Origin of the sequence: Allopontixanthobacter confluentis, from assembly GCF_009827615.1 — a bacterium.
Lineage (GTDB): Bacteria > Pseudomonadota > Alphaproteobacteria > Sphingomonadales > Sphingomonadaceae > Allopontixanthobacter > Allopontixanthobacter confluentis.
Window position 1 is genome coordinate 659,939 of record NZ_WTYU01000001.1, and the last position, 922,746, is coordinate 1,582,684.

The 922,746-nt window shown below is 58.7% G+C and carries 855 protein-coding genes, 18 tRNA genes, 1 other RNA gene, 6 pseudogenes and 1 riboswitch (2 of these 881 only partly in view); of the genes and pseudogenes, 428 read left to right on the forward strand and 452 right to left on the reverse strand.

Annotated features, from left to right (window positions below):
- Together astD and GRI44_RS03070 are read right to left on the reverse strand one after the other, a co-directional pair.
- A protein-coding gene (gene astD, locus GRI44_RS03065; RefSeq protein WP_332872339.1) for a succinylglutamate-semialdehyde dehydrogenase crosses the window boundary here: on the reverse strand, positions 1–557 show its start. 868 nt of this gene lie to the left of the window's left edge; the window shows 557 of its 1,425 coding nt (coding positions 1–557); its start codon is at positions 555–557; its stop codon lies beyond the left edge, outside the window.
- 93 nt (positions 558–650) lie between these two features.
- On the reverse strand, positions 651–2,102 hold the full coding sequence (locus GRI44_RS03070; protein WP_160599984.1) for a protein adenylyltransferase SelO family protein: 1,452 nt from the start codon (positions 2,100–2,102) through the stop codon (positions 651–653).
- A 128-nt stretch (positions 2,103–2,230) separates the two neighbouring features.
- Here GRI44_RS03070 and GRI44_RS03075 point away from each other — a divergent pair, with 128 nt between their 5' ends.
- The 5 genes from GRI44_RS03075 (at position 2,231) to GRI44_RS03095 (ending at position 8,053) form a co-directional block, all read left to right on the forward strand.
- Positions 2,231–3,103 (forward strand): alpha/beta fold hydrolase, encoded by an 873-nt coding sequence (locus GRI44_RS03075; RefSeq protein ID WP_160599985.1) that lies wholly within the window; start codon positions 2,231–2,233, stop codon positions 3,101–3,103.
- Positions 3,104–3,125: 22 nt separating this feature from the next.
- Positions 3,126–4,295 (forward strand): glycosyltransferase family 4 protein, encoded by a 1,170-nt coding sequence (locus tag GRI44_RS03080; RefSeq protein ID WP_160601212.1) that lies wholly within the window; start codon positions 3,126–3,128, stop codon positions 4,293–4,295.
- A 148-nt stretch (positions 4,296–4,443) separates the two neighbouring features.
- Positions 4,444–5,238 carry a tetratricopeptide repeat protein gene (locus tag GRI44_RS03085; RefSeq protein ID WP_160599986.1) on the forward strand — a complete coding sequence of 265 codons (795 nt, stop codon included), beginning with the start codon at positions 4,444–4,446 and terminating at the stop codon, positions 5,236–5,238.
- A gap of 21 nt (positions 5,239–5,259) precedes the next feature.
- The gene (locus tag GRI44_RS03090) at positions 5,260–6,609 is read left to right on the forward strand and encodes an outer membrane protein assembly factor BamB family protein (protein ID WP_160599987.1); all 1,350 of its coding nucleotides are present in this window, start codon (positions 5,260–5,262) and stop codon (positions 6,607–6,609) included.
- A gap of 61 nt (positions 6,610–6,670) precedes the next feature.
- Positions 6,671–8,053 carry a methyltransferase family protein gene (locus GRI44_RS03095; protein ID WP_160599988.1) on the forward strand — a complete coding sequence of 461 codons (1,383 nt, stop codon included), beginning with the start codon at positions 6,671–6,673 and terminating at the stop codon, positions 8,051–8,053.
- Positions 8,054–8,055: 2 nt separating this feature from the next.
- Here GRI44_RS03095 and GRI44_RS03100 read toward each other — a convergent pair whose 3' ends face one another.
- From GRI44_RS03100 to GRI44_RS03110, 3 genes are read right to left on the reverse strand one after another with little or no spacing between them, the layout of a single operon-like run.
- Complete coding sequence (locus GRI44_RS03100) at positions 8,056–8,355, reverse strand: putative quinol monooxygenase (RefSeq protein WP_160599989.1); 300 nt, start codon at positions 8,353–8,355, stop codon at positions 8,056–8,058.
- A 14-nt stretch (positions 8,356–8,369) separates the two neighbouring features.
- Positions 8,370–9,740: a glutamate--cysteine ligase gene (locus GRI44_RS03105; RefSeq protein WP_160599990.1), complete on the reverse strand. Its 1,371-nt coding sequence runs from the start codon at positions 9,738–9,740 to the stop codon at positions 8,370–8,372.
- Between the two features lie 39 nt (positions 9,741–9,779).
- Positions 9,780–10,529, reverse strand: a complete 750-nt coding sequence (locus GRI44_RS03110) for a 16S rRNA (uracil(1498)-N(3))-methyltransferase (protein ID WP_160599991.1) — start codon at positions 10,527–10,529, stop codon at positions 9,780–9,782.
- Between the two features lie 38 nt (positions 10,530–10,567).
- Between GRI44_RS03110 and ubiA the strand changes: the two genes are divergently transcribed.
- Positions 10,568–11,470 (forward strand): 4-hydroxybenzoate octaprenyltransferase, encoded by a 903-nt coding sequence (gene ubiA, locus GRI44_RS03115; RefSeq protein ID WP_160599992.1) that lies wholly within the window; start codon positions 10,568–10,570, stop codon positions 11,468–11,470.
- Positions 11,471–11,496: 26 nt separating this feature from the next.
- Positions 11,497–12,102, forward strand: coding sequence for an SOS response-associated peptidase (locus GRI44_RS03120; protein WP_160599993.1), 606 nt, complete (start codon positions 11,497–11,499; stop codon positions 12,100–12,102).
- A gap of 34 nt (positions 12,103–12,136) precedes the next feature.
- On the opposite strand, the gene GRI44_RS03125 is transcribed toward GRI44_RS03120, so the two are convergent.
- The 4 genes from GRI44_RS03125 to GRI44_RS03140 all read right to left on the reverse strand — a co-directional run bounded on the left by GRI44_RS03125 (position 12,137) and on the right by GRI44_RS03140 (position 17,037).
- Positions 12,137–12,325, reverse strand: a complete 189-nt coding sequence (locus GRI44_RS03125; RefSeq protein WP_160599994.1) for a hypothetical protein — start codon at positions 12,323–12,325, stop codon at positions 12,137–12,139.
- 108 nt (positions 12,326–12,433) lie between these two features.
- The gene (locus tag GRI44_RS03130; protein WP_160601214.1) at positions 12,434–13,666 is read right to left on the reverse strand and encodes a Xaa-Pro dipeptidase; all 1,233 of its coding nucleotides are present in this window, start codon (positions 13,664–13,666) and stop codon (positions 12,434–12,436) included.
- A 66-nt stretch (positions 13,667–13,732) separates the two neighbouring features.
- Complete coding sequence (locus GRI44_RS03135; protein WP_160599995.1) at positions 13,733–14,260, reverse strand: SixA phosphatase family protein; 528 nt, start codon at positions 14,258–14,260, stop codon at positions 13,733–13,735.
- 44 nt (positions 14,261–14,304) lie between these two features.
- The gene (locus GRI44_RS03140) at positions 14,305–17,037 is read right to left on the reverse strand and encodes an ATP-dependent DNA helicase (protein WP_160599996.1); all 2,733 of its coding nucleotides are present in this window, start codon (positions 17,035–17,037) and stop codon (positions 14,305–14,307) included.
- A gap of 170 nt (positions 17,038–17,207) precedes the next feature.
- On the opposite strand from GRI44_RS03140, the gene GRI44_RS03145 reads away from it, so the two are divergent.
- Complete coding sequence (locus tag GRI44_RS03145; protein WP_160599997.1) at positions 17,208–18,821, forward strand: lysine--tRNA ligase; 1,614 nt, start codon at positions 17,208–17,210, stop codon at positions 18,819–18,821.
- Positions 18,822–18,844: 23 nt separating this feature from the next.
- Here the strand turns inward: GRI44_RS03145 and GRI44_RS03150 are convergent, their stop codons facing one another.
- Entirely contained in the window at positions 18,845–19,513 is a 669-nt protein-coding gene (locus GRI44_RS03150) for a prolyl hydroxylase family protein (protein ID WP_160599998.1), read from the reverse strand.
- A gap of 101 nt (positions 19,514–19,614) precedes the next feature.
- Here GRI44_RS03150 and GRI44_RS03155 point away from each other — a divergent pair, with 101 nt between their 5' ends.
- On the forward strand, positions 19,615–20,211 hold the full coding sequence (locus GRI44_RS03155; protein WP_232842955.1) for a cytochrome b: 597 nt from the start codon (positions 19,615–19,617) through the stop codon (positions 20,209–20,211).
- Between the two features lie 111 nt (positions 20,212–20,322).
- On the opposite strand, the gene GRI44_RS03160 is transcribed toward GRI44_RS03155, so the two are convergent.
- Entirely contained in the window at positions 20,323–21,342 is a 1,020-nt protein-coding gene (locus GRI44_RS03160) for an RcnB family protein (protein ID WP_160599999.1), read from the reverse strand.
- 179 nt (positions 21,343–21,521) lie between these two features.
- Between GRI44_RS03160 and GRI44_RS03165 the strand changes: the two genes are divergently transcribed.
- Positions 21,522–22,109 carry a pyridoxamine 5'-phosphate oxidase family protein gene (locus GRI44_RS03165; protein ID WP_160600000.1) on the forward strand — a complete coding sequence of 196 codons (588 nt, stop codon included), beginning with the start codon at positions 21,522–21,524 and terminating at the stop codon, positions 22,107–22,109.
- Positions 22,110–22,130: 21 nt separating this feature from the next.
- Here the strand turns inward: GRI44_RS03165 and GRI44_RS03170 are convergent, their stop codons facing one another.
- From GRI44_RS03170 to ettA, 3 genes are all read right to left on the reverse strand, one after another.
- Complete coding sequence (locus GRI44_RS03170; protein ID WP_160601218.1) at positions 22,131–22,526, reverse strand: response regulator; 396 nt, start codon at positions 22,524–22,526, stop codon at positions 22,131–22,133.
- Positions 22,527–22,747: 221 nt separating this feature from the next.
- Positions 22,748–23,020, reverse strand: coding sequence for a hypothetical protein (locus GRI44_RS03175; protein ID WP_202386122.1), 273 nt, complete (start codon positions 23,018–23,020; stop codon positions 22,748–22,750).
- A 199-nt stretch (positions 23,021–23,219) separates the two neighbouring features.
- On the reverse strand, positions 23,220–24,899 hold the full coding sequence (gene ettA / locus GRI44_RS03180; protein ID WP_160600001.1) for an energy-dependent translational throttle protein EttA: 1,680 nt from the start codon (positions 24,897–24,899) through the stop codon (positions 23,220–23,222).
- 128 nt (positions 24,900–25,027) lie between these two features.
- Here ettA and GRI44_RS03185 point away from each other — a divergent pair, with 128 nt between their 5' ends.
- Entirely contained in the window at positions 25,028–26,407 is a 1,380-nt protein-coding gene (locus tag GRI44_RS03185) for a M20/M25/M40 family metallo-hydrolase (RefSeq protein WP_160600002.1), read from the forward strand.
- Positions 26,404–26,922: a DUF421 domain-containing protein gene (locus GRI44_RS03190; protein ID WP_160600003.1), complete on the forward strand. Its 519-nt coding sequence runs from the start codon at positions 26,404–26,406 to the stop codon at positions 26,920–26,922. The genes GRI44_RS03185 and GRI44_RS03190 overlap by 4 nt, the downstream gene beginning before the upstream one ends.
- A gap of 99 nt (positions 26,923–27,021) precedes the next feature.
- On the opposite strand, the gene GRI44_RS03195 is transcribed toward GRI44_RS03190, so the two are convergent.
- The 5 genes from GRI44_RS03195 to GRI44_RS03215 all read right to left on the reverse strand — a co-directional run bounded on the left by GRI44_RS03195 (position 27,022) and on the right by GRI44_RS03215 (position 33,410).
- A complete protein-coding gene (locus tag GRI44_RS03195) occupies positions 27,022–29,970 on the reverse strand; it encodes a TonB-dependent receptor domain-containing protein (protein WP_232842956.1) in 2,949 nt (982 codons plus the stop codon).
- Positions 29,971–30,205: 235 nt separating this feature from the next.
- A tRNA-Pro gene (locus GRI44_RS03200) sits at positions 30,206–30,282 on the reverse strand.
- Between the two features lie 78 nt (positions 30,283–30,360).
- A tRNA-Ile gene (locus tag GRI44_RS03205) sits at positions 30,361–30,437 on the reverse strand.
- Positions 30,438–30,560: 123 nt separating this feature from the next.
- Positions 30,561–31,559 carry a polysaccharide deacetylase family protein gene (locus GRI44_RS03210; protein WP_160600005.1) on the reverse strand — a complete coding sequence of 333 codons (999 nt, stop codon included), beginning with the start codon at positions 31,557–31,559 and terminating at the stop codon, positions 30,561–30,563.
- 45 nt (positions 31,560–31,604) lie between these two features.
- Positions 31,605–33,410 carry a sensor histidine kinase gene (locus GRI44_RS03215; RefSeq protein WP_160600006.1) on the reverse strand — a complete coding sequence of 602 codons (1,806 nt, stop codon included), beginning with the start codon at positions 33,408–33,410 and terminating at the stop codon, positions 31,605–31,607.
- 249 nt (positions 33,411–33,659) lie between these two features.
- Between GRI44_RS03215 and GRI44_RS03220 the strand changes: the two genes are divergently transcribed.
- Entirely contained in the window at positions 33,660–34,127 is a 468-nt protein-coding gene (locus tag GRI44_RS03220; RefSeq protein WP_160600007.1) for an Lrp/AsnC family transcriptional regulator, read from the forward strand.
- A gap of 79 nt (positions 34,128–34,206) precedes the next feature.
- Here GRI44_RS03220 and GRI44_RS03225 read toward each other — a convergent pair whose 3' ends face one another.
- Entirely contained in the window at positions 34,207–34,428 is a 222-nt protein-coding gene (locus GRI44_RS03225) for a hypothetical protein (protein WP_160600008.1), read from the reverse strand.
- Positions 34,429–34,621: 193 nt separating this feature from the next.
- On the opposite strand from GRI44_RS03225, the gene GRI44_RS03230 reads away from it, so the two are divergent.
- Positions 34,622–35,020 carry a hypothetical protein gene (locus tag GRI44_RS03230; protein WP_160600009.1) on the forward strand — a complete coding sequence of 133 codons (399 nt, stop codon included), beginning with the start codon at positions 34,622–34,624 and terminating at the stop codon, positions 35,018–35,020.
- Positions 35,021–35,038: 18 nt separating this feature from the next.
- Here the strand turns inward: GRI44_RS03230 and accC are convergent, their stop codons facing one another.
- The 6 genes from accC to GRI44_RS03260 all read right to left on the reverse strand — a co-directional run bounded on the left by accC (position 35,039) and on the right by GRI44_RS03260 (position 39,173).
- Entirely contained in the window at positions 35,039–36,388 is a 1,350-nt protein-coding gene (gene accC, locus GRI44_RS03235) for an acetyl-CoA carboxylase biotin carboxylase subunit (protein ID WP_160600010.1), read from the reverse strand.
- An 11-nt stretch (positions 36,389–36,399) separates the two neighbouring features.
- Positions 36,400–36,903: an acetyl-CoA carboxylase biotin carboxyl carrier protein gene (gene accB / locus GRI44_RS03240; RefSeq protein ID WP_160600011.1), complete on the reverse strand. Its 504-nt coding sequence runs from the start codon at positions 36,901–36,903 to the stop codon at positions 36,400–36,402.
- A 75-nt stretch (positions 36,904–36,978) separates the two neighbouring features.
- Positions 36,979–37,425: a type II 3-dehydroquinate dehydratase gene (gene aroQ, locus GRI44_RS03245; protein WP_160600012.1), complete on the reverse strand. Its 447-nt coding sequence runs from the start codon at positions 37,423–37,425 to the stop codon at positions 36,979–36,981.
- 144 nt (positions 37,426–37,569) lie between these two features.
- Complete coding sequence (locus tag GRI44_RS03250) at positions 37,570–37,983, reverse strand: holin family protein (RefSeq protein ID WP_160600013.1); 414 nt, start codon at positions 37,981–37,983, stop codon at positions 37,570–37,572.
- A gap of 89 nt (positions 37,984–38,072) precedes the next feature.
- The gene (locus GRI44_RS03255) at positions 38,073–38,957 is read right to left on the reverse strand and encodes an HpcH/HpaI aldolase/citrate lyase family protein (protein WP_160600014.1); all 885 of its coding nucleotides are present in this window, start codon (positions 38,955–38,957) and stop codon (positions 38,073–38,075) included.
- Between the two features lie 139 nt (positions 38,958–39,096).
- Positions 39,097–39,173, reverse strand: a tRNA-Pro gene (locus tag GRI44_RS03260).
- 237 nt (positions 39,174–39,410) lie between these two features.
- Here GRI44_RS03260 and yajC point away from each other — a divergent pair.
- From yajC to secF, 3 genes are read left to right on the forward strand one after another with little or no spacing between them, the layout of a single operon-like run.
- A complete protein-coding gene (yajC, locus tag GRI44_RS03265; protein ID WP_160600015.1) occupies positions 39,411–39,731 on the forward strand; it encodes a preprotein translocase subunit YajC in 321 nt (106 codons plus the stop codon).
- 14 nt (positions 39,732–39,745) lie between these two features.
- Positions 39,746–41,344, forward strand: coding sequence for a protein translocase subunit SecD (gene secD, locus GRI44_RS03270; RefSeq protein ID WP_160600016.1), 1,599 nt, complete (start codon positions 39,746–39,748; stop codon positions 41,342–41,344).
- Between the two features lie 12 nt (positions 41,345–41,356).
- Entirely contained in the window at positions 41,357–42,337 is a 981-nt protein-coding gene (secF, locus tag GRI44_RS03275) for a protein translocase subunit SecF (protein WP_160600017.1), read from the forward strand.
- Between the two features lie 33 nt (positions 42,338–42,370).
- On the opposite strand, the gene GRI44_RS03280 is transcribed toward secF, so the two are convergent.
- Complete coding sequence (locus tag GRI44_RS03280) at positions 42,371–43,552, reverse strand: glycosyltransferase (protein WP_160600018.1); 1,182 nt, start codon at positions 43,550–43,552, stop codon at positions 42,371–42,373.
- Positions 43,549–44,121: a helix-turn-helix domain-containing protein gene (locus tag GRI44_RS03285; RefSeq protein ID WP_160600019.1), complete on the reverse strand. Its 573-nt coding sequence runs from the start codon at positions 44,119–44,121 to the stop codon at positions 43,549–43,551. Before GRI44_RS03285 ends, GRI44_RS03280 begins: the two co-directional genes overlap by 4 nt.
- Positions 44,122–44,216: 95 nt before the next feature.
- Between GRI44_RS03285 and GRI44_RS03290 the strand changes: the two genes are divergently transcribed.
- Positions 44,217–44,702 (forward strand): DUF6456 domain-containing protein, encoded by a 486-nt coding sequence (locus tag GRI44_RS03290; RefSeq protein ID WP_160600020.1) that lies wholly within the window; start codon positions 44,217–44,219, stop codon positions 44,700–44,702.
- A 9-nt stretch (positions 44,703–44,711) separates the two neighbouring features.
- On the opposite strand, the gene GRI44_RS03295 is transcribed toward GRI44_RS03290, so the two are convergent.
- Positions 44,712–45,410, reverse strand: coding sequence for a CDP-alcohol phosphatidyltransferase family protein (locus GRI44_RS03295; RefSeq protein ID WP_160600021.1), 699 nt, complete (start codon positions 45,408–45,410; stop codon positions 44,712–44,714).
- A gap of 66 nt (positions 45,411–45,476) precedes the next feature.
- Positions 45,477–47,267 carry an ABC-F family ATP-binding cassette domain-containing protein gene (locus tag GRI44_RS03300; RefSeq protein ID WP_160600022.1) on the reverse strand — a complete coding sequence of 597 codons (1,791 nt, stop codon included), beginning with the start codon at positions 47,265–47,267 and terminating at the stop codon, positions 45,477–45,479.
- A 208-nt stretch (positions 47,268–47,475) separates the two neighbouring features.
- Here GRI44_RS03300 and GRI44_RS03305 point away from each other — a divergent pair, with 208 nt between their 5' ends.
- From GRI44_RS03305 to GRI44_RS03320, 4 genes are all read left to right on the forward strand, one after another.
- Positions 47,476–48,189 (forward strand): SIMPL domain-containing protein, encoded by a 714-nt coding sequence (locus tag GRI44_RS03305; protein ID WP_160600023.1) that lies wholly within the window; start codon positions 47,476–47,478, stop codon positions 48,187–48,189.
- A 95-nt stretch (positions 48,190–48,284) separates the two neighbouring features.
- Positions 48,285–48,599, forward strand: a complete 315-nt coding sequence (locus GRI44_RS03310) for a PepSY domain-containing protein (RefSeq protein ID WP_160600024.1) — start codon at positions 48,285–48,287, stop codon at positions 48,597–48,599.
- Between the two features lie 98 nt (positions 48,600–48,697).
- Entirely contained in the window at positions 48,698–49,378 is a 681-nt protein-coding gene (locus GRI44_RS03315; RefSeq protein WP_160600025.1) for a response regulator transcription factor, read from the forward strand.
- Positions 49,379–49,456: 78 nt separating this feature from the next.
- Positions 49,457–50,815 carry a sensor histidine kinase gene (locus tag GRI44_RS03320; protein WP_160601220.1) on the forward strand — a complete coding sequence of 453 codons (1,359 nt, stop codon included), beginning with the start codon at positions 49,457–49,459 and terminating at the stop codon, positions 50,813–50,815.
- 30 nt (positions 50,816–50,845) lie between these two features.
- Here the strand turns inward: GRI44_RS03320 and GRI44_RS03325 are convergent, their stop codons facing one another.
- Complete coding sequence (locus GRI44_RS03325; protein WP_160601222.1) at positions 50,846–51,163, reverse strand: chorismate mutase; 318 nt, start codon at positions 51,161–51,163, stop codon at positions 50,846–50,848.
- 95 nt (positions 51,164–51,258) lie between these two features.
- On the opposite strand from GRI44_RS03325, the gene GRI44_RS03330 reads away from it, so the two are divergent.
- From GRI44_RS03330 to GRI44_RS03370, 9 genes are all read left to right on the forward strand, one after another.
- Positions 51,259–52,293 carry a polyprenyl synthetase family protein gene (locus GRI44_RS03330; RefSeq protein ID WP_160600026.1) on the forward strand — a complete coding sequence of 345 codons (1,035 nt, stop codon included), beginning with the start codon at positions 51,259–51,261 and terminating at the stop codon, positions 52,291–52,293.
- A 33-nt stretch (positions 52,294–52,326) separates the two neighbouring features.
- Positions 52,327–54,762, forward strand: coding sequence for an ATP-dependent helicase HrpB (gene hrpB / locus GRI44_RS03335; RefSeq protein ID WP_160601224.1), 2,436 nt, complete (start codon positions 52,327–52,329; stop codon positions 54,760–54,762).
- A gap of 15 nt (positions 54,763–54,777) precedes the next feature.
- Positions 54,778–55,056, forward strand: a complete 279-nt coding sequence (locus tag GRI44_RS03340; protein WP_160600027.1) for an ETC complex I subunit — start codon at positions 54,778–54,780, stop codon at positions 55,054–55,056.
- 69 nt (positions 55,057–55,125) lie between these two features.
- Positions 55,126–55,220, forward strand: an RNA gene (gene ffs / locus GRI44_RS03345) — signal recognition particle sRNA small type.
- 78 nt (positions 55,221–55,298) lie between these two features.
- Entirely contained in the window at positions 55,299–57,227 is a 1,929-nt protein-coding gene (locus GRI44_RS03350; protein ID WP_160600028.1) for a DNA polymerase III subunit gamma/tau, read from the forward strand.
- Between the two features lie 11 nt (positions 57,228–57,238).
- On the forward strand, positions 57,239–57,580 hold the full coding sequence (locus GRI44_RS03355; protein WP_160600029.1) for a YbaB/EbfC family nucleoid-associated protein: 342 nt from the start codon (positions 57,239–57,241) through the stop codon (positions 57,578–57,580).
- 48 nt (positions 57,581–57,628) lie between these two features.
- A complete protein-coding gene (locus GRI44_RS03360) occupies positions 57,629–58,423 on the forward strand; it encodes a class II aldolase/adducin family protein (protein ID WP_160600030.1) in 795 nt (264 codons plus the stop codon).
- Between the two features lie 145 nt (positions 58,424–58,568).
- On the forward strand, positions 58,569–60,959 hold the full coding sequence (gene lon, locus GRI44_RS03365) for an endopeptidase La (RefSeq protein WP_160600031.1): 2,391 nt from the start codon (positions 58,569–58,571) through the stop codon (positions 60,957–60,959).
- A 233-nt stretch (positions 60,960–61,192) separates the two neighbouring features.
- Complete coding sequence (locus GRI44_RS03370; RefSeq protein ID WP_160600032.1) at positions 61,193–61,465, forward strand: HU family DNA-binding protein; 273 nt, start codon at positions 61,193–61,195, stop codon at positions 61,463–61,465.
- Positions 61,466–61,581: 116 nt separating this feature from the next.
- Here GRI44_RS03370 and GRI44_RS03375 read toward each other — a convergent pair whose 3' ends face one another.
- Complete coding sequence (locus GRI44_RS03375) at positions 61,582–62,460, reverse strand: hypothetical protein (RefSeq protein ID WP_232842957.1); 879 nt, start codon at positions 62,458–62,460, stop codon at positions 61,582–61,584.
- Between the two features lie 25 nt (positions 62,461–62,485).
- Positions 62,486–63,286: a 23S rRNA (guanosine(2251)-2'-O)-methyltransferase RlmB gene (rlmB, locus tag GRI44_RS03380; RefSeq protein ID WP_160600033.1), complete on the reverse strand. Its 801-nt coding sequence runs from the start codon at positions 63,284–63,286 to the stop codon at positions 62,486–62,488.
- Between the two features lie 179 nt (positions 63,287–63,465).
- On the opposite strand from rlmB, the gene GRI44_RS03385 reads away from it, so the two are divergent.
- Positions 63,466–63,551 (forward strand) — tRNA-Tyr (locus GRI44_RS03385).
- A 43-nt stretch (positions 63,552–63,594) separates the two neighbouring features.
- Here GRI44_RS03385 and GRI44_RS03390 read toward each other — a convergent pair.
- Together GRI44_RS03390 and GRI44_RS03395 are read right to left on the reverse strand one after the other, a co-directional pair.
- On the reverse strand, positions 63,595–63,942 hold the full coding sequence (locus tag GRI44_RS03390; RefSeq protein WP_160600034.1) for an ArsR/SmtB family transcription factor: 348 nt from the start codon (positions 63,940–63,942) through the stop codon (positions 63,595–63,597).
- Positions 63,939–64,577 (reverse strand): peroxiredoxin, encoded by a 639-nt coding sequence (locus GRI44_RS03395; protein WP_160600035.1) that lies wholly within the window; start codon positions 64,575–64,577, stop codon positions 63,939–63,941. The genes GRI44_RS03390 and GRI44_RS03395 overlap by 4 nt, the downstream gene beginning before the upstream one ends.
- A 77-nt stretch (positions 64,578–64,654) precedes the next feature.
- Between GRI44_RS03395 and GRI44_RS03400 the strand changes: the two genes are divergently transcribed.
- The 11 genes from GRI44_RS03400 to pssA all read left to right on the forward strand — a co-directional run bounded on the left by GRI44_RS03400 (position 64,655) and on the right by pssA (position 75,145).
- A complete protein-coding gene (locus tag GRI44_RS03400) occupies positions 64,655–65,593 on the forward strand; it encodes an MBL fold metallo-hydrolase (RefSeq protein WP_160600036.1) in 939 nt (312 codons plus the stop codon).
- A complete protein-coding gene (locus GRI44_RS03405; protein ID WP_160600037.1) occupies positions 65,590–66,039 on the forward strand; it encodes a YeeE/YedE family protein in 450 nt (149 codons plus the stop codon). Before GRI44_RS03400 ends, GRI44_RS03405 begins: the two co-directional genes overlap by 4 nt.
- The gene (locus GRI44_RS03410) at positions 66,036–66,452 is read left to right on the forward strand and encodes a DUF6691 family protein (RefSeq protein ID WP_160600038.1); all 417 of its coding nucleotides are present in this window, start codon (positions 66,036–66,038) and stop codon (positions 66,450–66,452) included. Before GRI44_RS03405 ends, GRI44_RS03410 begins: the two co-directional genes overlap by 4 nt.
- Before the next feature lie 78 nt (positions 66,453–66,530).
- Positions 66,531–67,760, forward strand: a complete 1,230-nt coding sequence (locus tag GRI44_RS03415) for an NAD(P)/FAD-dependent oxidoreductase (protein WP_160600039.1) — start codon at positions 66,531–66,533, stop codon at positions 67,758–67,760.
- Positions 67,757–69,571: a SulP family inorganic anion transporter gene (locus GRI44_RS03420; RefSeq protein WP_332872340.1), complete on the forward strand. Its 1,815-nt coding sequence runs from the start codon at positions 67,757–67,759 to the stop codon at positions 69,569–69,571. The genes GRI44_RS03415 and GRI44_RS03420 overlap by 4 nt, the downstream gene beginning before the upstream one ends.
- Positions 69,572–69,664: 93 nt before the next feature.
- Positions 69,665–71,107, forward strand: coding sequence for a cytochrome ubiquinol oxidase subunit I (locus tag GRI44_RS03425; protein WP_160600040.1), 1,443 nt, complete (start codon positions 69,665–69,667; stop codon positions 71,105–71,107).
- Positions 71,107–72,102: a cytochrome d ubiquinol oxidase subunit II gene (gene cydB / locus GRI44_RS03430; RefSeq protein WP_160600041.1), complete on the forward strand. Its 996-nt coding sequence runs from the start codon at positions 71,107–71,109 to the stop codon at positions 72,100–72,102. Before GRI44_RS03425 ends, cydB begins: the two co-directional genes overlap by 1 nt.
- A complete protein-coding gene (locus tag GRI44_RS03435; protein WP_160600042.1) occupies positions 72,102–72,257 on the forward strand; it encodes a DUF2474 domain-containing protein in 156 nt (51 codons plus the stop codon). Before cydB ends, GRI44_RS03435 begins: the two co-directional genes overlap by 1 nt.
- A gap of 96 nt (positions 72,258–72,353) precedes the next feature.
- Positions 72,354–73,484, forward strand: a complete 1,131-nt coding sequence (locus GRI44_RS03440) for a beta-ketoacyl-ACP synthase III (protein ID WP_160600043.1) — start codon at positions 72,354–72,356, stop codon at positions 73,482–73,484.
- Between the two features lie 102 nt (positions 73,485–73,586).
- Entirely contained in the window at positions 73,587–74,339 is a 753-nt protein-coding gene (locus GRI44_RS03445; RefSeq protein WP_160600044.1) for a phosphatidylserine decarboxylase, read from the forward strand.
- Positions 74,336–75,145 carry a CDP-diacylglycerol--serine O-phosphatidyltransferase gene (gene pssA, locus GRI44_RS03450; RefSeq protein ID WP_160600045.1) on the forward strand — a complete coding sequence of 270 codons (810 nt, stop codon included), beginning with the start codon at positions 74,336–74,338 and terminating at the stop codon, positions 75,143–75,145. Before GRI44_RS03445 ends, pssA begins: the two co-directional genes overlap by 4 nt.
- Here the strand turns inward: pssA and GRI44_RS03455 are convergent.
- A complete protein-coding gene (locus tag GRI44_RS03455) occupies positions 75,117–75,389 on the reverse strand; it encodes a hypothetical protein (protein ID WP_160600046.1) in 273 nt (90 codons plus the stop codon). The two genes, pssA and GRI44_RS03455, sit on opposite strands and share 29 nt — an antisense overlap.
- A 342-nt stretch (positions 75,390–75,731) precedes the next feature.
- Here GRI44_RS03455 and rpsB point away from each other — a divergent pair, with 342 nt between their 5' ends.
- The 12 genes from rpsB (at position 75,732) to rpmE (ending at position 87,207) form a co-directional block, all read left to right on the forward strand.
- Positions 75,732–76,481 carry a 30S ribosomal protein S2 gene (gene rpsB, locus GRI44_RS03460; protein WP_160600047.1) on the forward strand — a complete coding sequence of 250 codons (750 nt, stop codon included), beginning with the start codon at positions 75,732–75,734 and terminating at the stop codon, positions 76,479–76,481.
- 107 nt (positions 76,482–76,588) lie between these two features.
- A complete protein-coding gene (tsf, locus tag GRI44_RS03465; RefSeq protein ID WP_160600048.1) occupies positions 76,589–77,515 on the forward strand; it encodes a translation elongation factor Ts in 927 nt (308 codons plus the stop codon).
- Positions 77,516–77,716: 201 nt separating this feature from the next.
- Positions 77,717–78,439 (forward strand): UMP kinase, encoded by a 723-nt coding sequence (pyrH, locus tag GRI44_RS03470; protein WP_160600049.1) that lies wholly within the window; start codon positions 77,717–77,719, stop codon positions 78,437–78,439.
- Positions 78,440–78,441: 2 nt separating this feature from the next.
- Positions 78,442–78,999, forward strand: coding sequence for a ribosome recycling factor (frr, locus tag GRI44_RS03475; protein ID WP_160600050.1), 558 nt, complete (start codon positions 78,442–78,444; stop codon positions 78,997–78,999).
- Between the two features lie 67 nt (positions 79,000–79,066).
- Entirely contained in the window at positions 79,067–79,708 is a 642-nt protein-coding gene (gene uppS, locus GRI44_RS03480; protein ID WP_202386216.1) for a polyprenyl diphosphate synthase, read from the forward strand.
- On the forward strand, positions 79,695–80,435 hold the full coding sequence (locus tag GRI44_RS03485; RefSeq protein ID WP_160600052.1) for a phosphatidate cytidylyltransferase: 741 nt from the start codon (positions 79,695–79,697) through the stop codon (positions 80,433–80,435). The genes uppS and GRI44_RS03485 overlap by 14 nt, the downstream gene beginning before the upstream one ends.
- Entirely contained in the window at positions 80,432–81,610 is a 1,179-nt protein-coding gene (gene dxr / locus GRI44_RS03490; RefSeq protein WP_160600053.1) for a 1-deoxy-D-xylulose-5-phosphate reductoisomerase, read from the forward strand. Before GRI44_RS03485 ends, dxr begins: the two co-directional genes overlap by 4 nt.
- Positions 81,603–82,736, forward strand: a complete 1,134-nt coding sequence (gene rseP / locus GRI44_RS03495) for an RIP metalloprotease RseP (RefSeq protein WP_332872341.1) — start codon at positions 81,603–81,605, stop codon at positions 82,734–82,736. The genes dxr and rseP overlap by 8 nt, the downstream gene beginning before the upstream one ends.
- 167 nt (positions 82,737–82,903) lie before the next feature.
- Positions 82,904–85,573 (forward strand): outer membrane protein assembly factor BamA, encoded by a 2,670-nt coding sequence (gene bamA, locus GRI44_RS03500; RefSeq protein WP_232842958.1) that lies wholly within the window; start codon positions 82,904–82,906, stop codon positions 85,571–85,573.
- Positions 85,573–86,256 (forward strand): OmpH family outer membrane protein, encoded by a 684-nt coding sequence (locus GRI44_RS03505; RefSeq protein WP_160600054.1) that lies wholly within the window; start codon positions 85,573–85,575, stop codon positions 86,254–86,256. Before bamA ends, GRI44_RS03505 begins: the two co-directional genes overlap by 1 nt.
- A 21-nt stretch (positions 86,257–86,277) precedes the next feature.
- On the forward strand, positions 86,278–86,769 hold the full coding sequence (gene fabZ / locus GRI44_RS03510) for a 3-hydroxyacyl-ACP dehydratase FabZ (RefSeq protein WP_160600055.1): 492 nt from the start codon (positions 86,278–86,280) through the stop codon (positions 86,767–86,769).
- Between the two features lie 213 nt (positions 86,770–86,982).
- Positions 86,983–87,207: a 50S ribosomal protein L31 gene (gene rpmE, locus GRI44_RS03515; RefSeq protein WP_160600056.1), complete on the forward strand. Its 225-nt coding sequence runs from the start codon at positions 86,983–86,985 to the stop codon at positions 87,205–87,207.
- A gap of 97 nt (positions 87,208–87,304) precedes the next feature.
- On the opposite strand, the gene GRI44_RS03520 is transcribed toward rpmE, so the two are convergent.
- Both GRI44_RS03520 and GRI44_RS03525 read right to left on the reverse strand, forming a co-directional pair.
- On the reverse strand, positions 87,305–87,625 hold the full coding sequence (locus tag GRI44_RS03520) for a TraR/DksA family transcriptional regulator (RefSeq protein ID WP_160600057.1): 321 nt from the start codon (positions 87,623–87,625) through the stop codon (positions 87,305–87,307).
- Between the two features lie 3 nt (positions 87,626–87,628).
- Positions 87,629–88,261 (reverse strand): prolyl hydroxylase family protein, encoded by a 633-nt coding sequence (locus GRI44_RS03525; RefSeq protein WP_160600058.1) that lies wholly within the window; start codon positions 88,259–88,261, stop codon positions 87,629–87,631.
- A 192-nt stretch (positions 88,262–88,453) separates the two neighbouring features.
- Here GRI44_RS03525 and GRI44_RS03530 point away from each other — a divergent pair.
- The 10 genes from GRI44_RS03530 to GRI44_RS03575 all read left to right on the forward strand — a co-directional run bounded on the left by GRI44_RS03530 (position 88,454) and on the right by GRI44_RS03575 (position 96,685).
- Positions 88,454–88,530, forward strand: a tRNA-His gene (locus tag GRI44_RS03530).
- A 63-nt stretch (positions 88,531–88,593) separates the two neighbouring features.
- Positions 88,594–89,658, forward strand: a complete 1,065-nt coding sequence (locus tag GRI44_RS03535) for a Leu/Phe/Val dehydrogenase (RefSeq protein WP_160600059.1) — start codon at positions 88,594–88,596, stop codon at positions 89,656–89,658.
- A gap of 80 nt (positions 89,659–89,738) precedes the next feature.
- Positions 89,739–90,455, forward strand: coding sequence for a heme ABC transporter permease CcmC (ccmC, locus tag GRI44_RS03540; RefSeq protein WP_160600060.1), 717 nt, complete (start codon positions 89,739–89,741; stop codon positions 90,453–90,455).
- Between the two features lie 6 nt (positions 90,456–90,461).
- Positions 90,462–90,647, forward strand: coding sequence for a hypothetical protein (locus tag GRI44_RS03545; RefSeq protein WP_160600061.1), 186 nt, complete (start codon positions 90,462–90,464; stop codon positions 90,645–90,647).
- Entirely contained in the window at positions 90,644–91,111 is a 468-nt protein-coding gene (ccmE, locus tag GRI44_RS03550; protein WP_160600062.1) for a cytochrome c maturation protein CcmE, read from the forward strand. Before GRI44_RS03545 ends, ccmE begins: the two co-directional genes overlap by 4 nt.
- Positions 91,108–93,081: a heme lyase CcmF/NrfE family subunit gene (locus tag GRI44_RS03555; protein WP_160600063.1), complete on the forward strand. Its 1,974-nt coding sequence runs from the start codon at positions 91,108–91,110 to the stop codon at positions 93,079–93,081. The genes ccmE and GRI44_RS03555 overlap by 4 nt, the downstream gene beginning before the upstream one ends.
- Positions 93,078–93,605 (forward strand): DsbE family thiol:disulfide interchange protein, encoded by a 528-nt coding sequence (locus tag GRI44_RS03560; protein ID WP_160600064.1) that lies wholly within the window; start codon positions 93,078–93,080, stop codon positions 93,603–93,605. The genes GRI44_RS03555 and GRI44_RS03560 overlap by 4 nt, the downstream gene beginning before the upstream one ends.
- Positions 93,602–94,018, forward strand: a complete 417-nt coding sequence (locus GRI44_RS03565) for a cytochrome c-type biogenesis protein (RefSeq protein WP_160600065.1) — start codon at positions 93,602–93,604, stop codon at positions 94,016–94,018. Before GRI44_RS03560 ends, GRI44_RS03565 begins: the two co-directional genes overlap by 4 nt.
- Positions 94,015–94,647 carry a tetratricopeptide repeat protein gene (locus tag GRI44_RS03570; protein WP_160600066.1) on the forward strand — a complete coding sequence of 211 codons (633 nt, stop codon included), beginning with the start codon at positions 94,015–94,017 and terminating at the stop codon, positions 94,645–94,647. Before GRI44_RS03565 ends, GRI44_RS03570 begins: the two co-directional genes overlap by 4 nt.
- A gap of 112 nt (positions 94,648–94,759) precedes the next feature.
- Positions 94,760–96,685 carry a potassium transporter Kup gene (locus GRI44_RS03575; RefSeq protein WP_202386123.1) on the forward strand — a complete coding sequence of 642 codons (1,926 nt, stop codon included), beginning with the start codon at positions 94,760–94,762 and terminating at the stop codon, positions 96,683–96,685.
- A 68-nt stretch (positions 96,686–96,753) separates the two neighbouring features.
- Here the strand turns inward: GRI44_RS03575 and GRI44_RS03580 are convergent, their stop codons facing one another.
- The 5 genes from GRI44_RS03580 to GRI44_RS03600 are packed head-to-tail and all read right to left on the reverse strand — an operon-like array spanning position 96,754 to position 102,070.
- On the reverse strand, positions 96,754–97,425 hold the full coding sequence (locus GRI44_RS03580; RefSeq protein WP_160600068.1) for an inner membrane-spanning protein YciB: 672 nt from the start codon (positions 97,423–97,425) through the stop codon (positions 96,754–96,756).
- Positions 97,425–98,348 carry a signal recognition particle-docking protein FtsY gene (gene ftsY, locus GRI44_RS03585; RefSeq protein WP_160600069.1) on the reverse strand — a complete coding sequence of 308 codons (924 nt, stop codon included), beginning with the start codon at positions 98,346–98,348 and terminating at the stop codon, positions 97,425–97,427. Before ftsY ends, GRI44_RS03580 begins: the two co-directional genes overlap by 1 nt.
- Positions 98,345–99,529, reverse strand: a complete 1,185-nt coding sequence (locus GRI44_RS03590) for a MiaB/RimO family radical SAM methylthiotransferase (protein ID WP_160600070.1) — start codon at positions 99,527–99,529, stop codon at positions 98,345–98,347. The genes ftsY and GRI44_RS03590 overlap by 4 nt, the downstream gene beginning before the upstream one ends.
- Positions 99,529–100,338 (reverse strand): diaminopimelate epimerase, encoded by an 810-nt coding sequence (gene dapF / locus GRI44_RS03595; protein ID WP_160601234.1) that lies wholly within the window; start codon positions 100,336–100,338, stop codon positions 99,529–99,531. The genes GRI44_RS03590 and dapF overlap by 1 nt, the downstream gene beginning before the upstream one ends.
- A gap of 52 nt (positions 100,339–100,390) precedes the next feature.
- Positions 100,391–102,070, reverse strand: a complete 1,680-nt coding sequence (locus GRI44_RS03600; RefSeq protein WP_160600071.1) for a putative bifunctional diguanylate cyclase/phosphodiesterase — start codon at positions 102,068–102,070, stop codon at positions 100,391–100,393.
- A 205-nt stretch (positions 102,071–102,275) separates the two neighbouring features.
- On the opposite strand from GRI44_RS03600, the gene GRI44_RS03605 reads away from it, so the two are divergent.
- Entirely contained in the window at positions 102,276–102,686 is a 411-nt protein-coding gene (locus GRI44_RS03605) for an EVE domain-containing protein (protein WP_160600072.1), read from the forward strand.
- Between the two features lie 223 nt (positions 102,687–102,909).
- The gene (locus GRI44_RS03610; RefSeq protein WP_160600073.1) at positions 102,910–103,092 is read left to right on the forward strand and encodes a CsbD family protein; all 183 of its coding nucleotides are present in this window, start codon (positions 102,910–102,912) and stop codon (positions 103,090–103,092) included.
- A 397-nt stretch (positions 103,093–103,489) separates the two neighbouring features.
- Here the strand turns inward: GRI44_RS03610 and GRI44_RS03615 are convergent, their stop codons facing one another.
- Entirely contained in the window at positions 103,490–104,800 is a 1,311-nt protein-coding gene (locus GRI44_RS03615; protein ID WP_160600074.1) for an MFS transporter, read from the reverse strand.
- A 122-nt stretch (positions 104,801–104,922) separates the two neighbouring features.
- Here GRI44_RS03615 and pgsA point away from each other — a divergent pair, with 122 nt between their 5' ends.
- Positions 104,923–105,531 (forward strand): CDP-diacylglycerol--glycerol-3-phosphate 3-phosphatidyltransferase, encoded by a 609-nt coding sequence (gene pgsA, locus GRI44_RS03620; protein ID WP_160600075.1) that lies wholly within the window; start codon positions 104,923–104,925, stop codon positions 105,529–105,531.
- A gap of 30 nt (positions 105,532–105,561) precedes the next feature.
- Here pgsA and GRI44_RS03625 read toward each other — a convergent pair whose 3' ends face one another.
- Positions 105,562–106,458 (reverse strand): hydrogen peroxide-inducible genes activator, encoded by an 897-nt coding sequence (locus GRI44_RS03625; RefSeq protein ID WP_160600076.1) that lies wholly within the window; start codon positions 106,456–106,458, stop codon positions 105,562–105,564.
- Complete coding sequence (gene rnd, locus GRI44_RS03630) at positions 106,455–107,699, reverse strand: ribonuclease D (protein WP_160600077.1); 1,245 nt, start codon at positions 107,697–107,699, stop codon at positions 106,455–106,457. Before rnd ends, GRI44_RS03625 begins: the two co-directional genes overlap by 4 nt.
- Positions 107,700–107,887: 188 nt before the next feature.
- On the opposite strand from rnd, the gene aspS reads away from it, so the two are divergent.
- The 6 genes from aspS (at position 107,888) to GRI44_RS03660 (ending at position 113,116) form a co-directional block, all read left to right on the forward strand.
- On the forward strand, positions 107,888–109,708 hold the full coding sequence (aspS, locus tag GRI44_RS03635) for an aspartate--tRNA ligase (RefSeq protein WP_160600078.1): 1,821 nt from the start codon (positions 107,888–107,890) through the stop codon (positions 109,706–109,708).
- 132 nt (positions 109,709–109,840) lie between these two features.
- Entirely contained in the window at positions 109,841–110,077 is a 237-nt protein-coding gene (locus GRI44_RS03640) for an acyl carrier protein (RefSeq protein WP_160601236.1), read from the forward strand.
- A gap of 111 nt (positions 110,078–110,188) precedes the next feature.
- Positions 110,189–111,448, forward strand: coding sequence for a beta-ketoacyl-ACP synthase II (gene fabF, locus GRI44_RS03645; protein ID WP_160600079.1), 1,260 nt, complete (start codon positions 110,189–110,191; stop codon positions 111,446–111,448).
- 1 nt (position 111,449) lies between these two features.
- Positions 111,450–112,421: an endolytic transglycosylase MltG gene (mltG, locus tag GRI44_RS03650; protein ID WP_160600080.1), complete on the forward strand. Its 972-nt coding sequence runs from the start codon at positions 111,450–111,452 to the stop codon at positions 112,419–112,421.
- A complete protein-coding gene (locus GRI44_RS03655) occupies positions 112,418–112,960 on the forward strand; it encodes a 2'-5' RNA ligase family protein (protein ID WP_332872342.1) in 543 nt (180 codons plus the stop codon). Before mltG ends, GRI44_RS03655 begins: the two co-directional genes overlap by 4 nt.
- Before the next feature lie 79 nt (positions 112,961–113,039).
- A tRNA-Met gene (locus tag GRI44_RS03660) sits at positions 113,040–113,116 on the forward strand.
- A gap of 171 nt (positions 113,117–113,287) precedes the next feature.
- On the opposite strand, the gene GRI44_RS03665 is transcribed toward GRI44_RS03660, so the two are convergent.
- Positions 113,288–114,691 (reverse strand): helix-turn-helix domain-containing protein, encoded by a 1,404-nt coding sequence (locus GRI44_RS03665; protein ID WP_160600082.1) that lies wholly within the window; start codon positions 114,689–114,691, stop codon positions 113,288–113,290.
- Positions 114,692–114,837: 146 nt separating this feature from the next.
- On the opposite strand from GRI44_RS03665, the gene GRI44_RS03670 reads away from it, so the two are divergent.
- The 5 genes from GRI44_RS03670 (at position 114,838) to GRI44_RS03690 (ending at position 121,290) form a co-directional block, all read left to right on the forward strand.
- Positions 114,838–116,433 (forward strand): isocitrate lyase, encoded by a 1,596-nt coding sequence (locus GRI44_RS03670; RefSeq protein ID WP_160600083.1) that lies wholly within the window; start codon positions 114,838–114,840, stop codon positions 116,431–116,433.
- A 202-nt stretch (positions 116,434–116,635) separates the two neighbouring features.
- Positions 116,636–117,253 carry a GNAT family N-acetyltransferase gene (locus GRI44_RS03675; protein ID WP_202386124.1) on the forward strand — a complete coding sequence of 206 codons (618 nt, stop codon included), beginning with the start codon at positions 116,636–116,638 and terminating at the stop codon, positions 117,251–117,253.
- A 67-nt stretch (positions 117,254–117,320) separates the two neighbouring features.
- Positions 117,321–118,064 (forward strand): trehalose-phosphatase, encoded by a 744-nt coding sequence (otsB, locus tag GRI44_RS03680; RefSeq protein ID WP_160600084.1) that lies wholly within the window; start codon positions 117,321–117,323, stop codon positions 118,062–118,064.
- Positions 118,061–119,905: a glycoside hydrolase family 15 protein gene (locus tag GRI44_RS03685; protein WP_160601240.1), complete on the forward strand. Its 1,845-nt coding sequence runs from the start codon at positions 118,061–118,063 to the stop codon at positions 119,903–119,905. The genes otsB and GRI44_RS03685 overlap by 4 nt, the downstream gene beginning before the upstream one ends.
- On the forward strand, positions 119,902–121,290 hold the full coding sequence (locus tag GRI44_RS03690; RefSeq protein ID WP_160600085.1) for an alpha,alpha-trehalose-phosphate synthase (UDP-forming): 1,389 nt from the start codon (positions 119,902–119,904) through the stop codon (positions 121,288–121,290). The genes GRI44_RS03685 and GRI44_RS03690 overlap by 4 nt, the downstream gene beginning before the upstream one ends.
- A gap of 10 nt (positions 121,291–121,300) precedes the next feature.
- Here GRI44_RS03690 and GRI44_RS03695 read toward each other — a convergent pair whose 3' ends face one another.
- Entirely contained in the window at positions 121,301–121,765 is a 465-nt protein-coding gene (locus GRI44_RS03695; RefSeq protein WP_160600086.1) for a response regulator, read from the reverse strand.
- 148 nt (positions 121,766–121,913) lie between these two features.
- Between GRI44_RS03695 and GRI44_RS03700 the strand changes: the two genes are divergently transcribed.
- Positions 121,914–122,708, forward strand: coding sequence for a tyrosine-protein phosphatase (locus tag GRI44_RS03700; RefSeq protein WP_232842959.1), 795 nt, complete (start codon positions 121,914–121,916; stop codon positions 122,706–122,708).
- Positions 122,709–122,810: 102 nt separating this feature from the next.
- Complete coding sequence (trxB, locus tag GRI44_RS03705; protein WP_202386125.1) at positions 122,811–123,779, forward strand: thioredoxin-disulfide reductase; 969 nt, start codon at positions 122,811–122,813, stop codon at positions 123,777–123,779.
- A gap of 73 nt (positions 123,780–123,852) precedes the next feature.
- On the opposite strand, the gene GRI44_RS03710 is transcribed toward trxB, so the two are convergent.
- The 3 genes from GRI44_RS03710 to GRI44_RS03720 all read right to left on the reverse strand — a co-directional run bounded on the left by GRI44_RS03710 (position 123,853) and on the right by GRI44_RS03720 (position 125,767).
- Complete coding sequence (locus GRI44_RS03710) at positions 123,853–124,293, reverse strand: MAPEG family protein (protein WP_160600087.1); 441 nt, start codon at positions 124,291–124,293, stop codon at positions 123,853–123,855.
- Between the two features lie 2 nt (positions 124,294–124,295).
- Positions 124,296–124,742: an MAPEG family protein gene (locus tag GRI44_RS03715; protein WP_160600088.1), complete on the reverse strand. Its 447-nt coding sequence runs from the start codon at positions 124,740–124,742 to the stop codon at positions 124,296–124,298.
- A gap of 62 nt (positions 124,743–124,804) precedes the next feature.
- Positions 124,805–125,767 carry a threonine ammonia-lyase gene (locus GRI44_RS03720; protein ID WP_160600089.1) on the reverse strand — a complete coding sequence of 321 codons (963 nt, stop codon included), beginning with the start codon at positions 125,765–125,767 and terminating at the stop codon, positions 124,805–124,807.
- 74 nt (positions 125,768–125,841) lie between these two features.
- On the opposite strand from GRI44_RS03720, the gene GRI44_RS03725 reads away from it, so the two are divergent.
- The 3 genes from GRI44_RS03725 (at position 125,842) to GRI44_RS03735 (ending at position 129,671) form a co-directional block, all read left to right on the forward strand.
- Positions 125,842–127,053 carry a saccharopine dehydrogenase family protein gene (locus tag GRI44_RS03725; RefSeq protein WP_160600090.1) on the forward strand — a complete coding sequence of 404 codons (1,212 nt, stop codon included), beginning with the start codon at positions 125,842–125,844 and terminating at the stop codon, positions 127,051–127,053.
- Positions 127,054–127,094: 41 nt separating this feature from the next.
- Positions 127,095–128,273 (forward strand): carboxynorspermidine decarboxylase, encoded by a 1,179-nt coding sequence (locus GRI44_RS03730; protein ID WP_160600091.1) that lies wholly within the window; start codon positions 127,095–127,097, stop codon positions 128,271–128,273.
- Positions 128,274–128,465: 192 nt separating this feature from the next.
- Positions 128,466–129,671, forward strand: coding sequence for a type III PLP-dependent enzyme (locus GRI44_RS03735; RefSeq protein ID WP_160600092.1), 1,206 nt, complete (start codon positions 128,466–128,468; stop codon positions 129,669–129,671).
- A gap of 24 nt (positions 129,672–129,695) precedes the next feature.
- Here GRI44_RS03735 and GRI44_RS03740 read toward each other — a convergent pair whose 3' ends face one another.
- The 3 genes from GRI44_RS03740 to murI form a co-directional block, all read right to left on the reverse strand.
- Positions 129,696–131,903, reverse strand: coding sequence for a putative bifunctional diguanylate cyclase/phosphodiesterase (locus GRI44_RS03740; protein ID WP_160600093.1), 2,208 nt, complete (start codon positions 131,901–131,903; stop codon positions 129,696–129,698).
- Between the two features lie 87 nt (positions 131,904–131,990).
- Positions 131,991–133,205 (reverse strand): 5-aminolevulinate synthase, encoded by a 1,215-nt coding sequence (gene hemA / locus GRI44_RS03745; RefSeq protein ID WP_160600094.1) that lies wholly within the window; start codon positions 133,203–133,205, stop codon positions 131,991–131,993.
- A 102-nt stretch (positions 133,206–133,307) separates the two neighbouring features.
- A complete protein-coding gene (gene murI / locus GRI44_RS03750; RefSeq protein ID WP_332872343.1) occupies positions 133,308–134,114 on the reverse strand; it encodes a glutamate racemase in 807 nt (268 codons plus the stop codon).
- Positions 134,115–134,212: 98 nt separating this feature from the next.
- On the opposite strand from murI, the gene plsY reads away from it, so the two are divergent.
- The 4 genes from plsY (at position 134,213) to GRI44_RS03770 (ending at position 138,944) form a co-directional block, all read left to right on the forward strand.
- The gene (gene plsY / locus GRI44_RS03755; RefSeq protein WP_160600095.1) at positions 134,213–134,812 is read left to right on the forward strand and encodes a glycerol-3-phosphate 1-O-acyltransferase PlsY; all 600 of its coding nucleotides are present in this window, start codon (positions 134,213–134,215) and stop codon (positions 134,810–134,812) included.
- Positions 134,809–135,963: a DNA-processing protein DprA gene (dprA, locus tag GRI44_RS03760; RefSeq protein ID WP_332872344.1), complete on the forward strand. Its 1,155-nt coding sequence runs from the start codon at positions 134,809–134,811 to the stop codon at positions 135,961–135,963. Before plsY ends, dprA begins: the two co-directional genes overlap by 4 nt.
- Before the next feature lie 195 nt (positions 135,964–136,158).
- On the forward strand, positions 136,159–138,762 hold the full coding sequence (gene topA, locus GRI44_RS03765; RefSeq protein ID WP_160600096.1) for a type I DNA topoisomerase: 2,604 nt from the start codon (positions 136,159–136,161) through the stop codon (positions 138,760–138,762).
- The gene (locus tag GRI44_RS03770; protein ID WP_160600097.1) at positions 138,762–138,944 is read left to right on the forward strand and encodes a hypothetical protein; all 183 of its coding nucleotides are present in this window, start codon (positions 138,762–138,764) and stop codon (positions 138,942–138,944) included. The genes topA and GRI44_RS03770 overlap by 1 nt, the downstream gene beginning before the upstream one ends.
- Positions 138,945–138,974: 30 nt before the next feature.
- Here the strand turns inward: GRI44_RS03770 and era are convergent, their stop codons facing one another.
- Genes era through lepB form a run of 3 tightly spaced genes read right to left on the reverse strand, consistent with a single transcriptional unit; the run spans position 138,975 to position 141,414 of the window.
- Entirely contained in the window at positions 138,975–139,904 is a 930-nt protein-coding gene (gene era, locus GRI44_RS03775) for a GTPase Era (protein WP_232842960.1), read from the reverse strand.
- Positions 139,901–140,572 (reverse strand): ribonuclease III, encoded by a 672-nt coding sequence (rnc, locus tag GRI44_RS03780; RefSeq protein WP_160600098.1) that lies wholly within the window; start codon positions 140,570–140,572, stop codon positions 139,901–139,903. Before rnc ends, era begins: the two co-directional genes overlap by 4 nt.
- Positions 140,569–141,414: a signal peptidase I gene (gene lepB, locus GRI44_RS03785; protein WP_160600099.1), complete on the reverse strand. Its 846-nt coding sequence runs from the start codon at positions 141,412–141,414 to the stop codon at positions 140,569–140,571. The genes rnc and lepB overlap by 4 nt, the downstream gene beginning before the upstream one ends.
- Positions 141,415–141,586: 172 nt before the next feature.
- On the opposite strand from lepB, the gene pgi reads away from it, so the two are divergent.
- The 13 genes from pgi to GRI44_RS03845 all read left to right on the forward strand — a co-directional run bounded on the left by pgi (position 141,587) and on the right by GRI44_RS03845 (position 155,586).
- Positions 141,587–143,116, forward strand: coding sequence for a glucose-6-phosphate isomerase (gene pgi, locus GRI44_RS03790; protein ID WP_160600100.1), 1,530 nt, complete (start codon positions 141,587–141,589; stop codon positions 143,114–143,116).
- Positions 143,117–143,236: 120 nt separating this feature from the next.
- On the forward strand, positions 143,237–144,583 hold the full coding sequence (gene gor / locus GRI44_RS03795; protein WP_160600101.1) for a glutathione-disulfide reductase: 1,347 nt from the start codon (positions 143,237–143,239) through the stop codon (positions 144,581–144,583).
- 72 nt (positions 144,584–144,655) lie between these two features.
- The gene (locus GRI44_RS14100) at positions 144,656–145,189 is read left to right on the forward strand and encodes an NAD-dependent epimerase/dehydratase family protein (RefSeq protein ID WP_332872345.1); all 534 of its coding nucleotides are present in this window, start codon (positions 144,656–144,658) and stop codon (positions 145,187–145,189) included.
- Positions 145,190–145,198: 9 nt separating this feature from the next.
- Positions 145,199–145,693: a Rossmann-fold NAD(P)-binding domain-containing protein gene (locus GRI44_RS14105; protein ID WP_332872346.1), complete on the forward strand. Its 495-nt coding sequence runs from the start codon at positions 145,199–145,201 to the stop codon at positions 145,691–145,693.
- Positions 145,693–146,430, forward strand: a complete 738-nt coding sequence (locus GRI44_RS03805) for an SDR family oxidoreductase (RefSeq protein WP_160600102.1) — start codon at positions 145,693–145,695, stop codon at positions 146,428–146,430. The genes GRI44_RS14105 and GRI44_RS03805 overlap by 1 nt, the downstream gene beginning before the upstream one ends.
- Before the next feature lie 108 nt (positions 146,431–146,538).
- Complete coding sequence (locus GRI44_RS03810) at positions 146,539–148,071, forward strand: acyl-CoA carboxylase subunit beta (RefSeq protein ID WP_160600103.1); 1,533 nt, start codon at positions 146,539–146,541, stop codon at positions 148,069–148,071.
- A gap of 52 nt (positions 148,072–148,123) precedes the next feature.
- Complete coding sequence (gene mce / locus GRI44_RS03815) at positions 148,124–148,573, forward strand: methylmalonyl-CoA epimerase (protein WP_160600104.1); 450 nt, start codon at positions 148,124–148,126, stop codon at positions 148,571–148,573.
- Positions 148,573–149,355 (forward strand): enoyl-CoA hydratase-related protein, encoded by a 783-nt coding sequence (locus GRI44_RS03820; RefSeq protein ID WP_160600105.1) that lies wholly within the window; start codon positions 148,573–148,575, stop codon positions 149,353–149,355. Before mce ends, GRI44_RS03820 begins: the two co-directional genes overlap by 1 nt.
- Positions 149,352–149,966 (forward strand): glutathione S-transferase family protein, encoded by a 615-nt coding sequence (locus GRI44_RS03825; protein WP_160600106.1) that lies wholly within the window; start codon positions 149,352–149,354, stop codon positions 149,964–149,966. Before GRI44_RS03820 ends, GRI44_RS03825 begins: the two co-directional genes overlap by 4 nt.
- A gap of 11 nt (positions 149,967–149,977) precedes the next feature.
- The gene (scpA, locus tag GRI44_RS03830) at positions 149,978–152,122 is read left to right on the forward strand and encodes a methylmalonyl-CoA mutase (RefSeq protein ID WP_202386129.1); all 2,145 of its coding nucleotides are present in this window, start codon (positions 149,978–149,980) and stop codon (positions 152,120–152,122) included.
- Positions 152,119–153,138 (forward strand): biotin synthase BioB, encoded by a 1,020-nt coding sequence (gene bioB, locus GRI44_RS03835; RefSeq protein WP_160600108.1) that lies wholly within the window; start codon positions 152,119–152,121, stop codon positions 153,136–153,138. Before scpA ends, bioB begins: the two co-directional genes overlap by 4 nt.
- Before the next feature lie 2 nt (positions 153,139–153,140).
- Positions 153,141–155,162, forward strand: coding sequence for an acetyl-CoA carboxylase biotin carboxylase subunit (locus GRI44_RS03840; protein WP_160601252.1), 2,022 nt, complete (start codon positions 153,141–153,143; stop codon positions 155,160–155,162).
- Positions 155,163–155,214: 52 nt separating this feature from the next.
- Complete coding sequence (locus GRI44_RS03845; protein ID WP_160600109.1) at positions 155,215–155,586, forward strand: tRNA-binding protein; 372 nt, start codon at positions 155,215–155,217, stop codon at positions 155,584–155,586.
- Between the two features lie 84 nt (positions 155,587–155,670).
- On the opposite strand, the gene aroB is transcribed toward GRI44_RS03845, so the two are convergent.
- Together aroB and GRI44_RS03855 are read right to left on the reverse strand one after the other, a co-directional pair.
- A complete protein-coding gene (aroB, locus tag GRI44_RS03850) occupies positions 155,671–156,777 on the reverse strand; it encodes a 3-dehydroquinate synthase (protein WP_160600110.1) in 1,107 nt (368 codons plus the stop codon).
- The gene (locus GRI44_RS03855) at positions 156,768–157,361 is read right to left on the reverse strand and encodes a shikimate kinase (protein WP_160600111.1); all 594 of its coding nucleotides are present in this window, start codon (positions 157,359–157,361) and stop codon (positions 156,768–156,770) included. Before GRI44_RS03855 ends, aroB begins: the two co-directional genes overlap by 10 nt.
- Before the next feature lie 71 nt (positions 157,362–157,432).
- Between GRI44_RS03855 and GRI44_RS03860 the strand changes: the two genes are divergently transcribed.
- The 5 genes from GRI44_RS03860 to GRI44_RS03880 all read left to right on the forward strand — a co-directional run bounded on the left by GRI44_RS03860 (position 157,433) and on the right by GRI44_RS03880 (position 163,042).
- A complete protein-coding gene (locus tag GRI44_RS03860; protein WP_160600112.1) occupies positions 157,433–157,639 on the forward strand; it encodes a hypothetical protein in 207 nt (68 codons plus the stop codon).
- A complete protein-coding gene (locus GRI44_RS03865; RefSeq protein WP_232842961.1) occupies positions 157,636–159,528 on the forward strand; it encodes a hypothetical protein in 1,893 nt (630 codons plus the stop codon). The genes GRI44_RS03860 and GRI44_RS03865 overlap by 4 nt, the downstream gene beginning before the upstream one ends.
- A 66-nt stretch (positions 159,529–159,594) precedes the next feature.
- Positions 159,595–160,494, forward strand: a complete 900-nt coding sequence (locus GRI44_RS03870; RefSeq protein WP_160600113.1) for a tyrosine recombinase — start codon at positions 159,595–159,597, stop codon at positions 160,492–160,494.
- A gap of 9 nt (positions 160,495–160,503) precedes the next feature.
- Positions 160,504–161,451 (forward strand): acetyl-CoA carboxylase carboxyltransferase subunit alpha, encoded by a 948-nt coding sequence (locus tag GRI44_RS03875; RefSeq protein ID WP_160600114.1) that lies wholly within the window; start codon positions 160,504–160,506, stop codon positions 161,449–161,451.
- Between the two features lie 112 nt (positions 161,452–161,563).
- Positions 161,564–163,042: a M48 family metalloprotease gene (locus tag GRI44_RS03880; RefSeq protein ID WP_160601256.1), complete on the forward strand. Its 1,479-nt coding sequence runs from the start codon at positions 161,564–161,566 to the stop codon at positions 163,040–163,042.
- 86 nt (positions 163,043–163,128) lie between these two features.
- Here GRI44_RS03880 and GRI44_RS03885 read toward each other — a convergent pair whose 3' ends face one another.
- Together GRI44_RS03885 and GRI44_RS03890 are read right to left on the reverse strand one after the other, a co-directional pair.
- Positions 163,129–163,302: a Flp family type IVb pilin gene (locus GRI44_RS03885; RefSeq protein WP_160600115.1), complete on the reverse strand. Its 174-nt coding sequence runs from the start codon at positions 163,300–163,302 to the stop codon at positions 163,129–163,131.
- 109 nt (positions 163,303–163,411) lie between these two features.
- Positions 163,412–163,597: a Flp family type IVb pilin gene (locus tag GRI44_RS03890; RefSeq protein ID WP_332872348.1), complete on the reverse strand. Its 186-nt coding sequence runs from the start codon at positions 163,595–163,597 to the stop codon at positions 163,412–163,414.
- Between the two features lie 79 nt (positions 163,598–163,676).
- Here GRI44_RS03890 and GRI44_RS03895 point away from each other — a divergent pair, with 79 nt between their 5' ends.
- From GRI44_RS03895 to GRI44_RS03920, 6 genes are all read left to right on the forward strand, one after another.
- A complete protein-coding gene (locus GRI44_RS03895; RefSeq protein WP_332872349.1) occupies positions 163,677–164,099 on the forward strand; it encodes a (deoxy)nucleoside triphosphate pyrophosphohydrolase in 423 nt (140 codons plus the stop codon).
- A 54-nt stretch (positions 164,100–164,153) separates the two neighbouring features.
- A tRNA-Arg gene (locus tag GRI44_RS03900) sits at positions 164,154–164,230 on the forward strand.
- Between the two features lie 153 nt (positions 164,231–164,383).
- Positions 164,384–164,875, forward strand: a complete 492-nt coding sequence (locus tag GRI44_RS03905) for a hemerythrin domain-containing protein (RefSeq protein ID WP_160600117.1) — start codon at positions 164,384–164,386, stop codon at positions 164,873–164,875.
- 8 nt (positions 164,876–164,883) lie between these two features.
- Positions 164,884–166,431, forward strand: a complete 1,548-nt coding sequence (locus tag GRI44_RS03910; RefSeq protein WP_160600118.1) for a phospholipase D-like domain-containing protein — start codon at positions 164,884–164,886, stop codon at positions 166,429–166,431.
- Positions 166,428–167,036 carry a GTP cyclohydrolase I FolE gene (folE, locus tag GRI44_RS03915; protein ID WP_160600119.1) on the forward strand — a complete coding sequence of 203 codons (609 nt, stop codon included), beginning with the start codon at positions 166,428–166,430 and terminating at the stop codon, positions 167,034–167,036. The genes GRI44_RS03910 and folE overlap by 4 nt, the downstream gene beginning before the upstream one ends.
- A gap of 125 nt (positions 167,037–167,161) precedes the next feature.
- A complete protein-coding gene (locus tag GRI44_RS03920; RefSeq protein ID WP_160600120.1) occupies positions 167,162–167,608 on the forward strand; it encodes a PA2169 family four-helix-bundle protein in 447 nt (148 codons plus the stop codon).
- 100 nt (positions 167,609–167,708) lie between these two features.
- On the opposite strand, the gene GRI44_RS03925 is transcribed toward GRI44_RS03920, so the two are convergent.
- On the reverse strand, positions 167,709–168,053 hold the full coding sequence (locus GRI44_RS03925; RefSeq protein WP_160600121.1) for a DUF3147 family protein: 345 nt from the start codon (positions 168,051–168,053) through the stop codon (positions 167,709–167,711).
- A gap of 12 nt (positions 168,054–168,065) precedes the next feature.
- A complete protein-coding gene (locus GRI44_RS03930) occupies positions 168,066–168,545 on the reverse strand; it encodes a peroxiredoxin (protein ID WP_160600122.1) in 480 nt (159 codons plus the stop codon).
- A 164-nt stretch (positions 168,546–168,709) separates the two neighbouring features.
- Here GRI44_RS03930 and ahcY point away from each other — a divergent pair, with 164 nt between their 5' ends.
- The 8 genes from ahcY to trxA all read left to right on the forward strand — a co-directional run bounded on the left by ahcY (position 168,710) and on the right by trxA (position 181,621).
- Positions 168,710–170,143: an adenosylhomocysteinase gene (gene ahcY / locus GRI44_RS03935; RefSeq protein ID WP_160600123.1), complete on the forward strand. Its 1,434-nt coding sequence runs from the start codon at positions 168,710–168,712 to the stop codon at positions 170,141–170,143.
- A 164-nt stretch (positions 170,144–170,307) separates the two neighbouring features.
- Positions 170,308–172,650, forward strand: coding sequence for a PAS domain-containing sensor histidine kinase (locus GRI44_RS03940; RefSeq protein ID WP_160600124.1), 2,343 nt, complete (start codon positions 170,308–170,310; stop codon positions 172,648–172,650).
- A complete protein-coding gene (gene tsaE, locus GRI44_RS03945; RefSeq protein ID WP_160600125.1) occupies positions 172,647–173,090 on the forward strand; it encodes a tRNA (adenosine(37)-N6)-threonylcarbamoyltransferase complex ATPase subunit type 1 TsaE in 444 nt (147 codons plus the stop codon). Before GRI44_RS03940 ends, tsaE begins: the two co-directional genes overlap by 4 nt.
- The gene (locus GRI44_RS03950; RefSeq protein ID WP_160600126.1) at positions 173,087–174,076 is read left to right on the forward strand and encodes an aminoglycoside phosphotransferase family protein; all 990 of its coding nucleotides are present in this window, start codon (positions 173,087–173,089) and stop codon (positions 174,074–174,076) included. The genes tsaE and GRI44_RS03950 overlap by 4 nt, the downstream gene beginning before the upstream one ends.
- Positions 174,073–174,789, forward strand: coding sequence for a nucleotidyltransferase family protein (locus GRI44_RS03955; protein WP_332872350.1), 717 nt, complete (start codon positions 174,073–174,075; stop codon positions 174,787–174,789). Before GRI44_RS03950 ends, GRI44_RS03955 begins: the two co-directional genes overlap by 4 nt.
- Positions 174,782–177,745 (forward strand): double-strand break repair protein AddB, encoded by a 2,964-nt coding sequence (addB, locus tag GRI44_RS03960; RefSeq protein WP_160600127.1) that lies wholly within the window; start codon positions 174,782–174,784, stop codon positions 177,743–177,745. Before GRI44_RS03955 ends, addB begins: the two co-directional genes overlap by 8 nt.
- Positions 177,742–181,254: a double-strand break repair helicase AddA gene (gene addA, locus GRI44_RS03965; RefSeq protein WP_232842963.1), complete on the forward strand. Its 3,513-nt coding sequence runs from the start codon at positions 177,742–177,744 to the stop codon at positions 181,252–181,254. The genes addB and addA overlap by 4 nt, the downstream gene beginning before the upstream one ends.
- Positions 181,255–181,300: 46 nt before the next feature.
- Positions 181,301–181,621, forward strand: a complete 321-nt coding sequence (gene trxA / locus GRI44_RS03970) for a thioredoxin (protein WP_160600129.1) — start codon at positions 181,301–181,303, stop codon at positions 181,619–181,621.
- Here trxA and GRI44_RS03975 read toward each other — a convergent pair.
- Both GRI44_RS03975 and argJ read right to left on the reverse strand, forming a co-directional pair.
- A complete protein-coding gene (locus GRI44_RS03975) occupies positions 181,618–182,418 on the reverse strand; it encodes an inositol monophosphatase family protein (protein ID WP_332872351.1) in 801 nt (266 codons plus the stop codon). The genes trxA and GRI44_RS03975 overlap by 4 nt on opposite strands.
- A complete protein-coding gene (gene argJ, locus GRI44_RS03980) occupies positions 182,415–183,641 on the reverse strand; it encodes a bifunctional glutamate N-acetyltransferase/amino-acid acetyltransferase ArgJ (RefSeq protein WP_160600130.1) in 1,227 nt (408 codons plus the stop codon). Before argJ ends, GRI44_RS03975 begins: the two co-directional genes overlap by 4 nt.
- A gap of 164 nt (positions 183,642–183,805) precedes the next feature.
- Between argJ and GRI44_RS03985 the strand changes: the two genes are divergently transcribed.
- Both GRI44_RS03985 and secA read left to right on the forward strand, forming a co-directional pair.
- Positions 183,806–184,000, forward strand: coding sequence for a hypothetical protein (locus GRI44_RS03985; protein WP_160600131.1), 195 nt, complete (start codon positions 183,806–183,808; stop codon positions 183,998–184,000).
- Between the two features lie 104 nt (positions 184,001–184,104).
- On the forward strand, positions 184,105–186,852 hold the full coding sequence (gene secA / locus GRI44_RS03990) for a preprotein translocase subunit SecA (protein WP_160600132.1): 2,748 nt from the start codon (positions 184,105–184,107) through the stop codon (positions 186,850–186,852).
- Positions 186,853–187,044: 192 nt separating this feature from the next.
- Here the strand turns inward: secA and GRI44_RS03995 are convergent.
- Both GRI44_RS03995 and GRI44_RS04000 read right to left on the reverse strand, forming a co-directional pair.
- Positions 187,045–187,119: transfer RNA gene (locus GRI44_RS03995), tRNA-Asn, on the reverse strand.
- Positions 187,120–187,204: 85 nt separating this feature from the next.
- Positions 187,205–187,993 (reverse strand): NAD kinase, encoded by a 789-nt coding sequence (locus GRI44_RS04000; RefSeq protein ID WP_160600133.1) that lies wholly within the window; start codon positions 187,991–187,993, stop codon positions 187,205–187,207.
- 183 nt (positions 187,994–188,176) lie between these two features.
- On the opposite strand from GRI44_RS04000, the gene GRI44_RS04005 reads away from it, so the two are divergent.
- Entirely contained in the window at positions 188,177–189,493 is a 1,317-nt protein-coding gene (locus tag GRI44_RS04005; RefSeq protein WP_232842964.1) for a bifunctional diguanylate cyclase/phosphodiesterase, read from the forward strand.
- Here the strand turns inward: GRI44_RS04005 and mfd are convergent.
- On the reverse strand, positions 189,490–192,969 hold the full coding sequence (gene mfd, locus GRI44_RS04010; protein ID WP_160600135.1) for a transcription-repair coupling factor: 3,480 nt from the start codon (positions 192,967–192,969) through the stop codon (positions 189,490–189,492). The two genes, GRI44_RS04005 and mfd, sit on opposite strands and share 4 nt — an antisense overlap.
- Positions 192,970–193,006: 37 nt before the next feature.
- Complete coding sequence (locus GRI44_RS04015) at positions 193,007–193,285, reverse strand: FAD assembly factor SdhE (protein ID WP_160600136.1); 279 nt, start codon at positions 193,283–193,285, stop codon at positions 193,007–193,009.
- A gap of 76 nt (positions 193,286–193,361) precedes the next feature.
- Between GRI44_RS04015 and recG the strand changes: the two genes are divergently transcribed.
- Complete coding sequence (recG, locus tag GRI44_RS04020; protein ID WP_160601264.1) at positions 193,362–195,419, forward strand: ATP-dependent DNA helicase RecG; 2,058 nt, start codon at positions 193,362–193,364, stop codon at positions 195,417–195,419.
- Here recG and GRI44_RS04025 read toward each other — a convergent pair.
- Together GRI44_RS04025 and GRI44_RS04030 are read right to left on the reverse strand one after the other, a co-directional pair.
- Entirely contained in the window at positions 195,416–195,892 is a 477-nt protein-coding gene (locus GRI44_RS04025; protein ID WP_160600137.1) for a low molecular weight protein-tyrosine-phosphatase, read from the reverse strand. The genes recG and GRI44_RS04025 overlap by 4 nt on opposite strands.
- Positions 195,889–197,271 (reverse strand): ABC1 kinase family protein, encoded by a 1,383-nt coding sequence (locus GRI44_RS04030; RefSeq protein WP_160600138.1) that lies wholly within the window; start codon positions 197,269–197,271, stop codon positions 195,889–195,891. The genes GRI44_RS04025 and GRI44_RS04030 overlap by 4 nt, the downstream gene beginning before the upstream one ends.
- 39 nt (positions 197,272–197,310) lie before the next feature.
- Here GRI44_RS04030 and GRI44_RS04035 point away from each other — a divergent pair, with 39 nt between their 5' ends.
- Positions 197,311–197,766 (forward strand): DUF3429 domain-containing protein, encoded by a 456-nt coding sequence (locus GRI44_RS04035; protein ID WP_160600139.1) that lies wholly within the window; start codon positions 197,311–197,313, stop codon positions 197,764–197,766.
- 33 nt (positions 197,767–197,799) lie between these two features.
- Here the strand turns inward: GRI44_RS04035 and GRI44_RS04040 are convergent.
- Positions 197,800–197,876: transfer RNA gene (locus GRI44_RS04040), tRNA-Pro, on the reverse strand.
- 109 nt (positions 197,877–197,985) lie between these two features.
- On the opposite strand from GRI44_RS04040, the gene GRI44_RS04045 reads away from it, so the two are divergent.
- The 4 genes from GRI44_RS04045 to GRI44_RS04060 all read left to right on the forward strand — a co-directional run bounded on the left by GRI44_RS04045 (position 197,986) and on the right by GRI44_RS04060 (position 202,765).
- Positions 197,986–198,972 carry a thymidylate synthase gene (locus tag GRI44_RS04045; protein ID WP_160600140.1) on the forward strand — a complete coding sequence of 329 codons (987 nt, stop codon included), beginning with the start codon at positions 197,986–197,988 and terminating at the stop codon, positions 198,970–198,972.
- A 96-nt stretch (positions 198,973–199,068) separates the two neighbouring features.
- A complete protein-coding gene (locus tag GRI44_RS04050; RefSeq protein WP_160600141.1) occupies positions 199,069–200,370 on the forward strand; it encodes a 3-methyl-2-oxobutanoate dehydrogenase (2-methylpropanoyl-transferring) subunit alpha in 1,302 nt (433 codons plus the stop codon).
- Positions 200,367–201,428 (forward strand): alpha-ketoacid dehydrogenase subunit beta, encoded by a 1,062-nt coding sequence (locus tag GRI44_RS04055; protein ID WP_160600142.1) that lies wholly within the window; start codon positions 200,367–200,369, stop codon positions 201,426–201,428. Before GRI44_RS04050 ends, GRI44_RS04055 begins: the two co-directional genes overlap by 4 nt.
- A gap of 5 nt (positions 201,429–201,433) precedes the next feature.
- Positions 201,434–202,765, forward strand: a complete 1,332-nt coding sequence (locus GRI44_RS04060; protein WP_160600143.1) for a dihydrolipoamide acetyltransferase family protein — start codon at positions 201,434–201,436, stop codon at positions 202,763–202,765.
- 94 nt (positions 202,766–202,859) lie between these two features.
- Here the strand turns inward: GRI44_RS04060 and GRI44_RS04065 are convergent, their stop codons facing one another.
- Positions 202,860–203,318 carry a hypothetical protein gene (locus GRI44_RS04065; protein WP_160600144.1) on the reverse strand — a complete coding sequence of 153 codons (459 nt, stop codon included), beginning with the start codon at positions 203,316–203,318 and terminating at the stop codon, positions 202,860–202,862.
- Between the two features lie 198 nt (positions 203,319–203,516).
- On the opposite strand from GRI44_RS04065, the gene GRI44_RS04070 reads away from it, so the two are divergent.
- Positions 203,517–203,593: transfer RNA gene (locus GRI44_RS04070), tRNA-Asp, on the forward strand.
- 95 nt (positions 203,594–203,688) lie between these two features.
- On the opposite strand, the gene GRI44_RS04075 is transcribed toward GRI44_RS04070, so the two are convergent.
- The 4 genes from GRI44_RS04075 to GRI44_RS04090 form a co-directional block, all read right to left on the reverse strand.
- Positions 203,689–203,901, reverse strand: a complete 213-nt coding sequence (locus GRI44_RS04075) for a DUF2842 domain-containing protein (RefSeq protein WP_160600145.1) — start codon at positions 203,899–203,901, stop codon at positions 203,689–203,691.
- Positions 203,894–204,475, reverse strand: a complete 582-nt coding sequence (locus GRI44_RS04080) for a 5-formyltetrahydrofolate cyclo-ligase (protein ID WP_160600146.1) — start codon at positions 204,473–204,475, stop codon at positions 203,894–203,896. The genes GRI44_RS04075 and GRI44_RS04080 overlap by 8 nt, the downstream gene beginning before the upstream one ends.
- A gap of 210 nt (positions 204,476–204,685) precedes the next feature.
- Entirely contained in the window at positions 204,686–205,276 is a 591-nt protein-coding gene (gene zapA / locus GRI44_RS04085; RefSeq protein WP_160600147.1) for a cell division protein ZapA, read from the reverse strand.
- A complete protein-coding gene (locus tag GRI44_RS04090) occupies positions 205,273–205,533 on the reverse strand; it encodes a hypothetical protein (RefSeq protein WP_160600148.1) in 261 nt (86 codons plus the stop codon). The genes zapA and GRI44_RS04090 overlap by 4 nt, the downstream gene beginning before the upstream one ends.
- 217 nt (positions 205,534–205,750) lie before the next feature.
- Between GRI44_RS04090 and tkt the strand changes: the two genes are divergently transcribed.
- The 8 genes from tkt to GRI44_RS04130 all read left to right on the forward strand — a co-directional run bounded on the left by tkt (position 205,751) and on the right by GRI44_RS04130 (position 214,312).
- Complete coding sequence (gene tkt / locus GRI44_RS04095) at positions 205,751–207,763, forward strand: transketolase (RefSeq protein WP_160600149.1); 2,013 nt, start codon at positions 205,751–205,753, stop codon at positions 207,761–207,763.
- Between the two features lie 15 nt (positions 207,764–207,778).
- Positions 207,779–208,786 carry a type I glyceraldehyde-3-phosphate dehydrogenase gene (gap, locus tag GRI44_RS04100; protein ID WP_160600150.1) on the forward strand — a complete coding sequence of 336 codons (1,008 nt, stop codon included), beginning with the start codon at positions 207,779–207,781 and terminating at the stop codon, positions 208,784–208,786.
- Positions 208,787–208,796: 10 nt separating this feature from the next.
- The gene (locus GRI44_RS04105) at positions 208,797–210,008 is read left to right on the forward strand and encodes a phosphoglycerate kinase (RefSeq protein WP_160600151.1); all 1,212 of its coding nucleotides are present in this window, start codon (positions 208,797–208,799) and stop codon (positions 210,006–210,008) included.
- Positions 210,005–210,460: a PaaI family thioesterase gene (locus GRI44_RS04110; RefSeq protein WP_160600152.1), complete on the forward strand. Its 456-nt coding sequence runs from the start codon at positions 210,005–210,007 to the stop codon at positions 210,458–210,460. The genes GRI44_RS04105 and GRI44_RS04110 overlap by 4 nt, the downstream gene beginning before the upstream one ends.
- A 179-nt stretch (positions 210,461–210,639) precedes the next feature.
- The gene (locus GRI44_RS04115; protein WP_160600153.1) at positions 210,640–211,533 is read left to right on the forward strand and encodes a fructose bisphosphate aldolase; all 894 of its coding nucleotides are present in this window, start codon (positions 210,640–210,642) and stop codon (positions 211,531–211,533) included.
- A 47-nt stretch (positions 211,534–211,580) separates the two neighbouring features.
- Positions 211,581–212,213 (forward strand): thiamine phosphate synthase, encoded by a 633-nt coding sequence (gene thiE, locus GRI44_RS04120; RefSeq protein ID WP_160600154.1) that lies wholly within the window; start codon positions 211,581–211,583, stop codon positions 212,211–212,213.
- Between the two features lie 145 nt (positions 212,214–212,358).
- Entirely contained in the window at positions 212,359–213,606 is a 1,248-nt protein-coding gene (locus GRI44_RS04125) for a L,D-transpeptidase family protein (protein ID WP_160600155.1), read from the forward strand.
- 1 nt (position 213,607) lies between these two features.
- A complete protein-coding gene (locus GRI44_RS04130) occupies positions 213,608–214,312 on the forward strand; it encodes a M23 family metallopeptidase (protein WP_160600156.1) in 705 nt (234 codons plus the stop codon).
- A gap of 45 nt (positions 214,313–214,357) precedes the next feature.
- On the opposite strand, the gene GRI44_RS04135 is transcribed toward GRI44_RS04130, so the two are convergent.
- Positions 214,358–214,732: an elongation factor P gene (locus GRI44_RS04135; RefSeq protein ID WP_160600157.1), complete on the reverse strand. Its 375-nt coding sequence runs from the start codon at positions 214,730–214,732 to the stop codon at positions 214,358–214,360.
- 187 nt (positions 214,733–214,919) lie between these two features.
- Between GRI44_RS04135 and efp the strand changes: the two genes are divergently transcribed.
- The 3 genes from efp to GRI44_RS04150 all read left to right on the forward strand — a co-directional run bounded on the left by efp (position 214,920) and on the right by GRI44_RS04150 (position 216,444).
- Positions 214,920–215,483 (forward strand): elongation factor P, encoded by a 564-nt coding sequence (gene efp / locus GRI44_RS04140; RefSeq protein WP_160600158.1) that lies wholly within the window; start codon positions 214,920–214,922, stop codon positions 215,481–215,483.
- Between the two features lie 6 nt (positions 215,484–215,489).
- Complete coding sequence (locus tag GRI44_RS04145; protein ID WP_160600159.1) at positions 215,490–216,305, forward strand: inositol monophosphatase family protein; 816 nt, start codon at positions 215,490–215,492, stop codon at positions 216,303–216,305.
- Between the two features lie 54 nt (positions 216,306–216,359).
- Positions 216,360–216,444, forward strand: a tRNA-Leu gene (locus GRI44_RS04150).
- A gap of 30 nt (positions 216,445–216,474) precedes the next feature.
- Here the strand turns inward: GRI44_RS04150 and GRI44_RS04155 are convergent.
- Entirely contained in the window at positions 216,475–217,524 is a 1,050-nt protein-coding gene (locus tag GRI44_RS04155; protein ID WP_160600160.1) for a zinc-binding dehydrogenase, read from the reverse strand.
- A gap of 141 nt (positions 217,525–217,665) precedes the next feature.
- Between GRI44_RS04155 and GRI44_RS04160 the strand changes: the two genes are divergently transcribed.
- Together GRI44_RS04160 and GRI44_RS04165 are read left to right on the forward strand one after the other, a co-directional pair.
- The gene (locus tag GRI44_RS04160) at positions 217,666–219,465 is read left to right on the forward strand and encodes an SLC13 family permease (protein WP_160600161.1); all 1,800 of its coding nucleotides are present in this window, start codon (positions 217,666–217,668) and stop codon (positions 219,463–219,465) included.
- Positions 219,466–219,543: 78 nt separating this feature from the next.
- On the forward strand, positions 219,544–220,872 hold the full coding sequence (locus GRI44_RS04165; RefSeq protein ID WP_160600162.1) for an amidohydrolase: 1,329 nt from the start codon (positions 219,544–219,546) through the stop codon (positions 220,870–220,872).
- Positions 220,873–220,974: 102 nt separating this feature from the next.
- Here the strand turns inward: GRI44_RS04165 and GRI44_RS13840 are convergent, their stop codons facing one another.
- A complete protein-coding gene (locus tag GRI44_RS13840; RefSeq protein ID WP_202386130.1) occupies positions 220,975–221,148 on the reverse strand; it encodes a hypothetical protein in 174 nt (57 codons plus the stop codon).
- Positions 221,149–221,435: 287 nt separating this feature from the next.
- Here GRI44_RS13840 and GRI44_RS04170 point away from each other — a divergent pair, with 287 nt between their 5' ends.
- From GRI44_RS04170 to GRI44_RS04195, 6 genes are all read left to right on the forward strand, one after another.
- Positions 221,436–221,726 carry a hypothetical protein gene (locus GRI44_RS04170; protein WP_160600163.1) on the forward strand — a complete coding sequence of 97 codons (291 nt, stop codon included), beginning with the start codon at positions 221,436–221,438 and terminating at the stop codon, positions 221,724–221,726.
- A 124-nt stretch (positions 221,727–221,850) separates the two neighbouring features.
- Positions 221,851–223,236 (forward strand): TIGR03013 family XrtA/PEP-CTERM system glycosyltransferase, encoded by a 1,386-nt coding sequence (locus GRI44_RS04175; RefSeq protein ID WP_160600164.1) that lies wholly within the window; start codon positions 221,851–221,853, stop codon positions 223,234–223,236.
- Positions 223,236–225,386, forward strand: a complete 2,151-nt coding sequence (prsK, locus tag GRI44_RS04180) for an XrtA/PEP-CTERM system histidine kinase PrsK (protein WP_160600165.1) — start codon at positions 223,236–223,238, stop codon at positions 225,384–225,386. Before GRI44_RS04175 ends, prsK begins: the two co-directional genes overlap by 1 nt.
- Positions 225,383–226,759 (forward strand): PEP-CTERM-box response regulator transcription factor, encoded by a 1,377-nt coding sequence (gene prsR, locus GRI44_RS04185; protein WP_232842965.1) that lies wholly within the window; start codon positions 225,383–225,385, stop codon positions 226,757–226,759. Before prsK ends, prsR begins: the two co-directional genes overlap by 4 nt.
- Positions 226,743–228,527, forward strand: coding sequence for a tetratricopeptide repeat protein (locus GRI44_RS04190; protein WP_160600166.1), 1,785 nt, complete (start codon positions 226,743–226,745; stop codon positions 228,525–228,527). Before prsR ends, GRI44_RS04190 begins: the two co-directional genes overlap by 17 nt.
- A 68-nt stretch (positions 228,528–228,595) precedes the next feature.
- Complete coding sequence (locus GRI44_RS04195; protein WP_232842966.1) at positions 228,596–229,528, forward strand: bile acid:sodium symporter family protein; 933 nt, start codon at positions 228,596–228,598, stop codon at positions 229,526–229,528.
- A 27-nt stretch (positions 229,529–229,555) separates the two neighbouring features.
- Here the strand turns inward: GRI44_RS04195 and GRI44_RS04200 are convergent, their stop codons facing one another.
- Both GRI44_RS04200 and panB read right to left on the reverse strand, forming a co-directional pair.
- Complete coding sequence (locus GRI44_RS04200; protein WP_160600168.1) at positions 229,556–230,641, reverse strand: DUF475 domain-containing protein; 1,086 nt, start codon at positions 230,639–230,641, stop codon at positions 229,556–229,558.
- An 83-nt stretch (positions 230,642–230,724) separates the two neighbouring features.
- The gene (panB, locus tag GRI44_RS04205; RefSeq protein ID WP_160600169.1) at positions 230,725–231,597 is read right to left on the reverse strand and encodes a 3-methyl-2-oxobutanoate hydroxymethyltransferase; all 873 of its coding nucleotides are present in this window, start codon (positions 231,595–231,597) and stop codon (positions 230,725–230,727) included.
- Positions 231,598–231,746: 149 nt separating this feature from the next.
- Here panB and GRI44_RS04210 point away from each other — a divergent pair, with 149 nt between their 5' ends.
- Both GRI44_RS04210 and GRI44_RS04215 read left to right on the forward strand, forming a co-directional pair.
- Positions 231,747–233,189 (forward strand): sodium-dependent transporter, encoded by a 1,443-nt coding sequence (locus GRI44_RS04210; RefSeq protein WP_160600170.1) that lies wholly within the window; start codon positions 231,747–231,749, stop codon positions 233,187–233,189.
- A gap of 106 nt (positions 233,190–233,295) precedes the next feature.
- On the forward strand, positions 233,296–234,867 hold the full coding sequence (locus GRI44_RS04215) for an amino acid permease (RefSeq protein WP_160600171.1): 1,572 nt from the start codon (positions 233,296–233,298) through the stop codon (positions 234,865–234,867).
- Positions 234,868–234,956: 89 nt separating this feature from the next.
- On the opposite strand, the gene GRI44_RS04220 is transcribed toward GRI44_RS04215, so the two are convergent.
- Positions 234,957–235,439: a pyridoxamine 5'-phosphate oxidase family protein gene (locus GRI44_RS04220; protein ID WP_160600172.1), complete on the reverse strand. Its 483-nt coding sequence runs from the start codon at positions 235,437–235,439 to the stop codon at positions 234,957–234,959.
- A 211-nt stretch (positions 235,440–235,650) separates the two neighbouring features.
- Between GRI44_RS04220 and GRI44_RS04225 the strand changes: the two genes are divergently transcribed.
- Both GRI44_RS04225 and GRI44_RS04230 read left to right on the forward strand, forming a co-directional pair.
- On the forward strand, positions 235,651–236,493 hold the full coding sequence (locus GRI44_RS04225) for a hypothetical protein (RefSeq protein WP_160601268.1): 843 nt from the start codon (positions 235,651–235,653) through the stop codon (positions 236,491–236,493).
- Positions 236,408–237,979, forward strand: coding sequence for a DUF6504 family protein (locus GRI44_RS04230; RefSeq protein WP_160600173.1), 1,572 nt, complete (start codon positions 236,408–236,410; stop codon positions 237,977–237,979). The genes GRI44_RS04225 and GRI44_RS04230 overlap by 86 nt, the downstream gene beginning before the upstream one ends.
- A gap of 75 nt (positions 237,980–238,054) precedes the next feature.
- On the opposite strand, the gene GRI44_RS04235 is transcribed toward GRI44_RS04230, so the two are convergent.
- Positions 238,055–238,882, reverse strand: a complete 828-nt coding sequence (locus GRI44_RS04235) for an alpha/beta fold hydrolase (RefSeq protein WP_160600174.1) — start codon at positions 238,880–238,882, stop codon at positions 238,055–238,057.
- Between the two features lie 150 nt (positions 238,883–239,032).
- On the opposite strand from GRI44_RS04235, the gene GRI44_RS04240 reads away from it, so the two are divergent.
- From GRI44_RS04240 to GRI44_RS04255, 4 genes are read left to right on the forward strand one after another with little or no spacing between them, the layout of a single operon-like run.
- Positions 239,033–240,277: a putative DNA modification/repair radical SAM protein gene (locus tag GRI44_RS04240; protein WP_160600175.1), complete on the forward strand. Its 1,245-nt coding sequence runs from the start codon at positions 239,033–239,035 to the stop codon at positions 240,275–240,277.
- Positions 240,274–241,716, forward strand: a complete 1,443-nt coding sequence (locus GRI44_RS04245) for a UdgX family uracil-DNA binding protein (protein ID WP_160600176.1) — start codon at positions 240,274–240,276, stop codon at positions 241,714–241,716. The genes GRI44_RS04240 and GRI44_RS04245 overlap by 4 nt, the downstream gene beginning before the upstream one ends.
- A 1-nt stretch (position 241,717) precedes the next feature.
- Positions 241,718–245,212: an error-prone DNA polymerase gene (locus GRI44_RS04250; protein WP_160601270.1), complete on the forward strand. Its 3,495-nt coding sequence runs from the start codon at positions 241,718–241,720 to the stop codon at positions 245,210–245,212.
- A 1-nt stretch (position 245,213) separates the two neighbouring features.
- Complete coding sequence (locus tag GRI44_RS04255) at positions 245,214–245,948, forward strand: extensin-like domain-containing protein (RefSeq protein ID WP_160600177.1); 735 nt, start codon at positions 245,214–245,216, stop codon at positions 245,946–245,948.
- Between the two features lies 1 nt (position 245,949).
- Here GRI44_RS04255 and phoB read toward each other — a convergent pair whose 3' ends face one another.
- The 9 genes from phoB to recJ all read right to left on the reverse strand — a co-directional run bounded on the left by phoB (position 245,950) and on the right by recJ (position 255,253).
- Entirely contained in the window at positions 245,950–246,639 is a 690-nt protein-coding gene (gene phoB / locus GRI44_RS04260) for a phosphate regulon transcriptional regulator PhoB (protein WP_160600178.1), read from the reverse strand.
- A gap of 82 nt (positions 246,640–246,721) precedes the next feature.
- Positions 246,722–247,390, reverse strand: a complete 669-nt coding sequence (phoU, locus tag GRI44_RS04265) for a phosphate signaling complex protein PhoU (protein ID WP_202386132.1) — start codon at positions 247,388–247,390, stop codon at positions 246,722–246,724.
- Positions 247,390–248,136, reverse strand: coding sequence for a phosphate ABC transporter ATP-binding protein PstB (gene pstB / locus GRI44_RS04270; protein WP_232843046.1), 747 nt, complete (start codon positions 248,134–248,136; stop codon positions 247,390–247,392). Before pstB ends, phoU begins: the two co-directional genes overlap by 1 nt.
- 38 nt (positions 248,137–248,174) lie before the next feature.
- Complete coding sequence (gene pstA, locus GRI44_RS04275; RefSeq protein WP_160600181.1) at positions 248,175–249,425, reverse strand: phosphate ABC transporter permease PstA; 1,251 nt, start codon at positions 249,423–249,425, stop codon at positions 248,175–248,177.
- Positions 249,418–250,803: a phosphate ABC transporter permease subunit PstC gene (pstC, locus tag GRI44_RS04280; protein ID WP_160600182.1), complete on the reverse strand. Its 1,386-nt coding sequence runs from the start codon at positions 250,801–250,803 to the stop codon at positions 249,418–249,420. The genes pstA and pstC overlap by 8 nt, the downstream gene beginning before the upstream one ends.
- Before the next feature lie 13 nt (positions 250,804–250,816).
- A complete protein-coding gene (locus GRI44_RS04285; RefSeq protein ID WP_160600183.1) occupies positions 250,817–251,860 on the reverse strand; it encodes a substrate-binding domain-containing protein in 1,044 nt (347 codons plus the stop codon).
- 83 nt (positions 251,861–251,943) lie between these two features.
- Positions 251,944–253,179 (reverse strand): sensor histidine kinase, encoded by a 1,236-nt coding sequence (locus tag GRI44_RS04290; RefSeq protein WP_332872352.1) that lies wholly within the window; start codon positions 253,177–253,179, stop codon positions 251,944–251,946.
- A gap of 130 nt (positions 253,180–253,309) precedes the next feature.
- Positions 253,310–253,384: transfer RNA gene (locus tag GRI44_RS04295), tRNA-Glu, on the reverse strand.
- 81 nt (positions 253,385–253,465) lie between these two features.
- Positions 253,466–255,253 carry a single-stranded-DNA-specific exonuclease RecJ gene (gene recJ, locus GRI44_RS04300; RefSeq protein WP_160600184.1) on the reverse strand — a complete coding sequence of 596 codons (1,788 nt, stop codon included), beginning with the start codon at positions 255,251–255,253 and terminating at the stop codon, positions 253,466–253,468.
- A gap of 79 nt (positions 255,254–255,332) precedes the next feature.
- Here recJ and GRI44_RS04305 point away from each other — a divergent pair, with 79 nt between their 5' ends.
- The 3 genes from GRI44_RS04305 (at position 255,333) to GRI44_RS04315 (ending at position 257,281) form a co-directional block, all read left to right on the forward strand.
- Positions 255,333–255,851 (forward strand): flavodoxin family protein, encoded by a 519-nt coding sequence (locus GRI44_RS04305; protein WP_160600185.1) that lies wholly within the window; start codon positions 255,333–255,335, stop codon positions 255,849–255,851.
- A gap of 183 nt (positions 255,852–256,034) precedes the next feature.
- Positions 256,035–256,733 carry a hypothetical protein gene (locus tag GRI44_RS04310; RefSeq protein ID WP_160600186.1) on the forward strand — a complete coding sequence of 233 codons (699 nt, stop codon included), beginning with the start codon at positions 256,035–256,037 and terminating at the stop codon, positions 256,731–256,733.
- Positions 256,733–257,281, forward strand: a complete 549-nt coding sequence (locus GRI44_RS04315; RefSeq protein WP_160601274.1) for an AHH domain-containing protein — start codon at positions 256,733–256,735, stop codon at positions 257,279–257,281. Before GRI44_RS04310 ends, GRI44_RS04315 begins: the two co-directional genes overlap by 1 nt.
- Here GRI44_RS04315 and GRI44_RS04320 read toward each other — a convergent pair.
- The 3 genes from GRI44_RS04320 to leuA all read right to left on the reverse strand — a co-directional run bounded on the left by GRI44_RS04320 (position 257,278) and on the right by leuA (position 261,137).
- Complete coding sequence (locus tag GRI44_RS04320) at positions 257,278–258,243, reverse strand: NAD(P)H-dependent flavin oxidoreductase (RefSeq protein ID WP_160600187.1); 966 nt, start codon at positions 258,241–258,243, stop codon at positions 257,278–257,280. The genes GRI44_RS04315 and GRI44_RS04320 overlap by 4 nt on opposite strands.
- 94 nt (positions 258,244–258,337) lie before the next feature.
- Positions 258,338–259,387: an amidohydrolase family protein gene (locus GRI44_RS04325; protein WP_160600188.1), complete on the reverse strand. Its 1,050-nt coding sequence runs from the start codon at positions 259,385–259,387 to the stop codon at positions 258,338–258,340.
- 55 nt (positions 259,388–259,442) lie between these two features.
- Positions 259,443–261,137 carry a 2-isopropylmalate synthase gene (gene leuA / locus GRI44_RS04330; RefSeq protein ID WP_160600189.1) on the reverse strand — a complete coding sequence of 565 codons (1,695 nt, stop codon included), beginning with the start codon at positions 261,135–261,137 and terminating at the stop codon, positions 259,443–259,445.
- Between the two features lie 280 nt (positions 261,138–261,417).
- Between leuA and GRI44_RS04335 the strand changes: the two genes are divergently transcribed.
- Positions 261,418–262,557 carry an epoxide hydrolase family protein gene (locus GRI44_RS04335; protein WP_160600190.1) on the forward strand — a complete coding sequence of 380 codons (1,140 nt, stop codon included), beginning with the start codon at positions 261,418–261,420 and terminating at the stop codon, positions 262,555–262,557.
- Here GRI44_RS04335 and GRI44_RS04340 read toward each other — a convergent pair.
- The 5 genes from GRI44_RS04340 to miaA all read right to left on the reverse strand — a co-directional run bounded on the left by GRI44_RS04340 (position 262,554) and on the right by miaA (position 267,547).
- Positions 262,554–263,015: an I78 family peptidase inhibitor gene (locus GRI44_RS04340; RefSeq protein WP_160600191.1), complete on the reverse strand. Its 462-nt coding sequence runs from the start codon at positions 263,013–263,015 to the stop codon at positions 262,554–262,556. The genes GRI44_RS04335 and GRI44_RS04340 overlap by 4 nt on opposite strands.
- 62 nt (positions 263,016–263,077) lie before the next feature.
- A complete protein-coding gene (gene ilvC / locus GRI44_RS04345) occupies positions 263,078–264,112 on the reverse strand; it encodes a ketol-acid reductoisomerase (protein WP_160600192.1) in 1,035 nt (344 codons plus the stop codon).
- Positions 264,113–264,180: 68 nt separating this feature from the next.
- Entirely contained in the window at positions 264,181–264,696 is a 516-nt protein-coding gene (gene ilvN / locus GRI44_RS04350) for an acetolactate synthase small subunit (protein WP_160600193.1), read from the reverse strand.
- Between the two features lie 13 nt (positions 264,697–264,709).
- The gene (gene ilvB / locus GRI44_RS04355) at positions 264,710–266,497 is read right to left on the reverse strand and encodes a biosynthetic-type acetolactate synthase large subunit (RefSeq protein ID WP_160600194.1); all 1,788 of its coding nucleotides are present in this window, start codon (positions 266,495–266,497) and stop codon (positions 264,710–264,712) included.
- Positions 266,498–266,590: 93 nt separating this feature from the next.
- Positions 266,591–267,547, reverse strand: a complete 957-nt coding sequence (gene miaA, locus GRI44_RS04360) for a tRNA (adenosine(37)-N6)-dimethylallyltransferase MiaA (protein ID WP_160600195.1) — start codon at positions 267,545–267,547, stop codon at positions 266,591–266,593.
- Here miaA and serB point away from each other — a divergent pair.
- On the forward strand, positions 267,540–268,424 hold the full coding sequence (serB, locus tag GRI44_RS04365; RefSeq protein WP_160600196.1) for a phosphoserine phosphatase SerB: 885 nt from the start codon (positions 267,540–267,542) through the stop codon (positions 268,422–268,424). The genes miaA and serB overlap by 8 nt on opposite strands.
- A gap of 127 nt (positions 268,425–268,551) precedes the next feature.
- Positions 268,552–269,394, forward strand: a complete 843-nt coding sequence (locus tag GRI44_RS04370) for a Coq4 family protein (protein ID WP_160600197.1) — start codon at positions 268,552–268,554, stop codon at positions 269,392–269,394.
- A gap of 24 nt (positions 269,395–269,418) precedes the next feature.
- Here the strand turns inward: GRI44_RS04370 and GRI44_RS04375 are convergent, their stop codons facing one another.
- The 4 genes from GRI44_RS04375 to GRI44_RS04390 all read right to left on the reverse strand — a co-directional run bounded on the left by GRI44_RS04375 (position 269,419) and on the right by GRI44_RS04390 (position 273,554).
- On the reverse strand, positions 269,419–270,075 hold the full coding sequence (locus GRI44_RS04375) for a nitroreductase family protein (RefSeq protein WP_160600198.1): 657 nt from the start codon (positions 270,073–270,075) through the stop codon (positions 269,419–269,421).
- Between the two features lie 109 nt (positions 270,076–270,184).
- Positions 270,185–272,452 (reverse strand): phosphoribosylformylglycinamidine synthase subunit PurL, encoded by a 2,268-nt coding sequence (gene purL, locus GRI44_RS04380; protein ID WP_160600199.1) that lies wholly within the window; start codon positions 272,450–272,452, stop codon positions 270,185–270,187.
- A 32-nt stretch (positions 272,453–272,484) separates the two neighbouring features.
- Positions 272,485–273,141 (reverse strand): hypothetical protein, encoded by a 657-nt coding sequence (locus tag GRI44_RS04385; protein WP_160600200.1) that lies wholly within the window; start codon positions 273,139–273,141, stop codon positions 272,485–272,487.
- A 5-nt stretch (positions 273,142–273,146) separates the two neighbouring features.
- Complete coding sequence (locus GRI44_RS04390; protein ID WP_160600201.1) at positions 273,147–273,554, reverse strand: DUF2177 family protein; 408 nt, start codon at positions 273,552–273,554, stop codon at positions 273,147–273,149.
- A 74-nt stretch (positions 273,555–273,628) separates the two neighbouring features.
- On the opposite strand from GRI44_RS04390, the gene GRI44_RS04395 reads away from it, so the two are divergent.
- From GRI44_RS04395 to GRI44_RS04425, 7 genes are all read left to right on the forward strand, one after another.
- On the forward strand, positions 273,629–273,880 hold the full coding sequence (locus tag GRI44_RS04395; protein WP_160600202.1) for an exodeoxyribonuclease VII small subunit: 252 nt from the start codon (positions 273,629–273,631) through the stop codon (positions 273,878–273,880).
- Position 273,881: 1 nt separating this feature from the next.
- A complete protein-coding gene (locus GRI44_RS04400) occupies positions 273,882–274,790 on the forward strand; it encodes a polyprenyl synthetase family protein (protein ID WP_332872353.1) in 909 nt (302 codons plus the stop codon).
- Positions 274,787–275,299, forward strand: a complete 513-nt coding sequence (coaD, locus tag GRI44_RS04405) for a pantetheine-phosphate adenylyltransferase (RefSeq protein ID WP_160600204.1) — start codon at positions 274,787–274,789, stop codon at positions 275,297–275,299. Before GRI44_RS04400 ends, coaD begins: the two co-directional genes overlap by 4 nt.
- 105 nt (positions 275,300–275,404) lie before the next feature.
- Positions 275,405–276,085, forward strand: a complete 681-nt coding sequence (locus GRI44_RS04410) for a peptidylprolyl isomerase (RefSeq protein ID WP_160600205.1) — start codon at positions 275,405–275,407, stop codon at positions 276,083–276,085.
- A gap of 51 nt (positions 276,086–276,136) precedes the next feature.
- Entirely contained in the window at positions 276,137–277,165 is a 1,029-nt protein-coding gene (queA, locus tag GRI44_RS04415) for a tRNA preQ1(34) S-adenosylmethionine ribosyltransferase-isomerase QueA (protein ID WP_160600206.1), read from the forward strand.
- 42 nt (positions 277,166–277,207) lie between these two features.
- A complete protein-coding gene (locus GRI44_RS04420; RefSeq protein WP_160600207.1) occupies positions 277,208–278,143 on the forward strand; it encodes an ABC transporter ATP-binding protein in 936 nt (311 codons plus the stop codon).
- On the forward strand, positions 278,140–278,910 hold the full coding sequence (locus tag GRI44_RS04425; RefSeq protein ID WP_160600208.1) for an ABC transporter permease: 771 nt from the start codon (positions 278,140–278,142) through the stop codon (positions 278,908–278,910). The genes GRI44_RS04420 and GRI44_RS04425 overlap by 4 nt, the downstream gene beginning before the upstream one ends.
- Here the strand turns inward: GRI44_RS04425 and GRI44_RS04430 are convergent.
- Positions 278,900–279,670 (reverse strand): TSUP family transporter, encoded by a 771-nt coding sequence (locus GRI44_RS04430; protein ID WP_160600209.1) that lies wholly within the window; start codon positions 279,668–279,670, stop codon positions 278,900–278,902. The two genes, GRI44_RS04425 and GRI44_RS04430, sit on opposite strands and share 11 nt — an antisense overlap.
- Before the next feature lie 39 nt (positions 279,671–279,709).
- On the opposite strand from GRI44_RS04430, the gene tgt reads away from it, so the two are divergent.
- Together tgt and GRI44_RS04440 are read left to right on the forward strand one after the other, a co-directional pair.
- Positions 279,710–280,855 carry a tRNA guanosine(34) transglycosylase Tgt gene (gene tgt / locus GRI44_RS04435; RefSeq protein ID WP_160600210.1) on the forward strand — a complete coding sequence of 382 codons (1,146 nt, stop codon included), beginning with the start codon at positions 279,710–279,712 and terminating at the stop codon, positions 280,853–280,855.
- Positions 280,855–281,157, forward strand: coding sequence for a chorismate mutase (locus GRI44_RS04440; protein ID WP_160600211.1), 303 nt, complete (start codon positions 280,855–280,857; stop codon positions 281,155–281,157). Before tgt ends, GRI44_RS04440 begins: the two co-directional genes overlap by 1 nt.
- 111 nt (positions 281,158–281,268) lie before the next feature.
- Here GRI44_RS04440 and rpsD read toward each other — a convergent pair whose 3' ends face one another.
- The 10 genes from rpsD to GRI44_RS04490 form a co-directional block, all read right to left on the reverse strand.
- Positions 281,269–281,883 carry a 30S ribosomal protein S4 gene (gene rpsD, locus GRI44_RS04445; RefSeq protein ID WP_160600212.1) on the reverse strand — a complete coding sequence of 205 codons (615 nt, stop codon included), beginning with the start codon at positions 281,881–281,883 and terminating at the stop codon, positions 281,269–281,271.
- A 204-nt stretch (positions 281,884–282,087) separates the two neighbouring features.
- Complete coding sequence (locus tag GRI44_RS04450; RefSeq protein WP_202386134.1) at positions 282,088–282,843, reverse strand: RNA methyltransferase; 756 nt, start codon at positions 282,841–282,843, stop codon at positions 282,088–282,090.
- Positions 282,827–283,336, reverse strand: coding sequence for a transcriptional regulator NrdR (gene nrdR, locus GRI44_RS04455; RefSeq protein ID WP_160600213.1), 510 nt, complete (start codon positions 283,334–283,336; stop codon positions 282,827–282,829). Before nrdR ends, GRI44_RS04450 begins: the two co-directional genes overlap by 17 nt.
- Entirely contained in the window at positions 283,337–283,558 is a 222-nt protein-coding gene (locus tag GRI44_RS04460; RefSeq protein WP_160600214.1) for a hypothetical protein, read from the reverse strand.
- A 3-nt stretch (positions 283,559–283,561) separates the two neighbouring features.
- The gene (glyA, locus tag GRI44_RS04465) at positions 283,562–284,866 is read right to left on the reverse strand and encodes a serine hydroxymethyltransferase (RefSeq protein ID WP_160600215.1); all 1,305 of its coding nucleotides are present in this window, start codon (positions 284,864–284,866) and stop codon (positions 283,562–283,564) included.
- Positions 284,867–284,876: 10 nt separating this feature from the next.
- Positions 284,877–285,314, reverse strand: a complete 438-nt coding sequence (rpiB, locus tag GRI44_RS04470) for a ribose 5-phosphate isomerase B (RefSeq protein WP_160600216.1) — start codon at positions 285,312–285,314, stop codon at positions 284,877–284,879.
- A 203-nt stretch (positions 285,315–285,517) separates the two neighbouring features.
- Positions 285,518–287,521: an RNA polymerase sigma factor RpoD gene (gene rpoD / locus GRI44_RS04475; protein ID WP_160600217.1), complete on the reverse strand. Its 2,004-nt coding sequence runs from the start codon at positions 287,519–287,521 to the stop codon at positions 285,518–285,520.
- 9 nt (positions 287,522–287,530) lie between these two features.
- Positions 287,531–289,432, reverse strand: coding sequence for a DNA primase (gene dnaG / locus GRI44_RS04480; protein ID WP_160600218.1), 1,902 nt, complete (start codon positions 289,430–289,432; stop codon positions 287,531–287,533).
- An 80-nt stretch (positions 289,433–289,512) separates the two neighbouring features.
- Positions 289,513–290,238 (reverse strand): hypothetical protein, encoded by a 726-nt coding sequence (locus GRI44_RS04485; protein WP_160600219.1) that lies wholly within the window; start codon positions 290,236–290,238, stop codon positions 289,513–289,515.
- Complete coding sequence (locus GRI44_RS04490; RefSeq protein ID WP_160600220.1) at positions 290,235–290,687, reverse strand: GatB/YqeY domain-containing protein; 453 nt, start codon at positions 290,685–290,687, stop codon at positions 290,235–290,237. Before GRI44_RS04490 ends, GRI44_RS04485 begins: the two co-directional genes overlap by 4 nt.
- A 156-nt stretch (positions 290,688–290,843) precedes the next feature.
- On the opposite strand from GRI44_RS04490, the gene carA reads away from it, so the two are divergent.
- From carA to greA, 4 genes are all read left to right on the forward strand, one after another.
- Positions 290,844–292,007, forward strand: a complete 1,164-nt coding sequence (gene carA / locus GRI44_RS04495) for a glutamine-hydrolyzing carbamoyl-phosphate synthase small subunit (RefSeq protein WP_160600221.1) — start codon at positions 290,844–290,846, stop codon at positions 292,005–292,007.
- Positions 292,004–292,513: a DUF6680 family protein gene (locus tag GRI44_RS04500; protein ID WP_160600222.1), complete on the forward strand. Its 510-nt coding sequence runs from the start codon at positions 292,004–292,006 to the stop codon at positions 292,511–292,513. Before carA ends, GRI44_RS04500 begins: the two co-directional genes overlap by 4 nt.
- The gene (gene carB, locus GRI44_RS04505; RefSeq protein WP_160600223.1) at positions 292,513–295,836 is read left to right on the forward strand and encodes a carbamoyl-phosphate synthase large subunit; all 3,324 of its coding nucleotides are present in this window, start codon (positions 292,513–292,515) and stop codon (positions 295,834–295,836) included. The genes GRI44_RS04500 and carB overlap by 1 nt, the downstream gene beginning before the upstream one ends.
- Before the next feature lie 110 nt (positions 295,837–295,946).
- Positions 295,947–296,414, forward strand: coding sequence for a transcription elongation factor GreA (greA, locus tag GRI44_RS04510; protein ID WP_160600224.1), 468 nt, complete (start codon positions 295,947–295,949; stop codon positions 296,412–296,414).
- Between the two features lie 97 nt (positions 296,415–296,511).
- Here the strand turns inward: greA and GRI44_RS04515 are convergent, their stop codons facing one another.
- The 5 genes from GRI44_RS04515 to GRI44_RS04535 form a co-directional block, all read right to left on the reverse strand.
- Positions 296,512–296,751: a DUF4170 domain-containing protein gene (locus tag GRI44_RS04515; protein ID WP_160600225.1), complete on the reverse strand. Its 240-nt coding sequence runs from the start codon at positions 296,749–296,751 to the stop codon at positions 296,512–296,514.
- A gap of 123 nt (positions 296,752–296,874) precedes the next feature.
- Positions 296,875–297,366, reverse strand: coding sequence for a hypothetical protein (locus tag GRI44_RS04520; RefSeq protein WP_160600226.1), 492 nt, complete (start codon positions 297,364–297,366; stop codon positions 296,875–296,877).
- A 42-nt stretch (positions 297,367–297,408) separates the two neighbouring features.
- Positions 297,409–297,753 (reverse strand): hypothetical protein, encoded by a 345-nt coding sequence (locus GRI44_RS04525; RefSeq protein ID WP_160600227.1) that lies wholly within the window; start codon positions 297,751–297,753, stop codon positions 297,409–297,411.
- Entirely contained in the window at positions 297,750–298,157 is a 408-nt protein-coding gene (locus GRI44_RS04530; protein ID WP_160600228.1) for a phage holin family protein, read from the reverse strand. The genes GRI44_RS04525 and GRI44_RS04530 overlap by 4 nt, the downstream gene beginning before the upstream one ends.
- 72 nt (positions 298,158–298,229) lie before the next feature.
- Positions 298,230–298,835: a hypothetical protein gene (locus GRI44_RS04535; protein WP_202386135.1), complete on the reverse strand. Its 606-nt coding sequence runs from the start codon at positions 298,833–298,835 to the stop codon at positions 298,230–298,232.
- A 183-nt stretch (positions 298,836–299,018) separates the two neighbouring features.
- Here GRI44_RS04535 and eno point away from each other — a divergent pair, with 183 nt between their 5' ends.
- The 3 genes from eno to GRI44_RS04550 all read left to right on the forward strand — a co-directional run bounded on the left by eno (position 299,019) and on the right by GRI44_RS04550 (position 302,536).
- Positions 299,019–300,308, forward strand: a complete 1,290-nt coding sequence (gene eno / locus GRI44_RS04540; protein WP_160600229.1) for a phosphopyruvate hydratase — start codon at positions 299,019–299,021, stop codon at positions 300,306–300,308.
- A 79-nt stretch (positions 300,309–300,387) separates the two neighbouring features.
- On the forward strand, positions 300,388–301,446 hold the full coding sequence (locus GRI44_RS04545; RefSeq protein WP_160600230.1) for a phosphotransferase family protein: 1,059 nt from the start codon (positions 300,388–300,390) through the stop codon (positions 301,444–301,446).
- 1 nt (position 301,447) lies between these two features.
- On the forward strand, positions 301,448–302,536 hold the full coding sequence (locus GRI44_RS04550) for a hypothetical protein (RefSeq protein WP_160600231.1): 1,089 nt from the start codon (positions 301,448–301,450) through the stop codon (positions 302,534–302,536).
- Between the two features lie 19 nt (positions 302,537–302,555).
- Here GRI44_RS04550 and ribH read toward each other — a convergent pair whose 3' ends face one another.
- Positions 302,556–302,975: a 6,7-dimethyl-8-ribityllumazine synthase gene (gene ribH, locus GRI44_RS04555; RefSeq protein ID WP_160600232.1), complete on the reverse strand. Its 420-nt coding sequence runs from the start codon at positions 302,973–302,975 to the stop codon at positions 302,556–302,558.
- Positions 302,976–303,159: 184 nt separating this feature from the next.
- On the opposite strand from ribH, the gene GRI44_RS04560 reads away from it, so the two are divergent.
- The 4 genes from GRI44_RS04560 (at position 303,160) to GRI44_RS04575 (ending at position 306,407) form a co-directional block, all read left to right on the forward strand.
- Complete coding sequence (locus GRI44_RS04560) at positions 303,160–303,972, forward strand: hypothetical protein (RefSeq protein ID WP_160600233.1); 813 nt, start codon at positions 303,160–303,162, stop codon at positions 303,970–303,972.
- 316 nt (positions 303,973–304,288) lie between these two features.
- Positions 304,289–305,665 carry a tyrosine-type recombinase/integrase gene (locus tag GRI44_RS04565; protein WP_202386136.1) on the forward strand — a complete coding sequence of 459 codons (1,377 nt, stop codon included), beginning with the start codon at positions 304,289–304,291 and terminating at the stop codon, positions 305,663–305,665.
- The gene (locus GRI44_RS04570) at positions 305,662–306,144 is read left to right on the forward strand and encodes a hypothetical protein (protein ID WP_160600235.1); all 483 of its coding nucleotides are present in this window, start codon (positions 305,662–305,664) and stop codon (positions 306,142–306,144) included. The genes GRI44_RS04565 and GRI44_RS04570 overlap by 4 nt, the downstream gene beginning before the upstream one ends.
- 71 nt (positions 306,145–306,215) lie before the next feature.
- Complete coding sequence (locus tag GRI44_RS04575) at positions 306,216–306,407, forward strand: helix-turn-helix transcriptional regulator (RefSeq protein WP_160600236.1); 192 nt, start codon at positions 306,216–306,218, stop codon at positions 306,405–306,407.
- A 508-nt stretch (positions 306,408–306,915) separates the two neighbouring features.
- Here the strand turns inward: GRI44_RS04575 and GRI44_RS04580 are convergent.
- Positions 306,916–307,707: a hypothetical protein gene (locus GRI44_RS04580; protein ID WP_160600237.1), complete on the reverse strand. Its 792-nt coding sequence runs from the start codon at positions 307,705–307,707 to the stop codon at positions 306,916–306,918.
- 78 nt (positions 307,708–307,785) lie between these two features.
- Here GRI44_RS04580 and GRI44_RS04585 point away from each other — a divergent pair, with 78 nt between their 5' ends.
- Entirely contained in the window at positions 307,786–308,523 is a 738-nt protein-coding gene (locus GRI44_RS04585; protein WP_160600238.1) for a TIGR02391 family protein, read from the forward strand.
- A gap of 161 nt (positions 308,524–308,684) precedes the next feature.
- Here the strand turns inward: GRI44_RS04585 and GRI44_RS04590 are convergent, their stop codons facing one another.
- The 11 genes from GRI44_RS04590 to GRI44_RS04635 form a co-directional block, all read right to left on the reverse strand.
- Entirely contained in the window at positions 308,685–309,011 is a 327-nt protein-coding gene (locus GRI44_RS04590; protein WP_332872355.1) for a type II toxin-antitoxin system YafQ family toxin, read from the reverse strand.
- Entirely contained in the window at positions 309,008–313,387 is a 4,380-nt protein-coding gene (locus tag GRI44_RS14110; protein WP_160600239.1) for an Eco57I restriction-modification methylase domain-containing protein, read from the reverse strand. The genes GRI44_RS04590 and GRI44_RS14110 overlap by 4 nt, the downstream gene beginning before the upstream one ends.
- 156 nt (positions 313,388–313,543) lie before the next feature.
- Positions 313,544–314,374, reverse strand: a complete 831-nt coding sequence (locus GRI44_RS04600) for a GIY-YIG nuclease family protein (RefSeq protein WP_232842967.1) — start codon at positions 314,372–314,374, stop codon at positions 313,544–313,546.
- Between the two features lie 114 nt (positions 314,375–314,488).
- Entirely contained in the window at positions 314,489–314,806 is a 318-nt protein-coding gene (locus tag GRI44_RS13845; protein WP_202386275.1) for a hypothetical protein, read from the reverse strand.
- Positions 314,807–314,890: 84 nt separating this feature from the next.
- Complete coding sequence (locus GRI44_RS04605; RefSeq protein WP_160600240.1) at positions 314,891–315,691, reverse strand: hypothetical protein; 801 nt, start codon at positions 315,689–315,691, stop codon at positions 314,891–314,893.
- A gap of 92 nt (positions 315,692–315,783) precedes the next feature.
- Positions 315,784–315,859, reverse strand: a tRNA-Lys gene (locus tag GRI44_RS04610).
- 115 nt (positions 315,860–315,974) lie between these two features.
- Entirely contained in the window at positions 315,975–317,093 is a 1,119-nt protein-coding gene (gene rodA / locus GRI44_RS04615; protein ID WP_160600241.1) for a rod shape-determining protein RodA, read from the reverse strand.
- Positions 317,090–319,156, reverse strand: a complete 2,067-nt coding sequence (gene mrdA, locus GRI44_RS04620; protein ID WP_160600242.1) for a penicillin-binding protein 2 — start codon at positions 319,154–319,156, stop codon at positions 317,090–317,092. The genes rodA and mrdA overlap by 4 nt, the downstream gene beginning before the upstream one ends.
- Positions 319,156–319,710 carry a rod shape-determining protein MreD gene (locus tag GRI44_RS04625; RefSeq protein ID WP_232842968.1) on the reverse strand — a complete coding sequence of 185 codons (555 nt, stop codon included), beginning with the start codon at positions 319,708–319,710 and terminating at the stop codon, positions 319,156–319,158. The genes mrdA and GRI44_RS04625 overlap by 1 nt, the downstream gene beginning before the upstream one ends.
- Complete coding sequence (gene mreC / locus GRI44_RS04630; protein WP_160600243.1) at positions 319,707–320,597, reverse strand: rod shape-determining protein MreC; 891 nt, start codon at positions 320,595–320,597, stop codon at positions 319,707–319,709. The genes GRI44_RS04625 and mreC overlap by 4 nt, the downstream gene beginning before the upstream one ends.
- 13 nt (positions 320,598–320,610) lie before the next feature.
- On the reverse strand, positions 320,611–321,654 hold the full coding sequence (locus tag GRI44_RS04635; protein WP_160600244.1) for a rod shape-determining protein: 1,044 nt from the start codon (positions 321,652–321,654) through the stop codon (positions 320,611–320,613).
- 193 nt (positions 321,655–321,847) lie between these two features.
- On the opposite strand from GRI44_RS04635, the gene mutL reads away from it, so the two are divergent.
- Genes mutL through GRI44_RS04650 form a run of 3 tightly spaced genes read left to right on the forward strand, consistent with a single transcriptional unit; the run spans position 321,848 to position 325,818 of the window.
- On the forward strand, positions 321,848–323,683 hold the full coding sequence (gene mutL / locus GRI44_RS04640; RefSeq protein WP_160600245.1) for a DNA mismatch repair endonuclease MutL: 1,836 nt from the start codon (positions 321,848–321,850) through the stop codon (positions 323,681–323,683).
- On the forward strand, positions 323,683–324,180 hold the full coding sequence (locus tag GRI44_RS04645) for a hypothetical protein (RefSeq protein ID WP_160600246.1): 498 nt from the start codon (positions 323,683–323,685) through the stop codon (positions 324,178–324,180). The genes mutL and GRI44_RS04645 overlap by 1 nt, the downstream gene beginning before the upstream one ends.
- A 27-nt stretch (positions 324,181–324,207) precedes the next feature.
- Entirely contained in the window at positions 324,208–325,818 is a 1,611-nt protein-coding gene (locus tag GRI44_RS04650; protein WP_160600247.1) for a M20/M25/M40 family metallo-hydrolase, read from the forward strand.
- 51 nt (positions 325,819–325,869) lie between these two features.
- Here GRI44_RS04650 and GRI44_RS04655 read toward each other — a convergent pair whose 3' ends face one another.
- The 3 genes from GRI44_RS04655 to ychF are packed head-to-tail and all read right to left on the reverse strand — an operon-like array spanning position 325,870 to position 328,304.
- Positions 325,870–326,334, reverse strand: coding sequence for a MaoC family dehydratase (locus tag GRI44_RS04655; RefSeq protein WP_160600248.1), 465 nt, complete (start codon positions 326,332–326,334; stop codon positions 325,870–325,872).
- Between the two features lie 28 nt (positions 326,335–326,362).
- Complete coding sequence (locus GRI44_RS04660) at positions 326,363–327,145, reverse strand: DUF1206 domain-containing protein (RefSeq protein ID WP_160600249.1); 783 nt, start codon at positions 327,143–327,145, stop codon at positions 326,363–326,365.
- 58 nt (positions 327,146–327,203) lie between these two features.
- Positions 327,204–328,304, reverse strand: a complete 1,101-nt coding sequence (ychF, locus tag GRI44_RS04665; protein WP_160600250.1) for a redox-regulated ATPase YchF — start codon at positions 328,302–328,304, stop codon at positions 327,204–327,206.
- A 100-nt stretch (positions 328,305–328,404) separates the two neighbouring features.
- Here ychF and GRI44_RS04670 point away from each other — a divergent pair, with 100 nt between their 5' ends.
- Positions 328,405–329,928: a tetratricopeptide repeat protein gene (locus GRI44_RS04670; protein WP_160600251.1), complete on the forward strand. Its 1,524-nt coding sequence runs from the start codon at positions 328,405–328,407 to the stop codon at positions 329,926–329,928.
- A 24-nt stretch (positions 329,929–329,952) separates the two neighbouring features.
- Here the strand turns inward: GRI44_RS04670 and GRI44_RS04675 are convergent, their stop codons facing one another.
- The 8 genes from GRI44_RS04675 to GRI44_RS04710 form a co-directional block, all read right to left on the reverse strand.
- Positions 329,953–330,645, reverse strand: coding sequence for a cistern family PEP-CTERM protein (locus tag GRI44_RS04675; RefSeq protein WP_160600252.1), 693 nt, complete (start codon positions 330,643–330,645; stop codon positions 329,953–329,955).
- A gap of 237 nt (positions 330,646–330,882) precedes the next feature.
- Positions 330,883–331,452 carry an aminoacyl-tRNA hydrolase gene (gene pth, locus GRI44_RS04680; protein ID WP_160600253.1) on the reverse strand — a complete coding sequence of 190 codons (570 nt, stop codon included), beginning with the start codon at positions 331,450–331,452 and terminating at the stop codon, positions 330,883–330,885.
- Positions 331,453–331,550: 98 nt separating this feature from the next.
- Positions 331,551–332,234: a 50S ribosomal protein L25/general stress protein Ctc gene (locus GRI44_RS04685; RefSeq protein ID WP_160600254.1), complete on the reverse strand. Its 684-nt coding sequence runs from the start codon at positions 332,232–332,234 to the stop codon at positions 331,551–331,553.
- 160 nt (positions 332,235–332,394) lie between these two features.
- Complete coding sequence (locus GRI44_RS04690; RefSeq protein ID WP_332872357.1) at positions 332,395–333,276, reverse strand: TraB/GumN family protein; 882 nt, start codon at positions 333,274–333,276, stop codon at positions 332,395–332,397.
- Positions 333,273–334,208, reverse strand: coding sequence for a TraB/GumN family protein (locus GRI44_RS04695; protein ID WP_160600255.1), 936 nt, complete (start codon positions 334,206–334,208; stop codon positions 333,273–333,275). The genes GRI44_RS04690 and GRI44_RS04695 overlap by 4 nt, the downstream gene beginning before the upstream one ends.
- A gap of 55 nt (positions 334,209–334,263) precedes the next feature.
- The gene (locus tag GRI44_RS04700; protein WP_160600256.1) at positions 334,264–334,932 is read right to left on the reverse strand and encodes a hypothetical protein; all 669 of its coding nucleotides are present in this window, start codon (positions 334,930–334,932) and stop codon (positions 334,264–334,266) included.
- On the reverse strand, positions 334,919–335,113 hold the full coding sequence (locus tag GRI44_RS04705) for a helix-turn-helix transcriptional regulator (RefSeq protein ID WP_160600257.1): 195 nt from the start codon (positions 335,111–335,113) through the stop codon (positions 334,919–334,921). The genes GRI44_RS04700 and GRI44_RS04705 overlap by 14 nt, the downstream gene beginning before the upstream one ends.
- On the reverse strand, positions 335,110–335,505 hold the full coding sequence (locus GRI44_RS04710) for a hypothetical protein (protein WP_160600258.1): 396 nt from the start codon (positions 335,503–335,505) through the stop codon (positions 335,110–335,112). The genes GRI44_RS04705 and GRI44_RS04710 overlap by 4 nt, the downstream gene beginning before the upstream one ends.
- 199 nt (positions 335,506–335,704) lie before the next feature.
- Here GRI44_RS04710 and GRI44_RS04715 point away from each other — a divergent pair, with 199 nt between their 5' ends.
- Genes GRI44_RS04715 through ppdK form a run of 3 tightly spaced genes read left to right on the forward strand, consistent with a single transcriptional unit; the run spans position 335,705 to position 341,473 of the window.
- Positions 335,705–336,604 carry a glycine--tRNA ligase subunit alpha gene (locus tag GRI44_RS04715; protein WP_160600259.1) on the forward strand — a complete coding sequence of 300 codons (900 nt, stop codon included), beginning with the start codon at positions 335,705–335,707 and terminating at the stop codon, positions 336,602–336,604.
- On the forward strand, positions 336,601–338,751 hold the full coding sequence (gene glyS, locus GRI44_RS04720) for a glycine--tRNA ligase subunit beta (RefSeq protein ID WP_160600260.1): 2,151 nt from the start codon (positions 336,601–336,603) through the stop codon (positions 338,749–338,751). Before GRI44_RS04715 ends, glyS begins: the two co-directional genes overlap by 4 nt.
- Positions 338,752–338,809: 58 nt before the next feature.
- A complete protein-coding gene (gene ppdK / locus GRI44_RS04725) occupies positions 338,810–341,473 on the forward strand; it encodes a pyruvate, phosphate dikinase (protein ID WP_160600261.1) in 2,664 nt (887 codons plus the stop codon).
- On the opposite strand, the gene GRI44_RS04730 is transcribed toward ppdK, so the two are convergent.
- Positions 341,470–342,228 carry a methyltransferase domain-containing protein gene (locus GRI44_RS04730; RefSeq protein WP_160600262.1) on the reverse strand — a complete coding sequence of 253 codons (759 nt, stop codon included), beginning with the start codon at positions 342,226–342,228 and terminating at the stop codon, positions 341,470–341,472. The two genes, ppdK and GRI44_RS04730, sit on opposite strands and share 4 nt — an antisense overlap.
- Before the next feature lie 55 nt (positions 342,229–342,283).
- On the opposite strand from GRI44_RS04730, the gene GRI44_RS04735 reads away from it, so the two are divergent.
- From GRI44_RS04735 to GRI44_RS04750, 4 genes are all read left to right on the forward strand, one after another.
- Complete coding sequence (locus tag GRI44_RS04735) at positions 342,284–343,042, forward strand: ComF family protein (protein ID WP_160600263.1); 759 nt, start codon at positions 342,284–342,286, stop codon at positions 343,040–343,042.
- Positions 343,043–343,397: 355 nt separating this feature from the next.
- Positions 343,398–343,781 carry a phosphoribosyl-AMP cyclohydrolase gene (gene hisI / locus GRI44_RS04740; RefSeq protein WP_160600264.1) on the forward strand — a complete coding sequence of 128 codons (384 nt, stop codon included), beginning with the start codon at positions 343,398–343,400 and terminating at the stop codon, positions 343,779–343,781.
- A gap of 67 nt (positions 343,782–343,848) precedes the next feature.
- Positions 343,849–344,286 carry a MerR family transcriptional regulator gene (locus GRI44_RS04745; protein ID WP_160601286.1) on the forward strand — a complete coding sequence of 146 codons (438 nt, stop codon included), beginning with the start codon at positions 343,849–343,851 and terminating at the stop codon, positions 344,284–344,286.
- A 47-nt stretch (positions 344,287–344,333) separates the two neighbouring features.
- Positions 344,334–346,139, forward strand: coding sequence for an acyl-CoA dehydrogenase C-terminal domain-containing protein (locus tag GRI44_RS04750; RefSeq protein ID WP_160600265.1), 1,806 nt, complete (start codon positions 344,334–344,336; stop codon positions 346,137–346,139).
- Between the two features lie 118 nt (positions 346,140–346,257).
- Here the strand turns inward: GRI44_RS04750 and cysK are convergent, their stop codons facing one another.
- From cysK to tyrS, 4 genes are all read right to left on the reverse strand, one after another.
- Positions 346,258–347,178, reverse strand: a complete 921-nt coding sequence (gene cysK, locus GRI44_RS04755; RefSeq protein WP_160600266.1) for a cysteine synthase A — start codon at positions 347,176–347,178, stop codon at positions 346,258–346,260.
- On the reverse strand, positions 347,175–348,470 hold the full coding sequence (locus GRI44_RS04760) for an MFS transporter (protein ID WP_408609184.1): 1,296 nt from the start codon (positions 348,468–348,470) through the stop codon (positions 347,175–347,177). The genes cysK and GRI44_RS04760 overlap by 4 nt, the downstream gene beginning before the upstream one ends.
- Positions 348,471–348,551: 81 nt before the next feature.
- On the reverse strand, positions 348,552–348,890 hold the full coding sequence (locus GRI44_RS04765) for a PilZ domain-containing protein (protein ID WP_160600267.1): 339 nt from the start codon (positions 348,888–348,890) through the stop codon (positions 348,552–348,554).
- Positions 348,891–349,003: 113 nt separating this feature from the next.
- Complete coding sequence (gene tyrS, locus GRI44_RS04770; protein WP_160600268.1) at positions 349,004–350,233, reverse strand: tyrosine--tRNA ligase; 1,230 nt, start codon at positions 350,231–350,233, stop codon at positions 349,004–349,006.
- 106 nt (positions 350,234–350,339) lie between these two features.
- On the opposite strand from tyrS, the gene GRI44_RS04775 reads away from it, so the two are divergent.
- Positions 350,340–350,858: a DOMON domain-containing protein gene (locus GRI44_RS04775; protein WP_160600269.1), complete on the forward strand. Its 519-nt coding sequence runs from the start codon at positions 350,340–350,342 to the stop codon at positions 350,856–350,858.
- Entirely contained in the window at positions 350,855–352,060 is a 1,206-nt protein-coding gene (locus GRI44_RS04780) for an exo-beta-N-acetylmuramidase NamZ family protein (RefSeq protein ID WP_160600270.1), read from the forward strand. Before GRI44_RS04775 ends, GRI44_RS04780 begins: the two co-directional genes overlap by 4 nt.
- Before the next feature lie 43 nt (positions 352,061–352,103).
- Here GRI44_RS04780 and GRI44_RS04785 read toward each other — a convergent pair whose 3' ends face one another.
- Genes GRI44_RS04785 through GRI44_RS04795 form a run of 3 tightly spaced genes read right to left on the reverse strand, consistent with a single transcriptional unit; the run spans position 352,104 to position 354,649 of the window.
- On the reverse strand, positions 352,104–352,532 hold the full coding sequence (locus GRI44_RS04785) for a hypothetical protein (protein WP_160600271.1): 429 nt from the start codon (positions 352,530–352,532) through the stop codon (positions 352,104–352,106).
- Positions 352,533–352,543: 11 nt separating this feature from the next.
- Positions 352,544–353,725 carry a vWA domain-containing protein gene (locus GRI44_RS04790; protein ID WP_160600272.1) on the reverse strand — a complete coding sequence of 394 codons (1,182 nt, stop codon included), beginning with the start codon at positions 353,723–353,725 and terminating at the stop codon, positions 352,544–352,546.
- Between the two features lie 51 nt (positions 353,726–353,776).
- The gene (locus GRI44_RS04795) at positions 353,777–354,649 is read right to left on the reverse strand and encodes a DUF817 domain-containing protein (RefSeq protein ID WP_160601288.1); all 873 of its coding nucleotides are present in this window, start codon (positions 354,647–354,649) and stop codon (positions 353,777–353,779) included.
- Positions 354,650–354,785: 136 nt separating this feature from the next.
- Between GRI44_RS04795 and GRI44_RS04800 the strand changes: the two genes are divergently transcribed.
- On the forward strand, positions 354,786–356,189 hold the full coding sequence (locus tag GRI44_RS04800) for a methyl-accepting chemotaxis protein (protein WP_160600273.1): 1,404 nt from the start codon (positions 354,786–354,788) through the stop codon (positions 356,187–356,189).
- Positions 356,190–356,220: 31 nt separating this feature from the next.
- On the opposite strand, the gene GRI44_RS04805 is transcribed toward GRI44_RS04800, so the two are convergent.
- From GRI44_RS04805 to GRI44_RS04825, 5 genes are all read right to left on the reverse strand, one after another.
- Entirely contained in the window at positions 356,221–357,072 is an 852-nt protein-coding gene (locus GRI44_RS04805; protein ID WP_160600274.1) for an AAA family ATPase, read from the reverse strand.
- A gap of 76 nt (positions 357,073–357,148) precedes the next feature.
- On the reverse strand, positions 357,149–357,730 hold the full coding sequence (locus GRI44_RS04810) for a hypothetical protein (RefSeq protein ID WP_160600275.1): 582 nt from the start codon (positions 357,728–357,730) through the stop codon (positions 357,149–357,151).
- Positions 357,731–357,734: 4 nt separating this feature from the next.
- A complete protein-coding gene (locus GRI44_RS04815) occupies positions 357,735–358,250 on the reverse strand; it encodes an RNA polymerase sigma factor (RefSeq protein ID WP_160600276.1) in 516 nt (171 codons plus the stop codon).
- A gap of 92 nt (positions 358,251–358,342) precedes the next feature.
- Positions 358,343–360,319, reverse strand: coding sequence for a DNA topoisomerase IV subunit B (gene parE, locus GRI44_RS04820; protein WP_160600277.1), 1,977 nt, complete (start codon positions 360,317–360,319; stop codon positions 358,343–358,345).
- Between the two features lie 82 nt (positions 360,320–360,401).
- Positions 360,402–361,442: a penicillin-binding protein activator gene (locus GRI44_RS04825; RefSeq protein ID WP_332872358.1), complete on the reverse strand. Its 1,041-nt coding sequence runs from the start codon at positions 361,440–361,442 to the stop codon at positions 360,402–360,404.
- A 165-nt stretch (positions 361,443–361,607) separates the two neighbouring features.
- Here GRI44_RS04825 and rsmI point away from each other — a divergent pair, with 165 nt between their 5' ends.
- From rsmI to GRI44_RS04845, 4 genes are all read left to right on the forward strand, one after another.
- A complete protein-coding gene (gene rsmI / locus GRI44_RS04830; RefSeq protein ID WP_332872359.1) occupies positions 361,608–362,456 on the forward strand; it encodes a 16S rRNA (cytidine(1402)-2'-O)-methyltransferase in 849 nt (282 codons plus the stop codon).
- Complete coding sequence (locus tag GRI44_RS04835) at positions 362,453–362,803, forward strand: YraN family protein (protein WP_160600279.1); 351 nt, start codon at positions 362,453–362,455, stop codon at positions 362,801–362,803. Before rsmI ends, GRI44_RS04835 begins: the two co-directional genes overlap by 4 nt.
- A gap of 8 nt (positions 362,804–362,811) precedes the next feature.
- The gene (gshB, locus tag GRI44_RS04840) at positions 362,812–363,756 is read left to right on the forward strand and encodes a glutathione synthase (protein ID WP_160600280.1); all 945 of its coding nucleotides are present in this window, start codon (positions 362,812–362,814) and stop codon (positions 363,754–363,756) included.
- A gap of 88 nt (positions 363,757–363,844) precedes the next feature.
- Entirely contained in the window at positions 363,845–364,450 is a 606-nt protein-coding gene (locus GRI44_RS04845) for a DedA family protein (protein WP_160600281.1), read from the forward strand.
- A gap of 30 nt (positions 364,451–364,480) precedes the next feature.
- On the opposite strand, the gene GRI44_RS04850 is transcribed toward GRI44_RS04845, so the two are convergent.
- Both GRI44_RS04850 and hemW read right to left on the reverse strand, forming a co-directional pair.
- Complete coding sequence (locus GRI44_RS04850; RefSeq protein WP_160601290.1) at positions 364,481–365,377, reverse strand: tyrosine recombinase XerC; 897 nt, start codon at positions 365,375–365,377, stop codon at positions 364,481–364,483.
- Between the two features lie 52 nt (positions 365,378–365,429).
- Positions 365,430–366,581 (reverse strand): radical SAM family heme chaperone HemW, encoded by a 1,152-nt coding sequence (gene hemW, locus GRI44_RS04855; protein WP_160600282.1) that lies wholly within the window; start codon positions 366,579–366,581, stop codon positions 365,430–365,432.
- Positions 366,582–366,632: 51 nt separating this feature from the next.
- Between hemW and GRI44_RS04860 the strand changes: the two genes are divergently transcribed.
- Positions 366,633–367,178: a CAP domain-containing protein gene (locus GRI44_RS04860; protein WP_160600283.1), complete on the forward strand. Its 546-nt coding sequence runs from the start codon at positions 366,633–366,635 to the stop codon at positions 367,176–367,178.
- Here the strand turns inward: GRI44_RS04860 and rdgB are convergent, their stop codons facing one another.
- Both rdgB and rph read right to left on the reverse strand, forming a co-directional pair.
- Positions 367,179–367,805, reverse strand: coding sequence for an RdgB/HAM1 family non-canonical purine NTP pyrophosphatase (rdgB, locus tag GRI44_RS04865; RefSeq protein WP_160600284.1), 627 nt, complete (start codon positions 367,803–367,805; stop codon positions 367,179–367,181). It lies immediately after the preceding gene.
- Positions 367,802–368,515: a ribonuclease PH gene (rph, locus tag GRI44_RS04870; protein WP_160600285.1), complete on the reverse strand. Its 714-nt coding sequence runs from the start codon at positions 368,513–368,515 to the stop codon at positions 367,802–367,804. The genes rdgB and rph overlap by 4 nt, the downstream gene beginning before the upstream one ends.
- An 82-nt stretch (positions 368,516–368,597) precedes the next feature.
- Between rph and hrcA the strand changes: the two genes are divergently transcribed.
- Positions 368,598–369,641: a heat-inducible transcriptional repressor HrcA gene (gene hrcA / locus GRI44_RS04875; protein ID WP_160600286.1), complete on the forward strand. Its 1,044-nt coding sequence runs from the start codon at positions 368,598–368,600 to the stop codon at positions 369,639–369,641.
- A gap of 17 nt (positions 369,642–369,658) precedes the next feature.
- A complete protein-coding gene (gene grpE / locus GRI44_RS04880; protein WP_160600287.1) occupies positions 369,659–370,258 on the forward strand; it encodes a nucleotide exchange factor GrpE in 600 nt (199 codons plus the stop codon).
- Positions 370,259–370,334: 76 nt separating this feature from the next.
- Here the strand turns inward: grpE and GRI44_RS04885 are convergent, their stop codons facing one another.
- Both GRI44_RS04885 and GRI44_RS04890 read right to left on the reverse strand, forming a co-directional pair.
- Entirely contained in the window at positions 370,335–370,826 is a 492-nt protein-coding gene (locus GRI44_RS04885) for a vgr related protein (protein ID WP_160600288.1), read from the reverse strand.
- Between the two features lie 20 nt (positions 370,827–370,846).
- Entirely contained in the window at positions 370,847–371,329 is a 483-nt protein-coding gene (locus GRI44_RS04890; protein ID WP_332872360.1) for a copper chaperone PCu(A)C, read from the reverse strand.
- A 175-nt stretch (positions 371,330–371,504) separates the two neighbouring features.
- On the opposite strand from GRI44_RS04890, the gene dnaK reads away from it, so the two are divergent.
- Positions 371,505–373,433 carry a molecular chaperone DnaK gene (gene dnaK / locus GRI44_RS04895; RefSeq protein WP_160600289.1) on the forward strand — a complete coding sequence of 643 codons (1,929 nt, stop codon included), beginning with the start codon at positions 371,505–371,507 and terminating at the stop codon, positions 373,431–373,433.
- 87 nt (positions 373,434–373,520) lie between these two features.
- Positions 373,521–374,642 carry a molecular chaperone DnaJ gene (gene dnaJ / locus GRI44_RS04900; RefSeq protein ID WP_160600290.1) on the forward strand — a complete coding sequence of 374 codons (1,122 nt, stop codon included), beginning with the start codon at positions 373,521–373,523 and terminating at the stop codon, positions 374,640–374,642.
- Between the two features lie 81 nt (positions 374,643–374,723).
- On the opposite strand, the gene GRI44_RS04905 is transcribed toward dnaJ, so the two are convergent.
- Positions 374,724–377,057 (reverse strand): patatin-like protein, encoded by a 2,334-nt coding sequence (locus GRI44_RS04905; protein WP_160600291.1) that lies wholly within the window; start codon positions 377,055–377,057, stop codon positions 374,724–374,726.
- A 71-nt stretch (positions 377,058–377,128) separates the two neighbouring features.
- On the opposite strand from GRI44_RS04905, the gene radA reads away from it, so the two are divergent.
- The 8 genes from radA (at position 377,129) to GRI44_RS04945 (ending at position 386,017) form a co-directional block, all read left to right on the forward strand.
- A complete protein-coding gene (gene radA, locus GRI44_RS04910; protein ID WP_160600292.1) occupies positions 377,129–378,529 on the forward strand; it encodes a DNA repair protein RadA in 1,401 nt (466 codons plus the stop codon).
- 14 nt (positions 378,530–378,543) lie between these two features.
- Positions 378,544–379,071 (forward strand): CvpA family protein, encoded by a 528-nt coding sequence (locus GRI44_RS04915; RefSeq protein WP_160600293.1) that lies wholly within the window; start codon positions 378,544–378,546, stop codon positions 379,069–379,071.
- Positions 379,068–379,526 (forward strand): iron-sulfur cluster assembly scaffold protein, encoded by a 459-nt coding sequence (locus GRI44_RS04920; RefSeq protein WP_160600294.1) that lies wholly within the window; start codon positions 379,068–379,070, stop codon positions 379,524–379,526. Before GRI44_RS04915 ends, GRI44_RS04920 begins: the two co-directional genes overlap by 4 nt.
- A gap of 71 nt (positions 379,527–379,597) precedes the next feature.
- On the forward strand, positions 379,598–381,238 hold the full coding sequence (locus GRI44_RS04925; RefSeq protein ID WP_160600295.1) for an MFS transporter: 1,641 nt from the start codon (positions 379,598–379,600) through the stop codon (positions 381,236–381,238).
- Positions 381,231–382,286 (forward strand): alanine racemase, encoded by a 1,056-nt coding sequence (locus GRI44_RS04930; protein ID WP_202386139.1) that lies wholly within the window; start codon positions 381,231–381,233, stop codon positions 382,284–382,286. Before GRI44_RS04925 ends, GRI44_RS04930 begins: the two co-directional genes overlap by 8 nt.
- A gap of 64 nt (positions 382,287–382,350) precedes the next feature.
- On the forward strand, positions 382,351–382,905 hold the full coding sequence (gene phaR / locus GRI44_RS04935; RefSeq protein ID WP_160600296.1) for a polyhydroxyalkanoate synthesis repressor PhaR: 555 nt from the start codon (positions 382,351–382,353) through the stop codon (positions 382,903–382,905).
- Positions 382,906–382,997: 92 nt separating this feature from the next.
- Positions 382,998–384,539, forward strand: coding sequence for a proline--tRNA ligase (gene proS, locus GRI44_RS04940; RefSeq protein ID WP_160600297.1), 1,542 nt, complete (start codon positions 382,998–383,000; stop codon positions 384,537–384,539).
- Positions 384,540–384,613: 74 nt separating this feature from the next.
- Positions 384,614–386,017 carry a M28 family peptidase gene (locus tag GRI44_RS04945; RefSeq protein ID WP_160600298.1) on the forward strand — a complete coding sequence of 468 codons (1,404 nt, stop codon included), beginning with the start codon at positions 384,614–384,616 and terminating at the stop codon, positions 386,015–386,017.
- Here GRI44_RS04945 and GRI44_RS04950 read toward each other — a convergent pair.
- A complete protein-coding gene (locus tag GRI44_RS04950; RefSeq protein ID WP_202386140.1) occupies positions 386,014–386,847 on the reverse strand; it encodes an ATP-grasp fold amidoligase family protein in 834 nt (277 codons plus the stop codon). The two genes, GRI44_RS04945 and GRI44_RS04950, sit on opposite strands and share 4 nt — an antisense overlap.
- A 93-nt stretch (positions 386,848–386,940) precedes the next feature.
- Here GRI44_RS04950 and rnr point away from each other — a divergent pair, with 93 nt between their 5' ends.
- Positions 386,941–389,280: a ribonuclease R gene (gene rnr / locus GRI44_RS04955; RefSeq protein ID WP_232842969.1), complete on the forward strand. Its 2,340-nt coding sequence runs from the start codon at positions 386,941–386,943 to the stop codon at positions 389,278–389,280.
- Between the two features lie 32 nt (positions 389,281–389,312).
- Here rnr and GRI44_RS04960 read toward each other — a convergent pair whose 3' ends face one another.
- Positions 389,313–389,765 (reverse strand): universal stress protein, encoded by a 453-nt coding sequence (locus tag GRI44_RS04960; protein WP_160600299.1) that lies wholly within the window; start codon positions 389,763–389,765, stop codon positions 389,313–389,315.
- A 119-nt stretch (positions 389,766–389,884) separates the two neighbouring features.
- Between GRI44_RS04960 and GRI44_RS04965 the strand changes: the two genes are divergently transcribed.
- From GRI44_RS04965 to GRI44_RS04980, 4 genes are all read left to right on the forward strand, one after another.
- Complete coding sequence (locus GRI44_RS04965) at positions 389,885–391,192, forward strand: pyruvate dehydrogenase complex dihydrolipoamide acetyltransferase (protein ID WP_160600300.1); 1,308 nt, start codon at positions 389,885–389,887, stop codon at positions 391,190–391,192.
- Between the two features lie 3 nt (positions 391,193–391,195).
- The gene (locus tag GRI44_RS04970; protein ID WP_160600301.1) at positions 391,196–391,606 is read left to right on the forward strand and encodes a hypothetical protein; all 411 of its coding nucleotides are present in this window, start codon (positions 391,196–391,198) and stop codon (positions 391,604–391,606) included.
- Positions 391,607–391,632: 26 nt separating this feature from the next.
- Positions 391,633–393,045 (forward strand): dihydrolipoyl dehydrogenase, encoded by a 1,413-nt coding sequence (gene lpdA, locus GRI44_RS04975; protein ID WP_160600302.1) that lies wholly within the window; start codon positions 391,633–391,635, stop codon positions 393,043–393,045.
- A 98-nt stretch (positions 393,046–393,143) separates the two neighbouring features.
- Positions 393,144–393,308, forward strand: a complete 165-nt coding sequence (locus GRI44_RS04980) for a hypothetical protein (protein ID WP_160600303.1) — start codon at positions 393,144–393,146, stop codon at positions 393,306–393,308.
- A gap of 10 nt (positions 393,309–393,318) precedes the next feature.
- Here the strand turns inward: GRI44_RS04980 and GRI44_RS04985 are convergent.
- Positions 393,319–393,408: transfer RNA gene (locus tag GRI44_RS04985), tRNA-Ser, on the reverse strand.
- Positions 393,409–393,545: 137 nt separating this feature from the next.
- Between GRI44_RS04985 and GRI44_RS04990 the strand changes: the two genes are divergently transcribed.
- The 9 genes from GRI44_RS04990 to mazG all read left to right on the forward strand — a co-directional run bounded on the left by GRI44_RS04990 (position 393,546) and on the right by mazG (position 401,589).
- Positions 393,546–394,565, forward strand: coding sequence for a lytic murein transglycosylase (locus GRI44_RS04990; protein ID WP_160600304.1), 1,020 nt, complete (start codon positions 393,546–393,548; stop codon positions 394,563–394,565).
- A 166-nt stretch (positions 394,566–394,731) separates the two neighbouring features.
- Entirely contained in the window at positions 394,732–395,874 is a 1,143-nt protein-coding gene (locus GRI44_RS04995; protein ID WP_160600305.1) for a D-alanyl-D-alanine carboxypeptidase family protein, read from the forward strand.
- Positions 395,871–396,512: a dTMP kinase gene (gene tmk / locus GRI44_RS05000; protein WP_160600306.1), complete on the forward strand. Its 642-nt coding sequence runs from the start codon at positions 395,871–395,873 to the stop codon at positions 396,510–396,512. The genes GRI44_RS04995 and tmk overlap by 4 nt, the downstream gene beginning before the upstream one ends.
- Positions 396,509–397,471, forward strand: coding sequence for a DNA polymerase III subunit delta' (locus GRI44_RS05005; RefSeq protein WP_160600307.1), 963 nt, complete (start codon positions 396,509–396,511; stop codon positions 397,469–397,471). Before tmk ends, GRI44_RS05005 begins: the two co-directional genes overlap by 4 nt.
- Positions 397,464–399,026: a methionine--tRNA ligase gene (metG, locus tag GRI44_RS05010; RefSeq protein ID WP_160600308.1), complete on the forward strand. Its 1,563-nt coding sequence runs from the start codon at positions 397,464–397,466 to the stop codon at positions 399,024–399,026. Before GRI44_RS05005 ends, metG begins: the two co-directional genes overlap by 8 nt.
- Complete coding sequence (locus GRI44_RS05015) at positions 399,026–399,817, forward strand: TatD family hydrolase (RefSeq protein ID WP_160600309.1); 792 nt, start codon at positions 399,026–399,028, stop codon at positions 399,815–399,817. The genes metG and GRI44_RS05015 overlap by 1 nt, the downstream gene beginning before the upstream one ends.
- Positions 399,814–400,581: an MBL fold metallo-hydrolase gene (locus tag GRI44_RS05020; protein ID WP_160600310.1), complete on the forward strand. Its 768-nt coding sequence runs from the start codon at positions 399,814–399,816 to the stop codon at positions 400,579–400,581. The genes GRI44_RS05015 and GRI44_RS05020 overlap by 4 nt, the downstream gene beginning before the upstream one ends.
- A complete protein-coding gene (locus GRI44_RS13850; protein ID WP_202386141.1) occupies positions 400,578–400,748 on the forward strand; it encodes a hypothetical protein in 171 nt (56 codons plus the stop codon). The genes GRI44_RS05020 and GRI44_RS13850 overlap by 4 nt, the downstream gene beginning before the upstream one ends.
- A gap of 64 nt (positions 400,749–400,812) precedes the next feature.
- Complete coding sequence (gene mazG / locus GRI44_RS05025; protein ID WP_160600311.1) at positions 400,813–401,589, forward strand: nucleoside triphosphate pyrophosphohydrolase; 777 nt, start codon at positions 400,813–400,815, stop codon at positions 401,587–401,589.
- Between the two features lie 113 nt (positions 401,590–401,702).
- Here mazG and hflX read toward each other — a convergent pair whose 3' ends face one another.
- The 7 genes from hflX to dusB all read right to left on the reverse strand — a co-directional run bounded on the left by hflX (position 401,703) and on the right by dusB (position 411,069).
- Positions 401,703–403,061, reverse strand: a complete 1,359-nt coding sequence (gene hflX, locus GRI44_RS05030) for a GTPase HflX (RefSeq protein ID WP_160601295.1) — start codon at positions 403,059–403,061, stop codon at positions 401,703–401,705.
- Positions 403,058–403,597 carry an RNA chaperone Hfq gene (hfq, locus tag GRI44_RS05035; RefSeq protein ID WP_160600312.1) on the reverse strand — a complete coding sequence of 180 codons (540 nt, stop codon included), beginning with the start codon at positions 403,595–403,597 and terminating at the stop codon, positions 403,058–403,060. The genes hflX and hfq overlap by 4 nt, the downstream gene beginning before the upstream one ends.
- A 154-nt stretch (positions 403,598–403,751) precedes the next feature.
- Positions 403,752–405,137, reverse strand: a complete 1,386-nt coding sequence (gene ntrX / locus GRI44_RS05040) for a nitrogen assimilation response regulator NtrX (RefSeq protein WP_160600313.1) — start codon at positions 405,135–405,137, stop codon at positions 403,752–403,754.
- Between the two features lie 34 nt (positions 405,138–405,171).
- A complete protein-coding gene (locus GRI44_RS05045; protein WP_160600314.1) occupies positions 405,172–407,400 on the reverse strand; it encodes a sensor histidine kinase in 2,229 nt (742 codons plus the stop codon).
- A gap of 90 nt (positions 407,401–407,490) precedes the next feature.
- Positions 407,491–408,930 carry a sigma 54-interacting transcriptional regulator gene (locus tag GRI44_RS05050; RefSeq protein WP_160600315.1) on the reverse strand — a complete coding sequence of 480 codons (1,440 nt, stop codon included), beginning with the start codon at positions 408,928–408,930 and terminating at the stop codon, positions 407,491–407,493.
- Between the two features lie 40 nt (positions 408,931–408,970).
- Positions 408,971–410,056, reverse strand: a complete 1,086-nt coding sequence (locus GRI44_RS05055; protein ID WP_160600316.1) for a two-component system sensor histidine kinase NtrB — start codon at positions 410,054–410,056, stop codon at positions 408,971–408,973.
- Positions 410,053–411,069 (reverse strand): tRNA dihydrouridine synthase DusB, encoded by a 1,017-nt coding sequence (gene dusB, locus GRI44_RS05060; RefSeq protein WP_160600317.1) that lies wholly within the window; start codon positions 411,067–411,069, stop codon positions 410,053–410,055. Before dusB ends, GRI44_RS05055 begins: the two co-directional genes overlap by 4 nt.
- Before the next feature lie 77 nt (positions 411,070–411,146).
- On the opposite strand from dusB, the gene GRI44_RS05065 reads away from it, so the two are divergent.
- From GRI44_RS05065 to GRI44_RS05075, 3 genes are all read left to right on the forward strand, one after another.
- The gene (locus tag GRI44_RS05065; RefSeq protein ID WP_160600318.1) at positions 411,147–412,325 is read left to right on the forward strand and encodes a bifunctional 2-C-methyl-D-erythritol 4-phosphate cytidylyltransferase/2-C-methyl-D-erythritol 2,4-cyclodiphosphate synthase; all 1,179 of its coding nucleotides are present in this window, start codon (positions 411,147–411,149) and stop codon (positions 412,323–412,325) included.
- Between the two features lie 63 nt (positions 412,326–412,388).
- Complete coding sequence (locus GRI44_RS05070; protein WP_160600319.1) at positions 412,389–412,925, forward strand: hypothetical protein; 537 nt, start codon at positions 412,389–412,391, stop codon at positions 412,923–412,925.
- A complete protein-coding gene (locus GRI44_RS05075) occupies positions 412,922–413,422 on the forward strand; it encodes a CinA family protein (protein WP_160600320.1) in 501 nt (166 codons plus the stop codon). Before GRI44_RS05070 ends, GRI44_RS05075 begins: the two co-directional genes overlap by 4 nt.
- Here GRI44_RS05075 and GRI44_RS05080 read toward each other — a convergent pair.
- Together GRI44_RS05080 and lipA are read right to left on the reverse strand one after the other, a co-directional pair.
- Positions 413,383–413,844, reverse strand: coding sequence for a type II toxin-antitoxin system RatA family toxin (locus GRI44_RS05080; protein ID WP_160600321.1), 462 nt, complete (start codon positions 413,842–413,844; stop codon positions 413,383–413,385). The two genes, GRI44_RS05075 and GRI44_RS05080, sit on opposite strands and share 40 nt — an antisense overlap.
- A complete protein-coding gene (lipA, locus tag GRI44_RS05085; protein WP_160600322.1) occupies positions 413,844–414,809 on the reverse strand; it encodes a lipoyl synthase in 966 nt (321 codons plus the stop codon). The genes GRI44_RS05080 and lipA overlap by 1 nt, the downstream gene beginning before the upstream one ends.
- A 136-nt stretch (positions 414,810–414,945) precedes the next feature.
- On the opposite strand from lipA, the gene GRI44_RS05090 reads away from it, so the two are divergent.
- Genes GRI44_RS05090 through GRI44_RS05105 form a run of 4 tightly spaced genes read left to right on the forward strand, consistent with a single transcriptional unit; the run spans position 414,946 to position 417,653 of the window.
- The gene (locus GRI44_RS05090) at positions 414,946–415,929 is read left to right on the forward strand and encodes a sodium-dependent bicarbonate transport family permease (RefSeq protein ID WP_160600323.1); all 984 of its coding nucleotides are present in this window, start codon (positions 414,946–414,948) and stop codon (positions 415,927–415,929) included.
- A complete protein-coding gene (locus GRI44_RS05095) occupies positions 415,926–416,234 on the forward strand; it encodes a DUF190 domain-containing protein (RefSeq protein ID WP_160600324.1) in 309 nt (102 codons plus the stop codon). Before GRI44_RS05090 ends, GRI44_RS05095 begins: the two co-directional genes overlap by 4 nt.
- Positions 416,234–416,875 carry a carbonic anhydrase gene (locus GRI44_RS05100; protein ID WP_160600325.1) on the forward strand — a complete coding sequence of 214 codons (642 nt, stop codon included), beginning with the start codon at positions 416,234–416,236 and terminating at the stop codon, positions 416,873–416,875. Before GRI44_RS05095 ends, GRI44_RS05100 begins: the two co-directional genes overlap by 1 nt.
- Positions 416,876–416,924: 49 nt before the next feature.
- Positions 416,925–417,653, forward strand: coding sequence for an NYN domain-containing protein (locus GRI44_RS05105; RefSeq protein WP_160600326.1), 729 nt, complete (start codon positions 416,925–416,927; stop codon positions 417,651–417,653).
- Positions 417,654–417,732: 79 nt separating this feature from the next.
- On the opposite strand, the gene GRI44_RS05110 is transcribed toward GRI44_RS05105, so the two are convergent.
- The gene (locus tag GRI44_RS05110) at positions 417,733–419,049 is read right to left on the reverse strand and encodes a hypothetical protein (protein WP_160600327.1); all 1,317 of its coding nucleotides are present in this window, start codon (positions 419,047–419,049) and stop codon (positions 417,733–417,735) included.
- A gap of 323 nt (positions 419,050–419,372) precedes the next feature.
- On the opposite strand from GRI44_RS05110, the gene gyrA reads away from it, so the two are divergent.
- Positions 419,373–422,171 (forward strand): DNA gyrase subunit A, encoded by a 2,799-nt coding sequence (gene gyrA, locus GRI44_RS05115; RefSeq protein ID WP_160600328.1) that lies wholly within the window; start codon positions 419,373–419,375, stop codon positions 422,169–422,171.
- Complete coding sequence (locus GRI44_RS05120) at positions 422,168–423,010, forward strand: TauD/TfdA dioxygenase family protein (protein ID WP_160600329.1); 843 nt, start codon at positions 422,168–422,170, stop codon at positions 423,008–423,010. Before gyrA ends, GRI44_RS05120 begins: the two co-directional genes overlap by 4 nt.
- A gap of 23 nt (positions 423,011–423,033) precedes the next feature.
- On the opposite strand, the gene GRI44_RS05125 is transcribed toward GRI44_RS05120, so the two are convergent.
- The gene (locus GRI44_RS05125) at positions 423,034–423,636 is read right to left on the reverse strand and encodes a lysoplasmalogenase (RefSeq protein ID WP_332872362.1); all 603 of its coding nucleotides are present in this window, start codon (positions 423,634–423,636) and stop codon (positions 423,034–423,036) included.
- Between the two features lie 64 nt (positions 423,637–423,700).
- Positions 423,701–424,402: a lysoplasmalogenase family protein gene (locus GRI44_RS05130; protein WP_160600331.1), complete on the reverse strand. Its 702-nt coding sequence runs from the start codon at positions 424,400–424,402 to the stop codon at positions 423,701–423,703.
- Positions 424,403–424,456: 54 nt separating this feature from the next.
- On the opposite strand from GRI44_RS05130, the gene trmFO reads away from it, so the two are divergent.
- Positions 424,457–425,815: a methylenetetrahydrofolate--tRNA-(uracil(54)-C(5))-methyltransferase (FADH(2)-oxidizing) TrmFO gene (gene trmFO / locus GRI44_RS05135; protein ID WP_160600332.1), complete on the forward strand. Its 1,359-nt coding sequence runs from the start codon at positions 424,457–424,459 to the stop codon at positions 425,813–425,815.
- Positions 425,816–425,851: 36 nt separating this feature from the next.
- Here trmFO and GRI44_RS05140 read toward each other — a convergent pair whose 3' ends face one another.
- Both GRI44_RS05140 and GRI44_RS05145 read right to left on the reverse strand, forming a co-directional pair.
- A complete protein-coding gene (locus GRI44_RS05140) occupies positions 425,852–426,310 on the reverse strand; it encodes an EF-hand domain-containing protein (RefSeq protein ID WP_160600333.1) in 459 nt (152 codons plus the stop codon).
- Positions 426,311–426,355: 45 nt separating this feature from the next.
- A complete protein-coding gene (locus tag GRI44_RS05145) occupies positions 426,356–427,018 on the reverse strand; it encodes a squalene/phytoene synthase family protein (RefSeq protein ID WP_160600334.1) in 663 nt (220 codons plus the stop codon).
- A gap of 190 nt (positions 427,019–427,208) precedes the next feature.
- On the opposite strand from GRI44_RS05145, the gene GRI44_RS05150 reads away from it, so the two are divergent.
- From GRI44_RS05150 to GRI44_RS05160, 3 genes are read left to right on the forward strand one after another with little or no spacing between them, the layout of a single operon-like run.
- Positions 427,209–428,501, forward strand: coding sequence for a TadE/TadG family type IV pilus assembly protein (locus tag GRI44_RS05150; RefSeq protein ID WP_160600335.1), 1,293 nt, complete (start codon positions 427,209–427,211; stop codon positions 428,499–428,501).
- Positions 428,498–428,965 (forward strand): TadE/TadG family type IV pilus assembly protein, encoded by a 468-nt coding sequence (locus tag GRI44_RS05155; protein ID WP_160600336.1) that lies wholly within the window; start codon positions 428,498–428,500, stop codon positions 428,963–428,965. The genes GRI44_RS05150 and GRI44_RS05155 overlap by 4 nt, the downstream gene beginning before the upstream one ends.
- A complete protein-coding gene (locus tag GRI44_RS05160; RefSeq protein ID WP_160600337.1) occupies positions 428,962–429,429 on the forward strand; it encodes a TadE/TadG family type IV pilus assembly protein in 468 nt (155 codons plus the stop codon). Before GRI44_RS05155 ends, GRI44_RS05160 begins: the two co-directional genes overlap by 4 nt.
- Positions 429,430–429,541: 112 nt before the next feature.
- Here the strand turns inward: GRI44_RS05160 and GRI44_RS05165 are convergent, their stop codons facing one another.
- The 4 genes from GRI44_RS05165 to GRI44_RS05180 form a co-directional block, all read right to left on the reverse strand.
- On the reverse strand, positions 429,542–430,927 hold the full coding sequence (locus GRI44_RS05165; protein WP_160600338.1) for a pyruvate dehydrogenase complex E1 component subunit beta: 1,386 nt from the start codon (positions 430,925–430,927) through the stop codon (positions 429,542–429,544).
- Positions 430,927–432,021: a pyruvate dehydrogenase (acetyl-transferring) E1 component subunit alpha gene (gene pdhA, locus GRI44_RS05170; RefSeq protein ID WP_202386142.1), complete on the reverse strand. Its 1,095-nt coding sequence runs from the start codon at positions 432,019–432,021 to the stop codon at positions 430,927–430,929. The genes GRI44_RS05165 and pdhA overlap by 1 nt, the downstream gene beginning before the upstream one ends.
- Before the next feature lie 121 nt (positions 432,022–432,142).
- Positions 432,143–432,460, reverse strand: coding sequence for an FtsB family cell division protein (locus GRI44_RS05175; protein ID WP_332872363.1), 318 nt, complete (start codon positions 432,458–432,460; stop codon positions 432,143–432,145).
- 54 nt (positions 432,461–432,514) lie between these two features.
- Positions 432,515–433,690 carry an acyl-CoA dehydrogenase family protein gene (locus GRI44_RS05180; RefSeq protein WP_160600340.1) on the reverse strand — a complete coding sequence of 392 codons (1,176 nt, stop codon included), beginning with the start codon at positions 433,688–433,690 and terminating at the stop codon, positions 432,515–432,517.
- 147 nt (positions 433,691–433,837) lie between these two features.
- On the opposite strand from GRI44_RS05180, the gene hppD reads away from it, so the two are divergent.
- From hppD to GRI44_RS05200, 4 genes are all read left to right on the forward strand, one after another.
- Positions 433,838–434,956 (forward strand): 4-hydroxyphenylpyruvate dioxygenase, encoded by a 1,119-nt coding sequence (hppD, locus tag GRI44_RS05185; RefSeq protein WP_160600341.1) that lies wholly within the window; start codon positions 433,838–433,840, stop codon positions 434,954–434,956.
- Positions 434,953–435,507, forward strand: coding sequence for a VOC family protein (locus tag GRI44_RS05190; RefSeq protein WP_160600342.1), 555 nt, complete (start codon positions 434,953–434,955; stop codon positions 435,505–435,507). Before hppD ends, GRI44_RS05190 begins: the two co-directional genes overlap by 4 nt.
- Positions 435,508–435,622: 115 nt before the next feature.
- Positions 435,623–436,447 (forward strand): mechanosensitive ion channel family protein, encoded by an 825-nt coding sequence (locus GRI44_RS05195; protein WP_202386144.1) that lies wholly within the window; start codon positions 435,623–435,625, stop codon positions 436,445–436,447.
- Positions 436,448–436,476: 29 nt separating this feature from the next.
- Positions 436,477–437,700 (forward strand): MFS transporter, encoded by a 1,224-nt coding sequence (locus GRI44_RS05200; protein WP_232842970.1) that lies wholly within the window; start codon positions 436,477–436,479, stop codon positions 437,698–437,700.
- 25 nt (positions 437,701–437,725) lie between these two features.
- Here the strand turns inward: GRI44_RS05200 and GRI44_RS05205 are convergent, their stop codons facing one another.
- Positions 437,726–438,334 (reverse strand): 2-hydroxychromene-2-carboxylate isomerase, encoded by a 609-nt coding sequence (locus GRI44_RS05205; RefSeq protein ID WP_332872364.1) that lies wholly within the window; start codon positions 438,332–438,334, stop codon positions 437,726–437,728.
- Positions 438,335–438,567: 233 nt separating this feature from the next.
- On the opposite strand from GRI44_RS05205, the gene GRI44_RS05210 reads away from it, so the two are divergent.
- From GRI44_RS05210 to GRI44_RS05230, 5 genes are all read left to right on the forward strand, one after another.
- Positions 438,568–439,569 carry an NAD(P)H-dependent flavin oxidoreductase gene (locus GRI44_RS05210; protein WP_160600344.1) on the forward strand — a complete coding sequence of 334 codons (1,002 nt, stop codon included), beginning with the start codon at positions 438,568–438,570 and terminating at the stop codon, positions 439,567–439,569.
- Positions 439,570–439,587: 18 nt separating this feature from the next.
- The gene (locus GRI44_RS05215) at positions 439,588–440,784 is read left to right on the forward strand and encodes an acyl-CoA dehydrogenase family protein (RefSeq protein ID WP_160600345.1); all 1,197 of its coding nucleotides are present in this window, start codon (positions 439,588–439,590) and stop codon (positions 440,782–440,784) included.
- 26 nt (positions 440,785–440,810) lie between these two features.
- Positions 440,811–441,920 carry an acyl-CoA dehydrogenase family protein gene (locus GRI44_RS05220; RefSeq protein ID WP_160600346.1) on the forward strand — a complete coding sequence of 370 codons (1,110 nt, stop codon included), beginning with the start codon at positions 440,811–440,813 and terminating at the stop codon, positions 441,918–441,920.
- A 22-nt stretch (positions 441,921–441,942) separates the two neighbouring features.
- Positions 441,943–442,677, forward strand: a complete 735-nt coding sequence (locus GRI44_RS05225) for an SDR family NAD(P)-dependent oxidoreductase (protein ID WP_332872365.1) — start codon at positions 441,943–441,945, stop codon at positions 442,675–442,677.
- Between the two features lie 185 nt (positions 442,678–442,862).
- Positions 442,863–443,201 carry a hypothetical protein gene (locus GRI44_RS05230; protein WP_160600347.1) on the forward strand — a complete coding sequence of 113 codons (339 nt, stop codon included), beginning with the start codon at positions 442,863–442,865 and terminating at the stop codon, positions 443,199–443,201.
- Positions 443,202–443,289: 88 nt separating this feature from the next.
- On the opposite strand, the gene GRI44_RS05235 is transcribed toward GRI44_RS05230, so the two are convergent.
- Genes GRI44_RS05235 through GRI44_RS05245 form a run of 3 tightly spaced genes read right to left on the reverse strand, consistent with a single transcriptional unit; the run spans position 443,290 to position 450,016 of the window.
- Positions 443,290–443,451, reverse strand: coding sequence for a hypothetical protein (locus tag GRI44_RS05235; protein WP_160600348.1), 162 nt, complete (start codon positions 443,449–443,451; stop codon positions 443,290–443,292).
- Positions 443,451–447,701 (reverse strand): translocation/assembly module TamB domain-containing protein, encoded by a 4,251-nt coding sequence (locus GRI44_RS05240; protein ID WP_160600349.1) that lies wholly within the window; start codon positions 447,699–447,701, stop codon positions 443,451–443,453. Before GRI44_RS05240 ends, GRI44_RS05235 begins: the two co-directional genes overlap by 1 nt.
- Complete coding sequence (locus tag GRI44_RS05245; protein ID WP_232842971.1) at positions 447,701–450,016, reverse strand: autotransporter assembly complex protein TamA; 2,316 nt, start codon at positions 450,014–450,016, stop codon at positions 447,701–447,703. The genes GRI44_RS05240 and GRI44_RS05245 overlap by 1 nt, the downstream gene beginning before the upstream one ends.
- A gap of 174 nt (positions 450,017–450,190) precedes the next feature.
- On the opposite strand from GRI44_RS05245, the gene GRI44_RS05250 reads away from it, so the two are divergent.
- Positions 450,191–451,255 carry a YihY/virulence factor BrkB family protein gene (locus GRI44_RS05250; protein WP_232842972.1) on the forward strand — a complete coding sequence of 355 codons (1,065 nt, stop codon included), beginning with the start codon at positions 450,191–450,193 and terminating at the stop codon, positions 451,253–451,255.
- A 106-nt stretch (positions 451,256–451,361) separates the two neighbouring features.
- Here GRI44_RS05250 and GRI44_RS05255 read toward each other — a convergent pair whose 3' ends face one another.
- From GRI44_RS05255 to gntA, 4 genes are all read right to left on the reverse strand, one after another.
- Positions 451,362–452,300: a glutaminase gene (locus GRI44_RS05255; RefSeq protein WP_160600351.1), complete on the reverse strand. Its 939-nt coding sequence runs from the start codon at positions 452,298–452,300 to the stop codon at positions 451,362–451,364.
- Between the two features lie 154 nt (positions 452,301–452,454).
- Positions 452,455–452,673, reverse strand: a complete 219-nt coding sequence (locus tag GRI44_RS05260; protein ID WP_160601301.1) for a hypothetical protein — start codon at positions 452,671–452,673, stop codon at positions 452,455–452,457.
- Between the two features lie 27 nt (positions 452,674–452,700).
- Positions 452,701–452,874: a hypothetical protein gene (locus GRI44_RS05265; RefSeq protein WP_160600352.1), complete on the reverse strand. Its 174-nt coding sequence runs from the start codon at positions 452,872–452,874 to the stop codon at positions 452,701–452,703.
- Complete coding sequence (gene gntA, locus GRI44_RS05270; RefSeq protein WP_160600353.1) at positions 452,871–453,626, reverse strand: guanitoxin biosynthesis heme-dependent pre-guanitoxin N-hydroxylase GntA; 756 nt, start codon at positions 453,624–453,626, stop codon at positions 452,871–452,873. The genes GRI44_RS05265 and gntA overlap by 4 nt, the downstream gene beginning before the upstream one ends.
- A gap of 211 nt (positions 453,627–453,837) precedes the next feature.
- On the opposite strand from gntA, the gene GRI44_RS05275 reads away from it, so the two are divergent.
- The 3 genes from GRI44_RS05275 to GRI44_RS05285 are packed head-to-tail and all read left to right on the forward strand — an operon-like array spanning position 453,838 to position 457,966.
- Positions 453,838–455,916 carry an HAD-IIB family hydrolase gene (locus GRI44_RS05275; protein ID WP_160600354.1) on the forward strand — a complete coding sequence of 693 codons (2,079 nt, stop codon included), beginning with the start codon at positions 453,838–453,840 and terminating at the stop codon, positions 455,914–455,916.
- Complete coding sequence (locus GRI44_RS05280) at positions 455,913–457,058, forward strand: glycosyltransferase family protein (protein WP_160600355.1); 1,146 nt, start codon at positions 455,913–455,915, stop codon at positions 457,056–457,058. Before GRI44_RS05275 ends, GRI44_RS05280 begins: the two co-directional genes overlap by 4 nt.
- Entirely contained in the window at positions 457,055–457,966 is a 912-nt protein-coding gene (locus tag GRI44_RS05285; protein WP_160600356.1) for a glycosyltransferase family 2 protein, read from the forward strand. Before GRI44_RS05280 ends, GRI44_RS05285 begins: the two co-directional genes overlap by 4 nt.
- On the opposite strand, the gene GRI44_RS05290 is transcribed toward GRI44_RS05285, so the two are convergent.
- A complete protein-coding gene (locus GRI44_RS05290; protein ID WP_160600357.1) occupies positions 457,900–459,036 on the reverse strand; it encodes a glycosyltransferase in 1,137 nt (378 codons plus the stop codon). The two genes, GRI44_RS05285 and GRI44_RS05290, sit on opposite strands and share 67 nt — an antisense overlap.
- 232 nt (positions 459,037–459,268) lie before the next feature.
- On the opposite strand from GRI44_RS05290, the gene GRI44_RS05295 reads away from it, so the two are divergent.
- On the forward strand, positions 459,269–460,012 hold the full coding sequence (locus GRI44_RS05295; RefSeq protein ID WP_232842973.1) for a Crp/Fnr family transcriptional regulator: 744 nt from the start codon (positions 459,269–459,271) through the stop codon (positions 460,010–460,012).
- The gene (locus tag GRI44_RS05300) at positions 460,009–460,779 is read left to right on the forward strand and encodes a sulfotransferase family protein (RefSeq protein ID WP_160600359.1); all 771 of its coding nucleotides are present in this window, start codon (positions 460,009–460,011) and stop codon (positions 460,777–460,779) included. Before GRI44_RS05295 ends, GRI44_RS05300 begins: the two co-directional genes overlap by 4 nt.
- Positions 460,780–460,900: 121 nt before the next feature.
- Here GRI44_RS05300 and GRI44_RS05305 read toward each other — a convergent pair whose 3' ends face one another.
- Together GRI44_RS05305 and GRI44_RS05310 are read right to left on the reverse strand one after the other, a co-directional pair.
- Positions 460,901–461,134 (reverse strand): hypothetical protein, encoded by a 234-nt coding sequence (locus GRI44_RS05305; protein ID WP_160600360.1) that lies wholly within the window; start codon positions 461,132–461,134, stop codon positions 460,901–460,903.
- A 54-nt stretch (positions 461,135–461,188) separates the two neighbouring features.
- Positions 461,189–461,611 (reverse strand): DUF4932 domain-containing protein, encoded by a 423-nt coding sequence (locus GRI44_RS05310; protein ID WP_160600361.1) that lies wholly within the window; start codon positions 461,609–461,611, stop codon positions 461,189–461,191.
- Positions 461,612–461,802: 191 nt separating this feature from the next.
- On the opposite strand from GRI44_RS05310, the gene GRI44_RS05315 reads away from it, so the two are divergent.
- The 3 genes from GRI44_RS05315 to GRI44_RS05325 are packed head-to-tail and all read left to right on the forward strand — an operon-like array spanning position 461,803 to position 463,251.
- On the forward strand, positions 461,803–462,555 hold the full coding sequence (locus tag GRI44_RS05315; RefSeq protein ID WP_269800986.1) for a M90 family metallopeptidase: 753 nt from the start codon (positions 461,803–461,805) through the stop codon (positions 462,553–462,555).
- Entirely contained in the window at positions 462,546–462,740 is a 195-nt protein-coding gene (locus tag GRI44_RS05320; RefSeq protein WP_160600363.1) for a hypothetical protein, read from the forward strand. The genes GRI44_RS05315 and GRI44_RS05320 overlap by 10 nt, the downstream gene beginning before the upstream one ends.
- On the forward strand, positions 462,733–463,251 hold the full coding sequence (locus GRI44_RS05325; RefSeq protein WP_160600364.1) for a hypothetical protein: 519 nt from the start codon (positions 462,733–462,735) through the stop codon (positions 463,249–463,251). Before GRI44_RS05320 ends, GRI44_RS05325 begins: the two co-directional genes overlap by 8 nt.
- Here the strand turns inward: GRI44_RS05325 and GRI44_RS05330 are convergent.
- From GRI44_RS05330 to GRI44_RS14060, 3 genes are all read right to left on the reverse strand, one after another.
- The gene (locus GRI44_RS05330) at positions 463,236–463,820 is read right to left on the reverse strand and encodes a ferric reductase-like transmembrane domain-containing protein (RefSeq protein ID WP_232842974.1); all 585 of its coding nucleotides are present in this window, start codon (positions 463,818–463,820) and stop codon (positions 463,236–463,238) included. The two genes, GRI44_RS05325 and GRI44_RS05330, sit on opposite strands and share 16 nt — an antisense overlap.
- 64 nt (positions 463,821–463,884) lie before the next feature.
- Positions 463,885–464,298, reverse strand: a complete 414-nt coding sequence (locus tag GRI44_RS05335) for a mannitol dehydrogenase family protein (RefSeq protein ID WP_269800973.1) — start codon at positions 464,296–464,298, stop codon at positions 463,885–463,887.
- Complete coding sequence (locus GRI44_RS14060; protein ID WP_269800974.1) at positions 464,288–464,458, reverse strand: mannitol dehydrogenase family protein; 171 nt, start codon at positions 464,456–464,458, stop codon at positions 464,288–464,290. Before GRI44_RS14060 ends, GRI44_RS05335 begins: the two co-directional genes overlap by 11 nt.
- 208 nt (positions 464,459–464,666) lie before the next feature.
- Between GRI44_RS14060 and GRI44_RS05340 the strand changes: the two genes are divergently transcribed.
- Together GRI44_RS05340 and GRI44_RS05345 are read left to right on the forward strand one after the other, a co-directional pair.
- Positions 464,667–465,536 (forward strand): hypothetical protein, encoded by an 870-nt coding sequence (locus GRI44_RS05340; RefSeq protein ID WP_160600365.1) that lies wholly within the window; start codon positions 464,667–464,669, stop codon positions 465,534–465,536.
- Between the two features lie 890 nt (positions 465,537–466,426).
- Positions 466,427–466,855, forward strand: coding sequence for a hypothetical protein (locus tag GRI44_RS05345; protein WP_160600366.1), 429 nt, complete (start codon positions 466,427–466,429; stop codon positions 466,853–466,855).
- Positions 466,856–467,139: 284 nt separating this feature from the next.
- Here the strand turns inward: GRI44_RS05345 and GRI44_RS05350 are convergent, their stop codons facing one another.
- The 3 genes from GRI44_RS05350 to GRI44_RS05360 all read right to left on the reverse strand — a co-directional run bounded on the left by GRI44_RS05350 (position 467,140) and on the right by GRI44_RS05360 (position 470,032).
- Positions 467,140–467,295, reverse strand: coding sequence for a hypothetical protein (locus GRI44_RS05350; protein WP_160600367.1), 156 nt, complete (start codon positions 467,293–467,295; stop codon positions 467,140–467,142).
- Between the two features lie 683 nt (positions 467,296–467,978).
- Positions 467,979–469,382 carry a sigma-54-dependent transcriptional regulator gene (locus GRI44_RS05355; RefSeq protein WP_160600368.1) on the reverse strand — a complete coding sequence of 468 codons (1,404 nt, stop codon included), beginning with the start codon at positions 469,380–469,382 and terminating at the stop codon, positions 467,979–467,981.
- A 2-nt stretch (positions 469,383–469,384) separates the two neighbouring features.
- Positions 469,385–470,032 (reverse strand): heme NO-binding domain-containing protein, encoded by a 648-nt coding sequence (locus GRI44_RS05360; protein WP_232842975.1) that lies wholly within the window; start codon positions 470,030–470,032, stop codon positions 469,385–469,387.
- A gap of 145 nt (positions 470,033–470,177) precedes the next feature.
- Here GRI44_RS05360 and GRI44_RS05365 point away from each other — a divergent pair, with 145 nt between their 5' ends.
- From GRI44_RS05365 to GRI44_RS05375, 3 genes are read left to right on the forward strand one after another with little or no spacing between them, the layout of a single operon-like run.
- On the forward strand, positions 470,178–471,425 hold the full coding sequence (locus tag GRI44_RS05365) for a polysaccharide biosynthesis/export family protein (protein WP_332872366.1): 1,248 nt from the start codon (positions 470,178–470,180) through the stop codon (positions 471,423–471,425).
- Positions 471,425–472,849, forward strand: a complete 1,425-nt coding sequence (locus GRI44_RS05370) for a GumC family protein (RefSeq protein WP_160600369.1) — start codon at positions 471,425–471,427, stop codon at positions 472,847–472,849. Before GRI44_RS05365 ends, GRI44_RS05370 begins: the two co-directional genes overlap by 1 nt.
- Positions 472,804–474,075, forward strand: coding sequence for an O-antigen ligase domain-containing protein (locus GRI44_RS05375; protein WP_160600370.1), 1,272 nt, complete (start codon positions 472,804–472,806; stop codon positions 474,073–474,075). Before GRI44_RS05370 ends, GRI44_RS05375 begins: the two co-directional genes overlap by 46 nt.
- Before the next feature lie 64 nt (positions 474,076–474,139).
- Here the strand turns inward: GRI44_RS05375 and GRI44_RS05380 are convergent, their stop codons facing one another.
- From GRI44_RS05380 to GRI44_RS05395, 4 genes are read right to left on the reverse strand one after another with little or no spacing between them, the layout of a single operon-like run.
- Positions 474,140–475,174 carry a glycosyltransferase family 4 protein gene (locus tag GRI44_RS05380; RefSeq protein WP_160600371.1) on the reverse strand — a complete coding sequence of 345 codons (1,035 nt, stop codon included), beginning with the start codon at positions 475,172–475,174 and terminating at the stop codon, positions 474,140–474,142.
- The gene (locus GRI44_RS05385) at positions 475,171–476,157 is read right to left on the reverse strand and encodes a glycosyltransferase family 2 protein (protein ID WP_160600372.1); all 987 of its coding nucleotides are present in this window, start codon (positions 476,155–476,157) and stop codon (positions 475,171–475,173) included. The genes GRI44_RS05380 and GRI44_RS05385 overlap by 4 nt, the downstream gene beginning before the upstream one ends.
- Positions 476,158–476,183: 26 nt before the next feature.
- Entirely contained in the window at positions 476,184–477,113 is a 930-nt protein-coding gene (locus tag GRI44_RS05390) for a glycosyltransferase family 2 protein (RefSeq protein ID WP_160600373.1), read from the reverse strand.
- A 2-nt stretch (positions 477,114–477,115) separates the two neighbouring features.
- Positions 477,116–478,390, reverse strand: a complete 1,275-nt coding sequence (locus tag GRI44_RS05395; protein ID WP_160600374.1) for an oligosaccharide flippase family protein — start codon at positions 478,388–478,390, stop codon at positions 477,116–477,118.
- A 160-nt stretch (positions 478,391–478,550) separates the two neighbouring features.
- On the opposite strand from GRI44_RS05395, the gene GRI44_RS05400 reads away from it, so the two are divergent.
- A complete protein-coding gene (locus GRI44_RS05400) occupies positions 478,551–480,107 on the forward strand; it encodes a WecB/TagA/CpsF family glycosyltransferase (protein WP_332872384.1) in 1,557 nt (518 codons plus the stop codon).
- Here the strand turns inward: GRI44_RS05400 and GRI44_RS05405 are convergent.
- From GRI44_RS05405 to grxC, 6 genes are all read right to left on the reverse strand, one after another.
- On the reverse strand, positions 480,101–481,762 hold the full coding sequence (locus tag GRI44_RS05405; RefSeq protein ID WP_160600375.1) for a hybrid sensor histidine kinase/response regulator: 1,662 nt from the start codon (positions 481,760–481,762) through the stop codon (positions 480,101–480,103). The genes GRI44_RS05400 and GRI44_RS05405 overlap by 7 nt on opposite strands.
- Positions 481,755–484,730 (reverse strand): ATP-binding protein, encoded by a 2,976-nt coding sequence (locus tag GRI44_RS05410; RefSeq protein ID WP_160600376.1) that lies wholly within the window; start codon positions 484,728–484,730, stop codon positions 481,755–481,757. Before GRI44_RS05410 ends, GRI44_RS05405 begins: the two co-directional genes overlap by 8 nt.
- A 313-nt stretch (positions 484,731–485,043) precedes the next feature.
- Positions 485,044–485,120, reverse strand: a tRNA-Arg gene (locus tag GRI44_RS05415).
- Positions 485,121–485,247: 127 nt separating this feature from the next.
- Positions 485,248–485,730, reverse strand: coding sequence for a DUF1178 family protein (locus GRI44_RS05420; RefSeq protein ID WP_160600377.1), 483 nt, complete (start codon positions 485,728–485,730; stop codon positions 485,248–485,250).
- On the reverse strand, positions 485,727–486,551 hold the full coding sequence (locus GRI44_RS05425; RefSeq protein ID WP_160600378.1) for a carbon-nitrogen hydrolase family protein: 825 nt from the start codon (positions 486,549–486,551) through the stop codon (positions 485,727–485,729). The genes GRI44_RS05420 and GRI44_RS05425 overlap by 4 nt, the downstream gene beginning before the upstream one ends.
- Positions 486,552–486,554: 3 nt before the next feature.
- The gene (gene grxC, locus GRI44_RS05430; protein ID WP_160600379.1) at positions 486,555–486,818 is read right to left on the reverse strand and encodes a glutaredoxin 3; all 264 of its coding nucleotides are present in this window, start codon (positions 486,816–486,818) and stop codon (positions 486,555–486,557) included.
- Positions 486,819–487,015: 197 nt separating this feature from the next.
- Here grxC and GRI44_RS05435 point away from each other — a divergent pair, with 197 nt between their 5' ends.
- Entirely contained in the window at positions 487,016–487,495 is a 480-nt protein-coding gene (locus tag GRI44_RS05435) for an Hsp20 family protein (protein ID WP_160600380.1), read from the forward strand.
- Positions 487,496–487,974: 479 nt separating this feature from the next.
- Here GRI44_RS05435 and GRI44_RS05440 read toward each other — a convergent pair whose 3' ends face one another.
- The 3 genes from GRI44_RS05440 to tpiA form a co-directional block, all read right to left on the reverse strand.
- Positions 487,975–489,609: a CTP synthase gene (locus GRI44_RS05440; protein ID WP_160600381.1), complete on the reverse strand. Its 1,635-nt coding sequence runs from the start codon at positions 489,607–489,609 to the stop codon at positions 487,975–487,977.
- A 90-nt stretch (positions 489,610–489,699) separates the two neighbouring features.
- Positions 489,700–490,101, reverse strand: a complete 402-nt coding sequence (secG, locus tag GRI44_RS05445) for a preprotein translocase subunit SecG (protein ID WP_160600382.1) — start codon at positions 490,099–490,101, stop codon at positions 489,700–489,702.
- 96 nt (positions 490,102–490,197) lie between these two features.
- Positions 490,198–490,971 carry a triose-phosphate isomerase gene (gene tpiA, locus GRI44_RS05450; protein ID WP_160600383.1) on the reverse strand — a complete coding sequence of 258 codons (774 nt, stop codon included), beginning with the start codon at positions 490,969–490,971 and terminating at the stop codon, positions 490,198–490,200.
- Between the two features lie 232 nt (positions 490,972–491,203).
- Between tpiA and GRI44_RS05455 the strand changes: the two genes are divergently transcribed.
- From GRI44_RS05455 to lexA, 9 genes are all read left to right on the forward strand, one after another.
- Positions 491,204–493,135 (forward strand): peptidylprolyl isomerase, encoded by a 1,932-nt coding sequence (locus GRI44_RS05455; RefSeq protein WP_160600384.1) that lies wholly within the window; start codon positions 491,204–491,206, stop codon positions 493,133–493,135.
- 37 nt (positions 493,136–493,172) lie between these two features.
- Entirely contained in the window at positions 493,173–494,720 is a 1,548-nt protein-coding gene (trpE, locus tag GRI44_RS05460; protein WP_160600385.1) for an anthranilate synthase component I, read from the forward strand.
- The gene (locus GRI44_RS05465) at positions 494,717–495,571 is read left to right on the forward strand and encodes a phosphodiester glycosidase family protein (RefSeq protein WP_160600386.1); all 855 of its coding nucleotides are present in this window, start codon (positions 494,717–494,719) and stop codon (positions 495,569–495,571) included. The genes trpE and GRI44_RS05465 overlap by 4 nt, the downstream gene beginning before the upstream one ends.
- Positions 495,568–496,182 carry an anthranilate synthase component II gene (locus GRI44_RS05470; protein ID WP_160600387.1) on the forward strand — a complete coding sequence of 205 codons (615 nt, stop codon included), beginning with the start codon at positions 495,568–495,570 and terminating at the stop codon, positions 496,180–496,182. The genes GRI44_RS05465 and GRI44_RS05470 overlap by 4 nt, the downstream gene beginning before the upstream one ends.
- On the forward strand, positions 496,179–497,171 hold the full coding sequence (gene trpD, locus GRI44_RS05475) for an anthranilate phosphoribosyltransferase (RefSeq protein WP_160600388.1): 993 nt from the start codon (positions 496,179–496,181) through the stop codon (positions 497,169–497,171). Before GRI44_RS05470 ends, trpD begins: the two co-directional genes overlap by 4 nt.
- Positions 497,168–497,953, forward strand: a complete 786-nt coding sequence (gene trpC, locus GRI44_RS05480; protein ID WP_160600389.1) for an indole-3-glycerol phosphate synthase TrpC — start codon at positions 497,168–497,170, stop codon at positions 497,951–497,953. Before trpD ends, trpC begins: the two co-directional genes overlap by 4 nt.
- A gap of 85 nt (positions 497,954–498,038) precedes the next feature.
- A complete protein-coding gene (locus GRI44_RS05485; protein WP_160600390.1) occupies positions 498,039–499,052 on the forward strand; it encodes a TIGR00341 family protein in 1,014 nt (337 codons plus the stop codon).
- 49 nt (positions 499,053–499,101) lie between these two features.
- On the forward strand, positions 499,102–499,575 hold the full coding sequence (gene moaC, locus GRI44_RS05490) for a cyclic pyranopterin monophosphate synthase MoaC (RefSeq protein WP_160600391.1): 474 nt from the start codon (positions 499,102–499,104) through the stop codon (positions 499,573–499,575).
- Positions 499,576–499,846: 271 nt separating this feature from the next.
- On the forward strand, positions 499,847–500,536 hold the full coding sequence (lexA, locus tag GRI44_RS05495; RefSeq protein WP_160600392.1) for a transcriptional repressor LexA: 690 nt from the start codon (positions 499,847–499,849) through the stop codon (positions 500,534–500,536).
- 95 nt (positions 500,537–500,631) lie between these two features.
- Here the strand turns inward: lexA and GRI44_RS05500 are convergent, their stop codons facing one another.
- The gene (locus GRI44_RS05500; protein ID WP_160600393.1) at positions 500,632–502,806 is read right to left on the reverse strand and encodes a ComEC/Rec2 family competence protein; all 2,175 of its coding nucleotides are present in this window, start codon (positions 502,804–502,806) and stop codon (positions 500,632–500,634) included.
- A gap of 28 nt (positions 502,807–502,834) precedes the next feature.
- Between GRI44_RS05500 and gltX the strand changes: the two genes are divergently transcribed.
- Together gltX and GRI44_RS05510 are read left to right on the forward strand one after the other, a co-directional pair.
- Positions 502,835–504,262, forward strand: coding sequence for a glutamate--tRNA ligase (gene gltX / locus GRI44_RS05505; RefSeq protein ID WP_160600394.1), 1,428 nt, complete (start codon positions 502,835–502,837; stop codon positions 504,260–504,262).
- Between the two features lie 21 nt (positions 504,263–504,283).
- Positions 504,284–505,570 (forward strand): citrate synthase, encoded by a 1,287-nt coding sequence (locus GRI44_RS05510; RefSeq protein ID WP_202386146.1) that lies wholly within the window; start codon positions 504,284–504,286, stop codon positions 505,568–505,570.
- 65 nt (positions 505,571–505,635) lie between these two features.
- On the opposite strand, the gene GRI44_RS05515 is transcribed toward GRI44_RS05510, so the two are convergent.
- The 4 genes from GRI44_RS05515 to GRI44_RS05530 all read right to left on the reverse strand — a co-directional run bounded on the left by GRI44_RS05515 (position 505,636) and on the right by GRI44_RS05530 (position 509,653).
- A complete protein-coding gene (locus GRI44_RS05515) occupies positions 505,636–507,051 on the reverse strand; it encodes a sensor histidine kinase (protein ID WP_160600396.1) in 1,416 nt (471 codons plus the stop codon).
- A gap of 3 nt (positions 507,052–507,054) precedes the next feature.
- Entirely contained in the window at positions 507,055–508,023 is a 969-nt protein-coding gene (locus GRI44_RS05520; RefSeq protein WP_160600397.1) for a hypothetical protein, read from the reverse strand.
- A 19-nt stretch (positions 508,024–508,042) separates the two neighbouring features.
- Positions 508,043–509,263, reverse strand: coding sequence for a hypothetical protein (locus tag GRI44_RS05525; RefSeq protein WP_160600398.1), 1,221 nt, complete (start codon positions 509,261–509,263; stop codon positions 508,043–508,045).
- 90 nt (positions 509,264–509,353) lie between these two features.
- Positions 509,354–509,653, reverse strand: coding sequence for an Hpt domain-containing protein (locus tag GRI44_RS05530; RefSeq protein ID WP_160601306.1), 300 nt, complete (start codon positions 509,651–509,653; stop codon positions 509,354–509,356).
- Positions 509,654–509,725: 72 nt separating this feature from the next.
- Here GRI44_RS05530 and GRI44_RS05535 point away from each other — a divergent pair, with 72 nt between their 5' ends.
- On the forward strand, positions 509,726–512,344 hold the full coding sequence (locus tag GRI44_RS05535; RefSeq protein WP_160600399.1) for a CCDC158 family protein: 2,619 nt from the start codon (positions 509,726–509,728) through the stop codon (positions 512,342–512,344).
- 16 nt (positions 512,345–512,360) lie between these two features.
- Here the strand turns inward: GRI44_RS05535 and GRI44_RS05540 are convergent, their stop codons facing one another.
- The 20 genes and pseudogenes from GRI44_RS05540 to GRI44_RS05635 all read right to left on the reverse strand — a co-directional run bounded on the left by GRI44_RS05540 (position 512,361) and on the right by GRI44_RS05635 (position 532,162).
- Positions 512,361–512,636, reverse strand: a complete 276-nt coding sequence (locus GRI44_RS05540; RefSeq protein WP_160600400.1) for a DUF1467 family protein — start codon at positions 512,634–512,636, stop codon at positions 512,361–512,363.
- Positions 512,637–512,641: 5 nt separating this feature from the next.
- Complete coding sequence (locus GRI44_RS05545) at positions 512,642–514,288, reverse strand: ribonuclease J (RefSeq protein WP_160600401.1); 1,647 nt, start codon at positions 514,286–514,288, stop codon at positions 512,642–512,644.
- Entirely contained in the window at positions 514,285–515,061 is a 777-nt protein-coding gene (locus tag GRI44_RS05550) for a type III pantothenate kinase (RefSeq protein WP_160600402.1), read from the reverse strand. The genes GRI44_RS05545 and GRI44_RS05550 overlap by 4 nt, the downstream gene beginning before the upstream one ends.
- 11 nt (positions 515,062–515,072) lie before the next feature.
- Positions 515,073–515,783: a biotin--[acetyl-CoA-carboxylase] ligase gene (locus GRI44_RS05555; protein WP_160600403.1), complete on the reverse strand. Its 711-nt coding sequence runs from the start codon at positions 515,781–515,783 to the stop codon at positions 515,073–515,075.
- 31 nt (positions 515,784–515,814) lie between these two features.
- Positions 515,815–517,278 (reverse strand): NADH-quinone oxidoreductase subunit NuoN, encoded by a 1,464-nt coding sequence (gene nuoN, locus GRI44_RS05560; protein WP_160600404.1) that lies wholly within the window; start codon positions 517,276–517,278, stop codon positions 515,815–515,817.
- The gene (locus GRI44_RS05565; protein WP_160601307.1) at positions 517,278–518,861 is read right to left on the reverse strand and encodes an NADH-quinone oxidoreductase subunit M; all 1,584 of its coding nucleotides are present in this window, start codon (positions 518,859–518,861) and stop codon (positions 517,278–517,280) included. Before GRI44_RS05565 ends, nuoN begins: the two co-directional genes overlap by 1 nt.
- Positions 518,861–520,852 carry an NADH-quinone oxidoreductase subunit L gene (gene nuoL, locus GRI44_RS05570; protein ID WP_160600405.1) on the reverse strand — a complete coding sequence of 664 codons (1,992 nt, stop codon included), beginning with the start codon at positions 520,850–520,852 and terminating at the stop codon, positions 518,861–518,863. Before nuoL ends, GRI44_RS05565 begins: the two co-directional genes overlap by 1 nt.
- Before the next feature lie 6 nt (positions 520,853–520,858).
- Positions 520,859–521,164: an NADH-quinone oxidoreductase subunit NuoK gene (gene nuoK, locus GRI44_RS05575; RefSeq protein WP_160600406.1), complete on the reverse strand. Its 306-nt coding sequence runs from the start codon at positions 521,162–521,164 to the stop codon at positions 520,859–520,861.
- A complete protein-coding gene (locus GRI44_RS05580; RefSeq protein ID WP_160600407.1) occupies positions 521,161–521,784 on the reverse strand; it encodes an NADH-quinone oxidoreductase subunit J in 624 nt (207 codons plus the stop codon). The genes nuoK and GRI44_RS05580 overlap by 4 nt, the downstream gene beginning before the upstream one ends.
- A gap of 27 nt (positions 521,785–521,811) precedes the next feature.
- The gene (gene nuoI, locus GRI44_RS05585; RefSeq protein ID WP_160600408.1) at positions 521,812–522,300 is read right to left on the reverse strand and encodes an NADH-quinone oxidoreductase subunit NuoI; all 489 of its coding nucleotides are present in this window, start codon (positions 522,298–522,300) and stop codon (positions 521,812–521,814) included.
- Positions 522,297–523,349 carry an NADH-quinone oxidoreductase subunit NuoH gene (gene nuoH, locus GRI44_RS05590; protein ID WP_160600409.1) on the reverse strand — a complete coding sequence of 351 codons (1,053 nt, stop codon included), beginning with the start codon at positions 523,347–523,349 and terminating at the stop codon, positions 522,297–522,299. The genes nuoI and nuoH overlap by 4 nt, the downstream gene beginning before the upstream one ends.
- Positions 523,346–525,358 carry an NADH-quinone oxidoreductase subunit NuoG gene (nuoG, locus tag GRI44_RS05595; protein ID WP_160600410.1) on the reverse strand — a complete coding sequence of 671 codons (2,013 nt, stop codon included), beginning with the start codon at positions 525,356–525,358 and terminating at the stop codon, positions 523,346–523,348. The genes nuoH and nuoG overlap by 4 nt, the downstream gene beginning before the upstream one ends.
- Positions 525,358–526,653 carry an NADH-quinone oxidoreductase subunit NuoF gene (nuoF, locus tag GRI44_RS05600; protein ID WP_160600411.1) on the reverse strand — a complete coding sequence of 432 codons (1,296 nt, stop codon included), beginning with the start codon at positions 526,651–526,653 and terminating at the stop codon, positions 525,358–525,360. The genes nuoG and nuoF overlap by 1 nt, the downstream gene beginning before the upstream one ends.
- Positions 526,653–526,790 carry a hypothetical protein gene (locus tag GRI44_RS05605; RefSeq protein ID WP_160600412.1) on the reverse strand — a complete coding sequence of 46 codons (138 nt, stop codon included), beginning with the start codon at positions 526,788–526,790 and terminating at the stop codon, positions 526,653–526,655. Before GRI44_RS05605 ends, nuoF begins: the two co-directional genes overlap by 1 nt.
- Complete coding sequence (gene nuoE, locus GRI44_RS05610; RefSeq protein ID WP_160600413.1) at positions 526,787–527,458, reverse strand: NADH-quinone oxidoreductase subunit NuoE; 672 nt, start codon at positions 527,456–527,458, stop codon at positions 526,787–526,789. The genes GRI44_RS05605 and nuoE overlap by 4 nt, the downstream gene beginning before the upstream one ends.
- Positions 527,458–528,669: an NADH-quinone oxidoreductase subunit D gene (locus tag GRI44_RS05615; RefSeq protein WP_160600414.1), complete on the reverse strand. Its 1,212-nt coding sequence runs from the start codon at positions 528,667–528,669 to the stop codon at positions 527,458–527,460. Before GRI44_RS05615 ends, nuoE begins: the two co-directional genes overlap by 1 nt.
- Positions 528,670–528,875: 206 nt before the next feature.
- Positions 528,876–529,685: pseudogene (locus GRI44_RS05620) on the reverse strand (NADH-quinone oxidoreductase subunit C); the annotation flags it as partial.
- Position 529,686: 1 nt separating this feature from the next.
- The gene (locus tag GRI44_RS05625; protein WP_160600416.1) at positions 529,687–530,238 is read right to left on the reverse strand and encodes a NuoB/complex I 20 kDa subunit family protein; all 552 of its coding nucleotides are present in this window, start codon (positions 530,236–530,238) and stop codon (positions 529,687–529,689) included.
- Positions 530,229–530,603 (reverse strand): NADH-quinone oxidoreductase subunit A, encoded by a 375-nt coding sequence (gene ndhC, locus GRI44_RS05630; RefSeq protein ID WP_160600417.1) that lies wholly within the window; start codon positions 530,601–530,603, stop codon positions 530,229–530,231. The genes GRI44_RS05625 and ndhC overlap by 10 nt, the downstream gene beginning before the upstream one ends.
- A 122-nt stretch (positions 530,604–530,725) precedes the next feature.
- On the reverse strand, positions 530,726–532,162 hold the full coding sequence (locus tag GRI44_RS05635; RefSeq protein WP_232842977.1) for a coniferyl aldehyde dehydrogenase: 1,437 nt from the start codon (positions 532,160–532,162) through the stop codon (positions 530,726–530,728).
- A gap of 88 nt (positions 532,163–532,250) precedes the next feature.
- On the opposite strand from GRI44_RS05635, the gene GRI44_RS05640 reads away from it, so the two are divergent.
- From GRI44_RS05640 to GRI44_RS05650, 3 genes are all read left to right on the forward strand, one after another.
- On the forward strand, positions 532,251–533,447 hold the full coding sequence (locus tag GRI44_RS05640) for a thiolase family protein (RefSeq protein WP_160600419.1): 1,197 nt from the start codon (positions 532,251–532,253) through the stop codon (positions 533,445–533,447).
- 102 nt (positions 533,448–533,549) lie between these two features.
- Positions 533,550–533,948 carry a hypothetical protein gene (locus GRI44_RS05645; RefSeq protein WP_160600420.1) on the forward strand — a complete coding sequence of 133 codons (399 nt, stop codon included), beginning with the start codon at positions 533,550–533,552 and terminating at the stop codon, positions 533,946–533,948.
- A gap of 62 nt (positions 533,949–534,010) precedes the next feature.
- Positions 534,011–534,436 carry a DUF3833 domain-containing protein gene (locus GRI44_RS05650; RefSeq protein ID WP_160600421.1) on the forward strand — a complete coding sequence of 142 codons (426 nt, stop codon included), beginning with the start codon at positions 534,011–534,013 and terminating at the stop codon, positions 534,434–534,436.
- Between the two features lie 89 nt (positions 534,437–534,525).
- Here GRI44_RS05650 and GRI44_RS05655 read toward each other — a convergent pair whose 3' ends face one another.
- Positions 534,526–534,996: an SH3 domain-containing protein gene (locus GRI44_RS05655; protein WP_160600422.1), complete on the reverse strand. Its 471-nt coding sequence runs from the start codon at positions 534,994–534,996 to the stop codon at positions 534,526–534,528.
- Positions 534,997–535,119: 123 nt separating this feature from the next.
- Here GRI44_RS05655 and GRI44_RS05660 point away from each other — a divergent pair, with 123 nt between their 5' ends.
- Positions 535,120–536,160 (forward strand): 2-hydroxyacid dehydrogenase, encoded by a 1,041-nt coding sequence (locus tag GRI44_RS05660; protein WP_160600423.1) that lies wholly within the window; start codon positions 535,120–535,122, stop codon positions 536,158–536,160.
- A gap of 177 nt (positions 536,161–536,337) precedes the next feature.
- Here GRI44_RS05660 and GRI44_RS05665 read toward each other — a convergent pair whose 3' ends face one another.
- From GRI44_RS05665 to GRI44_RS05685, 5 genes are all read right to left on the reverse strand, one after another.
- The gene (locus GRI44_RS05665) at positions 536,338–537,744 is read right to left on the reverse strand and encodes an NAD(P)H-dependent flavin oxidoreductase (RefSeq protein ID WP_160600424.1); all 1,407 of its coding nucleotides are present in this window, start codon (positions 537,742–537,744) and stop codon (positions 536,338–536,340) included.
- A 26-nt stretch (positions 537,745–537,770) separates the two neighbouring features.
- Positions 537,771–538,514: a class I SAM-dependent methyltransferase gene (locus tag GRI44_RS05670; protein WP_408609187.1), complete on the reverse strand. Its 744-nt coding sequence runs from the start codon at positions 538,512–538,514 to the stop codon at positions 537,771–537,773.
- Entirely contained in the window at positions 538,511–539,638 is a 1,128-nt protein-coding gene (gene prfB, locus GRI44_RS05675; protein WP_160601309.1) for a peptide chain release factor 2, read from the reverse strand. Before prfB ends, GRI44_RS05670 begins: the two co-directional genes overlap by 4 nt.
- Before the next feature lie 104 nt (positions 539,639–539,742).
- Positions 539,743–542,259, reverse strand: a complete 2,517-nt coding sequence (locus GRI44_RS05680) for a penicillin-binding protein 1A (RefSeq protein ID WP_160600425.1) — start codon at positions 542,257–542,259, stop codon at positions 539,743–539,745.
- A gap of 123 nt (positions 542,260–542,382) precedes the next feature.
- Positions 542,383–543,264: an N-acetylmuramoyl-L-alanine amidase family protein gene (locus GRI44_RS05685; protein WP_160600426.1), complete on the reverse strand. Its 882-nt coding sequence runs from the start codon at positions 543,262–543,264 to the stop codon at positions 542,383–542,385.
- Between the two features lie 450 nt (positions 543,265–543,714).
- On the opposite strand from GRI44_RS05685, the gene GRI44_RS05690 reads away from it, so the two are divergent.
- Positions 543,715–546,657, forward strand: a complete 2,943-nt coding sequence (locus tag GRI44_RS05690; protein WP_160600427.1) for an Rne/Rng family ribonuclease — start codon at positions 543,715–543,717, stop codon at positions 546,655–546,657.
- Between the two features lie 324 nt (positions 546,658–546,981).
- Here GRI44_RS05690 and GRI44_RS05695 read toward each other — a convergent pair whose 3' ends face one another.
- Together GRI44_RS05695 and GRI44_RS05700 are read right to left on the reverse strand one after the other, a co-directional pair.
- A complete protein-coding gene (locus GRI44_RS05695) occupies positions 546,982–547,614 on the reverse strand; it encodes a class I SAM-dependent methyltransferase (protein WP_160600428.1) in 633 nt (210 codons plus the stop codon).
- 165 nt (positions 547,615–547,779) lie between these two features.
- Positions 547,780–549,252 carry a hypothetical protein gene (locus GRI44_RS05700; RefSeq protein WP_160600429.1) on the reverse strand — a complete coding sequence of 491 codons (1,473 nt, stop codon included), beginning with the start codon at positions 549,250–549,252 and terminating at the stop codon, positions 547,780–547,782.
- Between the two features lie 82 nt (positions 549,253–549,334).
- Between GRI44_RS05700 and GRI44_RS05705 the strand changes: the two genes are divergently transcribed.
- Positions 549,335–550,339 carry a D-alanine--D-alanine ligase family protein gene (locus GRI44_RS05705; RefSeq protein WP_232842978.1) on the forward strand — a complete coding sequence of 335 codons (1,005 nt, stop codon included), beginning with the start codon at positions 549,335–549,337 and terminating at the stop codon, positions 550,337–550,339.
- Positions 550,340–550,418: 79 nt separating this feature from the next.
- Here the strand turns inward: GRI44_RS05705 and GRI44_RS05710 are convergent, their stop codons facing one another.
- The gene (locus GRI44_RS05710) at positions 550,419–551,150 is read right to left on the reverse strand and encodes an SDR family NAD(P)-dependent oxidoreductase (protein ID WP_160600431.1); all 732 of its coding nucleotides are present in this window, start codon (positions 551,148–551,150) and stop codon (positions 550,419–550,421) included.
- Positions 551,151–551,313: 163 nt separating this feature from the next.
- On the opposite strand from GRI44_RS05710, the gene GRI44_RS05715 reads away from it, so the two are divergent.
- From GRI44_RS05715 to GRI44_RS05730, 4 genes are all read left to right on the forward strand, one after another.
- The gene (locus GRI44_RS05715; protein ID WP_160600432.1) at positions 551,314–552,096 is read left to right on the forward strand and encodes a succinate dehydrogenase iron-sulfur subunit; all 783 of its coding nucleotides are present in this window, start codon (positions 551,314–551,316) and stop codon (positions 552,094–552,096) included.
- Positions 552,097–552,099: 3 nt separating this feature from the next.
- Positions 552,100–552,573, forward strand: coding sequence for a PaaI family thioesterase (locus tag GRI44_RS05720; RefSeq protein WP_332872367.1), 474 nt, complete (start codon positions 552,100–552,102; stop codon positions 552,571–552,573).
- Positions 552,574–552,577: 4 nt separating this feature from the next.
- Entirely contained in the window at positions 552,578–553,693 is a 1,116-nt protein-coding gene (zapE, locus tag GRI44_RS05725) for a cell division protein ZapE (RefSeq protein WP_160600433.1), read from the forward strand.
- Positions 553,694–553,761: 68 nt separating this feature from the next.
- A complete protein-coding gene (locus tag GRI44_RS05730; protein ID WP_160600434.1) occupies positions 553,762–554,460 on the forward strand; it encodes a pirin family protein in 699 nt (232 codons plus the stop codon).
- Between the two features lie 19 nt (positions 554,461–554,479).
- On the opposite strand, the gene GRI44_RS05735 is transcribed toward GRI44_RS05730, so the two are convergent.
- The 12 genes from GRI44_RS05735 to GRI44_RS05790 all read right to left on the reverse strand — a co-directional run bounded on the left by GRI44_RS05735 (position 554,480) and on the right by GRI44_RS05790 (position 570,292).
- The gene (locus GRI44_RS05735) at positions 554,480–556,378 is read right to left on the reverse strand and encodes an XrtA/PEP-CTERM system amidotransferase (RefSeq protein WP_160600435.1); all 1,899 of its coding nucleotides are present in this window, start codon (positions 556,376–556,378) and stop codon (positions 554,480–554,482) included.
- A 9-nt stretch (positions 556,379–556,387) separates the two neighbouring features.
- Positions 556,388–557,932: an exosortase A gene (gene xrtA, locus GRI44_RS05740; protein WP_160600436.1), complete on the reverse strand. Its 1,545-nt coding sequence runs from the start codon at positions 557,930–557,932 to the stop codon at positions 556,388–556,390.
- A 31-nt stretch (positions 557,933–557,963) separates the two neighbouring features.
- Complete coding sequence (locus tag GRI44_RS05745) at positions 557,964–559,196, reverse strand: TIGR03087 family PEP-CTERM/XrtA system glycosyltransferase (RefSeq protein WP_160600437.1); 1,233 nt, start codon at positions 559,194–559,196, stop codon at positions 557,964–557,966.
- Positions 559,196–560,260 (reverse strand): FemAB family XrtA/PEP-CTERM system-associated protein, encoded by a 1,065-nt coding sequence (locus GRI44_RS05750; protein ID WP_160600438.1) that lies wholly within the window; start codon positions 560,258–560,260, stop codon positions 559,196–559,198. The genes GRI44_RS05745 and GRI44_RS05750 overlap by 1 nt, the downstream gene beginning before the upstream one ends.
- On the reverse strand, positions 560,257–561,150 hold the full coding sequence (locus GRI44_RS05755) for an XrtA system polysaccharide deacetylase (protein ID WP_232842979.1): 894 nt from the start codon (positions 561,148–561,150) through the stop codon (positions 560,257–560,259). Before GRI44_RS05755 ends, GRI44_RS05750 begins: the two co-directional genes overlap by 4 nt.
- Positions 561,151–561,157: 7 nt before the next feature.
- Positions 561,158–562,357, reverse strand: a complete 1,200-nt coding sequence (locus GRI44_RS05760; protein WP_160600439.1) for an XrtA/PEP-CTERM system-associated ATPase — start codon at positions 562,355–562,357, stop codon at positions 561,158–561,160.
- Positions 562,358–562,374: 17 nt separating this feature from the next.
- On the reverse strand, positions 562,375–564,069 hold the full coding sequence (locus GRI44_RS05765; RefSeq protein ID WP_160600440.1) for a preprotein translocase subunit YajC: 1,695 nt from the start codon (positions 564,067–564,069) through the stop codon (positions 562,375–562,377).
- A gap of 17 nt (positions 564,070–564,086) precedes the next feature.
- Complete coding sequence (locus tag GRI44_RS05770; protein WP_202386277.1) at positions 564,087–565,166, reverse strand: P-loop NTPase family protein; 1,080 nt, start codon at positions 565,164–565,166, stop codon at positions 564,087–564,089.
- Between the two features lie 10 nt (positions 565,167–565,176).
- Positions 565,177–566,697, reverse strand: coding sequence for an XrtA system polysaccharide chain length determinant (locus GRI44_RS05775; RefSeq protein ID WP_160600442.1), 1,521 nt, complete (start codon positions 566,695–566,697; stop codon positions 565,177–565,179).
- Positions 566,698–566,713: 16 nt separating this feature from the next.
- A complete protein-coding gene (locus GRI44_RS05780) occupies positions 566,714–567,358 on the reverse strand; it encodes an XrtA/PEP-CTERM system exopolysaccharide export protein (RefSeq protein ID WP_160600443.1) in 645 nt (214 codons plus the stop codon).
- A gap of 178 nt (positions 567,359–567,536) precedes the next feature.
- Positions 567,537–568,763: a pyridoxal-dependent decarboxylase, exosortase A system-associated gene (locus tag GRI44_RS05785; protein ID WP_160600444.1), complete on the reverse strand. Its 1,227-nt coding sequence runs from the start codon at positions 568,761–568,763 to the stop codon at positions 567,537–567,539.
- The gene (locus GRI44_RS05790) at positions 568,760–570,292 is read right to left on the reverse strand and encodes an acyl-CoA ligase (AMP-forming), exosortase A system-associated (protein WP_160600445.1); all 1,533 of its coding nucleotides are present in this window, start codon (positions 570,290–570,292) and stop codon (positions 568,760–568,762) included. The genes GRI44_RS05785 and GRI44_RS05790 overlap by 4 nt, the downstream gene beginning before the upstream one ends.
- A gap of 27 nt (positions 570,293–570,319) precedes the next feature.
- Here GRI44_RS05790 and GRI44_RS05795 point away from each other — a divergent pair, with 27 nt between their 5' ends.
- The 4 genes from GRI44_RS05795 to GRI44_RS05810 all read left to right on the forward strand — a co-directional run bounded on the left by GRI44_RS05795 (position 570,320) and on the right by GRI44_RS05810 (position 573,194).
- Complete coding sequence (locus tag GRI44_RS05795; protein WP_332872368.1) at positions 570,320–571,306, forward strand: GNAT family N-acetyltransferase; 987 nt, start codon at positions 570,320–570,322, stop codon at positions 571,304–571,306.
- 162 nt (positions 571,307–571,468) lie between these two features.
- Positions 571,469–571,711, forward strand: a complete 243-nt coding sequence (locus GRI44_RS05800; RefSeq protein ID WP_232843064.1) for a phosphopantetheine-binding protein — start codon at positions 571,469–571,471, stop codon at positions 571,709–571,711.
- 47 nt (positions 571,712–571,758) lie between these two features.
- Positions 571,759–572,412, forward strand: coding sequence for a hypothetical protein (locus GRI44_RS05805; RefSeq protein WP_232842980.1), 654 nt, complete (start codon positions 571,759–571,761; stop codon positions 572,410–572,412).
- Positions 572,409–573,194: a hydrolase 1, exosortase A system-associated gene (locus GRI44_RS05810; RefSeq protein ID WP_160600447.1), complete on the forward strand. Its 786-nt coding sequence runs from the start codon at positions 572,409–572,411 to the stop codon at positions 573,192–573,194. The genes GRI44_RS05805 and GRI44_RS05810 overlap by 4 nt, the downstream gene beginning before the upstream one ends.
- A gap of 7 nt (positions 573,195–573,201) precedes the next feature.
- On the opposite strand, the gene GRI44_RS05815 is transcribed toward GRI44_RS05810, so the two are convergent.
- From GRI44_RS05815 to GRI44_RS05845, 7 genes are all read right to left on the reverse strand, one after another.
- Positions 573,202–574,404 (reverse strand): class I SAM-dependent RNA methyltransferase, encoded by a 1,203-nt coding sequence (locus tag GRI44_RS05815; RefSeq protein WP_160600448.1) that lies wholly within the window; start codon positions 574,402–574,404, stop codon positions 573,202–573,204.
- The gene (locus tag GRI44_RS05820; protein ID WP_160600449.1) at positions 574,401–575,795 is read right to left on the reverse strand and encodes an NAD(P)H-hydrate dehydratase; all 1,395 of its coding nucleotides are present in this window, start codon (positions 575,793–575,795) and stop codon (positions 574,401–574,403) included. Before GRI44_RS05820 ends, GRI44_RS05815 begins: the two co-directional genes overlap by 4 nt.
- Entirely contained in the window at positions 575,785–576,129 is a 345-nt protein-coding gene (locus GRI44_RS05825) for a hypothetical protein (RefSeq protein WP_160600450.1), read from the reverse strand. The genes GRI44_RS05820 and GRI44_RS05825 overlap by 11 nt, the downstream gene beginning before the upstream one ends.
- Positions 576,130–576,162: 33 nt before the next feature.
- Positions 576,163–578,019, reverse strand: coding sequence for a dihydroxy-acid dehydratase (gene ilvD, locus GRI44_RS05830; RefSeq protein WP_160600451.1), 1,857 nt, complete (start codon positions 578,017–578,019; stop codon positions 576,163–576,165).
- Positions 578,020–578,241: 222 nt separating this feature from the next.
- Positions 578,242–578,973, reverse strand: a complete 732-nt coding sequence (locus GRI44_RS05835; RefSeq protein ID WP_160601314.1) for an N-formylglutamate amidohydrolase — start codon at positions 578,971–578,973, stop codon at positions 578,242–578,244.
- Entirely contained in the window at positions 578,970–579,782 is an 813-nt protein-coding gene (locus GRI44_RS05840; RefSeq protein WP_160600452.1) for a 4-(cytidine 5'-diphospho)-2-C-methyl-D-erythritol kinase, read from the reverse strand. The genes GRI44_RS05835 and GRI44_RS05840 overlap by 4 nt, the downstream gene beginning before the upstream one ends.
- Before the next feature lie 10 nt (positions 579,783–579,792).
- Positions 579,793–581,439 (reverse strand): electron transfer flavoprotein-ubiquinone oxidoreductase, encoded by a 1,647-nt coding sequence (locus tag GRI44_RS05845; RefSeq protein WP_160600453.1) that lies wholly within the window; start codon positions 581,437–581,439, stop codon positions 579,793–579,795.
- 126 nt (positions 581,440–581,565) lie between these two features.
- Here GRI44_RS05845 and GRI44_RS05850 point away from each other — a divergent pair, with 126 nt between their 5' ends.
- From GRI44_RS05850 to GRI44_RS05865, 4 genes are all read left to right on the forward strand, one after another.
- On the forward strand, positions 581,566–582,345 hold the full coding sequence (locus tag GRI44_RS05850) for a uracil-DNA glycosylase family protein (protein WP_160600454.1): 780 nt from the start codon (positions 581,566–581,568) through the stop codon (positions 582,343–582,345).
- A 94-nt stretch (positions 582,346–582,439) separates the two neighbouring features.
- Positions 582,440–584,131, forward strand: a complete 1,692-nt coding sequence (locus GRI44_RS05855) for a lytic transglycosylase domain-containing protein (RefSeq protein ID WP_232843065.1) — start codon at positions 582,440–582,442, stop codon at positions 584,129–584,131.
- Positions 584,131–584,658 carry a molybdenum cofactor biosynthesis protein B gene (gene moaB / locus GRI44_RS05860; RefSeq protein ID WP_160600456.1) on the forward strand — a complete coding sequence of 176 codons (528 nt, stop codon included), beginning with the start codon at positions 584,131–584,133 and terminating at the stop codon, positions 584,656–584,658. Before GRI44_RS05855 ends, moaB begins: the two co-directional genes overlap by 1 nt.
- A gap of 55 nt (positions 584,659–584,713) precedes the next feature.
- Positions 584,714–585,799, forward strand: coding sequence for a PA0069 family radical SAM protein (locus GRI44_RS05865; protein WP_160600457.1), 1,086 nt, complete (start codon positions 584,714–584,716; stop codon positions 585,797–585,799).
- Here GRI44_RS05865 and GRI44_RS05870 read toward each other — a convergent pair.
- From GRI44_RS05870 to GRI44_RS05910, 9 genes are all read right to left on the reverse strand, one after another.
- Positions 585,796–586,311, reverse strand: coding sequence for a GNAT family N-acetyltransferase (locus GRI44_RS05870; protein ID WP_160600458.1), 516 nt, complete (start codon positions 586,309–586,311; stop codon positions 585,796–585,798). The two genes, GRI44_RS05865 and GRI44_RS05870, sit on opposite strands and share 4 nt — an antisense overlap.
- 3 nt (positions 586,312–586,314) lie before the next feature.
- Complete coding sequence (locus tag GRI44_RS05875) at positions 586,315–586,743, reverse strand: DUF1330 domain-containing protein (RefSeq protein WP_160601315.1); 429 nt, start codon at positions 586,741–586,743, stop codon at positions 586,315–586,317.
- A gap of 3 nt (positions 586,744–586,746) precedes the next feature.
- Entirely contained in the window at positions 586,747–588,345 is a 1,599-nt protein-coding gene (locus GRI44_RS05880; protein WP_160601316.1) for a long-chain fatty acid--CoA ligase, read from the reverse strand.
- 95 nt (positions 588,346–588,440) lie between these two features.
- Positions 588,441–591,917, reverse strand: coding sequence for a DNA polymerase III subunit alpha (gene dnaE / locus GRI44_RS05885; RefSeq protein WP_160600459.1), 3,477 nt, complete (start codon positions 591,915–591,917; stop codon positions 588,441–588,443).
- A gap of 69 nt (positions 591,918–591,986) precedes the next feature.
- Positions 591,987–592,325: a hypothetical protein gene (locus GRI44_RS05890; protein WP_160600460.1), complete on the reverse strand. Its 339-nt coding sequence runs from the start codon at positions 592,323–592,325 to the stop codon at positions 591,987–591,989.
- 48 nt (positions 592,326–592,373) lie between these two features.
- Complete coding sequence (locus GRI44_RS05895) at positions 592,374–592,853, reverse strand: glutathione peroxidase (protein WP_160600461.1); 480 nt, start codon at positions 592,851–592,853, stop codon at positions 592,374–592,376.
- 119 nt (positions 592,854–592,972) lie between these two features.
- Complete coding sequence (locus tag GRI44_RS05900; RefSeq protein WP_202386147.1) at positions 592,973–593,251, reverse strand: hypothetical protein; 279 nt, start codon at positions 593,249–593,251, stop codon at positions 592,973–592,975.
- Positions 593,252–593,300: 49 nt separating this feature from the next.
- Positions 593,301–593,990: an ABC transporter ATP-binding protein gene (locus tag GRI44_RS05905; RefSeq protein ID WP_232842981.1), complete on the reverse strand. Its 690-nt coding sequence runs from the start codon at positions 593,988–593,990 to the stop codon at positions 593,301–593,303.
- Positions 593,983–595,224 carry a lipoprotein-releasing ABC transporter permease subunit gene (locus tag GRI44_RS05910; protein WP_160600462.1) on the reverse strand — a complete coding sequence of 414 codons (1,242 nt, stop codon included), beginning with the start codon at positions 595,222–595,224 and terminating at the stop codon, positions 593,983–593,985. Before GRI44_RS05910 ends, GRI44_RS05905 begins: the two co-directional genes overlap by 8 nt.
- 197 nt (positions 595,225–595,421) lie before the next feature.
- Between GRI44_RS05910 and purF the strand changes: the two genes are divergently transcribed.
- From purF to GRI44_RS05925, 3 genes are all read left to right on the forward strand, one after another.
- On the forward strand, positions 595,422–596,888 hold the full coding sequence (purF, locus tag GRI44_RS05915) for an amidophosphoribosyltransferase (protein ID WP_160600463.1): 1,467 nt from the start codon (positions 595,422–595,424) through the stop codon (positions 596,886–596,888).
- A complete protein-coding gene (locus tag GRI44_RS05920) occupies positions 596,888–597,613 on the forward strand; it encodes an SDR family NAD(P)-dependent oxidoreductase (protein WP_160600464.1) in 726 nt (241 codons plus the stop codon). Before purF ends, GRI44_RS05920 begins: the two co-directional genes overlap by 1 nt.
- A gap of 122 nt (positions 597,614–597,735) precedes the next feature.
- Positions 597,736–598,086, forward strand: coding sequence for a PilZ domain-containing protein (locus tag GRI44_RS05925; protein WP_160600465.1), 351 nt, complete (start codon positions 597,736–597,738; stop codon positions 598,084–598,086).
- Positions 598,087–598,162: 76 nt separating this feature from the next.
- Here GRI44_RS05925 and GRI44_RS05930 read toward each other — a convergent pair whose 3' ends face one another.
- Genes GRI44_RS05930 through GRI44_RS05940 form a run of 3 tightly spaced genes read right to left on the reverse strand, consistent with a single transcriptional unit; the run spans position 598,163 to position 602,083 of the window.
- Positions 598,163–599,395: a serine hydrolase domain-containing protein gene (locus tag GRI44_RS05930; RefSeq protein WP_232842982.1), complete on the reverse strand. Its 1,233-nt coding sequence runs from the start codon at positions 599,393–599,395 to the stop codon at positions 598,163–598,165.
- Positions 599,396–599,418: 23 nt separating this feature from the next.
- Positions 599,419–600,657, reverse strand: a complete 1,239-nt coding sequence (locus GRI44_RS05935) for an SAM-dependent methyltransferase (protein WP_160600466.1) — start codon at positions 600,655–600,657, stop codon at positions 599,419–599,421.
- 37 nt (positions 600,658–600,694) lie between these two features.
- A complete protein-coding gene (locus GRI44_RS05940) occupies positions 600,695–602,083 on the reverse strand; it encodes a cryptochrome/photolyase family protein (protein WP_160600467.1) in 1,389 nt (462 codons plus the stop codon).
- A 50-nt stretch (positions 602,084–602,133) separates the two neighbouring features.
- Here GRI44_RS05940 and GRI44_RS05945 point away from each other — a divergent pair, with 50 nt between their 5' ends.
- A complete protein-coding gene (locus GRI44_RS05945; protein ID WP_160600468.1) occupies positions 602,134–602,916 on the forward strand; it encodes a phosphatase PAP2 family protein in 783 nt (260 codons plus the stop codon).
- On the opposite strand, the gene GRI44_RS05950 is transcribed toward GRI44_RS05945, so the two are convergent.
- The 4 genes from GRI44_RS05950 to GRI44_RS05965 form a co-directional block, all read right to left on the reverse strand.
- On the reverse strand, positions 602,879–603,823 hold the full coding sequence (locus GRI44_RS05950) for a metal-dependent hydrolase (protein WP_160600469.1): 945 nt from the start codon (positions 603,821–603,823) through the stop codon (positions 602,879–602,881). The genes GRI44_RS05945 and GRI44_RS05950 overlap by 38 nt on opposite strands.
- Positions 603,824–603,906: 83 nt before the next feature.
- Positions 603,907–604,461, reverse strand: coding sequence for a CREC-EF hand family protein (locus GRI44_RS05955; protein WP_160600470.1), 555 nt, complete (start codon positions 604,459–604,461; stop codon positions 603,907–603,909).
- Between the two features lie 126 nt (positions 604,462–604,587).
- Positions 604,588–605,634: a 2-oxoacid:ferredoxin oxidoreductase subunit beta gene (locus tag GRI44_RS05960; RefSeq protein WP_160600471.1), complete on the reverse strand. Its 1,047-nt coding sequence runs from the start codon at positions 605,632–605,634 to the stop codon at positions 604,588–604,590.
- Entirely contained in the window at positions 605,631–607,562 is a 1,932-nt protein-coding gene (locus tag GRI44_RS05965; RefSeq protein WP_160600472.1) for a 2-oxoacid:acceptor oxidoreductase subunit alpha, read from the reverse strand. Before GRI44_RS05965 ends, GRI44_RS05960 begins: the two co-directional genes overlap by 4 nt.
- 173 nt (positions 607,563–607,735) lie before the next feature.
- Here GRI44_RS05965 and GRI44_RS05970 point away from each other — a divergent pair, with 173 nt between their 5' ends.
- Positions 607,736–608,692: an alpha/beta hydrolase gene (locus GRI44_RS05970; RefSeq protein ID WP_160600473.1), complete on the forward strand. Its 957-nt coding sequence runs from the start codon at positions 607,736–607,738 to the stop codon at positions 608,690–608,692.
- The gene (locus tag GRI44_RS05975; RefSeq protein WP_232842983.1) at positions 608,689–609,207 is read left to right on the forward strand and encodes an RNA pyrophosphohydrolase; all 519 of its coding nucleotides are present in this window, start codon (positions 608,689–608,691) and stop codon (positions 609,205–609,207) included. The genes GRI44_RS05970 and GRI44_RS05975 overlap by 4 nt, the downstream gene beginning before the upstream one ends.
- A 67-nt stretch (positions 609,208–609,274) precedes the next feature.
- Here the strand turns inward: GRI44_RS05975 and GRI44_RS05980 are convergent, their stop codons facing one another.
- From GRI44_RS05980 to GRI44_RS06000, 5 genes are all read right to left on the reverse strand, one after another.
- Positions 609,275–609,778: a tetratricopeptide repeat protein gene (locus GRI44_RS05980; protein ID WP_160600474.1), complete on the reverse strand. Its 504-nt coding sequence runs from the start codon at positions 609,776–609,778 to the stop codon at positions 609,275–609,277.
- Between the two features lie 71 nt (positions 609,779–609,849).
- Positions 609,850–611,031 carry an RsmB/NOP family class I SAM-dependent RNA methyltransferase gene (locus tag GRI44_RS05985; protein WP_160600475.1) on the reverse strand — a complete coding sequence of 394 codons (1,182 nt, stop codon included), beginning with the start codon at positions 611,029–611,031 and terminating at the stop codon, positions 609,850–609,852.
- Between the two features lie 98 nt (positions 611,032–611,129).
- Positions 611,130–612,587, reverse strand: a complete 1,458-nt coding sequence (gene guaB, locus GRI44_RS05990) for an IMP dehydrogenase (protein WP_160601321.1) — start codon at positions 612,585–612,587, stop codon at positions 611,130–611,132.
- Positions 612,588–612,699: 112 nt separating this feature from the next.
- Positions 612,700–614,286, reverse strand: a complete 1,587-nt coding sequence (locus tag GRI44_RS14115; protein ID WP_160600476.1) for a M28 family peptidase — start codon at positions 614,284–614,286, stop codon at positions 612,700–612,702.
- A 20-nt stretch (positions 614,287–614,306) separates the two neighbouring features.
- Positions 614,307–615,062 carry a 3-hydroxybutyrate dehydrogenase gene (locus tag GRI44_RS06000; RefSeq protein WP_160601322.1) on the reverse strand — a complete coding sequence of 252 codons (756 nt, stop codon included), beginning with the start codon at positions 615,060–615,062 and terminating at the stop codon, positions 614,307–614,309.
- 142 nt (positions 615,063–615,204) lie between these two features.
- On the opposite strand from GRI44_RS06000, the gene ypfJ reads away from it, so the two are divergent.
- Positions 615,205–616,080 carry a KPN_02809 family neutral zinc metallopeptidase gene (gene ypfJ / locus GRI44_RS06005; RefSeq protein WP_160600477.1) on the forward strand — a complete coding sequence of 292 codons (876 nt, stop codon included), beginning with the start codon at positions 615,205–615,207 and terminating at the stop codon, positions 616,078–616,080.
- A gap of 25 nt (positions 616,081–616,105) precedes the next feature.
- On the forward strand, positions 616,106–616,702 hold the full coding sequence (locus GRI44_RS06010; protein WP_202386148.1) for a hypothetical protein: 597 nt from the start codon (positions 616,106–616,108) through the stop codon (positions 616,700–616,702).
- Positions 616,703–616,826: 124 nt separating this feature from the next.
- On the opposite strand, the gene GRI44_RS06015 is transcribed toward GRI44_RS06010, so the two are convergent.
- The 5 genes from GRI44_RS06015 to sdhC form a co-directional block, all read right to left on the reverse strand.
- Positions 616,827–618,458, reverse strand: a complete 1,632-nt coding sequence (locus GRI44_RS06015) for a M56 family metallopeptidase (RefSeq protein ID WP_160600478.1) — start codon at positions 618,456–618,458, stop codon at positions 616,827–616,829.
- A complete protein-coding gene (locus GRI44_RS06020) occupies positions 618,455–618,841 on the reverse strand; it encodes a BlaI/MecI/CopY family transcriptional regulator (protein ID WP_160600479.1) in 387 nt (128 codons plus the stop codon). The genes GRI44_RS06015 and GRI44_RS06020 overlap by 4 nt, the downstream gene beginning before the upstream one ends.
- A gap of 214 nt (positions 618,842–619,055) precedes the next feature.
- On the reverse strand, positions 619,056–620,870 hold the full coding sequence (gene sdhA / locus GRI44_RS06025) for a succinate dehydrogenase flavoprotein subunit (protein WP_160600480.1): 1,815 nt from the start codon (positions 620,868–620,870) through the stop codon (positions 619,056–619,058).
- Complete coding sequence (gene sdhD, locus GRI44_RS06030; protein WP_160600481.1) at positions 620,870–621,253, reverse strand: succinate dehydrogenase, hydrophobic membrane anchor protein; 384 nt, start codon at positions 621,251–621,253, stop codon at positions 620,870–620,872. The genes sdhA and sdhD overlap by 1 nt, the downstream gene beginning before the upstream one ends.
- Before the next feature lie 12 nt (positions 621,254–621,265).
- Positions 621,266–621,646, reverse strand: a complete 381-nt coding sequence (sdhC, locus tag GRI44_RS06035; protein WP_160600482.1) for a succinate dehydrogenase, cytochrome b556 subunit — start codon at positions 621,644–621,646, stop codon at positions 621,266–621,268.
- A gap of 124 nt (positions 621,647–621,770) precedes the next feature.
- Here sdhC and GRI44_RS06040 point away from each other — a divergent pair, with 124 nt between their 5' ends.
- The 3 genes from GRI44_RS06040 to GRI44_RS06050 are packed head-to-tail and all read left to right on the forward strand — an operon-like array spanning position 621,771 to position 624,095.
- Positions 621,771–622,481, forward strand: a complete 711-nt coding sequence (locus GRI44_RS06040; RefSeq protein WP_160600483.1) for an SDR family NAD(P)-dependent oxidoreductase — start codon at positions 621,771–621,773, stop codon at positions 622,479–622,481.
- Positions 622,471–623,385 carry a 50S ribosomal protein L11 methyltransferase gene (locus GRI44_RS06045; protein WP_160600484.1) on the forward strand — a complete coding sequence of 305 codons (915 nt, stop codon included), beginning with the start codon at positions 622,471–622,473 and terminating at the stop codon, positions 623,383–623,385. The genes GRI44_RS06040 and GRI44_RS06045 overlap by 11 nt, the downstream gene beginning before the upstream one ends.
- Positions 623,382–624,095 (forward strand): DUF2459 domain-containing protein, encoded by a 714-nt coding sequence (locus GRI44_RS06050; RefSeq protein ID WP_160600485.1) that lies wholly within the window; start codon positions 623,382–623,384, stop codon positions 624,093–624,095. Before GRI44_RS06045 ends, GRI44_RS06050 begins: the two co-directional genes overlap by 4 nt.
- 58 nt (positions 624,096–624,153) lie before the next feature.
- On the opposite strand, the gene ligA is transcribed toward GRI44_RS06050, so the two are convergent.
- Positions 624,154–626,229: an NAD-dependent DNA ligase LigA gene (gene ligA, locus GRI44_RS06055; RefSeq protein ID WP_160600486.1), complete on the reverse strand. Its 2,076-nt coding sequence runs from the start codon at positions 626,227–626,229 to the stop codon at positions 624,154–624,156.
- Here ligA and GRI44_RS06060 point away from each other — a divergent pair.
- Positions 626,219–626,782: a DUF2165 family protein gene (locus GRI44_RS06060; RefSeq protein ID WP_160600487.1), complete on the forward strand. Its 564-nt coding sequence runs from the start codon at positions 626,219–626,221 to the stop codon at positions 626,780–626,782. The genes ligA and GRI44_RS06060 overlap by 11 nt on opposite strands.
- Positions 626,783–626,789: 7 nt before the next feature.
- Here the strand turns inward: GRI44_RS06060 and recN are convergent, their stop codons facing one another.
- Both recN and GRI44_RS06070 read right to left on the reverse strand, forming a co-directional pair.
- The gene (gene recN / locus GRI44_RS06065; protein ID WP_160600488.1) at positions 626,790–628,454 is read right to left on the reverse strand and encodes a DNA repair protein RecN; all 1,665 of its coding nucleotides are present in this window, start codon (positions 628,452–628,454) and stop codon (positions 626,790–626,792) included.
- Between the two features lie 131 nt (positions 628,455–628,585).
- Entirely contained in the window at positions 628,586–629,389 is an 804-nt protein-coding gene (locus GRI44_RS06070; RefSeq protein WP_160600489.1) for an outer membrane protein assembly factor BamD, read from the reverse strand.
- 452 nt (positions 629,390–629,841) lie between these two features.
- On the opposite strand from GRI44_RS06070, the gene GRI44_RS06075 reads away from it, so the two are divergent.
- On the forward strand, positions 629,842–630,561 hold the full coding sequence (locus GRI44_RS06075; RefSeq protein ID WP_160600490.1) for a helix-turn-helix transcriptional regulator: 720 nt from the start codon (positions 629,842–629,844) through the stop codon (positions 630,559–630,561).
- 80 nt (positions 630,562–630,641) lie between these two features.
- On the opposite strand, the gene GRI44_RS06080 is transcribed toward GRI44_RS06075, so the two are convergent.
- From GRI44_RS06080 to GRI44_RS06100, 5 genes are all read right to left on the reverse strand, one after another.
- Entirely contained in the window at positions 630,642–631,769 is a 1,128-nt protein-coding gene (locus GRI44_RS06080; RefSeq protein WP_232842985.1) for a S8 family serine peptidase, read from the reverse strand.
- 286 nt (positions 631,770–632,055) lie between these two features.
- Positions 632,056–633,582, reverse strand: a complete 1,527-nt coding sequence (locus GRI44_RS06085) for a type II secretion system protein GspD (RefSeq protein ID WP_160600491.1) — start codon at positions 633,580–633,582, stop codon at positions 632,056–632,058.
- Between the two features lie 162 nt (positions 633,583–633,744).
- A complete protein-coding gene (locus tag GRI44_RS06090; RefSeq protein WP_160600492.1) occupies positions 633,745–635,985 on the reverse strand; it encodes a putative bifunctional diguanylate cyclase/phosphodiesterase in 2,241 nt (746 codons plus the stop codon).
- A gap of 111 nt (positions 635,986–636,096) precedes the next feature.
- Positions 636,097–637,914, reverse strand: coding sequence for a translation elongation factor 4 (gene lepA / locus GRI44_RS06095; RefSeq protein ID WP_160600493.1), 1,818 nt, complete (start codon positions 637,912–637,914; stop codon positions 636,097–636,099).
- 130 nt (positions 637,915–638,044) lie between these two features.
- Positions 638,045–640,900, reverse strand: a complete 2,856-nt coding sequence (locus GRI44_RS06100) for a putative bifunctional diguanylate cyclase/phosphodiesterase (protein WP_232842986.1) — start codon at positions 640,898–640,900, stop codon at positions 638,045–638,047.
- A 226-nt stretch (positions 640,901–641,126) separates the two neighbouring features.
- Here GRI44_RS06100 and GRI44_RS06105 point away from each other — a divergent pair, with 226 nt between their 5' ends.
- The 5 genes from GRI44_RS06105 (at position 641,127) to GRI44_RS06125 (ending at position 647,836) form a co-directional block, all read left to right on the forward strand.
- A complete protein-coding gene (locus tag GRI44_RS06105) occupies positions 641,127–642,761 on the forward strand; it encodes a PHA/PHB synthase family protein (protein WP_232842987.1) in 1,635 nt (544 codons plus the stop codon).
- Between the two features lie 45 nt (positions 642,762–642,806).
- Entirely contained in the window at positions 642,807–643,643 is an 837-nt protein-coding gene (locus GRI44_RS06110; RefSeq protein ID WP_160600495.1) for an alpha/beta fold hydrolase, read from the forward strand.
- Positions 643,643–644,959, forward strand: coding sequence for an FAD-dependent oxidoreductase (locus tag GRI44_RS06115; RefSeq protein WP_160600496.1), 1,317 nt, complete (start codon positions 643,643–643,645; stop codon positions 644,957–644,959). Before GRI44_RS06110 ends, GRI44_RS06115 begins: the two co-directional genes overlap by 1 nt.
- A 106-nt stretch (positions 644,960–645,065) precedes the next feature.
- On the forward strand, positions 645,066–646,820 hold the full coding sequence (locus tag GRI44_RS06120) for an N-acyl-D-amino-acid deacylase family protein (protein ID WP_160600497.1): 1,755 nt from the start codon (positions 645,066–645,068) through the stop codon (positions 646,818–646,820).
- A gap of 2 nt (positions 646,821–646,822) precedes the next feature.
- Complete coding sequence (locus GRI44_RS06125; protein WP_160601325.1) at positions 646,823–647,836, forward strand: zinc-dependent alcohol dehydrogenase family protein; 1,014 nt, start codon at positions 646,823–646,825, stop codon at positions 647,834–647,836.
- A gap of 4 nt (positions 647,837–647,840) precedes the next feature.
- On the opposite strand, the gene GRI44_RS06130 is transcribed toward GRI44_RS06125, so the two are convergent.
- The 5 genes from GRI44_RS06130 to GRI44_RS06150 all read right to left on the reverse strand — a co-directional run bounded on the left by GRI44_RS06130 (position 647,841) and on the right by GRI44_RS06150 (position 652,887).
- Complete coding sequence (locus GRI44_RS06130) at positions 647,841–648,914, reverse strand: DUF2855 family protein (RefSeq protein ID WP_160600498.1); 1,074 nt, start codon at positions 648,912–648,914, stop codon at positions 647,841–647,843.
- 116 nt (positions 648,915–649,030) lie between these two features.
- Positions 649,031–650,158: a DNA polymerase III subunit beta gene (dnaN, locus tag GRI44_RS06135; protein WP_160600499.1), complete on the reverse strand. Its 1,128-nt coding sequence runs from the start codon at positions 650,156–650,158 to the stop codon at positions 649,031–649,033.
- Between the two features lie 165 nt (positions 650,159–650,323).
- Positions 650,324–651,076, reverse strand: coding sequence for a 3-oxoacyl-[acyl-carrier-protein] reductase (gene fabG / locus GRI44_RS06140; protein ID WP_160600500.1), 753 nt, complete (start codon positions 651,074–651,076; stop codon positions 650,324–650,326).
- Between the two features lie 2 nt (positions 651,077–651,078).
- The gene (fabD, locus tag GRI44_RS06145) at positions 651,079–652,014 is read right to left on the reverse strand and encodes an ACP S-malonyltransferase (RefSeq protein WP_160601326.1); all 936 of its coding nucleotides are present in this window, start codon (positions 652,012–652,014) and stop codon (positions 651,079–651,081) included.
- A 24-nt stretch (positions 652,015–652,038) separates the two neighbouring features.
- Complete coding sequence (locus GRI44_RS06150; protein WP_160600501.1) at positions 652,039–652,887, reverse strand: LD-carboxypeptidase; 849 nt, start codon at positions 652,885–652,887, stop codon at positions 652,039–652,041.
- Between the two features lie 93 nt (positions 652,888–652,980).
- Between GRI44_RS06150 and GRI44_RS06155 the strand changes: the two genes are divergently transcribed.
- Entirely contained in the window at positions 652,981–654,405 is a 1,425-nt protein-coding gene (locus GRI44_RS06155) for a glutamate ligase domain-containing protein (protein ID WP_160600502.1), read from the forward strand.
- Between the two features lie 8 nt (positions 654,406–654,413).
- On the opposite strand, the gene GRI44_RS06160 is transcribed toward GRI44_RS06155, so the two are convergent.
- Both GRI44_RS06160 and GRI44_RS06165 read right to left on the reverse strand, forming a co-directional pair.
- Positions 654,414–655,079: a glutathione S-transferase family protein gene (locus tag GRI44_RS06160; RefSeq protein ID WP_160600503.1), complete on the reverse strand. Its 666-nt coding sequence runs from the start codon at positions 655,077–655,079 to the stop codon at positions 654,414–654,416.
- Positions 655,079–656,029, reverse strand: a complete 951-nt coding sequence (locus tag GRI44_RS06165) for a DUF808 domain-containing protein (protein WP_160600504.1) — start codon at positions 656,027–656,029, stop codon at positions 655,079–655,081. The genes GRI44_RS06160 and GRI44_RS06165 overlap by 1 nt, the downstream gene beginning before the upstream one ends.
- Before the next feature lie 332 nt (positions 656,030–656,361).
- Here GRI44_RS06165 and rpsF point away from each other — a divergent pair, with 332 nt between their 5' ends.
- The 5 genes from rpsF (at position 656,362) to GRI44_RS06190 (ending at position 660,227) form a co-directional block, all read left to right on the forward strand.
- Positions 656,362–656,727 (forward strand): 30S ribosomal protein S6, encoded by a 366-nt coding sequence (rpsF, locus tag GRI44_RS06170; protein ID WP_160600505.1) that lies wholly within the window; start codon positions 656,362–656,364, stop codon positions 656,725–656,727.
- Positions 656,727–656,951 carry a 30S ribosomal protein S18 gene (gene rpsR / locus GRI44_RS06175; RefSeq protein ID WP_160600506.1) on the forward strand — a complete coding sequence of 75 codons (225 nt, stop codon included), beginning with the start codon at positions 656,727–656,729 and terminating at the stop codon, positions 656,949–656,951. The genes rpsF and rpsR overlap by 1 nt, the downstream gene beginning before the upstream one ends.
- Positions 656,952–656,963: 12 nt before the next feature.
- Entirely contained in the window at positions 656,964–657,596 is a 633-nt protein-coding gene (gene rplI / locus GRI44_RS06180; protein ID WP_160600507.1) for a 50S ribosomal protein L9, read from the forward strand.
- A 133-nt stretch (positions 657,597–657,729) separates the two neighbouring features.
- Positions 657,730–659,166, forward strand: a complete 1,437-nt coding sequence (locus GRI44_RS06185; RefSeq protein WP_160600508.1) for an AMP nucleosidase — start codon at positions 657,730–657,732, stop codon at positions 659,164–659,166.
- A 185-nt stretch (positions 659,167–659,351) separates the two neighbouring features.
- A complete protein-coding gene (locus GRI44_RS06190; protein ID WP_160600509.1) occupies positions 659,352–660,227 on the forward strand; it encodes an alpha/beta hydrolase in 876 nt (291 codons plus the stop codon).
- 51 nt (positions 660,228–660,278) lie between these two features.
- On the opposite strand, the gene GRI44_RS06195 is transcribed toward GRI44_RS06190, so the two are convergent.
- The 4 genes from GRI44_RS06195 to GRI44_RS06210 form a co-directional block, all read right to left on the reverse strand.
- Complete coding sequence (locus GRI44_RS06195) at positions 660,279–660,944, reverse strand: hypothetical protein (protein ID WP_160600510.1); 666 nt, start codon at positions 660,942–660,944, stop codon at positions 660,279–660,281.
- A 113-nt stretch (positions 660,945–661,057) separates the two neighbouring features.
- A complete protein-coding gene (gene rimK, locus GRI44_RS06200; protein WP_160600511.1) occupies positions 661,058–661,963 on the reverse strand; it encodes a 30S ribosomal protein S6--L-glutamate ligase in 906 nt (301 codons plus the stop codon).
- Positions 661,960–662,415, reverse strand: a complete 456-nt coding sequence (locus GRI44_RS06205; protein WP_232842988.1) for an ATP-dependent zinc protease family protein — start codon at positions 662,413–662,415, stop codon at positions 661,960–661,962. The genes rimK and GRI44_RS06205 overlap by 4 nt, the downstream gene beginning before the upstream one ends.
- A 167-nt stretch (positions 662,416–662,582) precedes the next feature.
- Complete coding sequence (locus tag GRI44_RS06210; protein ID WP_160600512.1) at positions 662,583–663,317, reverse strand: alpha/beta fold hydrolase; 735 nt, start codon at positions 663,315–663,317, stop codon at positions 662,583–662,585.
- Between the two features lie 164 nt (positions 663,318–663,481).
- Here GRI44_RS06210 and GRI44_RS06215 point away from each other — a divergent pair, with 164 nt between their 5' ends.
- The 3 genes from GRI44_RS06215 to GRI44_RS06225 are packed head-to-tail and all read left to right on the forward strand — an operon-like array spanning position 663,482 to position 666,633.
- Positions 663,482–663,925, forward strand: a complete 444-nt coding sequence (locus GRI44_RS06215; protein ID WP_160600513.1) for a MarR family winged helix-turn-helix transcriptional regulator — start codon at positions 663,482–663,484, stop codon at positions 663,923–663,925.
- Positions 663,918–665,015, forward strand: coding sequence for an HlyD family secretion protein (locus tag GRI44_RS06220; protein WP_232842989.1), 1,098 nt, complete (start codon positions 663,918–663,920; stop codon positions 665,013–665,015). The genes GRI44_RS06215 and GRI44_RS06220 overlap by 8 nt, the downstream gene beginning before the upstream one ends.
- Positions 664,999–666,633: an MDR family MFS transporter gene (locus GRI44_RS06225; protein ID WP_232842990.1), complete on the forward strand. Its 1,635-nt coding sequence runs from the start codon at positions 664,999–665,001 to the stop codon at positions 666,631–666,633. Before GRI44_RS06220 ends, GRI44_RS06225 begins: the two co-directional genes overlap by 17 nt.
- A gap of 25 nt (positions 666,634–666,658) precedes the next feature.
- Here GRI44_RS06225 and GRI44_RS06230 read toward each other — a convergent pair whose 3' ends face one another.
- The 12 genes from GRI44_RS06230 to GRI44_RS06285 all read right to left on the reverse strand — a co-directional run bounded on the left by GRI44_RS06230 (position 666,659) and on the right by GRI44_RS06285 (position 676,038).
- On the reverse strand, positions 666,659–667,306 hold the full coding sequence (locus GRI44_RS06230) for a 2-hydroxychromene-2-carboxylate isomerase (protein WP_160600514.1): 648 nt from the start codon (positions 667,304–667,306) through the stop codon (positions 666,659–666,661).
- Between the two features lie 7 nt (positions 667,307–667,313).
- Positions 667,314–667,772: an aspartate-semialdehyde dehydrogenase gene (locus GRI44_RS06235; protein WP_160600515.1), complete on the reverse strand. Its 459-nt coding sequence runs from the start codon at positions 667,770–667,772 to the stop codon at positions 667,314–667,316.
- 175 nt (positions 667,773–667,947) lie between these two features.
- On the reverse strand, positions 667,948–668,973 hold the full coding sequence (locus GRI44_RS06240) for an aspartate-semialdehyde dehydrogenase (protein ID WP_160600516.1): 1,026 nt from the start codon (positions 668,971–668,973) through the stop codon (positions 667,948–667,950).
- A gap of 137 nt (positions 668,974–669,110) precedes the next feature.
- Positions 669,111–671,378: a S9 family peptidase gene (locus GRI44_RS06245; RefSeq protein WP_160600517.1), complete on the reverse strand. Its 2,268-nt coding sequence runs from the start codon at positions 671,376–671,378 to the stop codon at positions 669,111–669,113.
- 93 nt (positions 671,379–671,471) lie between these two features.
- Positions 671,472–671,846 carry a 50S ribosomal protein L19 gene (gene rplS, locus GRI44_RS06250; RefSeq protein ID WP_160600518.1) on the reverse strand — a complete coding sequence of 125 codons (375 nt, stop codon included), beginning with the start codon at positions 671,844–671,846 and terminating at the stop codon, positions 671,472–671,474.
- The gene (gene trmD / locus GRI44_RS06255; RefSeq protein WP_160600519.1) at positions 671,843–672,589 is read right to left on the reverse strand and encodes a tRNA (guanosine(37)-N1)-methyltransferase TrmD; all 747 of its coding nucleotides are present in this window, start codon (positions 672,587–672,589) and stop codon (positions 671,843–671,845) included. Before trmD ends, rplS begins: the two co-directional genes overlap by 4 nt.
- On the reverse strand, positions 672,586–672,918 hold the full coding sequence (locus tag GRI44_RS06260; protein WP_160600520.1) for a hypothetical protein: 333 nt from the start codon (positions 672,916–672,918) through the stop codon (positions 672,586–672,588). Before GRI44_RS06260 ends, trmD begins: the two co-directional genes overlap by 4 nt.
- A 12-nt stretch (positions 672,919–672,930) precedes the next feature.
- Positions 672,931–673,422 (reverse strand): ribosome maturation factor RimM, encoded by a 492-nt coding sequence (rimM, locus tag GRI44_RS06265; protein ID WP_160600521.1) that lies wholly within the window; start codon positions 673,420–673,422, stop codon positions 672,931–672,933.
- Between the two features lie 5 nt (positions 673,423–673,427).
- A complete protein-coding gene (gene rpsP, locus GRI44_RS06270; RefSeq protein ID WP_160600522.1) occupies positions 673,428–673,898 on the reverse strand; it encodes a 30S ribosomal protein S16 in 471 nt (156 codons plus the stop codon).
- A gap of 60 nt (positions 673,899–673,958) precedes the next feature.
- Positions 673,959–675,395, reverse strand: coding sequence for a signal recognition particle protein (gene ffh / locus GRI44_RS06275; RefSeq protein ID WP_160600523.1), 1,437 nt, complete (start codon positions 675,393–675,395; stop codon positions 673,959–673,961).
- 132 nt (positions 675,396–675,527) lie between these two features.
- Positions 675,528–675,603, reverse strand: a tRNA-Ala gene (locus GRI44_RS06280).
- Between the two features lie 114 nt (positions 675,604–675,717).
- Positions 675,718–676,038: a TIGR02300 family protein gene (locus GRI44_RS06285; RefSeq protein WP_160600524.1), complete on the reverse strand. Its 321-nt coding sequence runs from the start codon at positions 676,036–676,038 to the stop codon at positions 675,718–675,720.
- Positions 676,039–676,267: 229 nt separating this feature from the next.
- Between GRI44_RS06285 and aroA the strand changes: the two genes are divergently transcribed.
- From aroA to GRI44_RS06315, 6 genes are all read left to right on the forward strand, one after another.
- Positions 676,268–677,602: a 3-phosphoshikimate 1-carboxyvinyltransferase gene (aroA, locus tag GRI44_RS06290; RefSeq protein ID WP_160600525.1), complete on the forward strand. Its 1,335-nt coding sequence runs from the start codon at positions 676,268–676,270 to the stop codon at positions 677,600–677,602.
- Positions 677,599–677,868, forward strand: a complete 270-nt coding sequence (locus tag GRI44_RS06295) for a CBU_0592 family membrane protein (protein ID WP_160600526.1) — start codon at positions 677,599–677,601, stop codon at positions 677,866–677,868. The genes aroA and GRI44_RS06295 overlap by 4 nt, the downstream gene beginning before the upstream one ends.
- Positions 677,865–678,488 carry a (d)CMP kinase gene (cmk, locus tag GRI44_RS06300; RefSeq protein ID WP_160600527.1) on the forward strand — a complete coding sequence of 208 codons (624 nt, stop codon included), beginning with the start codon at positions 677,865–677,867 and terminating at the stop codon, positions 678,486–678,488. The genes GRI44_RS06295 and cmk overlap by 4 nt, the downstream gene beginning before the upstream one ends.
- Before the next feature lie 295 nt (positions 678,489–678,783).
- Positions 678,784–680,490: a 30S ribosomal protein S1 gene (gene rpsA / locus GRI44_RS06305; RefSeq protein WP_160600528.1), complete on the forward strand. Its 1,707-nt coding sequence runs from the start codon at positions 678,784–678,786 to the stop codon at positions 680,488–680,490.
- 127 nt (positions 680,491–680,617) lie between these two features.
- Positions 680,618–681,373, forward strand: a complete 756-nt coding sequence (gene gloB, locus GRI44_RS06310) for a hydroxyacylglutathione hydrolase (protein WP_160600529.1) — start codon at positions 680,618–680,620, stop codon at positions 681,371–681,373.
- A gap of 5 nt (positions 681,374–681,378) precedes the next feature.
- Positions 681,379–682,359 carry an NADPH:quinone oxidoreductase family protein gene (locus GRI44_RS06315; RefSeq protein WP_160600530.1) on the forward strand — a complete coding sequence of 327 codons (981 nt, stop codon included), beginning with the start codon at positions 681,379–681,381 and terminating at the stop codon, positions 682,357–682,359.
- Between the two features lie 59 nt (positions 682,360–682,418).
- Here the strand turns inward: GRI44_RS06315 and GRI44_RS06320 are convergent, their stop codons facing one another.
- From GRI44_RS06320 to GRI44_RS06355, 8 genes are all read right to left on the reverse strand, one after another.
- A complete protein-coding gene (locus tag GRI44_RS06320; RefSeq protein ID WP_160600531.1) occupies positions 682,419–682,982 on the reverse strand; it encodes a F0F1 ATP synthase subunit B family protein in 564 nt (187 codons plus the stop codon).
- Positions 682,975–683,469: a F0F1 ATP synthase subunit B family protein gene (locus tag GRI44_RS06325; RefSeq protein ID WP_160600532.1), complete on the reverse strand. Its 495-nt coding sequence runs from the start codon at positions 683,467–683,469 to the stop codon at positions 682,975–682,977. The genes GRI44_RS06320 and GRI44_RS06325 overlap by 8 nt, the downstream gene beginning before the upstream one ends.
- Before the next feature lie 80 nt (positions 683,470–683,549).
- On the reverse strand, positions 683,550–683,777 hold the full coding sequence (locus tag GRI44_RS06330) for a F0F1 ATP synthase subunit C (RefSeq protein ID WP_160597915.1): 228 nt from the start codon (positions 683,775–683,777) through the stop codon (positions 683,550–683,552).
- A gap of 46 nt (positions 683,778–683,823) precedes the next feature.
- Positions 683,824–684,612, reverse strand: a complete 789-nt coding sequence (locus GRI44_RS06335) for a F0F1 ATP synthase subunit A (RefSeq protein ID WP_160600533.1) — start codon at positions 684,610–684,612, stop codon at positions 683,824–683,826.
- Positions 684,613–684,654: 42 nt separating this feature from the next.
- Positions 684,655–684,990, reverse strand: a complete 336-nt coding sequence (locus GRI44_RS06340) for an AtpZ/AtpI family protein (RefSeq protein WP_160600534.1) — start codon at positions 684,988–684,990, stop codon at positions 684,655–684,657.
- Between the two features lie 237 nt (positions 684,991–685,227).
- Entirely contained in the window at positions 685,228–685,626 is a 399-nt protein-coding gene (locus GRI44_RS06345; RefSeq protein ID WP_160601330.1) for a YdbL family protein, read from the reverse strand.
- An 11-nt stretch (positions 685,627–685,637) separates the two neighbouring features.
- Positions 685,638–685,898, reverse strand: a complete 261-nt coding sequence (locus tag GRI44_RS06350; protein ID WP_232842992.1) for a YnbE family lipoprotein — start codon at positions 685,896–685,898, stop codon at positions 685,638–685,640.
- 65 nt (positions 685,899–685,963) lie between these two features.
- Entirely contained in the window at positions 685,964–689,224 is a 3,261-nt protein-coding gene (locus GRI44_RS06355; protein ID WP_232842993.1) for a YdbH domain-containing protein, read from the reverse strand.
- 89 nt (positions 689,225–689,313) lie between these two features.
- Here GRI44_RS06355 and radC point away from each other — a divergent pair, with 89 nt between their 5' ends.
- From radC to GRI44_RS06400, 9 genes are all read left to right on the forward strand, one after another.
- On the forward strand, positions 689,314–690,024 hold the full coding sequence (gene radC / locus GRI44_RS06360; protein WP_160600535.1) for a RadC family protein: 711 nt from the start codon (positions 689,314–689,316) through the stop codon (positions 690,022–690,024).
- A 50-nt stretch (positions 690,025–690,074) separates the two neighbouring features.
- Positions 690,075–691,385, forward strand: coding sequence for an adenylosuccinate lyase (purB, locus tag GRI44_RS06365; protein WP_160600536.1), 1,311 nt, complete (start codon positions 690,075–690,077; stop codon positions 691,383–691,385).
- 130 nt (positions 691,386–691,515) lie between these two features.
- On the forward strand, positions 691,516–691,905 hold the full coding sequence (locus GRI44_RS06370; protein ID WP_160600537.1) for a DUF1049 domain-containing protein: 390 nt from the start codon (positions 691,516–691,518) through the stop codon (positions 691,903–691,905).
- Entirely contained in the window at positions 691,902–692,576 is a 675-nt protein-coding gene (pyrF, locus tag GRI44_RS06375; protein WP_160600538.1) for an orotidine-5'-phosphate decarboxylase, read from the forward strand. Before GRI44_RS06370 ends, pyrF begins: the two co-directional genes overlap by 4 nt.
- A 7-nt stretch (positions 692,577–692,583) precedes the next feature.
- Positions 692,584–693,225, forward strand: coding sequence for a phosphoribosylanthranilate isomerase (locus GRI44_RS06380; RefSeq protein ID WP_160600539.1), 642 nt, complete (start codon positions 692,584–692,586; stop codon positions 693,223–693,225).
- On the forward strand, positions 693,222–694,436 hold the full coding sequence (trpB, locus tag GRI44_RS06385) for a tryptophan synthase subunit beta (RefSeq protein WP_160600540.1): 1,215 nt from the start codon (positions 693,222–693,224) through the stop codon (positions 694,434–694,436). Before GRI44_RS06380 ends, trpB begins: the two co-directional genes overlap by 4 nt.
- Positions 694,433–695,218: a tryptophan synthase subunit alpha gene (trpA, locus tag GRI44_RS06390; protein WP_160600541.1), complete on the forward strand. Its 786-nt coding sequence runs from the start codon at positions 694,433–694,435 to the stop codon at positions 695,216–695,218. The genes trpB and trpA overlap by 4 nt, the downstream gene beginning before the upstream one ends.
- A 4-nt stretch (positions 695,219–695,222) precedes the next feature.
- Positions 695,223–696,071, forward strand: coding sequence for an acetyl-CoA carboxylase, carboxyltransferase subunit beta (gene accD, locus GRI44_RS06395; RefSeq protein ID WP_160600542.1), 849 nt, complete (start codon positions 695,223–695,225; stop codon positions 696,069–696,071).
- Positions 696,072–696,080: 9 nt separating this feature from the next.
- Positions 696,081–697,409, forward strand: a complete 1,329-nt coding sequence (locus tag GRI44_RS06400) for a bifunctional folylpolyglutamate synthase/dihydrofolate synthase (protein WP_160600543.1) — start codon at positions 696,081–696,083, stop codon at positions 697,407–697,409.
- An 83-nt stretch (positions 697,410–697,492) separates the two neighbouring features.
- On the opposite strand, the gene GRI44_RS06405 is transcribed toward GRI44_RS06400, so the two are convergent.
- Positions 697,493–698,833 carry an AmpG family muropeptide MFS transporter gene (locus GRI44_RS06405; protein ID WP_160600544.1) on the reverse strand — a complete coding sequence of 447 codons (1,341 nt, stop codon included), beginning with the start codon at positions 698,831–698,833 and terminating at the stop codon, positions 697,493–697,495.
- A gap of 148 nt (positions 698,834–698,981) precedes the next feature.
- On the opposite strand from GRI44_RS06405, the gene GRI44_RS06410 reads away from it, so the two are divergent.
- The 3 genes from GRI44_RS06410 (at position 698,982) to rsmD (ending at position 701,644) form a co-directional block, all read left to right on the forward strand.
- Positions 698,982–700,154, forward strand: a complete 1,173-nt coding sequence (locus tag GRI44_RS06410) for an aromatic ring-hydroxylating oxygenase subunit alpha (protein ID WP_160600545.1) — start codon at positions 698,982–698,984, stop codon at positions 700,152–700,154.
- Between the two features lie 66 nt (positions 700,155–700,220).
- Positions 700,221–701,102, forward strand: a complete 882-nt coding sequence (locus tag GRI44_RS06415; protein WP_160600546.1) for a pseudouridine synthase — start codon at positions 700,221–700,223, stop codon at positions 701,100–701,102.
- The gene (gene rsmD, locus GRI44_RS06420; RefSeq protein WP_160600547.1) at positions 701,099–701,644 is read left to right on the forward strand and encodes a 16S rRNA (guanine(966)-N(2))-methyltransferase RsmD; all 546 of its coding nucleotides are present in this window, start codon (positions 701,099–701,101) and stop codon (positions 701,642–701,644) included. The genes GRI44_RS06415 and rsmD overlap by 4 nt, the downstream gene beginning before the upstream one ends.
- A gap of 48 nt (positions 701,645–701,692) precedes the next feature.
- Here rsmD and GRI44_RS06425 read toward each other — a convergent pair whose 3' ends face one another.
- Entirely contained in the window at positions 701,693–701,986 is a 294-nt protein-coding gene (locus tag GRI44_RS06425) for a hypothetical protein (protein ID WP_160600548.1), read from the reverse strand.
- Between the two features lie 136 nt (positions 701,987–702,122).
- Between GRI44_RS06425 and GRI44_RS06430 the strand changes: the two genes are divergently transcribed.
- Positions 702,123–704,432 (forward strand): ATP-dependent helicase, encoded by a 2,310-nt coding sequence (locus GRI44_RS06430; protein WP_160600549.1) that lies wholly within the window; start codon positions 702,123–702,125, stop codon positions 704,430–704,432.
- Positions 704,433–704,567: 135 nt separating this feature from the next.
- Here GRI44_RS06430 and GRI44_RS06435 read toward each other — a convergent pair whose 3' ends face one another.
- Together GRI44_RS06435 and GRI44_RS06440 are read right to left on the reverse strand one after the other, a co-directional pair.
- On the reverse strand, positions 704,568–706,091 hold the full coding sequence (locus GRI44_RS06435) for a DEAD/DEAH box helicase (protein ID WP_160601333.1): 1,524 nt from the start codon (positions 706,089–706,091) through the stop codon (positions 704,568–704,570).
- Positions 706,092–706,242: 151 nt separating this feature from the next.
- The gene (locus tag GRI44_RS06440; RefSeq protein WP_160600550.1) at positions 706,243–706,800 is read right to left on the reverse strand and encodes a hypothetical protein; all 558 of its coding nucleotides are present in this window, start codon (positions 706,798–706,800) and stop codon (positions 706,243–706,245) included.
- Positions 706,801–706,972: 172 nt separating this feature from the next.
- On the opposite strand from GRI44_RS06440, the gene GRI44_RS06445 reads away from it, so the two are divergent.
- Complete coding sequence (locus tag GRI44_RS06445) at positions 706,973–708,451, forward strand: FAD-binding oxidoreductase (RefSeq protein WP_160600551.1); 1,479 nt, start codon at positions 706,973–706,975, stop codon at positions 708,449–708,451.
- 228 nt (positions 708,452–708,679) lie between these two features.
- Entirely contained in the window at positions 708,680–709,474 is a 795-nt protein-coding gene (locus GRI44_RS06450; protein WP_160600552.1) for a SapC family protein, read from the forward strand.
- 239 nt (positions 709,475–709,713) lie between these two features.
- Here GRI44_RS06450 and GRI44_RS06455 read toward each other — a convergent pair whose 3' ends face one another.
- On the reverse strand, positions 709,714–710,661 hold the full coding sequence (locus GRI44_RS06455; RefSeq protein WP_160600553.1) for an N-formylglutamate amidohydrolase: 948 nt from the start codon (positions 710,659–710,661) through the stop codon (positions 709,714–709,716).
- Between the two features lie 122 nt (positions 710,662–710,783).
- Here GRI44_RS06455 and cpdR point away from each other — a divergent pair, with 122 nt between their 5' ends.
- From cpdR to GRI44_RS06480, 5 genes are all read left to right on the forward strand, one after another.
- Positions 710,784–711,173, forward strand: coding sequence for a cell cycle two-component system response regulator CpdR (gene cpdR / locus GRI44_RS06460; protein ID WP_160600554.1), 390 nt, complete (start codon positions 710,784–710,786; stop codon positions 711,171–711,173).
- A gap of 91 nt (positions 711,174–711,264) precedes the next feature.
- A tRNA-Val gene (locus GRI44_RS06465) sits at positions 711,265–711,339 on the forward strand.
- 177 nt (positions 711,340–711,516) lie between these two features.
- Complete coding sequence (locus GRI44_RS06470) at positions 711,517–712,737, forward strand: NADP-dependent isocitrate dehydrogenase (RefSeq protein ID WP_160600555.1); 1,221 nt, start codon at positions 711,517–711,519, stop codon at positions 712,735–712,737.
- Positions 712,738–712,881: 144 nt separating this feature from the next.
- The gene (locus tag GRI44_RS06475; protein ID WP_160600556.1) at positions 712,882–714,519 is read left to right on the forward strand and encodes a bifunctional GNAT family N-acetyltransferase/carbon-nitrogen hydrolase family protein; all 1,638 of its coding nucleotides are present in this window, start codon (positions 712,882–712,884) and stop codon (positions 714,517–714,519) included.
- 40 nt (positions 714,520–714,559) lie between these two features.
- Positions 714,560–716,317, forward strand: coding sequence for a cation:proton antiporter domain-containing protein (locus GRI44_RS06480; RefSeq protein ID WP_160600557.1), 1,758 nt, complete (start codon positions 714,560–714,562; stop codon positions 716,315–716,317).
- A 139-nt stretch (positions 716,318–716,456) separates the two neighbouring features.
- On the opposite strand, the gene alaS is transcribed toward GRI44_RS06480, so the two are convergent.
- The 9 genes from alaS to dapA form a co-directional block, all read right to left on the reverse strand.
- Positions 716,457–719,108, reverse strand: coding sequence for an alanine--tRNA ligase (gene alaS, locus GRI44_RS06485; RefSeq protein WP_160600558.1), 2,652 nt, complete (start codon positions 719,106–719,108; stop codon positions 716,457–716,459).
- A 132-nt stretch (positions 719,109–719,240) separates the two neighbouring features.
- Positions 719,241–720,074 (reverse strand): class I SAM-dependent methyltransferase, encoded by an 834-nt coding sequence (locus GRI44_RS06490; protein WP_160600559.1) that lies wholly within the window; start codon positions 720,072–720,074, stop codon positions 719,241–719,243.
- A gap of 184 nt (positions 720,075–720,258) precedes the next feature.
- Entirely contained in the window at positions 720,259–721,320 is a 1,062-nt protein-coding gene (gene recA / locus GRI44_RS06495) for a recombinase RecA (RefSeq protein WP_160600560.1), read from the reverse strand.
- 175 nt (positions 721,321–721,495) lie between these two features.
- Positions 721,496–723,112, reverse strand: coding sequence for a DUF4139 domain-containing protein (locus tag GRI44_RS06500; RefSeq protein ID WP_160600561.1), 1,617 nt, complete (start codon positions 723,110–723,112; stop codon positions 721,496–721,498).
- 8 nt (positions 723,113–723,120) lie between these two features.
- Positions 723,121–724,647 carry a DUF4139 domain-containing protein gene (locus GRI44_RS06505; RefSeq protein WP_232843069.1) on the reverse strand — a complete coding sequence of 509 codons (1,527 nt, stop codon included), beginning with the start codon at positions 724,645–724,647 and terminating at the stop codon, positions 723,121–723,123.
- 127 nt (positions 724,648–724,774) lie between these two features.
- Positions 724,775–727,216 carry a hybrid sensor histidine kinase/response regulator gene (locus GRI44_RS06510; RefSeq protein WP_160600563.1) on the reverse strand — a complete coding sequence of 814 codons (2,442 nt, stop codon included), beginning with the start codon at positions 727,214–727,216 and terminating at the stop codon, positions 724,775–724,777.
- Positions 727,213–727,863: a DUF2062 domain-containing protein gene (locus GRI44_RS06515; RefSeq protein WP_160600564.1), complete on the reverse strand. Its 651-nt coding sequence runs from the start codon at positions 727,861–727,863 to the stop codon at positions 727,213–727,215. Before GRI44_RS06515 ends, GRI44_RS06510 begins: the two co-directional genes overlap by 4 nt.
- A 159-nt stretch (positions 727,864–728,022) precedes the next feature.
- Entirely contained in the window at positions 728,023–728,505 is a 483-nt protein-coding gene (smpB, locus tag GRI44_RS06520) for an SsrA-binding protein SmpB (protein WP_160600565.1), read from the reverse strand.
- Between the two features lie 112 nt (positions 728,506–728,617).
- On the reverse strand, positions 728,618–729,499 hold the full coding sequence (gene dapA / locus GRI44_RS06525; RefSeq protein WP_160600566.1) for a 4-hydroxy-tetrahydrodipicolinate synthase: 882 nt from the start codon (positions 729,497–729,499) through the stop codon (positions 728,618–728,620).
- Positions 729,500–729,619: 120 nt separating this feature from the next.
- On the opposite strand from dapA, the gene GRI44_RS06530 reads away from it, so the two are divergent.
- From GRI44_RS06530 to GRI44_RS06540, 3 genes are read left to right on the forward strand one after another with little or no spacing between them, the layout of a single operon-like run.
- Positions 729,620–731,581, forward strand: coding sequence for a lytic transglycosylase domain-containing protein (locus tag GRI44_RS06530; RefSeq protein ID WP_160601334.1), 1,962 nt, complete (start codon positions 729,620–729,622; stop codon positions 731,579–731,581).
- Between the two features lie 36 nt (positions 731,582–731,617).
- The gene (gene greB, locus GRI44_RS06535) at positions 731,618–732,118 is read left to right on the forward strand and encodes a transcription elongation factor GreB (protein WP_160600567.1); all 501 of its coding nucleotides are present in this window, start codon (positions 731,618–731,620) and stop codon (positions 732,116–732,118) included.
- Complete coding sequence (locus GRI44_RS06540; RefSeq protein WP_160600568.1) at positions 732,115–732,606, forward strand: hypothetical protein; 492 nt, start codon at positions 732,115–732,117, stop codon at positions 732,604–732,606. Before greB ends, GRI44_RS06540 begins: the two co-directional genes overlap by 4 nt.
- Before the next feature lie 106 nt (positions 732,607–732,712).
- Here GRI44_RS06540 and GRI44_RS06545 read toward each other — a convergent pair whose 3' ends face one another.
- Positions 732,713–733,378, reverse strand: a complete 666-nt coding sequence (locus tag GRI44_RS06545) for an outer membrane protein (protein WP_160600569.1) — start codon at positions 733,376–733,378, stop codon at positions 732,713–732,715.
- A 308-nt stretch (positions 733,379–733,686) separates the two neighbouring features.
- On the opposite strand from GRI44_RS06545, the gene rlmN reads away from it, so the two are divergent.
- The 6 genes from rlmN (at position 733,687) to GRI44_RS06575 (ending at position 738,521) form a co-directional block, all read left to right on the forward strand.
- Positions 733,687–734,964, forward strand: a complete 1,278-nt coding sequence (rlmN, locus tag GRI44_RS06550) for a 23S rRNA (adenine(2503)-C(2))-methyltransferase RlmN (RefSeq protein ID WP_160600570.1) — start codon at positions 733,687–733,689, stop codon at positions 734,962–734,964.
- Positions 734,961–735,605 carry an MOSC domain-containing protein gene (locus GRI44_RS06555; RefSeq protein WP_160600571.1) on the forward strand — a complete coding sequence of 215 codons (645 nt, stop codon included), beginning with the start codon at positions 734,961–734,963 and terminating at the stop codon, positions 735,603–735,605. Before rlmN ends, GRI44_RS06555 begins: the two co-directional genes overlap by 4 nt.
- Positions 735,606–735,771: 166 nt before the next feature.
- Positions 735,772–736,149: a glycine zipper 2TM domain-containing protein gene (locus GRI44_RS06560; protein WP_160600572.1), complete on the forward strand. Its 378-nt coding sequence runs from the start codon at positions 735,772–735,774 to the stop codon at positions 736,147–736,149.
- Positions 736,150–736,351: 202 nt separating this feature from the next.
- A complete protein-coding gene (locus GRI44_RS06565) occupies positions 736,352–737,125 on the forward strand; it encodes an SDR family oxidoreductase (RefSeq protein WP_160600573.1) in 774 nt (257 codons plus the stop codon).
- Positions 737,122–737,784: a cytochrome b/b6 domain-containing protein gene (locus GRI44_RS06570; protein WP_160600574.1), complete on the forward strand. Its 663-nt coding sequence runs from the start codon at positions 737,122–737,124 to the stop codon at positions 737,782–737,784. Before GRI44_RS06565 ends, GRI44_RS06570 begins: the two co-directional genes overlap by 4 nt.
- The gene (locus tag GRI44_RS06575) at positions 737,781–738,521 is read left to right on the forward strand and encodes a molybdopterin-binding protein (protein ID WP_160600575.1); all 741 of its coding nucleotides are present in this window, start codon (positions 737,781–737,783) and stop codon (positions 738,519–738,521) included. The genes GRI44_RS06570 and GRI44_RS06575 overlap by 4 nt, the downstream gene beginning before the upstream one ends.
- Position 738,522: 1 nt before the next feature.
- Here the strand turns inward: GRI44_RS06575 and GRI44_RS06580 are convergent, their stop codons facing one another.
- Positions 738,523–738,960: a DUF1801 domain-containing protein gene (locus GRI44_RS06580; protein WP_160600576.1), complete on the reverse strand. Its 438-nt coding sequence runs from the start codon at positions 738,958–738,960 to the stop codon at positions 738,523–738,525.
- 196 nt (positions 738,961–739,156) lie between these two features.
- On the opposite strand from GRI44_RS06580, the gene GRI44_RS06585 reads away from it, so the two are divergent.
- The 3 genes from GRI44_RS06585 (at position 739,157) to GRI44_RS06595 (ending at position 743,170) form a co-directional block, all read left to right on the forward strand.
- The gene (locus GRI44_RS06585) at positions 739,157–740,428 is read left to right on the forward strand and encodes an SAM-dependent methyltransferase (RefSeq protein WP_160600577.1); all 1,272 of its coding nucleotides are present in this window, start codon (positions 739,157–739,159) and stop codon (positions 740,426–740,428) included.
- Between the two features lie 72 nt (positions 740,429–740,500).
- On the forward strand, positions 740,501–741,733 hold the full coding sequence (locus GRI44_RS06590; protein WP_160600578.1) for an argininosuccinate synthase: 1,233 nt from the start codon (positions 740,501–740,503) through the stop codon (positions 741,731–741,733).
- Positions 741,734–742,612: 879 nt separating this feature from the next.
- Positions 742,613–743,170, forward strand: a complete 558-nt coding sequence (locus GRI44_RS06595) for a septal ring lytic transglycosylase RlpA family protein (protein ID WP_160600579.1) — start codon at positions 742,613–742,615, stop codon at positions 743,168–743,170.
- A 248-nt stretch (positions 743,171–743,418) separates the two neighbouring features.
- Here GRI44_RS06595 and uvrA read toward each other — a convergent pair whose 3' ends face one another.
- Complete coding sequence (uvrA, locus tag GRI44_RS06600; RefSeq protein WP_160600580.1) at positions 743,419–746,313, reverse strand: excinuclease ABC subunit UvrA; 2,895 nt, start codon at positions 746,311–746,313, stop codon at positions 743,419–743,421.
- A 405-nt stretch (positions 746,314–746,718) separates the two neighbouring features.
- Here uvrA and GRI44_RS06605 point away from each other — a divergent pair, with 405 nt between their 5' ends.
- Positions 746,719–748,848 (forward strand): M3 family metallopeptidase, encoded by a 2,130-nt coding sequence (locus tag GRI44_RS06605; RefSeq protein ID WP_232842994.1) that lies wholly within the window; start codon positions 746,719–746,721, stop codon positions 748,846–748,848.
- A gap of 550 nt (positions 748,849–749,398) precedes the next feature.
- On the opposite strand, the gene GRI44_RS06610 is transcribed toward GRI44_RS06605, so the two are convergent.
- From GRI44_RS06610 to GRI44_RS06625, 4 genes are read right to left on the reverse strand one after another with little or no spacing between them, the layout of a single operon-like run.
- Positions 749,399–750,127, reverse strand: coding sequence for an ABC transporter ATP-binding protein (locus GRI44_RS06610; RefSeq protein ID WP_160601335.1), 729 nt, complete (start codon positions 750,125–750,127; stop codon positions 749,399–749,401).
- On the reverse strand, positions 750,127–751,089 hold the full coding sequence (locus tag GRI44_RS06615; RefSeq protein ID WP_160600582.1) for a FecCD family ABC transporter permease: 963 nt from the start codon (positions 751,087–751,089) through the stop codon (positions 750,127–750,129). The genes GRI44_RS06610 and GRI44_RS06615 overlap by 1 nt, the downstream gene beginning before the upstream one ends.
- Positions 751,089–751,931: an ABC transporter substrate-binding protein gene (locus tag GRI44_RS06620; RefSeq protein WP_332872371.1), complete on the reverse strand. Its 843-nt coding sequence runs from the start codon at positions 751,929–751,931 to the stop codon at positions 751,089–751,091. Before GRI44_RS06620 ends, GRI44_RS06615 begins: the two co-directional genes overlap by 1 nt.
- Positions 751,928–753,838: a TonB-dependent receptor plug domain-containing protein gene (locus tag GRI44_RS06625; RefSeq protein WP_160600583.1), complete on the reverse strand. Its 1,911-nt coding sequence runs from the start codon at positions 753,836–753,838 to the stop codon at positions 751,928–751,930. Before GRI44_RS06625 ends, GRI44_RS06620 begins: the two co-directional genes overlap by 4 nt.
- A gap of 99 nt (positions 753,839–753,937) precedes the next feature.
- Positions 753,938–754,160, reverse strand: a riboswitch (cobalamin riboswitch).
- A gap of 270 nt (positions 754,161–754,430) precedes the next feature.
- On the opposite strand from GRI44_RS06625, the gene GRI44_RS06630 reads away from it, so the two are divergent.
- The 10 genes from GRI44_RS06630 to GRI44_RS06675 all read left to right on the forward strand — a co-directional run bounded on the left by GRI44_RS06630 (position 754,431) and on the right by GRI44_RS06675 (position 766,756).
- Positions 754,431–755,630 (forward strand): cell wall hydrolase, encoded by a 1,200-nt coding sequence (locus GRI44_RS06630; RefSeq protein ID WP_232842995.1) that lies wholly within the window; start codon positions 754,431–754,433, stop codon positions 755,628–755,630.
- Positions 755,631–755,751: 121 nt separating this feature from the next.
- Positions 755,752–756,105: a hypothetical protein gene (locus GRI44_RS06635; RefSeq protein ID WP_160600584.1), complete on the forward strand. Its 354-nt coding sequence runs from the start codon at positions 755,752–755,754 to the stop codon at positions 756,103–756,105.
- Positions 756,106–756,465: 360 nt separating this feature from the next.
- Complete coding sequence (gene mdh / locus GRI44_RS06640) at positions 756,466–757,428, forward strand: malate dehydrogenase (protein WP_160600585.1); 963 nt, start codon at positions 756,466–756,468, stop codon at positions 757,426–757,428.
- Positions 757,429–757,467: 39 nt separating this feature from the next.
- A complete protein-coding gene (sucD, locus tag GRI44_RS06645) occupies positions 757,468–758,358 on the forward strand; it encodes a succinate--CoA ligase subunit alpha (protein ID WP_160600586.1) in 891 nt (296 codons plus the stop codon).
- Between the two features lie 111 nt (positions 758,359–758,469).
- Positions 758,470–761,322 (forward strand): 2-oxoglutarate dehydrogenase E1 component, encoded by a 2,853-nt coding sequence (locus GRI44_RS06650; RefSeq protein WP_160600587.1) that lies wholly within the window; start codon positions 758,470–758,472, stop codon positions 761,320–761,322.
- A 19-nt stretch (positions 761,323–761,341) separates the two neighbouring features.
- Positions 761,342–762,610 carry a 2-oxoglutarate dehydrogenase complex dihydrolipoyllysine-residue succinyltransferase gene (gene odhB, locus GRI44_RS06655; RefSeq protein ID WP_160600588.1) on the forward strand — a complete coding sequence of 423 codons (1,269 nt, stop codon included), beginning with the start codon at positions 761,342–761,344 and terminating at the stop codon, positions 762,608–762,610.
- A gap of 10 nt (positions 762,611–762,620) precedes the next feature.
- Positions 762,621–764,030: a dihydrolipoyl dehydrogenase gene (lpdA, locus tag GRI44_RS06660; RefSeq protein ID WP_160600589.1), complete on the forward strand. Its 1,410-nt coding sequence runs from the start codon at positions 762,621–762,623 to the stop codon at positions 764,028–764,030.
- Positions 764,031–764,060: 30 nt separating this feature from the next.
- Positions 764,061–765,401: an amidase family protein gene (locus GRI44_RS06665; protein ID WP_160600590.1), complete on the forward strand. Its 1,341-nt coding sequence runs from the start codon at positions 764,061–764,063 to the stop codon at positions 765,399–765,401.
- A gap of 27 nt (positions 765,402–765,428) precedes the next feature.
- Positions 765,429–766,127, forward strand: coding sequence for a PepSY domain-containing protein (locus GRI44_RS06670; RefSeq protein ID WP_160600591.1), 699 nt, complete (start codon positions 765,429–765,431; stop codon positions 766,125–766,127).
- On the forward strand, positions 766,124–766,756 hold the full coding sequence (locus tag GRI44_RS06675; RefSeq protein ID WP_232842996.1) for a trimeric intracellular cation channel family protein: 633 nt from the start codon (positions 766,124–766,126) through the stop codon (positions 766,754–766,756). Before GRI44_RS06670 ends, GRI44_RS06675 begins: the two co-directional genes overlap by 4 nt.
- Before the next feature lie 12 nt (positions 766,757–766,768).
- Here the strand turns inward: GRI44_RS06675 and GRI44_RS06680 are convergent, their stop codons facing one another.
- The 40 genes and pseudogenes from GRI44_RS06680 to GRI44_RS06875 all read right to left on the reverse strand — a co-directional run bounded on the left by GRI44_RS06680 (position 766,769) and on the right by GRI44_RS06875 (position 795,158).
- On the reverse strand, positions 766,769–767,680 hold the full coding sequence (locus tag GRI44_RS06680; protein WP_160600592.1) for a hypothetical protein: 912 nt from the start codon (positions 767,678–767,680) through the stop codon (positions 766,769–766,771).
- Between the two features lie 111 nt (positions 767,681–767,791).
- Positions 767,792–768,334, reverse strand: coding sequence for a hypothetical protein (locus tag GRI44_RS06685; RefSeq protein WP_160600593.1), 543 nt, complete (start codon positions 768,332–768,334; stop codon positions 767,792–767,794).
- 149 nt (positions 768,335–768,483) lie between these two features.
- On the reverse strand, positions 768,484–770,637 hold the full coding sequence (locus GRI44_RS06690) for a prolyl oligopeptidase family serine peptidase (protein WP_160600594.1): 2,154 nt from the start codon (positions 770,635–770,637) through the stop codon (positions 768,484–768,486).
- Positions 770,638–770,786: 149 nt separating this feature from the next.
- A complete protein-coding gene (gene rplQ / locus GRI44_RS06695) occupies positions 770,787–771,212 on the reverse strand; it encodes a 50S ribosomal protein L17 (RefSeq protein WP_160600595.1) in 426 nt (141 codons plus the stop codon).
- 84 nt (positions 771,213–771,296) lie between these two features.
- Entirely contained in the window at positions 771,297–772,352 is a 1,056-nt protein-coding gene (locus tag GRI44_RS06700; RefSeq protein WP_160600596.1) for a DNA-directed RNA polymerase subunit alpha, read from the reverse strand.
- A 125-nt stretch (positions 772,353–772,477) separates the two neighbouring features.
- A complete protein-coding gene (gene rpsK, locus GRI44_RS06705; RefSeq protein ID WP_127611065.1) occupies positions 772,478–772,867 on the reverse strand; it encodes a 30S ribosomal protein S11 in 390 nt (129 codons plus the stop codon).
- A gap of 57 nt (positions 772,868–772,924) precedes the next feature.
- Complete coding sequence (gene rpsM / locus GRI44_RS06710; protein WP_160600597.1) at positions 772,925–773,293, reverse strand: 30S ribosomal protein S13; 369 nt, start codon at positions 773,291–773,293, stop codon at positions 772,925–772,927.
- Positions 773,294–773,632: 339 nt separating this feature from the next.
- Positions 773,633–774,292 (reverse strand): annotated as a pseudogene (locus GRI44_RS06715) (NADP-specific glutamate dehydrogenase); the annotation flags it as partial.
- Positions 774,293–774,384: 92 nt separating this feature from the next.
- The gene (locus GRI44_RS06720) at positions 774,385–775,056 is read right to left on the reverse strand and encodes an SRPBCC family protein (protein WP_202386151.1); all 672 of its coding nucleotides are present in this window, start codon (positions 775,054–775,056) and stop codon (positions 774,385–774,387) included.
- A gap of 135 nt (positions 775,057–775,191) precedes the next feature.
- A complete protein-coding gene (locus GRI44_RS06725) occupies positions 775,192–775,836 on the reverse strand; it encodes an adenylate kinase (protein ID WP_160600598.1) in 645 nt (214 codons plus the stop codon).
- Between the two features lie 40 nt (positions 775,837–775,876).
- Positions 775,877–777,241 (reverse strand): preprotein translocase subunit SecY, encoded by a 1,365-nt coding sequence (gene secY / locus GRI44_RS06730; RefSeq protein ID WP_160600599.1) that lies wholly within the window; start codon positions 777,239–777,241, stop codon positions 775,877–775,879.
- Positions 777,242–777,440: 199 nt separating this feature from the next.
- Entirely contained in the window at positions 777,441–777,971 is a 531-nt protein-coding gene (gene rplO / locus GRI44_RS06735; RefSeq protein ID WP_160600600.1) for a 50S ribosomal protein L15, read from the reverse strand.
- Positions 777,972–778,090: 119 nt separating this feature from the next.
- A complete protein-coding gene (gene rpmD / locus GRI44_RS06740; RefSeq protein WP_160600601.1) occupies positions 778,091–778,276 on the reverse strand; it encodes a 50S ribosomal protein L30 in 186 nt (61 codons plus the stop codon).
- Between the two features lie 5 nt (positions 778,277–778,281).
- Positions 778,282–779,154 (reverse strand): 30S ribosomal protein S5, encoded by an 873-nt coding sequence (gene rpsE / locus GRI44_RS13945; RefSeq protein ID WP_232842997.1) that lies wholly within the window; start codon positions 779,152–779,154, stop codon positions 778,282–778,284.
- Positions 779,154–779,498, reverse strand: a complete 345-nt coding sequence (rplR, locus tag GRI44_RS06750; protein WP_160600602.1) for a 50S ribosomal protein L18 — start codon at positions 779,496–779,498, stop codon at positions 779,154–779,156. Before rplR ends, rpsE begins: the two co-directional genes overlap by 1 nt.
- A 1-nt stretch (position 779,499) precedes the next feature.
- Entirely contained in the window at positions 779,500–780,033 is a 534-nt protein-coding gene (rplF, locus tag GRI44_RS06755) for a 50S ribosomal protein L6 (RefSeq protein ID WP_160600603.1), read from the reverse strand.
- On the reverse strand, positions 780,033–780,428 hold the full coding sequence (rpsH, locus tag GRI44_RS06760) for a 30S ribosomal protein S8 (RefSeq protein WP_160600604.1): 396 nt from the start codon (positions 780,426–780,428) through the stop codon (positions 780,033–780,035). The genes rplF and rpsH overlap by 1 nt, the downstream gene beginning before the upstream one ends.
- Positions 780,429–780,438: 10 nt before the next feature.
- A complete protein-coding gene (gene rpsN, locus GRI44_RS06765; RefSeq protein ID WP_160600605.1) occupies positions 780,439–780,744 on the reverse strand; it encodes a 30S ribosomal protein S14 in 306 nt (101 codons plus the stop codon).
- A gap of 28 nt (positions 780,745–780,772) precedes the next feature.
- A complete protein-coding gene (gene rplE, locus GRI44_RS06770) occupies positions 780,773–781,354 on the reverse strand; it encodes a 50S ribosomal protein L5 (RefSeq protein ID WP_160600606.1) in 582 nt (193 codons plus the stop codon).
- The gene (rplX, locus tag GRI44_RS06775) at positions 781,347–781,667 is read right to left on the reverse strand and encodes a 50S ribosomal protein L24 (RefSeq protein WP_160600607.1); all 321 of its coding nucleotides are present in this window, start codon (positions 781,665–781,667) and stop codon (positions 781,347–781,349) included. Before rplX ends, rplE begins: the two co-directional genes overlap by 8 nt.
- Complete coding sequence (rplN, locus tag GRI44_RS06780; RefSeq protein WP_160600608.1) at positions 781,667–782,035, reverse strand: 50S ribosomal protein L14; 369 nt, start codon at positions 782,033–782,035, stop codon at positions 781,667–781,669. Before rplN ends, rplX begins: the two co-directional genes overlap by 1 nt.
- A 54-nt stretch (positions 782,036–782,089) precedes the next feature.
- Positions 782,090–782,389, reverse strand: coding sequence for a 30S ribosomal protein S17 (rpsQ, locus tag GRI44_RS06785; RefSeq protein ID WP_160600609.1), 300 nt, complete (start codon positions 782,387–782,389; stop codon positions 782,090–782,092).
- A gap of 10 nt (positions 782,390–782,399) precedes the next feature.
- Positions 782,400–782,606 (reverse strand): 50S ribosomal protein L29, encoded by a 207-nt coding sequence (rpmC, locus tag GRI44_RS06790; RefSeq protein WP_160600610.1) that lies wholly within the window; start codon positions 782,604–782,606, stop codon positions 782,400–782,402.
- 2 nt (positions 782,607–782,608) lie between these two features.
- Entirely contained in the window at positions 782,609–783,040 is a 432-nt protein-coding gene (gene rplP / locus GRI44_RS06795; RefSeq protein ID WP_160600611.1) for a 50S ribosomal protein L16, read from the reverse strand.
- A gap of 21 nt (positions 783,041–783,061) precedes the next feature.
- Entirely contained in the window at positions 783,062–783,757 is a 696-nt protein-coding gene (gene rpsC / locus GRI44_RS06800; RefSeq protein WP_160600612.1) for a 30S ribosomal protein S3, read from the reverse strand.
- Positions 783,758–783,760: 3 nt separating this feature from the next.
- On the reverse strand, positions 783,761–784,138 hold the full coding sequence (gene rplV / locus GRI44_RS06805; protein WP_160600613.1) for a 50S ribosomal protein L22: 378 nt from the start codon (positions 784,136–784,138) through the stop codon (positions 783,761–783,763).
- Positions 784,138–784,413 (reverse strand): 30S ribosomal protein S19, encoded by a 276-nt coding sequence (gene rpsS / locus GRI44_RS06810; protein ID WP_160600614.1) that lies wholly within the window; start codon positions 784,411–784,413, stop codon positions 784,138–784,140. Before rpsS ends, rplV begins: the two co-directional genes overlap by 1 nt.
- 6 nt (positions 784,414–784,419) lie before the next feature.
- Positions 784,420–785,256: a 50S ribosomal protein L2 gene (gene rplB / locus GRI44_RS06815; protein WP_160600615.1), complete on the reverse strand. Its 837-nt coding sequence runs from the start codon at positions 785,254–785,256 to the stop codon at positions 784,420–784,422.
- Between the two features lie 23 nt (positions 785,257–785,279).
- Positions 785,280–785,588, reverse strand: coding sequence for a 50S ribosomal protein L23 (locus GRI44_RS06820; protein ID WP_160600616.1), 309 nt, complete (start codon positions 785,586–785,588; stop codon positions 785,280–785,282).
- Complete coding sequence (rplD, locus tag GRI44_RS06825; protein ID WP_160600617.1) at positions 785,581–786,216, reverse strand: 50S ribosomal protein L4; 636 nt, start codon at positions 786,214–786,216, stop codon at positions 785,581–785,583. Before rplD ends, GRI44_RS06820 begins: the two co-directional genes overlap by 8 nt.
- Before the next feature lie 3 nt (positions 786,217–786,219).
- Complete coding sequence (gene rplC, locus GRI44_RS06830) at positions 786,220–787,065, reverse strand: 50S ribosomal protein L3 (protein WP_160600618.1); 846 nt, start codon at positions 787,063–787,065, stop codon at positions 786,220–786,222.
- Between the two features lie 232 nt (positions 787,066–787,297).
- Entirely contained in the window at positions 787,298–787,609 is a 312-nt protein-coding gene (gene rpsJ / locus GRI44_RS06835; RefSeq protein WP_160600619.1) for a 30S ribosomal protein S10, read from the reverse strand.
- Between the two features lie 183 nt (positions 787,610–787,792).
- Complete coding sequence (tuf, locus tag GRI44_RS06840) at positions 787,793–788,983, reverse strand: elongation factor Tu (protein WP_160600620.1); 1,191 nt, start codon at positions 788,981–788,983, stop codon at positions 787,793–787,795.
- Between the two features lie 91 nt (positions 788,984–789,074).
- Positions 789,075–791,168, reverse strand: a complete 2,094-nt coding sequence (gene fusA, locus GRI44_RS06845) for an elongation factor G (protein ID WP_160600621.1) — start codon at positions 791,166–791,168, stop codon at positions 789,075–789,077.
- A gap of 166 nt (positions 791,169–791,334) precedes the next feature.
- Entirely contained in the window at positions 791,335–791,805 is a 471-nt protein-coding gene (rpsG, locus tag GRI44_RS06850; protein WP_160600622.1) for a 30S ribosomal protein S7, read from the reverse strand.
- Positions 791,806–791,879: 74 nt separating this feature from the next.
- Positions 791,880–792,251, reverse strand: a complete 372-nt coding sequence (gene rpsL / locus GRI44_RS06855; RefSeq protein WP_160600623.1) for a 30S ribosomal protein S12 — start codon at positions 792,249–792,251, stop codon at positions 791,880–791,882.
- A 343-nt stretch (positions 792,252–792,594) separates the two neighbouring features.
- Complete coding sequence (locus GRI44_RS06860) at positions 792,595–792,969, reverse strand: PilZ domain-containing protein (protein ID WP_160600624.1); 375 nt, start codon at positions 792,967–792,969, stop codon at positions 792,595–792,597.
- A gap of 149 nt (positions 792,970–793,118) precedes the next feature.
- Positions 793,119–793,709: a GNAT family N-acetyltransferase gene (locus GRI44_RS06865; protein WP_160600625.1), complete on the reverse strand. Its 591-nt coding sequence runs from the start codon at positions 793,707–793,709 to the stop codon at positions 793,119–793,121.
- A 7-nt stretch (positions 793,710–793,716) separates the two neighbouring features.
- Positions 793,717–794,508: a LysR family transcriptional regulator gene (locus GRI44_RS06870; RefSeq protein ID WP_160600626.1), complete on the reverse strand. Its 792-nt coding sequence runs from the start codon at positions 794,506–794,508 to the stop codon at positions 793,717–793,719.
- A 110-nt stretch (positions 794,509–794,618) separates the two neighbouring features.
- Positions 794,619–795,158 (reverse strand): NADPH-dependent FMN reductase, encoded by a 540-nt coding sequence (locus GRI44_RS06875; RefSeq protein ID WP_160600627.1) that lies wholly within the window; start codon positions 795,156–795,158, stop codon positions 794,619–794,621.
- Between the two features lie 107 nt (positions 795,159–795,265).
- Here GRI44_RS06875 and GRI44_RS06880 point away from each other — a divergent pair, with 107 nt between their 5' ends.
- Positions 795,266–796,147 (forward strand): LysR family transcriptional regulator, encoded by an 882-nt coding sequence (locus GRI44_RS06880; RefSeq protein ID WP_160600628.1) that lies wholly within the window; start codon positions 795,266–795,268, stop codon positions 796,145–796,147.
- Between the two features lie 12 nt (positions 796,148–796,159).
- Here the strand turns inward: GRI44_RS06880 and apaG are convergent, their stop codons facing one another.
- Both apaG and GRI44_RS06890 read right to left on the reverse strand, forming a co-directional pair.
- Positions 796,160–796,558 carry a Co2+/Mg2+ efflux protein ApaG gene (apaG, locus tag GRI44_RS06885; RefSeq protein WP_160600629.1) on the reverse strand — a complete coding sequence of 133 codons (399 nt, stop codon included), beginning with the start codon at positions 796,556–796,558 and terminating at the stop codon, positions 796,160–796,162.
- A 105-nt stretch (positions 796,559–796,663) separates the two neighbouring features.
- Positions 796,664–798,172 (reverse strand): SulP family inorganic anion transporter, encoded by a 1,509-nt coding sequence (locus GRI44_RS06890; protein ID WP_160601340.1) that lies wholly within the window; start codon positions 798,170–798,172, stop codon positions 796,664–796,666.
- Between the two features lie 262 nt (positions 798,173–798,434).
- On the opposite strand from GRI44_RS06890, the gene GRI44_RS14065 reads away from it, so the two are divergent.
- Entirely contained in the window at positions 798,435–798,566 is a 132-nt protein-coding gene (locus GRI44_RS14065) for a hypothetical protein (protein WP_269800976.1), read from the forward strand.
- A gap of 166 nt (positions 798,567–798,732) precedes the next feature.
- Here the strand turns inward: GRI44_RS14065 and GRI44_RS06895 are convergent, their stop codons facing one another.
- The 3 genes from GRI44_RS06895 to GRI44_RS06905 all read right to left on the reverse strand — a co-directional run bounded on the left by GRI44_RS06895 (position 798,733) and on the right by GRI44_RS06905 (position 801,806).
- Positions 798,733–800,076 carry a PAS domain S-box protein gene (locus GRI44_RS06895; protein WP_160600630.1) on the reverse strand — a complete coding sequence of 448 codons (1,344 nt, stop codon included), beginning with the start codon at positions 800,074–800,076 and terminating at the stop codon, positions 798,733–798,735.
- A gap of 112 nt (positions 800,077–800,188) precedes the next feature.
- On the reverse strand, positions 800,189–801,394 hold the full coding sequence (locus GRI44_RS06900) for a trans-sulfuration enzyme family protein (protein ID WP_160600631.1): 1,206 nt from the start codon (positions 801,392–801,394) through the stop codon (positions 800,189–800,191).
- A gap of 181 nt (positions 801,395–801,575) precedes the next feature.
- Complete coding sequence (locus GRI44_RS06905; protein WP_160600632.1) at positions 801,576–801,806, reverse strand: hypothetical protein; 231 nt, start codon at positions 801,804–801,806, stop codon at positions 801,576–801,578.
- A gap of 160 nt (positions 801,807–801,966) precedes the next feature.
- Between GRI44_RS06905 and GRI44_RS06910 the strand changes: the two genes are divergently transcribed.
- The gene (locus GRI44_RS06910; protein ID WP_160600633.1) at positions 801,967–803,241 is read left to right on the forward strand and encodes a phospholipid carrier-dependent glycosyltransferase; all 1,275 of its coding nucleotides are present in this window, start codon (positions 801,967–801,969) and stop codon (positions 803,239–803,241) included.
- On the opposite strand, the gene GRI44_RS06915 is transcribed toward GRI44_RS06910, so the two are convergent.
- The 6 genes from GRI44_RS06915 to GRI44_RS06940 all read right to left on the reverse strand — a co-directional run bounded on the left by GRI44_RS06915 (position 803,238) and on the right by GRI44_RS06940 (position 808,011).
- Positions 803,238–804,356 carry a glycosyltransferase family 2 protein gene (locus tag GRI44_RS06915; protein ID WP_160600634.1) on the reverse strand — a complete coding sequence of 373 codons (1,119 nt, stop codon included), beginning with the start codon at positions 804,354–804,356 and terminating at the stop codon, positions 803,238–803,240. The genes GRI44_RS06910 and GRI44_RS06915 overlap by 4 nt on opposite strands.
- A complete protein-coding gene (gene leuB, locus GRI44_RS06920; protein ID WP_160600635.1) occupies positions 804,334–805,392 on the reverse strand; it encodes a 3-isopropylmalate dehydrogenase in 1,059 nt (352 codons plus the stop codon). The genes GRI44_RS06915 and leuB overlap by 23 nt, the downstream gene beginning before the upstream one ends.
- Positions 805,389–806,054 (reverse strand): DNA repair protein RecO, encoded by a 666-nt coding sequence (gene recO, locus GRI44_RS06925; protein ID WP_160600636.1) that lies wholly within the window; start codon positions 806,052–806,054, stop codon positions 805,389–805,391. The genes leuB and recO overlap by 4 nt, the downstream gene beginning before the upstream one ends.
- A 150-nt stretch (positions 806,055–806,204) precedes the next feature.
- The gene (locus GRI44_RS06930; RefSeq protein WP_160600637.1) at positions 806,205–806,453 is read right to left on the reverse strand and encodes an accessory factor UbiK family protein; all 249 of its coding nucleotides are present in this window, start codon (positions 806,451–806,453) and stop codon (positions 806,205–806,207) included.
- Between the two features lie 88 nt (positions 806,454–806,541).
- A complete protein-coding gene (locus GRI44_RS06935) occupies positions 806,542–807,096 on the reverse strand; it encodes a TspO/MBR family protein (RefSeq protein ID WP_160600638.1) in 555 nt (184 codons plus the stop codon).
- A gap of 174 nt (positions 807,097–807,270) precedes the next feature.
- Positions 807,271–808,011, reverse strand: a complete 741-nt coding sequence (locus tag GRI44_RS06940; RefSeq protein ID WP_160600639.1) for a TlyA family RNA methyltransferase — start codon at positions 808,009–808,011, stop codon at positions 807,271–807,273.
- 83 nt (positions 808,012–808,094) lie between these two features.
- Here GRI44_RS06940 and GRI44_RS06945 point away from each other — a divergent pair, with 83 nt between their 5' ends.
- From GRI44_RS06945 to GRI44_RS06955, 3 genes are all read left to right on the forward strand, one after another.
- Positions 808,095–808,634, forward strand: coding sequence for a hypothetical protein (locus tag GRI44_RS06945; RefSeq protein ID WP_160600640.1), 540 nt, complete (start codon positions 808,095–808,097; stop codon positions 808,632–808,634).
- 8 nt (positions 808,635–808,642) lie between these two features.
- Positions 808,643–808,894 carry a hypothetical protein gene (locus GRI44_RS06950; protein WP_160600641.1) on the forward strand — a complete coding sequence of 84 codons (252 nt, stop codon included), beginning with the start codon at positions 808,643–808,645 and terminating at the stop codon, positions 808,892–808,894.
- Between the two features lie 207 nt (positions 808,895–809,101).
- Positions 809,102–810,199, forward strand: a complete 1,098-nt coding sequence (locus tag GRI44_RS06955) for a branched-chain amino acid aminotransferase (protein ID WP_160600642.1) — start codon at positions 809,102–809,104, stop codon at positions 810,197–810,199.
- Positions 810,200–810,323: 124 nt separating this feature from the next.
- Here the strand turns inward: GRI44_RS06955 and GRI44_RS06960 are convergent, their stop codons facing one another.
- The 7 genes from GRI44_RS06960 to GRI44_RS06990 form a co-directional block, all read right to left on the reverse strand.
- Positions 810,324–811,232 carry an OmpA family protein gene (locus GRI44_RS06960; protein WP_160600643.1) on the reverse strand — a complete coding sequence of 303 codons (909 nt, stop codon included), beginning with the start codon at positions 811,230–811,232 and terminating at the stop codon, positions 810,324–810,326.
- A 227-nt stretch (positions 811,233–811,459) separates the two neighbouring features.
- The gene (locus tag GRI44_RS06965; RefSeq protein WP_160600644.1) at positions 811,460–812,563 is read right to left on the reverse strand and encodes an FAD-dependent monooxygenase; all 1,104 of its coding nucleotides are present in this window, start codon (positions 812,561–812,563) and stop codon (positions 811,460–811,462) included.
- A complete protein-coding gene (locus tag GRI44_RS06970) occupies positions 812,560–813,225 on the reverse strand; it encodes a methyltransferase domain-containing protein (RefSeq protein WP_160601341.1) in 666 nt (221 codons plus the stop codon). The genes GRI44_RS06965 and GRI44_RS06970 overlap by 4 nt, the downstream gene beginning before the upstream one ends.
- A 36-nt stretch (positions 813,226–813,261) precedes the next feature.
- On the reverse strand, positions 813,262–814,314 hold the full coding sequence (locus tag GRI44_RS06975) for a type III polyketide synthase (protein ID WP_160600645.1): 1,053 nt from the start codon (positions 814,312–814,314) through the stop codon (positions 813,262–813,264).
- A 148-nt stretch (positions 814,315–814,462) separates the two neighbouring features.
- Positions 814,463–815,365 carry a DMT family transporter gene (locus GRI44_RS06980; RefSeq protein ID WP_332872372.1) on the reverse strand — a complete coding sequence of 301 codons (903 nt, stop codon included), beginning with the start codon at positions 815,363–815,365 and terminating at the stop codon, positions 814,463–814,465.
- Entirely contained in the window at positions 815,355–817,421 is a 2,067-nt protein-coding gene (locus GRI44_RS06985) for an NAD(+) synthase (protein WP_160601343.1), read from the reverse strand. The genes GRI44_RS06980 and GRI44_RS06985 overlap by 11 nt, the downstream gene beginning before the upstream one ends.
- 321 nt (positions 817,422–817,742) lie before the next feature.
- Positions 817,743–818,756: a DNA topoisomerase IB gene (locus GRI44_RS06990; protein ID WP_160600646.1), complete on the reverse strand. Its 1,014-nt coding sequence runs from the start codon at positions 818,754–818,756 to the stop codon at positions 817,743–817,745.
- Between the two features lie 142 nt (positions 818,757–818,898).
- Between GRI44_RS06990 and yghU the strand changes: the two genes are divergently transcribed.
- Entirely contained in the window at positions 818,899–819,753 is an 855-nt protein-coding gene (yghU, locus tag GRI44_RS06995; RefSeq protein WP_160600648.1) for a glutathione-dependent disulfide-bond oxidoreductase, read from the forward strand.
- A gap of 132 nt (positions 819,754–819,885) precedes the next feature.
- Positions 819,886–819,960: transfer RNA gene (locus GRI44_RS07000), tRNA-Gln, on the forward strand.
- A gap of 566 nt (positions 819,961–820,526) precedes the next feature.
- Here GRI44_RS07000 and GRI44_RS07005 read toward each other — a convergent pair.
- Complete coding sequence (locus tag GRI44_RS07005) at positions 820,527–820,835, reverse strand: hypothetical protein (protein WP_160600650.1); 309 nt, start codon at positions 820,833–820,835, stop codon at positions 820,527–820,529.
- Between the two features lie 32 nt (positions 820,836–820,867).
- On the opposite strand from GRI44_RS07005, the gene GRI44_RS07010 reads away from it, so the two are divergent.
- From GRI44_RS07010 to GRI44_RS07020, 3 genes are read left to right on the forward strand one after another with little or no spacing between them, the layout of a single operon-like run.
- Entirely contained in the window at positions 820,868–823,012 is a 2,145-nt protein-coding gene (locus GRI44_RS07010) for a S8 family peptidase (RefSeq protein ID WP_332872373.1), read from the forward strand.
- Positions 823,013–823,014: 2 nt separating this feature from the next.
- On the forward strand, positions 823,015–823,728 hold the full coding sequence (locus GRI44_RS07015) for a hypothetical protein (RefSeq protein WP_160600654.1): 714 nt from the start codon (positions 823,015–823,017) through the stop codon (positions 823,726–823,728).
- The gene (locus GRI44_RS07020; RefSeq protein WP_160600656.1) at positions 823,728–824,648 is read left to right on the forward strand and encodes a hypothetical protein; all 921 of its coding nucleotides are present in this window, start codon (positions 823,728–823,730) and stop codon (positions 824,646–824,648) included. The genes GRI44_RS07015 and GRI44_RS07020 overlap by 1 nt, the downstream gene beginning before the upstream one ends.
- 69 nt (positions 824,649–824,717) lie before the next feature.
- Here GRI44_RS07020 and GRI44_RS07025 read toward each other — a convergent pair whose 3' ends face one another.
- Complete coding sequence (locus GRI44_RS07025; protein ID WP_160600658.1) at positions 824,718–825,014, reverse strand: hypothetical protein; 297 nt, start codon at positions 825,012–825,014, stop codon at positions 824,718–824,720.
- 165 nt (positions 825,015–825,179) lie between these two features.
- Between GRI44_RS07025 and GRI44_RS13950 the strand changes: the two are divergent.
- The 5 genes and pseudogenes from GRI44_RS13950 to GRI44_RS07050 all read left to right on the forward strand — a co-directional run.
- A pseudogene (locus GRI44_RS13950) lies at positions 825,180–825,395 on the forward strand (IS3 family transposase); the annotation flags it as partial.
- A gap of 305 nt (positions 825,396–825,700) precedes the next feature.
- On the forward strand, positions 825,701–826,678 hold the full coding sequence (locus GRI44_RS07035; RefSeq protein WP_160600660.1) for a hypothetical protein: 978 nt from the start codon (positions 825,701–825,703) through the stop codon (positions 826,676–826,678).
- A gap of 124 nt (positions 826,679–826,802) precedes the next feature.
- Positions 826,803–827,333: a hypothetical protein gene (locus tag GRI44_RS07040; RefSeq protein WP_160600662.1), complete on the forward strand. Its 531-nt coding sequence runs from the start codon at positions 826,803–826,805 to the stop codon at positions 827,331–827,333.
- Positions 827,330–829,807, forward strand: coding sequence for an LPD7 domain-containing protein (locus GRI44_RS07045; protein ID WP_160600664.1), 2,478 nt, complete (start codon positions 827,330–827,332; stop codon positions 829,805–829,807). The genes GRI44_RS07040 and GRI44_RS07045 overlap by 4 nt, the downstream gene beginning before the upstream one ends.
- Positions 829,808–829,929: 122 nt before the next feature.
- On the forward strand, positions 829,930–830,721 hold the full coding sequence (locus GRI44_RS07050; protein WP_160600666.1) for a hypothetical protein: 792 nt from the start codon (positions 829,930–829,932) through the stop codon (positions 830,719–830,721).
- 328 nt (positions 830,722–831,049) lie between these two features.
- Here the strand turns inward: GRI44_RS07050 and GRI44_RS07055 are convergent.
- Both GRI44_RS07055 and GRI44_RS07060 read right to left on the reverse strand, forming a co-directional pair.
- Positions 831,050–832,019: pseudogene (locus GRI44_RS07055) on the reverse strand (IS1595 family transposase).
- A 105-nt stretch (positions 832,020–832,124) separates the two neighbouring features.
- The gene (locus GRI44_RS07060; protein ID WP_160600668.1) at positions 832,125–832,976 is read right to left on the reverse strand and encodes a tetratricopeptide repeat protein; all 852 of its coding nucleotides are present in this window, start codon (positions 832,974–832,976) and stop codon (positions 832,125–832,127) included.
- 457 nt (positions 832,977–833,433) lie between these two features.
- Between GRI44_RS07060 and GRI44_RS07065 the strand changes: the two genes are divergently transcribed.
- The 8 genes from GRI44_RS07065 (at position 833,434) to GRI44_RS07100 (ending at position 845,328) form a co-directional block, all read left to right on the forward strand.
- Complete coding sequence (locus tag GRI44_RS07065) at positions 833,434–834,279, forward strand: 3'-5' exonuclease (protein ID WP_160600670.1); 846 nt, start codon at positions 833,434–833,436, stop codon at positions 834,277–834,279.
- Positions 834,280–834,403: 124 nt separating this feature from the next.
- Complete coding sequence (locus tag GRI44_RS07070; RefSeq protein ID WP_160600672.1) at positions 834,404–835,159, forward strand: hypothetical protein; 756 nt, start codon at positions 834,404–834,406, stop codon at positions 835,157–835,159.
- A 108-nt stretch (positions 835,160–835,267) separates the two neighbouring features.
- The gene (locus GRI44_RS07075; protein WP_160600674.1) at positions 835,268–836,806 is read left to right on the forward strand and encodes a class I SAM-dependent DNA methyltransferase; all 1,539 of its coding nucleotides are present in this window, start codon (positions 835,268–835,270) and stop codon (positions 836,804–836,806) included.
- Positions 836,806–838,119 (forward strand): restriction endonuclease subunit S, encoded by a 1,314-nt coding sequence (locus tag GRI44_RS07080; protein WP_269800989.1) that lies wholly within the window; start codon positions 836,806–836,808, stop codon positions 838,117–838,119. The genes GRI44_RS07075 and GRI44_RS07080 overlap by 1 nt, the downstream gene beginning before the upstream one ends.
- 57 nt (positions 838,120–838,176) lie before the next feature.
- Positions 838,177–840,006 (forward strand): DUF262 domain-containing protein, encoded by a 1,830-nt coding sequence (locus tag GRI44_RS07085; protein WP_160600678.1) that lies wholly within the window; start codon positions 838,177–838,179, stop codon positions 840,004–840,006.
- A 3-nt stretch (positions 840,007–840,009) separates the two neighbouring features.
- Positions 840,010–843,252 carry a type I restriction endonuclease subunit R gene (locus GRI44_RS07090; protein WP_160600680.1) on the forward strand — a complete coding sequence of 1,081 codons (3,243 nt, stop codon included), beginning with the start codon at positions 840,010–840,012 and terminating at the stop codon, positions 843,250–843,252.
- Positions 843,253–843,412: 160 nt separating this feature from the next.
- Entirely contained in the window at positions 843,413–844,570 is a 1,158-nt protein-coding gene (locus GRI44_RS07095; RefSeq protein WP_160600682.1) for a Shedu immune nuclease family protein, read from the forward strand.
- Positions 844,570–845,328 (forward strand): hypothetical protein, encoded by a 759-nt coding sequence (locus tag GRI44_RS07100; protein ID WP_160600684.1) that lies wholly within the window; start codon positions 844,570–844,572, stop codon positions 845,326–845,328. The genes GRI44_RS07095 and GRI44_RS07100 overlap by 1 nt, the downstream gene beginning before the upstream one ends.
- A 179-nt stretch (positions 845,329–845,507) precedes the next feature.
- Here the strand turns inward: GRI44_RS07100 and GRI44_RS07105 are convergent, their stop codons facing one another.
- Together GRI44_RS07105 and GRI44_RS07110 are read right to left on the reverse strand one after the other, a co-directional pair.
- Positions 845,508–847,487 carry a site-specific integrase gene (locus tag GRI44_RS07105; protein ID WP_160600686.1) on the reverse strand — a complete coding sequence of 660 codons (1,980 nt, stop codon included), beginning with the start codon at positions 847,485–847,487 and terminating at the stop codon, positions 845,508–845,510.
- Positions 847,488–847,701: 214 nt separating this feature from the next.
- Complete coding sequence (locus tag GRI44_RS07110) at positions 847,702–850,038, reverse strand: TonB-dependent receptor (RefSeq protein ID WP_160600688.1); 2,337 nt, start codon at positions 850,036–850,038, stop codon at positions 847,702–847,704.
- Positions 850,039–850,140: 102 nt separating this feature from the next.
- Between GRI44_RS07110 and GRI44_RS07115 the strand changes: the two genes are divergently transcribed.
- Positions 850,141–850,776 carry a TetR/AcrR family transcriptional regulator gene (locus GRI44_RS07115; protein ID WP_160600690.1) on the forward strand — a complete coding sequence of 212 codons (636 nt, stop codon included), beginning with the start codon at positions 850,141–850,143 and terminating at the stop codon, positions 850,774–850,776.
- 3 nt (positions 850,777–850,779) lie between these two features.
- Here GRI44_RS07115 and GRI44_RS07120 read toward each other — a convergent pair whose 3' ends face one another.
- From GRI44_RS07120 to GRI44_RS07150, 7 genes are all read right to left on the reverse strand, one after another.
- Positions 850,780–851,577, reverse strand: a complete 798-nt coding sequence (locus GRI44_RS07120) for a DUF1499 domain-containing protein (protein ID WP_160600692.1) — start codon at positions 851,575–851,577, stop codon at positions 850,780–850,782.
- A gap of 46 nt (positions 851,578–851,623) precedes the next feature.
- Entirely contained in the window at positions 851,624–852,331 is a 708-nt protein-coding gene (locus GRI44_RS07125; protein WP_232842999.1) for a retropepsin-like aspartic protease family protein, read from the reverse strand.
- A gap of 14 nt (positions 852,332–852,345) precedes the next feature.
- The gene (locus GRI44_RS07130; RefSeq protein WP_332872387.1) at positions 852,346–853,320 is read right to left on the reverse strand and encodes an NAD(P)/FAD-dependent oxidoreductase; all 975 of its coding nucleotides are present in this window, start codon (positions 853,318–853,320) and stop codon (positions 852,346–852,348) included.
- Positions 853,321–853,358: 38 nt separating this feature from the next.
- On the reverse strand, positions 853,359–854,360 hold the full coding sequence (gene egtD, locus GRI44_RS07135) for an L-histidine N(alpha)-methyltransferase (RefSeq protein WP_232843000.1): 1,002 nt from the start codon (positions 854,358–854,360) through the stop codon (positions 853,359–853,361).
- Positions 854,360–855,553, reverse strand: a complete 1,194-nt coding sequence (egtB, locus tag GRI44_RS07140) for an ergothioneine biosynthesis protein EgtB (RefSeq protein ID WP_202386154.1) — start codon at positions 855,551–855,553, stop codon at positions 854,360–854,362. The genes egtD and egtB overlap by 1 nt, the downstream gene beginning before the upstream one ends.
- Positions 855,554–855,747: 194 nt before the next feature.
- On the reverse strand, positions 855,748–857,121 hold the full coding sequence (locus tag GRI44_RS07145) for a class II 3-deoxy-7-phosphoheptulonate synthase (RefSeq protein WP_160600696.1): 1,374 nt from the start codon (positions 857,119–857,121) through the stop codon (positions 855,748–855,750).
- Positions 857,122–857,232: 111 nt separating this feature from the next.
- Positions 857,233–860,190, reverse strand: a complete 2,958-nt coding sequence (locus tag GRI44_RS07150; RefSeq protein WP_160600698.1) for a M16 family metallopeptidase — start codon at positions 860,188–860,190, stop codon at positions 857,233–857,235.
- A gap of 139 nt (positions 860,191–860,329) precedes the next feature.
- Between GRI44_RS07150 and GRI44_RS07155 the strand changes: the two genes are divergently transcribed.
- The 12 genes from GRI44_RS07155 to GRI44_RS07210 all read left to right on the forward strand — a co-directional run bounded on the left by GRI44_RS07155 (position 860,330) and on the right by GRI44_RS07210 (position 869,758).
- On the forward strand, positions 860,330–860,908 hold the full coding sequence (locus GRI44_RS07155) for a NifU family protein (protein WP_160600700.1): 579 nt from the start codon (positions 860,330–860,332) through the stop codon (positions 860,906–860,908).
- Positions 860,909–860,920: 12 nt separating this feature from the next.
- Entirely contained in the window at positions 860,921–861,529 is a 609-nt protein-coding gene (locus GRI44_RS07160) for a malonic semialdehyde reductase (RefSeq protein ID WP_160600702.1), read from the forward strand.
- Positions 861,530–861,643: 114 nt separating this feature from the next.
- A complete protein-coding gene (gene tsaB, locus GRI44_RS07165) occupies positions 861,644–862,255 on the forward strand; it encodes a tRNA (adenosine(37)-N6)-threonylcarbamoyltransferase complex dimerization subunit type 1 TsaB (protein WP_160600704.1) in 612 nt (203 codons plus the stop codon).
- Positions 862,252–862,707, forward strand: a complete 456-nt coding sequence (locus tag GRI44_RS07170) for a GNAT family N-acetyltransferase (protein WP_160600707.1) — start codon at positions 862,252–862,254, stop codon at positions 862,705–862,707. Before tsaB ends, GRI44_RS07170 begins: the two co-directional genes overlap by 4 nt.
- A 134-nt stretch (positions 862,708–862,841) precedes the next feature.
- On the forward strand, positions 862,842–863,282 hold the full coding sequence (locus tag GRI44_RS07175) for a MucR family transcriptional regulator (protein WP_160600709.1): 441 nt from the start codon (positions 862,842–862,844) through the stop codon (positions 863,280–863,282).
- Between the two features lie 114 nt (positions 863,283–863,396).
- On the forward strand, positions 863,397–863,819 hold the full coding sequence (locus tag GRI44_RS07180; RefSeq protein WP_160600710.1) for a Fur family transcriptional regulator: 423 nt from the start codon (positions 863,397–863,399) through the stop codon (positions 863,817–863,819).
- A complete protein-coding gene (locus tag GRI44_RS07185; protein WP_160600711.1) occupies positions 863,819–864,682 on the forward strand; it encodes a lysophospholipid acyltransferase family protein in 864 nt (287 codons plus the stop codon). The genes GRI44_RS07180 and GRI44_RS07185 overlap by 1 nt, the downstream gene beginning before the upstream one ends.
- Positions 864,683–864,710: 28 nt before the next feature.
- Complete coding sequence (miaB, locus tag GRI44_RS07190) at positions 864,711–866,057, forward strand: tRNA (N6-isopentenyl adenosine(37)-C2)-methylthiotransferase MiaB (RefSeq protein WP_160600712.1); 1,347 nt, start codon at positions 864,711–864,713, stop codon at positions 866,055–866,057.
- Positions 866,058–866,221: 164 nt separating this feature from the next.
- The gene (locus tag GRI44_RS07195; RefSeq protein ID WP_160600713.1) at positions 866,222–867,262 is read left to right on the forward strand and encodes a PhoH family protein; all 1,041 of its coding nucleotides are present in this window, start codon (positions 866,222–866,224) and stop codon (positions 867,260–867,262) included.
- A gap of 17 nt (positions 867,263–867,279) precedes the next feature.
- Entirely contained in the window at positions 867,280–867,756 is a 477-nt protein-coding gene (gene ybeY, locus GRI44_RS07200; protein ID WP_160600714.1) for an rRNA maturation RNase YbeY, read from the forward strand.
- A 91-nt stretch (positions 867,757–867,847) separates the two neighbouring features.
- Positions 867,848–868,765: a hemolysin family protein gene (locus tag GRI44_RS07205; protein ID WP_160600715.1), complete on the forward strand. Its 918-nt coding sequence runs from the start codon at positions 867,848–867,850 to the stop codon at positions 868,763–868,765.
- Positions 868,766–868,873: 108 nt separating this feature from the next.
- On the forward strand, positions 868,874–869,758 hold the full coding sequence (locus GRI44_RS07210; protein ID WP_160600716.1) for a LysR substrate-binding domain-containing protein: 885 nt from the start codon (positions 868,874–868,876) through the stop codon (positions 869,756–869,758).
- Between the two features lie 37 nt (positions 869,759–869,795).
- On the opposite strand, the gene GRI44_RS07215 is transcribed toward GRI44_RS07210, so the two are convergent.
- Both GRI44_RS07215 and GRI44_RS07220 read right to left on the reverse strand, forming a co-directional pair.
- The gene (locus GRI44_RS07215) at positions 869,796–870,695 is read right to left on the reverse strand and encodes an alpha/beta hydrolase family protein (RefSeq protein ID WP_160600718.1); all 900 of its coding nucleotides are present in this window, start codon (positions 870,693–870,695) and stop codon (positions 869,796–869,798) included.
- A 40-nt stretch (positions 870,696–870,735) separates the two neighbouring features.
- Positions 870,736–871,137 (reverse strand): hypothetical protein, encoded by a 402-nt coding sequence (locus GRI44_RS07220; RefSeq protein WP_160600720.1) that lies wholly within the window; start codon positions 871,135–871,137, stop codon positions 870,736–870,738.
- 1,068 nt (positions 871,138–872,205) lie between these two features.
- Between GRI44_RS07220 and GRI44_RS07225 the strand changes: the two are divergent.
- Both GRI44_RS07225 and GRI44_RS07230 read left to right on the forward strand, forming a co-directional pair.
- Positions 872,206–873,419 (forward strand): annotated as a pseudogene (locus GRI44_RS07225) (IS3 family transposase).
- Between the two features lie 224 nt (positions 873,420–873,643).
- The gene (locus GRI44_RS07230; RefSeq protein ID WP_160600722.1) at positions 873,644–876,520 is read left to right on the forward strand and encodes a M16 family metallopeptidase; all 2,877 of its coding nucleotides are present in this window, start codon (positions 873,644–873,646) and stop codon (positions 876,518–876,520) included.
- A gap of 298 nt (positions 876,521–876,818) precedes the next feature.
- Here GRI44_RS07230 and GRI44_RS07235 read toward each other — a convergent pair.
- Positions 876,819–877,405 (reverse strand): annotated as a pseudogene (locus GRI44_RS07235) (substrate-binding domain-containing protein).
- An 81-nt stretch (positions 877,406–877,486) separates the two neighbouring features.
- Positions 877,487–877,711 carry a LysR family transcriptional regulator gene (locus GRI44_RS07245; protein ID WP_160600728.1) on the reverse strand — a complete coding sequence of 75 codons (225 nt, stop codon included), beginning with the start codon at positions 877,709–877,711 and terminating at the stop codon, positions 877,487–877,489.
- A gap of 92 nt (positions 877,712–877,803) precedes the next feature.
- Here GRI44_RS07245 and GRI44_RS07250 point away from each other — a divergent pair, with 92 nt between their 5' ends.
- The 6 genes from GRI44_RS07250 to GRI44_RS07275 all read left to right on the forward strand — a co-directional run bounded on the left by GRI44_RS07250 (position 877,804) and on the right by GRI44_RS07275 (position 886,515).
- Positions 877,804–878,301, forward strand: a complete 498-nt coding sequence (locus GRI44_RS07250) for a lactoylglutathione lyase family protein (protein ID WP_160600730.1) — start codon at positions 877,804–877,806, stop codon at positions 878,299–878,301.
- A 381-nt stretch (positions 878,302–878,682) separates the two neighbouring features.
- Positions 878,683–881,124 carry an NACHT domain-containing protein gene (locus GRI44_RS07255; RefSeq protein ID WP_160600732.1) on the forward strand — a complete coding sequence of 814 codons (2,442 nt, stop codon included), beginning with the start codon at positions 878,683–878,685 and terminating at the stop codon, positions 881,122–881,124.
- A 105-nt stretch (positions 881,125–881,229) separates the two neighbouring features.
- On the forward strand, positions 881,230–883,986 hold the full coding sequence (locus tag GRI44_RS07260; protein WP_160600734.1) for a hypothetical protein: 2,757 nt from the start codon (positions 881,230–881,232) through the stop codon (positions 883,984–883,986).
- Positions 883,949–884,908: a hypothetical protein gene (locus GRI44_RS07265; protein ID WP_160600736.1), complete on the forward strand. Its 960-nt coding sequence runs from the start codon at positions 883,949–883,951 to the stop codon at positions 884,906–884,908. Before GRI44_RS07260 ends, GRI44_RS07265 begins: the two co-directional genes overlap by 38 nt.
- The gene (locus tag GRI44_RS07270; protein ID WP_160600738.1) at positions 884,901–885,611 is read left to right on the forward strand and encodes a hypothetical protein; all 711 of its coding nucleotides are present in this window, start codon (positions 884,901–884,903) and stop codon (positions 885,609–885,611) included. Before GRI44_RS07265 ends, GRI44_RS07270 begins: the two co-directional genes overlap by 8 nt.
- A 469-nt stretch (positions 885,612–886,080) precedes the next feature.
- Complete coding sequence (locus tag GRI44_RS07275; protein ID WP_160600740.1) at positions 886,081–886,515, forward strand: hypothetical protein; 435 nt, start codon at positions 886,081–886,083, stop codon at positions 886,513–886,515.
- Between the two features lie 825 nt (positions 886,516–887,340).
- Here the strand turns inward: GRI44_RS07275 and GRI44_RS07280 are convergent.
- The 3 genes from GRI44_RS07280 to GRI44_RS07290 all read right to left on the reverse strand — a co-directional run bounded on the left by GRI44_RS07280 (position 887,341) and on the right by GRI44_RS07290 (position 898,287).
- Entirely contained in the window at positions 887,341–896,079 is an 8,739-nt protein-coding gene (locus GRI44_RS07280) for a hypothetical protein (protein ID WP_160600742.1), read from the reverse strand.
- A gap of 119 nt (positions 896,080–896,198) precedes the next feature.
- Positions 896,199–897,293, reverse strand: coding sequence for a TIGR03032 family protein (locus tag GRI44_RS07285; RefSeq protein WP_160600744.1), 1,095 nt, complete (start codon positions 897,291–897,293; stop codon positions 896,199–896,201).
- Positions 897,294–897,825: 532 nt separating this feature from the next.
- Positions 897,826–898,287, reverse strand: a complete 462-nt coding sequence (locus GRI44_RS07290; protein ID WP_160600746.1) for a peptidylprolyl isomerase — start codon at positions 898,285–898,287, stop codon at positions 897,826–897,828.
- Positions 898,288–898,439: 152 nt separating this feature from the next.
- Between GRI44_RS07290 and mgtE the strand changes: the two genes are divergently transcribed.
- Positions 898,440–899,900, forward strand: a complete 1,461-nt coding sequence (gene mgtE / locus GRI44_RS07295) for a magnesium transporter (protein WP_160600748.1) — start codon at positions 898,440–898,442, stop codon at positions 899,898–899,900.
- Positions 899,901–899,903: 3 nt separating this feature from the next.
- Entirely contained in the window at positions 899,904–900,299 is a 396-nt protein-coding gene (locus GRI44_RS07300; RefSeq protein ID WP_160600750.1) for a DUF1489 family protein, read from the forward strand.
- Positions 900,300–900,339: 40 nt separating this feature from the next.
- On the opposite strand, the gene GRI44_RS07305 is transcribed toward GRI44_RS07300, so the two are convergent.
- From GRI44_RS07305 to GRI44_RS07320, 4 genes are all read right to left on the reverse strand, one after another.
- The gene (locus tag GRI44_RS07305) at positions 900,340–900,657 is read right to left on the reverse strand and encodes a PilZ domain-containing protein (protein ID WP_332872375.1); all 318 of its coding nucleotides are present in this window, start codon (positions 900,655–900,657) and stop codon (positions 900,340–900,342) included.
- 123 nt (positions 900,658–900,780) lie between these two features.
- Positions 900,781–901,482, reverse strand: a complete 702-nt coding sequence (locus GRI44_RS07310) for a DsbA family oxidoreductase (RefSeq protein ID WP_160600754.1) — start codon at positions 901,480–901,482, stop codon at positions 900,781–900,783.
- Between the two features lie 58 nt (positions 901,483–901,540).
- Positions 901,541–902,389 carry an NAD(+) diphosphatase gene (gene nudC, locus GRI44_RS07315; RefSeq protein ID WP_232843070.1) on the reverse strand — a complete coding sequence of 283 codons (849 nt, stop codon included), beginning with the start codon at positions 902,387–902,389 and terminating at the stop codon, positions 901,541–901,543.
- A gap of 46 nt (positions 902,390–902,435) precedes the next feature.
- On the reverse strand, positions 902,436–903,800 hold the full coding sequence (locus GRI44_RS07320) for a serine hydrolase domain-containing protein (RefSeq protein WP_232843003.1): 1,365 nt from the start codon (positions 903,798–903,800) through the stop codon (positions 902,436–902,438).
- A gap of 101 nt (positions 903,801–903,901) precedes the next feature.
- On the opposite strand from GRI44_RS07320, the gene GRI44_RS07325 reads away from it, so the two are divergent.
- The gene (locus GRI44_RS07325; RefSeq protein WP_160600758.1) at positions 903,902–904,123 is read left to right on the forward strand and encodes a DUF2207 domain-containing protein; all 222 of its coding nucleotides are present in this window, start codon (positions 903,902–903,904) and stop codon (positions 904,121–904,123) included.
- Here GRI44_RS07325 and GRI44_RS07330 read toward each other — a convergent pair.
- Positions 904,120–905,205, reverse strand: coding sequence for an A/G-specific adenine glycosylase (locus GRI44_RS07330; RefSeq protein ID WP_160600760.1), 1,086 nt, complete (start codon positions 905,203–905,205; stop codon positions 904,120–904,122). The genes GRI44_RS07325 and GRI44_RS07330 overlap by 4 nt on opposite strands.
- A gap of 20 nt (positions 905,206–905,225) precedes the next feature.
- On the opposite strand from GRI44_RS07330, the gene GRI44_RS07335 reads away from it, so the two are divergent.
- The 4 genes from GRI44_RS07335 to smc all read left to right on the forward strand — a co-directional run bounded on the left by GRI44_RS07335 (position 905,226) and on the right by smc (position 910,866).
- Positions 905,226–905,816: a DUF721 domain-containing protein gene (locus GRI44_RS07335; protein ID WP_160601348.1), complete on the forward strand. Its 591-nt coding sequence runs from the start codon at positions 905,226–905,228 to the stop codon at positions 905,814–905,816.
- Positions 905,816–906,499 (forward strand): DsbA family protein, encoded by a 684-nt coding sequence (locus GRI44_RS07340; RefSeq protein WP_160600762.1) that lies wholly within the window; start codon positions 905,816–905,818, stop codon positions 906,497–906,499. Before GRI44_RS07335 ends, GRI44_RS07340 begins: the two co-directional genes overlap by 1 nt.
- A gap of 131 nt (positions 906,500–906,630) precedes the next feature.
- Positions 906,631–907,383 (forward strand): thioredoxin domain-containing protein, encoded by a 753-nt coding sequence (locus GRI44_RS07345; protein ID WP_160600764.1) that lies wholly within the window; start codon positions 906,631–906,633, stop codon positions 907,381–907,383.
- Positions 907,384–907,440: 57 nt separating this feature from the next.
- A complete protein-coding gene (gene smc, locus GRI44_RS07350; protein ID WP_160600766.1) occupies positions 907,441–910,866 on the forward strand; it encodes a chromosome segregation protein SMC in 3,426 nt (1,141 codons plus the stop codon).
- A gap of 26 nt (positions 910,867–910,892) precedes the next feature.
- Here smc and GRI44_RS07355 read toward each other — a convergent pair whose 3' ends face one another.
- The 5 genes from GRI44_RS07355 to rpmF all read right to left on the reverse strand — a co-directional run bounded on the left by GRI44_RS07355 (position 910,893) and on the right by rpmF (position 914,013).
- Positions 910,893–911,327 (reverse strand): MerR family transcriptional regulator, encoded by a 435-nt coding sequence (locus GRI44_RS07355; RefSeq protein ID WP_160600768.1) that lies wholly within the window; start codon positions 911,325–911,327, stop codon positions 910,893–910,895.
- A gap of 55 nt (positions 911,328–911,382) precedes the next feature.
- Positions 911,383–911,682 (reverse strand): integration host factor subunit alpha, encoded by a 300-nt coding sequence (locus tag GRI44_RS07360; protein ID WP_160600770.1) that lies wholly within the window; start codon positions 911,680–911,682, stop codon positions 911,383–911,385.
- A 111-nt stretch (positions 911,683–911,793) separates the two neighbouring features.
- Positions 911,794–912,759: a beta-ketoacyl-ACP synthase III gene (locus GRI44_RS07365; protein ID WP_160600772.1), complete on the reverse strand. Its 966-nt coding sequence runs from the start codon at positions 912,757–912,759 to the stop codon at positions 911,794–911,796.
- A complete protein-coding gene (plsX, locus tag GRI44_RS07370; RefSeq protein WP_160600774.1) occupies positions 912,756–913,805 on the reverse strand; it encodes a phosphate acyltransferase PlsX in 1,050 nt (349 codons plus the stop codon). Before plsX ends, GRI44_RS07365 begins: the two co-directional genes overlap by 4 nt.
- Before the next feature lie 28 nt (positions 913,806–913,833).
- Positions 913,834–914,013, reverse strand: a complete 180-nt coding sequence (gene rpmF / locus GRI44_RS07375) for a 50S ribosomal protein L32 (RefSeq protein WP_160600776.1) — start codon at positions 914,011–914,013, stop codon at positions 913,834–913,836.
- A 201-nt stretch (positions 914,014–914,214) separates the two neighbouring features.
- Between rpmF and GRI44_RS07380 the strand changes: the two genes are divergently transcribed.
- Positions 914,215–914,607: an MAPEG family protein gene (locus GRI44_RS07380; protein WP_160600778.1), complete on the forward strand. Its 393-nt coding sequence runs from the start codon at positions 914,215–914,217 to the stop codon at positions 914,605–914,607.
- A 25-nt stretch (positions 914,608–914,632) separates the two neighbouring features.
- Here the strand turns inward: GRI44_RS07380 and GRI44_RS07385 are convergent, their stop codons facing one another.
- Both GRI44_RS07385 and GRI44_RS07390 read right to left on the reverse strand, forming a co-directional pair.
- Entirely contained in the window at positions 914,633–915,274 is a 642-nt protein-coding gene (locus tag GRI44_RS07385; RefSeq protein ID WP_160601349.1) for an MBL fold metallo-hydrolase, read from the reverse strand.
- 103 nt (positions 915,275–915,377) lie between these two features.
- Entirely contained in the window at positions 915,378–916,070 is a 693-nt protein-coding gene (locus tag GRI44_RS07390) for a S24 family peptidase (protein ID WP_160600780.1), read from the reverse strand.
- 119 nt (positions 916,071–916,189) lie between these two features.
- Between GRI44_RS07390 and GRI44_RS07395 the strand changes: the two genes are divergently transcribed.
- Together GRI44_RS07395 and GRI44_RS07400 are read left to right on the forward strand one after the other, a co-directional pair.
- A complete protein-coding gene (locus GRI44_RS07395) occupies positions 916,190–916,378 on the forward strand; it encodes a hypothetical protein (protein WP_160600782.1) in 189 nt (62 codons plus the stop codon).
- Positions 916,368–916,727 carry a hypothetical protein gene (locus tag GRI44_RS07400; protein ID WP_202386157.1) on the forward strand — a complete coding sequence of 120 codons (360 nt, stop codon included), beginning with the start codon at positions 916,368–916,370 and terminating at the stop codon, positions 916,725–916,727. The genes GRI44_RS07395 and GRI44_RS07400 overlap by 11 nt, the downstream gene beginning before the upstream one ends.
- Before the next feature lie 4 nt (positions 916,728–916,731).
- On the opposite strand, the gene GRI44_RS07405 is transcribed toward GRI44_RS07400, so the two are convergent.
- The 7 genes from GRI44_RS07405 to cobT all read right to left on the reverse strand — a co-directional run.
- Positions 916,732–918,177: an aldehyde dehydrogenase family protein gene (locus tag GRI44_RS07405; protein WP_160600784.1), complete on the reverse strand. Its 1,446-nt coding sequence runs from the start codon at positions 918,175–918,177 to the stop codon at positions 916,732–916,734.
- Positions 918,178–918,336: 159 nt separating this feature from the next.
- Complete coding sequence (locus GRI44_RS07410) at positions 918,337–919,287, reverse strand: D-2-hydroxyacid dehydrogenase (RefSeq protein ID WP_160600786.1); 951 nt, start codon at positions 919,285–919,287, stop codon at positions 918,337–918,339.
- The gene (locus tag GRI44_RS07415; protein WP_160600788.1) at positions 919,284–919,787 is read right to left on the reverse strand and encodes an RES family NAD+ phosphorylase; all 504 of its coding nucleotides are present in this window, start codon (positions 919,785–919,787) and stop codon (positions 919,284–919,286) included. Before GRI44_RS07415 ends, GRI44_RS07410 begins: the two co-directional genes overlap by 4 nt.
- The gene (cysS, locus tag GRI44_RS07420; protein ID WP_160600790.1) at positions 919,772–921,229 is read right to left on the reverse strand and encodes a cysteine--tRNA ligase; all 1,458 of its coding nucleotides are present in this window, start codon (positions 921,227–921,229) and stop codon (positions 919,772–919,774) included. Before cysS ends, GRI44_RS07415 begins: the two co-directional genes overlap by 16 nt.
- The gene (locus tag GRI44_RS07425) at positions 921,222–921,365 is read right to left on the reverse strand and encodes a hypothetical protein (RefSeq protein WP_160600793.1); all 144 of its coding nucleotides are present in this window, start codon (positions 921,363–921,365) and stop codon (positions 921,222–921,224) included. The genes cysS and GRI44_RS07425 overlap by 8 nt, the downstream gene beginning before the upstream one ends.
- Before the next feature lie 76 nt (positions 921,366–921,441).
- Entirely contained in the window at positions 921,442–922,125 is a 684-nt protein-coding gene (locus GRI44_RS07430; protein ID WP_160600795.1) for a nitroreductase, read from the reverse strand.
- A protein-coding gene (gene cobT / locus GRI44_RS07435) for a cobaltochelatase subunit CobT (RefSeq protein WP_160600797.1) crosses the window boundary here: on the reverse strand, positions 922,122–922,746 show its end. 1,202 nt of this gene lie beyond the right edge of the window; only the last 625 of its 1,827 coding nucleotides appear in the window; the start codon falls outside the window, past its right edge — the gene reads right to left on this strand; it ends in the stop codon at positions 922,122–922,124. Before cobT ends, GRI44_RS07430 begins: the two co-directional genes overlap by 4 nt.

Genomic DNA, 922,746 nt, shown 5'->3' on the forward strand with positions numbered 1-922,746 from the left:
TGCACCACATCCGGCGAGATGCCCGCTGCGTGGAAACATTTGATCAGCAATTCGCCCACTGCCGGGGTTTTTTCACTCGGCTTGAAAATTACCACATTGCCCGCAATCAAGGCTGGGACAATATGCCCGTTGGGCAGGTGTGCAGGGAAATTGTAAGGCCCCAGCACCACCAGCAGACCATGTGGCTTGTGCCGCACGGCAGCAGTGCCCTGCAACGCGCTGTCGAAGCGTTTCTGACCCGTTCGTTCGGCATAGGCCGTGACGGAAATATCGACCTTGTTGATCACCGCTTCCACTTCGGTGCGCGCTTCCCACAAGGGTTTGCCAGTTTCGCGCGAAATCAGTTCGGCAAAGGGGTCTGCCTGTTTGCGCACTTCATTTGCGAAGCGCCGGCAGGCTTCGATGCGGCTGCCCAGCGGCTGTGCTGCCCAGGCCGGCCACGCGCGCCGCGCCCGGCTTACCGCGTCATCCACATTGCCTGCCTCACTACGCCACAATTCAACACCGGTTGCCGGTTCATAGGAAATGATTTCAGTCGGTGATTCTGGCTGGGACACTGGACAGAAACTTTCTTTGCAAATGCAGGGCGGCGTCATGACGTCGCTGGGAATAATGGGCGCGGTTGTCTTCTAAAGCACCCGGCAGGCCGGTCAATCGGTGCCGACGGGGGAAAAGCTGGCAGGCGAATGGCCAGCAGGTTGGGGCGGCTGGCCAAGAACATTGCCAAGGCGCCTGATGGCAGCGATCTTGGCGTGCAACGGTTCCCAATTATCGCTCCGGTCAATCGCTGACCAGATCGATTCCACCTCGTCGATCAGCATGCTCTGAACAGGTTCGTTGTCCCTATCCATGGCGGCTTCTTCCACCGGCTCATAGCCTTCCAGCGCATCGGCCAGATCCCCGGCGGCGTTTTTCCCGCCGCGGTGCCGGTGCCAGAATATCTCAGGCTCCATCCCGCTGGCGCGCATGGCAGCTTCGCTGGTCGCCACAAGCTGCGCGTCCCTTTCGCTACCTTGCGAGTGGACGCCCATGCGCCATGTCCAGCGCCGGGCAACAGCGGCCATATATAGCGGCCCGAACCGCTCCAGCGCGGCAATCAGCGGCGGTGCATCTGCCACTTGCCGCAAGGCGACTGCCAATTGGCCGCAATTCCAGTGCAGGGCTTCGGGCTGCCGGCCAAAGGCGTAAAGGCCCTGCTGATCGAAATAGGCGGCAGTAAAGCCTGCATCCCATTTGGGCAGCCAGCGCCACGGGCCATAATCGAAACTTTCGCCCGAAATGTTCATATTATCGGTGTTGAGCACGCCGTGGACAAACCCGGCGACCATCCAGCTTGCAGCCAGATCCGCCAGCCGTTCCACCACCTGATGCAGCAAGCACACTGCTGGCACGTCTGCGCCGGGCGCGTCCGCAGGCGGGGGAGGGCCGGGGTAATGTTTCAGGCAATAATCCACCAGCGCGGCCATGTGGCCGGTTTCCGTTGCCCCACCTGCCCCCGAACCCGCTAATGCCGCAAGGCGCTGGAAAGTGCCGATCCTGATGTGGCCATGGCTGAGGCGGACCATCACCGCAGACCTGGTGGGCGATGGTTCGTCACCGCGCCACAATTCCTCGCCCGTTTCTACAACCGACAGCGTTCTGGACGTATTGACGCCCTGCGCTTCCAGCATTTCGGTAGCCAGAATTTCCCGCACTGCCCCTTTCAGCGTCAGTCTGCCATCCCCGGCGCGGCTGAACGGCGTGGTGCCGGAACCCTTGGTACCGCAATCCAGCAAGCGCCCTGCCGCATCGCGCATCTGTGCATAAAGAAAACCGCGCCCGTCGCCTATTTCAGGATTATACACGCGGAACTGATGGCCATGATATTTGAGCGCCAGCGGCTGCGCCAGATTGCCGGGCAATGGTTCGAATCGGCCAAAATGACGCAGCCACGCGTCATCGCCCAGATGGTCCAGGCCAATCGCCTTTGCCCATCGGTCGTTTCTGAACCGCAGTTCGGTGGCGGGGAAATCAGCCGCTTGCACGGGCGATGCCAGCCAGTCTGCCAATTCCAAAATTGCAGGATCAGCGCGATAGGCTGCGGGTTGCGGTTCTGCTCGCATAGGCCGATAGTGGGGATGCGCGGGCAGCTTCGCAATAGCTCATCAGCCGGTCAGTCCAGTCCGGCAGTGCTTTTGCAGGCCGGGTTCTGCGTATATGGATAGACAAAACAGGGAAGCGCAGCGCGCCGATGGATTCAGCATTTGATGACCGTTTCTGGCAAAGCCCAGACGGCCTTACCCTGCATTTTCGTGATTATCCGGCAGCCGATGCCGCGCAATCAGAGCGGCCGCCATTGGTGTGCATGCATGGGCTGACGCGCAATGCCCGCGATTTTGCCCAGCTTGCCGACCGCCTTTCGGGCAAATGGCGCGTTATCGTGCCGGAAATGCGCGGCCGGGGTGAAAGCGAATATGCCAAAGACCCGATGACCTATAATCCGCTGACCTATGTGGCCGATGTCGAGGCGATGCTGGAGCAGGAGAATATCGGACGGTTCGTTGCCATCGGCACGTCACTGGGCGGTCTGATGACCATGTTGCTGGCGGCAAAGGACCGTTCGCGTATCGCAGGCGCGCTGCTGAATGACATCGGCCCGGTGGTCGATCCGGCAGGAATTGACCGCATCAGGGAATATGTGGGGCAGGGGCGCAGTTACCCAAGCTGGATGCATGCGGCGCGGGCGTTGCAGGACATGCATGGTGCAGCCCATCCCGAATACGGGATCGACCAATGGCTGGAAATGGCCAAGCGCGGGCTGGTGCTGCAGCAGAATGGCCGCATCGGCTATGATTACGATATGCGGATTGCCGAACCTTTCCAGCAGGACGAAGGCGCTGCGCCGCCGGATTTATGGCCCGCATTTCAGGCGTTGGAAAACACACCGCTGACCGTGCTGCGCGGCGAATTGTCAGATTTGCTCACTGCGCAGACGCTGGCCGAGATGAAGCGCCGCATCCCGCAGGCAGATGTCGTCACCGTGGCAGGTGTGGGCCATGCGCCCATGCTGGACGAGCCGGAAGCGGCCGCCGCCATAGACCGTCTGCTGGGCCAAGTGGTGTGAGCTGCCGTTCGTGAAACAGCGCATGGGCGGCAAGGCCGCGCCGCCACGCGGCGGGCAGGAAGCGCCCCATATCCTGCACCTACATTCAACTTTCGCTGCGGGCGGAAAGGAATTGCGCTGCGTCAGGCTGATTAACGCTTTTGGCGCCGGGGTGCGCCATACGATTGTCTCAGCCACGCCTGACCGGATGGATGCAGCACAACTTATTTCGCGTGATATTCCAGTGTCTTATCCGCAGAATGTCCCATCGCTTCAAGGTGCGCCAACGCCGGGTCGGTTGCAGAAAATTGCCCGTGCTCTGGCTGGTTATGATCTGGTGCTGACCTATAATTGGGGCGCGATGGATGCCGTGATGGCGCATACGCTGTTTGGCGAAGCCATGGGCCTGCCGCCGCTCATCCACCATGAAGACGGGTTCAACGAAGACGAACTTAACCGCTTGAAAACAAGCCGGAACTGGTTTCGCCGCATTGCCCTTGGGCGCGCTTCGGGGCTGGTGGTGCCATCGGAAAAACTGGAAGAAATTGCGCTGGTCACATGGGCACAGCCGCTGGGGCGGGTAAAGCGCATCGCCAATGGCATAGATACGATGACATTTGCCAAAAAACCGCGCCCCGATGCCCTGCGCGCAGTGGTCAAACGCAAGGGCGAACATTGGGTCGGCACCATGGCGGGCCTTCGAACAGTGAAAAACCTGCCCCGTTTGGTGCGGGCATTTGCTGCCCTGCCTGACGATTGGCAGCTGGTGATTGTGGGCGAAGGGCCAGAAGAAGACGCGATCCGCGCCGAAGCAGATCGGCTGGATATCGGCCACCGCCTGCATATGCCGGGCTTTGTGCCGGACCCTGCCCGATATGTGGGCCTGTTCGACATTTTTGCACTGTCATCCGATAGCGAGCAATTCCCCATTTCCGTCATTGAGGCAATGGCAGCCGGGGTGCCGGTCGCGGCGCCTGCGGTAGGCGACATTGCCGATATGGTGACTGACCTGAACCAGCCGATGATTGTGACGCCGGGCAATGACGATGCGCTGTCAGACGCCTTGGTTTTACTCGCCAGCCAGCCTGAACTGCGCAAACAGATCGGGCAGGCAAACCGCGACAAGGCACGGGCGCAATTCGATGAAAAGAAGATGATCGACAGCTACCTGCGGCTGTATGCCTCTGCCATGGGGCGCGCCACACTGGTTTGATGTGGGGCAAGCCGCTTCACTGCGCGTTCACACGTTGGGGGACAGGCAGGCAATCACCAATTGCATACTCATCCTCATCGGCTAAAGACCCGACCTTGATAATTTTCACAATTTGCAAAGGCCCTTTGTTGGCCGAGAGACTGTAATAGTGGCCCTGATACCGACAAATCCCGCTGCAAACCCTGCTGCAACCGACAAGAAGGCCGTGCGCCAGGCTGCATCGGAAGATGTGCTGCTGCGCGAAGTTGATGAAGCTGTCCGTCAGGACCAGTTTTCCAATTTCATCAGTGCCTATGGCAAACCGCTGATTGGCGCGCTGATCCTGGGCCTGGCTGCATTTGGCGGATATTTATACTGGGAAAAGCAGAACGAGGCTGATCTGGAAGCGCGATCTGAAACGCTTGTCAGCGCGCTGGACCAGATAGAGGCAGGAAATCTTGGTACAGGCTCTGCAACGCTTGATCCGCTTTTGGCGGACAAGGAAGCAGGCATTCGCACTGCAGCAAAGATGCTGAAGGCCGGCATTGCGATGGAGCAGGGCAAGGCGCAGCAGGCCGCAGAAATTTTCAGCGCTGTTGCCGCTGATAATGATGCGCCGCAGGTGATGCGCGATCTGGCCACCATTCGTGAAGTGGCAGCCACATACGACAGCCGTAAACCGGAAGACGTGATTGCCCGGCTGAAGCCGATCGCCGTGCCGGGCCATGCATTTTTCGGCAGTGCTGCCGAAATGGTGGCAATGGCCTATCTGGAACAGGGAAAGCGCGCGGACGCAGGCACTTTGTTTGCTGCCATCGCCAAGGATGAAAAAACACCCGATGGATTGCGCTCACGCTCGCGCCAGATGGCTGGTCTGCTGGGTGTCGATGCCATCGAGGACGTCGACAAGGTGCTGGAAGAAATTACCGCATCTGACAATGAAGCTGCGGTTGCAGCGGAATAAATTTCGAGGATATCGAACCCGATGAACGGCAAATACCTATCGCAAATCGCGCGGACCACGCTGATTGTGGCTCTGGCGGCCAGCCTGTCTGCCTGTGGCGGGGGATTGTTCGGCAAAAAAGGAACCAAGACCACACCCACGATTGGTGACCGTGTGCCTGTTCTGTCGCGCATTGAAAGCGGCGCACAGGTGGACCCGGCGCTGGCTGGTGTGGCGATCATCCTGCCGCCAGCGCAGGCCAATGCCGAATGGGCACAGGCCGGCGGAACGGCCAGTAAATCCTATGGCCATCTGGCCTTGGCTGACAACCCATCACCTGTCTGGACGGCTTCTGTAGAAGGTGCGACCAATCGCCGGCGTCTGGCGTCTTCCCCCGTTGTGGGCGGCGGCATGGTGATTGCGGTGGGCACTGATGGCGTTGTGAACGCCTTTGACGAACAGACCGGCGCGCGCCGCTGGACCTATCAGATGAAGGTCGATGATGATCTCGTCAGTTCCGCATTTGGCGGCGGCGCCAGCTATGCTGCGGGCCGCGTCTATGCCACCAATGGCGTCGGTGAAGTTGCCGCGATTGATGCAGCCACGGGTGACGAAATCTGGAAAGTGAAGCCTGCAGGCCCGCTGCGCGGATCGCCCACCATTGCCTTTAACGCCGTATTTGTAATGACACAGGACAATCAGATCCTGTCGCTTTCGGCAGCCGATGGTTCGAGCCAGTGGCAGGAATCCGGGTCCAGCGCGCAGGCTGGTGTGTTTGGCGTGGCAGCCCCTGCCGCCGCGCAGGGCACCGTCATTGCGGGCTACAGTTCGGGTGAATTGTCGGCCTACCGCTATGAAAATGGCCGCACATTGTGGGCTGACGCCCTGTCGCGCACTTCCATTTCGACCGAAGTGGGCGCGCTGACCGACATTGATGCCGATCCCATCATTGATCAGGGGCGGGTCTACGCTCTTGGGCAGGGTGGCCGCATGGCTGCCTATGAACTGGTTACAGGCCAGCGCATCTGGGAATTGAACCTCGCCGGCATTTCCACCCCCGCCATTGCTGGCGAGTGGATTTTCACCCTGACGGACGATGCCCGTCTGCTGGCCATTGCGCGCTCTTCCGGCAAAGTCCGGTGGATCACGCAGTTGCAACAATATCGCGACGAAAAAGACAAGAAGGGCCCCATTTTCTGGAATGGGCCGGTGCTGGCGGGCAACCAGCTGTGGGTCACCAACACCCAGGGCAAGATTTACCGTGTCAGCGTGGGCGAAGGGTCTGCCAGCCTTTACCGCGATCTGAAAACGCAGATTTCGCTGGCACCGGTAGTCGCCAACAATACCTTGTTCCTGCTGGATGATGACGGCGTCATTCACGCCTATCGCTGACATGCGCAGGGCGGCGGCACTCTTACCGCTGTCTTAACCCTTTTCCGGTAATCGGCCGGGTATGGAAAATGCCCGTTCCGATGCCGGATTTGCTGCTGTGCCAGACAGACGGCCAGCTGCACTGCCGCAAAGCGATGTGTCTGCATGGGTGGGCATTGTCGGCGCGTTGGGCTTGATCGTCTGGATCATCTTTTGCCGCAATTATGCAGCTATTGCTGAATTTTTCGATATTTCCGGCCCACGCGCGGCCATGTCTGGCCCCCATGCGGCGCTGGCAGCAGTTGGGTTCAGCGCCGGGCCGATGGCCGCCTGGTCGCTATTGGTGGACAAGGTTCATCGCAGGCCATCCACCGGCATAAATTGGGATGCGCCGCGCAGTTGGGGCGCAGATCGCAGCGTGTCCTTTATTAAACTGGCGGGCCTGTGGTCCACCTGGGTAATATTGGCGGGGCTTTATTGCCTAGGCAGGTGGTATTGGCAGGGGCAGTATCTGTTCGCGATGGATGTGCTGGCCTATGCCGCCATACCGCTGGCAGTGCTGTCGGTGCCCTATGTCTTCTGGCTTGACCGCGTGATGGTGGGGCCGCGCGACCATGCGTGGCATTTCGGCGCCATGCTGCTGGGCCGAAATGGCTGGAATGCGGGTGAAGTCAAACGGCACTGGCGCGCATGGATTATCAAGGGCTTTTTCGGCGCCTTCATGATCTCGATCCTGCCGGGCGGTTTTGCAGAAGTGGTCAATGCCGATTTCACCGGCATCATGGCTGATCCGGTGCGGATCGCCTATTTCCTCATTGGCTTTCTGTTTGTGGTGGATGTGCAGATTGGCACGGTCGGCTATCTGGTGACCATGCGGCCGCTGGATGCGCATATTCGCAGCGGTAATCCGTTTCTGGCCGGCTGGGTGGCGGCGTTCATCTGTTATCCGCCAGTTGTATTCACCTTCATGGGCGGCACCGGCGTGCTGGCATATGAAGTCAATACCGCAGGCTGGGCCTATTGGCTGGAAGGCCATAGTGCCGTGCTGTGGATATGGGCGGCCATGCTGGTTACGCTGACGGCGATTTACGCCTGGGCAACCATGGCTTTTGGCCTGCGCTTTTCCAACCTCACATACCGCGGCGTGCTGACCAACGGGCCATATCGTTTCAGCAGACATCCTGCCTATCTGTCCAAAAACCTGTTCTGGTGGCTTTCCACCATGCCATTTCTCGTCACCAGCGGATCAATGGTGGACATGGTGCGCAACAGTTTCTTCCTTGGCTGTGTCAGTGCCATTTATTTCTGGCGCGCCAAGACAGAAGAAGCGCATCTACTGCGCGAAGACGCGAAATATCGCGAATATCATTCCTGGATGGAACGAAACGGCCTAATTACTGCCCCGCTGATGGCCATCGGGCGGCAATTTTGGTCCCGCCATCCTGAAGCGAACCTGGCCCGATAGGCTCAGATCGGCTGACCTTCATCTGTCTCGTACATGCGGAGCTGGCGCATCGCCGGCGGGTTTGCTTCCATCGCCTTTTGAAAATCAGCCATGTGGGCGCTTTGCATATGGGCCTGCAATGCATCCTGATCACGCCAGCGTTCGAACAGCACCAGCACTGCGGGATCCGCCAGGTCCTGCGCAAAAGTATAATCGATACAGCCGTCTTCCTGCCGCGATGCCAGCACCATGGTCACAATGGCGTCCTTTGCCTCATCAGCCGAGCCGCCTTGCAGGCGAATTGTGCCATTAATCTGGATCATCGCGTCGTTCCCTGTCAGAAGTGGTGTTTATAGACCTGCTTGATATCGCCGTTCCATTCAGTGTGGAACTGGTCGAGCAGGCGCTGGGCAGGCACTTTGCCGCTGGCGATGATTTCATCCAGCGTTTCCAGAAACCCTGTTTCATTATCGCCGCTGGTGTTCATCCGTGCACGAGCAGTCAGGCCGGAGCGCGCGATTTTGAGCGCTTCACGCCCAATATCGCGCAGCGTGCCGCCACCGGGCACGGGCGCATCCAGGGCCAGTTTCGGTACTGCATTGCGCAGGTTTTCGCGTTCTTCCATGGTCCAGTCCTTGACCAGATCCCATGCCGCATCCAGCGCGCCTTGATCATACAGCAGGCCCACCCATAATGCCGGCAGCGCGCAGATCCGGGACCACGGCCCGCCATCAGCGCCCCGCATTTCGAGGAAACTTTTCAGCCTCACTTCGGGAAATGCGGTGGAAAGATGGTCCCACCAATCGCTTTGCGTGGGTTTTTCACCCGGCAGGACAGACAGTTCACCTTTCAGGAAATCTTTAAAACTGTGGCCCGACGCATCAATATATTTGCCGTCGCGGAACACGAAATACATCGGCACATCCAGCATGTAATCGACATAGCGTTCGTAACCGAAATCCTCGTCAAAAACGAATGGCAGCATGCCGGTGCGGTGAGGGTCGGTGTCGGACCAGATATGGCTGCGATAGGACAGGAAACCGTTCGGTTTGCCTTCGGTAAATGGCGAATTGGCAAACAGTGCGGTGGCCAAGGGCTGAAGGGCAAGGCCGGTGCGGAATTTTTTCACCATGTCGGCTTCTGATGAATAATCGAGATTGACCTGAATGGTGCAGGTCCGCAGCATCATGTCGAGCCCGAGATTGCCCACGCGCGGCATGTGGCGCAGCATGATTTCATAGCGGCCCTTGGGCATGATCGGCAGTTCTTCGCGGGTCTTGTCAGGCCACATGCCGAGGCCCAGAAAACCAACCCCGCACCGATCGCCGATCGCCTTCACCTGATCCAGATGGCGGCCCGTTTCGGCGCAGGTCTGATGCAGGTTTTCCAGCGGTGCGCCAGATAATTCCAGCTGGCCAGCCGGTTCCAGACTGACGGTGCCATCATCGCCGCGCATGGCGATAACCTTGCCGCCTTCTTCCACCGGTTCCCAGCCAAATTCGCGCAATGCCAAGAGCATGTCGCGGATGCCGCCCTTTTCATCATAGGAAGGCGCATGAAAATCATCGCGCTTATAGACCAGTTTTTCATGTTCTGTGCCGATGCGCCATGCATCCTTAGGCTTTTCGCCATTCTGCATCGGGGCAACCAGCTGGTCGCGGCTTTCGATTATGGGGTCTTCAGACCCGCCAGCTTCACGCGTGCTCATAGGGGCCGCGATACGCAACGGGTCGCCAAGAGGGAAGCCTTATTCGTCCCAGTCACCTTTTGCCGCCATCCACAAGGCAGTGGCGGCAATGGCTGCCGTTTCGCCCCGCAATATGCGCGGGCCGAGCGTAACGGGCACCGCGCCATCTGCGCCGCGCACAGCAGCGCGTTCGCCGTCTTCGAAGCCGCCTTCCGGCCCGATTAGCAAGGCCGCTGCCGCGCCGGCACTGGTGAAACGCTGCAAGGCTGGTTCGCCGCCAAGCTCATCTGCGAAAAACAATGCGCGCTGTGCCGGCCAGCCTGCCAGCAGCGCATCCAGCTTAACCGGCTGCGCAATCTGGGGCAGGGCAGTGCGGGCGCATTGTTCAGCCGCCTCTGTCACGATCAGCCGGGCGCGGTCCATGTTGAGCTTGTCCGCCACGCAGCGCCGCGTGATCACCGGCAGGATGCGCGCCACGCCCAATTCGGTGGCTTTTTCCAGTACGAGATCAAACTTGTCTTTCTTCAGCAGTGCCGCACACAGCCAGAAATCTGGGACATTTTCGCGCGGCCGCAAGCGCTCGACAGGTTCCAGAATGACATCCCGCTTGCCTGCCTGTGTCACCCTTGCTGCCCATTCCCCCGTCATGTCATCACACAGAATGGCGATGTCGCCTTCCTTTATCCGCATGACACGCGCCAGGTAATGTGCCTGATTGCCTTCGACCGGCACCGGCACGCCTTCAGCCAGCGGGCCGGGGACAAACAGGCGCGGCGCACTGCGCGGGGGCCAGGCGGGTGTTGCAGGCATGGCTTTCCACTAGGCTCCCGCCTCGGTAGGACGCAAGCATGAATGAAACGATTGTTCCTGATAGCCAGCACCGCGGCGTGATTGCGCGCCTGCCGCAAGTCCCGCGTGATCTGGCCCAGCTTGCCCGGTTTGACCGCCCGATTGGCTGGTGGCTGCTGTTCTGGCCCTGTGCATGGGGGGTGTGGCTGGCGGGCGCTGGCTGGCAACTGGCCCTGCTTGGCTGGATGCTGCTGGGCAGTATCGCCATGCGCGGGGCGGGCTGTGTGTATAATGATATTGTCGATGCCGATCTGGACCGCAAGGTTGCGCGCACGGCTGCGCGCCCTGTGGCCAGCGGACGAATCGGCAGGAAGCTGGCATGGGCGTGGCTGGTTGCACTGTCGCTGGCAGGGCTGGTGGTTTTGGTGCAACTGCGGCTGGAAGCGCAGCTTGTCGCGCTGGTCAGCCTGGCGCTGGTCGCGGCCTATCCGTTCATGAAGCGAATTACCTGGTGGCCGCAGGCGTGGCTGGGGCTGGTGTTCACCTGGGGGGCGCTGGTTGGCTGGGTCGCCATCCGGTCAGACCATTGGGACGTCATCGCTGCCCTTTATGCTGGCGCGGTTTGCTGGGTAATCGGGTATGACACGATTTACGCCCTGCAGGACCGCGAGGATGATGCGCTGGTCGGTATCCGGTCCAGCGCGCTGCGGATGGGGGCGAAAGTTAAAATCGGCATCGGCGCATTTTATGCGGCCGCAGTCGCTTTCTGGTTGCTGGCATTCTGGCTGCTGCGCGCTGATGCGCTGGCGCTGCTGGCACTGGCGCCTGCGGCATTGCACCTTGCGTGGCAAGTCGTCACGCTGGATGCTGGCGATGCGGATAATCCGCTCGCCCGGTTTCGGTCCAACCGCTTTGCCGGCGCATTGGTGGCAGCGGCCTGCTTTGTGGCGGGCAATGCGTGATGCAGATGGGGGGATAGGACGAGGCGATGTGCAATCTGTACCGCATGACCAGAAATGCCGATGAAGTTGCCAAATTGTTTGGCGCGGTTAACGACACTGCGGGAAGCAATCTGGGCGCCGAAGTCTATCCCGGATACCCCGGCATGGTGATTGAAAACGGCAGGCTGAGAGTGATGAACTGGGGGTTTCCCTTGCAGCGCAAGGGCGCAAGGGGACAGCCGCTCAAGCCCAAACCGGTGAACAATGCGCGGACGGATAAATTATCCGGTTTCTTCTGGAAAAGCTCGTTCGAAAAACGCCGCTGCCTTATCCCGCTGACAAGCTGGGCAGAAGCTGAAGGGCCAAAAGGCGCCATGACGCGAAGTTGGATGGGACTGCCTGAACAAAGCGTGTTTGCCTGCGCGGGCATCTGGCGCGGGTCTGACGAGTGGGGCGATGTCTATTCCATGGTCATGACAGATGCGGCCGGCAAGGCGGCTGAACTTCACAGCCGGATGCCAGTGCTGTTGCAGCCGGAAGATTACGCGACATATGTGACAGGCACGCCAGCAGAAGCATTCAGCCTGTGCAAACCGTGGGCCGGCGACCTGGTAATCGAGCGCACCGACCAAAGCTGGGCTGCCCGGCGCTGAACGCGGCACAGCGCCAGCGCAGAGGCCGTGATGTCTAGCGGATGACCCGCCGGTAACGCTTCGCCGCAGCCTTGGCTTGCTCGGTTTCTTCGTCTTCGCAGTCGCTCATCGCGATCTGTTCAAGCCGGTCTGCCGCATCGCCGAGCATATTCTCAAGCGCAGCTTTTTCGGCCTGCAAATTGCGCACTTCATGTTCGAGTTTGCGGTCGCTCCCGTCCGTCACCTGAACCCCTCCTTCAATCATTGCAATGCGATAGCGCCTGCGCCGGATTTTTACAACATCGGCACGCGCATTGTTCCGGGGCAGTGCGCCACAGCCTGTCCGGCCCCATTACTGGACGGCCACGCCGCCCTTCATCACGAAATCCACATCAGCCAACTGCCCGACATCGGCCAGCGGATCGCCGTCCACTGCAATCAGATCGGCCCAGGCACCGGGCTTGATGACGCCCACCTGGCCCGACTGGCCCAGCGCCTCTGCCGCATTGATGGTGGCGGCACGGATCGCATCGATCGGGGTCATGCCATATTCCACCATCACCCGGAACTGGCCGCCCACATCTTCATGCGGCATCACGCCTGCGTCAGAGCCGAAGACCATTCTGGCACCAGCCTTGCTGGCTTTTCGGAAATTGTTGCGCTGTATCTGGCCGAGCGCCCGTTCTTTCGCCAGATTTTCTTCCAGAACGCCGTTTTCAGCCCCTTTGGACAGGGTATATTCGGTGTTGAAAATGTCCATGCTGAGGAATGTGCCGTGCTTTTTTGCCAGCGCAATGCCTTCATCATCAATATAGCTGGCATGTTCGATTGTATCGAAACCCGCTGCAATGGCCGCCTTGATACCAGCCGCGCCATGGGCATGGGCAGCCGCTTTCAGGCCCCAGAAATGCGCCTCGTCCGCAATGGCAACAAGTTCATCCTGCGTCAGTTGCTGGATGCCCGGCGCGGTGTTTCGGGAAAACACCCCGCCAGTGGCGCACGCCTTGATGACTTCCGCGCCATATTTGCGCTGTTCGCGCACGCGCTTGCGCAATTCATCCGGGCTGTCACCCACAGCCGGGCTTTTGTCGACAAAACTGGGCGGCAGAAATGTGCTGTCGCAATGGCCACCTGTCGCGCCCAGCGCATGTGCGGCATTGACAATGCGCGGGCCCTGAAGCCAGCCTTCCTCGATCGCCTGGTCAAGCCCGACCACATTGTAATCATCCGCCCCCAGATTGCGCACGGATGTAAAGCCCGCTTTCAGCATCCGGCCAACATTGACAACGCCGATGACAGTCCAGAAACGGTCGGTAAATTGCAGCCCGCTATAGCCGCCATATTCCGGCCGGCCATCCAGATGCACATGCATGTCGATGAGGCCGGGCAGGATGGTCATACCGGGCAGATTGACCAGTTTTGCCCCTTCCGGTGCAGCAGCGCCGCTTTCCACCGCAGCGATCTTGCCGTCGGTAATGGTAATCAGCGGCGCTTCGACATAGCGCCCGCTTTCCACGTCCAGCAATCTGGCGGCAGAAACATACGACGTTTCGGCAAAGGCTGGTGTGGTTGTGGCCGCAAGCATGGCCGCAGCGGAAAGAAACGGGTTAAACACGGCCGCAGGTTTCACAGGCTTCATCCCTTGAAAAAATCAGATTTCCGGCCCCAGCGTTGGGTCCAGATCGCGCGGGCGGGTGAATTGCACCAGCCTGCCGCAATCCTCGTCAAGATCTGCCCAATCATCGATATCGAGTTCGAACAGGGCAAAGGTGGCAGTGGGGTATTTGCTGGCGGCCTGATCGAACAGGGCATCTTCCGATGCGGGCGGCACCAGCGCGAACAGCAATTCCTGAAGGCCAGGATTATGGCCCACGATCAGAACCGCGTCTGCATTGCCGCCTTTTTCCCGCAACACATCCACCAGCGTGTCCGATCCGGCCAGATACAGGCGCTGGTCAAATACCGGATCAAGCCCGGGAAGGGCCGCTTCCAGTGTGCGCTGCACACGTTCAGCCGGGCTTGCCAGCACCAGATCGAAACCGATGTTCTGCCGCGCAATATGCTTGCCAATCAAACTGGCACCCTTGCGTCCGCGATCATTCAGGCCGCGATCAAAATCGCGCATTGCCATATCGTCCCAATCCGACTTGGCGTGGCGCAGGAGGCCGAGTGTCTTCATGGGCTTTTCTTCACAGGCGTTTTTTCACGGGGAGGGGCATACTTTCAATCTGGGGCGGCAATTGCGGATGCTGGTGTATCGGCGATCAGCGTATCTTCGCAAACACTTTTGCCGACCCGTTGTAAAGCCTCGTCCAATGTTACGCGGATGACAGGCGTGCCAGCAGGGAAGGCATTGAGCAGCCGGCTGGGGAAGGCTGCGCTCAACACCACAAAATGGCCGCGATCATCACGGCTGCGGATCAGCCGCCCGAATGCCTGCGCCAGTTTTGCGCGGATCAGCCGGTCATCATAGGCGCTGCCGCCATTGGCCGCGCGCCGTGCCCGGTGCAGGATGGTGGGGCGGGGCCAGGGCACTTGTTCCATCACCACGCAGCGCAGGCTGTCACCGGGCACATCGACCCCGTCCCGCAACGCATCAGTCCCCAGCAATGTCGCGCGCGGATCATCGCGGAAAATATCCACAAGCGTGCCTGTGTCGATCGGGTCGACATGCTGGGCATAAAGCGGCAGGCCGGCGCGGGCGAGCCGGTCTGCGATACGTCCATGCACGGCGCGCATCCGCCTGATGGCGGTAAACAAGCCCAATACGCCGCCGCCGGCCGCTTCTATCAGCCGCGCATAGGCGCCTGCCAGCGCTGGAATATCGCCGCGTTTGATATCGGTCACGATCAGGACTTCGGCCTGTTTCGCGTAATCAAACGGGCTTTGCGCTGTGGTCAGATGCGGATTGGCGTCGATATGCGGCGCACCCGAACGGGTAATGGCAGCGTCCCAATCATCCCCATCGCGCAGGGTGGCAGATGTCAGCATGACACCATGCGCGGGTTCCAGCACAACCTTGGCAAAGGGTTTCATCGGGTCCAGCCAGCGGCGGTGAATGGCGATATCGAATTCGCGCGCGTCGGATCGGTCCACCGCCAGCCAGTCCACAAATTCAGGGTCAGCCGGGCCGCCCAGCCGATTGAGCAGCGATTCCCACGCGGCCAGCAGATCCACCCGCCATGCCAGCGAATGGCGCGCCCCTTCAATGCGGGCGCGGCCCTGACCATCCAACCAGTCCGGCGCATCTTCCAGCACGGCTTCCAGCCGGCCTGCCAATGTCACCAGCGGATGCCGGATGGCCGCCAATGCGCCCTGCGCCTGACCTGCCAACTGGACGAAATTGCCTTCCAGCCCCGCAGCCTCTGTCTCGATGCCATAGCCTGCTTCCTGTCCGCCGCTTTCATCGCGTGCGTAGGTAACTGCGCGAACCCCTGCGAACAGCTGTTCCAGCGGGCCATACGCCTCGCCATCATTCAGCCGTTGCAGCCACCCGTCAGACGGCAGTGCTTGAGCTGCCTGGATCGCATCATCCACGGCCTTGCCGCCCGCTTCGTCATAGCTGGCAACATCGGCCAGCCGGGCGGCCAACCCGCGCCGCCTGCCTCGTGATTTTTTCTCCGGGCCGATGATCCAGCGGCGCAGCTCGATCGCTTCCTGCCCGGTTAGAGCGGCTGCAAATGTGGAATCGGCCGCTTCGAAGACATGATGGCCTTCGTCAAAGATGATGCGGCTGGGCCGCTGCGACGGGTCGCGCCCGCGGGCCGCGTTAATCATCACCAGGGCATGGTTGGCAATCACCAGATCGGCCCGCGCACTGGCCCTTGCGGCGCGTTCGATGAAGCATTTGCGGTAATGGGGGCAGCCGGCATAGACGCATTCGCCGCGCTGGTCAGTCAGTGCGGCAATGCCCCGTTTGGCAAACAGCGTCCCCAGCCAGCCGGGCAAATCCCCGCCGATCATATCCCCATCGCGGGAATAGGCAGCCCAGCGCCCGACCAGCTGCGCCAATATGGCAGCCCGCCCGCCGAAACCGCCTTGCAACGCATCTTCCAGATTGAGCAGGCACAGGTAATTTTCGCGGCCCTTGCGGATGACAACCGGCTGGGTGCCATCGGCCCTGCGTTCCGGCCATGCCCGCCTGCTTTCGGCGCGCAGCTGGCGCTGCAAATTCTTGGTGAAAGTGGACACCCACACAGTGCCTTGGGCCGCGCTGGCCCACAGTGATGCAGGCGCCAGATAGCCCAGCGTCTTGCCAATACCGGTGCCCGCCTGCGCCAGCAGCATATGGGGCAATTCGCGTTTCGCTCGGGGGGCGAAAATCTTGGCCACGTCGCGCGCATACAGCCGCTGGCCCTCGCGCCGTTCCGCGCCATCACCGGTCAGATATTCCAGCTGCGCTTCCACCGCATCTTCAGTCAGCGAAATCTGCGCCGGTTGCGGCCGGTCAGGCGATTCTTCCCATTCGGGCAATTTGGAGAACAGCCATTTTTCCGCCCGTTCGGGCCGCTGGATGTGGGGCGCGCACACCTGCGCCCACGGCCAGCGCAGCTTGACCAGTGATTGCAGCGTCGACCATGCGCCATCACGTTCTGCCAAATCACTGCTTTCGCAGGTTTCCAGCAGGACGCCGGCCGCCATTTGCAGCAAGGCGGGCACTTCATCGTCAGTTACAGGTTCCGCAAGGTTCAGCGCATGGGCCAGCCCCTTGGGCGTAGGCACCATGAAGCGGGCCGGATGGATGAAGGCAAACAGTTCCAGCAGATCAAGCCCTGACAAGTCAGGATAGCCAAGGCGCGATGCAACAAGCGGCGCATTCAACATTAACAGCGGCGTATCGGCCGCCGCCATGATCGCCTCGCCTTTGGAAACGCCTCTGATGGGGCCATTGGCATCGCGCAGCCATGTCCCGGCATGGCTGGCATGCAAGGCCGGTAGGGGGAGGGGCTGCGCCATGGCCTGTCGATAGAACGAAAAGGCAACCTGTGGGAAGTGGTGACGGCAAATATGCTTTGGATAGTGGCCAATTGGCTGTGCATCACAGGCAGCCACAGCGTGAAAGACGCGGTTTCGCAGCTGCACTTCGCACTTGCACAATGCGCAACAACCCGCAAAAGCCTGTGGCCATGACTGATCTCACACTTCGCGAAGCTGCAGCGCAATCCAAGGCATGGCCTTTTCAGGAAGCCCAGCGGCTGCTGAAACGCTATCCGCAGGGCAAACCCGGCGGCAGCGCGATGCTGTTCGAAACAGGGTATGGCCCATCGGGCCTGCCGCATATCGGCACGTTTCAGGAAGTATTGCGGACGACTTTCGTGCGCCGCGCCTATGAAGCGCTGACGGGTGAAAACACGCGTCTGGTAGCCTTCAGCGATGATATGGACGGCCTACGCAAAGTGCCAGACAATGTGCCAAACCAGGCCATGCTGACTGAATATCTGGGCAAGCCATTGAGCCGCATTCCCGATCCGTTCGAAAAATTCGAAAGTTTCGCCGCGCATAATAACGCCCGGCTGCGGGAATTTCTCGACCAGTTCGGTTTTGAATATGAATTCGTATCGTCGGCAGAACGCTATGGTTCTGGCGCGTTTGACGATGCGCTGAAGAATGTGCTGCGCCATAATCAGGCCATTTTGGACATCATGTTGCCGACATTGCGCGCAGAACGGGCCGCATCCTATTCGCCCGTCTTGCCAATTTCCCCGACCACCGGCAGCGTGCTTCAGGTGCCGGTTGAAATTATCGATGCCGATAGCGGCCTGATCCGCTTTACCGATGAAAACGGCGAAACGGTGGAACAGTCCGCCTTGGGCGGTCAGGCCAAGCTGCAATGGAAAGTGGATTGGGCCATGCGCTGGGTGGCACTGGGTGTCGATTATGAAATGTATGGCAAGGATCTGACCGATAGCGGCGTGCAATCGGGCAAGATTGCCAAGGTGCTGGGCGGCCGCAAGCCAGAAGGCCTGATTTACGAGCTGTTTCTCGACCAGAATGGCGAAAAGATTTCAAAATCCAAAGGCAATGGCCTGACCATCGAGGAATGGCTGACCTATGGCAGCGAGGAATCGCTCGGCCTTTATATCTTCCCCAATCCCAAGAGCGCCAAGCAGTTGCATGTCGGTGTTATTCCGCGCGCGGTTGACGAATATTGGCAATTCAGAGCTGCGCTCGCAGACCAGCCGCTGGACAAGCAGCTGGGCAATCCGGTGTGGCACCTGGCCCGTGCCAATGGCGGTTGCGAAGGCAGCGAAGCGCCCGGCGCAGGCGATAGTTTGCCAGTGACTTATGGCTTGCTGCTGAACCTTGTGGGCGTGCTGGGCGCGGATGCAACGCGCGAACAGGTATGGTCCTATCTTGCCAATTATGTGCCGGATGCAGACCCGGCCAACCATCCGGATCTGGATGTGCTGGTAACCTGTGCGCTGGCCTACAACCGTGATTTTGTGGCGCCCACCCTGCACAAACGGGCGCCAACCGCGACAGAAGCGGCGGCTTTGGAAGCGCTGGATAGCCAGCTGGCGCAATTGGGCGATGATGTGCCGGCAGAAGATTTGCAGACGAAAGTCTACGAAATCGGCAAGGACGAGACCTTCGGGTTCGAAAATCTGCGTGACTGGTTCCGCGCGCTATATGAAACACTGCTCGGCAGTTCGCAGGGGCCGCGCATGGGCAGCTTCATCGTATTATATGGTATTGAAAACACGCGCAAACTGATTGCAGAAGCGATCGCCAAAGCCTGATTTTTCGGGCCCAGCGGCGCCGCTCAGGTCCAGCGGCGCGTGCGATACCATTTGGTGATGATGTATTTCACCCCTTCTTCCACCGGCATTCCGGCGTGGATGGTGGCTGGATTGGGTGAGCCATCGGGCAGCGAATTGTTCCACATCAGCAGCACGCCGGGCTTGGGATCGATGTTGATGCCAATATCGGTAAATTGCGTCTGACCGCCTTTTTCAACCGGGTTCAGGAATGCCATGGTAGTCCAGCTGCGCTGGCCGCCACGTTTGCGCTCCACCTTCCAATAATCCTGGTCGGTGTAAAACCAGTCATTATGCGCCTTGAACTGCTGGCCCGCCATGTAACGTTGGCCCTGAATAGTCTCACCGCATTCCGCTTTCATGCCCAGCAAATCATCAATCCGCCTCGAAATGCCCTGAATGAACGGATCCCGGCTGTCGACATTGCCTGAATAGGACGTTCTGAAGCCCGACGAATAATCAGTATCGAACAGCTTGCTGGGCTGCGCCACCACGTCGATCATCCGTTGCAGGCGGGTGCATTCTGCCCCTGTCAGAAACTTGCCGATGGCATAAATTTCCGCCTTTTCCGTGGGAATTTTATACACTTTGGGGTCGGCTTCCAGCCGTTTGCGGACAGTAGCGCCGACACGGGCAAGCGCGTCCTTGTCAGGAATGATGGCAGTTTTGGTCATGGCCGAAATTCTAGCACCGTGCATCGCATCTGCAAGCAGCCGCTTGCTGCTTTTCACAACAGTGTTAGAAATCCCTGTGTCTGACTTTGAAAGGGACGGGAATGAGTGACATTGGAACTGGAACTCGGGCCAGCATGGGTGTCAGCACTGGCAGTGCGCAGAACCGATATTCAACCGGGGCGATGGTGTTCCACTGGGTCATCGCGATTGCCGTTATTGCCAACTGGCGCATTGCCGCTGTTGCAGAACATGCATCAGAAACCGATGCTGCTTATTGGATGGGGCACCACAAGGCGCTGGGCATTTCGATCTTGGCACTCAGCATCTTGCGCCTGCTGTGGCGTCTGGCCCATCCTGTGCCGGCAATGCCGAACAGCTATGCGACGTGGGAAAAAATGCTCGCCCGCACGGTGCATTTCATTTTCTATGTCCTGCTGATCGGCCTGCCCATCGGCGGCTGGCTGGGCGTTTCGCTGTTTGGCGGCAATGTCGATATGTGGGGCCTGTTTACTTTGCCGGGCCTTCCGGTGGGCGAAGCCAGGGAAACCGGCAAGGCCATTATCGGCCTGCATAAAACCGGCGGGGAAATTTTCATCTATCTCATCGCGCTACACATTATCGGCGCGCTGAAACATACGTTCTGGAACAAGGACGGCACGCTGTTCAGAATGCTGCCGTTCGGTAAGCCTAACCGTTAATCGCGTCTTGCACGCTGACAAATGAAAACCCCCGCCAGCACCGCTGGCGGGGGTTTCTGATGGCGACAGGCACTGATCAACCTGCCGCCTGCATCTGGTAAGCAAGGGGACTTACCAGAAGAAATCATACACCACGTCGACCACTTCGCCGCTGTAGATATTCACCAGCAGCACGTCGTCATAATAGCGGACCCAGCGATAGGGGCCGTAGACTTCCGGCAGACGGTACTGCCATGGATCATTGATCCAGTAACGGTTCGAATAGAACAGCGACCCCAGCTGAAAACCGATGTTCAAGCGGTTGTAGCGGTAGTTCCGATAGGGCGAATAATAGCTGCCAAGGCGGAACAGGCTGCGGTTCGTGGACCGGTAATTATACCAGTTATAGCGATTGTTATCGCGCCACCGCTTGCGGTCCCAGCGGCGTTCGTCCCGATGTGCATCGCGGTGCGCATCCCGGCGCGTTTCACGATTGTCGCGATAGGTATTTCGGCTGTCACGGTATCCATCGCGGCGTCCATCACGATAGGCATCGCGGTTATCGCGGTACTGTTCGCGGCGGCCATCACGATACCCGTCACGCGTGCGGTCTGCCTGCCGAACGCCGCTATAGGTCGTATTGCGATTGCGGTCTGTGTAGGCGCGGTTGCGATCAGTGCCGTAGCGGGTGCCCGTGCGGGGATCGGCGCGGGCATCACTGCGGTTTTCGCTGCGGTTGTCAGTGCGCGCCTGTGCGGCGATGCCGCGATTGGAGCGCTCGACTGCGACATCACTGCGGTTCTGGCTCTGGTTCCAGTCGCGTCCACGGCGGTCACTGCGGTTCCAGTCCTGTCCGCTGCGTTCCTGCGCACGGCTTGCGGGCTGCGCCTGCTGGGCGCGCTCCTGACGCACTTGAGCGCGCTGGGCCTGCTGCACCTGCTGGCGCACGCCGTCATTCTGGCGCGCGGACTGCCGGGCTTCGCGGCGTTCCTGCCGGCGTTCCATCACCGTCTCATCGCCATCACGCTGCTGTGCGCGCTCCGCCCGATCACCGCGGTTCTGTGCGGCAGCTTCTGTCGGCACAACCGTGATCGCCAGCGCAATGGCGAGGGCGGACAAGCCGCTAGTCTTGAATAAGTCACTAAAAGTCATACCGACTCTCCATCTTCAGGTCGCCACATCCAAATGGCAGCCTCTATGCAATAGGTTCTAGTTCAGTAAAGCTGACAAAAATCTGAACGGCCATCATGCCTTTCTGTTCATGTTGGGGGATGATTATCTGAATGATCGCGTGATTGACTTGCGGTTGCGTTGCGTCCTTACAAATGCCCATGACTGATGAAATGAACGCGATTCTGCAGCAGGTTTTTGACCATCTGGCCCGTGCCGCGCGCAGCCGGCATTCCGCCATGCACACAGCCGTGGTGGCCACTGCTGACGGAAATATGCGGACCATGGTGCTGCGCGGGTTTGACCGGGAAAACGCCGTCCTGCGCTTCAACACCGACGTCCGCAGCCCAAAAGTCGCCGCAATCAGGCAGGATCAGGCAATGCGGGTGCTTGCCTATGACCCTGATGCCAAGGTTCAGATCAGGATGATGGGGCAGGGCCATGTGGATGACCGGTCACCAGCGGCAGATGCTGCCTGGGCTGGAAGCACCACCTTTGCCAGACGCGCCTATCTTACGCAGGGCGCGCCGGGAGAATTGGCGGGCTGTGAGACATCGGGATTGCCGGAATGGGCAGAAGGGATCAACCCTTCCGAAGAACAGGTCGCGCCTGCACGCGCAAATTTTGCGCTGTTGATGGTGCGCGTTACGCGATTCGACTGGCTTTATCTGTCCAGTGATGGCCACCGCCGCGCGCAGTTTGATATTGGCGATGATGGCACGGTTTCAGGCACCTGGCTGATGCCGTGATGGCAGATAGCGCGCTGCGCGTCAGGCCGCCCCAATCTTGATCAGCTTGTCCAGCAGGCTGGCTTCGTTGAATGGCTTGGTGACATATTCATCAGCGCCCACATCAATGCCGCGATGAATATCGAAGGCGCCGGCCTTGGTGGTGCAGAAAACGACCTTGGGCCGTTTGCTGGTCTGTGTCGCGCGTAGGGCCGCCAGAAATTCGATGCCGGTCATTACCGGCATATCCCAGTCCAGCAGGATGAGATCGGGCGTGGAAATCTTGCATTTGGCCAATGCTTCCTCGCCGTTTTCGGCTTCGTCCACCTGATAGCCGACGCTTTCGATGATGCGGCGGGCAACTTTGCGGATCATCCGCGAATCGTCCACCAGCAGGCATTGGGGCGGGGCGTTGCGGGCAGCAGGCGTGCGGCCCATGGTCTGGTCGCTCGGGCGGTCAGTTGGTCTGGCCGCTGGTTCGGCAGCAGGTTTGGCGGGCGCGACTGCAATTTCGGCTTCTGGTGCTGGCGAGGATGCAGGGACATCCATCGGCTCAGGCGCCGGAACGGGCGCGTTAACCGGTGCGCTTTGTGCTGCTTGCTGCACGGGTGCAGCGGGCGCCGGCCGATGGTCCTGCGCATCCCTACCCATGCGTTTGATCAGATCGCGAATGGCACCGACTCCCCGGAATCGTGAAGCATCGTTTCATCGCCGGGTACATCGCGTTCCGACGGTGTGCGGCGAACATGCAGATATGGCACCCAGATATCGCCATAATCGGCTTTCTGATACCACAGGTCGAGAATGTCATAGGAGGCCCAGAAGCCATTCGGCTCCTGCAGTCTGATGCCTTCGCCAATGCGCGGCATGACGGCCATTTTGATCCGTTCATGAGACTGGTGAGTCTCGTTCTGAATTTCAATATCTATCAAGGCAGGACCAATCCATGAAGGCTATAGGACTGGTTTTAGCGGCAAAACCTTGCCGAATTGCGAACGGGGTCCAGATTGCATGACAAGCCTGTAAATATGCGCCGATGGGCGCGAGGGCAGACATGAAAAGGCCCCGCAAAAGCCGAACTTTTGCGGGGCCATTCAGAAGGGATGCGCAGCAATTTTTCGCTGCGAAACCTTATCGTGTCAGTTTCTTGTAGGCCAGACGGGTAGGCCGGTCAGCCGCATCGCCAAGGCGGCGGCGTTTGTCTTCTTCATAGGCTTCGAAATTGCCTTCGAACCATTCGACATGGCTATCGCCCTCAAATGCCAGAATATGGGTTGCTAGACGGTCAAGGAAGAAGCGGTCATGCGAAATGACCACGGCGCAGCCGGCAAAGTTTTCGACTGCATCTTCCAGCGCGCGCAAGGTTTCAACGTCCAGATCGTTGGTCGGTTCGTCGAGCAGCAACACGTTGCCACCTTCCTTCAACATCTTGGCCATGTGGACGCGGTTGCGTTCACCACCGGACAATTTGCCGACGACTTTCTGCTGGTCAGCACCCTTGAAGTTGAAAGCGCCGACATAGGCACGCGTGCTCATGTCGTGGCCGTTGACCTTCATGTAATCCAACTCGTCGGAAATTTCCTGCCAGACGTTCTTTTTGGGGTCGAGATCGTCACGGCTCTGATCAACATAGCCCAGATGGACCGTTTCACCGATGGCAATGGTGCCCGAATCAGGCTGTTCCTGACCGGTGATCAGCTTGAACAGGGTGGATTTGCCCGCACCGTTGGGGCCAATCACGCCCACGATACCGCCCGGCGGCAGAGTGAAACTCAGATCTTCGAACAACAGCTTGTCGCCATAGGCCTTGGAGATGTTGTGCGCTTCGATGACCTTGCTGCCCAGCCGTTCAGGCACCTGGATAACGATCTGCGCCTTGCCCGGCTTGCGGTCGCTTTGCGCGTCCTGCAACTGTTCGAATTTGCGCAGACGGGCCTTGGATTTGGTCTGGCGGCCCTTTGGCGTCTGGCGAATCCATTCCAGTTCTTCCGACAGCGCTTTCTGGCGGCCGGAATCTTCCCGGTCTTCCTGCGCCATGCGCTTGGCTTTCTTCTCCAGATAAGTCGAATAATTGCCTTCGTATGGATAATAGGACCCGCGATCGAGTTCGAGAATCCATTCCACCACATTATCGAGGAAGTAGCGGTCATGGGTGATCATCAGTACCGCGCCGGCATATTCCTTGAGATGGTTTTCCAGCCATTCGACGCTTTCGGCATCAAGATGGTTGGTCGGTTCGTCCAGCAGCAGGATCGAAGGCTTCTGGATCAGCAGACGTGTCAGGGCCACACGGCGCTTTTCACCACCTGACAGATTTTCAACCGAAGCGTCAGATGGCGGGCAACGCAGTGCTTCCATCGCGATTTCGAGCTGGTTGTCGAGCGTCCAGCCGTCCACCGCGTCGATCTTTTCCTGCAGCACGCCCATTTCGTCCATCAGCGCGTCAAAATCAGTGTCGTCCTGCGGGTCGCCCATTTCTGCAGAAATGGCATTGAACCGGTCAACCATGTCGGCCGTTTCGCGGGCGCCATCCTTGACGTTTTCAAGCACGGACTTGCTTTCATCCAGCTGCGGTTCCTGCGCCAGATAGCCCACTGTGATATTTTCACCCGGCCAAGCTTCGCCGGTATAATCGGTATCAATCCCCGCCATGATCTTGATCAGGGTGGATTTGCCCGCGCCATTGGGGCCAACGATGCCGATCTTGGCACCCTGGTAAAACTGGAGGTTGATATTCTCCAGCACCGGCTTTTTTGCGCCGGGGAAAGTCTTGGTCATGTTCTTCATGACATATGCGTATTGGGCGGCCATTGCTCGTCCTTCGGGTGCGTCTTTGAGATGGAGTGGGAACTGTCGTCCACGATTTGGAGGTCAAATAGGCATTGATGCGGCGCGGGGCAAGCTGGACTTGGACCCAAAGGGCCGATAGCAGGCGTATCATGCACACATATGCCTCCGCGCTGGTCGCGCTCTCGCTCTCTGTTTCCACCACAGCTGTCATGGCGCAAACGACAGATCACGCCGATATTGCATTGAAATCAGATACTATTGCCTGGGACTTTGTTGAAGGCATCACCACCGAAGTCGGGCCGCGTCAGGCCGGGACCGAGGCCGAAGCACGCGGCCGTGCGTGGGCAGTCCGCTGGCTCAATGCCAATGGTTTTACCAATGTGGCTGACGAAGCCTTCATGATGGACACCTGGGTCCGCGGCACGGAAACCGCCGAAATCATCGCGCCTTTTCCGCAGCCATTTCATGTCACGGCCCTTGGCACCAGCGCTGCCACGCCCGCAGGCGGGATTACTGCCGAAGTGGTTGAATTCAAGACCTTCGACGCCTTGCGCGCCGCACCTGCCGGATCACTCAAAGGCAAGATAGCCTATATCAGCCATTCCATGACGCCAACGCAGAACGGGTCGCAATACGGCTTTGCCGGTCCGGCACGCTGGGTCGGCGCCAGCGTGGCTGCCAGCAAGGGCGCGGTTGCCAGCGTGATCAAATCCATTGGCACGGATATGCACCGCAACCCGCACACCGGCGGCACCACATTTGCAGATGGCGTCAGCCCCATTCCGGCAGGCGCATTGTCCTTGCCTGATGCGGCCAATCTGGAACGGATGTTTGCGCGCGCCAAGGGCAAGCCTGTCACCATGAAACTGGTGCTGACCCCGCGCGATCTGGGGCAGACCCGGTCAGGCAATGTGGTTGGCGAAATTGTCGGCCGCGACCCATCGCTGCCGCCGGTTCTGCTCGCCTGCCATATTGACAGCTGGGACTTGGGCACGGGCGCCATGGATGATGGCGCCGGGTGCGGCATTATTTCTGCTGCCGCCCGCCATGCATCGATGGCCAACCAGCCGCTGCGTACCATTCGCGTGCTGTTTGCAGGGGCGGAAGAAACCGGCCTGTGGGGCAGCAAGGCCTATGCCGCAGCGCATGCCGATGAAAAAATTGGCGTCGGGCTGGAAAGCGACTTTGGCGCAGACCGCATCTGGCAGATTGAAACCAACTTTGGCGCCAGCAATCCGGAACTGGTGAAAAAACTGGCGGCTGCCGTTGCGCGCTTTGGGGTGGCCAGTTCTGCGGCCACGGCCACTGGCGGCGCAGACATCAATATCAGCCGGGAACAGGGCGGGGCCATCATCGACCTCCAGCAGGATGGCACCCGCTATTTCGATCTGCATCACACCCCGGATGACACGCTGGACAAGATCGATCCGGTGCAATTGCGCCAGAATGTCGCTGTCTGGACAGCGGTGGTCCAGGTGTTGGCCAATGAAACTTCCCCCATTATGGGCGCGGCCCAGCCGGCCCGATGATTTTCAGCAATATTGCAGCAGATGTGGCGGCACGCGGGATTTTGCTCTCGGGTGTCGCGCTTGTGTGGGTCATCATCCTGGTCCGGGTGGTCGGCCTGCGGTCACTGTCCAAGATGACCCCGTTCGATTTTGTCATGACGGTGGCGCTGGGGTCGTTGGTGGCAGCCGCATCACAGGCCGACAGCTGGATAAAATTCAGCCAGCCGCTGGTCGCCATGGCCGGTCTGTTTGCGTTGCAATGGCTGGCAGCGCGCCTGCGCAAAAGCTCTAGCAGATTTGAAAAACTGGTTCAGAACCAGCCGCTGCTTCTCATGCGGGACGGCGTGATGCTGCACGATGCGCTGCGGCAATCGCGCGTGACGGAAACGGACCTCATCGCCAAGCTGCGCGAAGCGAATGTGCTGGATTTCAGCGAGGTTAGGGCAGTCGTGCTGGAATCGACAGGCGATGTTTCTGTGCTGCACGGCCAGCATCTGGATGAACAACTGATCGAAGGTGTCCGCCGCGCCGGATAATTAGCGGCGAATGTTCACTGCCTGATGGTGGATGCGGCAATAAAAAGGGGCCGGCAGATCGCTCTGCCGGCCCCTTTTTTTGTCAGTCCGGAAACGGGATCAATATTTGACCTTCAGACCGAGCGAGAAGTTCCGCCCGATGGCATTGCCGATATAGGGGTTGTAGCCCAGCGGCAGATAGGCCTGCGCTGGTTCGCGGTCGAAGATGTTGCGCACTGCTGCGGTCAGGTTCACGTCAGCAAATGTAACCGGCAGCGTATAGTTGGCGACCAGATCCTGCTGCACGAAGGAGCCGCTATCGACCCCGTAATTGCTGCTGCCCCCGGCAAATACGAAGCAGGGGTCCCGGTTTTCACACCGTTCGTCAAAGACGCTTGAGATGTAATTAACCGAATAGCGCAGGTTCAGCCCGCCAGCGTTCAGATTGACATAGGCATTGGCGCGCCATTCCGGCAGTGTGCCGGGATCGCGCGCATAGTTGCCAAATCCGACAGCGTCGAAGCCCGGTGTAACCAGCACATCGTTCACGATGAAGTCGGAAATCTTGTAATCCATGTTGTAGGTGGCATTGCCGCCCACGGACACCATGGCAAATCCGGCATCAATGTCATAATTCAGCGCCAGATCGATGCCGCGAACGGTGACCTTGGGCCCATTGACGAAATCGGTGCGGACCCGCGCAATGTCGAGGCCCAGAGTGGTGCCCTGGATGCACTGGTTACCGGTAAAGGTAATCAGGCTCGCCAGCGGACTGGCGCAATTGACCACGGCATTCCCGCTGGTCTGGCCATTGGCGACCAGGCTGGCGATGGCATCTGCCGGTGTTGTCGTGATCTGGTCGTCGAATTTATACGTCCAGTAATCGGCGCTGAATGTCAGCCCGCCGGTCTTCACCACAAAGCCGATGTTATATGTAAGGGCAGTTTCAGGCTGAAGGGCCGGATTGCCGAACACATCGACAGATTTGTAATTGCCGCCCGTTGCCGTCAGGCCTTGCAATGTGGTGACGCCATTGGGGCTGACATTGCTGGCCAGAGGGCCGCGGAAAGTGGTCCCGATTGATCCGCGAACAGTCAGGAAATCGGTGGCCTCGAAGCGGAAGGACCCCTTGGGATTGATGGTCGAGCCAATCGGGCTGCCATAATCTTCATAACGGATTGCGCCGGACACTTCGAGCGTGTCGAGGATGGGCAGCTGAACTTCTGCAAAGGCAGCATACACTTCCTGCGACAGGCTGGATGGTCTGGTGCCGCCCAGGAAGATGAACGGGCCAACGCCGTCCGTGACCGTGCCGACACAGCTCCTGTCACCTTCGCGGTAGCAAGGGTTGATGTTGAGATTGGACGTGTCGCTCAGCGGTCTCGTGATGAAGTTGTTTTTCCGATATTGTCCGCCGATGGCAAATGCCACTTCGCCGCCGGGCAGTTCAAAACCGGTGCCGCCGGAAATGACCGCATCTATCACAAACTGTTCTTCGCGCTGGAAGGTGCCATTGGGGATCTGGATAAAGCTGACCAGATCGCTGCTGTTTTCATTCCCCGCCACATAGAATGGGTTGGCGATGCCCAGGGTCGGGTTGCTGGGCCCGGCATTGACGAAGGGATTGAAATATTCGCAGCCATTGGCGCCGGGCGTCGTGCCTGTGCAATTGGCCCCGCCAAGCCCGTTGAGCGCGTTTTGCAGGCGCGAGCCCACAATGCCCGGCGCATATTGATCACGCGAAGAACGCCAGTACGTCCCATCGATATTGGCCACCAGTTTCGAACCGATGTCAAATTCAAGGCCGGTGTTGACGCGCCAGGCGTTGTTCTTGGCCAGACCGGTGCCCGCGCCGCGCCCTGGATCATTCGGATTGCCGAGGAAGCCGAACGGCCGGTAATACACATTCGTCACTGCCACGATGGTGCCGTTTGCGCCGCCCGATTGCGGCAAGCCGACCTGATTGAGAAAGGCAGGCAGGCCCGGGTTGGTGGGGGAAGTGGTAAAGGCACTGATGAAGCCCGAACCCTTCGGCCCCTGGGTAGGGGGGAACGCAGGCGAATAATTCAGACTTTCAAGATCGGTCTTGGCCCACAGCGCGCTGGCGTGCCAACGCGTGGTGTCATTCAGATCTGCGCTGGCCTGCGCATAGACCTGATAGCGGTCTTCTTCCTCGGTGATGTTATCGAACGGAATATAGGTAAACCGGCAGACCGGGCTGGTGACAAAACCGCCCAGTTCAGCGCAGCCCCGGTCAGGGCGAAGCTGCGTGTTAATACCGCCTGCGCCAAGATAAGTTACCGCAAACAGACCCGGCGTTGCGAGAGCGGAATAGCCCGATGCGTTTTCGGTATATTCCTGCTGCGTATAGCTGCGTTCTGTAGTCGCCAGTTCCGACCGGTGCTGCCATCCGGCGCCGACCAGCACGTTGAGGCCGCCAAAATTGGCGCCGGCAATCGCGCTGATATTGTAATTGCCATCCGACCCGTCGATGAAGGTCCAGTCGCCGCCAACTTCCACGCCTGCAAAATTGGTTTTCGTGATGAAGTTTGCCACCCCGGCAATCGCATCCGAGCCATAGGTTGCCGCAGCGCCGTCTTTCAGAATTTCGACGCGTTCCAGCGCGAATAGCGGGATGAGATTGGTATCGGCAAAACCATCGCCCGGTGCCTGGATGGTGCGCTTGCCATTCAACAACACCAGGGTGCGGGTAAAGCCAAGGCCGCGCAGGTTGATGGACCCGTTACCCTGAAAACCCTGCGACGTGGTGGCAAACTGGTTGGTATCGCCCAGCACGGAGCCGACCGATGGCAATTCCTTGATGAAGTCGAGCGGGGAATTGATCCCCTTCAGCGTCAGTTCTTCGGATGACACGACGTCCACTGGCAAGGCGGCATCTTCGGGGGTGCCGCGGATAAGACTGCCGGTAACGACAATTTCGCGGGCTGCGATTGTTTCAGGATCGTCACTGGTGACAGGTGCTGACTGCGCGGATGCGGCAGAAGCTCCAAGCAAACCGGATGTGAGTGCAAAAAACGCGCAAGTGCGGCGTAAAGTCGACTTATTCATAATCATCCTCCCCAGGCGAAACGGTGCTTATGATCCATTTTTGGAAGCCCGTTTGATGGGAATGAACGTTGTGACGCGGCTTATGTCAAGGCCTAACACCAACGCATGCGTGGACGCAGCGCGCCAGATGCACGCACAAAACGTCTGCCGATTTGGTGAGGAAGTCCGCGCCAGAAGCGGTTTTACCGCCCGGCGTGACCGCTATTGCCGGCACGAAAACCGACGAACTCGAAAATGGTCGGGGAGACAGGATTCGAACCTGCGACCCTCTGTTCCCAAAACAGATGCGCTACCAGGCTGCGCCACTCCCCGACACTTTTTCCCGAGCTTCAGGCATACTGGCCAAAACCATTGCCAGAAACCCTGACTAGAAACCCGGACCAGAAATTCTGGTGGGCCCGGAGGGACTCGAACCCCCGACCTAGCCGTTATGAGCGGCCAGCTCTAACCAACTGAGCTACAGGCCCCCGAAAGGACATTTCCCCGAAAGGACATACCCGATGCCGTTCAGCGGGGCCGCGACTAGCTTGGCTTGAGGCAGGTGGCAAGCGCCAAGATGCAGCAAAATGGACAATTTTTAAAAAAGGCACTTAATTTTCGACAGAATCGATGATTTCGCGGATGGTGGTGGGGACTACGCCGCGCTTTTCCAGATAGGCATAGACCCTGCGCCACCAGTCATACAAACAGTCCACGTCATGTTGGTTGCGAACATAGGGCGTATTGCCGGGCGCCAGCGAAGGGCTGTGAAATGACAGGACCAGCAGGGGCAGGCCATCGTCCAGTGCAATATCGATACCGCGCCGCGCTTCGTCCACAGTCACCCCCTCAGGCGTGAGCGGGATGCGTTCCAGAAGTGCCAGCCGCGCCAGCACACCCAGCACCAGGGGATGCTTGCGCAAACGGGGGTAAAGGAAGCGACCCTGTTTGCGCAGCATACCCCAGAACACAGTTGTCAGCGGCAATTCCAGCACACCGCGCGGTTCATCCAGCCAGAACGGAACCACCGGATACTGGCTGTAATTCGGCCCCTGTCCATCGCTGTAATCGAACGTGCTACGCACCGAACTGTCGATCGCAATGCCAGAGCGGCGCAGCATGGCAGCCGAATTTGGCCCCAGACCATACCGGCCGGCACGATAGATCAGGGGCGGTACGCCGAAATTCTGTTCGATCAAATCGCGCAGGCGGGTGAATTTTTGATCTTCCAGTTCTGCAGGTAAATTGCCGGCATAGGAATTATGCGGGCCCGGTTGCTCGTCATGCGGCGGGTTCACCCATGGGTGCAGCTGGATGCCGATTTCTGCTTTGCCAGCGTTTACAGCGGCGCCGATTGTTTCGATGGCCAGCGGTAATGTGGCGATGGGCCAGTCCACCAGATATACCGGCGTGACGCCAATGCTCTCGCAAAAATCCTGAAATTTGCAGATTTGCCCCACATGGCGGACGCCGTAGCCAGTGCGGGAAAATGGGCCGGACCAGTCAAACTCTTCCTCAGTATCAACTGTCAGAAGCGAACGTTGGCCAAAGCTGGATACAAAGCGTGCCGTGCGGAAATTGCGCGGTGATGCACTATCTGGCCGTTTCATGCTGACTTGGCCCCCCACATGCCGGGCCAGCCGCCTGAAATGGCGCTAGGCTCCTGCGGGCCTGTCCCTTGGCCCTGACACGTCACTCTCGCTAGGATTCGCGTCGGCGCCGGTCAAGAGCGGCAAGCTAAGCACCAGCCAGCCATTTTCCGGTTTAAGATCGCCCCCTGCTGCCCGTGCTTCGGCCCGTGCCAGCCGCAGCGCAAATCCTGTGCCGAACATTCCGGCACTCAGCGCGCCATTGGCCGAACGCGCACTTGCGGCGAATAAATCGTCCAGCGCAGCCAGCGCGGCTGGCAGTTCGCAGCGCAATTGTGCCTTCGCATCATCTTGCGTCAGGTCCAGCCGCACCGTTTCCCCGACCCCGATTGCACTGGCCAGAGTTGCAATAAGCCGCCAGCCAAGCGCCTCGCATTCGCCCTGCGCCAGCGCCACGATGCACACATCAGCCCCAAGGCTGGCAGCGAAGGACGCATCCCGCGGGCGCATGACATATTGCAGCTGCAATGCAGTATTTTCGACCATGGCGCGCAAATCTGACGCACCATCGTCCAGTTCTATTGCCCCGCTTTCCAGCCGGGCCAGGCGGTCCAATTCGTCAAACCCGGCAAGAATGCGGGCGCTATCGCCAGCAATGGTGGCCGCCAGTGCGCGATAGGCGTGGGGGGTGGGGCCGAACAATTGCTGCTGGATGATCTCGGAAAAACCCTGGATCGCATTCACTGGCGTGCGCAATTCATGCAGCAGCTGGCGGATGCGGTCTGCTTCGCTGTCAGCTTTGCGGGCAGCGGCACTGCCGCTGGTTGCCGCTGGTCGGCGGAATTTGCCTGCATAGCCGTAGAACCTGCCATCGGGCCGGGTAAAGCGCGGCGCGGCATCGACCACCCAGTTTCCGGTAATCAGCGGCGCACCTTCCAGCGCCACATTCTGGGCCACCAGTGGCTGGTGCCGCACCATGACAGCGGCCGGTATCGCGTCATCATCGGCAAGCCGTTTGCCCACCACCATTGGCGCGACCGAAGGTTCCGCCCAATCAATCCGGCCTTCCGAATCGCAGGTGAATGCAAAACCGGCCAATTTCGGCTGGTTGTGGTCTGTCTGCCGGTCATTCAGCGGCAGGCGCGGTGACTGGGCAGTTGGCGGCGTGCCAATGCGGGCCTGCCGAAATGCTTCAATCCGTTTGACCAGCGCGCCAATTTCGCTGTCCTCCGTCTCCGTCAGTTCCAGATCAGCGATAGCGGTCACGCGCACATCTGCGGTGGGCGCTGCGTCATTTGCTGCAACAGGGACGGGGCGAATATTGTCTGGCCGGACAGTTTCTGTGTGAATGGGCGCCTGCCTGCTCTCAGTCTCCTGCGGCGCAGAGGTTAGCGGGCCGGGTGTTTCCACCAGATATTCTGCATCGCTATCGGGAAGCGGCAGGCCGCGATCATGAATTCCCAGCTTTTCGAGCAGCAAAGATGCGCGTTCCGGCATATCGCGGCGCAGGCGCAAAAAGCCGCGCGCGCGGATTGGCAAGCGGGGGATCAGGATCTGCCACTGCGAATCGGTGAGGTCTGCCCGAGCCAACGCAGCCGCGGCCACTTGCGGTTCATCTTCCGCCAGATGGGCGGCCAGTTCCGCATTGCGAAAACGCATTCCCGGATCGCGGATCATCTGTGCGCGGTCGGCAGCGGGTATCTGCTCGCCCAATGCGCCCAGCCGCAGCCAGGCAGACGCCATCAGTTTGCTTTCCATGGCCGCAGACCTGCTGCCCAGAAGATCCAGCAATTGCCTGAACTGCGTTCGCGCCGCACGCTCGCCCGTTGCGCGGTGGCGCAACACGGTGGCAAGGCGGTCATCGAAATGCATGGCGTCTCCGGCACGGAATATGAATGTTACATAAGGGCGTAGCGTTGGGGCTTACCCTTGCCGAACGGATTCCGGCATGATTGCTCTCTACCAGTTTCACACATGCGCGATACAGCTTGCAGACCGTGCGTTGCAAAGCGGGACAATTGCTGGCAAGAATAATAATATTAGCCGCCAACCTGTTATGAAGCGGCTTTCGTTACAGATACACATTATTATCAGTGCGTCAGACTGCGGGGGAAGCACACTTTGGCCAATCTTGATGAAATTGATCGTAAGCTGCTGGCCGAATTACAGCATGAAGGCCGGGTCACAAATGTGGAACTGGCGCACCGGGTCGGCCTGACCGCGCCGCCGTGCCTGCGCCGCGTGCGCGCATTGGAAGAACAAGGCGTTATTCGCGGCTATCACGCTGATCTGGATGCCTCGCAACTGGGGTTTGCGATAACCGTGTTTGCCATGGTCAGCCTCAAGAGCCAGGCCGAAAGTGCTTTGCGTGAATTTGAAGACCACATGGCGCAATTGCCCGAAGTGCGCGAATGCCACATGCTAAACGGCGAGATTGATTTCATCCTGAAAATCGTCAGCCACGATCTGCAAAGTTTTCAGGAATTTCTGACCAGCAAGCTGACCCCGGCGCCGAATGTCGCCAGTGTCAAAACGTCGCTCACCATTCGTACCGCAAAGCATGAACCGGGCGTGCCCATGCCCAAATAAGCCCGATGCCCAAATAAGCCCAATGCTCAAATGATTAGCGCGCTGCCTGTGCATTACGCCGCGCCTGTTTGGCGATGGGTCAGGCAGGCCGTTCGCTTTTTACCTGTTCGTCGGTGTTTTTTGGCTGTTCGGCATCCCGCCGGGATTTGACGATTTCTTCCGCCCGGCGCGCCTGCTCCAGCGCCTCGATGGTATTGTTGAAGGGCGAGATGGCAGGCGCATCTTTTATCAGCGCGGCATCAACCGGTTTCGGGGCTTTGTCTGCGACAGCCTGCGCTTCGCTGGCGGGGTTTGCCGCCATGACGGCAACTGCACATATAAAAGTTGATGCCACAAGATCCCTTTCTAGGACTTTTCATGGCATCGATAATTCCGGCTGAACGGTGGGTGAATTCCCATTTTCCGATGGGTCGCACGGGTCAAACCGATTTTTGTATCCAGCAGGTAGAAGCCCTTCGATTGCCGCTTGCCTCCGGCAATGGTAGCTACGCTGCATGACCAGATCATTTGCCGCTTGCATTGTCGCCTTGGGTCTCTCCGCCTGTCAGGGAGCTGTTTCCCAGCAGCAGCCTGTGGAGGTCCAGCCTTCGCCCAGCCAGGCTGTTACCGCGCTGAGTGGGCCGGCACAGGCAGGCTACAATCTGTCAGAGGCCCTGTGTTCGGGATGCCATGCCATTTCTGCGGGCGGCATTTCGCCAAACCCGCAGTCGCCAACCTTTGCCATGGTCGCCAATATGCCGGGGCTAACCGAAGTAACGCTGCGCGATTTTCTGCGCGATTCGCACAATTTTCCCGAGACGATGAATTTCGAAGTGGTGGAAGAGGATGTCGACGTGCTGGCCGCCTATATCATCACCTTGCGCCAGGACGATTTTCGGCCGCCGATCCAGTAGCGCTGAACCGGCGCCCGATCAGCCTTCGCGTTGCGCCAGCCAGTCTTCCAGCCATTTGATGGAATAATCGCCGCTCAGCACATCATCCTGTTTCAGCAATTCCTGATGCAGCGGGATGGATGTCTTGACGCCTTCCACGACCATTTCTTCCAAGGCACGGCGCAGGCGCATGATGCATTTTTCGCGGTTGCGGCCATAGACAATCAGCTTGGCAATCATGGAATCGTAATAGGGCGGAATGCGATATCCGGCGTAAAGCCCGCTATCCACCCGCACATGCATTCCGCCAGCGGCGTGATAGGCAGTGACCATTCCCGGCGATGGCGCGAAGGTGAAGGCATCTTCTGCATTGATGCGGCATTCAATGGCGTGGCCTTTGAATTCCACTTCATCCTGCGTGACGGACAGCGGCTTGCCATCGGCAATGCGGATCTGTTCGCGCACCAGGTCGATGCCGGTAATCATTTCTGTCACCGGATGTTCCACCTGAAGGCGGGTATTCATTTCGATGAAATAGAACTCGCCATCTTCCCACAGGAATTCGATAGTGCCTGCGCCCCTGTACCCCATATCGGCCATCGCCTTGGCGCAGGTTTCACCCATGCGCGTCCGGTCTTCGTCGGAAATTACCGGGGAGGGCGCTTCTTCCAGCACTTTCTGGTGGCGGCGTTGCAGCGAACAATCGCGTTCACCCAGATGGATGGCATTGCCCTTACCATCGCCAAACACCTGAAATTCGATATGGCGCGGGTTGCCGAGGTATTTTTCCAGATAGACAGTCGCATCGCCAAAAGCAGCTTTTGCTTCTGAACCGGCCTGTTTCATCAGGGTTTCCAACTCGTCAGGGCCGTTGCACACTTTCATCCCGCGGCCGCCGCCGCCCGATGCTGCCTTGATGATGACCGGATAGCCGATGTCCTCGGCGATTTTTGCAGCTTCCGCCACATCCTCGATCGCCCCGTCAGAACCCGGAACCAGCGGCAGACCCAATGCGCCCGCGGTGCGCTTTGCCTGTACCTTGTCGCCCATGGTGACGATATGTTCAGGCTTGGGACCAATCCATTTGATGTCATGCGCTTCGACGATTTCGGCGAATTTCGCATTTTCGGACAGGAAACCGTAGCCAGGGTGAATGGCGTCGCAATGGGCGATTTCAGCGGCAGAAATGATCGCCGCCATGTTGAGGTAGCTTTCACTGGCCGCTGGCGGGCCAATGCAGACCGCGTGGTCCGCAAGCCGCACATGCATGGCATCGGCATCGGCTGTGGAATGTACAGCCACCGTCTCGATGCCCATTTCATGCGCCGCGCGATGAATGCGCAAGGCAATTTCGCCGCGGTTGGCGATTAGTATCCGGCTGATTCCCATGTCTTTTCGCCTTACGCGATCAGGACCAGCGGCTGGTCGAACTCAACCGGCTGCGCATTGTCGACCAGAATTTCGGCAACCGTGCCCGCACGGTCCGCGATGATGGGGTTCATGACCTTCATCGCCTCGATAATCACCAGCGTGTCACCTGCATTGACCTTGTCGCCCACTTTCACAAAGTTGGCGGCACCAGGTTCTGCGGCCAGATAGACCGTGCCAACCATGGGGGATTTCAGCGCGTTGGACAGATCAGGCCCAGGGTTTTCAGCAGGTGTTGCCGGTGCTGCGGTTGCCGCAGGCGAGGCAGGCGCCGGCATATCGTGGGCAGGGTAAGCTGGCGCTGCATAGGCAGGGGCTGCCATGCCGCCACGGGCCACGCGGATCTTGCGTTCGCCATCTTCCACTTCAATTTCGGTCAGACCAGTTTCGGCCAGCATTTCTGCCAGTTCGCGGACCAGATCTGTATCAACAACCATACCGGATTTACTACCGGACGCGGATTTGTGTTCGGCCATGAAATGCCTCTTGTTATGTCCAAGCGCCCGCCTATGCGTTGCCGGACGCGGGCTGGCAAGAGGGCAGGGGCTTCTTTACCCTGACGCTGGCAGCGATGCCGCAGCGTCAAGCGCGACGACATAGCCATGCGCGCCGAGCCCTTCCACAGTCTGCACAGCGGCCATGCCGACAAAGGAAATATGGCGGAATTCCTCGCGCGTTTTGGGGTCGGACAAATGCACTTCGATGACCGGCACATTGATGGCGCGGATTGCATCGAGCAGGGCGATGGATGTGTGCGTATAGGCAGCAGCATTCAGCAGCACGGCCCTGGCCCCTTGCGCCTGCGCTTCATGCAGCCAGTCCACCAGATGCCCCTCGTGGTTGGACTGCCGCACATCCACTTCCACCCCCAGTTCGCGCGCCCGGTCTTCCAGCATACCGGCGATGTCATCCATCGTTGCCGAGCCATAAATTTCCGGCTCCCGCAAACCGAGCAAGTTCAGATTCGGGCCATTCAGGACATAGATTGTGTCAGTCATGACAGGGTGATTAGCGGGGCAAGCTCTTTACGCATAGCACTGATCACTGCTGCCTATATGTCTTGAGCTATCGGATCTCGGTCTGAACAAGATAGAACCATCGTTCTGGTGGGAACAACGATCTACGCTAATGCCAGTCTCTCCCTATTTTTCCACGCCTTTGACTTTGCCCCACTGGCGCGCGGCAGTGTAGCCAAGGTAGCCGGTGCCAAACAGGGCGTAGAGTTCTTCAGGCAAGCCGCGCAGATAGCCGGTCATGCCAATGCCGATGTTCCGGGCTGCAGCGGGGTCAAAAGCGGATAATATTCCCATCGGCAGCGCCCACAGGATCATGACATACATGACATAAAGGAAACTGGGCCGCGCCCGGCTGGTCCACGGGTCTTGCGAATTCGCTTCTGCGACAATGGCGGCAAGCCGGGCCTCGATGGTGGCGAGTTCATGCGTCCCTTCCAGTTGCAGCAATTCCAGCTTGGCGCGGGCACGGGCTTCCTTGTCGGGGATGATCTTGTCGATGATCGAGGCAATTGGTCCAATAAGCGATTCGACGAATGGCATGGGGACGCTCCTGTCAGGGGAAAGCGAGCGCAGATAACCAAACAGGTTAATGTAGGAAAATGGAATCTTGTCGAGATATTGCCATGATGTCAGTCGGCCATGGCCAGCAGCGCTTGTGCCAGAACGAGATGGGGCCGGTCGATCATCATCCCGTTCAGGCCGACGGTTCCTGCACCGGGATTGGCCGCAAACAGCTCGATAATTTGCCTGGCATGGGCCAGTTCTTCGGCCGTAGGAGTGAATGCTTCGTTGATGATGTCGATTTGCGCCGGGTGAATGGCCAACATTCCGCGATAGCCGGTCTTGCGAACCATTTCGGCACGTTTCCTGAGGCCGTCCAGATCGCGAAAGTCCGCCTGAATTGTTTCAATCGGCATGACCTGGGCTGCAACTGCGCCCAGCAGACAGAGGCTGCGGGCCAGTTCGAACACGGGTGCATATTGGCCGTCAGCCATGAACTGGTTGCTTGCACCAAGGGCGGATGACAAATCTTCGGCGCCCCAGCTCATCGCGGCCAGTCTCGGCGCACCGGAATAATCGCCGGTTTTGAACATCGCCGCCGCTGTTTCTGTCACCAGTGCGATGACCTTGATCTGGCGGTCAGGCAAACCCGCGGCGGCTTCCAGCTTGCTTATCTGTTCGTCCAGCTTGTCAAGATCGGCCCTGCCGCACGCCTTGGGCAACATGATGCCGCCCGGTCCGGCGGCGATAACCGCTTCAAGGTCCAGCGCGGCATGATCCGAATCGATCGGATTGATACGCACCCACAAGCGGCTGCGGTCGCTACGCGAGCGTAGAAAGTCACCGACCATCTCTCTTGCGTCAGGCTTGGCGTCAGGCGCGACGGAATCTTCCAGGTCCAGCAGGACAATATCGGCCGGGCTATCAGCGGCCTTGGCCATTTTTTTGGCGCTGTCACCGGGGGCAAACAACCAGGACCGCGCCCGGAATGCTGTGTGTGTCTGTTCGGCCAAAATTTCACTCCCCGGCGACTATGCAGTGTGCCTAGAAGGGAGCATGAGGCAGCGCAATGGCCCTTTCGCCAGGGCAGACCATGCCGCCTTGCACTCAGCCTCGCGGCTGAAACCTGTAACCAAAGAGAGTGATTTCCACTGGTCGGGACGAGAGGATTCGAACCTCCGACCCCCACACCCCCAGTGTGATGCGCTACCAGGCTGCGCTACGTCCCGAACCGGTGGAGGGCGGGCCTATAGGGCGGCCTTTGAAGTGTGGCAAGCCCATAGCGCGCGAATTACACGCCATCCCGGTTTGCTCATCTCAATTGGTCTGCCTGTCCTTCGTTGCTCTCGTCTGATGAAGGTGCTAGGCGCGCGCTTCTATCGCCGGGAGGTGCAACTGAGCGCGGGTAACTTGCGTTTCATTGAGCTCTCCCCACCTAGATTTTTTGCAATTCACAGGTTCTCCCGATGATCGATTTTCTTGCCGCCGCCGCCAGTGCGGAAGCTCCGCCAGCCTGGCTCCAGTTTGCGCCATTGGTGGGTATGGGGCTTATTTTCTGGTTCCTGATCATCCGCCCGCAAATGCGCCGGCAGAAAGATCATCAGGCCAAGATTGGCGGCCTGAAAAAAGGTGACCAGGTGGTCACGGCAGGCGGCCTCATTGCCAAGGTTGTCCGCGTTGACGACGTGTATGCAGATCTTGAACTGGCACAGGGCGTTCGCGTCAAGGCCGTGAAAAGCACCATTGGCGATATCGTTCCACCCGCTGGTTCAGCGGCAAACGACTAAGCGAAAGCACAAAAATGCTCGAATTTCCGCGCTGGAAAAAGATCTGGCTCTGGGCGATCACGCTGCTGGCAGTCGCCGCTGCGTTGCCTTCGCTTCTTTCCATGACAAGCGTTCGCTGGCCCGAAGCCTTGCCCGACCCGATGGTCAATCTTGGTCTCGACCTTGCGGGCGGCAGCCATATCCTGTTGGAAGCTGATCCTGCGCAAGTGGCCGACCAGCGGCTGGAAAATATGGAAGAATCGGTCCGGGCCGTGATGCGGCAGGCCAGCCCGCGCATCCGGATTGGCGATGTTTCGACCAGTGGCAAGCAATTGAGCTTCATGGTGGACAGTGCCGCTGATGTGGACCGTGCGCGCGAATTGCTGCTCCCGCTGGTCAATGGCACAGGCCTGACCCGTGAATGGGATTTGCGAGTTGTCGACCAGACCCGCTTTGCGCTTTCGCCAACCGCCAGCGGTGTGGAAAGCGCTGTAACCCAAGCGATGGACAGTGCCACAGAAGTGGTGCGCAAGCGTATCGATTCACTTGGCACGCGTGAACCGACCATCATTCGGCAGGGTGACACGCGGATCGTGGTGCAGGTTCCCGGTCTGCAGGATCCTGAACAGCTGAAAAGCCTGCTGGGCCAGACAGCCAAGCTGGAATTCAAGCTGGTCGACCAGAATGCGCTGCCAGCCGATGTGGAACAGGGCATCGCGCCGCCGGGCAGCCAGATTTTCCCCTATGCTGCAGGCACGCCTTTTGAAGGCACGTCAGTGGCCGTTCGCAGATTGGGCGGGATCAAGGGTGATCAGCTGACCAATGCGCAGCAGAGCTTTGACCCGCAAACCAACGAAGCCAATGTCACCATCCAGTTCGACCAGCAGGGCGGGGCGAAATTTGCCAAGCTGACGTCGGAGAACGTCAACAAGCCGTTCGCCATCATTCTGGATGGCAAGGTGTTGTCAGCACCGAATATCAATGAGCCAATTCGCGGCGGCAGCGCGTCCATTTCGGGCAGCTTCACCACCGATACGGCCAATCAGCTGGCCATTTCACTGCGGTCAGGCGCATTGCCGGTTGATCTGGCCGTGGTAGAAGAACGCACGGTCGGTCCAGACCTGGGTGCGGATTCCATCCGCAAGGGTCTGCTGGCAATGGGCGTCGGCTCCTTGCTGGTTATTGCGCTGATGATCTTCACTTATGGCCGCTTCGGTATTTATGCCACGGCGGCGCTGGTTCTGAACGTGTTGATGCTGCTGGGGATCATGGCGGTGCTGAACACCACGCTGACATTGCCCGGCATTGCGGGCTTTGTGCTCACCATTGGTGCGGCGGTGGATGCCAACGTGCTGATTAACGAGCGAATACGTGAAGAACGCAAGCGAGGACGGCGCGTGGTTGCGGCGGTGGAAAATGGCTACAAGGAAGCCAGCCGCGCGATTTACGATGCCAATGTCACCAATTTCATTGCGGGTGTGCTGCTGTTCATTTTCGGCTCCGGCCCGATCCGCGGCTTCGCGGTGGTTCTAATCATTGGCCTGTTCACCAGCGTGTTTACTGCCGTAACCCTGACCCGCATGTGGGTCGCTGGCTGGCTGCGCAGGGCGCGGCCACAAGATTTGCACGTTTAAGGGGCCTGTATAATGAGACTTCTGAAACTCGTCCCCGACGATACCAATATCAAGTTCCTGAAATGGCGCGTGCCGTTCTATGTCGTCAGCCTGGCGCTGATGGCGGCAAGCTGGGCGCTCGTTTTTACCCAGGGCCTGAATTACGGCGTGGATTTTGCCGGCGGTCAGGAAATCCGCGCAACCTTCACCCAGCAGGCCGAAGCGCCCATTCCGCAATTGCGTGATACGGTCGCCTCGCTCGAAAATGTGGGTGATCCGGTGATCCAGCGGTTCGGCGCACCCAACGAAGTGTCCATCCGCGTGAAATTGCCGCCCGAAGCTGAAGGCGATCCGGCATTTGCCGATGCCATGACGCGCACCATTACCACCGCGTTGCAGGCAGAATATGCCGACATCCGGATTGACGGTGTGGATTCTGTATCCGGCAAGGTTTCCGGCGAATTTCGTGAAATGGCGATTTACGCCCTGCTTGCGGCAATGCTGGCGATTGCGATTTATATCTGGGTCCGGTTTGAATGGCAGTTCGGGGTCGGCGCCCTGTTCGCGCTGGTGCATGACGTTTCGCTGACACTGGGTATGTTCGCCCTGTTCCAGATGGAATTCAGCCTTCAGATCATCGCGGCCATTCTGGCGATCATCGGCTATTCGCTGAACGATACGATCGTTGTATATGACCGTATTCGTGAAAATCTGAAAAAATACCGCAAGATGCCGCTTCCCGAATTGCTCGACCTTTCGGTGAACGAAACGCTGGCGCGGACAGTGATGACTTCGCTGACCTTGCTGCTGGCGCTGTTGCCGCTGTTGCTGTTTGGCCCGGCCAGCCTGTTCGGCCTGACCGCGGCGATTACGCTGGGTATTTTTGTTGGCACATACAGTTCGATCTACATGGCCGCGCCAATCCTCATCTGGCTGGGCGTGGATTCGCACAGCTTTGTGCCAGAGGAAAGCGTTGCTGACCGGCAGGACAAGGTCGCCCGCGGGGAAATGTAACTGGCAGGAGGGCGGCGCATCCCGCCCTCCGCCTTACTTTGCCGCGATACGGGTATAATAGTCCGCAAGCTGCGCTGCATTGCGCGCCCAGCTGAACTGGTCTGCCATGGCCGCAACCGCCGCAAACTGGCGCGGATTGTCGAGCACTTCCTGAATGCCGTGGCCGACACCCTCAGCGGTGCGTTCCACAATCACGCCTGCATCCTTGCTGGTAACGATTTCACGCGCACCCCCGGCATCGCAGATCACCAGCGGTGTCCCGCAGGCCAGCGCTTCGACCCATGCATTTGCCAACCCTTCATGAGATGATGGCAATACCATCGCATCTGCTGCAGAAAGAATGATGGGCAGCAAATCATGATCGATGGAGCCCAGAAAATGTACGCGGTCCGCCACTTTCAGCGACATTGCCAAGTCTTCAAGGCGCTTGCGATCTTCACCGTGCCCGACCAGCAATAGCTGCGCGTCGAGAAAATTGACCAGGCTGCGAATGACAAAATGTTGCCCCTTTCGTGCCGTCAGCGCGCCCACACTTACCAGCAAGGGGGCAGGGTCGCTGATTTCCAGACCAAGTTCCCGCGCCAGACGGGTGCGGATGGTGGGGTGGTCAAGCGGGCGAAACCTGTCCCGGTCCAGCCCGGTATAATTGACTGTGATCTTGCCCGGTTCCATGCCCATGGCGGCCATGTCCCGGGCAAGCGCCTGCGATACTGCCAGCAGGCCCGTGGCAGCGCCGCCCGCTTCGATCATCTGCTTTCTGGCAAACGCCATGCCGCCCCAATAGGAAATGTCAGAGCCCCGCGCCTTGATTGACCAAGGCAGGCCCAGATCACTGGCAATCCGCGCAGCCGCCGGCCCGTCAGGATAGAAAAACTGGGCGTCCACCACATCGAAAGGCTGCTGCCGGTGTAAATGCCGCGCCAATTTTCTGACCGACCGTGCGATGATCAGCGGATTATGGCGCACTCCAAACCGGGGGATGAGCGGAAAGACAGGGCGGTAGACTTCCACCCCCTTTTCCACGCCGCTGATGGCGGCAGCGGCAAGATTCCGGTATTTTCCGAACGCAATTGGCGGAATGCCAAGCGGGTTTATCAGCGTAACGTGCCAGTCACCGCGTGCTGCCAGCGCTTCCATTGACCGTGCCACGAATGTCCCGAAGCGGGGGGCATTATTGTTGGGATAGAGCGTGGAAATAGAAAGCAGGCGCTTCATAATCTGCGCACCAGCATTTCGGCCACTGCCAGCCATGCCGGATCATCCACCACTTGCTGTTTCTGGCCGCTACCGGGGGGCAGTATGCCAACCATCACACCCTGCCGGTCAATCAGGCGGCCGAAGGAAAACCGGCCTCCCTTGCGCGGGACCAGCACATCACGGTTGATAGCGCGCTGGTAATCCGCGGGGTCCATCTGGCGCAGCCAAAGCTGGTCGCCAGGGCGATATTCGCCAACGCTGGTCTCGACCGATAAAACCATCAGCGGCATTTCGCCGCCAAGATCGGTGGCCAATATTGCATCACGCGGCTTTGCCAGGGGTTCCGCCCCTGTATCAGCCAGCGTCGCCACGATCTGCGGCTGAACTGCAGCATCGGACCTGACCAGCAATTCTGGCGCAATATCTAGCGCAGCGGCGATCCGGTCCATCCATTTAATCGACAGGTTCCGCATGCCTGTTTCCAACCTGCCGATGGTCTGGGCCGTGGTTGGCGGATTGCAGGCTGCGGCCAGGTCTGCAAGGGTCAGCCCTTTTTCCTGTCGGATGTCGCGAATGCGATTGATCATGGCGCAGCCTTCTTTAACCAAATGGGTTTTTCACTTTCCTACATAAGGTTCGTTTTGGCAAGGGTGATTTTCCAGTTGGAAAAAGGGGATTATCCATGCGCCAGCATCTGGTTGAACGAGAACTTACCGAGTCCGGAGCGCGTCAATCCGCGGCTGGAAAATCCATCGACCGGCGGCGCACCCGAACGGTATCGGTCAATGTGGCGGAATCTCCGCTGACGTGGCTACATGCCCGGGGCCATCTGGATGATCGCCTGTTTGACGCAGGTGAACGATTGCGGGCCGATTATGAACGTGCCTCGCTTGGCCCGTCTGTCACCATGAGCTGGGACCCGGTGCGCATCAAAGGCGGCGGCGATGCCGGACTTTCCCCGACCGAACGGCAGATCGCCGCAAAATCGCGTTTCGATGGGGCCATGAATGCCGCAGGTAGCGGGCTGTCCGACATTCTGTGGCGCGTGGCCTGCGGCTGCGAATCCCTGCCAGATGCGGAAAAGGGGCTGTCCTGGCCGGCACGAAGCGGCAAGCTGGTATTGAAACTGGCGTTGGAAAGAGTAGCGGCTTTTTACCGGATTACGTGAAGGGCAGGCTTATTCCGGTCGGGGACGCTGACGCGCCTTGTCATGCGCGGCGAGTTTCAAACCGGCGCGCGCAGTGCCCACGCCGAACATCGTCAAAAGCACGAGGGTAAGGGCGACGATCAGAATGTCGAAATAGGAGAGTGAAGCAGTCGGCCCCCAGCCTGGACCTGCGAAATACATGCCCAGGGTGAGCGCGATCAGCAGCAGACGCGCTTCGGTCGGCCCCATGCCGCCATGCGACATGGGAAATTCTCCGCTGACCTTGGCCAGCAGGAAACTGTGAATGTTGAGGAGCAGATAGGCGACAACCGCAAACAGGGCGACATCAATCCGCACATAAGGGCTGAGGCCAAAGCCGCCCAGCATGATCAGCGTGGTGAAACCGTCGCTCGAATGATCGATGAAATAGCCATAGGAGGGGCGTTCCACCTTGCGGTATCGGGCTACACTTCCATCCAGCGAATCCCCGAACCAATGGCCGACATACCCTGCCACAGCCAGCCATAGCCACGCGGGATCCTGATTGCTCAAACCATAGGCAAGGCAGACAATAGCTGCTGAAATAACCGCAAATAATGTCAGCAAGTCCGGCGTCACCCACAGCGGCAGGCGCGCACAAATCCAATTGAGCAATGTGCGCTCATGCCGCGCAAGGACATTGCCCTGCTGCCTTACCGGCGGTGTCATCGGGCTGTCAGCTTTGCTCATCCAACGCGAATTACGCGTTGATCCGTCTAGCGCAAGGCAAATCGATCATTCCGCAAGCCGCGAAACTTATCCCTCGACCTGCTCCGCCAGTTCCAGCCAACGTTCCTCTGCGGCGTCCTTTTCGGCACGGGCGTTCTCTATCCCCTTGGAGATATTGGAAAACTTCTGCGGGTCACTGGTAAACAGGTCTGGGTCGGAAAGGATTTTCTCGCCCTTCACAATGGCGCTTTCCAGTTCTTCTATACGCGCCGGCAGCAATTCATAATCGCGCTGATCCTTGTAACTCAGCTTCGCAGATTTGGCCGGGGGCGGGGGCGGAGCGGCGGCTTTTGCGTCCCGCAATCCTTTGGCGGTGCCAGAAACTGTCCGGCGAATGCGCTTTGCTTCCCAGTCGGCAAAACCGCCCGCAACAACATCCACGCTGCCGCTGCCATCCAGACCAAGGGTGATGGTGACAGTGCGGTCCAGAAAGTCACGATCATGGCTGACGATCAGCACGGTGCCGTCGTAATCCGCGATAACTTCCTGCAACAGATCGAGCGTTTCCAGATCAAGATCGTTGGTCGGTTCATCCAGCACCAGCAGATTTGTTTCGCGGGCAAATTCGCGCGCCAGCAGCAAGCGGGATCGTTCACCGCCAGACAATGTGCCGACCTTGGTATCCACCAGACCCGGGTCGAACAGAAACTCCTTCAGATATCCCTGCACATGTTTGCGCACGCCGCGCACATCGATCCAGTCGCCGCCTTCTGCCAGCACATCGCGAACTGATTTTTCCGGTGTCATCAGGCTGCGCTGCTGGTCGATCACCACCCCGTTGAGCGATTTTGCCACGGTTATCTTGCCCGTATCGGGCGCCAGATCACCCGTTAGCAGTCTCAGCAAGGTCGTCTTGCCAGCCCCGTTTGATCCCACAATGCCGATGCGGTCACCGCGCTGGATGCGGAGGGAAAAATCCTTGATGATGGGGCGTTCGCCGTAAGCCTTGCTGACGTGGTCGGCCACGATGACGGATTTGGATTTATTGTCCGAATCCGCTGACAGCCCCAGTTTGGCAGTTCCGCCCGGCGTTATCATGGCAGCGCGGGCCGCGCGCATGACATAGAGCGCTTCCAACCGGCCCTGGTTGCGTTTGCGGCGCGCGGTCACGCCGCGTTCCAGCCAGTGCGCCTCGATCTTCAGCTTGGCATCCATGCGGTGCGCGTTGCGCGCTTCCTCGGCATAGACCTGTTCTTCCCAAGCCTCATACCCGCCAAAACCGACATCCTTGCGCCGTAACATTCCGCGATCGAGCCAGATGGTCGCATTGGTCAGTCGTTTGAGGAAAGTCCGGTCATGGCTGATGACGAGAAACGCGCCCTTATACCGCGTCAGCCAGTCTTCCAGCCATTCAATCGCGGCCAGGTCCAGATGGTTGGTCGGTTCATCCATCAGCAACAGGTCAGGGTCCTGCGCCAAGGCGCGGGCGATGGCCGCACGGCGCCTTTCGCCTCCGCTTGCGCCATCAGACGGGGTCGCCATGTCGATGCCCAGCTGGCCGGCAATCGCCTCCACCTCATATGCGGCGGGGGCATCGCTGCCGGACAAGGCAAAATCCATCAGGGTGGCAAAGCCGGAAAAGTCAGGTTCCTGTTCCAGCGCCACGATCCGCAGGCCCGGTTTCACCTTGCGTTCGCCCTTGTCAGCTTCGATCTCGTTCATGATCATGCGGAACAAGGTGGTCTTGCCGGCGCCATTACGGCCGATGAGCGCCAGCCTGTCACGCGGGCCCACATGCAGGTCCAGCCCCTGGAACAGCCAGCGGCCGCCCTGCTGTAAACCCAGTTTTTCCCAGCTCAAGATTGGTGGTTGCGCCATGTGGGCGCGAGGTAGGGCAGGAATGCCCGCATCACAAGGTGCGTTGCACAGCAATTGAAATGGCGGAAATTCAAATGATGCCGGATAATCTCAAATGGCAGTGGATAATCGCGCAGGACGTGCATTGAGATAGTTCAGGAACCAGCGCATTCATTGAAGCGTAAGTCGCTCAAGAGCATCAGGCTGCAACCTTCAGGAGAAACCCCCGATGAAAAATTATCTCATGCCTCTGGCCGCAATGGCCGCCATCAGTGTGCCCGCCTCGGCCGCAGAAATACAGATACAGGCATCTGGCCCGGTGGTGGAATTATCGGTCAATGAAACAGTGAAGGCGCGGCCTGACATCGCAACAGTCAGTGCCGGTGTCACCAGCGAAGCGATGAACGCGGTTGACGCGATGCGGCTGAACGCCGCTGAAATGGACGCCGTTATCAAACGTATCAAGGCACTGGGCATCAAGGCTGATGATATCCAGACCACCGGCATCAATCTCAGCCCGCGCTATGATTATGACCGCGATTCCCAGAAACAGATTTTCAGGGGTTATTCCGCATCCAACCGGGTCAGCGTAATCCTGCGCAAGGTGTCAGAAACCGGACGCGTGCTGGATTCGCTTGTGGCTGCTGGCGCGACCGACATTGGCGGGCCGCAATTCTCGATAGATAATGACACCTCCGCCAAGGCGCAGGCGCGCAAATCCGCGATGGAACGCGCCCGCGGTCAGGCCATGGAATATGCCACGTGGGCGGGATATACCGGCGTTCGCCTGCTGGAAGTAAGCGAAAGTATCGCGGGCGATGCGCCCATGCCGATGATGCGCAAAGCCAACGACATTGCAGTCTCCGCAGCGCCCACGCCGGTTGAACCCGGCTTGGTAGGAACAGGTGTAAACCTTACCGTCAAATATGAAATGACGCGATAGAACTGCGACAGTGAAACGGTTGCGCCCGAATGCTGAACCTGCGCATTCGGGCGCATTCACATCGTGTTCAATGGTTTGATCATAGACGAAAAGGCATGATGAAAAAGATAGCCCTGTCCTGTATCGTTACCTCTTTGACCGTGTCGGCGTTGGCCGCGCCTGCGGCGCTGGCCCAGCCACGCACTGACCAGGGCGAAGTTCGCAAAGAAATGCGGGCTGGTAATGTTCTGTCACTCAGAGAGATCGAGCGGCGGGTGGTCGATCCGTTGAAAGCCCAGGGGCAGGAATATCTTGGCCCGGCCTACGATTCCACTGCGATGGCGTATCGGCTGAAATTCATCAAGGACGGCCGTGTGACCTTTGTCGACGTGGATGCGCGCACGGGCCGCATACTTCAGCGCAGCCGCTAAAACCGGACATATTTCCCGCCGGGACACATGAGGCGAGTTGACGCGTTTCATACAAAAGCCCACGTAACGGGTGTTTTTTCACAGGGGAATATTCCAGCATGCGCATCTTGATTGTCGAGGATGAACCGACTCTCGGCCAGCAATTGAAGAGCACGCTTGAGCAGACTGGCTATGCGGTGGATTTGTCCACCGATGGTGAGGATGGTCATTATCTTGGCAGTACGGAAGATTACGATGCTGTCATTCTGGACCTGGGTCTGCCCGAAATAGACGGGCTAACGGTGCTGGGTATGTGGCGCAAGGAAGGCCGGACGTTTCCCGTGCTGGTTCTGACCGCGCGTGATAGCTGGTCCGACAAGGTCGCCGGGCTTGATGCAGGCGCTGATGATTATCTGGCCAAACCATTCCAGACCGAAGAACTCATCGCCCGTCTGCGCGCGCTTATCCGCCGTGCGTCGGGTAATACTTCGTCCGAACTGACTGCCGGCCCTGTGCGGCTGGATACACGGTCAGGCCGGGTCACGTTGAGCGGGGAGCCGGTTAAGCTGACCGCCCAGGAATATAAATTGCTCGGCTATCTGATGCATCACAAGGGCAAGGTGGTGAGCCGGACCGAATTGATCGAACATATTTACGATCAGGATTTTGACCGTGATTCCAACACGATCGAAGTGTTTGTTACCCGCATTCGCAAGAAATTGGGTGCAGAAGTAATCACCACCATTCGCGGACTTGGTTACAGCCTTGACGATCCGGCAGACCAGCCCCGCGCATCTTGATGCCGGTTTGGCTGATGCCGCCTGTATTCCATCCGGGTGACTGCCTCGGTGACTGACGCAACTCAGAACGCGCCGCACATGGCGCCGGAAACAGTGCCGCACACCGGCAGCCTGTCCCGGCGCATGATGCTGATTGCCGCCGGGTGGATCACCGTGCTGCTTCTGGCGGGCGGTTTCGGCCTCGACCGGACATTGACCAAGCTGGTTGAAAACAATTTCGACGAGCAACTGGAATATATGCTGACAGCTATGGTGGCTTCAGCGGAAATCGGCCCTGATGGTGAAGTATTTTTCTATCGTTCGCTGGGCGATCAGCGGTTTCTGGAACCGGGCAGCGGGCTATACTGGCAGATCAGCGGCACGGGACATGAAGATTTCCCTTCGCGCAGCCTGTGGGACCGCAGCCTGCAGACCGAAGGCGACCATTTCGATCTTGAAACCCATTTTTACGACAGCACGCAATTTGCCGCAGAACCGCTCCGCATAGTCGAGCGGTCGGTTATCCTGCCCGATAGCGATACGCGCTGGACTTTCACGGTGGCCTCGGCGCGGGAGGAACTGGATTACCAGATCAGCCGCATCCGCTCCATTCTGGCGTGGAGTTTTGCGATATTGGGTATGGGTCTGTTCGTCATGGCAGCGCTGCAAACCTATTACGGGTTGCGGCCGCTGCGCCGGGTGCGTGATGCCATCCAGTCGATCCGCACCACCGGTTCCAACCGGGTGACCGACCCGTTGCCGCTGGAAGTTCAGCCTTTGGTTGACGAGCTGAACGCCTTGCTTGCCCATTCGCAAAAGCAGGCAGAAGAAGCGCGAACCCATGCAGGTAATCTGGCCCATGCGCTCAAAACGCCGCTGACGGTCATCAACAATGCTGCCACTGCCAAGGCACCTGATCTGCCTGATACGGTAATCCGCGAAGCCACCACCATGCGCCGCCATGTGGACCACCATCTGGCGCGCGCCCGGGCCGTGGGCCGCCGTGCCGTGGGCCATGCCCAGACGCCGGTGTGCGACAGTGCCGAAGCCGTGCGGCGCGCGGTGGAGCGATTGTACCCCGATGTCCGCTTCGACATTGATGGCAACAGGGGCGCTAAAGTCGCCATTGAACGGCAGGATCTGGATGAAATTCTGGGCAATCTGATCGAGAATGCGGCAAAATATGGCGGTGGCAGCGTGTTTGTCACGGTGGATGCCGAACCTGATGTGGAACAATGCGTCATCTGGGTGGAAGATGATGGCAAGGGCATTCCCGAAGCGGAGCGGGTGCGTATTTTTGACCGCGGAGCGCGTCTGGATACCGGCAAGCCTGGCACCGGGCTTGGTCTGGCCATCGTCCGCGACGTGGCCGAAATTTACGGCGGCAGTGTCGTGCTGGACGAAAGCGAAGACCTCGGCGGGTTGCTGGTAAAGCTGATCCTGCCGCGTGCCGGTTGATGTCCGCCGGTCTGCTGCAATGCGGCGAGATTATTCGCTGCGGGCCTGTTCGTGGTGGCGAATGACCTCCTCGATAATGAAACGCAGGAATTTTTCGGAAAATTCAGGGTCCAGTTGCGCTTCTTCGGCTTTCTGGCGAAGGCGGGCAATCTGGCGTTCCTCGCGGTTCGGGTCAGATGGGGGAAGGGCGGTTCTGGCCTTGTACTGCCCCACTGCCTGCGTAATGCGGAACCGTTCTGCCAGCATGTGAATCAAGGCGGCATCAATATTGTCGATGCTGCGCCTGAAAGCGGCAAGCTGCCGGTCGGCGTGAGGATCGGTGGCAGGATCTGGCGGTGTTTCGGTCATCACCAGACGCTTATCACGGGGAATGGCAGGATTCCAAGCTTGCCAATCAGGCATCTTCCGCCCATGTGGCTTGCCGATATGACTGGCGAGCCAAAATGACTGCCGAGATAGTGCCTCTTGCGCGAAAACAACCCGCTGGCGATGTGGCGGGGATGCCCACGCTTGACCCCATGCTGTCGTTGACGGCATCCGGCATGAATTCGGTCAATTCGGTCATTCTTGACCGGATGCAGAGCGAAATTCCGCTGATTCCGGCACTGGCGGGCCATCTGATTTCAGGCGGCGGCAAGCGGCTCCGGCCCATGCTGACGCTGGCTGGCGCGCAATTGGTGGGTTACCAGGGCAACCGCCATCACAAGCTGGCGGCCTCTGTCGAATTTATCCACACGGCCACATTGCTGCATGATGATGTGGTGGATGGGTCGGACCTGCGGCGCGGCAAGGCGGCAGCCAATATCATCTTTGGCAACCCTGCTACCGTGCTGGTGGGCGATTTCCTGTTCAGCCGCGCGTTTGAACTGATGGTCGAGGACGGCAGTCTGAAAGTCCTGAAAATCCTCAGCGGGGCCAGCGCCATCATTGCCGAAGGCGAAGTGGACCAACTGACCGCGCAGCGCCAGATCGAAACCAGCGAAGAACGCTATCTGTCCATCATCGGCGCAAAAACCGCCGCACTGTTTGCTGCCGCCAGCCGTATTGCGGCAGTCGTGGCCGAATGCGATGATGTGCAGGAAATGGCGCTCGACAGTTACGGGCGGAACCTGGGCATTGCCTTCCAGCTGGTGGATGATGCGATTGATTACGATTCCGATGCCGCGCAAATGGGCAAGGATCGGGGCGATGATTTCCGCGAAGGTAAAATGACCCTGCCGGTTATTTTCGCCTATGCGCGCGGCACGGAAGAAGAACGCAAGTTCTGGAAAGCAGCCATTTCCGGCCACCGCACGTCGGACGATGATCTGGCCGAGGCGATCGCGCTGATTGGCAAATATGACGCGGTGGAAGCCACGCGTGACCGTGCCCGCCATTTTGCCGATCGAGCGATAGAATCGCTCTCCATTTTCCCCGATGGCAAGGCGCGCGGCGCCATGGCCGAAGCGGCCCAGTTTGCGGTTGCCCGGGGCTATTAAGCCTGCGTTGATGGCCCTGTCGTGCCACTGGCCATGGTAACTGCCGATCTTCCCATTTATGCCGTGTTGCCAGACTTGCTGGCGGTGCTGGATACGCATGGCGCTGCGGTATTGATCGCCCCGCCAGGCGCGGGCAAGACCACTGCGGTTGCCCCTGCATTGCTCGACCAGCAATGGTGCGATGGCACTATTATCCTGCTGTCGCCCCGCCGCGTGGCGGCCCGCGCCGCGGCTGAACGCATGGCGGAAATGCTGGGCGAAAAGCCCGGCGAAACCATTGGCTACCTGACGCGGATGGACAGCAAACAGTCCGCAAAAACGCGTGTTCTGGTGATGACCGAAGCGATTTTCGTGAACCGGATCGTCAGCGATCCGGAACTGGCGGGCATCAGTGCAGTCCTGTTCGACGAAGCGCATGAGCGTAATCTCGACAGTGATCTCGGCCTGGCACTGGCGCTGGAAACCCGCGCCGTTCTGCGCGATGATTTGCGCATCTGCGTCATGTCCGCGACGATTGACGGGGCGCGCTTTGCTGCCTTGCTGGGAGATGATGCGCACATTATCGAAAGCGAAGGCAAGGCGCATCCGCTGCGGATCGAATGGCTGCCATCACGGCCAGACTTGCGGATCGAGGATGCCGTGACAGCGGCCATCATGACAGCGTGGCGCGCCGAAGATGGTGATGTGCTGGCATTCCTTCCCGGTGTTCGCGAAATTGACCGGGTGGCCGAACGGCTGGCGCCAAAACTGCCCGATACGCCCATCCTTCCCTTGCATGGGCAAGTCATGCCCGCAGACCAGCGCATGGCCATAAGGCGTGATGCCGAAGGGCGCAGGCGCATCGTGCTGGCCACCGCCATTGCCGAAACATCGCTGACGCTGGATGGCGTATCGGTAGTGGTCGATAGCGGCCTGTCGCGCCGTGCGGAGTTTGACCGCGCCGCCGGTTCCACCCACCTTGTCACTCACCGTGCCAGCCAGGCCGCATCGGCGCAGCGCGCTGGCCGCGCAGCGCGGCAGGGGCCGGGGGTGGCCTACCGCCTGTGGGAAGCCGCAGGCCATCAGGGCCGCCCGCCCTATGATCCGCCTGAAGTTGAGACCGCCGATCTTGCCCCCTTGATGCTGGCGCTGGCACAATGGGGCACGCTGGACCCTGCCAGCCTGCCGTGGCTGGATGCACCGCCTGCTGCTTCGGTTTCGGCAGCGCGGGACCGGCTGGAGAAATTGGGCGCATTGGACGCAGACGGGCGGATTTCGGCTTGGGGCGAAATGGTCGCCAGCCTGCCGATGAACCCTGTTCACGCGGCCATGGTGCTGTTTGGTGCCAGGGCGGGCCGGGCGCATGATGCGGCGCGCCTTGCCTTGTTGCTGCAGGAACGCGGGCTGGGCGGGCGCGGAGAAGATGTGCTGGCGCGGCTATCCCGCTGGGCAGGCGACAATTCGCCGCGTGCAAAGGCCTCCGCACAATTGGCGGACCGCTGGGCGCGCTTGGCGCAAAAACTGGTGACTTCCGCCATCACCGAAGCCACCAAACCGGCGCTGTTCCTCGCCCGCGCCATACCTGACAATATCGCACGGCGGCGCGATGCGGCTGGAGAAAACTGGCTGTCGGCAGGCGGCAGGGGGTATTTTCTGGACCCTGCATCCTCTTTGGCGCGGGCCGAATGGCTGGTGATTGGCGATGCACAGGGGCAGGCCAAGGCCGCGCGGATTACCGCCGCCGCCGCATTGGAGACAGCCGATGTCGAAGACCATCTGGCCGATCTGTTGGAGCGCCGCTCCGTCCTGCGGTGGAATGCAGAAGAACGGCGGGTGGAAGCACGGCTTGAACGAAGGCTTGGCGCCATTACGCTGGCGAGCGGGCCGGACCCGAAACCGGATGCCGAAGCAGTCACGGCCATGCTGATGGAAAAGGCGCTGGATGATCTGCCGCGCCTGCTGCCTGCCAGCCTGATGGCGCGGGCGCAGCATACAGAAGTGGCGGCGCTTGCCCCTGAAACATTGAAGGATACCGCTGCGACCTGGCTCGCCCCCTTGCTGGCGGGCAGGCGCGATCTGGACGTGGCGCAGGGCAAATTGGCAGATGTGCTGCTCGGCTTGCTTGATTGGGACAGCCGCCAGAAACTTGATTCTCTTGCTCCCAGGGAATTTGTCTCCCCTGCCGGAAGTCATCACAAAATAGATTACGAAGGCGATGATGCGCCATCGGTGGAAGTGCGCGTGCAGGCCCTGTTCGGGCTGGACCAGCATCCCATGGTGGGCAAGCAGCATCTGCTTTTGAAACTGACCAGCCCGGCCGGGCGGCCCATCCAGTCCACGCGGGACTTGCCCGGTTTCTGGCGCGGAAGCTGGCATGATGTGCGCAAGGACATGAAGGGGCGCTACCCCCGGCACCGGTGGCCTGATGAACCCTGGACCGAAAAGCCGAGCCTAAAGACCAAGAACGCCTTTTCACGAAGCGAAAGCTGAATTAGAGAGCATCCCATGCCAGCTCGTATTTACCAACGCCCGAAAAACGCCATGCAGTCCGGCAAGGCCCGCACCGATGAATGGGTGCTGGAATTTGAACAGTCCGAAGCGCGCAGGCCCGACCCGCTGATGGGCTGGACCGGCAGCGGTGACACACAGGCGCAAGTGCAGCTGTCGTTCGCGGATGTGGAAGCAGCAAAAGCCTATGCCCAGAAGCACGGGATTACGGCACGCATCCATGCCACCCCGCCCAAGACGCTGAAGCTGCAGGCTTACGCCGACAATTTTCGCTGAGTGCCGCCCCGCTGCAGGGCCATGCAGCAACATGGTTGCCAAACCACCAAACCATCGCCATATGCCCGCCCGGGAGTCGGGTGGACGTGCGCGTTCGCCAACCTGGTCAGGTCCGGAAGGAAGCAGCCACAACGAATAGCGGCGGGTCGCTCGGCTCCTTTTAATCTCTTCTGTGTCAGTTTCCCCGCATGTCATCAGCGTGGGCCATGACATTTGCGTCCATGTTGCCTACCTAGAGTGCCATGGGTGATTCACCGGAAAATTCTGACAGCCTGCCGTGGGAAACCGAGCCGGCAGACAATGCACCTTCAGCCAAGGAGCTGGAGGATGCGGGCCAATCCGCGCTGTTTGGCGATGCACCGGCGGCTGCTTCCAGCGCGGCTGAAACAGCGGTATCGCCAACTACGTCTGATGCGCTAACCGAATCGCCAAAACCGATGCCAGTTCCCGCTGTCGCTGCAGCACCGCCCGCTGCCGATAATCAGCCATACCGCGTGCTGGCCCGCAAATACCGCCCGCAGACATTTTCCGAACTCATCGGGCAGGAACCGATGGTCCGCACGCTTGGCAATGCGATCGAGCGGGACCGGCTGGCCCATGCCTTCCTGATGACCGGTGTGCGCGGGGTGGGCAAAACATCCACCGCGCGGCTGATTGCCAAGGCGCTCAACTGTATCGGTCCTGACGGGCAGGGCGGCCCCACCATCGATCCGTGCGGTGTATGCGAACCCTGCGTGGCGATTGCCGAAGGCCGCCACATGGACGTGATCGAGATGGACGCCGCCAGCCATACCGGCGTGGACGATGTGCGCGAGATTATCGAAGCGGTCCGTTATTCGGCCGTTTCGGCGCGCTACAAGATTTACATTATCGACGAAGTTCACATGCTGTCACGCAATGCTTTCAATGCCTTGCTCAAGACACTTGAGGAACCGCCTGCCCATGTAAAATTCCTGTTCGCCACGACCGAGGTGGACAAACTTCCGGTCACGGTGCTCAGCCGGACCCAGCGCTTCGACTTGCGCCGCATTCATGCGGCGCAGCTGGAAACGCATTTCGGGATGATTTGCGGCAAGGAAGGGGTCGAGGCCGAAGCGGAAGCCCTGCACATGATTGCGGCTGCTGCCGAAGGGTCCGTGCGCGATGGTCTATCCATTCTGGATCAGGCCATTGCCCATGCTGACCTTGATGCATCCCACGAAGATGGCGGCAAGGTAACCGCAGCGCGGGTGCGCGATATGCTGGGGCTGGCGGACAAGAGCGCGCAGCGCCGCCTGCTGGGCAATCTGCTGGCGGGCGATGCCAAGGCACTGCTGGCGGCGATAGCCGACCAATATGCGCTGGGTGTTGAACCGCTGGCCCTGATGCGCGGCCTGATGGATCTGGTCCACCGGATCACCGTGGCGCAGGTGAGCGGCGGGGAAGCCGAAGCACCGACAGAGGAAGAACGAAACGCGCTGCAGGAATGGGCCGGCAAGCTGTCAGCCGGGCAACTGCACCGCCTGTGGCAATTGCTGCTGAAGGGCCACGATGAAGTGCGCAGCGCGCCCGATCCGCTGATCTCGGCGCAGATGGCGTTGCTGCGCGTTCTGCATGCGGCCAATATGCCAGACCCCGGCAAACTGGCGAAAAAGCTGGAGGAACTGGGCAAGGCCGGCATTCAGGCCGCAGCTTCGCCGCACGCATCTGGGGGCGAGACTGTGAGGTCTGACGGGCCGGCAGAAGCGCAGACAGCAGCGGGGCCGGAAACCCACGTAACCGCCATTTCGGACGCTGATCCTTATGAGAAATTCGAGGAATTCGTCAGCTGGCTTGAAAACAAGGGCCATATGCAATTGGGGGCGAAGTTGCGGATGCAGGCTGCCCCCATTGAAGTGGGGCCGGGCGTCCTGCGCTATTCCCTCGCCAAAGGGTTTACCGACAATCTGGAGCGCGAAATCCGCGATACTCTGGGCAGGCTGGTAGATCGCGGCTGGACGGTTAAGCAGGAAGAAAGCACCGGTGGTCTCTCGCTGGTTGAACGCGAGGCATCTTCACGGGAAATGGAAGCCGAACGGGTCAGGGCCGACCCGATGGTCGTAGCTGCGCTTGCGGCATTTCCGGGTGCAGAAATTGTCCCGGAAGACCCTGACGCACAGGAACAGGCTCCGGGTTGGAGCCGCAAAGCCTAAAGGATGATACGATGCAATCGATGGAAGAAATGATCAAGGCCGCGCAAAAAGCCGCCGAAACTATTCAGACGCAAATGAATGAAATGCAGGCCAAACTCGATTCGATCGAGGTAGAAGGCAAATCCGGCGGCGGCGTCGTATCGGTGCGCTGCACTGCCAAGGGCCGGATGCTGGGTGTTTCCATTGACGACAGCCTGATGCAGCTTTCCGAAAAGCAGATGCTGGAAGACCTGATTACCGCCGCCTTCAACGATGCGCGGGACAAGGCAGACCGGGTTTCGGGCGAGGAAATGAAGGCGATCCAGGGCGGCATGGGACTGCCACCGGGCTTTAATCTGCCGGGCATGGGCTGATTTTGCCTGATCTGGTATAAGGTGCAAAATACGCAGGGAGACGAGATCATGGCGACAGTTTTGAATGATAATGGGCACGGCACCGATGCCGATGTCCGGGCGCAGGTCAGCGATGCGGAATGGGCTGTCCGGGTTGATCTGGCTGCCGCCTATCGTCTGGTTGCATTGTACGGCTGGGATGATCTCATCTTCACCCATCTGTCTGCCCGCGTGCCGGGGCCGGAACATCATTTCCTGATCAATCCGTACGACATGATGTTCGAGGAAATTACCGCGTCCAGCCTGGTAAAAATCGATGTCGATGGCCAGCCGGTCATCCCGACATCGCATCCGGTCAATCCGGCCGGCTTCACCATTCATTCCGCGCTGCACATGAATTGTGAGGCGGCCCATTCGGTGATGCATCTGCATACGCCGTCAGGCCAGGCTGTCAGCGCAATGAGCGAAGGCCTGCTGCCGCACACGCAAACCGCAATGATTGCAGGGCATGACATCGCCTATCACGAATATGAAGGCATCGCGACCGACCTGGAAGAGCGTGACCGGCTGGTGGAAGACATGGGCGACAAGCACATGATGATCCTGCGCAATCACGGCACGCTGGCTATCGGCAAGAGCGTGGCCGAATGTTTCCTGCGTCTCTATTTCCTTGAACGGGCGTGCGATGCGCAGGTAAAAATGCTGTCGGCTGGCCGGGAAAATCTGAATAATCCGCCGCAGGGCACACCAGAAAAAGTGAAGGCACAGACGCCGGGTGAAGGCATGGCGATGGTGGCACAGGGGCTGGCATGGCCGGCGCTGCTGCGCAAGCTGGACCGGATTGATCCCGGCTTTCGCGACTGACATTGAAATAGCCCGGATATCCCTGTCCTGTGCACAGTTCGCACGGGCCAGACCATTGCAGGGCAGGGCAACTATTCCCATATTCGGGTCAAGTGCCGCGCAACATCCATTTTCGGGCGCGGCGAACCTAACCGGATATTGAATTATGAGCCTTTTTCCTCTCCTCCCCTTGCGCGACATCGTCGTGTTTCCCGGCATGGTTGTGCCGCTGTTTGTCGGCCGCGACCAGTCCGTTGCCGCGCTGGAAGCCGCCATGGAAGGCAGCAAGGATATTTTCCTGCTGGCCCAGCTTGACCCCGGCTGCGATGACCCGGAACGTGATGATCTGTATGATGTCGGGGTTGTGGCGCAGGTCCTGCAATTGCTGAAATTGCCCGATGGCACCGTTCGCGTGCTGGTCGAAGGCACGTCGCGCGCCCATCTGGAACGCCTGCGCCCTGAAGGCGACTTCGTGGTGGCCGAAGTGACGATGGACGAAGTGCAGACCGTGTCCGGCAGCGAGATAACCGCCATGATGCGCAGCGTGGTCGAACAGTTTGGCGAATATGCCAAGCTGAACAAGAAGCTGGGCGATGGGGCCGGCGATGATCTGGCCGAAATTGACGATGCCGGCGCGCTGGCCGACGCCATTGCCGCGTCGATCAACACCAAGGTGGCCGACAAGCAGACACTGCTGACCGAAGCTGACCCGCGCAAGCGGCTGGAAATGGTCATGTCCTTCATGGAAGGCGAATTGTCGGTGCTGCAGGTGGAGCGCAAGATCCGGGGCCGCGTGAAGCGCCAGATGGAAAAGACCCAGCGCGAATATTATCTGAACGAGCAATTGAAAGCCATCCAGTCAGAACTGGGCGGCGAGGGTGAAGATGGCGATGAAATGGCCGAGCTTCAGAAGAAGATCGACACTCTCAAGATGTCGAAGGAAGCCAAGGCCAAGGCGCAATCCGAGTTGAAGAAGCTCAAGGGCATGCAGCCGATGAGCGCCGAAGCCACCGTCATTCGCAACTATCTGGATGTGCTGCTTGGCCTGCCATGGGGCAAGAAAAGCAAGCTGACCAAGGATATTGCCAAGGCGCAGGAAATTCTCGACGCGGACCATTATGCGCTGGAAAAGGTCAAGGACCGGATCATTGAATATCTGGCAGTGCAGGCCCGCACCAACAAGCTGAAAGGCCCCATCCTGTGTCTCGTTGGCCCTCCCGGTGTCGGCAAGACCAGCCTTGGCAAAAGCATTGCGCGTGCCACAGGCCGGGAATTTGTGCGCCAGTCGCTTGGCGGCGTGCGCGATGAAGCGGAAATCCGCGGCCATCGCCGGACCTATATCGGTTCACTGCCGGGCAAGATCGTCACCAATCTGAAAAAGGCGGGCACGTCCAATCCGCTGTTCCTGCTCGATGAGATTGACAAGCTTGGCCAGGATTTCCGCGGCGATCCGGCGTCAGCCCTGCTCGAAGTGCTGGACCCGGAACAGAATTCCAAATTCCAGGACCATTATCTGGAACTGGACCTTGATCTGTCGGACATCATGTTCGTCACCACGGCCAACAGCCTCAATCTGCCGCAGGCCCTGCTGGACCGAATGGAGATCATCCGGCTGGAAGGCTACACCGAAGATGAAAAGGTGGAGATTGCCCAGCGCCATCTGATCGCCAAGCAGATCGAAGCGCATGGGTTGAAGGAAGGCGAATTCACGCTGACCGAAGACGGCCTGCGCGATCTTATCCGCTATTACACGCGGGAAGCTGGTGTCCGCACTTTGGAACGGGAAATTGCACGTCTTGCCCGCAAGAGCCTGCGCCAGATTCTGGAAAAGAAAACGGACAGCGTGACAGTGACGGCGGAAAATCTGAACGAATTTGCCGGGGTGCGCAAATTCAAGCACGGCGTCAGCGAAGAAGAAGCCGAGGTTGGGCTGGTCACTGGCCTTGCGTGGACCGAAGTGGGCGGCGAGTTGCTGTCGATTGAAAGCGTGACGACGCCGGGCAAGGGCGAAGTGAAAACCACGGGTAAGCTGGGCGATGTGATGAATGAAAGCGTGGCCGCTGCCTTCAGCTTCGTGAAATCACGGGCACCTGCCTATGGGATCAAGCCGTCAATTTTCCAGCGCAAGAACATCCATATCCATCTTCCCGAAGGCGCAGTGCCCAAAGACGGGCCAAGCGCTGGCGTAGGCATGGTCACTTCCATAGTTTCCACGCTTACCGGCATCCCTGTGCGGGCTGATGTGGCAATGACGGGCGAAGTTACCTTGCGGGGCCGCGTGTTGCCGATTGGCGGGCTGAAGGAAAAGCTGCTGGCAGCGCTGCGCGGCGGCATCAAGACGGTGCTGATCCCGGAAGAAAATGTGAAGGATCTGGCGGAAATCCCGGCCAATGTGAAAGACGGTCTGGAGATTATTCCGGTCAGCCATGTCGATCAGGTGCTGGAGCTTGCGCTGACGACGCGTACCGCGCCGATTGAATGGACCGAGGCGGATGATCTGGCCAGCCAGCCCAGCGCTGTCGGGGCCGCCGCATTGGCGGTGCAGACCGCCCATTAATGGTGCTGCACCGCAGCGAATCGCGACCCGTGTGAACCGGCGGATGGCCTGGCCAGACCATGTTAACCATCCGCCGGTCGCACGGTTCGTCGCAAATCACGAAAATATATAGCAATCCGACCAATTTCCGCGTGAATTGCCTTTGACACAGCCTGCAAAAATCCCTTCAATCGCGCGCTGTCGAAGAGGCGATTCACCGAATTCGTTTCAGTAGGTAAATAGGGGTTTCAAGAATGAACAAAAACGATCTGATCAGCGCAGTTGCAGATTCCAGCGGCTTGTCGAAAAGCGACGCATCCAGCGCGGTTGAAGGTGTATTCGACGCAATCACCAAATCGCTTTCGGGCGGTGATGAAGTGCGCCTCGTCGGGTTCGGCACTTTTTCTGTTGCCAAGCGCAAGGCTTCTACCGGTCGCAACCCGCGCACTGGCGAACCCATGACCATCAAGGCATCCAACCAGCCAAAGTTCAAGGCAGGCAAGGGCCTCAAGGACGCCGTTAACTAAGACAGCGCCTTTCTGGCTGCACGCCTCGCAGCCTTGAAAATATAAACGCCGCGCTTGCCCCAGGGGTAGGCGCGGCGTTTTATGTGTCAGCTTGTGCGGCTCGCCAAAATGGCCGGTCAGTTGGTCAGCCTGATCAGCGCGGTGGGAGCGACCTGCGTGCGCTTGTTGATCTGCCACTCCAGTACCTGGCCCGCTGTGCTGGCTGCTGGCCCTTCATCGGTATTGTTGGCCAATATCTGGCCATCAGTCACGATTTTGAACGAGCCTTCCAGTTCCGGGAAAACAGGCAGGCTTTCGCCATCTGCTTCCGCAGTTTCCGCAGTGGCCGCAAACATGCCCGCCATGCCTGCCATCATGCCTTGAAACGGGTTGCCGCCTGATTGCGCGGAAAAGCCGGGCGCATCCACGCGGACAGTGCCGCCTTCACGATTGGCCACCAGCACAAAGAAGTTGGACATTGGAAAGCGCTCGATGGTCGGGAACAGGAAATCGTGGTCCAATCGGCCCGCTATCGCAAAACTCACGACGAACAGGCCGTCGCCCTTATAGTCAACCTTGTTCCAACCCTTCTGGCGGCGCAGACGCTCCGCCAGTTCCGTGGCCGCTTCGGGGTCTGCCGGATCAATGCCGCCCAACATTGCACGCAGCATTTCGGCATCTTTCTGCTGCTTCTGCTGACGGGCTGAATATTGGCTTTTCTGCACGGCGATTTCATCGCTGGTACATTCGCGCTCCTCAAATTCATCGTCGGAATAGCAGGGCTGCTGGATGTAGGCAGAGCCGGAGTTTTCCGCTTGATTGCCCATCTCCGCCAGCTTGCTCAAGGCGAGCAGGTAAATCTCGCCATCATAGGAATAGCTGAAGGTGCCGCCATTCCTGAGATGAAGTTCGGACGTGAATTTTCCGGGGGACAGCAGGCATCCGGTCAGAACCATGGCCAAAGCCGCCACCAACCCTGCGGTAAGCGCCCGTTTCCTGAGCATTCCAGATTGCATTGCCTTGCCCCCCCGTTTGCAGTCTCTATTCCGGACGTGTTGCCACCGCATACAGCGCGATGGCTGCGGCATTGGACACATTCAGGCTTTCAATCGCTTCGCCAATGGGCAAACGCGCAAGCGCATCACAATGGCCGGCGATATTCTGGCGCATACCTTCGCCTTCTGCGCCCAGCACCAGCGCCACACGCCCGGTTGGCAATGCTTCTGCCAGCGTGGCTTCCGTGGCGCCGGTCAGGCCGATGCGCCAATAGCCAGCATCGGCCATCTGTTCCAGCGCGCGGGCAAGGTTCACCACCCGCACCCACGGCACCACTTCTAGTGCGCCGGATGCGGATTTTGCGACCACCCCTGATTCGGGCGGGGCGTGCCGGTCCTGCGTCACGATGGCGGCGGCACCAAATGCGGCAGCTGATCGCAGAATCGCGCCCACATTGTGCGGATCGGTAACCTGATCCAGCACCACGATGGGCCGATCCCCACCCTGTTCGATAATTTCATCAAGATGCACATCTTCAAGCGGCGCGCATTCAAGCACCAGTCCCTGATGCGGCGTATCGCGCGTAACCAGCCGCGCAAGATCAACCCCCTGGGCGTATTCCACAGGAAAACCTTCAGGCAGTTCGCCATCTAGTTCTGCAATGGCTTCACGGGTCGCCCACAGCTTCTTGTGCGACCTCTCCGGGTTCTTGAGCGCCGCTTCGACGGCGTGATGGCCCCACAGGCGCACCTGGCCCGTGCTGGCGCGTCCGCTGCCGCGTCCACCCTGCATCCGGCCCGCGCGTCCACGCAATGCTCGTTTTCGGTCTGGCTTATGGTCGGCCATTGATCTGAAACTCCTAGAAATGCAGCTTGGTGTGGCCCCATGCCAGTAGCCCCATTGACAGGCAAGCGCAGCTTCGCCATTGGGGCGCCTCTCGGCCTGATGGTCCCGGCAACGGGGCTGCCTATTTTGCGAGGTTACCCGTTCTCATCCGAGTTCGGATTTCCCTGCGGCAAGTTAGTGGACAGGTGGCCGAGTGGTTAAAGGCAGCAGACTGTAAATCTGCCCGCGCAAGCGTACGCTGGTTCGAATCCAGCCCTGTCCACCACTTGCATTGATGCCCGGTCAGGGCAGTCACACCAGAATTATTGTCAGCCTATCGTGGCGAATCGTGCTGCGCTGGATGTGGGCGGTTTTTTGCTGCCAGGCTGCGGGCCATCGGTTGATTTTGCGGCTGGTCGAAGCTGGTCCAGAAAATTTATCAGCGGTTCGAGCTGCTGCGTATTGATGGCGTAATAAACGAGTTTGGCCTCGCGTCTGGTCTGCACCAGATCTGCCTTGCGCAAATATGCCAGTTGCTGTGACAGCGCGGGCTGGCCGATCCTGCTGATCGCCTCAATCTCACCGACATTTTTTTCGCCGTCTCTGATAGCCAGCAGAATGGCGTAACGCAGCGGGTGGGCAATGGCGCGCAATTGTTCGAGCGCAGGCTCTGTCATGGCGTATCCCCGGATGAAAAGAACCAGTCAGATGGGTTTTTGGCAGACAGGACACTATCCAGCGTGGGTTGAGCGGGCAGCAGCATCTCCTGCCCGGGCTGCCAGTTTGCCGGCGCGAGCGCGCCATTGGCGTCCACCGCCTGCAATGCCTGCAGGGTCCGCAACATTTCATCGACCGAGCGGCCCACCGTGGCGGGGTAGCAATGGGTTGCCCGCACAATCCCGTCAGGATCGATAAAAAAGGTCGTGCGCATTGTCGCGCTGTCAGCCGCGTCATTCGACACCATGCCATACGCACTGCCGATCACCAGCGTGGGGTCTTCCACGATCGGAAAACGCACTTCGACATCGAACCGGTCACGAATGGCGCGAATCCAGGCAAAATGTGAAAACAGGCTGTCGACTGACAAGGCAACCAGCTGGCAGTTCAATTGTGCAAACTGCTTTTGGGCACTGGCCAGCGCTACAAATTCGCTGGTGCAAACAGGGGTGAAGTCTGCCGGATGCGAAAACAGCAGCAGCCATTTTCCGCGATAGTCAGTCAGGGCAATGTCCCCCGCTGTGCTGCGCGCAGAAAAACCGGGGGCGCGATCACCAATTCGAAGATTGGGCGCAGGAAGGGTGGTGTTGTCCATAGCGTGCAACTCTAACTCCTTGACTCCCGGATAGCAATACATATACATATTATGTGTAAATGAATTGGAAATTGAAAATGCATGTCGACCCAACCAACGATCCCGTTGCCAATGCCGCAAAACTGATTGACACCGCTGCGTCAGACCATGCCTTGCGGCCAAGCATTGCCGGTTTTTTTGACGAGGCTACCAATACGGTCAGCTATGTCGTTCATGATCCCGTGTCGATGGAAGCGGCCATCATCGATTCCGTGCTCGATTACGAGGCGGCATCAGGGAGAACGTCATTTGGCTCTGCTGAACGCATAATCGAATATGTCACTTCTAAAAATTTGAAAGTGACATGGTTGATTGAAACCCATGCTCATGCCGATCATTTGTCCGCCGCTCCGTTCCTGCAGGAAGAACTGGGCGGAAAGCTGGCAATTGGCGAGGGCATTATCCGGGTGCAGGAAGTGTTCGGCAAATTGTTCAATGCGGGCAGTGATTTTGAACGCGATGGATCGCAGTTTGATCATCTGTTTACAGATGGCGAAACGTTCAGGCTTGGCGAATTGGAAGGCATTGCCTTGCATGTTCCGGGACATACGCCGGCTGACATGGCCTATATCATCGGTGATGCAGCCTTTGTTGGCGATACGATCTTCATGCCGGATTTCGGCACTGCCCGCGCTGATTTTCCTGGAGGCGATGCGCGTCAGCTGTTTCAGTCAATCCGCCGCCTGCTGTCGCTTCCGCGCGAAACGCGGCTGTTCCTGTGCCATGATTACAAGGCGCCGGGGCGCGATGATTATGCGTGGGAAACCACTGTCGGGCAGCAGCGCGATGCCAATGTGCATGTGCGCGACGGGGTGAGCGAAGATGAATTCGTCGCAATGCGAACCGAACGTGACCGGGTGCTGGCAATGCCAAACCTGATCATGCCGTCGGTTCAGGTAAATATACGTGGTGGCAGATTGCCCGAACCGGAGGATAATGGCGTGAGTTACATCAAGATTCCGGTGAATGCTGTATGATCATACCAGGTTTTCCAGGCGCTGCGCCCGTTGAAGGGCTGGCCGGCGGACTTCTCATCGGGCTTGCGGCAGCAATCATGTTGCTGGGGGCAGGGCGGATAGCTGGCGTCAGCGGCATGGCTGCACGTGCAGTCGGCCTGTCCAAAGGCGGGACACCATGGCCAATGGCGGCCTTGTTTGTCGGCGGACTGGCGCTGGGCGCGGCATTGTTCACAATGCTGAACGGGCCAGTGGAAGCGACCTATCCGCCATCGGCCGGATGGCTGGTGGCGGGCGGTCTCATCGTTGGTTTCGGCACGCGCATGGGCAGCGGTTGTACCAGTGGCCACGGTGTTTGCGGCATGTCCCGGCTAAGCCCGCGATCCCTTTTGGCGACTATAACTTTCATCGGTTCGGGAATGGCGACGGTTGCCATCATCAACGCATTGGGCGGAGGCTGGTCATGAAGCGAGCGATAGTGGCCCTTATTTCCGGCACTGTTTTCGGGTTTGGTCTTGCTCTGTCAGGCATGATGGATCCGCTGCGTGTGCGCGGGTTTCTTGATATTGCGGGGAATTGGGACCCGACACTGGCATTTGTCATGGGCGGCGCTTTGGTCGTCATGGCGGCGGCGTGGCAGATCCAGAAACGGATGCATGTTCCGCTGGTGTGTGATGAATTTTCGCTGCCCGGAACAAAGCTGATTGATCACAAGCTGATCAGCGGATCGGTGCTGTTCGGCATTGGCTGGGGCATTGCTGGGCTGTGTCCCGGGCCAGCCATTGCATCGCTGGCCACCAGTATTGTTCCGGCAGGCATTTTCGTTGTTTCGATGGTGGCGGGCATGGGTGCGTTCCGCCTGGTTGAAAGCAGACTGTAACCGGCATCGCGAAAGCTTGCGGCGGCGGATTACGAGAGCTTGGCCAGTCACTCGCATGATTTTTGAAGGGATCCGTTGATGAGCGAAGTCAAACATCACCAGATTGTGATCATTGGCGGCGGCGCGGGCGGTATTGCCGTTGCTGCCTCCCTTCTCAAACGCCGGCCAAAGCTGGACATCGTTATTGTGGAGCCGCGTGACGAGCATTTTTATCAGCCTGGCTGGACGATGGTGGGCGCAGGCGTCTTCAACGCGCCGGTCACCCGCCGCACCATGGCCAGTGTGATGCCTGATGGTGTCAGCTGGATCAGGCAGTCAGCCACATCTTTCGATCCTGACAACAATGCCGTCATGCTGGAAGATGGCACTGCCGTTGAATATACGCTGCTGATCGTGGCGCCGGGCATAAAACTTGACTGGGCGCAGATCAAAGGTCTGGAAGAAACGCTTGGGCATAATGGCGTTACATCCAATTATCGTTATGATCTGGCACCTTACACTTATGAGCTGGTATCGGGTCTGAAAGAAGGCCGGGCCATTTTCACCCAGCCGCCCATGCCGATAAAATGCGCTGGCGCACCGCAAAAGGCCATGTACCTGTCATGTGATGTGTGGCGCAGCGCAGGTGTGCTGCCCAATATCGATGTCGAATTCTGTAATGCCGGCGGCGTGCTATTCGGGGTGGAGGCCTATGTTCCGGTCTTGATGGAATATGTTGACCGCTATGGCATCAAGCTGAAGCTTGGTTCGCGCCTTGTCGCCGTGGATGGCCCCAACCAGTCGGCCACTTTCGAAACAGCAGAGGGCACAGTGACACGGCAGTTCGATATGCTCCATGTCGTGCCGCCACAAGTCGCGCCTGATTTCATCCGCGAAAGCCCGCTGGCCAATGCGGCCGGTTTTGTCGATGTCGATGATCTGACGTTGCGCCACAATAGATATGCCAACATTTTTGCGCTGGGCGATGCTGGCGGGATGCCAAATGCCAAGACCGCGGCCGCGGTGCGCAAACAAGCACCGATTGTGGCGGTCAATGCGCTGGCCGTGCTGGATGGCGCGGGGCCTGTGTCAGATTATGATGGCTATGGATCGTGTCCGCTGACGGTGGAGCGCGGCAAGGTCGTGCTGGCCGAATTCGGCTATGGCGGAAAATTGCTGCCCAGCTTCCCCAAATGGCTGATCGACGGCACCCGGCCGCGCCGGCTGGCATGGCTGCTGAAAACGGAAGTTTTGCCGTGGGTGTACTGGAACGGGATGCTGAAAGGCCGCGAATGGCTCGTATCGCCAGTCAGGAACCATGAAGCGTGAAAGTGGCTGAAACACCGGCATCGCAGCCGCAGGCAGCGCCCCGCCAATTGACCGGATTTGCCCGCTATTTTCCAATTCTGGAATGGGGCCGCACCTATAATGGCGGCGTGCTGGGCAATGATCTGATGGCGGCGGTGATCGTCACCATTATGCTCATCCCGCAAAGCCTTGCTTACGCATTATTGGCAGGGTTGCCGCCGGTGGTGGGCCTTTACGCGTCGATCCTGCCGCTGGTGGCCTACGCCATTTTCGGGACCAGCCGCACGCTTGCTGTCGGCCCGGTCGCCGTGGTTTCGCTGATGACCGCATCGGCGGCGGGCGCTGTCGCTGCGCAAGGCACGCTTGAATATCTGGAAGCGGCAATCATGCTGGCTGCATTGTCCGGGGTGATGCTGGCGATCTTGGGTTTCCTGCGCCTGGGTTTCCTGGCCAACCTGCTGTCCCATCCGGTTATTTCCGGCTTTATCACTGCCAGTGGCCTGCTGATTGCGACCAGCCAGCTGAAACACATTTTGGGCATAACGGGCGGGGGGGATACCTGGCCAGATATGCTGGGCGCATTGGCCACCGGCATCGGCAATACCAATATCTGGACTCTGGGCATTGGCCTTGCGGCAACAGCATTTCTGTTCTGGGTCAGGCGCGGCGCAAGACCGGCGCTGATGGCATTGGGGCTGAAGCCGCGTGCGGCTGAAATTACTGCCAAGGCTGGCCCTGTGCTAGCAGTAGCCGTGACCATCATCGCAGTGATCGCCCTTGATCTGGCAGACAAGGGCGTCAAACTGGTTGGCGCCGTTCCGCAAGGGCTGCCGCCCTTTGCCCTGCCGACACCTGATCTTGGGCTGGTGGCGCAATTATGGGTTCCGGCATTGCTCATTTCCATCATCGGATTTGTGGAAAGCGTTTCTGTGGCGCAAACGCTGGCGGCAAAACGGCGCCAGCGGATCGCGCCCGATCAGGAACTGATCGGCCTTGGCGCGTCCAATATCGCGTCGGCACTGTCGGGCGGCTATCCGGTGACGGGCGGTTTTGCGCGCTCGGTGGTCAATTTTGACGCAGGCGCGGAAACCCCTGCCGCAGGTGCATTTACCGCCGTGGGTATTGCGCTGGCATCGCTGTTCTTGACACCGCTGTTGTTCAACCTGCCGATTGCAACGCTGGCAGCAACCATCATCGTGGCGGTGTTGAGCCTGGTGGATCTTAAAACGCCGGTGCGTCTGTGGGTCTATTCCAAGGCTGACTTTGCCGCCCATATCGTGACCATCGGCGTAACGCTGCTGGCCGGTGTTGAAGTAGGCGTGATTGCAGGCGTTTCAGTTGGTTTGCTGCTGTATCTGTGGCGCGCATCCCGTCCCCATGCAGCCATTGTGGGCCGTGTTCCCGAAACGGAACATTTCCGCAATGTGGAACGCCATGATGTGCTGACTGTGCCGCATGTCCTGTCCATCAGGATTGATGAAAGCCTGACCTATCTCAACGCGCGCTGGCTGGAAGAATATGTGCTGGAACGCGTGGCAGAAAGGCCCGCCCTGCGGCACGTGATCGTCATGTGTTCAGCGGTGAACGAAATTGACGCTTCGGGCCTGGAAAGTCTCGAAGCTATCAATCACCGGTTGGCAGATGGCGGGATCGGCTTCCATCTTTCCGAAGTGAAAGGCCCGGTGATGGACCGGCTGAAGCGCGCCCACTTCCTCGAGGAATTGAATGGCCGCGTGTATCTGTCGCAGGAACGCGCCTATACCGAACTTGCGCGCGATGATGGCGCGCCGGCCAGCCCGCCAGACATGTACGAAGCGCGAGGACTTATCTGACAGCGCCATCACGCCACTGTTGCGTGGCACGCAACCCAGCGCGCATTTTTCGCGTTTTGCCCCAGCCCTGATGCCGCGTAAAGGCTGCTGATCATGTTCGAAACATTCGACGCTCTGCTTCTCGCCCGCATTCAGTTTGCCTTTACGGTGAGCTTCCATTTTATCTTTCCGGCCTTCTCTATCGGTCTGGCAAGTTACCTTGCCGTGCTGGAAGGCCTGTGGCTGAAAACAGGCAAGGCGATCTATCTCGATCTGTTCCGATACTGGATCAAGATTTTCGCGGTCGCTTTTGCGATGGGCGTGGTTTCGGGCATCGTCATGTCCTATCAGTTCGGCACCAACTGGTCGGTATTTTCGGACAAGGCGGGGCCAGTGATCGGGCCGCTGATGGCCTATGAAGTGCTGACCGCCTTTTTCCTCGAAGCCGGCTTTCTGGGGGTCATGCTGTTCGGCATGTCGCGGGTGGGCAAGAAACTGCATTTCGCCGCAACCTGCATGGTCGCGCTGGGCACCTTCGTATCAGCCTTCTGGATTTTGTCGGTCAACAGCTGGATGCAGACGCCGGTTGGCTTTGAAATGGGCGCAAACGGCCAGTTTCTTCCCGGGCCAAGCTGGTGGGACATCGTTTTCAACCCCAGCTTCCCATACCGGCTGGTTCACACCGTTATTGCGGCCTATCTGACTACCGCCTTTGTGGTTGGCGGGGTTGGCGCGTGGCATCTGCTCAAGGATGCCAGCAATGGCCATGCGCGCAAGATGTTTTCCATGGCCATGTGGATGGCCGCACTGGTCGCCCCGATCCAGATTTTCGCAGGCGATATGCACGGGCTCAATACGCTCGAGCACCAGCCGCAGAAGGTGATGGCGATGGAAGGCCATTATCAAAGCCATCCCGATGGTGCCCCGCTGATCCTGTTCGGCATCCCCGACAGCGCGGAAAAGCGCGTGAAATATGCCATTGAAATCCCCAAGGCGTCATCGCTTATCCTCAAACATGATCTGAATGCGCCGCTGGCCGGGCTGGATACCATTCCTGATGATGAGGAACCGCCGGTCGGAATCATCTTCTGGTCGTTCCGCATCATGGTGGGCATCGGCTTTGCCATGCTGGGCATTGGCGCGTGGAGCCTGCTGGCACGGATGCGGCGTAAATTATATGACTGGCATTGGCTGCACCGGGCGGCGCTGGTGATGGCACCGTCGGGTTTCGTGGCGGTCATCGCCGGCTGGATCACCACAGAAGTGGGCCGTCAGCCCTATGTCATCTATAATCTGCTGCGCACCAGCGACGCGGCATCGCCCTTGGACGCCCCCGCCGTAGGGGCGTCTCTGGCGGCATTTGTGGTCGTCTATTTTGCCGTATTTTCGGTTGGCACATGGTATATTCTGAAATTGATGAGCGGCCCGCCGCACACTGGCGAAGCCGGCGTGAAACGCACTGAAAAAGGCCCGATCCGCACTGCCGGCATCACCCCCGGGCCAACCCAGAACCCGGGCGGAAGCCAGCCTGTGCCCGGTAATGAGGGAGAAGTCTGATGGACCTCACCATCATCTGGGCATTCATCATTGCCTTTGCCGTATTTGCCTATGTGGTGATGGACGGGTTCGATTTGGGCATCGGCATTCTTTTCCCCACTTTCAAGGTGGGGCTTGAGCGTGATCAGGCAATGAATTCCATCGCGCCGGTGTGGGACGGAAACGAAACCTGGCTGGTGCTGGGGGGCGGGGGGCTGATGGCCGCTTTCCCGCTGGCCTATGCCATTATCCTGCCAGCGACCTATCCGCTCATCATCGCCATGTTGCTGGGTCTGGTGTTCAGGGGCGTGGCATTTGAATTCAGATGGCGTGACCCGCGCCACCGGGCATTGTGGGATTTTGCATTTACCGCAGGTTCGCTGATCGCTGCCTTGTCACAAGGCATGATCCTGGGTGCGCTGCTACAGGGTATCGACGCGACCGGCCGCGCCTATTCCGGAAGCTGGTTTGACTGGTTGACGCCTTATACGCTGCTGACCGGTATTGGCACGGTGGCAGGCTATGCCCTGCTTGGCGCGACATGGCTGGTGTGGAAACTGGAAGGGGAGGCGCAGGCCCATGCCTACAGGCTCGCTTTCCGCAGCGCGATTGCAACCCTGGTGCTGCTGGCAGCCGTCAGCCTTTATACGCCATTCCTTGATGCTGATTATTTTGACCGCTGGTTTGCAATGCCCAATTTCCTGTTCGCCAGCCAGGTCCCGTTGCTAACCGCCATTCTTGCCTATTTCCTGTTTCGCGGCCTGGCCAAAAAGCAGGAAGCGGCGCCTTTCTGGCTGTCGCTGGGGTTGTTCGGGTTGGGCATGGCGGGGCTGGGCGTGTCCATGTGGCCCTATGTGGTGCCCTCCCAGATCACCATCTGGGATGCAGCCGCGCCTGAACGCAGCCAGATGTTCATGCTGGTGGGCGTGGCAATCACCCTGCCGCTGATCCTTGCCTATACCGCATGGGCCTATTGGGTATTTCGCGGCAAGGTCGGCGAAGACGGTTATCACTGATGGCACTTAAATCATCTGGCGATCCATCTGGCGAACCTGCGGGGGATGATGCACCGCTGCTGCATCGGCTGGCGTGGATGGCGGCGATCTGGCTGGGCAGCGTAACCGCGCTTGGCATCATTGCTTATGTCATCCGGGCGTGGCTAAACCCCTGACGATTTGCCCCGCCGTGCCGGTATCTGCGGCATAAAAACCGTCTGCCTGATGGCACAAGGCTTGCCGATGACGGCCCGCAAAGATAATCAGCGCCGATGCAAACAACCTATCATCCCGTCATTTCCGCAACCGGCCTGTTCACGCCGGAACACAGCATCTCCAACGAAGAACTGGTCGCCAGTTACAACGCTTATGCGGACCTGTACAACAGCCGCCATTCCGCCGAAATAGAGGCAGGCGATGCCCTTCCGCTCCAGCACAGTTCGGTCGAATTTATCGAAAAGGCGAGCGGTATCAAGGCCCGCCACGTCATGTCCAAGGCGCCCGTGCTCGATCCCGAGATCATGGAACCACGGCTGGATCAGCGCAGCAATGACGAATTGTCACTCATGGCTGAAATTGGCGTGAAAGCCGCGCGTCAGGCACTGGAACGCGCCGGCAGGGATGTGGCAGATGTGGATGCAGTGCTGTGCGCTGCTTCCAACATGGAACGCGCCTATCCTGCCATGGCGATAGAAATTCAGCAGGCATTGGGCATTGATGGCTTTGCCTTTGACATGAATGTTGCCTGTTCTTCCGCCACTTTCGGCATTCAGACGGCGGCCGATTATATCCGCGCCGGCAATGCAAAATCGGTTCTGGTGGTCAGCCCTGAAATTACCAGCGGCCATCTCAACTGGCGGGACAGGGATAGCCATTTCATCTTCGGTGACGTGGCAACTGCGGTGCTGGTGGAAGATGCCTCGATCGCGCCAGCGGTGCATTGGGACATTATCGGAACGAAGCTCAAGACTGTCTTTTCGAACAATATCCGCAACAATTTCGGGTTTCTCAACCGCGCCACTCCTGCCGGTATCGGCGCTGACGACAAATTGTTCGTTCAGGAAGGCCGCAAGGTGTTCAAGGAAGTGGTGCCCATGGTGGCTACGATGATCCTGGAAGAAGCAGAGCGGCTGGATGTGGACCCGGCGGGCCTGCGGCGGATGTGGCTGCACCAGGCCAATACCGGCATGAACCGGCTGATCGCGCACCGTGTGCTGGGCCATGAGGCGTCCGATGATGAAAGCCCGACGGTGCTTGATACTTATGGCAACACATCGAGCGCTGGCTCGATCATCGCATTTCATCTGCACAGCGATGATCTGAAAGCAGGGGACACCGGGCTAATCTGCAGCTTTGGCGCGGGATATTCGGCGGGCACCGTTTTTGTGCAGAAAGTCGGCTGAACCATTTGCAAAGCAGCATGGCGATGGGGTGGGGGGAGCATTTCCCTTCGAAATCGCCCTGCGCCGCTTGTTCCTGTCAGCGCTTGGGACTAGGTAGAAATCATGGCCGGTGAACTACTTGATAACAAGGGGCGTGGAGATGCTACCTGGCAATGGCCTGCAATCCACCCCGAAGGACGTAAATTCGGACTGATCACACTTGCCATCAGTCTGGTGTTCCTGCTGGTGTTCGATTGGGAACTGGTGGGCTGGCCCATGCTGGCCTTGACTGGCGGCGTGTTCGCCTTTTTCCGCGATCCGGAGCGCGTGGTTCCGCTGGATGACCGGTGCATCGTTTCGCCTGCCGATGGCATTGTGTCGCATATTTGCGAAATGGATCCGCCGGCAGAATTGCTGGGCGACGATGGCTCTGGCGTGATCGGTCTGCCGCCTGGCAAGGTGACCCGCATATCCATTTTCATGAGTGTTTTCGACGTTCACATCAACCGCGCCCCAGTTGGCGGGACAATTCGGCGGCTGGTCTATATTCCCGGCAAATTCATGAATGCCGATCTCGACAAGGCCAGCGACGAGAACGAGCGCCAGCATCTGCTGATCGAGCGCGGCGATGGCTTTGCCCTTGGCCTGACGCAGATTGCCGGTCTGGTCGCGCGGCGAATTGTGCCATTTGTAAAACCCGGCGACATGATCGCCGCAGGGCAGCGGATCGGCCTGATCCGGTTCGGAAGCCGGGTTGATGTCTATCTGCCTGCCGGAACCGACCCCAAAGTTCTGGTTGGCCAGCGGACGGTGGCAGGTGAAACCGTGCTGGCTGAAATCGGGCAGCAGCAGCTTATCGAAGGTATTGCGCAATGAACCTGAATGATGAGCGGGTCGGACCAAAATCCGCCGAGGATGAGGTTCCGCAGGCAGCAGGCCGCGCCAAAGGGCTTTCGCTACGCGCTGTGCTGCCCAATGCCATTACCGCTGCGGCCTTGTGTTCCGGCCTGACAGGTATTCGCTTTGCGATATCTGGCCAATGGCGTGAAGCCATCATCGCGGTAATCCTGGCAGGCGTGCTGGACGGCATTGACGGGCGCATTGCCCGGTTGCTGAAAGCGCAGTCACGGTTCGGCGCAGAACTTGACAGTCTTGCCGATTCGCTTTCCTTCGGCATGGCGCCGGCGCTCATTCTCTATCTGTGGACTTTGCAGGATTTGCCGCGGCTTGGCTGGTTCGCATCGCTGGCCTTTGCCATCTGCTGCGCGCTGCGTCTGGCGCGCTTCAACGCCCAGATCGATACCGATGAACAGCCGCACAAATCAGCCGGTTTCCTGACAGGGGTTCCAGCGCCAGTGGGCGCCGGGCTGGCCTTCCTGCCGTTCTATCTGTGGATGGCAACCGACATGCCCGAATTCCGCAACCCTGTTTTCATGGGCGTGTGGATGGCAGTGATTGCATTCCTGATGATATCCAATGTGGCCACGCTCAGCTGGACATCGATCAGGCCGCGCCGGAATGTCAGGCTTGAACTGATTGCAGGGGTTGGCATCCTGTTTGCCGCGCTGCTTCAGGAACCATGGTGGACGCTGGCCATCATCTCCACTTTCTACCTGCTTCTCATGCCATATGGCATGTTGAAATACAGCAAGATCAGGCGGCAGCGGGCAGTCGCTGGCTAGTTACCACTGCGCGATGACGTGATCTGCCGGAATGGCTGACCAGTTGCGGGCGGGGGGCATAGCGTTCGGAATACCGGTCCAGCGTCTGCACCCGTGTGACCATGCGTGCCTGATCGCGGGTTGAGGAAAGCTGCACGGCAAGCATGCGATAGGCGCGCATCCCGCGCACAGTGCTGTCAGCCAGAGTGACGACAGCGGCGACAGCGCCGGTGGCAAACAAGGCTATAATCAGAAAACCAATCATCGCGACTTCTCTCTTCCAATGCTCACAAGCCGGTTGACAGCCTGTGGATATCTAGTGGAAAACACCCATTCGGGCGGGTTTGTTCCCCGTCGAGGCCAATGTTCTCTTTTTGTTCTCGCCTGTCAAGCGCTATTTGCGTCAAAAATCCCTTTTCATGCGATGAATTGAGGGTGGCATTTCGGGAAATGATTGGCTAAAGCGCCCCGTCTGCCGCGAATCCAGCCAATTCTGGTTGGAGCGCATCAGGCAAATTCACATGGAAAACGCACATACCGGTGCCATCTGCGGGACGCTCCGCAATGGTTCCAGTTTTCCAGAGGAACAACCGGAAGGAATTATCTTATGGCGGCACCTACCGTCACAATGCAGCAATTGATTGAAGCCGGCGCACACTTCGGCCACCAGACCCACCGCTGGAACCCGCGGATGAAGCCGTATATCTTCGGCGCCCGCAATGGTGTTCACATCATCGACCTTTCCCAGTCCGTGCCGCTGTTTGCGCGCGCTCTGGAATTTGTAACCTCCACCACCCGCGCTGGCGGCAAGGTTCTGTTCGTTGGCACCAAGCGCCAGGCACAGGATCCGATCGCAGAAGCTGCTCGCCGTTCGGGCCAGCACTTCGTCAACCATCGCTGGCTGGGCGGGATGCTGACCAACTGGAAGACCATTTCCGGTTCGATCAAGCGTCTCAAGACTTTGGAAGAACAGCTTTCGGGTGAAATCTCGGGTCTGACCAAGAAGGAAGTTCTTCAGTTGACGCGCGAGCGCGATAAGCTGGAAATGTCCCTTGGCGGCATTCGCGATATGGGCGGCGTTCCGTCTGTCATGTTCGTGATTGATGCCAACAAGGAAGAACTGGCCATCAAGGAAGCCAATGTTCTTGGTATTCCGGTTGTCGCCATCCTCGATACCAATGTTGATCCGTCGGGCATTTCGTTCCCTATTCCGGCCAATGATGACGCCAGCCGCGCAGTGCGCCTGTATTGCGATGCGATTGCCGATGCGGCGATTGCGGGCAAGGGCGGTGCCGTTGCTGATTCCGGTCAGGATGTCGGCGCGATGGCTGAACCACCGGCAGAAGTCACAGCGTAATTCCAGACGCCCTGTTCACCAGGGTTGTTACAATCGCAAATATAGAGCGCCGGGACAGCCTTACGGGGATGGCCCGGCGCCCAATCAATTTAAAAAGGATATGACAGATGGCCGATTATACTGCCGCTGACGTAAAGGCCCTGCGCGAGAAAACCGGCGCGGGCATGATGGATTGCAAGAAAGCTCTGGCAGAAACCAATGGCGATGTTGAAGCCGCGGTTGACGCATTGCGCGCCAAGGGCCTTGCCGCCGCCCAGAAGAAATCAAGCCGTACGGCTGCTGAAGGCCTAGTCGGCGTTGCCGTCGAAGGCACGAAAGGCGTTGCTGTCGAAGTGAACTCCGAAACGGATTTCGTCGCCAAGAACGACCAGTTCCAGGATTTTGTTCGCAAGACGACGGAAACCGCACTTAATGTTGCTGGTGACGACGTTGAAGCGCTGAAGGCTGCGTCCTATCCCGGCGGCGGCACTGTTGCTGACACGCTGACCTCCAATGTTGCAACCATCGGTGAAAACCAGCAGGTCCGCCGCATGAAGAGCGTTTCTGTGTCGCAGGGCATCGTCGTTCCTTATGTGCATAACGCTGCTGCAACCAACCTCGGCAAAATCGGCGTTCTGGTTGCTCTCGAAAGCGAAGCGGGCGCAGATGTGCTGGAGCCTTTGGGCAAGCAGCTGGCCATGCATATCGCCGCCGCCTTCCCGATGGCGCTGAATGCCAACGATCTTGATGCTGACGTGATCGAGCGTGAGCGCGCGATTGCGGCGGAAAAGGCGGCCGAAAGCGGCAAGCCTGCCGAAGTGCAGGAAAAGATGGTCGATGGTGCGATCAAGAAGTTCGCCAAGGAAAACGCGCTTTTGAGCCAGGTTTTCGTGATGGACAACAAGACGCCAATCGCTGACGTGGTGGCACAGGCTGCCAAGGCATCCGGTTCTGCCATCGTGCTGAAGGACTATGTCCGCTTCCAGCTTGGTGAAGGCATCGAGAAGGAAGAAAGCGATTTCGCAGCAGAAGTCGCAGCCGCCGTCAAAGGCTAAGAATAAACGGCAGCGCCTCTGTTATTGCGGCACTGCCTGACACACATTCCGGCCGTCGGACCTTACCGGGTCTGGCGGCCGAATTTTATGCGGCATTGCCAAAGCGGCGCCTTCACCCTTGGCAGACACGGGCGCGGCACTATAAGGGCAGCGCTTCCCCCAAATCTGCCTGTCCAAACCTGCGCGAAAGACCTGATCCCGATGCCTCTCCCCAAACTCAATCGCATCCTCCTGAAACTTTCGGGTGAGGTGCTGATGGGTGAACAGGAATACGGGATTGATCCAGCCTATGTCTCGCGCCTCGCGGAAGAAGTGAAAGCGGCAAAGGAAACCGGCCTCGAAGTGTGCCTGGTCATCGGCGGCGGCAACATCTTTCGCGGCATTTCGGGCGCGGCCAAGGGTCTGGACCGGACCACTGGCGATTACATGGGCATGCTGGCCACGGTGATGAATGCGCTGGCCATGCAGAATGCGCTGGAAAAGCTGGGCGTTCCAACCCGGGTGCAGTCAGCCATTCCGATGGCCTCCGTGTGCGAACCCTATATCCGCCGCCGTGCAGAGCGGCATCTGGAAAAAGGGCGGATCGTCATTTTCGCTGCCGGCACCGGCAACCCCTTCTTCACGACGGATACTGGTGCAGCCTTGCGCGCAGCAGAAATGAATTGCGATGCGCTGCTGAAAGGCACCAGCGTCGATGGCGTTTATGACAGTGACCCTAAGGTGAACCCGTCAGCGAAGCGTTTTGACACAATTACTTATGGCAAGGTATTGTCAGATAATCTCAAGGTCATGGATGCGGCTGCTGTTTCGTTGTGCCGCGAAAATGACATACCCATCGTGGTGTTTTCCATCCGCGATCGGGGGAATGTCGCGCGCGTGTTGGCGGGCGAAGGCATCCAGACAATCGTACAAGAGGAATCCTGATTATGGCAAAATATGACAAGGCCGACGTAGAGCGCCGGATGAATGGCGCAGTGGAATCGTTGAAAAGCGATTTTTCCGGTTTGCGCACCGGGCGCGCCAATGTCGCGCTGCTCGATCCGGTTGTGGCCGAGGTATATGGCGCCATGATGCAGCTTAGCCAGGTGGCCACTGTGTCGGCGCCTGAACCACGGCTGCTGTCTGTCCAGGTGTGGGACAAGAGCAATGTCACCGCGGTGGAAAAGGGCATTGCCAAGGCAGGGCTCGGCCTGAACCCGATGACAGATGGCCAGACCATTCGCCTGCCAATTCCCGATCTGACCGAAGAACGCCGCAAGGAACTGGCAAAACTGGCTGGCCAATATGCGGAAAAAGCCCGCATCGCGATCCGCAATGTGCGCCGCGACGGCATGGAAATGCTGAAGGACGACGAGAAGAAAAAGGAAATTTCCGAGGACGATCGCAAGCGTCTGGAAGACGAAGTCCAGAAACTGACCGACAAATATGTCGGCGAGGCCGATGCCGCAGCAGAGGCCAAGGAAAAGGAAATCATGACCCAGTGAGGGCGCGCGGATCGGGAGAGGCCAAGTGACAGACGCGGAAAACCGCGCACGCCATGTCGCGATTATCATGGATGGCAATGGCCGCTGGGCCCAAAAGCGACATTTGCCGCGGGCCATGGGTCACAAGCGCGGCGTGGAAGCCGTGCGCAAGCTGGTCCGGTCCATCGAGCCGATGGGCATCTATTGTCTGACGCTTTATGCGTTTTCGAGCGAAAACTGGAAGCGCCCAGAAGAAGAAGTGTCCGATCTGATGGGCATGCTGCGCAAATTCATCAAAAGCGATCTGCCGGAATTCATCGCGAATGACGTTCGCCTGAAAATAATTGGCGATTACAAGGCGCTGGAGCCTGATATTGTCGAAATGCTTGAAGATGCGCTGGACAAGACATCCGGCGGATCGCGCATTCTGGCTGTCGCCCTGAATTACGGATCGCAGCAGGAGATCGCCAGAGCAGCATCACTGGCAGCGCAGGCTGGCGAAATTACCGTCGAAACGATTGCCGCGAACCTGTTTACTGCCGATCTGCCGCCGCTGGACCTGCTCATCCGCACATCGGGTGAAGTCAGGCTGTCCAATTTTCTCCTGTGGCAGGCGGCCTATGCTGAAATGAGCTTTCTCGACGTGTTATGGCCGGATTTCACGCCGGAACATCTGCAAGCGGCAATCGACGATTTTTCACAAAGGGATCGCCGGTATGGCGGACGATAATCTGGTGACGCCCGCAGGCGATGGCGAGCCGAAAGCTGCCATCAAGCGCAATTCCGACCTTGGTGTGCGGCTGGCATCGGCAGCGATCATGCTGGCGGTTGCCGGCGCTGCATTTTATCTCGGGGGCCGCGTGTTTGACACATTCATTGCGGCAGTTGCCTTGGCAGCCATGGTTGAATTCGTGCTGCTGGTGGTGAAGGCGACCACCAACGTCTCCTATCGTCTGGCAGGAATTCTGGCCGGCGCGGTCTATATAGGCATTGCTGCGGTGGTGCTGGCAGGGCTTGAGTCCTATTTTCTATTTGCCGCGGTTGGCGCTGTGATCGCCACGGACACAGGCGCATATTTCTTCGGCCGTGCAATTGGCGGACCGAAAATTGCGCCACGCATCAGCCCGTCCAAGACATGGGCTGGCCTGTTTGGCGGAATGTTGTGCGCTGCCCTCTGGCTCGGCCTGTGGGCAGGCACATTTCACTTCATCGGCGGCAATGTCACTTTTGCTGATCTGATGGAAGCCATGTGGGACGATGCAATCGGCGCAGCATTGATCGGCGCCGTGCTGGCGGTGGCTGCGCAGACGGGCGATTTTTTCGAAAGCTGGCTCAAGCGCAAAGCTGGCGTGAAAGACAGTTCGCGGCTGATACCGGGCCATGGCGGCGTTTTTGACCGGATTGACGGATTGCTTCCGGTGTCCCTCATCGTCGGCGCGCTGAGTGTGCTGTTTTGACGCGGCGCACCATCTCCATCCTGGGTGCCACAGGGTCTGTCGGTGCGTCCACGCTCGATCTGATCCGGCGTAACCCGGATGACTGGCAAGTAACAGCGCTGACTGCGAATTCGAGCGCGAAGGAACTTGCCGTTTTGGCTCGGGAATTTGGCGCGCAGATCGCTATTGTCAGTGACGAAACGCATTTGCCTGCCTTGCGCGAGGAACTGGTGGGCACTGCCATCGAAGTGGCTGGCGGACGCACGGCGCTGTGTGAGGCAGCATCGCGCAAGGTGGATCTGACTGTGGCTGCGATCGTGGGCTGCGCCGGGCTGGCGCCGACCATGGCCGCGATAGAGCAGGGCGGCACCATCGCGCTGGCCAACAAGGAAGCGCTGGTTTCTGCAGGCGATGTCATGACCGCGGCGGTAGCCGCATACGGTGCGACATTACTGCCGGTCGATTCTGAACATAACGCTATTTTCCAATGCCTTGCCGATAATTCTGTAGATGATGTCAAATGGATTACGCTGACTGCCAGCGGCGGCCCTTTCAGGACGTGGTCAGCTCCGCAGATTGCCGCGGCAACCCCGGCGCAGGCTGTGGCGCACCCCAATTGGGACATGGGCGCCAAGATCAGTGTCGATTCTGCCACCATGATGAATAAGGGCCTCGAATTCATCGAGGCGCATCACCTGTTTCCGGTCGGCCTCGACCGGCTGCGGATTGTGGTCCACCCGCAAAGTGTGATCCATTCCATGGTAGAATACCGGGACGGGTCCACACTGGCCCAGCTTGGCCCTTCGGATATGCGGGTGCCGATTGCGTCCTGCCTTGCATGGCCCCGGCGCATGAACACGCCGTGCGCTCCGCTGGATTTGCCGGCCATTGGCGAGTTGAGCTTTTTCGCACCCGACGAGGATCTGTTCCCGGCGACACGGCTGGCCCGCGAGGCAGTCCATCACGGCGGCGCCGCGCCTGCCATTCTGAATGCGGCGAATGAAATTGCCGTGGCAGCGTTTCTTGCTGGTAAGATAGCATTCACAAAGATTGCGGTAGTGGTGGAGGAATGCCTGAATTGCGACATTCCTGCTGCATCTGCCAGCCTGGCCGAAGTGCTGGCTGCAGATGAGCTTGGCCGCGTGCGGGCAGCCGAAATTCTGGGCCGAAATTCTGGAGTGCTGCTGAGTGTTTGAATCCCCCCCTGTCTGGATGTGGCTGGTCGGCTTTGCGCTGGTGCTGGGGCCGCTGGTGACATTGCATGAACTTGGCCATTATCTGGTCGGCCGGATGTTCGGCATCAAAGCGGATGCATTCTCGGTCGGCTTCGGCAAGGAACTGGCCGGCTGGACAGACAAGCGCGGCACCCGCTGGAAACTGTCGATGCTGCCGCTGGGCGGATATGTGCAGTTCAAGGGGGACATGAACCCCACCAGCATGGCGGATAACGAGGCGCTGGAAGATGTGCCGGCGCAGGACCGTGAAGGCGTGTTCCATTTCAAGCCGGTATGGCAGCGCGCATTGGTGGTGCTGGCCGGGCCAATGATGAACCTGCTTATTGCCCTGGCAATCTTTGCATCATTTTTCATGATTTTCGGCAAGCCGGTGGCGGTCGATCGGGCGCAAACCAATGTGGTCGGCACATTTTCTGACGCATCGGCCGCGCGTGAAGGCGGGATCGAGATTGGTGACCGGATCATCTCCATCGATGGCGCGCCAGTGGCCGAATTCAAGGACATCGTGGACCGGGTGATTATCTATCCCGGCAAGACAGTAAACGTAGGGGTTGAGCGCGCGGGCGAAAGGCTGGTTCTGCCAGTGAAACTGTCGGATTCGGTTGAGAAGGACCAGTTCGGCAATGAATCGCGCGTGGGCCGGCTGGGCGTCTTTTCCAATTCGCAGGAATATGTCTCTGTCGGGCCGGCAGAAGCGGTTTATCTGTCGGTGGATCACAGTATCGGTCTGGTAAAAATGATGGTGACCGGCCTTGCCCAGATCTTCACCGGCGACCGGTCCGTGCGCGAATTGGGCGGCCCGATCAAGATTGCCAAATTCTCCGGCGAGCAGCTTAGTCTGGGGCCTTTGCCCTTTGCGAATTTCGTCGCATTGATATCAATTAACTTGGCATTCATTAACCTCCTGCCAATCCCCGCTCTCGACGGCGGCCATCTGGCTTTTTACGCGGCAGAGGCAGTGCGTCGTAAGCCGATTGGCCCTCGTGGTCAGGAAATGGCGTTCCGTGCGGGTATGGCCCTGGTGCTGATGCTCATGCTGTTCGTCACGGCCAATGACATCATTTCGCTGCCGTTTTTCGGGGGCTGACTGGCGGCAGGTTTGCCGTAAAAATTGAAAAGCGTGGGGGATGGCGCGCTGGATCGCTTGATTGGGGGCACGGCATCGGGCACAGGGCGGCACTAACCGTCCCGGCATGATGCTGGTGTGGCGGTCTGGAAGAACACATGTTTAAATTGGACGGGAAACCCGCGTCGATGAATGGACGGACAATGGCAGGCGATACGATGAAGAAACCTGCCGCGCGGCTTGCGCTGATATTGCTTGGCGGCACCATGCTTGCCGGTATTCCCGCGCCAGTTCTGGCGCAGGATACCGCGCAGCCTGCGGCGCAGGCGCAATTGCCGCAGCCGCTGCAGCAGCAGGACATCATCCAGTCCATTACGGTGGTGGGCGCAGAGCGGCTCGAGGCGCAGACCATCCTCAGCTATATCCGCCTCCGCGTGGGCCAGCCCTATACCCAGGCTGACGCCGACCAGGCGTTGAAAGACCTTGCGGCAACTGAGCTGTTTTCCAATTTCAGCGTTCGCAATGATGGCGGCAATGTGGTTGTCGATGTGGTTGAAAACCCGGTCATCAACCGCATCATTCTGGAAGGCAACAAACGCCTGAAGGATGAGAAAATCGTTCCGGAAATCAAGTTGGCACCGCGCCAGATCTTTACCCGGTCCAAAGTGCGCGCCGATGTTGCGCGCATCATCGAATTGTACAAGCGGCAGGGCCGGTTCGCCGCTTCGGTTGAGCCCAAGATGGTTCAGCTGAGCCAGAACCGCGTCGATATTGTTTTTGAAATCAACGAGGGGCCAAAATCCAAGGTCCGCCAGATCAACATTATCGGCAACGATCAGTTTTCCGATGGCAAGTTGCGCGGCGAAATGGTCACCAAGCAGGCGCGGCTGACCACTTTCCTGAGTTCCGGCACCAGCTATGACCCTGACCGACTGGCATTTGACCAGCAGAAGCTGCGCCAGTTCTACCTGACAGAAGGCTATGCCGACTTCCGGGTGGTTTCCGCCGTTGCCGAACTGACCCCGGACAAGCGTGATTTCATCATCACCTATGTGGTCGAGGAAGGCGAGCGCTACAAATTCGGCAAAGTGGCGGTCGACAGCCAACTACGCGATTTCGACAGCGAAGGCATGACCAGCAATCTGCCGATGAAGGATGGCGACTGGTATAACGCCAAATCGGTCGAGGATACTGTCGAACAACTGAGCGAGCTTGCGGGCACATTCGGCTATGCGTTTGCGGACGTGGCGCCCAATTTCAACCGCAACAAGGAAGACCTCACCATGGACGTTACTTTCGTCCTGCGGGAGGCGCCCCGGGTCTATGTCGAGCGGCTGGACGTCAATGGCAATACGCTGACGCAGGACAAGGTGATCCGCCGCGAATTCCGCCTGTCAGAAGGCGATGCTTTCAATTCCCTGCAGGTCAAACGTTCGGCCAACCGGATCAAGTCACTCGGGTTCTTCCAGGAAAACTTCGAAGTCGTGCAAAAGCCGGGCAGCGAGCCTGACCGCATCATTCTCGAAGCGAATGTGGAAGAACAAGCCACCGGCGAATTGCAGCTTTCGGCCGGCTTTTCGTCGATCGAGAATTTCATTCTTGCAGCGTCAATCCGCCAGCGCAACTTCCGCGGGCGCGGCCAGACAGTCGGCGCCAGCGTCAATTATTCGCGTTATTCCCGTTCGTTCAATCTGAGTTTTTCGGAACCTTACGTGTTCGACCGGAACATTTCGGCGGGTGTGGATATCTACCGGCGCGATCAGAACAGTTTCAACTATCTGAACAACAGCCGCAATACGACCTTCAAACAGGCAACCACGGGCGCATCGCTGCGCCTTGGTGTGCCGCTGACGGAATATATGTCGCTGGTTGGCAGCTATACGTTCAACTACGATCAGATTTCCCTCAACGAAAACCAGTTCTTCGCCGATCTTGACGGCGACGGTATCCGCACTTGCGAACCGTTGATTGCCGGACGGTATCTGTGCGAAGCGCTGGGCAACCGGACCAGTTCCATTCTGGGCGCGACGCTGACCTATGATGCCACTGACAGCCGGTACCGGCCAACACGCGGCCGTTCCGCGTCAGTCAGTGCCGAATATGCAGGGTTGGGTGGAAGCGTCAATTACCTGCGTGTGCGCGGCAAGGCAGCGCAATATTACAACATTTTCAATGGCTTCATATTCTCGCTCACGGCAGAAGGCGGCTATATCAAGGGTCTGAATGGCGACGATGTGCGCCTGAACGACCGGTTCTTCCTGGGTGAGCCGCAAATTCGCGGTTTCGACATTCGCGGCGTTGGCCCGCGCGTGCTGCGCCGCCAGATCATCGACGATGGCGAGGGTAATCCCGTGGTCGTGACAGACCGCAAGCAGGTCAGCGATGATGCGCTGGGCGGCAATATCTATTACCTTGGCCGTGCAGAGCTGGAAATTCCCCTGGGTTCGGGTGCCAGCGAACTGGGCCTTCGTCCGTCTGTATACATGGATGTCGGCGCGCTGTTCGATGTGCGCGCCCCGCAATTGCAGCAAAGCCCGTTCCCGGGCGGCATCAGCATCCAGTCGCGCAATGCCGATGGGGAATTGCTCTATACAATTCCCGGCACCACGCCTGTCGTTACCACCACATTGCCCAACGATGGCATGGGCAATGCCTACACCCCCATACTTACCCAGATTGCGGGTCCGTTCGAGGAAGTCTTCCTCGGCGATTCGTCGGCTCCCCGCATCACTATCGGGGTCGGGGTAAACTGGAACTCGCCGTTCGGGCCGTTCCGGATCGATTTCGCCCATGCGCTGAAGAAACAGCCGGGTGATGACACCAAGAGATTCTCGTTCAACGTAGGAACACAATTCTGATGAAGAAAATTTTCAAACCTGTGCTTGCAGCCGGTCTGGTGCTGACTGCTTCGGCTCCCATGTTCTCTGCCCCAGTGGCAGCGCAGCAGATTGCCCAGGGCGTGGGCGTAGTCAGCCTGCCTGCAGTGGTGGCCAATTCCAACGCGTTCAAGGTTGCTGAACAGCAGCGCCCGGTGACGTATAAGGCCCAGATGGATCAGGCCAATGCCCGCCGTGACCAGCTTACCGCCCAGCTTGGCCCGCTGTATGACAAATTCCGCACCGACCAGCAGGCCAATGTTGCGCAAACCGCGCTGCAGCAGCAAGCCGCGCAGATCCAGCAGATCGAACAGGCTGGACAGCGCGAACTGAACCAGATCATCCAGCCGCTGGCGATGAGCCGCGCTTATGTGCAGGAACAGATTGAAGACCTGCTTGACGATGCAGTTCAGGCGGCGGCCAAGAAGAAGAACGTGTCGCTCATCCTCGACCCATCATCGGGTGTGGTGGTCTATGCTGATGCCAAATACAACATCACGCAGGACGTGGTGAACGAACTGAATCGCCTGCTGCCGTCGGCACAGTTGGTTCCGCCGCAGGGCTGGCTGCCCCGCGAAGCACGTCAGCAGCAGGAAGCTGCTGCCGCGCAGGGTGCTGCACAGGGCGCAGCGCCTGCCGCCGCGCCGCAGCCGCAGGGCCGCTAAGTAAACAGTGGGGGCGGGGCAATGAGCACACAAGAAACTTCAGAAGCGACATCGGGCGCAGCCACTGCGCAGGCGTATGACATTCAGAAGGTGCTGAAGGCCCTGCCTCACCGTTACCCGATGCTGCTGGTTGATCGGGTGCAGTCACTGGTCGCGGGTGAAGAAATTCACGCAGTAAAGGCTGTGAGCTTCAACGAGGAATTTTTCCAGGGGCATTTCCCCGGTCGGCCAATCATGCCCGGTGTGCTTCAGATCGAGGCATTGGCGCAGGCTGCCGGCATTCTTGCGGTTGAAACACTCGGTCTGGCCGGTAGCGGCAAGCTGGTGTATTTCATGGCGATTGAAAATGCCAAGTTCCGTGCACCGGTTGAGCCGGGCTATCTGCTCGATCTCCATGCCGGATTTATCCAGCAGCGGTCCAAGGTCTGCAAATTCTGGGGCAAGGCTTCGGTGGATGGCAAAACGACCTGCGAAGTGAATTTCACCGCGATGATTGCTGACCCGCCCAGTTGACCCGCCCAGTTGACCCGCCCAGTTGACCCGGCACGCTGATTCGGCACGCTGATCTGGTGCCTTGCGCGGGCTGGCCGACCTGTCCCAGCAAAGGCTTGCCAAAAGTGGCATTGGCCCTTATTGGCCCGCCTTTCCAGTTTACCCGTTACCCTAGTTTACTCACATGAAATGCAAGGCCGGTCGGAACCGGCCACCCGCACGGAGAATACAGCCATGAAGGCCGATACCCATCCAGAATATCACGTCATCAACGTAAAGATGACCGATGGCACAGAATTTCAGACTCGCTCCACCTGGGGCAAGGAAGGCGATACGATGACTTTGGACATCGATCCCACCAGCCACCCGGCATGGACCGGCGGCAAGCAGCAGCTTCAGGAAGGCGGCCGCGTTGCCCAGTTCAACAAGCGTTTCGGCGGTCTTTCGCTCAAGAAGTAAGATCGATCACAGATTTGGTGGCCGCAAGGCTATCAGAGGAAGGGCGGCCTGACGGGGCCGCCCTTTTCATATGTGTATGTCGCAGATCAGCCGCGTGTCAGGCTGACGCACATTTGATACAGCGCGTGGCGATAGGGCGCGCTTCCAGGCGTTTCAGACCGATTTCCTTGCCGCACTTGGCGCAGGTGCCATAGGTCCCGTTTTCAATCCTCAGCAGAGCAAGCCTGATTTGCTGGATTTCATTGCGCAACACTTCGTCGACCCCCGCCAGCGCCTCGTCATCCGCCAGATCGATGGCCTGTTCAGCCCAGTCAGCGTCGAGCGGGTGGCGAAGATCATCCTCGATGACCTCGGCGCGTGTCACTAGCTGTGCCAGGCGGTCAGTCAGTTGTTCGGCAATCTTGGCATATTCAGTCATATTCTACCCCCAGGGTTTTTCACGATACCATTTGGTAATAACATATTTCAGCCCTTTGCGGACTTTCATGCCGTGATGCAGCGTATGCGGGTTCACGGTGCCATCGTGCCGCAGATTATTCCAGCACAGGATCTTGCCTGTTTCAGGCTGAAAAATTTTTCCCGCTGCCTTGAACCGGGTGCCGCCGCCACTTTCAACCGTATTGAGATAGACCATGAAGGTCCACGTGCGCTGGCCGGCCTGGGCGCAATACCGTTCGAAATCCTCGCCGCCGGGGGTGAAAAAATCGGTGTGCGGTTTGAATTCCTGGCCGACATCATAGCGTTGCCCTTGCACAGCTTCGCCCAGATTTGCAGGAATCCGGGCCAGTAGGCCGAGCCGTCGTTCCAGTTCCATCACCGCAAGGTGCGCGGCTGGAAGATCGCAGGTTTCACTCGTGCGGAACGACAGGTCGCCATTATCATCGGCAATAGTGGATGGGCGGCGCCCCGAATCGATCAGACTTATCAATTTGCTGCACAACACAGGATCAAGAAATTCGCGCTGCTGATAGATTTCCAGCAGGCTGGTCGGCACGCGTAAGACGCCCGGTTGGGTCCGCAGGCGCGCAGCAACAGATTCGCTTGGATGATTCACGGCTTTTATTGATAGGGCTGACGCGCCTCAGGGCAACCCTTGTAATAATCTTGCGTTTAACAGCGCAATGCGCAGTTTTTACTTCCCAAATGGGGGAAGCTATGCAACAGGCTCGCCCCCTTGCCGGAAGCGACTTGACCGTTGCTCCGTTAAGTCTATCAGCCCCGCATCACGGCATTTTCGGGGCCTGTGGCGATCGTAGCTCAGTTGGTTAGAGCGCCGGTTTGTGGTACCGGAGGTCGGGGGTTCAAGACCCCTCGATCGCCCCATTTTCCCGATATGGACCGTGACAGCTAGTGCGGGTTTGCCCGCGCGATATCGGGGCGTGATTGATGACGGCATTCTGGACCGAAGCAGATTTTGACGACCACGAACTGGTTCAGCTGGTTCGGGACCGCAAATCGGGTCTGACTGCCATCATTGCCCTGCATTCCACGCACCTTGGCCCAGGTGCCGGCGGAACACGTTTCTGGCATTATCCCGATGGCAAGGACGCGATGCGCGATGCGCTGCGCCTTTCCCGCGGGATGAGCTACAAGAACGCCATGGCCGGCTTGCCAATGGGCGGCGGCAAGGCTGTGATCCTTGCGCCAAAGAATGGCATCAAGACCCCTGAAATGCTGGCCGCATTCGGCGATGCCGTCGAAGCGCTGAATGGCCGTTATGTTACAGCAGAAGATGTCGGCATCAGCGAAGCGGATATGGTTTCTGTGGCCCGGCGCACGCAATTTGTATCCGGTCTGCCGGTCGAAGGCGAAGATGCCGCCGGCGGCGATCCGGGGCCGTTCACGGCGATGGGCATCTATTTTGGCATCAAGGCTGCGGTGCAGCACAAGCTGGGCAAGGATAGTGTCAGGGATGTGCATGTGGCCATTCAGGGCACGGGCAGCGTTGGCGGCGGTGTAGCCCGCCTGCTGGCGCATGACGGGGCCAAACTCACCCTGTCTGACATCAACCATGACCGCGCTGCTGCGCTGGCTGCCGATCTGGGCGCTGAAACAGCCGCCGCAGATGCCATCATGGGCGTTTCATGCGATGTATTCAGCCCCAACGCCCTTGGCGCAATTCTGGACGATGAAGGCATTGCCCGGCTTGATGCGCCGATTGTTGCAGGCGGCGCCAATAACCAGCTCGCCCGTGAGGGTCACGGCCAGAAACTTGCAGATCGCGGCATATTATATGCGCCGGATTATGTGATCAACGCTGGCGGCATCATCAGCGTGACGCTTGAATATCTGTGCCGCCAGCACGGCGAACCGTGCGATATCAACGAAGTACGCAAACGTCTGGCGCAAATTCCAGGCCGCCTGCTTGAAATCTGGCACAAGTCTGATGAAACAAATGTTTCGCCCGATGTCGTGTCAGACCGGATGGCGCAGCATCTCATCGGGCGCTGATACACGTTTATTTCGGCTTTCTGGCCCTTGCGAGTGCTGCTGCGTCCTGCCAAAGCTGCGCGCGGATGGATAGCTAACTCATGCATGGCTTCGCGAACCCCAAGCGCTTTTTGAACATTGCGCGCTGGCTTACAACGCTGCTGCTTGTCAGCGGCCTTGTGCTTGCGGGCGGCGCCTTGGCGTGGGGTTTCTTCATGGTGCCGCCAGACCGGCTGATGGGCGATACCGTCCGCATCCTGTTTCTGCATGTGCCCGCCGCATGGCTGGGCATGGGCGGGTGGAGCGCCATTGCCATGTCCAGCCTGGTGTTTCTGGTGTGGCGCCACCCGTTGGCAGCGTTGGCCGCGCGCGGGGCTGCTGTGCCCGGAATGATCTTTACCGCCATCTGTCTGGTCACCGGTTCGATCTGGGGCAGGCCGACGTGGGGCACATGGTGGGTGTGGGACGGGCGGCTTACCTCCATGCTGGTGCTGCTATTTCTTTATGTTGGCTATATTGCGCTGGCGCAGGCTGTCAGCCGCGATGGCGGCTCCAGCCGCATTCCGGCCATTTTCGGTTTGGTGGGCGCTATCAATATCCCCATCATCAACCGCTCCGTCGTATGGTGGAACTCGCTGCACCAGCCAGCCAGCATTACCATGGGCAAAAGTGCCATCGACAGCACATTTCTCATCCCCCTGCTCATCGCCGTGGCCGGTTTTTCCCTGTTGTTCGGCGGGATCGTGCTGGCACGGATGCGGACCTTGCTGGCGGACATTCAGACAGAAGCGCGTTTGCGCCGAAAGGCCATGGGGTAAATAGCCATGCGCGAAGGCCTGAACCAGATGGATTTCGTGATTGCGGCCTACGCAATCGGAGTGGTCGGCACGCTGGCCATGGTTGTCTGGGCGTGGCTGGCCATGCGCAAGGCAGAAGCCCGCCGAGATGAAACGCGCCGGCATGAAACGCGCCACAATGAAGCGAGCCTAGATGAAACGAGACGGCCATGATCACCGGACTGAAGCCCAAGCACCAGCGGCTCATACTGGTGTTGATCGCGCTGATTGCGCTGATTGGCGCGGGTCTGCTTGCAGCGTCGGCCCTACGTAATCAGGCTAGCTATTTCTATGTGCCGACCCAGATGGCGGAAAAACCGCCAGCGCCCGGTCAGGCCGTGCGCCTGGGCGGTATGGTGCAGGAAGGGTCGCTGCAGACCTTGGCTGACGGAGTGACGACGACGTTTGTCGTGGGCGACGGCGAAGCCACCGTTCCTGTCCGGTTCGCAGGTATTCTGCCTGATCTTTTCGTCGAAGGGTCGGGCGTGGTCGCGGAAGGGCGGCTGGATGCCGGCGGCACATTTGTGGCGGACAATCTGCTGGCCAAGCATGATGAAAATTATGTCCCGCGCGAATTGCAGGAAATGACCGAACACCAGAAAAACCAGGTCGTTGCAGAAACGGAAATCGGGGCATGATCGCTGAACTCGGCTTGGCTGCCTTGTGGCTGGCCGCTGCCCTTGCGGCGCTGCAACTGGTGGCTGGCGCCTTTGCCCAGCGTGACGGCACGACCGAACTGGCCGGACTGGCGCGGCCCGCTGCGATCATTCAGGGTGTGCTTGCGGCTTTTTCCTTCCTCATGCTGCTGATACTTTTTGCGCAGACCGATCTGTCCGTGAAGCTGGTGGCGATGAATTCGCACTCCGCCAAACCGATGATTTTCAAATTGTCGGGCGCATTCGGCAATCACGAAGGCTCGATGCTGCTGTGGATTACGGTAATGGCGCTGGCAGGCGCGCTGATCGCGGCGGCGGAACGGCGTTTGCCCGAACGCACCATGATGGCGACCCTTGCCGCGCAAGCCTTTGTCGGCCTTGGTTTCTACGCCTTTCTGCTGTTCAGTTCCAACCCGTTTGAACGGCTGCCGCAGCCCGCGATGGAAGGAATGGGCCTCAATCCGCTGCTGCAGGATATCGGCCTCGTATTTCATCCGCCCACGCTCTACGTGGGTTATGTCGGTCTGTCGGTGGCGTTCAGCTTTGCTGTGGGCGCGTTGCTGACGCGCCAGGTGACGCCGGATTTCGCCCGCGCCATGCGGCCATGGGTGCTGGGCGCATGGATTTTCCTGACGCTGGGCATCACGGCAGGCAGTTACTGGGCCTATTACGAGCTTGGCTGGGGCGGCTGGTGGTTCTGGGACCCGGTCGAAAACGCATCTTTGATGCCGTGGCTGGCGGCCACAGCGCTGCTGCATTCCGCCAGCGTGCTGGCCGCGCGTGACGCCTTGCGCGCATGGACCATCATGCTGGGCGTGGTGGCATTTTCCATGTCGATGGTGGGCACATTCCTGGTTCGCTCCGGTATTCTGACCAGCGTCCACGCTTTTGCGGTTGATCCTGAGCGCGGGACGTTCATTCTGGTTCTGCTGTCGATTTACATTGGCGGCGCGCTGCTGCTGTTTGCCCTGCGCGCAGGGACTGTCAGCGAAGGTGAACGCTTTTCGGTCACCAGCCGTGAGGCAGCGCTGGTGTTCAACAATGTGATGCTCAGCGCGATTCTCGGCATTGTGCTTCTGGGCACCCTTTACCCGCTGCTGACCGAGGCGTTTGACGTGCGCGTGTCGGTTGGGCCGCCTTATTTCAATCCGGTCGGGGCCATTTTCGTGGTGCCGATGCTGATGGTGATGGCCGTTGGGCCATTGCTGCGATGGCGGCAGGACAATATCGTGCGGATCCGTCTTCCCATGCTGATCGCGGGCGGAGCGGCGCTGGCAGTATTGCTGCTGGTTACCGTCACCACCAACATTGGCATTCTGCCGCTGCTGGGGCTGGCGCTTTCGGCGGGCCTTGGGATTGCCAGTTTCATGCCGCTGCGGGGGCGCAAGCTGCGTTTGTTGCCGCTTGCGACATGGGGCATGGTAATCGCGCATTTTGGCATTGCTGTGGCCTTGTTTGGCATGGCGAGCGAATCTGCGTTTTCTGAAGAAACGCTCGCCGCGGTGGAAGTGGGGGATCAGGCAGAAATAGGCCCATGGCAGGTGGTGCTATCTGAAGTGCGGCCGACTGCCGGGCCGAACTGGACCGCGCTGGAAGGCCGTTTGCTGGTCAGTTACAAGGGCGGCACTTCCAAAGAAATCGACCCGCAATCGCGTAATTTCTGGGCGCCGCCGCAGGAAACCACCGAAAGCGCCCTGGTCACGCGGTGGAATGGGCAGCTTTACGCCGTGATTGGCCGCGAGGCTGGCGATGGCAGATGGCAATTGCGCCTCTGGTGGAAACCGTTTGTCACAATGATCTGGTATGGCGGCATTCTGATCGCGCTGGGCGGGGTGCTGGCCCTGATCGGGCGGCTGTTTGCGGATTTGAAGCGCCGTGCGGTCAAGCTGCGCGGGGCTGAACGGCGCGGGTTGAGCGTTCGGAATGTCGAACCACGGGACGCAGGGGCATGAAGCGCTGGATCCTTTGGGTGCCGCTGGCGATGTTTTTCGGCTTTTGCGCGCTTTTCGCCTATCATCTGGCGCGGCCCAAGACGGAATTTGTGGCCAGCACCATGATTGGCAGACCACTGCCGGAATTCAGCCTGAGAGCTGCTGTCGCTGACCGGCCGGCGCTTGCCACCGCAGATTTTCGCGATGGTAAGCCGCGTCTTTTCAACGTGTTTGCCAGCTGGTGCATTCCCTGTGCCGCAGAAGCCCCGCAGCTCGAAATGTTGCGCAGGCGCGGCGCGGACATTGTCGCTGTTGCCATTCGCGACCGGCCCGATGACGTGGCAGATTTTCTTTCGCGCTATGGCAATCCCTACAGCCGCATTGGCGCAGATGATCTTTCCGAAGTGCAGCTTGGCATCGGCTCATCCGGTGTGCCGGAAACCTTTGTCATCGATGGTGATGGGATGATCACCTATCAGCATATTGGCGATATCCGCGCCAGCGATGTGCCAGTTCTGTTGCAGAAGCTGGAGGAAGCGCGATGATGCATCTGCGCGGCCTCATGCTCGCCCTGTTGGCCCTGTGTGTGGCCGTGCCAGTGGCGGCGCAGGATTCGCTGCCACCAGCGCCCTACGCCTATAATCAGCTGTCCGACCCGCAACAGGAAGCGGCAGCACAGGCATTGATGCAGACGCTGCGCTGTCTGAAGTGCCAAAGCCAGTCGATTGCCGACAGCGATGCCCCCATGGCAGGTGACATGCGGCATCAGGTGCGAACACGCATCAGCATGGGCGAAGACCCGGAAGCCATCCGGGCCTGGCTGATTGATCGCTATGGTGATTACGTCAGCTATGCCCCCACCATCAGCGAGACGACATGGCCGCTGTTTGCCGTGCCGCTGCTGTTGATCCTTGTCGCCCTGATCGTTCTGTGGCGGCGTATCAGGAGGCGCGCATGATCTGGATACCTATCATTGCGCTGGCGGCAGCAGCTTTCGGCATGGCTGTATTTGCGACCAGACTTCCACGATCGGCATGGGCGCTGTTCGCTGCCGCCTTGATGTTCGGCATGGCCGGATATGCGCTGCAGGGTTCGCCCAGCATGGCTGGTGCGCCCAAATTGCCAACGGCGGATAATGGTGACGCAAACTTTGCCATGGTCGATGCGCGGCGGCAGATGTTTGATCCCAATTCGGTACCGAGCCGCTATGTGACGGTGGCGGATGGCTTTGCTCGCCGCGGCCAGTTTGAAGATGCGGCTGGCCTCTTGAGCGGTGCTGTCTCGCAAAACCCCAACGATGGCGAGGCATGGCTGGCGCTGGCCAATGCGCTGGTGGAACACGCCAATGGCACGCTGACGCCCGCGTCGCTTTACGCCTATGGGCAGGCCGAAAAAGTCCTGCCTGGCCACCCCGGTGCCCCCTATTTTCTGGGCGTGGCACTTATTCGATCGGGAAAGCCGGTTGATGCCCGCGAACTGTGGGCGCAGACCCTGGCGGAAACACCGCAGGATGCGCCCTGGCGGCCCCAACTTGAAGAACGCCTCGCCCGTCTTGATGAACTGCTGGACCAGATCGCGTCGCAGTAAACACCGCTCGAAGCAAGTTGTTGCGAGCGTCTGATCTTGCTGCTAATTGCCGCCGCCTTTGGTCGTGCCGCTTGAAAGGCTGCCTCGCGATGGTTTTGAATCGACGCCTCTCATGAGCCCTGCTGTTCCCCATGTAATCAGGCCGCCTGATGGTGCTGGTGGCGGCCATCACGCATCCACCACCAAACTGGCGGTGGGCGCGATTGGCATTGTGTTTGGCGACATCGGCACCAGCCCTCTTTATGCATTTCGTGAAACCTTCGTCGGGCCGCATCCGCTGGCGCTCGATACACTGCATGTGTTCGGCGTTGTCAGCCTGATTTTCTGGTCAATGACGCTGGTGGTGTCGCTGCAATATGTGACCATCCTGATGCGCGCCGATAATAAGGGGCAGGGCGGCAGCCTGGCGCTTGTCGCGTTGATTTCCAGCAAGATTGGCAAGACCAAATATGGCTGGATCACCGTGCTGCTGGGCGTTTTTGCGACCTCGCTATTCTATGGCGACAGCATGATTACGCCTGCAATTTCGGTGCTTTCGGCGGTGGAAGGCCTGACCGTGGTGCAAGCCAGCCTGTCCAAATATGTCATACCCATTGCGCTGGTGCTGCTGGTGGCATTGTTCATGCTGCAAAAACGCGGAACGGCCAAGATTGGCGCGCTGTTTGCGCCAGTGATGATCGTCTATTTTACGGTGATTGCATTTCTGGGCCTGATCCAGATCTTCAATAATCCGCAGATACTATATGCTCTCAACCCCTGGTATGCCCTCCAGTTCTTCCTGACAGACGGAACGCTGGCGTTTCTGGCGCTGGGTTCGGTGGTGCTGGCTGTTACCGGGTCAGAAGCGTTATATTCCGATATGGGCCATTTCGGCAGAGGACCGCTGCGCCTTTCCTGGTTCGGGTTTGTCATGCCATGCCTGCTGCTGAATTATTTCGGGCAGGGCGCGATGATTGTCGGGCTGGATGATGCTGCCGCTGCTCAGGCCATCGAAAGCCCGTTCTATTTTCTTGCGCCTGAAATGTGGCGTCTCCCGCTGGTGATCCTTGCTACTTTCGCCACCTTCATCGCCAGTCAGGCGGTTATTTCGGGCGCATTCTCGATCACCCAGCAGGCGATGCAGCTCGGCTTCATCCCCCGCCTTTCCATCCGCCACACCAGCGAAACCGAAGCGGGCCAGATTTACATTCCCAGCATCAACTGGGCGTTGATGGTCGCTGTCATCGTGCTGGTACTGACGTTCCAGAACAGTTCCAGCCTGGCATCGGCCTATGGCATTGCGGTAACCGGCGCTGTCACCATTGATACGCTGCTTATGGCTGTGCTGCTGATGACGGTGTGGAAATGGAAATGGTGGTATGCGGTGCCGGTCGTGGTGGTGTTCCTGATCGTCGATGGCGCCTTCTTTGCTGCCAATCTGACCAAGGTTGCCGATGGCGGCTGGTTCCCGCTGTTAATCGGCGCGGTGGCGTTCACCCTGCTGACGACCTGGGCCCGGGGCCGCAAACTGATGCGGGAGCGGATGACGGAAGTGGCCCTGCCGATCGAAATTTTCGCCAAATCTGCCAATAACAGTGCGGTGCGCGTGTCCGGCACGGCCATCTTCATGGCATCCAGCACCGGCGGCGTGCCATCGGCGCTGCTGCATAATATCAAGCATAACAAGGTGCTGCACGAAAGGGTCGTCATCCTGACCGTGCAGATCGCCGAAATTCCCTATGTCGATCCTGAGTGCCGGTTCGAAATTCACCCCTTGGGTGACGGGTTCTTCCGCGCCATCATCCATTATGGTTTCATGGAAGAAACCGATGTGCCGGCAGCGCTGACGCAGATGGACATGTGCGGCGGCAAATTCGACATGATGCAGACCAGCTTCTTCCTGTCACGCCAGACGCTGCTGCCGTCAGAAAAGCCGGGAATGCCGATCTGGCGGGAAAAGATTTTTGCCTGGATGCTGCGCAATGCCGCGACAGCGATGGAGTTTTTCCGCTTGCCCACCAACCGTGTGGTGGAGTTGGGCAGCCAGGTTAAAATCTGACGGGTGCGGGGCGCTGCTTCATGGAAGCGGCGGCTGATTTGATCTGAAGCTCCCGCCGCCGCCCTGCTTTAAGCAGTGGGAGGCGGCGTGGTTTCTTCTTCTTCCAGGCCTTCGATACCCAGCCCATGTTTCAGCAGCATGGGTATCTGGGAGAAGGTAAACAGGAAGGTCAGCGGCATGAAGACCCAGATCTTGGCCCAAAGCCAGGTGTCGAAATTGCCATTTTCAAGATTATAGAAATAGCGCAGGCCTTCGTTGAGCGCGGCCAGCATCAGGAAGAAAATTCCCCAATTGCGTGACAGTTTCAACCAGCCCGCATCATCCAGCCCTTCGAAAGCTGCTTCCAGCAATACTTTGAGCAGGGCATTTCCGCGCATCCACCCGACAATCAGCGCGATGCCGAAGCCGATATAGATGACGGTAGGTTTGATTTGGATCAGGTCAGGATCGCGGAAATAGATTGTCAGGCTGCCAAACCCCACGATGAGGGCGGTGGACAGCCAAAGCATTGGCGAAACCTTGCCAAAGCGCCATTTTGAAAATGCGAGCGCCACAACCGCTGCGATCATGAAAGTCAGTGTGCCGCGGACAATGGCGCCGATTTCAGCGGCGATTTCGGGTTCTGCGGGCGCATAATATTTATACACGCCCAGAAATGCGACCAGCGGCCCATAATCGACCAGCACGTTCAGCCAGCCGGATTTGTGCTTTTTTGCAGGAACTGCGGATTGTTCGGTCATCAGGCAACCCCTGCAATAACGCGCGCCACAAGATCAGGATCGAACGGCCGCAAATCGTCTATCTTTTCGCCCACGCCAATTGCGTGAATGGGCAGGCCGAACTGTTCTGCTGCTGCCACCAGGACGCCGCCGCGTGCGGTGCCGTCCAGCTTGGTCATGATCAGGCCCGTAACACCTGCAACCTGTCTGAAAGTTTCGATTTGGGACAGCGCGTTCTGGCCATTGGTCGCATCCAGCACCAACACCACATCATGCGGCGCTTCCGGATTAAGCCGGCCAAGAACGCGGCGGATTTTCTCCAGTTCTTCCATCAGTTCCCGCTTGTTCTGCAAGCGGCCTGCGGTGTCCACGATCAGGGCGTCAATGCCCTGCTGCGTCGCTGCCTTGACCCCGTCAAACACCACGCTGGCTGGGTCGCCGCCTTCGGGCCCGCGCACCAGCGGCACATTTATGCGGTCTGCCCAGGTGGCCAATTGGCCGATAGCGGCCGCGCGGAATGTATCACCGGCCGCCAGCATCACGCTGTAATCATCTTCCTGAAACAGATGCGCCAGTTTTGCGATGGTAGTGGTTTTGCCGCTGCCGTTGACGCCAATCACCAGGATAACCTGCGGGCGGGGAAAAGCGGTGATCTCGAGCGGCTTTGCCACTGGCCTGAGGATGGCGGCAATTTCCTCCGCCACAGCTTCTTTAAGCTCGCGCTCTGTAATATTCAGGCCGAACCGCTTGTCAGACAGGCGCGTGCGGATGCGCGCGGCGGCGGCCGGGCCCAGATCGGAAACGATCAGTGCGTCTTCGACATTGTCCAGCGTGGCATCATCCAGCCGGGCGGTGCCGACAACGCCGGAAAGGTTGGAAGACAGACGCTCTGACGTCTTGCGGAAACCGCCGAAGACCCGGTCGGCCCAGCTCGTGTCGCTCATGTAAGCAGGCCCTTTTCATGTCCAGTAGGCGTAATGGTGAGGATGCTGCCGGCTGGCACACCGTCGGGCACTGCCACGCGCGCAAAATCCGGCGAATAGCCAGTGCCGTCTTTCTCGGCCAGAATTTCAAGCGGAGTGCCGACAAGCCCGTCCAGCCAGTTACCCCTGACGCGGGCAACTTCGGCGCGCAATTGCGCGGCACGCTGACGGATTATGGGCCGTTCAATCTGCGGCATCCGGGCCGCTGGCGTCTTGGGGCGGGGCGAATAGGGGAAAATGTGCCCATGCACGATGGACAGTTCTTCGATGATGGAAAAATTGGCCGCGTGCATGGCGTCTGTTTCGGTGGGGAAACCGGCCATCAGGTCTGCGCCCAGGGCCAGATCAGGCCGCGCGCTGCGCAATCGGGTGACCAGTTTTACCGCATCAGCCCGCAAATGGCGGCGTTTCATCCGTTTCAGGATCATGTCATCGCCATGTTGCAAGGACAAATGCAGATGCGGCATCACCCGCGTTTCAGTGATGAACAGCTCGGCCAGCAGGGGGTCAATTTCCACCCCGTCCAGCGATGACATGCGCAGCCGTTTCAACTGCGGAAATTCTTGCAGGATCGCTGCCACCAGCGTGCCCAATGCAGGGGCGCCGGGCAGATCATGCCCCCATGATGTGACGTCGACCCCGGTCAGCACAATTTCTGGCGCACCGCGGTCCATAAAGCGCGAAATCTCGCCCAGCACCTGCGCGATCGACAGGGAGCGGCTGGGTCCGCGCCCCTGCGGAATGACGCAGAATGTGCAGGCATGGTCGCAGCCATTCTGGACCGCGACAAATGCGCGCGTATGTCCGGACAGGACCGGCGGCGCACTGGCCGGCACATTCCATGCCCGCGTGTCCAGCTTGCGCGTGTTGGGGATGATGCCGTCCACTTCGGGCATGGCAGACAGGGCTTCGCGTTCGATATCGGCAGCGCAGCCTGTCACCAGCAAGCGCGCTTCGGGCCGTTCCTTGCGGGCACGGCGAATGGCCTGGCGCGTCTGGCGGACAGCTTCTGACGTGACCGCGCAGCTATTGACGACGATGACGTTGCTTTCGCCGCCAAGCATGGCGCGGATCTGTTCGCTTTCGGAAAGGTTGAGCCGGCAGCCAAGCGAAATGACCTGCGGCGCATCGGGCCGGGGCATCACGCGTAATCACCCCAGTCAAAAGTGCCGCGAAACGATTCGGTGGCAGGTCCGGTCATGATGATATGGCCGTGTTCGTCCCATTCGATGGTCAGCGTGCCGCCGGGCAGCGTGACTTCCACTTCGCGTTCCACCATCCCGCGGCGCATGGCGGCAATGGCCGTGGCGCAGGCACCAGTGCCGCAGGCGCGAGTGATGCCGGCACCGCGTTCCCACACCCGCAGCCGGATCGAATTCCGATCGTTAACGGTGGCGACATTCACGTTGATACGTTCGGGAAACAGCGCATCATGCTCGATCTGCGGGCCGAGATTTTCCAGCGGTACAGCATCGCAATTGTCAGTGAAGAAAATGACATGCGGATTGCCCACATTGACCGCGCTTGGCTGGTCCAGCCCATCCCAGCCGACCGGCATGGCCAGCGTATCCATGGCATAGGCCAGCGGGATCTGGTCCCATTCGAAATGCGGCGTGCCCATGTCTATTCGCGCGCCGTGACCCACAGGTTCGACATGGATGATGCCGCCGCTGGTTTCGACCATGGCTTCTGCCCCGTGCAGCAGGGCGACCGCACGCGAGGCATTGCCGCATGCTTCCACTTCGCCGCCATCTGCATTGAATATCCGCATGGCAAAATCTGCCCGGGTCGAAGTTTCCAGCACGATCAGCTGGTCACAGCCGATCCCGGTATGGCGATCAGACAGGGCGGCCACCACTGCACTGCCAATGGGCGGCAATGTGGCATTGCGGCCATCAAGCACAATGAAGTCATTGCCGAGGCCGTGCATCTTGGTGAAGGGGACACGCATGGTCTGGCGCATCTATGCGTCCCGGGGCTGAACGTCCAGTGGCGGCGGAACCTTAGCGGGCCTGCCTCGCCGTAAGGTCGCCTTGGGCAGAGGCATTGCTGGCCGCGGATTTCGGCGTTTCATACGATGCATCCGTGCCTGCCAGCCTGTTGAGCGCGGTCAGCCGCTGCTGCACCTGCGCTGACGTTTCGGGTTGGCCGTAATGGTATCCCTGCCCCTTCAATGGTCCCATTTCCCGCAGCAATTCCAGAATATGCGCGTCTTCGATGCCTTCTGCCGTGATGGGCAACCGCAAGCCATCGCCCAGGGAGACGATGGCATTGATAAGCTGCGATCCGGCTTCGGGTGATTCTGCGGACAGCGAGCCGACAAAGCTGCGATCGATTTTCAGCCGGTCAAACGGCAATGTCTTGAGCTGTGACAGGCTGGCATATCCGGTGCCAAAATCATCCAGGCTGATCTGCACGCCCTGATTACGCAGGCTGGTAATCATGGTTCGCACCAAAGCGATATTTTCGTGGAGGCAGCTTTCGGTGATTTCTATTTCAAGCCGTTGCGGGGGGAAATTATGCTTCACAAGCTGCTTCAGCAGTTTCTGTGCAAACCACTGGTCGCGCAGCTGCACTGGTGAAATATTCACCGACAGGGTAATTGACGGGTCCCATTGTTTGGCATCTTCCAGCGCGATGTCGATCAGCTGTTCGGACAATGTGCAGATGATGCCCATATCTTCGGCCACTGGGATGAAAATGTCCGGCTTAACCAGCCCAAGCTGCGGCGAATTCCACCGTGCCAGCATTTCAAAACCGACCAGTTCACCGGTATCAAGATCGATCTGCTGTTCATAATAGGGCACAAATTCGCCCTGCTGAACACCGCGGCGGATGCCCGTTTCCAGTTCGTTGCGGAAACGCAGCTCGTTTTCCATCGAGCGTTCGAACCAGAAATGACGGTTCTTGCCCTGTTTCTTGGCGTGATACATGGCGATATCGGCATGATGCATCAGCGCTTGAGCATCCGTGGCGCCAGCACTCTGTGACGCTTGATTCACGCTGGATGAAATGCCGACCGACACAGTAATGGTGATTTCATGATCGCCAATAATGATGGGCCGCGATGCTTCGGTGATCAGCCGTTCGGCAACCACATCGATACGATCATGGAAGTTTTCGGCATAACTGACGACAGCGGCAAATTCATCTCCGCCCAGCCGCGCCAGAAGGCTGCCTTTGGGAAGAACAGCGGCAATCCGGTCGGCAGTCGCTTTCAGCACCTGATCGCCGATCTGGTGGCCGTTGAAGTCGTTGACCTGCTTGAAATTATCGAGATCGACCATCAGAAACGCCGTTGATGTCTGACCGAGGATGGATTGGGCCAGCATGGCATCTGTTTCAGTGGTGATACTGCGCCGGTTCAGGCAATTTGTCAGCGTGTCGGTTTCAGCCAGCATTCGGGCTGTTTCTTCCGCCAGCCGCCGCTGTTCCAGTTCTGCCAGCAATTCACGGTAACGGCGCCAGCCAAAAATGATCAGCGCGATATTTAGCAGCAAGGCATTGGTCAGCATGGCATCCGGGCCAGGGCCATTGCCCAGCCAGCTGCGCACTATTTGCGGCAGAACGCCACTGCCCGTGCCGACAAACATGAGAACAGCAGCCACCGCAATACCCAGGGCCACGACATCCTTGCCCGCACCAGTGCGTGATTTTTCTTCAATCAAAGTGCGTTTGCCCATTGCTTGCCGCGCCAAAACCGGCTGCGCCCCCAATTTTTCAACGCTGTATTAATGCAATATTCTCCTGAAGATCAGGTTAATTCACTAATCGTGGCCATTTGCTGATCCTGTTGTTGATCCGCTTGGCGTTCCGGAGGTGAGGCGGTGGATAAACGGCCGCGTGCGCGCTATGCCGCGCGCCTGTCGAGATTATTGGAGTGTATGAATGCCGCGGTATTGGCTGATGAAATCGGAACCGAATGTTTATAGCTGGGACGATCTTGTGAAAGAAGGTGAGGGCACGTGGGACGGCGTCCGCAATCACCGCGCCAAGAACAATCTGATGGCGATGGAAGTGGGCGACCAGGTCTTTTTCTACCACTCCAATATCGGCCTGGAGATCGTCGGCATTGCCGAAGTCAGCGAAGCGGGCATTACCGATCCGACCGACCCGGAGGGCAAATGGGCAGCAGTCCGCATCAAGCCGAAAGCCAAACTGCCCGCCACTGTGACGTTGAAGCAGGCCAAGGCGGAACCGCGCCTGGCAGAGATGGAACTGGTGAAACTGATGCGCCTGTCGGTCAGCGAAGTGACGCCAGATGAATGGTCAATCGTATTGTCGATGGCTGGTGTTTGAAGACACACCGGAGCAGTTTGAGATCGGGGCAACAACGCCTTTCGCGGCCATTCGATCCGGCGCCATGCGGCAGGGCGTTGCCAAAACGCGACCATCTAAGATGTTGAAAAACTTTGCTAAAGTTTGGGCCAATTGGGGAACAAACACCGGTTGCTGTCCGTTAAGCTATCATACGAACCAGGAATGATCCTGAGTTTCCGACATAAACACAAAGGACACTGACATGGGTGAATTTACAGAAAAAGCCAAAGGCGCCGCTAACGAAGTTGCTGGCAACACCAAGCAGGTCGTAGGCGATGCAACCAACAATGCTTCGCTCAAGAGCGAAGGCCATGCCCAGGAAACCAAGGGCGAAGCACAGAATTTGAAGGGTGAAGTCGAAGGAAAGCTTGGCAACAAGGTCTGACCATTACTCGCCCTTAAAATAACGAAACAGGCCGCCTTGAAAAAGGCGGCCTTTTTTGTGTCTGCTGAACATCACGATGAAGAAACAGGCTTAATGTCCCGAAGTGTGACGGCGGCAATTAGGCAGGAGCGATTTGGTTACCAATTCGTTAATACCCCATGATGCGTAGATCACTGGTCCTCACCGATGAAACCGCCAGGCACCCTTTCCTGGCTTCCCTTCCGCCACATGTGCGCAATGGAATGGAACCTGTCTGCCGACGAACTGGCTGGGCAATATCCCGTGAAGACGTGCGCGCCTTTGCGGGCGCATATTTTTCCTGTCTCATAGCGGTGGCCATTTTTATCGCCTGACCGTTGGCGGTCCGGGGTGGCAAGTCGGGCCGCCACAATGGCCGCTAAACTTTCAGCGCCTGCTGCTCTGCCAGAAACAGTTTGCGACCAAGCCAGGCAGAAACCAGACACATCGCCGCGCTCAACAGCAATTGGTCTGTCACCGATATGCCGGCAACGCTGAGGCTTACTGCCATGACCGAGCCGACAACCATTGCACCTGAATTGACGATATTATTGGCAGCGATGGTTCTGGCAGTCTGCGATTTAGGCACGAAAGTCGTCAGGAACGCATAAAGCGGCACCACGAACATGCCGCCAGCCACCGCAATACCCAGAAGGCTGAGCAGCAAAGGCACTGCCAATGGCTGGCTGATAAATGTGCCGACATCCATCAGACCTTCGCCCGCATGGTAGCCCCACGCCCTGCAAACGATATAAAATGCCACTACAAACAGCCCCATCACGATGACGGACACCGGCGAATAGCGGGCAGACACGCGCCCTTTCAGCAATGCGTTGATCGAGATGGAGCCAATGGCGACACCGATCGAAAAAATCACCAGAAACAGGCTGGCGACTTCCTTGCTAGCCAACAGGACGTTCTTCGCCAGCGGAGGGAACTGGATGAACAGCACAGCGCCAATGGTCCAGAAAAAGCTGATGGACATGATGGCCAGAAAAACGCGGTTGTCATGCATGGTGTTGCGCACCAGCACGACCGAGGAACGCAGCAGGTTCCAGTCGAGCGGTTCAGCCGCCACTTCGGGCGGGGCAGGCGGCACATGCCGGCCGGCGAGATAACCGACAACGGCGGTAAGGAAAACGCCCACTGCTGCCACTTCAATCGGGATCCAGCCTGCCAGAATGGTGCCCACCAGAATTGCGATATAGGTGCCCGCTTCGACCAGACCGGTGCCGGCCAGCACTTCGCCTTCATGCAGATGCTGGGGCAGGATGGCATATTTGATCGGGCCGAAAAATGTCGAATGTACGCCCATTGCAAACAGTGCAGTCAGCATGAGGGGAATGGCGAAACTTTCGGTCGCCATGCCGCGCCATGCCAGAAACAGTCCGGTGCCGCCCACAATCATGATGCCAATTTCGCAGGCTTTCACGATCCGGATGATCTTCGCTTTGTCGCGCATATCAGCCAGTTGTCCGGCCAGTGCCGACAGCAGAAAGAACGGCAGAATGAACAGCCCGGATGCAATCGCGCTGAACTGTGCTTCGGCTTCTTCCGAATTATAGATGCTGTAAACGACGAACAGCACCATCGCATTCTTGTAAAGATTGTCGTTGAATGCGCCGAGCAGCTGGGTGACAAACAGGGGCAGAAAGCGCCTGCTGCGTAAAAGATGCGTTGTTGTGGTCATGCGTCCTTGCCAGCAACCCTTGGGACAGCCGCTCTATAGCAATACCTTTCGCGAACAAGGCCTAAGGCATTCGCGCATAGTGGGCTTTTGTGCAGCGGTAATGCGCGCTAAGGAAGGTGCCTATGATGAGCCTGCCAAATATCCTCACGATCTCGCGGATCGTCACCATTCCCTTGTTGGCCTTCCTTTTATGGTGGCCAGACTGGCGGCTGGGTTATGCGCTTGCCTATGGTCTGTACTGTCTGATGGGCATCACGGATTATTTCGATGGCTATCTTGCCCGCACCAGCGGGACAGTTTCAAAACTTGGCCAGTTCCTCGATCCGATCGCTGACAAGTTGATGATTGCAGCGGTAATTCTGGTGCTGACTGCACAGGGTTTTCTGCGCGGGCCATATGTGGGCGATATGCATGTGATTGCCGGGCTGATCATTCTGATGCGCGAAATTGCGGTATCCGGCTTGCGCGAATTTCTGGGCGGATTGCAGGTTTCCGTGCCGGTCAGCAAACTGGCCAAATGGAAAACAACCTTGCAGCTGGTCGCTCTGGGCGGCCTGATTCTCGGCGGCGCAGTGCATGGGCCGCCCTGTGCATCGCTGGCGGAAAATTGCGGGACGTTGGCCAATAGCTGGATTCACCTCGTCAGCCTCGCCAGCCTGTGGGGCGCAGCGGCCCTCACGGTGATTACCGGGTGGGACTATCTGCGCGTTGGCCTCAAGCACATGGATTGAGGCGGCGCGAAGAATTGCGCTGCCGTGGTTTCAGCCGGCGCGCAATTCTTCTGCCAGCAACCGGAATTCATCTGCCCGCGGAGAATTCTTGCGCCAGATGAGCGCAATTTCACGCGAAGCATTTTCAGAATTCAGCGGCCGTGCGACCACTTTGGTATTTTTCAGAATTCCCGCATCCAGCGCCATTTCGGGCAGCATTGTCAGGCCCAGGCCATTATCCACCATCTGCACCAGAGTATGCAGGCTGGTCCCGATCATGGTGGCGCTCGCCCGCATTTCCGGGCGGTTGCACGCAGCCAGCGCATGTTCCTTCATGCAGTGCCCATCTTCCAGCAGCAGCAAACGGCCCTGATCGATCATTTCCGGCTGGACAATATCGGGCGGGTCACGCGGATCGTTTTCGGGAAAGGCGATGAACAGCCTGTCGTCCGCTATATGTTCATAATCCACTTCGCCAGTGGCGAAAGGCAGGGCCAGCAGCACGCAATCCACACGTCCGTGATTGAGGGATTCCACTGCTGCATCGCTGGTTTCCTCGCGTAGGAACAGTTTCAGCTGCGGGCGTTCCTGCCGCAGGCGGGGGAGCATTTTGGGCAGCAGGAATGGCGCAATGGTGGGGATCACACTCATGCGCAATTCACCCGAAAGCGGCTTGCCCGATGCCTGTACCAGATCGGAAAGTTCTTCTGCTTCGCGCAGCAAACGATGTGCCTTTGCCACCACCTGGTTGCCCAGCGGGGTGAACCGCACCACGCGGCGGCTGCGTTCAACCAGCGTCACGCCCAACAGCGATTCCAGCTCGCGGATACCGGCAGAAAGCGTGGACTGGGACACGAAGCTGGCTTCTGCGGCCCGGCCGAAATGCCCGTGTTCGTGCAGGGCGACCAGATATTGAAGCTGCTTGATGGTGGGCAGATAGGTGCTCATTCTGCCGCTTGCTGGCCTGCGCCATTAACGTCATCGTCTGGCTGGATCGGGTCTTCTGGCGCTTCAGCCACGCCCTCGGTGTCGAAGTGGGTCATCGTCAGCTTGCCGTCTTTCACGGCAAAGGCCATGCGCCCTTCCACCAGTTCCAGCGCTTCCTTGCCAAACACATCATAGCGCCACCCTTCCAGGATGGGCAGCTTGCGTATTCCAGCGGCAAGGGCTTCCAACTCGTCAGATTTGGTGAGCAGGCGCGAGGCGATGTCGATTTCGCGGCAGCGTATCTTCAGCAGCAGTTTCAGCAAATCTGCCACCAGCGCGCCTTCTTTGCCCAGCGGTGCACCGCGTGTTGCCTTTTCGGGCATTTCATCCTTGGGCAGCGCTTCTGCATTTTCGATGACATTCATCAGGCGCTTGCCAATGTCATTGTCCTTCCACGAATTGGACAAACCCCGAACCTTGGCCAGATCCGCCTGTTTCTTGGGCGGGTGGCCTGCCACATCGGCCAGAGTTTCATCGCGCATGATGCGGCCACGCGGGATGTTCTTGTGTTGCGCTTCGCCTTCGCGCCATGCGGCAATGGCTTTCAGGCGGCCCAGCACCTGCGGGTTGCGGCCAGCCTGGCGGATGCGTTTCCAGGCAAGATCGGCATCGTTGCGGTAATTGGCCGGATCAGCCAGCTTTTCCATTTCCGCATTCAGCCACATGCCGCGGCCCGTCTTGATCAGCTTTTTAAGCATCATCGGGAATATCTTGGACAGATGAGTTACATCGCCAATCGCATATTCGATCTGCCGGTCGGTCAGCGGACGGCGACCCCAGTCGGTAAAGCGGGCCCCCTTGTCGACGGTGAAGCCGAGCCAGCTTTCGACCAGATTGCTATAGCCGATCTGTTCGGACTGGCTGATGGCCATCATCGCGATTTGCGTATCGAAAATGGGGTGGGGCGTCTTGCCGGTCAGATTGTAGATGATTTCCACATCCTGCCCGCCTGCGTGGAAGACTTTCAGCACGTCTTCATTATCGCACATCAGTTCCAGCAACGGCGCCAGGTCAATGCCATCTGCCATCGGGTCAATCGCAGCAGCTTCCACGTCATTGGCGATCTGCACCAGGCACAGCTCAGGGTAATAGGTATTTTCGCGCATGAATTCGGTGTCGACCGTGACGAAGTCGGATTTGGCAAGCCTTTCACACAGATCGGCCAGGGCTTCGGTGGTCGTAATCAGATCATGTATTTTCATGTCGTTTTTCTTTATGTGGGCGGAGTACCGCCACTCGGGCCCGATTGCCCAGATTGATGATGGGGCCCACACAGCTTGACAAAGCCATGTTGTTCCCCTGTTACGCCGCGCATCCGCAAGGGGGCGCGCGGCACCCGAAATGCTCAGGCGCCCTTAGCGTCATAGCCCCGAATTTGGAAAGATTTTAGATGCACGCCTACCGTACCCACAATTGCGCAGCCCTGAGCACCGAAAATGTCGGCGAAACAGTGCGCCTGTCCGGCTGGATTCATCGCAAGCGCGATCATGGCGGCGTGCTGTTTGTGGATTTGCGTGACCATTACGGCCTGACACAGATTGTGGCGGATGAAGATTCGCCTGCGCTCAAGTTGCTCGAAGGTCTGCGAGTCGAAAGCGTTGTCACCATCGATGGCGACGTGAAGGCGCGGGCTGAAGGAACGGTCAACGCCAACCTCCCGACCGGCGGCGTTGAAGTCTATGCCCGCTCTGTCACAGTGCAAAGCAAGGCTGACGAACTGCCGATGCCGGTTGCAGGGGAACAGGAATATCCGGAAGATATCCGCCTGAAAAACCGTTTTCTCGATCTGCGGCGCGACAAGGTGCACAGCAGCATCATGCTGCGCAGCAATGTCATTGCGTCGCTGCGCAAGCGCATGGTGGGGCAGGGGTTCTTTGAAATCCAGACGCCGATCCTGTCGGCATCCAGCCCAGAAGGCGCGCGCGATTTTCTGGTGCCAAGCCGGATGCACCACGGCAAATTTTACGCGCTTCCGCAGGCGCCGCAGATGTTCAAGCAATTGCTGATGGTGTCCGGTTTCGACCGGTATTTCCAAATTGCACCCTGTTTCCGCGATGAAGATTTGCGTGCCGACCGCAGCTTGGAATTCTACCAGCTCGACCTGGAAATGAGCTTTGTTACCCAAGACGATGTGTTCGACGCGCTGGAGCCTGTTCTGGCCGGTGTGTTCGAAGAATTCTCAGGCGGCAAAACTGTTACGCCAGCGGGCGAATTTCCGCGCATTCCCTATGCCGAGACGATGCTGAAATATGGCAGCGACAAGCCGGATTTGCGTAACCCGCTGATCATTTCCGATGTCACCAGCCATTTTGAGAAATCAGGCTTTGGCCTGTTTGAGAAGATCGTCGGCAGCGGCGGTATCGTGCGGGCCATTCCTGCGCCGGAAACGCAGGACAAGAGCCGCAAGTTCTTCGATGACATGAACAACTGGGCGCGCGGCGAAGGTTTTGCCGGGCTCGGCTATGTCACCCGCAAGGGCGGCGAATTTGGCGGGCCGATTGCCAAGAACCATGGGCCTGAGCTGATGGCGCAGCTGTATGACGAGCTTGGCCTTGGCGAAAATGACGGACTGTTCTTTGCTGCCGGCAAACAGAAGGAAGCGGTCAAGCTGGCAGGCGCAGCGCGCACCCGCGTCGCTGAAGAGCTGGGCTTGATCGAGCAAGGCTGCTTCAAATTCTGCTGGATCGTCGATTTCCCGATGTTCGAATATGACGAAGAGGCGAAAAAGGTCGATTTTAGCCATAACCCCTTTTCCATGCCGCAGGGCGAAATGGATGCGCTGGAAAACAAGGACCCGCTGGATATTCTGGCGTGGCAGTATGACATTGTCTGCAACGGCTATGAACTGTCGTCCGGCGCGATCCGGAACCACCGGCCTGACATCATGTATAAGGCGTTTGAAATTGCCGGTTATTCGCAGGCCGATGTTGATGCCAATTTCTCCGGCATGATCAATGCGTTCAAATATGGCGCGCCCCCGCATGGCGGTTCGGCGCCGGGTATTGACCGGATCGTGATGCTGCTGGCTGATGAACCCAACATCCGCGAAGTGATTGCATTCCCGCTCAACCAGAAGGGTGAAGACCTTATGATGGGCGCGCCCAGCGTCGTCAGCCCCGCGCAATTGAAGGAACTGGCTATCCGTTTGGTGGAAAAACCGAAACCTGCAATGGCGGCAGAAACCACCCGTACCGACACTGCCGGTAATTAATGGGCGGTGATTAACCGCCGGTGATTAAGTGCGTGTTGGCGTAAGCTGTTTTTACGCACGCACTTGCCAGCGCCCGCCCTGTTCAGTAGGGCGTTGAGAAAGTTTGAAACCCCCAATTTCGAGAGGGAAAATATGTCCGATACTGCTGATCGCGTTTCCAAGATTGTTGTCGAACACCTCGGTGTTGAAGCTGACAAGGTCACTCAGGAAGCCAGCTTCATTGATGATCTTGGCGCAGACAGTCTCGATATTGTCGAGCTGGTGATGGCATTCGAAGAAGAATTCGGTGTCGAAATCCCTGACGATGCGGCTGAAAAGATCACCACCGTTGGTGATGCCACGAAGTACATCGAAGAGCACAAGGGCTAATAAGCCATCCCGCCGTGCTCGTCTGACAGCCAGTCAATGGGCAGTCGGCGGGACTGAACAGGCTCGACCTCCTTCGGGGGCCGGGCCTGTTGCATTTTTACGGAGAGTTGCATGCGCCGTGTGGTGGTAACCGGTTTGGGTCTCGTAACCCCGCTTGGGGCCGATGTTGAAACAACCTGGGCGAATATTCTCGCTTCGAAAAGCGGCGCGGGCCTGATTACCAGGTTCGATGCGTCCGACCAGAAGTGCAAGATTGCCTGCGAAGTTAAACCTGCCGACCATGAATATGGGTTTGATCCTGACAAGCGTGTGGATCACAAGGTTCAGCGCCAGGTCGATCCGTTCATCATCTACGGCATTGATGCCGCGGGGCAGGCATTGGAAGATGCTGGCCTCGAAGATATGTCGGACGAGCTGAAGCTGCGCGCTGGCTGTTCTATCGGTTCAGGTATCGGCGGCCTTCCGGGCATCGAAAGCGAATCCATCGTGCTGCACGAACGCGGCCCCGGCAGGGTCAGCCCGCACTTTGTACATGGCCGACTCATCAACCTGATTTCCGGCCAGGTTTCGATCAAATACGGCCTGATGGGGCCGAATCACGCAGTCGTCACGGCATGTTCCACCGGCGCGCATTCAATTGGCGATGCGGCCCGGATGATCCGTGACGATGATGCCGACATCATGCTGGCAGGCGGGGCGGAAGGCACCATTTGCCCGCTGGGCGTGGCCGGTTTTGCACAGGCCCGCGCTCTCAACATGTCCTATAATGACCGGCCCGAACAAGCCAGCCGCCCTTATGACAAGGACCGCGATGGTTTCGTGATGGGCGAGGGCGCCGGTGTCGTGGTGCTTGAAGAATATGAACACGCCAAGGCGCGCGGCGCGAAGATTTACGCCGAAGTCGTCGGCTATGGCCTGTCGGGCGATGCCTATCACGTCACGGCGCCTCATCCAGAAGGCTTTGGCGCTTATCGTGCCATGGAAATGGCACTGAAAAAGGCCGGCATGACGCCGTCCGATATCGACTACATCAACGCCCATGGCACTTCCACCATGGCGGACACGATCGAGCTGGGTTCAGTCAAGCGCCTGTTTGGCGATGCCATTGGCAATGTTTCGATGAGCTCGACCAAATCTGCCATCGGCCATTTGCTGGGCGGTGCAGGCGCTGTTGAGTCCATCTTCTGCATTCTGGCCCTGCGCGATCAGATCGTGCCTCCGACGCTCAATCTGGACAATCCCGATGACGGCACCGAAGGGGTCGATCTGGTTCCCCATGTGGCCAAAAAGCGCGAAGTGCGTGCGGTGCTCAACAACAGCTTCGGCTTTGGCGGCACCAATGCAAGTCTGGTCATGAAGAAGGCTGACTGACATGGTCCGGCGCGGCTGTCTTTTCATTGCCGCGCTGGCTGTGCTGGCATTCATCGGCATCGCGGTGTTCGCGTCGGGCTGGTATGGTTCGGCGCAGGTGGAGGAAGACACATCCTTCATAGTTCCATCTGGCTCATCGCTCACCAGTGTTGCAGGCATTCTTGAAGAAAAAGGGCTCATCAGTTCTGCTGATGCGTTTCTGCTGCGTGCCAAGATTCTCGGCTCGGGCGCGCCGATCAAGGCGGGTGAATTTCTGATCCCCGCTGGCGCCAGCCCCGCGACCATTCTCGACACTTTCCAGAACGGGGATGTGATCCGCCGCTTTGTCACCGTGCCCGAAGGGATGCCGTCGGTGATGGTGTACGAACGGCTGATGGCAGAACCGCTGCTGAAAGGCGAGATTTCCGTGCCGGAAGAAGGCACAATCCTGCCGGACAGCTATGACTTCGAGCGCGGCGAAAGCCGCAAATCCGTGGTCGCGCGCATGCAGGCAGCCATGGCTGACACGGTCAGGGAATTATGGGCCAAACGCGCCAGTAACATTGCCGTAAAAACGCCGCGTGAAGCTGTCATTCTGGCATCCATTGTGGAAAAGGAAACCGGCGTTGCCTCCGAACGCCGAATGGTCGCGGGCCTGTATTCCAACCGCGTGAAACAGGGCATGATGCTGCAGGCAGACCCGACCATCATCTATCCCATTACCAAGGGCAAGCCGCTTGGCCGCCGCATTCTCCAGTCGGAAATTTCGGCGGTGAATGGCTATAATACCTATTCCATGGTCGGTCTGCCGATTGGCCCGATTACCAATCCGGGGCGCGAATCCATCGCCGCAGTGCTCAACCCTGCAAAGACGAGCGCGCTGTATATGGTGGCCGATGGCAAGGGCGGGCATGAGTTCGGCGATACGCTGGAACAGCATAATGCCAACGTGCAAAAATGGTATGCGCTGCGCCGTCAGCGCGGAGAAATGTGACCGGAGCGGCTGACGATGCGCCGTTCATCGTAACCGCGCAATTGCCTGCAGACATGGCAAAATGGGCGACTGCGCTGCGCGACGCGCATTTTCCGCTAGCCCGCAATTACCTGAAAGCCCATGTCACCTTGTTTCATGCGCTGCCTGCATCCTACGCAGACGAAATTCGCACTATCTTGAAGCAGGAAACAGCGCAGGCAGCCGATGCCCAATGCGACCTGGTGGGCCTGATGTCACTGGGCGGCGGAACTGCCCTGAAGCTGGTCAGCCCGCAGTTGATGGACATTCGTGACAGGCTCGCCGACCGATTTCATGGTTTGCTGACGGGGCAGGACAGCCATCGGCCGCGTTTGCACATAACCATCCAGAACAAGGTCACGTCCGGTGCGGCAAAGGCATTGCAGCAGCAGCTAGCAGACACGATCAGACCACAAAGTTTCTGTTTTTCAGGGCTGGAATTGCACATCTACCGGGGCGGCCCATGGGAGTTTGTGCGAGAATTCAAATTTCGCCGGTCCAATCGGTCTTTTCGCAGTTGACCGCTGGAAAATGCGGCCCTAAACGCGCCGCCTTGCCCGGTTGTTTTTCCGCATTTGGAAGCATCCGGTTGCCCTTTGGGGCGGAGTAGCTCAGCTGGTTAGAGCAGCGGAATCATAATCCGCGTGTCGGGGGTTCGAGTCCCTCCTCCGCTACCATTTTTCAGTCATTCGTCGGAAAGCAGCTCTCTCAGGCGGTGCGTCACGGCGCGCAGGATGCAGCGCTGGCCGGTTTGCGAAGGTCTAAGTTGGCAGGGATTGCTCAGATGGGGTTGGCTTGTGTCGCACGGCGGCACGGGCTTTATCCGGGGTCAGCGATAAGGTCTGGCGTCAGCGATCAGCGAAAGCGAACGGTGCCTGTCCCCGGTGATAATCATCGGGCAGCAATTGGCGGCCGATGGGCGGGGCGGAACGTGTTGTGCAGTCGATCCGCTGGCACAAGCGGCAAGTCACGCCGATGGGCGTTGCATCATCAGCTGACAATTCTGGCTGGTTTCTTGTGTAGATCAGCCGGTGGGCATGCTGCGCTGCACAGCCCAATGCAACAGCGCGTTCGACCCGGGGAATGCCGAAGCCGCCGCCACCCGAAGTCACGGTGCGGGCAATCGAAAAGAACCGGTTGCCATCGGGCAGTTCGAGCCATTGGGTCAGAATTTCGCGCGGCTCCGAGAACGTGCGGTGTACATTCCACAAGGGGCAGCCACCCCCGTGGCGGGCAAAGGGAAAGCCCGCGCCATCCAGCCTTTTGGACACATTGCCGGCACGGTCCAGCCGGATGAAGAAAAACGGCACACGTTCCTGCCCCGGCTTTTGCAAGGTTGTCAGCCGGTGCGCCACTTGTTCAAAACTGGTGCCGAATGACCGGGCGAGCGCTTCGACATCATAGCCCTTGGCATCGGCCGCGCGGGCAAAGGCATCATACGGCATCACGATGGCTGCGGCGGCGTAGCTGGCAAGGGCACGGCGCAGCAATGGCAAGCCTGCTTCGCTGATGGCGGCGGCATCTTTGATGACGGTTTCTATCGCGCTGCGTAGTTCGATATAGGCCAGCTGAATGGCTATCTGAAAATTCTGACTGGCAGTATCCAGCCCGTCATCCAGCCAGATTTCGTCCCGATGCCGGTCAAACCGCCGCAGCGTATCGCCCATCACATCCGACGGCACCATGCGCAGGCGCAGACCATGTCTGATCTTCAGATGGCTGGCCAAGCCGCCAGTGTCCGCAGCCTTGGCCGCAATGGCTTCTGCAGCTTCATCAAGCGCGGGAAAACAATTGCGCCGCGCAGCCAGAAACCGCTGCACTTCTGCAACCGGATCGGCGACGGCATCCTGGCTGGTGCCAGCGCCCATATCCGCCAGCTCCAGCTGGCGTTCGGCCCATGCCGTATGCAGGCGCAGGATTGCTTCGCTGATCCCGGGGAAATTCATCGCCACATCGGAAATTTCCAGTGCCCGCAAATCAATATCGGCAAACAGGGGGTCTTTCAGCACTGCTGACAAGCGGGCCTGGTAATCCGAACTGTCATCCATCGTCAGGTCAGACAGGTCGAGCGAGTAGGTGCGGGCAAGACGCAGCAATATGTCAGCGGTAAGTGGCCGCTGGTTGCGTTCCATCAACGCGACATAGGAAGGCGAAATCTCGAGGTCGGACGCCACCTGAGCCTGGGTGAGGCCCAATTCACGCCGCAGGCGGCGAAGGCGAGGGCCAAGATAGACAGAGCGCGGAGTAGCCATGCGCCGTAATTACAGTAGTTGTGTAGATATTACAACTGTACAATGAACTCTTGTAAGGATGGACAACTGAACTTCGTGGCATCTCGCAACTGCGAAATGGCGTGGTATCTGACTTCCATCATATTTCTAAAACCCAAAGGCCTCACATGACCTATTCTACCGATATTTCGCAGACCGAAGATCTGATCCGCAACCATAATGGTGCGTGGGACGGGATCAGCGGCGAATCTGTGGCCCGTATGCGGGCGCAGAACCGTTTTCGCACCGGTCTCGATATTGCGCGCTACACGGCAAAGATAATGCGCAAGGATATGGATGCGTATGATGCTGACCCTGCAAATTATACCCAGTCGCTGGGGTGTTGGCATGGTTTTATCGGGCAGCAGAAGCTGATCTCGATCAAGAAGCATTTCGGCACCACCAAGGGCCGTTATCTTTATCTGTCCGGCTGGATGGTTGCGGCATTGCGGAGCGAATTTGGCCCGCTGCCAGATCAGTCCATGCATGAGAAAACCTCGGTTCCGGCCCTGATCGAAGAACTTTACACGTTTCTCAAGCAGGCCGATGCCCGAGAACTGGGTATGATGTTCCGCGATCTGGATGCAGCACGCGACAAGGGCGACCAGGTCAGCGCCGCCAAAATCCAGAATGCCATCGACAATTATGAAACGCACGTCGTGCCCATCATTGCCGATATTGACGCAGGGTTCGGCAATGCCGAAGCAACCTATCTGCTGGCCAAGAAAATGATCGAGGCAGGCGCCTGCGCCTTGCAGATTGAAAATCAGGTTTCTGATGAAAAGCAGTGCGGCCATCAGGATGGCAAGGTTACGGTTCCGCATGAAGACTTCCTCGCGAAAATCCGTGCGTGTCGTTATGCCTTCATGGAAATGGGCGTGGAAGACGGCATCATTGTGGCCCGGACAGATTCGCTTGGGGCGGGCCTGACGAAGCAGATCGCCTATGTCCGCGAAGAAGGCGACATTGCCGATCAATATAACAGCTACCTCGATTGCGAAGAAGTCGATCCGGCCAATCTTGGCCATGGTGATGTCCTGATCAGCCGAGATGGCAAGCTGATGAAGCCAAAGCGTCTGCCGTCCAACCTCTATCAGTTCCGCGCCGGAACAGGTGAAGACCGCTGCGTTCTGGACTGCATCAATTCGCTGCAGAACGGCGCTGACCTGTTGTGGATCGAGACGGAAAAGCCGCATATCGGACAGATTGGCGCGATGGTTGACCGCATCCGGGAAGTGATCCCCAATGCCAAGCTGGTCTATAATAACTCGCCCAGTTTCAACTGGACGCTGAATTTCCGCCAGCAGGTGTATGATGCGTGGACTGAAAGCGGCAAGGATGTTTCCGCCTATGACCGCGCCAAGCTGATGAGCGTGGATTACGACAGCAGCGAACTGGCCGCAGAAGCAGACGAGCGTATCCGCACTTTCCAGAAGGATGCCGCAGCACAGGCTGGAATTTTCCACCACCTGATCACCCTGCCGACCTATCACACAGCGGCACTGAGCACGGATAATCTGGCCCGCGAATATTTCGGCGAGCAGGGTATGCTTGGTTACGTGAAGAATGTTCAGCGCGAAGAAATCCGCCAGGGCATCGCTTGCGTCCGTCACCAGAACATGTCCGGCAGCGACGTGGGTGATGATCACAAGGAATATTTTGCTGGCGAAGCCGCTTTGAAAGCAGGCGGCGCGCATAATACGATGAACCAGTTCGTGGCCTGACCGGCTCAAAGTTCCTGGGGAGGAAGGGGCCCGTCGCGGTGCGCAAGCGCTGCGGCGGGCCTCCTTGTCTGTGCGCCTGGGGTTTATGGTCCTAGGGTTTGTGCGCCTAGGGTTTGTGGGGCACGGGCGGTTTACCGTAGGCACCGGCAGCAAAGCGTGCAATGTTCCGTCAGCACTCGCCAACAGGAGAACTGCGGAGACGATGCCGGACAAGCTTGACGAAAACATAGCCGACATTGTCATTCATACCGTTCTCAACAACGGTATGCCTGTGTGCATCAGGACAGTGAATGCCGATGACGAGGCGCGGATGCGCGACGGTATTGCGCAAATGTCGGAAAGGTCACGGTATCTGCGTTTCTTTTCCGGTTTTGTAACACCGCCGGACCGGGTGATTGACAGTCTGCTGGATGTCGATGGTGACATGCACATTGCATGGGGCGCAATCCTGACCGACCACCCGGAAAAGCTGGCCATTGGCGCAGTGCACGCCATCCGCAGCGGGCAGGATGATGACCATGCGGAATTTTCCGTGGCCGTGCTGGATGATTATCAGGGCCTTGGCCTCAGCCGCCTGCTTACCGCCACCCTGCTGATCAATTGCCGTCTGGCAGGGATGGAAACGCTGGATGTGCAGACCCTGTCGGAAAACCGGGCTGCCATATCGCTGGTGAAATCTCTGGGCGGGCAGCGGTCGGGCACGCAGTCCGTCACATCGGATTTTCAGCTTGATATCAAGACAGCCATCGCTGCCCTGCATGACGAAAAAGATACACCCGGCCTTGCAAGGGTGCTAGCTGCATTTGGAAATTTCGATTAGCGGTTTGTCCTTTACGCAATCGTATTCGCGTTTGACGCTGGCGGCCCGGCCTTTAAGAACATCGCCAATGGCAGCCCACGGCACCCTTTCACCACCCCCACTGCTTTCAACCTTGATGCAGCAGGGCAATGTCGCTCTTTTTCTGGATTTTGACGGCACATTGGTGGGCATTGCCGACCGGCCCGATGCCATTTGTGTCAGTGACAAGCTGTCGCGGCAGTTGGAACAGCTTGCCGCGCGGATGGCTGGCCGCCTGGCCGTGGTCAGCGGCCGGTCGCTTGACGATCTGGCGACCTATCTTGGCGCGCCCGCCATTTACCGCGCAGGGTCGCATGGGGCGGCTATGGTCGGCCCCGATCAGGCGATGATCGGCACCCCGCCAGACCCCGTGCCGGCCGAAATTGTGGCCGCATTGGCGCGGTTTGCTGCCGAGCAGAATCTGCATCTGGAAACCAAAAGCCACGGTGTCGCGGTGCATTACCGGTCGCATCCGGGCAGGCAGGCAGTGACAGAAGAATTTACCGCCAGCCTCGCGCGCGAAGCTGGGCTGGAAATACAGTCGGGCAAATTCGTGGTCGAACTGGTGCGGCCCGGTGGCGGCAAGGCTGGCGCAGTACAGGCATTGATGCAGCAAGGCGTTTTTTCAGGCGCCATGCCGGTGTTTATTGGCGATGACATCACCGATGAAGACGGTTTTGCAGCATCACTTGCACTGGGCGGCTTCGGTATTGCCGTGGGCGAGCGTGTATCGGCGCTGGCCCATTATCACCTCAACTCCATCAGGGATGTTCATGAATGGCTGAACCTATGACTGCACCAGCCCAGACCAAACCGGCCGACACAGCACTGGCGCAAGTCGCTGCTTCCAGCCTTGAACTGTGGCCCATCGGCAATTGCCAGATCAGCGGCCTTATCGACCGCGCTGGCGCGCTGGTTTGGGGCTGCCTGCCGCGGGTTGATGGTGACCCTGTATTCTGTGCGTTGCTGAACGGGGACAGGCAGTCATCGGGCGTCTGGCGCTTTGAACTGGAAGGGCAGGCATCATCCTCCCAGCATTACGAGCGTAACACGGCCACACTTGTCACACGGCTGGAAGCAGAGGATGGCAGTGCGGTCGAGATCCGCGATTTCTGCCCGCGCTTTGAACGGTCGGGCCGCATGTATCGTCCGGTGGCTTATGCCCGCATTGTCCGGCCCCTTGCAGGCAACCCGCGCATGCGGGTGGTGCTCAATCCGATGAGCAATTACGGCGCGAAAATTGCCGAGACGACCCACGGCACCAATCACATCCGATATCTGGTCAGCGGGCAGGCCATCAGGCTCAGCACGGATGCGCCCATTGGCTATGTGCTGGAATCGCGTTTTTATCGGATCGAAAACGACCAGCATTTTTTCCTCGGACCAGACGAGCCGTTTGTCGGCAATTTGCGTTCCGAACTGCGGCGCATGGACCAGTCCACCGCGCGCTACTGGAAATTGTGGGTCAGAGGGCTGCATATTCCGCTGGAATGGCAGGATGAGGTCATCCGCTGCGCGATTGCGCTGAAATTATGCCAGCATGAAGAAACCGGCGCGATTGTCGCCGCGCTGACCACTTCCATTCCCGAAGCCCCCTTCAGCCAACGTAACTGGGATTACCGTTATTGCTGGATTCGCGATTCCTATTACACCGTGCAGGCGCTGAACCGCCTGGGTGCGCTCGATGTGCTTGAGAAATATCTCGGCTATCTGCGCAACATCGTTGACGGCGCGCGCGGCGGGCAAATCCAGCCGCTCTATTCGGTGATGGGTGAAAGCGAACTTGATGAAGGCACCGCCGCGCATCTTGCCGGTTACAAGGGAATGGGGCCAGTCCGCCGGGGTAATGCTGCCTACAAGCAGGTCCAGCACGATTGTTACGGCCAGATCGTGCTGCCAACGGCGCAGGCATTTTTCGACCGCCGATTGCTGCGCATGGCGGACGAGCATGATTTTGCCGCGCTGGAAGAAGTGGGCGAAAGCGCCTGGGCCATGCATGATCAACCCGATGCCGGCTTGTGGGAATTCCGCACCAGGCAGGAAGTGCATACATATTCCGCCGTCATGTGCTGGGCCGCGTGCGACCGGTTGGCCAATGTGGCTGGCCATATCGGCAAGGCTGACCGGCAAAAACTGTGGCTCGACCGCGCGAATATTATCCGCGCGACGATAGAGCGCGAAGCATGGGTCGAGAATGGCGAGGAGGGCGGTCATTACGGTGCGTCGTTCCAGAGCGATTATCTGGACGCCAGCCTGTTGCAGATGGTCGAGCTGCGGTTTCTCGCGCCTGACAATCCGCGCTTCAAATCGACCTTTGCCGCGGTGGAAAAAACCCTGCGGCGCGGTGAACATATGCTCAGATATGCAGCAGAGGATGATTTTGGCGCGCCTGAAACAGCGTTCAACGTATGCACGTTCTGGTTGATTGAGGCGCTGCATCTGGCGGGCCGCGATGCCGAGGCGCGGGGTCTGTTTGAAGCGATGTTGAGCCACAGGACACAATCGGGGCTGCTGTCGGAAGACCTTGATTATGAGACAGGCGAATTGTGGGGCAATTTCCCGCAGACCTATTCGCTGGTGGGCGTGATCAACTGCGCAGGATTGCTGTCACGATCATGGAGCACCGTGCGATGAGCAGGCTGGTCGTCATTTCCAACAGGGTGGCTGTGCCCAAGGCCCGCGGCGCTGCTGGCGCGCAAGGTGGGCTGGCGGGCGCGCTCAATTCCGCGCTCAAGGAAAATGGCGGCATCTGGTTTGGCTGGTCGGGCGGGGAAGTGGACGAGTTTACCGGCGAAATTTCGCTGCAGAGCGCTGATGGAGTGACCACGGCAACCATGGATCTGGCGTCGCAGGATGTGGAGGAATATTACAATGGTTATGCCAATTCCACCCTGTGGCCGCTATTCCATTACCGTATCGATCTGACGGAATATGAACGCGAATTTGGCAAGGGGTATGAACGCGTCAACGAACGCTTCGCCCAGAGCGCTGCGCCCCTGATTGAAGAGGGGGATATGGTGTGGGTGCATGACTATCACCTGCTGCCGCTGGGCCAACGGTTGCGGGCGCGCGGATTGAAAAACCGGATCGGCTTTTTCCTCCATATTCCGTGGCCGCCCACCCGATTGTTCGTATCGCTGCCCTATCACGAGCGTCTTGTGCGCACGATGCTGGATTACGATCTGATCGGTTTTCAGACGCAGGAATGGCTGGAAAGCTTCCTGCATTATTGCCGCAAGGAACTGGGCGCGCAGGTCGATGAAGACAGCGGAAGAATCGCTTTTGAAGGGCGCATAGTACACGCGCGCGCTTATCCCATCGGGATTGATTATGACCATCTGCAGCAGCAGGCCAGCACCGGTGAGGCGCGGCAGGCCGGCCAGCGCCTGCTGTCCAGCACCCGCCGCCGGACTGCGATGCTGGGGGTGGACCGGCTGGATTATTCGAAAGGCCTGCCTGAACGGATCGACGGCATTTCGCGGTTTTTTGACCAAAACCCTGACCGTGTGCGCGATTTGGTCTATATCCAGATTGCACCGCCTAGCCGCGAGGATGTCGCATCCTACCGCAAGATCAGACAGGAACTGGAACAGAAGACTGGCCAGATAAATGGTGCGCGTTCAGAAGTGGATCTGGTGCCAATCCGCTATGTCAACAAGGGGCATAGTCTGGCGGAATTATGCGGCTTTTACCGCGCGGCCAAAATTGGCCTGGTCACTCCGCTGCGCGACGGGATGAACCTTGTGGCCAAGGAATATATCGCAGCCCAGGATCCTGAAGATCCGGGCGTGCTGATCCTGTCGCGTTTCGCAGGCGCCGCCATGCAGATGCCCGAAGCAGTGCTGGTCAATCCGCATAGTCCGGATGATGTGAGCCATGCCATCAAACAGGCGCTGGACATGCCCACCGAGGAAAAAAAGCGCCGTTACAATGCCCTGATCAAGACAGTCAGGCAGGATAATGTGCAGCGCTGGACCGAAAATTTCACGTCTGATCTGGCGGCACTGCCACGCACATAATGCCGCGGGCTTAGAGGACTGACCGGAACGCCGTTTCATCCTCGTCGCGCCATTGGCCGGCGTTACGTTGCATCAGTTCGGTCAGTTCGACATGTTTTGGCCGTTCGGCGCGGGCGCGCAGCACCTGATTGATGCGCCAGATGAGAAATTTCTGGTCGAATGGTTTGCGAATATAATCCTGCGCGCCATGGAACCGGGCGCGTTGTTCGTCTTCCGCGCCAGTGACGGCGGTAAACATGATGACCGGCAGATCATACAGACTTGGCGAATTGCGCAAGGCACGCAGCACCCGCGCTCCTGATATTTTCGGCATGTCCTGGTCAAGCAGCAGCAGATCGGGCCGGCGCCATTTCAGCAGGTCCAGCGCCTGTTCCCCATCTGTCACCCAGCCGCACGCATGCCCGGCCGAGATGATGACTTCCGACGCCATTTCGGCGACAATTTCATCATCATCGGCAATCAGAATATAGGCCATGCGGTGCGTCCCTGTAATCATACAATTCTATCCGCCCCTCTATCCATCCAGAGATAAATGCAGACGAAGTCCCATGTAGGTGGAAATACCGAGGCATGGCCCAAATCGGCGGTTGTGCAGCCAGCGCCATGCTGGCAATCAATTCGGCATGACCACTTCCAATGATGACATGAACCGTGCCCTGCCGATGGACGGCGTACATAATTTCCGTGATTATGGCGGTTATGCCGTTTCGGGCGGGGGCCGGGTGCGGCGCGGGGTACTGTTTCGCTCAGGCCAGCATTGCGATGCGACCGACGCTGATCTGGCCGCAATTGACGCGCTGGATTTGCGCCATGTGATAGACATGCGCGGCAATAGCGAACGCGAGAAATATCCGTGCCGCAGGGGCGCTGATTTTGGCGCTGAACTGGTGTTCTATGACGGTGAAACAGCCGCGCTTGCGCCCCATGTGGAAGCGGCACAAGGCGCTTTGAACCAGACCATCGCGCATGAGAAAATGGAACAATTATACCGCAACCTGCCGTTTCGCGCGCCGCTGATTGCGATTTTGCGGGACTATTTTGCGGCGCTGGCACAGGGGCAGGGCGCCAGCCTGGTCCATTGTCTGGCAGGGAAGGACCGCACCGGAATGGCCGTTGCCCTGCTGCACCATTCCCTTGGGGTGCACCCTGATGATGCGATGGACGATTTTCTGCTCACTAATACGGTCGGCAACATGGACGCACGCATTGCCGCAGGGGCAGAGACAATCCGTGCAAAATGGGGCGGGATCGACGATGCCACCATCCGGGTATTGATGGGCGTGGACCCACGCTATCTGGAAGCGGCGCGCAAAGCTGTGGAGACAGAGCATGGCTCTATCGACGCCTTCCTGTCCGATATGCTGGGGGTGGATGATGCGCGGCGCGGTGCATTACGGTTGCATCTGGTCGAAGCATAACCAGATCAGCCCTGCCGGTGTCGATCTTCGCTGGCATATCTGCATACCCATGGGCCGCAGCAAATTTTTGACGGCAATGACCAAACTGAAACGGACATTATAATGGCTACCCATCACACCCGCATGCTGATCATCGGTTCCGGCCCGGCAGGCCTTACGGCGGCAATCTATGGTGCGCGCGCTGCGCTGGAACCAATTGTGGTGCAGGGCCTGCAGCCGGGCGGGCAGTTGACGATTACCACCGATGTTGAAAACTATCCGGGTTTCAGGGATGTGGTTCAGGGCCCGTGGCTGATGCAGGAAATGCAGGCGCAGGCCGAACATGTCGGAACCCGCATGATGTGGGACACGATCGTGGAAGTGGACCTGGCCAATGGGCCGCCTTACCGCGCCGTGGGCGACAGCGGCGATATCTACATTGGCGAAACGCTGGTTATTTCAACCGGCGCACAGGCCAAATGGCTGGGTGTGCCGGGTGAACAGGAGCTGGCCGGCAAGGGCGTGTCTGCCTGTGCCACCTGCGACGGGTTTTTCTATCGCGGTAAGAAAGTGGCCGTGATCGGCGGCGGAAACACCGCTGTGGAAGAAGCGCTTTATCTGACCAACCATTCCGATGACGTGACCTTGATCCACCGCAGGGATGAATTGCGTTCGGAAAAAATCCTTCAGGAACGCATTTTTGCAAACGACAAGATTACCCCGCTGTGGAACAAGGCCGTCACCCGTTTCATCGGCGATCCGGCTGCCGGCGGCCTGACCCAGATTGAACTGCAGGACACAGTGACAGGCGAGGTCAGCTTCCTGGATGTTGACGGCGCATTTGTTGCCATTGGCCACGCCCCGTCGACTGAATTGTTCAAGGGCAAGCTGCCCATGGATGATAGCGGCTATCTGGTGGTTGAACCCGGCACGCCCAAAACGGCATTGCCGGGCGTATTTGCCTGCGGCGATGTGATGGACCACACCTATAGGCAGGCAGTCACCGCTGCCGGTACAGGCTGCATGGCCGCGCTGGATGCGGAAAAATTCCTGGCAGAAATGGAATTTGCCAGACAGGAAGCCGCCGAATAAAAAAGGCCCCGCAAATGCGGGGCCTTTTGTTTGGGGCCATACGTTCGGGGCCAACAGTTCAGGTTATGGCAGCTTAAAATACGGCGATGCCTGCGTGCAGGATCATCGCAATCAGCACCACGCTGGATAATGCAAACAGGATGAAGCGCACCATCACGCGATTGGCTGTCGCCTGCACCAGCGAATGGGCAACGCGCAGGCCAACGTAAATCCAGCCGAGCAGCGCGTTCAGCCCATCACCCTGGCCGATCAGCACCAGCACAATGGCAATGGCATAAAACACTGTGGGTGCTTCGTGCAAATGATTGTAATTATGCGCTTTCCACTGGACATTGGCCGGAAGGGCCTTGTCCAGATCCGCGCCGGTTCCGCCGACCAGATGGGCGGTATCGATATTGTCAGCCTTCTGCATCGCCGGGATGCGGGTGGCATACATCCACACCCACATGATCATGGTCCATGCGGCCAGCGCGACCACGGGTTGCAGCAATTGTGCGTCTGTTGCATCGATCATGATCAAAGCACTCCAGGGTTGGCAAACAGGGTCACCATGGTTGCCCTCAGTGCCAGGGCAGCCAGGACGATGGTTGACAGCAGGAACAGCGCAAAGCGGATCGAGACCTTGTTGACTGTGGCCTGCCAGATGGAATGAATGATCCGCAGGCCGACATAAATCCACGCCAGCATGGCATCAAAACCCGTTGCACCAACCACCGCCAGTATAATCACCGTCGGATAGAAAATCGTCGGTTGTTCCATCAGATGCGCATAATTATGCGCTTTCCAGTTCACCCGATCGGGGAGGACACCCTCCAGATCCTGACCGCGGCCACCGGGCTTTGCATCACCCAGGCCGCCGCCTGCCTTGCCCATGGCGGGAAGGCGCGTGCCTGCCATCCACAGCAGCATGATGATGGACCACAGCACCAGCACAGCGGCCGGTGCAAGCATTTGTGCCTGCATTATTATACTCCCCCAATATTCCCTGATTGTTGGGCTGAGGTACGTAAATTGTCAAATGCAACCTAATCTGCCGAACCAATTACACGGGCGAAGGAGGCAGCATCGGTATTGCCGCCGGTCAGCATGATGACAGTATCTTCATCCAGCGGTATTTTACCCGCGATACAGGCAGCCAACGCCGCAGCGCCGCCGGGTTCCAATACCAGTTTGAGCGTGCTGAATGCATAACGCTGGGCCGCGCGCACCTCGGCTTCCGAAACGCTGCAACCTGCCTCGATCCGTCCGTACAGGACCGCGAAGTTGACAGGTGCAGTCACCGGGGTCTGCAACGCGTCGCAGGCGGTTTTGGGGGCGTCAGGCCCCACGGGCAGTATCTCGCCTGCGGCCAGGCTGCGGGCGACATCATCCCACCCTTCCGGCTCCACCGGATAAATCCGCGTATCAGGGCAGGCAAGGGCAAGCCCTGCCGCCAGTCCGCCGCCGCCGCAGCAGGCGACAATGGCCGCTGGCTGGCGGCCCAACTGGCTGCATATTTCAATGCCCGCAGTCCCTTGCCCCTCAATCACCCAGGGATCGGCGTAGGCGTGGGCAAACACTGCGCCGCGCGCATCGCACAGCGCATTGGCAATGGCATCGCGGTCCTCGCCGGGGCGTTCATACAGGACGATTTCAGCCCCCATGGCGCGGGTTGCATCCAGTTTTACCTGCGGCGCATCGCGCGGCATCACGATCGTGGCAGCCATCGCCAGCCTGCGCGCGGCCCATGCCACCCCTTGCGCATGGTTGCCGCTGGATACCGCGACGACACCATTGCGCCGTTCATCGGCGCTTAGATCGCTTAACCGGTGCCATGCACCGCGAATTTTGAAAGCGCCGATGGGTTGCAGATTTTCTGCCTTCACCCAGCACCGGACACCGCGAATTTCCACCGGCAATAGCGGGGTGGGCGGCAAAATCTCGCGAATCTTGGCCGCAGCGCGGATAACTCCGGCTTGTGTGGGTTCGCGGGGGCTTTCTCGAAACATTCTTAGCTACTAGAGCGTTGCACCAACACAGCCAATGCCGCAAATGCGCGGCCAACAGATCAAGCGGAGCAAATATGTCGACTATCCTGGTTATCGGTGCTGGCGGAGTGAGCTCTGTCGCGGTGCATAAAATGGCAATGAATGCCGACATTTTTTCGGACATCCATCTGGCCAGCCGAACCAGGAGCAAATGCGATTCCATCGCTGCCAGCGTCAAATCCCGCACGGGCCAGGATGTGGCCACCTATGAAATTGACGCTGAAGAAGTGCCGGCGATGGTGAACCTGATCCGCAAGATTAAGCCAAGCCTGGTGGTCAACCTGGCGCTGCCTTATCAGGATTTACCGATCATGGATGCCTGTCTGGAAGCGGGTGTCAGCTATCTCGATACCGCCAATTACGAACCCAAGGACGAGGCGAAATTCGAATATCACTGGCAATGGGCCTATCATGACCGGTTCAAAGAGGCGGGCCTGATGGCGCTGCTGGGCTCCGGTTTCGACCCCGGCGTCACCAGCGTTTTCACCATGTGGCTGAAGAAGCACAAGCTCAAGACCATCCGCCAGCTGGATATTCTGGACTGCAATGGCGGCGATCACGGGCAGGCATTTGCCACCAATTTCAACCCGGAAATCAACATCCGCGAAGTGACCGCGCCAGCGCGCCATTGGGAGAACGGTGCATGGGTGGAAACACCGGCCATGGCTGTGAAACAGACGTTCGATTTCGACCAGGTGGGCGAAAAGAACATGTATCTGATGTATCACGAGGAACTGGAAAGCCTCGCCAAATTCCTGCCCGAACTGGAACGGGCGCGGTTCTGGATGACCTTCGGCGATGAATATATCAAGCATCTGACAGTGCTGCAGGCGGTGGGCATGACCGGCATTGAACCTGTGCGCTATCAGGGCAGGGATATTATCCCGCTGCAATTCCTGGCGGCGGTCTTGCCCAAGCCTGAAACGCTGGGTTCCACGACCAAGGGCAAGACCAACATCGGCGTGATTGCCACGGGCGAGGCGCTGGATGGCAGCGGCGAAAAGACGTTCTACATCAACAATATCTGCGACCATGAAGACGCGTTTGAGGAAACGGGCAATCAGGCGGTCAGCTATACTACAGGCGTGCCCGCGATGATCGGCAGCGCCATGATGCTGACTGGCAAATGGTCTGGCGAGGGCGTTTTCAACATGGAACAGATGGATCCCGACCCGTTCATGGACATGCTGAATGCCCACGGTCTGCCATGGAATGTGGTAGAGATGGACGGGCCGGTCAGTTTCTGACCACGCCCGCGCTGGCTGATTGAAAGACAAGGTAACAACTGATGGAAACACGTGCCGGCGATCCGGGCGCATTCGCGCAATTTGACCTCGGCCGCGTCGACAGCCCATCCTTTGTGGTGGATGCGGCAAAGCTGCGGGATAATCTGCGGATATTGGCAGACGTCAGGGACCGGTCCGGCATCAAGATGCTGTCGGCACTGAAAGCGTTTTCCATGTGGTCGGTGGCGCCCATCATCGGGAATTATCTCGATGGTGTGTGCACTTCCGGCTTGTGGGAAGCGCGCCTTGCGGGCGAGTTTTACGATGGTGAGATCACGACCTATTCAGCGGCCTACAAGCCCGATGAACTGGGCGAAATCTGCCGTTTGTCCGACCATGTGATTTTCAATTCCCCGGGTCAGATGGCGCGCGCTTCGCAAATTCTCGATCAGGCGCGCAGCCTTGGCGGCGGGTTTGACGTCGGCTTGCGGATCAACCCCATGCATGCCGAGGGCGAGGTGCCGCGTTACGACCCGTGTGCCGCCTATTCGCGCCTTGGCTTCCCGATTGACCAGTTGGAAGACGAGCATGTCGAGCCATTGGACGGCTTGCATTTTCATTCTCTGTGCGAACAGGATTTTGCCCCGTTGAAGCGCACGTGGGATGCACTGAAAGAACATATCGAGCCATATTTCGGGCATTTCAAATGGATCAATCTGGGCGGCGGGCATCACATTACCCGTGATGATTACCAGCGCGAGGCACTGATCGAATTCCTGATCGAAATTCAGGAGGAAACCGGCGCGGAAATCTATCTGGAGCCGGGCGAGGCCGTGGCACTGGATGCAGGTATTCTGGTCGGCACCATTCTGGACAGCCACTGGAACGGGATGCCGCTGGCAATTACCGATATTTCGGCAACGTGCCACATGCCGGATGTGATCGAAGCGCCATATCGCCCCGCGATGCTGCATGAGGATGAGGACGGGGACGGCGAGCCGGTGCGCCTTGGCGGCCCGTCATGCCTGGCGGGCGATGTCATTGGTGATTACCGCTTGCCCGTTCCGTGTGAGCCTGGGCAGCGTGTCGCCTTCCTTGATCAGGCGCATTATTCGATGGTCAAAACCAACACGTTCAACGGTGTGCAACTGCCGTCCATCTGGCTGTGGGACAGCGAAAGTGATGCACTGGAGCAGGTCAAGGCCTTCGGATATGAGGATTTTAAGAACCGGCTTTCCTGACACGCGTCGAACACTTGTGAAAATGACCGGCATTTGCCCGCTTGATGTGGGGAAAAATCATCGGTTTTTGAATCGAATTTCACTTGCAGTTCACAATCCGGTGGCTATATCGCCCTCTCGCTGCCCCAAGGGGACTTCCTAACCGCAAGGCAGCCTTTGCCAAGAAACTGTTACTTCTGGGGGTCCCTTGAATTGCACCATTATCCTGACGCTGCTGCAGTAGTTCGCGCTCTCACGCCGGACGAGCCAGTCATTCTCAATCGCCCGCACGCTGCTGCGCGAGCCGCCCGTTTCTTCGCCGAGAAGTTTCCGGGTAAATCGCTCTATGCGGTGAAAGCCAATCCATCGCCGGATCTGCTGAAGATCCTGTGGGACAATGGCATCACCCATTACGACGTGGCATCCATCGGCGAAGTGCGCATGGCGCGCGGCGCGCTGCCTGATGCAACGCTGTGCTTCATGCACCCTGTCAAAACTGCGCGCGCCATCAGCGAAGCGTATCACCAGCACGGCGTTCGCACTTTCAGCCTCGACACGATTGAGGAACTGGAAAAAATCGTCGAGGCATGCCGCGATGATGCGGGCAACCCGGCCACGGATCTGTGGCTGTGTGTGCGGCTTCGTGTTTCGTCCGAATATGCGGAATTGTCGCTGGCGTCCAAATTCGGCGTCGATCTGGCAGATGCGGCAGGCCTGTTGCAGGCCACGCGCCAGCATTGCGATGCGCTGGGTGTGTGCTTCCACGTCGGCAGCCAGGCGATGACGCCGTTCGCCTATGTGCAGGCGCTGGAACGTGTTCGCGCGGCCATCGTGCAGGCAGCGGTTACGGTTGACGTTATCGATGTGGGCGGCGGTTTCCCCAGCGTCTATCCCGGCATGGAACCACCGCCGCTGGAAGATTACTTCGATGTGATTTTCCGCGCGTCGGAATCGCTGCCGATTTCCTATTCATCCGAATTGTGGTGCGAACCGGGCCGTGCGCTGTGCGCGGAATATAGTTCGCTCATCGTGCGCGTGGAAAAGCGGCGCGGGGATGAGCTGTACATCAATGACGGTGCCTATGGCGCCCTGTTCGATGCCGCCCATGTGGAATGGCGTTTCCCGGTGGTGGCGCAGGAAGATGATCTGATCGAACCGCTGGAGGAATTTTCCTTTTACGGGCCGACATGTGACGATGCTGACTTCATGAAAGGCCCTTTCATGCTGCCGGCGGACATTCAGGCAGGCGATTACATCGAAATCGGGATGCTGGGCGCCTATGGCGCGGCCATGAAAACCGGGTTCAACGGATTTGGCGATGCGGAAGCCGTGATCGTGACAGATGAGCCGATGGCCAGCCTTTATCGCGGGGATCGGGTTGATCCTCGCGAAAGCGACAATGTTGTAAGCCTGCGTTGATATTGGCGGCGGCGCGCAGCCTGATCAGACCGCGCCGCCCGACCCGTTTACGACAACCTGCATGAACTTTGGTGCGCTTTTTGCGCCATCGCTCATGCGTTCGTGGGGATAATTGCCGGGCGAGAGCGACGTCAGCGGCATTCCGGCAATTGCCAGCGCATAGGGTGATACGCGGTGGCGGGTGCACAGGCCGCCCGCGCCATCACTCACCAGCGACGTTTCAAACTCCACCGCGATTTCGAGATTATTGACCCGGCTGACGGTGCCGACCACCAATTGCCCGGCGCCAAGGTCCAGCACCAGCTGAGTATCGACCGGCACGCCCATAATCCCTTCGATCAACGCGCCGGTCTTGGACAAGTTGCGCATCACGACATCATAGCGGTGATCATCATGGATGACCCCGATGCGGCGGAAGACGGAGCGGCGTTCCGGGCGGTACATTTCCGGCCCGTCAGGTTCGATCTTCATGCCGCCATTCGCCATCAGTTCCAGCACATCTGCCTGGGGCAGGGCGCGGGAATAGAGGAAGCCCTGAATAAGGCGTGCGCCTTTTGAATGGACGACTTCGAGCTGGTCGAACGCTTCGACACCTTCGACAGTGGTTTCCATGCCCAGCGCATTGGACAGGCCGATGATGGCCGCAATGATCTTGGCGCTGTTCTTGTCTTTCTGGGTGCAAGAATCCACAAAGCTGCGATCAACCTTGATTTTGTCGAACGGGGCGGATCGCAGATAGCTGAGCGAGGAATACCCCGTCCCGAAATCATCCAGTGCCAGCCGCACGCCGATTTTCTTGAGGTCGGTGAAGACAGCTTCGGTCGTCTCGCTGTCGCCGACAAAGACGCTTTCGGTGAGTTCCAGCTCCAGCCGGTCAGGCAGCAACCCGGAATGTGCCAGCGCAGCGGAAACGACATTGCAGAATTCCGGATTGGTAAATTGCACTGCTGACACATTCACTGCCACGCGAACGGACGAAGGCCAGGCCATCGCGTCAACGCAGGCGCGTTGCAGCGCCCATTCGCCAATCTGGTTGATCAGATCGGATTCCTCGGCAACCGGGATGAACACATCCGGGCTTACTGGGCCGCGTTCTGGATGTTCCCACCGCATCAGCGCTTCAAGACACACCACGGAATTGTCGCTGGTCTTGACGACTGGCTGATAACGCAATTCAAGATCGCCAGCTTCCAGCGCAATGCGCAAATCTTCGAGCAGCAGCTCGCGTTCCTGTTCCTCGTCCTTCAGATCGTCCGAATAAAATCGAAACTGCCCGCGCCCGCCGTTTTTCGCGGCATACAGCGCGAGGTCAGAACTGCGGACCAGCTCATCACGCTCCACCCCGTCATAAGGGGCAATGGCAATGCCGACAGAGGTGCCGATGATGGCGCGCTTTTCTTCAATCGGATAGGGCTGCGAAAGGATCTGGATGATCTTGTCAGCCAGTTCGCCCAATTTGCCGCGGTCATCAATATCCGGCAGGATAATCTGGAATTCATCGCCGCCCAGCCGGCCGATTTCGCCGCGATTGCCGACAATGTTGCGCAGGCGTTCAGCCACCTGCACCAGCAGGGCATCGCCAGCAGGGTGGCCCATTGTGTCGTTCACACGCTTGAACTTGTCCAGATCCAGCATCATGAGAGCGCAGCTGCGCTTGGCCTGTTTAAAGGCGCCAATGATGCCATCCAGGCGGCGGTTCATGAAATGGCGGTTGTAAAGTCCGGTCAGCGAATCGAATTCGGCCAGACGGGAATCGACCAGCTTGCGCTCATATTCGACGCTGATGTCCTGCGCGCTGCCGCGATATCCATGAAACTGGCCGCGATCATCAAATTTCGGGTGGCCGGAAATGGAAAACCACACCTGCCTTACATCATTGCGCGGGCGGTTTCTGGCAAAGCGGACGGTCAGGTCCCGCACCTTGTTGTGCGCTTTCAGCTGAAAGTTGAGCGGGCGGTCAGACCGTTCATCAGGGTTGTCAGAATCTGTTTCGAACAGGGAAATCAGCGGTTGACCCAGTAATTCCTCAAGCGGAATATCCAGCTTTGTAACGGCATCATCCGAGATATAAATCAGCCGGCCTTCAGCGTCCGTCGCCCAGATCCAGCCGATGCCGGCCTTTTCGAATTCGTCCAGCACTTCCAGGCGCAATTGCGGGTCGGCAGCAGTGGATATGACCGCCGAAACAGGGGGCTTTTTGGCAAAACCTTGCAGGAACCCTTTAACAGCCATCTATCCCAACCAATCGCCTTGTCGCTGCGTGTTTATCCGATGCACATCACGATAGTCGATGTTTGGTTAATATAGGTATAAGGTATTTCAGGCAGCGAGGCGCAGTTCCAGACGGTCCCAGATTTCGACCAGGGCGCGGGTCAGTTCGGCCATCATCGCATCTGTGTGGGCAGGGCCGGGCGTGAATCGCAGGCGTTCTGTCCCGCGCGGCACTGTCGGAAAATTGATCGGCTGCACATAGACGCCATATTCCGCCAGCAAAATATCGCTGATTTTTTTCGCCCGCACCGGATCACCCACCATCAGCGGCACGATATGGGTGGTGCTGTCCATCACCGGCAGACCGGCATTGCGAAAATGCGCTTTCAATGCAGCGGCGTTGGCTTGCTGGGCATCACGCTCGACCGACGAATTTTTGAGGTGGCGCACCGATGCCAGCACACCTGCCACCAGCACAGGGGAAAGTGAGGTCGTGAAGATGAACCCGGGCGCATAGGAACGGATCACGTCGATAATCTTGGTATCAGCGGCAATATAGCCGCCCATGACACCAAAAGCCTTGCCCAGCGTGCCTTCGATAATATCGATCCGGTCGGCAGCCTCGTCACGTTCGGATATGCCTCCGCCACGTTTGCCGTACATGCCCACGGCATGCACTTCGTCGATATAGGTGAGGGCATTGTATTTTTCGGCCAGATCGCAAAGCGCATGGATGGGCGCCACATCGCCGTCCATGGAATATACGCTTTCAAACGCGATCAGCTTGGGCACCGAATCATCTTCTGCGGCCAGAAGTTCTTCCAGATGCGCCATGTCATTATGGCGGAAAACCCGCTTCTCACAGCCTGAATTGCGGATGCCGGCAATCATGCTGGCATGGTTGAGTTCATCGGAAAAGATGATGCAGCCCGGCAGCAGCTTGGCCAGCGTGGACAGCGTTGCGTCATTGGAAACATAGCCGCTGGTAAACAGCAGTGCGCCCTGTTTGCCATGCAGATCAGCCAGTTCTTCTTCAAGCTGGACATGGAAATGGGTGTTGCCGCCAATGTTGCGGGTGCCGCCGGAACCTGCGCCGACATCATGCAGCGCGTCTTCCATCGCGGAAATGACCTTGGGATGCTGGCCCATGGCGAGGTAATCGTTTGAGCACCACACCGTGATCGGCTTGGGCCCATTATGCCCGTGAAAGCACCGCGCATTAGGGTAAGCACCCTTGTCGCGCATGATATCGATGAAGACGCGGTAGCGGCCTTCGGAGTGCAAGCGATCAATAGCCTGGTCGAAGATCTGATCGTAATTCACGCGGTTAACCTGCGGCGTTACGCCGGCCAAACCGGCATTCTACGCGGGATTTAGTCCGATTTGACCGATATTGCCACCGCGATCTTTGCGAATGGTTCGCGATTAGAAACGCTCGATGGAATGAAGGCCATGCCGGGCCAGCGTACTGGTCAACTTGGCGAAGTCTGCTAGAGTGCCGGTGGTGATAGCGCGGTCAGACGCAATGCGGTTGAAAAGCTGGTTTTCGGTCAGGTCGGCAATGCGCCGCGCAATACCCGCCGCCCCGTCGATGAAGCTGACATTGCTGCCGAACGATGCCGCCAGTTCATCACGCAAAAGCGGGAAATGGGTGCAGGCAAGCACCACTGTGTCAATCTCATCACCGCGCGGCTGATCGCGAAGCCCGGCGACCGCGGTCTCAATCACGCTGCGGTCCACCTGCTGCCCGCGCAATTTGCCTTCTGCCGCTTCCACCAGCCCTGGTGCAGCGTGGCGAAGCAGCACCTTGTCGCTGGCAAATTCGCGCTCCAGATTATCGACATAGGCCTGGCGCACTGTGGCCGCCGTGCCCAGCAGGCCGATGACGCCTGTGCGGGTCATCGCCGCAGCAGGCTTGATTGCCGGCACCGTGCCGACAATTGGCACTTCCAGCACTTCACGCACCGCCGCAAGGGCGATTGTGGAGGCTGTATTGCAAGCAATGCAGACCAGACGCGGGCGATAGCGTTCGCTCATCCGGCCCAGCAGGCCGGCAACCCGCGCTGCAATCTGCGCTTCGGTCTTGGTGCCATAGGGCAGGCCGGCCTGATCGGCCACGAAAATGACCGGCGCATCAGGCAATATCTGGCGCAATTGCGCCAGCACAGACAGCCCGCCGACCCCGGAATCAAACAACAATATGGGTGAAGCAGGGTCGATAGGGCTGGTCACTTTGGCAAGGTCACTCCGCAATTCTCGGTATCTCCTTATTTTTCCGGTGACCGAATGCAAGCAATCCCGTTATGCTATGGCCAATTAGGGGAGCAGAAATGGAATTCGGCATCGAAAATCTGTGGGCTATGCTGCTGGGCTATGTGCTGGGGTCGATCCCGTTTGGCCTGTTGCTGACTTCCATGGCCGGAATGGGCGATGTGCGGAAAATCGGTTCCGGCAATATCGGCGCGACCAATGTTCTGCGCACTGGCAACAAGGGGCTGGCAGCAGCAACGCTCCTGTTGGATCTGTTCAAGGGGTTTCTACCCGTATTTCTTGCCTGGCGCTATCTGGGGGAAACTTCGGTTGGCTTTGCCGCATTGGCGGCGGTGATCGGGCATTGCTTCCCTGTCTGGTTGAAATTCAGGGGCGGCAAGGGCGTGGCAACGCTGGCGGGGGTATGTTTTGGCATCGCATGGCCAATCGGGCTGGTCTATGCTGCAGTGTGGATCGGTTTGCTGGCGCTGCTGCGGATCAGTTCGCTGGCTGGCATGGCAGCGGCAGTGTCTGCGCCGGTTGCGGCATTGCTGACAGGTTATGGGCAGTTTGCGCCTTATCTGGCCGTAATTGCAGCGCTGATAATGTGGCTGCACCGCGCCAATATCAGCCGGCTTCGCGCGGGGACAGAACCGAAAGTGGGCGGCAGCGCCACGTGAGCCAGGATTTCGCGGCGCCTGAGGGTGCCAGTATTTCGCAGCAGCCCAGCCTTTCCCAACAGGAAGCTTTTGCCCGCATCCGCCTGCTGCGTTCGCCCAATATCGGGCCGGTCAGCTACCGCCAGCTACTGCGCCGCTATGGCAATGCCCGCGATGCGCTGGATGCGCTGCCGGACATGGGCAAGCGCGGAGGGCGGCAATATCGGCCTGCCCCTGTCAGCCAGATTGAGGATGAAGTGGCCGCCACGCGCAAGGCCGGCGCAAAATACCTGTTTCACGGGACGCCGGATTATCCTGAACTGCTGACCCAGATTGAAAGCGCGCCGCCCATCCTGACCTATCGCGGCAATCTTGCGCTGGCGTCGCGCCCCTGTGTGGCCATTGTGGGGGCGCGCAATTCCTCCGCCGCAGCGGTCAAGCTGGCCCGCGAATTTTCCGCGTCGCTGACACAGGCGGGGCTGGTGGTCGTGTCCGGCCTTGCCCGCGGCATTGATGGCGCGGCCCATCAGGGCGCACTCCCAACCACCATCGGCGTAATCGCCAGCGGCATAGAAATTGCCTATCCGCCGCAGCACGCCCAATTGCAGGAACAAGTGGCAAGCCAGGGATTGCTGCTGGCCGAACAGCCACCGGGCACCCAGCCGCGCGGCAGCCATTTTCCCAGCCGCAACCGCATTATTGCAGGACTGGCCGCCGGAACGCTGGTGGTGGAAGCCGCGCCCAAATCCGGCTCTCTCATCACCGCGCGTCTGGCGGGGGAGGCCGGCCGGGAAGTCATGGCCATACCCGGCTCGCCGCTCGACAGCCGCTCGCAAGGTTGCAACCAGCTTATTCGTGATGGCGCCATTCTGGTCCAGTCGGCAGATGATGTGGTGGAACTGCTGTCCGGGTTTGACGGGGTGGCGCGCTCCACCTTCAGGGAACCCGAGCCATGGGCCTATATCGCCGAAGATAGCCAAGCTGAAGATGGCCTGCCTGAGGATGAACCTGCGCGGATTGATAATCTGCTGACCACTGCGCCGGTCGCGGTGGATGAATTGATCCGCCAGTCCGGCCAGAGCGCGGCTTCTGTCCAACTGGCATTGCTGGAATTGGAGATATCGGGCCTGCTAGTCCGGCATGCAGGTTCCCGCGTCAGCCGAGCGGCTTGAAATGGCTGCGGTCAATATTGCGAAAATTGGGAAACGCGCCGCCAGCCTTGCAAAAGCTGTGCAGGTCAACCAATTGAGCACCCTTCGCTAACGAGGGAGGGGGATTTCGTGGCGGCATCAGCCTACTTGACGCCGTGCAATCCAACGCTCCACCCTCGCGCGTATGTACACGTGTAAGGATTTCACCCCAGTTTCATGCAGCTAGTAATCGTCGAATCGCCTGCCAAGGCGAAGACCATCGAGAAATATCTGGGCAAGGACTTCAAGGTTCTGGCGTCATACGGCCATGTCCGCGATCTGCCGCCCAAGGATGGCAGCGTTCGTCCGGACGAGGATTTTGCGATGGATTGGGAAACCTATCGCGACAAGATGAGCCGGGTGAAGGAAATCGCCGATTACGCCAAAAAGGCTGACCGGCTCATCCTCGCGACCGACCCTGACCGCGAAGGCGAAGCCATTTCGTGGCACGTTCAGGAATTGCTGGCCAAGCGCAAGGCACTGCCAGCCAAGGTGGACCGCGTAACTTTCAACGCCATCACCAAGGCTGCCGTGACTGAAGCCATGGGCAAGCCGCGTGGTCTGGATACCGATCTGATTGATGCCTATCTGGCGCGGCGCGCGCTGGATTATCTGTTCGGTTTTACCCTCAGCCCGATCTTGTGGCGCAAGCTGCCCGGCGCCAAGAGCGCAGGGCGCGTGCAATCTGTCGCGCTGCGGCTGATTGTTGACCGCGAACGCGAAATCGAAGCATTCGTGGCGCAGGAATATTGGTCTGTCGTCGCCAGGATGGAACAGGACGGGACCGAGTTCGATGCCCGTCTGGTCAAGTTTGATGGACAGAAACTCGACAAGTTGACGCTGGGCGATGAAGGCAGCGCCATGGCCGCCAAGGCCGCTGTGGAAGCAGGCCGTTTCACCATCGAGGATATCGAAACCAAGCCGCAGAAGCGCCATCCGGCACCGCCATTTACAACGTCGACCTTGCAGCAGGAAGCTGCGCGCAAGCTCGGCTATTCTGCCAGCCACACCATGCGTCTGGCGCAGAACCTGTATGAAGCAGGCGCGATTACCTATATGCGGACTGACGGCGTGCAGATGGATGGCAGTGCCATTTCCGCTGCCCGCAAGGCGATAGCTGATCGTTACAACGGCCATTATCTACCCGAAAAACCACGTTTTTATTCGAGCAAGGCAAAAAACGCGCAGGAAGCGCATGAGGCCATCCGGCCGACCAGTTTCACTGCCGACCATGCCGGTTCGGGTGATGAAGCCAAGCTCTATTCGCTGATTTTCAAGCGCGCCATGGCCAGCCAGATGGCGTCTGCCAGCCTGGAACGCACCACGGTCACGATGCGCGACCCCACGGGCCGCCATGAATTGCGGGCGACGGGGCAAGTCGTCAAATTCCCCGGGTTTATGGCAGTCTATGAAGAAGGGCTGGACCAGAAAAGCGATGATGACGAATCCGGCCTGCTGCCAGTGATGAACAAGGGCGATTCCCCGCTCAAGAAATCTGTTGATGCCGCGCAGCATTTCACCCAGCCGCCCGCGCGCTTTTCCGAAGCCAGCCTGGTCAAGCGGATGGAAGAACTGGGCATCGGGCGGCCTTCCACCTATGCCTCTACCATCCAGACCCTGCGTGACCGTGATTATGTCCGGATGGAGAAAAACCGTTTCTTTGCAGAAGAAAGCGGGCGTCTCCTCACAGCCTTTCTGGAACGGTTCTTCACCCGTTATGTAGGGTTCGACTTTACAGCCGAGATGGAAGACGAACTTGACGTGGTTTCCGATGGCAAGGCCCAATGGAAACACGTGCTTGCGGCGTTCTGGAAGGATTTCAAACCCAAATCCGATGAGGTGATGGAATTCAAGCCATCGGAAGTGTCCGAAAAGCTGGACGAGTTTCTGTCCGACTATCTGTTCCCCGACAAGGCTGATGGCAGCGACCCGCGGCTATGCCCCAAATGCGGTGAAGGCCGCCTGGCATTGCGCGGCGGCAAATTCGGCGCATTTGTTGCCTGTTCCAACTATCCCGAGTGCAAGTTCACGCGCCGCTTCGCCCAACCTGGCGGCGAGGGTGATGCGGATGGCGGCGACGAATCCATGGGCAAGGATCCGGAAACGGGCCTTGAGGTGGAGCGCAAAACCGGCCGTTTCGGACCTTACATCCAGCTGGGCGAGGGCAAGGAAGCCAAGCGCGCGTCCATTCCCAAGGATCTGGACGATTTCGATCTCGAATGGGCGCTGAAGCTACTGGGCCTTCCGCGGATTGTCGGCGTACATCCCGAAAGCGGCAAGGAAATCGAGGCCAATATTGGGCGCTACGGCCCATACCTGCGCCATGATGGCAAATATGCCAAGCTGACCAGCACGCGCGACGTGTTCGACACCGGCATGAATGCGGCAGTCACTCTGCTGGCCGAAGCCGCCGACCGCAAGGGCGGCACGAGAGCCAAGGCGGAGCCGATCAAGGTGCTGGGTAAACATCCCACCAGTGAAGCGGAAATGCAGGTCATGCCGGGCCGCTATGGCCCCTACGTCACTGACGGAACGACCAATGCCACCATCCCCAAGGATGTGAAGCCGGAAGATCTGACCGAAGAACAGGCTATCGCTCTCATTGATGCGCGGGTGGCGAAAGGCCCGGTCAAGAAAAAGCGCAAGGCACCTGCCAAGAAGAAAGCGGCTCCGAAGAAGGCAGCGGCCAAAAAGGCACCAGCCAAAAAGGCAGCAGCCAAAAAAGCGCCTGCCAAAAAGGCACCTGCAAAAACCGCTGCGGCCAAGAAGGCAGCGGAATAATGGCGGCAGAACGGTTCGAGCGGCACAAACAACCGTGGAACGCCGACGAAGCCGGAAAGCTGCGCCTGCTTGCGGGCAAGGGTCACGGCCTCAAGGCGATTGCCAAGGCGCTGAGCCGCAGCGAGGAATCGACCAAGGATTTCGCGAAGAAAAACAAGGTCGCCATCGTCAAGAAGCGGTGAATTACCGGGCCGCCAGCGCGGCCCGGTAATTCACTTGGTCCAGTCGAGGCCGATTTCCTCGAAAATTTCCTTATCTTCCGACCAGTTTTCATCCACTTTGACGTGGAGGAACAAATGCACTTTCTGGCCGAGCACTTCTGACAGTTCCTTGCGCGCGGCTTCGCCAATGGATTTGATCATCGATCCGCCTTTGCCCAGCACGATCGGCTTCTGGCTTTCGCGGCCGATCACGATTTGCTGGCGCACTTCCACCGAACCATCCTTGCGCTGGGTGTAGCTTTCCGGGCGCACCGCGCTGTCATAAGGCAGCTCCTCGTGCAGCTGCTTATAGAGCTGTTCCCGCGTGATTTCGGCTGCAAGCAGGCGCTCGCTCGCGTCCGACACCTGGTCTTCGGGATAATGCCAGTCGCCCTCGGGCATCAAATTGGCAAGAAACGCCTTCAGTTCCGGCACGCCGTCGCCGGTGTAGGCAGAGATGAAGAACACCTCGTCAAATTTGACCTTACCGCTGAGTTCTTCAGCCAGTGCCAGCAACGGCTCCTTCACCGCCTTGTCGACCTTGTTCAGGACCAGCAATTTGCGTTCGGGCCGGTGCGCCAGCGCTTCCAGCAGGGGTTCCAGTTCGTGGCGGCGCTGCTTAAGCGGATCGACCAGCAGCACGATTGCGTCCGCTTCGCTCGCGCCTTCCCATGCCGCGCTGACCATCGCGCGGTCCAGCCGCCGCTTGGGCGCGAAAATACCCGGCGTATCGACCAGGATTATCTGCACATTATCGGCCAGCGCCACGCCCAGCATGCGCGCCCGCGTGGTTTGCGCCTTGGCGCTGGTAATGGCCACTTTCTGCCCGACCAGCTGGTTCACCAAAGTGCTCTTGCCCGCATTAGGCGCGCCGATTACGGCCACGACACCGCATTTGGGGCCGGTTGCGGGAGCTTTTTCTTCAGTCATTTGATCGCTCATCCATAGCGCTCCATAAACAGCCTTGCGGCTTCTGTTTCTGCTTCCTGCTTGCTGCCGGCAGTCGCCTCGGCTTCGCCCACATTGCGGACTTGCACCCGAACGGTGAATTGCGCCGCGTGGTCGGGGCCGGACCGTTCGATAATTTCATATTCCGGGCCTTTTCGGCGGTTGCCCGCAGCCCATTCCTGCAGCGCGCTTTTGGGGTGCTTGGACGAACCTGCGCCCCCTTCAACCTTGCCGCGCCAGATGGCGCGGATGAGGTCGCGCGAATGATCATACCCTGCTTCGACGAAATTGGCACCCAATAGCGATTCCATGACATCCCCCAGGATGTTCTCGCTATCGGCCGCGCCATCATCGCGGGCCTGTTTGCCAAGGTTGATGTGTTTTGCCGCGCCGATTTCCCGCGCCAGCGCGGCGCAGGTTGACCGGCTGACCAAGGCATTCAGGCGCTGCGCCAAGGCCCCTTCGGCACCATTATTGCGGTGATACAGCCAATCGGCAATGGTCAGCCCCAACACGCGGTCGCCCAGAAATTCCAGACGTTGATAATCGCGTTCATTGCCGGTGCTGCCATGCGTCAGCGCTTCGAGCCACAATTGTTCATCCTTGACCGCAAAGCCGGTCGCGAGAAGCCATTTGCGCGCATCTGGCGTCAAACCGCTCATAAAAGGTCCCCGATGCGGTTCCACCGCGCGGCGGTAAACCAGGTCCACGGCAGCAGCCATTGCGCGCTGCCATCGGTTGACCACATCATGATGGTTGCGCGGCCGACCAGGCGGTCCTGCGGCACAATTCCCACGCCGCCGCCTGCTTCTGGCGGGAAGCGGCTGTCCTGCGAATTATCGCGATTGTCGCCCATGGCGAAAAAGCTGTTTTCAGGCACGATGACAGGGCCGAAATCGTCTTTCGGGAAAGGCCCGAAATCAAGCACATTGTAGCTTATGCCTGAGGGCAGGGTTTCGCGGAACTGGGCATAGGCGCACACCAGTTTGCCATCATCCAGGGTCCGGATTTCGGCCAGCGGGTGACAATCTGTATTGGGGCTGACGGGCACGATGAAATCGTCAACCGCCACCTTGGGCACGGGCGTGCCGTTCAGCACCAGCTGGCCAGCCCGCATCTCGATGGTATCACCCGGCAAGCCGATGGCGCGTTTGATATAATCCGTGCCATCGACCGGATGTTTGAAAATCACGATATCCCCGCGTTCCGGCGCGGATGCGAAATAGCGGCCGGGCAAAATGGGCAGGTTGTTTTCCCCGATGCCATAAGCCCATTTGGCCGCCAGCAAATGGTCGCCATTGATCAGGCGGGGCATCATGCTTTCACTGGGGATGTTGAAGGGCGAGAATATGAAACTGCGGAAAATCACCACCACCAGCACAAGTTTGATCAGATAGGCGACAAAGCTGCCTTCCGATTTTTCGGCTTCGGCCGGTTTGCCAGTATGCACAGAACGCGGCGGGCTGGCGTGAGAATCGCTGGCCGGGTTGTTAACATCGTTCATAATCACTGCCCGGACTGGTGGGTGAATGAGGGGAAAGCGGCAGGCATTCTGGCGAATAACGGCCAGCCATTGCGGGCTGGCGCAGATAATAGGCAGCTGCAGCTGGTCTTAGGGTTCCAAATCATGGCCGCAGTCCCTACTCGCGTGGGGCATGTGTAGAAAGGATTTTCACGTGAATGATGCGGTTGCAGGCGCCTGGCGCAAGCTGAAAGGCCACCAGACCAGAACATTGGCCCAGTTGTTCGCTGATGGCGACAGGCTGGAATTGCTGTCCCACCGCCTGGAATGGGGCGAGGGCGATCTTGCTGCCGGGATGCAGTGCGACTGGTCAAAAACCCATCTGAATGCAGATTTGCTGGCAGATTTTGAAGCATTGGCAGATGCTGCTGGCTTTGCCGCCAAGCGCGCGGCCATGTTCGCCGGGGAACGGATTAACAACACCGAAGACCGCGCGGCAGAACACACCGCCCAGCGCGGTCTGGGCAAGGACAGTTCGGTAGAAGAAGCCAGCGCGCTGCATCTGCGGATGAAAATGCTGGTCGAGGCTATTCACCAAGGCGTGCTGGGCGAGGTCAATCACCTTATCCATATTGGTATTGGCGGGTCTGCCCTTGGGCCGGCATTGGCGGTAGATGCGCTGTCACGCGACCTGTCGCTGGTGGATGTGCATGTGGTGTCCAACATCGACGGGGTGGCGCTGGAAGCGGCATTCGACGCCTGCGATCCGGCAACCACCATGATTGCCATTGCGTCCAAGACTTTCACCACGATTGAAACCATGACCAACGCGGAAAGCGCGCTGAAATGGCTGGCTGAAAATGGTGTGGACGACCCTGCCGGACGGGTTGTGGCGTTGACCGCCAACCCTGATGCGGCAGTGGCATGGGGGGTTGATGAAACCCGCGTGCTGCCATTTCCGGAAACTGTTGGCGGGCGCTATTCGCTATGGTCGTCAATCGGCTTTCCGGTGGCAATATCGGTCGGGTGGGATGAATTTGACCAGATGCTGGCCGGGGCAGCGGCGGTAGACGCGCATTTCAGGGAAACAGACGGGGCGGCAAACCTGCCGCTGCGCGCGGCTTTTGCCGACCAGTATTATACCCAGATGCGCGGCTGCCAGACCCGCGCGGTATTCGCCTATGATGAACGTCTGGGCCTGTTTCCCGACTATCTTCAGCAGCTGGAAATGGAAAGTAACGGCAAATCTGTCACTGCGAATGGTGAACCGGTCAGCGGCCCTACGGCGCCTGTCACATGGGGCGGGGTGGGCACCGATGCCCAGCATGCGGTGTTCCAGCTGCTGCATCAGGGCACCCATCTGATTCCGGTGGATTTTATTGCCAGCATCGCGCCTGGGGATGATCTGGACCCGGCGCACCACCGGATATTGCTGACCAATTGTTTCGCGCAAGGGGCGGCGCTGATGGCCGGCGAGCACAATGACGATCCGGCGCGCGCATTCCCCGGCGACCGGCCGAGCGCGACCATTCTATGCGATGATCTTGATGCCGCAACGCTGGGCGCGTTGATTGCATTTCATGAACATCGCACCTTTGCCAACGCCGTGTTGATGGGCATTAACCCGTTTGACCAGTTCGGTGTGGAACTGGGCAAGGCCATCGCCAAAAAAATAGAAGCCGGCGGAAGCGATTTTGACGCCAGCACCGAGGCATTGCTGGCAGCGGCAGGCCTGTCTGGCTGACATCAATTCAGAACAGTTGATCCATCCGGCAGGCTGCATCGGGCAGTTTCAATCAGGGCCGTTCTGGCCTTACAATCCGTAGCGGCCCCCGCCATATCCGTGCGGACACAGGAGTTTTGCATGCCTTCATATGACTATGATCTTTTCACAATCGGCGCAGGTTCTGGCGGGGTGCGTGCATCGCGCGTGTCAGCCGCACATGGCGCAAAGGTGGCAATTGCTGAGGAACACCGGGTGGGCGGAACCTGCGTAATCCGCGGCTGCGTGCCCAAGAAAATGCTCGTCTATGGTGCCCATTTTGCCGAAGATCTGGAAGATGCGAAGCAATTTGGCTGGGAAGTGGGCGCGTGCACATTCGACTGGATCAAACTGCGCGACAATGTGCTGGGCGAAGTGGACCGGCTGAACGGCCTGTATACCGAAACCCTTGAAAATCATGATGTCGATATTTTTCACGAGCGGGCCCGGATTACCGGTGACCATGAAGTCACGCTGGCAAGCGGCAAGGTCATCACCGCGAAATATATTCTGATCGCAACGGGCGCACGGCCCCACACACCCGATTGCCCCGGCCATGAACTGGGCATCACCTCTAACGAGGCGTTCCATCTGGACGCGTTGCCAAAACGCATCCTGATTGCAGGGGGCGGCTATATCGCCAATGAATTTGCTGGTATTTTCAATGAATTCGGTACCAAGGTCACCATCATCAACCGCAGCGAGCGATTGCTGCGCAGCTACGATCAGAGCCTGAGCGACAGGCTGCTGCAAATATCATTGGTGAAGGGCATAGACTTCCGTTTCAACGCCGAATTCCGCGGGATAGAGAAGAACGCCGATGGCACGTTGAAAGTGTCGATGATTAATCACGAAGACCTGGAAGTCGATTGCGTCATGTTCGCCACCGGGCGCGTGCCCAATGTGGAGGGCCTGGGGCTGGGCACAGTCGGCATCGACGTGGGCAAGCGGGGCGAGATCAAGGTGGACCGGTTCAGCAAGACCAATGTCGATCACATCTACGCCGTGGGCGATGTGACAGACCGGGTGCAACTGACCCCGGTGGCCATTCGTGAAGGGCAGGCATTTGCCGACACCACCTTTGGCAACAAGCCCTCTCATGTCGATTATGACTGCATTCCCAGCGCGGTTTTCAGCCACCCGCCCATTGCGTCTGTTGGCATGACCGAAAGTGAAGCGAAGAACAGGCTGGGGTCGGTCAAGGTTTACCAGTCCGATTTTCGTGCGATGAAAAATGTGGTCGCAGGGCGCAACGAACGCGCACTGTATAAAATGGTGTGCGAAGGTGACAACGAGCGGATCGTCGGCATCCACATGATCGGCCCGGACGCGCCGGAAATCATGCAGGCGGCAGCCGTTGCCGTGAAAGCCGGTCTGACCAAGGCGGATTTCGATGCCACTGTCGCCATTCACCCGACCATGGCGGAAGAACTGGTCCTGCTGCGCTAGGGCAGGAAACCGTGCATCCGATTGCCAATTGAAACTGGCAGGCATACCCTCCTGGCCAGACACGGGAGAGATATGATGGCGGGCACGGTTCTGGTCACAGGCGGGACGGGTTACATTGGCGGGGAACTGATCCGCCAATTGCTGGGCCGGGGGTGGACGGTGCACACCACGGTCCGGGACAAGGCGCGCAGTGAAGCGGGCCTGCAGGCAAGGTTTGGCGACACGGGCGGGCGGCTGAAGGTTTTTCAGGCAGAACTGATGTCTGACGCTGGCTGGGCAGAGGCCAATGAAGGCTGCACCCATGTCGCCCATGTCGCCTCGCCCATTGCCGCGTCCACGCCCAGGGATGAGAACGACATGATCGTTCCTGCGCGCGAGGGCACTTTGCGGGCCCTGCGGTTTGCCAAGGCAGCCGGGGTGAAGCGTTTTGTCCAGACCAGTTCCATGGCCGCAGTGGCCTATGGCCGCAGCGAGAAGGACTATACCGTCAGTGAAAGCGACTGGACGGATATAACCCATCCCGATGTTTACCCTTACGTAAAATCAAAAACCATTTCCGAACGTGCCGCCCGCGAATGGGTAGCTACGGAAGGCCGGAACAGCTAGGGCGAGAGCATGGAATTTGTCTCGGTCAATCCGGCCATGGTTCTTGGCCCTGTCGAAAGCGCGGATTTTTCCGCGTCGGTAGAAGCAGTGAAACAATTGATCGACGGGTCCATGCCCATGGCGCCCGACCTGGGTTTCGCCGTGGTGGACCTGCGCGATGTGGCGGATCTGCATGTCAGGTGTCTTGAGGAACCTGGCCTCGGCGGGGAGCGGTTCCTGGCAGCTGGCAGGTTCATGAAAATGATCGAGGTGGGCGAAGTGCTGCGCCGCGGCCTGGGAGACAAGGCGCGCAAGGTGCCCACAAAGGTGATGCCCGGTTGGATGGTATCAATTCTCGCCCTGTTCAACCCTGCAGTACGCTCCATCAAGGCGGAACTGGGCAAATCCCGCCACGTCGATGCCAGCCATGCGCTGAACCGGCTGGGCTGGAAAACACGGCCCGAAGAAGAAAGCATTCTCGATTGTGCCAACAGCCTGATCGACAAGGGCGTGGTGAAAATCTGATGGATATATCGGGCAAGACCGTGCTGCTTACTGGCGGTACCGCGGGCATTGGTCAGGCGCTGGCCCGCCAGTTGATGACGAAGGGCGCCACCGTGATTGTGACAGGCCGCTCGCCCGAACGACTGGAAAAATCGCGGGCCGATGGTTTCGAAGCCATCGCGGCTGATCTTTCCAGCCCTGCTGGGGCGGATGCGATCCTTCAGGCGCTGGGCGCACGGCCGGTGGATATAGTGATCAACAATGCCGGACAGGGCGTGGACCATGATTTTCGGAAAGCTGCACCTGATATGGCGCTGGCTGATGACTGCATTCATGCCAATCTGAATACACCCATTCGCCTGATTGCCGGGTTGATGCCGCGCTTGAAAGACCGGCCTGAAGCAGCGATTGTCAATGTGACCTCCGGTCTGGCCATTGCGCCCAATGCGGGCGCGGCAGTCTATTGCGCGACCAAGGCTGGCCTGCGCAGCTATACCCAGGCGTTGCGGGCACAATTGGCCGGGACAAACATCCGCGTCATCGAAGTTCTGCCGCCTGTGGTGGAAACACAGATGACCGCAGGTCTGGAAAACCGCACCATGGCCAACCGAAAAATGGCACCGCAGGACTGCGCCCGCGAAATTGTCCATGCGATTGAAAATGACCGGGAAGAAGCCAATGTCGGGATGGTAAAAATGCTGCGGCTGGTCCATTCCATCTCACCGAAACTCGCCGCCAGGCTCATGCTGCGCTTCTGACCGGCTGCGTTGCCGCAGGTGGTAACGCCCGTCAGATCAGGGACTGGCTATTGACGCTAAGGCTGGCCGGTGGCTAGGCGACCTCTATAACTATGTGCAGGGATCTGGATGTCAGCCAATATTGCAGAAATGGAACGCCGCAGGGAAGCTGCCCGCATGGGCGGCGGACAGAAGCGGATCGACGCGCAGCATGCCAAGGGCAAGCTGACCGCGCGGGAACGGATCGAGATCTTGCTCGACGAAGGTTCCTTTGAAGAACTCGACATGTATGTCGAACATGACTGCACCGATTTCGGCATGGCAGACCAGAAAATTCCCGGCGATGGGGTGGTTACGGGCAGTGGCACCATCAATGGCCGGCTGGTCTATGTTTACAGCCAGGATTTCACCGTTTTTGGCGGCAGCCTGTCAAAACGCCATGCGGAAAAGATCTGCAAGGTGATGGAAAACGCCATGAAAGTGGGCGCGCCCGTTATCGGCATGAATGACAGCGGCGGCGCGCGTATCCAGGAAGGCGTGGCATCGCTGGGCGGTTATGCCGATGTGTTCCAGCGCAATGTGCTGGCATCAGGCGTGGTGCCGCAAATCAGCCTCATCATGGGCCCATGTGCAGGTGGCGCGGTTTACAGCCCGGCCATGACGGACTTCATCTTCATGGTGAAGGACAGTTCCTACATGTTCGTCACCGGCCCCGACGTGGTGAAAACGGTCACCAATGAAGTTGTGACGCAGGAAGAACTGGGCGGCGCGATCACCCATACCACCAAGACCAGCGTGGCCGATCTGGCGTTTGAAAATGATATCGAAACGCTGCTGGCCACGCGCAATTTCTTCGACTTCCTGCCCTTGTCCAACCGCGAGGAAGTGCCGGAACGGCCAACGTCGGACCCGTTTGACCGGGAAATTGCCAGCCTCGACACCATCATTCCTGACAATGCCAACCAGCCGTATGACATGCATGAAGTCATCCGCAAGGTGCTGGACGAAGGCGATTTCTTTGAAATCCAGCCAGCCCATGCGGGCAATATTTTGTGCGGATTTGGCCGCGTCGAAGGGCGTACCGTGGGCGTGGTTGCGAACCAGCCGATGGTGCTGGCAGGCGTGCTGGACATCAATGCATCGAAAAAAGCCGCGCGGTTCGTCCGGTTCTGTGATGCATTTGAAATCCCGATCCTCACCTTCGTGGATGTGCCCGGCTTCCTGCCCGGCACCGCGCAGGAGCATAATGGCATCATCAAGCACGGCGCCAAACTGCTGTTCGCCTATGCGGAGGCAACCGTGCCCAAAATCACGGTCATCACGCGCAAAGCCTATGGCGGCGCCTATGACGTGATGGCGTCAAAGCATCTGCGCGGCGATCTGAACTACGCCTGGCCAACGGCAGAAATTGCCGTGATGGGCGCGAAAGGCGCGGTCGAAATCATCTTCCGGCAAGATGCTGGCGACCCGGAAAAGATTGCCGAGAAAACGAAGGAATATGAAGACCGCTTCGCCAATCCCTTCGTCGCGGCATCACGCGGCTATATTGACGAAGTGATCTACCCACATTCCACGCGGCGCCGGATCGCGCTGGGCCTGCGCAAATTGCGCGGCAAGGTGCTGGAAAACCCGTGGAAGAAGCATGACAATATTCCGCTGTGACGGTGCAGCACTTTGCCAAAAGCTGCGCATTTGAACTGACAGGAGCGTCTTTATGAAACTCGGCCGTCTCAACCATATCGGCGTTGCCACGCCTTCCATCGCGGATTCCATCGCGCATTTTCGGGATGTGATGGGGGCGACCGATATTACCGAGCCGTTTGATCTGCCCGAACAGGGCGTGAAAGTGTGTTTCGTCAACACGCCCACACATGGTGGTATGAACGGCACGCAGATCGAGCTGATCGAACCCTATGATGCAAGCTCGCCCATCAATGGCTTTTTGTCGAAAAACCCGGCGGGCGGTCAGCATCATCTGTGCTTTGAAGTGGAAGATATCGCCGCCGCGCGCGAATGGTTTGAAGGGCAGGGCAAGCGTATTCTTGGGGCAACGCGCATTGGCGCGCATGGCACACCCATCTTTTTCCTGCACCCCAAGGACATGATGGGCCAGCTGACCGAAATTATGGAAACGCCGCATTCTGACACTACGGGAGAGCATTGATGAGCTACGAATATATCAAGGTCGAGGCTGACGGCCCTGTTACCACCATCACGCTGAACCGGCCTGAACGCCTTAACGCCTGCGCGCCCGCCATGGCGGTGGAAATTCGTGATGCGCTGGTGGATACAGGCGATGCGCGCTGTTTCATCATTACTGGCGAAGGGCGCGCATTCTGCTCCGGCGCTGACCTTGCGGCGCGCGGTGACCGCCCCGTAACCGGCGGGCGCGGCGCTTACGATTCCCTCGGCATGAGCTATAATCCGCTGATGGTGCAGATGGCGGAATGCAAGGTTCCCATCGTGACTGCGGTCAATGGCCCGGCGGCGGGTGTGGGTTGCTCCATCGCCCTGGCATCGGATTTCGCAATTGCTGGCAAAAGCGCCTATTTCCTGCAGGCTTTCGTCAATATCGGCCTGGTGCCGGATGGCGGTGCCAGCTGGATGCTGCCCCGCCTTGTCGGCAAGGCCCGCGCCACGGAAATGATGATGCTGGGCGAGAAGATTGGCGCTGACAAGGCCGCTGACTGGGGGCTGATTTACAAGGCTGTGGATGATGCGGCGTTGATGGACGAGGCACGGGCACTCGCCAGTCGACTGGCCAATGGGCCGACACTGGCGCTGGGCCAGATGCGCGCCAATATCCAGTTTGCCTTGCAGAACAATTATGCCGCCAGCCTGCATCAGGAAGCCCTGGGCCAGTATCGCGCAGGCGACAGCGAGGATGCCAGGGAAGGCGGCGCTGCATTCCTGATGAAGCGCAAGGCGGAGTTCAAAGGGGCATGATCTATTACGACAGTGCCAATCCGGCGCCCAATCCGCGCCGCGTCCGCATTTTCGCCGCTGAAAAGGGGCTGGAACTGCCGACCGAGGTGATTTCCATCGTCGCCCGCGAACAGAAATCGCCGGAATTCCTCGCCATCAACCCGAGGGGGCAAACACCGGCGCTGAAGCTGGACGATGGGACGGTGCTGACAGAAAGCATCGCGATTTGCCGTTATCTGGAAGCGCTCGAACCGCAGCCTGCCCTGTTTGGCACCTCGCCAGAGGAAGTAGGCGCGGTGGAAATGTGGATCCGCCGGGTGGAATTTCTGGTGATGGAACCGCTGGGCAAAGTGTGGGTCCATACACATCCGTTCACTGCCAAGCTGCCGATGCAACGCTTCACCGAATATGGGGAAAGCAACCGCCCACGCGTGCTTGATGGATATGCCATCTGTGACGAAGCGTTGGCCACTGCGCCATTTTTGGCAGGGCAGGAATTCACCATGGCCGATATTGCCCTTTTCACTACCGTGGAATTCGCCAGTTTCGTCGGCATCGCCATGCCGGATGATATGAACAATTTGCGCGATTGGCACAGCCGGGTATCGTCCCGCCCCAGTGCCAGCGCCTGAAAGCCGATTTGATGACCAAACCTACCGCACAGGACTGGCAAGCCCTTGCCGACAAGGAAACCAGGGGCCGCAATCTGACCCGGCAGATGCCGGAAGGGTTCGCCATCAAGCCGCTTTATACCGAGGCTGATGCCGCAGATCCGGGCTTGCCGGGCTTTGCCCCGTTCACCCGCGGGGTGAAAGCGACGATGTATGCGGGGCGGCCATGGACCATCCGCCAATATGCCGGTTTTTCGACTGCCGAGGAATCCAACGCATTCTATCGCCGCAATCTGGCGGCCGGGCAGAAAGGCCTGTCGGTGGCTTTCGATCTGGCCACCCATCGCGGCTACGATTCCGATCATCCCCGCGTGGTGGGCGATGTGGGCAAGGCCGGCGTGGCGATCGATACGGTCGAGGATATGCAGATCCTGTTTGACCAGATCCCGCTGGATGAAATGTCCGTTTCCATGACGATGAATGGCGCGGTCATTCCGATTTTGGCGTTCTACATTGTTGCTGGCGAGGAACAGGGCGTTTCGGCAGACCAGCTTTCGGGCACCATTCAGAACGATATTCTGAAGGAATTCATGGTCCGCAACACTTACATCTATCCGCCTGCGCCCAGCATGCGGATCGTGTCGGACATTATCGCCTATACGTCGGCCCATATGCCGAAGTTCAATTCGATTTCGATTTCCGGCTATCATATGCACGAAGCAGGCGCGACTGCGGTGCAGGAGTTGGCTTTCACCATCGCCGACGGCAAGGAATATGTGACCCGCGCGATGGAAGCCGGGCTGGACATTGACGCTTTTGCCGGCCGCCTGTCGTTCTTTTTTGGCATCGGCATGAATTTCTTCATGGAAATTGCCAAGCTGCGGGCGGCACGCACCCTCTGGTATCGGGTGATGGACGGGCTTGGCGCGCAGGCGGAACGTAGCAAGATGTTGCGAACCCATTGCCAGACTTCGGGTGTTTCGTTGCAGGAACAGGACCCTTACAACAACGTCATCCGCACCACTGTGGAAGCGATGGCGGCCACGCTGGGCGGCACCCAGTCGCTCCACACCAATGCGCTGGATGAAGCCATCGCCCTGCCAACCGATTTCAGCGCCCGCATCGCCCGCAACACCCAGTTAGTGTTACAGGAAGAAACCGGCATTACCGATGTGGTCGACCCGCTGGGCGGCAGTTATTACATCGAGGCGCTGACTGCGAAACTGGTCGAGGAAGCCGAAGCCCTGATCCGCGAAGTGGACGGGCTGGGCGGCATGACCGATGCCGTCGCATCCGGCATGCCGAAACAGCGCATCGAAGAAGCCGCCGCTGCCAAGCAAACCCGTGTTGACCGCGGGGAAGATGTGATCGTGGGCGTGAACAAATATCGCCTGGCGACAGAAGATGCCCTGGATACGCTGGACATCGACAATCACAAGGTGCGCAAGGGCCAGATTGCACGCCTGGAAAAGAACCGCGCCAATCGCGACGAGGCCTTGTGTCAGGCGGCGCTGGCAGCCTTGACCCAGGGGGATGAAGCGGGCGGTAATCTGCTGGCGCTGGCAGTAGATGCAGCGCGGGCGCGGGCAACACTGGGCGAAATTTCCGACGCGATGGAAGCGGTATTTGGCCGTTATGACACCGTGCCGACCCCGGTGAAGGGAGTGTATAAATCCGCTTATGAATTTGACCGGCGCTGGGCGCAGGTGGTGGACGGGGTAAATGCGGTGGAACGCCGCCTTGGCCGCAAACCGAAGATCATGGTCGCCAAAATGGGCCAGGATGGGCATGACCGCGGCGCCAATGTGATCGCCAGCGCCTTTGCCGACATGGGGTTTGAAGTCGTATCCGGCCCCCTGTTTCAGACCCCGCAGGAAACCGTAGAAATGGCGCTGGAACAGGATGTGGATGCCATTGGCGCCAGTTCCCTTGCGGCAGGGCACAAGACGCTGATCCCCGAATTGATCGGTCTGCTGAAAGACGCCGGCCGCGCGGATATCAAGGTGGTGGCAGGCGGCGTCATTCCGCCGCAGGATTATGAATTTTTACGCGACGCAGGAGTCCAGGGCATCTACGGCCCCGGATCGAACGTGGTGGAATGCGGGGCCGATATGCTCCGCCTGCTTGGTCATAATATGCCGCCTGCCGGTGAAGAATTGGAAAGTGAAAACCCGTGACGATACGCACTGACTGGACCCGCGAAGACATTGCGGGCCTGTTCGATTTACCTTTCACCGAATTGCTGTTCCGCGCTGCCACCGTGCACCGCGAAAACCACGCGGCTGATCAGGTGCAGCTGTGCACATTGCTCAGTATCAAGACCGGCGGCTGCCCTGAAGATTGCGGCTATTGTTCGCAAAGCGTGAAAGCCGACAGCGGCGTTACCGCGACCAAGCTGATGGACGTGCGCGCGGTGCTGCAATCTGCCGCCCAGGCAAAGGACAATGGCAGCCAGCGCTTCTGCATGGGTGCTGCATGGCGCAACCCCAAGGACCGGGATATGCCAGCCATTGTTGAAATCGTTAAAGGCGTGCGCGCCATGGGGCTGGAAACCTGCATGACGCTGGGCATGTTGACGCCGAAACAGGCAGACATGCTGGCCGAGGCGGGGCTCGATTATTACAACCACAACATCGACAGCAGTCCTGAATATTACGAACGCGCCATTTCCACGCGCAAGATGTCGGACCGGCTTGAGACTTTGGGCCATGTGCGCGCATCGGGCATCAACGTGTGCAGCGGCGGCATTGTCGGCATGGGCGAAACCCGCGCCGACCGGGTGGGCTTCATCCACACGTTGGCGACGCTGCCGCAGCATCCCGAATCTGTGCCGGTGAACGCGCTGGTTCCAGTGAAAGGCACCGTGCTGGGGGACATGCTGGCAGATACGCCGCTGGCCAAGATTGACGATATCGAGTTCGTCCGCACGGTGGCGGCGGCGCGGATCACCATGCCGCTGAGCATGGTGCGGCTTTCAGCAGGGCGCGAGAGCATGAGCGAAGCCACGCAGGCGTTGTGCTTCATGGCGGGCGCGAACTCGATCTTCACCGGCGACAAGCTGCTGACCGCCCCCAATGCAGGCGACGATAACGACGCGGCGTTGTTTGCGAAACTGGGCTTGACCGCGCTGGCGGGCGAAGAGCCGCTGAGAGCATCTGAGCGGGCATGCAAAACTATGGAGCCTGCTGAATGACGATGTTCAAAAAAATCCTCATCGCCAATCGCGGCGAAATCGCGTGCCGGGTCATCAAGACCGCGCGCCGGATGGGTATCGCGACCGTCGCGGTCTATTCCGATGCCGATGCGCGCGCGCCATTTGTGAAGATGGCGGATGAAGCGGTCCATATCGGTGCTTCGCCTGCCGCAGAAAGCTATCTGATCGCGGACAAGATTATTGCCGCGTGTAAGCAGACGGGGGCCGAGGCCGTGCATCCCGGCTACGGCTTTCTGTCCGAACGCACCAGTTTTGCCGAAGCCCTCGCCAAGGAAGGCATCGAATTTATCGGGCCGCCAGTAAACGCGATTGCGGCGATGGGTGACAAGATTGAGTCCAAGAAGCTGGCCATGAAGGCCGGTGTCAATGTCGTTCCCGGTTTCGTGGGCGAGATAGACGATACTGAACACGCGGTGCGGATTTCTGAGGAAATCGGCTATCCGGTGATGATGAAGGCCAGCGCCGGCGGCGGCGGCAAGGGGATGCGCCTTGCCTATAGCGAACAGGATGTGCGTGAAGGGTTCGAGGCGACCAAGCGTGAAGGGCTTAACAGCTTTGGCGATGACCGGGTCTTCATCGAGAAATTCATCCTCAACCCGCGCCATATCGAAATCCAGATATTGGGCGATAAGCATGGCAATATTCTCTATCTGAACGAGCGCGAATGTTCGATCCAGCGCCGCCATCAGAAGGTGGTGGAAGAAGCGCCTTCGCCATTTGTGACGCCAAAAATGCGTCAAGCCATGGGCGAACAATGCGTCGCCCTGTCCCGCGCGGTGGGGTATTACAGCGCCGGCACGGTAGAACTGATTGTCAGCGGCGCCGACCCCAGCGGCGAGAGTTTCTACTTCCTCGAAATGAACACCCGCCTGCAGGTCGAACATCCTGTGACCGAGGCGATTACCGGCATCGATCTGGTCGAACAGATGATCCGCGTGGCCGCTGGCGAAGAATTGGCGATGACGCAGGATGATATAAAAATCGATGGCTGGGCCATTGAAAACCGCGTCTATGCTGAAGACCCCTATCGTGGTTTTCTGCCCAGCACCGGGCGGCTTGTCACCTATCAGCCGCCGGTTGAACCGTGGGCAGATGACGGCACTGAAAATGGCCGCCGCGGAATTGACGGCATCCGCGTGGACGACGGCGTCTTTGAAGGCGGCGAAGTGTCGATGTTTTATGATCCCATGATCGCCAAGCTGATCACCTGGGGCGAGACGCGGGACGAAGCGGTAGACTTGCAAGTGCAGGCGCTCGACGCATTTCGGATCGAGGGGCTTGGCCATAATGTCGATTTTCTGAGTGCAATCATGCAGCACCCGCGTTTTCGTTCGGGTGAGTTGACGACGGGTTTTATCGCCGAAGAATACCCCGATGGGTTTGAAGGCGCGGCTTCGTCCGATGAAATACGGCGCGGGCTGGCGGGAATCGCCGGAGTGCTGGCAACCGCAGATGCCGATCGTGCGCGCCGCATCAGCGGCAAATTGAATGGGCGCCTTGCGCCTCCCGGTGATTGGGCCGTGCGGATTGGCGACACGGATTATGAAGTGCTGCTGGCAGAAGATGCCGTGACGGTGGACGCAGCGCCGGTGGAACTGGCGCTGGAATATACCCCCGGTGACCGGATGGTGGATGTCGAAGTTGGTGATGAAATGCTGACTGTGCAGCTTGAACCTACACGCACGGGTTATGCCATGACGACGCGCGGTGCGCGCCATAACGTCCGCATTTTACCGCTGCGTGTTGCATCGCTAGCAGACCATATGATCGAGAAAATCCCGCCTGACCTGTCGGGCTATCTGATTTGTCCGATGCCCGGTCTGCTGGTAAAACTGCATGTTGCAGAAGGCGACGAAGTCCAACCGGGACAGCCATTGGCGACCATAGAAGCGATGAAGATGGAAAATATCCTGCGCGCTGAAAAGGCCGGCACTATTACCAAGCTGAACGCTGCAGAGGGCGAAAGCCTGGCCGTGGATGCTGTCATTCTCGAACTGGAATAGGCGGGCTTGCAGCAACGCGGCCATGCCGAAGCGGGCTTGAAGGGATAATTCTTTGCATATCAACCATCCGCCCGCAGCGCCTGCAGCGCCAGAGATTGGCTTTGCGGAATTTCTGAAAGTGGATATCCGCATCGGCACCGTGATTTCAGCAGATGAGTTCCCCGAAGCCCGCGCGCCAAGCTTCAAGTTGGTCATAGATTTCGGCCCTGTCATTGGCGTCCGGAAAAGTTGTGCGCAGATTGCGGCAAATTATTCCGCCGACGCGCTGCCGGGCAGGCAAGTGGCAGCAGTGGTCAATTTCCCGCCGCGCCAGATTGGCCCCGCCATGTCCGAGGTTCTGACGCTGGGCTTTGCCGATGCTGAGGGGCAAGTGGTTCTGTTTTCCCCCGATCAATTGCTGCCAAACGGGTCGCGGCTGTTTTGAGGCCGTTGTTCAAACTGTGATGATCGCAGCAGGCGGCTATCCTGCAAAGCAAAACTGCTTGCAATTGGTTCACGGGCAGCAAATTCAGCTGCGCAATTCCTCGTCCAGAAACGCCGCCACATCATCCAGCGCCACGGTGCGATCCAGAAATGCTGCGCCAATGCTGCGCAGCAAAATGAACGGCAAGGTGCCGGCATCCATCTTCTTGTCGTGCAGCATGTGACGGGCAAGAGAGTGGCCATCTGCATCCATCCCGAGCGCGGAAATCTCTGTTTCCAGCCCGGCGGAACGGACAGCGCCTGCAACCCGCGCGGCATCTGCGGGCGATAACAAGCCCAGGCGCGCCGAATATCGCGCTGCCAGAATCATGCCCAAGGCAACAGCTTCGCCGTGGAGCAGCCGATCTGAAAAGCCGGTTTCGGCTTCCAGTGCATGACCGAATGTATGGCCAAGGTTGAGCAATGCGCGTGCGCCTGTCGTTTCGCGCTCATCCTCTGCCACGATGCGGGCCTTGGCGGCCACGCTGCGCGATACGGCCTGCTGCCGAAGGACGCGATCGCCTGCGATGACCCCGGTCCCATGCTCCTCGCACCATTCGAAAAACGCCCTATCGCCCAACACGCCATATTTCAGGACTTCGGCGTAGCCTGCGCGCAATTGCCGTGTGGGTAATGTTTCCAGCGCATCAAGATCTGCCAGCACCAGCGAGGGCTGGTGGAACGCGCCAACCAGATTCTTGCCTGCCGGGGTGTTGATGGCGGTTTTTCCGCCAACGCTTGAATCTACCTGTGCCAATAGGCTTGTAGGAAGCTGGATGAAGCTGCAGCCCCGTTTGAGGATGGAAGCGGCAAAGCCCGTCAGATCGCCAATCACGCCGCCACCCAGCGCAAGAATGTGGTCCCCGCGTTCCACTTCCTGTTCCAGCAGCCAGTCGATTGTGCGGGCCAGCCCGTCCCAGCTTTTGGCCCCTTCGCCAGCAGGCAAAACCAGCCATTGCGGTTCATACCCTGCACCAGCGAGCGATGCCTCCACCGGCCCGCGCCACTGCTGCGCCACATTGGCATCGGTAATAATGGGCACGCGTGCCTTGCGAAGGAAGGGCGCGCAATGTTCTGCCACATTGGCCAGCAATCCGGCTTCTACCATCACCTGATACGAACGGCCTGCAAGTGCGACAGGGATTACAGCCATTTTCCGATTGCCTCCAATATTGCCACGGCGGTTTCGTGGTGCGGGGCCGACTGGCTGGCAACCCTGACCTGCGCTTCGGCGTAAAAGGGTTCACGCTGGGCATACAGACGGGACAATATCTCGTGCGGGTTCCCGTCGCGCAGCAGCGGCCTTGTATTGCGCCGCGAAGTGCGTTCAACCAGCGTGTCGATATCGCAATCAATCCACACTGCGATGGCCGATTTGAGAATCAGTGCCCGCGTCTCGTCATTGACAAATGCGCCGCCGCCTGTGGCGATGACACCGCCTTTGGCCGCAGCGCCATCTTCAATCAGCCGGGCAATTACCCGCCGCTCACCATCGCGAAAATACGCTTCGCCGAATTGTTCGAAAATTTCGGCAATGGAAAGCTGCGCTGCATCTTCGATGGCTTCATCCGCATCGACAAAGCCGGTGTGCAGAAGCGAGGCCAGCTTGCGTCCGACGGTGGATTTTCCAGCACCCATCAATCCTACCAGCACGATGGGCCGGTCGATCCGTTCCGCAATAGCCGCAATTCCATCGGAAAAGGCGCGCGGGGCAGCAGGGTCATCTTCGAGACGCATTGCCGCCCCGCCTATAGATGCGCTAGGCGGGGCGCAACTATGGTTCACACAGGATATTGCCGGCTTTGACCTTGACCAATAATCAACCCGGACCTGAAGGCAGGTCCTGGTCAGACCAGAAACCCGCCGAAGCTGGGCGCAAGCTGTCTGTCAAACGCATTGCTCTTTTGGTTTTACTGCTGCTAGCGGTGCTGGTGATATATGCGTGGATTGATGGCGGTGAACAGCCGCTGCACCCGATTGCCCAACCCATTCCGCTGCCCGGGCAGGCGGAATGACCGGAAGACCTAGCACGATGCGAAAATTGAACACGATGCGCGCAATTATGGCAGGGGTGGGCGTTCTGGCGCTTTGCTCCACACTTGCCGTTGCGCAGGATGCCCCCAAATCACTGCTGCCGCCCGGGTTTGATGATCCGGCGCCAACCCCTGCGCCAGCCGCCGGACCAGCGCCGCGGCCATCCGCAGCGCCTGCGCCCAATGCGTCATCTGCGCCATCAGCACCGGGGACAACCAGTGTTCCGGTGGTCCAGCCATTGCCTTCCGCGCCTGCGGCAACAGTCCGTGCGCCGGAACTTCCGGCGGGACTTCCTTCCCTGCGCGAACTGGAATCGCTTGATCCTGATGAACTGGACGAATTGCTGGGGCTGAAGCCCAAGTTCGACATTCCTCCTGCCGCGCGCCGGTCGCTTGACCGGGTCGGTTTTTTGGCCGGTGCAGAAGGCGGCCTGCCAGCGCAATCCCTTGCCAATCAGCCCGGGTCGATAGTGCGGGCTGCACTTGTTGGCACGCGCGAGCCTTTGGTGTCGCGTTGGGGCCATATCCTGCTTCGCCGCGCCTTGGCCAGCAGGCTGGCCGCGCCTGCCGGGATGCGTCCGGTGGAATTTGCCGCGCTGCGTGCAGGGCTGCTGAACCGGATTGGCGAACATGGCGCGGCGCGTTCGCTGGTGCAGGAAGTGGACACCAGCAACTGGAACAAGGGGCTGACCAATGTGGCCCTTGATGCGTATATTGGCACCGCCGATGTCGTGGGGGCATGCCCGGCGGTGCGCTTGCAGGGCGGGGAACGAAAAGACCCTGAATGGACGATGCTGCAGGCCATTTGCGATGCCTATGCCGGGCAGGGCGTCCGGGCTAATTCCAATCTCAACCGTGCGCTTTCCCGCCAGATCGCTCCTGATATCGACGTGCTTCTGGCGCAGCGATATGCCGGCGCTGCCGGGCGCGGGCGGCGGGCGGTCAATTTGGAATGGGACAGGGTTGAGGGGATGACCCCATGGCGTTTCGCGCTGGCCAGCGCGGTTGGCGCGGAAATTCCGGAAAAACTGCTGGTCAACGCCGGCCCTTATTACGAACGCGTTTCCGCCACTGCACCAATGCTGGCGTTGCCCCAGCGGGCAGGCGGCGCGGGCCGGGCTGCTGGCGAGGGCATTCTTTCATCTGCCGCCATGGTTGACCTCTATTCGCAAATCTATTCGGCTGAAGGTATCGAAGGGCCCGAAGCGGTCACCGCGTCACTGCTGCGGGAAGCTTACGTAGGCGATGGCCCGCTTGCGCGGATGACCGCCATCCGCAGCGTCTGGGGCGACGGCGCGGGGGTCGATTATGCCAAAATGGTGCTGACCGCCTATGCCGCAGCGCGAATGCCCGCATCGGACGAATTTGAAGCGGACGCGCCAAAGCTGATTGCTTCCATGTTGACAGCTGGGCTGGACCGCAATGCCATGCGCTGGGCGCCAGTGGTTGCCGAAGGCAGCGAAGGGTGGGCATTGCTCGCGCTTGCCCAGCCGACCGGTGCAAATCCTGTGTCATCGGGCGCAGTTGATGATTTCATCGATGATGACGCAAGCTCGCAACAGCGCAAATCCAGGTTTCTGGTGGCCGGGCTCGCTGGTCTGGGCCGGTTGGAACAGGGGGTGGCGGCTGATTTGTCCAGCCAGCTTTCGGTCAATCTGAACCGCCAGACCAAATGGAGCCGGTTGATCGATCAGGCCGCAGCGGTCGAAAACCAGCCTTTGGTTGCGTATCTGGCTGCTGTCGGCATGCAGGGTAATGGCTGGGACAAGATGACTGCCCGCCATCTCTATCATATCGTATCGGCGCTGAACCGGGTGGGACTTTCCGCCGAAGCCCGCATGATCGCGGCAGAGGCAGTGGCGCGGGGCTGAATGGACAGTAATGGCGATCAGGGCCGGATACAATCAGGGCCAGAGATAAGGGAGAGCGACCCGGCCATGTCGGCAGATATTGAGAATTTCCTCATGATGCTGGCTGCGGAACGTGGTGCTGCTGCCAATACTCTGGCGGCCTATCGGCGCGATCTGGAAGGGGCGAGCGCCATTCTGGGCGACCTTGGTGCGGCACATACGGCAGACCTTGCGCGGCTCGGTTCGGCATGGTCCGACCTTGCTCCAGCCACGCTGGCGCGCAAGGCGTCTGCCTTACGGCAGTTTTACGGATTTCTGGTGGACGAGGGGGCACGGGCGGATGACCCGTCATCAGCATTGCCGCGCCCGATAGCGCGCCGGCCACTGCCCAAAATCCTGTCTCACGATCAGATTACGCAGTTATTCGCCCGCGCGGAGATGGAATCGCAAGGGGGCACTGCGGGCCCGGTTCGGCTGCTCGCGCTGCTGGAAATGCTGTATGGATCGGGGCTGCGGGCGACTGAACTGGTGTCCTTGCCGGCAGCATCCCTTCCGCGCGATGCACCTTTGCTGACGGTGACTGGTAAAGGGGATCAGGCACGCCTGGTGCCGGTCAGCAGACGGGCGAGGGCGGCATTGGACAAGTGGATGGAAATCCGCCCGGATGGCGGGAAGTTTCTATTTCCGTCACGCGGCAAGCATATCTCGCGGGTCCGCCTGTTCCAGATGCTTAAGGAACTGGCAGTCAGGGCAGATCTGCCGCCTGAAAAAATCAGCCCGCATGTTCTGCGCCATGCATTTGCAACCCATTTGCTGGAAGGCGGCGCAGATTTGCGGGTCTTGCAGACATTGCTTGGGCACGCCGACATTTCGACCACGCAGATATACACCCATGTGGATTCCGCCCGACTGGTAACGCTGGTCAACGAACGGCATCCACTTGGGCCGCGCGCTCAACCCCTTGCCCGCAAGCGCGAACAGGACTAGCGCGGCGCCATGATTTCTTTCCTCGAATTTGAAAAACCCGTCGCCCAACAGGAAGCGCGTATCGCCGAACTGCGGAGCGCGGCCGCAGGCGATGATGTCGATATTTCGGCAGAGCTGAAGCGGCTCGAAGACAAAAGCGCGGCGCTGCTAGCCAGCACTTACGCCTCGCTCAGTCCATGGCAGAAAACCCAGGTTGCGCGCCATCCGATGCGCCCGCATTTCCGCGATTTCGTGAAATATGCCTTTGATGATTTCATGCCGCTCGGCGGTGACCGGCTTTATGGGGAAGATGAAGCGATCATGGGCGGCCTTGCCACGCTGGATGGTCGCCGCTGCGTCTTGATTGGTCATGAAAAGGGCCACGATACCGAATCGCGCATCCGCCACAATTTCGGCATGGGCAAGCCGGAAGGCTACCGCAAAGCTATCCGCCTGATGGAACTTGCGGGCAGGTTCGGCCTGCCGGTGGTGACACTGGTGGATACGTCCGGTGCATTTCCCGGGGTGGAAGCAGAAGAACGCGGGCAGGCAGAAGCGATTGCCCGTTCAACCGAAGCCTGCCTTGCGCTGCCAGTGCCGATGGTGGCGACCATTGTCGGCGAAGGCGGGTCTGGCGGGGCAGTGGCGCTGGCCAGTGCGGAACGTGTGCTGATGTTCGAACATGCGGTCTATTCGGTTATTTCGCCCGAGGGTTGTGCATCTATCCTGTGGCGCACGGCTGAAAAGGCGCCAGATGCCGCAGAAGCGATGAAAGTTACCGCGCAGCATTTGCATAAATTGAATGTGATTGACCGCATTGTCCCCGAACCTGTCGGTGGCGCCCATCGTGATCCGCGCGGTGCAGCGCAAACGTTGGGCAAGGCGATTGGGGAAGAACTGGATGCTCTGTCTGGCAAGTCGGCAGCAGAACTGATCCGGATGCGTGAAGACCGTTTTCTACAGATTGGTTCATTTTAACCCGCGCGGCCAGCATTTGGGAACAAAGCGGGCCTGCGGGCGGTTTCTTACGGAATACAATTCGGGCTGCGGTTCAATATCGCGCCTGACCAAGGTTCCAGGAGATCGCATGATGACCAGTTTCAAAAAATCAGCCCTTGCTTCCACCGCGCTGCTATCCTTCGCGCTTGGCGGCTGCGCTGCCGTTGGCGGCGGCCCCATCCCGAATGCCTCAGCGCCCATTTCCCAGACCGAAGCCCAGCAGGGCGCGCAGGCGCACCCGGAATTGCTGGCTGAATTTGGCGGCACCTATCAGGGCACCCAGGCTGCCTATGTCGAACAGGTGGGCAAGAATATCGCGGTGCAGTCGGGTTTGGGCAATGCACGCGATTCGTTTACCGTTTCTCTGCTCAACAGCTCTGTAAACAATGCTTTCGCCATCCCCGGCGGTTACATCTACACCACGCGCCAACTGGTCAGCCTGATGAACAACGAGGCCGAACTGGCTGGCGTTCTCGGGCATGAAGTGGGCCATGTTGCCGCACGTCATAGTCAGCGGCGCCAGGCCAAGGCGCAGCAAAATACGCTGCTCGGCGCAGCGGGCGCCATTCTGTCCGGCATTCTGCTAGGTGACAGCAGCGTTGGCCAGACCCTGTCCAAGGGGTTCTTGCAGGGTTCGCAGCTGCTGACCCTCAAATTTTCTCGCTCGCAGGAATTGCAGGCTGACGAATTGGGTATCGAATATCTCGGCAAGGCAGGTTACGATCCGCGCGCAATGGGCACTGTTCTTCAGAGCCTGGCAGCGCAAAACGGGCTCGATGCTTCGTTGCAGGGTCGTGACAATGCCGGCATTCCCGAATGGGCATCCACTCATCCAGACCCCGCAGGCCGCGTGCAGACGGCATTGGCCAAAGCAGGGCAGACGTCCGGCACCCTCAACCGCGATACTTTCCTGTCACGCATTGATGGGCTGATGTATGGCGATGATCCGGCTCAGGGCGTGATCGAAGGCCGTCAGTTCCTGCACCCGCAGTTGCGCCTCGCATTTACCGCGCCAAGCGGCTTCTATATGGTCAATGGCACGCGTGCTGTGTCGATCAATGGTGAAAGCGGTCAGGCGCAGATGAGCACCGCGCCTTATAATGGCAATCTGGAAACCTACGTCCGCTCGGTCTTCAGCTCGATCGGCGGGAAGGATCAGAACCTGGCTCCGGCCAACATTCAGCGCACTACCGTGAACGGTCTGCCAGCCATGTTTGGCACAGCGCGGGTAAACAGCGGCAACGGGGAAGTCGATCTGGTGGTATTCGCGTATGAATTTGCCAACAATCAGGCGTATCACTTTGCCGCTATCAGCCAGGCTGGCCGTACTGACGCGTTTTCGCCAATGTTCAATTCCATGCGCCGGATTACACCTGCCGAAGCTGCAGCAGTCGTTCCGCGGCGGATTGATGTGGTGACAGTTGCGCGCGGTGACACTGTTCAGTCCCTGTCGCGCCGCATGGCCTATACCGATGCGCAGGAACGCCGTTTCCGCGTGCTGAATGGTTTGGGGTCCACCGAGAGCATCGTGGCCGGCCAGAAGGTAAAGATTGTCATTAAATCACGCTAAGCGAAAGAAAACACAGAATCGGAAGCGGCGGGGATCAATCCCCGCCGCTTCTAAAGTAGATGAAAATTTATTTATAATTACAAGGTTTACGCATTCGCAGCGGTCAATTTGTCATCAACCTTTAGGAATGTCGTTTCCAAGTTATCGCCGACTTGACCCAATGCTGTGATCGCTGCAACAGCGATCAAAGCTGCGATAAGACCGTATTCGATTGCAGTTGCGCCATCTTCGTTGCGGATCAATTTATTGAAAAATTTCATGGTTAGTCTCCTAGTTGGTCTTCGTTACCCGGCCAGTTCACTTTGACGCGAAACCGGCATTTAGAGAGCTAGGACGATTACGTTGAAAATCCCTTAACCCCCATTTTGGTCAGTTCTCGACTGCGTTAACAACCCTAGCGCTGACCTCGTTCCACATGCCGATTGTTGTGCTGCCGACAGAATTGAAAGCTGTAAGCATCCCGATCACGATCATGGACAATATCAAACCATATTCGATTGCCGTTGCACCGCTGTCTTCGCGACCCAGTTTTGTCAGGAATTTGAAGAAAACCATGCGCATGCCTGCCGATATGTTTTGACAGCATCCGTAATGCTACGAAGGTGTTAACAAATGATTGTTGCCAGGGGCCAAGGTGGAAAAATTTCCGACACGCATCGCAGTCGTTGCCGCCGCTTTACGGCGGTGTGATGGCCTTTGGCTGATGTATAAGCGGCCTGAGGGCAAGCAGCATGGCGGCCTGTGGGAATTCCCCGGCGGCAAGGTGGAACAGCACGAAAACCCCAGAAGTGCATTGATTCGCGAGATTGATGAAGAACTTGGTCTGGTGATTGACGAAGCCACTCTGGCGCCGTCAGGATTTGCGGAAAGTGCCGTGACAAGCGCCGCGCCCCAGATTGTAATTTCGCTTTACACTGCATCGCGCTGGACCGGATCACCGGTGTGTCATGAAGGCGGGGAATACGGCTGGTTCACACCTCGTGAGATTGAAATGCTCGAAAAACCGCCGCTTGATGTGGTGCTCGCTCACCAACTATTTGCCGAACTGCAAAATTAGGGCGGATAAGGGATTGCCAAGATCGAAAGCCCCCCTTATGTGCCGCGCTCCAAGGCGCCCGTAGCTCAGCTGGATAGAGTACCTGACTACGAATCAGGGGGTCGGAGGTTCGAATCCTTCCGGGCGCACCAAATACCCAAACACACGCAAAGAGCGTCCCCTGCAAAAGGGGGCGCTCTTTGCGTTTGGGCAATAGTTGCGGCCGTGTATTGTGCAAATGGTTGCCCGATGGAACTCATGGTGTGTTCACCTGTTCATCTTGTGAAACCAACAGGAGAGACCCCATGGCCGAAGCCAAAGACATTTTTGACCGTTTGAAGCAGGATCACGACAAGCACCGCGAATTGCTGGACAAGCTGGCCCAGACCCATGGTGACAGCGAAGAGTGCAAAACCCTGCTGGAAGAATTCACCGTTGAAGTGAAGGGGCACGCATCCGCCGAAGAACAGGCACTATATTCCACCATGCTGCGCAAACCGCCGACCACCGACGATACGCGGCATTCGGTTGCCGAACATCACGAGTTGGAAGAAGCCCTGAACGACCTTGCGGCGACTGATATGTCGTCTTCCGCGTGGATGGCGAAATTCAAGCAGCTTGACCATGATTATCGCCATCACATCAATGAAGAGGAAGAAGAACACTTCCCCGATTTCGCCAAGCACCTTACCGAGGATGATACGCAGCACATGCGCAAGGTGTTTGAGGATCGCAAAGCCAAGGAAAAGGCCGATGCAGAAGTTACACCTGAAAAGAAGGACGACGCCAAGGAGTAGGCTTTTCGATGGGGGCAATTGAACTGAACTCGAAAGTGAAAACGGCAGACGACGTCGATGATGCGTCTGCCGAAGAAGGCGTATGGCGCTATGCAATGGCGGAACGCGCCAGCGTCATCGTGGATGCGGAAGATTACTTTGCCCTTATGCAGGATGCGATGCTGGAAGCCCGGCAGCGCATCCTGATGATCGGGTGGGATTTTGACACCCGCATACATCTGGCCGATGGCCGCCGGTGGTGGCAAAGGGGCCGCCGCGAACAGCATCCCAAACGGCTCGGCAGCTTCATTCTCTGGCTCACGCGTAAAAACCGCGGCCTGGAAGTGCGTATTCTGAAATGGAGCTACGGCGTGCTCCAGTTCGCCACGCGCGGGTCCATGGCGGTGGATCTGATGCGCTGGTGGCGGAACAAGCAGATCGATTTTCATTTTGACACGGCCCATCCTGTGGCTGCGAGCCATCATCAGAAAATCGTCGTCATCGATGACAGATTTGCCGTGTGCGGCGGGATCGACATGACCACGCACCGGTGGGACACGCGCGAACATCTGGAAACGGACCCGCGGCGCAAGCGGCCCCGGGGCAAGGCCTATGGCCCATGGCATGACGCGACCATGATGCTGGATGGCCCCGTGGCAAAAGCGCTGGGCGATCTTGGCCGAGACCGCTGGGTGCGGGCAGGCGGAACAGCGCTGGAAATGGTCACAGTCCCTGAGAAAAGTCCGTGGCCTGAAAGTTTGACAGCACAGTTTGAAAACGTCGAAGTCGGCATCGCCCGCACTCGCGGCGAATATAGCGGCGAGAGCGGCGTCGACGAGATTGCCGATCTGTTTGAAAAGCAGATCCTGGAAGCGAAGCATTTCATCTATGCCGAAAGCCAGTATTTCGCATCACGCCGCATCGCCACGGCAATCTGCAAACGCTTGATGCAGGATGATCCGCCCGAAGTTCTGATCGTGCATCCGCAGAATGCGGACGGCTTTCTGGAACAGCAGGCAATGGACCATGCCCGCGCGGAACTGGTGCGCACATTGGGCGATCAGGACCCGCAAAAGCGTTTCAATCTTTACGTGCCGTTCACTGGTCAAACGCCGATCTATGTCCATGCCAAGATCATGATCGTGGATGACAAGATATTGCGGATCGGCTCTGCCAATATGAACAACCGTTCGATGGGGCTGGATAGTGAGTGCGATGTGTTCATTGACTGCCATCGGCCGCTGAACGCCCATGCCGGGGATGCGGTGGCGCGGCTGCGTTATTCGCTGCTGGCGGAACATTGCGGTCTGGAAGAGGAAGAAGTCCCGCAGCTTATCGCGCGTCATGGCGGGATGGCAGCGATGATCGAACATCTGGGCCTTGAACGGGGGCGGACGCTGCGGCGTTATGAATTGCCTGAGCTTAACTCAGTGCAGGAAACGCTGGCCGAATCCAGCATTCTCGACCCGGAAAAACCGGAAGACATGTTCGAACCTTACGCGAAGGGTGGGCTATTTCGCAGCAACAGCCTATTGGGCAGGGCCAGAAAAAGACTGATGCGAAGGAAAAAGCCATGAGCAGCCTGGTCGGGCCTGATGAAGATGTCGAACGGGGCAAGGTTCCGGTGCCGGAGCATGTGCAGGACGCAATCCGCACTCTGCTGGAATGGGCCGGCGATGACCCGCGGCGCGAAGGGCTGGTCGACACTCCCAAGCGTGTAGCGCGGGCGTGGAAAGAATATTGTGTGGGATATGGCGAAGATCCCTCCATGCATCTGAACCGCGTGTTCGAGGAAGTGGGCGGGTATGACGAGATCGTTCTGTTGAAAGACATCCCGTTCCAGTCCCATTGCGAACACCATATGGCACCGATCATCGGGAAGGCGGCGATCGCCTATCTGCCGGATAACCACGTGGTGGGCATTTCCAAGCTGGCGCGGGTTCTGCACGGTTTTGCCCGGCGTTTGCAGATTCAGGAACGGCTGACTGCCGAAGTGGCAGAATGTATCTGGGATAATCTCAAGCCCAAGGGTGTTGCCGTGGTGATCGACGCCAGCCACGCCTGCATGACCGCACGCGGCGTTCGCACTCCGGGTGTGTCCATGGTGACAAGCCGCATGATGGGCACCTTTCTCGAAGACCATAAAAGCCGCAAGGAAGTGCTCAGTCTGATGGGGTATTGACCAGCGGTTTTCCGTTGGTCGACAAATCTGCGCAGTTTGGCGTGCGCGCGCTGTGAAACGGGAACAGAATGCTTCGATCTTTGTTGGTTTTGTAAATGCATTCAAGCAGATACGGAGCCTACATTATGAACAAGTCGCATGACATCACAATCGCCAACACACTGATCGCCACTACGCTGGATAGCATGAAAGGCTATAAAGAAGCATCGGAAGACAGCGAAACGGCAAACGCAGCGTTCTTCTGCGAGATGGCTGATGAACGCAGCAAGGTCGCATCCACCCTTCAGGCGCATGTTGCTTCGCTCGGCGGTGATCCGGAAGATGACAGCACCGTTACAGGCGCATTGCATCGCGGGTTCATGAACCTGCGCGAACTGGTTAGTGCGCGTGATGAGAAAGCAATTGTCGCAGAAGTCGAACGCGGCGAAGATTACATCAAGGCGAAATATTCGACCGCCCTCGAAGACGGTGATGTTTCACCACAGACCAAGGCTGTGATTGAGCAGGCCTATGCCTCCATCGTCAGCGGCCACGACAAGATGAGCGCGATGAAGCACCGTATGGAAGGCTGAGCACTTTCATTTGGAATTAAAAAGGGCACCAGAAATGGTGCCCTTTTTTGTGCTTGTGCACGACGCATATCCGGCGGGTCATAAATTCAGGCAAGCCCGCTTAAATAAGGCCAAGCGCCTGTCCGATCCGGCCGGCGAGGAGATAGCCCATATATCCGGCTGCCAAGCCGGCAAGCAGTGCTGGCACGAAACCAAATCCCGACCGCAGCAATATGGCCAGCACCACAAAAGCGGGCAGGGAGCCGATCACATAGACAGTGCTGGAAATCACCATGCTGGCCACCGCCTCTGTATCGCCAGTGTCGCGCCACAGCCAGATTACCGCCAATGTGCTGGCCAGCGGCAGCGAAATCAGCAAGCCGCCCCAGGTTGGGCTGCGCCGCCCCATTTCAGATGCAACGGCAATCAGCACCCCTGAAATAGCGGCCTTGATTGCCAGTTGCATCCACATGGTATGTTACAGCTTGCCAAGCATGTATTCAGCGGAACTTACTGAAAAATCCCCCGGCTGTTCGACGTTGATCTGTTCGACCACACCATCATTCACCACCATGGAATAACGCTGGCTGCGGCCGCCCATGCCGAAGGCGCTGAAATCTGCATCAAGGCCGATGGCCTTCGCAAAATCGCCATTGCCGTCGGCCAGCATGGCAATGTCGTCAGACCCGCTGGCGCTGTTCCACGCGCCCAGCACGAAGGCGTCATTCACCGCTGTGCAGGCGATTTCGTCGATGCCCTTGGCTTTCAGTTCGTCAGCTTTTTCGACGAAACCGGGCAAATGCCGTGCAGAACAGGTTGGCGTGTAAGCCCCGGGGACGGAGAAAAGCGCAACTTTCTTGCCCGCGAAATAATCGCTCGACTGGACCTGTTCCGGTCCTTCTGCCGTCGCTTTAACCAGCTTGATGTCGGGCAGTTTGTCGCCAACTGAAATTGTCATAACGTAATTTCCTTTCGTGCAGGGTTGCTTGCGCAACAGATATAGTGGGCTGCCGCGCGCCGACAATGATAACATGATATAAAGATCGCTTTATATTTGCCACCTGCGGGGTGACCCGCTACATGCGCCGCGACTTTTAATGCACGTTCGTACGGGACGTAAAAATGATTTTCAGGAGAAATTTCGTGGCCGCAGAGCAGCAGGATTACATCATCAAGGACATTTCACTCGCCAATTTCGGGCGTGCGGAAATTGCCATCGCTGAAACGGAAATGCCAGGCCTGATGGCGCTGCGCGAAGAATATGGCACCGAAAAGCCGCTGAAGGGCGCGCGGATCACCGGTTCGCTGCACATGACCATTCAGACCGCTGTGCTGATCGAAACACTGACCGCGCTGGGCGCAGATGTGCGCTGGGCGACCTGCAACATTTTCTCCACGCAGGACCACGCCGCAGCGGCCATCGCTGAAACGGGTGTGCCTGTGTTCGCCATCAAGGGTGAAACGCTGGCGGATTACTGGGATTATGTTGGCAAGATTTTCGACTGGGCAACCGACGAAGACGCTGACCAGACCGCCAACATCATTCTCGATGATGGCGGCGATGCGACCATGTTCGCATTGTGGGGTGCACGTCTGGAAGCGGGCGAAACCATGCCGGAACCGGCCAACGCCGAAGAAATCGAAATGCAGCGCGCGCTCAAAGCTTATATCAAGGCGAAGCCGGGCTATCTGACCCAGTCGGTTGCCAACATTCGCGGTGTTTCTGAAGAAACCACCACGGGCGTTCACCGCCTTTACCAGATCGCCAAGCAGGGCAAGCTGCCTTTCCCGGCCATCAATGTGAACGACAGTGTGACCAAGTCGAAGTTCGACAACCTTTATGGCTGCCGCGAAAGCCTGGTCGACGCCATCCGCCGCGCCACCGACGTCATGCTTTCAGGCAAGGTCGCCTGCGTTGCCGGTTTCGGCGATGTCGGCAAGGGTTCGGCAGCGTCGCTGCGTCAGGGCGGCGCCCGCGTGATGGTAACAGAAGTCGATCCGATCTGCGCCTTGCAGGCTGCCATGGAAGGCTATGAAGTCGTCACCATGGAAGAAGCCGTGAAGCGTTGCGATATCTTCGTGACCGCGACGGGCAATGAAGATGTGATCACCGCTGAACACATGAAGGCGATGAAGAACATGGCCATCGTGTGCAACATCGGCCACTTCGACAGCGAAATCCAGATTGGCGCGCTCGACAATTATGACTGGGCTGAAATCAAGGAAGGGACCGACATGGTCACTTTCCCCGATGGCAAGCAGATCCTCATTCTGGCCAAGGGCCGTCTGGTCAATCTGGGCTGCGCCACCGGTCACCCCAGCTTTGTAATGTCTGCCAGCTTTACCAATCAGGTGCTGGCACAGATTGAACTGTTCCTGCGTAACGATCAGTATCAGAACGATGTTTACGTTCTGCCAAAGCATCTGGATGAAAAGGTCGCCGCGCTGCATCTGGAAAAGCTGGGCGTCCAGCTGACCCAGATGTCCAAGAAGCAGGCCGATTATATCGGTGTGCCGCAGGACGGACCGTTCAAGCCGGATCACTACCGTTATTGATTCGAAATAACGGCATTGCTGCTGCGGCAGCGGTCGGTGTTTCCATCATAAAAATCAGGCGGCTCCGGCAGATGTCGGGGCCGCCTTCTTTTTCGCCTGTTTTCCGGGTCATTTCCCCGTCTAGCCCATTGCATCCTTGCGCGCTGCGGCATAGCTGACCCCCTATGGAATTTACCACCACCGCGCTGGCCCTGACCGGACTGCTGATTGCTGCCTGGACAGCCGCTGCCGCATGGCTGATGATTGCGGCCAGTGCCAAGGCCAGACAGGCCGAAAGCAGCCGCAAGGCCGCCCGGCGCATGGCCCGGATGATCGACGAGGCGCCGGCAATTCCGCTGCTGGTGAGGACCGATGGCCGGATCGAGGGGTCCGAACGTCTGGCGGGCTGGCTTGGCCTTGACCGTATGCCCCAATATCTCAGCGAATTGTCGGGCGGGGCGGGCAAGGGATTGTCGCCTGTGCAATTGGCTGGACTGACTGACAAGGTCCGCCGTACCCAGCGCAGTGCCGCACCGTTCCGCCTGGCGATGACGCCTCCTGGCTCCAACCGCAGCCTCGCCATGCGTGGTAACCTGGCTGACCCGCAGGTATCGCCCGGCGGCGCCGCGTTGATCTGGGTGTTCGATTTCAGCGAAAGCCAGACCGAGCTGGTCAAACTGAGGAACGAAGCGGCGCGCGCGCAAGAAGATTTTGCAGCGCTGGTCGGCCTGATCGAAGCGGCCCCCATGCCGATGTGGTTCCGCGGGCCGGATGCAAAGCTGCGTCTGGTCAATCAGGCCTATGTGCGCGCCATTGGCGCTGCCAGCGCGGATGCGGCAGTGGAGCGGCAGTTGGAACTGGTCGAGCCGGTGGACGGACTGACTGCCGGGCAGATTGCCGCGCAGGCGGCGGAACAGAACTTGCCGATCGAACGCATAGTCCCTGCCACCATCGACGGGCAGCGCCGCAGCCTCCGGGTCAGCGATTTGCCATTGGGCGCAGAAGGCGTGGCAGGATACGCTGTCGATATCGAGGAAATGGAAGAACAGGCGCGTACTTTCCGTGCATTCCGCGATGCACAGCGATCCATGCTAGACCAGCTTTCCATCGGGGTTGCGCAGTTTGATTCCGAACGCAAGCTGACCTATGCCAATCAGCCTTTCCGGCGGACTTTCGGCATTTCATCAGGCACTGTCAGCGCCGGAACGCCGTTCGACCGTCTGCTGAATGATGCGCGTGAAAGCGGCAAAACGCCCGAAGTGCGCGACTTTCCGGCCTGGCGCGCTGAACATCTGGAATGGTTCACCAGCGGCGAAACGCAGGAAGAAGCATGGCCCTTGCCCGGCGGCACCCATCTGCGAATCGTGGCCCAACCCATGCCCGATGGCGGCCTGGTGCTGATTGCCGAAGACCGGACGGAACAACTGGCGCTGTCAGCCACGCGGGACACATTGTTACGCACGCGAACGGCCACTTTCGACAGCCTGTTCGAAGCGCTGGCGGTGGTGGCCCCGGATGGGAAGCTGCAATTGTGGAACCGCAGCTTTGCCGGGGCATGGGGCGTTGACCCGGAATTCCTCGATTCGCACCCCAATGCCGCAGATTTGCTGACTGCAATTGCCCCTAATCTGGCCCGCGCCAAGCAGGTCAGCATCATTGGTGAAGTCATCCGCGCCGCCACGCTGGACCGCAAGGAAACAGGCGGCCGGGTAATGATGTCGGATGGCCGAACGCTGGAATTTGCGGGCGTTCCCCTGCCGGATGGCAATGGTCTGCTGACCACGCTGGACATTACCGATTCGCAAAAGGCCGAAGATGCCTTGCGTGAACGGGCGCAGGCGCTGGAAGATGCCGATGCTGTAAAAACGCGTTTTCTGGCCAATATGTCCTACGAATTTCGCACACCCCTTACATCCATTGGCGGTTTTGCAGAGCTGCTGGCGGCGGGCGTGGCTGGCGAATTGTCGGACCAGGGCAAGGACTATGTATCTGCCATTATTGATTCGGTTGGTCGTTTGACCGAACAGGTGGAAAATGTGCTCGACCTGTCACAAAGTGAAGCAGGGCTGTTGCCGATCACGAAAGAACGGATGGAACTGATGCCTTTCGTCACCCAGGTGGTGCGCGAACGCGAGCAGGCCATCGTGGATGCCGGGCTGACGCTGGATCTGCGCGGCAGCGCCGGCGGCAAGATCGAGGCTGACCAGCGCCAGTTGGGCAGGGCGCTGGGTCATTTGCTCGACAATGCCATTGCGGCCACCCCCAAGGGCGGCAAGATACTGGTCGATGTGGGCAAGCCCAAGGGCGTGGCGCGCATTGTGGTGTCGGACAATGGCCGCGGCATGGCCAAGGCGGAACTGGCCCGCGCGCTGGACGGATTGCGCGAGAACAAGGACGGCAGCGGGTTGGAAAAGCGGCAGGGGTTGGGCATACCGCTGGCGCGGCAACTGGTCGAAGCGCATGGCGGCAGCCTTGAAATCCTGTCCCGCCAGGGTGCGGGAACCACCGCGACGATATTGGTTCCGTGAAGATCGATCTACCTGATCTGGCTGCGATGGCGACCTATGGAACGCGTATCGCAGCGCAATTGACGGCGGGTGATGTGGTCGCGCTTACAGGCGGCCTTGGCGCAGGCAAGACCACATTGGCACGCGCCATTATCGCCGCCCTTGGTTATGGCGCAGAAGTGCCTTCGCCCACTTTCACCATCATCGAAACCTATGATACGCCCCTGGTCCGCCTGCCGCTGGTGCATGCCGATTTCTACCGGCTTGAGTCGCCGGATGAGCTACTGGAACTGGGGCTGGATGATTACCGCGACGGTGCGGCGCTGCTGGCGGAATGGCCTGAGAATGCTGGTGGTTTCGCAGCCGAAAGCGCCTGTCTGTCAATAGCGCTGGAAGTTGCCGATGGCGGGCGGATTGCGATTGTCGAAGGTGGGCTGGATTGGCTAGGGCGGATGCCATGAGCAATCTTCCCCAAGGTATCGATTCATTCCTGGCAAATGCGGGCTGGGCTGATTCTGTGATCAGCGCCATTCCGGGCGATGCGTCGTTCCGGCGCTATTTCCGCGTTTCCAGCCACGGCCGCAAGGCCATGCTGATGTATGCGCCGCCGCCCGAAGAAGACCCCGAACCGTTTTTGCATGTGGCACAGTGGCTGACCGCCCACGCCATGCGCGCACCTGAGATTTACGCTGAAGACAAAGCACAAGGCTGGGTGCTGATCGAAGATTTCGGTGATGACCGGATGCGGGACTGGCTGGATGCAAACCCGCAGGGTGAAACAGCCGCTTACAAGGCCGCAGTCGATGCCCTGGCGCAATTGCACCGCAGGCCCGCCGGACCATTCCCGCCCTATGATATGGCCGTCTATCAGCGCGAAGCAGCCCTGTTTACCGAATGGTATTGCCCGGCAATGCAACTGGAAGTGGATGCCGCCAGCTATGTGGCGGCATGGGACGATGCGTTGTCCGATATGCTGCCGCGCCAGACCCCCGGGGTTACGGTCCTGCGCGATTATCACGCGGAAAACATCATGCTGCTCGGGCCGGTGGATGATGGTTCCGGCGCGCAGGGGCTGATTGATTTTCAGGACGCGCTGGTAGGTCATCCGGCCTATGATTTAGTCTCCCTGTTGCAGGATGCACGGCGCGATGTGCCGATGGATCTGGAACGGCGGATGCTGGACCATTATCTGGCCGTAGCAGGCGCTGACCCCCATTTCGAAGCTGATTATGCACGGCTTGGTGCGCAGCGAAATGCCAAGATCGTCGGCATTTTTGCTCGGCTGTGGAAGCGCGACGGAAAGCCGCGCTACTTCGATTATATTCCGCGCGTCTGGGCTGCGCTCGAGCGGGATCTGGCGCATCCGGCGCTGGCCCCTGTGGCAAAGTGGTTTGATGCCAATATTCCCAGCCAGATACGCAACAGTTTCGGGGGCAGGGTATCGTGAACTCACTGGCATCCGATACAGCGATGGTGATGGCAGCAGGCATGGGCAAACGGATGCGCCCGCTTACCGCTTCGCAGCCAAAACCGCTGGTCCGGGTGGCGGAAAAACCCCTGATCGATCACGCGCTGGACAAGCTGGCAACCGCCGGCATTGGCAAAGTGGTGGTCAATGTCCATTATCTGGCAGACGCGCTTGAGGCGCATTTGCGTGAACGCAAGCTGCCAGCAGTGATCATTTCCGATGAACGTGAAATGCTGCTGGAAACAGGCGGCGGCATGGTGAAGGCGCAGGCCGACCTGCCCGATCCGTTTTTCTGCCTCAACGCCGATAACATCTGGCTGGATGGCCCCCGCGATGCGTTTCACGATCTTTCAGGGTGCTGGGACCCTGATACAATGGATGCCCTGCTGTTGCTGGTGCCCCATGCGCGCGCGCTGAATTTCAGGGGCAAGGGTGATTTCCACATGGACCCGCTTGGAAGAATATCCCGCCGACGCGCAGGCAGGATCGCGCCTTTCATCTATACTGGCATCCAGCTGGTATCGCACCGCTTGCTGCGTGATGCGCCGGAAGGCAAGTTTTCGACCAATATCCTGTGGGAACGGGCGATTGAGGAAGGGCGGCTGTTCGGTGCCGGCTTTACCGGCCAGTGGTTCGAAGTAGGCACACCGCAATCCATCGCGCCTACTGAAGAAGCGCTCCAGCGTGGCTGATCGCTCCACCGGTCCAGCCATTTATTCCATCGCCGCCCATCGCGGCTTTGCAGATGCCCTCGTAGCCGGGCTGGTGCCGCGTTATGCCGAAGATGATGTCGGCCTTGCCCGCCTGACCCTGCTGCTCCCCAGCACCCGGACCATGCGCACGGTCAGCGATGCTTTCATCCGGCATTTCGGGGCGGCGGGGCAAAATGGCATGCTGATGCCGCGCATGGCGGTGGTGGGCGATCTTGATCTGGATGAAACGCTGGGCAGCCTGCTCGACCCGCTGGGCGCGGCGGACATTCCGCGCGCGGTGGAACCCACCCGCCGGTGGCTGCGTCTGGCAGAATTGCTGCGCGAGGAATTGGGTAAGGACGTGCCGCGCGGAAGCGCGCTGCTGCGTCTGGCTGCGGACACTGCGGCAGCGATGGACCGGATGCTGGTGGAAGATATCGGCCCCGAAGCCCTGCTGGAGGATCCCGTGCTGGATTTGCTGGGCGAATTGTCGGGCCACTGGCAAAACAGCCTGCGGAATTTTGCCCGGGTGCAGACACGATGGCTGGCCGAATTGAATGCCGCAGGCGAACTGGATGCAGCAGCCCGGCGCAACCGCCTGTTCGATTTTGCGGCGCGGCGGTGGAAGGAAGCCCCGCCTGCAACGCCGATTGTCGCTGCCGGTGTCACCAGCGCGGCCCCTGCGCTTGCCCGTTTGCTGCGCGTGGTTACGGGCCTCCCGCAAGGGGCTGTCATCCTGCCTGATCTTGATCTTGCGATGGACGATAGCGTGTGGGCAGAACTGGGCAGCGCCGGCACGCCTGATGAAACAGGCTCGCCGCCATTTGAACGCGGCGATGCCGTGACCCACCCGCAATATCATCTCAAGCTGCTGCTCAACCGGATGGGCATTGCGCGCGATGAAGTCCGGCCATGGCACCGCAAGGGCATGACAGCCGCGCCGCCAGAACGCAGCCACGCCATTTCATCGCTGTTTCTTCCCCCCGAAGCCAGCAAGGGCTGGGTGGACCTGCCTGCCGACAAGCGCAGATTGTCGGGCGTCAGCCTGATGGAAAGCGCCAATCCCGAAGCAGAAGCGCAAGCCATTGCCCTGCTGGTGCGGCAGGCGATCGAGCAGCCGGAACGCCGCGTTGCGGTCATATCGCCTGACCGCGGGCTGGCGCGGCGAATTGTCCAGCATTTGCGGCGGTGGAACATTGCTGCGGACGATTCTGCGGGCCGCCCGCTGACCGATACGCCCGCAGGGCGATTGTTCCTGTTGCTGGCAGAAGTGGCCGCTGAAAATGCCGGCCCGGTGCCGCTGATGGCGTTGGTGCAGCACCCGCTGGTCAAGATGGATGACGAGCGCGCCGACTGGCTGCGACAGGCACGCAAGATGGAGCTTGAATTGCGCGGCCCGCGCCCTGCGCCCGGGCTAGATGCGCTGGACGCATATGCTGACAAGGCAGGCGTTCCAGGATGGTGGCAGAGTGTGCGCGCGGCGCTGGACCCGGTGCTGGATGCGCGCGGAACACGGCCACTGGCCCAGATGCTCGACGTGCTGGCTGCCGCTGCTGAAGATCTGGCCGGTGATGCTGTCTGGTCGCGTGAGGATGGCCGGACGCTGTCTGCCATGGTGGAAGATTTGCGCGACCATTCCCGTCACGTTGGCACCATGGTGGAAGCGCACGAGATTCACACCATTCTTCGAGATGTGATGGAGCAGATTGCCGTTCGCCCGCCCTATGGCGGCCATCCGCGCATTGCCATTTACGGCTTGCTGGAATCCCGCATGAGCCGGGCTGATCTGGTAATCTGCGCCGGCTTGAACGAGGGCGTATGGCCCGCAACACCGGCAACAGACCCAATGCTGGCTCCAACCGTGTTGCGGGCGCTGGGTGTGCCGGGCGCGGATTTCCGCATCGGCCTGTCAGCCCACGATCTGGCAGGCGCCTTGGGCGCGCCCGAAGTAGTGTTGAGCAGGGCGCAGCGCGATATTTCCGGGCCTGCCATCCCGTCACGTTTCCTGCTGCGGGTGCGGGCGCTGCTGGGCAATGATCTGCTCAAACGCCATGAATTGACCACGGCCACACAATGGGCCACGCAAATTGACGATGCGCCTGCTGCTGCACCTTATCCGCGACCGCAGCCAAGCCCTTCTGCCGAGCAGCGTAAAGTCCGCATCAGTGTTACTGCGCTCGATCGGCTGCGGTCAGACCCGTATCAATTTTACGCTGGCAGTATCCTGCGCTTGCCGGAACTGGATTCGCTCGATGCGGAACCTTCCGCTGCGTGGCGCGGGACAGCAGCGCATGAAATTCTGGAAAAATGGCATGTGTCCGCGCGGCCCATGGTAGAAGTCGCCGCTGAAGTTCTGCAACAGATGAATGCCCACCCGCTGATGCGCGCCTTGTGGCAGCCGCGCCTGATGCGCGCTCTTGAATGGGTGGAACTGGAAATTTCGTCCTATGACGGCCGCAAGCCGGTGCTGTTCGAAAAATGGGGCAAGATGGACGTGCGCGGCGTGGAGATTTTCGGCAAGGCCGACCGCATCGATACGCTGCCGGGCGGCAGGCTGGTGATTGTGGATTACAAGACCGGCGGCCCGCCCAGTGCCAGGCAGGTCGATGCCGGCTTTTCGCTGCAATTGGGCACCATCGGGCTGATGGCGGAACACGGCGGGTTTGACGATGTCGAAGGCGAAGCGGCAAGGTTTGAATATTGGTCCCTGGCCAAAAGCGACAAGAGCCAGACCGGCTTTGGCTATATTTCCAGCCCGGTGAAAGATGGCAGCAACCGCAGCAAGCTGGAAGCGGAAGACTTCCTGCCCAAGGCGGAAGATTATCTGCATCACGCCCTCGACAGCTGGATTTTGGGTGATGAACCCTTTGTCGCCCGGCTCAACCCTGATGCCGTGACATACAACACCTATGATCAGCTGATGCGGCTTGATGAATGGCTGGGACGCGAAGCATGAGCGATAGTGGAAAACGCCTGGTCCATCCATTGAAAGACAACCAGGCGCTGGCGGTTGATCCGCAGGACAGCGTGTGGCTTTCGGCATCGGCAGGCACGGGCAAGACACAGGTTCTGTCCGCGCGCGTGCTGCGGTTGCTGCTGAATGCAGATGTCGATCCGTCGCAGATATTATGCCTGACATTCACCAAGGCTGGCGCTGCTGAAATGGCGACGCGGGTGAATGAAGTTCTGGCCAGCTGGGTGCGGATGAGCGCAGTGGACCTCGCCAGCGATCTGAAAGCCATCGGCGCTGCTTTTGACCATGCGACCCAGCAGCGTGCGCGAACCCTGTTTGCCAGCGTGCTGGACAGCCCCGGCGGCGGCTTGCGGATTGATACCATCCATGCCTTTTCCCAATGGCTGCTCGCCGCTTTCCCCGAAGAAGCGGGCCTTGCCCCCGGCAGCCGCCCGATGGAAGATCGAGACCGCAATCTGCTGGCCCATGAAGTGCTGGCCGCAATGCTGGTGGAATGGGAAGAAACCGGCGCGGCTGATCTGCTGGACGCTCTTGCAGCGCTCAGCATCCGCATGGGCGCAGATGGGGTGCGAAACTGGCTGATGCGCTGCGCTTCGGCGCGCGAAGTGTGGCTGGGAACAGGCGGATGGCAGGAACCGATTGCTCCCAATGTCCGGCGGATGCTGGGAATGGCAGCAGATGCCGGGCCGGAAACTGTCGCCGCCCTGTGCGCCGATAAAGTGTTCGATATAGCTGGGCTTGAACAATGCCTGCACACGCTGGATGCATGGAATGCCAAAACCGGCGCGGACGGTGCGGAGGCAATCCGCCAATGGCTGGCGCGGGATCTTGAGGGGCGCGCTGATAGCGTGGAAGACTTGCTCGGCAAAATCCTCAACAAGGATGGGTCGGACAAGAAGCTGATCGCCAACAGAGACCCCGCCTATACGCACTATATTGTCGGCGTCAGACAGTCGATTGCCGCAGTGCGCGAACAGCAGATGTTGCTTAATCTGGTAGAATTTCTCACGCCTGCGCTGCTGGTCGGGCGGCGGTTTGCCATCCGCTGGGACGAAGCAAAAGCGCGTGAAGGCTTCATCGATTTTGACGACCAGATCAGGCAGGCAGCGGCCCTGCTGTCCAGGTCGGACATTTCCGACTGGATCCGGTATAAGCTGGACCGCCGGTTCGACCATATCATGGTGGATGAAGCGCAGGACACCAATGCGGAACAATGGTCCATCATCCGCGCGCTGACCGGCGATTTCTTTTCCGGGATGGGGCAGCGTGATGACAAGCTGCGGACCATTTTCGTCGTTGGGGACTACAAGCAGGCCATTTTCGGGTTTCAGGGCACCAGCCCGAAGAACTTTCGCACCAACCGGGAATATTTCGCCGATATCATGGCGACTGCGCGGGCCAATGCCGATGTGCTGCGCGATTATTCCGGAATGCGGGATTTGCTGGCCATCGGACTTGGCCGGTCCTTCCGAAGCGCGCAGCCCGTACTGGATTTTGTCGACCGCGCAATTGACGGCATCGGCCATGAAGAATTCGGCCTGACCGAACACCCGGGCAGCCATGAAGGGGACAATCGCCCCGGCGAAGTGGTGCTGTGGAAGCCTGTGGCGACCAACCCCGACGACGCTGATGCAGGCGCGGAGCAAAACGGTGTGTCTGACTCGTCCGCAGCAGGCGACGGCGGGGCTGACACATGGGTTTCCGAACCGGAACGACGGATGGCCGATGGCATTGCTGCGCAGGTCAAAAGCTGGCTGAAAGACGGTTATCCGCTGGCCAAAGGGCGCAAGCGCAACGCCAGGGCAGGCGATATCATGGTGCTGGTCCGGCGGCGGCGGGAACTGGCGGGGCTGGTGGTCAGCCGCCTTCATGCTGCCGGAATTCCGGTGGCGGGGGTGGACCGGCTGCGGCTTGGCGCGCCGCTGGCGGTGAAGGATCTGATGGCTGCCATCCGCTTCGCCGTTCAGCCGTATGATGATTTGAGCCTTGCCAACTGGCTTGTATCCCCACTGGGTGGATGGAGCCAGCAGGACCTGCTAGACCATGGCTATCGGCCCAAGGGAACATATTTGTGGGATCATATCCGCCAAAGCGAAGCGCCGCTGGTCGCGCAGACGTGTGACCGGCTGCGGGATTTGCTGCGTCTTGCGGATTATGAACTGCCGCAGGCGCTGCTTCACTGGATGCTCGCCGGGCCATGGCAGGGCCGGCGGGCGCTGGTGGCCCGCCTGGGGCGCGATGCCAATGATCCCATCGACGAATTGCTGAATGCAGCCGCCAATTATGCCTCCGCCCACACCGCCAGTCTGCAGGGATTTATCCAGTGGTTTGATGCCGGCGACGGAGAGCTGAAACGCGAAGCAGGCGCGGGTGAAGGGCTGGTGCGCGTGATGACCGTGCATGGTTCCAAAGGGCTGCAATCCCCCATTGTCATACTGGCAGATGCCACGGGCAACCCCGATAAATCGCCAGTGCGCGGGCTGTCGCTTGATGATAATGGCCGCACAATCCCGTTGCCGCCGCTGGGCAAGGATGAAAAGGTTGGCCCCGTTGCCGCTGCCGAAGAAAAGGCCGCCGCAGAAGAGCGGGAAGAACACTGGCGGCTGCTATATGTTGCCATGACCCGCGCAGAAGAAGCCCTGTTCATTGGCGGCGCATTGGGCAAGAGCGAGGACGTTCCTGCTGAATCGAGCTGGTATGCACGGCTCAAACCGCTGTTCTCAAATGATGCAGAAGCTGATCCCATCTGGGGTGAACGGCTGACTTTTGGCCAGCGCCCGGCCAATGTGCCGTTGCAAAGCAGTCAGGAAGCTGGCCAGGAAAGTGCCGCGTTGCCGGCGTGGGCCATCACGCCAATCGGGCCGGAACCACGCCCGCCGCGCCCACTTGCGCCTTCGTCGGCCGGTTCGGAGCAGGCAGCAGACCCGCCATTGCCGCCCGACATGGCGCGCGAAGCCGCCAGGCGCGGTGTGCTGATCCACAGTCTGCTGGAACGCCTGCCCGATGTGGACCCGGCAGCGCGCGAAAATGCGGCAATGGCATGGCTGCTGCGGCAGGCACCAGAGCTTGCGGATGCGGCGCGGCAGGAAATTTATGCCGCTGCGTCGGGTGTGCTGTGCGTACCTGAATTTGCCGAAATATTCTCGCCCGCTGCGCTGGCAGAAGTGCCGCTGGCCGCCACAGTGGGCGGGCAGGTTATTGCCGGCACTGCAGACAGGTTGCTGGTTACGCGGGATGTGGTGACCGTGGTCGATTTCAAAACCGCGCGCCGCCCGCCCGCAGGCTTGGACGAGGTGCCGGAACTGACGCTGCGGCAAATGGGCGCCTATGCTGCCGCGCTTGGTGAAATATATCCGGGGCGGAGGGTGGAAGCGGCAATATTATACACGCAGACGCCGCTGCTGGTGCCACTTTCGCCTGAAATTCTTGGCCGTTACAAACCGCAATTGTCCGGCGCGCAGGAAAGGTTTTCTGTGTCTTTGCTTGAGTGAGCCGAGACAATCCCTAAGTTGGCGATCAACCTACAGGAGATTACCCATGGCGACCATCAATGTCACCGACGACAGTTTTAAAACCGATGTTCTTGAATCCAGCAAGCCCGTGCTGGTGGATTTCTGGGCAGAATGGTGCGGCCCCTGCAAAATGATCGCACCTGCGCTGGAAGAAATCAGCGAAGAACTGGCTGACCAGGTGACGATTGCCAAGATGGACATCATGGAAAATACCGGCATTCCCGGTGAAATCGGCGTCCAGTCTATCCCGCTGATGGTTTTGTTCAAGGATGGCAAACCCGTTGCCCAGAAGCTGGGCGCTGCGCCCAAGGGCCAGCTCAAGGGGTGGCTGGAAAGCGAACTTTAAGCCATTTGTTTTAATCGCGCGGCGAGCCCGTCCCACAAGGCAGGGCTCGCCGCGCCGATCAGGCCAGTGCGGCCGTGTTCATCCACACGATAGGGTGATCCATCGGGCCGGGCGACCTTGCCGCCCGCTTCATTCAGCCACAACGCACCTGCCGCATGATCCCATGCCAGCGTGCGTTCAAAAATCGACACATCATTGGTGCCAAGCGCCAATCGCGGATATTGTTCTGCGGCACAGCGGGGGATGTCGACCATTTCGTAATGAGGCGCGATATGTTGCATCACCGCCTCGCGCTGGGCGCTTTCCATGAAAATCGTCGAAATTGCTGCAATTGGCGGCGCATTTCCTGAAGGTCGGGCAGTGATGCGCTCGCCCCCGATATAGGCACCACTGCCTGCGTGGGCTGCGCAAAACCGCCCCGTCAGACAATCAAAAATCCAGCCTGACTGCGTGATGCCGCCGTCTGCCAGCGCAATCAGGATGCCAAAAGGCGGTTTTCCCGCGGCAAAATTATTGGTGCCGTCCAACGGGTCGATAATCCAGCACGGGCCTGACAGGCCATCCAGCACGGCGGCATCGACATGGGCAGCTTCTTCGCCCACCATGGCAATGCCGGGATTGAGCCGGGCCAGCCCTTCCATCAGCATTTCTTCTGCCTGGTGGTCGGCGATGGTCACTACATCATCTGCGGACTTGTCGGTAATTTGCCCGGCATCAAGCATCTGATAATGCGGCAGAATGACGGCTTCGGTCACTTTGCGCACCAGGGCCAGAATTTCGCGGTCCAGAACGCTCACGAACGATAATCTGCGTTGATGTCGATATAGCCATGGGTAAGATCGCAGGTCCACACGGTGGCTGCACCGTCACCAAGGTTCAGATCAACCTCTATGGTAATCTCCGTTCCTTCCAGATGCGCGGCAACTGGTGCTTCGTCATAATCTGCAAGGGGCTGGCCATTTCTAGCGGCCCATATGCCGCCAAAGCCGATTGACAGGCGGTCCCGGTCGGCAGGTTCGCCTGCCTTGCCCACGGCCATCACCACGCGGCCCCAATTGGCGTCCTGCCCCGCAATTGCCGTTTTAACGAGCGGGGAATTGGCAATGGACAGCCCGATTTTGTGAGCGCTTTGGTCAGAATCGGCGCCAGACACACGGATTTCTATAAATTTGCTGGCGCCTTCGCCATCGCGCACTACCAGATGCGCGAGTTGGCGGCATACGTCGTGCAGCGCAGCAGCAAATGCATCCGCGCCAGCATCGTCAAACGATGCAAGCTGCGTATTTCCGGCCATTCCGGTCGCAAAGGCCAGCACCGTGTCGCTGGTGGAGGTATCGCTATCCACCGTTATACAGGAAAATGTCTGCTGATTGGCGCTGGCCAGCAATTGCTGGAGAAATTCCGGGGTGATGCTGGCATCTGTGAATATGTAACCCAGCATGGTCGCCATATCCGGCGCGATCATGCCGCTGCCTTTGACAATCGCGCATAGTTCCACCCGCTGTCCGTCCACCATGGCAGACGCTGCCGCCCCCTTGGCAAAAGTGTCCGTGGTGGCAATGGTGTTGGCGGCATCTTCCCAAGTCGCAGGGACTGCGTCCAATACGGCAGCGACACCGGCGCGGGCCTTGTCCAGCGGCAGCGGCACGCCGATTACGCCGGTGGAACTGACAAACACCTGCTCGCGCGCGCAGCCAAGGCCGCTGGCCACCTGATCCATGATCTGTTCGACCGCCTGCCGCCCGCGATAGCCGGTAAAGGCATTGGAATTTCCGGCATTGACCACCAATGCGCGGGCGCGGCCCAGTTTTACATTTTTGCGGCCCAGTTCCACTTCGCTCGACGGGCAGGCGCTGCGGGTGAAGACGCCGGCGACAACGGTGCCTTCTGCCAGTTCAGCATAGGTCAGATCGGCCCGGTCCCAATCCTTGTACTGCGCGCGTGCCACGCGCAACGTCACTCCCGAAACAGGCGGCATCTGGGGAAAGGGCAGGGCGAGGGGTGATCGTGCAAGGTCCATGCGGCCACCATCTACTGTGCAAGCCGCGCAAGGTAAACGCGTTTGCGAGTGGACGAAACGCGGCAGAAGCACTATCTACCGCTGCGATGTTAAGTCGACTTCTTGCCTGCCTTGCGCTCATTACCGGTCTAGCGGCCGCAGGTGCGCCTGCAAATGCCGCCGTAATGGCCGCATTGAGCGAACAGGTAAGCACTGCTGCGACACCATCGCAAGCGGGCAAATCCATTCAGAGCGAATGCACGGCCCGCCCTGCAACCAGCCCTGTAAAGGGTGATCCGGCCAAGGCGTGCAAATCCCGCCGGCCAGCAGTCATCTATATTCCGACAGTTCTTTTCGGGGCAGACCGCGCCTACGAATAGGCGGCTCGTTTTCCTGCTTGAAAGCTGCTTTGGCCGGCCGGTTGCGTCTGACGCATGGGCGGCTTTTACCCTCTACATTCCAGTCCCGACAGGACCATAATTCCATGATCAATGCACTCGTGAAATCCGTCTTTGGCTCGTCCAATGATCGTTACGTCAAATCCATCGGCAAAATCGTCAATCAGATTAACGCGCTGGAACCGCAGATCAAGGCTCTGACAGACGCCGAATTGCAGGCGCAAACCCAGAAGTTCCGCGATCAACTGGCCAATGGCAAGACGCTGGATGACATCACGCCGGAAGCTTTTGCCACCGTTCGCGAAGCTTCCATCCGTGTGTTGGGCATGCGCCATTTCGACGTTCAGATGATCGGCGGCGTGGTGCTGCACCGCGGTGAAATCGCGGAAATGCGCACTGGCGAGGGCAAGACCCTGGTCGCCACGCTGGCAACCTATCTCAACGCCATTGAAGGCAAGGGCGTCCATGTGGTCACGGTGAATGACTATCTGGCCCGCCGCGATGCGGAATGGATGGGACAGCTATACACATGGATGGGCCTGACCGTGGGGGTTATCATCCCCAATATCGGCGAATTCGAACGGCGCGATGCCTATGCCGCCGACATCACCTATGGCACGAATAATGAATTCGGCTTCGACTATCTGCGCGACAATATGAAGCATGAACGCAGCCAGATGGTGCAGCGCCCCTTTAACTTTGCCATCGTCGATGAAGTCGATTCCATCTTGATCGACGAAGCGCGAACGCCGCTGATCATTTCCGGCCCGACCGAAGACAAGACCGATCTCTATCTGCAGATCGACACGATCGTCAAACAGATCGATGACAGCTATTACGACGCAGACGAGAAGACGAAGAACATCTCCTGGACCGAAGACGGAACGGAACAGGTAGAGCAGATGCTAATTGCAGCAGGGCTGCTTGAATCCGATAATCTCTATGATGTCGAAAATACGCAGGTCGTCCATCATCTGGACCAGGCGCTGAAAGCGAACATCATGTTCAAGCGCGACATTGATTACATCATCAAGGATGACAAAATCGTCATCATTGATGAGTTCACAGGCCGTATGATGGATGGCCGCCGCTGGTCCAACGGCCTGCATCAGGCAGTGGAAGCCAAGGAAGGCGTCAAGATCGAGCCTGAGAACCAGACAATGGCTTCGATTACCTTCCAGAATTATTTCCGGATGTATCCCAAACTGTCTGGCATGACGGGCACAGCCGCGACAGAGGCTGCTGAATTCTGGGAAATTTACAAAATGAATGTGGTCACGATCCCGACCAATGTGGACGTGAAACGCATCGATGAAGAAGACCAGTTCTACAAGAATACCGAAGACAAGTTCAAAGCGATTGCCAAGGCGATTGCCGAAAAGGCCGAGAGCGGCCAGCCAGTGCTGGTGGGCACGGTCTCCATCGAAAAATCCGAACTGCTGTCGCATTTCCTTGATCAGGAAGGCGTGAAGCATTCCGTTCTGAACGCCCGTTTCCACGAAAGCGAAGCGCATATCGTGGCGCAGGCTGGCCGCTTGGGCGCAGTCACCATTGCCACCAACATGGCGGGCCGCGGCACAGACATCCAGCTGGGCGGTAACGTCGAATTTCGTGAGGAAGACGAATTGTCCGGTGTGGCTGAAGGTCCGGAACGCGATGCCGCGCTGGCAAAGATCAAGGCTGAAGTAGGGGCCGAACGGGACCGGGTTCTGGCTGCGGGCGGCTTGTTCGTGCTTGGCACCGAACGCCATGAAAGCCGCCGGATCGACAACCAGCTGCGGGGCCGTTCCGGCCGTCAGGGTGATCCCGGCCTGTCGCGTTTCTACCTGTGCCTGGAAGACGATTTGCTGCGTATTTTCGGGCCGGATACATTGTTCAGCCGGATGATGAATTCCAACCTGGAAGATGGCGAGGCGATTGGTTCGAAATGGCTGTCGAAGGCCATCGAAACTGCACAGAAAAAGGTCGAAGCGCGCAATTATGACATTCGCAAGCAGGTCGTCGAATATGATGACGTGATGAACGACCAGCGCAAAGTCATTTACCAACAGCGTGCCGAAATCATGGACAGCGACGCAGTGGATGATGTGGTCGTCGACATGCGCCACGACACGGTTAATGCGATTGTCGGCGAAGCGTGCCCGCCCGGTTCCTATCCGGAACAGTGGGATATCGAAGGCATGAAGGTGCGAGCGGCAGCAGTGCTGGGCATCACACCGCTATTCGATCAGTGGATGGAGGAAGACCAGCTCGAGCCCGAAATCATCGAGGAGCGCATCCGTGCCGAGGTGGATGAGATCATGGATCGCAAGATTGCAGCGGCCGATCCTGCTATCTGGCGGCGCGTTGAAAAGGGCGTCCTGCTTGAACGGCTTGATCATCACTGGAAAGAACATCTGGCGACGCTGGACGCCCTGCGGCAGGTGGTTCACTTGCGGGCTCATGCCCAGAAGCAGCCGATAAACGAATATAAGCAGGAAGCATTTGGCCTGTTTGAACAAATGCTCGATGCGCTGCGCGAGGATATCACCGGCATTCTCCTGAAAAGCGAATTGCGGATGACCCCGTCCGCACAGGAATCGCTGCCGGACCTTCCTGATTTCCTGACCGGCCATGTCGATCCGCTAACCGGCCTCGACAATTCTGACGATGGCGATGGATCGGCAGGGCAGGAAGCCATGTTCGGTTCGCTGGCGGGCTCCGCACGTGCGGCTTTCGGGCCGGGCGGGTCCAATAAGGATAATCCTTACGCCAATATGGACATCAGCCGGAACGCCCAGTGCCCATGCGGCTCAGGCAACAAATACAAGCATTGTCACGGGGCCGCCGCGTAAGTCCTGGAGCCGCACGGGGCCGCTGCCTGAACCCAGGGGGCCTGAAGACCCTGGGGCTTAGGGATCTTGCGACTTAGGAACCTTGGGGCCTGAAAACCCCAAGGGCTTCAAGCTTCAACAGGGCGTGAAAAACCAAGGGCCGGGTCAGCTTGTCGCTGACCCGGCCCTTTGATTTTCCGCCATCTGAAATGATGGCTCCCCGAGTTGGATTCGAACCAACGACCAAGTGATTAACAGTCACCTACTCTACCGCTGAGCTATCGGGGAGCAGTCCTTGCGGACAGGAGTGCGCCTATATGCAGCGCAGATTCGTTTGGCAACCCTGACTTTTTCAAGAAACACAATTTCCCGTTCAAACCACGAATTGTTCGGCCACAATCCGGTCATCCAGCGAGTGCCCGGGGTCAAACAGCAGCGTCAGTTCCGCCTCGCGGGCGATGCGCAGCGATACTTCGGCAATGTTTCGCAATTCTTTCTGGTCTGCCACGGCCGATACGGGGCGTTTTTCCGGCTCCAGCACCCGAAAACGAATCGCGCTGCGGTCTGGCAGGATGGCGCCGCGCCACCGGCGCGGGCGAAATGCGCTGATTGGCGTCAGTGCCAGCAGATTGGAATCAAGCGGCAGGATCGGCCCGTTGGCCGAAAGATTATATGCAGTGGAGCCTGCCGGCGTTGACACCAGCACCCCGTCGCACACCAGTTCCTTGATCCGCACCTTGTCTTCGACTGACACTTCAATCTTGGCGGTCTGGCGTGTTTCACGCAGCAGCGACACTTCGTTAATGGCGCAGAAATTGTGGTGCTGGCCGTCCTGCGTGGTGGCTTCCATCCTGAGCGGGGCGATTGCGATCGAACGGGATTTCTTGATCCGTGCAAGCACATTGGCGGCGCTGCGATGTTTGTTCATCAAGAATCCGACCGTGCCAAGGTTGATGCCATAGGCGGGAATGACCCGGTCAGCATCAAGCATTTGATGCAGGGTCTGCAGCATGAAACCGTCGCCGCCCAGCACCACCACTGCTTCTGCTTCATCCAGCGGAACCCAGTCATGCGCCTCGCGCAATTCTGCCTCGGCGTCCTCTGCTCTTTCAGTATCGGATGCCAGAAGGGCCAGACGGGTGAACTCGTGATTATTCGCCAAAACGGAAATTTACCCCCTGCTGCCCTGTTGAGCAGCGATTGTTGATAGCGCGAATGTTGACCGATCTGCAGCCATGCCGGTTAACCTCCTATGGACCACTGTGCCATTTGGCAACGCGCCAGACATTTCGCACCGGTGCCCGCCGTAAGCCTGTAAGAGCGCCCGATGGCAAGCAGACCGCGCATGATAGGCAATGACCAACGCGACGCATTGACCGGGCTTCCCGGGCCCGGCGCGATGCGTGAACGCCTGACTGCGTGGCAGGCGCAGGCAGCGCAGTTTCGGCAGGTTGCGCATGTGCATGTGATGCTGATCAGTCTTGGCCGGATAGATGCGGTCAACCTGGCCTATGGCGAGGATGCCGGCGATGGCGCGCTGGTGGCGGTGGCCGAACGGATCATGCATTTTGCTGAAGATGAATTTGCAGCGGGCGACTGGATTGCCGCGCGCGTGGCAGGCGGCAGTTTCATGGTTGCGGCGCGCGAAGCGTGCAGCAGGGAACGCTGGCAATGGTTGGGCGAAGCGCTGGCCGACGCCGTGGCACACCCCATTTCGGGCGCAGGCGATGCCAGCACGATGCGTTTGTGGCCGCGCATAGCATTGATGCGCGCCATGCCCGGTGAAGGGCCGCAGATGGTGTTTGACCTGCTTGGCGATGCAATCGATGACATCAGGGGGCGGCATGGGCAGCGCATGGTCTGGTCCAACGGCAGCGTGGCGCCGCGCGGCATTTCAAGCGCGCAGCTTGAGGCAGATCTGCTCGCGGCGCTCGACCGCGATGAAATTGAGATCGTGTTTCAGCCGCAATTTTCGCTGCCGGATGATTGCCTGGTCGGTGCCGAGGCATTGGCGCGTTGGCACCACCCGATGCTTGGCAGGATTGGCGCGTCGACCTTGTTTGGGATTGCCGAACGGGCCGATCACGTGGCACAATTGTCGCGGCATATTGCCGAGAAATCCTTTCATGCAGCAGCGGCCTGGCCCCAACATCTGCGCCTGTCGCTCAATGTCACGCCCGCTGATCTGGCTGCTGCCGGCTTTGCGTCCGAAATGGAAAGCATGATCGAATTAACAGGCTTCAGTGCGCAGCGCACTACGCTGGAAATTACCGAGCATGTTCTTCTGGGTGAACTGGAACGGTCTGCTGCCATGCTGAATGGTCTGCGAGGGCTCGGCATCCGCGTTGCGCTGGATGATTTTGGCGCGGGCTTCTGCAATTTTCGATATCTGAAGCTGTTGCCGCTGGATTACATCAAGCTCGACCGCGCGATGGTGGAAGGGATTACGGAAACACCCACGGACAGGGCCGTTTTCAGGGCCATGATCGCGATGGCGGGCGCGCTTGGCCTGCAGACCATAGCGGAAGGCATCGAAACCGAAGATCAGCGCAACTGGATTACTGCCGAAGGGTGCGATTTCTATCAGGGATATTTTCGCGCCGCGCCCATGTCACCAGCAGCATTCATGCAACTGGCGCAAAGCCGGTCTGATCTGGCCTAGCCGCGCCGGGCCGCCTTTCTGGCAATATTGCCGAGGCCCTTGGTCAGCTGGAACAGGCCGTTGAGGCGCGAAATCGGGTCGTTCCATGCGCGGTTGATCACCAGCTTCATATCGGGCCGCAATTTCGCAGTGCCCGCCAGGCGGTCCACATAGGCAATCAGGCCCGGCCCATCAGGGAAATCATCCTTGTGGAAAGTGACCAGCGTGCCGCGTGCGCCCACATCGATCTTGGCAATATTGGCTTCGATGGCCTGATGCTTGATTTCGATAAGGCGGATGAGATTGCTGGTGGGCTGGGGCAGGGCGCCGAAACGGTCGATCATTTCTGCGGCCATCGCTTCTATTTCAGCCTTGTCCCGTGCATCGTTAAGGCGGCGATAAAGCGCCATGCGTACGGCCAGATCGGGCACATATTCTTCCGGTATCATGATCGGCGCGTCGACCGTAATCTGCGGGCTGACGCTTTCGCGCTGCCGTTCCAGCCCCATGTCGCCGGCCTTGACTGCCAGAATCGCGTCTTCCAGCATGGATTGATACAATTCAAACCCGACTTCGCGGATATGGCCGGATTGTTCATCGCCCAGCAGGTTGCCCGCGCCGCGAATGTCCAGATCGTGGCTTGCCAGCTGGAAACCGGCACCAAGACTGTCGAGGTCGCCCAGAACCTTGAGGCGTTTTTCCGCTATTTCCGACAATGCCCGGTCCTTGGGCGTGGTCAGATAGGCGTAGGCGCGCAGTTTTGACCGGCCAACCCGCCCTCGCAGCTGGTACAATTGCGCCAGCCCGAACCGGTCGGCACGGTGGATGATGATGGTGTTGGCAGTCGGGATGTCCAGCCCGCTTTCCACAATCGTGGTGGAAAGCAGCACTTCATATTTGCGCTCGTAAAACGCGCCCATCCGCTCTTCCACTTCGGTGGGCGACATTTGCCCATGCGCGCTGATGGCTTTCACTTCAGGCACATGTTCGTGCAGCCATGCTTCCACGTCGGCCATGTCGGCAATGCGCGGTACCACGATGAAACTTTGTCCGCCGCGATGATGTTCGCGCAGCAATGCCTCGCGCATCACCATATCGTCCCATTCCATCACATAGGTCCGCACGGCCAGCCGGTCGACCGGCGGGGTCTGGATGGTGGACAGTTCGCGCAGGCCCGCCATCGCCATCTGCAAGGTGCGGGGGATCGGCGTGGCCGTCAGCGTCAGCACGTGGACATCAGCGCGCAGCTGCTTCAGCTTTTCCTTGTGGGTAACGCCAAAGCGCTGTTCTTCATCCACGATGACCAGTCCCAGATCCTTGAACTGGGTGGATTTTGACAGGATGGCATGGGTGCCGATCACCACATCCATCGTGCCGGCTTCCAGTTCCTTGCGGGTGTCCGCCATTTCCTTGGCAGGCACCAGGCGGGACAGGCGGCCCACTTTCAACGGGAAACCGGCAAAACGTTCGGCAAAATTGGTGTAATGCTGGCGCGCCAGCAGGGTGGTGGGGGCCACCACGGCCACTTGCTGCCCGTTCATGGCCGCCACAAATGCAGCGCGCAGGGCGACTTCGGTTTTGCCAAAGCCGACATCGCCGCACACCAGTCGGTCCATCGGGCGGCCACTTTCCAGATCGCCCAGAACATCGGAAATGGCCCGGTCCTGATCGTCGGTTTCTTCCCATGGGAACCGATCGACAAACTGGTTGAAGCTGGATTCGTCCGCGCTCAACACCGGTGCCTTGCGCAGGGCACGGGCAGCAGCCGTGCGCATCAATTCGCCAGCGATTTCGCGGATGCGTTCCTTCAGGCGCGCACTGCGCCGCTGCCATGCTTCGCCGCCCAATTTGTCCAACTGGACAAAATCTTCCGAAGAACCGTAGCGGGACAGCACTTCCAGATTTTCAACCGGAATATACAGTTTGTCGCCGCCAGCATATTCCAGCATCACGCAGTCATGCAGGCTCTTGCCCGCAGAAATAGGTTCAAGGCCGAGATAGCGGCCAATGCCGTGATCGGTGTGGACTACCAGATCGCCTTTGTTGAGGGCGGACAATTCGGCCAGAAACGCATCGGCATCCTTGCGCTTCTTCTTTCGGCGCACCAGCCGGTCACCCAGAATATCCTGCTCTGTCAGCAGTTCCATCTGGTCATTGGCAAAACCGCTTTCCAGGGGCAGCACCATGGCAACCGGCTTACCCTTGGCTGCCAGCCCCAAGGCTTCCTGCCATGTTTCGGCAGTGACGGTGGGCGTGCCGGCTTCTGACAGGATGGACGATATCCGCGCCAGACTGCCGGCGGAATAGGTCGCCAGCAGCGGTCGCTTGCCCGCCTTGCCCAGCGCCTGCAGATGGGTAGCAGCGGCGGCGTAAATATTGTCGCCCCGCGCCCGTTCGGGGGTGAAATCACGCGCCGATTCGAACCCGAAATCCAGCGCTTTGTCGCTTTCCGGCTCGGCAAATATGGTGGTGCGGTGCACGGGCCAGCCTGCCAGCACGGCTTCGAATTCGCCCCGCGTCAGATACAGCGCTTCTTCGCTGATGGGCCGATAGCTGCCCGCTTTCTGGCCCGCAGCGGCCTGACGGGACTGGTGGTAATCGGCAATGTCTTTCAGCCGCTCGTCGCCTGCCGGAATGGCGCCGGCATCAATCACGATCTGATCGTCAGCGCCAAGATGGTCAAACAGGGTGGCGAGTTTGTCTTCAAACAGCGGCAGCCAATGTTCCATGCCTGCCTGCCTGCGGCCTTCGCTGACAGCCTGATACAAGGGATCACCCGTGGCAGCAGCGCCAAACATTTCGCGGTAACGCCCGCGAAACCGCTTGATCGTATCATCATCCAGCAAGGCTTCGCTGGCAGGTAGCAGCAAATGGGACGGGGCAATGCCTGTGCTCATCTGCGTGGCTGGATCAAACAGGCGCAGGCTTTCCAGCTCGTCGCCAAAGAAGTCCAGCCGCAGACCGGATTCCAGGCCCGATGGGAAAATATCGAAAATGGACCCGCGCACGGCATATTCGCCCGCGTCAATCACGGTATCGGTGCGCGAATAGCCTTGGCGTTGCAGCAATGCTGACAGGCTTGCATGGCCGATTTCTATACCGGGTTTGAACAGGCGCACGGATTCGCGGATCCGAAACGGGGTCAGCACCCGTTGCAGCACGGCGTTGACTGTGGTGACGAGCAACTGGCTGCTGGCTTTGCCCGATTGCAGACTGTGCAACGCCGAAAGACGCTTTGCGCTGACCGTCAGTGCAGGGCTGGCCCTGTCATAGGGCAGGCAGTCCCACGCGGGAAATTCGATGACTTCCAGTTCCGGCGCGAAGAAATGCGCGGTTTCGGACACAGCGCGCATGGCCGCATCGTCAGCCGCGATAAATATGGCGCGCCCCTTTGACGCACGCGCCAGATCAGCGAGCACCAGTGGCTGCGCACCGCGGGCAACAGAAGAAAGGGTGAGCGGCGCCCTGGCCGCCAGGATACGGGAAAGATCAGGCATCAACAGCTTCTAATGACAAGCGCGGCGGGGGTTCCCGTCAGCGGGGGATATCCACATAATCAAGTCGCATCATCAGGTCCATTTGCGGGCCTGCGACGTGGGGCGGCAGTTCTTGCGTTTTCAGCGCCCACGCCATGATGTCCACGTCTTCTTCATCCAGCAGCATTTCAAACCAGGCCAGCTCATCCTCGCCCCATGATAGGTGGTATCGGTCGAAAAAGCCGCCGATCATGTAATCAGCTTCGCGCGTTCCGCGGTGCCAGCCGCGAAACTTGGCGCGTGCAAGACGAGTTTCAGTGGTGGTTTTATCGGGCATCCGGCGCGGGTAGGGCACCAGCCAATTTCGTGCAAGCGGCTATGGAATTGGCGTGGTATCCGGCTATAGAATGGCCATGCGTCCCGAAGTCCTCAATCCGCTGTTCGTCGAAACAGAAGTGCTGGACGGCGTTGGCCCGAAAATGAAAAAGCCGCTCGAAAAGCTGGGCCTGTCGCGGGTGCGCGATGTCATTTTCCATTTGCCCGAACGCTTCGTCACGCGGCGGGCGGTGACCACGCTGGACGAAGCGGGCGAGGGCGAACAGATCGTGGTGGCGCTGACTCCGACCGAACATCGCGCGGCATCAGGACGCGGCCCCTACCGTGTGCTGGCCGCAGATGATGCGGGGAACATCTGCACGCTCACCTATTTTGGCCGTGCGTCCTACACCGCCAAAAAGCTGCTGCCGCCGGGTGAAAAACGATGGGTGGCAGGGCGGTTGGACCGGTATGGCGATATGCTGCAGATCGTTCATCCCGATCATGTCGTAGCGCAAAGCGGTGACACGCTGGCCCGGCTGAGCGAGCCTGTCTATGCACTGTCAGAAGGGCTGACCCAGCCCAGGATCGCGGGGCTGGTGGCACAGTCACTTGCCCGCCTTCCAAGCCTGCCGGAATGGATTGAGCCGACCCAGCTGGCCAAGGAAGGTTGGCCAGAATGGGCCGATGCGCTGAAACTGTCGCACAAGAATGAAAATGAAGCAGCGCGAAACCGCCTTGCCTATGACGAGTTGCTGGCCAACAGCCTTGCCCTGTTGCTGGTGCGGGCGGACAACCGCGCGCGCAAGGGACAGCCGCTGAAAGGTGATGGCGGCCTGCGGGCCAAGCTGCAATTGCCGTTTCCGCTGACCGGCGCCCAGAAGCGGTCGATCTCCGAAATCGAAGGTGATTTGCAGCAGGAAGCGCCCATGCTGCGCCTGCTGCAAGGTGATGTGGGCGCGGGCAAGACCGTGGTGGCGCTGGAAGCCATGCTGATCGCGGTGGAAGCAGGCGCGCAGGCGGCATTGCTGGCACCAACCGAAATCCTCGCCCGCCAGCATTTCGAAACCCTTCGGGCGATGGCAACGCCGACTGGCGTGCAGGTTGCGCTGCTGACCGGACGTGACAAGGGCAAGGCCCGTCAATCCATCCTGATGGGAATTCTGGATGGCAGCATCGACATGGTAGTGGGCACTCACGCCATTTTCCAGGACGCGGTCAATTACCGCAATCTGGGGCTGGTGGTGATCGACGAACAGCACCGGTTTGGTGTGGCGCAGCGCCTGATGCTGTCCAGCAAGGGCAAGCGCACACCCCACACATTGGCCATGACTGCCACGCCGATCCCGCGCACGCTGACGCTGGCGCAATATGGCGAAATGGACGTGTCGCGCCTCGATGAAATGCCGCCCGGCAGGCAGGCCATCGATACCAGGGTGGTGGCGCAGGACAGGCTGGGCGATGTGGTGGAAGCGGTGGCGCGCCATGTCGCCAGCGGGCAGCAGGCCTATTGGGTGTGCCCGATGGTCCGCGACAATGAAAATGACGACATTGCCGCAGCAGAAGCGCGCTATGCCGGCTTGCACGAACGGTTTGGCGAAGATGTGGTGCTGGTGCACGGACAGTTGAAACCGGACATGAAAGACGCCGCAATGGAACGTTTCGCCAGCGGGGCGGCAAAATTGCTGGTGGCCACAACCGTCATCGAAGTGGGTGTGGATGTGCCTGCTTCGACCCTGATGGTGATTGAACAGGCCGAACGGTTTGGCCTTGCGCAATTACACCAGCTGCGCGGCAGGGTGGGGCGCGGTTCCGAAAAATCCACCTGCCTGCTGCTGCGCGGGCCGACCCTTTCGGAAACTGCGCGCCAGCGGCTTGCCCTGATGCGCGAGACGCAGGACGGCTTTTTGCTGGCCGAAGAAGATCTGCGCCTGCGCGGCGGCGGCGAATTGCTGGGCACGCGGCAATCAGGCGACACGCCTTTTCGCCTTGCCACGCTGGACCAGATTACCCGCCTGCTGCCCATGGCGCATGATGATGCGCGGCTCCTGATGGAACGTGACGGCGGGCTGACCGGGCCGCGCGGGGAAGCAGCGCGCATCCTGCTGTATCTGTTTGAACGGGATTGGGGCGTGCAAATGCTGCGCGGGGGCTAGGGCTCCTCCGCCATCAAACGTCTCACCAGCGCCCGCGCGGCGGCGTCCACTTCAGCCCAGGTCACGGCAAATCCGGCAGCGTCGCCGTAATAGGGGTCGGCCACGTCCGCGCCTCGCCGGCTGTCAATCTCATCCAGTAAAAGCGCCACGGTGGCGGTTGCTGCATCAGGGGCAAGTCGGCGGATATCGCGCAGATTGGCGCTATCGAGAGCGAAGATATGGGTGAAGCGGTGGTAATCTTCCGGCGCGATCTGGCGGCCACGATAGCCGGCAATGTCCGCGCCGTTTTGCGCGGCAACAGCAATACTGCGCGTGTCAGGCGCGCTGCCGATATGATAGGCAGCAGTCCCTGCGGAATCCGCTTCTGCCATCAGGCCAGCTTCGGCTGCCGCCTTGCGAAATGCAGCTTCAGCCAGCGGCGAACGGCAGGTGTTGCCAAGGCAGACAAACAGAATTGCAGGCGATGACGTCATGACGCAGCCCTTGCCTTTGCGTGTTTTTCATCGGGTTTGGGACCAAGTGCGCTGGTCAAAATTGCGCGCACATCCACTTTGGCCTTCAGGCGTGCCGCCAGCAAGGCAGTGCCGCTGACTTTGCGCTGCACAAACAGTGTCTCTGCCGGCGGCAGATGCCAGCTTGACCGGTCAGCGGCAATTGTCATTCCGTCATCCCGCAATACCGAAACAAAAGCGCGATCCCCGAAATCAAACGGCCCCTCGCGCTGGAATTCTTCAAGAATGATGCCGGTCATGGCATCAACCCGCGCACGGTGCCGCGTGACCGTGGCTTCGTTCACAAACCCTGCCTCGAGCGAGGCTGCAACAACTTCCTGCGCATCCTTATCCAGCCCGGCGGTCAGCAGTCGGCGATAGGCTTTTGCAACTTGCGGCGTGACGGCGCGTGTTGCCCCGAAGTCGAGCAGAACGATCTGGCCAGTAGCAGGGTTGTAGCGGTAATTGGCGAAATTGGGATCGGTCTGCATCACACCAAATTCGAACAATTCGCGTGCCACCAGCGTGATGACCCGCCGGGCAATATCGTCCCGCGTTTCCTGCGGGGCTGTTGCCAGGCTTTCAATCGGAACGCCGGGTTCAAAACTCATGGCCAGCACCCGGTCACGCGTCAGCGCATCATCCAGCGTGGGCACCACAAAACCCCGGTCATTCGCCAGTTTTGCGGCATAGAGCTTCATCTGCTCGCCCTCGCGGCCATAATCGGCTTCTTCGTGCAACTGGGCCTTGGCTTCCTGCAACAGCGGATAAATATCCAGTTGTGGCGGGATCATGTTGGACATGCGCAGCAGCGTAACGACATTATCCACATCGGAATCGATGCTTTCCCGGATGCCGGGATATTGCACCTTGATCGCCAAGCTGCGCCCGTCATGTGTGACTGCCCGGTGGACCTGACCGATGGACGCTGCCGCAATGGGATGCATGTCGAATTGGGTAAACTGGCCGCGCCATTGGGGCCCCCATTCACCCGTCAGCACTTGTTCCAGTTGCTGTGCGGGCATGAAATTTGCGCGGTCGCGTAAGGTACCAAGAATTGCCGACAGTTCGGGCGGCAGAAAATCGCCTGCATCCATGGAGATCATCTGGCCCAGCTTCATTGCCGCACCGCGCAAATGGGAAAGACGGTCCGCCAGCCGCATCGCATTGCCCGGCGTCAGAATGAGGTTCTCCAGCTTGGGCAATTCGCCGCGCAATGCGCGCCGCGCGCCTTCCGCCACCATGCCCCCGGCGATGCCAGTGGCCAACCGGCCAAAGCCGCCAAGGCGTGACAAACGTGATGCAGGAACCGCGCGGCGGCGACCCGGTCTGGCATTGTTCGGGTCTTTGTCATCAGGCATGGACCAGATATGGAGCAGCAATTGGCAGGGGCAAGCGCAATGGATGGAAAAATCGGGCGTACCGCGCAAATTCTAGGGTTCGCCGGCCTCATCCCGCAGCTTCTCGCTGTTTTTCTGGTCGCGCAAGGCGGCGAATGGCGCTGGATCGCGCTGGCTGGCAGTTACGCATATGCCGCGCTCATCTTCAGTTTTCTGGGCGGGGTGTGGTGGGGGCAGGCCATATCGCAGGATGGGTCAGGTAATGGCGTCTCGCCCATGGTTCTGGGAATTGCGGTCTTGCCAAGCCTGATCGGTTTTGCGCTTTTTCTGCCCTGGACACTGGGATGGGACTGGCCCGGTCCGTCACTGTTCTGGCTCGGCGTGCTGATCATGCTGTCGCCGCTCATTGATCGCAAACTGGGCATGGGCGACGCGGGCTGGCTCAGGCTGCGATGGTATCTTTCGCTCGGCCTCGGCGCGCTTACCGTAATTATGGGCATGTGGTCCATCGGCTGATCTGCCGCAAGAAACTGGGGCAAAAGCCAAATTTGGTCGGGGAGAGAGGATTCGAACCTCCGGCCCCTACGTCCCGAACGTAGTGCGCTACCAGACTGCGCCACTCCCCGACCGGATGATACCACTCTGCGCGATGGCAGGGTGGGTGAGGCAGAGCCGGCGATATAATCGCGCACAGTCAGGGTGGCAAGCGGCCAGATGCGCGGCTAGAGATGGGATATGGCCACCACCACCACGCCCGACGATTCCTTTTCCCGAACAAGCCCCGAGGGCGGGACAAGTGCTGGGCGCCACCCTGAATGGCAATATCTGGACCTTATGCGCCGCATCTGGGCTGAAGGCAGTGAAACGCGCGACCGGACGGGGGTGGGCACACGTTCAGTTTTCGGCGCCATGCTCAGGTTCGATCTGGCAGATGGCCGCATGCCGCTGCTGACGACCAAGCGGGTGTACTGGAAAACCGCGACGCGCGAAATGCTGTGGTTCCTGACCGGCGATACCAATATCCGCGCCCTGTGCGCGCAGGGTGTGCAGATCTGGACGGACTGGCCGCTGGACCGGTTCAGGCGAGCAACGGGCAATGACATCAACCGGGAGGATTTTTCAGAAAGGATCGTGGCAGACAGGGAATTTGCCGAACAATGGGGCGACCTTGGCCCGGTCTATGGCAAGCAATGGGTCGACTGGCCGACCTATGAAGCAGACGGAGACGGGAAATTTCGCCAGGGGAGCGGCATCAATCAGGTTGCGGAACTGCTTACGTCTCTCCGCGAGAACCCGGCCAGCAGGCGGCACATTATCGAAGGCTGGAATGTGGCCGAACTGGACCAGATGGCGCTTCCGCCATGCCATAAGACCTATCAATTCCATGTCGCGGATGGCCGCCTGAATTGCGCACTTTATCAACGCAGCTGCGATGTGGCGCTGGGCCTGCCGTTCAACCTCTGGTCTGCTGCCCTTCTTCAGCGCATGATTGCGCAGCAGGTCGATCTGGAGCCGGGCGAACTGGTGTGGATGGGCGGGGATACGCATCTTTACCTGAACCACGAACAGCTGGTCACAACGCAGTTGAGCCGCGAGCCGGCAGGCGCGCCGGTGCTGAATATCCTGCGCCGCCCGCCATCGATTTTTGAATATACTATCAACGATTTCGAGGTTGTCGGATATGATCCGCAAGGCCCGCTGAAAGCGCCGGTTGCGGTGTAGTGTGCGGTGTCGGTGTGACCACTTGACCAAAGCGCCTGCGTGAAATAAAATATCGCCGCGTTAAAAGATTACGTCTCACGCTTGGGAGAGCATTTTATGGCCGACAGGCCCGAGGGAACAGCGCAGGAAGGCCGCAACAAGCCGGTCCTGTCGCTTCACGTCCCGGAACCCACCTATCGCCCCGGCGATGCGGTCGATTTTTCACATATTGCCGTTACGCAAGCCGGCGCGCAGCCCCGGCCTGATGAAGCGTGCCACGCATCGGAAACTGCACCGCTGACGCTGGATCTGGTTCGCGTGCTGGGCGATGATGACCTGGCGCACGGCCCATGGGATCCCAAGCTGGACGCTGATACCTTGCGCCAGATGCTGCACCATTTTGCCATGGTCCGCGCATTTGACGCGCGCATGTATCGCGGCCAGCGGCAGGGCAAGACCAGCTTCTACATGAAATGCACCGGTGAGGAAGCGACGTCGATCTCAGCCGCGATGGCGCTTGCTTCTGATGACATGGTGTTCCCCAGTTACCGGCAGCAGGGAATCCTGATTGCGCGCGGATATTCACTGGTGGAGATGATCAACCAGATCTATTCCAACCGGGGTGACAAGCTGAAAGGCAGGCAACTGCCCATCATGTATTCCAGCCGCGAACATTCCTTCTTTTCAATCAGCGGTAATCTGGCCACGCAAACGCCGCAGGCTGTAGGCTGGGCCATGGCCAGCGCGATCAAGGGTGACAGCCGGATTGCGGCCACCTGGGTCGGTGAAGGGTCCACGGCAGAGGGTGATTTCCATTCCGCCTGCACTTTTGCGGCAGTCTATAATGCTCCGGTCATTCTGAATGTGGTCAACAACCAGTGGGCAATTTCCAGCTTTTCAGGGTTCGCTGGCGCAGAGCGCACCACCTTTGCCGCCCGCGCTGTCGGCTATGGCATTGCCGGCATCCGCGTGGATGGTAATGACCCACTGGCGGTCTATGCCGCAGAACGCTGGGCGGCCAACCGCGCACGGGCCAATGGCGGGCCGACCCTGATCGAACATTTCACCTATCGCGCCGAAGGGCATTCCACATCTGATGATCCGAGCCAGTATCGTTCGGCGCAGGAGACAGAGGAATGGCCGCTGGGCGATCCGGTCAACCGTTTGAAAAAGCACCTCATCGCTTTGGGTGAGTGGGACGAAGACCGCCATGCGGCGATGGACCTGGCGTGCGCGGAAGAAGTGAAAGCCGCCACCAAGGACGCCGAAAAGAACGGCATTCTTGGCCATGGCCTGCACCATCCCTTTGCCACCATGTTCGAAGATGTGTTCGAGGAACTGCCCTGGCATCTGGTTGAACAAAGCAAGCAGGCGATCCACGAAAGAGAAGTCAAATTTCCGGAAGGTCGCCCGCAATGAGCGTTCAGGAAGCATCCTCCAGAGATCCGGTCGTGACAGAAGATACGCGCCGGTTGAACATGATCGAAGCGATTAATGAAGCGCTCGACATCATGCTGGCGCGCGACCCTGGTGTCGTCATCATGGGTGAAGACGTTGGCTATTTTGGCGGGGTATTCCGCGCCACTGCCGGTCTGCAGGAAAAACACGGCAAGACCCGCGTTTTTGATACGCCCATTTCCGAATGCGGCATTATCGGCGTTGCAGTGGGGATGGGTGCCTACGGGCTTCGGCCGGTGCCCGAAATCCAGTTTGCGGATTATATCTACCCCGGCCTCGACCAGCTGATTTCCGAAGCGGCGCGCCTGCGTTACCGTTCGGCGGGCGAATATATCGCGCCCATGACAGTGCGTTCGCCATTTGGCGGCGGCATCTTTGGCGGCCAGACCCACAGCCAGAGCCCGGAAGCGATTTTTGCCCATGTTGCGGGGCTGAAGACGGTCATTCCCTCCACCCCGCATGATGCCAAGGGACTGCTGATTGCGGCAATCGAGGATAATGATCCGGTCATCTTCTTCGAGCCCAAGCGGATTTATAATGGCCCCTTCAGCGGCTATTACGACAAGCCGGTAGAGCCGTGGAAGAAGCATCGCGACAGCCAGGTTCCGGAAGGCTATTATAAAATTCCGCTGGGCAAGGCTCGCATTGTGCAGGAAGGCGAGGCGATGACCGTGCTGACTTATGGCACCATGGTCCATGTCGCCGAAGCGGTCTGCGCGGCCAAGGGCGTGGATGCCGAAATCCTCGACCTTCGCACTCTGGTTCCGCTCGATATTCAAGCGATTGAAAAATCGGTCAGGAAAACAGGCCGCTGCCTGATCGTGCATGAAGCAACCCGCACGGCCGGTTTCGGCGCGGAACTTTCGGCACTGGTGACAGAACGCTGCTTCTATCATCTGGAAGCGCCGGTTGACCGTGTGACCGGCTTTGACACTCCTTATCCGCACAGCCTCGAATGGGCTTATTTTCCCGGTCCCGTCCGCATCGGCGAGGCCATCGACAAATTGCTCAAGGACTGATCGGCATGGCTCTTTTCACTTTCAACCTTCCCGATATTGGCGAAGGCATTGCCGAGGCGGAAATCGTCAGCTGGCACGTGAAAATCGGCGACAGGATCGAAGAAGACGATCAGATCGCCGATATGATGACCGACAAGGCGACCGTGGAAATGGAAAGCCCGGTCACCGGCAAGGTCGTGGCCGTGGCAGGGGAAGTGGGCGATGTGATCGCCATTGGTTCCATGCTGGTCGTCATCGAAGTTGAAGATGAAGCTGCTGGCGATACAGGCACTGATACAGGCGAGAGCGCGGCACCTGCATTGGCGCCGGCGCCAAAAGACCCCGCCGTTGAACAGCGGATCGAAGTGGAAACGCCTGACGCATCGGATGCAGATGATGCCGCGCAAGCTGCGCCCAAGGAAGCTGCACCTGCACCGGTGGCTGTTTCTGAACCAGTTGCCGCCGCACACGAGCATTCTGTACAAGCCAAGGTTCTGGCCAGCCCGGCAGTGCGCCAGCGCGCCCGTGATCTTGGTATTGATCTGGTTGAAATCCGTCCCGCAGATGATGGCCGGATTCGCCACGCCGATCTAGACGCCTTCCTGTCGTACAACGGCGCGAAGGGGTTTGGTTCATCAAGCGCGGCCCGCGCAGATGAAACCATCAAGGTTATCGGCCTGCGCCGCCGCATTGCGGAAAACATGGCCGCGGCAAAGCGTCACATTCCGCATTTCACCTATGTCGAAGAATGCGATGTGACCGAACTGGAACGCATGCGCGCGCAACTGAACGAAGGCCGCGGTGACAAGCCAAAGCTGACGATGATGCCGCTGCTGATTGCGGCATTCTGCAAGGTGCTGCCGAATTTCCCGATGATCAATGCGCGTTATGATGACGAGGCGAATGTCATCACCCGGCACGGCGCTGTGCATCTGGGCATGGCGACGCAGACCGACACCGGCCTGATGGTCCCTGTCATTCGCGATGCGCAGGCGAAGAACCTGTGGCAGCTTGCCAATGAGATCAGGCGGCTTGCACAGGCCGCGCGTGATGGTTCTGCCAAGTCCAGCGATCTGTCTGGCTCCACGCTGACGCTGACATCGCTCGGGCCGTTAGGCGGGGTTGCCACCACTCCGGTTATCAACCGGCCGGAAGTGGCGATTATCGGGCCAAACCGGATTGTCGAACGCCCCATGTTCGTGGCTGACGGAATGGGCGGTGAGCGGATCGAAAAGCGCAAGCTGATGAACATTTCGATCAGCTGCGATCATCGCGTCGTGGACGGGTATGACGCTGCCAGTTTCATCCAGGAAGTAAAGAAGCTGCTCGAAACGCCGGTATTGATCCTGTCCGATTGACGGGCAGGGCACCTAGCTCGAAATTGCTGGTAAAACTTGGCACTGGCGCGTTTGCGCGGGTTTAGCGCACGCCTGGCGCACGCCTAGCGTATTCCTATCGAACAATGGCGCTGTAGGTCAGCCGGTTGGCGGCGTTGCCGCGCTGGTTGGCCCCCACGCGCCAGCGCAAATGGGTCACTTCTTCTGGCGACGCCAGGCGCACGGCATTCCCGTCCCTGATCCGCATCTGGCCAAGTTTGCCCCATTTTTTCCCGCCATCAACGGAAATTTCCACTTCATCCTTGCTGCTGCGCTGAAAGGCGAGCGCACGCGGCACTGCGCTGGCGACGGTCAACCCATCGGGCGCGGGCGTTGCTTGCCATTCGACCATCAACACCACACGGTCACCTGACCTGAGGCCCTGCGCGGGCTCGATGGCGCGCATCATTCGTCCGTCGGTCAGATTGGCCACGCGTTCGACGTAAACCGCGCGCGATGTGCCCAATGTCGATTGAGCCTGCACCGCAGATGCGATGATCGCCGCACCAGCGCCAAGCAAAATGCCGATTCTCATTCCAGCTATCCCCCAGATCACGCCTTGAAGGCGCGCACCGATCCCTCGCAGGAAGGCACAAAAATATGGTTAACGGCCCAGCAAATCCGGCTCTTTTCACTTTGATGCAAAAAGAGGTGATTTTTGCTGCTGTTCGGCGTTGACAGCCTCGCGCAGCTACCCTAGTGGCCTGCTTCCCAAGCGGCTCAGGTCGTTTGCGCGGGTGTAGCTCAGTTGGTTAGAGCGCCGGCCTGTCACGCCGGAGGTCGCGGGTTCAAGTCCCGTCACTCGCGCCACTTGGGCGCCTCCAGACACTTCACTTAAGCTACTCTCCGCGCTTTGTCGGGCGCGCAGCTTTATCATGCGTGATGACGCGGCTAAACAGCCTGCGTCAGCCCCAGCGCCCGGTTTCCATCCAGATGAGAAAGCGGCGCAGCGGCAGCAGCCAGATGATACCCAGCACAAGATAGATGGCTGTCTGCAGCAGCACATGCAGCTGGCCGATCCATTGGCCTGCCCACATCACGCCGACAGCGTAGATCATGATCGCGAAAAGAAGCGCCAATATCCCGACAGGGATACGCCAGGTTGGCCCGTCACGCATCGAACGGGCCGTAAAGGCGCGTGGGCGTCACAATTGCGCGCAGCGGCATGTCGTGAGGCTCCAGCGGCATGTCATCCACCAGCTGGCCATCCCAGGCCATGCCGATGGCAATGCTTTCCGGATGGTTTGCCAGCCACCTGTCATAATGGCCGCCGCCCTGACCAATGCGCGCACCTGCTGCTGTAAAACCCAGCAAAGGCACAAAAAGCACGTCGGGCGCGGCCAATTCGGCATCGGCAGCCGGTTGCATGATGCCGTGGGGCCCATCAATCAGATCGCTATGTTCGAATGGGTCTGTGTGGCGGCGAAATTCCATCGCGCCTGCATCATCCATGCGTGGCAGGACAAGGGTATGACCCGCCTCGAGAAAAAACCGGCCATAGCTTGCCATCGGCGCTTCGGCATCGCCTTCATGATAAAGGCCGATGACCGCGCCATCGGGAATCAGGCTGAACAAGGGGCCTGGGGGCCGTTTGAACAGCAATGCGCGCACGGTGTCGGGGATGGCAGCCACATGGTCGCGGCGGGCTTCGCGCAGCGAGCGGCGCAGGCTTTGTTTGCTGATCAACTGCATTCTTCCATGATGAAGTGGCGGAACCACCATGGGTCTTGCCTGGAGATCCTCTGACGCGAAAACGTCAGGTGGGCGCCATATGCCTCGAGGCCCCGTGCATTCCACGTTACCTCGGACAGGGACAGCTCCCTTAGGAATGCTTATAGCCTCAGGGATGTTCGTTGGCTCGTGCCGGGCAGTCCCGCCAACCCCTATTTAGGCGCTTACCGCCTAACCCTCAAGCTTATCCGCACAATTTTCGAGCAAATCTGCAAATCTTTCGAGGGCAGGGGCAAGATCGCCCTGACCCCAACCAGCATGTGCGCCGCTGTCCTGCGGCGGAGTTTGCTCGGCTGAAAGCGCCGCAGCAGCAAGGGCATCGCGCTCATTCTCGAGCGCTTTGAACTCGGCTTGCAATCCCTCATTGGCAGCGCGAACGCTTTCCTTCTGCGCAAGCAATTCGCTAACTTGCGCCTGCAAGGTCTTGATTTCATCGGCCGCCGCTGACCGAGCGTCCGCAAGTTCGGCATCCTTTTGCGCCGCAGCCCGTTCCAGTTCTGCCAGTTGCGCCTGTATCTGGCCGGGACCGTTTTCGTCTGGTTCAACCGGCGCAGCGCTGCTGGCGGATCGCGCTTCATGCAATTCGTCTGCCAGCAAAAGTGACGCAAACAGCAGATTTTTGGAATCCTGAGAAGCTGCCGCGCCCATTTGCTTCAGCTTGGCATCGATGATGTCGCCAAGCTCTGCAATATGCGCTTCTTCGCCTGCAGCGCAGGAAACCGTGTGCCGCCTGCCGCCAATAGTGAGTGTGACTTCACTCATTTCTCCAGCCTTTCGAGCAAGGCATCAATTTCCTTGAGGCTGCTGGCCACAGTATCGCGCAGCGCTTCGTGCTTCACCACCAGTCCGGAAACCGATGTTGGGGGTGGTGCCTGCACGGGCGCAGAAACTTTATTTTCGGCAAGCTGCGCGATGCGGCCCAAGGCCGCCTCGATCCGTTGGACGGCCTGCTCTATCCGCTGTTCATTCATGCGTTGCAAAATACTACAACTTTCCATGTTGTGCAAAGGCTTGGCCATGCCTGTTGATAAAATCTATGCACATGGCTGTGCGGGCTGGTTTTTTGGCTTGCAGGGCCAGCTTGGGCCGGGCATCCGTGGGCCAGTTTGGGGATGGGGTGCGGCGCTATCCTTGACCTTGGCACGGTGGTCCGCGAAGGCTTCGCGCGCGCCGAATCGATCCAACAAAAGGCCCGGTTCACCTGTTTTTACGCGCCCTATCTTCAGGAGCCTGTCTATGAGCCTCGATCCGTCCCGCCTGACGCCCATGGCCAATGCCATCAGGGCGCTGTCGATGGATGCGGTACAAGCTGCCAATTCAGGTCATCCGGGCATGCCGATGGGCATGGCCGATGTGGCTGCCGTGTTGTGGTCCGAATTCCTGAAATTCGATCCCTCAGCGCCGCAATGGCCTGACCGTGACCGGTTCGTGCTTTCCGCAGGCCACGGCTCGATGCTGATCTATTCGCTTCTGCACCTGTCCGGCTACGCCAGGCCGACGATGGAGGATATCCGCAATTTCCGCCAGTTGGGCAGCCCTTGTGCCGGCCATCCGGAAAACTTCCTGCTCGACGCGGTAGAGTGCACCACCGGCCCGCTGGGTCAGGGTCTGGCAATGGCAGTCGGCATGGCGATTGCCGAACGGCACCTCAATGCCAAATTCGGCGATGCGCTGGTAGACCACCGGACGTGGGTGATGGCTGGTGACGGATGCCTGATGGAAGGCATCAATCACGAGGCGATCGGCCTTGCCGGGCATCTGAAACTCGGCCAGATGATTGTCCTGTGGGACGATAATAACATCACCATTGACGGTGCCGCCGATCTTTCGACGAGCGAGGATATCCCCGCACGCTATCGCGCCACAGGCTGGCACGTGGTAAGCTGTGACGGGCACGATACCGCCGATATCCGCCGCGCTTTGGCTGAGGCTGTTGCTGATGATCGCCCGTCGCTGGTCGCCTGCAAGACAATCATCGGCAAAGGCGCGCCCAACAAACAGGGCACGTCTGCCACCCACGGCGCGCCGCTGGGCGATGATGAAATCGCCGCAGCACGTGCGGTGCTGGGCTGGGATCACGCGCCGTTCGAAGTGTCTGCCGACATTATGGCAGACTGGCACGCAACGGGCGACCGTGGCCGCACAGCACATGCTGAATGGCGTGACCGCCTGGACAGTGACGCAGCCGCAAAAAGCACCTTCGAAAGCTGGATGGCAGGCATCGCCGATCTGGCTGCACCGGCGCTTGAAAGCCACATTGCCAATCTGGTCGCCAACCCCAAAAACGTGGCATCACGCAAGGCGTCTGAAATGGCGCTCGGGGCGCTGACTGCCAAACTGCCGCAGCTTATTGGCGGGTCGGCCGATTTGACCGGATCGAACAACACCAAAACCCCGTCAACTTCGGCATTTTCCGCAAATGATTACGCTGGCCGCTATCTCTACTATGGCATCCGCGAATTTGGCATGGCCGCTGCCATGAACGGCATGATGCTGCATGGCGGCATCGTGCCTTATGGCGGCACGTTCCTGATATTCAGCGATTATTGCCGCAACGCCATCCGCATGTCCGCCTTGCAGCAAGCGGGCGTAGTATATGTTATGACGCATGATTCCATTGGCCTGGGTGAAGATGGCCCGACCCATCAGCCGGTTGAGCAGGTGATGAGCCTGCGCCTCATTCCCAATCTCAATGTCTATCGCCCCGCTGATGCAATCGAGACAGCGGAATGCTGGGCATTGGCACTGCAGACCCCGGAAACCCCGTCAATCCTGGCGCTGTCCCGCCAGAACCTCGCACCGGTGAGGGGCGAGGGCGATGAAAACTGGTCGGCCAGCACCAACCGCAGCGCACGCGGCGCATACCGCCTGCGGAGTGCCGTGGCAGCGCGCAAGACCATCCTGATTGCCACAGGTTCAGAAGTGCAACTGGCAATGGAAGTTGCTGATGCGCTGGAATCGCGCGGGATTGGCGCCGATGTTGTTTCGATGCCTTGCGCTGAATTGTTCGACCAGCAGGATGCAGCCTATAAGGCTGATATTCTGCCGGATGTCAGTCCGTCGGAAATCCTGCGCGTGTCGATCGAAGCTGGTGTGACCATGGGCTGGGAGCGTTATACGATGGCAAACGGCCTCAACATCGGCCTCGACCGTTTTGGCGCATCAGCACCGGCACCTGAACTTTTTGAACGCTTCGGCTTCACTGTCGATGCGATAGTTCCGCAAATTCTAAATAAAATCAACGGTTAAGCAGGAGTTTATACCATGGCGACGAAGGTTGCGATCAACGGTTTTGGACGTATCGGCCGGCTTGTGGCCCGCGCAATTCTTGAACGGGACGACCATGATCTCGAGCTGGTTGCGATCAATGATCTGGCCGATGCAAAGGCCAACGCCTTGCTGTTCCAGTATGATTCCACGCATGGCCGTTTCCCTGGCGAAGTAACATCCGATGGCGAGAGCATCACCGTCAATGGCAAGCGTATCGCTGTCACGTCGGAGCGCGATCCGGGCAATCTGCCGCACGCTTCGATGGGCATTGATATCGTGCTTGAATGCACCGGCTTTTTCCAGTCCCACGAAGACGCGCAGCCGCATATCGATGCCGGCGCCAAGCGGGTGTTGATTTCTGCACCCGCCAAGAATGTGACCAAAACGGTCGTCTACGGCGTCAACCATGATACGCTGACGGCTGATGACATCATCGTGTCCAACGCCAGCTGCACCACCAACTGCCTTGCGCCGGTGGCGAAGGTTCTGAACGATCTGGTCGGGATCGAACGCGGTTTCATGACCACCATTCACAGCTACACCAACGATCAGCGGATGCTGGACCAGATGCACAGCGATATGCGCCGTGCCCGCGGCGGTGCGCAGAACATGATTCCCACCACCACTGGCGCTGCCCGCGCGGTTGGCCTTGTGCTGCCGGAACTCAATGGCAAACTGGACGGCAGTTCGGTGCGCGTGCCCACACCCAATGTCAGCCTGATTGACCTTGTCTTCACGCCCGCTCGCGATACGTCTGTTGAAGAACTCAACAATGCGCTCAAGGCCGCATCCGAAGGCGCGATGAAGGGTGTGCTGTGCTACACAGACCAGCCGCTGGTCAGCTCGGACTTCAACCATTTCCCTGCCAGTTCCACCGTCGACAGCCTTGAAACCACTGTCATGGAAGGCAAGCTTGCCCGCGTGGTTTCATGGTATGATAATGAATGGGGCTTCTCCAATCGCATGATCGACACTGCCGGCGTTATGGCCGGCCTGATCTGAGGAAATACGCATGAACCAGTTCAAGACGCTTGATGATCTTGCCAATGACCTCGGCGATCTTGCCGGGAAGGTGGCGCTGGTTCGTGTGGACCTCAACCTGCCGATGAATGGCGGATCGGTGACAGATGCCACCCGCGTCCGGGCATCCGCACCGACGATACTGGAACTGGCCGATGCGGGCGCCAAAGTGTTGCTGCTGGCACATTTTGGCCGCCCGAACGGTCAGCGCAATTCCACCATGTCTGTCAGCATGACGCTGGATGCAGTGGAAGATGTGCTGGGCCGTGAAGTCATGTTCATTCCGGAAGTTTCAGGACCGGTGGTCGAGCAATCGATCGGCATATTGCGAAATGGCGATATCGGCATGCTTGAAAACACCCGCTTCTGGGCCGGCGAGGAAGCCAATGACGAAGAATTTGCCAGGGGGATTGCCGCCCATGGCGATTTTTACGTCAATGATGCTTTTTCAGCCGCGCACCGCGCGCATGCCAGCACGGAAGGATTGGCGCATATGTTGCCAGCCTATGCCGGGCGGGCGATGGAAAAGGAGCTGAAAGCGCTCGATACTGCGCTGGGCAGTCCTGAAAAGCCGGTTGCAGCAGTGGTGGGCGGGGCAAAGGTTTCCTCCAAACTGGCGGTTCTCGAACATCTTGTGCAGCAGGTCGATCATTTGATCATCGGCGGCGGCATGGCCAATACCTTCCTGGCAGCACGCGGGGTCGATGTGGGCAAATCGCTATGCGAACATGATCTGACCGATACTGCCAACCGGATCATGGACACAGCAGATCACGCTGGCTGCACCGTGCACCTTCCCTATGATGTCGTGGTGGCGAAGGAATTTGCGGAAAACCCCGACAGCCTGCGGACCTGCAATGTCCATGAAGTCGGCGCGGATGAGATGATCCTCGACGTTGGGCCACTGGCGATCGAAGCCTTGGCCGATGTTCTCAAGACGTGCCGGACGCTGGTCTGGAACGGGCCGATGGGCGCGTTTGAAACGGTACCTTTCGATGCCGCGACGGTTGCACTCGCGCGCACTGCTGCTGCGTTAACCGTCGAAGGCTCGCTGGTTTCAGTGGCAGGGGGCGGTGACACTGTCGCTGCTCTCAATCATGCCGGTGTCGCCGATGATTTCTCTTATGTTTCAACAGCTGGCGGCGCTTTCCTGGAATGGATGGAAGGCAAGGAATTGCCTGGCGTGGCGGCACTTTCCGCATGAGCGAGAATGAAGCAGTAGGCGCAAGCGGCGGCCTGGTACCGGTGACAGAAGGCGATTGGGCCGGATGGTCCACCTGGGCGAGTGATGCCTTCGAACAGCGCGCTGGACCGTTTTATGAAAAAAACGATGAAAACGGCGATCCGGTGTGCGCATTTCGTGCCGAACCACGGCACATGAACGGGGCCGGCTTCATGCATGGCGGTTGCCTGATGACTTTTGCGGATTCGGCAATTTTCACCATCGCACGCGATGCTCTGGCGGGCGGGCACGGGGTAACCATGCATCTGGCCAATGAATTTCTCGACCCTGCGCGGGTGGGCCAGATGATGGAAGCCCGTGGGCGCGTCATCAGGGCAGGCGGCAAGACGATCTATGTGCAAGGCATTGTGACCGCAGATGGCGCCCCGGTCTTGAGCTTCAACGGCATTATCCGCAAAGTGGTCCGTAAGTAGCTTGGCATTAATGCGCGGGGCGTTGACGGTGCGCTCTTATCAGAAAAGCTGACAGATACTGACGTTGCGCGATACGCCTTTGCCAAGTTGCAAGCACGGTGTTGCGATTGGGCAAGGTGCTGGCTAAGGCGCGGCCATGCATTCGTATGCACACGATTTGTAACTTCGAGGATTCGACCATGAACAGCCACGACATGACCACCAAAATCGCCAGCGGCAAAGGCTTCATCGCCGCGCTTGACCAGAGCGGTGGTTCTACGCCCAAGGCGCTGCGCGGCTATGGGGTCGATGACAGCGAATGGTCGGGCGACGAGGAAATGTTTGGCAAGATCCATGAAATGCGCTGCCGCATCGTCACCTCGCCCAGCTTCAATGGCGACAAGGTGATTGGCGCTATCCTGTTTGAAAAAACGATGGATGGCTGTGTGGCTGATGGCATGACAGTGCCGGAAAAGCTGAAAAGCCGCGGGATTGTGCCTTTCCTCAAAGTGGACAAGGGGCTGGAAGACGAAGCGGACGGTGTGCAGTTGATGAAAGCGAACCCGACGCTCGATGCGCTGCTCGAAAAGGGCAAGGCCGCCGGCATATTCGGGACCAAGATGCGCTCGGTCATCCAGTCTGCCGATGCCGCCGGTATTGCGGCAATCGTACGCCAGCAGTTTGAAGTTGGCCGGCAGATCCTGGGCCACGGCCTGATGCCGATTATCGAGCCGGAAGTGAACATCAACGCCAGTGACCGGGCGCAATCGGAAGCCATCCTGCTCAACGAAACTCTCGCAGCGCTTGATGCACTGCCCGATGGCGAGCAAGTGATGCTCAAGCTTTCGCTTCCGGTCGAAGCCAACCTTTACAAACCGCTGGTCGATCATCCCAAGGTTTTGCGCGTGGTCGCACTTTCAGGCGGTTTCAGCCGGACAGACGCGTGTGAGCATCTGGCCCGCAATACCGGCATGATCGCCAGTTTCAGCCGCGCATTGCTGGAAGAATTGCGTGCCGGCATGGATGAGCATGAATTTGATCAGGCGCTGGCAACCGCTATCGACGAAATCCAGTGCGCTTCGGTGGCTGGATAAGCCTTTGGGGGCTTGGCGCTTGCATGGTTGCGGGGTAAGCGCTGGCCATGCCCAGTAAAACTCCATCGTGCCAGCTTTACCTCATCTCACCGTCAGACGTTGGCGGTGATTTTCCCGAGAGACTGGAACGTGCGCTGGCTGCTGGGCCCGTGGCGGCGTTTCAGTTCCGTGTTAAGGGCCTGGACCAGCACGAGGCAGCCGACCTTGCGGCGCCGCTTCAGGCGATTTGCGCTGCCCATGATGTCGCATTCATCGTCAATGACGATGTCGCTTTGGCCAAAAGGCTGGGCGCGGACGGCGTTCATTTGGGCCAGCAGGATGGATCGCCCAAAGATGCGCGTGAGGAGCTGGGGCCTGACGCCCAGATCGGCGTGACGTGTCATGACAGCCGCCATCTGGCCATGGAAGCGGGCGAACAGGGCGCAGACTATGTCGCATTCGGGGCGTTTTTCCCCAGCACGACCAAGGATACGCACCATCATGCTGAAATCGAACTGATCGAATTCTGGCACGAATTGTTCGAAATTCCATCCGTGGCCATCGGCGGGATCACACCGCAGAATTGTCAGCCATTGATTGATGCCGGGGCTGATTTTATCGCCGTGTCAGGCGCGGTCTGGAATGGTGACGAGGCGGTGAATGTGGCTGCCTTTACTGAAAAGTTGCGGCCTGCTGCGTAGTCGCCTTCTGTTCGAGCCAGAAGTGAAATCCCGACAATTCAACCAGTTTGCCGCAGCAATTGTTTGAAAGTGCGGACCCAATCGCGCCTTGGTTCGTTCCCTTTGGTAACTGCGCTTCAACAGCGCGTGCTAAGGGGTAAATTTCATGCGTCACATTCTCATCTCGGCTTCATTTCTGGCCTTGGCCGCCTGCGGATTCAACGGAACCGATGGCGCTGATGGGGATGCACAGAAAACGTCAAATGCCGCCCCTGCACAGGACAATCTTGCTGACACCATGGCGTCAAATGACGCAGCTGAAGGCCAGTCTGCGCAGATTGATATAGCAGACAGCGAAGAGCGCCCGATCATGCAGGCGCAGGTGGTGATGGATCGCCGCGGTTTCGGGCCGGGCGTAGTTGACGGCAAGATGGGCATGTCGACCGAAAATGCATTGCGAGGATTTCAGGAAGCTAACGGCTTGGAAGTAACCGGCAAGCTGGACGATGCGACCAAGTCCAATCTGGCGCAATGGGACAATATTCCCGCCACCCGGGTCGTCACCATTCCCGCAGATTGGGCCAGCCTGACTTTCACCAAGGTTCCTGATGGCGCCGCAGAACAGGCCAAGATGGAAGAACTTGGCTATAATTCGCTGGATGAAAAGCTCGCCGAGCGTTTTCATACGACGGTGGACGTTCTGAAAATGCTCAATCCTGATGGCAAGCCCGCAGGTATGACGGCATCCAACGATCCTGGGGCTGGTGCAGCTGCCACCAATACGGCCGCCGCACCGTCGCCTGCCGCCACAAAGGTTGCGTCAAAAACTGACAAGAGCGGTGGCAAAATGACCCAGAAGGGCGCTGAAAAAGCATTTTTCCGCGCTGGCCAGATGATCCGCGTGCCTAACATCGGTGCAGACAGGATTGCGCCAGATGCGGCCAACAAGGAAGGCTGGGAAAAGACACTCGCTTCGCTGGGCGTGGGTTCCGACCAGCCGAGCGCCAAGAAGATCGTTGTCAGCAAGTCTGATGGAACGCTGAAGGCATATGGTGCCGATAACAAATTGCTTGCGCTGTTTACCGTGACCAGCGGATCAAAAAATGATCCGCTCCCGCTCGGCGACTGGGGCATCACCGGCATCGCCTACAACCCGCCATTTGCCTATAATCCCGAATTGTTCTGGGATGTGTCTGATGACGAGGAAAAGCAGCAATTGCCGCCAGGTCCGAATGGCCCCGTTGGTGTCGTCTGGATCGACCTGACCAAGGAACATTACGGCATTCATGGCACGCCAGAGCCCCAGACGATTGGCCGCGCGGAAAGCCATGGCTGCGTTCGACTGACCAATTGGGATGTGGCGAGGCTTGCAGGGATGGTCAGCCAGGATACTCTCGTGCTATTCGAAGCATGATATGGCTTCACGTCTCTTAGATAGAACTCTGACGATCGTCGTCACTGCAACGCTGACATCGGCGGCATGGATTGTCGCCGGTGGCAGCCTGATGGAACTTTCGGGCAGTCGCGGGCAGTTGGACACCACGCGTCCGGCTGATGCGGCGCCAAGTCCGGTCCCGCTTGAAAACGCTTTTCCGTCGCCGGAAACTTCTGATCTGGGCAATTCCCGCCCTTTGACACCGGGGCTTAATAGCCAGTCCGCGTCACCGATGGACATGGCGCAGGGCAAGGACATGATGATCCCTGTCCTGAACATCCGTGCTGGCGACCTGACTGACACATTTTCGGATTCGCGCGGTGCGGGCCAGCGTTTGCATGAGGCAATCGACATTATGGCGCCGGAAGGCACCAGCGTTGTCGCCGCCGGGCCGGGCACAGTCGAAAAACTGTTCATCTCGAATGCTGGTGGCAAGACGATCTATGTTCGGTCCGACGACAAGCTGACCATCCATTATTACGCCCATCTTGCAGATTACGCCGAAGGTCTGAAAGAAGGCCAGCGCGTGAGGCGAGGGCAAAGGCTGGGCAGTGTCGGCATAACCGGCAACGCTGACCCAGACTCGCCGCACCTGCACTTCTCGATTTTGCGCACCACCAAGGATGCAGCATGGTGGGAACCGGCAAATGCCGTGAACCCCTATCCGATTTTTGCGGGCAAATAAGACTGGCGCTTGAATGCGCGTTGGCCCAATTCCTGCCGTATGGATTCAGGTAGAGCCGGGTAATCTCACGCAGCGCACGGCGCTGGCCTTTCCGTTACTATCGATCCAGCGCACGGTGCTGTTGCTGACGCGCTCAAACCGCATTCCGTTCATCGGGCCGCGCGTGAAGGTCACCATGTCGCCAGTCAGCAGATAGGTGCCATAACCGTCTGCTGTGCGGTAGGTGGATGCATTAATGATCTTGAATTCAGTATCATGAAGCTGCCGCCAGGCCGGGCCTGACGCATCGCCCGGCACAGAACAGCGATATTCGCCCAGTGGCAAAGTGCCAAGGCGGCCGCCCGGCGCGGCGGATGCTGGCAGGCACCACGACAACGCTGCAAGCACGAACGCAGCGGCACAGATATTGGTCGGTTTCATCAGCGGTATCTAGCATTGCCTGCACCACTGCGCCAGTTCGCGGCATCAACGCATGGTCAGCGCGCCAAATGCCCAGCCAAATGCCCGGTCGGTGCAGCTTGCCTTGCCCGCAGCGCAACGGTGGGTTAAGGGCGCGGCGCACGATGCGGGTTAAGCGCCCGCACTTTCAATTCAAAGGCGCATAGGAATGAAGATCAGCGGCGTGGACATTCGTCCCGGCAACATCATCGAATACGAAACCGGTATTTGGAAAGTAGCCAAGATCCAGCATACCCAGCCCGGCAAGGGCGGGGCTTATATGCAGGTCGAGATGAAGAACCTGGTCGATGGCCGTAAGACCAACGTGCGCTATCGCAGCGCTGATACGGTCGAGCGTGTGCGTCTTGATACCAAGGAATTTCAGTATCTGTATGCCGATGGCGAGATGCTGGTCTTCATGGACAAGGATACATACGAGCAGATCAACCTGCCGGTCGACCTGTTGGGCGATGCTGCCGCATTCCTGACAGACGGCATGGATGTGACGCTGGAACTGTATGACGAAAAACCCATCAGCGTTGCTCTGCCTGATCAGGTGGAAGCCACGATTGTGGATGCTGATGCCGTGGTAAAGGGCCAGACTGCGTCTTCCAGTTACAAGCCTGCCGTGCTGGAAAATGGAGTTCGCGTCATGGTTCCCCCACATATCGAAAGCGGCACCCGCATTATTGTTGACGTTTACGATCGCACCTATGTTGGCAAAGTGAGCTGATCTGACATGATGCTTTCCGGTATAATTCGCGTGATGGAACGCGCGGCGCGCAAGGCGGGCAGCCGCCTGCGCCGTGATTTTGGCGAAGTTGAACATTTGCAGGTCAGCCGCAAGGGCCCTGCAGATTTCGTGTCCAAGGCAGACCAGCGCGCCGAACGTATTTTGTATGATGAACTGCTGGCTGCGCGCCCCGATTGGGGTTTCGTGCTGGAAGAAGCTGGCGTAATCGAAGGCGATCCTGACAAGCCGCGCTGGATTATCGACCCGCTCGACGGGACCAGCAATTTTCTGCATGGCATCCCGCATTTCGCCATTTCCATTGCAGCACAGGAGCCCAAGCCGGGCGGCGGCTGGGGTGATGTTTTTGCAGCGGTGGTCTATCAACCCATTCTGGACGAAACCTATTGGGCGGAAAAGACCCGCGGCGCATGGCTGCATGATGCCCGCCTGCGTGTTTCGTCCCGCCAACAATTGTCAGATTCGTTGATTGCGACGGGCATTCCGTTTCAGGGACATGGCAGTTTTGCCCAGTGGAGCAAGATTTTCGCAGCCGTCGGTCCGCAGGTTGCGGGCATTCGCCGCTTTGGCGCAGCATCGCTGGATATGGCGTGGCTGGCGCAGGGCCGTTACGACGGTTTCTGGGAAAGTGGCCTCAATGATTGGGACACTGCGGCAGGCTGCCTGCTGGTGCGTGAAGCAGGCGGATTTGTCAGCGATTTTCGCGGCCGTTCGGCGCCGATCCACTCCACCGAGGTGGTGGCCGGCAACGATGTGATCCATTCCCGGCTGCACAAGCTGGTGGCTGGCGCATTAAAAACCTGACACGAAGGCTTGATGCAGCAAAAATGTGCGGCTAAGCACCCGCGCGCAAACAGTGCCCCTGTGGTGGAATTGGTAGACGCGCTCGACTCAAAATCGAGTTCTTAACAGAGTGCCAGTTCGAGTCTGGCCAGGGGCACCATTGTTGCAGCGCATCCGTCAGGCGCTGCCTTCATTCAACATCGATCATGATCTTGATGACGCCGTCATCGCGGCTGTCGAACAGGCGGAATGCTTCCGCGCCGTCCTTCAAGCCAAATTGGTGGGAAAACAGCCCCGCGGTTTTAAGCCGCCCCTGACGCAGAAGAGGCAGCAGATGCGGCCATGTCTGTGTTACCTGGCAAATTCCCCCGCGAACGGTGATGTTCTTCATCATGATCAGCCGCATGGACAGATGATCACGCGGTTGCGGAATACCGATGAAGGATGCCGTCCCGCCCCATGCGGTGAGCGGTAAAACGCTGGAAATGGCTGCTGATGCGCCCGATGCCTCAAACACCGAATCCGCGCCCCTGCCATGCGTTGCATCGATAATGCGCGCCGCGCCCTCATCAGCCGGATCCAGCGAAACCGCGCCCAGTTTCTCTGCCATCGCGCGCCTGCTTGCCACCGGATCAAGCGCGAAAACCTGCGCCGCGCCGAACAGGAATGCCAGTTCCACCCCGATAAGGCCAATGGGGCCAAGGCCTACGACGATGACGCTTCCGCCCGGTTTCACATCCGCCCGAGTTATGCCGAAATAGGCGGTGGTCATGGCATCTGTGAGGAGCAAAGCGTGTTCATCCGACAAGCCTTCCGCATTCAGCATCACCGCATCAGCATTGGGCACGCAGACAAATTCTGCCTGCCCGCCCTGCAATTCCGGGCCAATGCCGAAGACGTGGACGTTGGCGCATTTCATCGCCCCACCGGTGACGCAGGCAACGCATTTGCCGCAGCCGGAACCGCCCGCTGCAAGGGCCGTATCGCCAACCCGGAACGTGCAAACATCCCGGCCAGCCTCCACAATCTCGCCCATGAATTCATGGCCGGTGCAAAATTTGGGAGTATCAGCCGTGTAAGGCGCACCGCCCAGTGTTTCACCATGATACATGTGCAGGTCAGACCCGCAGATCGAACATCTGGTCACTTTCATGATGACGCTGTTGGGGGTCAGCAATTCCGGGTCAGCAAAAGTTTCATAGCGGATATCGCGCGGACCGTTGAATACCAGGGCTTTCATGATCTGCGCTCTCCATTTTTGCGGTCATTGTCGGACTTAGCAGCAAAGCGAACGGGGCCAAAGTGCGCGCCGTTCAATTGAGAAAATTGAACGAATTAGCTTGTAATTACCGCCACGCTTTGAGATTCGGCGCTGCAAGTGATGTTCACCATACCTTCCTTCCACGCAATCGCGGCTATTGCAGTGACCATTGCAATGTTCGTGGCTTTTGCGCGCGGCCGCATGTCGACCGAGATTGTGTCATTGCTGACCATCGCGGTCATTGCCGTGGGGCTGTATTTCTTCCCGCTCGAAGGAACCGGGCCGACAGACGGGCTGGCGCTCGCTTTCTCCGGTTTCGGGCATTATGCGCTGATCACCATTTGCGCGCTGATGATCATGGGGCGCGGCCTGGTGGTTACAGGCGCACTTGATCCGGCAGCCCGTTTTCTGGAACGGGTGTTCAAATTCAATCTGCAACTGGGCCTGCTGGTGTCATTGCTGCTGGCATTTGCACTGTCGATGATGGTCAATGATACGCCGGTGCTGGTGCTTTTGCTGCCCATCTTCGTCTCGCTGGCTGCACGCGGGGCGCTGCCGGCATCAAAGACGCTGATACCGCTGAACGCTGCCGTGCTGATTGGCGGAATGGCGACCACCATTGGCACATCCACCAATTTGCTGGTCGCTTCCATCGCGGTGGACCTGGGCATGCCGCCGATGAGCGTGTTTCATTTTACGCCCATCGTGCTGGTCGCGGCGATGGTTGCCCTGCCATATCTGTGGCTGGTGATGCCCCGTCTTCTGGGTGACAACCGCGTCGAAGCCGATGGCGAGAAACGGCGTTTCCATACGCGCCTGCGCATTGGTGAGAACAGTCCGCTGACGGGCAAGGAACTGTCCACCATTCTTGCCAGATTGCCGGATGATATCGAATTTCTCGATGCGCCTGCGGGCCCGCTGGAGCCGCAGCAACGCCTGCGAATTTCGGGCACGCACGAAGGGCTGGAAGAAGCCATGCGGACCCTGCAGGGCGAAGTGGCGCCATCCTGGGTGCTGGACCGGATCAAGCGCAATTCCGCATCGAAGCGGGAAGATATCACCGTGATGGAAATGGCCGTCACCATGGATTCGCGGCTTCTGAGCCGGACTTTGCCGACATCGGGTATTGCTGATCTTTACGGCGTTGCCGTGCTGGGCATCCACCGCCCGAAACAACTGCTGGGTGACAAGCCGCAGAAAACCAATGGCGATGATCTGAGGATTGCAGAAGGCGATGTGCTGCTGGTGATGGGGCTGCAGGAAGACCTGCAGGAATTTGCCCGCAGCGACAGCCTGCTTATTCTGGATGGTGCGCGCGAACTGCCGCGCAGGTCAAAGGCGCTGCTGTCGGCCGGCATCATGGTCGGATCAATCGGCACGGCATCCGTCGGCCTTTTCCCGATCGCGATTTCCGCCTTGGCCGGCGCCATTTTGATGTTTGTCACAGGCTGTGTGAAATTCGACCGGGTAGGGCGGGCCTTGTCGGCCAAGGTCATCGTGCTGGTGGCGGCCAGTATCGCGGTTGGTAAAATCATTCTGGATAGCGGCGCTGCCGCCTGGCTGGGCGAAATGATGTCCATTGGCCTTCAATTCCTGCCGCCTGCCATGGTGCTGGCATCCATCATGCTGTTTGTAACGGTGCTGACCAACTTTGCATCCAACGCCACTGCCGCCACTGTAGGCACGCCCATTGCCTTCAACATCGCCACCCAGCTTGGGCTGCCAGCAGAACCGCTGATCCTGGCGGTGCTGTTCGGGTGCAACCTGTGCTATGCCACGCCCATTGCCTATCAAACCAATATGCTGATCATGGCGGAAGGCAGTTATGAATTTAAGGATTACATCCGCACCGGTGTGCCGCTGGTGCTGTTGATGACCACGACATTGTCCGTTCTGCTGGTGATTACATATGGAATGTAGGCCCGGGATTTAAGGCCGAAACGATGGGCCGTAATGTTGGGCCACAATGATGGGCGAAGGATTTTGGGGGATAAGAAAATGCTGAAGACCATGCTGATACCGGCGGTTGCCTTGTGCGCGATGGCTGTACCTGCACAAGCGGATGAACTGCGCGATGCCATAACGGACGATATGCCGCAGCTGATGGATCTGTACCGCGATCTTCATGCTCATCCCGAACTCAGCTTTGCAGAAGTCAAAACGGCGGCCAAGCTGGCCAAACGGATGCGCGATCTGGGCTTTGATGTAACTGAAGGCGTGGGCAAGACAGGGATCGTCGCCGTCATGCGCAATGGCGCTGGCCCGACCGTGCTGGTGCGGACGGACATGGACGGATTGCCCGTGGTGGAACAAACCGGCCTCGCCTTTGCGTCAAAGGAAATCGCAGTGCCTGAATCCGGCGTGCAGACCGGGGTGATGCACGCCTGCGGCCATGATACGCACATGACCGCGTGGATTGCCACGGCGCAGCAACTGGCCGAGCGCAAGTCGGAATGGTCTGGCACACTGGTGATGATTGGCCAGCCTGCCGAAGAAGCTGGCGGCGGCGCCAGGGCCATGCTGGCAGACGGCCTGTTCACCCGTTTTCCCAAACCCGAAGTCACTTTGGCATTTCATGATGCAGCCCAGTTTCCGGCAGGAATGATCGGCTATTCACCCGGCTACGCGCTGGCAAATGTCGATAGCGTGGACATCAGCGTTAAGGGCATCGGCGGCCATGGGGCCTATCCGCATACCACCAAGGACCCGATTGTGCTGGCCAGCGCAATCGTGATGAAATTGCAGACGCTGGTCAGCCGCGAAAGCAGCCCGCTGGACCCTGCCGTAGTGACGGTGGGCAGTTTTCTGGCCGGGGCCAAGCACAACATAATTTCCGATGAAGCCAAGCTGCAATTGACTGTCCGCAGTTACAGCGATGCATCACGCAAGCTGTTGCTGGACGGGATAAAGCGCATCGCGCGGGGCGAAGCGATCGCTGCCGGAATGCCTGATGACAAGATGCCGACCGTGCTTGTGCGCGATGATTTTACCCCCTCGACATTCAACGATGCCGACCTGACCGAACGGCTCGTGGCAGGCTTTCGCACCCGCTTTGGCGAAGATCGGGTGATGCAGGTGCCATCGGTGATGGGCGGAGAGGATTTCAGTGAATACCGGCGGGCCGATCCTGACAACATCAAATCTTTGATCTTCTGGGTCGGCGGCGTCCCGGCAGAGGATTTTGCCCGCGCTGAGGCTGGTGAAATCAGCCTGCCGTCGCTGCACAGCCCGTTCTGGGCGCCCGATGCTGAAAAAGTCATCGCCACGGCCGCAGAAGCGATGACGGACGCCACCCTTCGGCTGATGGCGCCAGCAGGTGGAAATTGAATTAGGCCACCATGCTATCGCGCAAATAAAATAAAAGGCCGCCAGTGCACGAGCGCCGGCGGCCTTCAGTGCCTCTGCAGGCGCTACGGTTGGTGCTGACCGTCAGCTATAGGTGCCGAGACGGTGATGCAACGCATTGATTTTGGCCAGTTCTTCACGGTCATCCGTGGTTTTAGCATGGCTGGCCAGCGCCGTGCGCAGCAGCTTGAAATCCGCCGTGGAGAACAATGCACGTGCGCGTGAAGGTTCTGGGCGCTTTTCATCAGTATCCGACATTATGAATATCCATTCTTCAAACAGGCGCAATTGACTGCGCGGTGAGCATGATGTTGGCACATTTGATCGCACGCATTTGCGCCTGATCGTGCAGCTTACCCTGCTGTGTTTGCCCGAATCCGGGCAGCCCATCCACAAAAAATTGCAAACAATTTTACCCGGCACTTCGCCGGATGTTGCACGATGTTTCGTGCAGCTTGATGAAAGCTGCGAACCGAGCCCGGTGCAAGGGTTATGAAACCATCCTGCGCCATACGCGTTATGGGATGAATTACAGGGAGAAGAACATGACTGAAGAACGCACCACACGTGTTGAAGAACCTGATGGTTCGACCCACACGACGACGACTGTCGTCACTGACCGGCCTGAGAAAAGTGGCGGCGGAATGGGGATTGGCCTTATTCTGGTGCTATTGATTGCAGTGGCTGCTGCAATCTGGGCCTTTACCAGCATGAGCAATTCAGAAGTTGCCAAGGATACGGCGATCGAGAACGCCGCCAATGACGTAGGCAATGCCGCGCAGCAGGCGGGTGATGCTGTCCAGGACGTCGCGAATGACGTGACTGACGGAGAGTAACGCCAAATTAAGCGTTAAGCCGCGCAGAAAAGCGCGGAAAATTTACTGTTGTAAAATTTACCGACATTTCACTTCTGTGTCCTAGTCCGGTGCTCTTCGAGAAGGAGTGCCGGGCCGGGACACGATGATCCGTCTGTTTAAACATTACATACCCAATGCGGTTTTGCTGCTCAGTCTCATTGACCTGGGCCTGCTGTTTCTGGCGGGCGAACTGGGTTGGATGGTGCGCGCATCTCAGCTGGGCATGGCTATCGGCCCATTGGCTGACCGACTGCTGCCGCTTGCAGGTTTCGCGCTGGTGGTGTGGACCGCGATGATTGCTGTCGGCGTTTACGGCAGCGAGGCCACGCGCTCCATGCGTTTTGCCTGCGCCCGATTGCTGGTCGCCATCAGCCTTGGCATCATTGCGCTGTCTTTCATCGATTACATTGTCCCGGGCGTGACATTCTGGCGCTCGACCTTAATCTACGCCATGGGTCTGGCGATCATTTTCGTGATCGCCAACCGCATCATTATTGGCGGATTTCTGGGCAATTCCGCATTTCGCCGCCGGGTCATGGTGCTGGGCGCCGGAACGCGTGCGTTACGGTTGCGAAAGCTGGCCGAACGGCCCGAAAGCGGCTTTGTCATCGTTTCCTATATCGGACTGAGCGAAAGCGAGACCGGCGTGCTGGAAGCAATTCCGCGCGCTGCCATCCATGATCTGGGCCGCTTTGTCGAAAATATCGGCGCGAGTGAGGTGGTGCTGGCGATGGAAGAACGCCGGAACGCCTTGCCCCTGAAAGACCTGTTGCGGATCAAGACGATGGGTGTTCACGTCAATGATTTCAGCAGCTTCATGGAACGCGAAACGGGGCGGGTGGATCTTGATACGGTCAATCCCAGCTGGCTCATTTTTTCAGACGGATTTTCATCGGGCCGGATGATTTCAAGCGCGGCCAAACGGCTGTTCGACATATTTGCCAGTTGCCTGCTGCTGGTATTCACCCTGCCAATTATCGCCCTGTTTGCCTTGCTGGTCAAAATGGACAGCAAGGGCCCGGCGTTTTTTCGTCAGTCGCGCATCGGCCTTTACGGCCAACCATTCGACATCATCAAATTGCGGTCAATGCGGATCGATGCTGAAAAAGACGGGTCGAAATGGGCGGAACGCAATGATCCGCGCGTGACCCGCATCGGCAAATTCATCCGCAAGGTGCGGATTGATGAATTGCCCCAGACATGGAGCGTGCTGAAAGGGCAGATGAGCTTTGTCGGCCCGCGCCCGGAAGTGCCGAAATTCGTGACCGAATTGGACGACCAGCTACCATATTACGCGGAACGGCACATGGTAAAGCCGGGCATCACGGGCTGGGCACAGATCAATTATCCCTATGGCGCGTCGATCGAGGATTCTCGCCATAAGCTGGAATATGACCTTTATTACGCCAAGAATTATACGCCGTTCCTCGATCTGCTGATCCTGTTGCAGACCCTGCGCGTCGTCCTTTGGCCGGAAGGTGCGCGATGATGGCGGCCTGGCCCCAGGGCTGGCTGATCGCCAGCTTTGCCTTGCACCTGATGGGGGCTATTGCCTGTGCAATCGCTGCCGGCTGGCTTATTCACCGGGTCGAAAAACCCGCCCGTGCCGAACATGCTGACGTGCAGGTCCGCCCGGACCGCACTGCCACTATTGGCGCGCTGTGCCTGACTGCCTTGTGGAGCGCCATAGTCGCAGCCCTTGGACCTTATGCCTATGCTGCGACATTGGCAGAAGCTGGCCGGAACCTGGCGTGGATTTTTGTGTTGTATCGGCTGTTTGCCAATGATGGCAGGCACCGTAGCCTGACCCCCATCCGGCCAGTGGTGGTGGTGCTGGCATTCGTGGAAATCCTGCAAATTGCCTTGCTGCTGGCGAAAATGAAGCTGGCCCAAAGCGCAAGCGACGCAACGCTGACTTATGAAATCAGCATGTTGTTTTACATCATGGTATCGGTTGGCGCGCTGGTGCTGCTGCATAATCTGTATGGCGGTGCATCGGACGTCGCGCGCAAGGTTCTGCAATGGAGCGCCATCGCACTGGGCGCCATGTGGGCATATGACCTCAATTATTTCACCATTGGGTACCTGTCTGGCCATCTGCCGTTTGAAATGGCGGCCTTGCGCGGTCTGGTCACGGCGCTTGTCGCCATTCTGGTGGCTTTTGGCACGGCCAGCATGTCGGCACAGTTGCGGCTGCGGCCCTCACGAGAAGTGGCATTCCGGACGCTCTCGCTCATCCTGATTGGCGGTTACTTGCTGGTGATGGTGATGATTGCCCAGTCGCTGGCCATGCTGGGCGGAAACTTTGCCCGTTTGACGCAGGTGGGCTTCCTTTTCTTTGCTTCGGTGGCGGCCTTATTGTGGCTGCCATCGCAGCGCATGCGGCGCTGGCTGCGGGTGATGACGGTGAAACACCTGTTCCAGCACCGCTACGATTACCGCGCCGAATGGCTGCGTTTTACCCGCACCATCGGGCAGGGCGCTGACAGTTCATCATCGCTGCCCGAACGGGTGGTCAAAGCGATGGCAGACATTACCGACAGCCCGTCTGGCCTGCTGCTGCTGCCCGATGAAAATGGCGCATACCAGCTGGCCTCACGCTGGCGCTGGCCCGACATCGACGTGCCTGCAATCGCCATGCCTGTGCAGCTTGCAGAATTGTTCGAAAATGACAGTTTCATCCTTGATCTTGATGATGTGCGCCTGGGCAGTGACCGTTACGGTGAAGCGGAATTGCTGCCCAACTGGTTGAGAGATGCTGATAAGGCATGGGCGCTGGTGCCGCTGATCCATTTTGACAGGCTGACCGGCGTGATCATTCTAAGCCGGCCTGCTGCGCCGCGACGGCTCGACTGGGAAGATTTCGATCTGCTTCGCGTGGTCGGCCAACAGCTGGCCAGTTATCTGGCTGAACAATCCGGCCATCAGGCGTTGATGGAAGCTGCCCGGTTTGAAGATTTCAATCGCCGTATCGCCTTTGTGATGCATGATATCAAGAATTTGGCGAGCCAGATGGCGCTTCTGGCCCGCAATGCCGAACGCCATGCGGACAACCCGGCCTTCCGCGCCGATATGCTGGTCACGCTGACCAACAGCGCAGACAAGCTGAATGGGCTGCTGGCCCGGCTTGGCCGATATGGCACGCATGGAAGTGACAAGCGCGAGGCGGTTGATCTGGGTGAAATCGCGGCATTGGTCGTAAAGCGCTATGCCAGCATTCACCCCGTCAGCGTGGTGCGCAAGGATTCAGGCAAAGTGCTGGCAGACCCTGAAGCGCTGGAACAGGCATTGGTGCATCTGGTGCATAACGCCGTGGAAGCGAGCGATGCGGGGCTGCCTGTCTATCTCGACATTTCAACAGATGGCGTAAATGGCCGCATTGATGTGATCGATTCAGGCTGCGGAATGAGCCCGGAATTTGTCCGCAACGGCCTGTTCAAACCCTTCGTTTCGTCCAAACCGGCCGGCTTTGGCATCGGCGCATTTGAATCCCGCGAAATGATCCGCGCGATGGGCGGCCGGCTGGAAGTTGAAACGCGCGAAACCCTTGGCACACGCTTCACCGTGCAATTGCCGCTGTTTGCAGCGGCGGAATTTCTCAGCCGCGGTCCCGATGATTACAAAGCAGAGGTTGCATGATGGCGCAGACTGACAAAAATTTGCCAAAGCTGCTGATCGTGGAAGACGATCCCGGCCTTCAGGCCCAGCTGAAATGGGCGTATGAAGATTTCGACGTGACCGTGGTGGGCGACAGGGACAGTGCGCTTGCCGCATTGAGGGCTGATGAACCCGGCGTAGTGACGCTGGACCTTGGCCTGCCGCCTGATCCTGATGGCACTTCTGAAGGTTTTGCCGTGCTGGATGCGATCATGGCGCTGAAGCCTGATACAAAGGTGATTGTCGCATCAGGCCATGGGGCGCGGGAAAGTGCGCTTCAGGCAATTCAGCATGGGGCGTATGATTTCTATCAGAAGCCGGTTGATATCGAAGCGCTTGGCCTCATCGTCAGGCGGGCGCTGAACCTGCACCGTATCGAACAGGAAAACAGGCAGCTTGCGATGCGCGTAGGCGATGACAAGACTGTGTTGGGCCGCATGATTACCGCCGCACCCGAAATGGTGAAAGTAGCGCGCACGATTGAGCGGGTGGCAAAGACCAACGTATCGGTCATGTTGCTGGGTGCCAGCGGCACCGGCAAGGAGCTGCTGGCACAAGGGCTGCATGATGCAAGTGACCGGAACAATGGCGCATTTGTAGCTATAAATTGCGCGGCAATTCCTGAAAATCTGCTGGAAAGCGAGTTGTTCGGCCATGAAAAAGGCGCCTTTACCGGCGCTGTCAAAATGACCGAAGGCAAGATTGAACAAGCGCATGGCGGCACATTGTTTCTGGACGAGGTGGGCGACATTCCCCTGCCATTGCAAGTAAAGCTGCTGCGTTTTCTGCAGGAACGGACCATCGAGCGAATTGGCGGACGCAAGGCCATCGCGGTGGACACGCGCATTGTGTGCGCCACACATCAGGACCTGGAGGCGATGATTGCCGCGGCGCAGTTTCGTGAAGACCTGTTCTACCGGCTTGCCGAAATAGTCGTGAAAATCCCAGCACTGGCAGAACGCGCGGGCGACCCGGTGCTGCTCGCCAAGGCCTTCCTCAAGCGATTTTCGCAGGAGATGAACCCACAGGTGAAAGGATTTGCGCCTGATGCGTTGGCGGCAATTGATGGGTGGGGTTGGCCCGGCAATGTGCGAGAGCTGGAAAACCGCGTAAAACGCGCGGTGATTATGGCGGACAGCAAATTGATCAGCGCCGAAGACCTCGATCTGGAAGGCGCTGAAGACGGCACGGATGATCCGCTCAACCTCAAATCCGCGCGCGAGGAATCCGACAGGAAAGTCATTCGCCACGCGCTTTCCCGCGCGGAAGGCAATATTTCCAGCACGGCCAAGATGCTGGGGATCAGCCGGCCCACGCTGTATGATCTGCTCAAACAATATGATCTTCAGGCCTGACCATGTCCTGAAAACGGTGCTGGTCGGGCTGTTGGTGGCTGGCAGCACCGCGTGTAGCGCGCCGGAACAATCAGCACCGCCCGCAGAGATGGCCCGGCAGGCGCTGTCTGCGGGCGATGGTCTGGGCGCCGAAGTCATTTTACGGCAGATGCTGGCAGATGGCACCCCGCGCAGGGATGTTGCCGCCTTTCTGGGCCAGGCAGAATTGCAGCAGGGTGCCTTGCGGGAAGCGCGCAAGTGGCTGGGCGGGGCAGATTTTGCCGCCGCAGATCAGGCGCGGGGCTTTCATATGCTGGGCAGGCTGGAAATGGCAGAAGGCCGCTTGCCGCAGGCAGGGCAGGCATTCGACAATGCGCTGAAATTCAGCCCTGACGACCCGGAATTATGGGTTGATATCGGCAGGCTGCGCTATCGCGGCGGTGAACAGGCGCAAGCGGTGGAAGCCAGCCTGCACGCTGCCAGACTGGGCCCGAAAAATGCTGCCGCACTACAATTTCGCGGCCAGTTGGTGCGCGATGCCCAAGGAATGCAGGCAAGCATACCGTGGTTCGAGGCAGCGCTGGAGGTTACGCCCGATGATGTTGCCTTGCTGGGGGATTATGCGGCCACTCTGGGTGAAATGGGCCACGCCCGGACTGCTTTGGAAAGGACGCGCCAGATGCTCGCTCTGGCCCCGCGTAATGGTCGGGCATTGTATATTCAGGCAGTGATCGCAGCGCGGGCGGGCAAGTTTGACCTTGCACGCAACCTGTTGGCGCGCAGCGGCGATTATGGACGCCAGATGCCAGCAGGGATGCTGCTGTCAGCCATCATCGATCTGGAAAATGGCAATTTTGCCAGCGCCGCGCAAACGCTGGATCTGTTGCAGGCACAGCAGCCAGGCAACACCCGCATTCGCAATCTGCTGGCACGCAGCCTGTCGCTGGGTGGAAATCATCGTGAACTTGTGCATCGGTTCGGCAGCACGCAACCACACCAGTCGATGCCCCCTTATCTTGCCACATTGGTTGGCCGATCATACGAAATTCTGGGAGACCGGGAAAATGCTGCGCCCTTTCTGGACCATGCGGCATTACGCGCAAACAGCGCGCTGGGGCTGCTGGAAGGCGGTCCGGACACTGATCCAGATGGCATGAGCGATCTTGCCAATGCCGCAGATGCCGTGCTGCGGGTTCGCACCCTGATCAGCGAAGGCCGGTCACAAGCGGCGATCGAGGGGGCCAGCGACATGCTGCTGCGCAATCCGGGATCGGCCGATGCGATGGGGCTGGCAGGCGACGCTTATCTGTCTGCCAATCAGCCAGCGCGGGCCTTGGAACTATATCAGCAGGCAGGCCGCATTCGTCAGCTATGGCCGCTCGGGCGCAGAATGGTCCACGCCCACATCGCTCTGGGCCGTGATGAAGACGCTTTGCATCTGCTGCAACGGGCCCTTTTGGATCAGCCGTCCAATACGGAAGCTGCCGTGATGCTGGCTGGGATGGAAGCCGCACGGGGCGATTACAGCCGCGCGCAGATGGTGCTGGGCCATGCTCTCCTGCATGGACGGTCACGCGATCCTGACGTCATGTCATCATGGGCTTGGGCAATGGCGCAGAACGGGGATGGGCAGTCAGCCGGTCCTGCCATGATGGCAGCATATCGGCTCCAGCGGATGAACCGTGTTTCTACCGCGCGCCTTGGCCAACTGTTGGCAGCAGACCCCCGCCAGTCTCAGCAGGCCCGGGCATTGCTGAACAAGGCTGCGAAACTACCCACTGGCAGTTAAGTGCTGCTGCTCGACAATCCGGCCAGCGATGGGGCAGGGCATATCCCATGCTTTCACGGATAGACCCCATGGTTCGTTTGCTAGCGCTGGCCATTGTTCTGGCCACCCTGCTGCCTGCAACAGGGGCCGGGCGTGATGCCGCCCAACTCGTTTCGAACATGGCTGTTTTCCTGCTGTTTTTCCTTAATGGCATGCGGCTATCGCGCACCGAAGTGGCGCGGGGCATTGGCAACTGGCGGTTTCTGGCAGTGCTTGCAGCGTGGTCATTTCTGGTCCTTGCACTGGTCGGGCTTGGCGTTTCCCGGTTGATGGCGCCCATGCTGCCACCCTTGGTGACGCTGGGCTTTCTATATCTTGGCACTTTGCCCACCACGGTGCAGTCTGCCACGGCTTACACCTCCATGGCTGGCGGCAATGTGGCCATTGCGGTTGTCGCTGCCGCGCTTTTAAACATCATGGGTGTGTTTGTCAGCGTACCGCTGTTCACTGTGCTTGGCGGCGGGGCAGAGGCGCAGCTAGGGGCAAGCGGCCTGACCAAAATCGTCATGATCCTGATCTTGCCATTTGCCCTTGGTCAGTTGCTCCAGGCCAAAGGGGGCAAATTCGTCACCGATAACCCGGTATTGGTCCGGTGGATGGACCGGACCGCCATTGCAATTGCTGTCTATGTCGCGTTTTCAGGCGCGGTGGAGCAGGGGATATGGTGCCTGCTGGATGCTGGCAGCTGGGGATGGCTGCTCGCGGGTCTCACCGGCATGTTGATCATCGCTTACGGCGGCGCATGGCTGGTGGGCGGCGCATTGCGGCTGGAAAAGCCGGACAGAATAGCGTTCCTGTTCGGCGGGGCGCACAAAAGCGTGGCAATGGGCGCGCCCCTTGCATTGGTGCTGTTTCCGGCATCAAGCGCCGGGCTGATACTGGTGCCGTTGCTGATCTATCATTTGCTGCAACTGGTGGTGTCAGCGCCGCTGGCCAACAGGCTCAATCCTGCCGGTCAGTGACGCCCAGTCCAGTCTAGTCAAGTCCAGTCAATGAGGCCGTGAGGGGACATCCGCCTGCACAATCCCGTCGGCGCCAATTTCGCGATCCCTGCGATTATGGCGGACGGACCAGTAAAGCGAAATGCCGATAAGAACGGCGCCGATCAGGCCGGTGATTGTTTCAGGAATATGGAACACTGCCGAAGCAAGCATGATCCCGCCCAGCGCGATGATAGCCCAGAACGCCCCATGTTCGAGGAAGCGATATTCCGACAGCGTGCCTTGCTTCACCAGATGAATGGTCATGGACCGGACGAACATGGCACCGATGGACAGGCCAAGGGCAATCACGATCATATTGTTAGACAGGGCAAAGGCGCCAATGACGCCATCGAAACTGAACGAGCTGTCCAGCACCTGAAGATAGAGAAACCCGCCCAAGCCTGAACGCACAAGCTGGCCTGCCGCGCGCTTTTCCGCCTCGCGCATTTCAAGAATGGTGCCGACAGCCTCGACCGCGATGAAAGTAACGATGCCCAGCATACCGGCGACCAGGAAGGTCAGTGCCTCTGCTTCGGGCAGCATTGATGAAATGCCCCACAGCACCAGCAAAAGCAGCGCAATTTCGAGCGCGGGGATAGCTGAAAACTTTGAAAGTTTGCGTTCAACCACGCCAATCCAGTGAACGTCCTTGTCGGCATCGAAAAAGAATTTCAGCCCGACCATGGCCAGAAAAGCGCCGCCAAAACCGGCAATGCCAATATGGGCTGACGACACGATCTGTTCGTATCGCACCGGATCGTTGAGCGACAGGTTGATGGTTTCTATCGGCCCAAGCCCGGCGGCAATCGCCACAATTGCCAGCGGGAACACCACCCGCATTCCGAATACGGCAATCGCCATGCCCCAAGTGAGGAACCGGCGTTGCCAAATCTCGTCCATGTCTTTCAGCACAGTCGCATTGACCACCGCATTGTCGAAACTGAGCGAGATTTCGAGCACCGACAGCACGGCGATAATCCACAGCAGCGCCAGCGTATCCGGCAAATTGCCCGTGCTTTCCCAGCCGTACCACGCGCCAAGCGCGAGGCAGACCAGAGTGAAGATGACGGAACCTTTGTAGTGTTGGAGCATGGTATTCCAGCCTTGAAACCTGTTTGACCTGCCACGCCGCTCTATGATGCGGTGCCAGCAGCCTGAATTGAAATGGCGCGAAATTACTTTTTGGGTTGGTAGGTCTGTTCCACACTCGGAAAACTGCGGTCCCGCACTTCTTCGGCATATGTAGCAACTGTCTTTTCGATGATCCCGGCAATATCCTCGTAACGCTTCACGAAGCGGGGCACCCGTTCGAACATGCCCAGCATATCTTCGGTGACCAACACCTGCCCGTCACACTGGGCCGATGCCCCGATGCCGATGGTGGGGCAAGACACTGCCTTCGTGACGTCAATTGCAATGGTTTCCACCACACCTTCGACCACGATGGCGAATGCGCCTGCATCATCCAGCGCCTTGGCATCGGTCACTATCTTGTCAGCTTCCGCATCGCTGCGGCCACGTGCGGCATATCCGCCCAGAACATTGACTGCCTGCGGGGTCAGGCCGACATGGCCCATCACCGGAATCCCCCGCTGGTTAAGGAATGCGGCGGTTTCCGCCATCGCCACGCCGCCTTCCAGCTTTACCGCGGCAGCGCCGCTTTCCTTCAGCAGCCGCGCGGCGCTTTCAAATGCCTGCTGGGGTGAACTTTCATACGAACCGAATGGCATATCCACCACCACCACCGAATGATAACTGCCGCGAACTACTGCGGCGGCATGGTTGGCCATCATATCCAGGGTTACAGGGATCGTCGATGGCAGGCCGTAAATGACTTGCCCCAGCGAATCCCCCACCAGCAGCAGATCGCAATGGGCGTCCAGCAATTGGGCCTGCCGTGCAGTATAGGCTGTCAGCATCACCAGCAGCTCTGCCGTTACGCCGTCCTGCTTGCGCTGGCGGATTTTCGGCACGGTCAGCCGTTTCATCACCTGCGGGGTGGGATTGGCGCGGCTGGTCGAGGTATCAAGCTGGAATGTGGTGGACATCGCGCCGGTCTAGCTTTGTGGTGACATAAAGGCAAAGCAGATGATGGTCCGGGCGATAAATTGCCGCGCCCTCTCGACCTTGGGGGTAAATGTCTGCACAAGACCGCTTCAGCAAAAAGCACAGATTGCCTCTGGGGGGATGAGAAATAATGGTTGTAACCACCGGATCTGACGGGATTACGCCGCGCGATGGATGGTCCTCCCGCTCCGCATTCATATTTGCAGCGGTCGGTTCTGCGGTCGGTCTGGGCAATCTGTGGCGTTTCCCGGCAGAAGCTGGCGCCAATGGCGGCGGCGCATTTGTGCTGTTCTACATCCTGTGCGTGGTCCTGATCGGGCTGCCCATCCTGCTGTCGGAAACGCTGATCGGGCGGCATGGTCAAGCGTCCGCGCCTGAAAGCGTGCGGCGCATGGCGTATGAATCCAAGAAATCAAAACATTGGGGCGGGCTGGCTTCCCTCGGCGTGCTGGGCGCGTTCATGGTGCTGAGTTTCTATTGCGTAGTTGGCGGATGGGTTCTCTATTACATTGGCGTTTTTGCGCAGGATCTGTTCACGTCAGGTCTGGTTGGCGGCGCCTTTGAAGGGCGGCCACCGGGCGATATCGAGGCGCTGCTTCCCGGCCTGTTCGGCAATGGAATGCTGATGGCTGGCCTTAATTTCGTGTTTCTGGCCATCACGCTTTATTTCGTCTCTCGCGGCGTTTCGAGCGGGATCGAATTTGTTGCCACATGGCTGATGCCTGCCTTTTTCGCCTTGTTTCTGGCAATCACGGTTTATGGCGCGTTCACCGGCGCTTTTTCAGAAGCCTTGTCGTATCTGTTCACTTTCCATCCTGAAAAGCTGACCGGTTCGGTAATGCTGGCCGCTGTGGGGCAGGCGTTCTTTTCCCTGTCACTGGGTGTCGCTGGCATGATTACCTATGGCGCGTATGTCGGCCGCGATCTGAACCTGGCGGGCACATCGCTCATCATCGGGGCGGCGGATACCGCAGTGGCGCTCCTTGCGGGCCTGTGCATCTTCCCGATCGTGTTTGCTGCCGGGCTTGAGGCCAATGGCGGCCCGGGGCTGATGTTCCAGACCCTGCCGATTGCCTTCCAGCAAATGCCCGCCGGTTCTTTCGTCGGCCTGCTGTTCTTCATCATGGTCGGCTTTGCCGCGCTGACAAGTTCGGTTGGCCTGCTCGAGGCGCCGACGGCGTGGACCAAGGAAAAGTTCAATCTTTCGCGGGTTACCGCATCATCACTGGTGGCCTTTGGCGCGCTGGTTCTGGGTACGATGGCGGCGCTGTCGTTCAACGATCTGGCTGATTTTCACCCGCTGGATTTCATTCCCATCTTTGCCGGACAGGGCATGTTTGATGTGCTGGACGGGCTGACTGCCAAGTTCTTCATGCCCATTGGCGCGATTCTAACCTCTATCTTCGTTGGATGGGTGGCAGACCAGCGGCTCATTGATGGAGAAAACGGCCTTAGTGGCGGCCTGCACAAATTCTGGCGTTTTCTGGTACGCTGGCTTTGCCCGGCGGTTTTGACGGTCATTCTGGTGGTCGGCATCTTCCCCTCCATTACCGGTGCCGGCAGCGGCGGTTGATGGCATGACGATTCCCGATTGCGGGCACGAAAAAACTGCATAAAAGCATTCCCGCAGGCTGGCGGCGCGGTAAATTTCCAAGCCGAGTCTGGGGGATGCTCTCATCATGTTTCTAGACCGCGTAAAACCGCTGAGTGCCATTCTGGCGACTGCGGAGAAGAAATCACTTCATCGCTCGCTTGGCTGGTTCCAGCTGATGCTGTTCGGCATTGGCTGTGTGATCGGGACGGGTATCTTCGTTCTGACTGCTGCCGGCGCGCAAAAGGCCGGACCGGGCCTGATGCTGGCTTTTGCCATCGCCGGGGCGATCTGTATTGTTGCCGCATTATGCTACGCTGAAATTGCCGCCATGATCCCTGTATCAGGGTCAGCTTACACCTATACATATGCCACCATGGGCGAATTTCTCGCCTGGACCGTGGGCTGGGCGCTCATCCTTGAATATGCGGTGGCTGCCAGTGCAGTATCCGTAGGCTGGTCCGGATATTTCAGCGGCACGATCCTGAATGAATTTTTCGGCATACAATTGCCCGCGTTTCTGGCTGCTGGCCCGCTGGCGCTGGGCGGCGCACCGGGCGGACTGATCAATCTGCCAGCGCTGGTAATCGCCTTGCTGGTAACCTGGCTGCTGATGATCGGCACGCGGGAATCGGCAATGTTCAATGCTATTCTGGTGGCGATCAAGGTGACCGCGCTGACCGTGTTCATCTTCCTCACCATCCCGCAGGTCGAACTTGCGCGATTTAATCCGTTCCTGCCTGCCGGTGTCTTTGGCGGGCTGGGTACAGGCGTTGGCGCGGTGGGCGCGGCTGCCACCATATTCTTCGCCTATGTCGGGTTTGATGCTGTTTCCACCGCTGCGGAAGAAACCAAGAACCCGCAGCGCAATGTTCCGATCGGCCTGGTCGGATCTCTGCTGTTCTGTACCGTTTTCTACATCCTGGTCGCAGCAGGTGCCATCGGCACCATTGGCGGGCAGCCAATCATGGGGCCGGGCGGTATTCCATTCCCGGCAGGGTCGGAAGAACTGGCGCGTCAGTGCGCCTTGCCGCAGCACATCCAGGCGCTTGTCTGTTCTGATGAGGCGCTGGCCCATGTGCTGAGGCAGATCGGCTTTTCCGAAGTGGGCAACGCCCTTGGCATTGCCGCGTTCCTTGCCCTGCCATCGGTTATTCTGGTGCTGATTTTTGCCCAGACGCGCATCTTCTTCGTGATGAGCCGTGATGGCTTGCTGCCTGATGTGCTCAGCCGCGTGCATCCCAAGTGGAAAACGCCGCATATTGTAACTGCAATCACCGGTTTGGTAGTGGCGGTAGGGGCCGCCTTCTTCCCGGTTGGCCAGTTGGCGGATATTGCCAATGCCGGCACGCTTTATGCCTTCATGATGGTGGCCATTGCAGTGATGGTGCTGCGCCGGACTGCGCCTGACATAAAGCGCAGTTTCAGAACACCGGCGCTGTGGCTGGTGGGGCCTGCGACAATTGCCGGGTGCATCTTCCTGTTCGTCAATCTGCCATTTGCTGCCATGCTGGTGCTGCCCGCATGGGGTGCATTGGGGCTGCTGGTCTATTTCGGTTACAGCCGTGGCCGCAGCCATCTGGGCCGCGGTGTCGTGGAAGTTGTGGATGATATTGCAGGCGTTGAAACCACCATTCCAATCGACCCGCCTCATAAATAATAGGGCGCTCGAATGATCGGGTTCTTGCCGGATCAATAAAAAAGGCCGCTCCTTTCGAAGGAGCGGCCTTTTTGTTTATTGTCGTTCGTTCAGAGCGATGTTTTGGTGTGGTTCTTTTCCGCATCATCATGGACATTCATGCCCAGCGCCATCTTGGCCACTTTCATCAGGCCCATATCGGCGTCCCAGATTTCGGCATCGCCAAGATCCATGCGAAGGAACAGAATATCCGGGTCTTCCTTGCCGCCATCATACCAGGCGGCAACAAAGTTGTTCCAGAACTGGTCGAACCGTTCCTGGCTGGTTTCAACGGCCAGATTACCATGGAAGCGGGCAAAAAGATCATGCCCCTTGCTTTCCAGCGTGGCTGTAACCGGGCCGAGTTTGGCAAAGCTGCTGTTCTTCTGGGTGAAGAACCAGATCGAGCTGTTGGCATCCTTGTCCAGCTGGGCTGTCATGGGAACCGCGGTTTTTGAATCGCCATCAAGCTGCAACATCACAAAGGATGAATCCGCCATGGACTTCCAGAATTTTTCCTTGATCTCGTCCGCTTTGCCGTCCTGATACTTCATAAATTCTCCTGTTCGTGTTTGGTTCATCAACGAAACCGGGCGTGATTTGGTTCCGCTGTGGATGATTATGCGGGCTTTGCCGCAGATGAATTGCCAAGCAGCAATGATTGGAACATAATAAGAACAAGTGAGTCGTTCCATTATGCATCCAGACATTTCACCCCCTCCTGCCGCATCGCCTGCCGATGATATTGTGACGCTTCCTGCCGAGATGCGGGGCGGGTTAAAGGGCGGGGTGCGTCTGCGGCCATCGGCGCGCTGGAAACCCGGGGTTGCTGCAGGTGCAATCCATTCGGAAATTTTCGCTTCCGGCCACGAAGCCGCCGGCGCAGCACTGGCCATAGCATTGGCGCAGGACGCAGCGGCAGCAGGAAAATCCAGTTCGCCAGATGCCAGTTCGCCAAATTTTGGCGCGCTGGATGAAATCATGGATCAGCGTTCAGTCCTGTGGGTTCAGGACCGGGCATCTGTCCGCCTGACGGGGCGCCCCTATCGCCATGGCCTGCCGCAGCATCTGCGCCACCGGATCATTCATGTGGTGGCGGAAAAGGCGGAAGATGTGCTGTTTGCACTGGAAGAAGGCCTGCGCTGCCGCGACCTCGCCTTTGTTATTGGCGAACTGGCAGGAAACCCCAGGGGGCTGAACTTCACTGCATCGCGCCGGCTCAGTCTGGCTGCTGAAAGACATGGCGTGCCGCTGTGGCTGGTGCGGGTGGATGCAGCCCATGACCTGTCTTCTGCACGGATGCGGTGGGATGTGCGGTCTGCGCCATCTGCTGCGCCGCAGTGGAATGGCGCGGCGCCCGGCATACCGTGCTGGCACGGCGAATTGTTCCGTTCGCGCAGCCATGTTCCCGGCCACTGGATATTGCGTGATGACCCTGCTGCTCTTTCTGCATCCAGCCCGGCTGCCCCACCGACCGACATAACTGATGACAATACAAGCCATGATAATACCGCAAACGAAAATGACGTCAGCTTCGACCAGCCCCGCCAGACGGGTTCTGTCGATCTGGCTCGCGCGACTGTCGGTCGATCGATGGCGGCTCTCTGAAAACATTGCGCCGGGCGAAGGGGCAGATACGCAGCCCACCGCGCTGATTACCGAAACCGCGCATGGCCCCAGGATCGATACGGCCAATGAAGCTGGCCTTCTTGCAGGGGCGCGGCGCGGCATGATGCTGGCCGATGCGCGCACCTTGTGCCCGCAGATATGTGTCGTGCCGTCAGATCCGGCAGGCGATCTCGATTTTCTGGAAAAGCTGGCCATCTGGGCACAGCAATGGGGCCCGTGGAGCGCATTGGACCCGCCCGATGGCCTGTTGGTGGACATTACTGCGGTGGCTCATCTGTTCGGCGGAGAAGCACGGCTGCTGGCCGATGCACGCACCGCTTTTGCAAAGCGCGGCCTGTCAGTAAAAGTGGCCGCTGCCCCCACCGCAGGTGCGGCATGGGCGCTGGCGCATCATGGGCCGCAGGAAGCCATTCTGACAGCGCAGGATGATGCCATGGCCCGCTTGTCCGGCCTGCCGGTTGCCGCTCTCAGGCTGGATGATGATGTGCTGACGGTGCTGCGCCGTCTTGGCCTCAAACGTCTGGGCGATATGTCGGGCATTGGCCGCGATGCCATCATGCGCCGTTTCCGCAACCGCCGCTCACCTGCTGCCAACCCGCTGGTGCGCATGGACCAGTTGCTGGGCCGGGTGCCGGAACCGCTGCTGCCGGTAATCCCCCAGCAGATGCCACTGGTCCAGCGCCGCCTTGCCGAACCCATCCGCCACCGCAGCCTGCTGGATCAGGTGGTGCGCGATCTGGCGGCGGATATGGCGCGGCTGCTGGAAGGCAGCGGGCAGGGCGCCCGCCGCATGGAACTGGGGCTGTGGCGTGTGGATGGCGAAGTGGTGGTCCGCTCGCTTGAACTGAGTGCGGCCACCCGCGAGGCAGAGCATATCTGCCGCCTGTTTGCAGCCAGGCTGGATGATGTTGACGCAGGTTTCGGCATTGAAACGGTGCGCCTTCGTGCCAGCTGGGCAGAGCCGCTGGCCTTGTCGCAGGGGGATATAGAAGCGGCGGCAGAAAACCACGGCACATCGCTATCTGCCTGCATCGACCGGCTGACTGTGCGGCTTGGCGCCTCAGCCATCCAGCGGCCCGTGCCCCATGCCAGCCACATTCCCGAACGCGCCCAGCGCTGGCAGGCTCCGATGGAGCCTGAGCCTGTTTCACAAGGGGAATTGGCTTTCCATCTCAGGCCATTGAAAATGCTGGAAAATGCAGAAAGGATAGCAGTTCTTTACGCAACGCCTGATGGCTATCCGCGCAGCTTCCGCTGGCGCGGCAGGCTGCATGAGGTGGTGCGGGTGGAAGGGCCGGAACGGATCGCGCCTGAATGGTGGCGCGAACGCTCTACCGTGCGTCTGCGGGATTATTACCGGATCGAAGATGCCCAGGGCTGCCGCTACTGGATTTATCGCCATGGCATTATCGGTGACCAGCGCGGCGGCCTGCCGGACTGGTATCTGCAAGGGCTTTGTGCCTGAAAAGCAGGGCGCCCTCATACCACAAGGGGCGCGCCTCCTTACAGAAACGCGCCCCCTTGCTGCATTATAATGGCGTCAGTTCTTCGAGAAGAAGTCCACCAGATCCCCTGCCAGACGGTCTGTTACCGTGGCAAATACTGCGTGGGGTTCATTTTCATATTCGATCAAGGTCGCGTTTTCCAGCTGGCTGGCCACTGCCCGGCCAGTGGCATCAATAGGCACAGTCTTGTCTTCCGTGCCGTGAATGACCAGCGTCGGGACTGTGATATGCGGCACATCGGGCCGGAAATCGGTTGTCGCAAATGCCGCTGCCGACTGTAACGTCGCCCATTGCGCGCTTTTCATCGTGGTCTGCCATGCCCAGTGGCGCTCTTCATCGCTCACCTGTGTGCCGGGGCCGCCTACACCATAGAAATCCTTGAAAAACCCGGTGAAGAAAGCGCGGAAGTCCGTCTTCATGCCCTTGGTCATTTCGTCAAAGGTTTCCTGCGGAACACCGTCGGGATTATCGTCTGTCTTGAGCATATAAGGGACGACTGAACTCACCAGTGCTGCGGCGGTGATGCCTTTGCCTGAATGGCGGCTCATGTAACGGGCAATCTCGCCGCCACCCATGGAAAACCCGGCCAGGCCGATATTTTCTTCAAGGCCAAGCGCTGCGATCAGATCAGCCAGATCGTCACTGAATGTGTCGTAATCATAGCCTGTGGGCGCGTGGTCTGACTGACCAAACCCGCGCCGGTCATAGGCAATGGCGCGCATTCCCTTATCAGCCATAGCCATCATGACAGGGTCCCAGCTGTCAGCCGAAAGCGGCCATCCGTGGATCAGGATTACAGGGCGGCCTTCACCCAGTTCCTTATATCTGATGCTGGTTCCGTCGCGGGTTTCAAAATAGGGCATGATGTTCCTTACTGTTTGGCAGCACACGCTGCTGTTGTTTACCCAAAACCCGAAAGCGCTGCCTGTTCCTGAAATGGGCCATGATGCTGAATTCACATGATTGTGCATAAGGGGCTAGGCGAATCCCTGTAAAGAACATATAAAGAACAGATGGGACAGCTGACCACGATTGAAAAACTCGAAATTCTGGCCGATGCCGCCAAATATGACGCCTCATGTGCATCATCTGGCACGGCTAAAAAGAATTCCATCGGCGGCAAGGGCATCGGCTCGACCGAAGGCATGGGAATCTGCCATGCCTACGCGCCTGACGGGCGCTGCATCTCGCTGTTGAAAGTGCTGCTGACCAATCACTGCATTTTTGATTGCCACTATTGTATCAACCGCAAAAGCTCCGACGTGCGGCGTGCGCGTTTCACGCCGCAGGAAGTCGTGGACCTCACGCTCAGTTTCTATCGCCGCAATTATATCGAAGGGCTGTTCCTGTCTTCGGGCATCATCAAAAGTTCCAACCACACGATGGAACAGATGGTGGAAACGGCCCGTATCCTGCGGGAAGAACATGATTTTCGCGGTTACATCCATCTCAAGACAATTCCCGAAGCAGACCCGGAATTGGTCTATCAGGCGGGGCTGTATGCAGACCGTGTGTCGATCAATGTCGAATTGCCGACCGATGCCGGGCTGACCCGTCTGGCGCCGGACAAGAACGCGCGCCAGATCGAAGGGGCCATGGGCGAAGTGAAATCGTCCATCATTGAAAACAAGGATGCGCGCAAACGCTTCAAACATGCCCCGCGCTTTGCCCCGGCGGGACAGTCCACCCAGATGATCGTCGGGGCAGATACTGCCAGCGATGCCGATATTGTGGGCAAGGCCAGCCGCCTGTATGACGGGTTCGGCCTGCGGCGGGTCTATTATTCCGCCTTCAGCCCCATCCCTGATGCCAGCGCCGTGCTGCCGCTCAAACGTCCGCCGCTCATCCGCGAACATCGCCTGTATCAGTCAGACTGGCTGATGCGGTTCTATGGCTATTCCTCGCGCGAAGTCATGCAGGCAACCGGTACTGACGGCATGCTGCCGCTGGATATTGACCCCAAGCTGGCATGGGCGCTCAATTTCCGGGAAAACTTTCCGCTCGACGTGAACCGGGCCCCGCGCGAAATGCTGCTGCGGGTGCCGGGGCTGGGTGTGCGGGCCGTCAACCGCATTATTGCAGCCCGCAGGCATCATCTGCTGCGGCTGGATGATGTGGCGAAACTGACGGTGTCCATCGCCAAGGTGCGGCCATTTCTGGTGGCGGCTGACTGGCGGCCCACCATGCTGACTGACCGGTCAGACCTGCGCAGCCTGCTGGCGCCCAGGCAGGAACAGCTGGAACTGTTTGCCGCATGACAGCGCTGCAACATGTCAAGCTGGGCGCGTATTACGTCGTCACCCTGCCGGAACCCGATGATTTCGATTTCTGGCGCGAACGCGCCCGCGCATTGGTGCAATCTGATGTGCCGCCGGACCGTGTGGCATGGGTGGAACCGGGCGGATCAGGCAATTTGTTTTCCCATGGCGAACGGCGGATGCCGGTGCCCGATGTCACAGCCCCGCAAGTGCGCGCGAGCCGGGCTTTTGTAACCCTGGCCAAAAATGCCATTCTGCACACAGATGCAGAACGGTTTGCCTTGCTCTACCGCTTGTTATGGCGGCATCAGGCCAATCCGCGCATCATGGAAGACAAGACTGATGGCGATGTGCGCCGGATTGACGAACTGGCGCGGATCGTGCGGCGTGACAGTCACAAGATGCACGCTTTCGTCCGTTTCCGCCTGGTGGAAGAATCCGACGAGGAAGAAGCGGGCGAACATTATGTAGCCTGGTTTGAGCCGGAACATCACATCCTGCGCGCCAATGCCGGTTTCTTCATGCGCCGCTTTGCCAATATGAAATGGTCCATCCTCACCCCGCGCGGTAGCCTGCACTGGGATGGCAAGGTGATGGAAGAAGGCCCGCCAGCACAGCGTAGTGATGCGCCGGTGGGCGATCCGGCAGAAGATTTGTGGCGCAAATATTATGCCTCCACTTTCAATCCGTCGCGCCTGAAAATTGGCGCCATGCTGAAGGAAATGCCCAAAAAATACTGGAAGAACATGCCCGAGGCATCGCTCATCCCTGAACTGGTGGCAGGCGCACAGGCCCGCGAAAGCGCGATGGTGGCCGCAGGCGAAATAAAGGACGAAGCCCGGCCCGATACGCTGGCGGCAATCGAAAAGGCGCTGCAGACCTGCCGCCGCTGCCCGATTGCAGAATTGGGCACAAACCCTGTTATGGGTGAAGGGCTATTAGATGCACCGCTGATGATCGTGGGGGAACAACCAGGCGATCAGGAAGATGTGCAGGGCAGACCATTTGTGGGGCCGGCCGGCCAATTGCTGGATATGCATCTGGCACAAGCCGGAATTGACCGGCAGGGCGCCTATGTCACCAACACAGTCAAACATTTCAAATATGTGATGCGCGGCAAAAGGCGACTGCATCAATCCCCCACTGCCAAGGAAATCGACAGTTGCCGCTGGTGGGTGGACAGCGAACGCGCGCTGGTAAAGCCAAGGCTGGTGCTGGCACTGGGGGCCAGCGCGGCACGCGGCGTTCTGGGCCGTACTGTTAGCATTTCACGCGCTCGCGGTGTCCCGAAAATGCTGGATGATGGCAGCGAATTGTGGATCACTGCCCATCCATCCTATCTGCTGCGTCTGGAAGGCCCTGCGCGCGAGGAACAGGAAAAGTTGTTTACTGCCGACCTTGCCGCTGTGGCGGCCCGTCTGACGGAACTTGTGGCTTGACGTGCCGGAAGGTGCTCTCACCCCTGACAAGCGCCGGATCGACCTTGATCCCGACCTGATCGACGCGCCTGCGCGCGCGCCTTTTGTGGAACTGGGCATGGTTACCTGCTTCAGCTTTCTGCGCGGCGCATCGGATGCGGTGGACCTGGTGATGGCCGCCCGCTCATTGGGGTATGATGCCCTGGGAATTGCCGATGCCAACAGCATGGCGGGCGTTGTTCGCGTGCATACAGAAGCAAAGACGCTCAAATTGCGGCCCGTAATCGGCTGCCGGATAGAAACTTCCGAAGGCTTGAGCTTTCTGGCCTATCCCCGCGACCGCGCTGCCTATGGGCAGCTGTGTAAGCTGATTTCAGCCGGGCGGATGCAGACCCTGGAAGGCGATTGGCAGGCCAAGGGGGCATGCGACATTTCGCTGGCGATGCTGGCAGACCATGCAGAAGGTGTGCAACTGGTGCTGTTGCCGCCAGCAGATCTGGATATGCAAGTGCATGTGCCGGGCTGGGCGGGCAATGTCGTGGGAATGGATGGCAACCGGCTGGACCGTTCCGTAACCGCGCCATTCGCCGATATTCTGCCCCATCTGGCCCAAGGGCTGCCGGGCCTGCGGCATATTGCGGCCAGCTATCTTTATTGCGGCGATGATATTGCCCGGATTGACCGGATCGATGCCATGGCCGCTGCCAGCGGCATGACGCTGCTGGCCACCAATGATGTGCATTATGCCACGCCTGACCGGCGCCCGTTGCAGGATGTGATGGTGGCCATACAGCACAGGACCACGGTGGACCGGGCAGGGCATCTGCTGCATGGTAATGCGGAACGCTATCTTAAATCACCCCGGCAGATGGCGGAACTGTTTGCCCGCTGGCCCCATGCCATAAAATCTGCACGCGAAGTGGCAGATGGGTGCAATTTCAGCCTTGATGAATTGCGTTACGAATATCCTGAAGACATTTATCCCGATGGTCAGACCCCGCAGGAACATCTTGAAGAACAGACATGGGAAGGCGCAAAATGGCGTTATCCCAATGGCTTGCCAGACAGTGTTCGCGATACGTTGAAGCGCGAACTGGCGCTGATTGGCAAACTGGATCTGGCGCGATATTTCCTCACCATCAAGGATATCGTGGATTTTGCGCGCAAGAAAGTTAGCCCGCCCATCCTGTGCCAGGGGCGTGGCAGTGCCGCGAATTCGGCAGTCTGTTATTGCCTGGAAATCACCAATGTCGACCCGGCCAAACACGCGCTATTGTTTGATCGCTTCATATCGGAAGAACGCAAGGAGCCGCCCGATATCGATGTCGATTTCGAACATGAACGGCGCGAGGAAGTGATCCAGTATATCTACCGCCGCTATGGCCGCCACCGCGCCGGATTATGCGCCACGGTGGTCCATTATCGCCCGCGCATGGCCATCCGCGAAGTGGGCAAAGCCATGGGTCTGAGCGAAGATATAACCAGCGCCATTTCCCGCACGGTGTGGGGCGGCCACGGGCGCGAGATTGGCGAAAAACATGTCGAGGAAACAGGCATGGACCTGGCCGACCCCCACTTGCGGCGGGTTTTGAAACTGACCGAACAAATGATTGGAATGCCTCGGCATTTGTCCCAGCATGTGGGCGGTTTCATTCTGACGGAAAGCGCCCTGACCCAGACCGTGCCGATCGGCAATGGTGCCATGCCCGACCGCACCTTCATCGAATGGGACAAGGACGATATTGAAGCGCTGGGCATATTGAAAGTGGATGTGCTGGCGCTGGGCATGCTGACCTGTATCAGGAAATGCCTCGATCTGCTTGAAAACCATCATGAAAGGCGGTTGGAACTGGCCACTGTACCGCGTGAGGATCCGGAAACATACGCCATGCTGCGCAAGGGGGATTCGCTGGGCGTGTTTCAGGTGGAAAGCCGCGCGCAGATGAATATGCTGCCGCGCCTGCGGCCGCGCGAATTTTACGATCTGGTCATTCAGGTGGCCATTGTGCGCCCCGGGCCAATTCAGGGCGATATGGTCCACCCCTATCTGAAACGCAGGCGGGGGGAAGAAAAGGTGGTCATCCCCGCGCCGGGGCCAGCGCATGGACCGCCAGACGAGCTGTCCTCCATCCTCGAACGGACACTGGGCGTGCCGATTTTTCAGGAACAGGCGATGAAAATTGCGCTGGATGCCGCGCGTTTCTCCTCGCTTGAAGCCAACCGCCTGCGCAAGGCCATGGCCACATTCCGCAGCCGCGGGATGGTGGATGAATTGCAGGACATGATGGTGGAACGCATGGTGGGGCGCGGATATGACCGTGAATTCGCCCAGCGGTGCTTCAACCAGATCCGCGGCTTTGGCGAATATGGCTTTCCTGAAAGCCATGCGGCCAGCTTTGCCCATCTGGTCTATGTATCCAGCTGGCTGAAATGCCATTTTCCGGCAGCTTTTGGCTGCGCGCTGCTGAATTCTCAACCCATGGGCTTTTATGCGCCGGCACAGATTGTGCGTGATGCGGTGGAACATGGGGTGGAAGTGCTGCCAGTGGATGTGAACCATTCCGGGTGGGACTGCACATTGGAAGAAGTGGGCGTGCTGACTGGATATGAACAAGATAGCGGGCGGATGGACCGTCATGTCGCCCTGCGGCTTGGGCTGCGGCAGGTGGACGGTCTGCCGGAACATATTGCCGCCTTGCTGGTGGCAGAACGGGTGGAAAATGGCCCTTACGCCGATGTCGCTGCCTTGCGTGACCGGGCGCGGCTTTCGCCTGCCCATATCGAGCGGCTTGCCTCTGCTGATTGCTTTGGATCGATGAATTTGCCCCGCCGGCAGGCTCTGTGGGATGCCCGCAGCCTGGTGGGCGGGCCTGATCTGCCGCTGTTCAAATATTCCCAGGCGCGCGATGAAGGGGCCGAAGCGGCACGCACCCATTTGCCGCAAATGCCCTTGTCCGAAGAAGTGGTGGCAGATTACCAGACCCAGCGACTGAGCCTGAAAGCGCATCCGATGGCTTTTCTGCGGGCCAGCCTTGGCGAACGCGGCTTTGTGCGTGCGTGCGATCTTCGGAGCCGCAAGTTCCGTTCCATGGTGCAAGTGGCAGGCGTGGTGCTGATCCGCCAGCGCCCCGGCAGTGCCAAGGGGGTATGCTTTATTACGCTGGAGGATGAGACGGGCGTCATCAATTTGGTGGTCTGGCCCGATCTGAAGGAAAAGCAGCGCAAGGTAGTGATGGGTTCACGCCTGATGGAAGTGCGCGGCAGGGTGGAATATGATGACGAGGTGATCCATGTCATCGCCGCCCATATGACGGATGCAACGCATGAATTGCAGCGCCTGTCTGATGATATGCTGAACGCCCCTGTTGCCCGCGGCGATCATTGCGGCAACCAGCAGCCTTCCACATTCACCCCGCGAGAGGATATTGACGCCATGCCGGGGGAACGCGAATGCGGATACCATCAGGGCCATCCGCGCAATGTCAGAATCATTCCGCGCTCGCGGGATTTCCATTGATATGAAATCTATCAGACTTTCGCGCCGCATTGGCACGTTCCAACTGGACCGGATGATGATTGGCGCGCTGATGGCACTGGCAGCCGTTTCAGGCGCACTGGCATGGCTGGCGCAGCACCCTCACCATGACCCGTGGGCGCCCTTCAATCTCAACCATCCGGATGGGTGGGCCACCGCCGTGAAACGCGCGCGGATGCACGCCGACCCGCAGCTTTGCCGCGAAGTTCTGGAACGCAGCGATGTGGCATTTGCCACGCTGTCAGAACAGGGCGATGGCGATTGCCAGCGCGATGATCTGGCAGTGCTGCCGGACTTGCCGTTAAGCCCTGCTGACCCATCTGCCACGTGCCGCACAGGAGCTGGCATGTATGAATGGATGGAAAAAACAGTCCAGCCAGCAGCGGTGGAAACCTTTGGCAAAAAAGTCGCCAGGGTTGAGCATTTTGGCACTTATAGCTGCCGCCGCATCAACAATCGGCCAGATGGCAGATGGAGCCAGCATGCCACTGCCAATGCTATCGACATAGCCGCTTTTGTGCTGGAAGACGGGCGCAGGATCAGCATTGTGCAAGACTGGCAAGCGATGCCGGAAAACGATGATGCCCGGTTCCTGACCATCGCCCGCGACGGCGCCTGCAACTATTTTTCGACAGTCCTATCGCCGGATTATAATGCGGCACACCGCGACCATTTCCATCTGGACCAGTCTTCTGCCTATCGCGGAGCGTGCCGCTGATTCAGACCGCTTCCATGGAATAGCCGGCAGAGCGCACAGTGCGGATAGGGTCACGCGCGCCGTCCATTTCAATCGCTTTTCGCAACCGGCGGATGTGCACATCCACCGTGCGCAGTTCGATATCGCTATCCGTTCCCCAGACGCCGTCCAGCAATTGCCCGCGAGAAAACACCCGCCCTGGGCTTTCCATGAAAAATTTCAGCAACCGGTATTCGGTCGGCCCCAATTGCAATATGCGGCTGCGCCGTTCCACCTTATGCGCCACAGGGTCGAGGCTGATATCCCCCACTTCCACCATTTCGCCTGCCAATACAGGGCGGATGCGCCGCATCACGGCGGCCACCCGGGCCAGCAATTCGCGCGGGGAAAACGGTTTGGTCACATAATCGTCAGCACCCGTTTCGAGGCCGCGAATGCGGTCATCCTCGTTTTCGCGGGCTGTCAGCATGATGATCGGGACGTGAGCGGTGGCCTTGTCCCGGCGCAGCCTGCGGCAGACTTCGATGCCACTGGTGCCTTCAATCATCCAGTCCAGAATGACCAGATCGGGCACATCTTCTGCCGCCAGAATCAGGGCTTCATCGCCATCTGGTGTTGATCGGACATCGTAGCCTTCGTTCTGGAAACGGAATTCCAGCAGTTCTGCCAGCGATGGATCGTCTTCGACCAGAAGTAGTTTGGCTGCAGGCATCAAAATGTCTCGCTATCGTTGCTTGACCCTACCTGACACTAGCAATGTTACGCCTTCACGACATGATTATGACGCGGACGGGTCAGGCATCTTCATCAGGCGGATAATTGCCCGTAGCGGCAAAATGCACCATTTCGGCCACATTGGTGGCATGATCACCGATCCGCTCGAGATTGCGGGCTACGAAAAGAATCTGCGCCGCGCTCGAAATTGTCGCAGGATTTTCCACCATATAGCTGACAACATTACGGAAAATGCTGTTGTAAAAAGCGTCAACCTTGTCGTCAGTGGCGATAACTTCGCGGGCCAGCACCGGGTCACGTGCGGCATAGGCGGTCAGCACATCATGGACCATTTCAGCCGCAATATCGCCCATGGCGGGAAGCAGCGTCAGGGGTTCAAAATGTTTGCGACCTTCAATCTCGCCCACGCGTTTGGCGATATTCTTGGAGTAATCCCCAATACGTTCCACGACCCCGGCAATCTTCATCGCTGCGATCACTTCGCGCAGATCGTCCGCCATGGGTGCGCGCAGGGCAATGATACGGACCGAAAGCTTGTCGACTTCCGACTCCAGAGCATCGATCTTTTTGTCGCGCTTGATGACGCCTTCGGCGAGTGTTTCGTCGCCCTTGATCATCGCTTCCAGCGATTCCTGGATCGACAATTCCGCCAGACCGCCCATTTCCGCGATCAGTCCGCGAAGGCGAGTGATGTCCTCGTCAAATGCCTTGACTGTATGTTCAACCATCACCCGTACCGTCCTGTAATGTAATCCTGCGTCCGTTTTTCCAGCGGATTGGTGAATATGTCAGAAGTCCGTCCATATTCCACCATTTTTCCAAGATGAAAAAATGCCGTGCGCTGCGAAACGCGCGCTGCCTGCTGCATGGAATGGGTGACGATTACGATGGCATAACGCCCGCTCAACTCGTCGATCAATTCCTCGATCTTGGCCGTGGCAATCGGGTCGAGCGCGGAACATGGCTCGTCCATCAAAATGACTTCCGGGTCCACCGCAATGGCGCGGGCGATGCACAGCCGCTGCTGCTGCCCGCCTGAAAGCGCGGTTCCGCTGTCTTCGAGGCGGTCCTTCACTTCCATCCACAGGCCGGCACGGCGAAGCGACTTTTCGACCACTTCGTCGATCTCGCTCTTGCTGCCGACCAGGCCGTGGATCTTCGGGCCATAGGCGACATTGTCGTAAATGGATTTGGGGAAGGGATTGGGTTTCTGGAACACCATGCCCACGCGGGCACGCAATTGCACCACGTCCATCTTTGACCGGTAAATATCCTCACCATCCAGCGTAATCTCGCCTTCGACGCGGGCCGAAGGAATCGTATCATTCATCCGGTTGAGGGTGCGCAGAAAAGTCGACTTTCCGCAGCCTGACGGGCCAATGAAGGCGGTTACATATTTGGTCGGAATATCGATCGAGACATCGTCAATCGCTTTCTTGTCGCCGTAAAACACCGAGACATCGCGCGCGCTCATCTTGGCGTTGGTATCTTCCAGATTCGGATGGACTACAGTCACCACTTTTTCTCGAAACGGTTGCGCAGATAGATGGCCAGGCCATTCATCAGCAGGAGGAACACCAGAAGCACGATAATTGCCGCGGATGTCCGTTCGACAAAACCGCGGTCGATTTCATCGGACCAAAGGAAAATCTGCACCGGCAGAACCGTTGCGGGCGAAGTGAAATCCTGCGGCGGGGTGGCGACGAAAGCGCGCATCCCGATCATCAGCAGCGGCGCGGTTTCACCCAGCGCGCGGGCCATGCCGATGATGGTGCCTGTAAGAATACCGGGCAGGGCGAGCGGCAGCACATGGTGGAACACCACCTGCACTGGCGATGCTCCAACCGCCAGCGCGCCATCGCGAATGGACGGCGGCACGGCCTTGATCGCGTTGCGCCCGGAAATGACAATCACCGGCATGGTCATCAGCGCCAGCGTCATACCGCCGATCAGTGGTGCGGACCGCATGTTGGGGAATATCCACAGGAACACAGCAAGGCCGAGCAGGCCGAAGATAATGGACGGAACAGCCGCCAGATTATTGATCGAAACTTCGATCAGATCCGTCCAGCGGTTTTTCGCGGCATATTCTTCGAGGTAAAGCGCCGCCATTACGCCAATGGGAAATGCCATCAGCAATGTGACGATCATGGTCAGCATCGAGCCTTTCAGCGCGCCCCAGATACCCACCTGCTGCGGGTCTGTCGCATCGGCGCGTTCCAGAAAACCGAGATCGAGCTTGGTTTCCAGCTTGCCCTGCTGCGCCAGCGAAGTGGCCAGCGCCCGCATCTCGGGCGATCCTTCGCCGTTCAGGCCCGCTGCCAGTTTCGCGCTGGCAGGAAGGGAAAAGGTCGCGGTTCCGCGCAATATTGCCGGGTCATCGATGATCCGGTCAGCCACGAGACGCCATGCGCTGGCGCTGATATGGGCGGCGCCCTCGGCGCCCAGTTTCTGCTCGGCATAGAAGTCGACAATGGACGGAAGCCCCTGCGCTTCCAATGTCTGCACGGCATCCGGCTGTGCCAGCACCGCTGGATCACCCGACAGGCCAGCCTGCGTAAAATCAATCGGCACATTCATTTCGGCGCGCTGGAAGCCGCCGATGCCGTTGAAACCCATGGTCACCAGCAAGAATGCAAGCACACCGACCGAAAACAGGATCGCGCCGAGGCCCGCCATCTTGAACCGCCGTTCAGCGGCATAGCGTTTCTTCAGACGCGCTTCGAACTCTGCTGTTCGCGTTGGGGCGAGGCGATCACTCATAAGCTTCGCGGAACCTTTTAACTACGCGCAGGGCGATGAAGTTCAGCCCCAATGTGACCATGAACAACACAAACCCAAGCGCAAAGGCGCTGAGTGTGGCCGGATGATCAAAGCTGCCTTCGCCGGTAAGCATGGCAACGATCTGGAACGTGACTGTCGTCATCGCCTCGAGCGGATTTCCGGTGAGGTTGGCCGCAGCGCCAGCGGCCATCACCACAATCATGGTTTCGCCAATCGCCCGGCTGACGGCCAGCATTACCCCTGCAACAATGCCGGGCAGGGCGGCCGGCACCAGCACCTTGCGAATGGTTTCTGACGTGGTTGCACCCATGGCCAGGCTGCCATCACGCATGGCTTGCGGCACGGCGGCAATGGAATCGTCCGCCATGGAAGACACAAACGGAATAATCATCACGCCCATGACTAGTCCTGCGGCAAGCGCACTTTCGCTGGATGCGTTTGTAATGCCGACAGCAAAGGCAGCATCGCGAATGGCGGGAGCGACCGTCAGCGCCGCGAAATAGCCATAGACGACTGTGGGCACACCGGCGAGCACTTCGAGGGCGGGCTTAATCCATTTGCGCAAGGTGGGGTTGGCATATTGGGTGAGGTAGATCGCGCTCATCAAACCCAGCGGAATGGCCACGATCATGGCAATGACAGCGCCAATGTAAATCGTGCCCCAGAACAGGGGGATGGCGCCATAGCGCGAGCCATCCGGACTATTCGGATTGCTCATCGGATCTGGCCCCCATTGGGTGCCGAAAAGAAAATCGAGCGGGCTGACCATGCCAAAGAAACGGATGGTTTCGAAGACCAGGCTGACAACGATGCCAAGCGTGGTCAGAATTGCCACCAGCGAAGCGAGCAGCAATATTGTCATCACTGCTTTTTCGACCCGGGTGCGGGCCGTAAAATCAGGCTTGATGCGCAAGAACGCCCACGCGCCAGCCAGAAATGCGATGATCAGTGTGGCCAGCACACCGATAAGATTATAGCGCGAGATAGCCGCCCGATACGGTTCGACCAGGCCATTTGCAGCTTCGTTGAACACGGCTTTTGCACTGCCGCTGGCGACAGAGCGGGCTTCGCTCAGGATGGCATCCCGCTGGAAACCGAACGCAGGCAGGTCTGATGCTGCTGGTGATGCCAGGACCGACTGGGAAATGAGCTGCGGCGCAATGACTGACCACAGCCCGACAAACAGCAGCACAGGCACCACGATCCACAACGCCACATACCATGCGTGATACACGGGCAGGGCAGCAATCCGCCCGTTCGCACTGTCACGCCGGAACGTCCATGCACGCGCACGTGCCGCCAGCCATCCGGCCAGGCCGAGGCCCAGGGCCAGGACAAGCAGAATGGCTGGGGACATACGCTTTTATACCTTACTTCAGTTCAGCGCCGGTCATCGTCTTGAATTCCGTAGCGGCGGCCAGATTGGCAGCAAGCACGTCATCAGGCGATGCGACGAGGCCGATTTTGGCCAGTGGGCCGTCTTTCGACCAATTCTTGGTCCATTCAGCCATGAATTCCTTCAGGCCCGGAATGGCATCGAGATGCGCTTTCTTCACATATACGTAAAGCGGACGCGCACCGGGATAAGCGAAAGTGGAGATGTTGGCATAGGTCGGGTCAACGCCGTTCATGGGCAGGCCCTGCACCTTGTCAGCATTTTCTTCGAGGTAGGAATAGCCAAAGACACCGACAGCTTTCTTGTTGCTTTCAATCTTCTGGACGATGAGGTTATCCTGCTCGCCCTGATCGACATAGGCGCCATCCGAACGCACTTCGGTGCACAGCTGGTCATAGCGATCTTCGTCGCTGTCTTTCAGTGCCTTCATTTCGGCGTTGGTCTTGCAGCCAGCTTCCAGCACCAGTTCCTTCAGCGCATCGCGCGTGCCGGATGTTGATGGCGGGCCATACACAAGGATCGGTTCCTTGGGCAGCGAGGGATCAACATCAGACCACAGCTTCGTGGTCTGGTCCTTGCCATAAGGTTTGGCAGCCAGGGCTTCGTAAACCATCTGCGGCGTCAGGTTCATGGTGATGCCGCCTTGCGAGGATGCAAAAGCGATACCGTCAAGGCCGACCTGAAGTTCGATGATGTCCTTCACACCATTGGTCTGGCAGCTGTCGAATTCGGATTTCTTCATCCGCCGCGATGCATTGGCCATGTCCGGCGTGTTGGCGCCAACACCTGCACAAAACAGCTTCAAGCCGCCGCCAGTGCCGGTTGATTCGATAATCGGCGAATTCATGCCGGGGTTTGACTGGGTGAAAGTTTCAGCCACTTTCTTGGCAAATGGATAGACTGTGGATGAGCCAACTGCGCGAATCGATTCGCGCGTGGTGTCGCCGCTGCCGCCGCATGCAGCGAGCATTGCCGTTGCTGCAAGAGCGGGCAGAGCAAGAAAAGCTTTGTTCTTCATGATACGATCCTGTCGTTACGACGCCGCCGGTAGACGACTGTCTGGTCGCCGGATGTTGAAGTTATGTGACAGGCTCATGACAATTAAATGGACTCTTGTGCAACCCTTGGGATCCGAACGTTCACAACGGTGCCCTTACCGACCTTGCTCGTGATGTCGAGGCGGCCGCGGTGACGCTCCACAATATGCTTCACAATCGCCAGGCCCAGGCCAGTGCCGCCCGATGCCCGGCTGCGCCCAGGATCCGTGCGATAAAACCGGCGCGTAAGGTGGGGCAGATGTTCTTCTGCGATGCCTTCGCCGCGGTCCATTACAGTCAGTTGGGCATTGCCATCGGATGTTTCGGATAGCGACACTGTGACCTTTTCGTCAGCGCTGCCATATTTCAGCGCATTATCCACCAGATTGCGAACCAGCTGCTCCAATTGCCGCGGATCGCCCAGAACTGTCATCGGTTGCAGGTCGCCGAATTCGATTCGTTCAAATCGCTCGGCCCCTGCAGCATCGCGGGCAGACATTTCCACCAGCGGCTTCAGATCGACGCTTTCGCCGGGTTCGTCGTGCTTTTCAGCCTCGACGCGGGACAGGGACATCAGATCGCTCACCAGATTTTGCAACCGGTTGGCTTCGCTCAGAATGGTGGTGAGAAATTTCTTCTGTGTTTCCGGCGGCACATTGCCGTCTTCCCGCAATGTTTCGACATAGCCGATGATGGATGCGAGCGGCGTGCGCAATTCGTGGCTGGCATTGGCGACAAAATCGGTATGGGCGCGGCTGATCTGCGCTTCGGCAGTGCGGTTGATCAATTCGACGACAGTAAACCGGTCGTCGATTTCTTGACGGTTCATCCGCCAGATGTCCTTGCGGCGCGCCAGCCCGTGAATGGTGGCGCTGCCGGGGCCCTTCCGGTCAAGCAGGGCGATGGCTGATGGATGCCGGAAGGCCACCCTGACATCCTGCCCCAGAATATGCTCGCCCAAAACATCACGGGCGGCCTGGTTGGCAATGGTGACACGGTTGCGGTCCGTCATCAGCAGCGGCGTTGCCGAATGTTCGATCAGCTCGCCAATGGTGGCTTGGGTAAATGGTCCCTTGGCAGGCGCTGCCACCGGCGCGGGCGGGGTTGCGGTCACCAGATAGAGCGAAGCGGACCAGACGAGAAAAATTGCCAGCAGCAACCAGATATTGGTTCCGGCCATGCCCGCCACGAAACAGGCTGCGCCTGCGATGGCAACGCCCGGCCATGGGAAAGTTCGCGCCTGTTGCATGGCCGAAACGCCTAGCGGCATCACGTCAGCATCGCCAGCATGAATCGCCACGGATAAGAACGAAGATTTTGAAAGTTTGTGCAGGCCGCGCCCGCTGCCATCAGCCCTGCCAATATCGATGGCGTTTTGGAAACGGGCGAACCTGCCATGGCAGGGGGCCGCGAATCAAAAACGCCATCGATGGTGACCCCTACGGGAATCGAACCCGTGTTTCAGCCGTGAAAGGGCCGCGTCCTAACCGCTAGACGAAGGGGCCATCTCGATGGCGTGGCGGCGCAATTAGGCAGGCTTGGCTTTCACGTCAAGAAGCCATTTCGCTGAAATGCAACTTATCTGCTTAATCTGCCCACGCAGCGTCTTCCAAATGGAGCTCTGCCTGGGGTCTGGCAGCCCAGTCATCCACCTTCGCACGGCCCGCAAGCCACAGCATTCTGCCGTGCGAGCCATGGAGCAGTGCCTGCCCCATGTCAGTTTCGGCTGCGCGAAAGGCAATTGCCTTAAAAGATTTTCCATCAGCGCCGCTGGCGATCAGCCGGACATGGTCGGTGCCGACAATATCGGCTTTTACCAGCCTGACAGGGCCCACAGCAACGCGTGGTCCGGGCCAGCCCACACCAAACGGACCGGCGCTGTCCATCGATTCGATCAGGGATGGGGTAAGGCCGCCAGGCGCAAGTGCCAGATCAAGCTGGATGGATTGGTGCGCCATGGCCTTTGCCACCGCGCTGCCAAGGCGCGCATCCAGCCAGTCTGCCAGCGCGGCCACCTTGCCTTCATCAATCGTCAGTCCTGCTGCCATGGCGTGGCCGCCGCCTGCCACCAGCAAATGCAGTTCACGCGCCGCGATGATGGCGGCGCCAAGATCGATGCCTGAAATGGACCTGCCAGAACCTTTGCCCTGGCCCGTTTCATCATCCAGCGCGATGACCAGCGTGGGTTTGCCGGTCTTTTCCTTGATCCTGCCTGCCACGATGCCGATGACGCCGGGATGCCATCCCTTGCCTGCCACCACGATGACAGAACGGTTGTGCAGACCTGCCAATTGCAATTCGGCGGCTTCCTGCACGGCAGCTTCAATGGCCCGCCGGTCTTCGTTGAGGGCGGAAAGCTGCGCCGCGATCTGCGCTGCCTCGTCAGGGTCCCGGGTGGTGAGCAAGCGCACGCCCAGCGTCGATTCGCCAACCCTGCCGCCCGCATTGATCCGCGGGCCAAGCGCAAAGCCAAGGTCGCTGCAGACAGGCGCGCGTTTCAGCCTGCTGGCATCAATCAGCGCGGCCATGCCGATATTATCCCGCCGGGACATGACTTTCAGCCCCTGCGCCACAAAGGCACGGTTGAGGCCGTGCAGGGCGGCCACATCGGCCACCGTGCCCAGCGCAACAAGATCCAGCAGGGAAAACAGATCAGGCTCCGGCCGGTTCTTGAAAAAGCCGCGGCCCCGCAACGTCCTGACCACCGCAATCGCCAGCACAAAGGCTACGCCCACTGCTGCCAGATGGCCATGGGCAGCGCCAATGTCGCTTTCATCCAGGCGATTGGGATTCACCATGGCAGCTGCCTTGGGCAATTCGGGCGAACATTTGTGATGGTCCACCACAATCACGTCCACGCCTGCGTCATGGGCCTGCTGCAGGGCATCATGCGCCATTGCGCCGCAATCGACCGTGACGATCAGGCTGGAGCCTTCATCAGCCAGCTGGACCAGCGCCTTGCCGCTGGGGCCATATCCTTCCAACAGGCGATCGGGGATGTAATAGCGTGCTTCATGGCCCAGCATCCGCAGCAGCAGGATCAGCAGCGCGGCACTGGTGGCCCCGTCCACATCATAATCGCCGTAAATTACGGTTGCTTCGTTCCCCAGAACCGCCTGCGCGATCCGTTCCGCAGCTGCGTCCATATCGCGAAATTCGGAAGGATCAGGCAGGAAGCCGCGCAAAGTGGGCGAACGCTGGTTTTCAAGATCATCGCTGCTGACGCCGCGAGACAGCAGCAGCTGGGTGACGATATCCTTGTCGAGAGCGGTCGCATCGCTGCGGACATCCATATTGCCGCCGCGCCAATGCCACGCCTTGCCTGACAGGGATGATGTTACGCCAAATACGGGTGCCTGGGTACGAGATGCCATTTCCGGTGTTTATAGGAAGGATTGCGGCCAGCAAAGGGGGCGCGATTGACAATACAGTCCATGGCGCGACAATTGCCGGATGAACCTGCCGCCCCTTTCAGACAGCCATGCCAGCACCCCTCCAAGGCTGCTTGTCGCATGGCACAGCCGGACCGGCGCAAGCGAAGCCATGGCCGACGCTGCAGTGGCTGGTGCCGGGGCCAATGGGACGCTGATGCCTGCGGACAAGGTCCAGCCCGAGGATATGCTGGCCTGCGCGGGCTATCTGTTCGTCTGCCCGGAAAATCTGGCATGTATGAGCGGGATCATGAAAGAAATGTTCGACCGGTGCTATTATTCCCTGCTCGGCCGGATCGAAGGGCGCGGCTTTGCCACAGCCATTGCCGCAGGGTCTGACGGGACAGGCGCACAGCGCCAGATAGACCGCATCGCAAAGGGGTGGCGACTGCGCAGGGTGGCCGAACCCCTGATCATCAATTGCCATGCCCAGACACCGGCAGAAATCCTTGCTCCGAAGATTGTTAACGATAAGTCCTTGAAACAATGCCATCAACTGGGCGAGGCATTGGCCGAGGGTCTGCGTCTGGGAGTGTTCTAAAATGGTGCATCCAATACGGATGCAACTCTATTTCGGGGACTCGACGAACCGCTTGTTTAAGGCCAAGTAAATAACTGCTTATATTGTTAGGGGACTTTAAAAATCGACCGCCGTAAAGAACTTGATCGGTGTGATCGGTCGCCTGGAATACTCCTGTTTTTCAAAACCGGACAGCGGCCTGACGTGTCTGTTATCCGTGAAGCAATCAGCACGCTTGCCTCTGTCGACATCAGCCACGACCCTGTTGAATCTGCCGATGAGACGTCAGCGTCAGCAAACGCATGGCTGGAATTGCTGGCCCATGGCATGACCTTCGATCTGCGGCATCTGGAACCAGATGCTGGGGCGCACGTACCTGAATTTGAACATTTTTATGATTGTCCGCCGGGGGTTATCGATTCCGAAACCGAAGCATCACTGCTTGTTCCTGGTCCGCATCTTAGCGGCGGCGAGCGCAGCCTTCCCGTGGCGCGGGTGATGGCTGGCGTGGTGGCATCCTTGTCGACAAAATTACCATCCTTGATGGCCGTGGGCTGGCCACCGGCACGGGCGGTTTCAAGCCCGTCATTTTTCCGCACAACTGTCGAGGCGTGGAACGCTGGCGGGCCATTTCCTGCGCTTGGACTGACATCGTTCCAAAGGCTTGAAAACGGCGCTCTGCAAAGCGCGGGGCTGGCCTATTTCACCGGCCAGGAAGTGCGGCTGGATGCGGATTTTGCCGGTGACCGCGCACAAGCCACCCAGCTTGCGATCCGGTTGATAAACCAACTGGTCCAGCATGGCGCGCTGAAGGAAGCAGAAGCCATCATGGCGCCGGATGGGTCGCAGTTGCGGCTGGAACCTGCGGAAAATGGCCGCATAATTCGCGTGTGGCGCGGGTGATGCAGCCGGACGGTAGCGCTGCTGCACTTGCATGTCTGCCGCCTGCGCGAAAGACGCTGCCGTTCCGCTCAGTCAATCTCAGAACATCCGCCGCCTATGATCCGGGCCTGCAGCGGCACCATTTGCTGCCGCGGCAATTGTTGTCCCAGCGCTGTTTTGGGCCGATGTTCGACACGATCGGACGGGACCGCATAGGTTTTGAGGATTTTCGCTGCAACGGCCTCCTTTTACCAGCGCGTGATGAAGCCGCGATGCGGGTTGGCCTGCCATTACATCGCGGCCCCCACAGGGATTACAACGCGATGGTGATTGAGCGGGTTGGGCAGGTTGAACGCCACTGGTCCAGCGCCCGTCTGCGCGCGCCAGAGATCGCGCTGGACAATGCGTTGATGCGGCTGGACCTGTTGCAACGCGCGCTGCGGCGTCGGCTGCTTGAAACACAGGGCAAGCGGCTGCGGCTGAACAGCAAAGACCCGCTTGGCACCGGGCTCGATTTTACCGAGCTCGATGCCATGGCTGAGTTGCTCTGGGGTGCGACTGCTTCTTAGATTTTAGCCAGAAGCTCTTCTTTTGCCGCGATATATTCACGTTCCAACCGGTCAACCCGGTCTGCCACGCTGTCGATATTATCCACCATCCCAACGCCTTGGCCCGAACCCCAGATATCCTTCCAGGCCTTTGCTTCGCTATTGCCGCCAGATCCGAAGTTCATCTTGCTGACATCGCCTTCAGGCAGATTGTCAGGATCGAGACCGGCCCTGACGATGGAACCGCGCAGATAATTGCCCGCTACGCCTGTAAACAGACTGCTATAGACAATATCGGCAGCCTTGCTCTTGACGATTTCTTCCTTGTACGCCTGATCTGCGTTGGCTTCCTTGGTCGCAATCCAGGGGGAGCCGATATAGGCAAAATCAGCGCCCATTGCCTGCGCCGCAAGAATGGACCGGCCGTGAGAAATGGACCCCGATAGCGCCACCAGCCCGTCAAACCAGCTGCGGATTTCCTGCATCAGCGCAAAGGGTGACTGCACGCCTGCATGGCCGCCAGCGCCCGCTGCAACTGGGATCAGACCATCAGCTCCCTTTTCAATCGCCTTGTGGGCAAATTTGTCATTGATGACGTCATGCAGCACGATACCGCCCCAGCTATGCGCTGCCTCGAACACTTCTTCGCGCGCGCCTAGTGATGTAATCATCATGGGCACCTGCCATTTACCGCACACTTCAATATCTTCTTCGAGCCGGTTGTTGCTGCGGTGGACGATCTGGTTGACGGCGTAAGGCGCTGCGGGGCGATCAGGATTGTCGCGGTTATGCGCGGCCAGTTCTTCGGTAATCTGGTGCAGCCATTCATCCAGCATGCCTGATGGCCGCGCGTTGAGCGCAGGGAAGCTTCCCACAATGCCAGCCTTGCACTGTGCAATGACCAGTTCCGGGCCTGAAACGATAAACAGCGGAGAACCGATTACAGGCAGTCGAAGGCGGTCGAAAGGTGCGGGTAGCGGCATGGAATACTCCGTTGCTTAATGAAACCAGTTGGTGCTTATGCGGCACCTGAACACTTGTCGAGGCTGTATCGCGAATTGGCGCATCCACGCCGGATCAAGCCCTCTCGAGCACATCCTCAATCCCGTAAACGCGGGCCGCCGTGCCGGCATAAAGTGCGCGCTTGTCAGCATCCGACGCGCCCCGCGTGATGCGCTTGAACGCGTTCCACAGCACTGGATATGTCGCGCCCCAGCGGTCCACCGGGTAATTGCTTTCGAACATGGCCCGCTCAGGACCGAACGCCTCGATGCAGGTTTCGATATAGGGTCGCCACATGGCCGCAAGGGTTTCGGAATTCACGCCCTTGGCCGGGCCTTCTTCGGGCATACCGCAAAACGCCATCGCCAGCCCGCCCAGCTTGACAGTGACATTCGGGTTTTCAGCAAGTTTATGGATGGCCTTGCGCCAGCGGGAGAAGTTTTCGCCCAGCTTGCCTTTGTAACTGGCGATGTTGAGCGGGGTACCGCAATGATCAAGAACAATGGGCTGGTCGGGAAATTTGCGAGCAAGCGCAATCACATCGCCCAGCTGCGGTTCCAGCACCCAGGCATCGAAGGTGAGGCCAAACGTTGCCAGATTGGCGAACCCGGCCTGAAATTCATCGCTGACCATCAACCCTTCGGGCGCATGGAATGGCGGGCCTAGCGTCGCGGGATTGGCGTCCCATGCGGCGGAATGGCGGATCCCGCGAAAACGGCCATTACCGGCAGCGATCAGCGCTTCCAGCACCGGAATTGCGCCATCACCCAGCATCATGTCAGCATGGCCAATGATGGCAGCACAGGCCCGCAAATCGCCATACAGGCCGCTCGCACTTTGCGCGGCGACACCGTTGACGAATTCTACTTCGCCAACCGGTTTCATTTCGTCACTGCTATTTGCGCGGTAAAATGCACCGCATTCCATGAAACAGGTGCCGATGACGTTGTGGCCGCTGGTCACATCAGCGTGCAACTGGTCGAACGTGTAATAGGCAGCACCGGCAATCGCTTCGATGAAGGGGTGCCGTGGTTCTGGAAAGGCTGGCATCAGCGCCCGCAAATCCCACAGATGGTGGTGCGGATCGATAATCGGCAGATCGGGTTCCAGAATGGCTTCGCTCATATACATCCGCTCCTGACGTGGCGCTTTCACGCGCTTTTGTTTTGTGGTGACAGGGTTAGGCTGGATTATCGCCATCGCGCAAGGCACTGTTCGCCGCACTCAGCACGGCCCGCACGCTGGCAGTGGCGATATCCTCGTCAATTCCGCAGCCCCAGATCTTGCGCCCATCAGCGCCTGTGCATTCCAGATAGGCCGCAGCGCGCGCGTCAGATCCCTTGGAAAGGGCGTGTTCGGAATAGTCCTGAACCTCAAGCTCCACCCCGAAAGCATCACGCAATGTCGCGACGACCGATGAAATAAGACCATTTCCGCGGCCGCTGACGCGCTGGGCTTGTCCTGCCACCTCGATCGTCCCGGCGAACAGGCGCGTGCCATCTGCGCCGCGGCTTTCCTCGTAATCGACGAGCTGGAAATGCTTGTCAGTGGTCTGCACATAATAGGCATCGCGGAAGGCTTGCCAGATATCGGCCGCGTTAAGTTCGCGGCCAAGATCATCGGCCATGCGCTGCACATGGGGCGCAAAATCTGCCTGCATGGCCTTGGGCAGTTTAAGCCCCTGATCCTGTTCCAGTACCCAGGCAAACCCGCCTTTGCCGCTTTGCGAATTGACGCGAATGACAGCTTCATAATTCCGGCCAAGGTCAGCCGGGTCAATCGGCAGATAGGGCACGCGCCATTTTTCGTCATTCTGGGTTTCGCGGGCGGCAAAGCCTTTCTTGATGGCATCCTGATGGCTGCCCGAAAATGCCGTGAACACCAATTCGCCGCCATAGGGGTGGCGTTGGTGGACCGGCAATTCGTTGCAATATTCCACCGTCTCGATCACCCGGTCGATGTCGGAAAAATCCAGACCGGGATCGATGCCCTGCGTGTAGAGGTTGAGAGCAACCGTCACGAGACAGCAATTACCAGTGCGTTCGCCATTGCCGAACAGGCAGCCTTCCACGCGGTCGGCCCCCGCCATCAGGCCCAGTTCAGCAGCGGCCACCCCTGTGCCGCGGTCATTATGCGTATGCAGGCTGATAATGGCTGCATCCCGATTGGGCAGGTTGCGGCAGAAATATTCGATCTGGTCGGCGTAAATATTGGGAGTCGCAGCCTCAACCGTGGCGGGAAGGTTGATGATGATGGGACGTTCCGCTGTTGGCTGGAGGACATCCATGACCGCTTCGCAAACCTCTATGCTGAAATCGAGTTCGGCGGTGGAAAATGTTTCCGGACTATATTGAAAACGCCAGTCAGTTCGGGGGCGCGCTGCTGCTTCGTCGCGCATGATTTTGGCGCCATCCACCGCGATCTGGCGGACTTCCTGCTGGCTCATGCGGAAAACGATATCGCGCCATGCGGGGCTGACCGCATTATACATATGGACCACGGCCGCATGGACCCCGTCGAGACTGTCAAACGACGTGCGGATAAGATCTGCGCGCGATTGGGTAAGCACTTGCACGACCACATCTTGCGGGATGGTGCCGGAATCCACCAAGCCGCGGATAAAATCGAACTCGGTCGCGCCGGCACTGGGGAAGCCGACTTCTATTTCCTTGACGCCAATTTCAACCAGCAGTTCGAAGAAGCGGCGCTTCTTGGCCGAATCCATCGGGTCGACGATGGCCTGGTTGCCATCGCGCAGATCGGTCGACAGCCAGCGGGGCGGGGCGGTGATGATGCGCGATGGCCACTGCCGGTCCGCCAGGTCAACCTGCGGGAATGGATTATATTTGCGCGATGGATCGCGGAGCATGGTCATGTCAGGAAAATCTCGGTTCTAAAACGAAGTATGTGCTGCGGCTACCAGTCCCGTAACGGGTCCCTTGGGCGCTTGCAGCGCACCTTGTCAGGCCACGCCGCAGGTCACGCCCAAGGGCGTGTAAGTCGCAGGATCAGGCCAATACTAGCGTTCATCCCTTTTCTATGCGCATGGAAGCAAGCGCTGTCCACCCGGTTTAAGCAACTTTATGACGAAAATATCTTCAGGTTTGAAATTTGTCGTGGTTGATCTGCGCGGCATGACGGCATAGCGTCCGGCGATGAACGATACCATCAGACCATTCGTGCTCGATATCCCGCAAAGCGAGCTGGAACGGCTTTATCACAAGATAGACGCGGCCCGCTGGCCCGAGGCAGAACCGGTCGATGACTGGTCGCAAGGCACGCCGCTCTGCCTGTTACGCGAATTGGTGGAATATTGGCGCAGTGGTTACAATTGGCGTGGCTGCGAGGCGTATCTCAATTCGCTTGGCCAGTTTGTGACCGAGATTGACGGGCTGGATATCCATTTTCTCCATGTCCGCTCCCCGCATGAAAATGCCTTGCCGATTGTGCTGACGCATGGCTGGCCCGGTTCCGTGGTGGAATTTCTGGGAGTGATCGAACGGCTGACCCAACCGGAAAAATATGGCGGAACCGCGGCTGATGCCTTTCATGTCATCGCGCCATCGCTGCCCGGTTTCGGATTTTCCGGCAAGCCGACAAGCACAGGGTGGGGCATCGAGAAAATTGCCCGGGCATGGGCCACACTGGTTGCGCGCCTTGGCTATGACCACTGGGTTGCGCAAGGCGGTGATTGGGGCTCTGCTGTCACTGCAGAAATTGGCCGGCAGGCACCCGAAGGCTGCCGGGCCATCCATGTCAACATGGTGTCGGTGAAGCCCACTGCGGAAGATTTCAGCAGCGAAGACGCCGATATGAAAAAGGCGCTGGCGGGGCTGAAATATTACGCCGACTGGGATTCAGGCTATTCCAAGCAGCAATCAACCCGTCCGCAGACGATTGGCTATGCGCTGGTGGATTCCCCCATCGGTCTGGCCGGCTGGGTTTACGAAAAGATGTATGCATGGACGGATAATAAGGGGTCGCCCCTGGACGCGCTCAGGATGGATGCGATCCTTGATAATCTGATGCTGTACTGGTTGCCCGCCACAGGCGCATCGGCGGCGCGGCTATATTGGGAAAGTTTCGGCCGCTTCGCCGGCGGGCCGGTCAGATTACCGGGCGGGGTCAGTGCATTTCCGGGCGAAATCATGCCTGCGCCGCGCGCCTGGGCAGAACGGTTGATGCCCAATCTCATCTATTGGAACACGCTGGACAAGGGCGGACATTTTGCCGCGTGGGAACAGCCTGAAATGTTCACCCGGGAAATCCGCGCCTGTTTTGCAAAAATACGCTAGCCGCAGCGCAGGTCGCGGATGATGCCGCCGGCATCAAGCATGATGTTGAGCCGCGCATTGCGAAAATCGCTATCCACCGCCTCGCCATAGGAAACCACGCGCATTGTCGCGCCCGCTGGCAGGATCTGGCTGATCTCGGCATTGATCTGGTCTGATGCCGGTTGGCCGAGGAATTTTGCCCCGCGATTGGCACCGCAGCTTGCCGACGCCGGATCTGTCTGCCTGCGTGCCTCTGGCGGACCGGCAGCCGCGCCAGACACAGGTGCTGCAAGTTGTGGTGCATATTGCTGGCCGGGTTGCCCGGTTGCGGAAGTATTGGCAGCAACGGGCGCGCCGTTTACGCGCGCTGCGAAATCATCAGCAGTTTCGGTCTGCTGGTCAGCATTGCCGCATGCAGCCAGAGCAATGAATATGGCAGGAAACAGGCCAAGGGCAGCAATTCTGGCGCGATAGGTCACCGGTTCGTCCTTCCGAGTGGTTTACCGCCCGTTGGCCCTGTTTCATGTCAGATTAGCGACAATCAGTTTTTCTCTTTATCGACCAGCTGGTTTTTGGCGATCCACGGCATCATCGCCCGCAGCTTTGCGCCGACCTGTTCGATGGGGTGGGCAGCGGCGGCCTTGCGGCTGGCTTTCAGTTCAGGTTGACCGGCCCGGTTGTCGAGTACGAAATCCTTCACAAAACGGCCCGCCTGGATATCTTCCAACACGCGCTTCATTTCCGCCTTGGTTTCAGCCGTAATGATGCGCGGGCCGGTTTTGATGTCGCCATATTCTGCCGTATTGCTGATGGAATATCGCATATTGGCAATGCCGCCTTCATACAGCAGATCGACGATCAGCTTGGTTTCATGCAAACATTCGAAATAGGCCATTTCCGGCGCATAACCAGCTTCCACCAGCGTTTCGAAACCGGCCTGGATGAGATGGGTGATGCCGCCGCACAAAACGGCCTGTTCGCCAAACAGATCGGTTTCGCATTCTTCACGGAAGGTTGTTTCAATCACGCCGCTGCGGCCACCGCCGACTGCCGATGCATAGGACAGCGCCAGCGCATTGGCATATCCGTTGCCGCTGCTGCCTTCCGCTTCCTGCGCCACGGCAAACAGGCATGGTACGCCGCCGCCCTTTACATATTCGCTGCGCACGGTGTGGCCCGGCCCCTTGGGCGCGACCATGAATACGTCGAGATCGGGGCGCGCTTCGATCAGGCCAAAATGCACGTTCAGACCGTGAGCAAAGGCAAGCGCCGCGCCCGGTTTCATATTGGCGTGCAAGTCCTTTTCATAGATTTCTGCCTGATGTTCGTCAGGCGCCAGCACCATGATCACATCGGCCCATTTCGCCGCTTCCACATTGGACATCACCGTGAAGCCCGCTGCTTCAGCCTTTTTCGCCGTGGCGGACCCTTCGCGCAGCGCAATGGCGACGTCCTTCACGCCGGAATCGCGCAGATTCTGGGCGTGGGCGTGGCCCTGGCTACCATAACCGACCACGGCAATCTTCTTGTCCTTGATCAGATTCTGGTCTGCGTCTGCGTCGTAAAAAACTTTCATGATAGGTCCTCAAATGCCGTCATCTGGCCGGTTGTGGGTGAATTTCGAGTGCGGGTCTATACTCAGGATCAGGTGCTTTGCGCGCCGCGCATCATTCCGGCAATTCCGGTGCGGCCCACTTCCACCAATCCCAATTCGCGCATCAAGGCGATGAAACTGTCGATCTTGTCCGGCGCGCCGGTAAGTTCGAAAATGAAGCTGGACGTAGTGGTGTCCACCACCTGGGCACGAAAAACATCAGCCAGACGCAGGGCTTCAACGCGGTGTTCGCCCGTGCCTGCCACTTTTATCAGCGCCAGTTCGCGTTCGACATGCGCGCCTGTTTCAGTCAGATCGACGACCTTGTGCACGGACACCAGCCGTTCCAGCTGGGCGCGGATCTGGTCGATGACCTGCGGCGGGCCCTGAGTAACGATGGTGATGCGGCTGACTGCGTGGTTTTCCGAAATATCGGCCACCGTCAGGCTATCGATATTATAGCCGCGTGCGGTGAACATACCGGCGATGCGCGCCAGAATGCCGGCTTCATTATCGACTGTAACTGCCAGAACATGACGTTCCGCTTCTGCTCTGTGAATTTTCATCGAATTGCCCCTGTCACACCAGCGCCTTGGCGTCATCATCCATCGTGCCGCTCGCCTGATCGCCATACATCAGCATGTCGGTATGGGCAGAACCGCTGGGAATCATCGGATAGCAATTGGCATCTTTGGACACCTGGCAATCCACAATGACCGGCCCGTCATGCGCCAGCATGGCTTCGATGCCTGCATCAAGCTGGCCGTCATTTTCAATGCGGATGCCTTTCCAGCCATAGGCCTGTGCCAAGGCGACAAAGTCTGGCAGGCTGTCGGAATAGCTGTTGGAATAGCGGCTTTCATACGTCAGTTCCTGCCACTGGCGGACCATGCCCATATATTCATTGTTGAGAATGAAAATTTTCACCGGCAGGCGGTATTGGCTGGCAGTGCCCAATTCCTGAATGTTCATCTGGATGGACGCTTCACCGGCAATGTCGATTACCAGCGCATCAGGATTGCCCAACTGCGCGCCGATGGCCGCCGGCAGACCGTAGCCCATGGTGCCAAGACCGCCACTGGTCAGCCATTTGTTGGGCTGGAAGAAATGGAAATATTGCGCTGCCCACATCTGGTGCTGGCCAACTTCGGTGGTGATAATCGGATCGTATTGACGCGTGAGGGCAAACAGCCGCTCAACCGCCTTTTGCGGCATGATGGCAGTTTTGTTTTCGGGAAAGGCCAGGCTCTCGCGCGCGCGCCAACCGGCGATGCGGGCTTTCCATTCCCCCAGATCGCGCGGCTTGCGGCTGCCCCATGCGTCCAGCAATTGTTGCAGCACAGTCGCGCAGTCACCCACGATGCCCAGATCAATCGGGACAATCTTGTTGATCGAAGCGCGGTCGATATCGATGTGGATCTTCGTGGAATCCGGCGAAAACGCATCCAGCCTGCCGGTCACCCGGTCATCAAAACGTGCACCGATGCAGATCATCAGATCACAGCGGTTCATGGTCATATTGGCTTCATAGGTGCCGTGCATCCCCAGCATGCCCAGCCAATCCGGATGGTCAGCCGGAAACGCACCAAGGCCCATCAGCGTGGAGGTGACCGGCGCGCCGGTTATATCCTGCAACTGGCGCAGCAAGGCGCTGGCACGGGGGCCGGAGTTAATGATGCCGCCGCCTGTGTAGAACACCGGACATTCAGCCTTTTCCATTAGGCTGACCGCTTCGGCAATCAGGTCCGGTTCGGCCGATGTCTGCGGCTGATAACGGGCAGAAGCCAGAGTGCGGGCCGGGTTTGCACCGGTGCCTGCGTCAAATTCAGCCTGCGCAATCTGCACATCCTTGGGAATGTCGATCAGCACGGGGCCAGGGCGGCCCGTGGTGGCAATACGAAACGCCTCTGCAATGGTGGGCGCCAGGTCCGCCGGATCCTTGACGAGATAATTATGCTTCGTGCAGTGCCGCGTGATGCCGATCGTGTCGGCTTCCTGAAAAGCGTCTGTGCCAATGAGCGCGGTGGGAACCTGCCCGGTAATGACCACAAGCGGGATGGAATCCATGAAGGCATCGGCAATGCCAGTGACTGCATTGGTTGCGCCAGGGCCGGAGGTGACCAGCACAACGCCGGGCTTGCCAGTGGAACGGGCGTAGCCTTCTGCCGCGTGTGCGGCGCCAGCCTCGTGCCGGACCAGAATGTGCCGGATGCGCTGGTCGGCAAACAATTCGTCATAAATCGGCAGCACGGCGCCGCCGGGATAGCCGAAAATAAACTCGACGCCCTGCTGGACCAGACTTTCGACCAGAATGGCAGCGCCGCTGCGTTCACCGTTGCTGTGCGGGCCCGGGGCTTGGCTGGGCATGTGTTTCTCCAAAGAATGTGGCCCGAAGCACAGTATGCCTCGGACCATCAGAGGGCAGCCTCTAGGGAAACAAAAGTATCGTGTCAACCTAGGTCAATGAAATAATGCTTCAAATATGGCACTGATATCGACATCTTGTGTCGTCATACGTTTCCAATCTGTCGGGGGCTGGTTGCGAAACCATGTATATTGGCGCTTGGAATATTGGCGCGTGGCCAATTGCCCGGCATCCACCATCGCATCCCGGCTCAGGCTGCCCGCCAGCCACGCGGCAATTTCGCGCACCCCAATGGCCCGCATAACAGGCAGCGCAGGATCGAGATTGCGCGCCACAAGATGCCGGACTTCCTCGACCGCCCCCTGTTCCAGCATCTGCGCAAAACGCTGGTCGCAGCGATCATACAAAGTTTCGCGGTCAGGCAGCAGCACCAGCGGATGCAAGGAAATGGCAGCGCCAATTCCCCCGGTAAGGTGCTGCTGCCAATGGCGCAGCGGCATTCCGGTGGATCGGACCACTTCCAGTGCCCGCGCTGTGCGGCTATTATCGGCCGCTGCCAGCCGCGACGCCGCTTCGGGATCTTCCAGTTCGAGCGCGCCGCGCGCCGCTGGCTGGGGCAGGGCGCGCACTGCGGCCCTGATGGCCGGGTCAATTTCCGGCACAGGTGCGATGCCATCCAGCAAGGTGCGCATATACAGGCCGGTCCCGCCGACCAGGATGGGGATTGCCCCATCAGAATGAAGCGCCCCAATCTCTGCCTTGGCGGCATCGCTCCATGTTCCGGCAGAACAGGGGGTTGCGCCATCCCATGTGCCAAACAGGCGATGGTCTACGCCGCACATTTCATCGTCGCCGGGCCGGGCGCTCAAGACCTGCAAATCGGCATAGACCTGCGCGCTGTCAGCATTGATTATGGCGCTTTTGCGCCCGCTTTCCTGCAATGCAAGGGCCAGGCGCACCGCAAGATCGCTCTTGCCGCTCGCCGTTGGCCCTGCAATGAGCGCCACCGGCGGTTTTTTAGCCCTTTGTTCTGGAGTATTCACTTTGCTCATCGCTCGCCTGATAGCAGACCCAGCGGCGCTGGAAACACGGCTTGATGCCGCAATTCTGGCATTGGAAGCTGCCGGTATGCCGGTGGCCATGGCCCGCATGCTGGATTTTTGCGGGGATGTGCTGGAAATTGGCCTTCCTGATGGTGATGCAGGCCAGTTCCGCAGAATTCTCGATACGCATTTTTCGCCTTCGGATCTGGTGGTGTCCACTGCTGATCTGCGCGTGCCGCATGTGTTTGTGTCCGACATGGATTCGACCATGATCGACCAGGAATGTATTGATGAGCTGGCTGATTTTGCGGGGCTGAAAGCCCATGTTTCAGAAATAACCGAACGTGCGATGCGCGGCGAACTGGATTTCGCGACTGCGTTGAAGGAGCGGGTAAAACTGCTGGGCGGGCTAGATGAAGGGACTATCCGGCAATGTCTGGATGAACGCATCACTGCCGTGGCCGGTGCGCGGACTTTGGTGGCGACGCTGAAATCCCGCGGTTGCCGCACCGTGATGGTTACTGGCGGCTTCCACCATTTTGCCGATCCGGTGGCGGAAATGCTGGGCTTTGACCTTGTGGTTGCCAACCGGCTGGCCATTGCCGATGGCAAATTAACTGGCGCGCTGGTGGGGCCAATTACTGACAGTTCCGTCAAGAAACGCGTTTTGTGCGATGAAATGGCGGCGCTGGGTGATGCAGCGGTGAGCCTGGCGACGGGCGATGGCGCGAATGATATCCCGATGCTGGAAGCCGCATCCTACGGGCTGGCATATCGCGCCAAGCCCAAGGCGCGCGAGGCGGCAGATGGCTGGATTGACCGGGGCAACCTGACTTCGGTGCTGTCATTGCTGGGTATCCCAGAGAATGAATGGGTTGCGGCCTGATCAGGCTGCGCGCGCTTTCCGTTTCCGGGCGTTGCCGGGCGCTGCCAAGCGCCGGCGGATGCCGCTGAGTATTGTAATCGCCGGCCTGTTCAGTTTATATTGACATTCCTGTCAGTAAGGACCGCGCATGAACGCTGCTACTTCCCTGTTGCCTGCCGATACCACGGCATCGATTGACGCTTCTGCTGATGGCAAGGTGTTTCTTCATCCTGATCGCGTGCCGCTGCGCCTGCGCCCGTTAAAGGCGTTGGGGCACTGGAATGAATTGATGAAGAACAAGGAAAACACCGAAGAGGTGTTCCATATTTTCGAATGTTTCCCGTCGGGCCAGTTTTTGCCCCGCGCCCGCGCTTTCACCCTGAGCGAGAAGGGCCAGTCGATTCGCGCGAGCGAGAATTATCTCCCCGCAATCCTGGATGATCATGCAGCCCTGCGGCAGATGCCCGAAGGCAGCGTGGCCCACGCCTATGTCGATTTCATGGAACGCGAAGGCCTGTCCGCTGCTGGCCTTGTGGCAGAACATGACCGGTTTCGCGGTGACCGCCCGCGCTATGATGATCTGGTGGAATGGTTTTCAAACCGGCAACGCGATACGCATGATCTGCTTCACGTCCTTACCGGCTATGGCCGCGATGCGCTGGGCGAACAATGCGTGCTGGCGTTTACTTACAGCCAGAGCCCGTCCTTCGCGCATCTTTTCATCGCCTATGCAGGCGGGGTGAATATCAGGAAGCAGGTGAAAACCAGCGCCCCTGTTTTCAAGGCCGTGCGCGAGGCCCAGCGCCTTGGCAAAGCCTGTCCGCGGATTGTCGAAATGCCGATCATGGACCTGCTCGCCATGCCGCTGACAGAAGCCCGGCAGAAGCTGAATATCGGAACGCCGGTTTATTATGCGCAGGCCCACAAGGTGTGGAAGGGTGAAAATATCGACCCTTACGATCTGTTGGGCCAGACGAAAAAAGCGGCCTGATCAGAACCCGGCGCAGTCAGGCAACTAGAGCCAGCTTGCAATCTGGCTGAGTGGTTTTTTCGAAACCGCATGATCAGGGACTGTGGCATCAGGGGCCGGATGGCCCGCCACCACAATCATCAGCGGTTTTTCTTCCCCCGGGCGGCCGCAAATATCGCGCAGGAAATTCATTGGCGAGGGGGTGTGCGTAAGCGTGGCCAAGCCCGCTGCGTGCAAGGTTGCAATCAACAAGCCGCAGGCAATCCCCACGCTTTCAGTGACATAGTAATTCTGCGTTTTCCCGTCTTCCGCAATTCCGCCCTTGCGCTGGGCGAAGCAGACAATCAGCCACGGGGCGTCCTCTAGAAACGGCTTGTTCGCATCTGTCCCAATGGGGCCGAGCGCGGCGAGCCATTCGTCCGGTGCCTTGGGCGTGCCGCCGTCTTCACCGTAAAAGCGCCGTTCTTCCGCCTCGGCCGCTTCGCGGATGGACCGCTTTATCGCAGGCGATGAAATGGCAGCAAAATGCCACGGCTGGTGGTTTGCGCCATTGGGCGCGGTGCCCGCCGCGCGGATGGCATTTTCAATCACCTCACGCGGAACGGTTTTGCCGGTGAACGAACGGCAGGACCGGCGGGTTTTCAGGAATTCATAGACGGCTTGAGATCGCTCTGCCTGTTGCTCGTCTGTCAATTCCGGCATCGCGGGATAGGGTTGGGCCGGGTAGGGTTGCGCGGGGCAGGGTTGGGCCGGGTAAGATTGCGCGGGGCAGGGTTGCGCAGGATCGGGCTGCTGCGCCTTGCTCACCTAGTCAGACTTCCATCCAATCGCGGAAGAAGCTGTCATGGGCTTCGCGCAGGTCGGCAATGGCAATGCTGGCAACCGGCGCATCTTCCGAATTGGTCCATTCGATTGACGTGCCACCCGTCAGGCCAATCCATTCTGCCGTAATGCCCGCATCGCGCGCCGCGCTTTCCAGTTCGGCCCAGCTTTCCCGGTCATTCCACGGGAAAGTCAGGACATAGCGGCCTTGGTCTTCGGCAAAGGCATCAAGCAGTTCAGCGCCCATCGTATGCACATTTGCGCCGATGCCGCTGGCAATTGCCATTTCCGCGAGCGCCACGGCCAGTCCGCCATCAGACAGGTCGTGCACAGCGGTAACCTTGCCGCCATCCACAAGGGTGCGGACAAATTCACCATGAGCGCGTTCGCGCGCCAGATTCACCACCGGCGCGCCGCCGGCCTTTCTGGAATGGATTTCACGCAGCCACACCGACTGGCCAATATGCGTGCCGATTTCAAAGGGCTGCTTGCCGCCAATTACCACAATAGCCTGATCTTCGGCCTTGAACGGCATCGTCGCCATTTTCGACGAGTCTTCCAATATGCCAACGCCGCCAATGGCAGGGGTGGGCAAAATGGCAGAGCCGCCGCCGGTTGCCTTGCTTTCATTATACAGGCTGACATTGCCGCTCACGATGGGGAAATCCAGCGCGCGGCAGGCATCGCCCATGCCTTCAAGGCATCCGACCAGCTGCGCCATGATTTCAGGACGCTGCGGATTGCCGAAATTGAGGCAGTTGGTGATGGCAAGGGGCCGTGCGCCCACTGCACACAGATTGCGATAGGCTTCCGCCACGGCTTGCTTGCCGCCTTCATAGGGGTCAGCAAAACAGTAACGCGGGGTGCAATCGGTGCTCATGGCCAGCGCCTTGCGCGTTCCGTGCACACGCACCACGCCGGCATCGCCGCCGGTTTGCAACGTGTCAGCGCCAACCTGGCTGTCATATTGTTCCGCAATCCACCGGCGCGAGGAAAGGGCGGGGCTGGCCATCATTGCAAGAAGGTCTGCGCCAATATCGGTGGTTGCCGGAATGTCGCCCAATGCAGGCACTGCGGCCCATGTCTTGTATTCTTCCCTGGAAATAAATGGCCGCTCATATTCAGGCGCATCTTCAGCCAGCGGGCCAAGCGGAATGTCGCACACCACCTTTCCATCAAATTCCAGCACCATATGCTGCGTATCGGTCACTTCGCCGATGACGGCGAAATCCAGTTCCCACTTGGTGAAGATGGCTTCGGCCATGGCTTCCTTGCCCGGCTTCAGCACCATCAGCATGCGTTCCTGACTTTCGGACAGCATCATTTCATAAGGCGTCATACCGTCTTCGCGGCAAGGAACGGCATTCATGTCGAGCCGGATGCCGGTCTTGCCATTGGTCGCCATTTCAACGCTGGATGATGTCAGCCCCGCAGCGCCCATGTCCTGAATGGCCACGATGGCATCGGTCGCCATCAGTTCCAGACACGCTTCGATCAGCAGCTTTTCCACAAATGGATCGCCCACTTGCACGGTGGGGCGCTTATCTTCGATATCGTCGCCAAAATCAGCGCTGGCCATGGTCGCGCCATGGATTCCATCGCGCCCGGTCTTGGAACCGACATAGACAATGGGATTACCGACACCGGTTGCGGCGCTGTAAAAGATCTTGTCCTGATCCGCGATGCCCACGGTCATGGCATTGACGAGAATATTGCCATCATAGGCCGGGTCAAAATTGGTCTCGCCGCCCACCGTCGGCACGCCCACGCAATTGCCATAACCGCCAATGCCCGCGACCACGCCTTTGACCAGATGCTGCATCTTGGGGTGGTCGGGGCGGCCAAACCGCAGCGCATTGAGATTTGCCATTGGCCGCGCGCCCATGGTGAACACATCGCGCAAAATGCCGCCGACACCGGTTGCCGCGCCCTGATAGGGTTCGATGTAACTGGGGTGATTATGGCTTTCCATTTTGAAAATGGCGGCCTGATTATCACCGATGTCGATTACGCCGGCATTTTCGCCCGGCCCGCAAATGACCCATGGCGCTTCGGTCGGCAGTTTCTTCAGGTGGAACCGGCTGCTTTTATAACTGCAATGTTCCGACCACATGACCGAGAAAATGCCCAGTTCCACCAGATTCGGTTCGCGCCCGAGGGCGTGCAGAACGCGCTCATATTCCTCGGTGTTGAAACCATGGGTCTCGACGACTTCAGGAGTGATCTGGGGCGTGGTTTCTGATGCGTTTTCGGACATGGCGCGGCTTTAGCGAAGCCAGCCTGTTCCCGCTAGCCCCGTAAGCGTTTGTGACGGCGCGTTGTCCCCACCCAGTAAGCGAAGAATGTCGCCACCGCGTAGGAAACGAGCGCGGTAAGATAGAGCGCGAGGCCCGCTTCCTCCGGCTCCGGACCGAACCAGTTGATTGCCTGCATGACCAGCAGAAGACCCATCAGGATCATCGGCGGCATAAGCGGCCCGCGCGTCTGCCGAACATACCAGGCGAAGGCGCCAATCGTCAGGCCCAGTTCCAGCGGGATCGCCACATAAGGGTAATTCCACAAGCCCAGTCCGACCTTCGCATCTCCCCCCGCAAACGTGAGATCAGGCCGGTGCACCAACAGGTCGGTAAACCAGTGTGACAGCACAACCAGCCCCGCAATCCACGCGCCCGTAATATTGCGCTGCGTTGCCAGGATTATGGCTGCAAAGGCCAGCGCCCAGATGCCGCAGCCAATCAGGCTGTGTGTGTATGGCATGTGATAGAGGTCCATCGGGTTCATCACGGTAGCGCCGGGTTCGACCCGCATCGCTTCCACCCCGATGGCGGCAAAAGTGAAAAAGCCCCAGTCGACCAATTGGGCCGCGACAAACAAGGTGCCCAGCTTGGGTGCCTTTGGGGATGCTGCGCCGGCAGCGAAGGCCGCTGCCCAATGCCCGATATACATGGCGTTCAGACCACTTTCTGCGTGACCCAGGTGGCAATGGTGGCGGCAGTTGCAGTTGCAAACGCACCCCACAGGATATCCGCCACGGTTACCTGCGTGGACCACACCTTCATGGTTGCCTGATTGGTCAGGTCATATGTGGCATAACACAGCCCGCCCAGCAGCGCGCCATTCAGCGCGGCAATGCCGAGACCACCGGGAATTCCGGCAGCCAGGCCGGGCCGAATCGCGAACCACACGACCCCGGCGACATAGATCAGGTAAAACACCACCGCAGGGCCTGCGCGGAAATTCTCCGCCAGCAATTCGCCCAGATGTGGCCGGTAAAAATTGGGGCCAGCCCAGCGCAGCCACAGGGCATCCAGCAATCCAAATGGCAGTGCCATCGCGATATAGGCAATAATCCACTTCATTTGCACGCATCCCCCAACCTTATAGGCCCAGACAACTTGACCTCGCCACGGGGCGCGGTCAATGCTCCATCGTCATGGCAGACAAAACTCCCGACATTTCGGATTTGACCTTCGAAGACGCGCTGCGCGCTCTGGAAGATGTGGTGCGGCGCTTGGAAAGCGGCGAAGTGCCGCTGGACGAATCCATCGACCTGTACGAACGCGGCGAACAACTGCGCCAGCATTGTCAGGCCCGACTGGATGCAGCGCAGGCGCGAATCGAAAAAATCGTGGCTGGCCCCGACGGCAAGACTGCAGGCACCGCGCCATTCGACGCAGGCAACTGACGTGAACCTGGTGGATACGGGCAACGCAATTCTGGCGGACGGGTTTTCCCGCATCCAGACTGAGGTCGATGACGCGTTCGACGCGTTTTTGCCCGTGCCGGATGACACACGCGCGCGGTTGGTGGAAGCCATGCGCTATGCAGCCATTGGCAGCGGCAAACGTGTGCGCCCCTTGCTGGTGGCCGCCACAGCAGACCTGTTCGGTGTGGACCGCCATGCGGCAGTGCGTGCTGGCTGCGCTGTCGAAGCCATTCATGCCTATTCGCTGATCCATGATGATTTGCCGTGCATGGATGATGATGATCTGCGCCACGGCAAGCCCACCTTGCATAAGGCATTCGATGAAGCGACCGCCGTGCTGGCCGGCGATTCGCTGCATGCGCTGGCCTTCGAGATTTTGTCAGACCATGCGACCAGTTCCGATCCTTTCACACGCTCTGAACTGATTTTGACGTTGGCGGGCGCCAGCGGCATGAATGGCATGGCGGGCGGGCAGATGATGGATATTGCCGCCGACAGCCAGGAATATGACCTGCATTCCATCACCCGCCTGCAGCAGTTGAAAACCGGCGCGCTGCTGGCAGCATCGGTGGAAATGGGTGCAGTGCTGGGCAAGGTGCCGCTCGAAGGGCGCGCGCATTTGCGGGCCTATGCCCGCGATATTGGCCTCGCCTTCCAGATTGCCGACGATTTGCTCGACCATGAAGGTGATGAGACCAAAGCAGGCAAGGCGCTGCGCAAGGATGAAGGCCAGGGCAAGCAAACCTTCGTGACGTTGATGGGCCCCGAAGGTGCGCGGGACCAGGCACGGGCGCTGGTGGAACAGGCGGTTGGCCATTTGTCCCAGCACGGCAAGGATGCTGCGCTGCTCGGCGCATTGGCGCGGTTTATTGTGGAGCGGGACAGATGAGCGAACGCATTGGGATTTATCCGGGCACGTTTGACCCCATTACCCTTGGCCATGCGGACATCATCCGGCGCGGGGCAAAACTGGTGGACCGGTTGATTATCGGCGTCACCACCAATCCTTCAAAAAACCCCATGTTCACCACGGACGAACGGATGGCCATGGTGCGCCGCGAAGTGGCCGATATGGGGATCGGCAATGTCGATGTGGTCGGCTTCAATGCACTGCTGATGAAATTCGCGCGCAAACAGTCTGCCAGTGTGATTGTGCGCGGATTGCGCGCAGTGGCGGATTTTGAATATGAATATCAGATGGCGGGCATGAACCAGCAGATCGATAGCGAAATCGAGACTGTGTTCCTGATGGCTGATGTATCATTGCAGCCCATTGCATCCAAACTGGTGAAGGAAATCGCCCTGTTTGGCGGTGATATCCAGAATTTCGTAAGCGCAAAAGTGTGTGAGGACGTGACGAAGCGAGTCGAAAAGATCGGCCGGCTTGGGGATTATTGACGCGAAACGCACTTCGGTTGTGCCGAAAACCTATCATTCATTGAACCGACAGACCGCGCCCGCTAGATGGGCGCTATCACATTACCCCAGATTGACAGGATTTACATGTTGAAACGCCTGATCACCGCCGGCGCGCTTGCCGCAATGGCATTTACCCCGGTTGCCGCATTTGCCCAGGATGCTGAACAGGCAGCCCCGGCCGCGCCGCGCGTTTACGCGCCGATCAATTACAACATTGCCGAAGACCGGGAAAATATTCTGCTGCTCGATCTGTCGAATGGCCGTCAGGTTGCCATCCGCCTGATGGCGGACTGGGCACCCAACCATATCGAACGGATCAAGACGCTTACTCGTCAGGGTTTTTATGACGGGGTGGTTTTCCACCGCGTCATTGAAGGGTTCATGGCGCAGACAGGGGATCCTACCGGCACCGGGCAGGGCGGGTCCGATCTTCCTGACCTGAAGGAAGAATTCAACCCGATGCCGCATTTGCGCGGTTCGATTTCCATGGCCCGCGCCCAATCCGAAGACAGCGCCAACAGCCAGTTTTTCATCACTTTCCTGCCGCGCTTTTCGCTGGATAAACGCTATACCAATCTGGGCCGCGTGATTGCCGGCATGGATGCGGTAGATGCCATCAATCGCGGCGAACCACCGGCAAACCCGACCAGGATTTTGCAGGCGTCCATCGCTGCTGATAACAAGCCGGTGCCTGTCGCTGCGCCTGCGGCAATGCCTGCAACCGAAATTACGGCCGATATGTTGAACGCGCCGGTCGGCGAGTAACGCTTTCTGCCAGCACTGGTCTTCTCGCATTGGCGCGATTAAAGGCGCGCCATGCGTGTTGACCTGTTTGATTTCGAACTCCCTCCCGAACGCATTGCCCTGCGTCCTGCGCAGCCGCGCGATGCGGCCCGGATGCTTTTAGCCCAAGGCAGCGCCAATATCGAAGACCGGATCGTTCGCGATCTGCCTTCTTTGCTGCGCGCTGGTGACGTTCTTGTCTTCAACGATACACGGGTAATCCCAGCCCAGCTGGAAGGGACGCGGGGCGAAGCGCGAATCGGAGCGACCTTGCATAAACGGGTCGATCTGCGCCGCTGGCAGGCATTCATCCGCAACGCCAAACGGGTTCGGGAAGGCGACCGGATAGATTTTTCCAATAATGTCACCGCCATTGCAGAAGAACGGCTGACTGATGGCAGCTTCGTGCTGGCATTTGACGGTGATGAGCCGGTTGAGGTGTTGCTGGAACGGGCAGGGCGCATGCCGCTTCCCCCCTATATCGCCGGCAAGCGCCCGACCGATGACCGTGACAAGGCCGATTACCAGACGATTTTCGCACGCGAGGATGGCGCTGTGGCAGCGCCCACTGCTGCGCTGCATTTTACGCCGGAACTGCTGGATGCGCTGGATCAGGCCGGGATTATCCGCGAGACGCTGACCCTGCATGTGGGCGCAGGCACTTTTCTGCCGATGAAAGTGGATGATACCGCCGATCACGCCATGCATGCGGAATGGGGTCGCATCGAAGCTGATACTGCCGCGCGGCTGAATGCGGCGCGGGCCGCAGGCAACAGGGTCATTTCAGTGGGCACGACCAGCCTTCGCCTGCTGGAAAGCGCCACGGGCGACGATGGCATCATCAAACCCTTTGCCGGCGACACGTCCATCTTCATCACCCCGGGGTATACATTCCGCGCAATTGATGGGCTGATGACCAATTTCCACCTTCCCAGATCCACGCTTTTCATGCTGGTCAGCGCCTTGATGGGGCTTGACCGGATGCAGCAGATCTATGCCCATGCAATCGCGCAGGATTACCGCTTTTACAGTTACGGGGATTCCAGCCTGCTTCTGCCGTGAGCATGGCTTGCATTTCGCCCGCAATGGGCCACTTAAGGTTTCATGCAGGAACCTATTCTGGAAATTACCGGGCTCACCAAAGTCTATAGCGGCGGCTCCAAGGCGCTCGACAATGTCGATCTGAAAATCCGCAAAGGCGAAATTTTCGCGCTGTTGGGGCCAAATGGCGCTGGTAAAACCACGCTGATTGGCGCTGTGTGCGGCCTCGTGCGGCCCACTGCCGGAACAATCCGCGCTTTCGGGGTGGATCTTGCCCGGGACTGGCGCGCGGCGCGGTCACGCATTGGCCTGGTCCCGCAGGAACTGTCCACCGATATGTTCGAGCCGGTTGGGCGCGCAGTGGCATTTTCCCGCGGGCTGTTTGGCCGCCCGGCAGACCCGGCCCGGATCGAGGAAATCCTCCGCTCCCTGAGCCTGTGGGACAAGCGGGACGAACAGATCCGCAAGCTGTCAGGCGGGATGAAGCGGCGGGTGCTGATCGCCAAGGCATTGAGCCATGACCCCGATCTGCTGTTCCTGGACGAGCCCACCGCCGGAGTTGATGTGGAATTGCGGCGTGACATGTGGCGCCAGATCTCGATCCTGCGCGATCAGGGTGTCACTGTTATCCTGACCACCCATTATATTGACGAAGCCGAAGTGATGGCCGACCGCGTGGGCGTAATCCGCGATGGCAGGCTGCTGATGGTGGATGACAAGCACGCCATGATGGCGCGCCTTGGCCGCACAGAAGCGCATATCACGCTGGCGCAGCCGCTGGACGCCGTTCCGGCGCATCTTGCAGCTTATCCGCTGACCATTGCAGGCGGCGGGCTGGAACTGGTCTATCGCGGCGGTGATGGCACGGGCCGGGGGAAGAAAGATGTGGCCGATCTGACCAAGGCGCTGACTGCTGGCGGCATTGATTATGTCGGCATCGACATCCGCGAATCCACCCTGGAAGATATCTTTGTGGATCTGATGGGAGAAAGCGCATGACCGGTTTCAACCTGCGCGGGGCCTATGCCATTTATGTCCGCGAACTGATGCGCGCCATGCGCACGGCATTCCAGTCCATCCTGGCACCGGTTTTGACCACCTCGCTGTATTTCATCGTCTTTGGCGCCGCCATTGGTGGCCGAATGCAGGCAGTGGACGGGGTGAATTACGCCGCCTTTATCGTGCCTGGCCTGCTGCTGCTGACCTTGCTGAGTGAAAGCACCAGCAATGCCAGTTTCGGCATTTATATGCCGCGCTTTACCGGCACCATTTACGAATTGCTGTCGGCGCCGGTGGGCGTGGCAGAAACTCTCGTCGGCTTTGTCGGCGCAGCCGCGACCAAATCGCTCATTCTGGCCGCCATCATCCTGCTGACGGCGACGTTCTTCGTGGATTACCGGATCGAGCATCCCGTATTGGCCGTGGGCTTCATCATGCTCGTCGCTTCGGCATTTTCGCTGTTCGGTTTCATCCTTGGCATCTGGGCGGATAATTTTGAAAAGCTGGGCATCATACCCATGCTCATCCTGATGCCGCTGACATTTCTGGGCGGCACATTCTATTCGATCGATATGCTGCCCGAACCGTGGCGCAGTGTCGCTTTGTTCAACCCGATTGTCTATCTGGTAAGCGGCCTGCGCTGGACGTTCTATGGCACGTCGGATGTGAATATCTGGGTTTCATTCGGGCTGACAGTGGCATTCCTGGCCATCTGTGTGGTGGCCATTACCATCATCTTCCGCACTGGCTGGCGCCTCAGGACGTAAACCAGCCTACGACCAACCGGCCAGTGAGGCCGAGGCAGGCGATAATCATCAGCGGCCGGATAATGCGCGCACCATGGCGCATGGCAAAGCGTGATCCGATAAAACCGCCCAGCATTGCGCCTGCCGCCATGGTCAGGCCCAGCAGCCAGACCATTTTACCGCCCAGCGCAAACACCGCCACTGCCGCCCAGTTGGTGGTGGCATTGAACAGCTTGGTATTGGCGGTGGCCCGCGTCAGCCCCTGTCCCCGCAGCCCCACCAGGCTCGCGGTGAAAAACTGGCCGGTCCCGGGGCCGAAGAAGCCATCATACAGGCCAATGCCCCCTGCCACAGGGGCGTAACCCTTCCGGGTCAGCCGCTGTTGTGCATCATCATCCGTCATGCGCGGTGACAAGATGACATAGGCCGCCAGCGCCAGCAGAAAAATTGGCACGATATAGCTCAAAATTCTGGGTGCCAGCATCTGCACCAGAAAGGCCCCGCTGGCCGCGCCGATAAATGCAATGGCGATCAGGGGCAGGTTTTCGCGCACCTGCACCAATCCGCCGCGCCAATAGGTGCGGCAGGCCATGCTGGTGCCAAACACCGATTGCAGCTTGTTGGTGCCCAGCGCCAGATGCGGCGGCATGCCTGTGGCCAGCAGCGCCGGCATCATCACCAACCCGCCGCCGCCCGCAATGGAATCGACGAACCCGGTGAAAATGGCCACCACAAACATCGTCGGATACAGCCATGAATGCACTTCAAATGCTTCGATCATTTGCTCGCTGTGGCCGCTGGCGCTAAGGGCCGCAAGCCCATGACACATAACACCCCCCCAAGATTTGCCTTCACCATCGACGCAACCGACGCAAATGCGCGGACCGGCCGCATAGCCATGCAGCGCGGAGAGATTCGCACGCCTGCGTTCATGCCGGTCGGAACTGCCGCGACAGTAAAGGCGATGAAGCCCGAAACCGTACGCGCAACGGGCGCGGACATAATATTGGGCAACACATATCACCTGATGCTGCGGCCAGGTGCGGAACGTGTGGCGCGCCTTGGCGGGTTGCACAAATTCATGAACTGGCATCGGCCCATTCTGACCGATAGCGGCGGCTATCAGGTGATGAGCCTGTCTGACCTGCGCAAACTGACCGAAGAAGGGGTGGAATTTAGGAGCCATCTTGATGGGTCAAAGCATATGCTCACCCCTGAACGTTCGATGGAAATCCAGCGACTGCTCGGGTCTGATATCGTGATGGCATTTGATGAATGCCCGCGCGCCGACCAGTCGCGCGACGTGATTGCAGCATCGATGGAAATGTCCATGCGCTGGGCGCAGCGCAGCCGCGACGCATTCGATGCTGGCGGCGCACATGCACAACGCGCGGCCCTGTTCGGCATTCAGCAAGGCGCCCTTGACGAAGAATTACGCAAACACAGCGCGGACGCACTGACCGACATCGGTTTTGACGGATATGCCATTGGCGGGCTGGCCGTGGGTGAAGGGCAGGAAGCGATGTTTGCGACCCTTGATTTTGCACCGGGCCAATTGCCGGCTGATCGGCCGCGTTATCTGATGGGCGTGGGCAAGCCGGATGATCTGGTGGGCGCAGTGGAGCGCGGCGTGGACATGTTCGATTGCGTTCTGCCGAGCCGGTCTGGCAGAAACGGGCAGGCGTTTACCTGGGGCGGGCCGATCAACCTCAGAAACGCGCGCTTTGCCGAGGATACCGGACCCATCGATGCGCGGTGCAGCTGCGATCCGTGCAGCACTTACACCCGCGCCTATCTCCACCATCTGGTGAAATCAGGCGAGATATTAGGCGCCATGCTCATGACGGAACATAACCTCGCCTTTTACCAACAGCTGATGCAGGCCATGCGCGATGCCATTGCGCAAGTGCGCTTCGCGGCATTCGCGGCTGATTTCCGCCGTGATTATCTCAGGAAAGACCAGTGATGCCCAAACTGCCGGACGATTGCGCCAGCATGGCCGAAGTGCGTGCGGGCGTGGATGCCACGGACCGCGAATTGATCGAATTGCTGGCGCGCCGGTTTGGCTACATGCGCGCAGCCGCGCGGATAAAGCCGCAGCGGGATGGTGTGCGTGATGAGCCGCGTAAAAAAGCGGTTATCGACGCCGCCTGCGCCGATGCCGAAGCGCGCCAGCTGCCGCGCGATGGCATTGGCCAGATGTGGGAAACGCTGGTGGAAAGTTCGATTGCCTATGAACTGGCGGAATGGGACCGGCTCAACGCCTAGCGCCCGCTCACTGCTGGCATCGCCAGCGCAAAACCGGCAAGAAATATCTGCCGCGGACATACAAAAAGGGCGGCCCCGCAGGACCGCCCTTTTTTTGTAGCATCGAACCGATCAGCGCGAATAGAATTCGACGACCAGATTGGGTTCCATCGTGACCGGATAAGGCACTTCGTCGAGCTTGGGCACGCGGGTGAAAGTTACCTTGTCATTGCCGTCAACAGCAACATAATCAGGAATTTCACGCTCAGGCAGGCCTTGCGCTTCGATGACCAGTGCCATTTCCTTGGCCTTGTCGCCCAGGCTGATGACATCACCGACATTGATCCGGCGGCTGGCGATGTTGCACTTCACGCCGTTTACACGAATGTGGCCGTGCGAAACGATCTGACGAGCAGAAAACACTGTTGGCGCAAACTTGGCACGGTATACAACCATGTCCAACCGGCGCTCAAGCAGGCCGATCAGGTTCTGGCCAGTATCACCCTTGATGCGCGATGCTTCGGTGTATGTGCTTTTGAACTGCTTTTCGGTCACGTCGCCGTAATAGCCTTTCAGCTTCTGCTTTGCGCGCAGCTGCAGACCGAAGTCGGAAACCTTGCTCTTGCGGCGCTGACCATGCTGGCCGGGACCGTAAGAACGCTTGTTTACCGGGGAATTAGGGCGACCCCAGATGTTTTCGCCCATCCGCCGGTCAAGTTTATACTTGGCGCTTTTGCGCTTCGACATAGTCGTACTCCAATTTGCTATCGCCACGCCCCGAACTTACGGGATGTTTCGGCGCTTTAACCCGGTATCGCACCGCCAGACCGACTTGCCTGACGCGGCCACCGCTTCACCGGGATGCGGGACCAATTCGCGAAGCGCGGCCCTTATGCGCAGCCTGCAAACAAGTCAAGCCACCTACGGCCTGGCACCCGTTGTCGGCAACAATCAGTCGTGCCGGTCCGCCCTGCCAAGATGCGTCAGAATACCGCGCAAGGTGCGTACTTCCAGCGCATTCCAGCCAGGTCTGGTCAGCACATTACGCAATGTCCTGCGGGTCGCCTCTGCGCGCCCCTCAGGGTAAAAATAGCGCTTGGGTTCCAGCATTTTTTCCAGATGTCCGATCAGCCCTTCCAGCTCCTCCTGCGGGGCGGGGGGCAGCTGGTCGGTGAGGGGCGGCTGCGGCAGATTCAGCACCTTGGACCATTCATACGCGCACAGGATCACTGCCTGCGCCAGATTGAGCGAGCCAAATTCAGGATTGATGGGCACCGTCAGAATGGCGCGGGCAAGTGACACGTCCTGAATATCCAGCCCGGAACGTTCCGGCCCGAACAACAAGGCGCTGCGGCCTGATGCGGCATGAATTTGCGCCGCTGCCGCCTCCGGTGTGACCACCGGCTTGGTATCGCCGCGCCTGCGCACCGTGGTCGCATAGACATGGGCGCAATCGGCCACTGCCTCGGCCGTGGTCTCAAAAACCTGCGCGCGTTCCAGCACGATGTCGGCATCGGCCGCTGCGGGGCCCGCACTGGGGTTTGGCCAACCATCACGCGGAGCAACAAGGCGCATTTCCGTGAGGCCGAAATTCAACATGGCCCGCGCAGCCTTGCCGATATTCTCACCAAGTTGCGGGCGCACGAGCACTATGACCGGCGGTGCATCCGTGATGGGCGTTATGGCCGGATCAGTCGGTGACGACATTTTGCGCGCCGACTTCCTTTTTGCCGCCTGCTTCCTGAATGGTGCTGGCAAATTCTTCAAAGTCCCGCGCTTCGCTAAAGTCGCGATAGACGCTGGCAAAGCGGATATAGGCTACGCTGTCGATCTGGCGCAGGCCATCCATCACCAATTCGCCGATCCGGGCGGATGCCACTTCGCTTTCGCCCGCTGTTTCCACCTGCCGCTGGATGCCGGATACCAGCTGGTCGATCCGCTCCTGGCTCACCCCGCGCTTGCGGCACGCCAGCGTGACTGACTGTTCCAGCTTGGCGCGATCGAACGGCTGGCGCCTGCGTTCATTTTCCGTGGCGCCGCTTTTCACAACGGTTACTTCGCGCAGTTGCACGCGCTCGAACGTGGTGAACCGCGCGCCGCAGCTGGAACATTGCCGCCGCCGCCGGATTGAGGTGTTGTCCTCGGTCGGGCGGCTGTCTTTTACCTGGCTGTCGTCATGCACACAAAACGGACATCGCATTTACGGTCGCAGTCGCTTGTAAAACATGTAGCCTGCACCAACAGCAAGGCCAATTGGCCAGGTGACCAATGGCAGCAGACCGCCGGCAATTGCGCCAACTGCCGCGCCTGTCAGCACAGGTTTGGTCGAAGGGTGGTGCATGCCTTCCTTGGCCATGCCCGTCAGTTCGACCTTGGCATCCTCGACAAAATCACCTTCATTCTTAGGGTTATTCTCGTCCATAATTCATCTCCCGGGATAGACAGGGAAAGCAGCGCATAATTCGCCAACACGGCTGCGGACACTTTCCTCGATTTGGGCATCGCCTTCTGGCCCGTTTTTGGCAAGACCTGTGACGACTTCTGCGATCAGCGCACCGATCTTGCGAAATTCCTCTGTACCGAACCCGCGCGTGGTGCCGGCCGGCGTACCCAGCCTGATGCCGCTTGTCACAAACGGGCTACGCGTATCGTAAGGGATGCCGTTTTTGTTGCACGTCAGCCATGCCCGGTCGAGCCCGTTTTCCGCGGATTTGCCAGTGACATCCATGGCTGTAAGGTCAACCAGCATGGAGTGATTGTCCGTTCCGCCGGACACGATGCGCAGGCCGTTTTCCTCCAGGCTGGCTGCCAATGCGCGGGCATTATCAACCACCTTCTGGGCGTAGATTTTGAAATCAGGGCGCAAGGCCTCACCAAAGGCCACTGCCTTTGCGGCCACGATGTGCATGAGCGGCCCACCCTGAAGGCCAGGGAATACCGCCATGTTGAGCGGTTTGGTCAAGGCTTCATCATCCCACAGGATGACGCCTGATCGTGGCCCGCGAAGGCTTTTATGCGTCGTGGTGGTCACGATATGGGCATGAGGGAAGGGCGAGGGGTGAGCGCCGCCTGCAACAAGGCCTGAAATATGGCTCATGTCGCACAGCAGATAGGCGCCCACTTCATCGGCGATCTCGCGGAACCGCTTGAAATCCCATGTCCGCGAATAGGCTGTGCCGCCGCAGATGATGAGCTTGGGGGAATATTCCCGCGCGATGGTGGCGACATCATCCATGTCGATCCGTTCATCATCCTTGCGCACGCCATAAGCGACAGGGTTGAACCATTTGCCGGACATATTGACCGGCGAACCGTGGGTGAGATGCCCACCTGAATTCAGATCAAGGCCCATGAATGTATCGCCGGGATTAAGCAGGGCGAGGAACACGGCCTGATTCATCTGCGATCCGGAATTGGGCTGCACATTGGCAAAATTGCAGCCGAACAATTCCCTGGCCCGGTCAATCGCCAAGGTTTCCACCACATCGGCATATTCGCAGCCGCCGTAATAGCGCTTGCCGGGATAGCCTTCGGCATATTTGTTGGTGAATACAGACCCTGCGGCTTCCAGCACGGCCTTGCTGGCGATGTTTTCCGAAGCGATCAGTTCGATCTTGTCCTGCTGGCGCTTCAGTTCATTGCTGATCGCAGATGCGATCTCGGGATCGGCATCTGCCAGACTGTCGTGCCAGAAACGATGCATGATATCTGTAGAATTGGTGCTGTTCATCGCGGCGACCTCAGAAACTGGGGTTGGAAAGTTTATCGACGCGGCGCTGATGGCGCCCGCCGGCAAATTCGGTGGTGAGAAATGCCGTCAGGCATGCCTTTGCCATGTCCACGCCGGTGAGGCGTGCGCCCATGGCGATGCAATTGGCGTCATTATGTTCGCGCGCAAGGGCTGCTGACAGGGGCTCCGAGACAAGAGCGCAGCGCACGGCGAGATTGCGGTTGAGGGACATGGAAATGCCAATGCCGGAACCGCACAGGGCCACGCCCTTCTCGGCGGTGCCATCAGCCACAACCGATGAAAGAAGATAGCCGAAATCCGGATAATCGACGCTGTCGCCTGTTGCAGGCCCAAGGTCTGCAACCTCGTGACCTTCGCCGCGCAGCCATTCGGCAAGTTCAGCCTTAAGGTCGATAGCGGCGTGGTCAGAAGCGATGGCGATGCGCATGGCCTGTCTCAATTCATCAGGAGATTCGGATGGCGCAGCATTAGGGGCAGTCGCGCATTTTTGCCACTGCAAACGGGCTTTCTCCCCGCATATCCATAGTTTTCAAGCCCGCTGCCGCGCCTCTGATTGAAGGCGGAGTGTAGCGCGCAAAGAAAAACCCCGCCGGAGCGGGGTGTTTCCAGTATATCGATCGAGGCTGGAAATCATTGATCCAGGAACGAGCGCATCTTGCGGCTGCGGCTGGGATGTTTCAGCTTCCGAAGCGCCTTGGCTTCGATCTGGCGAATTCGTTCACGCGTGACCGAGAATTGCTGGCCTACTTCTTCCAGCGTGTGATCGGTGTTCATGCCGATGCCGAACCGCATGCGAAGCACACGTTCCTCACGCGGGGTAAGCGATGCCAGAACGCGGGTGACCGTTTCCTTCAGGTTGGCCTGAATGGCGGCGTCCACAGGGATGATCGCATTCTTGTCTTCGATGAAGTCACCCAGATGCGAATCTTCCTCGTCACCGATAGGCGTTTCGAGGCTGATCGGCTCCTTGGCGATTTTCATGACCTTGCGCACTTTTTCCAGCGGCATGGACAGGCGCTCGGCCATTTCTTCCGGTGTCGGTTCGCGGCCCTGCTCGTGCAGGAACTGGCGGCTGGTGCGAACCAGCTTGTTGATCGTTTCGATCATGTGGACCGGAATACGGATGGTGCGCGCCTGATCCGCGATGGAACGGGTAATTGCCTGACGGATCCACCAGGTCGCATAGGTGCTGAACTTGTAACCACGGCGATATTCAAACTTGTCGACCGCCTTCATCAGGCCAATGTTGCCTTCCTGGATTAGGTCGAGGAATTGCAAGCCGCGATTGGTGTATTTTTTCGCAATGGAAATCACCAGACGAAGGTTTGCTTCCACCATTTCCTTCTTGGCAATGCGCGCTTCGCGCTCGCCCTTCTGGACCATGTTCACAATGCGGCGGAATTCATCAAGGCTCATGCCGGTATTGGCAGCGATGTCTGCGATTTCAGCCCGGATACGCTCGACAGCGTCGGCTTCGTTTTCAGCGAAAGCAGCCCATTTCTTGTCTTTTTTGGCGTTATCCTTCAGCCAGGTATCGTCCAGTTCGTTGCCGATATAAGCTTTGAGGAAGTCGATCCGCTTGACCTTGTGCCGTTCGGCAAGGCGCAACATCTGGCCGCCAAGAGCGGTCAGGCGGCGGTTGAAAGCATAAAGATTGTCGACCAGAAATTCGATCTTGGTCGCATGAAACTGAACGCTTTCGACTTCAGCGGTCAGTTGTTCACGCAAGGCTTCGTATTTGCGTTCCTTGGCGGCAGGATAATCTTCCCCGGCGCCCATGATATCCACGCGTTCCGCCTGGATCTTCTGGAACTTCTTGAACAGGTCCGTGATGCGGGCAAATGTTTCGAGCGCTTCGGGCTTCAGCGCAGCTTCCATCTGCGCGAGGGAAAGCGTGTTGTCTTCCTCCTCATCATCGTCGCGCTTCTTGGAACCGCCTTCGCCGTCCTCGTCTTCGTCGCTGTCGCTATCATCGTCGTCGTCATCATCATCGTCACGGATGGTGGGGCCAGCGGTTTCCTCGCTGATTTCGCCGCTATCGTCCTCGTTTTCCTCCTCCATCTTGTCGACCGGAGGTTCCTTGGACAGCATCGCATCGAGATCGAGGATCTCGCGCAACTGCATTTCTTCGTTGTTGAGCGCTTCTGACCAATGGATGATGGCATGAAAAGTGATCGGGCTTTCGCACAGGCCGATGATCATGGTGTCGCGGCCAGCCTCGATGCGCTTGGCAATGGCGATTTCGCCTTCGCGGCTGAGCAATTCGACAGCGCCCATTTCGCGCAGATACATCCGCACCGGGTCATCCGTGCGTTCGGTCGGCGCGGCTTTCTTTGCGGCCGCTGAGGTCGGCTTGGCCGGCTTGTCGTCCGTGCCGCTGATTTCCTCGACTTCGCTTTCCGCTTCGGCGTCTTCGTCATTTTCGACGATATTCACGCCCATTTCCGAAATCGCGGACATCACGTCTTCGATCTGGTCAGTCGACATCTGGTCCTGCGGCAGCGCTTCGTTCAGTTCGTCAACCGTGACGTAGCCGCGCTTTTTCGCCTTGGTAATCAGCTTCTTGATCGATGCCTCGTTGAGGTCGATCAGCGGAGCATCATCATTTTCAGTAGTCGTAGCTTCGGATGCCATAGGTACCGTTCAGTCCGTTTCTTTTTCGTCCGACCCATCTGCACCAGCAGGCAGCGGGTTCGTTCGATCTGATATGCTTTGCGCTGCACGTGCAGCACGTTTGCTTGCCATTTGCCCTAACCGCTGCTCAAATTCCAGCTTTCGTTTGAGCAAGCGTTGCTGCTCGACAAAAGCGCCTTCTGGATCGGTCTCAAAACGTGCGGTGGCCGCCGCCAGGGCAGCTTCCAACGCAGGCCTTTCGACCAGCAGGGATACAGCTTCGGCCAGATCATCATGCGCTGCAATCGGATCGATGCCTTCATTGAGGAAGGCGAAACGGGTGTTATCCGGCGGCGCGATGGTGCCGTGTGGCACAGATATGGGCGATTTATCGGAAGGTTCAAGCATTTCCGCTGCATCCATCAACGAATCTATTGCAGGCCCAGTGCGCCGGTCATGCTCGGCAAAGCGGCCCAATGCTTCTGCGTGGCGCAAAATCTGGTCCGGAAACCGTGCGAGACCAAAGATCACTGCTGCCGCCAGTTCATCGCGTGCGCCGCCTTCGGATGATCGGCGCAGCCTGCTGGACGCATCAGGAGTAATTGTGGGATTGGCAGCTTTTTGCTGAAAACCCGGTTTCCATTCGCGGCGCGGGCGCGGCGGGCGGGGCGGAAACGCAAATTCTGAAAAACGCTCCAGCAATTCGCGCTTGTATAAAGCGCGGATGTCAGGGTGCTGTATGGTGTCGATATGATCAATCAGCCGGGCTTTCAGCCCCGCTTTGTCTTCGGGTGAGCGTAGCGGCTGCAAGTCGCGCTCATATTCCCATAAGGTATCGAGCAGGCTGGCAGCATCGGCCAGAATAGCTTCCAGCGCGCCGCGCCCTTTCTGGCGGAGCAGATCATCAGGATCCACCCCCACCGGCAGGGTGGCAATCGCCAGCGAATGGGCAGGCTTCAGCATCGGCAGCGCGCGGGTAACGGCGCGCATGGCAGCGCGCTGGCCGGCGGCGTCGCCATCGAAGCATAAGATCGGCCGTTCCACCAATCGCCACAAAAGTTCAATCTGCCGCTCGGTCAGCGCGGTCCCCAACGGGGCAACGGCATCTTCCATGCCGGCAGCCGCGAGTGCGATCACATCCATATAGCCTTCGACCACCACGATCCTGCCGGTCTGGCGTGATGCAGGCCCAGCCCGGTGCAGATTGTAAAGTGTGCGGCCCTTGTCAAACAAAGGCGTATCGGGGGAATTGAGGTATTTGGGCGCCTTGGTGCCGCTTTCCAGAATGCGCCCGCCAAAGGCAATCACCCGGCCCCGCGCATCCTGAATTGGCAGCATCAGACGCGCACGGAACCTGTCGTACGGTTCCTTCTCATCCACCGCGATGCGCAGCCCACCCTCGATCAGCATGGGTTCGTCAAACTGGCCGAGGGCCGCTTTCATTGCCTGGCGTTCATCGGGCGCAAAGCCGAAACCGAACCGCTTGATGGTGTGGGCATCAAACCCGCGCGATTTCAGATATTCCCGCGCGCCGCTGCCATCTGCTGATGCCAGCCTTGTTTCGAACCAGTCCTGCGCGGCCTGCATCACATCGTGCAGCCCGGCGCGTTCTTCTGCGATCTGTGCGGCCCGCGGGTCCGCCGCAGGCACTTCCAGACCGGCCTCTGATGCCAGTTCCTTTACCGCATCCATGAATTGCAGGCCGCGCTGGTCTGTCATCCAGCGGATGGCATCACCATGCGCGCCGCAGCCGAAGCAATGGTAGAAGCCCTTCTGGTCGCTGACCGTAAAACTGGGCGATTTTTCATCGTGGAAAGGGCAACACGCTTTCCATTCATGCCCTGATTTCTGCAGCTTTGTCGTGCGCATGATCACGCTGGACAGCGTGATTCGCGCGCGCAATTCATCCAGCCATTGAGGTGACAGAGCCATGCCCGCCTAATGCGCGGACATGGCCCTTTTTACAATATGCCGGGCAATGAAAACCGGGCTAAGCCTGGCCCTTGCCAGCGTCAGCCGCAGGAATTGGGCACGCCGTCAGTCTGGGCGGGGAAGGGGCCGGGGCCGCTGGCTTCTGCGTAATTGGCATCAATGGCATAGGCCACTGCAGGGCCGGCAGGGGGCAGGGTGGATTGCCAGTAGAACGTCAGCGGTTCGGCCTGTTCCCACTGGTTGCCGCCGTCCCCTGCGCTTACCGTCCACACCAGCGCGCGGTCCTTGCACGTGATGATGACGTCAGCCTTGGGGCCGATTGCCCCCATCACTTCCGCCTTGGAATAGCCAGCCTTGCCATTGAAGCCATGGGCAGGGCGCAACATCTTGAATGCAGTGGCGCGTTCGATATCAGATGAATTGTTACCGGCGCCGCTGCCGCTGTCTGCCTGATTATCCGAGCCGGGATATACGACATGGACATAGGTGTAGACAGTGCCTTCAGGCGCAGTCTTGGGATCGCACGGGTCCATGCCTGCCGGGCAGGCGACGTAGGAGCGGATGTCGGCAAAATTGCCTTCCGCGTTGGACATGGCGCCTTCCACTTCCGGCCCCTGCGGACCGACGATTTTGGCGCCAAGCTGCAGATCGATGAAATCGCCAGCGTCAATGGATGCGGCCATCGCCTCGGCCTGCACTGGTGTTGCCGCCGCGTTGAGATCCGTCACATCGGTTTCGGGTTCAGAGGAACAGGCGCCCAGCGCAGCGGCTGCGCACAGCGTCACAAATGCAATTGTCTTATTCATGCCAGGCTCTCCTTCACCAGGGCGCTGGCCCTGCTCATATCCAGTTCAGCGCCGTGGCGGGCCTTAAGTTCAGACATGACTTTGCCCATATCCTTAACCGAAGTGGCGCCAAGCTCAGCTTTGATCGCCTCGATTGCGGCGCGGGTTTCATCCTCGCCCAGCTGTTTGGGCAGAAATTCCTCGATTACGGCCAGTTCCAGCTTTTCCTGATCGGCCAGTTCGGTGCGGCCGCCATCTTCATACATGGTTATCGATTCGCGCCGCTGCTTGCCCATTTTCTGCAATGTTTCGATTACCATGGCGTTATCGTCACCGCCGGGCGTGGCTGTCCGCAGTTCAATATCCCGGTCCTTGATCTTGGCCAGAATCAGCCGCAGCGCGGCAACGCGGGGCTTGTCGCCAGCTTTCATGGCCAGAATCTGTTCGGCTTTGATGGTATCGCGCAGCATTGATGGTGTTCCTGTGGATGACGGGTGGCAAACGCCTGATTAATGCCCATCTATATCATGAAACTTGCAGGCGATAGCTTGACGCAGGGGCCTGTCCACTTTAGCGGCTGGGACTTAGCAACATCGCCGGAAAACCATTTAATCGGAGCGCCCCTTATGGCCGACCCCGCCTCTTCGTCTGCGCAGCCAAAAGGCGCAACCGGAGTCCTCGTTCTGGCGGACGGGACCGCTGTGTGGGGCAATGGCTTCGGCGCGGTTGGCAGTGCCGTTGGCGAAGTGTGCTTCAACACCGCCATGACCGGCTATCAGGAAGTGATGACCGACCCCAGCTACGCCGCGCAGATCGTGACGTTCACTTTCCCGCACATCGGCAATGTCGGCACCAATGACGAAGATTTCGAAAGCGCGGTAGAAGGCGCGGTGGGCTGCATCGTGCGCGAGGAAGTGACACCGCAGAGCAATTTTCGCAGCACCACGGAATTTACAGACTGGCTGGCAGCGCAGGGCAAAATCGGCCTGTCCGGCGTGGATACCCGCGCGCTTACCCGCCGCATCCGCCTGTCCGGCGCGCCCAATGCGGTTATTGCGCATGCGCCCGATGGCAAGTTTGACCTCCACGCCCTGATGGCCCGCGCCCGCGAATGGGCAGGGCTGGAAGGCATGGACTTGGCCCAGCGCGTTAGCCGCGAAAAATCGCAGGACTGGGTAGGCGGATCATGGGAACTGGGCAGCGGTTATGGCGGTGCTGACAGCAGCGCAAAGCCGCATGTGGTCGCCATCGATTACGGGTCGAAGGACAATATCTTCCGCAATCTGGTCAAGGCTGGCGCACGGGTAACGGTGGTTCCGGCGCGCACCAGCCTGGCCGATATCATGGCGCATGAACCAGACGGTGTGTTCCTCAGCAACGGGCCGGGTGATCCAGCGGCAACCGGCGCTTATGCCGTGCCGGTCATCAAGGCGCTGCTGGATGCGGATATGCCGCTGTTCGGCATCTGCCTTGGCCACCAGATGCTGGCGCTGGCAACCGGCGCGAAGACCACCAAGATGCACCAGGGCCACCGCGGCGCAAACCATCCGGTCAAACGTCTGGAAGATGGGGTGGTGGAAATCACCAGCATGAACCACGGCTTCGCAGTCGATGCCGACACCCTGCCGGACAGTGTGGAGCAAACCCACGTGTCCCTGTTTGACGGTTCCAACTGCGGGATTGCGGTGAAGGGCAAGCAGGCGTTCGGGGTGCAGTATCACCCGGAAGCAAGTCCGGGACCGCAGGATAGCTTCTATCTGTTCGAGCGGTTCGTGGGGATGTTGGGGTGAGTACAACCGAGTTACTCACGCTTGCGGCGATCTTAATTGGTCCAGTTTTGGCGATAGTCGTTCAAATTGTAGCTGAACGCCGAAAACAAATTCGGGAATCTAGAGTCCAGACATTTCGTACCCTAGTTAGCACAAGACATCTGCCAGGCGATCCAAGTTATTCGACCGCAATCAATATGATTCCTATTGATTTTAATCGTGTCAGACCAATCGAGAAGGCGCATGAAGAATACATTCGAACGATCTTGTACAAAGCTTCAAAAGAGAATGCTGAAGCGCACAATCGAGATATAATAGATAAGCAGACGAAGCTTATTTTCGAAATTGCTCGGAAGTTAGGCTACAGTTTGAAAGAGAGCGATATTCAGAACGCCGCTTACGCAGCAGGCGGTTTCATTGAGCGCGATAATTTGATGCTAAGCGGATGGCAGGCATGGACTCGGATCGCATCGGCTCTCGAGAAGCAAAATAGTCATTTTATTGTTCAAGAAAACGAAGGCAACTAATGCCAAAAAGAACTGACATCTCTTCGATCCTCGTAATCGGCGCTGGTCCTATCGTGATCGGCCAGGCGTGCGAGTTTGATTATTCCGGCACGCAGGCGATCAAGGCGTTGAAGGAGGAGGGCTATCGCGTCGTCCTAGTCAATTCCAACCCCGCCACCATCATGACCGATCCCGATATGGCGGATGCGACCTATATCGAGCCGATTACGCCCGAAGTGGTCGCCAAGATCATCGAGAAGGAACGTCCTGACGCCGTGCTGCCCACCATGGGCGGGCAGACGGCGCTGAATTGCGCGCTATCCCTCGAAAAAATGGGTGTGCTGAAGAAATTCGGCGTCACCATGATCGGCGCGGATGCCGAGGCCATCGACAAGGCGGAAGACCGGCAGAAATTCCGCGAGGCGATGGACAAGATCGGCCTTGAAAGTGCGCGCAGTGGCATTGCCCACAGCCTGGACGATGCGCTGGCCGTGCTTGAAACCACCAAGCTGCCCGCCATCATCCGCCCCAGCTTCACGCTGGGCGGCACCGGCGGCGGCATTGCCTATAACAAGGCGGAATTCGAACGCATCGTCCGCGAAGGGCTGGATGCATCGCCCACCACCGAAGTGCTGATCGAGGAATCGCTGCTGGGGTGGAAAGAATTCGAGATGGAAGTCGTCCGTGACAAGGCGGACAATTGCATCATCATCTGCTCCATCGAAAACGTCGATCCGATGGGCGTGCACACCGGTGACAGCATCACCGTTGCCCCGGCGCTGACCCTGACGGACAAGGAATATCAGATCATGCGGTCCGCCAGCATCGCGGTGCTGCGTGAAATCGGCGTGGAAACAGGCGGCTCCAACGTCCAGTTCGCGGTCAATCCTGCCGATGGCCGGTTGATCGTCATTGAAATGAACCCACGCGTTTCGCGCTCTTCCGCGCTGGCATCCAAGGCCACCGGCTTCCCCATCGCGCGCGTCGCAGCGAAACTTGCCGTTGGCTATACGCTGGATGAGATTTCCAACGAAATCACTGGTGCGACCCCGGCCAGTTTTGAACCGACCATCGATTATGTGGTCACCAAGATCCCCCGCTTTGCCTTTGAAAAGTTCAAGGGCGCGGAAAACAACCTGTCCACCGCGATGAAATCTGTCGGCGAAGTGATGGCGATTGGCCGCAGCTTTGCCGAAAGTATGCAGAAGGCGTTGCGCGGGCTGGAAACCGGCCTCGACGGGTTCAACCGCATGGTGGAACTGGAAGGCGTAAGCCGCGAAGTGCTGACCGCGGCGCTGGCCAAACGCACGCCCGACCGTATCCTGCAAGTGGCGCAGGCATTCCGCGAAGGTATGTCGGTGGACGATATCCACGCCATCACTTTTTACGACCCGTGGTTCCTGCGCCAGATCGAAGCGATCATCGCGGCGGAAACCGAAATTTCCGACAATGGCCTGCCCAATGATGCGGAAGGTTTGCGCAAGCTGAAAGCCATGGGCTTTTCCGACAGGCGCCTCGCCACGCTTGCAGTGCGTTCCGTGGGCGTGGCTGGCGGGCTGGGCGAAACCCAGGCGCGCCGTTCGGGCCTGCTGCATGATGCCTTGCGCGCCATGGCTGGTGCCACTTCGGAAGAAGAAGTGCGCAAATTGCGCCAGAAACTGGGTGTGCATCCGGTGTTCAAGCGGATCGACAGCTGCGCGGCCGAATTCGAAGCCATCACGCCCTATATGTATTCAACCTACGAAGCCCCCAGCTTTGGCGAGCCTGAGAACGAGGCATGGCCATCTGACCGGCGCAAGATCGTCATTCTGGGCGGCGGGCCGAACCGGATCGGGCAGGGCATCGAATTCGATTATTGCTGCTGCCATGCTTGTTTCGCGCTGGAAGAAGCCGGTTATGAAACCATCATGATCAATTGCAACCCGGAAACGGTTTCCACCGATTATGACACGTCTGACCGCCTGTATTTCGAACCGCTGACAGCAGAAGATGTGCTGGAAATCCTGCGGGTCGAACAATCCGCCGGCGAGCTGGTGGGTGTGATCGTGCAGTTTGGCGGGCAAACCCCGCTGAAACTGGCGCAGGCGCTGGAAGATGAAGGCATCCCCATTCTGGGCACCAGCCCCGACGCAATCGACCTTGCAGAAGACCGCGAACGCTTTGCCAAGCTGGTCAACCAGCTGAAGCTGAAACAGCCCAAAAACGGCATTGCCCGCAGCCGCGACGAAGCTGCCGCTGTCGCCAACAGCATCGGTTATCCAGTGCTGCTGCGCCCTTCCTATGTGCTGGGCGGCCGCGCCATGGAAATCGTCGATAGCGAAGCGCAGCTTGATAATTACATCGCCACCGCGGTCAACGTGTCGGGCGACAGCCCGGTTCTGATCGACCAGTATCTGCGCGATGCCATCGAATGCGACGTAGATGCGCTGTGCGATGGCGAGCAGGTCGAAGTGGCCGGCGTCATGCAGCATATCGAGGAAGCCGGCGTTCATTCCGGCGACAGTGCCTGCACCCTGCCGCCCTACAGCCTGCCGCCTGAAATCGTGGCGGAAATGGAACGTCAGGCCAAGGAACTGGCGCTGGCGCTGAATGTGGTCGGCCTGATGAACATCCAGTTCGCGGTGAAGGATGGCGAAGTCTATCTGATCGAAGTGAACCCGCGCGCAAGCCGCACCGTGCCATTTGTGGCCAAGGCCATCGGCCAGCCCGTGGCGAAAATCGCCGCTCGCGTCATGGCGGGTGAAAAGCTGAACACTTTCCCTGCGTTCAAGCGCGAACTGGATTATATGGCGGTCAAGGAAGCGGTTTTCCCCTTCGCCAAATTCCCCGGTTCAGACCCCGTCCTGACCCCGGAAATGAAATCCACCGGCGAAGTGATGGGCATTGATGCGGATTTTGCGACCGCATTTTACAAGTCGCAGCTGGGTGCAGGGGTAAGCTTGCCCGAAAGCGGCGTGTTGTTTGTTTCGGTAAAGGATAGCGACAAGCCGGTCATCGTACCTGCCATCGCCATGCTCATTCAACACGGCTTCAAGGTGATCGCCACTGGCGGCACGCAAACCTATCTGTCCGAACAGGGGCTGGCGGTTGAGCGGGTGAAAAAAGTGGCTGAAGGGCAGCCCCATATCGTCGACCGGATGATCGATGGTGAAGTTGATCTGGTGTTCAACACTACTGAGGGTTGGCAAAGCCATATCGACAGCAAGTCGATCCGTGCATCGGCGCTGGCCAAGCGGATTCCCTATTACACCACGGCGGCGGCATGTCTTGCCACAGCGCAGGCAATTGTCGCTGTAACCGCCAGCCAGCTTGAAGTTCGGTCATTGCAAGACTATTATAGCTGAAACAACCGCGTCCTTTCTCGACAATTCTGATGCACTGCTGCCGCCTCACCATGAAGCGGCCCGGCATCGAATTGCCAGAATTGGCGCCCTGATAATGAATTGAGGATACGATGGAAAAAGTTCCGATGCTTGCGGAAGGCTACGAACGGCTGACGGCCGATCTCAAGGTCTTGCGCGCGGAACGTCCGAAGATTGTGGACGCGATTGAAGAAGCGCGTGCCCATGGCGATCTTTCGGAAAACGCCGAATATCACGCGGCCAAGGAACGCCAGGGCCAGGTAGAAGCGCAAATCGCCGATATCGAAAGCAAGGTTTCGCGCGCCCAGATCATCGATCCGACGACCCTTTCGGGTGACCGCATCATTTTCGGTGCGACCGTGACCTTGCTGGATGAGAATGACGAGCCGGTGAAGTACCAGATCGTTGGCCAGACCGAAGCGGACGCCAAAAAAGGCCGGATTTCGTACAATTCGCCGCTGGCCAAGGCATTGATTGGCAAGAATGTGGAAGATGAAATAGAAGTCGCGGTTCCGTCAGGCGACAAGTTCTATCTGGTAAAGAAAATCGAATTCATCTGAAGACTTCAGCGGCGAAGCGGCCAGTTGGCCTGCTTCGCCGCGCCGTCCTTTCAGGAAGGCCGACCGGGCTTCGCGCCTCGGGCTGCCTGTGCCTGTATTATTTCCCCAGCGCTTCAGGATCGAGCAGCTTGTGCAAATGAACAATCACATATTTCATTTCGGCATCATCAACCGTACGCTGCGCTTGTGAGCGCCACGCATCAACCGCTTCATCATAACTGGGGTAAACCCCGACCACATGCACGCTGTGCGGGTCTTGAAACTCCAGTGTGCGGGGATCTTTCACCCGGCCGCCCATAACGAGATGGAGAAGCTGTTTCGATTTCGGGTCCGACATAAAATTACCTTATCAACCTGGGGAAGCTCGTGCGCGGCCCATAAAGAAATCGGCGCAGCAGGCAACCCCGCTACGCCGATCACATTTTTTACAAACTGCCCTTAGACAGTTTCAAAACTGGCCTCAGCCAATCCGGCCACGCAGGTTCCTGAGCGTGCGGTTGGCCTTGTTGCTTACAGTGCGGCCAAACATGGATGCTGTATCGCCCGCATCTGCAGCGCGGCTGGAAGCATCGCGCCTCAGTCCACGTGCGGTCGAACTGATGGTGTCACCGAGATCGCCCAGCCTGTCCTGACCATGGCGGGCTGCAGATCCGGCACTGTCCAACAGTCCGGTGCCATAAGTAAGGCCAAGTTCCGCTGCGAGCGCTGCAAATGACGCTGCGCGCGTGCCGACTTTTTTGCTCAGGCGTCGGCCCGGGCCCGGAATGATTGCTGCCAGAAGAACGCCCACTGCAAGACCGCCAGCGACGGTAGCAATGGGATGTTCCTTCACAAAATCGGTCGCTTTTTCGCTCGCATCACGGGCATATTCGCCCAGAGTGCGTTCCGCATTGCGCGCTTCACCAGCTTGGATCTTTTCGCGCAATTCTTCGCGCTTTTCGTCAGTCGTCATTGAAATCTCTCCAGGAAATTTGTCCGAAAGAACCCAGCGGCGTCATGCCGCATCAGGTTCTTGTCGGTAATCTTCGTCATCATAATTCGCAGCGCGACCATCACGGTCTTCGTCATCGGTAAACAGGGAGATGATCGGATTGCGTGCGAACCACACCAGGATCGCAGCGATAAGCGTGGCAAGAACACCCCGGTTATTATTCGCTACGTCGACTGCCTCGTCGAACACATCGACTGCGCCTTCGCTGATGCGGCCCATGAGCCTGTCACCAATACCCTTGCCGGAAAGATCAGCGCGCAAATTTGCCACGTCTGCTTTTAACAAGGCAAGCGATGCGTCTCTCAACGCGCGGTCTTCTTTCAACCTGCGGAACTTGTCTTCGCTCATTCCCGTGTCTCCGCATATGCATCGGCCATGCGCGCAAAGCGGGATTTTGCCATCATGGCAAAAACGATCCCGCACAGCGCCAGTGCGCCCACCACAACGGCAGTCGCACCCCATGGCGATAGGATAGGCGAAAGCGCAAAAATCGCCCCGACCACCAGCGCCACAAGCGCCAGATGCAGCAAGGCAAATGCTACTACGCCATAAAGGGCGCCGCTTTTTCCGCGATCTGCCGCGAAGGACATGCGGGATTTCTGAAACGCCAGTTCGGCGCTGACATATGTCTTGCCGTCGTCAAATATCGCGATCAAATCATCAGACAGCGAACCACCCCTATAGGATGCTTCTGCTGCCGAAAACTCCGCCTCACCATCGTGCCCGTTATCGGGCAGTCCGTCATCAAGCATGAACTGCCCCTTCAATTGCCAGTCCGGCCAGCGCAAAACAGAATGCCTGCGCTGGCCGTACTGCGAACATTATTAATCCTTGCTTCCGCTAAACAGACGCGCAAACATGAAGCCGATTACAGCTGCAATACCCACTGCGGCAGCGGGGCTCTTGCGCACCATGGCTCGTGCATCTTCGCTCAGTTCATCAACCGTCTTGGCATCCAGCTTGGCCGCTGTATCCTGCAGGCTGCGCGAGGCGGAACGAGCATAGTCGCCATATTTCGCGCCCAGCTTGTCATCGATCAGTCCGGCATTATCGGCAACCATTTTGCCCAGGCCGGAAATCGCGTCACTGGCTTTCGCCTTGCCTTCAACAGCCAGATCGCCAGCCTTGACCTTCGCTTCGCCAGCAAGGTCAGCGGCCTTGATCTTGGCATCCGCGCCATAGGCCTTGGCATCGCCCATCAGATCGTGCGACTTGCCCTTGGCCTGCGCCTTGTAAGCGGTTGCGCGGGTGGTTGCCTCAGCTTTCAAAGCAGCAGCGCCAGCCTTGGCTTCATCAAGCGCAGCGTTGAAGCGCGTCTTGGCTTCTGCGGTGTTGCTGGTTGGGGTGCCTGTTGGTTCAAGCGATACTTCAGGTGCAATTGTCCTGTTAGCTGCTTCAGGTTTTGATGATGGTGTTCCGGCCTGTGCCATGATGAATTCCTTTACCCTCGAAAACTATTTCAGACCGCCCGTCTGGCGATACCGATACTTCAATTATCCAACGCAACTTGCGCCGCTTTGTTCCGGTGCATAAAGCACCATGCGAACCCTGATCAGAGCAATATTGGGGTGTATTAGCGAAATGCAACACTTGTTACCGGAGCATTGCCCCACATGACTGCAATTATCGACATCCATGGCCGCGAAATTCTCGATAGCCGGGGCAACCCCACGGTAGAGGTCGACGTACTGCTGGAAGATGGCAGTTTTGGCCGTGCCGCAGTCCCGTCAGGCGCATCCACCGGCGCGCATGAGGCAGTGGAACTGCGCGATGGTGACCCCGCCCGTTACCTCGGCAAAGGTGTCACCAAGGCGGTTGACGCCGTTAATGGCGAGATTGCCGATATGCTGCTGGGAATAGATGCAGAAGACCAGCGCGATGTTGATCTGGCGATGATTGATCTCGACGGGACGGAAAACAAGTCGCGCCTGGGGGCCAATTCCATTCTGGGCACCAGCATGGCCATCGCCAAGGCAGCAGCGGCCGCGCGCGGGATGCCGCTTTGGGCCTATGTTGGCGGCGTATCAGCCCACGTTTTGCCAGTGCCGATGATGAACATCATCAATGGCGGCGAACATGCCGATAATCCGATCGACATTCAGGAATTCATGATCATGCCCATCGGCGCGGATGATATGGCGGAAGCGGTGCGTTGGGGCGCAGAAGTGTTCCATACGCTGAAAAAAGGCCTGTCGGAAAAAGGCCTTGCCACAGCGGTTGGCGATGAAGGCGGGTTTGCCCCCGACCTGGCCAGCACACGCGATGCGCTGGACTTCGTCATGGCGTCGATCGAAAAAGCCGGCTTCAAACCCGGCGAAGACATAGTGCTGGCGCTGGACTGTGCCGCATCGGAATTTTTCCGCGACGGAAAATACGAGATTTCGGGCGAGGGCAAGTCACTGTCACCCGACGAGATGGCGGCGTATCTCGCCAAATTATGCGACGATTATCCAATTCGTTCGATTGAAGACGGTTTGGATGAAGATGATTTTAATGGCTGGAAAGCGCTGACTGACAATGTCGGCCATAAGGTCCAGCTGGTGGGTGATGATTTGTTCGTTACCAATCCCAAACGCCTTGCAATGGGCATCGACAAGGGGCTGGCCAATTCGCTGCTGGTCAAGGTCAACCAGATTGGCACGCTGACGGAAACCCTGGAAGCTGTCAGTATGGCGCATCGTGCCGGTTACACGTCTGTCATGTCGCACAGGTCTGGCGAGACAGAAGATGCGACCATCGCCGATCTGGCTGTGGCGACCAATTGCGGGCAGATCAAAACCGGCAGCCTGGCCCGGTCTGACCGGCTGGCAAAATACAACCAGCTCATCCGCATCGAGGAAGAACTGGGCGCCAGCGCCGTTTACGCTGGGCGCGGATGCTTTGGCCGGTTGTCGGGCCAATAATAACCCCCGGTCATCAAGTTTGAATTGCGAATTGCCCTCTCCTCCGCGGCAGCATAAGGTTGCTGCGGAGGAGAGGGATTTGGCAGATTTTCCGGTTTCGCCCGAGCAATTGGGCACAGCCTATCTTTCACGAATTCTGGACGCGCAAGTTGCTGATTTTACCTGGGCACCGATTGGCGCCGGGCTGGTGGGTGACAGCGCCCGCATCAATCTGACCTATGCCCCCGGCCATACCGGCCCGCCAAGCATTGCCGCAAAATTCCCTGCCGCTGACCCTACCAGCCTTGCAACTGCACGGATGCTGAAGCTATATGAAAAGGAAGTCGGCTTCTATTCCACCGTTTCGCCCCATGTCACCATCCGCACGCCGGCGGTATATTGCGCGCAATGGGATGGTGAGACCGGCGATTTCCTGCTTCTGATGGAAGATCTGGCACCGGCAGAGCAGGGCGACCAGCTGGCAAGCTGCAATTTTGCCCAGGCCTCTGCCGCCATCACACAGATTGCTGCGCTGCACGGACCAACCTATGGCAACGCCGCCTTGCTTGGCCTGCCATGTGTCCAGCCAGAACCGCAAGCGCGCGCCTTTGCCGCCGCGCATTATAAGGCCGCTACCGAGAAATTCTGTGCGCTATATGCGGGCCGGATGGAACCGGCGCTGCTCGACATTTGCGCGCAGCTGGGCGCCAGATCGTCAGCACTGTTCAGCGATGCGCTGCCTGCCGGGCCGTGCATCATCCATGGGGATTTCCGGCTGGATAACATCCTGTTTGATATAAATGGCGGGGCAGAACCGATGGCCACACTGGACTGGCAGACATTGGCTGCGGGCGATCCTTTGGTCGATGTCGGATATTTCATGGGCGCTGGCATCGCGCCTGACCTGCGGCGCAACCATGAGTCACAGCTGCTTGCGCTTTATCGTGCGGAACTGGCCCATCACGGCGGCCCCCAATTGTCCGATCAGGCCATGCACGAAGGATATGCCCGCGGCGCATTGCATGGCATTTCCACTGCAGTTTTCAGTGCGGCATTTGTCGAACACAATGACCGCAGCGAGGCGATTTTCCTGTCGATGGCGCAGGGCGCCGCCGAACTGACGCGGGATCTGGACGCATTGGCAATATTGGAGAAATAGCATGGTTCTTAGTCGCGGCGATGAATATCCTCTGCATCAGACGGCCGAGCCGGTGGCCTATGCAGGCACCGACCGCAATTTCTATGACCGCTATTTCTTCAATGGTTACGCGCCCGATGGCAGCGGCTTTTTCGCATTGGCGCTGGGGATTTACCCGCATCTCGATATTGCGGACGCGCATTTTTGCGTCATCCGTGACGGCACCCAGCATTGTGTGCATGCAAGCCGTGAAATGGGCATGGAACGGATGGATTTGTCCGTCGGCCCAATCCGGATCGATATTATCGAACCCCTGCACGCATTGCGATTGAGAGTGGATGGCCAGGACGGAATTGCGGCGGACATCACCTTTACAGGTCGCGCATTCCCGATTGAGGAACCGCGGTTCACCCATCGCATCGGACCGCGAACGTTCATGGATTATACGCGCATGACCCAGAACGGGCACTATGCCGGCTGGATTGAAGTGGACGGCAAACGCGAAACCATCAGCAGTGAAACCTGCGGCACCCGGGACAGAAGCTGGGGCGTGCGGCCAGTCGGCGCGCGTGATGCGCAGCCGATGCCGGGCATCGATAGTCCCAGTTTCTTCTGGCAATGGACCCCGATCAACCTGCCAGGGGGAAGCTTGTTCTGGCATCTCAATGCTGACCCTGATGGCACGGCCTGGAACACCCGCGCTGCGTGGGCAGCCGACGGCGTGGACGCTGGCGGCATCAGGGAAGGGCATGGCGAAATGGGTTCCCAACTGGTGCCGGGCACACGCTGGCCAGCGGCAGCGGAACTTACGATCGATGTCGCGGGCGCGCCAAAATCTGTCACCTTAGAACCACTTGCAAGGTTCCAGATGCGCGGGCTTGGCTATACCTCGCCGGACTGGAACCATGGCCTGAACCATGGGCGATTGGAAGTCGAGCGTGAGGATATCCCCCTCGACGCGATTGATCCCTTGGCGCCGGAAAACCTGCATGTCCAGATCGTGTGCCGCGCCACCACCGATAGCGGTGCAACCGGCACGGGGGTCTTTGAACAGCTGGTTATCGGCCCCTATTCACCCATGGGACTGACCGGATTTGTTGACGCCCCGTAAGGCCGGGGCAGACAGATGGTCAGCCGAATTTTTTGCGCAGGTCCAGCAGTGCGATGGCCGCCTTTGCCGCTTCGCCGCCCTTGTCCTTGCGCGTTTTATCCGCGCGGGCGAGGGCCTGTTCCTCATTTTCGACAGTGATGATGCCATTGCCAATCGCTACCCCGTCCATGGTCAGCGCCATGATCCCGCGCGCGCTTTCACCCGCAACGATTTCAAAGTGGTATGTCTCGCCGCGAATGACCACGCCGATTGCGACAAACGCGTCAAACTGGCCGCTATCCGATGCCATGGCAATCGCGCCTGGAATTTCCAGCGCACCCGGCACGGTCAGCACTTCCACTTCGTGGCCCGCAGCTTCCAATGCCGATCTGGCACCATCTACCAGCATATCGTTGAGGTGGTCGTAAAATCGGGCTTCGACGATCAGAAAACGCGCCATGGGATACTCCTAAAGGATTCGACGCGCGTTAGCCCGCCCCCACGCGATAGGGAAGGCAGGGAGATAATTTACCCCAAACGCGCAGCTTTTTAACACGTGATTGCAAGCGGCATGATTAACGGCCATTGGGACGTTTCAACCGGCGGCACGCCAGTCGTGCCAGCAATCAGGCAGAACGCATTTCTTGCCCCAGCAAATCCATATTGATGACCGGCCATTATCGGACCGCATACGCGACGGGCTGGGCCGCCGGATGGTGGGCATTCTTGCCGCTTTGGTGCTGGAAGGCCTCATCATCCTGCTGTTGCTGACGTTATCTGCCACCATGGGCAGCAATCAGCCGCCATCCACCGCACTGGCAAGTTTCGATTTTTCTCCGCCGCAGCCACCAGCCCCGGATGAAGAACCGGAAAAGGCCAGTCAAACGCCCGAACCGCCAAAGAATGCTGCCACGGCAGCGCCCCGCGAAGCATCCCAGGAAGCTGTATCGCCGCAAAACCCTGCACTGCCGCAAATTGCTGCGCCTGACCGGCCCGCGCCGCCCGTCATCATCAACCCTCGCCCGCAGGAAACCGCGCCAAAGGCTGAACCTTCCGCCGCAAAGCCCAAGGCAAAAGCCGTCATCAGGGGCGACATGACCGGCCCTGCCGACACCGTAGGGCGGCCCGGCGACAGCGCGCGCGTCGAAGGTTCCGGACCCAACGGGGAACCGCTTTACGCCGCTGCGTGGTACAGGGAGCCTTATCCCGACGAACTGGCAGGCTATCTCTCCACAGCGTCAGGCCCGGGTTGGGCGCTCATCGCCTGCCGCACCGTGCCAAATTACAAGGTGGAAGATTGCGTGCCCGTGGCAGAATATCCGCGCGGCGCAGGCCTATCCCGCGCAGTCCTGGCCGCAGCATGGCAGTTCCGCGTCCGCCCGCCGCGTATTGGTGGCACCTCAAAGGTCGGCGAGTGGGTCCGTATCCGGATTGATTACGAACAGCGGCGTAAATAGCGCCGCCTTCACTCAGCCTGCGTTCCGGTTTCAATTAGACGGGATTGCAACATCGCTGCTTCATCCGAATGCATGACGAAATATGTGCTGTTTTACAATGAAAGTTGTGGTGGACGCACTTGGGCTCGAACCAAGGGCCCGCTGATTAAGAGGCAAGACTTGGCCTCGTTCAGCGCGTTTCAGCGCGTTTCAATCATCGCGCCTTAATCAAAAAAATCGCTGATTTCCTTGCTTCTTTCGTGACCTGCCATATCATCGCGTTTCACAGGGCAACAATAAAGCTTAGGTGAATTGTTGCCCTGATGTTGCCCAGAGGATGGAGGGTAGGGTGCCGACGCCAAAGGAAGAGCTAACCGTAAAGCGGTTAGAGAACCTAATCCCAGCCCTGCAGGGGCAGCGATACGAGATTTCCGATACTCACGTTAAGGGGATGCGAGTCCGCGTGGGCGATGCCGCGGTGGAATCAGGTGATCGTCGACGGAAGGGCAAAGCCGCGCACATCAGCTTCGTTCTCCTGGCGCGGTTTAAGTTGGGAGCAAGCCCGACCCGACGAACCCTCGGCACGTTTCCTGAACTGTCCCTAACTGATGCCCGCCAGAAGGCTGTTGAATGGAAAGCTCTCATTCGAAAAGGAGTGGATCCCGCAGATGAGATTGCGCGGGTTCGAAGGGACGAGGAAACCGCGAGGCAGAACCGAAGGACCCTTTCAGAAATCTTGGATCAATATGAACGCGAGAAATTGTGCAATCTCCGGAGTGGTGACGCCACTCGGCGCGCGCTTGATGGCAAGTCCGGGTTACTTTCGACTTTCCTAGACCGGGAGCCGTCAACGATTACCCGGGCGGAAATTCGGGCTAAGGTTCGCAGCCGAGCAGCGGAGTCTCCAATCTCGGCCAACAGGCAACTCGCCTATGCGAACGCGTTTTTCAATTGGTGTTTGCGTGAAGAAATTGTGCAGGAGAACCCGGCGCGCTTCATTGCGAAACCATCTCAAGAGAAGTCTCGCGACCGCTACCATTCGACCGATGAATTGCGGGAAATCTGGGTCGCAACGGAGAAGCTAGGATACCCATTCGGACCATGGCTCCGGTTGGTTATCTTGCTGCCCATGAGACGGAAGGAGTTGGCTGCAATCCCAATCTCCGAAATCGAACTCGGTGATGAAGACGCGACAGAGAGCATTTGGACCCTTCCGGCAGGCCGCACCAAGAACGCAAGTGCATTGAAGGTGCCTATCCCCCCGCTCGCCCGAAGCATCATTCTGGAAGCAATCAACGATAAGGGTCGCCCGGCCAAAAGCCCGTTTGTGTTTTCTACCACAGAGAAGACGCCCATTTCTGGCTTTGCCAAGGCCAAGCGCCGTCTTGATTCCCTAATTGATCGACAGCGGATCGAATCCGCGAACGAGGCAGCAGTGGACCCCGTCCCAATGCCTCATTGGACGGTTCACGATTTGCGGACCACTTTTACGACACTGGCATGTGCAAAGCTTAATATCGACGCAGGAGTTGCAGATCGAATTCTCAATCACGTTGCTTCCGCCACCACATCGAAACTGACGCGAACCTACAACCAGTTCGACTTGTTCGAACGGCGTCGTGAGGCGCTCTACGCTTGGGAGAATTTCATTCGTGCCGAAGTGATCGGGCCGAAAAGTGAAAAGGTCGTGCCGATCAGGCAGGCGTCAGCATGAGCGTTGATCCAGTTGTCCGCTTGGCCGCTCTTCAGATTGACGATCCGGAGGAGGCGTTGAACGTCCGCTTCCCCGCAGAGGAGCGACTGGCATTAGAAGAGATTGGGCTTGGCAGCGATCCATGGAGATTGGTTGAGGAAGCCGCGTCAGGATTCTCTGAGCAGGTCGAGGAGGCAGTCCTGCTCGAAAAGGGCGAAGTGATCTTAAGCGTGGAAGTGGCAGAGTTGATCGCCATTGCTCTGAAAACCAGAAAGCGACCAGCTAACCGTCCAAAGCTTAGCAAAGACCAGCAGGTCCGTCGGAACGCGCTGGCCGCGCTCGGGCGACAGCTAAAATCTCAGCACATGAAGATGGGAATGAAGGCTGGGGTAGCGGAAGTTCAAGCGGCGAAAGCCGTCGCAGAAATCGGTCGGGACTTTGGAGAGAAGGTTAGCTGGCAGACGTTCCGGAAATGGATCAAGCTTCGGCCCAAAAAGTAGCCCAGTTGTAGTTCAGGTTATCAAGCCTGATTTGGTGCATCCAATGCCAACCCGATTCATGAGGTTGCATTATGATCACTGAGCTTGACCCTTTTCTCGATCGCCCGACCATACGGGAGATCACTACCCTGTCTTTTCCGACCATCAGTCGCCTTCAACGCGCAGGCAAATTTCCGAAATTTGAGCAGATCAGCCCGGGCCGCAAGGCATTGAGGCAATCGGTTCTGAACGAGTTTCTTGAAGGTCGAAGGGATTGGGGCTGATTGCTCCAATCCGCATACCTTGCTGGGATGGTCGGTAAACGGCAGCATTTCAGCAATACAGCCCTACTGTGGGATACGATCAAAGGGCAGGCCCAGTCCGAAACGTGGAAGGGCGATCGTAGGGGTGGGGAACGCCTCTAAGTAGCCACCAAGCTACCAGCCGTCCCTGGCATGGCAGCGCCCGCATGACTCAGCCTGGCACCGTCATGCATGGCCGGACCGTCCTCTGCATCGGCTTTCGCCAGAGCAGGGGATGGCCGTCCTATGCCCACGATCTAGCCCCTTCCATCATGCATGAGGCTTTAGTTTAAGTAAGACTCACCAAGGTTGGAGTTCTGACGCGATGGCGGGATTTTAATGCTTCGTCGCAGGACCTTGAAGAAGAGTGCGAACGGTTCGCCGATGATGCAGGTAACGGTCTTTTGCATCAATAGGAGGGCCACAGCCCTCTCCAATCATGTCCATGATGAACAATCACGCGCGCGCGCGCGAGGCTACGCACACGAAGCTAGTCGGGCGTGACCAAGAAATCGGCCATCCATTCCCGCTCCTTCTCTGATGGATCGTATGAGACGGCTCCACCGCCCAGCGCCTTCCAATATCGCGCCGACCCGATTTCATCATGGGCGACCAATTCAGCCGCCAGGTAAAGCAACCAAGCGTTACCGCGCATGGAACTGATGATGAAAGCCAATGCTTCATCTTCGGCACTGTAGGGGGCTATTGGCTCGAAAGCGGCATGGGCGGGACCGATATGCACAAATTGCTTGCTGAGCATCCCGTAATACATTCCCAAAGGGGCGACGACGCCTTTTGCCCAACCGACACACTTTGTTGATTGAAGCTTGCCTGCATGGAACCGCTCAAGCGCATCCGGTTCAATAGCTATTGCAATTACTGTCGCGATCGTTTCGATGAAAGATCTCGCCAGCATTCCATACTGACGCCGATAACCATGGCGCGCGACTTCTATGCTGGCGAGGTAGGTGTTGGCGGCGCTGTTTAGCAATCGTGACACGGTGGCCTTGTAGTCCTCGTCGTCCAACCTTGGCAGGTGACGGACAATCAATCCCACGGCCTCTCCAAATAACTCGCTGCAGGCAGAGATGTGTGGCTTCGCCAGCACGTCGAAGGTGCGCCTGATTTTGGGGCCGTCCCGATGAAGCTGATTCTTGATCATATCCTTCGTGATGAAAACGATCTGCTTCTTGTCATGATCGACGCGAACTGACGCCACCTTCCTCTCGGGTGGAATATTAAACTTTTTCCGTTTCTCTTTCGTTCGCGTTTGCTTCGTCATTTTAGGAGGCTACCATTGGTGTCGCGCGGGGCCAACGCTGTCCTGCAAGTAAGTCTGTAACTGAATGGAAGGCGATGAATGGCGAACGAAGCGACTGAGTGGCTGGCCTCGGTGAGCGAACACTGCCGCAAGCTGATCGAGATCGCGGGTCTCGCTATCCGAGACCGCAATGAATACGAGCAAGATGCGAACAAAGGCACCCTGCGGGCCGCGCTGAACGCGCATAAGGAGGCTCTGCAAGGATTGTTGCCCGAGGACTTCCCAAATAGCCGTATTGGCGTTCTCGCGCGGCACATTGGCTTTTGCGAGCCTAACGACTGGTATGACATTGTATTGTTCGATGTGCCCGACATTCTCGCGAAGGCTGAGCGATACGCATCTGAGATGCCCGATGGCCAACTCGGCGGGTTCGACGAATTCCTGCACGCCCGCTTTCGACCTCGCCTAGAGTTGGCGCTACGTGAAGCCGAACCAGATTTTCATGCTTTGATACTAACGTACTGCGTCGATCTCGCTACCCATTTCCAACGCAAAGCAGGCGCGGCAGATGACTCAGATGGGGAGATCGGGCGCATTTTCAGCCCCAATAATCCGCAATTGCTCGTTGCAGGAAACCTGGAAACAGACACCGACCGCAACCTACAGCGGGGGGCGATGCTGCTGATGCAGGGTTGGAGATCGTTCCTTCGTAATCCTCATGCCCATGAAGTTCGGCCGACCGACGAGGAAAACGCGGTCCACGCCTTGATGCTCATGTCCCTTCTCGCGCGCATTATCGACGGCGCTACTCGTGTCGAGGAAGAAGCAGCCGCATAGGGCTGGGGCAAGCTCTTTGGGGGACGCTGATCGTCAATCATCGTCCAAGCACGCACAACTCTTTGAACTCTTGACGAGAAAGCGCGCCAATCGAAATTGGTTGCATGCTGGGGCAAATGCAGGGCAATTTTTTGCCTCGATTATAAGCGGAAACTGGCGCTTCATCCGAAAAGTTCACTGTGCGTACCAGTGCGAACAAAATGAATCGTCCCAGCTTTGCCTATCGTCTCGTCAACATTGTAGATGAGAAGAAAATCGCCCCCGATGTGGCATTCCCGATACCCCTGTGACTCGCCTTTGAGGGGATGATCCAACCATTCAGGGCCGAGTAGGACATCGTTTGCAGCGAGAAGGAGCATCGCTTCCTTCAACCGGTGCATGTCATACCTGCCTGAGCGAGACAGTCGCGCCCAATCCTTGAGGAACGCCTTCGTGTAGTCGATCTGACGCGGCATGGCCGCGCGTTTGTTCGCGGCAGATTTCTTCACGTTGCCGGTTTTTCGCTTGTGCGATTTTTGTCGTTCTCGTCGTCCAGTGAGGCAAACATCTCATCTGCGTCGTCAAAACGAGCGCGGCCATCCGCCTTCAATTGCTCGACCTCATCCATCGCTGCGCGGGTTTCGGCGTTGGGAGCCGGCCCGAGATCAAGTCCAGGTGGAGGCGCCAATGGCATGCGGGGCGGGGCTGTGCGCCACATGAGGGTGATTTCCTCGTCGGTCAGACCGTATGCGCGCTCGACCATGGCAGCGAGCCTGCGCTCATACGCCAGCAACTCTATCCGTGCATTCCGGGCAGGCTCAGCGGTGTCCGCGAATGCGTCGCGTAATTGGCGAAGCTGTGTCGGGGTCAAGCCTTGCCGCTTAGGTAGTGCCGCTTTGACGGCAGCGACGAACCCATCGCTATCAAATTTACTCGATTCGCGGAGCGCAGGAGGGAGTTTTTTCGGTTGGAATGTCTGATCAATCCAATCCTCCATGGCTTTGTCGGCTCGCCGGATCTCACCGAGCGTTCTTCGCAACGCGGTCGAAATTTCGCCGGCATTATTCACATCGTTTGGGGGGCAAGGTGCTATTGGAAACGGTCTAATGAATGAATCCATGAAGCGCAGCGCTTCGTCTTTGCCATGTTGAGCTTTACGCCAAGAATACCACCACGTTAGTGGTGAATTGAGGACGGTGGGTATCCACGAGTCCTCCGAAGGAAGTGCGTAAGCTGTGTTATTAATGTAGTGATTGCTATCGTCGAAAGCGAAACTGTTCGACCAAGTAATCTCAGTGTAGACTATTTTTGGGCTTTCGAAGCTATTATAGTAGGCGCAAGAGCGTAGCTCCCACCAAAATTTCCCTTGATCCTCCCGGTGCCGCAGACCCTTGAGCTTTCCGTCACTTCGGAAGCTTTCGAGTTCCTTGAACCGTCGATGGATCGAAGGATAGGTTTGCGCGAAAAGTGCTTCAGCTTCGCTTTCCGATGCAGCATTTGCCCAAGGCCAAGAGTGATCACTGCTTGACTTCATCACGATCATCCAGAGCCCTGCCCATTCTGAAAGCCATCGGTCAATGTCTTGGCCACGGAGGTAGGGCTTGATGATGTTGGCGGCTTTCGGGTCGTCGCTCACAAGCTGATCGCGTGTGGCGGTGTCGATCAAAAACGCCTCGTTGAGTCCCGTTTTGATCCCATACAGAGGGCTGACCCCGGCATATTCCTCTAGCGGCACGCCGCGTTCTCGAATCTTCTTGAGCAGCGCAGCGACCTCTGGCGGCTCCAGCACCCATGCCTCTTCTGTCAGATCGGAGCGTTCGGCGCGATATGTTGCCGACAGGACCGCTGCTGACAGCCCCTCACGGGGGACATTATCACGCCGGATAACGGCGAGATCATACTGCTGGGGCACCGCGTCAGCATCGGGCTTCTGCACCGCGATGACGCACGGAAAAACGTCGGCATCCGGGAACAAATGTCGCGCGTGACCGAAATCGGCCAGAAACTCGACCCACACATCTTCTGCGAACATCCGCCGAAGTTTTTTGGCATAGCCAGCCTTCAGCCATTTGTTAGTGACGACATAACCCATCCGTCCGCCGGGTTTCAGCAGCTTGATCCCCTGTTCGTAGAAATAGACATAGAGATCGGCAGTACCGGCATAGGTGTCGAACGCTTTCGACAGGGCGGGCTTGATGTCGCCAATTTCTTCCTGCCGGACATAGGGCGGATTGCCGATGACAGCGTCGAAACCGCCTGACCGCCGTGCAGAGGACAAGTCAGTCCACACGCCGGGGAAAGCCACTTCCCAATGGAAGAACCGCTGTTCAGCCGCGATCGCGCGTGCCTCGCGCACCAGACTGTCCGCGAGCGCGCGCCGGCGATCATCGGGCCGATGGCTCGGCATCAGACTGCCTTGAACCGGCTCTGGCGCATCTAGGCTAAGCTCGGCCCGTGTGTCGGCGGCGAGCACTTCGATTTCCCCGCTCGCGATCCGGCTCGGATCACCGAAAGATCCTTCGTGAACCAGCTTCATCGTTTCGGCCCGGTCGAACTTGCGTTCGGCTTCGCGGGCCTTGGCGACCGCCCGATCAATTTTCGTCGTTTCCTTTTCGAGCGCGATCCGGGCCTTTTTGGCTTTCCCCTCATCAGTGATTTGGGCCAGCGCCTTGCGCATGTCGGCGAGGCGCCTGTCGCCATCCTTCCGAATGGCTTCAGCCGGTTCGCGGGGGCGACGAACGTTTGTTTGCAGAACGCCCATGAGGTCGTCGGCCTTGGCGAGGCTTAGGATTGCCTCGAGGGGTGCGCTGGCTTCTGAGACGGTGGCAAAAAGGGTCTTTGACTGGTCGACCTGGGTGATGTCGGTGTCTGTCAGCCCTTCAATCGTTTCCATCTCGCGCACGATATTGGCAAGAGGGGCAAGGTGCCGGTTGGAAATGAGGGCACCACGTTCCTGCATCCAATCCATCGTTGGCCGCACCCATGCGCCGAGCACGCTGTTGCCGCAACGCAGGTGGTGATCGAGGAACGACAATGGCGCACCAACCGTGAAGCTGTGCAGCCAGAGCGCAACTTTTGCGAGTTCCACCGCCATCGGATTGAGATCGACCCCGTAAACGCAGCGCTTGAGCACCATGCGGCGTACGATGTGGCGGTCGTCCAAATGATCTTCGACGATTGGCCAGTTATGCTCCCGCGCGTTGGCGATGATCCCCTCTCGCAAATCCGTGATCTGCTTGACAAGAGGGGACGTATACTCCCCGCCAGCCATGCTTTCGGCATCGCCCACTGCGGTCAGGACTTTGTCCGAAAGCCAGTCCACCAGGCTGACGAGGAAATGCCCACTTCCCATCGCGGGATCGACGATCCGGAGCGAAAGCAGTGCCATAGCCGGATCGTGTGCGCGAAGATCGTCACCCCTTGCGCCGCTCTCAAAGGCCGCTTCGAACACCTCGCGCTTTTCGTCGACGAGTGGGCCCACGGTCTTTTCAATAATGAGCGATACCAGGGGCTCGGGAGTGTAATAGGAACCGGACCGGTGCCTAGCTTCATTGTCTGAGCGCGGTCGAACCGATCCGCCTTCCTCGATCTCGACGCCGTATTCCAGAATCGATTCATAGATCGAACCTAGCTGCTGAACCGAAAGATCGCGGTAATTGATGTAGCGAAGTCGCCCATCTTCCTCTCGGTGTGAGAGCGGTAATATGATCTTGGCGAGCGTGTCGTCCGACAGACTGATACGACTGAGTAGCGAGTTACCTTCCGCCGCGAACAGGCCACCGTTGTACTGCGGAATGCCGAGATCGTCGTCGCCCTCGGAGATCGCGCCGAAAATTGTTTCAAGGCGGGACCAGTAGGCGGTGCTGCGAGCAAGTTGCGCTTGCCCTTGAAGATACCGTTCCTTGATCTCCTCCCGCAGACGGGTGAGGCAATAATCCGCGTAGTTGCCGCGCTCGTCCGGAAGCAGATTCCGGTCTTCGGCATAGAGGACAAACAGCAGGCGATAGAGCAGGAACATCGCTGCCTCACGGACTTGTTCAGCGTAATCTTCATCGAGTTTTTCGGGACGATCCGGGTCTGCCAGAGGGATAGCGTTGATCAGTGTGGGGAAGACGGTATCAAACACTGTATCGGCCAGATTCTTGCGGACCCTTTCTTCCCACCGTCGCGCATCCTCGATCGCGATAAGGTGGAAGCTGCGGCCTTGTTCGCTCGGACGAAACGCCTCGCGGCCGAAGATCAGCACGAACAGCCTAAATGCGTGATGGGGATCGATCGGTTCATCGAGGAGATCGGGATCGCAACCGGACAACCCGAAGATCTTGCCGAGGTCAATCTCGAAGAAGTCTTCGGCGACCGAAAGCGCGTTTTGGTAATAAAGTCGCCAGTGCCGTCCGTTGGTCAAAATACCCCACGGCATCTTACCATCGGCAACGACGGCAGCGCGGCGCAAATAATGCATGATTTGGGTGGTCGGAACACCTTGATCCCCTTGCCCCTCGCGATCCAGCGGTCGGCCCCAGCGCTTCGCCTCGACGAGAGCAGCACCGTGCCGGAAGCGTTGCCATGGCTCGAGTGTCTTTGCCCTCTCGGCGGCCTCGTCATCCGCGAAAAGCAAGGCATCGGGGACATCCTTGCGTCCCTTTGTGGTCATGTTCTGCTGAACGGACTTGTGTTGCCAGCCTAGCAATTCGAGCAGCGGATAGATGAGTTGATCTTCGGTTTCGGCTTCCGTCGGCTTCTTACGGCCAGCATGTTCAAGCAGCAGTGCCCGCAATTTCTCCCACAGCAGTTCGACCTCTTTACTCTCGAGGTTCTGCCATTCGGGAGTTTCGGCAATCCCTTCCTTTAGCCAATCACGAGTAAACAATGCGCCTTGGAACACTCGAACCTCCCTGTAGAGCGCGAGGTAACGACTTTTTCCGCTAAAGGCACCCGTTCTTTGTTGCTGAGATCATTCAAGCTTTCGAGCGCCACGAACCATCCCCTTTGATTTTCTGATCACCCCCTTGGCGAACTCGGATGAAGGAATAGATCTCCATCATATTTCTCCCCCGACATCGAGCCGCTGCAACTGTTCGCCTGCTTCGAGGTCGCGGACCTCCCACTCCTTGTAGGTCTCCCCCGTTCTGTCGTTTTTCCATTCGATTGTGCCATTCGCCGGGCGACCATTGACCACTGCCGCAGCGGCGCTCGGACTCTTGAAGGCGTAATTCTCCGTGAAGATGCTTTGCTGGCCTTCCGGTTTGAGAACACCAGACCGCTTCAGTTCCGCATGAAGCTGGCCATAGCCGGTTGCTTCGGATCCTCGACCTTCCCAATTGAGTCGAGCCAGAGAGCCCGCTTCGACCACAAACTCCCCGTTCTCAAGAAATGCGTGGGCGCGAAGACCGTGCTTTTTTGTTTCGAGCACAAAGCGAGGTGCAGTGTGGGATGACCCGGTGACTTGGGCGGCGCCAACTTCCGTGCTCTTCATGGTTGGGCGGGTCCGTTCGATGAACATATCAACGCGAACTGCTGGAAGGACGGTTAGGAGGTTTTCGATAAATGCCTCCATCTTCGCGACATCTGCCTCACTCAACGAAGGAACGGGCGGCGTGGTGCCATTATCTAGTTCGGCACGGCCAATGCGCTTGGCCTCGGCTATCAAGCGGGACTCAAGGTATCGGACATGGGCCTTGTTGAGCTTGTTGCCCGCTGTGGTGATGAACACGACGCTGTTCCACCAGTCCTTCTTCACATCATGACTTTTAAGCCGGCCGCCTACGTCGTCGCTCTCGCCGATGTAAGCGAACGGCGTTCCGTCCTGATCACCAAGCAAGAGATAGACGCCCGTGCATTTGGGTTCTGACCGCTTGAGCGCGTCCCCCAAGCTGTGTCCGGGGCACCATCAGGACATGGCCGGTCCAGTTGTAGAGTTCCGCCGTCACCATCCCGTCGGGATGACCATCGATGTAGAACAATTCGAGAGATTGGCCTTTCCGGTTTATGGAAACAAGCTCCCTTGATAGTCGGTTCTTGGTGCGGTGCCATCTGGAACAATTTGGTTGCGACGCATCCAGTCCAGCCAATGGGCGAGGGTGAGCGGCGACGTGCTCCATGTCGTCGAGAACGAAGCGATGGTTCGGGCCTGCGGCGTCGCGCTGGAAGGTGCCGCCGAGTTCCGAGGCCCGGCATAGCTTTCAGCGAGATACCCGCCTTTTATCGCCGCCATGCGGCCAATCGATCCAAGGGCGCGAATGTAGTCGCCTCGCAGCAAGTCCGCGACGGACCAACTGAAATTCGAAAATGATTGGTGATTCAATACTTAGCCCTCCAGCGTTGCTTGATGCATCATCAAAGTTCATCGGGCAACAATTGCGAACAACCTATTTAGATTTGCTGCGCGCTATTTTGTCGGCTCGTCTTGCTCACCCACGACTGCGCCGAAGGGATCCGTCATTCGGATTTCCCCGATTGTGCTAGCCCCATCATAGTTGAGCGTGATTTTGGCGGGGATGCGGAGCATCCCCCAGCCGACCGACCCCTGCCACTCTACCGACGTGACAACACGAAGGTCCGCTGGGTGAGGGATAAATATTCTTCCAGCGTCCAGATCGGCATCGCCAAAGAAGTGATGTGGTTTGCCTGGATAGATCTCTGAGACCGATGCTTCGGTCAGGCTATGGATGCTGATCCAATAGACGCGATCAAAGCGAGGTGGGCTTTCCTGAAACGCCCGGCGCATTCGCTCGATCGTTATGGGGTCCAGCCAGAAGCCGTGTTCTGTGCTGTAGATCACAAGGAAACGCCCGACGGCACCTTGATGGGCGGATTTCATGCCGATCAGTTCGATTGCGTGCTCGGCCTTCTCATGCGGCTGGAGTGATGTCGGCGCATCCGTGAATCTTGGGCCAAACACCGATAGGGGCGCGAACTCAGCTAACTCCATCTGCATAGGTCCGGCCGACGTATCGATTGTGAAGTCGAGGTCGTTTTCTTCGTTCTGCTTGGGCTGGCCAAACGGTGCGAGCGTCGGGTCAGTTTCTGTGGCGACCCAGCGGTCGAACGCCTTCGCAAAGAGGTTGGCGATGAGCCGCTCGCGCTCGGCCTTGTCCTCCGGGAAGGGAATCACAAACCAGGTCGGCCCGTTTGGACCACCGCCGAACGGGCCGCTTTTGCCTTGGGGTTTGGATCGCGATCCGCTCATAATTCGGTGCCGTATGTGTTGCCCCAGACGTTGCCCCAAGAAACGATTCCAAGCGGCTAGCGCGAAATTTTCTAACTAAGTTATTGATTTTTTGGTGGACGCACTTGGGCTCGAACCAAGGACCCGCTGATTAAGAGTCAGCTGCTCTACCAACTGAGCTATGCGTCCACTTGCCGGATTGCGGCGTCTTCGAATCGACTGGCGATACCGGAGAGGCGCTGCATATAGCTGGTGTTTCTTTCATTGGAAGGGGAAATACCGCTTCAATGCAGTGAAACACCAATTATCCTGAAAGACCTGACCTCGGGCTTTCCCGGTTCCACCGGTTCACCATCATCAAGGTGCCGATGCAGATCATGTTGGTCATCATCGATGATCCGCCGTGGCTCATGAAGGGAAGGGGAATGCCCACCACCGGAGCAAGGCCCATCACCATCATCAGGTTGATTGCCACATAGAAGAAAATCGTTCCGACCATCCCTGCTGCCAGAAGTTTGGAAAACCGGTCATTTGACCTTTTTGCCACCTGCAAACCCCAACGCAGGATGATGCCGAATATCACGATGACCAGCAGGCCGCCCAGCAAGCCCCATTCTTCTGCCATGGTGGCAAAGACGAAATCGGTATGGGGCTCGGGCAAATAGTTCAGATGGCTTTGCGAGCCTTCGTTGAAACCCTTGCCAGAAAAGCCACCCGACCCAATGGCAATCTTGGATTGCATGATGTGGTATCCAGAACCTAGCGGGTCATTTTCAGGGTCGAGAAACGTAGTAACGCGGCGCTGCTGATATTCTTTCAGCCCGAAAAAGAACGCAAGGGGTGCGAGCACGGCGCCAGCAGCGCCTGCGCCCACAAACCAGCGCATCGGCAAGCCGGCCAGGAACATCACCAGCGCGCCGCCAAAGCCAATGGCGAGCGCTGTGCCCAGATCAGGCTGGACCAGCACCAGACCCATCGGCACGGCGATCAACGCACCTGCCGGTACCAGCGCACGCCAGGTCGGGATCATGCCGGAAGGCAGGGTGGCATAGAATTTCGCCATGACCAGAACGATGACGGGTTTCATCAATTCTGACGGTTGCAACACCAACGGGCCAATGTTCAGCCAACGCTGGCTGCCACCGCCCATCGCCCCCATCGCTTCCACGGCGAGCAGCAGCAGTAAAACGCCGCCATAGGCCGGGAAAGCCGCAAATTTTACGAAATTCCGGCTGAAGCGAACCATAATCGAGGCCATCAGCAGGAAAACGCCGAACCTGACGATATGCGAGGCGGAAAACGGCTGCATATGACCGCCGGCTGCCGAAAACAGCACTGCCGCACCGAACCCCACCAAAACGAACAGGGGGATCAGCATTTGCCATGGCTGGCGTGCGACGGCCGCAGGGACGATGGAGTTCATTCGTCAGCCCCGTCCTGCGGCGCGGATGGAGGCGCGCTGTCACCGATGTCGGACCGGTTGATGGCAGCGTCTGTTGCCTGGGTCACAGGTTGCTGCGCTGCGGCGCGGGCTTCAGCGTCAACCCGGTCGAAAATCTCTTCATCGCGGCGCGGGACGGGCGCAACGGCTTCGCCTGCCTGTGCGGCAAAAGTGGCATATTTGCGGGCAAGACGTTCCTGTGCCGTGCCGCCCCATTGTTTTTCGAGCATATATAATTGCTCAAGGCCTTTCTGCGCGTCAAACAGAAAGGTCATGACATCTCGCGCGATGGGGTAGGCCGCGCCAGAACCACCGCCATGTTCGATCACCACAGCGCCGGCGTAGCGGGGATTGTCAAACGGTGCGAAAAAGATGAACAGGCCGTGGTCGCGATATTTCCATGGGCCGGACTTGCCGTCTGACTTGGCCAGGGACACAACCTGCGCCGTGCCAGTTTTTCCGGCAATCTTGATATCATCGAAGGGCAGCCGTCCGCGCCCGGCGGTTCCCGGTCCGTTGACCACATCGCTCATCGCCTGGCGGATGAGCAATTCATGTTCGTTCGACACGCCCATATCCCTGAACCTGGGCTTTTTACCGTCCAGCACAAGCCGCGGCATCACTTCCTTGGCCGTGGCAAGCCGGGTTGCCATAACCGCAAGCTGAAGCGGATTGGCCAGCATGTACCCTTGGCCGATAGTGGCATTCACAGTGTCGAACGCAGCCCACGGCTGCCCATATTTTTCCATCTTCCATTTGGGATCAGGAACGGTGCCATAAAACTGACTGGTCACGGGCAGAGGAAATTGCTGCCCCATGCCATATCGGCGCGCCATCAGCGCGATAGGGTCCATCCCGATGCGCTGGGCAAAGTGATAGAAATACACATCGCAGCTTTGATAAATGCCCTTGGCCATGTTGACCTGACCATGGCCGCCCCGTTTCCAGCAGCGGAAAACGCGGTTGCCCACTCGAAGCCCGCCCCCGCAGAACACTGATTCTTCCGGATCCAGACCTTCTTTCATGAAGGCCATGCTGACCATGGGTTTTACCGTGGAGCCCGGAGGATACAGCCCTTTCAGCACCTTGTTACGCAAAGGCACACGCTCATCCTGACTGAGCATGCTGTATTCGACACGGCCAATGCCGTCAGAAAAGCTGTTGGGATCGAAACTGGGCATGGAGGCCATGCACAAAAGATCCCCCGTGGCACAGTCCATCACCACCACAGAGCCAGATTCCAGACCCAGCCTGCGGGCGGCATAATCCTGCAGCGGACCATCAATCGTCAGCTTGATCGGGTTGCCCTGAATATCCTCACGCGTGTCCAGATCACGCACGATGCGCCCCGATGCGGTTACTTCGACACGGCGCGCGCCGGGCACGCCGCGCAATTTCACCTCGAACTGTTTTTCCAGCCCATCCTTGCCGATCTTGTAGCCTGGCGTAATCAGCAGGGGATTGCGGTCGAGCTCATATTCTTCGGCTGATGCAGGGCCGACATAACCCACCAAATGGCCCACCGCTGGCCCGGTGGGATAAAAGCGGGAAAAGCCGCGCTGCGGGACCACGCCGGGCATTTCCGGCAGCCGCACGCTGACTGCGGCAAATTGCGAAAAATCGAGTCCGCTGCCCACTTCTACCGGCTGGAAACCGCGCGCATCACCGACCTTGTCTTTCAGTTCGGCCAGCGCTGCTGCATCAAGGCCCAGCAATTCGCCGAGCGTGTTGATGGTCTTTTCAGGATTGGTCAGCCGGTCTGGGATCAGATCGACCCGGAAATCTGCCCTGTTGGATGCCAGCGGCGCGCCATGGCGATCCAGTAGCCACCCTCTGCGCGGCGGAATGAGCGACAGGTTGACCCGGTTACTTTCCGCTTCGGTCGCATATTTTTCGTTCTCGGCAATGGCGATATAGCCCATGCGAACAGCCAGCAGCATGCCAACGCCTGCACCCATGGTTCCGATAACGAAACTGCGCCGGTCATAGGCATTGCGCAGCGTCGCCGTGCTGACGACCGGCCGGTTTTTCTTGCCGAACAGCATCAGGGCGCTCGCATGCGGGTGAGGCGCAATCTGTCAAGAAGGGCAATCATGCGTGAGACAATGGGGAACATCAGCATTGTCAGCAAGAGTTGGGGGACAAGTGCCTTGAACAGCGGAACGCCCAGGGCGGCGCCTGACAGCAGCGTGGCGAGCAAGAGATATGCCAGCAGGATGAAATTGCCGGTAAACCAATCCTGCAGAAAACCGCGCCATGGGAAGCGGGCCTCGATCAGTTCGATCGCCAGCATCGCCAGCGACCACAGCATGACCGCGCTGCCAAATGGGTAACCGCTGAACAAATCATCGAACAGGCCCAGCGGGAAGCCAGCCCACACAGGCAGGATACCGGGGCGCACCAGGCGCCATGAAACCAGCATCATCAAACCCAGCGGCGGCAGGAGCGGAACCGCCGTCGCCACGAAGAACATGGGAAATAGCGAGCCCAGAAGAATGCTGAGGTAAGGAATGGAGTAGGCAAGGATAACGGAATGGCGCCGGTCTATCCGGCTGCCATATTCGTCGCGCCGGACCGATCCCCTCGATTGCATGCTCATGGGTTTGCCTGACCCGGCTCAGGCAATTGCTGGCTGCGAATGGCTTCGGGCTGCCAGACAGGTTCAACTGAAACAAAATCCGTGGCAGCAGGGTCGCTGATAATTCGCGCCAGCCCGCCATCGTCCGTCTTTTCGCTCAGGATGGCAACTGCAATACCGGGCCGGTAATATCCGCCCGCACCGCTGGTGACAAAAACATCCCCTATTTTGAGCGGATTGATCCCCAGATTGATCAGCCGGATCCTGAGCAGACCATCGCCGCGGCCTTCAGCAAAGGCGACGACTTCGTCCTGTGCACGGCGCACGGGAAGGACGCTCTGACTATCGGTGAGGAGGAGAACGCGCGCACTGTTACGCCCCGTTTCAAGCACGCGGCCAACCACGCCGCGCGGGCTGCGTACCGCCATTCCGGGGCCGACCCCATCTGCGCGGCCTGCACCCAAATAGGCAAAACGGCGCGAACTTGACGCGGTGGAGCCGACAATGCGCGAGACGGCCACGGCTTTGACGCCGGTATCTTCCAGTCCCAGCAGCGCTTTCAAACGCTTGTTTTCAGACTTGACTGCCTTGGCTTCGGCCAGCCTGATGCGGGCAAGCTCCATTTCCCGCTTCAGCGCGGCATTCTGCCGGCCTGCACGGTAATATCCCGCAATACTGTCGATCAGCCCCAGACCATCGGAACGCGCAACTGCGGCCATTTGACCGGCGGGCGCCACGGTATCATGCGCTGCTGCGCGCGGGCCGTTGAAACTGGCCGGGCGCCACAGCGACAAGACCAGCAGGATAGCCCCAACCAGCGCGCCGATACCGGCAAGCACATAGCCGGTGAAAATTCCGAATTGCGCCCTGCGCGAAAAGCCGGGACGCCGTTTGGAAGGCGGCGCCATTACAATCCTTCCCTCAGGCGGTCATCAAGACGCCGCGATAGATTGGATCTTCCATGGCGCGGCCAGTGCCGATTGCCACGCACGAGAGCGGATCTTCGGCGATGCTGACCGGAAGGCCGGTTTCTTCGCGCAGATGTTCGTCAAGACCGCTGATCAGCGCGCCGCCGCCGGTAAGCACGATGCCCTGATCGACAATGTCCGCCGCCAGTTCCGGCGCCGTGTTTTCCAGCGCAATACGCACACCTTCGACAATGGCGCCAATGGGTTCAGCCAATGCTTCGGCGATATGGCCCTGATTGATGGTAATTTCCTTAGGCACCCCATTGACCAGATCGCGGCCCTTCAGGGTAATCAGTTCGCCAATCCCGTCTTCGGGCGGGGTGGCGATGCCATAATCCTTCTTGATCCGTTCCGCCGTGGATTCGCCGATCAGCAGATTGTGATGACGGCGGACGTAGGACACGATGGCTTCGTCCATCTTGTCACCGCCGGTGCGGACCGATGTCGTATAGGCAAGACCGCGCAGCGAAAGAACCGCGACTTCGGTAGTGCCGCCGCCAATATCGACCACCATCGAACCGACAGGCTCAGTCACCGGCATATCAGCGCCAATGGCCGCTGCCATGGGTTCGAGAATGAGATAGACCTGGCTGGCGCCGGCGTTGGATGCCGCATCGCGAATGGCGCGCCGTTCCACCGAAGTGGAGCCTGACGGCACGCAGATCACGATTTCAGGATAGCTGAACATGCTTTTCTTGCCGTGAACCTTGCGGATAAAATGTTCGATCATCTTTTCCGCAATTTCGATGTCGGCAATCACACCGTCGCGCAAGGGACGGATCGCCTGGATGCTGTCGGGCGTTTTGCCCATCATCATCTTGGCATCATCACCCACAGCCTTCACCTTCGTGATGCCATTAAGGGTTTCAATGGCCACAACAGACGGTTCATTCAGAACGATACCGCGGTCCTGAACATAGACCAGCGTGTTGGCAGTGCCGAGGTCGATCGCCATGTTCTGCGATCCAAATTTGAAAAGGCGGGAAATGAAGCTCATTACGTGGGCGATTCCGTATAGTTTTCGGGGCAATGCCGCTGATAGTAACGACCGGTGCGACCCGTATATGACAGGGAATGCTGGTGCCTTAAAGAAACGCATGAGAAAAGGCCAAAAATTAATGTCGATAGTGCACCGATTTTCCACCATCGGCCTCGAATTTGCTGCACTTCGCCGCTAGGCCGGTTTTTCGATGCCAGAAATACGCCGCCTTCCCGAATCCCTGGTCAACCGCATCGCCGCTGGCGAAGTGGTGGAACGGCCTGCTGCAGCCTTGAAGGAAGTGGTCGAGAACGCGATTGACGCTGGCGCCACGCGCATTGCCATTCATCTGGTGGATGGCGGGCTGACCCGGCTGGAAGTCACAGACGATGGGTGCGGCATGGCACCTGACCAGATGGCGCTGGCGCTGGAACGCCATGCCACGTCCAAACTGCCGGACGAGGCGATTGAACAGGTCGCGACCCTTGGGTTTCGCGGTGAAGCCCTACCGTCCATTGCCAGCGTCTCGCGGTTCACGCTGGAAAGCAGGCCGCAAGAGGGCGATCATGCCGGGCAGGGGTGGCGGCGCGTTGTCGACCATGGCGATATCATCGAGGATACACCCGCAGCATTGCCGCCGGGCACGCGCGTGCGGGTCGAACAATTGTTTGCCAAGGTTCCTGCGCGGCGCAAATTCCTGCGCACGGCGCGCAGCGAATATGCAGCGTGCAAGGATGTCGTCCAACGGCTGGCCATGGCCCGGCCCGATATTGGTTTTACGCTTGATCATGGTGATCGGCGCGTCTTGTCACTGCAGCCCGGCGAAGCGTTGGCATCGCGGGTTTCCGGCATCATTGCGCGCGAACTTGCCGACAATGGCGTGGCGATCAATCTGGAACGAGGGCCGATGCGCCTGACCGGGATTGCCGGCCTGCCCACCTACAACCGCGGCGTGGCCGACCATCAATATCTTTTCGTCAATGGCCGGCCTGTCAAGGACCGGCTGCTGACAGGTGCAGTGCGGGGCGCATATTCCGATATGCTCGCGCGTGACCGGCACGCAGTATTGGCCCTGTTTCTCACCCTGCCGAACGAAGATGTGGATGTGAATGTGCACCCGGCCAAGACCGAGGTGCGCTTTCGTGACGGGGCGTTTGTGCGCGGCTTCATTGTGTCGGGCCTGCGCCATGCATTGTCTGGCGGGGACCGGCGCAGCGCCCAGTCGCCGGATGTTGCCGCCATGGGGCGATGGCAAACCGAACCGCTGGCGCAGGATGCGCCTGCCTTGCGGTCGCTGTTTGCCAACCGGGACTGGAGCAATCCGTCAGCCAGCAATACCGCAGGCCATACCGCAGGCCATGTGGCATCCCCGGTATCGCCATGGCGCGGGCCGGACAGCGAAGACCCCGCTGCGCCGATGGGCCGTGCGGTAGAGGCAGAAGCTTTGCCCGAAATTGCCGCGCAATATCCGCTGGGGATTGCACGCGGGCAAGTGGCCAACACCTATATTGTTGCCGAAGCAGCCGATGGGCTGGTGCTGGTGGACCAGCACGCCGCGCATGAACGGCTCGTGCTGGAACGGCTGCGTGCAGCGGGCGCAGAAGACGCATTGAAACGCAGCCAGGCGCTGCTTCTGCCCGAAGTGGTGGAACTGGAAGAAACGGCCTGCGACCGGTTGGAAGATGCAGCCGAGAAACTGGCCGCGCTCGGTCTGGTCATCGAACGGTTTGGGCCATCTGCCATGCTGGTAAGGGCGGTGCCGCATTCACTGGGCAAATCAAATCCAGCGGCCTTGCTGCAGGATATTGATGATGATCTGGCAAAACATGGCGAAGCGTTGCTGCTGGGCGAAAAACTGGATCTGGTGCTGGCAACCATGGCCTGCCACGGCTCGGTCAGGGCAGGGCGCACTTTGCAGGTTTCGGAAATGAATGCCCTGTTACGAGAAATGGAACGCACCCCGCGATCCGGCCAATGCAACCACGGCAGGCCAACCTGGGTCAAACTGTCGATGGCTGATGTAGAAAAACTGTTTGGGAGACATTGATGCGGTTTCTGGTTTTGGGAGCAGCGCTGGCCTTATCGGCATGCGGCGATGCAGAAATTTCAGCGGAGGAGCAGAAGCGCATCGATGATGCCAAAATCGCCGCGGTCAAAGCGGCGCAGATCATTCCGCCCACACCGCTTACCCCGGAACCGATCCTCTATCCCGATATCGAGAAAAACGATCTGTTCGGGGCAGGCTGCGCTTTCATCCCTGCGGGCGAAGGGACAGGCCCGCTGGTCCTGACACAGGCCGATGTCGCCTTCATGAAAATTGATGACGAGATTGAACGGTTTGCAGCCGACAAGGGCAGCCCCAAGGGTCCGGTTGGCACATATGAAAAATATGACGCGGGTGCTTACTCCCTCAGCCTTGTGATTGACGGCGATGGAAAGCAATCCGGTATGGAAACCACGGACTTCGACGGCAATCTGACGGTCCGTAACGAACGTGACCAAACCGTTTATAGCGCCGACGGCCTGGCGCAATGCGGTTCTTGAACTATCTTAAATGGGGGATTCAAATCCATGATTAATTTACGTTTTTTGCTTGCAGGTGCAGCCCTGTGTTACGCGGGCCAATCAGCGTCGCTGCTGGCGCAGGATGCTGCCGATACCGCCCGCATCATCGATGAAGGGATGAACAGAAGCCAGGTGCAGCAAAGCGCCCACGAACTGCTTGACCAGATTGGTCAGCGCCTGACAAATTCGCCCAATATGCGGCGGGCAGAAGCATGGGCTACCGCAGAAATGCAGGCTCTTGGCCTTGATAATGTGCACAAGGAAGGGTTCGAATTCGGGCGTGGCTGGGAAATGATGTCTAGCGATGTGCGCATGGTCGCACCGCGCGCGCTTGAACTTAGCGCAATTCCGGTCGCCTGGACGCCCGGTACCAATGGCACGATCGAGGCTGAAATCATCGTTGCGCCTATTTCAGAAGTGGCCCATTTTGAAGCCTATCGCGGCAAGCTGGCGGGCAAGATTGTCCTCTACAGCCTGCCGGGAACAGGTGATGAACCAACCTCGGCTGCTTTCTCACGGCTGACATCCGCTGAAATCGGCAAGCTGGACGAATATGCCGTGCCCCAGCACGATCCGCAGGACATTGCGCGCTATGCCAAGCGCCGCGAATTTGCACTGCAACTGGACGATTTTCTTGCCAGCGAAGGCGCTGTTGCCTGGGTCAAAAAATCATACCGTGACGGCAATCTTCTGCATGGTTCAGGTTATACCTATAAAGCAGGGAAAAGCCCGAAACTGCCCGGTATTGAAATCGCCGCAGAAGATTACCGCCGGCTTGCCCGCCTGGCCAGGACCGGACCGGCGCCGCGCCTTTCCATCAACAGCAATGTCCGCTTTGTTGATGACGATACCAAGGCCTATAATATCCTTGGCGAAATTCGCGGCACTGACCCTGCGGCAGGCTACGTTATGGCGGGCGCGCATTTCGACAGCTGGGCAGCCGGTGATGGCGCGGTGGATAATGGTGCTGGCAGTATCACGGTGCTGGAAGCTGCGCGTATCCTGAAGCAAATGGGCGTGCGCCCGCGCCGCACCATCCGTTTTGCCTTGTGGAGCGGCGAGGAGCAGGGGCTGCTCGGCTCGCTTGCATACGTCCGCCAGCATCTGGTCAGCCGTGCAGGCGAAGATGCCGTGGCGGCTGACAGTCTGGCCGATGAATGGCGCAACCTGTATCCGATTACGCCGAAGCCGGGTTATTCCCAGTTGAAAGCCTATTTCAACATGGACAATGGATCAGGCAAATTCCGCGGCATTCATGCAGAAGGTAATGCTGCGGCTGAACCACTGCTGCGCAAATGGATGGCCCCCTTTGCCGATATGGGCGCATCCACCGTTGTGGCTGGCAAAACCGGCGGTACCGATCATGTCTATCTTCAGGCGATCGGCTTGCCGGGATATCAGTTCATCCAGGATCCGCTGGATTACTTCGCGCGGCTGCATCACACAAATATCGACACATTCGACCATTTGCGCACAGATGACTTGCGCCAGGCGTCGGTGGTGATGGCAGGAATGTTGCTTGCAGCGGCGAATGACAAGGACACCATTGCGCCAATGCCGCTGCCGCAGAAGCCCCTCGATACAGACCCTTTCGAGTATGACTATCCGGAAGACTGAACCCATGCGGGGAGGGCAGCCGCAACATAATGCGCTGCCTTCCCCTAGATCCTAATCAGCGATGGGTGCGGCCTGATCGCGCACTTCGATCAGCCCGTTGGACACCATTTCCAGCACCATTTCACCGTGCTGGTTAAACGTGCGGCCACGCGATTTGAAAATGCCCATTTCAGGTCGGCTTTTGCTGCGCCTTTTTTCGAGCACTTCAGTCTCGCAATGCAGCGTATCGCCGGGAAAAACGGGTTTGGCCCAGCGCAATTGATCAATGCCGGGTGAACCAAGGCCAGCCTGCTGGTTCACCTTCATATCATCCACCATCATCCGCATGGTCATGGCGCAGGTATGCCAGCCACTGGCCGACAACCGCCCAAAATGCGTCCGTGCGGCGGCATCATCATCCAGATGGAACGGCTGCGGGTCGTATTTTTCAGCGAATTCCATGACCTCTTCACGGGTTACCGCATAAGCACCGAAGGATTTTTTTGAACCGATGACCAGATCTTCGAAATACAGCATTTTCACCCCGCGATGATTGTGGCCCAGCTTAATTGTGCCCGACGTCAGGCACGATGCGATAGCGAGCAAGCACAAGACTGAAAATGCCGAACAGCAACAAGCCTATCGCGACCAGGGTAAACAAGATGCCATCATCCCGCAGCGAATTTACCGCGCCGCCAAGTGTCTTCACTTCGCTGGTGCTGGAAATCCATGCTGCGTTGACGAGCGACCAGCCAATCACCGCGAAAACGACAGTGCGCGCGCCGTAACCAGCGTGCCCCAGCGCTTTTGTGGGTGCTGGGGCAGAAGATGAAATGCGGTTCATGAAACTGCCTGTCCACGCCTTCTTTCCCTGCGCAAAAGCAGCGATGAAAAAGCCGAGGCCGACAATACCCAGAATGACGCCGCCGAAATCCATCGAGAGGATCCCGCCGACTGCCTGCTGCGCTGTATCACTGTCAGACGATTGCTTGCCGCCACTGGCAAACTTGTAGGCTGAATAGGCGAGCGCCAAATGCGCGACACCGCTGCACGCATGGCCGAACCTGTGTCCCCAACCCTTGGCATCGCTGCCATAATTCTCGATGTCGATTGCAGGGGAGGCAAGGCGGTAAAGCGCATAGCCAAACAGACCAAGCGCACACAGATAGAGAATGATGGAGCCGCCCGGAACGTCCTGAATCCAGGAAAAGACGCTCTTCGCGCCATCTTCGCCATTGTCACCGCCGCTGCTGGTCAGGAAAATATATCCCAGCAGGGTGTAGACCACGCCGCGGGCTGCGAACCCAAGACGGACAAGCCAGCGAAATTTCTCGGATTTATCGACCATTCAAAAAGATTCCCTGTTGCATGTTGGCCTGATCAACGAACAGGACAGTGATTTGTGCCTAGACGTTGAATTTGAAGTTCAGAATATCGCCATCCTTGACCAGATATTCCTTGCCTTCCTGCCGCAGTTTGCCGGCTTCGCGTGCGCCGGCCTCACCGCCAAGGCTGATAAAATCATCATAGGCAATTGTTTCGGCCTTGATGAAGCCGCGTTCAAAATCACTGTGAATTTCGCCTGCTGCCTGCGGTGCCTTGGCGCCCATGGGGAATGTCCAGGCGCGTGCTTCCTTGGGACCAGCGGTGAAATATGTCTGCAATTGCAGCAATTCGTAGCCAGCGCGGATTACGCGGGCCAGGCCGCTTTCTTCAAGACCGAGTTCGGCCAGATATTCGCCCCGTTCAGCCGGGTCCATGCCGATCAGTTCCGATTCAATCGCAGCAGAAACCACGACTGATTGCGCGCCTTCGCTGGCCGCTTTGGCAGCAACCAGTTCGGACAGCGCATTGCCATTGGCCGCGTCTTCTTCAGCCACGTTGCAAACATAAAGCACAGGCTTTGCCGTCAGCAATTGCGCTTGCTGGAACAGGCGTTCTTCTTCCTCGTCACCGGGCACGGTGAGGCGGGCGGGCTTGCCTTCACGCAACAGTTCCAGCGCCTGTCCCAGAACGCTGGCCAGAATGCGGGCTTCCTTGTCGCCGCTGGTGCCTTTTTTCTGTGCGGCAGGCACGCGTTTTTCCAGGCTTTCAAGATCTGCCAGCATCAGCTCTGTCTCGACCACTTCGGCATCCGCAATGGGATCAACCTTGTTGGCGACATGCTGGATGTCATCATCTTCAAAACAGCGCAGAACGTGCACAATCGCGTCTACTTCGCGGATATTTGCCAGGAACTGGTTGCCCAGACCTTCACCCTTGCTGGCGCCTTTGACAAGGCCCGCAATATCGACAAAGCCGAGCTGGGTAAAAATGGTCTTGGCGCTGCCGGCAACGCTGGCGATCTTCTCAAGACGCGTATCGGGCACGGCGACTTGGCCGACGTTCGGCTCGATCGTGCAGAACGGATAATTGGCAGCCTGCGCCGCCTGCGTTTCTGTCAGTGCATTAAAAAGGGTGGACTTGCCAACATTGGGCAGCCCGACGATCCCGCAACGGAAACCCATCGAAAACTCCGGAATAAGAACAGGTGGCCGCCTTTAGCGCCGACAATCTGCAAAGGCCAGCTTCACGATTATTTTAGGAGCTTTGCGTTAGCGGTGCGGCATGAACAGATCGACACAAATGCTGGCATCCCTCGCCTTGCTCGCCATGCTGGGTGGATGCGGCAAATCAGCAGAGGAAAAATACTCCCGGGCGCAGACTGCGTTTTCCCAGCATGATTATGCCGCAAGCCGGCTCGATCTGATTTCCGCACTGGTGGATGATCCGCAGAACAAGGCCATGCTGGAACTGCTGGCAAAAACACAGCTGGCACTGGGCGATGGCGACGGCGCAGCGGCCAGCCTGAGTGCATTGGGTGGTGCCGGGAACAATGGTGGCCTGGCAATCCTGATGGCTGAGGCGAATGTGCTGCGCGGGCGCTATGATGAAGCGCTTGCCGCGCTGTCCGGCATAAATCAGGCAGAAGCTGCCCGCATTACCGGGTTGGCGCATCTGGGCAAGGGCGATGCGGCGGCTGCGCGCAAGGCGTTCGAAGCGGGCCTTGGAATGGCTGGACCGCAGGCAAGGCTGCAGGCAGCCTATGCGCGGCTGGAATTGGGCTCTGGCCGCACGGTGGCGGCCAAAAAACTTGCTGACATGGCCGCTGCCGCCAAGCCGGCGCCACTTGAAGCCCTGCTGGTTTCTGCTGAAGTTGCGGTTGCACAGAACAATTTGCGGCAGGCATTGGCAACCTATGACAAGACATTGTCAGCCTATCCGGCAAATTTTGCGGCATCGCTTGGTAAGGTGGGCGTGCTGGGCGATCTTGGCCGCATTGATGATGCAGATAAGCTTTTGCAGACGATTGCTGCCGATGCGCCGGACAATGCGAAGATAATTTACCTTCAGGCGCGCATTGCGGCGGCCAGAAACCAATGGTCTGCTGCGCGCACCATATTGCAGGCGCAGGAACCGTTGATGGAAGAAAACCCGTCAATGCAGGTAGTCTATGCAGAATCCCTGCTGCGGATCGGACAGGTGGAGCAGGCCCGCGCCAAGCTGGTGCCTTTGCTGCGGAAATATCCGGCCAACCGGAAAATCCGGTTCCTGCTAGGCGAAGCGCAGGTTGCAGGAAAGGAATTTGCAGGCGCGCTGGCAAGTTTGACGCCGCTGACGAACCGCCCCGATGCACACCCGGAAGAACTGGCGCTGGCCGCCAAAGCGGCAAAGGGTGCGGGCGATGGTGCATATGCCGATCTTGCGCGCAGGGCGAAGGTTCCTGCGCCAGAATGGCTGGGCGGGCATTTGGCGACAGGCGATGCTGCTCTCAGGAATGGCGATTGGGCGGCCGCATCGCGCAGCTATCAGTCAATCGTGGATCGCACAGCTGTTCCGGGTGCAATGGTGCTGAATAATCTCGCTTACGCCAAATCCCGTATGGGCCAGACAGATGAGGCTGTCGAGCTGGCGCTCAAGGCGCTTGAGGCGATGCCCGGCAACCCGTCCATCATGGACACCGCGGGCTGGCTGCTGGTGGACACGGGCAAGGACCGGAAGCGCGGCATCGCCTTGCTGCAAGCTGCGGCGCAAAAGGCGCCTGACAATGCCGCAATCGCCCGCCATTTGGCAGCGGCACAAAGCCGCTGACTGGCAAGCGGGCAGCTTAAGTAGTCAGGCAGGCCGCAAACCGCGCGACTGGCGCCTGCGGGCTAGGCCAAGACCAATTAGCGAAACGCCAAGAATACCGAGCATACCGGGTTCCGGAACCCTGGTGCCGCCTGAACTGCTGGACACCTGCTGACCGCTGGCAGAACTGACCGTGCCTGCGCCTGTCACCGACTGGTAGCGGACAAAGAAATCATCCAGCGTCAGCGAGGCAAGTGGATCAGCGAAGTTAAGCGTCAAGGTGCCCATGCCGGTTTCGCCAGCAGCAGCGCCGCCGGTATTGCCTGCACATGATCCGCTGTTGCCGCCTTTGAAGCAAACATCGACATTGCCGACGCCATTGGGATAGTTCGAATCTGTGACCACGAAGCTGTAATCACCGGTGCTGCTGGCGCTGGCGATATCGGGGTTGGTATTAAAGGCAAAGCTGCTGACGCGCGAACCGACATCACCGCTGGTGGTGTTGCTGACGACATAATCGAAGCTGTAAGTCGTGTCGGTCACACCGGTTAGGGTGAAGGTTGTTTCGGCGGTCAGTCCGCTAATGGTTGTGCCATTGGAAAAGCCATCATATTTGATGGTGAAGCTCTCGCCGATATCGCCGCCATCCAGCAAGATTGGCTCAGCCAGGGCAGGCGTAGCAAAGACAGTGCCAGCAAAAGCGGCAGCCAGTGCGAGTTTGGAAAAATATGTGGTCATTGAGGTGCCCCCGCACTTGCATAAATGGTTTACGCAAATTGATGCAAGACATGTGCCATATGCGGCAGCAGGCCATTTTCGATAGTTAACAAGCACCCGACAGTGCGTGTTTCGTAAGATTTTCCGACAGGTGGCAGCAGCAAGGGCGCACATCAGCCCAGTGCAATGAAGCTCCGCAAACCATACGCCGCCTGCGCCAGCGAGTTAAAGCCACGAGCCAACCGCGGGCATCGGGTTTCAACCCTGCTGGCGCAGGGCAATATCGCTCATGAAACGGGCGGCATTGCCCTTGGCCAGCCATTCGGCCTCTGCCGCCACAGCGCCGAGCATTTCGGCAAGATCATCCAGTTCCGTCTTGGCGTAATTGCCCAGCACATGGGAATGCACGCGGTCCTTGTGGCCAGGATGGCCAATGCCAAGGCGAACGCGCTGAAAATCATTGCCGCAATGGGCGCCTATTGACCGCAGGCCATTATGCCCCGCTGTCCCGCCCCCCTGTTTGACCTTGACCTTGAAAGGGGCGAGGTCGAGTTCGTCATGAAAGACCGTCAGCGCATCATTTTCCAGCTTGAAGAAGCGCATGGCTTCCCCAACCGAGCGGCCGCTTTCATTCATGAAAGTAGCCGGTTTGAGGAAGATGATACGCTGCCCGCCAATCCGGCCATCCTGCACCCAGCCTGAGAATTTCTTCTGCACGGGCGCGAATTCATACATGTCGGCCACGACGTCGATCGCCATGTAGCCGACATTATGCCGGTTCATCGCATATTGCGGACCGGGATTACCGAGGCCTACCCAAAGTTGCATTGCGCCCACCTAGACAAATTGCGCTGAAAAGCAAAACGCCGGCCTTCCTTATGGAAAGCCGGCGTTTCAAAATCATGCCGGAATGGCAGGGGCGATTATCAGCCCTTGGCTTCCTGTTCCGCGGCTGCATCAGCATCCAGGCCCTGTTCAGTCGCGGCGGTTCCACCAGCTTCCATTTCGTCACTGTCAGAAGCTTCGCCTTCGGCACGCTTGAGCGCGGACGGAGCAACGATTGTGGCAATGGTGAAGTCACGATCGGTAATCGCGCTTTCCGAACCCTTAGGCAGCTTGACGGTGCTGATGTGGATCGAATCGCCAACTTCGAGACCGGTAACGTCGATCTGGATTTCGTCGGGGATCTTGTCCGATTCGCACACCAGGTCGAGGTCGTGACGGACCACGTTAAGCACGCCGCCCTTTTTCAGACCGGGGCTGGCTTCTTCGTTCACGAACACCACCGGAACGGCGACTTCGATCTTCGAATCCTTCGACAGACGCAGGAAATCTGCGTGCAGCGGCAGGTCGGTCACGGGGTGAAAGGCAACATCCTTGGGCAGGGTGCGCACGCTCTTGCCGCCAACGTCGATCATGACGATCGAATTCATGAAGTGGCCGGTTCCAAGCTGACGGATCAGCTCCTTGGCTTCGACATGGATCGGAGTGGCTTCTTCTTTGCCGCCATAAATGACAGCAGGTACACGGCCTTCGCGACGCAGTGCACGGGAGGCTCCCTTGCCAGCCCGTTCGCGCGTCTCGGCCGGCAGGGTCAGAGCGTCGCTCATAATAATTGCCTTTCGAATTGCATTGAATAACAGTTTTCCGCAGCCAAGCCTCCAGGGATGACCTTGGCCGGAAGCGCGCGCCTTTACGGACATTCTGACGCGAAGACAAGTGTTGATGCGATCCGTATATGCGTGGGGGGTATTTGGGCGGCGCGGCGAATTACTGGATGCGGGTGACCGTATATCCGCGTTTCTGCAACAGCGCAGGCAGCGCATCCGGCCCTGCCATATGGGCCGCACCCACCGCGATGAGGGCAGGCGGGTCAGCCGGCAGGGATTGTGCCAGCAATGCTGCCCAGCGGGCGTTGCGCCGCACCAGCAGGGCATCGCGCAGTTGCGCATCCGCCAGCAGCCCTTGCGAATTTTCGCGGGCCAAGGCGGTCATATCGCCCGCGCGCCACATTTTGGCCAACCGCTCGCTCTCGCCTTGCGGCTTCCGGCTTTCCTCCACTACGGCGGCCAGCAAATCGCGCTGGTCAGCTTCGGGCAACTGGTCGAAAATACTCAGCTGGCGCTCTGCCCCTTCCAACTCCTGCACCGGCCTGCCTCTGAAGCGGCGAAGCAAGGCGCGATCCACGCCATTATCAGGGTCGCCGCCTTGCAGGCTCTGCGCCAGCATCAGTGCCGCCGCCCAACTTTCGATGGTGGCAAAATCACCCGTTTCATAGCCAGCTTTAGCTATCAATTCGCCAAGGGCCGGGCGGTGTTGCGCAGCAAGGCGGCTGGTCAGCGGCAGTTGGCCCGGCGTTTGCGCAAGGCGCGTAAAAACCGCGGAAACCGCCGCGCTGTCATCCAGCCCGGCGATCTCCACGATCAATATATCTGCACCTTCAATCGCATCTGACAGCGCTGGTGTTTCCCAATCCGCGCCATCGGGCAATGTGTGGATGGTGCCAAACAGCCACCCCTCCAGCGTCCCGTCACCTGACTTGATTTCCCACAGGGCGGGGCTGGGGCGCGGCGGCTCAGGCTCAGGGGTCGCCCCACCGCAGGCAGCCAGCACCATGGCTGCCAATGCGGTAAAGGCAATGGTTTTCCTCACTGGACGCGGTGGGTGGTGATGCCGCGCGCCATCAGCGCATCCTGCACGCTTTTGCTGCCGGCAAGATGGCCTGCGCCCACCGCAATGAAGACAGTGCCGGGCGTATCGAGCCGATCATCAATCCACGAAGCCCAGTTGGCATTGCGCTGATACAGCAGCCGGTCCGCAAGAAGCGGATCGGAAAGACCTTCGTTCATCAGTGCGGCCAGCCCGTCAGCATCGCCTTCCAGCCATTCGGCCACCATCTTGTCCAGCATCGGTTTGATCGTATCGACCCCTTCTGCGGCCTGGACAAGAAACTTGATCTGGCTGTCGAGCGGCAAATCATCAAACACCGACATCTGGAACGCCACCGTTTCCAGCTCGCCACGCTTCTTCGCTTCGCCGCCTTCCTTGGTCAGCACAGCTTCCACGCCGCTTTCGGGGCTATAGCCTTGCTTCATCAGCGGCAGGATGGACAGCATCATGCTGGCATACCAGGGTTCAAACCGGTCAAATGCCGCTTCGGGCAGGCCCAGCTTGACCATGGCGGCATCATAGGATGCCCGCTGTTCGTCATTCAGCATGGCGCGCAGCGTTTTGCCTTCCGGCAGGATGCCTTTTTCCATCAGGATGGTCTGCATTATTGCCGGCGTTTCGGGTGTGGTCATGATTTCGGTAATCAGCATATCGGATGATGCAAGCGCGGCTGCGACATCGCCCTTGTACCAGTCTACTTCCTTGGGCAGCGCATGAACGGTGCCGAACAGATAGACAGTCGTGTCTTCGTCATACACTTTCCACAAGGCAGGCCCGGCCATTTCCATCTGCGCGGCTGGCACTTGTGCGGCTTGGACAGGGGTCGGCTTCTGCTGCTGCGCACAGGCCGGAGCGCCAAAAAGAATGGCGGTGCCGGATAGGAGGCAGGCGATAGTTTTTGCAAAGGATCTCATAGCATGTTTTCCTGGATTGGATGTTTCAATTTGCTGAATGTGGGTTGGAACAAAATCAAGAATATCGGCGATAAAACCAGACGGCAGACCAGATGACTGCGACAATCAGCAGCAACACCATTGGGTTCTGCTCTGGCAGCAGCCCGGCACGTGTAGCGACCCACCAGCCCGGCGTGATGAACAGATAGGCATGACCGGCGATATTCGCACCATCGACATAGCTGGCCCGGTCATGTTCATCAGTCATGCGCCACCACAGAATGGTGACAATCGGGCCACCTACCAGCCACAACATGATCAAGATCAGCGCGGGATAGGCCGGGATCGGGCCATCAGACAGCAGCGACGTGCCTTCGGGCGCGAAGTAGGCCAGAAACATGCCGATCACCGCACTGAATGCGACGAGCACATACATCAAGCTGCGTGACCGCCTCGTGCTGCGTGAAAGCGGTTCTTTACTGCCATTTGCGCGCTTCAGCCAAACCCTGGCGGCAGACAGCGCAAATCCGCCGACAATGGCTATCCAGACAGCGTAAATCGCCGCCAGAACCGTGGGGCTGTCCCCGCCACCAGCATCGGTGAAGCCTGTGACCACGCCAGCGCCGAATGCGGTGGTCAGCACGGTGGCAGCGATCAAGGCAACCAGCAAAGCCATGGATGGGACGTTTGTGGGCGTAGCCATGTCGAGATCGGCGTTCGGCATGTTGGCATCAGGATTGGTCATCGAAAATCTCCTCGATGGGCATTTCAAAAAGGCGGGCGAGTTTGAAGGCGAGGGGGAGCGACGGGTCATGCTTGCCGGTCTCTATGGCGTTAACCGCCTGTCGAGAGACATCGAGATGTACTGCCAGTTCCGCCTGGCTCCAGTTTCGCATTGCGCGCAGAACCTTGAGGCGGTTTTTCATGCGGGGTTCCGCAATCTGGCACCATAAAAGCCGACGAAGAATGCAAGGATGGCCGCTGGCGCGACAAGCGCGGCGTAAGCCTCGACAAGGCGCGCTCCGTCAATGCCTGTAAAAGCGCCCTCGATGATGAAGGGCCGAACAAGAAACAAGACCACCGTGGTCGCAAAGGCCGCGGATGCGCCCTGTTTCCAAAGGCCATCAAGATATTCGTCACGCAGTTTGCCGATGAGCAAAATGGCGAGGCTTACCAGTGCGAGGCCAATGCTGAGGCCGCGCAGGAAGTCGGCCAGATCAAAGGCGATGGCGGCAATGTGAAGAATAATGGCAGCGCTGCCCATGAATGCAGCAGTGATGACCATGGCGGCTTTTTGGTCAGCGGTGAGAGTGAGCATCGAAAAGAACTTCCTTATGTCAGGTTGTGCTGACTTTATGTCGTGATTCGCTGACTATGTCAACACTACCTGACATAAAGTCGGTATATCATGTCATTTTGGCATCCGCAGCGCTGATGTTTGGCGCGTGTGTTGCAGTGCGGCATTGACCCCGTTTCGGCCATCCGCCAAAGCCCTTCGCATAATGACGGGCAATCTGATGACACGCGATCCGACCAACAGCTTTCAGGACATGATCCTGGCACTCCACGATTTCTGGAGCGCGAATGGCTGCCTTATCCTGCAACCCTATGACATGCGCATGGGGGCGGGCACTTTTCATCCGGCAACCACCCTGCGCGCGCTGGGGCCGGAACCATGGAATGCTGCCTTTGTGCAGCCTTGCCGCCGGCCAACTGACGGGCGCTATGGCGAAAACCCCAACCGGCTTCAGCATTATTACCAGTATCAGGTTATCCTGAAGCCAAGCCCCGCGAATTTGCAGGAGCTTTACCTGCAAAGCCTGGGCGTCATCGGCATCGATCCGCTGAAGCATGACATCCGCTTTGTCGAAGATGACTGGGAATCGCCCACGCTGGGCGCATGGGGTCTGGGCTGGGAAGTCTGGTGTGACGGGATGGAAGTGACCCAGTTCACCTATTTTCAGCAGATGGGCGGCTATGATTGCAAGCCTGTCGCAGGGGAACTCACTTACGGTCTGGAACGCCTCGCCATGTATATTCAGGGCGTGGACAATGTGTACGACCTTAATTTCGACGGGCGCGGCGTCAGTTACGGCGATGTGTTTCTCGAAAATGAAAAACAGATGAGCACGTGGAATTTCGAAGTGGCCGACACCGAGGCGCTGTTCGACCTGTTCAGGAAAGCGGTGGCGGAATGCCAGAACTGCCTGACTGCCAAATTGCCGCTGCCCGCCTATGAACAAGCAATCGAGGCGAGCCATATTTTCAACCTGTTGCAGGCCCGCGGCGTAATTTCGGTGCAGGAACGCGCCAGTTACATGGGCCAGGTGCGCGATCTGGCGCGCGGTTCGTGCCAGGTTTACATGGCGAAAAATGCTGATCGGTGGGCGCAGGCATTCCCGGAGTGGTCAGCATGACCGATTTCCTGCTCGAACTGCGCTGCGAAGAAATCCCCGCACGGATGCATAAAGGCGCGCGCGCCGATCTGGAGAAGCTCTTTCACGCCCAGATGGACGCTGCGGGCGTGTCGCTGGGCGAAATTACCGTCTGGTCCACGCCGCGCCGCCTTGCCCTCATTGCACGCGGCCTGCCGCAGCAGACCGAAGCGGTCAGCGAAGAAGCCAAAGGCCCGCCAGAAGGCGCGCCTGATCAGGCGATTGACGGTTTCTGCCGCAAGAACGGCGTGACGCGGGACCAGCTTGAACTGCGCGATGTCAAAGGCCGGCCAACTTGGTTTGCCGTGATCAACAAGCCGGGCAAGGCTGTGCGCGATGTGCTGGCCGACGCAATCCCGGCCATCATTCGCAGCTTCCCCTGGCCAAAGAGCATGCGGTGGGGCGCCGCGTCCCTCAGCACGGAAAGCCTGCGCTGGGTGCGGCCCCTGTCGGGCATTGTCGCCATTCTGGGCGATCAGCTGGTGGAATGCGAAGTTGACGGCGTGACGTCAGGTTACGCGACGATGGGCCACCGTTTTCACCACAGCGGCCCCATCACAATCGGCGGCGCGGATGATTATGCGGAAAAACTGCGCGCCTGCCATGTTGTGGTGGACCATGCTGAACGTGAGGCGATCATCCGCTCCGGCGCAGCAAAGGCCGCCGCCGATGCCGGGCTGGGTCTGGTGGAAGATGAAGGGCTGGTAGTGGAAAATGCGGGCCTGACCGAATGGCCCGTGCCTTTGCTCGGCCGGTTTGAAGAAGATTTCCTGGAAGTGCCGCCAGAAACCATCCAGCTGACAGCGCGGGTGAACCAGAAATATTTCGTCTGCGAACAGGACGGCAAACTTGCGAATGCCTTTATCTGCACCGCCAATATCGATGCAGCAGATGGCGGCGCGGCGATCGTCGATGGCAACCGCAAAGTCCTCGCCGCACGCCTGTCGGACGCGCGGTTTTTCTGGGATGTGGACCGGAAGAAAACGCTGGTCGAGCACGCCAAGGGTTTGGAACGGATTACCTTCCACGAAAAGCTTGGCACCGTGGCCGACAAGGTCGAACGCGTGGCAAAACTGGCCGAATGGCTGGCCAGCGAAGGCATCGTGCCCAATTGCGACCCCGCCTTGGCGCGGCAGGCAGCAGAATTGTGCAAAGCAGACCTCGTGTCAGAAATGGTTGGTGAATTTCCAGAATTACAAGGTCTTATGGGCGGATATTACGCCCGCGCCGAAGGCTTGCCCGATGCCGTGGCCGACGCCATCCGCGATCATTACAAGCCAGTCGGGCAAGGTGATGACGTGCCAACCGAGCCGGTGACAGTGACGGTGAGTTTGGCGGACAAGCTGGATACTTTGGTAGGGTTCTTCCAGATTGATGAAAAGCCGACCGGGTCCAAGGATCCATTCGCGCTGCGTCGGGCATCACTGGGCATCCTGCGCCTGATACTGGAAAATGGCCTACGGACTTCGGTAAGGGATCTTGTCAACGCAGCGGAGCAATCAGGGCGTCCCAATGTTGGCGAAGATGTGGCCAGCTTCTTCCTCGAGCGCCTAAAGGTGCAGCAGCGGGATGCCGGTATCCGCCACGACATGATTGACGCGGTTGCGTCTGTTGAAACCGGCGGTGACAATGTCCGTATGGTAAAGCGCGTTGCTGCCTTGCAAGCGTTCATGGCTACCGAAGATGGCACCAACCTCCTTGCGGGGTACAAACGGGCGGCCAATATTCTCAAGAAGGAAGACTGGCACGGTATCGAGGGTGAAATCGCCCATACAGGCGAGGAAGATCCTCTCGCGCTGGTCGACAACCCTGACATGAAAGCGGTGATTGCAGCCAAGATGGCAGAGCGCCGTTCCTCTTCCCTGTCCTACACGCCGGAACCTGCGGAACAGGCGCTGATCGAAGCGCTCGATCATGCGGAACCCGGCGCAGAAGCCGCGATCAAGGCGGAAGATTTCGCCGCGGCCATGGCCGCGCTTGCATCGCTGCGGGCGCCGATTGATGCATTTTTCGATGATGTAACCGTCAATGATGAGGACAGGGAAAAGCGCGCATCGCGCCTCAACCTGCTCGACCGTTTCCGCAACGCAGTTCAGCGCGTTGCCGATTTTTCCAGGATTGAAGGATAAGCGCGATTCATCGCAGCCTTTCATCTGTGTCACTCACTTCAGGAAAGCAGCCCTTTCAATGAGCAATTCGGTCTATACTTTCGGCGGCACCGCGAAATCCGATGATCCACGCGCAAAGGACAAGACCATCACGGGCGGGAAGGGTGCCAACCTGGCCGAAATGGCCGAAATCGGCCTGCCGGTCCCGCCGGGCTTCACCATCACAACCGAAGAATGTGTGAAATATCTGGCGGGCGGCTCCGACTTTTCCGATACCCTGCGAAGCAATGTCGCATCCGCGCTGCAACATATTGAAAAGACTGTCGGCAAAACCTTCGGCAGCAAGGATGATCCGCTGCTGGTCTCAGTTCGTTCGGGCGCGCGGGTGTCGATGCCCGGCATGATGGACACCGTGCTGAACCTTGGCCTTAATGATGACACGGTGGCTGGGCTTGCGGCGACATCGGGCGATGAACGTTTCGCGTGGGATTCCTACCGCCGGTTCATCCAGATGTATGCCGATGTCGTCCTGGGGGTGGACCACGGCCTGTTCGAAGAAGCGTTGGAAATCGCCAAGGAAGACAAAGGCTTCTATGCTGATACCGAGATGGATGCTGAAGACTGGCAAGCGCTGGTTACGGAATATAAGTCCATCGTCGAACAGGAACTGGGCCATTCCTTCCCGCTCGACGTGAACGAGCAATTGTGGGGCGCGATTTCCGCCGTATTTGATAGCTGGGATGCTGACCGCGCCAAGGTTTACCGCCGGCTGAATGATATTCCATCTGACTGGGGCACTGCGGTCAACGTGCAGGCAATGGTGTTCGGCAATATGGGCGATACCAGCGCAACTGGCGTTGCCTTCACACGCGACCCGGCGACAGGGGAACGCGCCTATTACGGCGAATATCTGATCAACGCGCAGGGCGAAGATGTAGTCGCAGGCATCCGCACCCCGCAATATCTGACCAAAGCTGCCCGCGAGGCTGCCAATGCCAAGCCGCTGAGCATGGAAGAAGCCATGCCGGAGGCTTACGAGGAACTGGCCCGCGTGTTTGATCTGCTGGAACGCCATTACCGCGATATGCAGGACATTGAATTCACGGTGCAGGAAGGCGTCCTGTGGATGCTGCAGACGCGTTCAGGCAAGCGCACTGCCAAGGCTGCTCTCAAAATGGCAGTTGAAATGGTGGGCGAGGGGCTGATTGACGAACGCGAGGCCGTTTTACGGATCGACCCGATGGCGCTCGACCAGTTGCTGCACCCCACGCTCGACCCTGATGCGCCGCGCAACATCCTGACCAAAGGTCTTCCAGCGTCGCCCGGCGCTGCCAGTGGCAAGATCGTGCTGGACGCCGATATGGCTGAACAGCTTGCAGCGCGGGGTGACAAGGTCATCCTCGTGCGGGTGGAAACAAGCCCGGAAGATATTCACGGAATGCATGCAGCGCAGGGCATTCTAACAGCCCGCGGCGGCATGACCAGCCATGCGGCAGTGGTGGCGCGCGGCATGGGCCGCCCGTGCGTCTCAGGCGCGTCGCAAGTGTCTATCGACCTTAAAACCCGCACTCTGAAAATCGGCGATGCCGACCTCAAGGAGGGTGATACCATCACGCTGGACGGTGCCCGGGGCGAAGTCATGGCAGGGTTGGTTCCCACGGTGGAACCGGAACTGGTCGGTGATTTTGGCACGCTGATGGTGTGGGCCGATGCCCACCGCAGAATGCGCGTGCGCACCAATGCCGAAACGCCTGATGATTGCCGCATGGCCCGTCAGTTTGGTGCCGAGGGCATTGGCCTGTGCCGCACGGAACACATGTTTTTCGATGCCCGGCGCATCAGCGCTGTGCGCCAGATGATCCTGGCTGAAGACGAGGCCGGACGGCGCAAGGCGCTGGCCAAGCTGCTGCCGGAACAACGTGACGATTTCCGTCAGATTTTCGAGGTGATGGCAGGGCTGCCGTGCACAATCAGGCTGCTCGACCCACCTCTCCACGAATTTCTGCCCACCGCTGATGCGGATTTTGCCGATCTGGCGGATGTAACACAGCTGGGCGTGGACCATCTGAAGCGCCGGGCCGCTGAACTTCACGAATTCAACCCCATGCTGGGCCACCGTGGGTGCCGCCTGGGTATCACCTACCCTGAAATCTACGAGATGCAGGCGCGCGCCATATTCGAAGCCGCCTGCGATGTTGCGGAATCATCGGGCGAGGCGCCCGTGCCTGAAATCATGATCCCGCTGGTCGCGAGCAGGCGCGAATTGCAAATCCTCAAGATCCTGGTGGACCGTGTGGCGCTGCAGGTTTTTGCCGACAGGGGCCGGTCAGTGGACTATCTGGTCGGCACCATGATCGAACTGCCACGTGCTGCGCTGATGGCAGGAGAAATTGCCCATGAAGCCAAGTTCTTCTCGTTCGGCACCAATGACTTGACGCAGACAACGCTGGGCGTTTCGAGGGACGATTCGGCCCGTTTCCTGGCGCCATATGTGGAAAAGGGTATATTCCCGCGCGATCCCTTCGTCAGTCTGGATATCGATGGCGTCGGTCAATTGGTCCGCATGGCTGCCGATCGTGGCCGCGAGACTTTCAGCGACATCAAGCTGGGCATTTGCGGCGAACATGGCGGCGATCCGGCGAGTATCGAATTCTGCGAGGAAGTCGGGCTCGATTATGTCAGCGCCTCGCCCTACCGTGTGCCTATTGCGCGGCTGGCAGCAGCGCAGGCTTCGCTACGCTAGGATTTCCACCCCGTCAGGGTCAGGATTTCGAATGTTTCGGTTACCCGCCCAGCATCATCAGCCTGGCTGATGAAATGCTGGCGGGCTGTTTCCCGCGCGGCACGGCCCAGCGGCGGCGGGCTTGATACCAGCGCATTGGTCATGCCTTGCGCCCGCATGTCATTCACCAGCGCATCCATGCTGCCATAGCGCACGTCAAGCGAACGGGAATCCACCACCTGCCTTGCAAAACCGCTGCGTTGCAGCAGATCTGCACCGCCTCTTCTGTCCACCATCGGGTGCATCCGGGCTGCTGGGCGGTCCGCATCGGCGGCCAGCATGGCACTGCGAAGCGCAGGTGCGCTGCCAGCGCCCAGCAGGCTGGCAATCAACACCCCGCCCGGGGCCAGCCCATTGCGCAAATGAATAAGGGCGCCAGGGAGATCATTTACCGTATCCAGCGTTGCCAGGCTAGCGATGAAATCAAACGCGCCCCATGGCAGCGGCGCTTCTTCGTCGAAATCAGCAGGATCGACGGAAACAACTTCGCTGCCTTCAGCTGACAAATGCGCTGCCATTTCGCCATGACGATCGCCGATCACCAGACTGCGCGTGGGCGCAAGACGCATGAAAGCGAGCCGTTCCTGCGTATCCTCGACCATATCAGCCAATATGTAACTTGCGGCCGGATCAGCCGCCGATAGGCGCGCCGCGCGCTGGCGAATGGCGCGGCGGCGGGCAGGGTTGAAAATGCGGGGGACGCGCTGGTTTGCCATGCTCGCCCATTGCCGTGCTTGCACCTTGCGCGCAAGCACGGCAACGTGGCCAGAGATGGCATGGGCGCAAACCATTTCTGAATCGCTGGCGCCGCTGGTCAACCTTGTCTATCCGCCAAGATGCCCCTTGTGCGGGGGTGCAATCGCGCAGCAAAACGGCCTGTGCGGCCCTTGTTGGGGCAATCTGCAAATCCCTGCGGAACCATGGTGCAGCACCTGTCAGCGCCCTTTCATAAACGAATCAATGGAAGAAGGCGCAATGTGCGCGCCCTGTCTGCAAAATCCGCCGCGCCACGGCGGCATTGCGGCTGGCACCATCTATAATGACGCCTCGCGCAAACTGGTTCTCAGCTTCAAACATGGCGGCCGGATTGCGCTTGCGCCCATGCTGGCCCGGCTGATGGCTGGCAAGCTTTCCTATGCCGATGAAAATTGGCTGTTGGTGCCAGTTCCGCTGCATCGCTGGCGTCTTTGGGGGCGGGGGTACAACCAAGCGGGGCTGCTGGCACAGCAACTTGCCGCGCTGACAGGGGCCGGACTGGAATTGCAGGCCCTCAGGCGAAACAAGAAAACCCCGCCGCTGGCAGGTCTTGGCCGCCACGCCCGCGCACGCGCGCTGGCCAATGCCATCAGCGTTCCGCCGAAGATGGCATCCAGGGTTGCCGGCAAAAACGTAATTCTGGTGGACGATGTGCTGACCAGCGGGGCAACGAGTGACAGCTGTGTTCGGGCATTGCAGGCCGCGGGCGCAGACGAGATCAGAATTGCCTGTTTTGCCCGTGTGCTGGATGAAGTGCTGACCGGGGCCGGATAAAACGAAACACCCGAGACCTGAGGTCCCGGGCGCCACGTGACGAATAATGTTGGACCTGCCTTGCAGCATGGCAACCATCCCCCCAGAAGGCTGCCGAGGTCCAATCCCTCATCGTTTGGAGGCGCCAACGCCGTTAAGCGGGCAGCAGCTCCATATTCCCCTGAACCTGGCACTCTGATGGTACCGTCATTCGGTGGGTGGCCCTTGCGAGCCACGTGCGATACATTCCATTAGCTGATGCATCAGGATAGCGCCTTGTGCGTTTCGCACATATTTTGCCCCCGGCCTGTTGTCATATTGCAACAATATTTCTTATGCGCGCCGATCCGCAAATTCTTTATTCGAAAGGGCACCAATGGCCGACATATCGGAGCTGAAAACGCAGCGTGAAACGGGCAGCGATTTCATGCCCAAATTTGATGACAAAGGCTTGCTCAGCGCGGTCGTCATCGACGAGGCAACAAAGGAAGTCCGCATGCTGGCTTTCATGGACCAGCAGGCGATCGACAAGACGATCGAGACCGGCGTGGCCCATTTCCACTCGCGTTCGCGCGGCAAGTTATGGATGAAGGGCGAAAGCTCCGGCAACATTCTGAAGGTCAATTCTATCCTGGTCGACTGCGATCAGGACGCACTTGTCCTGATGTGCGAGGCAGCCGGCCCCACGTGCCATACCGGCGCCACGAGCTGTTTTTACCGCAAACTGGACGGAGGAAAGCTGCACGCGCTGGACACTTGACCTTTACGTAAAGGTCATTTACACCCCGGTAGTGTTGATCGAACAGGAACAGGCCGGGATTTCAGAGATGCAAACAGCCAATACGCCCACGCGCCATGCAGGCGCGCATCTTGAACGGCCCGACAAATTGCTGCGCGAACAGTTCAGCATTTCCGATCTCACTTCCGAATTTGACTGCACTGCGCGGGCCCTCCGTTTCTATGAAGATGAAGGCTTGGTTGCCCCTAAACGGGTGGGGCTGACCCGCGTCTATTCAAAGCGGGACCGGGCACGGCTGGCATGGATCATGCGGGCCAAGAATGTCGGCTTCAGCCTGACCGAAATCCGCGAAATGATTGATCTCTATGATCTGGATGACGGGCGCGTAGAACAGCGCCGGGTGACGATTGACCGCTGTCGCCGTCACGTTGCCAAGCTGAAAAGCCAGCGCGATGATATTGATTCATCAATCAATGAACTGACCGACTTCATCAAGCAAATTGAACGACTTGAAGCAGAAGGCTGAGTCAGCCTCTCAACTTTCAGTTCCCAGTTTTAAGCAAGGACCACAAGATGCCAATCTATACCGCCCCGACGCGTGACACCCGGTTTATCGTGAATGAACTGCTCGATCTGCCAAGCTATGCCAATCTGCCCGGTTTTGAAAATGCCTCTGCCGACATGATCGATACGGTCATTAATGAAGCAGGCAAATTTTGCGCTGAAGTTCTGCATCCGCTGAACCAGAGCGGCGACCATGAAGGCTGCACCCGCCATGCCGACGGCACAGTGACCACGCCCAAGGGGTTCAAGGAAGCATTCGTGCAATATCGCGAATCAGGTTGGGGCACCATTGCGCAGCCGGAGGAATTTGGCGGGCAGGGCATGCCCCATGTGCTGGGCTTTGTGGTCGAGGAATTCATGGCCACATCCAACCAGGCATTTGCCATGTATCCTGGCCTGACAACCGGCGCAGTATCAGCAATCATCGCCAAAGGTTCGCCCGAACAGAAGGAGAAATATCTCCACAAGATGATCAGCGGCGAATGGCTGGGCACGATGAACCTGACAGAACCGCAATGCGGTACCGATCTGGGCATGATCCGGACCAAGGCAGAACCGCAGGCTGACGGGTCGTATTCCATCACCGGCACCAAGATTTTCATTTCCGCAGGTGAACATGACCTGGCGGACAATATCATCCACCTCGTGCTGGCCAAGACACCGGGCGCGCCTGACAGTTCCAAGGGGATTTCTCTGTTCATCGTGCCCAAGGTGCTGGTCGATGACGAGGGCAATCTGGGCGACCGCAATGCCGTACAATGCGGCTCCATCGAAGAGAAAATGGGCATCCACGGCAACGCCACCTGCGTCATGAATTATGATGGCGCCAAGGGGTATATGGTCGGTGAAGAGAACAAGGGCCTTGCTGCCATGTTCATCATGATGAACGCTGCCCGTCTGGGCGTGGGCATTCAGGGCTTGGCACAAGCAGAAATCGCTTATCAGAACGCCGTCGCCTATGCGCTGGATCGCCGGCAGGGCAGGGCGCTGACCGGCCCTGCAGAACCGCAGGCGCAGGCAGACCCGATCTTTGTTCATCCCGACGTGCGCCGGATGCTGATGGATGCCAAGGCCTTTACTGAAGGCATGCGGGCATTGGCCCTGTGGGGCGCGCTGCAGGTTGATCTGACGCATAAGGCCGAGACCGAAGAAGATCGTGCCAAGGCAGACATGATCATCAGCCTGCTGACCCCGGTGATCAAGGGATATGGCACGGACAAGGGCTATGATGTCGCCACAAACATGCAGCAGGTGTTTGGCGGGCATGGTTATGTAACCGAATGGGGCATGGAACAATTCGTGCGCGATGCCCGCATTGCCATGATTTATGAAGGCACCAACGGTGTTCAGGCAATGGACCTGTGCGGGCGAAAGCTGGCACAAAAGGGCGGCGCTGCCATTCAGGCATTGTTTGCCACGGTGGACGGTGAAATTGCCGAAGCGCGCAATGATGGACAGCTTAAACCCATTGCAGATGCGCTGGACAAGGCGCTGGGCGAACAGAAAGCGGCGACCATGTGGTTCATGCAGCACGCCATGCAGAACCCCAATGACCTGGGCGCGGGCGCGCACCATTACATGCACATCATGGGCATCGTATCGCTGGGCCTGATGTGGCTGCGAATGGCCAAGGTTTCCATCGCGAAACTGGCAGAAGGCACTGATGACAAGGCGTTTTACGAAGCCAAGATTGCCACTGCCCTGTATTATGCTGACCGGTTCATTCCTGATGCAGGCGCGCTGCGGCGCAAGCTGGAAAGCGGTTCGGCATCCATGATGGCGCTGGGCGAAGATGCTTTTGCAACCGTAGCCTGATTGCAGGCATGAATGAAAAAGGCGGGCTACCCATCCGGGCAGCCCGCCTTTTTATTGGCCAAAATTCACATTTACCCGTTTTTTCTGGTGAGCCTTTTCATGGGGTAAGCTGGGTGAACTATTCGGTTGGCAGGAAATCCGGTACCGAAAGATATCTTTCGCCAGTATCGTAATTAAAGCCCAGAATGCGTGTGCCAGGTGCAAGATCGGGCAGTTTCCTGGCGATGGCGGCCAATGTTGCCCCGCTCGATATGCCGACGAGCAAGCCTTCTTCAGCAGCGCAGCGCCGGGCCATTTCCTTGGCCATTTCCGCATCCACCTGGATTGAACCGTCAATTGCCTGCGTGTGCAGATTGCCGGGAATGAAGCCTGCGCCAATTCCCTGAATAGGGTGGGGGCCGGGCTGCCCGCCAGAAATTACCGGGGACAGTTCCGGCTCCACCGCATAGGCTTTCATGCTGGGCCAGTGGCGTTTCAGCTCTTCTGCACAGCCTGTCAGATGCCCGCCAGTGCCGACACCGGTGATCATCACATCAATAGGCTCGTCCGCGAAATCTGTCAGGATTTCCTGCGAGGTTGTTGCCACATGCACCGCGACATTGGCAGGATTGTCGAACTGCTGCGGCATCCATGCGCCGTCTGTCTGGGCGACAAGTTCCTGCGCCCGCTCAATCGCGCCTTTCATACCCTTGGCCTTGTCGGTCAGGTCGAAGCTGGCACCATAGGCCAGCATCAGGCGGCGGCGCTCGATCGACATGGATTCCGGCATTACGAGCAGCAGCTTGTACCCCTTGACCGCGGCCACCATCGCAAGGCCCACACCGGTGTTGCCCGATGTTGGTTCGATAATGGTGCCGCCCGGCTTCAGGGCGCCGGACTGTTCAGCCGCCTCGATCATGGCGAGCGCAATGCGGTCCTTGATCGACCCGCCGGGGTTGGACCGTTCCGACTTGATCCACACTTCATGGTCAGGGAACATCCGCGACAGGCGAATATGGGCTGTGTTGCCAATAGTGGCGAGGACAGATGCGGCTTTCATACTGGTTTCTCCCGGGTCGGGTCATCATCAAGATATTTGGACGAGAAGGTCTTTGCATTCCTGATTTCAGGAAACCACCACGCCCATAGTAAGGTTATGAATATCGCCCCCGCGCCGCCAAATGCAACCGCGCCTGTTGCGCCCAGCACCAAAGCCGCAAGGCCGGATTGCATTTCGCCCAGTTCGTTTGATGCGGAAATGGCGAGGCCGGAGATGGATGAAACGCGCCCGCGCATGGAATCAGGCGTGTTTAACTGGATCAGCGAGGAGCGAATGAAGACAGAGACCATGTCTGTCGCCCCCAGCATGGCCAGCAGTGCCAGCGACAGCATGTAATCACGGGACAATGCAAAGGCGATGGTGACCGCGCCAAACACGCCGACCGACCATAACATTTTCACGCCGACGTTTTTTTCCAGCGGGCGGACCGACAGGATCAGGGCCACGATGGCGGCGCCTGCGGCAATGGCGCCGCGCATGAAGCCAAGGCCATCTGGCCCCACGCCCAGAATATCGCGGGCATAGACCGGCAACAGCGCGGTTGCGCCTGCCATCAGAACCGCAAACAGATCGAGCGTGATGCAGCCCAGCAAAAACCGCTCGCGTGTTACAAACTGGAAACCGAGCACAATCTGCCGCACCGGATGGACAGGCGGCCCTTCATGTCTGGCCCGCACCGGCCGGACAGTCATGATCAGCACACCCGAAACCACCAGCAAACCGGCGGACAGAAAATGCGGAAAGGATGGCGAATATTCGAACAGCAGGCCACCAGCACCCGGCCCGATAACGCTGCCCACCTGCCAGGCAATGGAGCCCAGCGCGATAGCGCGCGGCAGCAGCCGCGGCGGCACGATATTGGGCGCGATGGCGCTTAACGCCGGACCGTTGAACACCCGCGCAGCGCCGTGCAATGCGGCCAGTGTGAACAATATCGGAAGATTAAGCGCATCCTGCATGGTCATCACAGCCAGCACCGCGGCAATGCCGGCATCGACCAGATTGGCAATCAACACCACTATGCGCCGGTCAAACCGGTCCGCCGCAATCCCTGCCACAGGCGTCAGCAGCAACAGCGGAATAAATTGCGCCAGCCCCAGCAGCCCGAGTTGGAAGGCAGCCTCTGCCCGGTCCATGCCATAATCGGCGCGGGCCACATCATAGGTTTGATAGCCGATCAGCACGACCATCGAGATGGTGGCAAAAACGGCCAGAAAGCGCGCCACCCAATACCGCCGGTAATCGGGTATCGACAGCGGAGTTTTATAGGGTGGGGATGAAGCCTCGATCACCCGGCTGCCATGACAGGCAGCAGATGTAATTTGCAAGCAATCAGTGACGCCCACCGCACAAGCAAATTTTGTCCGGCAAGATCAGCGGGTTTTGCGCAGCCTCGGGTTTGGCTGCAACGTATCGATCATCAGCATGAAATCGTCGAGGCGGATGATGCGTTCAAACTGGAAGCCCGCGCGATTGTCCCGCGTCCAGATCACATAGGCTTCGATCCGCCCGATTACTGGAAAGCGAATGATTACGCGGTCCCCACGTTCCAGCGACATACCGTCATCCACCATGAAACCATGGGCGGATATGTTGCTGACATGCAGCTTGATATCGCCGCGTGCGCTGTGTTCGGCAATCACCGGCACATCGACCGGATGCCGCGCCGCACGCCGCAAATCAGTTACTGACAATTGTGCTCCGACAGACACGTGATCCCGACCTTCCTGGTTTTTTGCTTGGAAGGCAGTGATGGCTGCAAAAGGCTGATATTTGGTAAAACCCGTTTGTCCCACTTCGGGACAGTGGCAAATGTTTCAACAGGTTAGCTCTGCAAAATGCCGTGTTTCTTTTTGCCAAGGCTCAATTTTATCGTCTCGCCATCAGCCAGAACCACCAATTTCGACGGGTCAGTCACGGCCACATCGTCCAGCTTGACCGCACCTTCAGCCACTTTGCGCTTGGCCTCGCCATTGGACTGGGTGAAACCGATGGCAGTGCAAATGGCGGTTATGCCCATACCTTCCCCGCCAATGGAAAGCGTGGGCAAATCATCACCCAGCCCGCCACCGGCAAAGGTGGCTGCCGCAGTGGCGGACGCGGTTTGCGCGGCGGCATCGCCGCGCACCAGCCTGGTTACTTCATTGGCCAAAACCACCTTGGCATCATTGATGGCACTGCCTTTCAGCGCTTCCAGCGCGGCAATTTCTTCCAGCGGCAGGTCCGTGAACAGGCGCAGGAAACGGCCCACATCGCGGTCATCACTATTGCGCCAATATTGCCAGAAATCGTAATTGGGCAATTGCGCTTCGTTCAGCCACACTGCGCCGCCTGCTGATTTACCCATTTTCGCGCCATCGGCAGTGGTCATGAGCGGCGTAGTGACGCCAAACAGTTCCACGCCGTCCATCCGTCGGCCCAGTTCAATACCATTGATGATATTGCCCCATTGGTCTGATCCGCCCATTTGCAGGCGCACGCCCATGGTTTTGGCCAGATGGCGGAAATCGTAACCCTGAAGGATCATGTAATTGAATTCGAGAAACGTCATCGGCTGTTCGCGTTCGAGCCGCAGTTTTACCGAATCAAACGTCAGCATCCGGTTGACCGTGAAATGTGTGCCAACCTGCTGCAACAGTTCGATATATCCCAGCTTCCCCAGCCAGTCCTGATTATTAACCATGACAGCATCGGTCGGGCCGTCACCGAATGTTAGCAGCTTTTCAAATACTGTGCGGATTGATGCGATATTGGCGTCGATCGTCGCATCATCCAGCATCTTGCGGCTTTCGTCGCGGCCGGTCGGGTCGCCAATGCGGGTGGTTCCGCCGCCCATCAGCACGATGGGTTTGTGGCCTGATTGCTGCAACCGCCGCAGCATCATGATCTGCACCAGGCTGCCGATGTGGAGGGACGGCGCGGTGGCATCAAACCCGATGTATCCCGGCACGATCTGGCTGGACGCCAGCGCATCCAGCCCCGCTGCATCCGTGGTCTGGTGAATATAGCCACGCTCGTCGAGCAGGCGAAGAAGCTGGGATGAATATTGGGTCATGACGCGGGGCGTCTAGCAGCGAAATTGCCGCATCCCAAGTGGCTTTGCCCCCACATCGCACAGCACGTCACTTGAAAGGGGTTCGCGCCTCGGCAATAGGGGGGTGATGCAGACCCTTATCCTCCATCCTGATTGCGCCGCTGGCCCTGTAACCACGATCAGCGCCGCGATTGAGCCGACCGACGCCGGTTGCCGCGTATCTTTCCATGTAACTGGCGAAATGGACAAAATCGTCATCCCGGCAGAGGCCGCGCCGGAACGGATGGATAATTTGTGGAAGACCACCTGTTTTGAAGTGTTCTGGGAAGGTGAGGGGCCGGATTACCGGGAATTCAACCTGTCCCCGTCAAGCAAATGGGCGAGTTATGATTTTGACGATTTCCGGATCAATTCGCGCGATGCGCCGGCCGCTGTCACCATTGCGTTTCGGCATGATGGACAGGCCATGACGCTTGCGGCAGAAATTTCATCCACCCTGCCGCTTCCGGCCAAGGTGGCGCTGAATGCCATTGTCGAAGATGCAGATGGCAACATCCAGTTCTGGGCGCTGGCTTTTCAGCCGGGCAAGGCGGAATTTCACAGCGATGTCTGCCGCGCGCTGCATCTGTCGGAGAATTCGAAATGACAGTCTTGTTCGGAATTGACCGACTGCTGGCCGAACCGGAACTCCAAGCCCGCCTTTCCGGCAAGCGCGTGGCGCTGGTGGCCCATCCTGCATCGGTGACTGCGGATCTGACCCATTCGCTGGATGCGCTGATGGCTGCGGGCATCAATGTGACATCAGCATTTGGCCCCCAGCACGGGCTGAAGGGGGACAAGCAGGACAATATGGTCGAAACCGCGGATGAAACCGATCCGCATTACGGGATACCGGTTTTCAGCCTGTATGGTGAAGTGCGCCGCCCATCTGGCCAGATGATGTCGAGCGCGGATGTGTTCCTGTTCGATTTGCAGGATCTTGGCTGCCGGATCTACACCTTTGTCACAACGCTGCTGTATCTGCTGGAAGAAGCGGAAAAGCACGGCAAGGAAGTGTGGGTGCTGGACCGGCCCAATCCGGCTGGCAGACCGGTTGAGGGAACCTTGCTGGTGACAGGTCAGGAAAGTTTCGTCGGGGCCGGGCCGATGCCGATGCGTCATGGTCTGACCATGGGCGAAATGGGCCACTGGTTTATCGAACATTTCGGCCTGAAGGTTGATTACAACGTCGTGGAAATGACCGGATGGCAGCCAGCATCCGCACCCGGTTTCGGCTGGCCGGAAGACCGCGTGTGGATCAACCCCAGTCCCAATGCTGCCAATATCAATATGGCCCGCGCCTACGCAGGGACAGTCATGATTGAAGGCGCAAACATCAGTGAAGGGCGGGGCACCACGCGGCCACTGGAAGTTCTGCTGGGCGCGCCCGACCTTGATGCCGCGAAAATCCATGCCGAAATGAAGCGCATGGCGCCGCATTGGCTGGCTGGATGCGCCTTACGCGAATGTTATATCGAGCCGACTTTTCACAAGCATCAGGGGCAATTGTGCAGCGCGCTGATGATCCATGCCGAAGGGCCGTTATACGATCACGCATCGTTCCGTCCGTGGCGCTTGCAGGCTTTGGCTTTCAAGGCCATTCGCAACCTCCATCCCGATTACGATCTGTGGCGGAATTTTCCTTACGAATATGAACTGGACCGATTGGCGATTGACGTGATCAACGGCGGGCCGATCCTTCGTCAATGGGTCGATGATGCGGCGCTGGGGCCGGATGATCTGGACCGGATTGCCAGCGCAGACGAAGCCGCATGGACTGAAACCATCGCCAGACATCTGCTGTATTGAACATCGGCCTCAGCATTCAGGCTGAAGCCTGGCATTCGCAAATTTACAGGGCTGCTGCCGACAGTGCGAAAATCCGGTCGAGATAGAGGATCACGAACAGCAGGATCGCCTGATTGGCAAACGGTATGAACGCCAGCCCCCAGAACAAGGTCTGCACAGGCGAACCCGTGACCAGATAGACAAGGCCAATCGACAGAAAGACCGAGATATACAGATCGATACCGATCTGCCGGCCCCAATAAAGCCGGCTCATCTTCCCCACGGTTTGAAACAGGTTCTCGTGCCGGCTGCAATGCAGCGAATACGCCGTAAATGCGATCCAGACGCTGATCAGGACAAGGCGGATGGCACCCGTGGCACTGTCAAAATCGATCAGGCGGGGGGACCAGTTCAGAGCAATCGCAATTGCGGTGAACCCGAAGAATACCGACCACAGGATTGAACTCGACCGATTTCCCCTTGCCCCCGCCATCGCTGTGTCCCCTATCCGTGCTTCCGGCTCAGTTCGCGCATGGCCTCGTCCAGCCCTTCCAGCGTCAGCGGAAACATCCGGTCATTGACCAGCTGTTTCAGCATCTTGGTGGATTGCGAATAATTCCACTGGTTTTCCGGCACCGGGTTCATCCAGACAGTGGCGGGATAGGTGTTGGTCACCCGGTTCATCCACACCGCGCCCGCTTCTTCGTTCATATGTTCGACAGAGCCGCCCTGATGGGTGATTTCATAGGGGCTCATCGCGGCATCGCCGACAAACACGATTTTGTAATCATGCCCGTATTTATGCAGGATATCCCACGTGTTCGTGCGTTCGGCCCAGCGGCGGCGGTTATCTTTCCATACGCCTTCGTACAGGCAGTTGTGGAAATAGAAGAATTCCAGGTTCTTGAATTCCGCGGTGGCCGCGCTGAACAATTCTTCAACCAGCTTGATGAACGGGTCCATCGACCCGCCAACATCCAGAAACAGCAGCAGCTTTACGGCGTTGTGCCGTTCGGGCCGCATATGAATGTCCAGCCAGCCCTGCTTGGCCGTGCCATCGATGGTGGCATCCAGATCGAGCTCGTCAGCTGAACCTTCGCGCGCGAACCGCCGCAGGCGCCGCATCGCCATCTTGATGTTCCGCGTGCCCAGTTCCCGCGTATTGTCGAGGTTCTGGAATTCACGCTTTTCCCACACCTTGATGGCGCGCTTGTGCTTGCTTTCGCCGCCAATCCGCACGCCTTCAGGGTTGTAACCGGAATTACCAAACGGCGAAGTGCCGCCAGTGCCGACCCATTTGTTGCCGCCCTGATGGCGCTTTTCCTGTTCTTCGAGCCGCTTCTTCAGCGTCTCCATGATCTCGTCCCAGTCACCCAGTGACTTGATCGCTTCCATTTCTTCCGGGGACAGGAATTTCTCGGCAACTGCTTTCAGCCAGTCTTCGGGCACATCCACGGCCTGCTGACCGTAATCAGTCAGAATACCCTTGAACACCTTGTTGAACACCTGGTCAAACCGGTCGAGCAGGCCCTCATCCTTCACGAAGGTCGCGCGGCTGAGGTAATAGAATGCTTCGGGCGTCTGCTCGATCACATCCTTGTCCAGCGCTTCCAGCAGGGTCAGATGTTCCTTGAAAGAAACCTTGATGCCTGCTGCGCGCAGCTCGTCCATAAAATCGAAAAACATGGGTTCTTCCTAACCTGCGTTCCGCATCTGCGCCAGAGCGCAAATCTATCCCTATGCAGCCTGCTGGTGGGGCTGAACTTGGGCTTGGGCCTTGTGCACGGCTGCCACCAGCACAAAGGAGATGTACATTAGCAGATACCACGCCCCCAGCTTGGTGATGGATACCATCTGCCAGACCTTCTCCTGATCAGGATAGGTCCATGCCCGCGAGAATGTGGCAATGTTTTCGGCAAACCAGATGAACATTGCTGCCAGAAATGCGGCCAACAGGAAAGGCATCCACCGTTCTGCCCGCCAGACAGTGAAGTAAATCCGTGTCCGCAAGTGCAGCGCCGCAAGCAGGGCAAACAGCAACCAGCGCATATCGGGCAGGTAATGATGGGCGAAGAAGTTCACATAAATCGCCGCCGCCAGCACGAAGGTAGTCCATGCGGGCGGATAATGGGTGAAGCGGAAATCAAAAATGCGCCAGATCCGCGCAATGTAACTGCCCACCGCGGCATACATGAAGCCCGAAAACAGCGGCACACCGCCAATCCGCAGCAGGCTCGCTTCAGGATAGATCCATGACCCGGCCGCTGTCTTGAACAGTTCCATCACCGTGCCAACCACATGGAATGCCAGGATTACGCGGGCTTCATCCAGTGTTTCCAGACGAAAAACGATCATGCCAAGCTGGATCAGCAGCGCTGCGATGGTGAGAAAATCATAACGCGCCAACGCAGCGCCATCGGGATAAAACAGATGCGTTGCCAGCAGCAGCCCCAGGATCAGCGCGCCAAACAGACACGCCCATGCCTGTTTGAAGCCGAATAGCAGAAATTCATAAATCCATGCCGCAGCGCCAGGCGCGGGCGCCAAACTTTCCAACTGGTGCCGGATACCGGCAAACCGGGTCGCTGCTGCACTCGTGCGTGACGCAATCTGGCGGTCTGCCGCTGCAGCATCGTCAATTTGTTCGGTCAATGGCGGTCCTGCAAGGATTTAGTGGCGTCACTTAACCCTTAGATAACTATAATTGCGTTAGGTGCCACCGATAGATTTCAGGGGCCAAAGTCAGATGAAGCACGAAACATTCGAAAAAGCCGCACGGCAGTCCATCGACATGATCCCGGAAAGCTGCGGCGAAGTGACCGTGGGCTGTTCGGATGTGGCCGGCATCGTCCAGTCAGTCATCGATTCTTCGGAAAAGTTGCGGGCCGAACATGGCGCGCTGCAAGGCACTGTCCATGCGCTCGAGGCAGACCAGCGCAAGGTATCAGAAGCCAGCGACGAGGCGCGGTTATTGTCGGAACGGGCAATTGAACGTCTGGGCCAGGGCACGGAGCTGATCCAGTCATCGCTTGGCCGCATTTCAGACCTGCTGGAACTGGTAGATACCTTGTCCCAGCACGTAACCGGGTTTGCTGCTGCCATGGAACAGGTGCGCCGCTGTTCGCAGGATATTGACCAGATTGCCGAAACCACCAACATTCTGGCGTTGAATGCCACCATCGAAGCCATGCGGGCCGGCGATGCAGGCCGCACCTTTGCCGTGGTGGCCAATGAGGTCAAAGGGCTGGCCAACAACACCCGCCAGGCGACCGAGGAAATTGCCCGCACCATCGATGCCCTCGGCGGCGAGGCGGAACGCGTCATCGCCCAGATCGAAAGCGGCGCTGAAGCGAGCCGGGAAGCCAAGAATTCTGTCGTCCAGATTGAACAGACCATCGAGGGCGTTGCCGAACTGGTCGAGGAAGTTGACCGTCAGAACGACCAGATAGCGCGTGCCACCGGCACCATCAGCGGCCATGTCCACAAGGTGCAGGATGTGCTGGAAAGTTTCGACGCCGCCACCATCGAGAATGAAGGCAAACTGGTGCGTGCCAACCGCCGGATGAACGAACTGGAACTGACCGCCAGCGAAATGTTTGACGGCATCGTCAAGGCAGGTCTGTCGGCCAAGGACAGCAACATCGTCGAACGGGCGCAAAATGCCGCACGCGAAATCGCCCATCGGGCAGAAACCGCCATTTCCGGCGGCCTGCTGTCGATGGAGGCGCTGTTTGACCATGATTATCAGCAAGTGCCCGGCAGCAATCCGCCCCGTTTCCGGACCCGCTTCAGCGATTGGGCCGACGCCAACTGGCGCCCCCTGATCGACCGGATCGCAGGCGAGGGCGCGCCGATCAGAATGTGTTCGCAAGCTGATATGAACGGCTTTTTGCCGACCCATGTCACGGAACATTCGCGCCAGCCCACGGGCGATCTGGCGCATGACACCAAATATTGCCGGAATGGCCGGATCATCTTCGACGCGCTGGACCAGAAGGCCAAACGCAGCACCGCGCCATACATGATGGCGGTTTACCGGCAGGAAGGCGACGGCAAGCAATATGTCGTCGTCCGCAATGTCTATGTGCCGCTGATCATCAACGGCAGGCGCTGGGGTGACTTCGAACTTGCCTATTCATTCGACGAATGAGCAGGCAAGCCCTTGAACTTTTAGCCTGGACTTAGCCGCCCTGACGCCGCGACATGAAGGCCAGACGTTCAAACAGCATCACGTCCTGCTCGTTCTTGAGCAAGGCACCATGCATGGGAGGGATCGCCTTGGCCGGATCGCGGTCCTGCAGCACTTCCAGGGGCATGTCTTCATTAAGCAGCAGTTTCAGCCAATCCAGCAGTTCTGACGTGCTGGGCTTCTTTTTGAGGCCGGGAACCTCGCGGATTTCGTAGAAAATATCCATCGCCTTGGTGACGAGGATTTTCTGGATATCGGGAAAATGCACGTCGATGATTTCGCGCATCGTGTCGCGGTCAGGAAATTTGATGTAATGGAAGAAACAGCGGCGCAGAAATGCGTCGGGCAGTTCCTTTTCATTGTTTGACGTGATGATCATGACCGGGCGGTCTTTCGCCACGATCCGCTCCTTGGTTTCATAAACATCGAAACTCATCCGGTCGAGTTCCTGCAACAGATCGTTCGGAAATTCGATATCGGCCTTGTCGATTTCGTCGATCAGCAGCACCGGCAATTCGGGGCTGGTGAATGCTTCCCACAATTTGCCCTTCTTGATGTAGTTCGAGATATCGTGGACCCGCTCTTCACCAAGCTGGCCATCACGCAGCCGCGCAACCGCATCATATTCATACAGGCCCTGCTGCGCCTTGGTGGTGGATTTCACGTTCCATTCGATCAGCGGCGCATTCATGGCCTTGGCCACTTCATGCGCCAGCACTGTCTTGCCCGTACCCGGCTCCCCCTTGACCAGCAGCGGACGCCGCAGCGTGACTGCTGCGTTTACCGCAACTTTCAGATCTTCGGTCGCAATATAAGACTGGGTGCCTTCGAAACGCTCGGTCATGGGTTTTCCTGTGCAACTTGAATTCAAGCTGCGGGTTAAAACGCCCCGTCGCAAAGGGCAAGGGCAGCAGTGGGGTTTAAAATTGACCCAGTTGATCGAGCGCGTCAATTTCCGCGTCGAGCCGCGCTGCCCCCCGCAAGTTCAGCCAATGTACCGCCGCGAAAATGACGACCGTAAAAAGGGCCGAAGGCGTAACGTAAATGATGGCATCCAGCAGGCCCATTTTGGCACTGAATTCATAAACGCGGGCAATGTGGAGCAAGGTTATGCCGGGCACCAATGGGCCGAGATACCAGAGCCAGACTGATTTGAGCGCAGTGCTCTGCCGGGCGAGCTGGCCGCGCAAATGGGTTCGGCAGTCAAGTTCCGGCAGCCGCTGGAGATTCGATCCGAAACGCGCCAGATTGATCATCACCACAAACACGCCGATCATGATTGCAATCCAGGCAGCCATCATGACCGTGCTGGCAATATCGGCAGTCAACCATGCGACAGTCGCAAAAACGGCAATCACTATGCTGCCAGCGCCAAATTCAAACCAGTTACGGCGCCTGATGCTGCGTTCGAACTTTGATGCCTTGGACGCAAATGCACCGGGCAACATAAATTGCGCGTCCTGTTCCTGTGCGGTCCAGCCGGGGATTGGGGGATTTGTCATGGTCTTACATGTCCTCATTATGGGTGTGAAAGCCTTCGGCTATCATGGCCTTGGCCCGGTGAATGCGGACCGAAACGGCTGAACCGCCCAATCCGGTAATAGCGGAAATTTCGGCGCCGCTTTGCCCTTCCAGCCACAACAGCACCACTTGCGCGTCGATGGACGGAATGCGCTGCAGCAGATGATAAACGCGTGCCATGGCGTGATTTTCGGCAATGCCGCGTTCTGTGTCATGGACGGCAGGAAGCGTTTCGAACTGGTCTAGCGGCACGGTTTTCATGCCACGTTTCTGGCGTCCGACATGGTCGGCAGCGACATTGTGCGCCACCCTGTAAACCCACGTACTGAGCGAACATTGCCCTTCAAAACGGGCAAAGCTGCGCCACAATTCAAGATGGATTTCCTGCACAAGCTCTGCTGCCTGGTCTGGCTGCCGCTCCATCGCGTGAGCCAGGCGGGCGATCGCAGGGGCGAAATTGGCACCTGCCTCAGCGTAAAGGGCGTTTTGCTGTTTGCTCATGGCCCTTTAGTGGACGAGCAGCCTGTTTTCTTACAGCGCGCCGAAAAAATCAGCAAAATCATCAGACCCAAAAGGCAAAATCGCCAGATGGCTCAGGCGTCGATCATATCCCGGTCAAGTTCGCCGGCGCGGTTCTGGATGAAATTGAAGCGATGTTCCGGGTTCCGGCCCATCAACTGGTCCACCAGTTCCTTGACCGCAGCGCGCTGTTCGAATTCCGGCGGCAGGGTGATCCGGATCAGGCTGCGCGTATCCGGGCTCATCGTGGTTTCCCGCAATTGCTGCGGGTTCATTTCGCCAAGGCCCTTGAACCGGCCCACCTCGACCTTTTTGCCTTTAAAAACTGTCGCTTCCAGTTCTGCACGGTGGGCATCGTCCCGCGCGTAGCGGCTTTCCTTGCCTGCGGTCAGACGGTAGAGCGGCGGCTGGGCCAGAAACAGATGACCCTTGCGAACCAGATCTGGCATTTCCTGAAAAAAGAACGTCATCAGCAAGGTGGCGATATGCGCCCCGTCGACATCCGCGTCTGTCATGATGACAATACGGTCGTAACGCAGGTTTTCCGCGTCACAATCCTTTCGCACACCGCAGCCCAGCGCCAGCGTAAGGTCGGCAATTTCGCTATTGGCGCGGATTTTGTCAGCAGTGGCGCTGGCCACATTGAGAATTTTGCCGCGGATTGGCAAAATGGCCTGCGTCTTGCGGTTGCGCGCCTGTTTCGCGCTGCCGCCGGCTGAATCGCCTTCGACGATGAACAGTTCGGTTTCGCCTTTGCCGTCACCCGAACAGTCGGTCAGTTTGCCGGGCAGGCGCAGCTTCTTGGCGTTGGTCGCGGTCTTGCGCTTTATGTCGCGTTCCGCCTTTCGGCGCATGCGTTCATCCATCCGTTCCATCACCTGACCCAGCAGCGCCTTGCCGCGTTCCATATTGTCGGACAGGAAATGATCGAAATGATCGCGCACGGCGTTTTCGACATAACGCGCCGCTTCCGGGCTGGTGAGGCGGTCCTTGGTCTGACTTTGAAACTGCGGATCACGAATGAAGACAGACAGCATCATTTCGCCGCCAGTCATGACATCGTCCGCGGTGATATCCTTGGCCTTTTTCTGGCCGACCAGATCACCAAAAGCGCGCAAACCCTTGGTCAGTGCGCCGCGCAGCCCCTGTTCATGCGTGCCGCCATCAGGCGTGGGCACGGTGTTGCAATACCAGCTGAAGGCGCCGTCGGAATAAAGCGGCCAGGCAATTGCCCATTCAGCGCGCCCCATGTCATCGGGGAAATCCTGACTGCCGGTGAAAGGCTGGGTCGTTACGCATTCACGCCCGCCGATCTGCTCGGCCAGATGATCGGCCAGACCGCCAGGAAATTTGAACGTGGCCTCTGCGGGCACATCATCACTGGTCAGCGATGCAGCGCATTTCCAGCGGATTTCCACGCCTGCAAACAGATAGGCCTTGGACCGGGCCAGTTTAAACAGCCGCTTGGGCGTGAATTGCCGGTCGCCGAAAATTTCCGTGTCAGGTGTGAAGCTGACCGTCGTGCCGCGCCGGTTGGGCGTAGGGCCCAGTTTTTCAATCGGACCAAGGGTCAGACCTCTGGCAAAGCTCTGGGCGTAAAGCTGACGATCACGCGCCACTTCCACCCGCGTGTCGGACGACAGCGCATTGACCACGCTGACACCCACACCGTGCAGGCCGCCACTGGTGGCATAGGCCTTGCCGGAAAACTTGCCGCCGGAATGCAGCGTGGAAAGGATGACCTCGAGCGTGGATTTTCCGGGGAATTTGGGATGTTCGTCTACCGGAATGCCGCGGCCATTATCCGCCACAGACAAGCGGTTGCCTTCTTCCAGACTTACTTCGATCCGCGTGGCATGGCCGGCCACGGCTTCATCCATCGCATTGTCGATGACTTCTGCGGCAAGGTGATGCAGCGCCCGGTCATCGGTGCCGCCAATATACATGCCCGGCCGGCGGCGCACCGGCTCCAGCCCTTCGAGAACCTCGATGGAAGAAGCGTCGTAATCGCCGCTCGACGCGGGGGTACCTGCAAAAAGATCGTCAGCCATGGTGGCGGCTATAAGCCGCAGTTTCGTGAAGCGACAAGCGGTGTTCCTGTTTTATCTTCAATCTCGCCATGGCGGGCGCGGATCAATTCCCGAATTTGGCAGGGGCAGGGGACACAATTGCCACCTGACCATCGCGCACCTCGCGCACTTCCATCGCGCGTTCGACCACACCATTGCGCTGGAAGCGGAACGGCCCATCAAGGCCCAGAAAGCCATCCTCGTCCCGCAATTTGGCCACGGGGAAGCTGCGCCCCACTTTCCAGTCCTGCGCCACTCTCAATGCCAGCAGCACGCCGTCATATCCCAGCGTGGCGATGCGATAGGGCTGGCCGCCGAAGCGGGTTTTATAACTGTCGGAGAAACGCTTGAACCGGGCGTCAGAGACTGCCGAGAACATGGCCCCGCGAAGGGCCGCGGTGCGGGTAAGGCCTGCTTCACCGCTCCACAATTCGGTACCTACCAACTGAATGGTGCGCTGGCCGCGCGGCTTCAGCTCATTGGCGGCCATGGCGGCAAGGCGCGCGCCATCTGCAATCAACACCGTGTCAAACCCGCCGCGTTGTTTGATGCGCTGGGCGGCGCTGACAATGGAGGTATTGCCGCGGGCATATCGCTCTGTCGCAACCAGCGTTCCGCCGCCGGACCGCAATGTGCCTGACAATGCCGCTTCTGCACGGTCGCCATATTCGCCTTCCGGCACGATGGCAGCAAAGCGGGAACGGCCGTTCTGGCGCGCATATTCCACAGACCGTGCAACTGACTGGCCGGGGATATGGCCCATTACAAACACATCGGCGGCCGCAATGCCGCTATCATTGGAAAAGGATATGAGCGGCACATTCGCTGGCCGGGCGACGGCCATGACCGCGCCGACATTATCCGCCATCAACGGCCCCAGTATCAGCTTGTTGCCATCAGCAATCGCGCGTGCAGCGGCGCTTCGGGCATCTGTGGCGGTGTCATACGTGGTTATCCGCAGATTATCCGCATTGGTATCAAGCAGCGCCATGGTCGCGGCATTGGCGATGGATGTGCCCACTTCGCCATTTGCGCCGCTCATCGGCACCAGCAGCGCCACGCGGTGGCGGGTGCTGTCTGTCGGCAGGGCCGATTCGCTTGGCACTGGTGTGGGTGTGGGCGCAGGTCCCGGCGTTGCTACCGGTCCCTTTGGAACTATCTGGCAACCCGCCAAAAGCGCCGTTGCGCCTGCCAAAACCAGTGTGCGCCTGTCCAGATTGATGCGCTTCATGCTTGCCGCTCCCCGTAGTGCTGGTCCATTGAGGTTGGTGTGAACAACAAACCTCTCCAAGAATCCTTATCAGCCGGGCTGTATATAGTCGCGACCCCGATTGGCAATCTTGCTGATATTACGATGCGGGCAGCAGATGTGCTGGCGCGCTGTGACGGCATTGCATGCGAAGATACCCGCGTGACCGGAAAATTACTCAGGTATCTGGGCATTACCAAGCCGATGTGGCGCTATAACGACCATAGCGAACCGCGTGACCGCCAGCGTCTGATCGAATCAATGCATTCGCGCAGCGTCGCCCTGGTCAGTGATGCCGGCACACCGCTGATCTCTGACCCTGGCTTCCGCCTGGTGCGCGAAGCGCGCGAGGCCGGGATCGCCATTACCAGTCTCCCGGGGGCCTGCGCGGCCATCACCGGCCTGACCCTGTCGGGCCTGCCCAACGACCGGTTTCTGTTTGCAGGCTTCCTGCCCAACAAGGACAAGGCGAGAGGCGATATGCTGGCAGGGGTGGCACATATCGACGCCACGCTGATTTTTTACGAAACCGGCCCGCGCCTCGTCAAATCCCTGTCGGCGATTGCCGCGCAGCTGCCAGGCCGCGAAATATCCGTCGCGCGGGAATTGACCAAACTTTATGAAGAATGCCGCACCGGATCGCCCGAACAGCTGACTGACCATTACACGGCCCACCCGCCGAAGGGGGAAATCGTGCTAATGGTTGGCCCGCCGCCGCAGCGCGAAATTGCGGCAGAAGACGCCGACACGATGCTGGCCGATGCATTGCAGACCATGAAGGCATCACAGGCAGTGGCCCTGGTGGCGCGGCAGACCGGCCTTGATCGCAAGGTGCTTTATGCCCGCGCAATGGAACTGCGTGCCGAGTGAGCAGGCGCCAGGCAGAACAACAGGGCCGCAAGGGTGAGCGGCATGCTGAAATCTGGCTGCGGCTTCAGGGCTGGCGGATATTGGGCCGCCGCGTGCGCACACCGCGGGGCGAAATTGACCTGATTGCGCGGCGGGGCACCACGGTTGCCTTCATCGAAGTGAAGTGGCGCAGCACTGCTGCAGCGCTTGATATTGCGATTGACGAATACAGGTTGAGGCGGGTTGCGGCCGCGGTGGAGGCTGTTGCCCATCACTATTCCGAAGGGGCAGAAACCCTGCGAATTGACGTGATGCTGCTTGCGCCGGGCACCATGCCGCGCCACATCGTCAATGCCTGGCAACCTTAGGAGTGAATATGTCGCTGCGTGTCGCGGTCCAGATGGACCCTATTGAAACTGTCAATATCAGCGGAGATTCCAGTTTTGCCCTGATGCTTGCAGCCCAGAAGCGCGGCCACACTGTGTGGCATTATGATGTCACCACGCTCGCCTGGGAAAATTCGCAAATCACCGCGTGGGCATCACCGGTGACTGTGCAGGAAGTGCTGGGCGAGCATTTTACCAAGGGCGAGTTGCAGAAAATCAACCTTGCAACCGACATCGACGTGATCCTGATGCGGCAGGATCCGCCGTTTGACCTTGGGTATATCACCGCAACCCTGATTTTGGAGCGGCTGGAAGGCCAGACGCTGGTGGTGAACGACCCGGCTAGCGTGCGCAACGCGCCGGAAAAGATGTTCGTGCTGGATTATGCCCGGTTCATGCCGCCAACCCTGATTGCGCGCAAACTGGAAGATGTTCAGCAATTCTGGAAGCAGCATGGCGCGCTGGTGATCAAGCCGCTGCATGGCAATGGCGGGCAGGCCATTTTCAGGATCGAGGAAGATGGCACCAATCTGGCTGCGCTGACCGAATTGTTCGGCCAGGTATGGCGCGAACCGCTGATGGCCCAGCCGTTCCTTCCCGAAGTTGCCAGCGGTGACAAGCGCATCGTGCTGGTGGACGGCGAATATGCAGGCGCGATCAACCGCAAACCGGGCAAGGGGGAATTTCGTTCCAACCTGGCGCAGGGCGGCTATGCGGAAAAATCCGACCTGACTGACAAGGAAGAAGAAATCTGCGCCGCTATGGGCCCTGAACTGAAAAAACGCGGACTGATCTTTGTCGGCATCGACGTGATTGGCGGCAACTGGCTGACCGAAATCAACGTCACATCGCCCACTGGCATCATCGCAATCGACAAGTTCAACGGGACAGATACGCCGGGCCTGATCTGGGATGCGATAGAACGACGTCTTTGAGTGCCGGATCAGAGCACCGGATCAAAATTCCTGATCACAGGGCCAGCTGTGAACGGAGCATTTCTGCGATCCATGCGTTGCGCGATACATGACTGAATTCATTATCAACGCCGTCGAGCAGGGCAGCTATATCGGTATCCTGTTGCTGATGGCGCTGGAGAATATTTTTCCCCCTGTGCCATCCGAAGTGATCATGGGGCTGGGCGGGGTGCTGGTCGGGCAGGGTAAAATGGGGTTCTGGCCGCTGCTTTTTGCAGGCACGGTGGGGTCAACCCTGGGCAATTACGTCTGGTATTGGGTAGGCGATAAATGGGGCTATGAACGCTTGCGTCCCTTTATCGACCGGTTTGGCCGCTGGCTGACGATGGAATGGCACGATATCGAACGGGTGACCGAGTTTTTTCAGAAACATGGGCAGTGGGCGGTTTTCTTTGCGCGTTTCCTGCCGGTTTTCCGCACCATGATCTCCTTGCCGGCTGGCCTTGCGCATATGAGCCTGCGGCGCTTCATCGCATTCACCTTCGTCGGGTCTGCCATCTGGAACGTATTTCTGATTTTTGCCGGCACCTTGCTGCACACCTATCTTGACGGGGCGCAGAATATGCTTGGCTGGATCGTGGCGGGCTTTGTCGGCGTGGGGCTGGCTGCTTATGTATGGCGGCTGGTCACATGGAAACCGCGCGCCCAGCGCTAGTCCCGCTTGTGCGCCAATCCCGGCAGCGTATCAGTCCCGCTCGCGGGGGTGCGCGCCGCGATAGGTCTCCAGCATCTTGGCCGCATCAACCTTGGTATAGATCTGTGTGCTGCCCAGGCTGGCATGGCCCAGCAATTCCTGCAGGCTGCGCAAATCTGCACCTGCACCCAGCAAATGGGTGGCAAAACTATGCCGCAATGCGTGGGGGGTGGCAGTGGCAGGCAGGCCCAGCACCAGCCGCGCTTTTGCCATGGCCTTTTGTACCATCCCCTGACTGAGCGGACCGCCCTTGGCGCCGCGAAATACAGCTTCATCATCATGGGTTGGCCACGGGCTTAACCTCGCATATTCCGCCACCGCTTCGCTCACAATCGGCAAGATCGGCACAATCCGCTGTTTGCCGCCCTTGCCGGTCACCGATAATGTCGCGCCCAGCGGCAGGTCATTTGCCTTGATGGATAGCGCCTCTGCAATGCGTAATCCTGCGCCATATAACAGCAGCAGGACCGCGCGGTCGCGTGCCCCAATCCAGCTGTCCGCCGCGCTTTCACCCACCAGATCCGCAATATTGGCAGCATCGTCAGGGCTAATAGGGCGGGGCAGTCCCTTCTTGATGCGCGGACCGCGCAGCCGCGGACCGGACTTTTCATCCATTCCTGCTTGCGCCTGCGCAAAGCTGATGAAGGATTTCAGCGCTGAAAGTTCGCGCGCGGCAGACGCATTTCCCAACCCCTCGGCCCGCCGGGCCGCAAGCTGCTTACGCAAGGCAGCGGCATCCAGCCGCGCAACATCGTCCCAGGACGATAGCCCGCAATCTTCCACAAGGCGTCTGGCACTGGAAACATAAGCGCGGACAGTATGGGCAGAACGGCGGCGGCCCTGCGCCAGATGCACGGTCCACTGTTCCAGCAGGTCCCCGTCACTCATGGCCCTATCACTCATGGCCCCGTCATTCATGGCCCCGTTACCGATGCCATTTTCATGCCTCGACCAGATCTGCATGGACCAATTCGCCCAACACGCCATCCAGCAGCGGCATTCCCTGCGCGGTCACTCCGATCCTGTCGTCTTTTGCCCACGTCAGGCCCAGATCGGTCAGCATCTGCAAACGCTGGCGATCCACCAGCATACAGGCGGATATGGCAAAGCGTTTCGCCATATCCGCAAGATCAATGCCTTCATTCAGACGCAGGCCCATCAGCAATGCTTCTGCGGCCTGCTCACGCCGGGGCAGGGGGCGAATTTCCGAAATGCCGTGGCCGGTGCGGGCGATGGCGGACAGGTAATTTTCCGGCTTTTTGTGGCGGACAGTCGCCATGCCGCCGCGCCTGCCATGGGCGCCCGGCCCTATCCCGCAATAGTCCTGATAACGCCAATAGGTCAGATTGTGGCGGCTCTGATCGCCTGCGCGGGCATGATTGCTGATCTCATAAGCAGGGATGCCAGCGGCCTTTGTCCTTTCCCGCGTCAGTGCAAACAGATCGGCTGACGGGTCTTCTTCCAAGGGCGTAAACACGCCACGGCGGACATCGGTGGCAAACCGCGTATTGGCCTCGATCGTCAGTTGATACAGCGATAGATGGTCTGTTCCAAACGCCAGCGCACGCTGCAATTCTGCATCCCATTGTGCCACGCTCTGCCCGGGCCGTGCATAGATCAGGTCGAAGCTGACCCGGCGGAAATGCTGCTGGGCCACACCCAGCGCGGCAATCCCTTCGTCCGCATCATGCAGGCGGCCAAGAAAGCGCAAAGCGTCATTATCGAGGGATTGCAGACCCAGCGAAACACGGTTGACGCCCGCCGCGGACAGATCGGCAAATTTCGCTGCCTCGACAGACGATGGATTGGCTTCCAGGGTAATTTCGATACCGGGGGCAAACCCCCATGCAGTTTCAGCCTCGGCCAGCAGATGGCCAACCAGTGCAGGCGGCATCAGGGATGGGGTGCCGCCGCCGAAAAATATGGATTCCAGCGGCTGCGCACTCGCCGTTTCGGCCTCATACCGCATATCGGCCAGCAGGGCTGCTTCCCATTCGGCATGATCGACCCCGTCACGAACATGGCTGTTGAAATCGCAATAGGGGCATTTCTTCACGCAGAAGGGCCAGTGAATATATAAAGCGCGCGCCATAGTCCGTTTCTTTCAGCATCTGTTAAGTGATCAAAGTCAAGATGCAACGCCATGGGAACGGGTCACATCACCGCGCTTGTCAGCGCCGCCATCGCTTCCGCCATCCTGGTGGTTTCTCCCCTCGGCGCGAAGCCGGCAAGCGGCCTTGGCGTTCCTGACAATCCATTCGCGAAGCGGCTGTTGCAGGCTCACAATGGCGAACGAAGCCGGGTCGGAGCGAGACATCTGCAATGGAGCGGCAAGCTGGCCCAGGACGCACAGCAATGGGCCGATCACCTGGCCCGGCGCGGCACCCTGGAACATGCGAGTTACGAAGCACGAGACAAAGCGGGCGAGAACCTGTGGATGGGCGCGGCAGGCTATTACAGCGCCGAAACCATGATTGGCGGCTTCATTGCCGAACGCAAGGATTTCCGCCCCGGCAAATTCCCCGATGTGTCACGCACCGGCAGATGGCAGGACGTGGCGCATTACACCCAGCTTATCTGGCATGACACGCGCGATGTGGGCTGCGCTGTTGCCAAGGGCCGGGTGAACGATTTTCTGGTGTGTCGCTATTTTCCGGTCGGCAACTGGATTGGCCAGCAAATCGGCTGATCAGCTGAACTGGTCAGCCACCAGCTTGGCAAACGCATCGGCGCGGTGGCTGATGCGGTGTTTCTCTTCCGGATCAAGCTCGGCAAAAGTCACATCGCGGCCCTGCGGCACAAACACCGGGTCATAACCGAAACCCAGATTTCCGCGCGGCGGCCATGTCAGCGCGCCATCTACCCGCCCTTCATAAACGGCCACTTCGCCATCGGGCCAGGCCAGTGCCAGCACACAGCTGAACCACGCATCGCGCGGCGTGTCAGGCCCCTGTTCGCACAGCAACCCTTCCACCTTGCCCATCGCCATATACCAGTCACGCCCCGGCTTGCCTTCAAACCATTGCCGCTCGGCCCAGTCTGCGGTGTAAACACCGGGCCTGCCGTCCAGCGCGGCCACGGACAGCCCGCTATCATCCGCCAGCGATACTATGCCCGACGCCTGCGCCGACGCACGCGCCTTGATCAGCGCGTTCTCGACGAAGGTTGTTCCGGTTTCAGCAGGTTCCGGCAGGCCCAGAGAGCCTGCCGAAAGACAATTGACCCCATGGGGCCCGAGCAGCGCAGAAATTTCCTTCAGCTTGCCCGCATTATGCGTGGCAATCACCAGAGATCCTGTGCCGATACGCCGCGTCATTTGGTGGCTTCGAGCTGGCTTGCAAAAATGCCGTCACAACCAATGCGCGCCAGACGCAGCAGGCGCAGCAGGCCTTCTTCGTCATAGGTCGCGCCTTCTGCAGTGGCCTGCACTTCGGCAATGTGGCCGCCGCCGATCAGGACGAAATTGGCATCTGCATCGGCTTTGCTGTCTTCATCATAATCAAGGTCCAGCACCGGCGTACCGTTAAAAATGCCGCAACTGATGGCCGCGACCTGCGCATTGATCGGGTCGGACTTGATCGCCCCTTGTTCCATCAGCGAATTGATCGCGAGGCGAAGGGCCACCCACGCACCCGAAATGGAGGCAGTGCGCGTTCCGCCATCTGCCTGGATGACATCGCAATCGAGCGTGATCTGGCGTTCGCCCAGCTTCTTAAGATCCACAACCGAACGAAGCGACCGGCCGATCAGCCGCTGGATTTCCTGCGTCCGCCCGCTTTGCCCGCCGCGGGCAGCTTCGCGCTGGCTGCGGGTATGGGTGGCGCGGGGCAGCATGGAATATTCGCCAGTGACCCAGCCTTCACCCTTGCCGCGCAGCCATGGCGGAATCCGTTCTTCGACGCTGGCCGTGCACAGCACCTTGGTGTCGCCGAAACTGATCAGGCACGAGCCTTCTGCATGCCGCGTAAATCCGGTCTCGATAGTGATAGCGCGCATTTCGTCCGGCGCGCGGCCTGAAGGTCGCATTGTAATTCCTTTGGTGGTTTGTTCATGCCGCGTTAGGCGTATGGACCTTGAGGCTGCAAGGCCAGTCACTATGTTGACCCCAATGTCTACACTGCCAATATCCGAATTGACTGACCGCGCACGCGATATTTTCCGCCTCGTGGTGGAAGGCTTCATCTCCAGCGGGCAACCGGTGGGTTCCAAGGCGCTGGCGAGTGAAGGGCGGGTAAACCTGTCTCCGGCATCGATTCGCTCCGTGCTGGCAGAACTGGAAATGCTGGGCCTGCTGGCAGCGCCGCATACCAGCGCCGGCAGAATGCCAACCGAAAGCGGGCTGCGCCTGTTTGTTGATGGCATGATGCAAGTGGCAGAACCCACGCGCGAAGAACGTGCCGCAATCGAACATAGCGTGGGCCAGCCCGGCCCGATTGAACAGGCGCTGGAAGCCACCAGCGCCATATTGTCAGACATTTCCGGCGCTGCTGGCATGGTGATGGTGCCGCGCCGCGAGCCGCGACTGGCGCAGATGAACCTTGTTGCCCTGTCGCCTGAACGGGCACTGGCAATATTGGTGGGCGAGGACGGCCAGATTGAAAACCGCGTCCTCAATCTCACCCAGCCCACTGCGGCATCTTCGCTGGAACAGGCGAGCAATTATATCACGGCGCGCCTGTCAGGCCGCACGCTGGCTGATGCTGAACGGCTGATGCGCGCTGAAATCAGCAGCGGCCGCTCCGCGCTGGATGATGCCAGCCGCGATCTGGTGGAGCGCGGCCTTGCCGTATGGAGCGCCGATGCAGCCGCCCGCCCGGTCCTCATCATCAGGGGGCAGGCCAATCTGCTGGACGAAACTGCGCTTGGCGATATCGAGCGGGTCCGATCGTTGCTGGATGATCTGGAAAACAAGCAATCTGTCGCCGGGTTGCTGGAAAACGCGCGGCAGGCTGATGCCACCCGCATTTTCATCGGCGCGGAAAACCGCCTGTTCGCCTTGTCCGGTTCGTCGGTTATCGCATCGCCATATCGTGACCGGGATGGTAAAGTGGTTGGCGTGCTGGGTGTAATAGGCCCCACGCGGTTGAATTACGCGCGGGTTGTCCCCATGGTTGATTTCACGGCCCATTCGCTGGGCAAACGTATCGGTTAAGCTGGAAAATTTGTAACATGGAAAATGAAAACAAGGGTCCGCAAGGATCGACCGAAGAAACACGGGCAGCCGCCGAAGAGTTGAAAGGCGTTCCGAAGGAATTCCTCGACGATAGCGACGATCGCGATGATGCCGAAGAAGGCAGCGTGGAAGACGCGCTGGCGCAATTGCGCGCTGATCTCGATGCCTCGAAGCAGGAAACGCTTTATGCACGGGCAGACACGCAGAATGTCCGCCGGCGCATGGAAAAGGACGTTGCCGATGCGCGCGCCTATGCCGCAACCGGGTTTGCCCGCGATGTCCTGTCAGTGTCAGACAATCTGTCGCGCGCCATCGATGCCGTGCCGCACGATCTGCGCGAGGACGAGAAGTTCAAAGGTCTGGTCGCTGGTATCGAAGCCACCATGCGGGAATTGGACAAGGTTTTTGCTCAGCATGGCATCAGCCGTATCGCTGCCATGGGCTTGCCGCTTGACCCGAACCAGCATCAGGCCATGCTCGAAATCCCGAGTGACGAGCATGAACCCGGCACTGTCGTTCAGGAAATGCAGGCCGGCTACATGATCAAGGACCGCCTGCTGCGCCCCGCCATGGTGGGTGTTTCGAAAAAACCCTGATCTTTGAACGCCTGTGGCTCCCTTTTCCCGATGTGCATTCGCTCTTTCATGGCGGTGCTTTTTCGGGGAAGGGTGGCTAGGCTGCCGCGCCCGGGAAACGCACCAGCAGATCATAGGCTGATGTGTCGGCCACACCGGCCAGTCTGACCCCGTTACGCAGCAGGAAAGCGTGCTTCACGATTTCTGCCTGCTGTTCAATACCGTAACGTTCAAGACCCCAGCCCGGCTTCAGGCTGTAATCATACCGGCTCCACGGATGGCGATGCAGCAACAGATACCATTCGCCGCGCGTCTGTGTTTGCCACACATGAACCATTTCATGAATAAACAGGCCTTGGCGAATAGCAGGTTCCAGCGCAAAATCCTCGCAATATCCTGTGCCCATCGGATGGAAGTGGATATGCCCTCGCGGTGCCATGGTCACCTTGCGCGGCTGAAACAGGAACCATTTCCTGCGCCTGATGGTCACTTTCGAATAATCGATCGCATCCCCAAACACGCTTCTGGCCAATAATATTTCGCCAGCAGTAAGTGGCCGCTGCCCGCCAACAGGGCAGGAAGCGGCCACATTATTCTTTTCAGCCTGGATCAGCGGTCGTCCCCGGCAGCACGGATTTCAGCGGGAAAACTCAGCTTGTCACCGCCCGATACGATCAGCGTCACTTCCGTGGTCCCGCCAGCCATCATTTTAGGCGAGACATTCATTGCCATCACATGCTTTCCGCCGGGCGCGAAGGTCAGCTTTTCACCTTTTTTCAGCACGATCGGCAAGGCTTCGCCCATCTGCATCTTGCCATCCCATTCGGACATTTCATGGATCATCGCGCTTTCTGCGCCCTCGACCGCCGCGCCGCTCAACGCCAGGTTGCGGTCGCCATCATAGGCAAGATCGAAATACACTGCTGCCGGGTTTCCGGCCACTGGCGCCAGCACCATGCGGGCATTGCTGGCCGAAAGACCGGGCACGCCATCGGGCGCAACCACGCCTTCAGGGGCTGCTTCTTCGCCGCAGGCAGATAGAGTGACTGACGAAATAGCCAGAGCCATTCCAAACAAAACCGATTTTTTCACTGATCATTCTCCCTGTCCATGATTGCCGGTGGACTAGCGATGCCAATCCCTTGTGCCAACAAAAACCGCTCCTATATCGCCCCCATCGAGATTGCTTATCCGAGTTGCCAAGCTGGCCCGCCTTTCGAGGGGATCACACAGGCAGCGTCCAAAAATTGAACTGAATGGGGAAACCATGGCTAAAGTTATCGGTATCGACCTTGGCACCACCAATTCTTGCGTAGCCGTCATGGACGGCGGCAAGCCGAAGGTCATTGAAAATTCCGAAGGCGCACGCACCACGCCTTCCATCGTTGCCTTCACCAAGGACAGCGAACGTCTGATCGGTCAGCCGGCCAAGCGCCAGGCAGTGACCAACCCTGACAACACCCTGTTTGCAATCAAGCGCCTGATCGGCCGCCGGTTTGACGATCCGATGACGAAAAAGGATATGGGCCTCGTCCCTTATTCCATCGTCAAGGGCAAGAATGGCGATGCCTGGGTTGAAGCATCGGGCGAAAAATATTCGCCGTCGCAGGTGTCCGCCTTCATTCTGCAGAAGATGAAGGAAACCGCCGAGAGCTATCTTGGTGAAACCGTGACGCAGGCGGTCATCACCGTTCCTGCATACTTCAACGATGCTCAGCGTCAGGCAACCAAGGATGCCGGTCAGATTGCAGGGCTTGAAGTGCTGCGTATTATCAACGAGCCAACCGCTGCCGCGCTCGCCTACGGAATGGACAAGGACGAGGGCAAGACCATCGCTGTCTATGACCTTGGCGGCGGCACCTTCGACGTTTCCGTTCTGGAAATCGGTGATGGCGTATTCGAAGTGAAGTCCACCAATGGTGACACTTTCCTCGGCGGCGAAGATTTCGACAATGCAATCGTCGAATATCTGGCCGACGCCTTCAAGAAGAAGGAAAACATGGACCTGCGGACCGACAAGCTCGCTCTGCAGCGTCTGAAGGAAGCTGCCGAAAAAGCGAAGATCGAACTTTCCAGCGCGCAGACGACAGAAGTGAACCTGCCGTTCATTACCGCTCGCATGGAAGGTGGTTCGTCCACTCCGCTCCATTTGGTTGAAACGATCAGCCGCTCGCAGCTTGAAAAGCTGGTCGGCGACCTCATCAAGCGCACGCTTGAACCGTGCAAGAAGGCACTGGCCGATGCCGGTGTCGACAAGGGCGGTATCGATGAAGTGATCCTGGTGGGCGGCATGACCCGTATGCCGCGCGTTCGCGAAATCGTGAAAGAATTCTTCGGCAAGGAACCCCACACCGGTGTGAACCCTGACGAAGTGGTTGCCATGGGCGCTGCCATTCAGGCCGGCGTTCTGCAGGGTGACGTCAAGGACGTTCTCCTGCTCGACGTAACCCCTCTGTCGCTGGGCATTGAGACTCTGGGCGGGGTATTCACCCGGATGATCGACCGCAACACCACCATCCCGACCAAGAAGACGCAGACCTACTCGACCGCTGAGGACAATCAGCAGGCCGTGACCATCCGCGTGTTCCAGGGCGAGCGTGAAATGGCGGCAGATAACAAGATGCTGGGCCAGTTTGATCTGGTTGGCATTCCTTCTGCGCCGCGCGGCGTTCCGCAGGTGGAAGTCACATTCGATATCGACGCCAATGGCATCGTGAATGTGTCGGCCAAGGATAAGGGCACCGGCAAGGAACAGCAGATCCGTATTCAGGCATCTGGCGGTTTGACTGATTCCGACATCGACCAGATGGTTCGGGATGCCGAAAAATTTGCCGATGAGGACAAGAAGCGCCGCGAAGGTGCCGAAGCCCGCAACCAAGCCGACAGCCTTGTCCATGCAACGGAAAAACAGCTGGAAGAACATGGCGACAAGATCGATGCGTCATTGAAGTCCGATGTCGAGGCAGCGATTGCCGAAACCAAGACTGCGCTCGAAAGTGACGATGCAGAAGCCATTACGGCCAAAGCGCAGGCGCTGACCGAAGTGGCCATGAAGATGGGCCAGTCGATCTACGAACAGGAACAGGCCAATGCCGCGTCACCGGGTGGTGATGATGCAGGCGCTGAGACTTCAGCCGCTGACGACGATGTTGTCGATGCTGAATTTTCCGAAGTGGATGAAGATAAAAAGGACTGATTGTCCTGTTGTTGACCATCAGCGCCATCGATGCCCACCTGCCTGGCAGGCGGGGCATCGGTGGCGCTATGGTGTAAGGTTGCCCCAATGCCGACTAGCCAGATCAACTATTACGAATTGCTCGAAGTATCGCGCGATGCTGACGACAAGACGATCAAATCGTCCTATCGGCGGCTGGCGATGCAGTTCCACCCTGACCGCAATGCAGGGTGCGAAAATTCCGAAGCGAAGTTCAAAGCCATCAGCCAGGCATATGAATGCCTGAAAGACCCGCAAAAGCGCGCTGCATATGACCGTTACGGCCATGAAGCCTTCCAGCAGGGCATGAATGGCGGCGGCAGCGGGCAGCAGGACTTTGGCGATATTGGCGACATATTCGAGACAATTTTCGGCAGCGCATTTGGCGGCGGCGGCGGCAGGCAGCAGGCCCGGCGCGGCGCTGATCTGCGCTATGACATGGAAATCGGCCTGGAAGATGCGTTTCACGGCAAGACCAGCGAAATCCAGATCGAAGTGTCGCAAGGCTGCGAAACCTGTGATGGTTCTGGTGCAACGCCCGGCACCGAGGCACGCACCTGCAATTTATGCCACGGCCACGGAAAAGTCCGCGCCAAGCAGGGCTTTTTCGTAGTCGAGCGGGCGTGCCCCAATTGCCATGGCCGCGGCGAAGTCATCGAGAAACCATGCCGCGATTGCCGCGGCGAAGGGCGCGTTGACCGCCCCCAATCGCTGCAAGTCGATATTCCGCCAGGTGTCGATACTGGCACGCGCATACGCCTTTCGGGCAAGGGCGAGGCTGGGCCCAATGGCGCGCCTTCAGGCGATTTATATATCTTTATCCATATTCGCCAGCACGGGGTCTTCCAGCGTGAAGGCACCACGCTGCTTACCCGTGTGCCGATCAGCTTCACCACCGCCGCACTTGGCGGATCGGTGGAAATTCCCGATCTGGACGGTGAGATCAATCTGATCGACATCCCGGCAGGCATCCAGTCCGGCAGGCAATTGCGCCAGCGCGGTGCGGGCATGCCAGTGCTTCAGGGCCGCGGCCGAGGTGATCTGGTGGTGGAAATAGCGGTGGAGACACCGACCAAGCTGACCAAGGCGCAAAAAGACATCCTGCAACAGTTCCGTGACAGCGAAACGGGCGACGAATGCCCTGAAAGCAGGAGCTTTTTCGACAAGGTGAAGGACGTTTTTGGCGCCTGAGATATGGTGAGATCAAACCAGGCCGCTTGAAATGATTTAGACCGATTGGCGGCAATGATTTCTAAAAGCCAATTCAGATGGTCATTTCAGGTCGGCATTCAGAGGCAATCGAATGTCAATTTCCTGCCTGATAGTGGCAATGAGATTGTGGCTAATTGTCAGCCGGCCTTCTTCCTCATCCAGAATGGCGATGAAGGCGTCGCGCTTGAACCGCTGGCTGGCGGCATGATGGAGGTCTGTCTGCACGGTTGAGCAAATGAGGTCGATCATGCGTTCAGCGCCATGCAGCCGCCCCCACAAATAATCATTCTCACGGTAGGCGCGGCTGAAAAAGGCACCGAAATTATACAGTTCCGTGCCGCGTAAAGTGGCCTTGGTCCCGCCTTCGCGGATGGACCGGGCATCGTCAGGCGAGATTCGGTCCACTTTGACAGGATCGAATTCCGTGATCCCTTCATTGCGAAGCAGCGGTAGCGTGGCGACATCGTAAAATGGGAAGCCGAGGTACGTCAGCAACATTCTGCGGCGCAGATTTGCGGGCATTTTCTCCAGCGCTTCCGCCAGCATTTCCTCGGCCGTGTCGTCCACTTCGGGCAGCAGGCGAGTGGTTGCAAGGCAATCCAGCACCGCATCGGGGTCCAGCATCACATTGACGGCGCAGCGGGCGAATTCATCACCCTCTTGCCTCGCGGCTTCCTTGTTGAAATATAGCGCCAGAATTGCGTAAATCTGCCCCCGCGCGTCTTCCAGCACATGATCGGGAATGTCGGGATCTTCTTCCCAGTCACGGGCCAGTCGTCGCGCCAGCAGACGCAGCCGTCTGACCCTGAAGCCAAGGTCATGCGTCCGGAAAAATCCGATGGCATCCGCGCTAGCGCCCCCTGATATATGCGTCAGATCATCCAGCCCGCGATTGTGGAGAGCAAAGCGAAGGCGATCGGCAATGGGCTTGGAATCGACCATTTTGAGGCTGGGCGCAGCATCCAGCACCAACTCGCCAAGATGTTCGACAATGCCGGTAAATTTTGTCTGCGCATAGGCCTGAAACGCGTAACCCGCGTCGTGCGCGGCGGCCTGCTGCGCCTTGTTGCGCCATGCTTTCAGCCGCTTTGTCGTGGGCCGGTCGAAAAACAAGGTCCGGCCAAACAGCTTTTCCACGGCCCGTTCGACATCCGGCTGCAATCCATCGATGATACGGCGCAGCCGTTCTGCTTCGCGTGACTGTTGTTCCAAAGCCTCCAGATTATCACGAATGGGCTGTTCGCGCGGGATCGTGGATAGCGAACCAAAGATGGCGGAAAAGAACCCCACCGGACTGGTATGATCTTCATCAGTCAGGCCAAAGCGGTCAGGCCGCGGGTCGATATAGACAAACCTGCGGTCAACCTCGCGCTGGGCGGGCCGGCTTTGCAGGGCCGCAATCGCGCCCTCAAAAGGCGCGTTGATCAGCACAGACCCGTCAATCAACGCCACATGTTCGCTATTATGATGGCGCACATGCACTGGCATCACCCGTTCCAGAAAGGCCGCTCGGTGGGTCCATTCATGCGCAACTTCGTGCGACAGCCGATCAATCTCGCGCAGGTGCAGCGGCGGGAATGCGCCGGGGAAGCTGGCCGTGGCGCGGGCAGCAAGAGTCAGTTCCAGCTTGTCTGCCAGATCATGGCCGCCTGCAGAGGGAACCTTGGTCGAAAAACTGATCGGCAGGCGATGCTCGCTTTCCTCGACGATTGGCGGGCTGTTGAGTCGCAGCAATTCCATATAGCCGCGAAAATCGGTCGCGGTGACAAACAGGTCGATCGGGTGCCCGGGCGGCAATAAGGGCGTTTCCTTCGGATCTTGCGCCATTGTGCCCAGCGCATCGAACAGCAGCCGCGAAAACCCCAGACCTGAAAAGGGCGGCTCGAACCAGCGGCCACGGATGAAACGGGAGACTTTCCGGCGCACTTCGGCGCGCGTTTCGACTGCCACGCTTTCCGAAACGGCATTGCCGGGGCGGGTCAGCAACCACCACGCGATCGGCTGCGCCCAGAATTTGGCAAAGCGCCACATCGGGCGCGCATCGGGGTCCAGCAGCTGGTCCACATCGGCAAAATCCAGCCACAGGTCCGTCAGCGGTTCCAGCGATTGCCCCGAATGGATTGCCTGCGCCAGGAATACCGCATTGATACCGCCCGCACTTGCCCCTGTCAGAATGTCGGGAAGAACGCGCAATTTCAGATCATGCTGCTGCTCGATATGTTCCAGCAGCGCGCGATATACGCCCTGTACGCCGCTTTCCGCTACTGTGCCTTCGTGAAAGGCGCGGCTGGCCCGGGCCAGTTTCCACACTTCCTTGGTGACGCCATGCATGTAAACCGCCAGGCTGACGCCGCCATAGCAGACAAGTGCAATCCTGAGTTCCTTTTGCCGCATAGGCCCCCTTGTGCCGCGCTAATGCTGCAAAGGCAATTGCGTTCTATCTATGTTCCTACTATCTGCGAGCAATGGCCAAAACAAAACGTCGATATGTCTGTCAGGCTTGCGGCTCGGTGTCGCAGCGCTGGCAGGGACAATGCCCCGATTGCGCGGAATGGAACACGCTTGCCGAAGATGCACCGGCCACGGTGTTCTCGCAGAAGCATAATCTGTCCAGCGGGGGCAGGGCAGTGGAATTTGTAAAACTGGACGCGCCCGGCGAAATATTGCAGCGCCGGCCCACCGGCCTTGCCGAGTTTGACCGTGCGCTGGGCGGCGGTCTGGTGCCCGGTTCCGCCATCCTGATGGGCGGTGATCCCGGCATCGGCAAATCCACCCTCCTGTTGCAGGCTGCCGCACGCATCGCGCGCACGGGGGCAGAAACCGTCTATATCAGCGGAGAAGAAGCCGCCGGACAAGTCAGGCTGCGGGCATCGCGGCTGGGGCTGGCAGACGCGCCGATCAAGCTGGCATCGGCCACATCAGTGCGGGATATTCTGACCACGCTGGGCGATATGGAAGCGCCAGCTCTACTGGTTATCGATTCCATCCAGACCATGTATTCCGACAGTATCGAAGGCGCGCCCGGCACGGTCAGCCAGGTGCGCGGATGCGCTTTTGAACTGATCCGTTACGCCAAGGAAAACGGCACGGCGCTGGTGCTGGTCGGCCATGTTACCAAGGATGGCACAATCGCCGGTCCGCGGGTGCTGGAACATATGGTCGATGTGGTCATGAGCTTCGAAGGTGAACGCAGCCATCAGTACAGAATTCTGCGTGCGCTGAAGAACCGGTTTGGCGCGGTCGATGAAATTGGCGTGTTTGCCATGGCTGGCGCGGGGCTGGAGGAAGTATCCAACCCTTCGATGCTGTTCCTGTCAGGGCGGGAAGCGCCCATGGCGGGAAGCTCGGTTTTTCCCGCGCTGGAAGGAACGCGGCCTGTTCTGGTGGAGATACAGGCGCTGATCGTTCGCTTGCAAAGCGGGGCCACACCGCGCCGCGCGGTAGTGGGCTGGGACAATGGCCGCCTTGCCATGCTGCTGGCGGTGCTGGAATCGCGGTGCGGCCTCAATTTCAGTTCGGCAGAAGTCTATCTCAACGTGGCAGGCGGATACCGGCTGTCTGACCCGGCAGCAGATGTGGCCGTGGCGGCGGCGCTGGTGTCGGCTTTGGCTGACAAGGCGCTGCCAACACACAGCGTCTGGTTTGGCGAAGTGTCGCTGGCCGGAGAAATTCGCAATGTCGCCCATGCAGGGGTCCGGCTGCGAGAGGCGGCAAAGCTGGGTTTCGACAAGGGGTTCGGGCCAGCACCATCCGGCGATGCTGACAAGAAGGCTGGCGGGAAATCTGGCGAAAAGGCTGGCGGTCTTAACTATCAAACAATGCAACAGCTTGCCAATGTCGTTGACCGGATCATGGCATCGCCTTAGATGCAACGGCAATTATGACCGGCTTTGATATCATCGTGCTCATCATCGTGGGTGTCGCCTCCATCGGCGGGTTCCTGCGCGGCTTCGTCCAGGAAGTGCTGTCGCTTGCGGCATGGATACTTGCCGTATTTGCCATCCATTATCTGCACACGCCCCTGTATGAATTCATCGAACCGCGCATTGGCACCCCGTCCGGCGCGGCCATTCTCGCATTTGTCCTGCTGCTGCTCATCCCATATGCGGCGATGAAATTGATTGCTGGACGGGCGGGCAATGCCGCGCGCAGTTCCGTGCTTGGCCCGATTGACCGTGTGCTGGGGTTTGGTTTTGGCGCCATAAAGGGCGGTATCATCGTGGTATTGGCATTTTCATTGCTGGTGCTGGGGTATGACACAGCCTGGGGCGTTGCGGGCCGTCCGGCATGGATTACCACGGCCAGAACCTATCCGCTGGTTAATGCGAGCGCCGATGCGCTGGTAAAGCTGATCCAGGACCGGCGGAGCACCCTGCGCGAGGCTGATCAAGATGCCGCGCCGCAATGACCCCTGCGTCAGGCAGGCCGCTTTACACGCCTGAATTGCTTGGTCTTGCGGTCAAGCTGGCCGACTATCCGCTGGACCGCGATGCACTTTTTCAGGGGCAGGCGCGTTCCCGCACGTGCGGTTCCACAATCAGCGCCGGTTTTTCGCTGGACCGCCACAACCGCATCGCAACCCTGGGAATGGCGGTTTCGGCATGTGCTGTGGGCCAGGCCGCCGCGGCAATTTTTGCAGAAGGCGCAGCGGGAAAAACAGCGGATGATTTGCAGGCCACATTACAAGCGCTGGCAAGCTGGCTGGTCGGCGAACAGCCTTGCCCTCCCATGGACCTAGACGCCGCTTGGCCCGGGATTGAAGCGCTGCAACCTGCGCTTCCTCACGCGGGCCGTCACGGCGCCATTCTGCTACCGTGGAGAGCAGGGGTTGATGCGCTTTGCAAGCCTGCACAGGCGGGCTAGAGCTTCCGCATGATGCAGTATCCGGTTCTGCGCATTTCGAGGGGGAGTGACAACACCATGAGCGCCGCAGCATGAGCGAAACCGTCCCGGCCACCCAGGCTGAACCCACAGAACGCGAAATCAGGCTGGTCATCGCGGCATCATCTGCCGGTACGATTTTCGAATGGTATGATTTCTTCATTTACGGCACGCTTGCCAGCCTGATTGGCGCGGCTTTCTTCCCGTCTGACAACGTAACATTGCAATTGTTGCTGGTGTGGGCCGGATTTGCCGTTGGCTTCGGCTTTCGTCCGCTGGGCGCAGTGCTGTTTGGCTATCTGGGTGACCGGCTGGGGCGCAAATACACGTTTCTGGTAACCGTCACGCTGATGGGCATTGCCACGGCCGGGGTCGGGCTGATCCCCAGTGCGGCAAGCATCGGCATTGCAGCGCCCGCCATCGTGATCCTGCTGCGGGTCTTGCAGGGCCTTGCGCTGGGCGGTGAATATGGCGGTGCAGCCATCTATGTTGCGGAACATGCGCCAGCGGAAAAGCGCGGCTTTTATACCAGCTTCATCCAGGCCAGTGTCGTCGGCGGGTTTGTCCTCAGCATCATCGTGGTGCTGACGTGCCGCTTCTTCATATCGCCGCAAGATTTTGCCGCGTGGGGCTGGCGGATGCCGTTCCTCTTGTCCATCGTCCTTCTGTTCATTTCCTTGTGGATGCGCCTCAAACTTTCCGAAAGCCCTGTGTTCAAGGCGATGAAGGAAGCGGGCGAGATGGCCAAAAACCCCTTTGTCGAAAGTTTCACCTATCCGGGGAACAAGAAGCGCATATTTGTCGCCCTGTTCGGCATCAGCGGCATTCTTACCACCATCTGGTATACGGCATTTTTCTCCGGCCTGTCCTTCCTGCGTGGGCCCATGCGGCTTGATGAAGGCGTGACCGAAGTGATCGTGCTGGTTGCCGGGCTGATTTCCATGAGCTTTTACATTCTGGTCGGCCGCTGGTCTGACCGGGTTGGGCGCAAGAAACCCATCATCATCGGCGCGATTGCCACGCTGGTATTGCTGTTTCCGATTTTCTGGGGACTTGGCGCGTTGAGCAATCCGGGCCTGACTGCCAGCGCGCGCGATGCGCCAATCGTGGTTATCGGCACGGATTGCGATTATGATCCGCTCGCCAGCAAGCAAGCGACAGAGTGCGGCCGCATGCTGGGCGATCTGACCGCGCTGGGCGTTTCCTATACCGTCGATGACACTGCACAAGGCCCGCTGGCAGAACAGATGGCATCGCCCATCATCATTGGCGACAAGATCCACAGCTACGCCGGGCTGACAGACGAAATGCGCAAAGCAAATGTGCAAGGCTGGCTGGAAGAGCAAGGTTATGACTTCGCCAGAAAGATACCCTCGCCCGCCAATCTGATTGGCATCATCGCCCTGCTGTGCGCGCTGGGCGTGTTGTCAGCACTGACTTATGGTTCGGTGGCCGCATTGCTGACAGAAATGTTTCCGCCGCAAATCCGCTACAGTTCCATGTCCATCCCCTATCACATCGGGGCAGGCTATCTGGGCGGGTTTTTGCCGCTCATCGCGGGCTATATCGTTGCGACCACCGGCAATGCCTATGCCGGGCTATGGTATACGTGGGTGATCGTGGCATTCGGGCTGCTGGTGGCATGGTGGGGCATCCCCAATGGCCCGCCGCGCGATTTTGAACCTGATGCCTGAACTTCCGCCACCAACATTACGGCTGCGGCTGGATGCTGATGCACTGGCCAGCAACTGGCGTGTGCTGGATGCCATGTCGGGCACGGCTGCTGCGGGGGCGGCGGTCAAGGCCGATGCCTATGGACTTGGCGTGGACCAGGTTTTGCCGGCGCTGCGCGGTGCGGGCGCACAGGATTTCTTCGTCGCACATTGGAGCGAGGTGCCGGATGTGACTGCCCATGTGCCGCCGGCTCAATTGTCGGTCCTGCATGGGCCAGTCCACCGCCAGGATGCAGATTATGCGCGGCAGACAGGGGTGCGTCCCGTCATCAACAGCCTTGATCAGGCAGGTTTGTGGCTGGCTGGCGGAGGCGGCCCGTGCGATCTGATGATCGACACCGGGATCAACCGTCTGGGCGTCGCCATGCATGACATTCACGACGCCGTTCTGGCGCGGCTGGATGTGGTCACGCTGATGTCGCATCTTGCATCGGCAGATGAAGACAGCGCCTTCAACGAAGCCCAGCTTGGCCGTTTCAGAACTGCTGCTGCAGCAATTCCGGCCCGGCGGCGCAGTTTTGCCAACAGTGCCGGCATCGCTTTGGGCGCCGACTATGCCTTTGATCTCACCAGGCCAGGGCTTGCCCTTTATGGCGGCGTGCCCCGCGCTGAAATGGCCGGCACAATCCGCCAGGTTGCCTGGCCGCAGGCAGCGATTATCCAGCGCCGCCAGCTTCAGGCGGGCGATAGTGTAGGCTATAACGCCACTTTCACTGCGGACCGCCCCATGGTGGCCGGGGTAATTTCGCTCGGCTATGCCGACGGCTATCTCAGATGCTGGTCGGGCAAGGGCGCGCTGAAATCGGGCGATGCCATGCTGCCTTTACTGGGCAAGGTTTCGATGGACATGGTCGTAGTCGATCTTGGCAATGCATCGCATCTTCGCGAAGGGGACTGGGTGGATGTGCCGTATGATCTGCACCAGGCATCCGTTACCAGCGGTCTTTCGCAATATGAATTACTGACCGGGCTGGGCCGGCGTTTCCGCCGCAAATTTCAACAGGGGTGATTTTGTTGCACTGCACATGCTGCACCTGCTAATACAGCATCAATTGCAACATGAGGTAATCTCGATGGCCAAGCGCGATCCCAAAGACGGCGATACCGTCATCATCAAGAAATACGCCAATCGCCGCCTGTATAATACCAGTTCGTCCAGCTACATCACGCTGGACGATCTTTCGAAAATGACGCGCGACGGAACGGATTTCAAAGTGGTCGATGCCAAGACCGGCGATGACATTACCCATTCAATCCTGACACAGATCATCATGGAAGAAGAAGCCAGCGGCGAACATATGCTGCCGGTCAGTTTCCTGCGTGAACTGATTTCGATGTATGGCAATTCCATGCAATCAGTGATGCCGCATTATCTGGAAGCGGCGATGACCAATTTTCGCGCCAACCAGAGCAAATTGCATGATGCGTTTCGCAAGGGCATCGGCACCAATCCGCTGGCCAAGCTGGCAGAGACCAACATTGCCATCATGCGCGCTGCCACGCAGGCGTTCATCCCTGACACCGCGAAGCCGGATGATGCGGAAGAACCGGCAAAGAAAGACGAACTGGCAGCCTTGCGCGAGCAAATGGCCGCCATGCAGAAAAAACTGGACGAGCTGGGCAGTTAATCACCCGCATACCGTCTTGCCAGACTTGATTTACCCAACGATTTAGTTGCCCGAACGAAACTTCGCATATCCAGCCCAGAACAGGAATTATTGTGTCCAATATCCGTCACGCACTGTCCGCGCGCCGCGCCGACGACTTCGCCCAGTGGTATCAGGAAGTCATCACCGCCGCCGATCTGGCCGAGGAATCTGGTGTGCGTGGGTGCATGGTCATCAAGCCATGGGGATATGGCATCTGGGAACGAATCCAGCGGCTGATGGATGACCGGATCAAGGCCACTGGCCATGAAAACTGCTATTTCCCGATTTTCATTCCGCTTTCCAATTTCGAACGCGAAGCGGCTCATGTCGAAGGGTTCGCCAAGGAAATGGCCGTGGTCACGCATCACCGGCTGATTGCGGACGGCAAGGGCGGCCTCATTCCCGACCCGGAAGCAAAGCTGGAAGAACCGCTGGTCGTCCGGCCCACATCCGAAACAATTATCGGCGATGCGATGGCGCGCTGGGTGCAAAGCTGGCGGGACCTGCCGCTGCTCACCAATCAATGGGCCAATGTCGTGCGCTGGGAAATGCGCACCCGCATGTTCCTGCGGACCAGCGAATTCCTGTGGCAGGAAGGCCATACTGCGCATGAAGATGCCGCCAGCGCGCAGGAACACACCCTGCGGATGCTCGAAGTGTATCGGGCCTGCGCTGAAAATGATCTGGCGCTGCCAGTGATTGCTGGCGAAAAGCCTGAAAACGAGCGTTTCCCCGGCGCGGTTGAAACGTGGTCCATCGAAGCGATGATGCAGGACGGCAAGGCATTGCAGGCCGGCACATCACACTATCTTGGCACAAATTTCGCCAAGGCTTCGGGCATCCAATATCAGGACCGCGAGGGCAGCCAGCAATATTGCCACACCACCAGCTGGGGCGTTTCCACCCGCCTGATCGGCGGGATCATCATGGTCCATGGTGACGATGATGGTTTGCGCGTGCCGCCCGCAATCGCTCCGCATCAGGTCATCATCCTGCCCATGCTGCGGGACAAGGAAGGCGACGACGAACTGCTCGCCTATTGCGAAGAATTGCGCGCAGCCATCGCGGCCACTTCCACCTTGGGCGAGAAAACCCGTGTTCTGCTGGATAAAAAGCCGGGCAAGGCTGCTGCAAAGCGCTGGGACTGGGTGCGCAAGGGCGCGCCTGTCATTCTGGAAATCGGCGGGCGCGATATGGAAAATGGCACAGTCAGCCTGCTGCGCCGCGACCGGTTGTGGGCTGAAAATGGCAAGCCCGATTTTGCCACCCCCACACGTGATGACGCGGCTGCTTCGCTTCCCACCATGCTCGAAGACATTCAGAAAAACCTGTTCGACCAGGCCGCAAAGCGCAGGGATGACAATATCACCCGCGGCATTACCGATATGGCCGCGCTAGCAGATTTCTACAGCAGCGAAAAACGCTATCCCGGCTGGGTGGAAGTCCAATGGTCGAAGCCGACCGGCGCTGCCCTTGATACGGTGGTCGAAAAACTGAAGTCTCTCAAACTGACTGTGCGCAATGTGCCGATCGACAGCGAACCTGCTGACGGCACCTGCATTTTTACCGGGGAACCGGCAGTTGAGCGGATCTTCGTCGCAAGAGCCTATTAAGCACGAACAAATCCATCGCCGGGGAGGCGGTCGCCACTTGCCAAGCATACCACTTGCATGGTCAAAGCGGCACCATGAAAAACATCCTCCTCGGCGCCGCCGCTTTCCTCTGTGCCACGCCCCTTTGCGCGAATGCCGCAAACGCTGAAGACGCACAGGCTGCAGATACAAGGCCTGCAGATGCAAGGCCCGCAGACGCAAAGCCTGAAGAGAGCGTGTCGGAAGACCGCCTCCGCGCTGATATCGATGCGTTGGTGGGCTTTGGCACGCGCCACACAATGTCAGTGCAGGACCACCCCACGCGCGGCATTGGCGCTGCACGGCGCTGGGGGGAAAATGAATTTCGCAAGGTGAGCGCGGCGTGTGGCGGCTGCCTTGAAATAGCTCTGCCGGAACGCATGGTCGAAGGCCGCCGCATTGCCGAGCCCACCAAGCTCGTCAATGTTGTCGCCATCCAGCGCGGCACCCAGCGCCCCAATGAAGTCATTATCGTACAGGGCCATATCGACAGCCGCGTAACCGATGTGCTGGATGCCACCAGCGATGCGCCCGGCGCGAATGACGATGGTTCAGGCACGGCGCTGGTCGTGGAAGCGGCCCGCGCACTTTCGGGCCGGAAATATCCTGCCACCATTGTCTATGCTCTGCTTTCCGGTGAAGAACAGGGCCTTTATGGCGGCACGCTGATGGCCGATTATGCCCAGGCGCAGGGCTGGACTGTAAAAGCCGTGCTCAACAACGATATCGTCGGCGGCAGCTGCGGGTCGGATGGCTATTGTGATGACAGCCATGTCCGCGTTTTTTCAGAAGGCCCGCGCGCGGATGCCACTGATGGCCTGCGGGCAGCCATGCGCCGCAATGGCGGCGAGAATGATAGCCCCAGCCGCAATCTTTCCCGCTGGATTGACCAATTGGCCGATGAAGATGCCAGCGGGCTGGATGTCCGGCAAATCTGGCGGACCGACCGCATGGGCAGGGGCGGGGACCAACTGCCATTTCTCGACAAGGGCTTCCCCGCGGTGCGCTTTTCCGTTGCGGTAGAGGATTACGACCATCAGCATCAGGACCTGCGCATGGAAAATGGCACAAGCTACGGCGACACAGCCGCTGAGATGGACTTCGCTTATCTGGCCAAGGTCACCCGGCTGAACATCCGCGCGATTGAACGTCTGGCAAAGGCTCCAATGCCGCCGGCGCCAGCGGCCGAAGCGGCGGTGCAGACCTTTACCACCATAAGCTGGGATGAAGTGCCCGGCGCAACCGGCTATTCAATCTGGAAACGGGCGACCGACAATCCGCAGTGGGAGGAAAAGCCGGTAATCGAAAATGTGGTCGCCACCAGCGCAAATCTGGAAGGTGTGCGCGGCGACGACTGGTTTTTCGGTGTCAGTGCCCGTTCGGCTGAAGGGGCGATGAGCCCGATTGCCAGTGCGGTGCCCGGCGGCGCGTTCCGGCCGTTGCCCAGTCCTGCGGATTAAAGGCTGCCCAGCCATAATCTGCCCAGTTCTTCGTCCACCCAGTCCGCAGCAAACGGATCAAGGCCGGAGCCGGGATAAAAGCAGAATTCGCCAAATAGCGGAGTGCGGTCCAATTCATAAAAATCGACCCGCGCAAATGAAAACCCGCGAGCCAGCGTCTCTGCCGCTTCCAACATGGCATTGAGGCTGCGGGGCCTTTTCGGGCCTTCAGCATTCGATGGGACAAGCTGCCGGTAGTCGCGGTCATGCAATATCCAGCGGTGATCGCCTGCGCGATCCTGGTGGACCTGCACATGGGTTGCCACGCCGCCAAAGACATAAATCTTGTAATCCACCGGCAAGGTATCGCCGCCAATCATCTTTTCCGCCAGCAAACCGCGCGGCACATCGCGGTAACACCATTCGTCCAGCCAGAAGCCATAAGGCTGCGCGGTCCATTTATCGGCCAGTTTGCGGAGCCCAGCCCATTCCTTGCGTGTCGGGGCCGTGCGAATGGCGCGATATTGATTGCAGCCGTGCCGGGCCTTCAGCATCGCTGGTTCTGACAGGGGGCTGGCTGGCGGCAGCACGTCGCCCTGCCATAAAGTCGGAACTGTCCATTCCGCGCCCAGCAGATCAGCCGCTGCAGCCTTTGCAGCGATCTTGTCGGACAGAACCACCATCCGAGGGTCACGATCGAATAATTTTCGCATCTGGACCAGTTCTGTGAAGCGTACCGGATCATCCAGATTCGCCATGCGACCATGACGCCACAAATAAGTCAGCTGTATCCGCAGACGCGCAATATCGAGGAGCTTTTGCCCCGGCTGATCAAGCGCGATGGAATGCATAATCGCCAAATCCGCCGCGAATGGTCTGGTTCCCCGACATTCGCCGCTCGCTGAGCATTGCCCCGGCAGCGCGAACACCCCATATGGCAATCCATGTCCCGACCTATACCACGCCGCCCTGAAGGCATGCCCTCGCGCGAGCAGATCATTGAATTCATCCAGACCGCAGATATGCTTGCCGGCAAGCGCGAAATCGCCAAGGCATTCGGACTGAAAGGGCAGGAAAAGATCGCCCTCAAAAAGTTGCTGCGCGATATGGCCGAAGAAGGCCTGATTGACGGGCGCAAGACCGCCTATCACCGCATGGGCGGCGTGCCCAAGGTGACCACGCTGAAAGTCATGGAAATTGACGATGGCGAGGCGTTTGCCGTGCCCGAAAGCTGGCAACCTGACGATGCGACACCGCCGCCGCGCCTGCGCGTGATTGAACATAAGAAACGCGGCTCACCCAAATTTCCAGCGCTTAAAATCGGCGACCGCATATTGGCCCGCACCGAAGAAACGGGCGGCGGGCTGAGCGCCCATATTATGAAAAAGCTGCCCGCGCGCACCGAAGGGCTGATGGGCGTGGTGGAAATAGACGGGGCAGGCAAGGCATGGCTGGCACCGGTAGACAAGCGCGTGCGGCAATCATCACCAATTGCCGATACTGGCGGCGCTGAAGCAGGCCAGTTGGTGATGGCAGAGCCTGCCGGCAGGTCGGCCCGCGCCGGGGTCAAGGTCGTGGAAATTCTGGGCGATCCGCTGGCACCGCGCAGCTTCAGCCTGATTGCCATATCCAAGCACGGCATCCCCCACGTCTTTTCCGAAGAGACGCTGGCAGAAGCGCATGACGCAGCAAAACTGCCAGTCAGTGCCGACACCCGTGAGGACCTCCGCCATTTGCCCATCGTGGCGATCGACCCTGCTGATGCGCGGGACCATGATGATGCGATCTGGGCGCAGCCGGATGGAAACGGCGGCTTTCATGCGCTGATCGCAATTGCGGATGTGTCTTATTATGTCCGCCCGGGCGGGGCGCTGGACAAGGAAGCGCGAAAGCGCGGCAATTCGGTCTATTTCCCTGACCGCGTCGTGCCCATGCTGCCCGAAGTCCTCAGCGCGGATGTCTGCTCGCTGCGCCAGGGCGAGGACCGTGCAGCAATGGCGTGCCATCTGAACATATCAGCCAATGGCACCATCACCGGCTGGCGGTTTACCAGGGCGATTGTGCGGATCGACGAGGTGATTGCTTACGAAGACGCTCAGGCGCGTATCGACAGCGGCGATGCGGCCGAGAACCTGACCGATCTGTGGGATTGCTGGAAAGTTCTGGCCGACGCGCGGGCAAAGCGTGATCCGCTGGAACTGGATTTGCCGGAACGCCGCGTCATGCTGGACGATCAGGGCAAGATTACCGAAATCGCCATTCGTGAACGGCTGGATGCCCACCGGGTGGTGGAAGAATACATGATTTCAGCCAATGTCGCGGCGGCAAAGGCGCTGGAAAGCAAAACCGCGCCCGTGGTCTACCGCGTTCACGAAACGCCAAGCCGTGAAAAGCTGGTGGCTTTGCGCGAATATATGGAAACTTTCGGCAAGAAACTGGCACTCGGCCAGGTCATAACTCCCGGCCTGTTCAACCGCATGCTGAAGGATGTCACGGACGAATCCGAAAAAGCGCAGGTGATGGAAGCTGTGCTGCGCAGCCAGACGCAAGCCTATTACGGCCCCAATAACGCGGGCCATTTCGGCCTCGCGCTTGGTTCGTACGCGCATTTCACTTCGCCCATCCGGCGGTATGCCGATTTGCTCGTGCATCGCGCACTGGTTGATGCGTTTCATCTCGAACAGCCAAAGCCTGCCGGTGATGGCCCGTCAGCCGGGTTGCCGCCTGCCACTGGCCTTGCTGACCGTGACCGGGCAGACCTGTCGCGCATCACCGATGCCATCAGTGTGACGGAACGCCGTGCAATGGAAGCAGAGCGCGATACGATTGACCGTTATGTCGCCGCCTGGCTTTCAGCCCGTGTCGGCGAAACTTTCGAAACGCGTATTACAGGTGTGCAGAGCTTTGGCTTCTTTGCCACTATCGTTGGTTTGGGCGGTGATGGCCTGGTTCCTGTTTCGACCCTTGGCGCAGATTATTACAATTATGATGAAGCCGCCCGCGCATTGGTCGGGGAACGGTCTGGCACGCGTTATGACACAGGGCAGCGCTTGCAACTTAAACTGGCTGAAGCCAATCCGCTGACAGGCGCGCTAAAATTCCAGCTGCCCGAAGGGGAAGGCGCACCAATCGAACCGCGCGGCGAACGAACTGGTTTCCGGCACAAGACAGGCCCAAAAGCTGGTGCTGGCAAGACCGGAAAGGGGCCTAAAGGTGGCGGCTTCAAGCCAGGTCCGCGTGGCCGGCCCAAAAACATTCGCCACCAGTCACGCAAGCGTAAATAAGCCGCAACGCGCACCACATCTTTTGCCGCAAGTCAGGCCAGCCGGTCGATATCTTCTGCGGTGAATGATCCCGGCACGATATACAGCGGGCAGGGCAGGCCGCCTGAATGCGCGGAAAAATGGGTGATCAGCGGATTGGGCGAACCGTCACTTGCAGCGCCCAGCACCAGCGCTGCCACCTCAGGATGTTCGGCAAGATATTCCCTGATGATCGACTGCCCTTCGCCAACCTTGACCGCGATTGTGGGCATTTTCCCGCTTTGGCTGTAAAGATTGCCAGCGGCGCTGCTCGCCATCACTTCCGCCCTGTCGCGCGCTTCCTGCTCAATGGTTGCCTGCACCCCGCCAAAAGCGTTGAAGCTCTGTTGCGGGACCAGTGCAAGGATGTGAACCGCGCCGCCGCTGGCCGCAGCACGGCGTGACGCAAAGCGCAGCGCTGCACGCGCTTCTTCTGTCTCGTCCATGATTACAAGGTAGACCCGCATCGTTTTTCTCCCCGCCGGACCTATCTGATGAAATCGTATTCGGCGCAAGAACCTTGCCCGAACGCGGTAAATTGGTCAGAGCAGACCAAAGCACAATTAACAGGACTTGCTGCACACCCATGCCCACGCCCATCAAGATGCCCGCTTTGTCACCCACCATGGAAGAAGGCACGCTGGCCAAATGGCTGGTGAAAGAAGGGGACAAGGTTCGTTCCGGCGATATCATGGCGGAAATCGAAACCGACAAGGCCACGATGGAATTCGAAGCCGTGGATGAAGGCACCATTGTCAGCATCGCAGTTGCAGAAGGCACCGAAGGGGTAAAAGTCGGCACCGTCATCGCCACACTGGCAGGTGATGACGAAGATAGCGCGCAGGCAGCGCCTGAAGAGGCCGAGGGTAGCCCACCTGCTCCTGCACAAAAGCCTGCACCGGACAAACCTGCACCGGAACCGGCCGCACCTGAAAAGGCTGTACCCGCCACAGCGGCCAAAACCGCACCTGCGCCTGCTGGTGACAGGGTCTTGGCATCGCCGCTTGCCAGGCGCATTGCCCAGCAGCAAGGCATTGATCTATCTAGCCTAAGCGGGACCGGACCCAATGGCCGCATCGTCAAAGCAGATGTGGAAACCGCGCAGGCCAGCGGCAAGACTGATACCGCCCCCACTGATGCCGCGCGCCAAGGTTCTGCCGCGGAAGCCGCATCTGCAACGCCGGCCAAAATTCCCGATTTCGGCATTCCTTACGAAGCGGAAAAGCTCAACAATGTGCGCAAGACCATCGCGCGCCGCCTGACCGAAGCAAAGCAGACCATCCCGCATATTTACCTGACGCTCGACGTTCAACTGGATGCCCTCCTGAAATTGCGGAGCGAGCTGAATGCGGCATTGGAACCGCAAGGGATCAAATTGTCGGTCAATGATCTGCTGATCAAGGCTCTGGCCAAGGCGCTGATGCAGGTGCCATCATGCAATGTCAGTTTTGCCGGTGATGAATTGCGTAAATTTACGCGGACGGATATTTCTGTCGCAGTCGCCGCGCCATCTGGCCTGATTACACCCATCATTGTTGATGCCGGCAGCAAGTCCATGTCCGCTATTTCGAATGAAATGAAGGAACTGGCGGGCAAGGCACGCGACGGCAAGTTACAGCCGCATGAATATCAGGGCGGAACCGCCAGCCTATCCAACCTGGGCATGTTCGGCATCAAGCAGTTTGATGCAGTGATAAACCCGCCGCAGGCCATGATCCTGGCAGTTGGCGCAGGCGAAAAACGGCCCGCAGTGGTAGATGGCGCACTGGCTGTCGCCACGGTCATGAGCGCAACCGGAAGTTTTGACCATCGCGCAATCGACGGGGCAGATGGCGCGCAGCTGATGCAGGCGTTCCAGCAAATTGTGGAAAACCCGCTGGCGCTGGTAGCCTGAGCGATGAAGCGTGGCTGCTACCTTACCATCCTTGCGCTAAGTCTTGCGACCACCAGTGCTGCGCATTCGCAGGAAAGCGCGCGAATTCCGGTGATCGGGCTGGAAGGTCCGCAAGCAGATGCTTGCCCGGGAATTGGCCGGATCAACGCGCTGGAACCGCGCAAGGGCGATCTGCTGCGCGTGCGGGCGGAAGCCAATGAAGGCAGCCAGGTGACGGACGAACTGAATGTGGCGACGCTCGTCTGGCTTTGCGAAGCGGACGATGACTGGCAAGGCATTGTCTATCCCAAAGGCCAGTTTCAGGAATTGGGCGATTGCCGCGTCAGCGCCGCTCTCAGCGCTCCTGAGCCCTATGCAGGCCCCTGCCAATTTGGCTGGGTGCAGGCAAAATATGTCGAACTTGTAACCGGTTAACCGGCATAGTTCAATTCGGAGTTACCATGGCTTCTCAATATGATGTTATCGTTCTTGGTTCCGGCCCCGGCGGCTATGTCGCGGCCATTCGCTGTGCCCAACTGGGCCTGAAGACGGCTATTGTCGAGCGCGAAAACCTTGGCGGAATCTGTTTGAATTGGGGTTGCATACCCACAAAAGCGCTGCTTCGCTCGGCCGAGATTTTCCATTATATGCAGCACGCCAAGGATTACGGGCTGATCGCAAAGGAAATCGAGGCTGATCTGGCAGCGGTCGTAAAACGCTCACGCGGCGTGGCAAAGCAGTTAAATCAGGGCGTTACGCATCTGATGAAGAAAAACAAGATCACCGTCCACATGGGCGAGGGCACCTTGAAGAACGCCACCACGCTGGAAGTGAAGGGCGACAAGGGCAGCGAAACAATCACGGGAAAGCATATTATTGTCGCAACCGGCGCGCGTGCACGCGACCTGCCTTTTGCGCCTGCGGATGGCAAACGCATCTGGACCTATCGCCACGCCATGGTTCCGGCGGAAATGCCAAGCCGGCTGCTGGTCATAGGTTCAGGCGCCATTGGCATTGAATTTGCCAGCTTTTACAATGATATGGGCGCGGACGTTACCGTGGTTGAGATGCTTGACCGGATTGTGCCGGTAGAAGACGCAGAGATTTCCGCATTTCTTGAAAAATCGCTGACCAAGCAGGGAATGAACATCCGCACAGCGACCGGGCTTGAAGAGCTCAAGGCCACCGAAAAAGGCATAACGGCCCGGATCAAGGGCCAAGATGGCAAGGTTTCATCTGAGGAATTCAGCCACGCCATCGTGGCCATCGGCATCCAGCCCAATACTGAAAACATCGGGTTGGATACCGCAGGCGTACAAATGGACCGCGGATTTATCCAGATTGATGATTTTGGCCGCACCGGTGTGAAAGGTTTATGGGCCATCGGGGACTGCGTGCCCGGCCCATGGCTCGCCCACAAGGCCAGCCATGAAGGCGTTACGGCCGCAGAATCCATCGCCCGCGAATTGGGCAACAAGGATGTTCACCCGCACCGGCTCGACCGCAATGCCATCCCCGGCTGCACCTATTGCCATCCGCAAATCGCCAGCGTCGGGCTGACGGAAGCCAAGGCAAAGGAAGCGGGCCACGACGTAAAAGTCGGCAATTTTCCCTTCATCGGAAACGGCAAGGCAATCGCCCTTGGCGAAGCGGAAGGTTTCATCAAGACTGTTTTCGATACCACCACGGGCGAATTGCTGGGCGCTCATATGATCGGCGCGGAAGTCACCGAACTCATTCAGGGCTACACTATCGGCAAGACGCTTGAGACGACGGAGGCCGAATTGATGAACACCATCTTCCCCCATCCGACACTGAGCGAAATGATGCACGAATCTGTCTTGTCCGCTTATGGCAAGACCATTCACATGTGAGGCTAGCTTCGGTTTTCCCCAGATGCGACGAGCCGTTCGTCGCATCTGCGGGAACATCTATCCATTTCAACCCGTTAGCGCATCATAGGAGAGATGCGATGGAATTTGAAATCAATGATGATCCGCAAGGTGAACCCGATTACGATCTGCGCACAGAAGTAAGCCAGAATTGCGGCGATGATGGCCATGATCACGATTTTGCGCAGCCGAGCGATGGGCTGGCAAATGGCGCCATGGCGACGACATTTTCCGCAAACGACTGACAGCAAAAATTGGCGGACAGGGTGGGATTCGAACCCACGGTGGGCGTTAACCCACGCCGGTTTTCAAGACCGGTGCATTCAACCGCTCTGCCACCTGTCCGCTTGAGAAAAGCCGCTAGCGTGCCTTTCAGCGTTTGTCATCCCGGCTTTTGCTCGTTTCATGACATATTGCCACAGATATCGCTCCAACTGTCGAAAGTCATTTGCGATTCACCTGTGGTATGACATCACAGCGTTATGAAATTCAGACCACTTCTTGCAATAACTGCTGCTTTTGCCCTCGCATTTCCAGGCGCGCCCTCACAGGCCCAGGATTTGCCATTTGATGCCTATCTCCAACTGTTGATTGCCCGTGCGCGCGCCGAAGGTGTGAGCGAGCCGACAATCCAGCGCATGACTGCAGGCCTTACGCCAAATATGCGCGTCATCGAACTGGACCGCGATCAGCCGGGCAGCGCTTCGTCGAGGGGGTTTCCACCGCTGGCCCCGTACATTGCCACGCATGTCGACAGCGCCCGCATCAATGGCGGGAAGCGCACGTTTGGCACGACACGCAGCCTCACCCGTTCCATCGAGAGCGAATACGGCGTCCCTGCTGAAATCGTCATTGCGATTTGGGGGCACGAAACGAATTACGGCAGTTACAAGGGTAATTTCGACCTTTCCCGCTCGCTGGCAACGCTGGCATGGGAAGGGCGGCGGCGCGAGTTGTTCTCGACAGAATGGATCGATCTGCTGAAAATTGCTGATCGTGGTTTTTCGCGTTCGACAATGGTCGGCAGCTGGGCTGGTGCCTTCGGCAATCCGCAGTTCCTTCCCAGCGTCTATCTGCGTCTGGCAAAGGATGGCGATGGCGACGGTAACGCGGATATCTGGAACAGCAGAGCCGATACACTCCATTCAATCGCCAATTATTTCCGCGATGCAGGCTGGCGCCGCGGTCAGCCATGGGGCGTAAGAGCAAGCGTGCCGGCCTCGCTCGACCGTAAAAGCATCGAAAGCAAATTGAATTCGCCTGTCTGCTCGCGCGTGCATGAACGCCACAGCCAGTGGAAAACCGTGGCTGAATGGCGCAAGCTGGGCGTGCAACCGCAGGCCTATCTTGCAGATGACGTCATGGCATCGTTTTTCCAGCCTGATGGCCCTGGTGCGCCGGCGTGGTTATTGACCGCGAATTACCGTGTTATCCTCGAATATAATTGCTCCAACTATTACGCCATGAGTGTCGGGCTTCTGGCTGACGAAATTGCACGGTAAGACTGATCGCTTTGCGGTTGCTTACCCTGCGATATGACAGTGGACAGCATGTGCGGTCTCTCGCCAAACTGAAGCTGGCCAGCTATAGGGTGGCGGTATTTCAACAGTAGGGTAATCCACCGGACCAGACCCGGTGGCAGGAACGATTTTGCATATTTTCCTACGAATGCTGGCCCCCGTCATCGCCTTGGGCGCCGCCACCAATGCGGGCGGGGCGCCGCGTATCGAAGCGGCTGTGCCCGCGCCAGATGCGGCGCCGATTGCCTTTCTGGTCGATGTTTCTTCCGGCCAGATCCTGATGGAACGCGAAGCCGACCGGCGGTTTGTGCCAGCATCGATTACCAAGGTCATGACCCTGTATCTTGCGTTCGAACTGATCGAAGCCAGGAAATTGCAATTGGCCCAGACATTCACCGTCCGGCCTGAAACATTCAAGGAATGGCACAACAAGGGCTCGCGCATGTTCGTGCCCAAGGATGCGCGCATTTCCGTTGATGATCTGCTGATGGGCATTGCTGCCGTTTCGGCCAATGACGGTTCGATCATTTTGGCAGAAGGGGCGGCAGGGTCAGTGGATGGCTGGGTGGCCCTGATGAACCGGAAAGCGCGCGATCTGGGGATGAACAATAGCCACTTCGGCACGCCCAACGGCTGGATGGATGAAGGCCGCACCTTTACCACTGCGCGCGATCTGACCACACTTGCACGCGCCATCATAACCCGGCACCCCAGCAAATATGCGCGATATTTCGGGCGCGAAGGCTTCAAATATAACAACATTGCCCAGGCCAATCACGATCCGATGATTGGCGTGGTGGATGGCGCTGACGGGCTGAAAACAGGTTTCACCAATGAAGCAGGCTATGGCTTTCTGGGCTCAGCGAAACGAAACGGCCGCAGGCTGATCATGGTGATCGCGGCCAGCGAACGCCCGCAATTTCGCAACAAAGCCGCCCGTGAACTGATCGAATGGGGTTTCTCGGCACATGATATCAAACCTTTGTTTTACAAAGGTAACGAAGTCGGTTTCGCAGAGGTTCAGGACGGTGCCAGCGACCGCGTTGCACTGCTTGCGCCCGGCACGATCAATGCCACGTTCCCGGCCGGTGCCCCGCGCAATGTTAAGCTGACAATTCACTATGAAGGCCCACTGCAAGCGCCAGTTGCAAAAGGAGAGCGTATCGCGGAACTGGAAATTCAGGTGGATGGTTTGCCGCCATCCCGCGTTCCGCTGATGACCGCTGATGACGTGCCCAAGGCCGGGACATTTCAGCGGCTTTATAACGGAATTGCAGGCTTGATATCATGACGCGTGGCAAGTTCATCGCGCTGGAAGGCGGCGAGGGGACAGGCAAATCCACGCAGGCAAAACTGCTGGCAAAGTCGCTTGAGGATGCAGGAAAAAAGGTTCTGATCACCCGCGAACCGGGTGGTACCAAAGGCGCAGAAGCCATCCGCGCCTTGCTGCTTGCGCCGCCGGAAAGCAGCGGATGGGGCCCGCGCGCTGAAGCATTGCTGTTTGCCGCCGCGCGTGCAGATCATGTCGACAAGTTGATCAAGCCTGCTCTCGAGAATGGGATCTGGGTGATAACGGACAGGTTCCTCGATTCAAGCCGTGCCTATCAGGGCGGTGCTGGCGGGCTGGGGGATGCAGCGATCCTGACGCTGCATGACATTGGCAGCGGCGGTTTGCGGCCGGATTTAACCGTGCTGATCGAAGCTCCGACAGATATTGTTACGCAGCGCTTGTCGCTCCGCGATGATGGTGTTTCTGACGCGATTGGCGGGCGTGACGCAGAGTATCACGCAAAGGTAGCTGCCGCATTTTCCCGCTATGCGGAAAACGAACCCGATCTGTTCACCATTGTCGATGGGCAGGGAACCCCGGAAGACGTCCACCAGCGAATTGCCCATGCTGTCCACGCTGCGCTGAACTGCCAGCCATGAGCCTGTCAGGACATGAGGAGCCGTGGCACCAGTGGCGCGAGGCACAAGCAGGCCCGCGCATGCACCACGCCTGGCTGCTGGCGGGCAAGCGCGGCCTTGGCAAAATGCACTTCGCTCTGGCAGCAGCGCGCGAATTGGTGGCAGAAACGGGCGTCAGCCAACCGCAGGGCCAGCATCCTGATATCCACATCCTCACCCATCTACCCAAGGATGACAAGGAAGAGCGCAAGCGCGAAGAGGGCAAACCGTTCGAACTCAAACGCAACATATCGATCGCGCAAATTCGGGCGATGCAGCAGCGGCTGAATACGCGGCCCACATTGGGCAGCAGGCGGGCCATAATCATCGATCCGTCTGATGACCTTGAAAAGGGTGCGTCAAACGCGCTTCTGAAGAGTTTGGAAGAGCCGCCGCAAGGGACATATTTCTTGCTTGTGGCGCACCGTCCGGCCCGCCTTTTACCCACCATCCGATCGCGTTGCCGCGTGCTGCGTTTTCCAACGCTGTCGGCAGCGGAAATGGCACGCATCGTGGCGAAAGAAATGCCTCAGGCTGATGAAGCCACAAGGAAAGCGGCCATTTCAGCCGCTGGCGGCGCGCCGGGCGCTGCGCTGGATTTCGTGTCGCGCGATCTTGGCAAACTGAACCTTTTGATGGAACAGATCGCGCGCGAAGGCGATCCGAATTTCATTCTGCGCGGCCGCCTGGCAGACGCCATGGGTGCGCGGCCGGACAGAGGGCGGGTGCTCGCCTCCCTCGATCTCGCCCGGTCAGTTCTTGGGGGCATGGCAGCGGACTGCCGGGCCGACCAGATAGAACCGATGGTGGAAGCCCATGCAGAACTCATCGCCTTGTCCGGCCAGGCACCGACTTACAATTTCGACGCAGGCCTGCTGGTGATGCAAATCGGAACCTTGCTTGCTTCTGCCGCTGGACCTAGGGACCGCTTCAATGTCTGATCCTTTCTATATCACCACTGCGATTTCATATCCCAATGGTCGCCCGCACATCGGTCACGCCTATGAAGCGATTGCCGCCGATGTCATTGCCCGTTTCCAGCGCCTGAGAGGGCGGGAAGTCCGCTTCCAGACCGGAACGGACGAACACGGATTGAAAATGCTGCGCAAGGCAGAGGAGCAGGGCCGCACTCCTCATGAGTTAGCCGATGAAATGTCTTCATATTTCAAGGAAATGTGTGACGGACTTAACATCAGCTATGACCGGTTCATCCGGACCGTGGATGATGATCACCATCGCGCGAGCCAGGCATTGTGGCAAGCGATGGAGGCCAATGGTGACCTCTACCTAGACCGCTATGAAGGCTGGTATTCCGTCCGCGACGAAGCATTCTACGACGAGAGCGAACTGGTGGACGGCGAGGGCGGTGAAAAAACATCACCGCAAGGCACACCGGTTGAATGGACTGTCGAAGAAAGCTGGTTTTTCCGTCTGTCCAAATATCAGGACAAGTTGCTTGCTCTGTTCAACCAGCATCCTGAATTTCTGAAGCCTGACAGCAGGCGCAACGAGATGATTGCATTTGTTTCTGGTGGTTTGCGGGATCTTTCTGTTTCGCGCACCAGCTTTGACTGGGGCGTAAAGGTGCCGGGCAGCGCTAACCATGTCATGTATGTCTGGGTCGATGCCCTGACGAACTATCTGACCGGCCTCGGCTACCCCGACAAAACAGACATGATGGCGAAATTCTGGCCAGCAGACATTCATCTCATCGGCAAGGACATTGTCCGCTTTCATTCCATCTATTGGCCGGCTTTCCTGATGAGTGCAGGCCTGCCGCTCCCGAAGCAGGTTTTTGGTCACGGCTTCCTCCTCAACAGGGGCGAAAAGGAATCCAAATCGCTCGGCAATGTGACCGATCCGATGGAACTGGCAGGCAAATACGGCGTCGATCCGCTGCGGTATTTCCTGATGCGCGAAGTCGCTTTCGGTCAGGATGGCAGCTATTCGCCGGAAGCCATTGTAACGCGGGCGAATGCCGAGCTGGCAAACAGCTTCGGCAACCTCGCGCAGCGAACTTTATCCATGATTTTCAAGAATATGGATGGAGAAATTAAGCGCACGTCGACATCTGATGAAGCCGACGATGTCTTGCAGCGCACCGTGCGAGGGGGGATTGACGAACTGGTTTCCAGCTTCGAAAAACTGTCATTCAGTGAAGGGCTGGATGCCTGGATTCGCGCGGTTTTTGCGTGCAACCAATATGTTGACGATCAGGCACCCTGGGCCCTTCGCAAGACGGACCCGGACCGCATGGATGCAGTGCTGATGACTTTATTCCGCTGCGTTCGGGATCTGGCGATAGCTGTTCGGTGCGTCGTCCCAGCGTCAGCCGACCGGATGCTCGACCAGATGGGTATGCCTGCTGAGGCAAGGGACTTTGCTGCAATGGATGATGCCGAGTGGTTTAACAATCTGGCCACATCCGGTTTTGTACTGGGCAAGCCGGAAGGTATATTTCCCCGGCTCGAATTGCCCGAGAGCGAGCCTGCCTGATGCTGATCGACAGCCACTGTCACCTTGAATATAAGGGATTGGTCGAAGACCAGCAGGCCGTTCTTGAACGTGCACGGGCGGCCGGCGTCAAAGGCTTTCTCAACATTTCGACCCGCCAGAACGAGTGGGACAAGGTCGTTGCTACAGCAGAGCGAGAGCCGGACGTCTGGGCCAGCGTAGGGATCCATCCGCACGAGGCTGACGCCCATGCCGATCTTGGCGAGGAGGCCCTGCGCGCAGCGACGGCGCATCCAAAGGTCATCGCGATTGGTGAAACCGGCCTCGACTATTATTACGACAAGTCCGATCGCAATGTTCAGAAAGACCTGTTCCGGATGCATATCGGCATTGCGCGCGAAACCGGGCTTCCCCTCATCATTCACACGCGCGATGCTGAAGAGGATACTGCGGACATATTGGCAAGCGAGATGGAGAAGGGCGCATTTCCCGCGCTGATCCATTGCTTCACAGCTTCTACCGAATTTGGACAGAAAGTGCTCGACCTCGGGCTTACTATTTCCATTTCCGGCATTGTCACTTTCAAGAATGCCAAGGAACTGCAGGAAATTGCAACAATTATCCCGCAGGATCGTCTGCTGGTAGAAACAGATAGTCCGTTTCTGGCCCCAGTACCGCATCGCGGAAGGCCGTGTGAACCTGCCTTTGTCCGCAATACTGCCGAATTTGTCGCCGAATTGCGCGGTGAAGACTTGGAAACGCTGGCTGAATACACCACCCGTAATTTCGAGAAACTATTCAGAAAAGCCGTGCCTGAAGGGGCAGCGACATGAAGCTGATCATGCTCGGCTGCGGCACGTCCACAGGGGTACCGCGCGTAGGCAATGACTGGGGCGATTGCGACCCGAATGAGCCCAAAAACAGACGAACGCGCGTGTCGATTTTGGTCGAAAGCAATGAAGGGAAACGGTTGCTGGTCGATACTTCGACGGATTTGCGCCAGCAATTCCTAGCTAACGACATTGACCGGATCGACGCTGTTTTCTGGACACATGACCATGCAGATCATTGCCATGGCATAGATGACTTGCGGCCGCTGCGCTATGGCCGCAACGGCGCAATTCCCGGCTACGCTGGCCAGGAAACGGTCCGCCGGCTGCGGCAACGGTTCGACTATGTGTTCGCTGGCCAATTTGGCTACCACACCATCGTCAACTTGGACACGCTGGACAGGATCAGGCTGTGCGCCGGATTTTCCGTGCGCTGGTGCATCATGCCGCATGGCCCGGCGAAAAGCACAGCGTTCAGGTTTGAAGCTGATGGCTTATCAATTGGTTATGCGACAGACTTCAGTGAAATTACCAATGAGATGGTCACCCTGTTCACAGGCGTGGACCTGCTGGTAACCGACTGCCTACGCCGCGAACCGCATCCAACACATGCACATTTGGGTATGGCGTTGGAACTGGTAAAACGCACCGGCGCGAAGCAGGCAGTCCTGACGCATCTCGACAAAAGCATGGATTATGTAGCACTCAGCGAAGAAGTGCCATCGGGAGTGCTTGTCGGATATGACGGGATGCAGGTGGCGCTATGAGCCAATTCGACACGGTTCAGCTAATTTCCCTGCTGGGGTTTCTGGTGCTGGCAGTCAGCGCCATGGCCGGCCAGCGGTTGCATTGGAAAAAAGGGCTGGTCATGGCGCTGACATGGGCGGGTCTTTTCATGCTCGTTTTCCTCTTTATTGATTTGGTCAATTCGTGAGAGGGCGTTCCGCCCCATTCCACACCCACACATTATTTAACATAATATATATTATCATCCCACTATGACTGCCAATCTCAACCGCCTTCTTGCCATCATGGCCACCCTACGCGATCCGGATGAGGGTTGTGAATGGGATCGTGCGCAGAATTTTGCCAGCATCGCACCCTATACGATCGAAGAAGCCTACGAGGTTGCGGACGCAATCGAGCGCGGTGCGATGGAGGAATTGCGTGAGGAACTTGGCGACCTGCTGCTGCAGGTCGTGTTCCATGCCAGAATGGCCGAAGAAATGGGCCTGTTTGCCTTCGATGATGTCGCACGGGCGATCTCTGAGAAAATGGAAAACCGCCATCCCCATATTTTTGGCGATGAAACAGGCACGATGCGCGAAAGCCGCTGGGAAACATTGAAAGCCGCTGAACGCGAAGCCAAAGGCGCCACCAGCGCGATGGACGGGGTTGCCCGCGCCCTTCCGGCGTTGTTGCGGGCTGACAAGCTGCAAAAGCGAGCCGCCCGCGATGGATTTGACTGGCCGGACACGGACGGTCCGGCTGCCAAGCTGCACGAGGAAATGCTGGAACTGGCTGAAGCCCCCGACGACAAGCAGGTTGAAGAAGCTGGCGATCTGCTGTTTGCCGCGGTCAATCTGGTTCGCGCATATGGCATTGCGCCGGAAGCAGCATTGCGCGCCGCCAACGACAAGTTCGAGCGGCGATACCGCAGCATGGAAGCGCTTGCAGGTGCAGATCCGGAAACAGGCTCAAATACCAGGTTCGACGCGCTGTCGCTGACTGAGCAAGAAGCCTTGTGGCAACAGGTCAAGAAAACCGAAACCTAGCGATTTTTCCCAGTTGCGAATTTACGCTTTTCGCCTGCTGGACGCGGCCAATGTTTGGGCGCGCCGCGATCTGGCAAGCATTGAAGTATCGGGGTTGTGGCAGTCAGGTCCTGTTACAGGCTCGCGAAACGGCCATATTCCTTTGGCGAAAGGCGCACTTCATAGCTGATTTGCGGGCCAGAATCTGTGGCGTCTTCATCGCTGATGCCCCCTGCTCCATCCGCCGTGACGACGTCTGATTGCGAAACGATCTGCCCATGGGCGTGCAACCAGGCGACTTTCTGCCCTTCGCCCGCTGGCAGGGTGATATGGTAAAGCTTGGAGCCCACGGTCAGCAGTTCATCCAACCGATCCACCAGGCGTCCAATGCCCTCGCCCGTGACCGCAGAAATGCCGACGATATTGGCATCCCCATCGACAATATCTCGCAATTCCGCGATGCGCTCTTCGTCGAGCAAGTCCCACTTGTTCCACGCCTCGATAATCGGAATTGGCGCTTCTTCGCCATCATCCGAAGTCACGCCGAGTTCCCGCAGAACATCCAGAACCTGGGATTTCTGCGCGGCCGCAGCGGGGCTGGCAATATCGCGCACATGCACAATCACATCAGCAGCAGTAACCTCTTCCAGTGTTGCCCGAAATGCAGCAACCAACTGGGTCGGCAAGTCTGAAATGAAACCAACGGTGTCAGACAGGATGGCTTTTTCCACGCCCGGCAAGCGGATCGCGCGCATTGTCGGGTCCAGCGTGGCGAACAGCAAGTCTTCGGCCATGACTTCAGCGCCGGTTAGCCGGTTGAACAGGGTTGATTTTCCGGCATTGGTATAACCCACCAGCGCGATGACCGGCCATGGTGCCCTGCCCCGCCGTTCACGATGCAAGGCGCGGGTCCGCCGAACCTGTTCCAATTCCTTGCGCAACCGCGACATTCGCTGGCGGATCATCCGCCGGTCAGCCTCGATCTGGGTTTCACCCGGGCCGCCAAGGAAACCGAAACCGCCGCGCTGGCGCTCCAGATGGGTCCAGCTACGAACCAGGCGGCTCTGTTGATAGTCTAGATGCGCAAGTTCGACCTGAAGCCGCCCTTCAGCAGTGGCGGCGCGTTCACCGAAAATCTCGAGGATCAAGCCGGTCCGGTCAATGACCTTGCGCTTCAGCCGGTCTTCCAGATTGCGCTGCTGGATGGGCGACAGGGCGCCATCCACCACTACCAGTTCAGCGTTTTCCAACTCGCACTTGGCGGCAATGTTGTCCACCTGCCCTGCACCAAACAGCGTGTTGGGCTTAACATCGCGCACCGGTAGGACAAAAGCTTCCGCCACCTCGATCCCGATGGCGAGCGCAAGTCCGCAGGCTTCCTCAAGCCGCGAACCTGCATCCAGGTCATGCTTTGCCCCTCTGATGTCGGGACATATGACGAGCGCCCGCGCACCGCGCGAGACTTCGCCTAACAGATCATCATCGAAGCTCAGTCTTCTTCACCTTCCCAATCGCCCGACAGATCGACGGGCGTCGCTGGCTGGATGGTTGACACAGCATGCTTGTAGGCAAGCTGAACAAAACCATCGCGTTCCAGCAGCATGCAGAACAGATCATAGGCCGCAATCCGGCCTTGCAACATTACGCCATTGACCAGAAACATCGTTACCTGTGCTTCTGCCTCGCTGACGCGCGAAAGGAATACATCCTGCAGCAGCCGCTGTTTGCGCTGGCTTTCAGCACTTTCAAACTGGTCGGCATCAATGGGCTGGCCGGGCATCAGCGTGGAAACAGCATGTTTGTATACCAGCTGCGACTGGCCATCGCGCCGCAGCAGGATGGAAAAATTGTCAAACCAGGTCACGATGCCCTGCAGTTTGACGCCCTTGACCAGGAACATGGTAACCGGGGTCTTGTTCTTGCGCAGCATATTGAGAAAGGCATCTTGCAGACTTTGCTGCTTTGCCTGTTTCACCGGCTCTGCTGCCTTAGGCTTTGGCCGCGCACTCAGCGTACGTCCTTCGGACATTGAAAGTCTCCTTCTTTTATTGGCAGCCGCCTTTGCGGTCCGCATTCTGACTGTTCTGCCCGGCTAACGGACGATCAATCGTTCTTCTTTTGGTAGCGCTATATTATCATCAATTGCCAAAAATTCCACGCATTCCTGATTTCAGCAAAGAAATTCAGGGTTTACGCTCGTCCGCATTACGCTCGCCCATGCCCAGCAGTTTCAATTTTCGGTGAAGGGCGGAACGTTCCATGCCGATGAAACTCGCGGTCTTGGAAATATTTCCCGAAAACCGGCGGATCTGGATGGTCAGATATTCCCGCTCGAAACTTTCGCGTGCCTCGCGCAAGGGCACCCCCATCAACGCCGATATGCCCGAAGTCCCGCCCAGCTTGCCGCCAATCACTTCGCTTGGCAGCATATCAGGCTCCACTGCGGCCAGTTTTTCACGCGGTGTCAGAATGACCGTCCGTTCGACCACATTGCGCAACTGGCGTACATTGCCGGGCCAGTCATAGGCCTGCAACGCGGCCATCGCTTCCTCGGTCAGGTCCGGCGCGGCAATTCCCTGCTCTGCTGCATATCGTGTGAAAAAATGCTCTGCGAGCGAGGGGATGTCATCGCGCCTGTCGGCCAGCGAAGGGATGTTCACCGGCACCACATTCAGGCGGTAGAACAGGTCTTCGCGGAACTGCTTTTCCTCCATCTCGTGCTGCAAATCTCGCGAGGTGGAGGAGACAACGCGAACATCAACGCCGATTTGCCGGTTGCCGCCAACCCGGACAAAGCTTTGCTCGGTCAGAACACGAAGGATGCGTGCCTGGGTTGAAAGCGGCATATCAGCCACTTCATCCAAATATAACGTGCCCCCGTCAGCCACTTCCAGCAGCCCGGGCCGGACCAGCTTGCCGTCACTTTCTTCGCCAAACAGCTCCTGCTCGAACCGCTCCGGCGTAATTCTTGCCGAATTCACGATTACGAAGGCGGCGTTGTGACGCGGGCTCCAGCTATGCAGCAACCGCGCGGCAACTTCCTTGCCCGCCCCTGCCGGCCCGGTAATCAGCACGCGGCTTCCGGTGCTTGCGACCCGTTTCAATGTCGCCCGCACCTGATTGATGACGACTGAATTTCCCGTAAATTCCTCGCCCTGGGTAAAGCCCTGGCGCAGCCGGGTGTTTTCCCGCCGCAACCGCTCTGTCTCGGTCGCGCGGCCCACCAGCAGCAGCAGGCGTTCTGCCTCAAATGGCTTTTCAATAAAGTCCATCGCGCCGCGGCTGACAGCAGATACCGCCGTATCGATATTACCGTGGCCGGAAAAAATGATCACCGGCAGTTCAGGCTCGCGCTGCTTGATTGCGTCCAGAACTTCCAGCCCGTCCATCGGGCTGCCATGCAGCCAGACGTCGAGTAAAACGAGGCTGGGCCGGCGCTCGTCAATCGCGGCCAGCGCGGCCGTGCTATCTCCGGCGGTCCGGCATTCATAACCTTCATCGCTCAGCACGCCTGAGACAAGGTCGCGAATGTCACGTTCGTCATCTACGACGAGGATTTCTAGCGCCATTGCGCCACTTCCTTTCCATGGACCCGTTTAAATTTCATCCTGCCGCCTCTGCTCCGCCAAAATCGGCGCTGAGTGAGGAAGGGTCGCGCGCAAACCGCAATGTCACGCGGGTTCCGCCGCCTGCGGCAGCGGCAAAGGTCATGGTGCCGCCATGCTCTTCGACAATCTTGTTGACGATGGCGAGGCCCAAACCCGTGCCCTTTTCCCGCGTTGTGACATAGGGTTCGACAATCTTGTCCGGGTCATGCGGCAGGCCTACCCCGTTATCTTCCACGCGGACCACCAGGTCGCCATCCTGCGCCAGCACTTCCACGGAAATTTTGCCGCGGTAATCAGGCTCTGCCGTATTCAGCCGCGCTTCGACCGCCTCAACTGCGTTTTTGAGGACATTGGTCATGGCCTGACCCAGCTGGTGCCGATCGCAATTGATAATGACCGGCCCGTTTTCCTGGGTGGTGAGGCCAAAATTGATCTGCGGATGGGCCACTTCCTGCAGAAACAGGGATTGCCGCACGAGATCCAGCGCGTTTTCTTCGCGGAAAACAGGTTTCGGCAAGCGGGCAAAGGACGAAAATTCGTCTACCATGGTGCGCAATGCGCCCACCTGACGGACAATCGTGTTGGTCAGTTCGTCGAACAATTCACCATCAATCTCGATCTGCCGGCGATACCGCCTTTTCAGCCGTTCAGTGGCGAGTTGTATCGGTGTAAGCGGGTTCTTGATTTCATGGGCGATGCGCCGCGCCACGTCAGACCACGCCGCCTGCCGCTGGTCCAGCAGCTGGCGGGTGATATCTTCGAACGTGATCACCTTGCCTTCAGGGGCGTCGGCCACTTTGACCGCCAGCGTCAGAAGATCGCCGCCCTTGTTGTAATTGACGATGCCGCTGTTCAGCTTGCCATTGACCAGCGCATTGATCTGGGGCGCGAGTTTTTCCAGGGTCAGGTCAATCGGCATGGTCACACGCTCCCCCAGCAAAAGCTGCTGTGCGAGGCTGTTCATCAACAGAATCCGGCCGTCCGGGCTGATCGAGATGATCCCGGCAGTCACTGATTCCAGCACCGTTTCCATAAAGGCGCGGCGTGCGTCGAGCTGGCTGTTGGCCCCGACAAGCGCATCTGTCTGACGCTCGATCTGTGCTGTCATACGGTTGAATGCACGGTTGAGCTGGCCAATTTCATCATTACCCGTGCGCCCTTCGACGCGCAGCGAGAAATTGCCCGCACCCACTTTTCGGGCGGCGCCAACCAGTTCTGTCAGCGGCTCCACCTGCCGGTCTGCAAATCGCAGCGCAAACCAGACCGCAATCATCACCAGCAGGATCGACACGAAAAACAGCGCCAGGTTGAACCGCAATTGCAGCGCCCTTGCCCTGCTGGTCAGCACTTCATAGGCCGAAGCGATGGACTTCGCGCGTTCCCACGACATGAAGGACAATGCTTCGGAGTTGCGGGCATTGTAGAGGTAGATGCCGCTCTTCCGGTCGATGGCGGACACCGCTTCTATTCTGGTAGGATTGCCTTGCACAACGACTTGCTCGCCGGTGCGAACCTTGTTGAATACATCGGGTTTCAGGCTTTGCGGTTCATTGTCAGCGCGCAGATCGAACATGGCCGCTGTGCGCATGGTGCCATCAGGCAGTTCCTGCAGAATGGCAGATTCGTTCAGGTCGCGGCCCTGCGCCTGATAGCGGTAGAAGTCAGCAAAATCACGGTCTGCCAAGGTGCCGCGTTCCAGCCAGAAACGCATATCGCTGGCCATGGCCACCGTTTCATTGGCGACTTCAAGCTGGTTCTGTTCATAATATCCACGCGCCAGATCATCAGCGTTTTTCATCAAGCCGCGTGAATTATCCGAAAACCAGAAATCCACGCCGGACTGGAACAGAAACGCGGCAAATGCAGCCACCAGCAAGGTCGGAACTGCTGCCACCAGCGAGAAAAAGAACACCAGCTTCACATGCAGGCGCGCCGTGCTGCCAGCCGCACGGCGGATTGCCAGCCTGCGCCCGATCAGCACGACAATCGCCATGGCCGGTATCAGCGTGCCGATGAGCAGGGAGGCAACCTGCGCCGATGGCAGTAATTCGCCGCCCGGCGGTGCGCTGGTGAAGGTGAAATATGTGCTGGCCACCATCAGGCCGAACGCCAGCAGCGCAGCTATTTCAAAAATAAGGAAAAAATTGGCTTGGCGCGATGCCACGGCAAGCCGCCGTAACCAGCGTGGACTCCTGCGAGGGATTATCGAGGAAGCGGCGTTCATCGTTGCTATCTTACAACGCCACTGTTGCCTTTATGCAAGCCATTTTGCGTCAAACCGACATATTGCCCCGATTAACGTCTGCCGTGCGCCTTAGCGGTCGGTCATGAACTGGTCGGGGTTTATATCCAGATCGACCAGACGCTTGCGCAATGTGTTGCGGTTCAGGCCCAGTAATTGGGCAGCGCGCAACTGGTTACCAGCGGTTTGCTGCAAGGCAAATTCAAACAATGGTTTTTCAAACGCAGCCAATGCGCGCTGGTAAAGCCTGCCGCCTACTGGCCCTGCCACGGCAAGCCAGCCATGCAGCGCAGAATCGAAACCGGCACCGTCCGAATTGCCTGCAGGCGCCATGCCTTCGTTCAGCACGCTACTGATTGTTTCGATGTCGATCAGATCATCGCGTGCCATCAACGCCAGCCGGTAGATCGTATTTTGCAACTCGCGCACATTGCCGCGCCAGGGCTGACGTTCCAGCAATGCGATGGCCGCATTGTCCAACTGCCGCAGCGGAAGCCCGTCATGGGCTGCAAGGCGCAGAAAATGTTTCGCCAATGCGCCAATATCATCCGCTCTCTCGCGCAGGGGCGGCAGCTGGATGGGCACGACGTTCAGCCGATAAAACAGGTCCTCACGAAATGTGCCGGCCGCGATCATCGGCTTCAGATCGCGGTTGGTGGCTGCCACAATCCGCACATTAACCGCGATTTCCTGCCTGCCGCCCACCCGCCGGATCCGGCCCGACTGAAGCGCGCGCAGCAACCGTGTCTGTGCTTCGGCAGGCATATCGCCAATCTCGTCAAGGAACAGCGTGCCGCCATTGGCCTGTTCAAACTTGCCGATGGCCTGTGTGACAGCGCCGGTAAAAGCGCCCTTTTCATGGCCGAACAATTCGCTCTCGATCAGGTCTCCGGGGATTGCCGCCGCATTGACCGCCACAAACGGGCCGGTTTTGCGGTGGCCAAGCTGGTGTATCGCATCTGCCACCAGTTCCTTGCCAGTGCCGGATTCGCCCAATATCAGCACGGTCAGGTCGTTACGCAGCACCCGCGTAATCATCCGGAAAACGCCTTGCATTGCCTGGCTGCGGCCAACCAGCGGCAGCCCCTCGCCGATGTTCTCGGCTGCTTGCTCAACCGTATTACGGGCCCCAGCCTGCTGGCCGCCAGCCTGCTGACCAACGGCCTGATGCACAGCACGAACAAGATCGTCGAGATCAAACGGTTTGGGGAAATATTCGAACGCCCCGGTGTCAGTTGCGCGCACCGCAGTATCCAGCGTGTTTTGTGCCGATAAGATGATGATCGGCATGTCCGGATGAGCCTTGCGGATCCCGCCCAGATCATCAATGCCATCACCGTCAGTCAGGATCACATCGGTCAGCATGGCGTTGAAATGCTGGCCCGCCAGGTTCCGGTCACGCCCGACCAGACTGTCCGTTCTGGTCACCACAAACCCGTCGTCTTCCAGCGCGGCGCTGACGACGGTGGCAATGGCGTTGTCGTCTTCCACCAGCAATATGTGACCGGGCATTTTCATCTCTTTATCTGGCTATTGCGCATTTGGCGGCGGGTCATTTGGCGATTGGCAGATTAATGCGGAAATGGGTCATTCCGGCGCGGTCATCGCGCGTATGGCCAATCCGTCCGTCCATATCGGCCACCAGTTTCTTCACCAGCGCAAGGCCCAGCCCCTGCCCCCCCTTCTTGCCCGTCACGAAAGGTTCGAAGATGCGTGGTTCCAGATGGGGGTCGATACCGGGACCATTGTCCGACACGGTAATTTCAATCGGCACGCGCACCGTATTGCCGAGCCGGATGGCACTGAGCGCCAACCCGCTGACAAAGCGCGTCTTGACGATAATTTGCCCCCCGGTTTGCGCCCCGCTCTTGCCGCTACATGCTTCGGCGGCATTGGACAAAAGGTTGATCAGCACCTGTTCCAGCGCATCCTGATTGGCCAGCACAGGTGGCAGTGACGGATCGAATTCCTCCACCAGTTCCACCCCTTGTGGGGCGGCAGCGCGCACGGTCGCCATCGCGTTGCGGATGGCTTCGTGCAGATTGAACGGCCCTACAGCCGCAGGTGTATTGCTGCCCAGTTTCTGCATCCGGTCAACCAGCCGGGCGATCCGGTCCACTTCGTCGCAAATCATGACCGCCAGCGGCCGGTCTTTTTCATCAACCTTGCGTGCCAGCAACTGGCCTGCGCCGCGTATAGCCGCCAGCGGGTTTTTTATTTCATGCGCAAGGACGGCAGGGGCGCCCACGGCGCTTTCCATTTCTGCTTCACCGCCCATGTCGTCCCGCCCGCCATCGGACAGGGAAATGACTCGCCAACCCGGATTGGATGGCAGGGGGGAGACTGTGAGATTGAGCCGCTTGCGTTCATCACCGACCATTGCGGCAACCCCGCGCGCGATCAATCGCTGGTCGCTGGCCAGCAGCCTTTCTTCAAGCCTGCTCTGGCTGAAATCTACCAGTTCGGTAATTCTGGTCCCGATCAGCTTTTTCGTGCTGCGCCCGAGCAGGCTTTCGGCGGCTGGATTGGCCTCTGTAATGACCAGATCTCTATCCAGCAGAAGCACCGCAAAAATCAGGCCCGCAATCTGCACCTGCGCAACCGGACGATCGCCCTGCTGCACATCGGTATCAGTCATGCGGCGCGGCGGTGCATGAAGGGGGTATAGAACCGCTCCAGTTCGCCCAGCACCTGATCGGGGTCTTCGATGAAGTTTACATGGTTGCGAAATTCAGCAGAGCCGTGAAACCCCTTGGTATACCAGCCCAGATGCTTGCGCGCGACACGCACGCCTACTTGCGGGCCATACAGATCCAGCATGCCGCGGTAATGTTCCACCAGCACAGCAAATTGTTCGTCAACGTCGGGCGTGGGGATAACTTCCCCTGTCTTCAGCCAATGCATGACCTTGCCCAGCAGCCACGGCTTACCATATGCCCCGCGCCCGATCATCACCCCGTCCGCGCCCGATTGTTCCAGCGCCGCGGCACTGTCTTCAATGCCGCAGATATCGCCATTGGCGATAACGGGGATGGACACTGCATCCTTTACCTTGCGGATGAAGCCCCAGTCGGCATGGCCCTTGTACATCTGGTTGCGAGTGCGCCCGTGGACCGTGATCATCTTGGCGCCAAGGTCTTCTGCAATATGCGCAAGTTCGGGCGCGTTAAGCGCGCCATGGTCCCAGCCCATTCGCATTTTTACCGTCACGGGTACTTCCACCGCCTTGACCGTAGCTTCAATCAGGCTGGCAGCCAGCGGCAAGTCACGCATCAGCGCCGAACCGGCATCGCCGTTCACCACCTTCTTCACCGGGCATCCCATATTGATGTCGATGATGGCCGCGCCGCGATCCGCGTTCAGCTTGGCCGCCTCCGCCATTTCCTGCGGGCTGCATCCGGCAAGCTGCAATGACACCGGCTCTTCGGCAATGTCCCATGCCGCCTTTTGCAAGGACTGGCGGGTTTCGCGGATCATGGCCGGGCTGGCGATCATCTCGGTCACATTCAGGCCCGAACCATAACGCCTGACCAGCGTGCGGAACGGCATATCGGTCACGCCGGTCATCGGTGCGAGCACGACGGGGCAGTCAATCAGGACAGGGCCGATATGGATCGGCTTCAAAGCCGGCGGAATGGGTATTGCGGTCATAATTCTTGCGGTGCCTAAAATTTGGGCAGCGCATAGTGCATTGCAGCATATGGCGCAAGGCGCTAGCGCCTCGGGCGATGGAACATATGCCGTCCCAACAGCAGCCTGCCCCGCCCCCCTTTGCCGCCGTGATCGTCGCCGCAGGCGCGGGATTGCGCGCAGGCCAGCCAGTGCCCAAGCAATTCGCCATGTGGCGCGGCATGCCGGTGCTGCGCCATTCAGCGCTGGCCATGGCCAATGCCGGCGCTGCGCCCATCATCGTTGCGATTCCGCAGGATGCAGAGGAGTTGGCCGAGGCTGCTTTAAAAGGCATTGCCAACATACATCTGGTGACAGGCGGCACTACACGGCAGGCATCCGTCCGAAATGCACTGGAATTGCTCGCTGCGGATTTTCCGGAGCTGCCGGATTACGTGCTCATCCACGATGCTGCGCGCGCCGACCTGCCCCAAGTGGTGATCGGCAGATTACTTGCCGGCCTGGCAGAATATCCCGGCAGCATCCCTGTCCTGCCAGTAGTGGACAGCATTTCGATAGACAAAAGCGGCGTCATGGCAGGTTCTGCCGACCGCGATAGTCTACGCCGGGTCCAGACGCCGCAAGCGTTCCATTTTCCTGCCATTCTGGCGGCCCACCGCGCATGGCAGGGTGATGCCACGGCTGGCGATGATGCACAGGTGGCCCTGGCTGGCGGGCTGCAGATCCGCCATGTGCCCGGTGATGAAGCGCTGGCGAAGCTCACATTTGCGGAGGATTTCATGGGGCAAATGCCAATGGTGAGGATGGGCATGGGCTATGACGTGCATCGTCTGGCCGCAGGTGAGGAATTGTGGCTGGCGGGCATCCGGATCGAGCATGACTTGGGTCTATCTGGCCATAGCGATGCCGATGTCGCGCTTCATGCCGTGGTTGATGCCATGCTGGGCGCAGTGGCAGCAGGGGATATCGGGCAGCATTTTCCGCCCAGTGATCCGCAATGGAAAGGCGCAAGCTCTGCCCGTTTTGTCGAACATGCGGCCATGCTGGTGGCACAGGCCGGTTACCGGATCGGCAATGTAGACCTGACGATTATTTGCGAAGCGCCCAAAATCGGCCCGCACCGCGATGCCATGCGCGGGAAACTTGCCGCACTTCTGGGCGTTGACTCAGGAGCGGTGAGCGTGAAGGCCACAACCACCGAACGATTGGGCTTCACTGGCCGGCAGGAAGGCATTGCGGCCCAGGCGGTGGTAACCGTTTTTGCGGGCCAAGGCTGACTGGCCTGTTTGCCCGCACAAAAACTTTGCCCGCACGTAAACACAGGAAATCTGACGATGAAAATGTTGAAGACCTTAACTGTGGCAACGGCCATGATGGCACTTGCCGTGCCGCAAATTGCCCATGCGCAAGCGTGTGTCGCAGAAGCTGATCTGTCCGACACGATCATCTACGCCATGCCGAGCCTGGTCGCCGCGTTTGACACAAAATGCGGGAAGAGCGTGCCCGCCGCCAGCATGACCATGCTGCGCAGCACGCAGTTTCTGGGCAAATACACCCCGCTTCAGGCCAAATCATGGCCCGGTGCGAAGCGCGTGCTGGCGGGATATGCCCAAAGCAAGGCAAGTGGTGCAGGTTCGGGCAATGATATCGGCGCGCTGATCAATTCAATGCCGGCAGAAACCATGCGGCCATTTGTGGATGCAATGGTCCAGCAGGAAGCTGCCAAGGCGATACCGGCGAAGGAATGCGGCAATATTGGCCGCGCAATCACATTGCTGGCCCCGTTGCCGGCAGAAAATATTGGCAGGCTAGCCGGTTTCCTGTTCAGCATGACGAATGTGAAAAACCCTGCGATTTGCAAAAACGGCAAATCATGATGGAAACCCTGCTGCCAGATGAAGTTTACGCTCTTGCCGCACGGGTGATCGCTGCCAACAAGGCTGCCGGCCGGACCATAGCGGTGGCGGAAAGCTGTACGGGCGGTCTGGTGGCCGCCGCATTGACCGAAATTCCCGGATCGTCAGAAGTGCTCGACCGCGGTTTTGTAACCTATTCCAACGATGCCAAAATGCAGATGCTGGATGTGTCAGGTGACATAATCGAAACATTTGGCGCCGTTTCCATCGCCTGTGTCTGGGCCATGTCGCAAGGCGCATTGGCCAACAGCATTGCGGATGTGGCTGTGGCGATCAGCGGTGTTGCAGGGCCAGGCGGCGGGACTGATCTGAAACCTGTGGGCACGGTGGTGTTTGCCCGTGCATCAAGGAATGGAGAGGCAGAGCCGGAAAGCGAAATGCGGCGCTTCGACGGCAAGACGCGCGCCGAAATCAGGCTTCAGGCAACGATGTGCGCGCTGGAGCTGTTGCTGCCATAAAGCTGGTCCGCCCGCGCTTCGAACGCGGCCACCATCTTCCTGAATGCACGGTCAAAATATTGTCCGGCGAGCGCTTCGAACATTTTGTTCTTGAACGTGAAATCGACACAGAAATCGACCGAGCAGCCGCCCCCGGGCACAGGTTGGAAAGCCCACACATTATCCAGATCGCGCAGCGGACCGTCGATATATTGCACTTCGATCAGATGGGGCCGCTTCTTGGTGACCTCGGACGTAAAACTTTCACGCAGGCTTTTGAAGCCGACGACCATGTCCGCGATCATTTCCTCGTCACTGTCCGACCGCACTCTTGTCGCGATGACCCACGGCAGAAATTCGCCATATCGGGCAACATCGCTGACCAGCGCGAACATCTGTTCGCAGCTATATGGCAGCACCCGGGTTTCACGGATACCAGGCATCAGATTTCGCGGCCGGCCTTCTTCTGCGTCTGCTTTTGTGCCAGCTTGGCTTCACGCGCGGCGCGCATCTGGGCAAAATCTTCGCCCGCATGATAGCTTGACCGTGTGAGCGGGCTGGATGCAACCTGCAAGAAGCCCTTGGCCCGCGCAATCGCACCAAATGCGGTAAACGCCTTGGGCGTGACGAAATCCATCACGGTTGCATGTTTCGGCGTCGGCTGGAGATACTGTCCCATGGTCATGAAATCGATATCAGCGCTGCGCATATCATCCATCACCTGATGCACTTCCAGGCGCTGTTCACCCAGACCGAGCATGATGCCGGACTTGGTGAAAATCAGCGGGTCGTGGCTTTTCACTTCTTCCAGCAGGCGCAGCGATGCGTAATAGCGGGCGCCCGGCCTGATGGTGGGATACAGCCGCGGCACCGTTTCCAGATTGTGGTTGTAGACATCCGGGCCAGCTTCACAGATCGCTTCGACGGCAGGGCGCATTTTTCCGCGGAAATCAGGCGTCAGAATTTCGATCGTGGTGTTGGGCGTTTCGCGCCGCAATGCCTGGATTACTTTGACAAACTGCCCGGCCCCGCCATCGGGAAGGTCATCCCTGTCCACTGAAGTTATGACGATATGCTCCAGCCCCATCTTGGCAGCAGCAGCAGCGGTATGTTCAGGCTCCAGCGGGTCCACGATGCGCGGCATGCCCGTTTTGACATTGCAAAAGGCGCAGGCCCGCGTGCAGACATCGCCCAATATCATGACGGTTGCGTGTTTCTTGGTCCAGCATTCGCCAATGTTGGGGCACGCCGCCTCTTCGCAAACGGTGTTGAGGTTGAGGTCGCGCATCAGTTTGCGCGTTTCGTGATACCCCTTGCTAACCGGCGCCTTGACCCGAATCCATTCAGGTTTTCTGACGCGCTGGGGGCGCTCCGGGTCTTGTGCAGGTGTGCTGGACAGGTCGTTCATGGCGGCCATTTAAGGCCCCGCAACGCAACCCGCAAGCCGTTGCGGCTATTCAATCCGACTATGACAGCCAGTGACTGGCGGCAACGCAGCGCAAGCCAGCGTTGCGATTTGAATGGATTGTGGCTAGCTGCCGGTCATGGATACAGCCACGCTTCAGACATTCACGTCGCCGGTCGTGCTGTTTTTCATTCTTGGTCTGTTTGCGGCATTTGTCCGGTCCGATCTGGCCATACCGGAAGCACTGGCCAAGGGCATGTCGCTCTACCTGATGGCAGCCATCGGGCTGAAAGGCGGCGTGGCGGTTGCAGAATCAGGCGTCGACAGCACGATTGGCAGCGTATTGCTGCTTGGCGTGGCTGCCAGCTTTCTGCTGCCACTGACAGCTTTTGCCATCCTGAAAACCCTTGGCCGGCTCGACCGGACAAATGCGGGCGCAGTGGCGGCGCATTATGGCTCTGTCAGCGTGGTAACCTATGTCACCGCGGTCGAAATTCTGGAACTGTCAGGCATGCCGCCTGCAGGCTATATGGTGGCGGTTCTGGCGGCGATGGAGACACCCGCCATTCTGTCTGGCTTGCTGCTGGCACGCGGCATTGGAGGGCGCACAAGCAACGAGCAGTCCGATATGATGCGCGAGGTGTTTCTCAATGCATCGGTCGTGCTGCTGCTGGGCAGTTTTGCCATAGGAATGGTTGCAGGGCCGTCAGGCTTTGCCGAAGTCAGCCCGTTTTTCGCCGCCGGCTTCAAAGGCGTGCTGTGCCTGTTCCTGCTGGACATGGGGCTGATTGCCGCCCGGCGGATCATGTCCGCACGAACGCTTACATGGCGGCTGGGGCTGATTGCCCTCGCCCTGCCCCTGGTCAACGGGATGATCGGCGTTTTTGCAGGTTCCGCCATTGGGCTGGAAGTGGGTTCAGCAGCGGCATTTGGCGTATTATGCGCCAGTGCCAGCTATATCGCAGTGCCAGCAGCCATGCGCCTGGCGTTGCCGGAAGCTGACCCCGGCATTTATCTCACCATGTCACTCAGCATCACATTCCCGTTCAACATTCTGGTCAACATTGGCTTGATCACGGCCACCGCAGTCGCCTTGGCCGGGCCAATAGGGATATCGCCATGACAGAAACCGTTGTCCGTAAACGGATCGAAATTCTTGCCGATACGCCATTGGCGCGGCGCGTGACTGACGTGATCGACCAGGTTGGCATCAGCGGGTGGACCGTGTTGCCAGTGCAGTCCGGCAGCGGCCGCGATGGCCAGTGGCGTGAAGAACGTGTTACCGGGGCTGACAAATCGCTGATCCTGTCAATTGCGAGCGAGGAAAAGGCAGCCGCACTGGTCGATGCGCTTGCCCCCATTCTCACCAGCCATGGGCTGTTACTGACCATGTGGAATGTCGAAGTTATTCGTGGTGAACGTTTTTAATGTCTGAATTTTCCCAGCTTCTCGACGGTTACCGGCGTTTCCGTGCTGATGGTTACCCACGGCAAAGGGCGCGCTTCGACCATCTGGTGGAAGAAGGCCAATCGCCCCGAACCATGATTATCGCCTGTTCTGACAGCAGGGTTGATCCCGCGCAGATTTTCGATGTGGATCCGGGGCAGATTTTTGTCGTCCGGAATGTGGCGGCCATGGTCCCACCATTTGAAACGACACCGGGCCTGCATGGCGTGTCAGCCGCGCTGGAATTTGCCGTTCAGGTGCTTCGGGTCGGCCATGTGATGGTGATGGGCCACGGCATGTGTGGCGGCTGCAAGGCTGCGCTGACGCAGGAACTGCATGGCACCGCGCCCGGCGAAGGCGGTTTTATTGCGGACTGGATCGGGATGCTGGACGAAGCGCGCGAACCAGTGGCGGCCAGATATGGCGTCGAAGGGCGCGACGCGGAACGGGCGATGGAACATGCCGCGGTAAAGGTGAGCCTGGCCAATTTGCGCACATTTCCCTGCGTCCGCCAGAAAGAGCGCAACGGCACCTTGAAATTGCACGGCGGTTTTTTCGCCATTTCCGAAGGCATCCTGCATCTGCTGGACGAGGAAACCGGCGAATTTCGGGCCGCGCCATGATGCGGCAAACCGGTTTGCAACTGCCCGTTTGCAAGCTAGTCTTCGGCCTATGTCTCATGAAACGCTCAAAAACATCGCCCTGCTGATTGATGCAGACAACACCACCCCGCAAGGGATCGACCCTGTTCTGACCGTCATGGCGGAACTGGGTCAGGTGAATATTCGCCGCGCCTATGGCAATTTTGCCAAGGGCAATTTGGCAAAATGGGACAGGATCACTAACAAGTTCGGCATCCGCCCCCAGCAGCAATTCGACGTTTCCAAAGGTAAGAACGCCACGGATATGGCCATGACCATCGATGCGATTGATCTTCTGTATCAGGGCAAGGTGGACGGGTTTGGCCTGATGACATCGGACAGCGATTTCACCCCGCTGGTCACCCGGCTGAGGCAAGATGGCATTATCGTCTATGGCTTTGGCAGTGCCAAGACGCCGGAATCATTCCGGTCCGTGTGCACGCGGTTTATCGATATCGACAAGCTGATCGCTAATCAGGCGGAAGAAATAGTGCCAGCAGAAGGACCATCATCGCCCGCGCCGAAAGCTGACGTCGACCAGGAGTTGGTACAGCTTTTGAGCGAGGCATGGAAAGCCGCGCGGCGCGATGAAAACGGTTTTGCACGCCTGAGCGAGGTGGGCAATATCGCGGGCAACAGGTCGAGCTTCGACGTGCGCAATTATGGCTACAAGCGCCTCACTGATCTTATCCAGGGTCTGGACAGCTTCAAGGTGGAACGGCGCGAAAACGGCCAGCCTTATGTCAAACGCCTGCGCTGACATGCTGTTGTAATCAGCGAACAAAAAAGGGGCGCGAACCGAAGTTCGCGCCCCTTTTGTCAGATGAAACGAACGCCGGTTACATCGCTGGTGTTTCAGCTGCCTTCTGGTCCGCATAGAGCGACCACAGCCGCGCGATGGGCTTGCGTGCGCCTTCAATCCGGGCAAAAGTTGCCTTGGCTTCTGCCGCCTTGCCCTGATCAAGCTGCGCAATGCCCAGACGGTTCAACACGCGCTGTGTATCAACGCCCGATTTGGTCAGCGCAATCGTGTACATTTCTTCAGCTTCTGCCGCGCGGCCATAGCTGAGGAAAGCATCGCCTGCCGCGGTTGCCGTGACGGCGGTTGAACCAGACTTGCGTGCATCGCTTACCAGCGATGGCAGGTCAGCCTGATCGGCAGTCAGTCGGCCTTTGGCAGTGCTGCGCGCTTCGGCGACATATACATCCGATGCCTTCAACTTGCCCGCTGCAATGCCCGCTTCGATGATGCGGGAAACTTCACCGGGAAGTCGGCGCGCATCGGCGGCATCGATGTATTCGACGTAATCTCGTTCATTACGAAGGCTGTTGGTGCGCTGCCCCAGTCGCAGCAGATCAAGCATTTCCTGACTGTCGAAATTGGCATAATTGCGCTGGATGGCAATGGCATCACCCCAGCTATTTACCGACGGATAATATTGCGCATACAGGCTCGAGAAATTGCCCGCGTCCGCCGCCATATCGTTATTATAAGCAATAGCGATGCCGCGCTTGATCCAGCTTTCATCAACCGGCTGACCAGCAGCAATCCGCTTGTTGATCGCATCGGCCAGGAAGGTCAGGCCGCCAGCGGGGTTTTCTTCGCTGAAATAGGTTTCCGCGACGATGGCTTCTGGACCGTTGTCGACATAGCCAAGCTCGATCGCAGTCATCATCCGGGCGCGTGCAGTGGCCCAGTCCTTGTCCTGATAGGCGAGTTGTCCGGCAAGGAAGTTATATTGGCCCGCATTGTCGGCAGTCACCTTGCCGCTTTGCAACATCAGATCCACGCCCTGACGCTGCAAGGCGCGATTGCTTGATTCGCGGCCAATCGAATAGATGAAATTGCCGGCAGCAAAACGGTCATCGTCTGTTTCCACAGCAGCGGCCATCGCAGGGATAGCTGCCGCAATAGCCGCCAGATCCTTGGCAGGGGCTTTCGACATTTGTTCGGCAGGCGTATAAGCGGCGATGAAGCCCTTGGAATAATTGTTTTTAGACGCTTCGGCCTTCTTGTCTTTTTTCTTCTGCGCAAATGCCGGCGCCTCGAGCGCGGTCACACCCAGAACGCCGCCAGCCGCAAGGGCAATGGCAAGTGCAAGGCTGGAACCGGTACGCTTGGTGCGGACTGCGGCATGTGGTTTGAACGACTTCATCCGGGTATCTCCCAACTGTGGTATGTAAATGGTGTATTGCCCCTGAAAACGGTCTGGCAGGGCAGTAGTTCCGCCTTACCATACATGGCAAATCTTTTAGGCTGAAAGGGCTGAACGGCTTTTGAACGCTCTAATCAGCCCTGCGAAAGCTGGAACTGGCTCCAGACACGAAGCAGGTGTGGAAAACCTGGTGTAAAGGCGGCCCTGAGGGCGGGTTTTGGTGGCGGTCAGCGAGCCTATGGCCTATCCTGCCTGCAACTGAACGTGAAACCCTGGCGCCATGAAACCGGCATGCCCGGGCAACTTTTAAGAAAAGAGTCCTCTTGAGCGACGATACTGCAATTCTCGAACCTGTGGCCCCTTCAAGCGAATATACGCGCATCGACATCGTCGATGAGATGAAGACCAGCTATCTCGATTACGCAATGAGCGTGATTGTCAGCCGTGCGCTGCCTGATGTGCGTGACGGCCTGAAACCGGTTCACCGGCGCATTCTGTTTGCCAGTAATGAAGGCGGCTTTGTCGCCGGGCGCCCCTATCGCAAAAGCGCAAAAATCGTCGGCGATGTGATGGGCAACTATCACCCGCATGGCGACAGTGCGATTTATGATGCCCTCGCCCGCATGACGCAGGACTGGTCCATGCGCGTGCCCCTGATCGATGGTCAGGGTAACTTCGGCTCGATGGATCCTGATCCGCCAGCGTCCATGCGCTATACCGAAGCGCGCCTAGCCAAGGTGGCCAACAGCCTGCTGGATGATCTCGACAAGGATACTGTCGATTTCGTCGATAACTATGATGGGTCGCGCGCTGAACCCACCGTGCTGCCGGCACGTTATCCCAATCTGCTGGTAAATGGTGCTGGCGGTATCGCTGTCGGCATGGCGACGAACATTCCGCCGCATAATCTGGGTGAGGTTATCGACGGCTGCTTTGCCTATATGGACAACCCCGGCATCACGTCCGAAGAATTGTTCGAAATCATCCCCGGCCCCGATTTCCCGACCGCGCCCCTCATCCTGGGCCAGTCCGGCGCACGATCTGCCTATATGACCGGGCGCGGTTCCATTCTGCAACGCTGCCGCCACATGATTGAAACCAAGCGCGGCGATCGCGAATCCATCGTGCTGACGTCCATGCCCTATCAGGTTGGCAAATCCGGCCTGGTGGAAAAGCTGGCAGAAGCGGCGAAGGAAAAGCGGATCGAAGGCGTCTCGGATATCCGCGACGAATCAAGCCGGATGGGCGTGCGCGTGGTGATCGACCTGAAGCGCGATGCGACCGCAGAAGTCGTGCTTAACCAGATCTGGCGTCATACGCCTGCGCAATCTTCATTCCCGGCCAATATGCTCGCCATTCGTGGCGGCAGGCCCGAAACGCTGATGCTGCGCGAGTTCATTCAGGCATTCATCACTTTCCGCGAAGAAGTGATTACCCGCCGCACCAAGTTTGAACTGAACAAGGCGCGGGACCGCGCCCATATCTTGCTTGGCCTGGTGGTCGCAGTGTCGAACCTCGACGAAGTCGTGGCGATGATCCGCAGTTCGCCCAACCCCGCTGAAGCCCGCGCCAAGCTGATTTCGAAAGAATGGCCGATTGGCGATATTGCGCAATATATCCGGCTGGTCGAAGCCATCGAACCCGACGCTGACCAGGCTGGCGGAACCTATCGCCTGTCCGATCGGCAGGTCCGCGCCATTCTGGAACTGCGCCTGCACCGCCTGACCGCGCTTGGGCGTGATGAAATCGGCGAGGAACTGAAGGAACTTTCCGATGCCATTGCCGGCTATCTGGCAATTCTGGCGGATCGCGTAAAACTGTACGAGGTGATGCGCGGCGAATTGCAGGAAGTGCGCGATAATTACGCCACGCCGCGCCTGTCTGAAATCGCCCCTGCGTGGGACGGTCTGGATGATGAAGATCTGATCGAGCGTGACGAGATGGTCGTCACTGTCACGCTGGATGGCTATATCAAACGCACCCCGCTTTCCACTTTCCGCGCCCAGCATCGCGGCGGCAAGGGCCGCGCAGGCATGGCGACCAAGGATGAGGACGCGGTGAGCGAGATGTTCGTCACCAGCACGCATAATCCGGTGCTGTTCTTCTCCACCGCGGGCAAGGTTTACCGGCTGAAGGTGTGGAAATTGCCCGAGGGCGGCCCCACCACGCGCGGCCGCCCCATCGTCAACCTGCTACCTTCCCTGGAAGATGGTGAGACCATCCGCACCGTGCTGCCATTGCCGGAAGATGAAGACAGCTGGGGCGCACTCACGGTCGTATTTGCAACCGCGATGGGCAATGTCCGGCGCAACAGCATGGACAGTTTTGCGCGCATTCCGTCCAACGGCAAATTTGCGATGCGGTTCGATGACGCCAGCGAAGACCGCCTGATTGGCGTCGCCTTGCTGGAAACTGGCGACGATGTGTTGCTGGCCACCCGCATGGGCAAGGCCATCCGTTTCAGCGGCGAAGATGTGCGCGAATTTGTCAGCCGCACATCCACTGGCGTTCGCGGGATGAAGTTCAAGGAAGATGGCGACGAAGTTGTGTCGCTGTCCATCCTGCACGCCGGTTCTGCCACGCCGGAGGAACGCGATGCCTATCTCAAGGTTGCGCCATGGAAGGCGGACGAAAATGCGCCGGAACTGTTTGCCGAGCATGCCGAAATGGCGGCTGCGGAACAGTTCATTCTGACCGTATGCGCCAATGGGTATGGCAAGCTATCCTCGGCCTATGAATACAGGCAGGCGGGACGCGGCGGCATGGGCATCACCAATATTGATAATATTGCCCGCAACGGGCCGGTGGTTGCCAGCTTTACCGCCACCAAATCCGACCAGTTGATGCTGGTGACCGATCAGGCCAAGCTGATCCGTATCAGCCTGGAAACACTACGCGTTATTGGACGTGCCAGCGCGGGTGTAAAACTGTTCGACGTGGCCAAAAAGGAAACCATTGTCGGCGCAGTCCGGCTGGACGAACAGGAAGAGCCTGAGAACGAGGCCGAGGAAGCCATCGTCGAGGAAATGGTGGCCAGAAGCACACAGGAAACGCAGCCCCAACCCACCGAATATCGGGATGAAGACATGACCCGTGATGCTGAAAGCTCAACTGACAATTGACCATTGAGGCCGAACCTTCCGGCGCTGCGTGCGGGGCATTTGTGCGGGGAATTGACCTTGCCGCCCCGCTCAGTGTGGATGATGTGGCCACTTTGCGTGCGCTGTGGCTGGGCCACCGGGTGCTGGCGTTTCCCGACCAGCAGATTGATGATGATGCGCTGGAACGGTTCACGCTGGCATTTGGCGGGTTTGGCGAAGACCCGTTTTTCGATCCCATTGCCGGGCGCAGCAACATCGCTGCAATCCAGCGCGAGGCAGACGAGACAACGCCGCTATTTGCCGAAAACTGGCATAGTGACTGGAGCTTTCTGGCAAGCCCCCCTGCTGGCACCTGCCTGCTGTCCATAGACATTCCACCGAGAGGCGGCGACACGCTGTTTTCCAACCAGATTGCGGCATTTGCGGCCCTGCCCGAAACCCGCAAGGCACATTTGCGCACGCTCACCGCTATTCACAGCGCGCGCGGGGCGTATTCGCCATCCGGGTCGTACGGCAAAAATGACAAGGGCCGCAGCATGGCCATCCGGCCAAGCGAAACCGCAATGGCCACGCAAACACATCCGCTGATCAGGCGACATCCGGAAACCGGTGAAGAAGGCATTTTCAGCTGTGCAGGCTATATCATCGGCATCGAAGGGATGGACGTTGCGGAAGGGTTCGACCTGCTGGCAGACTTGCTTGCCTGGCAGGGCCGCGATGAATTTGTCTATCGGCATGTCTGGGAAAACGACATGCTGATAGTGTGGGACAACCGTTCCGTATTACACAAGGCGACTGGCGGGTATGAAGGCCAACGGCGCGAATTGCATCGCACCACTATTTCCGCATGGGCGGGCTAGGTGCCCGTCATCTGGTGGTATGCTCATTCAGGCTGCAATTCATTCCGCAATGTCTGGATCACGCCAGTCGCGATGAGGAACTGGCCCGCATAATAGGTGGGCCATATCAGCCACGCCGGAATTGGGCTTTGCGCCAGAATATCCATCTGCGCGAAAATCAGCAGGTCAGAAATCACGAACAGCACTGCGCCCAATCCGACCCGGTAACGGGGGAAACTGCTGGTCCACGCAAGACCCGCCATCGCGCCAAGTGCCAATGCATAGACTGTCACGGCAGCCGCATCTGCAGTAGATGACACCAATTGCCAGGCAACGAACGGTGTCAGAAACGCCAGCGCAACGGCAAACAGTTTCTGGCTGGCGACCATATTCTGGCGGCGATTGCGCAGGTAGAGTGCCATCGCGAAAAGGTGGCTGACAAGGAAAATGCCGCCGCCAATGGCCGTATAAAACTCCATCCCGATATCGCCGAGCGCAGATAGCGCCATCACAACTGCCAGCAGCCGTGCATCCGCGCTGGAATGGCGCAGCCACGCATAGACTGACAGGCAGGCGACGCCTGCACCTTTCAGCGCGATGATGCCAATGCCGGGAATGCGTGCGTCTGACAGCACGAAATAAGCCACAGCCGCCGCGATACTGGCCAGAAGCCAGGGCCTGTTTTGAACCAGAGTGCGTTTGACCATACTGTTATTGCACCTTCTGCGGGCCGCGAATGGCACCAAGCGCGATGAGCGCAATGCCGGAAAAATAACTGCCCCACACCAGCCAGCCCAGCGCCCCGGAACCATCAAAAAACGCAAAATCCCAGAAAAAGATCACGTCTGAAAGGACAAACAGGCTGGCCCCCAGACCGCACAGCCAGCGCGGAAAACGGCTCCCAATTGCACAGGCCGCCATGCTGCCCGATATGGCTGGATAGGCCAGATGAACGGGATGCTGGCCGCCAGCATTGATGGCGATGGCAACGCCCAGCACGGCGAGGACCGGAACGGCCAGTGCAGCTGCCCGAACACGCTGCGGCGCAACGGGATCTCGATAGCGTAGATACAGCACAATCGCCAAAATATGCGCGGCCACAAATACTGTTCCGCCCGCCATTAGCCCTTTGGTGGCCAGCAGAAAATCAGCAAGTGCGATCAGCGCAAGCGATCCGCCCAGCAGCACGCGAATATCACCCTGAGTGCGGATAAGCATCAGCAGTGCAAGCCCCGCGACAACGGCAGTTCTCCAGCCGACAACCAGCCCAGCCGGCAAATCAGCCAGCTGGCCAAAACCAATGCCGGACCGCGCCATGGCTGTCAGCCAATATAAAGCGCCGATCACCAGCAATGCGACAAAAGCCGGCCCGGCGCGCCCTCCATTGCTGTTTTCCATCGTTGGCAAAGCCATTCTCCTGACTGTCCCGCCTTGCTCGGCGCGCCAACGCTGCTATCCGATCCTGATATGACTGACCAGACACACACGCATGACGTACACATTATTGGTGGCGGCCTCGCCGGAAGCGAAGCGGCATGGCAACTGGCACAGCGCGGTTTCAGGGTCCGACTGTCCGAAATGCGCGGCAGCGGCGAAATGACTGACGCCCACCAGACCGATGGCCTGGCGGAAATGGTGTGTTCCAATTCCTTCAGATCCGATGATGATGAAAGAAATGCCGTGGGCCTGCTGCATCACGAAATGCGGCGGCTGGATTCCATCATCATGTCCGCTGGTGAAACCGCCCGTGTGCCTGCCGGCACGGCGCTGGCAGTGGACCGCGATGTGTTTTCCGCTGCCGTGCAGCGGGCTCTGGAAGAACACCCCAACATCACCGTCATTCGCGAACGGATCGATACGCTGCCTGACAGCGGACTGACGATTGTGGCCACCGGTCCGCTGACAGCAGCCACGCTGGCGCAGAACATCGGCCTTGCTACGGGGCAGGAAAGCCTCGCCTTTTTTGACGCAATTGCCCCCATTGTGCACCGCGAATCCATCGATATGGATATCTGCTGGTTCGCCAGCCGCTGGGACAAGCCGAGCGCAGGCAGCAGTTCTGACGAAGCGGGCAAGGATTATATCAACTGCCCGATGGATAAGGACCAGTATCTGGCTTTCCATCAGGGCCTGATGGATGGCGAGAAAACCACGTTCAAGCAGTGGGAAGAAAACACCCCCTATTTCGATGGATGCATGCCGATCGAAGTCATGGCGTCACGCGGGGTCGATACGCTGCGTTACGGGCCAATGAAGCCTGTGGGGCTGGACAATCCGCGCACCGGGCGCTGGCCTTATGCCGTGGTGCAATTACGGCAGGACAACAAACTTGGCACGTTGTGGAACATGGTCGGTTTCCAGACCAAGCTGAAACATGGCGCGCAGGTGGAATTGTTCCGCACCATCCCCGGCCTCGAAAATGCCGAATTCGCCCGTCTTGGCGGTTTGCATCGCAACACGTTCATAAATTCTCCCATGGTGCTGGACAGGCAGTTACGCTTGCAAAACGCGCCGCATATCCGCTTTGCCGGGCAGATCACCGGCTGCGAGGGTTATGTCGAAAGCGCGGCAATCGGGCTTATGACCGGCATGATGGTGGCAGCAGAACTGGGCGGAACCAGCTGGGTTTCACCGCCGCCGACTACGGCCATGGGCGCATTGCTATCCCATATTACCGGTGATGCAGAAGCCGAAACATACCAGCCCATGAATGTGAATTTCGGCCTGTTCCCGCCGCTGCATGATGTGAAGAAGAAGCAGCGCAAGGAAGCCTACACGAGCCGCGGCAAGGAAGAATTTGGCCACTGGATGGCAGCAGTTGTCTGACCGATTGGATGTTTCAGCCTGCCTGGCAGTGCCGGATTAGCAGCGGCAGGCAGGTTTGGCTTTCTTCTTCGGGCGGGTCGATGCGAATTCTTCCGCTGTCAGTTCGCGGTTTCCATTGGCGTCAGCCTTGTCGAACCGAGTGGCGGTCGCCACTGCCCATTCCTCGAATGACAGCAGATTATTGCCATCTGCATCCAGCTTGCGAAACGCATCCGTGCGCGACGAAAGCATCTCGTTGCGGGAAATCTTGAGATCGCGGTTGCGATCATACCGGAAGAACCGGCGCTGTTCGCGCGTCAACTCGGTTGCTTCTGGCGGCGCTGGCCCTTCCACATCGCTCAAGTCCGCCACTGGAATATCCGGCTGGTCGTCAGCCGGCTGCACTGGCATCGGCGGCGGCGCGCCTTGTTCGACTTCCGCCCTTCCCTGCCACCAGAAACCGCCAATTCCCACCAGCATCAGTGTGATAACCGCGCCAAGGAACAGTCGGTTCATTCAGGCAACCTTTCGGATTTTTTCATGCAGGCAGAACAACATAGCCTACTTTCCAAACAATCCAAGCCGCATTGCCAGCGCGATGCTGCGGCGGCCCTGAAGCAGAGGTGTGCCCCCTGCCGCGATGGCAGACCGCGCCAACCCGTCAAGCACGGTCAAGGGCCGCATGCTGCGCGGCAATGGCGGACCACTGCTGCCCAGTCGGCGGGCCACATCCACAACGATTGCTTTTTCCTCATCGTCTGAAATTTTTGACGCAAGATCCGCCAGCGCCCACCGCCTGCCTGCCAGCATCACGGCGCCAGATGCCTCGCCATCCCCCGCCATGCGCGCAATCGCGGCAAAAACCAGCGCGCGGCCCGAGGCAAAATTTTCTGGCGCAGTTTCAGCAAGCGGCGGCTCTGCCAACAGTTCTTCCCAGGCATCGACCAGGCTGGAAAGCGCCAGTTCGTGGCCGCGCCACCCTTCGCTTAACGCATCAAGCACCGGGTCGCCCTGCGCCCGCACATCAGGCTGTTTCGCCAATTCATCGCGCCACCACGCAAGACGCATCTGCGCCAGTATCGGTTCTTTTGCCTGCGATACAAATTGGGCGAACCGGTGGTCGAGCGTCATGAAAACCAGCATGGCATACCTGCTGCGCGCCGGCGCATAGCTGAGCGCCAGACGCATCACCAGTGGCAGTTCATCGGGAGTAATTTCGGCCATTTGCCGCTCTCGCCATCTGGCCGCTCACAAGTCAACCGGGATCACCGCTTTCACTGCTACGATCATGGCCGAGAATGGCCCTATTTCGCCGCTCACCAGTCGTTAACCATACAGCTTACGAAAGTGCTTACCACGCATATCGTATCACCAAGCCTAATCGAACGTAATCCTGCTAGGGAAGGTACATCCGATGGGGGCTATCCGTCGCTTTTTCAAGAAACTCCGCTGCGATAAAAGCGGCAATGCCACATTGCTGGTGGCGCTGGGCATCCCGGCGCTGATTGGCGGCGCAGGATACGGGGTCGATCTCACGCAGTGCTATATGTGGAAGCGGGAATTGCAACATTCTGTCGATCAGGCAGCCTATGCCGGGGCATGGGCATTGGCGCGCGAAGAGTCTGCAGGCACCTATTCCACCCGCGCCCTTCAGGAATTTGACGCCAACATCAATGTGTTGGCCGATTTTGACTTAGACGGCCCGACAATCACCATCGCTGATTATGCGAGCGGCACGAAAAACAGTGTGCTGGTGTCAGCCTCTGTCACACGGCAACTGCCCTTCAGCAGTTTTCTGACCGGAAAGGCCGCGACAATTGGCGCCATTGCGCAGGCCAGTTTTGCCGAAGGCTATGATTTCAATGCCTGCCTCGTTTCCCTGACAGAAGAAGGCACCGGAACGACCATCGGTGGTAATGCCACCGTCAAGGCGCAATGTGGGCTCGCAGCATTGTCCTGCGAAGAGGACGCCATCAAAATTGATGGTTCTGCAACTGTCGAAACCGACGTTATTGTCGCCTGCGGCGGCATCAGCGCGCCGAGTGCAAATGACGATGAAGTTGTCCAGAATGTCGGCACAGGCGTGCTCAAGGATATCTACAAGGAACTGACCCCGCCGACCAATGATACGCCGCAGAATTACAATTGCACGGGCAAAGGTCAGGCAGAACAGGCTTCGCTGAATCCCGGCACCTATCAAGGGCTGGTAGTCAAATGCACCACGGTGCTGGCCAGCGGCATTTACGTCATAGATGGCGGTGAGCTTGATCTGACAGAAAATCACAATGTCACTGGCACCGGCGTCATGTTTGTCCTGCGAAACGGGGCACGAATGAAGCTGGGCGGTAGCGGCAATGATAACAAACTGACGCTCACACCGCCCAATGCAGCCACTTTTGCTGGTGGACCCTATGCTGACCAGGCCGATAAATTGTCAGACATTCTGGTGTTCGAAGAACGCGATAACAATGCGGAAAGCCCCGGTCATATCTTCAACGGCAATTCCAAGTCACTAATTGAAGGCCTGATCTATCTTCCCGATGGCAATCTTCAGGTCAACGGTACCGCCAAGGTGACGGCGCAATGTCTGCAGATTTCCGCATATACAATCGACATCCGCGGCAATGCGACCCTCGAAACGCTTTGCCCGGTCACCAAGACAAGCAACGTCGGCACCTCCACCCCTAATGTGAAGATGGTGGCATGATGACGATGTTTTCAACACGCCTGATCCGTGCCCTGTTCGGCAACGAACGCGGATCGATGGTGATCGAAACGGCCATTGTTGCGCCTGTGTTGCTGACCCTGGCGCTAGGCACGTTCGAAGCCGGGACAATTATTTCCCGCCAACACGAATTGCAGACTGCCGCATCCGAAGGCGAAATCATCGCGCTGGCAGCCGCGCAAGGGGCAGTGACAGAAACCACCACCATTGAGGCGATTATCGAGAAATCGATGAATTTGGGGGAAGATCAGGTGACCGTCACCCGCTTCTTCCGCTGCAACGCCAATGAAACCACCGTGGCACTGCGCACTGATTGTGGGACAGATGACGTCGTCAGTTCATATTTCAACCTGACCATCAAGGACAGGTATGACCCGTCTTGGACGGGGTTCGGCATTGGCAAAGCCATTGATTACAATGTTGAACGAACGGTGCAATTATCATGAGCAGGTTCACAATTCTGCTCCGGCTGGGCCGCGACACAAAAGCTGCCATGCTGGTCGAATTCGCCTTGCTGGCTCCACTGCTTTTCACGATGATGATCGGCGTATTTCATGTCGGTCAACGGATGCAGAATTTTAACGCGGTGAAATCCCTTGCATCCGACGCGGGGCGCTATGTCATGGTGGAATATCAGAAGGGCAATGAAGTCACCAATGCTGACATAAAATCAGTGGTTCGCGGGAAGGCTTTGGGCGCGCCCTATCTGCTGAATACCGACCAGCTGGTTGTGAATGCTGAAACCGCCGCCATTTCCCGGATTGCAGGCGCCAAGGAAATCGATCTGACAATCGAATATACCCTCGAGGACTGGCTGCCATTTGTCGATTTGCCATTTTCGAAAATGGTCTATTCGCGTCCGATTTTTGTCGTGGTGGCCCCGGCGCCGCCAACACCGCCAGCGCCCTGATTAAAGGGCAGATTGCTGGACCAGATTTGGGGCCCAGTTCACGCGACAATTAACAATTTCGTGCCGCCGGCGATTGCAGAAAACCGCAATCGCCGGCATTTTTACAGGCCGATCAATCGGCGTAACATACGCGCTTTGCGGCAGCGACAATCCGCGCGCTGTCCAGCAACGCCAGCTTTTCAAGATTGGCTGCATAGGGCAGCGGCACATCTTCATTGCACACCCGCAAAACGGGCGCATCAAGATGGTCGAACCCTTCTTCCATGCACAAGGCGACAATTTCTGACGCGATGGAGCAGGTGGGCCAGCCTTCTTCGGCCACGATGACACGATTGGTTTTTGCCAGGCTGTCCAGCACTGCCCGGGTGTCCAGAGGGCGCAGGGTGCGCAAATCAATCACTTCGGCTTCAATGCCCTGTTCGGCTAGTTGTTCGGCAGCTTCGAGCGACAGTCCCACGCCGATGGAATAGGACACGATGGTCACGTCAGTCCCTTCGCGGACGATCCGCGCCTTGCCAATGGGCAGAACGTGATCGTCCAATTCCGGCAGTTCGAAACTGCGGCCGTAAACCAGCTCGTTTTCCAGGAAAACCACCGGATCTTCACAGCGGATCGCGGCTTTCATCAAGCCCTTGGCATCTGATGCATCATAAGGTGCAATCACGATCAGGCCGGGCACGCTGGCATACCATGGGCCGTAATTCTGGCTATGCTGCGCGCCCACCCGGCTGGCGGCGCCATTGGGGCCGCGAAACACGATCGGGCAACGCATCTGGCCGCCGGACATATAGTTGGTCTTGGCCGCAGAATTGATGATGTGGTCAATCGCCTGCATTGCGAAATTGAAGGTCATGAATTCGACAATCGGGCGCAATCCGCCCATCGCGGCGCCGGTGCCGATGCCGGCAAATCCGTATTCGGTAATCGGCGTGTCGATCACCCGCTTGGGGCCGAATTCATCAAGCAGGCCCTGCGTCACCTTATAAGCGCCCTGATATTCGGCCACTTCTTCGCCCATCACGAACACACGCTCATCGCGGCGCATTTCTTCGGCCATCGCGTCACGCAGGGCTTCGCGCACGGTGACACTTGCCATGTTCGTGCCATGGGGAATATCGGGATCGGCCTTCGGTTCTGCCCGCACAGGCCTGGTTAGTTCAGCCTCGGACGGTTCACGGCCGACATCCTTGCCTTCGCCAGCAACATCTGCGGTGGCTTTTGCGGGCGACGCAGCAGCAGCATCCGAAACATCGTCATCTTCGCCGGACAACATCGCGATGACAGTTCCGACAGCCACGTTCTCTGTGCCTTCTGCCACCATGATCTTGCCGACAGTGCCTTCGTCAATGGCCTCAAATTCCATGGTGGCCTTGTCGGTTTCTATCTCCGCCAGAATATCGCCGGGGGAAACGCTGTCCCCTTCCTTCACCAGCCATTTGGCAAGAGTGCCTTCTTCCATGGTTGGCGAAAGCGCCGGCATTTTCAGTTCGACTGCCATCAGTATGACTCCACCAGAACATCAGTATACAGTTCAAAAGGTTCCGGTTCCGGTGAATTTTCCGCAAAATCAGCCGCCTGCGCGACACGGGCACGAATGGCCTTGTCGATTGCCTTGATATCGTCCTCGCTCTTGCCGCGTTCGATCAGTTCTTTTTTCAGACGCTCGATCGGGTCATTGTGATCGCGCTGTTCCTGCACTTCCTCCCGGCTGCGATATTTGGCCGGGTCAGACATGGAATGGCCGCGGTAGCGATAGGTGTTCAGTTCCATCAGCACAGGCCCCTTCCCTTCCCGGACATGGGCAAATGCCAGTTCGGCAGCAGCGCGCACTTCCAGCACATCCATTCCGTTAACATCCATTCCCGGAATGCGAAATGCGGTGCCGCGGCGGTAGAATTCCGTCTCGGCAGAGCTTCTTTTGACAGCTGTGCCCATGGCGTAACCATTGTTTTCAATCACGAATACGATGGGCAGGTTCCACAGGGCAGCCATGTTGAACGTTTCATAAACCTGGCCCTGATTGGCCGCACCATCACCAAAATAGGCAAGGCACAGGCCGCCATCTTCATTATATTTATGCGCCAGCGCCAGCCCGCCGCCCAACGCGACCTGCGCGCCCACGATGCCGTGGCCGCCGTAAAACTTATGCTCGGTCGAGAACATGTGCATCGACCCGCCCTTGCCTTTGGAAATACCTGCCTGCCGGCCGGTAAGTTCTGCCATGATGACATTGGGATCAATGCCATAGGCCAGCATATGGCCATGGTCACGGTAGCCGGTGATAACGCTGTCCTTGCCTTCCGACAGTGCGGACTGGAGGCCCACTGCCACCGCTTCCTGCCCGATATACAGATGGCAGAAACCGCCGATCAGACCCAGGCCATATAGCTGGCCAGCCTTTTCCTCGAACCTGCGGATCAGCAGCATCTGCTCGTAAAAGCCCATCAGCTGTTCATCGCTGGCGTCAAATCGCGGCGATTCTACATGGGCGGCCTGAAGGCTGTGAAGTTCAAAATCAGGATCTGTTGGCCCTTTATCAGGACCTGTATCAGGCGTGGCTGCGGCTTTGCGTGTCCGGGCGGGTTTGGCCAATGCTGGAATCCTCAAATTATATGCATTTGGCGGGGCACTAAGCCAGCCGCCATATGCCAAAACCTATGGCGCAAGCGCGCTTGGGGCGCAACGCCTGTGCATACGAAATCCGTAGCGGCAATTATTCGTGATCGAGGATCAGAACCACTTCATCTTCATGAACCACATTCAGATCGCGCCGCAACTGTTCGCCCACCATGTCGGGGTCGGCATTGTCGGGGTTGAGCAGCGCAACGCGGTTGGCCAGCGCCTGATGTTCTTTTTCAAGCACCGCAATCCGGCCCTTGCGCTGGTCAAGCAGGCGCAGATTTTCGCCCCATGCCAAAAGGCCGCTCGGGCCGATAATGGCCAAGGCGCCGATCAGCAGCAGCACCGCAAGGGCAAGCCCCTGGGTCACCTTTTCCTTTGGCAGGCTGATCTTGTGTCCTTCGTGCGTCACGATACTCTCAGAATCATAGTTAACCCGCCGATTCAAGCTGAAAATTCCATTTGGCTAATATGACCGCGGCAAACCAAGCACATGTTCCGCCAGATAGCTGAGTATGAGATTGGTCGAAATGGGTGCCACCATGTATAATCGGGCCTCGCGAAATTTGCGCTCTACATCATATTCTTCGGCAAAGCCGAACCCGCCATGCGTCTGCACGCACATATCTGCTGCAGCCCAGCTGGCCTCTGATGCCAGCATCTTGGCCATATTGGCTTCCGCACCGGGATTGCTGCCTGCATCATAGGTTTGCGCCGCATGATGAACCATCAATTCTGCGGCACGCATTTGCGCGTAACAGCGGGCAATGGGGAATTGCACGCCCTGGTTCTTGCCAATGGGGTGGCCGAAAACTTCACGCGAATTTGCATAGTGCGTGGCCCGTTCGATGAACCATTTGGCATCGCCAATACATTCCGCTCCTATCAGAATACGCTCTGCATTCATGCCTGACAGGATGTAGCGGAAGCCCTTCCCTTCTTCCCCCACCAGTGCGGCGGCAGGAATGCGCATATCGTCAAAGAAAATCTCGGTGGTGGAATGGTTCATCATTGTGCGGATGGGCTTGATGGTCATGCCGTTGCCGACCATGTCGCGCATATCGACCAGAAAGACCGAAAGACCCTCGGTTTTGCTGTCCACCTGTTCGCGCGGCGTAGTGCGCGCCAGCAGCATCATCAGGTCCGAATGCTCAGCACGGCTGGTCCAGATTTTTTGCCCGCTGACCACATATTCATCACCGTCGCGCCGGGCAAAAGTCCGCAGCGACAAAGTATCAGTCCCGCTGGTCGGTTCAGAAACGCCGAATGCCTGCAAACGCAATTCGCCCGCGGCAATGGCCGGCAGATAGGAATTTTTCTGTTCCTCGCTGCCGTAACGCAGCAACGTGTTCATGACATACATCTGCGCGTGGGCGGCTGCGCCATTGCAGCCCGACGCCTGAATTTCCTCCATGATGACCGCCGCCGCATCCAGCTTCAAACCGCTGCCGCCAAATTCCTCCGGGATGAGTGCGGCGAGAAAACCTGCCTTTGTCAGAGCATCGACAAATTCGCCGGGATATGCGCGTTTGCGGTCCTTTTCGCGCCAGTAGGCACCAGGAAACTCCTCGCACAAGGCGCGCACGGCCCGGCGAATCTCTTGCAGGTCTTCATTTTCATGCATGGCGCTTTGTAACAGCATGGCTGGCCAACACCATGACCGGATAGGAGCATAATCAGAAAATCCGCATGGGATTTTGCCCGGTGGAAGCGCGTTGCCGCCCCTTTGACAAGGGAGCGATTGATGGTGTATATAGTTTCTATTGTAACCAGTTCAGGATGACAGACAATGGCCGACCTTTTCGAAAACCCGATTGGCCTCGACGGCTTCGAATTCGTCGAGTTCAGCGCCCCTGAAAAGGGCAAGCTGGAACCTGTTTTCGAAGCGATGGGCTTTACTATGGTGGCGCGCCATCGGTCCAAGGATGTCCAGCTGTGGCGTCAGGGCGGCATCAACCTCATTGCCAATTACGAACCCAAAAGCCCGGCCGCCTATTTCGCTGCCGAACACGGCCCCTCCGCATGCGGCATGGGCTTTCGCGTTCGCGATGCGAAGAAGGCCTATGAAGAAGCTCTTGCGCGCGGCGCGGAACCTGCCGAAACGCAGACCGGCCCAATGGAACTGCGCATTCCCGCCATCCGCGGCATCGGCCATTCGCTCATCTATCTGATTGACCGCTATGCCGATGAAACCGGCGAAGGCCTGTCGATCTATGACATCGACTTCATCTATGAAGAAGGTGTGGACCGCCACCCGGTTGGCGCAGGCATGCAGGTCATCGATCACCTGACGCATAATGTCTATGGCGGCCGCATGGCCCATTGGGCTGATTTTTACGAACGCATCTTCAATTTCCGCGAAATTCGCTATTTCGACATCAAGGGCGAATATACCGGCCTCACGTCCAAGGCGATGACCGCGCCAGATGGCAAAATTCGCATTCCGCTGAACGAAGAAGGCGCCGGCGGCGGCGGCCAGATCGAGGAATATCTGCGCCAGTATAATGGCGAGGGGATCCAGCATATCGCCCTGTCCAGCCAGAACCTGTATGAATCCTGGGACCAGTTGAAAGCGACCGGCACCCCCTTTGCCAGCGCGCCGCCAGCCACCTATTATGAAATGCTGGAAGAACGCCTGCCCGGCCACGGCGAGCCTGTCGAGGAATTGAAAAAACGCGGCATTCTGCTGGATGGATCGACCGAAAACAACGATCCGCGGCTGTTGCTGCAGATTTTCGGGCAGACCACCATTGGCCCTGTGTTTTTCGAATTCATCCAGCGCAAGAAGGATGAAGGTTTCGGTGAAGGCAACTTCACGGCGCTGTTCAAATCAATCGAGGCTGACCAGTTGAAGCGCGGCGCCCTGAAAACGGACGCAGGCCAGAAAACTGCGGAGATCGCGGAATGACCCACGCCCCAACCCACCCGATCAAGCTGGGCGGCGTGCATCACGCAGCCTACCGCTGCAAGGATGCCAAGGAGACGGTCGAATGGTATGACCGGGTTCTGGGCATGGAATATACTTCCGCCTTTTCGGAAGACACCGTGCCATCCACGGGCGAACATGATCCGTATATGCACGTCTTCCTTGATGCCGGTAACGGCAATGTGCTGGCCTTTTTCGAACTGCCGACGCAGAAAGAAATGGGCCGCGATGAAAACACCCCTGCATGGGTGCAGCATCTGGCCTTCCGGGTCGGTTCAGAAGAAGAACTGCTGGCCGCAAAGGACCATATTACAGCGCAAGGCGTCGATGTTCTGGGCCCGACGCATCATGGCATTTTCAAATCCATCTACTTCTTCGATCCCAACGGCCACCGCGTAGAACTGGCCGCCGATATCGGGACCGAGGAACAATATGCGGAACTGAAGCGCGTAGCCATGCCGATGTTGGAAGAATGGAGCCGCACAAAAAAGGCACCGCGCCATGCTGACTGGCTGCATTCCGCCAATGAATAAGCGTTTGCCCGCCTGACTTTGTCGGAACAATCCGGCTGCGCGCTCCGTTCCTGTCCTAACGGGGAGTTATTCAAGCGTGCATTATGTAAATACCATAGTCGGCCAGTTGCGCAGCATGGCCGAAGGTTTCGCAGCGTCTTTGCCCAGCATTGCCATTGCCATCGTCGTCATCATCATAACGGCAATTGTGGCGCGGTTCGCGGTGCGGATTGCCGATGCGATGACTGGCAAAAGCAGCATCCGGCCCAGCCTTAAGAACCTGATTGATACGCTTGTGAAACTGGCCATCTGGCTGGTCGGTCTGATGATAGCGCTCATCATCATGCTGCCAGGGTTTACGCCCGCCAGCCTGATTGCGGGCCTCGGCATCGGGGCGGTTGCCATCGGCTTTGCGTTTCAGGACATTTTCGAAAATTTCCTGGCCGGCGTGCTGATCATGCTGCGCGAGAAAATGCGGATTGGTGATGTGATTGAGTGCGAGGGTATTTCGGGCAAGGTTGAACATATTACCTTGCGCGAAACGCATATCCGGAAGCTGTCGGGCGAAGTCACTCTGGTGCCCAATTCCATATTGTTCAAAAATCCGGTGCAGATACTGACCGATCAGACCCAGCGGCGTCATGACATCGTTGCAGGCGTTTCCTACGATACCGATCTTGACCATGCCGCTTCTGTCATCCGCAGCGCGGTTGAAAAAATTGACGGGATCGACAGTGAAAAAGGCGTGGATGTGTTTGCCAGCGAATTCAATTCCAGTTCGGTGGATTTCACCGTGCGCTGGTGGGCCGGTTCAAAACCGCGCGATATGTGGGTGACGCGCGATGCTGTGATCCGGTCCATCAAACGCGCGCTGGATGATGCCGGGATCGAGATTCCATTCCCTTATGTCACGCATACGTTTAAGGGGCCTGTGCCCATCGGCACTTGCAAACAGGACTGACTGCACAATCATGAACATGGTGCGCCAATTTGCGCTCGTCTGAAACTGTCCGGAAATATCTGACGGCAGGGCAGGAAATCGTGCTCGCAGCAGCGGGCGGCGTGATGGTGGCCAACGCCTATTACATTCACCCCATCATTGCCGAAGTCGCCGCGTATTTTAAGGTGGATGAAGCCACCATTGGTCTTGTCCCTGCGCTCAACCAGATTGCGCTGGCGCTTGGCATATTTCTCATGCTGCCGCTGGGCGATAAATTCAGCAATCGCACCTTGTCGATCTATTTTGCAATCGGCCAGACAGCGTCACTGTTGCTGATGGTGTTCGCGCAGGGTTTCTGGATGTTTCTGGCCGGGTCAACCGTGCTCGGCTTTTTCACCATCACGCCCTATCTGCTGACTGCCTATGCGTCCAAGCGGGTCCGCCCTGAACGCCTGGGCGCGGTTACGGCAAGGCTGACCGCAGGCACAATTCTGGGCATTCTGATTGCGCGCACCGGCGCTGGCATGGTGGCCGAGTTTCTGGACTGGCGGCTGGTTTACGTCATCGCGACGGGCCTGATGGTGGCAACCACGCTTTGCCTTCCCTTCATCATGGAAGGCCGGGCAATCAGCGCGCAGACAGCGGCCCGGCCACGCGAAGAAGACGGGTATTTCGCCCTTGTCCTGTCACTTTTCCCCTTGCTGCGCCAGCATCCGCAAGTCCTCCTATCGGGCGCGATCCAGGCGCTGAACTTCGGCATATTCCTGTCCGTCTGGCTGGGTCTTGCCCTGCATCTGACCAGCCCGGAAATGGGATATGGGGTCGACATAGTCGGCTATCTTGCGGGTTTTGCAGCCATTGCCATTTACGCAACGCCGCGCATTGGCGCATGGGCGGACAAGGTCGGCGCGGAACGGGCGCGGCTGACCCTGTCCATCATCCAGCTTGGCGGCGTGGTCCTGCTTTATCCTTTTGGCGCAAGCCTGTGGCTGCTCATCATTCCGCTTCTTGTGATGAACACCGTAGGCCCCGGCATCGATGTGTCCGGACGCATGACTTTCCTGTCACTGGCGCCAGCCATACGCACCCGCCTGATGACGGGATATATTGTCGTCATGTTCGTGGGCGCGGGTCTGGCCAGTTGGGCAGGAACGGCTGCCTATGGGTGGGCCGGATGGACGGGCAATGCCATTATTGCACTGGTGCTCTCGGCGACGCTGGTCATGCTTTCCGCCTATGCGCTACGCCTCAAACGGGCAGCGGCCTCACACTAATATTTGGCCATAAACAGCCAGCGCATCAGCCTTTGCGGCGAAGCATTTCTTCTTCGACATCGCGCAGGCGGTCCTTGCCGAAATAGAGGGCGTCGCCATCGACCAGAAAGGAAGGGCTTCCAAATACGCCCTTCTCCACCGCCGCGGACGTATTTTCCGCCAGTCTGGTTTTGACACCATCTGCCTGCATCAACGCGCCCAATGCCCCGGCAGGCAGGCCAGCCTTCTGCAAGGCAGCGGCAATTACATCGGGCGCATCCATTTTAAGCCCGCGTTCCCACATGTCGGCAAAAACACTTTCGACATAAGTATCAAACACCCCCAGTTCCTGCGCAGCAATGGCGCCGCGCATGATTGGCAGAGTGTTGACCGGAAAATGCGGATTGAGCTGGAACCGATTCAAGCCATGGCGGCTGATAAAACGCCGCATTTCCATCTGCTCATACGCCAGCTTGGCGGGAATACCGGCAAATGCCATCATGGGTGACTGGTTGCCGGTCGCCTTGAAAATGCCGCCCAGCAAAACGGGCACATGGGTGAATTTTTCACCCGTTCTGGCTTCGATGGCGGGGATGACCTTATGGGCAAGATAGGCGTTAGGACTGCCAAAATCGAAGAAGAATTCTACTGCCACGATCGCCCGCCTCCTTAGTCGCTGCCGATGAAGTTCAGCCTGCGTGCCTATCTGATCAGGCTTAATCGACAAGCGAAAAACACGTGCCGTAGCGGCAATCGGGCGTGCAGGATAATGCGCCTTGACCCCTTCTGGCATCGCGTTCAGGTAAATATCAAGACAGGTGGCCGGCTGACCAGCGCCCAGACGCTGATTGGTGCCAGCCATGCTGCGGGAAATGGGAGAACAGCACAATGCAGACGCGCATCACCGAGCTTTTCGGGATCGAACATCCGATTATCCAGGGCGGTATGCATTGCGTTGGCCTAGCTGAACTGGTCGCTGCGGTTGCCAATGCTGGCGGTCTTGGCATGATCACTGCGTTGACCCAACCCACCCCTGAACATCTGGCGAAGGAAATCGCCAAATGCCGCGACATGACTGACAAGCCGTTCGGCGTGAACCTGACTTTCCTGCCTTCAGTCAGCCAGCCCGATTACCCAGGGTATGTCCGCGTCATTCTGGAATCCGGCATCAAGGCGGTCGAAACCGCAGGCAACAACCCGGTTCAGGTTTTGCCGGCGCTGCACGAGGCAGGCGTCAAGGTCATCCACAAATGCACATCGGTGCGCCACGCGCTGAAGGCACAGTCCATCGGCTGCGATGCGGTCAGCGTGGATGGGTTTGAATGCGGCGGCCATCCCGGCGAGGACGATGTGCCCAACATGATCCTGCTGCCCCGCGCGGCCGATGAACTGGAAATACCGTTTGTCGCATCAGGCGGCATGGCGGACGGGCGCTCGCTTGTCGCATCACTGGCACTGGGCGCTGACGGCATCAATATGGGCACACGCTTCATTGCCACCAGGGAAGCGCCTGTTCACCAGAATGTGAAAGACGCCATCGTCAATGCGAGCGAGCTTGATACGCGGCTGGTCATGCGCCCGCTGCGCAATACAGAGCGGGTGATGAACAATGCCGGTGTCGAACGTCTGCTGGCCAAGGAAGCAGCGCTGGGCGATGCCATCACCTTCCAGGATATCGTCCCTGAAGTGGCCGGTGTATACCCCAAAATCATGTATGATGGCGAGATGGATGCAGGCGCGTGGTCCTGCGGCATGGTCGCCGGGCTGATCGACGATATTCCAACCGTGCGCGAATTGATCGAACGCACGATGGCAGAAGCAGAAGACATCATTCGCGGCCGCTTGAGCGCGATGGTGGGACATCAAGCCGGCTCTGCCGGCACCAACTGAAACTGAAAAGGCGAACTGATGGATCTTTCATTTTCCCCTGAAGAACAGGCATTCCGCGACGAAGTGCGCGATTTTCTGAAATCCGAATTACCAGCGCGGCTGTCTGACAAAGTCCGCACTGGCAAACATCTGGACAAGGCGGAAATCGAGGAATGGCAGGCCATCCTGTCGCGCAAGGGCTGGCTCGCCCCGCACTGGCCCAAGGAATATGGCGGTCAGGGCTGGTCCGTTGTGCAGCGCTATCTCTACGACATCGAAACATCGCAGGCCCATGCACCCCATGTGGTGCCATTTGGCCTGTCCATGCTGGCGCCGGTGCTCATCGCATTTGGCAGCCAGGAGCAGAAAGACCATTGGTTGCCCCGGATGCTGAATGGGGACGACTGGTGGTGCCAGGGTTATTCCGAACCGGGCGCAGGATCCGATCTTGCCAATGTCAGAACGGCAGCAATCCGCGATGGCGACGAATATGTGGTCAACGGGCAGAAGACATGGACCACGCTGGGCCAGCACGCGAACATGATGTTCTGCCTTGTGCGGACAGACACCGATGGTCCGCGCCAACAGGGCATTTCCTTCCTGTTGGTGGATATGGAAGCGCCCGGCGTGGAAGTCCGCCCCATCATCACGCTGGATGGCGGACATGAAGTGAACGAAGTGTTCTTCACCGACGTGCGCGTTCCGGCAGAAAATCTGGTCGGCGAAGAAGGCAGAGGCTGGACCTATGCCAAATATCTGCTGACCTATGAACGCACGTCCATGGCGGCCATCGGATCATCCAAGGCTGGCCTTGCCTGGCTGAAAAGCATTGCCCGCGCCGAAATGGCCAATGGCAAGCCACTGATTGAGGACGCGCTGTTTGCCGCGCGCCTTGCCCGCGTTGAAATTGAGCTGGCCAACCTTGAAACCACCACCTTGCGTGTGGTTGCGTCTGCTGCGCAAGGCGGCGCGCCCGGGGCGGAAAGCTCGATCCTGAAAATCAAGGGTTCGGAAATCCGGCAGGAAATCAGTTCGCTGGCCAGACGGGCTATCGGGCCCTACGCCCAGCCCTTCCCGCCCGAAATTGACGTGGAAGGCAGTAACGAGCCGGCCATCGGCCCCGACTATGCCGGTGTCATCACGCCTAACTATCTCAACCTGCGGAAACTGACGATCTTTGGCGGATCGAACGAGATCCAGAAAAACATCATCAGCAAAGCCGTTCTCGGGCTTTAAGCCTGCGACCGCGAAAGGCAGAAAAAATGGATTTTACACTTTCCGATGACCGGCAGGCGCTGGTCGATGTATTGGGCCGCTTCATCCGTGAACGTTATACGCTGGCATTGCGGCACAAGGCATCGCAGGATGCGCCGGGTCATGACCAGGCCACTTGGCAGCAGCTGGCTGAAATTGGCGTCATCGGCGCATTGTTTGACGAGGAATTCGGCGGTTTTGCCGGCAGCCCCTATGATCTCATTGCGATTTTTGAAACACTGGGTCACGGCCTCGTTTCCGAACCTGTGATGCCAGTGCTGATGGCAGGCACCATTCTGGAACAGGCGCGGCCAGACCTGCTGGAAGATATCATCGCCGGGCAAAGCATTGTGGTGCCAGCCCTGTTTGAAGCAGGCGGCAGGTATGACCACACCATCATCCAGACACGCGCGGTAAACACCGGCTCGGGCTTTACGCTCGACGGGTCAAAAGCAGTCGTCGCCCATGCCGAAGCGGCCAATGCGCTAATCGTGTCAGCCACAGACGAAAGCGGCAGCGCGGGCCTCTACCTTGTGCCAACCGATGCAGAAGGCGTGTTCATACGCGGCTATCCCGGCAATGATGGGTCACGCGCCGCGGAGATAAGCCTGACCAATGTGGCGCTGGATGAAGGCGCACGGCTCGGCGATATCGCCTTGGCCGATGCAGCAATCGCCAAGGGCCGCCTTGCCTTATGTGCAGAAGCACTTGGCATTGCCGAATGGCTGAAAACCGCCACGCTGGATTATCTCAAGACCCGGGTGCAATTCGGCAAGCCGATTGGCAGTAACCAGGCACTGCAGCACCGGATGGTGGAAATGGTCGTCCGTATCGAACAGATGCGTTCTGCGGTCATCAATGCTGCAGCAGCAATGGATGGCAACGGGGGCGGAACCGATACGACAGCCCGCGACCGTGCGATTTCCGCCGCCAAATATACCGTCGGCAACAATGGCATCGAAGTGGCCGAGGAATCGATCCAGATGCACGGCGGCATCGGCATGACCATGGAACTGGATATGACGCATTTCGCAAGGCGGGCGGTTCTCATCGATCATCAGTTGGGTGATGCGGACCATCATCTGGCCAGTTACATCGCGTCCGCCGCTGCGGCCTGACAGGGCACCAACGGCACTGCTTGTGGCAGAAATCATCCCACGAAACGCCAGCGTCGCAATTGTCGGCGCTGGCGATTATATTGGCGCTGCAATCGCCCGAAGGTTCGCCCGCGAAGGCTATATCGTCTTTATGGGGCGCAGAAATGGCGAGAAGCTGGAGCCTTTGAAAGCCGAAATCGAGGCTGCCGGTGGCAGGGCCGTGGCCTGCACTCTGGATGCGCGCGAGGAAGATCAGCTGACTGCCTTCATCAATCAGGCAGAGGACGCAGCACCGCTCGAAGTGGCCATTTTCAATATCGGCGCCAATGTCAATTTCCCCCTGCTGGAAACCACGTCACGCGTTTTCCGCAAAGTCTGGGAACTGGCATGCTTTGCCGGGTTCCTGACAGCCAGGGAAGCAGCGCGGGTCATGCTGCCACGGGGCCATGGTTCCATCTTCTTCACTGGCGCGACCGCGTCGCTGCGTGGCGGCTCGGGCTATGCCGCCTTTGCCAGTGCCAAATTCGGCAATCGCGCAGTGGCGCAGACCGCTGCGCGCGAACTTGGCTCCAAGGGTATCCATGTCGCCCATCTGATTATCGATGCAGGCGTGGATACTGAATGGGTCCGTCAACGCATGGCGGACGCTGGCGCATTGGCTGGCCGAAAATTGATGAGCCCGGATTCGGTTGCGGAAGCCTATTGGCAATTGCACCGTCAGCCAGACGATGCCTGGACTTTTGAGACAGAAATCCGCCCTTCGACAGAGCCGTGGTGACACTCCGCAATTGCGGGCAAAGCCGCCCCTTGGCAATTTTGCCGCCAGCCTTCAGGCACTAAAGTGCGTTTTCCAGCAGGACTGATGGTTTTTTAAATCCCGCCAAAATGATTGCGGCGGTGGTAATGCCCGTTGCGCCGCTCTATTGCGGCTTCGACGCTTCAGGCAATTCAGGTGTGATAATCATGGCCCGCAAACATTCAAAACGTGGCCACTATGATGAGCCTGAGCAACCAGATGAGGTTGCCGCGCAGCCTGAGCAATGCTGGTTATGTGCGCGTCCCCTGGGCAAAACCATTGTCTGGCATCATCCGGTGCCAAAAAGCCGGGGTGGGCGCGATGTCGTGCCGATGCACCCCATTTGCCAGCAAACGCTGATCGCCAATTTTACCAACACCGAATTGCAACGCCACGCCATGGATGTCGAAGCGCTGCTGGACAATCCCAACGTCCGTAAATTCGTGAATTGGGTGGCCAAGAAAGACCCTGATTTCAACGCCACCACTGCGAAAAAGCAGCGCTAACCCATCATCGTTCTTTCTGGGTTCTTGCCGTGCCGCGCCTGCCGCGAGTGCTGATCAGGCAAATGTCCGGACTGGCAGCGTCTTGGCGCTATTCGTCCCCCAGATTTTTATCGATGTCCCGGCTCATTGCCTCGATCCGCTTTTCCGCCTGTTCAAACCGGTAATCAAAACTGCTTTCGCGTTCCTTTCGCAAAACCACAGTTCCGATCAGGGCCAGCGTCAGGATCACCAGAACAACGATCACGCGCATCAGTAATTCTTCTTGTAACGCACATTGACATTGGTGCCCACGGCGCCCCCTGCCTGGCTGAGGACTGATAGTGCAGGCGTCAGGCTGATTTCAAGCTGCGTTGCGGTAAAGCCGCGCGCATCTGTGATGACTTCCAGATAAATATCGTCCGTAATATATTTGCCTGCCGCCAGTGCTGTGCCCTGGCCCGTGGTGTCGTCCGGCCCGACAATCCGCAGCCGGTCGAACCCGGTTGCCGAGCGTAATTTGCCAAGCGGGTTCAAGCCGCCGCCTGTTCCGCGCAGCGAATTGAGCGATGCAGCCAGTTGCACCGCCTGAATTGCGGAAAGATTGCCAACCGAATTTCCGAACAGAATGCGCGACATGATTTCGTCCTGCGGCAAGCCTGGCGTGCTGGAAAATGCGATCTGCGGATTGTATGCCTGACCGCTGACATTGACGTTGACCGTTATGTCTTCGATCTCTTCGGTTGCCACCAGTGTGATTGTCGGATTGAGCGTCCTTCCGCCGGTGAAACCGACCCGGCCTTCCGTCAGTTCGAATGACTTGCCTGCAAAGCCCAATGTCCCGCGGATCAGATTGACGCTGCCCGACATGCGCGGCTCTGCACTGGTGCCCGAGACTTTGAGGTCAGAACTCCATTCGCTTTCCAGCCCCATCCCCGAAACATACAGCTTCTCAGGCGCGACAAGATCTATGTCGAGACGCACCAGATCCAGCAGCCCGCCCGATAGCCCAGCAGGCTCGTCGCCTGTCACACGCGGCCTGCCGCGCGGCGGCTTGAAGCGCACACCGGTGAGTTCAGGCACTGCGGCTGAACCCTGGCGGATAAGCTGATAACGGGTTTCGGGAAGCAATATCCTGCCTGCCAGAAGTGCGGTCTGCCCCGCCTGCTTGGTAAATGCCAGCGTGCCTGTTGCCGTCGCGCCGAGCGCTTCGCTCCGGGCGAGGCGCGCGTTTTCCAGCCTGACCTGCACATCCATCGGGTAGCCGCTATCGGCAGCAAGACTGACATATCCCGCAGCAGAAACCTTGCCATCGCCAGCCACGGCATCCAGCTGTTCAATTTCCAGCCTGTCGCCGGTAAATCTGCCACGAACGGCCATGTTGGTGAGGCGGGTGCCGTATGTCTGGTTTTCATACGTCAGATTGTTCGCCCGAATGATACCAGCCAGCGATGGCCGCGAAACACGGCCGCTGAAATCTGCAGCCACACCCAATGCACCGGACAGCCGCTGGTCCGGTTGACCGGCCAGCGAAAACAGCGTGTCTGCCGGGCCATTGTAACGGATGCCGCCACTCAGCGGCGCTTCCATAAGGCGTGTCATCCACAGACCGCTGCCGGGTGGTAACGGGGTAAGTGCCGCATTCATGCGCCCGATAACCGTGCCGCGCCGCCTGATTACAGCGCGCGCTGCACCGCCATTTCCCTGCAACTGCCCGACGATATTCACATTGACCGGCTGGCTGACCGATACCGCTGTTGTGCGCGAAAAATTCGTGATCGTCATGCGCGCATCGGCGCTGGGGAAGGCACCGTTACCCGCCAGCGCGAAGTCCAGGCTGCCGGTTGCTTTCCCGCCAATGCCAAGGCCCGGTGAAAATGCGTTCAGAATGGCCAGATCAAGATCATCGAGGCGGCTTTGCAATTTGATACCCTGGCCGTAATTCCCGGCCACGCGAATATTGCCCTGGCCAAAATCGATCCGGGTAGGCAGCAGCTCATATGTTCCGTTACCCGGAATAATGCGCGCAGGTGACGTAGTTGTGAACGCTACACCGCGGACCTTGCCCTGTAGCGATGCACGCCACAATTCTGGCTGCAGATCGGCATTGCCGGCAATGCGGAATGGCACGCCGCTGGTGCCTTCGGCAAGAAATTTGGCATTGCCACGTCCGTCACGGTAATCAATCAAAGCCCGCATTGCGTTGATGTTGAGCGAACCATAATCGGTATTGGCCAGTTGCACGTCTGCCACGACTTCAGGCCGGTCATACATAACAATCCGCGCATCCACGATCGCTGACCCGATCCGCAAATTTGCCGGACCGGGCAGAACCGTATTGCTGGCCCGCAAATTGACCACAGCAGACTGATATTGTCCGGCCGCGCTTAATCTCACAATGCCGCCAAGTCCGCGCCCATTGGCATCCAGTTGGCCGATAAATGGCCCGGCCGCGCTTTGGCGGACCTGTCCTGACAAGGCGATGCCAGCAATATCCGCACGGTTGATTGTCAGCGCCAAAGGCCCACGACCGGTGGCCACGGTCACGTCAGCCGTGAAGGCGCCGTAATCTGTCCGCCCGCTGGCATCGATTCGGTAATTGCCGTTTTCGCCGCGAATGTCCGCGGTCAGGCCGGCAAGGCCGATGCCAAAGCCGGGACTGGCAGCCTTGATTGTGGCGCGAGGGTTTGAAATTGTGCCTGTCAGCGTCAGGCCAAGCGGACCGTATTGCTGCGAAATGGCGCTCGCAACCAAGTCTATCTGGCCCGATTGGGAATAGCTGCCGCGGCCATCTGTAATCCGCAACAATGGCGAATTCATCCGCACATTGGCAAAGCGGGCCACACCGTCACTGCCATACCGCACATCCGACGAAGCAGTAAAATTGCCGCCGAGATAGGTCTCCAGATTGTCATTCAGCAACTGGGTCGAACGAGTGCGGACCTTGCCCACCAAGGCAAAACCGCCGCCATTTTCAGATGTCAGATCAATATCTGTTTCAATGTTGAAGACACCGACGCTTTCGATGCGGTAATTATCGATCTTGCCGTCAATTGCGCCTGTGTAAAGGCCGGTCGATGTATCGGCGAGGAGGATCAGATTGGCATCAATCCGGTCCGAACGCATCCGCATATTGTCCGACAAGATGCGCGGGCCTTGCACTGCAATATCGCCATCCAGCCGGATATTGGAAAGCGTGCCGCCGGCGACTGTATCCAGCCCCGTGATCCGCGATGCGGTTGCTGAAATGGGGATGAGAATGCTGGATGTATCAATCCGCACGGCGCCTTTTGCGCGCAGGTTCTCAACCCCCATGTCGTTCATGACAATGCGCGCTGCATTGATGTTATATTCCGCCCGCGGGGATGCAAAGGGGCCGTCCAGCGTGACCATCGCGCGCAGCCCGCTACCGCGCAGGTTGGGTGCAAGCGCGGAAGGCTTGAGCAGTACGAAAGCAGCTTTGAAATCGTCAAAGCTATTGTCGGACAGATCGATCAGGCCATTGGTGACAAGGTTGAAAGCATCACTGAAAATGCGCCCTTCGACCGTCGCCGTGCGTTCGTTCAGCGATGCAGTCAGATCAAGGTTGGTTTTCTCGCCGAGCAGCGCGGCCGTGGATGGCGGGGCGAAGCGTGCAAGGCCTGCCATACCCTTGAAATTGAACGTCCCGTCGGTGCCGGTCACAGCGATATCGGCCAGGCTCCTGCCAGCAAGAGCGGCGGTCAGCTGGCCGTTCCATTTGGCCCAGCTTCCCTTGCCCGCAAGCTTCATCTGTAGCGGTTCTGTCAGCCCGGCCAGCGCGGCAATCACCCCGTCACCCGGCGCATTGAGGTCAAGGTCGAGATCAAACCTGTTGTCCTCAGGAACCGCGTCCAGCTTCAATGCAAACCGGTCACCGCCAGCGCGGCCCTGCCCCGCTAAGGTTGCGCCGCCCAAATCAACCTTGGCACGGCCGTCGGAAATTTGCACATTGCCTGCCAGCGTTGCCACGCGGCGTTCGCCGGAAACCGGTGCCTCAGCAATGAACTGGCCAATTTTCATCTCGCCAATATCAATGTCATAATCAGGCAGCAGCGGGTTTTCACTTGGCGGCGTATCCAGAAATTCCGGCAGCCGTTCCAGCGTCATGGTTTCGGCGGTGAGCGACCGGATATCAATATGGCTGTTGATGAAGGCGAATGGGCGCCAGTCTACCGCAACTGCCGGTGACCTTAGAAACACGCCCTTGGTATCCGACACTGTCAGGCCGCGAACTGTCATGTCGCCGTAAATCGAGCCGTCGATCCCTTCAACGCCGATTTCCATGCCGTTTTCAAATTCCAGCGCCTCGATTTGCTGGATGATGAAATTGCGGCCCGGTTTTGTATTCAGCCCCAGCAGAACGAGGCCCACCAAAGCAACCAGGCCGAGCAAGGCGAACAGGACAATCTTTGCGATCCTGCGCGGCCAAACCGGGCGATGCGTAACTTCTGAAACCGCTTCAGGATCAGCGTTGGCTGCGTCTTCGATATGCTGGTCGGCCATCAGAATGCCTGTCCGATGGAGATGTAGACGTTGATCAGGCTCTCACCTTCTTTGCGGCCGATGGGGGTTGCAACATCGAAACGCAGCGGTCCGAAATTGGTATAATAACGCCCGCCGATACCTGCGCCGTAGCGCATATTGGTGAAATCAGGCGTCGAACTTTGATACACCTGCCCTGCATCGACAAAGGCGACCACCCCGAAATCTCCGAACCGGTAACGGACTTCTGCCGCAACCTCGTTCACGCTCAACCCGCCGATTGGCCTGATGAGAAACTCGGCATCCTTTTCATCCGGATCAGTGGCATCAAACCGGGGATTGGGTTCGAACACCTGCGGGCCCAGCTGCTGATAGCCAAACCCGCGAACCGAACCGCCACCGCCAGCATATAAACGGCGCGACGGCGCGATATCTTCGCGGCTAACGCCCTGTATCGAACCCACGCGCACGCGCCCGGCCAATACGATGGATTCGCCGGCCTGGTAATATGTCGAAGCGTTGAGCAGCCCGCGGGCATATGGGCTGAAACCGTCTTGCAGCGACCCTTCCGGCTGCACCAGCAAACTCAGGCGGTAGCCCTTCGTCGGATTGAGCAAATCATTGGATGTGTCGAACCCGATCTGTCCGGTCAGCGCGCCGATGAAATAGGTGCGATCAACCCGTTCGCCCAAATCAAGATCGAAATCCTCTTCGATCGAGCCGATGATTTCCGCGCCGTAAGCATAGGTCAGCTTCTTTTGCCAGATGGGGGTGGAGACATAGCTGACCAGACCGCCCAGCCTGCCAGTGAACGCCTCAAACGCGTCATAATCTGAATGCAGTGCGTTAAGCCCGAACTCCACGGTCCGGTCCCGCTGCCCGGCATTGGAACGGCGGAAACTTACGCCTGCGCCCTGTTCCTGCGTCCCCAAAACCGCCGATGCGGTCAGCGCACCTTCCGGCGGAAACAGGTTCCGGTGGCTCCAGCTGCCTTCCAGCCTGAAGCCCTGACCTGTGCCAAAGCCTGCACTGCCAGCGATGGTTCGCGGCGCGCCGGCTTCCTGATCGACTGCGATCGTGACAAATTCGCTATCTGCATCAGCGGCGTCGCCGGTGCGTTCGGGCGTGACCGATACTGTGCTAAGTAAGCCCGTGGCGATGAGCGCCTGGCGCAGATCATCAACCTTGCGGCTGTCATACAGCTCGCCTTTTTTAAACCTTGCCAGCACTTCCACATGATCGGCGCCAAACGCCTGGTTACCAGTGGTGGCAAAACCGCCGAAGCGCGCCCGCGGTCCGGTTTCAACCGGCAGGGTATAGACACCGTCGGCCGTTTCCTGATCAAGCAGGATGTCACGCTGGCCGACCTTTGCGAAGGGGTAGCCTTCCTGCGGCAAAGCAATCGCCACCTGCGCTTCTGCGCCCTGAACGCGCGCCGCAACAATCGGTTCGCCAATCTGAAGCGCGAGATTTTCCTGAATCAAACCTTCCGGTATGGTCGGTTCAGCCTCGACGTTGATTTCGGCAAAGGTAAAGCGTTCGCCGGCTGCCACATCGAGCACCGCCAGCAGCGGCTGGCCGTTGACTTCCGGTGACCGGTCGATGCGGGTCGTGACCTTGGCATCATACCACCCTTCTGACCGAAGTATCCGCTGCAACAGTGCGCTGTCTTCGGTGACGCGGGCCGCCAGCATGGCAACGTTGGCCGCTTCGCCATCGGCAGCTTCCAGCGCTGAAAGATCGTCAAACATGCCCGCAATATCGACATCTGACGCCGCGTCTACCGTTTCCAGTCCGTTGATCTGCGTGCCATATTTGACGACCAGAATTTCGTCATCGCTCGCATCCTCTGCAAACTTGACCTCTTCGACTTCGAACGATTCCAATGGCGAAAGCGGCGCCGCCAGCTCGGCATCGCGGATGGGGGCATCGCCAATTTCTTCAACCCGGTCACCGTCCGCCAGTTCGGGCAGGCCAAGTGGCGCAGCAGCGTCTTCTGCGGGTTCAGCGTTGGCCTGTTCAGAAGCGAATTTTCGTTCAAACTCGGCTATGGATTCCAGTTCACCGCCCAGTTCCGGATCCTCTTCTGCCAGAACCGGGATGGAGGAATTGAATTCCTCATCCGAAATGATGGGATCGACTGGCGGCAGGTCGGCATCAGCAGGCGGCGGAGGAACCGGCACTTCACCAGCCCGCAGTTGATCGTCCTGCTGGGCTTCAACCAGAGGGGCGCTTTCTGGAGGGCCAGCATCCTGTCTGGCTGGTTGGTCCGCAGGGGTCTGGCTGGCTGAAAACTGGTCGGCTGATGACTGGGCAGCTGCGGACTGGGCTGTCAAAACCAGCGCCAAGGCGCTAGCGTATGAAATATGCAGTGGCGCGAAGGCACATTTTCGCGTGCGGAAAGTTGCTCTTGAAAACATGCGAACCACAAATGCCTTTGTTCTTGAATATTAAATGTGCCTGAGAGGAAGAATTGTTTGAATTCCGCGCCATCGCTTGACACGCCCGACATGAACCTGGGGCTTTCCGACGAAGTTGTTGAAGGTATAAAGGAAAAACAGCCCGGTGCAATGGCAGCATCTCCGCACACTTTGCCGTGGGATGCGTGGAAACAGATTGGCAAGCGCATCTGGGTGATGTCTGGTTTCCACAATCTTTCGCTTCTGGCTGCGGGCACGGCGTTTTTCGTTTTTCTGGCTATCACACCCTTACTCGCCGCCACGGTGATGACTTATGGTTTGCTCGGCAATGTCGAGACCGTTCAAAACCAGATGAAATCTGTGGCAGGCTGGATGCCGGCAGAGGCTGCCAGCATGATCGAAACGCAATTGATGGCTGTGGTTACCACCAGCGCCGGTGTAACCGGGCTGACTTTGGCCATATCGCTAATATTGGCGATATATGGCGGAATGCGGGCCGCCACTGGCTTGATAGGCGCGCTCAACATCATCAATTCCGAACATGAAAGCCGCAATATATTTTCTGTTACCTTGCGCGCAGCGGGCCTGACACTGGCGGCAATTCTCATCGCCATGACCGGTCTTGTCAGCGGCGGTGTGGTGGCATGGCTGCAAACCCAGACAGCCACGCTGATCGGCCCAATGGCCGAGACTGGATACAAGGTGCTCACCTGGGCAGTCGCCATGGTATTGGGCACCTGTGGTTTTGCCCTGATCATGCGCTATGGCCCGGACCGGCGCGCTGCCAAATGGCGCTGGCTGTCGCCCGGGTCATTTCTGGCCACTTTCGCCTGGGTCGCGGTATCTTTCGGCTTTTCGCTATATGTTCGCTACGTCAGCGATTATAATGCGACCTATGGGTCTTTATCGGCGGTTGTCGTGTTCCTGATGTGGCTGTTCCTGACCAGCTATGCGATTTTGCTGGGCGCGCTGCTTAATGCCGAAATAGAACGTCAGACGCTGATCGACACCACTGTGGGCGCGGACCGGCCGATTGGGCAGCGCGGCGCAGTTATGGCTGACAGCGCGGTCAGTGTGGCCCCCAACTCAAACCTTCTGGAGAAAAAGCGAGTCCGCCATGCGGCGCGCGCAGCGCGTAACGCATCAAAAACCTGAGCGGCGTTCCTGCGCCAGAAAAGCCGGGGCGGTCTTTGTAATATTTATCCGTTGGCATGATGCGGCGGGGCCTGTTGGGCGTCACCAGACCCTGACGGCTGACGGATCAATTGGGTTCGAACACAGACCAGCCCGTGCGCTGCACCAGCCGTTCAAGCGCCAGCGTTCCCAGTTGCGAATTGCCGCGTTCGTTCAGGCCCGGTGACCACACGGCGATTGATGCGACATGCGGGACAATTGCCAGAATACCGCCCCCCACGCCAGATTTGCCCGGCAGGCCTACACGAAACGCAAATTCGCCTGATCCGTCATAATGGCCGCACGTCATCATCAGAGCGAGGATGCGCCTGGCACGGCCCGGGGTCACCACCGACAGGCCCGTATCCGGATTGATGCCGCCTGCCATCAGGAAGCGGCCCGCCAGGGCAAGCTGGTGGCAATTCATCGACAGCGAACATTGGTTGAAATAAACGCCAAGCGTTTTTTCGACCGGGTGATGTATATTGCCAAAAGCCCGCATGTAACTGGCAAGCGCCACATTCCGGTTGCCGGTTTCACATTCGCTGCGCGCTACCTGCTCGTCTATCACAATAGTATCATCGCCAGTCAGCATGCGCATGAAGCGAAGAAATTCGGCAATCACCGCGCTCGGCTCGTGGCTTGCAAGAAGGATGTCCGACACCACGATTGCGCCTGCATTGATGAAGGGGTTGCGCGGAATGCCCTGCTCCCATTCCAGTTGGACAATCGAATTGAAAGCGCTGCCCGATGGCTCCCGCCCGACCCGTTTCCACAGCCCATCGCCAACCGCACCCAGCGCCATTGTCAGGGCAAACACCTTGGTGATGCTCTGGACCGAAAATTGCATCTGCGCGTCACCGGCGACGAAAGATCGACCCTCCATATCGACAATCGCAATGCCGAAATGGTCTGATGATACCGAGGCAAGATCAGGAATATAGTCGGCAACGCGGCCGCGATCCAAGGCCTGCGCCATTTCCTCGGCAATATCCTGGACGACAAGCTCCAGTGGATCGTGTTTCATCGGCGTGGAGCTTTCAAGTGGCGGGTAAGCTGGTGGAATGAGCGGGGTCGTCGCCACTCATAGGTGCAAAACCCCGCTTCAACCACAGGTCGATTTCGCCTTCTGCACGCGACCCGCCCGGAACGCCGAAAGCCGTGCGTTCACTGCTTGATATTTATCCGTCTTGTGCGGGCAAATTAAGTGAGCGGCCCATGGTCCAGTTGGTGTCCATGCGGACTTTGGGATTGGGAGCGCACCAGATTTCACCGGTCGAGGTAATCGCCGTCACCCAGATCAGATTATGTTCCTGCCCATAGTCGATCACGGCAATCGCATAGCCTGCGCCCTTATCGATAACAGTCACCGGGATAGTCGGGTTAAGCTGGGTCAACATCGTGCGGGGTTCTTTCAAACAAGTATCTTACGTGTTCGGCAATATGTCCGGCAATTCATCGACGGCCATGGTGCCCACTTCAGCCTGCAGAAGGGTGCTGGAAGAATACTGCCAGCCAGCAATGGTTTCCAGAATTATCATGTAGGCGTCCGGGCTTACTATCAAACCAGGTTGCGCCATGTGGACGATAGGCTGCATCATTCTGCCTGCTCGCGCGGATTGCTGAACGGGCATGACCAGTCGTCATCCACCAATCGCCCGCTATACTGTGCCGCAGCGCTCTTTTCGCCATGCCGCCCGAGCATTGGATTTACGTCACCCGCCAGCTTTCGGTCGCGGTCCATAATGGTGTCCCGCATCCGTTCGTAGCGCTGTTCCTTGCGCAGGTTTTCAAACTGATCGTGCAGGTTGAAGACCATCACCGGTCGTTCAAAACGGCGGGCAGGACGCGAAGCTGCCGGGTGCAGGCCAACCACGAAATACGCCCGTCCACCGAAACTCAGAGCGAAATGCGGATCATCAGGATCGCCGCTGACGGCACTGTCGGCACTTTGTCCAAGCCAGCTATCCTTGTCGGACAGCGACTGGATGCGGGCCCACATATGCTGTTCGAACACCTGTTCCGACATTGTGCGGGACCGGCGAAAAACGATTGCCAGCGACCGGAGACCAGCGGGATCACTGTCGTAATCCTTCGACCATCTCAGCAGTTCGCGGTGAATCGGCAGATCATCCCAGCTGCTGGTCAGATCATGGCAGATCAACGTCTTCAACGTGCCCCGGGCCAATGCAGATTTTGCCCCGACGCAAGGGAAATTGCGGTCCTTCACATGCCTTTCAAACGCAGCAGCAAGACGGGCGTCCTCATCGGCGTCTGCAGCAAGCGAACCCGGCTGACTGGCAGAGCGACCGGTGGGGCGAACGGAAGCGTGAATGGGATGGTCATCAAACATTATCGACTGCACATGGGACCGCCCCCTGCCCGCCGCCACCAAACAAAGTTTATGCTCCGTATAGGGGCGGCAGTACGGCAATTGTTTTACCAATGTAATTCAACGCATTAACGCTGCGTAGTCTACCCTTTCATAACAAAAGCTACCTATGCGAATTTCGCCGATGGTGCCATTTTGTTCTCCTTATTACGAGTTGAGACAGGGATAGCATATGCGAGTTATGGCGTTGGCGCTGGGTGGGTGCCTGACTGCAAAACCTGCCTATGGTCTCACCGAAGATACAGGCGGCCACATCACCTATATATTGGGCGCGATGCGTGCGCTCGCTGCCCGTGAAGACGTTACTGCGGCCGAGATTGTCACACGCCTGATCGACGATCCATCGCTTGGGCGCGAATATGCAGCGCCGATGGAAAACGTCGGGCCAAAACTTACCATTACGCGCACCGATAGTGGCAACCGCGCATACCTCACCAAAGATGCGCTCGCGGCTGACCGGCCCAATTTCACCAGCGCATTGCTGGCGCATTTGCGCAGCCGCGATGTCCTGCCGGATTTGATCCATGCACATTTTGCCGATGCTGCCGAAGTTGCACGCGCGGTGCGGGAGGAATTCGGCATTCCGTTTATCTATACCGCGCATTCGCTGGCCAAAGACAAGGCGGCAGCCTGCGTCCAAGGGACCGATGCGCTCGGCTTGCGCATCGCGTTGGAGCGTGATGCAATGATGGCGGCAGACTGTATCATCGGTTCTTCCCGGGATGAGTGCGAGCGGCAGATACAGGACTATGGTCCCATTGGTCCCGGCAAGGTCCAGCGGATCAGGCCCGGGATCGATCAGGCACCCGCTTCGTCTGCCGATATTGCAAAGGCGCGGACCCTCATCGCGCCGTTTCTGCGTCAGCCGGAAAAACCTGTTATTCTGGCTATCGCGCGGCCGGTAAGAAAGAAAAACCTGACTGCCCTGGTGAAGGCCTATGCGCAGAACCCGGTGTTATCAGCCAAGGCCAATCTCGTAATTCTTCCGGGACTGCGGCAATCCATCGAAGCCGGAGAAGCTGAACAAGTCGCAGTCATGCGCGAGCTTGCGGATCTGATCGATCGGCATGATCTGCATGGCCGCGTGGCCTATCCGCGCCAGCATACGCAAGACGATGTGCGCGGCCTGTACGGCCTTGCGCGGCAACTTCGCGGCGTGTTCGTCAACCCGGCCCTGATCGAACCGTTTGGTCTGACTATTCTGGAGGCTGCTGTTCACGGCCTGCCGGTTGTTGCAACCTGCCACGGCGGGCCAGTCGATATTCTCAGCGAAATTGAACATGGCCTGTTAGTCGACCCTTACGACACGAAGAAAATCGGTTTCGCGATCGAACGGTTGCTGTCGAATGACGCGCTGTGGCAGGCACTTTCCAGCAATGCCGAGGCGCAGATTACGCAGATGGACTGGCAGGCCTATGCCGCGGCGTTCATGGATCTTTCGCGCAAGATCGTTTCCGGAAATCCAGCCGCGCCAGAAAGTGTGACGCCAACGCAGCTTCTGGTCTGCGATATCGATAATACTCTGACCGGATGCCGCGAGGCTGCCGCCCGGTTCGTGCGCTATCTGGCCGCAAGACCGGATATGGCTTTTGGCGTCGCGACGGGCCGCTCGCTGGTGGAGGCGCAGCGGATATTGCGTGAATGGAACCTGCCGGAACCTGCGGTTTTCATCACGTCGGTGGGGTCGGAAATCTATTGGCAGACGCCCGGCGGCCTGCACTATGATTCTGCGTTCAACGACCGGATTTCAGGGGGGTGGGACGCCGATGTAATTGCCGGCTGCCTTGCCGATTACGAATTTTTGCGCCCGCAATTGCCGATCGAGCAGCGGCGTTTCAAGCGAAGTTTCACCTGCGGCAGCCAAGGGGCCGAACTGGCATCTACCCTGCTGCGCGAAGCGGGGCTCCCGTGCAAAACGATATTCAGCCACGACAAATTGCTGGATGTGTTGCCCCAGCGCGCAGGCAAAGCCGATGCAGTCCGGCACGTGGCACGCGCGCTGGGCATTCCCCTTGGCGCGGTCATTGTTGCAGGCGATAGCGGCAACGACCTGGAAATGCTCGAGAGCCACAAGGCTGCCATCGTGGTCGCCAATGCGGAGCCTGCGGTTCTGGCGCTCGATCACAAGCCCCATGTTTACGTTGCGCGTGCGCGATATGCCGATGGGGTGATTGAAGGGCTCGACGCGCTCGCCCGGTCGGCTGGAAAATGTGCCGAAATGCGTGCATCAGCAATGGAGCAAGCTGCATGAGCAGGTCCGCCAACCCGATCGGCTATTTCGTCCATCATCAGGGACGCGGCCATGCCGAGCGCGCTGCAACCATTGCAAATGCGCTGGCGGGCAACCGTCAGATCGTGCTGTTTTGCGCGCGCGATGATATTTTCCCGCAATTGGCCGACAATGTATCGATCATCAGGATTCCATCGCTGTTCGAACCCTGTGACAGCAATACGCCCGCCATGGATGCATATCCATTGCCCGAGACATTGCATTGCGCGCCGCTGGGCTGGCAGACTGTGACCAAAGCTGTCGCGGAGATTACGCAATGGTTCGCCGAGAGTGAGCCGAGCCTTTTCATCACTGATGTATCGGCAGAGCTTGCCCAACTGGCGCGTATCGCATCTGTCCCGCATATGTGCGTTCTTCAGCACGGTGACCGTCATGATGCTGGCCATATGGCAGCCTATGAAGGGGCAGCCGCTTTGCTGGCACCGTACGCGGCCGATCTGGAACAATCCGACCGGCCGAGATGGATGCGGGAAAAAACGCTATACGCGCCGGGTATCGGCGTGGATGTCAGCAAAATCATCAGCCGGGAAGCGGCGCGCAAACGGCTGGGCCTTGCCCAGGATGTGGAACTGGTCGTGGTGGTGGGCGGCGGCGGCGGGACTGGCCTGCCATCGGCGCCGCTTACATTGGGCGCGCGCGCGGACCCTGCCAGCCAATGGGTCAGCCTGGGCAAAATACAGACCGAATGGCATGAAACGCCGCCCGACAATCTGAAACATCTGGGCTGGGTCGATAATCCGGAAGACTGGATCTCAGCTGCGGACCGCGTGGTTTCAAGTTGCGGGAATACGACTGTCCACATGATTGCCGCAGCAGGCAAACCCTGGGTCATGATCCCCGAATGGCGATATTTTGCCGAACAACTGCGCAAGGCCGAAGCACTGGACCGAGCCGGTGTGGCCGCTTTTGCCCGTCATTGGCCCGCCAGCGCTGCCGACTGGCGGCAGCTTTGGCAGGCCGCCGATGAACTGGAACCTGCCACCCAGCGCGCTATTCTGGATGACGCTGTTGCGATGAAAACAGCGGCCAGTGTCGAACAGCTTATCTGCCAGCTATGGGCGCCCCGCCCCACGGCCATTACCATGAAGGCCACATCAGCATGACCATTTCCATCTGCACCCTTGCCCACGGCCGCGACGATCATTTGCGCAATCTCTTGGCTGGATTGAATGTGAGCAGACAGATGCCGGGCGAAGTGGTCATCGCAGTCATGCAGGATACGCTTTATGACCTGCCTGATGTGGGCTTTCCCGTGCGGCAGATCCTGCTGGGAAGCAGCGGCATACCCCTGGCCGCAGCACGCAACCGAGCCGCGGCAGAGGCCACCGGTGAGACGCTTGTCTTCCTGGATGTCGATTGCATCCCGCATCCGGATCTGATTGATGACTATATCGCCGCGTGCAGCGCCGGGCCGGGTATCGTAATGGGTGAAGTCGCTTATCTGCCTGCATCAACCGACACAGCCTCGCTGGATTTTGCGATGTTCGACAAGGTCGGCTGCAAGCATAGCGAACGCGCCGGTCCGCCCGAAACACTGATTGGAAAATGCGGCGATTATCGGCAATTCTGGTCCCTGAACTTTGCTATGCTGGCAACAGATTTCGCGGCGATCGGCGGGTTTGACGAACAGTTTACAGGCTACGGCGGTGAAGACACGGATTTTGCGCGTCAGGCGACAAGCGCGGGACTGGATGTGTGGTGGGCGCGCGGGGCAAAGGCGTACCACCAGTATCACCCCCATCACATGCCGCCGGTGCATCACCTCGATAGCGTTATTGCCAATGCCCACCGCTTTTTGGACAAATGGGGCGAACCAACGATGCAGCACTGGCTGAGGGCATTTGTGCTGATGGGCCTGGCTGAAAAGCGGAATGGCCGCTGGGTGAAGCTGCGCGATCCGGGCGAGCATCACCTTGCCCTCACCCGTCAGCAGGAAAATCAGCCTTACGCCAGCAGCAGCGTGGTCTTGAAAGCACTGGAGGCTGAACTGTCGCCGCCTGTTCCAGCCTGAGCTTTCATGGCTGCGCAATAGCATCGCTCATACCCCGCAATCATCTGGGTGATCGAAAAGCATTGTTCGGCCCGCTGTCTGCAAACAGATGGGCCGGGCAAATCTGGCTCCTGCATCGCACGGGCGAGCGCCGCAATATCGGCCGCCGGCACAATAATGCCGCACGGCCCCACGACTTCGCGCAATGCTCCCCTGTCAAAGGCGAGGACTGGCACGCCGCTCGACAATGCTTCTGCTGCGACAAGTCCGAAGGGCTCGTCCCACATCGGCGTCGCGACCACAGCCCGCGATGCTGCGACAGCCTCGTGCAACTGCGGGCCGGAAAGATGGCCCAGATACCGGATCTTGCCAGTCAGATACGGGGCGATTTCTACTTCGAAATAAGCGCGGTCTTCTATCGTGCCGATTATATCGAGCGGCCGATCGGCGATTGCAGCGCTTTTGATTGCGAGGGCAAGACCCTTGTTCGGCGTGATCCTGCCGTACCACAGCAACCTGTCATGCCGCCTGGCTGACGGCTGCCAACGTGTCAGATCAATGCCGTTATGCACCACAGACAGGTTTGGCGGATCGTCCGCAGACCAAAGCCCCTTTTGATGCCGAGAGGTCACCGTGATTTGCTGGCGTTCATCGCCAAGAACGCCATGCACCTTTTCTCGCATGGCCTTGAACGGCGGGACATGCTGCGATGTCACCATGGCAATGCCATCCCGGACCGCCCAATCGATTACCTCGGGAAACAGGGAGTTGTTATGAACCGCGTCAAAATTTCCGCTGGCGATGCAGTCCCAGGCCAGGCGAAATGCTGACAGTTGATAAGCCTGAAGCGCATCGGACCCGGCAAACCGCTCACGCGGGTAAATCTCCTCGCAAGGCTGTGTGCAAATTGCCTTCAGGTTCGGCAGATCGGAGCCGCCAGCGGCAAACGAGGTGACCGAATGGCCCGCTGCATCCAGACCGCGCGCCAGCCCGTGAAAATGCGATTCCATCCCGCCCATGAAAGGCGGCGCTATGGGATGCCGGATATGGGCGATCAAGGCGATGCGAATGGTGAAAATCCCGAAGGGCAAGGATGCGCTCCCTACCCTATCTGCCGCACCGGCCAAAGCCCGATCAGGGTGACCCAACATAAGTTATGGCAAACTTGAATACTGGGCGGTGTCCATTGATTTTTATAGCGGAATCGCCAAGGTTGACCAACCGCACAAGTAAAGGGTGAATTTGATGGGCGTTACCTTGCAGAAGGCCAATACGGGACAGAACCCCATTGCGGGGCAGCATCCCAAAACCGGCCGCTTTTTGATGAGCCGTCTGCGGCACGCCATGACTGTCGGCGAGCAGGATTTGCTCGAAAGCCTGATCTACAAAACGCAAACGCTCCAGGGCGAACACATCCTTATTGAACGCGGTGATTTTTGTGATTTCAGCACCATGCTGATTGAAGGCTATATGCTGCGCACCATTCGCGATGGTGATGACGAACAGATCGTGGGACTTCAGGTTCCGGGGGACTTTGTCGATATGCACGCCTTTGCCCTTAAGCGGCTCGACCACGATCTGGTTGTCATCGGCGAGGCAAATGTTGGCTATGTCCGGCACGAAGACCTGAAGCGCGTGTTGCAGGATCAGCCACATCTTGCCCGGCTTTTCTGGTTCAGCACGCTTCTTGACGCTTCGATCCACCGCGAATGGATCATGAAATCCAATCAATTGCGGGCTGCAGGCCGGGTCGCTCATTTGCTGACCGAAATATGGTATCGGCTGCGCATGGTCGGATTGGGCAATTCCAAAGGATTTGACACTCCGCTGACACAAATACATCTGGCCAATATCTGCGGCATGTCGACCATTCACATGAGCCGCAGCTTGCGGGATTTGCGCGAAGGCGGAGCGGCAGAGTTCAATCGGGGCCGAATTACAATACTCGATGGGGACAAACTCATCGCTCTCGGCAAGTTCGATCCGGCGTATCTTTACGGTGAAGGCGGGCTTGAGGTTGGTGATGCGCTGAACATTGACGCGTCTGAAAGCCTGCCCCTCTCGTGAGAGGTTTTGCAGGTCGATATGTCTTTGTTGCAGGGTTGCATCGCACCGGCACCAGCCTGGTTGCCAGCCTGATCGCGCAGCACCCGGAAGTGGCCGCTATTGTCCAGTCACCCGCGCCAGAAAACGAAGGGTGCTATCTGCAGGGTGCAATCCCCCATACCGCCATGCATGGAATACCCGGCCATTACGCCGCCGACCGCCGGCAGCACCACGTCGAAGGTTCGCGCCATGACACATTGGCGGTCCAACAGCGTATCGCGGCCGATTGGGACAGCTGGTTTGAGCCGGGCGGCCAATGGCGGATTGAGAAATCGCCCGTAAACCTGACCCGAATGCGCCTTTATCAGCAGCTGTTTCCCATGGCGCAATTTGTGATTGTGCTGCGGCATCCCGAAGCCATGGCAGCGGCCCTTGCGAAATGGACCGATCAGCCTGCGGCAGAGCTGATCGAATACGCCCTCGCAGCGTATGAACTGGCCCTGGAAGATGCCCGATACCTCCACGCGGTGCTGTTCGTAAGATACGAAGATCTGGCTGCCGACATGGCGCAGCTCATGGCGAAGGCCGATATGTTCCTGTCACTGGATGAGCACCAGCGATCGACGACCGTGCACAACCGCAACAAAGAATATCTGGGCTGCCAGGCGATGAACGAAAAGCAAAGCGAACGCGCACTTGCATTTGGCTATCTGCCCGGACTGGATATTCAAAAAAGCACCCTGCATTCCCATCATCCCTTGCGAAGCATTCGGGACCAGCTGCAATAACAACACACATGGCGGGCTGCTGACGCAGGCGAAGATTGCGTTCCCCGATGGCCGGACGAATGCGAGCGGATTGCAGAAGCGCGCTAATTACAACATCCATAAACCCCCGCCATTGGCAGCATTATTCCGTTTCGATCTCCGGCAAATTTCGAATCAAGGCTGGCAACACACCAGCAACCGGTGCGCCTTTGGCTCTTGCTCGGGTAAGGCTCAGGAAGTGCTGCTGAAATTGAGCGAAACGGGTGAAGCCGCGATTGTTGACCATAATATGCGCCACTCGGTTAGCGATCATCTCCGCTTCGGCCTCAGGCAAAAGATCGTGGGCGCGAACCGAAACGAGCGCCCAATTTGTCATTTCGGTGAAGATACCCGAAGCCTTGCCATATCCCCGGGCGATGTCATCGACGGCCTAATTGGCAAGCCGCGGCATCGCTTGCTGTATCTCGCTCGCATACGCATTGATGGTCGGGTTGATGTAACCGTGATTAAGTTCGGTGAACAGGATCAGCCCGCGATACAGCTTGAGCGCTTCCGGCGTCAGCCCTGCATCGCCTTCTTCCGGATAGGGTAAATTGACATGCGGCATAAGCTGGCGAAAGCCATCCTGATCGAATGTACTGACCGACTGATTATATCCAACCAGCGGCGAAAACAGACTGCGCGTATGATCATAGGGCGCGACTTCCGGAAAATTCGTGCCCAGCCAGGCGATCATGTCATCCACGCTTACGTCATTTCGCAGATATGCAATTTGCAATGCGTAAAGCGGCACATGGCCTGCATAAAACTGGCTGAAACCCGTTGCCCCGGCAAAATCCTGCAGTGCATCCATAAAGTGCAGGAGATCGTTTTCTCCCCAGTCGGCAACCGGACGAGAATTCAACGTCTTTCGCCAGTGATTCGAGCGAATTATCACCCGGCTCCCTAAAACATGGACCGGACCTCACTTATCTCTGCCGGATGAACCCCTTACTCCTGTTTCTCGTCCCCCTGCTGATTGCTGCATTATTCTGGTTTCGGCATATGTCACGGCAGCGAAAACGTGCCCGGCTGCTGGCGACACCGCTGACTTCGGAACAAAAGCAAATGGTCGAGAAAATGGTGCCGATTGTGCGCCGTTTGCCAGCATCCCTGCGCCCCGGACTTGAGGGGAAAATGAATGTCTTCCTCGACCAGATTACCTTTCGCGGCGATGATGACCTCGAGGTTACAGAGGAAATGAAACTTTCCATCGCAGCGCAGGCCTGCCTTCTGGTCGTCAACAGCCCGGCCTGGTACGATACGCTGAGAAACGTACTGGTCTACTCCTCGGCCTTTGACACGCACCGGCCCACACATGACGGCTATGTCGTCCATGAGGACAAACACACATTGCTTGGTGAAAGCTGGGTCCGGGGACCGGTTGTTCTATCGTCCGCCCACGCGATGGAAGGTGGCCTCAACCCCGAAGATGGCCATAACCTCGTCATCCACGAATTTGCTCATCAGCTGGACAGTTTGACCGGGCATACGAACGGCATCCCCATCCTGCGCAAAGGGCAAGCGTATGCGAGTTGGGAAAAAGCCATGTTGGAGGCGTTCAACCAGCATGCCGAAATGGTCGAACGCGGGCGCGCAACCCTGATCGACCCTTATGGCGCCAGTGGACATGAAGAGTTCTTTGCCGAAGCGATCGTCACCTTCTTCGAAAAACCCGCAGCGTTGCTGCGCGAGGAACCGGCGCTTTATGCACAATTGTCCGAACTGCTGGCGCTGGATCCGGCGCAATGGAACTGATGAATTTCTTGCCAAATGCAGAACCGCTTGAAGCCGGTCTGCTTTACCCCCGCAGGTTCGGTTGCGCGGCAGCATTGGATGCTTCCCATGCACACGAAGCTGTTGCGGGCCTTCGTGGAGGGTTCGCATTTTCGCTCAAGTCCTTTATGGGGACGGTTCAATTGAAAGGGTCCTATTATGCGTAAGGTATTTTTCGTAGCGGCATTGGCTGGCACAGCCATGACGTTGAGTGCGTGTTCACAAGGTGCTGACGATGCGGCTGAAACGGCTGTAGAAGACAATTCCATGGCCGCCGCCCCTGATGCATCAACCGCTACCGAGAAAGCTGGCGGCGTGGCTGATGCTAATACCGCCACTGCGGAACAGCTGGCAGCAATGAATGGGATGACCCCCGAACGCGCGGCGGCGATCGTTGCTGGACAGCCCTATGCAACTGTGACCGATCTGAATGCGGTGCTTGTCGCGAACATGACACCAGAAGAAGCCACTGCCACGCTTTCGCAGCTATTTGTGCCAGTCAATCTGAACAGCGCCACCCGTGAAGAAATCGCGCTCATTCCCGGAATGACCGACCGCATGATCGGCGAATTTCTGGAATATCGTCCCTATGCCGATATGAATGAATTTGACCGTGAAATTGGTAAATATGTCGATGAAGCGGAAGTGGCGCGGTTCCGTAATTACGTCACTCTCTGACGAATTTGCAGCCATACTCTGACGAATTCGATGGCGGCCAGCACTCCGATATGGATGTAGGCCGTCATCGGATCGTAGGCTGACAGGGCCCAGTGCACAAAGGCCAGGATCGTCGCGGGATAGACAAGCCGGTGCAAGCGTTTCCATGATCGTTTGAGTGCGCGGACTGCAATGTCATTGGACGTAAGGGCCAGTGGCAGGAACAAGGCCAATGCCAACCAGCCGGTCAGAAATTCAGCAGCGAAAAAGTCTTCGAAAATGGCATCAATAGACGATTTTCTGGCCAGATATATTATGGTGTGCCCGGCGGCATAAACGAAACTGGCCACCCCAAAATCGCGCCTGCGCCGCATCAGCCAGATAGCCCAGGGTCGCTTGCGGAATAACAGCCGGATCGGAGTGACAAAAAGCGTCACCATCAATAACCATGCCGCCCAGTCTCCGCTATCAGCGATGATGTGGCCATAACCGTAATCTTCCGGCCGCACGAACCATCGATAAAGCATCCACAGTCCGGGCAGAGACAGGCCGAGCCAGTGCAACAAACGCGAATGTAAGATGTCTTTCATGAAGATTACTGCGTGGCGGGAAGACTGCTGCAAAGCAAGCCGGTTCCGCAGGCCCGAACCGGATTCAGACCTGTCCGCTAGGATAACTTTGGCCGGGCAGCCGGTTTTCTCCCGACACAGGAGTAGCTGACAGCGGGCTATCGGCAATTTCACCATATCCCGGCCACAGAATATCTGGTTGACCGTACCCACTAAAACAGCGGGCCATTACTGCCGCCCTGCCCCCGCCAGCCCCTAGCCTTGTCAATTCATTCCCATGAGGATCATCAACAAAACCCCCGTCTTCAAGATGCCATAACCATGCGTCAAAGCCAGTTGCAAGCGCGAGAGCAGCCCGACCGCGCCGGTGCAGAGCCAGTGCGGTATCCAGCCAACGTTGCGGAATTTTCTGGGTGCCATCCATGGCAATCTGGGCCAGCTTGTGAAGCAAGGCCGGATCATCAAAACGTGCAAGCAACTGGTCGGCATTAAGCGTCAAGGTCCAACCCCTCGACTGCCTCGATAGTCTGCAATGCTTCCACCTTCAGGACCTGTTCGGCAAGCTTGCGAGGCACAGTGTCAGCCATGGCTTCATGAACGAATTCATGGCCGGCGCGCAGGCCGCAATAGGCCAGCAAGGAATGCGCGCCATTCAGCATTCGCAACTTCGCCGTCTCGAAAGGGTAGCTGGACACAAAAGCAGACCGGCAGCTGAAGACCCAGAAGCGGACATCTGGTCAACTCTGGTAGGCCGCATCCGATGAACAATGCGACGAACAAAGGAATATGCTTCGCTGAGATGTTCTGCACATGCGAAATTCGTGGGGAATACTTGCGGGCAGACCATTACCTAGGCAAACTCCTGCCATGAAACAGCAAATTTTCGTTGTCATGGCCAATATTATCACACTTTCGTGCGCCTTTTTGGCGTTTCCGGCTACGGCCGCTCCACCTCCTCCGGTTCCGATACCGCCCACGCTTGAGGAGCCGATAGACGGCTACGATATGCGTGAGCCATTCCAGCTGTGGCGATACTGGGTAGAAAGCAAAAAGGGACCGGTAACAGAAGCCTTGCTCGCGGAGCCCGAAGTGCTTGAGGGGCTTCGGCATTACGGACTGTTGCTGCGTTTTGAGCAGAGTAACGATTTTGGCCATGGCCTGACTGGCGAGATCAGAGTTTACTGCCAACCTACGCCGGGTTCGCTTTATGATCCGCTTGCAGAGACCTGTCTTTATATTTTGCGGCGCGCGTATGTGCCATTAAATGTCGCGAACAACGGAGAAACAAACCCGCTATCGGAATGGGCACTCGCCAATTTCGATCCTCAGAGGCTTGCCACTCACCTTCGTGAAATCGGATTGTCGCCTAACACTCACTGGTGGTCAGCGGATCGGGAGGCGATGTTTTCAGCTGCGGCATCACCTCTTGCAGTACTCACCGACAACGCCGAGGTTACCCGCCTGGACTCAACCGAATGCCCGGAGATCGAAGCGGCCATTAAGGCGCTGGAAGGAAAATCGCTTGGCGGTGTCGTCGATTTTGTCACGGTCGGCGAAGATAGGCCTCTTCGTCCCCCTCCGCCGCCGCATGCTGTCAAAACCAACTATACCATACATCTGCGCGGCAACGGGGGTGGTTATGCCATTCAAGGTTGGGGCGGACCAGCCGAGCAAATGGCCAGACCTATCCTTGAAGCAGCAAATACTTGTGCGCGGGCTCGGAAAGGCGACAACTAGCGTAGATAATCCGCGGGGTAACTCCCGTGCCTTACTAGGCTTTAGCTTCCGCTTCCCACCCAGTTTTTGACGTTTCAGCCGCATGGAACCGCACCTGAAAGCTGACTGTCAGCTAACGACCCAACAACGGACGTTCGGCAGCGAGCCTAAATTCGTCGATCCAGTCTGCCCTATCCGTTCAGCACCGAGCTTCAATCAGCTGCAATTATTCTGATAAGACCGGAACGGCAAATCTGGAGAGGGGGCTATAAGTGAAGGCGGAATGGATCACACCATTCCGGCTCACCCTAAAAACTAGCCACTCATCCTCAATCCCAATGAAGCTGAAGAAAATGTAGTAATTTCCATCACTTCCAAGTGATATCCGCTGAAGCGATTTTTCGACATCGTTCTGTGCGTATGCGGTGCTGCTGTAGCACACCTCTATTTTACCTATGGCCCCATTCAAAGAGTTCGTTCTGGATGCATTGCTGAGATTCACACCGGTCCTAGTTGCCTCGGATAAACTCCCGGGGAAATCGGCACATTCATCTTTTGACGTGCAAGATGGCAGCACCAGTGCGGCGAAAACCAAAAAGAATAACTGACTTCGAGGGAACTTCGATGCTGCCAAAAGGCATGGTCCTAGCTGTTTCGGTTTTATGGCCATCGAAACCCCTTGTGCTTTGATCAGGATTTTAACTTGATCAACTAACACATGACCATGGTAAATCTGAACTTCTTCACAAGGTAGTGCGAATCACGAAACAAGCGAACGTATATGTTGAGGGCGTTTGACGTCTGCATTCCACCCAGTTTTTGACCTCCCAGCCGCTTGGCGCTGGTCCTAAAAGCAGACCGTCAGGAAGCGACCCACTTGCAGCCATTCAAATGGCTTGCCAATATATCTTATGTCGAAGTTATTTCTTGTCTTGATAGTGCTTCTCGCCACCTCCTGCGGGAAAGGTGGTCACGAGGAAGCCACCAGCTCCAAAGTGCCGCCTCTCGTTGCCGCTGCGCATAGCGTGTCCTTAGAGTTTCCTCTCCAGTTTGATTCCAATGATACTCAGCCAGGCTATACGAAAGTCGCTTCTGCCGACAGCGAGACCCCCGACAAGCTGATCTCGGCGTTGGTGTCGTGCAGCCCCAGCTTGGCGTGGATCGAGAAGACGAGCCATACCATCGCCATAATAATCCCTTCTGACGAAAGCGAAGTCTGGAAGGGAGTGAAAGGTTGGCGTCCGAGCGACGAAGACATAATCGCTTGCGTCAAGGACAGCGCCAACCAGCCTTTCTTTTACCGGAAATTGCCGACGGGCATCGAGACCTACAGCCAATAGTGATGTCAGCTTCCCACTCGGTTTTTGCCGTTTCAGCTGCTTGGAGCCGCACCTAAAAGTGGACCGGCAGGACAGCGACAACATTGTGGACGTTGCCGCCCACCTGATCCGCCAGTAACAAGGTGTATGGACCAAGATTTTCCGCCGAGTTGGGTCAGCTTGCAGTATCCCTGGATGCGTCGCGATCTTCTGATCACCTTGCGTGAGCTCTGCACTGACGAACCGTGCAGGCATTGGTCAAACCAGCGGGAAGAGGGACTCGTGGTCGGGTTTGACGAAGTGATTCACTTTTTTTCGATGACCATGTCTTTGACGCAGGCGAAATAGGCCGTTCGCTTTTCGATGCGGGTGAAGTCAGGCTCATCGACGCCGTCAAGGCTCCACTGAACCGCATATGCGATGACCTTCCGGAAGGCGACGACAAGCAATCTGTTGCTCACCCACAGTGGGAAGAGGTCAGGCGTTCAAGTGCCATAGCGCTAGCACTGATGCAGCCACGTTGAGAGACAGCTATCCACCCAAATTCAGACATTTTGCGTCGATGTTCCGAGACCCAACAGCGGCCATTCGAAGGCGATACAACAAATCTGAATGACCGGCCGCTTTCGGCAAGCTGATTTAGCCAGCGCTATGTCCGCTTTGTTGCGGCGACCGGTTGAACCTACCTCACGAATGCGGGTTAAATCATGGCTTGGGACGCATGTTGGCTTTGCTAATTCTGGGTGCCTGAAGCCATAAAGTCGGCACACTGTCGAGAGGCTGACCGCGGCGCTCATCTTTGTCCTGTTTTCTTCTAGGCAAAAGGATCATTACAAGTGAAAACACGGAATTGGTGCGCCCGACATGAGAGTAATGGGCACTGTAATAATTGGGAAATTCTTGTCACCCTACCTTTATGAAAGTAATTATGCACCCTCATGCCGCACGTTCAGGGTCGATCAAAATTTCTCTGAAAGCTGTCGCTCAAATCGTCGGAGAGCGGCGAGATGTGATGCGAGACATTGCCGACTTTGTCACATAAGAATTTACGCGAAAATTATTGGAGCTCGGCGAGAAGCTTTCTCGTTAATGCTGAGAAGATAACTGCACTGCCAAAGCTACACCAAAATCAAGTGGCACTCGCCTACTCGTTCCATTTCTCAAGCTTCCGGTAAATCGTCGAAGGGTTCACCGCGAGACGCTTCGCGGCTTGAGCAATGTTGCCATACTGCCGCTCGATGGCTGCCTCGATGACTATCCGCTCGATTTCGGCAAGCGTCAGTCCGTTCAGCCCCGAAAGATCGACAGGGAACGGCCCATGGGGATCGGCGGGACGCGCCGCTACCTGCAAAGGCGGGAACGCGGTCGAGGCGCCGCCCGCCATTCGGCTCGCTGCACCGTGCGGGATATTGACCTCGATGTCGGTGTCCGGTGCCGTCACTATGGCCCGTCGCAGGGTATTTTGCAGCTCGCGCACATTGCCCGGCCAGGCGTGTGCCAGGATCTCGGCGCGGCTCGCCTTGCTTAGCTCCATCTCGCCTCGCCCTTCCTCCTGTGCGATTGAGGCCGCGAGGCGTCCTGCAAGCAGAAGGATGTCGTCCCCGCGTTCTCGCAGGGCGGGCAAATGCAACGGGATGACATTGAGACGGTAGAACAGGTCTTCCCGGAACCGGCCCTCGCTTATCTCGCGGAAAGGATCGCGGTTGGAGGCGCACACGATGCGGACATCCACGGGTTCCGCGCGGGAAGAGCCAACCTGCTGGATCATGTCGGTCTGCAGGAAGCGGAGCAGCTTGACCTGCAATTTGAGTTCCATTTCGCAAATTTCGTCCAGGAACAGCGTGCCTCCATCAGCTGCTTTGGCCGCGCCGATGCGGTTTTCGACGGCTCCGGTAAACGCGCCTTTCACATGGCCGAACAATTCGCTTTCGAGCAGGTTTTCCGGAATTGCACCGCAGTTGATGGCGACAAACGCCCGTCTGCTGCGCCTTGAAGCGGCGTGCAGAGCTTCGGCCGTCACTTCCTTCCCGGTGCCGGTTTCGCCTGTGACGAAGACAGCGGCACGGGAATCGGCAACCTGTTGGATGGTGCGATACACCTGCTTCATTGCCGGGGAGCGCCCGATGAAACCGTGGAAGCGATCGTCGTCCTTCGGCAGCCCTTTCGGTGTCTTGTTTTCCTTAACCTGCGCCTGATCGACAGCTGAGCGGATCGTCGAAAGCAGCCGCGTGCCCGAGACAGGCTTTACGAGAAAGTCGAAGGCGCCCAGCCGCATGGCCGCAATGGCGCGCGAAAGCGAGCCGTCCGAAGTGATGACGATGAAAGCAGGTGCATCGGCAATCCGAGCCTGGAGAAGGGTCAAACCGTCGCCGTCCGGTAATTGCAAATCGAGCAAGGCTGCGGCGAATGTCCCGCCCGAAAGAGCTTCGCGCGCCTCTGCTAAAGTCGTGGCAAGCTTTACGAGGTAACCCGCCTCTTCGAGCTGGGCGGCGTAGCCCAGGGCCAGCGAAGGGCTATCTTCGATAATTAGGACATTTGGTTTCGCCATAGTTACCCCGTCAGTGCGAATTCGGCCTGTGAGCCGTCTTCGCTTGCTGTGATCCATTTGAGTGTGCGGTCATCGCCGAAGTGTTTCATCGCGCCTGCGACGAGACCATGAGCAATATGCGCGAAGGGGCGGTGCGACGAATATTCGACTCGCAGCGTCGAACCCTCGCTATGCGCGCGCACTTCGGGCGGCCGCGCATCGGGATAAAGCACCCTCACCTCTTCATGAATGTGATCGCCAACATGGCTCAGCAACTCCTCCGCCGTTTCATAGCGCCCCACAATGTCGGCGTAGAGGACTGTGAACCGTTCGAACAAGTAGGAGCCGAACTGATTGCACAGATCGGCAAACTCGGCACCGCTTTCGCGCGAGGCAGCCTCGACTACGCGGACCGCCTCCTGCCACGGATATTGCCCAACACGCGTGTAAGCACCCCCATGTTCCAAGCCGGCATCACCCAACACCTTTTCGGCAAAAGCCGGACCGCCCGCCTTGTCGAGGAAACCGACCAATTCGGAAAAAACTATACCCTTCACGCGCCACTCCTGCTGCATTGTCTGAAGGCTTGTCCAATGCAAGAAACGTGCCTGAAGCCCTTTCGTCCGGGGGAGCCTCAGCATCGGCGCCCCGATCATTGCAAGATGCGCCATATTTTCGCAAATTGCAAAGGTCGCTCTTGCAAAATGCAGCAGTGCGGAATGGTGAATTGCAACGGAGGCAAGCCTGAACGGCGCATTTTTGCGTTTGGCACGATGCTTGAAAAGGTAGCCGGCGAACCTCTTTTGGAGATGCGTCGTGACCTTCGCTTCTATTCCTGCCCGTGCCGCCCTGTGCGTGTCTTTTGCCCTGTTGAGTGGGTGTATTTCCGGCCCTGCGCCTGCAAATCATCAATCGGCGCTCTACGCACCGCAGCAGGTTGTCGGCTCCCACAGCGGTCAGCCCGAAGGTGACTGGATCGCTGCAACACCTCTAGCTCGCGTTTCGCCGGCTTGCGACTGGCCCGCCCCGCGCGAGCTGAACACCTATCGCAAGGCACAGATCAACGAATTTGCCTCGCAAAGCGCGCCGCTGGCCCCCGGCGACCGGCTGTCGATCCGTGTCTTGGGCGACAGCGACAATCTTACAGGAACCTATGTCGTCGATATTGACGGCGCCGTCCGCCTGCGCGGGGTCGCCCCTTCCCGCGCAGGCGGCGGCACTTTGTCCGATTTGGAAGCCACACTGCGCCAGAGGCTGGTCGAGGCCGGTATTGTACGAGCGCTGCGCAATTCGGTCACCGTCTCGCTGGTAGAGGCCGCGGGTGTTTCTGTCGCTGTTACCGGCGCGGTATTCGAACCCCAGGCTGTCTGGGCCGGCGAACGCACGCCGGAAAGCCGGATAGGCTTGAAGGAAGGCGATGCGAGCGGCGATGCTAATGTTTCGCGCTCGGTCGCAACGGCCATTCGCGCTGCGGGCGGCGTGCGCCCCGATGCCGACGTTCAGCGCATCTACCTTATTCGCGGCGACGCTTTTGTCGAGCTCGATCTGTCGGGCCTCGTCCATGGTTGGCGCGCCGATGATATCGAGCTGACCGCAGGCGACCGGATCATCGTGCCAAGCCGCCAATGCTTCAACGCCGACCTCGTCCGACCGACTCCCCTCACGCCTCCCGGTATTCGCGTCTACATGTCGAACCTCACGCGCAGCGCAAACAACAATGCCGGTGCTGCCATCGGCAAGGAAACGACGTCGCTTCCCTATGGCACGCGGTTCCTGCAGGCCCTTGTCGCTGCGAACTGTGTGGGGGGCAGCTTCATGCAGTCTGATCGCCGCGCGGTCCTGATTTCCCGCAATCCCTTGAACGGGCGCAGCGTGGTCATCGAGCGCGACATCGAGAAGCTCGTGCGCGAAGCGGATCGCGATGCCTATGATCCCTATCTCATGCCGGGCGATGCCATTGCATGCTATGACAGCCGCTGGACCAATCTGGCTGAAGCGATCGGGCTAATTTCCCAAGGCGTGAGCACGGTTACGCCAGCCATCTTGCTGGACAATGCGCTGTGATGGAAGCTGCTGCCATTACCAGCGCTCCGCCGCCCCCACGCTTTCTGCAGCGCGCCTGGGTGGTTGTGCGCGACGGGCTTCCTTCGGTCGGCCGCTACAGCCGCTATCTTGTGGCGCTGGCAGGGCCCCTCGCTCTCATCTGGGGCATTACGGTCGCCTACGTTCTCTTCGCGCCGGACCGCTTCGACAGCCGAATGACGCTGATCCTGCCCGGCACCGGTGTAGGAGGTTCGCTGAATCTCGAATCCATCGGCCAAGCGACGACCAACACTTCGTCGGCTTTTTCGAGCACTTCGCTGAGCCCGACCGAGAACTACAAGCGACTGCTCACGTCGGACATCGTCCTGCGCGAGGCGGCCCGCCGCGCCGAAGAGGAGGAGGGAGATTTCCTGGCTCCGGCAATCAAGTTGATCGACCAGACGAACCTCATCGAGGTCGAAATGCCTGCCGGCGATCCCGCACAGGCCCAGAAGCGCATGATCGCGCTGCAGGAAGCGTTTCTCGCCGCACTCGACAAGCTTCGTGCAGACGAGGCTGTCGCACGCGAGGATGCGGATGCATCGCGCATTGCCGAACTCGAGGCCAAGGTTGAAGAAGCGCAGAAGGCCCTGCTCGATTTTCAGGGCGAGACCGGCCTCGTCTCGCTCGACCAGTTTGCCGGACGCGTGACCGCCCTAGACCAGCTTAAGGCCAGTGAACGCGACCGCCGGGTGCAGCTGGCCGAAAGCCGCGGCGGGGCAGGTCGGCTTGCTTCTTCGCTCGATATCTCGCTCGGCCAAGCGCGCATGGCGACGCGCCTCAAGGCAGATCCCCAGTTCCGAGAACTCCTGTCGCGCTATGCGGCGGTTGCCTCGCAGCATACCGAAAGCGGGGCGACGTTGGGGGATGCCCATGCAACCATGGAAGAGCTCGCAGCAGAGCGCGATGTGCTGCGTTCCGCTCTGGGTCGGCGCGGCGCTGAAGTAAGCGGTGCCGGTGCTTCGCAGGTCCTTTCCTTTGCCGACCTTGCCGTCACCGACACGCGTGAGCGCCTGTTCGCTACGCTTACCGAACGCGATGCAAATGGCAGCGGGCACAAGGCAGCACTGGGCGAGCTGCGCCGGCAGATTTCCGAGCAGAATAGCGATACAAACGAACTGGTGGGACGGGCCTCGCGTTTGGCCGATCTTATGCGCGATCTGCGCGTAGCCGAAGCGGTCTTCAGCTCGGCACTGGCGCGCTTGGACACGAACAAGTCTGATCCCTTCGCTTCCTACCCGCTCGTCCAAACGCTTGAGGCTCCTTCGCTTCCCCGCGCAAGGTCGGCACCGTCACCGGTTTTCGTATTGGCAGGTGCAATTGCTGCCAGCCTTCTTACTCTCCTGGGATTTATGCTGATATGGCTGCGCCAGCCGATCATACGCAAACTCCTGCCGAACGCCTGACCGGCCGAGCGATAGCGGCCACCTGGCTGCTCTGGCTGGTCGGCGGGCTTTACATCGCTGGCCCGGTGATCGGATGGTTGCTCGCCGCGCTGGTCTTCGTTGAGCTTTACCTTGGCCGCAAGAGCCTTGCGCTTATCCCAATCACAGTCTGGATCTGGCTCGCCGCAATGGCAGCGATGCTCGTGATTTTGTGGGTTGGCCACAGCAATTTTTCGCTCGGCACCGGGCAGACCATCAAGAGTTCGATTGGCTGGGCGAAAGGCTGGGCGCTGATCGCGCTTTTCCCGCTTGCCGGGGCGGTGCTGGACATTCGCCTGTCCGTTATCGTCCGCGCGGTCTGCCGTCTGGGCATGTGGACGCTCATCATCCTGCCACTGTTCCTGGCCGCTCCGTCCATTGGCTTGCCCGAAACTCTATGGGTATCGCCTCTGCGCGTGGTCGGCGGGCCGGGACCGGAATATTTCGCGACAATCCTTTACACGATCGAACCGGGTACAGGCACGCCGCGCTGGCAGTTCTTCGCGCCATGGTCGCCTGCTGCAGGGATGGTCGCCGTAATCTACCTCTTCATCGCCGCGCAGGAAAAGAGCCGGTCGTGGCGGCTGGTCGGGATAGCGGGTTTCCTTGCCATAGCGCTGCTGTCGCAATCGCGTCTCGCCCTCGTCGCCATTGCCATCGTCGCGCCGATCGTCTGGGCCGCTGCGCGTGTGGACCGCGGATGGCTGTGGTGGCTGGGCGCTGCTGCCGTCCTGGTGATCGGCCTGTTCGGCTTCGAACTCGTCGCTTTCATCGAACAGCTCGCTGCTGATTTTTCATCCGCCCGGGCAGATTCCAGCCGCGTGCGGGCCGCGCTCGGCCGGATCGCGCTAGAGCGGTGGGAGAACGAGGCGTTCTGGTTCGGTCACGGCGTTGTGGAAAACGGGCCGCATCTGGTCGAATACATGCCCATCGGAAGCCATCACAGCTGGTATGGGCTTCTTTTCGTGAAGGGGCTTCTCGGCGCACTTGCCCTTGCTGTTCCGCTCTTCCTGACGCTCGGGCGCCTTGCTTTGACGGCCAGGGCCGGGGCGGTCCAGTGCACCGGTTTTGCACTGATCCTCGTGCTGGTTCTCTATTCCTTCGGCGAAAACCTCGAGATCCTGGCCTACCTGTTCTGGCCCGCTCTGCTCCTGATTGGCAAGGCGCTTGCCGCGCCGCCTTCAGGCGACATGGCTACCACCCAATAAAAACCGCCCGCCGGGACCGTTTGGCGGTCGAGGCGGGCGGTCCTTGCCAGGCCTGGGGTCGCAATCAGGCGCGGGCAAGCTCGTTGTATTGGTGGGAGCGATGCTCTTTCGCGGGCGCAGCCGCACGCTCGATGACTTCCTTCCAGCCGCGAATGATTTCGTCGTGCTGGGTTGATACGCCGGCCCGCGCTGCGCGGCCCAGCGCAGTAAGGTCCCTTTTGATGAGGTCGCTGACGGCGTTCGCTATTTCCTCTGCCGTCCCTAGCGGCGCAACCAGCCCGCCGCCCGCCCAGGCCTGTTCGGGCAGGCCGTCGACATTGGCCACGAGGATGGCTCGGCCAGCCATGCGCGCTTCAGTGGCGACAAGCCCGAAGGATTCGTGCTTTGAAGGCATAACCACAACGTCGCATTGTGCGAGCCACGGTGCCGGATCACCGCAAGCTGGCATGATGTTAACCTGAGGGATAGCGTTGGCGAGAACCGTCAGCGCTTCCTCATCAGGGCCTCCACCGAACAGCGTCAGCTCGACCTCGTCGTGGCGCAAGTATCCGACTGCCTCGATCAAGGCGCCAAAGTTCTTCTCCTGCGAGAAGCGTCCATAGGCAAGCAACCGCAATGGGCCGCGATGCTCGATCCTGTCGGGCACGCGGCTCAGCTCGAAGCGCCCGCTCCAGGGAAGGATGGTCGTGACTTTCCGCGCGGGAATACCTGCCTCGACCAGCCATTGTGCCTGCGCCTGCGAAACGGATATGAGCTCGTCTACTAAGCCCGCCGCCAAGCGAAGCAGGAGCCTGAATCGCTTTGGGGAGGTCACCCGCAGCTGCTCGAAAGATCGCGTGTAGCTGTGTTCGACCTGGACGATACGCGCCTGCAGATTGCGTTTTCGCAGGGCTGCCAGATAGGGCAGCCGGCTCCAGCAGGGCGGGACATGGATGACGATAAGATCGGCGTCGAGGAGAGGCGCATCGCTCATGTTTCGCTGCATCGCCAGTGTTGTCGACCGCGACAGGCGGGTCATCGTCGGCTCCTCGAACAGAGAGAGGGCACGGCTCACCCCGCCCATGGCGAAGTCGTCGAGCAGGTGGACGATACGGATCATGCTGCGGCTTTCAGAAATGGGCGCGCCAAGCGCTGGAAGTTTTTCGGTCCGGCCACCTGGGCCACACAAATCGCTGCATAGGTCGTTGCCGATTTGACCGGTTCTTCGAAAATGATGCGCAATTCTGATCGCATCGCACGAGCAAAGAAGTCCCGGGCCAGCGCGGCATTTCCAAGCTGCACCGAACGGCGGGCGAGATAGCGCAGCTGGTAAGCGCGGGCGCGAGGTCCGTGGCGCGCCACCAGGTCTGGAGCATTCGTCCTCGCGATGTCGAGCATGCGCGACCAGCTGAGATACTGCTTGACCACGTTCGCGGACAAGGCGCCGCTGATGATCCGGTAATCGGTCAGCAGGCCCTCGATGCCTTCAAATAGCACGCCATGAATCGAGGCGAGACGCACCCAGAGCTCGATGTCTTCCGACTGTCGGAAGGTCTCGTCGAACCAGCAGGTGCGGCTCCGCACGTCAGGATGACGAAACGCCGCCCGGTCGAGCATTATCTTGCGGAAGACTGGCGCGCTGCCATTGCCGACTGGGTTGCGGCAGAGAATATCGGCCTCGCTTACACCGGTAAGTTTGGGGCGCATGGCGACCTTCATGACCTCTCCATTCTCGTCGATCAGCCGCGATCCGGAATAGCTCACGCCGATGTCGGGATTGGCCTGGAGGTGGACATAATGAAGCAGCAGCTTATCCTTGTGCCACCGGTCGTCGGAATCCAGCAGTGCGACGAACGGAGCGCTGGCACAGGCGATGCCTGTATTGCGCGCGCCGGCGAGGCCCCGGTTCGGCTGCGACACGATGTGGATGCGCGGATCGTCGAAGGTCCGCGCGATTTTCACCGAATCATCAGAGCCGCCGTCATCGACGATAATCAGCTCGAAATCGGTAAAGGTCTGGTCCAGAACCGATTGGATCGCCTCCTTAATATAGGACTGCACATTGTAGACTGGCATCACGACGGACATGCGGGGCAAACTCATGGCAAGGTTCCTTCAAGACTCGATAATCAGGCGAAAATTATGGTTCGTGCGCGTTCGGGAATGACGCTGCCGGCGATGGCCGCGCCAAGCGTCATCAAACCGCGACTGCCATTCCCGAGGAAGGCCTTGCTGTCGCTGGCAATCCCCTGGCGGACAAAATCGCGTGCCAGAGCCATGGTGGTTCCGGAACGCAGTGCACGGCGCGCGAGGTAGCGGCAGTAGAGTGCCTCGCCGCGCTTTACATCGATTTCGTGCGACCACTGCTCGGCCAGCTTTCTCCATCCGGCCAGCATCGCCTGGAAGTCGCAGCTCAGGCCTTCTGCGCTCATGCGGTAGCCGACAAGCGTTTCGGGAATGCCGCGCAGCAGGCGTCCCCCGCCGACCAGCCGGGACAGCAAGTCCTGGTCCTCGACATGGCGCATCTGGCGGTGGAAGCCGCCGATCTCCAGAAAGGTGTCGCGCTCGATCACAAGATTGCTCATCGTGCATACGACATTCTCAATTACCACATCCTCGAGCGCGCAGTAACCTTCGCGGACGGTGGAGCTTGTGCGGCCGGCCCTGATCTTTCCGGGCTTGTCGGGGCAGAACGCAATCCGTGCGTAGCTCGCCTCGATCGCTGGATCGCTGTCATGCAGCGCGCGGTGCCTGGCCAGCTTGTCGCAGTGCCAGATGTCATCGGCGTCGAGAAAGGCGAGATACTGGCCGCGCGCCTTGGCAACCCCTAGATTGCGAGCAGCGGAAACCCCTTGGTTCGGCTGGGTCGCGACCTTGATACGAATATCCGTAGCTCCCTTGCGAAGCACGACAGGCAATGTCAGATCTTCCGATCCGTCGTCGATGACGATCAGTTCGAAATCCTCGTCGCTCTGGGCAAGGACGCTATCGATGGTCTCTTGGATAGTCAGCTCGGCATTGTAGGCGGCGATCACTACGGAGAAGGTTGGGTCGGTCATGTTCAGAATCCTTTCGAGCTGGCGATGAGGCGGAGATTGGGCGAGCGACCGGAAAGGCTCGCAAGGGCAGCAGGGATGAAGATGGCGGCAAGCCCCGCTCCGTAGCCGAAGCACGCCCAGGCGAGACCGGTGCTTGCACCGACTGCGAGACCACCGAGAGCGGCAGCGCTGGCAAGGGCAGTGATGAGGGTTTCGGCCTGCGGCCTGCCCGAGGCGCGATAGGCGGCGCCGACAATGGAGCCGGCGTAAAGCGGTAGAGCAGCGCAGGAGAGCATAACGATGTAGGGCGTTGCCGCGACCCAGTAGTCGCCGAAGACGAGCGGGACATAGAAGGGCGCAAGCAGGGCCTGTGCCGCGACAACCGGCGCAAGCATTGAAAGGCCGGTGGCGAAGGCCTTGCGCAGCTCGCGGAGGGCATGTCTGGCCTTCGCCCTGGCGAGATGCGGGAAGATCACCAGGTTGCAGGCGGCCACGAAGCTCTGTGTAATGCCGAGCCCGACGTTGAAGGCGAAATAGTAGATGCCAAGCGCTTCTGTGCCGAGCATCGCGCCGATCACCAACTTGTCGCCGTGCAGGCGGGCTGCGCCCAGCATTTCCGTGCCAAGAATCGAAGGGCCGAACACGGAAAATTCCCGGATGGAGGCTTTCGGCATGGCCGCATCGAGCCGCCAGGTAGAGCTTGTGCGGGCCATGATCGTCCAGATCGGGGCCGCGAGGAGTTTCGGCAGGACGATCGCCCATGCGCTGGGCCATACGATCACGAGCGCCACGGTGAGCAGGCTGTCCGCCATATTCTGCGTCGCGGTGATGCGGGCTACAATCGCCATGCGGTTTTCACGCATGGCGAGGAAGATATGCACCAGGCCCGGGGGCATGGCGAAATAGACGAGCGACAGCACGGCAAGCATCGCGGCGGCCTCGCCAAGATCGAAGATAGCGTAAAGCACCCCGGCAACGGCGAACTGGATCGCCGCTACGCCGACGCAAGTCATCCAGAAAAGGCTGTGCGCCATGCGGCAGAGAGCTGGCAGTTCCTCGCGTGTGGCGAGAATCAGGCGCTGCCCGATGCCCACATTTGCAAGGACACGGACGAGCTCGAAGAGACTAAGCGCGAGCGCTGCCGCACCAAAGATTTCGGGCGTGACGCGTCGCGCGACGATCAGCAGCGCCCCGAGGCGCACGACACGCGTAGCCGCCTCGGCCGAGCCGAACACCATCAGGCCCCGCACGAGCGGTGCGGCCTGGATGGCGGAAATATGGTGTTGAAAAGCGGTCATCTATACCTCGGGTTGCGTTCGCCGAGATCAATTCAAGGACCGTGCCAAATCTCGTAACCACGCAAATCCGGGGTTCGCGCCCCCTGTCGGTTCGAGCATTTCGCAGCTTGCGGCACGGAGTACGCAATATGCGTCGATCAACCATTGCAAATTGCAAAAAGTGATGGAGCGAGACCAAGCAGGATCTCGGGCGCCGCAAAAAAAGTTAGTCAAATCATCAATTTGCTGCGTTTGGCATGGCGTTTGCCCTGCTCAGTGGAAATCCAACTGGAGGACCGCTCAAATGAAACACATGCCTGAAACAGCGCTTCGAACTGCTGCCTATCCCGTCATATTCCCGATGTCCGAAGTAGATAGGGAAATTTCGTTCAGCGAAATCAAGATCTTTGGTCTCTCGCTGTCGAGCGCGTCGCCTGAAGTAGCTGCATCGCACATTGTTGGAAGGGCGGTTCACGGGCGGAAGACCACCGTGAATTTCATCAACGCACACTGTGTCAACGTCGCCCGCAAGAGCCGTTCCTATCGGCGCGCACTGGGACAAACCGACTTCCTGTTGCCCGACGGTTTCGGCATAGAAATCGCAGCGCGGATGTCCGGCCTTGAAAAGCCGGAAAACCTCAACGGTACCGATCTCTTCCCCCTTATCTGCAGACGCGCAGCAACCCAGGGTGCCAGCCTGTTCCTGCTTGGCGGACTGCCGGGCGTGGCCGATGCCGCGGCGGCTTGGGCTTGCGGGCAGTATCCCTCGCTCCGCATTCGTGGAACGCAGGACGGCTACTTCGACAAGCAGGACGAAGATGCCCTGGTTGAACGTATCAACCGTTCGGGCGCCGCCATTCTTTTCGTAGGGTTTGGCGTACCGCTTCAGGAGAAATGGATCGCGCGCAATCGTCATCGGCTGGATGCTCCTGTAGTGCTGGGCGTTGGCGGATTGTTCGATTATTACTCAGGCCGAATTCCGCGCGCTCCTGCCCCCATCCGTGCCACCCGCTGCGAATGGGCGTGGCGCTTCGCGATGGAGCCGCGCCGGATGGCTGGTCGATATCTGGTCGGCAATGCGATATTCCTTGCCCTCGCCGCCTTTGAGGCCGCGCGCGTCACTGGAATGGAGCGAATTGCAGGCCGCGCCGCAAAGCGCGCGCTGGACGTGGTCGCAGCAACGCTTGCCCTTGTCGCTTTGCTTCCCTTGTTCATGGCCACTGCGCTAGCAATCAGGCTGGAAGATAACGGCCCCGTATTCTTCCGTCAGAAGCGGATCGGCGCGAACGGGCGCACATTCTCGATGATCAAGTTTCGCTCGATGTACACCGATGCCGAAGCCCGGCGCGAAGCCTTGCTGTCGCGGTCCGACCGCGCCGGGCCCTGCTTCAAGATGCAGGACGATCCGCGCATCACGCTGGTCGGCAAGCTGATCCGACGCCTTTCGATCGACGAGCTGCCCCAGCTATTCAACGTGCTGGGGGGATCGATGTCCATCGTCGGCCCGCGCCCCGCCCTTCCGGCCGAAGTCGCACAATACCGCGGGCGTCAATGGGAACGGCTTTCGGGCAAGCCCGGTATTACCTGCAGCTGGCAGGTGAAGGGGCGTGCAGAGATCCCCTTCCACCGGCAGGCAATCATGGACCGCGCCTATTTGCGCCGCCAGTCGCTGATGACCGACCTCAAGCTGATGGCTCTTACAGTCCCGGCCGTGATCGGCGGTCGAGGGGCTTACTGAGCCCCTTCCACCAGCGCGGTGTAGAGGTCATCGATGGCAAGGAGGCAGGAAGCGACCGCCTTGCGGAAGACTTCGATCGACGCGTCGCCTGACGGTCTGATTTCGCGGTAGTGGGCCAGCTCCTCGACGATGCCGATGGCACCGACGTTGAGAGACACGCCGATTAGCGAGTGGGAGGCCATGGAAAGTGCCTCCTCATCGTCGGTATCTACGGCGGTGAGGACATCGGCAGCATAGTTCGAGATGTCGGTTTTCGCAGCCTGGCGCATGCGCTCGCGATAGGCCTTGGGCAGGTCGAGAAATGCTCTCCGGAACAAGTCGTGATCGAAACGCGCCGCATCCAGCCCCACATCGCGGCTTGATATCAAGGCTGTCTGGATCGCTGTTTCCAACGCCTCCCGTCGGACCGGTTTCGCAAGACAGGCCGTCATCCCGGCCGACAGCAGGCGTTCGCGCTCGGATTGCAGGCTATGGGCGGTCACCCCGATGATGGGCGTACGCGATGCGGGGCCGGCAAGACCTCGTATGGTCTGCGTGGCCTGTTCGCCGTTCATGATCGGCATCATGACATCCATCAGGACGAGATCGAAGCCCACCCGCCGCACGGCCTCGACCGCGGCAGCGCCGTTTTGCACACAGGTCACGTCGCAACCCAGTTCCGCCAGAAGGCGCTCCATCACGTAGCGATTGCTTTCCGTGTCTTCGGCCACGAGTACCTTGGGCCGCTCCGGCATGAGCGCACCGGCTAGAGGTTTTTCAATCGAAGTGACCCGCTGGGCCAAAGCGGGAAGATCCGCCTCGTCCTGAGCGGCTTCCTCGATAAGCCTGGAGGCCACTTCGCCCAGCTGTTCGGATGCCGCCCGTGCGACTGCCAGATCGTCTCCGGCTTGCCCTCCGACATCGCGCCTGAGCAGTTCAAGCGCGCCCGAGAGTGCCGCCAGCGGTGTACGGATCGCATGGGCCATTTCGGATATGAACCGATTGCGATCGGCGAGGGCACCCTCGACCCGGCCCTTTGCAGTTGAAAGCTCGCTTTGCAACCGCGACAATTCGGCAAGCCGCCGCTCGGCCCGCAACTGAAGCGCTCGGACCTGCCGTTCATTGCGGCGCTCCTCGGTCACATCACGCACTGTGGCAAGGAGATATCCCGGGCGGGTTTCACTGTGCGATTCCCGCCTGATCGACCAGTCGAGCCAGCGTGTTTCACCGGTATCCTGTCGCACTATCCGGTGCCCAAAGCGATGGGCGACGCCGGGCTCCATCTTGCGGAAGAACAGCATGCCTTCGCGCATCATCCTTTCGCGGTCAAGAGCGTGCAGGCTGGCCATCAGACTTTCCAGCGTAGCTTCTTCGCCCTCCGGCAAACCCAGTATCGTAGCGGCGCTGTCCGAGACGGAAAAACCGCGTTCGCGCTCGCCGTAGATCGACGCCATCAGGACAGTAGAAAGAGCGCCCAGCAGCAATGAACTTTCGATCTCCAGCTTCTGCGCAAGCTCCTTTTCGCGCAGCCCCAGATCCTGGTTTGCCTTGAAGAGCTCCTTCATGCGCTTCTCAAGCGCGGTTTCGGCCTCGCGCAGAGCGCGTTCGCTGCGCTCCAGACGGGCGGCAAGGATTTCTGCTCTCTGCGCGGGTGGCAGGTCCTTCAGGTCAGTCATCCCCATAGTCGCCCAGAATTGCTGCAAGACGGGTGGCAAGTTCATCAGGCGCCATGCGGATGAAACCTTTCCGGGCTGCCTGGGGCTCTTTCTCGCTTACCAGGATTCGCAAGGCAGACGCGGTCGACGCCAAAGCCTCGTGATCGTCGCTAAGCATGACATCCGCCGCGGGCTCCTCTGGATCGGCGATTGCAAAGCCGCAGCCTTCGGCGATTGCTTCTGCCCGCACGGCGAGCGACGCCTGCCTGAGATCAACGCGGATAGTGCCCCGCGCCGCTTCGCGTTCGGTTTCGGGCGCAGCCGGCGCGAGAGGGACCTTGAAAATCATCCTCGTGCCGCCCGCCGCCGCCGCCTCGGCCTCGACCGTCCCTCCTAGATCGGTCGCCAGCTGACGGGTTATCGAAAGCCCAAGCCCGCTACCGGAACTGCGGCCCAGCGTATCGGGCGCGCTGCCGGAAAATGGCTCGAAAATTGCCTTCATGCGCTCCGGGCTGATCCCGCCGCCTGTATCCGTAACCGAGAAGGTCCATATTGCGCCATCGCCCTCAGGGCCGGTGCAGGCCAGCGTGATCCGGCCGGCAGAGGTAAACTTGACTGCATTGGAAACGAAATTGGCCATGATCTGCTGGATGCGCCCCGGCTTTCCGATGGCGGCCTCGTGCGAACCGAGCTCCAGGTTGATCGACAGGCCCTTTCTTCTCGCCAGCGGGCGGAACAGCCCGGCAACACGTTCGACCAGCGCCGCCGGGACGAATTTGATTTCCTCTTCCTCGAGGCGATCCTGCTCGTTCCTGGAGCGGTTCAACGTCGCATCGAGTGTTTCCAGAAGCACGCTGGACGATTCCTCGATCAGGGTCAGTGCCCTGGTGCGCTCAGCATCGGACCTCTCCCGGCGGATCTGGTCGATGAGGCCTAGGATACCCGAAATCGGTGTGCGGATTTCGTGCGAGATGACTGCAAGGATTTCGCTGCGCGCGCGTGCTTCGGCCTTGGCTTCTTCAAATGCACTGACGAGGGCCTGAGCACTTGCCTTCTGCTCTGAAATGTCCTGCAGGATCCCGTAATAGCCGATGAGCTCCGGTTCGCCGCCATCGACGCCGTCAGCGAAAACGGTGGTGCCGCGAAGAAGGGCGGGAAAAGATTTCCCGTCGGCGCCGACCGCGATCGTCTCGAACGAGAAATCTGATGCCCTCTTTATCGCTTGCGCAATGTCGGCCATCGCCGCTTCGCGGCATTCCTCTTCGATTAGCGCCGGTATCGCCGACAGATGCAAAGTTGCCTCCTGAAGGCCAAGCCGGTCTCGCAACCAAGGCGAAATCGTAACTACCATGGTCGTTGGATCAAGTGCGAAATGGCCCGCGTGGGCGCTAGATTGTGCCATCTCTAGATAGAGCAGAGAGTTCTCTGCCTCGCGCTGAGAATTGCGCAAGCTGGTGAGGTCATGCGCGATATAAGCTGCGCCAAAAGTCTCGCCGGTTTCATCGACAAGCGGGATAAATGTTTCCTCCAGCCATGCCGAAGTACCGTCATCGAGAACCCGCTCGCGCATTCGCATTTCCGAGCGCCGCCTGCCATCATGAAGCCCGCTCTCTGCGGCAATGAATTCGGGCGCAAGGTGCTCGATCGCACCTTGCCCAAAGAGGCTGACTGCTCCCTCGTTCGATCTGACGAGAACGCCGTCGCGATCAAACAGAATCATCGCGTAGTTTTTGGCCGCATCGACCAGCGCATCGAAGGAGCGGCTTTCTCGCGAACGGGCTTGCTCGAGGCGGTCCTCCATCTTGTCGAATGCGCGTTCGAGCTGGTGAATCTCATCGCCTTGGCTTTCAACTCCCTTCGGGTCGCCGATTTCGGCAATGCGGTTGGTCCGAACCGCGAGCCTGGAGATCCGCTTGGCTATGGTCCGATGGAAAACCACAGTCAGAATGAGCCCGATGAGCAGCGCACCCGGGAGGGCCACGAGGATAACGCGCTGGGCAATCGCCCAAGCGCGGTCGCCCAGTGCTTCTTCCGGAAGGATCGTAAAGACTATCCAGTCGGGCGCTTCCAGCCGCTGGGCTGCAACATAGGCCCCCAGCGTTCGCGAATATTCGACAGGTTGTTCGGTCTTGCGTTTCAGATAGGGGACGAGGCCGCGCAGCATCGGATCGCTAGATGCGGAAAGGTCGATATTGGCGGCGAGCCCGCGCACTGTGCCCTTGGCCAGGGCAGAATGATGGATCAACTTGCCATCGCTACTGGCTATGACAGTCGTTGCCCCGTTGAGCGGGGCTTGAAGGCGCTGGGTGAGATTGCCGAGCGGAATGCTTATGCCCCACGCCCCCAGATGCTTGCCATCCACTCGAAAGGGCAGCATGCAACCGGTTGTCCAATTCCGGCCAGTTGTGTCATAGATTGGCTGCTGGAGGCTGGTGCAGCGCATTTCGCCCTCCGGGTTCTCCCGAGGCGAGGTGATGGTGCTGAATTCAGCATCCTGGAAATCGAAGTCGGCCGGCGCCTGACGGTAGAAGCCAAGCTGATCCTCACGGGTCGGAGCGTAAATCAGCAAGTCGTTGGAAGGCGAAAAGAAATAAAGGCTCTCCATGTCGCTCGGCAACCCGCTGGACATTGCCTTGAGCGTGTCGAATGCCGCCATCACAGTTTCGCGTCGCTCGCTCGAGAGCCGAGGCGCGACAAAGCCGCCGAACCCGCGCAACATCATCGAGCCAGGCAATTCGGTCCCGTCCCACAATTGCGCGCGAGAGTGGTAGGCTCCGTTAGCAGCTTGGGTGAAAACAGTCCCGAAAGGAGTTGTCTCCTCGGCGCGTAGCCGCTGCGCCATCAACGTTGCGGCTTTGCGCTGGGTTTGCGCTACGAGACTGAGGTCCTGACCAAGCTTATCTGCAACCGCATCGTTTGAGACGACAAGTTCCGACGCAGCATCGGCCCTGAACTCCGCGATAGTCGATCTGTAAGTAAAAAACGCCATGCCCCCAATTATGAACGCTACGATCGGGAAAGCGATCAACAGACCTCGTAGTGAGAGCGACATGGCATCACACTCGCGCAAACGCGCTATCTTAACAACTGTAATCGCAATGGCATTTGCAGTAGACTTCTGCAGGTAATTTTCACCCTGCACTTAATTCGGCTGTCAGGAAACTTGGAAGTAAGCGACATGTCCGAAGACCGCGGCCCAGTGAATTGATAGTCAGAAACCAGCCCCAAAGCTGTCATTCGGAGCCCATCAGTTTCCTGCCAGGTGAACCCGAAAATCCCATAAATCTGCGGATTTTCGCTATTGGTGCGCCCGACAGGATTCGAACCTGTGGCCCCCAGATTAGGAATCTGATGCTCTATCCGACTGAGCTACGGGCGCAGATGCGGCACATGCCGCGGGTGTCCGGATAGACAACCGGACAAGTTGTGTCGATTAGCAGGATTTGAGATTCTGACAATTGCCTGTGGGAATTGGCGGTCGGGAGAGAATTTGCGCCGGTCTCTTTTCAGTTCAGGTCTTCAGGTGGAGCAACCGGGAATGGCAGCGGGGCGATGGTGATGCCCTCTTCCGCCAGGTCTTTTGCCTGCGCTGCAGTAGCCTGTCCGTGAATCGTCTGGCTGTCTTCTTCGCCATAATGCATCGCCCGCGATTTTTCGGCGAAGCTATCGCCCACCCAGGTGCTGTCCTTCAGCGCCTTGGCCTGCGCTTTAGCGAGGGTTTCCATGGCTTTGACAACTTCGGCTGGAAGCGGGCCATTGGCCAGAGGTGATGATGGCGAAAGGGCATTGGTTGGAGCTCCACCCTTCCGGGCGGCGCGATTGGATTTGGCCGGAACAGCAGGCGCCATGGGTGCTTTTTCTATGCTGGCGCAGCCACATTGCGGGCAGACCAGAAGGCCGCGCTCATATTGCCGGGCATAGTCGCCTGACGATCCGAACCAGCCTTCGAAGCGGTGGCCGGCACTGCATGACAGGTCGAACACAATCATGTTTGGTCCAAACCCGTGATCGCCTGCTTATTCGCAAGGCTTGGCAGTTGGCGGCGAACGTCCTCAATCCGCGCAAGGTCAATTTCGGCAAAGCCTAATCCGCGGCTTTCCCCCATATCCAGCAGGATGTCGCCCCACGGGTCGATGACCAGACTGTGACCATAGGTCTGCCGGCCATCTTCATGCGTGCCTGTCTGGGCGGCGGCAATCACGAATGCGCTGGCTTCGATTGCGCGGGCGCGCTGCATGATATGCCAATGCGCCTTTCCGGTCGGGACGGTGAATGCAGCAGGAATGGCGATACAATCGCATTTCTGGCGGCCAAGTTCATCGTATAATGCCGGGAAGCGGACATCGTAACAGATTGTCAAACCAAGGCGGCCCAGCGGTGTTTGCGCGGTGACCACTTCCTGTCCGGGTGCATAAGCGCTTGATTCGCGCCAGCTCTCGCCAGTGTCCAGATTGACATCGAACATATGGATCTTGTCATAGCGCGCGGCAATTTCGCCCTGATCGGTTAACAGCAGCGAACGATTGGCCAACCGGCCATCATCCCGCCTTACTGCCAGTGACCCCACGGCGATCCAGATGCCTGATGCCTTTGCTGCCGCCTTGACTGCCGCCAGCGTATCATCCTGTGCCTCGGATGTTATCTGCGCGGCGGCCCGGTCTCGGTTACGGTCCAGCAAACCGCTCATTTCAGGAGTGAACAGCATTGCTGCACCGCCCGCCGCCGCATCCTGCGCAGCGGCAACGATAGCCTGTGCATTGGCCGCAGGGTCAATTCCGGTCGTCATTTGCAGGAGGGCAACGCGCGGCATTTGCTATGCTGCCAGCAAAAGGTCGAGCTTGCCTGACCGTTCCAACGCGGCGAGTTCGTCAGAACCGCCAACATGGGTATCGCCGACGAAGATTTGCGGGACTGTGCGGGCATTGGGCGCGCGGGACATCATCTCTTCGCGCCGGGGGCCGCCCATGGTGATGTCATATTCGTTATATTCGACATTCTTGCTGTCGAGCAGATGCTTGGCCCGAACACAAAAACCGCAGCCGAATTTGGTGTAGATGTCGATTGTAGGGGTGGTCATGGTGCTTCCTTGGTCGGGGGCCGAAAATTGTAAATGTGGCGCGGTTCACAAGACTGGGAAATCTTGAATAGCGCCGGTCAATTCCTATCTGACCGATAGCATCATGCGCCGCAACGGGTATGATGCATCGTCAGGCACAGCGCCACAATTTTGCAGGCTGTGCCTTGTTCAAATTGCTCAAGTGAGGATTTGTTTCGATGTCACGTTTTGATTTTACACCATATCGCCGCTCTACCGTCGGTTTTGACCGGCTGTTCGACTTGCTCGAAAGCCAGGCACGCACCAGTGGCGGCGACAATTATCCGCCCTTCAACATCCACAAACAGGGCGAGGATAATTACCGGATCACGCTGGCAGTAGCCGGCTTCAAGCCTGAAGATCTGGACCTGACTGCACAGCAAAACCTGCTGGTGGTGCAAGGGCGGAAACGCGATGAAAGCGATAGCGAAGGGGAAATGCTGCATCTGGGCATTGCCAATCGCGGCTTTGAACGCCGGTTTGAACTGGCGGATTTTGTCCGCGTGGAAAATGCGCGGCTGGAAGATGGCCTGTTGGCAATCGACCTGGTCCGCGAAGTGCCCGAAGCGATGAAGCCGAAAAAGATTGCCGTGAACGGTCAATCTACGCTGGAAATCGTCAAGAACCACAAGCCCGACAAAGAAGCGAGCGCCGCTTAATCCATAGCAGCGTAGCTAACCTGCCGACTAACCACGGCGTCCTGCTTTTGGAAAAAGGCGGGACGCCATTTGGTATCGCGCCCTTTGGGAAACACGCGATTTGCGAGCATGAATGCAAAGGGGCGAACCCGAAAGTCCGCCCCCGCAGCGCCGAGGCACTGCCTTGTCCGGGATTTACCGTCCGGGTCGCAGAAGACGATGAATCCCGGGACAAGCCTTAAATCTCTATACTACACCCGCCATCTGACAGGTTGGATGCCAGAACACGAAAATCAATTGTTGTTTTTCATACACCGGCACTAGTCACCCATGCGCTAAACTTATCAAAAGATAAAGTACGTATAATCTTAGTGATCTAAAATCATACACGCACGAAAATTATGCGGAAACCTTTTTAAAGGTTCATTTTGAACAGTCGAATGCGGCTGGGGCTTCAGCGCGACGTTTGCAGGATCAGTCGCACCACAGCCGGGCGCTGATTAAACGAGTCGCGATTGGCGCACTGCGGCGGCAATAAAGCCGTCAAACAGTGGGTGGGGTTCAAACGGACGCGATTTCAGTTCGGGATGGAACTGCACTCCGACAAACCAGGGATGGTCCGGCCGCTCGACAATTTCAGGAAGCAGGCCGTCGGGCGACATGCCCGAGAATACCAACCCATCTTTTTCCAATGCTTCGCGGTACGCCACATTTACTTCATACCGGTGGCGATGGCGCTCCGAAATTTCCGTGGCGCCGTGATATACTGCGCTGACATGGCTGTTGCCGGCCAGTTTCGCCGGATATGCTCCCAGCCGCATGGTGCCGCCAAGATCGCCGCCTGCTTCGCGCTGCTGCAATCCTTCCTCGGTCATCCATTCGGTAATAATGCCCACCACAGGTTCGTCCGTCTGGCCAAATTCGGTAGATGATGCGGCTGTGTGGCCCGCCGCGCGCGCGCCTTCGATGCAGGCCATCTGCATCCCGAGGCAAATGCCGAAGAACGGAACGCCGCGTTCACGCGCGAATCGCACGCTGGCAATCTTGCCTTCCGAACCGCGTTCACCAAAACCGCCCGGCACCAGAATGGCGTGGAGCGGTTCAAGCTGGGACGTGATGTCGCCATCATCCTGTTCGAACACTTCCGCGTCAATCCAGCGAATGTTGACTTTGACCCGGTTGGCCATGCCGCCATGCACAAGCGCTTCATTCAGCGATTTATAGGCATCCTGCAAACCGACATATTTGCCGACCACACCGACTGTCACTTCCCCTTCGGGATGGAAATACCGGTCGGTCACATCTTCCCAGCGGGACAGATCAGGGTCAGCCGCATCGGTAATGCCGAAACTGCGCAGAACCTGCGTATCCAGCCCTTCGCGGTGATATTGTAGCGGAACAGAATAGATGGAGGGCGCATCTAGCGCCGGGATCACCGCTTCTGCACGCACGTTGCAGAATTGGGCAATCTTGCGCCGCTCGCCGTCAGGAATGGGATGTTCGCTGCGGCACAGTAGTATATCGGGCTTGATCCCCAGCCCTGCCAGTTCACGAACCGAATGCTGCGTCGGCTTGGTTTTCAATTCACCAGCTGCGGCAATGTAAGGCACCAGCGTGACATGCACGCTCAGCGTCTGGAGCGGCTCGAGCTCGTTGCGTAACTGGCGAATGGCTTCCATGAAGGGCAGCGATTCAATGTCACCCACGGTGCCGCCGATTTCGCACAGCACAAAATCAAGACCCTCTGTTTCGGCCAGCGCGAATTGCTTGATGGCATCGGTCACGTGGGGAATGACCTGCACGGTCGCGCCAAGATAATCGCCGCGGCGTTCGCGGGCGATAATCTGCTGATAGATGCGCCCGCTGGTTACATTGTCGGACTGTTTCGCAGAAACGCCGGTAAAACGTTCGTAATGGCCCAGATCAAGGTCGGTTTCCGCCCCGTCATCAGTGACATAGACTTCGCCATGCTGATACGGGCTCATCGTGCCGGGATCGACATTGAGATAGGGATCGAACTTGCGAATCCGGACTTTATAGCCCCTCGCCTGCAACAATGCCGCGAGGCTTGCTGCCATGAGACCTTTGCCGAGCGAGGAGACCACGCCGCCGGTGATAAAAATAAACCGCGCCATGGGAGTTGGGCCTTAAGGTTCTAAATGGAGTCGGGGCAAGCGAATTGCACCGGCACTATGCCGCAATCCACAGTTCTGTCGAAAATCAGCTTACTCGGTTGCGCCTGAAAGCGGGTCATTGGCAGGAACAGTTGCAGCCGGAGCGGGCGCAGCCGGAACTGCCGCGCCTGCAGGTGCAGGGTTTTCACCAGCCTGGCCTGCCAGCGGATCAGGTTCAGCTGCAACGCTGCGATCCAATGTCGAGGTAATGGCATCACCAGAAGTGGTTTCCACTGCCACTGCCGCCATCGCAATGGACAGAACCACAAAAGCGATTGCCAGCCATTTGGTTGCCCGGGTGAGAAAATCCGATGCCCCGCGTGCGCTCATCAACCCGCTGGGACTGCCGCCCATGCCAAGGCCCCCGCCTTCGGAACGCTGCATCAGAATGACACCGACCAGAGCTGCGGCAACAATTGCCTGAACAACGGTAAGGAATAGGAAAAGGGACATGGGATCGTTTTCTCTGTTTGCTTGGGCGCGCATGTAAGGCCGCAAGCCTGCAAGAGCAAGCGGCGCGGCAATCGACCGGCCAGTTACTGCTGCAAATTACTCCGGCAAATCCACAGCTGCCATTACGATGCCGAGGAAGTTTTCAGCCGATAGGCTGGCGCCGCCCACCAATGCGCCGCCTACTTCATCGGCGCTCAGCAATTCGGTCGCATTGTCCGGTTTGACCGAACCGCCGTAGAGAATGCGCACATTTGCGCCATGTTCAGCGCCATACAGATCCACCAGCGTCGCGCGGATGGCGCGGTGCATCGCGCTGACATCGGCTACGGTGGGGGTCCGCCCGGTGCCAATGGCCCAGATCGGCTCATAAGCGACGGTCAGCGTTTCGGGGCTGGCTTCAAAATGGCTGGCCACGCTTTGCGGCAGGGATGCCCGCAACTGCGCGGTGACAAAATCTTCGGCCGTGCCTGCATCGCGCGTTGCTGCCGATTCGCCGCAGCACAGAATGATGCGCAGGCCGACTGCCAATGCCGCCTCGACCTTCTGGCGGACAATATCATTGCTCTCGCCATGATCCTGGCGGCGTTCGCTATGCCCGAGAATCACGAATTTCGCGCCGGCATCCAGCACCATTCCGGCAGAAATATCGCCCGTATGCGCGCCTTCTTCGCCGGCATGACAATCCTGCGCGCCCACGCCGATCTGTTCCACTTCCTTGTGGGTGGCGTGAATGAGAGTGAACGGCGGGGCCAGCGCAACTTCCACTTTCATCAAGCGTTGCGAAGCACGGTCAATGGCGCGCGCTTCGGACAGCATCGCACGCGTGCCGTTCATTTTCCAATTTCCGACGATATAGGGCCGCTCGGCCATGATTTTTATCCTGAAGTCTGTTTGATGCCTGTGCGAATGACAGGCTGAATGCTGCGTTTGCCCATATGGGGTGCAGGGCCCGCCCGCCTAGAGGTAAGTTGCCTCCACGTCAAAAGACTTGCCCACCTGTTGCGGCAAGACCGCAGGCCGGATAAGGCGGCCCTCAGACATCATTGCCTAAACCACTGCCGGGTTTCGCGCCCGCGCCATCATACCGGACTTGCACCTCATCATGCTCAGCGTTTTCCGCAACTTCTTCAAATCCAAGGTCGGCATCGTCGTGACCCTGGCTTTCCTGGGTATCATCGCCTTTGCATTTGCCAGCGCGGATGTGTCCAACACCGGGACCTTTGGCGGCGTTGCCGGGGGCAACCGGGTTGCAGTCGTCGGCGGCGAAAAGATCAGCAGCGCCGACCTTGCCCGCGCGGCCAATTCCTCGCTCGACAATGTGCGGCAGGATAATCCCACCATTTCAATGCCGGTATTTTTGCAGCAGGGCGGTCTTGGTCAGGTTCTTGACCAGATGATCGACCGGTCGGCCATCGGCGGATTCGCGGAAAAATACGGGCTGCGGGCTGGCGCAAATCTGGTGAATAGCGAAATTATCGCCATTCCGGCATTTCGCGGCGCCAACGGCAATTTCGATGAAAACGCCTATCGTCAGGCCATTGCCGCTCGCGGGTTGAGCGATTCGCTGGTCCGGCAGGATCTTGGCGACGGCCTGCTGGCCAAGCAGATTCTGGTGCCGGCATCCTTTGGCGCGGTGATGCCTGACAAATTCGTCAGCCGTTACGCCTCCCTGCTGAAAGAACAGCGCAAGGGTTCCATCGGCATTGTGCCCAGCGCCGCATTCGCGCCCAAGACAGCGCCAACCGAAAAGCAGGTGCAGGATTTTTACGCCGCCAGCCGCGGCGATTATATCCGCCCTGAACGGCGCGTCATCCGCTTCGCCAGCTTTGGCGCGGATTCCATTTCTGGCTCGCTTGAGCCAACCGCGCGCGAAATTTCCGCCAATTACGAGGCCAATCGCGAAAAATATGCTGCCCGCGAAACGCGCGGCTTCAGCCAGCTGATCGTCCCCACCCAGCAAGCCGCCAATGCCATTCGCAGCCGCGTTCAGTCAGGTGGATCGCTGGAAGCTGCGGCCCGTGAAGCCGGGCTTGCGGTGGCCGCGATTGGCCCGTTTGACCGCCAGCAATTGTCTGGCCAGGCTTCGGCTGCCGTTGCCCAGGCCGCTTTTGCCGCAGCGCGTGGCACCGTTGCCGCCCCTGCCCGCAGCGGCCTTGGCTGGCACGTGATCCGCGTGGATTCGGTCGACAAGACCGCCGGGCGCAATCTGGACCAGGCCCGCAGCGAAATCCTGACCACGCTGCGCGAGGAAAAGCGCCGGACTGCATTGGCTGACCTTTCCGCGTCGATTGAAGAACGCCTCGAAGAAGGCGAATCGCTGGTTGATGTGGCGAAGGAACTGGGCATTGAGCTTCAGACTACCCGCCCGATCACCGGCAATGGCCTTGTCTATGGCTCGCAGAACGAAACCGCGCCTGAAATTCTCGGCCCAGTGCTGCAGACCGCTTTCCAGATGGAAGAAGGTGAGCCGCAATTGGCAGAAGTGGCGCGGGGTGAAACCTTCATGATCTTTGAAGCCAGCGACATCACCCCGTCTGCTGCTGCGCCACTGAAAGAAATCCGCCAGCAGGTAGTGGCAGGATGGCGTCTTGCGGAAGGGTCAAAAGCGGCGCGTGCTGCGGCTGACCGCATTCTGAAGCGCATGCAGGCCGGTTCCACCATCGCGCAGGCGACTGCGGCTGAAAAGATCAAGCTGCCGCCGGTTGACCCGATCAATCTGTCGCGCGAGCAATTGGCCGCTACAGGTCAGGTTCCGCCGCCACTGGCGCTGCTGTTTTCCATGGCCGAGGGCACTGCCAAGAAGCTGGAAGCGCCGCGCAACGGCGGCTGGTTCATCGTGGACCTGAATGACATCGTTGCCGGCACCATCAGCAAGGATGATCCGATTTTTCGCCAGGCCAAACGTGATCTTGGCATCACGACAGGCCGTGAATATGCTGAACAACTGCGGATCGCCATGCGCGAGGAAATGGGCGTTGAACGTAACCAGCCTGCAATAGAAGCCGTTCGTAAACAGCTTTCAGGCGAAAATTGAGACTGTCTGCAGCCGTGTTTTTCCTGATTCCAGCCCCATGAGTGCAACCGCAGGTCATTTGCCCGAAAATGCAGATAACGCCATGGCCGCACTTGGCGCGGGCAAGCCTGCGCTGGTGTGGCGCAAGATTGTTGCCGATACAGAAACGCCGGTGGGTGCCGCGCTCAAACTGATCGAGCCGGGCCGCGGCGATTTTTTGCTGGAATCGGTTGAAGGCGGCGAAGTTCGCGGACGCTACAGCCTGCTGGGGCTCGATCCTGATCTGGTTTTTCGCGCATCCGGAAATGCGGCTGCCATCAATGCCCACTGGCGCACTGATCGTGCAGCCTTTGCTGAGTGCAAGGCCAGTTCCCTCGATGCCTTGCGCGCTCTGGTGGCTGATTGCCGGATCGACGTGCCCGATGGCCTGCCGCCTGCCCTTGCCTGTCTGGTCGGCTATTTCGGCTATGAGACGATCGGCCTGGTTGAAAAGCTGCCGCGTGCGCCGGAAAATCCGCTCGATTTGCCTGACATGCTGTTTGTCCGGCCCACGCTTATTCTGGTATTCGACGGATTAAGCGAGGAGCTTTTCGCCATCGCGCCGCTATGGGCCAATGATGGCGCAGAAGACAGGTCAGCGTGCCGCGGGATCAAGCAGGCGGTGGAGCAGGCAGGCGAACGCATTGATGAAGCGCTGCGCCGCCTTTCGCTGGCAACGCCTAAGCCTGCTGCCGCAGCGCCGGTCCATGATCTGGCCCTGACGCCGGTGATGGCGGAAGGCGAATATCGTGACATGGTGCTGCGGGCGAAGGACTATATCGAAGCTGGCGACATTTTTCAGGTGGTGCTCGCACAGCGGTTCACCTGTCCTTTTCCGTTGCCGCCAATCTCGCTCTACCGCGCTTTGCGGCGGGTCAATCCATCGCCCTTTCTCTATTTTCTTGATCTGCCAGGTTTCGCGGTGGTCGGCTCCAGCCCGGAAATTCTCGTGCGTGTCCGCAATGGTGAAGTTACCATCAGGCCTATCGCAGGAACGCGTCCGCGCGGTGCCAATGCGGCAGAGGACAATGCAGCAGAAGAAAGCCTGCTGGCTGATCCCAAGGAACGGGCAGAACATCTCATGCTGCTGGATCTGGGCCGCAACGATGTCGGCCGCGTTGCTGCGCGAGGGTCTGTGGAAGTGACTGCCAGTTACACCGTGGAAAGGTACAGCCACGTCATGCACATCGTTAGCAACGTCGTCGGGCAGCTTGATCCTGCCCATGATGCGCTGGATGCCATGTTTGCCGGTTTTCCCGCCGGCACTGTCAGCGGCGCGCCCAAGATCAGGGCGTGCGAGATCATTGCCGAACTGGAACATGAAACGCGCGGAGCCTATGCCGGCGGCGTTGGCTATTTCGCGCCTGATGGCTCGGTCGATAGCTGCATCGTGCTACGCACTGCGGTGGTCAAGGACGGCATTATGCATGTTCAGGCTGGCGCAGGGATCGTGGCAGATAGCGATCCCGCCTATGAACAGCGCGAATGTGAAGCCAAGGCGGGCGCACTTATTGCAGCGGCACGCGAAGCTGCCCGCATTTCCGCGCAGCCGGATTTCGGCCAATGAAAGCCTTTCTCTCCCTCCCTATTGCCTCGCTCGCCTGTCTCGTGCTTACCGCCTGCGGGCCGGAACCTGCTGGCCAGCCTGTGATGCGCACGGAAATCGGCAGCGGCAAGGCCGACAACATCGGTCCGGCTGAACCTGCAGCGCCAGTCTCACCGCAGCCATCCGCCTGCACCAGCGTCACTTTTGAAAATGCAGGTTTGATCCATTGCGTGGCGGACCCTGCGGTTCACACCATATCAATGGTTCTGGGCCCGCAAGGCGGTGAGCCCTATCGCAGCCTGGCAAAACTGGCCGAGGCGATGGCCGGCGACACTGCCTCTGTCGCCTTTGCCATGAATGGCGGCATGTTTAACGGTGAAGGGAAGCCGATCGGCTATTATGTCGAAAATGGTGAAAGGCTCAAAGAACTGAGCCAGACTAATGGCAGCGGCAATTTTCATCTGAAACCCAATGGCGTTTTTTACGGTACCAAGGGCAAATGGCAGGTCAAAACCTCGGACGAATTTTACCGCACTGTCGGCGACCGCCCGCAATTTGGCACGCAGTCAGGCCCAATGCTGCTGATTAATGGCAAGCTGCACCCGGAAATTACCGAGGATGGTCCATCGCGCACCCTTCGTAACGGGGTGGGCGTGGATAGTCAGGGCCGCGCGCATTTTGTCATTTCGCAAGGGCCGGTGTCTTTCGGCAAACTGGCGCGATATTATCGTGACGTGCTGAAAACGCCCAATGCGCTCTACCTCGATGGAAGCGTGTCATCCCTGTGGGATCCGGCCAGTGGCCGCGTTGACAGCGCAGCGCCGATTGGCCCCTTGATCCTGGTGCAAAATCAGGAGAAAGCCGCGCCATGATCCTGGTCATCGACAATTACGACAGTTTCACCTTCAACCTGGTCCATTATCTCATGGAACTGGGCGCACCGGTGCAGGTGGAACGAAACGATGCCCTGACCGTGCAAGATGCGCTTGCCAGCGGTGCCCAAGGCATTCTCATTTCCCCTGGTCCCTGCACCCCGAACGAGGCCGGTATCAGCCTTGATCTGGTAGGTGCGTGCGCCAATGCCAGGTTGCCGCTGCTTGGCGTCTGCCTTGGCCATCAGGCTATTGGCCAATATTTTGGCGGCAAGGTGGTGCGCGGCGGGCTCATGCATGGCAAGACATCCCCTGTGACCCATGACGGCACCGGCGTGTTCAGCACCCTGCCCTCACCCTTTACCGCCACCCGCTATCATTCGCTGATTGTGGAGGATATTCCCGCCATTCTCGAGGTGAATGCCACCAGCCAGACGCCCGGCGTTGATGGCTGTGCGGTAATGGGCTTCCGCCACGCCTCGCTGCCGATCCACGGGGTGCAATTTCATCCTGAAAGCATCGCGACGCAGCATGGCCACGCATTGCTGGCCAATTTCCTTTCAATCTGCGGTATCAAGCCAGATTTTCCACAAGCAGGCCTTCCCCAATGAGAAACCTGCCTCAGGCCGACCAGCATCTGACTGAAACAGAAGCAGAAGAGGTGTTCGGCGCATTGCTGGACGGGGAAACCAGCGAGGAAGAAATCGCCCGTTTCCTGACGGACCTTTCCGACAGAAGCGAAACTTCGGAAGAAATTGCCGGCGCTGCCCGCGCCCTGCGCGCCCGCCTTATTCCCATTGCCGCGCCGGACAATGCCATCGACGTGTGCGGCACCGGCGGTGACGGGCACCACACGCTGAATGTGTCTACGGCAGTAAGCCTGGTGGTGGCGGCAGCAGGCATTCCGGTGGCAAAGCATGGCAACCGCGCCGCTTCGTCAAAATCGGGCGCGGCCGATACTCTGGAAGCCCTGGGCCTTGATATGGAAGCCGCAGGCAGGACAGCGGAAAAGACCTTGGCCGAACTGGGCATTTGTTTTCTGTTCGCCAAAAATCATCATCCCGCCATGGGCCGGATACAACCCATCCGCCAAAGACTGGCGCGGCGGACGATTTTCAATCTGATGGGACCATTGTCCAATCCTGCAGGGGTGAAAAGCCAGCTTATCGGCATTGCCCGCCCGGCCTATGTGCCGATCTATGCCGCTGCCAAGGCGAAATTGGGGACGCATAGAACCATGATCGTGTCGGGCGACGAAGGGTTGGATGAATTAAGTCTCGCGGGCGGCAATGAAGTGGCCGATGTGCGCGGCACCGACTTTGAAATGAAGCGGGTGGATGCGTCTGTTATCGGCATTGCCCACGCCCCTGTAGAAGCCATTCGCGGCGGTGACGCTGCCCATAATGCCAAGGCATTGCTGGCGCTGCTGACCGGGACGCCTGGACCCTATCGTGACGCGGTCATTTTCAATTCGGCAGCGTCGCTGCTGGTTGCAGATGCATGCCCAACCTGGGAAGAAGGTGCGGCCACGGCAGCAGAAGCGCTGGATTCCGGCAGGGCACACAAATTGCTGGGCCAATGGATAGACATGGCGAAATGAACAAGCTCGAAGAAATCTGCGCGACCAAGCGTGAAGAAGTCGCAATTCGCAAAACCCATGCGACCATGGCCGACCTCGACAGGCTTGCAACCGCGCAATCCCGGCCGCGCGGCTTCCGCTCTGCCCTTGAACACAAAGCTGCAAGCGGCTTTGCCCTGATCGCAGAAATTAAGAAAGCATCCCCCTCCAAGGGTCTGATAAGGGATGATTTTCGGCCAGCAGAGCACGCCCGCGCCTATGAACGCGGCGGGGCGGCATGCCTGTCTGTGCTGACAGATGAGCCCTATTTTCAGGGGCATGAGGATTACCTGGTCGAAGCGCGCGCTGCCTGCGCCCTGCCCATCTTGCGCAAGGATTTCATGGTGGACCCGTGGCAGGTTGCAGAAGCGCGGGCCATCGGCGCAGATGCCATTTTGATCATCGTGGCAGCTCTGGAGGATATCCAGATGGCCGAGTTGGAAGCAGCTGCATTCGAACGCGGGATGGATGTTCTGGTGGAAGTCCATGATGAAGCCGAAATGGAGAGGGCAGCGAAGCTCAAATCGCGGCTGATTGGCGTCAACAACCGCGATCTGAAACGTTTTGAGACCGATCTTGGCGTCACCGAGCGCCTTGCTCCGCTGGCACCGGCAGGCACATTGCTGGTGGGCGAAAGCGGAATTGTGGCCCATGCCGATTGCGTGCGGCTTGCGCGATCCGGGGTTCGAACATTCCTGGTCGGGGAAAGCCTGATGCGGCAAGATGACGTTGTCGCAGCAACAAGGGTGCTGCTAGGCCAGTGATGGCAGGTGAAATTACTGTGGGTCAACACCCGGCCCGGCGGTAAGCCAATGCGGCAGCCAGCCTCTGCGTATTGTGGGAGATACCATGTCTGCCCGACTTGTTGAGATTTTCCTGCCCGAACCCCTCGTCACGCAGCTTGAAACCATTTTGACGAAGCACAGCCGCCGTTTCTGGCGCGAAGCAGTGCCCGGCGGGCAGGAAAAATACAGCTGCATCGTGCAGCAACGCTATACCGAACGGCTGCTCGTTGAATTGGATGAAACCTTCGGGCAATTGCACAGCTTCACGGCTTATGTATCTGATTTGCAGGCCGTTTTGCCAGCCATCGCTGAAACTGCCGAAACCGAGCTTCCCGTAGCTAATGCCCGCCCCCCTTCCAGGCTGGAACGGTTTTTCAGCCGCGACCGGATCAGCACTGATGAACTCTATGATGATATTGAAGACAGCCTCGAGATAACTCCAAACTATCTGCTGACGGTCATCCTGTCGGCTATCATCGCTGCGCTCGGTATGCGCAGCGGGCAGACGGCGGTGGTTATCGGCGCCATGATCATCGCCCCGCTGCTGGGCCCGACAATGGGCGTTGCATTGGCCGCAACGTTGGGCAACCCCCGCATGGGCAAAAACGCCCTTTCAACCTTACTGACAGGGTCGCTTTGCGCCATTCTGGCCGGCGTGGTGGTGGGCTGGCTGGTGCCGATTGATCCGCTTGTGCCGGAACTGCGCAACAGGACCATGATGTCTCCGGCAGATGTGGCGCTTGCGCTTGCGTGCGGTGCGGCCGGCGTTCTGGCTCTCAGCCGCGGCGCTTCGCTCTCGCTGGTTGGCGTCATGATCGCAGTCGCGCTGGTTCCGCCCCTTGCGGCGACAGGCATGTTCATTGGCGCAGGGCAGCCCTCCATTGCTGCTGGCGCGTTGTTTTTATTCGCAGTCAATCTGGTATGCGTGAATGTGGCTGGTATCATCATGTTTCTGGTGCAGGGTTTGCCCCCCAAGAACTGGCGGATGACCTTCGGCATTCTCTTGCTATGGATCGCCCTGCTGGTGGTTCTGGCGGCCCTCATGGCCGCAGGTGTGCTGTTGGGCCTTGCCGGATAGGGCGGCACGATAATGCAGCGGGGGTTTTTGAAGGAAAGTGACCGAGTAAATGGCCGATCTGACGCATCTTGATGACTATGGCAAAGCCCACATGGTTTCTGTGTCGGGAAAGGCCGAAACCGTGCGCAAAGCCGTGGCAAGCGGGCGGATAGTCATGTCGAAGGAGGCACTGGCAGCGATCAGGGATAATGGGGTTCCCAAGGGGGATGTGTTTGCCGCCGCGCGCATCGCCGGCATCATGGCTGCCAAAAAAACCGCGGACCTCATCCCCTTGTGCCACCCGCTTGCACTGGAAAGCGTTACGGTTGATTTCATTGTGGAAGAAGATGCCATTCGGGTCTGCGCAATGGCAGCGCTAACTGGCAAGACCGGTGTCGAAATGGAAGCACTTACAGCGGCTTGTGTGTCCCTTTTGACAATTTACGACATGGTAAAATCGATCGACAAGGCGATGGTTATCGAAAATGTTCGCCTGCAATCCAAAACCGGCGGCAAATCCGGTGACTGGCACGCCGCTGCCTGAATTGAGCCAGTGCCTCGCGGCGAAGCGTGGACAAGGTGACGTGATTGTCACCAATAGCGGCGCATCTGTGAAGCACCATGATTTCGCCCGCCCAACTATGGAATATTGGATCGCACAGGCGCGATGGGTGAAAGCGTGAACAAATGTTCCGCTCTTTCAGATGAAAAATGGCTGATTAGCTTGACTTGCTAAAAATGGTTGCCTAATTGTTCTTCATTCGTTCACCATATTGGTGGGGCGGATCGTTTCAGGCGACCAAGGAGTTTTCGCCATGCTGACTGCCAAGCAGCACGAACTTATCCGCTTCATTCAGGAGCGGCTTGAAGAAACCGGGATTTCGCCTTCATTTGAAGAAATGAAGGAAGCTCTCGATCTCAAGAGCAAATCGGGTGTGCACCGACTTATTTCCGCCCTGGAAGAACGTGGATTTATCCGCCGTCTGCCTAACCGCGCACGTGCGCTGGAAGTTTTGAAACAGCCCGAAAACGCTGTTTCAGGCGCACCGAGAACTACGGCCACGGACAATGTTGTGGCTATGCCTAAACCGGCACGAGCGCCGCAGCGCGAACCTGCAAATGATGTTATCAACATACCCCTGCATGGGCGTATCGCCGCCGGCGCACCAATCGAGGCGCTGGAAGGGCAGGCCAGCCTCCCTGTGCCGGCCGCCTTGCTTGGCCCGGGTGAACATTACGCGCTCGAAGTATCGGGCGATTCGATGATTGATGCGGGCATTTTCGATGGCGATTTCGCTTTGGTGAAGCGCACCGATGTGGCCCGCGATGGTGAAATCGTGGTGGCACTCGTCAATGACGAGGAAGCCACGCTCAAATATCTGAGGCGGGAAAACGGCAAAGTCTGTCTCGACCCAGCAAATTCCAGCCATGACCCGCAGGTGTATATGCCTGATCAGGTCAAGGTTCAGGGCAAACTGGCAGGCCTGCTGCGCCGCTACCATTGATGTATCGGGGCGGGCTTCGGCCTGCCCCGGTTCTCTGGCTCAGTTCCCGGGCCCTGCTCTATGCGCGCAGCTTCCAGGTCCGCTGCTCTCGTGGGTTACCAACCCCGCCACCAACCATGCTCCCCCTGCCGCTGCGCCACGGTTTCGATGCTGCCTTCACCAAGGTAGATCGTCAGACCGCCGGAACGCTGCAGCATGTTACGGTCAGCCCTCAGCCATTTGGGATGGCAATTGGCAGGCAGATACCGGTCGGCGATTACAATGTCGGATCGCCTGCATGCTTCATACAGGGCATCTCGCTCCACAAAATTGCGGGTTTTCGCCATCATCACGTGCCAGATACGTCCCTCTCGCTTCATCGTCAGAACGCAGAAGTCGGGACTGCACCGCGCGCCGGGCCACTTTGACAAGGGAATGGGCGTCCCGGGCAATCCTGCCAGTTCCATCAGATTATCCTGCGCGTAACTGCTTGTGCTGTCACGCAGGGTCAGCATCTGGCCTGCTTCCCCGGCAATGCCGACATGGCGGCCATCACCTGACACAAGAATATCCGGCACTGGCCTTCCCATCATTACCAGCGCCGCAATACCAGCCGGAACCAGCCCCAGCAGGCGGATTTTTCCTTTCCACAGAACCAGCCATAAACCGCCCGCAATAAATGCCATGAACAGTCCGGCACCCATTTCCGGCATCAGCCGGACAGCACCTGGCCGGGACGCTGTCCAATGGGCAATGGCCAGCAGCAGATCGAGTGATTTTCCAGCCAGCCACCACGCTGGCGCACCGGCTCCGAAACTGTCCATAAACAGCGCCACTGCAATCAGCGGCATGGAGAGGAAAGTAACCAGCGGAATGGCGATCACATTGGCAAAAGCGCCGTAGATCCCGGCCCTGTGAAAATGAAACATGACGATCGGCATCAGCGCAAATTCGATCGCCAGACCTGTCACCAGCAGCATCACTGTCCGGCGGCCCGCCCGTGCCAGTCCACTTTCCTCTCGCGGGGCGAGGAAAGCCCTGACAGGTGCCGAATTATGCAAGGCAATAATCACCAGAACGGCAGAGAAACTGAGCTGAAAACTGGGCCCAACCAAACTTTCGGGCCATAATACCAGCACAAACAGCGCCGCCACCGCCACCATTCTGAGAGAAAGCGGTTCGCGCCCAAGCGCAAGAGCGATCAGCACCAGCACAGCGCCGACGCAGCTTCGCACGGTCGGCACTTCTGCTCCTGTCAGCAAAGTATAACCGATGCCCCCCAGCGCCGCGATGGCAGCGGCAGCGACCGGCAGACGCACCCTGAGGGCAAGCCATTGCCATAATGCGAGCAACCGTATCGCCAACATATAGGTTGCCGCGATGACAGCGCTGACGTGCAAACCGCTGATGGACAGCAGATGCGTCAGTCCGGCATCGCGCATCGCTTCTTCGTCGGCAGCGGAAATTGCGCCGCGATCACCACTGGCAAATGCCGCCGCGATGGTGCCGGACGCTCCGCCAAGCTGGCTTCTCACATGGCGCGAAATGGACCGCTGCAATGATGCGATCCCGCCAGAGGGCGCCGGAGGGCTGATGATTTCCACTTCGCCCGATGCCGACCCGGTGGCGGACAGACCAAGAAACCACGCCGTGCGCGCAAAATCATACGCGCCAGGCACCATCGGCGGTGCAGGCGGCATCAGCCGCGCATTCAATTTGATGACCGCGCCTTCGCGTAGTGCGGGCTGGTCCGATGCTGTCGGCACATTGACACGGACTTTCTGCGCCGTGCCCGTCTCTGCATCTCGCATGGCGAGCAGCAGCCGCACCCGGTTTTTGGATGGCTGGTCTTCGCGTGACAGGACACGCGCTGTAATCTGGGTGAATGCCGGTTTGCTGATGGCCGCAGCGCCAACCATTTCCGACCGCGCCCACACAGTGGCAAGCCCGGCTGCAAAGACCAGCGCTGTCGCCGTAAGGGCAAGGCTGATTTCGGCGCGTTCCGGCCGTTCATACCACATCGCCCGCCCGCCTGTGATCACCAGAAAAGCTGCTGCAATGGCGCAGACCCATTGGAATGGATTGTCGAGCGCAAACCACGTCGCAATCCCGGCGGCGAAGAACACCGTCAGCCACGGCCCGCGATCAAACCCTGCATTGGCCAAAAATTCTTCGATTCCGGCGGCGATGCTGGACAATTTCACACGGCTACGCCAAGGACGCTGCACTGCAGCATCGCCAACGGCAGGACTGTCCCCCATGGGGATTTCTGTGAGCGCGCGACCTGCCATTATCGTATTGAAAAGGAAGCGGGTTCGTATGGCAAGCAATAGTGGCACGGTTGTTACACGCTTTGCCCCATCGCCAACGGGTTTCCTGCATATTGGCGGGGCACGCACTGCCCTGTTCAACTGGCTTTTTGCGCGGCACCACGGCGGCAAGGCGCTGCTGCGGATCGAAGACACCGATCACAAACGGTCAACACAAGAAGCAATTGACGCAATTCTGGAGGGTCTGGACTGGCTCGGGCTCGATTATGATGATGCGCCGGTGTTCCAGTCAAAACAGGCGCAGCGCCACGCAGACATTGCCCATATTCTGCTGGAAAATGGCTATGCCTATCGGTGCTATGCCACCACCGAAGAGTTGGAAGAAATGCGCGCCCAGCAGCGCGCTGCCAAACAGCCGCTGCGCTACGATGGCCGCTGGCGTGACCGCGACCCGTCCCAGGCGCCGGCCGACGTACCCTTCACCGTGCGGCTCAAAACACCGCAGGATGGTGAGACCACGATCAGCGATCTGGTGCAGGGCAGCGTTACGGTCCGCAACCAGGAAATCGATGATTATATCCTGCTGCGCGCTGATGGCACACCCACCTATATGCTGGCCGTAGTGGTTGATGACCATGACATGGGCGTAACGCACATTATCCGCGGCGATGATCATCTGAATAACGCCTTTCGCCAACTGCCGATCTATCGCGCGATGAACGCGATTGAAGGCGGCTGGGAAGACCCGATTTACGCGCATATCCCGCTGATCCACGGTTCTGACGGGGCAAAATTGTCCAAACGTCATGGGGCGCTGGGCGTGGAAGCATATCGCGACGAGATGGGCATTCTTCCCGAAGCGCTGTTCAATTACCTGCTCAGGCTGGGCTGGGGCCATGGCGACCGCGAGGAAATTTCGCGTGACGAAGCGATCGAGCTGTTTGACCTGAACGGTGTCGGCAAAAGCCCTTCGCGCTTCGATCTGAAAAAGCTGCAGAACCTTAACGGGCATTATATTCGCGAGGCTGATGATGCGCGTCTGGCCGGGCTGGTGGCGGAAACACTTGGTCAGACTGGCCAGATCGATCTTTTGACCAAGGCCATGCCGGTGCTGAAAACGCGCGCCCGTTCCATGAATGAACTGGCCGAAGGTGCAGCGTTCCTGTTCAAGACCCGCCCGCTTGAAATGACCGACAAGGCGGCCGGTTTGATCGACGATGATGCACGGCAGTTGCTGGCGCAGATTTCTGCGCGTTTGACGCAGGAAAATGACTGGACAACAGAGGCCCTCGAGGCCAATCTCAAGGAAATGGCTGAGGGTCTTGAACTGGGCCTTGGCAAGCTGGCGCAGCCCATGCGCGCAGCACTGACCGGGACAACAACCTCACCCGGAATTTTCGATGTTCTGGTCCTGCTGGGACGGGAAGAGGCAATCGCGCGGATTGACGCGCAGGCTGCCCCTTCTGCACAGGGCTAAACGCAATTAAGGAGAATGAACTTGGCGGATAAACAGGCAAAACTGGAACTTGGTGGGCAAGCACTGGATTTCCCTGTGCTGCAGGGAAGCTGCGGCCCCGATGTGGTGGATATCCGCAAGCTTTACGCGCAAAGCGGCGCCTTCACATTCGATCCCGGGTTCACATCCACAGCATCGTGCGAAAGCGCGCTGACCTATATTGATGGCGAAGAAGGCGTGCTGCTTCACCGCGGTTACCCCATCGGCCAGCTGGCAGAAAATTCCAGCTTCATGGAAGTCAGCCATCTGCTGCTGAACGGCGAATTGCCGACGCAGGACGAGCTGGATGATTTCACCTATACCATCACGCGCCACACCATGCTGCATGACCAGCTGCGCCAGTTTTATCAGGGCTTCCGCCGTGACGCGCACCCCATGGCCATCATGTGCGGTGTGGTTGGCGCCTTGTCGGCGTTTTATCACGACAGCACCGATATTTCGGACCCTGACCACCGCAAGATTTCGTCGCATCGCCTGATTGCGAAAATGCCGACCATTGCGGCCAATGCCTATAAATATTCCATTGGCCAGCCGTTCATGCACCCGGATAACTCGCTGTCCTATACCGGCAATTTCCTGCGTATGACCTTCGGCGTTCCGGCTGAAGAATATGAAGTGATACCGGCTGTGGAAAAAGCGATGGACCGGATTTTCATCCTCCACGCCGACCACGAACAGAACGCTTCGACTTCCACCGTGCGCCTGGCCGGTTCTTCGGGTGCCAACCCGTTTGCCTGTATCGCAGCGGGCATTGCCTGCCTGTGGGGCCCTGCCCATGGCGGCGCCAATGAAGCGGCGCTCAACATGCTGCGCGAAATCGGCACGCCGGACCGGATTCCGCATTATATCGAGCGGGCCAAGGACAAGAATGATCCGTTCCGGCTGATGGGCTTTGGCCACCGCGTATATAAAAACTACGATCCGCGCGCCACTGTGATGCAGAAGACGGTGCGCGAAGTGTTTGACGCCCTCAAGGTAACCGATCCGGTTTTCGAAACTGCGCTGCGGCTTGAAGAAATGGCTTTGAACGACCCGTATTTTGTCGAGAAAAAGCTGTTCCCCAACGTCGATTTCTATTCCGGCGTCATTCTGTCGGCCATCGGCTTCCCGACGACCATGTTTACTGCCTTGTTTGCGCTGGCGCGCACGGTGGGCTGGGTTGCCCAATGGAATGAAATGATTTCCGATCCCGGCCAGAAAATTGGCCGTCCGCGCCAGCTTTATACCGGCCCGACACAGCGCGATTATGTGCCAGTGGGCCAGCGGTAGGATTACGCAGTAAGGTTCAGACTATATATTCCTGAACGTCTGCCGAAATTATTCCGGGCGCTGAATTATTCAGCGCCCGGTATTTCCCCCGGTATTTCCAGAGTAAAGCGCGCCCCTTCACCGGGGCTGCTTTCAACTGTCAAATCGCCGCCCATCGCCCGTGCAATGCGGCGCGAAATATACAGGCCAAGGCCCGAACCGCCATCGCCGCTGCGCCCAAGGCGTTCAAACTTCTCGAATACAGCGATCTGCTGATCCGGCGACAGGCCAGCCCCTTCATCAGCCACGGTAATGTGGACTGTCGAACCAATTTTCGCACATTCGATCCGCACCCGCGATCCCTGCGGCGAATAGCGGATGGCATTGCCGACCAGATTCAGCAGCACCTGTAGCACCCGGCGAAATTCCGCGATGGCGCCCAGAGGAGCGTCAAGAGTTGGCAGGATCAACTCAATCCCGCGCTCCTGCGCGCGTACGCCCAGAATTCCTGCAGCTCTTTGGGCCACATCGGCCACATCTATACGGTCAGGCGCGGTGCTGAAACCGGCCGATTCCACCACTTCCAGATCGGACAGATCATCAATCAGCGCCAGCAGATGCTGCCCCGCTGACGCGATGTCCGCTGCATAATCGCTATATTCCTGCGCGAGCGGGCCTGCCAGCTTGCTGCGGATTGTCTCGGCATTGGCGATAATGCGCGCGATTGGCTGACGCAGCACTGGCGATAATTCACTGCCCAGCGAATTGCCCAATACCGGCTCACCCCTGGCAAGCCGCGGCCCGGTACCGGCGATGAACGGCGTTTGCGCCACCAGATACAGTTCGAAACCGGCGCTGCCTGCCTCTGGCTGGCCCAGCGGCACCAGCACGGCCTTCCACTTGCGTTCAGACCCTTCGATAATGCATTCCGCGCCGTCAAGCAGTCGCCAGTGCATGGGCTGTTCATGGCTGTTACCGGGGAAAACCACAAAATCGGTCCACGGACGGCCCATACCCGACCGCATCCGCTGAACCAGTTCTGCAAGATCGGGCGCTGTGCTTTCAACGGTAAGCACATGCTGGCGCGGGTCCAACCGGGATGTCAGTTCGGCAATGGCGCGGTCAATTTCCAGCTGGCGCGAGGCAGCCAGTTCCTGATCATCACCCGGCAGGGGCGAGGTTTGCCAATTGGCCAGGTGAATTGTGCAGCCGCCCTGCCCGGCGCTGTCAGCACCGGTTACAGCCCCTTCAGCGTGGGGCGAAATTTCCACCCACGCCTTGATCAGTTCGTCGCCATCAATGGCATGGACCATCCGCGCCAGACGCAGGCCATATTTGCGGGTCTTGCGAACCAGTGCCAGCAATTCGGGTATGGCGATTTTGCCGGGCAATGTCCCGCCGCAGCGCAATTGCAGGCCGGCCAGCGGCTCGTCCGCCTCGATCAGGCAGTCATCCGCATCCGTGCGCGCGCGGGCGAGATAGGAAGTGGTAGCGGCGTTCATCGCTTAACCTGCGGTATTCCGCCGGCTTGCCGCCAGCAGAATGGCCGCACGTTCCGCGCTGAGTGCCTCCACACCGGCAGGCAGAGCCGCATCCGGGTGAATGAACAGGAATTGCTTTTCCAGATCTCTGGGCGAGACGCCTGCTGCCCGCATGGCAAGGGCCAGGCGCGTCATCTGCCTGTCATTGGTCGAAATCGCAACAATGTCACGATCCTGACCCGATGCGCTGGCAAGCGTGGTGAGGAAAATGGCGAGGCCTGCATGATCGAGTGACATGGCGGCCATTGCCCCCTTGCCCATCATCGCCACCGAACGTGCCAGCAGCCCCGCCCGCGATGCGCTCTCGTCGAATGTGGCGCGCGCTGTGGCCTGCGCCTTGGCAACCGCTGGCGCTGCATCATCGACAGAGCAATTGGCCCAGATGAGCAAGGCATTATGAAACAGGTCGCCCGGCAGTTCATGCACCGGCAGTTCCATCCGCCGCTGCTGCTGGATAAAGCGCGCCTGCGCTGTCAGCGCGGCCATGGCGGCACTGGCCGTGCTGCCATCATCCGATGCGATAAGAGCCTGCAACAGTGGCGATAGTACCGGGTCTATGACATTGCGCGCTTCGAGACGCATGGCCAATTGCCATTCCAGCGCCAGCGCATGGCAATGTGTCAGCAGCGGCTGAAACCCTGCCAGTTCTGCCGCCAGCGCATCACGCCTTCCCTGCGCAAAGGCATAAGGCTCGGCTTCGCCCGCTTCTTCTGCCTGTGCCAGCAGCAATTGCATGGCCACATGGGAAACCATGCCGCGGACCCGCGCAACCACTTCATCGCTGAACAGCGACTGGTCCTGATTGGCGAGCAAATGGCCGAGCACAGGGCCGATTGTGCCAAGCACAACGTCACCCTGCGCGAGGTCATCGCTCAGGGCGCTTTCAGTCAGCGCTTGGGGCAGCAGGGATACACCGCTCTCGATCATGGCCATATCCCATACATATGCATGGTTAAGCCCGCGTTAGCCCAGATCGCACTGTATCAAACAGGATCACTGCCAGTAAAACAAGGCTTAGCATTTGAATTGTAAGACTTAATTGCCCGCCATACGCTGCGAACGACAGGATAATCAGCATTAACGGCCGGTCGGACAGGACAATTTTCCATGGTTTCAATGGCAGATTTTCCGCCAGCCGGCAGATGATAATGAGACAAAGAATGCCAAGCACCGCGGATGATTGCTCGAAAGACGGCGCCGCCAGCCATGTCAGCGCCGCAATGCCGGCGTCAATCGCGATGGAGCCGGCACGGGCCATTGACCATTGCATGGGGCGTCCGGCGACTTCGCCAGTGCTTATGCTGCGGCCCACAGCCTCCACCGATAACAGCGTTTTGCCAAGTCGCGCTGCGAAGGCAGCGAGAGCCAGCATCACCAGCCCGGCAACCGGTTCGGCAAACCAGCCCGCAACGCCTGCCAATCCGGCCACGCCCAGTGCGGCCAGCATGATGCCGCGCCCGCCAAGCGGTGCGCCGTCCGGCCGTGACGCCAGCCTGATTGCGCTGCGATCTGCAACCGCCAGCATGGGGGCATAAATGGGGGCGACCTCGGTAAACCGGTCAAGCCAGGATGTTTCCATGATGGCGGCATCACTCTGGGAATGGACCAGCCCCCATTCGCGCCCGGCCAACGTATTTCGCGGCATCATCTTGATGGCAGTGCCCGATTGCAGGGCAATCCGCAGCAGGCTGGGCACCGGGTCCGCATCGGCAGACAGGTCCGCCAGACGCTCAGCAGCGGAGCCGCGAACCAGAAACAGACCGGCCCAGGCATGGTCGCGGTCAATCCGCTCATATCCGGCAGCCACGCCTTCATCAGCGGGAAAGGCAAGGACGCAAGGGTGATCGCCGATCAGTCTGGCGGCCAGCGCCTGATCGGTTAGCAGGCTGTCTGCAAACACCAGCAATTCATCGGCGGCTTTCACCAGCCCTGAAAGCGACCGGTTACCGTGGATGATGTGAAACTGCACGCCAGCATCTTCGGCCACATGCTGCAGGGCAACCAGTTCCGGCGGCAGGCCGACAGCATGGCAGGCAATTCGCTCGCACCCCAGGGCGATGGCACATTCAAGCTGATGGCGCGCAATGGTTCGGCCGGCCACGGGTAGAAAGGCCGCCGGATCGCCGCCAGTGTCGTTCAAGGATTCAATGGTCGATAAAAGTGCGACCCTCACGTGCCGGCTCCCTGCTTTGGAATGCTGGCTTTAGGCGGCGGCAGGCGATGTGCCAAGCGGCCAGCGGCGCGCGCGTGCGGGCTGGCGCTGCTAGGTCGTGAAATCGAAGAGAAAATTTTCGATTTTACGAATAATCGCAGGGTCGCCGGGCGCCGAGGCAATGGCCTCGTCAGCCAGAAAAATCAGGCTGCTGGCATGAAAGCTGGCGGCAAGACCTTTCAAGCGCATGGCAGCAACATTCCAGTTGCCATCGCAGCGGGAACGTCTGAGCAAATCCACTTGCCGTTCGAGGCTTTCGACAAATGCGTGGCGCAATTCCGCCAGCAAGGCAGCATCATCGCCTGCTGCGGCTGCCAAGGTGGCATCGAGAGCGCCGTTTTCATACAACATAGCCAATAATTCTTACGTCCAGAGGGTTAAGACGGGGTTTAACACTTTCACAAAAGTGATAGTTTCCCCTTTATGAGCAGTGGATCAAACATCCGGGCCGTTGGGCCTGACACCGCGCCAGAGGCGCAGCCCAGCCATTTGGATGCAATGGCCGAAGAACCATTCGCACTGGAAGACGAATGGGTTGACGACTGGGAGGAAACTGCCCCTGCCCCGCGTGACAAAGGCTGGATCATGCCTGTCGCTGCTGGCGTGATCATTGCTTGCTGGACGGCGTTTTACGGATGGGCCAACCGGTCTGAAATGCTTGGCGGCGGTTCTGCGCAGCAATGGACTGCGTGGATTGCGGCATGGGCAGTTCCTGTGCTGCTGGTGGTGTGTATGTGGATATTGGCATCGCGCAACAGCAGTCGCGAGGCCGTGCGCTTTGGCCAGGTTGCGCGCCTGCTGTCGGACGAATCGGCAGCGCTGGAAAACCGCCTGTCCGTCGTAAACCGCGAATTGAGCCTCGCCCGCGAATTTCTGGCGGCGCAATCGCGCGAACTGGAATCGCTTGGCCGGATAGCAGCGGAGCGTTTGTCGCACCATGCTGACCATTTGCAGAGCCTGATCCAGTCCAATGGCGAGCAGGTTGACCGCATTGCCGATGTCAGCACCAGCGCGGTTGAAAACATGGTCCGGCTGCGGGACGATTTGCCCGTGGTGGCCAATTCGGCGCGTGATGTGACCAACCAGATTGGCGGCGCGGGACGCACGGCCAATGCGCAGATCGAGGAAATGATCAACGGCTTTGGCCGGCTCAATGATTTCGGGCAGGCGAGTGCACGGCAGGTCATTGCCTTGCAAGGCCGGATTGATGCGGCACTGGCCGGGTTTGAAGTGCAGACAGGGCAGATGGAAACCATCGCCAGCACCCGGTTTGAAACTCTGCGCGCCAGAAGCGAGGATTTCCGCGCCGAACTGGATGGCCGCGAAGTGGAAGCGCTCGCCGCCATGCGCAGGCGCGCTGATACGCTGGCGGCCGAATTGGCCACCGCGCGCGATGCGCTCGACAATCAGGAAGAAGAAGCGATTGTATCGCTGAGGGCGCGGATCACATCCATCAAGGATGAGACAGGCGTGGTTGGCCGGTCAGTCCGGGAAAGCGAAAATCTGGCGATTGCCGCATGGGCCGGACAGATTGACGCCATGCAGGCCCGGCTTGCAGAAGCAATAGCCACTGTCACTTCCATCGACGAAGCTGCGCTGGCGGCATCCAACCGCAAATTGCAGGATTTGAAGGACGAGGCCGAACGGGTCGATGCGATCATGACAGATCGCAGCAGCGCTCTGGGTCATCAGCTGGATATGCGCCGCAGCCAGATGGCGCAGGACGAGCACGAAGCCACCGCTGCCCTTGCGCTTCAGCTTGCCGAACTGGATGCAGCCATCGCGGCCCGCCGCGCCGAGCAGATTGAACATACCAACAAGCTGGCTGAACATGGCGAGGCCATTGCCCAGCGAATGTGGGATTTGCGGTCAGATCTGGAAAGTCTGGCACAGCAAGGCAGCGATACGCAGAGCCTGTTGGGGCAAAGCGCAGCCGATCTTGCCGGGCAGCTGAAACAAGGCCGGGATAGCGTAGATGGCACCGCCAATGCCATTCGTACCCTCACCGAAGAAACAGTGCGTTTGCTCGAACTTATTCAGGCAAGCGCGGTCCACAGCCGCAAGGATCTGCCAGGCGCGATCAGCGAGGCAACGTCCCTGCTTTCCACCACTGAAGAACGGGTGAACAGCCTGCATGTGCTGCTGTCAGAAGCGGGCAGGAAGGGTGAGGAACTGTCGGAATATGTGCTGGCTGCGCAAGACACAGGCAATCAGGCAATCCGGCAGGCAGATGCATTTCACGAGCGCCTGTCGCACGCAAATGCCAGCCATCTTGATGAAATTGAGCGGCTACAGACTTCGCTCGCCGCCCTGGGTGAAAACAGCGAAGCGCTGTCCCACCGTGCCCAAGCTGAACTCAGCGATGCCATCGCCAAACTGGAAACCGCGGCGCGTGATGCAGTGGCCGGGATTGAAACCGGATCAGCCGCGAAAATAACGGCGCTTGCGCAGAACATCGGCAGCCAGACAGCAGAAGCAATCGAAAACGCGGTAAAGGCCCGCACCGTGGTTGCCGTTGCGGAGCTGGAAACCGCCGCTGCCAATGCATCAGGCGCAAGCCGAGAGGCGACCATTCAGCTGCGCGATCAGCTGGGCAAGGTGAACGAACTTGCCAGCAATCTGGAAAGCCGCGTTGCCCGCGCCAGAGAACGCGCGGAAGAACAGGTCGATAATGATTTCTCGCGCCGGGTGGCTCTCATCACCGAAAGCCTCAATTCCAACGCGATCGATATTTCCAAGGCATTGTCGAATGATGTTACCGACACTGCATGGGCGGCATATCTGCGCGGAGACCGGGGCATTTTCACGCGCCGTGCAGTCCGCCTGCTCGACAATACGCAAGCCCGCGACATTGCAGAAATCTACGCGGCTGACAGCGAATTTTCCGCCAATGTCAGCCGGTATATCCATGATTTCGAAGCGATGCTGCGGACCATGCTTTCCACCCGCGATGGCAATGCGCTGGGGGTTACAGTGCTGAGTTCCGACATGGGCAAGCTGTATGTCGCGCTCGCGCAGGCGATTGAGCGGCTGCGTAATTAAGCAGGCGCAGTCTGCGTCAGGGCATTTCCGGCGGGTTGAAGAAGTTCACATCATCAACCGTGACCCAGCCATTATCATAATTGAGCACGTAAAGGGTCGTGACAAGCACCGCGCACACGGATGCGATGATGACGAGGCGCAGGGGCCGGAAATTGGCAGGCGCGCTGTCCGCCTGACCGGGAATTTTGTCGACGCCCATTTCATCATGCGTCTTCACGCCGAAAGGCAGCAGGACAAAGGCGCACATCACCCAGAACAGCACGAAAATCGCAATGATGGACGTCCACTGCACCGTGATCAGCCCCCTATCAGAATGACTTTGACCTGCGGTCGCTTGCCGCTCCACCGCGTTGCGGCCCGACGGGTCGCCAGACGCACAGCTTCGGTCAGGGCTTTGCGATCCTTGCGGGCCGGCCCTTTCAGCTTGCCCAATGCCTGAACAATATCGGCCGATGCTTCAACCTGGAATTCGGTCATATCTTCATCAAGCGGCATGCCCAGCACTTCAAAATGCGGTCTGAGGCTGGAATCAAGCGCAACCACGATCACGCCTTCGCGGGCCATGCGGCGGCGCATGGAAATGGCCTCGCCATCGGCCGGCACGATCATATCGCCGTCCAGCACCAGACGGCCCGTGCGCACTTCGGCCAGCTTGCCCGGTCGGCCGGGTGCCAGCCTGATGATATCGCCGTTTTTCTGGAAAACATTATGCGGAATGCCGGCCGCCTGCCCCACCCTGACCTGTTCCTGCATATGCCGGATTTCCCCGTGCACCGGCACCAGAATTTCCGGACGGAGCCACGAATACATGGCTTCCAGTTCAGGACGCCCAGGGTGGCCGGAAACGTGGATTTCGCTCTGTCGGTCGGTCACCATCACGATGCCGCGTTCTGCCAGCTTATTCTGCACCCGCCCGATGGCAATTTCATTGCCCGGTATCTGGCGGCTGGAAAACAGCACGACATCGCCTTTTTGCAAGCTGATCGGATGGTTGTCTTCTGCCACGCGCGCCAGTGCCGCGCGCGGTTCGCCCTGCCCACCGGTCGCCATGATCAAAACGTCGCCACGCGGCAATTGCATGGCTGTCTGGAAATCCACCGTCTTGGGGAAATCCTGCAGATAGCCGCTATCCTGCGCCACTTCGATGATGCGGTCGAGCGAACGCCCGGCAACGCATAATTTGCGGCCCGTGGCCTTCGCCACTTCGCCCAGCGTGTGCAGGCGGGCAACATTGGAAGCAAATGTGGTCACCATGACGCGCCGGCCTTCATGCCGTTTCACTTCATCCATCAGCCCGCGATAGACACCGCCTTCGGAACCGCTGGGGTTCGGGTTGAAGACATTGGTGGAATCGCACACCATCGCAAGTATGCCGTCATCGCCCAGTTCGGTCAGTTCTTCCTGCGTCGTGGGGTCGCCGATGATGGGTTCTTCATCCAGCTTCCAGTCGCCAGTGTGGAAAATGCGGCCATAAGGCGTATCGATAATCAGGCCGTTGCCTTCGGCAATGGAATGCGCGAGCGGGACATAGCCAATGTCGAACGGGCCAACCGCGAAGCTGTCGGTGCCTTCGATGACATTCAGCGTGATTTCGCCCAGCAAGCCGGCTTCTTCCAGCTTGCGCGAAATCAGGTCGGCGGTGAACGGTGTTGCATAGAGCGGAACGCCCAGTTCCTCTGCAAAATAAGGGATCGCGCCAATGTGGTCTTCATGGCCATGCGTCAGCACAATGCCGACCAGATCATCCAGCCGTTCCTCGATGAATTCCAGATCGGCAAACACCAGATCAACACCGGGATATTGCTCACCGGAAAATGTCATGCCGAGATCGACCATCAGCCATTTGCCGTCACACCCATACAGGTTGACGTTCATGCCGATTTCCGCCGAACCGCCAAGGGCGAGAAAAAGCAGCTCTTTTTCCGGGGTAAAATCTTTCTTCATGAAATGGCCCGACGCGCCAGAATGGCGAGCCCTTCCAGAGTGAGGTCGGAATCCACCGCGTCAAACATTTGCGTGTGCTTGTCGAACAGGATGGCAAGGCCGCCAGTGGCGACCACTTTGGCGGGCCGGCCTATTTCTTCACGCATTTTGGCAATCAATCCTTCCATCATCGCGACATAGCCCCAGAAGACCCCGATCAACATCTGGTCTTCGGTATTACGTCCGATAACGCTGGTGGTGCGCGGCGCTTCTATCGCGATACGCGGCAGTTTGGCAGTATTGCCGACTAAAGCGTCGAGCGAGAGGTTGATTCCCGGCGCAATGATGCCCCCCTTATACGCTCCGGTGAAATCCACCGCATCGAAAGTGGTTGCGGTGCCAAAATCGATCAGAATGAGGTCGCCTGCAAATTTGGCATGGGCGGCAATCACATTCAGCACCCTGTCCGCCCCTACCGAGCGGGGCTCGTCCACATCCAGCGTCACGCCCCAGTCTGCCACGCCTTCGCCTGCGACCATGGGGGTAACGCCAAAATATTTCTCGCTCAGCACGGTCAGATTATGGATCGCGCGCGGGACGACGGAGCCGATAATGAATTGCCGGATTTCGGCCCGGTCAATCCCTTCCAGCGCAAGCAGCTGTGTCAGCCAGACGGCATATTGGTCACCCGTGCGGCGCGGGTCGGTGGCGATGCGCCAGCGCGTGCGCACTTCTGCCCCGTCAAACAGGGCGAAGACGACATTGGTATTTCCGACATCGGCGACCAGCAACATGTGCGTTTCCTTCAAGCGAGCATCACATCGCCGGCGTGGATGGCACGGGTGGAGCCATCAGCCAAGCGCAGACGCAGAGAGCCATCATCCGCCAGACCGTCGAACTGGCCCTTTATGATGCCTTCGGATTGCTCATTGACGTGTAACGCAGTGCCGCGCGGATGTGCTGCGCTTTCCCAGCGCCGCAGCAGGGAATCAAGCCCGTAAGTGCGCCAGCGCTGCAGTTCGGTGGTAAAGCTGGATGCAAGTGCCGAGGCAAACAGGTCACGGTCCGGCGCCGGACCAATGTGGCTTAACGCAGCCGTTGGCCGGTCCGGCAAATCCGGCGCGTGCACCAGATTGAGGCCAATGCCGACAATCACGGCATCCCCCTGACCTTCCAGCAGAATGCCTGCCAGTTTTGCACCGGACAGCATCAGATCATTGGGCCATTTTAATTTCAGAACCGCCGGGTCGGCACAAAATGCCAATGCAGCCTCGTAAACCGCAAGTCCCGCGACCAGCGCCAGGGTCGGCGCTGGCGGATCCCTGTCGGACGGATAGACAACGGTGGAGCCCAAGAAATTACCATGGCCGTCAAACCATGGGCGCCCATGGCGGCCCCGCCCTGCGGTCTGCCGGTCAGCAACCAGCCAGAACCCCTCGGCAATGCGATCGCCAGCTTTCAGCCGGGCGGCGATATCGGCATTGGTCGATCCGGTGTGGGGGAGCGTTTCAATCAATATTCTGGCAAGCGTCAGGCAAGTGGCTGCATCAAACCGTGAAGAACAGCGCTTGTGCAGCGCGGTTCGCCGCCATGCCCAGCGGTATCGTCAGCAGATAGCCAAGCGGCGAGACGACCAGCGCACACAGGCCCAGCACGGCCCAATGGCTGAACTCGCTCTTGCCAACCACCACATTCGCAGGCTCGTCAAAATACATGATCTTGACGATCTTGAGATAGTAGAACGCGCCAATTACACTGGCTGCGATACCGATTGCGGCAAGCACGACCAGATCAGCCTGAACCGCGGCCTGGAACACCACGAATTTGCCCCAGAAGCCGAATAGCGGCGGAATGCCCGCTAGGCTGAGCATCATGGCTGCAAGGCACAAGGCCAGCAGCGGGTTGCTGCGCGACAGGCCGGCCATATTGGCAATCGATTCCACCTGATCGCCATTGGCATCACGCATCATCAAAACCGCAACAAAGCTGCCGAGCGACATGGCGACATAGATGGCGAGATAGACCAGCATCGCGCTGACACCCGCTGTGGTTGCCGCCGCAAGGCCGATCAGGATGAAGCCGACATTATTGATGGACGAATAAGCAAGCAGCCGTTTGACATTGGACTGACCGATGGCACCCAAAGCACCGATGACAATTGACGCAAGCGCTGCGAAAATCACGATCTGCTGCCAAGCGGGGACCTGGTTGCCAAACGCATCAAGCGCGATCCGCGCTGTCATGGCAATGGCGGCCACCTTGGGTGCTGTGGCAAAAAAGGTCGTCACGGGCGTCGGGGCGCCTTCGTAAACATCCGGCGTCCACATATGGAACGGGACCGCGGAGATCTTGAACGCCAGGCCAGCGAGAACGAAGATCACGCCGAACAATGCGCCTGTGCCCAAGGTGCCGTCAAATGCTGCACGGATCGAACCGTAGCTGGTGCTGCCCGAAAATCCGTAAACCAGGCTCATCCCGTACAGCAGAATGCCGCTGGCCAGTGCGCCGAGCACGAAATATTTGAGACCTGCTTCTGCCGAACGGTCATCGCTGCGCATGAAAGAGGCGAGCACGTAGGACGACAGACTGCTGAGTTCGAGGCCGATATACAATGTCATCAGATCGACCGCGGACACCATCATGCCCATGCCGACCGAGCCGAACACCATCAGCAGCGGATATTCCGGCCGATATTCGCTGCCCTTTGCGAAGAACCGCGGGGTCACGATAAGGCAACCGATGCTGGCAAGGTAGATCAGCAACTTGGCCAAGCCGCCAAATGCATCCATCCGGTATAAACCGCCAAACGCTTCAGCGCCCTGCACTGAGGTATCGCCCAGAATTTGGGACGCTGTAATGGCGCTGGCGCCGAACAGGGCGGCCACTGCCAGAATGGTGCACAGGCGGCCCGCATTGCGCCCGCCCCATGCGGCAATCAGCGTGAGCACAAGGCCGCTGACGGACAGGAAAACTTCCGGGCCTGTCAGGTAGAGGGAGTAACCGTAATCCATCAATGCGCTCCCTCGGCGGCTTCGCCATTTGCGGCAGCCTCGCCGGTATGTTCGCCTGCCACATGGGGCATTTCATTTGCAATTGTCTTGCGCGGGGTGCCCGCCACCAGTTTCGCATCGCCGTCAGGCGCAGCACGGGCAAGACGTGCATCCAGTGTCGCGATGTCCTTGCGCATTGGGGCAAGGAAGCTCTCCGGATAGACACCCATCCATAAAACCGCCGCGGCAATCGGCCCAAGCATCAGCCATTCGCGAATGGTTATGTCCTGCATGGCAGCCGCATCGGCGTTCTTCTGCGTGCCAAAGGCCACGCGGCGATAGAGATAGAGCATATAGCCCGCGCCAAGGATGATGCCGGTGGTGCAGACCAGCGTCACCACGCTGGACACTTCATAAATGCCCGCCAGCGCCAGGAATTCGCCGACAAAACCGCTGGTGCCCGGCAGGCCGATGCTGGCCATGGTGAACAGCAGGAACAGCATCGCATATTGCGGCATGTTGATGGCCAGACCGCCATAACGGTCAATCTCGCGCGTGTGCAACCGGTCGTAAATCACGCCGACGCACAGGAACAATGCGCCTGACACAAGGCCGTGGCTGAGCATCACGATCATCGAGCCTTCAAGACCCTGCACGTTGAAGGAGAACAGGCCCACCGTCACAATCGCCATATGGGCAACCGACGAATATGCGATGAGCTTCTTCATGTCGTTCTGCACCAGCGCAATCAGGCTGGTGATGACGACTGCCAGCATCGACAATGCGAAGACTAGCCACGCAAATTGCGCGGATGCTTCGGGGAACATCGGCAGCGAGAAACGGATGAAGCCGTAACCGCCCATTTTCAGCAGGACACCGGCCAGGATGACCGAGCCTGCCGTAGGTGCCTGAACGTGGGCATCGGGCAGCCACGTATGCACCGGCCACATCGGCATCTTGACTGCGAAACTGGCGAAGAACGCAAGCCACAGCCATGTCTGGGCCTGCGGATCGAAATCGTAATTCATCAGCGTCGGGATGTCTGTGGTGCCCGCTTCGTTCACCATCCACATCATCGCGATCAGCATCAGGACAGAGCCCAGCAACGTGTAGAGGAAGAATTTGTAACTGGCGTAGATGCGGTTATCGCCGCCCCAGATGCCGATGATCAGATACATCGGAATGAGGCCCGCTTCGAAGAAGATGTAGAACAGGAACATGTCCTGCGCGGCGAACACGCCGATCATCAGCAGTTCCATGAACAGGAATGCGGCCATATATTCGCCGACCCGTTTGGTGATCGAATTCCAGCTGGCCAGAATACAGATCGGCATCAGGAATACCGACAGCACGATCAGCAACAGGGCGATGCCATCAATACCCAGCGCGTAGCTGAAACCGGCAAACAGTTCAGCCTGTTCCGTGAACTGCCACTGCGCGCCGCCAATATCGTAATTGAGCCACAGCAGGATGCCCAGCGCCAGATTCGCCAGCGTCGCGCCCAGCGCGATGCTGCGCGCTGTTGCCGCTTGCACCAGCAGGCACAGGATGGCCGCTGCCAGCGGAACCAGCAGCATTATCGAGAGGATCGGGAAACCGCCCATCACATCAGAACCCAGGTAACGGCGGCGACCAGACCAAGCAGCATGACCAACGCATAGGAATAGAGATAACCGGACTGGACTTTCTGCGCAGCCACGGTGCCCTTGGACACCAGCCATGCCGCGCCATTGGGCCCGAACCGATCGATGATGCCTTCATCGCCGATCTTCCAGAACTTGCGGCCGAGCCAGAACGCCGGCCGGACGAAAACAAGATTATACAATTCGTCGAAATACCATTTGTTGTAGACGAAATTGTGCAGGTTGCGGAACTGCTCGACGAATTTGCCGGGGATCGACGTGTCGCGGATGTAGGCCATCCAGGCGATGAGCACGCCCAGCAGCATCACGATTGTCGCGCTCAGCTTCACCCACAGCGGCACAGCATGCATCGCGTGGATCAGGTTTTCGTTATAATAAATGCTGCCTGCCCAGAATTCCGCACTGTCGAGGAATTGCGGGTTGAACACGAAGCCTGCAAACACAGCGCCGATTGAAAGAATGCCGAGCGGCACCAGCATACTCAAAGGGCTTTCATGCGGATGATAGCCGCCGGTTGTGTCCTCGCCCGCTTCCGCTGGTGTCTTGTGGACGCTGTGCTGGATGTGCTCGCTCTCGATCCAGCGCGGCTTGCCCCAGAAGGTTAGGAACATCAGGCGCCAGCTGTAGAAGCTGGTCAGCAGCGCTGCAAAGCAGCCGACCCAGAAGGCAAATTGGCTAAGTTCTGTCCCGCGCGCAAAGGCGACTTCCAGGATGGCATCCTTGGAATGGAAGCCAGCAAACCCTGCATGGAGCCAGTAGATGCCGACCCCTGTAATGGCGAGCGTGCCTGCCAGCATGGCAAAGAAGGTCAGCGGGATTTTCTTACGCAGACCGCCATAATAGCGCATGTCCTGTTCGTGATGCATCGAATGGATGACCGAACCTGCACCCAAGAACAATAGCGCCTTGAAGAAGGCATGCGTGAACAGGTGGAACATCGCCGCGCCATAGGCGCCAACGCCTGCGGCAAAGAACATGTAGCCCAGCTGCGAACAGGTCGAGTAGGCGATGACCCGTTTGATATCCCACTGCGTGGTGCCGACGGTGGCAGCAAACAGGCAGGTGGCAGCACCGATGAACGTGACAAAACCCAGCGCAACAGGCGCTGTTTCAAACATGGGTGACAGGCGGCAAACCATGAACACGCCTGCGGTCACCATGGTAGCCGCATGGATCAGGGCCGAAACCGGGGTCGGGCCTTCCATCGCGTCTGGCAGCCAGGTGTGCAGGCCAAGCTGCGCGGATTTGCCCATCGCGCCGATGAACAGCAGGATGCACAGAATATCCATCGTCTGCATACGATAGCCGAGGAAACCGATGGTTGCCCCGCTCATGGATGGTGCAGCCTCGAGAATTTCCGGAATGGAAACTGTACCAAACACCAGGAAAGTGCCGAAAATGCCCAGCATAAAGCCAAGGTCGCCCACGCGGTTGACCACAAAAGCCTTGATGGCAGCGGCGTTAGCGCTGGGTTTGCGGAACCAGAATCCGATCAGCAGATAGGACGCAAGGCCCACCCCTTCCCAGCCAAAGAACATCTGGACAAGATTATCGGCTGTCACCAGCATCAGCATGGCGAAGGTGAACAGGCTGAGATAGGCGAAGAAGCGCGGCTGGTCCGGATCTTCTTCCATATAACCCCAGCTATACAGGTGGACCAGGGCCGATACGGTGGTGATGACCACCAGCATGATGGCGGTCAGCGTGTCGACCCGTAGGGCCCAGTCGAAGCTCAGGTCGCCAGACTGCACCCATTGCAGAACCGGAACGACAGTTGCTTCGGCGCTACCGGCAACAAAGCCGAGAAAAATTGGCCAGCTGAGCGCGCAGGAAATGAACAGGGCGCCAGTCGTGATCGACTTGCTGACCGTGTTGCCCAGCGCACGATTTCCCAGCCCTGCGACGATAGCCGCGAGCAAGGGCAGGAATACGATGATGAGGATGGAGGACACTGTGACTTAACCCTTCATCCGGTTGACGTCATCGACCGCAATCGTGCCGCGGCCACGGAAATAGATCACCAGAATGGCAAGGCCGATCGCGGCCTCGCCTGCTGCAACGGTGAGCACGAACATGGCAAAAATCTGCCCGGTCAGATCGCCCAGAAACGCGCTGAACGCGACAAGATTGATATTCACTGACAGCAGGATGAGTTCGATCGCCATCAGGATGACGATGATGTTCTTCCGGTTGAGGAAGATGCCGAGCACACCCAGCACGAACAGGACCGCGCTGACGACTACGTAATGTTCGATGCCGATCACAGCGATACCCCCTTCCCGACTTCGGGGCTGGTGTTGACGGTCGCATCCTCGGGCCGGCGGCGGACCTGCTTCGATATGTTCTGATGCCCGCGGTGCGCAGTGGCCCGTTCGCGGTGGGTGAGCACGATCGCGCCAAGCATCGCCACCAGCAGAATGAGGCCAGCGGTTTCGAACAGGAACAGATATTCGCTGTATAGCAGCGCGCCGATATTCTCGATATTGCTCTGGCCCACCATGGGCGCGGCAGTGCCGTCAGGCGTGCCCAGTTTTAGCGCGCCGGCACGATAGGCGCCAATGCCAAGGATGAGTTCAGCCAGCAGCACCAGCGCAATGGCGATGCCGAGAGGGAAGTTCTTCATGAAACCTGCCCGCAGTTCGGCAAAATCGATGTTCAGCATCATCACCACGAACAGGAACAGCACCGCGACCGCGCCGACATAGACAATGACCAGCAGCATCGCGATGAATTCAGCGCCGACCAGCACCATCAGGCCCGCCGCGTTGAAGAACGACACGATCAGCCACAGCACGGAATGCACCGGATTACGCGCCAGAATGGTCAGCGTCCCGCTGGCAATCACCAGGATTGCAAAGAGATAAAAGGCGAAGGTCTGGATCATGGGTCCTGTCAGTCCTGAGCGCGCGCGTTAGCGATAGGGTGCATCGGCTTCAAGGTTCGCGGCAATTGCCCGCTCCCACTTGTCCCCGTTCGCCAGCAATTTGGCTTTGTCATAGAGCAGTTCTTCGCGCGTTTCGGTCGCATATTCGAAGTTGGGCCCTTCAACCACGGCATCCACCGGGCAGGCTTCCTGACAGAAGCCGCAATAGATGCACTTGGTCATGTCGATGTCGTAACGCGTGGTGCGGCGGCTGCCGTCTTCGCGCGGTTCGCTTTCAATGGTGATCGCCTGCGCCGGGCAGACAGCTTCACACAATTTGCACGCGATGCAGCGTTCTTCCCCGTTGGGATAGCGGCGCAAGGCGTGTTCGCCGCGGAAACGCGGGGACAGCGGGTTCTTCTCGAACGGATAGTTGATCGTCACCTTGGGCTTGAAGAAATATTTCAGCGTCAGGGTGTGAGCTTTTACAAACTCCCACAAGGTGAACGATTTGATCAGATGCGTGATCGTGCTCATGCCGCATACCTCGTAAGCATCAGATAGCCGGAAACCAGCACCACGAAAAACAGGCTGAGTGGCAGGAATATCTTCCAGCCAAGGCGCATCAGCTGGTCATAGCGATAGCGCGGCACCGTGGCCTTCACCCAGCTGAAAATGAAGAAGAAGAAGAATATCTTGCCGAACAGCCAGATCCAGCCCGGCACGTAATAGCCCGGCAGCCAGTCGACATTCAGCGGCGGCAACCAGCCACCAAAGAACAGGATGGCATTAAGCGCACACATCAGCAGCACGTTGGCATATTCGCCCAGCCAGAACAGGGCGAAGCTCATGGAGCTATATTCGGTCTGATACCCGGCGACGAGTTCCGATTCCGCTTCGGTCAGATCGAACGGCGCACGCGCTGTTTCCGCCAGGCTGGAGATAAGGAACATGACCCACATCGGGAACAGCAGAATGTTGAAAACAAAGCCGTTGACGATGCCAAGCCCATGGCCGCGCTGCGCCTCGATAATGCCGTTCATGTTGAACGTGCCGGCCCACAGCACCACGCAGATAAGGATGAAGCCGATGGAGACTTCGTAGGAAATCATCTGCGCGGCGGCGCGCATGGCGGAGAAAAACGGATATTTGGAATTCGACGCCCAGCCCGCGACAACCACGCCATATACGCCGAGCGACGAAATCGCGAGGACATACAAAAGGCCGACATTGATGTTGGCCAGCACAGCTTCAGGGCCGAATGGAATGACCGCCCAGGCCAGCAGCGCCACGGTGAAAGTGACAATCGGCGCAATCAGGAACAGGCCCTTGTTAGCCGCGCTGGGAATGATGGTTTCCTGCAGGAATACCTTCAAGCCGTCGGCAAAGGATTGAAGCAGGCCGAACGGCCCGACCACATTGGGGCCGCGCCGCAGGGCCATGGAAGCCCAGATCTTGCGGTCGACATAAATGATCATGGCGACAGCCAGCATCAGCGGCAGTGCAATCAGCAGAATGCCGGAAATGGTCGCAAACGCCCATGCCGCTTCGTAGGACAGGCCCAGCGATTGGAAGAATTCGGTCACTCTGCCGCCTCCGCCAGTTCATCGCCGTGCAGCAGTTCTGCCGAACATTGCTGCATCACCGCACTGGCGCGCGCGATGGGATTGGTAAGATAGAAGTCCTTGATCGGATAGGCTGAGATCACGCCTTCGGCCTTTGCCTTCGCATCGGCCTTGGGCAGCGCGCCATAATCGGCAAGGCCTTCCACGCCAAGCGCAGGAACTGCTGTAATCATGGCGTTCTGCAATTCGGCAAAGCTGTTAAACCCGACGCTGACGCCAAGGGCATCAGCCAAGGCGCGCAGGATGGTCCAGTCTTCACGGGCATCGCCGGGCGCGAACACGGCCTTTTCGGCAAATTGCACGCGGCCTTCGGTGTTGACGTAAGTGCCATCCTTCTCGGCGTAGGATGCTGCGGGCAGTATGATATCCGCTGCATGGGCACCCTTGTCACCGTGATGACCGATATAGACTTTCAGCGCATCGGCGAAGGGTTCAAAATTCATTTCGTCCGCGCCCAGCGACAGGACAACTTTGGGCTTTGCCTGGGCAATATCTGCCATGCCGCCTGCCTGCGCGTAGCCGAGCATCAGACCGCCCATCCGTGCCGCGGAGAAATGCAGCACGTTGAAACCGTTCCAGCCATCCCGCTCAAGCCTGAACTGCGCCGCGAAGGCGAGGCCAGCGGCCAATGCGCCCTTGGCAAGTGCCGCGCCGCCCATGATGATGGCAGGCCGTTCCGCGTCATTGAATGCGCTGACAGCGGCATCAGGCAATTTCGACAGCACTGCGAGGTCTTCACCAAGGAAGGTCGCGGGATAGGTCGTTTCCCATTCCGGCCCTACGATGAAGATCTTCGCACCACGCTTCGCTGCCTTGCGCAGGCGCACATTCACTAGCGGTGCTTCCCACCGGACATGGCTACCAACGATCAGGATGGCATCAGCGTTTTCAATGCCGGAAAATGTGGAATTGAAGTTTACACCTGCCAGGCTGGACACGTCGTAATCCATGCCCGTCTGACGGCCTTCCAGCAGGGTTGAACCCATCGCGCCAAGCAGCGCCTTGGCAGCGAACATCGTTTCGCAATCCACCATATCGCCCGCCACCGCGGCGATGTTCTTGCCCGGCTTGGCAGCGGCGATTGCCTTGAATGCCTCGTCCCAGCTTGCTTCGACCAATTTGCCACGCTTGCGCATGAAAACCTTGTCGAGACGGCGCTTGGTCAGGCCATCGACCATGTAGCGGCCCTTGTCGGACAGCCATTCCTCGTTCACGTCATCATTGATTCGCGGCAGGGCGCGCATGACTTCGCGGCCGCGGCTGTCCAGACGGATATTCGCGCCTACCGCATCGGACACGTCGATGCTGAGTGTTTTCTTCAATTCCCATGGCCGCGCCTCAAAGGCGTAAGGCCGCGATGTCAGCGCGCCGACCGGGCACAGATCAATCACATTGGCCGAAAGCTCGTGGCTGGCGGCCTGTTCGAGATAGGTCGTGATCTGCATATCTTCGCCGCGATACAGCGCGCCGATTTCATCCACACCGGCGATTTCTTCCGAAAAACGCACGCAACGGGTGCAGTGGATGCAGCGGGTCATGATCGTCTTGATCAGCGGGCCCATGTTCTTTTCAGTGACTGCGCGCTTGGTTTCACGGTCATATCGCGAACCACCACGGCCATAGGCAACCGACTGGTCCTGCAAGTCACACTCGCCGCCCTGATCGCAGATCGGGCAATCAAGCGGATGATTGATCAGCAGGAATTCCATCACGCCTTCGCGCGCGGTTTTCACCATTTCGCTGTCCGTGCGGATTTCCTGCCCGTCTGTGGCAGGCAGCGCGCAGGATGCCTGCGGCTTGGGCGGCCCGGGCTTCACTTCGACCAGACACATGCGGCAATTGCCGGCAATGCTCAGGCGTTCATGATAGCAGAACCGCGGAATTTCCTTACCCGCAAGCTCGCACGCCTGCAGCACGGTCGCGCCGTTGGGGACTTCGATTTCCTGTCCATCGACGGTGACTTTAGGCATTATTCCGCAGCCTCTGCAAATTGCGCATTATGTTCATGGATACGCCGTTCCAGTTCGGGCCGGAAATGCTTGATCAGGCCCTGGATCGGCCAGGCTGCTGCATCGCCCAGCGCGCAGATGGTGTGGCCCTCGACCTGCTTGGTCACTTGTTGCAGCATGTCGATTTCCTCGATTTCCGCGTCGCCGGTGCGCAGGCGCTCCATCATGCGCCACATCCAGCCTGTGCCTTCGCGGCATGGCGTGCACTGGCCGCAGCTTTCGTGCTTGTAGAAATAGCTGAGGCGGCTGATCGCGCGGACGATATCGGTGGATTTGTCCATCACGATGACAGCGGCCGTGCCAAGACCGGAACCGACAGCCTTCAACCCGTCAAAATCCATCGGCGCATCCATAATTTCCGCCGCCGGAACCAGTGGAACAGAGGAGCCACCGGGAATGACGGCCAGCAGATTATCCCACCCGCCGCTAATGCCGCCGCAGTGGCGTTCGATCAATTCCTTGAACGGAATGCTCATTTCTTCTTCGACGACGCAAGGCTTGTCGACATGGCCGGAAATCTGGAACAATTTGGTACCGGCATTGCCTTCGCGGCCAAATCCCGCGAACCAGCTCGCACCGCGCCGCAGGATTGTGGGCACAACCGCAATGCTTTCCACATTGTTGACCGTGGTGGGGCAGCCATAAAGGCCAGCGCCTGCCGGAAATGGTGGCTTGAGGCGCGGCTGGCCCTTCTTGCCTTCCAAGCTTTCGATCATCGCGGTTTCTTCACCGCAAATGTAGGCGCCTGCACCGCGGTGCATGAACACGTCGAAATCATAGCCGGTGCCGCTGGCATTCTTGCCAATCAGCCCTGCTGCATAGGCTTCGTCAATCGCGGCCTGCAACGTCTGCGCTTCGCGGATATATTCGCCGCGAATGTAGATATAGGCGGCCCGCGCGCGCATCGCAAAACCGGCAATCAGCGCGCCTTCGATCAGCTTGTGCGGATCGTGGCGGATAATCTCGCGGTCCTTGCACGAACCCGGCTCTGACTCGTCGGCGTTGATCACCAAAAAGGACGGGCGGCCATCTTTCGATTCCTTGGGCATGAAGGACCATTTGAGGCCGGTGGGAAAGCCAGCCCCGCCCCGCCCGCGCAGGCCCGATGCCTTCATCTCATCGATGATAGCATCATTGCCGCGCGCAATTATGTCCTTCGTATTATCCCAGTCACCGCGCATCTGCGCAGCTTTCAGGCCCCAGTCCTGGAAGCCGTACAGATTGGTAAAGATGCGATCCTTGTCAGCGAGCGCCATCAGACAATTCCCTGCGAAACAAGATAGGCGGCGATCAGCAGCACAGCGATTATCGCGCCGAATTTAAGAATGCCGGTCAGCACCTTGAACGCAACGAACATGAGAACGAGCGCGATGATGATGGTAGCTATGCTCATGCCCATTCGCCCCGGTAATCGTGATTTTCGCTGACCATGTCTTTCAACGTGGTCGGTCCGCCCGAAGGCTCGGACGTATGCCGTCCCGGCTCCTGCGTGCCTTCGCTCGGCTGTCCGCCTGCCGCCAGCGCATCCAGCACCGCGTCCAGACGTTCTACCGTCAGATCTTCATAATTGCCGTCGTTGATCTGGACCATTGGCGCCGTGGCGCAATTGCCCATGCATTCCACTTCGGTGAGGGTCCACAGCCCGTCTGCCGAAACCGTGCCTTTTTCCATTCCGCGTTTCTTGCAGGCAGCGATGATATCATCCGACCCGCGCAGCATGCAGGGCGTAGTGCCGCATACCTGCACGTGGAATTTACCCACTGGCACAAGGTTATACATGAAATAGAACGTCGCCACTTCGACCACGCGAATGATCGGCATATCGAGATATTGCGCGACATATTCCATCACCGGCAACGGCAACCAGCCCTGCGTATCGGTTTCCGTGCCCACCTGACGCTGGGCCAGATCGAGCAGCGGCATCACCGCAGATTTCTGACGGCCTTCGGGATAGGACGCGATGAATTTATCCGCTTTGGTCCTGTTTTCTTCCGTCCATGCGAACGAGGACCACCGCGCGCGCAGTTCGGGCGTATCGGGCTCGAGATGACGATTAGCCATTAGCGGTCACACTCCCCGAACACGACATCGATTGCGCCCAGAATGGCGGTTGCGTCTGGCAGCATGTGGCCCTTGCTCATGAAATCCATTGCCTGAAGGTGGCTGAAGGCAGTGGGGCGGATCTTGCAGCGATAGGGCTTGTTGCTGCCGTCGCTGACCAGATATACGCCGAATTCGCCTTTGGGGCTTTCTGTCGCCACATAGACCTCGCCAGCAGGAACGTGGAAGCCTTCGGTATAGAGTTTGAAGTGGTGGATCAGCGCTTCCATGCTCTGCTTCATTTCGCCGCGTTTGGGCGGGGAAACCTTGCGGTCATCGCTGGCAATCGGCCCTTCCGGCATTTCGGCAAGGCATTGCTTGATGATGCGGGCAGACTGCTTCACTTCTTCCACGCGGACCATGAACCGGTCGTAGCAATCGGAATTGGTGCCGACGGGAATTTCAAAATCCAACCGGTCATAGACATCATAGGGCTGCGATTTGCGCAGGTCCCAAGGGATGCCGGCAGCGCGGATCATCGGGCCGGAAAAGCCCCAGCGGATCGCATCTTCCTTGCTGACAATGGCGATATCGACATTGCGCTGTTTGAAGATGCGGTTGTCGATCACCAGGCTCATCGCGTCGCCGAACAATTCCGGCAGGCGCTTGTCGACCCAGTCACCAATGTCGGTGAGCAGTTTCAGAGGCACATCCTGATGCACACCGCCCGGGCGGAACCATGCAGAATGCATCCGCGCACCCGATGCCCGCTCGAAGAAGTTCATGCAGTCTTCGCGCAGTTCAAACACCCACAGGTTGGGCGTCATCGCGCCCACGTCCATCACATGGGCGCCGATGTTGAGCATATGGTTGGAAATGCGCGTCAATTCGGCAAACAACACCCGCAGATATTGCGCGCGGATCGGCACTTCCACATTCAACAGCTTTTCAATTGCCAGAACGTAGCTGTGTTCCTGACACAGCGGCGAACAGTAATCGAGCCGGTCGAAATAGGGCAAGGCCTGCAGATAGGTCTTGTGCTCGATCAGTTTTTCGGTGCCGCGATGCAGCAGGCCGATATGCGGGTCGATCCGCTCGATAATTTCGCCGTCCAGCTCCATCACCATCCGCAGAACGCCGTGCGCTGCGGGATGCTGGGGGCCGAAATTGATCGTGTAATTCGTGATTACCTCGTCGCCGGTGGTCGGCGACTGTTCAAGCTGCATACTCATGCTTCGTCACCTTTGACAGGCTTCGGCGCGGCTGCCTGGGGCTTCGCTGCTCGGGGCTTGGCTGGCTTGGGCTTGGACGCCTTGGGCTGGGCTGTCTTGGGCGGGGCCGCCTTGGGCTTGGCCGCCTTCGGTTTCGCCACCTTGGGACTGGTCGCTTTCGGCTTTGCAGCCTTGGTCCTGGCCGTTTCCGTTGCCGATTTGGTGTCGGCAGTCTTGCCTTGACGCCTGGCCCGCGACTTCCGGTCCTCGGTGGGCTCGGGCGCGCCGGGATCCGTGGTCGCGCTGCCCTTCTTGGCTGGACCTTCAGCGCTGACCTTTTCCGCAGCTTTGGCATCAGTTTTCGCACCAGCGCCGGTTTGCGCCGGAGATTCGGTTGTCTTGGGCTCGTCCACCGGCGAAGTTGCCGCCTTTTCATCACCCGGCAGTACGTAATCTGCGCCTTCCCACGGGCTCATGAAATCAAACTGGCGCAAGTCCTGCGCCAGTTCCACCGGCTCGTAAACAACCCGTTTTTCCTCTTCGGAATACCGCAATTCCGTATAACCGGTCAGCGGGAAATCCTTGCGGAACGGGTGCCCTTCAAATCCATAATCGGTCAGAATGCGGCGCAGATCGGTATTGCCAGCAAACAGCACGCCAAACATGTCGAACACTTCGCGTTCGAGCCAGCCGGCATTGGGCCACAATGTCGTGACCGTTGGCACCGGCGTTGCCTCGTCCGTGGCTACCTTGACCATCACCCGGTGGTTTTTGGTCAGCGACAGCAGCATGTAGACGACTTCGAAGCGTTCAGCCCGACCCGGATAATCGACGCCGGCGATTTCCATCAATTGCTGGTAATCATGGCTGTCACGCAGCAAGCGCAATGCATCCTCGATGCTGTCGCGCTGCACGGTGAACAGGATTTCGCCATGTTCTTCATGCGCTGACACCAGCATGCTTTGCAATGCAGCCGAAAGCGCGTCTTTCACACCTTCATTCGAGGTGATCCTGGGGGCGGAATGGAGAACAGCCATCTTAACGCTCTACCGTGCCTGAACGGCGGATTTTGCGCTGCAATTGCATCACGCCATAAAGCAGCGCCTCGGCAGTGGGCGGGCATCCGGGGATGTAGATATCCACCGGCACAATGCGGTCACAGCCGCGAACCACGGAATAGCTGTAATGATAATAACCGCCGCCATTGGCGCAGCTGCCCATCGAAATGACATATTTCGGTTCGGACATCTGGTCATAGACCTTGCGCAGGGCCGGAGCCATCTTGTTGCACAGCGTTCCGGCCACGATCATCACGTCTGACTGGCGCGGTGACGCGCGCGGAGCAACGCCGAAGCGTTCCATGTCATAGCGCGGCATGCTGACATGGATCATTTCCACAGCGCAGCACGCCAGACCAAAAGTCATCCACCACAGCGAGCCTGTTCGTGCCCACTGAAACAGATCCTCCGTGCTGGTAACCAGGAAGCCCTTGTCGTTCACTTCGGCCTGCATGGCCTTGAAATACTCTTCATCCGGCTGACGGATTTCGCCCGGCTGCGCCGCGGCTGGAAGGCCTGCTACTACTCCCATTCCAGCGCTCCTACTTTCCATGCATATGCAAAACCGATGATCAGTTCGAACAGGAAGATCATCATGGTGATCCACCCCGCCCAGCCGGTAAATTCAAGGCTGACTGCCCATGGGAACAGGAACGCCGCTTCGAGGTCGAAGATGATGAACAGGATCGCCACCAGGTAAAAGCGCACATCGAACTGGCTGCGCGAATCCTCGAACGCGGGGAAGCCGCATTCATATTCGCTCAGCTTGTTGGCATCCGGATTATGTGTGCCCGTCAGGCGCGACACGCCCATGGGCAGAAATACGAATGCTGCCGATAATCCCAGCGCGATGGCCAGAAAAATCAGGATCGGTAGATATTGGCTTAGATCGACCACAAATGATTCCCGTTTGGGCGTAAGTTGGGCCAGCCTCTAAGCCTCTGACCCGCAGGGTGCAAGGGCCGGTTCTGGCTAATTCCACCCTTTCACCCTGCCACGCCGACCCGTCAGGCCGCCGATCAGGCCTTCTTGAGCTGCGATGCCAGGGCTTTTTCGGTTTTCTTGCCATAGGGCGGTTTGAACCCGGCAAGGCCCGCAACATCAATTTTGGGCTGGGTATAGACAGACCGCGCATGGCTGAATTCCCGGAAGCCTTCTGGCCCGTGATAGGAACCGATGCCCGATGGGCCGACACCGCCAAACGGCAAATCTTCCATCGACACATGGAAAATCACGTCATTCACCGTGACGCCGCCCGAAATGGTCTGTTGCAACACCTGCTCGCGCTCGCCCCCGTCGTCGCCGAAATAATACAGGCCGAGCGGACGGTCACGCCGGTTGATGTAATCAATCGCTTCGCTGACGTTCTTATAAGTCTTGACCGGCAGCACCGGCCCGAAGATTTCTTCCTGCATCGCTTTCATGTCGTCCGTGACGTTGCGCAGGATGGTAAGCGGCATCTTGCGCGAATTGGTGTTGGAAAAATCCTCGTCAGCGGGGTTCACCTCGATCACCTCGGCACCCTTGCTGCGCGCATCATCCACCAACCCCTTCAGACGGTCAAAATGGTGGTCTGTCACAATGGAGGTGTAATCATCATTTTTCAGCAGCGTGGGATACATGTTGAGCACGCCAAGCTGCACTGCAGCAATTGCGCCTTCTTCACGTTCTTCGGGCACATACATATAATCAGGCGCAAGGCAGATCTGCCCGGCGTTCATCATCTTGCCCATGGCAATGCGTTCGCCTGCCTTTTCGAAATCGGCACTGCGGCCCAGCACCACTGGCGACTTGCCGCCCAGTTCCAGCGTGACCGGCACCAAGTTGCTCGCAGCGGCTTCCATCACCTTGCGGCCGGTTTCGGTGGAGCCGGTGAATACCAGATGATCAAATTTCAGTGATGAAAACGCCTGCGCCACTTCCGGGCTGCCGGTGATGACGGCCACTTCCTCGACCGAGAAATATTTCTCGATCAGCTCGCGCGTCAGTTCCGAGGTCGCTTCGGTAAATTCACTCGGTTTGATCATCGCACGGTTGCCCGCGATGAGGACCTGCATCAACGGCCCCAGAGACAGGTTGATCGGGAAATTCCATGGCGAAAGAATGCCGATCACCCCTTTGGGTTCAAACCGCAGTTCCGCCTTTGCGCCCAGCAGCCCCAGCGGAAACTGCACCTTGCGCTTTTCCGGCCTGGCCCATTTGTCGAGATGTTTGAGGCAGTATTTCCCGAAATTCACGGTCGAGACAATATCGGTCATCATGCTGAGATCGGGGCTGCGGTTACCGAAATCGGAACTCATCGCCTTGGCCAGATCATCGCCATGGTCCACTAGCAGCGAGATCACCCGTTTCACGCGGTCACGCCGGATATCCAGCGCTTCGGGCCGTGCGGCAGTAAATGCATCGCGCTGGGCGTTCAGAATTCCGTCCAGTTGCTCTTGCTTGTTATCGGCCATCACTCTCTCCGTTTGATTTTGTTGCGGTGCAGCACTACACATTGAAACAAATAGCAACACGCTTCGCACAGAAAGGCAAGTGCCACCCATGTCCCAATTTTCCGCCAACGACCCTATTGTGATCCTGTCCTACGCCCGTACACCCATGGGCAGTATGCAGGGCGCATTGGCCGATGCGAGCGCAACCGAGCTGGGCGCCGCGGCTGTCAAGGCCGCGGTTGAACGCGCTGGCATTGCAGGCGGTGATGTGGACCGCATCTATATGGGCTGCGTGCTGCCCGCCGGCCTTGGCCAAGCCCCTGCGCGTCAGGCGGCGATCAAGGCCGGTCTGCCCAAATCCGTTCAGGCCACCACGGTTAACAAGGTTTGCGGTTCAGGGATGCAGACGGTGATCATGGGTGCAGAAGCCCTTGCTGCCGGAACAATCGATACAGTGATTGCAGGCGGCATGGAAAGCATGACCAACGCGCCATATCTGTTGAAAAAGCACCGCTCGGGCGCCCGGCTTGGCCATGACACAGCCTATGATCACATGTTCCTGGACGGGCTGGAAGATGCGTATGAGGAAGGGCGCGCCATGGGCACCTTCGCGCAGGATACCGCCAATGATTACCAGCTGACCCGCGAGGCGATGGACGATTATTCGATTGAATCGCTGCGCCGCGCCAATGCTGCAATTGCCAGCGGTGCCTTTGCCGATGAAGTCGTGCCGGTCACGATCACTTCCCGCAAGGGCGAAGTGGTGGTTGATACAGACGAAGCGCCGGGCCGCGGCAATCCCGACAAAATCCCCACCCTGCGCCCTGCTTTTGCCAAGGACGGCACCATCACTGCGGCCACTTCCAGCTCCATTTCGGATGGTGCAGCAGCGGTCGTGCTGACCCGTGCGAGTGTGGCGGCTGCCAATGGCTACAGTCCGATCGCAAAAATCGTGGCCAGCGCTGCCCACGCACAGGAACCGTCTGAATTCACCGTTGCCCCAATCGGCGCGATCAACAAGCTGCTGGAAAAAGCGGGCTGGTCGGTGGACGATGTTGACCTGTGGGAAGTGAACGAGGCCTTCGCCTGTGTGGCAATGTTTGCGATGCGCGACATCGGCATCGCGCATGACAAGATCAACGTGAATGGCGGCGGCACGGCGCTGGGCCACCCGATTGGTGCCAGTGGCACGCGGATTATCGTAACCTTGCTCAATGCGCTGAAGCAGCAAGGCAAAAAGCGCGGCATCGCGAGTCTGTGCATTGGCGGCGGTGAAGCGACCGCAATTGCCTTCGAAATGGCATAGGAAAACCCCCGGAAAACTGCCTAAGTCACAGTAATTCCGGCCATTAGGCTGCGACAATAATTCATGGTATTTACCTTGCTGCAATCGGCGAGGTAAATACCGATGAAGACACTGGCATTATTGGCAGTCACGGCGGCTCTTGCCGCATGTTCGCAAGCTGCGCCCGAAGCAGATGCTGCACCTGATGGGGCAGAACATTCCAACTCTTCTGCAGGCACTGGTGAAGACACTGGTGCGGGCGGGCCTGGCACTTACGAAGTCACCTATGCCGACGGCACCATAGCGAGGATGACTTCGGCTGAAGATGGCACATTTTCCAGCATAACCGGCAATACGGCCATCACCGGCACCGTCACATCGGCGGACGGCAAGGCCTGTTTTGACGCCGATGCCGACGACGAGGGCGCGATGTGCTGGACCGCTGGGGAAACCGCCCCGGACGGCAGCTGGATCGCCACCAGCGATAGCGGTGAAACTGTGACCGTGCGGCCTGTTACCTGATCAAGATGTTTAACCGACACTGGCCTGCCGGGTGGCAGCCAGTGCATTTGAAGGAGGGGACGATGATGAAGGCATTGTTTTTACTGGCAGGAGTTGCGGCACTGGCAGCCTGTAGCGAGGCTGAACCCGAAGCGCCTGTGGCGGAAGAAACCGTCGCCGCGCAGGCACCTGCGGGCAGCGTAGCGGCTGGGACATATGATGTTGCATGGTCAGACGGCAGCACGTCCAAATTCACCATCAATGACGACGGGACATATTCCGGTACGCGTGACGATGTGACAGATACCGGCACATATGAAATGAAGGGCGGCAAAATCTGCTTCACATCAGCAGCAGAAGGGTCAGAAGAAGAATGCTGGACGAACACGGAAGCCGCCGCTGACGGCAGTTTCTCGTCGGTCAGCGATACGGGCGAAAACGTCACATTGACCGTTGCTGCCGCTGAACCAATTGCGGCGCCTGTAGAAACCGCACCGGCGGCCCAATAATTCCGGCTTGCCACGGTGAGCCCGATGCAAGAAGGGCGGCCCGCGCCGGGCCGCCCTTTTCGTTTTTAGGTCAGAGCATTGTGCGCAATTCAAGGCTCGCCAGAACCCCAGATGCGAGATGCCTCGATCCAGCCCATGCGGCCACCTGCATCAAATTCGCACCAGTTCGCGTCACATTTAACGATTTTTCCGACGACGCCGGGTTCGGCCTTCCATTTCAGCTTTCCGCTGGCGGATGGCGCATCGCGCATGGCGGCAAGGCCTGTTCCGATGACTACCGCACCGCGATCCGGGCTGAGAAGACGCGCGACCACCCACCCCTGCGTGCCGTCGGAATCGCGGATCAGCCGCCAACCTTCGACCACGCGGATCACTTTCACCGGAAGCCCCTGCCGGCGATAGACCCAATCGATCCGGAATTCCGCGCTTGGCCCCACCCGCATGTTGATTTCGCTGGCGCGGATTGTCGCCCAATATGGCACATCGCGTTGCTGCGCCGATGCGGGCGAAGCGAAGACGATGAAAAGGAGGGCCAGGATCGGCAAGGTTCTGTTGATCATGGGCATTCCATACATCGCAGCCTGCCACCGCGACAAGCCGATACGATCAACTTGCGCGCAAATTGCCGGCATCGCATGGGCCGAGGCTTGACCGTGCGGCCCAACCCGTCCTAGCGCAGCGCAATGCCTGATCATTCTCTCACCTCTCCCGCGCCCGCCCCGGATGTCGGCAACCGCCGCTTTGACGGCACGCCGCGGGTCATCGTGACCCGCCATCTGATGCCTTCGGTAGAAGCCCGGATGAAGGAATTGTTCGACACTACGCTCAATCCGGAAGACGCGCCCCTGTCGCGCGCGCAATTAACAGCCGCAGTGCAGAATTGCGATGTGCTGGTGCCCACGGTGACAGACCGCATTGACGCCGCGCTGATCGACGCCGCGAGCGATAGGCTGGGGCTGATTGCCAGTTTCGGCGCAGGCACCGATCATATCGATCTGGCAGCAGCCAGGCGCAGGGGCATCATTGTCACCAATACACCCGGCGTTTTCACCGATGATACAGCAGACCTTGCCATGTCGATGATCATCGGTGTGCCGCGGCGCGTTCGCGAAGGGGTGTCTCTTGTCCGGCGCGGGCAGTGGACGGGGTGGACGCCGTCAGGAATGCTGGGCCGGCAGATTGGCGGCAAGGTTCTGGGCATTGTCGGCATGGGCCGCATCGGTCAGGCAGTGGCCTACCGCGCGCGGGCGTTTGGCCTGTCGATTGCCTATCACAATCGTCACCGGCTGCCGCAATCTGTGGAAACGATGTTCGGCGCCCAATATGTGGAGCAGTTGGACGAGCTGGTGGCAATGTCCGACATCCTCACACTGCATTGTCCTGCCAGTGACAAGACCGTGGGCATGATGGACGAGCGGCGCATCGGCCTGATGAAACAGGGAGCATCCCTTATCAACACTGCCCGCGGCGATCTGGTGGATCAGGATGCGTTGGTACACGCGCTGCAGTCCGGCCATCTGGCAGGGGCCGGGCTGGATGTGTATCCTGAAGAACCCCGCGTGGATGAACGGCTTTTCGCCCACCCCAATGTGATGACACTGCCCCATATCGGCAGCGCCACGGTGGAGGGGCGCGAAGCATCGGGCGAAAAGGTGATCGCCAATATCCGCTTCTGGATGGATGGCCACAGACCGCCTGACCAGGTGCTGGAAGGGCTTGTCTGACCGCTGCCAGCGCTGGCGATCAGGCTGCCCGGGCCACCTATTGAAAAACCAATCCGCCCCAAAAAATTAGCCCAAAAAAAAACAAATGGCCTCTTGCAGCGATGAACGCGCAAGAGGCCATTTCTCTATGATGTCAGCGCGGTATGGCTGCCGCCATTTCAGCGCTGCAACGGCTGATCAGTCGCCTGCCAGAATCCGGTCGACCAGTTCCTTCACCGTGGGGGTGTAATTGTTGGAATAGAACGGGTCCTGCTTGAACCTGTATGCAGCATGCCCGGCAAAGGCGAGATTTTCGTCAACCGGGCCGCCATGGGCAATGTTCTGCAGGTTTTTCTGGATACAGAAACTGCGCGGATCGGCCAGGCGGCCGGTGGTGTAATCATCATGGTCTTTCCATGAAGAAAACGCGCAATGGGACAGGCAGCCCATGCAGTCTTTCTGGTCCTTGCGGATGATATCGCGGCTTTCCGGCGTGACATAGACAATCGTGTCGTCAGGCGTTTTCAATGCTTCGGTGTAGCCTTCGCCAAACCATACCCTGGCCCGTTCGGCATCCTTTGGCGCGACCCAGAAGTTTTTGCCGCGAACTCCAACGGTAAGCTGCGTCGTATGTTCGCCGGCTTCCACCTTGGAATAGGGTATCTGCCTTTCACTGCGGTGGATCAGATCCCACAGAAACGGGTTTTTGACTGCGCTGGAATAAAACCCGGTGGGGCTGAATTTATGCAGCAACACGTCACCGGGTTCGATGGTGCGCAGCATGTCTTTCCATTCCTGGGGGATCGGGCTTTCCTGCGTCAGCAAGGGGCGCGTGCCGAACTGGAAGGCGATCTTGCCCAAGTCAGGATTGTCGATCCAGTTTTCCCATTCCCGCAGCGCCCAGACCCCGCCAGCCATCACGATGACACACTCTTCCGAGACGCCTTCCTTGCGCATCGTTTCGCGCAATTCCTTCACCCGCGGATAGGGGTCCTGCGGCACTTTGGGGTCTTCTGCGTTGCTCAGGCCATTATGGCCGCCAGCCAGCCACGGGTCTTCGTAAACCACGGCGGCCATCAAATGCGGCACCTTGTGATAGCTGCGTTTCCACAAGGCGCGAAACGCACGGGCCGAACTGATGATCGGCAGGTAACAGACATTGTAATGCGCGGCGATTTCCGCCAGCTTATACGGCATCCCTGCGCCGCAGGTGACCCCTGTGACCATCCCTTCTGTCTGGTCCAGAATGCCTTCCAGCACGGCTTGCGCGCCGCCCATTTCCCACAACACATTGATGTTGATCGCGCCCTTGCCATCGGCCATTTCAAACGCACGTTTGACCTGCGCAACGCCGCCATCAATGCCGTATTGGATCAATTGCTGGTGGCGTTCCTTGCGCGTGGGGGCGTCATAGACCTGCGGAATGACATTGCCGTCAGCATCATAGCTGTCAGCATTGACTGCACTGACCGTGCCGATGCCGCCAGCCGCCGCCCATGCGCCGGAACTGGCGCCATTAGTGGCAGAAACGCCCTTGCCGCCTTCGATCAGCGGCCAGACTTCGCGTCCGCCATAATTGATCGGTGTCAGACCCTTGAAAGCCATTATATCTTACGTCCCGTTTGGGCAGCCTAACCGGCTGCGTTACCCGCCCCGCCCGGTGAACCGCGACAAGGCTTTATCTCATTGGGCTTTGGCCTCGTGGCCGCTGCCTTGAATTGCGCATAGTAGCCGGCAAGTTCCGGCGAATCCTTGAATGTCACCAGTTCGAACCCGACCCGCTCCATCTCGCATGACAAAAGCAGCGGATCGATCCCATGCTGGTCGGTCGGGCGGTCAATGTCCACCACAACCACCTGGCCATCCTTGCGAAGGGCTGGCCACAAATGCCATAAAAACGCGTAAGGTTCGCGCACTTCGTGATACATGTGAACCAGAAAAATTCGGTCGAAACTGTTTTCCGGCAAGCCCGGATTATCCGGCGCGCCCAGCTTGATGGATACATTGTCCAGCCGTTCACGCTCCACCCGCTGGCCCAGTCGCTGCAAGGCCTCGCGGTCAATGTCCTGCGCCAGCACGCGCCCTTTTGCGCCCACCCGTTCCGCCAGACGGACGGTATAATATCCTTCACCCGCGCCAATATCCGCCACGGTCATGCCCGGCTTCAATTCCGCCAGATCCATCACCTTTTGCGCCTCGCCCACGCCATCGCGCTGCGTTTCGGTCGAAAACTGGTTGCTCTGTACCGAAGAAACGGGACGGTCCGCCCGGGGGAAACCCGCACCGGGGCCGGATCGATCATCGCCGCCGGGAATACGCTCGCACCCGCTGGTCGCCGCCAGCGCCAGGGCGCACAGGGCAACCCGGCAGATCACTCGACGTCCTCCACCTCGACAGTTTCGCCAGTCACGCGCTGCGCCAGTGCAGCGGAGATAAATTCGTCCAGCCCGCCATCCAGCACCACATCAGGCGCAGGCGATGTGACGCCAGTGCGCAAATCCTTCACCATCTGGTACGGTTGCAGGACATAGCTGCGGATCTGATGGCCCCAGCCAATTTCCGTCTTTTCCTGATATTCGCCCGATGCCGCCGCTTCGCGTTCGGCCATTTCCTTTTCGAACATGCGCGCTTTCAGCATGTTCATCGCGGTGGCGCGGTTCTTGTGCTGCGAACGGTCGTTCTGGCTGGCCACCACGATGCCGGTTGGCTGGTGGGTAATGCGGACTGCGGAATCGGTGGTGTTGACGTGCTGACCGCCCGCGCCGCTGGCACGGTAGGTATCGATCTTGAGATCGCTTTCGTTGATTTCGATATCGATATCGTCGTCAATCACCGGATAGACCCACACCGAACTAAAGCTGGTGTGGCGGCGCGCCGAACTGTCATAAGGGCTGATCCGCACCAGCCGGTGAACGCCGCTTTCGGTCTTGGCATAGCCATAGGCATTTTCGCCTTTGACCAGCAGCGTGGCAGATTTGATGCCCGCCTGTTCGCCGCCATGATAATCGACGACTTCCACCTTGTAGCCGCGTTTTTCAGCCCAGCGGGAATACATCCGCTGGAGCATTTCTGCCCAGTCCTGGCTCTCCGTACCGCCAGCGCCAGCGTGAATTTCGATATAGGCGTCATTGGCATCAGCCTCGCCCGCCAGCAGGGCCTGCACCTTGTCAGCGTCAGCGCGCTTGGCCAGCTTGTCCAGACTGGCGAGGCCTTCGGCCACAATGTCAGCGTCGCCTTCAGCTTCGCCCATTTCGACAAATTCGATGGCGTCCGACATCTCAGAGGAAATTTCACGCACGGTTCCGATGGCAGCTTCCAGCCGGCGGCGTTCCCGCATCACCGCTTCTGCTTCCTTGGGCGCATCCCACAACGTCGGGTCTTCGACCCGCGCATTCAGTTCGTCCAGACGCCGCAGCGCACGATCCCAGTCCAGCGACAGGCGCACCAGCGCCAGCGCAGCTTCGATCCGGTCAATATTGGCCTGCCCCTCGGCACGCATAATCATTTTCTCCGCGAATTTGCGGCCCGCTTAACGGACGTGTTTCGAATGTAAAGCATCGCGCAGCATGTCGCCATGGCCGAACAGGTGCGCGATGCAGCCAATCAGTAAAGGCCGCCCTGCTCTTCGACAAAGTCTGCCTGCTTTTCCGGACTGCTGGCAGATCGCTTCGCATTGGTCTGTGCGCGGGTGCCGCGCCTGATCAGGTCGAGGATCTGCTTGCGGCGCGTCTCGATCTCGTCCTGACGCGTGGCCCGCGGTGGTTCGGAATCGGGTTTGAATGCCTCCCATATCACCGACGCCTTGGGATCATCGCTCGGCGCGCCGGCAAATACGCGCTTGCCGGACACGCGGTCGATCCGCACCATCCGCACACCGGCCGGTGCCGCAAATGGCTCGTCACTCCAGCGCTTCTTGGTGTCGGTGACAAAGCGTTTGAATATTGGCGCAGCAGTGTTTCCGCCCTGCACATAGCCGCCCATATTGCGCGGCTGGTCGAAGCCCAGATAGGTCCCCGCCACAATTTCAGGTGTGCCCCCGACAAACCACGCATTGGTCGGGCCGCTGGTGGTGCCGGTTTTGCCGAACAGCGGCAGATCAAGATCGCGCAGCCTGACGGCTGTTCCGCGCGTAACCACACCTTGCAGCATATGCACTGTCTGGAAGGCCGTGCGCGGGTCGAGCACCTGCTTGCCGCCCGGCGCCAGACGCGGCATTGCCTGCCCGTCCCATTCCGCCATGTTGCAATTGCCGCATTTGCGCTTGTCGGCCCGCCAGATCACCTTGCCGCGCCGGTCCTGCACATAATCAATCAGCGTGGGCGCAAATTGCCGGCCCTGATTGGCCAGAGAGGCATAGGCATTGACCATCTTCAACACAGTGGTGTCGCCTGCACCCAAGGCGAATGCGGGATAGGCTTCATATTTGCCAATGCCCACCCGGTCGATGGTCTTGACGACATTGGGCATGCCTGCTTCCATCGCGATGTGGATGGTCATCAGGTTACGGGATTGTTCCAGCCCCCACCGCATAGTGTGGACACCGCCGCCGCCGCCACCAAAATTGCGGAAGCATTTTTCGCCCAGGGCAGCGCCCTGATAGAAGCAATAGGTCTGGTCCGGCACCTCGGTAGCGGGCGTCATGCCGTGGTCGAGCCCGGTGGCATAGACAAACGGCTTGATGGTGGAGCCGGGCTGGCGTTCAGCCTGCGTCGCACGGTTGAATGAGCCAAGCCGGCTGTCAAAACCGCCCTGCATGGCCAGCACGCGGCCGGTTTGCGGGTCTTCGGCGACAAAGCCGCCCGATACTTCGGGAATGGTGCGGACATTGTAGGAATTTCCGCTGGGGGATGCGGCCACCACATCACCAACTTTCAGCGCATTGGGCACGCCGCCCAGCGGGGCTTCTGTTCCATCGCCAAAGGCAATGCGCGCGGATGATCCATTGCGCGATGTGACCACGCCAACGCGCCAGTCCTTGTAATTGATATCAAGATAGGAACTGGCGAGCTGCCCCGTCAGGCTGCCGTCGGATTCCTTCAATATCGCAATCGGCCCTGTCCACCCGCGATTGCCATGATAGGCCAGCATTCCGGCGCGCAGCGCATCGCGCGCAGCCACTTGCAATTCAGGATCAAGCGAAGTGCGCACCCACAAGCCGCCAGCATAGACACTGTTCTTGGATTTTTCCGCCGTTTCGCCGAACTGGCCGATCAACTGGCGTCTGACTTCTTCCAGGAAATATCCCGCATCCACTGTCCGCGTGTCGGAACGCTGCCTGACAATGCCAAGGGGCTTGGCCCGCGCCGCGGCCGCTTCTGCTGCGGTGACAAAGCCATTGGCAGCCATTTGCCCAAGCACGAAATTGCGCCGTTCCAGAGCCACGCCGTAATTCTTTTCGCGGCTATAGGTTTCCGGCGCCTTGGGAAGGATCGCAAGATAGGCTGCCTCATGCAGTTCAAGGTCGCCCACGTCCTTGTCGAAATAGGCGCGGGATGCTGCCTGCACGCCAAAACTGCGGCGCCCCAGCGGGATTTCATTGAGATACAGCTCAAGGATCTGCTGCTTGGTCAGCACGCCTTCGATGCGGCTGGCCAGGATCATTTCCTTGAGCTTGCGAGTGACGGAATATTCGTCGCCCACGAGAATGTTTTTCGCCACCTGCTGGGTGATGGTGGACCCGCCCTTGGCGCGCTGCCCGCTGCCAAGTTTGGACACATAATCGACCACCGCGCCAGCAAGGCCGGTAAAATCAACCCCGCCATGGGTGAAAAAAGTTTTGTCTTCGGCGGCCAGATAGGCTTCGATCAATTTCTGCGGAAAATCCGAATATTGCAGCTGCACGCGGCGTTCACGGGCATAGGAATGGACAATCTCGCCATCAATGCCGCGCACCACGGTGGGCAAAGGCGGTTCATAATCCAGCAGCGATTCGGCGTCGGGCAAGTCCCGCGCCAGCGCAATCCATGCCAGCACGAACAGCGCCAGCATGGACGCAAGGCCGATGGCAGCCCAGCGAAACCGCTTGTTATTGCGCCAGCCATTGGTGAACCAGGCGATGGCACCCTGCGTATCGCGGCGAATCCGATAACGGAAATATTCGGAAGTGGATTGTTCGGCCATAATTGGTCGAAGCCTCTAGCACGGGGGTTTCGTCAGATGCCAGCGCCATTCAACACTGTGTCAGCCACGGTGGGTCAGATGGGGTGAGCGTGCTGGCGCGGAAATAAGGGTTCGGCACATGGCCTAATTATCTGCCTGTCGGGCGAAATAAATCCGCACAGCGCGGGCCATTGTCTGGGCAAATTCCTGCTGGCCGGCAGGGGATGCCAGACGGGCGGCATCGTCAGGGTTGGTGATATATCCCGATTCGAACAGGATTGACGGGACATCCGGCGCCTTGAGCACCACCAGTGACGCCGAACGGCGCGGCTGCGGGTGAAAAACCAGCCTGCCTGTGCCTTCGCGCACAATCAGCCGCGCAAATTCCGCCGCATCTTCGATCACGCGCCGCTGGGACAATTCCACCAGAATGGCATTCACATCGGCATTGCGGTCATCAAGCACCACGCCGTTGATGGCATCGGCACTGTTTTCGCGCGCCGCAAACCGCGCCGCAGCGCCGCTCGACGCTTTTTGCGACAGGGTGTAGATACTGGCACCGCTGGCCCCGTTTCCATCATCCGCAGGGTCACCGGCAGAATCGCCGTGAATGGACAGGAACAGGTCTGCATCCAGACGCCGGGCAATCTCGAACCTTTCGCCTAGTACCAGAAACCGGTCATCCTCCCGCGTCAGCGCAACGCGGATACCACCTTCTTCCACCAGCTGGTCACGCAGGGCTTTGGCCAGATCAAGAACCAGCCCTTTTTCCTTGAACCCGACACCGCTGGCACCGGGGTCCCTGCCGCCATGCCCCGGGTCAATCACCAGCAAGGGCCGGCTTTTGTCCTGCGGGCCGTAGATTTTCGGCAGGCCGACCGGCTCGCCGCCTTCTGGCAAAATCAGGCGCAGGACATAATCCCTGCCCAGATACGGAACAGGCACAGTCAGCCCAAAACCCAGCACCCCGGCGACAATCGCCAGGGGCACCAGAAAAATCAGCCAGAGTTGAGCGCGCAGTGACATTGCGCGCCATCGTTACGATGTTGCGGGGGTGATGCGCAATATGGTTGCTCAACGAAACGCACAGTGCTAGCTGCCTTGCACCGGTAAACCGTTCTTTCAAACCGGGGCTGTGCGACTTGCGCTTCACCTGATGAAAGGACAGCCGGAACCGGCTGCGGGCGTCATGCCCGTCGCATTTACAGGTTGATGCATAGATGAGAAGCCTCCCCGCCACCCCTACGATACAGCCGCTGCGCTGCGTCGGGGTATGGGCCGGTCAGGCAGCGCTAACAAAGCGCATTCCCGACATTGCAGACACATCACCCCGGTCCGACGCGAAATTGCGTGCGGGCCGTTTTCATATTGCCGCACGTCCTCATGGGCCGGGCGGTTTTCACATAATGGCGCGCAACTCACTGGCTGGCATGGTTTCAGACCATGGTCCGCCCGGTTGCGCCTGGAGACACTATAATGGCAACGCGCATGCTAATCGATGCGCGCCACTCGGAAGAAACCCGGGTGGCGGTCCTCAAGGGAAACCGGATTGAGGAATTCGACTTTGAATCTGCTGAACACAAGCAGATCAAAGGTAATATCTATCTCGCCAAGGTAACCCGTGTGGAACCTTCGCTGCAGGCGGCATTCGTCGACTTCGGCGGAAACCGCCACGGCTTCCTCGCCTTCAGCGAAATTCACCCTGACTATTACCAGATCCCGAAAGAGGATCGTGAGGCGCTGCTGGCCGAAGAAGCCGAGGCTGCCGAGGAAGAAGCCGCCCTGCGCGCTGCCGAAGAAGATGAAGGCAATCTTCCCGGCGACGAATATGACGCGGAAGACGAATCCTCCGAAGCACTGGTCGAAGACCTTGCCGAAGACGGCCTCGAAGAAATCGACACATCTGAAAAAGACAAGGTGTCCACCATCGAAGAAGGCCATCTGGATGGCGACGATGATGATGACGATGATGACAGCGACGATGACGACGGCTCTGACAGCGACGAGAATGGCAATTCACGCGGCGGCCGTGGCCGTGCGCGCCGGACCAAGGGCCGTGGCCGCGGCGGCAACAAGAGCCGTGCCAAGGCCGTGGATGAAGCCCGTGCCAAGCGCATGGCGCTGCGCCGCCGTTACAAGATCCAGGACGTAATCCAGCGCCGCCAGGTGCTGCTGGTTCAGGTGGTCAAGGAAGAACGCGGCAACAAGGGCGCGGCACTTACCACCTATCTCAGCCTTGCCGGCCGTTACACCGTGCTGATGCCCAACAGCAGCCACGGCGGCGGCATTTCGCGCAAGATTTCCAGCGCGCAGGATCGCAAGCGTTTGAAGCAGGTGGTTTCAGACCTCAGCCTGCCACGCAACATGGGCCTGATCGTCCGAACTGCCGGCCTGTCGCGCACCAAGACCGAAATCAAGCGTGACTTTGATTACCTCGCCCGCCTGTGGGACGAAATTCGCGACCGCACATTGGGGTCAAGCGCCCCTGCCCTGATCCATTCGGACAGTGACCTGATCAAGCGCGCCATCCGCGACATCTACAACCGCGAAATCGAAGAGGTCGTGGTCGAAGGTGAAGGCGGGTACAAGGCTGCCAAGGAATTCATGAAGCTGCTGATGCCCAGCCATGCACGCCGGGTAAAAGCCTATTCCGACCCTGTGCCGCTGTTCCAGCGCTTTGGCGCGGAAGACCAGCTGCGGGCCATGTATGATCCGGTGGTGCAGCTGAAATCTGGCGGATATCTGGTTATCAACCCGACCGAAGCGCTGGTGTCGATCGACATCAACTCCGGCCGTTCCACCAAGGAACACGGGATTGAAGCGACCGCGACTGCCACCAACCTTGAGGCTGCCCGCGAAATTGCCCGCCAGTTGCGCCTGCGCGACATGGCCGGTCTGGTCGTGATCGACTTTATCGACATGGAATATAATTCCAACGTCCGTAAGGTTGAAAAGGCGATGAAGGACGCGCTCAAGAACGACCGTGCCCGCATCCAGGTGGGCCGCATTTCCGGTTTCGGCCTGATGGAAATGAGCCGCCAGCGCCTGCGTACCGGCGTATTGGAAGCCACCACGCGCGATTGTCCGCATTGTGATGGCACCGGCCTTGTCCGCACCGCGTCCAGCGCCGGTCTTTCTGCCCTGCGCCTGATCGAGGATGAAGCAGCCAAGGGCCGCGGCACCATCATCACCCTGTCTGCCAGCACCGAAGCTGCGGTCTATATGCTCAACACCAAACGCGCCGATCTGACCGAGATCGAGGACCGTTACGGTGTGACGGTGCAAGTCGTGCCGGAAGGCGAGGACGAAGGCGCCAAGATGGCGGTCAGCAGTTCTGGCCCGCGCCCCACCGAAGCTCCCAAATTCGCGCCTATCGTGATCGATGAAGATGATGACAGTGACATCATCGAAGAGGATGACGCGGAAGAAGAAGACAACAACGATGGCGACGATCGGAATGATCGTGGAAATCGCGGTGATCTGGGCCGAAATCAGGGCCGTGATGCGGGCCGAGATCAGACGGACAGCGACGATGAAGATGGCGAAAACAAGCGCCGTCGCCGCCGCCGTGGTGGCCGAGGCCGCAAGCGTCCATCAGACGATCAGGATGCTGCACAGACCGGTTCGGTTGACGAAGACAGCCAGATCGAAAATGCTGCATCTTCGCCTGCCCAGACAACAGAGCATGACGATGATGGCGAGGAACGCCCGAAGAAACGCCGCCGCCGTGGTGGACGCCGCCGTCGTGGCCGTGGCCGCGGTGAGGGTGAAAATGGCGCTGAAAATGGCGGCGAAAATAGCGGCGAAAATAATGGCGAAGAAGGGTCTGAAAACACCCGGACCGACCGCGATTTCACGCCGCAGGATGCCGCCAATCTTGGCGCCATTGCCGATCAGGTGAAGGACGACATGGCGGTCGTTTCCGGTCCTGATGGCGCTCCTGAAACCGCAGAAGTTGCGGCAGCAGAAACCGCCAAGCCCAAGCGCCGTTCGCGCAGCAGAAAAGTTGTCGAAGAGGAAGCAGCGCCTGCTGACGAAGCTGACGCAATCGCTGCTGAAAAGCCCAAGCGCGCAGCCCGCAGCCGCAAGAAAGTGGCCGAGTCTGCAAATGAAGCGGAAACGGCAGCAGGGCAGGATGCGCCGGTTGCTGAAAAGCCAAAGCGTGCCAGCCGCAAAAAGCCTGCGGCTGCTGCCCCGGCTGATGCCGCATCCACAGCGGATGTAGCGCCAGAGGCTGCTGCACCACAGGCTGAGCCAAAGCCGGCGCGCAAGCGGGCTGCTCCGAAAACCGCTCCTAAAACTGCTGCCAAAGCGGCCGAAAAGGCTGACACCGCCCAGCAAACGGTCGAGGAAAGTGCTCCTGCCGAGCAGGCCGACACACCGCGCCGCGGCGGCTGGTGGCAACGCACTTTCGGCTAAGACAGTCAAACAATAAAAAGGCCCCCTTTCCTGCCGGAACGGGGGCCTTTTTTATGTGCTGTGCTGAACCGCTAGAAATAGGCGGCCTCCCTAAAACGCTGCAATATCCACCATATGTTTCCTGACGGGTCATCACACCACCCTGCCGGTCACCATAGGGCATATCGGCAATGTCCATGATTTTGCCCGTCATGGCGCCGACGCTTCACATGGCAATTCGCGATCCGCCCATCAGGTGCCTGATCTTCGCTTTCCTCCACAAGGATGCTAGGGCGTAACAAACGATAAGCCGTACAGAACAAGCAACACTCCAGTCCTTGCGTGTCACCCGTTTTTTACCGCTGATCCCCACTCCATCCAGCCTGCCCAGCGCGGTGTCTTGGGCGTGTATTGCGCGCCCATGGGTTGCACCGCAAACCCTGCATCCGTCACCGCACTGGTAATCGGGCGGGTAAGATGGCAGCCACCTGCAACAGGTTTCCAGAACGGTTCGATCCGGTCCTGCCATTTGGCGACATCGGCATCTGGCGCGCGGCCATGTTCGAGAAACAGCAATGTCCCGCCGGGCCGCAATATGCGACGCATTTCCTGCAGCACTTGTTGGGGCGATTGCACCGAACACAACGTGTAAGTGCAGACTACTGTGTCGAAACTCTCGCTTTCAAACGGAATATCTTCGCCGATGCCGCCGCGAATGTCGGCTTTCCAGCCCTTTTTCTCCGCCTCGCCGCGCGCATATTCCAGCAGTTTTTCCCCCGGGTCGATCCCGGCATAGCTGGTGATGGCATCAGCGCGGTAGAATTGCTGGTTGATGCCGCCGCCGCAGCCCAGTTCAAACACATCCCCTTGCGCCTTGGGAATCAATTGGGAGCGCAGTTTCATGATCTGCGGCGCGCCGCACGCCACCTTGATAATGCGCGGCACACCATGCTTGTCCCACCACTTTGCCAAACCCATGACTGCCCCCTCACCTTGCCGACCACGCGGGGCATCATGCGCTGCAACAGGGGGAAAATCCATGGCCGAAATATACCGAACGCCCTGATCATAGGTACACCGGCCTGCGAAATTAGATGCCAGCCAACTATGCCAGGTGTCAGATGGCTGGATCAGATGGCAGGCTCAGGCCACTACTGCTGCGTTTTCGATCGCCTGCGCTACCTGCTGCAAGTCCGCTGAAATGGCGGCAAACTGCTCATCCGGTGAAAGCAAAGACCAGCGGCTGATCTGCCCCATCGATAGCCCTACCCGCAATGTTCCTGCCCATGCGCCATCGGTGGTCCGCACACTTTTAACCGGTTGGCCAAGGCGGACGCCTGAAAGCGCCAGTGTCCGGTGCAGGGTTTCAGCCTGTTCGAAAGTCCGCGCACAGGGCAGAGCGCTGACATCCAGCGTGGCCAGGGTCAGCATTTCAATGGGGTGTTCGCGCGCTTCGGATTCCTCCCCATCAGGATAGGGTTTGACCAGCGCAAAACCGAATGGCTGCAGCAGCGTGGTGGCAAGCGCGCGCTGGAAACTGGCGATAACTGCGTAAACCTGTGCCACAGGCAGACGCTGGAATTGCTCGAGCTCAAAGATTGACGCTTCCAGCCGCAAAGCCAGTCCCTGATTTTCGTCATCGCTCAATATGTCGGTACCGGCCCAGCCGGCGGGCCATTCGGCACGGCGAAAAATGGTGCTGAAACCTGCTGGCAATGGCGCAGCGTCATGCACCATCGCTTCAGGTAATATGGCAAAACCGCTGAACGGAGGGCCGCCCATGAATTTGGAGCCGGTCAGGAACACAATCGCTCCGCGTTCCAGATATTGGTGCACCGCTGCACTGGCGATACGGGCCTGGCAGGCATCGACCACCAGCGTGAACTGTCCCGGAAATTCAGCTTGCAGCCGGTCCAACTCTTCGCCCTGCGGCAGGATCAGCCCGGTTTTGGAACCATGCACCACATGGACCAGCGCATGTTTGCCCATGGCCCGGGCCCGATTGAGTTCGCTGATGACAGCTTCCAGGATCTCGCTGCTTTCGCGCGCAATTCCTTCTTCGCAGCGCACGGCAATATCGGTCAGGCTGACATTTTCCAGCCCTTCGACGGAGTGTTTCGGCTCTGTCGCAGTTCCCAAGGCGGTTTCGCTGGCGAAATAATCACCATTGGCGGAATGGACACAGCCGCGCCCCACTTCATCTGCGCCCAGCAGGATATTGTGGATGCCCCCGGCGCAGCGGCCCGTTACTGCCGCAAGCGCGACATATTCCAGATCTGTCCCGGACGGCGCGAAGACCACTTCTGCCCCGTCACCTATGGCATAGGCGCTGCAAATCCGCCGCCGCAGCGTGGCAAGGCGCTGGCTGTAAGCACCCATGCCGTTTTCTACGATGCCGACCACATGATCGAATGCGCCTTTCGACAGATCGTTTGCGGTGGATGAAGCAAAGGCCAGAGCGGTGCGCGGATAGGGCGCAGACATATAGCGATTAAGGCCCGTTTGCGGATCGAGAGTGATGCGCGCATCGCCCCCGCTGGACAAAAGAGCGATGGCCTGCCGGCCTGCATCGGACAATTTTACATCCGGAGCAAAGTCCGGAAAATCGGTTGCCATGTGGGCGTCTTCCCAGAATTCTGCTTGGAACCGCCCGTTAGCAGACCTAAAGGGCGGTTTAAAGCAATTGAAGGTGCCTATTTTGGCTTTAGAAATCACCCCGCTCACGATTGACCAGGCAACCAAGGATCGCCTGCGTATCATGTTCATTGCCAAGCATGCGCTGGGCGACGGCACACCGCACCCCGAAGATGGCAACCATGCCGTCTATCATCATGAAGTGCGCGGCATTCTGGAAGATCTGGGCCTCAACCTGACACTGGCCGATCGGTTCGAAGTGCTGTTCGAAAAGCCTGAGGTGGATTTTGTCTTTCCGCTGCTGAACCGGGCAGGTTTTTTCAATTCCGAAATGCTCGGCCCCCTGTTGTGTACGCGTCTGGGGATCCCCTTTCTGGGTGCCAGCCCGATCCTGCGCGGATTATCGGATGATAAGCATCTGGCAAAACGGGCCGCGGTGGACGCAGGCGTGCCAACCGCGCCATGGGCAATCTATCGGCGCGGCGCGCCGGTGGACGCAGCAAAATGCCCCGCGGCTGAACGCTACGTAATCAAGCCCAACGCATCGTCAGCCAGTTGGGGCGTGCATGACGCCACTGACTGGACAGGGGTGCGCGCGGCAATCCAGGAAATTCATGACGACAAGCATGACGCCATCGTCGAACCATTCCTCGACGGCAGCGACGTGGAAGTTCCGGTCATTACCATTGGCGATCCTGTCATTCTGCCAATGCTGATTTTCCGCCAGGCAGATCCTGCCCATTTGCGCACCTATTACGAGAAGCGCGATCTGGTGGACCGCAGCCAGAAATACTCGCTCGACCCGTTTGAAAATCCTGAAATGTCGGCCAGGATCACGGAATATACGCAGAAATTATGGGGTGAATATCGCCCGTTCGATTATGGCCGGTTCGAATACAGAGTGAACGAGGAAACGGGCGAGGTCACCTTCCTCGAACTCAACCTCAACTGCAATCTGTGGTCGGAAAAAGTTTATGGCCGCGCTGCCAGGCTGGCTGGCCTGACCCAGTCGCAATTGATCGAGACCATTCTGGCGGAAAGCCTTCGCCGCCAAGGCTTGATGGACTGAAGCTCCGTCAGGCCAAGTGGGCGACTTTTACGGGGACGACAGGGCAAAACCGCCGGAAACTGTCACATTGGTATAGGCGTCACGCTGGTACAGGTTTGCCTGCCCAGTCGAAAACATGGCCGCTGTCTGCCGGCAGAAGCGTGTCGATCACGCCCAGCAGGCTGCCGGCTGATTGATCGGGTGACAGTAACTGTCCTTCAGGCAGGCCGCCCTGAAACGGCTGTGACAATTGCGTATCCACAGTTCCGGGATGCAGCCCCACGATGATGGCCTGTTTATGGGTCCGCGCCATTTCAATGGAGAAATTGCGGATCAGCATGTTGAGCGCCGCTTTCGACGCACGGTAGGAATGCCATCCGCCAAGGCGGTTATCGCCGATTGACCCTATCCGTGCCGATAAAGCCGCAAACACACAGCGCCTTTCGCGGGGCATCAGCGGCAGCATATGTTTTGCCACCAGTGCTGGCCCGATCGTGTTGAGTTGAAATACCTGCCGCATCACTTCTGGGTTCAGATTGCGCAGCGACCGTTCCGGCCCGGCACCGTCCGCCAGCGTTAGAACACCAGTTGCCACCAGAATGATATCGGGCGGCGTATGTGCCATCTCTTTGGCAGCAGCCTCGATGCTGGCTTCACTGCCAAGATCAAATGTAAATGGCCGGATGACATCGTCAGCGGCAGTATCGCCCGCACGTGATCCGGCGAAAATCTGCGTATATCCGCGTTCCTGCAACCGGCTGCACAAGGCCCTGCCGATACCTCCCGAAGCGCCGAACACAGCGGCGGTCTTGTCTTGGGGGGTATCATCCATAATTCTCTATCGCCCGCTGCCTGATTGCAGGCAAGAGCAACCATCTGCCCTTCTATCAGTCGCACCTAATTTGGCCTGTGGCCGTTCACTTCCTACGCCCCACCTTGCCCTTGCCGAGAATGACGCTAGATAGAACCCGCACGCAGTACAGAAAGCATTCCCAATGGCCACTTTCACCCTCCCGAAGAACTCGAAGATCAACGGCAAGGGCCGTACTCACAGCGCCCAGGGCGCTGCCCGTGTGCAGAAATTCAAAATCTATCGCTATGATCCCGATACGGGTGAAAACCCGCGGTACGACACGTTCGAAATCGATCTGGACGATTGCGGCCCGATGGTGCTGGATGCCCTTATCAAGATCAAGAACGAGATTGATCCGTCGCTGACCTTCCGCCGGTCGTGCCGCGAGGGTATCTGCGGTTCCTGCTCGATGAATTTGAATGGCAAGAACGGCCTTGCCTGCACCACCGCCATGGACGATCTGAGCGGAGAAATCCGCATCACCCCGCTTCCGCATATGGAAGTGATCAAGGATCTGGTGCCCGATTTCACGCATTTCTACGCCCAATATGCGTCGATCCGCCCCTGGCTGCAGACGGTCAGCACCACGCCTTCGGGCAAGGAAAGACTGCAAACGCCGGCACAGCGGGAAAAGCTGGACGGGCTTTACGAATGCATCCTGTGTGCCTGCTGTTCCACCGCCTGCCCCAGTTACTGGTGGAATTCGGACAAGTTCCTTGGCCCCGCCATCCTGCTGCAGGCCTATCGCTGGCTGGCCGACAGCCGCGATGAAATGACGGGCGAGCGGCTGGATGATCTGGAAGATCCGTTCAAGCTCTATCGCTGCCACACCATCATGAACTGCGCCAATGTCTGCCCCAAGGGGCTTTCCCCGGCCAAGGCGATTGCCGAAACCAAGAAGATGATGGCCGAACGGCAAATCTGATCGGTGGCGCTGCATACTGACGGAGATTCGGGCTTCTTCGATTACCGCGAAGACCCCGCCAACCCGGGTTGGTACACCTGGGATCTGGTCGATAACACGCGCTTTAACGGCGCCGTGATGGGCCGTCTGCTAACCCGCAGGGAAGGCGATAAATGCCGCCTGCGGATGATGCCGGAACGGCGCCACACCAATTTGCAGGAAATGATCCACGGGGCTGTAACCCTGTCGCTGATCGACATTTCCCTGTTTGCCGCCATGCGCACGCTGGGCAGCGGCGATGCGGGAATGGCGGTCACGCTGGAACTTTCCACCCAGTTCATTGGCGCCGGCAAGGTGGACAAGCCGCTGGATGCGGTGGTGGAACTGATGCGCGAAACCGGCAGGATGATGTTCATGCGCGGTATGGTGGAACAGGAAGACCATCAGGTGGCATCATTTTCCGGCATCGTGCGCAAGTCCCCGAAAAGGTCGCTCTGACGTCATGACCGGCTTACTGGCGCGTTACCAGTCCCTTGTCGCGGCAGGCGAATTGCGCGCCGATGCGGAACAGGCCGAGGCCGCAGCCCGGCTGGACCGGTTGCAAAGGCAGCTGGAAGAAAAGCCCGAGGCGGGGTTTTTCGGCAAATTGCTGGGCCGCAAACCGGAACAGCCACAAGGCGTTTACATGTGGGGCGGTGTCGGGCGCGGCAAGTCCATGCTGATGGATCTGTTTCACCAGACACTGGACATACCGGAAAAGCGCCGCGCGCATTTTCATGCCTTCATGCTGGAAGTCCACCGCCTGCTGCGCGAAGAACGCAAGAACGAAAGCGGCGACCCCATCGGCCCCGTTGCCGCCCGGCTGGCCCAGGGTTTGCGCTGCCTCGCCTTTGACGAGATGGTGGTCAACAACAGTGCTGATGCCATGATCATGAGTCGGCTGTTCCGCGCATTGATCGTGGATGAAGGCGTAACGATCGTGACAACGTCCAATCGTCCACCGTCAGACCTGTATAAGGACGGCCTCAATCGCGAACATTTCCTGCCGTTCATCGAACTGATCGCACGGCGGCTGGACGTGTTGCCGCTGAACGGTCCGGTTGATTACCGGCTGGAACGGCTCGCGGGCCTTGCCACCTGGCATTCACCCCTGGGCGATGCGGCCACCGCGCAAGTGACAGAGGCATTTTTCCGCCTCACCGATTATCCGCCGGAAGATAAAGCCAACGTGCCATCGGGCGAACTTGATCTGGGCGGCGGACGGACGCTGATGGTGCCAAAAAGCCTGAAGGGCGTGGCGGTGTTCAGTTTCAAGCGCCTGTGCGGTGAGCCTCGCGGGGCGACCGATTATCTCGCCATCGCGCAGACCTATCATACGGTGATCATCGTCGGCATTCCGGTGATGGGGGCCGAAGACCGCAACGAAGCCGCCCGCTTTGTCACCCTGATTGACGCGCTCTATGAACACCGGGTCAAATTGTTCGTCACTGCCGCTGCGCCGCCGGAAAATCTATACCGCGCAGGCGACGGCAGTTTTGAATTTGAACGCACTGTCAGCCGCCTGATGGAAATGCAGAGCGCGCAATATATGGCCACCGGCCACGGCACAGAGGGTTGAAAACCCTGACCTGCCTTCCGAAATAGCAGGTCTTCCGGCGCCAACACCCCGCCGATGTGGAACGTCTCATGATTGATATTCGCCCGTTCGCCTCCCTTGGTGCCGCCGACCACGGCTGGCTCGATGCTCGCCATCACTTCAGCTTTGCCCAGTATCACGATCCGCAGCGGATGAGCTGGGGCCAGATCCGGGTGTGGAATGATGACACGATTGCGGCGCAAAGCGGTTTTCCGCCGCATTCCCATTCCGACATGGAAATTGTGACCTTTGTCCGCACTGGCGCGATTACGCACAAGGATTCGCTGGGTAACAGCGGCCGGACCGGCGCAGGAGATGTGCAGGTGATGAGCGCGGGCAGCGGCATCACCCATGCCGAATTTAACGTGGAAGACGAAGCGACCACCCTGTTCCAGATCTGGATCATGCCCGACCAGCGCGGCGGCCAGCCTTCATGGGGTCAACGCGAATTTCCAACCGGCGCTCGTGCAGGTCAATGGGAAGTGGTGGCCAGCGGCACGGCAGAAACCGATGATGCGCTGTCCATCCGCGCAGATGCAAAGGTGCTGGCTGCGACACTTGGCGAGGGCCAGACCGCAACGTATGAGGCCGACCCTGCCCGCCATCAATATCTGGTCGCGCCAACTGGCCGGATCCGCGTGAACGGGCAGGAAGCCCAGCCGCGTGATGGCATTGCCATAACCGGCGAAGCGCAGATCGTGGTTGAGGCGCTGGACGATGCCGAACTGGTAATGGTGGATGCCCGCTAGCTATTGGGCCCGCTGACTGTCAGCCGGTAATCTCCAGCCGTTCCACCGAACGGTCCAGCATCAGCAATTGCCACAGCAGCCGCGAATGATCGCTGCGGCCCGAAATATGCTCGTCCGCAAGGCTGGAAAGCCGTTTTGAATTGAACCAGCCGGTCCGCGCCAAAGCCGCACTGCGGCCAATGGCGCGGGCCTGTCCGGCCAGGGGTCCGCGCAGCCACTGGGCCAGCGGCGTAACGAAGCCCTGTTTCTGGCGATAGAGGATATTGTCCGGCAGATAACGCTGCATGGTGTGTTTCATCAGCCATTTGCCCTGCCGCCCGCGAATCCGCTGACGGTGAGGCAATTGGGCGGCAAATTCGATCAGCCGGTGGTCCAGCAGCGGCTCGCGCGCTTCCAGGCTGACGGCCATGCTGGTGCGGTCAACCTTGGTCAGAATATCACCCGGCAGCCAGAATTTGAGATCGGCATATTGCGCGCGGTCCAGCCCTGACCGCGCTGGCGCATCCCGCATCAATTGCACCAGCGGCTGTTCTGCCCGGTAATCCCCGCGCGTTTTCAGGAATGCATCGGAATAGAGCGCCTGCCGCAATTCCGGCGGCACCACGGACAGGCCGCGGGCATACCCTTCTTCGCCGCTGCCAGCCATGGCGAGCAATGTGCTTTTGGCGCGCAGCGGCCTTGGCGCCCAATCAGCTTTGGGCCATGCCTGGCCCAGCGCGCCAAACACGGGTTGGCGCAGGGCTGCGGGCAGAATCGAGCGGGCCTGCTCTTCGCGCGCGTGAAATATCTGCCGCCGGTAGCCAGCAAATGCCTCATCAGCCCCGTCGCCGGACAGGGCGACAGTCACATGCTCCCGTGCAAGTTCGCAAACCCGCAGCATGGGCAGGGCTGACGCATCAGCGAAGGGTTCGTCGAATATGCCGGCAATCCGGTCAATCGCGGCAAAATCATCCGGATCGACCATGCGGCTATGGTGCTGCGTGCCGAAAAGCTGCGCAATCTGCTGCGCATAGGCTGTTTCATCCAGCGCTTCGACGTCAAACCCGATGGAACAGGTCTGCACCTGTTCACCGCTTGCCTCAGTCATCAGGGCAACCACGCTGGAGGAATCGACCCCGCCAGAAAGGAACGCGCCTAAAGGCACATCTGCCACCATGCGCGACGCTACGCCGGAACGCAGGTGGTACAGCAATTCGGCAGACAGGTCCATGGTGGACCCCTTGCGCCGGTCGGCAAAACTGACATCCCACCATTGGACGCTGGCAGTGGGCTGCGCGCCCTGTTTCAACACGCGGAAATGGCCCGCCGGCAATTTCTGGACACTTTTGAGAAAGCTGCGATGATCCGGCACATACCCCCATGCCAGGTAATCTTCCACGGCCAGCGGGTCTGCCTCGCGGCGCAATAGCGGATGCGCCAGAAGGCCCTTCAGTTCGGACGCAAAGGCAATGCTGCCATCGCTCAAAGGGGCCATAAAAAGCGGTTTTACGCCCAGCCGGTCACGGGCAAGAAACAATTCGCGCCGCGCCAGATCATACACGGCAAAGGCAAACATGCCCTGCAGGCGCGCAAGGCAGTCTGTCCCCCATTGCTGGTATGCTGCCAGGATAACTTCGGTATCGCCATCTGTCCGGAATTGTGCGCCCAGAGCCTGAAGCTCGGCGCGCAGTTCGCGGAAATTGTAAATTTCACCGTTGAAGACAATCACCGCCCGGCCATCGGCAGAATGCATGGGCTGCGGCGATCCTGCCAGATCGATGATCGACAGGCGGCGATGGCCAAGGCCGACACCCGGCGCTGTCCATACGCCCGCGCCATCTGGGCCGCGGTGCGCCAGCGCGTCGCACATCCGTTCAACCCGGCGCGGGTCAACCGGCTTGGGTGTCTCGCAATGAAAAATTCCGGCAATTGCGCACATATCGCCGCCCTAACGAAGACCGGCGATGCGGTCCATCCATTCACCCTCGTCGCCCATGGCCTGCCTGAATTTCGCGATGGATGCCGCAGCATCAGCGCCGCCTTGGTCTTCGGCAGACAGGATGAGCATCATCGTGGGCTGGCGGCGCAGCATCATCCTGTCAACCATCGCCGCCAGCTTCAGGCGCACGGCGCTATCGGTCAGCACATTGCCGCTCCGGTAGGATGTGCGCGCCAGCCGTTTGACGTGGCCATCGGCCAGCAGATAGTCGCTATTGGCGCCGGCAATCACTGGCCCTGTGTCCAGCCACCGCCATTGTGTGCCCGGCACCAGCGCCCCTTCGCCGGCAGCGCTGGCTTCGCGGCCATCATCCTGCGCGGCGTATAATGCCACAAACACATCAACAGTTGCGCCACCATTGGCAGAATAGCGCCCCAACAGGCGGTGGCCAGCGCCTGTGGCGCGCGGGGACCACGCGATAGCTGGCGTGTCAGCGCTGCGCTGCCATCCTGCCACCGCTGGCAGTTCGATGGAGACCGGCAATTGTGCTTCAATGCGCGATGCCGTGGCAGACCAGGCGTAAAACCCGGCAGCCAATGCGCCCAGAATTACCAGTGCGCGCCTGCTGGTGATGCTGTGGCTGGCAAGCCAGCCGAGGCGCGGCGATGCCATGATAGGCTCGATGGACGGTGCCAGATCATCGGGATCGCGGTCAAACCAGCGCCATGCCCCCGCGAGCAATGCCAGCACCACCAGGGCAAAGAAAATCCACCCGTAGAAGATGTGATCGAAGCCCGCTGCAAATTCGATGCCCTGTGACTGGGCGATATAGATCGTCCCCCACGCCCTGATACTGTTGGCAATTATGGGCAGGATAATCGCCGCCGCCATGAATGCCGCGCGGCGGCGCAGGCTTTTGAAACAGACATTGGCAACCAGCGTGCCCAGTGCCGCCATGGCGATGAGGAATTTCACGCCCGAACAGGCTTCTGCCACTTCGAACAATCCGCCGGGTGTTTCGATAAACACACCGTCGATTACGGCAGGAATTCCGCTCCAGTGCGTAAGCACAATGACCAGCTTTGCCGTAATTGTTTGCAGTGCCGGCACCAGTTCATCGCCAAACGGGACCAGAAAAAACAGATAGGCAAGCGGGAACAGCAATGCGGCACCAATGCGCGGCCCCAGCACCGCCAGCAGCGCCCCTTGCAAGGCCATGACCGCGCCAAGCTGGCTGGCCGTATTGACGCCCCCCACTGTCCCCAGCAGCCACAGCATCAGGGCGCCCGCCACCAGCACCAGGCCGGGCCACCACGCAGCAGGCGCCAGCCTGGCCAGCAGATCCCTTCGGGTCCACACCAGCCAGCCCGCGATAAAGGGGACAAAGAGGACATGATTGTAGGTGGAAACATTCCACCACTTGTCAAACATCACCGCCCAGTCATGCCCTGCCAGCGCCATCAGCATGGCCCATGCCAGGCCAAGATGGATCAGCGGCGCACGCCAGACGGGCGATATATGGCTGCGCCAGATGGCGGCGGGGGCACGAAACATCCCCGCTGGTGGCAAAACCTCGCCAGGCACTTCAGGCGACATCGCGGCGGGTGTTCTCTGTGTCTTTGCCGATGATGCTGGCGAGCGGTGCCAGCATTGCATCCCAGCTCTGGTTTTCAACCACATAGCGGCGGGCGGCAGCAGCCATGCGCAAGGCAAGAGGGCCATTGCCGAGCAACGCCAGCGCCCGTTCCACCAGGGCATGATGGCCTGCCTCGACTGCGAAATGTGTGCCGCTTGTGGCATCAATCCCGGTTGCGGCTTCCGGCGTCAGCAGAACAGGCCGCGCCATGGCCATGGCTTCCAGCACCTTGTTCTGGATGCCGCGGGCAATTTCCAGCGGCGCCACTACCAGATCAGCTGCGGCCAGAAATGGCCGGACATCGGGCACTTCGCCCCAGATGCGCACGCCGCCTGTACCATCGCGGGCCAGCAGCCGGCTGACTGGGGCCCGGCCCACCACATGGAACTGGGCATCGCCATGAATTTTTCGGATTTCAGGCAGAATGTGATCAATCACCCGTTCTGCCGCGGCAATGTTGGGCGCATAATCCATCTGCCCCGTAAACACGAGATGCGGACCCTTCGCGCTGACAAGATCAGCATGGGGGAGCGCTGACTGCGGATTGAACTGGCCTGCGTCAATGCCGTTGCGCAAGGCAGTGACAGCGCCGCCAGCGTGGGGGCCGATGCGCGCGCGAAACAGCTGCGCTTCGGCATCACTGACCAGCAAGATACGCTCGGCGCGCAAGGCCAGACGCTGTTCTTCAGTGGCCAGAACGCGGCCTTCACGCGCATCCACCCAGCGGCGCGGTGACCTGCCTTTTTCCGCATAGGCTTCAAATTTGGCGGAATCGACATCGCACAGGTCAACCACCACCCGCCCGGCAAAATCGGCAGGAATATATTGCCCCATTTGCCCGGAAAATACGAAAATGGTGTCGATTTCATGATCGGTCAGCGTGTTTGCCACCCATTCGCGCATGGCGGAGTGCGCAAATGCTGTCACGCTGACCGCTTTTGCGCTCATGATGGCTTCGATACCGGCGCGCACCATGCTTTTCGTCCGCCGCACCAATATATGGCTGGCCACGCCTTCACGCAGCCTGTTTTCGTGCTGCAAATCACTGTCAGTGTCGGCAAAACAGCCAACATGCACTGGCGCGAGTTGCTGCAAAGCTTGCAACAGATGGTGGGAACGGATCTTGTCCCCCCGGTCTGGCGGATAGGGGATGCGGTGGGCCAGGAACAGAATATCACCCATCACGCCAGCCCCTTGGCAATAAAGGGGCCGATGGCATTGGCGACCCTGAGAGGCAGCCGTTTCCACAATTCTATCTTGGCAGAATATGCAGCATTGGCAGGGCTGAGATCGCGGCGTTTCGCGCCTGGCGCAGTCCAGCTGGCATATTCGAGCGGCTGCGGCGTAAAGCCCCAGTTTTTCTTGTAATGATACGGCCCGCTTGCCGTTTTTGACCGGCCAAAATCAAAGCGGGTGCAGCCGCGCCGGGCGGCATGCAGCATCAGTTGGTAATACATCACTTCATTGGCGCGCAAATGGCGCGCAGCCAATGTCCCGCCGCCCCAATAGGGCATGACCGCGCCGTCATGATACAGCGACAGCACGCTGGCCACAGCGGCGCCCTGATGGCGCACGGTAAGAATATCCGCATCATCACCGAACGCATCCAGCACGGCATCAAACAGGCTGCGCGGGAATACCGGCGTGCCAAGATTGCGGACGCTTTGTGCATAGACGCTGTAATGGCTTGCGCGGTCTCGCTCGCTCGTGCCGGTTTCGACAGCGAGGTCCATTTTAAGGCCTTTGCGAATTTCAGCGCGTTGTTTGCGGGGGATGGCAAGCAGCTGCGCTTCGGCGTCAGCGGCCAGTTCTGCGACAAAGCCGCAATGGCTTTGCGTTGTGCGGTCCCAATCAGCAGGCGCGCTGCCGCCGCGTATCTCCACCGTCTGGCAGGAATGGCGCAGCGCCAGTTCTTCTGCGCGGCGGCACAAGGCACTCGCTGTGCGGCCATCTGTTGCCAGCGGGCCGCCGCCCACTGCAAAACCGCTCGAGACCAGTGCGCGGCCAAAAATGGCCGAATGTACCCTGGTCAATGGCAGCCATCCCGCAATCTCCCCGCCGTGTTCCGACAGCAGGCCAGTTGCGACTTGCCCTGTGCCGCGCTCAACCGCATTCAGCCACAAGGGCCGATGAAACGGCGTTCCCCCCAACGCCCGCACGAAATGTTCAATCCGCGCAGCCTCATTGGCATCACCGAGATTGGCGAGCGAAACCTGCGGGGTTGAATGGGGAAAAGGCGCGTTCATGCGGCCAGCGCCGCGGCCCTGCCCGCCTCTTGCAGAGCGATCATATCCATGCGGCCCCACGCAAATTCCTGCACCAGTTCACGCAGCTTTGGCGCCATTTTGCCAAGATTGGTATAATGGCGCAGCCGCGACTTTATCGGCGCATTGGGCACGCGCGGTTGGGCGGGGTCGATTTCCCATGGGTGAAAGTAAAAAATCGCCGGACGCTGCTCTGTCCGGTTAACCTGCCGGATGGCCCAGCGCGAAAATGCATAGGGCAGCACGCGGAAAAACCCGCCGCCGCCTGCCGCAACCCGCTTGCCGCCCAGAATTGCGGTGGTCACCGGAATTTCCACCAGATCGGACCATGGTAATGGCTTGAAAGCAAAACGCGGCGCGTCGCTCCACCCGTAATGGTCATGCGCGAGCGGCGCGACACTGGAAGAATAGGCATAGCCCTGCTCGGCCAGTTCCAGATACGCCCACGGCGTGCGTTCATCGATGGAGAAACTGGGGGCACGATAGCCGGTGATTTTCACGCCGGAGGTATCTTCGAGAATATCGCGCGCCAGCTTGATATCGGCGCCAAATTGCTTGCGGTCAAAATTGAACACGCGGGCATGGTCATAGCCATGGCTGGCCAGTTCGTGCCCTGCATCCACAATCCGCCGCATCAACGCAGGATTCCGGCGGGCCACCCAGCCAAGGGTGAAAAAGGTCGCTTTCACATCAGCTTCGGCAAACATGTCGAGGATGCGCAAGACATTGTCTTCCACCCGCAGGGACAAGCCATCCCAGTCCTGCCGGTCGATGACATTTTCAAATGCCCCCACCTGAAACCAGTCTTCCACGTCAACGGACAAACCATTGGTAATGGGGGGATGCGCCGGGATCATGCGGTTATCAGGCATATGGTTATCAGGCTGCCGCGCGCGGCTTTTCACCGCTCTCGATCCACTCGATCAGCATGGTCAGCACATGGCGGACGGTGCGTTCCTGTTCTTCCAGCCGCGCCTGCATCATTTCCATCTCCCGATTCAGGTCAGACAGATCCGGCGCATTTTGCCGCCGCCGTTCGATCTGCGCGAGTTCCACCACTGCCTGTTGCAATTCAGCGATCTGCGCGTCCCGGTGGGCCAGCATTTCTTCCAGCCTGTGCTGCTCTCCACCCGATACCGCATCCATATCGTGCGGCATTACGTGATCAGAAGCCGCGCATTGAGCAGCGTGCTTGACCGGGCCTGCCGCGGATTGGCCAGCGAAACCCTGCGTTACTGCATGGGGCTTGCCATTGGCAGGCGCGGCATTGTCGCGCGCCATTTCAGTCAGCACCGATGCCAGCATGGCTTCGTCAATCAGTTCGCTCTGTTCGACCGCGCCCAGCAGCAACAGCCGTGTGACAATCTGGTTCACACGGCGCGGGATGCCGTCCGTTGCATCATACAGATCGCCAAAAATGCCTGGCGCAAACCTCGGATTGCCCTGCCAGCCGACGCAGTGCAGGCGGTGTTCGATATAAGGTTGCAGTTCGGCCTGCTCCATCGCTTCCAGATGGTGGGTGGCGATCACCCGCTGGCGCAATTGTTCCAGCGATTGGTGGCCGGCCAGCACAGTTTTGAATTCCGGCTGACCCAGCAGCAGCACCTGCAGCAGCGGATGTGCGCCGAGCTGGAAATTGGACAACATGCGCAATTCTTCCAGCGCTTCGACAGACAGGTTCTGGGATTCGTCGACCACCAGCAGGCAGCGCCGCCCTTCCCGCGCCTCTGCGTGAAGGAAGCCTTCGATAGCGCCCAGCGCGGCAGCCTTGTCGTGCCCGTCAACCTGAAGGCCAAAACTGCTGGCTGCGATATGCACCAGTTCCTTGCCATCCAGATTGCTGGTGACCACTTGCCCCACGGTCAGCCGTTCAGGATCGATTTTCTTCATCAGATGCGCAACCAGCGTGGATTTGCCCGCCCCGACTTCGCCCGTAATGACAATGAAGCCCTCCGCCTGCGCCATGCCGTACCCCAGATAGGATAATGCCTTGCGGTGGGTCGCGCTTTCAAAATAGAACGCAGGGTCAGGCGTCAGCTGGAAAGGGCGCCCCGTGAGACTGTAGTAATTGTCAAACATTATCTGTGCTCCCAGCGTCAGAAATCATATCGCAGGCCCAGCAGGGCCGATGCAGCAGTGATGTCATCGACCGACACGGCAGTGTCGATATGGTCGATGGCAACCGCCGCTCGTGCGGACAGCCTGCCTGTCAGGCTGCGGCGATAGGCTGCCGATGCGCCGATGGCGAAAACGTCGCCAGTGTTATTGAAACCACTCCTGAGCCAATTGGCGTAGGTGTTGGCAGAATATCCAGCGCTGCTACCCAACTCACCGTCGAGATAGAAAGTGACCCAGTAATTCTCGTCGATCACGCCATTGGCAGCGGCCAGCGCCGTCCCGGGCGCAGCGATGAATTTGCGGCGATCATAGCCCGCACCCACCCCGGCATTCATCCGGCCAAGGCTGGCTGAATAATTCGCCGCGATACCGCGCGAACGGAATGTGGCCGACCGGATGGAGCCCAACGCGCCAGACAGGCAGGCATTGCCCTCACTGCTGGCCACGCAGCCGCCCAGATCGCCGGTGAGCGAATTGCGCGTTGCGGAAAAACGCGTGGGCAAATTCGCCAGCGCATTGTTCAGCTGCCCGCCAAAACCGGCAACCGCGTCATAGACAGAAACGCCCAGCCTGCTCCTGCGGGTGGGCGCCCAGTCAAAACTGCCATGATAGGTCGCTGAATCATAGCGGCGGCCAACAGTGGCTTCCAGCGTTGTTCTGCGGCTGGGGCGCCACACCACGCCGACATCCCAGATCAACCCCGATACGTCATAGGCGATTTGGCGCGGCGCGGATGCATCTGTCACGATGCGGCCATCAGGGCCGGTTACGGGGAAACCATCAGCATCAAGCAGCGCATCGCGGCTCGATACTTCGACATCCTCGTAACCAATTCCGGCAACGACGACCAGGCTGCGGCGCACCGGCACGGTGATGTCGGCGCGCACATGGGCATCGCGCACGCGTTGGTCGAAATTGGATATATTTTCCTGCATCCAGCCGCCGCCAATGCCCAGTCCCACCGGCAATGGTTGCCCCGGATGGGTTGCCGCGTGAAAATTGGCTACCTGCACGGTGCTGTCGTCAAAAATATCGATCGGGCGCACGCCGTTGGGCGTGATCAGCGCATTGTCTGTTTCCACCCTTGTATAGCCGATGCGGTAATTGGCGTTCAGTTCTACATCGCCTGCCGCAGCGTGCAGGTTTGGCCCGGCAAACACCGAATAAATCTGGCTGGAATTATCTTGTGCGCCAATCGCCGCGCCAATCGGGGTGAGCGATGCTGCGCCATTGCCGTTCAAGGTGCTGCGCGCCGCAAGCGCGCCTGCTTCCACGGTCAGCGCACGCGGAATTATGGTGGCATAGCCGCGCGCAACCCCGCTTAACGTGTCGGAACCAGCCGCATTGTCGCCATAGGCGATATTGCGTTCATATCTGACCGAGACAGAGCCGCCATTGTTTCGCCCAGTAATGGCCGCGTCCACACCGGCCGCAATCTGGGTATAGGTCACAACATCATCTTCAGGCGAAAACTGCACGACCAGAAGCTGCGATGCTTCGATATAAGGGGCAACCTGCACGGGCGAGCCGCCAGACGTCCGGCCCTGCTGCGGCTCATTTTTGCCCTGGTTGCCTTTCTGCATGCCTGCCTGCCGGTCCTGCGCAGCCGCAGGGGCACCAAGGCACAGGGCCGCAAGGCACAGGGCTGCAACAGGCGCAATTTTAGAAGACATGCGGGCCAGCAACACTGTCAGGCACCATATCCGTAATAAGACCCGAAATTGCGTCCGCTGGGACTGTAATCGGTCGCATTCAACAGCAATTTGATGTCCGGGCAGGCCGACAGAAGATGCACCGCATCTTCCAGCGCGCTCTGGCCCGTGCGATCTGCGCGGGCGACCAGAATGGCCTGGCCCACATGATTTGCCAGTTCAGCCGCTGGCGATGCGGACAAGGCTGGCGGGCTGTCAAAAATAACGATGCGATCAGGTGCGCCCACGGTCAGGCGGTCCACCACTTCGGCAGTGCGTCCGGCGCTTAGATATTCGCTGTCAAACGCCGTCTGGTTGCCCGCCGGTAACACCCACAGTCCGGGGATATCTGTCCCCATCACCAGATCTTCCGGCAGGATGGACGGATCGGCCAGACAATCCATGAAGCCCGGCCCCTTGGGCAGCCCCAGCGTGGAAAGAATGGACGGCTTGGCAAAATCTGCATCCACCAGCAGCACTTCGCGGTCCCGTTCAGCCGCCATCGCAATGGCCAGATTGGTAGCGCAAAAGGTCTTGCCCTCGCCCGGATGGGGCGAACAGATCAGCACCCGCCGTGACCGCGCGGTTTCCCGTTCCATGGCGGATGACAGGATCTGCCGTTTAACAATCCTGAATTCTTCGATGAGCGCCGTGACCGGACCTTCGGGCACGATCATGCCCTGATCGCGCAGATGGTTCCGATCAATCGGGAAACGCTCCCCTGTGAAAGTCACTCGCGGCGCAGCGCTTTTGCCTGCGCCCAGAGGCGCTGCTGGCGCAGCGGGCGCCGCAGGCACGCGCGGTGCGGGCCGCGCAGGTGGCAGCATGTGCCCGTCGGCCAGCGGCGCCGCGTCTCGTGGCTTACCATGCGCGCCCTGCGGCATGGCGGCGGCGCGCATCGCCGCGTCATTTTGCGCGGGCCTGCGCAATTGGCTCCTTGGCGCATCAGGTAAAGCAGCAGGCACAGCCGGCGCCCTGAACTGGTCCAGACCATAGCTTCCGCCTGCTCTTTCAAACAGCGAAGCGCTGCCTTTGCCGGTCTCGGCATCCGGCGCGGGGATTTTGCGATGTTCGGTCAATTGCGCGTCCTCATGCCACCATCCCGCGCTGGAGGAATTCCACCGCCAGCAGCACCACCAGCAACCCGCCAAGCGAGGCCAGCCCGGCGCTGAACAGCCGCAGCCGCTTGCGCCGTATCTCGCGCGCGGCATCGGTCAGTGAAGTCGAGATGGATCCCAGCACCGGCAGTCCAAGCGACCGTTCCAGCTTGCCAGTGGTGGCAAATGTGCTGCGCAGCCGCGCCAGCGCAAATGCTCCGCCTGCGCCTGCGCCAAGGCCAGCCAGCAGCACGCCGATCAGCAATAATGGCCGATTGGGTGCAGCAGGCAGACGCGGCGTGGTAGGCGGGTCGATCACTTCAAATTTGAAGCTGCTGCGTTCATTTTCCACCTGTCCGCGCAGGCGCATTTCCTCGCGGTCCTGCAACAATTCGTCATAATTCTTGCGCAGCACATCATAATCCCGCGTGATCCGGTTGGCCTCGGCAGCAGCGGCAGGTTCGCTGGCCTGATTGGCCATCATGGATGCCACGTCCGCTTGCAACGCAGCCTTGCGCGCACCCAGTGCCTGCACATTGGCTTCGCGTTCCGCGCGGATGGAAATCATCGAACTATAGGCAGGGTTGGGCGTGCTGCCTGTATCGGGGTTTTCATTGGCAGATTGCCGCTTCAAAAGCTGGATCTGCCGCTTCATCGCGATCACGTCGGGATGGCTGTCTGTCAGGCCGCGCGCCTGCACGGATGCAAGCTGCGACTGCGCCTGTGCCAATGCGCCGCGCGCACTGCCGCCATCACCCGGCGTCGAAAGCGTTCGCGGCGTGCCGGCCAGCTGGCCATTGATGGCAGCAAGCGCGCTTTGCGATGCTGCCAGATCCGCTTCCACACCGCGCAATTCACTGCGCAGACCCTGCACCTTGGTTGACAGGGCAAGACTGCCGCCGACCATTTCGGGGTTTTGCGCCTCGAACGCCATGCGGCGCTGCTCGGCCACTTCCAGTTCGCGTTTGCGATCGTCCAGCTGCTGGTCAAGAAACACTAGCGTTTCTGCCACTTCGCCGCGATTTCCGGCGATGTTTTCCTCGCGGAAAATGTCGATCAGTTTCTGCACCACATCGCGGGCCAGTTCGGCATTCTGATTGTCCGACAAATCGGCATGACCGATGGTCGCGCTCAGTTCGAACAGATTGTCTTCCTGGCTTTTGATGCTGACGTTTTTGGTCAGCCGCGCAATTTCCGCTTCCATTTCGCGCTGGTTGGTTACGGCATTGCCAAGGCGCGTGGACCGGATGACCTTTTCCAGATTTACCGCACTGGTCAGGGTCTGGCGCACCCGCGTAATGTCACGCTCGCCCCCGCCAGCAATACCAATCTGCTGGGACAGAACATCATCAAGCTGGACATAAATTCGCGCATCAGACTGGTAGGAATTGGGTATCAACGCAACCACCAGCCAGCCAAGGGCGCACACGCCCCAGGCAATGGCCAGCGCCAGCCAGCGGCGGTGCCACACGGAAAAGGCTGCCGCCCGCAATTCGTCGAGAATGTCGTTCATGACGCGCGAAAATCCCTCAGAACATACTTTCCGGAATGATGATGACATCACCCGGCTTCAGCATGACATTGGCGCTGCTTTCGCCCTTCTTCAGCAAATCACCCAGACGCAGGTCATATTCCGCCTGCCCGCCCGTCTGGCGGTCAAACCGGATCAGCTTGGCGCGATTGCCAGCCGCATATTCAGATAATCCGCCCACCGCGATCATCGCATCAAGCACGGTCATATTGGCGCGGTAGGGGATGGAGGCGGGCTGTTCCGTCGCGCCGACAACGCGAATTTGCTGGCTGAACGTTCCGGCAAACTTGTTCACCATCACCGATACCAGCGGTTCTTCGATATATTCCGACAATTGCTTGCGAATATCCTGCGCCAGCGCGGTCGGTGTTTTGCCGACAGCGGCCATGTCCGTCACCAGCGGTGTGGTGATGCGACCATCAGGGCGCACCTGGATTTTTTCCGCACCCAATTCCGGGTTGCGCCATACATGGATGGTCAGTTCATCCAGCGGGCCAATGATATATTCCTCGCCCGGCCCCTGCTCCATCGCGACAAATGATGCTGGCGGCAGTTCATTGCCGCTGCCCGTAGCGCAGCCTGTCAGAGTGAGCGAAAGCACGGCACTGGCGGCCAGCAGGCGGATAATTTTGGTATTCGGCATCGATGCGCATCCTTGCCCTGGTGCAGGAAATCAAGCGAAGAACAGGAGCGACCTGCCCTTCGAACCTGGGGTTCAAGAATGCTTCCTCGCTGATAAGGGTGAATATACCGTTAGCCTTACCGCGCGGGCGATGGCGTTAATGATGCCGGTCCCGAAACAGGACAGACCGCACGCCAGATCATAACAGAATTTCGCGCGCCGGCCCCTGTCCCAGAAATGCCGCCGGTGAGGCTGTGGCCCCATAGGCGCCGGCGCAGAACACTGCGACAATATCGCCAACGTCGGCGCGCGGCAGATGCGCCTTGTCTGCCAACCGGTCGAGCGGGGTACAAAGGCAGCCTACCACGCTGGCGGTTTCCTGGGGTTCTGCGGTGAACCTGGTGGCAATGGCAACCGGGTAATTGCGCCGCACCACAGTGCCAAAATTGCCCGATGCCGCCAGTTGGTGGTGCAGGCCGCCATCTGTCACCAGATAGGTGTCCCCGTGGCTTTCCTTGCGGTCGAGAACAGTGGTCAGATATACTCCGGCCTCCCCCACCAGATAGCGCCCCAGTTCAATGCACAATTCTGTGTCTGCTAATGTGTCAGGCAGGTGGCCCAATTGTTCTGCCAGCGCCTGGCCGATTGCCGCCAGATCAATTGGCGTATCGCCGTGGAAATAGGGAATGCCGAACCCGCCGCCCATGTTGAGTTTGGGCAAAGCCTGACCAATGTCGCCCGCAAGCCGGTCTGCCAGCGCCAGCACATTCGACTGCGTCTCGATGATGGCCTGCGTGTCGAGCGACTGGCTGCCGGTAAATATATGCAGCCCGCGAAATTCGGCCCCTGCCGCCAGCAATTCGGCAGCGACTGCCGGAATTTCTGACTGATCGATACCAAAGGGCTTGGCGCCGCCGCCCATCTTCATGCCTGATCCGCGCAATTCAAAATCAGGATTGACCCGCAGCGCCAGCCTGGGCGCCAATCCTGCGGCATCGCCCAATTTCAATGCCCGCCGCAATTCCGATGCGGATTCGACATTCAGCGTAACGCCTGCGGCAATCGCGGCGGCAAGTTCTACATCGCGTTTTCCCGGTCCGGCGAAGCTCAATCTCGCAAGGTCCAGCCCCGCAGCCTGTGCCAGAGCAAGTTCGCCGCCGGATGCAATATCAAAGCCGTCCACCAGATCAGACATGAACTCAACTATTTGCCGCAAAGGATTGGCTTTAATGGCATAATTAATGTTGACACGCGGGGGCAGTGCGGCGCGCAACTGGGCAATGCGCGCTTCCAGCATGGTTCTGGAATAGACGAACAACGGGCTGGCGCCTGCCTGCGCGATCAGCTGGCTGGCAGTCATCCCGCCGATAGCCAGTTCGCCATCAATCGCCGCAAAGCCGGGCGGTATTGGTCCAACTGGCTTCATGCGCCGATTTCCTGTGCCAGCGCGGCGCGATCGATCTTGCCATTGGGATTAAGGGGCATTGCATCGCGCGAGTGGATTACCTTGGGTTGCATGAAATTCGGCAGCTCCTTTGCCAGTCGTTTCGCAAGCGCATCAGCCGCGCCCGCTGCTTCCACATCGCCAGCAGGCCGCACTACCAGATGCACTGCCTGTCCCACCCTGTCATCCGCCACACCGATGGCAACAGCTTCTGTCACCAGCCCTGTTGCGCGCGCCGCATCCTCCACCTCCTGCGGGCTGATGCGGTTGCCCGCGCTTTTGATCATCGCATCACGCCGGCCCACGAAATACAGCAGGCCATCACTGGCGCGCGTTACCCGGTCTCCGGACCAGACCGCCATGCCCCCGTAAACGGACCCTTCCGGCGCCTTGCGGAACCGTTCTGCGGTGCGCTTTTCATCCTGCCAATATCCTTGCGCCACCAAAGGGCCGCAATGAACCAACTCCCCTTCCTCGCCGTTTTCGGCGATCCGTCCATCATCAGCGATCACCAGTATTTCGGCAAAGGGGATAGCTGTGCCCATGGATGTGGGATGACTATCGACCAGAGCAGGATCGAGGTAGGTCGAGCGGAATGCTTCGGTCAGCCCATACATCGGGAACAGCTGCGCCTGCGGGAAAATTCGCCGCAGGTCCTGTACAAGCCCTGCTGTCAGAGCGCCGCCGCTATTGGTCAGGCGGCGCAAGGGTTTGCTGGCCTCAGGCGGCCAGTCCAGCTCGGTCAGCTGCACCCACAGGGGCGGCACTGCTGCCAGCGTGGTCACACCATGGGCAGCGCAGGCCTTTGCGACATCGCGCGGAAACAGGTAATCCAGCGGCACAACGCAGCCGCCCGAAATCCAGCTCGAAAAAAGCTGGTTCTGGCCGTAATCGAAGGACAGGGGCAGCACGGCCAGCGTCACATCATCTGCGGCCAACCCAAGGTAATCTGCCACGCTTACCGCGCCGAGCCATAGATTCGCGTGGCTGAGCATAACGCCTTTTGGCCGCCCGGTTGACCCGCTGGTATACAGAATGGCGCATAGGTCATCCGGCGCAGCATCGGACGGCGGTAGTCCTGATGGAATTTCGTCCACGGCTGCCCACACCGCCGCTTCATCCATCAAGGCGCAGGCGGGCGGAATATCTGCTGTTTCCAGAGTATCGAGCCGGGCCTTGGTGCCAAGCAGCAGCCGCGCCCCGCTATCGTGCAGAATATGGGCAACTTGTGCGCGTTTCAGCAGCGGGTTGATCGGCACGTGAACCAGCCCCGCCCGCGCTGCAGCAAGGGTGAGAATACAGGTCAGTTCGCCCTTGGCAGCCCAGCCGGCCACTCGTGCGCCTTTCTCTCCCACTTCCTGCGACAGCCATGCCGCCAGAAGGCTGACACGCTCTCTTAACCCGCCGTGGGTAAGTGTGCGGTCACGCAGCACCAGGGCAGGGTCGCTCACCTTGCCGCAATGGGCTAAGTGGTCGATCGGCCTGATTTCGGGAATGGGCGTAAGGGGCATCGGGGCTCCAGAAAGGGACCAGAACGGGTGGTTGCGGTCAGCTATCACGGCACGGTTAACGTTCTGCAAGGGACGATTGCACCAGAAGCCGGACCGTTTGGCCAATATGAATGGTTTGCGCTGCTGGAAGATGCCGGCATGCGCCCCCTTGTCGTGGTGGCGCAAGATGGCCAGAAAACAGCCGCGATGGTGCTGGCGCAGGGCCATTCCGGCCTGGAAGCCATGGGCAACTGGTATAATTTCACCTGGCAGCCAATCAGCAATTCGCCTTTGTCCGATGCCAATCTGCTGCGCGCAATCGCGCATGATCTGAAATCGCGCACCCACCACATCATGCTTGCCCCGCTGGCGGATGAGGACGGCACTGCCAGCGCCATGGAACAGGCCTTCCGCACATCTGGCTGGCATGTCAGGCGCGTCCAGTGCGACCATAATCAGGTATTACCGGTAAAGGGTCGCTCCTTTGCCCAATATCGCTCCACCCTGCCCGGCCCGATGCGGACGGTTTTAAAGCGCAAATCCGGCAAAGTGGAAGTCCGGATTATTACGCAATTTGATGCAGATATCTGGCAAACCTACGCCTCCATCTATGAAAGAAGCTGGAAGCCACAGGAAGGCGCCCCTGATCTGTTACGCAGATTTGCAGAAACGCAGGGCCATGGCGGCAAATTGCGAATGGCCATCGCCATGCGCGATGGGATAGCGGTTGCGGCCCAGTTCTGGACTGTCGAAAACAAGGTCGCCTATATCCACAAACTGGCCCACCTGCCCGAATTTCAGTCGCTTTCGGCCGGGAGCATCCTGACTGCTGCCTTGCTCGAATATGTGATTGATACAGACGCCGTCGAACTGGTAGATTTTGGCACTGGAAACGATGCCTACAAGGCCGACTGGATGGAATTGGTGCGGCCACGATACCGGCTGGAATGTAGCGATCCGCACCAGATGAAGGCGTGGCCGAGGCTTTTGCGCCAATTTGCGTCACGGGTTGCGCGGCCTTTCGGGCGAAGCTAAGGGCGGACAGCCTTTAAATCAGGGCCATATTGGCAGGGGAAATACCAGCACATGATTATCGAGCCCGAACAGGACGCGATCGTTGGTAAAGACGAGACAGATGGCAGCACCCCTGTCGCAGACCAGACGGCGTTGCCGCCGGCCCGGGTTGAAATAGACGCGATGCTGCGCGCCATTTTGCGCGATGTTCTTGCACTCGATCAGGACCAGGTGGACGGGTTCACCCATGACACCGGCCTGTTTGGCCACCTTCCCGAACTGGATTCCATGGCAGTTGCCAGCCTGTTCACTGAAATGGAGGACCGGCTCGACATTATTATCGAAGATGATGATGTCGACGGCGAGATGCTGGAAACCTATGGCGGCCTGCTGACATTTGCCGAAACGCGGGCGCTGGAAAGCTGACCGAGCGGAAATTCACGAGCTGGTCATGCCCGCTGGCAGGCGGCGCAATGGCCGAAGAAATGGTGCTGGCGTTCGATGGTGGCCGCTCTCACCGTCTGCTGGTAATTCCGGCACTGTTTGACGAAGCGGGCAAGATGCGCCGCCAAACTGTGGAAGTGATGCACCGGCTCAACCTGTCAGGCATCGATAGTTTTCTGCCAGATCTGCCCGGCTGCAATGAAAGCCGTCAGCCGCTGGATAAACAATCCCTCGCAGGCTGGCGCAACAGCGCGCAGGCAGCCGCAGACGAATTTGGCGCGACTTGCGTTCTGACGCTGCGCGCTGGCGCCTTGCTGGCCCCTGCCCAATTGCCCGGATGGAAATATGCGCCGCTGACCGGCCCAAAGGCCTTGCGGGCACTGATGATGGCGCAAAGCATTTCAGCCAAAGAAGCCGGGCGCGCATCAGAGGAGGATCAAGGGCTAGACAGCCTTGCTGCTGCCGGACGGATTGACGGGGTAAGGCTGGCGGGCTGGCACATCGGCGCTGAACTTTTTTCCGGCCTTGAACAGGCGGTTGCTCTGCCGGACAGCCAGCAGGCGATTATCGACCAGGACGATATTGGCGGCTCCGGCCTGTGGATGCGGGCCGAACCAGGGGAAAACCCCGAGCAGGCAGACGCACTCGCCGCAATCATCGCCATTGGGCTGATCGGTCGATGAAGCGGCTTCATCTCACGTTTTCCTGTTCAAACAGTGCCTTGGCGGGCACTCTGGACACCGCACCTTCAACAACCGGCCTGCTGATTGTCAGCGGCGGAAATGACACGCGGGCAGGGGCATTTGGCGGACAGGCCGAAATGGCCGCGCGCATTGCCCGGGCGGGTTTTCCGGTCTTCCGCTTTGACCGGCGCGGAATAGGTGACAGTTGCGGTGAAAACCGCGGCTTTCGCCGCAGCGGCAATGATGTTGCAGCAGCCTTGTCCGCATTCGGGGCAATGGCACCGCAAGTCACACGGATTGTGGGCTTTGGAAATTGCGATGCCGCCAGCGCATTGATGCTGACCAGCGGCGCGGGGTTTGACCGGTTGATCCTGTCCAACCCATGGGTAGAAGAAGCGTCCGGACCTGAAGATCAGACAATCATGGCGCCGCAGGCCATTCGCAGCCGCTATCTCGAAAAACTGAAGAATCCCGAGGAGTTGAAGCGTTTATTTAAAGGCGATGTCAACTTCACGAAACTTGTCCGGGGCTTGGGCACAGCGGCGAAAATCAAGTCTAAAGCCACTTCGTTATCTGCCGAAATGACCGCTGGGCTTGGTCAGTTTGCAGGTCCGGTGAAAATTTTGCTGGCCATGAAAGACCGCACCGCGCTCAATTTCAAAAGTGTGTGGGACCCTGCTGACGCAAGGATTTCGCGATGCGCAGGCGCGGACCATTCCTATAGTCATCCCGATGCGCGGGAGTGGCTATACCAGCAATTGCTGCTGGGTCTGCGGGCCTGACACAGCTTCAGCCAGCCTTGACGAACAGGCTGGCGAGTTCAACATGGGTGGACCATCTGAACTGGCCAACGGGATGGAGTTTTTCCAGCCGATAGCCTTCTTTCACCAACTGCGCTGCGTCACGCGCCCAGCTGGACGGATTGCAGCTGATATAGACAATCCGCGCCACGTCGCTGTGCGCCAGCAAGGCAATCTGGTCCTTGGCCCCTGCCCGCGGGGGATCCAGCACGACCGCATCGAAGCGGTTCAGCTCGTCAAGCTGCAGCGGGTTGCGGAACAAGTCGCGGTGCATGGAATGCACGGGCCGGTTGGCAAAGGACGCCGCCGATTTGCACGCAAAATGGGCATCGCGCGCCGCTTCTGCCGCCAGCACCTTGGCGGTGCCAGCCAGCGCGAACGCAAACGTGCCGAGGCCGGAAAACAGATCGGCAACCAGCTTGCTGCCATCCAGCCATGCGCGGGTATCTGCGACCAGCGCCCGTTCACCATCGGCAGTGGCCTGAAGGAAGCTGCCACTGGGAAAACTGACCGGAATACCGGAAAAGCTGACAGTCACAGGCTCCGGCTCCCAGACGGCTTCAGGGCCATACCCCTGATCCAGCGTCAGGCGCGCCAGCTCATTGTCCTTCGCAAAGTCGAGCAAAGCCTCTGTCTGGGCCAGCCCTTCGACGGGCAAATTCTTCAACGCACAATCGACGCCCTGATCAGTCAGCGACAGTTCGGCATCCACTGCATAGCGGCCAGACCGGCGCGCCATCATCTGGCGCAGCGAGCCCACCAGCGCGAATAATTCGGGCCGCAGGATTTCACATTCCTGCATATCCACGATCTTGTGGGAACCTGCCTCGCGGAAACCGACTTGCGGGCGGCCGCCGGCATTGGCGATATGGAGTGTTGCGCGGCGGCGGCTGCGTGGGGGGGAAAGATGGGCAGGCAGCAATTCGTCCACATCCAACTGTTCTTTCAACGCCGCATTGGTGACTCGCGAAGTGACGAAATCGCGCAGAGTTTCCTCGTCGCAATGTTGCAACTGGCACCCGCCACACACGCCGAAATGTCGGCACGGCGGGGTCACATGGTGCGGGCCGCGGGCAATGCTGCCATCAGACGCGACGGTATCGCCGGGGGCTGTCCCTTTGAAATGGGCACCATCAGCGGCAACGCCGTCACCTTTGGCGGCAACGCGGAGGATTGTTTTTGATTCGCTCACAAGCAGGCTGAGTAAGCGTGTCTGACCTGTTGCGCCAGTTCTGCTGCAGTAAAAGCGAATCCAGCCAAATGTGCAGCCTGCCCGTGAAGCCACACGCCCTGGCAGGCGGCATCGAAGGGCGCTGCACCATTGGCGAGCCTGCTGGCGACAATTCCGGCCAGCACATCCCCTGTTCCTGCCGCCGAAAGCCACGGCGAAGCCCGCGGGCCAAAAGCCAGCCGCCCATCAGGCGCGGCCACCACTGTATCGGGGCCCTTGGCAATGACCACCGCGCCCATCATCGCTGCAAGCGCTCCTGCGCGTTCAGCCTTGCTCTCGTCAGCCTTGATTTCGAAAGACGTTTCCAGCGCAGCCAGTTCACCTTCGTGCGGGGTGATGACCAAGGGCGCGGACCGTCCGGCAATCATTTCCGGCGTGAGCAGGAAAAGCGCATCTGCATCAAGCACCGCAGGACCGCCCATTGCCAACACCTGCCCCAGCCGCTTTGTCGCAGCGCTATCGCGGCCAAGGCCCGGCCCGGCCAGGACTGCGTTGATCCGCTTGTCGCCCAGCGCCGCAGACAATTCCGAATTATCTATCACAAGTTCTGAAGGTTCGCAGCCAAGCCCTTTATCAGTAAGCAATTTTACATATCCTGCACCCGCATGCATGGCCGCGGTGGCGGCCAGCACACCGGCCCCCGGCATGGCGCCGCCGACAATGGCCAGAAGACCGCGCTGATACTTATGCGCGGCTGCAGGCGGCCGGGTCAGCACCGGTTTCTGGATATTGCGCCCGACACCTGCACCGCCGGCAATCCCGATATCCACCAGGCGAAGGGTTCCCATGGATGCCATGGCAGGCATCAGAAAATGCGCGCGCTTCCATGCACCCAGTGCAAGCGTTAGGTCGTATGGCTGGTTCGGGCCAAAAATTTCACCGCTGTCACTTTCCACCCCGCTCGGCACGTCGATTGCGATGCGAAATTTATGTGCGCGGGCAAGTGTGACCAGCAATTCTGCCAATTCAGCCGATAGCGCCCGCGTCAGGCCGGAGCCGAACAGGCAATCGACAAATATCCCGCCTGAAATATTGTCCGCTGGCGCTGAAATCTGCCCACCAAACTTGCTGCGCGCATGTTTTGCCGCATCAGTCGCAGGCGGCAACGCCGCGATGACCTGCACCGCAACGCCGCGCTGGCGCAGCGTTTCGGCGATGACATAGCCATCGCCTCCATTATTGCCCGGACCGCACAGGACGGTCACGCTGCGGCCAGCAGCCATGCGCCAGACCCAATCCGCAGCGCCGCGTCCGGCCCGCTGCATCAATTCATGCACATCACTTCCGCCATTGATCAGCGCCTGTTCCGCAGCGCGCATCTCTGCAACGGTGAGGACCTGATCAGCCGCCATGAGCAGTCTGCGCGGTCTTTACGCGAAAGCGGTAACGGTCTGGCCCCACTGCAATTTCCATTATGTCATCATCCATGCTGACACGGGCACCATCTGATCCATCTGCCACAATCAGGCCGCGCCCATCGTCCACCTGCTGGAACCGGCGGAAACCGCCATCAGGATGACGCACGATCAGAATTCGCATGCCGTCCGTCAATACGCGTTCCACCATACAGACAGGCGCAAAAGTGCTTTTCTGGCCCAAGGCGCATTCGATCGTCTCGGCCCCTGCAGAAGCCTGCGGCTGGGGCGCGTCCGCAGAACATCCGGCCAGAATGAGGGTCGCAGCCATCGTCACGAAGCAGTGAGGCATTCCCGGCATGTGTTACCGGCGTTTCAACTGCGTTACATCCCGCACCGCCCCGCGCGCTGCGCTGGTGGTCATGGCTGCATAGGCCTGCAAGGCTGCCGAAACGGCGCGCTCCCGCGGCTTTTCCGGCTGCCATGCGGCATCGCCTTTAGCATCCATCTGTACGCGCCTGCGGGCCAGTTCGTCATCGCTGACTGAAAGCGTAATCGTGCGACCGGGAATGTCGATGTCGATCCGGTCACCATTTTCTACCAATCCGATTGTACCGCCCTCGGCCGCTTCTGGCGAGGCGTGGCCGATGGAAAGGCCTGAAGTGCCGCCGGAAAAGCGGCCATCTGTGATAAGAGCGCAGGCAGCGCCCAGCCCCTTGGATTTGAGATAGCTGGTGGGATACAGCATTTCCTGCATCCCCGGCCCGCCGCGCGGCCCTTCGTAGCGGATCACCACGACATCGCCTGCCACCACTTGCCCGGTCAGGATTGCAGTAACGGCGTCATCCTGGCTTTCGTAAACCTTGGCCGGTCCTGAGAATTTGAGGATATGTTCATCAACGCCCGCTGTTTTGACGATACAGCCATCCAGCGCAATATTGCCCGACAGGACAGCAAGCCCGCCATCCTGGCTGAACGCGTGTTTCGCGCTGCGGATGACGCCGCCTTCGCGGTCTGTATCCACTTCATCCCACCGGCGGGACTGGCTGAAGGCGGTCTGCGTCGGCACGCCGCCTGGCGCAGCGCGGAAAAATTCATGCACCTTGGGGTTGCGCGTCTGCACGATGTCCCAGTCTTCCAGCGCGTCGGCCATCGTCGGGCTGTGAACCGTGGGTAGCGCGGTGTTGAGCAGGCCTGCCCGATCCAGCTCGCCCAGAATGGCCATGATGCCGCCAGCGCGGTGGACATCTTCCATATGCACATCGGCCTTGGCCGGTGCGACCTTGCTGAGGCAGGGCACCTGACGTGACAGGCGATCAATATCCGTCATGGTGAAATCCACGCCCGCCTCATGTGCGGCGGCCAGCAGATGCAGCACGGTATTGGTGCTGCCGCCCATCGCAATATCCAGCGACATGGCGTTTTCGAAAGCAGAGAAACTGGCGATGGTGCGCGGCAGAACGCTCTCATCATCTTCTTCATAATAGCGTTTGGCCAGCGTGACGATCAGCCGCCCTGCCCGAAGGAACAATTGCTGGCGGTCTGCATGGGTGGCCAGCGTGGACCCGTTGCCGGGCAGCGATAGGCCCAGCGCCTCGGTCAGGCAGTTCATGGAATTGGCCGTGAACATACCCGAACAACTGCCGCAGGTGGGGCAGGCAGCCCGTTCGATATCGGCGACTTCCTCGTCCGAATAGCTTTCATCGGCAGCGGCCACCATGGCATCCACCAGATCGAGCGCGCGTTCCTTGCCTTTCACCACCACTTTGCCTGCTTCCATTGGTCCGCCCGATACGAAGACCACAGGGATATTGATCCGCATGGCGGCCATCAGCATGCCGGGGGTGATCTTGTCGCAATTGGAAATGCACACCATGGCATCAGCGCAATGGGCGTTGACCATATATTCCACACTGTCGGCAATCAATTCGCGGCTGGGCAGCGAATAGAGCATGCCGTCATGGCCCATCGCAATGCCGTCATCGACTGCAATCGTGTTGAATTCCTTGGCGACACCGCCAGCCGCCTCGATCTCGCGCGCGACCATCTGGCCCAGGTCCTTCAAATGAACATGGCCCGGCACGAATTGCGTAAAACTGTTGACCACCGCGATGATCGGCTTGCCGAAATCGCCGTCCTTCATCCCGGTGGCGCGCCACAATCCGCGGGCGCCGGCCATGTTGCGGCCATGGGTAGTTGTGCGGGAACGATAGGCAGGCATGATAGCAGGCTCCGGTGGCAAGGCGCTTCAAGGCTTGGTTGCGCCGACCTGTCCCTACCTTAGCAGAAGCTGCCTACCGATACAGAAAATCTACGATGCAGGCCAAACCGCCTTGCCCCATCCCAATGCCGCGCCCCAGTTGCCGAGCCCCAACCACCTCGACAAAGTTACGGGGCCAAAGTTACGGGGCCAAAATTACCGGGCCAAAGTCACGGGGCCAGCCTACCGCTCGCCTTGCAGCGCCAGCGCCGTGCGATTGGCGATATCGGTGATCAGCGCCGCCCAGCGCGCCTGCTGCGCCCGCGTGGCAATCTGGTCCTGCCGTATTTCAATGGTCAGATAGGGGCGGCCCTTTGCTTCTGCATGGCGGTCCATGGTGGCGTTCAATTGCTTGCCTGAATATGGCTGGTTATCGCCGACTTTCAGCCCTTCCTGTGAAAACAGGCGGATGGCGCGGCGTGCGGCTCTGTCATCCTGATTATACAGCAGCGCTACTTGCCACGGGCGCTCCTCATCACTGGTTTCAAGACGGGGTGTAAAGCTGTGTAATGCCACGATAAGTTCAGGCCGCGCATCATCCAGCCAGCGCGCCAGGGCGGCGTGATAGGGCCGGTGAAACCGCGCAAGCCTGCTTTCCACATTGGCCCCGATATTGCCCGGAATGGTATGGCCATCAGAGCTGACAGGGACGACCGATGCCGAGGTTTCTGCCCGGTGCAGATCGCACACCAGCCTGCTTACCGCCGCAATATGGGCCGGGACGGCGTGGCGGCGGGCCAGAATATCGGCGATACCCTGTGTACCCAGATCCACCGCGATGTGAGTGCCCAGCAAATGGTCAGGTATGCCCAGCGGAACATCGGGCGGCACGAAATTGGATGCATGGTCCGCCACGCACACAATCCGGCCGGGCACGGGCTGCCCCACTTGCCGGAAAGGCAACCCGTCAATCATCGCAGCGCGCCTGCCATCTGCCACCAGTCGGGATGGCGTGTGGCCAGCTTTTCCGCGCTGGCACGCATGACGTCATGACTGCGATAAAGGGCAAAACAGGTCGCGCCTGAGCCGGACATGCGCGTCATCAGGCAATCGGTTTCGGCAAGCGCTGAGAGCACGTCTGCAATGGTCGGGCACAGCGATATGGCAGGCTGGGCCAGATCATTCCGGCCAGCGATGGCAATATGAGATGCGCTGCCGTGCGGCATGGCGCCCCGGTCCGTTCCGTCCCACGCCTTGAATACAGCGGCAGTGGACAATGGCACGCGCGGGTTGACCAGCAACACCGCCGTTCCCGCCAGATCATTGCCGATTGGCATCAGATCCGTCCCTGTGCCGCGGCCGACGCAGGCACGGCTTTCCACACAGGCGGGAACATCTGCGCCCAACGCTGCTGCACGCTGGTGCCAGTCATCCGGCAATCCGTGCATGTCGCGCACCAGACGAAAGACCGCCCCTGCATCGGCAGACCCGCCGCCAAGGCCGGCAGCGACCGGCAAACGTTTTTCAAGATTGATGCGCAGCCCGCCTGGGCGGGGCAATTTACCCAAGGCGCGGGCGACAATATTACCAAAAGGATCAGCCAGTTGTGGAGCGAACTCACCAGAAACTGTCAAACTGTCCTGAGCCGCAGATGCGGCGGTCAGCACGTCGCCCTGATCGACGAAGGCGAACAGGGTTTCCAGTTCATGATAGCCATCCTCGCGCCGCTTGCGGATATGCAGCGCGAGGTTGATCTTGGCATAGGCAACTTCGGTCAATGGCAAGCGGCCATGCTCACATATTCGGGTAATTGGGCCCGCCGCCGCCTTCGGGCGTGGTCCAGTTGATGTTCTGGTTGGGGTCCTTGATATCGCAGGTTTTGCAATGGACGCAGTTCTGCGAATTGATCACATATTTGGGTTCATGTCCCGGCTCGATCACCCATTCGTAAACGCCTGCCGGGCAATAGCGGGTTGATGGCCCGGCATAGACTTCCAGCTCGCTGCTTTCCTGCAGCGCGATATCCTTGACTTTCAAATGGTTAGGCTGGTCTTCTGCGTGATTGGTGTAGGAATAGGCAACGGACGTGAGCCGGTCGAATGTCAGCACGCCATCGGGCTTGGGATAGGCGATTGGCTTGTAGAGATCAGCCCGCTGCGTTTCTTCGTAATCACGCTCATGCTTCATCGAAATCGGCAGGCCGATTTTCAGCTGGCGCATCCACATGTCGATACCGGCCAGAACCGTGCCGACATCGCCGCCAAACTTGGCGATGACGGGCTGGGCATTCTGGACCATCTTCAGTTCCTTGGCGATCCAGCTGGCCCGCAGGTTTGCATCATAATCGGCAAGTTCGGTTTTTTCCAAACCAGCGGCAATGGCGGCGGCAACGCTGTCCGCTGCCAGCATCCCGCTTTTCATGGCGGTATGGCTGCCCTTGATACGCGGCACATTGACGAAGCCTGCGGCACATCCAATCAGCGCGCCACCGGGGAATGCCAGTTTCGGTACCGATTGCCAGCCGCCTTCATTGATGACCCGCGCACCATAGGAAACGCGTTTGCCGCCTTCCAGATAGTCACGGATGGCAGGGTGCGTTTTCCAGCGCTGAAATTCCTGGAACGGCGAAACATAGGGGTTTTTGTAATCAAGCGCGGTAACAAAACCCAGCGCGACCTGGCCATTGGCCTGATGGTATAGGAAACCGCCGCCCCATGTGTCGGTTTCCGACAGGGGCCAGCCCTGCGTATGAATAACGCGGCCCGGAACGTGTTTGGCAGGGTCGATATCCCACAATTCCTTGATGCCAAGGCCATAGACCTGGGGCTGGCAATCGGCTTCCAGATTAAAGCGGGCTTTCATCTGCTTGGTCAGATTGCCGCGCGCGCCTTCTGCAAACAGAGTGTATTTCGCGTGGATTTCCATGCCGGGCTGATAATCGGGTTTGTGGCTGCCATCTGCCGCCACGCCCATGTCCTGCGTGATGACGCCCGACACTGCGCCTGCTTCGTCAAACATCACTTCCGATGCTGGGAAACCGGGGAATACCATTACCCCCAGCCCTTCCGCCTGCTCGCCCAGCCAGCGGGTGAGATTGCCGAGAGAGCCGGTGTAACATCCCTTGTTGGACATGAATGGCGGCATGGCCAGATGTGGCATGCCGTAGCTTTTGCCGGCCGACAGGATCCAGTGCCAATTGTCCGTCACGGGCGTTTGCGCCATCGGGCAATCCATGTCGCGCCATTCGGGGAACAATTCGTCCAGAGCCTTGGGATCAACCACTGCGCCCGACAGGATGTGCGCGCCGATTTCAGAGCCTTTTTCGAGAACCACGACTTCGAGTTCTTCGTTGATCTGCTTCAGGCGGATGGCCGCAGCAAGGCCAGCCACACCGCCGCCGACGATCACTACGTCGCAAGGCATCGATTCGCGTTCGCTCATCCCGGAAATTCCTTCGCACAATTGTTTTTCAAACCTGGCGGGCAAACCTGCGGCCAGAAGTATGATCCAAAAACTTGATAATGCCTTGATTGCTGCGGCGCGGCAGGTCAAGACCCGGGCCGCACCATGAATGATAGCAAATCACCCTCTACGCCGCTGACACTGGCTGAAGAATTCGCCGCCGCGCAGGTGTGGTGGCAGGATGCAGGGGTGGATCAGGACTACGAAGACGTAGCGAAAAACTGGCTCGCGCAGGATGATGCGCCAGATATGCCGCGAAATATCCAGCCTGCCTTTGTGGCCGGAGAGCCCCCGGAAAAGAAAATTGCCGCAGCCCCGGAACGCCAGAAGCCTGGCGGCGCGGGGCAGGACTGGCCAACCGATCTGGCCACGTTCCAAAGCTGGTGGCTGGCAGAACCCACCCTTGACGAAGGCGGCAGTTTCCCGCGCATTCCGCCGCGCGGGAAGGATAAACCAGCGCTGATGGTCATTGTGGCAGAGCCGGAACCACAGGACAGCGACACGCTGCTGTCAGGCCCGCTTGGCAAGTTCCTGTCCAACATTCTGGCCGCCGCCGATATTGGTGCCGATGGGCTGTATCTGGCATCGGCACTGCCGCGCCACACACCGATGGCAGATTTTCCGCGCCTTCACGCAGATGGCCTGGCAGATGTGCTGCATCATCACATCAAACTGGCCGAGCCGCAGAGAATGTGTGTGCTGGGGCGCAACATCTGGCCGCTTCTTGGACACGACGTGGCGCAAGGTGCTGCCTTTTTACCAGATTTTGACCATGAAGGGCGCAGCGTTCCTGTATTGGGCGCAGAAGGGCTGGCGGAACTGCTCCGTTCAACGGCTCGCCGCGAACGGTTCTGGCGCCGCTGGCTCCAATGGACGGATGGCTGACGTGAACAATAATTTTCGCACAAAATCAGGCGCACGCGTCAATCTTGCGCTAGGCGCGTTGGGACTTTCAATAAGCACGCTTGCGGTGCCGGCCATGGCCAACAGCAGTTCGGCAGAATATTTCAGCGCCCGCGCGCACAGCAATTCCGTGCCGGAACTGCTCAGTCGCGCCGACCGCGATTATTATGCCTCCCTGTTCGGCGCGATCGACAGGCAGGACTGGTCGCGGGTCGACATGATGCTGGCCGAGCGTGCCGAAGGCCCGCTGCACCAGATGGCGAAAGCGGAATATTATCTCCACGCCAACAGCCCGCGGGTAGAACTGCCTGCGATCGACGCATGGCTGGCACAGGGCCGCGAATTGCCACAGGCAGCACAGATCGTAAATCTGGGCCTCAAGCGCGGGCTGGCATATGCCCCTTCCCTGCCGCGCGAGCAGAGCTTTGTTCCCCAGCCCTACGCTTCCAAGCGGATAAGGCCGCGCGAAACGGCTGATGGGTCGATGCCCGAAACGGTCAAATCCGCGATCCTCGACCATATCAAAAATGATAATCCTGACGGGGCGCGGCTGCTGCTGGACGGGATTGATGCCGGCCTTTCGCCTCAGGCGCGCGCAGAATGGCGCCAACGGGTGGCCTTCAGCTACTACATTGAAAATGACGATCCGGCGGCTCTGGCCGTGGCCCAGACAGTCAGACAAGGCGCTGGCCCGTGGGTGGCCGAAGGCGACTGGGTGGCAGGCCTTGCCGCATGGCGCATGGGCGACTGCGAGACCGCATCGGACGCGTTTGAACGCACGGCGCGCGGCTCCACCAATGTGGAACTGACAGCGGCGGGCTATTATTGGGCATCACGCGCCCATGTGCGCTGCCGCAAACCGGAAAAGGCCGCCGAATTGCTGCGCGGTGCAGCGCGGCTGGACGAAACCCTATACGGGATGCTGGCAGCCGAGCAGCTGCACAGGGACCTGCCGCGTGCCTATGAAACGCCAGATTTCACCATGGCGGACTGGCAGCGCGTGCGCGGGGCTGAAAATGTGCGGGCAGCAGTGGCCCTGGCAGAAATTGGCCAGGACAATCTGGCAGATCAGGTGCTGCGCCATCAGGCAACCATTGGCGATCCGGGCCAGTACGGGGAATTGTCGCGGCTCGCCCGCGAACTGGGCTTGCCTTCAACCCAATTGTGGATGGCACATAATGCTCCTCGCGGGGCGCGGGCTGAACCTGCGCTGCGGTATCCTGCGCCCAAGTGGCAGCCGACTACGGGGTGGAAAGTGGACCCGGCGCTCGCCTATGCCCATGCCTTGCAGGAATCCAATTTCCGCACCGCTGTGGTCAGCCCGGCAGGGGCCAAGGGCCTGATGCAGATCATGCCGATTGCCGCGCGCGAACATGCGCCATCGCTCAACATGAATGCCAGCTATGCCGATCTGGCAGACCCGTCGGTCAATCTGGCGTTTGGCCAGCGCAATCTGGAATCCCTGCGTGACAGCCGCGCAACCGGCGGCCTGCTGCCGAAAATCATGGCGGCCTATAATGCAGGGCTCACACCCATCACCCGGTGGAACAGCGAAATCCGCGATCAGGGTGATCCGCTGCTGTACATGGAATCCATCCCCTATTGGGAAACGCGCGGCTATGTCTCCATCGTGATGCGCAATTACTGGATGTATGAACGCCAGGCTGGCGGCGCGTCGGAAAGCCGGGTGGCGCTGGCCCAGGGCCTGTGGCCAACCTTCCCCGGCTTGTCAGGCAGCGGCGGCGTCCGCCTGAGTGCGCGTGACTGATGCCGATTGATCAATCCCGCAGTTTTACCCCTATCAATATCGCGGTGCTGACCGTGTCCGATACGCGGACATCGGCTGATGATACGTCGGGCGATATTCTGGCGGCACGGATCACTGCCGCAGGCCATAATCTGGCCGCCCGCACCATTTTGAAAGATGATGCCGCCGTCATCGCAAGACAGCTTGAGCAATGGATCGACGATCCGTCGGTGGATGCCATTGTGACCACTGGCGGCACCGGCCTGACCGGGCGCGACGTAACGCCAGAAGCGCTCGACACAGTGAAGGACAAGGACATTCCCGGCTTTGGCGAAGTGTTCCGCTGGCTCAGTTTCAGTACCATCGGCACCAGCACGGTGCAATCGCGCGCCTGTGCAGTGGTGGCGCGGGGAACATATATTTTTGCCCTGCCCGGTTCGAACGGCGCGGTGAAAGACGGGTGGGACGGCATCCTGGCAGAACAGCTCGATAGCCGGAACCGCCCGTGTAATTTTGTCGAACTGATGCCGCGGCTGCGCGAACGCTGATTGCGCCTTTGCGGAGGCTTTCAAATCCCGCGATTGTTCTATATATGTTCCATTCATGGAACAGCGACTCAGGCCAGGTATTGAGGGGCGCGGTGCCCAATCGCGTAATGTGCCCCGGCGTTTTGGTCTGGCCAGCAGGCAGGACGATGGGGACTGGCTCGATCAGATTGAAGTTCAGGATGGCCCGCCGGTAAAGCTGCGCACCACCGTCACTGAAGAACATCCGCGCAGCATTCTCAGCTTCAACACCTCGCCCGATGTGCCGTTTGACCGTTCCATCAACGCTTACAGGGGCTGCGAACATGGCTGCATTTACTGTTTCGCACGGCCAAGCCATGCCTATCTGGACCTGTCACCCGGCCTTGATTTTGAAACCAGGCTGTTTGCCAAGCCCGACGCTGCAAGATTGCTGCGCGAAACGCTAGCGAAGCCTAAATATCAGCCGAAATGGATTGCGATGGGGACCAATACGGACCCGTATCAACCGATCGAGGCGCGTTACCGCATTACCCGACAGGTTTTGGAATTATGTCTGGATGTTCGGCACCCGGTCACCATCACGACCAAATCCGACCGCATTTTGCGTGATCTTGATCTGCTGACACAATTGGCGCAGCGCAATCTGGTGGCGGTGGCCATTTCCATTACCACGATGGATGCGCGCCTTTCAGGCAAGCTGGAACCCCGCGCATCGTCGCCGGCAAAGCGGATGGCGGCATTGGGCGTTCTGGCGAAAGCGGGAATACCGGCGCACATCTCGATTGCGCCCGTCATTCCGGCCATCACCGATGAATTCATGGAAGTGCTGATCGAGCAGGCAGGGGATTTACAGGTGGGTTCAGCCAGCTGGATACCGCTGCGCCTGCCGCATGAAGTCGCCCCGCTGTTTCGTGAATGGCTGTCCGTTCATTATCCCGAGCGCGGTGACAAGGTGATGAGCATTGTCCAGCAGATCCGCAATGGGCGCGATAATGACCCGGGTTTCTTTACCCGCATGAAACCGGCCGGCGTGTGGGCAGACCTGTTCCGGGCGCGCTTCAGGCTGGCGTGCAAACGGGCCGGAATCGGCAAGGCTGAAATTGATCTGGATTGTTCGCAATTCAGGCGGCCGGACTTGAGCGGGCAGATGCGCCTGATCTAATCTGTCAGCAAGCCGCGCTGCATATACACCGTATCCAGCTTGCGCCCGAATTTCATGCCCACATTCTGCATCCGGCCAGCGTGGGCAAAGCCGCATTTGCGGTGCAATGCGACAGACGATGGTTCGCCCCCGCCGATCACCGCGATCATCTGTTCAAATCCGGCATGGCGGGCCGCATCCAGCAGTTCTGTCAAAAGCAGGCTGCCGATCCCCTGGCCAGTATGGTCTGCATCTACATAAATACTGTTTTCGCAAGTGATGGCGTAGGCTGCCCTGTCACGGAACTGGGTTGCATAGGCATAGCCGGCAACGGCGCTGCCATCTTCGCACACAAGAAATGGCCAGTGCCGCGCGGCGATGGACTGTATCTTGCCCCGCCAGAAAACCGCGTCCGGCGCCTCTGTATCAAAGGTGGCGGTCCCATGCGCCACATGGTGCGCATAAATGGCGGCAATGGCAGACGCATCTGCGGCGCCTGCAGACCGGATCAGCCGCTGGCCGCCCGCGTCCATTTTTCAGCCAAACCCGTCCCCGGCAGCGCCGGGGGCAAAACGGATCAACCGGCTGTCAAGAATGGCAGCGCCGCGGTTGACGACGGCTTCCTGATATTGCGGGTCGGTTATCATCTCCAGAAATGCGCCGGCATGCGGATATTGCGCCACAAAGGCGTCATCCCACTGCTTGTCCGCCGGGCCGGTGACCATCGCTTCCCATGCGCCGCGCCACACGATGGTGCCGCCAACCCGCTGGAAAATGGGTCCGGACGTTGCGCCATATTCTTCATAGGCGCGCTGTCCGGTCCAGCCTTTGCCTGCATTAACGTGATCATCAGGATATTCCGCCACATCGCGATATTGCAGCAGGTTCAGCATATGGATGGGCCGGTCACGCGGCAGGGATTTGAAGAAATCGAAGGCTTCGCGCGTGGGGTTGATGTAATGCATCACTCAATTCTCCAGCGTATAATCTGCAAAGCGGGCGCGCAGGTCCTTCTTGCTGATTTTTCCCGTGGCAGTGTGGGGAATATCATCCACAAATTCCACCGCATCAGGCAGCCACCATTTCGCCACATGGTCGCCGAGATAGGCTTTTACCTCATCTGCCGTGACATCCTGCCCGTCCTTTTTCACCACGAAAAGGACTGGCCGCTCATCCCATTTGGGGTGCGGCATGCCGATGGCGGCGGCTTCTGCCACTGCGGGATGGCCGACCGCGGCATTTTCCAGTTCAACCGAACTGATCCATTCGCCGCCGGATTTGATCACATCCTTGGTCCGGTCGGTCAGTTGCAGGGTGCCATTGGGCCAGATGACGCCGACATCGCCGGTGTCGAACCAGCCATCGGGCGTGGTCGCGTCTTCTTCCGCCTTGAAATAGCGTTTGATGACCCACGGCCCACGAATTTGCAGCGCGCCTGATGTCTTGCCATCACGCGGCAGTTCCCTGGTAAAATCATCCAGATCAACCGTGCGCAGCTCAACGCCGAAAATGGGCTGGCCCTGCCGGGTGACAATATCAACCTGTTCGTCGAAACTCAGCTGGTCCCAATCATGCGTGGGTGCGCCCACTGTGCCGATCGGGCTGGTTTCGGTCATGCCCCAGGCATGGGCCACGCGCGCGCCGTTTTTCATCAGCCGTTCGATCATGAACCGGGGTGCCGCCGATCCACCGATGATGGCCTGCTGCAATTTGGGCAAGGGTTCGCCCGTGGTATCGCAATGCTGGAATATGGTGAGCCAGACAGTCGGCACACCCGCTGAATGGGTAACGCCTTCGCGCTTCATCAAATCGCACAGAACGGTCGGGTCATTCACCGCCGAATAGACGAATTTCACGCCCGTTGCAGCGCCTGCCCACGGCAGCCCCCAGCTGGCGGCGTGGAACATGGGCACCACTGGCAGCATCACACTGCGGGCGTCGAAATCGAAACAGGCAGGCTGGATGCCCAGGACAGCGTGGAGCATGGTTGAACGGTGTTCATACAGCACGCCCTTGGGGTTGCCTGTCGTGCCGCTGGTATAACACAGCATGCACGGATCGCGCTCGTCCACTTCGGCCCACTGCGTGTCTGCATCATGGGCGCCGATCCAGTCTTCGAAACTGGGCGAATGTTCACCGCTGTCAAAACAGATGTAATGTTCGATGGTTGTCCATTGCGGCTTCATCTTGTCGATAATCGGCTGGAATGCCGCATCATACAGCAGAACGCGGTCTTCAGCGTGGTTGGCGATATATTCCAGCTGGTCTTCGAACAGACGCGGATTGATCGTGTGCAACACGCCGCCCACACCCACAGCGCCATACCATGTGACCAGATGGCGCGAATGGTTCATCGCCAGCGTCGCAATCCGGTCGCCCTTGCCCACACCGGCAGCGCGCAGCGCCTGCGTCATCTTCAGCGCATCGCGGCGGATACCTGCCCAGTCAGTCCGGGTTTCAGTGCCATCTGCCCAATGGGTAACAATTTCGCGCGTTCCATGTTCGCGCGCGGCGTGGTCTATCAAATGGGTAACCTTGAGGTCCCAGTCCTGCATCGCACCCAGCATGTCATTCTCCCAATGTGTTTTGACCACCATTCGCGATTGGGACAGCGGGCGCAAGTGCGTTTGCAAAAGGGGAACACGGGTTTCAGTCTCGGCAACTAGGCAACCAGCCGCAAATGCGTCGCCCCGCGCCGGGTGGACAGGGATACGTTGGCCACGCCTTCCAGTTCCTCCAGCCTTTCCGCCAACTCGCCATCGAGCTGGAAATCACGCCCCAACCGCACCAGCGGCGGCGCGCCGCGCCCCGTATGCAGGCGGGCCAGCACTTCGCCCCGCCCTTCCGGGCCGGGAATCAGTTCCATCTTGAGATCATGCAGGGCATCGACATTATGGATATCCAGCGTCAGCAACATCCGCGAACCGCCCTTTACTTCATCCAGCGGCCTGCCGCCGCGCACGGTGATGCGTGGCGGTTCATCGGGACTGGGGGAATCCAGTTCGACATTCAGCAGGATGCAGGTGCCGTCAGCGGCCCATTTGGTGAAGTTTTCAACCAGCGATTCTTCAAAACACGCAGCGTCGAACTGGCCGGAAGAATCCGAAAAACTCGCCCGCACAAAATCCTTGCCGCGCCGTGTCTTGCCGCGCTTTACCCCTTCCACCATGGCCGCCATCACTGCAGGCGCGCGGCCACCGGCAGGCGCACCGCCGCCCATCAGGCTGGCATAACTGCGCGCGCCATTGGCGGATGCAACGGCACGATATTGTTCGACCGGATGGGCGGAGAAATAGAAGCCGAAATTCTCCCGTTCCTTCGCCATGCGGTCTGCGCGGGGCCATTCCGGCGTATCTGCCAGCTGGACATCGGCAGTGCCTTCATGTTCTTCCCCGCCGAACAGACCGCCCTGCCCGCTGCTTCGCTCCCGCTCGGCCGCATCCGCCACGGCAAGCAGCATTTCGGCATTCTCGAAAATCTTCGCGCGGTTCGGCTCCAGCCGGTCGAGCGCGCCGGCACAGGCCAGCCCTTCAAGCTGGCGGCGGTTCATTGAACCTTGCGGGATTCGCTCGAACAATTGCTGCAGATTTTCGAACCAGCCGTTTGCTTCGCGTTCAGCCACAATCGCCGCCATGGCCTTTTCGCCAACATTACGGATACCTGCCAATGCATAGCGCACGGCATAGCCATCATCTGTGCGTTCGACACTGAATTCCGGCTCCGAACGGTTGATGCACGGCCCTTCCAGCGCATGACCAGACCGGCGCATATCATCGACAAAAATGGCCAGTTTTTCCGATTGGTGCATGTCAAAGCACATCGACGCTGCATAAAATTCATGCGGATAATGCGTTTTCAGCCACGCTGTCTGATAGGCCAGCAAGGCATAGGCCGCAGCGTGCGACTTGTTGAAGCCATAGCCAGCAAATTTGTCGATCAGATCGAACAGTTCATTCGCCTGCTTCGCGTCAATTTGCGAGACCGTCTTGCATCCGTCAACAAACCGCTGGCGCTGCGCGTCCATTTCCGCCTGAACTTTCTTGCCCATGGCGCGGCGCAGCAAATCGGCATCGCCCAGCGAATATCCGGCCAGGATCTGCGCGGCCTGCATGACCTGTTCCTGATAGACGAAAATGCCGTAAGTTTCCGACAAGATGCCTTCCAGCTTTTCATGCGGATAGGCAATTTCGGCCTCGCCATTCTTGCGTTTGCCAAACAGCGGGATGTTATCCATCGGGCCTGGCCGGTACAGCGATACCAGTGCGATAATGTCGCCGAAATTGGTCGGCTTCACCGCCGCCAGTGTGCGCCGCATGCCTTCTGATTCCAGCTGGAACACACCCACCGTGTTGCCCGACTGGAGCAGCTTGTAAACCGCCGCATCATCCCAGGCGAGCGTTGACAGGTCGAGCGCAATGCCGCGCTTTTCCAGCAGCTTCACAGCTTTTTGCAGGACTGAAAGAGTTTTCAGCCCCAGAAAGTCGAACTTCACCAATCCTGAACTTTCGACATGCTTCATGTCAAACTGGGTCACTGGCATATCCGAACGCGGATCACGGTAGAGCGGGACGAGCTGCGCCAAAGGCCGGTCACCAATGACCACACCGGCAGCGTGGGTGGATGAATTGCGCGGGAACCCTTCAAGGTCCATCGCCAGATCAACCAGCCGTTTTACTTCCGGCTGATTGTCATATTCGCGCTTGAATTCGGCAGATCCGTTGAGCGTGCGCGGTAGTGTCCAGGCGTCTGTCGGGTGGTTGGGCACCATCTTGCACAGCCGGTCCACCTGCCCGTAACTCATCTGCAGGATGCGGCCGCAATCGCGCAGCACGGCGCGCGCTTTCAGCTTACCGAAAGTGATGATCTGCGCCACATGGTCAGCGCCATATTTTGCCTGCACATAGCGGATGACTTCGCCGCGCCGCGTTTCGCAGAAATCGATATCGAAATCCGGCATGGAAACACGTTCGGGGTTCAAGAACCTCTCGAACAGCAGGCCCAGCCTTATGGGGTCGAGATCGGTAATGGTCAGCGACCACGCTACCAGCGATCCTGCGCCCGATCCACGGCCCGGCCCCACCGGAATATCATTGTCCTTCGCCCATTTGATGAAATCGGCAACGATCAGGAAATAGCCGGGGAAACCCATGCCGGTGATGACGTCAATTTCGAAATCCAGCCGGTCATCATAGACCTTGCGTTCTTCTGCGGACATTTCGCCGTAGGGCGCAAGGCGGGCATCCAGCCCGGCGCGGGCATCCGCCGCCAACAGGCGCACTTCGCCTTCCAGATCGCCTGCCAGACTGGGCAAAATCGGCTTCCGGTCAGGCGGCGCAAAGGCGCAGCGCCGCGCTGCCGTCAGCGTATTGTGCAGCGCTTCGGGCAAATCACCGAACAGCTCTTCCATCATCGGGGCGGATTTGACGAAAGCTTCGGCGTTGGAGCGAACCCTGTCTTCCGCCTCGATGTGAGTGGATGCGGCAATGCACAGCATTGCATCATGGGCCTTGTGAATATGCGGATCGGCAAAATTGGCCGGATTGGTGGCCACCAGCGGCAGATCGCGCGCATAGGCCATGTCGATCAATGGTTTTTCGGCATTATCCTGCACCGCGCTGCTGCGGCGCGCCAGTTCGATATAGAGCCGGTTAGGAAATAACGCCTGCAACCGGTCACACAGGGTTTCTGCGTGGGTCTGCTGGCCTTCGGCAAGCAAGCGTGCAAGCGCGCCCTCGCCCGCGCCGGTCAGCGCAATCAATCCATCAGTATGCCCGTGCAGATCATCCAGCTGGACATGGGGTTCAAATTCCAGCGGCCGGTCCAGATGCGCACGGCTGACCAGGTGGCAAAGATTGTCATACCCTGCCTCATCCTGCGCAAACAGCGGCAGATAATCGACCTGCCGCCCCTCTGCATCACGCGCGACGCCCAGCAACGTGCCGATAATGGGCTGGATGCCTTCGCCAAAACAGGCAGTGGCAAATGCCACCACCCCGTAAAGGCCGTTCCTGTCGCAGATGGCGATGGCGGGAAAGCCGCGCTCTTTTGCCAGCTTTGCAATCGCCTTGGGGTCAATCGCGCCTTCCAGCAGCGAATAGGACGACATGACGCGCAAGGGGACAAAGGGAGCATAAGCCATTGGGGTAATCTAGGCGCACCGCGCCCGCAGGCAATGGAGGTTTTCGAAAACCCACACCCCTATCAACAGTTAATCGGCCATTTCAGCCTTTGCAGCAGCAATTTTGCGCCGCGTATCCCTGATGGAAGACCAGGCACCATAAATCACCAGCACGGCGAGGAATATCCATACCCACAGCGGGATGTTGCGCCCTGCAACCGCGAGATAGAGATAGGCCGAAACGAAGAAAAACCCTGCCAGCAAAGTGGGCAGGACGGTGGATTGGCCAGCCCGCGCACGGCGCACCAGCCAGCCGATGGAGAGAAAGAAAAACGGAATGGCGCCCACGTATATTCCGCCAAATATCCACGGGTTTACACCATATTCCGCGCCCAGTGACAGAAACCAGACCTGCATTGCATCAATCATCAAAATCCAGTTCTCAAATATACATCACAGCAAAATATGGCCGCAATTCTACAGCAGTTTTTCAATATCTTTGGCGATTGCCTGCGGCCTGTCAGTCGGCGCATAGCGGCGCACGACATTGCCCTGGCGGTCGATCAGGAATTTGGTGAAATTCCATTTGATCGCCTTGCTGCCCATCAATCCGGGCGCTTCCTTCTTCATCCAGTCGAACAAGGGGCTGGCGCCCTCGCCATTGACATCCACTTTCTTCATCAGCGGAAATGTCACATCGTATTTGAGCTTGCAGAAAGTGGCGATTTCTTCGGCGTTGCCCGGTTCCTGCGCGCCGAATTGATTGCAGGGGAAACCAAGCACCTCGAAACCCTTGTCAGCATAGCTGCGATGCAGTTCTTCCAGCCCTTCATATTGGGGGGTAAACCCGCATTTGCTGGCCGTGTTGACCACCAGCAACACTTTGCCCTGCATATCGGCGAGGTCAATTTCGGTCCCGTCAGGCAATTGCGCGGTAAAATCTGCGATGGTGGTCATGTGCGGGTTCTCCTCAGCTTTGGGGGTAGAGCAGGTCGGTGCGGGTCGTCCAGCTTTCTGAACCGGCAATTCTGCCCACCCCGATAAAACCCGCTTGTCCGCGCTAACCCGCCTATTGGTCAGACACCCGGAAAATCATCATGCGCGGCCAGCGCGGCGATTTCTGCCAGTTCCAGCCGATGATCGCCAGCTTTCTGGATCACGTATTGGGCGCGGTCTTCTTCATTCAACGCCATGACATGGCTGACCAGTTCTGCCAGCGTGCCGCGGCGCAGACCCTTGGCGCTGTCGAAAATACCGTGTCCGTCATCCTTACGGTGCAGCGAAGCCCGGTCGTCCCAGTCAATTTCACCAATGTTCTGCGGATGGGCGTGAAAGGTGGATGGATGGTCGGTCATGAAAATTCTCCTTCACCCCGCCAACGCATGACACCATTCTTGGGTCCGGTTATTCCAGTTTACCTTCGTGCAGACGGAAGATGCGGTCCATGCGCGCCGCCAGCCGTTCGTTATGGGTGGCCACAATCGCCGCGCTGCCTTCTTCGCGGACCAGGTGCAAAAACTGTTCCAGCACCTTGTCCGATGTTTTCTCGTCAAGATTGCCGGTGGGTTCGTCTGCCAGCACCAGTTCGGGGCGGTTGGCCAATGCACGCGCCACGGCGACCCGCTGCTGTTCGCCGCCGGAAAGCTGGCTGGGCCGATGTTCCTTACGAGCGCCAAGGCCAAGCGCGTCCAGCAGTTCGCTTGCGCGTTCATCCGCCTCGGCACGGCTTTTACCAGCCACCAGTTGCGGCAGAACGACATTTTCGCGGGCGTTGAAATCCGGCAGCAGGTGATGGAACTGATAGACGAAGCCAAGATGGTCACGGCGCAGCGTAGTCCGCCCGTCCGACCCCAGCCTGGTGGCATCTGTACCGGCGATTTCGATGGATCCGCCAAAACCGCCTTCCAGCAAACCCACAGCCTGCAGCAAGGTCGATTTACCGGAACCCGATGGCCCGACCAGCGCCACGATCTCGCCCGGCCTGATGGCAAGGTCGATCCCGCGCAGGACGTCTATCCGCACCCCGCCCTGTTCGAACGAGCGAGTGAGACCGGTAAGCTTTACGATTGGCGAAACCATCGAACCTTCATTCATAACGCAGCACCTGCACCGGATCGGTGCTTGCCGCCTTCAGTGCGGGATACAAAGTGGCAAGGAAGCTCAGCACCAGCGCCATCAGGCTGATGGTCACGACTTCTGCCGGATCAGTGCGCGATGGCAGTTCTGACAGGAAGCGGATGGACGGGTCCCACAATTCGATGCCGGTCACAAACTGGATGGCATGAACGATGGATTGCCGGAAAAACAGGAAGGTGAAACCGAGCGCCAGCCCTGCAACCGTGCCCAGCGCGCCCACCACAAAGCCTGTCGTGACGAAGATCTTGAGCAGGCTGCGCCGCGTTGCCCCCATCGTGCGCATGATGGCAATGTCACGCGTCTTGGCGCGCACCAGCATGATCAGCGAACTCAAGATGTTGAACACCGCCACCAGCACGATGATGGACAGCACGACGAACATCGCCACCCGTTCCACCGCCAGCGCTTCAAACAGGGACGCATTGATGGTTTTCCAGTCGGAGACCACTGCCCGCCCTGCCAGCTTCTGTTTTACAGGTTCAAGGATTTCGCCAACCCTGTCGGCATCCTCCGTTGTCACCTCGATCATGCCGATGCTGTCGCCAGTCAGAAGCAAGGTCTGCGCGTCTGCAATCGGCATGACCACAAATGCCTGATCATAATCAAACACGCCGATTTCAAACAGCGCCGCCACTTCATAGCCTACCTGACGCGGCACGGTGCCAAAGGGCGTGGACCGGCCCGCGGGGTTAATCACAGTGATGGTATCGCCCACCCGCGCGCCAATGTTTTCCGCCAGCCGTGCGCCAATCGCAACCTTGCCTGCGCCCGATTTCAATTCCGACATATTGCCCGCGACCATCTTCTTGCCCAGCTGCGCGATATCAGCCTGCGTGTTGCCGCGCACCAGAATCGCCTCGACCCGGCCATTGAAACTGGCCAGCAGCGGCTGTTCGATCAGCGGCGATGCACTGACCACGCCGGGTGTCTTGCGAACATCCTGCAGCACTTCTTCCCAATTATCGAGCCTGCCGCCATAGGCCTGCACGATCGCATGGCCGTTCAGTCCAACGATCTTGTCAAGCAATTCTGCGCGAAACCCGTTCATCACGCTCATCACGATAATCAGCGCGGCAACGCCGAGCATCACGGCGACCAGACTGATGCCGGCGACCAGCGCAATAAATGCCTCGCCGCGGCCAGGCATCATGTACCGTTTGGCGATGGTCCATTCAAAAGGAGTGAGGATCAAGGGTGTGGCCTTGCATTGATGATGGGGCAATTGCGGATTATTTCACGCCGTTTAGGCAGGCTTTCGCCTCGCTGCAATGAAATCCACCGCACAATCGGCCGTATATGACCCGTTCTTGCCCGACAGCGGGTTGTAATATGCCTGCAACATCGCCATTGAACGGGCCACATCCGGACAGCCGCAGGCGACCAGAGAACATGAACTTCACCGACCCGTTTCATGACGAACATGGCGACAAGCTGCGCGAAGAGTGCGGCGTATTTGGCGCCATCAATGCCGCTGATGCCACCGCTGTAACCGCGCTGGGCCTTCACGCCCTGCAGCACCGCGGGCAGGAAGCTGCCGGCATTACCAGCTTTGACGGGACGGAATTCTATTCCCGCCGCGGCACCGGCCATGTGGCGGAAAACTTCTCCTCCAGCGAAGCGATTGCAGAATTGCCCGGCTTCATGGCTGCGGGCCATGTGCGCTATTCCACCACTGGCGGTTCGGGCCTGCGCAATGTGCAGCCGCTTTATGCCGATCTCGCTTCGGGCGGGTTCGCCGTGGCGCATAATGGCAATATTTCGAACGCGGGCACGCTGCGGCATGAACTGGTCGGCCGCGGCGCCATTTTTCAGTCCACTTCTGATACTGAAGTGATCATCCATCTGGTGGCCACCAGCCGTTATCCCACCATGATTGACCGGCTGGTCGATGCTCTGCGGATGGTCGAAGGGGCCTATTCGCTGATCGTGATGACGCCGGAAGGGATGATTGCCTGCCGCGACCCGCTGGGTATCCGCCCGCTGGTGATGGGCAAAATGGGCGATTCGGTCGTTTTTGCGAGCGAAAGCGTGGCCTTCGACGTGATCGGCGCACAACTGATCCGCGAAGTTGAACCGGGCGAGCTTATTCGGGTCGATTTTGATGGCAGCATCCAGTCACTACATCCGTTTGGCAAACAAGCGGCCCGGCCGTGCATTTTCGAACATGTCTATTTCAGCCGGCCCGATTCCATCTTCGGCGGCAAATCTGTCTATTCGGTGCGCAAGGCCATTGGCGCGCAGCTGGCGCTGGAAAGCCCGGCTGATGTCGATCTGGTCATTCCCGTGCCCGACAGCGGCGTGCCTGCGGCCATCGGCTATTCCCAGCAATCTGGCGTGCCGTTCGAACTGGGCATCATCCGGTCCCATTATGTGGGCCGCACTTTCATCCAGCCATCCGATGGCGCGCGCAATTCCAGTGTGAAGCGCAAGCACAACGCCAACCGCGCCCTGGTGGAAGGCAAGCGCATCGTGCTCATTGACGATTCCATCGTGCGCGGCACCACCAGCCTGAAAATCGTCGAAATGATGCGCGAAGCAGGTGCGGCAGAAGTGCATTTCCGCGTGGCCAGCCCGCCCACCGCGCACAGCTGTTTTTACGGTGTGGACACGCCGGAACGGTCAAAACTGCTGGCCGCCCGGATGGAACTGGAACCGATGCGCGAATTCATTCAGGCTGACAGCCTTGCATTTGTGTCCATCGACGGCCTGTATCGCGCTGTCGGCATGGAAGAACGCAAGAAAAGCTGCCCGCAATTCTGCGACGCCTGTTTTACCGGCGATTATCCCACTTCACTAACCGATCTTGCGCGGCGTGAAGGCAAGGACGCCCAACTCTCCTTCGACAAGGTCGCTTGATGACTGCTTCAGATGTGAACAACAAACCGCTCGACGGGCGGGTGGCGCTGGTGACAGGTTCCAGCCGCGGAATTGGCGCTGCGACTGCCATTCAGCTGGCCCGCGATGGCGCGCATGTCATCCTGACCGGGCGCGATGTAAAGGCGCTCGAAGGCATTGAGGATGAAATTCACGCAGCGGGCGGCCAGTCCACCATTGCGCCGATGGATCTTACCGAAAGCGATTCTATCGCCCGTCTGGCATCGGCCATTGCAGGGCGGTGGGACAGGCTGGATATTCTGGTCATTTCCGCAGCCTATCTGCCGACCCTGACCCCGGTGACCCAGATTGAACCCAAACAGTTCAATCAGGCCATCACGACCAATATTCTGGCGACACAGGTTTTGCTGGCCGCATTTGACGCGCTGCTGAAGCGCAGCGGCCATGGCCGGGTGATCGGCATCACCAGCAGCGTGGGCGCAAAACCGCGCGCTTTCTGGGCCGCTTATGGCGCGACCAAGGCTGCGTTTGAATCCCTGCTCGACAGTTACGCGCAGGAAGTCGAAAAAATCGGCGGCGTGAAAGTGGCGATTGTCGATCCCGGCGCAACCCGCACCACCATGCGCGCCAAGGCCTATCCCGGTGAAGACCCCCAGACGGTCAAGGAAGCGCAAGTCGTCGGCCAAAAGATCGCCGAATTGTTGCAGCAGGATTTTTCCACCATGCACCGTATGCGGGTCGACTGAGGCATTTGGTAAAATTTCCTTAATCATATCGCGCAACGAACCATAAAGCAGGACCGGTCAGAGTGTAAAAAGCCTGACGGGAAACATTCCCGAAAGGCCTTGATACAGACAAGGGGCCCGCGATGGTAATCGACACGCAAGAACGCTACGAAATCGCCGCGCAGGAAGACCGCTGCGGAGTGCGGACAAAGCTCACGATTCCAGGCCAGTTGCGCGCTTCTGGCGGGCGCTCGTTCCAGACCGTGGTGCATGATCTGTCCATTTCCGGCTTTTCTGCAGCAGCCATCAACCGGATGCATCAGGGGCAATTGTGCTGGGTAACGCTGCCGGGCCTTGAATCGCTGCAGGCCGAAGTCATCTGGTGGGAAAACAGCATTGTCGGCTGCGCCTTTGCCGAATTGCTGAGCCCCATCGTCCATGACAACATCGTGTCGCGCTATCTGGGCAATGGGGTTTATCGCAGCGTCTGCTGACAGGGTTGTTTGCGGCGCTGTTTTTTAGCGCTGTATATCCCCGCGTATTTCTCAGGGCCGGGGCTGCTGACCAAAGTCAGTCAGCAGCCGCGATGGCTTCCACCAGTTCCTGCCATTTGGCGCGGTTTTCCTTGCTGGTCGCAGTGGACCAGTTGCCCACAGCGGCAACCACCAGCTTACGCTCAGGAACGATGGTAATCGCCTGGCCAAAAATGCCCTGCGCGCCAAAATTGCCGCCGGGATAGGTCCACCATTGGTAACCATAACCAAAGCCGGTATTGCCAAATTTGACTTGCGGCGCAGATGCAGCCGCGAACCAGCCTTCGGGAACCACACCATTGCCGCCATCCAGCACGAATTGCCCCATGCGGGCATAATCTGCCAGGCGAAGCGAAAGGCAGCAGCCGCCGATATTCCTGCCTGATGGTTCGACCATCCAGAACATCGGTGCCTCAAACCCTGCGGGATCGACAATTCTGCTCTTGGCATATTCAGCAAGGCTCTTGCCGCTGGCCCGCTCGACCAGCACGCCCAGAAGATTGGTTTCGCCTGTCTTATAGACAAATTTCTGGCCAGCCGGCGCTTCACGCGGCAATGTTTTCAACTGGTTGACGATGGCATCTTCCCCCGGCGAAGCCATGATCGCGCCCATCTGCGCCACATCGCTTCCGGGGTCGGTATAATCTTCGTTCCACGCAATGCCCGATGTCATGGTTGCAAGCTGTTCCACCGTGACATTTTCATAAGCCGTCCCCTTCATTTCAGGGATGTAGCGGGCCACGGAATCCTGCAGGCTGGTGATGTAACCATCCTTGATCGCGGCCCCCAGCAAGGTTGAGGTGAACGATTTGGCCACGGAAAAACTGGTCCACCGTTGGCTGGCATCAAAGCCAAGCCCGAACGTCTGGTTTCGTAATTTGCCATCCTCGATTACGATCACGCCGGCAGAATTCGTGTTGGCGATAAAATCAGCAATGCGGGCGCGCAAAGGGCGGTCAAATGGCGCGCCTTCGGCAAATTTTCGCACATTTGCTGCGGCGGGCACTTCATAGCCTGGAAACCAGCCTTCCATTTCGCGGAACCGGTCGCTTCGCTGTGCATCATTCCAGAACAGCACGTTCAGGTCTTCCGGCGCGCGCTGGGTTGTGGGCATGCGCATGCTGACAACAGGCGCAGCAGCAGCAGCGGCTGTGGGGCCAGAGTTGACCGATGAAGCCATCTGGCCACCAACAGGTGCCGCGCATCCGGCGAGCAGCGCGCAGCCTGCCAGCAGAGAGCCGGCAAATGCGGCGGAAAATTTCGTGATCATGAATTCGCTCTCCCGGCGGGTGTCTATTCTTTTATCAAGGTCACCTGATGCACATCGATGCTGCCACCACGGAACCCGCCTTCGCAATACATCAGATAAAATCGCCAAAGTCGCGCAAATTTCTCGTCAAACCCTTCCGGCAAGCGCCCCTGCGCCAGAGCAGCGTCGAAATTTTCGCGCCAGATCTGCAATGTGCGGGCATAATCCATCCCGAAATCCTGCTGGTCTTCCCAGCGCAAACCGCGTTCTTTCGCCAGTTTCTGAAATTCGCTGGTCTTGATCAGCAGCCCGCCGGGGAAAATATACGCCTGGATGAAATCCGCGCTCGCGGCATAGGCTTCAAACAAGGGTTCTTCCATGGAGATATACTGGATGGCCGCGCGGCCACCTGATTGCAGGCTGCCGGCAATACAGTCAAAGTAGGATGGCCAATATTCGCGCCCCACGGCCTCGACCATTTCCACGCTGACAATCGCCGCAAATTTTTCATCGACATCGCGGTAATCCTGCTTGCGAAAATCGATGGTTTTGTCGTGCCGTTCCCGCGCCCATGCCAGCTGTTCTTCCGACAGGCTTATGCCAGTGACCTTGGCCCCTCTGCCCGCAAGATAATCGGCCAGCGATCCCCAGCCACAGCCAATTTCCAGGATGGTTTCAGGGCTGCCCAGACGCTGCGCCAGCCGGTCCCACTTGCGGTGCTGTGCCTGTTCAAGATTATCGCCAGGGCCGAACATGGCCGAAGAATAACTCATGCTGGGGTCCAGCCACTGGGCATAGAAATCATTGCCCAGATCATAATGGGCGTGAATATTGCGTTCAGCGCCCGAATGGGTGTTGCGGTTGGACCAATGCGCCAGCCGCGCAAACCACCGGAACGGCCCCTTGGCCCGGCCAGTGTCACCCAGCGCAGTGCCGTTGACACTGAAAAGCGCAAACACGGACACCGGATCGGGGCTTTCCCATTCGCCCGCTTCCCATGCCTGATACCAGCCGACCGAACCATTGGTGGCCAGGCGCATCAGGCCGCGCCAGTCATGCAGGGTGACTTCCACTTCAAACCCGGGGTTTCGCCGCCCCAGAACCCGCGTGGTCCCATCGGGCAGGCGGCCTATGATAGACCCCTGCTCCAGCCCCTCATCAACCTTATCCAGAACCTTGTGAAAACCCGGCGCAATCAGCCGTGCAAGAAGCCCCGGTTCACGTTCGAACCGTGCGCCGCCGGCCAGAAGTTCCCCGCCTCTACTATCACCCGCTGTCGTCATGATGGCCCTATGCCGCCAGTCGCCGCAAGGGGCAAGATCAGCCGTCCTTCATTTCCCGATATGCTGCCAGCGCCCGTTCGCGCGCTTCCTTGTGACCGATGATTTTGTCGGGGTAATCCGCGGGGCGCATTCCGGCAGGCGGATCATGAATATCGTCATCACCAAGATGCGCCAGTTCCGGCACAAATTCCCTGATATAGCGCGCAGCGCCGAACTTTTCCGACTGACTGAGCGGCGCCATGATCCGCACGAACATATTGGAATCCACCCCCGTCCCGGCGGTCCACTGCCAATTGACGCCATTGCTGCCGTAATCGGCATCCACCAGAGTATCCCAGAACCATTTTTCGCCCTGGGTCCAGTCGATCAGCAGATGTTTGACGAGGAAGCTGGCCGTGATCATCCGCACCCGGTTGTGCATCCAGCCGGTTTGCCACAATTGGCGCATCCCGGCATCGACGATGGGGTAACCCGTCTGGCCGCGCTGCCATGCGTGTAAATCCTGTGCTGCCTGCTGATCGCTATTGGGGTTGCGCCACAATCTGTCGCCATATCCATCACGGTAGGACTGTGTGGCATAGGCGGGAAACTGGCAAATGACATTCTGGGCATAATCGCGCCAGATCAGTTCCTTGGCATAGGTGTTCCACCCCGCCCCGCGCCGCCCTTTCAATGCGTGCCATATCTGCGCCGGTGAAATCTCGCCAAAATGAAGGTGGGGCGATAGCTGCGACGATCCGTCAATCGAAGGCATGTTGCGCGCCTCATCATAGGCGGCAACGTCGTCCTCAAATTCTGCCAGCCGGTCCTGCGCGGCAGCTTCGCCCACTTGCCAGAAATCCTGCAGGCCGCCTGCCCAATCAGGCGTGGTGGGCAGCAGGCCCCAATCTGCGAGATCATCGCTCTTGGGCCAGGAATGCGGATGGCTGATATGTTCAGGTTCCGGCAGCGCATCGCGCGGCGGCATCTGTTCCATCACGGCTTTGGAAAACGGCGTGTAAATCTTGTAGGGCGAACCTGACCCTGTGGTGACCGCACCTGCCGGCAGCAGATAGTTCCCATCATGCAGCACCAGATCCACCTGCTGGGCCAATGCGCCCTGGGCCTTGCGCCACCATGGTTCGTAATGGCGTAACGCATGCACCGGCGTCCCGCCCAGTTCGCGAGAAATGTCAGCCAATTGTTCGACCGCATCGCCGCGCCGCAGAATAATGCGAGAATGGTGCGCGCCAAGCTGGCTGGCAAGAGACTGGAGGCTGTGATGCAGCCACCAGCGTGATGCACCGCCATAGGCATGTTCGCCCGCAGCATTGTCGTCCAGCACATATACCGGCACAACCGGCCCCGCTTCGGCCGCGGCGAAAAAAGCGGGATGATCAGACAGGCGCAGATCCCTGCGCAGCCAGACGATTTGCGGCGTTTCCATTATTTCCCCTTTGGTGGGGAACGCCCCTGCCGACAAGCTGTTCCACTTGCATGGAACAGCGCATTACCGACCAGGACGTACTTCCCGCCGAAACTCTGGCCTTGCCCAGGCGAGGGTGGCGGATCAATCCGGTGAAGGCTGTTGTGGTGACGGGAATTTGCTGGACGGGCTTTGCCATGATGGCATGGCTGGTCCACCATAATCGCACGACTGCGCTCGATCACACCGGCTTGTTGTTCTGGCGCAATGCGGGCGACCTTACGCCGATCGGCAGCCCCATGGTGCTGGAGGCGCTGCGCGATATGACCGCATTGGGCGGTACGCTGATCATGACCATGATGGTGCTTGCCGCAATCACGGCTCTGCTGTTCCTGAAATTGCGGCGCGAGGCGTTTTTGCTGGCCATTACGGCCATGACCGGCACCCTTGTGGAAGTGCAGATGAAGCTGTGGGTCGGGCGCGCCCGGCCCGAAATAGTGCCGCATCTTACCGAAGCTGGCGGGATGAGCTTTCCCAGCGGCCACAGCTTCAATTCGGCCATGATCTACATCGCCATTGCGCTGGCCTTTGCCACCATGAGCGCGCGCCATTCTGTCAGATATACCATCGTGGGGGTTGCCATCGCCCTGTCGATGCTGATCGCTACCAGCCGCGTATGGCTGGGGGTTCATTTTCCCAGCGACGTGATTGCCGGTTGGCTGGGCGGCGCTGGCTGGGCGTTTCTGGCATCAGCCCTGTTCTTCCAGCCCGCCAAGGCTGCCGCTGAAAGCCACGCTGCGGAAAAACTGGACGTGATTACCGAAAAGGGACGCACTGCGCATCAGCCACAGTGACGGAAAACTGGCCCCTGGCGAGCGGATCGTAAAAACGGGCATCGCGCAGGTGAATTGCGCCATCGGTGCCGCTTTCCGCAAACGGTGCGCGAGACCAGAACAGAAACGCGTCGAGATCGGGCGTGGATTTCCACTGCCTTTGCATATCGCATGATGGCACAAATCTGTCAGTAATCGCGCCGTGCATCACCACGTCGCCTCTTGACCGCCAGGTGGCGATATAGGGCACTTGATCGCCGCGCAGGAAGACGAGGTCACGCTGCCAGAATTTGACAGGCACGGGATTGGCTATGGTCTGTTCGTAATCACCATCCAGCAATTCTAGCTCCGCTGCAGACGCGGTGATGGCGGCGTTCAGGCCAATATACGCGCATGACGCAGCAATGGCGACGCGTGCCGGGCGGCGCCAGTTACCCCCGCGCTTCTCGCGCCTGAACGACAGCCACGTTGCAGTGCCCATCATGGCCCACAGCCACACGTCGATGATGAACAGGATATCGCCGTAAAACCATCGCTGGCTGAAAGGCTCCAGAAAACGGATGCCATATGAATTGAGCCAGTCGAACGCCGGATGGGTGAGGCAGCCGATGAAACTCAGGATTAGCAGCCATTTGAAGCTGACGGGGCGCCGTGCGGCTGGCCGCTTCCCCCGCTTCGCCTGCCATGCGTCAAAGGCGTATAGCACTGCCGCCAAGACCAGCGGCAAGACCAGCCACGCGATCGGCCCATGTGTGATGCCGCGCCGGAATGCGAGATGCTGCACCCCGTCGAGCCAGAAAAGGCACGCGGCATCCACATCAGGGATATTGGCCCCAATGATGAGCGCCGGCATCGCAAGACCGGTTTTTCGCTTCAGCCCGGCCTGGCCGATCAGGGCGCCAACCAGGCTGTGGGTCAGATTGTCCATCAGCACGCCCTACCGCAGGGGCGCAAAAAGAAAAGGCGGCAGGTTGCCCCGCCGCCCTTTCATAATCGGTTGCGATGGATGATTTATCCGAAATCTTCGCCGCGGCGGGCCGAAGTAAATTCGCGCTGCGACAGATAGGTGTCGCCATTCAGATCATAATAAAAGAACGAATCGGCAGCCTTGTTGGCCTGTTCCGCATTCACATATGGCTTTGTTTCGTCATTCGCCTTGGGCGCATCAGGGTTGAGCGGCACGGCCCAGATTGCATATTCCGCAACCGACAGCTTGCCGTCAGCATTGCGGTCCAAATATTCCCAGTTCATTTCGCCACGTTCCGGCAGGCCTTGTGTATTCACCTTTTCAGTCTGGGCAGCAGCATCGCCAGTTTCGGGCGCAGCGGCAGCAGCGCGATAGCCGTCATATTCAGTTGTGAAAGCGGAAGAATCAAATCCTTCGCGGCGCTTTTGCGCATCATCCGACAGCGTGAATTCACGGCTTGCGGGGTCAAATTCCTGTGGTGCCGCAGCGACCTGGTCGGCCGGGGCAGCAACAGGTTCAGCGGCTTCGTTCTCGCCGCAGCCAGCCAGTGCCAGGGCCATGCCTGAAACCAAGACGAGATTAGCCTTCAACATATTCATAAAATCACTTTCTTTCGTGTTCGCTACAGCCTGAATGGGGTGGCTGAAAAGGTTGGAATGCAGCCTCTTGCAGCCCCAACGACTCACGAAAGATGTGGTTCACGAAAAGTTGAAATTTCTTGCCCGTCAGGCAGGGTGGCCGTCGCTTTGTTGGGCCTTTTCCTCAACTGTCCAGGTCTGCCCCTTGGCCAGCAATTTGGCGAGATTGGCATCCTTGCCCGCGCTTGATCGGGCGCGTTCTTCGATGACCGCGGTTTCAAAAGTGGGCCGCGGGTCGTCATACAATACGCCCAGTGCCATGGGGAACGGCCCGAATGGCATTTCCACCAGCAAATGCGCCAGGCTGCGATTGGTGGCATCATGCACCAGCACACCCGCGTCCTGCCAATTGTCGCCTGCCACATCGACCACGGTCAGGGCCAGCTTTTGCGTGTCGAGCGCAATCCCTTTGGTCCCCTTGGCAAACAGCATGGGTTCGCCCGGCACCAGCCACAGTTGGCGGTCCTCTGCGCCCTTGGGCGCGGCGAAATCTTCGAACACATCCTTGTTATAGACGATGCAATTCTGGAAAATCTCGATGAATGCAGCGCCCTGGTGGGCATGGGCAGCTTTCAGCACATCAGGCAGGTTTTTCGAAACATCAAACCCGCGCCCGACAAAGCGCGCGCCAGAACCGAGCGCGAAAGCACAGGGATTGGCAGGCCTGTCGTACGAACCAAGCGGCGTAGACGGGCTTTTGGTCCCTTCCCGGCTGGTGGGTGATGCCTGCCCTTTGGTAAGGCCGTAGATCTCGTTGTTGAACAGCATGATCTGTATGTTCACATTGCGCCGCAACACATGCATCATATGGTTACCGCCGATGGACAAGCCATCACCGTCGCCCGTCACCAGCCAGATGTCGAGTTCGGGGTTGGCCAGCTTCACCCCGGTGGCCAGCGCAGGGGCGCGGCCATGGATGGTGTGGAAACCGTAACTTTCCATATAATAAGGGAACCGGCTGGAACAGCCGATGCCGGAAATGAACACCGTGTTGGCAGGATTGGCGCCAAGCTGCGGCAAAGTGCGCTGCACGGCTTTCAAAATGGCATAGTCACCACAACCGGGGCACCAGCGAACTTCCTGATCGGTTTCCCAATCCTTCAGCGTGGTTTCAAATTTCACAGGGGCGTTCATGCGTCAAGCTCCGGGCTGGGCAATTGGGTGTCGTTGACGGAAACTTCGCCGCCTTCATTGCCTTCTATGCCATCGAAAAACCTGCCGATGGCGGTTTCCAGTTCTGCGATGGCAAATGGCTGGCCGCTCGTCTTGGTCAGCGGCTGGGCATCAACCAGATACTGATCGCGCAGCACCGTCTTGAACTGGCCGGTATTCATTTCCGGCACCAGCACATTGTCATAGCTGTGCAGCAATTCACCCAGGTTTTTGGGCAGCGGCCAGATGTGGCGCACATGGATATGGCTGACATCCAGCCCCTTGGCACGGCTGCGCCGCACTGCCTGATGGATAGGGCCAAATGTCGACCCCCAGCCCACCACTGCCAGTTTTCCGCCCGGCTGGCCGAGCGCGACTTCCTGATCAGGAATGGTGACGCCCAGCACCTTGCTGACGCGGGCATCGGTCATCGCCTGATGGTTATCGGGCGCATAATCGATATGGCCGGTATCCACCTGCTTCTCGATGCCGCCGATGCGGTGCATCAGATCGGGCGTGCCGGGCTTGATCCACGGGCGGGCACCCTTGGCATCGCGCTTATATGGCAGCAGCGTATCGCCTCCGTTCTTTTCTTGCAGGAATTTAGCCGGAAACGGCGTGTAGCTGGCCGGATCAGGCACGGCCCACGGTTCTGCAGCATTGGCAATATATCCATCTGTCAGCAGCATGACAGGGGTCATATATTCCACGGCAATCCGGCAGGCTTCGATGGCGCATTCAAAAGCATCTGACGGGCTGGAGCACGATACCACCGGCATCGGCGCATCGCCATTGCGGCCATAAACGGCCTGATAGAGATCGCTCTGTTCTGTCTTGGTCGGCAGGCCGGTGGACGGTCCGCCGCGCTGACTGTTGACGATAACCAGCGGCAATTCCGTCATAATCGCCAGCCCCATGGCTTCTGTTTTCAGCGCAATACCGGGGCCTGACGAACTGGTGACACCCAACTGGCCTGCATAGGAGGCGCCGATAGCAGCACAGATCGCGGCGATTTCATCTTCTGCCTGAAACGTGGTGACGCCGAATTCCTTCAGCCGCGCCAGATGGTGCAGAATGGCCGATGCCGGCGTAATCGGATAACCGCCGAAGAACATGGGCAATTCCGCCAATTGCGCGCCTGCCACCAGACCCAGCGAAATGGCTTCTGCGCCGGTAATGGTGCGGTAAAGCCCCGGCGCGCTGTCAACCGGCGGCAGATGAAGCTGCTTGATCGGGCCGGACAGTTCAGCGGTTTCGCCATAGGCATGGCCCGCGTCCAGCGCGGCAATATTGGCATTGGCGATGTCGGGCTTGTTCTTGAACTTGGCGCGCAGCCAGTCATGCACCGGGTCGCGCGGGCGGTCGAACATCCACAGCGCCAGGCCAAGCGTCCACATGTTCTTTGACCTGAGCGCGTCCTTGTTGCCCAGGCCGAACGGTTTGACCGCTTCGATCGTCAGCGCGGAAATATCGAACGCCAGCACATCCCATTTCGCCAGACTGCCATCGTCCAGCGGACTCACATCATATTTCGCCTTGTCGAGATTGCGCTTGGTAAATTCGCCTGTGTCGATGATGACAAGACCGCCCGGTTTCAACGCGGCAATGTTCACTTTCAAGGCGGCAGGGTTCATCGCCACCAGCACATCTGGCGCGTCACCTGCGGTATTGATTTCGCGGCTGCCGAAATTGATCTGGAAGGCGGATACGCCAAACAGCGTGCCTTGCGGTGCGCGGATTTCTGCCGGAAAATCAGGGAAAGTGGCCAGATCATTGCCCGCCAGAGCAGTGGACAGGGTGAACTGCCCGCCGGTCAATTGCATCCCGTCGCCGCTATCGCCGGCGAAGCGGACGACAACTGCCTCCGGAATATCGGTATCCTGGGGTCTGGTAGCGGCTGAAGTAGCCATGAAAATTCCTTATCGCGCGCCAGATTGTCGGCGCATTATGTCATAAGCTGGCACCTATGCACCCTGCCTGCCTGCCGCAATGAAGTTTTTCTCCGTCATGGACAAAAAGTCGAGTGAAAAAGATTTCGGACAGGCTTAGGCTGGCGGCAAAGATATAACAGGAGAGAGATGATATGGCTGATACAGAGCATTATGTGCGCGATGATGTTCGCGGATTTCTGACGATGCTGGAACAGATGGGCGGAATGGCGCTCGAAGATTCCTCTCTCGAAGATGGCCGCCAGAACTATGTCGCCATGGGCCCGATGGTGGAAAAGGATGCGTGCGATCTGGCCGTGCTCAGGGATCTGACTTGCCCCGGCCCAGGTTCAGGCGGTGATATTCCGCTGCGGTTGTATGACCTGCGCGAAACGCGTGAGGCGGGGCCGGTCATCATGTTTTTCCACGGCGGCGGTTTTGTCATTGGTGACCTGGAATCCCATCACAATCTTTGCACCGAAATTGCGGCAACCATGGATTTGCCCGTAGTGGCGGTGGATTACCGGCTGGCGCCCGAAGCCCCCTTCCCCGCTGCGCCCGATGATTGCGAAGCGGCAAGCCGGTGGGTCGCATCATCCCCTGCTGAACTGGGCCGAACAGCCACGGGCCTGATCCCGATGGGCGATAGTGCCGGCGGCAATCTGGCGATTGTCATAACCAACCAGCTGGCGGCAAATCCGGCGCAAGTGCCGGTCGTGATGCAAGTGCCCATCTATCCGGTGGCCGATGATGTTTCGCAGCACAAAAGCTTCCTCGATTTTGCCAAGGGGTTCCTGCTGACCGGCGCGACGATGGAATGGTTTTCCGAGCAATATGCGGCTGACCCGGAAGATGTCCGCAATTACCCCATGCTGGGCGATTGTGCGAATACGCCGCCCACTGTTCTGTGCACCGCCGGCCTCGATCCGCTGCGCGATTCGGGCCGCCGCTATGCTGCCCATCTCATTGAGATGGGAACCGATGTGACCTATCTTGAATTCAAGGGGAGTATTCACGGGTTCACCAATCTGCGCAAAGCCATTCCGAGCGCGCAGAAGGATCTGGAAACTCTCTTGAAAGCCATGAAGATGATGCTGGGGCGAATTGAATGAACGATACTGCAATGGGGCCGGACGACTATAGGCCCGACGCATACCGGCCCTGCGTCGGGGTCATGCTGGTGAATGCCGATGGCAAGGTGTTCGTCGGCAAACGGATTGATGCCCGCGAAACAATGGGCACTGACGATATCTGGTGGCAGATGCCGCAGGGCGGCGTGGACGAGGGCGAAGACCTCGAAGCGGCTGCCCTGCGCGAATTGCATGAAGAAACCGGCGTCACCACCGCCCACGCCACCATCCTGCGGCGGATGGAAGGCGATATCGCTTATGATCTGCCTGAGGAATTGGTCGGCAAATTATGGGGCGGAAAATATCGCGGGCAGCGCCAGACATGGTTCCTGCTGCGGTTTACCGGCAGTGACGCGGATATTAATCTGCGAGCCCACGATCCGGCCGAGTTCAGTGAATGGCAGTGGGCAGACCCGCACACACTTCCCGAGATGATCGTCCCGTTCAAGAAGCGGGTCTATCGCACCGTGCTGGAGGCATTTCGCGAACTGGTCTGACGTGGATGTGTCGCAGCCCGGCACCCCAGACTGATGTTGTAACCCCGCGCTGCCTGCCTTTTACAGCCTAATTCTTGGTTACAACCGCGTTTGGCATCACGGCTTCTGCCGTCAGCACGCGTGACTGGGGGCCGCGGGCCAGCGCTTCTGCGAGCATTCTGGTTTCAGGGCAGGAAGAACCGCACATTGATTCCAGCTTGTTGAGGCTTAGGCGTGCTTTTTCGATTGCGCCTTTTTCGACCAGCGCTTCGCCTTCCCCTGCAATAGCCGCCAGATTGCCGGGATCACGCGCCAGCGCTTCGCGGTAATAGGTAATCGCCTTGCCTTGCAAACCTTCGGTCCGGGCAGCTTGGGCCAGCGCCACGAAGGCACCGGTATAGGATGGATCGACCGCAAGGGCCGCTTCAAATGCGTCGATGGCCTGTTGCGTGTCGCCACTGCCCAGCGAGGCACGGCCTTGGGCAATCAGCATCAGGGCACGCGGATCAGCCGGTTCTGGCGCGCTGTTGCCAACGCTTGCCGTCATGGCAAACACAATCGACAGGGCAGCAGCAGCAGGTGCAAAACGCATGAAATTCTCCATCAGGGGGGAGCGTGGTCCAGACCGGTAAAGGCGCGAGGAACTTGCCATAGTCCTGATGGCTAGCACGCAGAACCTAGACTCGCGATGAAAAATCCATCCGTGCCATCATGAAACGGCGTCAGCCGGTGTCCGCCGCCACGTTGCCGCCCGACTGGCAGAGTGTCAGCCGTAGACGCCCAGCCAGGGTGGCGGTCAAGAAAGTCGTCGATCCGGTCCCTGCCTTCCATATCGAGCAGGGAACAGGTGATGTAGGTGATGCGGCCACCGGGTTTTACCAGCATGGCTGCCAGATCAAGCAGGCGTGACTGGGTTTCGGCAAACCGTTCCAGCTGGCGTTCATCCAGCCGCCAGCGCGCTTCGGGATTGCGCCGCCAGGTGCCGGTGCCGGAACACGGCGCATCCACCAGTACACCATCCGCCGTGCCGCGCCAGTCGGCCAGCATTTCCAACTCCCTGCCGGGGTTGAGCAGCACCGTTTCAATCATGCCCGCGCCTGCGCGCTCTGCCCGTGCCGGAAGGCGCGACAGCCTGCCCCGGTCTGTATCGCTTGCAATCAGGACACCGCGGTTTTCCATCATTGCCGCCAGCGCCAGCGTTTTGCCGCCCGCCCCTGCACATAGGTCGATGATGGTTTCACCGGGCTGTGCCGCCATGGCCGCGCAGGCCCATTGGCTGCCATGGTCCTGCACTTCCACCATGCCGGACTTGAACGCGTCCCACTGTTCGACCTGCGTCCCGGCTTCGAACCGCAAGGCTTGCGCCGCTGCCAGTGCCTCGCCCGGTTCAGGCAATTCGAGGCTGCTGCGGTCTGCCTTGAGCGTGTTGACGCGCAAATCCAGCGGGGCACGGCCCAGCAAGGCTTCTGCTTCGTCGCCCGAAATGTCTGACTGCTGCAGCCGGTCCATCAGCCACTGGGGCGCAATGCCGCCCTCGGCAGGCTGGTCTTCCGGCGTGACCGTGGCCGGGCCATGGCCGACCCCGTCGAACAGGCCGAGGATTTCAGGGTCGTTCTGTGCCAGCCGCAACATCGCGGCCCTGCCGTCTGCCGGCACAGGCCCGCAGGCACGTATCGCAGCGTAGACCAGTTCGCGCACGGCGCGGCGGTCCTTGCTGCCGGCATAGCGGCGCGTGCGAAAATATTCGGCAATGAGGCGGTCGGCAGGCGCGCCATTATTACAAGCGGCAGTGATGATGGAATCAAGAAGTTCGATTGCCGCCTGAACGCGTGCGCCCGGTATCATGTCCGGTCCATCGCAGCGGCATCTGCTGCAAGGCTGCTGGTCTGCGGCATCTGGCGTATGTTCAGCGTCATGCCGGGGTTCAGTGTCATGCCGGTTCCTCAGCGCGTGGGGTAATTGGGCGCTTCACGAGTGATCGCCACGTCATGAACATGGCTTTCCTGCAAACCGGCATTCGTAATCCGCACGAATCTGGCATTGGTGCGGAGGTCTTCGATGGTGGCAGAACCGGTGTAGCCCATGGCCGCCTTGACCCCGCCAACCAGTTGATGAACCACATCGCGCGCCGGGCCCTTATACGGCACCTGCCCCTCGATACCTTCGGGCACCAGCTTCATGGAATCCTTGATATCCTGTTGGAAATAGCGGTCGGCAGAGCCGCGCGCCATGGCGCCAACCGACCCCATGCCGCGATAACTCTTGTAGCTGCGCCCCTGGTACAGGAACGTTTCGCCCGGCGCTTCTTCGGTGCCTGCCAGCAATGATCCGACCATGACGCAGGATGCGCCCGCGGCCAGCGCCTTTGCCGCATCACCTGACGTGCGCAGCCCGCCATCGGCGATAACCGGCACAGCTGATCTGGCGGCTTCCTCGGCGCATTCCATCACTGCGGTTAATTGCGGCACGCCCACACCGGCCACAATGCGGGTGGTGCAGATGGAACCGGGGCCAATGCCCACTTTCACGGCATCAGCGCCAGCATCAATCAAGGCGCGGGTGGCTTCGGCAGTGGCGACATTGCCGGCCACGACCTGGACCGAATTCGATAATTTCTTCGCCCGTTCAACCGCGCGCGCCACGTCCTTGTTGTGGCCATGGGCAGTGTCGATGATCACGACATCCACCTCGGCATCGATCAGGGCTTCGGTGCGTTCGAACCCCTTGTCGCCCACCGTGGTGGCGGCGGCCACGCGCAGGCGGCCCGTGCCGTCCTTGGTGGCGTTGGGATAATTGACGGCTTTTTCAATGTCCTTGACCGTGATCAGGCCGATGCAGTGGTAATTTTCATCCACCACAATCAGTTTTTCAATGCGGCGCTGATGCAGCAGGCGGCGCGCTTCTTCCTGACCCACGCCCAGACCGACCGTGGCCAGATTATCAACCGTCATCAATTCGCGCACCGGCTGGAGCGGATTTTCCGCAAAACGCACATCCCGATTGGTCAGAATGCCGCATAATTTGCCGTTCCGGTCCGCCACGGGAATGCCGCTGATGCGATTTAGCGTCATCAATGCCTGTGCATCACCCAGAGTCGCATCGGGCGCGATGGTGATGGGGTTGACGACCATACCGCTTTCAAACCGTTTCACTGCCCTTACAGCGGCGCATTGTTCGGCAATATCAAGATTGCGGTGCAGCACGCCAATCCCGCCCAGCTGCGCCATCACAATGGCCATGTCGGCTTCTGTCACAGTGTCCATCGCGGCAGAAATAACCGGAATATTCAACCGGATGCTGCGGGTTAGCATGGTGCTGGTATCGGCCATGCTTGGCACAATGTCGCTTTCAGCCGGACGCAACAAAACGTCATCATAGGTCAGGCCAAGAGGGATATCCATGAGTGCCACTTTCATAATAGTCAGATCGCGGCGGGCAAAAGTCCGCGCGCCGGGGATTCGTGGCGGCCCATGTAACCGCAGTTTGCCACACTCGCTAGGGGGCGGAGACGAATTATCCGCCGAGCAGGTCGTCAGCCTGGCCGTCAGGCTGCGAAATAGCGGGCTGATAAGCGGCAGCATCTGCGAAATAACGAACCAGTGCCAGATGCAGCAGAAGGTCTTCTGCCGCGCCCCCAAGTTCCACCCGTTCAGCCTGATCGGTAGGCTGGTGATAGCGCTCCTTGAGATAGCGTTCCATTATCTCCCGGTTGGCAAAGGCGCTTGAAACCATCAGCATGGGTACATCATGCTGGAGCAGCGCCCAGCCATCCTGTCGCCGGACAAAGCCTGCGGCAAAAGCATTATCACCCAGACTGCGCCCTTGAGCACGAATGATTGATTTGACCGTATCATCCAGCGGAGTCAGCCCTGCCCCCACAATGGCAACGCCGCTGCCGCGCGGGGCAATCGCAATCGTATCCACATTGAACCCCGCGACGATGGTATCAAGCGGCATCGGCGGGTCCGCCACCAATGCCCGCGCCCCCAGCAGGCCCCATTCTTCTGCCGATGTCGCGACGAAATATACGTCCCTGTCCATTTGCGGACCAGCAGCCAGCCTGCGGGCCAGTTCTGTCAGCATTGCCAGCCCGCTGGCATTATCCACCGCACCATTGCACAGCATATCGGACTGGGAAACGGCCCTGTCCGCTCCGGAACAGGTGCCGAAATGGTCCCAATGCGCCATCAACAGCACGGATCCTGCGTCGGGCGACGCACCGGCAATCTTGCCAATCAGATTATGTGTCTGCACTGCGGCGGTGGCAGATGTGGCTTCCATGGACACAGCAACGCGCAAGGGCACGGGTCTGAACCCTGGGACGCCTGCGGCGTCCTTCCACGTTTTGAATTGATTGGCGCCAAACAGGATGTTGGCTGCTTCAGGCACCATATAGCCATCCAGCACCGCGCCGCCACTATCGTCAGCCAGCCGGTAGGATCCCGCCGCCCGCCGGTCAGACATCTGCGCCAGTTCAGCGCCGGACTGGACCACTGCAAGCACTGCACTTGCGCCTTTTTCCAGCAGGGCATCGCGCTGTTCGGCCTGGTCGGCATGGTCCCACAGCATCACGGCCACTCGGCCAGTCAGTTCCGACCGGTCAAGATCGCGCCATTGTTTGCCGACAAACACCATGGGCGCAAGTTCCAGCAGGGCGCGCTGGCCGGATGCAAACACGGTGACAGAGCCTTTGGGCAGGGTGACAACGCGGCCATTGCGCCAGAATTCCACCGTGCTTTGCGAAGGTGTGCTGCGCACCAGATCAATCGGCGCAAGCCACGGGCTGGACGGTTTGTTGGTCCCCGGCTCCAGCCCGGCATCCTGCCATGCGCGGGTCAGATAATCGAGAGTTCTGCTTTCGCCCTGGGTAGCAGGCCTGCGCCCGCGGAAATCGTCACTCGCCAGAATTGCGATATGGGCCGCCATGGCCGTTTCTATGGCGGCAACATCGGCAGCCGCGGGATCAGACGGGGCAGGCACCGTCGCGCAGGCCGCCAGCACCATGCTGCCCGCGCCTGCGGCAATGCCGCGCATCATTGATCCATAACGCCCCAACGTCACCCTGTTCTGCCCCTCGACAAAGGTATGAGCAACCCTCACGCCTTTTTGCATATGCTGATTTATTCGGCGGTCCAGCCGCCGTCTATGCTCCAGTTTGCGCCGGTAACATTGCCCGCTTCAGGCCGGCACAGGAACGCGGCGAGCGCGCCCACTTCGTCTGGCTGAACGAATTTCTTGGTCGGCTGCTTGGCCAGCAGGACATCGTTGATGACCTGATCCCTCGTCAACCCGCGGGCCTTCATCGTATCGGGGATCTGGCTTTCAATCAGCGATGTCCAGACATAGCCGGGGCTGATGCAATTGGCAGTGACGCCGGTTTGCGCCAGTTCCAGCGCAATTGTCTTGGTAAAGCCGTCCAGCCCGTGTTTGGCCGCATTATAAGCGCTTTTGAACGGGGAGGCCGTTTTTGAATGGGCGCTGGCAGTATTGATGATCCGGCCCCATCCCTGTTTACGCATAAAAGGCACCGCCAGCCTGACGGTATGGAACGCCGCAGTCAGGTTCAGCGCGATAATGGCATCCCATTTTTCAACCGGAAAATCATCCACCGGGGCCACGTGCTGCATGCCGGCATTATTGACCAGAATATCCACCGGCCCGGCCTTGTGCATCAGGTCTTCGCAGCCAGCCACGGTCAGAAGGTCGGCATTGACATGGTCTGCTGCCAATTCGGCACGCAGACTGGCAATTGTGCTGTCATCGCCAAAACCGTTCAGGATGATTTCGGCTCCCTCGGCACGAAACGCGCGGGCAATGGCAAGGCCAATGCCGGATGTGGAACCAGTGACGAGTGCGCGTTTGCCGGACAGGAACATTTGGACCTCGAACATGTTGGAAGGACAGGAGATAACGAATTCTTGTTTTCGCTGGCCTGCACTCGCCTGTCCAGCAATAAAGGGCCACTAATTCAGGGCCAGCAATAATGGCAGGGCAGGACGCCCTGCGAAGGGGAGGCAGATGAAACTCAACAGATTTGATCCGGGCAGTATTCAAGTCCGGCGCGGCACTGGTGGCGGCGGCGGCTTTCCCGGCGGCGGAGGCGGCAAAATCGGCTGCGGCACCATCGTGCTGGCAGCCGTTGCCTATTTCGTGTTCGGCGCAGATCCGTTGCAGACAATTGGTGCCATTGACGGGATGCAGCAATCCGCCCCTGCCCAGCAGACCGGCGCGGGCAGCGCGACGGGGACAGAAGCGTGCAACGATGGCCCTTATGCCCTGGAAGCCTGCAATGCGCTGAGTTCGCTGAACCAGACATGGCAGCCGCTGTTCCAGCAAGCCAATATTGCCTTTGCCCAGCCAACCCTCACATTGTTCAGTGGCCGGACGAATTCCGGCTGCGGCGGCGCATCCAGCGACATGGGGCCGTTTTACTGCCCGAGCGATCAGGGTATCTATATCGACACCGCATTTTACGATACAATGCAGCGGCAATTGGGCGCTGGCGGAGATTTTGCGCGCTATTACGTGATGGCTCATGAATATGGCCACCATGTCCAGAAAATGACCGGCATGGCCGACCAGATCAGAAGCGCGCAGCAGCAAAATCCGCGTAGCGCCAATGATCTGCAAGTCAGAATGGAATTGCAGGCGGATTGTTACGCCGGCGTCTGGGCCGGCAAGAACCGCAATCTGATCGAAGCAGGCGACATGGAAGAAGGCATGACGGCTGCTGCGGCCATTGGCGATGATACTTTGCAGCGCAACGCTGGCCGCAGGGTCAGTCCTGAAAGCTTTACCCACGGCACCAGCGCACAGCGCATGCAGTGGCTCAAACGTGGTCTGGAAACTGGTGATGATGATCAATGCGACACATTTGCAGACTTGCGCCGTTAGGCTGAAGTTTGCTGCGGCAGGCGGCTTGTTGGTACTGGCTGGCCCCCTGCTCGCTGCGCAGGACAAGGACGAGGTTGTAAAGGGGCGCGGGCCGGATGCGATGGATGTCGCCACAACCCCGCTGACCGATCTCAATCTGGCGCGCGATGAAATTCCTGAAGTGCTGCTGCTTGCGGCGGCCACGCCCTATGGCAGTCAGGGGCTGGGAAACTGCGATGCCATCACGCAGGAAATCGCCGGGCTGGACCGTGTGCTGGGCGATGATCTGGACATTGATACAGGGCAGCGCCGAGATATCACCCTGGGAAAAATTGCCAAAAGCGCGGTCAGTTCCTTCATTCCCTTTCGCGGCATCATCCGCGAATTATCGGGCGCTGCCGACCATCAGCGTAATTTTGAGGAAGCCATTTTCGCAGGCGCTGTCCGCCGTGGTTATCTGAAAGGTCTGGGGGAGCAGAAAGGCTGTCCCTACCCCGCCCGCCCCGCCTTTACCAAGGTGGAAGTGAGCAAGGATGCGCCGGCAGCAGAGGACCGAAAGGGCGAAGTGACGGTTGACCAAGGGACAGGAACGGCGGACGTTATCTTTGTGGCCAATCCTGTCGTCCAGCAGGCCCCGCAATAATTCCCTGCCGGGCAATGGTGCAGCATTCAGCCGGATAAGTTTGAAACGGGGGCGCTGATTGGCGGCCCCCGTTTCCTGAACAGCGTGGATTATGGCTGTGACTGGAAAGCAGCCATTCGCATATTCAGTCTTTTGCGCTCAAATCCGCAATTGTCGCGTCGAGCGAATTCAGAATTTCGGTCCGTGTTTCCTTGTCGATTTCTGTATCCCGGGCAATTTCGGCCCGCGCTTCCCTGATGCCATCAATGGCTGCACTGCCGATCTTGTCAGTGCAGATGCTGATCACCTGCCGTCCATTCTGACCGCGCGTTTCCTTGACCATCTCTTCGCCGTCACATGACATCGCAATCTGCGGCACGGATTCCATCGACTTGCGGACGATCATGGCAATCTGCTTGCCTTCAAGTGAGCGGATGTTTTTCAATTCCTGAAGCTGGGAGAGGCCTTCCAATTCCTTCAAACCTTCCAGTTCTTTCAGGTTTTTCAACTCCGCCAGGCTTTCCAGCTTGCGGATGCGGATTTCCTTGTGCTCGCTTGCCTGATGCTGGCCATCCTCGTCCGCACCATGTTTCATGCGGATGATGCGGACCTTTTTTTGCGTGGTGCCATCACTGTTCGGCTCATCACTCTCCATTTCAAACACCTGCGTAAACTCACTGCCATCGGCAGACTGCCACATCATCGGCGCTTGCGGAGGCAACGGCGCTTCGGGCGGTGTGGGCGCGCCGGGCGGCGATGCTGGTGCAGCAGGGGCTGGCGGCGGATTGGGCACGGTCAGCGATGCGGCATAGGTAATCGTCGCGGTCATCGGCAAGGCCAGCACAGCCATGCCAATCAGGGCGCGTCCGGCAAAACGGCGGCGGGGTGAAATATCGCTCATGGTCAGGCTCCTCAGACGGTGAATAATGCTTTTTTCGCCCAGGATCGGGCACGCCATGGGCGCTGCAAGCGCGAGATTGGGCCCCGCAGCAAAACCGGCGATAATGGCGGCATAGGTGGCTTTTTCGGATGTCCCGCATTGGGCGATCACCCGCGCATCGCACGCTGCTTCCTGATCGCGGCGCATGGCGCGCCAGCCCAGCCATGCAAGCGGATTGAACCAGTGGAGCGCGAACAGCGGCTGCGCTGCCATGTTGGCCAGCAAATCATGGGCGCGGTGGTGCGCCAGTTCATGGGCCAGCGCCAGATCGCGGTGCTGCCGGTCCTGCATCGCCATGAAACCGGGCGGCAATGCGACCACCTTGTCCAGCACGCCAAAGGCAATCGGCGCGGTTGCTGCCGGCGTTTCCACCAGCCTGACTGCCCCTGCCTCGCCCACTGGCTGCGCGTGCACCAGCATTTCGCGGCGCATCCGGAAATAGCCTGTGAAACGAAATGTCAGAAAAACTGCCGCGCCTCCCAGCCACACGGCCAGCAAAACGGCCAGCAGCAGCGCGCCCCAGGCAAAAGGTTCAGCGCTGGCGCTGGCGCTGGCGGTGGCCATCTGGCTCAGCGGCGCCGCTGCCGTATCTGCCATGACCGCCCCATATTGCGGTGTGGTGGCAAAATGCGGCGCGGCCAGGTCAGAACCGGCCGCAGCCGGGGCCAGCCATGCTGGCAACACCAGTGGGGGCATCACCAGCCGCAGGAATGGCAATAGCCACAAGGCATAGGCGGCCTGCGGGCCAAGATGACGCCCCACCGGGCCGCGAACCGCCAGTACCATGGCGATGATGAGGCCCGTCCAGACGAGTGTTTCAATCCACCAGCCGGTCATTTCCGCAGCTCCCGCAAGAGCGCTTCCATTTCGGCAAGATCGTTTTCGGTCAGTGCTTCGGATTCGGCCAGTTGGGCAAACAACGGGGCTGCCCTTCCGCCAAACAGACGGTCAACCAGGCGGCGCGATTCGGATCCGGCATAGTCCGTGCGGGCCAGCAAAGGCGTATATAGAAACCGGCGCCCATCGGGCCGTGTCGCCACAGCCTGTTTGGAAACCAGACGCGACAGCAATGTCTTGACGGTCGCCAGGCTCCAGTCGCGTGTTTCACACACGTCTTCACAAACTTGTGATGCGGTAAGCGGACTGCGCTGCCACAACGCCTCCATCACGGCATGTTCGGCATCGCTGATGCGTTCGGACTTGTCGCTATTGTCAGCCATATCAGACCCTCCCCGACCTCTTGGATTACATTTGTAGACGCTATGACTACACTTGTAAACTGAATGTCTGATGAATGCGCTGAATGCGGCAGCGTCCAGGCACGCTGCAACGCAATCGGCGCCCCCCTTGCGGGAAGCGCCGATAATTTATCCATAATTGTCGGGGCCCACTGCGGGCCCCAACGGCAAGTTGTCAGGTGACAGTTGTCAGATATCAGTAAACCCGCTTCTTGGGTTCGATGTACTGAATGTCGTCCGTCAGCGTATATTCGTGCACCGGGCGATAATCGATCTTCACATCGCCGCCCTTGCCGCCCCAACCTTCGAACCACACGGCGGTGTGCTTCATCCAGTTGGCATCGTCACGCTCGGGGAAATCTTCATGCGCATGGGCGCCGCGGCTTTCCTTGCGGTTTTCGGCGGAATTGATGGTGACAGAGGCCTGCGCCATCAGATTGTCGAGTTCCAGCGTTTCGATCAGGTCCGAATTCCAGATCAGCGAACGGTCCGTGACGCGCACGTCTTCCATCCGCTTGTTGGTCTTCTTCATCATCTCCACGCCTTCAGCAAGAAGGGCGCTGTCACGGAAAACGGCGCAATGTTTCTGCATCGTCTTCTGCATTTCCGAACGGATTTCCGCTGTGGGCGAACTGCCATTGGCATGGCGGAAATGATCAAGCCGGCCCAATGCCATGTCGGCGCTGTCAGCAGGCAGTTCATCATGCGATGTGCCGGGCTTGATGATTTCCTTGAGGCGGTGGCCGGTTGCACGGCCAAACACCACCAGATCGATCAGCGAGTTGGAACCGAGACGGTTGGCGCCATGCACCGAAACGCACGCCGCTTCGCCAACCGCGAACAGGCCGGGAATGACCGTTTCCGGGTTGCCGTCCGCACCGACGGTGACGACCTCGCCATGATAATTACAGGGGATGCCGCCCATGTTGTAATGGACCGTTGGCGTTACCGGCAGGGGCTGGCGCGTCAGGTCGACACCGGCAAAAATCTTGCCACTTTCGGTAATGCCGGGCAGCCGTTCTGCCAGCACCTTGGGGTCGATATGATCGAGGTGCAGGTAGATGTGATCCTTTTCAGGGCCAACCCCGCGCCCTTCGCGCATTTCCAGCGCCATGGAGCGCGAAACCACATCGCGGCTGGCGAGATCCTTGGCCGATGGAGCATAGCGTTCCATGAACCGTTCGCCTTCGGAGTTGGTCAGATAGCCGCCTTCCCCGCGCGCGCCTTCGGTAATGAGAACGCCGGCGCCATAAATGCCGGTGGGGTGGAACTGCACGAATTCCATGTCCTGTAATGGCAGGCCAGCGCGCAGCACCATGCCGCCGCCATCGCCGGTGCAGGTGTGGGCCGAAGTCGCGGTATAATAACAGCGGCCATAACCGCCGGTGGCCAGGACGACCGAGTGGCTGCGGAAACGGTGGATCGTGCCATCATCCATGCACATGGCAATTACGCCAACGCATTTGCCGTCCTTCATGATCAGGTCGATGGCGAAATATTCGATGAAGAAGTCCGCATCATACTTCAGGCTCTGCTGGTAGAGCGCGTGCAGCATCGCGTGGCCGGTGCGGTCAGCAGCGGCGCAGGTGCGCTGCACTGGCGGACCTTCACCCATGTTCTGCATATGGCCGCCGAACGGGCGCTGGTAGATGGTGCCGTCTTCATTGCGGGAGAACGGCACACCGGCATGTTCCAGTTCATAAACTGCCTGCGGTGCTTCGCGGACGAGATATTCGATCGCGTCCTGATCGCCCAGCCAGTCAGACCCCTTCACCGTGTCATACATATGCCACGACCAATGGTCGGGGGTGTTGTTGCCGAGGCTGGCAGCAATGCCGCCCTGAGCTGCAACAGTGTGTGAGCGTGTGGGAAAAACCTTGGAGATATTGGCAGTGCGCAGGCCCGCTTCGGCAGCGCCCATGGTGGCGCGCAGGCCCGAACCGCCCGCACCCACGACAACAACGTCATAAGTGTGGTCGATAATCTTGTAGGCGGAAGTATCAGCGGCCATCAGGCAGCTCCCAATGCAATGCGGACAACACAGAAAATGCTGAATGCAGCGCCGCCCAATGCGGCAAAGTTCAGCAGCAGCAGGGCAGCAAACTTGTTGCCCGGCGTGTGGACGTAATCTTCAACCAGCACCTGCAGGCCAAGCCGTGCATGCCAGAACGTGCTGACCAGCAGCAGCGCCATGGCAGTGGCCGAAAGCGGCTTTGACAGCCATTCGCGCACCGCAGCATAGCCAAGGTCCTGCATCATCACCAGCGATGCCACAAACCACAGCACCAGCAGCAGATTGCCGACCGCGGTAAAGCGTTGCAGCAGCCAGTGATGCGCGCCGTGATGCGCCGGGCCCAGGCCGCGCACGCGGCCGATGGATGTTCCGTTACCCATTATCCAATATCCTCAAGCGTACAGCACCAGCGCCCAGAACCCTGCCGTCAGCACGATGCCAAGGATCGGGCTGGCGATGGACCAGATGCGGTTTGTATCAAGTTCATATCCAGCGCCCAGATCCATGACGAAATGGCGCAGGCCGGAACACATATGGCTGAAGAAGGACCAGCTGAGGCCCACCAGCACGATGTAGCCCAGCGGCGATGTCATGATGTCGCTGAATGTGGCATAAGCGTCCGGGCCGCTGGCAATCGCGCCCAGCCACCACACCAGCACGCCCAACCCGACCAGCGCCAGCCCGTCACCTGTAACGCGGTGTAGGATGGAGACCAGCATATGCGGCCCCCATTTCCAGATGCTAAGGTGCGGTGATAGTGGACGTTCGGCCATATGGGTTTTCCGGTTGTGCAATTTCCTGCCGCTTCCTTAGCGAAACAGGCGGCTTAGGCAAGGCACGCAAGGGAGGATAAGGCGTCTATCTTTACTGCCCTTGCGCGATTATCGGTGCTGTTTCATGACAAACATACTTCTCACAGGGTCCAGCCGCGGCATTGGCGCGGCGATTTTCAAACAGCTTGCCGCGCGCGGTGCCCGCGTTGTGGGGCACGGTTCAGCGGCGCATGATGCAGATACGATAGGTGCAGACTTTTTGGATGCAGCCGCGCCGGAAAAATTATGGCAGGCCGCTCTGGACCGCAGCGGCGGCACGCTGGATGTGCTGATCAACAATGCCGGCCAGTTTACCGCTACCCCGCTTGATACAGGCGATGATGAATGGCTGGCAGGGTGGGAAAACACGCTGCGAATCAACCTCACAGCGGCAGCGCTGCTATCGCGTCTGGCTGTCCGGCACTGGCAGGAGCGGGGCGTTCCGGGCCGGATTGTCCACATCGCCAGCCGCGCCGGGCATCGCGGCGATTCGCCCGCGCACTGGCATTATGCCGCCGCCAAGGGCGGGATGCTGGCGATGCACAAGACCATCGCTCGCGCATATGCGAAGGATTCGATCCTCAGCTTCGCGATCACGCCCGGCTTCACTGACACGGCGATGGCAGGCGATTATCTTTCCAGCCGCGGCGGGCCGGGCCTGCTGGCAGACATCCCGCTGGGCCGCGTGGCATTGCCGGAAGAAATCGCCACCATTGCCACATTCTGCGCGCTGGATGCGCCGCCCAGCATGACTGGCGCAACGCTGGACGCCAATGGTGCCAGCTATGTCCGCTGAAAGCTGGAAGCTGTCAGGCTTCGCCCCCAAATTGACTGTGCAGGCAGCCTTGCTGGCCCATGACGAGATTGAGGACTGGGACCCTGAACTGGTCATATCGGGCAGCGAGATTGCCGAAGACAAACCGGATGAGTGGGTGCTGGAAGCCTGGTGCCCGCGGCAGCCCGGCACGGCTGAAAAAACCGCCCTTGCCCAGCTGTTTGCAGGCGGGGCGCCTGAATTCGTGGTGGAGAAAATACCCGTTACCGACTGGCTGACATTGAGCCAGCGGGGCATGGAGCCAATCCGCGCAGGGCGGTTCCACGTCCGTTCGCCAGATCACCCGCCGTCTTCAGACAAAGGTATTACCGATCTGGTCATTCCGGCCAGTCAGGCCTTTGGCACGGGCCAGCATGAGACAACGGCAGGCTGCCTTGCCATGCTTACCACCATGAAGCGGCGCGGCGTGCAGGCGCGCAACATTGCCGACATTGGCAGCGGCACCGGCCTGCTGGCATTTGGCGCGCTGGCCTTGTGGCCGCGGGCGCTGGCGCTGGCGACCGATATCGACGCCGTATGCGTGCCTGTCATCGACGAGAATTGCGCGACCAACAATGTGCCACTGGGCGGCGGCGCGGGTGAACTGACCTTCGTGGTGGCAGATGGGATGGACCATCCGCTGATTGAGGCGCGCGGACCCTATGATCTGCTTCTTGCCAACATTCTTGCCGGCCCGCTGGTCGAACTGGCACCCGATTTTGCCGCTGCCGTACCGGCGGGTGGCAGCGTGGTTCTGGCCGGATTGCTGACCACACAGGAAGGCCATGTTCGGCAAGCCTACCGCAAGGCAGGCTTTCGTCTGGCGGCAAGGTTGGTCAATGGGGACTGGTCGATCTTATGGCTGCGCAAACGCCGCGAAGTATGACCGCGAAACCGCCTGCAAAATTGGCTGCAAAGCCGTTTACAAGAGTGGTAAAATGGCTGGTGCGGGCCTTGTTCGCTGTGGCATTACTGGTGGTGCTGTTTCTGCTTTGCGCATGGGTCGGCGCGGCCATCCCGCGCAATTCCGGCTGGCAGGAACCTGAAACCGGCATCACCATCATGGTGGAAACCAACGGCATCCATACAGCGCTGGTGCTGCCACTGGTGACCCCGCAGAAGGACTGGCGCGGAGATTTTCCGGCCAGCGACCTGCCGCAGCCCAATCGCGATTATACCCATGTGTCGATCAGTTGGGGCGAACGGGAAGTTTTTCTGAACACGCCGGAATGGACTGACCTGTCACCGGCAACCGCATTGCGGGTGGCGACTGTGGGCGGTGACGGGTTGCTTCATGTCGCGCATTATGTGCGGCCCGCGCCAAGTGCGGACCACCGCAATTTGCGGATCAGCCCGGATGCTTACGCAAGGATCGTCCGCAAGATCGAGGCAAATTTGCCGCCACCGGGCCAGCGCGCCGTCTATCGCGGATATACCGATTATGATGTGTTTTACGATGCGCCCGGCCGCTATACGCTGGGCAACACCTGCAACCAGTGGACCAGCAATACCCTTGCCGATGCCGGAATAAAAACCGGCTGGTGGACCCCATTTGCAGGCGGCGTCATGCAGTGGGTGATGCCAACGCAGCAATAGCGCCAAGCCGCACGCTCCAAGGCTCACGCGCCAAGCCGCCTGCATCAATTCATAGTCATCAACCGGCAGCCGCCACAATTTGCGCCCATGCAGCTTCATCAATCACTTCAATGGCAAGGTCAGCCGCCTTTTTCAGCTTGCTGCCAGCCCCTGGCCCCGCCACCACCAGATCGGTCTTGGCGCTGACAGTGCCAGCCGCCTTGGCGCCCAGACGTTCGGCCTGCGCCTTGGCCTCGTCCCGGCTCATGGTTTCCAGCTTGCCCGTGAAAACCACCGTTTTGCCCGTTACTGGGCTGTCCGATGTCTCGACCACATAGGGCGGCGGGCTGACTTCATTCAGCAAATCGTCCCACACTTTCACATTGTGGTCTTCATGGAAAAAATCGCCCAGCGCTTCCACTACCACTGGCCCGACACCATCAATATCGGTCAATTCGCGCGCAGCTTCCTCGTCGCCCTCGCGCGCTTTCAGGGCCAGGTCGCGCAGCACCGGCAGTTCATGCAGATGGCGCAGCAAATCACGCGCCGTCACCGCGCCCACATGGCGAATGCCCAAGCCGAAAAGCAGCCGCGCCGCATCGGGCTGGCGGCGGTTTTCCACTGACGCCAACAGCTTTTCCACAGACTTGTCCTGCCAGCCTTCAAGGCCGAGAATGGCATCCTTGCGGGTTTTCAGACGGAAAATATCGGCCGGACTTTCCAGCCAGCCAAGGGCAAAAAACTGGTCGATGGTTTTTTCGCCCAGCCCGTCAATATCCAGCGCGCCGCGGCTGACAAAATGCTTCAGCCTTTCCGTCCGCTGCGCCGGGCAGATCAGCCCGCCAGTGCAGCGCACATCCACTTCGCCCTCTTCTGCCACCGCCTCGCTGCCGCATTGCGGGCAATGATCGGGAAAGGGAAAAGGTGGTCGCTCAACCTTGCCGGTCAGGTTTTTTACCACCTGCGGAATGACATCCCCTGCCCGCTGGATGATGACCCTGTCGCCCGGGCGCACACCCAGGCGGGCAATTTCGTCGCGATTGTGCAACGTCACATTGGTGACAGTCACGCCGCCAACCAGCACCGGGGCAAGCCGGCCCACAGGCGTCAGTTTTCCTGTGCGCCCGACCTGGATATCAATGCTTTCCAGAGTGGTTTCTGCCTGTTCTGCCGGAAATTTACGCGCGATTGCCCAGCGCGGGGATTTGGCCACAAAGCCAAGCCGCTGCTGATAATCAATCCGGTCCACCTTATAGACCACGCCATCGATTTCATACGGCAGCTCAGCCCGCGCAGCGCCGATTTCCTCATATCTGCCGACCATTTCCACCAAACCGCTCACCCGGCTGAAAAACGGCGACACTGGCAATCCCCAAGCGCGCATCTGCTGCACGATTTCGACCTGGGTTTCGCCCGGCACGTCGCTCGCCGCGCCCCAGCCATGGGCCCAGAATTTCAGCTGGCGCCTGGCTGTGACGCTGGCATCTTTCTGCCGCAGCGATCCGGCGGCGGCATTGCGCGGATTGGCAAACAGCTTGCCGCCCGCTTCTTCCTGCGCGGCGTTGAGCGCGGCAAAATCGGCGCGCGCCATATAAACCTCGCCGCGGACTTCGAAAACGGCTGGCGCGGTGCCATTCAGCCTTTGCGGAATGTCCGCAATATGCGCGACATTGGGCGTCACATCTTCGCCCACTTGCCCGTCACCGCGCGTGGCGGCCCGCACCAGAACACCATTTTCATATCTTAGCGAACAGGACAGCCCATCAATCTTGTCTTCAGCGGTAAAGTCCAGCGGTGCATCATCGGGCAGGCTGAGAAAACGCCGGACACGGGCGACAAATTCCGCCACTTCGTCGTCCGAAAATGCGTTATCCAGGCTCATCATGCGCACTTCGTGCTGCACCTTGGACAATGGGGATGCAGCCACTTCAAACCCAACTCCGCTGGAGGGGCTGTCTGGCCGCACCAGATGCGGAAAGGCGGCTTCCAGTTCGGCATTGCGGCGCACCAGCGCATCAAATTCGGGATCGCTGATCTCGGGATCGTCCTCGGCATGATACAGCCGGTTGTGATGGGCGATCTGGCGCGCAAGGCGCATCAGTTCATTGGCGGCATCAGCTTCTGTCATTGCGCCGGTTGCATCCTTGTCCGCCATTTTGCCAAATCCTGCATGTGTGTCTATGTCTACCACCGAGGTCGCAGTCCTAAGTGGGGGGATACCGATGCTCGACCGAAATCTGAAGGCGCTATTCACAGCTTTATTGGGGTTGATGGCGTTGTTTTTCGTCATCAACAATTTCGTCAATCTTGAACAGGCGCATGGCAGCCTTGCCTATGTGCTGAGCCTGACCGACCATACAGCCTATCCGAAAAGCTTCGTGCCTCCCCTTACACCGGCCATGGCATGGCTGCCCACCATCGCCGTCCTGCTTGCAGAATGCGCCACCGCTGCGGTGTGCTTGCTCGGCGCGCTTCGCCTGTGGACTGCGCGCAAGGATGCTGCGGCTTTTGCGGAAGCCAAGAAGACAGCGAAACTGGGTGCGGGGCTGGCAATCTTCACCTGGTTCGGCCTGTTTACTGTTTTCGGGTCGGCGGCGTACCAGATGTGGCAAACCGAAATCGGCGATGGATCTGCCAGCGGCGCCTTCACCTTTACCGCCCTGGCTTTCTTCACGCTGTTGCACCTGGGCCAGCCCGAAGCGGAGTAGATAAGCGTCAGACGCCTTCCAGCAGCCTTTTTGCCTGCGCCCGTGCTTCTTCGGTAATTTCCGCGCCCGACAGCATCCGGGCAATTTCTTCCTTGCGGCCCGCATCATCCAGCAGGGCGACAGAGGTTTTGGTCACCGTGCCTTCGGATGATTTGGCAATCATGTAATGCTGCCCGCCCCGTGCGGCGACTTGCGGGCTGTGCGTTACGGCCAGCAATTGCCCGCCATCGGCAAGGCGCGCCAACCGGTCGCCAATGGCGCTGGCCACTGCCCCGCCCACACCGCGGTCAATCTCGTCGAAGATAATGGTCGCTGCGCCGCCCTTTTCTGCCAGCGCCACTTTGAGCGCCAGAATGAAACGCGATAATTCACCGCCAGAGGCAATTTTGCCCAGTGGCGCAAAATCCGCGCCCGGATTGGTGGCAATGAGGAATTCCACCGCATCCATCCCGCTCGGGCCCCAACGCTCTTCGGGCAAATCGGACACAGCCGTCTTGAACCGTGCTGCGTCCAGTTTCAGCGGCGCCAGTTCATTGGCCACAGCTTCATCCAGCCGCATGGCTGCAGCCACGCGATTGGCGTGCATCGCTTCGGCCCGCGCCCGGTATATCTGGTGGGTTTCGCGTTCGGCTGCTTCAAGCGAATCAAGCTCTGCCTCGCCGCCCTCGATCGCATCCAGCTGGTCGCGCATGGACCGCATCAGTTCAGGCAGCGCATCCACTTCGCAGCGGTGCTTGCGCGCCAATGCCCGCAGTTCAAACAGCCGTGTTTCCGCAATGTCGAGCGCTTCGGGATCATGAAACAGCGCGCCAGCGGCCTGGTTGAGCTTGTCTTCAGCCTCGCCCGCTTCGATGACCGAACGGTCCAGCGCCGCCAGAGCTTCGGCCAGCAGCGGATGTTCCGGCGCAATCCGGTCCAGCTTGCGCGCGGCGGACCGCAGCGATGCCAAAGGCGATGACGACCCTTCCCAGACCTGGCGCAATTCTTCCAGATCGCCGGACAGTTTCTCGCCCTTCTGCATATCGGAACGCGCGCCGGCCAGCCGCGCTTCCTCGCCTGCCTGCGGTTCCAGCTCGGTAATTTCCGCAAGATATGCAATCAGCAGATCCTGATCTTCCTTGGCCTGATCCACAGCGTCGCGCGCGCCTCTCAGCCGGTCACTCGCCTTGCGCCACGATTGCCACGCCGATGTCACGCCTGACACATCCGAATCTGCAAACTGGTCCAGCAGCGCGCGGTGGCCGCGCGGATTGACCAGCCCCCTATCATCATGCTGGCCATGCAATTCCACCAGCGCCGGCGCAAGTTCGCGCAGCAGCGCCACGCTGACGGGTTGATCATTGACGAATGCCTTGGACCCGCCATCAGCCTTGATCCTTCGGCGCAGGATCAGCGGTTCACCCGGTTCTGTCTCGATATCGGCTTCTGCCAGCACAAGTGCCATCTGGTCAGGCAGGCGGGAAAATTCGAAGCTGGCCGTGACGCTGGCCTGATCAGCGCCAGCACGCACCAGCGATGTTTCCGCCCGATTGCCCAGTACAAGGCCCAGGGCATCAAGCAGGATGGACTTGCCCGCCCCCGTTTCGCCCGTCAACACGCCCAACCCGCCTGAAAATGACAGGTCCAGCGCCTCGATCAGGACGATGTTACGGATGGAAAGCTGGGTCAGCATAGGACACCAATCTCTAGCCCAATGGACAGCGCCCGTCACCTGATGGCGTGAAATTGCAAACAGTCCTGTGTGTCATGGCTGTCAGCAGCGCCGTAATGGCCGGGAATTCAGCCGCCCCGCGCCCTGCCACTTCAACTGGCAGTAACGCCTGCTGCGTTTTTCTGCACCAGGTCATACGCCTTGTCATACCATTTGCTGCCGGGGTAATTCGCACCCAGAACAGCCGCATATTTTACTGCTTCCTCAGGAATTCCCAAGGCCAGGCTGGTTTCGGTCAGGCGGAAAAGTGCTTCAGGCGCGTGGCTGGTGGTCTGGAAATTATCGACCACATTCTGAAACCGGATCTGTGCGGACAACCAGCGGCCCGACCGTTCATAGAACCGGCCGATTTCCATTTCCTTACCCGCAAGGTGATCATTCACAAGGTCCAGCTTCAGCCGCGCATCTGAGGCGTAGGCAGTGTTGGGGAAACGGCGGATCACTTCGGTCAGCGCCGCCATCGACTGTTCGGTAATTTTCTGGTCGCGGGTAACGTCGCTGATCTGCTCGTAATAGCTCAGCGATATGAGATAATACGCATAAGGCGCGTCACGGTTGCCCGGGTGGATGGACAGGAAGCGCTGGGCGCTCTGGATCGACTTGTTGTAATCGCGCCCGACATAATAGCTGAACGCACTCATCAACTGCGCGCGCCGTGCCCATGGCGAATAAGGGTGCTGACGTTCCACTTCATCAAACAGCGCCGCTGCAAGTGTGGCATTGCCGCCATCCAGCCGTCGCTTGGCCTCTGCGTAAAGCGATTCTACATCGCGCGCCACATAGGCAGTGTCTTTCGGCCCGGAACTGCGACCTGCACAACCGGCGGTCAGCACTGTGCTAGCAGCAACAGTGGCAATAAGGGCGAGCTTCAGCGGGGAGCGCGTTTTCGTCGTCATATCGCGCCTATAACCAGCGCTTCGCTGAACGCCAAGTGAAGTTGATGCAAGAGCCCATAGGAATGTGGACAGGCGAGGGGCGCTTGCTGCCAAGCCACATCCTTTGCAGGCGCTCACGGCAGGGAGGGCGATGAGCAATTTTCGCGTCAAGTCGTCTTTTTGAAGACCACTCTTCATATGCAAAAACTTACATGATCATTTCAGAAATACTTCTTTTCTGATTCTATGTGGATATTTTCATCTGATCTAATAAAAACCGGATTTCCGATTTATCTGAAATTGCAGAAACCAATAAATCGTTTCTTATACTGATTATTACGTCAAAATCATGAATTTGCTTGCTTTTATCGCGTATTTTAGCGCCAATTTGTCAAGTTTCAGAATCTATGCAATGCTCAAGTCAAGCGAGCTGGCAGTTTGACGTTCAAGCTGGAGCCGCGGGGGAGGCTCCTGTGGAACGGGCCATTGCGCAGATCAGTACCAATCATGTGATCGGGGACATTTTCCGCTTGGTTCGATCTGCTGCGCGCAATTATGGCGCTGTCAGGCATAGCTATCATTTCACGCCGATTTTCCACAGCCAGACTTCGGAAGAAACTGTCGTCGATTCAGCCGGTTTCCCGCCGCACTGGATTTCCCTGTACGAGGACCGGTCATTCAGGACCCATGATCCCATTCCCGATTACATTATGGGCCGGGGCGAATTGCTACGCTGGTCCACTGCCATTGAAGAAACCGTGGCCAGGGGCACCGATGAAAAAGTGCTGCAATATTTCCAGGCCATGCGCGATAGCGGTCTGGTCCACGGCATCGGTATCCCGGTGTTCGGGCCGCGCAACCGCAATGCATATATGTCGTATGGTTTTGATGACCCGCGGGCGATTGACGACAGTGACGCCTGTTCTGCATTGAGGGCGATTGCGCAGGCTGCCCATACGCAGATCTGCCTGCTGCAGGACCGCCGCAGCGATCACGTCATTCTGTCTGCGCGGGAAAAACAGGTTCTGGAATGGATCGCGCGGGGCAAATCCAATACCGATATTGCCGATATTCTCAACATTTCGCCCGACACCATTGCCACCTATGTCAAACGGCTGTTTCTGAAACTGGAAGCACGCGAACGGGTGGGTGCAACCATCAAAGCGCTACGAATGGGGCTGATCAGCCTTTAGAATAATTCGCGATGCCATAGAAAAAGGCGGCCTGCCAACGCAGACCGCCCTTCTTTATCGGAACGATCAATACCGATGTATCAGTGCACGCCGATCTGGTCAGGAGTGCTGTCACGGTCGCCCTTGACTGTACCGCCGTTGGCGATGTTGCCAGCCAGCAGTAGGCCGGCGAAGTGCGGCGTTGCCATCGATGTGCCGCTGATGGTGTTGTAACCACCATTCAGCCAGGTGGATTTGATTGAGACACCCGGTTCAGCAAAATCAACCGGCGGATTGCCATAATTGGAGAAGCTGGCGAAATTGTCACCGATGGCGAATGCCGAAATGGTGAACACATTGGGGCCATTGGCACGCGCTGGCGAATGGTTGTTCGCATTGTCGCTTTCATTGCCAGCCGCCAGGGCAAAACGCACGCCGCCAGCAGCGGCATTGACCACTGCATCATCCAATGCCTGGCTGACACCGCCACCAAGGCTCATATTGGCGACATCGCCGGCCTGGCCGTATTGTGCCACGTAATCAACACCGGCAATCACGCCGGAATTGGAGCCGCTGCCACGATTGTCCAGCACGCGCACCGCCACCACGGTTGCGCCCGCAGCCACGCCAACCACGCCAATGCTGTTGTCGATTGCCGCAATGGTGCCTGCCACATGGGTGCCGTGGCCGTTACCATCCGCAGGTGAACTGTCACGAACGAAGCTGCGGCTGCGCGCCAGATCGCTGTTGAGGTCGGGATGGTTGAAATCGATACCGGTATCGATGACCCATGCGGTTTTGTAGCTACCCGAAGCGCCGCCATTCACGCGGGCGATGCCCCATGGCGTTTCCTGCGGAGGCTGGGTTGCGCCGCCGCCACCCGGCTTGCCGCGTGCGCTGGGTCCAACGCCGTAGGTCTGGATCGCGGAGACTTCCTGGTCTTGCTCGCAATAGGCGATGGATGGATTGTTGCGCTGCATCGCGGCAACTGCCTGCGGCGCTGCGTTCACGGCGAAACCCTTGAGGGCGACACTGTAAACACGCGTAACCTGCGCTTCGGTGGCCTGCACCGAACGGTTGGCTTCAGCCTGCGCATTGCCGCGTGATACAGTCTTGTCGAACACACAAATGAAGCTGTTGGCAATTTTGTCGCCGGGCTTTGCATGGGCCGGCGCGGCCAGGGCAACCATGGGCAGCGCAGCAAATAGTGCAAGTGACTTCAATTTCATCAGAAACCCTCCAAGGTTTTTTCTGCCGTGCGACCCTTCGACGGCAGAGAGAGGATTTTTAACGATGATGCGGGCGCTGTCCATTCGTACAATTGTCAGCACGCGGCATAACCGACCAAAACGTAACGTTTTTAATGCGCCTCAGCGCCAGACTGTGCAGTTATTGGGATGAACAGAAGTCCGAATCTTACGTGAGCTTTGGTAAAGTTGGCATTAGGTAATAACTATATGCCGAAAAATCGTAATTATATTACGCACTGCTTTCAGATAATTCTCAGCGATGCGCTCAGTTCGCCAATGGTGCCAGTTCCGCCGCCGCGCCATCGACGCCTGCCTGCAAATCACGCTCATTATCGAACCGGCGGTGCCGCACAATGTGGGGGGTGATGACGATGTACAGCTCGGTCTTGCTGCGGGTGGACCGTTCCACCGTGAACAATGCGCCAAGCAGCGGAATATCGCCCAGAAGCGGAATTTTCGATTTGTTCGTCAGGCTGTTTTCCTGGGTCAGGCCGCCAATAACAAAAGTTTCTCCGTCCCTTACCGATGCGGATGTTTCCGCCTCGCGCTGGCTGATAGTCGGATAGCCTTGCGAAAACCCGGTGACCGACGAAACCACCCCGTAAATCTGCGATGTCACGAACCCGTCTTCGCTCACCCGCGGCGCAATTTGCAGCGTCACCCCGACATTCACATATTGCACTTGCTGGGACACACCATTCACGCCTGACAGGGTGATAGCGGTCAGGATCGGCAAGGCATCGCCGGTGATGATCTTGGCGGTCGAACCGCTTTGCGCGGCAATCCGCGGGCGGGACACGATGCGGCCTTCGCCTTTCTGAATCTGGGCATAAATGGCGGCTTGTAACGTGCCTGATGGCAGCACGTCATTCGGGTCCACCCCAAACGGCAGGAACGACCCTGTATCAAGCGAACCCACCGCCAGCTGGCCGGCAGTATTGTTAAGGTCGATACCCAGATTGCGTGCGCCGCTTTCCGTCAGTTCGACAAATTGCGTTTCCAGGATCACACTGTCCACTGGCACATCGATGAGGGCGATCTGCTGCTTTACCCGCGCAATGCGGTCGGTGCTGCCGGTAATCCAGATGGCGTTCAGCCGCCGGTCCACCGCCAGCCCGTTGCCAAATGACTGGCCGAGCGGAATTTCCTCGCGCTGCGCCTGTTGCTGGCCGCCGATGAAACTGGGCTGCTGGTTGGAAGCAGGCGACCCAAACCCCGGTTCACGGCGGATGAAGACATTGTTCGGTTTGATCTCCGCGCCATCCACCAAGAGGCCGATGACTTCGCTGACATCGGCATATTTCAGAAACACAAGCTCGTAGGCATCGCCCGGAGAATAGGCATCGGCTGGCGCAAGATCGGCGGCGCGGAACACGTCCTCGCCCTCAGACCCGATGGCGCGGCTGCCAATTTCTTCTTCGGCGCTCACCCGTTCTATTTTGACCTGAATGGAATTGGCGCCGATATTTTCGGCCGAAACGCGGGCTGGCACAGCTGTGTCAAACCGCATCAGCAGGCTGCCTTCCGACGTGAGGAATAGAGTTTCGCGGACCAGGCCGCGCAATCGCTGTCGCTGCGGAACCCGGCCCGCTTTCACGGTTGAACGGATCAGCAATTCCGGCTGGCTGGGGTTGTTATTATTGGCTGCATAGCGCGGTTCCGCAGGCGAAAAACGCAAGATGAAGGACGCGCTGTTATCATCCTGCGTGACCAGCCGCACTTCTTCAAGGACGGATGGCACAACCTGCGCCGACAGAGGCCGCGCGCCAGCAACCAGCATAATGACCAGCATGGCACATATTGCCGCCAGCCTATTGGAAAATAATCTCAATTAAACGACCCTCACCCCGCCCGATTGGCAGTGTTTTCACCATCACCATCTGTAACTGCGACATTTACGATTGCAAGCTGACCAGAAGATGAAGCGATGTCCGCCACCTGCCAAGGCTGCGGTTCAGGCCACGCGCAACAGGACGTCTGATCGGTCAACCTGGCTAAAGCGAGGCAGGCTTTTCGGCTTGCCGCTGCCAATCGGCTCGTTACCCACCAGCGGATAATTACCCGATGGCAAGGCAGCCAGCGGCATGCCCGCTGCCGCCAGAACATAAGGCGAAACGCGGTGGCGCGTGCACAGGCCGTCCGATCCATCGCTGATCAGCGGAATTTCAAATTGCAGCCCCTGTGACGTTTCATGGGACCGTTTGACTGTGGCCACGGCGAGTTGCCCCTCGCCAAAATCGATGACAAATTCCGTTCCCACCGGCACATCGACCAGACCTTCGATGCGAATACCGCTTTTGGACAAATTGCGCATCATGACGTCGTAGCGGTGATCTTCATGGATCACGCCGATCATGCGGAACAGCGTCTTGCGATCATACCGGTGCACATCATGTCCGGTTGGCATGATGTGCAGATCACCGCGCGCCAGCCGCTCGCTGATCTCGTGGTTGGACAGGGGCCTGCTGTAGACATATCCCTGCACATGGCTGACATTCAGCTTGCGGATGAGGTCCAGCGTGTCGAGCGTTTCGATACCCTCGGCGGTTGTTTCCATGTCCAGCGCCTGTGCCAGGCTGACAATTGCAGTGATGATGGCGGCATTGCGATTGCCGCTTTCTGTGGCACCGCGAACGAAGCTCTGGTCAATCTTGATCTTGTCGAACGGGGCGGTCTTCAGATAGCCCAGCGAAGAATATCCCGTGCCAAAATCATCCAGCGCCAGCCTGACGCCGACCTTTTTCAAGGTGGCAAACACATTGTCGGTGTCCGCATTTTCTCCCAGAAACACGCTCTCGGTTATTTCAAGTTCCAGCCGTTCAGGCGCGAGGCCCGAATTGGACAGTGCCGATGCCACCATGGCTGCCAGTTCGGTGTTGGCAAACTGGATCGGGGAAACATTTACCGCGACCCGCGCATTGCCGGCCCATTTCGACGCATCGTCGCACGCCTGCCGCAATGCCCATTCCCCCAGCCTGCTGATGATATTGGCGTCTTCAGCAATAGGGATAAAGATGGCAGGCGAAATCGGCCCTTTTTCGGGGTGGTCCCACCGCATCAACGCTTCGAACCCGGCAATCAGATTGTTGCCCGCATCAACCACCGGCTGATACATCAGCGATATTTCACCGCGATCTAGTGCGTCGCGCAGGTCGTCTTCCAACTGCCGGCGGTCTTCCGCCTTGTCATGCAGATCGCTGGAATAGAACCGGTACCGCCCGCGCCCGTCATTCTTCGCGGCATATAGCGCAAGGTCTGCGCTGCGGGTCAGTTCCTCGCTGGTAATCCCGTCAAACGGGGCAACGGCCATTCCCACAGATGCGCCGATAACGCAGCGCACGCCGTCCACTGTATAGGGCTGCGAAATCATTGAGATTATCTTGCGGGCAGCATCGCCAAGCTGGCCCCGATCGTCAATATCGGGCATAATTACCTGAAATTCGTCACCCCCAAGGCGCCCGACTTCCCAGTCCGGTGCCACAACCCGCATCAGCCGCTGTGATGCCTGTTTCAGGACTTCGTCACCTGCCTGGTGGCCCAGAGTGTCGTTGATCTGCTTGAACCGGTCCAGATCGATTATCATCAGCGCGCAGCTTCGCTTGGCGACCTTATATGCGGTCAGCGCCGCTTCCAGCCTTTGCGAAATCCTGTGCCGACTGGCGAGCCCGGTCAGCGTATCGGATTCGCTCAGACGCGAGGCTTCATCATGGCTTTGCCGGTTGCGGGTGACGTCAAGGCCGCTGCCTTTGTAACCCAGCAAATTGCCTGCCTTGTCAAATTCGGGCCGACCATTGACCGACCACCAGCATTCTGCGGAATCACAAGCGGCCAGCAGTTCCAGATTGCTGAATTTGCTCTTGGTGCGCAGCACAAATGGCAAAGTTCTGCTGTTGGCCGTGTCAGCCCGGCGTTCCTGCCTGAACAGCGATTCGAGTGGCTGCCCGATAAGATTGCCCGCTTCCTGCCCCAGCGTTCGGCCCACGCAATCAGAAACATATGTCAGCCGCAATTCACCATCGGTGGACCAGAACCAGCCGCGCCCTGATTCCTCGAATGCGCGCGCCATCTCGGCCAGTTGCGAATTATCGATTTGCGAAACGGGCGGTTTTTCAGCAGCGCCGAAAAAGCGGTTCCAGCCACTGGCGCTTTTGCCCCGGGCGGTTTGCGGATTGGCAGACTTGCTTTTGTCGGTCATTTACTGGCTCTATCGGGTGCGACGTACATCAGCACCCGATAGGCAGGATTGGTTAAAAATTCTGTCCGCTCAGAGCATGAAAATCCCGGGCCGCGTGCGGTGCATTCCTGCCTATTCCTCGCCCATGCGAAGCGCTGCAATAAAGGCTTCCTGCGGAATGCTGACATTGCCATATTCGCGCATCTTGGCCTTGCCCTTCTTCTGTTTGTCGAGCAGCTTTTTCTTCCGGCTGATGTCGCCGCCATAACATTTGGCAGTCACGTCCTTGCGCATGGCAGCGATGGTTTCGCGGGCAATAACCTTGCCGCCAATGGCTGCCTGAACCGGGATTTTGAACAGATGGCGTGGAATGAGGTCTTTCAGGCGTTCGCACATATGGCGGCCGCGGGCTTCGGCCACGCCGCGATGGACAATCATGCTGAGTGCATCAACCGGCTCATTATTCACCAGGATGCTCATTTTCACAAGATCGCCTTCGCGCAGGCCAATCTGCTCGTAATCGAAACTGGCATAGCCGCGTGAAATGCTTTTCAGCCGGTCATAGAAATCGAACACCACTTCGTTCAGCGGCAATTCGTAGGTGATCTGCGCACGTCCACCGACGTAAGTCAGGTCTTTCTGAATTCCGCGCCGGTCCTGACACAGTTTCAGAATCGAACCGAGATATTCATCAGGCGTGTAAATCACGGCCTTGATCCATGGCTCGTCAATCTGTTCGATCCGGCTTGGATCGGGATAATCTGCCGGGTTGTGCAGCATGATCTCGCGGGCATCGTCGGTGCGCGATTTGCTCAGTTGAATGCGGTACACCACGGATGGCGCAGTGGTGATCAGGTCCAGATCATATTCGCGTGTCAAGCGTTCCTGAATGATCTCGAGATGCAGCAAACCCAGAAAACCACAGCGGAAACCAAAGCCAAGGGCCGCGCTGCTTTCCGTTTCGAAACTGAAGCTGGCATCGTTCAGGCGCAATTTGCCGATGCTCTCGCGCAGCTTTTCAAAATCTGCCGCGTCCACCGGGAAGATGCCGCAGAACACCACTGGCTGCACTTCCTTGAAGCCTGCCAGTGCTTCCTTGGACCCGTTTTTGACCGTGGTGATGGTGTCACCCACCTTGGCCTGCGCCACTTCCTTGATCTGAGCAGTGATAAAGCCGATTTCGCCTGCGGCCAGTTCCGATACCTGTTCAATCTTCGGGCCCATGAAGCCGACCCGGTCGATCAGATGTTCCGTGCCGCCCTGCATGAATTTGACTTGCAGGCCTTTCCGGATCACGCCTGAAATCACCCGCACCAGAATGACAACGCCGAGATAGGGATCATACCAGCTGTCGACCAGCATGGCCTTCAATGGCGCATCGCGGTCACCCTTGGGCGGCGGAATACGGGTAACGACCGCTTCCAGCACTTCCTCGATCCCGATGCCGGATTTGGCACTGGTGAGCACGGCGTTGGATGCATCGATACCGATGATGTCTTCAATTTCGCGCCGGACCATTTCCGGTTCTGCGGCGGGCAGGTCAATCTTGTTGATGACCGGCAGGATTTCATGATCATGCTCGATCGACTGATAGACATTGGCCAGCGTCTGCGCTTCCACGCCCTGCGCCGCGTCCACCACCAGCAGCGCGCCTTCGCACGCGGCCAGGCTGCGGGACACTTCATAGGCGAAATCGACATGGCCCGGCGTGTCCATCAGGTTGAGCTGATAGGTAACGCCGTCCTTCGCGGTATAGTTCAGGCGCACGGTCTGCGCCTTGATCGTGATCCCGCGTTCACGCTCAATATCCATATTGTCCAGCACCTGCTCCGACATTTCACGGTCAGTCAGGCCGCCGGTGAATTGTATGAGCCTGTCGGCAAGGGTCGATTTGCCGTGGTCAATATGAGCAATAATGCTGAAATTTCTGATGTTTGCTAGTTCGGTCATGGATCGCCGGTAAGTTTGGGAAGCGGTATCGCAAGATACCTTTTGCAAGCCCTTAGCCGCGCTTGGCGGTGCTGTCAGCAGATAGGTTCAACAATCCCGTCACAATCGCCGGCAATCAGCTCCCGCTGCATTAGGCCCGCATCCGCAGCGATTTTCTTTCAGGATCAGCCGAAGGGGCTTTCAATGCCAGAAAATCACCATCCTCGCCGCGCGCCAGCGGATGGGTGAATTCCACCCCCATGCGGTCTTCATGGCTCCATTTGCTGGTGGCGGTGATGGTGGTGTTTTCCGACAGCATGATGTGGAACACGGTGCCATCCGGCACATTCCACAAACCTTCGATCATCACCCCGCGTTCAGCAATATTGCGCATGCTGGCGTTGTAGAACTGGCCGCCATGTTCCAGCACGACCTTGCGCAGCAACGTCTGGCGCAGCGTGCGCGCTGATCGGGGGCCACTGGCGACAGCAGCGAGGCCGGTTTTCAGCCTGTTTGTGGCATCCACATTACTGAGCGGGCGTTCATAGATATACCCCTGCACATGGCTGCACCCATGCATCCGCACCAGGTCAAGCTCGTCCATGGTTTCCACCCCTTCGGCAGTGGTATCCATGCCCAGGGCCTGTGCCAGACTGGTGATAGAGGCGATGATGGCACCGTTACGGCTGCCCGGCTGGGTCGCCCCGCGCACGAAACTCTGGTCAATCTTGATCTTGTCGAACGGCGCCTTTTTCAGATAGCCAAGCGAGGAATATCCGGTGCCGAAATCATCCAGTGCCAGCCGCACACCCACACGTTTCAGCGCGGCGAACATCGCATCAGTGCCCTGATCATCGTTCAGGAAAACACTTTCGGTTATTTCCAGTTCGAGCCGGCGCGCCACAATGCCCGCCTGGGCAATGGCATTGGTAACAACATTGGGCAATTGCGGGTTGGAAAATTGCAGCGGCGATACATTGACCGCGCAGCATACATCTTCGGGCCAGCCGGCCAGATCATGACACGCAGTGCGGATTGCCCACTCACCAATGGCGTTGATCAGGCCGGTATCTTCAGCAATCGGCACGAATTTCGATGGTGACAGCCAGCCTTTGGTGGGGTGGTTCCAGCGCAGCAATGCTTCAAAGCCGGTGATCCGCTCGGTCGATGTTTGCACCACTGGCTGGTAATAGAGCTGCAAACTGCCCTTCGCGATGGCATCGCGCAGGTCCCGTTCCAGCTCGCTTCGTTCCTCCGCGGCGGAATGCAAATCGTCCGAAAAGAAATGATAACGCCCTCGGCCATTATCCTTGGCCGCATACAGCGCAAGATCAGCGTTGCGGACCAGTTCTTCAGCAGTCAGGCCATGCTCGGGTGAAATGGCGATGCCGACAGAAGCGCCGATCACGACCCGGTGGCCATCAATCAGATATGGCTGTGACAGCGACCGGATGATTTCCTGCGACAAGTCAACCAGCGCGTTGCGCGAAACCCTGCCCGGCAGGATAACTTCAAATTCGTCACCGCCCAGCCGGCCCACCCGGCCGATTTCGCCCACGGACATTTCCACCCGATCGGCCACCTGCCGCAGCAGAGCATCGCCTGCCGGATGGCCAAGCGTATCATTCACATGTTTGAACCGGTCGAGGTCAATCAGGAAAATGCTGCATTCGCGCTGAATTTCCTGCGGCGCATCCAGCACCTTTTCCAGCGTCTGGGCCATCTGGAACCTGTTGGCGAGGCCGGTGAGGGAATCGTAAAGCGCAAGCCGCGAAGCATTTTCCTCGCTCCTGCGTTTGGCGGTAAGGTCCGTGCCTGACCCGCGAAAACCGACATAATTGTTAAACTCGTCATACACCGGACGGCCGCTGACCGACCACCAGCATTCATCGCCCGTGGCCGCAGCTCGCACGGCCAGATCCTGAAACGATGACCGCGCAGAAACCTGGAACGCCAGCGTGCGCTCAGCTTCGTCCGCGCTTGCCGACCCTTTTTTCGACCCGATATCCGTCCCGTTTTCCCGCCCATTTTCGCATAGGGCAAACAGTTGCAGAAACGGCCTGCCCAGCAGCGCCTGCATCGGCTCGTCCAAAACTGCTGCAACATGGGGGGAGACATAGCTTATCAGCCCGCGCCGATCAGTTTCCCAGAACCAGCCCTGCCCTGTATCTTCATAATCCCGCAGGATATCTTCATACCGGTTCCGCGCCCGCTCGCGGTGCTGGAGCCTGCTGCGCTGCTCGCTTTCCAGCCGTGACTGCACCCGCGCCACCACCGCCATTGCCACAGCCGCGGCGGCCATGGCCCCCAGCGCATAAAAGCTGCCATCCACCAGCGCCACTGGCGTCCATGTGGCGGTAATGCCGGAAAAAAGTTGCACCGTGCGCCCGTTCAGCAGCGTGGCCGACAGGGCATTAAGTGAAATGAGCGCCGCGACCGCCAGCCGTGGGTCCAGCCCGCCATTATAGGTCCAGATGCCATAGGCAAGCCCCGTCAGCGCCAGCGGACAGATGACGCAAAAGGCCATCATCACGCGTACCAGTTGCGGCTGGCGTGGCTTGGCGCGTTCCCAGCGGGCAAATGGCAGGCTGCTCAGGGTCAGGGCAATGGCAAGCGTTCCGGCGGCCATCACTGATGTAGGCGCAATCGTGCCCATCATCACCATGGTTACGGCAAAGGTGATCGAAAGTATTAACACCATCCTGTACCAATTTGCCGGAATGGCGGAATGTTTGCGGTCGCGGTTGCTGACAGTCGTGTGGTGGCGGCGCCGGTCGGGGCCATCCTGCCTTATCCGTGGCTGCGTGGAATTGCCCTCCACCACGCCGGCCGGACGGGGCGGCATTTCTGCCGTATCTCTGTTTGTGCTGCCGTGCCAGGTGCCTGCCTGCTTGCCGCTATGCGTTGCTGCCGATCCGGTTTCGCTGGAAAATTCCGGGCGCGCGCCATCGCCATGCCACCGCATCGCATCGCCAGTTGGCAGAAAATCAGGATTGGGCGCATTCATGAAATGCTAGTGCAGTTGATCCTTTTTAAAAGAAGTTAACAAGGCTGTCATAAATTGCCGAATTGGCGCCTGGCATCGCTCGCCCGGCCGGGTGCCTTGCCAATCGCAAGACTGAAGTGCATGGTCTGGTAAATAAGGGCAAATAAACAGCCCAATGGGGACCAGGATGGCTAATCGCAGGACGCTCGAAAACGAAGCGGCACAGTCAACGACAGCGTTAGGACCGATGATAGGCCTGGCGCGGGAAGATTTCATTGGCGCAATCGCCCTGCTGCTTCGGGAAACCGCATCAGACCCTGCCCGCAGCATGAAACACGCCCGTTCGATGGGCGAAGACATGATCAAGATCATGACCGGCAAATCCGATCTCGCGCCAGATCCCAAGGACAAGCGGTTCAAGGACCCTGCGTGGCAGTATAATCCGTTCTTCCGCGCAGGCGCGCAATATTACCTCGCAGTGCAAAAAGGCATGGCCAACTGGCTGAATGATCTGGACCTCGATGAACTGGAACGCGACCGCGCCAATTTCATTTCCAACATCATTATCGACAGTCTGGCCCCGACCAATACGCTGGCAGGCAACCCCACCGCCCAGAAACGCGTGATCGACAGTGGCGGCATGAGCCTGGTGAAGGGGCTGAAAAATGCCTATGACGACATTCTCCATAACAAGGGCATGGTCAGCCAGGTGGACAAACGCCCGTTCAAGCTGGGCGAAAATATCGCCACCTCGAAAGGCAGCGTGGTCCTTCGCACCGAAATGATGGAACTGGTGCATTATGCGCCCACCACCGATGAAGTGTATGCCATCCCGCAGCTGACCATCCCGCCGCAGATCAACAAGATGTATATCAACGATCTCAGCCCCGATAAATCGGTGGTCAAATGGCAGCTGGACAATGGCATCCAGACATTTGTGATCAGCTGGCGCAACCCGTCAAAGGATCAGGGCATTTGGGGAATGGCCGAATATATCCGGTCGTGCCGCGAAGCGATGGACGCAGTGGCGGCCATTACCGGCTCCAGGAAGGTCAATGTTTCAGCAGGCTGTTCGGGCGGCCAGACGGCAGCGATTCTGGCCAGCAAACTGGCATCTGACAAGCAGACCTCGCTTGGCGCGCTGACGCTGATGGTCTGTGTTCTTCATCCCAAGCAGAACGATATCGAGGCAGGTTCGCTGGTGAGCGAAAACGGCATGCAGCTCGCCCGCCGCCGCGCTGCCAAGCAAGGCGTGATCGAAGGCGATTCTCTTGCCCGCGGCTTCGCCTGGCTGCGCCCCAATGATCTGATCTGGAATTACGTCATCAACAATTACCTGCTGGGCGAAGACCCGCCAGCGTTTGACGTATTGTTCTGGAATGCCGATGCCACCAACCTTTCCGCCAGCCTGATGGGCGATTTCCTGACCATTTTCGAAACACTCGCCTTTACCAAAAAGGGCGAAGTCGAAATGGCGGATCACAAGATCGACCTGACCAAGGTAACCAGTGACCTGTTCATTCTGGGCGGCGTGACCGATCATATCACCCCGTGGCGCGCATGCTACCGCTCGACCCAGCTGTTCGGATCAAAGGATGTGACCTTCGTCCTCAGTCAGGCTGGCCATATGCAGGCTATCCTCAACCCGCCGGGCAATCCCAAGGCAAAATTCTTCAAATCGAAGAAACCCGGGCTGCCGCCAGCAGATGTGGATGACTGGCTGGCCGGAACAGAAGAAGTCGCGGGCAGTTGGTGGCCATACTGGATTGAGTGGCTTCAGGCCCGCTCCGGCAAGAAAGTCGCCGCGCCCGAAGCTGTCGGCAATGCGACGTTCAAACCGCTGGATCCTGCTCCGGGTCGCTATGTTCTGGAAGAACATTGATAGATAAACATAAAATTCGTAGGATACCGTTTTTTGACCGACGCAATGAAAACTGCTGAAATCTCCATGGAAACCGTTGGCGGCCGCACCTTACGCGTTGCACGCTGGCGTCTGGACATGCCGAGTGAACACGCCCCAGTGCTGTTTTTCAATGGCATTGGCGCCAATATAGAAGCTGTCGCCCCCTTGGCCGAAGCGCTCAACGACCGCGGTTTCATCATGTTCGACATGCCCGGCGTGGGCCAGTCCCCCGATCCGGTGGTGCCTTACAACACGGTGACCATGGCATGGACGACGCGCAAATTGCTGAAACGCTTCGGCGTGGAAGAAGTTGACGTGATGGGCATCAGTTGGGGCGGCGCCATGGCGCAACATTTCGCCCTGCAATATCCCGGCATCACCCGCCGCCTTGTGCTGGTGGCCACCAGTGCCGGCATGATCATGGTGCCGGGCAACCCTGCTGCCCTGACCAAAATGGCCAATCCGCGCCGGTATGTCGATGCCGCCTTCATGGCGCAGCATTTTGAGACGCTATATGGCGGGGCATTGGCAGGTTCGCCGGGCAAAGGGGGCCACATGGCGCGCCTCACGCCGCCCAGCCCGCGCGGCTATATGTATCAGCTGCTGGCCATGCTCGGCTGGACCAGTGTGCCTGCCCTGCCATTCATGAAGAAGGAAACGCTCATCCTCATGGGTGATGATGACCAGATCGTGCCGCTGGCCAATGGCAAGCTGCTGAAAGCGCTCATCCCCAACAGCGAGCTCGTGGTGATGAAGGGGGGAGGCCATCTGTTCCTCCTCAGCCATCACGACCAGAGCGTTCGTGCTATCCGCAATTTCCTCGCAGCTCCTGAAAAGACGGAGCAGAAAAAGGCGGCCTGATGCGCCACATTGCAATTATCGGTTCTGGTCCTGCGGGATATTACACCGCAGAAGCGGCACAGAAATATTGGGGCGAGGAAGTCCAGGTCGACGTGTTCGACCGGCTTCCAGTCCCTTATGGCCTGATCAGAACCGGGGTTGCACCAGACCATCAATCGATCAAGGCAGTGGCGCGGCGATACGAGAAAACTGCGTTGACCGATAATGTGCGCTTCGTCGGCAATGTCTCGATCGGCGAAGATGTCAGTATTGCAGAACTTTCCAGTCTTTACGATGCCGTGGTTCTGGCAACCGGCGCGCCCAATGACCGCCCGTTGGGTCTGCCGGGAGAAAACCTGGCCAATATCTTTGGCAGCGCAGCATTTGTCGGCTGGTATAATGGCCACCCCCAATTTGCCGGCCTTGAACCTGATTTGTCCGGAAAACATGCCGTCGTCATCGGCATGGGCAATGTCGCGCTGGATGTGGCCCGCATTCTGGCCAAAACGCGCGAGGAATTTGCGGGCAGCGATATTGTCAGCCATGCGCTGGAGGCATTGTGCCGGTCCGGCATCGAAAAAATCACCATCCTTGCGCGCCGTGGTCCCCATCAGGTGGCCATGACGCCCAAGGAACTGGGCGAACTGGCCCATCTTGAACGTGCTGTCCCCCGGGTGGACGCAGAAGATCTGCCAGAGGAGGCAGAGGACGCGATACTGGAGCCGGGTTTACGCAAATCGGTGGCCCATCTGCGCAGTTTTGCCGCCATTCCTGAAAACATGCACGCGGATGCAAAGGTCGAAATGTATTTTGACCTGTTTGCCAGCCCCACCCGTTTTCTCGGCAATGGCAAGGTAGAAGCAGTCGAAGTCGAACGCACCACCGTAACCACGGGCCGCGCAATCGGAACGGGCGAATTTTACAAGGTGCCAGCCGATCTGGTGATCAGTTGCATTGGCTATCGCACATCGCCCATTCCCGATGTGCCATTTGACGAACGCATGGGCCGCTTCGCCAATGATGAAGGGCGCATTCTCACAGGGCTTTATTGCGTTGGCTGGGCACGGCGGGGGCCATCAGGGACCATCGGCACCAACCGGCCCGATGGTTACGGCGTGATCGACAAGATCGTCCAGGATATGGACAGCGGCAAGCTGGGACGGGCCGAGAAAAAAGGTCGCGCCGGTTTTGACGAACTGGCCAAGGCCCGCGGCCTTGATGTGGTGACCTTCCGTGACTGGAAAAAAATCGAGGAAGCAGAAGCGGCTGCTGCACGCGACGGCGCACCGCGCGAAAAATTCGTCGACATCGAAGCGATGATCCGCGCCCGCAATTAAGGTTGCGCGGCGGCGAGAAGAGCCTGCGAATTGCGGGCCGGCGCCCATCTCCCCACTGGACTCATCCGTTGCTTTATGGAACCTTCTTTTTTCGAGAGGAAAACCCATGCCTGCATTCGATATGATCATCCGAAACGGGACCATTGTGGATGGCACCGGAGCCGCGCGTTTCAGCGGCGACATTGCGATCAAAAACGGTCTTGTCGCACAGGTCGGCACCGTCACTGGTGATGCCGCTGAGGAAATAGATGCAGGCGGCCATGTCGTCACGCCGGGCTTTGTCGACATTCACACCCATTATGACGGGCAAGCCACCTGGGACCAGGAAATGGCGCCATCAAGCTGGCACGGCGTCACCACCGTGGTCATGGGCAATTGCGGCGTCGGCTTTGCCCCAGCCCGCCCTGACCGCCATGAATGGCTGATCAAGCTGATGGAAGGGGTGGAGGATATTCCCGGCACGGCGCTTGCCGAAGGCATGAAGTGGGATTGGGAAACCTTCCCCGAATATCTCGACGCGCTGGAAAAACTGCCGCGCACTGTCGATGTCGGCACCCATGTTCCGCATGGCGCCGTGCGTGCCTATGTTCTGGGTGACCGCGAGCAGCCCGGCGCCGTGCCGACCCGGGATGATCTGGCGCAAATGTCCGCCATCGTCGAAGAAGGCGTGAAAGCAGGCGCGCTGGGTTTTTCCACCAGCCGCACCGTCCTGCATAAAAGCGTGGATGGCGAGTTGGTCCCCGGCACCACGGCCACGGCGGAAGAACTGGTCACCATCGGCCGCGCCATGGGCCGTGCAGGCCACGGCGTGTTCGAAATGGCCAGCGACATGAAGCGCGAATGGAATGAATTTGAATGGATGGGCGACCTCAGCCGTGAAACCGGCCTGCCAGTGACATTTGCCGCACTGCAATCCATCGCCAAGGAATTGCCGCTGGACGAACAGATTTCTTCCATGCGCGCGCAGAATGACAATGGCGCCCATATTGTTGCCCAGATTGCATTGCGCGGAAACGGCATCATCATGGCGTGGCAGGGCACGGTGCATCCCTTCGTTTACCGGCCAAGCTGGCAGACAATCGCCGAACTGCCGTGGGATCAGCAGAAGACGAAGCTTATGGACCCGGCCTTCAAGGCACAAATGCTGGCCGAGGAAAACGATTATACCGGCGCGCCGCAGGACATCCTCTCGTTCCTGATGGTGGTCTCACAAGGCTGGGCCATGCAGTTCGAAATGGACCCGGATTTCGATTATGAACCCGAAGCCAGCGCCAGCGTGAATGCCCGCGCCACTGCGCAAGGCGTCGATCCGCAGGACTATGCATACGACATGCTCTGCGCCAATGAAGCCAGGGGCTTCATCTATCTGCCAATCCTGAATTACGCCGATGGCAATCTGGATTTCCTGTTCCCGCTCCAGCATGCGGCCGATACGGTCAATTCCCTGTCTGATGGCGGCGCGCATTGCGGCACCATTTGTGATGCTGCCAGCCCCACTTTCATGCTGCAACATTGGGTCAGGGACCGGAAACGGGGCGACCGCATCAGCCTGGAAAATGCGGTGAAGCGCCAATGCCTCGACACTGCGCTTCTGTATGGGCTGGAAGATCGCGGCATTATCGCGCCGGGCTATCTGGCTGATCTCAACATTATCGATATGGAAAAGCTGAAGCTGGGCAAACCCTGGCTGGCGTTCGACCTGCCTGCTGGCGGCAAACGTCTGCTGCAAAAGGCAGAAGGTTATGTAATGACAATCAAAGCCGGCACGGTCACCTTCCGCGATGGCGAATGGACTGGCGCAACCCCGGGCGGCCTTATCCGCGGCCCACAGCGCGCCGAACTGGCGGAGGCGGCAGAATGAGCATTGCAGCAATCAAAATCGGCGCGCCGGCATCATTGGATTCGCTCGAACTTGTCAGCCTCGACGATCCGGGCGCACCCGGTCCGGGCGAAGTGCGCGTGGCGCTGAAGGCGTCCTCGCTCAACTTTCATGACTATGCTGTCGTTACGGGCATGATTCCCGCCGCTGCTGGCCGCATCCCCATGTCCGATGGCGCTGGCGAAGTGGTGGCCATTGGCGATGGCGTGACCGAATATGCCGTGGGCGATGCCGTGGTTTCCACCTTCTTTCCCGACTGGCATGACGGGCAAACGCCCGCCACCGCTTTTACCCGCGTGCCGGGTGACGGGATTGACGGCTACGCCCGCGAAGCCATTGTCGCGCCGACGAACTGGTTTACCCACGCACCCAAAGGCTATTCTCACGCAGAAGCCGCCACGCTGACATGTGCTGGCCTGACTGCATGGCGGGCGCTGTTTGTCGATAACGCCATCAAGCCGGGCGACACCGTGCTGGTGCAGGGCAGCGGCGGGGTTTCGGTATTCGCACTGCAATTTGCCAAGGCCGCAGGCGCCAATGTGATCGCCACCAGTTCATCAGATGAAAAGCTGGAGCGGTTGCGCGAGTTGGGCGCAGACCACCTCATCAATTACAAGGAAATCCTGGCGTGGGGCGCAGAAGCGCTCAAGATCACTGGCGGCGCGGGGGTGGATTGCGTGGTCGAAATCGGCGGTGCAGGCACGCTGGACCAATCCATGATGGCCACCCGCGTTGGCGGCCATGTGGCAATGATCGGCGTGCTGACCGGCTTTGCAGGGCCGGTGCAGACCGGCCTGCTGATGGCCAAGAATTTGCGGGTGCAGGGTTTGACGGTGGGCAGTTGCACACAGCAGCGCGACATGATTGCAGGGATTGACGCCAATGGCATCAAACCCGTCATTTCAGATCATTTCGAACTGGCCAGACTGGCTGACGCCTTCCGCCATCAGGAAGCGAACCGGCATTTTGGCAAAATCGTGGTCGATATCGCGGGCTGATCCGTCAGGGCTCGATCACTATTCCCACGGCCGGATCGACTTTGCCCCCAACCATGGTGACAAAGGTTTCGCGCGCTGCATCTATGCCTCTGCGAACCTCGACTTCCACGGTTTCCTCGACTTCGTGAAGAAATTTGCGCCAGCTTTCGGCAATGGACTGGCCAAACGCCTTCGCGCCCATCGCGTTGACCGCCGCAACCGCATAATGGGGTGCGAAAAACAAGATGGGTTCCGGTCCGGGCATGCCGCCTGCACCGCCTGACCGGCCATCGAGATGGGTCGCGCCAACCAGGCAGGAATAGGCGAGATTATCGCCCAGATGTTCGTGAATGGCGCGCAGGACAGCCGAATTTCCGGCAAAATCCACCGACACTGTCGGCACAACTGCCAGCTTTTCCACCTCGTCATAGGACAGCACCTGATCATACAGACCACTGGCTTTCACAAATTCCACATTGCCGGGCGATGTTAGCCCCACGCGCTTGATCTGCGGCGATTTGTCCTTTGCCACACTGGCCAGCGCCATGCTGGTTTTGGAAGATGCGCTCGTCATCACCATCACTTGCGCGCCGAACCATTTTTCGCCCGAAAACATCGTTTCGATAAGAAAACCGGTTTTGAACAAGGGGCCGAAAATCATGCGCTGCGGTTCCTTGGCAGGGTCATGTTCCGGGTCCGCGGCGAGGCGGGAATATTGATTGTAAATCGGGCTCATCGGCTGGCGGTGCGCGGCCATGTCGGTAAAGCTGCCATCGCTGATTTTGCCCGGCTTGACATCAAGATGCGTGCCCATCGGCAGATAGCCATAAACGCGTTCCCCCACGGCGAAATCGGGGTGGTTTGATTGCTCGACCACGCCATGGCCCCACATCGGCACCACACCGCGATCATCTGATCCGGGAAAAAAGTTCCAATAGCCCATCTGGTCACCCACCACTGCGTAGGTGACATTATTGGCCGTGACGGAAAAACTCTCGATCTTCAGGCGCACCGCGTCTTGCGCCAAGGGCGGCATAGCCACATCGACCAGCTTGGCATCGGTAAGGTTGTCGCGAACGACCTGGACGATCTGGCTCATAGAAATTCTCCCGTTTTATCGGGAGCAATCTATACCTTCTGGCAGCATGAAGCGAGGGGCAATCCTGACTCGACTGCCCCCCGTAATTCTAAACGCCAATATGCGAGGCACGCAGTTCAGACACGCATCGGCATCAGGACATAAAGCGCCGGGCTTTTATCGTCCTTGCGGATCAGTGTCGGTGCGCCGGCATCAGCCAGATGCAATTCAACTGTATCGCCCTCAATTTGGCTCAGAATGTCTTTCAGATAATTGGCATTAAAACCGATTTCGAAGCCTTCTGCGCCATAATCGGCGGCCAGTTCTTCAGCTGCCGTGCCATTATCCGGACTGGAAACGGAAAGAGTAACCTTGTCATGCTCCAGACCCATTTTGACTGCGCGGGTCTTTTCTGTGGCGATGGTCGCCACGCGGTCCACACCTTCGTAGAAGCTGCGCGGATCAATTTTCAGCAGCTTGTCATTACCGGTTGGAATGACGCGGCTGTAATCAGGGAAAGTCCCGTCAATCAGCTTGCTGGTCAGGATGACCCCGCCTTCGCCGCCCATGGTGAAGCGGATCTTGCTGGCAGAAAGATCGATCTGCACGTTGGCATCCAGCGATTCTTCCAGCAGCTTGCGCAATTCGGCGATGGCTTTGCGCGGCACGATCACGTCCGGCATGCCTTCTGCACCATCCGGGCGGGCCAGCGTAAAGCGCGCCAGCCTGTGGCCGTCTGTCGCAGCCGCTTTCAGCACCGGCTGATCATCATCCGTCACATGCAGGAAAATGCCATTGAGATAATAGCGCGTTTCCTCGGTCGAAATGGCGAACCGGGTGCGGTCGATCATTTCCGCCAGGGTCTTGGCCGGCAGTTCAAAGCTGGTCGGCAGATCGCCTTCCACGATGACGGGGAAATCGTCGCGCGGCAGCGTCGGCAGGGAGAAACGGCTGCGTCCGGCCTTTACCGCCATGCGGTTATCCGCCGTTTCGAGGCTGACCTGGCTGCCTTCGGGCAGTTTGCGGGCAATATCGAACAGCAGATGGGCAGACACGGTAATCGCGCCGGGGCTTTCGACAGATGCCGCTGCCATGTTCTCGGTCACTTGCAGATCGAGGTCAGTCGCCATGACTTTGAGGGAGCCGCCTGCATCTGCATCGATCAGCACGTTGGACAGGATGGGTATCGTGTTCCGACGCTCCACCACCGACTGGACGTGGGAAAGGCAGCGCAGCAGAGTGGCACGTTCGATTGTGGCCTTCATCGGTCCTACTCAATCCTTCTTGTGCACCGGCGCCCCAACAGGGGGATCAGCAGATTCGTCTGCCTGCGCCGGAAAAAATGGTCAAATAACCTTAGCGTTCGAGACTTTGGCGGCAAGGTTACAGACGGTGTATGATCGATTCCTTGGGGATAAACCCGATCAACCTTACGACATCATGGCCATGCCACCGTTTACATGCAGCGTCTGGCCAGTGACATAGGATGCTTCCTTCGATGCCAGATAGGCCACCGCCGCGCCAATATCCTCACCCTCGCCCATGCGGCCCATGGGGATGCGGGCATTCAGCGCATCTTTCTGCGCGTCGGGCAATTCATCGGTCATGGCTGTGCGGATGAAACCGGGGGCGACGCAATTTACCGTGATGCCCCGCGTTGCCAGTTCCTGCGCCAGGCTTTTCGACATGCCTACCAGACCGGCCTTGGCCGCAGCATAGTTCATCTGGCCCGGATTGCCGGTGGCACCCACCACGCTGGTAATGTTGATCATGCGGCCAAAGCGGGCCTTCATCATCGGGCGGGCAGCAGCGCGCATCAGGCGAAAGGCAGCCTCGAGGTTGACCTTGATCACCTCGTCCCATTCCTCGTCCTTCATCCGCATCGCCAGATTGTCGCGCGTGATGCCGGCATTGTTGACCAGGATATCCAGCTTGCCCAGCGTATCGATCGTGGCAGGGACCAGATGTTCCACATCTTCGGTTTTGGAAAGGTTGCAGGTGATCTCGACATGGTCATGGCCAAAATCATCGTTCAGTTCTTCACGAAAAGCGCGCAACTTTGCGCCGTTTGAGCCTGAAAGCGCCAGCCGCGCCCCGCGCGATGCCAGCGAACGGGCGATGGAAGAACCGATGCCGCCGCTGGCACCGGTAACAAGGGCAGTCATGCCGGTAAGGTCGAACATTCTCAAATCTCCTTCAGCAGCGCTTCGATGTCATCCATCGTGATGACGCTGGTTACCTGTGCCTCGCGGTCGATCCGGCCAATCATCGGCCCCAGAACCTTGCCGCCCAGTTCCACGAAATGTTCAACACCGGCAGCGCGCATGGCCAGCACGCTTTCGCGCCAGCGCACGCGGCCTGTCACCTGTTCCACCAGCAGTCGCTGCACATCGGCCGGGTCTGTCACCTGCTCTGCGGTAACATTGGCATAGAGCGGCAAATGCATTGCCGCTGGCGGCGTTGCAGCAAGCGCGGCATCCATTGCATCGGCTGCGGGTTGCATCAGCGGGCAGTGAAATGGCGCTGAAACGGGCAGCAGAATGCCGCGTTTGATGCCGTGATCCCTGGTCAGCGCAATCGCCCGTTCAATCGCCTCGCGGTGGCCGGAAATGACCACCTGTGTCGGGTCATTGTCATTGGCGACAGTGCAGACCTGCCCTTCGGCAGCGGCATCGGCAAGGCTTTGCGCCTTTTCGATATCAGCGCCCAGCAATGCCGCCATCGCGCCTTCGCCCACCGGAACTGCCGCCTGCATGGCCTGGCCGCGCAGTTTCAGCAGCCGCGCCGTATCTGCCAGCGAAAATGCACCGACAGCGCATAGGGCGGTATATTCCCCCAGACTGTGCCCAGCCACGCAATCGGCCTTGCTTGCGAGCGTAATGCCGCCCTCTTTTTCCAGCACGCGCAAGGTGGCGATGGCATTGGCCATGATGGCTGGCTGGGCATTTTCCGTCAGCGTCAGCGTTTCTTCAGGGCCGGCTGACATGATGGCAAACAGGTTCTGCCCCAGCGCATCGTCTACTTCCTGAAACACTTCGCGAGCCGCCGGGCTGGCATTGGCAAGGTCCAGCCCCATGCCAACTTTCTGGCTGCCCTGGCCGGGAAAAACAAAAGCACGCATCATAGTCTCCTTTGGCGCTCGCGCTTATGTGTGCTGGCCGCGTCCCGCAAGCCCGAAGGGCACGATCCTGTTGGCAGCATCATGCCCGATATCGGCGCGGCCCAGAAAAGCTATGCCTGCCTTTGCGCACCAATATTCCGCTATTTCGACATCGCTTGCACCAAAGGGTCGGTCATTTTCCGGCACATCGCTGATCCGGCCAAGCCGCAGCCCCGCAATGCCTTTAAGGTGCTGGGTTATGTGGAAAAACAGCCGGTCAACGGCGTAAAGATGCTCCGCCACTTCTTCCACCATCACCACATGGCCTGCAAGGTCGGGCTGCAAATCCGTGCCGCAGAGCATGGCCAGCGTCATCAGATTGAAGGCGGCAGCAGGCGCCCCGTTTTGCCCCTGATCCGGCCCCTGATGTAGACCGGGCTCCAACCCGTCGACGCCGCCAGCCATCCAGTCCAGCGCGCGGCGGATGGCCGTATTACCATATTCGCGGCGGATATCCCCCACCATCGGGCCATGGGCAGGCTGGCCAATCCCCGCCTTGTACAAAGCCGCCAGCAAATATCCGGTGTCTGAATAACCAAGGTAACGCTTGGCCTTGGCCGCAGCCCCCAATTGCCCCAGGCAATCAGCCGCAATCCTGTTGGACCCATATCCGCCATTGGCGAACCACACCGCATCAAACGATGGAGCATTCGCACAATCCACAAATGCCGCCAGCCGTTCGTCATCGCAGCCTGCGAAATGGCCGTGCCTGGCAAAACATTGCGGGTGAAAATACAGCTCTATGTCCGCTTCGCTGGCAACCAGTTCCTGCACCGCATCAGCATCTTCCCTCTCGAGCCTTTTGCCGGGCGCACATATCGCAATACGGGTCATACCGGCGTCCTATCCTTGTCAGCGGGGCACGTCACCCCTTTCGCGTAACACGAAAGATTGCCATGCACAGCCGCAACGCATACCGCAGCCCGCATGACTGACACAGCCGCACCCCAGCAACTGGAAAATCGCCCCTGGTTCTTTTGCGGAATCGGCGGATCGGGGATGTTGCCGCTGGCCCAGATATTAAAAGCGCGCGGCGCGCAGGTTGCAGGGTCTGACCGCAGCCTGGATCAGGGCCGGACACCGGAAAAATTCGCCTGGCTGGAAAGCCGGGGCTTCGCCCTTTTTCCGCAGGATGGCAGCGGCATTACAGATCCGCAGCAAATCCTTGTCGCATCTGCCGCGGTTGAGGATACGGTGCCGGAAATGATCCGCGCAATGGAGCTTGGTTGCGCGCGCATGACCCGCGCAGAACTGTTATCCGCCCTGTTCAACAGTTCCAAAACCGGCGTGGCCATTGGCGGTACCAGCGGCAAATCCACCGTCACCGGCATGCTCGGCTGGATCCTGCATGCAGTGGGCCGGAAGCCCACCATCATGAACGGTGCGGTGATGAAAAACTTCGTGTCGGACGACACGCCGTTTGCCAGCGCAGTTGTGGGCAATGGCGATGCCTTTGTCAGCGAAGTGGACGAAAGCGATGGGTCGATCGCGCTGTACCGGCCCAATGTGGCAGTGCTGCTGAATGTCAGCCTTGATCATAAGAGCATGGAAGAACTGCGCGCATTGTTCGGCGGGTTTCTTGCGGCAAGCAAGGTGGCCGTCATCAACGCTGACGACCCTGAAGCACTGGCGCTGCTTCCTTATGCAAAATCTGCCCTTACGTTCGGTATAGAACAGGAACTGGCGCAGATTGGCGTGGTGCCGGGCAGCATTGCCGATAGCCCGGTTAGGCAGGCGGCGCTGATAATCGACCGGCACGACGGCAGGGAATATCCGCTGACCTTGCATTTGCCCGGCCGGCATAATCTGTCCAACGCGCTTGCCGCCATTGCTGGCGCGGTTGCTGCCGGCGTTCCCGTGCAGCAGGCGGTTGCTGCGCTTGCCACCTTTGCCGGGCTTGCGCGCCGGTTCGACATCATCGGGACCAGCACATCGGCCATCACCGTGATCGACGATTTCGGCCATAATCCGGAAAAATGCGGCGCCACCCTGCGCACCCTGCGCCAGCATCCGGGCCGGGTAATCGCCTTTTTCCAGCCGCACGGATATGGCCCGCTGCACCAGATGGGCGCAGAACTGGCGGAAACTTTCGCCCGCGAACTGGAGCCGAGCGACCTCACCATCATGTGTGACCCGGTGTATTATGGCGGCACCGTGGACCAGAGCGAAGGAAGCGAGCGGATTGTCCGCCTGATCGAGGAAGCAGGCGGTGATGCCGAATATATTCCCAATCGCAAGGATTGCGGTGACCGGATTGCGCAGATTGTGCGGCCCGGTGACAGGGTGGTGGTAATGGGTGCGCGGGACGATACGCTGACCACTTTTGCCCGCTCGATTTTCGAAAAATTCTAGATTGGGTTCTAAATGACCGCGCCGCCAAGACCAGCGGCGCGTGAGGCGTCTTCCTCGTGCGCCAGGGCTGCGATGAAGCCGGACCTGTGGGTCAGCCGGTCCAGATAAGTGACGAGGCGCGGCGTCAACTGGTCTTCCAGCCCAATGCGCCGGGCCAGATACAGCGCATATCCCACGCAGATATCCGCCACGGTAAACCTGTTGGCACACAGAAAATCACCGGTTGCCAGCCGCTCGTCCACCTTGGCCAGCCGCGCCCCGAACCAGCGGGCATAGGCAAGGCCGGCTTCTTCCAGCCCCTTGCCTTTTTCAAACCGGGCGAACCTTAAATATACTGTCTGCGGAAATGTCAGCGTGGCATCTGCATGATATGTGAAATCGAGATAGGCGGCGTAATCCGGTTCTGCCGGCCCCACCACCAGCCTGTCTGCCCCGCCCCGCACTGCCAGATAATGGGCAATGGCGCAGCTTTCGGTCATGCGGCTGTCGCCATCCACCAATAATGGCACGGTTCCCAGCGGATTAAGCTCAAGATATTCCGGACATTCGAAACGCGGCGGGAATGGCAGCATTCTAAGGTCGAGCGCAACGCCCGCTTCCTCTGCCGCCCAGCTTGCCCGCAGCCCGCGCGAACCGGCGCAGCTATATAGCGTGGGTGCGGGCAATTCTGCCATCAATGCGCCTCTGCTGAATGCCCCAGTTTGAACACCTTGTGGACAATAAACGCTACGATCGCGCCCAGCACAAGGCCGACTATGCCCGAAACAATCGCCCCGGTCAGCCAGCCGAATACGCCGCCCAGCGCGCCTGTGGCTACTTCAACGGCGTGCTGGATGCTGTGCTGAATATCGATCGGGCCATGGATGCCCAGTTCTTCCAACCCGTGCAGCAAAATGCCGCCGCCGACCCACAGCATCGCAATCGTGCCGATGAACGACAGGGCGACCAGCAATATTGGCATGGCGTCCAGCAGGAACTTGCCTATCGACTGTGCTGCGGAAGATGTTCTTTCCGCCAGATGCAGCCCCACATCGTCCATTTTGACGATCATGGCGACAGCACCATAGACAACAAAGGTAATGCCGATGCCCACCACGGCCAGCACCCCGGCGCGGGTGATGAGCGTTTCTGTGGCCACTTCGTTCAGAGTAATCGCCATGATTTCCGCCGACAGGATCAGGTCAGTGCGAATCGCGCCCTTGATACGGTCCTGTTCGAATTTGGCAAAATCCGTAATCGGGTCAGCCAGCGTTTCGCCATGTTTGGCGCCGCCCAGCTTTTCCAGAACCTTTTCGGCGCCTTCATAGCTTAAATACAACCCGCCCAGCATCAATATGGGCGTAATCGCCCACGGCAGGAACGCGCTCAACAACAGGGCAGCGGGCAGCAATATCAGCAGCTTGTTGATCAGGCTGCCCTTGGTGATCGCGTAAATAATCGGCAATTCACGGTCGGGAGTGAAGCCAGTGACGTAGGATGGCGTTACCGCAGCATCATCAATCACCACGCCTGCTGCCTTGGAGCCAGCCTTGCCGGCAGCAATCCCCACATCATCAATCGATGCTGCTGCCGCACGGGCGATTACCGAAACGTCATCCAAAAGTGCAACTAGACCACCTGGCACGTATATTCCTTCACACTTGTCACTGAATTTTATTGATCGATTTTCTGGATCTTCTGTGCGGGTCTAACGGCCATCAGGCAAGAGCGATCCGAAAAACGCCCATAAATACCAATCGGGTGTAAATACCAATCGCCTGCGAATACAAACCAGGTTCAATTCCCAACTAGCGGAGGCACATGCCGCTTCAGTGCTTGCATTGCGGGCCTAACCCGCTAAGAGCGCGCCTTCGCTGTGCGTCGCATCCGTGCGCCATGGCGAAATGAAGAAAGCCGGAGGGGCCCCGCAATCCCGCGGACACGCCAGCGATCGGCATTAAAGTGAAAGGAAGCGACATGGCTCTTTACGAGCATGTTTTTCTCGCACGTCAGGATCTGAGCCAGGCTCAGGTAGACGCGCTGGCGGCATCCGCCACAGAAATCATCGAAGCGAATGAAGGCAAGGTCACCAAAACGGAGACCTGGGGTCTCAAGAACCTCGCCTACAAGATCGACCGTAACCGCAAGGCGCATTTCGTAATGCTGCACATCGATGGCCCCGGCGCTGTCGTTGCAGAACTCGAACGCCAGACTCGCATCAACGAAGACGTCATCCGTTACATGACCGTCCGCGTGGACGAGCATGAAGAAGGCCCGTCAGCAATGATGCGCAAGCAAGACCGCGACCGCAAGCGTCGCTCTGACCGTGAGGAGCGCGACTGATGGCACGTCCTTTCTTCCGCCGCCGCAAGAGCTGCCCGTTCTCGGGCAAGGGTGCCCCCGCCATCGATTACAAAGATGTGCGTCTGCTGCAGGGCTTCATGTCCGAGCGTGGCAAAATCGTACCCAGCCGCATTACCGCCGTATCCGCCAAGAAGCAGCGCGAGCTGGCCAAGGCGATCAAGCGCGCACGCCACATCGGCCTGCTGCCCTACATCGTTAAGTAAGGAGAGCGGACCATGGATATCATTCTGCTCGAACGTATCGAGAAACTCGGCACCATCGGTGACGTTGTAACCGTCAAGGACGGCTACGCACGGAACTTCCTGCTGCCGAACAAGAAAGCCCTTCGCGCCAATGCGGCGAACAAGAAGGTCTTCGAAGCCAACCGCGAACGTCTTGAAAAAGAAAATGAAGAACGTCGCGGCGAAGCTGAGAAATCTGGCGAAAACATCGCCGGAACCGAAGTTGTGCTGATCCGCGCTTCGTCCAACTCGGGCCAGCTTTATGGTTCGGTCACTGTCCGCGACATCGTGGACGGTCTGGCTGAAAAGGGCCATGAAGTCAGCAAGAAGCAGGTTATTCTTGAACATCCGATCAAGACACTTGGCCTGTTCGACGTGCGCGTTCGCCTGCACGCCGAAGTTGACGTGATGGTCAAAGCCAATGTCGCGCGTTCGGAAGATGAAGCCGAACTGCAGCGTCAGGGTGTCGATGTCATGAAGTCCATGTTCGAAGAAGAACAGGCTGAAGGCAGCGGCGGCTTTACCGAAGCAGTTGACCCCACGTTGGAACCGGGCGAAATCCCGGCTGACATGCTGGACGGCGGCGACGAAGCCGATGAAGCTACGGAAGAAAATTCCCAAGCCTGATCGCTTCTCAAGGCAAGAAATCAGGGCGCGTCTGGCAACAGACGCGCCCTTTTTGCATCGGGCTTGATGTTTTTTGCCATTTTCATGCGCGCCATGCTTTGAATTTCGCAGGTCTGCGCGCTATCTGCCCTCGATGGAAATGATCGAAAAAATTATCGAAGAGCTGGAAACGCTCTATCAGGCCGCTGTCAGCCAGTTGCGCAATGATGTGATGGCCTTTGGCCGCGATGGCACATTGCCCAAGCCCGAACGGCGGCTGGACGGCAGTTACGCATATCCTGAACTGGTGCTGCATTATTCGGGAATTGGCGAACCCAAGGACCGCAGCCGCGCCTTTGGCCGGCTGGAACAGACCGGCACATATAAAACCACGATCACCAAGCCGGCGCTGTTTGCCGATTATCTGCGTGAACAGTTGGGCCTGATCACACAGGAATATGAAATCAAACTCAACGTTGCCAAATCGCGCCAGGAAATACCCTTCCCCTATGTGCTGGATGGTGATGCAGGCGCGGCAATGGTCGGCATTGCGCCGCAGGATATCGCCCAACACTTCCCCGCGACAGACCTTGCCCTGATTGGCGATGAACTGGCCGACGGGTTCGAGATAGACGGCACCAAAGCCATGCCGCTGTCCCTGTTTGACGGGCTGCGCACGGATTATTCACTGGCCCGTCTGGCGCATTATACCGGCACCAGGGTGGATGATTTCCAGGATTTCATCCTGTTCACCAATTACCACCGCTATGTGGATGAATTCGTCGATTGGGCGGCGCAGCAGATCGGGCAGGATGGCTATGTCGGCCTGACCGGCGCAGGCGGCCTCAACATCAGCCAGACAACTTCGGCAGCGCATCTGCAATTGTCCGACACGGCATGGCGGCGCCACCAGATGCCCGCCTATCACCTGATCCGCGAAGACGGGCGCGGCATTACGCTGGTCAACATCGGTGTGGGTCCATCCAATGCCAAGACCATCTGCGACCATCTGGCCGTGCTGCGGCCCCATGCGTGGATGATGATCGGCCATTGCGGCGGCGTGCGGTCGAGCCAGAAAATCGGCGATTTCGTCCTCGCCCATGCCTATCTGCGGGACGATCACGTGCTGGATGCGGTGCTGCCACCGGAAATTCCGATCCCGCCAATTGCCGAGGTGCAGCAAGCACTGGCGGGTGCGACTGAGGCAGTATCGGGGACGCAGGGCGCCAATCTGAAACAGCGGATGCGGACCGGCACTGTGGTAACGACCGACGACCGGAACTGGGAACTACATTACGCCAGTTCCGCCAAACGCTTTTCGCAAAGCCGCGCCATTGCAGTGGAAATGGAAAGCGCCACCATCGCTGCCCAAGGCTACCGCTTCCGCGTTCCCTACGGCACGCTATTATGTGTCAGTGACAAGCCGCTGCACGGCGAAATCAAGCTGCCCGGCCAGGCCAACCAGTTCTACGAACAGGCCATCGCCGCGCATCTCCAGATCGGTCTCGAGGCCTGCAAACGCCTGCGCGCTGAAGGCAACCGCCTGCATTCCAGAAAGCTGCGCGCATTTAACGAACCGCCGTTCAGATAGGACTGCAAAAATGCTGCTCAACGCATCCCTCTTTTCATGATTACAGCGGAAATATCCTGTTGTGAAAGCTGGCTAATCGCTTAATTCGCGGCATTGCGCGTCAAGGCTGCGAACGCTGTCCGAAAAGCGATTTGCACGGAACGGACCAATCGCGGTCCGGGTGTTGACCGGATGGGGATTTAAGCATGAAGATTTCAGCGTTTCTGACAGCGGCTTCCACCTTGGCTCTGCTGGGATGCACCGCCCACACACCTTCAGTTTCTGCTCCTCTTGCACCGCTTGACCAGTCTCCTGCGGCAATGTCAGCCGCGCAAATCGTCACCCTGCCCGTGCAGGGCCGTAACGTGCGGATGTCCATCTATCGTCCCGTCACTGCACCAAAGGGCGTTTTGATGCTATCACACGGCGCTGGCGGATCGCCCGAAATGATGTGGCAGCTGATCGACCAGTTGCGCCGCGCTGGATTTGCTGTGGTCGCACCACTGCACCGCGATTCGATGGAATATGCACCCGCCGAGCGGGATGATCTGCAAACCGCCTTTGCCACGCGCATTGCCGATCTGCAGGCTGCATCGGCATTGGCAGCACAGACTTTCCCCGGCCTGCCCGCAGGCGCGGTCGGTTATAGCTATGGCTCGCTCATCGCGCTGATCGGCGGCGGCGCCTTGGAAGGAATGGTCGGCGCGCGGGTGCCCGCCATCAAGGCTGTCGCCACTTTTTCATCGCCCGGCATGATCCCCGGACTGGTTACGCCGCAGTCACTGCAAACAGTCGCCGTGCCAACGCTGATGGTCACCGGCACTGCCGATGTCGTGCCCGGGTTTATTCCTGATGCAGCCCAGCATGTTCAGTATTTCGAGAATGCACCGATCGGAAACCGCACTCTCGTCCTGGTCGACGGCGCTACCCATGAATTCGTCTATGGCAAGGAAACGGGCTACGACGCCGCGACTGACCTTGCCACCGAATTTCTGACGGCACATGTGCTGGGCAATGCATCAGCCCTGCAATCATTGAATGGCCGGACAGATGCAGGGCCAGTCAAAATTCGCCGCCGTTGAACCACGCCCCTTTCCCGCAAAAACTCTCGGCAAAAACCGGGCTGAACGCATTTATCGCTTCCACTTGCGCCCTGGCCAATTGTCGGGTGAAAACCAGCTGCAGGCCATGTCCGGGCGCGCATCTGCAAGCATCATGAAGCCTTCGAAATTCGATACGGATTTGGCGCAGCTCAATTTCGTCAGGCTGCGGCACGTTATCAAAGGTGAAAGGTCCTTGTCTTTCACCGAGACATTGGTGAGGCTTAGTTCTTGGAAACAGAAACCGTCCAGCGGATCAAGGCTATCGAGCTTTTGCGTGGTGTTGATCGACCCGTCCAGCCAAAGCACCTCCAGCCGATCTTTCAATGGGCGCATCCATCGCAAATCTCCTAAGTGCTTCGCATTCTCGATCGAAAGATGCTTCAGGTTGAAAAGCCTGAGCAAGGGCGTGAAGTCAGTGATGTTTCGAGGAGAGTCGATCCGCAGTTTGCACAAGTTTGACAGGCGTGCCAATCCATCGAGCGATTCCGCTGTCACGGGCCACTCGAGGGTAAGCTGTTCAAGCGCGCTCAATTCGCAAATTTCGTCGAGGAATTCCTGGCTGACCGCGCTCGCAGTGAGGATGCGCAAATGTTTGCGGGTCGAAATTCCTCGAAAGGAATTCTTTTCACGCTTGTGCGTCCCGAACACAGCCTCGGGAGCTATGCCAAGCGCCATACTGAACTCGTCTTCATCCATCGCGCGCTGTTACTTTCGACTTGGCGAGACGGTCGCCATTGGGTCGCTTGCCGCCGGTCTGTTTTTTCATCCAGCACTATCCAGCGAAATCCGGGTGGATTATTCCAGCCCCCTCACCCCTTGCCTTTGGTCCTGGTTTTACCGGCCTTTGCATTGGCCTCGATAAATTCAATGATCTGGCCCGCGATATCCTTGCCGGTGGCGTTTTCGATGCCTTCGAGGCCGGGGGAGGAATTCACTTCCATGATGACCGGCCCGTGATTGCTGCGCAGCAGATCCACGCCGCAGACATTCAGGCCCATATGCTTCGCCGCGCGCACTGCGGTTGAGCGTTCTTCGGGCGTGATCTTGATCAGCTGCGCCGTGCCGCCGCGGTGCAGATTGCTGCGAAATTCGCCTTCCGCCCCCTGCCGCTTCATGGCTGCCACGACCTTGCCGCCCACCACCAGGCAGCGAATGTCCGATCCGCCGGCTTCCTTGATGAATTCCTGCACCATGATGTTCACATTCGCGCCGCGGAATGCCTCGATGATGGATGCCCCGCCCTTCAGCGTTTCAGCCAGCACCACGCCAATCCCCTGCGTGCCTTCCAGCAGCTTGATCACCACTGGCGGGCCATTGACCGCCTTGATGATCGCTTCGGCCTGCTTGGGATCGTTGGCATAGGCCGTCAGCGGCAGGCCCAGCCCGTGCTTGGCCATGATCTGGGTGGAACGCAGCTTGTCGCGGCTGCGCCCGATCGCCACACTTTCGTTGAGCGGCCAGGTGCCGGCCATTTCGAACTGGCGCAGCACGGCCAGTCCATAATTGGTGATGGACGCGCCAATGCGCGGGATCACCGCGTCAAATGTGCCCAGTGTCTGGCCATTATACATCACCGTAGGGCGATGGCTGGCGATGTTGACCGTGCAGCGCGTGGTGTTGAGAATTTCGAGCGTATGGCCGCGGGTTTCAGCAGCATCCTTCAGCCGCTGGTGTGAATACAGGTTGGCGTTTCGTGCCAGCATCGCAATTTTCATGGAGTTTCCTTGGTACAAACAGGTTCTGGCAACAGAAAGGATTTTGCGGAATCGACCAGAAAACGCCGGCGCAGCGCGGTGCGCCCCACCAGCATCGGGAACAGCATGTCAGACCGGTCAGCCAGGCTGAATTCGGCCCTGAAAACCTGGGTCCCCATCGACAGGGTGGTTTTGACAATCAGGCGTTCCTGGGATTCGCCATTGGAACTGGTAATCATCCGGCGGGCCACACGCGGCGCTTCGCACAGGCGGTTTACACCATCTTCGCAAATCAGCCTGAACCGGACCCACGGCTGCCCATCGCGTTCAAAATTTTCAAGATCGGACGCATGCAGCGCCGACGTGCGTGCGCCAGTATCAATCTTGGCGCGAAGCCGCGCGATGCCAAATTCAGGCAAGGCAACAATTTCGCGCCAGCCCGCCCTTTCGTGCGTCGCATCACCCTTCATCATAATATCGAGGTTTCTTCCGGTAACATACTGTGCCTGGCATTCGGAATTGTGTGGTGTCGGACATCAGGCAGGCCGCCTGGCCCTTGCGTTAAGAGTGCCCTAGCAGGCCGCGTGCCCATTGTCAGCCCGGGCGCCGCGCCAAACCAGCGTCCACCACGCTGTTTTACCTAATTTTTAAAAAATTCGACCAGCGCGTCGCCCATCGCCCCTTCGGTGACAGATGACATATGCGTGCCGGGGATTGCCACATAAAGCGCGTCAGGCAGAATTTCGGCAAGCGCCGGGGCAGAGCCATTATCTTCATCCTTGTCCCCGCACAGCACCAGCACAGGCATGGACAGGGCTGACAATTCATCGGGCGTGGTATCCGCGACAGACTGCAGCAGCAGCCGCGCAGCGTCACGATCAACCTTCATGGTTTTCATGAAGCTGACCGCCATGAACGCAGGGTCACCCCGCTTCACTTCGTCAAATCGGTCAATCGCATCGATAAAGAATGCAGCGCGCCTGTTCCACCCCGCCAGCCCTTCCAGCCCCATGCCGCACAGCCCCAGCCGGCGCGGCATGACGCCGGAAATAACAGCCCGCGCCGCGGTTCTTGAACCAAGCGAGAAACCCGCCATGTCAAAATCCGTCAGGCCCAGTCCACTGACAATGGCCTGCACGTCGCGTGCCAGCACATCCGGCGGATAGGCAGCGCTGTCATGCGGATGCGCGCTGTGCCCATGGGCGCGCAAATCCGGCATGATGACTTCGAATCCGGCATCCACCAGCTTTTGTGCATGGCCAAACCGGATCCAGTTCATCTCCGCATTGGAAAACAGGCCGTGCAGCAGCAGCACAGGGCGGCCCGCGCCCTGCCGGTGTATCGCCAGTTCCACCCCGTCAAAGGATGGCAGCATGTCCAGCGTGATTTCAGCAGCAGTGATGGCAATGACCCTTCTTGCATCCGCGCGCCGGCAGGACGCGCTGAATGCGGCGCTGTTACCCGATATCCATGGGCTGGAAAACCCGTAACAGACAGACGTTGCCAATAGTAAGGCAGCTTATTATATGTGGCCTCGACATGGCTAATATCGGATATTTGATGGCGGATAATTCCCGCCAGCTGCGCCGCGCTTTTGACCAGCGTGTGCGCGCTCTTGGCGTCACTGGCCCGCAGGCTCGCCTCCTCCTCATGCTGGATCGTGAAGGCGGCCAGAATCAGGGCTTCTATGCTGATCGTCTGGATGTGGAAGCGATAACCCTGTGCCGTATGGTGGACCGGCTGGAAGAAGCAGGGCTGGTTGAACGCAGGCGTGATCCGGCGGACCGGCGGGCGTGGAACCTGCACCTCACCCCCAAGGCCGATGCGCAAGTCAGCCGGCTGGCCGGGCATATCGGCGAAATGGTCGAAGAAGCGCTAACCGGGATGGACGATGCCGACCGCGCCGAATTCACCCGCATGCTGACGCTGATCGGCAGCAATCTTTCCGCACGTCGTGATTTCAAGGATGCGGCCAATGGCTGAAGCAGATCCCACCCCGCCTGTGCCTCACACACACAATTCTTCGGCTGATACAGGTGGTGACAGCACGGCTGAAACAGCCAGACCCAGGCGCCGCTTGGGCCGTTTGGGCCTGATGGCGCTGGTGCCGTTGGCACTGCTGCTGGCGGGCGGTTTTTACTGGTATGGCCTGCAGGGCACTGTTTCGACCGATAATGCCTACCTCAAACAGGACAAGGTTTCCATCAGCGCGGAAGTAGGCGGGCGAATTGTGCAGGTGGCCGTTGCCGAAGGCGATGAAGTTGCCGCTGGCGACCTGCTGTTCACCATCGATCCTGAGCCTTTCCGCCTGGAGGTTGCGCAGGCCGATGCTGCCATTGCCGGCGCGCAGGCCAATGTCACAGCGCTTGCCAATGACAGTGCATTGTCGGGCGCCGATATATCAGCCGCACGCGAACAGATTGCCTTTGCCCAGTCACACTTGCAGCGCCAGCAGGCCCTGTGGGATCGCGGCTTTACCACCAAGGCTGATTATGAAGCGGCGCAGCATAGCGTGGCGCAGGCGCGAGAGGAGCTGCGCATGGCGCAGGCCCAGTCGCAGGAAGCGCGCGCCCGGCTGGCCACAGGCGCTGCAGTGCCTGGCCAGAATCCGCAAGTGGCAGCGGCCACGGTGCAGCGCCAAACCGCCCGACTGAACCTTTCGCGCACACAGGTACGCGCGCCCATGGCAGGCCGCATCGCAGAAGCGGACCGGTTGCAGACCGGCCAGCAGATTGTCGCCGGCCTGCCCGTTGTCACGCTGGTCGAAAGCCGCACGAGTTATGTCGAAGCCAATTTCAAGGAGACCGATCTTGCCGATATGGCAGTGGGCCAGTCTGCTGAAATCCGCTTTGACGCCTATCCCGAGTTGGTCCTGAAAGGGCACGTGGCGTCCATCGGTGCGGGCACGGGATCGGAATTTTCCGTTCTTCCCGCCCAGAATGCCACTGGCAACTGGGTCAAGGTGACGCAGCGTGTGCCTGTCCGCATTGCCATAGACAGCAAGAGCCCGCGCGCGCTTATTGCCGGACTGTCGAGCGAAATTACCGTCTTTACGGATGGTCGGAAGCGCTAGGCAGATGGCTTCGGCCGCGCCGCCCGGCACCAGCGCCGCAGGTCCGCCGCCAGCAACGGGCGCTGATGAGGCGCAATTGCCGGTTGCCAACCACATGCTGCTCATTGTCGGCATTATGGCTGCGTCATTGCTGCAAGTGCTGGACACCACAATTGCCAATGTGGCCATCCCGCACATGCAATCATCACTGGGGGCCACGGCCGATACCGTCACCTGGGTGCTGACCAGCTATATCATCGCTTCTGCCGTTGCCATGCCGATTACAGGCTGGCTGGCCGACAGGATTGGCGGGCGGCGGCTGTTTATTCTCTCGGTCACAGGCTTCATCCTGGCATCCATGCTGTGCGGTGCAGCGCAGAACCTGGAAGAAATGGTCCTGTTCCGCGCCATTCAGGGTGTTGCAGGCGCTTTTATTGCGCCTCTCAGCCAGTCCTTCATGCTGGATACCACCAAGCCCAGCCGCCATCCGCAAATGATGGCGCTGTGGGGCATGGGAATCATGATCGGGCCTATTCTGGGGCCGGTTCTGGGCGGCTGGCTGACCGAATATGCCAGTTGGCGCTGGGTATTTTATGTCAACCTGCCGGTTGGCGCGCTGGCGCTGGCGATCCTGATGGCAAACCTGCCGCACCGCGATGGCACACGGCGCAAATTCGACCTCCTCGGCTTTGCCCTCATCGCCATTACGCTTACATCGTTCCAGCTGGTTCTTGACCGCGGGCAACAGGTGGACTGGTTTCAATCCGGCGAAATATGGCTCTATAGTTTCCTCCTAATATCGGGCGCATGGATGACGGTCATTCATCTTGCTTCCGCGCGGGGTGCCCTGTTTGATCCGGTGATGTTCAGGGACCGCAATTTCACGCTGGCACTGTTTTTCATGGTGGCCATCGGCATCATCATGTTCGCCACCATGGCTTTGCTTCCGCCCATGTTGCAGCATCTGTTCGGCTATAGCGTGATTGATACCGGCATCGTGCTGATGCCGCGCGGGGTGGGCGTGCTGATAAGCATGCAAGTGGCCGGATTGCTGATGCGCAAGGGCGTGGATTCGCGCCCCGTGGTGGCCAGTGGCTTCCTCATCACCACATTATCGCTGTGGGAAATGTCCCACTGGTCGCTGGGTGTGGACCAGCAGACCATCATCGCCTCCGGACTTGTTCAGGGCCTTGGCATGGGGCTGGTTTTCATCCCACTCAATGTCAGCGCCTTTGCCACCCTTCCCCCCCGCATGCGCACCGATGGTTCCAGCCTGCTGAATCTGTTCCGGTCCGTCGGCGCTTCGGCTGGCATTTCCCTGATGACAGTATTGCTGGCCCGCAATATCCAGACCGCTCATGCCGATCTGGGCAGCAATGTCACTTCTACGGCCAGCAGCGTGGTCGATATCTCGACCGTGGACCAGTTCCAGTCGATGGGTGACGTGGGGCTCAGATTACTCGATCTTGAAGTCAACCGGCAGGCGGCCATGATTGCCTATATCGATGATTTCTGGCTGATGATGTGGCTGACACTGGCAGCGGTGCCCATGGCGTTTCTGATGCGGCGCAATGCCGGACCGGGCAAAGGTCCGGGGCCCGGACCAGGTGCTGGCGCGCCGCCCCCGCCGCCGGAATAAGTGCCAACCACCGGGGCTGCGCGGCTCAGCGTTCGGCAAGGCCTTTTTCATTCATGCGCCACAGGACCATTTCAATCCGGTCCTGCCCGAAAAACGGCTCGCCATCGAACACCAGCGTGGGCACGCCCCAATGGCCGCTGTCTTCCAGCGCCTGCTGATTGGCGGCAATTTCATCATCCAGCGCAGCAGCATCAGACGCAGCCTGTTCTTCCAGTTCTGCCCAATCAAGCCCGGCCCGCGCCGCGGCATTGGCAAGATGATCACCCTCGTGCCACCCGGCCGTGCCACCCCAGATCAGGCGTGACACTTCTTCTGCAAATACCAGTCCCTTGCCCTTGCGTGCGGCCACTTGCCCCAGCCTTGTCAACCGGAAGATATGTGGCTGCTCATCCGCAATCCGCCGCGTTGCCATATCCTGCACAATCGGATCAGGTTTGGGGGCTGCAAATGGGATGGAATGAAACTGGGCCACACGCATCATGTCGCGGACCGTATAGCCGAGCCAATTGGGGTGGCTGCGCTCAAAGAAATCAGGCTGCCTGATCGCCAGCGGATAAACCGGGCGCAGGTCAATCTCGACATCGTAAATCTCGGTCAGGGCACGATACCGGCCAATCGCCAGATAGCTGTAGGGCGACCGGAATGAAAAATAGAGATCAGCCTTCAAAGTCATCCTCACCTCACCTGAAAAAACAGTTGGTCCCTGCATACAGGCTTTCCACCTGTTTGCCGCTGCCCCTGTCCGATAGGAAACCGTTGATGCCGCCTGTTGAGGTGAACTCATCACCCAGGGTGCTGCCCTCGATCCGCTCTACCGCATAAGCGGCCTTTAGAGCAGCTTCTTGTGACCCCACGCCTATGCCCCTGGCGGTGGTAAAGCCCTTGTCTTCCTCGCTCCGTTCCAGCGCCCAGCCTGCAAAAGCGCCGTTCTGGAAATTGAGCGTCAGCCCGCCTGCAAAACTGGTGAATTGCATGGGGCCAGCGCCGCATTCTTGATTGGCAAGGCGGCTCACCGGTTCTCCCATGCGGCTGACCACGGCTTGTTCCACCACGGCGCGTTCCTGCCCGAACGACAGGTTCTGTGCGCCGGGTCCGGCAATTTCCAGACCTGTTGCTGATGGATGGACGCGGCTGGACATTACCGCTTGCGCCAGTGGTTCGCTGTCTAGCGACTGATCTTTCCCGCTTTGGGACCCTGAGTTTTGGGCTCCTGCGTTTTGGGCCTGCATCGGCTGGCTGTCCGGCGTGGGCGAACATGATCCAAGCGCAATGGCCCCCAGCACCATGTTCGCGATCAGCCGGAAGGCCAGCGCCCTAGCCCTTTTTCAAATGGCGGCGGCCCAGCAGTTCGGCAATCTGCACCGCATTCAGCGCCGCGCCCTTGCGCAGATTGTCCGATACGCACCACAGCGTCAGCCCATGTTCCACCGTCGGGTCTTCGCGCACGCGGCTGACATAGGTGGCACTGTCGCCAGCACATTCAACCGGCGTGACGTAGCCTTCATCCTCCCGCTTATCGACCAGCATGATGCCGGGGGCTTCGCGCAGGATATCCTGCGCCTGCTCCGACGTCAGCTCGTTTTCGAATTCGATATTCACGGCTTCGGAATGGCCCACGAACACCGGCACGCGCACGCAGGTTGCTGTCAGCTTGATCTTGGGATCGAGGATTTTCTTGGTTTCGACCACCATTTTCCATTCTTCCTTGGTCGAGCCATCGTCCAGGAAAACATCAATATGGGGGATGACATTGAACGCGATCTGCTTGGTGAATTTCCTCGGTTCGCAGCTGTCGCCAACAAAAATGGCGCGGCTTTGCTCGAACAATTCGTCCATCCCCGCCTTGCCCGCGCCGGATACGGATTGATAGGTGCTGACCACCACGCGCTTGATGGTCGCGGCATCGTGCAGGGGCTTCAGGGCCACTACCAGCTGCGCTGTCGAGCAATTGGGGTTGGCGATGATGTTGCGCCTGGAATAGCCATCAATCGCATCAGGGTTCACTTCCGGCACGATCAGGGGGACATCCGGGTCCATGCGGTAAAGCGAGCTGTTATCAATGACGACGCAGCCAGCGGCAGCGGCCTTAGGGGCATAGGTGCGCGTAGCGTCAGAACCGGCGGCAAACAGGGCGATATCCCACCCGGCCCAGTCAAAATGCTCGATATTTTTACACTTCAGCATTTTGCCAGTGTCGCCGAATTCAACTTCGGAATTATGCGAACGCGCGCTGGCAACAGCGGCGATTTCGTCAATCGGAAATTCCCGTTCAGCCAGGATCGCCATGATCTCGCGGCCCACATTGCCGGTCGCACCCACGACTACTACGCGATAACCCATCTACCAACTCCAGTTCATGTTCGCGCCCGCAGTAAGGGGCATGGCGCTGCTCGCAACGCAAATCGTCTTTACCGGCCGCAAATCAAGCTCGTCCGCATAATAAACCAGCCGTGGCAGCCGCAATTGGCCTACCGGTATTATTCTGGCGGAGTGACGCCGTGCTTTTCGAGAAAGCTGAAAATCGTATTCCACAAATGCGGGCTGATCTTCGCCCCGGAAACGCGGTGGGTGAAGCCCGGATACAGCATCATTTCGAACGACTGATTGGCACCCTGCAGGCGCGCAATCAGTTCGCTGCTGTTTTCAAACACCACATTATCGTCCGCCATGCCATGCACCAGCAGCAGCGGATCGGTCATGCGGGCAGACTGGTCTATCGCGTTGGATGCATCATACGCGCTTTTCACATCTTGCGGGTTGCCCATATAACGTTCGGTATAGTGGGTATCATACAGTTCCCACCGCGTGACCGGCGCGCCAGAAATGCCTGCGGCATATAGGCCGGGGTCAGCCTGCAACTGCTTCAACGTCATGTAACCGCCATAGGACCAGCCATATAGCGCGATTTTTGCAGGATCGACATAGCCCAGGGTTTGCAGGAATTTCGCGCCCGCCTTCTGGTCGGCCACTTCCACGCTGCCCATGGCGCGGGAAATAGGCTGTTCGAATGCTGCGCCCCGGTTTGCACTTCCGCGATTGTCGATCTCGAACCAGATATAGCCCTTGTCGACCACCGCCTGCTGCAGCGACCCTCCCCATGCCTTGTTGACCACCTGGGCATGCGGGCCGCCATAATGGTTGAAGAATACCGGATAGGTTTTGCCTTTTTCCATTTTGGGCCGGATCATCTTCCAATGCAGTGGCGTGCCATCTTCTGCCGCAATCGTGCCGAATTCCGGCATGGTATGGCTGGCAAGATAAGGCGCATAGGGATGCCCCTGATCGAGCCTGTTTTCTTCGATCCATTCCAGCCGCTGGCCTTGCGCATCGGCAATATAGGATTGCGGCGGCTGGTTTGCGGCAGACCGCGATATCAGCAGCGTGCGCCCCTTGGTGTCCATGCTGGCAGAATTGGCGAATGCTGTATCGCTTAAGCGGGTGATGTCATTGGGGCTGGCAAGATTGATCGCGTAAATCTGCTGCGCCAGAACGCCGTCACGCGTGCCGGCAAAACTTATCCGGCCGCTCTCTTCATCCACGCCAAGCAGTTTTGTCACCACCCAGTCGCCCGCCGTCAGCTGTGTCCATTTGCCATTGGCCAGATGATACAAATGGCCAAAGCCATCCCGTTCGGACCACCAGACAAGGCTGCCGTCTTTCAGGAATTTGTAATTATCCGTCAGATTCACCCAATAGTCGGGCAAGGCCGGCGTTTCGGTAAACAGCACAGTGCTTTTGCCAGTGGCAGGATCGACTTTCAGCATATCGAGCACGGTCTGGGCGCGGTTCTGCCGCTGCACATAGAGGGCGCTGCCATCAGGCGACCAATCCACCCGCGCCAGATAAATGTCCTTGTCCGCCCCCAGATCAACCGCCACGCGGTTCTTCCCATCGGGGTCCATCACATACAGGCTTACATCCACATTGGCAGAGCCTGCCACAGGGTAGCGCTGGTCATACACTTTGGTCCCGGTGGCACCGATAGCCGCGCGGGTGACAATGCCGACCGATTTTTCGTCAAACCGTTCGACTGCGATGCGCTTGTCATCGGCTGACCACCAGAAACCGGTCATCCGGCCCATTTCTTCCTGCGCCACGAATTCCGCCTCGCCCCAGCGAACCGTGTCTTCTTCTGCCGGTGTGACAGGCACCGCATTGCTGCCATCCACCGGGCCGACCCACAGCTGGCGGTTGCGGACAAAGGAAATATGCGCGCCGGTCTGGCTCAGCCGGGGGTTCAGTTCGCCTTCTTCTGTATTGGTCAGCCGGGTAATCGTGCCGTCCAGACCCGCCAGATACAGGTCGCCGTCCAGTGGCACGAGGATTGCCTTGCCATCGGACGACCACTGATAGGTGATGATGCCCTTGATGTTGCTGACACGGCTGCGTTCACGCTGCATTTTTTCATCTTCGGACAATTCACGCCCGCTGCCGATCTGCTGGGAATCCACCAGCATCCGCCATTCGCCTGTATCACGGTCGAAACCCCACAGATCATACCGGTCGCGGTCTTCGGCGCGGTTGCGCAGCAGAGTCAGGAAACGCCCGTCGGGGGAAAGTTTCGCCTCACGCGGGGAAGACCCGTCCAGCGACGGGCTGGCAAATACGCGTTCGAATGTCAGTGCGGCATCGCTCTGGTCTTGAATCACAGGCTGCTCCTGCTGCTGTGCTGCGGCGAGAGTTGGGAAACCGAGAACGCTGCCAAATGCTGTGGCGGCAAGAACCAGTGACGAAGTAAGCCGCATAGTGAACGATCCTGATCGTGAAACAAAAAAGGCGCCCCGGCTTGTAAGCCGGAGCGCCTGTTTTTCAAACGTTCTTGACGAACGACGCAGATATTACGCCTTGGGCGCAAAATCCCGACGTTCAGCAATACGTGCGCGCTTGCCGGTAAGGCCACGCAGATAATACAGCTTCGCCCGACGCACGATACCGCGGCGCACCACGGTGATGTTGTCGACAACTGGCGAATACAGCGGGAACACGCGTTCCACACCTTCACCGAAGCTCATTTTACGAACGGTGAAGTTGCTGCCCATGCCGCGATTGGAGCGAGCGATGCAGACGCCTTCAAAATTCTGGACACGTTCGCGCGTGCCTTCGACAACGCGCACACCCACGCGGACGGTATCGCCTGCGCGGAATTCCGGGATGTCCTTCCCGTCACGGAATGCCTTGATGGCTTCCGCTTCAAGTTCCTGGATAAGGTTCATTGACCTTGGTCCTCATTTTCTCGCCGCGCGCCAGAGGCAGGTCGGTCCCGAACACCACAATGGCGTTCCCAAAGGTCCGGCCTGCGTAACCGTGTGTGATCTTCCGACATGGCTTTTCGCCAAGCAGAAATCTTCGCATGATCCCCCGATCGCAGCACTTCGGGGATCGTGCGCCCTTCCCATTCCTGAGGTCGGGTATATTGAGGATATTCGAGCAAACCCTGTTCAAAGGATTCCTCGGTACCACTCGAAGCCGCGCCCATTACGCCGGGAAGCAGGCGAATGCAAGCATCGAGTATCATCAGCGCGGCAGGTTCGCCGCCCGACAGGACGATATCGCCGACAGACACTTCCTCGACAACGCGGCCTTCGAAAATTCGCTCGTCAAACCCCTCAAAGCGGCCGCATAGGATGATGACACCCGGCCCCGCCACCAATTCGCGAATCCGGGCCTGGGAAATGGGTTTGCCCCGCGGGGTCATCGCCAGCACCGGCGCTTTCGGGTTCTGCATCCGCGCATTGTCGATGGCCGCTGCCAGCACATCTGCCTTCAGCACCATTCCCGCGCCGCCGCCTGCTGGCGTGTCATCTACCGTGCGGTGCTTGTCAGCGGCAAAATCGCGGATCTGGATAGTGTCGAGCGACCATTTCTGCTCCTCCAGCGCGCGTCCGGCCAATGACAGTCGCAGCGGCCCGGGAAACATCTCGGGATAAAGGGTGAGAATGGTTGCAGCAAAGGTCATTCGGCCAGCTTCCCTCGATCCGCCACGCTCGCGCGCCCGCGGCCAGCCCTGCTGGAAAATACATAGGCCACCGGAAAGCCGACCAATCCGGCCATCAGCAGGGCAAAAACGCCCGTCGCGCTGAGTGCGACCATCCGTTCGGCCGGACCTACCACATCGTAACCAATCGCAAAAAAAGCCGGAATCGATGGAATGATGCCAGCACCAAGCGATGCGGCAAGAACCCTGCGCCTTAGAGACATCGCGGGGCGGGCCACAGCCAGGATAAAGCTGAATGCAATGGAAAACAGGGCCACGACTACTGCCAGAAAAAGAATGCCAAGGACCATGATCCGGCCTGATTACTCAAGCACGAAGGCAGAGTCGATGACCACTCCTGCACGGGTCAGTTCAGGGACCGCTTCTGCATTCACTGGAACCATGAAGCGCTTGCCGTTGGGGCGCTCAATTTCGAGGATGTCGCCAGCCCCGTAATTCATCACCTGCACAACTTTGCCCAGCGCTTCCCCCGTTTCGGAGGTGGCCGGCAGGTCGATCAGGTCGGCGTGATAATATTCGCCGTCTTCCAGTTCAGGAAAATCCGCGCGCGTGATGGTCAGCGCCGTGCCGCGCAGCTTTTCAGCCGTATTGCGGTCGGTGCATTCCTCGAAGCGGGCAATTGCGCCGCCCTTGTTGTCATCGCGGATTTTCCTGAGCGTGAAAGCGCCATCGTTGAAGGTCTTGTAACGCTTGAGCGCGTCCCAGCCTTCACCGAACAGCTTCAGGCGGACTTCGCCCGTCACGCCATGCGCGCCGATAATGGCTGCCAGCGTAACGGGCTTGTCCTGTGCCAAGGAAATCAGCCCTCGGCCTTATCTTCGGCAGGTGCGTCTTCAGCTGCTGCTTCTTCGGCAGGAGCTTCTTCAGCAGCCGGTTCTTCAGCAGGTGCAGCCTTGGCTTCTTCTTCAGCAGCCTTCAGGGCTTCTGCAGCTTCAGCTTCCTTGGCAGCCTTTTCTTCAGCGCGCTCAACAGCCTTTTCACCTGGCTTTGCCTTGTTGGGGTTGTTGCGCGGTGCGCGTTCCAGAATGCCGGCAACATCGAGGAAGCGTGCAACACGGTCACTTGGCTGGCCGCCAACGCCGAGCCAGTAACGCGCACGGTCTTCGTTCAGCGTAACGCGCTTTTCGTCATCCTTGGCGAGCAGCGGGTTATATGTGCCGATCTGTTCCAGATACTTACCATCGCGCGGGGCGCGCTGGTCAGCGGCCACGATACGATAATAAGGACGCTTCTTGGAACCACCGCGCGAAAGCCGAAGTGCAATTGCCATGTTAGATTACCTTTCAAGTATAAATATTTGTAACGTTAGAATTGTCTAAGTTGAAAACTGTTATTTCTTGGGCCCGCCAAGGCCAGGCAAACCACCCATACCGCCGGGTAGGCCGCCCATTGCGCCCATGCCGCCACCGCCCATGCCCGGCATTCCGCCGCCGCCGAACAATGCGCCAAGGCCCTTGAGGCCGCCCATTTTCCTGATCTGCTTCATGGCCTTGGACATTTCCTGATGCATTTTCAGCAACCGGTTTACGTCCTGAACCTGCATCCCCGCACCTGCGGCGACGCGTTTCTTGCGCTTTGCATTCAGCAGCGCGGGATTGGCGCGTTCCTTGGGCGTCATGGACCCGATCACCGCATCCATATGGACCAGCACCTTGTCGTCCATGCCGCTCTGCGCCAGCGCCGCCTTGGCTTTCTTCATGCCCGGCAGCATCCCTGCCAACATGCCAAGGCCGCCCATGGACTGCATCTGCTTCAACTGGGTGCGCAGGTCGTTCAGGTCAAACTGACCCTTCGCCATGCGTTTGGCCAGTTCTTCGGCATCTTCGGCCTTGATCGTGGCCGCAGCCTTTTCCACCAGGCTGACGACATCGCCCATGCCCAGAATGCGGTTGGCAATGCGGCTTGGCTGGAACGCTTCCAGCGCATCCAGTTTTTCGCCCGTGCCGGCAAATTTGATGGGCTTGCCCGTGACATGGCGCATCGACAGTGCCGCGCCGCCGCGCGCATCACCATCCAGCCGCGTCAGGACGACACCGGTCAGGTTCACTTCACCGGAGAAGCTCTGCGCGACGTTGACTGCATCCTGCCCGGTCAGCGAATCGACCACCAGCAGCACTTCGGTCGGGTTGGAAATGCCGGCCACTGCCTTCATTTCCGCCATCAGCGCTTCATCGACGTGCAGACGGCCCGCCGTATCCAGCAGCAAGACGTCGGCTGCCTGCAATCGCGCCGATTCCATCGCGCGGCGCGCAATGTCGACTGGCTGCTGCCCTGCGATTATCGGAAGTGTCGCCACGTCGATCTGCTGGCCCAGAACAGCCAACTGTTCCTGCGCAGCAGGACGATTGACGTCGAGCGACGCCATGATGGATTTCTTGCCGTGCTTTTCGCGAAGATATTTCGCCAGCTTGGCGGTGGTGGTGGTCTTGCCCGAACCCTGCAGGCCGACCATCATGATGACGACCGGGGGTTTGACATCAAGGTTGATGCCCTGATGCGTTTCGCCGCCCAGCGTTTCGATCAATTCGTCATTGACGATCTTGACGACTTGCTGGCCCGGCGTGACCGATTTCAGGACTTCGGCGCCGATCGCTTTTTCGGTTACCGCATCGACAAAGCGGCGCACCACCGGAAGCGCGACATCGGCTTCGAGCAGGGCCACGCGCACTTCGCGCATGGCATCGCGAACGTCCTGTTCAGACAGCGCGCCACGACCGCGCAGCCGATCGAAGACCCCACCAAGGCGGTCTGACAGACTGTCGAACATCGTTCCTCGCTCCTCCGCCACAGCAATGCAGCGCTAAATGCCAAAAACGCCGGCGAACGAAACCTCGTTGGCCAGCGTGCGGTCATGGACCGTCTTTCTCTCAATATCACAGATACCGAAATATCCGAAAATTGGTGGAGCCTAGCGGGATCGAACCGCTGACCTCAACACTGCCAGTGTTGCGCTCTCCCAGCTGAGCTAAGGCCCCGTACCAATTTTTTGTCCCGCCAATTGCCGGGACGCCGCCCTTTATGGATGGCGGCCCGGCTTGGCAAGAATTTTCCTCATCAAATTCCGGATGATTACCGGAAAAAGGAAAAAATCAGCTTTCAGGCTCTTCGTCGTCGCCCTTGCCCTTGCTTACGCCAAGGTCGTCGTCGCCGCCCAGGTCAACATCATTGTCCGGCGAATCATCATCGTCGTCGATATCTTCCAGATCATCATCGGCAAGGTCAGCATCCGCTTCCTTGTCTTTCTTCTTTTCTTCCTCGAACGGAATCGGCTGCTTGGATTTCAGCACGGGCTCCGGATACCATTCTTCACCGCATTCGATGCAGGTTGCCGGATCTTCCTTGCCCAGATCGTAAAAGCGGGTGCCGCATTTCGGGCACGAACGCTTTGTACCCCATTCTGGCTTGACCATTGTGTTTCCTTAAGAGCTGCAGGGCCGTATTGGCCGATGCGTAAAATTCTTCGTGGCTGTCCGGATCAGCCCGTGCATGAGCACAGCGCCGGAATCAAGAGCGGGCGCGCATTGCCATAGGCCAATCTCGCTGTCAAAAGCCGCCCCTTACAAAAACAGTCGATGTCAAAAACAGTCAATGTCAAAACCGCCGCTTTCCGCGCGATCCGCAATATAGGGACTGCTTCGCTTGTCTGAAACCCCCACCCCGCGCCGCTTTACCGCATCGGGCCCGCTGCGCGGAACCATGCGTGTGCCCGGTGACAAGTCGATCAGCCACCGGTCCCTGATGCTGGGCGCGCTGGCAATTGGCAAAACCACGATCACCGGCCTGCTGGAAGGTGAAGACGTGCTGGCGACTGCCGCTGCGATGCGCGCGATGGGGGCCACCATTGAACGCGGCGATGACGGGACATGGACGGTTCACGGGGTCGGCGTGGGCGGATTGCTCCAGCCTGCACAGGCATTGGACATGGGCAATAGCGGCACATCGACCCGCCTGTTGATGGGCGTGGTGGCGAGCCACGGCATTACTGCCAGCTTTACCGGCGATGCCAGCCTTTCGGCACGTCCGATGGGCCGCGTGATCGAGCCACTTTCGCAAATGGGCGCGCAATTCACCCCCAGCCCGGGTGGCACGCTGCCGTTGATGATGCGCGGCTGCCTGCCTGCCGTGCCGATCACCTGCCGCCTGCCGGTGGCTTCCGCGCAGGTCAAAAGCGCGATCCTGCTGGCGGGCCTCAATACGCCGGGCATTACCACCGTCATCGAACCGGTTGCCACCCGCGATCATTCGGAACGGATGCTGAAGGGATTTGGCGCGCGTCTGGAAGTGGAGGAAGCTGAAGGCGCTGACGGGCCGGAGCGTATCATTCGCATCCATGGCGATGCCGATCTTGTGGCGCAGGACATTGTTGTGCCGGGCGATCCATCTTCTGCCGCCTTCTTTATCGTTGCGGCATTGATCGTGCCGGGCAGCGATCTGCGAATCGAGAATGTCGGCCTTAATCCCACGCGCGCCGGCCTGATCGACGTATTGCGCGAAATGGGCGGCCAGATCGACCTGCTCAACCCGCGCGAAGTGGGCGGTGAGCCCGTCGCAGACCTGCGGGTCCGCCATTCGCAACTGCACGGTATCACGGTGGACCCTGCCCTTGCTCCCAGCATGATCGATGAATTTCCTGTCCTGTTTGTGGCTGCATCTGTTGCAACAGGCCAGACCGTCACCAGCGGGCTGGACGAATTGCGAGTGAAGGAATCCGACCGGCTTTCCGTCATGGCAACCGCGCTGCGCGCCATTGGCGCAAGCGTCGAGGAGCGAGAGGACGGTCTCGTCATAACCGGCACCGGCGGAACACCTCTGGCTGGCGGCGGCCCCGTCACCACCCATCTCGACCACCGCATCGCCATGAGCATGGCGATCGCCGGTCTTGCCAGCACAAACGGCGTCAGCGTGGATGATACCGCGCCGATTGCCACCAGTTTTCCGACATTTGAAAAAATGCTCCTTGAAAGGGCTTCATGACCAATTTCATCACCCCGTTCGCTGCCGACCTTATCGGGTTTGCCGGCAGTTTCTGCATCGTGGCAGCCTATGCCTACAGCAATATTTCCAAGGCCATGAACATGGTGGTGTTCAATCTGGTGAACCTCATCGGCGCTGCCCTGCTCGCCATATCGCTGACGGTGAATTACAATCTGCCGACGCTGGTGCTGGAATTTGTATGGATGGGTATTGCGCTGCTCGGCCTTGGCCGGACGCTGTTGTCACGCAGGAAGGTCGCGCAGTGATCATTGCTGTCGACGGGCCTACCGCCTCGGGCAAAGGCACAATAGCCAAGGCGCTGGCAGCCCATTACGGATTGCCGCATCTCGACACCGGCCTGCTGTATCGCGCCGTCGGCTATCAGGTCCGGGCGAATGGCGGCGATGCCAACAATCCGGATGATGCGCTGGCGGCGACCTTGTTTCCCGAAACCCTCCTTGAAAACCCGGAACTGCGGTCCGAATCGATGGGCGGGCTTGCCAGCCGTGTCTCTGCCCATCCCGCCGTTCGCGAAGCCCTGTTCGACCGGCAGCGCGCTTTTGCGACACAGGCTGGCGGCGCAGTGCTGGATGGCCGCGATATCGGCACCGTCATCGCGCCCGAAGCGGATGTGAAGCTGTTTGTCACGGCTTCTGTCGATGCCCGCGCCCAGCGCCGTTTTAACGAAATGCAGGGCCGCGGCGAGAATGTGACGCTGGAAACCATCGCCGAAGACCTGCGCCGCCGCGATGAACGCGACAGCACCCGAGCCGCCGCGCCGTTGATCCCCGCACCAGACGCCTTTCTGATCGACACATCATCTCTCGGCAGGGACGAGGCCATTGCAGCGGCCATTGCAGCCATCGCTGAAATTACCGCTTCGTAACATCTGCGCTTCGGCACACCGCAAAATCCTTGCAATTTGCTGCCCGGTGGCTTAGGCGCGCGTCCGTTCGACGGGCTTATGTCCCGGTCGAAGGCAAGCTACCCAGCATTGCCGGTGCAAGAGCAAGGCGCATGGCGCCTCACCTCCTGATATTTCCGGCCGGTATCTTCCGTCTTCTGCCGGTCACGAGTCACAAGAGCCTTCATCGCGGCATCCGGTCCGGTGGAGAGTTCGGCCACAAGACCCCGGGAACCAACCCGGCGGCCGGAAAAAATACTGTAGGAAACTCTAACCCATGGCATCAACAGCCAACCCAACGCGCGACGATTTCGAAGCGCTTCTTAACGAACAACTCGGCGGTGCAGACGACGGCGGCTTTGAAGGCCGCGTTGTAAAAGGCACCGTAACGTCGATCGAAGGCGGCCATGCCGTTATCGACGTTGGCCTGAAAAGCGAAGGCCGCATCGATCTCAAGGAATTTGCCCGCGGCGAAGAAAGCCACGGCCTGTCCGTTGGTGACGAAGTCGAAGTCTATGTCGACCGCGTCGAAAACGCTGACGGCGAAGCCATGCTCAGCCGCGACCGCGCACGCCGCGAAGCAGCCTGGGACAAGCTCGAAAACGAATTCGGCGAAGGCAAGCGCGTCGAAGGCCGCATCTTTGGCCGCGTCAAGGGCGGCTTCACTGTCGATCTCGACGGTGCCGTAGCCTTCCTGCCCGGCAGCCAGGTCGATATCCGCCCCGTGCGCGATGTGACCCCGCTGATGGAAATTCCGCAGCCTTTCCAGATCCTGAAAATGGACCGTCGCCGCGGCAACATCGTTGTTTCGCGTCGTGCCGTTCTGGAAGAAACACGTGCTGAACAGCGCAGCGAACTGATCGACAAGCTGGCTGAAGGCCAGGTTATCGACGGTGTCGTCAAGAACATCACCGATTACGGTGCATTCGTTGATCTGGGCGGCATTGACGGCCTGCTTCACGTCACCGACATGAGCTACAAGCGCGTCAACCACCCCAGCGAAGTGATCAACATTGGTGACACCGTCACCGTGCAGATCATCCGCATCAATGGTGAAACGCAGCGCATCAGCCTCGGCATGAAGCAGCTGGAAAGCGATCCATGGGATGGCGTTGCAGCGAAATATCCGGTTGGCATGAAGCTTTCGGGCGTGGTCACGAACATCACCGAATATGGTGCGTTTGTTGAACTGGAAGCCGGTATCGAAGGCCTCGTCCACGTTTCGGAAATGAGCTGGACCAAGAAGAACGTCCATCCGGGCAAGATCGTTTCGACTTCGCAGGAAGTTGAAGTGATGGTGCTGGAAGTCGATTCCGACAAGCGTCGTATCTCGCTCGGCCTGAAGCAGGCCCAGGGCAATCCCTGGGAAGAATTCGCTGACAAGCATCCGGTTGGTTCCACCGTCACCGGTGAAGTCAAGAATGCTACCGAATTCGGCCTGTTCATCGGTCTCGACGGCGACGTTGACGGCATGGTCCACATGTCCGACATCGCCTGGGGCATTTCGGGTGAAGACGCACTGGCACTGCACCGCAAGGGTGAAGAAGTTCAGGCAGTCGTTCTCGACGTGGACACCGACAAGGAACGCATCAGCCTCGGCATGAAGCAGCTCGAAAAGGGCGCACCTTCGGCAGAAGGCGCAACCGGCGGCGCGCTGAAGCGCAACGACGTTGTCACCGTCAATGTTCTCGAAGTTCGCGATGGCGGCCTCGAAGTTCAGGTCGGCGACGATGGCGCAACCGGCTTCATCAAGCGTTCGGACCTTGGCCGTGACCGTGACGAACAGCGTCCCGATCGCTTCCAGGCCGGTCAGAAGATCGACGCAATGGTTATCGGTTTCGACCGTTCCAAGAAGCCGAACTTCTCGATCAAGGCCCGCCAGATCTCGGAAGAGAAGCAGGCAGTGGAACAGTATGGTTCGTCCGATTCGGGCGCATCGCTGGGCGACATCCTTGGCGAAGCACTGAAGGGCAAGTCCGAGTAAACCTCGGCCTGACCCCCTGCCCCGGCAGGAAATTGGCTTAACGGAAGGCCCGCTTGCTCATCAGAGCAGGCGGGCCTTTCCTTTAGCGGGCCTTTCCTATGGAGTATTGTCGCGATAGGATGGCGCCATGCTCCAGATTCACCAGTTCCCATGCCTGTCCGATAATTACGGATATCTCGCCCATGATCCGGCCAGCGGCGAAACCGCCTGCATCGATACGCCCGATGCGGCCGAATATCTGAAGCAGGCAGACGCCAAGGGCTGGAAAATCTCCCATATCTGGAACACGCACTGGCACCCTGACCATGCCGGCGGGAATACGGCCATCAAGGACGCAACCGGCGCGCTGATTGTCGCGCCGAAGGAAGTGGAGCGATTGAGCGCAATCGACCTTGTGGTTGCCCATGGCGATACGGTGAAACTGGGCAGTTTGAACGCCGAAATCATCGATGTGGGCGGGCACACCAACGGCCACATCGCGTATCACCTGCCGGACGCCAGCATTGCCTTTGTCGGCGATGCCGTATTCGCGCTTGGCTGCGGACGGATGTTCGAAGGTCAGCCGGACCAGTTCTGGGCCAGCCTTGAACGGATCAAGGCCCTGCCGCCTGAGACGATGCTATATTGCGCGCATGAATATACTACCGCCAGCGCCAAATTCGCAGTGCATGCGGACCCGGAAAATGCGGAACTGCTGCGATATGCCGATGAAATCGCTGACAAGCGCAGCAGGGGCGAGTGGACTGTCCCCATGCCGCTGGGCCGCGAACTGGCTACCAACCCCTTCCTGCGGGCAGATGATCCATCCCTGCAGGCACGCTGGGGCGGCACGGAGCCGGCACAGACATTCGCGGCGCTCAGAGCCGCCAAGGATAGCTTCTAGCCATCATGCAGGCCTTGCGCGTAGAGCAACTGTCTGACGACCTGTCAGGCTGCGCATTAGTGGACATTCCGGTGCCGAAGCCAGCGGCAGACGAAGTGCTTGTGCGTGTTGCGGCCGCATCGATCAATTTCCCCGACCTGCTGATGACCAGCGGCGGCTATCAGTCCAAACCGGACGTTCCCTTCACCTGTGGTCTCGAAATGGCTGGAACCGTGGTTGAGGCTGCGGATTCAAGCCCGTTCAAGCCGGGCGATAAGGTGATGGGAGGCGCCAAAACCGGTGCGATGGCAGAATATGCCGCCCTGCCCGCCCGGTCGCTCAGGCCTATGCCCGTTGGCCTTGGTTTTGCGCAGGCAGCAGCTCTGGGCGCGGCTTACACCACAGCCTACACCTCGCTGGTGGAACTTGGGGGCTTGAAAAAAGGCCAATGGGTGCTGGTCCATGGGGCCAGCGGCGGTGTGGGTCTGGCGGCGGTCGACCTGGCGCTGGCGTTGGGCGCGAAGGTTGTCGCTACATCCGCATCAGAAGAAAAGCTGAAGCGGATACAGAAGGTATATCAGCTCGATGTCACCATCGTTGCACAGGGCCGCTTCCGGGAAAGCGTGGCCGATATAACCGGCGGTGCGCTGGCCGATATTGTCCTCGACCCAGTGGGCGGAGATGTGTTTGATGAAAGCACCCGCTGCGTAGCCTTTAGCGGGAAATTGCTGGTGGTCGGCTTTGCAGGGGGCCGGATCCCGGAAATTGCCGTGAATATCCCCCTGATAAAGGGGTTTTCCGTAGTTGGTGTGCGTGCAGGCGAATATTCCCGGCGCTTTCCTGATCGGGGTAAGGCCATTTCACAGGCTGTGTCGGACATGGCCGCCAACGGCACGATTACGCCGCACATAGATCGCCAATTGCCGCTGTCACGCTGGCGTGAAGGGTTTGAAGCGATGGCATCGCGCCAACTGGTCGGAAAAGTGGTACTGCTTCCGGGTAGCTGAAACGGAAAAGGGCGACCACAAGGCCGCCCTCTTCACATTCAGTCTCGACGGCCCTTGCGTCAGATATTGGCAATCATTTGATCGGCCAGCAGACTGTCAGCGGCAGCATCATGCTTTTCCGCAATCAGGCCGCGTGCCGCACTGGTTGCGGCAGATGCAGCGCGGTTGCGCACATCTTCGATTGCTTCACGCTCGGCAGCGGCGATCTTGTCTTCCGCCATCTGCTGGCGGCGGGCGACCATCAGCCGGCTGTCATCTTCTGCCTTGACGAGGATGGCATCCGCTTCAGTGCGGGCACCAGCGATCATCGCTTCTGCATCTTTCTGCGCGCCTGCGATCTTGGCAGCATATTCATTGCGCAGGGCTTCGGCTTCTGCGCGCAGCTGCTTGGCTTCATCAAGCTGGGTGCGAATGGCAGCGATCTTGCTGTCCAACCCGCCGACAATCATGCCGGGGACTTTCTTCCAGATCATGATGACGATCAGAACCAGCATGGCCAGAGCGACGATCTGATACGGTGCAAAGCCGAACAATTCAGGTTCGATATGCTTGGCAGCGCCGTGCTCGATCACCGCATTCACGTCAGCCGGTGTGGTTGCAAAGACTTCAGGGGCATTAGCCATGGATCATTGCTTTCTTCACAGCTGACTTGGCAGTTGCAGCAGTAACACTGACCCCGGCGAGACGCTGGACAATGTCCTGCGCCGCTTCGGCAGCAACCGTTTCCACTTCTGCCAATGCAGAAGTGCGGGCAGCGGCAATATCCTGCTCGGCCTGAGCCAGCTTGGCATCCAGCCGTTCCTGCGCAGCAGACAGCGTTTTTTCATTACTGGCCGCTGCATCCGCTTTGGCTTCAGCCACGATTGCCTGTGCAGCGGCGCGATTTTCATTCTCGCGCACACGCCAGGCTTCTTCTTCCTCGTCGGCCTTGGCACGGGCGGCAGTGGCCGCAGCAAGGTCGCTGGCGATCTGCTGGTCACGCTGGGCAACCGTGTCCATGACCTTGGGCACCATTCCCCGTCCGACAAAGACGAAGACGATGCCGAAAAACACCAGCAACCAGAAAACCTGGCTGGAGTATGTTTCGGCAAGCTGGGCAATCTGGGGCATTGAAACGGATCCCGTTGATCAGGCAAACGAAGAAAATAGCTGGCCGGAAATCACATCCCGGCCAGCCACGATAGCAAGTGTCAGGCGACGAAGATCAGGATCATCGCAACAACGAACGACAGCAGGCCGAGAAGTTCAGCAGCCGCGAAGCCGATGAACAGGCGGCCCTGCTGGCCGTCAGCAGCACCAGGGTTACGAAGTGCGCTTTCAAGGAAAGAACCGAAAACGTTACCCACACCGATGGCGGCCATGCCGGCACCAATTGCAGCGAGACCGGCACCGATCAGTTTTGCAGCTTCTGCGTCCATTGTATTATTCCTTTTTCGTTTAATTTGAATTGGTTAGATGAAAGTCTTAGTGAAGATTCTCGGCATCGTTGATATACAGCGATGTCAACAGGGCGAAAACATAGGCCTGAATACCGGCGACCAGAATTTCCAGCGCACAAATGCCGACCATCAGGATGAAACTGGGAATGCCGACCAATGCGGCAAAACCGGCGCCAGCGTTGGTTCCGTCGATCACGAAGCTGGAAAGCACTTCGAGCAGAACGTGGCCAGCCATCATGGCAACAAACAGTCGCAGACCGAGGCTGAAGGGACGCACGAGGAACGAGATCAACTCGATCGGGAAAATGATCGGGATCATCGGCAGCGGCGTTCCGCTGGGAATGAAAAGCGAGAAGAAATGCAGGCCGTGCTTCCAGAAGCCAACAACCAGCACGATGGCAAAACTGATGATTGCCAGGACGCCTGTGACGGTGAAGTGGCTGGTGAAGGTGAACGGGTGAACGCCCACCACACCGAGCGGCATCAGGCCAAGAATATTGGCGAACAGGATGAACATGAACAGCGAGAAGATATAGGGCACATATTTGCGCCCCGCCTTGCCGACGTTCGCTTCCAGCATATCGTCAATGAAGCCGGTGAAAAATTCCACCGACATCTGCCAGCGGCCGGGCACGAGCTCGCGCTTCAGACCGCCTGCGACAAAAATGATCAACACAACAGTGGCAATGGCCATCCATAGCGCGCTGTTGGTGAAAGCAATGTTGAAGCCTGCCAGTTCCCAGTTTGCCGACCCGCCCAAAGGCGCAATCGTGAACTGGTGCATTGGATCGACTTTAGCCACTTCGGCTGCCACGTTCTGAACGTCCCTACGCCAATTGAACGAAAACGCCCCTGCTCACCCCTCGGGAGGAGTATCGCCGGGACGCACATTCGCTGTCCGGATGATGTTTCTGAAGGCTACGATAATTCCGAGGAATAACATAATCAACAGTCCCCAGGGCGAGGTGCCGGCAAAGTAATCAATTACCCAGCCAATCACCAAACCGCCGAGAATCCCGCCAAGAAGGTCCGCCAGCACTCTGTTACCGCTACGATAATTCGCATCAGCACCAGTTGCCTTTGGCCGGTTACGCTCCTCTTCACGCTCGCGTGCAGCTTTCAGCCGCGCTTCGAGCGCGTCGATCCGCGCATCCTCAGCAATGGGTTCCCGTGCGGACTTGTCTTCGCTCATACCGTGCTCCTTGAAACAGAATGCTAGGCATGGGCAAGACCTGCCCGCCGAGGGCGCCGCCCCCTTAGGCGGGGGGTATTTTGAAGTCAACCGGTGCCAGCCCGGATGATCCCGAATTTAAGGACTGCAAAATATCAGGACGGGCTGATCCCTGTCAGAAAATGCTGGCCGCCAGAGAATACTGGCTGTCATTCCGGCAGCCCTTGGTTGCTTGGCCGTTTTACCAGCCCTGCCCAATCATGCGGGGCAGCGGCTGTCGCGCATCGGCGGCGCGGAGGTACGCGTTTGCCATGTGCCATCAGGCGCCTGATATTTTTCCCCCGGCGATGTGCGTGCAATGGCAAGGCACCCTGCGGTCAGGGCATATTCTTCCAGCGTGGCGTTGGCGGCCTGCGCCTTTTGCGCATAAACCGCCCGGCGCTTGATATTGATGTCATTTACCAGACGGCGAAGTTCAGACGATTCGCTGCCGACAATGCCCAGATATCCATCCATCTTTTCGCCCACCGACCCGCTCGAACGGGCTGCATCATAGGCAGGGTCGCGCTGCGCGTGGGCCGCTGTTGCCAGGCCGCCAATGGCAAGAGTGCCGGCAGCAATGCCCAAGATGGCGCGGCGGATTACAGTGGTATTCATCATTGTTCCCATCAGAAAATATCTGCGTTTTCTTCAATCGTATTGCCTGCATCTTCTGCCAGGCGGTAAATAACTTCCTGCCGGATATTTATGTTCAGTTCGATCACGATCGGCTTGTCCGGCGCGTTGACGCTTATGCATCCGCCAAGCATCGCCGCGCCTGCTGCCGCCATCGCCATCGCTGCCATCCGCCTCCCGCTAACCAATGGCCCGCTCACCAATGGCCCGGTTTCCAAGCACCCATGTCCAATGCCCGAAGTTTCATCCTGCATGGGCAGGAAGGTCGCATTCGGACCCTGCAAGGTCAATCGCGGATTTTTCATGGCACTCTTTCGCTTTATGGATTCTGAACAGAGCTGACGGGCTTGGCGGATGGTCCGTCAGGAATAAGATCGGATGGCGTAATTTGCGGCGGCGGCGCGGTGGTCTGCTGTTTCAGGCGCGTGCCATTGGCCGACACCAGCCCTAGGTCACGCGGGTCTTTGACAAAGGCAGGGTCATACATCGCCTTCACCGAGGTTATCAGCTGGTAGAACGGCGCCCGGATATTGACGCGGAATTGCACCGGCAGATTGGCAATCTGGCGGGTGATGAAATTGTTTTTCGTGCCGGCCCCCTGGCTGACGCCATCAAACCGGACCCGGGTGACGATTTCGCCCGACAGCGACCCGTCCATGGCAATTTGCATGTCGTCAAAATCAAGGCTGCGAAGCGCGCCGAAAGCGAAATTGGCGATTGGTGTCAGGTCTCTGTACGTCAATTCGCCCACATAGGCGAGATTGCCGCCGGGCGGGCGCGAATCCAGCCTGCCGCCTTCAATCCTGCCATTGCCGGCTTCGTCGAATATAATCGGGATAATACCGTCAAAAACGCCGGTAGCGCTGAGATTGCCCAGTTCCATCTGCGCGATAAATTGCGCCGCATCCAGCCCGGTGATTTCGAGCACGTAGGCGCGGGATTCTGCTGTGCCAAGTTTGAGGTTCACCGGTTTCAGCGCCAGCGTCCCGCCCATGAACGGCCATGTTCCACCTGCAACAGACAGCATTTGCCCGCCCTGCAGGCTGATGGAAATTTCCCCATCGTTTACTTCAATGCCGGGGTTTAGCGATGCCACCTTGATACGCTGGTCAGGCGCGGTCGTCAGCCCCAGCAAATCGGTAAAACGCACCGTGCCCGATGCCCCGCGGACCGGCCCGAACGCCGCTGCAAAATCAAGCGAATCGCTGGAAAATACGCCCGTGCTGGTTACGCCTTGCGAATTCCAGTCGATCCGCCCGGTGCCGGTCACCACGCCTTTGGCATTGGCAATAACGCCGAGCGCCAGCATGCTGAGGTCTTCCGGCTGCAGCCGGTCATCAAACAGCAGGCCATCAACGGCCAGATTCGCATGGCCCGTCCCGCTGGCCAGGCTGTGGACAATATCCACGCGGGTGACTTCGCGGTCGCTGCGCGGTTCGCGCAGGACAGCATCCGCGTTGATGATACTGTCTTTCAAGGTCAGCGATGCCCCGCGTGCCTGCATGATTTCAAACCGCTGATCGGCAGAACGGTCGCGCAGCGTAAAGGATGCGTCCGTAATCGTCAGCACGCCCCCGGAATAGTTCCAGTTGCCGCTGGTATTGCCCAGATCGAGCGGCACGGCATACAGGCGAACATCAGCATCTGAAAAACTGCCGGCAATGTCCTTGCCGATTCTCGCATCCAGATTGCTGATGACAAAGCGGTTGGCGCTGTCATCACGGCCCAGCGTAATATCCAGATTGCGCGCTGTCAGCGCGCCGGGATAGGCAAAGCCGACAGGTCCGCTGGCGATACGGATGGGCGTGCCAGCCAATGTCCCGGCCAGATCCAGCGTGGGCGCGCCTGCTGCAATACGCAAGCCTGCAGGGCCGCTGCGCACGATGGCCTGACCGCCTGCCGGGCACAGGGTAAGTGCGCGCCGGTCAAAGGTGAGATTGGCCACCGCCAGCCGGTCAAACCTGATCAGCGTGCATTGGCGCCACAAGGACAAGCCACCCGATGGCGACCAATTGCCTGACAGCGGCACTTGCAGATTTCGCGCCGAACCGCCCGGCATTGCGCCACTGGCGACCGCTTGCCCGGCAAAGCCGATGGCGCCTGACCGCGCCTGTGATACCACGAGTTGCGGGATTGCCAGGCGGCTTTCACCAGCAGCATATTGCGCCATCCGCAGCCTGAAAATGGACTGGCCATTGCCGCTTCTTTCCATCCGCCCGATGATTTCCGGCAGCCCTGCCCCGCCAGTTGCGATATTGCCAGAAAGGCGCGGTCTGCCGCCGTCAGTCGCCCCCCATTGCACCCGTGACAGGGACAGCAGCGTAGCCCCGCTGCCGCCGCGCAGCGTGGCTTGGGGAATGTTGGCTGACATGACTGCGCCTGTTTTGCGCACGCGAATGTCTGCGGCCAGCTGGCTGCCTCTGGCTTCCCGGCGCAGGCTCTCGCGCATTTTCTGGACCAATGGCGCGGCAAAACTGCCGTCGGCAGTAATGGCCATATCCGCCAGCGCACGGTCGAATGTGTCCCCCAGCCTTACGCCATTGCCTTCAACCTGTGCGTCAACTTCCACCTGATCAAACATGCCCCGGCCGCGGAGCGAGCCTTTCGCTGTCATTACCGCAGCGCCCAGTTGCGAAGTATCCACCGCGCCGGCGGCGATTGCAAAGGTTCCATCCAGCGAGTCATTCGCCCATTTGGCGCGCAGGGTGCCGTTCAGGCCCGCCGTGCGGTTACCCGCGGCAGATGCCGCGCCTGTGGCCAGTTGGCCGCGCCCTTCGAAACGGGAAAACTCTGCATCAGACTTGGCATCCAGCTTCAAGGCGGCATTGCGCAGTGAAATCCGGCTGTCGGAACAGGTCAGGCGGCCCACCCGCACGGGTCCGGAAAAACGCGGCTTGCCTGATTGGGTAGTGATGGCGCCATACAAGGACGCATTGGACGCCGCGCAATCGCCAGCTTTGAAGTCCGGCGCAACTGCTGCCAATATCCCGCTGAAGCCGTCATTCAGCCGGCCTTTGCCCTCCGCTTTCAGTCCGATCGGGCCAAAATCAGTCAGCACCAGCCCGCGTGCGTCCACCAGCGCAAGGTCAAGGTCCGGCAATCCTGCGGGCTGGTCAGTCTCGCCAAACAGCAGCGGATCCAGCGCGCCGAATGACAAGGTGCCGTTTCGATAGGTTCCATACAGACGCGGCTTCACCGCCGTGACCCGGCCGATTGCAGGCGTGCCGAAGCGGTATCGCAGGCTGATTTCGACCCGTTCGATGGTCAGATCAGGCTTCGCCGGATCGCCAATCACCAGATTTGAAATAACCTGACGGTCGGGCGCTATTTCTTCAATGTCATAAGTGGCAGCAACGCCAAGGCGTTCTAGTTGATCGGCAAGGATATTGTCGGCGATAATCTCACGCGATTGCCAGATTGTCAGCGCCGCACCAAAAAGCAGCGCGACCACGGCCAGCAGCACCCGGCCGGCTACGCGCCTGCGCGCACCACTACCCACGCTGCTAACCACGCCTTTACGGCGTGCAGAATCGGGCACAGTATCGTCCATAACGGTATTGTTTTCTTCGGCCTGCGCCATCTCACTCCCACTTGCGCGCACCGCTACCAAAATGCAATGCAGGTTTCTGAGAACTGATGTGGGAGAATAGGTTGCGGCAAGCTGAAGACATGCTGCCTAAAGAGTCAGGCGGGCCAAAAAAATTCGGCCCTCATGCCGGCACCGGGCACAGATCGCGCCTGCGCGCCCGGTTATTGGGCGGCGGAGCCGAGGCGCTGGCCGATTATGAAGTGCTGGAATATTTGCTGTTTGCCACCATCAGGCAGGGCGACACCAAACCGGTGGCCAAGGAACTCCTTGCCCGATTCGGAACCTTGGCGGGCGTGTTGAACGCTAGTGATAACGCATTGCAATCTGTCAAAGGCGTGGGCGAGACCAGCGCAGCAGCCTTGAAATGCGTGGCCATTGCCGCCCGGCGCATGGCGCGGGTTGCAGTGGAGCAAAATCCGATTCTGGCAAGCTGGCAGGCCTTGCTGGACTATCTCACGATCGACATGGCCCACCTGACGGTGGAACGTGTGCGGGTGCTGTATCTCAATACGCAGAATCGGCTGGTGCTGGACCATCACGTCGGCGACGGTTCAATCGACGAAGCAACCATTCACCCGCGCGAAGTGATGCACAAGGCGCTGGACATTGGCGCGACCGCGCTGATCCTTGTCCATAACCACCCCAGCGGCAATCCGGAGCCGAGCCGGGCCGACATCCAGATCACCAACCGCATTGCCGAAGCCGGGCGTTTGCTGGGCATCGTCGTGCATGATCATGTCATCATCGGCCGCCAGGGCCATGTCTCGCTCAAGGCGAAAGGGTTGATCTGACCGGGCTTGCCGCCTAGCCGCCGCACGAACAGTTTTTACCGGAGTCGAACATGGTCCCCCGCTACGCCCGCCCCGCAATGTCCGCCATCTGGGAACCGGAAGCGCGTTACCGCATCTGGTTCGAGATCGAAGCCCATGCGACCGAGAAATTGGGCGAGCTGGGCGTGGTGCCCGAAAGCGCCGCCAAGGCTTTGTGGGACTGGTGGGCAACAGACCCGGTAATCGACGTTGCGGCAATTGATGCCATTGAAGCTGTGACGAAGCACGATGTGATCGCTTTCCTGACCTGGGTGGCAGAGCAGGTGGGCGATGAAGCCCGCTTCATGCATCAGGGCATGACCAGTTCAGACGTGCTCGACACGACGCTGGCGGTGCAGCTGGCCCGTTCCGCCGACTTGCTGCTGGAAGATATCGACTTGCTGCTGGCCGCGATCAAACGCCGCGCGGAAGAACACAAATACACCCCGACCATTGGCCGCAGCCACGGCATTCATGCCGAACCTGTCACCTTCGGCCTCAAGCTGGCGCAGGCCTATGCGGAATTTGCCCGTTGCCGCAAACGGCTGGTCGCCGCGCGCGAGGAAATCGCCACCTGCGCCATTTCGGGCGCGGTGGGCACATTTGCCAATATCGACCCGCAAGTCGAAGCCCATGTCGCGGAACGCCTTGGCCTCCAGATCGAACCGGTCAGCACGCAGGTCATCCCGCGTGACCGCCATGCGATGTATTTTGCCGTGCTCGGCGTGATCGCCAGTTCCATCGAACGGGTCGCCATCGAAGTGCGCCATTTGCAGCGCACCGAAGTGTTGGAAGCGGAGGAATATTTCTCGCCCGGCCAGAAGGGTTCATCGGCCATGCCGCACAAGCGCAATCCGATTCTGACCGAAAACCTGACCGGCCAGGCGCGGATGATCCGCGCCTATGCCCTGCCGGCGATGGAAAATGTCGCCTTGTGGCACGAACGCGATATTTCGCATTCCTCGGTTGAACGTTTCATCGGGCCGGACGCCACCATTACCCTGGATTTCGCATTGGCGCGGCTGACCGGCGTGATCGACAAGCTGCTGATTTATCCTGAACGGATGCAGAAGAACCTCGACCGGATGGGCGGCCTTGTTCATTCCCAGCGTGTGCTGCTGGCGCTTACGCAGGCAGGTGTAAGCCGTGAAGATGCCTACCGGCTGGTCCAGCGCAATGCGATGCAGGTGTGGGAATCCGATGGCGAGAAATCGCTGCTCGACCTGCTGAAAGCCGACAGCGAAGTAACCGCCGCCCTGTCCGAAGCCGAGATCGAAGACAAATTCGACCTCGATTATCATTTCAAACAGGTCGACTTCATTTTTGACCGCGTATTTGGCTGAACTGCTCAAAGGCCGCTGGGGCAAAACATTAAGGGGGCACCTGCGGCTATGGCACGCCGCCGCGCTCCGGCCCTTCCCTTAGCCTTTCAATCCGCCTAGCATCGCTTTCACGCAAACCGTGGGGAATATCATGCAGATTGTTCGCACCATCCTCTGGGTCCTGTTGTTTGCAGGGCTGATGGCCTTTTCCTTCTTCAACTGGAAACAGGTGGAAGTTCAGATCTGGACCAATCTGGTGCTGGAAACCAAGGTTCCGGCGCTTGTCATCGTGTCGTTCCTGCTGGGCATGGTGCCCACATGGCTGATGCACCGCGGGGTGAAATGGCGGCTGGAACGGCGCATCAAGGCGCTGGAATCCGCCACGCGCACCCCCTCGGTTGCGCCTGCAACGCCGGAAAGCCCGATTGCAGGGGACGCATATGTGGCAGACGATGGCCGTCCGCCCCACGAAGTGCCTGTGATACGTTCGGCCGGTGACAAGGCTGATCCACTGGCCCCCAACCCGCGCACCGGTCTATGAGCAACCCGATTTATCTGGCGCTGGATCTGCCCCGCCTCGACGCGGCGCGGGCGCTGGCAGAAAAGGTGAAATCCCACATTGGCGGGATCAAGCTGGGGATGGAATTCTTTTACGCCCATGGCCACCACGGAGTGCATGACATTGCGAAGGTGGGCCTGCCCATTTTCCTCGATCTGAAGCTGCACGACATTCCCAATACCGTTGCGGCTGCCATGCAGGCCATTCACCTCAGCGAACCGGCCATCGTTACTGTTCATGCCAGCGGCGGGCGGCATATGATGGAAGATGCCAAGGCCGCTGCTGCCGAAGGCACCAAGGTCGTGGCCGTAACCATGCTGACCAGTCTGGACGAGCGCGATCTTGTGCGCACCGGCGTGGATGGCAGCGCGCATGACCAGGTCATGCGGCTGGCTGATCTGGCCCATGACGCAGGGCTGGACGGCGTGGTGTGTTCCGGACAGGAAGTGGGCGCAGTCCGCAAACAGTGGAAGGACGGCTTCTTCGTCGTGCCGGGGCTGAGGCCAGCCGGCTCCAGCGTTGGCGACCAGAAACGCGTTGTAACCCCGCGCAAGGCCCGTGATGATGGCGCTAGCGTGCTGGTCATTGGCCGCCCGATCAGCCGCGCCGATGATCCGGTGCAGGCAGCGCGGGACATTGAAGCAACTCTCTAGACCGATCATGTCAGCCAGGGTCAAAATTTGCGGCGTTTCCACGCCTGCCGCGCTTGATGCGGCCATTGGGGCGGGCGCGGATTATGTCGGTCTGAACTTTTACCCGCCCAGCCCGCGCTATGTCAGCGCGCAGGTTGCCGCCAGTCTGGCGGCGCGGGCTGCAAAACACATCCCCACGGTGGGCGTTTTTGTCGATGCGGGCGATGATTTTCTGGCAGATGCAATTGCGGCCGGCCAGCTGGATGCCATCCAGTTGCACGGCCATGAACCGCCGGAACGCGCCGCGCAGCTCAGATCACGCTTCGGACTGCCAGTATGGAAAGTGCTGTCGGTCGCCGGCCCTGAAGATATTGCCAGCGCTGCGGCCTACCGTGACACGGCTGATTTTCTGTTGTTTGACGCCAAAACGCCCGCAGGCTCCGCATTGCCTGGCGGCATGGGGCTGACTTTCGACTGGGGCCTGCTGGCCGCTTACAAGGGGCCGTTACCCTGGGGCCTGGCAGGCGGTGTGACGCCCGCCAATGTGGCAGACGCGATTGCCATGACCGGCGCCCCGCTGGTGGACGTGTCATCCGGCGTGGAAAGCGCGCCGGGTATCAAGGACGTGGACAGAATCGCAGCCTTCTGCAAAGCGGCACAACATATATGACAGACCTGAAAAACTCATTCCGCAACCAGCCCGACGAGCGCGGGCATTTTGGTGATTATGGCGGCCGCTATGTTGCTGAAACGCTGATGCCGCTGGTGCTTGATCTGGAGCGGGAATATCGCACCGCACAGGCCGACCCTGCGTTTCAGGCCCAGTTTGATGATTTGCTGGAACATTATGTTGGCCGCCCTTCCCCGCTGTATTTTGCCGAACGGCTGACAGAAGCGCTGGGCGGCGCGCAGGTCTGGTTCAAGCGCGACGAGCTGAACCATACAGGCGCGCACAAGATCAACAATTGCATCGGGCAGATCCTGCTCGCCATGCGAATGGGGAAAACGCGGATCATCGCGGAAACGGGCGCCGGGCAGCACGGCGTTGCCACTGCCACCGTCTGCGCGCGCTTCGGCCTGCCATGCGTCATTTACATGGGCGCAGAAGATGTGAAACGCCAGTCCCCCAACGTGTTTCGTATGAAGCTGCTGGGCGCGCAGGTCGTTCCCGTCACCAGCGGCGCGGCGACCTTGAAGGATGCCATGAATGAAGGGCTGCGCGACTGGGTCGCCAATGTCCATGACACATTCTACATCATCGGCACGGCAGCAGGCCCTCACCCCTACCCCGAAATGGTGCGAGATTTCCAAAGCGTGATCGGGCGCGAGGCCCGCGCACAAATGCTGTCACGCATCAATCGCCTGCCGGATATTCTGGTGGCAGCCATCGGCGGCGGTTCCAACGCGCTTGGCCTGTTCCACCCGTTTCTCGATGATCCGGCGGTGAAAATGCTCGGAGTGGAAGCGGCAGGCTACGGCCTTGATGGCGACCAGCATGCCGCCAGCCTGCTGGGCGGATTTCCCGGCGTGCTGCACGGCAACAAGACCTATCTGCTGCAGGATGATGATGGCCAGATCACCGAAGGCCATTCGATCAGTGCGGGTCTTGATTATCCCGGGATCGGGCCGGAACATGCCTGGCTGAAAGATATGGGCCGCGTGGAATATACTGCGGTCACGGATGAAGAGGCGCTGGACGCGTTCCAGCTCCTGTGCCGGACAGAAGGCATTATTCCGGCGCTGGAACCCGCCCATGCGATTGCCGCAGTGGCAAAAATCGCCAAGGATATGCCCAGCGACAGTATCATTCTCGCCAATCTGTGCGGACGCGGCGACAAGGACATTTTCACAGTCGCTGAACGATTGGGAGTGGAGCTGTGAACCGCCTGGCTGCCGCCTTTGCCAAGCCGCACCCGGCGCTTGTCTGTTTCGTCACTGCGGGCGACGGTGATACAGCGGCCAATCTTGACGCGCTGGTGGCTGGCGGCGCGGATGTGATCGAACTGGGTATGCCCTTTACCGATCCCATGGCTGACGGCCCTGCCATTCAGGAAGCGAATATCCGCAGCCTTGCCAAGGGCACGACCACGGCCGATATTTTTGCCATCGCTACAGGATTTCGTGCCCGCCACCCTGATGTGCCGCTGGTCTTGATGGGATATGCCAACCCGATGGTGCGGCGCGGCCCCCAATGGTTTGCCGACCAATGCAACGCTGCCGGGGTGGACGGCGTGATCTGCGTGGACATTCCGCCTGAAGAAGATGACGCGCTGGGCCCGCAGCTGCGCGCCGCAGGGGTGGCCCCCATCCGGCTGGCCACACCCACCACCGATGCAAAGCGGCTGCCTGCTGTGCTGCAAGGGTCTGGCGGGTTTGTCTATTACGTGTCTGTCGCGGGAATTACTGGCCTGCAGCAGGCGGCGCAGGCCAGCATCGACGAAGCTGTGGCAAGACTGAAATCTGCCACCGATTTGCCCATTGCCGTGGGCTTTGGCGTCCGCACGCCGGATCAGGCCAGCGCCATCGCCCGGGTGGCTGATGGCGTCGTGGTCGGGTCCGCGCTGGTCGAACTGGTGGCCAAGCATGGCGAAGATGCGCCGCTTGCGCTAAGAACATTGACTGCCGCACTGGCTGACGCTGTGCATGCGGCCCGAAAGGACTGATTGAATGAACTGGATTTCCAAGGTCCGCAATTCGCTCCCCTTCATGGCGAAGCGCGAAACGCCGGACAATCTGTGGGTGAAGTGCCCCAAATGCCAGGAAATGCTGTTTGCGCAGGAATATGAAGAAAACCAGCGCGTCTGCCCGCGTTGCGATCATCATGGCAGATTGGGCGCAGACCAGCGGCTCGCCACCTTGCTGGACGAGGGGTTTGCACTTCTGACCCAGCCTGAGGTGAAGGAAGACCCCCTCAAATTCCGCGACACCAAGAAATATACCGACCGGCTGAAACAGGCCCGGGCGAAAAACCCGCATCGTGATGCTTTCAGTGTCGGTTCGGGCGAAATCGAAGGCCGGCCAGCCGTGGTCGGCGTGCAGGATTTCGGCTTCATGGGCGGTTCCATGGGCATGGCAGTCGGCACGGCATTCTGTGCCGGGGCAGAATGCGCGCTGGAACGTGGATGCGCCTATATCGTGGTGACAGCCGCTGGCGGCGCGCGAATGCAGGAGGGTATTCTCAGCCTGATGCAAATGCCCAAGGCCACCGTGATGACGCGCCGCCTCAAGGAAGCTGGCCTGCCCTATATTGTGGTGCTGGCCGACCCGACGACCGGCGGCGTTACCGCCAGCTATGCCATGCTGGGCGATGTGCAGATAGCTGAACCGGGCGCATTGATCGGCTTTGCCGGACAGCGCGTGATCCAGGATACAATCCGCGAAAGCCTGCCAGAAGGGTTCCAGCGGGCAGAATATCTCTACAAGCACGGCATGGTGGATATGGTGGTCAACCGCAAGGACATGCGCCGCACGCTGGTGGGCCTGCTGGATTATCTGCGTCCGGCCCAGGCAGCCTGACAAACCCCCATGGATTTCGCCAGGTCGGATAATCCGGCAGTGCAGCAGCAGCTTGACCGGCTGGCGCAATTATCCCTGCCGCAGGGCCGCTTCGGGCTGGATATTATCCGGCAATTGCTGGGCCGGCTGGGCAATCCGCACGAGCATCTGCCGCCTGTCTTCCATGTCGCCGGAACCAATGGCAAGGGCTCGACCTGCGCTTTTCTGCGGGCCATGCTGGAAGCCGATGGCAAGAAGGTGCACATGGCCACCAGCCCTCATCTGGTGCGCTATAATGAACGGATCCGCATTGCCGGAAATCTGATCGACGATGCGCTGCTTGCGTCATTGCTGGCAGAAGTGCTGGATGCGTCAGACGGGCTGGCGCCGAGCTTTTTTGAAGTCACTATTGCCGCCAGTTTTCTCGCTTTTGCGCGCCATCCCGCGGATGTCTGCGTCATTGAAGTCGGCCTTGGCGGCCGGTTTGACGCGACCAATGTGCTGGAACATCCCGCGGCGTGCGGCATCGCTGCACTGGGCATCGATCATGAACGGTTTCTGCTCGCGCCCGAAGAAGGCGCGCCGCAAGCGCCATTGGCGCGGATTGCCTTTGAAAAGGCCGGCATTGCCAAGCAGGGATGCTCATTGGTGACTTTCAACTATCCGCTCGAGGCTGAACTGGAGATCGAGCGCGCGGCATTGGCTGCGGGCGCTTTGCTGGCAATGCGCGGGCGGGACTGGGACATGAGCAGCATTGCCGCGCTGGAATATCGTGACCAGCACGGCGAACTGACCTTGCCATTGCCAACCATGGCGGGCCCGCATCAGGCGCAGAATGCCGCGCTGGCCGTGGCCATGCTGCGCCATCAGGATTTTGTGACAGTTTCCGCCGATTCCATGGCTCGCGGCATCCGGTCGGCGGTGTGGCCTGCCCGGCTGCAACGCCTTGGCGCGGGGCCTTTGACCGGGGGACCATTAGGCGGGGTGCCATTAAGCGGCGGGCCAACAAACGGCGTGCGCGAAATCTGGCTGGATGGCGGACATAATCCTGACGCCGGACAAGCGTTGAAACGGCATTTCGATGGCCAGCACCTGCATCTGATCATCGGCATGCTGGCCAATAAAGACCCGGCCTCCATCATCGAGCCGATGAGCGCGCAACTGGCCAGCATTACCATCGTGCCTGTTCCGGGGCACGATAGCCATGGGCCGGACGCTTTTACCGCCGCCACATCATCGGCGCCTGACGTGCCGGCGGCGCTGGCCGCCCTTCCCGACGATGGGCTGCCGGTGCTGATTGCCGGTTCGCTTTACCTCGGCGGTGAAGTCCTGCGCCTCAATAATGAGATACCTGTCTAGGCTGCGCGCCCTGTTCAGCCCTGGCGGGGCCAGCACTGCCTGACTGGAAATGCCGGCCCAGAACGGGCAGTTAGGCTTCTGCTTCAGCGCGGCTCGTCAGCGGGGCTTTCCACATCACCTGTCGAAATTTCGCCTGCTGTGCCCAGTGACTGGTCCACCAGCCCCTTGTGCATCATCCACCAGAACAGCAGCACGCCCGGCAGGGCCAGCGCCGTGGTCAGCAGGTAGAAATCAACATAACCGAAATTCTCGATCAGGCTGCCCGCCGTGGTGCCCGTGACAAACCGGCCCAGGATGGATGCTGCTGCCGACAGCAGCGCAAACTGGGTGGCGGTAAAGTTGAGATTACACAGCGCCGACAGATAGGCGACAACGCAAACGCCGCCGATACCGCTGGCGAAATTTTCAAAACCGATGGCGGATGCCATGCCGATGTTGCTGTGGCCAACTGCCGCCAATGCTGCAAAACCAAAGTTGGATACGGCCATCAGGATCAGACTGATGAGGACCGATTTCTTCATCCCCAGCCGCGCATACAGGAACCCGCCGACAAACACGCCGACCAGCAGTGCCCAGAACCCGACGCCCACGTCATAAATGGCGATTTCATCCTTGGAATAGCCAAGATCTTCAAACAGCAAACGGAAAGTCAGATTGGCCAGCGTATCACCCAGCTTGTGGATGAGGACAAACACCAGCACCAGCATCGCGCCCTTGCGCTTGAAGAATTCTGCCAGCGGGCTGACATAGGCAATCGCTGCGGCCAGCGGGCCTTTCAGCGGTTTGGGTTCGATGCGGCGGGCCGGTTCCCCCATCACAAGGCCGGTGCCAATGGCAAACAGCGCGAAGAACGCGACTGACGTATACGCCATTTGCCAGCCATAACGCTGGGCAACGATAAGCGCGGTCGCGCCTGCGGCGGCAGCGCCGATGCGCCAGCCATACTGGCTCATGCCGGAGCCCACGCCCAACTGGCGCGGTTCCAGCAGTTCGATGCGGTAGGCATCAATCACGATATCGAAAGTGGCCCCGGCCACACCCACCAGAATAGCCGCCACAGCAACCGCTGCAATATCAGCCGACGGGTCCAGCGACCCCAGATAGACGATGCTGACCATCACCAATATCGCGGTGAAAATGAGCCAGGAAACACGCTGGCCAATGCGCCCCAGCAACGGCAGTTTGATGGCATCGATAATGGGCGCCCACAGCCATTTGAAATTATAGGCAAGGAAAGTCAGCGCAAACGCTGTAACGGTGGATTTCTCAATCCCCGCTTCTGCCAGCCGGGTGGTCAGCGTGGCGGCAATCATGGCGAAGGGAAAACCGGAGGAAATACCGAGAAACAAAGCCGCCAGCGGAGCAGGTTCCAGATAGGGGCGCACCCCGTCCCACATTGTCCGGCGTTCGATCTGCTCACCCATTATGCCTGTCACTTCCTGTCATATTGGCCCGTTTGGCCGGCCTGTTTGATTGGCCAATTCCGTATCGGCCCATGGGGCCGTACCGGACTTTGCACCAGTCCTTAATTCGTGCGACACTAGCGCCGCTGGAGATTTAAGGAAGTTTTCCATGAACGAGACCGGAACTGTCGCCAGAGAAAAAACCCCCACCCAGCGTCCAACGCCGGGCCAAATGGTGCTGGCGCAGGCGATTTTGCGCGGCGAACAGCGCTTCGCCGCTGAAATCACGCATGTTCCTGCTTCTGTCTATACCGACCCCCAACACTGGTTGCGGGAAAAATCTGCGCTGTTTGACCGCCTGCCGCAGGTCATCGCGCCGTCTGCGCTTTTGCCCGACAAGGGCATGGCGCTGCCCCATGATGCAACTGGCAGGCCCCTTTTGCTGACCCGTGATGTGGATGGCACTGTCCATGTTTTCATGAATGTGTGCCGCCACCGCGGAACCCGCCTGGTGGAAGGAGAAGAAACCGTCTGCGCGCGCCGGCTGGTGTGCCCCTATCACGCGTGGACTTACCGGCTGGACGGCCGCCTGCTCGCCATGCCGCGCCCGGAAACATTCCCCGGCCTCGACAAGGCAGATCATGGGCTGGTGGAATTGCCAAGTGTCGAGACAGGCGGCCTCATCTGGTTTGCACCTGCCCCGGATGCGGATTTTTCGCTGGCGCGGACATTGGGCGAGGATTTTGACGCTTTTGGCATGGCGGACCACCATCTGTTTGCCCGCAAGACCCATGAAGTGGCAGGAAACTGGAAGCTGATCATGGATGCCTTCCTTGAAAGTTACCATGTCACCCGCCTGCACGCGCAGACGATCGGCCCGTTTTTCAAGGATGGCGTCACAGCAGGTGATATGATTGGCCCCCATGCGCGTGCTGCAGTGGGGCGGCTGGAAGATATGGACGGGGTGGACCTGGCCGATATGGCCGCACTGCGCCGGGTGGTCACATTTGCTTACCAATTGCTGCCTGCCACCATCATCATCCCCAGCCCCGATTACCTCAATGTCATGGTGCTGATGCCGCAGGCGCATGATCGCACTCTGGTTGAAGATTTCATGCTGATTCCGGAAAAGCCGACCACTGACAAAGCCCGCGACCACTGGCAGCGCAGTTGGAACCTGCTCGACGGGGGTGTCTTTGCATCGGAAGATTTCCGCGCCGCAGAATTGGGGCAACAGGGCCTGTCATCCGGCGTTATCGACCAGCTTACACTCGGCACGTTGGAAACCGGCATCACCCGTTTTCACGAAACCGTGCAGGACGCATTGCGCGCCTGCAATTGAGCGAATGCGAAGGGCCGATCAATTCAGCGCTTTGCGGAAGCGCGCGTAAACGGCTAGAGGGCCGCAATGGCCCAACCCCACAGACCCCGTTCCGGCAGACCGACAGCCGATTCTCCATCCCGCAACCACGCCGATGGCCAATCGCATGGTCCGTCCGGCCAGCGCACACCCGCCAAGCCGACTGAACGGTCACCGGACCGGCCAGAGGGCGACCGTATTGCCAAGCTGCTGGCGCGCGCGGGCATTGCCAGCCGGCGAGAAATCGAACGGCTGATCGAGGAAGGCCGCATTTCGCAGGACGGCAAGGTCATCGAAACGCCGGCAACCTTCCTTACCAGCCTCAAAGGCATCACGGTTGATGGCAACCCGGTGGGCAAGGTGGAAGCAGCGCGATTGTTCCTGTTCAACAAACCAACCGGCTTGCTGACCGCAGAACGCGACAATGCTGGCCGCCCGACAATTTATGCAGCGCTTGCCAATGCGCTGCCCAAGGATGCACCCCGCCTGATGCCGATCGGCAGGCTGGATATGAATACCGAAGGGCTGCTGCTCTTGACCAATGATGGCGAGTTGAAGCGCGCGATGGAATTGCCGTCATCCGGCATCCCGCGCACATACCGCGCCCGTGCATTTGGCGATATTTCGCAAGCGCAGCTGGAAGAACTGATCCACGGCATCACCATCGATGGCATGCATTACGGCCGGATAGACGCCAATCTGGAGCGCCGGACAGGCCGCAACCAATGGATCGAAATGGTGATCAAGGAAGGCAAGAACCGCGAAGTACGGATCGTGCTGGAACATCTGGGCCTGGAAGTTTCGCGTCTGATGCGGACCACCTATGGCCCGTTTGAACTGGGCAATCTGGCGCGCGGCACGGCCGCTGAAATTCCCCAGTCGCAAGTGGAAAAATTCCGTAAGGATCTCCTGCGGGAAATCCGCAAATGAGGATTATTGCCGGGGATTGGCGGGGGCGCAAACTGATCGCGCCCAAGGGTGAAGGCACGCGGCCCACGGCTGATCGCACCCGGGAAACCCTGTTCAATATGCTGGCCAGCAGACTGGGCAGTTTCAACGATCTGTCAGTGGCAGACCTGTTCGCAGGGTCAGGCGCGCTGGGGCTCGAGGCGTTGTCACGCGGGGCAGCCTATTGCCTGTTTGTCGAACAGGACGACGCAGCGATCAAGGCAATCCGCGAAAATGTGCGCGCACTGGACGCAGGCACGCGCTGTGATGTGCGGGCTGGTTCAGTGATGAGCCTTGGCCCTGCCAAGCAGCCGCATGACCTGATATTGCTTGACCCGCCTTATTTCTCAGGCGGGGCAACAGTGGCATTGGAACGGCTGCTGCGTCTGGGCTGGATTGGGCCGCAAACCTGGATTGCGGTGGAAACAGCCTCGATCGAAGATGTCGAAGTGAAGCTGCTTACCGTTGAGGCGGAACGCAAGGTCGGCAAGGCGAAGTTGACGCTGCTGCGCCCCGAACAATAAAAAGGCGCCCATAGCCGGGCGCCTTTTCATGCTAATTAATGCGACGAATTATTTCTTCATCGAACTGGCAGGCTGGCCCGGCCAATAGTTCAGCGCGCGGTTGCCCCACTTCAGGCCAGCGGCGCGCGGATTGATGCAGCCATCCTGATCCTTGGCGGTGCACACGTCATATGTCTTGCCGTCGATCATCACCTTGATGGCCTGACCACGGGCATTCTTTTCTACCACCTCGGCCTTCATCGCGTGGCCTTCGCCGTTTTCCATATGATGATCAGCCAGGACAGGGGCCGAAAGGGCCAATGCTGTGCCAGCAATTGCGGCGGACAATGCAATATTTTTCATGCGTCAATTCCTCAAATGTGAATCTCGAATGGTGCCAAGATAACGACACAGGCCCGCTCCGGTTCCGCATAGGCCGCAGCGCCGGTTCCATCCCGCTTGCATGCAGGCTAAGTGTTCCCTAACTGTTCACTTGCTTATGACTGATGATCCTGCCCTTCCCGCCGCCACCAATCACGGCGAAATTCCGCGCTATGCCTCCGGTCTCAACACCCCGCAGCAAGAAGCGGTGCTGACCACGGAAGGGCCGGTGTTGATGCTGGCTGGCGCCGGAACAGGCAAGACTGCGGCACTGACGGCCCGGCTGGCCCATCTGGTGGCCATGCGCAAGGCGTGGCCGAGTGAAATCCTGTGCGTCACATTTACCAACAAGGCCGCGCGCGAAATGCGGGAACGGGTTGGCCGCCATATCGGCGATGCGGTGGAAGGAATGCCGTGGCTGGGCACATTTCATTCCATTGGCGCAAAAATGCTGCGCCGCCATGCAGAACTGGTCGGCCTGCAAAGCAATTACACGATCATTGATACTGACGATCAGCTACGATTGCTGAAACAGCTCATTCGCGATCAGGATCTGGATGAAAAACGTTGGCCGCCACGCCAGCTGTCCGGATTGATTGACCGGTGGAAAAACCGCGGACTGAACCCCGCCGATCTCGATTCCGTTGAAAATGAAGCCTACGCCAATGGCCGCGGACAGGAATTTTACGCCCTGTATCAGGACCGTCTGAAATCCCTCAACGCTTGCGATTTTGGCGATCTGCTGCTGCATATGCTCAACATCCTGCGGCGCAATCCGGAAGTTCTGAAGATGTATCAGGACCGGTTCAAATATATTCTGGTCGATGAATATCAGGACACCAATCAGGTCCAGTATCTGTGGCTCCGTCTGCTGGCACAAACGCGCAAGAACATCTGCGTGGTGGGCGATGATGACCAGTCGATCTATTCCTGGCGGGGCGCGGAAGTCGCCAATATCCTCAAGTTCGAGAAGGATTTTCCCGGCGCCAAAGTGGTCAAGCTGGAACAGAATTACCGCTCCACGCCGCATATTCTGGCGGCCGCATCGGGGCTTATCAATGCCAATAGCGAACGCATCGGCAAAACGCTGTGGACGGAGTTTGAAGGCGGCGACAAAGTTCGCGTCATCGGCGTGTGGGACGCGCCTGAAGAAGCGCGCCGCGTGGGCGAGGAAGCAGAGCGGCTGGAACGCGAAGGTGCCTCGCTGGATCAGGTGGCCATATTGGTGCGGGCGCAATATCAGACCCGCGAATTTGAAGACCGTTTCATCCAGATCGGGCTGAATTACCGCATCATCGGGGGTTTTCGTTTTTACGAGCGGGCGGAAATCCGCGACGCCCTCGCCTATTTACGGGTGATTGCCCAACCGCGTGATGACCTGGCGTTTGAACGGATTTACAACCAGCCCAAACGCGGCCTTGGCGCCAAGACGCTGGAACGGATGTTCCAGCATGCGCGGGCCACCGGCCTGCCACTGGCCGCGGCATCGCTGCAACTGGCCGACAGTGATGAATTGCCCAAACGCGCTGCGGGCACGATTGGTGCATTGATGCGCGACTTTCTGCGCTGGGGCCAACTGGCGGAGCAAACCACACCTGCCGAACTGCTGCGCACCGTCATGGATGAATGTGGCTATACCCTCATGTTGCAAGCTGAAAAATCAGCCGAAAGCGCAGGCAGGCTGGAAAATATTTCCGAACTTGCCCGCGCCATGGAAGAATATGAAACACTGGGCGATTTTCTGGAACACGTATCGCTGGTGATGGACAATGAACGCGCCAATGAGGGCGAAAAACTGACCATCATGACGATGCACGCTGCCAAGGGCCTGGAATTTGACAATGTCTTCCTGCCGGGCTGGGAAGAAGGCGTTTTTCCTTCGCAGCGTTCGCTGGATGAAGGGGGGCTTGCCAGCCTGGAGGAAGAGCGGCGGCTGGCCTATGTGGCCATCACGCGTGCGCGCAAACGGTGCACCATCCTCTATGCCGCAAACCGGCGTATCTACGGCCAGTGGACCAGTTCCATCCCGTCACGTTTCGTCAATGAACTGCCCGATGGTCATGTGGACCGCGAAACCACGATGACCGGCGGCGCATCGCTATGGCAGGCCAACTGGAGCGAGAATGAAGACCCGTTCGCCCATGTCAGCACGAGCAGGCCGGAACGGTCCAACCAGCGCGGTCCGGGGTGGCAGCGCGCGCTGACTGCAGGCTATGATACAAAGCAAGTCCGCGTGAAGGAACCGGGCCGAAGCGCCGCCAGTTTTGCGGCCAAGCCGCGCAGCGATATCGAAATCGGCGCACGGGTTTTCCATGACAAGTTCGGCTATGGCAAAGTCACCGCGCAGGAAGGCAACAAGCTGGAAATCGACTTTGAAAGCGGGGCGGCCAAGCGGTTGATCGACAGTTTCGTCACACTAGCAAATTAGTGGGGCCAAATTAGCGGCGCCAAATTAGTCCGGCCAAAAAGGGGGCCAAGCCAGGTGCCAACTTGAACTGGCCATTTGTGGGTTAAAACCAAAACGGGCCAGACAGTTCGTCTGGCCCGTTTTGTTTGGGATTTGTCAGTTGATCGCGGAAACTTCCAGGAAGCCCGGGATCGGCCCGTTCCACTCGCCCGGCTCGCTTGGCCCGTCATTATCACGGTGGTGATAACGGGGCTGTTCCGGCGCCTTGTCAGACACCTTGCGCGGTCCACGCTCTGCCCGCCGCTCCGGCGCTGGTCGTGGGGTTGATGCCCGCTCCGGCACGTCCGCCTGTTCGGTCTGACGCGTATCATCCGCAGCTTTGCGGCGGCCGCGTGGCTTGCGTTCTTCAGCAGGCCGCCTCTCCTGCGCGCGGTTGCTGTCTGCTCGCTGCCTCGTGCGCGGCGCGTGTTCCGCCTTTTCATCGCGAGCCGTCTCATCGCGAACTGGGTCATCGCGAACTGGGTCATCGCAAGCTGTGTCATCGCGGGCTGGCTTTGGCGCAGCCTTGGCCGGTGCGTAAAGCGGGATTGGCCCGCCCGTCAGCTTCTCGACATTGGCGATGGCTTCTGCATCTTCCGCAGTAACGAAAGTGAATGCGCGGCCCTTGGCACCGGCGCGGCCGGTGCGGCCAATGCGGTGGACGTAATCGTCAGGGTGCCACGGCGTGTCGAAATTGAACACATGGCTCACGCCCTTGATGTCCAGACCGCGTGCGGCAACATCGGATGCTGCCAGAATGTTGATTTCGCCTGCCTTGAACAGGTCCAGTTCGGCAATCCGGCTGGACTGGTCCATGTCACCATGGATCTCACCGACCTTGAAGCCTTCTTTCTTCAACATCTTGGCAAGGTCGCGCACGGTGGTTTTCTTGTTGGAGAAAACAATCGCATTGCTGACATTGTCATTGCGCAGGAACCAGCGCAGCGCCTCGCGCTTTTTGCGCGGGGTCATCATCACCTTGAACTGGGCGATGTCGGCATTAGTCGATGCCGCGCGCGACACTTCGATCTGCTTGGGATTGGTCAGGAACTTGTCCGCCAGTTTCTTGATCGGCGGCGGCATGGTTGCCGAAAACAGCAGGGTCTGGCGCGGTGTTGGCAGCTTGTCGCAGATGAATTCGATATCGGGAATGAAGCCCATATCCAGCATCCGGTCCGCTTCGTCGATGACGAGCAATTCGCAGCCATTGAGCATGATCTTGCCGCGTTCGAACAGGTCCATCAGGCGGCCAGGAGTCGCGATCAAGACGTCAACGCCTTCATCCAGCGCCTTTACCTGATCGCCCATTTGCACACCGCCGATGAGCAGCGCCATCTTCAGATCGTGCTTGGCACCGTATTTTTCAAAGTTTTCCGCCACCTGTGCCGCCAGTTCGCGGGTCGGTTCGAGAATGAGGGAGCGCGGCATACGCGCGCGTCTGCGTCCACTGTCGAGAATATCGATCATTGGCAAAACAAAGCTGGCGGTCTTGCCAGTGCCCGTCTGGGCGATGCCAATGATGTCCTTCATCATCAGGACTGCGGGGATGGCCTGGGCCTGAATAGGCGTAGGCTCGCTGTAGCCAGAGGTTTCCACCGCTTGCAGCAATTTATCGGAAAGGCCGAGATCGGCAAAAGTCATGTAAGTCAGATTGTCCGGTTGTTGGGGCACGATGCCCGTGGATGCAGGCGAATGTAGCCTGTAGTAAAACCGCCGCGCATTTGCGCGCTACGGCGAGAAAAGTCAAGAAAATGGCGCGCAGTCACTATAAGGCCAAATATCTGCGCTGGCGTTATTCGGAAACCACCTGCCGCATGCGGTTCACTTCGCAATTGGCTCCGGTACGCGAATGCAGCTTGTCGCGGTCAATGCAAAGCAACCCGTCCTTGCTGCGTTCAACGTAAAAACCGGAATAGAAATCATTGGCGCGGCAGGATTTTTCGAGGCGGGCCGTAATAACGCGCTGGTCACGCATGAACAGCATCAGGCGGTTATCCCTGGTCGGCTGGACGCCGGCAATGCCATTTACAGGGACGCATTTGCCGAACTTCCGCTCTACTGTCCGCGCAGGCACAGGGGCAGTCAGGATATCTGCTGCCATGTTCTGACGCACAATCGGCGCCCGCGGGGAAATACGCACCACCAGACGGCGTTCTATCCGCACCTGCTGGTTGATTGCGGCTGCTTCCAGTGCATCCAGCATCAGCCAGCCGGGGGCAGCGCCATCTGTCTGGGTCTCTGCAATATCCGCCCGCGGCACCAGATGCGGCGCATCACTGCCGGGTGCATCTGCAACAGAAGCCGAGATCAGCAGCGCAAGCGGCGCAAGAAAGACAGAAAGGCTGGACATATCCAGTGGCGTTCAAACTCCATGACCGGCCCGCGCATTTACGCTGGCCCGTGTTCGTCATATGCCCCCATACTCTGAACGGTTGAACGGCGGCTTAATCCATCTGCATATTTCTGCAACCTGTGCATCGCCGGACTGGCGAATTGCTGCCGCCTTGTGCCATAACAGGCTCATGAACGATCAGGACGCATTTTGCGCAGCCGCTGCCGCGCTGCTTGGCCCACGCGGTTTTACCCAGGATGAAGATTTGGTAGGCCCGTGGCTGACTGACTGGCGCGGGCGCTATCACGGCGCGGCATTGGCGCTGGCTTCGCCTGAGAGCACGCAGCAGGTGTCTGATCTGGTCCGATTATGCAGCCAGTTCAATATTGCGATTGTGCCGCAGGGCGGCAACAGCGGCATGTCCGGCGGGGCCACGCCCGACACCAGCGGCAATGCCATCGTGCTGTCGCTGCGGCGGATGAATGCCATTCGCAAAATCGATACGGCAGGCGGCGAGACGGGCGACAATAACGGCATGTCCGGCGGGGCTGGAGGAAAGGCCCTGTGCGAAGCAGGCGTTATCCTGCAATCCCTTCACGAGGCAGCAGAAGCACGCGCCATGCGCTTCCCGCTTACGCTTGGGGGCAAGGGTTCCGCCACGATTGGCGGCCTGATCTCGACCAATGCCGGCGGCACGCAGGTGCTCCGCCACGGCACGATGCGCGCGCAGGTGCTGGGTCTGGAAGCGGTCATGCCCGATGGGTCCATTTTCAATTCGCTTACTCCGCTGAAGAAGGACAATCGCGGATTTGACCTGAAACAGATGCTGATCGGATCGGAAGGTACGCTTGGCATCGTCACGGCTGCCACGGTGCGTTTGCTGCCCGCCATTGGCGGCCGCGTGGTGGCATGGGCGGGGCTTGCCTCTGTGATCGATGCCCGAAAATTGCTAGTGCACTGCGAAGCGCAAGCGGCCGATATTCTCGAAGGGTTCGAAATTGTGCCTGACGAATGTCTGACCTCGGTTCTGGACCATCAGCCTGATGCACGATCACCGCTGGATGCGCGCTACCCCTGGTACGCACTGGTTGAACTGGTGGCACAGCCTGACCAATACGATGCACTGTATCAGCGGGCGGAGGATATTCTTGGCAGCGCCATGGAAGCTGGCCTGCTGGAAGATGCCGCCATTGCCGCCAGCGAAAGCCAGGCCGAGGCATTCTGGCATTTGCGCGATTCGATTTCAGCAGCCGAGCGGGCAATCGGCCCTGCCATGCAGCATGACATTTCCGTTCCAGTGGAACTGATGGCGCAATTTGTGGACCAGACAGTGGCAGAAGTAGAAGCCCGTTTCCCCGGCACCAGAGCCCATGCCTTCGGCCATCTGGGCGACGGGAATGTCCATTTTCATGTGCTGGCACCTGCGGGCGCGGTCGCTGGGGAATGGGAACTGGCGCACGGCAGGCAGATCAGCATGTTCGTGCATGACCGCGTTACCAGCTGGGGCGGGTCCATCAGCGCGGAGCACGGCATTGGCCAGATGAAGAGGGATGAACTGGGCAGGCTGGGTGATCCGGTGTCGCTGGCCATGATGCGCAGTGTGAAACATGCGCTCGACCCCAAAGGCCTGTTCAATCCGGGCAAGCTGGTCCCGACTGGCCCTGCATAAACGCCGCTGGCAGGGCGCGGTGCATCAGGATAAACCTGCCTCTCGCCGCATGGCCCGGCAAATGCCTGCGCTCGCAGCATTGCCGCCCCTTGCTTCGCAGCGCGCCAGCCCTTACAGCGCGCGCTTCACGCGATGGGCTGGCCGGACCTTTGCCGGGCTGCCATCGAAATGATTTTCTCGGATTTGCCAGCTTTTTCTGGCGGTTTTTCGACTTGATGGAGAGATCCCATGGCCAGCGCGCCGCAGCCCACCCTGCCCCTGTTCTACAACGACCTTATGCCGCTCAACAGCCGCGATCACTCGACCTGGAAAACCAAGCCGATTGAAGCTGCCACCTGGCTGGTCAGCCAGCATGCCATTCCGCTGACGGTGGATGAATTCGTGCAGGCGCAGCGCGATTACCCGATCGTGTTCTCGTCAGGCGACAACCCCTTGCCGCTGGCGCTGATGGGCCTGAACGAAGGCGTAAACACATTTGTGGACGAGCAAGGCAAGGTCAATGAGCCTGTCTATCTGCCTGCCTATATCCGCCGCTACCCGTTCATGCTGGCACGGCTGACGCAGGATGCCGAGGAATTGTCCCTGTGCTTTGACCCCACCACCGAATCGCTGGGCGAATTTGAAGATGGCACGCCGCTGTTCGATGCAGAAGGCAAGCCGTCTGAAGGCACCAATGAAATCCTGCAATTCTGCGAACGGTTTGAAGAAGCCGGCGTGCGGACCAAGGCCTTCATTGATGAACTTACCAAGCACGAGCTGCTGATGGACGGCGAAATCGCCATCTCGCAGACGGATAATCAGGAAAATCCGTTTGTGTATCGCGGCTTCCAGATGATCGATCAGGAAAAGCTGCGCGAAGTGCGCGGTGATGTTCTGCGCACCTGGAACCAGAATGGCCTGATGGCGCTGATCCACGCGCATCTGTTCTCCCTCGACCTGATGCGCGCTATCTTTTCCCGTCAGGTGCAGCAGGGCAAGGGTCCGCAACTGGCTGCTCCGGCTGCTGCTGGACCTGCTGCCTAACCGCGGCTGGCCAAAGACACGATAGACCGAGACTGGATGGAGGCACGGCGGGCTTGAACTCGCCCGGCGTGCCTCCTATCTTGCAGATGTTCGGCGGCGCCACCCTCATAGCCCGCCTGAACCGGTGCACTCAGGTGCACCACCTCCCTGAACCTTGGCCACCTCGCGCGGAAACGTGCGAGGTGGTTTTTTTTGATATTTTTGCGTTGGGCGTGGTGCAGGCCGGCACGAGTGTCGTCCTATTCGGCAGCCATCGGCAGACTGCCTTCGCGGCCCAGCGATGCGGTATATTCGCCCAATTCACGCACCAGCCCCGATAGCAGCCGAATAATCGCATTCATTCTGGCGGTGGGTTCGGCCAGATGCCTGTCCAGATAGGCAGTGCGGCAAATCTCAAGCTGGATTGCGTGAATGCCCCGTGCAGGGAAACCATGCCGGTCCAGCACATAGCCGCCCGCATAGGGCCGGTTATGCGCTGAGGGGCGTTCATGGCGCGCCAGATAGGAAAATGCGCTGGCCACCAGAATACCATCGCTGGATGCTCCGAACCTGTCACCCAGCACAAATTCTGCGGGCAGATCCCCTTCATGGCGGGGTTTCAACGGCGGCATGGAATGCAGATCCAGAAGCAGCACCGCACCCCATTTGTCGCGCAGCGATTCCAGCGCTTGCGCCAATGCGCGGTGGTAGGGCCGGTGGACAGTGTCAATCCGGTCCTGCAATTGCTCCTTGCTGATCTGGCCTTTCCAGATTTCCCCCAATCTGGGCAACCGGCGCGGGATCAGGCCCAGCCCGCTGCGTGACCGGCGATTGCCAGAATTGCGCACCTGATCGCCGGGTAGACCATCGCGGATCATTTCCCAATCCACATCATCGCTATGACGGTTAAGGTCTATCATCGCACGCGGCGCCTGCGCCACCAGCAGCCCCGCACCTGTCTGGGCGGCGACTTGTGCCGCAATCCGGTCAACGTAGCGGTCTTCCAGCCGGAGGACCGAATATTCCGGATCGCGCATCGCTTCCAGCACGCAATCGGGATAATCGCGCCCTGCATGGGGCGCCGCAATCAGCACCGGAATCGACTGGTCCGAAGGTGTCTGCAATATAAACGCAGGGTTGGATGTGCCGGGAATCACGCCACCGCGCAAAATGCGGGTATCGTTGGAATTGCGCGGGCCACCGTTCATTCCGGAATGCTGAACGGTATCGCCGGCTTTGTCAAAGCACACGGCCAAGGCACAGCTTCAGGGCCGAACAAAACGCCTCGCTGACAAAGATTTCTTAAGCGAACTGCGCTACAGGGTTTGCCATGAACCAGTCACACACCCATCGAATCCTTCTGGCAGAGGATGAAGAAGCGATGCGCAGCTATCTTGCGCGCGCGCTTGAAAATGCCGGCTATGACGTTGTCGCAGTTGATCGGGGGACAGCAGCCATCCCATATCTGGAAACAGAACATTTCGATCTGCTGCTGTCAGACATCGTGATGCCCGAAATGGATGGTATCGAACTTGCCCAGCGCTGCAACGAACTCAGCCCCCATACAAAAGTGATGTTCATCACCGGGTTCGCGGCAGTCACGCTGAAGGCCAGCCGCGAACAACCCCAAGCCAAGGTGCTGTCAAAACCGTTCCATCTGCGTGATCTGGTGATGGAAGTTGAACGGATTTTCGCCGATCAGGCCCAGGCATCGCTCTAATTCAGCCTGCAAATGGCCAACTTGCGCTTGCACCTGCCGAACTGTCCGGCTAGAGGGCGCGCCTGCTGTTACGGCAGAACATGAATAGAGTGGGCGTATAGCTCAGTGGTAGAGCACTGTGTTGACATCGCAGGGGCCGGGAGTTCAACTCTCTCTACGCCCACCATTCATGGTCTTTTCTCAAAATTTTCGGCAATCTGGTCATCGGTGACGTTGCGCGTTTTCGGCCCGCGCGCCGGCCTGTGCCGCCCATGCTGCCGGGCTGACATGCAAGCGCCACCTTGCACATGGGCTTCCACCTGCTAAAGCCCGCGCAACTTAAAATTCGAAAAACAGGAAGACCATGACGAAGATCAAGGTAGCAAACCCCGTCGTCGAACTCGACGGCGACGAAATGACCCGGATTATCTGGCAGTGGATTCGCGAGCGGCTGATCCTGCCTTATCTCGATGTCGACCTGAAATATTACGATCTTTCCATCGAAAAGCGTGACGAGACAGATGATCAGATCACTGTCGATGCCGCCAATGCGATCAAAGAGCACGGTGTGGGCGTAAAATGCGCGACCATCACTCCTGACGAAGCGCGGGTCGAGGAATTCGGCCTTAAAAAAATGTGGCGTTCGCCCAATGGCACGATCCGCAATATTCTCGGCGGGGTGGTGTTCCGTGAACCGATCGTGATCGACAATGTGCCGCGTCTGGTCCCCGGATGGACTGACCCAATCGTGATCGGCCGTCATGCGTTTGGCGACCAGTATCGCGCCACAGACACGCTCATCCCTGGCGCTGGCAAGCTGCGCCTGGTGTTCGAAGGGGCTGACGGCAAGAACATCGATCTCGACGTGTTCGAGTTTGAAAGCCCGGGCGTTGCCATGGCAATGTATAATCTGGACGATTCGATCCGCGATTTTGCCCGTGCATCGATGAATTATGGTCTGGACCGCAAATGGCCAGTGTATCTCAGCACCAAGAACACGATCATGAAGGCCTATGATGGCCGCTTCAAGGATCTGTTCGACGAAGTGTTCGAAGCCGAATTTGCAGCCAAGTTCAAAGAAGCCGGCATCACCTACGAACATCGCCTGATTGATGACATGGTGGCATCTGCTCTTAAATGGAACGGCAAGTTTGTCTGGGCCTGCAAGAACTATGACGGCGACGTGCAGTCGGACACAGTGGCACAGGGCTTCGGCTCGCTCGGCCTGATGACGTCCGTGCTGATGACGCCTGATGGCAAGACCGTTGAAGCGGAAGCTGCCCATGGCACCGTTACCCGCCATTACCGCCAGCACCAGCAGGGCAAGGCTACCAGCACCAACCCCATCGCTTCCATCTTCGCATGGACACGCGGCCTCATGTATCGCGGCAAATTCGACAACACGCCTGATGTGGTCCGCTTTGCCGAAACGCTGGAACGCATCTGCATCGAAACGGTCGAAAAGGGCAATATGACCAAGGATCTGGCCCTGCTGATCGGTCCCAGCCAGAACTGGCTGACCACCGAGCAGTTCTTCGAAACGATTGTCACAAATCTCGAAACGGAAATGCAGAGCTGGGCCTGACCCGTTCCTGATCATCAGGTGCCAGGGCGGCTGATCCCACGCTAATTCCATCTGGATTGCGCCCTGGCCCGATGGTCCTGCCCCGCAAGCACCACACCATCGGCGACCAGTCCTGCTCGCCCCATTTTACAAGCAGGAGCCTGTATGAGCGCCCCCAAATCCAAAGCCCGCCTCGAAGTCCGCCAGGCGCGTCCGGCAGATGTGCGCGCCATCGCGGACCTTGTCCGCCGCGCCTATGCCGATCTGCCAGCCTATACCCACGGTGAAATTCGCGGCCAGATCAACAATTATCCGGAAGGATGCTTTGTCGCCAAGCTGGATGGCACGGTGGTGGGCTATTGCGCGTCGATGCGGCTAGATGAGCATGTCGCGCTGAAACCGCACAGCTGGGACGAAATTACCGGCAACGGGTTTGGCTCGCGCCACGATCCCACAGGTGACTGGCTGTATGGCTACGAAATGTGTGTCGATCCCAAGGTGCGTGGAACACGGCTGGGCAGGCGCCTTTATGAAGAACGCCGCAGTCTGGCTGAACAGCTCGAGCTGTCAGGCATCGTCTTTGGCGGACGCATGCCGAACCTGTCGCGCAGCTGGCGCAAGGTAGAGAGCGCACAGGATTATCTCGATCAGGTGCTGGACAACAAGATTCACGATCCCGTGCTGCGTTTTCAGCTGGCCAACGGGTTCGAACCCATCGGCATTCTTGAAAACTATCTGCCGGAAGACAAGAAATCGAAGGGTTTTGCGGTCCACATGATGTGGCGCAACCCGTTTGTGGATACGGACAAGCCAAAGAAACATCGCTTGCCGCGCGGTGTCGAAAGCGTGCGTATCGCCACGTGCCAATTGCAGGCGCGGCAGGTTGCCGATTTTGACGAGTTCATGCGCCATGTCGAATATTTCGTCGATGTCGCAGCGGATTACGAAGCAGACTTCATCGTTTTTCCCGAATTGTTCACGCTGATGCTGCTGTCCTTCGAGGAACGCGAACTTACCCCGATGGAAGCGATCGAAACGCTTTCCAACTATACCCCGCGCATTCGTCAGGGCCTGTCGGACATGGCGCTGAAATATAACATCAACATCATCGGCGGCTCCCATCCGACCCGCCTCGATGATGGCGATATCCACAATATTGCCTATGTTTGCCTGCGTGACGGGTCGATCCACAGCCAGGAAAAAATCCACCCCACGCCCAATGAAGCCTATTGGTGGAACATCAAGGGCGGCGATACGATTGACGCCATCCCGACCGATTGCGGCCCGATTGGCGTGCTGATCTGCTATGATAGCGAATTCCCCGAACTTGCCCGCCGACTGGTGGATGAAGGTGCGCGGATCATCTTCATCCCGTTCTGCACAGACAGCCGCCAGGGTTATATGCGCGTACGCTACTGCGCGCAGGCCCGCGCCATCGAAAATCAGTGCTTTACTGTGATGAGCGGCAATGTCGGTAATTTGCCCAATGTGGCGAATATGGACATTCAATATGCCCAGAGCTGTATTCTGACCCCTTGCGATTTCCCCTTTGCGCGTGACGGCATTGCAGCCGAAGCCAGTGAAAATGTCGAAACACTGACCATCAGTGACGTGAATCTCGCGGATCTGAGCTGGGCCCGTGCAGAAGGCACGGTGCAGAATCTGGCTGACCGCAGGTTCGATCTTTACCGCATCGTGTGGGATAAACGCGTGGGATCCCTGCCGCAGCACACACGGATTGGCGAAGACAGGGACACTGGCATCACCAAGCCAACCGGCAGACATTCGCCCGGCGGCGGTTAAGCGGGTGACAACTGCGCCAGCCCTGCCATAGAGTGCGAATATGGCTGGCGAACTCTCCTCTCCGTTTTTATCTGATGCGCTGGTAATTCTGGGCGCAGCCGGGATCGTGATTCCGGTGTTTACCCGGTTCAGGATTACCCCGGTGATCGGCTTTATCCTGATCGGCCTTGCGGTCGGCCCCTTCGGGCTGGGCAAGCTGGTGTATCAGTATGGCTGGCTTGAACATGTAACCATCACCGACCCCGAAGCGCTGGACCCATTTGCCGAATTCGGGATCATCCTGCTGCTGTTTACCATCGGGCTGGAATTGTCGTTCAAGCGATTATGGACGATGCGCCGGATGGTGTTTGGCCTGGGCGCGCTGGAACTGCTGATTATTGGCGGAATGCTGGCCATATTCCTGTCCATGATGGGCCAGTACTGGACTGGCGCTCTGGGCCTTGGCCTGGCTCTGGCGCTGTCATCGACTGCTATCGTTCTGCCAATCGCGGGCACCACCAGCCCCGTTGGCCGCGCCGCGCTGTCGATGTTGCTGTTTGAAGATATTGCCATTGTTCCCATCATCTTCATGCTTGGCGCCATGGCCCCCTATGCCCAAAGCGATGGCTGGGAAGGGCTGTTCGATACATTGTGGCTGGGCGCGCTGGTGGTCATTGCGCTGCTGGTGCTGGGCCGCCTCGCGCTGCCGCGTCTGTTTGCGCAAGCCGCCCGCACGAAAAGCCCGGAACTGTTCCTCGCGGCCAGCCTGCTGGTCGTCATCGGCGCCAGCCTTGCCACATCAGCGGTTGGCCTTTCCCCCATCGTCGGCGCGCTTCTGGCAGGCTTGCTGATTGCAGAAACCGAATATCACGGCGAAGTCGAAGCCATTATGGAGCCTTTCAAGGGCCTGGCGCTAGGTGTGTTCCTGATCACCGTGGGCATGAGCATCGACCTCACCACCATCTGGGCCAATCTGGGCCCGATCATGCTGGCCGTTGTGCTGGTTCTGACATTCAAGGCGCTGGTCACCGGCCTGTTGCTGCGTTTGATGGGGGCACGGCGCAGCACAGCAACCGAAACCGGCATATTGATGGCCAGCCCATCGGAAACCACTCTGATCGTTCTGGCCGCCGCAAGTTCGGCCCTGCTCATTCAGCCGGGAACCGCGCAATTCTGGCAGATTGTCACCGCCATCGGCCTCACCATAACGCCAGTGCTGGCACGGCTTGGGCGGATCATCGCCCGCCGGGTGGAGCCTGCACCAGAACTGGCAGAGGAAGACCGCGGCACCCCGCGCGTCATCATCATCGGCGCAGGTCGGGTTGGCCGCCTTGTCGCTCAAATGCTGACGACGCACGGCAAACCCTATGTGGCCATCGATTCCGATGCCGACCTGATCGAGGTCGCAAAACGCAAGGGTTACCGCGCAACCTTTGGCGATGCGGCGCGCGGCGATGCGCTTGTCCGCCTCGGCGTGGATCATGCGCTGGCAGTTATCCTGACCATGGATGAACCGATTCTGGCCCAGCGCCTGACGGCCAAATTGCGCAAGGCCTACCCCGATTTGCCCATCATCGCCCGCGCGCGCGATACTGTCCACGCCGCCGAACTCTATCGCAGCGGCGCGAGCCATGCCGTGCCCGAAACTTTGGAAAGCTCGCTGCAATTGTCAGAAGCCGTGCTGGTGGACATTGGCGTAGCAATGGGGCCGGTCATTGCATCGATCCACGAAAAGCGTGACGAATTTCGAATCCGCATCCAGAAGGATGCTGGGCTCGATCAAAAGCCGAAATTACGCACGAGCAACGTCGGCAGTTAAGGTCCTGAAGGGGTCTCAAGCTCGCCGCTTGATCCTCCGGTAAAGGCATCATCACCCTTGGCGCAGCAAGCTGGCTTATAGCTGACGCAGCAGCCGCCACCGTCAAGGCCATGCAGGCGGGGCGGCGGCTGCGGGCTATTTATCCGCCGATGGCCGCGCGTACTGCCTCAATCGCGGCCTGACCCTGGCTTGCATCCGGACCGCCGCCCTGCGCCATATCGGCCCTGCCGCCGCCGCCCTTGCCGCCGAGCGTTTCGACGCCGAGCTTCACCAGTTCCACGGCATCGAAACGGCTGACCAGATCATCGGTGACGGCCACGGCGATTGCCGCGCGCCCGTCATTGATGGCGACTGCAGCGGCAATGCCTGAACCCATGCGGTTCTTGGCTTCATCCAGCAATGGACGCAGTTCCTTGGGGTTCAACCCGTCAAGCACCTGACCTGAAAATTTGATACCACTTACATCTTCATCCTGCGGTCCTGCGGCATGGCCGCCACCGCCCAGCGCAAGTTGCTTTCTGGCTTCGGCAAGTTCCTTTTCCAGCGATTTGCGTTCATCCATCAGCGAGTTGACACGCGCCGGCACATCGTCAGGCGCGGTCTTCATCGATGCAGCGATGGCTTTCAGCGCGTCTTCGCGGGATACCAGCCATTGGCGCGCCGCTTCCCCGGTCAACGCTTCGATCCGCCGCACGCCAGAGGAAACAGCACTTTCAGAGATGATCCGCAGCAGCGCGATATCGCCGGTCGCGTTCACATGCGTGCCGCCGCATAATTCGACCGAGAAATTGCGCCCACCATCATCGGACCGGCCCATGGACAGGACACGCACTTCATCGCCGTATTTTTCGCCAAACAAGGCCATCGCGCCAGCTTCGATTGCATCATCCGGGCTCATCAGCCGGGTCGATACAGTCTCGTTGGCACGAATTTCCTCATTCACATCGCGTTCGATTGCCGCCAGATCATCTTCCGTCAGCGGCTTGGGGTGCGAAAAGTCGAACCGAAGCCGGTCTTCTGCAACCAAGGACCCTTTCTGCGTAACATGGCCGCCCAGCCTGCGCCGCAGCGCGGAATGCAACAGGTGGGTGGCCGAATGGTTCGCGCGGATACGGTCACGGCGGCCGACATCCACATCAAGATGGACTGTATCGCCCACGCTGATTGAACCGGATTTCACAGTGGCATTATGGACGTGCAGCCGGCCCAGCGGCTTGGATGTATCGGTCACGTCAATCTGCAAGCCTTCAGGCGTGCTGATCGTGCCAACATCACCCGCCTGACCGCCACTTTCGCCATAAAACGGCGTCTGATTGGTCAGCACCAGGACAACATCACCGGCATTGGCCCGCTCGATTTCGGCACCATCTTTCAGCAAGGCGACAACCCGGCCCTCGCCGCTGGTCGACGTATATCCGGTAAATTCGCTGGCGCCCTCGCGCTCTGCAATGTCGAACCAGATTTCGCCCGATGCCGCTTCGCCGGAACCTTTCCATGCTGCGCGGGCAGCAGCTTTCTGCCGGTTCATTGCTTCATCAAAGCCCGCCCGGTCGACGCCAATGCTGCGTGCGCGAAGGGCATCTTCGGTCAGATCATAGGGGAAGCCGAATGTGTCGTAGAGCTTGAATGCGGTTTCACCGTCAAGCTGGTCGCCCGATGTCATATTGCCAGTCGCATCGTCAAGCAGGCGCAAGCCCTTGTCCAGCGTTTGGCGGAAACGGGTTTCCTCGCGCTCCAGAACTTCTTCGATCAGGGCCTGTCCGCGCAGCAATTCGGGATAGGCCTGGCCCATCTCGCCGACCAGTGCTGGCACCAGACGGTGCATCAACGGCTCGCTCGCCCCCAGAAGATGGGCGTGGCGCATGGCGCGGCGCATGATCCGGCGCAGAACATATCCGCGGCCCTCATTCGATGGCAGAACGCCATCAGCCAGCAGGAAACTGGTGGACCGCAAATGGTCTGCAATAACTCGGTGGCTGGCGCGGTTGTCCCCTTCTGCAGCAACGCCTGTCAGCGATTCCGAAGCGGAAATCAGCGTTCTGAAAGTGTCCGTATCGTAATTATCGTGCACGCCCTGCATCACCGCGGCAATACGCTCCAGCCCCATTCCGGTATCGATGGATGGTTTTGGCAGTGGTGTCCGCTCACCGCTGGCGTCCTGCTGGAACTGCATGAAAACGAGGTTCCAGATCTCGATGAAACGGTCCCCGTCTTCATCTGGCGATCCTGGCGGGCCACCGGGAATATGGTCCCCGTGGTCGTAGAATATTTCACTGCACGGGCCGCACGGGCCGGTATCGCCCATCGACCAGAAATTGTCATTGGTAGCGATGCGAATGATGCGTTCTTCCGGCAGCCCAGCGATTTTCCGCCACAGATCGAACGCTTCGTCATCGGTGTGATAAACCGTGGCGGTCAGCTTGTCGGCCGGCAAACCCCATTCTTTTGTCAGCAGGTGCCATGCGTGACTGATGGCTTCTTCCTTGAAATAATCGCCAAAGGAAAAGTTGCCCAGCATTTCGAAAAACGTGTGGTGGCGCGCAGTATAGCCGACATTATCGAGGTCATTATGCTTGCCCCCGGCGCGCACGCATTTCTGCGAACTGGTGGAGCGCGGTGCTGGCGCTGCTTCCAGTCCGGTAAAGATGTTCTTGAAGGGAACCATGCCTGCATTGACGAACATCAATGTCGGGTCATTGTAAGGCACCAGCGGCGCGCTTGGCACCGGAGCATGGCCCTGGCTGGCGAAATATTCCAGAAACGAACGGCGAATGTCATTGGTCGAAGTCATGCCGCAGCAATTAGGCATTCTGCTGCGTTGCGACAAGCGTATTAACCGGGATCCTGAAAGCGAACCGCTCGATCACGCAAGTGTTTGCAAACCTCGCCCCCTTTCCGGCCCGGTTCGGGACAGGACTGGAGGCTATTTCGGCGCATCACCGGTGCGCGCTGAGACGATCCATGCTGCAGCATCCAATGCCACCATTTGCCCATCACGGTGCTGCACCAGAAATTCGCGCAATTGCTGGATAAAAGCAGCGCGCTGGGCGTGCTGCAATTGCGCGGCAGCGCGGGCAGCAGGACCAATCTGAAGGAAATAGCCAAGCGCATCTTCGACAGGATCATCCCCTTCCCCTGCAACATAGGCGTAATTCACCGGCTCGAATGCAACATCCAGCCAGCCAGCGCGGGTCAGCATGGCCGAGACTGCATCACGGTCAGCAAAAGCGAATGGCCCAGGCACCATTGCCGCAGGTTCTTCGACCATGCCTTCAGGCAGGAATCTCGTGATCCCGCTCGCCCAGTCATTTTGCGACATATCGCGAAAACAGCTGAAGATGAGGCGGGCATTAGGCGCCGCGATGCGAGACAGATGCGCGAATGCCTGCACCGGTTCGGGAAAGAACATCACTCCATGGCGCGAAATCAGCAAATCCGGCGTGAAGCCGTCCCCCGGCCAGGCACCGGCATCTGCAATTTCAAAGTGCGTGTTGGGCAAATTCGCAGCGCGCTCCCTTGCAACATCCACCAGTTCATCGCTGATATCGATGCCGCGAATTTGAGCATCCGGAAGCGCGCGGGCAAGCGCGATTGACAATTCGCCTGCGCCGCAGCCAATGTCGAGCATGCATTTTACTGGCCGGGAAGTAGCCCGTGCAACCAGATGGTCGGTCAGCCCGCCAAAGCTGCGGTCCGTGCGGCGCCATTCGGCGGCCCATTTCTGGCCAACACGGCCCTGCCATTCACTCGCCTGCATTCAAAATCCTTCGCGTTAGATGATCGCCATCACGCATGACCCGACTGTGCGAAGGCGGGCGCTAAATATCAATTGCGTTTTTGTGCAGGACAAAAGAAAAGCCGGCGTGGATCCGTGAGGATACTCGCGCCGGCTTTCCGTTTTCCCGGATGCCATTCCTGCATCCGCTTGAGAAGAAATAGCGTCAGGCGTCCGCGTCTGGCCCGGCCATCATCTCCTCGGCGACCTTGTCGGTGCGGCTGCGGATCGCAGCTTCCAGCCGGTCGCTAACTTCGGGATTGTCCCTGAGATATTGCTTTGAATTTTCACGGCCCTGACCAATCCTGATGCTGTCATAGCTGAACCAGGACCCCGATTTTTCAACGATACCCGCCTTGACACCGAGATCGAGAATCTCGCCCAGCTTGGACACGCCTTCGCCATACATGATGTCGAATTCGACCTGCTTGAACGGCGGAGCAACCTTGTTCTTGACCACTTTGACCCGGGTGGCATTGCCCACGATCTCATCGCCAGCCTTGATCTGCCCGGTGCGGCGGATATCGAGGCGGACCGAGGCATAGAACTTCAGCGCGTTACCGCCGGTCGTGGTTTCAGGGTTGCCATACATCACACCAATTTTCATCCGCAACTGGTTGATGAAAATGACCATGGTCTTGGACCGGCTGATGGAACCCGTCAGCTTGCGCAGGCTCTGCGACATCAGGCGCGCCTGCAGGCCCACGTGGCTGTCGCCCATTTCGCCTTCAATTTCAGCGCGCGGCACCAATGCCGCCACCGAATCGACCACCAGAACATCAATCGCGTTGGAGCGGACGAGAGTATCGACGATTTCCAGCGCCTGTTCACCAGTGTCAGGCTGCGAGACAATCAGTTCGTCAATATCGACGCCCAATGCCTTGGCATAGACCGGGTCCAGTGCGTGTTCCGCATCCACAAAAGCAGCCGTGCCGCCATTTTTCTGCGCTTCGGCAATGGTGTGCAGCGCCAGCGTTGTCTTGCCCGAGCTTTCCGGGCCATAAATTTCAATCACCCGGCCACGCGGCAAACCGCCCACGCCGAGCGCAATGTCCAGCCCGAGCGAACCGGTCGAGATCGTTTCGACCTGCATTGCCGGTTTCTGGCCAAGCTTCATGGCCGACCCCTTGCCATAGGCACGGTCGATCTGGGCCAGTGCTGCATCAAGCGCCTTCTGACGGTCCACGTTCATTTCTTTACCTTCTACAAGCTTCAGATTTGTTGCCATGACACGGCCTCCATCAGTTGCCTAGAGGCGGGATGCGTTTGACCCCGCTTGTTCCACTGTTGGACCATGTACCGCATTTGTTCTGTTGGAACAAGTGTAGAACACAATTTTCTTGCACTACGCTATCCAACTGGAAAAATACTGAAATTTACACCTGGGTCTGGCCTACCTGATTTTACCCTGTCTGGCGCACCTGCCATCGGAGTGTCCGCGTTGACGATGCAGGAATTGTCGCTTCGATGACATAGTATCCATCTTTCAGCTTCGCGCCGCTTGCCTTGCGGATTTCCCATTCGGCCGATGCCCCGACGGGTATTCTGACCTTGATGGCATGCGGGTTGGCGTTACTGATCTGGGTCTGCCTGCTGCGCCATTTGCGGGCAGGCCATTCTCCGCCGTTGCGCTTGGTGCTGCCATTTTCGCAGCGGGAGAATACCTGCGTGCTGTGACCAAGGACTATTTCGACATCCTGCCCTTCGGCAAAATCCCGCAAATTTTCTTCTCCTACCAGCAGATCGCCGCTGGCTGAGGGTTCGAAGATGGTGATGCCGCCCATTGGCAAAGCAACGCCCAGCCCGTGCTTCTCGTCATTTTTCGTCGCCAGCAGCATTTGCATCGGGCCATTTGCGCCACTGTCATCAAAAGGATTGCAGGCAGCGACATAGAGATACTGCCCTTTGACTCCATCGCGCTGGAGAAATGCGACCTGCTTCAGCCCCTTGGCAGCCACGGTCATTCGTTCCGGCACACGATAGAGCTTGAGATCGCCCAATTGTTCTTCGCTGGCCACCACCGATACCGGCGCTGCTGCATCGAACATTTTGTTCTGAATCCTCGATCCGGTGACGATGATAGCTTCACTTGCCGCGACCGGAGGAGGAGGCGGTGGCGGCGGAGGAACCGCGCTATAATACAGTTCCGGCGACCCTGCCGCCGTGCTGCCGATAGGATAGCAGACCAGTTGCAAGGGCTTGCCCGTCGGCGGGTCGGCCAGGCCCTGCAGATCGCTGGTGATTTGCAGCGTGCCAGCCACCGCCATCAGCTGCGCATTGGCAAAGGTCTGGTCATTATCATTCAGGATTGTCAGCCATGACACCAGATTGATGGAGCTGGCATCACGGTCCTGCGGATCCGGCAGAGTTGCGACATAATGCGCCTGCCAGTCGAAACCCCACGCCAGATATGTCAATGTTACGCGGTAAGTTCCGCCGGCATTGGACGACGTGTTTACCGAGAATACGGGATTGGCGGACAGGCCGGCCGGAATTCGGTCAAACGACAGGCCTTCTGCACTGCCGGAACAGCGCACCGCTTCGAAACCGTCACGCGTTTGCAGCACCAGTCCGCCATCGGCACGGCTCCTGACCACGGCGGACTGGGAGGTTTTCTGCCCATTGGCCGGGTTGGTTCGTGTCAGGGTGACGCGGTTTCCCAAAGTCCCATCCACCAGTGCAGCGGGTGAGAGCAGGTCGGCATTGCGGTTTTTCTCAAACGTCCCACCCGGCAGGCCAGTGACAATTGCGCTGACTGCCACCATGCCTTCTGCCACACCGTCAAAACGGATGGTGGACTGGCCTGCTGGCAACGTCACATCCCGCGTTTCGCTGATCATGGCGAAGCCGCGCGGCCAGCCGCGATCCATCTCTGCGCCCGGAAGCCGCTGAGGATCGCGATAAACGGTTACCGACAGGTCGACCGGCGCGGATGCATCCACCGTCTCGCGGCCCATAACTGCTGGCGGCGCTGATATTGCAGCCAGGCTGATCGAAACGAGAATGGGCGAAAAGCGCACTGCCCGTCTCAGTATCGCGCTTCGTAGGTTACGCGAAATTCGCGAGTGCCATTGGCAGGCACAGGAACCAACCATTTACGGCGGTCAGTGTTCAATTGCCGGCCGGGCACATCTTCGCTGACTATGCGGTAATCATTACCCCACCACCCGCGGTCCAGCCCTTGCTGCACCAGATCGACCTCAACTGCGACCGGCTTTGCATTGGTCATGGTGTAACGCATGGTCGTGCGGTAATATTCGGTAGGGCGTTCAGCTTCCACCTGGCTTACGGAACCGTCTTCGGCAATCACTCGGTAACGTGCGGTTTTCTGCCATTCAGCGCCGGCAATCTTTTCCCGTTTTTCCACCTCGGCCTGGACATATACGTCGAACGCATCGCCTGTTCTGAGCATCAGCTCGCTACCCACAGGCGTATGGCCAATGCCGCTTTCGCCAATGAATTGCGGTGTGCCCTGCGCATCGCGCTGGTAAAAACGGACGGTGCCTGCCGGCAATGCATCGCCCAGCCCGGCGCTGCGTGATGTGGCAAAGGACAAGGCGCTGGACACAGCCTGCGGCCGTTCGTCATTTTGCAGCCAGTCAATGCTGCGCGCATAAACCCGGCGCGCGGCCACGCCCTGCACATCAAGGAAGCTGACCTGCTTGGTCTGCGCGTTTGCAATCGTGGTGCGTTCAGCGATGGGGTAAAGGTAGAAATCGCCCACCTGTTCGCGGTTGGCAGTTTCTGTTCCGGGCCGCACCATGCCGGGTGGCGGCGGCGGAGATGGTGGCGCGGCCATCCGGCGGCGGCTGTAATTGCCCGCGTTTGCCTGACCGGGGCTGCCTGCCACCAGCAAGGTGTCCGCATTATGAAAAGTGGTGCCTGTATTGTTGGTGAGCGTAACCCACCCCTGCATATCGATGGCGCCTTTGGCTTCATCAAACAGGGCCACATAATCTGCCGACCAGCCAAGGCCCGGGGTCAGATAGCGGATGGATGCCGGCCGCGTCCCGCTGCGGACAGAATCCACCATGACCGACAGCGTTGGCCGGGCGCGCAGGTTTGGCGGAACCCGGTCAAACACGGCCCGCACAGGCAAGCCATCATCGCGCAACACTTCGATCCGGTCGCCAATCTGGACCACGACCCCGCCTGCAGTGGAGAGCACCACGGCCCGTTCGCGCGTTTCGGTGCCGGTGGCCGGGTTGGTGCGGACCAGTGTAATGGTCTGCCCAATGGCCTTTTCCATCAGCTTGGTCGGGGTCAGCAGATCGAAATCGAAATTCTGCTCGACAATACCGGCACCAGCCGCCGCAAAGCTGAGGGTTTCAGGCCTGATCTGGGCTGACACATCGGGAAATTCGATGCGGCTGCGGCCCTGTGCAATTGGCAATTGCCGCACATCCTGAACCAGTGCCTGATTGTTGTTGTAAATGGTGACAGACACATCACCCTGGGCAGTGGCATCGGGGTCGGCAAGCACGGCGGAGGAAGTCTGCGCGGATGCGGCAGAACCCAGCGGAGAGAACAACGGCGAAAACAGCTGCGAAACCATAGTCAAGGCGGCAGCCGTCCCAGCCAGATATCTGATCCCGATCATCTCCATTTCCCCTCAAATGCCTGATTAATCCGGCCTGTTACTGGTCGTCTTACCCTTCATACACACTAATTGATACAGTATATCATTTTTTGCAAGCCGCCATCACATCGCCAACCTTCTGGCCAATTTCTGCCACGCTGAAAGGTTTCGGAATGAAGAACATGTTTTCGATATCAATATCGCGGCGCAATTGTTCTTCCGCATATCCTGACATGAACAGGATGGGCATGGCTGGTTTCAGCCGGCGAATTTCGCGGGCCATTGCCGGGCCATCCATCCCGGGCATGACGACATCGGAAACCACCAGATCGAACGCGCCGCCATTGGCGATTTCGGCCAGCCCTTCTTCGCCATCGGCTGCTGTCGTCACCTGGTATCCGGCGCGCGTCAACGCCCGTTCTGCCACCGCACGAACCATGTCTTCATCTTCTACCAGCAGCAGCCTGCCGCCGCCTGACCATTCACTGGCGGGCGCTTCTGCAACCTGTTTTGCCGGCTGGGGCATATCGCCGTGATAGACGGGCAGATAGACGGTGAAGCGGGCACCCGCCGGTTTTCCGCCCGGCCCTTCGACATTGTCGCAGAAAATGAACCCGCCCGACTGTTTGACAATGCCATAGACGGTCGAGAGGCCAAGCCCGGTGCCTTTGCCCTGTTCCTTGGTCGTGAAGAAGGGTTCGAAAATCTTGCCGATCTTGTCTGCTGGCACGCCGCTGCCATCATCCTGCACGATCAGCATGGTGTAATCCGCCGGCGGCAGAATGTCGGACCCCATTTTGCGGATTTCCGGCGCGGATATGCGCCGCGTGGAGAGCGTCAGCTTGCCCGTGCCATCGCCGCGTGAATGGATGGCATCCCTTGCATTGACTGCTAGGTTGACAATCACCTGTTCCAATTGCTGCGGATCAGCCCGCACCATGCCCAGATCGCGGTCATGGCGAACAGTGAACGCAATCTTTTCCCCCATCAGCCGTTTCAGCAACTGGCTGACCTCGCTGACTACGTCTGGCAATTGCAGCACTTCGGGGCGCAAGGTCTGCTGGCGGGAAAATGCCAGCAATTGGCGCGTCAGCGAAGCCGCGCGGTTGGAATTCGCGCGGATTTGCTGGATGTCGTCATAATCGCTGTCGCCCGGCGTGTGGCGCAGCAGCATGAGATCGCAATAGCCGATGATGGCGGTGAGAACATTGTTGAAATCATGCGCCACACCGCCTGCCAGCTGGCCCACGGCCTGCATTTTGGTGGCCTGTGCCACTTGGCGTTTGAGGCGCGTTTCCTCGGTCGAATCAGCAAGGCTGAGGAGCACCGATGCTTCGCCCAACCCTCTGACACCGGCAAGGCCCAGCGACACCGGTTCGTCAGCCGCGCTGCGCAGGCGCACGGCCATGTCCCCGCTGCTGCCTGAACCGCGGCCGAAGCGGCGCACGGCATCTGCCAGCACCGCCTTGTCCTCGCGCACCACCAGATCGGACGGGAATTGTGGCAGGCCGTCCTTTTCCTGATCAATGGCGCGCAGGAAGGCATTGTTGGCAAACAGGAAACGTCCGTCCCTGTCGGTCATGGCAAGACCCAGCGGCAATGCGCCCAACAAGGCTTCAAGCTGCGGAGTGGAAGCCTGCCCCGCCCCGTCCCAGCCGCCGCCAATGCCCACCCCTGAATCAATCAGCAGCATCAGCGATGGGCCTTCATCAGCGCCCTTGGGTTGCGGCGATGCGGGATCTGCCAGCGGAACCTGGATCAGGGTTTGCGGGCTGCCACGGCGGCCATCGCGGGAAAAGAAAATACGGTCGCGTTCGTCGCTGCGCAACTGGGCGACAAAATCCTGTCCCGCCATGGTGGCGGCAGGATCGCCGGAAGCGCGTTCCGCAAAACCTTGTGCAACCGCGCGGATTGCCCCGTCTGCCCCCACCAGCGCGGCTTCGATACCGGCGCGGGACAGCAATTTGCCAAATGGCCCGGCCAGCCGCGCAGCCATGGTGGCCGACATGTCTTCTTCCACCAGCGCCTCGAACCGCCAGACCAGAAAATCATCGCCCCGGCCCGCGCGTTCAGCGGTGGCTTTCCAGCGCGATGCGCCGTCTTCGCTGGATAGGCTGTCCGCTTCTGCCCTGCCATCGCGCCATGCCTCGCGGGCAGCGCGGGACAGCTTTTCCAGCCCGGGCCGGTCCAGTGGCAAGCCGGGCGGCGCGAAGTCGATACCGAACCAGTCTGCATATAGCTGACTGGCACAGGCCAGCCGATTGGCCCGGTCAGTAATGGCAATGGCAATGCCGGGCTGTTCAATCGCCGCGACCGTTACCGACCAGTCAGGCGCTGTAAAACCCCCAGCATCAGCAGGCGCGCGCAGGGAACTGATGGCAAAGCCTGCCACCACGAACACGGCCAGCGCCGCCAGAAAGGCGACGGCCGTCACGGCGCTGCCAGTGATCAGCCACAGCAACGCTGCGCTGAGTATGAATCCGGCCGCGAGGCTGCCAGCAAGCGCTGGCTGCTGTGCCGCGAGGAGCAAAGGGCTGTTTTTCAACCTTCGTTGGCCTTCAATTGTTCGCCTGTATGGTCTTGTGCCGAATTTTGCGGCTGGCGGGTGAGGCGTTCGTTCATGCGAATCTCAAGCTGGCGCAAGCGGCGTTGCCGGCGCCGCGCCACGATGAAGCGCCAGACAAAGCTGGAAATGACATAGCCTATGGCCGCAGAGACCACCGACAGGACCACAAAACCAAATGCTGTCACCCCGGCAGTTTCAAGAAACCAGCCAAATTGCTGCCACCTGCCACTGCTGATCTGTTCATTGGCAGCGCCCATGGTGGCCGCGTCAATTTTCAGGACGAAGGACCCGGTCTTATTGGCAATAATCAGCCAGAACGGCAGGGTGAAAGGATTGGTGATGAATGTGACCAGCGCGGACAGCGGCACATTGGCGCGGGCCGGCAGGGCCAGAAACGCCGCCAGGAAAATCTGCCCGACCGGCACAATGAAAGCAGCAAACATCCCCAGCGCCACACCGCGCGGAACAGAACGGCGGGTAAAGCGCCATAATTCGGGGCTGAGAAACCGGTGCGCAATGGGTTTGAGATATTTGTTGGCCGCCATCTGTTCGCGCGTGGGGAAGTTCCTGCGCAGCCAGTCTGCGAGGAACGTCTTAGGCTGTCGAGAGGGCGGTTTCTGGCTCATGTTTCAGGGGACGCCTTGCGCGTATGGCGGGGCAAGCGCAAGTGTGAGGAAAGGAAATTCGACGGAGCGGGCATGGCGCCCGATATGGGATGCGCCTGTTGGCTTGCCAGAGGCTAATTTCCTGCCTCAGTCTGGCCCACAGGAATTTCCAACGACCGCCTAACCTTTTTCGCGCATCAGGCGCGCCTTGTCCCGCTTCCAGTCGCGGTCTTTCACATATTCCCGCTTGTCCTGCGCCTGCCGGCCCTTGGCCAGGGCCAGTTCCACCTTGGCGCGGCCACGGCCGTTGAAATATATCGACAGGGGCACCATCGTCATGCCCTTGCGTTCCACCGCAGCCCGCAGGCGGCCTATTTCCCGTTCGTGCAGCAACAGTTTGCGCGGGCGCGTGGGAACATGGTTGAACCGGTTGCCGTGGCTGAATTCCGGAATGTTGGAATTGATCAGCCACACCGCGCCATCACGCACTTCGGCATAGCTTTCCGCGATCGACCCCTGCCCGGAACGCAGGCTCTTTACCTCGGTCCCGGTAAGGGCAATGCCCGCTTCGAATTTATCATCGACAGCATAATCAAACCGCGCACGCCGGTTTTCGGCGACGGTTTTCTGCTTGTCGAATTCTGCTGTCTTGGGGCGTGCCATGGTGCGCTGCCATGTAGGGTGCAGATAGCGAAAAAGGAAGGCCGCGCTGCCACATGGCGGAAATTCCGGCCAATCACTCCGGTCAATCTCTCCGGCCAAACCTTGAGTGCGGTCAGACCAGCCCGGCATGTTCCAGCGCTGCATCCACTGCTGCGCGCGCTTCATCGCTGGCGGTACAGAGCGGCAGGCGCACTTCATCGGTCAGCCAGTCATGCACCCGGCTGAGGGCATATTTCACCGGCGCGGGCGAAGCATCCTCGAACATGGCATAATGAAGCGGATAGAGCTTGTCGTTCAACTGGCGCGCACGCGCGAAATCATTTTCGGCGCAGGCCTGCTGGAATTCGGCACATAATGCAGGTGCGACATTGGCGGTTACCGAAATGCAGCCGCGCGCGCCCGCCGCATTGGCCGGCAGCGCCAGTTCATCATCGCCGGACAATTGGCAGAATTCGCGGCCAATACCCATCCGGTGGTCCGTCACCCGGCTCAGATCGCCGCTGGCATCCTTGATCGCGATGATGCTTTTGGGAAATTTTTCCGCCAGTTCGATCACCGTGTCCGGCTCCAGATCCGTCACCGTCCGGCCCGGCACGTTGTAAAGGACGATCGGCAGGCTGCAATTTTCTGCCAGATGGCTGAAATGCGCCACCAGCCCGCGCTGGCTTGGCCGGTTGTAATAGGGCGCCACGCACAGCCCAGCTGCCGCACCTGCTTTTTTGGAAAAATTCATGTGTAACAGGGCGTTCTGCGTATCATTGCTGCCGCAACCGGCAATGACGGGCACGCGCCCCGCCGCCTGTTCGATGCACACTTCCACCACGCGGTGATGTTCTGCGTTGGACAAGGTCGACGCTTCGCCAGTGGTGCCGCACGGCACCAGCGCAGTGCTGCCATTGTCGATTTGCCAATCGACGAGTCGGCGAAAAGCGCCCTCGTCGAACGTTCCACCGCGAAAAGGAGTCACCAGAGCGGGAATTGATCCGGAAAACATTTACCTATTTCCTGTTTTGGCCCCATAATATGCCTATAATGTGATAATGTTCGGGGCGCGCTGAGGGCAAAGTTAAAAAAACGAGTTCATTCAGCGCCTGATAAGGAGCCGATGGCCAAGATGTCCAGCATGGACCGATTTTCAATCATAGCACTCACCCTTTTGACCTCCACCGCTTTGAGCGCGTCAGCGCCCCTGGCAGCGCAAGATGCCGCGACCTGGGACCGCGCAAAGGCGGAAATGATGGCCCGCGCGCCAACCCGCATGGCGCAGGCGATCGAACGCTGGCAATTTCTGAGCGGCACGGACCGGATGGCGTTTGACGATTACGCCGGTTTCGTTCTTGCCTATCCCGGTTTCCCGCAGGAAGAAAAGCTGCGCCGCTACGCCGAAGAATCGCTGGACCGGGACGCGGTAAGCGCCGAACATCTGGTGTCTTTCTTTGACCGCAATCCGCCGCTGACCAACAGTGCGAAGGCGCGTTATGCCCTGGCCCTGGCCAGCCAGCAGCGCATCGAAGCGTTCGATGTGGCGCGCGAGGCTTGGCGCGGCGGCGAAATGAGCAGCCCGTCCGAAGCCTATATGATGTCCATGTTCGGCGCGCGTTTTACGCCCGAAGACCATGACGCCCGCATGGATGCGCTGTTGTGGCAGGGCCAGAAGGAAGCTGCCGCCCGGCAGACATCCTATGTGTCGCCCGCTTACCGCAATATGGCGATGGTGCGTCTGGCCATGCTGCAGGACACAGACCCGGCGACAATTGGCCTGACCGTGCCTGCCGATGCCAGCCGCGATCCGGGCTATGTCTATAATATGGTCCGCGAATTGCGCGCCACCGGACAGGGCGCCCGCGCGGTCAGCCTGTTGGCCAACCGCCCCGCATTCGTGCGGCCATCCTACAATGCTGAAGGTTTTGTGGGCGAAATGCTGCGTATCGCCCGTATCGGCGATTCCCGTTCCGCCCAGCGGATTGCCGCCTCTGTCGATGATTTGTTTGCCCCGGGCGCCGATATTAGCGGCATGTCCTACCGGTTGCGCGATGATTATACATCGCTGATGTGGCTGGGCGGGACCAAGGCGCTGTGGAGCCTTGGTGATGGCAATTCTGCTGCCCCGCTGTTTTACCGTTACGGCACCGCTGCCCGCACACCGCAAACCCGTTCCAAGGGGTTTTACTGGGCTGGCCTGGCGTCTGAACGGGCTGGCAATTCGGCGGAAGCCAACCGCTATTATGAAATGGCGGGCGAATATGCCGACCGTTTCTACGGGATGCTGGCGCTGGAAAAACTGGGCCGCAAATTGCCTGATTATTCAGCGCAGCCAAACGCCCGGCCAAGTCAGGAAGAACGCGCCGCATTCAATTCCGCAGCCCTGACCAATGCCGTGCGCGAAGTGTCACGCGGCACGCCGTGGCGCACGGGTATCCAGTTTTACAAGACCATTGCCGAACAGGCCGAAACCGAAGCCCAGCACGTGCTGGTGGCAGAACTGGCGCAGGAAACCGGCCGGCGCGATCTTGCGGTCAACCTGTTTGATGCAGCTGGCGCAGACGGGCACAAGAATTTCACGGCCATCGGTTTCCCGACCTTGCAGACTCCGCCCAATTCCAACTGGACGATGGTGCATGCCATCAGCCGGCAGGAAAGCCAGTTTGCCCAGAATGCCATCAGCCATGCCGGCGCACGCGGGTTGATGCAGCTGATGCCGGGCACTGCGCGCGAACAGGCCGGAAAACTGGGCATGTCCTACATGTCGGCAGATCTGATCGATTCGCCCAGTTACAACATCCGTCTGGGCGATTCCTATTTTGCGCGGATGATGGATTATTACGGCGGGGCCTATCCGCTGGCGGTGGCGGCCTATAATGCCGGCCCCGGCAATGTGAACAAATGGCTGCGCGCCAATGGCGATCCGCGCACCGGCAGCATTTCCTATGTCGACTGGATTGAACAGATCCCGATTTACGAAACCAAGAATTACGTCAGCCGGGTCATCGAAAATGCGGTTGTGTATGAAAATATGCACCCGGAAAAAACCACCTATGGCCGCCCCCGCACAGCCAGTGAGTTCCTGCGGCGTTGAATGTTACCCATGGTTGGCAGTAAGGCACTGCCAACCATGAAGACCGCTTCCAACCCCATTTCGCCCGCTGGCCTTGCCGCGCTGAAGGCGCGTTATGACCATCTGCTGGGCAAGGAACGGCCCGAAATTGTCGAAATTGTCAGCTGGGCAGCCGGGAATGGCGACCGGTCAGAAAATGGCGACTATATTTATGGCCGGAAACGGATGCGCGAAATTGACCGCGAATTGTCCCACATTGCGCGGCGGATGAAAGCCGCACGGGTGATTGACCCGTCAGACCAGCCGGATCGCGTTAAGGTGTGGTTCGGCGCGACTGTCACCCTGGCGGACGAGGATGATGTGCAGCGCACCGTCACCCTGCTGGGTGATGACGAACAGGATGCCAGCGCTGGCCAGATCGGCTGGGGTTCCCCCATGGCACGGGCGCTGCACGGCGCTGTTCTGGGGGATTTACGCATCGTTCGCCTGCCCGGCGGCGAGAAGGAATGGGAAATCATCGCCATCCATTATCCGCCTGCCGGAAATTCAGCCGCATGAAGGTTCCGGCAAGTTTACTCGGCCTCTGCCTGCTGATGCTGGCGGCGCCTGTTTCGGCGCGCGACAGTCTGGGCATATTTTCACAATGGGGCGCCTTTCGTGACCCGTCGGTGCCGCGCTGTTACGCCATTGCCAAGGCTGGCCCCAGCACGCGGGCCCGCGATTATGAGCCATTTGCCACTATCGGCACCTGGCCCAAACGCGCCATCCGCAACCAGCTGCATTTCCGCCTGTCGCGCAAAATCGCGCCCAATGCGCGCATTTCCCTGCGGATCAATGGCTGGTATTTCCAGTTGGATGGCGGCGGAGGGGATGCCTGGGCAAAGGACAGGACCATGGATGCCGGGATCGTTTCGGCGATGCGGTCAGCGCGCAGCATGACCATCAATGCGACTGATACAAAGGGCCGCCGGTTTTTCGATAGCTATCCCCTGGCAGGCGCTGCCACGGCCATGGATGCCGCCACGGTAGGCTGCTCCAAAATCTAACCCGCAAAATCTAACTCGCAAAATCCAAGCCGCGAAAACCAAACAGGCAATGAAAACGGGCCGGGAATTGCTCCCCGGCCCGCATCATTTTAGCGCAACGCTTCGATTAGAAGCGATAGCCGACGCTGGCGACGACCTGATGACGATCAAGGTCGACATCAAAACGGTCGGTGTCAGCGATATCGCCATTGAAGTCGATTTCAGCTTCGCTGTAGTTGGAATAACGGTATTCCATCTTCACGAAGGTGTTGCGGTTGAGCGCATATTCAGCGCCCGCGCCAACGCGGAAACCGTCAGTATCGATGTCCTGGTTGAATTCGGTCGTGCCGTCATTGGAGCGCACGTCGAACTTGGCATTGGTGTAACCACCCTTGGCATACAGCAGCACATCAGGTGCAGCTTTCACGCCAAGGCGTGCGCCCAGATACAGGTCACGGCCGGCCTTGACGTTGCCGAAACCAAAACCTTCGAAATCACCGGCATCAAACTTGGTGTTGGCCGACGAATTCGTCAGTTCGGCTTCTGCACCGACAACCACGCCGCCAAGATCGACGTCATAGCCCAGAGCGGCGCCATACATGATGCCGTCGATGGACTGATCATTGTCCTGGTTTGCGTCATCATCAACGCTGCTGCCAGCGCGGGCCATGTCATAGCCGACGATTGCTTCGGCGCGGGGGCCGGTGAAGGTTGCAGTGTTGTCCTGAGCGAAAGCCGGGGCTGCAACTGCAGTCAGCGCGGTAGCGGTCAGAAGTGCTACAGTCTTTTTCATTATCTACTCCGATTATATTCAACGCGGTGTGATCACAGCGTGGACATCGATAACGGTGGCAATCGGGGTTGGTTTCATGAACCTCACACAACAATCAGAGCGTTGCATTTACGCAACATAATTGCGGGTGAAGCGCCCTATATTAGCGGCAGACGCAACTACCTTGCTGCCAGATTAACAAGATTGCCAATGTAAAGACGCATTTACGCTTGCAGCCATACACCCATGCGCCGTGCGATGCGCAGGAGGTGGGCCAGCGCCGGATTGGCTGGCTTTTTGCCGCCTTTGTGACTATATCCCGGCGTCTCATGGCAGATACAGCACTCATGTCGATCCCCGGACAAATTGATCCAGTTCCCGTCGCACGCGACATAACGCCGCGCGCCGATGGCCGTGTTGATCTTCTTGGCCTGCCCAAGACGCGCATCATGGAACTGTTCGCCGAAGCCGGGCTGGACCCCAAGCAGGCGAAATTGCGGTCCAAGCAAGTGTATCACTGGCTGTATCACCGCGGTGCCACCGAATTTTCGGCCATGACAGATATTTCCAAGGCCATGCAGCCGTGGCTGGAACAACGTTTCATCGTGGGCCGGCCCAATATCGTGGAAGCCCAGCATTCCAATGATGGCACGCGCAAATGGCTGCTGCAAACCGATGACGGCCATGATTTCGAGATGGTGTTCATCCCCGATGCCGACCGCGGCACGCTCTGTGTGTCCAGCCAGGTTGGCTGCACGCTCAACTGCACTTTCTGCCATACCGGCACCATGCGGCTGGTGCGTAACCTGACGCCGGGTGAAATTGTCGGCCAGGTCATGCTGGCGCGTGATGCACTGGGGGAATGGCCCAAGGGGCGGATGGATATTGCCGAAGAGGAAGACGAAAGCGAATATCGCGCTGACGGGCGCCTGCTGACCAATATCGTCATGATGGGCATGGGCGAACCGCTGTATAATTTCGACCATGTGCGCGACGCTTTGCGGCTGGTGATGGATGGCGAAGGGCTGGCCCTGTCAAAACGCCGCATCACCCTGTCCACCAGCGGCGTTGTGCCGATGATGGCGCGCTGCGGTGAGGAAATTGGCGTGAACCTGGCCGTGTCCCTGCATGCAGTGACCAAGGAAGTGCGGGATGAAATCGTCCCTATCAACCGCAAATATGGCATTGATGAATTGCTGAAGGCCTGCGCCGATTACCCCAGCGCATCCAACGCGCGCCGCATCACGTTTGAATATGTGATGCTGAAGGGCAAGAACGACAGCGACGAGGACGCGCATGAACTGGTGCGGCTGCTGAAACGTTATGACCTGCCCGCCAAGGTCAATCTCATCCCGTTCAACCCATGGCCGGGCGCGCCCTACGAATGTTCCACGCCTGAACGTATTCGCAGCTTTTCCGCCATTGTCTTCAATGCTGGCATCAGCGCCCCTGTCCGCACCCCGCGCGGGCGCGACATTGATGCCGCTTGCGGGCAGCTGCGCACCACAGCGGAAAAGAAAAGCCGCGCCCAGCGTGACCGCGAAGCCGCAGACGCAGCACCGGAACCGGCAGCTGAAGCGGAACCTGCCGCAATTTCTGCAGTATGAGTTACCCCGTCAGTGATTTGCTGACGGGCAAAGCCGCACCCTTTCGCGGCGCCGAGACGAGCGCGATTGCAAAGACCCCGGCGTCAGGGCCAGTCAGGATTACGCGTCTGGGGCTGGACGGGGACGAACAGGCTGACCGCAAACATCACGGTGGGCCGGATATGGCCGTCCACCTTTATCCCCGCGACCATTATGCCGCATGGCGTGACCATCTGGGCCATCATGCCTTGTTGGATGCTCCCGGCGCATTTGGGGAAAATCTGTCGGCCAGCGGCCTTGTGGAAACGCACGCGCAGATAGGGGACCGGTTTCGGCTCGGCAGCGCGCTGCTGGAAATAAGCCAGCCGCGCAAACCGTGCTGGAAAATCGAACATCGCTTTGGCCGCAAGGGCATGGTCGCACAGATTGTGCAGACGGCGCGATGCGGCATATATTTTCGTGTTCTGGAAGACGGGATTGCACAGGCCGGTGATGTGCTGGAACTGGTCGAACAGGGGCATGACGGCTGGAACCTTGAGCGGGTGTTCATGGCGCTGTTTGGCGCCAACCACACCGCAAGGCCCGCAGATCTTCGCGAAATCATGGTGCTGGAGCGTCTTTCACCCGAGTTGCGCCAGCGGGCTGCTAAAACCCTTGGCTGATAGCCAGACTGTCCAGCGCGATAATCCTGTCCACCATCCGCCGATATTTTGCGTCCTTTCATCGTTAAAATTCGTGCGAACTTGTCTGTTCATCTGACGTTGTGGAGCGATAGTCGATCCGCGTCGTTACAGATTACGAACGCAAGGAACATGGAAGGTTTAAACCATGCGCAAGATGATTTTAGCAGCCGCCGCAGCGGCACTCACCATCCCTACGGCACCTGTTTTTGCAGATCCGCCATCATGGGCCCCTGCCCATGGCAAACGCGCCAAGGAACGGGACCGCATGTATGATGCACGGGGTCGCTATTACGAACCGCAGCGCGTCAGCCGCAGTGACCGGGTCTGGCGCGGCGATGATGGCCGTTATTATTGCAAGCGTGACAATGGCACGACAGGCCTCATCATCGGCGCCGGTGTTGGCGCGCTGGCGGGGCATGAACTGGCCGGACGCGGCGACCGCACCTTGGGTGTCATTCTGGGGGCCGCGGCAGGCGGGCTCCTGGGCCGCGAAATCGACAAGGGCAGCCTGCGCTGCCGTTGATAAAAACCTGATTGAATAGGCAGCGCGTCGTCACCTTGGTGGCGGCGCGCTTTTTTTGGGCGCGTTTGATGCTTTCATCGCAAGCCAGACTATGCTCCAAGGCAGTGATGCCAATAGCACATGAATGGCCAACCCGATCCTGCGCGCAGCGCCATGCGCAACAGTGCGGCTTTGTCGGTCTCCGCCAGCCCGGCATTACCGTATGACCCGCCCTGCCGTTCTTGTAACCGGCGCAGGCCGCCGCATCGGCGCCGAAATTGCCCGCACATTTGGCCATGCAGGCTGGCATGTCATCATCCATTACGGCACCTCATCCGCGCAGGCAGAGGCATTGGCGGCCGCGTTACCATCTGCGGAAACATTCTGCTGCGATCTGGCTGACGAAACAGCGGCTGTAGCAATGGTGCGGACGATTGCGGACGCTCAGAAAAACTGGCCCGTCCTGATTAATTCGGCATCCGTCTTTACGGCCGATGATGCCGCCATGCTAAACCCTGAAACGAACCGCGCGGCGATGCAGGTAAACGCCCGCACCCCTGTGCTGATGGCGCAGGCATTCCTGAAATACGCATCTGCCCCTGATGGCCAGCGCGTGATCCAGATGACTGACCAGAAGCTGGCAAATCCCAATCCTGACTTTTTCTCCTATACCATGAGCAAACACGCCCTCGCCGCTTCCATTACCATGATGGCGATGGACCTTGTGGCAAAAGGCCGGATGAAAGACCGGGTTTACGGCCTTGCCCCCGGCGCGATTCTGGCCAGTCATGACCAGCGCGAGCATGAAACCGAAATTTCGCACAAATTGAACCTGCTGGGCCGCAAAACATCGGCTTGCGAAGTGGCTGAAGCGGCACTTTTTCTGGCTAAGGGCTGGTTGCAAAGCGGCGAGACATTGTTTGTGGATAGCGGCCAGCATTTGCTCAACCAGCCGCGCGATGTGATTTATCTGGCCCGCGAAAGTTCCGCGCGATGAAGCGTCACAGCCTCTCCACCCGCGTGTGGCACTGGGTCAATCTGATATGCGTCATCATCCTGTTCATGTCCGGCCTAAACATTTCCAACGCCCATCGCTGGCTGTATTGGGGCGAATGGGGCTTCGCGCCGGAGCAGGCATGGCTGCAGGTTCCCCGCTTTCCCGGATGGGCAACCATACCTGATTATTACAGCCTGGCTGCGGCCCGCGACTGGCACATACTGACCGCGTGGCCATTTGCCATCGGCATGCTGTTCATGTGGATTGCCATGCTGGTGAGCAGGCATTTCTGGCGTGACATCCGCACCACCCGCGACGAATGGAACATGGCAGCCATTCGCAACGACATTGTGCAGCATCTCAAGCTGAATTTCAGCCATGGCAGCGGCAAGTATAATTTTCTGCAGAAAATCGCTTACGGGCTAGTGCTGGGCATATTATTGCCGGGCATGATATTTACCGGCCTTGCCATCAGCCCCGGTTTTGAAGCGGCTGCGCCATGGCTGGTGGACGCATTCGGCGGGCGGCAAAGCGCGCGTTCGGTCCATTTCCTGTTTTCATGGGGCATATTCGGCTTTTTCGTGATCCATGTCGCGCTGGTGTTATTATCAGGCCCGATACGGCAATTGCGCGAAATGATTACCGGAGGCAGGCTATGAAACGGCGCGCAGTCATGGCCGGCATCGGTGCCATGTTTGTGGGCGCCTGTTCAAAAATTGCCGACAGCAAGGTCGGCTCGTCGCTGCTGGGCGCTGCGGAAGACTGGCACCGCAAGGCTCACCGTGCTCTGTCTGATCGCACGGCCCTGGTGAATGAATATGCCAAGGCAGATATTTCGCCCTATTTCCGCGGTAACGGGTCCACCAGTGTTGATACTGATGCCTACCGCATGCACGCCGCCAATGGCTTTGCAGACTGGCGGCTGGAAGTGCGCGGGCTGGTCCGCAACCCGCTGTCGCTGTCCATGGAAAACATCCGCAAACTGCCGCAGCGCACTCAGATCACACGGCACGATTGTGTCGAAGGGTGGAGCGCGATCGGCGAATGGACAGGGCCGCAACTGTCCACCATCCTCGATGCAGCAGTGATGGACCCGGCGGCCAGGTTTGTCGTTTTCCGGTGTGCAGACAATCTCAATGGTGCAGACTATTATGAAAGCATCGATCTGGTTGATGCGATGCATCCGCAAACCATCATTGCCCATTTGCTGAATGGCGACGATCTGCCGGAAAAAAACGGCGCGCCGCTCAGAATGCGGATCGAACGCCAGCTTGGTTACAAACACCCCAAATATCTTACCGCCATCGAAGTGGTGTCGACCCTGGATGGCATCGGTGAAGGTAAAGGCGGCTATTGGGAAGATCGTGCAGATTACCAATGGTATGCAGGCATCTGATTCAAAGCGGGAAAAGCCGGTCCATGATAGCCCAGTCTTCGACCAGAATTTCTTCCAGCACGGTCAGGTCCACGTCGTCCAGCCGGTTGATGTATAGGCAGCTTTTGCCGAGCGCATGCTTGCCCAGCGCGTGGAACTTCTGTTGACGTCTGCCCTGTGACAAATCGTCGCAATATCCGCCCATCAGATAAAAACTGTGCTTCGCCTTGCGTGGGGAAAAACCGGCTCTCAGCCAATGGACCTCCCGGCCGCTGGCATAGGTGGTATGATAGCTCCCGTAACCGATTATGGATGGCCCCCACATGGCTGGATCATGCCCGGTAATGCGGCGATATATCCCATCGATCAAAATCGCGTCATCGCGTTTCGAAACAGGTGCGATCGCGGCAATGAAGTCGCTGACATTCGCGCTGGTGGGAGCGGTTTTGGCGCCTGACATGCTGTAGTGTAGCGTATTTGCACCCACAAACCACATTTTTCGCAAAGCAGCCGGCTCGGGTTTCGGGCAGCGTGACTCTAGCGTCGCCATCAGTCATTTGCTGCAGCATTCAACAACATTGTCAAATGTGGCCTGCGGCAATTACTCGTAGACTCTTATCCAATTTCTTGCAGATATGCTGGGAGGGAGGAACAACATGGCAGCAGGCGCAGCTTTGCTAGACCGGATTTTAGGCCGGATCATCACGCGCGGCACGTTGTCCATAGTGTATGCAGATGGTCAGCAGACCTTGCTAGGCAAGCCGGAAGCCGGTTTCCCCGATGTCTGTATCCGGCTGGCTGACACGAAGGTCGTCCGCCAGATCATCAGCGACCCGCGGCTGGGCGCTGGCGAAGCCTATATCGACGGGCGGCTGATCATCGAAAAAGGCGATGTAATGGAACTGGTCGGCATGTTGCGCGCCAACCGGCCATGGGAACGCGGCGTGACGCTGCATTCAACAGGGCTGGTGCGAACCATTTTCGACCGGGTGATGGCCGCCAGGGAATCCATCAATCACCAGTCATCGGCCAAGGCCAATGTCGCCCACCATTATGACATCGGTAACGCGCTCTATCAGCTGATGCTGGACAGCGAACATATGCAATATAGCTGCGCCTATTGGCCACGCGAGGATATGACGCTTGGGCAGGCGCAGGAAGCCAAGCTGGCCCATATCGCGGCCAAATTGGCGCTGGAGCCGGGTCAGCGCGTTCTCGACATTGGCTGCGGCTGGGGCGGCATGGCTATCTATCTGGCGCAGAATTTCGATGTCAGCGTAAAAGGGATCACGCTGAGCGAGGAACAGCTGAACCTTGCCGAAAAGCGGGCGCAGGACGCTGGCGTGTCAGATTATGTGCGCTTCGAACTGATGGATTATCGCGATCTGGCCAAGCGGAAGATTACTTATGATCGCATTGTCTCGGTCGGCATGTTCGAACATGTCGGCAGGCCGCAATTCGAAACATTTTTCCGTGCCGCATCCAATCTTCTGAATGAAGACGGGGTGATGCTGCTGCATACGATTGGCCGCATGGGCGGGCCCGGCTCGACCGATGCGTTCACTCGCAAATATATTTTCCCCGGCGGCTATATCCCGGCGTTGAGCGAAACGGTGGCAGCCAGTGAAAAATCCCGCATGATCGTGACCGATGTCGAAACCCTGCGACTGCATTATGCCAGGACCCTGCGGCAATGGTATGCCCGGTGCATGGCGCAAAAGTCCGAAATAGAAGCCATGTTCGATGATCGTTTTTTCCGCATGTGGACATTCTACCTGTCAGGCGCGACTGCGGCTTTTGAAACTGGCGGGATGTGCAATTTCCAGATCCAATATGCGAAAAACCGCCGGACCCTGCCGCTGACACGCGATTATATCGGCGAAAGCGAACGTGCGCTGCTTGAAGAAGGCAGTCTGCTGCCAGAGTGACGCGATTCAAACATTGTGATGGACGCCTGCGCCTGATACCCGCGCGGCGAATTCGTTGCAGGAGCCGCCACCATGTCCGCCACCCACTCCCCTTCCGACATCAAGAAAGTCGTCCTTGCCTATTCCGGCGGGTTGGACACCAGCGTTATCCTGAAATGGCTCCAGGTGACTTACAATTGCGAAGTGGTCACCTTTACGGCTGATCTTGGCCAGGGTGAAGAACTGGAACCTGCCCGCGAAAAAGCGCGCCTGATGGGTGTGCCTGAAGACCATATCTACATCGACGACCTGCGCGAGGAATTCGTGCGCGATTTCGTCTTCCCGATGATGCGCGCCAATGCCCGCTATGAAGGGGATTACCTGCTGGGCACATCCATTGCCCGCCCGCTCATTTCCAAACGGCTGATCGAAATTGCCCGCGAAACAGGTGCAGACGCCATTGCCCATGGCGCCACTGGCAAGGGTAATGACCAGGTTCGCTTCGAACTGTCCGCCTATGCGCTGGCGCCCGATGTAAAGGTCATCGCCCCGTGGCGCGAGTGGGATCTCAATTCGCGCACGGCACTGATCGCATGGGCAGAACAGCACCAGATTCCGGTGCCCAAGGACAAGCGAGGCGACAGCCCGTTTTCGACCGATGCCAATATGCTGCATACCTCCAGCGAAGGTAAGGTGCTGGAAGACCCGTGGGAAGAAACTCCGGATTACGTCTATTCCCGCACCGTCAATCCCGAAGACGCGCCCGACACGCCTGAATATATCACCATCGACTTTTCCGGCGGGGACGGCTGCGCCCTTAATGGCGAGGCGATGAGCCCGGCGACTTTGCTGGAAGCCCTCAACGTGCTTGGCCGCAAGCATGGTATTGGCCGGCTGGATCTGGTTGAAAACCGCTTCGTGGGCATGAAAAGCCGGGGAATGTATGAAACGCCCGGCGGCGAGATTTATGCGCGCGCGCACCGCGGTATCGAACAGATCACGCTGGATCGCGGCGCTGCCCATCTCAAGGACGAGTTGATGCCGCGCTATGCAGAACTCATCTATAATGGTTTCTGGTTTTCGCCAGAACGGGAAATGCTCCAGGCCGCCATCGACCTTAGCCAGGTCAAGGTGAACGGCACTGTCCGGCTCAAACTGTATAAGGGCAATGCCAGCGTGGTCGGGCGCAAATCAGCCGATAGCCTCTATTCTGAACGCCATGTCACTTTTGAAGATGATGCCGGCGCTTATGATCAGCAGGACGCGGAAGGCTTCATCAAACTCAACGCGCTGCGCCTGAGGCTGCTGGCCCAGCGCGACCGGTAGTCCTTGCGACGAGCTGTTGAGTTATCCACCTCTGTCCACCGCAGATTTTGCGATCAGTGGATAACTTGCTTGCCCGACTCGGCTTTGAAGCGCAGTCTCAAGTCATCGGAAAGGCGAAAAACCTTCTCGGATTGACGGTCTAACGACTTGATATCGGATGAAATTTTGACCCTGACTGATGTTTTGGCAACTGTCCACGCGGTCCAGTAGGACGCCTCGCAGAAGGTTTCGGCCAGACGCTGGGCTGTCCAATGATCGGAACGCGAAAGTATTGCTGAAACGGGCCGGACAGACCGGCCGGGTAACGATGGGAATGCTGGAGCTTCGGCAAGAGCAGAACCGCTTGAGGAACCTGGCCAACATGGAATGAACGGTCTCGGAACTGGAAGGGAAAGAAGACAGTCTTCGGACTGGAAACAGAACCTGAAAGAACCGGATGCCGGCGCGAGCGCCAGTGCAGAAACTAGATCTGGGGCTTGCCCCGGAAATGGCGAAACACCGGTCGCCAAGTCCTTCTTATGAAGGCCACGCGCGGGTGAGAGTGGGGTCGGCAGCAATGCCGGCCCCATTTGCTTTTGGGCTCCGCCAGATGGCTGGTGCGTTGGGTGGATTGAGCGGGCGGATTGGCCAGCAACTTGTGCGCCATACCCCATATCTTTCCGCTAATATGTCAAAACAACCCTAAATGTGGGATTTGCCCTGCGAATCGATGCCCATGCGTGAACCGCAAACACGGCAGATCAATCAGGTGATTTACGGAAAATTCCCCCAAAACATGGTTACCGCCCGTTTAATCTACGACCAAAGGAGCCGGTAACGGGACGAGGAGTCTTTGTTTGGGTGCCACTTCAACCGATGGGCTTGTATTAGGTTCCCACCATGAACGGACATTCGATCATCTCGCGCCGCACACGTCTTCGGACACTGGCCCTGGTTGCAGCATGCGTGTTGCCAGCCACATCCGGCGGCCCTGCACTGGCAGGATCTTCAGCTGCAAATCAGTCCGAATTAAATCAGGCTGATTTCTCGAAGAGCTTTGCTGCACTGCCCAAACCCAACCGCGATTTTGACGCAGCAGCAGGCGCAGTAGACATTACCACGATCGAAGCGCCGGTCGAAACCGCGCCGCAGCCTGCATTGCGCACCATCGCCAGTGGCATTGCCAGCTATTACGGCAAACGCTTTGCCGGACGCCCCACAGCAAGCGGTGAACGGTTCAATCCGGGCGACCTTACAGCGGCGCACAAGACCCTGCCGTTTGGAACCCGTGTTCAAGTCACCAACCCCAGCAATGGCAAGGTAGTGACCGTTCGCATCAATGATCGCGGGCCTTATGCCCATGGCCGCCTGATTGATCTTTCGCATGCTGCGGCGGCACAAATCGGTCTGGTTGCGCGCGGCCACGGCAATGTTGAACTGGCTCTGCTGGACAGCTGAGATCGCTTCCGGCCACACGGCCGGAGTTATTTTCCCTGAAATTTTTCGCGCCAGCCCTGCAAATAGGCTGCATTTGGCATGCCAGCCTTACCCACTGACCGGAAGGTAGCGGAGTTTGCAGCCGCCAAAATTCAACGTGACTGCAAAAGCACCGCATTGCAACGCCGGATGAAACCAGCAAATCTGGCCGATCAAGGTTCGACCCCGTGGCCACTGACCATCCGGCTTCCTTGTAGGCCAGGGATTTATCAGGCCAGCATAGCTTTCAGATATCCGCCTGTGAAACTTCTCGGGTTGGCGGCGACGTGCTCAGGGGTGCCCTCTGCGACAATTTCGCCGCCCCGGACGCCGCCATCAGGCCCCAGATCCACGATCCAGTCGGCCACCTTGATGACATCAAGATTATGTTCGATCACCACTACCGAATTGCCCTGCTCTACCAGACGTTGCAGCACTTCCAGCAATTTGCGAACATCTTCAAAATGGAGGCCGGTGGTGGGTTCATCCAGAATATACAATGTCTGGCCGGTGGAACGCTTGCTCAATTCCTTGGCAAGTTTCACGCGCTGCGCCTCGCCGCCGGAAAGGGTGGTGGCCTGCTGGCCGACCTTGACGTAGCCAAGGCCCACTTCATTCAGCATGTGCATCTTGTCACGGATGGACGGGACTGCCTTGAAAAAGCTCTCCGCATCTTCAATCGTCATATCGAGGACATCGGCAATGCTGAAACCCTTGAACTTCACTTCCAGCGTTTCGCGGTTGTAGCGTTTGCCGCCGCATTCCTCGCACGTCACATAAACATCGGGCAGGAAATGCATTTCGATCTTGATCAGGCCATCACCCTGACATGCCTCGCACCGCCCGCCTTTCACGTTGAAACTGAAACGGCCCGGCTTGTAACCGCGCGCCTTGCTTTCCGGCAGGCCGGCAAACCAGTCCCGGATCTGGGTGAAAGCGCCGGTATATGTCGCCGGGTTGGAACGCGGAGTGCGGCCAATAGGCGATTGGTCGATTTCGATAACCTTGTCGCAATATTCCAGGCCGGTAATCTTGTCATGCGCGCCGGCAATCACCCGCGCACCGTTCAGCGCGCGCGCTGCGCCCGCGTGCAATGTGTCGATAGTGAAGGATGATTTTCCGCTGCCCGATACGCCGGTAATGCAGGTGAAAGTGCCCAGCGGAATGGATGCAGTGACATTTTTGAGATTGTTGGCCCGTGCCCCATGCACAGTCAGCTTGTGGCCATTGCCCTTGCGCCGCTGGGCCGGAATTTCAATTTTCCGTGTGCCATTGAGATATTGCGCGGTGAGCGATTTTTTCGACCGCAGCACTTGCTTCAACGTTCCTTGGGCCACGATTTCGCCGCCATGGACGCCCGCGCCAGGGCCAATATCAACCACGTGGTCTGCCTGGCGGATGGCATCCTCGTCATGTTCCACAACGATGACCGTATTGCCCAGATCACGCAGGCGTTTCAGCGTTTCCAGCAGGCGGTCATTGTCGCGCTGATGCAGGCCGATAGACGGTTCATCCAGCACGTAAAGCACCCCGGACAGCCCGCTGCCAATCTGGCTGGCAAGGCGGATGCGCTGGCTCTCACCGCCTGAAAGCGTGCCGGATTTGCGGTCAAGATTAAGGTAATCCAGCCCCACATTGTCAAGAAAGCCGAGGCGTTCGTTAATTTCCTTCAGGATCGCCTTGGCAATCTGCTGCTGCTGGCCGGTCAGCTTTTCTTCCAGACTGCCGAACCACGCATAAGCATCGGACACCGACATTTGCGTGGGTGCGGCAATATCCGTGCCGACAATCTTCACCGCCAGCGCCTTGGGATTGAGGCGCGCGCCATTGCAGGTTTCGCACGGCTGGCTGGTCTGGAATTTTGCCAGTTCATCCCGCATCCACGCGCTGTCAGTCTGCAGCAGACGGCGGTTGAGGTTGCCAATGACGCCTTCAAATGATTTTTTGACCGTATATTGCTTGCGCCCATCCTTGAAGGTGAGCGGGACGGCGCGCCCGCGCGTGCCATGCAGGATGATTTCCCGGTTCTGCTCCGCCAGATCCTGCCACGGGGTGGTAAGATCGAAGCCGAATTCCTTGGCCAGGCTGCCCAGCACCTGCATGTAATAGGGCGACGGCGGGTTGGACTTGGCCCACGGCACCACGGCGCCCTGTTTCAGCGACAAGGCTTCATTGGGGACGACCAGCTGCGGGTCGAACAACTGCTTTTCGCCCAGCCCGTCACACGTTGGGCAGGCGCCTTGGGGTGCGTTGAACGAAAACAGGCGCGGTTCGATTTCCTCAATCGTGAAACCGGACACCGGGCAGGCAAATTTCTCGCTGAACACGATGCGATTGGCCGGAATGCCCGTGCCTTTCATCGCTCCGCCGCTATCTGCTTCCCCTTCGCGGCCCGGCACTACACCATCGGCAAGGTCAGCAAAAGCCAGCCCGTCCGCCAGTTTAAGAGCCGTTTCAAAACTGTCAGCCAGCCGGGTTTCGAGACCCGCTTTCACAGCCAGCCGGTCCACCACCACTTCAATGTCATGCTTGAATTTCTTGTCGAGCGCGGGCGCTTCTTCGATGGCATACATTTCGCCGTCAATCCGCACCCGGGTAAAGCCCGCCTTTTGCCATTCGGCCAGTTCCCGGCGGTATTCTCCCTTGCGGCCACGCACGACCGGCGCGAGCAAGTACAGGCGCGTGCCTTCGGGCAGTTCCATCACCCGGTCGACCATGTTGGACACGGTCTGCGCTTCAATCGGCTTGCCCGTCGCGGGCGAATAGGGAACCCCCACACGCGCCCACAACAGCCGCATGTAATCGTAGATTTCGGTCACCGTCGCCACCGTCGAACGCGGATTGCGGCTGGTGGTTTTCTGCTCGATGGAAATGGCAGGGGACAGCCCGTCGATATGTTCGACATCGGGCTTCTGCATCATTTCCAGAAACTGGCGCGCATAGGCCGACAGGCTTTCAACGTAGCGCCGCTGGCCTTCTGCATAGATGGTGTCGAATGCGAGGCTGGATTTGCCGGAACCTGACAGGCCGGTGATCACGATCAGAGCATCGCGCGGCAAGTCGATATCAATGCCCTTGAGGTTATGTTCGCGGGCACCACGGACGGAGATCTGGGTAAGAGACATAGGTGGCGTGTTCCGCAAATGTTCCGGGCTGTCAAGCGCGTGAAGGGATGGCGTGTGGATGGGTGGGCAACTGACCACGCCCATGTGGGGCCAAAAGGATGATTTGCAATGGAAGGACGCGTGCCCTGCCTGTCCCGGTGCCACGCGCGCCGTGTCAAGCTGGCCTGTAGAGTGCATTGTACCGATGCTCTTGTTTAAGGAGCAGTGCGTCCTGATCCGATTTATGCGCCAAGTTTTGGCGCGACGGTTGCAATTCTCATCAATCTCCGGTTCAAGCGCGATCAGTTACAGACGAAACCAGATTGGTGCGTGAGTGGTCGCGCTCCTGAAATTATTGGAGAGAACATGAAAGCCAACCTATTGGTCGCGGTTGCCGCAAGCGCGTTGCTTGCAGGATGCGCAACGATGAATACCGCCAGCGAGTTGCCCGACACGCAGACAACCGCAGATGCCGCGATACCGCAGGCAACCGGTTATTTCGCCTCGCGGAGCGATCTTCCGTTTCACGCGCCTGATTTCACCAGGATTTCCGATGACGATTATGCCCCTGCATTTGCGCAGGCGATGGCTATCCAGAATGCGGAAATCGCTGCCATTGTGAACAATCCGGCCGCGCCCACATTCGCCAATACGATTGTAGCGATGGAAACATCCGGCCAGATGCTGAGCCGCGTTGCCACCGTGTTTTTCGCCCTCACCGGCGCCAACACCAATGACACGCTGAAGGCGATCGACGCCGATATCAGCCCCAAGCTGTCCGCGCATGGCGATGCCATCACGCTGAACCCTGAACTGTTTGCCCGTGTGCAGGCAGTGTATGACAAGCGCGCCGCGATGAGCATGACGCCCGAAGACGCCAAGCTGCTGGAAGAAACCTACGACAGTATGGTTCATGCCGGTGCCAAGCTGACGCCGGCGCAAAAGGAACAGGTGAAGGCGATCAACACCCGCCTGTCCACCATCACCACCGAATTTTCGCAGCGGCTGGTGCAGGCCACCAAGGACAATGCGCTGGTGGTGGAAGACAAGGCCATGCTGGCCGGACTGTCCGATGCTGAAATCGAATCTGCGGCCAAGACTGCCACCAGCCGGGGGGTGGACGGCAAATACGTCATTGCCCTGCAGAACACCACGCAGCAGCCGCTGTTGCCGTCGATGGAAAACCGCGATGCCCGTGAAAAACTGTTCATGGCCGGCTTCCACCGCGCCGACAAAGGCGATGCCAATGACACCCGCACGCTGATTGCCGAAGTGGCCAAGCTGCGCGCGCAGAAAGCCGCGCTGTTCGGTCTGCCGGACTGGGCCAGCTATGTGATGTATGATCGCATGGCCAAGAACCCCAAGACCGCGCTTGATTTCATGCAGCAGATGGTTCCCGCCCTCGCCGCTACGCAGCGCCGCGAAGCAGCGATGCTGAATACGGAAATCAAGGCTGATGGCGGAAATTACGAAGTGCAGCCGTGGGATTGGGACCGCTATGCGGAAAAGGTTCGCAAGGCGAAATACGACCTCGATGAAAGCGCCACCCGCCCTTATTTCCAGGTCGATCGGGTGCTGGAAGACGGCGTGCTCTTTGCTGCCAACAAGCTGTACGGCCTCACCTTCAAGAAGCGCACCGATCTGCCCGTCTATCACCCGGATGTAACCACTTACACCGTGTTTGACCGCGATGGTTCGGAACTCGGCCTATTCTATTTCGATCCGTTCCAGCGTGACAACAAGCGCGGCGGCGCGTGGATGTCGAACTATGTCGACCAGAGCCATCTGTATGGCACCAAGCCTGTCATCTACAATGTGCTCAACATTCCCAAGGCACCCGATGGCGAGCCCAAGCTGGTCAGCTTCGACAATGTCGAAACCATGTTCCACGAATTTGGCCATGCGCTGCACGGCTTCTTCGCCAACCAGAAATATTCCTCGCTTTCGGGCACCGCAACGGCGCGTGACTTTGTGGAATATCCAAGCCAGGTGAATGAAATGTGGGCGGCAGATCCGGTCATTCTGGCCAATTATGCCAAGCATTACAAAACCGGCGCGCAGATCCCCGCAGAACTGATCCAGAAGATCGACGCTGCATCCAAGTTCAACCAGGGTTATGCGCTGGGCGAAGTGGTGGAAGCCGCGCTGCTGGACATGAAATGGCATTCGCTCAGCGCCCCGCAGGCCGCTGCCATCGACACGCCGGAAAAGGTCAATGTCTTCGAACGCAAGTCGTTGCAGGAACTGGGGCTGGAAATTGATCTGGTGCCGCCGCGTTACCGCAGCAGCTATTTCAGTCACATTTTCTCCGACCCCACCGGCTATTCGGCTGGCTATTATTCCTACCTCTGGACGGAAATGCTGGACCGTGACAGCCGCGCATGGTTCCGCGCCAATGGCGGCCTGACCCGCGCCAATGGCGACCACTATCGCGACACCGTGCTCAGCCGCGGCGGAACGATGGATTATTTCCAGATGTTCCAGAACTTCGCGGGCCGTCAGCCCAATGTGCAGCCCATGCTGGAAGCACGCGGACTGACCGAACCCAAGAAGTAAGTCGCTTCTGCCAACAAAAAACGCCCCGCTTCTCAACCAGAGAAGCGGGGCGTTTTGCTATGGGCTGACAGGCCGGAATACTCAGGCTCATTGTCTGCTTTTCTGGCGCTCTCTAAAATCGCTGAATGTCCGAGCCTTAGTGGGGAGCCGCCAAGCCCATATTCATTTGCTATAAGCGCTTCCGACTTGGTTTCGGTAGCCCGCTGACTTCTTTCCCCAGCGCTGATTAGCATAAATCGTCGAGATGGAAGTTAGGAGAATGACAACCGGAACTCCTGCGCCTTCCTTGCCTTGGCCGACAAGAAACCCAATCCCGGCTATTGCGAGAGCTACGACAAGAAACAGAAAAAGCCTTCGATTGCTGCTCATTTTCGTGATCTCTCAATGGTTACAACAACGGTAGGATAAGACGATCCGAGAATGTCAGCAAGTGGGTCGTCAGCTGACTGTCCACTTTTTGGCTTAAAAATTCAGTAAGACGACAGTCCGCGTCGGGCGGCCAAAGATTGCGTGTGGCTGCTGGCTTCGGGAGGTAAGCCAGGCAGACCATCTACTCCATTATCAAGGCTCGCCCGCCTGCCTCGCCGATCCATTTGGCGCTAACACCCCAGACCTTTGCGATTATCGCTTCGGACAATGCGTGGGCGGGTGCGCCGCTGGCGGCAAGGCGTCCTTCCCCCAGAACCATCACATGATCGGCATGGTTCATTGCGAGTGCGAGATCATGCAGCACCAGCACCACCCCGGTGCCGCGAGCAGCCTCGGCGCGCAGGTGACGCAGCAAAGTGAGTTGGTGACCGATATCGAGCGCGGCAAGCGGTTCGTCTGCCAGCAACCATTCCGGTTCGCCGGCCAGCACCCGCGCCAGCAGTGCGCGGGCCTTTTCACCCCCGGACAAGGTCGAAACAGGCCGGTCTGCAAAGGCGGTCAAATCGAGCGCGGCCAGCGCGCGGGCCACTTTGTCCGGGGCTTCGTCGCGGAACGGCATTCGGCCAAGTGCAACCAGACTGCGCACTGCGACGTCCCATGCGATCTGCCCGTCCTGCGGCAGAAAGCCAATCCGCTGTGCGCGCATCTGCGGCGCAATGGCGGTAAGCGCGGTATCGCCCAGTAAAACCTGCCCTGCATCCAGCGCCGCCAGATTGGCAAGGGCTGACAGAAGCGTGGATTTGCCAGCGCCATTGGGGCCGCAAATGGCGGTAATTGTGCCAGGCTGAAATGTGGCTGAAACCCCGTTCAGCCGCCCTTCCACGGTGATGTCTCGTGCGGCAAGCTGCATCATGCCAGCCCCCGCCGCATCCGCAGCAGCAGCCACAGGAAAAACGGTGCACCAATCAGGCTGAGGGCGATGCCCAGGCGCAATTCTGTCACCAGCGGCAATATCCGCACCGTGCAATCTGCCACCAGCACCAGCAGTGCCCCCGCCAGCGCGCTGGGCACGATCAGCTGGCTGGGCCGCCGGTCGGTAAATGGCCGCACGAGATGCGGCACAATCAACCCGACAAATCCGACAATTCCGGCCACGGCAACACCGCTGCCCACTGTCAGGCCCACACCTGTGATGAGCCAGGCCTGCAAAACCTTATCACGAACACCCAATGACCGTGCCGCTGCGCTGCCCAGTGTCAGCGCATCCAGCCCCCGGCCCGTCAGCATCAGGCAGCCAATACCCGCAATCGTCAGCGGCGCGGCAATCCACACTTCGCGCCAGCTGCGGTCTGTCAACGCGCCCATCAGCCAGGTGACAATCTCGCTCATCGCGAAGGCATTGGGCGCCATGCTGATGGCCAGGCTGGTCAGCGTTCCGGCCAGACTGGCGATCATCAATCCGGCCAGCGTAAACAGGGCGATGCCGCCCGTGCGCCCGGCAATCAGCGCCAGCAGCGCCATGCCCATGCCCGCACCCACCAGCGCAAACAGCGGTAGCAGCCATGCGCTGGCGGCGTATCCGAACCAGAAACTGGCCACTGCCCCCAGCGCCGCCATAGGCGCAATGCCAAACAGCCCGGGGTCAGCCAGCGGATTGCGCAAATATCCCTGCATCGCAGCACCGGCTGCGCCCAGCCCCGCCCCGATGACCAGCGCCAGCAATGACCGCGGCAAGCGCAAATCCGCCAGGATCACGGCGGCATTGGGTGTATGCGCCGGATCAATCCACACCCGCCCGGCCAGCAGGGATAGCGGCAGCGTGACCGCAATCAGTCCCAGCAGCACCAGCACCGGAAACGAGATGCGCGGCATCAGCTGACCGCCTCTCTAATTTCGCGCAGCCGGTTGGCCGCGCGAATGATGGTGGGGCCGCCGCAATAGAGCAGCGCCGGATCAAACTCCGCGCGCTGCATCTCGGGCAGTGCCGCCAGCGCGGGATGGTGCTGGGAGCGTTCCTGACCCGCCAGCAGCAGCACACGCGGCGGATTGGCCAGCAGCATTTCAAGCGGCAGAAAATCCGCCTGCCCCATGCCGGATGCTGCGCTGTGGCTGGAAAATCCTGCGCCGCGCATCAATTCACCGATCAGCGTTTTTTCACCCGGGACAATGCCCGAGGGCTGCCACAGAACGGTGGGAACAGCTGTGCTTCCTGCCGGTGCTGCCATGGCTGTCACCGCCGCGTTGATGCGCGTCACCAGTTCTTCCCCTGCATCTTCATGGCCTGAAATGCTGGCCATGCGCCGGACCTGGTCGATGCTCTGGTCAACTGATGAGGCGATATCGAATGTTTCCACCCTGATGCCCAGATCAGCCAGCGCAGCCCTGGTCGCAGGCGGCATGAAACTGCCTGCAACCACCATGTCAGGCGACAATGCCAGCACTTCTTCCACCGTGCCGCCGGTCATGCCGAAGGCCTGCGCCTTTGCCACATCCATCGAAGTGGCCCGCGGATCGTGGCTATAGTGGGATATGGCCAGCAATTGTTCGGGCCCGGCCATTTCCGCCAATATGGCATCTGTGCAGGGGTTAAGCGATACGATGGTTGGCGCATCTGTCTGCGCGGTGTCAGCGCCCTTTGCCACCGGCGAGCCGCAGCCAGCCAGCAGGGCAGGCAGCATTCCCGCCATCACGCCAAAGGTGCGGAGGGGAGTCACATTGCCGCCCGCACACCGGCAAAGATGCCGCGCCCCGCTGCCCCGTAACCGGCCGCAGTCTGGTACGTTTCGTCCGTCACATTCTCGATCCGGCCAAACAGCACGAAATTGCGGGTTGCCTGCCACTGCGCGCGCAAGTCCACCGTGGTGAACCCATCCAGCCTGACCGAATTGGCCGCATTGTCGAAACTGCGCGAAACCAGCCGCACATCGGCCCCCAGTTCCAGCCTGCTGTCAGGTGTCTGCCAGTCCGCCGACACCGTGGCTGCGTGGCGCGGCCTGCGGGCCAGTTCATTGCCCTTGTTGGCGGAACCCGAAGTGCGGTTCTCCGTATCGACCAAGGCATAGGCGATACGGGCATCGATATTCTCGCCCAACCCATGGCCCGCTTCCACTTCCAGCCCCTGCGCCCGCGCCAGTCCGACATTGTCATAGGTGCCAAAGGGGCGGTCGGTGCAGATGACGGCCGCTGCGCCGAAGCAGGAGATGAAATCGATCAGATTTTCGCTATCCCGGCGAAACAGCGATACCGCCAGAAATGTGTCGAGGTTGCGGTCCCCATAATCAAGCCCGAGGTCAAAACTGGTGCTGCGTTCGGGCTGGAGCATCCGGTTGCCGTAATCGGAAAACAGCTGATACAGCGTGGGCGCCTTGAACCCCTCCCCAATGCTGGCCCGCATCCGCCAGCCATCGCCCAGCACAATGGCCGCATCACCGCCAAATGTGACGGCACTGCCAAACCTGCTGTGATCGACAGCCCGCGCGCCTGCATTGAAGACAAGGCCGTTTCCGCCGTCATACCCCAACTGGGCATAGCCGCCTGCTGCACTGGCATTGCGCCGGGCATCATAGGTGGTGGAGAAATTCGACCATTCATATTCGCTGCCAAACCGCACTGCCATGCCGGAACCCAGCGCCGACTTGCCCCGCAATTCCGCCCGCTGGTTGTTTCCGCGGGTGGCAAAGGTGGGTGCAGAGCCGAATTGCGGATCGAAACTGTCGCGCCTGACGTTCGAGCGGGAATAAGTCCCCTGCAACTCAATCCCGCCTGCCAGATAGGAAAACCCGCCTGCGCCGGAAATTTCCCGCGTGTCCTGAAATTCGGCAGTGTCGACAAAAACATAGTCCGGTGCTGGAAAACCGTCGATCTCCAGCCTGCCATCGGCATAGCGTGCCGATGCCACCAGTGAGAAACCATCTGCGACGTTCAACCGCCCGCGTCCGCCCAGATGCCACTGGCGAAAGCCGTCATTTTCCGTGCCCACTGCGGCAGCAGAAAAGCCGTCACTATCGTAATATCCGGTGGTGAGGCTGATCTGCCCGGCATCGCCCGACACACCCGCATCGGCGTGGGCATAAAGAGTGCCGCGTGCGCCATATTCGGCTGAGGCGGCAACGCCGCTGCGGGCAATAGTGGTCACGGCCAATACGCCGCCGATGGCCTGGCTGCCCCACACGGTGGAATTGGAACCGCGCAGCAATTCCATCTTGCCGATTGATCCGGTGAGCAGATTGCCGCTGTCGAAACCGCCGCCCGGCGATGCCACGTCAGCCACCCGCACACCATCTATCAGAACCAGCAATTGTTCGGCTTCCGCGCCGCGGATGCGGACCCCGGTAAACGAACCAATCCCGCCATTCCGGCTTATTGTAATGCCGGGCACACGTTGCAGCACGCGGGTGACATCAGCGCCCTGAACGTCCTCTATTTCATCATGATCGATGATGGAAACGGGCTGGCCGGTGGTGTCCAGCCGCTCATCCAGGCCATTGGCGACCACCGTGATATAGCTTTCGCGCGATTGCGGGGTGAGCACAATTTCGCCCGTTTCCGGCGCAGCCTGCTGCGCAATGGCGGGGGCGGCAAACAGGAAGGTAGCGGTTAAGAACAGGGGGTATCTGGGCATAAATTTCTCCATAACGAACGACAAAGTGCCGCTCGTGACGGAAGGCGCACGAAAATTCGCACGGCTGCCCATCTGCCTCAGGTACACCCCGCCCTGCGGCTGAACGACCGAACATGGGCAGGTCTCCTGGCTCCCGGATCGACACTTGCGCCCCGCCTTCCCGGCACCCCGAAAGGTGGCCAGTGGCAGAATTGGGCGCAAATTCCCCGGTCACAGTTGCGGGGGCAGCGCAGGATTCAGGGGAAAAACCCCTCACCCAACTTCCCTCTTAGGTCTGCGCCGTATGTTTTTGGCGCAGACAACCCATGACGTGGCCGCCCGATTAGGCGCGGCCATGGGCGTTGGCAAGTGCCAAGCCGTCACGTCAGCGCTTGAGATCCAAATGCATTAGAGATTAGCGAATTGTTCAGCATCGGCATTAATCGCGCCTTCCAACCTGTGCCGCATAGGGACGGCTGGGATAGTTCTGTCGTGCAAAATTGCATGCGCTGATACGCGCAGCAGCGCGCCAGCGGCCCGTTGATAATTACGTCGAAATGTCGCCCGCCAAACAAAGGATTGCCTGTTCATTTTGCCGCCTTTTGCCCCGCCCTTGTCCCTGCCTTTTGCCTCGCCTCTTAAGGGTGACGCGGACCCTGCGGATTTTCGCGCAAGGTTGCGCCGCAATGCGCGTTCGCTGGCAGCATCGCGCCGCCCGCGCCATCGCGGGCGGCGGCTGGCGGCAATGGCGGCGGCAATCGCGGTGCCGGCGATGGCCACGCCGGATGACTGGCAGGCGCTCAACCGGACAAACACCGCGCCAACCCATGCAATGTCGCCCCGCGCCATGCCATTTGAAACAGCGGGCAGCAGCTTTCCCGGGTCTGCATTCTTTTACCTGGAGGACACGCCAGCAGCGCCCGCATCTACTTCTGGCACAGGCGCACAATTGCTGGACCTGGCGGGCACTGGAACGTCCGGATCACCTGGCGCTGCACAAATGATCGGCATCCGCGCTGCCGGCCCTGCGGCGCACGCATTTCTTCCAGCCGGATCAGGCATAGACAAGGCGCGCGCGCTGCAATGCCTTGCATCTGCTGTCTATTATGAAGCGGCAAGCGAAACCCTGGGCGGCCAGCGCGCTGTGGCGCAAGTGGTGTTGAACCGCGTAGCCCACCCCAGCTATCCCAATTCCATCTGCGGGGTTGTATATCAGGGTTCGGAGCGCCAGACCGGCTGCCAGTTCAGCTTTACCTGCGACGGATCACTGGACCGGCGCCCATCCACCATGGCATGGGCGCGGGCCCGCAACGTCGCGCAGGATGCGCTGTCAGGCGAAGTGTATCGCCCGGTGGGCCTGGCCACCCATTATCACACCATCTGGGTCAGCCCCTATTGGGCGCCCAGCCTTGATCCGGTGGGCATCATCGGTGCGCACAGATTTTATCGCTGGCGCGGCAATGCCGGGAAGCTCGGCGCGTTTCGGGCGGCCTATCTGGGTAGCGAGCCATTTGCGGCCCGCTCATTGCGCAAGACTTCGGATCTGGCACGCGATATCGCGGATCCGCTGGCATTGGCCCGCGCATTTGATCAGGCACGCATTGCGGCAGAGGCTGTGAGCTATCCCGCAGCGGCGAGCACTTTGCAGGCACCAGAACAGCGCAGTTCCGCCATTGCCCCGGCCCAGCCTTACTCTGCGCCGACGTCCAATCGGACAAGCGGCAGCGCATTTGCGGGGGATTCGCTGCCCGCGGCAGGCGCTGTCCGGCCAGAATATGCCAATAGCGGCCGGTGGAAATCCAAGCCCAAATAAGCGTCCGCCCTGCCTTCCAAATCAATCTTAACGGCCCCTCAACCGTGAATTGGAACGGGGCTTTAGTGACGGCGCGCCTAAAGGGATGCCCCCACCCCCATTGAGCAAAGGCATTTCCGGCATGACCGTTCATTTTGCAGCCGCACGCTGCACAGTCAGATCCCCGATTGCCCGCGCACTGGCCCGCCGCGCCACCGGCTTTGCGGCCAATGACAATGGCGATATGGCAAGGCAGCCCACCAGTGACAAAATGCTTCACGCAGCGTTGCGCCACTTTGCCTGCCACGGCCTGGGTGCCGCGCTGGAAGCGCGCAAACTGGCTGAAGCCGCTTTTGCCGAGGACGATCTGGTGGGCTATAAATGGTGGCTCGGGATTTGCCGGACACTGGATGGCCGCCTTGCTGCCCAGCTGCACCGCGCCACGCAGAACCAGACCATGATCGGAAGCGGCCAAACAGCGCCAGAATTTGGCTGATAGTTCGGCTGGCAATTCTGCTGACTAAACTACCTTTACTCAGAACCTATTCAGGTCAGCGGCGGGAACCATGCCGGCTGCCACCGTTTGTGTTGGCAAGACCGACTTTTGCCAACGGGCAAACGCGCGGCCAAATCTGTGCGCCAAACTCCCAAAACGCCTCAATTGCAATTGCGAACTATTTGCAAAGATAGTTTGGCCCGCAGGGGTCATTGCCAGTTGCAATCACTCTTTCACGGGCCTAGGCCATGGGCTGATCACCGGGCGCCGCTTCGTCGCGGGACATGTTGCGCGCCATCGGCCTTTTATTGAAGGCTTCGGATGTCTGGTCCCGCACGCATGGAAGGACGCAACCGGATAATGGCCCGTAACAAGATCGCGCTTATTGGCGCTGGCATGATTGGCGGCACTCTCGCCCACCTCGCAGCAATGAAGGAAATGGGCGATGTCGTCCTGTTTGACATTGCCGAAGGCATGCCTGCGGGCAAGGCGCTCGACCTCAGCCAGGCTGCGCCGGTCGATGGTTTCGATGTCAATCTCAAAGGCACGAGCAATTATGCCGATATTGCGGGCGCTGATGTCATCATCGTGACCGCAGGTGTGCCGCGCAAGCCGGGCATGAGCCGTGATGATCTTCTGGGCATCAATCTGAAAGTGATGGGCGCTGTGGGCGCTGGCATCAAGCAGCACGCGCCTGACGCCTTCGTCATCTGCATCACCAATCCGCTGGATGCGATGGTGTGGGCATTGCGTGAATATTCGGGCCTGCCTGCTGAAAAGGTCGTCGGCATGGCCGGTGTTCTGGATAGCGCGCGTTTCCGTCACTTCCTCGCCCAGGAATTTGATGTGTCGGTCGAAGATGTGACCGCATTCGTCCTTGGCGGCCATGGCGATACCATGGTTCCGGTTCTGGAATATTCGACTGTTGCCGGTATCCCCGTGCCAGATCTCATCAAGATGGGTTGGTCCACGCAGGAAAAGATGGACGCCATCGTCCAGCGCACCCGCAGTGGCGGCGGTGAAATCGTCCAGCTTCTGGGCAATGGTTCGGCCTATTATGCGCCTGCCACCAGCGCGATCATGATGGCGGAGAGCTATCTGAAGGATAAGCGCCGCGTGCTTCCCGCCGCTGCCAACCTGACCGGCCAATATGGCGTGAACAACCTTTATGTCGGCGTGCCCGTGGTGATTGGCGCAAATGGTGTTGAAAAGATCGTCGAGATCGAACTCAACGCAGAAGCGCAGAAGAATTTCGACGTTTCGGTCGATGCGGTCAAGGAACTGCTCGAAGCCTGCAAGGCCATCGACAGCAACCTTCCGTAAGCAACCCTCACATTTTCCTCCCTTAAGGAGAGCTTTTCCATGTCCATTCTTATCGACAAGAACACGCGGGTCATCACGCAAGGGATGACCGGCGAAACAGGTACATTCCACACCCAGCAGGCGCTGGATTACGGCACGCAGATGGTCGGCGGCGTTACCCCGGGCAAAGGCGGCACGACCCATATCGGCCTGCCTAATTTCAACACCGTGCGCGAAGCCAAGGCTGAAACCGGTGCGACGGCATCGTGCATCTACGTTCCGCCGCCATTTGCAGCAGACGCAATCTGCGAAGCGATCGATGCCGAGATCGAACTGATCATCGCCATCACCGAAGGCATTCCTGTGCTCGACATGGTGAAGGTGAAAGCCGCGCTGGAAGGCAGCAAGTCGCGCCTCATCGGCCCCAATTGCCCCGGCGTGCTGACGCCCGGCGAATGCAAAATCGGCATCATGCCCGGTTCCATCTTCAAGAAAGGCACTGTTGGCGTCGTCTCGCGTTCCGGCACGCTCACCTATGAAGCTGTGCACCAGACCACCATGGTCGGACTTGGCCAGACCACGGCTGTCGGCATTGGCGGCGATCCTGTAAATGGCACCAACTTCATCGACGTGCTGGACCTGTTCCTGTCCGATGATGAAACCAAGTCTATCATCATGATCGGTGAAATTGGCGGCAGCGCAGAAGAAGAAGCGGCAGCCTTTATTGCAGAACAGGCGAAGCTGGGCCGCAGCAAACCGATGGTCGGCTTTATCGCTGGCCGCACGGCTCCTCCCGGCCGGCGTATGGGCCATGCAGGCGCCATCGTTTCCGGCGGCCAGGGCGGCGCGGATGACAAGATTGCCGCGATGGAAGCTGCGGGCATTCGCGTGTCGCCATCGCCATCCGAACTTGGCACGACGCTCGACGCCATGCTGAAAGAACTCGCCTGACCTTAATGCTCGAACATGGGCCCAAGCCTCTCCTCCCCGGGAGCAAGAGCCTGCGTTCGGGCGTTACCATTTGCAAGCCAGATGAATTTCCGGCGTCTGAGGTAACCCCCGATGGGTAATGAAAGCCACGATTTCGAAACTGCTGATGACCGCGGAAATCCGCAGGACGCCCCGCAAGCCGGGCCATCCTGGAGCAATCCGCGCTGGCCATTGGTGGGCGGCGACACCGAAGACGACCTGACGCAGGCGCTCGATCCCACGGCCATGAGAATTGCCGTCAAGGAAGCAGCAGCGCGCGGCGGCAAGGTACTGGACGAGGCAGCCATCGAAAAGGCGGCTGACGCGTCCATCCGCGCCATGCTGTTGATCCGGACGTATCGCGTTCGCGGCCATCTCGCTTCAGATCTCGATCCGCTGGGCCTGTCCTTGCGCGAATTGCCGGATGACATGAAGCTGGAGTGGCATGGCTTTATTGGCAAGGCGCTGGACGAACCTGTCTTCCTGGGCGGAAACATGGGGCTGGAGTGGTCAACACCGCGCGAGCTGGTGGAAGTGTTGCGTGCGAATTACTGCGGCCGCGTCGGCTTTGAATATATGCACATTTCCGATGTGGAAGAACGCCGTTTTATCCAGGAACGCATCGAAGGGCCGGACAAGGTCATCCAGTTTACGCCGGAAGGCAAGCGCGCCATTCTGGGCGCGGTGATCCGCGGCGAACAATATGAGAAATTCCTCGGCAAGAAATATGTCGGGACCAAACGCTTCGGCCTTGATGGCGGGGAAAGCATGATCCCCGCGCTGGAAGCTGTCATCAAATATGGCGGCCAGCTGGGCGTTCGCGAAATCATCTACGGCATGGCGCATCGCGGCCGGCTGAACGTTCTCGCCAATGTGATGTCCAAACCTTACAAGGTTATCTTCCACGAATTTTCCGGTGGCAGCGCCAACCCTGACGATGTCGGCGGTTCGGGCGATGTGAAATATCACCTCGGCACCAGCACCGACCGCGAATTTGACGGTATCAAGGTGCATATGTCGCTGGTTCCCAACCCCAGCCACCTCGAAGCGGTGGATCCTGTGGTGTTGGGCAAGGCCCGCGCCCAGCAGGCCATTCGTGACGATCTGAAGAAGCATGAACAGGTTCTGCCCGTGCTCATTCACGGCGATGCGGCCTTTGCCGGCCAGGGCGTGGTGTGGGAATGTTTCGGCCTGTCCGGTGTGCGCGGCTATAATACTGGCGGCTGCATCCACTTTGTCATCAACAACCAGATCGGCTTCACCACCAGCCCGCAATTCGCGCGGTCCAGCCCCTATCCATCCGATGTGGCCAAGGGCGTTCAGGCACCTATTCTGCATGTCAATGGCGATGATCCGGAAGCGGTGACCTTCGCTTGCAAACTGGCGATTGAATATCGGCAGCTGTTTGGCCGCGATATCGTGATCGACATGTGGTGTTACCGCCGGTTTGGCCATAATGAAGGTGACGAACCCAGTTTCACCCAGCCGCTGATGTATGACCGCATCCGCCAGCACCCCAAGGTCAGCGAGTTGTACGAACAGCGCCTGATCGCTGAAGGCGAAGTGGACAAGGGCTTTGCTGACAGCCTGTGCAAGGACTTTACCGACCTGCTGGAAGACGATTTCCAGGCGGCCAAGACCTATGTGCCCAATTCTGCAGACTGGTTCACTGGCAGGTGGAGCGGGCTGCACAAGCCGGCAGACCCTGAAACCGCTCGGCGGAACATCGAAACCGGCATCGAACGCAAATTGTTCGACAGCCTTGGCCGCACACTCACCACCGTCCCCGAGGATCTCACGATCCACAAGACGCTGGGCCGGGTTATTGATGCCAAGCGCGAGATGTTCGCCAATAACGAGGGTTTCGACTGGGCAACGGCCGAAGCGCTCGCTTTCGGCAGCCTTGTCACAGAAGGCTTCGGCGTTCGTCTGTCCGGGCAGGATTCGGGTCGCGGCACATTCAGCCAGCGCCACGCCATGTGGATCGACCAGACGGATGAGCGCAAATATATCCCGCTCGCCACTCTGCCGCATGGCAAATTCGAAGTGTATGACAGCACCCTGTCCGAATATGGCGTGCTCGGCTTTGAATATGGTTTTGCCCTGGCAGACCCGAAAACGCTGGTGGCATGGGAAGCGCAGTTTGGCGATTTCGCCAATGGCGCGCAGATCATCATCGACCAGTTCATTGCCGCAGGCGAAGCCAAGTGGCTGCGTGCCAATGGCCTCGTGATGCTGCTGCCGCACGGCTATGAAGGCCAGGGTCCGGAGCATTCATCCGCCCGGCTTGAACGGTTCCTCCAGCTATGCGCCAATGACAATATCCAGGTGTGCAACATCACCGTTCCGGCCAATTACTTCCACGTGTTGCGCCGCCAGATGCTGCGGCCTTTCCGCAAGCCGATGATCATCATGGCGCCAAAATCGCTGCTGCGGCATCCGCTGGCGAAAAGCACGGCGGATGAATTCATCGGGGATAGCCATTTCCGCCGGATCGTCAGCGACACCACGGACATTGCGGACAGCAAGGTGCGGCGTCTGGTGCTCTGTTCCGGCAAGGTTGCCTATGATTTGCTGCAGAAGCGGGATGAAGAAGGACTGGACGATGTTTCGGTTGTCCGGATCGAGCAACTCTATCCATTCCCCGGCGAACCTTTGGCCGAACGCCTGCAACGCATGACCAACCTGCAGGACATCGTCTGGTGTCAGGAAGAGCCCAAGAACAATGGCGCGTGGTTCTTCGTCGACCGTCTCATCGAAGATGCTGCCACTGCTGCAGGCAAGGTCATGCGGCCTTTCTATGCGGGCCGCGAAGTCGCCGCATCGCCTGCGACCGGTTTTGCAAAGCGGCATGAAGAACAGCAGAAATCTCTCGTCTCGATCGCACTCGGCATTGCCGATGGCGGCGAGGCCATGCGCAAAGAGCGCGACATGAAAAAATCCTGACCTTTAGGAAACAGGCATTATGGCAAGCGAAATCAAAGTCCCTGCACTGGGCGAATCCGTTACCGAAGGCACCATTGGTGAATGGCTGAAAAAGCCGGGTGACGCCGTGGCGGTGGATGAACCCATCGTCAGCCTCGAAACCGACAAGGTCGCGATTGAGGTTCCATCGCCGGTGGCGGGCGTCATTGGCGAGTTGAAAGCGCAGGTTGGCGACACTGTCGAAGTGGGCGCGATTATTGCCACAGTGGAAGAAGGCGCAACTGCCGCTGCCGCCCCCACGGCAGAAGCAGCGCCAGCGGAATCGCCAGCGCCTTCCGCATCCCCCGCGCCGGCTGCATCACCCTCGCCCGATAAGAATGAAGGGACTGTGGCATCCGATGCTTCGCAGACCTTGTCGCCCGCCGTGCGCCGTGCAGTGCTGGAACATGGCATTGACCCCTCCGCGGTAAAGGGCAGCGGCAGGGATGGCCGGCTGACCAAGGAAGATGTGATCGCAGCGGCCAAAGCCAAGGGCGACGAAACCGCGCCTGCCGCTGCACCTGCGCCCGCAGCCTCTGCTGCACCCGCCGCAGCCGCATCTACTGGCGAGCGCAAGACAGAACGCGTCAAGATGACACGCCTGCGCCAGACCATCGCACGCCGCCTGAAAAGCGCGCAGGACACTGCTGCCCTGCTGACCACATTCAACGATGTGGACATGACCGCGGTGATGGAAGCGCGCAGCAAATACAAGGATCTGTTCGCCAAGAAGCACGACATCAAATTGGGCTTCATGGGCTTCTTCGCCAAGGCTGCGCATCTGGCGCTGAAGGACGTTCCATCGGTCAACGCGCAGATTGATGGCGATGAGATCGTCTATCACGATTTTGTCGATATTTCGGTGGCCGTCAGCGCGCCTAACGGGCTGGTCGTTCCGGTTGTCCGCAATGTCGATCAGAAGGGTTTTGCCCAGATCGAAAAGGACATTGCCGATTTCGGCAAGCGCGCCAAGGACGGCACGCTGACCATGGATGATATGGCAGGCGGCACTTTCACCATTTCCAACGGCGGCGTTTTCGGCAGCCTGATGTCCACGCCCATCATCAATCCGCCGCAGTCCGCCGTGCTCGGCCTGCACCGGATCGAAGACCGTGCGGTTGTCGTCGATGGCCAGATCGTTATCCGGCCGATGATGTATATCGCGCTGTCCTATGACCACCGCCTTATTGACGGGCGCGAAGCGGTTACTGCACTCAAGATCATCAAGGATGCGATCGAAGATCCCACACGGATGCTGATCGACCTCTGAGGAAATAGCTATGTCTGATACCTACGATTATGACGTCCTTATCATCGGTTCCGGTCCGGGCGGCTATGTTGCTGCGATCCGTGCCGGACAGTTGGGCCTGAAAACCGCCTGCGTGGAAAGCCGGGACACATTGGGCGGGACTTGCCTCAATGTCGGCTGCATCCCGTCCAAGGCGTTGCTGCACGGTTCTGAACTGTTCGAGGAAGCCAAGGCTGGCGGCCACATGGAACTGTTCGGCGTGAAAATGGACAATGTGTCGCTGGATCTGGAACGCCTGATGGGCGAAAAATCTGCAGCGGTTAAGGACTTGACCGGCGGCATCGAATTTCTGTTTAAAAAGAACAAGGTAACGTGGCTGAAAGGTCATGCTACTTTCCGTGATACACATAGCGTACAGATTGGCGATGATGTCGTCACGGCGAAGGATATCGTGATCGCCACCGGTTCTTCGGTCACACCGCTGCCGGGTGTGGATGTTGACAATGATGCCATGCGCATTGTCGATTCCACCGGCGCGCTGAAATTGCCGCAGGTGCCTGAACATCTGGTCGTCATCGGCGGGGGCGTCATCGGGCTTGAACTGGGTTCTGTCTGGCGCCGCCTTGGGGCCAAGGTTACAATTGTCGAATATCTCGACAGACTGCTGCCGGGCATGGACGATGACCTGCGCAAGGAAGCTGGCCGCCTGTTCAAGAAACAGGGCATGGATATCAAGCTCTCCAGCAAGGTTACTGGCGCAATTGCCAGCGATACCGGTGTTTCCCTGACAATTGAACCAGCCGCTGGCGGCGATGCGGAAACATTGGAAGCAAGCCATGTTCTGGTCGCCATTGGGCGCCGCCCTAATGTTGAGGGGCTGGGTCTGGATGCGATCGGTCTTGAACTGAACAAGCGCGGCCAGATTGAAACCGATCATGATTTCCGCACCAAGGTCGATGGTATCTGGGCTGTCGGTGATGTCATCCCCGGCCCCATGCTCGCGCATAAAGCCGAAGATGAAGGCATTGCCGTAGCCGAAAACATCGCAGGCCTGACCGGTATCGTGAACCATGCTCTCATTCCGGGCGTGGTTTATACCATGCCTGAATTTGCGGCAGTGGGCCTGACTGAAGCGGAAGCCAAGGATGCGGGCCACGAAGTGAAAGTCGGCAAATTCCCCATGATGGCCAACAGCCGCGGCAAAACCAACCGCGACACCGATGGCTTTGTCAAAATTGTCGCCGATGCAGCAACTGACCGCGTTTTGGGCGTCCACATCGTTGCCAGCCTGGCTGGCACCATGATTGCACAGGCGACGCAGGCCATGGAATTTGGCTCTACCAGTGAGGACATTGCCTACACCTGCCATGCCCATCCAACCCATTCCGAAGCCATCAAGGAAGCGGCAATGGCAGTTCAGGGCAAGCCTATCCACATGTAAGCCTACCCAGCGCGAGAGGGAGAAAACGCCATGGTTCCTGTTTTGACCAAAGAGCCGGGCGCGCTCGCTCTCGCGCAGCAGATCAGGGCAGGCGAACTTTCCCCGCTGGAAGCCGTGGACGCCGCCATCAGCCGCATAGAGGCGCTGGATGGCGCGATAAATGCCGTCGTCGTGCGCGATTTTGATCGCGCCAGGGATGCTGCACGTGCGCTGGATGGTGGCGCGCACAACGGTAATCCAGCCGAGAGCCAGCCGCTGCGCGGCGTGCCGATGACGATCAAGGAAAGTTTCGACATTGCCGGGCTGCCCACCACGTGGGGGCATGAACGTTTTGCCGGCAATGTCGCGGCGGCGGATGCCACCGTTGTGCGCCAGCTGAAAGCTGCTGGCGCCATCTTTCTTGGCAAAACCAATGTTCCACCCGATCTGGCGGACTGGCAAGCCACCAATCCTGTCTATGGCCGCACATGCAATCCGCATGATGTCAGCCGCAGTCCCGGCGGATCATCCGGCGGTTCAGCAGCGGCAGTTGCCAGTGGCATGGTGCCGATAGAATATGGTACGGACATTGGCGGATCGGTGCGTGTGCCCGCACATTTCTGCGGCATTTGGGGTCACAAGACCAGCTGGGGCATCATTAGCAAGGCTGGCCATGACCATCCCGCGCTGGACAATGCCGGACATGATCAAATCCTGTCAATTGCGGGCCCGCTGGCGCGCAATCCGGAGGATCTGGCACTGCTGGTCCGCCTGACAACACAAATGCCGCTGGCTGCCCATGCCCGCGAACTGGGTAAAATGCGGCTGCTTTATGTGGCTGATCACCCGTCCAGCCAAATCGACGCCAGCGTTTCGGCCCCAATCGAAGCCGCGATTGCCGCGCTGGAAAAAACCGGTGCCATTATTGACCGCCACAGCAACCTGCTGCCGGACCTGGCCGACCAGCACGCCCATTATATGCGGATGCTGGGCATTGCCATGGCGCGCGGTGCGCCCGGCCCGACTGGCAGCAGGGCGACCGCAACCGACTGGTTTGACCTGCTTGATGTGCAGGCCCGCAACGAAGCGGCATGGGCCAGATTGTTCGAACAATATGATTTCGTGCTTGCACCGCCTGCCAATATCCTCGCCTTTGAACATAATGACCGCACCGTTCGTGAACGGACCATCACCATCAATGGCGCGCCGCATCCCTTTGCCGAAGGGTTCGCATGGGCGGGCCTGGCCACTTTCCCCAATCTGCCCAGCACGGTGCTGCCAGTGGGTTCAAGCGGCGGCCTGCCATGCGGGATGCAGATCATCGGCACGAAGTGGAGCGATCTGAACTGTATCGATGCAGCAAGCCAGATTGCGGACCATTTGCCGCGTTAAATGCGAATGAAAATGCGAGATTTTTAAATGGCTGGGAAACACTGGATGCTGCGCTTTGCGCGGTGGCATATCTGGCTGGGTTGGCTGGTGGGCGTGCCCATATTGATGTGGACGATAACCGGCCTGGTCATGGTCAGCCGCCCGATAGATGAAGTGCGCGGCACCAATCTGCAGCGGGAACAGCCGGCGCAACCGCTGCCCGGTTTTCCTGTGCCCTTGTTCAACACCTTGGGCAGCGCGCGCGAAATGCCCACCGTGCTGGCAACGCAGATGATGGACGGCGCGATGGTCACCACCGCCACCTATGCCGACGGGCGCGTGGAACGATATTCGGCGGCTGGCAAATTGTTGCCGCCCGTTACGGTGAGCGATGCACGCCGGATAGTGGCGGCGCGCATCAAGGGCGGAGATCGCATCAGCAGTATCGTGCTGTTTCCGGCAGATGCGCCCGCAAGCGATTTTCGGCGGCCCATCGCCGCCTGGCAGGTTGCGCTGGTTGATGGCACCCATGTCTATGTGGGTGAAAGCACCGGCAAGATCGAAGCTGTGCGAACGCGGTTCTGGCGCGTGTTCGACCTTATGTGGGGCCTGCACATCATGGATTTGAAGGACCGGGAAGACACATCGCATCCCATCCTGATCCTGTTCGCCGCGCTTTCTGTTATCGGCGCGCTGCTGGGCACGGTGCTGATGTTCCGCAGGCGCAAGGCACGCCCCGTTCGATGAACCCGCCTGCGCTTCCTCCCATGCTGGACCTGGCTGGCACTGCCATCTTCGCCCTGACTGGCGCATTGCTGGCAGCGCGCTTGCGGCAGACATTCGTCACCATGGCATTTTTTGCCTTGATTACCGGTGTTGGCGGCGGGTCGCTGCGCGACATGATGATTGGCACGCCGGCCTTCTGGCTGCGCGATCCGTGGGTGGCGCCGGTCATTTTCATCACCGCCCTGATTGCGTGGTTCACCCCGCGACGATGGTGGGAAAGCGAATTGCTGGAATGGGCCGATGCCGCCGGGCTTGCCGCCTTTGCAGTGCTTGGCACGGCCAAAGCGCTGGCTTTCGGCGTGGCCCCCATGCCTGCCATGGTGCTGGGCGTCGTATCGGGCTGTGCCGGCGGGATCATCCGCGATGTTATCGCTGGCGAACCGTCTATTCTGATGCGGCCGGAGCTATACGTGACGGCCGCGGCATTATCCGCCTTCATCACCATGATCGGCGCATTTTTCGGAATTACAGATTTGCTGGTGTGGGCGCTGGCATGGGCCGCAGGCTTTACCATGCGCGGCGCAGCCATCCGGTGGAAACTCGCCCTGCCCGCCTATGATGACGAACAGGGCGAGGAAACTGAAACCTAGCCGATTACCGGCTTACCCTTCGACACCGGATGTGCCGTAGCGGCCATCACCAGTATCTCCGGCATAGCCATTGTCTCCGGCATCGCCATCGACATAGCCATCACCGGGATCATTATCGGCACCACCATAAATATCGGCACTGGCATCCGCGCCATATTGGTCAGAGCCGGCAACAGGTCCGCCGGGATAGGCCGGTAGATTGCCCGCAGGAGCATTGGCCGCACGCTGGGGTGCGGTATTCCATGCACTGGCATAGCGGTCATCGCTCCACTGGCGATCATCAGCCTGTCCGGTTTGATCGCGCCGGTCGTCAATTTGGTCATTTCGGCCCATTTTCCGGCCCGCATAGTTGATGTCGCCAACCCGGCCATCTGCGCCAAGGGTGCAGGTGAATTCATCACCATTATACAGCGTGCCGGACACGCGCCAGCCATCGCCTGAGCGTTCCACTTCATCGACGCCGCGCACTCGGACATCGCGCTCTATCTGGCGGACACACATGTCCACCGCGCGATCAATCCCGCGGCTGTCATTATACCGGTCATAACCGCGAACATCGTTGCGGTCAGCGCGGTAATCATATGGCCGGTCTGGATATGGGCGGTCAGGATATGGACGGGATGGGTAGGGTTGCCCGCGGTAGCCGCCATCGCGGCCTGAACGGGTCGCAGCATTGGCCACTGCCGCCACTGTGCCGATGATCAACACTCCGGCAACCACGTCGCCCACGCTGGTCCGGTCACGGTATCCGCGATAGCGGCGATGGGCGGCGGCATTCTCGCTGTCAGCATCCCACGTAGCATAGGCAGGCATTGATACGCCCGAAAGATTGCCCTGCACATCTGCCGCGGCGGCGGGCATTGACATCATGGATGTTGCCGCAACCATCGCTGCAAGGCCGGAAAAACGGGAAATGCGCGTCATCGGTTTGATTCCTTAGATGAATCTGGCGGCATCATGCCGCACCATTGCGGACAAAACTAGGCGGCTCAGGCTTTCATCAGCCTGAACCGCCCCAGACACAATGTTCAACTATCAGCGAAGGCCACGAACGCCGCTGAAGTCCAGATCGACCACCCGGCCGCGCGAAACATCGCAGGTAAACCGGCCGCTGTCGTAATTGGCCGAACGATAGCCACGGCGATCATAACGGTTATCGTAGCGGTTGTAGCCGCGCTGGCCCTGCACTTCGACAGTGCCTTTCACTCTCCAGCCGTGGCGTGTGTTATCCACATCACGGATCTGGGTGACCTGGGCATTGCGATAACCGGCGCGCCGCGCTTCCTGCTGTGCAGTGCGGACGCATTGTTCAACGGCGGCACGCGGGTTGCCCTGCCGATAGCTGCCGCGATAATCCCGGTCGTTATACCGGTCATTATAGCGGTAATCGCTATAGCCGCGGTTGTTGCCGGCAGATGACGCCACGGCAGCAATGCCGCCAAGGATAACTGCACCGGCAATAATGTCGCCGGCGCTGATGCCATCGTCACGGTCGCGGGCAAATGCGGGGCTTGCGGAAGTCATCGCCATCGCACCAGCGGCGACGGTTCCGATGAGGGCTTTGGAAATGGTCTTCATGAGGGGGTCCTCGAATAATGCCTGTGCGGGAATGCGTTGGCGTTGAACCCCTTTTAGGTGAGTTGCCATGATGGCATGCTGAATTGCACTGTCAGGAAGTGTTCAGGAAATCCACTGATTTCCTGAACACTGACATCAACCGAATTGTGTTATTCAGCGCCGCTTTCCGGTATTTTTAACCCTGTCCAGAATGCCAGGAAGCTCAATATATCGGCGCCTTCTTCGATGACCTTGTCGGTTGGCTTGCCCGAACCATGGCCGGCACGGGTTTCAATGCGGATGAGATGCGGTTTGTCGCCAACATCGGCAGCCTGCAGCGCCGCTGTATATTTGAAGCTGTGGCCGGGCACCACGCGGTCGTCTGTATCGGCGGTTGTCACCAATATCGCAGGGTAATCCACGCCGCTGCGGATATTATGATAGGGCGAATAGGCGCGAAGCACCTTGAAATCGGCTTCCTTGGACGGATAGCCGTAATCATCCACCCAGTAACGCCCGGCAGTCCACCGGTCGAAACGCAACATATCCATCACGCCGACAGCCGCCTGCGCCGCATCCACCAGATCAGGCCGCTGATTGGTAACCGCGCCCACCAGCAAACCACCGTTCGAACCGCCACGAATGGCCAGGCCATCCGCGGTGGTGATGCCAGTGGCTTTCAGATATTCACCGGCGGCGATAAAATCATCAAACACGTTCTGCTTGTTGGCCAGGCGGCCGCCGTCGTGCCATTCCTTTCCATATTCCCCGCCACCCCTGATGTTGGCCACCACATAGACGCCGCCAGCTTCCAGCCACGCCATAGCGGTGGAGGAAAAGCCCGGAGTGAGGGAAATATCGAACCCGCCATAACCATACAGCATCGTTGGCGCCGGGGTCTTGCTGTCCGCCAGTTCCTTTTTACGCACGATAAACATGGGCACCCTGGTGCCGTCTTTCGAGGTGTAGAACTGCTGTTCCACTGCAAATTCCGCCGGGTCGAAAGTCAGCCTGGGTGATGCGAACGGGGTGGTCTCGCCGGTTGCAATATCCAGACGGTAAATCGCACCGGGCTGGTTGAAGCTGGTGAACGTATAGAATGTCTCGCTATCGCCAAACTTGCCGTTCAGCCCGCCAGCGGTGCCCAACGCCCCCAGCTTGATATCGCCAAGGGGCTTCCCATCCAGACCAAAGGTAGCGGCACGTGTCGTTGCATCCTTGAGGTAGGTGACAACCAGCCTGTCGCCCACAATTGAAGCCCCGTCGATCGGCTGATCGGTTTCGGGGATTACCGTCTGCCAGGCAGCATCGGCATCTGTCAGATCAATCGACATCAGCCTGTATTTCGGCGCATCCTTGTTGGTCACGAAATACATCGTGCCATCGACCGATCCGATGGCGCGCCAGGCATTGTCGAAACCCGGCACCAGCGTGCGCGTGGCCCAGCCCTTGGTTGCGCGTGCATCAAGGTCGATCACGTTGATCTCCTCGCGCGCATCAGTGCCGAACGAACTGCTGATCACGGCCCAACGCCCGTCGCTGGTGACACCGGCACTATTGCCGCGCTTCGCCTCGTCCGGGGTCGAAAACACCAGCACGTCTTCTGCCTGCGATGTACCCAGCTTGTGATAATATACGGCCTGATTGTAGTTCAGCGCCTGAAAATCCTGCCCTTCTTCGGGTTCAGGAAAACGGGAATAGAGGAACCCTTCTTCGCCCACCCAGGCAAGGCCGGTAAACTTTGCCCATTTGATTTCATCATCCAGCTTCTTGCCGCTCTCCACATCCATAACGCTCAGGATGCGCCAGTCCGTGCCGCCGTCCTGAACGCTGTATAGAAGATACTTGCCGTCTGGCGATGGCGACCAGTCGGACAGGGCTGTTGCGCCGTCCTTGGCCCATGCATTGGGATCGATCAGCAGGCGCCGCTCGCTGGTGAGCGTGTCTTGCACATAGAGCGGCGACTGGTTCTGCAGGCCCGAATTATGGGTGTAGAAATAGCGCGTGCCCTTTTTCACAGGGATGCCGAACCGCTCATAATCCAGCAAAGCGCCCAGTTTCTGCTTGAACCATGCATTGCCTGGCAGCTTGGCTAGATAGGCCTCTGTCACGTCATTCTGCTGCGCGACCCAGCCAGCAACCTGCTCGTCATTGCGCACATCTGCTTCCAGCCAGCGATAGGGGTCCGCCACTTCTTCACCGAAGATGGTTTCAACCGTGCCATCAGCCCGGGTTTCGGGATATTGCGGCAAGGCTGTATCATGCGCGGCAAGCGGGGCGGCAAGCAGGCAAGCAGCGCCTGCCATCAAAGTAGTGCGGATCATGGCGGGGAAAAACTCCAGGGAAAACTGCGACTGGGCAGAACCTTAACCTGCTCCAATTGCAATGCAACCGTTCCTTATGGAGCGACGCACAACCGAAAAGGGCCGGAGGTTACCCCCCGGCCCACTCGGTGATTGTGCTGAAAACGCGCTTACGTGTCTTCGAATTCTTCTTCGTCCTGGTTCATGACCGGGCCGCTGTCCTTGCCCTTGGCATCGACATCGCGGTCAACGAATTCGATGATAGCCATTTGCGAGGCGTCACCGGCACGGATGCCGGCACGAATGATACGCAGATAGCCGCCTTCACGGTCGCTGTAACGGTCGGCCATTTCGTCGAACAGTTTCTTGACCTGCACATCGTCGTTCATCCGGGCTACGGCGAGACGACGGTTGGAAAGCCCACCACGCTTTGCAAGCGTAACCAGCTTTTCAACATAAGGGCGCAGTTCCTTGGCTTTTGGCAAGGTTGTCAGAATCTGCTCGTGCTTGACCAGCGCATCCGCCATGTTGCGGAACAGGGCCTTGCGGTGGCCTGATTTACGCGACAGCTTACGCTGTGAAATACCGTGACGCATATTCTATACTCCGTTCGTAAGGGGGCCGTATCAGGTACCCCCATCCCGGTGGCAGTCATGGTCGCCACCTTCACCAGATCCAATTTAGCCGAGCAGTTCCTGTTCGAGCTTCTTGGCCATTTCTTCAATATTTTCAGGCGGCCATCCGGGGATGTCCATGCCCAGACGCAGACCCATGCTCGACAGCACTTCCTTGATTTCGTTCAAGGACTTGCGGCCAAAGTTCGGCGTGCGCAGCATTTCGGCTTCGGTTTTCTGAACCAGATCGCCGATGTAGATGATGTTGTCGTTCTTGAGGCAGTTCGCGCTGCGGACCGACAGTTCCAGCTCGTCAACCTTCTTGAGAAGGTAACGGTTCAGCTGGTTCGCATCGGATTCTTCCGGCTTGGCCGCCATGCCGATCATGGCCGACGTTGGCTGCGGAATGCCGTCTTCGAAGTGGACGAACAGGGTCAGCTGATCCTGCAAAATGCGTGCGGCATAGGCCACTGCATCTTCCGGGGTGACCGTGCCGTCAGTTTCGATCGTCAGGCTCAACTTGTCATAGTCGAGTTCCTGGCCAACGCGGGCGTTTTCGACCTTGTAGCTGACCTGGCGAACTGGCGAGTAAAGCGAATCAACCGGGATCAGGCCGATAGGCGCGTCAATCGGGCGGTTGGCCACAGCAGGCACATAGCCGCTGCCGACATCCGCTGTCAGTTCCATGTTGAAGCTGGCGCCTTCATCGAGATGACAGATCACCAGATCCTTGTTCATCACTTCGATATCACCGGAAACGGCAATGTCGCCAGCCTTGACGGTGGCAGGGCCGGTAGCGGAAAGCTGCAGGCGCTTGGGGCCTTCGCCTTCCATCTTCAGCGCGATCTGCTTCACGTTGAGAACGATGTCGGTCACATCTTCACGAACGCCGGCAAGCGACGAGAATTCGTGCAGCACGTTTTCGATCTTGATCGAGGTAATTGCCGCGCCCTGAAGCGAGGAAAGAAGCACTCGGCGAAGCGCATTGCCAAGCGTCAGGCCATAGCCACGCTCAAGCGGTTCAGCCACGAAAGTGGTCTTGCGCTTGCCTTCGCCACCTTCCTTGATTTCAAGGCTGTTGGGTTTTTTAAGTTCCTGCCAGTTCTTGGTATTGACGGACATGGATTTCCCCTGGATTTCAGTTCGGGCGGGACCGGTGCAACGCTTTGCTGATTGCAAAGCCGCGGCCGGTCCGAGAAAAACACGGTGACCTGCGATGTATCGCAAGCCACCGGGTTAAAGACGGGTCAGACGCGACGCCGCTTGGAAGGCCGGACACCGTTATGCGGTATCGGCGTAACGTCGCGGATCGACGTGATGGTAAAGCCAACGGCCTGCAAGGCACGCAGCGCGCTTTCGCGGCCAGAGCCTGGGCCCTTCACTTCGACTTCAAGAGTGCGCACACCGTGTTCGGCGGCTTTCTTGCCAGCATCATCCGCAGCTACCTGAGCAGCATATGGGGTGGACTTGCGGCTGCCCTTGAAGCCCATCGCGCCAGCGCTGGACCAGCTGATAGCATTGCCCTGCGCGTCGGTGATGGTGATCATCGTGTTGTTGAAGCTGGCGTTTACGTGCGCAACGCCGCTGGAAATGTTTTTCCGCTCGCGGCGCCTGATGCGCTGTGGTTCGCGTGCCATGGTATCGGTATCCTGTTCTTAAAAGAAGATGGGGTAAACGTGCCTGAAAGGCCTCGCTTACTTCTTCTTGCCCGCGATGGGCTTCGCCTTACCCTTGCGGGTGCGGGCATTGGTGTGGGTGCGCTGGCCGCGGACCGGCAGGCCCTTACGGTGACGCAGGCCACGATAGGATGCGAGATCCATCAGACGCTTGATGTTCATCGCGGTCTGACGACGAAGATCACCTTCAACCGGATAATCGGCTTCGATGGCTTCGCGAATCTGCAGAACTTCCGCATCGGAAAGGTCCTGAACGCGGCGAGCGTGGTCAATGCCCAGCTTGTCCGCAATCCGGAGCGCAGTCGTGCGTCCGATACCGTGAATATAGGTGAGCGCGATAATCACGCGCTTGTTTGTGGGGATATTTACCCCGGCAATACGAGCCACTTACTTCTCCATGCTCCACAGAGGATCACGCTGGTTTTTCCGGGTTCGGAAAAGGGCGTGCCCCTATCTCATAGCGTTAATTCAAACGAAACAAACGGCGTCAGAACGACTTAAAGCCCGGTTGGCACGCATAATGGCTGCTGCCTGCCGGACTAACCCGAAAATTTCGAATGAAGGGCGCGCTTAAGATGATTCTCGCGCGCCGTCAACCGGTAAGCGCGCATATGCACTTACGCCGCCAGAAATGGGGGGCGTGCCGGATATTGCAAGCCCCTCCATACCATCAATTTCGGCTGGTCAAAGCCCTGAATGATCGGCGCGCCCTTCGCTTGCCTCGTTTCAGACGACGCCGAAAGGCAGCATGGCATCCGCCACCTTGCTGAACCGGGCGATATGGCACCCTTCACATAATCGGCATAGCCATCGCCCTGATCGCCATAAGGGATGCAGCGGGTGATGCCCTGCATGATGTGAAGCAGCATCTGCTGAAGTTCTTTTTTTCTTCCAAGAACGGCGTTCGGAATACTGGCTCATTTCAGGGCCGGATACCACCATGCCGCCGGCATTGGCAGCCTTGCCCGGCGCGAACATGAACCGGGCAACCTTGAAGCGGTGCGTGCCTTCCAGTGTGGTGGGCATATTGGCCCCTTTCGACAACGCGATGCAGCCATTTTCGATAAGCGCAGTGGCCTCGTCGGCGTCGAGTTCATTCTGGGTAGCACATGGCAGCGGCAGATCGCATATCACATGCCATAGACGCTTTTTTTCATGGGACATCGCGCCAAGGTTCTCATCGGCATAATCGCTGATACGGCCGCGCGGTTACGTCTTTCGCTGTTTGATCCAGTTGATCTTGTCCTGATCATTGCCGTCCGGATCATGAATGGAGCCGCCGGAATCCGAGATGGTCAGCACTTTGCCGCCCAATTGCGTGATTTTTTCAGCCGCACGGGTGGCCACGCTGCCCGATCCCGAGATCACGGCTGCCTTGCCTTTCGCCCTGTCGCCGCGATAGTTTTATGTCGCTACAATATTCAGAGCCTGCAACCGGTCATGCGCAAAAGGCGGAGAGCGGTTCCGGCCAGAATATCTCACTCAGCCTGATCATCCGGCAATGTTTCGAACGCTTCGTCAACGCTGCGGTCTTTTTTGGCCGCTGGGGCAAGCGGTTTCGCGCCAACGGCCTGTGCGGCGCTGCCTGTGGCATCCGTGGCTCGCTTGTCGTCTGAGGGCGGCCCTGCTCCGCCCAGCAAATTGCCAAGGCCGCGCAATTGCTGGCTCATAACGCCGTCGACCGCCGCTGATATCTCGGCAGGTTTGAAGCGCATATATCCGCCCACGACATATTCAAACAGGATCGTTGCGCCCTCCCCTTCAGGGGTAATCGTGATGGTCAGCACGCCATCCACCGGCTCACCCTGGAGCGGGCCAAGGCCGCCGCGCATGCGCAGAACCTGCGGCGGGTTGGCCTGCAGCACCATCATGTGAAGCGCACTGCCACGACGGACCCCTTCGGGTGCTTTAGCAGGAATTGGCAACAACTCGCAAAAACATCCGCCTGCCTGCGCGCTGATATACATATTGTCAGCATCGCCCGACCACGAATGGCTATCGCTCCACCATTTGCCGGGAGCAAGCAGTGCCAGCCATGCCTCGTAAGGGGTAGCTTTGACTACCAGACTATCGCGGGTGACAAAGCCGTCGGCGCTTTGCTCTATGACCTTGGCAGCAGCGGGCTGCACCGCAGCAAGGCTCAGTGTCATGGCAAGAAGCCAAGCTGGCCGGTAATTGCGCATTCGATTTTCCCCCCGATGCCGCGCATTATTCCACGGCAACGGACAAAGGGAAAGGGGGTTCTAACAATGAACCTAGCGCACTGGGTCCAGCCCCGCCGTCAATCAGGAGAGGATGGAATCCAGTGCGTGGGTGACTTCAGAAATGCTGGCCATTCCGTCCACCCGGCTCACGATATCTCGTGCTTCATAAACAGGCAGGATCGGCGCGGTTTTGGCGCGGTATTCCTGCATCCGCTTGCGGACAGTTTCTTCATTGTCGTCAGGCCGGCGTTTGAACTGCGTACCGCCGCATTTGTCGCACACGCCTTCGACCTTGGGCAGCATGTACCGATCATGATAGCCCGCACCGCACGTGGCGCAAGTGAAACGGCCTGTGATACGATCGACCAGCGCATCTTCGTTGACTTCAAGCTCGATAACATGGTCGAGCTTACGATTGTGCTTTTCCAGAATCTCGTCGAGAGCGCGCGCCTGCGGTTCCGTGCGGGGATAGCCATCGAAAATGGCACCGACAGATGGACCCATTGCTTCCAGTTCGGCATCAATCAGGGCTGATACGATTTCATCCGAAACAAGTTCGCCGCGTTCCATCACGGCTTTCGCCTGCAGGCCAACCGGCGTACCCGCCTTGACTGCTTCACGCAGCATATCGCCTGTGGAAAGCTGACGCATTCCGTGATGTTCGACCAGACGGGCAGACTGTGTGCCCTTGCCCGCGCCTGGCGGTCCCAAAAGGATGATATTCACGGCAGCTGCCCCCGTAACCTTAAGCCAGACCGGCGCGCACTTAGCGCAGCCGGCCTTTCAGTTTCGCTTTCTTGATCAGATCGCCATACTGGTGCGCCAGCAAATGCGACTGAACCTGACTGATCGTATCCACAGTTACATTGACAACGATGAGCAGGCTGGTTCCGCCAAGGAACAGCGGAATTCCCGTCTGTGCGATCATATATTCAGGAATGACACAAACCAACGTCAGATAGGCTGCGCCCACCACAGTGATGCGGGTGAGCACATAATCCAGATAGTCCGCCGTACGCTTGCCCGGACGAATGCCGGGGATGAAACCGCCATTCTTTTTCAGATTATCGGCCGTTTCTTCAGGATTGAACACCACCGCAGTGTAGAAAAAGCAGAAGAAAATGATGCCGGCAGCATACAGCGCCATATACAGCGGCTGACCATGCTGCAGATATTGCAGGATAGACTGCAGGATCGAGCCTGTCGTGCTTTCGGTATCAACGGAGTTGCCGGCAAACTGCGTGATTGTCAGCGGCAACAGCAACAGCGAACTGGCGAAAATTGGCGGGATGACGCCTGCCGTATTGATTTTGAGCGGCAGGTGGCTGCGATCTGCCTGCATCATGCCCCGTGCACTGGCGCGCTTGGGATATTGGATGAGCAGCCTGCGCTGTGCCCGCTCCATGAAACAGATGAACAGGATCAGCACCACGACCATCGCGATGAACCCGATGATGATCACAGGACCGATGGAGCCTGTGCGCCCACCTTCAAACAGGTTGGAAATGAAACTCGGGAACTGCGCGACGATGCCCGCCATAATGATCAGCGAAACACCATTACCAATCCCGCGCGACGTGATCTGTTCGCCCAGCCACAGCAGGAACATGGTCCCGCCCACAAGACTGATGACTGCACCGACGCGGAACATATACCCTGTCTGCACCACTGCCTGCAGCCCGCTCTGCGCGCCATAGGCTTCCAGGCCCGCAGCCAGGAACCAGCCCTGGATGGCGCACAGGAAAACCGTACCGTAACGCGTATACTGGTTAAGCCGCTGGCGGCCAGACTGGCCTTCCTTCTTCATCGCAGCAAGCGCTGGATGAAGCGATGATGCCAACTGCACCACGATTGACGCGGTGATGTAAGGCATGACGCCCAGGGCAATCAGGCTCATCCGCTCAAGGCTGCCGCCCGAGAAGGTGTTGAACAGATCGAGGATACCACCCCGGGTCTGGTCATACAGCGATTCAAGCACCAGCGGGTTTACACCCGGCAGCGGAACGAAGCTGAGAAAACGGAAGACGATAAGCGCGCCGATAGTGAACCAGATGCGGTTCTTGAGCTCGGTAGCTTTCGAGAAATTGGCGAGGCTGAGATTGCTCGCGATGTTATCGGCGCGTGATGCCATTGTCGATTGTGAACCTTGACGTTAGCCGTGAAGTGGGCGCCGGGCTGATCCGGCATTCGCTGGTCACATAAGGTGCGTGCGCCCGAATGTCGAACCCCACACCTGCAAAAACAATCATCCCGGACGCTCTCGGGGCCACTTTCCACAGGGAAAAGCCCCCGTTTGTGCGGCCCCGGAGCAAATCCGGGACAAAATGTTCTTACTTCTTCTTTTTCTTTTCGAGACGCTTGGCAGTTGCTTCCGCCTTCAGCGCCTTGATTTCAAGGTTCGTCGGCAGGGTCACTTCGACCGAACCGCCAGCCTTTTCAACCGCAGCAACGGCGCCCTTGGACGCGCCCGCAACGGTGAACTTGACCTTGTCCTTCAACTCGCCCTTGCCGAGCAGACGGACGCCGTCCTTGCCGCCACGAGCGAGACCAGCAGCCTTCAATGCTTCGTGATCGACCAGCTTCGTGCCGTCGAGCTTGCCTGCATCGATGAACTTCTGGATCATGCCCAGGTTCACTTCTGCAAAGTCCTTGGCAAACGGATTGTTGAAGCCGCGCTTTGGCAGGCGCATGTGAAGTGGCATCTGGCCGCCTTCGAAGCCCTTGATCGCTACGCCTGAACGGGCCTTCTGGCCCTTCTGGCCGCGGCCTGAAGTCTTGCCCTTGCCGGAACCGATACCACGGCCCACGCGCATGCGTGACTTGCGGGCACCTTCATTATCGCGGAGTTCATTAAGTTTCATAATTCTGCACTCGCTTTCGCTTTGTTCGCGCTGGTTGCCAAAATGGCAAAAATGCCCTTGCGGGCAAATTGGAAGCGGCCCGGTACATGCCCGGGCCGCTTTAAGTCAAGAAGTCTGGTTCAATCGATCACTTCGACCATATGGGGAAGTTTGGCAATTGCACCGCGAACTTCAGGGGTATCCTGACGTTCGACGACTTTATGCATCTTGTTGAGACCCAGGCCGATCAGCATCTTGCGCTGCTTCTCGGGGCGACGGATCGGCGAACCAATCTGACGGATCTTGACGGTTTTCTTCTCAGCCATCGATCTTACTCCGTAATAGCAGCAGCGTCGGCTTCTGCCTCAGCTTCGCTGGCCCCGCCACGGCCCAGAAGGTCTGCAACCTTCTTACCACGACGCTGTGCAACAGACTTCGGCGAAGTCTGATTGACCAATGCGTCGAATGTAGCGCGGATCATGTTATATGGATTCGAAGTACCGATCGACTTGGTCACCACGTCGGCAACACCAAGGCTTTCGAATACTGCACGCATTGGGCCACCCGCGATAATGCCGGTACCCGCAGGTGCCGAACGCACAGCAACCTTGCCGGCGCCAAAACGACCGCGGCCATCATGATGAAGCGTGCGACCTTCCTTGAGGGAGACGCGGATCATCTTCTTCTTGGCAGCAGCAGTTGCCTTGGTGATGGCTTCCGGCACTTCACGTGCCTTGCCCTTGCCGAAGCCCACGCGGCCAGTGCCGTCGCCGACAACAACCAAAGCTGCAAAGCCGAAGCGCTTACCGCCCTTAACCGTCTTGGAAACGCGGTTGATGTGGACCAGTTTTTCAATCAGGCCATCATCTTCTTCTTCGCGGCCACCACGACCACGACCGCCATCACGACCACCACGACCACGACCGCCATCACGGCCACCGCCGCCACCACGATTGTTGTCACGGCCACCGCCACGATTGTTGCGGTTACCACGGGGCTGCGATGGATCACCGGCAGCGGCCGACTGGTTGTCAGCAGCTTCAGTGGTGGCCAGCGTAGGCGTCGGGGTTGAGCCAGCGTTGTCGACTTTTACGCCTTCAGACTTTGCTTCTGCCGCAGGAGCGGCTGCCGCTTCAGGCTGAGCATTTGTTTCTGCAACCGAATTTGTTTCGGTTTCAGGGGTCTTGTTATCGTCAGCCATCATCAGAACTCCAGACCGCCTTCGCGCGCGGCGTCGGCCAGCGCTTTAACGCGGCCATGGAACAGGAAGCCACCGCGATCGAATACGACGGTGGTGACGCCAGCCTTTTGGGCAGCCGCAGCGATGTCTTTGCCCACCTGGACAGCAGCATCGACATTGGCGCCGGAGCTCTTCGCACCCAGCGTCGATGCGGCAGCGACCGTGCGGCCATTACTGTCATCGATGATCTGTGCATAGATGTGACGTCCGGTGCGGTGCACCGAAAGACGCGCGCGGTCACCAGAACGTGCCCGCAAAGCGGTACGTACACGGCGGCGGCGGCGTTCGAACAGAGAAAGCTTGGCCATCTTACTTCTTCTTCCCTTCCTTGCGGAAGATGTATTCGCCGCGGTACTTGATGCCCTTGCCCTTGTAAGGCTCGGGCTTGCGCCACTGGCGGACTTCGGCAGCGAACTGACCGACTGCCTGCTTGTCATTTCCGCTGATCTCAACCGTGGTCTGATCAGGCGTCTTTACTTCAATGCCTTCCGGCACGACGATATCGACATCGTGGCTGTAACCAAGCTGCAGCTTCAGGTTCTTGCCCTGCGCTGATGCACGGTAACCAACGCCGGTGATTTCCAGCACTTTGCTGAAACCATCGGTGACACCGTCGACCAGGTTCGAAACCAGTGTCCGCTGCATGCCCCAGTAGGAACGTGCACGCTTGGTCTCGTTCGCCGGCATGACGGTGATTTCGTCGCCTTCGACCTTATATTCGATATCATCCAGCATCCCCATCGAAAGGGTGCCCTTGGGCCCCTTCACGCTGAGAGTGCCATTTTCGATATTTGCAGTCACACCGCTAGGGATAGCGACTGACCTTTTACCGATGCGGCTCATCAGAATACCTCCGCAAGCACTTCGCCGCCGACATTTTGCGAACGTGCTTCATTATCTGAAAGCACACCGCGCGGTGTCGAGACGATGGTGATGCCAAGACCGTTACGGACCGTCGGCAGCTCACGGCTTGCCGAATAGACCCGGCGACCCGGCTTGGAGACGCGGGCGACATGCTTGATAGCAGGTTCGCCCTCGAAATATTTCAGTTCGATACGCAGCGCGGGGTGCTTGCCACTGGAATCTTCCGAGTAACCGCGAATATAACCTTCGCGCTGGAGGACTTCGAGTACATTTGCACGCAGCTTGGAAGCGGGCGAAAGGACGGAATCCTTCTTCGCCTGCTGGCCGTTGCGGATACGGGTGAGCATGTCACCCAGGGGATCGGTCATAGCCATCTAAGGATCCTTACCAGCTCGACTTGGTCACGCCGGGGATCATCCCCTTGTTGGCGAGATTGCGCAGTTCGATGCGGTTCAGGCCGAACTTGCGGTAATAGCCACGTGGGCGGCCGGTGGTGGTGCAGCGGTTCCGCACACGCGTGGGATTCGCGTTGCGTGGAATTTCTGCCTGCTTCAGGCGCGCAATAAGACGCTCACTCTCATCGAGCGAAGTGTCTTCAGCCACAGCCTTGAGACGGGCATATTTTGCCGCATACTTCTTGACGAGCTTCTTGCGACGCTCGTTTTTGTTAATGGAACTCAGTTTCGCCATTGGACTTAAGCTCTCTTTTCCTTACCGCTCATGCGGCCTGCTGTTCGTCGGCTTCATCAGCCGGGAAAGGGAAACCGAAGAGACGCAGCAATTCGCGCGCTTCTTCATCGGTGTTCGCCGTGGTGGTGATGATGATATCCATCCCGCGGACCTTTTCGATCCGATCATACGAAATTTCGGGAAAGATGATCTGCTCTTTCAGGCCCATGGCATAATTGCCACGACCATCAAAGCTTTTCGGGTTCAGGCCACGAAAGTCACGAATGCGGGGCATTGCGATCGTAACCAGACGGTCCACGAATTCATACATGCGCTCACGGCGCAAGGTAACCTTGCAACCAATCGGCATGCCTTCGCGCAGCTTGAACTGGGCGATGGATTTCTTGGCCTTGGTGATCACCGGCTTCTGGCCAGCGATCAGTGCCATTTCTTCTGCGGCAGTCTGGACTTTCTTCTTGTCCTGGCTCGCTTCGCCCACACCCATGTTGAGTGTGACCTTTTCAAGCCGCGGAACCTGAAGACGGTTCGTGTAACCGAACTTTTCCGTCATCGCCTTGACGATTTCATCGTCAAAACGCTTCTTCATGCGCGAGATGTTGGAATCAGCCATCGATTGCTTCTCCGGACTTAACGGCAATGCGGACCTTTTTACCGTCACGCTCTTCAAACCGAACGCGGGTCGGCTTGCCGTCCTTGGGGTCAGCCACGGCAACCTTCGAAATGTGCATCGGCGCTTCAAAGCGATCGATGCCACCCTGCGGGTTTTCCTGGCTGGGCTTGCGGTGGCGGGCAGCGATGTTCACGCCTTCGACAACGATCTTGCCGTCTTTTGGCATGACCTTGCTGACAATGCCAGTAAGGCCCTTGTCCTTGCCCGAAAGCACGACGACGCTGTCGCCCTTCTTGATCTTAGCGGAAGCCATTACAGCACCTCCGGCGCTAGACTGATGATTTTCATGAACCCGCGGCTGCGAAGTTCACGGACCACGGGGCCAAAGATACGCGTGCCGATGGGCTCTTCGTTCTTGTTGACAAGAACTGCGGCGTTACCGTCGAAACGGATCACGCTGCCATCGGGACGACGGACATCCTTACGGGTACGAACGATCACCGCGCGGTGAACGTCGCCCTTCTTGACCTTGGCGCGTGGCTGCGCTTCCTTGACGGAAACAACAATCACGTCACCGACGCTTGCGGTCCGACGCTTAGACCCGCCCAGCACCTTGATGCACTGGACGCGCTTCGCGCCGCTGTTGTCCGCGACGTCTAGATTTGATTGCATCTGAATCATCGATGCGGTTCCTTCTTAACGGCTTGCCGAAACCTGTCCGGCAGTTCCAAAAACTTACTTCGTGCTGGCAGCAGCAGCTTCGACTTCGATATCCGCTTCTACAGCGGTACCCTTGCTGGCCTGCACGGTTTCGAGAACACGCCAGGTCTTGGTCTTGGAGATGGGTTTCGTCTCCTCGATCCGCACTGTTTCGCCCACTTTGTGAACGTTGTTCTCGTCATGCGCGTGATACTTCTTCGAACGGCGGATGATCTTCCCGTAAAGGGGATGCTTCACCTTGCGCTCGACCTTCACGGTCACAGACTTGTTCATCTTGTCGGACGTTACAGTCCCGACGAGGATACGTTTCGGCATCTTGTGTTCCTCAGGCCTTGGCGGCGCTGTTAACGCGCTCGTTCTGCAGCGTCTTGATCTGAGCGATCGCGCGGCGCACTTCCTTGATCCGTGCCGGCCGTTCGAGTTGGCTGGTAGCAGATTGGAAACGCAGGTTGAACTGTTCGCGCTTCAACTCGACCAGCTGCACATCGAGCTGATCATCGGTCTTGGTGCGAAGGTCTTCGATCTTGGCCATCGTCAGCCCTCCAGGTGCGAGGTGTCACCCAGACGGGCAACGACCTTGGTCTTGATTGGCAGCTTCATCGCCGCACGCTCGAAAGCGACAGCTGCGAGTGGGCCGGGAACGCCGTCCAGCTCGAAAATGATGCGGCCCGGTTTCACCCGTGCTGCCCAATATTCGATCGAACCCTTGCCTTTACCCTGACGGACCTCGGCAGGCTTCTTGGACACTGGCACGTCCGGGAAGATCCGGATCCACAAACGTCCCTGACGCTTGATGTGACGCGTGATGGCGCGGCGTGCCGCTTCAATCTGACGTGCAGTGATACGCTCTGGTTCCAGGGCCTTGAGACCGTAGGAGCCGAAATTCAGGGTCGTGCCACCACGGGCGTCACCCTTGATCCGACCCTTGAAGGCCTTGCGATACTTTGTTTTCTTCGGTTGCAGCATGGTGCTTACTCTCGAATTCTATCAGCGGGCCGGACGGACGCCGGAAGTTTGAGCTTCCATCATCAGTCGGTCTTGTGCAGTCGGATCATGCGCCAGGATTTCTCCCTTGAAGACCCAGACCTTGATGCCGATGATGCCATAGGCAGTCAGGGCTTCGGCTTCGGCGTAATCGACGTTGGCGCGCAGCGTATGAAGCGGCACGCGGCCTTCGCGATACTGTTCCACACGGGCGATTTCAGCACCGCCGAGACGGCCGCCGCACTGGATCTTGATGCCTTCGGCACCCAGACGCATGGCAGACTGCATGGCGCGCTTCATCGCACGGCGGAACGCGATACGGCGGATCAGCTGATCAGCAATACCCTGTGCCACGAGCTTGGCGTCAATTTCCGGCTTACGGATTTCAACAATGTTAAGCTTCACTTCGCTGTCGGTCAGTGCCGAAAGCTTGGTGCGCAGTTTTTCAATGTCCGCGCCCTTCTTGCCAATGATGACACCGGGACGTGCAGCATAGATGGAAACGCGGCAAAGCTTTGCTGGACGTTCAATCACCACCTTCGAAATCGCGGCCTGTGGCAGCGCATCGATGATGTACTTGCGGATCTCAATGTCTTCCTTGAGCAGCTGTGCATAGTCACGCCCTTCGGCGTACCAGCGGCTGTCCCAGGTGCGGTTGATCTGCAGACGCAGGCCGATCGGATTGCTCTTATGACCCATGGATCAGGCCTCCTCGTGCTCGCGGACCACAATACGCAGCCGGCTGAACGGCTTGAGGATGCGGGTGCTTTTCCCGCGTCCACGTGTGTGGAAACGCTTCATGGTGATCGACTTGCCGACGCTTGCTTCAGCAACAACGAGAGCATCGACATCAAGATCGTGATTGTTTTCAGCATTGGCGATCGCCGAAGCGAGAACCTTGGATGCATCACGAGCCATGGCTTTCTTGGAGAAGGCCAGGATGTTGAGTGCTTCTTCGACCTTGCGGCCGCGGATGAGCGCAGCCACCAGGTTCAGCTTCTGTGCCGAACCCTTGATCGTGTTGCCAACTGCGAGCGCTTCATTGTCAGCGACGCGGCGGGGGGTCTTGGTCTTGCCCATTATCGCTTACCCTTCTTGTCGGCAGCATGACCGGGGAATGTGCGGGTTGGCGCAAATTCACCGAGCTTGTGACCGACCATGTCCTCATTGACGGACACCGGAATAAACTTGTGGCCATTATAGACGCTGAACGTCAGACCAACAAATTGCGGCAGGACAGTGGAGCGACGCGACCAGGTCTTGATCGCACCACGGGCCCCCTTGTCCTGGGCGTCTTCTGCTTTTTTCAGCAGATGCAGGTCGACGAACGGACCTTTCCAGACGGAACGAGCCATCTTCGCTTACCTCTTCTTCTTAGCATGACGCGAACGGATGATATATTTATCCGTCTGCTTGTTGCTGCGGGTACGAGCACCCTTGGTCGGCTTGCCCCATGGGGTAACCGGATGACGTCCGCCCGAGGTCCGGCCTTCACCACCACCGTGAGGGTGATCGACCGGGTTCTTGGCCACACCGCGGGTCAGAGGCTTGCGCCCTGCCCAACGGTTACGGCCAGCCTTGGCGAGATTCTGGTTCGAATTGTCGGGGTTAGAAACCGCGCCAACCGTACCCATGCAATCGGCGCGCAGGTAACGCTGCTCGCCTGAGTTCAAACGAACAATGACCATGCCGCGGTCACGACCGACCAGCTGCACATAGGTGCCTGCCGAACGGGCGATCTGGCCGCCCTTGCCGGGCTTCATTTCGACGTTATGGCAAATCGTGCCCACCGGCATCTGGCCCAGAAGCATGGCATTGCCAGGCTTCGTATCGACCTTTTCGCCAGCGACGATGGAATCGCCTTCCGCCAGACGCTGAGGGCAGATGATGTAGGCAATTTCGCCATCTTCATACTTGATCAGCGCAATGAAAGCCGTGCGGTTGGGATCATATTCGATCCGTTCGACCGTGGCAGGCATATCCCATTTACGACGTTTGAAGTCGATAAAGCGATACTTCTGCTTGTGACCACCGCCAATGCCACGCGAGGTGACATGACCTTTGTTGTTCCGGCCACCGGTTTTACGCTTGCCTTCCGTGAGCGACTTGACCGGCTTGCCTTTCCAGAGGCCGGACTTGTCGACAAGGATTAGGCCGCGGCGTGCGGGGCTTGTCGGTTTGTAATTCTTGAGTGCCATGATGCGTGTCCTGTCCCTGCGCCTTAAACGCCGCCGGTGACGTCGATCGACTGGCCTTCAGCCAGCGTCACGATCGCTTTTTTGAAGTCGGAACGCTTGTAGGGGCGACCCTTCCAGCGTTTCGTCTTGCCCTTCTGAACGACAGTATTGACGCCCTTGACCTTCACATCGAACAACGCCTCGACCGCTTCCTTGATCTGCGGCTTGGTTGCATCATTCGCTACCTTGAAGACAACCGCATCAAACTCGGAGAGCAGGGTCGACTTCTCAGTGATGTGTGGTGCGAGGATGACGTCATAATGACGAACAGCCACTTCCTGCTTTTTAGCCATTGAAGCGCGCCTCCAGCTTGGCGACAGCGTCCTTGGTCAGGATCAGCGTGTCATGTTTCAGAATGTCATAGACATTGGCGCCCATCGCCGGGAGCACATTGACGCCCGGAATGTTGCTCGCGGCGAGCTTGAACGTGTCGTTCACGCTGTCACCGTCAATCACCAATACCTTGCCGGCATAACCAGCCTTGCCGAAGATTTCCGCAAGCATCTTGGTCTTGTTGTCTTTCAGCTCGAGGCTGTCGACAACCACAAGACCATTGTTGGTCTTGCTCGACAAAGCCATTTTCAGGCCAAGTGCACGGATCTTCTTGTTCAGCTGCTGCTCGAAGTCACGACGACGCGGGCCATGAGCCTTACCACCGCCAATGAAGATTGGCGCTGCGCGGTCACCGTGACGGGCAACACCGCCACCCTTCTGCTTGCCAAACTTCTTGCCGGTGCGCGCAACATCGGACCGCTCGCGAGCCGCACGGGCGGTGCCGCGACGGTTTTCAAGCTGCCATGTCACCACACGGTGCAGGATATCGGCACGAGGCTCGACACCGAACACGGTATCGTTGAGCTCGAGATCGCCAGACGCCCCGGAAACCTTGGCGCCGTCGATTTTCTGGACCTTCACCTTCACGGATCAGCCCTCCTTATCTGTGTTGGACGCTTCGTCAGCAGAAACACCGGATTCCTGAGAATCGAGGATTGCCTGTGCTTCAGCTTCGGTCGGACCCGTGTCCATTTCATGCTCAGCTGCACTTTCGATCATGCCAGCAGGAGCGTCTTCGGTTTCGGGCAAAGTGCTTTTCTTCTCGAGAATTGCGCCGGGGAACGGCACACCTTCGGGAAGACGGAGCTTGACGGAATCGCGCACGATCAACCAGCCATTCTTCGAGCCAGGGACAGAACCCTTGACGAACAGAAGACCGCGGTCGGCATCGGTACGAACGATTTCAAGATTTTGCTGCGTGCGCTGGCGATCACCCATGTGACCAGCCATTTTCTTGCCTTTGAACACGCGGCCCGGATCCTGACGGTTGCCCGTCGAACCGTGCGAACGGTGGGAAAGCGACACACCGTGGGTAGCCCGAAGACCCCCGAAGCCCCAACGCTTCATGGCGCCGGCAAAGCCTTTACCCTGCGTGTGACCCGTGATGTCGACCTTCTGGCCGGCGATGAAGTGGTCTGCACTGATGGTCGATCCGACCGGCAGGAAACCTTCTTCATTTTCAAGGCGGAATTCTGCAACCTTGCGCTTCAGTGATACTTCAGCCTTGGCGAAGTGTTCACGCTGCGGCTTGGCAACATTCTTTTGCTTCGCTTCGCCCGAACCGACCTGAAGCGCGAAATAACCATCACGCTCGGCAGTGCGCTGCGACACGACCTGACATTCTTCCAGCGCCAGGACGGTAACCGGCACATGGCGGCCATCCTCCTGGAACAGGCGGGTCATCCCGACTTTCTTAGCGATCACACCAGTACGCATGACCAATCTCCTCAACAGAGGCCCCCGGACCCATTCCGGGGGCTTGTCAGCCCAGATTGTAGTGCGTCACCCCGTCCGGGCTGAAATGCCTCCGCCCGACCAGGATGGTGGGAAAAAGCGAGACGGAGGACGCTTGCCCGGCCATTGGCCGGAGGTATCCTGCTTGCCCCTGATGAAAGGCGATAAGGCCTTTTCATCAAGCCCCCGCCGAAGCGAGGGTATTCTTACCAGCTTACGCCAGCTTGATTTCCACGTTCACGCCAGCTGCGAGATCGAGCTTCATCAGCGCGTCTACCGTCTGGGCGTTGGGCTGAACAATGTCGAGCAGCCGCTTGAACGTGCGAACCTCGAACTGCTCCCGCGACTTCTTGTCGATGTGCGGGCCGCGGTTCACGGTGAATTTCTCAATATGCGTCGGCAACGGAATGGGGCCACGAATAAGTGCGCCGGTGCGGCGCGCTGTTTCCGCAATTTCGCCAGTTGCCTGGTCGAGAACGCGGTGATCAAACGCCTTGAGGCGAATACGAATATTCTGAGCTTCCATTTCCAACTACCGATGCGAAAGAGCCAAGAGATGCCCGACTAAGGGAGAGCATCCCCATAAAACAAGAGACCGCCCCGCCTCACCAAACCTTCTTGCGAAGTGCATGGGAAGGGGCGGCCCCCAAAACTGGACCGGCCGAATCGCCCGAATGAATCGGGTTACCCGGCCGGTGCAGAGCCTATATTACTTCGTGATCTTGCTGACAACCCCAGAACCGACGGTCCGGCCACCTTCACGAATTGCGAAACGAAGACCTTCGTCCATGGCAATAGGTGCGATGAGCTTGACACCGATGGTTACGTTGTCGCCTGGCATAACCATTTCCGTGCCTTCAGGAAGGACAACTTCACCGGTTACGTCAGTCGTACGGAAGTAGAACTGCGGACGGTAGTTCGCAAAGAACGGCGTGTGACGGCCACCCTCGTCCTTGGACAGGACGTATACTTCGGCACTGAAGTCAGTGTGCGGATTAACCGAACCTGGCTTTGCAAGAACCTGGCCACGTTCAACAGCTTCACGAGCCACACCACGGATCAGGGCGCCAACGTTGTCACCAGCTTCACCGCGATCAAGCAGCTTGCGGAACATTTCAACGCCGGTAACCGTCGTCTTGGTGGTGTCCTTGATGCCGACGATTTCGCATTCGTCGCCAACATTCACGATGCCGGTTTCGATACGGCCGGTAACAACAGTACCACGACCCGAAATCGAGAACACGTCTTCAATTGGCATCAGGAATGGCTTGTCAACCGGACGGTCAGGCTGCGGGATATGCTGATCGACAGCTTCCATCAGCGCGATGATCGATTCCTTGCCGATGTTGTCATCACGGCCTTCAAGAGCAGCCAGAGCCGAACCCTTGACGATAGGAATGTTATCACCGTCGAAATCATAGCTCGAAAGCAGTTCACGAACTTCCAGTTCAACGAGTTCGAGGATTTCCTCGTCGTCCACCTGGTCAACCTTGTTCATGTAAACAACCAGTGCAGGCACGCCAACCTGGCGAGCAAGCAGGATGTGCTCACGGGTCTGCGGCATCGGGCCGTCAGCTGCGTTCACAACCAGGATCGCGCCGTCCATCTGAGCAGCACCGGTGATCATGTTCTTCACATAGTCAGCGTGGCCTGGGCAGTCGACGTGTGCATAGTGACGTGCAGCGGTTTCATATTCGACGTGTGCAGTCGAAATGGTGATCCCACGCTCGCGCTCTTCAGGAGCCTTGTCGATGTTGGCAAAGTCAACGGCTGCGCCGCCGTGAATTTCTGCCATCACTTTTGTAATTGCGGCAGTCAGCGTGGTCTTGCCGTGGTCAACGTGACCGATGGTGCCGATGTTGCAATGCGGCTTGTTCCGCTCAAACTTAGCTTTCGCCATTGTCTATAACCTCTATTCGTATGGACTAAATGATTGCGGGAAAATGCGGCACCCGCTGAATCAGGCGCCGCCCCTAAACGTAAGCTGGCCCTTAGGCAAGCTTCTCCTTGACTTCGAGTGCCACACTCGCCGGCACTTCTTCGTAATGCGAGAATTGCATCGAGTAGTTTGCCCGGCCCTGGCTGAACGAACGCAGTTCATTCACATAACCGAACATATTGGCCAGCGGCACCATGGCTTCGACAGCCTGGGCGTTGCCGCGGGTGTCTGTGCCCTGGATCTGACCACGACGAGAGTTGAGATCGCCGATTACATCCCCAAGATAATCCTCAGGTGTAATGACTTCAACCTTCATCACTGGCTCGAGCAGCTTGATGCCGGACCGATCGGCCGCTTCGCGCATCGCACCACGACCGCAGATTTCGAACGCCACGGTGGACGAATCGACATCATGGTAAGCACCGTCAGTCAGGTGGACAGTGAAGTCGATGATCGGGAAGCCGATCAAATAGCCACTTTCTGCCTGTTCACGAATGCCTTTTTCAAGCGCGGGGATATATTCCTTGGGAATATTACCGCCCTTGATGCTGTCTTCGAACACGATGCCCTGCCCACGTTCACCAGGAGTGAAGGTGGCCTTTGCCCGTGCGAACTGGCCGGTACCGCCCGACTGTTTCTTATGCGTGTAATCCACGTCGATGGTACGGCCGAGCGATTCGCGATACGCAACCTGCGGCGCGCCAACATTGGCCTCGACCTTGAATTCACGCTTCATGCGATCAACCAGAATGTCGAGGTGAAGCTCGCCCATGCCCTTGATGATCGTCTGACCGGATTCATGGTCAGTCGTCACGCGGAACGAAGGATCTTCGGCAGCCAGACGATTAAGCGCAACGCCCATCTTTTCCTGGTCAGCCTTGGTCTTGGGTTCCACCGACAATTCGATAACCGGCTCTGGGAATTCCATCCGTTCAAGAATGATCGGGTGGGCCATGTCGCACAGAGTATCGCCCGTGGTGGTATCCTTCATGCCTGCCAGCGCCACAATGTCGCCCGCAAACGCTTCTTCGATGTCTTCACGGTTGTTGGAATGCATCAGCAGCATACGGCCGATCTTTTCCTTCTTGTCCTTTACCGAGTTCAGGACCTGGCCCTTGACCAGCTTGCCCGAATAGATGCGGGTGAAGGTGAGCGAGCCTACGAACGGATCGTTCATGATCTTGAACGCAAGTGCACTGAACGGTGCATCGTCGCTCGATGGACGCTCGGCTTCTTCGTCGCTGTCAGGCAGAACGCCCTTGATGGCAGGAACGTCGATTGGCGAAGGCATATAGTCAACAACCGCATCGAGCAAAGGCTGGACGCCCTTGTTCTTGAACGCCGAACCACACAGAACTGGCACGAATGCCTGATCCAGCGTGCCCTTGCGAATCAGACGCTTCAGCGTTGCGGCGTCAGGGATGTTGCCTTCAAGATAGGCTTCCATCACTTCGTCATCGTTTTCGACGACCGTTTCGATCATCTTTTCACGATAATCGGCAGCCTTGTCAGCCATGTCTTCAGGAATGTCGACATAGTTGAAGTTGGCACCCAGAGCTTCGTCTTCCCAGACGATGCCGCGGTTGTTGACGAGGTCGACAACGCCCTTCAGGCCGCCTTCGATACCGATCGGGAGATACAGCACGAGAGGCTTGGCACCGAGACGATCGATGATGCTCTGCACGCAGTAATAGAAATCCGCGCCGGTGCGATCCAGCTTGTTGATGAAGCACATCCGCGGAACTTTGTACTTGTCAGCCTGACGCCATACGGTTTCAGACTGCGGTTCCACGCCGGCAACGCCGTCAAACACGGCAACCGCGCCGTCGAGCACGCGAAGCGAACGTTCGACTTCGATGGTGAAGTCAACGTGGCCCGGGGTGTCGATGATGTTGATCCGGTGCTTCGGGCCTTCGCCGTCTTCAGCAGCCCAGAAGGTGGTGGTTGCAGCGGAGGTGATCGTGATGCCACGTTCCTGTTCCTGCTCCATCCAGTCCATCGTCGCCGCGCCATCATGCACTTCGCCGATTTTGTAGGACTTGCCGGTGTAATAGAGGATCCGCTCCGTTGTCGTGGTCTTACCGGCGTCAATATGCGCCATGATGCCAATGTTGCGGTAGCGTTCCAGCGGATATTCGCGGGCCATGGAAAATTCCTGTGGTGTGATAGGGGGGAGCCGCCCGATGCGACCCGGTCCTGTTTCCAGGCCCCGATATGGTTACGATTGTGACCAGGTAAAGACATCCCTGGCATGGCGGCCTTTCTTTCGAAAGAAACCCGCCCGATGCCAGGGGCGCCTTATCTGATCGCGCTTACCAGCGGTAGTGGCTGAAGGCGCGGTTGGCGTCGGCCATACGGTGCGCGTCTTCACGCTTCTTCACCGCATTGCCACGATTGTTGGCCGCATCCATCAGTTCGCCCGACAGGCGTGCACTCATGGTGGTTTCAGGACGACCGCGAGCCGACGAGATCAGCCAGCGGATTGCCAGCGCCTGCGCACGCTCGGGGCGAACCTCGACCGGCACCTGGTAGGTGGCACCACCAACGCGGCGGCTGCGGACTTCGACCTGAGGCTTGATGTTGTTGAGCGCATCATGGAACATCTGGATCGGATCGACCTTGGCTTTGGCCTCAACCGTGGCGAGCGCACCGTACACAATGCTTTCGGCCGTGGATTTCTTGCCGTCATACATGAGGTTGTTCATGAATTTCGACAGGATCTGATCACCAAACTTGGGATCGGGAAGAATGACCCGCTTTTCGGGACGACGACGACGTGACATCGGATGAATTCCTTCTTGTCAGGCGGCGCGCGTAAAACTCGCGGCGCACGCCAAAAAACCTAGCCCCTACAGGCTTACTTGGGACGCTTCGCGCCGTATTTCGAACGGCTCTTCCGGCGATCCTTGACACCCTGTGTATCGAGCACACCGCGCAGCACGTGGTAACGCACACCGGGAAGGTCGCGCACACGGCCGCCACGGATCAGGACAACGGAGTGTTCCTGAAGGTTGTGGCCTTCACCGGGGATGTAGGAGATGACTTCGCGCTGGTTGGTCAGGCGGACCTTGGCAACCTTGCGCAATGCCGAGTTCGGCTTTTTCGGGGTCGTGGTATAAACACGGGTGCAAACGCCGCGCTTCTGCGGGTTTTCTTCCATTGCAGGGACCTTGGATTTGGCCTTCTGCGGAACGCGGCCCTTGCGGACCAACTGATTGATTGTAGGCATGAAGTACTCTTCACCTGTTCGGTGGCACGAGGCCTGAGTGAAGCGTGATGTCCCGCGCGAGCCACGGCGAAAAACCCCATAGGGGTTGCCACCAGGCACCAGCACGAGCCGAAAACGCTCCACCCGGACCATGGGCCGGGTTACTTTGACGGATACCGCAAGACCGGTTGGATCGGGCCTTAACCCTCGCCTGCCGAGCAATAGAAAAAGACCCTGGCAATTCACCAAGGCCCCTCACGATATCACCGCCAATGTTCAGCTCTATCTGACCGGCACCTGCAAAAGCGGGCATCGGATGAGGCGCCTTTACGTAGATTCGATCTTTTGGTCAAGCAAAAGCGGTTTACGCCTGCGCTCCGCGCTTGGCCGCGTAGTTCGCATCCTGCTGGTTCTGTTCGTGCTGGTCCAGTTCCTGGGCATCAGCTCCGCGCTCGTCCATATTGTCGATGATATGCGCCATGACAGAGGGATGGAGGGGGTCGGCAAATTCGATCCCCACACTGGCCCCGTCAATCCACACCACATGCGCGTCAATTGGCCCGATGGAACCGATTTTCAAGGTGAGCGTCGCGCCTTCTTCGAGGCGGCCCCACAGCCCGCGAAACTGGCAGCCATATTCGGAAAGGTTGAAGAGCTGGACCGCAGTGGCGCTGCCCCTGCCCCGGCGATATTTGCCCCATATCTGGATGTCGTAACGTATCTCGCGCCGCAAATCCAAAGAACCAACCCCCGTTAAGACCCATCCCTGACACTCGTCCGTGCACAGCCCACACCGCACATGATCGAGATTAGGAACCGCAACCTTAACTTAAAGCAAGCATAGAAAATTGGACAAAATGGACACGCAGCATTTGGCAGGCAATGCAATTAGCCTTTTCTTGCATGCCAGTCTGAAGGCAGCAGCCCCCAGATCAGACTGTCCCGCGGCCCGATATGGGTCACCATGTTTTCGCGCAACCTGCCTTCGAGTACGAAGCCGAGCCGCCGGGCCACTGCGTTCGATGCGTCATTGTCAGGATCGATATCGGCGAAAAGCCGCCGGCGGCCTTCCGCATTGAACAAATGGTCGATCAGACCGGTCAACGCTTCTGTCACAATACCCTGACGCTGCCTGCCGATGACGGTCAGATAGGCAATCTCGGTCACGCCGTCGCCCCTGTCCATGGCAGCGAGGCGGGCAAGGACCGGGCCAGAAACCTGGCCGGAAACCTTGCCGGAAACCTTGCCGAAAACCTGATCGCCATGGCCTGCCACAACGGCCCAGCTGCGCCCTTCGTCCCAGCCGCTTTCGGGCACCAGCCACTCCGCCAATTCCGCTTGCGAACCGAAAACATCCCGGCTCCACCATTTCATGGCTGCCTGGTCGGAAAAGCTGGGAAACAGATCCGCCGCATCGGAACGCAACAGTTCGCGTAACGTGAAACGCGCAGTTTCTATCGTGGGCGTTGCGGACGGCATGCGACGTTCAATCGCCTGCCAGGAACGATGCCAACGCCTTCACCTTTTTCTGCCGCCACTGCGGCAGGGGCGCGACCATCCAATATGCGCGGCGGCCCTCGTCCGGCCCTTCCAATGCAGTCAGACGACCGGCTTCCAGCGCTTCTTCAACCAGCAGATAGGGCAGGATCGCCTTGCCCATTCCGGCCACGGCAGAACTCAGCGCCTGCCCGGCATTGCCGACCTGAACGGTGGCATCCGCTCCTTCGGGCAGCGGCGCACCGGGCCAGTCAATCCAGTCATCAGGCGCACCGGGCGCGGCCACGACCACGCGCCGCGCAGGGGCCAGTTCAATTCCTTCCAGATCACCCGGCCCATCCACCAGGCGGATAGCCACATCCAGATTGGCCTCGGTAAAATCGGCATTTTCATCGGCGACCAGTTGGAACCGGACGCCGGCGTTCGATTTGGCGAATTCCGCCAGTCGGGGCGCGAGCCATTGGGCGAAAAATTCACGCGGACAGGCAATGGTGTAACGGTCGCTCGCCTGCCCTGCCTGCATGGCCTGCACGCTTTCCTCAAACCGCAGAAATCCCTCCCGCAGCGGATCGAGGCCGGCACTGCCTTCGTCGGTGAGTTCAAGCCCCTTGCTGGTGCGGCGGAACAATACCGTGCCGAGGTGGTCTTCCAGCGCGCGGATCTGCTGGCCAACTGCGGCAGGCGTCACAGCCAGTTCGTCAGCCGCCCGGGTGAAGGACAGGTGCCGCGCGGCTGCATCAAACACGCGCAGGGCATTCAAAGGTAAATGAGTCCGCTTCATGCGCCTGCGTCTAATCTGACTGGTGCCCGCCTGCAACCATCACGATTGGTGCTCCTCACTGGCAGCCTGGATGAAAGGGCATTCGGCAGCACATCCGCGAAGTGGACTCGTCAGGCCAACGTGCCAAGGGCATCGCGAAGCTGGGCTGCCAGCGCCGCGTCTGTCAGGGTGTTGGTTGCTTCATCAAAATTTTCGCCAAAGTGGCCGACATTGACCGTGGCCCTGACATCCGCAGCAAAGAAAGGCGCGGACGCTGCGACAGCGCCGGTCACATTGGCACCCGCGCCTGGCCCCGGTGATGCGGACAGGACAATTTTGGGTTTGCCCTGATAAATTTTCTGATCGATGCGTGATACCCAGTCGAAGATATTTTTATAAGCCGCTGTATAATAGCCATTATGTTCGGCATAGGATACCAACAGAGCGTCAGCACCACCAATCTTGTCATAGAATTGCTGCGCCTTGGCAGGAATGCCATCAGCCATTTCCCGGTCAATTCTGTAAATCGGCATTTCATAATCATTGATGTCGATCGTTTCCACTTCGGCACCGGGCAGGATTTCGGCCTTCAGCACCTGAACGGCATGGTCAACAAGCTTGCGATTGATCGACTGGCTGCTGTTGCTGGCAGCATAGGCGAGAATTTTCATTGTGTGTGCTCCGCTATCGGGTTTCAGCGAATACTATGCCATGGCGCAAAAAATGAGTATAGAGCGCCAGATGCACAGGGAACGCGCATTTTTGCAGCAAGAGAGCCATGCTTCACTGGAATGAAATCCGCACCGCGGCGACCGTTGCGAAGCTGGGCACGGTGACAGCCGCAGCCGAGGCGCTGAATGTCCATCGCGCGACGATCACGCGCCACATCGATACGCTGGAAGGCATGCTGGGGGCCAAGCTGTTCCAGCGGAACCGGCGCGGTTTCATCACCACCGATCTGGGCCTGCGTCTGTTACAGATTGCAGAGGCAAGTGACGAACAGTTCGAACAGTTGCATCGCCATGCCAAAAGCCAGTCAGCCATTATCGAAGGTGATTTCATCATCACTTCCATCGCGCAGATGGCAGAGCATATTTTTCCGGTGATTGCCGAATTCAGCCGCCGGCACCCGCGTATCAGAACCCAGTTTCTGGCCACGCAGGATCTGGCAAAACTCGAATATGGGGAAGCGCACATTGCCCTTCGTGTGGGAAAAAAGCCGCAGGACCCGGACAATATCGTGCGGCCCGCGGGCAAGATGGAAATGGGGCTTTATGCTTCGCCATCCTATCGTGACCGCTTTGGCCTGCCCACATGCATCGAAGATTTCGGCCACCACCGTTTCATTGCCAGCAACGCTGCCGATCCGCGCGCTCCGTTTCTGCACTGGCTGGCGGCCAATGTGCCTGCAGCCAGTATCATCATGACCAGTAACGACATACCCGCGCTGTCAGAAGCAGTCCTGTGCGGAATTGGCATTGGCTTTGTGCCAAAAATGGCAGCATTGCGCCATGCAGGGCTGATTGAAGTGCTGCCGCATCTGCCCGCATGGGACGTCGATATCTGGCTGGTCAGTCATGTGGATATCAACCGCACACCCAAGGTGCGCGCGTTTCTGGACCTGATGGCAGAACCTGCATCAGGCTGGCCGTTTCGCTGAATAGCTGCGCGGTCAGCTGGTGGTGGCAGGCGCTGCCAGCGGGAAATAGGGAATGGCAGCTTCCACTGGCGTGCCATCGTCCTTTTCGAAAATGAAGAACCCTTCCATCGACCCCTGCGGCGTGGTGAGCGGGCAGCCGGACACATAATCATGTGTGCCGCCGGGCTGCAAAGTGGGGGTTTCGCCAACCACCCCTTCCCCTTCGACAAGGTTCACCATGCCGCGCCCGTCCGTTATCCGCCAATGGCGGGACTTGAGGCGGACAGTCTCGTCAGAACCGTTCTCCAGCCGGATGTGATAGACCCAGAACCATTTACCCGCCTCGGGATGCGATTGTTCCGGCAAAAAACTGACCGCAACGCGGACCGTAATGCCGTGCGTAATCGCGGTATGCTGAAACAGTTCTTTCATGGCCTGATCAGTTTACCCATAAATTCACCCGCGTCCAAGGGTTGCCGCGTATTTCATGAACAGGGTTATTTCCTGCGCGATCGGCACCTGTCCGTTAGTTGCCTGTCAGTCAGGCAGCTTGATCGGCGCGAGCCCCGTTTCCAGGCCGAGGCGGTCTTCCAGTGCAAACCTGTCGACCAGATCGGCGCTGGCGGTGTTCATTCCCACAATCCGCACATGGCGGCCATTGCGGCGCATGCGGTCCACCACCTTGTCCAGCGCGCCAATGGCAGAAATATCCCAGAAATGCGCCTTGCTCACGTCAATTACGACATGGTGGGCCGCATCTTCATACAGGCTTTCTGGCCCCATCGCCTGCAACAGCCGGTCAACCGAAGCGAAGAAAATCTGGCCCTTTACGGTATAGACCGCACTGTGCGGGCGGCGCACGCGTTCCACTTCGAACATCTGGCGAACCTTGTTGGCGAAGAAAATGCCGGACAAAAGCACACCCACCAGCACGCCCAGCGCCAGATCATGGGTGAATACCACCACGATCACGGTGGCCAGCATCACCAGCGAAGATGTGGGCGGATGGCGGCGCAGATTGGCAATCGAACTCCAGCTGAAAGTGCCGATGGACACCATGATCATCACGGCGACGAGTGCGGGCATCGGTACGCGGCCAACCCAGTCACCCAGAACGGTAAGCAGGATCAGCAGGAACGCCCCTGCGGCAAAGCTGGACAAGCGCCCGCGTCCGCCGCTCGCAACATTGATGACCGACTGGCCGATCATCGCGCAGCCGCCCATGCCGCCAAACATCGCTGCCACTATATTGGCCACGCCCTGCCCTGCGCTTTCGCGCTTCTTGTTGCTTTCGGTGTGCGTCAGATCGTCAACGATTTGCGCCGTCAGCAGGGATTCCAGCAAGCCGACAGCCGCCATCGTCAGCGAATAGGGCAGGATGATCTGCAGCGTTTCCCACGTCAGCGGGACATCGGGCAGGCCGAATGTGGGCAGACCGTCTGGCAATTGCCCCATCTGGCCAACGGTATTGACCTGTATGCCCATGCCCACTGCAAGCGCGGTCAGCAGCAGGATGGCAACCAGCGGCGACGGGATGATTTTGGTGAGACGCGGCAGACCGTAAATGATGGCAAGCCCCGCCAGCACCATGGCATAAGTTTCCCAGCCAACATTCGTAAGCTGCGGGATCTGGGCTATAAAAATGAGAATGGCCAGGGCATTTACAAAACCGGTGATGACCGAACGCGAGACAAATTGCATCAGCAGGTCGAGCCGGAGCAGCGCGGCCACGCCTTGTATCAGCCCCATCAGAACCGTGGCTGCAAACAGGTAATCAACCCCGTATTCGCGCACCAGCGGCACCACCACCACCGCCACCGCCGCGGTTGCCGCTGAAATCATGCCGGGCCGCCCGCCGGTAAAGGCAATCACCATGGCAATGGCAACGGACGCATACAGGCCCACACTGGGGTCAACCCCTGCGATGAGCGAAAAGCCTATGGCCTCAGGTATGAGCGCGAGGGCAACAACCATGCCGGCCAGCACATCGCCGCGGATATTTCCAAACCATTCGGTCATGAATGTGGGGCGCTGGGGCACGCCCATGGGTGCGGCGGTAGCCATAATATTTCCTGCAAAATGGCGCCGGGAAGCCACACAGGCGCTGGCGTCGGTAGGTCTGATCCAGCTGCCGCCCTAGCCATTTATGCTGCAATGCACAACCGGCGCACATCCGGCGCAGATCCAGCTGGCCCGGCGCCGCCCTTACAATGGCGGTTCAGATGCACCATATGGCTAAGGCCCAGCGGCGATAAGCAACGCGGCCCGGTGCAGCCTCAATTCCTCCTATATGTGAAGATAATTGAACATGGCCAAATCGCAGAAAAAATCGAGCCGCGAAACCCGCAAGCCCAAGGCTGAAAAGGTGAAGACCAATGCGTCCCAGCCCAGCCTCAAAGCCGGTGTTGTCCGCGGGCTGGAAAACATGAAGAACAGCTGATTACAGGCGCAGTTGGCTGGGCGTGCGTAATGCGGTGAATATGCCGTTTTTCGCAAGGCCCGGCCGCTGGCGCACCTGTTTGTAAAATAACAGTCTCCAGAGAATTTGCGGAGATCGCTCTGACCTGTGTGGCCGCGCTAAGCGCAGGCAGGCAAGCAAGCAGGCTTCAGGCCAATGTGCTTTCCAGCACCGCGCCAATCGGGCAGGTGAACGACCAGATCACTCCGCTTTCCTCGAACAGATGGGTCACGTGCGCTCCGGCTGTCCGGCCGGGAATATCCTCGATCAGGACGCTGCCAAACCCGCGCCGCTGCGGCGGTGTGACCGCAGGACCATTTCTCTCTCGCCACTCCAGATGGAATGTCTGACCGTCATCGCGCAGCGACCAGTTGATCGACACTTGTCCTTCCCTGATGGATAATGCGCCATATTTCAACGAATTGGTCCCCAGTTCATGCAGCGCCAGTCCCAGCATCTCAATTGAGGTCGGCTTGACGGTAAGATCTGGCCCGCTGATCTGGAACTGGCCCTCCCCCTGACGCAAAAACTCCAGCTGCCGTTCGATCAGAATGTCGAGCGGAACTGACTGCCATTCGCGCTTGATCAATATGTCCTGATTGACCGCAAGCCCGGCAATCCGCCCTTCAAAACTACGGACGAAGCTGCTGTCGGATGGCGCGCTTCGGCGGGCAATGGCCTGAATAAGTGCCAGCGTGTTTTTGGAACGATGATTGACTTCCTGAAGCAGAGTCCGGATCTGTTCTTCCTGCTCTCTCTGCGCGGTCACATCGGTATTGCTGCCGAACCAGAGGATCACCTTGCCGTGGCTGTCGCGGATCGGCTTTGCCCGGCTTAAAAACCAGCGATACGCTCCGTCAGCGCGGCGTAGCGGAAAAATATCTTCCCATTCCACGCCGGCATCAATGCTGGCGGAAAAATGTGCCAGCACCCTGTCTATATGGTCGGGATGATGGACTTTCTGCCAGCCCCAGCCGTCCATTTCCTCATGGCTGGCGCCAGTGTAATCGTGCCACCGCTTATTATACCAGAAAATATGTCCGTCAGCCCGGGCAATCCAGGTCAGCTGCGAAATATTATCCGCCAGCAGGCGGAAACGGGCCTGGGTTTCCTGCAAATTCGCCTTGTCAGCCAGCACATCACTGACATCGCGGGCAATTTTGCTGGCGCCAATCACATTGCCTGAAAAATCGAGGATCGGCGAAATGGACACGGCAATCGGGACGTGCCGCCCTTCCTTATGCACCCGCTCTGTATAAAACTGGCCGACCTGTTCCCCGGCAGCAATGCGTCCGAGAATATGTTCTTCCTCATCCTCCCGCCCCGGTGGCAGCAGACGCGAAATTGACTCGCCGATCATTTCGTCTGCGGTCCAGCCGAAGATACGCTCTGCCGCAGCATTCCAGGTCAGAATATGCCCGCCCAGATCCTTGGAGATGATCGCATCCTGAGAATTCTCGATAATCGAAGCGTAGTGGAATTCGCTCTGCATAATGTTCTCGGCTCCGCTTGCCGCGCTTACAATGTTCGATCCCTTATTGATATGTACTAAGTCGGATTTTCCAATAAGCTTACTGCGCGCTCACGGCGCGATCCGGCTTGGGTCAGAGACCGGCGGCCTGCAGCGCCCGGTCCATATCTTCGATAATATCGTCCACATCTTCCAGCCCGACATTGATCCGCAGCATGCCTTCGGCAACGCCCATCGCATCCCGGTCTTCTGCGGTCATGCCCGCATGCGTCGTGCTGGCGGGGTGGCACATGAGGCTGCGGGCATCCCCGATATTGTTGGAGATATCGACCAGTTCCAGCGCATCAAGAATGGTGTGGGCCTGCGCCCGGTCGTCGACGATGAAGCTGAAAATGGGGCCACAAGCGTCCATCTGGCGCATCGCCAGTTCGTGGCGCGGATGGCTGGCCAGCCCGGGGTGCAGCATGGTGGGCACGCGCCCTTCCATGAATTGGCCGAGTTTCAAGGCGTTTTCGCTCTGCTTGTGAGCGCGCAGGGACAATGTTTCCAGGCCCTTCAGCACAACCCACGCATTGAACGGGGCGATGTTGGGGCCGGTATTGCGCTGGAATGGCAGCAGCACGTCGTTGATGAAAGCCTCGCTGCCGCACACTGCCCCTGCCAGAACGCGGCCCTGCCCGTCCATCAGCTTGGTCGCGGAATAGGCGACCACATCCGCCCCAAATTCCATGGGCCGCTGGAGCGCAGGGGAACAGAAAGCATTGTCCACGACAGATGTGATGCCATGCGCCTTGGCAACCGCGCACACATGCGCCAGATCGACGATATCCAGCGTGGGATTAGCCGGTGTTTCGAAGAAAAAAACCTTGGTATTAGGCCTGATGGCGCGTTCCCACGCATCATTGTCGGCGCTGTCAATCACCGTGGTTTCGATGCCGAAGCGCGGTAGCAAATGATCCACCAGCCAGCGGCATGAACCAAAGGCCGCGCGCGCTGCCACGCAATGATCTCCGGCAGACAATTGGCACAATAGCGCCGCTGTCATGGCGGCCATCCCGCTGGCCTGCGCGCGGCACGCTTCTGCGCCTTCCATCAGGCAGATGCGCTCTTCCAGCATGGCCACAGTGGGGTTCTGCAGCCGCGAGTACGTCATGCCGCTATCTTCACCGGCGAACCGTGCGGCCACCGTGGCAGCATCGTCGTAAGTATAGCCCGATGTCAGAAACAGGGCTTCGCTGGTTTCGCCATGTTCACTACGCCAGGTTCCGCCGCGCACCGCGCGAGTGGCGGGGCGCCAGTTTCGGGTAATCGAACGATCGGTTCCGGTGGTCTTTTTCATGGTTTGGCATCTAGAACGCTGGGGATGCACGGGCAAGCGCAAGATCACTGGCGGCCCTGACACAGCCCGGCAGCGACTGCAGCTATTCTACGTCACCCTAAATGCGGCCTGTCACCTCAACAGCGAACAATAAAAAACAGGGCGAAATCGCCCTGTTTTTCGTATTGCTGAAATTGATCAATCAGGCGCTGATAGGCGCATCATTGTCATCATCATCCGTCAGCAGCAGGAATGCCATGCCGGCAGCGGCAAGCAGAGTGATGATAATAGCTGGGCTGAAGTTACCGCGAAGTTCGCTTTCTTCAGTGGTTGGCGCTGCGGCACGGTTTGGCGCTGTTGCAGCCTGTGCGGCAATAGGCGCAGCAGCCAACGATGCGGCAGCAGCAGCGATTGCGAGATTACGGAGTTTCATAAGCGATCCTTTAAAATTGTAGAGATATTTCATTCAGATGCCCAATACCTCAAATGGACAAGAGTTCCATAAAAAATGCGTTTTTTTCTCGCAATCAACCACCAGGCCCGCTCAAACGAGGCTTGCAGCCGGGCATGGCGCTGAATAGAGCTTCACGGCGATGATGCGCCCGCCCAACCAGATACGCGATCCGTTTGGCCTGACGGTCCTGTTGGCAGCCACATTTGCCGCGCTGGCGTTTATTCGTCTGCGTGTCCCGTCTGCTCCCTATTTTGACGAAGTGCATTATCTGCCCGCCGCACGGGCGCTGCTTGACCAATCAGCCTGGCTGAACCGCGAACACCCGTTGCTGGGCAAGGAGCTGATGGCGCTAAGTATCGGCGTGGTTGGTGATACGCCGCTTGGCTGGCGCATCCTGTCACTGGCCGCTGGCACCCTTACCCTGTTCGCACTGTGCCGAACCGTGTGGTTCACGACCTGCTCGCGCTTTGCCAGCATGGCGGCTGGCGTGCTGCTTTCTACCGGTTTTGCCCTGTTCATCCAATCGCGCATTGCCATGCTCGATGTGTTCATGGCCTGTTTTACTGCCGTGGCCCTGTGGCAAGTGGCAGGCGCGATGCGCGAACCCGAAGCAGGGCGAAAAAGACTCGCAATTGCAGGTGTTGCACTGGGTCTGGCGATGGCGTCCAAATGGAATGCCGTGCCGCTGGCGGTCATTCCCGGCCTCGGGTTTCTGCTCCTCAGGGCCATGGCTGGCAGGCGCAGGCTGGTGACGAGCAGGCGCGGAATGCCAGTGCCCGGCATAACTCTGGCCGAGGCGGCTGTGTGGTTGGGCCTCGTGCCGCTGGCTGTGTACTGGCTGACTTTCCTGCCGGTATATTTTGTGGCCGACCAGCCGCTCCCGATTGGCGGATTTCTGGCTCTGCATCAGCAGATCGAAGCCTTGCAGGCCTCGGTCACCAAGTCCCATCCTTATCAAAGCTGCTGGTACGACTGGATGCTGAATATCCGCGCCATCTGGTATCTGTATGAGCCGGTGGATGGCGCCCAGCGCGGCATCATGCTGATCGGCAATCCGCTGACCATGTTGCTGGGCCTGCCCGCGATGGCATGGTGCGCATGGGCCGGCATTACTGCCCGGCGATGGGATGCACTGGCAATATTCGTGTTCTTTGCTGCCAGCATGGTTTTCTGGATGGTGGCGGACAAGCCGGTCCAGTTCTATTACCATTATCTGCTGCCCGGCTGCTTCTTGCTGGGCGGCCTCGCGCTCGCGCTGGATGAATTCTGGAAACGCGGCATCAGGTGGCTGCCGCTTGCGGTCTTGGCAGGCAGCATTGCCCTGTTCATCTGGTTTTATCCGATCATGAGCGCCGCCCCGCTATCGGGTGTCAGTGCATTTGAAAAATGGATGTGGCTGCCGAGCTGGCGTTAGCCGAAGCGCCCCCAGACAAACCGGCTGGACAGCGCATAATTCCACACTGACCCCAGGATTATTCCCGCCAGTGCGGCGGCGGCCCAGTGCACCCCGTTCGCTTGCAGGAATGTGGCAGCGGCAACATTGGCAAAGGCGCCCACCGCGCAAGTGGCGCAAAAGCCAAGCCACCCTTTGAATAGCGCCCGTGCCCCGCGGATCTGCTGATCACGATAGGTCAGCCAGTTGTTGAGCCAAAAATTGAAGCTCATTGCAGCAAGTGTGGCCGCTGCCTGCGCCGCCACGAACGCGCTGTCTGCCATGATGAACAATGCCGCCAGTACTGCCAGATGCACGGCCACGCCAATCGCCCCCACCGTTGCAAACAAGGCGAAACGGGTGGGAATTATCCTGCCGAAACTGCGGTCATACAGGCTGACCAGAAACTCAAAAATTATGGCACGGTCAAGTTTGCTGGTGCCGGCGCGGCGCGGCGCCAGTCGCATGGGAAATTCGCGCACCTGCAATGGCGCATCGGCTGCTGCCAGAATGTCGAGCAGCAATTTGAACCCGATGCCTGACAGCCGCGGGGCCAGCGCCCGCACGCGATCTGCGCGCATCAGGAAAAACCCGCTCATCGGATCGCTCAGACTGACGCCGGTGATACTTCGTGCCAGCCAGTTGGCAAGTTTCGATCCGCACTTGCGCCCCTGGCCGGCCAGCCCATCGGCATTGCCGCCTGCCACAAACCGCGATGCTACGGCCACGTCGCAATCTGCCTGCTGCACAGCCGCCAACATCTGCGGGAGCAAGGCGGGGTCATGCTGGTGGTCGGCATCCATCACCGCCACAAATGGTGCGGAAGTCGCGCAGATGCCTTCTATGGCTGCCGATGCCAGCCCGCGCCGGCCAATGCGCTGGATAATCCGGATCTGCGGGTCTGACTGCGCCATCCGCCGTATTTCATCTGCCGTGCCATCGGTGCTGTTGTCATCGACGAAAATGGCTTCCCACCCATCTGGTCCCAGCGTTTCTTTCAAACGGGTCACGAGCGGCGCGATATTGGCACGTTCGTTCAGCGTGGGAAGAATGATGGCGAGGCCCGCATTCACATCAAAGGCGCTCCAGCACCGCATCGCCAATGGCGGCCGTGCCCAACACGCCGCCCAGATCGCTGCTATATATACCGTCTTTCAGCGCATGGCTCACAGCGCGTTCGATGCGCGCGGCTTCTGCCTCGCGGCCAAAGGAATGACGCAGCATCATGGCTGCTGAAAGGATGGTGGCCATCGGGTTGGCAATGCCCTGCCCGGCAATATCAGGCGCGCTGCCATGGATGGGTTCATAGAGGCCAAATGTGCCATATTCCGTCATGCGTTCACCCATCGATGCACTGGCTAAAAGGCCAATGGACCCCACGCACATGCTGGCCTGATCGGACAGAATATCTCCGAACAGATTGCCGGTTACGATCACATCGAACTGGCCGGGCGCGCGCACCATCTGCATCGCGGCATTGTCGACATAGAGATGGTCCAGCGTGACATCGGGGTATTGGGTGGAGGTTTCCGTCATCACATCGCGCCATAACTGGCTGGTTTCCAGCACATTGGCCTTGTCGACACTGGTCAGCCTGCCCTTGCGCCCCTGCGCCGCGCGGAAGCCGACATGGGCAATGCGGCGCACTTCGTCTTCGGCATAGGACATCATGTCCCACCCCTCGCGGCGGCCATCTGCCGTGGTGCGCATACCCTTGTCGCCAAAGTAGACATCGCCGTTCAGCTCGCGCACGATCAGCATATCGATCTGGCTGGCAATTTCGGGTTTCAGCGCGGACATGCCTTCCAGACCGGCAAAGGTGGTAGCCGGGCGCAGATTGGCAAACAGGCCCAGTTCCGCGCGCAGGCCCAGCACGGCCTGTTCGGGGCGCAAATGCCGCTCCAGTCCGTCACAGGACGGGTCGCCCACAGCGCCGAACAGGATTGCATCGCAGCTTTGCGCCATGGCCAGCGTTTCAGGCGGCAGCGGGTGACCATGTCGGCGATAGCCCGCCGCACCCACATCGCCTTCAAACAGAGTCAGGCCGGGCAGCGGCAGGGCTTCAAGCACACGCACAGCTTCACGCGTGACTTCCGTGCCGATACCGTCGCCTGGAAAAACTGCGATCTTCATTGGTCGTCCCTATCCTGTCGGGCCTGATCTCCGGCCTCATTGCCGGCCTCATTCCCGGCCTCATCCGAAATACGGGCCAATCGTGCGCCCAGCAATGTGCGGGCGGCCATAACATCGCCGCGCCGGTCGGCAAGGAGGTAGCGTTCCATCGGGTCTGCCAGCGCGTCGAACGCGGCCATCACCGCGGCAAAATCAGCTCCGTCAGGCCGCACTCCGCCGCCATAGCCAAGTTCGCGCAGAAGCAGCATTTCGTAGCCTACCAGCCCTTGCGCCCACCCCCGCGCCGAGGGTGCATTGCAAATGGCATCCAGCAATGCGGACAAGGCCAGATAGAGGTTGGGATAGGAATTCCTTTCCGGCAACACCGTGGCAGTCAGCGCGCAAACCCAGGAAATGGCGGCCGCCGGCAGCGGTTCTGACAGCCATGGTCCCCTGCTCTGTACCAGTTCCAGCCGCGCAAAGGGCAGTTGGGTGTCGGATTTTGACCGCAGATCAATCTGGACAAGATTACCGGGTATCACCACGGGCCGCAGCAGACGTCCGCGCCCGCCAGCGACATAGCCTGCGACCAGCCCGTCATGCTCTGTCAGCATCCGGGCAATGACGGCTGTTTCCCCGTGAGAGCGGGCAGAAAGGAGGATGGCAGGGGCGCGCAGTTCCATGTCAGTCAACCCATGCCCGGCGCGGGGCCACCCGCCAACCGTGCCATAATTACCGGACTACGCATTGATCGCGGCAAGGTTTGGCACAGCCGTGTCGCCGGAGGTGGCCGCTCCCCAAGCCGCAGGTTACGATGGCCGGGAAGAAACAGGTCAGCCGGCGTGCTTCGCTTCCAGCGCGGCAATGCGCGCGCTCAATTTTTCGTTTTCTTCCCGCGCCTTGGCAGCCATATCTTTTACCGCGTCGAATTCCTCGCGGCTGACAAAATCAAGGCCGCCCATGGCTTCACGCACGCGTTCACGTGTGCTTTCGCGGGCTTCGCGGGTCATGCCCGCAAAGGTACCAGCGGCACTGTTGGCGAGTTTGACGAAATCGGCGATCAGGGGGTTCTGGCTTTGCATGGTAGCTATTTGGGATGAGACGCCCTGAACGGCAAGATAAAATGAACGGCAAGATAAAATCTTCGGGAAGATAAAATGCCCGGTACAATCAAATCGCGATGCGCTGGAAGGATGGCGGCGCGGCCTGCCCGTCCGCATCGGGGTTTGCGCGCAGAAATTCGTAATTCAGCAAGGTCGCAAACAGGATCCACGCCAGATATGGCACCAGCAGCAATGCCGCCAGTTTGCGCACCCGCCAGAACAACACGATGGTAATGATGACCAGCACATCCAGCACCGCAATCACCACCAGCGCGCCGGTGATCTGATGGGCGGCAAAGAACACGGGCGACCATGACAGATTGACGGCCAGCTGAAGAATGAATGCGATAATCGCCGCTGTGCGCCCGCGCGCGCCCCAGGCTGCACACACCAGCGCCAGTGCAAAGCCGAGCATGAGATACAGGATGCTCCAGACGATGCCGAATGCCGCTGGCGGCGGGAAAATGTCCGGTTTTACCAGCGCTTCGAACCAGGGATTGTCCGGTCCGCTGCCGCCCAGCCTTCCGGACAGGAAGCCCAGCAGCATGACCGCAGGCACGGTCAGCAGTGCCCAGCGCAGGAAACTGGCGCGAAGCTGTCCGCGAGACGCGATTGCATTCATAAAATTTCCCCGAGCGAAGCCGACAGGACCGATTCGCTTAAACCTGATAGTGGCGTCATGCCAATGTGTGCGCAACAGTGCCTGCACAACATGGCCTGCGCAACATGGCGAAGCCGGATGTCCCGCGTTGGGTCCGTTTTGCCGCTGTAACTTACCGTCTTTTAATCTGCATTCTCACGCGCGCCGCACGGCTGAAATCAGGAATTCCACATTGCCTTCGGGGCCGGTGATCGGGCTGCGCACAATCCCTTCTACCTGCCAGCCACCAGCTTCCAGCCATTCGCGCGTTTCGGTACAAACCCGTTCGTGCAAGGCTTCGTCGCGCACCACGCCGCCCCGGCCAACTTCCATGCGGCCAACTTCAAACTGCGGCTTGATCAGCGCCACCAGACGGCAATCCGCAGCGGCCAGCTGCAATGGCACATCCAGCACTTTTTGCAGCGAAATGAAGGATGCGTCGCACACCACCCAATTGCACGGCCGGTCAATCTGGCTGACCGTTAGAATGCGGGCGCTGGTCTGTTCCAGCACGGTTACCCGTGGGTCCTGCCGGATTTTCCATGCCAGCTGATTGGTGCCCGAATCCACCGCAAACACATGGTTTGCGCCTTTTGACAGCAGGACATCGGTGAAGCCGCCCGTGGAACTGCCAATATCCATCGCCGTTGCGCCTGCCGGATCAAGGCCGAAATGGTCCAGCGCATGGGCCAGCTTGATCCCGCCGCGGCTGACCCATGGATGGTCGCGTCCGCGCACTTCCAGCGGGACATCTTCGGGCAATTGCTGGCCGGATTTTGCCAGCTTGGTTTCGCCGGTAAAGACCAGCCCTGCCATCACCAGCGCCTGCGCGCGGGTCCGGCTTTCAGCAAGGCCGCGTTCGGTCAGCAATTGGTCGAGGCGTCGTTTCTTTGTCATGGACCCGAACGGCGTTAGCGCGCATTGTGGTGAAGAGAAACAGACTCTTGTCCCGAAACAGACCAAAACCTGCCGGAGATTACGTGAAAGCCCTGCGCCCCCTTGTCGCCCTGCCCTGCATGCTGGTTGCATGCTGCGTTCCGCCTGCCCCTGAACCCACGCCCTCGCCCCCGGTTCAGCGTGCGCCGGCGCAGACACCCCCGCCGCCGCCGCCGCCATCCGCGCCGCCCGCCAACTGGATGGATGCGGCGCAGACCACGGGCGACTGGAGCTGGCGCCAGACAAGCGGCGGGTCCCAAGCCTTGTTCGGCGCGCCCGGCATGGCACCGGTTCTGGTGCTGCAATGCAGCCGGGCACAGTCACAGGTGCTGGTGGTGCGATCCGGGGCGGCGACAGCGCCGGTGCCCATGCGTATCCTGACCGAATCCCAGACAAAAACAGTCAGTGCCGCGCCTGATAATGGCGGGAAATCCAGCCTGGTCGCAGCCATCAGCGCGCGTGATCCCATTCTGGATGCGATGGCCATCAGCAAAGGCCGGTTCGCGGTCGAAACAGGCGGACAAAGCACCATATACGTGCCGAGCTGGCCTGAGGTCACACGGGTAATCGAAGACTGCCGGTAAGGGCTTGAATGGCCTTCGAAACAGGCCGCATGCGGCGGCAAAACCACGACCGATCAATTCTGACGTGGAAAAAACATATTACAAGTCTTGCGTTGTGGGCGCGTTTGAATCACATTGCAGGCAAGATCAGCGGCGAACGCGGTCTTGGGCGCCGGGTGATCCGGCAGTTCTGGCTACATAGCGCGAAAGGAGGTGATCCGATGTCTCATGGTTCAGCAAGGGGGTCGGTTAGTTTCCGCACGGAGCATTATCGCCGTTAACACGCGATAGAGGCAACGTGGGCGGCACTTCCGGCCGCTGACCATGCGAAGGGCGGTTGTCGGTTTACCGGCGCCGCCCTTCTCATTTGTGGCGTCTCTGTTGCGCCTGAAATATGCTTTTCATTTGTTGCGACAAAATCATCTTGTGCTTGCCAGATGTTTCAGAAGAAACTAACCGCCGCTTCCGAATTTCCGAGGATTTCTGCTATGGCCGATGCACTGGCATCACAATTTGCCCATCATCCCCACCCTGCTCCCACGTCCGCTGCCCTGCGTGATGCTGCCATAGCCGATCCTGGTTTCGGCAAGGTCTTTTCAGACCATATGGTGTCGATTGAATATGATGCGGACAAAGGCGGCTGGCACAGCCCGCAGGTCGGCCCGCGCACGCCGATCATGCTTGATCCGGCAGCATCGGTGTTGCATTATTCGCAGGAGATATTCGAAGGCATGAAAGCCTACAAGCAGGCTGACGATACGCTTGCCCTGTTCCGCCCCACAGCCAATGCCGCACGGTTCAACGCCAGCGCCACGCGCATGGCGATGCCGCATCTTCCCGAAGACATGTTTGTGGAAGCCGTCCGCCAGCTCGTTCACATTGATCGCGACTGGTTTCCCACGGTCGAGGGCGGTTCGCTATATTTGCGGCCCTTCATGTTCGCGACAGAAGCGTTTCTGGGTGTGCGCCCGGCAACCCAGTATAAATTCCTCGTCATTGCCAGCCCGGCCGGAAATTACTTCAAATCAGGCGCGCCAGCCGTTTCCATCTGGATCAGCGACTATTCCCGCGCTGCGCCGGGCGGCACTGGTGCAGCCAAAACAGGCGGAAATTATGCCGCCAGCCTTGTCCCCACTGCCGAAGCTTTCGCCAAGGGGCATGATCAGGTGCTGTTCCTCGATGCGGTCGAGCACAAATGGGTCGAGGAACTGGGCGGAATGAACCTGTTCTTCGTATTTGACGATGGCACGATGATTACCCCGCCGCTTACCGGAACTATCCTGCCCGGCATCACCCGTGACAGCCTGCTGCATCTGGCCCGCGAAGAAGGGCTGACCGTGCGCGAGGAACCATACAGCATCGACCAGTGGCGCAGCGATGCTGCCAGTGGCCGCCTTGTGGAAACCATGGCCTGCGGCACGGCGGCGGTAGTGACGGCGGTTGGCCATGTGGCCGGGCCGGATGGCGATTTTACCATCGGGTCGGGCGGCCCGGGCCAACTGACCATGAAGCTGCGCGAACAGCTTGTCGGCATCCAGCGCGGCGCCATTCCCGATACCCACGGCTGGGTCATGAACCTGGGGTAATTTTGCGCGGGCCCCTTTGAGGGCTGGCCCCTCTGATGGCCAGCACGCGTAAAAACAGACGGTGTTGTTTGAAAAGATGTGAGGTCAGCGCGCTGGGCGTGACCTCACATCTCTTTGCGTTCGCTTACAGTCCATCAAGACCTTTGCTGACGAGCACGTTGACTGACACGCGGCGGTTCTGCGCCTTGCCTGCTGCGGTATCATTGCTGGCCATCGGGTCGGCTTCCGCCATTCCGGTTGGAGTCAGCATCCGGTAGGGTTTCCAGCTACACGCCTGTTGCAGATGATTGACCACCCGGCCGGCACGTTTTTCACTAAGGGCCTGGTTCACGTCCTCGGTACCGGTGGAATCGGTATAACCGACGACCAGCAACAGCGCATTGTCCATCACTTCAGCTTCGGCAGCGGCAGCGCAAAGTTCATTTTTGGCACTGGCGGAAAGCACCGATTTGCCCGTGTCGAAATAGACATTGGTCGTGCTTTTGACGTTATATTTGTCAATATCCCCCAGGCGCCCGCGCAGCGCCTCTGTGGCGGCGGCATTCTGGTTGATGGCAGCGCCATGTTCGTCAAACCGCTGGGCCGTTCCGCTGCGGATCATGCTGGCGGTCTTCAGATCATTCCCGCGGAAATTGATCTGTTTGGCAATCAGCATGCCGCCCCATTGCACGGTTTTGATCGACACTGGCAAACCGTTCAGCAATGCATCTGCCTCAAGCCTGCTCTTGCTGAGGCCAAACAACCCCTTGCTCGATCGGACTTGCGTAGCATCGGACAACAGCACGACGGTGCTGCTGCCATCATCATTGGCAATCTGAATCCGTTCACCGCTGCGGGCAGCGATGATACCGCCTACTTCAGGTCCATCGGCCAATTCGGAAATATCTGCCGGAACCTGACCATTAACGGTAATATCGGCAGTTTGCGCATCGTTCTGCTGCGCCGATGAGCTGGCAGAAAGGCTGGCAGAAACGGGTACTGCGATCATGGCAAGCGCCAGCATCGCCCTTGAACGGTTGGAAACAACAAGCATCGGAAACGTCCTTCTATCAAATTCAGCAGGCCGTGTGTTCAGCCCCACCTTTCTGGCACATGAACCCAGCCGCCAGAACCTGTGTTTGTGTAGATGGCCGGACCACACAATGCGGCGAACCGAAGCAAAGCCTGCACAAAACGGGGGCTTTTGACCTGTCCGCAAGCGGCAGAATACGGTTTCAGAACGGCGCCAAACCAAAATCTGGCGCGCTAAGCTTCTGCGGTTCAGCCAGCGATTCTGCTGGCGCGCATGGCGATATTGGTTAGCCATGGGGCAAGGCGCGCCATTCTGACCAGCGGCGCGGCAAGGGTGCGGCTTTCCGCCGCTTCCCAGATCAGCTTGGCGACTGCCACCGGGCGACGGGCTGCCTGCGCCATTGCACGCTGGTAGCCTGTTGCTGCGCCAGCGCCGCCGTCCAGCCAGTGGCGCGCGGCCATGGCCCCGCTGGTGAGGGCAATCGACATTCCTTCCCCCGCCAGCGACGGGATGACGGCGGCCTGATCACCCAGCCGGAACAGGCCCGCCTGCGTATCTTTGGCAACGTAGCCATAAGGCACAGCGCCGATGCTATCCACGCCCAGATCAGGCGCGGCAAACGCCAAACGTTCCCCAAAATGCCGATGCGCGGCGGCCAGCTGGTCCAGCAATACACGCGGGTTGCCCCCGGCAGCCAGAAGCATGGATTTTCGCAGGGCAAGACAGACATTGGCGCTGCCATCTTCCTGACAGACGATACCGGCATATCCGCCGGGAAACAGGTGCAATTCTATTTTTCCCGCCAGCAGCCGTGTCAGTCTGGCTTGTGGCGGAATACGTATCCGCAGGCCCAGCGCCGGATCGTCAGCCTGCCGCGGCCTTGCCTGGCCTCTGACGTCATGCTTGCCTGCTGCCAGAAAAATGCTGCGTGCATGAAATTCCTGCCGCTCACCCAGCGCAGCCTGCGGGGACAATGTGCGGATACGGTCGATTTCCAGCTTTGCGCCGCTGGACACTGCGTGCCTGCGCATCGCTGTATCCAGCGCATGGCGCGACAGGCCAAAGCCGGTGGCGGGCAGCGCGGCTTCAGCCGTAACGTCGCCCGCATAAAGCGCCAGCCGTTCGACCCGGTGCGCGCCAAGTTCGGCAAGGTCGATCCCGATGGCGCGCAATTGTTCTGCACTGCGCCAGCTGAGAAAACCGCCGCACAAGGCATCGCCAACCACCGCATCCCGGTCAATCAGCGTCGGCTTTGCGCCTGCCCGCGCCAGAGTGATGGCGGCCATGCACCCTGCCGGCCCTGCCCCGATTATCAGGGGGCTATCTGCAGCAAGGGCGGCGCCTGTGCTCATCGGATTGCTTCAACGCACAGCCGGAAAGGAAATGCGCGATACACACGCGCGTCAGATATTCCGGCGCTAGCCAGCAGCGGCGTCCATTCGTCGGGGCGATAACTGCGGGCGATGGACAAATGGCCGTCATGCTTCACGATCGGGTGCCACCGCATCAACCATGCCAGCACCGGCCAACCAACATAGGCAAAGCCATGCCGGTGCAGGTCATTTACCATCCATCCCGCCTTGGCCTCGCGCTGCATGAATTGCAGGAATCGGACCAACTGGTCATGCGTCATGTGATGCGCGACCAGGCTGGAAATGATGCAATCAAATCCGTTGCCGGTCAGCCCTTCGGCCAAATCATTATAATCGCCCGCACGATATACTATCGGCATATCTTGCGGCGTCACATCGCGTGCGGCCATCACGCTTTTTTCATTCAGGTCGACGCCGACCAGTTCCGCTGCGATGCCCCGGCGCTGTGCCCAGCGCGCAATCATGCGCAGCATGTCGCCATCGCCAAAGCCGACATCGAGCAGGCGGAAACTTTTCCGACTTCCGACCGCGCGGTCCAGAAACGCCAGAGTCGGCCAGTGCGCCATTGTCACGCGGTTAACTGCCGCCAGATCATGCAGCACATCTGTATATGTGTCCGGTTCGAGCGCGGGATCATCCATCAGCTCTTCTTCAAGACGGCGCTGGGCCAACACCTGTCAGTCGCCCCCGGTCCAGCCGAAATGCAGCCCTTCCATTGCCAGCCCCGGCCCAAACGCCAGCGCGACGCCGCGGGCGGGCTGATGCTTCATTATCCGCTCCAGCACGAACATCAGGGTGGATGATGACATATTGCCGCATTCGCGCAGCACAGCGCGGGAATCTTCCAGCGAGCCGCGCGCAAGTTCCAGCCCGTTTTCGACCGCGTCCAATATGGATCGACCGCCTGCGTGAATTGCCCATGCGTCAATCTGGCTGACATCCAGCCCGCCGGTAATGGCGGCCCGCACTTCCGGCCGCGCGATTGCGGCGGCAATCCGGTTGGGAACATCGCCAGAAAGGCGCATTTTGAAACCGGTGTCGATAATGTCCCAGGTGATGAGGTCGGCACTGTCTTCCAGCGCTGCTGCAATGCCTGAGTGCAATTCCAGCCCGGCCCCTGACGCACTGACGATGGCAGCAGCCGCGCCATCGCCAAATTGCGCGCCCGCCAGCAGCGGCTCGATATCGATTTCCTGCTGATGATGCAGCGTGCTCAATTCCACCGTCACCACCAGCACCCGTGCCTCAGCTTCGGACCGGACAATATGCCGAGCCGTGCGCAGCGCCGTGACAGCGGCATAGCAGCCCATGAACCCGATCAGCACCCGCTCCACATCATCGGCCAGCCCAAGACGACGGGCGATGATCTGGTCCACACCCGGTGCGACAAAACCGGTGCAACTGGACACCACAATATGGGTGATCCGGCCAAGGTCCGGCAATTTGGCAATGGCTTTCAGCGCCAATTCGGGCGCAGCCGTGGCATAAATCTGCATCCGTTGTGCGGTGCCGGGCGCATCTGGCCCGCCATACAGCCCCTCACCCTGATGCAGCCGTGCATCTTGCGCGGAAAGTACCGACCAGCGATGTTCTATCCCTGACCGGTCCGCCATCCGTTCATACAGCTTCGCCTCGCGTTGGCCTTCCAGTTGCAGGAGTGCCCAGCGCCGATAATCCTGCTCGAAATCCAGTTCGGGAATTGCCGTCGCGAGTGCGTTGATGCGTGCCATGAATGCTTTCTGGTTCGGGGGGCTGTGTCTGAGAACGGATCATACACTGCTTTTATCCTGCGCGGGCAGCTTTTTCGGGCATTGGCCTGCAGGAACACGCATGTGCTGTGTATCAGGTCAGACAATCATGTGGGCGGTTTTGTCCCGATCAAAGCCGCGTTCGCACCAGCATCGCTTTTGCAAAGGTTCTGCTGGGCCGCAGAAGAATAACCAGCACCCCTGCGATTGCCAGCGCCCCGCCAGTCAGCAGAGCCGGTCCGATCGTGTCACCTGTAATCGCTGCGCCCAGCGCAATCGTCCAGAGCGGGGTCATCAGCGTCAGCGGCGCGATCAGATTGGCATCATGGCGCTGCAGCAATCTGAAATACAGCGTATGCGCGCCGACAGAAACCACCAGCGCCGAAAACAGCAGGCAGGCAAAAAATGCCAGCGGCGCAGCAGCCACAGCAGGTAACGGGTCCGCTTCCAGCGCGGCAGACAGGGGCACCAGCACCAGCACGGATGCCAGCGCCGCCCATGCCTGAAGGCCGAGTGCCGAAATTTCCAGACGTTTGATCAGCACGGTGCCAAGCGCGCCGACAATGGCGGATGCACCGATAAACAGCAGGCCGGTGCTGCTTTGCCAGCCAGAGGGAGAGGCGACGGCGACCACCACGCCGATGAATGTCAGCAAAATGCCCATTGCGCGCCGCCAGCCGACTTTTTCGCCCAGCAGCGCAATGGCAAACAACACCGTCAGCGGCGCGCCGGACAGGCTGACGATGGCTGCCGACGACGGGCTGGCTTCGCGCAGGCCCACAAACAGCAGCGCAAATGATCCGCCGCTGATGGCCAGACCAAACAGCAGCGCCTGCCCCCACTTTTCGGGCACCGGACGCAGGAAGGGGAGCAGCACTGCCAGCACCAGTAACGAGCGTGCAGCGGCATAGAACAGCGGCGGCACTTGCAGTTGGTCGACCACAATCTTGCTGACAATAACATTCAGCGACCATGCAAAACAGATGATCGCCAGCAGCGCAAAACTGCGGGCTGGCAAGCGGTCAGGCGTCACCACCGGGCACCCGGTCCTGCAATTCGGCGATCCACAGGTCGGCCACCGCATCGCTTGGTGCGCGCCAGTCGCCCCGTGGGCTCAACGCGCCGCCCGCGCTCACTTTCGGCCCATTGGGCATGGCGCTGCGTTTGAACTGGCTGAAGCCGAAGAAACGGCGGAGGAAGTTTTCCAGCCATTTGCGGATCGTGGCCAGATCATACTGGTTCTTCTTCGCGTCGGGAAAGCCGGCGGGCCATTCCCCGGCTGCCGCATCATGCCAGGCATGCCATGCCAGAAACGCCACCTTCGACGGGCGCTGCCCGTAACGGATGATATGGTGAAGGAAGAAATCGTTTAATTCATACGGCCCGACCATGTCCTCGGTGCTCTGCATATTGCCATCAGCGCCTGCCGGCACCAATTCCGGGGAGATTTCCGTATCGAGAATGGCAAGCAGCACCGCGTCACATGCGGCATCAAATTGCTCTGTGGTGGTGGCCCAGCGGATGAGATATTGGATCAGCGTCTTGGGCACGCCTGAATTGACCCCGTAATGGCTCATCTGATCGCCCACGCCATAGGTGCACCAGCCCAGCGCCAGCTCGCTCAGATCGCCCGTGCCGATGACGAAGCCCTTGTGCTGACCCGACAGGCGGAACAGATAATCGGTGCGCAGGCCCGCCTGCACATTTTCAAATACGGTATCATAAACCGGCTCGCCATCGGCAAAGGCATGGCCAATATCTTCCAGCATCCGGCTGGCGGCAGGCTTGATGTCAATTTCTTCAGCGGTGATGCCCATGGCCTGCATCAGCTTCCACGCGTTCGATTTTGTGCCGTCGCTGGTTCCGAAACCGGGCATGGTATATCCGCGAATGAAGCTGCGCGGCAGGCCCATCCGGTCGCAGGTTTTTGCCGCCACAATCAGCGCATGGGTGGAATCCAGCCCGCCTGAAATGCCGATAACCAGGCTTTTGGCATGGGTCGCCTCGATCCGGCGCATCAGCCCGTCCACCTGGATATTGAAGGCCTCGTAGCAATCTTCATCCAGCCGGTGCGCCCGGTTGGGCACGAATGGGAATCGGCGCAAGGGACGAATTAACCCGATGTCGCCAGTTGCATTGTCATGTTCAAATGTGATGGTCCGGAAACTGTCTTCCGGCCGGCCAGCATCTTCGGCTGCATCGTTGAATGTCTGCATCCGCATCCGTTCACCCAGAATGCGGTCGCAATCCACATCAGCAATACTGAGTTCCGGGTGCAGGCCGAAGCGTTCGCTTTCGGCCAGCAAATCGCCCAGTTCATAGGTCATGCCCTGCCCGTCCCACGCCAGATCGGTCGTGCTTTCACCGTGCCCCGATGCTGAATAGACATAGGCTGCCACCGCGCGGCTGCTTTGCGCGCGGGCCAGCAAATGGCGTTCATCGGACTTGCCAATGGTGACGTTGGATGCCGAAAGATTGGTCAGGATGGTGGCACCTGCCAATGCGCCCATTGTCGATGGTGGCAGCGGCGCCCAGTAATCCTCGCAGATTTCCATGTGGAAGATGAAGCCTGGCACATTGCTGGCAGCAAAAATCAGATCCGTGCCGAAGGGGACTTCCTCGCCATCAATATCGATCCACAGCCCTTTGGCCGCGCGGCCATTGGCAAACCAGCGTTTCTCGTAATATTCGCGGTAATTGGGCAGGAAACTTTTGGGCACCACACCCAGCACAGCGCCGCCGCCAATGGCCAGCGCGCAATTGTAAACCCGCCCATTACGCCGCAGCGGCGCGCCCACCAGCAGCACTGGGGTCAGCCCTTCTGTCGCTGCGGCAATTTCACTCACCGCGCGCTCCACCGCGTCCAGCAAGGCAGACTGCAGATGCAGGTCATCAATCGCATAGGATGAAATGCACAATTCCGGATAGACCACCAGATCGACATGCGCGTCATGCGCAATTCTGGCCTGTTGCAGAATGGCGGCGGTGTTAAATGTAACATCCGCTGTCCGCACATCGGGCGTACTGGTCGCCACGCGAACAAAACCGTGGCTGTGGAGCGAATGAAACAGGTGCTGCTTGCTGGTCATGGATGCGCTGCTCTTATGGGAAGGAATATCTGATTTACCGGGATGATGGCCCGGTTCCAGCCAGTCATCGGCGCTGGCGATGCCCAGCAACGCCAGTTGCCGCTGGACGGCAGGGCGCGGTATCTTGCCCCTTGTCTCCCACCCATAAACCGTGCGGCTGGGCCAGGGGTCAGGAACGCCATATTGCTGGCCGAATTCACCAGCCGAAAGCGGGGGTGAATGTGTTTCGCGCCATGCGCGTATCTTTTGCCCGGCCCTATGCATGCTTAATGAGTATCCTATAGGGATACAGTGTGGCAAGCGGATTACGTAGCTCGTGCGTCAGGCAGCCAGCAAATCAATCGAGCCTGGGCTAGCCTTGAGAAATTCGATCAGACCGCGCTCCTGGCGCGACAGCCACTTGGTCATGCGCGGCATCTGATGCTGGCCGCGCCATTCATTCTGCCCATCGACTAAACCAATCACCGCCGGGTGGATATAACTGCGCCGGGTTACAGCGGGCGTATTGCCCAGCTTGCCCGCCACTTCTTCCAGCAGGGTCTTGATCGTAAGCGCGTCCTGCGCGGATGCCAGCATGTTGAACGCCAGCACGCTGGCATGCCAGGTGCGGAAATTCTTGGCAGTGAAATGCTGGCCCATCGTGTCCGACAGATAGGCATTTACGTCGCATGATTTGACCGTGCGGCTTTCGCCTTCATCGTCCACATATTGGAACAGGTTCTGACCCGGCAAATCCTGCATCTTGCGCACAAATTGCGCCAGGCTGCGGTCGGTCAGCGTAACCATACGCATCTTGCCGGATTTGCCGCGATATTTCAGCCGCAGCGTATTTCCCGTCACCGTGGCATGGCGCTGGCGCAGGGTGGTCGCGCCAAAGCTTTTGTTCTGGCGGGAATAGGTCTCGTTCCCCACCCGCACAGCACCCAGATCCAGCAGGCGGACAACGCTGGCGATGGCCCGTTCGCGAGTCAGTTTGCGTGACCGCAGATCGGCTTCGACCCGTTTGCGAACCAGCGGCAGGAGGCTGCCGAAAGTGACACATCCGTCAAATTTCTCGCTTTCCTTCATCGCGCGGAAATCTGGATGATAGCGATATTGCTTGCGCCCCTTGGCATCCATGCCGGTGGCCAGGATGTGGCCGTTGGATGCAGGGCAAAACCACGCATCGACATAGGCGGGCGGAAGGGCAATTGCATTCAGCCGCTTTCGCTCAGCATCCTCTTTGATCAGCGAACCATCGGGGTCATAATATGACCAGCCCTTGCCTGCCCGTTTACGCGTTATGCCGGGCAGGTCATCATCAACGTAAATGAGCTTGGTTGGGTGCGATGCCATAATTGCCTCAACCCGCTGATCTGCCATTGAGTTCCCGCGAACCCGCTCGCCTCTGCTCCGCCCCAATCGGGCGACGGTCTTGCACATTGCGGGCAGGTGCCCCATCCCGCTTAGGAAAGCTGACTTCATCCAAGGATAAAAAATGGTCGACCCCACCTATAACCCGCCCGAAATCTGGACCAATGACACAGAAAACGGCGGCAAATTTTCTTCCATCAACAGGCCCACTGCGGGCGCACGCGAAGACCGCGACCTGCCCGTGGGCGAGCATCCGTTCCAGCTCTATTCCCTCGCCACGCCCAATGGCGTGAAAGCCAATATCATTTTTGAAGAATTGCTGGCGGCTGGCCACAGCGATGCAGAATATGATGCGTGGCTGATCGATATCAGCAGCGGAATGCAATTCACCAGCGGGTTTGTGGATATCAACCCTAATTCCAAAATTCCGGCCATGGTCGATCGCAGCGGGGCAGAGCCTGTGCGCGTGTTCGAATCCGGCGCGATCCTCATGCATATGGCGGAAAAGTTTGGCCAGTTCCTGCCCACCGGTGCTGGCCGGGCAGAAGTCCTGAGCTGGCTTTTCTGGCAAGTCGGTAGCGCACCCTTCATCGGCGGCGGTTTCGGGCATTTTTACGCTTATGCGCCGGAAAAATACGAATATCCGATCAACCGTTATGCGATGGAAACCAAGCGCCTGTTCGACGTCGCCAATAATCGCCTGGCGCAAACACAGTATCTGGGCGGGGACGATTATACGATTGCCGACATGGCGACCTATCCGTGGTTGGCGCCCTTTGTCAGTGGCACCATTTATGGCGATGCCCGCACCTTTCTTTCCATCCATGAATATGAACATGTCATCCGCTGGGCAGAAGACATCGGCCAACGCCCCGCCGTGCAGCGGGCGCGTATGGTCAACAAAACCTGGGGTGAGGAAGACGAGCAATTGCGCGAACGCCATTCCGCGGCCGATTTCCCTTCGCCCGCAGCCGATTAACCGCCGCGATCAAAAGCATGTGCAGGGCTGCGCGATGGGCAAAGCCAGCCCTGGCCAAGACAATTTTGCATACCCCCTTCCCATCCACGGCGCGGACGCTATAGAGGCGTCCGCGCTGCATGGCAGCGTTGCTGGGGTGTAGCCAAGCGGTAAGGCACCGGTTTTTGGTATCGGCATTCGCAGGTTCGATCCCTGCCACCCCAGCCATTTTTCCGACATAGCTTAAGCTTCTGAAAAAACTCAGGTTTCTCTGCGAGTCCAAACCGTGTGGTACCCTGCCGTGGTACCCCGTGATGGTTTCGATTTAAGGACCATGATTCGTCATTGCGCTCAAGGCAAGTCAGCAAACCTGATCTGGCTACTTTTCCACTGATCTATGCACATGATTTAAGGGCGCGCATTGCCATCAAATCAAAAGTCGCGTCCGTTCTCGCGATCTCCAAACATCGTTAAATAGACGGTCGTGTATTAGACAAGTCATTCGTCGCTGCGGCGCTATCGGGCTGAAAAAGACAATTTGCAGTAGTATGGCAAAGAGTGCGGCACTCAACGACACTGAAATCTTCAGGGACTAGGCAATATTCAGAAAACGGCAGGAGAACGACCGCCACGCTCTCTAAACCCGCCATTATTTCGTCTGAATGATATCGAAAGAAGCATAGATCCCCTAAAAGATTTTCATTATTTAATAATAAATTCAAGACCATATTCGCCTTAATCGATCGTAAGGGGGTCATGGGTCATGATAAATATTTTTCGGAAGCGTTTTGCAATCACATTGCTTGCTGGGGTCGCATCAAGCGCATTAGCAGGTTGTGGTGGAGGCGGTTCGGTCTCATCCACGCCTGCTCCACCTGTTTCAATGCCATCTCCTGCCCCCACACCGACACCCACTCCTGTACCGACCCCAACCCCAACTCCAACTCCGCCCCCAACTCCAGCTCCGGCACCAGCACCTGCTCCGGCTCCTGCGCCAGCACCAGCACCTGCACCTGCACCTGCACCAGCTCCGGCACCAGCTCCTGCACCGGCTCCTGCACCTGCGCCTGCGCCTGCTCCTGCTCCGATGCCTTGTGAGCCAAACTGCGCTCCAGTCCCTCCGCCAACCGGCTTTGTGATCACTCCAAAGGATCAGCAGCCGCAGCGTTCGGTCAATGACACTGCCGAATACCGTGCGAATTATTCCGGCAAAGAATATATCAATGCCCTCTACGCATTGGATAACGGCTGGACCGGCCAGGGTGTGCTCGTCGGCGTTATGGACGACGGCATCAAGGAAGTGGGAGAGCTGGAAGGTCAGATCTCCGACCTTTCCAAGGATTTTGGCGTCATCACAGCCGGCGGCGTTGAATCCAATCGAAATGTTATTGGTGACGATCGCTCAGAGCACGGCACGGCCGTCGCCGGCATTATCGCCGCTCGCAAGGACGGCGCAGGCACGATGGGTATCGCGCCTGACGCAAAGCTAGTTGCATTGCGAGTTGACGATTACAACGCAGATACCAACACCGAAATGTTCGGGCGCCAGATGAGCGCAGCAATCCGCTATGCGGCGGATAACGGTGTCAAAATCATCAATATGTCATTGGTGCCGCAAACCCCATTGGCTGATGCCAAGCCAAATTCGATCATGGTCGATGCGGTTACTTACCTCAAAGACAATGGTGGCCTGCTCGTTACCTCGGCTGGCAATGATGCAGAAAGCAGCCCGCGTAACTCGGTAAACGTTACAACCGCTAACGCAGAAGCCTGGCTATTTGTAGCTGCCATCAATGGTAATTCCAAGAATTACGACATTGCCGGCTACAGTAACCACTGCGGCGTCGTCGCAAGTCGATGTGTTACGGCCGTTGGGAGCAACATTACCGTTGGCCTTAATAACCAACTCACCGGCTTTGCTGGGACAAGCTCAGCAGCTCCGCAGGTAAGCGCCTTGGCGGCCCTGATCCTGAGCAAATGGACACAGCTGAATGGTGTTGATGCTGGTAACATCATCATCAATACCGCACGCGATATTGGCGCGCCAGGCGTCGACGAAGTATTCGGCGCAGGCTTGATCGATATCAAAGCTGCTCTGTCACCGATCAATCCAACGCTTTCGAACGGGTCAAAGCAGACCGCCTTGGCTGGCTCTTATATGGTCATCGGGAGTGCCTTCGGAGCGGCAAGCGGGCCTTCCGCTGATCCGGCACCAAATGGCGGCTCCAATACTCCGGCAGATGGTGGAAGCATCCAGACAGCATTCAACGACATCACTGTCCTTGATGCTTACGGCCGCGATTACTCAGGCAATCTGTCTGGCCTGGTCGTAAAGCCTGCAACCAGCGATGGTCACTGGCTTCGCCGCCGACTGGAAGCACAAAGCAACGCAGGCAGTGCAGCTTTGATCACTCCAGGAGCAAGTGCAACCATCGGATATACTGCCTACCGGTTCGGCATGGGACAAAACGATGTGTCCTACCAGCTGACCAACGCAAACTTTGCATACCGCATGGGCAGCACAACCATCACAGCCTCTTTGAATTCAGACGATAATGTAATGGACGATGTAATGGGCTTGGCACCAACAACGGACGCCATGTTCGCTTACAGCCCGCTAGCGCAGACGAGCATCGGCATTAACCGACCGCTGGGCGAAGGTCGCCTTGGCCTGATCGTCTATGCAGGTGCACAGCAGAACACGAGCGTTTCTGGTGCTGTGCTGCAGTGGAAACACACCGCGGGATCAGTAAAGATGGGGATACTCACCGAAGCCGGCACCGTCTTCGGGACTCAAGTCGGGGCAGGCGCAATGCGCTTCAGCGATGGTGCGCAGACGGCGTTTATCGAAGCTGCTTCAGCGTTCGATTTTGGCATCTGGACGTTGGAGGGATACGGAAGCCTAGGCGCGACACGACTGAATTTGGCGGACGATATGTTGATCACGAGGGCTGATACTTTGGCTACCGGACGATTTGGCATCACCGCGAGCCGACCTCTTTTTGATGGCGTCATGTCATTCGGTGTCGCCCAGCCATTGGTGGCTCTATCCGGGAAAGCCACCGTCACCACTGGCACGGGATATGACCTGTCGACTCGCAATTTGATATTCACAGATCGCAAGGTCAATTTATCCGGCAAAATCCATCCGCTGCTTATGATCGGCTACGAGCGCATCGCCGAAAGATCGGCGTTGCGCTTCGGGGCAACCAGCAATGTTGGCGGTCAAGATATTCGCCTTTCGGCTACATATCGCTTGAAACTTGATCGAGGTAACTGACAATGAATGTAATTTCAGCCGCTGCAATTGCTTTCATGGCCTGTATTTCTACGGCAGCTCACGCCCAGACTGGACATGGCAAAAGCCCGCATCAAGTACAAAAGGGCCCTGATGGAACCTTACGCTACGATGTTGCATCTTTCGATGTCGTGGGGATCACATTGGGCATGAACCCGGAACAAGTGCGACCATTGCTTACCAAAGCTGGTTTTACACTTTCGGAGAGACAGGTACCTGCCCACCAAACTTACGAACGCCTAGCGCGAGCGCAGGCTTCTCGCCTCAACCAACCTATGCCGGATGTCAAACAGGTCAGCGATGTTTCTGAAATCACCGGAACGGATACTGAAAGGAACAGCCTGACAGTATCTTTTTTGCAGACACAAGCCGGCCCCGTTGTCGCTACCGTGAAACTCACATTTGACCGTGATACCAACGATATGATCGGCCTGGAGGCGGACATTGCCAAGAAATATGGCGCTCCGTCGCGTAAAATGCTGGGCAGCTACGGCTCGCACTGGTGCAGCATGGGGAATATTGCAAAGTGTGATCTTCTCACAGATGCTTCGTTACCAAAGCTTTCTTTCGTGTCCGCAATTCTGGAAACTTCGACGCTTACCAACTGGCTTGGCATGCAATCAGCGCGCAACCAGCAAATTGAAGCAATGTTCCAACCAACATCCGCTGATCGTCAACGCCGCTTGTTGGGGCGATAATGATTAGATTGAGCAAATTTTGCGCACTTTTGCTAGTCGGTGCCGTTTGGCCAGCAGTCGGAGCGAAGGCTCAGGTGCAGGAGCATTATCAGCCCGGTTTTTTTTACGAAGTCCCGCAAGAAAAAGAAATGGTCGCCAACGCGAAGGGCGAACAGGGCCTGCCAACATTCGTGCAGATCGCTGCAATGGATACAATTGGCGTCGAGCATGGGGAGATCGCGCATGCCCAAATTGGCAGCAGCAATCTTTTTGTCGTCTACGTTCGGTTTGAGGGCGAATGCGGCAGCAGCGGCTGTCGAGCGCAAATCTGGAAAATGGACGATGGGCGGGCAGTTCTGCTAAATTCTCTGCCGGTGGGTCATTTGCCGATCGTCATGCTGCCTGCACAAGACAGTGGAATGCCTCGTCTTGGTGTGACCGTCTGGGATAAGACCTTGGGCCACGCCATTCTTCCGATAGCTTTTGATGGCGAGATATATAGCAGCGGTGGACGAGACGCGGTTCCTTTGACCTATGCTGGTCACACGCTAATTACCGAGAGCATGTTGAGAACATTCAGCCGTGCAGAATCGTTGCCGCAATTTCCAACTGCGTTTCGTGGAGCCTGGGCAAAGAAGATTGATCAATGTGAGCACGAATTTACCGGTGGTTTCACGATAAACCGTGATCGCATCACCTACTATGAAGGGACCGATTTGCTGGTCGAATTCGACGATCAGACCAAAATTACAGGTACGTCTGGCTTAGGCAACATGATGGTCGCTGAAATGGCGTATGTTCATGCCGGCGAAGTATCCTTCCCTCGTACCGTTTGCCTTACGATGGTCGAAGCTACTCTTTTTCGTATGGACGAAACTGGTGACTCAATTGGTCCCGGCGACCTCTATTTTCTTTGCCCCACAGGCTCAATTGGCAATTGAACAAAGAAAGATGATAGTCCTTGACCCAAAATGGGAAACCTCAAAGATGCACTTTCCCTATACGCCAGCCTAATCGCTGATTTTCCCTTCAAAACTTCTATTCACTGGCTTGCTTATGAAAGAAATGTGGGGGCACCTACCCTCGCGTTCCATCTCGTCAAATTGGGGTACGAATTGCCTCATAGCCACCCTCTTCTCATTTTCAATTCTCTTCTGAGCTTGCGTGAGTGCTGGCCCAGCTAGCTCGATGATATCCGGCAAGTTTGCCAGCGAAATCTTTCCTTCAAATTCCCGCTGTTTGGCTTGCGCATAAATTTCTTGAACGTCGTGTAGCTTTTTAGCGATAGAACTTATCCATTTAGGCATGTCCTGCCGCATTAATGCCTTGACGAAAGACTCCGTCTCTCTCTCGTGCCTTCGTCAGTAAGGGACAGCTTGCAGCTAGAACATAGATGGAATTGGCTTGAACGCAGCTACTTTGTGTCGGAAGTCAGCGTTCACCACTTGCTCAAGGCTCATGACGTGCGGCCACTCATGAGCGGAAAGGGTAATTGCTACGATTACGCCTCGGTCGAGACCTTCTTCAAATCCCTGAAGGCAGAGCTGATCTGGCGGCAGGAATGACCAAGAAGGCGGCAGGATGAAGTTGACATCTTCCAGTACATAAACAAGTACTACAACACCCGCCGCCGCCATTCATATCTGCCCGGCATTAGCACGCTCGCATTCGAGGCCAAGCTGGCATAATGAAATAAGTGACCGGCACGAAATCGTTACAAGTCGAAATGGACTGCTTCAACCGCGCTCACTCCCAAAAAGACGGCTGGGCTCTAATCCCAGCTAAAGGAAAATTGAGGGTCATTTCACTATCTCGCGATTATGAATGCCCATGGGCCAGCCTGTGTTTCTCCGAAAGTATAAAGCGGCAACACCATATCGCGTAGATGCCTTCGGTTTGCAGCTGAGCAGAAGCGACAAAATCTAAGCGTCGTTTGGCAGATTTTTGAAGCCTTCCTACAACCACTCCTATAGTCCCACGGAGTGCTCAAATAATGACCAAAACTTCAATTGATACCGACCGGCAAAATTTCCATCGCCGACAGGTGCAGTGTCCAGATGTCCTGATTTGCGAGTTGGACCCTGATCCACCAATAATATTGCCGAAACATCTCGGCATTTTTGATGGTGTTATTCTATCCGCACTGCGCACTCGGGGGTGGCCAAACACCAGTAAAAAAAGTGGCCCCCCTAGAAGGGCTAAAGGTAGTTCTCTTGCCGCAAAGATGGCTAAACGCAACCTGCTCTCCACGCAGGATATTGAGCAACTGGCGGCGCGCATCAATTGGCTGCAGAACAATGCGTTTCGCTGGAATGCCCGTGATGGCTATGCCGGCTATTTTGCGAGCAGGGACAATGCTGGATTGAGCGTAACCAGCAGTACGACGACAACAGTTCCTTGCGCCAATAAGTCAGAGGAGCAAGCTTCGACGCCCAATCTGCCCAGAACGATTACGAATGACGACAGCTATCCCCATCAACCCAGAGTTGAGCCCGAATATAAACCGGGCCCAAAGGAGGTGAGCGATGCAACCGTTTTCGGTTCAAATTCAGTGGGCAACGATCAAAACCTTCCCGCACACTCCAGTGACACTAAGCAGTCCTCGGGAACCAATTTTATTACAGAAGACGCCCCCCCCTACCTGAATGCGCCGCAGCCAAACCCGGTTAGGCCTCAGCATTTGGAATTCGAAAGCAATATCGACCGAAGTTTGAGCAATGGGCGACCGCAGAATTTCACCCCTGAACTACCGGACAGGCCGAAGACCTATGGCACCGACTTTCCAATAGCGAAGGCCAAAAACTTTCTTATGGCCAACGCTAAGCAGTTGCCGATCAAAACCCAGTTGGAGCTGGGCAGAATATTGATCGAAGATCCTCAGCAGTTAGCTTCAGCGTTGAAGCACAGTGAACGAGCCCGGGTCGATCTCCTAAACGCGTTCGGCAAACTCGGTTTGAATTCCGATGTGTAACCCATCGGAATTCGAAGGCCCGAAAGTGGGGTCCCATAAAAAACAGGATGGGAACGGGGCCCGTTCCTATTGCCGTCGTGTCGCTACGCTCCGTGCCGGCATTTTCAAAGTGAGGGATTGAACGATGGCGAAATTCGGTTCGAAAATGTCCTCGGGTATAAATAATTCCGCCCCAAAGGTAGATAGGAAGAAACGCGACAAGCTACAGAAGTTTTATCTGAACTCAGACGAGGTCGCCGCAATAGATAGAAAAAGGGGCCGCCTCAGCAAGTCGGCATATTTTCGTGATTGTGCCTTATTCAACAACGAACATTACGAGCCAAGCATCGCTGCGATTGGCGGCGTCTATCAGGCGTCCGGCGCTTTAGTTCGGGTAGCCCGCCAACTCAGCGACCGGGAAATCCAGTTGCGGTGTATCGAGGACGATTACCTGACATTGGTGGGCGGAGGAGGCTTTAACCAAGAAGCAGCTAGCATGATCGTGGAAGACGTCAGAATGCAAAGCATGAAGCTGTTCGATGTCGCTCAGACGCTTATCGATCTTGGGAGGTCCTTGCAAAACGAAGCCAAGAGCATGGGAAGCGATCACCTACTGCACCTGCGTGATCGCCATCCACTACCGACCATCAAAATCCGGGAGAAGAAGCGGTCATGATGGCTAAGATGATCCCCTACAAAGGTATTTTTGGCAGCGCGGCTCGGCCGGCCACCTCTGATAGAAATCTCTTGGGGATTAGCTGGTCGCTCGCAAAATATATTGCGAATCTAGAACTTGACGAAATCGATCTGCAGAATTTGCGCGAAGTGGCAAAGATTGGCGAATATGTTGTGGGCGATACGGCCGAAGGCGCACGCATTCAGGACCGCAGAACCTGCAATTTGGAAAGTGATAGCTGGCAAGACAGGGCGCTGGAATGGGCTTATCTTGTTGCAGCGCATGGTGAGAATGCGCTGCGCCAGCTAATCGTCTCCTATAATGATGCTTCGATAACCATAGACATTGCTCGAAAGCATCAGGAAGTGTTCCTGAGAGTTTTGCGTGCGCAAGATTATCCCGTCATCTTTTCCACGCATGGCGATACTGACAACCCTCACTGGCACGCCGCAATATGCGTGCACGATGTCAAGAACGACCAACGCGGCAACTGGGGTCAGCAGTTTGAAATCGAAGCGTCTCATATCGCACTCGCAATATGCGTCTTTGAAGATCAGCTGCAATGCGAGCCTAACCGCAGGTATGTTGCCGACCACACCGGCGTCTATCACACCTGGTCGGGCATAAAGGTTGCCAGTGCAGATGGCACGATTGAAAGCACAGGTCGCCTTAAGGTGGTCCAGTCACGGCAAATAGCATTCGTGAACGAAAGTGTCGCGCCTGACGCGGCAGAAACTCAGACAATGAATATGTTCGATGCTTTGAGGCTCACAGCATCTGGCGTGGTAAAAGAGGCGAAATCCTGGAGCGACCTTCATTGCGGCCTGGCGCGATGCGGGATGCGATACGATACCTATACTGCTGCCGGCAAAATCGTCGGCGGCTACATCGTCGCAATAAACCCCGACGATCGAGAGGACGATCGTATCAATGGGAGCGTCTGCAATGCAGGTTACATCCGCCTCGTCAAAAAGTTTGGCGACAAGCCATTTGCCGCCCCGGTCGATGGCTTGCGTACGCGCTCCTTTATAAAGCCAACGTACTCCAAAAAGTCTTTGGAGGACCAGTCCTGCGAGCAAAAGGAAAAAGAGCGGGCCGCCAAGGAAGCTAATTTAAGCGATCAGCTAAGCAAAACCTTGGCCGAGAAGCACCGGATGCAGCGCGATATGAAGCTCAAGGAATCCGCTGACTATGAAGAAACAGGGTCTGTGAAAATAAAGCGGATAAGGGATGCCAGCAAACGCCTCAAACAAGAGCATGACCAGGAAAGAGCGGCTGTTGCAGGTGTCAAAGCCGCGATAAGAAAGGATCGTCAAAAGCCCGGTCGCGGTCGTCCATCCCCAGCAGGGCCCGTTGAGGCAATAATATGGGGAGTACCGCCAGCTGGTGAGTTTCCCAAGGTTAGTAACTTTCGCCCAGTTCCAGATACTTGGAAAAAGAAATATACGATTCTGGGCCAAGCCTTCCCTCGTGATTACGTGGTTGGCGGCAAGCTCGCATTTACGGAAACCCAAAACCTGATCGTGCTGAAAAATTATGACAGACAGGCGCAGATTGATGCCCTTCTATTGGCACAGCAAAAATTTGGAACCGTCAAAATCCACGGCACGAGGAAACAGCGTCGTATCCTAATTGGTCTGGCAGCAGAATTAGGGGTTCCGCTCGGTCGTTCACAATCCGCCCAAGGCGCTAGACATTTAGCGCGAGTCAATCTGACGGGAGAATGGCTGTCCATTAACCAGCACATAGATTTGCACCCCACTACTGACAATCAGTTGGCGCCAATCGAGCCAGATGACGGCAAAAGTATTGAAGTTACACGCAGAGCCAATGCGCCCCCACCTCCGCAGAATTTACGCGCGGTAATAGAAGGCGCATCTCCTTCGCGAAAAATTTCAGCAAAGCTTAGACCAAAAGGCAAACCCGGCACTTTGCGTTTCCATAAGCAAAAATATATCGATCTCTATCTCGAACACACTCGCGATCCACCTGATGATATTCACAAAAGCAATGACGGCGATTTCACGATCTCAGGCAATTGGCGAGACCCTTTCGACGGTGAATTAAAATATGCCTCAGAGCGCCAGCACGCCGAACTCTCGCGCCGCTATGAAGTTCAAGAAAAAGAGCTGTCTATCCTGGCAGATGTTGTGATGAAATTTTTGCAGGAGCTAGGGCCCTGGATCAATCTGAAATCGCAAATTGGCGGCTTAAACACTTCTGAGGGCAGGATCGCCTGGCAACGCTTGGAGAGCGAGCTTGGTCAAAAAATAGTGACCCGTTTGCAACGGTCTTTTCGTGAGGAAGCCGAAACCCGGGATCCCAACACTTCAGAAACCAAAACTGGTGCGAATAAAGCAGGGCAAGAAATCGCTAAAAGCCGCACGTCAAACGGCAAGTCAATGGCGCACAAAATTAATGATGCCGAAAGGACTAGGGATCACCTTAATTGGGACGGCGATAGATCTTTATGATACCCGATTATCCCCTTCACGCATGTAGAACATAGGCGGTATCAGTAAAGAAACTTACAACGTGGTCAGTCGTTCTCCTCAACGCTATTGACCGAGGGTAATGAATGACCCTATAAGAGGGCATGTCTGGCGAATCCTTCTCTGACCTTTTCTCTCTTCCTGGCGCGGATGAAATTCGGCATTGGGAGGCGGAGCATGCGCGAATGGGCGAGGCAATCAAACAGCTTCAGGAAAAGCGAATTTACCTTGAGCGCCTTATAGCCGCCGCGAAGGGCGAGGCGTCTCCCGTTGCGCTAAGTGCGCCAAAGCGCGCTGATGGGAAGCTGAAGCCGGGCACGTGGATGCATGCGGTGGCAGAGATTGTGCTCGAACATCCAGAGGGCATTTCCTACGATGACCTGCGCGATAGAATGGTGGGTGAGCTTGGCGAAACAGTGAGGAAAAAGCCCTCCCAAAAAGGCTTTTATGGCGCGCTTCGTCGACTTGAACGGGATGAAGTAATTGTACGACACAGAGGTTGCGCTTTCAGCCCGGCGGGATTCAAGCGGTATACTGACAAGGTGGAGCGTGGCGAGATCGATCCCGTGAAGGGGAACGACTACCGCCACTCCCCTATGGCCGACGCGATCATAGCATACATCAAGAAGCACGGACCTACAAAAGCCGTCGCTTTGCGTGAGCACCTGTCCAGCAAAAGTCAGTTCGCGGACAGCATGAAGAACGGTTCTGCAATCTACAACATTCTTACTCGACTGGTTGAACGTGACGAGCTCTCGCATAATCGCGAAGCGTCCACTTTCGGCCTGTTCGATGAGAAAGAGGCCCTGTCCGCACCAACGGACAAGGCCTCTGGGTCAGGGGAAGCATCAACTTCCTCATTTGATACTTCACCACTCTTTCGGGTAGTGAAGTGAACCTAGGCTGCTACGCCTTGCCGAATAGGGGCGGCTCAGACCCCATAAGGAGGTAACGACTATGCTAACGTATGGTCTGGTAATCGCTGTTCTCGCAGTGATTGCCATTATCTCATTAACATAGCGTTTCCGCAGGGTGGGCTTCGGCTCACCCTGTATTACGTAACTAGCAGAGTCGTGGATTCTAGTCTATAGGATAGTTGTATGGAACGACTTTCACTAATAGAGGCGCTTGCCTCAGATCGACTAGACGACTTTGCGGCACAAGCAGAGGCCGAAGGCATCGGCCCTGCTGACAGGCGGCATTTTGAGGCTCTGACGGGACGCCTCACAGCGCCCCAACCAGAAGATCAAACATCCCGTTCACACGGTTCCGGTGGTTCGCACGGAAAGTGAACTCGTCCAGATAGCGCTGCATATGCTTGCCGCTGATCTGGATATGCGTTGACCGATGATCTGGATATGCGTTGACCGATGATCTGGATATGCGTTGACCGAACTGAAGCCTTGAACAGCCGCCAGAAGCCTTCCACGGTGTTAACGTGGAACGTCTCGTCCCGCTTGTAATCGTAGTAGGCGTATTCTTTCTTACCGTGCTTCACCACACCGTGGCTGTAGCCGTCACCAGTGAGTAAGTTGTAGCTGTAGAGTTCATCGGTTGAAACAGTTGTGCCTTCGGCCACATTGTCCAGCACGACACCGCGTAGCGTCTCTTTCTTGACGTTTCGCACGATACGAGCGCGAACACGGCCATTGCGCTCTGCAAGCCCCATAACAATCGTTATGCCCGGTGCGCCGCGGCCACGCTTGCCGCCAGATTTGCGACCGCCAACATAAGCCTCGTCCAGTTCGACATGACCAGACAGCAGCGCTTCGAAGGCTTTTGCCTTGCTCATCAGATCGCGGATTTGCTGACCAATGCGATAAGCGGTCTTGTAAGTCACCCCAAGCTGGCGTTGCAGTTCCTTGCCGCTCACACCGTGGCGCGTTGTGCAGAACATATACATTGCGAAAAACCAGCTAACCAGCGGCGTCCGTGTGTTTTCAAGGATGGTGCCAGCGGTGGGGTTTACGTGGTGGCCACAGCAAGCCGCAACATAGGTGCGGCGCTTTTCCAGCTTGTGGTGAGTTGCGCCAACCGTGCCGCAAGTCTGACAATCAAAGCGAGTGCCGCCATAACGCACTTCCATGATGTGATCTAGGCAGGCTTGCTCAGAATTAAAGCGCTGGAAAAATTCGCGAACGCTAAACTCGGGACTGGCGGAAGGGCTTTTTTTGTCATGCCGATTGTATGTCACAGCTAGCCTACATGCGTCGAGGGGATAATCGGAGACCAGAATGCGTCCCGTCGGCGATGATGACGAATTTTGCGGGTCATATAGCGAGAGATTGAGGCCAATTCTTCAAAATTTACAGCGAACTTGCTGCCTGTTGCGGCCGTACTGTTCGGAAAGGCGTCCGATAGCGAGAGCCTCATATGTTTCGTAGAACTCATCCAGTGCAATGCAGGCTCTGTTTGCATCGCCGACGGTAATCATCGTCTCGGCCAAGTACAGGAGACTGTCTGCAGCGCGCGCACCTTGCTTGTCTGCTTGATAGTTCCGCAGGAACCAAGGCGCTGCTTCCTTTGGTTTTCCATCATCCAGATAGGCACGACCCAGCAGATTGCGACCGTAGCTGATGCGGCTGTGGTGAGGATATAATTCGGCAAACCGCGTCAATTGCTGGCGAGCTTCGGCAAAGAAGCCAGCTTCCCAGAGTCTATAGCCATAGGTATATTCATCCTCGGCATTATCGCCACTCAGAGATCTAGGTATTGCGGCCAACGCAGCTCGCCCTGCGCTGTCACGATCGGGCATTTTGCGAATAATGGAGCTTGTCGGCTGGCGGGGTACGTTCATCTGCGTATTTGATAGCTGTTGAGCGTTTGAAAGCTGTTGAGCTTGGCCTACAGCAAGTTGCTGACGTTGCAATGCGAGCTGTTGCCGTTGTTGTTGGAGCTGAAGCTCCAATTGCTGCCGTTGAACCTGCAATTGCTGCTGCTGCAGGTAAGCCTGTTGCTGTAGAGCCATAGCCTGGGCTTGTGCAGCACGCGCTTGCTCTTGCGCTGCTTGCGTCTGCTGAGCAGCCTGCAAATTTCGCCATGGGGCGCCGAAATCGATTGGGGGTGGCACTGGCACATTCACCCACTGTGCGTATGCTGGCACGCTTGCGAACATTAGTACCATCGCAAACACGGCATGCCGATAACGCATATCTTTTCCCCACTAGTCCGTGGTGTCAGGCTAAACTTGGACTAAACCTTTGTTTTGCCGCTAAGTCTTAAAATCGAGTTTAAATGCGGGCTTATCTAACGGATGTAGGTGCGGAAGATCTCTATAGGGGTCCGTTTGCCGCCCAAACTGCGGCACAAGTGCAGTAGCGCACCTGGCCACGTATTCCGCACAGAAATATCGACTTCTAGGCCAAGCACCTCGTCGTGGCTGGCAACCCTAGACAGCCGAGCACCGGGGATCATCTGCAGCGCAACAATCCAGAATGTCGCCTTCTGCCGCGCATCTGAGGAAGAAAATTTAAAAGAAGAAACCGGCGGTGAGGACCTTCGGTGACGTTGGAAAGGAGGTGGAAAAGGTTCCGCCTGCAGACGTCACAGTGAGGTAAAAAATGCATAGAAAAATAGATAATAATTCTGACTCAGCAGTCGCCAGACTTATGGACCCAGACGGTGATCAGTGCATTGCACTTTGGCGCGTCCGGCCATTTGATCAATGGCCCCAACTGGAGAAACCTATAGAACCGATACGTATCGTCGCGGTGCTGGATACGGAGACCACTGGCCTTGATCCGGACCGCGATATCGTGATCGAGATTGCAGTGGCTTTCTGCCAAGTTGACGGTCTCGGCCGAATTGTTCGCGTTCCTTCAGGCGGCCAAGCGCGGCAAGACCCCGGTTTTCCTTTGTCAGCGAAAATAACGCAGCTCACGGGCCTGACTGATGCCATGCTGCAAGGGCATTTCATCAATACCAGCCATATCGCCGATCGCTTGAACGCGGTTGAGGCCATCGTAAGCCATAATGCGGCATTCGACCGCCCGTTTGTTGAGCGATTACTGCCGGAGCTTCAAGACAAGCCATGGGTCTGTTCGATGAACGACGCCAATTGGGCCGAATGGGGATTCGATGGAAAGAAACAGGATCACCTACTGATGCAAACGGGTCTGTTCAATCCGGTGAAGCATCGCGCGATGAGTGATGTCGTCAGTCTGGTGAACCTTCTGGACCAAGAAATGCCGACGGGCGGCTCAGTCATAGGCGAGTGCCTTGATAGAGCACAGCGGCCAACTTGGCGCTTTGAAGCACGTGGACTTCCCTTCGACTACAAGGACATAGTGAAAGCTCGAGGCTGGAAGTGGAATGCAAAGCAAAAGGTTTGGTGGACTGAGGTCGAAGAAGATCAGCGCGAGATTGAAGAGGCTTGGTATGCGCGCTCATTCAAACCTTACACCGGCCAACCTAACGTCGAGAAAATGACCTGGGTCACGCGCTACAAAACCTGACAGCAACGCACGTACGGGCGGTCCACGATGGGCCGTCCGTGCCAATTCTTCGAAGGTGATTAGTTGCACCGGATACACGCAAGAAAAGAAGAGGTTGCCAATTTTGGCTGGAAGGAAAACTGAAATGACAAAAACTTACCTAAGCACTGACTGCGAGTTCGCATGGGACGAAGATCTTTATGAGGCACATCGAAGCATCGACAGAAAATCGAAGCATCATGCAATCGCAGTCAAGCGCGTAATTGCCGCAGCGACATTCGAATTTGCCGTCGACGATGAAGGGCGGGTCTCTACTGGAGCCGTTTCCAGCTGGACCGAACACCAGTTTGGCGATGAGCAGGCCGTAGTGTCCGAACTGTTTTGTCATTTAAGAATGCGCGAGGAGGTGCCAATCCTGACCTATGGCGGCTTGGCCACCGACATACCGGTGCTTTTGCTCGCAAGTATGGGCCATCAACTCCCCCTACCCCATCAGCTTACAGATCAGCCGGGACGGAAAGGACCTCGACCACATCTAGACCTCGGACTGATGCTGAAGGGTGGCGGCCGCACCTGGTCGCATCTGTCACAAGTGCTCCTGCGCATTGGCGTGCCTACAGAGCTTGTCTCCGCCAAGGCATCAGTTTCGCACCCCAAATCAGCCGCGGAGTGGAAAGATATGCGCGATCATGTCGAACTCGATACACTTTTGCTGGCGATTGCAAAGATAGCATGGCTGGTTGCGCAGGGTACGTCCGGACTCCGTTTCGCCCCTGCGGTAATTGCGTTGATAGCTGGTTTCTTACGGCGAAGGTCTGAGCATAGAGCTGCTGTGCCTTTACGAGAATACTCAGAAGATTTGCAGCAATCAATCGCCGAAGATTATGCTCTGGCGGCGTAACGGAATTTTACCGCTGTAAAATTAAGCAATTATTGCATTCGCCATCGCATCAAGCGATGGCGGTGCAATAGTCACTTGAAGGGCAAAGAATTGGCGGCGAAGAAAGAAATGGCAAAAAACAGGAGCGGTGATCTCGGGTTCGAGGCGGATCTATTTAAGGCGGCCGATAAGATCCGCGCCAATATGGAGCCATCCGATTACAAGCATGTCGTTCTGGGCCTGATCTTCCTTAAGCACATATCTGACGGTTTCATGGCAAAGCGGAACGAGCTGGAAGTCTCTTATCCGGAAGGCGTGGAGGACGAAGATGAATACCGTGCCGACAATGTGTTCTGGGTGCCGAAACCCGCACGCTGGAACCACCTGCAGGCAAACGCAAAACAGCCCACCATCGGCAAGCTGATTGATGAAGCCATGCTTGCCATCGAGAAGGTGAACCCGTCACTGAAAGGCGTTCTGCCGAAAGAATATGCGCGCCCTGCCCTCAACCCGCTGATGCTGGGTGAACTGATCGATCTGATTTCTGGCATTGGGTTCAAGGAAGATACCGACAAATCCCGCGACGTGCTGGGCCGGGTATATGAATACTTCCTTGGCCAGTTCGCTGGTGCAGAGGGCAAGCGCGGCGGAGAATTCTACACGCCGCGTTCTGTGGTGCGCACGATGGTGGAAATGCTCCAGCCGCATGAGGGGCGCGTCTATGATCCTTGCTGCGGGTCTGGCGGCATGTTCGTCCAGTCCGAAAAGTTCGTCGAAACGCACGGCGGGCGCATCGGCAACATTGCGGTGTATGGGCAGGAATCCAACCACACCACGTGGCGGCTCTGCATGATGAACCTGGCGGTGCGCGGGATTGATGCGGATATCCGCTGGAACAACGATGGCAGCTTCCATCAGGACGCTCTGCCGGATTTGCGTGCCGATACCATTCTGGCCAATCCACCCTTCAATATCAGCGATTGGGGCGGTGACCGGCTGAAGGAAGATACACGCTGGAAATTCGGCACGCCGCCTGCGGGCAATGCAAATTACGGCTGGCTGCAACATATCCTGCACCACCTTGCACCGGCGGGCACGGCGGGAGTGGTGCTGGCCAACGGCTCCATGTCCTCTGCCCAAAGCGGAGAGGGAGAGATACGCCAGGCGATGGTCGAAGGCGACGTGATCGACTGCATGGTCGCGATGCCGGGACAGCTGTTCTATTCCACCCAGATCCCGGTGTGCATCTGGTTTCTGGCCAAGGACAAATCGAACGGCCTGGCTGGAGACGCCAAGCTTCGCGACCGGCGCGGCGAAATCCTGTTCATCGATGCGCGCAAACTGGGCCATATGGTGGACCGCACCCGACGCGAATTCTCAGATGAGGATATCGCCGCGATCACCGGCGCCTATCACGCCTGGCGAGAGACGGATGGGGAATACGAAGACGTGCCCGGCTTCTCCTATTCCGCCAGCAACGATGAGATTGCCAAGCATGGCTACATCCTCACCCCTGGACGCTATGTTGGCGCGGAAGCGGCAGAGGAGCAGGATGTGCCGTTCCCAGAGCGCTTTGCCGCATTGCAAGCGACGCTGGAGGAACAATTCGACGAGAGCGAGCGGTTGACGGCGGTTATCCGGGGAAAGTTGGCGGGGGTTTTGATTTGATGCCCGAAAAGCCATTAATTGACCTCGTCAGTCCCTCACGAAAGGTTTGCTACGGCATCGTGCAACCCGGGAAGCCCGTAAGTGCGGGTGTGCCAGTTCTACGCGTTAACAATTTCACAGAGGGCCGCCTTTTTACCGATGATGTAATGACGGTCGATCAAGAAATAGAGAGTAAATATCCTCGATCACGCTTGAAGGGTGGGGAATTGTTGGTCACGCTCGTCGGTTCGGTTGGCCAATCTGCGATTGCTGGACCGGAACTGGCAGGATGGAACGTCGCAAGGGCTGTTGGTGTCATTCCGATAGATGACCCAGTCCTCGTTAAGTGGGTCAACTACGTTATTAGAAGCGATCCAGCTCAGCAATATTTCCTACAGAGAGCCAATACCACGGTTCAAACAACGCTGAATCTGGGTGATTTGGCAGTGCTCCCGATCCCGATGCCATCTCGCTCTGAAATCGCAGCAATCGTTTCGTTTCTCTCTGCTCTCGACGACAAGATTGAGCTTAACCGGCGGACGAATGAAACGCTGGAGGCGCAGGCGCGGGCGCTGTTCCGTGACTGGTTCGTGGATTTCGGACCCGTAAAGGCAAAAGCAAAGGCTAAGGCATCGGCCCCAAACGCTCCCACCCCCTACCTGGCCCCAGACCTCTGGTCCCTCTTCCCCGACCGTATAGGCGATGATGGCGTGCCGGAGGGGTGGACCGACGCGCCATTGACAGAACACTTCAGCATCATTGGCGGCGGCACTCCAAAGACGACGGTGCCTGCATATTGGGACGGCCAAATCCCATGGTTCTCGGTGGTTGATACGCCATCAAGCTCTAATGTGTTCGTCACCGAGACGCAGAAAAATGTGACGGTAGAAGGTGTTGCCAATTCCTCGGCAAAAATAATCCGTGGGGGCACCACAATTATTTCCGCGCGCGGCACGGTTGGCAATTTAGCTATGGCTGGGCAGCGAATGACATTCAACCAGTCTTGTTACGCACTCCAAGGGGTTGGTGATGCAAGTGACGCTTTCGTGTATCTGGCCGCTCAACACATGGTAGACCGTCTAAAATCGATGGCCCACGGGTCAGTGTTCTCTACCATCACACGAGATACCTTTAAGAGCCTGAAATTGGCCAAACCTTGCGGGCCAGCCCATGAAGCTTTTGAAGACATTGCTTCGGCATTTTTTCAGAAAATGAAGCAAAACGTTATCGAGAATCAAACTCTCGCCCGAACTCGTGACCTTTTGCTGCCCAAACTTATGTCCGGCCAAGTCCGCGTTGGTGAAGTTGAGAAAAAACTAAATAAAGTATTGTAATTTCTTACGCCTACCATGCATGAGACTAACAAACAAAACCATTGAGAGGGTGTTAATTTGTCCACGCAATCTATCGATTCCAAAGACCTCCAAGTATCCGATGTATTTAAAGATTTTTACCGGGTGCCGGATTACCAGCGCGAATACGTCTGGGGGGAATCTGACCGAAAGGGTGAGCGAGGGGACGAGGTCGATAAGTTTTTGGACGATATCTATCGTGAGCTGGATGCAGCAGACGGGAAAGAGCCGCCGGAATACTTTATCGGCACGATAGTCGTCTGTCAGGGCGAGGATGGCGTATTCGACCTGATCGATGGGCAGCAACGAATGACCACTTCGTTTCTAACGCTGTGCGCAATCCGCGATGCACTGGTCGAACTTGAAGCCGAGATTCCTGATACCTTGGCGTCACAAATTGCGTCATCTTCCACCGACTGGAAGGGCGACACTGTTGGACGGATGAGGCTCGACCTGCAGTATGAGGATGCTCAAGGCATCCTTGCCAAATACGGTGAAGGCGAAGGTTTTAATGCTCCGGACGACGACACCCGTTCGATTGCCAACCTTGCCAACGCTTACAAAGCGGTGCGCGAGTTTCTGACGGCAGAACTTTCAGATGACCCCAAGAAAATTAAGCTTTTCTATGGCTATTTCACCAACAAAGTGAAGCTGATCCGGATCGAGACTCCGAATGTCAGCCGCGCGCTGAAGATCTTTGAAACAATCAATGATCGCGGCGTCGGTCTCGACGCGATGGATCTATTGAAGAATCTCCTGTTCATGCACGCGGACGCAAAGCAGTTCGATGCGCTGAAGGGTGTCTGGAAGGATCTTACGCAGACGCTCTATAATGCAGGCGAAAAACCGCTGCGCTTTCTGCGATACTTCATCATGGCCAATTACAGCGGTGACGAGAAACTCCGCGAAGATGAAATCTACGGCTGGCTATCCAGTCACGCTGCCGACACCGGCCATGAGGATGACCCGGTAGGGTTCGCCGGTGAATTGAAAGCCGCGGCGAAAGCCTATGCCAATTTCCTAGACGGCAAAGGTCCGGACGGCAAAGATGTCCGCGCCGTCGCAAATTCGCGTAAGCTTGGCGGCAGCGCCATTAAGCAGCATTTCATTCTCTACCTGGCTGGCCGCCATCTTTCCTCGCCAATGTTTGCAAGGCTGGCACGCGAGATCGAAAACCTGCTCTGCGTATGGCTGATCGCAGGGGTTCCGGCAAAGGATTACGAACGTCAAATCGCCAAGGCAGCGCGGAAACTGCAAAGCGTTTCGACGCAAGAAGAGCTCGACGATTTCGTTACTGAATTTCTCACGTCACAAAAACGCCGACACCGCGATGATTTTCATCGATGGATGGCAACGATGCACACCTGGGACCTGCGTCAGTATCGGCTGCGCTACCTTCTTGCCAAGATCACACAACACGTGGAGGTCGAGGCTCGTGGGAGGGACGGACTTGATGATCTTAGCCATTTCCTCGACACAAAAAATGATATCGAGCACATCTATCCTCAGACGCCCACTGACGAAGCGGAGGAAGAATTTGGCGACGAAGGGGAAGACGAAAATATCACCGAACGCCTTGGAAACCTGCTCTGGGTTGAGCAAGCGATCAATCGCGCCGCAACAAACAAACCCTATTCCGAAAAGCTGTCTCATTATGACAGTTCATCATTTATCCTTGCTCGCTCACAGGCATCTTTCAAATTGAATGGCGTGAACGATCAAATCACCAAGGCTGTTAAACGGCTTCGCCCAGAGGCGGAGTGGAGTGCAGAGGCAATTGAGCGCCGCCAGAAATGGATCGCGGATCGTGCAATGGAAGTGTGGGATGTGCCGGCAAAAGCTGATGCTACCGAGAATGCCGTGGCCTAGCGCATGGGCACGCTGACAGAATCCATCATCGAAGACGCTGCCCTTGAGTGGCTTGGCGAACTGGGCTGGCAGGTAGCCTATGGCGCTCAAGTTTCTCCCGATGGTTCTGCGCCAATCCGAATGTCGAATGGCGACGTCATATTGGAAGAGCGGCTGCGGTCAGCCATTGCCACACTTAACCCAGGCATTCCCCAAGATGCACGAGACGAAGCCCTGCGCCGGGTTTTGGCCAGCGAGACACCGTCCCTTATCGAAGAAAATCGACGCCTGCACAGGTTGATGATCGAAGGCGTTCCGGTCGAATTCTATGATGGTGACAGCGTGCGAGGCGACCGCGTCAAACTGGTCGATTTTTGTTTGACGCATGATACCGCCGGACTTGGCCAGAGCGCGTTCGACAGAAACGACTGGCTGGCTGTCAACCAATTCATTGTAATCGAGGACGGCCGAACCAGACGGCCGGACGTTGTGCTGTTCCTTAACGGTCTGCCGATAGGCGTAATCGAGCTGAAAAGCCCTGCCGATGAGAATGCCACGCTCCATGGCGCTTTCAACCAGCTGCAAACATACAAGGCGCAAATTCCTGCACTGTTTCGTTCGAATGCAATTTTGATAACATCGGATGGCATCAAAGCGCGTGTCGGTTCTCTAACGGCGGATGAAGAGCGCTTCATGCCGTGGCGATCCACGGACGGGCATACGATTGCGGCAGTCACCGATCCGCAGCTGGAAACAGTGCTGAAGGGGGTTTGCGATCGCGCCGCCGTCTTGCGGCTGCTGCGCGATTTCACGGTGTTCGGTGATACCAAACGCGGGATCATCAAGATCATCGCCGGATATCATCAATATTTTGCCGCTCAGAATGCGCTGGCCGCGACCCTTCGCGCATTGCCTTTTGCTCATTCCGCCAAAGCAACCGCTGCTGCGGTGAGCGAACATCCCAGCAATTTCGATTTGCCCAGTGCCGAAGCGCACCGACCAGGTGATAAACGCATCGGCGTGGTCTGGCATACACAAGGCTCTGGCAAAAGCCTGCTGATGGCATTCTATGCCGGACTTCTCGTGCGCGAGGAAGCGTTAGAAAACCCGACAATTGTGATCATCACCGACCGAAATGATTTGGACGAGCAACTGTATTCAACCTTTTCCATGTGCCGCAATCTTATACGCCAAACGCCAGTGCGTGCAGATAGCCGAGACGACTTGCGCGACAAGCTGGACAGGGCGGCAGGCGGGGTGATCTTTACGACCATCCAGAAGTTTGCGCCAGCTGATGGCGATGATTATCCAGCTATCAGCGAGCGCAACAACATCATCGTGATGGCCGATGAGGCGCACCGATCACAATATGGCTTCAAGGCGCGCATCGACCGAAAGACTGGCATTCGCAGCTACGGCCATGCCAAATATTTGCGCGACGGCCTACCCCACGCGTCCTTCATCGGCTTCACCGGAACACCTATCGAAGCTTCCGATGTGAACACCCCCGCCGTCTTCGGCAATTACGTCGACATCTACGATATCAGCCGCGCGGTAGAAGACGGTGCAACCGTGCCGATCTACTACGAAAGCCGCCTTGCCCGGATTGAATTGCCAGACGAGGCGATACCGGAGCTCGACGACGAAATCGCCGAGCTGACAGAGGAAGAGGAAACCGCAGAGCAAGAGAAGCTAAAAGCGCGCTGGGCTGCGGTAGAGCGACTTGTCGGCTCCAAGCAGCGGTTGCAAATGGTCGCCGCTGATCTCGTGGAGCACTTGGAACGGCGTCTGGAAGCGATGGATGGGAAGGCTATGGCTGTCTGTATGAGCCGTCGCATCTGCGTGGCGCTATATGACGAAATCATCGCGTTGCGGCCCGATTGGCATTCAGACGATGACCGTGAAGGAGCGGTCAAGGTGGTCATGACGGGTAGCGCCTCCGATCCGGAAGTCTGGCAGCAACATATCGGTGGAAAGGCGCGGCGGGACGAACTGGTCCGGCGAGCAAAAGCACCGGACGATCCGCTAAGGCTCATCCTCGTCAGAGATATGTGGCTGACTGGCTTTGATGCGCCGTCGATGCACACCATGTATATCGACAAGCCAATGCGCGGCCACGGCCTGATGCAGGCAATCGCGCGCGTGAACCGAGTATTTCGCGACAAAGAAGCCGGACTGGTCGTCGACTACATCGGCATCGCTCAAAACTTGAAGGCAGCATTGGGCGTCTACTCTGCTTCTGATCAGGAACAAACGGGCATAGACGAGGCACTTGCAGTTCGGGTGCTTCTAGAGAAATTCCATATCGTCAAAACCATGTTTGAAGGGTTTGACTGTGAGCCGGGCATTTCCGGCACTCCAGCCCAGCGCCTGAAATGTTTGGCTGAGGGGTTACAGTGGGTTCTCGCCGCGCAAGAGCGCCGAGCATTGAAGCAAGCATCGGACGATGCGAGGAAAGCTGAGCACCGGAGATTTCAGGACTCTGTTCTTGCTTTAGGCAAAGCCTTCGCGCTGGCGGCGGCGAGCGATGAGGCAAAGTCCATCCGCGACGAGGTCGCCTTCTATCAGACAATGCGCGCTGCATTGGCCAAAACATCAACATCATCGCGCTCTGCAAGGGAACGTGAATTTGCGGTTCAGCAGCTGATCGACAAATCGGTCGTGTCGACAGAAATAGTAGACATCTTGGGCGCAGCGGGCCTTGAAACGCCGGACATCTCAATTCTATCAGATGAATTTCTCGCCGAAATGAAGGACAGCGAAAGGCCGAACTTAGCGCTGGAGGCACTGAAGAAGCTGCTGAGTGACAAAATCAAATCGCGCGCGCAGACGCATACTGTAGAAAGCCGGAGATATTCGCAGCGACTGGCCGACGCGATTGCACGCTATCACACCAACGCCATCAGCACGGTCGAAGTTATACAAGCGCTCATTGAGCTCGCCAAGGAAATTCGTGAGCGGATGTCGGCTGGAGGCGACGAAGGGCTCAGCCAAGAAGAAATGGCTTTTTACGAAGCGCTTGCCGAGAATGAGAGCGCGATCGATGTTATGGGCAATGACAGCTTGAAGGTGATCGCCGCCGAACTGGTGAATAGCCTTCGCTCTAACGCCACGGTAGATTGGGCGCGTCGGGAGAGTGCGCGGGCTCGTATGAGAGTCTTAGTGAAGCGAATATTGCGCAAATATGGATATCCGCCTGACCTTCAGGATGACGCGGTGAATACTGTTTTGGAGCAAGCGGAATTGCTTGCTGCACAATGGCAGTAATTGGAAAAATCCGCTCTCAGTTTCAAAATGCAGCGAAGCTGCCGTTCCAATAATGGCCACTTGTCGGACGCATCACGCGCGGGATCGTTCGCGCGCAAGACTGCCGACCCAAAATTCCTCCCAGCTTCTATCAGCGATCATTGTGTAGTATCGCGGGGCCATGACGGACGACAATGACTATCTGGCGAACTATAAGCCGAACCAATTATACACGTATCCAGCGAGCAAGGGGACGTTTGCGACGATTGTGGCCGACAGCGAAGAAGATTTGGGCGAAGTCGACGTCACGTCGCGATGCAAACTCTCGGTCAAGGCATTCTACGTGTCCGAGCGCAAGGATTTTGGTTCGTTAAAAATAACGAAGCTGCGATTTCACAGACGGTTTGGTTGGCAGGACGATGGTCATATCCAAGTGAATAATTGCCAAGCTGCGCAAATGGCGCAGCTTCTGTCGATTATCTCATGCCTCGATTTATCGGAAGCAACTAAGGCTAGAGTATCGCTTGATAACGTCGATGTTGCCGCACTTGTCACCCTTTTGGGAACCGACAAAGGCGCGTCCATCATCAAGGAACTAGCCGAAACGCCGTCGCTCTCTCACGATATTTACGCCGTGGCGACTAAGCGACAGGCATTGGCTGAATTTGAAAAGATGCTCGGAGAAGACCGCAAAGAGCCTGAATGGCAAGCATACTTCGAACGCAACCCATGGATATTCGGGCATGGCTTGAACTACGTCTTTTTAGACAAAGTCGGGCCAAAGCTAGAGACGAAAACAACTGGCAGCGCCTTCGACACGCCCGGCAAGACTGCCGACGCGCTTATGCGAACACGCGCCGAAATCAGCCAATACGTCCTCATTGAGATCAAGAAGGATTGGACAGACCTTTTGCAGAAAGACACCTACCGTTCGGGGTGTTGGGCTGTATCTAGCGAACTTTCCGCAGCGGTCACGCAAGCGCAGAAGACGGCATTTCAGTTTGCCCACAATCGCCTTCGTGATGTGCTGAAAGACACCAGCGGGAGCGATATGGGCGAGCTCGCATATTCGGTCGAACCGCGTAGTTATCTGGTGATCGGCAACATGGCCGAACTATACGGAAATGATGACAAAGTAGCGTGCTTTGAACTCTATCGCCGAAACACGCGGTCGCCTGAAATCTTAACGTTCGACGAACTTTTCCAGCGAGCGCGTTGCATCGTTGAAAACATTAGCGCGGAATTGGAAGTCGGTTCCGAAACCGAACCCTATGAACACGTCGGCATGCAGGTAGACATTTCCGTTGCTTATGACAGCGCCGACAGCATACCGTTTTAATGTCAGTTTCGCTTCAGTTAGCCGAGTATTGGGATTTGGTGCCCGCCGTAGTTGGTGGCGTAATCGGCGCACTGGCGGGCGGCATACCAGCTTGGCTTTTGGCCAAACGTCAATCGGACGAAGCGCTTCGACGCAACCGTGAACAGCGCGTTGACAATCAGAAGGCGCTGGCGTTTTCGGTCGTGGTCAAGCTGCTGCACATCATCAACAGCACAATCAGCCTAAGCAATCATGTTAAGTCGTGTATGGCGCTTCGCGACGACCCCGACCGCGCTCACATGGAACCTTGGCAAGTCTTAGTGCCGATGATTGGGCATACCGACGAAGGGTCCATTCGGTTCGCCGCCGAAGAAATGGGCGTGTTCGCCGCCGCGAACGAATACGACTTGATGCAAGACATGATGTTGCTTGCGGTGCGCCATTCATCGACCCTTGCGACGTTCCAAGAATACTGTGTCATGCGAAACGATTTTCGCGCCATTGGGCCGAGGCCCGCAGACTTTGACGGACAGATCGGCGGCGGTTGGCTCACACCGGAAGAAGTGGACAGCTTCAAGCCATATACTATCCCGATGAACAATGTCGTCGTTGGGCTGGACGCTGGATTAGAAGAAGACGTTCGCTTGGCTCGAACCATCGCCGAACGCTTCGGCCCATTAACAGCAAAGCACTTCGGGGTGTCGAAATTCGCACACCTGACATTTCCATCGGACGATGAACTTGCGGCCATGAGGCAAGCGCCCAACACGGAAACGTAAGTTGGACAAATTCTTTCGGAACACGCCGGAAAATCGCCAATTCGACCGGCTTCGACTTAAGGACGCAGGTTGTGGGATCACACGACCTTCCATTTCAAAGCCGGGGTAAGCCTGGTGCTATGGCTGCTATGCGGCATATATCACCGCCCAAGAATTACCGATACGGGGCGCAAAACGGACTAAGGTACTTTTTTCTGCGTCTTTGCTTTTCGTGGCGCGCGAAGGCGGCCCGGCAACAGATTGATCGGCACTGCAGGCGTTTGCTTCGTGATCTCTGGAATAGTTGCGACGGCTTCCCGCAACAGATCCAAATGATCCTTTGAATACCGCCCTTCCGTTTCACCAGCCAGAGAATGACCAGCAAAATCCGCCCGTATCTCAGGCGTAATCCCAGCCCCTTTCATGAAGTCAATCGCGGTATGCCGGAAGGAGTGTATGCCCTGTCCGTTTCCAAGAAATGGAAGCTCCTTGATCAGCTTTATCCAAATGCGTTTGTAATATGCATCTCCCATCGTGCCCTTCCCGCTCTCCGCAGCAAGCTCTGGGAACATCAAGGTCTCACCTGCCGCGCGCAGAGCTTCGACATATTGCGTCAGGCCAAGCCGGACCAGTTCATTTGCCACCGGAACTTTGCGTTCTGAACTTATCGTTTTTAAGCGACGCGTATCTGTCGGGCGCACTTCAAAATGCCAATGCTCGTCATTCAGCTGCACATCATCGACTGCAAGCCCACAAATTTCATCACGGCGCATGCCCGAATACCAAGCAATGAGTGGCACAAAATACCACGCGTCATGAACCACGAGATCACCCAGTTGCATCCTGCGTGCGTAGGATTTCGATCCGGTCCACGGCGGAAGGCTGAAAATCTCCATACCTTGCTCCACCGTGTAGGGCGAACGCAGTTTTCGCCTGTTGCGGCCGTCGTCCATGATAAATGCTCCATAGTCCAGTTCTGCCAGAGGCTGATGCTTGCTAAACCAAGTGGTCAATTGCCGCAGAAAACCCCAATGCCGCTTGGTTGTGGAGATACCCAAGCCAAGGTCAGCACGTTTGATATGCTTGGTGAGATTTTCATGATTGCTTGCTGCTTTGGCGGCGGCTTTTTCGCCCGCGACCACTTTGGCCTCAGTCTCGTCGATGATTTCCCAAATGGTCATTTCAGCATGCCTCGGAGACTTTCCCCAACTGGGCCCGTGCAGCTTTTCAAAGCAGCTATCCAGCGTCACAAGGTCATCGTGGGTCAGAGTCGCAAGCGGTCGGCCGCCAATAACCTCCTCCAGTAGACGGGCTGGTAGCACGAACTGGTTTCGGGTCTTCTTCGTCCATGCCTTTCCGTTCTTCATCCGCGAGGTGCCGTCTTTGCCGCCGGTGCGTGGATTGTGCGCGATGAACTTCTCGACCGCCTCGGTCGGGGTCATAGTTGCATAGGGACCGGCCGGTGGCGCTTGCGGCGCGAAGCCTGGCGATGAGCTTTGCGGAAGGCTTTGAGCATATTGCGCCACTTGAACAGGCGCATAAGCCGAACCTGGATTGTCCAAGTTGCCTTGGAACTCACGGGCCGCTTCAATACGCGCCTGATTCACTACCCTTCTTGCCATCGCCTCACGCAGCGCTGACTTATCGAGCCCAAGGTCAGCAAGGCGCGCGGCTCCAGCCTCGTCTGCGCTGTCGAGCCCCATAGACTCGGCCAAATCGGACCACGCCATGATCACGATGGGATCATCGTTATCATCGGCATCCATGCGGCCGATCAGAAAGTCGTCGATCTTGCCATATGTAAGTGAATCGTTTGCAGCCGTCTCAAAGGCGCCCAGGCGGAGCGAGAGAGCCTTGCGAATATCGTCATGATCATCGGGGGGCTCGATATGAAGGCTGGCATGCATAATCACGAGCCGGTCGCGCTCGATGAGCATCTGGCGTCGATAGATCTCAGCCCGCTCTTCAGCTGTGAGCCCGTCAGAGCCCATTTTAGCCATCACGTTCATCGCTACCCTCTCGCAGATCAAGGTCATGGCCGGAGCGAGCAATGCTGCCCGCTTACGGCTGGTTGTCTTTAGCGACATCCGTAACCGGAAAGGCTTATCAGGCCCTAAACGTATGAGTTTGCGGAAATAATACGTGCCCTGCTTGCGCGTGACGTTCTGAATGCTGGCCATAGCCGTGGTATCCTTCCGTGGCACCCTGCCGTGGCACCCTAAAAGAGCCATCCACGGCGGGACAAATGGAAGAAGCCAAAGGATTCAGAAGCTTAAATCACAACTGTCTGGGGCCCCTGCCACCCCAGCCATTTGCATTACCTGTCAATCTGCACAGCAAAACGCGCGCCATGCCGGATGGCATGGCGCGCGCTGTGGTTCGGCTTGGCGCTGTTTAGAAGCGCACTTCACCGGTTACGTAGAACCGCCGCGGATCGCCGTAGAAACCTGTCAGCGTGCCTTCCAGGCCCAGAGTGGAGCGGAACGGAACGCCGCCCGTGCCGCCGGTCACGAAATTATAGCCTGACACGATATAGCGTTTATCGAACAGGTTTTTCCCGTGCAGGCCGATGGTGAAGCGGTCTGCACTGTCAGTATAGACGATGCTGGCATCCACGAGCGAGAAGCCATCCTGATCAAGGAACGCGTTGGGCACTTCAAACTGGCTGGCATCGCTCCGGGTCGACACAGAGCCGAGGAAATCCACCATCCCCCCGGCCATTGGCAAGCCGAGATCGAAACCGGCGTGAACCGTGAATTCAGGGGTATTCTGGAACACCCGCTGATCAGCCACATCATTACCGAAAGCATCGATGAAAGTGTTATATTTCGCGTCGAGATAACCCAGCGACCAGTTCACGTTGAGCCGGCTGCCGGCCCCCGCAAAATCAGCCCCGACCAATGCGCGCCCTTCAAATTCCACGCCGTTCACATCGGCGCTGGCAGCGTTGGAAGTGATGCCGATGAAACTGTCATTCACCCCGTCATTGTTGGTATCCACGCCGACAGAACCGGGGATCTGCACGTCATTATAATCGCCTTTGAACGCAGCCAGGCTGATGTTCAGGCGGTTATCCAGCAAGGATCCCTTCCAGCCGATTTCGTAGCTATCCACGGTTTCAGGATCGAAGCTGAGGAAATTGAAAATATCTTCCGCATCGCGTGCGCCGCTGCCGTTAAGGTCAGGCGCTGCGGAAGTCTGGCCGCGCGGGTCAAAACCGCCGCCCTTGAAGCCCTGTGCGTAGCTGATGTAGAAATTGTGATTGTTGTTCGGCTTGAAACTGATGGATGCGCGCGGTGTGAATTCCTTGAAAGTACGGCTGCCATCAAAGTCCGAAGTGACAGCTAGGGGAACCGCTGGTCCGCCAAACAGGTCGGAAAATCCGCCGACAAATGTGGTCCGCAAAATCCGCGACGCACGTTTGTCATGGGTGTAACGCCCACCCAGCGAAATCGCCAGTTGCTCAGTGATATCAAAAGTGAAGTCACCAAAGACCGACCATGTCTTGGTGCTGACATCACCCAGCGTCTGCGCATTGAGGCCGGGGCGGCCAATCAGGGCGCCTGTCGTGAACAGGGCAACGTCAAACGCGGTGAAGGCATCGGCATCCAGATAATAGGCGCCGATCACGCCGTTCAGCCTGTCGGTTTCATAGAGCAGCTGGAATTCCTGGCTGATCTGGTCGTTCTTGTAGATGGCCGGAACATCAAGATCGGATGCGGCCAGACTGTCAAAATCGATTGGCGTGGTGGACTTGTCCTTGCGGTATCCGGTGATCGACTTCAGCGTGATGGCCGGGCTGATTTCCAGGCCGATTGCAAGCGCGCCGCCATAGGCTTCCACTTCCTGTTTCACCACATCAAGCCCGGCACGTGTATCATAGATATCATCCAGCACCGGCTGGCCGGTGAACAGGCTGGTAATCAGGCGCGTGCCCTGGCGCGGATCGCTGGTATCGTTGATGTAATCGCCCGACAGGCGGACAAATAATGGCCCATTGTCGAATTCCAGAGTGGCGCGGCCACCCCACAGATCCTTATTGTAGTTTTCAACCCCCGGTTGCACCAGATTGTCACCATACCCGCCCCGGCTGAGGCGCGCAGCACTGGCCCCGAAGCGCAGCGTCTCGCCAAGCGGTACAGACCCGCTGACCACGACATCTGCCTGATCATACGAACCATAGGTGCCGCGGATCTTGAATTCCGGATCAGCCGACAGGCGGCTGGTGACATATTTGATCGCGCCGCCAATCGTGTTGCGGCCATATAAAGTGCCCTGCGGCCCGCGCAAAACCTCGATCCGTTCGACATCGTAAATGTCGAGCACTGCAGCCTGCGGACGGTTGAGGTATACATCATCGACATAAAGCCCGACGCCCGCTTCAAACCCGGCGACCGGGTCCTGCTGGCCGACCCCGCGGATGAATGCCGTCAGCGTGGTGTTGGTCCCGCGCGAAACTTCCAGAGTGAGGTTCGGCACTTCCTGCGCGATGGCAGTCAGTTCCAGCGTGCCTTGCTTGGCCAGCGTTTCCCCGCTGATGGCGCTGATGGAAATGGGCACATCCTGCAGCCGTTCTTCGCGGCGGCGTGCGGTCACCACAATGACATCGCCGCCAAGATTTTCGGTGGCGGCAGGGTTGGATGCTTCCTGCGCTTTGAGCGGAGCATCGGTCAGGGCGACTGCGGCAGCGCCCGCCAGAAGAGTGCATGCGAATCTACGCGAAAATATCATTATGTTTATCCTCCCAAGACTATTGCTGGCTGAATATTGAATGTTGAACCAACTTTCAAGTTCTGCTTGTAAATTTTCCCTGTCCGTCTAACAATTTCGGGCATGAGTGTAGGAAAGAGCGCCGTAGGACAAAATGCCGCCAAGCGGCCACGCACAGCGCGGGGCCAACAGACGATGCGCAAATTGCTGGATGCGGCAGAGGCGGAATTTGGCGAGCGCGGCTTTCACGATGCCTCCATCAGCGGCATCACTCGCCGCGCGGGCACGGCGCTGGGCAGTTTCTACACCTATTTCGATACCAAGGATGATGTCTTCCGCGCGCTGGTGCGGGACATGAGCGAACGTGTGCGGAAAACCGTCGGCAGTTCCGTCGGCCCCGGCCTGTCAGCGTTCGAAACCGAGGAAGCAGCCCTTGCGTCGTTCCTCAACTTTGCGCGCGACCACAAGGAAATCTACCGCATCATCGATGAAGCGGAATTTGTCGATCCGGCAAGTTACCGCGAACATTACGAAACCACTGCCACACGCATCACAGCCCGTTTGCAGGCCGGCATGGACAAGGGTGAATTCCGCACGGGCATGGAAGAAGCGCACGCCTGGGCGCTGATGGGCATGAACGTATTTCTGGGCCTGCGTTACGGCGTTTGGTCAGATGACCGCCCTGCCAAGGAACTGGCGGCCATTGCCCGGTCCATTCTGGAACAGGGCATTGCGGCGGATAGTCATAGTCAGGCCTGAACCTCAGGTTTCGGCGTTCAACGCATCGATAAGGTCAGCGACGCGTTTCGCATTCACGCCCAGATCGCTGAGGCCAACGCGCGAGGTGGAGCGGAAATCCACTTCGCTGCCGCCGTTGGCAGGCCGAACCCGCGCGACCACATCATCCCTGAAACCATAGAGAAAAGTTTCCGCCACGCCTTCGATCTGGCTGCCGCGGATTTTGACATCATGAAGTCCGGCATCTGTCATAACCGACGAGACCCGGTCAATCGCCTGGTCTGCCGGCATCGCCAGACGCACTGTCTGCAAGCGGGGAAATGCATCTGCAATCAGATCACCGGCAGTCTTGTCAGCAACATCGGCAAAGCGTTCACCTTGCCACATTTCAAGCTGGCCCAGCGGGGTCTGAAAATCATTGATCGGATTGGCTTCCAGCGATGTGCGCAAATCCAGCGTGGCTTGCGAATACATCGGCGGGTCCACCAGATTGGTCGATACGTCGTGAATGGGCGGCACGCTGTCCGCAGTCGTTTTCACAGAACCCAAGGCGAAGAAAAATGCTGCCGGTATCAGCAGCGCAACCAGTGCCCTGGCCCAGCCTTTACGCGGAGCGCGGATCAACACCGCGATGAGGGCAATGACAGCGACCAGCGCCACCGCGCCAATAAGATAAATGCCCCAGCCTGCGGTCATCGTGCCGAAACCGATTTTCCAGCTGAACAGCCCGAATTTGGGACCGAAGGCAGCCACGGCAAACCAGGCGACCAGCGCGAGGGAGAGCAGCAGGGCGAAGGACGCGAATTTTGCAGATTTGGTCATACGCCGGGTGATGCACCAGCGCGGCAGTTACGGCAAGCGCCCTAACCTATTGAGCGTCCACGACCGGCTGCGGATTATTGGGCACGAGAATAAGCGTGTTATCTTCCACCCGCCAAGATTTGAGCCGCGACAGAAGGTTCATCCCGATCACATTGGTTTCCCCCAGATTGGGCGCCATCACTGCATCCAGGCCGCGCGCGGCCACATTACCGAACCGCAATTCGTCAATGGTGGTGATTTGCGCTGCAATTGTGCCATTGGCCGTGGTCAGCCGGATGGGAATGCCGCCCCGGCGGGGTTCCAGGCCTGCACGCGCGGCAACGCTGTCCGACACTGCGGTCAAGGTCGCGCCCGTGTCGATCATGAACGAAACCGGCTGGCCGTTCACCTGTGCGCTCAGCCAGAAATGGCCATCGGGTGCCAGCGGAATGCGCGTCTCCCCGCCCTCCACTGATTGTTGCGGCATGCCCATTTCAGGTATCGCGAAATCCATCCGGGAATCGAACCGGGACAATTGCAGCACGACTGTTACCAGAATGCAGGCGAGCGCAACGGTGCTGGCAGATCTGACAAACCGGCCCAGCGGGACGCGGCGGCGCACCATCATCGCGCCGATCCAGCCAGCTACCAGCGCCGACAGAACGGCCACAAGCAGGCCTGATCGGGGTATTTGCGCAATCACGCCGGCAAGCGTGCTCCAGATTTCTGCAAGTGACATGGACCGGATATAGGATGCATCAGCCAAATGGTCCATGAATGACGGCAGGTTTACGCAGTATCGACGCTGTGACCGGCGCCATCCAGCGATGCGGCGATGCGTGCCGCCAGATCATGGCCTGAAAGCCACGCTCCTTCAACGCGCGGCTGCACCAGCCAGTCGCCCGTCACGCCCAGACACATCGCCGCATCCCACCGGCTTCGCGCGCCTGCAACCGGCTGCACCTTGGCATAGAGCCAGCGGTGGGCTGCCAGATGGGTGGGGTCTGCCGGCGCAGCGCCTGTTTCGGCAAAGAAACGCGCCAATATTGCCTGCGCTACAGCGTCTGCTGGCTGGTCCAGCAAGGCCCTTGAATATTCTGGCGATGCGTGGATGACCCAGCTTTCATCCCCCGCGCGCCCCGGTTTTGCACCATTGCGCGCGGCCCATGAGATATCTGCCCCCGGTTCACGGATGACGTCACCCATAATGGCCATTCCGGGCGTTTCCAAAGGCCGGGCGAACAGGGCCATCACTGCCCAGCAGGGTTCAGACACTGCCGATGCGGCCTCTTGGGCAAAGGCTGTGGCAACCGGTTCCAGCATCACGGCCGCCTGTTCTGCTGGCAAGGCCACTACCAGATGGGTGAAGCCATCCAACCTGTCGCCCTGGCTATCGAGCGACCATCTCCCGTTTGCGAAATATATCGCATCAATCCGCTGCCCCCAGCGCACATCCAGCGTTTCTGCCATATGGCGAAGCGGCGCATTCATGGCCGGTGTGCCCACCATTGCGCCAGTGCCTGCCGCGGGCCACGGCGCTATGACGCCAGCGTCCTGCCATTGCGTGCATTGCCTGATGAACGCATCATCCCGCGCGGTGAAAAACTGCGCCCCATGGTCGAAACGCAATTCGCGCCCGCCAACTTCAGCCCGCCGCGTGGCCATGCGCCCACCGGGCCCGCGCCCCTTGTCGAAAATCGTGCTGGCAATCCCTCTGCGGGCAAGCGCCGTTGCGCAGGACAGGCCAGCCATTCCGCCGCCCACAATGCCAATTTTTGTCAAAACGACACTATCCCCGTCGCTCAAGGCGCGCTGCGCGGCGGAGTGGATTGCGCCAGGATGAGCGAAAAGCGGTCTTCTGTATCCGTCCACCGCTTCAAGGGAGTCCAGCCGCCACACAGCAACAGCATATTTGCGCTGCGAGCGGTGAATTTGTGGCTGTTTTCTGTATGGATTGTCTCGCCCTCAACCATTGTCAAAGGCTGTCCTGCGACTTCAAAAGTGATGTCGCATTGGGCTTCCAGATGCATTTCTATCCGGGCAAAATCATCATTCCAACGCGCCACATGGCGCAGTTGGTCCACCGGAATTGTGCCGCCCAATTCACCGTTGACGCGGTGCGCCAGATTGAGATTGAACGCGGCTGTCACGCCTGCTGCATCATCATAGGCAGCCTCGAGAATTGCCGCATCCTTGACCAGATCCATCCCGATCAGCAACATCGATCCTGTGCCCAGTGTCTGCCCCATATTGCGCAGCAAATCCACCGCGGTTGGCGCGACCATATTGCCGATGGTGGACCCCGGGAAAAAGCCCAGCTTGGGCAAAGCGCCAATCTCGGCTGGCAATTCCACCCGGCGCATGAAATCCGCCTCTACCGGATGGACTGGCAGGCCGGGGAATTTGGCCGACAAATCCGCCGCCGCAGCGCGCAGGAAATCGCCCGAAATGTCCAGCGGAACATAGGCGGCAGGCTGGATGGCACGCAGCAGCAGCGGCGTCTTGACCGAACTGCCGGAGCCAAATTCCACCACGGCCTGACCAGCGCCAATGGCATCGGCAAATTCACTTGCGCACCGGTCCAGAATTTCCGTTTCTGCGCGGGTCGGGTAATATTCCGGCTGAACAGTTATATCCTCGAACAGTTCAGACCCGAGCTCATCGTAAAACCAGCGCGCCGGTATCGCCTTCTGGTCTTGCGACAGGCCGGCCAGAACATCGGCCCTGAAAGCGCGGTCGACCCCATCATCATCGCGGTCCACCAGTTCGAGTCCGGTCATGCTGGTTTGTGGTTTGACAGTCATCAGATATCCCTGGCCAGCCTGAGGCCGGTAAATTGCCACCGCTGATGCGGATAGAAGAAATTGCGATAGGAACTGCGCGAATGGCCGCGCGCCGTGGCGCAGCTGGCACCTTTCAGCACGAACTGGCCGGACATGAACTTGCCATTATATTCGCCCACTGCGCCTTCTGCCGGCTTGAAGCGGGGATAGGGCAAATAGGCCGACCGGGTGAATTGCCAGCAATCACCAAACAGGGCTGTCCCGCCACAAGGCGACGGGGGCACTGCGCTGTCGAGCTGATTGCCCCCGCGCGCATCATCCTGCTGGCCGATGGCTTCCCATTCATTCTCGGTCGGCAGACGCGCCCCTGCCCATGTGGCAAAGGCATCTGCTTCGTAATAGGAAATGTGGCTCACCGGCGCCGCCGGATCGCGCCCGCGCCAGCCAGTGTGCGTGAAATGATCGCCCTCATGCCAGTAAAGCGGTGCATCGATGCCATTTTGCTGCACCCATGCCCAGCCGTCCGACAGCCACAAGCCAGCCGTGCGATAGCCGCCATCGGCGATGAATTGCGCCCATTCCCCATTGGTCACCAGCCGGTCCGCCAAGGCGAAAGGTTCCAGCAGAACGCGGTGTGCCGGGCCTTCATTGTCAAAGGCAAAGCCGCTGCCCTGATGGCCCATCATCACGATCCCGCCGGGGTGGGAATGCCAGGCCTGATCGGTCGTTTGGATCACATCCGCCGGTGCGGCATCATCCCACATGGCGGGGCCAAGGGGGTTCTGGAACAATGCATGTTTGATATCGGTCAGCAGCAATTCCTGATGCTGCTGCTCGTGCGAAATTCCCAGCGCGATCAGCGGCGCAAGAGCGGGATCGTCCAGCAGGCCTTCCATCGCCGCATCGATTGCGCTGCGCCATTCAAGAATTTGCGCCACTGTCGGACGCGACAGCATTCCGCGGGAAAGACGCGAAATGCGCGCCCCTTCTGCCTCGTAATAGGAATTGAACAGGAAGGGCCATTTTTCGTCAAACAGCTGAAAACCGGTGCCATGATCGCGCAGCAGGAAAGTTTCGAAAAACCAGTTGGTATGCGCCAGGTGCCATTTTGCAGGCGAGGCATCTTCCATGGATTGCAGCGTGGCATCAGCATCGGACAGGGGCGCGACCAGCGCCTGCGTCAAACGGCGACTTGCGCGATAGGCATCCGCCAAACTGGCCGAAGGCGCAGGCTGGGGAAAGTGTGTCTGGTCCGCACTCGCTTGACTGGAAATCTGTAAAACCCTTCTGCCACAAGTCACCCGGCCCGTAACATGGCCGAATGTCCTGCAAATTTAAAGGCAGATGGCCCTATTTTGTTCCGCCAAAGGTCAGCAATGCTGCCTGCCCCCCGAATTAAGCACCCGTGTCAGGCAGCATTCGCCTGACGTTCCGCCATTTCCAGGTTGAGCATTTCGGCCAGCAAGAATGCCAGTTCCAGCGATTGCGCGGCATTGAGGCGCGGGTCGCAATGGGTGTGATAACGATCACCCAGACGCGCATCGGTAATCGCGACTGCGCCGCCGGTGCATTCGGTCACATCCTGGCCAGTCATTTCAATGTGGATGCCGCCGGCATGGGTGCCCTCTGCGCGGTGGACGGCAAAAAAGCCCTTCACTTCGCTCAAGATCCGATCAAAGGGCCGCGTTTTGTAGCCGCTGTCCGCCTTGACCACGTTGCCGTGCATCGGATCGCATGACCAGACCACGTCATGCCCTTCACGGGCCACGGCGCGCACCAGCGGCACCAGGCCCGCTTCCACCTTGTCATGCCCGAACCGGCTGATCAGCGTCATCCGCCCAGCCTCTCGCTTGGGGTTCAAGGTATCGAGCAGGCGGATCAGCGCATCAGGTTCCATGCTCGGCCCGCATTTCATGCCCAGCGGATTGCCAATGCCGCGGCAGAATTCAACATGGGCAGACCCTTCGAAACGGGTGCGGTCGCCAATCCACACCATGTGGGCGCTGGTGTCATACCAGTCGCCCGTCAGCGAATCGCGCCGCGCCATGCTTTGTTCGTAAGGCAGCAGCAAGGCTTCGTGGCTGGTATAGAAACTGGTGCCCTGCAATTGGGGGACGGTGGCAGGATCAATCCCGCAGGCTTCCATGAAATCGAGAGCCTCGCCAATCCGGTCAGCAGTCTGGGCGAATTTGTCCGCCCATGGCGAACGGCCCATGAATTCCAGCGTCCACTGATGTACCTGCCGCAGGTTTGCATAACCACCCGTGGCAAAGGCGCGCAGCAGATTCAGCGTGGATGCGGCCTGCGAATAGGCGCGCACCATGCGCTGCGGATCGTTGCGGCGCGTTTCAGGGTCAAATTCAATACCGTTGATATTGTCCCCGAAATAACTGGGCAAGGTGACCCCGTTAAGCGTCTCGGTGGCGGCGCTGCGCGGCTTGGCAAACTGGCCAGCCATCCGGCCAACTTTTACCACTGGCAGCTTGCCGGCAAAAGTCAGCACGACTGCCATCTGCAACAGCACGCGGAAAGTATCGCGGATGTTGTTGGGGTGGAATTCTGCGAAACTTTCAGCGCAGTCGCCGCCTTGCAGTAGGAATGCCTTGCCTGCCGAAACGTCAGCCAGATCCGCTTTCAGGGCGCGTGCTTCGCCAGCAAATACCAGTGGCGGATAATTGGACAATGTGGCTTCCGCGCTGGCCAATTCTGCAGCGTCTTCATAGACGGGCAAATGCCGCGCCTCGTGCGATTTCCAGCTATCGGGGGTCCAGTTTTGTGCCACTTTTCAATCTTCCGGTTTCATTTTCCAGGCGTATCTACGCGCTGCGCCACTCAATGGCAAAGACAGCTGCGCTGCAACGCCATTAAAACCATGGCCGCCAAAGGCGCAGCTTTACCGTCCTGTCAAAGCAGCGCCCGCAGCAGCAGGCTGGCCAGCGCCTGCTGTGGCCAGTTCTTGGCCTTCGGGAATGACCGCCAGACGAAAACCGGGCCGCGCAGCCAGATAACGGCGGGCCAGCGCCTGCATGGCGGCAGGCGTGGTCTGGGTGTAATCGCTCAGTAATGAGCGGATCATGTCCACCCGCCGCGGGTCATGCGTGGACCCTTCGACCTGAAACATCCAGAATGTATTGCCCGTCGAAGCGCGGCTGATCAGCTGCTTCAGCGGTTCTGTCACGCGCGCCAGTTCATCATCACCGGCAGGGTTATTGGCCAGGTCCAGCGCAATGGCATCGGCCGCCGCAAAGAAGGCCGGCACATCTTCGGGCCGCAATTGGGCAAGTGCGGTGATAGCGCCGCCGCCATCCACATCCACCGGCCAGCGCGAATTGACCTGCGGTGCATAGCTGGCACCGGCCCGTTCGCGCATGGCGTCCACCAGCCGATTGTTGAACAGATCCGTCAGGATTTCCAGCTGGCGCGATTCGCGCAGATTGGCCACGCCGCCACTGCTGGGCCATGCCATGACCGCCGCTGCCTGGTTGGCATCCCCGCGATGGGTCAGCACGACAGGGCCTGCCTCAGCGGCAGGAAACGCTGGAACGCGGGCCGCAACATCCGCCGGGATTGCGTTACGCGGTGACAATGCGCCGAATGTCTTGCGCAGGGATTCAATCGTTGCATCCCGGTCAAATTCGCCAAACACCAGCACTTCGACCGGGCCCTGCTTCAGCAGCGGTTCCCATACCTTGCGGAAGCCTTCCGGCGTGGCCGCTTCAATGGCTGCGGGATCAGGCGTGAGATAGCGGCCATCCTTTGCGTGAAGAAGATAATCCAGATCGCGCGACAGGACACCGCCCGGGCTGGAGGCATAGCTTTCATACGCCAGCCGTGATGCGGCCTTGGCGCGGATTACCGGGTTTGCATCCCAGCGCGGCATGCCCAGCTTGGCAGCAAACAGGTACAGCTGATCGGCCAGATCGGCAGCGCGCGTCTGGGCGGAGAATGTGAACACCCCGTCACCGATCGCAAAATCAAAGCCCATCTTGCGGCCATTGGAAATGCGGTCCAGTTCTTCCTGCCCCAGATCACCAATGCCCGACCCGACCAGCGCCATTTCGCCAAGGCCGATATAGGCTGCATCGTCCGGGCTGAAGCCGCGATAACCGGAGCCGAAGCGCACTTTCAACGCCACCCGGCCCGGTTCTGCATCATTGGCCCACAGGATGGCTTTTACCCCATTGGCAAATTCCACCCGCTCGATGCCCAGCAGGCCCAGCGGGCCAGTGGCAGACACTGTGCCGGGTTTGCCAATGGGCGGAAGGTCATCAAAAGATATCGCACTGGCCGCCAGACGCGCGCCGCCATCTGCTGCAATCGGCGTTTGCATGGCTGTCCGCAGCGCAGCGGCCGATGCTTCTGCGCCATCGGGCGTGATATATGTGGCGCGGATCACGTCACCTGAAAACAGCGCCCGCGTATGGGCCAGCACATTATCCGGCGTGAACTGGTCCCGCATTCCGTTGAACACCAGCAGCACGGTTTCCGGCGCGGCCACCGCTTCGCGAATATCCACTGCCTGCACGATACTGTCCGCAAGGCCGGACCCCGCCATGACGGCGCGCTGCTCCACCGAACTGGCAAAGGCAACCTGCAATTCCGCCATTTCCCGGTCGATTTCTTCCTGCGTGGGCGGCGCGGAAACCGCATCTGCGATCACTCCGCGAACATCCGCCAGCGCGGCCTGCCAGTCCTGCGTCAGCGGCGCAAAGGATACAAAGGTGGCATCGGTTGAACGGCTGACGTCATCCTGCTGGACCTGCGCATAAAGGTAGGAACCGCCCGCCCGTGCCCGCGATTCCAGCCGCCGGTTGATAATCGCCTGCGACAGCGAATCCAGCAGCAGCCCTTCATTATAGACAATCGTGTCCTGAACGGAACGCCACGGGCGCATGACGGCATAGGTCATCGAACGCGGCAAATCGGCTTCGACAATGACGGCCGCCTCACCAACAGGGTTGGCAGGATCAGCATCGAGGGGCGCCACAGGATCGCCAAAATCGGGTGCAGGGGTGGCTGCGCCCTTTACTTTCCAGTCGCCAAACCAGTGTTCCACCAGCGCGGCCAGTTCCTTGGCATCTACATCACCGGCAACCGAAATAACGGTGTTTTCCGGGCGATACCAACGGGTGTGGAACGCCTGAACAGCAGGCGCGGTGGCGGCGTTCAGCGTTGCATCCGTGCCAATGGGCAAGCGTTCTGCCAGCCGCTGTCCGGCAAACAGCACCTGGCGGGTTTCTTCTGCCACCCGCTGGCCTGCCCCGCCGCGCTCGCGCTTTTCAGCCAGCACAATCGGCACTTCTGCGCTGATGTTGGCCGGCGAAAGCCTGGGTTCGCGGATCATGCCAGACAACAATTTGAAACTTTCCGCCACTGCGGTTGGTGTCGCATTGGGCAGATCCAGCTTGTAAACTGTGTGGGTCGGACTGGTTTCCGCATTGGTGTCGCTGCCGAAAGTGGCACCAAGGCGCTGCCATGTCGGAATCGCTTCGGCCTGCCCCAGATATTTGCTTTCGCGGAATGTCAGATGTTCCAGCAAATGGGCAAAGCCGCGCTCTGCATCTTCTTCATGCAGCGATCCTGCATCAATCCTGATCCGGATGGAAACCTGATTGGGCGGCACGCCGTTTTTGCGGGTGGCATAACGCAGGCCGTTGTCCATTTCGCCAAACAGCCATTCTGTATCCTGCGGCACATCGCTGCCGCGATAGATCCACGGCACTTCCTTGCCATTCTGGATGGCTGCAGCCGCCGGCAATTTATCAGCCGTTTGCGCCCATACATTGGGCGTTGCAAAGGCTAGCGGAAGGATGAGCGCGAGGTGCCGCACGGCACGCGGGAATTCTATCATGGGCGTCATATAGGCGCGCTGCTGCTGAAGGGATAGTGAATGGATGCGCTAGTTTCACTTTGGCCCGACAAATAAGGCGTGGCCCGCTAACGCCATGGCAGCCCTTGTTACAACGCGTCAGCCGCCCTAGATTGAAGCGATGTTTATAGAGACAGAAGCAACGCCCAATCCCGCCAGCCTGAAATTCCTGCCCGGCCGGCAGGTGATGACCGCTGGCACCCGCGAATTTACTTCGCCCGAAGCGGCAGAAGCGTCGCCGCTGGCCGAAGCGATTTTTGACACCGGTGAAGTGGTGAACGTGTTTTTCGGGGCAGATTTTGTCTCCGTCACAGCAGCGCCGGGCGCGGAATGGTCAGCGCTCAAACCGCAGGTCGTCGCCATTCTGCTGGACCATTTTGTCAGTGAAGCGCCGCTGTTTGCCGGTGGCAGTGCCAATGGCATTTCCATCCCCGCAGAAGATGACATGGTGGTAGAAGAAGATCCGGCCAATGCCGATATCGTCGCCCAGATCAGCGAATTGCTGGAAACGCGCATCCGTCCGGCGGTGGCCGGTGATGGCGGGGATATCGCCTATCGCGGGTTCAAGGACGGGGTGGTGTATCTGACCTTGCAGGGCGCCTGTTCAGGCTGCCCGTCATCCACCGCTACACTGAAACACGGGATCGAAGGGCTGCTGAAGCATTATATACCTGAAGTGACCGAAGTTCGGGCCGCCTGAGGAGTTAATGCAATGATCACCCAATTTCATGACCACCACCTGTCCGCCGAAGCGCTGGACCAGATTTTTCGCGAAGCCCGCAGCTACAATGGCTGGCTGCCGCGCGCTGTCAGCGATGAGCAGATCCACGCCATTTACGAATTGCTGAAAATGGCGCCGACTTCGGCCAATATGCAGCCATCACGCATTGTCTGGGTAAAATCGGACGAGGCACGTGCAAGGCTGGTCGAATGCGTGTCTGATGGCAACAAGGACAAGGTGAAAGCCGCGCCTGTAACCGCGCTGATCGGCATGGATATTGATTTTCATGATGAACTGCCGTGGCTGTTCCCGCACGCCGATGCCAAGAGCTGGTTCGAAGGCGACGAAGAAGGCCGCAAGGAAGGCGCTTTTCGCAATTCATCCCTCCAGGGCGCATATCTGATGATTGCCGCGCGCGCATTGGGCCTCGATTGCGGGCCGATGTCGGGTTTTGATGCAGATGCCCTTAATGCTGCGTTTTTTGCCGATGATCCCAAGGTGAAAGTCAATTTCATCTGTTCGATCGGCTACGGCGACCAGACTTCTATTTTCGAACGCAGTCCGCGCCCTGAATTCAGCAAATTCAATACCATAGTCTGAAGCAGGCAGGCATGGCGGCGCCATGGCTGCTGGCTGGCATCTTGCCAGCCGGCAGCCTGGCGTGCCAGACCTTCAAAACTGTTCGAACATATCTGATGGGGCGACGCTAGTTTCATGCGCATGCTGGCAATTGAATGCGCCACCGAAGCCTGTTCGGTGGCGCTTTTTGAAAATGGCGAATTGATCGCCAGCGATCATCAGGTGCTGGGCCGGGGCCATGCGGAACGGCTGGTGCCGATGATTTCCGCCCTGCCCGATCGCGGCAAGGCGGACCGCATTGCCGTTTCCATCGGTCCGGGCAGTTTTACAGGGGTCAGGATTGGCATCGCGACAGCCCGCGCCCTTGCCCTTGCGTGGAAGGCTGATGCCGCCGCCTATCCGACACTGGCATTGGTGGCCGCTGGCGCCCGCCAGCAACATGGCGCTGTGCCGGTGAGCGTTTGCATGACTGCGGGCCACGGGCAGTGGTTTGTGCAGAATTTCAATGCGGCCGGCCTGCCATCGGGCGATGCCTCTTCCGTCCCTCCCGCAGATGCGGCGCGGATCTGTGTCCATGAACTGGCGGCAGGCACACAGGCCAACGCGCTGGTTGAACTGCGGGGGTTTGGCAGCGCGGACACTGCCCATCCCGATGCGCGAAATGTGGTGCATTTGCCCGAGCCATTATTCTTGCGAACATTTACGCCTGCCTATGGCCGCGCACCCGATGCCAAATTACCCAAATGACGGATGATCTTGACCGATTGATGGAGGTCATGGGCGCCGCCTTCGACCCGAAGTGGGGCGAGGCCTGGTCGCGCCGTCAGGTAGGCGATGCCCTTGTTCTGCCATCGACCCATTATTTTCTGATTGATCCGCATGGCGTGAAAAGCAGCGCTGACCAGCCAGTTGCCGGTTTTACATTAAGCCGACATATTGCCGGTGAAGAAGAACTGTTACTTATTGCGGTAAGACCCGAATATCGCAGATCAGGCTTGGGCAAAGCATTGCTTGGTCAGCTAGCGGCCGATGCCAGTAAGCGCGGAGCGAGCACCATGTTCCTCGAAATGCGGAGCAATAATCCGGCGGAGAAAATCTACCGAACCTTCGGCTTCTTGCCGATTGGCCGACGGAAACAGTATTATTCTCTTGCTGATGGCAGCAAAATCGACGCGATAACATTCAGTATTGCCCTGTAATATCGGCGGATGCTTTCTTTTATTGCCATGCTGTAAATTTGTGACATTATCTTGTATAAACGCTGACACTTGCCTAATTGAGCGGCAGAGTATGCAAAAACCATACCGTCGAATAGGTCGCAAAAGAGGTTTCAATGAATAATACAGAACATGATATGTCTGAAACACTGATTACATTGGCGTCAGACATCGTCTCGGCTCATGTCAGTAACAATAGCTTGTCGGCAGATGAAGTTCCGGCACTTATTACCAATGTTTACAACGCGCTGGCAAATCTTGGCACAGAAACGTTGAGCATGGAAGAGCGCCCCGATCCTGCCGTCACCGTCCGCGCATCGGTCAAGCGTGACCACATCGTGTGCCTGGAAGATGGCAAGAAAATGAAGATGCTCAAACGGCACCTCATGACCGAACATGGCATGACGCCCGATGAATATCGTGCCCGCTGGGATCTGGCGAGCGACTATCCCATGGTTGCCCCTGCCTATGCCGAGACGCGCCGCGATCTGGCCAAGAAAATCGGCCTGGGCCGTAAGCCTGGCCAGAAGCGTGGCCGCCGCAAGGCCGCCGTATAAGCGGAATAAACAGCCCGCCTGACAATCACCCCTGATGATCATTGCACCCCGGTGCTTGAGAACAGCGCCCCGGCCCTATAAGGGTTCGGGGCGTTTTCATTTGAAGGGTTACTCTTGCAGCAACGGATAGACCTCGAACAACTCTGCGCCGAGCGCGGTTTACGGATCACCGAACAGCGGCGGGTCATTGCGCGCGTGCTGTCCGAAAGCGAGGACCATCCTGATGTGGAGGCCCTGCATCAGCGCGCCTCTGCGATTGACCCAAAAATTTCGATTGCCACCGTGTACCGCACAGTGCGCCTGTTCGAAGAAGCTGGCATCCTTGACCGGCATGATTTCGGCGATGGCCGGGCGCGTTATGAAGCAGCGCCGGAAGCCCATCACGACCATCTGATCGACGTGGAGAGCGGCAAGGTGGTGGAATTTGTCGACCCGGAACTGGAAGCACTGCAACGCCAGATTGCCGAAAAGCTGGGCTACCGGCTGGTTGACCACCGAATGGAATTATACGGGGTCAAGCTGGACCGCGAAAGCTGATGAACGCAGAGCGGCGCGCAGCGGCTGAACGCGGCGAGAACACCATCCTGACGCTGCGGGAAAAATTGCGCTTTTCGGTCCGCCTGTTCCTGTTGATCGTGCTGCTGGCCATTTTTGTGCCGCTGCATTTTTTCTACCGTATCTTCGCTTATGGATCGCCCTTCCCGATGTGGTTTCTGGGCCTGTCAGCCCGCATCGCCGGGGCGCGGGTGACGAAGGTGGGCACGCCGCTGCGGCGCGATGTGTTCTTCGTCTCCAATCATTTGTCATGGCTCGACATACTTGCCCTGGCCGGCGCCAGCGGCACAGCCTTTGTCGCCAAGGCGGACTTGTCCGAAGTGCCGGTCATCAGCTGGCTGTGCAGCCTCAATCGCACCGTTTTTGTGAAACGGGAAAACCGCATGGGCGTGGCCGAACAGATCAACCAGCTGCGCACCGCGCTGGCAGATAATTGGTCGATCACGGTTTTCCCTGAAGGCACCACGACAGATGGCCAGTCCCTGTTACCGTTCAAGACTTCCATGCTCAGTGTACTGGAGCCGCCGCCGCCGGGCGTTATGGTCCAGCCGGTGTTGCTGGAATATGGCGCGGTGGCGGAAGAAATCGCGTGGATTGGCGATGAAGGCGGCGGCAATAATGCCAAGCGCGTGCTGGCCCGAAAGGGCACTTTTTCACTAAAGCTGCATTTTCTTGAACCGTTCAGCCCGGAAGAATTTCGCGGGCGCAAAGCCATTGGTGCGCGTGCGCGTGCGGCCATTGAAGCGGCGCTGATGACCCAGTTGGGCAGGCCACTGCGCGAGTTCAAACATGATGTCGTGCCGGTTCGCTACCATGCGCCACAAGACCAAGTGCCCTTGGAATAATCTGCGATATCGGTATAGGCCCCGGCCCATGCGCAAAACTGCACCTCCCAGGACCTATCGGGTCAAAAGCTTCGGCTGCCAGATGAACGTCTATGATGGCGAACGTATGGCAGAAATGCTGGACGAACAGGGGATCACTCCCGCTGCCGAGGGCGAAGATGCCGATCTGGTTGTGCTCAACACCTGTCATATTCGCGAAAAAGCGGCTGAAAAGGTCTATTCCGACATTGGCCGATTGCTCAAGGGCAAGGAAACCCCGCCCCTTATCGCAGTCGCAGGATGTGTGGCGCAGGCAGAAGGCGAAGAAATCATGGCGCGCGCACCAGCGGTCAGCATGGTGGTGGGGCCGCAGGCCTATCACCGGCTGCCGGCCATGCTGGAACGTGCGGTGGATGGCAAACGGTCAACCGACACCGACATGCCGCCCATTGCCAAGTTCGACGCCCTGCCCCGCCGCCGCAAAAGCGCGCCTGCCGCATTTCTGACCGTGCAGGAAGGGTGCGACAAATTCTGCACATATTGCGTGGTGCCTTATACTCGCGGTGCCGAAATATCGCGACCCTTTGCCGATCTGGTGACAGAGGCGGACCGGCTGGTGGCCGCTGGCGCCCGCGAAATCACCCTGCTGGGCCAGAATGTGAATGCCTGGCGCGGCGAAGATGGCAAGGGCCGCCCGGTTGGCCTGGCCGGCCTGATCCGCGAACTGGCACAATTGCCCGACCTTGTCCGCATCCGTTACACCACCAGCCACCCTGCCGATATGGATGATGCGCTGATTGCCGCACATGGCGAGATAGACAAGCTGATGCCTTATCTGCACCTGCCGGTGCAATCGGGCAGCGACCGTGTGCTGAAGGCCATGAACCGCAGCCACACGGCAGACAGCTATCTGAAACTGCTCGACCGGTTCCGCCAGGCGCGACCCGATATCGCCTTGTCAGGCGATTTTATCGTGGGCTTTCCGGGCGAGACGGAAGCTGAATTTGCCGAGACTTTGGCACTGGTGGATGCCGTGGGCTATGCACTGGCGTTCAGTTTCAAATATTCACCCCGCCCGGGCACGCCTGCAGCCACGATGGATGGCCAGATTGCAGGCGAGGTCATGGACGAACGCCTGCAGCGGCTGCAGGCATCGCTAAACCGTGATCAGCTGGCTTTTAACGAAGCCAGTGTTGGCCGCACCTGCGATGTGCTGGTGGAACGCAAGGGCAAATTTCCCGGCCAGTGGCTGGGCAAATCCCCCTGGCTGCAATCCGTCCATTTCTATGGCCCGGAAAATGCGGCGGCAGACAGCGCTGACATTGCGATTGGCGATATTGTTCGCACCCGTCTGGTTGATGCGATGGGCAATTCGCTGGCTGGCGAAATTATCTAGCCGGGTTCCTCCAGGCGACAATTCGGCTGGGCGGGCGGCTACGGCGCCTGTGTGCCGGCAGGGTGCAGATCGCTCTGCACAAGTTTTCCCCCGCCCTGCTGCGGCTGCCCGCTTGTCTCTGGCGTAACTGCGCTTATCTTTGTCGGGATAGACGAAAGGAGCGCATGGCCCGTAAACCTGCCCGCGCCGAACAGGCGATTTCACCTTCCCCCATTCCGCAGCGAGAGATTCGCCGCGCAAAGGTGGATGTTTCTTTTGATGACCAGTCGCTACTGGTGCCGCTATTCGGCCAGTTTGATGCGAATCTGGTGCAGGTGGAAAACCGCCTCGGCGTGTTTATTTCCGCCCGCGGCAATGTTCTGCAGATCGAAGGGCCGGAAGATTCCGTGGCCCGTGCGCGTGATGTTCTGAACAAGATGTATGACCGGCTTGCCATGGGGCAGGATCTGGGCTCCGGTGCGATTGAGGCGCTGATTGCCATGTCCAATGAACCCATGCTGGAAGGGCTGCTGCGCGGTTCGCCCGATACGCCGCCGATCATGATCCGCACGCGCAAGAAAACCATTGTGCCGCGGTCTGCCACGCAAATCGACTATATGCGGCAATTGTCGCGCGAGGACGTGATTTTCGCACTTGGTCCGGCCGGCACAGGCAAGACCTATGTGGCCGTGGCGCAGGCTGTCAGCCAGCTTATTACCGGCAGCGTACAGCGGCTGATCCTTTCCCGCCCTGCTGTCGAAGCGGGCGAAAAGCTGGGCTTCCTGCCCGGCGACATGAAGGAAAAGGTCGATCCCTATCTGCGTCCGCTGTATGATGCGCTGTATGATTGCATGCCGCCTGAACAGGTGGAACGCCGGATTGCCAGCGGCGAAATAGAGATTGCGCCGATTGCCTTCATGCGCGGACGCACCCTGGCCGATGCATTCGTCATTCTGGACGAAGCGCAGAATACCACGCGCGAACAGATGAAGATGTTCCTCACCCGGTTTGGCCAGAACAGCCGCATGGTCGTGTGCGGCGATCCGCGTCAGGTCGACATTCCCGGCGGTGACCGGATGTCCGGCCTGATTGACGCGGTGGAACGGCTGGAAGGCGTTGAAGGCATTGGCGTTACGCGGTTCACCCGCGCAGACGTGGTGCGCCATCCCATCGTCGGCCGGATTGTCGAGGCCTATGAAGGGCCTGATCCGGATAAAGCGGCCTGATCCACAGCCAAACGGACATGGAACTTGACATTGATCTGGAACAGCCATGGAGCGGGGACAACCTGCTCCAACTGGCAAAACATGCATCGGATGCAGCATCGAAAGTCGCGCCCGAACTGGCGAACCCGCGCCTGTCAGTGAGCATATTGTTCACCGATGATGCGGAAGTCCACGCGCTCAACCGTGAATGGCGCAAACGGGATAAACCCACCAATGTCCTGTCGTTCCCCATGCTGGCGCGTGACGAATTGCTGGATCTGGCCACTGACGGACCGCCTGAAATGCTTGGCGATATTGCACTGGCCCATGAGACGTGCGCGCGCGAAGCCTGTGAAAAAGGCGTATCGCTGGAACATCATGCCGCCCATCTGATAATCCATGGGCTGCTGCATCTTGCCGGGCATGACCATGTCCATTGCCAACAGCAGGCTGATGAAATGGAAGCATTGGAAATTGCTGCACTTGCGATTATGGGCATAGACGACCCATATTAGTGGGCCGATATTAACTGGCCAATGTTAGCCAGCAGCCGATATTAATATCGCGGCACTTGCGCCGCTATTTGTTGGAGTATGACACAGGGCCATGCCCGAGATAGAATCTTCCGCCGGAGACGCGGATAGTAGAAGCGGGCTCTGGCTCGCAATTCGCAAATTTTTCGAGTCCGATGACGGCGAACGGTCCTTGCGCGCCCAGCTTGAGGACGCGATCGACGAGCATGAGGACGAGCATCCATCCGACACGGACGAACCGCGTAATGGCGACCTTTCCGGCGTCGAACGGCAGATGCTGCGCAATCTCCTGCATTTCAGCGAACATGACGCAGATGACGTAGCAATTCCGCGCGGCGAGATTGTCGCGGTGCCCGCCACTGCAAGCTGGGAGGAAATGGTCGAAGCATTTGCCGAACATGGTCATTCCCGCTTCCCGGTCTACCGCGATACGCTGGACCAGGTGATCGGCATGATCCACATCAAGGATGTGTTCCCGTTTCTTGCCCGGCAAAACACGCCGCCTGCAGACTGGACCGTGCTGATGCGCCAGCCGCTTTATGTGCCGCAATCGCGCAATGCGCTGGATGTGCTGGCCGATATGCGCAGCCGCCGTATCCATCTGGCAGTGGTGGTGGATGAATTTTCCGGCACCGATGGCATCATCACCATCGAAGATCTGGTCGAGGAAATTGTCGGCGATATCGAGGATGAACATGATGACATCGCCGAAGAGCTGATTGTGCCAATCGGTGAAGGCATGTGGGACTGTGACGCCCGCGCTGAACTGGATGATGTGGCGCAAAAGGTCGATCCGCGTCTGGCTGAAGTGGAAGAATCCGTCGATACGCTGGGCGGACTTGCCTTTGTGCTGGCCGAACAGGTGCCCCAGGTAGGCGCCATCGTCACCCATCCCAGCGGCTGGAAAATGGAAATCACCGCTGCCGATGACACGCATGTAAAGCGCCTGCGCCTGCATCCGCCGGTGGCAGAAGAAGATGCAGAAGGCTGATGGTATAGCGGGCGGAATGGCGGGGCTTACGGTACAGAAGCGGAAAATTGTTTCGCAACTGCGAAGACACCACTCGACAAATGCGGCTGACCGACACATCTTGCTGGCATGGCCGTTCGCCGTCTTCCCCCCCTACGCGCATTAGAAGCGTTCATCCGCACTGTGCGGCTGGGTTCGTCGCGCGCCGCGGCTGACGAATTGGGCCTCAGCCCGTCTGCCTTGTCCCGGCGGATCGGCAATCTGGAAGATTTTGTCGGCCGCAAGCTGTTCACCCGTGCGCGCCAGTCCATGCAACTGACCGATGAAGGCCACGCCTTTTACGAAGCTGTTGCCCCCCATCTGGAAGCGCTGGCCCGCGCAGTGGAAAGCCAGTCTGACAATTTGTCCCTGCTGCGCCTGCACCTTGGGGTCCTGCCGCTGTTCGGCAGCCAGCGGCTGTTCCCGCGGATGCAGGAATTGCGGCGGCTGCATCCGCTGCTGCATATCGACATCGACACTGGCCCGCATCTGGAAGACCGGGTTGGCGATACGCTGGATGCGGCCATCATCCTGTCACGCGGCCCGTCCACCGCGCTTCATGCGGTGCGCCTTGACCACAATATGGTCCATGCCATCTGCAGCCAGGAAATGGCGGAATTGCTTGGCCCCAATCCGGTGCAGGAACTGCTGACCAAACAGACTTTCCTGATCCACAACGAATTGCCCGACAGTTTCGAAGCGTGGAAACACGAATTGCATCTCGACACGCTCGATCCGGTCGCCATTGACCATTATGATTCAGGCCAGTTGCTGCTGGAAGCCGCCGCGCAGGGCCTTGGCATTGCCATCATGCATGACGATCATATGAAACGCGCGTCAGACAATCGCCTGCGCCGTCTGTATGATGTGGATGTGGAAAGCCCCTACAGCTACTGGTTTGTCTGCCGCCCGCAGGCGCTGGCAGAACGGCCGGTGAGGTTGTTTCACGACTGGCTGGTCCAGGCCGGTCTCTAACCCGGCCGATGGCCCTTCAACGCTGCCTGCTGCCGCATCATTTCTGCTTGTCGCGGAAACGGGGATTGTGGGGGCATATGACCATGCCGCCATCTGCGCTGCGGCCCGGGTGCGGCTGAGTGCGATCCCCGCATTGCACGAAGGGGCGCAAAATACCGTTCGCCCTGACCGAGGCAAGCGCACGCGGATCGTCATAGGCCGCAATCCAGGTGAGGCATTCCGACAGTTTGCGGATGGAATGATCTTTCCATGGCGCACCCTTGGGGCGGCAATTGATGATCAGCATATCCTGCGGCGCATCGCGAAACAGGTCGCGCACGCCGCCCAGTGCCTCGCCGCGCTCGGTCACTGCCAGCCGCCGACTGACAGCCGCCACTTCAGGAATGGTGAACCGCGGCGACTGGTTGAAAGCGTATGAACTCACATTGTCCGCCCGCAAGGCGATATGGGCCGCAATGGCTCCGCCCAGCGAATGGCCAGCAACCGAAATCGGCACATCGGCGTGGCCGGCATCATCCAGCTGCTGGCGCAACTGCTGGTATGCCGCCATTCCGCCATCGTTCTGGCGCCCGCTCAGATTGCCGGCGAACCAGTCGTCAAAGCTGAATTCCGTACCGCGAAAAGCCATGATGCGTTCGGCCAGTTTCCCGTCTGACATGCGGTCATAAACGGCGTAGGCAATGCCATCGTCGCCATTGCCGTCATTCTCCACCTGCGTGATCCCTTCGGGCAAGGCAGCGAATTTTTCTTCATCATCATAGGTGTCATTGGCCAGCTGGGCATATTCCCACGTCCGGACTGCAAAATCGCGCGTGAAACCGCACCAGCCACCCGGCTCGCGCACACAAGGGCTGCGGGCCTGTGTCAGATCGGTGGCGCAAGCAGCGGTCAGCAGGGCCGCCGCCAGCACCACCATCATTCTGATAAAGTTGATCATCCGGTCGCAAGTACCCGAGATCAGAAGACCGCGTCCATGACTATTGCTGCATTTCTGCCAGAATAGCGGTTCCTGTGGTCGGGCCGCCCACGGCGGTATCTTCATGGTCCATCACAATCCGGCGGAAGGCGCCGGGGTCAGCCTTGATGTTGAGCTTTTTCGCCGCGGCATCCATCAAGTCGTCTTCATTGGCGACCAACGGCGGCTCGATCACCAGAAAATCCCAATTCGCGCCATTGCGATGACGGTAGATTTCACGCGGGGCCAGCTTGGCCTCTGTCCGAATACGGTCGATCTGCGCCAGCCATTCGACCAGTTCCAGATATTTGCCCGGCGCTGCGTGCATGACGGTCACCACCCGTTCCGGCGCATCTTGCGCCCCTGCCATGTGCGGCATCAGGAACAGGCTGCTGGCGGCCAGTATTGTTGTTAGTTTCTTCACGATTTTTCCCCTCATGCTAGCCAGCGCCGGGAAATTTCCGGGGCCGACACTTGTGCAGCAACGCAATGCGCTGCTGGTCCGACCCGCCGACAGGGATAGGCCCGGCAGGCCGGATTGCAAACCGACTGCGCCCGATTAACGCCTTTTTGACGGTGGCATCAGGCAGAAGACATAGGAGAACGAGCCTGTCCGCTTTTCCATTGTTTCGCAAAATAGCGGCCATTCCACTAATGACCCAGTTGCCGTCATCGCCGACAGTAATCTCACATCTCGAAAGCGGACATTCAGCCCTTCGCCAAAGCGATGCCTTCTCACATTCCAAATTTTTCCTTCCCGTTTTAATTAAAACGAGCACGAGAACAGATTTTCTCCGAAGCGATTCTGGGGCGCGAGCGTTCGAACCTGCTCAATTCATCAAATTAGCTCTGGGATGCTAGCTTCTGCAGTCATATCTTGAGGCGCGTAGTTCAAATTTTCCACGGAATATTCAATTATCGGCTCGCAAAGGATTGGGTTTTGCAATGAAACTACAATCCCAGTGGTTTGGTGATTTTCTAAGATTTTCAAAATAATAACTTAAATATTTGACTTTTATTTGGTTAGTCGCATTTTTTAGGCTCTGCGATTAATTACTGTGTTTATAAAAAACCTTTATAATTTTGATCTGCATTATGTATTTATGATTGATAAAAAGGGAATATGCCGACGGATTTGTAAATTTACTTGTTCGGGTCTTGTCTCCAATCCACAAATATAGAGGAATGACACTTGAAGAAGTATCTTGGATATGTTGCCGCTATCGGCCTCGCCATACCGGTTAGCTTCACACTTCCAACCGCCGCGCAAGCTGGGCACGTTCCGGAAATTTGTAAGTATGTTGTCAATGAAGATGTTGGCGAGCTCTTTTTTAAACTCCTTGGCGAAACCGCTCATTTTGAAACCATTGGCCAATGCAGTTCACTTCTCAGACCATATGGATATGGTCTAACCTCTGGGGGTGCGAGACATGACCCCCTGATTTTCCTCCAAGTTCGATTAGAGTCCTGCCCTGACAGAAGGACGGACGAGATGAAGAGAACGAGGTTTACCGAGGAACAGATCATCGGGATGCTGAAGGAGACGGAGGCAGGCGCGTACACCGTTGACCTGGCCCGGAGATACGGGGTTTCCGAAGCGACGATCTGCAACTGGAAGTCGAAGTACGGCGGGCTGGAAGTGTGTGCTGTGCACGCCTCTGGCTCCGGAGGCCCGGCGACTGAATGATCTTGAGAGCGAGAACGCGAAGCTGAAGCGGCTGCTGGCTGACGCGATGCTGGACAACGTTGCGCTAACCCGAAGGGCGGCTCAGCCAACGACCTGCTGGCAAAAAAGTTCTGACGCCCGCCGCGCAGCGGGAAGCTGTGTCTCATCTCCAGGCTTGTCACGGGATGAGTGAGCGGCGGGCGTGCCGTGTCATCGGTACCCATCGTAAGAGCATGCGTTACCGTTCCACACGGGACGATGATGCCGGGTTGCGTGAGAAGCTGCGCGAGCTGACTAACCGGCGTCGCCGGTTCGGCTATCGCCGTCTGCATATCTTGCTGCGCCGGGAGGGCGTGTTGATCAACCGGAAGAAAACGCAGGGTATTTATCGTGAGGAAGGCTTGGCAGTCAGGCGGCGGCGCAACCGCAGGAGGGCGGTGGGGACCAGAGCGCCGGCTCCGGTTCTCGCCCTACCGAACCAGCGCTGGAGCTTGGACTTCGTGCACGACCAGCTGGCTTCGGGCAGGCGGTTCCGGGTGCTTAACGTGGTCGATGATGTGACCCGGGAGTACCTGGCGGCGGTGCTGGACACCTCAATCTCGGGTCGCCGTGTTGTGCGCGAGCTGACGGAGCTGATCGCCCAGCGCGGCAAGCCGGGGATGATCGTCAGCGACATTGGCACCGAGCTCACCAGCAACGCGGTTCTCGCTTGGTGCGACCAGATCGGCGTGGAGTGGCATTACATCGCGCCGGGCAAGCCGATGCGGAACGGCTTGTGCGAAAGCTTCAACGGTCGGATGCGCGATGAACTGCTGAACGAGACGCTGTTCCTCAGCCTGGCGCATACCCGGGTCGAGGACGCTGCCTGGGTGGAAGGCTACAACCATGAGAGACCGCACTCATCGCTTGGCTACAGGGCACCGGCGGCATTCGTCGCTGAACTAGATAAGCAATGGCCTGCTGCGCTAAGCCCTACGGGCTCCGCTACGCAGCCCATTGCTTCAACTGCGCTCATGCGCAACAACGGTGCTCGGCTTTAATCCCAGCTGGAGGAAAGCTGGGGATCACGTCAGTAGGAGAACGATCTCATGCCACTTTTGTGAGCGTGAAATCATCAAAAATTTTCTAAAGTAATTGGGGGCTGACGGCCGAACAGATGAACGCAATGGTTTATTGCCATTCGATTTCAAGCAGCTAGTAACGCGCGATAAAACTGCCTCTACTGGTCAATTTAGTGGTTTATTTTCTCAACTTGGGAGTGCTCATGAAAATTCTCGCCAAACGGCATTTACTCGCTGCGTCCGTCTTGGCGCTGGCAATTGCCGCGCCAATGCACTCATCAACATTTGCACAAACAGCAGCAACACCGCGGGCCGCTGCCGCCGCAGAAAGCTCTTGGGGTGTGGTCAATGTCGACCTGCCGGAGGACGAAGCGATCCGATATGGCATGTTGGCAAACGGTTTCAAATATGCGCTTCGAAAAAATGAGACGCCGAAGGGCAGTACGTCCGTGCGTATGCATGTGGAAGTAGGGTCTCTGGCAGAAGCGGACAATGAACAAGGCCTGGCCCATTTTCTGGAGCATATGGCCTTCAACGGATCGAAGAATGTGCCCGAGGGCGAAATGGTCAAGCTGCTTGAGCGTCAGGGTCTATCCTTCGGACCGGACACCAACGCCACGACCAGCTTTACGCAAACCACATATCAACTGGATGTTCCGGTAAGTAATGACGAAGCAGTCGATACAGCGTTGATGCTGATGCGTGAGACGGCAAGCAACCTGACACTCACGCCCGAAGCGGTTGAACGTGAACGTGGGGTCATCCAATCCGAGCGGCAATTAAGGAACAGCGCAGGGTTACGTAGCGCAGTCGCGCAACTTGCGATGCAATTGCCCGGAACGCAGGTTTCGAAGCGACTTCCAATTGGCACTGTCGAAGTCGTCAGCACTGCACCTGCCAGTCGGATCAAGGATTTTTACAATCGCTATTACCGGCCCGAGAACACCACGTTGGTCCTCGTTGGCGATTTTGACATGGATGCAATGGAGGCCAAAGTCCGGAAAGAATTCGCTGATTGGCAGCCGGCAGGCCCCAAGGGCAAATCGATGGATTATGGATTAATCGATCCTTCAAGTGCCCTGACGGTGGGCAGTTTCAGTGACCCATCGGTGCAGACGATGGCCATTTTCCAGAAGGCGAAGCCTTATCAAATCGATCCAAACAGCATCGAGGCCAATCGCGAATCCCTGCAATTGATGGTCGCATCACGGATCATGTCCGATCGATTCCAGAAACTGGCTCTCCAGACTGATGCCCCGATCCTGGGCGGTGCTGCCCTCTTCAATCCATTGGAAGAAGTAGCGATGCAAAGCCTGTTTCTTGTCGTGGGCAAGGAGGGGGAATGGCAAAGCGCAGTAACGGTGGGAGAGCAGGAATTGCGCCGCGCGCTGCAATTTGGCTTCACCAACAGCGAAATAGAGGAGCAGGTTGCCAATATTACAGCCTCATTCGAGAATGCGGCCAAACAGCAAGACACCCGCAAGAATGCTGTGATTGCGGACAATATCATGGGCTCAATCGTAGATCGGAAGGTGGTCATGACGCCGGCCGGGCAACTTGCGGTGTTTAATGCCCTTCGACCCGTTTTGACCGCTGAAGCGACGACACTGGCCTTTCGTGAAAACTGGGAAGGTGGGCCGAACAATCTGTTTCTGACGTCCAAAGAGACTGTTGCAAACTTTGAAACCGCAATTCGATCCACGCTGGACGCAAGTCAGCAGATGGCGGTCAATGCCCCGGTCGAGGTCGCAGCAAAAGCATTTGCCTATGATGGCTTTGGTACAGCGGGCGAAATAGCAAGCGACGTCACGATTGCCGACCTTGGCATCCGCGCGATTCAATTCGAAAACGGCGTGCGCCTCAATATCAGGCAAACTGATTTTGAAACGGGCAAGGTCCACTATTCACTCAGGGTGGGAGACGGTCTGCGCTCGATGTCGGCAAATTCCGGCGGTCTGAACTTTTACATGCAAAACGTCATGGCAGTAGGCGGTCTGGGCGAGCATGACGTCCAGGAATTGCAGAAGATACTGGTTGGCAAGACGGTGAACCTTGCCTTGATTGCCAACCAGGATGCGGTGGCTTCATCCGGTGTGACAACCGCTGAAGATGCTGGAATGCAGATGAAGATACTGGCCGCCCTGGTTACCAATCCCGGTTACCGACCGGAGGCCGATACTGCGTGGCAGAACGCCCTGCCGACCATTAACACGCAAACAAAGGCATCGCCTATTTCGGTACTGCAAAGCGATTTCGCTCGTGTGCTGGCAAGCGGAGACAGCCGCTTTGGCCGCGGCACTCCGGATGAGCTGGCATCGATGGATATGGCAAAAGTCAAAAGCCTGATCGGGGATCAGCTGGCGCATGGCGCGATCGAATTGGCGGTTGTAGGTGATATCGACGAACAGTCTGCAATCGATATCGTAGCTGAAACTTTCGGAGCGCTGCCGCCACGCGCATCATCCGCGCCCGCGGCGGCTGAATTGCGCGCTGTCAAATTCCCAGCGGACAAGGCTCCCATCATGCTTTATCATGATGGACAGCCCGACCAGGGCTTGGCGTTGGCCGTCTGGCCTACAGACGATGATAGCGACCAGCGAGATGATGTTGCGCGCGACTTGTTAGCCGCAGCGATGGGTCTTCTACTCAATGATGAGATCCGCGAGAAACTGGGGGCGAGCTATACGACGCAGGCCTTTTCGGAAGCTTCGAGTGTCTACCCGGATTACGGGTTTATTGCAGGGTTTGCTGTCGCCGATCCAGCAAAAATGGAAGGTATCTACGCAGCCATTCACGACGTTTCGAAACAGCTGAGAGATCAGCCTTTGAGCGAAGATGAAATCTTGCGGGCACGCAAGCCATTGCTTGAACAGTTGGAAAAACAGGATCGTGAGAATAGCGCTTGGGTCGGCATGACTTCCGTAGCCCAATCGAAGCCCGAACGCCTGAATCGCTGGCGTCAACGTATAGCTCTGGTGGACGGGATTTCGGCCGATGAAATCCAGGCTACAGCGCGCAAATACTTGATCGACGACAGGCTGCTGGAAGTACGGATCGTCCCACAACCCACATCAAAATAGTGAATCGGGAGCGGGCAAGTCATATTGTCCGCTCGTCAAAGCAAAAACGGGTATCCGATAGCAGAAGTTTGATAGGAGGGGGAATTCGGCAGTTATGTGCAAAGTTACTATTCGCCTTTAATTGAGTGGTTTGATCATTGCTGGAAAGCTCTGGCTGACCCTTTGCATTGACGACGTCAAACATTTGTCCGGTTCCTGCCGTGCAGTAGCGTTTTGTATTGAACCAAAAGGAAACTATCAGCATATCTTGGGTTTGTGATAAAAGCAGGCCGGCAGAAAGCGACCCAATAGCAGCTGCTCAGAATTTTAGCTTGCCAGCCTCGACTCTGATCAGACGAGCCAGATTTTCAACCCGCGGTGAGCGGGTCGTCCGCTTCAGCGTGATGAGGTGAAGTTGGAGGATGCTGGGTTGAGGTAATGACGCGATCGATAGTTTTTTGCGCTCCGGGAAAGCCAGGACCCCGCTACGGGGAAGGATCGAATAGGCTAATCCTTGCGCAACCGGCGCGGGGATCTGGCCTATCTGATTTACAAAGCTGCGGACGGGCAGGCGTTCTGCGCCGCGGTATTCGCTGGCAAAGTTGGCTCCGAGAACCGCATCGGCATATAATGCCCCGCCGGGGTGCTGGACGAGGCCCAGCGCTTGCAGGTTCTCGAACTCGGGTAGGCGCCCTTCCCATTCGAGCGCCAAGGTCAGGTCGAGAGGTTCCGGGCCCAAGTGCTCGCTGCCAGACGCGGGTGGCGCGGTGCATCCCCAACTATGCCGACATCATAGGTTCCTGCCAAAACCGCGGAGACGATGCTCTCTTCGGGCGCCGCGGTCAGAAGCGCTGAGATTTCCGGAGCCCCGGCCATCCAGGCAAGCAAGCTGGGATAGAGCAGCATCGCGAAACTGCCCGAACAGGCAACGCTGACCACTCCTCGATCCTCATCCTCCAGGCTTTCGAGAAACTCCCGCTCCTCGCGCTAACGTGCACGCGCCATCGAAAGGGTCTTCTCGCCGGCTTCGGTGAGGACAAAACCGGGCGTATCCCGCTCTATCAGCGATTTGCCCAGCTGCTGTTCCAACTTGGCGATGTGCTGGGACATCCCGGGCTGGGTCATGTTGAGCCGCAAGGCAGCGCGCGTGAAGTGGCCCTCCTCACAAAGGACGGTGAAAGATCTCAGCCAATGCGAATTGAGCTCTGTCATAACACAGTGTTATCATACTTATACCAGATTATAATTTCAAATTGTTGCGCGGAAGGTCGATATCGGGGGGGCGGACATTGAAAGGATAAACCATGAACCTATCGCCCACGACCTTCTCGCATATCGGTCTCTCGGTTCCCGACCTCGAGGCTGCCGTCAAATTCTACACCAAAGTCCTCGGCCTTTACACCATTATGGAACCAACCGAGGTGTTCGAGGACGAAAGCCCGATCGGCGTCATGTGCACGGATGTGTTCGGTCCTTACTGGAAGTCGCTAAAGATCGCCCATCTCCCGACGGCCGACCGTGTAGGCATCGAGATCTTCGAGTTCCCCGAGAATTACGCACCCGACAGCAATCTCGACCACAAACGCCACGGGACGTTCCACTTCTGCGTGCAGGATCCGGACGTCGAGGGGCTGGTCGAAAAGATCATCGCGGCAGGCGGCAAGCAGCGCATGCCCATTCGTGAATATTACCCCGGCGAGAAGCCCTATCGCATGTGCTACGTCGAAGATCCGTTCGGCATCGTTTTCGAGGTCTACAGCCACAGCTACGAACTGACCTATTCGGAAGGCGCATATTCGTAAATCTCAGCACTGAGCGGGAGGTGGCAAATCCTCTCGCTCAGCTTGCTTTACCGTCTAAAATTTCCGACCGCTTTCGACCCAAAAACAGAAATGAGCGACAGCGAGACCGTTTCCGAAAACATGTCATTTGATCGAATAGAACTTGAAGCCCGAAATTGGGCCGCAAACGGACCGTCCGCTTCCGGTGCGAATTGCAGGAAAAGCGGACTATCTGCCAACGACTCCATTTCACCTGCTCCATGAGCACTCAGTCAGGCCAGGTGGCAAGCCGAACGAAGAATGGGAAGCATGGCTCGACCGCTAAACGCCCATAAGTTGCAAATGGAGAAAATCCCCAAGTATCGCTTTAAATAACATGTCAGAATCAATAGAGATTTAGCGATGGCCCCGATGAATCCTGTAAGTCCCAGCCGCGATGGGGATCAGTTCCACTACATTCGAGGCGCTCAACTCAGCTTGGGTCTGCTTAAACCGGATCGCGATCTGGTCGCTGTCTCGATTGAAGGCGTGCCGAGTTCTGATGATAGTACGGCTGGCGTGGAAGTGATCGATCTTGGGCTTTTCTATGGAAGCACGGAGCTCGAGAAAGCTAGACGGATCCACTACAGACAGTTCAAACACTCGACGCTCAGGTCTGAAGAGCCAATGACGTCAAGCGACCTAAAGAAAACGCTTGTCGGCTTTGCAGAGCGATATGCCAGCCTTGCTGAGAAGTTCAGCGCCGCTGATATTGCCGACCGGTTTCGGTTTGAGTTCGAAACAAATCGACCCATTGCGCAAGGTGCTAGCAACGCACTCACGGAACTTCGTGATGGTGTGGAAGGCGCACATTCGAAATATCTGCGCCAACATGTCCCCCTCAAGGGCGAGCCTCTAAGAAAGTTTGCAAAGCTAGTCCGGTTGATCCCGTCGGTTCCAGATTTCTTGACCCAAAGGAGAATGCTTACACACGACACCCGAGCGTATCTGCCTGATGCTGACAGGGATGCCCCCCTTCAGCTTCTGAACTTGGTGACAACCAAGGCAACAAGTGAAGGCGCGAGCGAGCGGGCTATTAGAGACCTCGATGTGCTTCACGCACTCGGAGTTAGCTACGATGATCTATATCCGGCTGAACCCCGTTTCGACCCAGTCGAGAACGTCCTAGTCAGAGAGCCAGCAAGGACCTTAGCTCAAAAAATAATTGATGGCTCGGATTCTGTCATCGTTCAGGCTGACGGCGGGGTAGGGAAGTCAGTCTTCGCGCAACAACTCCACTCGCTCATGCCGCATGGAAGCACGGTCTTTGTCTATGACTGCTTTGGGGCAGGTAGCTATCGCGCTCTCAGCGGCTACCGGCATAGGGCGCGGGACGTAGCTGTCCAAATCGCAAACGAAATGTCGTCAGCTGGCCTTTGTGACCCTTTGATCCCTACGACGAAAGCCGATGATACGGCTTTTTGCAGGGCATTTTTGGCCAGAATCGACCAAGCCAGCGAGCAACTGGCGGCTAATCCCGACGCTTTACTTCTCATAGTATTGGACGCTGCAGACAACAGCGAGGCAGCTGCGAGGGAGGCGGGGCAAGGACATAGCTTTGCTCGGATGCTCTTGCAGGAACGGTTCCCTAAGAATGTTAGGCTTGTGCTCACAGCGAGGCCCCATCGCGTGGAGACCCTTGCCCCTCCGTCGGATACCGCTCTTCTAGAACTTTCGCCTTTCTCGGAATCCGAGACTGCGCGAAACCTCGAGCAGCGCGGAGTGACTGCGACATCCCCCGAAGTTAAGGAGTTTCATCGACTAACTTCCAACAATCCACGAGTTCAATCAGTTGCGCTCGAACAGGGCGGGCCCATGCGCGATGTCCTTGGCAGGCTCGGCACGGCACCATTGACCGTTGAGGATACTATCCAAGCGCTGCTGAAGCGCGCAGTGTCAAATGCTAAGCAAACCGGTGGCAGCGCCGAGGCTGAACAAATCGATCAAATATGTTCGGCATTGGCGATCCTAAGGCCATTCGTGCCTCTCAAACTTGTGGCCGATACTGCTGGAGTTAGTGAAGGCCTTGTCCGGAGCTTCGCCAACGACCTGAAAGGCCCGCTGCTCATTCGAGAGAATGCGGTCCAGTTTCGTGACGAACCCACAGAGCACTGGTTTCAGGAGACCTTTGGTCCCCAAGGCGATACTCTTAGCCATTTCATCGACAGATTGCGGCCATTAACAACGAATAGCGCTTACGCTGCTGCTGTCCTGCCCCAAATGATGCTTGAGGCGGGCCAGCTCGAAGAACTGGTCGAGATTACACTTGAGGGCAAGGCGCTTCCTACGAACAATGAAATCGCGCGCCGCGACGTGGAGATGCAGCGCCTTCAGTTCGCCTTAAAAGCCGCCATACAAGCCGAGCGTTTCAAAGATGCTACGACCTTGGCGATGAAAGCCGGAGGCAACGCAGCGGTAGAGGAACGACAGCAGTTGCTGATCGGTGAGAACACGGATCTTGCCGCTCGCTTCCTTGAGCCGAATCAGATCCTCGAGATGATCTCACGACGGGAGGTCAGTGGGGGAGATTGGATGGGCTCAGACTATGCTTATCGGGCAGCGCTCCTATCCGTCCAACCAGAGCTGGCTGGCGATGCCAGCAAGGAACTCCGCTTCACTCAAAGCTGGCTTGGGCAATGGGCCGCTATGATCAGAGATGGGAAAGAGCACATAGGTTCGCCAACGGATGAAGATCGTGCAGCGATGCTGTTCGCGGAGCTGAACATCAATGGCGCTGACCGCTGTGCGTCGCACCTGCGACACTGGACTCACAGAGAAGTTTCCTTCCGTACTGGCCGCTTGTAAGCTCGGCGTCTCGTCGATGCTGGCCGCTTCGATGACCTAGATAACCTTGCTGCTGCGGCGGGCAACGATCTCGGGCTGATTCTCGCGATCGTGCTTGAGCTCTCATTGGTTGGCCACCTTCCTCCGAAAGCGGCTGTTGGACGCGCCATCAAACTGGTGGCGAGCAAGCATGTGAAGGTCAGCCCGCCATCGGACTATCGCGGTGAGGAGACGCTAGTACTAAACATAGCGCAGCTCGTTATGGCAGCTGCAAAATACAAGCTTTTGCCCCGCCGAAAACTGGCATCGGTGCTTGGGCGATACCTCCCAAAGGATCCACCGCGTGCCCTTTGCTCGCGTTTCCAGACGGAGCAGGGCCGACGCTTTGCTTACCTAAGAGCACATTCGGTTCGAGCATCCCTCAGATCTGAAACGGTCGAGCAGACCCAAGTTGCGGAGCCTAAGTTAAAAAAGCTGCTCAACCGCAAAGGGTACCAAAGCGACGGTGACCTAGTTCGTTTCGAGCAGCAAACTGCAGCGCTTCTTCCTTGGCATAAACTTTGGTGCGATTTTGAGCTGGGCCGGATCCAAGAGTGCCAAATGGGCACGATGTTAAATGAAGCGGCGGTTAATAGCAGGAAGGCAGAGGATCGTCTCTACGGCGAGCGCTCTGCCACAGTGGATGAGATTGCATCGATATGGTCCATGATCCTCTCAGCTGTGCATACTTCTCCAGGTTGGCAAAGTTTGGCGGACTGGCGAGACAATTTAAAGCATCCCTTGCCAGTATATGTTTCAGTGAATGTGATCAGGAGAGCAGCTCGTTCCGGAAACGCTGCGGCGGCTCTAGATTGGGCATCCTACGCTTCGATTCTTCATTCTCCCGTCAGAGAGGACGCAGAGTCGAAAGCCGATGGGTTTCTATCAATATCAAGGGCGATACTGGTGGCCAGCGAGGCCGAGGCAAAGCATTACTTTGACCAAGCGGTTATGGCAGGAGCGGAGATTGGCCAAGAGAACCTCTCTCGTTGGACAGCATTAATTGAACTGGCGCTTGCGTGTAGAATGGATGGCTTTGACCACCCCGAGCTTGCGTATGGATTCTCTCGAGCGGCAGAGCTTACCGAGCAACACGATGCAAGTCAGAAGTACTTCGATTGGGATGGGACCGTTCGAGCACTTGCTGCGCTGTCCCCTAGGTCTGTCCCAGCTATTCTCAGTAGGTGGGCGGATCGACGCGTCGGTGATCAAGGAAGACTGGCTCCGGCTGCATTTCTAGGGCTCGCCCGTGAAGGACACCTCACAGGAAACTCCTGCTTCGCCTTGCTGCCATTTCGATGGCGATGGACGTATTCTGAGCTTCTTGAGCAGGCTTTCGCGTCTGCACAGAGCGAGACACACTTGTCAGTGCGCGAGGGCCTTTTCTTTAGGTACGTGCAGCATCTTCGGCTTGGCTCGCGAGAATGGTCCAAGATTGGAGATGTATTATCCGGTGCAGGCCTATCCCCGCATCTTGCTCACGAGCAGATGGCCCAGATGGAGTTGCGCGAGAAGATAGAACGAGATCGAACGAAGGATCATTATCGGACACCAAGCTCCTCCGCGAAGACCGCCAAAGAGGTGGATCTGACAGATATAGATTGGACGACGGCCGGCGGAATTCTTGATGCCAATGAACGTTTCAAGAAGGGGGAGGGCTGGCTTGAACCTTCCAAGTTCTTTGCTACAGCCATCAAGGCTACTCCCGTAGGAAAAGAGCCAGCGTTATTTGGTGCTCTAGATGAAGCGGGATTAGTCCATCTGTATGATTTGAGTTCGCTCTTATCTACGGTGCCGGTCTCTTGGCGACGTCGTCCTGCAGTTAATGCCGCCTTAGACGAGCTCATTCTCTCGACGTTCAAAAGAGACTGCTTCTCGGTCCAGGCCAGCAATCTTTTTCAAGTCCTTTCGCTCGAGGATGCTGTGGCCGGATCCGGTCTCACAAAGCAAGGTCTCGCCTCGGAAGTCGTCAGAGCGATCGCATCGTCGTCTGTTGATCCTGGGAGCCAGGCAATGTTTCAGCTCGCCGGTCTCTTGGCGATCTTGCTCAACCCCGAGGAGGCAAAAGATGCGTTGAAAACAGCTCTGGAGTTCTATGAGCAGTTTCATGAGGCTGAGGATGGCGATGGGCCTTGGTCTGAGGCGTTAGAGCCACCCGAGAGTGTGAGCGAAAGCTTAGCAGGATATGTTTTTGCGGCGCTTGGTTCGCCGGAGCCATCTCGAAGGTGGGAGGCCGCGCATTGCATCTACCTGTTAGCTTCGGTTGGCGACAAAGAGATGCTGCGCAACATTATTTCATTCGCCATGGGCGGCCAAGCGACAGCTTTCCATGGTCATCAGCTATTCTTCTACGAGCTGAATGCGCAGCAGTGGTTGATGATTGGGCTGGCGAGGTCAGCCTTAGACAAGCCGGAGGCCATAGGGGCGGTTGCCGATTATCTGCGGTCAAAGGCAACCCGCTCAAATCAGCATGTTCTAATAAGGCATTTTGCCGCGAAAGCGTTGCGAGAGTTAGCTCGTGGTGGAGCGTTGTCTCTTGGTGCTGCCGAAGTCTCTAAGTTGTCAATGATCGACGAAGGCGCTTTGCCGCCCCTTGACGTCGCCAATCGTGGCCATGCTCCTGACCATGCAGATGTGGAACGGAAGTATGAGGACGCACGCTTCCATTTCGACATAGATTTTCGGAAATACTACATGTCACCGCTCGCCAGTGCTTTCGGCCTGTTTGAGGCTGAGATCGAGATTGAGGCTGAGCGAGTGATTGCTGATGATTGGGGACTTACATTTTCCGGCCGCTATGATGAGGATGAACGAGCGAAACGTGGTTTTTTTTCGAGACTATAGCCGTCGCAGCCGACACAGTGTCCAAGCAGATGATCTCGACTTCTATCTCGCCTATCACGCAACCATGGTGGTGGCTGGCAAACTGCTAGAACGCCTACCTGCGTACGAAAATCCAACCGATCCTCTAGACGACTACCGAACCTATTCGAGTTGGTTGGGAGATCAAATGCTAGTTCGCTCCGACGGGTATTGGCTCTTTGATCGTCGGGATCCTTGGCCTGTTTACGAGGATATTGATTGGGCCGCTGAGAAGGATGAAGACTGGCTTGCGTCCATCAAGAACTATGACGTTCAACACCTCGTTTTCCCGAGCCCAGAGAAGGTGGCGATTTGGGGGTATTGGACAGAACGGTATGATCGAAGAGAGCAGACAGTCATGGTCCGGAGTGCACTCGTTAGCCCTTCAAATGCCGATGCATTGGTAAGGGCAGTGGGTGATCAAGGTCATTATGACTTTGTGCTGCCATCCTTCGAGGATTTCGGCGAGATCGACGAAGGACAGTTCGTTCTAAAGGGCTGGGTTACAGAGGAAGGGCGGCACGACGGACTGGACGCAAACGATCCTTGGGCTGCAGAAATGAGCAAGCGCGTGGATGTTCCGCAAGAAGAGTTCCGTGACAAACTCCGTGCTAAGTCAAAAGACCTTGGCAGAAAGTGGGGCTCTGGAAAGGGCGAACTCTTTTGGAGCGAGGTCTGGAGCGAGGCTGAAGAGCAATCAACTTGGAGGCAGTCTGGTGATCGGCTTTTGGCGAACCGGATCGCTCTTCAAGATTTGATTGCCTCAACGGGACGAAGTATCGTTCTGGAGGTATTCGTTGAGCGCAGGATCAATCGGCGGGAATACGAGAGCGCTATTGAATCGGGGGGCAATACGAACCCATTCAAGCGCGAGTTCTTCATCGTGGAGAATGGGGATGACTGAAGAAGAGTTCCAGGATGCCACTCTTCTCGGCAAAAAGCTCGTTGAAGAACTAAAGCGCAGTGATGATCCTGAGGTAGACACCCTTTCACGGTGGATGGCGCACTACATTGCCGAACTCATCGTTCGGGCAGAAAGCGCTAGCGGGTTTGATGCCGAAGAGATCCGGAAAGACTGCAAAAGGACCATTCTTGAACTCTGGAAGCACAGGTCGGGTTTCCCAAGATCACGCCCGTTTTCAGAGTTAGAGCCTGTTTCATTGACCCTGCAGGCACTGCAGCCGGAGGAAAAGAACCCGTTCTATCGACAGGAAGTTCTTCAGAAGATCGAAAGTGAGAAGCTCGAGGGGGAGATAGCAACGTTTTTAGGTTTGGCTCTCGAGGTCGACTACTTGGCGAGAGTCTTGATTTCCGAACTGATCGACGGAGCAGTTGCTCACGCGGGGGCAGAAAACGCGGCTTGGGTCAAGGCGGCGAAGCCCGTGGTGGAAGAGAACGACAATCTGCTGGAGCTAGCTGTCTGGTTGGAAGATCATGATAGTAAGTCAGAAAGATCTGCCGGATTGATCCGAAAGCTCCAGCTGGAACGTTTAGAGCGAGTTTCGAGATTTATCGAATTCGTGGAATTGTACCGCCGCGGTCTGGAGAAGAATTCAGGGTTAGATTCTATCGCCTCGGGACATGAAAAAGACGCTAAAAAATATTAACGACAGAATGTTGAAATTGCCCCCTGGTCCGCTGTGGATCAAGCGTCCTGAGGTGGCTGGCGATCTCACCGCCTGCGAGCATGACGAGCTCGGGCCACGAGGATGCATTGGCACTTCTCGACGCTAATGCAACCGATGGGCTTCGAACACTCAACTAAACCGCTACCCGATTTTCGCTCTTCAAAAGAGCCCTTCAGGATGGTCCGAAATTGTAGCCATGCCGAGCTGCCTTATCTGTTGTCCGCTTTCAAGCAATTGGCGCCGGAGCTTCAATGACCGAAATGGGGGCGCAAAGCGGACGCCAAACCATCACCGGGCAAATGTGAGCTTTCGCTCTTTGGCTATCAAAAGCGGACTGTCGCAAAACAACCCAGTTCTTGCCGTTCAGTAGCGTTTGGCATTTCACCGTAGCAGACCGTCCGCTAAACCCACGTTTGAGATAAAAGCAGACCAGCCGCTAACGACCCAATTGCTGCCGTTGGAAGATTGCTTTATCTGGCTGCATATGACGCAAGTTCCTTCAAAATTGGAGCGCATGGAAATCCGCAAAGCGATCGGAAATCGGAATATTCCCGGTGCGGATTCAGGTGTGCGTCCAAGAGGGCCGGATTACTTGGTTGCGCACGCTTGTTTCCATTGCCGGAAGTCGTGGAAGCTCTCGGAAGAAAACACGGCGACTTGCCCGGAATGCGGAGGCTCGCTTCATTGGATGGGGCGCGCGTTCAAGGCTCCGAAGAAGTCCGACCTCGAACAATGGAAGAAGGTTGAAGCCCTGTGGAGTGCTGGGTTTCGGTTCGTCCCAAATACCCGCTGGAGAGAGGTAGAGCCTTATCCAGATCGGCTTCGAGAAGTTGCGGCGTTCATCGATAACAACCGAGAGCACCCATTTCGAGTCAAGGAATAGCGGCAGGAAACCACCCAGTTGCTGCCCTTCCAACCACCTGGACCTAGTCCCAAAAGCAGACCGGCAGGAACCGACCCAATTACAGATGTTCGCGCATTCACGACGTCTAGCTGTTCGTTGCTGCTCCGCCGCTTCTTGTGGACACCGCCAACCAACCGATAACCACTGGAACAAAGCAGATGAGTGCGCTCAGAGTGAAGCTGATCGATCCCCACGACCATGAGCCTATTTGCCAGCGCGGCCCAACATGAATGATCAGGATCATCGGGAGCGACCACCATCCTGAGAGCGCCGCGTCTCGAAGGCGAAGGAAGGTCAAAATAGCCAACGATATGTAGCAAGATACGCTGAGCGCGATTGCGACAGCTGCCGCTACTGAAGGAAGCTCGCCGACTGCTGCCACTAGAATTGCTGACACATGTGATACGAGCAGAATTGTGCTGACGACCTGATACTGTCGTCGCTTGGAATTGCGTTGGAAAAAGCTATTCATAAGCAGAAGGTACTATTTGCCACGTTCGCTTACCACTTAGTTTTTGACGTTTAGTTGCGCTTTGGGTTTCACCAAAAGCAGCCTGTCGGCTTGTCATTGGTTGTTGATAAAAGCAGACCGGCAGGAACCGACCCAGAAGCAGACATCGCAGACAGCAAGTTTATTTCCCGAAAGCTGCCATTTAATCAGACTGAACTTAAAGGCCGAAATTGGGCCGGTAGCGGACTGGCGGTGTGTGGCCGTTGCAAATCACAACGGAGACGGGCGGCCTTTAGCTTGCTTCCCTTCCGCGCTGATCGGCGACGCTGGCTTGTGAAGCTTTCCGCCGACACTCAAAAACTGACCCGCACTCCTGCCCGCAACCCAATGCTATTGTAGTCGCCGGAAATATCGCCTTCGATCTGGAAGAAACCGGAGATTGGGCTTGTGCCATCAAGCAACAGGCCTGCCTCGAGATGCGCATAAGTGTCGATCGGATTGTTACTGAAACTCAAAGCGTCAGGGCCGACAATGAACCGTGCGGTGCCGTCACCTCCGAATTCATGTACCGCACTGGCGTTCAGATGATATCCGATCACCATGCCGCTGGCCCGATCCGCTTGCCCGCCCATCCTCAGGCCTGCAATGCCGCGCAGGCCGTCCATCGTATCGAACGCGAAGCTGTGAACGTCGATGGCAATATTATCGAGTTTGCTTTGCTGGAATTCAATGCTCGCATGCGGTTCCAGGAAGAATGCGCCGCCGCCAGTGCGATATCCGATCTGGAGACGTCCGCCATAGGCATTGCCATCCGCCTTCCCGTTGAATGCGCCCGCCATCGAATCGTTCAAATCCCCCTTTATGAAATCATATTTGAGCAGTGCTTCGGCAAATAAGCCACCTTGCCGATAGCTGGCCGATGCCCCCAGGTTGAACACGCCAAAATCGGCACCGTTGCCATTGGCGGCAAACTTTAGCTGCGACGACAGGTAACCCGCCGTCAGGCCAAAGGCGAAAACATCCCCTTGGGCAAAATCAAGTCCGGCCTGAAGCCCGAAATAATCCTGTGAGTAATCGAGCACCGCATCAATGCGGGCGAGGCCCACCGTCTGGGAAAATTCCTCATCACGATCAGAAGTTGCCCCGTAAAATGTCAGCCACAGGGGCTGATTGGCCTCCGCCTGGCGTGCATGTACACGGTGATCGGCCCAGGCATCGGCGCTGCGATACCATAGCGAGGACGCAGCCTCCACAAGCTTGGTCGCCTCGAAAACGCGCGCTGTGACCGTCCTGCCAAATACGAAGTCGGAATTGCGCACATCATAATCGAACGAGTAGGCGAGGAAGGGCGTGATGTTCAGATCATCTGATGACAGCACGAACGCGGTTTCATCTGTTCCTGCTGAAGCGTCAACCACCACGATTGTGTCGCCCAGTCCGAGCCCGGAGGTCAGATTGTTGATCTGGATGACGGTGGTGCCAGTCGCAGAACCAGAGACCACCAACCGGTCGGTCGTTCCGGCATTGAAATCGACGTCAAGCGCAAGGCTGCCCCCCAGTCCGACAAAATTTCCGGTGGTGGTGAGCGAACCGCCAGCCAGTCCGTTCATCAGGGTGATCGAACCACTATTGGACAACGTCTCCAGACCGGTGAACGTGGCAGTGGAAGCAACCGACAGAATGCCGCTGTTGAGTAGCCTGTCGATACCGCCGCCAAAATCGCTCGCGCCATCAGCAATGAATGTGCCGGAATTGTCGAGGGTGTCGTCGCCACCGGCAAAGAGAATGGCAGATCCGATCAAACCGCTGTTGGTCAGAGTAATCGGGCCGGTTGCTGCAGAACTGGCAGAAACCGCGTAATTGCCCCCAGACAGCGTGCCGCTGTTGGCAACGTTTGCTGCGCCGCCAACCGTTGACAGTGCAACGCCTGCATTGCCGCCAAAAGTCGTTCCGGACAGGTTGAGTGTAATGATCCCGCTGCCGCCGGTCATGGCCGAAACGCCGGCAAGCGACCCCATGATGTCGCCATTGCCGGAAACAAGGATATTGCCGCCTGCGCCGCCCAAAGCATTGGCCAGAATTCCATTGCCGCCGCTGCCGAATATCTCATCTACATCGGTGACAGTGATGGCGCCGCCATTGGTAGTAAGGTTGACGCCATTGCCAGCATTGCCGCGCACCAGGTCAAGATTATTGATGATAATATCCGCGCCAGCCGTAGTGATCGCAATACCATCGGTGGCGCCAGTAATATTGCCCGAGCTGCCCTGCACCGTAATATGCGCCGCTGCGCCGGTGGAGACAGCGTAAATGCCCTGAGCGCTGGTGCCCACCACGTCGGCGGTGGAGGCCAGTGTGACCGTAGTGGCGCCGTCGGTCGCCAAAGTGCGGATACCGGCATTGCCGCCCGTCACATCATCCACGTTCAGCACAATCGCGCCTACGCCCAAATCTCGCGCGTCAATTCCGCTCTCGCCGCCCGTTACACTCCCCGCGCTGCTATCCAGCGTAACCCCCCCGCCATCTGAGAAGGCATTAATACCGTTATAGCGAGAGCCCGTGACATCGCCCGTAATTATCCGGACAGCGCCTGCGCCGTCATTGCCAACAAGTATCCCGAAGCCCCCGCCAGCAACGCTGCCGGCAGTGCTGTCCACGGTGATCGCACCCCTGTCGGAAAAGGCACGGATGCCATTGTAGTTTGTGCCGGTCACATCGGCTGTGGTCAACGAAACCGCCCCCGCGCCAATCGACCGCGCGTAAATGCCGCTGTCGCCGCCCATGACGCTGCCCGCGCTGGTATCAACCGTAATCGCGCCGCCTTTGTTAGAACGAGCAAAGATGCCGAAGCCGTTGGCGCCGGTGACATCACCGTTCGCAGCGGCGGTGCCGATATCGATCTCGCCATTGGCGACAGCGACGATGCCGCTGCCGTTCAGTCCGTAGAAGGTTCCCCCACCAACCGTCAGCATGCCATATTTGCCATTGCCGGTGATCCCGCCAACCAAGCCGCTGCCCTGGATCGAGATGTTGCCAGTGCTCGCGCTCGCTACAATGCCGTTGCCGCCGATGCCAAGGATGGCGCTGACTGCATTGACGGTGATGTCGCCGCCGTTTGACGCAAGGTCCAGACCATCGCCGGTCTGGCCGGTCACACTGCCAAGATTTTCGACCAGTACATCCGCGCCAGCCGTGGTTATCGCGATACCATCGGTCCCGCCGGTGACGTTGCCCGACATTCCCCGCACGGTGATATTTGCCAGCGCACCCACTGAGGATGCGGAGATGCCTCTACCATCGAGGGCAATGACATCGGCAGTCGATCCCAGCGTGATCGTGGTCGCACCGGTTTCCGCATAGCTGAGGATGCCGTCGCCGCCGCTGGTCACATCATTGACGGTGATGGTAAGGTCTCCACTGCCGTAATTTCCAGCAACGATGCCTCTGACGCGGCCAACCACTGTGCCCGCACTACTATCGATCGTCAGAGCGGTGCCAGAGTTGAACGCAGCGATGCCAGATGCGAAAGTCCCGGTCGCATCCGCGCTGGTGATGCGCAGCGCGCCGCTACCGGTATTGCGAGCGTTGATGCCATAACCTCGGCCCCACACGCTGCCGGCGCTGCTGTCGATGGTAAGATCGGTGCCAGAGCCCAAAGCACGAATACCTGAACCCTTCGTCCCGGTCGCATCCGCGCTGGTGATGCTTAGCGCCCCGCTGCCCAAGTTGTTAGCGACGATACCATAGCTGTTGCCCCACACGCCGCCCGCGCTGCTGTCGATCGTGAGATCGGTGCCGAAGTTGCGCGCAAACATGCCGGACGCGTAACTTCCGGTCACATCGGCGCTGGTGATGGTCAACAAGCCGCTGCCGTTATTGGCTGCGTAAATGCCATAATAGCCGCCCGTCACGCTGCCCGCACTGCTGTCGATGGCGATGCCGCCCATACCGCCAGTGGTCTGCGTGAATATGCCGGTTGCATTGATGCTGGTGACATCGCCGATTGCAGCGATGCCGCCAATATCGATGCTGCCGCTGGTAACCGCCACAATGCCGGAGCCATTGACGCCGTAAACTGGCAGGCCGCCAATCACGAGACTGCTCCGCGCGCCCGTACCGGTGATCCCGCCGGTCAGGCCGCTACCCTGGATCGAGATATCGCCCGTGCCCGCGTCAGCCACAATACCATTGCCGCCGGTGCCGAGGATCGTGTCGACCGCATTGACCGTGATGTCGCCGCCGTTTGACGCAAGGTTCAGACCAACACCGTTCTGGCCGGTCACGCTATCGAGATTATTGACTAGTATGTCCGCGCCCATGGTGCTGATCGCAATTCCGTCGGTGCCGCCAGTCACATTGCCCGAGCTGCCCTTCACGGTGATGCCAGCCAGCCCGCCGCTTGAAGATGCCAATATCCCCTCGGCAGTGGTGCTGATGACATTGGCAGTTGATCCCAGCGCGATCGTGGTCGCACCGGTTCTGGAATAGCTGAGGATGCCGATGGTATCGCCGGCGACGTTATCGACCGTGATTGACAGTGCGCCGCTGCCATAATTGCGGGCACTGATGCCAATATCATCGCCCGCAATGCTGCCCGCGCTGCTGTCAATGGTGAGATCGGTGCCGCTATTTTGCGCATCAATACCATTGCCGTTCATCGCGGTCACGTGCGCGCTGGTAATGCCTAGCGCGCCGCTGCCATAGTTCGCGGCGGTGATGCCACCCGTCACGCTGCCCGCAATGCTGTTGATCTGTATTCCAGTACCGAAATTGAAGGCACGGATGCCATCACCTCTTGGACCAGTACTTGCCACATCAGCGCTGGTGATGCTTATCATTCCAGTTCCGAAGTTGAACGCAGAGATGCCATTCTCGCTGCCTGATACTCTGCCCGCGCTGCTGTCGACGATGAGATCAGTGCCAAAATTGTTCGCGCGGATGCCTTCAGCCCTTGCGCTTGATCCCGTCACATCAGAGCTCGTGATCCTCAGCACGCCGCCATAGTTCTCGGCACGGATGCCATTCACGCCTGATATGCTGCCTGCTGCGCTGTCGATGGTCAAGTTGGTGCCATCGTTGCGCGCGAAGATGCCAGTTCCGACCGTCCCGGTTACATCTGCACTGGTAATGCTCAGCGCGCCGCTGCCGATGTTGATAGCCGCAATGCCAGTACCATAACCGGCAACGCTGCCCGCGCTGCTGTTGATGGTGATGCCGCCCATGCCGCCGGTGGTCTGCGCGAATATTCCGGAAGCGTTGGTGCTGGTGACATCTCCAATGGCGGTTGCGCCGCCGATATTGATGCTGCCGCTGCTGACCGCCACAATGCCCGAGCCATTCACGCCATATACGGTCGTGCCGCCAATAGTAATGTCGCCCCGCGGGCCAGTCCCCGTGAGCCCTCCAACCAGGCCGCTGCCCTGGATGGAAATGTCGCCTCCGTCGGCAAATGCGAAGATGCCGTTGCCGACCGTGCCGGTAATCGTATCAACCGCATTTATCGTTATGTTTCCGCCGTTCGACTGCGCGTTGATACCATCGCCGTTCAGGCTGGTTACCCGGCCGAGATTGTCGACCAGAATATCCGCGCCCACCGTTTCGATGCCCAGACCATCGGTCGCGCCGGTGATCATGCCGGACATGCCCTGCACGGTGATACCGGCCGAAGCGCCGGTGGACGCCGCCCGGATGCCCTGGGCGCCCGCACCCACAACATCGGCGTTGGACGCCAGCGAAATCGAGGTCGCACCTTCGGATGCTTGCGTAAAGATGCCGGCCATGCCGCCTGTCACATTATTCACACTTAGCCGGACCGCACCTGCGCCAGTATCTTCCGCGAAAATCCCCGTCGCACCGCTTGTTACGCTGCCTTTGCTGCTATCCAGTGTGACACCGCCACCAGTGGAAAAGGCAAAGATACCTAGTCTTTGGGCAGTCACATCTGCCGTTGCAACCGAGACTGCGCCCCCGCCTAGCGCTGTTGCCACCAGTCCGAAATAGCCCGAGACACTGCCCGCGCTGCTGTCCACGGTAACTGCGCCGCCGTTGGAATAGGCATTGATGCCGAAATTTTCTGTGCCGGTGACATCCGCCGTAGTGACCGAGACCGCGCCCGCCCCGAAATCTTGCGCAAACACACCGCTGAAGTAACCCGACACACTGCCCGCACTGCTGTCGATAGTTATGCCGCCGCCATTGGAGCGAGCAAGAATGCCAAGGCCATTGTTGCCGGTAACATCGCCGATCGCAGCCACGCCGCCGATACTGATCGCACCATCGCTGACCGCTACTATGCCGCTGCCGCCAGCACCGAACAGTGTCTGAGCGCCCAGCACGATGTCGCCAGACGGCCCCGTGCCGGTGAACCCACCAACCAGGCCGCTGCCCTGGATCGAGATATCGCCCGTGCCTGCGTCAGCCACAATACCGGTTCCGCCGAGGCCAAGGATGGCGTCGACCGCATTGACAGTGATGCTGCCGCCGCTTGACGCAAGCTTCAGACCATTACCGTTCTGGCCGGTTACACTGTCGAGATTATCGACCACTATGTCCGCGCCCATGGTATCTATCGCGATGCCATCGGTGCCGCCGGTCACATTGCCTGACATTCCCTGCACGGTGATGCTGGCCAGCGCACCCGCTGAGGATGCAAGTATCCCCTCCGAACTGGTACCGACGACATTTGCGGTCGATCCCAGCGTGATCGTGGTCGCGCCGGTTGTGGAATAGCTGCCAATGCCGATGTTGCCGCCCGCTACCTCATTGACACGGATGCCCAACGCGCCGCTGCCGAAATTGTTCGCGGAGATGCCGAAGTCGCTGCCCGAGACGCTGCCCGCGCTGCTGTCGATATTGAGTTCGGTGCCGTAGTTGCGCGCAAGGATACCTGAACGAGCTGTTCCGGTAACATTCGCGCTGGTGATGCTCAGCGCACCGCTGCCTCGGTTCAAGGCATCGATGCCAAAGGAATTACCCGCGACGCTGCCGGCACTGCTGTCGATGGCGAGGTCTGAGCCGGCGTCGGAATTGAACGTAAAGATGCCGGAAACGTCAGTGCCGGTCACATTCGCGCTGGTGATGCTCAGCGCGCCGCTGCCGGTATTGAAGGCCTCGATGCCATCAACGCCGCCCGCCACGCTGCCTGCGCTGCTGTTGATCGTGAGATCGGTGCCTGAGTTGAACGCAGAGATGCCTACACCGCTCGTACCAGTCACAGCCGCGCTGGTAATGCTCAGCGCGCCGTTGCCGGTGTTGAAGGCCTCGATGCCAAAATCATTACCCGCCACGCTGCCTGCGCTGCTGTCGATCGTGAGATCGGTGCCGGTGTTGACCGCAGAAATGGCGGAACCGTTCGTCCCGGTCACATCCGCGCTGGTTATGTTCAGCGCGCCGCTACCGTAGTTGCGAACAAAGATACCATTGTAACCACCCACCACGCTGCCCGCGCTGCTGTCGATGACGATGCCGCCCATGCCGCCAGTGGTCTGCGCGAATATGCCAGATGTGTTGGTGCTGGTGACATCGCCGATTGCAGCGGTGCCGCCAATATCGATGCCGCCGCTGGTGATCGCCACAATGCCCGAGCCAGCGATGCCGTAAACTGGCAGGCCGCCAATCACGAGACTGCTCCGCGCGCCCGTACCGGTGATCCCGCCAACCAGGCCGCTGCCCTGGATCGAGATATCGCCCGCGCCTGCGTCAGCCACAATGCCGTTGCCGCCGGTGCCAAGGATGGTGCCCACCCCGGTTATGGCGATGTTGCCGCCGCTTGACGCAAGGTTCAGGCCATCGCCCGCATTTCCGGTGACGCTGTCCAGGTTGCGGACCAGAATGTCTGCACCCACCGTACCGATCGCCAGACCACCAGTACCGCCGGTCACACTGCCCCCGCTGCCCTGCACCGTAATACCCGCCGCAGCGCCGGTGGAGGTAGCGCGGATGCCTTGCACATTCGTTCCCACCACATCGGCGGTTGACGCCAAAGTGATCGTGGTCGCGCCATCGGCCGCCAGCGTGCTGATGCCGATCCGGGCACCGGTTACATCGTCCACACTCAGCGCGATTGCGCCTGCGCCAGTATCTTGCGCCCTGACGCCGATACGCCCTCCGCTGACTTTTCCGCCGGTGCTGTCTACCGTGATCCCGCCGCCATCCGACGTGGCGCCGATGCCGTGATAGCTTTGGCCAGTTACATCGGCGGTGATAATGCTGATCGCACCTCCGCCGACAGCGTAGGCCTGTATGCCTTCAATCCCGCTGATGACCGTGCCCGCGCTACTGTCGATCGTAATCCTGCCGCCATCGGTGGAAGCAGAGATGCCATTGTTAACCCCGGTTCTGAGGTAGGCTGTGGTAATGTCCACCGAACCGCCACCAGTGTCCCTCGCAACTATTCCGCCGCGCCCGGTGATGATGTCGCCTGCGCTGGTATCCACCGTCACACCGCCGCCATCGGAGAAAGCTGCAACTGCAAAGCCGCCAGCGGTCGTCACATTGCCGGTCGTTACGCTGACCGCCCCGGCGCCAGTATCTCGTGCACGGATGCCATCGATCCTGGCTGTAACGGTGCCGTTGCTGCTGTCGATGCTGAGACCGCCGCCAGACGAGGTGGCCAGGATGCCGGTATCGGCTGTTGTGCTGAGATTCGTGGGTGTTGTCCCATCGCCAATGATGATGGTCAGATCGTCCACAGCGGCTTCGATCCTGCCGACCGGCGTTGGCGAAACGCACAGGATGGTGCTTCCGGCAGCCAGGGGGTTTGGCGAAACCGTGCATTCGGCCGGCACCACTTGTGCTGCTGCGGGGGCCGAAATCGCAAATGCCATTACGCTCGCCGCGGCGGTCAGGGGCATGACGCTTTTTCTGAATAATGAATCCGCTACCGCGAACACTGAGGCGCCGAATGTATCCGCCTCGCACCCGGCCTCTACCAGACCCATTTCGGGCGAATAGCTGGCGACCATGCCATTGGATTTCGTCAGGCGGCCACCGCGCACCATGCCAAAACCGAACCAGCTACGCCGGTTGCGGTCCAGATCGATGACGGTGTTGATAGGATGCTCGCAGTCGGAAACCCGGCCCAAATCAGTCATTATAGCCCCTGTGGCAGCGACAGCCGCAGAAGCGCCCACCATGTTTTATTTTTTTGGCAACGCGGCCGATTTTGCGGCCTTGAAGCTGCGTATAGATAGCACTCGTCAGCGCAAGAAAATTAGTCTTCAATTGTGATAAGCGTCGCTGCGTCAGGCGAATTTGGCGAAACTGTCATCGAGCAATGAAATCCCTCGACCACGCAGACATCGTAAAGCTCGCCAATCTCCCCATCGATCCGGAACCAGTCGACGCAGGCCCCGCTTTCAAGATCGATCACCTGCACACCGCACCACGGCTCGCTGTCAGCGTCCTTCAGCTTCTGATCAAGCGACAGCCCTTCAAACCGCTTATATCGCGGACGGGACAGCCCCACGAAAGCAAACTTACCGTGGAAGGACAAGCCGCGCAGGAAACCGGGGCAAAATGCAAGGGGAACAAAGGTGCCCATTGTGGCCTTGCCCCTTGGCAACTCGACATGGCCCAGTTCTCCGCTGCCCGAATTGAGTACCCATAGCCTGCCATCATGCCAGCGCGGCGAGTGCGGCATGGACAGGCCCTCGCACACGATTTCATTTGTCTGGACATCAATCACCACACCGCCATCGGCGCGGCGATCGCGCCAGCCATCAATGGTATTGGACCGCGATACAGCGGTGACAAAGGCAGCCTTGCCTTCGCGCATGGCCAAACCGTTCAAGTGACAGCGGTCTTCATCCACAATGTCGGTAATGAAGGGCGGCTTCCAGATTGGCTTGAACGAATGCCTGTCCGATATTGCGGCGAGGCAATTGTAACGTGTGTTGACGAAGATAATCCGCCCGTCGCTTTCCACGCCCACGTCATGCGCGTCGATCTGGCCGGTCAGATAGGTCGTGCGCGCCATGAAGCAGGCGTCGTAAATCTGATTGATGCGCTGCTCTGGCGCCAGCACATTGACCAACCGCGTTATCTGGGCGCCTGCGGAGAGAACAAGTTGGCCGCTGCCATCCGTGCACAATCCCATCGGCTTGGGCATAGCTGATTGGTGGAGTTGGGCGGCACCCTGCGGATTGCCGCCCAGCATGTACAGCAAGCCGGATTGGTAGGAAGTGAAGGCCAGCGACGCCCTCATCGCAATAAGCCGGGCAATGAATCCGCTCGACAGCGAATACTCCACTTTCGGCGGTGCTGCGCTCACCTGACTTGCTACGACCTGTTGCCCCGGCGCTTCCATATTCTCTCCAAAGCGGCCTCATTGTTGAACGGCGGCCGCACCCGCCGCGTCAGGTGACCGATAAGACTGGCCTGGTAAAGGAAATCCCGAGATTGAGCGCGCAATGTCATTTGTTTTGCCGGGCGAGCATCGCACGGTTAAATCAAAGGGCGCTCAAATTGATGGCAGTTCTCGTACTCAACAGACGACGCTGATGGCGTTAAATGAACGGCCCCGTACATAAAGGCACTTCAACCGTCTGCGCCGGTGTTGGCAGCAGTAAGCGTACGCCTTCGAAATTTAAAAAAGCAAAGCCGAAGGTCTTGGAAGGAGCGCGTTGCAGCCGAGCGGGCCAATCGGCTGAACGTCCGCTTACACGGCTTAGCATTCTGAAAGCAGACTGGAAGCTTTCCACCCACAATCGGACATTTTGTAAGTTCTTGAGTTTCGCCAAAAGCAGACAGTCAACGTAACGCCCGCATGCTAATGCGTGGTTTCTCACCTCCAGCGCGCAGAGTCTGTAAAAAAGGGCGCCAGTGGCGCCCTTTTTTGATCAGCTGACCGTGGCTTTCACGATCTTGCCTGGTTTCTTGGGTGGCTCGCCCTTGGGCAGCGCGTCTACATGTTCCATGCCGCTCGTCACTTCGCCCCAGGCGGTATATTGCCCATCCAGGAAACGCGCATCGTCAAAGCAGATGAAGAATTGGCTGTTGGCGCTGTCAGGCGCAGATGACCGTGCCATCGAACATACGCCGCGCACATGCGGGATGCTGTTGAATTCAGCTTTCAGATCAGCCTTGGGGCTGCCGCCCATGCCGGTGCCGGTCGGATCGCCGCCTTGCGCCATGAAGCCGGGAATAACGCGGTGGAACACCACGCCATCGTAAAACCCGTCCTTGGCCAGTTCCACGATACGTTCGACATGGCCGGGTGCCACATCAGGCCGCAGCTTGATGACGACATCGCCCTCGCCATTTTCTGTATCGAGGGTAAAAGTAAGCGTCTGATCAGCCATTGATGCAATCTCCTGTTGGCACCTGTTTTCAATTCGGGGCCGATATAGGCATTCATGCGCCAAAGTCACCCTTTGCTGCTGAATTGGCTTTGCCCTTGGAACGTCTGCGTCAACAGGGTTGCTTTTGCATGTCCCGCGCCTAGAGCGAGGCGATGGCGAAGGACAAGCGCGCCCAGTATGACGAGAATGACCTGTTGCTGGCACAGCCGCCACAGCAGGACGAAGGCGCGCGCCCCGACGACCGGATTGACGACGAACGTCACGACGAGGAAAACCGCCTTAAAACCGGCTATGTCCGCGCTGTGCGCGATGCGCTGGACGCCGGTGACAAGGGGTTGGTGTATGATCTGGTCGAACCGCTGCACGCAGCGGACATCGCCGACCTTATCGAATTGTTCGAACCTGATGAACGGGGCATCCTTGCCAGCGCCATAACCGATCTGATGTCGAGCGACGTAATCGCCGAACTCAACGATTACGTGCGCGAAGACATGATGGAACAGCTGTCCGCACGGTCAGTTGCGTCCATTGCCGAACAGTTGGAAACCGATGATGCGGTCCAGCTGATCGAAGACCTTGAACCGGCTGACCAGCTGGCGGTTCTGGCCGAACTGGACGCAGAAGACCGCGCCGCGATCGAAAGCGCACTGGCCTATCCAGAAGAAACCGCTGGCCGTTTGATGAGCCGCGATTTCGTGGCCGTGCCGGAACATATGACGGTCGGCAATCTGATCGATTACCTGCGCGAAAGTGTCGATCTGGGGCAGGATTTCTGGGAAATTTTCGTGGTGGATTATGCCCACCATCCGGTCGGCACCTGCCAGTTAAGCTGGATATTACGCACCCCGCGGCAGGTTTCGCTGACCGATGTGATGAAGCGCGACCAGACCCTGATCCCGGTGACGATGGATCAGGAAGAAGTCGCCCTGATGTTCCAGAAATATGCGCTGATTTCCGCCGCCGTGGTGGATGAAAGCGGCCGGCTGGTTGGCCAGATGACCGTGGACGATGTGGTCCACATTATTTCCGAAGAAGCCAGCGAAGATGCCCTGCTGATGTCCGGTGCGGGTGATGGCGACATTAACGAACCGATCCGCGATGCCTATGCCGCCCGGGTGCGCTGGCTGGTCGCCAATCTGGGCACGGCGCTGATTGCGAGCCTGATTATTGCAGCATTTGGCGGCGCGATCGAAAAGCTGGTGGCCCTGGCAGTGCTGATGCCGATTGTGGCCAGCATTGGCGGCAATGCGGGCACCCAGACCATGGCTGTATCGGTGCGCGCCATTGCCATGAACCAGCTGACCCGTGCCAATACGGGCCGCATTTTGTGGCGGGAAATGCGCGTGGCATTGCTAAACGGCGTGACAATTGCCGTGCTGGTCGGCCTTGCCACCGGGGTCATCTTCACGCCCATGCTGGGGGTCGTGATTGCGGTGGCCGTGATGGTCAATGTGGTAACGGCGGGCCTTGCCGGTGTGCTGGTCCCCGTCATATTCGAACGGCTGAAGCAGGACCCTGCGGTGGCCAGTTCGGTATTTGTGACCATGATCACGGATTCCATGGGCTTTTTCGCATTTCTGGGTCTGGCCGTGGCCGCCGGGCTGGCGGGATAATTCATGCCGGTCCACATGACCAAAATCGCGTTTCGCAGCGAGAGCGTGGAAAGTTTGCGGCACTGGCTGGAAAGCCATGACAGCGTCGCCCGCCTGACCACCAAGAACCGCCCCACCCGCTATGAAGAAATGGTCGGCGGGTCATTATACTGGATACACCAGCACGCCATAGTCGGGCGCAGCCCCATTCTCGGCTTTGAAAAAACGCCCGAAGGCCGCTGGTGGATCGAACTTGCACCGGAACTGGTCGGGGTGAAGCCCAAGCCCAAGCGCGCCCATCAGGGCTGGCGCTATCTCAAGGAAGAGGATGCGCCCCGCGACCTGGAAGACGGCGAAGATATTGGCGATGTCCTGCCCGGCAAACTGATGGGAAAACTATCCCGGCTGGGTCTGGTCTAGGCAGCGTCAGCCCGTCCGGGCACGCCGCAAGCGCGCTGCTTCAGGCAGGGTCAGGCCGCCATTCCGGATTGTCCAGCTGATTGCGGATATGGTCAAAGACCGGTCCGTATATCGGCTTTGTAAACCGCACCCCGACCAGCGCATCATCCTTCCACGCGACAATCGCGTCGAAGGGTCCGATCTGCTGGATCGTGATGGACACAGGCTGGCCGACTGACAATCTGCTGTGTTGTTCAAAAAAGCGGCAACCATCTTCGGATATGTCGAGCAGACTGATCGGCCTGCGCGGTTCGGTACCGGCCCGACATGTTCCCAAAATTGTTACAGCATGGCGTTGCGACATTCTTTTTATAACCATGCACGGCGCAATATCGCTGTCGGCAATAGGCGGCTATTGATGATTGTTAAGTTTGCCCAGTTTCCCGTATTTTCACACCGGTTGCATGGCTGTGCGGTTTAAGACCTTGCCTGGCACCCTGGGTTACGCTGATGCCTGTGCCGGAATTTTTTCGGCAACACGCCGCAGCGCATTGGCATAGGTTTCCGGGTCCTGAGCACCCGGCACCAAAAATTTGCCTTCGATCACCATTGCCGGCACACCGGAAATATTCATGTCGAACGCGGCCTGTTCTTCTGTCCGCACTTTTCGCGCCAGATCTTCGTCTACCAGCGCCGCAGCAGCGGCCACGCCATCAAGGCCCACGCTGCGCGCGATATCCACCAACACTTCGGCTTTCGAAATATCGCGCCGCTGGCCGAAATGCGCGTCAAACAGCGCCAGCTTTAGGCGGGTCTGCACTTCTGGCCCTGCGCTTTCCAGCGCCCAGGTGAGCAATTTATGCGCGTCAAACGTGTTCCACATCATCGCCGCCGGGGCTTCCCCCTCGCCGCTGTAATCCAGCGACACCCCCGCATTGATGGCGGCCTGCCGCATCTGTTCCTGCACGCCGCGTGTCTGCTCCGCTGTGCGGCCGTATTTTCGCGCTATATGGTCCGAGCGTTCTTCACCATGCGAGGGCATATCGGGGTTAAGTTCGAACGCGTGCCAGCGAATGTCAGCCTCGATCTCCCCTGCCACCAGATCGAGCGCCTTGGACAATTGGCCATAGCCCACCAGACACCATGGGCACATGACATCGGACCAGATGTCGATCTGCAATGTGCGGGGGGTTTTATTATCCATCAGCGTGTTTCTCCATCGGCGTGTTCGTCCATCAGGCGCATCAGGCGATTTGTCAGCCTCATGCCTTGTCCAGCCACCATGATAGCAGAGTATGGGCAATCGCGCTTGATGGCGGCGGTGCGAAGGGGCCGCTACCATCGCGCCCCTCGGCCATGGCACGGGCAACATCCTCCCGCGTGAACCAGCGGGCTTCTTCCAGTTCGGTCTCGTCAATCGTCAAAGCATCCGTTTCAGCGGTGCAATAACAGCCGATCATCAATTGGCTGGGGAACGGCCATGGCTGGGTGGCGATATATTCCACATCCCTGACGCGCACCCCTGCTTCTTCGAAAACTTCGCGGGCCACTGCTTCTTCGATGGTTTCGCCCGGTTCGACAAAGCCCGCCAATGCCGAAAATGCGCGCGGCGGAAAGCGCGGCTGACGGCCCAGCAGCAACCGGCCCGAATGTTCTACCAGCATGATGGTGACCGGATCGGTGCGGGGGAAATGCTGCGCATGACACGTGCCGCAATCTCGCTGCCAGCCGCCCTTTGTCAGGCGGGTTCCGGCACCGCAGCGCGCACAAAACCGGTGGCGGGCATGCCAGTCCACCAGGCTGCGCGCGCCGCCATAAATGGCCAGATCAGCGGGACTGAGCATTTGCATGGCCTGCCAGATGCGCGGATTTGCATAGGCAGGGCCAGTGGCGCCTTCCTGCGGAACAGCAGCAAAACACGCCTTTTCATCCAGCAGACCCAGAAAAACCAGTTCCGCATCCTCGGCCGTGTCAGCCAGCGTTCCCCACACAAGTTCGCCCATATCGCCGATGACAGGCATCAGGCCTTCCAGATGCAGCACCCTTGCGCGCCAGTTCAGCAGACCGGCCAGCGCTGCCGGATCAGCCCGTATATGGTCTGCACGGTCCATCGGCGAACCGGCAAAAGCAACCGGCGTGGTGGTCACCAGTGTGCCTTCACTTGGCTGACTGGCGCGCTGCGGCCATGCTGCCCAGATCGGCCAGTACCGCGACCGGGAATGCGCCATGCACAGGATAGGCTTCAGACGGCATATACTGCGTAAACAGCGATGCACGCAGGCCCATTTTCATGTTGACCAGCGCCACGGTGCCAGCCGCCCCGCCCCAGCCATATGTTCCGGCCTGATCGCCCAGACCCACACGCCCGCCAGCGCCGAAACCGGCCTTGTCGGCAAAAGTGCCGCTGGTATCGACCGCGTCGGGAAGCAGGTTTGACGTGCCCACACGCACCGCCAGTTCACCCAGCACACGCTTGCCATCAATTTTGCCATAGCCAAGCAGCATCCGCAGGAAACGGTCGTAATCGCGCGGGGAAGACACCAGCCCTGCACCGCCGAAGGGGAAAGCTGGCTTCAACGTATAGACCGACGCATTGGCCGGATCGATGGGAATGACCGCGCCGCCCATGACGCCATAATTGGCAGTCAGACGGCCGATTTCGCTGTCAGGAACCTGGAACCAGGTGCTGTCCATACCGGCAGGTTTGAAGATATTGGTGGCCAGAAATTCATCAAACGGCATGCCTGATACCACTTCGATGACGCGCCCCAGCAAGTCGAGCGAGACGGAATAGCTCCACGTCGTTCCCGGCTGATAGACCAGTGGCAAGGTGGCAATCCCATCCGCAAATGCCGCAAGGCTGGAAACAGGCACGCCGCGGCCAAGGCCAGGAATGGGCAAGCGGCTGACTTGTCCGGGGATCAGGCCCAGCTTTTCATACGCGTCCTTGATTGGCCCTTTCTGGATGATGCCGTAGCCAAGGCCCGATGTATGGGTAAGCAGATGGCGGATGGTAATGGGCCGGTCAGCAGGAACGACATCCTCGATCGAACCATCGGCAATTTTCTGCACCTTCATATTGGCAAAGGCAGGCAATATTTCCGCCAGCGGCTGATCGAGGCCAAGCTTGCCTTCATCAATCAGCATCATGGTGGCCATGCCGGTAATCGGCTTGGTCATGGAATAGATCCGGTACAGGCTATCAATCCCGGCGGGCGCTGCCTGGCCGATGGCGAGCGTGCCTTTCGAGATGATTTCCGGATCCTGCTGGCCCCAGCCCATGGCCGCGACCATATTGGCCACCTTGCCGCTGGAACCATATTCATTGACCATTGCGGCAACGTTTTTCCATGCCGTGGGGGAGGATGCCCCGTGGGCAAATGCCATACGGCCCGCCGGCACAGTTGCCAGCGCAGCGCCCGCGCCCAGCCAGGCACCGCCGCGCAGCAACGCACGGCGTGAAAAGGCAGCATCCTCAAATTCCCGATAGGCCATCTGACATCCCTTTTTGACATGGATCATTTTGGTTCTGTTGAGGTGCGGTGTGGGCGATGCATGACTGTCGGTCAATTCCCCCAAGCATACATCTTGCGTAAATATGCTGTGCTATCTATATAACACACATGCTTAACATTCTTTCGATCATCATCGGTATTGTCGCCCTGCTGCTGGCAATCCCTTCATTCATCCCTTTGCTTGGCTGGGGGAACTGGATCGTCCTGCCCATCGCCATTGTGGGAGCAGGCATTGGCGCCCTGTCCAGTTCCAACATGGGCCGGAATTTCTGCCTTGTGGTGCTGGCCATTGCGGCCATCCGCCTGATGATCGGCGGCGGTTTTATCTAATCTGCATTTATGGCGGCGGTTGCAGCCTTGGCAAACAGGGTCGGCAGGCCGGCATCTTCCAGCCGGTCAATCGGCCACCATTCGCCCGCCACATCAGGCGCAACCGGCCCGCTGCCCTGAAACCGCAAGACGGACATTTCCAGCGCGAAATGCGTGAATGTGTGCCGCACCAGACCGGCATCCAGCCATGGGCCTGAGACAGGCGGCTGGCCGGAACCATCGCTGCCCGCGTTCCACCCGTCATCCGGCAGGCTGCGCATACCGCCCAGCATTCCCTTGCCCTGCCGTGTGACCAGCCAGACAGCGGCGTCCTGCTCAATCCAGTAAGCACAGCCCTGCCGCGTCGGTTTGGGCTTTTTCGGCAGTTTGACAGGGTAGCGCGCCGGATCTCCCCATGCCCGGGCAGCGCAATGGTTCGCCACAGGGCACAGCAGGCATTTCGGCTGGCGGGTGGTGCAAATGCCTGATCCCAAATCCATCATCGCTTGCGCAAAATCACCCGGCCTTGTGTGCGGCGTGATGCGATCGGCATATTGGCCAATCAGCTTGCGGGATGCTGGCAGGGCCTGCGTAATTGCAAACAGGCGCGATACAACCCGTTCCACATTGGCATCCACCACCACGGCCCGCTGGCCAAAGGCAATCGCGGCCACTGCCGCTGCGGTGTAGGCGCCCAGCCCCGGCAAAGCCCGCAATTGCGCTTCTGTGGCGGGAAAACCGCCCCGTTCTGCCACTTTGCGGGCGCAGGCGACCAGATTGCGGGCGCGCGAATAATAGCCAAGGCCTGCCCATGCCGCCATCACATCTTCTTCTGCCGCTGCCGCCAGCGCGGCCACATCGGGCCAGCGGCTGGTGAATTTTTCAAAATAGGGCTTCACCGCTGCCACGGTGGTCTGCTGCAGCATCACTTCTGACAGCCATATGCGATAGGGGTCTGCCGGCGCTGCCTGCCCGCCCGCCACAGGGGCAATCCGCCATGGCAGAGTGCGGGCGTGCCGGTCATACCAATCAAGCAACAAGGGCGCGATCAGCGCATAATCTTCAGCGGCGGGTGATGGGATACTGGCAGTCACACCGCGCATATGGCATGGCCGGTCGCACAATGGAACGCGACAGCGAAAAACCCGGCAAGAAGCCCGCTGCTGCAGCCAAGCCAGCGGCGAAATTGCCAGTAAAGCAGGCAGCTAAAAAGCCAGCCCGCAAGTGGGAACGGGCGCGCGGCGGCGCTGCCAAGCCCATTTCCGAACTGATGCCGGAAATCGGGCGGACAGCCTTTCGCCGATTCGGTTTCGTGCAAAGCTCTGTCGTCACGCGCTGGCCTGAAATTGTGGGCGAAACCCATGCCCGCGTCTGTATGCCTGAAGCGATCCGTTTTCCGCCGGGCGAAAAATCCGATGGCATCCTGCAGATGGTGGTGCTGCCGGCCCATGCCCCGCTGATCCAGCATGTGATCCCTGAAATCATGGAGCGGGTGAACCGCTTCTTTGGTTATGCCGCTGTATCCCGCGTCAAAATCCGGCAAGGTGTGGTTAAGGCACCAACTGCTGAAAGGCGCGCTGTGGCCCCGCCTTCACTCCGGCCGATTCCCATGGAATTGGGAGACAGCCTGCGCGACATTGGCGACCCTGAATTGCGTACCGTGCTGGAATCGCTGGCCCGCAGCCTGGGCAGCAAGGAAGAAAAGAACAACTGATGCTCAAGAAATTTGCCACAGTGGCGGCGCTTGGTTTCATTGCCGTGGTTGCCCCTGCCAACACGTCGAACTGGAATACCGCCGTAGTTGAAGCAGATGGCGGCCACCGCTTCGGCAATCCGGATGCCAAGCTGCAACTGATTGAATTTGTCAGCTATACCTGCCCCCATTGCGCGCATTTTTCCAAGGATGGCGACGGCGCATTGCAATTGGCATTTGTGGGGCCGGGCAAGATCACGCGTGACATCCGGCATATTGTGCGTGACCCGGTTGACCTGACAGCAGCCATGCTGGCCAATTGCGGCGCCCCTGCCAAATTCCTGCAAAATCACAATGCTTTCATGCTCAGTCAGGATAAATGGCTGCCGCTGATGTCAAAGGCCAGCCCGGCGCAAATCCAGCGCTGGACCACAGGCGATTATGCCGCGCGCCGCCGGTCCATCGCATCGGACTTCGGGTTTTATGCCATCATGGAACGCCGTGGTTACCGCCGCACAGATACAGACCGCTGCCTGGCCGATGACAAAATGGCCACGAGGCTGACCGAAAATACGCAGAAAAGCTATGCCAGATACAATCTCTCCGGCACGCCCAGCTTCGCCATAAATGGCGTGACGCTGGCGGGCACCCATGGCTGGTCGGCACTGGAACCACAATTGAAAGCACGCCTTGTCAGTAAATAAGGACGCGTTAACAGTGGAAACAGCGGCGGCATCCTTCTAGGAATGGCCTCTGGGACGCCCATTATTACTGGCCATAATTACTGGCCGCAATTGGATAGCTTCACTTCAAAAGCTCAGGGATACAGACTGACATGACCATTTTTCGCCGGATCACATTTGCCACATTGGCAGCGCCGCTTGCCCTCAGCCTTGCCGCTTGCGGTGGCAGCGAAACGCCCGAAGGCGAAGTCGCGCAGAGCGAGGCGATTGCCAAAATCCCGGCTCCTGCGGGGCAGGAATGGTCCGATACGGCACGGGTCACGGAATATGACGGCTATGTGATTGGCAATCCTGATGCGCCGGTAAAACTGATTGAATATGCATCGCTCACCTGCGGTGCCTGCGCTGCCTTTTCGACCGATGCTTCGGAAATTCTGCGGAACAAATATATCAATTCAGGCGTGGTCAGCTATGAAATCCGCAATCAGGTGCACAATGGCGTCGACCTTGTGCTGGCGCGCCTGGTGCGCTGCGGCCAGCCGGAAAGTTTCCATCCGCTGGCCGAACAGGTATGGGCCAATCTGGCACCTCTGATGGAACGGGCGCAGGCCAATCCGCAAGCGTTGGAAGCGGCAATGAAGCTGCCTGAAAACCAGCGGTTTGCAGGCGTTGCACAGGCTGCCGGCCTCACTGAATTTTTCGCGGCTCGCGGTATCAGCACGGATCAGGCCAATTCCTGCCTTGCGGATAATGCATCGGTGCAGGCCATTGCTGACCGGTCCGAAAAACAGTCGACTGAATTCGATGTGACGGGCACGCCAACCTTCTTCATCAATGGCAATAATCTCGGCTCCCTGAACTGGGCGGGCCTTGAACCGATGTTGCAACGCGCTGGCGCCCGATAAGGCGCTCGCTGCGGGGGCAGGCATCACAGTCATGACAGGGGGGCATTAGCAACGGCAATGCGCATCAGGCGGCTCAAGCTCAGTGGCTTCAAAAGCTTCGTAGAGCCTGCCGAACTGCGCATTGAACCGGGCCTTACCGGGATTGTCGGCCCCAATGGCTGCGGCAAATCCAACCTGCTGGAAGCCATCCGCTGGGTGATGGGCGAAAGCTCGCCCAAATCCATGCGGTCTGGCGGCATGGAAGATGTAATCTTTGCCGGAACACAGTCCCGCCCCCCGCGGGATTTTGCCGAAGTGGTGCTGCAGGCAGAAACCGCTGATGGCGAAGAACTGGACGTTACCCGGCGGATCGAACGCGGCGCAGGTTCAGCCTACCGTGTGAATGGCCGTGATGTGCGGGCCAAGGACGTATCGCTGACTTTCGCCGATGCCGCAACCGGCGCACATAGTCCGGCACTGGTCAGCCAGGGCCGGATCGCCGCGGTCATTGCTGCAAAGCCCGCCGAACGCCGCCAGATGCTGGAAGAAGCCGCAGGCATCGCCGGCCTGCATGTGCGGCGGCGCGATGCGGAAAGCAAATTGCGCCAGACAGAAGCCAATCTGGCCCGGCTGGAAGACCTGATGGCGGGACTGGATACGCAGATGGCTTCCTTGCGCAGGCAAGCGAAGCAGGCTGAACGCTATACCAGACTGTCAGATGAAATCCGCATCGCCGAAGCCCGCCTGCTGTTTGCCCGCTGGCGCGATGCGGCCGCAGCCGCCACTGCCGCGCGCGGACAGGCAAAGGCTGCGGACGAACGCGTGACCACCATGCAGGCGGCGACTGCCGCGGCCCAGAAGGGCCAGCATGATGCCGCCGCCAGACTTGCAAAAGCGCGGGATGAACTGGCCGACCGGCGTGACGATGCCAGCGCGCATGGCCACCGCATGGCTGCCCTCACCAGCCAGCTTGAAGCTGCCGAACAGCGCTTGTCCGACCTAGACCGCCAGAAGACCCGGCTGGAAGATGATCGCGGCGAAGCAGACCGGCTGACCAGAGATGCCGCCGAAGCGCTGGCGCGGCTTGAGCGTGATTTGGCCGCAAATGAAAAATCCCTCGCCGACGATGAAACCCGCAGGCCTGCCCTCGCCGCCAAGCTGGAAGATAACGAACGCGCAGGCCGCGCAGCCGAACTGGCACTGGCCAAGGCCACGGCTGACCATGCCGGGGTGGAAGCGGAATGGCGCGTTGCCGAGGCTGCCATTGCCCAGGCGCAATCCCGGCTGGAACGGCTGGACGCTGATGCGGCGCGGCAGGCACAGGCCCACGCCGCCCTTTCGGCCAGCGGTGATCCTGACATTGCCGTGCAGCAGGCGCGCGGCGCAGCAGAAGCTGCCGCAGGCATGCTGGATAGCGCCCGTGAACATCTGGCCGCAGAACAGGCGCGCAAGCAGAAGCTGCAGGACGCCCGCGACGAGGCCGCCAGCACAGTATCGGCTGCGCGTGCAGAACTGGCTGGGGTGGAACGTGAATATTCCGCCCTGGCGCGCGACAGGCACGCCCGCGAAAAACGGGCCGCAGGCCGTCAGGGCCTTCCCGCCGCGCTGGACAGGGTGCGGGCAGCCAAGGGGTACGAGCGGGCACTTGCCGCCGTGCTGGGCCGCGATGCAAAAGCCCCGTTGGGAATGCCGGATGACACTGTCGATGGGCGGTTCTGGACTGGCCGCGATGCGCCCTCGCCCGTGGCGGACAGCATCGCTGCCCATGTCCGTGACTGTCCGCCGCAGCTCGCCGCGCGGCTGGCGTTGGTCCACGTTGCCGACACCGATGATGGCCGCAAACTGGCACCGGGCGAATGGCTGGTGACGATTTCCGGTGCGCTGCGCCGGTGGGATGGCTTCATTGCGCGCGGCGAAGGGGCAGCAGAAGCAGCCCGGCTGGAGGCGGAAAACAGGTTTGCCGAACTGGACGCGCAATTGCCTGCCCTGCGCGATACTGCGAACAAGGCGGAAATAGCTCAGCTGTCTGCGCAGGAAGATCTATCGGCGCTACAGCGCGAACTGGTGGCGGCAGAACGCACCGTCAATGATGCGGCAGAGGCACAGCGCCATGCCCTGCGCACACTGGATCAGGCCGAAGCGGCGCGGGAACGGGTGGCGGCCCGGCTGGCAGAACTGGCCATTCTGGCCACGGAACTGGCGGCTGAGAAGGAACAGGCAGAAGCCGACTTTGCCGCAGCGGAAAACCGGCGCAGCGCATTGCCCGACCCTGCCGCGGGCCGCGCAGCGCTGGATAATGCGCAGGCGCGCCACGAGGCTGCCCGCAGCATCCTGCAATCCGCCACCGCCCAGCTTGCCGCACATGATCAGGCGCTCGCCGTAGCGCGTGAACGCACCGCCGCCCAGCGTGCCGACATGGCCGGCTGGCAGGCGCGGTCCGGCGATGCAGCGCGGCGGCTTTCCGATACTGCCCGCCGACTGGAAGAAATAGAGGAAGAACGCGCTGTCTTCGCGGCCAAACCAGCCGGTCTGATGCGCGAGATTGAACAGGGCGACACTGTCCGGGAACGCCTTGGCAAGGAACTGGCTGCGGCTGACGCCGCCGTAATCCGGGAAACCGAACTTGCGCAGGATGCCGACCGCACATTGGCCCAAGCGAATGAAGCATTGGCCAGCGCACGCGAAAACCGTGCGGGCCTGGCCGCGCGGGCCGAAAATGAAGAATCCCGCCGCAGCGAAATGGCCCGCATATCGGGCGAACGGTTCCAGTGCCCGCCCCCCATGCTGGCGGACCGTTTCGCCTTTGATACAGAGATGGTGAAGGCATCGGGCCAGGAATCTGAAGAAATGGAACGGCTGACAGCCAGCCGCGAACGGATTGGCCCGGTCAATCTGGTAGCCGCCGAAGAATTGCAGAAAATTGAACAGGAACATGGCAGCAGCACCGCAGAACAGGCCGAACTGGCCGAAGCGGTCAACCGTCTGCGCGGTTCAATCGGCAATCTGAACCGGGAGGGGCGCGAACGGCTGCGCGCTGCATTTGAACAGGTCGACACCCATTTCCGGCGCTTGTTTACGCGGCTATTCGAAGGCGGACAGGCTCATCTGGCCCTGATCGACAGCGACGACCCATTGGAAGCCGGGCTGGAAATTTACGCCCAACCGCCTGGCAAACGCCTGCAATCGCTCACCCTTCTGTCGGGCGGGGAACAGGCTCTGACTGCCATTGCCCTCATCTTCGGACTGTTCCTGACCAATCCGGCGCCGATTTGCGTGCTGGATGAGGTGGACGCACCGCTGGACGATGCAAATATCGACCGTTTCTGCGATCTTCTGGACGCCATGTCCCGCGAAACAGATACGCGTTACCTGATCGTGACGCATAATGCCGTCACCATGAGCCGGATGCACCGTTTGTTCGGCGTAACGATGGTGGAACAGGGGGTGTCACGGCTGGTCAGCGTGGACCTCGGGGCTGCGGAAGAACTGCTCGCCGCCGAATAGAAACGCTGGCCGCCTGATAGCGCCAGTCAAGCGTCGAGCGCAGCAGCCAGCTTGGTCCGGATTGACCGGATTTTGGCAATAACGTCAGCCGTGACGACGTCATTTTGCGATGCTGCAGTTTGCCCGCTGCTCGGGTTACGGGGCTGAATTTGCGGCGCGACTGGCTGTTTGGCTGACGGCTGCGCTGCGCTTTTGGACGGCTGCAAGGCCTGCTGTGCGCCTTTGAGCGTATAGCCTTCACGGTTCACCAGCCGGTCAATCTGTTCAACCATGGCAACATCTGTCGCACGGTAATACCGCCTGCCGCCGCTGCGCTTCAAAGGATTGAGCATGGGAAACTGCTGTTCCCAATACCGAAGCACATGGGCCTTGATCCCAAGCGCCTTGCAGACCTCCCCAATCGTGCGAAGAGCGCCATCTTCTTTGCCATCATCAAACTTGGCATCGAATGTGGCGCTCATCTTTGTTCCTGACTTGTCAGTGTGGTTTATCCGCTGCATCCATCAGGCAGAAAAATCAGCCTTTGGCGATGCGTTCTTTCAGCAACTGGCTGGCACGAAACGTCATGACCCGGCGCGGAGTAATCGGAACTTCGACGCCCGTTTTCGGGTTCCGGCCGATACGTTCTTTCTTGTCACGCAGAACAAAACTTCCAAATCCGGAAATCTTGACGTTTTCTCCGCTCGACATGGCTTCACACATATGGGTGAGAATTGCTTCGACCAGGTCGAGCGATTCTGCCCGTGAAAAGCCCAATTTTCGATTGATTGTCTCTGCCAGATCGGCGCGAGTAAGCGTACCCACCGAACGCGTCATTCGCCTATCCCCTCTTCTTCAGCGCGACCCGTTGAGTTGGTAACTGCGACTCAGTGTATATATTTCAGTTTGATTTCACAACTGTTTGTGGAAAAAAACGCGGTTTTCCTGTTAGATGCGGATCAGACTTGCGCCCCAGGTAAATCCGCCGCCCATCGCTTCGAACATGACAAGGTCGCCCGGCTTGATCCGGCCATCGAGCACCGCTGTATCATAAGCAAGCGGAACAGACGCCGCAGAGGTATTGGCGTGGCGGTCCACCGTGACGATCACCTTTTCCGCCGGCAACCCCAGTTTGCGCGCGGTCGCATCCAGAATGCGGGCATTGGCCTGATGCGGAACCACCCAGTCAATATCATCGGCGGTGTAACCTGTGTCGGCCAGCGTTTCTTCCAGAACCGACGCCAGATTGACCACGGCGTGGCGGAATACCTCACGGCCCTTCATGCGCAATTTGCCAACCGTGCCCGTGCTGGATGGCCCGCCATCCACATATAGGAGCTGGTTATGCGCCCCATCTGCATGCAGCTTGCTGGCTATAATGCCGGGGCCGCCTTCACTGCTTTCGCGGGCTTCCAGCACCATCGCGCCTGCGCCATCGCCAAACAAAACGCAGGTTGTGCGGTCTTCCCAATCGAGAATGCGGCTGAATGTTTCAGCGCCGATTACCAGTGCCCGCTTGGCCAATCCGGTGCGCAGCATCGAATCCGCGGTCGCCAGCGCGTAAAGAAAGCCCGAGCAGACCGCCGCTATGTCAAAAGCAATGCCGCCATTGCATCCCAGCGCATCCTGAACCTGTGTGGCGGTGGCCGGAAATGTCTGGTCAGGCGTGGCGGTAGCCAGCACGATGAGATCGATCGAGGCTGCGTCCATGCCCGCTGCGGCCAGCGCCTTTTGCGCCGCTTCGATCGCCAGGGTGGACGTGGTGACACCTTCTGCGGCGATATGCCGCTGGCGGATCCCGGTGCGCTCGACAATCCATTCGTCAGTCGTATCGACGCGTTTTTCCAATTCGGCATTGGTGACAGGTACACCAGGAAGCGCAGAGCCGCTGCCGCAGACAACCGAACGGATCATTCGCCAGCGCCCGTGCGTTCAATGCCGCGTGCGTGCAAGGCGGCCATGTCCGACGCGATTCGCTGGGTCAGATCTTCTTCCAGCAGGCGCGCCGCCACCTTGACGGCATTGGCCACACCGCCAGCAGTGGCGCTGCCATGGCTTTTGACCACAACCCCGTTGAGGCCGAGAAAAACGGCGCCATTGTGGTTGTTGGGGTCAAGATGATGCTTCAGCAATTCTGTCGCCGGGCGTGAGATGAGGAAACCGACTTTCGAACGGAAGGAACTGCGGAACGCATCCTTCAGCAAATCCGTCACGAACCGTGCGGCGCCTTCGATGGCCTTGAGCGCAATATTGCCGGAAAACCCGTCAGATACGACAACATCGACATCGCCGCGGTTGATCTTGTCCGCCTCGACAAAGCCGTCAAACTGCATCGCAAGGCCGGTTGCGGCTTTCAATTGCGCGGCAGCTTCCTGCAGCTGGTCAGTGCCCTTGATATCTTCCGTGCCGATATTGAGCAAACGGACCCGCGGCGCTTCGCGGCCAGTGACGATGCGCGAATAGGCAGCGCCCATAATGGCGAATTGCACCAGATTGCGGGCATCACAATCGGTATTGGCACCAAGATCCAGCATGATGACATCATTGTCACCCAGCGTGGGCAGCAATGCAGCAAGCGCTGGCCGGTCGATGCCGGGCATGGTGCGTAGCGCCAGCTTGCTCATCGCCATCAGCGCGCCGGTATTGCCGCCGCTGACCGCAGCGCCGGCATCGCCTTTCTTTACCGCATTGACGGCAAGGCCCATGGATGTCGTCTTGGCACGGCGCAGCGCCTGGGTCGGCTTCTCATCGCCGCCCACGACATCCTCGCAATGGAGGATTTCGGATGCACCACGCATGTTGGGGTGTGTTTCAAGCGCGGCCTTGATCCGCGCTTCATCCCCCACCAGCAGAAACTTGAAACGGTCGTGATGGCGCCGCGCTTCGGCCGCACCATCGACCATGACGCGCACACCTTCATCGCCGCCCATCGCATCGATAGCGATACGCGGAAGGCTCATGTGCGCGTACTCCGTCTAGTTTCGGTAATCAGAGTCCGACCGCAACGATCTCGCGACCGTTGTAGTGACCACAGTGCGAACACAGATTGTGCGGACGCTTCAGTTCGCCGCAATTGTTGCATTCATGGAATGCTTCAACCTTGAGCGAATCGTGTGACCGCCGGTTACCACGGCGATGTGGGGATACTTTACGTTTAGGGACAGCCATTGCGGAGCCTGCTTCTATAAGATTCAAATGTTTCGCGGGCCGCTCTAGGCGATGGCATGGCGGGGCACAAGGCCAGTTGACCAGTGCACCATCCATGTATCGTCGGAGCGGCGAAGGCGCGGCCTATACCGGATTCGTGAACCGTTGCAAGCAATCGCGATAGTCAGTAGCAGCCTGAAACCAATAACAGGGGATTTTATCATGCTGCTACCCGTAACGCTGAGTGCTTCTGCGGCGGCCGCGATCATCGCTTTCTGGCTGATGATACGGGTCGGTCAGGTCAGGGGGTCAGAAAAGGTAAGCATTGGTGACGGCGGCAATGAAAAGGTCATTCGCCGGATGCGTGCCCATGCCAATTTTGTCGAAAGCGCGCCATTTGTGCTGATTCTGGTTGCTGCCATCGAAATGACCGGCAAAGGCGCGCCGTGGCTGGCCTATGTCGCGGGCATTTATATGCTGGGCCGGGTGGCGCATGGCATCGGCATGGACGGGGCCGGCTTCAAACAGGGGCGCGCGATTGGCACAATCATCACCGTGCTGACACTGCTTGGCCTCGCCATTGCGGCCACGCTGATCACGCTGGGCGTGATCTGACGGAACTATCGTGCTGGGCTGCCAGTCAGCCCAGCGCGTAATCGCTGACAAACGCGTTGGTCTTGCGTTCCTGACCAAATGTGCTGGTCGGCCCGTGGCCGGGGATGAAAGTCACATCGTCGCCCAGCGGCCACAGTTTGCCGGTTATCGCATCGATCAGGTCCTGGTGGTTGCCCATCGGAAAATCGGTCCGGCCGATTGACCCCTGAAACAGAACATCGCCCACAATCGCGAATTTGCTGGGGCCATGGTAGAAAATGACATGGCCCGGGGTGTGGCCGGGGCAATGGATAACATCCAGCGTCAGATCGCCAACGGTCACTGTATCACCATCATTCAGCCACCGATCAGGTTCGAAAACCTGGCCATTGATGCCATATTTGCGGCCATCATCATCCAGCCGCGATATCCAGAAACGGTCCGCTTCATGCGGCCCTTCAATCGGCAGGCCCAGTTCCTTCGCCAGCACACCCGCTTCACCGCAATGATCGATGTGGCCGTGGGTGATGAGAATTTTTTCCAGCGTCATGCCCGCTTTTTCAACGGCGACCTTCAGCATATCGAGATCGCCGCCAGGGTCGACCAGCGCGCCCTTCATGGTGTTGGTGCACCAGATGAGGCTGCAATTCTGCTGCAAGGGGGTCACCGGCAGAATGGCTGCGCGCATGGGCGGCTGGCGGGTTGGTTGTGCTTGCTGGGTCATAGGGCGGATGTGGCGGCACGAGGCGTTGATTGCAAGAACGGGTGCGCACAAGGCGCTAGGCAAGCGCTCACAAGCGCCCGCTTTTCCAGACCACGCGGCCGATAATCTCGACCTCGTCCGCGCCGACTTCGACCGGCGGGTAAGCCATGTTCTGGCTGAGGAGCGATAGCCGCCCTGCCCCGAGCGCAGCCACCCGCTTGACCACCAGAGTATCACCCAGTCGCACCACATGAATGCCGTCGCGAAAAGCGCGCATTGCCCGGTCAACCAGTATTTCATCGCCATCGCGCAGCAGCGGTTCCATCGAATCGCCTTCCACCCGAATGGCGGAAAGCTGGGCGGTTTCCAGCCCCTGTTCGCGCAGCCAGCGGCGGGAAAAGCCGAAACTGTCAAACGGCCGTTCATCAGCGGCAAGCGCGCCCGGGCCGGCTGACGCACCAAGCGGCAGCCGCGGGACCATGACCCACCCGTCCTGCGCCGTTTTTGGCAGCTTTACCTTAGGATCATAGGAATTATCCTCCGCCGGTGCGCCAAGTTCCGATTCGGCAATACCGAAGAATTCGGCCAGCGTGCGCCGGTCCTCCTCCTCCAGCTTGCGCGGGCTACCCTTGCGGATAAACTGTTGCAAATACGTCCCATTTCTTCCGATGAGACGGGACAGGGCCGAGAGGCTGGCCCCTTTCTGGCGGGACAGGTCAAGCAGGCGATCGCGCGGATCGGCCCCTGCATTCGATTCGGTGGTTATATGTGGTCGCATCATTTTTCCTACTTAGATGATGTATTTTTCCTAGACAAGTAGGATTTTACCCGCGACCCTTGGGATATCAGGCGAATCGCCAAAGAAACAACGACATCCATTTGCAACTATACGGGGACCGCATGCTAATCCGATCAATCGAAAAATTCCTTCGCGACACCGGCATGGCAGCGACCAAGTTCGGCCGCCTTGCAACCCATGATCCACGCTTCGTGCTGGACTTGCGCAATGGCCGCACACCCCGTTCCGACACGGAAAGAAGGGTGGAACATTTCATGAACAAATATATGGAGAACGCCCATGTCGGCTGAACTGACCATCGACAAGGCACAGCCGCGCAAATCCCGCAAAGGGACAGCAGACAGGGTGCGGCAGGCGCTTCTGGCGCTGGCGTGCGGCAAGGCCGACTTTATCCGCCACACCGAAACGCCATGGGCCAGCATCACCTTTTCCGGGGCGCGGCACAGCATTGATCTGGTGTTTGACGGGCCGGTTGCGGTTCTGGCCGGTGAAACCTTCATCGCCGATCTGCCAACCCATGAATTTGCCATTCCGGGCCAGCTTGTTGCCGATGCAGATGTGCGATTCGTAAATCACACAATTCTGCCCCAACCCCGCATGGAAGTGAGGATAGAATTGCTGCTTCTGCTCGATGCGTAAGGGGTCAGCCAGCGCTTTCCCGGCGGATCACCAGATTGCGGATTTCGCTCATGTCTTCCATGGCAAAGCGGATGCCTTCCCTGCCGAGGCCGGAATCCTTCACGCCGCCATAGGGCATGTTGTCGACCCGGTAGGATGACACATCATTCACCACCACGCCGCCTACATCCAGCACATCCCATGCGTCCAGCACCTGGTGAATGTCCCGTGTGAAAATGCCCGCCTGAAGGCCGAATTTTGAATCGTTCACCTGTGCCAGAGCCTCTGCAAAGTCAGAGAATCTGGACAGGTTGGCCAGCGGCCCAAAGGCTTCTTCCCTGCTCGCATCGCAATCGCGCGGGACGCCTTCGAGCAAGGTTGCCTCCAGCATGTTGCCATCGCGCTTGCCGCCGCACAGCAGGGTCGCGCCGGCCTTTATTGCCTGATCGATCCACCCTTGGAGACGGGCGGCTTCCTTTTCCGAAATCATCGGGCCGATAAAGGTATTCCGGTCTTTGGGATCGCCTGAAACCAGCGTTTTCGCCTTTGCCACCAGCATGTCTTTGAACCGGTCGTAAATATCATCGTGAATGATGATCCGCTGCACCCCGATGCAGCTCTGGCCGGACTGGTAGAACGCGCCAAAGATGATGCGCGCCAGCGCGTGATCGAGATCGGCATCCTTGTCGACAATCACCGCCGCATTGCCGCCCAGTTCGAGAATGACCTTCTTCTTGCCTGCCCTGGCCTTCAGGGCCCAGCCCACATCCGGCGAACCGGTGAAGGACAGCATTTTCAGCCGTTCATCCGTGGTGAACAGGTCAGCCCCGTCGCGGCTGGCTGGCAGGATGCTGAATGCCCCTTCGGGCAGCACGTCACATTCAGCCAGAATCTCGCCCATGATGATGGCGCCGAGCGGCGTCATGCTGGCGGGTTTCATCACGAATGGGCACCCCATGGCGATGGCCGGCGCAATTTTATGGGCGGCCAGGTTCAGCGGGAAATTGAAGGGTGAAATAAAACTGCACGGCCCAATCGGCACGCGCTTCCACATACCCATATAGCCCTTGGCCCGCTCCGAAATATCCAGCGGCTGGACTTCGCCATAATTGCGCACGGCTTCTTCGGCAGCGATGCGGAATGTGTCGATCAGGCGGGTAACCTCGCCTTCTGCATCCTTGATCGGCTTGCCCGCTTCCACGCACAGCGAATAGGCGAGTTCGTCGAACCTTTCCCGGAACCGCGACACGCAGTGATTGAGCACATCCTGCTTTTCATAACTGGCCAGCCGCGCCATCGGTTCAGCCGCCGCCGTTGCGCCGGCAATCGCCTTGTCGATGATATCAGGCGTTGCCAGCGCGGTGCGGAACGCCAGCTTGCCAGTGAATTTATCCGTCACTTCCAGGTCTTGATTGGGCTGCTCTGCCTTGTTGTTGAGGTAGAGCGGGTAGACGTCCTTCAGCTTGACCATTTCTTGCCTCCGTTGCCCGATCAATGTCAGAGCTTTGCCGACAGTTCCCGAAAGTTGCCACGCGCTTGCAGTCAGGCCCGTTTGCGCCGCTGCTTTGACCGTACATCACGATTCCCGCGTCTGCCCAACTCAAAGCCTGATTGCCGGTTTTACCGGGCCTCAGTACCCGCGCGCAGGGTCAAATATCGGCTCAAGCGGCTCACCCTGCTGATACCGGCCAAGGTTTGTGAGAAACCGTTCCGCCGAACGGGCGAACATCTTGTCCTGCGCGCGGCCTGACAGATGCATGGTGATATGCGCATTTTCCAGCGTCCACAGCACATGGTCGGCTGGCAGTGGTTCGGGCGTTGTCACATCCAGCAACGCGCCGCCAATCTGTTTGTCCTGCAATGCGGCAACCAGCGCGTCCTGGTCCACCACCGTTCCGCGGGCGATATTCACCAGCACCGCACTGTTTTTCATCGCAGCCAGTTCATCAGCGCCAATCATCCCGTCTGTTTCAGGCGTGGCGGGCACTGCCAGCACGACCCAATCGAAATCCCCCAATTGCGACTGCCACTGGTCCGGGCCCAGCACGGTCTGGTCAGCACTGCTCGCAGCAGACCGGCGCACCACGGTCACATCCACATCGAAAGCCTTCAGCCGCGTGTCGATCAGCTTGCCGATGGCGCCATAACCCAGCAGCAGGGCGCGGCTGCCGGCCAGTTCCATCTTGCCCGGCGAATCCAGCAGCCATTCGCGCCGGTCCTGCGCGCGCACCACATCGCGGTAGCCCTTGGCGTAATCCAGCATCAGCATCAGGACATATTCGGCAATGGTGATGGCATTGATGCCCGCGCCATTGGTGACAGCGACGCCCCGCTGGGCCAGCACGTCCAGCGGCAGAAAATCCAGCCCGGCGTAGATGGAATTGAACCATTTCAGCTTGCTGGCCTGCCTTACCGCCTCGGCCATCTGGGCGTGGTCATACAAGTCAAACCAGCCGATTTCAGCCTCGCCCACTAGTTCCATCAGTTCCTCGCCCGTGGAAAACCAGCGCGGTTCTATCCAGTCTGGCAGACGGGGTTCGATGGCAGGGCGGATCAAGGCGGAAAGAACGGCAATGGTCATGAAGGTTTCCAATAGCTGTCGAGCGTTGGCTGGAAAGAATGGGGCGGCCGGTGAAGACACTGGGCGAAATCGAACGGGCGCGTGGTCAGCGGTGCCACAAATTCTGCATCGGGATGCAGCGGGTTCATCATCACGATGTCGCCTTCCGGCAAAACGCGTGACGGGATGGATGCGAGCAGGCTGGTGCGGTTTTCCAGCCATTGGGCCACGCTTGCGCGAATGGCATCATCATTATGATCATTCGGGCCATTATCCGCGATACTGACAGGTTCCTGCTCGACCTCCGTCCAGCCAAGCACGAAATCATCGGGAATGTCGGCTGGCTCCGGCGGAAGGTAACGCAGTGCCACCAGCACTGCCAGCCCTGCCTCTGACGTGAAATTGACCACTGGCCTGCCCGGCGGGGAATAGCGACCGCCCCAGCGCCGCGGCCCTGCCCCGTCCAGTGCCACAAAGGGCGCACGGGTGAGCCGCCACAGCCGCATCAGCCCAGCTTCCACTCCCAGCCCAGCGGGTCGCCATCCATCACGTCGACGCCCCTGGCCGCCAGATCATCGCGGATTGCGTCAGAAGTAGCGAAGTCCTTGTCGGCGCGCGCCTGTTTGCGCCGGGTCAGAGCGTTATCAATCTCATTTTCGGAAAGCTGCGCAGCCTTGGGGCGCAAACGCAGGTCTTCACGCGTCACGTCAAAAATGCCGAGGCCCAGAACCGCATCCATGCGTTCCACCACGGCGCGCTTCTGGCCCGCGTCGATTTTCTTCGCGGCCAGCACTTCTTCCAACGCTGTCAGCGCAATCGGCGTATTGAGATCATCCGATATGGCTGCATCGAACTTTTCCAGTAGCGGATCCAGCTTGGGGTGGCTGGCGGCGTTTGCAGCCACATCCTTCAACCCGTCGGCCGCCATGATGATCCGTTTCAAACGCGTCAGCGCCGCACCAAGGCCGTCCCAGCTGAATTCAAGCTCGCTGCGGTAATGCGCCTGCAGGCACATCATGCGATATGCGTAGGGATGGTAACCCTTGTCGATCAGCAATTGCAGGCGCAAAAATTCACCCGCGCTTTTCGACATCTTGCCTGATCGGTCGACCAGAAAATTATTGTGCATCCAGATGTTGGCGCCGCTGGCATCCGAATGGCAGAACGCCTGATTCTGGGCGATTTCATTAGGGTGATGAATTTCGCGGTGATCAATCCCGCCGGTGTGAATGTCGAACGGGAAACCAAGCAGCTTTTCGCCCATGACTGAACATTCCAGATGCCAGCCCGGCGCACCTTTGCCCCACGGCGAATCCCATTCCATCTGGCGGATTTCGCCCGGCGGGGTCTTGCGCCAGATCGCGAAATCCGCCGCATGGCGCTTGCCCTCGACAGTATCGATCCGGCCCTGAAGTTCTTTGGCGCCATCTTCGGTCGCAGCGCGCGCCAGCCTGCCGTAATTGGCCACGGTCGACGTATCGAAATAAAGCCCGCTATCGAGTTCGTAGCAATGTTTGTCAGCAATGGACTTGGCAAACTGGATCATGTCTTCAACGTAATCCGTGGCGACCGACCATGTGGCCGGCTGGCGGATGTTCAGCGCCTTCACATCATCCCAATAGGCATGGGTATAATGTTTGGCGATCTGCCAGATATCCGCCTGTTTGCCCTGGCTTGCCTGTTCGGCCGCCATTTTTTCCAGCTTGTCCTCGCCTTCATCGGCATCATCGGTCAGGTGGCCCACATCGGTAATGTTGATGATATGGGTGAGCTTGTAACCCTTCCAGCTCAGCGTCCGCCCCAGAATATCCGCAAAGACGTAAGCGCGCATATTGCCGATATGCGGATAATTATAGACCGTCGGTCCGCAGGTATACACGCGCGCCTCGCCGGGATGGACGGGCACGAATGTTTCGAGACTGCGGGTCAGGCTGTTGAACAGCTGTAGCGGGGCGTCATTCATGCTGCGCGCCTTGCACTCCGCCTGTGGGCGCGGTCAAGATTGCAATGGCCCCGGCTTGCCCATCCTTGCCGCTATTGCCCGGCATCGGCTGCCGCGCATTGCCGGGCCGGATTGTCCGGATCGCTGCAATCACCATCGCTGATCAACAAATCCTCATTGCCTGCCCGTGCTGCCGATATTGCCAATGGTGGACACCTGCCGGATTGCGCCAGTCAGCCAGCGTCGGGGAAACCCTGCCAGCTGATGCCTTCGGACAGAGGTGCGCGGGCCACCTCAAACTGGTTTACCGCGACATCTTCATCACGGTAGCCAATGGCCATGCCGCAAAAGAAGATATGATCGTCAGGAATATCGGCCACGGCGCGCACCTGCGCTGAATACATGGCCCATGCTTCCTGCGCGCAGCTGTCCAGCCCTTCTTCGCGCAGCAGCAGCATTACCGTTTGCAGCCACATGCCAATGTCCGACCATTGCGGCGGCCCCATATATTTCGGCGTGTGAACCAGCATCATCACCGGCGCACCAAAGGCGCGGAAATTGTTGGCGAACCACATCAGGCGGCCGGCCTTGTTCTCGCGGCTGATTTCCAGCGCGCGATACATATCTTCGCCCACGGCGCGGCGGCGCAACTCATATTCGCCATCCAGCCCGCGCGGATAGATATCATATTCGGGCGAATGGGCGGCCCGGCCCTGCGGCATCACATCGGCGACTGCCTTGAACAGGTCCTGCATCGGCTGGCCGGTCAGCATTATGGCGTGCCACGGCTGGGTATTGCCGCCTGACGGGCTGCGCTGCGCTTTTTCCAGCACGCGTTTCAGGACCGCCTGGTGTACCGGCTGATCGGTATAGGCACGCACGGAACGGCGCGTTGCCACAGCTTGCGTGACATTCATCGCCTGTCATCCACTTCAAACAGGCCAGCCAGCTGTTCGATGATGGTGCCGCCCAATTGTTCCACATCCATGATGGTGACAGCGCGTTTGTAATAGCGGGTCACATCATGGCCGATGCCGATGGCCACCAGCTGCACCGGTGACAGTTTCTCGATCCAGTCAATCGTCTTGCGCAGATGGGTTTCCAGATAGCCTGCGCTGTTCACGCTGAGGGTGGAATCGTCCACCGGCGCACCATCGGAAATCACCATCAAAATGCGCCGGTCCTCATGGCGGGCCAGCAGGCGGGAATGCGCCCATTGCAGGGCTTCCCCGTCGATATTTTCCTTCAGTAGCCCTTCGCGCATCATCAGGCCGAGATTGCGGCGCGCACGGCGCCATGGTTCATCCGCCTTTTTATAGATGATGTGGCGCAAATCGTTCAATCGGCCCGGATCGGCAGGCTTGCCTTCGGCCAGCCATGCCTCACGGCTTTGCCCGCCTTTCCACGCCCGCGTGGTAAAGCCGAGAATTTCCACCTTCACGCCGCACCGTTCCAGCGTGCGCGCCATGATATCCGCGCTGATGGCCGCAATCGAAATGGGCCGCCCGCGCATGGAACCGGAATTGTCGATCAGCAGG

Excerpts from the sequence above, each read along its gene's own strand:
- GRI44_RS03070 (WP_160599984.1), bottom strand. The coding sequence starts at position 2,102 with ATGCGAGCAGAACCGCAACCCGCAGCCTATCGCGCTGATCCTGCAATT.
- GRI44_RS03075 (WP_160599985.1), top strand. The coding sequence starts at position 2,231 with ATGGATTCAGCATTTGATGACCGTTTCTGGCAAAGCCCAGACGGCCTT.
- GRI44_RS03080 (WP_160601212.1), top strand. The coding sequence starts at position 3,126 with ATGGGCGGCAAGGCCGCGCCGCCACGCGGCGGGCAGGAAGCGCCCCAT.
- GRI44_RS03090 (WP_160599987.1), top strand. The coding sequence starts at position 5,260 with ATGAACGGCAAATACCTATCGCAAATCGCGCGGACCACGCTGATTGTG.
- GRI44_RS03095 (WP_160599988.1), top strand. The coding sequence starts at position 6,671 with ATGGAAAATGCCCGTTCCGATGCCGGATTTGCTGCTGTGCCAGACAGA.
- GRI44_RS03100 (WP_160599989.1), bottom strand. The coding sequence starts at position 8,355 with ATGATCCAGATTAATGGCACAATTCGCCTGCAAGGCGGCTCGGCTGAT.
- GRI44_RS03105 (WP_160599990.1), bottom strand. The coding sequence starts at position 9,740 with ATGAGCACGCGTGAAGCTGGCGGGTCTGAAGACCCCATAATCGAAAGC.
- GRI44_RS03110 (WP_160599991.1), bottom strand. The coding sequence starts at position 10,529 with ATGCCTGCAACACCCGCCTGGCCCCCGCGCAGTGCGCCGCGCCTGTTT.
- ubiA (WP_160599992.1), top strand. The coding sequence starts at position 10,568 with ATGAATGAAACGATTGTTCCTGATAGCCAGCACCGCGGCGTGATTGCG.
- GRI44_RS03120 (WP_160599993.1), top strand. The coding sequence starts at position 11,497 with ATGTGCAATCTGTACCGCATGACCAGAAATGCCGATGAAGTTGCCAAA.
- GRI44_RS03130 (WP_160601214.1), bottom strand. The coding sequence starts at position 13,666 with ATGCTTGCGGCCACAACCACACCAGCCTTTGCCGAAACGTCGTATGTT.
- GRI44_RS03135 (WP_160599995.1), bottom strand. The coding sequence starts at position 14,260 with ATGAAGACACTCGGCCTCCTGCGCCACGCCAAGTCGGATTGGGACGAT.
- GRI44_RS03140 (WP_160599996.1), bottom strand. The coding sequence starts at position 17,037 with ATGGCGCAGCCCCTCCCCCTACCGGCCTTGCATGCCAGCCATGCCGGG.
- GRI44_RS03145 (WP_160599997.1), top strand. The coding sequence starts at position 17,208 with ATGACTGATCTCACACTTCGCGAAGCTGCAGCGCAATCCAAGGCATGG.
- GRI44_RS03150 (WP_160599998.1), bottom strand. The coding sequence starts at position 19,513 with ATGACCAAAACTGCCATCATTCCTGACAAGGACGCGCTTGCCCGTGTC.
- GRI44_RS03155 (WP_232842955.1), top strand. The coding sequence starts at position 19,615 with ATGAGTGACATTGGAACTGGAACTCGGGCCAGCATGGGTGTCAGCACT.
- GRI44_RS03160 (WP_160599999.1), bottom strand. The coding sequence starts at position 21,342 with ATGACTTTTAGTGACTTATTCAAGACTAGCGGCTTGTCCGCCCTCGCC.
- GRI44_RS03165 (WP_160600000.1), top strand. The coding sequence starts at position 21,522 with ATGACTGATGAAATGAACGCGATTCTGCAGCAGGTTTTTGACCATCTG.
- GRI44_RS03170 (WP_160601218.1), bottom strand. The coding sequence starts at position 22,526 with ATGGGCCGCACGCCTGCTGCCCGCAACGCCCCGCCCCAATGCCTGCTG.
- ettA (WP_160600001.1), bottom strand. The coding sequence starts at position 24,899 with ATGGCCGCCCAATACGCATATGTCATGAAGAACATGACCAAGACTTTC.
- GRI44_RS03185 (WP_160600002.1), top strand. The coding sequence starts at position 25,028 with ATGCACACATATGCCTCCGCGCTGGTCGCGCTCTCGCTCTCTGTTTCC.
- GRI44_RS03190 (WP_160600003.1), top strand. The coding sequence starts at position 26,404 with ATGATTTTCAGCAATATTGCAGCAGATGTGGCGGCACGCGGGATTTTG.
- GRI44_RS03195 (WP_232842956.1), bottom strand. The coding sequence starts at position 29,970 with ATGAATAAGTCGACTTTACGCCGCACTTGCGCGTTTTTTGCACTCACA.
- GRI44_RS03210 (WP_160600005.1), bottom strand. The coding sequence starts at position 31,559 with ATGAAACGGCCAGATAGTGCATCACCGCGCAATTTCCGCACGGCACGC.
- GRI44_RS03215 (WP_160600006.1), bottom strand. The coding sequence starts at position 33,410 with ATGCATTTCGATGACCGCCTTGCCACCGTGTTGCGCCACCGCGCAACG.
- GRI44_RS03225 (WP_160600008.1), bottom strand. The coding sequence starts at position 34,428 with ATGGCGGCAAACCCCGCCAGCGAAGCGCAGGCTGTCGCAGACAAAGCC.
- GRI44_RS03230 (WP_160600009.1), top strand. The coding sequence starts at position 34,622 with ATGACCAGATCATTTGCCGCTTGCATTGTCGCCTTGGGTCTCTCCGCC.
- accC (WP_160600010.1), bottom strand. The coding sequence starts at position 36,388 with ATGGGAATCAGCCGGATACTAATCGCCAACCGCGGCGAAATTGCCTTG.
- accB (WP_160600011.1), bottom strand. The coding sequence starts at position 36,903 with ATGGCCGAACACAAATCCGCGTCCGGTAGTAAATCCGGTATGGTTGTT.
- aroQ (WP_160600012.1), bottom strand. The coding sequence starts at position 37,425 with ATGACTGACACAATCTATGTCCTGAATGGCCCGAATCTGAACTTGCTC.
- GRI44_RS03250 (WP_160600013.1), bottom strand. The coding sequence starts at position 37,983 with ATGCCATTCGTCGAATCGCTTATTGGACCAATTGCCTCGATCATCGAC.
- yajC (WP_160600015.1), top strand. The coding sequence starts at position 39,411 with ATGATCGATTTTCTTGCCGCCGCCGCCAGTGCGGAAGCTCCGCCAGCC.
- secD (WP_160600016.1), top strand. The coding sequence starts at position 39,746 with ATGCTCGAATTTCCGCGCTGGAAAAAGATCTGGCTCTGGGCGATCACG.
- secF (WP_160600017.1), top strand. The coding sequence starts at position 41,357 with ATGAGACTTCTGAAACTCGTCCCCGACGATACCAATATCAAGTTCCTG.
- GRI44_RS03280 (WP_160600018.1), bottom strand. The coding sequence starts at position 43,552 with ATGAAGCGCCTGCTTTCTATTTCCACGCTCTATCCCAACAATAATGCC.
- GRI44_RS03285 (WP_160600019.1), bottom strand. The coding sequence starts at position 44,121 with ATGATCAATCGCATTCGCGACATCCGACAGGAAAAAGGGCTGACCCTT.
- GRI44_RS03290 (WP_160600020.1), top strand. The coding sequence starts at position 44,217 with ATGCGCCAGCATCTGGTTGAACGAGAACTTACCGAGTCCGGAGCGCGT.
- GRI44_RS03295 (WP_160600021.1), bottom strand. The coding sequence starts at position 45,410 with ATGAGCAAAGCTGACAGCCCGATGACACCGCCGGTAAGGCAGCAGGGC.
- GRI44_RS03300 (WP_160600022.1), bottom strand. The coding sequence starts at position 47,267 with ATGGCGCAACCACCAATCTTGAGCTGGGAAAAACTGGGTTTACAGCAG.
- GRI44_RS03305 (WP_160600023.1), top strand. The coding sequence starts at position 47,476 with ATGAAAAATTATCTCATGCCTCTGGCCGCAATGGCCGCCATCAGTGTG.
- GRI44_RS03310 (WP_160600024.1), top strand. The coding sequence starts at position 48,285 with ATGATGAAAAAGATAGCCCTGTCCTGTATCGTTACCTCTTTGACCGTG.
- GRI44_RS03315 (WP_160600025.1), top strand. The coding sequence starts at position 48,698 with ATGCGCATCTTGATTGTCGAGGATGAACCGACTCTCGGCCAGCAATTG.
- GRI44_RS03320 (WP_160601220.1), top strand. The coding sequence starts at position 49,457 with ATGGCGCCGGAAACAGTGCCGCACACCGGCAGCCTGTCCCGGCGCATG.
- GRI44_RS03325 (WP_160601222.1), bottom strand. The coding sequence starts at position 51,163 with ATGACCGAAACACCGCCAGATCCTGCCACCGATCCTCACGCCGACCGG.
- GRI44_RS03330 (WP_160600026.1), top strand. The coding sequence starts at position 51,259 with ATGACTGCCGAGATAGTGCCTCTTGCGCGAAAACAACCCGCTGGCGAT.
- hrpB (WP_160601224.1), top strand. The coding sequence starts at position 52,327 with ATGGTAACTGCCGATCTTCCCATTTATGCCGTGTTGCCAGACTTGCTG.
- GRI44_RS03340 (WP_160600027.1), top strand. The coding sequence starts at position 54,778 with ATGCCAGCTCGTATTTACCAACGCCCGAAAAACGCCATGCAGTCCGGC.
- GRI44_RS03350 (WP_160600028.1), top strand. The coding sequence starts at position 55,299 with ATGGGTGATTCACCGGAAAATTCTGACAGCCTGCCGTGGGAAACCGAG.
- GRI44_RS03355 (WP_160600029.1), top strand. The coding sequence starts at position 57,239 with ATGCAATCGATGGAAGAAATGATCAAGGCCGCGCAAAAAGCCGCCGAA.
- GRI44_RS03360 (WP_160600030.1), top strand. The coding sequence starts at position 57,629 with ATGGCGACAGTTTTGAATGATAATGGGCACGGCACCGATGCCGATGTC.
- lon (WP_160600031.1), top strand. The coding sequence starts at position 58,569 with ATGAGCCTTTTTCCTCTCCTCCCCTTGCGCGACATCGTCGTGTTTCCC.
- GRI44_RS03370 (WP_160600032.1), top strand. The coding sequence starts at position 61,193 with ATGAACAAAAACGATCTGATCAGCGCAGTTGCAGATTCCAGCGGCTTG.
- GRI44_RS03375 (WP_232842957.1), bottom strand. The coding sequence starts at position 62,460 with ATGCAATCTGGAATGCTCAGGAAACGGGCGCTTACCGCAGGGTTGGTG.
- rlmB (WP_160600033.1), bottom strand. The coding sequence starts at position 63,286 with ATGGCCGACCATAAGCCAGACCGAAAACGAGCATTGCGTGGACGCGCG.
- GRI44_RS03390 (WP_160600034.1), bottom strand. The coding sequence starts at position 63,942 with ATGACAGAGCCTGCGCTCGAACAATTGCGCGCCATTGCCCACCCGCTG.
- GRI44_RS03395 (WP_160600035.1), bottom strand. The coding sequence starts at position 64,577 with ATGGACAACACCACCCTTCCTGCGCCCAATCTTCGAATTGGTGATCGC.
- GRI44_RS03400 (WP_160600036.1), top strand. The coding sequence starts at position 64,655 with ATGCATGTCGACCCAACCAACGATCCCGTTGCCAATGCCGCAAAACTG.
- GRI44_RS03405 (WP_160600037.1), top strand. The coding sequence starts at position 65,590 with ATGATCATACCAGGTTTTCCAGGCGCTGCGCCCGTTGAAGGGCTGGCC.
- GRI44_RS03410 (WP_160600038.1), top strand. The coding sequence starts at position 66,036 with ATGAAGCGAGCGATAGTGGCCCTTATTTCCGGCACTGTTTTCGGGTTT.
- GRI44_RS03415 (WP_160600039.1), top strand. The coding sequence starts at position 66,531 with ATGAGCGAAGTCAAACATCACCAGATTGTGATCATTGGCGGCGGCGCG.
- GRI44_RS03425 (WP_160600040.1), top strand. The coding sequence starts at position 69,665 with ATGTTCGAAACATTCGACGCTCTGCTTCTCGCCCGCATTCAGTTTGCC.
- cydB (WP_160600041.1), top strand. The coding sequence starts at position 71,107 with ATGGACCTCACCATCATCTGGGCATTCATCATTGCCTTTGCCGTATTT.
- GRI44_RS03435 (WP_160600042.1), top strand. The coding sequence starts at position 72,102 with ATGGCACTTAAATCATCTGGCGATCCATCTGGCGAACCTGCGGGGGAT.
- GRI44_RS03440 (WP_160600043.1), top strand. The coding sequence starts at position 72,354 with ATGCAAACAACCTATCATCCCGTCATTTCCGCAACCGGCCTGTTCACG.
- GRI44_RS03445 (WP_160600044.1), top strand. The coding sequence starts at position 73,587 with ATGGCCGGTGAACTACTTGATAACAAGGGGCGTGGAGATGCTACCTGG.
- pssA (WP_160600045.1), top strand. The coding sequence starts at position 74,336 with ATGAACCTGAATGATGAGCGGGTCGGACCAAAATCCGCCGAGGATGAG.
- GRI44_RS03455 (WP_160600046.1), bottom strand. The coding sequence starts at position 75,389 with ATGATTGGTTTTCTGATTATAGCCTTGTTTGCCACCGGCGCTGTCGCC.
- rpsB (WP_160600047.1), top strand. The coding sequence starts at position 75,732 with ATGGCGGCACCTACCGTCACAATGCAGCAATTGATTGAAGCCGGCGCA.
- tsf (WP_160600048.1), top strand. The coding sequence starts at position 76,589 with ATGGCCGATTATACTGCCGCTGACGTAAAGGCCCTGCGCGAGAAAACC.
- pyrH (WP_160600049.1), top strand. The coding sequence starts at position 77,717 with ATGCCTCTCCCCAAACTCAATCGCATCCTCCTGAAACTTTCGGGTGAG.
- frr (WP_160600050.1), top strand. The coding sequence starts at position 78,442 with ATGGCAAAATATGACAAGGCCGACGTAGAGCGCCGGATGAATGGCGCA.
- uppS (WP_202386216.1), top strand. The coding sequence starts at position 79,067 with ATGGATGGCAATGGCCGCTGGGCCCAAAAGCGACATTTGCCGCGGGCC.
- GRI44_RS03485 (WP_160600052.1), top strand. The coding sequence starts at position 79,695 with ATGGCGGACGATAATCTGGTGACGCCCGCAGGCGATGGCGAGCCGAAA.
- bamA (WP_232842958.1), top strand. The coding sequence starts at position 82,904 with ATGAATGGACGGACAATGGCAGGCGATACGATGAAGAAACCTGCCGCG.
- GRI44_RS03505 (WP_160600054.1), top strand. The coding sequence starts at position 85,573 with ATGAAGAAAATTTTCAAACCTGTGCTTGCAGCCGGTCTGGTGCTGACT.
- fabZ (WP_160600055.1), top strand. The coding sequence starts at position 86,278 with ATGAGCACACAAGAAACTTCAGAAGCGACATCGGGCGCAGCCACTGCG.
- rpmE (WP_160600056.1), top strand. The coding sequence starts at position 86,983 with ATGAAGGCCGATACCCATCCAGAATATCACGTCATCAACGTAAAGATG.
- GRI44_RS03520 (WP_160600057.1), bottom strand. The coding sequence starts at position 87,625 with ATGACTGAATATGCCAAGATTGCCGAACAACTGACTGACCGCCTGGCA.
- GRI44_RS03535 (WP_160600059.1), top strand. The coding sequence starts at position 88,594 with ATGACGGCATTCTGGACCGAAGCAGATTTTGACGACCACGAACTGGTT.
- ccmC (WP_160600060.1), top strand. The coding sequence starts at position 89,739 with ATGCATGGCTTCGCGAACCCCAAGCGCTTTTTGAACATTGCGCGCTGG.
- GRI44_RS03545 (WP_160600061.1), top strand. The coding sequence starts at position 90,462 with ATGCGCGAAGGCCTGAACCAGATGGATTTCGTGATTGCGGCCTACGCA.
- ccmE (WP_160600062.1), top strand. The coding sequence starts at position 90,644 with ATGATCACCGGACTGAAGCCCAAGCACCAGCGGCTCATACTGGTGTTG.
- GRI44_RS03555 (WP_160600063.1), top strand. The coding sequence starts at position 91,108 with ATGATCGCTGAACTCGGCTTGGCTGCCTTGTGGCTGGCCGCTGCCCTT.
- GRI44_RS03560 (WP_160600064.1), top strand. The coding sequence starts at position 93,078 with ATGAAGCGCTGGATCCTTTGGGTGCCGCTGGCGATGTTTTTCGGCTTT.
- GRI44_RS03565 (WP_160600065.1), top strand. The coding sequence starts at position 93,602 with ATGATGCATCTGCGCGGCCTCATGCTCGCCCTGTTGGCCCTGTGTGTG.
- GRI44_RS03570 (WP_160600066.1), top strand. The coding sequence starts at position 94,015 with ATGATCTGGATACCTATCATTGCGCTGGCGGCAGCAGCTTTCGGCATG.
- GRI44_RS03575 (WP_202386123.1), top strand. The coding sequence starts at position 94,760 with ATGAGCCCTGCTGTTCCCCATGTAATCAGGCCGCCTGATGGTGCTGGT.
- GRI44_RS03580 (WP_160600068.1), bottom strand. The coding sequence starts at position 97,425 with ATGACCGAACAATCCGCAGTTCCTGCAAAAAAGCACAAATCCGGCTGG.
- ftsY (WP_160600069.1), bottom strand. The coding sequence starts at position 98,348 with ATGAGCGACACGAGCTGGGCCGACCGGGTCTTCGGCGGTTTCCGCAAG.
- GRI44_RS03590 (WP_160600070.1), bottom strand. The coding sequence starts at position 99,529 with ATGCCCCGGCCCGATGCGCCGCAGGTCATTTCGCTTGGCTGCCGGCTC.
- dapF (WP_160601234.1), bottom strand. The coding sequence starts at position 100,338 with ATGCGTGTCCCCTTCACCAAGATGCACGGCCTCGGCAATGACTTCATT.
- GRI44_RS03600 (WP_160600071.1), bottom strand. The coding sequence starts at position 102,070 with ATGGGCAAACGCACTTTGATTGAAGAAAAATCACGCACTGGTGCGGGC.
- GRI44_RS03605 (WP_160600072.1), top strand. The coding sequence starts at position 102,276 with ATGCCGCGGTATTGGCTGATGAAATCGGAACCGAATGTTTATAGCTGG.
- GRI44_RS03610 (WP_160600073.1), top strand. The coding sequence starts at position 102,910 with ATGGGTGAATTTACAGAAAAAGCCAAAGGCGCCGCTAACGAAGTTGCT.
- GRI44_RS03615 (WP_160600074.1), bottom strand. The coding sequence starts at position 104,800 with ATGACCACAACAACGCATCTTTTACGCAGCAGGCGCTTTCTGCCCCTG.
- pgsA (WP_160600075.1), top strand. The coding sequence starts at position 104,923 with ATGATGAGCCTGCCAAATATCCTCACGATCTCGCGGATCGTCACCATT.
- GRI44_RS03625 (WP_160600076.1), bottom strand. The coding sequence starts at position 106,458 with ATGAGCACCTATCTGCCCACCATCAAGCAGCTTCAATATCTGGTCGCC.
- rnd (WP_160600077.1), bottom strand. The coding sequence starts at position 107,699 with ATGAAAATACATGATCTGATTACGACCACCGAAGCCCTGGCCGATCTG.
- aspS (WP_160600078.1), top strand. The coding sequence starts at position 107,888 with ATGCACGCCTACCGTACCCACAATTGCGCAGCCCTGAGCACCGAAAAT.
- GRI44_RS03640 (WP_160601236.1), top strand. The coding sequence starts at position 109,841 with ATGTCCGATACTGCTGATCGCGTTTCCAAGATTGTTGTCGAACACCTC.
- fabF (WP_160600079.1), top strand. The coding sequence starts at position 110,189 with ATGCGCCGTGTGGTGGTAACCGGTTTGGGTCTCGTAACCCCGCTTGGG.
- mltG (WP_160600080.1), top strand. The coding sequence starts at position 111,450 with ATGGTCCGGCGCGGCTGTCTTTTCATTGCCGCGCTGGCTGTGCTGGCA.
- GRI44_RS03665 (WP_160600082.1), bottom strand. The coding sequence starts at position 114,691 with ATGGCTACTCCGCGCTCTGTCTATCTTGGCCCTCGCCTTCGCCGCCTG.
- GRI44_RS03670 (WP_160600083.1), top strand. The coding sequence starts at position 114,838 with ATGACCTATTCTACCGATATTTCGCAGACCGAAGATCTGATCCGCAAC.
- GRI44_RS03675 (WP_202386124.1), top strand. The coding sequence starts at position 116,636 with ATGCCGGACAAGCTTGACGAAAACATAGCCGACATTGTCATTCATACC.
- otsB (WP_160600084.1), top strand. The coding sequence starts at position 117,321 with ATGGCAGCCCACGGCACCCTTTCACCACCCCCACTGCTTTCAACCTTG.
- GRI44_RS03685 (WP_160601240.1), top strand. The coding sequence starts at position 118,061 with ATGACTGCACCAGCCCAGACCAAACCGGCCGACACAGCACTGGCGCAA.
- GRI44_RS03690 (WP_160600085.1), top strand. The coding sequence starts at position 119,902 with ATGAGCAGGCTGGTCGTCATTTCCAACAGGGTGGCTGTGCCCAAGGCC.
- GRI44_RS03695 (WP_160600086.1), bottom strand. The coding sequence starts at position 121,765 with ATGGCCTATATTCTGATTGCCGATGATGATGAAATTGTCGCCGAAATG.
- GRI44_RS03700 (WP_232842959.1), top strand. The coding sequence starts at position 121,914 with ATGACCACTTCCAATGATGACATGAACCGTGCCCTGCCGATGGACGGC.
- trxB (WP_202386125.1), top strand. The coding sequence starts at position 122,811 with ATGGCTACCCATCACACCCGCATGCTGATCATCGGTTCCGGCCCGGCA.
- GRI44_RS03710 (WP_160600087.1), bottom strand. The coding sequence starts at position 124,293 with ATGATCGATGCAACAGACGCACAATTGCTGCAACCCGTGGTCGCGCTG.
- GRI44_RS03715 (WP_160600088.1), bottom strand. The coding sequence starts at position 124,742 with ATGCAGGCACAAATGCTTGCACCGGCCGCTGTGCTGGTGCTGTGGTCC.
- GRI44_RS03720 (WP_160600089.1), bottom strand. The coding sequence starts at position 125,767 with ATGTTTCGAGAAAGCCCCCGCGAACCCACACAAGCCGGAGTTATCCGC.
- GRI44_RS03725 (WP_160600090.1), top strand. The coding sequence starts at position 125,842 with ATGTCGACTATCCTGGTTATCGGTGCTGGCGGAGTGAGCTCTGTCGCG.
- GRI44_RS03730 (WP_160600091.1), top strand. The coding sequence starts at position 127,095 with ATGGAAACACGTGCCGGCGATCCGGGCGCATTCGCGCAATTTGACCTC.
- GRI44_RS03740 (WP_160600093.1), bottom strand. The coding sequence starts at position 131,903 with ATGGCTGTTAAAGGGTTCCTGCAAGGTTTTGCCAAAAAGCCCCCTGTT.
- plsY (WP_160600095.1), top strand. The coding sequence starts at position 134,213 with ATGGAATTCGGCATCGAAAATCTGTGGGCTATGCTGCTGGGCTATGTG.
- topA (WP_160600096.1), top strand. The coding sequence starts at position 136,159 with ATGCAGCTAGTAATCGTCGAATCGCCTGCCAAGGCGAAGACCATCGAG.
- GRI44_RS03770 (WP_160600097.1), top strand. The coding sequence starts at position 138,762 with ATGGCGGCAGAACGGTTCGAGCGGCACAAACAACCGTGGAACGCCGAC.
- era (WP_232842960.1), bottom strand. The coding sequence starts at position 139,904 with ATGAGCGATCAAATGACTGAAGAAAAAGCTCCCGCAACCGGCCCCAAA.
- rnc (WP_160600098.1), bottom strand. The coding sequence starts at position 140,572 with ATGAGCGGTTTGACGCCAGATGCGCGCAAATGGCTTCTCGCGACCGGC.
- lepB (WP_160600099.1), bottom strand. The coding sequence starts at position 141,414 with ATGAACGATGTTAACAACCCGGCCAGCGATTCTCACGCCAGCCCGCCG.
- gor (WP_160600101.1), top strand. The coding sequence starts at position 143,237 with ATGCCTTCATATGACTATGATCTTTTCACAATCGGCGCAGGTTCTGGC.
- GRI44_RS14100 (WP_332872345.1), top strand. The coding sequence starts at position 144,656 with ATGATGGCGGGCACGGTTCTGGTCACAGGCGGGACGGGTTACATTGGC.
- GRI44_RS14105 (WP_332872346.1), top strand. The coding sequence starts at position 145,199 with ATGGAATTTGTCTCGGTCAATCCGGCCATGGTTCTTGGCCCTGTCGAA.
- GRI44_RS03805 (WP_160600102.1), top strand. The coding sequence starts at position 145,693 with ATGGATATATCGGGCAAGACCGTGCTGCTTACTGGCGGTACCGCGGGC.
- GRI44_RS03810 (WP_160600103.1), top strand. The coding sequence starts at position 146,539 with ATGTCAGCCAATATTGCAGAAATGGAACGCCGCAGGGAAGCTGCCCGC.
- mce (WP_160600104.1), top strand. The coding sequence starts at position 148,124 with ATGAAACTCGGCCGTCTCAACCATATCGGCGTTGCCACGCCTTCCATC.
- GRI44_RS03820 (WP_160600105.1), top strand. The coding sequence starts at position 148,573 with ATGAGCTACGAATATATCAAGGTCGAGGCTGACGGCCCTGTTACCACC.
- GRI44_RS03825 (WP_160600106.1), top strand. The coding sequence starts at position 149,352 with ATGATCTATTACGACAGTGCCAATCCGGCGCCCAATCCGCGCCGCGTC.
- scpA (WP_202386129.1), top strand. The coding sequence starts at position 149,978 with ATGACCAAACCTACCGCACAGGACTGGCAAGCCCTTGCCGACAAGGAA.
- GRI44_RS03840 (WP_160601252.1), top strand. The coding sequence starts at position 153,141 with ATGTTCAAAAAAATCCTCATCGCCAATCGCGGCGAAATCGCGTGCCGG.
- aroB (WP_160600110.1), bottom strand. The coding sequence starts at position 156,777 with ATGGCTGTAATCCCTGTCGCACTTGCAGGCCGTTCGTATCAGGTGATG.
- GRI44_RS03855 (WP_160600111.1), bottom strand. The coding sequence starts at position 157,361 with ATGCGTCTCGAAGATGACCCTGCTGCCCCGCGCGCCTTTTCCGATGGA.
- GRI44_RS03865 (WP_232842961.1), top strand. The coding sequence starts at position 157,636 with ATGACCGGAAGACCTAGCACGATGCGAAAATTGAACACGATGCGCGCA.
- GRI44_RS03870 (WP_160600113.1), top strand. The coding sequence starts at position 159,595 with ATGTCGGCAGATATTGAGAATTTCCTCATGATGCTGGCTGCGGAACGT.
- GRI44_RS03875 (WP_160600114.1), top strand. The coding sequence starts at position 160,504 with ATGATTTCTTTCCTCGAATTTGAAAAACCCGTCGCCCAACAGGAAGCG.
- GRI44_RS03880 (WP_160601256.1), top strand. The coding sequence starts at position 161,564 with ATGACCAGTTTCAAAAAATCAGCCCTTGCTTCCACCGCGCTGCTATCC.
- GRI44_RS03885 (WP_160600115.1), bottom strand. The coding sequence starts at position 163,302 with ATGAAATTTTTCAATAAATTGATCCGCAACGAAGATGGCGCAACTGCA.
- GRI44_RS03890 (WP_332872348.1), bottom strand. The coding sequence starts at position 163,597 with ATGGTTTTCTTCAAATTCCTGACAAAACTGGGTCGCGAAGACAGCGGT.
- GRI44_RS03905 (WP_160600117.1), top strand. The coding sequence starts at position 164,384 with ATGGCCGAAGCCAAAGACATTTTTGACCGTTTGAAGCAGGATCACGAC.
- GRI44_RS03910 (WP_160600118.1), top strand. The coding sequence starts at position 164,884 with ATGGGGGCAATTGAACTGAACTCGAAAGTGAAAACGGCAGACGACGTC.
- folE (WP_160600119.1), top strand. The coding sequence starts at position 166,428 with ATGAGCAGCCTGGTCGGGCCTGATGAAGATGTCGAACGGGGCAAGGTT.
- GRI44_RS03920 (WP_160600120.1), top strand. The coding sequence starts at position 167,162 with ATGAACAAGTCGCATGACATCACAATCGCCAACACACTGATCGCCACT.
- GRI44_RS03925 (WP_160600121.1), bottom strand. The coding sequence starts at position 168,053 with ATGCAACTGGCAATCAAGGCCGCTATTTCAGGGGTGCTGATTGCCGTT.
- GRI44_RS03930 (WP_160600122.1), bottom strand. The coding sequence starts at position 168,545 with ATGACAATTTCAGTTGGCGACAAACTGCCCGACATCAAGCTGGTTAAA.
- ahcY (WP_160600123.1), top strand. The coding sequence starts at position 168,710 with ATGATTTTCAGGAGAAATTTCGTGGCCGCAGAGCAGCAGGATTACATC.
- GRI44_RS03940 (WP_160600124.1), top strand. The coding sequence starts at position 170,308 with ATGGAATTTACCACCACCGCGCTGGCCCTGACCGGACTGCTGATTGCT.
- GRI44_RS03950 (WP_160600126.1), top strand. The coding sequence starts at position 173,087 with ATGAGCAATCTTCCCCAAGGTATCGATTCATTCCTGGCAAATGCGGGC.
- addA (WP_232842963.1), top strand. The coding sequence starts at position 177,742 with ATGAGCGATAGTGGAAAACGCCTGGTCCATCCATTGAAAGACAACCAG.
- trxA (WP_160600129.1), top strand. The coding sequence starts at position 181,301 with ATGGCGACCATCAATGTCACCGACGACAGTTTTAAAACCGATGTTCTT.
- argJ (WP_160600130.1), bottom strand. The coding sequence starts at position 183,641 with ATGGACCTTGCACGATCACCCCTCGCCCTGCCCTTTCCCCAGATGCCG.
- GRI44_RS03985 (WP_160600131.1), top strand. The coding sequence starts at position 183,806 with ATGGCCGCATTGAGCGAACAGGTAAGCACTGCTGCGACACCATCGCAA.
- secA (WP_160600132.1), top strand. The coding sequence starts at position 184,105 with ATGATCAATGCACTCGTGAAATCCGTCTTTGGCTCGTCCAATGATCGT.
- GRI44_RS04005 (WP_232842964.1), top strand. The coding sequence starts at position 188,177 with ATGATAGGCAATGACCAACGCGACGCATTGACCGGGCTTCCCGGGCCC.
- mfd (WP_160600135.1), bottom strand. The coding sequence starts at position 192,969 with ATGCCTGATCTTTCCCGTATCCTGGCGGCCAGGGCGCCGCTCACCCTT.
- GRI44_RS04015 (WP_160600136.1), bottom strand. The coding sequence starts at position 193,285 with ATGCCCGATAAAACCACCACTGAAACTCGTCTTGCACGCGCCAAGTTT.
- recG (WP_160601264.1), top strand. The coding sequence starts at position 193,362 with ATGCGTCCCGAAGTCCTCAATCCGCTGTTCGTCGAAACAGAAGTGCTG.
- GRI44_RS04025 (WP_160600137.1), bottom strand. The coding sequence starts at position 195,892 with ATGACGTCATCGCCTGCAATTCTGTTTGTCTGCCTTGGCAACACCTGC.
- GRI44_RS04030 (WP_160600138.1), bottom strand. The coding sequence starts at position 197,271 with ATGCCTGATGACAAAGACCCGAACAATGCCAGACCGGGTCGCCGCCGC.
- GRI44_RS04035 (WP_160600139.1), top strand. The coding sequence starts at position 197,311 with ATGGATGGAAAAATCGGGCGTACCGCGCAAATTCTAGGGTTCGCCGGC.
- GRI44_RS04045 (WP_160600140.1), top strand. The coding sequence starts at position 197,986 with ATGGCCACCACCACCACGCCCGACGATTCCTTTTCCCGAACAAGCCCC.
- GRI44_RS04050 (WP_160600141.1), top strand. The coding sequence starts at position 199,069 with ATGGCCGACAGGCCCGAGGGAACAGCGCAGGAAGGCCGCAACAAGCCG.
- GRI44_RS04055 (WP_160600142.1), top strand. The coding sequence starts at position 200,367 with ATGAGCGTTCAGGAAGCATCCTCCAGAGATCCGGTCGTGACAGAAGAT.
- GRI44_RS04060 (WP_160600143.1), top strand. The coding sequence starts at position 201,434 with ATGGCTCTTTTCACTTTCAACCTTCCCGATATTGGCGAAGGCATTGCC.
- GRI44_RS04065 (WP_160600144.1), bottom strand. The coding sequence starts at position 203,318 with ATGAGAATCGGCATTTTGCTTGGCGCTGGTGCGGCGATCATCGCATCT.
- GRI44_RS04075 (WP_160600145.1), bottom strand. The coding sequence starts at position 203,901 with ATGCGTGACGGGCCAACCTGGCGTATCCCTGTCGGGATATTGGCGCTT.
- GRI44_RS04080 (WP_160600146.1), bottom strand. The coding sequence starts at position 204,475 with ATGCAGTTGATCAGCAAACAAAGCCTGCGCCGCTCGCTGCGCGAAGCC.
- zapA (WP_160600147.1), bottom strand. The coding sequence starts at position 205,276 with ATGAGTGAAGTCACACTCACTATTGGCGGCAGGCGGCACACGGTTTCC.
- GRI44_RS04090 (WP_160600148.1), bottom strand. The coding sequence starts at position 205,533 with ATGGCCAAGCCTTTGCACAACATGGAAAGTTGTAGTATTTTGCAACGC.
- tkt (WP_160600149.1), top strand. The coding sequence starts at position 205,751 with ATGAGCCTCGATCCGTCCCGCCTGACGCCCATGGCCAATGCCATCAGG.
- gap (WP_160600150.1), top strand. The coding sequence starts at position 207,779 with ATGGCGACGAAGGTTGCGATCAACGGTTTTGGACGTATCGGCCGGCTT.
- GRI44_RS04105 (WP_160600151.1), top strand. The coding sequence starts at position 208,797 with ATGAACCAGTTCAAGACGCTTGATGATCTTGCCAATGACCTCGGCGAT.
- GRI44_RS04110 (WP_160600152.1), top strand. The coding sequence starts at position 210,005 with ATGAGCGAGAATGAAGCAGTAGGCGCAAGCGGCGGCCTGGTACCGGTG.
- GRI44_RS04115 (WP_160600153.1), top strand. The coding sequence starts at position 210,640 with ATGAACAGCCACGACATGACCACCAAAATCGCCAGCGGCAAAGGCTTC.
- thiE (WP_160600154.1), top strand. The coding sequence starts at position 211,581 with ATGCCCAGTAAAACTCCATCGTGCCAGCTTTACCTCATCTCACCGTCA.
- GRI44_RS04125 (WP_160600155.1), top strand. The coding sequence starts at position 212,359 with ATGCGTCACATTCTCATCTCGGCTTCATTTCTGGCCTTGGCCGCCTGC.
- GRI44_RS04130 (WP_160600156.1), top strand. The coding sequence starts at position 213,608 with ATGGCTTCACGTCTCTTAGATAGAACTCTGACGATCGTCGTCACTGCA.
- GRI44_RS04135 (WP_160600157.1), bottom strand. The coding sequence starts at position 214,732 with ATGAAACCGACCAATATCTGTGCCGCTGCGTTCGTGCTTGCAGCGTTG.
- efp (WP_160600158.1), top strand. The coding sequence starts at position 214,920 with ATGAAGATCAGCGGCGTGGACATTCGTCCCGGCAACATCATCGAATAC.
- GRI44_RS04145 (WP_160600159.1), top strand. The coding sequence starts at position 215,490 with ATGATGCTTTCCGGTATAATTCGCGTGATGGAACGCGCGGCGCGCAAG.
- GRI44_RS04155 (WP_160600160.1), bottom strand. The coding sequence starts at position 217,524 with ATGAAAGCCCTGGTATTCAACGGTCCGCGCGATATCCGCTATGAAACT.
- GRI44_RS04160 (WP_160600161.1), top strand. The coding sequence starts at position 217,666 with ATGTTCACCATACCTTCCTTCCACGCAATCGCGGCTATTGCAGTGACC.
- GRI44_RS04165 (WP_160600162.1), top strand. The coding sequence starts at position 219,544 with ATGCTGAAGACCATGCTGATACCGGCGGTTGCCTTGTGCGCGATGGCT.
- GRI44_RS13840 (WP_202386130.1), bottom strand. The coding sequence starts at position 221,148 with ATGTCGGATACTGATGAAAAGCGCCCAGAACCTTCACGCGCACGTGCA.
- GRI44_RS04170 (WP_160600163.1), top strand. The coding sequence starts at position 221,436 with ATGACTGAAGAACGCACCACACGTGTTGAAGAACCTGATGGTTCGACC.
- GRI44_RS04175 (WP_160600164.1), top strand. The coding sequence starts at position 221,851 with ATGATCCGTCTGTTTAAACATTACATACCCAATGCGGTTTTGCTGCTC.
- prsK (WP_160600165.1), top strand. The coding sequence starts at position 223,236 with ATGGCGGCCTGGCCCCAGGGCTGGCTGATCGCCAGCTTTGCCTTGCAC.
- prsR (WP_232842965.1), top strand. The coding sequence starts at position 225,383 with ATGATGGCGCAGACTGACAAAAATTTGCCAAAGCTGCTGATCGTGGAA.
- GRI44_RS04190 (WP_160600166.1), top strand. The coding sequence starts at position 226,743 with ATGATCTTCAGGCCTGACCATGTCCTGAAAACGGTGCTGGTCGGGCTG.
- GRI44_RS04195 (WP_232842966.1), top strand. The coding sequence starts at position 228,596 with ATGGTTCGTTTGCTAGCGCTGGCCATTGTTCTGGCCACCCTGCTGCCT.
- GRI44_RS04200 (WP_160600168.1), bottom strand. The coding sequence starts at position 230,641 with ATGCTCCAACACTACAAAGGTTCCGTCATCTTCACTCTGGTCTGCCTC.
- panB (WP_160600169.1), bottom strand. The coding sequence starts at position 231,597 with ATGTCCACCACATTCCAGCTTGATACCTCGACCAGCCGCGCCAATCCC.
- GRI44_RS04210 (WP_160600170.1), top strand. The coding sequence starts at position 231,747 with ATGGTTGTAACCACCGGATCTGACGGGATTACGCCGCGCGATGGATGG.
- GRI44_RS04215 (WP_160600171.1), top strand. The coding sequence starts at position 233,296 with ATGTTTCTAGACCGCGTAAAACCGCTGAGTGCCATTCTGGCGACTGCG.
- GRI44_RS04220 (WP_160600172.1), bottom strand. The coding sequence starts at position 235,439 with ATGAAGTATCAGGACGGCAAAGCGGACGAGATCAAGGAAAAATTCTGG.
- GRI44_RS04225 (WP_160601268.1), top strand. The coding sequence starts at position 235,651 with ATGCGGGGCGGGTTAAAGGGCGGGGTGCGTCTGCGGCCATCGGCGCGC.
- GRI44_RS04230 (WP_160600173.1), top strand. The coding sequence starts at position 236,408 with ATGACGTCAGCTTCGACCAGCCCCGCCAGACGGGTTCTGTCGATCTGG.
- GRI44_RS04235 (WP_160600174.1), bottom strand. The coding sequence starts at position 238,882 with ATGCCCTATTTTGAAACCCGCGACGGAACCAGCATCAGATATAAGGAA.
- GRI44_RS04240 (WP_160600175.1), top strand. The coding sequence starts at position 239,033 with ATGGGACAGCTGACCACGATTGAAAAACTCGAAATTCTGGCCGATGCC.
- GRI44_RS04245 (WP_160600176.1), top strand. The coding sequence starts at position 240,274 with ATGACAGCGCTGCAACATGTCAAGCTGGGCGCGTATTACGTCGTCACC.
- GRI44_RS04255 (WP_160600177.1), top strand. The coding sequence starts at position 245,214 with ATGAAATCTATCAGACTTTCGCGCCGCATTGGCACGTTCCAACTGGAC.
- phoB (WP_160600178.1), bottom strand. The coding sequence starts at position 246,639 with ATGCCTGCAGCCAAACTACTTCTGGTCGAAGACGATCCATCGCTGGCA.
- phoU (WP_202386132.1), bottom strand. The coding sequence starts at position 247,390 with ATGGTTGAACATACAGTCAAGGCATTTGACGAGGACATCACTCGCCTT.
- pstB (WP_232843046.1), bottom strand. The coding sequence starts at position 248,136 with ATGAGCGCGCGCGATGTCTCGGTGTTTTACGGCGACAAGAAAGCGATT.
- pstA (WP_160600181.1), bottom strand. The coding sequence starts at position 249,425 with ATGAGTGATCGCCTCGCCCCAACGCGAACAGCAGAGTTCGAAGCGCGT.
- pstC (WP_160600182.1), bottom strand. The coding sequence starts at position 250,803 with ATGTCCCCAGCCATTCTGCTTGTCCTGGCCCTGGGCCTCGGCCTGGCC.
- GRI44_RS04285 (WP_160600183.1), bottom strand. The coding sequence starts at position 251,860 with ATGAAGAACAAAGCTTTTCTTGCTCTGCCCGCTCTTGCAGCAACGGCA.
- recJ (WP_160600184.1), bottom strand. The coding sequence starts at position 255,253 with ATGGCATCTCGTACCCAGGCACCCGTATTTGGCGTAACATCATCCCTG.
- GRI44_RS04305 (WP_160600185.1), top strand. The coding sequence starts at position 255,333 with ATGAACCTGCCGCCCCTTTCAGACAGCCATGCCAGCACCCCTCCAAGG.
- GRI44_RS04315 (WP_160601274.1), top strand. The coding sequence starts at position 256,733 with ATGCAGCCGGACGGTAGCGCTGCTGCACTTGCATGTCTGCCGCCTGCG.
- GRI44_RS04320 (WP_160600187.1), bottom strand. The coding sequence starts at position 258,243 with ATGCCGCTACCCGCACCTTTCGACCGCCTTCGACTGCCTGTAATCGGT.
- GRI44_RS04325 (WP_160600188.1), bottom strand. The coding sequence starts at position 259,387 with ATGAGCGAAGCCATTCTGGAACCCGATCTGCCGATTATCGATCCGCAC.
- leuA (WP_160600189.1), bottom strand. The coding sequence starts at position 261,137 with ATGACCATGCTCCGCGATCCATCGCGCAAATATAATCCATTCCCGCAG.
- GRI44_RS04335 (WP_160600190.1), top strand. The coding sequence starts at position 261,418 with ATGAACGATACCATCAGACCATTCGTGCTCGATATCCCGCAAAGCGAG.
- ilvC (WP_160600192.1), bottom strand. The coding sequence starts at position 264,112 with ATGAAAGTTTTTTACGACGCAGACGCAGACCAGAATCTGATCAAGGAC.
- ilvN (WP_160600193.1), bottom strand. The coding sequence starts at position 264,696 with ATGAAAATTCACAGAGCAGAAGCGGAACGTCATGTTCTGGCAGTTACA.
- ilvB (WP_160600194.1), bottom strand. The coding sequence starts at position 266,497 with ATGCCCAGCCAAGCCCCGGGCCCGCACAGCAACGGTGAACGCAGCGGC.
- miaA (WP_160600195.1), bottom strand. The coding sequence starts at position 267,547 with ATGAGCAAAGTGAATACTCCAGAACAAAGGGCTAAAAAACCGCCGGTG.
- GRI44_RS04370 (WP_160600197.1), top strand. The coding sequence starts at position 268,552 with ATGAACGCTGCTACTTCCCTGTTGCCTGCCGATACCACGGCATCGATT.
- GRI44_RS04375 (WP_160600198.1), bottom strand. The coding sequence starts at position 270,075 with ATGCCGGAATTGACAGACGAGCAACAGGCAGAGCGATCTCAAGCCGTC.
- purL (WP_160600199.1), bottom strand. The coding sequence starts at position 272,452 with ATGTCCGAAAACGCATCAGAAACCACGCCCCAGATCACTCCTGAAGTC.
- GRI44_RS04385 (WP_160600200.1), bottom strand. The coding sequence starts at position 273,141 with ATGTATATCGGGCATTGGGCAGCGGCCTTCGCTGCCGGCGCAGCATCC.
- GRI44_RS04390 (WP_160600201.1), bottom strand. The coding sequence starts at position 273,554 with ATGAAGTGGATTATTGCCTATATCGCGATGGCACTGCCATTTGGATTG.
- GRI44_RS04395 (WP_160600202.1), top strand. The coding sequence starts at position 273,629 with ATGGCAGACAAAACTCCCGACATTTCGGATTTGACCTTCGAAGACGCG.
- coaD (WP_160600204.1), top strand. The coding sequence starts at position 274,787 with ATGAGCGAACGCATTGGGATTTATCCGGGCACGTTTGACCCCATTACC.
- GRI44_RS04410 (WP_160600205.1), top strand. The coding sequence starts at position 275,405 with ATGTTGAAACGCCTGATCACCGCCGGCGCGCTTGCCGCAATGGCATTT.
- queA (WP_160600206.1), top strand. The coding sequence starts at position 276,137 with ATGCGTGTTGACCTGTTTGATTTCGAACTCCCTCCCGAACGCATTGCC.
- GRI44_RS04420 (WP_160600207.1), top strand. The coding sequence starts at position 277,208 with ATGCAGGAACCTATTCTGGAAATTACCGGGCTCACCAAAGTCTATAGC.
- GRI44_RS04425 (WP_160600208.1), top strand. The coding sequence starts at position 278,140 with ATGACCGGTTTCAACCTGCGCGGGGCCTATGCCATTTATGTCCGCGAA.
- GRI44_RS04430 (WP_160600209.1), bottom strand. The coding sequence starts at position 279,670 with ATGATCGAAGCATTTGAAGTGCATTCATGGCTGTATCCGACGATGTTT.
- tgt (WP_160600210.1), top strand. The coding sequence starts at position 279,710 with ATGACACATAACACCCCCCCAAGATTTGCCTTCACCATCGACGCAACC.
- GRI44_RS04440 (WP_160600211.1), top strand. The coding sequence starts at position 280,855 with ATGCCCAAACTGCCGGACGATTGCGCCAGCATGGCCGAAGTGCGTGCG.
- rpsD (WP_160600212.1), bottom strand. The coding sequence starts at position 281,883 with ATGTCGAAGCGCAAAAGCGCCAAGTATAAACTTGACCGGCGGATGGGC.
- GRI44_RS04450 (WP_202386134.1), bottom strand. The coding sequence starts at position 282,843 with ATGTCGTCACCGACTGATCCGGCCATAACGCCCATCACGGATGCACCG.
- nrdR (WP_160600213.1), bottom strand. The coding sequence starts at position 283,336 with ATGCGATGTCCGTTTTGTGTGCATGACGACAGCCAGGTAAAAGACAGC.
- GRI44_RS04460 (WP_160600214.1), bottom strand. The coding sequence starts at position 283,558 with ATGGACGAGAATAACCCTAAGAATGAAGGTGATTTTGTCGAGGATGCC.
- glyA (WP_160600215.1), bottom strand. The coding sequence starts at position 284,866 with ATGAACAGCACCAATTCTACAGATATCATGCATCGTTTCTGGCACGAC.
- rpiB (WP_160600216.1), bottom strand. The coding sequence starts at position 285,314 with ATGCGCATCGCCATCGCTTCTGACCACGCCGCTATCGACCTTAAGGCT.
- rpoD (WP_160600217.1), bottom strand. The coding sequence starts at position 287,521 with ATGGCATCCGAAGCTACGACTACTGAAAATGATGATGCTCCGCTGATC.
- dnaG (WP_160600218.1), bottom strand. The coding sequence starts at position 289,432 with ATGGCTCTGTCACCTCAATGGCTGGATGAATTGCGCGCGCGAATCACG.
- GRI44_RS04485 (WP_160600219.1), bottom strand. The coding sequence starts at position 290,238 with ATGAATAAGACAATTGCATTTGTGACGCTGTGCGCAGCCGCTGCGCTG.
- GRI44_RS04490 (WP_160600220.1), bottom strand. The coding sequence starts at position 290,687 with ATGCTGCGCGATACCATCAAAGCCGAACAGATTCTGGCCATGAAAGCT.
- carA (WP_160600221.1), top strand. The coding sequence starts at position 290,844 with ATGGCCGACCCCGCCTCTTCGTCTGCGCAGCCAAAAGGCGCAACCGGA.
- carB (WP_160600223.1), top strand. The coding sequence starts at position 292,513 with ATGCCAAAAAGAACTGACATCTCTTCGATCCTCGTAATCGGCGCTGGT.
- greA (WP_160600224.1), top strand. The coding sequence starts at position 295,947 with ATGGAAAAAGTTCCGATGCTTGCGGAAGGCTACGAACGGCTGACGGCC.
- GRI44_RS04515 (WP_160600225.1), bottom strand. The coding sequence starts at position 296,751 with ATGTCGGACCCGAAATCGAAACAGCTTCTCCATCTCGTTATGGGCGGC.
- GRI44_RS04520 (WP_160600226.1), bottom strand. The coding sequence starts at position 297,366 with ATGACGACTGACGAAAAGCGCGAAGAATTGCGCGAAAAGATCCAAGCT.
- GRI44_RS04525 (WP_160600227.1), bottom strand. The coding sequence starts at position 297,753 with ATGAGCGAAGACAAGTTCCGCAGGTTGAAAGAAGACCGCGCGTTGAGA.
- GRI44_RS04530 (WP_160600228.1), bottom strand. The coding sequence starts at position 298,157 with ATGCTTGATGACGGACTGCCCGATAACGGGCACGATGGTGAGGCGGAG.
- GRI44_RS04535 (WP_202386135.1), bottom strand. The coding sequence starts at position 298,835 with ATGGCACAGGCCGGAACACCATCATCAAAACCTGAAGCAGCTAACAGG.
- eno (WP_160600229.1), top strand. The coding sequence starts at position 299,019 with ATGACTGCAATTATCGACATCCATGGCCGCGAAATTCTCGATAGCCGG.
- GRI44_RS04550 (WP_160600231.1), top strand. The coding sequence starts at position 301,448 with ATGGTTCTTAGTCGCGGCGATGAATATCCTCTGCATCAGACGGCCGAG.
- ribH (WP_160600232.1), bottom strand. The coding sequence starts at position 302,975 with ATGGCGCGTTTTCTGATCGTCGAAGCCCGATTTTACGACCACCTCAAC.
- GRI44_RS04565 (WP_202386136.1), top strand. The coding sequence starts at position 304,289 with ATGGAGGGTAGGGTGCCGACGCCAAAGGAAGAGCTAACCGTAAAGCGG.
- GRI44_RS04570 (WP_160600235.1), top strand. The coding sequence starts at position 305,662 with ATGAGCGTTGATCCAGTTGTCCGCTTGGCCGCTCTTCAGATTGACGAT.
- GRI44_RS04575 (WP_160600236.1), top strand. The coding sequence starts at position 306,216 with ATGATCACTGAGCTTGACCCTTTTCTCGATCGCCCGACCATACGGGAG.
- GRI44_RS04580 (WP_160600237.1), bottom strand. The coding sequence starts at position 307,707 with ATGACGAAGCAAACGCGAACGAAAGAGAAACGGAAAAAGTTTAATATT.
- GRI44_RS04585 (WP_160600238.1), top strand. The coding sequence starts at position 307,786 with ATGGCGAACGAAGCGACTGAGTGGCTGGCCTCGGTGAGCGAACACTGC.
- GRI44_RS04605 (WP_160600240.1), bottom strand. The coding sequence starts at position 315,691 with ATGAGCGGATCGCGATCCAAACCCCAAGGCAAAAGCGGCCCGTTCGGC.
- rodA (WP_160600241.1), bottom strand. The coding sequence starts at position 317,093 with ATGAACTCCATCGTCCCTGCGGCCGTCGCACGCCAGCCATGGCAAATG.
- mrdA (WP_160600242.1), bottom strand. The coding sequence starts at position 319,156 with ATGCTGTTCGGCAAGAAAAACCGGCCGGTCGTCAGCACGGCGACGCTG.
- GRI44_RS04625 (WP_232842968.1), bottom strand. The coding sequence starts at position 319,710 with ATGAGCATGCAATCGAGGGGATCGGTCCGGCGCGACGAATATGGCAGC.
- mreC (WP_160600243.1), bottom strand. The coding sequence starts at position 320,597 with ATGGCGCCGCCTTCCAAACGGCGTCCCGGCTTTTCGCGCAGGGCGCAA.
- GRI44_RS04635 (WP_160600244.1), bottom strand. The coding sequence starts at position 321,654 with ATGAGCTTCATTTCCCGCCTTTTCAAATTTGGATCGCAGAACATGGCG.
- mutL (WP_160600245.1), top strand. The coding sequence starts at position 321,848 with ATGCCAGAAATACGCCGCCTTCCCGAATCCCTGGTCAACCGCATCGCC.
- GRI44_RS04645 (WP_160600246.1), top strand. The coding sequence starts at position 323,683 with ATGCGGTTTCTGGTTTTGGGAGCAGCGCTGGCCTTATCGGCATGCGGC.
- GRI44_RS04650 (WP_160600247.1), top strand. The coding sequence starts at position 324,208 with ATGATTAATTTACGTTTTTTGCTTGCAGGTGCAGCCCTGTGTTACGCG.
- GRI44_RS04655 (WP_160600248.1), bottom strand. The coding sequence starts at position 326,334 with ATGCTGTATTTCGAAGATCTGGTCATCGGTTCAAAAAAATCCTTCGGT.
- GRI44_RS04660 (WP_160600249.1), bottom strand. The coding sequence starts at position 327,145 with ATGGTCGATAAATCCGAGAAATTTCGCTGGCTTGTCCGTCTTGGGTTC.
- ychF (WP_160600250.1), bottom strand. The coding sequence starts at position 328,304 with ATGGGTTTCCGTTGCGGGATCGTCGGGCTGCCCAATGTTGGCAAGTCC.
- GRI44_RS04670 (WP_160600251.1), top strand. The coding sequence starts at position 328,405 with ATGAACAGATCGACACAAATGCTGGCATCCCTCGCCTTGCTCGCCATG.
- GRI44_RS04675 (WP_160600252.1), bottom strand. The coding sequence starts at position 330,645 with ATGACCACATATTTTTCCAAACTCGCACTGGCTGCCGCTTTTGCTGGC.
- pth (WP_160600253.1), bottom strand. The coding sequence starts at position 331,452 with ATGCAACTTTGGGTAGGCCTCGGTAATCCCGGTCCGCAATATGCGATG.
- GRI44_RS04685 (WP_160600254.1), bottom strand. The coding sequence starts at position 332,234 with ATGAGCGACGCTCTGACCCTGCCGGCCGAGACGCGCGAACGGGCTGGC.
- GRI44_RS04695 (WP_160600255.1), bottom strand. The coding sequence starts at position 334,208 with ATGAGATCCTTTGCAAAAACTATCGCCTGCCTCCTATCCGGCACCGCC.
- GRI44_RS04700 (WP_160600256.1), bottom strand. The coding sequence starts at position 334,932 with ATGACCAATCCTGATGCCAACATGCCGAACGCCGATCTCGACATGGCT.
- GRI44_RS04705 (WP_160600257.1), bottom strand. The coding sequence starts at position 335,113 with ATGAAAAACCGCCTCAAGGTTCTGCGCGCAATGCGAAACTGGAGCCAG.
- GRI44_RS04710 (WP_160600258.1), bottom strand. The coding sequence starts at position 335,505 with ATGCTCACTCTCACCGCTGACCAAAAAGCCGCCATGGTCATCACTGCT.
- GRI44_RS04715 (WP_160600259.1), top strand. The coding sequence starts at position 335,705 with ATGACACGCGATCCGACCAACAGCTTTCAGGACATGATCCTGGCACTC.
- glyS (WP_160600260.1), top strand. The coding sequence starts at position 336,601 with ATGACCGATTTCCTGCTCGAACTGCGCTGCGAAGAAATCCCCGCACGG.
- ppdK (WP_160600261.1), top strand. The coding sequence starts at position 338,810 with ATGAGCAATTCGGTCTATACTTTCGGCGGCACCGCGAAATCCGATGAT.
- GRI44_RS04730 (WP_160600262.1), bottom strand. The coding sequence starts at position 342,228 with ATGGCAAACCAGCGCGTCCCCCGCATTTTCAACCCTGCCCGCCGCCGC.
- GRI44_RS04735 (WP_160600263.1), top strand. The coding sequence starts at position 342,284 with ATGGCATGGGCGCAAACCATTTCTGAATCGCTGGCGCCGCTGGTCAAC.
- hisI (WP_160600264.1), top strand. The coding sequence starts at position 343,398 with ATGGCCGACATATCGGAGCTGAAAACGCAGCGTGAAACGGGCAGCGAT.
- GRI44_RS04745 (WP_160601286.1), top strand. The coding sequence starts at position 343,849 with ATGCAAACAGCCAATACGCCCACGCGCCATGCAGGCGCGCATCTTGAA.
- GRI44_RS04750 (WP_160600265.1), top strand. The coding sequence starts at position 344,334 with ATGCCAATCTATACCGCCCCGACGCGTGACACCCGGTTTATCGTGAAT.
- cysK (WP_160600266.1), bottom strand. The coding sequence starts at position 347,178 with ATGAAAGCCGCATCTGTCCTCGCCACTATTGGCAACACAGCCCATATT.
- tyrS (WP_160600268.1), bottom strand. The coding sequence starts at position 350,233 with ATGACCCAATATTCATCCCAGCTTCTTCGCCTGCTCGACGAGCGTGGC.
- GRI44_RS04775 (WP_160600269.1), top strand. The coding sequence starts at position 350,340 with ATGCAGACCCTTATCCTCCATCCTGATTGCGCCGCTGGCCCTGTAACC.
- GRI44_RS04780 (WP_160600270.1), top strand. The coding sequence starts at position 350,855 with ATGACAGTCTTGTTCGGAATTGACCGACTGCTGGCCGAACCGGAACTC.
- GRI44_RS04785 (WP_160600271.1), bottom strand. The coding sequence starts at position 352,532 with ATGGCGGGGGCAAGGGGAAATCGGTCGAGTTCAATCCTGTGGTCGGTA.
- GRI44_RS04790 (WP_160600272.1), bottom strand. The coding sequence starts at position 353,725 with ATGTTTTTCGATTTTATGGACGAGCTGCGCGCAGCAGGCATCAAGGTT.
- GRI44_RS04800 (WP_160600273.1), top strand. The coding sequence starts at position 354,786 with ATGAAGCACGAAACATTCGAAAAAGCCGCACGGCAGTCCATCGACATG.
- GRI44_RS04805 (WP_160600274.1), bottom strand. The coding sequence starts at position 357,072 with ATGACCGAGCGTTTCGAAGGCACCCAGTCTTATATTGCGACCGAAGAT.
- GRI44_RS04810 (WP_160600275.1), bottom strand. The coding sequence starts at position 357,730 with ATGACAAATCCCCCAATCCCCGGCTGGACCGCACAGGAACAGGACGCG.
- GRI44_RS04815 (WP_160600276.1), bottom strand. The coding sequence starts at position 358,250 with ATGAGCAAACAGCAAAACGCCCTTTACGCTGAGGCAGGTGCCAATTTC.
- parE (WP_160600277.1), bottom strand. The coding sequence starts at position 360,319 with ATGGCTGACGATCTTTTTGCAGGTACCCCCGCGTCGAGCGGCGATTAC.
- gshB (WP_160600280.1), top strand. The coding sequence starts at position 362,812 with ATGTCGCTGCGTGTCGCGGTCCAGATGGACCCTATTGAAACTGTCAAT.
- GRI44_RS04845 (WP_160600281.1), top strand. The coding sequence starts at position 363,845 with ATGACTGAATTCATTATCAACGCCGTCGAGCAGGGCAGCTATATCGGT.
- GRI44_RS04850 (WP_160601290.1), bottom strand. The coding sequence starts at position 365,377 with ATGAGTGACGGGGACCTGCTGGAACAGTGGACCGTGCATCTGGCGCAG.
- hemW (WP_160600282.1), bottom strand. The coding sequence starts at position 366,581 with ATGGCGCGCGCTTTATATATTCACTGGCCCTTCTGCGTGAAGAAATGC.
- GRI44_RS04860 (WP_160600283.1), top strand. The coding sequence starts at position 366,633 with ATGGGAACGGGTCACATCACCGCGCTTGTCAGCGCCGCCATCGCTTCC.
- rdgB (WP_160600284.1), bottom strand. The coding sequence starts at position 367,805 with ATGACGCGGCGTATCGGCACAGGATCTCTGGTGATTGCCACGCATAAT.
- rph (WP_160600285.1), bottom strand. The coding sequence starts at position 368,515 with ATGCGACCTTCAGGCCGCGCGCCGGACGAAATGCGCGCTATCACTATC.
- hrcA (WP_160600286.1), top strand. The coding sequence starts at position 368,598 with ATGTCTACACTGCCAATATCCGAATTGACTGACCGCGCACGCGATATT.
- grpE (WP_160600287.1), top strand. The coding sequence starts at position 369,659 with ATGGAAAATGAAAACAAGGGTCCGCAAGGATCGACCGAAGAAACACGG.
- dnaK (WP_160600289.1), top strand. The coding sequence starts at position 371,505 with ATGGCTAAAGTTATCGGTATCGACCTTGGCACCACCAATTCTTGCGTA.
- dnaJ (WP_160600290.1), top strand. The coding sequence starts at position 373,521 with ATGCCGACTAGCCAGATCAACTATTACGAATTGCTCGAAGTATCGCGC.
- GRI44_RS04905 (WP_160600291.1), bottom strand. The coding sequence starts at position 377,057 with ATGCGGCAAAAGGAACTCAGGATTGCACTTGTCTGCTATGGCGGCGTC.
- radA (WP_160600292.1), top strand. The coding sequence starts at position 377,129 with ATGGCCAAAACAAAACGTCGATATGTCTGTCAGGCTTGCGGCTCGGTG.
- GRI44_RS04915 (WP_160600293.1), top strand. The coding sequence starts at position 378,544 with ATGACCGGCTTTGATATCATCGTGCTCATCATCGTGGGTGTCGCCTCC.
- GRI44_RS04920 (WP_160600294.1), top strand. The coding sequence starts at position 379,068 with ATGACCCCTGCGTCAGGCAGGCCGCTTTACACGCCTGAATTGCTTGGT.
- GRI44_RS04925 (WP_160600295.1), top strand. The coding sequence starts at position 379,598 with ATGAGCGAAACCGTCCCGGCCACCCAGGCTGAACCCACAGAACGCGAA.
- GRI44_RS04930 (WP_202386139.1), top strand. The coding sequence starts at position 381,231 with ATGCCTGAACTTCCGCCACCAACATTACGGCTGCGGCTGGATGCTGAT.
- phaR (WP_160600296.1), top strand. The coding sequence starts at position 382,351 with ATGGCCAAGCGCGATCCCAAAGACGGCGATACCGTCATCATCAAGAAA.
- GRI44_RS04945 (WP_160600298.1), top strand. The coding sequence starts at position 384,614 with ATGAAAAACATCCTCCTCGGCGCCGCCGCTTTCCTCTGTGCCACGCCC.
- GRI44_RS04950 (WP_202386140.1), bottom strand. The coding sequence starts at position 386,847 with ATGCATTCCATCGCGCTTGATCAGCCGGGGCAAAAGCTCCTCGATATT.
- rnr (WP_232842969.1), top strand. The coding sequence starts at position 386,941 with ATGTCCCGACCTATACCACGCCGCCCTGAAGGCATGCCCTCGCGCGAG.
- GRI44_RS04960 (WP_160600299.1), bottom strand. The coding sequence starts at position 389,765 with ATGCGGGTCTACCTTGTAATCATGGACGAGACAGAAGAAGCGCGTGCA.
- GRI44_RS04965 (WP_160600300.1), top strand. The coding sequence starts at position 389,885 with ATGCCCACGCCCATCAAGATGCCCGCTTTGTCACCCACCATGGAAGAA.
- GRI44_RS04970 (WP_160600301.1), top strand. The coding sequence starts at position 391,196 with ATGAAGCGTGGCTGCTACCTTACCATCCTTGCGCTAAGTCTTGCGACC.
- lpdA (WP_160600302.1), top strand. The coding sequence starts at position 391,633 with ATGGCTTCTCAATATGATGTTATCGTTCTTGGTTCCGGCCCCGGCGGC.
- GRI44_RS04980 (WP_160600303.1), top strand. The coding sequence starts at position 393,144 with ATGGAATTTGAAATCAATGATGATCCGCAAGGTGAACCCGATTACGAT.
- GRI44_RS04990 (WP_160600304.1), top strand. The coding sequence starts at position 393,546 with ATGAAATTCAGACCACTTCTTGCAATAACTGCTGCTTTTGCCCTCGCA.
- GRI44_RS04995 (WP_160600305.1), top strand. The coding sequence starts at position 394,732 with ATGCTGGCCCCCGTCATCGCCTTGGGCGCCGCCACCAATGCGGGCGGG.
- tmk (WP_160600306.1), top strand. The coding sequence starts at position 395,871 with ATGACGCGTGGCAAGTTCATCGCGCTGGAAGGCGGCGAGGGGACAGGC.
- GRI44_RS05005 (WP_160600307.1), top strand. The coding sequence starts at position 396,509 with ATGAGCCTGTCAGGACATGAGGAGCCGTGGCACCAGTGGCGCGAGGCA.
- metG (WP_160600308.1), top strand. The coding sequence starts at position 397,464 with ATGTCTGATCCTTTCTATATCACCACTGCGATTTCATATCCCAATGGT.
- GRI44_RS05015 (WP_160600309.1), top strand. The coding sequence starts at position 399,026 with ATGCTGATCGACAGCCACTGTCACCTTGAATATAAGGGATTGGTCGAA.
- GRI44_RS05020 (WP_160600310.1), top strand. The coding sequence starts at position 399,814 with ATGAAGCTGATCATGCTCGGCTGCGGCACGTCCACAGGGGTACCGCGC.
- GRI44_RS13850 (WP_202386141.1), top strand. The coding sequence starts at position 400,578 with ATGAGCCAATTCGACACGGTTCAGCTAATTTCCCTGCTGGGGTTTCTG.
- mazG (WP_160600311.1), top strand. The coding sequence starts at position 400,813 with ATGACTGCCAATCTCAACCGCCTTCTTGCCATCATGGCCACCCTACGC.
- hfq (WP_160600312.1), bottom strand. The coding sequence starts at position 403,597 with ATGTCCGAAGGACGTACGCTGAGTGCGCGGCCAAAGCCTAAGGCAGCA.
- ntrX (WP_160600313.1), bottom strand. The coding sequence starts at position 405,137 with ATGGCGCTAGAAATCCTCGTCGTAGATGACGAACGTGACATTCGCGAC.
- GRI44_RS05045 (WP_160600314.1), bottom strand. The coding sequence starts at position 407,400 with ATGAACGCCGCTTCCTCGATAATCCCTCGCAGGAGTCCACGCTGGTTA.
- GRI44_RS05050 (WP_160600315.1), bottom strand. The coding sequence starts at position 408,930 with ATGCCCGGTCACATATTGCTGGTGGAAGACGACAACGCCATTGCCACC.
- GRI44_RS05055 (WP_160600316.1), bottom strand. The coding sequence starts at position 410,056 with ATGACTGATACCGATGTGCAGCAGGGCGATCGTCCGGTTGCGCAGGTG.
- dusB (WP_160600317.1), bottom strand. The coding sequence starts at position 411,069 with ATGACCGCAATACCCATTCCGCCGGCTTTGAAGCCGATCCATATCGGC.
- GRI44_RS05065 (WP_160600318.1), top strand. The coding sequence starts at position 411,147 with ATGGAACATATGCCGTCCCAACAGCAGCCTGCCCCGCCCCCCTTTGCC.
- GRI44_RS05070 (WP_160600319.1), top strand. The coding sequence starts at position 412,389 with ATGTTGAAGACCTTAACTGTGGCAACGGCCATGATGGCACTTGCCGTG.
- GRI44_RS05075 (WP_160600320.1), top strand. The coding sequence starts at position 412,922 with ATGATGGAAACCCTGCTGCCAGATGAAGTTTACGCTCTTGCCGCACGG.
- GRI44_RS05080 (WP_160600321.1), bottom strand. The coding sequence starts at position 413,844 with ATGCCTGGTATCCGTGAAACCCGGGTGCTGCCATATAGCTGCGAACAG.
- lipA (WP_160600322.1), bottom strand. The coding sequence starts at position 414,809 with ATGAACGACCTGTCCAGCACACCTGCACAAGACCCGGAGCGCCCCCAG.
- GRI44_RS05090 (WP_160600323.1), top strand. The coding sequence starts at position 414,946 with ATGGATACAGCCACGCTTCAGACATTCACGTCGCCGGTCGTGCTGTTT.
- GRI44_RS05095 (WP_160600324.1), top strand. The coding sequence starts at position 415,926 with ATGACAGAAACCGTTGTCCGTAAACGGATCGAAATTCTTGCCGATACG.
- GRI44_RS05100 (WP_160600325.1), top strand. The coding sequence starts at position 416,234 with ATGTCTGAATTTTCCCAGCTTCTCGACGGTTACCGGCGTTTCCGTGCT.
- GRI44_RS05105 (WP_160600326.1), top strand. The coding sequence starts at position 416,925 with ATGTCTCATGAAACGCTCAAAAACATCGCCCTGCTGATTGATGCAGAC.
- GRI44_RS05110 (WP_160600327.1), bottom strand. The coding sequence starts at position 419,049 with ATGAAGTCGTTCAAACCACATGCCGCAGTCCGCACCAAGCGTACCGGT.
- GRI44_RS05130 (WP_160600331.1), bottom strand. The coding sequence starts at position 424,402 with ATGGCTTTGCCAACGATGGAAAACAGCAATGGAGGGCGCGCCGGGCCG.
- trmFO (WP_160600332.1), top strand. The coding sequence starts at position 424,457 with ATGACTGACCAGACACACACGCATGACGTACACATTATTGGTGGCGGC.
- GRI44_RS05140 (WP_160600333.1), bottom strand. The coding sequence starts at position 426,310 with ATGAACCGACTGTTCCTTGGCGCGGTTATCACACTGATGCTGGTGGGA.
- GRI44_RS05145 (WP_160600334.1), bottom strand. The coding sequence starts at position 427,018 with ATGGCCGAAATTACTCCCGATGAACTGCCACTGGTGATGCGTCTGGCG.
- GRI44_RS05150 (WP_160600335.1), top strand. The coding sequence starts at position 427,209 with ATGGGGGCTATCCGTCGCTTTTTCAAGAAACTCCGCTGCGATAAAAGC.
- GRI44_RS05155 (WP_160600336.1), top strand. The coding sequence starts at position 428,498 with ATGATGACGATGTTTTCAACACGCCTGATCCGTGCCCTGTTCGGCAAC.
- GRI44_RS05160 (WP_160600337.1), top strand. The coding sequence starts at position 428,962 with ATGAGCAGGTTCACAATTCTGCTCCGGCTGGGCCGCGACACAAAAGCT.
- GRI44_RS05165 (WP_160600338.1), bottom strand. The coding sequence starts at position 430,927 with ATGGCAGTCGAACTGAAAATGCCGGCGCTTTCGCCAACCATGGAAGAA.
- GRI44_RS05180 (WP_160600340.1), bottom strand. The coding sequence starts at position 433,690 with ATGCTGTTACAAAGCGCCATGCATGAAAATGAAGACCTGCAAGAGATT.
- hppD (WP_160600341.1), top strand. The coding sequence starts at position 433,838 with ATGGCCGACCTTTTCGAAAACCCGATTGGCCTCGACGGCTTCGAATTC.
- GRI44_RS05190 (WP_160600342.1), top strand. The coding sequence starts at position 434,953 with ATGACCCACGCCCCAACCCACCCGATCAAGCTGGGCGGCGTGCATCAC.
- GRI44_RS05195 (WP_202386144.1), top strand. The coding sequence starts at position 435,623 with ATGGCCGAAGGTTTCGCAGCGTCTTTGCCCAGCATTGCCATTGCCATC.
- GRI44_RS05210 (WP_160600344.1), top strand. The coding sequence starts at position 438,568 with ATGCAGACGCGCATCACCGAGCTTTTCGGGATCGAACATCCGATTATC.
- GRI44_RS05215 (WP_160600345.1), top strand. The coding sequence starts at position 439,588 with ATGGATCTTTCATTTTCCCCTGAAGAACAGGCATTCCGCGACGAAGTG.
- GRI44_RS05220 (WP_160600346.1), top strand. The coding sequence starts at position 440,811 with ATGGATTTTACACTTTCCGATGACCGGCAGGCGCTGGTCGATGTATTG.
- GRI44_RS05230 (WP_160600347.1), top strand. The coding sequence starts at position 442,863 with ATGGCCCGCAAACATTCAAAACGTGGCCACTATGATGAGCCTGAGCAA.
- GRI44_RS05235 (WP_160600348.1), bottom strand. The coding sequence starts at position 443,451 with ATGCGCGTGATCGTTGTTCTGGTGATCCTGACGCTGGCCCTGATCGGA.
- GRI44_RS05240 (WP_160600349.1), bottom strand. The coding sequence starts at position 447,701 with ATGGCCGACCAGCATATCGAAGACGCAGCCAACGCTGATCCTGAAGCG.
- GRI44_RS05250 (WP_232842972.1), top strand. The coding sequence starts at position 450,191 with ATGAACCTGGGGCTTTCCGACGAAGTTGTTGAAGGTATAAAGGAAAAA.
- GRI44_RS05255 (WP_160600351.1), bottom strand. The coding sequence starts at position 452,300 with ATGAAACACGATCCACTGGAGCTTGTCGTCCAGGATATTGCCGAGGAA.
- GRI44_RS05260 (WP_160601301.1), bottom strand. The coding sequence starts at position 452,673 with ATGTTGACCCAGCTTAACCCGACTATCCCGGTGACTGTTATCGATAAG.
- GRI44_RS05265 (WP_160600352.1), bottom strand. The coding sequence starts at position 452,874 with ATGATGCAGCCTATCGTCCACATGGCGCAACCTGGTTTGATAGTAAGC.
- gntA (WP_160600353.1), bottom strand. The coding sequence starts at position 453,626 with ATGTTTGATGACCATCCCATTCACGCTTCCGTTCGCCCCACCGGTCGC.
- GRI44_RS05275 (WP_160600354.1), top strand. The coding sequence starts at position 453,838 with ATGCGAGTTATGGCGTTGGCGCTGGGTGGGTGCCTGACTGCAAAACCT.
- GRI44_RS05280 (WP_160600355.1), top strand. The coding sequence starts at position 455,913 with ATGAGCAGGTCCGCCAACCCGATCGGCTATTTCGTCCATCATCAGGGA.
- GRI44_RS05285 (WP_160600356.1), top strand. The coding sequence starts at position 457,055 with ATGACCATTTCCATCTGCACCCTTGCCCACGGCCGCGACGATCATTTG.
- GRI44_RS05295 (WP_232842973.1), top strand. The coding sequence starts at position 459,269 with ATGAGCCGTCTGCGGCACGCCATGACTGTCGGCGAGCAGGATTTGCTC.
- GRI44_RS05305 (WP_160600360.1), bottom strand. The coding sequence starts at position 461,134 with ATGACAAATTGGGCGCTCGTTTCGGTTCGCGCCCACGATCTTTTGCCT.
- GRI44_RS05310 (WP_160600361.1), bottom strand. The coding sequence starts at position 461,611 with ATGGATGCACTGCAGGATTTTGCCGGGGCAACGGGTTTCAGCCAGTTT.
- GRI44_RS05315 (WP_269800986.1), top strand. The coding sequence starts at position 461,803 with ATGTCACGGCAGCGAAAACGTGCCCGGCTGCTGGCGACACCGCTGACT.
- GRI44_RS05320 (WP_160600363.1), top strand. The coding sequence starts at position 462,546 with ATGGAACTGATGAATTTCTTGCCAAATGCAGAACCGCTTGAAGCCGGT.
- GRI44_RS05325 (WP_160600364.1), top strand. The coding sequence starts at position 462,733 with ATGCGTAAGGTATTTTTCGTAGCGGCATTGGCTGGCACAGCCATGACG.
- GRI44_RS05330 (WP_232842974.1), bottom strand. The coding sequence starts at position 463,820 with ATGAAAGACATCTTACATTCGCGTTTGTTGCACTGGCTCGGCCTGTCT.
- GRI44_RS14060 (WP_269800974.1), bottom strand. The coding sequence starts at position 464,458 with ATGCTGAATGGCGCGCATTCCTTGCTGGCCTATTGCGGCCTGCGCGCC.
- GRI44_RS05340 (WP_160600365.1), top strand. The coding sequence starts at position 464,667 with ATGAAACAGCAAATTTTCGTTGTCATGGCCAATATTATCACACTTTCG.
- GRI44_RS05345 (WP_160600366.1), top strand. The coding sequence starts at position 466,427 with ATGTCGAAGTTATTTCTTGTCTTGATAGTGCTTCTCGCCACCTCCTGC.
- GRI44_RS05355 (WP_160600368.1), bottom strand. The coding sequence starts at position 469,382 with ATGGCGAAACCAAATGTCCTAATTATCGAAGATAGCCCTTCGCTGGCC.
- GRI44_RS05360 (WP_232842975.1), bottom strand. The coding sequence starts at position 470,032 with ATGGCGCATCTTGCAATGATCGGGGCGCCGATGCTGAGGCTCCCCCGG.
- GRI44_RS05370 (WP_160600369.1), top strand. The coding sequence starts at position 471,425 with ATGGAAGCTGCTGCCATTACCAGCGCTCCGCCGCCCCCACGCTTTCTG.
- GRI44_RS05375 (WP_160600370.1), top strand. The coding sequence starts at position 472,804 with ATGGCTGCGCCAGCCGATCATACGCAAACTCCTGCCGAACGCCTGACC.
- GRI44_RS05380 (WP_160600371.1), bottom strand. The coding sequence starts at position 475,174 with ATGATCCGTATCGTCCACCTGCTCGACGACTTCGCCATGGGCGGGGTG.
- GRI44_RS05385 (WP_160600372.1), bottom strand. The coding sequence starts at position 476,157 with ATGAGTTTGCCCCGCATGTCCGTCGTGATGCCAGTCTACAATGTGCAG.
- GRI44_RS05390 (WP_160600373.1), bottom strand. The coding sequence starts at position 477,113 with ATGACCGACCCAACCTTCTCCGTAGTGATCGCCGCCTACAATGCCGAG.
- GRI44_RS05395 (WP_160600374.1), bottom strand. The coding sequence starts at position 478,390 with ATGACCGCTTTTCAACACCATATTTCCGCCATCCAGGCCGCACCGCTC.
- GRI44_RS05405 (WP_160600375.1), bottom strand. The coding sequence starts at position 481,762 with ATGACTGACCTGAAGGACCTGCCACCCGCGCAGAGAGCAGAAATCCTT.
- GRI44_RS05410 (WP_160600376.1), bottom strand. The coding sequence starts at position 484,730 with ATGGCGTTTTTTACTTACAGATCGACTATCGCGGAGTTCAGGGCCGAT.
- GRI44_RS05420 (WP_160600377.1), bottom strand. The coding sequence starts at position 485,730 with ATGATTGTGTTCGACCTGTCATGCAGTGCCGGCCACCGCTTCGAAGGC.
- GRI44_RS05425 (WP_160600378.1), bottom strand. The coding sequence starts at position 486,551 with ATGCCGCGCGTTGCCCTCCTGCAAATGACGACCGGAATTGACCCTGCG.
- grxC (WP_160600379.1), bottom strand. The coding sequence starts at position 486,818 with ATGACCACCCCTACAATCGACATCTACACCAAATTCGGCTGCGGTTTT.
- GRI44_RS05435 (WP_160600380.1), top strand. The coding sequence starts at position 487,016 with ATGTCACGTTTTGATTTTACACCATATCGCCGCTCTACCGTCGGTTTT.
- GRI44_RS05440 (WP_160600381.1), bottom strand. The coding sequence starts at position 489,609 with ATGGCGCGGTTTATTTTTATCACCGGCGGCGTGGTCTCCTCGCTCGGC.
- secG (WP_160600382.1), bottom strand. The coding sequence starts at position 490,101 with ATGTCCCTTTTCCTATTCCTTACCGTTGTTCAGGCAATTGTTGCCGCA.
- tpiA (WP_160600383.1), bottom strand. The coding sequence starts at position 490,971 with ATGGCCGAGCGGCCCTATATCGTCGGAAATTGGAAAATGAACGGCACG.
- GRI44_RS05455 (WP_160600384.1), top strand. The coding sequence starts at position 491,204 with ATGCTCAGCGTTTTCCGCAACTTCTTCAAATCCAAGGTCGGCATCGTC.
- trpE (WP_160600385.1), top strand. The coding sequence starts at position 493,173 with ATGAGTGCAACCGCAGGTCATTTGCCCGAAAATGCAGATAACGCCATG.
- GRI44_RS05465 (WP_160600386.1), top strand. The coding sequence starts at position 494,717 with ATGAAAGCCTTTCTCTCCCTCCCTATTGCCTCGCTCGCCTGTCTCGTG.
- GRI44_RS05470 (WP_160600387.1), top strand. The coding sequence starts at position 495,568 with ATGATCCTGGTCATCGACAATTACGACAGTTTCACCTTCAACCTGGTC.
- trpD (WP_160600388.1), top strand. The coding sequence starts at position 496,179 with ATGAGAAACCTGCCTCAGGCCGACCAGCATCTGACTGAAACAGAAGCA.
- trpC (WP_160600389.1), top strand. The coding sequence starts at position 497,168 with ATGAACAAGCTCGAAGAAATCTGCGCGACCAAGCGTGAAGAAGTCGCA.
- GRI44_RS05485 (WP_160600390.1), top strand. The coding sequence starts at position 498,039 with ATGTCTGCCCGACTTGTTGAGATTTTCCTGCCCGAACCCCTCGTCACG.
- moaC (WP_160600391.1), top strand. The coding sequence starts at position 499,102 with ATGGCCGATCTGACGCATCTTGATGACTATGGCAAAGCCCACATGGTT.
- lexA (WP_160600392.1), top strand. The coding sequence starts at position 499,847 with ATGCTGACTGCCAAGCAGCACGAACTTATCCGCTTCATTCAGGAGCGG.
- GRI44_RS05500 (WP_160600393.1), bottom strand. The coding sequence starts at position 502,806 with ATGGCAGGTCGCGCGCTCACAGAAATCCCCATGGGGGACAGTCCTGCC.
- gltX (WP_160600394.1), top strand. The coding sequence starts at position 502,835 with ATGGCAAGCAATAGTGGCACGGTTGTTACACGCTTTGCCCCATCGCCA.
- GRI44_RS05515 (WP_160600396.1), bottom strand. The coding sequence starts at position 507,051 with ATGAACGCCGCTACCACTTCCTATCTCGCCCGCGCGCGCACGGATGCG.
- GRI44_RS05520 (WP_160600397.1), bottom strand. The coding sequence starts at position 508,023 with ATGGCCATGATCGAGAGCGGTGTATCCCTGCTGCCCCAAGCGCTGACT.
- GRI44_RS05530 (WP_160601306.1), bottom strand. The coding sequence starts at position 509,653 with ATGTTGTATGAAAACGGCGCTCTCGATGCCACCTTGGCAGCCGCAGCA.
- GRI44_RS05535 (WP_160600399.1), top strand. The coding sequence starts at position 509,726 with ATGAGCAGTGGATCAAACATCCGGGCCGTTGGGCCTGACACCGCGCCA.
- GRI44_RS05545 (WP_160600401.1), bottom strand. The coding sequence starts at position 514,288 with ATGAAGAAAGATTTTACCCCGGAAAAAGAGCTGCTTTTTCTCGCCCTT.
- GRI44_RS05550 (WP_160600402.1), bottom strand. The coding sequence starts at position 515,061 with ATGTTGCTGGTCGCCGATGTCGGAAATACCAATGTCGTCTTCGCCCTG.
- nuoN (WP_160600404.1), bottom strand. The coding sequence starts at position 517,278 with ATGGATTACGGTTACTCCCTCTACCTGACAGGCCCGGAAGTTTTCCTG.
- GRI44_RS05565 (WP_160601307.1), bottom strand. The coding sequence starts at position 518,861 with ATGGGCGGTTTCCCGATCCTCTCGATAATGCTGCTGGTTCCGCTGGCA.
- GRI44_RS05580 (WP_160600407.1), bottom strand. The coding sequence starts at position 521,784 with ATGATCCAGACCTTCGCCTTTTATCTCTTTGCAATCCTGGTGATTGCC.
- nuoI (WP_160600408.1), bottom strand. The coding sequence starts at position 522,300 with ATGAGCACGATCACGCATCTGATCAAATCGTTCACCTTGTGGGAGTTT.
- nuoG (WP_160600410.1), bottom strand. The coding sequence starts at position 525,358 with ATGCCTAAAGTCACCGTCGATGGACAGGAAATCGAAGTCCCCAACGGC.
- nuoF (WP_160600411.1), bottom strand. The coding sequence starts at position 526,653 with ATGGCGCTCGCTGACAAGGATCGCATCTTTACCAATCTGTACGGCTTC.
- GRI44_RS05605 (WP_160600412.1), bottom strand. The coding sequence starts at position 526,790 with ATGAGCATAGCTACCATCATCATCGCGCTCGTTCTCATGTTCGTTGCG.
- nuoE (WP_160600413.1), bottom strand. The coding sequence starts at position 527,458 with ATGGCTAATCGTCATCTCGAGCCCGATACGCCCGAACTGCGCGCGCGG.
- GRI44_RS05615 (WP_160600414.1), bottom strand. The coding sequence starts at position 528,669 with ATGAGTATGCAGCTTGAACAGTCGCCGACCACCGGCGACGAGGTAATC.
- GRI44_RS05625 (WP_160600416.1), bottom strand. The coding sequence starts at position 530,238 with ATGGGAGTAGTAGCAGGCCTTCCAGCCGCGGCGCAGCCGGGCGAAATC.
- GRI44_RS05635 (WP_232842977.1), bottom strand. The coding sequence starts at position 532,162 with ATGGCCGATAACAAGCAAGAGCAACTGGACGGAATTCTGAACGCCCAG.
- GRI44_RS05640 (WP_160600419.1), top strand. The coding sequence starts at position 532,251 with ATGTCCCAATTTTCCGCCAACGACCCTATTGTGATCCTGTCCTACGCC.
- GRI44_RS05645 (WP_160600420.1), top strand. The coding sequence starts at position 533,550 with ATGAAGACACTGGCATTATTGGCAGTCACGGCGGCTCTTGCCGCATGT.
- GRI44_RS05650 (WP_160600421.1), top strand. The coding sequence starts at position 534,011 with ATGATGAAGGCATTGTTTTTACTGGCAGGAGTTGCGGCACTGGCAGCC.
- GRI44_RS05655 (WP_160600422.1), bottom strand. The coding sequence starts at position 534,996 with ATGATCAACAGAACCTTGCCGATCCTGGCCCTCCTTTTCATCGTCTTC.
- GRI44_RS05660 (WP_160600423.1), top strand. The coding sequence starts at position 535,120 with ATGCCTGATCATTCTCTCACCTCTCCCGCGCCCGCCCCGGATGTCGGC.
- GRI44_RS05665 (WP_160600424.1), bottom strand. The coding sequence starts at position 537,744 with ATGGCTTTCAAGGGTCTGACACCGATCAATTATGGCGGACGCGAAGTC.
- prfB (WP_160601309.1), bottom strand. The coding sequence starts at position 539,638 with ATGCGTGCCGAGGGGCAGGCCAATATTGACCGGATCGAAGCTGCGCTG.
- GRI44_RS05680 (WP_160600425.1), bottom strand. The coding sequence starts at position 542,259 with ATGGCCGAACAATCCACTTCCGAATATTTCCGTTATCGGATTCGCCGC.
- GRI44_RS05685 (WP_160600426.1), bottom strand. The coding sequence starts at position 543,264 with ATGTCACTGCGCGCTCAACTCTGGCTGATTTTTCTGGTGCCCCTGGCG.
- GRI44_RS05690 (WP_160600427.1), top strand. The coding sequence starts at position 543,715 with ATGGCAACGCGCATGCTAATCGATGCGCGCCACTCGGAAGAAACCCGG.
- GRI44_RS05695 (WP_160600428.1), bottom strand. The coding sequence starts at position 547,614 with ATGGGTTTGGCAAAGTGGTGGGACAAGCATGGTGTGCCGCGCATTATC.
- GRI44_RS05700 (WP_160600429.1), bottom strand. The coding sequence starts at position 549,252 with ATGGCAACCGATTTTCCGGACTTTGCTCCGGATGTAAAATTGTCCGAT.
- GRI44_RS05710 (WP_160600431.1), bottom strand. The coding sequence starts at position 551,150 with ATGGATGATACCCCCCAAGACAAGACCGCCGCTGTGTTCGGCGCTTCG.
- GRI44_RS05715 (WP_160600432.1), top strand. The coding sequence starts at position 551,314 with ATGGCCACTTTCACCCTCCCGAAGAACTCGAAGATCAACGGCAAGGGC.
- zapE (WP_160600433.1), top strand. The coding sequence starts at position 552,578 with ATGACCGGCTTACTGGCGCGTTACCAGTCCCTTGTCGCGGCAGGCGAA.
- GRI44_RS05730 (WP_160600434.1), top strand. The coding sequence starts at position 553,762 with ATGATTGATATTCGCCCGTTCGCCTCCCTTGGTGCCGCCGACCACGGC.
- GRI44_RS05735 (WP_160600435.1), bottom strand. The coding sequence starts at position 556,378 with ATGTGCGCAATTGCCGGAATTTTTCATTGCGAGACACCCAAGCCGGTT.
- xrtA (WP_160600436.1), bottom strand. The coding sequence starts at position 557,932 with ATGTTTCGTGCCCCCGCCGCCATCTGGCGCAGCCATATATCGCCCGTC.
- GRI44_RS05745 (WP_160600437.1), bottom strand. The coding sequence starts at position 559,196 with ATGGGTGATATTCTGTTCCTGGCCCACCGCATCCCCTATCCGCCAGAC.
- GRI44_RS05750 (WP_160600438.1), bottom strand. The coding sequence starts at position 560,260 with ATGAACGCGCCTTTTCCCCATTCAACCCCGCAGGTTTCGCTCGCCAAT.
- GRI44_RS05755 (WP_232842979.1), bottom strand. The coding sequence starts at position 561,150 with ATGCCTGATAACCGCATGATCCCGGCGCATCCCCCCATTACCAATGGT.
- GRI44_RS05760 (WP_160600439.1), bottom strand. The coding sequence starts at position 562,357 with ATGTTTGACAATTACTACAGTCTCACGGGGCGCCCTTTCCAGCTGACG.
- GRI44_RS05765 (WP_160600440.1), bottom strand. The coding sequence starts at position 564,069 with ATGTCTTCTAAAATTGCGCCTGTTGCAGCCCTGTGCCTTGCGGCCCTG.
- GRI44_RS05775 (WP_160600442.1), bottom strand. The coding sequence starts at position 566,697 with ATGAACGACATTCTCGACGAATTGCGGGCGGCAGCCTTTTCCGTGTGG.
- GRI44_RS05780 (WP_160600443.1), bottom strand. The coding sequence starts at position 567,358 with ATGCCGAATACCAAAATTATCCGCCTGCTGGCCGCCAGTGCCGTGCTT.
- GRI44_RS05785 (WP_160600444.1), bottom strand. The coding sequence starts at position 568,763 with ATGAAGCCAGTTGGACCAATACCGCCCGGCTTTGCGGCGATTGATGGC.
- GRI44_RS05790 (WP_160600445.1), bottom strand. The coding sequence starts at position 570,292 with ATGCCCCTTACGCCCATTCCCGAAATCAGGCCGATCGACCACTTAGCC.
- GRI44_RS05800 (WP_232843064.1), top strand. The coding sequence starts at position 571,469 with ATGCTGCGCGCCATTTTGCGCGATGTTCTTGCACTCGATCAGGACCAG.
- GRI44_RS05805 (WP_232842980.1), top strand. The coding sequence starts at position 571,759 with ATGGCCGAAGAAATGGTGCTGGCGTTCGATGGTGGCCGCTCTCACCGT.
- GRI44_RS05810 (WP_160600447.1), top strand. The coding sequence starts at position 572,409 with ATGAAGCGGCTTCATCTCACGTTTTCCTGTTCAAACAGTGCCTTGGCG.
- GRI44_RS05820 (WP_160600449.1), bottom strand. The coding sequence starts at position 575,795 with ATGGCGGCTGATCAGGTCCTCACCGTTGCAGAGATGCGCGCTGCGGAA.
- GRI44_RS05825 (WP_160600450.1), bottom strand. The coding sequence starts at position 576,129 with ATGGCTGCGACCCTCATTCTGGCCGGATGTTCTGCGGACGCGCCCCAG.
- ilvD (WP_160600451.1), bottom strand. The coding sequence starts at position 578,019 with ATGCCTGCCTATCGTTCCCGCACAACTACCCATGGCCGCAACATGGCC.
- GRI44_RS05835 (WP_160601314.1), bottom strand. The coding sequence starts at position 578,973 with ATGATTGACGGGTTGCCTTTCCGGCAAGTGGGGCAGCCCGTGCCCGGC.
- GRI44_RS05845 (WP_160600453.1), bottom strand. The coding sequence starts at position 581,439 with ATGAGCGAACGCGAATCGATGCCTTGCGACGTAGTGATCGTCGGCGGC.
- GRI44_RS05850 (WP_160600454.1), top strand. The coding sequence starts at position 581,566 with ATGAATGATAGCAAATCACCCTCTACGCCGCTGACACTGGCTGAAGAA.
- GRI44_RS05855 (WP_232843065.1), top strand. The coding sequence starts at position 582,440 with ATGGCCAACAGCAGTTCGGCAGAATATTTCAGCGCCCGCGCGCACAGC.
- moaB (WP_160600456.1), top strand. The coding sequence starts at position 584,131 with ATGCCGATTGATCAATCCCGCAGTTTTACCCCTATCAATATCGCGGTG.
- GRI44_RS05865 (WP_160600457.1), top strand. The coding sequence starts at position 584,714 with ATGGAACAGCGACTCAGGCCAGGTATTGAGGGGCGCGGTGCCCAATCG.
- GRI44_RS05870 (WP_160600458.1), bottom strand. The coding sequence starts at position 586,311 with ATGGACGCGGGCGGCCAGCGGCTGATCCGGTCTGCAGGCGCCGCAGAT.
- GRI44_RS05875 (WP_160601315.1), bottom strand. The coding sequence starts at position 586,743 with ATGCATTACATCAACCCCACGCGCGAAGCCTTCGATTTCTTCAAATCC.
- GRI44_RS05880 (WP_160601316.1), bottom strand. The coding sequence starts at position 588,345 with ATGCTGGGTGCGATGCAGGACTGGGACCTCAAGGTTACCCATTTGATA.
- dnaE (WP_160600459.1), bottom strand. The coding sequence starts at position 591,917 with ATGGCTTATGCTCCCTTTGTCCCCTTGCGCGTCATGTCGTCCTATTCG.
- GRI44_RS05890 (WP_160600460.1), bottom strand. The coding sequence starts at position 592,325 with ATGATTGATGCAATGCAGGTCTGGTTTCTGTCACTGGGCGCGGAATAT.
- GRI44_RS05895 (WP_160600461.1), bottom strand. The coding sequence starts at position 592,853 with ATGACCACCATCGCAGATTTTACCGCGCAATTGCCTGACGGGACCGAA.
- GRI44_RS05900 (WP_202386147.1), bottom strand. The coding sequence starts at position 593,251 with ATGACCGACCATCCATCCACCTTTCACGCCCATCCGCAGAACATTGGT.
- GRI44_RS05905 (WP_232842981.1), bottom strand. The coding sequence starts at position 593,990 with ATGAATGAAGGTTCGATGGTTTCGCCAATCGTAAAGCTTACCGGTCTC.
- purF (WP_160600463.1), top strand. The coding sequence starts at position 595,422 with ATGAACTTCACCGACCCGTTTCATGACGAACATGGCGACAAGCTGCGC.
- GRI44_RS05920 (WP_160600464.1), top strand. The coding sequence starts at position 596,888 with ATGACTGCTTCAGATGTGAACAACAAACCGCTCGACGGGCGGGTGGCG.
- GRI44_RS05925 (WP_160600465.1), top strand. The coding sequence starts at position 597,736 with ATGGTAATCGACACGCAAGAACGCTACGAAATCGCCGCGCAGGAAGAC.
- GRI44_RS05930 (WP_232842982.1), bottom strand. The coding sequence starts at position 599,395 with ATGATCACGAAATTTTCCGCCGCATTTGCCGGCTCTCTGCTGGCAGGC.
- GRI44_RS05935 (WP_160600466.1), bottom strand. The coding sequence starts at position 600,657 with ATGACGACAGCGGGTGATAGTAGAGGCGGGGAACTTCTGGCCGGCGGC.
- GRI44_RS05940 (WP_160600467.1), bottom strand. The coding sequence starts at position 602,083 with ATGGAAACGCCGCAAATCGTCTGGCTGCGCAGGGATCTGCGCCTGTCT.
- GRI44_RS05945 (WP_160600468.1), top strand. The coding sequence starts at position 602,134 with ATGGAACAGCGCATTACCGACCAGGACGTACTTCCCGCCGAAACTCTG.
- GRI44_RS05950 (WP_160600469.1), bottom strand. The coding sequence starts at position 603,823 with ATGGACAATCTGACCCACAGCCTGGTTGGCGCCCTGATCGGCCAGGCC.
- GRI44_RS05955 (WP_160600470.1), bottom strand. The coding sequence starts at position 604,461 with ATGAATATGTTGAAGGCTAATCTCGTCTTGGTTTCAGGCATGGCCCTG.
- GRI44_RS05960 (WP_160600471.1), bottom strand. The coding sequence starts at position 605,634 with ATGAACGCCCCTGTGAAATTTGAAACCACGCTGAAGGATTGGGAAACC.
- GRI44_RS05965 (WP_160600472.1), bottom strand. The coding sequence starts at position 607,562 with ATGGCTACTTCAGCCGCTACCAGACCCCAGGATACCGATATTCCGGAG.
- GRI44_RS05970 (WP_160600473.1), top strand. The coding sequence starts at position 607,736 with ATGGCTGATACAGAGCATTATGTGCGCGATGATGTTCGCGGATTTCTG.
- GRI44_RS05975 (WP_232842983.1), top strand. The coding sequence starts at position 608,689 with ATGAACGATACTGCAATGGGGCCGGACGACTATAGGCCCGACGCATAC.
- GRI44_RS05980 (WP_160600474.1), bottom strand. The coding sequence starts at position 609,778 with ATGCGTTTTGCACCTGCTGCTGCTGCCCTGTCGATTGTGTTTGCCATG.
- GRI44_RS05985 (WP_160600475.1), bottom strand. The coding sequence starts at position 611,031 with ATGATACCGGGCGCACGCGTTCAGGCGGCAATCGAACTTCTTGATTCC.
- guaB (WP_160601321.1), bottom strand. The coding sequence starts at position 612,587 with ATGGATATCCCTCTTGGCCTGACCTATGATGACGTTTTGTTGCGTCCG.
- GRI44_RS06000 (WP_160601322.1), bottom strand. The coding sequence starts at position 615,062 with ATGTTCCTGTCCGGCAAACGCGCACTCGTCACTGGTTCCACATCCGGC.
- ypfJ (WP_160600477.1), top strand. The coding sequence starts at position 615,205 with ATGAAACTCAACAGATTTGATCCGGGCAGTATTCAAGTCCGGCGCGGC.
- GRI44_RS06015 (WP_160600478.1), bottom strand. The coding sequence starts at position 618,458 with ATGACCGGCTGGTGGATTGAAACACTCGTCTGGACGGGCCTCATCATC.
- GRI44_RS06020 (WP_160600479.1), bottom strand. The coding sequence starts at position 618,841 with ATGGCTGACAATAGCGACAAGTCCGAACGCATCAGCGATGCCGAACAT.
- sdhA (WP_160600480.1), bottom strand. The coding sequence starts at position 620,870 with ATGGCCGCTGATACTTCCGCCTACAAGATTATCGACCACACTTATGAC.
- sdhD (WP_160600481.1), bottom strand. The coding sequence starts at position 621,253 with ATGGGTAACGGAACATCCATCGGCCGCGTGCGCGGCCTGGGCCCGGCG.
- sdhC (WP_160600482.1), bottom strand. The coding sequence starts at position 621,646 with ATGGCCGAACGTCCACTATCACCGCACCTTAGCATCTGGAAATGGGGG.
- GRI44_RS06040 (WP_160600483.1), top strand. The coding sequence starts at position 621,771 with ATGACAAACATACTTCTCACAGGGTCCAGCCGCGGCATTGGCGCGGCG.
- GRI44_RS06045 (WP_160600484.1), top strand. The coding sequence starts at position 622,471 with ATGTCCGCTGAAAGCTGGAAGCTGTCAGGCTTCGCCCCCAAATTGACT.
- GRI44_RS06050 (WP_160600485.1), top strand. The coding sequence starts at position 623,382 with ATGACCGCGAAACCGCCTGCAAAATTGGCTGCAAAGCCGTTTACAAGA.
- ligA (WP_160600486.1), bottom strand. The coding sequence starts at position 626,229 with ATGGCGGACAAGGATGCAACCGGCGCAATGACAGAAGCTGATGCCGCC.
- recN (WP_160600488.1), bottom strand. The coding sequence starts at position 628,454 with ATGCTGACCCAGCTTTCCATCCGTAACATCGTCCTGATCGAGGCGCTG.
- GRI44_RS06070 (WP_160600489.1), bottom strand. The coding sequence starts at position 629,389 with ATGACGACGAAAACGCGCTCCCCGCTGAAGCTCGCCCTTATTGCCACT.
- GRI44_RS06080 (WP_232842985.1), bottom strand. The coding sequence starts at position 631,769 with ATGAAATTGAAGTCACTTGCACTATTTGCTGCGCTGCCCATGGTTGCC.
- GRI44_RS06085 (WP_160600491.1), bottom strand. The coding sequence starts at position 633,582 with ATGCTGGTCATTATGCTGGTTGCTGGCGCGCGGCCTCTGTCGGCGCAG.
- GRI44_RS06090 (WP_160600492.1), bottom strand. The coding sequence starts at position 635,985 with ATGACCGACAAAAGCAAGTCTGCCAATCCGCAAACCGCCCGGGGCAAA.
- lepA (WP_160600493.1), bottom strand. The coding sequence starts at position 637,914 with ATGACCGAACTAGCAAACATCAGAAATTTCAGCATTATTGCTCATATT.
- GRI44_RS06100 (WP_232842986.1), bottom strand. The coding sequence starts at position 640,900 with ATGAATGCGCCCAATCCTGATTTTCTGCCAACTGGCGATGCGATGCGG.
- GRI44_RS06105 (WP_232842987.1), top strand. The coding sequence starts at position 641,127 with ATGATAGGCCTGGCGCGGGAAGATTTCATTGGCGCAATCGCCCTGCTG.
- GRI44_RS06110 (WP_160600495.1), top strand. The coding sequence starts at position 642,807 with ATGAAAACTGCTGAAATCTCCATGGAAACCGTTGGCGGCCGCACCTTA.
- GRI44_RS06115 (WP_160600496.1), top strand. The coding sequence starts at position 643,643 with ATGCGCCACATTGCAATTATCGGTTCTGGTCCTGCGGGATATTACACC.
- GRI44_RS06120 (WP_160600497.1), top strand. The coding sequence starts at position 645,066 with ATGCCTGCATTCGATATGATCATCCGAAACGGGACCATTGTGGATGGC.
- GRI44_RS06130 (WP_160600498.1), bottom strand. The coding sequence starts at position 648,914 with ATGAGCCAGATCGTCCAGGTCGTTCGCGACAACCTTACCGATGCCAAG.
- dnaN (WP_160600499.1), bottom strand. The coding sequence starts at position 650,158 with ATGAAGGCCACAATCGAACGTGCCACTCTGCTGCGCTGCCTTTCCCAC.
- fabG (WP_160600500.1), bottom strand. The coding sequence starts at position 651,076 with ATGTTCGACCTTACCGGCATGACTGCCCTTGTTACCGGTGCCAGCGGC.
- fabD (WP_160601326.1), bottom strand. The coding sequence starts at position 652,014 with ATGCGTGCTTTTGTTTTTCCCGGCCAGGGCAGCCAGAAAGTTGGCATG.
- GRI44_RS06150 (WP_160600501.1), bottom strand. The coding sequence starts at position 652,887 with ATGACCCGTATTGCGATATGTGCGCCCGGCAAAAGGCTCGAGAGGGAA.
- GRI44_RS06155 (WP_160600502.1), top strand. The coding sequence starts at position 652,981 with ATGACTGACACAGCCGCACCCCAGCAACTGGAAAATCGCCCCTGGTTC.
- GRI44_RS06160 (WP_160600503.1), bottom strand. The coding sequence starts at position 655,079 with ATGGCAGAATTGCCCGCACCCACGCTATATAGCTGCGCCGGTTCGCGC.
- rpsF (WP_160600505.1), top strand. The coding sequence starts at position 656,362 with ATGGCTCTTTACGAGCATGTTTTTCTCGCACGTCAGGATCTGAGCCAG.
- rpsR (WP_160600506.1), top strand. The coding sequence starts at position 656,727 with ATGGCACGTCCTTTCTTCCGCCGCCGCAAGAGCTGCCCGTTCTCGGGC.
- rplI (WP_160600507.1), top strand. The coding sequence starts at position 656,964 with ATGGATATCATTCTGCTCGAACGTATCGAGAAACTCGGCACCATCGGT.
- GRI44_RS06185 (WP_160600508.1), top strand. The coding sequence starts at position 657,730 with ATGGAAATGATCGAAAAAATTATCGAAGAGCTGGAAACGCTCTATCAG.
- GRI44_RS06190 (WP_160600509.1), top strand. The coding sequence starts at position 659,352 with ATGAAGATTTCAGCGTTTCTGACAGCGGCTTCCACCTTGGCTCTGCTG.
- GRI44_RS06195 (WP_160600510.1), bottom strand. The coding sequence starts at position 660,944 with ATGGATGAAGACGAGTTCAGTATGGCGCTTGGCATAGCTCCCGAGGCT.
- rimK (WP_160600511.1), bottom strand. The coding sequence starts at position 661,963 with ATGAAAATTGCGATGCTGGCACGAAACGCCAACCTGTATTCACACCAG.
- GRI44_RS06205 (WP_232842988.1), bottom strand. The coding sequence starts at position 662,415 with ATGATGAAGGGTGATGCGACGCACGAAAGGGCGGGCTGGCGCGAAATT.
- GRI44_RS06210 (WP_160600512.1), bottom strand. The coding sequence starts at position 663,317 with ATGCTGCCATCCTTTGACGGGGTGGAACTGGCGATACACCGGCAGGGC.
- GRI44_RS06215 (WP_160600513.1), top strand. The coding sequence starts at position 663,482 with ATGGCTAATATCGGATATTTGATGGCGGATAATTCCCGCCAGCTGCGC.
- GRI44_RS06220 (WP_232842989.1), top strand. The coding sequence starts at position 663,918 with ATGGCTGAAGCAGATCCCACCCCGCCTGTGCCTCACACACACAATTCT.
- GRI44_RS06225 (WP_232842990.1), top strand. The coding sequence starts at position 664,999 with ATGGTCGGAAGCGCTAGGCAGATGGCTTCGGCCGCGCCGCCCGGCACC.
- GRI44_RS06230 (WP_160600514.1), bottom strand. The coding sequence starts at position 667,306 with ATGACTTTGAAGGCTGATCTCTATTTTTCATTCCGGTCGCCCTACAGC.
- GRI44_RS06235 (WP_160600515.1), bottom strand. The coding sequence starts at position 667,772 with ATGTCCAGCCGCGTCCATCCATCAGCAACAGGTCTGGAAATTGCCGGA.
- GRI44_RS06240 (WP_160600516.1), bottom strand. The coding sequence starts at position 668,973 with ATGGGTTATCGCGTAGTAGTCGTGGGTGCGACCGGCAATGTGGGCCGC.
- GRI44_RS06245 (WP_160600517.1), bottom strand. The coding sequence starts at position 671,378 with ATGCGGCTTACTTCGTCACTGGTTCTTGCCGCCACAGCATTTGGCAGC.
- rplS (WP_160600518.1), bottom strand. The coding sequence starts at position 671,846 with ATGAACCTTATCCAGGAACTTGAAGCGGAAGCCATCAAGGCATTCCGT.
- trmD (WP_160600519.1), bottom strand. The coding sequence starts at position 672,589 with ATGACCTTTGCTGCAACCATTCTCACCCTTTATCCCGAGATGTTTCCC.
- GRI44_RS06260 (WP_160600520.1), bottom strand. The coding sequence starts at position 672,918 with ATGGTCCTTGGCATTCTTTTTCTGGCAGTAGTCGTGGCCCTGTTTTCC.
- rpsP (WP_160600522.1), bottom strand. The coding sequence starts at position 673,898 with ATGGCAATTGCACTTCGGCTTTCGCGCGGTGGTTCCAAGAAGCGTCCT.
- ffh (WP_160600523.1), bottom strand. The coding sequence starts at position 675,395 with ATGTTCGACAGTCTGTCAGACCGCCTTGGTGGGGTCTTCGATCGGCTG.
- GRI44_RS06285 (WP_160600524.1), bottom strand. The coding sequence starts at position 676,038 with ATGGTCAAGCCAGAATGGGGTACAAAGCGTTCGTGCCCGAAATGCGGC.
- GRI44_RS06295 (WP_160600526.1), top strand. The coding sequence starts at position 677,599 with ATGACCAATTTCATCACCCCGTTCGCTGCCGACCTTATCGGGTTTGCC.
- rpsA (WP_160600528.1), top strand. The coding sequence starts at position 678,784 with ATGGCATCAACAGCCAACCCAACGCGCGACGATTTCGAAGCGCTTCTT.
- gloB (WP_160600529.1), top strand. The coding sequence starts at position 680,618 with ATGCTCCAGATTCACCAGTTCCCATGCCTGTCCGATAATTACGGATAT.
- GRI44_RS06315 (WP_160600530.1), top strand. The coding sequence starts at position 681,379 with ATGCAGGCCTTGCGCGTAGAGCAACTGTCTGACGACCTGTCAGGCTGC.
- GRI44_RS06320 (WP_160600531.1), bottom strand. The coding sequence starts at position 682,982 with ATGGCTAATGCCCCTGAAGTCTTTGCAACCACACCGGCTGACGTGAAT.
- GRI44_RS06325 (WP_160600532.1), bottom strand. The coding sequence starts at position 683,469 with ATGCCCCAGATTGCCCAGCTTGCCGAAACATACTCCAGCCAGGTTTTC.
- GRI44_RS06330 (WP_160597915.1), bottom strand. The coding sequence starts at position 683,777 with ATGGACGCAGAAGCTGCAAAACTGATCGGTGCCGGTCTCGCTGCAATT.
- GRI44_RS06340 (WP_160600534.1), bottom strand. The coding sequence starts at position 684,990 with ATGAGCGAAGACAAGTCCGCACGGGAACCCATTGCTGAGGATGCGCGG.
- GRI44_RS06345 (WP_160601330.1), bottom strand. The coding sequence starts at position 685,626 with ATGAATACCACTGTAATCCGCCGCGCCATCTTGGGCATTGCTGCCGGC.
- GRI44_RS06350 (WP_232842992.1), bottom strand. The coding sequence starts at position 685,898 with ATGCAGGATGAAACTTCGGGCATTGGACATGGGTGCTTGGAAACCGGG.
- GRI44_RS06355 (WP_232842993.1), bottom strand. The coding sequence starts at position 689,224 with ATGGCGCAGGCCGAAGAAAACAATACCGTTATGGACGATACTGTGCCC.
- radC (WP_160600535.1), top strand. The coding sequence starts at position 689,314 with ATGCTGCCTAAAGAGTCAGGCGGGCCAAAAAAATTCGGCCCTCATGCC.
- purB (WP_160600536.1), top strand. The coding sequence starts at position 690,075 with ATGGTCCCCCGCTACGCCCGCCCCGCAATGTCCGCCATCTGGGAACCG.
- GRI44_RS06370 (WP_160600537.1), top strand. The coding sequence starts at position 691,516 with ATGCAGATTGTTCGCACCATCCTCTGGGTCCTGTTGTTTGCAGGGCTG.
- pyrF (WP_160600538.1), top strand. The coding sequence starts at position 691,902 with ATGAGCAACCCGATTTATCTGGCGCTGGATCTGCCCCGCCTCGACGCG.
- GRI44_RS06380 (WP_160600539.1), top strand. The coding sequence starts at position 692,584 with ATGTCAGCCAGGGTCAAAATTTGCGGCGTTTCCACGCCTGCCGCGCTT.
- trpB (WP_160600540.1), top strand. The coding sequence starts at position 693,222 with ATGACAGACCTGAAAAACTCATTCCGCAACCAGCCCGACGAGCGCGGG.
- accD (WP_160600542.1), top strand. The coding sequence starts at position 695,223 with ATGAACTGGATTTCCAAGGTCCGCAATTCGCTCCCCTTCATGGCGAAG.
- GRI44_RS06400 (WP_160600543.1), top strand. The coding sequence starts at position 696,081 with ATGGATTTCGCCAGGTCGGATAATCCGGCAGTGCAGCAGCAGCTTGAC.
- GRI44_RS06405 (WP_160600544.1), bottom strand. The coding sequence starts at position 698,833 with ATGGGTGAGCAGATCGAACGCCGGACAATGTGGGACGGGGTGCGCCCC.
- GRI44_RS06410 (WP_160600545.1), top strand. The coding sequence starts at position 698,982 with ATGAACGAGACCGGAACTGTCGCCAGAGAAAAAACCCCCACCCAGCGT.
- GRI44_RS06415 (WP_160600546.1), top strand. The coding sequence starts at position 700,221 with ATGGCCCAACCCCACAGACCCCGTTCCGGCAGACCGACAGCCGATTCT.
- rsmD (WP_160600547.1), top strand. The coding sequence starts at position 701,099 with ATGAGGATTATTGCCGGGGATTGGCGGGGGCGCAAACTGATCGCGCCC.
- GRI44_RS06425 (WP_160600548.1), bottom strand. The coding sequence starts at position 701,986 with ATGAAAAATATTGCATTGTCCGCCGCAATTGCTGGCACAGCATTGGCC.
- GRI44_RS06430 (WP_160600549.1), top strand. The coding sequence starts at position 702,123 with ATGACTGATGATCCTGCCCTTCCCGCCGCCACCAATCACGGCGAAATT.
- GRI44_RS06435 (WP_160601333.1), bottom strand. The coding sequence starts at position 706,091 with ATGACTTTTGCCGATCTCGGCCTTTCCGATAAATTGCTGCAAGCGGTG.
- GRI44_RS06440 (WP_160600550.1), bottom strand. The coding sequence starts at position 706,800 with ATGTCCAGCCTTTCTGTCTTTCTTGCGCCGCTTGCGCTGCTGATCTCG.
- GRI44_RS06445 (WP_160600551.1), top strand. The coding sequence starts at position 706,973 with ATGAACGATCAGGACGCATTTTGCGCAGCCGCTGCCGCGCTGCTTGGC.
- GRI44_RS06450 (WP_160600552.1), top strand. The coding sequence starts at position 708,680 with ATGGCCAGCGCGCCGCAGCCCACCCTGCCCCTGTTCTACAACGACCTT.
- GRI44_RS06455 (WP_160600553.1), bottom strand. The coding sequence starts at position 710,661 with ATGAACGGTGGCCCGCGCAATTCCAACGATACCCGCATTTTGCGCGGT.
- cpdR (WP_160600554.1), top strand. The coding sequence starts at position 710,784 with ATGAACCAGTCACACACCCATCGAATCCTTCTGGCAGAGGATGAAGAA.
- GRI44_RS06470 (WP_160600555.1), top strand. The coding sequence starts at position 711,517 with ATGACGAAGATCAAGGTAGCAAACCCCGTCGTCGAACTCGACGGCGAC.
- GRI44_RS06475 (WP_160600556.1), top strand. The coding sequence starts at position 712,882 with ATGAGCGCCCCCAAATCCAAAGCCCGCCTCGAAGTCCGCCAGGCGCGT.
- GRI44_RS06480 (WP_160600557.1), top strand. The coding sequence starts at position 714,560 with ATGGCTGGCGAACTCTCCTCTCCGTTTTTATCTGATGCGCTGGTAATT.
- alaS (WP_160600558.1), bottom strand. The coding sequence starts at position 719,108 with ATGACTTCGACCAATGACATTCGCCGTTCGTTTCTGGAATATTTCGCC.
- GRI44_RS06490 (WP_160600559.1), bottom strand. The coding sequence starts at position 720,074 with ATGCAGGCGAGTGAATGGCAGGGCCGTGTTGGCCAGAAATGGGCCGCC.
- recA (WP_160600560.1), bottom strand. The coding sequence starts at position 721,320 with ATGGCAACAAATCTGAAGCTTGTAGAAGGTAAAGAAATGAACGTGGAC.
- GRI44_RS06505 (WP_232843069.1), bottom strand. The coding sequence starts at position 724,647 with ATGGTTTCGCAGCTGTTTTCGCCGTTGTTCTCTCCGCTGGGTTCTGCC.
- GRI44_RS06515 (WP_160600564.1), bottom strand. The coding sequence starts at position 727,863 with ATGAGCCAGAAACCGCCCTCTCGACAGCCTAAGACGTTCCTCGCAGAC.
- smpB (WP_160600565.1), bottom strand. The coding sequence starts at position 728,505 with ATGGCACGCCCCAAGACAGCAGAATTCGACAAGCAGAAAACCGTCGCC.
- dapA (WP_160600566.1), bottom strand. The coding sequence starts at position 729,499 with ATGTTTTCCGGATCAATTCCCGCTCTGGTGACTCCTTTTCGCGGTGGA.
- GRI44_RS06530 (WP_160601334.1), top strand. The coding sequence starts at position 729,620 with ATGTCCAGCATGGACCGATTTTCAATCATAGCACTCACCCTTTTGACC.
- greB (WP_160600567.1), top strand. The coding sequence starts at position 731,618 with ATGAAGACCGCTTCCAACCCCATTTCGCCCGCTGGCCTTGCCGCGCTG.
- GRI44_RS06540 (WP_160600568.1), top strand. The coding sequence starts at position 732,115 with ATGAAGGTTCCGGCAAGTTTACTCGGCCTCTGCCTGCTGATGCTGGCG.
- GRI44_RS06545 (WP_160600569.1), bottom strand. The coding sequence starts at position 733,378 with ATGAAAAAGACTGTAGCACTTCTGACCGCTACCGCGCTGACTGCAGTT.
- rlmN (WP_160600570.1), top strand. The coding sequence starts at position 733,687 with ATGGCAGATACAGCACTCATGTCGATCCCCGGACAAATTGATCCAGTT.
- GRI44_RS06555 (WP_160600571.1), top strand. The coding sequence starts at position 734,961 with ATGAGTTACCCCGTCAGTGATTTGCTGACGGGCAAAGCCGCACCCTTT.
- GRI44_RS06560 (WP_160600572.1), top strand. The coding sequence starts at position 735,772 with ATGCGCAAGATGATTTTAGCAGCCGCCGCAGCGGCACTCACCATCCCT.
- GRI44_RS06565 (WP_160600573.1), top strand. The coding sequence starts at position 736,352 with ATGACCCGCCCTGCCGTTCTTGTAACCGGCGCAGGCCGCCGCATCGGC.
- GRI44_RS06570 (WP_160600574.1), top strand. The coding sequence starts at position 737,122 with ATGAAGCGTCACAGCCTCTCCACCCGCGTGTGGCACTGGGTCAATCTG.
- GRI44_RS06575 (WP_160600575.1), top strand. The coding sequence starts at position 737,781 with ATGAAACGGCGCGCAGTCATGGCCGGCATCGGTGCCATGTTTGTGGGC.
- GRI44_RS06580 (WP_160600576.1), bottom strand. The coding sequence starts at position 738,960 with ATGTCAGGCGCCAAAACCGCTCCCACCAGCGCGAATGTCAGCGACTTC.
- GRI44_RS06585 (WP_160600577.1), top strand. The coding sequence starts at position 739,157 with ATGGCAGCAGGCGCAGCTTTGCTAGACCGGATTTTAGGCCGGATCATC.
- GRI44_RS06590 (WP_160600578.1), top strand. The coding sequence starts at position 740,501 with ATGTCCGCCACCCACTCCCCTTCCGACATCAAGAAAGTCGTCCTTGCC.
- GRI44_RS06595 (WP_160600579.1), top strand. The coding sequence starts at position 742,613 with ATGAACGGACATTCGATCATCTCGCGCCGCACACGTCTTCGGACACTG.
- uvrA (WP_160600580.1), bottom strand. The coding sequence starts at position 746,313 with ATGTCTCTTACCCAGATCTCCGTCCGTGGTGCCCGCGAACATAACCTC.
- GRI44_RS06605 (WP_232842994.1), top strand. The coding sequence starts at position 746,719 with ATGAATACCGCCAGCGAGTTGCCCGACACGCAGACAACCGCAGATGCC.
- GRI44_RS06610 (WP_160601335.1), bottom strand. The coding sequence starts at position 750,127 with ATGCAGCTTGCCGCACGAGACATCACCGTGGAAGGGCGGCTGAACGGG.
- GRI44_RS06615 (WP_160600582.1), bottom strand. The coding sequence starts at position 751,089 with ATGCCGCGCATCTCGTTTCCGGTGCTGGTGCTGCTGGGACTGATTGCG.
- GRI44_RS06625 (WP_160600583.1), bottom strand. The coding sequence starts at position 753,838 with ATGCCCAGATACCCCCTGTTCTTAACCGCTACCTTCCTGTTTGCCGCC.
- GRI44_RS06635 (WP_160600584.1), top strand. The coding sequence starts at position 755,752 with ATGACCGTTCATTTTGCAGCCGCACGCTGCACAGTCAGATCCCCGATT.
- mdh (WP_160600585.1), top strand. The coding sequence starts at position 756,466 with ATGGCCCGTAACAAGATCGCGCTTATTGGCGCTGGCATGATTGGCGGC.
- sucD (WP_160600586.1), top strand. The coding sequence starts at position 757,468 with ATGTCCATTCTTATCGACAAGAACACGCGGGTCATCACGCAAGGGATG.
- GRI44_RS06650 (WP_160600587.1), top strand. The coding sequence starts at position 758,470 with ATGGGTAATGAAAGCCACGATTTCGAAACTGCTGATGACCGCGGAAAT.
- odhB (WP_160600588.1), top strand. The coding sequence starts at position 761,342 with ATGGCAAGCGAAATCAAAGTCCCTGCACTGGGCGAATCCGTTACCGAA.
- lpdA (WP_160600589.1), top strand. The coding sequence starts at position 762,621 with ATGTCTGATACCTACGATTATGACGTCCTTATCATCGGTTCCGGTCCG.
- GRI44_RS06665 (WP_160600590.1), top strand. The coding sequence starts at position 764,061 with ATGGTTCCTGTTTTGACCAAAGAGCCGGGCGCGCTCGCTCTCGCGCAG.
- GRI44_RS06670 (WP_160600591.1), top strand. The coding sequence starts at position 765,429 with ATGGCTGGGAAACACTGGATGCTGCGCTTTGCGCGGTGGCATATCTGG.
- GRI44_RS06675 (WP_232842996.1), top strand. The coding sequence starts at position 766,124 with ATGAACCCGCCTGCGCTTCCTCCCATGCTGGACCTGGCTGGCACTGCC.
- GRI44_RS06680 (WP_160600592.1), bottom strand. The coding sequence starts at position 767,680 with ATGACGCGCATTTCCCGTTTTTCCGGCCTTGCAGCGATGGTTGCGGCA.
- GRI44_RS06685 (WP_160600593.1), bottom strand. The coding sequence starts at position 768,334 with ATGAAGACCATTTCCAAAGCCCTCATCGGAACCGTCGCCGCTGGTGCG.
- GRI44_RS06690 (WP_160600594.1), bottom strand. The coding sequence starts at position 770,637 with ATGATCCGCACTACTTTGATGGCAGGCGCTGCTTGCCTGCTTGCCGCC.
- rplQ (WP_160600595.1), bottom strand. The coding sequence starts at position 771,212 with ATGCGTCACGGTATTTCACAGCGTAAGCTGTCGCGTAAATCAGGCCAC.
- GRI44_RS06700 (WP_160600596.1), bottom strand. The coding sequence starts at position 772,352 with ATGTCCGTCAATACCAAGAACTGGCAGGAACTTAAAAAACCCAACAGC.
- rpsK (WP_127611065.1), bottom strand. The coding sequence starts at position 772,867 with ATGGCACGCGAACCACAGCGCATCAGGCGCCGCGAGCGGAAAAACATT.
- GRI44_RS06720 (WP_202386151.1), bottom strand. The coding sequence starts at position 775,056 with ATGACACTGAGCCTTGCTGCGGTGCAGCCCGCTGCTGCCAAGGTCATA.
- secY (WP_160600599.1), bottom strand. The coding sequence starts at position 777,241 with ATGGCATCACGCGCCGATAACATCGCGAGCAATCTCAGCCTCGCCAAT.
- rplO (WP_160600600.1), bottom strand. The coding sequence starts at position 777,971 with ATGAAACTTAATGAACTCCGCGATAATGAAGGTGCCCGCAAGTCACGC.
- rpmD (WP_160600601.1), bottom strand. The coding sequence starts at position 778,276 with ATGGCTGAGAAGAAAACCGTCAAGATCCGTCAGATTGGTTCGCCGATC.
- rpsE (WP_232842997.1), bottom strand. The coding sequence starts at position 779,154 with ATGATGGCTGACGATAACAAGACCCCTGAAACCGAAACAAATTCGGTT.
- rplR (WP_160600602.1), bottom strand. The coding sequence starts at position 779,498 with ATGGCCAAGCTTTCTCTGTTCGAACGCCGCCGCCGCCGTGTACGTACC.
- rplF (WP_160600603.1), bottom strand. The coding sequence starts at position 780,033 with ATGAGCCGCATCGGTAAAAGGTCAGTCGCTATCCCTAGCGGTGTGACT.
- rpsH (WP_160600604.1), bottom strand. The coding sequence starts at position 780,428 with ATGGCTATGACCGATCCCCTGGGTGACATGCTCACCCGTATCCGCAAC.
- rpsN (WP_160600605.1), bottom strand. The coding sequence starts at position 780,744 with ATGGCGAAACTGAGTTCCATTAACAAAAACGAGCGTCGCAAGAAGCTC.
- rplE (WP_160600606.1), bottom strand. The coding sequence starts at position 781,354 with ATGGCTGATTCCAACATCTCGCGCATGAAGAAGCGTTTTGACGATGAA.
- rplX (WP_160600607.1), bottom strand. The coding sequence starts at position 781,667 with ATGGCTTCCGCTAAGATCAAGAAGGGCGACAGCGTCGTCGTGCTTTCG.
- rplN (WP_160600608.1), bottom strand. The coding sequence starts at position 782,035 with ATGATTCAGATGCAATCAAATCTAGACGTCGCGGACAACAGCGGCGCG.
- rpsQ (WP_160600609.1), bottom strand. The coding sequence starts at position 782,389 with ATGCCGAAACGTATCCTCGTCGGGACTGTAACGTCCGACAAGATGAAC.
- rpmC (WP_160600610.1), bottom strand. The coding sequence starts at position 782,606 with ATGGCCAAGATCGAAGACCTTCGCACCAAGACCGATGATCAGCTCGAT.
- rplP (WP_160600611.1), bottom strand. The coding sequence starts at position 783,040 with ATGCTGCAACCGAAGAAAACAAAGTATCGCAAGGCCTTCAAGGGTCGG.
- rpsC (WP_160600612.1), bottom strand. The coding sequence starts at position 783,757 with ATGGGTCATAAGAGCAATCCGATCGGCCTGCGTCTGCAGATCAACCGC.
- rplV (WP_160600613.1), bottom strand. The coding sequence starts at position 784,138 with ATGGGCAAGACCAAGACCCCCCGCCGCGTCGCTGACAATGAAGCGCTC.
- rpsS (WP_160600614.1), bottom strand. The coding sequence starts at position 784,413 with ATGGCTCGTTCCGTCTGGAAAGGTCCGTTCGTCGACCTGCATCTGCTG.
- rplB (WP_160600615.1), bottom strand. The coding sequence starts at position 785,256 with ATGGCACTCAAGAATTACAAACCGACAAGCCCCGCACGCCGCGGCCTA.
- GRI44_RS06820 (WP_160600616.1), bottom strand. The coding sequence starts at position 785,588 with ATGGCTAAAAAGCAGGAAGTGGCTGTTCGTCATTATGACGTCATCCTC.
- rplC (WP_160600618.1), bottom strand. The coding sequence starts at position 787,065 with ATGCGTACTGGTGTGATCGCTAAGAAAGTCGGGATGACCCGCCTGTTC.
- rpsJ (WP_160600619.1), bottom strand. The coding sequence starts at position 787,609 with ATGGAAGCTCAGAATATTCGTATTCGCCTCAAGGCGTTTGATCACCGC.
- tuf (WP_160600620.1), bottom strand. The coding sequence starts at position 788,983 with ATGGCGAAAGCTAAGTTTGAGCGGAACAAGCCGCATTGCAACATCGGC.
- fusA (WP_160600621.1), bottom strand. The coding sequence starts at position 791,168 with ATGGCCCGCGAATATCCGCTGGAACGCTACCGCAACATTGGCATCATG.
- rpsG (WP_160600622.1), bottom strand. The coding sequence starts at position 791,805 with ATGTCACGTCGTCGTCGTCCCGAAAAGCGGGTCATTCTTCCCGATCCC.
- rpsL (WP_160600623.1), bottom strand. The coding sequence starts at position 792,251 with ATGCCTACAATCAATCAGTTGGTCCGCAAGGGCCGCGTTCCGCAGAAG.
- GRI44_RS06865 (WP_160600625.1), bottom strand. The coding sequence starts at position 793,709 with ATGCCGTCCGCAACGCCCACGATAGAAACTGCGCGTTTCACGTTACGC.
- GRI44_RS06870 (WP_160600626.1), bottom strand. The coding sequence starts at position 794,508 with ATGAAGCGGACTCATTTACCTTTGAATGCCCTGCGCGTGTTTGATGCA.
- GRI44_RS06875 (WP_160600627.1), bottom strand. The coding sequence starts at position 795,158 with ATGAAAATTCTCGCCTATGCTGCCAGCAACAGCAGCCAGTCGATCAAT.
- GRI44_RS06880 (WP_160600628.1), top strand. The coding sequence starts at position 795,266 with ATGCTTCACTGGAATGAAATCCGCACCGCGGCGACCGTTGCGAAGCTG.
- apaG (WP_160600629.1), bottom strand. The coding sequence starts at position 796,558 with ATGAAAGAACTGTTTCAGCATACCGCGATTACGCACGGCATTACGGTC.
- GRI44_RS06890 (WP_160601340.1), bottom strand. The coding sequence starts at position 798,172 with ATGGGCGTGCCCCAGCGCCCCACATTCATGACCGAATGGTTTGGAAAT.
- GRI44_RS14065 (WP_269800976.1), top strand. The coding sequence starts at position 798,435 with ATGGCCAAATCGCAGAAAAAATCGAGCCGCGAAACCCGCAAGCCCAAG.
- GRI44_RS06895 (WP_160600630.1), bottom strand. The coding sequence starts at position 800,076 with ATGCAGAGCGAATTCCACTACGCTTCGATTATCGAGAATTCTCAGGAT.
- GRI44_RS06900 (WP_160600631.1), bottom strand. The coding sequence starts at position 801,394 with ATGAAAAAGACCACCGGAACCGATCGTTCGATTACCCGAAACTGGCGC.
- GRI44_RS06905 (WP_160600632.1), bottom strand. The coding sequence starts at position 801,806 with ATGAAACTCCGTAATCTCGCAATCGCTGCTGCTGCCGCATCGTTGGCT.
- GRI44_RS06910 (WP_160600633.1), top strand. The coding sequence starts at position 801,967 with ATGATGCGCCCGCCCAACCAGATACGCGATCCGTTTGGCCTGACGGTC.
- GRI44_RS06915 (WP_160600634.1), bottom strand. The coding sequence starts at position 804,356 with ATGCGGTGCTGGAGCGCCTTTGATGTGAATGCGGGCCTCGCCATCATT.
- leuB (WP_160600635.1), bottom strand. The coding sequence starts at position 805,392 with ATGAAGATCGCAGTTTTTCCAGGCGACGGTATCGGCACGGAAGTCACG.
- recO (WP_160600636.1), bottom strand. The coding sequence starts at position 806,054 with ATGGAACTGCGCGCCCCTGCCATCCTCCTTTCTGCCCGCTCTCACGGG.
- GRI44_RS06930 (WP_160600637.1), bottom strand. The coding sequence starts at position 806,453 with ATGCAAAGCCAGAACCCCCTGATCGCCGATTTCGTCAAACTCGCCAAC.
- GRI44_RS06935 (WP_160600638.1), bottom strand. The coding sequence starts at position 807,096 with ATGAATGCAATCGCGTCTCGCGGACAGCTTCGCGCCAGTTTCCTGCGC.
- GRI44_RS06940 (WP_160600639.1), bottom strand. The coding sequence starts at position 808,011 with ATGACAAAGAAACGACGCCTCGACCAATTGCTGACCGAACGCGGCCTT.
- GRI44_RS06950 (WP_160600641.1), top strand. The coding sequence starts at position 808,643 with ATGGCCTTCGAAACAGGCCGCATGCGGCGGCAAAACCACGACCGATCA.
- GRI44_RS06955 (WP_160600642.1), top strand. The coding sequence starts at position 809,102 with ATGGCCGATGCACTGGCATCACAATTTGCCCATCATCCCCACCCTGCT.
- GRI44_RS06960 (WP_160600643.1), bottom strand. The coding sequence starts at position 811,232 with ATGCTTGTTGTTTCCAACCGTTCAAGGGCGATGCTGGCGCTTGCCATG.
- GRI44_RS06965 (WP_160600644.1), bottom strand. The coding sequence starts at position 812,563 with ATGAGCACAGGCGCCGCCCTTGCTGCAGATAGCCCCCTGATAATCGGG.
- GRI44_RS06970 (WP_160601341.1), bottom strand. The coding sequence starts at position 813,225 with ATGGATGATCCCGCGCTCGAACCGGACACATATACAGATGTGCTGCAT.
- GRI44_RS06975 (WP_160600645.1), bottom strand. The coding sequence starts at position 814,314 with ATGGCACGCATCAACGCACTCGCGACGGCAATTCCCGAACTGGATTTC.
- GRI44_RS06985 (WP_160601343.1), bottom strand. The coding sequence starts at position 817,421 with ATGACCAGCAAGCAGCACCTGTTTCATTCGCTCCACAGCCACGGTTTT.
- GRI44_RS06990 (WP_160600646.1), bottom strand. The coding sequence starts at position 818,756 with ATGGCATCGCACCCAACCAAGCTCATTTACGTTGATGATGACCTGCCC.
- yghU (WP_160600648.1), top strand. The coding sequence starts at position 818,899 with ATGGTCGACCCCACCTATAACCCGCCCGAAATCTGGACCAATGACACA.
- GRI44_RS07015 (WP_160600654.1), top strand. The coding sequence starts at position 823,015 with ATGAATGTAATTTCAGCCGCTGCAATTGCTTTCATGGCCTGTATTTCT.
- GRI44_RS07020 (WP_160600656.1), top strand. The coding sequence starts at position 823,728 with ATGATTAGATTGAGCAAATTTTGCGCACTTTTGCTAGTCGGTGCCGTT.
- GRI44_RS07025 (WP_160600658.1), bottom strand. The coding sequence starts at position 825,014 with ATGCCTAAATGGATAAGTTCTATCGCTAAAAAGCTACACGACGTTCAA.
- GRI44_RS07035 (WP_160600660.1), top strand. The coding sequence starts at position 825,701 with ATGACCAAAACTTCAATTGATACCGACCGGCAAAATTTCCATCGCCGA.
- GRI44_RS07040 (WP_160600662.1), top strand. The coding sequence starts at position 826,803 with ATGGCGAAATTCGGTTCGAAAATGTCCTCGGGTATAAATAATTCCGCC.
- GRI44_RS07045 (WP_160600664.1), top strand. The coding sequence starts at position 827,330 with ATGATGGCTAAGATGATCCCCTACAAAGGTATTTTTGGCAGCGCGGCT.
- GRI44_RS07050 (WP_160600666.1), top strand. The coding sequence starts at position 829,930 with ATGTCTGGCGAATCCTTCTCTGACCTTTTCTCTCTTCCTGGCGCGGAT.
- GRI44_RS07060 (WP_160600668.1), bottom strand. The coding sequence starts at position 832,976 with ATGCGTTATCGGCATGCCGTGTTTGCGATGGTACTAATGTTCGCAAGC.
- GRI44_RS07065 (WP_160600670.1), top strand. The coding sequence starts at position 833,434 with ATGGACCCAGACGGTGATCAGTGCATTGCACTTTGGCGCGTCCGGCCA.
- GRI44_RS07070 (WP_160600672.1), top strand. The coding sequence starts at position 834,404 with ATGACAAAAACTTACCTAAGCACTGACTGCGAGTTCGCATGGGACGAA.
- GRI44_RS07075 (WP_160600674.1), top strand. The coding sequence starts at position 835,268 with ATGGCAAAAAACAGGAGCGGTGATCTCGGGTTCGAGGCGGATCTATTT.
- GRI44_RS07080 (WP_269800989.1), top strand. The coding sequence starts at position 836,806 with ATGCCCGAAAAGCCATTAATTGACCTCGTCAGTCCCTCACGAAAGGTT.
- GRI44_RS07090 (WP_160600680.1), top strand. The coding sequence starts at position 840,010 with ATGGGCACGCTGACAGAATCCATCATCGAAGACGCTGCCCTTGAGTGG.
- GRI44_RS07095 (WP_160600682.1), top strand. The coding sequence starts at position 843,413 with ATGACGGACGACAATGACTATCTGGCGAACTATAAGCCGAACCAATTA.
- GRI44_RS07100 (WP_160600684.1), top strand. The coding sequence starts at position 844,570 with ATGTCAGTTTCGCTTCAGTTAGCCGAGTATTGGGATTTGGTGCCCGCC.
- GRI44_RS07105 (WP_160600686.1), bottom strand. The coding sequence starts at position 847,487 with ATGGCCAGCATTCAGAACGTCACGCGCAAGCAGGGCACGTATTATTTC.
- GRI44_RS07110 (WP_160600688.1), bottom strand. The coding sequence starts at position 850,038 with ATGATATTTTCGCGTAGATTCGCATGCACTCTTCTGGCGGGCGCTGCC.
- GRI44_RS07115 (WP_160600690.1), top strand. The coding sequence starts at position 850,141 with ATGAGTGTAGGAAAGAGCGCCGTAGGACAAAATGCCGCCAAGCGGCCA.
- GRI44_RS07120 (WP_160600692.1), bottom strand. The coding sequence starts at position 851,577 with ATGACCAAATCTGCAAAATTCGCGTCCTTCGCCCTGCTGCTCTCCCTC.
- GRI44_RS07125 (WP_232842999.1), bottom strand. The coding sequence starts at position 852,331 with ATGGACCATTTGGCTGATGCATCCTATATCCGGTCCATGTCACTTGCA.
- egtD (WP_232843000.1), bottom strand. The coding sequence starts at position 854,360 with ATGACTGTCAAACCACAAACCAGCATGACCGGACTCGAACTGGTGGAC.
- GRI44_RS07150 (WP_160600698.1), bottom strand. The coding sequence starts at position 860,190 with ATGATAGAATTCCCGCGTGCCGTGCGGCACCTCGCGCTCATCCTTCCG.
- GRI44_RS07155 (WP_160600700.1), top strand. The coding sequence starts at position 860,330 with ATGTTTATAGAGACAGAAGCAACGCCCAATCCCGCCAGCCTGAAATTC.
- GRI44_RS07160 (WP_160600702.1), top strand. The coding sequence starts at position 860,921 with ATGATCACCCAATTTCATGACCACCACCTGTCCGCCGAAGCGCTGGAC.
- tsaB (WP_160600704.1), top strand. The coding sequence starts at position 861,644 with ATGCGCATGCTGGCAATTGAATGCGCCACCGAAGCCTGTTCGGTGGCG.
- GRI44_RS07170 (WP_160600707.1), top strand. The coding sequence starts at position 862,252 with ATGACGGATGATCTTGACCGATTGATGGAGGTCATGGGCGCCGCCTTC.
- GRI44_RS07175 (WP_160600709.1), top strand. The coding sequence starts at position 862,842 with ATGAATAATACAGAACATGATATGTCTGAAACACTGATTACATTGGCG.
- GRI44_RS07185 (WP_160600711.1), top strand. The coding sequence starts at position 863,819 with ATGAACGCAGAGCGGCGCGCAGCGGCTGAACGCGGCGAGAACACCATC.
- miaB (WP_160600712.1), top strand. The coding sequence starts at position 864,711 with ATGCGCAAAACTGCACCTCCCAGGACCTATCGGGTCAAAAGCTTCGGC.
- GRI44_RS07195 (WP_160600713.1), top strand. The coding sequence starts at position 866,222 with ATGGCCCGTAAACCTGCCCGCGCCGAACAGGCGATTTCACCTTCCCCC.
- ybeY (WP_160600714.1), top strand. The coding sequence starts at position 867,280 with ATGGAACTTGACATTGATCTGGAACAGCCATGGAGCGGGGACAACCTG.
- GRI44_RS07205 (WP_160600715.1), top strand. The coding sequence starts at position 867,848 with ATGCCCGAGATAGAATCTTCCGCCGGAGACGCGGATAGTAGAAGCGGG.
- GRI44_RS07210 (WP_160600716.1), top strand. The coding sequence starts at position 868,874 with ATGGCCGTTCGCCGTCTTCCCCCCCTACGCGCATTAGAAGCGTTCATC.
- GRI44_RS07215 (WP_160600718.1), bottom strand. The coding sequence starts at position 870,695 with ATGATCAACTTTATCAGAATGATGGTGGTGCTGGCGGCGGCCCTGCTG.
- GRI44_RS07230 (WP_160600722.1), top strand. The coding sequence starts at position 873,644 with ATGAAAATTCTCGCCAAACGGCATTTACTCGCTGCGTCCGTCTTGGCG.
- GRI44_RS07245 (WP_160600728.1), bottom strand. The coding sequence starts at position 877,711 with ATGACAGAGCTCAATTCGCATTGGCTGAGATCTTTCACCGTCCTTTGT.
- GRI44_RS07250 (WP_160600730.1), top strand. The coding sequence starts at position 877,804 with ATGAACCTATCGCCCACGACCTTCTCGCATATCGGTCTCTCGGTTCCC.
- GRI44_RS07255 (WP_160600732.1), top strand. The coding sequence starts at position 878,683 with ATGGCCCCGATGAATCCTGTAAGTCCCAGCCGCGATGGGGATCAGTTC.
- GRI44_RS07265 (WP_160600736.1), top strand. The coding sequence starts at position 883,949 with ATGAACGAGCGAAACGTGGTTTTTTTTCGAGACTATAGCCGTCGCAGC.
- GRI44_RS07270 (WP_160600738.1), top strand. The coding sequence starts at position 884,901 with ATGACTGAAGAAGAGTTCCAGGATGCCACTCTTCTCGGCAAAAAGCTC.
- GRI44_RS07280 (WP_160600742.1), bottom strand. The coding sequence starts at position 896,079 with ATGACTGATTTGGGCCGGGTTTCCGACTGCGAGCATCCTATCAACACC.
- GRI44_RS07285 (WP_160600744.1), bottom strand. The coding sequence starts at position 897,293 with ATGGAAGCGCCGGGGCAACAGGTCGTAGCAAGTCAGGTGAGCGCAGCA.
- GRI44_RS07290 (WP_160600746.1), bottom strand. The coding sequence starts at position 898,287 with ATGGCTGATCAGACGCTTACTTTTACCCTCGATACAGAAAATGGCGAG.
- mgtE (WP_160600748.1), top strand. The coding sequence starts at position 898,440 with ATGGCGAAGGACAAGCGCGCCCAGTATGACGAGAATGACCTGTTGCTG.
- GRI44_RS07300 (WP_160600750.1), top strand. The coding sequence starts at position 899,904 with ATGCCGGTCCACATGACCAAAATCGCGTTTCGCAGCGAGAGCGTGGAA.
- GRI44_RS07305 (WP_332872375.1), bottom strand. The coding sequence starts at position 900,657 with ATGGTTATAAAAAGAATGTCGCAACGCCATGCTGTAACAATTTTGGGA.
- GRI44_RS07310 (WP_160600754.1), bottom strand. The coding sequence starts at position 901,482 with ATGGATAATAAAACCCCCCGCACATTGCAGATCGACATCTGGTCCGAT.
- nudC (WP_232843070.1), bottom strand. The coding sequence starts at position 902,389 with ATGGACCGTGCAGACCATATACGGGCTGATCCGGCAGCGCTGGCCGGT.
- GRI44_RS07320 (WP_232843003.1), bottom strand. The coding sequence starts at position 903,800 with ATGATCCATGTCAAAAAGGGATGTCAGATGGCCTATCGGGAATTTGAG.
- GRI44_RS07325 (WP_160600758.1), top strand. The coding sequence starts at position 903,902 with ATGCTTAACATTCTTTCGATCATCATCGGTATTGTCGCCCTGCTGCTG.
- GRI44_RS07330 (WP_160600760.1), bottom strand. The coding sequence starts at position 905,205 with ATGCGCGGTGTGACTGCCAGTATCCCATCACCCGCCGCTGAAGATTAT.
- GRI44_RS07335 (WP_160601348.1), top strand. The coding sequence starts at position 905,226 with ATGGAACGCGACAGCGAAAAACCCGGCAAGAAGCCCGCTGCTGCAGCC.
- GRI44_RS07340 (WP_160600762.1), top strand. The coding sequence starts at position 905,816 with ATGCTCAAGAAATTTGCCACAGTGGCGGCGCTTGGTTTCATTGCCGTG.
- GRI44_RS07345 (WP_160600764.1), top strand. The coding sequence starts at position 906,631 with ATGACCATTTTTCGCCGGATCACATTTGCCACATTGGCAGCGCCGCTT.
- smc (WP_160600766.1), top strand. The coding sequence starts at position 907,441 with ATGCGCATCAGGCGGCTCAAGCTCAGTGGCTTCAAAAGCTTCGTAGAG.
- GRI44_RS07355 (WP_160600768.1), bottom strand. The coding sequence starts at position 911,327 with ATGAGCGCCACATTCGATGCCAAGTTTGATGATGGCAAAGAAGATGGC.
- GRI44_RS07360 (WP_160600770.1), bottom strand. The coding sequence starts at position 911,682 with ATGACGCGTTCGGTGGGTACGCTTACTCGCGCCGATCTGGCAGAGACA.
- GRI44_RS07365 (WP_160600772.1), bottom strand. The coding sequence starts at position 912,759 with ATGATCCGTTCGGTTGTCTGCGGCAGCGGCTCTGCGCTTCCTGGTGTA.
- plsX (WP_160600774.1), bottom strand. The coding sequence starts at position 913,805 with ATGAGCCTTCCGCGTATCGCTATCGATGCGATGGGCGGCGATGAAGGT.
- rpmF (WP_160600776.1), bottom strand. The coding sequence starts at position 914,013 with ATGGCTGTCCCTAAACGTAAAGTATCCCCACATCGCCGTGGTAACCGG.
- GRI44_RS07380 (WP_160600778.1), top strand. The coding sequence starts at position 914,215 with ATGCTGCTACCCGTAACGCTGAGTGCTTCTGCGGCGGCCGCGATCATC.
- GRI44_RS07385 (WP_160601349.1), bottom strand. The coding sequence starts at position 915,274 with ATGCGCGCAGCCATTCTGCCGGTGACCCCCTTGCAGCAGAATTGCAGC.
- GRI44_RS07390 (WP_160600780.1), bottom strand. The coding sequence starts at position 916,070 with ATGATGCGACCACATATAACCACCGAATCGAATGCAGGGGCCGATCCG.
- GRI44_RS07395 (WP_160600782.1), top strand. The coding sequence starts at position 916,190 with ATGCTAATCCGATCAATCGAAAAATTCCTTCGCGACACCGGCATGGCA.
- GRI44_RS07400 (WP_202386157.1), top strand. The coding sequence starts at position 916,368 with ATGTCGGCTGAACTGACCATCGACAAGGCACAGCCGCGCAAATCCCGC.
- GRI44_RS07405 (WP_160600784.1), bottom strand. The coding sequence starts at position 918,177 with ATGGTCAAGCTGAAGGACGTCTACCCGCTCTACCTCAACAACAAGGCA.
- GRI44_RS07410 (WP_160600786.1), bottom strand. The coding sequence starts at position 919,287 with ATGACCATTGCCGTTCTTTCCGCCTTGATCCGCCCTGCCATCGAACCC.
- cysS (WP_160600790.1), bottom strand. The coding sequence starts at position 921,229 with ATGAATGACGCCCCGCTACAGCTGTTCAACAGCCTGACCCGCAGTCTC.
- GRI44_RS07425 (WP_160600793.1), bottom strand. The coding sequence starts at position 921,365 with ATGGTGATTGCAGCGATCCGGACAATCCGGCCCGGCAATGCGCGGCAG.
- GRI44_RS07430 (WP_160600795.1), bottom strand. The coding sequence starts at position 922,125 with ATGAATGTCACGCAAGCTGTGGCAACGCGCCGTTCCGTGCGTGCCTAT.